Consider the following 922,746-nt stretch of genomic DNA (forward strand, 5'->3'; position numbering starts at 1 on the left):
GCCTGTTCCTGGCGGTTTTGGTGGCGCTTGGAGTCATCATTGCCGACAGCCGCCTCGGTACGTTCAGCCAGATCCGGACGTACATGGATACGGCCGTCAGCCCTTTCTATTTTATTTCCAATGGTCCCCGCGAATTATTAGACAGCGTGTCGCAAACGCTGGCCTCGCGCGATCAGCTCGAACTCGAAAACCGCGCGCTGCGCCAGGAGCTGCTGCTGAAAAACAGCGAGCTGCTGATGTTAGGGCAGTACAAGCAGGAGAACGCGCGTCTGCGCGAACTGCTCGGCTCGCCGCTGCGTCAGGATGAGCAAAAAATGGTCACCCAGGTGATCTCAACGGTTAACGATCCCTACAGCGATCAGGTGGTTATCGATAAAGGCAGCGTCAACGGCGTTTACGAAGGCCAGCCGGTGATCAGCGATAAAGGCGTTGTCGGCCAGGTGATTGCGGTCGCTAAGATGACCAGCCGCGTGCTGCTGATTTGCGATGCGACTCATGCGTTGCCGATCCAGGTGCTGCGTAACGATATCCGCGTCATTGCCGCCGGTAATGGCTGTACTGACGATCTGCAGCTGGAACATCTGCCGGCGAATACCGATATTCGCGTGGGTGATGTGCTGGTGACTTCCGGTCTCGGCGGACGTTTCCCGGAAGGCTACCCGGTTGCGGTGGTCTCCTCGGTGAAACTCGATACTCAGCGTGCGTACACGGTGATTCAGGCGCGTCCAACCGCCGGTCTGCAACGTTTACGTTACCTGCTGCTGCTCTGGGGCTCCGATCGCAACGGTGCCAACCCGCGCACGCCGGAAGATGTTCACCGCGTGGCGAACGAGCGTCTGCTGCAGATGATGCCGCAGGTCTTGCCCTCTCCGGATACCATGGGGCCGCCTGCACCGATGCCTGCGCCGGCGACCGGCTTAACCCAGCCGATGCCGCAACAATCGTCGGGAGGGCAGTAGTGGCAAGTTATCGTAGCCAGGGGCGCTGGGTCATCTGGCTCTCGTTTTTCATTGCGCTATTGCTTCAAATCATGCCCTGGCCGGATGACATCATCGTCTACCGGCCAAACTGGGTGCTTTTGATTCTGCTCTACTGGATCCTCGCTTTACCGCACCGCGTAAATGTCGGTACGGGTTTCGCGATGGGTGCCATACTGGATCTCATTAGCGGATCCACCCTCGGCGTACGGGCGCTCTCCCTGAGCATCGTCGCCTATCTGGTCGCACTGAAATTTCAGTTATTCCGTAATCTGGCGCTCTGGCAACAGGCGCTGGTAGTAATGTTATTGTCGCTGGCAACAGAAGTGGTCGTCTTCTGGGCCGAATTTTTGGTGATCAACGTCTCGTTCAAACCAGAAATTTTCTGGAGCAGCCTGGTCAATGGCGTGCTCTGGCCGTGGATCTTCCTGCTTATGCGTAAGATCCGTCAGCAGTTTGCGGTGCAATAAAGGTTGATATGACAGCTATCTGGCTTGCTTCTGGTTCTCCCCGCCGTCAGGAATTACTGACGCAGCTTGGGGTGTCGTTTGAGCGTGTTGTTCCGGGTATTGAGGAGCAGCGGCAGGCCGGCGAGAGCGCCAGGCAGTACGTAGCGCGGCTGGCGCGGGAAAAAGCGCAGGCGGGCGTGGCGATGGTATCGCGCGATCTGCCGGTGCTGGGCGCCGACACTATTGTCATATTAAATGGGGAAGTGCTTGAAAAACCGCAGGACTCCTCGCATGCTGCCACTATGCTGCGTCAACTCTCCGGGCAGACTCACCAGGTGATGACCGCCGTCGCTATCGCGGACCGTGAGCAGGTGCTGGAGTGTCTGGTGGAAACCGAAGTGACCTTCAGAGCGTTATCAGAAAAGGATATTGCCGACTATGTAGCGAGCGGGGAACCGCTGGATAAAGCCGGTGCGTATGGTATTCAGGGGCTGGGCGGCTGCTTTGTCAGGAAAATTAACGGGAGCTATCACGCTGTCGTTGGCTTGCCGCTGGTGGAAACCTTTGAATTGCTGAGCAATTTCAACGCAGTGCGTGAAGGAAGAGATAATCATGACGGCTGAATTACTGGTCAACGTTACACCATCGGAAACGCGTGTTGCCTATATTGACGGCGGCATTCTGCAGGAAATTCACATTGAGCGCGAAGCACGGCGCGGGATAGTAGGCAATATCTACAAAGGTCGGGTCAGCCGGGTGCTACCGGGTATGCAGGCGGCTTTTGTAGATATTGGTCTGGAAAAGGCGGCGTTTCTACACGCCTCCGACATTATGCCGCATACCGAATGCGTTGCCGGTGAAGAGCAGAAGAACTTTACCGTGCGCGACATCTCCGAGCTGGTGCGCCAGGGCCAGGACCTGATGGTGCAGGTGGTGAAAGATCCCCTCGGCACCAAAGGCGCGCGTCTCACCACCGACATCACTTTACCCTCCCGTTACCTGGTCTTTATGCCGGGCGCTGCGCACGTTGGCGTCTCTCAGCGTATTGAGAGCGAAGCCGAGCGCGATCGCCTGAAGAAGGTGGTGGCGAGCTACTGCGATGAGCAGGGTGGATTTATCATTCGCACCGCGGCGGAAGGTGTTTGCGAAGAGGATCTCGCCTCTGACGCGGCCTATCTGAAGCGCGTCTGGACGAAGGTAATGGAGCGCAAAAAGCGCCAGCAGACGCGCTATAAACTCTATGGCGAGCTGGCGTTAGCCCAGCGCGTCCTGCGCGATTTCGCCGATGCCCATCTCGATCGCATTCGCGTTGACTCGCGCCTGACTTTTGAAGCGCTGCTGGAGTTTACCGCAGAGTACATCCCCGAGATGACCAGCAAACTTGAGCACTACAGCGGCCGCCAGCCAATCTTCGATCTCTTTGATGTCGAGAACGAAATCCAGCGCGCGCTGGAGCGCAAAGTTGAGCTGAAATCGGGCGGCTACCTGATCATCGATCAAACCGAAGCGATGACCACCGTCGATATTAATACCGGCGCGTTTGTCGGCCATCGCAACCTCGACGACACCATCTTCAATACCAACATCGAGGCCACCCAGGCCATTGCCCGCCAGCTGCGCCTGCGCAATCTCGGCGGCATTATCATCATCGACTTTATCGATATGAATAATGAGGATCACCGCCGCCGCGTGCTGCACTCGCTGGAGCAGGCGCTGAGCAAAGACCGGGTGAAAACCAGCATCAACGGTTTTTCCCAGCTTGGCCTGGTGGAGATGACCCGCAAACGCACCCGCGAAAGCGTTGAACATGTGCTGTGCAATGAGTGTCCGACCTGTCACGGGCGCGGCACGGTAAAGTCAGTCGAAACGGTGTGCTATGAAATCATGCGCGAAATCGTGCGCGTGCATCACGCCTACGACTCCGATCGCTTCCTGGTCTACGCCTCTCCGGCCGTGGCGGAAGCGCTGAAGAGCGAAGAGTCTCATGCGCTGGCGGAGGTAGAGATCTTCGTCGGTAAGCAGGTCAAAGTACAAATCGAGCCGCTCTATAATCAGGAGCAGTTTGACGTAGTCATGATGTAATTCGCGGCCATGCTGCGAAACAAGCGGGTCTGATGGGTTTGACAAGGAGAGAGGCGTGAGGCGACTGCCGGGGATATTACTGCTTACAGGCGCGACGCTGATCGTTATCGCGGCGCTGCTGGTAAGTGGGCTGCGCCTTGTGTTACCCCACATTAATGAGTGGCGCGAGCCAATCCTGGCGCGCATCTCTGCTGAAACCGGCCTTCCGCTTAAGGCCAGCGAGTTTCAGGCGCGCTGGCAAACTTTCGGCCCGGAGCTGGAGGTGCGCGATATTCAGGCCACGTTGAAAGATGGCGGCAGCGCTGAGGTTAAGCGCGTTACGCTGGCGCTCGACGTCTGGCAGAGCCTGCTGCACCTGCGCTGGCAGTTTCGCGATCTCACCTTTTACCAACTCGCGGTTAACAGCAACACCCCCCTTGAGAGCAGCGAAGAGGGCAATACCCTCGGCAAAGATCGCATCAGCGATCTCTTTCTGCGCCAGTTCGATCACTTCGATCTACGCGACAGCCGCGTCAGCTTTTTAACGCCTTCAGGCCAACGCGCCGAACTGGCGATCCCGCAGCTCACCTGGCTTAACGGCGACGATCGTCACCGTGCCGAAGGGCAGGTGAGCCTCACCAGCCTCACCGGGCAGCATGGCGTGATGCAGGTGCGCATGGATCTGCGCGATGACAACGGCCTGCTAAATAACGGCCGCGTCTGGCTACAGGCCGATGATATCGACGTCAAACCGTGGCTCAGCCAGTGGATGCAGGATAAGGTCGCGCTCACCTCGGCCCGCTTTAGCCTCGAAGGGTGGATGACGCTCAACAAGGGCGAAATTGAAAGCGGCGATGTGTGGCTGAAAAAAGGCGGTGCCAGCTGGCTGGGGAATAACACCACCCATCGCATGACCGTCGACAACCTCACCACCCATATCAGCCGTCAGAAAGCGGGCTGGCAGTTTGACGTGCCGGTGACGCGCATTGCGATTGATGACAAACCCTGGCCGCAGGGCGCGCTCAGCTTCGCCTGGGTACCGGCGCAGGAAGCGAAAGAGGCGAGCGATGAGCTACGCGTTCGCGCCAGCAACCTTGAACTGAACAGCCTCGACGGGCTGATGCCGATTGCGCAGAAGATCTCCCCGGCGATGTATGACATCTGGAACACCCTGCAACCGGCGGGCAAACTCGAGCGGCTGGCGGTCGATATTCCGCTAAAAACGCCGGAAAAGAGCCGTTTCCAGGCGCGCTGGCAGGATCTCAGCTGGCATCAGTGGAAGCTACTGCCCGGCATGGAGCACTTCGCCGGTACCCTTGAAGGGAGCGTTGAAAACGGGCGCCTAACCGCCGATATTTCGCAGGCGAAAATGCCGTATGAGACGGTGTTTCGCGCGCCGCTGGAGATCGAAAAGGGGCTGGCCACGCTCAACTGGCAGAAGAACGAGCAGGGCTTCCAGCTGGACGGGCGCAATATTGATGTGCAGGCCACCGGGCTGCATGCGCGCGGGGATTTCCGTTACCTGCAACCGGAAGGCAAAGAGCCGTGGCTCAGCATCCTGGCGGGGATTAACGTTTCCGACGCCGGGCAAGCCTGGCGTTACTTCCCGGAAAACCTGATGGGCAAAGCGCTGGTGGATTATCTCAGCGGCGCAATTAAAGGCGGGCAGACGGAAAACGCCACGCTGGTCTACGCTGGCAACCCGAGCCTTTTCCCCTATAAGCACAATGAAGGGCAGTTTGAAGTGTTGGTGCCGCTGCGCAATGCCACCTTTGCTTTCCAGCCGGACTGGCCTGCGCTGCAAAACCTCGACATTAGCCTCGACTTCCTTAATGACGGTTTATGGATGAAGAGCGACAAGGTGATGCTCGGCGGCGTGACCGCCAGCAACCTGGCCGCCGCGATCCCGGATTACATCAAAGAGAAGCTGATCATTGATGCCGATATCAATGGGCCCGGCAAAGCGGTTGGCCCCTATTTTAAAGAAACGCCGCTGCATGACTCGCTCGGCAGCGCGCTGGATGAACTGCAAATTGACGGCGATGTGAGCGCTCGCTTACATCTCGATATTCCGCTGGACGGTGAGATGACGCTGGCCAAAGGCGAAGTCGCGTTGAAGAACAATTCGCTGTTTATCAAGCCCATCAGCAGCACGCTGAAAAACCTCAACGGCAAATTCAGCTTTGAGAATGGCAACCTGAAGAGCGAGCCGCTAACCGCTACCTGGTTTAACCAGCCGTTGAACGTCGATTTCACGACTACCGAGGGCGCTAAAGCCTACGAGGTGGCGGTGAATCTCAACGGCAACTGGCAGCCATCGCGTACCGGCGTACTGCCGGAGCAGCTTAACGATGCGCTGCGCGGAAATGTGACGTGGAAAGGGGATGTTGGCGTGACGCTCCCTTACCGCGGCGAAGCGAGCTATAAGGTCAACCTGGCAGGCGATCTCGGCAATATCGCCAGCACCTTACCGCCGCCGCTTGATAAGCGGGCAGGCCATGCGCTGCCGGTGAAGGTGAAAGTGGATGGCAACCTGCACAGCTTTGAACTGACCGGCAATGCAGGCGCGAATAACCACTTCAACAGCCGCTGGCTGCTCGGCAACAAGCTGGCGCTCGATCGCGGCATCTGGACCTCGGAGAGTAAAACCACGCCGCCGCTGCCGGAGCAGAGCGGGCTGGAGCTTAATCTGCCACCGCTGGATGGCGCGCAGTGGCTGGCGCTGTTTAATCAGGGCGCAGCAAGCCATGTCAGCAGCAGCGCTTCGCTGCCGTCGCGCATCACGCTGCGCACGCCCGCCCTGACGCTCGGCGGGCAGCAGTGGAATAACATGAGCATCGTCTCGCAGCCGCAGTTTGCCGGCACCACTATTGACGCGCAGGGCCGCGAGCTTAACGCAACGCTGAAGATCAATAAAAACGCGCCGTGGCAGGCCGATATTCGTTATCTCTACTACAACCCGGCGAGCGCCGCGAAGACGAAAGATATCACTTCGCCAACCACACTTTTCAGCGAGCAGCAGCGCATTGATTTCAGCGGCTGGCCCGATCTGCAACTGCGCTGTAAAGAGTGTTGGCTGTGGGGGCAGAAATATGGCCGTATCGAGGGTGATTTTGCCATTAAAGGCGATACGCTGACGCTGGCAAATGGGCTGGTCGATAGCGGTGTGGCGCGCCTGACCGCCGACGGCGAGTGGGTCAACCGCGCGGGCGGCGAGCGCACTTCTATTAAGGGCATTCTGCGCGGCGACAAGCTCGATTCGGCGATGGGCTTCTTCGGGGTGCCGACGCCGGTGCGCGACGCACCGTTCAACGTCAATTACGATCTGCACTGGCGCAGCGCGCCGTGGCAGCCGCAGGAGGCATCGCTCAACGGCATTCTGCGCACGCGCCTCGGCAAAGGCAAAATCGACGATATCAGCACCGGTCATGCCGGGCAGATCCTGCGCCTGTTCAGCGTCGACTCGCTGCTGCGCAAGCTGCGCTTTGATTTCAGCGACACCTTTAGTAATGAGGGCTTCTGGTTTGACTCCATTCGCAGCACGGCGTGGATCAAAGATGGTGTGCTGCACACCGATGACACGCTGGTCGACGGGCTGGAAGCGGATATTGCGATGAAAGGCTCGGTGGATCTGGTGCGCCGCCAGCTCGATGTTGAAGCGGTGGTGGCACCCGAAATCTCCGCGACCGTTGGCGTGGCGGCGGCGTTTGCCGTTAACCCGATTGTCGGCGCGGCGGTGTTTGCGGCCAGTAAAGTGCTGGGTCCGCTGTGGAATAAAGTCTCCATTTTGCGCTACCGCATTACCGGTCCGGTAGACCAGCCGCAGATCAACGAAGTGATGCGCCAGCCGCGCACCGACAAAAAGCAATGATTTGACGGCATCGGCGAATTGCCTCAAGCTCCTTGTATCGCACTTTTTATTGCCCGATGTGGCGGCAACGACGAGAAAACATGATGAGTCTTAATCTGGTGAGTGAACAACTGCTGGCAGCGAATGGCCTGAATCATCAGGATCTGTTTGCCATTCTCGGTCAACTGACCGCGCGTCGTCTTGACTACGGCGACCTCTATTTCCAGTCGAGCTATCACGAATCCTGGGTTTTAGAAGACCGCATCATCAAAGATGGTTCGTACAATATTGACCAGGGCGTAGGCGTGCGCGCAATCAGCGGCGAGAAAACCGGTTTTGCTTACGCAGACCAGATCAGCCTGCTGGCATTAGAGCAGAGCGCGCAGGCCGCGCGCACCATCGTCCGCGAAGAGGGCGACGGTAAAGTTAAAACCCTCGGCGCGATCGAGCATCAGAGCCTCTATACCAGCATCGATCCGCTGCAAAGCATGAGCCGCGAAGAGAAGCTCGATATCCTGCGCCGCGTCGATAAAGCGGCGCGCGCTGCCGACAAGCGCGTGCAGGAAGTGACCGCCAGTCTGACCGGCGTCTATGAACTGATTCTGGTGGCGGCGACGGACGGCACGCTGGCGGCCGATGTTCGCCCACTGGTGCGTCTCTCTGTCAGCGTACAGGTTGAAGATGACGGTAAACGCGAGCGCGGTGCCAGCGGTGGCGGCGGTCGTTTCGGTTATGACTGGTTCCTGCAAGAGGTGGATGGCGAAGTTCGTGCCGATGCCTGGGCGCACGAAGCGGTGCGTATGGCGCTGGTCAATCTCTCTGCCGTTGCTGCGCCTGCGGGCACGCTGCCGGTGGTACTGGGCGCGGGCTGGCCGGGCGTGCTGCTGCACGAAGCAGTTGGTCACGGTCTTGAAGGGGACTTCAACCGTCGCGGCACTTCGGTGTTCAGCGGCCAGATGGGGCAGCTGGTTGCCTCCGAGCTTTGCACCGTGGTTGATGACGGCACCATCGCCGATCGCCGTGGTTCAGTTGCCATTGACGATGAAGGGACGCCGGGCCAGTACAATACGCTGATCGAAAACGGCGTGCTGAAAGGCTATATGCAGGACAAGATGAACGCGCGCCTGATGGGCGTGAAGCCGACCGGTAACGGGCGTCGTGAGTCATATGCCCATCTGCCGATGCCGCGCATGACCAACACCTATATGCTGGCGGGCAAATCGACGCCGCAGGAGATTATCGAATCCGTGGAGTACGGCATCTATGCGCCGAACTTCGGCGGCGGCCAGGTGGATATCACCTCCGGCAAGTTCGTCTTCTCCACCTCCGAGGCCTACCTGATTGAAAAAGGCAAGGTGACCAAAGCGGTTAAAGGCGCGACCCTGATTGGCTCCGGCATCGAAGCGATGCAGCAGATCTCCATGGTCGGCAACGATCTGAAGCTTGATAACGGCGTTGGCGTCTGCGGCAAAGAGGGGCAGAGCCTGCCGGTTGGCGTGGGTCAACCGACGCTGAAGGTCGACAACCTGACCGTTGGCGGCACGGCCTAAGTTTTACCGTTCACCCTCTTTCGCGCAAAGAGGGTGAATGCTTTCACACCCTGCGCCCCTGCATGCTCTGGTAGACCTTCGCCACCTCAATAAAGTAATCCGTCAAATAGTTGATACAGACCTGCACTTTCAGCGGCAGCTTATCTTTCTGCGTGTAGAGCGCGTAAACCGGGCGCGGATCCGACTGGTAGCGCGGGAGCAGGATCTCAAGCTGGCCGCTGTTGATCTCATCGATCACCCACATTAGCGGCACGTAGGCGATGCCCGCGCCGGCGGTTAGCCAGCGGGTTAATGTCATCGGATCGTTGGTGACAAACCGCCCCTGCGGGATCAGGCGCGTGGCGATCCCTTCCGGGGCCACCAGTTCAAACTCGTTATCCGGGCGCACGCTGTACTCCAGCCACGAGTGGTTAACCATATCGGCCGGTTTTTCCGGCGTGCCGTACTGGGCGAGATAGTTTTTGGCCGCGCAGACCACCATCGGCATGGTGCCGAGGCGGCGGGAGAAGAGGCTGGAATCCTGCAACGCGCCCACGCGGATCACCACATCCAGACCGTCGGCGATAAGATCTGGCGCGGGGATGCCCGTTACCAGATTAACCGACAGCCCCGGGTGCTCTTTCAGCATCTCGGCGGTCATTTTTGCCAGCACATTTTGCGCCATGGTTGAAGAGCTACCGATGCGCAGCGTGCCGATGGGCGTATTGTTAAAGGCGTAGAGCTGCTCGTGCACATCCTGCACTTCATGGAGCATCCTGCGACAGCCCTGATAGTAGATCTTTCCCGCTTCGGTCAGTCCAATGCTGCGCGTGCTGCGGTTCAGCAGCTTAACCTGTAGCTCATCCTCCAGCTTCGCCACGGTCTGGCTGATGGACGAAACGCTCATCTGCAACTGACGTGCAGCGGCGGTAAAGGAGCCCAGTTCCACCACTTTGGCGAACACCGACATGCGTTTTAAACGTTCCATTATTCACTCTGACTTAAAAGTGATTTAGATCACATAATATAGATAACAGCATAACAGTTACGCTAATATACTATCTATCCATAATATTCACGTCACTCTCGCCTGGCTCTCCTTGCCCTTTCCTGCGGTGGCGTACGAACGATTTATCACCTGCAAGCGTAAAAAAACCAAGGTCAACATGAGTCTGTTTCCCGTCATCGTGGTGTTCGGTTTGTCGTTCCCACCGATTTTTTTCGAGCTGATTTTGTCGCTGGCGATTTTCTGGCTGGTGCGTCGGATGCTGATCCCGACCGGGATCTACGATTTTGTCTGGCATCCTGCGCTGTTTAACACCGCGCTCTATTGCTGCCTGTTTTACCTGCTGTCGCGTTTATTTGTTTGAGGTAGAAGTGAAAACACTAACAAGAAATATCACCCGTACCGCGATCACCGTGGCGCTTGTTATCCTGGCGTTTATCGCCATTTTCCGCGCCTGGGTTTACTACACCGAATCTCCCTGGACGCGCGATGCGCGCTTCACCGCCGACGTGGTAGCCATCGCCCCGGATGTCACTGGGCTTGTCACCAGCGTCGATGTTCACGATAACCAGCTGGTCAAACAGGGCCAGGTACTCTTCACCATCGACCAGCCGCGCTACCAAAAAGCGCTCGAGCAGGATGAAGCCGATGTCGCCTATTACCAGGCTTTAGTCAATGAGAAGCGACGCGAAGCTGGCCGCCGTAACCAGTTAGGCATTCAGGCGATGTCGCGCGAAGAGATTGATCAGGCGAATAACACCCTGCAAACCGAACTGCATCAGTTGGCGAAAGCACAGGCGACGCGCGACCTGGCGAAGCTCGATCTGGAGCGCACCACTATTCGTGCGCCGGCCGATGGCTGGGTCACCAACCTCAACGTTTACGCCGGTGAGTTCATCACCCGCGGCTCCACCGCCGTAGCACTGGTGAAACAGAACAGCTTCTATGTGTTGGCCTATATGGAAGAGACCAAGCTTGAGGGCGTGCGCGCCGGTTACCGCGCCGAGATCACACCGTTAGGCAGCAACCAGGTGCTGAAGGGCACCGTCGACAGCGTCGCCGCCGGGGTGACCAACTCCAGCAGCACCAATGACAGCAAAGGGATGGCGACCGTTGACTCCAACCTTGAATGGGTTCGCCTGGCGCAGCGCGTGCCGGTGCGCATCCGTCTGGATAAACAGCAGGGCAACCTGTGGCCAGCTGGCACCACCGCAACCGTGGTGGTCACCGGCAAAACCGATCGCGACGCCAGCCAGGACTCGCTGTTCCGTAAAATCGCCCACCGTCTGCGTGAGCTGGGGTAATCGCTATGGGGCTGTTCTCTATCGCCAGCCAGCATCTGCGCTTTGCCTGCAAGCTGGCCGGCGCGGTGGTATTGGCGCTGTTTGTCGGCTTTCACTTCCAGCTTGAAACGCCGCGCTGGGCGGTGCTGACCGCGGCGATTGTTGCCGCCGGTCCCGCGTTTGCGGCAGGCGGCGAGCCTTATTCCGGGGCGATCCGCTACCGGGGTATGTTGCGAATCGCCGGAACCTTTATTGGCTGTATCGCCGGGCTGACCATCATCATTATGCTGATCCGCACGCCGTTGCTGATGCTGCTGGTGAGCTGCATCTGGGCGGGTTTTTGTACCTGGGTCTCCTCGCTGATACGCGTTGAGAACTCCTACGCCTGGGGGCTGGCGGGCTACACGGCGCTGATCATTGTTATTACCATTGAGCCTAACCCGCTGCTGGCACCGCAATATGCCGTGGAGCGCTGTAGTGAGATCGTGGTGGGGATTTTGTGCGCGATTGTCGCCGATCTGCTCTTCTCGCCGCGCTCGGTGAAGCAGGTGATCGACCAGGAGCTCGACAGCCTGCTGGTGGCGCACTATCAGTTGATGCAGCTCTGCATCAAGCATGGCGACAGCGAAGAGGTCGATGCCGCCTGGGCGGCACTGGTTCGCCGCACCGCCGGACTGGATGGTATGCGCAGCAACCTGAAGATCGAATCCTCCCGCTGGGGGCTGGCAAACCGCCGTCTGAAGGTGATCAATACGCTGTCGCTGACGCTGATTACCCAGGCGTGCGAAACCTACCTGATTCAGAACACGCGCCCGGATCTGATCACCGATACCTTTCGCGAGCTGTTCGACGAGCCGGTCGAAACGGTGCAGGACGTGCACCGGCAGTTAAAACGCATGCGCCGGGTGATTATCTGGACCGGCGAGCGCGACACGCCGGTGACGCTCTACAGCTGGGTGGGGGCGGCGACGCGCTACCTGCTGCTGAAGCGCGGCGTGATTGGCAATACCAAAATCAGCGCCATCGAAGAGGAGGTGCTGCGGGGCGAAGCGGTGGTGAAAGCGGAGTCCGCCGAGCGCCACCACGCGATGATTAACTTCTGGCGTACCACGCTCTCCTGCGCCCTCGGTACGCTCTTCTGGCTGTGGACCGGCTGGACCTCTGGCAGCGGGGCGATGGTGATGATCGCCGTTGTCACCTCGCTGGCGATGCGGCTGCCCAACCCGATTATGGTGGCGAAAGATTTCGTCTACGGCATGCTGTGGGCGCTACCGATAGGCGCACTCTACTTCCTGGTGATCCTGCCCGCCACCCAGCAAAGCATGCTGCTGCTCTGTATCAGCCTTGCGGTACTGGCCTTTTTTATTGGTATCGAAGTGCAGAAACGGCGGCTGGGATCGATGGCGACGCTGGCGGGCACCATCAATATTCTGGTGCTGGATAACCCGATGACCTTTAAGTTCAGCTTCTTCCTCGACAGCGCGCTCGGGCAGCTGGTGGGGGTGGTGCTGGCGATAACGGTGATCCTGCTGGTGCGCGATAACTCGCAGGCGCGCACCGGACGCGTGCTGCTTAACCAGTTTGTCTCAGCGGCGGTCTCGGCGATGACCACCAACACCGCCCGGCGTAAAGAGAACCATCTTCCGGCGCTCTATCAACAGCTCTTCCTGCTGCTGAATAAGTTTCCCGGCGATGTGGCGAAGTTCCGCCTGGCGTTAACGCTGATCATTGCCCACCAGCGGCTGCGCGATGCGCCGGTACCGATTAATGACGATCTCTCGGCGTTCCACCGGCAGTTGCGCCGCACGGCATCTGAGGTGATCGCTGCCGGATCCGATACCAAACGGCGTCGCTACTTTACCCAGTTGCTTGAAGAGCTGGCGGTCTATCAGCAGAAACTGCGCGAGTGGAATGCCTCGCCGCAGGTGACGGAGCCGGTCGAGCGGTTAACCGGCATGCTACATAAGTATCAACACGCGCTAACCAGCAATTAATGACAAAGCCGACGCCCTAAGCGTCGGTTTTTTTATGACTATACTTCACAGGAGAATCAACACACCGCAGATCAGGAGAACTCATGAGCACGCAGGCATTGCAGGAGAGTGCGCTTTTTCAGACCGGTTATCTGGTCGATGGCGTCTGGAAAACCCTGGAGACCACCTTTGAGGTTCTGAACCCGGCCAGCGGCGAGGTAATCGCGCGCGTGGCGAAAGCGGGGAAAAAAGAGACCGAAGAGGCGATTGCCGCCGCGGCGCGCGCCTTTCCCGCGTGGCGGGCAAAAACCGCCAAAGAGCGCTCAACCATTCTCTATCGCTGGTATGAACTGATTATCGAGAACAAAAGCTGGCTGGGGCGCTTGATGACCAGCGAGCAGGGTAAACCGTTGAAAGAGGCGGAGGGCGAAGTCGAGTACGCCGCCAGCTTTATTCAGTGGTTTGCCGAGCAGGCCAAACGCGCCAACGGCGAGATCATTCCGCCGGTTAAGCCGGGATCGCGCATTCTGGCGACCCGTGAACCTGTCGGCGTGGTGGCGGCGATTACGCCGTGGAATTTCCCGATGGCGATGCTGACCCGCAAGCTCGGCCCGGCGCTGGCCGCAGGCTGCACCGGGGTGATCAAGCCCGCCAACAATACGCCGCTGAGCGCCTTTGCGCTGTTAACGCTGGCGAAAAAAGCGGGCGTTCCGGATGGCGTGCTGAACGCGGTCGCCGGGACAACCTCTGAGATCAGCGATGCCATTATGGCAAGCCCGGAGGTGCGCAAAATCTCCTTCACTGGCTCAACGGCGGTGGGCAAAACGCTGGTGCGCAATGCAGCCGAGACGATGAAAAAGGTCTCAATGGAGCTGGGTGGCAACGCGCCCTATATCGTCTTTGACGATGCGGATATTGAAGCCGCAGTGCAGGGCGCGGTGGCGAACAAGTTCCGCAACGCAGGCCAGGTGTGCGTTAGCGTCAACCGCTTCTATATCCAGGAAGGTGTCTATGAGGCGTTTACCCGCAAGCTGAGCGAGGCGGTTAAGGCGCTGAAAGTGGGCAATGGCATGGATGAGGGCGTGGTCGTCGGCCCGCTGATTGAGTCCTCCGCCGTCGATAAGGTGCGCGAGCATGTTGAAGATGCGGTGGCGAAAGGCGCGAAAGTGCTGACCGGCGGCGAACCCCACGCGCTGGGCGGTAACTTCTGGCAGCCGACGGTGCTCGGTGACTGTAGCGATGGCATGAAACTGGCGCAGGAAGAGACCTTCGGCCCGCTTGCCGCCTGCTTCCGCTTCACCAGCGAAGAGGAGGTGATCAAACGCGCCAACGCCACACCGTTTGGGCTGGCGGCCTACTTCTATACGCAAAACCTGCAACGCGTGTTCCGCGTTTCGCAGGCGCTGGAGAGCGGCATGATCGGCGTGAACGAGTGCGCGGTGTCGACCGAAGTCGCGCCCTTTGGCGGCGTGAAGGAGTCGGGGTTAGGCCGCGAAGGCTCCGTGCTGGGGTTAGACGAGTTTATGGAAGTGAAAACGCTACATTTAGGCGGCTTATAAACAGTGGAACGGCAGATGATGGAGAGCATGAAAACCTACACTTTCGATTTCAAAGAGATCGCCGATCAGCGCGCCTTCTACCGCGACTTTTGTCGCCAGTTCGCGCTTGAAGAGGAGAAGGTGCACGATCTTGATTCGCTGTGGGATGCGGTAATGGGGGAAGCGTTACCGCTGCCGCTGGAGATTGCTTTTATCCATCTGCCGGAGAAGAAGCGCCGCCGTTTCGGGGCGCTGATCCTGCTGTTTGATGAAGCGGAAGAGGAGCTGGAGGGTGCGCTGCATTTTAATGTGCGCTAGCCGTTCTCTATTTTCAGAATATATAAATATCGCGCTGTGCTAGAGTTAATTCGCGACGGGCAAAGAGCCTGTCGCGATAAATATAATAAGTAGGGGCTTATTACTATATTTTCAATGTAGAGCAATATTTTCTTCTATTACTAAACCAAAGGATGGTTGGTATGAAAAAAATATATTCGCTTGAAGTCACACTATCACTCTGTTTATCACTCTTTTTCCCTTCCTGCACACTGCATGCGAAAGCGCGCATTGTTCCACGCTCCGTGGCGAATGCCGATATTCCTTATCAGACCTATCGTGATTTCGCGACCAATAAGGGGGCTTTTTATCCGGGTGCCCGGGATGTGCCCATTTATAATAAATATGGTCAGACGGTTGGCCTGTTAAATCAGGCGCCGATGCCCGATTTCAGTAGCGTAAATAACACCACGGGTATCGCTACACTTATTCACCCGCAATATGCAACTACGGTGCATCATAATCCCACGTCATATCTCAGAAACCTGCAATTTGGTCATCATCCTTATCAGCTGGCAGACAGAGAGAGTATTCGGCTAAAGGACTTTAGCGTTATTCGCTTAAATAAAGTGGTGACGGAGGTGGCGCCCGCCGCGATAGCCCCCTTGAACATGCCGCTCAAAACCCTGCATGACGAGGCGCGTTTTCGTCTCTTTTACCGTATGGGCTCCGGCAGACAAAAAGTGAGTGATGCCGCGGGAAAGCGGAGCGATATTCAGGGGGCGTATCGTTTTCTCACCGGCGGAACTATCGGGCAGCCGCGGATTAACCTTTATCAACTGTTGGTGATCAACTCCGGCGATGTTTTTGACCCTAAAAATGGTCCGCTGGCGAGCCATGGCGCACTGGGCGATAGCGGTTCTCCGCTCTACGCGTGGGACAGGCTGAACAACCAATGGATCGTGGTCGGTTCATTAAGCATGCTCTATCTGGGTCCTCTTGAGCAGACCGCGTACACCTTTGTTGACCCGCAATTCATTCAGCAGACAAGGGATAAATATGCCAGCGCGGCGATAGAAAACAGGCAATACAATGCGCTGTTTATCTGGCGATACAATCCCGCCACCGGCGCGGGCACGTTAACCCAGGGGAGAAACACTTATGCCATGCAGGGCAAGGGCACAGAGAGCACCCGCAGCGGTAACGATCTGATTTTTCGCGGCACGGACGCAGTGTTGATGTTGCAGGATAGCGTCGATCAGGGGGCGGGAAGCTTAACCTTCTATGGCAACGCCAGCGTCTCGCCGATGCAGGCGCAGACGTGGACCGGCGGTGGCGTCAATATCGCTTCCGGCGCGACAGTAAAATGGCTGGTGAACGGCACCGAGGGCGATAACCTGCATAAGGTGGGTAAAGGGACGCTCAACATTAACGCGGTGGGCGTCAATCCGGGCGGGTTAAATGTCGGAGACGGAACCGTGGTGCTTGCCCAGCGTCCCGATGCACAGGGCAGGGTGAGGGCATGCAGCATGCTGCGCATCGTCAGCGGCAGGCCGTTAGTGGTGCTTCGCGATGGTCAGCAGGTCGATCCCGATTCGATTACGTGGGGCTTTCGCGGCGGCAGGCTGGACGTTAACGGCAATGCGCTCACTTTCCACCAGCTTAATGCTGAAGATTACGGCGCCGCGCTGATTAACCGGGCAGCAAAGCGGGCCGATATCAATTTACGCTATCAGCGCGCTATCGACACCATTCCCATCTACGAGTGGTCCTACTCGCGAACCGGGCGGGTCGGTGAGCTGTATGGGTATCGCAATTCCAATACCGGCACTAATGATTACTTCATTCTCAAAACGCCTGACTATGACTGGTTCCCGGTCAATCAGCACAGCAATGAACACTGGGAGTTTGTCGGTCACGATCATCAGCAGGCGATCCGCACCCGGTATGAGCGCCTGAAAGATGAGGACTATATCTATCACGGCCAGCTGCGGGGAAATCTTAACTTCACTAACCGTGTCGCACCCGGAACGCGGGGCGCGCTGATTCTGGATGGCGCAGTCGACATAGCCGGTGATTTTACGCAGCAGTATGGTCGGCTGGTATTCCAGGGGCATCCTGTTATCCATGCCTATAACACGCCGGAGATTGTTGAAAAACTGCGTTCGCTGAGGGATTTCTCGCTGCGCAGCGAGCCGGTCTCGTTTACGCAGCCGGACTGGGAGCGCCGCATCTTTCACGTTAATCGTTTAGTACTTGATTATGCCTCGTTCGACCTTGCCAGAAATGCGTCGCTGACCGGCAATATTGAGGCCAGAGGCTCGGCTATCACGCTGGGTAGCTCTACACCCTATATCGATATCAATGATGGCAATGGCGTGGTGAACGTACCGCGCCGGGGCAGCTCAACGGGAGCGCTTGATGAGGAGCTTAGCCACTTCTGGGGGCACATTAATCTCTCTGCCCACTCGACACTCGCCATTCGGGAGAAATTTACCGGCACGGTTTACGGGCAGGATAGCCAGGTGAAGGTTTCATCGCGGGATGCCACGTTTGATGGATTCAGCCAGTTTAGCCAGACCCCGCTCACCCTTGAGGAGAATGCGCGGCTGACCGCAACGGGCGGCTGGGGCAGTGACGCTACGGTGACCGTTGGCCCTTCCGCCTCGCTACTGCTGGCGGCCAATCCTGTTGCGGCGGGGCGCGTTACCCCTACGCTCTATGCGCTCAAGAGCAGTGCGACGTATGAGCTTAATGATGAAAGCACGCTTAACGTGGCCCCCTTCGCTTCTCTGTGGGGGCATATTCACGCCGTGGGTGAGGCGTTCATTCGCTTTGGTGAGAGTGATGTGCCGCGGCTTGTTCAGGGGCTTACGCCCGGGCAGAAGGGGAGCGTGGCCAGGCTCTTCGGTTTTCAGAGCAGCTGGTTTGGTTCACTCTCTGCGCCGCGCGCGCGCTTAAGCCTGAACGCGACGCGCTGGCGGCTACGCCGTGATTCTGAGGTCGGCAAACTCTCTGCTTCGCGCTCGCTGGTGGGGCTTTCCACAGGTCGATCCCGCTTTAATACCTTAAAAATTGGTGAGTTAGAGGCCAATGAAACGGGGTTCGCCCTGCGTACGGATCTGCAAAGCAGCGATAAAATCGTCATTAGCCAGCGTGCGGGGGGGCGCAATAACGTTCTGTTTCTTGATGTGCTCAAGCTCTCCCGACGCCTCCAGGGGCTGCATCTTCCGTTGATTACCGCCCCGCGCGGCACGCCCGCTTCGCTCATTACGGCGGCAAAAGCGGTGCGGGGGTTTAGCAAACTTGAGCCGATTATCAAACGGCAAGAGGATGCGCTAAATACACAGTGGGTCCTGACCGGTTTCCGGAAGACGCCCGATCCCGCCGCCATTGCCAAAGCCAGACGCTTTTTTGCCATGAGTTATAAACGCTTCATTACGGAAGTGAATAGCCTGAATAAACGCGCCGTGCAGTTGCGGGAGAAGGGCGGGCCTGCGGGAGCGTGGGCATTCACGCAGCGCCATAACGGCACCGGCAAAGGGAGCGTAGGTCACCACGACGCCATGACCTGGTCGGGTATCGACAGAAAAAGCGCCTTGCCCGGTGCCGATCTTTTTTCTGGCCTCTATATGAGTTATGCCACTCAGCAGTTGAGCGGCGAAAGCGTGCAGGGAAGCAGCCGCGATTTCGGCGCAGGCTACTACGCCATGTTGTTGAGCAAGTCCGGTGTCTATCTCGATGCCGCCGTGAAATATGTTCACTCATTCAACCACGACTGGCTGGCGTTCAGTGGTCTTAACGCGCGCGATTACCGCACCAACAGTTGGTTAGGCGGCGTTGAAGCGGGTTATCACTATCCGTTGATCCGGCATGCCTATATTGAACCGCAGGCGGGGGTTGTGCTGGGCAAGCTCTCCGGTGCTACGTTTCACTGGCACGATCGCGGCCTTCCTCTCACCCTGCATCGCCAGAGCGCAATCCCGTGGGTGGGGCGTGCAGGGATCGTGGCGGGTGCGCACTTCTGCGAAGATGATCGGGCGATTACGCTGCGGGCAGGGTGGCATTATGAGACTGAACTGCGGCCAGATGGCGATATCATCCTTCATGACGACGCAGGCAATATGCGGGTTAAGGCCGGGCGTGACGGGCGCATACACTACCATGCCAGTATTGATGGGCAGGTGAGCGATAACCTCCACATGGAGCTTGATGTCGCGCACTCAAGGTTTGGCAACATGGATGCGGAGCAGGCTGTCAACGCGCAGGTGCACTACTACTTCTGATAAAAAAAAGCCCCTGCCAGGGGAGGCAGGGGCAAGTCGTCGGACAGACGACGAGGGTTTATTTGTACAGTTCAGCCGTCACGTGGGTATGAGAACCGGTGCGGGCTTCAATAATGCGGTAGCTGCTTGCGCCAGCCTGGTCGGCTTTCGCAGAGAGTTCCTGACGGATATCCATCGGTACACCGGCAATCTGTGAAACAGAGACGGTACCTACGGATTGCAGGTTGCTGGCCTGATCGCTGTTAACCAGCGTTGCGGCACCTGCGCCGAACGAGATCAGGGAAGCAAGGCCAAGGGATGCGATAATCAGATTGCGTTTCATACTGTTTTCTCCTGAAGAGAGACTCAACGGCGAGAAGGGTTAAACGTCTTTTCTTATGCCTGGTGCCGTTGAGCGATTAATTCATAGGGTTTGGGGTAAAACTTATTTGTAGAGTTCTGCCGTCGCGTGCCAGCGGTCACCGCTGTGCGCTTCAATGATGCGGTAGGAGGATGCACCCTGCTCTTCCGCTTTTTTGCTCAGCTGCGCGTTCATGTCCATCGGTGAAGAGGCGATGGCACCGACGGAGACGGTACCCAGAGACTGGCGGTCTTGCGCCTGGTCTGCATTGATCATGTCAGCGGCAAAGGCGCCGAATGAGAGTGCTGAGAGGATACCCATAGTTGCGATAGATGATTTGATATTCATAATGCTTACCTCGTCGTATTCTTTTCTTTGAATTTTTCCAGGGGCTCGTTTTGTGACCCCCATCACGAAATCAAGTATACACTAATCACGCGAATAATTAATACCAAGCTAATTATAACTACGCCGAATACATATAACGCATGGCGGTTTTTATAACCTGTCGGCATAAAAATTTTGCTTAAGGCGAAGAATTAGTTAACGAGGATTAATAAAATCAGCGAGATAGATTGCTTTGATTTTTTGTGCGGTGCTATCGGCTGCGGCAGGGTAATGAAACGAAAAATCGCACTATTTGTTAAATGAAATGAGGTGGAAAGTCGCCTGGAAGGGGAAAAACGCCGAACATTCCCCCTCAGCGGGAACCGAGGGGAATGCGCGGTTACAGCTCTTGTTCGAAGAGGACGAGGATCGCTTCGTAGAGATCTTTAACGGTAAAGCCGCGGGCTGGGGTGGTGAAGATGGTGTCGTCACCGGCAATGGTGCCGAGGATCCCTTCCGCTTTACCCAGCGAGTCGAGCAGACGCGCAATCAGCTGTGCGGCACCCGGGCTGGTGTGGATGACCACCACCGCGTCGTTGTAGTCGATGTCCAGCACGAGATTCTTTAGCGGGCTGGAGGTCGTCGGCACGCCCATCTCGATCGGCAGGCAGTAGACCATCTCCATCTTCGCGTTACGCGTGCGCACCGCGCCGAACTTGGTCAGCATGCGTGAGACTTTAGACTGGTTGATATTGTCGAAGCCCTCTTCTTGTAAGGCCTGGACAATTTCACCCTGGGAACTGAATTTCTCTTCTTTTAAAAGCGCTTTAAACGCCTTCACTAATTCTTCTTGTTTAGCCGAGCTTCGCATAAGTCACCCGTAATATGGCTGTGAAAATAACATTATTATGCATATTAATGAATTTTTATGCAAACATTGTGCAGATAAATATGCTGAAAAGTTATGGGGAAGGGCGCGAAGTTTAGCAAATTCTTTCGTTAAGGACATCAGCATGTGGCTTACGTCGCAAATAAGAGTAAAAAGTAAATTAAATGTTATAAATATGATGTTATTTTGGTGAATTCTACAGCTATATTATAAACTCGTTAAGTTAGTTGCTTAGCTTGCCGATCTGACGGTCGTATTTAACCCTTTTATAAAATCGCTACAGTGGGCTGTGCCGCGTTATTTTGGCGCACTTATTGTCATAATTAGCAGGGTGAATTAAGGTCGCCGCAGCGGAGTAACAATATATTTAGCTAACCATAATAAGGAGTTTAGGATGAAAGTCGCAGTCCTCGGCGCGGCCGGCGGTATCGGCCAGGCGCTTGCCCTACTACTGAAAACACAACTGCCTTCAGGTTCAGAACTCTCCCTCTACGACATCGCACCTGTCACTCCCGGTGTCGCTGTAGACCTCAGCCATATCCCGACCGATGTAAACATTAAAGGCTTCTCCGGTGAAGATGCGACGCCAGCGCTGGAAGGTGCCGACGTGGTGCTGATCTCCGCAGGGGTTGCGCGTAAGCCGGGTATGGATCGCTCCGACCTGTTTAACGTGAATGCCGGTATCGTGAAAAACCTGGTGGCGCAGGTGGCAAAAACCGCGCCGAAAGCCTGTATCGGTATCATTACCAACCCGGTCAACACCACCGTCGCGATTGCGGCTGAAGTGCTGAAAAAAGCGGGTGTCTATGACAAGAACAAACTGTTTGGCGTGACCACGCTGGACATCATTCGCTCCAATACTTTTGTTGCTGAGCTGAAAGGTAAAAAACCTGCCGAGATCGAAGTGCCGGTAATTGGCGGGCACTCTGGCGTGACGATCCTGCCGCTGCTGTCGCAGATCCCGGGCGTGACCTTCAGTGAGCAGGAAGTTGCCGACCTGACCAAACGTATTCAGAACGCGGGCACCGAAGTGGTGGAAGCGAAGGCGGGTGGCGGTTCTGCAACCCTCTCCATGGGCCAGGCGGCTGCACGCTTTGGTCTGTCGCTGGTTCGCGCCTTGCAGGGCGAGAGCGGCATCGTTGAGTGCGCCTATGTTGAAGGCGATGGCGAACATGCGCGTTTCTTCTCACAGCCGCTGCTGCTGGGCAAAAACGGCGTAGAAGAGCGCAAGGCGATTGGCCAGCTCAGCGCGTTTGAACAGCAGTCGCTGGAAGGCATGCTGGATACGCTGAAAAAAGATATCGAACTTGGTGTCGACTTCGTCAACCGCTAAGCGCGGCTGAAATGAGAAACCGGAGCCTGTGCTCCGGTTTTTTTATGGCCGTCAGTTGGTGGCCGGGTACTCCTGAATCGTGACGTGCAGCGTCAGCTTTTTGTCGTCGCGCATCACTTCAACCGGAATCTCTGAGCCAGGGCGGATCTCTGCTACCTGGTCCATGGTCTCCAGCGCGGATACCGCCGGTTTGCCGTTCACCGAGGTGATCACGTCATTGACCTGAATACCTGCGCGCGCCGCCGGGCCGTCTGGCGATACTTCATTAACCACAATGCCCTGAATCGGATCGATACCGGTGCCCTGAGCGTGCAGCGGGGCAATCTCGCGCCCGCCGATACCGATATAGCCACGGATCACCCGCCCGTCGCGGATAAGCTTATCCATAATCTTGGTGGCCAGCTGGAACGGAATGGCGAAACCAATCCCCTCCGGCGTCTCGCCGTCGTTACTCTTATCAAACGACAGGGTATTGATACCCATTAACTCGCCCAGCGAATTGACCAGCGCGCCGCCGGAGTTGCCGTGGTTAATGGAGGCATCGGTTTGCAGGAAGTTTTGTCGACCGCTGGGATTAAGGCCGATACGCCCGGTGGCGCTGATAATCCCCTGGGTGATGGTCTGCCCGAGGTTATAGGGGTTGCCGATCGCCAGCACCACATCGCCAATATGCGGCGTACGCTTGGCATTGATCGGGATCACCGGCAGCCCGGAGTTAGCGTTCACCTTCAGCACCGCCAGATCTGTCAGGCTATCTGAGCCAACCAGTAAGGCTTCAAAGACGCGTCCATCCTGCAGGGCAACGATAATCTGGTCCGCATCGTTGATCACATGCTTGTTGGTGATGATATAGCCGCGCTGATCCATGATAACGCCGGAGCCGAGGGTGCGGATTTCGAGGCGATCGTGCGTGGAGCTGTTCAGGCTACGGTTATAGACGTTGACCACTGCGGGCGCGGCGCGGCGCACGGCTGAATTATAGGACGCAGGCGTCTCATCGGCGCTGTCTAACTGATGCGTCGCGAGCGGGTTATTCTGACGTAGCGACGGCATGGCGGCGATAATCAGGCCACCGACGACAACACCGATTGCAATCGAACGTAAAAGCTTCACATACATGATGGGATAGTCGTTAAAAGAAGGACCGCAGCAGCATACCATGAGTTATCCGGACATCACACGCAGCGGTGATGCCCGGACGAGGAAAGGGTTAACGCAGCAGCAGATAGATGCTGTCGTTACCCCGCACAATGTGCAGCGCCATTATCGACGGTTTGGTCTCCAGCACTTTGCGCATCTCGGCGATGGACTGCACGCGCGTGCGGTTAACGCCGATGATCACATCATCTTTATGCAGACCCGCCTGCGCCGCCGAGCTGCCTTTCTCAACTTCACCGACCCGGATGCCTTTGGTGCCATCCTTCAACTGCCCGTCGCTCAACTCTGCGCCCTGCAATGCCGGGGAAATCAGCTCTGCGCTGGCGGAAGCGGAGGTGCTCTTATCCAGCGTCACTTCAACGTCGAGCGGTTTACCGTCGCGCAGCAGCCCAAGCTTCACTTTCGCGCCCGGTTCAGTCGTGGCGATGCGCGAGCGCAGCTCCGCGAAGCTGTTCAGGGCTTTACCATTAAGGCTGACAATCACATCCCCGGATTTAATTCCCGCTTTTGCCGAGCCGGAGTTGGGCAGCACTTCGCTGACAAACGCCCCGCGCTGCACATTCAGGTTAAAGGCTTTGGCGATATCCGCGCTCATCTCCGTGCCCTTAATACCGAGCAGGCCGCGCTTAATCTCACCAAACTGAATTAGCTGGTGGGAGAGGGTTTGCGCCATATTGCTGGGAATAGCAAAGCCGATGCCGACGCTGCCGCCGCCGGGGGCGAGAATGGCGGTATTAATGCCGATCAGCTCACCGTTGAGATTGAGCAGCGCGCCGCCGGAGTTGCCGCGGTTAATCGAAGCATCGGTCTGGATAAAATTCTCCAGCCCTTCGAGGTTAAGTCCGCTGCGACCGAGCGCTGAGACAATCCCGGACGTTGCGGTCTGCCCGAGGCCAAACGGGTTGCCGACCGCGACGACAAAATCACCGACGCGCAGCTTATCGGAGTCGGCAATGGCGATTTGCGTCAGGTTACTGGGGTTTTGCAGCTGTATTAGCGCGATGTCGCTCTGGTCATCGCCGCCGATCAGTTTGGCGTCGAATTCACGGCCATCATTAAGCTGCACGCTGATTTTTTGCGCCTGGTTGATGACGTGATTATTGGTCAGGACGTAGCCCTTGGCGGCATCAATAATTACCCCGGAACCCAGCCCTTCAAACGGCTGCGGCTGTTGCGGCTGGTCAGGCGCCTCATCACCGAAGAATTTTTTTAGCTCTTCCGGCACCTTCTGGCCCTGTACCGCCGTGCCTTCAACCTGCACGCTGACCACGGCGGGAAGCACTTTCTCTAGAACCGGCGCAAGACTGGGTAACGTCCCCTGGCCAGGCACCTGTGACGGCATCGCCGCCGTTGCCAACGGTGCCGAGAGAGATAAGCCGACACTTAACGCGATTGCACTCAACAGCTGGGTTTGTTTCTTCATCGATGCTGGCTCTCAGTAACCTGAAGTGGAAGGATAGATGCCCAAAACAGAGTGATGTTATTGAAATTTCAACCGGGTAACAATGCGAAGAATGACTAAATAATAGCTGGAATGGGGAAGTTGCGACGGGCGCGGGGGACGCGCCCGTATAAATAAGGAGGGTGAGAAGCCTTATTTGCGATTGGCGCGACCGCGCAGCAGGCCCGATGCGCCTTCAGAGTAGTCACGCGGGATCTGTACCGGGGCCTGATCGTTGTTCGCTTCAGACTCTGACAGACGGTTGCGGAACGGATTCTCTTCCGCGGACATTTCCGGCAGCAGGCTGGAGGAGCTCTTCGCCATATGTTGATAGAGCTGACGATAGTCGTCCGCCATGTTGTCGAGGAGTTCAGCGCTGCGGGCAAAGTGGCTCACCAGCTCTTCGCGGTACTCTTCCAGTTCTGCTTTGTTTTTTTCCAGTTCATACTGCAAGGCCTGCTGTTGACGCAATTTCCGGTTTCCGAAACGCATGCCCACGGCACCAATAATAATGCCGACAACTAACCCAATTAGCGCGTATTCCCAGGTCATGACTTCTCCCATTGTTGTTCGATTCCGTAGGGGGTGGGCTGCAAGCTTCTTGCCTGCGCCGGAGAGTGCCACTATAACCGCTAAAGGTGCAGAAGTGGAATCCTGACGCTGCATCGCGTAGTGTAGAGCGGCTTTTTTTTCGTCAACCCTGTGGGGGCGGATCGATTTTCAAGGAACAACAATAACACCATGCAAAGCCTTTCCCCGACATCGCGATATCTTACTGCCCTGAAAGAGGGTAGCCATCAGCCGGACGATGTGCAAAAAGAAGCTGTCACCCGACTGGATACGATCTATCAACAGTTGATTGCCGAACAGGAGCCCACGCAGCAGAGCGGAGGTCTGATGGCGAAATTCAGCAAGCTGCTGGGCAAACGCGACACTACGTCGCGCGAGCCGGTACGCGGCCTCTATATGTGGGGCGGCGTCGGTCGAGGCAAAACCTGGCTGATGGATCTCTTCTACCACAGCCTGCCGGGCGAGCGTAAACAGCGTCTGCACTTTCACCGCTTTATGCTGCGTGTGCATGAAGAGTTAACCACGCTGCAAGGACAGAGCGATCCGCTGGAGATTGTCGCCGACCGTTTTAAGGCGCAAACCGACGTGCTCTGTTTTGACGAATTTTTCGTTTCTGATATCACCGATGCGATGCTGCTTGGCGGATTAATGAAGGCACTTTTCGCGCGCGGCATCACGCTGGTGGCGACATCGAACATTCCCCCGGACGAGCTCTATCGCAATGGCTTACAGCGCGCCCGTTTTCTGCCCGCCATTGAGGCGATCAAACAGTTTTGCGATGTAATGAATGTCGACGCCGGCATCGATTACCGCTTACGCACGCTGACCCAGGCCCATCTGTGGCTGTCACCGCTTGGTGAAGAGACCGCGCAGCAAATGGATAAACTGTGGCTGGCGCTGGCGGGCGCACCGCGCAGCCATGCGCCGGAGCTGGAGATTAACCACCGGCCGCTGGCGACGCTTGGCGTGGAGAATCAAACCTTAGCCGTCTCCTTCGCCACATTATGTGTTGATGCGCGCAGCCAGCATGATTACATCGCGCTGTCGCGCCTTTTCCACACCGTGATGCTGTTTGAGGTGCCGGTGATGACGAAGCTGATGGAGAACGAAGCGCGCCGCTTTATTGCGCTGGTGGATGAATTTTATGAGCGCCACGTGAAGCTGGTGGTGAGTGCCGCCGCGCCCATGCATGAGATTTATCAGGGCGAGCGGGTGAAGTTTGAGTTTCAGCGCTGTTTATCGCGCCTGCAGGAGATGCAGAGCGAGGAGTATCTGAAACGCGAGCATATGCCGTGATCCTTTTTTCATTGCCATCTGGCGCAGAAATCCAACAGCAAAAGACGAAAAGGGGTCGATCTTTGACCCCGACTTCTCTATAATCCTGCGACCCCACGTTACGGGAAAGTTTTTTTTCCCCAAAACTTTCTATGCGCCGGCATAGGCTATTCGAAGGGGTAGGTTTGCCGGACTTTGTCGTGTGAACCTCAACTGACAAACGTTTGGGTGTTCACCAACGTGAAACTAATTATTTGGGTAAGCTTTTAATGAAAACTTTTACAGCTAAACCAGAAACCGTAAAACGCGACTGGTATGTTGTTGACGCGACCGGTAAAACTCTGGGTCGTCTGGCTACCGAACTGGCTCGTCGCCTGCGCGGTAAGCACAAAGCGGAATACACTCCGCACGTTGATACTGGTGATTACATCATCGTTCTGAACGCTGAGAAAGTTGCTGTAACCGGCAACAAGCGTGAAGACAAAGTGTATTACCACCACACTGGCCACATCGGTGGTATCAAACAAGCGACCTTTGAAGAGATGATTGCCCGCCGTCCTGAGCGTGTGATTGAAATCGCGGTTAAAGGCATGCTGCCAAAAGGCCCGCTGGGTCGTGCTATGTACCGTAAACTGAAAGTTTACGCTGGCAACGAGCACAACCACGCGGCACAGCAACCGCAAGTTCTTGACATCTAATCGGGATTATAGGCAATGGCTGAAAATCAATACTACGGCACTGGTCGCCGCAAAAGCTCCGCCGCTCGCGTGTTTATCAAACCGGGCAACGGTAAAATCGTAATCAACCAGCGTTCGCTGGAACAGTACTTTGGTCGTGAAACTGCCCGCATGGTAGTTCGTCAGCCGCTGGAACTGGTCGACATGGTTGAGAAATTGGACCTGTACATCACCGTTAAAGGTGGTGGTATCTCCGGTCAGGCTGGTGCGATCCGTCACGGTATCACCCGCGCTCTGATGGAGTACGACGAGTCCCTGCGCGCTGAACTGCGTAAAGCTGGCTTCGTTACTCGTGACGCTCGTCAGGTTGAACGTAAGAAAGTCGGTCTGCGTAAAGCACGTCGTCGTCCGCAGTTCTCCAAACGTTAATTGTCTTCTGCTTCGGCAGAACGATTGGCGAAAAACCCGGTGCAAGCCGGGTTTTTTTATGGATAAAAATTGTATTATCCACAGCAATCAGTCGCTTATCTCCTCTTTTTCAGCATTTCCGGAATCCCCTCACCACAAAGCGCGCAAAATCTGGTAAACTATCATCCAATTTTCTGCCCAAATGGCTGGGATTGTTCGTTTTTTGTTTGTTTTTTGAACAAGAGAGACAGTACGCGCGGGTAGCTAACTAACATCTGACCGGTCGAGTTAGTCCGGTAGCAGTATTTCTGAATATACCTGGAGGTTTTCATGGCTGTCGCTGCCAACAAACGTTCGGTAATGACGCTGTTTTCTGGTCCTGTGGACATCTATAGTCATCAGGTCCGCATCGTGCTGGCCGAGAAGGGTGTCAGCTTTGAAATTGAGCACGTGGAAAAGGATAATCCTCCTCAGGATCTGATTGACCTCAACCCGAGTCAAAGCGTACCGACACTTGTAGATCGTGAACTCACCCTGTGGGAATCACGCATCATTATGGAATATCTGGACGAGCGTTTTCCGCACCCGCCATTAATGCCGGTTTATCCGGTGGCGCGCGGTGAAAGCCGTCTCTACATGCACCGCATCGAGAAAGACTGGTACTCGCTGATGAACGTCATCGAGAACAACAGCGGTGCGCAGGCCGATGCCGCCCGTAAACAGCTGCGTGAAGAGCTGCTGGCGATTGGCCCGCTGTTTACCCAGAAGCCTTACTTCCTGAATGACGAATTCAGCCTGGTTGACTGCTACCTCGCGCCGCTGCTGTGGCGTCTGCCGGTACTGGGCATCGAGCTGAGCGGCACAGGCGCGAAAGAGCTGAAAGGGTACATGACCCGCGTCTTCGAACGTGATTCATTCCTTGCCTCTCTGACAGAAGCCGAGCGCGAAATGCGCCTTGGTCGGGGTTAATCATGGATTTGTCGCAACTGTCTCCACGCCGCCCGTATTTGCTACGGGCCTTTTACGAATGGCTGCTGGATAACCAGCTGACGCCGCATCTGGTTGTTGATGTGACGTTGCCGGGCGTACGCGTGCCGATGGAGTATGCGCGTGACGGCCAGATCGTGTTAAACATCGCACCGCGTGCGGTGGGCAACCTGGAGCTGGGCAACGACGAAGTGCGCTTCAACGCGCGTTTCGGCGGTGTGCCGCGCCAGGTGGAAGTGCCGATGGCTGCCGTACTGGCCGTCTATGCCCGTGAAAACGGTGCCGGCACCATGTTTGAGCCAGAAACCGCCTACGACGAAGAGCTCGTTAGTCTCAACGATGATGGTGAGATGCCCGAGCAGGAGAACGAGACGGTGATGTCGGTTATCGACGGTGATAAACCCGATCATGCAGTGGATCAGGATAACGATCCGGACGACGATCCGCCGCCGCGCGGTGGGCGTCCATCACTGCGTGTGGTGAAATAACCTGAGAAAAGCAGAACCCCGGTTCTGCTTTTTTATTGCCCGCAGAATATGAAAAAGGAGGCCGCAGCCTCCTTTTTTTATCGTCGTCGCAAGATCACACTTCGAGATAGTTGAGGATGCCGTCTGCGGCTTTACGCCCTTCGGCAATCGCTGTCACCACCAGGTCGGAACCGCGAACGATATCGCCACCGGCGAAGATTTTCGGGTTGCTGGTCTGGAACGCGTTATCGCTCCCTTCCGGGGCAATCACGCGGCCCTGCGAATCGAGCTCAACGCTGTGCTTCGCCAGCCACTCCATGCTGTGCGGGCGGAAACCAAACGCCATTACCACCGCATCAGCCGGAACAACGTGCTCGGAGCCAGCAACGATCTCGGCGCGGCGACGGCCTTTCTCATCCGGTGCGCCCATTTCGGTGCGCGCCATCTTCACGCCGCTCACTTTACCGTTGGCATTCACTTCAATCCCCAGCGGCTGCACGTTGAACTGGAACTCAACGCCCTCTTCACGCGCGTTTTTCACTTCGCGACGTGAGCCAGGCATGTTCTCTTCGTCACGACGATAGGCGCAGATTACGTGAGTTGCACCCTGGCGCACCGAGGTACGCACGCAGTCCATCGCGGTATCGCCCCCGCCCAGCACTACGACGCGTTTGCCTTCCATACTGATATAGGGTTCTGACGGCGTTTCGCCATAGCCCATGATCTGCTTGGTGTTAGCAATCAGGAACGGCAGCGCATCAAACACGCCCTGCGCATCTTCATTCTCGAGACCGCCACGCATCGACTGATAGGTGCCGACGCCCAGGAACACGGCATCGTACTCTTTCAGCAGATCGTCAATCTGCACATCGCGACCCACTTCGGTGTTGAGCTGGAACTCAATACCCATGCCGGTAAAGATCTCACGGCGACGCGTCATCACCTCTTTTTCCAGCTTGAAGGCCGGAATACCAAAGGTCAGCAGGCCGCCAATCTCCGGATGACGGTCATAGACCACCGCTTTCACGCCGTTACGGGTCAGCACATCGGCACACGCCAGACCAGCCGGACCCGCGCCGATAATCGCTACGCGTTTGTCGGTCTGCTTCACGCCGGTCAAATCGGGACGCCAGCCCATCTCGAAGGCTTTATCGTTGATATAGCGCTCGATATTGCCAATAGTCACCGCGCCAAACTCATCGTTCAGCGTACAGGAACCTTCACACAGGCGATCCTGCGGGCAGACGCGCCCGCACACTTCCGGCAGCGTATTGGTCTGGTGCGACAGCTCTGCCGCCTCAAAAATACGCCCCTCATTTGCCAGCTTCAGCCAGTTCGGAATGTAGTTATGAACCGGGCACTTCCACTCGCAGTAGGGGTTGCCGCAGGCGAGACAGCGGTCAGCCTGCGCTTTCGCTTGCCCTTCCGAGAAGGGCTCGTAGATCTCGACAAAGGCAATCTTACGCAGCTTCAGCGGTTTCTTTGCCGGATCGACGCGCTGTAAGTCGATAAATTGGTAAACGTTCTGACTCATCTCAATTCCTTACTGCGCCTGCACGCGCAACTCTGCCGCGCTACGACTACGGTGACCCAACAGCGCTTTCACATCGCTGGACTTCGGCTTAACCAGGGCAAATTTGGCGGCAAATGTCGGCCAGTTGGCCAGCATCTCTTCACCGCGCTGCGAGCCGGTGTGCTGTACATGCTCGGTAATCAACCCGCGCAGATGCTCTTCGTGGATCGCCAGATCGTCGACGCTCAGCACTTCTACCAGCTCCGGGTTCACGCGCTTGCGGAACTCGCCATCTTCATCCAGCACGTAGGCGAAGCCGCCGGTCATGCCTGCGCCAAAGTTGACGCCAGTTTTACCGAGTACGCAGACGATACCGCCCGTCATATATTCACAGCCGTTGTCGCCAATGCCTTCAACCACGGTGATTGCACCGGAGTTACGCACGGCGAAACGCTCGCCCGCGCGGCCTGCGGCGTACAGACGACCGCCGGTTGCGCCATACAGACAGGTGTTACCGATAATGCTCGCTTCGTGGCTACGGAACGCCGAACCGACCGGCGGACGTACCGCCAGCAGCCCGCCCGCCATGCCTTTACCGACATAGTCGTTGGCATCGCCGGTGAGGTAAAGCTCAACGCCGCCCGCGTTCCAGACGCCGAAGCTCTGGCCTGCGGTACCGCTGAAGTAAGCCTTAATCGGATCCGATGCCAGGCCCTGATCGCCATGGGTCTGGGCGATATAACCCGAGAGCAGCGCGCCCACGGAGCGGTCAGTGTTGCGGATATCAAACCAGAAGGTTTTGCTCTGGCGCTCATCAACAAACGGTTTCGCCTGCTGCAACAGCTGGGCATTGAGCACGCCATTGTCGAACGGCGGGTTGCTCTCGGTGCAGTAGAGCGCTTTACCGGCGTGCGGTTCAGCGGTCTCCAGCAGTTTGGAGAGATCCAGCTTCTGCTGACGCGCGGTAAAGCCATCAAGCTCTTTCAGTAGATCGGTGCGGCCAATCAGATCCACCAGGCGTTTCACGCCTAACTGCGCCATCAGCTCGCGGGTTTCACGGGCGATAAATTCAAAGTAGTTGGTCACTTTGAACGGCAGGCCGTGGTAGTGATTCTTACGCAGCTTCTCATCCTGGGTTGCAACACCGGTCGCGCAGTTGTTGAGGTGACAAATACGCAGGTATTTACAGCCCAGCGCCACCATCGGGCCGGTACCGAAGCCGAAGCTCTCTGCACCCAGAATCGCCGCTTTGATAATGTCCTGGCCGGTTTTCAGGCCGCCATCGACCTGCAAGCGAATCTTATGACGCAGACCGTTCGCCACCAGCGCTTGCTGAGTTTCCACCAGGCCAAGCTCCCACGGGCAGCCCGCATATTTTACGGAGGAGAGCGGGCTTGCGCCGGTACCGCCGTCGTAACCGGCAATGGTGATCAGATCGGCATAGGCTTTCGCCACGCCGGTCGCGATGGTGCCAACACCCGGTTCGGAGACCAGTTTGACGGAGATCAGCGCCTTCGGGTTGACCTGTTTCAGGTCGAAAATCAGCTGCGCCAGATCTTCGATCGAGTAGATATCGTGGTGCGGCGGCGGCGAAATCAGCGTCACGCCCGGGACGGAGTAACGCAATTTGGCGATGTACGGGGTCACTTTATCCCCCGGCAACTGACCGCCTTCGCCCGGCTTCGCGCCCTGCGCCACTTTGATCTGGATAACATCGGCGTTCACCAGGTAGGCCGGGGTTACGCCAAAGCGACCGGAAGCGACCTGTTTGATGCGCGACACTTTGTTGGTGCCGTAGCGCGCCGGATCTTCGCCGCCTTCGCCGGAGTTGGAGAAGCCGCCGAGGCTGTTCATCGCTTCCGCCAGCGCTTCGTGTGCTTCCGGGCTGAGCGCGCCGATAGACATCGCCGCCGTATCGAAGCGTTTAAACAGCTCTGTCGCCGGTTCAACGTCGTTAAGGCTTACCGCGTCACTGCCTGGCATGATGGCCAGCAGGTCGCGCAGCGTTGCCGCCGGGCGCTCGTTAACCAGCTTTGCGTACTGCTGATAATCGCTGTAGTCGCCGCTCTCAACCGCTTTTTGCAGCGTGCGCACCACGTCCGGGTTGTAAGCGTGGTATTCGCCGCCGTGAACGTACTTCAGCAAGCCGCCTTGCTCCAGCGGTTTGCGCGCCAGCCAGGCACGTTTGGAGAGGTTCAACAGATCCTGCTGGAAGTCCGGGAAGCTGGCACCGCCGATACGGCTGACCACGCCCTGGAAGCAGAGCTCGGTGACATCATCGTGCAGGCCAACCGCTTCAAACAGTTTTGAGCAGCGGTAAGAGGCGATAGTCGAGATGCCCATTTTGGACATGATCTTGTACAGCCCTTTGTTGATGCCGTTGCGGTAGTTCAGCATCACCGTGCGGTAATTCTTCTCAATCGCTTTGCTGTCGATAAGTTTCGCCAGCGTCTCATACGCCAGGTAGGGGTAGATCGCCGTCGCGCCGAAGCCCAGCAGCACCGCAAAGTGGTGCGGATCGCGGGCGCTGGCGGTTTCAACAATGATGTTGGCGTCACAGCGCAGGTTCTTATCCACCAGGCGCGCCTGAATCGCACCAACTGCCATTGGCGCCGGAACCGGCAGGCGGTTTTTGGCAATATTGCGATCGGAGAGTACCAGCAGAACGGTGCCTGCTTGCACCATCGCTTCCGCTTTGTCGCACAGCGCTTTAATAGTCTCTTCCAGCGTCGTTGCCGTGGCGTCGAAGGTGATATCGAGCGTATCCGCGCGATAGTGCTCCTCGGTCATGGTGGTGAGCTGTTTGAAATCGGAGTAGAGCAGAATCGGCGATTTGAAGCTCAGGCGGTGCGCCTGGCCTTCCGCTTCGCAGAAGACGTTCATTTCACGGCCGATGCTGGTCGCCAGCGACATCACATGCGCTTCGCGCAGCGGATCGATAGGCGGGTTGGTCACCTGCGCAAACTGCTGACGGAAGTAGTCATAAATGATGCGCGGCTGGCTGGAGAGCACGGCGAACGGCGTATCATCGCCCATCGAGCCGACCGCTTCCTGGCCGTTTTCGCCCAGCACGCGGATCACCGAGTCCAGCTCTTCAAAGCTGTAGTTAAACTGTTTCTGGTAGCTGGTGAGCAGATCGTCATCCATCTCGCGGATGCCGACTTCGTCGTCGGAGAGATCTTCAAACGGCACCAGGCGGCGGACGTTTTTCTCCATCCACTCTTTATACGGGTGGCGGCTTTTCAGATCGTCATCGGTCTCGGCGGAGTGCAGAATGCGCCCGCCGCGGGTATCGATAACCATCAGCTCGCCCGGCCCAACGCGGCCTTTCTCGACTACTTCATCCGGCTGGTAATCCCAGATGCCCACTTCAGAAGCGCAGGTGATGAGCTTATCTTTGGTGATGACGTAGCGCGCCGGACGCAGACCGTTACGGTCGAGGTTACAGGCGGCAAAGCGCCCATCGGACATGACGATGCCCGCCGGGCCGTCCCATGGCTCCATATGCATGGAGTTAAAGTCGAAGAAGCTGCGCAGATCCGGATCCATCTCCGGGTTATTCTGCCAGGCTGGCGGCACCAGTAAGCGCATGGCGCGCACGATATCCATCCCGCCCGCTAACAGCAGTTCCAGCATGTTATCCATCGAGCTGGAGTCAGAGCCGGTTTCGTTCACGAACGGCGCGGCATCATGCAGATCGGGGATCAGCGGCGTCTGGAATTTGTAGGTACGCGCGCGCGCCCACTGGCGGTTACCGGTAATGGTGTTGATTTCACCGTTGTGCGCCAGGTAGCGGAAAGGCTGCGCCAGCGGCCAGCGCGGCACGGTGTTGGTGGAGAAGCGCTGGTGGAAGAGGCAGATGGCCGATTCCAGACGCAGATCCGCCAGGTCTAAATAGAAGCGCGGCAGATCCGCCGGCATACAGAGACCTTTATAGATGTTAACGAGGTTAGAGAGGCTACAGACGTAGAACTCTTTATCCTCCTGTAAACGCTTTTCAATGCGGCGGCGGGCAATAAAGAGACGGCGCTCCATATCGCGCGGACGCCAGCCGGCCGGGGCGTTAACGAAAACTTGCTCAATACGAGGCAGTGAGGAGAGGGCAATTTCACCGAGTACGCCTTCGTTGGTCGGCACATCGCGCCAGCCAACGAGCGAGAGAGTCTCACGCTGAAGTTCTTCTTCTACAACACGACGCGATGCAGCGGCTTTTTCCGGATCCTGATTGAGGAACAGCATGCCGACGGCGTAGTTTTTAGCTAAGCGCCAGCCGCGCTCTTCGGCGACGATGCGGAAGAAACGGTCAGGTTTTTGCAACAGCAGGCCGCAACCGTCGCCGGTTTTACCATCGGCAAGGATCGCGCCGCGGTGCTGCATGCGGGCCAGTGCGTGAATAGCGGTACGCACTACCTTGTGGCTAGGTTCGCCTTCTATGTGGGCGATCAGGCCGAAACCACAGTTATCTCTCTCAAGAGATTTATCGTACAACATATCAGTGAACCTCCCCAGGCTCTGCGAGAGCCCTCCCGATCGTTACGCACAGGCGCAGAAAGAGCATGGCGACGGGGCAATGGCCTCGTATGTCGCCCTCTTCATTTCCTTTTCGCATCGATTCACAAGTGTTGAGGACTTGCTTAAGAGGGAATCTCAATTACTGCATAAATATGATGAGCAGACTGCTCATCCAGAAAGCTTCCAGCGGATTTCCAACTTATCGGGAATCCGCACACAGGTCAAATGCCGAGCTTATTTATCCAAAAATGTGCTAACACGCATTCATCTAATTGATTTAAAAGGATGTTTAATCAGTTTTACATTCAGTTATGGCAGCATAATGCAGGGGGAGAGTGTGATCTGACTCACTATAGTAATGCGCTGTTTCCGCTCTTCTGTTCTGACCTGACTTTTATTAGCAGATTATTATCCTGCTTGTGTGGCTAGCGCCGCATAATCCCACTGTTTTTAAGGTAGAGACCTATTTCTGCAAATTTACCTTTCAGCATAAGGAAAAGTAATCGCGCGGAGGATGAATGAAATAGCGGTTATGTTGACTGATTATGCAATGGATAAAGCCTTCCCGGGCGATTGATCCAGGTCATCGCCGATGAAAGCTAATAGTGGCAGGCTACGCCCTTTGATTTGGGCGGCCTTTCAGATTATGCAGTTACAGAAATTAGTCAATATGTTTGGTGGGGATCTTGCCCGGCGCTACGGCGAAAAAGTTCATAAGCTGACCCTGCATGGCGGCTTTAGCTGCCCAAACCGCGATGGCACGCTGGGCCGCGGCGGCTGCACTTTCTGTAACGTTGCCTCGTTTGCCGATGAGGCGCAGCAGTATCGTTCAATTGCGTTGCAGCTTGCCGAACAGGCGCAGCGCGTTAACCGCGCCCGGCGCTATCTCGCCTATTTTCAGGCCTATACCAGTACCTGGGCGGAAGTGCAGGTGCTGCGCGAGATGTACCAGCAGGCGCTGAGTCAGGCCAATATGGTTGGGTTGTGCGTCGGAACGCGTCCCGACTGCGTGCCGGATGCGGTGCTGGATCTGCTGTGCGAATACCGCCAGCAGGGCTTTGAAGTATGGCTGGAGCTGGGGCTACAAACCGCGCACTATAAAACCCTGCACCGCATCAATCGCGGCCACGATTTCGCCTGTTACCAACATACCGCGCGGCTCGCCCGGGAGCGCGGCCTGAAGGTCTGTACCCATCTGATTGCTGGCCTGCCGGGCGAGCGGTTGCCGGATTGCATGGCGACGCTTGAGCGCGTGGTCGAAACCGGCGTCGACGGCATCAAGCTGCACCCACTGCATATTGTGAAAGGAAGCATTATGGCAAAGGCCTGGGAAGCGGGGCGTCTGAACGCCATCGGGCTTGAAGAGTACACCGTCATTGCTGGCGAGATGATCCGCCACACGCCGCCAGAGGTAATCTACCACCGCGTTTCTGCAAGCGCCCGTCGTCCCACTCTGCTGGCGCCGCTGTGGTGCGAAAATCGCTGGACCGGCATGGTCGAACTCAACACCTACCTTAATGCACACGGCGGCCAGGGTTCGGCGCTCGGTCGCTGCTGGACGCCGCCCGCCTGAACCTGGGTCAACCACACATTATTGCCGCATTTTTCGCACAAGCTTCAACGCCTTGCTCAGAATTGAGTATTATTGAGCGGACTTGTTTAAGGAAAACGCTATGAAGCAAATCCGTTTACTGGCGCAATATTACGTCGACCTGATGATGAAGCTGGGTCTGGTGCGCTTTTCCATGCTGTTGGCGCTGGCGCTGGTGGTGCTGGCCATCGTGGTGCAAATGGCGGTCACGATGGTGTTGCAGGGGCAGGTTGAGCGTATTGACGTGATCCGCTCTATCTTCTTTGGTCTGTTGATCACCCCCTGGGCGGTCTACTTCTTATCGGTAGTGGTTGAGCAACTTGAGGAGTCACGCCAGCGCTTATCGCGGCTGGTGGAGAAGCTGGAAGAGATGCGCGAGCGCGATCTTAAGCTCAACGTGAAGCTTAAAGACAACATCATGCAGCTTAACCAGGAGATCAGCGATCGCGAAAAAGCCGAGGCGGAACGACAGGCAACCTTTGAGCGGCTGAAGATTGAGATGCAGGAGCGTGAGCAGACGCAGATCCAGCTCGAACAGCAATCCTCTTTCCTGCGCTCTTTCCTTGATGCTTCCCCCGATCTGGTCTTCTATCGCAATGAAGATAAAGAGTTTTCTGGCTGCAACCGCGCTATGGAGCTGCTCACCGGCAAAAGCGAAAAGCAGCTGATTCACCTCAAGCCGCAGGATGTCTACTCGCCGGAAGCGGCGCAAAAAGTGATTGAGACCGACGAGAAAGTGTTTCGTCACAACGTCTCGCTCACCTATGAGCAGTGGCTGGATTATCCCGACGGGCGCAAAGCCTGCTTCGAAATCCGCAAAGTTCCCTATTATGACCGCGTTGGTAAACGCCACGGGCTGATGGGCTTCGGGCGCGATATTACCGAGCGTAAGCGCTATCAGGATGCGCTGGAGCGCGCCAGCCGCGACAAGACTACCTTTATCTCTACCATCAGCCACGAACTGCGCACGCCGCTTAATGGCATTGTCGGTTTAAGCCGCATTTTGCTGGATACCGATCTTGCGCCGGAACAGGAGAAGTACCTCAAAACCATCCATGTCTCTGCGGTGACGCTGGGCAATATCTTCAACGATATTATCGACATGGATAAGATGGAGCGGCGCAAAGTACAACTCGATAACCAGCCGCTCGACTTCACCAGTTTCCTGGCGGATCTGGAGAACCTCTCCGGGCTGCAGGCGCATCAAAAAGGGCTGCGTTTCGAACTCGAGCCGACGCTGCCGCTGCCGCACCAGGTCATCACCGACGGCACCCGTTTGCGGCAGATCCTCTGGAACCTTATCAGCAACGCCGTGAAATTTACCCGCGAAGGGCAGGTGACGGTGCGCGTGCGCTACGATGAAGGTGAGATTCTGCATTTTGAAGTCCAGGACTCCGGGATCGGTATTCCGCGCGATGAGCAGGACAAAATCTTCGCCATGTATTACCAGGTAAAAGATAGCCACGGCGGCAAACCGGCCACCGGCACCGGCATCGGGCTTGCGGTTTCACGCCGTCTGGCGAAAAGCATGGGCGGCGATATTACCGTCAGCAGCCAGCCTGGCAACGGCTCGCTCTTTACATTGACCGTTCATGCTCCTGCGGTGGCGGAAGAGGTTGACGACGCCTTCGAAGAGGATGAGATGCCCTTACCGGCGCTGCATGTGCTGCTGGTAGAAGATATTGAACTCAACGTGATTGTCGCGCGCTCGGTGCTGGAGAAACTCGGCAACAGCGTCGATGTGGCGATGACCGGCGGTGCCGCGCTGGAGATGTTCGCCCCGGGCGAATATGACCTGGTACTGCTTGATATTCAGTTGCCGGATATGACCGGGCTGGATATCTCGCGCGCGCTGACCAGCCGCTATTCGCGCGAAGAACTGCCGCCGCTGGTGGCGCTGACCGCAAACGTGCTGAAAGATAAGCAGGAGTATCTGGATGCCGGCATGGATGATGTCTTAAGCAAACCGCTGGCGGTGCCAGCATTAACGGCGATGATCAAGAAGTTTTGGGACGCCGGAGATGAGGAGGAGGAACAGGTGGCAACGATAGACAACGAAAAAGCGCAAACTCTGCTGGATACCGCCATGCTTGAGCAGTATCTCGAGCTGGTTGGGCCGAAGCTGATTACCGATGGGCTGGCGGTGTTTGAGAAGATGATGCCAGGCTACCTGAGCGTGCTGGAGTCGAACCTCACCGCGCGCGACCAGAAAGGGATTGTCGAAGAGGGGCACAAAATTAAGGGCGCTGCCGGATCCGTCGGCCTGCGCCATCTGCAGCAGTTAGGCCAGCAGATCCAGTCCCCGGATCTTCCCGCCTGGTGGGATAATGTCGGCGAATGGGTGGAAGAGATGAAGCAGGAGTGGCGCAATGATGTCGCCGTGCTCAAAGCCTGGGTGGCAGACGCTGCAAAAAAATGACCCCGGATTAACCGGGGTGCGCGAATACTGCGCCAACACCAGGGAAACCGTGGCTGCGCCGTAATTTTTGGTTTTAATTGCAAGGGCGCAGTCTATTAAAATTCGACCACACGCACATAAGATAGCAAATCTTAAATGATTTGTTACAGCAATCAGTGAAATGTGTGAAGCAAGGCTCCCTTATCAAAATTTTTAGTTATTGACCGCAATTCGCAGAAAGGATGTTTGGCATGAAAAGAGTCGGCGTTGTTCTTAGTGGGTCTGGCGTGTATGACGGTTCCGAGATCCACGAAGCGGTAATTACCCTGCTGGCGCTTGCCCGCAACGGCGCAGAGGCCGTCTGTTTTGCGCCCGATAAAGCGCAGAGTGATGTCATCAATCACCTCACCGGCGAAAGCATGGCGGAAAGTCGTAACGTGCTGGTGGAAGCCGCCCGCATTACCCGTGGCAAGATCGCGCCGCTGGCGCAGGCATCGGTAAACGATCTGGATGCGCTGATTGTCCCCGGCGGCTTTGGCGCGGCGAAAAACCTCAGCAGCTTTGCCAGCCTCGGCGGCGACTGCGCGGTGGATAACGATCTGAAAACCCTCGCGCTGGCGATGCACGAGGCTGGAAAACCGCTCGGTTTTATGTGCATTGCACCGGCGATGCTGCCGAAAATTTTCGACTTCCCGCTGCGTCTCACTATTGGAACCGATGTCGATACCGCCGAAATTTTGGAAGAGATGGGCGCGGAGCACGTGCCGTGTCCGGTGGACGATATTGTTGTCGATGAAGAGAACAAAGTGGTGACCACACCGGCGTATATGCTGGCGGAAGATATTGCCCAGGCGGCAACAGGAATTGAGAAACTGGTGACGCGCGTGCTGGTATTGTGCGAATGAAGCGAGGCGGACGCGGTACGCTGAAGACCGCGCTGAAACGTCTTCTTCTGCGTGTTCTGTTAGTGCTGGTGGCCTTCTGGGGCGGCGGTATTCTACTGTTCAGCTTTATGCCGGTGCCGTTTTCCGCAGTGATGGTCGAGCGGCAACTGAGTGCGTGGCTGAGCGGGGACTTTAGCTATGTCGCCCACTCCGACTGGGTCAGCATGGATGAGATCTCGCCGTGGATGGCACTGGCGGTGGTTGCCGCTGAAGATCAGCGCTTTCCCGATCACTGGGGATTAGATGTGGAGGCGATCGAAAAAGCGCTTTCGCATAATGAAAAGCATGAGAACCGCATTCGCGGCGCTTCGACCCTGTCGCAACAGACGGTGAAAAACCTCTTTTTGTGGGACGGTAAAAGCTGGCTGCGAAAGGGGCTGGAAGCGGGGCTGACGGTGACGACGGAAGCGGTGTGGACGAAACGGCGCATCCTGACGGTCTACCTGAATATTGCGGAGTTTGGCGATGGCATATTTGGTGTGGAAGAGGCGTCGCAGCGCTATTTTCATAAACCCGCGAGCCGGCTGACGATGTCGGAAGCCGCGCTGCTGGCGGCGGTGCTGCCGAACCCGATTCGTTATAAGGCGGCAGCGCCTTCAGGCTATGTGCGTAACCGTCAGGCGTGGATCATGCGCCAGATGCAGCAGCTCGGTGGCGAAGGCTTTTTGCAGAGTAACAACCTGCACTGATTACTCTTCGTCGAACCCGGCGATAAACAGCGCCACCACCGCGGCCAGCGCTTCCTCTTCCTGGGGGCCGCTGGCTTCGACTTCAATCTGTCGGCCTTTGGCGGAATCCAGCATCAGCAGAGCGATCACGCTGCTGGCTTCCGCTTCGGTTCCCTCTTCGTTACGCAGCAGCACTTCCGCGTCAAAGCCCTGTACCAGTTCAAACAGTTTCATCGCCGGGCGCGCGTGCATGCCCAGCTTATTGGTGATCTCAACGGTTTGTTTTACGGTCATGTTTTGCGTTTTTCCAGCGTACGGTGACGGGACTGCACGTTTTTGCCGCGCGAGCGGAAGTAGTCCGCCAGCTGTTCGGCGATATAGACAGAGCGATGTTTACCCCCGGTACAACCGATGGCCACCGTCAGGTAGCTACGGTTATTGGTCTCCAGCATCGGCAACCACAACTCGAGGTAACTGCGCGTCTGATAGATAAAGTTATGCACTTCGGTGTGCCTGTCGAGGAATGCAGCGACGGGCTTATCGAGGCCGGTCATCGGACGCAGTTTCGGATCCCAGTGCGGGTTCGGCAGGAAGCGCACGTCAAAGACGTAATCAGCATCGATTGGAATGCCGTGCTTGAAGCCGAAGGATTCGAAGACCATGGTCAGCTCGCGCTCGCGTTTGCCTAAAAGGCGCGTGCGCAGCATCTCTGCCAGCTCATGCACCGACATCTCTGAGGTATCAACAATCAGATCGGCACGCGAACGCAGCGGCTCAAGCAGATTGCTCTCTTCATCGATGGCGCTCTCCAGTGACAGGTTTTTGCTTGAGAGCGGGTGCAGGCGGCGCGTGTCGCTGTAGCGGCGAATCAGGGTGTTGCGATCCGCATCTAAAAAGAGCAGCTGCGGCGAAAACGCCTCCGGCAGATTGCTCATCGCCTGCTCAAAGATCTCCGGCGACTCCGGCATATTGCGCACATCGATACTGACGGCGGCAGAGATCTGGCGATCGGCGAGGGTTTGCGCCAGTTCCGGCAACAGCACAACCGGCAGGTTATCAACACAGTAGAAACCCATATCTTCCAGTGCGCGTAGCGCCACGGATTTCCCTGAACCCGAACGACCACTGACGATCATCAGGACCATGGGTCATTTCTCCTCAGAACGACTGACAAGTAGAGTCTTACCCGGTTACGCATCGCCGCGCTCGCCTTCTGTCTGCGTGATGATCTCATACAGCTCTTCATCACTCTGCGCGCCGCGCAGGCGTCGACAAATGGTTTTATCCGCCAGCCGTTTGGCGACCAGCGAAAGGGTGTGCAGATGCGTTTTGGTCTGATCTGCCGGCACCAGCAGGGCAAAGAGCAGATCGACGGGTTGATTATCGATAGCGTCGAAGGCAATAGGCGTTTCGAGTTGCACAAACACGCCGACGGCGCGCAGTGTATCTTCCTCGAGCTTGCCGTGAGGAATGGCGATACCGTTACCAATACCGGTACTGCCCATCTTTTCACGTGTAAGAACCGCCTCGAAGACCACCTGCGGCGGCAGACCTAACTGTTTCGCCGCCAGCTCGCTGATAATTTCCAGCGCGCGTTTTTTACTCTGGCAGTGAACGCCGCTACGGGTGCATTCCTGGTTAAGTACTGTGCTCAGTTGAAGAGCCGAATCGTTATTCATCATAATTTCACCTAAGCGACGCCGGAGCCAGCACCCAACCGGGTTGCGGTCGGGTGCAACGCGCCAGACGGACGCCCGGACAATTAGTGTTGTTTCAGTTTATCTTTATGCTTCGTGAGCTGCCGCGCCAGTTTATCAATTAAACCGTCAATAGCAGCATACATATCTTGTCCTTCCGCACTGGCATGCAGCTCGCCTCCATTCACATGCAGCGTGGCATCTGAAATGTGCGTCACCTTTTCCACTTTCAACACAACATAAACCTGATTAATCCTGTCGAAATAGTGCTCCAGCTTGGCAAATTTGCTGTTTACAAACTCGCGCAGGGCATCGGTAATCTCAACGTTTTGTCCGGTGATGTTTAGCTGCATAGTGTCTTCCTTATCGGTTGGGTCACACCAGCTGTTTACGCTGGTTAGACGGCGGAATGGATAAAGATTCTCGATACTTCGCAACGGTTCGCCGCGCGACCATGATTCCCTGATTGGAAAGCAGCGTCGTCAGCTTACTGTCGCTCAGCGGTTTTGCAGGGTTTTCCGCGGCGATCAACTTCTTCACCAGTGCGCGAATAGCCGTGGAGGAGGCTTCGCCGCCGCCTTCGGTATTCACATGGCTGGAGAAGAAATACTTCAGTTCAAAAATGCCGCGAGGACTGTGCAGGTACTTCTGGGTGGTCACACGAGAGATGGTCGACTCGTGCATCTCGACGGCCTGGGCGATATCCGCCAGCACCATCGGTTTCATAAATTCTTCGCCCTGCTCAAAGAACGCCTGCTGCTGCTCGACGATGCAGCGGCTGACGCGCAGCAGCGTGTCGTTGCGGCTCTCCAGGCTTTTGATCAACCACTTCGCTTCCTGCAAATTACTGCGAATGAACTGCGTATCGGCGTCGTTACGCCCGCCGCTGCCCATCGCTGCATACTGCTGGTTGATCTTAAGACGCGGAATGCTGTCGGCGTTAAGCTCCACCGTCCAGCGCCCGGTGTGCTTGCGCACCAGCACATCGGGGATCACATACTCCGGCTCGCTGGTCTGGATCGACTGACCGGGGCGCGGATCGAGGGACTGGATCAGATTCACCGCCTCTTTCAGCACATCCTCTTTCAGACGCGTCACGCGCATCAACGAGCGGAAGTCGTGATTGGCCAGCAGATCGAGATGATCGCAGATAATCAGCCGGGCCTCTTCGCACCACGGCGTCGCTTTCGCGAACTGGGAGAGCTGAACCAGCAGGCAGTCGCGCAGATCGCGCGCGGCAACGCCAACGGGATCGAAACGCTGAACGCGCTTTAGCACCGCTTCCACTTCATCCATGCCGATCTCGTCGTTCCCCATGCTCTCGAGGATCTCCTCCAGCGTCACGGTGAGATAGCCGGTTTCGTCCACGGCATCAACGATCGACGTCGCAATGGCGCGATCCGTATCGGAGAAGGGCGTCAGCTCAACCTGCCACATCAGGTAATCCTGTAGCGACTGTGTGGTTTCGCCCTGGTAGATCGGCAGTTCATCATCAATGTAATCGTTACTGCTGCCTGACGGGGTGCCTGCGGTGTAGATCTCATCCCAGCTGGCATCGAGCGGCAGTTCGTCGGGCATCTCTTTCTGTTCAAGCGCATCCGCGGTGTCCAGGCCATCTTTTTCCTGAACCTGTTCGCTATCCACTTCTTCGTGAAGATCGGTTTGTTCCAGCAGTGGGTTGCTCTCCAGCGCCTGCTGAAGTTCCTGCTGAAGTTCCAACGTGGACAACTGCAAAAGGCGAATGGCCTGTTGCAGTTGCGGCGTCATGGCTAGCTGTTGGCTAAGCCGTAGTTGCAAACCTTGCTTCATATTCAGAGCAGCACTCTCCGACAAAAAATGTCAATAAACCTTACCCTATCAGAGTCTGAAGTCTTCCCCAAGATATACGCGCTTAACATGTTCGTCTTCAAGGATTTGCTGCGGCGTGCCGTGGGCGATGAGATGTCCCTGGCTGACAATATAGGCGCGCTCACACACGGCTAGCGTTTCGCGCACGTTGTGGTCGGTAATCAGCACCCCAAGCCCGCTGTCGCGCAGATGCTCGATAATGCGTTTGATGTCGATAACCGAGATCGGGTCAACGCCCGCAAAGGGTTCATCGAGCAGGATAAATTTCGGGTTTGCCGCCAGCGCGCGGGCAATCTCGACGCGGCGACGTTCACCGCCGGAGAGCGCCTGACCCATGCTGTCGCGCAGGTGATCGATGTGGAACTCTTCCATCAGCTCATTGGCGCGGTCTTCACGCTGTTCCGCGGTGAGATCGTCACGAATTTGCAGCACTGCCATCAGGTTGTCGTAGACGCTGAGGCGGCGGAAGATGGAAGCTTCCTGCGGCAGATAGCCGATGCCGCGGCGCGCGCGCGCATGCAGCGGCAGCAGGCTGATATCTTCATCATCAATAATGATGTTGCCGGCATCGCGCGCGACAATCCCGACCACCATATAGAAGGTGGTGGTTTTCCCTGCGCCGTTAGGGCCAAGCAAGCCGACGATTTCACCGGAATTAACGGTCAGACTGACGTCTTCGACCACGCGACGGCCTTTATAAGCCTTGGCGAGATTCTTTGCAGTTAATGTTGCCATAACGGATTAGTTACTCTTCTTTTGCGCCGGGGCCGGGGCGGATTTATTGCTCTTGTCCTGCAACTGCGACGGTACCAGCACGGTTGTTACGCGCTTGCCTTTGTCGCTGAACGCTTGCATCTTCTGCTCTTTCACCAGGTAGGTGATTTTGTCGCCAGCAATATTGCTGTCTAACTGCTCGAGATAGGCGTTACCGGTCAGGATGACGAAATCTTTTTCCAGTTCGTAGTGCATCTGCGAGGCGTGGCCTTTCACCGGCTTGCCGTTGTCCTGCATCTGGTAGAAGGTGGCCGGATTACCGTAACCGTCGATAATCTCTCTGCCCTGCTGGCCGCCCGGGCGGGTGACCACGACCTTATCGGCGTTGATCTTAATGGTCCCCTGCGTCACGACGACATTGCCGGTGAAGGTGACAACATTCCCCTGCATATCCAGCGACTGCTGATCGGAGTCGATGTGAATCGGTTGTTCGGTATCCCCGGTCACAGCGAGCGCCGGAAGCGCGGCAGCGAAGAGCGTACCCGCCAGGAGAAGATTAAGGCTGCGTTTGTTTGTTTTGAATTTCATAGGAGCTTCTAACCTTTTCAATCAGCTCGGCGTTTTTGCTGCGTAAATTGCCGCGCATTTTCAGGCCGGTGGAATTAAATGTTGTTCCGTATAACGTAACCTGATCGTCTGAGAAAACATCCTGGGTGACCAGGTTGATCCGGGCGTTATCCGTGGTGATTTTGCGTAATTGTGCGTCCGCAGTCAGTGCGTTAACTTCGACATGTCCATAGAGGTAAAGCATTTTGTCGTCGGTGAGCTTTGCTTTATCCGACTTGATAGACCAGGTCGGTATTTTGTTCTCATCGAAGGTGGTTAACACGGGTTTGGCAAACCAACTGATGCTATCGGCGGAGTAGTACTCCACATTTTGCGCGATCAGGCGATAGTTCAGCGCGCCTTCCGGACTGTAAACGACAGTATCCGTATGTTGGCTTTTATAAGTCGGATCTGAACTGTTTGCGGCGCTCTGTTCCGGCGCATCCTGAGTGGTGAAGTTAATACCAATCAGAACCAGTGCGACCAGCGCCAGCAGAATAATGACCCAACGTCTGGTTTTACTCATATTGATTGCCCTTTGGCTTCATCCAGCTTGCCCTGTGCCAGCAGCAGTAAGTCACACACTTCACGCACCGCGCCGCGACCGCCGTTAATCCGCGTCACGTAATCGGCGCGCGCGCTGAGCAGCGGGTGCGCATCGGCAACGGCAACGCTCAGGCCAATCTCCGCCATTACCGGCCAGTCGATCAAATCGTCGCCGATATAGGCAACCTGATCGGCGGTCAAATCGAGGCGGGCAAGCAGTTCCCGGTAGGCGATCATTTTGTCGGATTGCCCCTGGTAGAGATGCGTGATGCCCAGCGTCTCACAGCGATCTTCTACCAGTTTAGCGTTACGCCCGGTAATGATCGCCATCTCAATACCGGAGGTGAGGGCGCTGCGAATGCCGTAACCGTCACGGACATTGAACGCTTTTAGCTCTTCGCCATTATTGCCCATATAGATGAGCCCGTCGGACAGCACGCCATCCACATCGAGGATCAGCAGGCGAATCTTCGCGGCTTTCTCCATGACTTGCGTGCTTACCGGCCCATAGCAGGTGGCAAGCGACGCGCCAGCATTACTCATTCTTGTGTCCTTCTTTACACCACGCCCGCGCGCAGTAAGTCATGCATATGTAACACACCCAGTAACTGCTCACCATCGGCAACCAGTACGCAGGTAATGTGACGGGATTGCATCAGGTTCAGGGCATCGACCGCCAGCGTATTGGGACGTACGCGCACGCCGCCTGGCGTCATCACATCGGTGATGCCGAGGCTGCGCACATCGGCACCCATATCAAACACCCGACGCAGGTCACCATCGGTAAAGATACCTTCGATCTTCATCAGATCGTCGCAGATCACCGTCATACCTAAATTCTTCCGCGTGATCTCCAGTAACGCATCACGCAGGCTGGCCTCTTTGCTGACGTGCGGGATCTCATCCCCGGTGTGCATGATGTCATTCACACGCAGCAGCAGTTTACGGCCCAGCGCGCCGCCCGGATGGGAGAGGGCAAAATCTTCAGCGGTAAAGCCGCGCGCTTTCAGCAGCGCCACCGCCAGCGCATCGCCCATTACCAGCGCTGCGGTGGTGCTGGAGGTTGGTGCCAGGCCCAGCGGGCAGGCCTCTTTCGGCACTTTTACGCATAAATGAATATCCGCCGCGCGCGCCATGCTGCTCTCAGGGCGGCTGGTCATGCAAATCAGCGCGACCTTGAGGCGCTTCAGCACCGGGATCAGTGCGAGGATCTCGTTGGACTCACCGGAGTTCGACAGCGCAATCACGACATCCTGCGGGCTGACCATACCCAAATCGCCGTGCGCGGCTTCACCGGGATGGACGAAAAACGCGGGCGTGCCGGTACTGGCAAAGGTCGCCGCCATTTTCCGGCCGATATGGCCCGATTTGCCCATGCCCATCACCACGACTTTGCCAGCACAATAAGCGATGCTTTCGCATGCGCGGGTGAAATCTTCATTAATGTACTGATCCAGCTGTGCGAGGCCTTCACGTTCAATCGCCAGAACTTCTTTGCCGGCTTGTTGAAAGTCAAAACCCGGCTGCAAATCTATTTGCGACATAGTGCGTATCCGATTATCCCGTCAAAAGCGGCGACAGCCAGTAGAGCATCGCCAGCCATATGATAAATCCACCGAACAACAGCCCCCCGATGCCACGACCGATCTGCTTGCGTCGCCAGCAGATAAGCGCGAAAAGGGCGCTGACCAGCACCATTACCCCGTAGTCGCGTGTGAACGCCATCGGGTTAAAGCTGCCTGGCGCAATCAGTGCCGGCAAGCCAAGCACGATCGCGATATTAAAAATGTTGGAGCCGATAAGGTTGCCGATGGCGATATCGTCTTCCCCTTTGCGCGCGCCGGCGATGGCGGTGGCAAGCTCAGGAAGGCCGGTACCGATGGCGATAACCGTCAGGCCGATAGTCAGTTCGCTAATGGCGAAGAAGTTCGCCACCACGGTGGCGTTATCCACCACCATGCGCGTCGCCATCGGCATGATAATCAGCGCCACGCCCAGCCAGAGGCAGGCAACTGACACACTTCCTTCTCGCGGCAGCTCGGCCAGCTGCTCGCGCGTCAGGCTATCATTACCCTGGCGTTCGGCCAGACGGGCGATTTTAACAATGAACACCAGCCATAGCACGGCTAATAACAGTAAAAAGATGCCGTCTACGGGCGTAAGCTGCCCATCATACAGCACGACGCCCGCCAGCAGGCTAGCTACTAAGGTTAACGGCAATTCACGGCGCAGAATATCGGAATGCACGGTAAAAGGGTGTAACAGCGCAGCAACGCCAAGGATCAGCAGGATATTGGTGATGTTCGATCCGATGGCGGTGCCGATAGCGAGATCAAGCTGGCCATGCAGCGAGGCGGCAACAGAGGTGATGATTTCCGGTAGCGAGGTGCCAATACTGACCACCGTCATACCAATAATTAATGGCGGAATACCGAGAGCGCGGCAAAGAATGGAGGCGGCAAACACCAGACGATCGGCACTGTAGACCACAAGAAGTAAACCAATTATCAATAGCGCCGTCGCTAAGAGCATCTAACGTCCTTTCTTCAGGTATAATTTCGCCGTTTCACAGGCTGCTATACCGGGTTAAAACCGGAACTTACGCGTAGCGTAATGATTCCTAATTTTGACTTTATGCGGCTCAAAAGTAAAACAAATGCCAGCTTTCGCTAACCTGGGCGGGTAATATTCTGTAAAAATGCTGGGTTCGTGATGATATCAAGCGTAATGCTTGCGGCCCACAGGGTGATAAGGAAGAGGAAATGAGCCAGACAGTGGCGAATTTGGTCGATGTTCGTGGCGTCAGCTTCTCCCGAGGCAGCCGCCCGATCTTCGACAATATTTCACTGACCGTGCCGCGCGGGAAGATTACCGCCATTATGGGGCCGTCAGGGATCGGTAAAACCACCTTACTGCGCCTGATTGGCGGGCAGATCCCGCCCGATAGCGGCGAAATCTTATTTGATGGCGAAAACGTGCCGGCCATGTCGCGTTCACGCCTCTTCACGGTGCGCAAAAGAATGAGCATGCTCTTTCAGTCCGGCGCGCTCTTCACCGATATGAATGTGTTCGATAACGTCGCCTATCCGCTGCGCGAACATACCACTTTGCCACCGGCGCTGTTGCACAGCACGGTGATGATGAAGCTCGAAGCGGTCGGGCTGCGCGGTGCGGCAAAATTGATGCCCTCCGAACTCTCTGGCGGTATGGCGCGGCGTGCAGCGCTGGCGCGTGCGATCGCGCTGGAGCCGGATCTGATCATGTTTGATGAGCCCTTCGTCGGCCAGGATCCCATTACCATGGGGGTGCTGGTAAAGCTTATCTCTGAGCTGAACAACGCGCTGGGCGTCACTTGTATCGTTGTATCCCATGATGTGCCGGAGGTGTTGAGCATCGCGGATTACGCCTATATTGTGGCGGACCGGAAAATTGTCGCCCACGGCAGCGCGCAGGGGTTGCAGGAGAATAGCGATCCTCGCGTCCGTCAGTTCCTTGATGGCATTGCCGACGGGCCGGTTCCGTTCCGCTATCCTGCTGGTGATTACCAGCGCGATCTTTTAGAAACAGGGAGTTAATACACTCATGCTGTTAAATGCACTGGCTGCGCTTGGCCATCGTGGGATCAAAACGATCGCGACGTTCGGGCGTGCCGGGTTAATGCTGTTCAACGCCCTGGTTGGCAAGCCGGAGTTTCGCAAACACGCGCCGCTGCTGATCCGCCAGCTCTATAACGTCGGTGTGCTGTCGATGGTTATTATCCTCGTCTCCGGCGTCTTTATCGGCATGGTGCTGGGGCTGCAGGGCTATCTTGTGCTGACCACCTACAGCGCGGAGACGAGCCTCGGCATGCTGGTGGCGCTCTCGCTGCTGCGTGAGTTAGGCCCGGTTGTTGCCGCGCTGCTGTTTGCCGGACGCGCAGGCTCGGCGCTCACCGCAGAGATTGGCTTGATGCGCGCCACCGAGCAGCTCTCCAGCCTCGAGATGATGGCGGTCGATCCTTTACGTCGGGTTATTTCGCCGCGTTTCTGGGCCGGCGTCATCTCTTTGCCGCTGCTGACGGTTATGTTTGTCGCGGTTGGTATCTGGGGCGGCTCGCTGGTGGGCGTTAACTGGAAAGGGATCGACAGCGGCTTCTTCTGGACTGCGATGCAGAACGCCGTCGACCTGCGAATGGATCTGGTTAACTGTCTGATTAAAAGCGTGGTCTTTGCTATCACCGTGACCTGGATTGCGCTGTTTAACGGTTACGATGCGATCCCGACTTCGGCCGGGATCAGCCGCGCGACAACACGCACCGTTGTGCACTCCTCGCTGGCCGTTCTCGGTCTGGATTTTGTGCTCACCGCATTGATGTTTGGGAATTGAGTTCATGCAAACGAAAAAAAGTGAAATTTGGGTCGGCCTGTTTCTTCTGCTGGCGTTACTGGCGGGGCTCTTTATCTGCCTGAAAGCGGCAGATGTCGCCTCGATGCGTACAGAACCGACGTACCGCGTTTATGCCACCTTTGACAATATCGGCGGCCTGAAAGCCAATTCGCCGGTGCGTATCGGCGGGGTAGTGATTGGGCGCGTATCGGATATCTCTCTCGACCCGAAAACTTACCTGCCGCGCGTGACGCTGGATATCGAAGAGCGTTACAACCAGATCCCGGATACCAGTTCGCTGGCGATCCGCACATCTGGCCTGCTGGGCGAACAATATCTGGCGTTGAACGTCGGGTTTGACGATCCCGAGATGGGAACATCTATGCTTAAGGAAGGCAGCACGATTCAGGACACCAAGTCCGCGATGGTGCTGGAAGATCTCATTGGTCAGTTCCTTTACAACAGTAAAGGCGGCGACAATAAGAATTCAGGCGATGCGGCGGCGCAAAATGAAGGGAATACTCAACCTGCGCCGTCTGCGGATCAGACGCATTAACGAGGAGAAGTGACGCAATGTTTAAACGTCTCATGATGGTTGCTCTGCTGGTCGTTGCACCGTTGAGCTCGGCTTTGGCTGTTGATCAAAGCAACCCGTACACCGCAATGCAGGGGGCGGCGAAGCAGACTTTCGATCGCCTTAAAAATGAACAACCGAAAATCCGTGCAAACCCGGATTACCTGCGCGAGGTGGTCGATCAGGAGCTGCTGCCCTACGTTCAGGTAAAATATGCCGGCGCGCTGGTGCTGGGCCGTTACTACAAAGAAGCGACCCCTGCGCAGCGTGATGCCTACTTCAAGGCGTTCCGTGAATATCTGAAGCAGGCATACGGTCAGGCGCTGGCGCTCTATCACGGCCAGACTTACCAGATTGCCCCGGAACAGCCGCTGGGCGATGCCACCATCGTGCCGATCCGCGTAACCATCGTCGATCCGAACGGTCGTCCGCCGGTACGCCTGGATTTCCAGTGGCGTAAAAATAGCCAGACCGGGAACTGGCAGGCTTATGACATGATCGCCGAAGGCGTAAGCATGATCACCACCAAGCAGAATGAGTGGAGCGATCTGCTGCGTACCAAAGGCATCGATGGCCTGACCGCTGAGCTGCAATCTATCTCCCGCCAGAAAATTACCCTGGACGAGAAGAAACAATGACCCAGCAGCTAAGCTGGTCTCGTGACGGCGAACGCCTGGCGCTGCTGGGCGAGCTGGATCAGGACTTGTTAAATCCTTTATGGGACGCGCGCGCAGAGGCGATGAAAGGGGTAACCATCATCGATCTGCAGGGCGTAACACGGGTTGATACCGCGGGCGTCGCGCTGCTGGTTCATCTGGTTGAGCTGGGTAAAAAGCAGGGTGCGGAGGTAACGCTGCTGGGCGTAAGTGAGAATGTGAGCACTCTCGCGGCGCTTTATAACTTGCCGCAAAGTGCCTTGCCACGCTAATTTTTTCAATACGTTACTATTTAAAGCCCCGTCCAGAGAGTGGATGGGGCTTTTTGCTTATTTAAGACCGTCGCACTTTCCTCTAAGATGTGTGACTGTTTTCACTTTTAGATGATATTTACGCCCATGGAAAATCATGAAATCCAGACCGTGCTGATGGAAGCACTCTCTCTCCAGGAAGCCCACGTCACTGGCGATGGCAGCCACTTTCAGGTTGTCGCTGTGGGTGAAGTTTTTGACGGCATGAGCCGGGTCAAGAAGCAGCAAACCATTTATGGCCCGCTGATGGAGTACATTGCGGATAACCGCATTCATGCCCTGTCGATCAAAGCGTATACGCCGCAAGAATGGGCGCGCGATCGCAAACTTAACGGCTTTTGAGCGCAGGCGGTATGATCCGCCGCGCGTGTGAATTCTTAACAGAGATCAGATAAATGGATAAGTTTCGTGTACAGGGGCCAACGCGTCTCCAGGGCGAAGTGACAATTTCAGGTGCCAAAAACGCCGCACTGCCGATTCTTTTCGCCGCGCTGCTGGCCGAAGAGCCGGTCGAAATCCGCAACGTGCCGAAACTGAAAGATATCGACACGACCATCAAGCTGCTGAGCCAGCTGGGCACCAAAATTGAGCGTAATGGCTCGGTGTGGATCGATGCCAGCAAGGTGAACGTCTTCTGTGCGCCTTACGACCTGGTGAAAACCATGCGCGCCTCGATTTGGGCGCTGGGTCCGCTGGTTGCCCGTTTCGGCCAGGGTCAGGTTTCACTCCCGGGCGGTTGCGCGATTGGCGCGCGTCCGGTCGATCTGCATATCACCGGCCTTGAGCAGCTGGGCGCGGAGATTAAGCTGGAAGAGGGCTACGTTAAAGCCTCTGTCGACGGTCGCCTGAAGGGCGCGCACATTGTGATGGACAAAGTGAGCGTTGGCGCGACGGTGACAATTATGTCCGCCGCGACGCTGGCTGAAGGCACCACCATTATCGAAAACGCCGCGCGCGAGCCGGAAATTGTCGATACCGCCAACTTCCTCAATACGCTCGGTGCCAAAATTACCGGCATGGGCACTGACCGCATTACCATCGAGGGCGTAGAGCGCCTTGGCGGCGGCGTTTATCGCGTGTTGCCGGACCGTATCGAAACCGGGACCTTCCTGGTGGCAGCCGCCATCTCTGGTGGAAAAATTGTTTGCCGCAACGCCCAGCCGGATACGCTGGATGCCGTGCTGGCTAAACTGCGTGACGCGGGTGCGGATATTGAACTGGGCGAAGACTGGATTAGCCTCGATATGCACGGTAAACGTCCGAAAGCCGTTAACGTGCGCACCGCGCCGCATCCGGGCTTCCCGACAGATATGCAGGCGCAGTTCACGCTGCTGAACCTGGTGGCCGAGGGTACCGGTGTGATCACCGAAACCATCTTCGAGAACCGCTTCATGCACATCCCTGAGCTGATTCGTATGGGCGCTCATGCAGAGATTGAGAGCAACACCGCGATTTGCCACGGCGTAGAGAAGCTCTCCGGCGCGCAGGTGATGGCGACCGATTTGCGTGCATCGGCGAGCCTCGTGCTGGCAGGCTGTATTGCGGAAGGGACGACTTATGTCGATCGCATTTACCACATCGATCGTGGTTATGAGCGTATTGAAGATAAGCTCAGCGCGCTGGGCGCGAAGATTGAGCGTGTGAAGGGCGAATAACCTTTATGCCGTTAATAAAGGGAGCGAAAGCTCCCTTTTTTTATCTGCAAAATTTTCACGCTTCACTGCGTTTTTTCCTGATGAACTTCGTTTTATCAAGAAACGCGTGCGTGATGGGATCGTGGTAACGCGAGGGCCATATAACCCAGGGATCGGTATCCAGCGCCCGGGCAATAATCAACTCACCCTTCGGCCAGGGCCGGGTCAGTGCATTGGCGAGGGTGGATGAACTCAAGCCATTTTTTCGAGATTCAGCCGCCAGCGACGTCCCCTTCTTTCGCAGCCCGGCAATGATATCGGCTTGATGCCAGTCGGTATATTTCGTTTCCATAACATCTCCCTGATGAGAATCGGTTTCAACCATCGTTCGCCAACAACGCAGATTACTATACGCACATGGGAATATTTGTTCTAAAAAGTTCAGGGAGGTTGTTGTGTTTTCAGATTATGCCAAGGCTTGCGCCGCAAGGATTCGGCACCTCAAAATAGATGTTATTAGAGCTTATTGGAACTTTCCCGCGATAAATCGCGGGAAACAGAGAGTTTAACGATCGCGCTGAACGGCGATGTGGGCGAGGGCAATGAGGGCGTCGCGCCACTCAGAGTGAGGGAGAACCTGCAGCGCGGCGATGGCTTTATCCGCCTCTTCTTCGGCACGACGGCGCGTCCACTCCAGCGACCCGCACTGCGCCATTGCTTCCAGAACCGGTTCCAGAAGATGACGTCCGCTTCCCTGTTCAATTGCTTCGCGGATCATCTGTGCCTGCTCAGGCGTACCGTTATGCATCGCATGCAGCAGCGGCAGCGTCGGCTTGCCTTCGTTAAGATCATCGCCAGTATTTTTACCCAGCGTTTCACCATCCGCGCTGTAATCGAGCAGATCGTCAATCAGCTGGAAGGCGGTGCCCAGGTAGCGGCCATAATCCTGCAGCCCCTTCTCCTGTGCCTCCGAACAGCCCGCCAGTAAACCGGAACACTGGGCAGCCGCTTCGAACAGGCGCGCGGTTTTGCTGTAAATCACGCGCATGTAGTTCTCTTCGGTAATGTTCGGGTCATTGACGTTCATCAATTGCAGCACTTCGCCTTCTGCAATCACGTTTACCGCTTCTGACATCACCTCCAGCACCTTCAGCGAGCCGAGGCTGGTCATCATCTGGAATGCACGGGTATAGATAAAATCCCCGACCAGGACGCTGGCGGCATTACCAAATGCGGCGTTCGCCGTTGCCTTGCCGCGGCGCATATCTGATTCATCCACAACGTCGTCGTGGAGGAGGGTTGCTGTGTGGATAAATTCGATTAATGCAGCGATGGTGACATGCGCGTTGCCTTCATAGCCAACTGCGCGCGCCGCCAGTACAGCGATCATCGGACGTATGCGTTTGCCGCCGCCGCTTACGATGTAATAACCCAACTGGTTGATTAATTTCACATCCGAGTTGAGTTGTTGCAGAATCGTCGCGTTCACACCCGCCATATCTTGCGCGGTTAACTCATTGATTTTTTCTAAATTCATCGCAAAAGCCGGGCTTTCAGTCCTGTTTACCACATATCAAAAGTGGGATAACAAAGGGTTACGGGTTTGAATAGTATTGTCGATTGTACTGAAAAAACGCGCCAGATAAACGTTACCTTACACGTTGTGTTTTTTTTCTGCGAGGAGTGACGATCACACTTGTCAACGGCTCGCAATTTGCGTAATATTCGCGCCCTATTGTGAATATTTATAGCGCCCTCTGAATTAATCAGGATAGGTGCGCGGAAGCGGAGTTTTATATGTACGCGGTTTTCCAAAGTGGTGGTAAACAACACCGAGTAAGCGAAGGTCAGACCGTTCGCCTGGAAAAGCTGGACATCGCAACTGGCGAATCTGTTGAATTCGCTGAAGTTCTGATGATCGCAAACGGTGAAGAAGTCAAAATCGGCGTTCCTTTCGTTGATGGCGGCGTAATCAAAGCTGAAGTTGTTGCTCATGGTCGTGGCGAGAAAGTTAAAATCGTTAAGTTTCGTCGTCGTAAACACTACCGTAAGCAGCAGGGCCATCGTCAGTGGTTCACTGATGTGAAAATTACTGGCATCAGCGCCTAAGACCTGAGGAGAGATTTAAATGGCACATAAAAAGGCTGGCGGCTCAACTCGTAACGGTCGCGATTCAGAAGCTAAACGTCTGGGCGTAAAACGCTTCGGCGGTGAAGCAGTTCTGGCAGGTAGCATCATCGTTCGTCAACGTGGTACTAAATTCCACGCTGGTTCCAACGTAGGTTGCGGCCGTGACCACACTCTGTTCGCTTTGACTGACGGTAAAGTTAAGTTCGAAGTTAAAGGCCCGAAAAACCGTAAATTCATCAGCATCGTTGCTGAATAAGTTTTTCGCGTCCCGGTAACGGAAGAAAGCCCCGCAACACGTTGCGGGGCTTTTTACATTAGAAGCCCGGCAAAATTCGGGCAGGGAAGAAGTATGAAACAGCAGGCGGGCATCGGTATTCTCCTGGCGCTGACAACAGCGATGTGCTGGGGAGCGTTGCCGATTGCAATGAAGCAGGTGCTGGAAGTGATGGAGCCGCCGACGGTGGTCTTTTATCGCTTTTTAATGGCGGGTATTGGTCTTGGCCTAATCCTGACCTGGAAACGAAAACTGCCGCCGCTGCGTATTTTCCGCAAGCCTCGCTGGCTGCTGCTGCTGGCAATCGCCACCGGCGGGTTGTTTGGCAACTTCATATTGTTCAGCTCTTCTCTGCAGTATGTCAGCCCGACCGCATCGCAGGTGATTGGCCAGCTCTCGCCCGTCGGTATGATGGTCGCCAGCGTCTTTATCCTGAAAGAGAAGATGCGTATCACGCAGGTGATTGGCGCGCTGATGCTGATAAGCGGTCTGGTGATGTTTTTCAACACCAGCCTGATTGAGATCTTCACCCGGCTGACGGATTACACCTGGGGCGTTATTTTCGGCGTCGGTGCGGCGACGGTGTGGGTAAGCTACGGCGTGGCGCAAAAAGTTCTTCTGCGTCGTCTGGCCTCCCAGCAGATCCTCTTTTTGCTGTACACTTTATGTACGCTTGCGCTGCTGCCACTGGCGAAACCCGCCGTGGTGCTCCAGTTGAGCGACTGGCAACTGGCCTGTCTGGTTTTTTGCGGGCTCAACACGCTGGTTGGCTACGGCGCGCTGGCAGAAGCAATGGCGCGCTGGCAGGCGGCGCAGGTAAGCGCGTTAATTACCTTAACGCCGCTGTTTACACTGTTTTTCTCAGATTTGTTATCAATGGCCTGGCCCGATGTTTTCGCCAGACCGATGTTAAACCTTGTCGGTTATCTCGGTGCGTTTGTCGTGGTTGCGGGCGCGATGTTTTCCGCTATTGGCCATCGTCTTTTGGGACGCAGGCGTAGTCGTGAAGTGGTCGTCACTGTGCCCCGCTCAGGCGAATGAGTTACGGAGAGTAAAATGAAGTTTGTAGATGAAGCTACGATTCTGGTCGTAGCGGGTGATGGCGGTAACGGCTGCGTAAGCTTCCGCCGCGAAAAGTATATCCCGAAAGGCGGCCCTGATGGCGGCGACGGTGGCGACGGCGGTGATGTCTGGCTGGAAGCGGACGAAAACCTTAATACCCTGATCGACTACCGCTTTGAAAAATCTTTCCGCGCAGAACGTGGGCAGAACGGCCAGAGCCGTGATTGCACCGGTAAACGCGGAAAAGATATTACGGTTAAAGTACCGGTTGGTACGCGCGTGATCGACCAGGGCACTGGCGAAACTATGGGCGATATGACCAAACATGGTCAGCGCCTGATGGTCGCGAAAGGCGGCTGGCACGGTCTCGGCAACACCCGTTTTAAATCCTCGGTAAACCGTACTCCACGTCAGAAAACGATGGGTACGCCAGGCGATAAGCGCGATCTGCAGCTGGAGCTAATGCTGCTGGCAGATGTCGGGATGCTGGGGATGCCGAATGCCGGTAAATCCACCTTTATCCGCGCGGTTTCCGCAGCGAAACCAAAAGTGGCGGATTATCCGTTTACCACGCTGGTTCCGAGCCTGGGCGTTGTTCGTATGGACAATGAGAAGAGCTTCGTGGTTGCCGATATTCCTGGGCTGATTGAGGGCGCGGCTGATGGCGCTGGCCTCGGTATCCGCTTCCTGAAACACCTTGAGCGCTGCCGCGTGCTGCTGCACCTCATCGACCTCGATCCGATCGACGGTTCCGATCCGGCAGAAAACGCCCGTATCATCGTTGGCGAGCTGGAAAAATACAGCGAGAAGCTGGCTGCCAAGCCGCGCTGGCTGGTATTTAACAAGATCGACCTGATGGATAAAGACGAAGCAGAAGCGAAAGCGAAAGCGATTGCCGAAGCGCTGGGCTGGGAAGATAAGTTCTACCTGATCTCTGCTGCCAGCCAGCAGGGCGTTAAAGACCTGTGCTGGGACGTGATGACCTTCATCATCGAAAACCCGATTGCGCAGGCGCAGGAAGAGCAGCAGCCGGAGAAAGTCGAGTTCATGTGGGATGATTATCATCGCCAGCAACTCGAAGAAGCCGAAGCGACTGAAGAAGATGACGAAGAGTGGGATGACGACTGGGACGAAGACGACGAAGAGGGCGTCGAGTTCATCTACAAACGTTAATCTCTGCTTCCTCCCCGCTCAGGCGGGGAGAAGAGATAAAAAAAATGCCGGGTCAGCATGATGCTTCCCGGCATTTTTTATTAGTTGTTCTGATAGATATCTTTGTAGAGACGGCTTTCGAAACGCACCAGCGGAATACGGCGATTGCGCTGATCGGCGGGTTCAACCGCATACCCCGAGAGATACTGCACAAACGCCATTCGCTGACCGCTGGCGGTGGTGATAAAGCCTGCCAGGTTGTAGACGCCTTGTAGCGAGCCTGTTTTGGCCGATACCTTACCGTCGACGCCCGCTTCGTGCAGCCCTGCCCGGTATTGCAGCGAGCCATCATAGCCCGCCAGCGGCAGCATCGAGATGAAGTTAAGCTCGGTATCATGCTGAGCAATATATTGCAGCACTTGCATCATGGTCGCCGGTGCCAGCAGATTATGGCGCGACAGACCGGAACCATCCGCAATGATGGTATTACCCAGATCGACCCCGGCCTGCTGGCGCAGGATCTGCCTCACCGCATCCGAACCCGCTCGCCAGGTGCCCGGCACGCCAAAGCGCGCATGGCCAATCATGCGAAAGACGGTATCCGCAATCATGTTGTCCGACTTCTTCAGCATGATCTTCAGCAGATCGTGTAGCGGAGCGGATTGTTTACTGGCGATAACGGTACCGGGCTGATTAACCTGCGTCTGGCGCAGCAGCGTGCCGGTATAGGTAATGCCCGCCTGGGTCAGCTCCTGCTTGAGAATAGCGCCTGCATAGCTGGCACCATCCTGTATGGCGAAGGCGAGCGGCAACGGATCGGCGCGCTGAGGCAAACAGCCTGTTAACGTGAACCGGTTGAGATCGCCCGGCACAACATCCAGTTCGCAATATTGTGCTTCCGACGACCCGCGCGCCAGGGTGCGTACCTGGCTGAACATGTTCACCGGATAGTAAGAGGCGACACGTATATAGGCCAAATCACCGGCGTTTTGCGCGCTATACAGCGAAATGGAGAAACAGTTGCGATCGATGATGGCGGCGGCGGGCGGCGCACTAAAGCACTGCGTCATATCGTTCCACGGCCAGCCCGGCGCTTTGTCATGACTGGCGAAGATCGAGGTATCGATGAGCACGTTGCCATCGATTTTTTGCACGCCTGACTTTTTAAGCGTTGCGACCATATTGCGAATATCCTGACGTTTTAGCGTCGGATCGCCGCCAAATCGTGCAATTAAGTCGCCTTTAAGCGTACCGCCATCGACAGAACCTTTGCTTTCCAGCGTGGTTGTAAAGCGAAAGTCCGGCCCCAGTTGTAAGAGTGCAGCCAGCGCGGTGATCACTTTTTGCGTACTCGCTGGCAACGCCATCTGTTTGGCGTGGTAATCAATTTCGGGAGCCTCGGCGCCGACCTTCTGCACCATCAACGCCAGGTTGGCACCATCCGGAAGCTGGTTGATGTACTCGTTGACATTCGCGGCCTGAACATTCAGGGCTATACTGGTGGACAATCCGATGATAAAGCTGGGAAATCGCATAATCTCGCGCTAACAAGCTGGAAACAGGCCGACATACTACGGCGCATCGAACCGGAAAGTAAACGATGACCCACGGTGAACTTCCGGTTAAAATACGTATCAAATTGAAAAATTGCGCTGACCTGGGGCTTTGTCTCCGGGTCAGTTTTCTTTTGCTCCTGCCCGGCTGTTTACGCCTGAATGCGGGGAGGTAACGCTGACGGGGTGGGGGACTACTCCTAACAGGAATGTTTAAGAGGTATAACAAATGCAAGCTATTCCGATGACCCTACGTGGTGCAGAAAAACTGCGCGAAGAGCTGGAGTTTTTAAAAACCGTTCGTCGCCCTGAAATCATCGCCGCTATTGCGGACGCCCGCGAACATGGCGATCTCAAAGAGAACGCTGAATACCACGCGGCGCGTGAGCAGCAGGGCTTTTGTGAAGGCCGCATTAAAGATATCGAAGCGAAACTGTCGAATGCGCAGGTTATCGATATCTCCAAAATGCCGAAAAATGGCCGCGTCATTTTCGGTTCCACGGTGACCGTGCTGAACCTGGATAACGACGAAGAGCAAACCTACCGCATCGTTGGCGATGACGAAGCCGACTTTAAGCAGAATCTTATCTCGGTGAACTCGCCTATCGCACGCGGCCTGGTGGGGAAAGAGCAGGATGATGTGGTTGTCATTCGCACCCCTGGCGGCGAAGTGGAGTACGAAATCATCAAGGTGGAATATCTTTGATTGCAGCGTCAGCGTTAATTGTTGACGGATTGTAAAGATAAGAAAAAGGCCGCATTGCGGCCTTTTATGAACTCCTGGAGCGTGGCATTTTGCTCATCTGCTGGCGGAAACCCCTCGTTTTACACTGATTTTGTGTTCAACTCAGGATATCCTTTAGCGCGGCAGCGAAATTTTACGCTCTGCGGTCGGGCGATAAAGCACCAGCGTTTTACCGATGACCTGGACATTACAGGCACCGGTTTCGCGAACGATAGCTTCCACGATCAAGGTCTTAGTTTCTCTCTCTTCAGAGGCGATCTTCACCTTGATAAGTTCATGGTGCTCAAGCGCTTGTTCGATCTCGGCCAGTACCCCTTCGGTCAAACCATTGTTGCCAAGCATAACTACCGGCTTGAGCGGATGTGCCAGACCTTTCAGGTGCTGTTTTTGTTTAGTACTCAGATTCATCGTATATTTTGCTTACGTTGGGATTGAAAACGGGTCATTCTACCGCCATCTCCTCTGTATCGCCAAATTGCGCGTCGAAATTTCTCGGTGACGCCGATGAAACCGGATGGAAAGTTAAATGACAGGTAAAAAGCGTTCTGCCAGTTCAAGCCGCTGGCTTCAGGAACACTTTAGCGATAAATATGTTCTTCAGGCGCAGAAAAAAGGGTTACGTTCCCGTGCCTGGTTTAAACTTGATGAAATACAGCAAAGTGACAAGATTTTTAAACCGGGGATGACCGTGGTTGACCTGGGTGCTGCACCCGGTGGATGGTCGCAATATGCGGTCACACAGATTGGTGGGAACGGGCGCATTATCGCGTGCGATCTTTTACCGATGGATCCAATCGTCGGCGTAGACTTCCTTCAGGGCGATTTTCGTGATGAATTAGTTCTGAAAGCGTTACTGGAACGTGTTGGTGACAGTAAAGTTCAGGTTGTCATGTCAGATATGGCTCCTAATATGAGCGGAACGCCAGCGGTGGATATTCCCCGCTCTATGTATCTGGTAGAGCTGGCGCTGGAGATGTGCCGCGATGTGTTAGCGCCAGGCGGTAATTTTTTAGTGAAAGTGTTCCAGGGCGAAGGTTTCGATGAGTACCTTACGGAAATTCGCTCCCTGTTTACGAAGGTTAAAGTGCGTAAACCGGACTCTTCGCGTGCTCGTTCGCGTGAAGTGTATATTGTAGCGACCGGGCGAAAATGATACCCCGTTGATTTCGGCCTTCGGTTTGAATGAAACGGGATATGTTGTATCCTGCCGCTGTTTTTAACACAGTTGTAATATGAGGTTAATCCCTTGAGTGACATGGCGAAAAACCTAATACTCTGGCTGGTCATTGCCGTCGTGCTGATGTCAGTATTCCAGAGCTTTGGGCCCAGCGAGTCAAATGGCCGTAAGGTGGATTACTCTACCTTCCTGCAAGAGGTCAACCAGGACCAGGTTCGCGAAGCGCGTATCAACGGACGTGAGATCAACGTTACCAAGAAAGATAGTAACCGTTACACGACTTACATCCCGGTCGAAGATCCTAAACTGCTCGACAACCTGGTGACCAAAAACGTCAAGGTTGTGGGTGAACCACCTGAAGAACCGAGCCTGCTCGGTAACATCTTCATCTCCTGGTTCCCGATGCTGTTGCTGATTGGGGTATGGATTTTCTTCATGCGCCAGATGCAGGGCGGCGGTGGCAAAGGCGCCATGTCGTTCGGTAAGAGCAAAGCGCGCATGCTGACTGAAGATCAGATCAAAACCACTTTTGCCGACGTCGCGGGCTGCGATGAAGCGAAAGAGGAAGTGGGCGAGCTGGTTGAATATCTGCGTGAGCCGAGCCGTTTCCAGAAATTGGGCGGTAAAATCCCGAAAGGCGTCCTGATGGTCGGCCCTCCGGGTACCGGTAAAACGCTGCTGGCGAAAGCGATCGCCGGCGAAGCGAAAGTGCCGTTCTTCACGATTTCCGGTTCTGACTTTGTTGAAATGTTTGTCGGCGTGGGCGCATCCCGCGTACGCGACATGTTTGAACAAGCCAAGAAAGCCGCACCGTGCATCATCTTTATCGATGAGATTGACGCCGTAGGCCGTCAGCGTGGCGCAGGTTTAGGCGGTGGTCACGATGAACGTGAGCAGACGCTGAACCAGATGCTGGTTGAGATGGATGGTTTTGAAGGCAATGAAGGCATTATCGTTATTGCTGCAACCAACCGTCCGGACGTACTGGACCCGGCGCTGCTGCGTCCAGGTCGTTTCGACCGTCAGGTTGTCGTAGGGCTGCCGGATGTTCGCGGTCGCGAGCAGATCCTGAAGGTCCATATGCGCCGTGTACCGCTGTCGCCGGATATTGACGCTGCGATCATCGCGCGCGGTACCCCGGGCTTCTCCGGTGCGGATCTGGCCAACCTGGTCAACGAAGCTGCGCTGTTTGCTGCGCGCGGTAACAAACGCGTTGTCTCGATGGTTGAGTTCGAAAAAGCGAAAGACAAAATCATGATGGGTGCGGAACGTCGCTCCATGGTGATGACGGAAGCGCAGAAAGAGTCCACCGCGTATCACGAAGCGGGCCATGCGATTATTGGTCGTCTGGTGCCGGAACACGATCCGGTACATAAAGTGACGATTATTCCGCGCGGTCGTGCGCTGGGCGTAACCTTCTTCCTGCCGGAAGGGGATGCGATTAGCGCCAGCCGTCAGAAGCTGGAGAGCCAGATCTCTACGCTCTACGGCGGTCGTCTCGCAGAAGAGATCATCTACGGTGTTGAGCATGTTTCTACCGGTGCGTCGAACGACATTAAAGTCGCGACTAACCTGGCGCGTAACATGGTGACGCAGTGGGGCTTCTCGGACAAACTGGGTCCGCTGCTCTACGCCGAAGAAGAGGGCGAAGTGTTCCTCGGACGTTCCGTCGCGAAAGCGAAACATATGTCTGATGAAACTGCGCGTATTATCGACCAGGAAGTGAAGGCGCTGATTGAACGTAACTATAATCGTGCGCGTCAGATCCTGAACGAGAACATGGATATTCTCCATGCGATGAAAGATGCTCTGATGAAATATGAGACCATCGACGCACCGCAGATTGATGACCTGATGTCTCGTCGTGATGTACGTCCGCCAGCGGGCTGGGAAGATCCAGGCGCGAATAACTCTGACAATAACGGTACCCCGCGCGCGCCGCGTCCGGTTGATGAACCGCGTACGCCGAACCCGGGCAACACCATGTCAGAGCAGTTTGGCGACAAATAAGCTTTCTGCAGTTGATGAACTGTCTGTAATGAAACCCTGGGGCCTGCTCCGGGGTTTTTCTTTTTTGTTCAACCGTAATACCTTCAGGGACTTCAGTCATGAAACTTCATGCCCAGGGCTCCACACTTGAGCTGTCTCATCCCCACGTGATGGGGATCCTCAACGTCACGCCGGACTCCTTTTCTGATGGCGGCAGCCACAACACGCTGATTGAGGCGGTCAAACATGCCAACCTGATGATTAACGCAGGGGCGACCATCGTGGATATCGGTGGTGAATCTACGCGACCCGGTGCCGCGGAAGTGAGCGTTGAAGAGGAACTGGCGCGCGTTATCCCGGTTGTGGAAGCGATAGCGCAGCGCTTTGAAGTGTGGATCTCGGTTGATACCTCAAAGCCTGAAGTGATCCGTGAAGCGGCGCGGGCGGGCGCGCACATCATCAATGATATTCGCTCTTTGACGGAGCCTGGCGCGCTTGAAGCGGCGGCACAAACCGGATTGCCTGTCTGCCTGATGCATATGCAGGGTCAACCGAAGACGATGCAGGAAGCGCCAAAGTATGATGACGTCTTTGCTGACGTAAACCGCTTTTTTGTGGAGAATATTGCGCGTTGCGAACGTGCGGGGATCGCAAAAGAAAAATTGTTGCTCGACCCTGGGTTCGGTTTCGGTAAGAATCTCTCCCACAATTATGCGCTGCTTGCCCGGTTAGGCGAGTTTCACCACTTCGGCTTACCGTTGTTGGTAGGAATGTCGCGTAAGTCGATGATCGGCCAGTTATTAAATGTCGGGCCCGCAGAGCGGTTAAGCGGCAGCCTGGCATGTGCAGTGATTGCTGCGATGCAGGGTGCGCAGATCATTCGTGTCCATGACGTAAAAGAAACGGTAGAAGCTATGCGGGTGGTGGAAGCCACACTGTCAGCGAAGGAAAATAAACGCTATGAGTAATCGTAAATATTTTGGCACTGATGGCATTCGTGGCCGTGTTGGCGACGCACCTATCACCCCTGATTTCGTCCTCAAGCTGGGCTGGGCTGCGGGCAAGGTGCTGGCGCGTCACGGCTCACGTAAAATTATTATCGGTAAAGATACCCGTATCTCGGGTTATATGCTGGAATCCGCACTGGAAGCGGGGCTCGCCGCCGCCGGTCTCTCTGCTTCCTTTACCGGTCCGATGCCGACACCTGCCGTGGCTTACCTGACCCGAACCTTCCGTGCGGAAGCGGGTATCGTTATTTCTGCCTCCCATAACCCGTTCTATGACAACGGGATCAAGTTCTTTTCCATCGACGGCACTAAGCTGCCGGACGCGGTTGAAGAGGCGATTGAAGCGGAGATGGAGAAAGAGCTGACCTGCGTTGACTCTGCCGAATTAGGTAAAGCGAGCCGTATCGTCGATGCCGCTGGCCGTTATATTGAGTTCTGCAAAGCGACCTTCCCGAATGAGCTAAGCCTCAACAGCCTGAAGATTGTGGTGGATTGTGCCAATGGCGCGACATACCACATTGCCCCAAATGTCTTCCGCGAGCTGGGTGCAAAAGTCATTGCGATTGGCTGCGATCCGGATGGCGTCAACATCAATGAAAAATGTGGTGCGACGGATGTGCAAGCGCTGCAAGAGCGTGTGCTGGCAGAACAAGCGGATCTGGGTATCGCCTTTGATGGCGACGGCGATCGCGTGATCATGGTTGACCATGAAGGTAACAAAGTCGATGGCGACCAGATTATGTATATCATCGCGCGTGAAGGCCTGCGTCAGGGGCAGCTGCGCGGCGGTGCTGTCGGTACGCTGATGAGCAACATGGGCCTCGAGCTGGCGCTTAAGCAACTGGGCATTCCCTTTGCGCGCGCGAAAGTGGGCGACCGTTACGTGCTGGAAAAAATGCAGGAGAAAGGGTGGCGCATCGGTGCGGAAAACTCAGGCCATGTGATCCTGCTGGATAAAACCACCACTGGCGACGGAATTGTTGCCGGGTTGCAGGTTGTCGCGGCGATGGTGCGTAACCATATGACGCTGCACGACCTTTGCAGCGGCATGAAAATGTTCCCGCAGGTTCTGGTGAATGTCCGCTTTACCGCTGGTAATGGCGATCCGCTGGAAGATGAGAATGTTAAAACCGTGATGGCAGAGGTTGAAGCGACGCTGGGGAACCGTGGCCGCGTGCTGTTGCGTAAGTCTGGCACTGAGCCATTGATCCGCGTGATGGTTGAAGGCGAGGATGAAGCGCAGGTTACCGCGCTGGCTAATCGCATTGCCGATGCCGTTAAAGCGGTTTAACGATTCGGTAAGTGGCTAAAAAGGCAGCTTTTGCTGCCTCTTTCTTCGCCATAATGCACGCTTTTGCTGTTTTTTTCCACACTTGATAAAAAGCGTCGAAATTGCCCTTGCGCAGGTCAGTCGCTTTAGTTAGTATTCACACCCGCTTCAGTGGGAAAGCATGAAACATCCCGCGTTATTGGTTTGAAGCATTGGCTGCGGCAACCCCGCAAGGAACAGGTTGATTATGTACGAAGCTCTTTTAGTAGTTTTCCTTATTGTGGCTCTGGCTCTTGTAGCTCTGATTATGCTGCAGCAAGGTAAAGGCGCTGACATGGGAGCCTCCTTTGGCGCTGGCGCGTCCGGTACGCTGTTCGGTTCAAGTGGTTCTGGTAACTTCATGACTCGTGCAACTGCTGTGCTGGCAACACTGTTCTTTATTATTAGCCTTGTGCTGGGCAACATTAACAGCAATAAAACCAATAAGGGAAGCGAGTGGGAAAACCTGAGCGCACCGGCGAAGAGTGAACAGACTCAGCCAGCAGCGCCGGCGAAGCCGACCAGCGATATCCCGCAGTAAGTTGTGAAGAAGTAAGTCGTGCCGAGGTGGTGGAATTGGTAGACACGCTACCTTGAGGTGGTAGTGCCCAATAGGGCTTACGGGTTCAAGTCCCGTCCTCGGTACCAATATTCCGAAAGAAAGACATCGAAAGATGTCTTTTTTTTCGTCTGTCGTTTGTATACCCGACGTTTGTGGCAGTTCAACCGGCAATAAAAAGCGCCCGCAGGCGCTTTTTGCATTTCAGTGGCGGCGATTATTTCTTATCGCTGTGCTCCAGGTTTTCAACCTGCGGCAGGCCATTCCCTGCGGTGGTGGAGATCAGGCCAGTCTGTACATAGTTGAACAGCTTGGCGCGAGTATCGGTGATGTCAAGGTTACGCATCGTCAGCTGACCAATACGATCGTCCGGAGAGAATACCGAGTCGCCTTTCTCCATCGTCAGACGCTCTGCCTGGTAGGTCAGATTGTCGGAAACCGTATTCAGAATTGAGTAGTCATTCCCGCGACGCAGCTCGAGCGTCACTTCGCCAGTAATGGCACTTGCCACCCAACGTTGCAGCGCATCACGCAGCATCAGCGCTTGCGGATCGAACCAGCGACCCTGATAGAGCAGGCGTCCAAGCTGACGACCGTGCGCATGATACTGCTCAATGGTGTCTTCGTTATGAATGCCGGTCAGCAGACGTTCGTAAGCGATATGCAGCAGCGCCATCCCCGGGGCTTCATAGATACCGCGGCTTTTCGCTTCAATGATACGGTTTTCGATCTGATCGCTCATGCCCAGACCGTGACGGCCACCAATACGGTTGGCTTCCATCATCAGTTCGACATCGTCGCTGAAGGTTTTGCCGTTCAGCGCGACAGGATGGCCCTGTTCAAAACGTACGGTAACTTCCTCGGCCGGGATCTTCACACTCTCATCCCAGAACTTCACGCCCATAATCGGGTTAACGATTTTGACGCTGGAGTTGAGGAATTCGAGGTCCTTCGCTTCGTGGGTGGCACCCAGCATATTGGAGTCCGTCGAGTAGGCTTTTTCGGCCGACATTTTGTAGTCGAAGCCCGATGCGGTCATGAATTCGGACATTTCCTGACGACCGCCCAGCTCGTCGATAAAGTCAGTATCGAGCCACGGTTTGTAGATCTTCAGCTCGGCATTGGTCAGCAGGCCGTAACGATAGAAACGTTCGATATCGTTGCCTTTATAGGTGCTGCCGTCACCCCAGATGTTGACGCCATCCTCTTTCATTGCCGCAACCAGCATGGTGCCGGTTACCGCACGACCGAGTGGGGTGGTATTGAAATAGGTCAAGCCGCCGGTGGTGTTGTGGAACGCACCGCACTGAATAGCCGCGATGCCTTCAGCGACCAGCTGTTTACGACAATCGATCAGGCGAGCATTTTCCGCACCGTACTCTTTCGCGCGACGCGGGATCGCCTCATAGTCATCCTCGTCAGGCTGGCCCAGGTTAGCAGTATATGCATAGGGAACTGCGCCTTTCTGACGCATCCACAGCAGCGCTGCGCTGGTGTCCAGACCGCCTGAAAAAGCAATACCAATACGTTGACCTGCGGGAAGATGCTTGAGAATCGTTGTCATAAAAAAATCCCTGCTTGATAGACTGATGGTGAGAGACTTAACAGCCACGCCACGCTATTTACACCACTCATTCTTACTTCTTTAGTGAATGGTTATGCAAAATAAATGAGTTTTCATTTAATCATCTTTTGGCGCGCACCGGAAGAGAGAAGCGCAATTTTCATTGTATAACTGAAAGAAAAAGCGGCATCTGTGCATAAAAACTCTCTTAATAATATGCAACAGCGGCGGAGCACGTGATGCTATAGAAGAGCGGTTGACACAACGCGATGTTTTTCAATATACTGCAAGCCGGTTTTACGTCCCGTCTTCGGTACCAAATCCCAGCATTATTTGCAAGTTGACGCTCAATCGAGTAAAATTTGCCACGTTTCAGGCGCGGGGTGGAGCAGCCTGGTAGCTCGTCGGGCTCATAACCCGAAGGTCGTCGGTTCAAATCCGGCCCCCGCAACCACTTTCCCTTAGTGTTCTTTTTCAAATATACTGTGAAGACTTAACGCCTTCTTTAGCGGGATTTGAAAAGAGTTCTTCCGGAAGGTTATCCAGGCCGCAGTTGCGGCTATAGGGTTCAGTTATTTAAAGCCCCGATTTATCGGGGTTTTTTGTTATCTGAGTACGAAATAACTGGGCTATATGCCCTTTTTTTATGTCTTGGGGGTGGACTTGTCCACATTAGAGCAAAAATTAACAGAGATGATTACGGCGCCGGTTGAAGCACTGGGCTACGAACTGGTCGGTATCGAATTTGTGCGTGGTCGCACATCTACGCTGCGCATCTATATTGATAGTGAAGATGGCATCAATGTTGATGATTGCGCTGATGTCAGCCACCAGGTCAGTGCGGTACTGGATGTCGAAGATCCCATTACCGTAGCGTATAACCTGGAAGTTTCCTCACCAGGTCTTGAGCGACCTTTGTTTACGGCTGAGCACTACGCGCGCTTTAAGGGCGACGAAGTTTCGCTGGTGCTGCGGATGGCGGTGCAGAACCGTCGTAAGTGGCAGGGCATCATTAAAGATGTCGATGGCGAAATGATCACCGTTACGGTCGAAGGTAAAGATGAAGTGTTCGCCTTGAGCAATATTCAAAAAGCGAACCTGGTCCCCCACTTTTAACAGTCTGGATTGAGGTGAAAGGCCCCCAATGAACAAAGAAATTTTGGCTGTTGTTGAAGCTGTTTCTAACGAAAAGTCGCTTCCGCGTGAAAAAATCTTTGAAGCGCTGGAAAGTGCTCTGGCTACAGCAACCAAGAAAAAATATGAGCAAGAGATTGATGTGCGTGTAAGCATCGATCGTAAAAGCGGTGATTTCGACACATTCCGTCGCTGGCTGATCGTAGAAGAAGTGACGCAGCCGACGCGTGAAATCACTCTCGAAGCGGCACGTTACGAAGATGAGAGCCTGAACCTCGACGATTACGTTGAAGATCAGATTGAATCCGTGACGTTTGACCGTATCACCACCCAAACCGCGAAGCAGGTTATCGTACAGAAAGTACGTGAAGCAGAGCGCGCAATGGTTGTCGATCAGTTCCGCGAACACGAAGGTGAAATCATCACCGGCGTGGTGAAAAAAGTGAACCGCGACAACATCACGCTGGATCTGGGTAACAACGCTGAAGCCGTGATCCTGCGCGAAGATATGCTGCCGCGTGAAAACTTCCGTCCGGGCGACCGCATTCGCGGCGTGCTGTACGCAGTGCGCCCTGAAGCGCGCGGCGCGCAGCTGTTCGTTACGCGTTCCAAGCCGGAAATGCTGATCGAACTGTTCCGCATTGAAGTGCCAGAAATCGGCGAAGAAGTTATCGAGATTAAAGCCGCAGCCCGCGATCCGGGTTCTCGCGCCAAAATTGCGGTGAAAACCAACGACAAGCGTATCGACCCGGTTGGGGCATGCGTTGGTATGCGTGGTGCCCGCGTTCAGGCCGTTTCTACCGAACTCGGCGGCGAACGTATCGATATCGTACTGTGGGACGACAACCCGGCCCAGTTCGTTATCAACGCGATGGCACCGGCTGATGTTGCTTCTATCGTGGTGGATGAAGATAAGCACACCATGGATATCGCTGTTGAAGCGGGCAACCTGGCGCAGGCGATTGGCCGTAACGGTCAGAACGTGCGTCTCGCGTCTCAGCTGAGCGGCTGGGAACTCAACGTTATGACCGTTGAAGATCTGCAGTCCAAGCATCAGGCTGAGGCTCACGCAGCGATTGATACCTTCACCCGTTATCTGGACATTGACGAAGATTTCGCCACTGTTCTGGTCGAAGAAGGTTTCTCAACGCTGGAAGAACTGGCCTATGTGCCAATCAAAGAGCTGCTGGAAATCGATGGCCTGGATGAAGACACCGTCGAAGCGCTGCGTGATCGTGCGAAAAGCGCACTGACTACTCTGGCGCTGGCGCAGGAAGAAAGCCTGGGGAATAAAGAACCGGCTGAAGACCTGCTGAACCTGGACGGTCTGGATCGTGCACTGGCTTTCAAACTGGCTGCTCGTGGTGTTTGTACGCTGGAAGACCTCGCCGAGCAAGGTGTGGATGACCTGAGCGATATCGAAGGGTTAACTGCCGACAAAGCCGGTGAGCTCATCATGGCCGCGCGTAATATTTGCTGGTTTGGTGACGAAGCGTAATAAACTGTAGCAGGAAGGAACAGCATGACAGATGTAACCGTAAAAACGCTGGCCGCTGAGATTCAAACCTCTGTGGACCGCCTGGTACAGCAATTTGCTGATGCAGGGATCCGCAAGTCTGCTGATGATTCAGTGACGGCGCAGGAAAAACAGACGCTGTTAGCGCATCTGAACCGTGAACACGGTTCTGCGCCTGATAAGCTGACGTTGCAGCGCAAAACGCGCAGCACATTAAATATTCAGGGCACCGGTGGGAAAAGTAAATCGGTGCAGATCGAAGTCCGTAAAAAGCGCACCTTTGTAAAACGCGATCCACAAGAGGCTGAACGTCTCGCTGCGGAAGAAGAGGCGATGCGTGAAGCGGAGGAGAAGGCCCGTCGTGAAGCAGAGGAAGCCGCTGAGCGAGAAGCCGAGGAAAAAGCCAAGCGTGAAGCCGAAGTGCGTCTGAAACGTGAAGCTGAAGAAAAAGCTAAACGCGAAAATGCCGAAAGCACGAAACGCGAAGCTGCGGAAAATAGCAAAGTGAGCAACCATCAAACTGACGAAGTGACCAGGGCAGCCCAGACGGAAAAAGCCCGTCGTGAATCCGAAGCGCAGGAACTTAAGCGTAAAGCGGAAGAAGAGGCTCGTCGTAAACTGGAAGAAAATGCACGTCGCGTAGCGGAAGAAGCCCGTCGAATGGCAGAACAGAACGAAGCAACCTGGACGGCAACGCCAGGCGAAGAAGAAGAGACGACCGGCGATTATCACGTCACCACCTCCCAGCATGCACGTCAGGCTGAAGATGATAACGATCGTGAAGTCGAAGGTGGCCGCGGCCGTACCCGTACCGCTAAAGCCCCGCGTCCGAAGAAAGGCAACAAGCACTCTGAAAGCAAAGCTGACCGTGAAGAAGCGCGTGCCGCGGTTCGCGGTGGTAAAGGCGGCCGTCAGCGTAAAGGCTCTGCACTGCAGCAGGGCTTCAATAAACCGGCCCAGGCCGTTAACCGTGACGTTGTGATCGGTGAAACCCTGACCGTCGGCGAGCTGGCAAACAAAATGGCAGTTAAAGGCTCTCAGGTCATCAAAGCGATGATGAAACTGGGCGCGATGGCAACCATCAACCAGGTCATCGACCAGGAAACCGCACAGCTGGTTGCGGAAGAGATGGGCCACAAAGTTATCCTGCGTCGTGAAAACGAGCTGGAAGAAGCGGTAATGAGCGACCGTGACACGGGTGCTGCGGCTGAACCGCGCGCGCCGGTCGTGACCATCATGGGTCACGTTGACCACGGTAAAACCTCGCTGCTGGACTACATTCGTTCAACGAAAGTGGCCTCCGGCGAAGCAGGTGGCATTACTCAGCACATCGGTGCTTACCACGTTGAAACCGACAACGGTATGATCACCTTCCTGGATACCCCAGGCCACGCCGCGTTTACCGCAATGCGTGCCCGTGGTGCTCAGGCAACGGATATCGTTGTTCTGGTTGTTGCAGCAGACGATGGCGTGATGCCGCAGACTATCGAAGCTATTCAGCACGCGAAAGCGGCGAAAGTGCCGGTTGTTGTTGCGGTGAACAAAATCGATAAGCCGGAAGCCGATCCGGATCGCGTTAAAAACGAACTCTCTCAGTACGGGATCATTCCGGAAGAGTGGGGCGGCGAAAGCCAGTTCGTTCACGTATCCGCGAAAGCCGGTACCGGTATCGACGACCTGCTGGATGCCATCCTGCTGCAGGCCGAAGTTCTCGAACTGCACGCTGTCCGTAACGGCATGGCGAGCGGTGTTGTTATCGAATCCTTCCTCGATAAAGGTCGTGGTCCGGTAGCTTCCGTGCTGGTACGTGAAGGTACGCTGCATAAAGGCGACATCGTACTGTGCGGCTTCGAATATGGCCGTGTGCGTGCGATGCGTGACGAGCTGGGTCGCGAAGTGACCGAAGCGGGTCCGTCCATTCCGGTGGAAATCCTCGGTCTCTCCGGCGTTCCGGCGGCGGGTGACGAAGCCACCGTGGTACGTGATGAGAAGAAAGCGCGTGAAGTTGCGCTCTATCGTCAGGGCAAATTCCGCGAAGTTAAACTGGCTCGCCAGCAGAAATCTAAGCTGGAGAACATGTTTGCCAACATGACCGAAGGCGAAGTGCACGAAGTGAACATCGTGCTGAAAGCTGACGTTCAGGGCTCCGTGGAAGCGATCTCCGACTCGCTGCTGAAACTTTCTACTGAAGAAGTGAAAGTGAAGATTGTTGGTTCTGGCGTAGGTGGTATCACCGAAACCGACGCCACGCTCGCAGCTGCGTCCAACGCTATCCTGGTTGGCTTCAACGTTCGTGCCGATGCCTCTGCGCGTCGAGTGATCGAAGCGGAAGGTCTGGATCTGCGCTACTACTCCGTCATCTATAACCTGATCGACGAAGTGAAAGCGGCGATGAGCGGTATGCTCTCACCTGAGCTGAAACAGCAGATCATCGGTCTGGCTGAAGTGCGCGATGTGTTCAAATCGCCGAAATTCGGCGCGGTCGCTGGCTGTATGGTTACCGAAGGCGTCGTCAAACGTCACAACCCGATCCGCGTCCTGCGCGACAACGTGGTTATCTATGAAGGCGAGCTGGAATCCCTGCGCCGCTTCAAAGATGACGTTAACGAAGTCCGTAACGGCATGGAGTGTGGTATCGGCGTTAAGAACTACAATGACGTACGTACCGGCGATATGATCGAAGTCTTCGAAATTATCGAAATTAAGCGCTCTATCGAATAATCGACGCATTAGCGCAACGTAGGCCGGGAGCGAAGCGCCACCCGGCAAGAGATATCTAAAGGGGCTACGGCCCCTTTTTAGTCTGGAGAAGTAATATGGCGAAAGAATTTGGTCGCCCGCAGCGCGTCGCTCAGGAGTTGCAAAAAGAGATTGCCACTATCCTGCAGCGTGAAATCAAAGATCCGCGCCTGGGCATGATGACCACCGTATCCGGTGTCGAAGTCTCCCGCGATCTGGCGTATGCCAAAGTGTTCGTGACCTTCCTGAATGACAAAGATGAAGAGTCGATCAAAGCGGGCATTAAAGCCCTGCACGACGCTTCCGGTTTTATCCGCTCCCTGCTGGGGAAAGCGATGCGTCTGCGTATCGTGCCGGAACTGACATTCTTCTACGACAACTCGCTGGTTGAAGGGATGCGTATGTCAAACCTGGTCACCAGCGTGGTGAAGCACGATGATGAACGTCGTGTGAACCCGGACGACAGCAAGGAGGACTGATGAGTCGTCCTCGTCGTCGCGGTCGCGACGTGCATGGCGTACTGCTGCTGGATAAGCAGCAGGGCGCATCAAGCAATGATGTCCTGCAGAAAGTAAAGCGCCTTTATAACGCCAACCGTGCGGGTCATACCGGCGCGCTGGATCCGCTGGCAACCGGCATGCTGCCGATTTGCCTTGGTGAGGCGACGAAATTTTCCCAGTATCTGCTCGATTCCGATAAGCGTTACCGGGTAATTGCCCGCCTTGGCCAACGCACCGATACGTCGGATGCCGATGGCCAGGTCGTGGAAGAGCGCCCGGTGACCTTTACGGCCACAGAGCTGGCGAGTGCGCTGGAGAGCTTTCGCGGTAACACGCAGCAAATTCCTTCGATGTACTCGGCCCTGAAGTATCAGGGCAAGAAGCTTTACGAGTATGCGCGTCAGGGCATTGAAGTGCCGCGTGAAGCGCGCCCCATCACCGTGTATGAACTACTGTTTATTCGTCATGAAGGTGATGAGCTCGAGCTGGAAATCCACTGCTCCAAAGGGACTTACATTCGCACCATTATTGACGATCTGGGCGAGAAGCTGGGCTGCGGCGCGCACGTAATCTATTTGCGTCGTCTGGCGGTCAGCCGTTACCCGATTGAGCGGATGGTTACCCTTGAACAGTTGCAGGAGTTAGTCCAGCAGGCCGAGCAGCAGGAGGTTCCTGCGGCAGAGCTGCTCGATCCGCTGTTGATGCCGATGGATAGCCCGGCGTCCGACTTCCCTGTTGTAAACATTCCCACCGTGGTTGCTGCCTATTTCAAAAACGGCCAACCGGTGCGCGCTTCCACTACGCCGGCCGAAGGGCTTGTCCGCGTGACGGAAGGCGAAGAGGGTAAGTTTATCGGCATGGGCGAAATTGATGATCAGGGGCGAGTTGCGCCGCGTCGTCTGGTTGTTGAGTATCCTGCTGACTGACGGGCTTACCTTGCGGGAATGCCCGACTACGAGTAGAATATTGCCGCTTAACGCCGGGCTATGTATTTAACATACCCGGCGTTAAACCTGGGGGAGCTGAATTAGAGATCGGCACCCTGTCATTCTTATATCACTGGAGTTGAAAATGTCTCTAAGCGTTGAAGCTAAAGCAAAAATCGTTTCCGAGTTTGGTCGTGGTTCTAACGACAGCGGTTCTACCGAAGTTCAGGTTGCACTGCTGACTGCTCAGATTAACCACCTGCAGGGTCACTTTGCAGAGCACAAAAAAGATCACCACAGCCGTCGTGGTCTGCTGCGTATGGTTTCTCAGCGTCGTAAACTGCTCGACTACCTGAAACGTAAAGACGTTGCACGCTACACCGCGCTGATCGAGCGTCTGGGTCTGCGTCGCTAAGTCTGGCGAGTTTCAAGAAGGGGCCTTTACGGCCCCTTTTTTCAACCAGGCGGCAGCAATTGGCACTAAACTGATGTATTGTTGCCAGGTATGATCTTCATTGCAGAGGTTCGCGCGGCTAATGAGAGGCTTTATCCGCAATGGGCGGGTTAAGGTTGTCATTAGTCGCGAGGATGCAAGAAGGTCCGGTTTAATTATCAGCACGCCCTGGGTGTGCTGATGTTCATTAAGAAAGGATAGAATTTTGCTGAATCCGATCATTCGTAAATTCCAATATGGTCAACACACCGTCACGCTGGAAACCGGCATGATGGCCCGTCAGGCAACCGCTGCCGTGATGGTAAGCATGGACGACACCGCGGTATTCGTTACCGTTGTTGGCCAGAAAAAAGCAAAACCAGGTCAGGACTTCTTCCCGCTGACCGTTAACTACCAGGAGCGTACCTACGCTGCCGGTAAAATCCCGGGTGGCTTCTTCCGTCGTGAAGGCCGTCCGAGCGAAGGCGAAACCCTGATCGCGCGTCTGATTGACCGCCCGGTTCGCCCGCTGTTCCCGGAAGGTTTCGTCAACGAAGTCCAGGTTATCGCCACCGTAGTTTCCGTTAACCCGCAGGTTAACCCGGATATCGTAGCGATGATTGGTGCTTCTGCTGCACTGTCTCTCTCTGGTATTCCGTTCAATGGCCCGATCGGCGCCGCGCGCGTTGGTTACATCAACGACCAGTATGTGCTGAACCCGACCCAGGAAGAGCTGAAATCCAGCAAGCTGGATCTGGTTGTGGCCGGTACCGAAGCCGCTGTGCTGATGGTTGAATCCGAAGCAGAACTGCTGAGCGAAGATCAGATGCTGGGCGCGGTGGTTTATGGCCACGAGCAGCAGCAGATTGTTATTCAGAACATCAACGATCTGGTGAAAGAAGCGGGTAAACCGCGCTGGGACTGGCAGCCGGAAGCGGTCAACGAAGCGCTGAACGCGCGCGTTGCAGCGCTGGCAGAATCCCGTCTGAGCGATGCTTACCGCATCACCGACAAACAGGAGCGTTACGCTCAGGTTGACGTGATCAAATCTGAAACCATCGCGACGCTGGTTGCAGAAGATGAGACCCTGGACGCTAACGAGCTGGGCGAAATCCTGCACGCTATCGAGAAAAACGTTGTTCGTAGCCGCGTACTGGCAGGCGAACCGCGTATCGATGGCCGCGAAAAAGATATGATCCGTGGTCTGGACGTTCGTACCGGCGTTCTGCCGCGTACTCACGGCTCCGCGCTCTTTACCCGTGGCGAAACGCAGGCGCTGGTAACAGCAACCCTGGGTACCGCACGCGACGCGCAGAACATCGACGAACTGATGGGCGAGCGCACTGACAGCTTCCTGTTCCACTACAACTTCCCTCCGTACTCCGTAGGTGAGACCGGTATGGTCGGTTCGCCGAAGCGTCGTGAAATTGGTCACGGTCGTCTGGCGAAACGCGGCGTGCTGGCTGTTATGCCCGAAGCTGATAAATTCCCGTACACCGTGCGTGTGGTTTCTGAAATCACCGAATCCAACGGTTCCTCTTCCATGGCTTCCGTGTGCGGCGCATCGCTGGCACTGATGGATGCAGGCGTACCGGTGAAAGCCGCTGTTGCCGGTATCGCAATGGGCCTGGTGAAAGAGGGCGAAAACTTTGTCGTTCTGTCTGACATTCTGGGCGATGAAGATCACCTGGGCGACATGGACTTTAAAGTGGCCGGTTCCCGCGACGGTATCTCTGCGCTGCAGATGGATATCAAAATCGAAGGCATCACCAAAGAGATCATGCAGGTTGCGCTGAACCAGGCGAAAGGTGCACGTCTGCATATCCTCGGTGTAATGGAGCAGGCGATTAACGCGCCGCGTGGCGATATCTCTGAGTTCGCGCCGCGTATCCACACCATCAAGATCAACCCGGACAAGATCAAAGACGTTATCGGTAAAGGCGGCTCTGTTATCCGTGCCCTGACCGAAGAGACCGGCACAACCATCGAAATCGAAGATGACGGTACCGTGAAAATCGCGGCAACCGACGGCGACAAAGCGAAATTCGCGATTCGTCGTATCGAAGAGATCACCGCTGAAATCGAAGTGGGCCGTATCTACAACGGTAAAGTCACCCGTATCGTCGACTTTGGTGCGTTTGTTGCCATCGGTGGCGGTAAAGAGGGCCTGGTACACATTTCTCAGATCGCCGATAAGCGCGTAGAGAAAGTGACCGACTACCTGCAGATGGGTCAGGAAGTACCGGTGAAAGTTCTGGAAGTTGACCGCCAGGGCCGTATTCGTCTAAGCATTAAAGAAGCAACTGAACAAACTCAGCCTGCTGAAGCGTCAGAAGCGCCGCAAGCAGAACTGGGCGAGTAAGGTTTGCCTTTGCCCTCCGCGTAGGCGGAGGGCTTATTCTCAGGCAGGACGCCATGTTTGCAGCCGGGGGACAGGACGTTCATCCAATTGTTGTCTTCGGGAGTAGGAAATGAAGCCTTTTTTGCGCTGGTGTTTCGTTGCGACAGCTCTAACGCTGGCAGGATGCAGCAACTCTGCCTGGCGTAAGAGCGAAGTCCTCGCGGTGCCATTGCAACCGACTTTGCAGCAAGAAGTGATTCTGGCACGCATGGAACAAATTCTTGCCAGTCGGGCTTTATCCGATGATGAACGCGCACAGCTTTTATATGAGCGCGGAGTATTGTATGATAGTCTCGGTTTGAGGGCGTTGGCGCGGAATGATTTTTCACAAGCGCTGGCCATCCGACCCGATATGCCTGAAGTATTCAATTACTTAGGCATTTATTTAACGCAGGCAGGCAATTTTGATGCTGCCTATGAAGCGTTTGATTCTGTACTTGAGCTTGATCCAACTTACAACTACGCGCACTTAAACCGCGGCATCGCTCTGCACTATGGCGGTCGTGATAAGTTAGCGCAAGATGATCTGCTGGCGTTTTATCAAGACGATCCTAATGATCCTTTCCGTAGCCTGTGGCTTTACATCGTTGAGCGGAAGCTCGATGAGCACAAGGCGAAAGAAGCACTGAAACAGCGCTTCGAAAAATCGGACAAGGAGCAATGGGGATGGAATATTGTCGAGTTCTACCTCGGTGACATTAGCGAATCTGAGCTAATGGATCGCCTGAAGGCGGACGCAACGGATAACACCTCGCTCGCTGAGCATCTCAGTGAAACCAACTTCTATTTAGGTAAGTACTACCTAAGTCTGGGGGATAAGGACAGCGCTACGGCACTGTTCAAATTAGCGGTTGCTAACAACGTCCACAACTTCGTTGAGCACCGTTATGCATTGTTGGAATTATCGCTCTTGGGCCAGGAGCACGACGACCTGGCAGAATCGGACCAGCAATAGCTGACGACATAAACATCAGCCCGTAATCTTTTTTGATTGCCATCACCTTAACTGGTGAGGGCGTTGTTGTTCGTCAATACACCTACTTTGAGCCGGTTCACACTTTTCAATGAAAATTGCCAAATATTTTCACGATGAGTTATGTAGACTGGCCGCCAATGACATAGAGGCACTTGTACTACATGGCTGAATTCGAAACCACTTTTGCAGATCTGGGCCTGAAGGCTCCTATCCTTGAAGCCCTTAACGATCTCGGTTACGAAAAACCATCTCCGATCCAGGCTGAGTGCATTCCGCACCTGCTGAACGGTCGTGACGTGCTGGGCATGGCCCAGACTGGTAGCGGGAAAACCGCAGCGTTTTCTCTTCCGCTGCTCCATAACATCGATCCGGACCTGCGTGCGCCGCAGATCCTCGTGCTTGCTCCGACCCGCGAACTGGCGGTTCAGGTAGCTGAAGCGATGACCGATTTCTCTAAACACATGCATGGCGTGAACGTGGTTGCTCTTTACGGCGGCCAGCGTTATGACGTGCAATTACGCGCCCTGCGTCAGGGCCCGCAGATCGTTGTCGGTACGCCGGGACGCCTGCTGGATCACCTGAAACGCGGCACCCTGGACCTCTCCAAACTGAGCGGTCTGGTGCTGGATGAAGCCGACGAAATGCTGCGCATGGGCTTTATCGAAGACGTAGAAACTATCATGGCGCAGATCCCGGAAGGTCACCAGACCGCTCTGTTCTCCGCCACCATGCCGGAAGCGATCCGTCGCATTACCCGCCGCTTTATGAAAGAGCCGCAGGAAGTGCGCATTCAGTCCAGCGTGACAACTCGCCCGGACATCAGCCAGAGCTACTGGTCTGTGTACGGCATGCGTAAAAACGAAGCGCTGGTTCGCTTCCTTGAAGCAGAAGATTTTGATGCTGCGATCATCTTCGTGCGCACCAAAAACGCGACCCTGGAAGTGGCTGAAGCGCTGGAGCGCAACGGTTACAACAGCGCCGCGCTGAACGGTGACATGAACCAGGCCCTGCGTGAGCAGACTCTGGAGCGTCTGAAAGATGGTCGTCTGGACATCCTGATTGCAACCGACGTTGCGGCCCGTGGCCTGGACGTTGAGCGTATCAGCCTGGTTGTTAACTATGACATCCCGATGGACTCCGAGTCTTACGTTCACCGTATCGGCCGTACCGGTCGTGCGGGTCGTGCTGGCCGCGCCCTGCTGTTCGTTGAGAACCGCGAGCGTCGTCTGCTGCGCAACATCGAACGTACGATGAAGCTGACCATTCCGGAAGTAGAGCTGCCGAACGCAGAACTGCTGGGCACTCGCCGTCTGGAAAAATTCGCCGCGAAAGTACAGCAGCAGCTGGAAAGCAGCGATCTGGACCAGTACCGCGCGCTGCTGGCGAAAATCCAGCCCTCTTCTGAAGAAGAGATGGATATCGAAACGCTGGCTGCCGCACTGCTGAAAATGGCACAGGGCGAACGTCCGCTGATCCTGCCGCCGGATGCACCGATGCGTCCTAAGCGTGAGTTCCGCGAGCGTGATGAGCGTTTCGAACGCCGTGGCGATCGTAACGACCGCAATGACCGTGGTCCGCGTACCGAACGTGCCGGTGAAGACCGTCCGCGTCGTGAGCGTCGCGATGTTGGTGATATGGAACTGTACCGTATTGAAGTGGGCCGTGATGACGGTGTTGAAGTTCGTCATATTGTTGGCGCAATCGCCAACGAAGGCGACATCAGCAGCCGCTACATCGGCAACATCAAGCTGTTCGGTTCTCACTCCACCATCGAGCTGCCGAAAGGCATGCCGGGCGAGGTTCTGCAGCACTTTACCCGCACGCGTATTCTCAACAAACCGATGAATATGCAGCTGCTGGGCGATGCACAGCCGCGTGAGCGCAGCGAACGCCGTCCTGGCGGCGGTGAGCGTCGTAGCTTCGGCGGCGGCGAGCGTCGTGAAGGTGGTCGCGGTCCGCGTCGTGATGGTGCAGCACCTGCCGGTGCAGGCCGTTTCAGCGGTGAGCGTCGTGAAAATCGCGGCCCGCGCCGCGAAGAAGGTACTACCCGTCGTCGTGACGCGTAAACCTTACGCTTCAAACGTAAAGTAATAGATACAGCCCCGATCGAAAAGATTGGGGCTTTTTTTATCCGCAATGTACTCCTGTACTGGTACAATGCATCGGCTTTACTTTCGGCATAGCGCCATTACAGGAGAACGTTTCAGATGTCGACACTGACAACCACCCAGGCTTCCCCTTCGCTGTTCGGCGGAGTGGTGATTATCGGCGGCACAATTATTGGCGCAGGCATGTTTTCCCTGCCGGTGGTGATGTCCGGCGCGTGGTTCTTCTGGTCACTTCTGGCACTGGTCTTTACCTGGTTCTGCATGCTGCACTCAGGCCTGATGATCCTGGAAGCCAACCTCAACTACCGCAGCGGCGCGAGCTTCGACACCATTACCAAAGATCTGCTGGGCAAAGGGTGGAACCTGATTAACGGCCTCTCCATCGCCTTTGTGCTCTATATCCTGACCTACGCCTACATCTCGGCGAGCGGCTCGATTCTGCACCACACTTTTGCTGAAATGTCGCTGGATGTGCCGCCGCGCCTGGCAGGGCTGGGGTTTGCGTTGCTGGTGGCGTTTATCGTCTGGCTCTCAACCCACGCAGTCAGCCGCATGACGGCGATTGTGCTGGGCGCCAAAGTGATCACCTTCTTCCTCACCTTCGGCAGCCTGCTCGGGCATGTGCAGCCGGCAACACTGTTTAATGTTGCGCAGAGCGATGCCTCTTACACGCCCTACCTGCTGATGACACTGCCGTTCTGTCTCGCCTCTTTTGGCTACCACGGCAACGTGCCGAGCCTGATGAAGTATTACGGCAAGGATCCGCGCGTGATTACCCGCTGCCTGGTCTACGGCACGCTGCTGGCGCTTGGGCTGTATGTGATTTGGTTACTGGTGACGATGGGGAATATTGCCCGTCCGGCGTTTATCGATATCGCGGCAAAAGGCGGCAATATCGATGTGCTGGTGCAGGCATTGAGCGGGGTGCTGAACAGCCGTAGCCTCGATCTGCTGCTGGTGATTTTCTCTAATTTTGCCGTTGCCAGCTCTTTCCTCGGCGTGACGCTGGGGCTGTTTGATTACCTGGCAGATCTCTTTAAATTCGATGATGCGCCGCTGGGGCGTTTCAAAACCGCATTGCTGACATTCCTGCCGCCAATTGTTGGTGGTCTGCTGTGGCCGAACGGCTTTTTATACGCCATTGGTTATGCGGGGTTAGCCGCCACCATCTGGGCGGCGATTGTGCCAGCGCTGCTGGCGAATGCTTCACGTAAACGCTTCGGCAGCCCGGCGTTTCGCGTCTGGGGCGGTAAGCCGATGATTGTTCTGATCCTGCTTTTCGGCGCAGGCAACGCGGTAGTGCATCTGTTATCAAGCTTTGATCTGCTGCCGGTCTATCACTAATCAAACCCGGCCTGCACAATTATGTAGGCCGGATAAGCGTCAGCGCCATCCGGCATAAACACCGCACGATCCCCGCAGGCCGGATAAGCGCCAGCGCCATCCGGCACAAGGTCCGCACGATCCCGTAGGCCGGATAAGCATCAGCGCCATCCGGCATAAAGACCGCACGATCCCCGTAGGCCGGATAAGCGTCAGCGCCATCCGGCATAAAAGCCGGGCAACGCCCTAACCGAACAACGCCTCTTTCACCTGCATCGCCAGCTCAAACGAATGCAACCGCGCCTGGTGATCGAAAATCTGCCCGTTAACCATAATCTCATCTGCCTCGGTTTCCCGCAGGATCGACTCAAGACCGTGGCGCACTTTCGCTTTATCACCTACCAGCGACATGCTCAGCGCCTGCTGCACGCCATACTTTTCAGACGGCGACCAGAAGTGATCCATATTCTCAATCGGCGGCGGCAACTGGCTCGTCTCACCGCGGCGCAGCTTCACAAACGCCTGCTGCATCGAGGTAAAGAGATACTCCGCATCGCGGTTGCTGTCGGCGGCAACAATATTGATACACACCATCGCATAAGGTTTTTCCAGCCGCGCCGAGGGCTTGAACTGGGTGCGATAGAGATGCAGCGCCTGGAACAGCATATCCGGCGCAAAGTGTGAGGCGAAGGCAAACGGCAGGCCAAGCTGGGCGGCAAGCTGCGCACTGTAAAGGCTGGAGCCTAACAGCCACACCGGGATCTTCTCGCCATAGCCCGGCACCGGGCGCACGTGCGGGTTCGGATCGTTGGCGTCAAACCAGTCGACCAGCTCCTTCACATCGCGGGGGAAATTATCAACATCGCCGCTCATATGGCGGCGCAGCGCCATCATAGTGCGCTGATCGCTGCCCGGCGCGCGGCCAAGCCCGAGATCGATGCGCCCAGGGTAGAGGGTATTTAGCGTACCGAACTGCTCGGCAATCACCAGCGGAGCGTGGTTCGGCAGCATCACGCCGCCAGAGCCGAGCCGCAGGGTTTGCGTATTCGCTGCCAGGTAACCGATCAACACCGACGTCGCCGCGCTGGCGATCCCGGTCATATTGTGGTGCTCCGCCAGCCAGAAGCGATCGTAACCGCGCTTCTCCGCCAGCTTCGCCAGATCGAGGGAATGGGTAAACGCGTCACGCGCGCTTGAGTTTTGTGGAATCGGCGCTAAATCCAGCACCGAAAACGCAACGGTTTTCTCAGACATAAACACTCACTTTGCTACAGCATCGTCATCAGATTGAAGGTCTTCTTCCAGCCTGGCGCAAGGAGCCGCGTCAGGCCAGAAAAGCTGCAACTTTCATACTGCATGAACGGGCGACGATTGCTGTTAACAAAGTGAGCCTTTTACGCCTCGAGCATCAGCCCCGGCAGCCTGCGCCAGTAACCATTGCAGTCGCTATTGGACGCCAGCGGCAGCGGCGCGCTGCCGGTTTCATTCGCTTTAAACGCCTCCAGCATGGTGAAGGTTTCACTCCCCATCGGCGAGAGCCGTACCATATCGACAAGCCCCTGCATCGAGGTCAGCTCATTACCGAGGTTGTAGACATAACCGCTCATGGTCTGAATGCCGTTGAGCACGAAAACCTGCTGATCCTCCTGGGAACGCATGCTGCGCCCGGTCGGGTATTTAATGCAGCAGGTTTCGCACTCATCTTTTGCCCGATTCTCCGAGCGCGCGGTAAAGCAGCGGGCAGAGTAGGCGAGAGGCAGATGGCCGTAGCTCAGCACTTCAACTTCGAATTGGTGGCGAATACCCAGCGTGTCGCACTGATCGAGCAGGTTCACCAGCCAGTCGCGGGAGAGCTCCACCGGCATGCACCAGCGCACCATCCCCTGTTTCAGCAGTAAACGCAGGGTAACGGCGTTATAGCAGTTGAGGGCATGCCCGGCGACAAACGGCAGCTTGCGCTCGGCGCACAGATTCACCACCCCGAGATCGCTCGCCTCCAGCAGAAACTCGCCGTTATCGACATAGCGCTTCAGTTCGTTGAGCTCCGATGAGGCCTGCACCAGCGCCAGCGTCGAAATCACCACCTGTTTGCCGCTGTCGGCCAGCGCTTTCGCCATCGCCAGCCAGTCACCGACTTTGGTGGCGCGGCGTTTACTGCACACTGCTTCGCCGAGATAGACCACATCAGCGCGGCTGTTTGCCGCCTGCTGATAAAACTCCTCAAGCGTCTCTTTTGACCAGTAGTAAAGCACCGGCCCTAATGAATATTTCATGGTTTACCTACTGCCATTTACGGTGATACGCGCCAAGGGTGGTCTGGGTGCCTTCTGACATGGCACCGAGTGTCTCCATCCACGCCGGCTGCGGCACAAAATCCTGCGGTGAAGCGATGCAGCGGTCGATCGCCTGTCGCCACACTTTTGCCACCTGGCTGACATACGCCGGGCTGCGCTGGCGTCCCTCAATCTTCACCGAAGCGATATTCGCGGCCAGCAGATCCGGCAGCAGCTCAAGCGTATTAAGGCTGGTCGGCTCCTCCAGTGCGTGGTAGCGCTCGCCATCCACCCGATAGCGCCCTTTGCATAGCGTCGGGTAACCGGCGTTTTCCCCCTCCTGATAGCGATCGATCAGCACATCGTTGAGGCGTGATTCCAGCCCCTGCGGCGTCTGCTGCCAGCGCACAAAGCGCGCCGGAGAGCAGGCACCGACGGTATTCGGCGACTCGCCGGTCAGGTAAGAGGAGAGGTAACAGCGCCCTTCGGCCATGATGCAGAGGCTGCCGAAGGCAAACACCTCCAGCGGCACCGGCGTTACGCGGGCAAGCTGTTTGACCTGATGAATGGAGAGCACGCGCGGCAGCACCACGCGGGCGACATCAAAGTGACGGTGATAGAAGCGGATTGCCTCTTCGTTGGTCGCCGAGGCCTGTACGGAGACGTGACGCTCGATGTGCGGATAGCGCGCGGCGGCATACTCCAGCATGGCGAGGTCGGCCAGAATCAGCGCATCGGCACCAATCTGCGCCGCCATATCCACCGCGCGCTCCCAGCGCTGATAGCCATCCGGGTGCGCAAAGGTGTTGATAGCAATATGCAGCTTGCGGCGGTGCTGGTGGACGAAACTGACTGCTTCCTGCAGCTTCTTCTCGGTAAAGTTGAGTCCGGCAAAATGGCGGGCGTTCGTGTCATCTTTCAGGCCGATATACACCGCATCGGCACCGTCTTCGATGGCCGCTTTCAGTGCCGGTAGGTTCCCGGCAGGGCAGAGCAACTCCATAGTCTTTCCTGCAATCTGGGGCGCAGTGGCCCGGGCGTACCCCGAAGGGTCACTGAATTGTTAATGAACTGGGATTCTAGTTAACCTGTCAGCGACAATTTTTGATTTGAGGCAGTTAAATGCGCATTGATGACGGCAATAATCGTTGCCCATTTATTCCGTAATTGTTGATGTGCGCCGCTATGCACACGGCTGATTGTGGCAAAATAGCGCGCATTATCACTTCAGGGAGTCATCGTCGTGTTGGAAAAATTGCGCTCACAGCTTGTTCATCTTGGCCCGTCACTGCTTGCTTTTCCGGTAAAGCTGACGCCTTTTGTGCTTAAACGTCAGGTACTTGAGCAGGTGCTGCGCTGGCAATTCCAACAGGCGCTGGCGGAAGGTGAGCTTGAGTTTCTCGAAGGACGCTGGTTAAGTATTCAGGTACGTGATATTGGCCTGACGTGGTATACCTCTGTTGAGGATGGGCAGATGATCGTACGTGAGTCTGCCGACGCGGATGTCAGCTTTAGCGCCGATGCCAGCGATTTACTGATGATTGCCGCGCGAAAACAGGATCCGGATACGCTTTTCTTCCAGCGTCGCCTGCTTATTGAAGGGGACACGGAACTGGGGCTGTATGTTAAAAACCTGATGGACGCCATTGAGCTGGAGCAGATGCCAAAACCCCTGCGGGTGATGCTGCTACAGCTGGCGGATTTTGTTGAGGCGGGCCTGAAAACGCCGCCTGCAACGACACAACCTTCTGTAGGTGAGCCATGCTGATTAGAGTTGAAATTCCCATTGATGCACCCGGTATTGATGCCCTGCTGCGCCGCAGTTTTAACGGCGAGGCTGAAGCGTCACTGGTGCACGATCTGCGTGAAGACGGGTTGATCACGCTGGGATGCGTTGCCACGGACGATGAAGGGCAGGTAGTGGGCTATGTGGCATTTAGCCCGGTCGCTGTCGCAGGTGAAGAGTTACAGTGGGTCGCCCTCGCGCCGCTGGCGGTGGATGAAGCCTACCGCGGTCAGGGCATCGCCCGCCAGCTCGTCTATGAAGGGCTGGATTCCCTCAATGAATTTGGCTACGCCGCTGCGGTGACGCTCGGCGACCCTGATTTCTACCAGCGTTTGGGCTTTGAGCGCGCCTCGCAGTACGATTTACGCTGCGCCTGGTCGCAAAGCGAAGCCGCATTCCTGGTACATCGCCTTGCTGACGACGCCTTCAATGGCGTCAGTGGTCTGGTGGAATACAGCGATCACTTCAATCGCTTTTAACCGCTGACGTCAGCAGCGTTTCCCGCAGCGCCTCGAAGATGCCCTCTCCGGCAACGAGGCGCTCTTTCTGGTGCTTGGTCAACTGCTTAATGCGGTACTCGAGGCGTAGCGCCAGCGAACGCTCACCAACCTGCGCCGAAAAGACCAGTTCCAGCGCGCCCTTACCGCGCAACGCTTTCGCCCCCTTTCCCGTTTGATGCTGCGTAAAACGCCGCGCGACATCGGTGGTAATACCGGTGTAGAGCAGGTTGTCGCGCGTGCGGATGAGGTAGAGAAACCAGGGCGTCATGGCAATCTTCGCTGTGTTAAGGTGGGCGAAAAAATAGCATGAGAAGGAGAAAAAATGGAGTCCCTTGCGGCGATTAACCGCTGGCTGGCAAAGCAGCATGTCGTGACCTGGTGCGTGGCGAAGGAGGGCGAACTCTGGTGCGCCAACGCCTTTTATATCTACGATCCGCAGGCTGTCGCCTTCTATGTGCTGAGCGAAGATAAAACGCGCCATTCGCAGATGACAGGATCACACGCTCTGGTGGCGGGTACGGTTAATGGGCAGCCGAAAAGCGTTGCCTTGATTCGCGGCGTACAGTTTTCCGGTGAGATAAAACGGCTGGAAGAGGCGGAAAGCGCGGTGCTGCGCGAACGCTACAACCGACGCTTTCCGATAGCCCGCGCATTGTCAGCCCCGATGTGGAAGATTCGCCTTCGCGAAATCAAATTCACCGACAACACGCTGGGGTTTGGTAAAAAGTTTCACTGGTTACGCGACTCAGGCACCGAGTAGACGCAGCGCTTCGCGGTTAAATGCCGGTAAGTCATCAGGCGTACGGCTGGTGACCAGCTGATCTTTATCGATTACCACTTCCTGGTCGAAGAACTCGGCACCGGCGTTTTTCACATCAATCACAATCGGTTTTACCGCCGTCAGTTTGCGGCCGCGAATGACGTCGGCACTAATCAGCAGCTGTGGGCCGTGGCAGATGGCGAATACCGGTTTACCGGAGTCAACAAACTCGCGGGTAAAGGTGACAAAGCGATCGTCGCCGCGCAGGGAGTCAGGAGAGTGACCGCCAGGTAACAGCAGGGCGTCAAATTCATCCGGGCTTACGTCATCAATGGCTTTATCGATCTTAACTTTTGCCTCGCCCTGTTTGCCGGTGACGGTTTTTCCGGCCTCTTTCTCAATCGTCACAACCTCATGTCCGGCCTTGCGATACGCTTCTGCCGGAGAGGTGAATTCTGAATCTTCAAACTCGTCGGTGATCAAGACCGCTATTTTCTTGCTCATACTTCCTCCGTTGTTTTGGCTTCAGAAAGGGAGTTATCCATACTGTAACTCACCAGTAACCGTAAGCCTGGTTCACGAGGCTGACATTGCAAGGCAGATTCGTCTGTAAAGGAGAAGGGATGGAGCGGGTATTAATCACCGGCGCGACCGGTTTAGTAGGCGGGCATCTGTTGCGGTTGCTGATGGCGGAACCAGGCGTCAGCACCATCTATGCGCCCACGCGTCGCCCACTGCAAAGTGCCGAAGGCGTCATTAATCCGCATGATCCGCAGCTCAGCGATGCGCTGGCGCAGGTCACCGAACCGGTTGATACGGTCTTCTGCTGCCTCGGCACCACGCGGCGCGAAGCGGGCAGCAAAGAGGCGTTTGTGCTGGCCGACTTTACACTGGTGGTGGATACGGCATTAACCGGCCAAAGGCTCGGAGCCAGACAGATGCTGGTGGTGAGCTCGATGGGCGCTAATGCACATTCGCCCTTTTTCTATAACCGGGTGAAAGGGGAGATGGAGGCGGCGCTTATCGCTCAACAGTGGCCATCGTTGACGCTGGCGCGTCCGTCGATGCTGCTCGGCGAACGCGAGAAAAAGCGCGCTAACGAATCGCTGCTGGCACCGCTTTTCCGCCTGCTCCCGGGCAACTGGAAGTCGATTGCCGCACAGGATGTCGCCCGCGCGCTGCTGGCCGCGGCCCATTCTGGCGACAATCGCGGCGTTGAGATTATCGAATCGGCACAGCTGCGGGCGATGGCAGCGCAGAGCCCGTTTGCAAAATAGCAATTCAGGCGTACTATGCCGGGGCTAAAAACTACACTATCCCCGGGGCATGTTATGGCTGGTCAGTCTTCACCTCATGCGGCGACACCGATCCAATGGTGGAAACCCGCACTGTTCTTTCTTGTTGTTATCGTTGGTCTCTGGTTCGTGAAATGGCAGCCATACTACGGCAAAGCCTTCACTGCCGCTGAGACGCACAGCATTGGTAAATCGATTCTCTCCCAGGCTGATGCCAGCCCGCTTAAGGCGGCGCTGGATTACGCCATGGTCTATTTCCTCGCCGTCTGGAAAGCCGCCGTGCTTGGCGTGCTGCTTGGCTCGCTGATTCAGGTGCTGATCCCGCGTGACTGGCTGCTGCGCACGCTCGGACAGCAGCGCTTTCGCGGCACGCTGCTCGGCACACTCTTCTCTTTACCGGGCATGATGTGCTCCTGCTGTGCGGCGCCCGTCGCGGCCGGTATGCGTCGCCAGCGGGTTTCGATGGGCGGCGCGCTCGCCTTCTGGATGGGCAACCCGCTGCTTAACCCCGCAACGCTGGTATTTATGGGCTTTGTGCTCGGCTGGCACTTCGCCGCCATTCGCCTGGTGGCAGGGCTGGTGACGGTGCTTGGCGTCGCCATGATCGTGCAGACCGTGGTTAAAGAGAGCCCACAGCAGGCGGAAGCCGTCGATATTACGCTGCCGGAGCCGCAGGGCAGCTTTATGTCACGCTGGGGCAGAGCGCTGTGGCAGCTCTTCTGGAGCACCATCCCGGTCTATATTCTTGCCGTGCTGGTACTTGGCGCAGCGCGCGTCTGGCTCTTCCCCCATGCCGATGGCGCGGTGGATAACACGGTATTGTGGGTGGTGGCAATGGCGATTGCCGGCTGTCTGTTTGTCATTCCAACGGCGGCAGAGATCCCGATTGTGCAGACCATGATGCTGGCGGGAATGGGCATGGCGCCTGCGCTGGCGCTGTTGATTACGCTGCCGGCGGTAAGCCTGCCATCGCTGGTGATGCTGCGTAAATCCTTCCCGGCAAAAGCCCTGTGGCTGACCGCCGCGCTGGTGGCGGTGTGCGGAATGCTGACCGGATTTGTCGCGCTGATGTAACGCGTGAAGTGAAAGAAAAAAGCCCGGTATCAACCGGGCTTTTTCATTATTTGAGCAGGGTAAAGGCGGTGGTGACGTGCTTGACGCCGCTGACGCGGCTGGCGATATCCGCCGCGGCCTGGCCTTCACGCGCGGTGACCAGACCCATCAGGAACACTTCGCCATTCTCGGTGGTGACTTTCACGTTAGAGGATTTCACCTGGTCGCTGCCAAGCAACTGCGAGCGCACTTTGGTGGTGATCCAGGTATCGGACGAGGCCGTTCCCAGACCAATCGGCTGACCCGGACGGATCTCGTTAAAGACTTCCGTTGCGCCTTCAACGCCGATAGCAATCTGTTTCGCCCGTGAGGAGAGTTCAGTGTTCGGCGCCTGGCCGGTTAACAGCACTTTCCCCTGATAGGCAGTGACGTTAACACGCGCCTCTTTCTTCAACTGCTGATCTTTAGACAGCGCGCTGTTGACGCGCAGTTCCAGGGTGCCGTCATCCACCTGGGTGCCCACGGTGCGGGGATCCGTCGCGGCTTTGGTGCCGACGGCGGCAGACCCGACCACCACTGCGCCAACGCAACCCTGTAGCAGCAGTGCGGAAATAAGGACTGCGAGGGGCGTAAATGCCTTCATGTGTACTCCTTAATCATCCTGGTGAGGAAAAAGCGTGTTATCAATCAAATCGCACAAGCAATTCACCGTCAGCATGTGCATCTCCTGGATACGCGCGCTGCGGTGAGAAGGAATACGAATTTCCACATCCTGCGGGCCCAGCAGCCCGGCCAGCTCGCCGCCGTCATAACCGGTCAGCGCGATGATCGACATATCGCGCGTCACCGCCGCTTCCACGGCTTTCACGATATCGCGGCTGTTACCCCGGGTGGAGATCGCCAGCAAAATGTCGCCGTTGTGACCCAGGGCGCGCACCTGCTTGGCATAAATCTCGTCATGCAGACGGTCATTCGCTATCGCGGTTAAGACCACATTATCGGTATTAAGTGCAATGGCAGGTAAACTGGGACGCTCTGTTTCAAAGCGGTTGATCATGCTGGCAGCAAAATGCTGTGCGTTGGCGGCGGAGGTGCCGTTGCCACAACAGAGGATTTTGTTGCCGTTGAGCAGGGAGTGCACCATTGTCATGGCTGCGCGGGAAATCGCATCGGGCAGCGCTTCCGCAGCTGCAATTTGAGTTTGAATGCTTTCCGTAAAGCAGACTTTAATTCGTTCGAGCACGGTAATCCCTATGATTGAGCAATTATGCGTGGCCGCCAAAGGCGTTCTGTAGCCACTCAACGTCATTTCCGGTGAAGGCTACCACATCAAACCGGCAATCCACAGTATCAAAACTCCCATTGTGCCGGGCAAGCCACAAATGGGCGGTATGCAGCAATTTACGCTGCTTGGCGAGGGTTACGCTGCTTGCCGCGCCGCCAAAACGCGCCGAGGCGCGGTAGCGCACCTCGACAAAGACGGTGGTGCTACCGTGGCGCATAATCAGGTCGATTTCGCCGCCGCGCTCGCGCACGTTGGCGGCGATAAAACGCAATCCCTTGCTCTTCAGAAAACGGCGCGCCTGCATCTCCCAGGCATCGCCGCTCTGTTTGCGGGTTAGTTTGCCGGGACGATCTGCCCCTGCTGGTATTTGAGCCATGACAACTTCCTGTTGATCACGCAATCCTGGGTGGCGGTGAGGTCGCCGGTGTTGCCGTTCAGCTCAAAGCCCGGCACCTGACGCATTTGCGAGAAGTTATTCGCCAGCGACCAGGCATCCGCGCCCATCGCGTAGAGACGCGCCAGTGAATAGTCGTTATTCACACTGCGCAGCGCTTGCTGCATCAGGGAAGGATTGCCACCCGCGAGCATCGGGATCTCATTGTATTGCAGCCCTTCCATCTCAAGACGGAAGTCCGGCCCTGCGCCGCCCTGCGCGCTGCGCGAGCTGGCGTAGAGCATCACACCACTCTGGCTGCCGGTGCGCAGGGTGATCATCGGTTTGATCAGCGCAATTTCATCCTGCGTCGCCAGAATATAGACCGCATCGACTTTGCCGCCGCCGCTAATCTGCGCATCGCTCGGTGGTGCCGGAATATTGAGGCCGCCAATGGTCACGCCCTGCTGCTGCGGCAGGCTGGCGGAGACCGGACTGCCGGTCATTGAGATGCCGGAGCGGCCATTCAGCCCCATACGCAGCTCAGCGGTGGAACCAAATTTCTGCGCCAGCACAACGCCGCCGCCGATTTTCTGCCACTCGTCAGCAAATGCGGTGCTGACGCGATCGCCCAGCGCGCTGCGCGGGATCAGCAGCAACGGTGCCTGGCGGCCCTGATCGTGAATATGGCGCGCCGCGTCGCGGGCTTCATCTTCCGGCGACAGAGCGAAGTAGCAGATATTCGGCCGGTTCTCGACCTGCTCCGGCTGGTTAAGCGCCAGCACATTGAGGGTGGTATGGCTGCGCATCAGCTCTTCAACGTGGTTTTTCAACAGCGGGCCAACGACGATGCTTGCGCCATCCTGCTGAACCTGGTTGAGGATCTGATCCATCGGCTGCGCGCTGGTGTCGTAGATTTTCAGCTCCGCGCCCGCGTTAGATTGGGCGGTAACGGCGACGGGCTGAGATGGCGTGGTTTGTGGTGCTGTCACCGCAGGCGTTTGCTGCGCATTCGCAGCCGGTTGCTCCGTATTCGCTGCAGGCTGCTGCGCATTCCCGGCAGGCTGTGCTTCGCTGGCAGGAGCACTCTGCGCCGCGCTATCCGGTGCCTGTACCGGCTGGGCATTCGGTGCGGCGACGTTCTGCTGCGCATCGCCACTGGTCAGATCGGCAACATTTGCCTGTGAAGGGCTTACCACGTCAGAGGTGGCGGCCTGCGCCACCTGCTGCGGGACAGCCGGGCCGGAGACCGGCGAAGCGCCGTTTTTCGCCGCTGCAAAACCCTGCTGGATGGCGCGACCAAACACCGCCGCCTGGCCGTTTAACGGCAGCAGCAGGGCGATTTTACTGGTCGACGCCGGTTTGAAATTTTGCAGGTTGGAGAGCTGAGTCGGCAGCATTTTCGCCGCCGGGTTCTGCGGGTAGCGGGTCTGCCAGTCGCTGATACCGGCTTTCAGCATTTTGGCATCGTTGCGGTTGTCGAACCACATCCGTTGCAGATCGAGCCAGCCCTGTAGGGTCACTTCATCGGCGTTGATCACCAGCGCTCTGGCCTGATCCTGGGTCATGGAGGAGAGCGCCTGCCAGGTGGCATCGATATTTTTCTGCTGCTCTTCCGGTGTTGTCAGCAGCGGCTGGCGGGCGATTAGGGCGCGCAGCAGCGTCAGAGAGGGTTTACCCTGCGCGGCGGCAATGGCGATCTGCCAGTAACGCGCCTGCTGGTTCTTCTCAAGCTCAGCGGGATCAATCTTATCAAGCAGCGCCTGCGCACCGGCTACATCACGCTGCGCCAGCTTCATTTCGGCGGCGAGCAGCGCGTACTCTTTACGCTGCGTATCGTTCAGATCCTGCGGCAGCTGACCAAACAGCTCGTTGGCGTGCTGGGTTTTGCCCTCTTTGAGCAGTGCACGAATGGCGAGTAATTGCCAGTTGGTCTTGCTATCATCTGTGCTTTGCTGCATCTGATGCAGGTAGTAGGCAGAATCAGCCTGCGCTGAGCCCTGCATATGCGAGGTGCTCTGGTCTGTTGACTGTGTGCCGCAGCCCGCGAACAGCAGGGCGGCCAGCACCACAGGCAGGCAGCGCGTGGCTTTCGAACGAAGAAATTTTGACGGTAGCATACTGTATCCAGTGATATTTTTTACGCAGTGCTCAATATTAAATCGGCAATACGGATGAAACAATGAAACAACACGAATCGGCGGAGAATTCTCAAGGTCAGCTTTACATTGTACCTACTCCCATCGGGAATTTGGCTGATATTACCCAACGCGCATTAACCGTGTTGCAAGACGTTGATTTGATTGCCGCTGAGGATACCCGCCACACCGGTTTACTGCTGCAACATTTCGCCATCAATGCGCGGATGTTTGCCCTTCACGACCATAATGAGCAGCAAAAAGCGCAAATGCTGGTGGCGAAGCTGAAAGAGGGGCAGAACATTGCCCTCGTCTCGGATGCGGGCACGCCGCTGATTAACGATCCTGGCTATCACCTGGTGCGTACCTGCCGCGAAGCTGGCATTCGCGTTGTGCCGCTGCCCGGCCCCTGCGCGGCGATTGCCGCTCTCAGTGCGGCAGGGCTGCCCTCCGATCGTTTCTGCTACGAAGGCTTTCTCCCGGCGAAATCAAAAGGCCGCCGCGATGCGCTCAAAGCGATTGAGGCCGAGCCGCGCACGCTGATCTTCTACGAATCGACCCATCGCCTGCTGGAGAGCCTGGAGGATATGGTCGCGGTTTGGGGCCCGTCCCGTTACGTGGTGCTGGCGCGCGAGCTGACCAAAACCTGGGAAAGCATTCAGGGCGCGCCGGTCGGCGAGCTGCTGGCGTGGGTGAAAGAGGATGAGAACCGCCGCAAAGGCGAGATGGTGCTGATCGTCGAAGGCCATAAAGCGCAGGAGGACGCGTTGCCCGCCGATGCGCTGCGAACGCTGGCGCTGCTGCAAGCCGAACTGCCGCTGAAAAAAGCCGCCGCGCTGGCCGCAGAAATCCACGGCGTAAAGAAAAACGCCCTCTATAAATACGCGCTGGATAACCAGGGGTAACACCGATGAGCCGCTATGTGCCTCCCTTTACCATCACCGCCGCGATCCTCAACCAGGTCGTTGAGATGGCGGAGTTGATAGAGGGGCTTAATTCTTCATTTACCTTGTCGGATAACCTGTCGGAAGAGATGTCGTAACAAATATCCTCCTTTAGCGAGGCGGAGCGCTACCTGCAATCGATACAGCAAAAGGGAAAGCTGCTGCGTGTCGGTGCGAAGAAAGGGGCCACTGGTAGGTAAAATGGCAGCGGCCCGCTAACCAAGGCAGCAGGGCATTAAACCACCCGAAGATCCTTACCCAGTTTTCTCAGTGCCGCTTTCTCTTTCTCACCAATCCCTTCGTCGGTGATCACGCAGTCGATCTTCTCCATCGGCAGCACCTGATTAAAGCCGCGGCGGTTAAATTTGCTGGCGTCCACCACTGCCACAACCTTATGCGCCGCCGCTGCCATTACGCTGCTGATGGAGTAGCCTTCATTAAAGGTGGTGATGCCATGGGTCGGATCGATGCCATCTGCACCAACAAACATAATATCGGCGCTGATACCCTGCAGCGATCGCTCTGCAATCGTGCCGTGCATTGAGTGGGTTTTATGCCGCAAGGTGCCGCCACACACCACCAGCGTGATGTCCTTATTTTCCGACAGAGCAAACGCGGCGGGGAGGTTATTAGTGATGACGGTGATATTGCTTTTTTTCGCCAGCGCTTCGGCAATCAGCATGGTGGTGCTGCCGCTGTCGAGGATAATCGTCATCCCTTCATCGATCATCGCCGCGGCTGACTGAGCGATACGCTTCTTCGGGTCGCTCGCCAGTTTGTAGCGATCTTCCAGCACCACTTCCTGATTTTCGCTGTCGAGCATATAACTGCCCGGCTTCGCTGCGCCGCCGTGAAAGCGCGTCACCAGACCTTTCTCTTCCAGCAGCCGCAGATCGGCGCGGATAGTGACTTCTGAAATACCAAAGCTGTTGGAGAGGTCAATGACCAGCACACTTCCTTGCGCATTCACCAGATCGACGATCTTATTCCTTCGTTCAAATGAGTTCATGTTGATTTGCCTGCGAATTAACTCTCCGTAGTGTAATCGAAGGTTTGTGAAACGTGAACGTTAACTTTCGAAAGGAAATGTGAGCCAGCGCAGGTTGCTGGCTCTGTCGCTTAATCAAGGCGCAGCAGGATTTTTCCCTGCATTGGTTTGCCATTCAGCGCCTGCACCGCGCGCGCGTAGCTTTCGGGGCCACCGCGATGGGCGATCAGCGGCTCAAGGGCGAGGCGTTTTTCCGTCAGCAAACGCGCCGCGGTATGCCACTCCTCCCCAGGCCAGGGGCCGGAGTAGTTCATCCAACTGCCGATAAGCGTCAGCTCTTTACGCAAAATCAGCCCAAATACCGTAGCAGTAAGCGTGAGTTCGTCATGCAGCGTCCCTACCAGCGCCACCTGCGCACGCGGTCCGGCGATTTCGATAGCCAGCGAGACCGTTTGTGGTGTGCCAGCCGTTTCCAGCACAAGCTGGTCGAAGCTCTCTGCTTCCAGCCCGGCGAGGATGTCAGCCGCGCTCTGCTCGCGGCTGTTAAAGGTGCGGGTGGCACCAAGTGCAGTGGCCAGCGCTAATTTGTCAGGGTTGATATCAATGGCGGTGACGCTTTTCGCCCCTAAGGCTCGTGCGCACTGCATTGCCAGCAGCCCGATAGTGCCAGCCCCGACGATCACCACGTTTTTATCTTTGCAGCCCTCGGCGAGGTGAAATGCGTGCAGGCCAACGGTTATCGGTTCAATAAACGCCCCATCTTCAATGGGCAGATCCACAGGTAAGCGAACCAGGTTGGGGCGCTTAACCACAATGTATTCGGCATTGCCGCCGTCGCAGCGCGACCCGATAAACTGGTAGCGTTTGCACAGCGAGTAGTACTCACGGCGGCAGGCAGGGCAGTCAAAGCAGGGCAGCAACGGTACGCAGGCCACGGCGTCGCCAGCGTGCAGATCGGTAACCGCCGGGCCGCAGGCTTCGACATAACCGCTGAACTCATGCCCAAGGGTAATAGGGTAAAAATGCGCGCCGTTAGCGAAGATGCGCGGAATATCCGAGCCGCACAGGCCGGAGCTGACTACTCTCACCTTCACCTCATCCTCATGCTGCAACTGGGGTTCAGGGCGATCTTCAACGCAGACGTTGCCCTCAGCATGAATAACCACTGATTTCATAACAATCTCCAGGATGTAACAGGGGAGCGAACGCTCCCCAACGATCACGATGCGGGCTGGCTTTCCGGCGTAGCAGCCGCTTTCTCTGCCGCTTTAAAGTGGCGCGCTCTGCGCCAGGTAAGCAGGACACCGGTCAGGTAAATCGCGGCGATAACCATGAAACCGACCAGATTTTGCCAGGTAAAGAGCTGAATGAGCAGCCAGGTGACCGGGGAACCACCCTGGTCCATTGAGGCTACCATCCCGCCCGCTTTCAGTGCGCCCGCGTTGGCGGCCAACTGCGTATGCAGACCGATGGTTTGTGTGGCGATCCACAGGGTCATGCTCATAATAATCACCCCGGAGATCAGCGTGCGGAACAGGTTGCCCTGATGCACCGCAACCGCCATCGCCACAAAGAAACCAATGGTCGCCAGGTCACCGAATGGCAGCACCTGGTTACCCGGCACCAGTACCGCGATCAGAATGCTCAGCGGGATAAAGATCAGGCTGGCGGAGACCACTGAGGTATGGCCCAGCAGCAGCGCCGGATCGAGACCGATCAAAAATTCCTGAGTGCCAAACTTTGCCTGCAGACGTTTACGCGCCTGTTTCGCAATCGGCGTCAGGCCATCCATAATCGGTTTGATTACCCGCGGCATTAGCAGCATAACGGCCGCAGTTTTGACCGCCAGTTGCAGTACACCTTTCAGGTCATAACCAGCCAGCAGCCCAATTACAATCCCCATCACAAAACCGACGGTGACCGGTTCGCCGAATGGCCCGAAGCGTTTCTGAATATCGTCGGCGCTGAAATGAATACGCCTCAGGCCGGGGATTTTGTCGATGAGGGTGTCCACCAGCACGGCAACCGGCCCCAGATAGGCAGAGGTGCCATGAGGAATGGCGATGCCTTCGAGGCCAAAGAAGTCACGCGTATCTTTGGCAAACCAGTCGCCCAGTTTATAGACGAACGCCGCGTGCGCCGCCACGCCGAGGATGCCAATCCAGTAAGAGCCGGTAGCGAGATGCAGCAGCGCGCCGGTAAAGGTCATGTGCCAGATATTCCAGATATCGACGTTGACCACCCGCGTCATGCGCGTTACCAGCATGATGATATTCACGGCGATGGCGACAGGGATGGCAACCAGCGCAATTTGCGATGCCCATGTCATCGGTGACGATCCCGGCCAGCCAACATCAATGACCTGGAGGTTGATCTGGAAGTGCTCCGCCATGGCTTTCGCCGCCGGGCCGATGGAGTCGAGCATCAGGCCGATCACCAGGCCAATGCCGACAAAGCCGATGCCAATATGCAGACCCGATTTAAAGCAGTCCCCGAGTTTCATCCCCAGCAGCTTAGAGAAAATAATGATCACCACCGGCAGCATCACGGTAGGACCTAAGTCGAGGATATAACGCATTATTTCGCTAAACATAGCGTTACCCCACGAGAATGGTCAGGATTTTTTGCTGTAGCGCCTCAATGCCGACTCCCGAAACGAAGGGCATACCGTGCACAACAGGAATATCACCGAAGGCGCGATCCACTTTCGCGGTGGTGCAGATCAGATCCGCCCCGTCCATATAGGTTTCGATCTCATTTACCCGACACTGCACAAGATCGAGCTCGATGTGGTGCGTATCGCATAGCTCTTTGATCTCTTCTGCCGCCATGGTGGAGGTGGCGACCGCACCGCCGCAGGCGACAATCACTTTACGTTTCATAGGGTACTCCTTTTATTATCAGTATGTTATTAAGCCTGACTGCATGTTTCAGGCTCCAGGATCGTCTCCCGAAAACATCTCGCCAGATCGTCATCCGCAGCGTTCAGCAGCGCGTCCAGCGTGTTCGGGTTTTGTAGCTCACTAAACAGTTTTCTCAGTAGCGTCAGCTGCGCCGCCGGGTTTTCAACAATCAGAGCAATAATCAGCGAGACGGCAACTTCGCCATCATCGTCTGCCTGCTGAAAATAAACCGGTTTTTGCGGACGAATCAGATAGAGCGCCGGCGAGAGGGCGTGGCTCGCCTCGCAGTGGGGGATAGCGATCGCATGACGCTCCAGCGCAATACCGGTTGGGTAGCTTTCTTCGCGCGCCAGCAGCGCGGCGGGGTAGCTTTGCTGAACGACGCCTTTTGCCAGCATCTCCTCGCCAATATGTGCCAGCAGCTGCTGGCGCGAGGCAAAATCCACTCCGGTTCGGACAAACAGTTGGCTCATACACTCTCCGCTTAACAGGCAGTTTCAGGGGCGCATCCGTAGCGATAGGCACGCAATACGTCCTGTATTTTGTCAATAATCAGGCTGCGTGGCGTTGTGACTATCTCGTTTAGCGACGCGCGTTCCAGTTGTAGAGGCATAAACTGGCTAATCAGCCCCAGCGGCAGCCTGACGGTGTCGAGATTCGCGAGCAATTTTTCCACCGCCTGGCGGATGCGCGGGTGGGGCCAGTAGTAGCGGATGCGGTCAGAGAGGCTGAAGTGGATATCGACCATCGCCTGGCTCCAGGTGGGGTGGTAATACTTCTTCCAGTAGTCCGGCTCGTTGAGCATCACTTCGTCAATCACCTCCAGCACCCGGCTACGGCTCTCCGGAGCAATCAGCTCATTTTCCATCTGCGCGAGGGCGAAAATCGCTTCGCGCATGGCAAAGGTCAGCGCCGGGCCAACTTTCAGGATGGCGAAATGATCGCGTACCAGCGCGCGATAGGCGTGGCGGGACTGGTAATCCGTTGAGTGGGCTTCATAGACCATCGGCGTCTGACGGATCCAGCCGGAAAGCGCTTCGGCGGCCTGAGGCTGGTAATGAATCACCTGCGTATGATCGAACTCCACCCCGGGCTGAACCACGATGGCGATAATCCGCTTCATCGCCGCTTCAAGCCCCAGCGCTTCGAAGGCGACACGGTGAGTTTCCAGCGTGCGCGCGGCATCTTCTACATGGGTAACGTGCACCGTGTTGATGCTGCTGGCCTCGCCGCCCGGCACCGGTACTTCCGTGCCGATGACATAGGTCAGCGCTGTTTTCTGCGCCTCGCTTGCCGTCTGCTCCGCCGCCAGACAGAGACGCGCGGCACGCTCCGCCACCACCTGCGGATCCAGCGGAACGGGATCGTCCGCGCAGGACATTGAGGCATCGAGGTGGATCTTGCTAAACCCGGCGGCAACGTAAGCTTCGATCAGCGCGATCGCTTTCTCCATCGCCGCGTCGGCATGTTCGTTCTGCCAGCAGTTAGGCCCGAGGTGATCGCCGCCGAGGATCAGCCGCTCCAGCGGGAAGCCGACCTCGTGGGCGATGGCATAGACAAAGTCGCGGAAATCGGCCGGCTGCATACCGGTATAGCCGCCAAATTGGTTAACCTGGTTGGATGTCGCTTCGATCAGCACGCTGTTACCGGTATGCAAATCGAAGCGCAGCGCGGCTTCAATCACTAACGGATGGGCCGAGCAGACGGAACAGATGCCAAGGTGCTCTCCCGCTTTATGGCGGGCAATAATCTCTTTCACGGGATTCTCCGGTTAAATGGGTGGGCTTACAGCTTTCCTTCGCAGCCGCAATCGTGGATGACTTTGCGTACCACATCCTTCATGGCGGCTTTGGCCGGTACCATGTAGTGGCGCGGATCGCTGGCATTCGGGTTTGAGAGCAGGTACGCCTTAAGCGCGTCGGAAAAGGCGATTTTGAGTTCGGTGGCGACGTTGACCTTGCAGACGCCAAGGCCGATAGCGCGGCGAATATCGGCTTCAGGCAGGCCGGAAGCGCCGTGTAACACCAGCGGAACTTCGACGGCCTGGCGAATCTCCGCCAGCCTGTCAAAATCGAGTTTCGGCTCCTCACTGTAGAGGCCGTGTGCGGTACCGATCGCCACCGCAAGCGAGTCGATGCCGCTCTTTTCGATAAAATCCTGCGCCTGCTGTGGATTGGTAAAGCGTGTGTCTTTGGCGTCGACGATCAGATCGTCCTCCTGACCACCAAGACGACCCAATTCCGCCTCGACGCTGACGTCATAGCGGTGGCAGTAGTCGGTAACGGCTTTGACCACTGCCACATTTTCCGCGTAGGGGAGGTGCGAGCCGTCGATCATCACCGAGCGCACCCCGGCGTGTACTTTGCGCTCGATATCGGCAAGCTCTTCATGGTGATCGAGGTGGATCGCCAGCGGTTGGTTGTAGGTTTTTGCCAGATCGGCGGCGATGGCAACAATATTGCCGATCCCGGCGTAGCTAAAGGTCCCTGGTGTACCCGCTACAATCAGCGGTGAGCGCAACTCGGCGGCGGTCTCAACGACAACCTGAAGCGTTTCGAGGTTGTGGATATTAAAGGCAGGCACCGCGTAGCCCTCGCGCTGCGCCTTAGTGAGCATGGTTTTTGTTGAAATGATAAACATCCTGCCTCCGAACCCTTTCGTTTATTTTCTTCGAAAGAAGATATAGTCTTTCGGAATGCTTTTTTGTGATTTGAATCGTAAAAGCGAAACTTTCGAAAGGGAGGGAAAGAGAATGAAAGGAAGAGGGGCAAAAAAAAGCATGGCCGGAGCCATGCTAAGGGTGAGGTTTATACATCTTCTTGCGGGGATCAGGTCACCGGTGCCGGGTTAAACACCGCCAGCTGGTTGTGCAATCCCCATTGATCGGAAAAGGTTTTTTTGCGCCCGCTGGCGACATCGAGAATAAAGTGGAACAGCTTCCAGCCCACCTCTTCAATGCTCTCTTCACCGGTGGCGATAGTGCCCGCGTTAATATCCATCAAGTCATACCAGCGGTTTGCCAGCTCGGTACGGGTCGCCATTTTGATCACCGGTACCGCCATCAACCCATAGGGCGTGCCGCGACCGGTGGTAAAGACCTGCACGGTAATGCCGGAGGCGACCTGCTGGGTGCCGCAGACGAAATCGCTGGCCGGTGTGGCGGCGTAGATCAGGCCGCGTTTGGTCGGGCGCTGGCCGGGGGAGAGCACCTCGGAAATGGCGCTCTTGCCTGATTTGGCAATCGAGCCCAGCGCTTTTTCCACCACGTTAGCCAGCCCGCCTTTTTTGTTGCCGGGCGACGGGTTAGCGCTGCGGTCGGTTTTGCCAAGATCGAGGTAATTATCGTACCAGGCCATCTCTTCCAGCAGGCGTTTGCCCACCTCTTCGTTAATCGCGCGCGGGGTGAGCAGGTGGATAGCGTCGCGCACTTCCGTCACTTCCGAGAACATCACCGTGCCGCCGCAGCGGATCAGCAGATCGGAAGCAAAGCCCACCGCCGGGTTAGCGGTCACACCGGAGAAGGCGTCGCTGCCGCCGCATTGCATTCCAACCACCAGTTCCGAAGCCGGGCAGGTTTCGCGTTTGCGCTGGTTGAGTTTTATCAGATGCCGCTCGGCGACCTGCAGAATGTCATCCACCATTGAGCGGAAGCCCACGTGATGCTCATCCTGCAAACGCACAATGCTGGCACCGTCAGCCGGGATTGCCTGCACATCATCCGTTCCCTGTAGCAGCCGTTCCGGCTGTAATTTTTCACAGCCGAGGCCAATCACCATCACTTCGCCGCCGAAGTTCGGGTTAAGGGAGATGTTGTGGATAGTGCGAATTGGGATCACCGCCGCCGGGGCATTAATCGCCACGCCGCAGCCGTAAAGGTGATTGAGGCCAACCACGCCGTCGACATTGGGGTATTTTGGCAGCAGATCGCGTTCGATCAGCTTCACCACATAATCCACCACCCCGGCAACGCAGTGCACGCTGGTGGTTAAGCCGAGCAGATTTTTCGTGCCGACGCTGCCATCCGCATTGCGGTAGCCTTCGAAGGTGTACCCTTCCAGTGGCGGCAAGGGCTCGGGCACTTTGGTCGCCAGCGGCAGGGTGTTGAGCGGAGGGGCCGTCGGCAACTCAACGAGGGATTCATCGATCCAGCTGCCGCGCGGGATCGGGCGCACGGCATAGCCGATCACTTCGCCATAGCGCACGATCTCGCCGTGATGAGGAATATCGACCAGCGCGACTTTATGCCCCTGCGGAATATGTTCAATCAGTTCCAGACCATCCGGGAAGCGGGTACCGGCTTTTAAGCCGTTGTCGTTAACGATAATCGCGACATTATCGGTGTCGTGAACCTTAATATAAAATGCGCCAGGCATTTGCTCTCTTATTTCAATGTCGGACATTATTAATTTATCTCCCGCTCACTGTACGCTGCATCACTCACAATAGAGAAACCAGTTATTTACTCTGGAATTAATATCAGCAAGAAAAGTCTTGTTTACTGGAAATAAGAATGTCAGGTGTTCAACTATTAAAATGTGATGCATATCACTTATTAACGCCGGGCCGCATGCTGCGCGGCGGCATAATGCAAGAAGTGTGCATCAGCGCCCAGCTTTATGGGCATATGCTCAAAATAATCTTTCATGATAGTTAAAAAATTGAGCAAGGTTACAATGTGTGCTCTCCCGGCGCTGTTTATACTGAGGGCTAATTAAATCTCTGTATCTGTTATCTGAATTAACTCTACGTCGTTAAATATCATCAGATAAACCACCCAAATAAATATATTTAAAAGTTAGCGGTGTCCGAGGAAATTAAAATGGCTATTGAACAAACCGTCGAAGCAAAACGGGCGATTCCTACCCGTTATTTAATTCTGCTGATTATATTTATTGTCACCGCAGTTAACTACGCTGACCGTGCCACGCTCTCTATTGCCGGAACTGATGTCGCCAAAGAGCTGCAACTCGATTCCGTCTCAATGGGTTACATCTTCTCCGCCTTCGGCTGGGCCTACCTGCTGATGCAGATCCCCGGCGGCTGGCTGCTCGACCGCTTCGGCTCCAAACGCGTCTACACTTACAGCCTCTTTTTCTGGTCGCTCTTCACTTTCTTGCAGGGTTTTGTCGATGTATTCCCGCTCGCCTGGGCCGGGGTGTCGATGTTTATCATGCGCTTTATGCTCGGCTTCTCTGAAGCGCCCTCCTTCCCGGCGAATGCGCGCATCGTTGCGGCCTGGTTTCCGGCAAAGGAGCGCGGTACCGCCTCGGCGCTCTTTAACTCAGCGCAATACTTCTCGCTGGCGCTCTTCTCGCCGCTGCTCGGCTGGCTGACCTACGCCTGGGGCTGGGAGCACGTCTTTACCGTCATGGGCGGGATCGGTTTTGTATTGACCTTCGCGTGGGTGAAATTTGTGCACAACCCAACCGACCATCCGCGTATGACCCGCGAAGAGCTGGATTACATTGCGGCGAACGGTGCGGTGGTTGATATGGACCACAAAAAAGCGGGCGACGATAAAAAAGCCGGGCCGAAGCTGGATTACATCAAGCAGTTGTTGAGCAACCGCATGATGCTGGGCATCTTCTTTGGGCAGTACTTCCTCAACACCATCACCTGGTTCTTTCTCACCTGGTTTCCCATCTACCTGGTGCAGGAGAAGGGGATGTCGATCCTCAAAGTGGGCTTTGTGGCCTCCATTCCGGCGCTGTGCGGCTTTGTCGGCGGCGTGCTGGGCGGTCTCTTCTCCGATTACCTGATTAAACGTGGCTCATCCCTGACCGTGGCGCGTAAAGTGCCTATCGTGATGGGGATGCTGCTCGCTTCCAGCATTATCCTCTGTAACTACACCGACAACACCGTGCTGGTGGTCGCGCTGATGGCGCTGGCCTTCTTCGGCAAAGGTTTTGGGGCGCTCGGCTGGCCGGTGATTTCCGACGTCGCGCCAAAAGAGATTGTCGGCCTGTGCGGCGGCGTGTTTAACGTCTTTGGTAATGTGGCCTCTATCGCGACGCCGCTGGTTATTGGCTACATGGTAAAAGAGTTGCACTCCTTCAACGGCGCGCTGGTGTTCGTCGGCTGTTCCGCCCTGATGATGATGGTCTGTTACCTGTTTGTCGTCGGCGACATCAAACGTATGGAACTGAAGAAATAAGCACCAACACATTTAAGGTACAAAAGATGACTAACGATATCTTCCCTAACAAATTCAAGGCCGCGCTGGCCGCGCAGCAGGTTCAGATTGGCTGCTGGTCTGCGCTGGGTAGCCATATCAGCACGGAAGTGCTCGGGCTTGCGGGTTTCGACTGGCTGCTGCTCGACGGCGAACACGCGCCCAATGATGTGCTCACTTTTGTACCGCAGCTGATGGCGCTCAAAGGCAGCGTCAGCGCGCCGGTTGTACGCGTGCCGACCAACGATGCGGTGATCATTAAGCGCCTGCTTGATATCGGTTTCTATAACTTCCTGATTCCCTTCGTCGAGAGTGAAGAGGATGCGCTGCTGGCCGTAGCGGCGACCCGCTATCCGCCGGAAGGCATTCGCGGCGTCTCCGTATCGCACCGCGCCAATATGTTCGGCACCGTGCCGGATTACTTCCGCCAGTCCAACGCCAATATCTCGATTCTGGTGCAGATAGAGAGCCAGGCGGGCGTCGATAACCTCGACGCGATCCTCTCGACCGACGGCGTGGACGGCGTGTTTGTCGGGCCAAGTGACCTGGCGGCGACGCTCGGTTACCTCGGCAATGCCGCGCACCCGGAAGTGCAACGCACCATTCAACACATTTTCGCCCGCGCGAAGGCGCACAACAAACCGAGCGGCATCCTGGCACCGGTTGAGGCTGACGCGCGTCGTTACCTGGAGTGGGGCGCGACGGTGGTTGCCGTCGGCAGCGATCTGGGCGTATTCCGTGCGGCGACGCAGCGACTCGCCGACGCCTTTAAAAAATAACCTCACCACCTGAAAGAGAGAGACGCAATTATGACGATGAAAGTCGGTTTCATTGGCCTCGGCATCATGGGTAAACCCATGAGTAAAAACCTCATCAAAGCCGGTTACTCACTGGTGGTCGTCGACCGCAACAGTGATGCGGTGGGCGAGCTTGTTGCCGCCGGTGCCGAAACCGCGAGCAATGCCAAAGCCATCGCCGAGCAGTGTGATGTGATCATCACCATGCTGCCGAACTCGCCGCATGTGAAAGAGGTGGCGCTGGGTGAAGGCGGCATTATTGAAGGGGCGAGAGCGGGCACGGTGCTGATCGATATGAGCTCCATTGCGCCGCTGGCAAGCCGTGAAATCAGCGAAGCACTGAAAGCGAAAGGTGTGGAGATGCTGGATGCGCCGGTCAGCGGCGGCGAACCCAAAGCGATCGACGGCACGCTCTCTGTGATGGTTGGCGGCGATAAAGCGGTGTTTGATAAGCACTACGACCTGATGAAAGCGATGGCAGGATCGGTGGTGCATACCGGTGATATCGGTGCGGGGAACGTCACCAAGCTGGCAAACCAGGTGATTGTCGCGCTTAACATTGCCGCGATGTCGGAAGCCTTAACCCTGGCGACGAAAGCGGGCGTTAACCCGGATCTGGTCTTCCAGGCGATTCGCGGCGGTCTTGCGGGCAGCACCGTGCTGGAGGCGAAAGCGCCGATGGTGATGGATCGCAACTTTAAACCGGGTTTCCGAATCGATCTGCATATTAAAGATCTGGCGAATGCGCTGGATACCTCGCACGGCGTGGGTGCACAGCTGCCGCTGACCGCCGCGGTGATGGAGATGATGCAGGCCTTGCGTGCAGACGGCATGGGCACCTCCGATCACAGCGCGCTGGCGTGCTACTACGAGAAACTGGCGAAAGTCGAAGTCACTCGTTAATCAGAAAGGGCGCAGGCGCGCCCTTGCTTCTCTTGATCTCCACCTTTTCAGGCTACCTCTGGCCTGCAGGGTGACGTGCGCGGCTTGACCAGGCTCACCACTATGAAAATCGTAATCGCCCCAGACTCTTATAAAGAAAGCCTCTCTGCGACGCAGGTCGCGCAGGCAATAGAAAAAGGATTTCGGGAGATCTTTCCCGATGCGCACTATGTCTCTGTTCCGGTCGCGGATGGCGGTGAAGGTACCGTTGAGGCGATGATCGCCGCCACGCAGGGCGCTTTGCACACCGCCCGCGTGACCGGCCCGCTGGGCGAGCCGGTTGAAGCCTGCTGGGGAAGCTCGGGCGATGGCGCGACCGCTTTTATTGAGATGGCGGCGGCAAGCGGGCTGGCACTGGTCGCGCCCGAATTACGTAATCCGTTAATTACCACGTCGCGCGGCACCGGAGAGCTTATTTTGCAGGCGCTGGATAAGGGGGCGAGCAACATTATCATCGGCATTGGCGGCAGCGCGACCAATGATGGCGGAGCCGGTATGGTGCAGGCACTGGGCGCGCGTCTTATGGATGCTAACGGCAAAGAGATTGGTCACGGCGGCGGAAGCCTGATCGGCCTTAATCAAATCGATCTCTCCGGCCTCGATCCGCGCTTGCAGGATTGTACGATCCGCGTGGCCTGCGATGTGACCAACCCGCTCACCGGCGAGAGCGGCGCGTCGCGTATTTTCGGCCCGCAAAAAGGGGCGACGGAAGCGATGATCGTCGAGCTGGATCGCAGCCTGGATCACTTCGCCGCGGTGATCAAAAAAGATCTGCATATCGATGTGAAGCGTGTTCCGGGATCGGGCGCGGCGGGCGGTATGGGCGCGGCGCTGATGGCGTTTCTCGGCGCGGAGCTGCGCAGCGGCATTGAGATTGTTACCCAGGCGCTCAATCTGGAGGAGCATATTCACGACTGCACGCTGGTAGTGACGGGCGAAGGGCGCATCGACAGCCAGAGCATTCACGGCAAAGTGCCGGTGGGTGTGGCGCAGGTAGCGAAAAAATACCATAAGCCGGTGATTGGTATCGCCGGTAGTTTGACCAGCGATGTCGGCGTGGTGCATCAGTACGGTATCGACGCGGTGTTCAGTGTGTTGACCACTATCGGCACGCTGGAGGAGGCGTTTCGCGGCGCGTTTGACAACATTTACCGCGCCTCACGAAATATCGCGGCGACCCTGGCGGTGGGAATGTCGACGGAAGGGTGACACGCGGGCGCAAACCCTCTATACTGCGCGCCGAAGCTGACCAGACAGTCGCCGCTTCGTCGTCGTCCTCTTCGGGGGAGACGGGCGGAGGGGAGGAAAGTCCGGGCTCCATAGGGCAGGGTGCCAGGTAACGCCTGGGAGGCGCAAGCCTACGACCAGTGCAACAGAGAGCAAACCGCCGATGGCCCGCGCAAGCGGGATCAGGTAAGGGTGAAAGGGTGCGGTAAGAGCGCACCGCGCGTCTGGCAACAGTTCGCGGCACGGTAAACTCCACCCGGAGCAAGGCCAAATAGGGGTTCACAAGGTACGGCCCGTACTGAACCCGGGTAGGCTGCTTGAGCCAGTGAGCGATTGCTGGCCTAGATGAATGACTGTCCACGACAGAACCCGGCTTATCGGTCAGTTTCACCTCTTAAAAAACCCCGCCTCGGCGGGGTTTTTGCTTTTCCTGGCCAACAACAACAGCTGACCCCGGCATTTACGTAGGCCGGATAAGGCGCGAGCCGCTATCCGGCGATGGATGCAAATGCCTGATGGCGCTGCGCTTATCAGGCCTACCACGACAGCTGAACCCGGCATTTGTGTAGGCCGGATAAGGCGCGAGCCGCCATCCGGCAATGGATGCAAATGCCTGATGGCGCTGCGCTTATCAGGCCTACAACGACTGCTCCCGGCATTCGCGTAGGCCGGATAAGGCGTAAGCCGCCATCCGGCATTGGGTGCAACCGCCTGATGGCGCTGCGCTTATCAGGCCTACAACGACCGCTCCCGGCATTCGCGTAGGCCGGATAAGGCGTAAGCCGCCATCCGGCGGTGGGTGCAATGCCTGATGGCGCTGCGCTTATCAGGCCTACCACGACAGCTCCCGACACTTGCGTAGGCCGGATAAGGCGCGAGCCGCCATCCGGCAATGGATGCAAATGCCTGATGGCGCTGCGCTTATCAGGCCTACCACGACAGCTCCCGGCATTCGCGTAGGCCGGATAAGGCGCGAGCCGCCATCCGGCGGTGGATGCAATGCCTGATGGCGCTGCGCTTATCAGGCCTACAAATTGCGCTTATCGGGCCTACGAACGGCTTCGACGCTGGGTTTTTTTACGCTCTCTAAGCCGATTCTGTCTAATTCATAAACAATTAATCGATCATCCTGGCGGCGAAACGCGTTAACCTGTCTGGCACATGTCTATTTTTTCGCCATGGGAGGCGTTGCTGTTATGGAACAAAAATCGATTTTGATTCTCCAGATGGGGAACGCTCCACAGACCATGCGCGACGCGCACGGCGATGTGCCGCTCTGGTTTTGCCAACTGCTGGGATGCGAACTTGATGATGTCGAGGTGATCCGCGTTTTCGAAGGCGAAGCGCTGCCGGCACCGGATCCGCGCCGGGCGGCGATCATCACCGGATCCTGGGCGATGGTTACGGACAGATTGCCCTGGAGCGAGCAGACCGCCGCGTGGATCCGCGAGGCGATGGCGGTGGAAATGCCGCTGTTTGGCGTCTGTTATGGTCATCAACTGATGGCCTGGGCGCTGGGCGGCGATGTGCAGTATCACAAAGAGGGTCGTGAAGCGGGAACCAAAACCGTTTATCTCAATGCCGCCGCGGCTCACGATCCGCTGCTTACGCATCTTGAAGAGAGCTTTCCCGCGCACCTGACTCATCGACAGACGGTTACCCGTTTACCCATTGGCGCTACGGTTTTGGGCGCATCGGTGCACGATCCGCATCAGATCGTGCGTTACGGGCCGAATGCGTTTTCGGTGCAGTTTCACCCCGAAATGCGACCGGAGATCGCCACCGATCTGCTACGGCTTAACCGTCCCCATATCGAAAAAGAGGGGGGCGATACCGACAGCTTGATCGCAGGCGTCATACCCGCGCCGGGGGCAGCAGAGATTTTACGGCGGTTTATGCAGGAGGCGTTCAGGGAGGAGAGGGCGCTTTCACTGCGCGCGGCCTCATAAAGGCAGGAACAGAACCCCGGCGTGCGCCGGGGCTGGCAATCAGGCGGCTTCTTCTTCCTCAGCAAGACGGACAACGGCTTCTTCGACGATCACTTCCAGTTCCGTCAGCATCTCTTCAAACCCGAACGCCTGGTTTGCGGCGGCGGAACTCTCCTGGCTCGTGGTGACACGATCGAACGAACTGTACATAGTGCGGATACTCATTTACTCACCTGATAAAAAATGTTCATTACACCGGTAAATCAACCAACAGCGCGCGAAGGGGCGTGTCGGCGACCAGCGTGATAGTGGCTTCATCACGAATGAAAGCGCCGTCACCGCAGGTGAGGGCCTCTTGCTCTTTGTGATGGGTGACGGCATGCACCGTCCCGTGAATGGACTGCAGATAGGCTCGCGGTCCGTGTAATTCGATTTTCAGCTCTTCGCCTTTATTCAGCGAAATATGGTGCAGCCAGACCTGCTGGCGCAGTTGCAGGCTACCTTTGTCGCCATCCGGCGAAGCCAGCAACTGGCAGGCATCATCAGCAAGGGTCAGCTTCTGCACCGGCGCGTTTTCCCGCTCCGGGCAGGCATCCAGCCATAGCTGCATGCGCGTAAGCGACTTGTCTTTACTCAGATTGTGCTCACTGTAACTGATGCCAGGCTGGGTTGCGATAAGCAGCGCTTCACCCGCTTTTGCCTGCACATGATGACCTTCGCTGTCGCGGTACTCCGCTTCACCTTCCAGAATCAGGTTCAGAATATCCACTTTCGGGTAGGCGCGCGGCTGAAAAGAAGCCCCTGGTGCGAGCACTTCCTGGTTCAACACGCGCAGTGACGCATAACCCAGCAGTTTGGGATCAAAGTAGTGTCCAAAGGAGAAGGTGTAGCGGGCTTTAAGCCAGCCGAAGTCAGCTTGTCCGCACTGTTTTGCCGTTCGGGTAGTAATCATTATTCTTGACCTCTCTTTACTTAAAACAATGTTAAAGGGATGGACGCTGCATTGTTAGCCAGATATTCTGCCCGGTATGTTCAAATTTCCTGAATGAGAACACCTATGGCCAAAGAAAGGGCACTGACGCTGGAAGCACTGCGCGTGATGGATGCGATTGACCGCCGCGGTAGCTTTGCCGCCGCTGCGGATGAACTGGGGCGTGTCCCCTCCGCGCTCAGCTACACCATGCAAAAACTTGAAGAAGAACTGGATGTGGTGCTGTTTGACCGCTCCGGCCACCGTACTAAATTCACTAATGTCGGGCGTATGCTGCTGGAGCGCGGGCGCGTTCTGCTGGAAGCGGCTGATAAGTTGACGACCGATGCCGAAGCGCTGGCACGCGGCTGGGAAACCCATTTAACGCTGGTAACGGAAGCGCTGGTGCCAACGGTAGAGCTCTTTCCGCTGGTGGAGAGGCTGGCGGCGAAAGCCACTACTCAGCTATCGATTATCACCGAAGTGCTGGCAGGTGCCTGGGAGCGGCTCGAGCAGGGGCGGGCGGATATTGTTATCGCGCCGGATATGCACTTTCGCTCTTCGTCGGAGATCAACTCCCGCAAGCTCTATACCGTGATGAACGTCTATGTCGCCGCGCCCGAGCACCCGATTCATCAGGAGCCGGAGCCGCTCTCTGAGATCACACGCGTGAAGTATCGCGGCGTGGCGGTGGCAGATACCGCCCGCGAACGCCCGGTGCTTACGGTTCAGTTGCTGGATAAACAGCCGAGGCTGACGGTCAGTACAATTGAAGATAAACGCCAGGCGCTACTCGCCGGGCTGGGCGTCGCCACCATGCCCTATCCGTTAGTTGAGCGTGATATTGCCGAGGGCCGCCTGCGCGTAGTCAGCCCGGAGTACAGCGGCCAGGTGGATATTATTATGGCCTGGCGCCGCGACAGTATGGGCGAGGGCAAAGCCTGGTGTCTGCGCGAGATCCCCAAGCTTTTTGCCGGTAAATAACGCTACGCGCCGCGCTCGGTCGCATGCACGGTTTGCGGGAAGGGCTGCGGTTCCGGGCCGAACTCATTCTCCTGCGGCGTGCCGCGCTGGCTATAAAACGCGAGCAGCACCAGCGAGCCAAACAGCGGAATAATCATCAGCAGCAGCCAGCGCCAGCTGCGGTTGGTGTCATGCAGGCGGCGCACCTGTACCGCCAGCGTCGGCACCAGCATCAGCAGGGCATAAACAAGGCTTAAGATGTGGTGCCAACCCACGATACGATCAATCACATTCAGCACGCCGAACAGGATGATGTTAACGAGTGTGAACATCCAGAATTCGCGGCGATGGGCGCGTCCGTGGAAAGTGGCGTAATTACGAAGTACCCAGAAATACCAGTCCATTTTTACCTCGGTCAACGGTCAATCCGTTGTTTTAACAACGATAACAGTAAGAATAGACGGCAAATTTACAAAGGGATAAGTCGGGCGGGGAATTATTTGGGCGCGATGTGACGCGCCCGAAAGTTCAGGAAAAACGGCTGTCACGACCGTGCGGTTCATCAAGATCCTGCCATGGGCCGATGGAGATAATCCCCGTCGGGTTCAGCGTCTTATGGCTGCGATAGTAGTGATTGCGGATATGCGCGAAATCAACCGTCTCGGCGATGCCCGGCATCTGGTAGATGTCGCGCAGGAAGCCATGCAGGTTGAGGTAATCACTGATGCGGCGCTTATCGCATTTAAAGTGCGTCACATAGACCGGATCGAAGCGCACCAGCGTTGTCCATAAACGGATATCCGCTTCGGTCAGGCGATCGCCCGTCAAATAGCGGTGCCGTCCGAGGATCTGCTCCAGGCGCTCCAGCGCGCTAAACACACCGGTTACCGCTTCATCATAGGCCTGCTGGCTGGTGGCGAAACCGGCTTTATAAACGCCGTTATTCACATTGTCGTAGATCCAGCCATTCAGCTCGTCAATCTTCTCGCGCAGTTCAGGCGGGTAGTAATCCCCGGCTTTAGCACCCAGCCCGTCGAATGCGGTATTGAACATGCGAATAATATCCGCCGATTCATTGCTGACGATGGTGTGATTCTTCTTATCCCATACCACAGGCACCGTTACGCGCCCTGTGTAGTGCGGATCGGCATGCAGGTAGAGCTGGTAGAGAAACTCATGCTGATAGAGCGCGTCACCCGTGGCAGCGGGAAAATCATCGCCAAAGGTCCAGCCATTTTCCAGCATCAGCGGATGCACGACCGAAACCGGTAAAAACGGCTCCAGGCTTTTCAGCTTACGCAGGATCAGCGTGCGGTGTGCCCAGGGGCAGGCGAGCGAAACATAGAGATGGTAGCGATCTTTTTCAGCGGCAAAACCGCCTTCGCCAGAGGGGCCGGCAGCGCCATCGGCGGTCAGCCAGTTGCGAAACGCCGATTCTGAACGTTTAAAGCGCCCGCCGGTGGATTTGGTGTCATACCAGGTGTCGTGCCAGACGCCGTCAATCAGTTGTCCCATTGCTGCTTCTCCTTCTGATAGCAAAAGCGAGGAGTAAACTCCTCGCTTTGGTGTATTCAGTCAGTATAGAGCGCTTACCACTTTTTATTCAGTACGCGGTCAATGCTGAACGCGCCAGGACCGGTGATGCCCAGCAGCAGGTAGCCGCCAGCGATGGTCAGGTTTTTCATGAACATAATGGAGTTCGCGCCTTCCGCAAAGTTGTTGTGGAAGATAAACGCCGTCAGCAGCGTAAAGCCAGCGGTGAACAGCGCGGTAGTACGGGTGAGGAAGCCGAACAGAATGGCCAGACCGCCGCCAAACTCAAGCAGGATGGTCAGCGGCAAAAAGAAGCCCGGTACGCCCATCGATTCCATATATTGCTGAGTGCCTGCATAGCCGGTGATTTTGCCCCAGCCTGCAACGATAAACAGGATCGGCATCAGAATACGAGCAACCAGGAAACCAACATCTTCTAATTTTTTCATCTTTCTCTCCAGGAACCGCATAGGCGCTATGCAGTAAAAATTGTGTAAGAAACGGCGTGTGCCGCGGGCTTGCAGTTGATGGAGAGGATAGTAATCGCGGAGTGAAAATATTGTTAGCTAGGAAAACTGTCGAAATCTTTCAAAAAAATTGCCTAAGCACAAAAGCAAACGGGCGATCCCAGGATCGCCCGTGTTAGCAAGCAAGTGACGCTTTAGCGCTGCGCATTAACGGTGGATTTCACCAGCCGCCACATGCTCCAGGCGCCGAAACCGCGTCTGGCCCAGCGCACCAGCATATTGGGGTGGCGAACAGTCCAGATAGCCATTGCGCTACTGCCTACCAGCGCCCATGAGCGCAGGCTTAACAGCGTGTTCCAGCCGCGATCGTAAGCGCCGGTGGCTTCAAGCCAGTCCCGACGCCCGGCGGTAAGATCCAGACGTTGCTGCTGGATCATGCTGAGCAATTGCGCTTTACGCTTCAGACGTTCGGCTTTGCTGCTCACGATTTATCGTCCTCCAGCAAGGCGCGATCGTTCGACAACTCCTGACGCGTGTGACGCAGCAGTGTCGAGGCCCGCGCTTTACGCAGTGTCGAAATGCCGCCTATCAGCGCCAGCACCAGTAACACTACGGTGGTTGCAATCATCACATTCAAGCGATATTGCGGATCGACGGCCCAAATAATTAGCACCATCAGACTCATCAGGCCAAATGCAGCGAAAAGCATGGTCAGCCCCACCATCAGGAGCAGCTGGAATAAGTTGGCTTTCTCTTCTTCAAGCTCAACAACCGCCAGCCGCAGGCGGGTCTCAACCATTTCAACCAGAATGGTCAGCATACGCTGACCAATCCCGAGCGCGCTTTTGCCAGGCCCTTGCGCGTATCGTGAATCCGCCATATCAGCGACGCGACATCAGAACGCCTAACACCACGCCGATTGCGGCGCCGATGCCAACGCTGGCCCACGGATTGTCACGCACGTACTCATCGGTACGGGCAGCGGCTTCGCGGGTCTGGCGAGCAATAACATCGCCGGTATCGCCCAGGCGGTCGCGGCTGTTACGCAGCGCTTTTTCCGCTTTGGTACGCAGCTTGCTCAGCTCTTCTTTCGATTTTTCACCAGAATTACCCAGCACTTCTTCCAGGGTGTCCGCCAGCGATTTCAACTCAGCGCGCAGATGGTCAGCATTATCTTTCGACATAATTCTCTCCAGGTAAGTGTGTGGTCATTTCCATTTAATCAGTAGTCACGCCCTTCAAGAGATTTCAGCTCCTGCTGAGCCTCTTTCAGCTTGTGCTCCCGCTTGTGTATCTTGTCCGCATCGCCTTTCTCTTTCGCTTCGCTCAGGTCACGACGGCGCTCGGCAATCTCTTCTTTCTGTTCAGCGATTTTCTTCTGATGCGCAGCGCGCAGCTTCTCATCAGAACAGTTGGCGCGAACTTCACGCAGGGCTTTATTCAACCCGTCAATACGGCTCTGATTGTTATGCTTTTCGGCATAGCTGATTTCGCGTTGGATCTCATGCTCCTTTTCCTGACACGGGGAAGCAGCATGGGAAAGAGCGCTAACGGAAAAAAGAGCCAGCGCCATAGCGATGCGGTTTTTCATAATCGATAACCTTCCGTTGTTAGCTGGCGAAACAGGGTACGCCAGCATCCAGTTACGTAATGTGAACCCTGGTCCCGTTACTCAAGCATAGTTAAGTAACGGCTAAACACCAAAGTTAGTGAAAAGATTCAGAATCCTGGAGAGATTATCCGAATCGATGCGTGCTGTTGCGCAGGCGGTTAAGCCACGCAGAAGTTTGGGTGTCGGCGTCATCCTGAGCGGCAATGACATACCCCTGGGGGAGAGTGCGATCCAGCACGGCCTTGGCGGCCGCGCTCTGCTCGCTGGAGTCGAATTTAATCAGCAGGGTGTCATCCTGCGGGGTAATGCTTTTAAAGTGAATACCGTTGGCGTCAAGGTGATGCCAGATGGAGAAGCCATCCGGCACGGTAATGTTTTGCGTCAGCGGGCGGATCGCAAGCGTCGACTCGCGATTTTGCACCGCCGTCCAGGCGAGAAACAGCACGCAAAAGAGCGCCGCCGCAGTGAGGCTTGTAAATACCCAGCGCAGAAAAGGCGCACGCAGTTCCATTGTCTTTTAACTCCGATTGCTATGTTTTTTCTTCCACAACACCACCAGCGAGCCAACCAGGCCAATCACCAGCAGCACCACCGGAAGCAGCATCAAACAGGACATCAGCGCATCTTCATACTTTTTAAACACCGGCGTGATGCCCAACAGGTAACCCAGCGTTGTCAGGATCAGCACCCACAGCAGGCCGCTCATCCAGTTGAAAAATTGAAAACGCGTATTGCTCAGACCAGAGAGTCCGGCAATAGTTGGCAGCAATGTGCGAACAAATGCGATAAAGCGCCCAACTAACAGCGCCGACAGCCCATGTTTATGGAACAGATGGTGCGCGCGCTGGTGATAGTGGGCCGGAAGATGAGAGAGCCATTTCTGCACCAGCCGCGTGTTGCCAAGCCAGCGCCCCTGAATGTAGCTCAGCCAGCAGCCGGTACTTGCGGCAACGGTCAGCAGCAGCAGGGTTTGCGGATAGCCCAGCGCACCTTTGGCAATCAATACGCCAACCAGCACCAGCAGGCTATCACCGGGCAGAAACGCCGCCGGCAGCAAACCGTTTTCCAGAAATAAAATGACAAATAAAACGAAATAGAGCATGCCGATCATGCCAGGCTGCGACAGCGTCTCAAAATCCTGGCTCCAAAGGGCGTGAAGTAACTGGCTTAAAAGTTCCATTCGGTGTTCCTGGTACATCGGTTTACGTCACGTCTGCTACGTACGAAACAGCACGGCGATACGTTCTCATACATTATGGTCGCTCGTGGCACATCCGGTGCAGGGGTCATCCTGGTGAGGCGCTGTGAGCAAGCGCTGACTCACACAGAAGCGAAATGCATCCAATTGTAACAAAGGCTGAGGTAATGCGTCAGTCAGAAAAGCGCTCAGAAGTGATTTTGCCGGGGGAAGGCGGAAAGAGGCGAGGGTATTTACACACGCTGACACTCTATACTTTTCACTTACCCAAAATTCTTACAGGCGCGATGTAAGTGTGCGCCTGCAGAGGATTTTTTATTTCGTGCCGTTAGCGGCCGCATCGAGATGAACCACCGGGTTGTCGGCGAAGAGATAGCGGTCGGCGTTGAACTCAAAGTCGTCGCTGGTTTCGTTAAACAGCATCTGTTTGGTGTTTTCAAGATGCTGCCACATCGCCAGTTTCGCGCCGTGGGGATCTTTACGGATCAGCGCTTTCAGAATCTGGTCATGATCGTCGCACCAGTTATCAACGGTGCGCAGATCGATATGGTCGTGCAGTTTCTTCCAGTAGGGGTTGTGCACGCGCTGCGTCCACATCTTTTCAACGATAGCGGCCAGGGCCGTATTCTGCGTTGCCAGCGCCACCTGTACGTGGAACTGCAAATCCCATTCGGAGTCGCGAAAGCACTTCTCTTTGCGGGCTTTATCCTGAATCTCCATCAGCTTCATGATGTCCTGCTTCGTTACCTGTGTAGCAGCGAACTCCGCAATATTGCTCTCAATCAGCTGGCGCGCCTGCAGCAGCTCAAAAGGACCGTAGCTGGCGAACTCAAGATTCTCATCCGGCGCTTGTGTATGGCGCGCCTGGTTGCAGATGACATGAATGCCGGAGCCTTTACGCACTTCGACATACCCTTCCACCTCAAGCATGATGATCGCTTCACGCACCACGGTCCGGCTGACGCTCTTCTCATCGGCGATAAAGCGTTCGGCGGGCAGCTTCTCTCCCACAAGATAAACGCCTTGCTCAATCCGGCTTTTAAGCTCGGCGGCAAGTTGTTGGTAGAGACGTCGTGGTTCGGAGATTTCCATACAGGCTCCAGAGGAGAGGGCAATAATAGGATTTGTTATACCACTTTTAGCGCCTTCTCACCATTGTCAATAACGAAAAAGCCGCCCTCAGGCGGCTTTAAATAGTTTTAAAAAAGCGGGCTAACTCTGTGCGGCGGGCGAGCCGACAGCCTGCTCTTTTGCTACCTCTTCGGCAGATTTGTTTTTCAGCACCGTCCAGATGAGCACTGCACCCATCAGGTCAAACAGCGCCAGTACAGCGAATAGCGGGCTAAAGCCGATGGTATCCGCCAGCGCACCCACTACCAGGGCGAACATGGTGCTTGCCATCCACGCCGCCATCCCGGTCAGGCCGTTGGCAGTTGCCACTTCGTTACGACCAAAGACGTCGGAAGAGAGCGTAATCAGCGCGCCGGAGAGAGACTGGTGCGCAAAGCCGCCGATACAGAGCAGGCCAATCGCCACATACGGGCTGGTGAAGAGACCAATCATGCCTGGGCCAATCATCAGCAGCGCGCCCATGGTGACCACCATTTTACGCGAGACAATCAGGTTCACGCCGAAGATGCGCTGGAACAGCGGCGGCAGATAACCGCCCACGATACAACCGAGATCCGCGAACAGCATCGGCATCCAGGCGAACATCGCAATCTCTTTCAGGTTAAAACCATACACTTTGAACATGAACAGCGGGATCCAGGCGTTAAAGGTACCCCATGCTGGCTCAGCCAGAAAACGCGGCAGCGCGATACCCCAGAACTGGCGGGTGCCCAGGATCTGGCGAACAGACATTTTCTTGCCGTTGTTAGTCTGATGCTGTGCTTCCTGGCCGCCGATGATGTATTCACGCTCCTCTTCGCTCAATTTTTTCTGATCGCGCGGGTGCTTATAGAAGATGAGCCAGGCCATCGCCCAGATAAAGCTCAGTACGCCGGAGATAATGAACGCCATCTCCCAGCTGTGCATAACGATCGCCCATACCACCAGCGGTGGTGCAATCATCGCACCAATTGACGAACCGACGTTGAAGTAGCCGACGGCGATGGAGCGCTCTTTTGCCGGGAACCATTCAGAAGCCGCTTTCAGGCCCGCCGGGATCATCGCTGCTTCAGCTGCGCCCACCGCGCCGCGCGCCAGTGCCAGACCGCCCCAGCTGCCAGCCAGTGCGGTCGCGCCGCAGAAGATGGCCCAGGTAATTGCGAAGAAGGCGTAACCAATTTTGGTGCCGAGAACGTCGAGGACGTAGCCTGCAACCGGCTGCATGATGGTGTAGGCCGCGGAATAGGCCGCGATGATATACGAATATTGCTGAGTCGAAATGTGCAACTCTTCCATCAACGTGGGAGCGGCTGCCGCTATGGTGTTACGTGTCAGGTAGCCAAGCACGGTGCCGACCGTCACCAGCGCTATCATGTACCAACGTAATCCTTTGATTTTACGCATGTAAACCTCATCGTTATGTTATTACCGCTTGCGCGGACACCCTTCGCTCGCATCGGAGGGTGGAAACGGGAGGGCGTAACCGGAAAGAGGTTCCGCTACGGCCCAAGCCTGCCATCAGTAAACGTTCTGTTTGTAAGTCGGCGTCCGTACCGTTAATTCCGATTAACGTTTTATCGGGAATGCATTCCGTCGGGTTATCAATTCGACGGCAGCAAGATAACTTGTCATACAACTTGAAAAGGTGAGTGACATCACAAAAGCGTTTTTCTTTGTGTGGTCTTTAATTCAGGCGTGGAGAGCCAGATTTGGCGCGGCCTGGCCGGGGATTTAACGAATTAGCGTGTCAGTTTTTGTCTGCTTTTATTGATCCAACTCACGAAAATACCTTCGGTCTATAGAAATTGGTGTGATAACTTTGACAGCATTAAGGTAGACATCAGACGCACTCGTTGAGAGGAAGACGATAATGACCCCGTTTATGACCGAAGATTTCCTGCTAGATACCGAATTTGCCCGCCGTCTGTACCACGACTACGCCAAAGACCAGCCGATTTTTGACTACCACTGCCACCTGCCGCCGCAGCAGATCGCGGAAGATTACCGTTTCAAAAACTTGTATGACATCTGGTTGAAAGGTGACCACTACAAGTGGCGTGCGATGCGCACTAACGGCGTGCCGGAGCGTCTCTGTACCGGCGATGCGTCGGATCGTGAGAAGTTTGACGCCTGGGCGGCGACCGTACCGCACACTATCGGCAACCCGTTATACCACTGGACACATCTTGAGCTGCGCCGCCCGTTTGGTATTACAGGTAAGCTGCTGTCACCCGCGACGGCTGATGAGATCTGGGAGCGCGGTAACGCACTGCTGGCGCAGGATAGCTTCTCCGCGCGCGGCATCATGCAGCAGATGAACGTCAAAATGGTCGGCACCACCGATGACCCGATTGACTCTCTGGAGCACCACGCGGCGATCGCCAAAGAGACGAATTTCAGCACCAAAGTGCTGCCGAGCTGGCGTCCGGATAAAGCCTTCAATATTGAGCAGGCGACCTTTAACGACTATATGGCGAAACTGGGTGAAGTCTCTGATACCGAGATCCGCCGCTTTACCGATTTGCAAACCGCGCTAACCAAACGCCTCGATCACTTTGCCGCGCACGGCTGTAAAGTCTCTGACCACGCGCTGGACGTGGTGCTGTTTGCTGAAGCCTCTGAAGCAGAGCTCGACGCTATTCTTGCGCGTCGCCTGGCGGGTGAAACCCTGAGCGAAAAAGAGGTGGCGCAGTTTAAAACCGCGGTGCTGGTGTGGCTCGGCGCGGAGTATGCCCGTCGCGAATGGGTGCAGCAGTACCATATCGGCGCGCTGCGTAATAACAACCAGCGTCAGTTCAAACTGCTCGGCCCGGATGTCGGCTTCGACTCTATTAACGACCGTCCGCTGGCGGAAGAGCTCTCTAAACTGCTGAGCAAGCAGAATGAAGATAACCTGCTGCCGAAAACCATCCTTTACTGCCTGAACCCGCGCGATAACGAAGTGCTGGGTACGATGATTGGCAACTTCCAGGGCGAAGGCATGCCGGGCAAAATGCAGTTCGGCTCCGGCTGGTGGTTTAACGATCAGAAAGATGGCATGGAGCGTCAGATGACCCAGCTTGCGCAGCTTGGCCTGCTGAGCCGCTTTGTCGGCATGCTGACCGACAGCCGCAGCTTCCTCTCTTATACCCGTCATGAATATTTCCGCCGCATCCTCTGCCAGATGATTGGCCGCTGGGTGGAAGCGGGCGAAGCCCCGGCTGACATTCAACTGCTGGGTGAAATGGTGAAAAACATCTGCTTTAACAATGCGCGTGATTACTTCGCGATTGAACTGAACTAGGGCCGTTTGAGGTTGATATGCAATACATCAAGATCCATTCGCTGGATAACGTCGCAGTAGCGCTGGCCGATCTTGCCGAAGGCGCGGAAGTCATTATCGACAACCAGACCGTACAGCTGCGCCAGGCCGTATCGCGCGGGCATAAGTTTGCGCTGCACGCCATTAAGCAGGGCGAAAATATTGTCAAATATGGTCTGCCGATTGGTCATGCGACGTCAGATATCGCGTCGGGCGAGTATATCCATTCCCACAATGCGCGGACGAACCTCAGCGATCTGGACGAGTATAGCTATCAACCTGATTTTCAGGATGAGGGCAGCCAGGCGGGCGATCGTGACGTGCAGATCTACCGCCGGGCGAATGGGGAAGTGGGGATCCGTAATGAGTTATGGATCCTGCCGACGGTCGGCTGCGTCAATGGCATCGCCCGTCAGATCCAGAACCGCTTCCTGAAAGAGACCCACGACGCCGAAGATATCGACGGCGTTTACCTCTTCAGCCACACCTACGGCTGTTCACAACTGGGCGATGACCACATCAACACGCGCACCATGCTGCAAAATATGGTGCGTCATCCAAATGCGGGCGCGGTGCTGGTGATTGGCCTTGGGTGTGAAAACAACCAGGTTGACGCTTTCCGCCAGACGCTGGGTGAATTTGATGCTGACCGCGTCCACTTCATGGTCTGCCAACACCAGGATGACGAAGTGGAAGCGGGGCTTGAGCATCTGCACGCGCTCTATGAGGCGATGCGTAACGATAAGCGCGAGCCGGGTAAACTGAGCGAGCTGAAGTTTGGCCTCGAGTGTGGCGGCTCTGACGGGCTTTCCGGTATTACCGCCAACCCGATGCTGGGCCGTTTCTCTGATTATGTGATTGGCAACGGCGGCACCACGGTGCTGACCGAAGTGCCGGAGATGTTCGGCGCTGAGCGCATTCTGATGAGCCATTGCCGCGACGAAAGTACCTTTGAGAAGACCGTGACCATGGTTAACGACTTCAAACAGTACTTTATCGCCCACAATCAGCCGATCTATGAGAACCCGTCGCCGGGCAACAAAGCGGGCGGCATCACTACGCTTGAAGAGAAGTCGCTGGGCTGCACGCAGAAAGCGGGTGCCAGTCAGGTGGTTGACGTACTGCGCTACGGCGAGCGTCTGCAAACCCACGGACTCAATTTGCTGAGCGCGCCGGGCAACGATGCAGTGGCAACCAGCGCGTTAGCCGGTGCCGGCTGCCATATGGTGCTGTTCAGCACCGGTCGCGGGACGCCCTACGGCGGTTTTGTGCCGACGGTGAAAATTGCCACCAACAGTGAGCTGGCAGCCAAAAAGAGACACTGGATCGATTTTGATGCAGGTCAGTTGATCCACGGCAAAGCAATGCCGCAGCTATTGGAGGAGTTTGTTGATGTGATTGTAGAGATCGCCAACGGCAAGCAGACCTGCAATGAGAAAAATGATTTCCGTGAGTTAGCCATCTTCAAAAGTGGTGTAACTTTATAAATCGCACTGAGGTGCAGTAAGCAAAGCGGCGCTACCCTGACAGCGCCGCTTTTTTTTGGCTTCTCCGCTGGTCAGCTACGCAGCGCGTTCTTTACCAGCCGCTCATCTTCCGCCTGACACACCGCAGCGGTAAACAGCACATCGGTTGAGGAGTTGAGTGCGGTTTCGCAGGAGTCCTGCAACACGCCGATGATAAAGCCGACCGCCACCACCTGCATGGCAACATCATTAGAGATACCAAACATGTTGCAGGCCAGCGGGATGAGTAGCAGCGAGCCGCCCGCCACGCCGGATGCGCCGCAGGCACAGAGCGAAGCCACCACGCTTAGCAGCAGTGCCGTCGGCAGATCGACAGTAATGCCCAGCGTATGCACCGCCGCCAGCGCCAGCACGGTAATGGTGATCGCCGCGCCCGCCATATTAATCGTCGCCCCAAGCGGAATGGAGACCGAGTAGGTGTCGCGATCGAGATTGAGCTTTTCACACAGCGTCATATTGACCGGGATATTCGCCGCCGAGCTGCGGGTGAAAAAGGCCGTTACGCCGCTTTCGCGCAGGCAGGTAAAGACCAGCGGGTAGGGGTTGCGGCGGATCTTCCAGTAGACCAGCAGCGGGTTAATGACCAGTGCGACAAACGCCATGCAGCCCACCAGCACCACCAGCAGTTGCGCATAGCCTAACAGCGCACCGAAACCAGAGGTGGCAAGGGTCGAGGAGACGAGACCGAAAATGCCAATCGGCGCAAAGCGGATCACGATCCGCACCATAAAGGTGACGGCACCCGACATATCCTGCACCATCTTTTTCGTCGTCTCGCTGCTGTGACGCAGGGCAAAACCCAGCCCGACGGCCCACACCAGAATGCCGATATAGTTGGCATTCATGATTGCTGTTACCGGGTTGGCGATCATGCTGGTCAGCAAGCCGCGCAGCACCTCGACAATGCCGGAAGGTGGCGTTACATCGCTGGCACCTGGGACTAACTGCAAAGTGGAGGGGAAGAGGAAACTTGCCAGCACGGCAGTAAGCGCAGCGGTAAACGTACCTAATAAATAGAGCACCAGTACCGGACGAAGGTGAGTGCGCTGGCCCTGCTGATGCCCGGCAATGGACGCCATCACCAGCATCAGTACCAGCACCGGCGCAACGGCTTTTAAGGCGCTGACAAATAGCGTACCGAAAATACCGGTAGCGATAGCGGCGGGCGTCGAGATCCACGCAAGTAAAATCCCCAGAACGAGGCCAAGAAGAATCTGTTTCACCAGGCTGCCATCAACGAAACGTTGCAGCAACCCTGACGAGCGGTGCGTTGTCATGCCATTTTCCTTTCGTGTTGTGGAATCACATCCCGCTGCTCTTTTAAACAGAGCTTTGTCAGGATGTAACAATTGTTTGCTGAAAGGAGTATATGAACTCTGCGGCAACAGGGAAGAGCGGGAAGCGTACTTTTACGCGCTGGCGCGGCTTTTTTTATTAGTGATGTTAGCGTTTTGTGACAAAGGCGACAGGGCGCGATGAATCGCCGCTCGCCGGGGTGGCAGAGCGGCGATTTACGGCTTACGCGCGGTTTTTCTTGTCGTTCTGGTAGTTAACCCAGCTATTAATCAGCAGCGTCAGCACCAGAATACCGCCCACCACGCCAAGGGAGATGGCGATCGGGATATGGAAGAAATCGACAATCAGCATCTTGATACCGATAAATACCAGGATCACCGACAGGCCATATTTGAGCATTGAGAAGCGCTCCGCCACGCCCGCCAGCAGGAAGTACATCGCGCGCAGCCCAAGAATGGCAAACAGGTTAGAGGTCAGGACGATAAAGGGATCGGTAGTAACGGCGAAGATTGCCGGAATGCTGTCGACGGCGAAAATCACATCGCTCAGCTCCACCAGGATCAGCACCAGCAGCAGCGGCGTGGCATACAGCAGACCGTTTTTGCGCACAAAGAAGTGCTCACTTTCGATGCTGTCGGTCATACGCAGATGGCTACGCAGCCAGCGCACCACCGGTTTATCGCCAATGCCCTTCTCATCCTCTTTCGCCAGCGCCATCTTCACGCCGGTAAAGAGCAGGAAAGCACCGAAAACGTAGAGCAGCCATGAGAACTGGGTAATCAGCCAGCTACCGGCGAAGATCATGATGGTACGCAGCACGATCGCCCCGAGCACGCCGTAGATCAGTACCCGGCGTTGCAGTGCCGCAGGGACGGCAAAGTAGCTGAACAGCATCAGCCAGACGAAGACGTTATCCACCGCCAGGGCTTTTTCAATCAGATAACCGGTTAAGAACGCCAGCGCCTGGGTATCTGCGACCGCGCGCCCTTCGGTTTGCGTCAGATACCACCAGAAGGCGGCATTAAACAGCAGCGACAGGCTAACCCACACTACTGACCAAACGGCCGCCTGCTTTATGGTCATCGTATGCGCGCCGCGACGCCCCTGAAGCAGAAGGTCGATCGCCAGCATAACCACCACGGCAACGGCGAAAACGCCCCATAACATCGGTGTGCCAACACTATTCATCACCAGATCCTCACGCAAACAAAAACGGCCAACGTCAGAAGACGTTAGCCGCTTGCCTGGTGCAGGGGGATCTCGCCTTCCGGCAAGGTCTCACTTACGTCGATAACGACGCCCGGCGACCGGGTGCTTAACGCACCGTAATGACGACCCACCGGCGAAGAAGTTACTCCCCTTTGCTGGTAACAAATTATGTCAACATATTGAGCTGGTCAATGTGTCGCCAGCGCTTCTTACGAAGCTTTACGCAGGGAGTTGGGTGCTGAGATCATCTGCCGGGAAGACGACACCGGTCTGGCGGCGGATCTCCGTTAGCAGTTTTGCCGTAATACGGCTGATCGCAAGCCCCGGATGATTGACCTCATTCTCCTCCACCAGCCGCGCGAAGGTCTCGGCTTCATACAGCATGGTGTTGATATGCTGCGGCTGCGTCAGCTCCTGCGCTTTGCCGCCACGCGGGATAAAGGAGAGCTTCTGGCATTCGGAAATCTTTTCAATCACCAGCGAACCCGCTTCGCCCTGAATTTCACTCGCCAGCACCGAATCACTCACTTTCGAGTGTTGCAGCGTGACGCTGAAATCGCCGTAATTCATCACCACCACGCCGTGCGCGTCGACGCCGCTTGAAAGCAGGCTCGCGGAAGCCTGCACGCTGTGCGGTTCGCCCCACAGCGCCACTGCTGAGGCGAGGCAGTAAAAGCCGATATCCATAATCGACCCGTTAGAGAACGCAGGGTTGAAGGTGTTGGGGTTTTCGCCGTCGAGAAAACGCTGATAGCGCGACGAGTACTGGCAGTAGTTAATAAAGGCTTTGCGCAGCTTGCCCGCTTTCGCCAGCGACTGTTTCAGCGCCAGGAAGTTCGGCAGGCTGGCGGTTTTGAAGGCTTCAAACAGCACCACCTGATTTTCACGGGCGCAGGCGATGGCGGCTTCCACTTCACGCAGGTTTGAGGCCAGCGGTTTTTCGCAGATCACATGCTTTTTATGGCTGAGAAACAGCTGCGTCTGCGCAAAGTGGAGGGAGTTGGGGCTGGCAATATAGACCGCGTCAATCGCATCGCTCTGCGCCATCTCCTCAAGTGAGGTAAAGAGATGCTCGACAGGGTAGTCGGTGGCGAAGGTTTGCGCCTGTTCAAGGCTGCGGGAATAGACGGCGGTGAGTCTGTATTTGCCCGTTTCATGGGCGGCATCGACAAACTGGCGCGAGATCCAGTTCGTCCCTATGACAGCGAAACGTATCATAAAGGCGCTACTTCTCCGTTAAAGGGTTCCGCTGTCACTCTATCACGTCAACATGACAAAACCAGTGCGCTGGCGCGCATGCTTAGCGCAAGGCGAGATGAGTCAACCACAGCCTGGTATCGAACTCGAGCTGGTGGTACTGCGGCTCCATATGACAGCAGAGCTGGTAAAAGGCTTTGTTGTGCTCTTTCTCGCGCAGGTGCGCCAGTTCGTGTACCACAATCATGCGCAGAAACGCTTCCGGCGCATCGCGGAAAACGGTGGCGACGCGGATCTCCGCTTTCGCTTTCAGCTTGCCGCCCTGCACGCGGGAAATGGCGGTATGCAGGCCAAGGGCATTATTGAGCACGTGTATTTTGCTGTCATACATCACTTTATTGACCGGCGCGGCGTTACGCAGAAACTGGTTTTTCATCTCTTGCGTGTAGTGATAGAGCGCTTTATCGGTGGTGACGCCGTGGCTGTCGGGGTAGCGTTTTGCCAGCACCTCGCCCAGACGGTTCTGCTCAATCAGCGTATGTACCTGCGCCAGCAGGGATTCAGGATAGCCCTGAAGATAGGTGAGGGTCTTCATGGTGAAATGTGTTTACATCCTTACGTAATTGAGCGATAAAACGCGCGAATTTTAGCATTGCGGAGGGTCGATGAGCCAGGTTGAGTTAAACGGACAGTCATTCACTTTAGACAGATTCCCTGTCGGCGTGGAAGAGGCGTCGCTACAGGCGTGGGATGCAGCGGATGAATATCTTCTGCAACAGGTGGATGCAGTCGATGGCCCGGTTCTGATCTTTAATGACAGCTTCGGCGCGCTGGCCTGCGCGCTGGCGGCCCATCATCCGGTGTCGATTAACGACTCCTATATTGCCGAGCTGGCAACGCAGCACAACCTGCGTATTAACGATCTCGATGAAGAGGCGGTCACTTTTCAGGATTGCCTCAGCCCGCTGCCGGCCAATCCGGCTTTAGTGCTGATCAAAATACCGAAACAGCTGGCGCTGCTTGAGCAGCAGCTGCGCGCTCTGCGTGACGTGGTTACGCCGCAGACGCGAATTATCGCCGGCGCGAAAACCCGCGATATTCACAATTCAACGATGGCGTTGTTTGAAAAGATCCTCGGCCCGACCACCACGACGCTGGCATGGCGCAAAGCGCGCCTGATCAACTGCACCTTTAACGCTCCTGCGCCTGTTGAAACCTCGCTGCTGGCAAGCTGGACGCTGGACGGTACGCCCTGGACCATTCACAACCACGCGAATGTTTTTTCCCGCAGCGGGCTGGATATTGGCGCACGCTTTTTCCTGCAACACCTGCCGGAAAATGTAGAAGGCGAGATGGTCGATCTCGGCTGCGGCAATGGCGTGATTGGCCTGCAACTGCTGGCGAATAACCCGCAGGCGCAGGTGCTGTTTGTTGATGAGTCGGCCATGGCGGTCGCCTCTTCGCGTCTCAACGTGGAGAGCAACCTGCCAGAGGATGTGGAGCGCTGCGAGTTTATGATTAATAACGCGCTCTCCGGCATCGAGCCGGATCGCTTTGCGGCGGTGCTCTGTAACCCGCCGTTCCATCAGCAGAGCGCCATCACCGATCATATTGCCTGGCAGATGTTTAACGATGCGCGCCGCTGCCTGAAGTATGGCGGTGAATTACGTATTGTCGGCAATCGTCATCTCGACTATTTCCGCAAGCTGAAACGCGTGTTCGGCAACTGCGAAACCGTGGCCACCAACAATAAATTCGTGATCCTCAAATCGGTTAAAGTGCGCAAAAAGCGCTAACCGACCGCGCCATAAGCCCTTTGCCGGATGGTGGCTCACGCCTTATCCGGCCTACAACTTCTCAAACACGTAGGCCTGATAAGCGCAGCGCCATAAGCCCTTTGCCGGATGGCGGCTCACGCCTTATCCGGCCTACAACATCTCAAACCCCGTAGGCCTGATAAGCGCAGCGCCATCAGGCATTTTGCCGGATGGCGGCTCGCGCCTTATCCGGCCTACAACATCTCAAACTCCGTATGCCTGATAAGCGCAGCGCCATCAGGCATTTTGCCGGATGGCGGCTTACGCCTTATCCGGCCTACAACCTCTCAAACACGTAGGCCTGATAAGCGCAGCGCCACCAGGCGCTTTGCCGGATGGCGGCTCGCGCCTTATCCGGCCTACAACGTCTCAAACTCCACAGGCCTGATAAGCGCAGCACCATCAGGCATTTTTGTTAAATGGTTAACGCCAGCTGGGTGCCCTGGGCTATCGCCCGGCGGGCATCCAGCTCCATCGCCACATCGCAGCCGCCAATCAAATGCACCGGTTTACCGGCTTCGCGCAGCGGTTCGGCCAGCTCGCGTCGCGGCTCCTGGCCTGCACAAATCACCACATTATCCACCGCCAGCACCTGCGGCTCGCCGCCGACCAGAATATGTAAACCCTCATCGTCGATCTTCTGGTAACTCACCGCCGGGATCATCTTCACCCCGCGCGACAGCAGCGTGGCGCGGTGGATCCAGCCGGTGGTTTTCCCCAGCCCGTCGCCCGGCTTGCTGGCTTTGCGTTGCAGCATCACAATCTGCCGTGGGCTTTTCGGCAACTGCGGCCCTTCCGGGCGCAGGCCGCCGACCTCATTCAGGCTGGTATCAATGCCCCACTCAACGCAGAATTCAGCGATATTCTGGCTGGTTGACTCGCCCGGCTGGCTTAAATAGACCGCGGTATCAAAGCCGATCCCGCCGCAGCCGACGATCGCCACGCGCTCGCCGACCGGCGCTTTATCGCGCAGCACCTCAAGATAGTTCAGCACTTTCGGATGATCGATGCCGTCAATAAGCGGCATGCGCGGCTCGATGCCGCAGGCGAGGATCACCTCATCAAACAGCGTCAGCATGCCGGGATCGACGCGCTGATTGAGGCAGAGCGCGACACCGGTTTTGTCGATCATCCGCCGGTAGTAACGCAAGGTTTCATAAAACTCCTCTTTACCGGGGATCTGCTTGGCGACGTTAAACTGCCCGCCGATCTCTGCCTGCGCATCAAACAGCGTTACGCTATGCCCGCGCGCGGCGGCATTCACCGCAAAAGCCAGCCCGGCAGGGCCTGCGCCAACCACCGCGAGGTTTTTCTTCTGCTCTGCCGGGTAGATCGGCATCAGCGTTTCATGGCAGGCGCGCGGGTTGACCAGGCAGGAAGTCACTTTGCCGTAGAAGATCTGATCCAGACACGCCTGGTTGCAGCCAATGCAGGTGTTGATCTCCTCTTCCCGGCCGCTCTGCGCTTTGCTTAGCAGCTCCGCATCAGCGAGGAAAGGGCGCGCCATTGACACCATATCCGCATCGTCACGGGCCAGGATCGCTTCGGCCACCTGTGGATCGTTAATGCGGTTGGTGGTGATCAGCGGGACATTGACTTTGCCTTTCAGCTTACGCGTCACCCAGCTAAACGCCCCGCGTGGCACCGGTGTGGCAATGGTTGGGATCCGCGCTTCGTGCCAGCCGATCCCGGTATTGATAAGCGTGACGCCTGCCGCTTCAACGGCCTGCGCCAGCGCGATGGTCTCATCCAGCGTGCCGCCGCCCTCCACCAGATCGAGCATCGACAGGCGATAGATCAGGATGAAGTTCTCCCCGACGCGCTCGCGGATCGCCCGCACCACCTCGAGTGGAAAACGCATCCGACGCGCGTAATCACCGCCCCATTCATCTTCCCGCTGGTTGGTACGCGCGGCGAGAAACTGGTTAATCAGATAACCTTCCGAACCCATCACCTCGACACCGTCGTAACCAGCCTGTTGTGCCAGATGGGCGCAGCGGGCGAAATCCTCAATCAGGCTAAGAATTTCATCATGGCTCAGTTCGTGAGGTTTGAAGCGATTGATCGGCGCCTGAATGGCGGAAGGGGCGACCAGGTTGGGCTGAAAACTGTAGCGCCCGGTGTGCAGGATCTGCAGCGCAATTTTACCCCCCTCCTGATGCACCGCGTCGGTAATGTGCCGATGGTGCGGCAGCTGGCTGATGTCGTTCAGCACCGCGGCACCCTCCATTGTCACGCCGGAGTGGGCGGGCGAGATGCCGCCCGTGACAATCAGCGCCACGCCATGACGAGCGCGCTCGGCGTAGAAGGCCGCCAGCCGCTCTGCGCCGTCCGGGCGCTCCTCCAGACCGGTGTGCATCGACCCCATCAGCACACGGTTTTTAAGCTGGGTAAAACCCAGATCCAGCGGGGCGAACAGCGACGGGTAGTGGCTCATGCTCTCTTCCAATGTAAAATTATTGTTATGTGGTCGGATGAGTTCTACTTTAGCCGCCGCGGCAACAGAAGGGAAAAGCGGGAGCGAATGATTGTGATGGAATTCAAAAAAGTGCGGGGAGAGGAAATGCCGGATGGCGGTTACGCCTTATCCGGCCTACGGGGAGTGCTGTTTATAGGCCCGATAAGCAAAGCGCCATCGGGCAAAATGCCGGATGGCGGCCACGGGTGGGGGGTGTTTGTAGTTTGTAGGCCCGATAAGCGAAGCGCCATCGGGCAGGGGTTACACCGGCTCCACCGAGACGCGCAGCGCGGACAATGCCTCGCCTGCGGCGCGCAGCACCTGCTCGCACTGCTCAACGGTGAGCGTAAGCGGCGGCTCGATACGAATGGTTTTCGCATTATTGAGCGTACCGGCCACCAGCACGCGCTGGCGGAACATCTCGCTGGCAAAGTTGTACCCCGTCTCGTTATTGACAAACTCAAGCGCCATTAGCATGCCGCGCCCGCGCACATCCTGTACCAGATCGGGATAATGACGCGCCAGCGCACGGAAGCCATCCAGCAGCATGTCGCCTTTCTGCTCCGCCTGCGCTGGCAGGTTCTCTTCCAGCAGCACATTGATGGTCGCCAGTGCCGCCGCACAGGCCAGCGGATTGCCGCCAAAGGTGGTGGTGTGCAGAAACGGGTTATCAAACAGTACCGAGAAGACCTCTTCGGTGGCGATGGTCGCGCCAATCGGCATCACGCCGCCGCCAAGGGCTTTGGCTAGACACATAATGTCCGGCTGCACGTTTTCATGCTCGCAGGCGAACATCTTGCCGGTGCGCCCCATACCGGTTTGCACTTCATCAAAAATAAGCAGCGCGCCAAACTCATCACACAGCTTACGCACCGCAGGCAGATAGCCCGGCGGAGGCAGGATCACGCCGCCTTCACCCTGAATCGGCTCGAGGATCACCGCCGCAACTTCATCCCCGGTTTTCTGCCCTTCGCAGAGCGCCGTACGCATGGCATCGATATCGCCAAACGGCACATGGTGGAAGCCCGGTAACAGCGGCATAAAGGGTTTACGGAAGGTCGACTTCGCCGTCGCCGAGAGCGAACCAAGGGATTTACCGTGGAACGCGCCGCTGGTGGCGATAAAGGAGAATTTCCCGCGCGGAGATTGATACGCTTTCGCCAGTTTCAGTGCCGCTTCGACGGACTCCGTGCCGCTGTTGCTAAAGAAGCTGTATTTGAGTTTGCCGGGCGCGAGCGCCGCCAGCGTTTTTGCCAGCATCGCCCGTAGCGGGTCGAGAAGCTCCTGGCTGTGCAGAGGTTGTTTGGCGAGTTGGTTCTGTACGGCGGAAACGACAACTGGATTACGGTGCCCCACATTGAAAATACCAAATCCACCCAGGCAATCTAAAAACTCCACTCCCTGGGTGTCGACAAGCGTATTCAGACTGCCTGCTTGCCACTCTACGGCTCCGTAATCCCCGCCGGCAGTTACAGATTTGCGATACTCTAAAAACCCCGGGTTAACATGCTCTTTAAAGTAATCCACCACCTCTCGGTTTAAAGCTTTCATCTCCTCATGATCAAGCGTTCGCTTCTCAATGAGATTCAGGGCGTGAGCGCTGCACGCTAAAGCGGATGCGCTGGAAGGTAACCTGTTCAAAATAAGCTCCAGGAGTCGCGTATCACATGATACTGATTAAAGTATTGCAGGGATTACGCCACTTCGGCGGTGGGCAGAGAAATCGGGATAAACGCCAGGTGAAAGCCAAATCGTGCAAGATTTAATCATGCCGCCTGGGCAAAAAATAGGTTACAGCATTGTTAAAAGAGGCGTCGCAAGAGAGCGAAAAAGCCCTTTGCGCCAAAAAAGTGCGTCGAGTGCATGAAAATGGGGCATAACAGGTAAGCTTAACGAAGTGTTTTCAAGCTGAAACTATTAAAATCAATATCTTAACAAACCTATCAAAATCAGGGTTTTCTGCCGATTTGCGATCTAAATCAAATTTAACAACTAAAGATAAATTCATTATCGCCGAAATAACATTCGCAATAATTTTTTCACGGCAATATAACCTGCACAGGACGCAACCATGTCTTCTCCTCTTTATGTCAGCCAGCGCAACTTTCCGCTGGACGATGACGCCACGCTGATGTCCACCACTGATACGCAGAGCTACATCACTCACGCTAACGATGCGTTTATTCATGCCAGCGGTTATCACCTCAATGAGTTAAACGGCCAACCGCACAATGTTGTGCGCCATCCCGATATGCCGAAAGCGGCATTTGCCGATATGTGGTTCACCCTGAAACAGGGCGAACCGTGGAGCGGTATTGTGAAAAACCGCCGTAAAAATGGCGATCACTACTGGGTGCGAGCGAATGCCATTCCGATGGTGCGTAACGGCGAAGTGACCGGCTATATGTCGATTCGCACCCGCGCAACGGAGCAGGAGATCGCGGCAGTCGAGCCGCTCTACAGCGCATTAAATGAAGGAAGCAGCAAAAAGCGTCTGCATAAAGGCCTGGTGCTCGGTAAAGGCGTACTCGGGAAAGTGGCCACGCTGCCGCTGCGCTGGCGCGCGCGTAGCGTCATGACGCTGCTGTGGGTGGCGCAGCTAGCGGCGCTGTGGTTTACCGGCGCGCATCCCGTGTCGATGCTGGTCAGTACGCTGGTAATGGTGCTGGGCGCGCTGGCGTTTGAGTGGCAGATTGTTCGTCCGGTCGAGAATGTGGCAAAGCAGGCGCTAAGTGTGGCAACAGGCGATCGTAATAGCGTCGATTTCCTCAACCGCAGCGATGAAGTAGGGCTGATCCTGCGTTCTGTCGGACAACTGGGGCTGATGTGCCGCTGGCTGATTAATGATGTCTCTGGCCAGGTTAGCAGTGTGCTTAACGGCAGCGAAACGCTGGCGAAGGGCAACGATGATTTGAATGAGCGTACGCGCCAGACGGTGGTTAACGTGCAGCAGACCGTGGCGACAATGGGCCAGATGGCCGCGTCGGTACAGAGCAATTCGGAAACGGCGTCTGCGGCAGACAAGCTCTCCAGCTCCGCCAGCAACGCCGCCGCTCACGGTGGTAAAGCGATGGAAACGGTGGTGAAAACCATGGATGAGATTGCCGACAGCACGCAGCGTATCGGCTCCATCACCGCGCTGATTAACGATATCGCTTTCCAGACCAACATTCTGGCGCTGAACGCCGCAGTTGAAGCCGCACGGGCAGGGGAGCAGGGCAAAGGCTTCGCGGTGGTTGCCGGGGAAGTTCGTCACCTGGCCAGCCGCAGCGCGAACGCAGCGAATGATATCCGTAAACTGATTGATGCCAGTGCCAGCAAAGTGCAGTCCGGCTCCGACCAGGTTCATGCAGCGGGCCGCACGATGGATGATATTGTGGCTCAGGTAAAAGATGTCACCGCCTTGATTGCCCAGATTAGCCAGTCTACATCTGAGCAGGCGACGGGGCTTGCGGATCTGACGCGCGCCGTGGCGGAGCTGGATGCGATTACGCAGAAAAACGCCGGGCTGGTTGAACAGAGCGCGGAGGTGTCGTCAATGGTGAAACAGCGCGCAGGTCGGCTGCAGGACGCGGTTTCCGTATTGCATTAAGAGATATTTAATTAAAAAAACCGCCGCCTCTGCTGGCGGTTTTTTTATTTTTGCTAATGCATCTTCATGTTAATAATTTATTCTTAATTGTTACTTTTTTATTAAATGATATTTTGTTAGCGCCGGACTCAATAAAGTAGTTAGCTTGAAATTTAATTTCCAATTAACTCTAGTTAACTCCCATTAATATATCCATGAAATAATAAGAAAACGAAACAAATAACGATCAATGGAGCTAAATTGATAGCTCCTGGCTATCCAGCGGTCAATTAATTTAATAAAAAAACGATCAAACTCATAAAGTTAGCATTTACGTTACCGATAACGTCTGGTGGCGACAGGGTTTCCATTCGCGCCGGGGACTTAAGCGTGCCTTCTGAATTAGGGTTCAAAGCTTTTGTCAGCAAGACATTCAAATCCACGGAGAAGATATGTTTTTACATGATGTAAAAATCGGTACGAAATTATTTCTGGCATTCGGATTCTTTATTGTATTGATGGTGGTGAGTTCCTGTTTCTCGCTTTTTAGCCTTAATCGTGCCAACAACGGTATGCAAGAAATTGTGCATGAGGATTATCCCACGACCGTTAAAGCAAACCAGCTGATTGATAATTTCCAGACGTTCGTCAGTACGCAACAATTAATGCTGTTAGATACGGATGGCAAATGGTCGGCTGATTCTCAGAAAGAACTGGCAGCCATCAGCGCGCGTATTACGACTTTACTGGCAGATTTATCGAAGAACCTGCGCGACGAGCAGTCGCAGCAAATCCTTGCTGATATTCGCACCGTGCGCCAGCAGTACCTCGACTCCCGTTTTCGTATCCTTGATGCGGTAAAACGCAACGATCGCCCGGCCGCTATTCAGGAGATGATGACCAATACCATCACTGTCCAGAAGGCCTATAAAGCGAAAGTGCAGGAACTGATCGCCATCCAGGATCAGCAGATGCGTGACGCGGGTCAGCAGGTGCAGAACGACTTTGGCTCTAACCGCCTGCTATTGATTGCGCTGGCGGCGATCAGTATTGCCCTCGGAAGCCTGATTGGCGTGGTGATCGCGCGGATGATCACTCGTCCGCTTCGCGAAGCAGTGACTTTTGCTGAAGCGATTGCCGACGGTGACTTAACCCGTTCGATTGACTCGCGTCATCGCGATGAAACCGGGACGCTGTTGCGCGCGCTGATGGAGATGAAAAACCGCCTGGTAGATATTGTGCATCAGGTGCAGAACGGTTCTGAAAATATCTCCAGCGCGGCGGCGCAGATTGTTGCTGGTAATCAGGATCTGGCGGCACGCACGGAAGAGCAGGCGAGTTCCGTTGAGCAGACCGCGGCCTCCATGGAGCAGATCACCGCAACCGTGAAGAACACCGCCGATCACACCTCTGAAGCCACCACGCTGTCGGCCGATGCCGCGACGGTGGTGAAAAGCAATGGCGAGATGATGATGCAGGTCACCGAGAAGATGCGGGTGATCAACGATACCTCTAACCGCATGTCCGATATCATCAACCTGATTGATGCGATTGCCTTCCAGACCAACATTCTGGCGTTGAACGCCGCGGTGGAAGCGGCACGTGCCGGTGAGCATGGCCGTGGTTTTGCCGTGGTGGCGGGGGAAGTGCGTCAACTGGCGCAGAAAAGCGCCTCATCGGCGAATGATATTCGCCATCTGATCGAGAGCTCAGCCAGCCAGACCCGTGAAGGGATGGCGCTGGTGGAGAAAGCCAGCGCGCTGATTAACGGTATGGTGACCAACGTCGAAGAGATGGATGTGATCCTGCGTGAAATCGGCCAGGCGAGCCGCGAACAGACCGACGGCATTTCGCAGATCAACAGTGCCATCGGCCTGATTGACTCCACTACCCAGCAAAACTCAAGCCTGGTGGAAGAGTCCGTCGCGGCGGCGGCGGCACTGAACGACCAGGCGCTGCATCTGCGCGAACTGGTGAAGGTATTCCGCCTGCGTGAAGCGCCAATGCCGGCTTAATCCAGCTGGGATATCTCCAGCGCCGCGCGGTCGATAATGCCAATTATCTGTTTAAGCTGCGCGGCGCTGAGCGCTTGCTGATTCACGCGCAGATCGAGCACGGCTTTAAAGTTCGCCAGTGCCCGTTTCATCTGCGGATCTCTGCGCAACTGATAGCCGACATTCCGTGCTTTAACCCGCTCCAGAATCTGCGCCAGCTGCTGCTGGCTCTCATCCAGCCACTGCTGACCGTGGCGCGTTATCGCAATCACCCTGCGCCCATTCTCCTCATCGCTGATAGTAATCAACTGCTGATCGCGCAATAGATCGAGAGTCGGGTAGATCACGCCGGGGCTGGGCGTGTAGTTTCCCTCGGTCAACGTTTCGATGGCTTTAATAAGCTCATACCCGTGGCTGGCGCTGTCGCGCAGCAGATGCAGTACCACCAGGCGTAACTCCCCGTGGCCGAAAAAGCGCTGCCGACGGCCGCCTTGATGTGGGTGATCGTGACTCTCCTGTGGATGGCGCATCTTACTCTCCGTCTTGATCAGATATATCTAATATATATCTAAACTCTATCTGTTAACAGGCCGGTTTAATGTATTATTTTTATCTCGTTGATAATTATTATTTTAAATAGTGGTTTTGTAATCGCGTGCTCTTAGTTGTCGCTATATCTTAAAAAGATCTTGCTTTCGCTATAAACAACAATCATTATCATTTGCACAAAGTTTAGATATATCGATTTCACATTCAGTAGGGCCGATTATGACCACAACTCCTTCACGCTATCCGCAGCGCGTGCGCAATGAGCTGCGTTTTCGCCAGTTAACCGTTTTGCGCGTTGAGCGCGCAAGCGAGGGCTTCCAGCGCATTGTGCTCGGCGGCGAGCAACTTGATGGCTTTAGCTCACGCGGTTTCGACGATCACACTAAAGTCTTCTTCCCGCAGGAGGGCGCTCCCTTTGTTCCGCCAGAGGTAACAGATGAGGGCATTAACTGGGGCGACGGGCCGCGTCCGCTGTCGCGTGACTATACGCCGCTCTATGATGCCAGCCGCCATGAGCTGACCCTCGATTTTTATATTCACGACGGGGGTGTGGCGAGCAGTTGGGCGCTTCATGCCCAGGCCGGAGATCTGCTGACTATCGGAGGGCCGCGCGGTTCGCTGGTGGTGCCGGAAGATTACGCCTGGCAACTCTATGTATGCGATGAGTCCGGTATGCCGGCACTGCGCCGTCGGCTGGAGGCGATAAGCCAGCTGGCGCTGCGCCCGCAGGTGACGGCGCTGGTAACCCTCGACAATGCCGATTATCAGGATTACCTCGCGCACCTGAAAGGCTTTGATATTGAGTATGTGATTGGACATAACCCGCAGGTGGTTGCGCAGAAACTGGCAGCGCTAACGGTGCCGGATGAGGACTATTTTATCTGGCTGACCGGGGAGGGGGAGGTGGTGAAATCCCTGAAGGCGCAGTTTGAAACGGACGCTATCGATCAGCAGTGCGTTCGCGCGCAGGCTTACTGGCATAAAAAGTAATTGCGGCCCGGCAGAGCGCCGGGCGCATATCAGGCAACTTCGTCGTATTCGGCTTCGTTAACCTGCTGTTCAAGGGATTCACGGATCTCTGCCAACGCTTTCTCCTGCTGACGGAAATAGGTTTCCCGATCGCCGAGGGAAGAGACCAGCTGCCAGGTCTCCTCTTTATCCAGCGTCATTAACTCTTCAATCAGCGTGGCGATGTGCTGCTTCACTTCCACAATGCGCTGACGCAGACGCTGCACGTCATTCAGCCTGTCGCTGGCCATCAGCGGCTCCAGCCCTTTTTGCAGGCGGCTGAGCATGGAGCGAATTGCGCTCAGATCGCCGCGCTGACGGGCCTGATTGAGCTGCACCATCATGCTGTTGGCATCGTTTTTCATCTCGCTGTCGACCAGATCGGGGTGACAGAGTTTACTCGCCTGCCGCCAGAGGCGCTTCAGCTCATGGCGCTCCTCTTCCGACATCTTCTGCTCGAAGCTGAAGCGTTTTTCCGCGTCGTGCTGTTGCTCCTGATAGCTTTCGTACTCCTGACGCGCTTCGTCGCGCGCCTGGCGCGTCGGCTCCTCTTCACGGGTCAGACCGCGCTCCAGCTCCTGTGCTTCTGCCAGCAGGGAGGCGATTAGCTCGCTTTGCTGCTGGAGATGTTTACGCGCTTCAGCCGCCTGCATCGAGTGCGGTGGCATACTCTGCCAGCGCTGCGTGAGCGTCACCAGCACATTCACCGCCTGCGAAAGGTATTTCTGGCAGCGCAGATAATCAGCCTCACGGCGACGTGCTTCCGCTTCCTGGCGACGCACCGCGGCCTCGGCCAGCATTTTACGCAGGCGCAGGATCTGCGACATCAGTGGCCCGAGACGGGTTAAGTAGAGATCGTTAAATTCATCCAGTTGCTGAATGCGCGCGTTGCGCTTGTCGATAAGTTCGCGAAGCTGCTCCTCCAGCGCTTTAAGTTCCAGCTTACTGGCGGAAACCTGTGGATCTTGCCAACTGACGACCGAGCGCTGGCTCTGTAGCCACGAGGTAATGGCGCGCATCGCATCGCTGTAGTTCTTCTCTTCGAGCGCGTGAACAATAAACGCTAACTCCGGTTCGGTCACTTCCGTTTTCAGCAACGGAAGTTGGCTGAGGATGATGCTGTCATCCTCCAGTTCAATGGCGTATTTGATGATTTCAAGCCGTTTTATGGGTTTGTTCATGGCGTTTCGTCAAAGCGCTTAATGAGTCTGTTAAGGGGAGTCGTTATTCATCAAATCTGGACCACGAAGGCGAAAGTCGCAATAGCCCGGCCTCATATTACATGGGCATATTTCAATGCGTTAGTCTTTCTATGAAAATTGCGCTTATGGCGGTGTTATTCGGTGAAATGAGGGCGAAAACGCCCCTAAGGGGCCAGGTAAATGGCTCTGAAAATGTCGCAACGCATCTGTCTGGATAAGGCGTAACCACGTCCAGTAGGTTTAAGGAGGCTTACGCCTCTCTCAGCACCTGAACCGTCTCTTTTTTGGTGTAGTAGACATTATTATCAGGAATATCTTTATTCACGAATGTCATCGCACCGATTTTTACGTTATCGCCGATACGGATATCATCAGATATGATGCAGCAATTAGCACCCAGAACGACATCGTCGCCAATTTTGATTCTGTAATCTTCATCTTTTCTTCCCGGGGTTTTGATACCGATTGTGGTATTTTGCCGGATCAGGAAATTCTTACCGATATCGCAATATAACGAAACTACAATGCCATTATAATGAGCGACGAAGAGCCCAGGCTGAATTTTTGCACCAAGGCCAATTTCAGTATTATATTTCTTCATTAATCTACGATTAAGGAAGTGTGCAATTTTCTTGCATCTTTTTCCTTTTTTATCATTAAGATAGGATGCAATCCGCCACCAGAAAAGAAAACGGCGCTTTGGCTGGCGCCATGCATGTCGCAAGGCTCTTCCCCATGAGAATTTTTTATCTTTTCCGCCAATGACTTCTACTCGTAAGCACTCTTTTAAAAATTCCATATTTACCTGGTTGTTCATAATAAATATATCAAATAAGTTTTTAGAACTATTCAAAGATTTTTTATTATTTTTTATAAATCAATGCCGGTAGTACTTCACAGCACGCATCTACGTTTTCATTTTTAATTTGCTGCGAAATTTTTGATGCAAAAAATTGAGATAAGGAATGACTTATCAAGAATGTTGTTATTAATTTTGCTGTGAAATTTTACTCGGATTATTCCTAATGTCAATAAAGATGTGACAAAGTGTGACTGGAATTTGCGTGCTGTTTAGGCTCAGTTTATCTGGTAGGTTCAGTAGATTAAGGGGCAAAGAGAGCCTCGTCACCTACTAAACTTTGTCTTCAGGAATGACCATGCCAGTGAATTCTCACTGGCAGAAGTGTACTCAGGGTGTGTCATTAATGGTGTCGTGGCGCTGATCCAGGCCGGTCGTGCCTAACTTCCCTGCTGCGATCGTTTGGGGGTGCACACTGGCGTGATCTTATTTTTATATACCATGTCACTGGGGATGCTCTGAAGCACCAGCGAATGTGCACCGATGGTCACATTGTCGCCAATGGTGATCTTCCCGCCCAGAATCGACGAATTGCAGCCAATATCCACGTTATTGCCAATCTGAATCATCGCATCGGCGCTGTCGGTCCGCAGACCAATGGTGATGCCTTGCTTAAGGTCGGCATAGTCGCCGATGACGCAATTATCCGTAATCACAATCCCATTCAGATGAGCAATGTTTAAGCCCTTGCCAATCCGGCAGGAGAGGGAGATATCGACGCTGTGACGGTACTTGAGCCGGTTCTCAATCCGACGCGCCATACGCTTTTTGAACTTGCTGTTTTGTGCATACAGGTATGACGCGATGCGCCACCAGAACAGAAAGTGCTTCTTGGGGTTGCGCCTTGTGCGCAGTAGCGCTTTTCGCCATGAAAACGGTTTGTCATGCCCGATGATTTCAAGGCGGATGCACTCTTTGAGTTCTGTATAAGACGTCATCGCAATCTTCCCGTGCAAAACGGTGATTCTAGGCGATAACTTTTTGAAAACATACCTAAACAATAAATATCTGATGACGCATTGCAGAGCTATGTTTTGCTGGCTATCCAGTAACGCGAGGTGGCTTCCTGATTACCAGAAGCGCAAGCGATGCGGTGGCTTCATATCGTTGGCCAAACAGCCCTGACCGCAACAAACTACAAATTCCTGCCGCCATTTTGCTGCCGTTTGCCAACAAGGCAACAAATAAGCCACTTCGTTAAAAGTGGCTTATTTATATGATTTTAAAGCTAAAATTTGGTGGCCCCTGTTGGGTTTGAACCAACGACCAAGCGATTATGAGTCGCCTGCTCTAACCACTGAGCTAAGGGGCCGTGGCGGTGAATTATAGAGTAACTTACCCTCGCAATCCAGCAGGAATCGCCCGGCTGATGTTTTTATAAACAGCGCATTTTCAATCTCTTATACTTAAGTTTATCGTTTCTAATCGGGAGTAAAGCATGATCCACGATATTCTGGCGCCGGGGCTGCGCGTCGTGTTTTGTGGCATTAATCCGGGGAAGTCTTCTGCCCATACGGGGTTTCATTTTGCGCATCCGGGAAATCGCTTCTGGAAAGTGATTCACCAGGCCGGCTTTACCGACCAGCAGTTGCGCCCGGAGGATGAGCACCATTTGCTGGATACGCGCTGCGGCATCACCATGCTGGTGCAGCGTCCGACCGTGCAGGCGACAGAAGTCGGACTGCATGAGCTGCGCTCCGGCGGCAGGGAGCTGGTACATAAAATAGAGGAGTATCAGCCCGCCGCGCTGGCAGTGCTTGGCAAACAGGCTTTTGAGCAAGCCTTTAGCGTCCGCGGTGCGAAGTGGGGTAAGCAGGAGATGACCATTGGTGTGACGCAAATTTGGGTGCTGCCCAATCCCAGCGGCCTGAACCGCGCTTCGTTAGAGAAACTGGTTGAAGCCTATCGCGAGCTGGATGAGGCGCTGGCGTCGCGCGGGTTGTAAATAACAGGCAAAAAAAAGCTCCCGTCGGGGAGCTTTTTTGTCTGGCGTGACGATTAATCGTCGAGGAAGCTACGCAGCACTTCAGAGCGGCTCGGGTGGCGCAGTTTGCGCAGCGCCTTCGCTTCGATCTGACGGATACGTTCGCGGGTAACGTCGAACTGTTTACCCACTTCTTCCAGCGTATGGTCGGTATTCATGTCGATACCGAAACGCATGCGCAGCACCTTCGCTTCACGAGCGGTAAGGCCAGCCAGCACATCGTGCGTTGCAGCGCGCAGGCTCTCGGTGGTTGCAGAGTCCAGCGGCAGCTCGAGGGTGGTATCCTCGATAAAATCACCCAGATGCGAATCTTCATCATCGCCAATCGGCGTTTCCATGGAGATTGGCTCTTTGGCAATTTTCAGCACTTTGCGGATCTTATCTTCCGGCATCAGCATACGCTCAGCCAGCTCTTCCGGCGTCGGCTCGCGGCCCATCTCTTGCAGCATCTGGCGAGAGATACGGTTGAGCTTGTTGATCGTCTCAATCATATGCACCGGAATACGGATGGTGCGCGCCTGATCCGCGATAGAGCGGGTGATCGCCTGACGGATCCACCAGGTTGCATAGGTAGAGAACTTGTAACCACGGCGATATTCGAACTTATCAACCGCTTTCATCAGGCCGATGTTCCCTTCCTGAATCAGATCGAGGAACTGCAGACCACGGTTGGTATATTTCTTGGCGATAGAGATAACCAGACGCAAGTTCGCTTCCACCATCTCTTTCTTCGCACGACGCGCTTTCGCTTCGCCGATAGACATACGACGGTTAATATCTTTAACCTGCTCAATCGTCAGGCCGGTCTCTTCTTCAATCTGCTGCAGCTTCATCAGGCCGCGTTGCACTTCTTCAGTCACATCTTTCAGCTTCTCAGACCACGGTTTGTTCATGGCCAGCGCGGCGTTGAACCAGGTTTCGCTGGTTTCATTACCGGTGAAGAGAGTGATGAAGTTTTTCTTCGGCATTTTGCACTGTTCAACGCACAGCTTCATGATGATGCGTTCCTGGGTACGTACGCGATCCATCATCACGCGCATGCTGTTTACCAGGTAGTCGAACTGCTTCGGCACCAGACGGAACTGCTTGAAGACTTCAGACAGCTTGAGGATCTCTTCCTGCGCGGCAGCGTGGCTGCGTCCTTTTGCTTTGATAGTGTCGCGAGTCAGCTCGTACTGCGTGCGCAGTTCAGCGAATTTCTCACGCGCCAGCTCAGGGTCGATGCTGTTGTCATCGTCGCTGTCGTCATCGCTGTCGTCTTCTTCTTCATCTTCATCGTCGTCCATCTCTTCGCTGGAGAGCTCAGAGCCGACGTGGGTCGCCGTTGGCGCCATATCTTCTTCGGCGTTCGGATCGACGAAACCGGTGATCAGATCGGAGAGACGAGCCTGCTCTGCTTCAACACGGTCGTACTGTTCCAGCAGGTAGGTGATAGCTTCCGGATACTCGGCAACGGAGCACTGAACCTGGTTAATCCCGTCTTCAATACGTTTGGCGATGTCGATTTCGCCTTCACGGGTCAGCAGTTCAACGGTGCCCATTTCGCGCATATACATGCGCACCGGGTCGGTAGTTCGTCCGATTTCAGACTCTACGCTGGACAGAACCTGTGCAGCGGCTTCTTCAGCATCTTCGTCTGTGTTGTTGGAGTTTTCAGCCAGCAACAGATCATCAGCATCCGGCGCTTCTTCCATCACCTGGATGCCCATGTCGTTGATCATTTGGATGATGTCTTCGATCTGATCGGAGTCGACGATATCTTCCGGCAGATGGTCATTGACCTCGGCATAGGTCAGATAGCCTTGCTCCTTACCACGGGTAACAAGAAGCTTCAGCTGTGACTGCGGGTTTTGCTCCATAAGACGGTATCCACACTTAAATTCATGAGGTTGGTGTCGGTTAGCGAAATAAACCGCCAACATTTAACGCGAGGGTGTATTTATATTTTTGCCGCTGGCCCTCGTCGCGGCTGTCGGGATCAACCCGAACGATTATCGGCACTTAAGCCGTTGAATTTATTTTTTAGCCAGCTCCTGGTTCAACTGCCAGAGCTCCCGGCGTTCTTCGCTGCTTAGACCGTGCGTGCGATCGCGAGCTATCAACTCTTCTTGTCGCCGTTCAAGCATCGAATCAAACATATGATTGAGCGCGTCGGTAAAGGTTTTTTCAGCGATGTCCTTATCTGCTATATCGTCCCACATTGACAGTTTTTCAAGGGTTGCGGCCTCATTCGTGCCGCGATAATGTTCCAATAACTGCCCAGTTGTCAGACCAGGTTGAGACAAACAAGTGTTGACCAGTTCTGCAAATAAGCCAAGTCCGGGCAGTCTGGATTGATCAAGACCGGCCAGCGAAGGCACTTTTGGTGCAAGCTCCGGATTCTGGATCAACAACCCTATCAGTATACGCATGGTTGTGCGTTTTAGCTGAGGAGCAGGGCGCGCCGCCGCGCTCTCCACCTGCTTCGGCATTAATCGATCGAGCTGTGCATCGTCGAATATGCCGATCTTGTTGCCGAGAATCTGGCGTAACTGAATGCGTAGCGTTTCGCCCGGCACCTGGTTGATCAACGGCAGCGCCAGCGCGGCAAGCTGCGTTGTTCCATCCGGCGTGGTGAGATCCGCCTTCGGCAACAGGCTGTTAAACAGAAACGTGGAGAGAGGCTGAGCCTGCTCCATCCGCGCTTCGAACGCCTCTTTGCCCTCTTTACGCACCAGCGTATCCGGATCTTCGCCATCCGGCAGAAACATAAAACGCAGCTGACGCCCGTCGCTCATATAGGGCAGCGCGGTTTCCAGCGCCCGCCATGCGGCTTCGCGGCCAGCACGGTCACCGTCGTAACAGCAGATGACGTTTTTGGTCACCCGGAACAGCAACTGAATATGATCCGCCGTCGTGGAAGTGCCAAGCGATGCAACGGCGTAGTTAATGCCATATTGCGCCAGCGCCACCACGTCCATGTAACCTTCGACCACTAACAGCCGCTGCGGTTCATCCTTATCCTGCTGCGCTTCATAGAGGCCATATAGCTGGCGGCCCTTATGAAAAATGTCCGTTTCCGGGGAGTTCAGATACTTGGGCGTATCGTTGCCCAGCACGCGTCCACCAAAACCAATCACCCGGCCGCGCTTGTCGCGAATCGGAAACATCACCCGCTCGCGGAAGCGATCGTAACTGCGTCCTTGATCGTTTGTGACCAGCATGCCTGCATCGATCAGCGACTTGCGGTTTTCGCTATTGTTGCCGAAACGCTTTAAAACGTTGTCCCAACCGGGCGGCGCGTAACCAATAGCGAATCGCGTAATGACTTCACTGCTCAAACCACGCCTGGAGAGGTACTGACGAGCAGGCTCTGCGGCGGATTGGGTCAGCGACTGCTGATAAAAAGCATTCAGCCCGTCCATCAACTGATAGAGTGTTTGCCGTTGATGGCGCTCTATCAGGCTCGGTCCGCTGCCTGCTTCGAACGGCACTTCGAGGTTGTGCATTGCCGCCAGCTCTTCGACGCTTTCGACGAACTCGAGCTTGTCGTAGTTCATTAAAAAGTCGAGGGCGTTGCCGTGCGCGCCACAACCAAAGCAGTGGTAAAACTGTTTTTCACCGTTCACGGTGAAAGAGGGGGTTTTCTCGTTATGGAATGGACAGCACGCGTGGTAGTTCTTGCCCTGCTTTTTTAGCTTTACGCGCGCGTCGATAAGATCGACGATGTCGGTACGCGCCAGCAGGTCATTGATAAAAACACGTGGGATTCGTCCAGCCATAGGCCCCGTTTTGATCTTATATAGTTTTCGTTATGCTCATCAGCGGTAAGTTGCTGAAAAGGCGAAAATTATATCAGGTTATAAACGAAAATAAGCCGCGCATTCCTTTCGGAAGCACGGCCTTACAACTACAACTCGGTCTAACACAGAGGGCGCTCGCCCTCAGTAATTAGTACAGACGAGTACGGCGTGCGTTTTCGCGAGCCAGTTTCTTCGCGTGACGTTTCACAGCGGATGCTTTAGCGCGTTTACGTTCGGTAGTCGGTTTTTCATAGAACTCACGACGACGAACTTCCGCCAGAACACCTGCTTTTTCGCAGGAACGCTTGAAGCGACGCAGAGCTACGTCGAACGGCTCGTTTTCACGTACTTTAATTACCGGCATGTGCCTCTCACCTTTGATTAAATCGGTTTGCCGCTGGCGTTCACGCCAGCTTATTTCAAAATGGTGCGGAATTTTACTGCAACTGGTGCTGCTTTGTAAAGCACCGCCGCCCTTTTTGAAAGGGGACTTTTGTAAGGGTGAGGAGTATACACGAACTCAGCTGCACAAGTGAGCAAAGTTTTACATCGCCCCGCATTCGCCCTACACTGCGCGCTATTGCAAAGAGGTAAACAGAGCCATGCGCGTACTGGGTATTGAAACATCCTGCGATGAAACCGGCATCGCTATCTATGACGACCAGAAGGGTCTTCTCGCTAACCAACTCTACAGTCAGGTAAAACTGCACGCCGATTACGGTGGCGTGGTGCCGGAGCTTGCTTCCCGCGACCACGTGCGTAAAACCGTGCCGCTAATTCAGGCTGCTATAAAAGAGGCTGGATTAACCGCCAAAGAGATTGATGCAGTGGCCTATACCGCGGGTCCAGGCCTTGTCGGCGCGCTGCTGGTCGGTGCGACCATTGGGCGTTCGCTGGCCTTCGCCTGGGATGTTCCGGCGATTGCCGTGCACCATATGGAAGGGCACCTGCTGGCACCGATGCTGGAAGAGAACCCGCCAGCGTTTCCGTTTGTCGCGCTGCTGGTTTCCGGCGGTCACACGCAGCTGATTAGCGTGACCGGTATCGGTCATTATGAACTGCTTGGTGAGTCTATTGATGATGCTGCCGGCGAAGCGTTCGACAAAACGGCCAAACTGCTGGGGCTTGATTACCCGGGCGGGCCGATGCTGTCGAAGATGGCGGCGCAAGGAACAGAGGGGCGCTTTGTCTTCCCGCGTCCAATGACCGATCGACCAGGGCTCGATTTCAGCTTCTCCGGCCTGAAGACCTTTGCCGCTAACACCATTCGTAACAGTGGCAATGACGATCAGACCCGGGCAGATATCGCGCGCGCCTTTGAGGATGCGGTGGTCGATACACTGATGATTAAGTGCAAGCGTGCGCTGGATCAAACCGGTTTTACCCGGCTGGTGATGGCGGGCGGCGTCAGCGCTAACCGTACGCTGCGTGCGAAACTGGGGCAGATGATGGAAAAACGTCGCGGGGAAGTGTTCTATGCGCGCCCGGAATTCTGTACCGATAACGGGGCGATGATTGCTTATGCTGGCATGGTGCGCCTGAAAGCGGGTCATGATGTCGGGCTTGGCGTAACAGTGCGTCCGCGCTGGCCGCTGGCGGAACTTCCCGCCGCGTAAATGAGTGTTGCCCGGTGTTACACGCGCCGGGCAAATCTACGCTTTATCCTGCCGCTTTTTTCTCTTCAGCTTCGTCCAGATTTTGCTCTCCTGATGCCGCCACAAACGCTGAATATTGTCATGATGACGCAGCAAAATAAGACATGAGAGCATCGCCACCGGAAAGGTGAACTGCGGTTTAAACCACCAGACATAGAACGGCGCAATCAGCGCGCTGACAATCGCGCCCAGCGACGAGTAGCCGCTTAACAGCACCGTCAGCAGCCAGGTTCCCGCCATTACGCCCGTTAAATCCCAGCCAATCGGCGCAATCGCGCCAAACGCGGTGGCCACGCCTTTACCGCCTTTAAATTTAAAGAATACCGGCCAGATATGGCCCAGACAGGCGGCGATAGCGATAAGACCCAGCCAGAAGGGCGTAACGCCAAGCGCATAGGCGCCCCAGACCGGCAGCATGCCTTTTAAAACATCAAAAATCAGTACCGCTGCGGCTGCGCCCTTGCCGCCAATACGTAATACGTTGGTAGCACCGGGATTACCGGAGCCACTCTCTCGCGGGTCAGGGAAACCTGCAAGGCGGCAGACAAGGATGGCGCTGGAGATTGAGCCACAAAGGTACGCAAGGAAAATCATCCCAGGCGCGATTGCACTCATAACGCTGTTCCGTTTTGAAAATGTCGTTTTATTCTCTGCATCCGTGGATAATACGCATAAATTACGCAAAGTGGTATCCGGGTTTTGTGCAAATTCTGAAAGATAACCACTCAATAAGCGGCCTGGCGGCATGGCCCAGGCGCAAGTAAGCAGGCGGAGAAAAATGGACATTGTATTTATCGAACAGCTTTCTGTGATCACCACCATTGGTGTTTACGACTGGGAACAGACCATTGAACAGCAGTTGGTGTTCGATATCGAAATGGCGTGGGATAACCGCCAGGCGGCAAAAAGTGATGATGTTGAGGATTGCCTGAGTTATGCAGACATTGCCGAGACCGTCGTCGGGCATGTCGAAGGCGCGCGTTTTGCGCTGGTCGAACGCGTCGCGGAAGAGGTGGCAGAGTTGCTGCTTGCGCGTTTTAACTCCCCCTGGGTGCGTATCAAGCTGAGCAAACCTGGCGCAGTGGCGCGGGCAAAAAATGTGGGCGTGATCATCGAGCGTGGCCTAAATCCGAAAAAAAGTTTTTAAATTCATCATCGTTAAACCAAACGCTAGTATTCAGGTCATAGATACGGCTTTTCGCGGCTTCTCCACTGGATGAGCCGTTTTTTATATCTTTTTAGGGGTTTATTTGATGAGCGATATGCACTCCCTGCTGGTGGCGGCCATTCTTGGTGTCGTTGAGGGGCTTACCGAGTTTCTTCCCGTCTCCAGTACGGGGCACATGATTATCGTCGGGCATCTGTTGGGCTTTGAAGGCGATACCGCAAAAACATTCGAAGTGGTGATTCAGCTCGGCTCGATTCTCGCCGTGGTTGTGATGTTCTGGCGACGCCTCTTCGGTCTTATTGGCATCCATTTCGGCAAGCCGCCGCGCCATGAAGGCACTGGCAGTGGGCGTTTATCGCTGATCCATATTCTGCTTGGCATGATCCCGGCGGTGGTGATTGGTCTGGTGTTCCACGATGCGATCAAAACGCTATTCAACCCGAAAAATGTCGCCTATGCCTTAGTGGTTGGTGGCGTGCTGCTGATCGCCGCCGAGCTGCTGAAGCCAAAAGTGCCGCGCGCGCAGGGCGTGGATGATATGACCTACCGTCAGGCGTTTTTGATTGGCTGCTTCCAGTGTCTGGCACTGTGGCCGGGCTTCTCCCGCTCTGGTGCGACCATCTCCGGCGGTATGCTGGTAGGCGTCAGCCGTTACGCGGCGTCTGAGTTCTCGTTCCTGCTGGCGGTGCCGATGATGATGGGCGCGACGGTGCTGGATCTCTATAAGAGCATCGGTTTTCTCACCACTGGCGATATCCCGATGTTCGCCGTCGGTTTTGTGACGGCGTTTATCGTCGCGCTGATCGCTATTAAAACCTTCCTGGAGCTGATTAAACACATCTCCTTTATTCCGTTCGCGATCTACCGCTTTATCGTTGCCGCAGCGGTCTACGTGGTCTTCTTCTAAGCGTTAATGCCCTCAGGCTTCGGGCTGAGGGCAGTGCTCTGCTTTCCACTGCGCAACCGCCGCAATACGTCGGCGGGTCAACTCTTCACGCACTCCCGCACCGGTAAAACCTGCCTCAATCACCGCTTTTGTCGGTACCGCGCGCGCCACTTCCCAGGCCGCACGCAGCAAGCGCCCCTGCGAGTAATCAATGGCTTCAAAGCCGGTACGCCCGCGCACATCCGCTTCGCTGGTCAGCGCGATTTGCTCGACCCGCTGCGGTTTGCGCCAGGCATCAATGGAGTCGAACAGCTTGACGATGGTTTTCGGCTGCAAAACAGGGAAGGTGTGGATCAGATCGTGGTACTCGGCCACAAGCTTCGCTAAATCGCGCAGTTCATTCGGCACGCGCAGGCGCTGGCACAACCCCTCAACCAGCCGGACACCCGCCGGGCCGTGGCCGTGATGGCGCGGCCAGAGCGCAGGTGGAGTCAGCCCTTTGCCGAGATCGTGGCACAGCGTGGCGAAACGCACGTCCACTTCCGGGCTGAGCATCGCCGCCATTGAAACGGTCATTAGCGTGTGAATACCAGTATCAATTTCCGGGTGCCATTTCGCCGGGGCCGGAACGCCAAACAGCGCATCGATCTCCGGGAAGAGCACCTTCAGCGCGCCGCAGTCGCGCAGCACCTGAAAGTAAACCTGGGGATTACGGGTGCGCAGCGCGCTCTCCGTCTCTTTCCATACTCGCTCAGGTGTCAGGTGCGCCAGCTCGCCCGCTTCGGTCATGTCGCGCATCAGCGTCATGGTTTCATCGGCAATACGGAAGCTGAGATGGGCATAACGGGCGGCGAAACGCGCCACGCGCAGCACGCGGAGCGGATCTTCATTAAACGCGGGGGAGACGTGGCGCAAAATGCGCTGACGCAGATCCTGCTGACCGTTAAACGGGTCGATAATCGTGCCGTTTTCATCCTGCGCCAGCGCGTTAACCGTTAAATCACGGCGCAGCAGATCCTGCTCAAGGGTGACATCGGGGGCGGCATAGCAGGTAAAACCGGTATAGCCGGAGCCAGACTTACGCTCGGTGCGGGCCAGGGCGTACTCTTCGCGGCTTTGCGGATGGAGGAACACAGGAAAATCGCGGCCTACCTGCTGGTAGCCCGCGTCGAGCATCTCTTGCGGCGTGGCGCCGACCACTACCCAATCTCTGTCTTTGACCGGCAGACCCAACAATGTATCGCGTACTGCACCACCGACCAGATAACTCTTCACGCCGCCACTCTCCTCTACACAATTGTCGTCAGATAATACGTAAGTGTAGAGAAGATGGCGAATCTGCTTAGTTCATCCAGCGATCTTTGCGTTTACGCGTCGGGATCATGTGCGGCAGCAACAGGCCGAGCAGCAGGCCCGCGCCCAGCACGCCACCGCCATACATAAACCACTGCATAATGATGGTGCGCTGCTTGTCATCCAGTTGCAGGTTAGCGGCGTTGACCTTCTTCTGCGCGACGATCAGCTCATTTTTGAGCTTCTGGTTCTCATCTTTCAGACCGTTAATCACCCCGTCGCTGCGCGCCACTTTCTGCTGCATCTCTGCGGTACGCTGGTTCCAGGTGTTGTCGATATTGGTCAGTTTATCGGTCAACGTTTTCACCTGGTTTTCCAGTTCCGGCACGCGGGTGCGCAGGCTGGGCTGGGTGTTAAGCTGTTTAAGCGGGATCCAGGCAGTACGGCCGCTGCTGTCACGCACCTGGCCATACTCATTATTTTGTTGCAGCAGGGCGACCTCTTCACCGGCGTTTACCGTGCCAACAAGGCGGTAATTATCGCCGGGGCCGCTGCGGACCCAGGTGCTCAATTCGTCCGAAACATACCGCTTCTCTTCAGCGTGGGTGCCGACAGAGACGCTAAGCGCGAAAAGGGTTATTCCAATCAGGCGTAAATTTGGCATCAGGCAATCATTATTTTCTTTGAATGTGAATGGTAAACAGTGGCGACAGTCTGACGACACCCGGCAGGTACCATCAATCGGAATCTTCCAGATCAAACTGCGCACTGATGCGAACATTTGCACCCGCCAGATTGCGCATTGCATGGCAATTTGGCAAAAAATACTATCTACTGACAAACCGAGGGCGCGTTAGTTCGCCAAAAATTTTCACTGATGTGACATAACCATAAGTGCAAGGCCATGGCTCAGGAAATCGAATTAAAGTTTATCGTGAAGAACGACTGCGTGGAAACGCTTCGTCACCATCTTCATACGCTGACCGACGAACATATCGCGTCCAGCCAGTTACTCAACATCTATTACGAAACGCCTGACAACTGGCTACGCAGCCATGATATGGGTCTGCGTATTCGCGGTGTGAACGGCCAATATGAGATGACGATGAAAATCGCCGGTCGCGTCATTGGCGGTTTACATCAGCGCCCGGAATACAATATTCCCCTCGATAAGGCCGAACTTGACCTTTCGCGCTTTCCCGCCGAAGTGTGGCCAGAAGGCGGCCTGCCGGACGATCTGCAATCGCGCGCGCAGCCGCTGTTCAGCACCGATTTTTACCGCGAAAAGTGGCTGGTCAACGTCGGCGACAGCCGCATTGAGATTGGCCTCGATTTAGGCGAAGTGAAAGCGGGTGAGTTCGCCGAGCCGATTTGCGAGCTGGAGCTGGAACTGCTGAGCGGCGATGCGGCGGATATTCTCAAGCTGTCACGCCAGCTGGCCACGCTCTCCTGCCTGCGTCAGGGCAGCCTGAGCAAAGCCGCGCGCGGGTACCATCTCGCGCAGGGCAATGCGCCGCGCGAGCTTCGCCCGACCCCCTTTTTGCAGCCCGCGCCGAAAGCAACCGTCGAACAGGCGTTTGCCAGCGCGCTGGAACTGGCCCTCTCCCAGTGGCAGTACCATGAAGAGCTGTGGGTGCGCGGTAACGACGCCGCACGGCCTGAAGTGCTGCGCGCGATCGCGCTGCTGCGTCACACCTTCACGCTGTTTGGCGGTATTGTGCCGCGTAAAGCGAGCGCTCACTTACGTGACCTGCTGACCCAGGCGGAAGCGACTCTGACCTCCGCAGTCTCCGCTGAAACGGCGGTGTGGGATGTGCCGTCGGCGATGGCGAAACTGCTGTTAACGGAGTGGCTGGTGACTCAGGGGTGGCGCGCGTTTCTTGATGAAAAAGCGCAGGCGAAATTTGCCGACTCCTTCAAGCGCTTCGCCGATATCCACCTCTCGCGCACCGCTTCTGAACTGAAAAAGACCTTTGCTCACCACCTTGGCGACAGCTATCGCGATCAGCTGCCGCGCCTGGCGCGTGATATCGACAGCACGCTGCTGCTGGCAGGTTACTACGACCGGGCGCTGGCAAACGCGTGGCTGGAGAACTGGCAGGGGCTCTACCACGCTATTGAAACGCGTCAGAAAATCGAAATTGAGCATTTCCGTAATACCGCCATTAACGAGGAGCCATTCTGGCTACACAGCGGGAAACGCTAACGTAAGGACGTTTTGAATGCAGCACGCATCCCTCTTATCGCAACAGTGGCAAACGGTGCTTTCCCGCTTGCCGGAGGCGCTCACCGCCCGGCCGCTTAGCGCGCAGGCGCAGTCAGTGCTTACGTTCAGTGATTTCGTCGAGCAGAGCCTGGCCGCTTATCCCGAGTGGCTGGCAGAGCTTGAGAGCGCGCCGCCCACGGCTGATGAGTGGCAGCACTATGCGACGTGGCTGGATGCGCTGCTGCAAAACGTCACCGATGAAGCGTCGCTAATGCGCGCGCTGCGGCAGTTTCGCCGCCGCATCATGGTGCGTATCGCCTGGGCGCAGGCGCTGCGACTCATCAGCGATGAAGCGGTGCTGCAACAGTTAAGCGTTTTGGCGGAAACCGTGATCGTCGCCGCGCGAGAGTGGCTCTACAGCGCCTGCTGCCGCGAATGGGGAACGCCGTGTAATGCGCAGGGTGTTCCGCAGCCGATGCTGGTGCTCGGCATGGGCAAGCTTGGCGGCGGCGAGCTGAACTTCTCTTCCGATATCGATCTGATCTTCGCCTGGCCGGAAAATGGCGTGACACAGGGCGGCAGACGCGAGCTCGATAACGCCCAGTTTTTCACCCGTCTTGGGCAGCGGCTAATCAAAGTGCTGGATCAGCCGACGCAGGATGGGTTTGTCTACCGTGTCGACATGCGCCTGCGCCCGTTCGGTGAGAGCGGCCCGCTGGTGCTGAGCTTTGCCGCGCTGGAGGATTATTACCAGGAGCAGGGGCGCGACTGGGAGCGCTACGCGATGGTAAAAGCGCGGATCATGGGCGATGACGAGGGCGAGCATGCCAGCGAACTGCGCGCCATGCTGCGCCCGTTTGTCTTCCGCCGCTATATCGACTTCAGCGTGATCCAGTCCCTGCGCAATATGAAAGGGATGATTGCCCGCGAAGTGCGCCGCCGGGGTTTGAAGGACAACATCAAACTTGGCGCGGGCGGCATTCGCGAAATCGAATTTATCGTGCAGGTGTTCCAGCTGATTCGCGGCGGGCGTGAACCGGCGCTGCAATCCCGCTCGCTGCTGCCGACCTTAGCGGCTATCGATCGGTTGCATCTGCTGCCGGAGGGCGATGCGGAGAAACTACGCGCTGCCTATCTCTGGCTGCGGCGGCTGGAAAACCTGCTGCAAAGTATTAATGACGAACAGACGCAGACGCTGCCGGGCGATGAGCTGAACCGTGCGCGTCTTGCCTGGGGCATGGGCGTGGAGAGCTGGGATGCGCTGAGCAGCCAGCTTGAGGCGCATATGGCCGCCGTGCGGCGCATCTTTAATGAGCTGATTGGCGATGATGACGCGGAGTCCGCCGACGAGGCGCTCTCTGAGCAGTGGCGCGAACTGTGGCAGGACGCGTTGCAGGAGGAGGACAGCACGCCGGGGATTGCGCATTTAAGCGATGAGGATCGCCGCCGCGTGGTGGCACTGATCGCCGATTTCCGCCACGAGCTTGATAAGCGCCCCATCGGACAGCGCGGCCGCCAGGTGCTCGATCACCTGATGCCGCACCTGTTGAGCGATGTCTGCTCGCGCGCGGATGCGCCGGTGCCGTTATCGCGCCTGACGCCGCTGCTTACCGGTATCGTGACCCGCACCACCTATCTTGAGTTATTAAGCGAATTTCCCGGCGCGCTGAAACATCTTATTTCACTGTGTGCCGCTTCACCGATGGTGGCGAGCCAACTGGCACGCTACCCCATCCTGCTCGATGAACTGCTCGATCCCGCCACGCTCTACCAACCGACGGCGATGAACGCCTATCGCGATGAGCTGCGCCAGTATCTGCTGCGCGTGCTGGAAGAGGATGAAGAGCAGCAACTGGAAGCGCTGCGCCAGTTTAAACAGGCACAGCTGCTGCGCGTTGCGGCGGCGGATATCGCTGGCACGCTGCCGGTGATGAAAGTGAGCGATCACTTAACCTGGCTGGCAGAGGCGATTATCGATGCCGTGGTTCAGCAAGCCTGGGGGCAGATGGTGAAGCGCTACGGCCAGCCTGCGCATCTGCACGATCGCGAAGGGCGCGGCTTTGCCGTGGTTGGCTACGGTAAGCTGGGCGGCTGGGAACTGGGCTACAGTTCCGATCTCGATCTGGTCTTTTTGCATGACTGCCCAATGGATGTGATGACCGACGGCGAGCGTGAAATCGATGGCCGCCAGTTCTATCTGCGGCTGGCGCAGCGCATTATGCATCTCTTCAGCACGCGCACCTCTTCCGGCATCCTTTATGAAGTGGATGCGCGCCTGCGCCCCTCCGGCGCGGCAGGCATGTTAGTCACTACCGCCGAGGCCTTCGCCGATTACCAGAAAAACGAAGCCTGGACCTGGGAACATCAGGCACTGGCCCGCGCGCGAGTGGTCTACGGCGACCCGCAGCTGACCGTGCAGTTTGACGCGATTCGCCGCGATATCCTGCTGACGCCGCGCGAGGGCACGACGCTGCAAACCGAAGTGCGCGAGATGCGCGAGAAGATGCGCGCCCATCTTGGCAATAAGCAGAAAGATCGCTTTGACCTGAAAACTGATGAGGGCGGCATTACCGACATCGAGTTTATCGCGCAATATCTGGTGCTGCGTTACGCCCACGATAAGCCGAAGCTGACGCGCTGGTCAGACAATGTGCGCATTCTGGAAGGGCTGGCGCAGAACGGCATTATGGAGGAGCAGGAGGCGCTGGCGCTGACCCATGCTTACACCACGCTGCGCGATGAGCTGCATCACCTGGCGCTGCAGGAGCTGCCGGGAAATGTGCCGCTCTCCTGCTTTGTCGCGGAACGAGAGCTGATTAAAACCAGCTGGGTGAAGTGGCTGGTGGAACCGTGCGCCCAGGCGTAAGTGTGCTATCATCGCGCGCAAATTTTGTATCTCTCAGGAGACAGGAATGAAAGTTACGCTGCCAGAGTTTAAACAAGCCGGTGTGATGGTGGTGGGCGATGTGATGCTGGATCGTTACTGGTACGGTCCAACCAGCCGCATCTCCCCGGAAGCGCCGGTGCCGGTGGTCAAAGTTGACACCATTGAAGAGCGTCCGGGCGGCGCGGCGAACGTGGCGATGAACATTGCCTCGCTGGGCGCATCCGCGCGCCTGGTCGGCCTGACCGGCATTGATGATGCGGCGCGCGCGCTGAGCAAGGCGCTGGCGGACGTTAACGTCAATTGCGACTTTGTTTCTGTTCCGACTCACCCGACCATCACCAAGCTGCGCGTGCTGTCACGCAACCAGCAGCTGATCCGCCTCGATTTTGAAGAGGGGTTTGATGGCGTCGATCCGCAGCCAATGCATGAGCGCATCAACCAGGCGCTGGGCTCGATTGGCGCGCTGGTGCTCTCCGATTACGCCAAAGGCGCGCTTAACAGCGTTCAGCAGATGATTGCGCTGGCGCGTAAAGCCGGTGTACCGGTGCTGATCGATCCGAAAGGGACCGATTTTGAGCGCTATCGCGGCGCAACGCTGCTGACGCCGAATCTCTCCGAGTTCGAAGCGGTGGCGGGCAAATGTAAGAGTGAGGAGGAGATCGTTGAGCGCGGCATGAAAGTGATCGCCGATTACGATCTCTCAGCGCTGCTGGTGACCCGCTCCGAGCAGGGGATGACTCTGCTGCAGCCGGACAAAGCGCCGCTGCATATGCCGACTCAGGCGCAGGAAGTCTATGACGTGACGGGCGCAGGCGACACGGTGATTGGCGTGCTGGCGGCAACGCTTGCGGCGGGTAACTCGCTGGAAGAGGCCTGTTTCTTTGCCAACGCTGCCGCCGGTGTGGTGGTTGGTAAACTCGGCACCTCAACGGTATCCCCGATTGAACTGGAAAATGCCGTGCGCGGTCGTGCGGAAACCGGCTTCGGTGTGATGAGCGAAGAGGAGCTGAAAGTGGCCGTTGCCGCCGCGCGTAAACGCGGTGAAAAAGTGGTGATGACCAATGGCGTCTTCGACATTCTCCACGCCGGGCATGTCTCTTACCTGGCGAACGCGCGCAAGCTCGGCGACCGCCTGATTGTTGCGGTCAACAGCGATGCTTCGACCAAACGCCTGAAAGGCGAGACGCGTCCGGTCAACCCGCTTGAGCAGCGCATGATTGTGCTGAGCGCGCTGGAAGCCGTGGACTGGGTGGTGTCATTTGAAGAGGATACGCCGCAGCGTCTGATTGCTGGCGTTCTGCCAGATAAGCTGGTGAAAGGCGGGGATTACAAGCCGGATCAAATCGCTGGTAGCGAAGAGGTATGGGCGAACGGCGGTGAAGTGCTGGTGCTCAACTTCGAAGATGGTTGCTCAACCACCAATATCATCAAAAAGATCCAGAAAAACAGCCAGTAAACGGCGGTTAACTCGGTAAAGCAGAACGGGCCTTGCGGCCCGTTTTTTATTACGGCGTATCGTCCACGGGCGGGATCGCCGGTGCCGGTTTTATCTCCGTTACCTCAGAAGCCACAACTGGCGCGGAAGCCGGTTGCGCGCTGGCAGCGGAGGAGCCGCGGTTTTCCAGATCGTTCAGACGCTGCTCCAGCAGCGCCAGCTTTTCGCGGGTGCGCAGCAGAACCTGCGTCTGCACATCGAACTCTTCCCGGCTGACCAAATCAAGGCGGGTTAACTGCCCCTGCAAGGCCTGGCGAATCTTCTTCTCAACGTCTTCGCCAAGCTCACGGATCCCTTTCGGCATGGATTCGTGAACCTGTCGTGCAATCTGTTCAATTTTCTTCGGATCAATCATTTTCGGTTCCCTGCTCGGATGGGCTCAGCTAATTATTGTAGTGTGATAACCGCAGGTGATAAACCAGAATTGTTTGAAGCTTATGCATTGCCCGCCGTTATCATTGGCGTTATAGTTATCGCGCTTATTCTCAGGGCGGGGCGAAATTCCCCACCGGCGGTAAATCAGCGTACGCTGAAAGCCCGCGAGCGCTTCAGACTTCGGTTTGAAGGTCAGCAGATCCGGTGTAATTCCGGGGCCGACGGTTAAAGTCCGGATGGGAGAGAGTAACGATTCTGCCGGGCAAAGGTGCCCGCTCGCGTTATTTTTGGTCGTTTAATGACACTCCTAAGACTGCCCTGATTCTGGTAACCATAATCTTATTGAGGTCTTTTACCATGAATCAGACGCTACTTTCCTCTTTTGGCACCGCTTTCGATCGCGTTGAACTGGCGCTTGCCGCCCTGCGCGAAGGGCGTGGTGTGATGGTTCTCGATGATGAGAGCCGTGAGAACGAAGGCGACATGATTTTCGCCGCCGAAACCATGACCGTTGAGCAGATGGCGCTCACCATTCGTCACGGTAGCGGCATTGTTTGTCTCTGCCTGACCGACGAGCGTCGTAAACAGCTCGACCTGCCGATGATGGTAGAGAACAACACCAGCGCCTTCGGCACCGGTTTTACCGTCACCATCGAAGCAGCACACGGCGTGACCACCGGCGTTTCCGCCGCTGACCGCCTGACCACCGTGCGCGCTGCGATTGCTGACGATGCCAAACCGTCCGATCTGCACCGTCCCGGCCACGTCTTCCCGCTGCGCGCGCAAAAGGGCGGTGTACTGACCCGCGGTGGCCACACCGAAGCGACCATCGATTTAGTGTCGCTGGCGGGCTTTAAACCGGCCGGCGTGCTGTGCGAATTAACCAATGATGATGGCTCGATGGCGCGCGCGCCGGAGTGCATCGCCTTTGCGAAGCAGCACAATATGGCTGTCGTAACGATTGAAGACCTGGTGGCTTACCGCCAGGATCTGGAGCGCAAAGCCAGCTAACGGCGAGCGTTCAGCAGAGAAAATCCGATGCCAGCGGCGTCGGATTTTTTTTTGCCTGCGCCAGGTCAAAGTTTGGTGTGCTTACAGGCGTTGCGCATTGCTATTAACCCTTCCTACTTATAAAGTGGTAGTCGCTGCGGCACGAACACGCCGAAGCTAACCTATTATTTTTGCGAAGGTTTATTTGCGGAGGCGCCGTGTTTATTTCCTGGTATTGGTTACTGTTCGTCGTGGTGCTGGTGGTTGGTTATGTTCACACCCTACGACGCCGTTATAGGGCCTGCCGCCACGAGCGCGACGCCGTTTACGAGGGCTATCAGCGCGCGCAGGCGGAGCTGAAAAGATTTCAGCGCGCGGGGCAGACCAAATAACGCAGCCGTTAACCGCCGAAGCCCAGCGCCTGCAGGGCGACCAGGCTTAAGCCCATCACCGACATGCCGCACAGCACACCGTAGCTTGGGTTGTTGTTGGGATCGATCTCCTTTGCCAGCGGCATTAACTCATCCACCGACAGCGCGACCATAATCCCGGCGACCGCCGCCATAATCGCCGCCATCACCACCGGCGAGACCAGGCTGCCAAGAATCAGCCACGCCAGCACGCCGCCCAGAATCTCTGCTAAACCGGAAATACCGGCCCACATCACCGCGCTGCGTTTCGAGCCGGTCGCCGCGTAAACCGGGCCTGCGACCGCCAGTCCTTCAGGAATATTGTGTAAAGCCACGGCAAAAGCGATGCCAAAGCCCAGCTCCAGATCGTTGCTGGCGGTGACATAAGTGGCGATCCCCTCCGGGAAGTTGTGCAGGCTGATACCGAGCGTCAGCAGAATAGCGGTTCGGCGAATGCCGCGCGGCAACGCTTCCTGCGAGCCCTGCATTAAATCTTGCGCATGGGCATGGGGCAGCAGGCGGTCCAGCGCAAAGTAGCCGAGCAGGCCAACAACAAACATGCCGTAACCGAGCATCGGCGGCATACTTTCGGTTGCCAGCGCGGCGGGAAGCATCTCCATTAACGAGATAAGCAGCATAATCCCGGCGGCAAAGCCGAGTGAAAACGCCAGTACGCGGTTGGAAGGTTTCTGGCCGATAACGCCCAGAATGGCGCCAATAAACGTGGCGGCGCCCGCCAGGATGGTCAGAATCAACGGGACTGACATACATCGCTCCTTTATGATAATCATTCTCATTAATGTAAGTTTTCGCCTGCGGAAAAGCGAGGCAGCCACGGCACTTTTACCTATTCCTTACATTCAAAATTACTGACGATCTTCATCATGCTTATCTGAGTTCATCCCCCTGAGAAAAAGCGTAACCTGCTTTCATCATATTGGCATCTTCTGTAAGGATATCCTCATGTCTGCACCTCGTATGCCCGCGCTGTTTCTTGGGCATGGCAATCCAATGAATGCGCTGCAGGATAACGTCTATACCCGCGCCTGGGGAAAACTGGGCGATACGCTGCCGCGTCCGAAAGCGATCGTGGCGATCTCCGCGCACTGGTTTACGCGCGGCACTGGCGTAACGGCGATGGAGGCACCGCAAACGATCCATGATTTCGGCGGTTTCCCGCAGGCGCTGCACGACGTGCATTACCCCGCGCCCGGTTCGCCCGCGCTGGCAGAGAGGCTGGTGGATCTGCTCTCACCGCTGCCGGTGACGCTCGATCATGAAGCCTGGGGCTTCGATCATGGCTCCTGGGGCGTGCTGATCAAGATGTACCCCAATGCGGATATTCCGATGGTGCAGCTCAGTATCGACAGCACCAAACCGGCGGCGTGGCATATGGAGATGGGGCGCAAACTTGCCGCGCTGCGCGATGAAGGGGTGATGATTGTCGCCAGCGGTAACGTGGTGCACAACCTGCGCACGGCGCGCTGGCACGGTGACACCACGCCCTTTGCATGGGCAGTCGGCTTCAACGATTTTGTGAAGCAGAACCTGACGTGGCAGGGGCCGGTCGAGCAGCATCCGCTGGTCAACTATCTCGACCATGAAAGCGGTTCGCTCGCCAATCCGACGCCGGAACACTTCCTGCCGCTGCTCTATGTGCTTGGCGCATGGGATGGCAGCGAGCCGCTGTCGATCCCCGTCGAGGGGATGGAGATGGCTTCCATCAGCATGCTGTCGGTGCAGGTGGGGTAAAAACGATGGCGCGCAATGCGCCATTTTTTTGTGCCCTAATCGCGGAAACCGGAGAAAGATCGCAAAAAAACGCCTCTGAACCGGGGTTTTTATGAAAATAAAAAGATCTGTTCTGCAAAAATGAAACGCCGTGCTGAATTTGGTGTTTTTTTGTGAACCCCATCGTCGCGCAAATTCTCACCAGTAACTACTCTTCTGATTGTCCTGTTCTCATACCCATAACTACTCTCGACTCCCAGCCACGTGCTTTCTGCTCGCGGCAGTTTTTTTTGTGCCAAAAATCAAACCTCTGGAGATCCGGCAATATGAACTCTGCACAACGTTTTCTGACTCTTTCGATCGGTTCCGCTCTGCTCTTTATGTCGCATACCGCCCTTGCACAAACGTTTCGCGCCGCCGATGTTCACCCGGCGGATTACCCCAATGTCGTGGCGGTAAAACATATGGGGGAGAAATTAAGTAAAGCTACCGATGGCCGGCTGGAAATTAAAACCTTTCCCGGCGGCGTATTAGGTGATGAGAAACAGGTGATTGAGCAGGCGCAAATCGGCGCGATCGATATTATTCGCGTCTCGATGACGCCGGTGGCGGCGATATTGCCGGAGATTAACGTTTTCACACTGCCCTATATCTTTCGCGATGAGGATCATATGCACAAAGTGCTCGACGGCATGATTGGCCAGGAGATTGGCAACCGGCTCTCTGCGAGCAGCAAATCGCGGCTGATTTTCCTCGGCTGGATGGATGCCGGCACGCGCAATCTCATCACCAAAGCGCCGGTCACGAAAGCGGAAGATTTGAAGGGGATGAAAATCCGCGTGCAGGGCAGCCCGATTGCGCTTGATACCCTGAAAGCGATGGGGGCGAACTCGGTGGCGATGGGGGTGAGCGAAGTCTTCAGTGGCATGCAGACCGGGGTGATTGATGGCACGGAGAACAACCCGCCGACCTTTGTGGCGCACAACTATTTACCGGTAGTGAAGAACTATACCTGGAGCAAACACTTCATTATTCCCGAGCTGTTTCTCTTCTCAAAAGCCAAGTGGGACAAGCTGAAAAAAGAGGATCAGGAGCTGATCCTGAAGCTGGCGAAAGAGGCGCAGGTGGAGCAGCGCGAGCTGTGGAAAGCCTATAACGAGAAGTCGCTGCAGGCGATGAAAGCGGGCGGGGTGCAGTTCCACGATATCGACACCAAAGCTTTCTACGATGCCACGCAGTCGGTACGCGATAAGTACGGTAATGCGCACCAGGATCTGATTAAGCGTATTCAGGACGTGCAGTAAGCTGGCCGGGCAGGTTCGCCTGCCCGTTTGCGACTTCTACCGGGAAAACCGTTATGGCAGAACGCTATTCGTTGTTAATGGATATTCTCTATCGCCTCTCGATGTGGGTGGCCGGTATTGCACTGTTAGTGATGGTCGTGATTATCCCCATAGGGATTTTCGCCCGCTATGTGTTGAACAGCGCACTCTCCTGGCCGGAGCCGGTGGCGATCATCTGCATGGTGACCTTTACCTTTATCGGCGCTGCCGTGAGCTACCGCGCCGGATCGCATATCGCCGTCACGATGATGACCGACCGCTTAAGCGAACCACTGCGTAAGATCTGTTTCCTGCTGGCGGATCTGATGCTGATGGCTATCAGCCTCTTTATCTTCTGGTACAGCGCGACGCTGTGCGCCGAATTGTGGGAGCAGCCGGTGGCAGAGTTCCCGCTCTTTACTGCCGGAGAGAGCTATTTACCGCTGCCGATAGGCTCTGCGATCACCCTTCTGTTTATTGTCGAGAAGATGCTTTTTGGCGCGCAGTACCACCGTCCGGTGGTGATGCTCGGCTCGTCGAGCTGACTCCGGTAAGGAACCTTTATGGATGCATTTATTCTGGTCTTTACGCTCGCCATTATGCTGGCGATTGGCGTGCCGGTCGCCTATGCGGTCGGCATTAGCGCGGTACTCGGCGCGTGGTATATCGATATTCCGCTGGAAGCGGTGATGATCCAGCTGACCAACGGCGTGAATAAATTCTCACTGCTGGCGATCCCGTTCTTTATCTTGGCCGGGGCGATTATGGCGGAGGGCGGCATTGCCCGCAGGCTGGTCAACTTTGCCTATATCTTTGTCGGCTTTATCCGCGGCGGCTTGTCGCTGGTGAATATCGTCGCTTCGACCTTTTTCGGTGCCATTTCGGGATCGTCGGTGGCAGATACCGCCTCGATTGGCTCGGTGATGATCCCGGAAATGGATAAAAAGGGTTACCCGCGCGATTTCGCTGCCGCCGTTACCGCCAGCGGATCGGTGCAGGCGATCCTCACACCACCCAGCCACAACTCGGTGATCTACTCGCTGGCGACGGGGGGAACCGTCTCCATCGCGGCGCTGTTTATCGCCGGGATTTTGCCAGGCCTGCTGCTCAGCTTTACCCTGATGGTGATGTGCGTGGTCTTTGCCCACAAGCGCGGCTATCCGAAAGGGGAGCGCGTGCCGTTTCGCCAGGCGTTAAAGATCTTTGCCGATACGCTGTGGGGGCTGATGACCGTGGTGATCATCATGGGCGGCATTCTCTCCGGCATCTTTACTGCCACCGAATCGGCGGCGATCGCCTGTCTGTGGGCCTTTTTCGTCACCATGTTTATCTATCGTGACTACAAATGGTCCGAGCTGCCGAAGCTGATGTACCGCACGGTGAAAACCGTCACTATCGTGATGATCCTGATTGGCTTCGCCTCGGCCTTCGGTGCGGTGATGACCTATATGCAGCTGCCGGGCCGCATCACTGAGGCGTTTACCCAGCTCTCTGACAACAAGTATGTGATTCTGATGTGCATTAACATCATGTTGTTACTGCTCGGCACGCTGATGGATATGGCACCGCTGATCCTGATCCTGACGCCGGTACTGCTGCCGGTGACCAATGCGCTGGGCATCGATCCGGTGCACTTCGGTATGATCATGCTGGTCAATCTGGGGATTGGGTTGATTACGCCGCCGGTGGGATCGGTGCTGTTTGTCGCCAGCGCGGTGAGTAAACAGAAAATCGAGCAGGTGGTGAAGGCGATGCTGCCTTTCTACGCCATTCTGTTCGTGGTGCTGTTGCTGGTGACCTATATTCCGGCCATCTCACTCTTCCTGCCGAAGCTGTTTGGCGTGATGTAAGCTGAGCCTGTGAGAATAAAAAACCCGGCGCTGATGGCCGGGTTTTTACTTATTCGACAAAGATATGCGGGTAGAAGCGGGAGAGATCCTGGGTGATCAGCGCCCGATCTTCGCGGATGCCGATGCCGGCAGGCTGATCGTTGATAAGCCAGCTGCCAATCAGCGTATAGCTGTCGCCAAACTTCGGCAGCGGGTAGAATTCCTGCACGATCATCCCCTCTTCGCCGTACGGGCCCTCCACCGACTCGACGGTTTTGCCGTTCTCAACGATCGAGACATTGGCACCTTCACGGGAGAAGATCGGCTTCACCACATACTTCTCCATCGGCGGATGATCTTCATCGGCAAACCAGGCTGGCAGCAGATTCGGGTGATCCGGGAACATCTGCCACAGCATCGGCAGCAAGGCCTTGTTGGAGATAATGCTCTTCCAGGCCGGCTCCAGCCAGCGCACACCGGCATCTTCCAGCTTGGTGGAGAACATTTCGCGCAGCATGTATTCCCACGGATAGAGCTTGAAGAGGTTGCCGATCACCTGATCCTGCAGATCGGAAAACTGTCCCTTTTCACCCAGGCCAATATCTTCGATATAGAGAAACTCGGAGGCCAGCTCCGCTTCGGCCGCGCAATCCTGGAGATACTGCACGGTACCGCGATCCTCTACCGTGTCGCGACAGCAGGTGAAGTGCAGCAGCTGGAAGCCGTGCTGCTCGCGCAGTTCTGCAAAGCGCGCGATAAGCTTCTCCTGCAGGCTGTTGAACTGATCGCTGCCCTGCGGCAGGTTGCCAGCGTTGAGCTGATCTTCGAGCCAGATCCACTGAAAGAAGGCCGCTTCGTACAGCGAGGTCGGCGTGTCGGCATTGTTTTCCAGCAGCTTAGGCTCACCGACGCCATCCCAGGCGAGATCGAGACGTGAATAGAGCGAAGGTTGACGCGTGGCCCACGACTGGCGCACAAAGCCCCAGGTGTGTTTTGGAATGCGGAATTTGGTCATCAGCTCATCGCTGGCAACGACCTTCTCTACCACCTGCAGGCACATCTGGTGCAGCTCGGCGGTGACATCCTCCAGCTTCTCAACCTGGGCAAGCGTCAGTTTGTAGTAGGCATCTTCACACCAGTAGGGCTCGCCATACATGGTGTGAAAATTAAAGCCGTACTCCGTCGCTTTCTCGCGCCAGTCCGGGCGCTCGCTAATGCTGATTCTTTCCATCGACGTCAGCCACCCATTGAACGGCTGGAGGTGCCGGACGCGCTGCTGCGCTGCATGGTGTTCTGTTTAGCGACAGATTCACCAAAGCCGCCGCGGGTTACGGTGGTAGTGGTCGCTGGTTTCGGTGCTAACGCGGTTTTGGGCACCGTTGCGGTACGGCCCGGCTGCGCTGCGCCGTAACCTTTACCGGAGGCGTCGGTGTACTGACCGTAAGCCGGGCTTGCCGGGTTACGCGAACTGAAGAGCGGCTGCTGAGCAAAGCCCGCGCCGCCGCCCATTAAGCGGCCCATCATGTAACCGGCCATCAGCGGCATCCAGAAGCTGCCGCTGGACTGGTTCTGCGCCTGGTTTTCTGTGCCCGCAGCACCCACGCCTGCCTGAGCGGGCGCCTGCTGGCACTGGCCTTCGCCAAACTCCGCTACGCAATCTTCGCGCGACGCGTATTTCGGCGCGGTACGTTCGGCTTCTTTTAAAGCATTGTTGTACGCGGCTTTACACTCCGCGCTTTTACCCGGATTCGCCGAGGAGCAGTCATCGGCGTTCTGGTACATGGAAACTGTTTCGTCATTTTGTTCACAGGCTGCCAGCATAAACACGGCGGAGACCGCCAGCGCGACAGGTGTTAAATGACGTGCGCTCCAGCTTTTGCGGAACATCGCATGATTAATAGTTTTTGTCCGTTTCATTGTTATCTTCCTGTGGACCCAAAGGCATGAATAAACGATCAGGATAGAGGATGGGGGAGCGAAGTTAAAGCGAGGCGGGAAGGCCTTTACGTTGCCTTACGTAAAAACGGGGGCTGTGTGCCCCCGTGATGTATAGCAGATGTTTAACGCGTCAGGCCGGTACGTGCGGCGGCGGGTTGTGCATCCGCGCCGAAGTTCTCAACTTTAGCCTGCTGCTGCGGGTTCTCCGGTGCCACGCTCTCTGGCGCAGTAGAGATGGATTTGCCCAGCGCACCGTTAAGCGCCACCAGATCCTGCTCGTTCAGCGTACCGAGCGCCTGCTTAATATTAAGCTGGTTAATCAGGTAGTTATAACGAGCGCTTGAGAGCTGCTGCTTCGCGTTGTAGAGCGTAGTGGTGGCATCCAGCACGTCAACAATGGTGCGTGTACCGACCGAGTAGCCCGCTTCCATCGCATCAAGAGAGCTCTGCGCAGAGACCACCGCCTGTTTGTAGGCGTTGATGCTGCTGATGGAGGCGTTGACGTTATTAAAGGAGGAGCGAACGTTCTGCACCACGCTGCGGTGCGCGCTCTCCAGCTGCTCGCTGGCACCAACGAAGTTATACTGCGCCTGTTTGACCTGCGAGTTTACCTGGCCACCCTGATAGAGCGGCAGGGAGAAGCTCAGGCCGACTTTATTCTGACCGACGTCGGAGTCGCTGAACTGCGAGTTGTTACGCGTTCTGGAACCGCTGTAGGAGGAGTTCGACACGCCGGTCGAGGCAGTTAAACCGAGGGTCGGCAAATGACCATCCTGCGCCTGGCGAATCTGCTCGCGCGCCAGATCCTGGCTCAAACGCGCCTGCAACAGCGTCAGGTTACGTTTTTCCGCCTCTTTCAGCAGGTTGTTCACCGGCTGCGGTTTGTCGGTCTTAAAGCTCTGGACGTTCAGCGACGCCAGCTCCGGATAGTAGTTACCGGTCACCTGGCGCAGTGTCTCCACTGCGTTATCCAGCGCGTTACGCGCGGAAACTTCGTTCGCCAGCACGGTGTCATACTGTGAGCGGGCGTTCTGCACATCGGTGATGGCCACCAGGCCAACGTTAAAACGCTGGGTGGTTTGATCTAACTGGCGATAGATAGATTGCTTCTGCGCTTCGGTGTAGGAGAGCGTATCGATGGCGCTCAGCACGTTGAAGTAGGCAGTTGCGGTGTTTAGCATCAGCGTCTGCTGGTCGGTCTGCCAGGTGACATCCTGAATCCCGGCTGTTTTTTCCTGTAAAGTCAGCGCGCGCCATTTCGACATATCAAAAATGGTCTGCGTTAATTGCAGTGAACCGCTGGTTACGCTGGAATCGACGCCCTGGCTATCGCGGAAACCGTTGGTATAGGTGTAGTCTGCCCCCAAACCAAGCTGAGGCAGTAACGGGCTACGCGCTTCATTGATCTTTTCGAAGGCGGCATCGCGGTCGGCGGCGGATTTACGCAGATCCGGGTTGCTTAAACGCGCCTGCTGATAAACCTGTAACAGGTTTTCTGCCTGGCTCATCGCACTGAAACCGGTCAGGCTCAGGCCGATAAAGAGGGGGAGCAATTTCTTCATTTGCATTCCTTGTTGTGAAGCAGTACTAGCGCTGATCTAAATTGGAAAAATAATCGCAGATTCTACCAGAAGTACGCACCGCGAAAGCTTGGCGTAACGTGCCATCGGCATAAATTTGCATCAATCTAACACATAGCGCTTGAAACACGCGTAAAACAGGCTTGAAAATCCACCGATTTATCATCACTTCATATGAGATGCCGCCAATGAATAAGCCAGACTCATCCATCGTCACTTTCACAAAAAATGATGTAGAAATTATTGCACGGGAAACACTCTACACCGGTTTTTTTTCGCTCGTTCGCTATCGTTTTCGCCATCGTCTTTTTAATGGCGGAATGAGCGGCGAAGTGCAGCGTGAAATTTTTGAACGCGGTCACGCCGCAGTCTTGCTACCCTATGACCCTGTGCGCGACGAAGTTGTGCTGATCGAACAGATTCGCATTGCAGCATTTGATACCAGCGACACGCCGTGGCTGCTGGAGATGGTTGCCGGCATGATCGAAGTGGGCGAGTCGGACGAAGAGGTCGCACGGCGTGAAGCGGATGAAGAGGCCGGTTTAGCGGTCGGACGCGTGAAAAGGATGCTGAGCTACCTGGCAAGCCCGGGCGGTACCAGCGAGCGCACTGCCGTATTGGTTGGTGAAGTGGATGCCACACAGGCCTCAGGTATTCATGGTCTGGTGGATGAAAACGAAGATATTCGTGTTCATGTGGTGAGCCGGGAACAGGCTTACCAGTGGGTAGAAGAGGGGACAATTGACAACGCAGCGTCTGTCATCGCCTTGCAATGGCTGCAGCTGCATTATGAGAGCTTAAAAAACGAGTGGAAAAAATGAAGCGTTACACACCTGACTTCCCGGAAATGATGCGCCTGTGCGAAACCAATTTCGCCCAGCTGCGCCGCCTGCTACCGCGTAATGACGAGGCGGGTGAAGCGGTAAGTTATCAGGTGACCAATGCGCAGTACCGATTAACGATTGTTGAATCCACCCGCTACACTACGCTTGTGGAGATCGAACAGACCGCGCCTGCCGTCAGCTACTGGAGCCTGCCCTCAATGACAGTGCGCCTGTATCACGATGCGATGGTGGCCGAAGTGTGTTCGAGCCAGCAGATCTTTCGATTTAAAGCGCGGTATGATTACCCCAATAAAAAGTTGCATCAACGCGACGAAAAGCATCAAATTAACCAGTTTCTGGCCGACTGGCTGCGTTACTGTTTAGCACATGGAGCAATGGCGATTCCGGTTTGTTAGCGTCGTGAAACCTAAGGACACCATTTGGAAAGCCTGTTAAACCTCTCTCTGGGGAGTGAGTCCAGAGTCAGGGTATTACAAATAACCGATTCTCACCTGTTCGCCAAAAAGCATGAAACGCTGTTAGGGGTTAATACCTGGGAAAGCTATCAGGCGGTACTGAACGCAATCCGGGCTCAGCAGCGTGCGTGCGATCTGATCGTCGCCACCGGCGATTTGGCGCAGGATCATACCGCTGCGGCTTATCAGCACTTTGCTGAAGGTATCGCAAGCTTCGACGCACCCTGCGTCTGGCTGCCGGGCAATCACGATTTTCAACCTGCCATGTACAGCGCGCTGCAGGATGCGGGCATCTCCTCCGCGAAACGTGTTTTTGTCGGTGAGCAGTGGCAAATCCTGCTGCTCGACAGCCAGGTGTTCGGCGTTCCGCACGGTGAACTAAGCGAATTTCAGCTCGACTGGCTGGAGAAAAAACTCGCCGACAGCCCGCAGCGCCACACGTTACTGCTTCTGCACCACCATCCGCTGCCGTCCGGCTGCAGCTGGCTCGATCAGCACAGCCTGCGCAACGCCGCGGAGCTGGATAACGTGCTGCAACGCTTTCCTAAAGTGCGCACACTGCTGTGCGGCCATATCCACCAGGAACTCGATCTCGACTGGAATGGCCGCCGCCTGCTGGCGACGCCGTCGACCTGCGTGCAGTTTAAGCCGCACTGCGCCAGCTTCACGCTGGATACCATCGCGCCAGGCTGGCGCTGGCTGGATCTCTACCCTGACGGAACGCTGTACACCGAAGTGTGCCGCCTGGCGGGGAGTGAATTCAGGCCCGATACCGCTTCAGAAGGCTATTGATGTCAACGCTTCTTTATCTCCATGGTTTCAACAGTTCGCCCAGCTCTGGCAAAGCGACGCAGCTGGCGCAATGGGTCGCTCAGCATCATCCTCATATTGAAATGGTGGTGCCGCAGCTGCCGCCCTATCCGGCCGAAGCCGCAGAGATGCTGGAGTCGCTGGTGCTCGCACGGGGTGGAAAAACGCTCGGTATTGTCGGCTCTTCGCTCGGCGGTTATCTGGCGACCTGGCTCTCGCAATGCTTTATGTTACCGGCAGTGGTGGTCAATCCGGCTGTACGGCCGTTTGAATTGCTGGCGGATTATCTCGGCCCTAACGAGAACCCCTACACAGGGCAGCAATATGTGCTAGAGTCTCGCCATATTTACGAGCTCAAAGTGATGCAAGTTGACCCGCTTGAGGCACCGGATCTGATCTGGCTGCTGCAACAAACCGGGGACGAAGTGCTCGATTACCGCCAGGCGGTGGCCTATTACGATGCCTGCCGCCAGACAGTTGAAGAGGGCGGAAATCACGCCTTCACGGGCTTTGAGAAACATTTCACACAGATTATCGATTTCCTTGGGCTTGAATAAGCCGCCGGAAACGATGCGATCACTATCTACGAATACACCATGACGCAATCCTATAACGCTGATGCCATAGAGGTACTCACCGGGCTTGAGCCGGTTCGCCGCCGTCCGGGGATGTATACCGATACCACGCGCCCTAACCATCTGGGCCAGGAAGTTATTGATAACAGCGTGGATGAAGCGCTGGCGGGCCACGCGAAGCGCGTGGAGGTCATTCTTCACGCCGATCAGTCGCTGGAAGTTATCGACGACGGGCGCGGCATGCCGGTGGATATCCACCCGGAAGAGGGCGTTCCTGCCGTCGAACTGATCCTCTGCCGCCTGCACGCAGGCGGTAAATTCTCCAACAAAAACTACCAGTTCTCGGGCGGCCTGCACGGCGTCGGCATTTCGGTGGTTAACGCCCTGTCACGCCGTGTGGAAGTAACCGTCAAACGCGACGGCCAGGTCTACAGCATCGCTTTTGAGAATGGCGACAAGGTGCAGGATCTGAAAGTGATCGGCACCTGCGGTAAGCGTAATACCGGCACCAGCGTGCACTTCTGGCCCGATGAATCCTTCTTCGACAGCCCGCGCTTCTCCGTCTCCCGCCTGATGCATCTGCTGAAAGCGAAAGCGGTGCTCTGCCCGGGCGTTGAGATTGTCTTTAAAGATAATGTGAATAACGCCGAGCAGCGCTGGTGCTATCAGGATGGTCTGAACGACTACCTGAGCGAAGCGGTCAACGGCCTGCCAACGCTGCCGGAAAAACCGTTTATCGGCAACTTCTCTGCCGAAACGGAAGCGGTGGACTGGGCGCTGCTCTGGCTGCCGGAAGGCGGCGAGCTGCTGACCGAAAGCTACGTTAACCTGATCCCGACCATGCAGGGCGGTACCCACGTTAATGGCCTGCGCCAGGGCCTGCTTGATGCGATGCGCGAATTCTGCGAATACCGCAATATCCTGCCGCGCGGCGTGAAGCTCTCGGCGGAAGATATCTGGGATCGCTGCGCTTACGTGCTGTCGGTAAAAATGCAGGATCCGCAGTTTGCCGGGCAGACCAAAGAGCGTCTCTCCTCCCGCCAGTGCGCGGCGTTCGTCTCCGGCGTGGTGAAAGATGCCTTCAGCCTGTGGCTGAACCAGAATATTCAGACGGCGGAAATGCTGGCCGAGTTGGCGATCTCCAGCGCCCAGCGCCGCATGCGCGCCGCCAAAAAAGTGGTGCGTAAAAAGCTCACCAGCGGCCCGGCGCTGCCCGGCAAGCTGGCGGATTGCACCGCGCAGGATCTCTCGCGTACCGAACTCTTCCTGGTGGAAGGGGACTCCGCGGGCGGATCGGCGAAGCAGGCGCGCGATCGCGAGTTTCAGGCGATCATGCCGCTGAAGGGCAAGATCCTTAACACCTGGGAGGTCTCCTCCGATGAAGTGCTGGCCTCGCAGGAGGTGCATGATATTTCGGTGGCGATCGGTATCGATCCGGACAGCGAAGATCTCAGCCAGCTGCGCTACGGCAAGATCTGTATTCTGGCGGATGCGGATTCCGACGGGCTGCACATCGCCACGCTGCTCTGCGCGCTGTTTGTGAAGCATTTCCGTACGCTTGTGAAAAATGGTCACGTCTACGTTGCGCTGCCGCCGCTCTACCGTATCGATCTCGGCAAAGAGGTCTATTACGCGTTAACGGAAGAGGAAAAGACCGGCGTGCTGGAGCAGCTGAAACGCAAAAAGGGCAAACCGAACGTACAGCGCTTTAAAGGGCTGGGCGAGATGAACCCGATGCAGCTGCGTGAAACCACGCTCGATCCGAATACCCGCCGCCTGGTGCAGCTGGTTATCAGCGATGAAGATGATAAGCAGACCGATGCCATGATGGATATGTTGCTGGCCAAGAAGCGCTCGGAAGATCGACGCAACTGGCTGCAAGAGAAGGGCGATACGGCGGAAATCGAAGCCTAAACCCGTCATGCCCGGTGGCGCTCCGCTTACCGGGCCTGTCAACTCTTCGGGTTTTATGTAGGCCGGATAAGGCGCAAGCCGCCATCCGGCATGTTGTACCCAACCTGGCCCGGCAATCAGCTATAACTCTTCGGGTTTTATGTAGGCCGGATAAGGCGCAAGCCGCCATCCGGCATGTTGTGCCCAACCTGGCCCGGCAATCAGCTATAACCTTTCGGGTTTTATGTAGGCCGGATAAGGCGTAAGCCGCCATCCGGCACGCTGTGCATCTTACCTGAAGCGTGTGGCTGTATAGATCTCATCGTTCTCGCGTTTGCCCACACCGATCACCGTCACGGTGATGATCTCATCCTCGACCTTATAGACCAGCCGGTATCCCGCGCCGCGTAGCTTAATTTTGTACTGATCCTTACGCCCGTGGAGCTGTGCTGCAGGGACGCGTGGGTTTTCGAGGCGCTCCTGAAGCTTCTTTTTGAACTGCTCGCGAACGGTGCTTCCCAGCTTCTTCCACTCCTTTAATGCCGATACGTTGAACGCCAGCTTATAGGTCATCCAGCTTGACCTCGATGGTGGGTTCATCAGCACGCTCGTCCGCAATGCGCCCCAGCTCTTCGTCTTCGAGCATCTCCATCAGGCGTGCATAGAGCGCGGGCGGAACGCAGTAGAACGCGGGTTCATTGCGATTAAGAATGGCAACCGGCGCGCCTTCCCCGGCATTAAATGTCCCCATCGGGTCACGTTTCAGTTCGGTGATGCTGGCTGCGGTGGTCGTCAGAATCTGGAATGGCATAGTCGTTCTCCTGTCAAAGAGAGGCCATTATGGTGCATTAAAAAGTGCTTTTAAAGGTGCTTTTTAAGGGCGTGTTCGTTGCGATGATTCTTCCTGTACTGCAACGGCGTTTCGCCGATGCCGCGTTTAAACGCGCTAATAAAGTAGGTCACATCGGAAAACCCGACATCAAGGGCGATCTCGCGGATGCTGAGCGGCGTGTGAAGCAGAGAGTCGCACGCTTTGCGCAGACGCAGGGTGTTTAAATATTGATGGATCGGCTCCCCGGTCTCGTAATGAAAGCGGCGCGAGACATAACTGCGCGACTTACCAAGATCCCCGGCGAGCCGTTGCAGGCTAAACTTCTGCCGGTAATTCTCCTGCAGCCAGAACATCACCGGCGTGGCGATCCCGCTCTGCTCTTCCGGTAATTTTTCAATATCCTCCGGCAACATACTTAACAGATTCAGCAGCAAGCAGGCGACCTGCTCGACATTCAGGCTGCGGTTCTCCGCCAGCTTCCCATAACAGCTAAACAGATGGTCGATATGGGGATGGATATCGGCCGCGTCCATCACCACCGCCGCGCCGCCGCGTAAGGAGAGGCGCTGTAAACGCTGGTGATTATGCGGAAAATCGCGCAGGTGTTTGAGCACCACATGGTGATCGACATGGATAATGGTGCGGCGATAACAATCCTGCGCCTGCTCATCCACCATTACCCGGTGCAGGGTAAAGGGCGGGAAGAAAAAGAGCCTGCCGGGCCGCATGGTGTAGTGGCGATTATCAACAATCACCACGCCAAAGCCCTCTTCGACGTAGAGCACTTCCAGGCACTGATGCCAGTGGTGGTAACGCACGGTATTGGCGTAAAGGCGGCTAAACGACACGATCGCGTCGTTGAGGGTAATCAGTTCCAGCCGCTCTGCCTGCAAGCCTGAAGTCATGGTGCAACCAATCTCAATTTTTACTTCCCTGTAGCCATTTATAAACCACGGTTTTAAATTTTCTCAATAACGGGTTCAGAGAAGTTACGGCGGTGTGACAGAGGTAACATTTCCCCGCGCTGTTCATTAACTATTCTTCTGCCACACATCAGGGGAGGAAAGGTTATGCAGGCGGCGCACGAGAAAAAATCAAATCCATTGTCATCCCGCGACGAGGTAGCCAGCGCGCTGACTACCATGCTCGACGCGCTGGATAAACAGTTTCCGGCCGGTGCATCACAATTCTCCCTCGGTGCTACCAGCGCCCACTACAGCGATGAGATTGCTGAAATGGAGGGGCTCTCCCGCGCGCTGTGGGGGCTGTTCCCGCTGATGGCAGGCGGCGATACGGAAACATTCAGCGAGAAATATCTGGCAGCGATCAAGCGCGGCACCGATCCGCAGGATAGCGGCTACTGGGGCGATACCGTGGCATACGATCAGCGGCTGGTGGAGATGGCGGCCTACGGTCTCGGGCTGGCACTGCTGGGTAATAAATTCACGCTCAACTTCAGTGCGCAGGAAACCGAAAACCTCTACCGCTGGCTTAACCAGATCACCGAAGCGGAGATGCCCGACAGCAACTGGAACTTCTTTGCCATCATGGTGCAGTTGGGGTTTAAACGCGCCGGTTTGCCGTGGGATGCGCAGGCGATTGAACGCCGCTTCGCAATGATGGATGCCTACTATCTTGGCGACGGCTGGTACTCCGACGGCCCCAGTCGGCCAAAAGATTATTACATCTCGATGGCGTTTCATTTTTACGGCCTGATCTACGCCACGCTGAACGGCGAAGAGGATGCGCCGCGCGCGGCAACCATTCGCGAGCGCGCCAGCCTGTTTGCTGAGGACTTTATCTATATGTCAGCGGCAGAAGGGGAGTCAGTGCCGTTTGGCCGCAGCCTCACCTACCGTTTTGCGATGGTCGCCTTCTGGAGCGCCGTCGCCTTTGCCGAACTGCCGGTCTTTACGCCGGGCGTGGTAAAAGGCGTGATCCTGCGCCATCTGCGCTGGTGGCTTAAACAGCCCATCTTCGATCGCGACGGCATTCTGACGCTCGGTTTTGCCTACCCGAACCTGGCGATGTGTGAGGATTACAACTCACCCGGCTCGCCCTACTGGGCGCTGAAGGTCTTCTTGATCCTCGCGCTGCCCGCCTCTCACCCCTTCTGGTGCGCCGAAGAGCAGCCTTTACCGCGGCTCGACGCGCAGCGCGTGGTTGCCCCTGCCGGGCAGCTTATCGTGCACAGCGAAGAGTCAAAGCATGTCTGGATGCTGACCGCCGGACAGCTGGAGCTAAACAACTACGTCAATACCGAAGCGAAATACACCAAATTTGCCTACTCCAGCCGCTTTGGTTTCACCATTGAGCGCGGGCGCTACGGCATCAAGCATGCCGCCTGCGACTCAATGCTGCTGCTGAGCGAAGGGGATAACTACTTTCGCGGCCGCCGCGAGTGCGACGAAGTGGTGATAAGCGAGCAGGCGATCTTCTCCCGCTGGTCGCCGTGGCATGACGTGCAGATCGCCACCTGGCTCATCCCCTGCGGCGAGTGGCATCTGCGTGTCCACCGCATCGATACCGCCCGCGCGCTGACCAGCGTAGAAGGGGGCTTTGCGGTGCTGAAAGCGCCCCATCGCGCTGAGCAGGGCGGCAGCCTGGTGGTCGCTGAAAATGGCGTCAGCGGCATTTTCAACCTGCTTGCTGATGTTCCCCGCGAGGCGGACAGCGTCATCACACCGCCCAACAGCAGCATCATGTTTTCGCCCTGCGCCTCCATTCCGGTGCTGCGCACAGAGATTCCCGCAGGCCAGCAGTGGCTGGCGTGTGCCGTGCAGGCGGCAACCTGCGAACTGGCATTTAACCCGCTCTTACCGGAACTGCTTATCAATAATAACGCGCTGGTGATCCATCAACCGGGGCAGAAAAACCGTATCGAGATTGCACTTTGATGCCCGGCGCTGGCCGGGAAATAACGCTGAACCCTACATGCTTTCGTCGAGGATAGTATGGAAAAAATCACCATAAATAATAAAACTGAATATTACAAAATCAGCACCTTTATCTTTCTCTACTTTTTTACCTGGTCGGCGAGCATTGGTTTGCTGGCGATCTGGCTGGGGCAAAAAGCCAATTTAAGCGGGACGGTGATCGGCACGGTCTTTGCCGTTAACGGTATCTTCTCCGTTATTCTGAAACCGATTTATGGCTATATCCTGGATAAAATCGGCATGAGCAAATATCTGCTCTATTTTGTCGTGCTGATGTCGGCCTTAATGGCACCGTTTTTTATCTATGTCTATCAGCCGCTGTTAATGTCCAACACCCTGGTCGGGATTATTGTTGGCGCTATCTATTTAAGCTTTGCGTGGTATGCAGGCGTGGCGGCGTGCGAATCCTATACCGACCGTTACAGCCGCTTAAACGGTATGGAGTTTGGGCAGATCCGCATGTGGGGATCGCTGGGCTGGGCGGTGGCTTCCTCTTTCTCCGGCCTGCTGTTTAACCTCTCGCCAGCCTACAACTTCATCATGGGTTCCGTGGCGTCGCTGATTATGCTGGCGGTGCTGCTGAGCCTGAAAGTGAATGTCCACTCCGCTCACGCTGGCGAAGTGCTGACCAAGGAGAAGATCGCCCCTGCCGATGTCTACGCGCTGCTGCGCAACCGCAAATTCTGGGCCTTCTGCCTCTATGTCGCCGGTGTCGCGTGGATGATGTTTATCGCCGAACAGCAGTTCTCGCGCTACTTCGTTACCTTCTTTGATGATGTGCATGAAGGCAATGCGGTGTTTGGTTATCTGGGCACGGTGCAGTCGGGCATGGAATTTGTCATGTATATGGTCATCCCGCTGTTTGTGAACTTTATTGGCGCCAAGCGCGGGTTATTAATTGTCGGCCTGATTGTCGGCGCGCGGTTAATTATCTCCGGGCTGTGCGAATCGCATCTGCTTATTTCGATCCTTAAACCGCTCTACGGTCTCGAAATCTGTTTGCTGCTGGTGTCGGTATTTAAATATATCGCCGAGCATTTCGATAAACGCGTTAATGCCACCATGTATCTGCTGGGCTACCAGGCGATGCTCTACGTCGGCAATGTGGTGGTCTCGTCGCCCGCCGGGATTTTGTATGACCGCATCGGCTTTGAACACACCTACATCATCATGGGCGCGATTGCGCTGACCTTTACCTTTATCTCCCTGTTTACCCTGTCCGCCTGCCAGAGCAAATGGCGGCAAGCCCGCACGCTGGATGCGAAAACCGCAGGGTAATGGCTATCTGATTATCGACCAGAGAAGGAACCGAACAATGTTAAGTAAAATCAACGAGGAAACGTTACGCCCATGCCCGGCTGCGCCCGATGTGCAGACCTTTAAAGATGAGCTGGACTCTGCGCGTAGCCACACCCTTGAGCTGATTCGCCGTCATTTAACCGAGTTCGGCGAGCAGTTCCCGGCAGAGACCTGCATCGACGGCTTTTACCCGCTCACCGGCAACGTTGAGTGGACCACCAGCTTCTGGACCGGGCAGCTGTGGCTGGCGTGGGAGATGAGCGGCGACGAGGCGTTTCGCGCGCTGGCCGAGCGCCACGTGCGCTCCTTTGGTCTGCGTATTGCCGGACGTGAAGACACCAACACGCACGATCTCGGCTTTTTATACACGCTCTCCTGCGTGGCGGCCTGGCGCTTAACCGGCAACCGTGACGCGCGCGGCTTTGCGCTACTGGCGGCCGAAGCGCTGCTGGAGCGCTTTCATGAAAAAGCGCAGATCATCCAGGCGTGGGGCGATCTTACCGATCCCGCCCAGGCCGGGCGGATGATCATCGACTGCAATATGAACCTGCCGCTGCTCTACTGGGCGACGGAGCAAACCGGCGACCGGCGCTTTGCCGACGCCGCCGAAGCCCACGTGGGCCAGGCGGCGAAGTACCTTATCCGCGAAGATGCCTCCACCTTTCACACCTACTATATGGATGTGCAGACCGGCGCGCCGCGTTATGGCAACACCCAGCAGGGCTACGCCGATGATTCCTGCTGGTCGCGCGGCCAGGCGTGGGGCATTTACGGCTTCCTGCTGAGCTATATCTACACCGGCGATAAAGAGATGGTGGCGCTGTCAAAACGGCTGGCGAACTACTTCCTCAACCGCCTGCCGGAAGATGCGGTCTGCCACTGGGATCTGGCGCTGGTTGGCACCGACGCGCTGCGCGACTCCTCATCAGCGGCAATTGCGGTCTGCGGCTTGCTGGAGCTGGTTAAGCAGTTGCCGGTAACCGATCCGGATCGCGCCCATTACCAGCAGTGGGCGATGCGCATTATGTCATCGCTGAGCAAGCACTATCTGGCGGGCAAGCAGGAGGCGACCAACGGTCTGCTCAAGCACTCGGTCTACCATCTGTCGAGCAATAAAGGGGTGGATGAGTGTGCAAGCTGGGGGGATTACTTCTATGTCGAAGCGCTGGCGCGTTTCTCGCTGAGCTGGAAGTTGTACTGGTAAACAAAGGGCCGGCAAGCGCCGGCCTGAGTATTCTCCCCCCGCCTGGCGGTGAGGGGAAGGCTGTTACAGACCCGATTCGAGAATACGGATATGGGTCTCGAGGACATCGCCTTTTACTGCTTCGCTCCACGCTTTCATGTGGGGCGTTTGCAGGTGCGCTTCAAGATGCGCCACGCTTTCCCAACGCTCAACCATCGTGATGGAATCCGGCGCGGTCGTCTGGAAGCTGACGCCAGCGGCGTGGTCGATCAGCGGCTCATAGCCGTGGCAGCCTGCTTCTTGCAGCACAACCGGTACAATTTTCGCGAACTCATCAAGCACGGCCTGGCGATGGTGCTGCCCCGGGCGCGTGCGGATCTCTGCTACTACTGTCAACATGGTTTACTCCTTTTAAGTCCAGCTACAGTTAAGCAAAAATCTCCGCCAGATGCTTGCGATATTCTGCAATATAACGCGGGACGTCCGGCATTTTGATCACGTCATTGGCGATAAATGTCGGCAATGCGTCCATGCCGAGGAACTGGTTCGCTTTATGGAACGGCAGGTAAACACCGTCAACGCCGACGCCGTGGAAGAACTGCTCTTTATCGGTAAAGGCGTCGATTGGCGCATTCCAGGTGAGCGACAGCATGTAGGTTTTGCCCTGGATTAACCCGCCGGAGCCATACTTTTTCGCCGCGTCGGAGCGGGTACGGCCATCGCTGGCATAGAGTGAACCGTGGCCTTCGGTAAAGACATCATCCATATACTTCTTCACCGTCCACGGCGCGCCCATCCACCAGCCCGGCATCTGCCAGATCACCGTGTCGGCCCACAGGAAGTTCTCCACTTCCGCTTTAACGTCGTACTCACCGTCGGTACGCACGGTTTTCACTTCGTGCCCGGCATCGCGCAGGAAGCTGGCCGCAACGTCGGTCAGGGTATCGTTCAGTTCGCCATTGGAGTGGGCGAATTTCTTCGCACCGTTGATGATCAGAATATTGCTCATTTTTTGTTCCCGGATAAATACGTTTGTCGGCGATTCTATCCGCATCAACGGGGCGATTAAATTGGCAATAATGGCAAAGACTTTTGCGCAATAAGCAATAATCCCGCTACCAGCGCAGAGTAACGATAAAACCGCCCTCCGGATGATTAGCAAAGGTGGCCTGCATCTGATGCAGAGCGGCAATACGCTGCACAATCGATAACCCCAGCCCGCTGCCGGTCTCACTCTGTCCCGGCGGGCGATAGAAGCGCTCGCCAATCCGCCCCAGCGCCTCGTCGCTGACGCCCGGGCCATTATCCCGCACGCTCAGGCTATCGGCTTCAAGGGTGATATCCACCACGCTGCCCGGCGGGCTGTAGCGGATGGCGTTATCCAGCAGGTTACGTATTAACAGGCTAAGCAGCAGCGGCTGGCCCTGGCGGCGCACGCCGTGGGCATTCAGATGCAGGCGGATATCCATTCCCGCCTGCTGCGCGTTGTGGTAGGTCTCCATCACCGCCGATTGCAGCAGCGCATCCAGCTCCAGCGTCTCAACATCCTCCATATGCTCCAGCGAATCGAGGCGCGAAAGGGTTAGCAACTGATCGACCAGCCGGGTCGCACGATCGATCCCGAGATGTAACTGGCTTAGCGCTCTGGCGCGCGCGGTGGGATCGTCATCAGAGAGCTGTGCGACTTCCGTTTGCACTTTCAGCGCCGCCAGCGGGCTGCGCAGCTCATGGGCGGCGTCGGAGGTAAAGCGCCGCTCGCGCAGCATCATGGTATGCGTGCGGGCAAAGAGTTGGTTGAGGGCATCCAGCAGCGGGCGCACTTCGCCGGGCACGCCGCGGGTCTCCAGCGCATCGGCGCGATCCGGGGCGCGTGAACGCAGCGCCAGCGCAACCTTGTTTAATGGCCGCAGCTCAAGGGTCAGCAGGGCGATTAACAGCAGCAGCATTAACGGCAGCGCCACCAGCCACGGCGTTAGCTGTGAGGTGATGATCTCCAGCGCCATCTCCTGGCGATACTCCCACTCCTGGCCGACCACAATGCGGTACTCACCGCCGGGCGCGGTCAGCCACAAAAAGCGCCACTTATCGTCATCATCGCGCAGTTGCCCATCATCAAAGCCATCGCGATGCCAGTTGTAGGGGATATCGCGCCCGTTATCGCCATCGTGCAGCAGCAGTTTGCCGTCGGTGGAGTAGATGGCGAAGGCCAGCACGTCATCATCAAGATGGCCATGCTTAATCTTCTTTTTAGTGACTTGCGGCGCGGCGCTTTGCAACTGGTCGAGCTTCATTACGCTCAGGCGTTTGGCAAACAGCATCTGCTGGGTATCAAACAGCTTGTCGAGTTTATCGCGCGTCTGCTGCCAGGCAACGATGCTGGCGCAGAGCCATGCCGCCAGCGAGAGCAGCAAAAAGAGCAGCGTCAGACGTAGCCGCAGGCTATGGGGAAACGTAAATTTCATGCCTCTCCTAAGGTGTAGCCGATGCCGTGAACGGTGCGGATAAAGTCGCTGCCGAGCTTGCGGCGCAGATGGTGCACATGCACCTCCACCGCGTTGCTGGAGACATCCCCATCCCAGCTGTAGAGCTTCTCTTCAATCGCTTTTCGCGGCAGCACGCGCCCAACGTTGCGCAGCAGTAGCTCCAGCAGGGCGAACTCTTTCGGTTTCAGCACCAGCGTCTCGTTATTGAAGGTTGCGACCAGGCTTACCGGGTCGAGGGTGACCTGGCCGTGGCGCAGAAGGCTTTGCGCCTGGCCGTGGGTGCGGCGAATCAGCGCCTCCAGCCGGGCGGCCACCTCCACCAGCGCAAAGGGTTTGCAGAGATAGTCATCAGCGCCGAGCCGCAGCCCTTCGACCCGCTGCTCGATGGCGTCGCGGGCGGTGAGGATCAGCACCGGCTCGCCGCGCTTCTGCTCGCGCCAGTCGCGCAGGATGGTCAGCCCATCAAGGCCCGGCAGCGTTAAGTCGAGGATCACCGCGTCATAAGGGGCGGCAAACAGCGCCGCTTTGCCGAGCTTGCCGTCGGTAAACCAGTCAACGGTGAAGCCTTTTTTGCCAAGGCCAGCCTTCAGACCGTCGCCAATCAGCGCATCATCTTCTATCAGCAGAATTCGCATACTCTCTCCGTGTACTCAGGCTTGCAGGCAGTTAACCCGCTCGCAGCGGGCGTTGTACAGCGAAAAATAATCTTTTTACGCCTTAAGAAGTTGTTAAGAAGTGGCTGGCTTAATGGAGCCTTACCAACAAAAAGGGAGAGATAAGATGAAAAAGTTTGCTGCTATCACCGCTGTTCTCGCACTCTGCGCCGCGCCAGCATTTGCTGCTAATCAGGGCGGTTTTACCGGCCCGGGTGCGGCACAACAACAAACCACCACCCAGCAGGGCGGCGGCTTTACCGGGCCAAACGGCAGTAAAGCGACCGTTGAGAGCGCAAAATCCCTGCGCGATGATGCCTGGGTTACGCTTAGCGGGAACATCGTTGAGCGCATCTCGGATGATACTTACTCCTTCAAAGATGCCACCGGCACCATCAATGTCGATATTGACCAGAAACGCTGGAAAGGGCTGAGTGTCGGACCGCAGGATAAGGTCGAAATCCAGGGTGAAGTGGACAAAGACTGGAACTCCGTTGAGATCGACGTAAAAGAGATCCGCAAAGTCGGTCAGTAAGCGCTGACCGCTCGTGAAAAAATCGCGCATCGCTATGACTCCTCGCCGCAGATAGGGTAGTATCTGCGGCAATATTGCCGCCGAAAAGGTGGGCGCATACGTTGAGGAATCACGATTAATGAGCGATATGGCAGAGCGCCTTGCGCTGCATGAATTTACGGAAAACGCATACCTGAACTACTCCATGTACGTCATCATGGATCGTGCGTTGCCGTTTATCGGTGATGGCCTGAAACCCGTTCAGCGTCGCATCGTCTACGCAATGTCTGAACTGGGGCTGAGCGCCAGCGCGAAGTTCAAGAAATCCGCCCGTACCGTGGGCGACGTTCTGGGTAAATACCACCCGCACGGCGACAGCGCCTGCTATGAAGCGATGGTGCTGATGGCGCAGCCCTTCTCCTATCGCTACCCGCTGGTCGACGGCCAGGGGAACTGGGGGGCACCGGACGATCCGAAATCCTTCGCCGCCATGCGTTATACCGAATCCCGCCTGTCGAAATATGCCGAGCTGCTGCTGAGCGAGCTGGGGCAGGGCACCGTTGAGTGGGTGCCGAACTTCGACGGTACGTTGCAGGAGCCGAAAATGCTGCCTGCCCGCCTGCCGAACATTTTGCTGAACGGCACCACCGGGATTGCAGTCGGTATGGCGACGGACATTCCGCCGCACAACCTGCGCGAAGTCGCCAACGCGGCGATGGCGCTGATTGACCAGCCAAAAACCACCCTCGATGAGCTGCTGGATATTGTCCAGGGGCCGGACTACCCGACCGAAGCAGAGATCATCACCTCGCGTGCTGAAATCCGCAAAATCTACCAGAACGGTCGCGGCTCCGTGCGTATGCGCGCGGTGTGGAAAAAAGAGGATGGCGCCGTGGTGATCACCGCGCTGCCGCACCAGGTTTCCGGCGCGCGCGTGCTGGAGCAGATCGCCAGCCAGATGCGCAATAAAAAATTGCCGATGGTCGACGACCTGCGCGATGAGTCGGACCACGAAAACCCGACCCGTCTGGTGGTGGTGCCGCGCTCCAACCGCGTCGATATGGATCAGGTGATGAACCACCTCTTCGCCACCACCGATCTGGAGAAGAGCTACCGCATCAACCTCAATATGATTGGCCTCGATGGTCGCCCGGCGGTGAAAAATCTGCTGGAGATCCTCACCGAATGGCTGACCTTCCGCCGCGATACGGTGCGCCGCCGCCTTAATCACCGCCTGGAGAAAGTGCTCAAGCGCCTGCATATCCTTGAAGGTTTGCTGGTGGCGTTCCTCAATATCGACGAAGTGATTGAGATTATCCGCGGCGAAGATGAGCCGAAGCCGGTGCTGATGTCGCGTTTCGGCATCAGTGAAACCCAGGCGGAAGCCATTCTTGAGTTAAAACTGCGCCACCTTGCCAAACTGGAAGAGATGAAGATCCGCGGCGAGCAGAGCGAGCTGGAAAAAGAGCGCGATCAGCTGCAAGCCATCCTCGCATCCGAGCGCAAGATGAACACCCTGCTGAAAAAAGAGCTGCAGGCCGATGCCACCGCTTTCGGCGACGATCGCCGCTCACCGCTGCACGAGCGCGAAGAGGCCAAAGCGATGAGCGAGCACGATATGCTGCCGTCAGAGCCGGTGACTATCGTGCTGTCGCAGATGGGCTGGGTGCGCAGCGCCAAAGGGCATGATATTGACGCGCAGGGTCTGAGCTACAAAGCGGGCGACAGCTGGAAAGCGTCGGCGAAGGGCAAGAGCAACCAGCCGGTGGTGTTTATCGATACCACCGGGCGCAGCTATGCCGTCGACCCGATTTCGCTGCCGTCGGCGCGCGGGCAGGGCGAGCCGATCACCGGCAAGCTGACGCTGCCGCCGGGCGCGACGGTTGAGCATATGATGATGAGCAATGAAGATCAGAAGCTGCTGATGGCCTCCGATGCCGGTTATGGTTTCGTCTGTACCTTCAATGACTTAATTGCCCGTAACCGTGCCGGTAAAGCGCTGATCAACCTGCCGGAGAACGCGCGCGTGATGGCACCGATTGCCATCGAGCACGACGACGATATGCTGCTGGCGATCACCGCCGCCGGGCGCATGCTGATGTTCCCGGTCAGCGATCTGCCGCAGCTTTCCAAAGGCAAAGGCAACAAGATCATCGGCATTCCGTCCGCCGATGCGGCGAAAGGCAGCGACGCGCTGGCGCATCTCTACCTGCTGCCGCCGCAAAGCACGCTGACGCTCCACGTCGGCAAACGCAAGATCAAACTGCGTCCGGAAGAGCTGCAAAAAGTGCATGGCGAGCGCGGACGTCGCGGTACGCTGATGCGCGGTTTGCAGAAAATTGACCGCGTAGAGATCGACTCGCCGACCCGTCCGGGTGCGGGCGATAGCGAAGAGTAATCTTCATCATCCTCTCCCCGCCGTGCGCGGGGAGATATTTCTCAGAAATTTCCCGTAAAGACGTTGTTTATTCGCAGATTGCGATTAACAATACGTTCTTTTTAAAGGCCGCATAACACAAGCCCGAACCGCATCGCGGTCAGCGAGGCGCAGCCAGCATCAGCGGATTTACGCTGGCGTGTATATAATGCTCAGGGTATGGGCTTCAGAGGTCGCTATGTTATTTATTTTTCGTGTCATCATCATCGTTATCTACTCCATTCTGGTCTCGTTATTCGGCTCGATTTACTGCCTGTTCAGTCCAAGAAACCCAAAACATGTCGCCACCTTCGGCCATCTTTTTGGTCGCCTTGCGCCAGTGTGCGGGCTGAAAGTGGAAAGACGCCTGCCGCCGGGCGCGGATAAGTTCGGCAACGCTATCTATATTGCTAACCACCAGAACAACTACGATATGGTTACCGCCTCCAGCATCGTGCTGCCGCCGACGGTTACCGTGGGTAAAAAGAGCCTGCTGTGGATCCCGTTTTTTGGTCAACTCTACTGGCTGACCGGCAACCTGCTGATTGACCGTGATAACCGCGCCAAAGCGCACGGCACCATCGCGCAGGTGGTGAAGCAGATCCAGAAACGCAACATCTCGGTGTGGATGTTCCCGGAAGGAACCCGCAGCCGCGGTCGCGGCCTGCTGCCGTTTAAAACCGGCGCGTTCCACGCCGCGATTGCCGCCGGGGTGCCGATTATTCCGGTCTGCGTCTCCACTACCTCGAATAAAGTGAATCTTAACCGCCTGAAGAATGGGCTGGTGATTGTCGAAATGCTGCCGCCGGTGGATGTTACGCAGTTCGGTAAAGATCAGGTTCGCCAGTTAGCGACCCACTGCCGCGAACTGATGGCGGCAAAAATCGAAGAGCTCGATAAAGAAGTGGCAGAACGCGAAGCCGCCGGTCGGGTATAAACGTCAGTTGTGAGCAAACCCGGAGGCGCACACCCTCTGGCGTATTAAGTCAGTATTACTCGGAGCAAATATGTCACTCAGTCGGCGTCAGTTTCTTCAGGCTTCCGGCCTTGCGCTATGTACCAGCGCAGTGCCGCTGAGGGCGAATGCTGCCGGGCAGCAACCGCCGTTGCCCGTTCCGCCGCTGCTGGAATCGCGGCGCGGACAGCCGCTTTTTATGACGCTCCAGCGCGCGCACTGGTCCTTTGTTAAAGGCACCCGCGCGCCGGTTTCCGGCATCAACGGTCGCTATCTCGGGCCAACCATCCGCGTGTGGAATGGCGATGACGTAAAGCTGATTTACAGCAACCGGCTGACGGAAAACGTTGCGATGACCGTAAGCGGCCTGCAGGTGCCAGGCCCGCTGATGGGCGGCGCAGCGCGCATGATGAGCGCCAGCAATGACTGGGCACCGGTGCTGCCGATTCGCCAGAGCGCCGCGACATTGTGGTACCACGCCAACACGCCGAACCGCACCGCTGAGCAGGTCTATAGCGGGCTGGCGGGGATGTGGCTGGTGGAAGATGAGATCAGCAAAGCGCTGCCGATCCCCAACCACTACGGCGTGGATGACTTTCCGGTCATCATTCAGGATAAGCGGCTGGATAACTTCGGTACGCCGGAGTACAGCGAGCCGGGCAGCGGCGGCTTTGTCGGCGATACCCTGATGGTCAACGGCGCGCAAAGCCCGTTTGTCGAAGTCTCCCGCGGCTGGGTACGCCTGCGTCTGCTTAATGCCTCCAACTCCCGACGCTATCTGTTGCAGATGAGCGATGGCCGGGCGCTACATGTTATCGCGGGCGATCAGGGCTTCCTGCCTACGCCAGTGTCGGTCAAACAGCTCTCGCTGGCGCCCGGTGAGCGGCGCGAAGTGCTGGTCGATATGACCAACGGCGATGAAGTCTCGATTACCTGCGGCGAAGCGGCGGGGATCATGGATCGGCTGCGCGGCCTGTTTGAGCCGTCGAGCATTCTTATCTCTACGCTGGTGCTAACGTTGCGTCCTACCGGCCTGCTGCCGCTGGTGACGGATACGCTGCCGATGCGCCTGCTGCCTGCGGATCTGATGGCCGGTTCGCCGTCGCGCAGCCGGGATATGACGCTTGGCAGCGATCCGGGTATCAATGGCCAGCTGTGGGACCCGCAGCGCATTGATGTGACCGCCCAGCAGGGCACCTGGGAGCGCTGGACGGTGCGCGCAGAGATGCCGCAGTCGTTCCATATTGAAGGCGCAATGTTTATGCTGCGCAGCGTCAACGGCGCGCTGCCGTTCCCGGAAGATCGCGGCTGGAAAGATACCGTCTGGATCGACGGCCAGGTGGAACTGCTGGTGTGGTTTGGTCAACCTTCGTGGCCGCACTTCCCGTTCCAGTTCCAGAGCCAGACGCTGGAGATGGCCGATCGCGGCTCGGTCGGCCAGCTGCTGGTCAACCCCGCGCCGTAATTTCCTCCAACCCGGCGGCGCTCTGCCTGCCGGGTGCTGAAAAAACCTCCTTCTATTCCCACACAAAGAGGGCGTATAATCGCCGCCCTTTGACTCCCTTTTTATCTTTTCTGGAAGCACGATGAGCGCACTCTCCCTGATCCAGCCGGATCGCGATCTTTTCTCCTGGCCGCAGTACTGGGCGGCCTGCTTCGGCCCCGCGCCTTTTCTGCCGATGTCGCGCGAAGAGATGGATGAACTCGGCTGGGACAGCTGCGACATCATCCTCGTCACCGGCGACGCCTATGTCGATCACCCGAGCTTCGGCATGGCGATCTGCGGCAGGATGCTGGAAGCGCAGGGCTTTCGCGTTGGCATCATCGCCCAGCCGGACTGGAGCAGCAAAGCGGACTTTATGCGCCTCGGCAAACCGAACCTCTTTTTCGGTGTTACCGCCGGCAATATGGATTCGATGATCAACCGCTACACCGCCGATCGTAAGCTGCGCCACGACGATGCTTATACGCCGGATAACGTGGCCGGTAAGCGCCCGGATCGCGCGACGCTGGTTTATACCCAGCGTTGCAAAGAGGCGTGGAGAGAGGTGCCGGTGATCCTCGGCGGGATCGAGGCCAGCCTGCGCCGTACCGCCCATTATGATTACTGGTCTGATACCGTGCGCCGCTCGGTGTTGGTCGATTCGAAGGCGGATATGCTGATGTTCGGCAACGGCGAGCGCCCGCTGGTGGAAGTCGCGCACCGCCTTGCCGCCGGTGAGCCGATCGGTGAGATCCGCGATGTGCGCAATACGGCGATCATGGTGAAAGAGGCGCTGCCGGGCTGGAGCGGGGTGGACTCCACCCGCCTCGACACGCCGGGGAAGATCGATCCGATCCCCCATCCTTATGGCGAGGATCTGCCTTGCGCCGATAATAAACCCGTTGAGCCGCAGGCCGCGAAACGCGTGACCGTGCAGCCGCCGCGCCCGAAGCCGTGGGAAAAGACCTACGTGCTGCTCCCCTCCTACGAGAAGGTGAAAGCGGACAAAGTGCTCTATGCTCATGCGTCACGCATTCTGCATCATGAAACCAACCCCGGCTGCGCCCGCGCGCTGCTGCAAAAGCATGGCGATCGCTATATCTGGATCAATCCACCAGCCATTCCGCTCTCCACCGAAGAGATGGACAGCGTCTTTGCGCTGCCTTACCAGCGCGTGCCGCATCCGGCCTATGGCGAGAGCCGTATTCCGGCCTACGACATGATCCGCTTCTCGATTAACATCATGCGCGGCTGTTTTGGCGGCTGCTCCTTCTGCTCCATCACCGAGCATGAAGGGCGCATTATTCAGAGCCGCTCTGAGGATTCGATCATCAATGAGATCGAAGCGATTCGCGACACGGTACCCGGTTTTACCGGAGTGATCTCCGATCTGGGCGGGCCGACGGCCAATATGTATATGCTGCGCTGCACCTCGCCGCGCGCCGAGCAGACCTGCCGACGCCTCTCCTGTGTCTATCCGGAGATCTGCCCGCATATGGACACCAACCATCAGCCGACCATCGATCTCTACCGGCGCGCCCGCGATCTGCGCGGCATCAAGAAGATCCTGATCGCTTCCGGCGTACGGTACGATCTGGCGGTGGAAGACCCGCGCTATGTCAAAGAGCTGGCGACGCACCACGTTGGCGGTTATTTGAATATAGCGCCGGAACATACTGAAGAGGGGCCGCTGTCGAAGATGATGAAGCCGGGCATGGGCAGCTATGACCGCTTTAAGCAGCTTTTCGACACCTACTCGAAGCAGGCGGGCAAAGAGCAGTATCTGATCCCCTACTTTATCTCTGCGCACCCCGGCACGCGTGATGAGGATATGGTGAACCTGGCGCTGTGGCTGAAGCGCCACCGTTTTCGTCTCGATCAGGTGCAGAACTTCTACCCATCGCCGCTGGCGAACTCGACAACGATGTATTACACCGGCAAAAACCCGCTGTCGAAGATCGATTACAAGAGTGAAGAGGTGGTGGTGCCAAGAGGGGAGAAGCAGCGCCGCCTGCATAAAGCGCTGCTGCGCTACCACGATCCGGCCAACTGGCCGCTACTGCGCCAGGCGCTGGAGGCGATGGGGAAAAAGCACCTGATTGGTTCCCGACGCGAGTGCCTGGTACCAGCGCCAACGGTGGAAGAGATTCGCGAAGCGCGTCGCCAGAGCCGCAGCGCGCGACCGGCATTAACCAAACATACGCCGATGGCGCAGCAGAGGAAAAAAGCGACGCGCTAAGGTGGGCCGGATGACCTGGTAGGCCGGATAAGCGCCAGCGCCATCCGGCAAGGCATGGCACTGGCATTATGCCGGATGGCGGCTTCGCCTTATCCGGCCTACTTAATTACCGGCCTACACTCTTTTAACCGCCGAACTGATCCGGGTCCGGGCCCAGGCGTTTGCCCTCATCCAGTTTGGCGATTTCGCTCAGTCGCCGATGGCGCAGCAGAGGAAAAAAGCGACGCGATAAGGTGGGCCGGGTGACCTTGTAGGCCGGAGCCAGCGCCATCCGGCGAGGCATGGCGCTGGCATTATGCCGGATGGCGGCTTCGCCTTATCCGGCCTACTTAATTACCGGTCTACACTCTTTTAACCGCCGAACTGATCCGGGTCCGGACCCAGGCGTTTGCCCTCATCCAGTTTGGCGATTTCGCTCAGTTCATCTTTATCGAGGCGGAAATCCCAGACGTCGAAGTTCTCAACGATGCGCGCAGGGGTGACCGATTTCGGGATCACCACCAGGCCGCTGTCGAGATGCCAGCGAATAACGATCTGCGCCGGAGTTTTGCCATATTTATCCGCCAGATCGCGAATGATTTTCTGATCGAAAACGCCTTCACCACCCTGTGCCAGCGGGCTCCAGGACTCAGTCTGGATCTTGTGCGTCGCATTCCAGGCATGCAGCTGGCGCTGTTGCAGCAGCGGATGGAGTTCAATCTGGTTAATCACCGGAATGACGCTGGTTTCATCAATGAGCTTTTGCAGGTGGTGGGTCTGGAAGTTACAGACGCCGATACTCTTGATCAGCCCCTGCTGTTGCAGTTCGATCATCCCTTTCCAGGCCTCGACATAGTGATCGATTGCCGGAACCGGCCAGTGCATCAGATAGAGATCGACATAATCGAGCTGAAGCTTCTCCAGGCTCTCTTTAAATGCCTCGGCGGGACGTTTCTGATCGTCATTCCACAGCTTGGTGGTGATGAACAACTCTTCACGCGGCACACCCGCGCTGGCTAAGGCTTTACCAACACCCTCTTCGTTCTTGTAAGCCGCGGCGGTATCGATAGAGCGATAACCCACTTCCAGTGCTTTATGGATGGCGGTAACCACTTCCTCGTTGCTCGCTTTCCACACGCCAAGACCCAGTTGCGGCATCAGATTGCCGTCAGCGAGTTTAATCACCGTTGGATGTGTCATGCATTTCTCCTTTCGCTAGGCTTACCGGGACAGGCCCGGTAAGCTGGTTTGCATTAAGTGTGGTCGAAAAACCCAAAAACGAAAGCCGGGGTGGAGAAGCGCTTAGCGCGCGGCTTCGTAGATGCGGCGGCTCACATCCAGCGTAATATCCTGATGCTCGCCCAGCGCCGTCATGCCGTGCTCTTCCAGTTTAGCCAACAGCGCCGGAATGGAACTGCCGTCGAGGCCGTAGCCGGAAAGACGCGTTGGTACACCCATACGCTCGAAGAAGTCGCGCGTGGCGGTAATTGCCGCGTCAATGCGCTCATCGTCGCTGCCTTCGGTGATATTCCACACGCGTGCGGCGTACTGCAGCAGTTTTTCACGTTTGGTGTCGCGCTTCTCATTCCACAGCGCAGGCAGTACGACTGCCAGCGTTTGTGCGTGATCCAACCCGTGCATCGCCGTCAACTCATGGCCCAGCATGTGGGTGGCCCAATCCTGCGGTACGCCCGCGCCAATCAGGCCGTTCAGCGCCTGAGTTGCCGCCCACATGACATTGGCGCGCACGTTGTAATTCTCCGGTTCCTGCAACGCTTTCGGGCCATCTTCAACCAGCGTCAGCAGAATGCCTTCGGCGAAGCGATCCTGAATTTTGGCATCCACCGGATAAGTGACGTACTGCTCTACAGTATGGACAAAGGCGTCAACAACGCCATTCGCCACCTGACGCGGGGGCAGGGTGTAGGTGTAAACCGGATCGAGCACCGCGAAGACCGGCTGCACGAACCGGGAGTGGAACGCCTGCTTATCGCCGGTCGCTTTACGGGAAACCACCGCACCGGCGTTGGATTCAGAACCGGTGGCTGGCAGCGTCAGCACGGAACCCATCGGAATGGCGCTTTTGATCTCGCTACCGCGGGTTTGCAGAATGTGCCATGGATCGATGCCCTCAGCGTAGTGGGCAGCGGCAGCGATAAATTTGGTGCCATCCAGCACTGAACCGCCGCCGACCGCCAGCAGGAAGGTGATCTGCTCATCGCGCACCACCTGCACCGCTTTCATCAGCGTTTCGTAGGTCGGGTTCGGTTCGATACCGCTGAACTCGCGCACATCCATTCCGTCCAGCGCGCTGTAAACCTGGTCAAGCACGCCGTTTTTCTTCACGCTGCCGCCGCCGTAGGTGATCAGCACGCGGGCGTTGTCAGGGATTTGCGCGCGCAGTTCGGTAATCGCGCCTTTGCCAAACAGAATGTTCGTTGGGGTATGCAGATTAAAGTTATTCATTGCTCGTTCCCTTCTTATGAGGTGAAAAATCTGAGGGGGCAGGCCGCCCGATGCCGATCATTGTGGGCGCGCGGGTGCACAGGCTCAATGCACATTCCTGCCGATGTCTTGCCTGTTTCTCTATCAGGCTGGAGAAATGTCACAAAAGTTTGCACACTAGAGCCGTTGAAACTGGCCGCCGGAGTGGCAAACCATGAACCGTGAAGCGATCTGCCTGCATCTGACTGAAAAAGTTAAGAGATTGAAAAATAATGAAAATATACTGAGCGCGCTGCTGCCGGATATCCGTCTGCTCTATGGTACGCAGCCCGGCACCCGGACGCCGGTGATGTATCAGCCGGGGATCGTGTTTCTCTTTTCCGGCCATAAAATCGGGTATATCAACGAGCGCGTCTTTCGCTATGACACCAACGAATATCTGCTGTTAACGGTGCCGCTGCCCTTCGAGTGTGAAACCTTTGCCACGCCGGAGGTGCCGCTGGCGGGCATTCGCCTCAATGTCGACATCCTGCAATTGCAGGAGCTGCTGATGGATATCGGTGAAGATGAGCATTTTCGCCCGGAGAACGCCGCCAGCGGTATTAACTCTGCGGTGTTATCGGAGGAGATCCTCTGTGCGGCGGAGCGCCTGCTGGATGTGATGGAGCGGCCGCTGGACGCGCGCATTCTGGGTAAACAGATTATCCGCGAGATGCTCTACCACGTGCTGACCGGCCCGCGCGGCGGTGCGCTGCTGGCGCTGGTGAGCCGTCAGACCCACTTCAGCCTGATTAGCCGCGTCTTAAAGCGCATTGAGAGCCAGTACACCGAAAACCTCAGCGTCGACCAGTTAGCGGCGGAAGCGAACATGAGCGTCTCGGCGTTTCACCATAACTTCAAATCGGTGACCAGCACCTCGCCGCTGCAATATCTGAAAACCTACCGGCTGCATAAAGCGCGGATGCTGATGGTGCACGATGGCATGAAAGCGAGCGCGGCGGCGATGCGTGTCGGCTATGAGAGCCCGTCACAGTTTAGCCGCGAATTTAAGCGTTATTTCGGCGTGACGCCGGGAGAGGATTTGGCGCGCATTCGCACCATGCAGGGGGCATAAAACTGGCCCTCTTCATGGAAGAGGGCGGTGGCTCAGGCGTTGCTGAACTTCTTCTTTAGCACGACGGTGACGGCACCAATCAGGCCGACCACCAGCAGGAACAGCGGCAGCACCATTAAAAAGGTCATCACCTGATCTTCGTGGCGCTTCACAAATGGGATCATGCTAATCGCGTAGCCGAGCGAGATCACCACGCCGACCCACAGCAGCGCGCTCAGCCAGTTAAAGAGCTGAAAGCGGCGGTTCGACAAGCCGGAGATACCGGCCATCGTCGGCAACAGGGTGCGGATAAAGGCCAGAAAACGCCCGGCCAGCAGCGCCAGCAGGCCGTGACGGTCAAACATGCAGGTGGCGCGCTCGTGATACTTCACCGGCAGCTGTGACAGCCAGCTTTTGACGACACGCGTATTGCCCAGCCAGCGACCCTGAACATAGCTCAGCCAGCAGCCAAGGCTGGCGGCTGAGGTGAGGATCAGCAGCGTTGAGACAAAGTCCATGCAGCCGCGCGCAATCAGCGCCCCGGCGAGCAGCAGTAAGCTGTCGCCCGGTAAAAATGAGGCAGGAAGCAGGCCGTTCTCTAAAAAGAGCGTGGCAAACATCACGAGATAGACAACGCCGACAACGTGCGGATCGGCCAGCGCAGCAAAGTCGTGATGCCAGAGCGCAGCAATAATATCTTGAATAACAGCCATGGGCTTTCCTGTGGAACCGCGTAGAGGAGGCTATTGTACTCCACTTCGCCAAAAAGACCTCGATCCGGGGCGCAACAAAGGGAGAATATTCTTACTTTTTGCCCCGTTAATCATGGTTTACACGATGCGCTGAAAGCCTGCCACTAAATCACCGATAAGATCATCAACGTTTTCTAAACCAATGTGCAATCGGATCAGCGTGCCGTCGAAGTCGACACGGCCTTCCGGGCGAATAGCGGCGATGTGCTCAGGCTGGTTGGCGAGGATCAGCGATTCAAATCCGCCCCATGAATAGGCCATGCTGAAGAGCGAGAAGTTATCGAGGTAGTTCGCCAACTCTGCATCGTTTAAACGCTTGTTGAGCACAAAGGAGAAAAGGCCGCTGCTGCCGCTGAAATCCCGCTTCCAGTACTCATGCCCTTTACTGCCCGGCAACGCCGGATGATTGACCTGCGCCACCTGCGGATGCGCCGCCAGCCACTCGGCGATCTTCAGGCTGCTTTCGTGATGCTGGCGTAAACGCACCCCCAGCGTGCGCAGGCCGCGGCTGGTCATATAGGCGGTATCCGCATCCAGCATCTGCCCCATCAAATAGGCGTTTTCCCGCAACTGCTCCCAACAGCGGGCGTTTGCCACGGCGGTGCCAACCATCGCATCGGAGTGACCAATCAGGTATTTAGTGCCCGCCTGAATCGAGATATCGATATCAAACTCCAGCGCCTTAAACAGCACGCCCGCCGCCCAGGTGTTGTCGATCATAATGATGGCCTCCGGCGCGACGCTGCGCACCGCCTGCACGATGGCGGGAACGTCATGCACTTCCATGGTGATGGAGCCGGGCGATTCGAGGAACACCACTCTGGTATTGGGTTGCACCAGCTGCACGATGCTTGAGCCAATCATTGGATCAAACCAACTGGTGGTAACGCCCAGTTTAGCGAGGATTTTGGTGCTGAAATCTTGCGTCGGTTCGTAGGCGGTATTGGTCATCAATACATGATCGCCCTGTTCGACAAAGGCCAGGATGGTGTTTGCCACCGCCGCCGCGCCGCAGGGGAAGAGCGCACAACCGGCACCCCCTTCCAGTTCACACATCGCCTCTTGCAGCGAGAAGTGGGTTAGCGTCCCGCGCCGTCCATAAAATAGCTCGCCGTTGGCGCGGTTGCGCGTGGCGTGCTTTTTCGCTTCCACCGTTTCGAACACCAGGGAAGAGGCGCGCTGAATCACCGTATTCACCGAACCCTGAGTATACTTTTTGCTCCGCCCGGCGTTTACCAGCGCGGTATCAAGATGTTTCGCCGTCATGTCTGCTCAACCTGTTTTTATACGTCTGGATGTCCAGACTACCATGATTGCGAAATGATGCATCAGAGGCGGTGAATTTTTCTATAAAACCAGCAGACGCGCCGGTTTACTGCGTCAACGCAAGGAAATAGCCGGTTGTGTTGTGCACTATGTAAATACTAATGAGAACTACTATCAATTCGACGACTTTTTGCTATTATGGCGCAGTGTTTTTTGTGATTTGCGTCCCGGAGAAACAGAGTGGGTAATAATTTGATGCAGACGGATCTTTCCGTATGGGGTATGTATCAGCACGCCGATATCGTGGTGAAAATCGTGATGATCGGTCTGATTCTGGCGTCAGTCGTCACCTGGGCGCTTTTCTTCAGTAAAAGCGTTGAGATCCTCGGGCAAAAGCGCCGTCTCAAGCGTGAACAGCAGCAGTTGGCCGATGCCTGCTCGCTGGATCAGGCTACTGAGATTGCCTCGACCTTCCACGCCCGCAGCCTGAGCGCGATGCTGATTAACGAAGCGCAGAACGAGCTGGAACTCTCCGCAGGCAGCGAAGATAACGAAGGCATTAAAGAGCGCACCGGTTTCCGCCTTGAGCGTCGCGTAGCGGCAACGGGCCGTCATATGGGCCGCGGCAATGGTTTCCTCGCCACTATCGGCGCGATTTCGCCTTTTATTGGTCTGTTTGGTACCGTTTGGGGCATTATGAACAGCTTTATCGGCATCGCGCAGACGCAAACCACTAACCTCGCGGTTGTTGCGCCGGGCATCGCCGAAGCGCTGCTGGCAACGGCTATCGGCCTGGTCGCCGCTATCCCGGCGGTCGTTATCTACAACATCTTTGCGCGCATGATCGGTAACTATAAAGCCAACCTCGGCGATGTTGCCGCGCAGGTGCTGCTGCTGCAAAGCCGCGATCTGGATCTGGCCGCCAGCAACGCGCAGCCGGTTCGTACCACCCAGAAATTACGCGTAGGTTGATTGGCTATGGCAATGCGTCTTAATGAAAACCTCGACGATAACGGCGAAATGCACGAAATTAACGTCACGCCGTTTATTGACGTGATGCTGGTGCTGCTGATTATCTTTATGGTGGCCGCGCCGCTTGCTACCGTTGACGTTAAGGTCAATCTGCCTGCCTCTTCCAGCCAGCCGCAGCCGCGCCCGGAAAAACCGATTTATCTCTCCGTGAAGGCGGATAACAGCATGTTTATCGGCAACGATCCGGTGACGGAAGAGACGATGATCAACCAGCTGAATGCGGTGACCGAAGGCAAAAAAGATACCACCATCTTCTTCCGTGCTGATAAGACCGTCGATTACGAGACGATGATGAAAGTGATGGACAGCCTGCACCAGGCGGGCTATCTGAAGATCGGTCTGGTAGGGGAAGAGGTCGCGAAAGCGAAGTAACCCGCGAACGAGATAAAAAAAAGCTGGCCGGAGCCAGCTTTTTTTATGCCTGCTTAACTCAGGTGCTCGCCACCTGTCACGCCATGCACCTCAGCGGTGACATAGCTCGACTCCTGGCTTGCGAGATAGACATAAACAGGTGCCAGCTCGGCTGGCTGACCGGCGCGTTTAAGCGGCGTCTGCTGGCCGAACTCCGGCAGTTTCTCCTGCGGCTGACCGCCGGAAATCTGCAGCGCGGTCCAGATTGGCCCTGGCGCGACACTGTTCACGCGAATGCCTTTCTCAGCGACCTGTTTCGCCAGCCCACGGGTGTAGTTGAGAATAGCCGCTTTGGTCGAGGCGTAATCAAGCAGGTGCGTGCTTGGCTGATAAGCCTGAATCGACGAGGTAGTAATAATGCTGCCCCCGCGCGGCATCAGCGGAATCGCCTCCTGGGTGATCCAGAAGAGCGCGAAAACGTTGACCTTATAGGTATAGATAAACTGCTCGCTGCTGAGGTCTGCAATATCCTCAATCGCGGTTTGCGTACCCGCCACCAGCGTCAGCACATCCAGGCCGCCAAGCTGCTCTTTCGCTGTGTGCGGCAAGGAACGGGCAAAGGCTTCATCGCTCAAATCGCCCGGGATCAGCACGGCTTTGCGCCCGGCTGCTTCAATCTGCTCTTTCACCTGCTGCGCATCTTCCTCTTCGGCAGGAAGATAGTTGATAGCGACATCCGCGCCTTCGCGGGCATAGGCGATCGCTGCTGCGCGACCAATACCGGAGTCGCCGCCGGTCACTAACGCTTTACGACCTTTCAGCCGCCCGCTGCCGACATAGCTCTTCTCACCGCAATCGGGAACCGGTTCCATTTTCGCCTGCACGCCGGGGAAGGGCTGCTTCTGCTTAGGATATTCACCGGTGTAGTACTGGGTGGTCGGATCCTGGATTTTTGTCTGGTCAGTTGCCATTAAGTATCCTCCATATCGGTTGCTTAGACCTTAAGGATAGAAGTTCACGCTGACTTCGCAGACAAATTCAGGATTTTCTTGATCCGGTGGGGTGGCTTCCCTTGCTGGTCACTTTGGCAGGCTTTTCACTCACCGCCACCTTCTGCACCGTCGAGGTGCGGTATACGCCCTCGCTCAGTTTGCGGCTCCAGCGCAGTGTTGCGCTTTCGCGGCTGACCAGGTGCTGATAGTTAGCCTCCAGCCGGCCCATGATCTTTTCGCGCAGCTCAGGGTGCTGTTCGATAATGGCGGAAATCGCTGCGCCGTAAATCTCCTCTTTCACCTGTAAGGGGTAGATTTCACGGCGGTTTTGCCACTTCAAACGCACCAGTGCGGCAGGGATAGAGACTAAATCCTGGGCAATGCGTTGAATCGTCTCGTTTTTACTCTGCACCAGTGCATCGATATTTTGCTTTAAGATAAATTCGTCGCTTTTGCTTTCGCTGTAATTGATATAGACGTTATTATTTTCAATTTCAGCCACGTTATTCATCCCCAAGTTTATAAAAGATTGGCGCATCTTTTTCGCGGGTAATCAGATTAAGCCAAATCTCATTACCAGCGTCGTTAATAGTTTGCGTCTTATCGGAAATTATTTTGCTCAGAGTCTGAGCATCAATCTCACCTTCGGCTTGCAAATCATTAAGTAAACGCGCAAAGGTTTCAATTTTCACGACGCGGAATAAGCGCTCTTTAATATGGCGATCGTGCTCTTCGAGCAGCATATTACGTGATTGGCCGCTGCGGCTGGCGTTGGCTAATATATTTTGCGCATGCTCAGAAAGTGGGCCAATATCCTGAGGAAAATCAGGCTCTTTTCCCTCTGGTGCTGCCCCGGTTTCAACGGCAGAAAGATGAAAGCGCGCCGGGACAAGGTTCTCGGGAAGCATTTCTATTATCCTTTACTATTTAACAGGGGAGAGAATATTAAGGGGCGAGGTTCGTTGACAATATCATGAGGCAATTTTAAAATCAAAAAAAAGGAGTCTGCCGATGGACAGTATTTTGTATTCTGTTATTACTTTATTGCTGCTAACGGGCGGCGTTTTATTATTGATGCATGAGTACAATAAAAAGACTCCCCTTAGTGAAATTAATGAGCAAGCACCGCAGTTAACGCCGCTGTCAAAAGAAGAGGGCGAAGATCATTTTTCGACGTTAATGAACGCGATTACCCCGGAGTGGTACTGGCGCGTTAACCATGAATATATCGATTTTTTGCAAGCGACGATTAAGCGCATGAAGATGGCGGAGATAAATAACACGCCGGGTTTATTTGAAGCGCAACGCCGTTGCAGCGATCTCAATTCCGCGGTGTATAAGTATTACGACAACATTAAAAAACGCTGCGTCAATGGCGAAAAAGTCTCACCGAGCGATCTGGATGTGCTCAACCTGCGCCAGTGTTTCCATGAGTTCAGCACCGAAGCTTATCCGGCGCTGGTGGTGCTGATTTGGCCGGAAAACCAGCGTCCGTGGGTTGACCCCGCCGAGGTGTAGTTTAGTCCGTTGGAGTGTTGCAAAAGGCTGACGGTGTCAGGCTATACTGAGCGCCGGTTTAGCTATCTGACGAGACACTACGGAACATGGAACGCTTTCTGGAAAACGCAATGTACGCTTCGCGCTGGTTGCTCGCCCCGGTCTACTTTGGCCTCTCTCTTGCTCTCCTGGCGCTGGCCATCAAATTCTTCCAGGAGATTATTCACGTTATCCCTAACATCTTCTCGCTGGCAGAAGCGGATCTGATCCTCACGCTGCTCTCGCTGGTGGATATGACGCTGGTCGGCGGTCTGCTGGTGATGGTGATGTTCTCCGGCTATGAAAATTTTGTTTCGCAGCTGGATATCGGCCCGCACAAAGAGAAGCTGAGCTGGTTGGGGAAAATGGATGCCACATCGTTAAAAAACAAAGTGGCGGCGTCGATTGTCGCCATTTCGTCAATTCACCTGCTACGCGTCTTTATGGATGCGAAGAATGTCCCGGATAACAAGCTGATGTGGTACGTGATTATCCACCTGACGTTTGTGCTCTCCGCCTTTGTGATGGGCTATCTGGATCGTCTTACCCGCGGCAAACACTGATTTTTGGTGGGACTTGTGCCGGTTCACTGTAGGCCGGATAAGCGCAGCGCCCTCCGGCAAACTGCGCCCTCCGGCACGTCACTTTTATTTATCTGACGACGCCTGCCACAGATTCAGCTCCCCGTCAGCCACATGCTTATCAATTTGCGCCAGTTCATCGGCGCTGAAGCTCAGGTTGTTTAGCGCCTGCACATTCTCCTCCAGCTGCTCCGGGCGGCTGGCTCCAATCAAGACCGATGTCACACGGCTATCTTTTAACAGCCAGCTTAACGCCATCTGCGCCATCGACTGCCCACGGCGTTCGGCCATCTCATTAAGCAGACGCAGGCTGGCGAGATTGCTTTCGGTGAGCATCTTCTCCGTCAGGCCACGCACCTTGTTGCCTTCACGCTGCATGCGCGACCCTTCGGGAATACCGTTGAGATATTTGCCTGTCAGCAATCCCTGCGCCAGCGGCGTAAAGGCGATACAGCCGACGCCGTTCTCCTCAAGCGCGTCTAAAAGCCCGGTGTTATCGACCCAGCGATTGAGGATGTTGTAGGAGGGTTGATGGATAAGCAGCGGCACTTTCCACTCGCGCAGTAGCGCGGCCATATGCTGCGTACGCTCTGTCGAATAGGAGGAGATGCCGACGTAGAGCGCTTTGCCGCTCTGCACCGCCTGCGCCAGCGCGGCGGCAGTCTCCTCCATCGGTGTCCTCTCATCGACGCGGTGTGAGTAGAAGATATCGACATAGTCGACGCCAAGACGCTTCAGGCTCTGATCGAGGCTGGCGAGCAGATATTTGCGCGAGCCGCCGGAGCCATACGGGCCAGGCCACATATCGTAGCCCGCTTTGGTGGAGATAATCAGTTCATCGCGGTAGGGGGCAAAATCGTCGCGCAGCAGGCGACCAAAATTCTCCTCCGCGCTGCCGGCGGGCGGACCATAGTTATTGGCTAAATCGAAGTGGGTTATTCCCAGATCGAATGCTTTACGCAGCAGCGCGCGCTGCGCATCGAGTGCATTGACGTGACCAAAACTGTGCCATAAACCGAGCGACAGGGCGGGCAGTTGCAGACCGCTCTTGCCGCAGTAACGATACTGCATCTGTTCATAACGCTGAGGGTTGGCGAAGCCGGGCATGATCTCTCCTCTCGTATCTGGCGGTGCCTGATGGTTTTGAAACAACGTTTCTATCTTACGTGCGATCGCCGGGCAGCAAAAGAGCCGCTGAGTAGAAGCCAAACAGAGGTAACAAATAATGTTGCGTCTGCATTTTAAATCCCCGCTTAATTCTCTTCCTGCATGGCTTAAATCTGCGAAAATTCCTGGGAAGCATTGATAAAAAACCGTGGAATATAAGAAAAAGCGATGGCACCCGGCGTAACAAAAATGCACGCAGCAGCACGTTAGTGAGTTCGCGCTACGGCAGGGCGCATGGCTGTTGGGTTGGTGCGCCGTAAGCGGGCTGGAAATCGTTGCGGGAAAAATTATAAAACCTGGTGATAAATTATTTTTTATTAATATTTAAATTTTTATTGCTGGTGCCAGAAATAAATTAAATTTCGCCCTTGATATTAAATTATGGCCGCTTAAAGGCCGCTATTAAATTATGGTGATTCATATTGCCAGGTTGGCTTTGCTATTTTCGCACCAACACAACAAAGGATTAATGGAGATGATCTTATTGTTATTTTTAAGCGTTAAATATCATGGGGTTAACGTTTTTGAGAGGGGATGGGTGTTGCGCAACGGAATGTTAGCAGAATAACCATTTCTCTGGTCACTACATTCGCGATAGCCATAAAAAAATCACCGCTAATTTTTTACATAAATATTTTAAACCGACCATACAACTTCCCAAACGCGTGCCGATAAAAGTGATAACTCTCGCCCACAGGCGAGGGGCTACCTTCACCGCAAGGATTAAAATTATGAATATGCTTCGTAACTTCACTATACGCGCTGTGTTGCTGGTGATCCTCGGGATCTTCAGCGTGCTGTGGTCTGGCGTCGGTCTGTATAGCGTTTCTTCTTTGTCAAAAGTTGCCGACGGTAATGAAATCGACCGCCAGCTGGTGACGCAAATGACGCTTCTGAGCCAGGGCAACGATCAATACTTTCGCTTTGTGACGCGCCTCAGCCGCGTGATGGAAGCCAAAGCGGCGGGGGGAACGCCGGACATGGCGCCCGCGCAACAGGCACTGGATAACATGGCAAAACGCCTTGCCGACTTCAAGGCCGTTTCGCCAGGGCCGATGGATCCGAAAGTCTCTGAAGAGGTGATCGCTGGCTGGCAGGCGTTGCTGGAGCAGGGCGTTAACCCGCAGATGCAGCTGGCGCAGCAGGGCTCGCCGGAAGCTTATCGCGCGCAGGCCAATAATGTTACGCCTGGTTTGAGCCGCAATTTTGGCGTGGCGACCGAGAGTTTCAACAAAGCCGCTGGCGTGATGCTGGATGAAACCCGCGTGATGGTCGATCACCAGACCAGCACCACCCGCGCGGCGATCATTATCGCGATTGTGCTGGGCCTGCTGATCCTGCTGTTTACGGATCGCTACCTGGTGACCATGCTGGTCAAACCGCTGACCCGTATTCGCGAGCACTTCAAACTGATGGCGCAGGGCGATCTCAGCCAGCCGCTGGAAGATATGGGGCGTAACTGCGTCGGCCAGGTGATCCCGCTGCTGTTAGCAATGCAGGATAGCCTGCGCGAAGCGGTAAGCAGCATCCGCCACGGCAGCGAAAATATCTGGCGCGGCGCAACGGAGATCTCCACCGGCAATAATGACCTCTCATCGCGTACCGAAGAGCAGGCCGCCGCGCTGGAAGAGACCGCCGCCAGCATGGAGGAGTTGACCGCCACGGTGAAACTGAACGCCGACAACGCCAGCCAGGCGAGCGAGCTGGCGGAAGTTGCTTCTGCCACCGCCAGCAAAGGCGGTGCGCTGGTGAAAGAGGTGATCAACACGATGGACGGTATCTCCGGCAGTTCGAAGAAGATTGCCGAAATCACTACCGTCATTAACAGCATCGCTTTCCAGACCAATATTCTCGCCCTTAACGCGGCGGTAGAAGCGGCGCGTGCCGGTGAGCAGGGCCGTGGTTTTGCGGTGGTGGCTGGCGAAGTACGTAACCTCGCCAGCCGCAGCGCGGGCGCGGCAAAAGAGATTGAAACCCTGATCGCCGACTCCGTCTCGCGCGTTGAGAAAGGGGCACAGCTGGTCAACGACACCGGCACCACGATGGAAGGCATTCTGCGCGCCGTGCGTGAAGTGACCACCATTATGAAAGAGATTGCCGCCGCCTCTGCCGAGCAGAGCAAAGGGATCTCGCAGGTGGGCGTTGCCATCACGCAGATGGATAACGTTACCCAGCAGAACGCCTCGTTGGTTGAGCAGGTGTCGGCTGCCGCCGCTGCGCTGGAGCGTCAGACCGAAGAGCTGCAACGTTCTGTGCAGAAGTTCCGCCTGACCGGTGAAGAGGAGCATAAACCCACCGCAGCCAAACTGGTGAAACCTGACATGAGCCGTGGCAGTGCCCGCAAACCCGGCGCATCGTCCGATGAGTGGGTCGCGTTCTGATTCTGCAAACGTGCGCCTCAGGGATGGGGCGCGTCGGTGATCATCTGCGTTACCAGTGAAAGGTTGCCGATGCTGGCTTCGCTGGCCCGGTAAAATTTACTTTTATCAATCAGTAACAGCGACTGCTGCGCCCGGCGCAGCAGTGCCGCTTTAAACGCCGCGTTATGCCGTGTGGAATCCCACATCTCACCGTTGCCATCAATCCCCTCGCAGGAAAAGATAAAGAGATCGATCTCCAGCGATTTAAGCAGGCTGGCGAGCGCCGGATTGACGTAGCAGCGCTCACCGCGCGCCAGCCGACCGCCGGAGCAGATAAGCTCGCTATGCTGGCGTCGGGCCATCACTTCGCACACCGGCAAACTGTTGGTAAACACCGTCAGCGGAATATCCGGCAACTGCCGCGCCAGGTGAAAGCAGGTTGAGCTGGCATCCAGCGCCAGCGTCATCCCGGCTTCCACCCAGTTGAGCGCATGACGGGCGATATCGGCTTTATCCGCATAGTGGCTTTTTAAGCGGGCGCGAAAGGGTTCGCTGCCGTCCGCCAGCGTTCTGGCGCGACCATGCCGACGAATGATTTTGCCCTGCATTTGCAGAGCGTTGAGATCGCGGCGAATGGTCTCCACGCTGACGGCAAGCTCAGCGGCGAGCGCGGCAGTGGTGATTGACTGCTGGCTCTTCAGAAGCTGCACAATCGCCTGCTGGCGCGCCGTCTTGATCATTTCCTTATGCGCCGCGTTTATCTTCGGTTTGCGTATCGAAATCGCTGGCGTCGTGGCGCTCATGCAGCTGCTCATTCGCCGGGCCGAAGGTGCGGTTAACCATGCGGCCGCGCTTCACTGCCGGGCGTTCAGCGATCGCTTTCGCCCAGCGCTGGACGTTTTTGTAGCTGCCCGCATCAAGGAACTCCGCCGCATCGTAGACATTGCCCAGCACCACGTTGCCGTACCACGGCCAGATCGCCATATCGGCAATGGTGTACTCATCGCCCGCGACAAATTGATGTTCCGCCAGCTGTTTATCCAGCACGTCGAGCTGGCGCTTGGCTTCCATGGTGAAGCGGTTGATGGCGTATTCAATCTTCACCGGCGCATAGCTGTAGAAGTGCCCGAAGCCGCCGCCGAGGAACGGCGCGGAGCCTTGCAGCCAGAAGAGCCAGTTCAGCGTTTCGGTGCGCGCGGCGAGATCGCGCGGCAGGAAGTGACCAAATTTTTCTGCCAGATAGAGCAGGATATTGCCCGATTCAAACACGCGGGTCGGTGGGGTGGTGCTGTGGTCGCGCAGCGCCGGGATTTTCGAGTTCGGGTTGACGTCGACGAAACCGCTGGAGAATTGATCCCCTTCACCGATACGGATCAGCCACGCGTCATACTCCGCTTCAGAGACGCCTTTCGCCAGCAACTCTTCCAGCATAATCGTCACTTTCTGGCCGTTCGGCGTACCGAGGGAGTAGAGCTGCAACGGATGTTTGCCCGTCGGCAGCGCTTTTTCATGGGTGGCACCGGAAACCGGGCGGTTGATATTGGCAAACGCGCCGCCGCCGGATTGATCCCACGTCCACACCTTCGGGAGTTGATAGTTGTCTGACATAGCGTTTCCCTCTCTGTGATGTTTGATGTTGTCGGGCTACATGCCTTGCAGTGTAGCAGTCGCCTTTGGCGAGGATACAACACATTCCGGGAGGAAAAGAGTGGCCATTGTTGTGGTTATCGGCCGCGCTATCTTTCGCTGGTTGCCGACAAAAGTTTTATTTAAATGCACTGACTTAAAATGGATTCATTATTATTCCGTCTCTTTAAGTAAAATTCTTATTGTATTAAATAAGTCTTTTCTTATTTTTAAAAATTCTATAATTAAGCTACTGTTACTATTATTTCTTATTAATTTGTTTTCTCAGGCTGACGATAAACGTTATAGGGATATTCTTTTCGACTCATCCCGGAAGAGTCATCAGCTCATTATCTGTTAACTACACGCGGAGAGAATTATGCAGGAAATTCAGGCTATTCAGGCAAGCCCTCCGCTTGCCAACACACACGAACACGCCACCCATAAAGCGGCGATGACCACCTCTACAGAGAACGTCAAAGAGGCTCACACCTATCAGGATGAGAGCATAAAAGTGACCCTTTCCAGTAAAGCGGAGAGCCATAAAGAGAGCAAAGAGGTAAAAGCCGAAGAGCCGGTACGCCAAAAGAAAAAGGTGGAAAATCAAGAAATTGATTATGCGCTCGAGATGTCCGGAATTCCGCAATTTGGCGGTCGACTGGTAAGCGTAGTGAAATATCCCGATGGGCGAACCGAAATGATTGATGCCTTTACCGGGAGAAAAGTAACGCAGGAGCAGTTAGCGCGTGCCCAGGAGCTTGAGGCACTCAACAAAACGGCTCAGCAGAGCAAAATAAAACAGGCGCAACAGATTGCACCCGGCGAATCTACCCCGACGGATATGCAATAACGCTTCGCCGTTTTAATTAATATATTTTATATTCTCAGTGAGTTAATTAAGAAATAACTCAAAAACAATTACTCTATTTGGCTTAAGGTAAGGCAAGCAAGATTGATTATAAGCAGGCATTCGGCTGAGAATTACTGCCGCCTGTGTACCAGGCGGCAGTAGATATCAGAAGAGAACTGAATAATTTACGCCAAATGTCCGACCACGTCCTTTGTAGGTATATAACCCCGGCGCGCCATAGGTTGGGCTATATAATCCCGGCGCACGCTGACCCCAGGCGGTGGTGTACTCCTCATCCAGCAAGTTTTCCACGCTGAAGCTCACTTTGCCCACCGGCAGGGCGTAACTGCCAAGCATATCAACCGTGTTATAGCCATCGATGCGCTTACCGGCGGCGTCGGAGAGGTCGAAGCTTTGCGTGCTCTGCAAACGCAGCGTCCAGTCGCCCGGCGCCCAGTTGATCCACGCGCTCACTTTCGACGGGCTGGCGCTGTCAACGGTCAGTTTCTCCCACTTCCCGCTGACCCGCGTCTCGGATTTGATGGCGTTAAAGTTAGCCCCGGTGCTCCACTCGCTGTCGGTAAAGAAGTAATCCACCTGGCCTTCGACGCCATAAATGCGGCGCTTATCATCATCAATATTGATAGTCATATCGCTTTTATTGATGTTGATGGTTTTATCGGAGAGAGAGTAGTAGCCCGCAATTTGCGTACGCAGGTTATCGCCGGTGTAGCGCCAGCCCAGTTCGTAGGCGTTAACTTTTACGCCATCCAGCTTCGAATCGTTCACATTGACGCTGTTCAGCAGGCGGTAGTGACCATCGACCAACTGATAGGTACCGGCACCGTAATATTTTGCCAGGTCGGGGATCTCAAAGCCCTGCGAGAAGTTGAACCACAGCTGCTGACGGTCGGTCAGGTGGCCGAGGATACCAGCGTTAAACAGAAGATTGTTGTAATCCGTTTTCCCGCCCGGCACGGCGTCTGCCGAGGTAGCTCTGCCGTTGGCAATCGCCTGCTGCTGCGTGTAACCGACAAAATCGTCGACGCGGTTTTCGGTGTACTGGTAACGCACGCCGCCGCTCAGGGTGATGGCGTCAATGTCATAGCTACTTTGCAGGAACGGCGCGATATTGGTGATGCTGTAGCCCGGATAGCGCTCAACCTTGAAGGCTTTATCCAACTGCATCCCGCCACTGGCGGCGGCGCTGTTCAGATTGAAAAACTGCTGATTGGCGTCGAACGCTTCATGTTCTGCATCGATCCCCCAGGTCAGCGTCAGGGCATCAACCGGTTTGCTGTTGATGGTCAGCTTGCCGCCATAAAAGTCGGTCTTCTGCTGCGAAGCGCCGATGCTGCTGACCCGTCCGTTAGAGAGGGTCGGGAAGGGGTAAAACGCCAGGCTCTCGTCGCGGTAGTAGATCTGCGCCACCACATCCTGGCCCCAGAAATCGGTGTTCGAGTATTGCAGATTGATCAGGTGGCGCTCGGTGCCCGGAATCCGGTCGGCATCCAGATTGCCTTTGTTGTAGGCGGTAGCGGAGCCGGTGACTGCCGAGAAGTTTTCGCCTAAGAAGAGGCCATGTTTGCCGTCAGACTCGCTTTTATAGTACTGAGTGGTGAGTTGCAGTTGCTGGTGCTCATCGATATTGAGCGTGCCGGTGCCCATCACGTCCAGCCGGTCAGAGTATTGCAGGCCGGTCTGGGTGTTATCGATGATCACCTCATCGCCTTTGCCGTCATACCAGCCGCCGTAGCGCTGATAAGCAACCGACAGTCGACCGGAGGCCTTATCATTCCCGCCGCTGACCGAAGCCGCAACATTGTCGTCGTGATCGTTATGGCTGTTAAAGCCGCTTTTGGTGCCGGTCTGGAACTCCACTTCCGTCTCCGGCTGCCCCTTTTTGGTAACGATATTGATCAGGCCGCCGGTGCTGCCGCCGCCATAGAGCGAGGTCGCGCCGGAGATAATCTCAATGCGCGCGATATTAAAGGGATCGATCGAATCAAGCTGGCGGCTGTCGGTGCGCGATGAGTTGAGGCGCACGCCGTCAACCATCACCATCATTGAGCGCCCGCGCATATTCATGCCGTAGTTGGTGCGCCCCTGGCTGCTGACATCCATCCCCGGAATAAGCTGTGCCAGCACCTCTTTTAACTCTTTACCACCCTGAACCTGCTGTTCAATTTCAGCCTGCTCAATGACCCAGGTGGTTTGCGCCATATCGGCGACGCTGTGATTAGCGCGGCTGGCGGCCACCACCAGCGTCTCCTCTTTTGCGTCTTGTGCTGCGGCCTGCGCGGATAACATCATCAACAAACAGGGGTTAATAGCCCAAAGGTAACGATTTTTCATTCTTATAACGTTCCTGATTATGCAGGTGAAGACGACCTTGACCGGTCGCGGTAAACACCGCTCTCAAGTTGAGAGTAATTATCAAGATGATATGAATTATCGTTACCATGTAAACAGCTTGTGTAAAAAAAATATTCCTAAGTTTGTGATTTAGCTACCAATTTTAAGAGGTTGTTTCTTGTGAAAATTAATGAAGGGCGAGAAAAGACCGGCGCGAGCGGTAATGTCGCGCGGTATTATGTGTTCTCTAAGATTTAATTACAGGAGTAAACGCGGGGCAGAAAAGGGTATTTTCAGGTTTATCAGCGCCTGTTTTTGTTATTTTTTTCTTTAAAATCCGCAATCGCCTGGTTGATGTTTTCCGTGGCGAAGGTGTCAACTTTTTCTCCGTCCAAAAAGACTTCGTAATGTCCGGAAACATATTTAAAGGTGTACATCTTATCCTGGTAGCGAAGACGCTTTTCCTTTACTGATAAGCCCCTGATGCGCATAGCGACGCGGGCCATTGTGTCTATCTTTTTATTTTTCATGATTATTTTACTTACCGTTGCAGGTTGAGTCCGCGTTCAAATATTGAAACCACGTCGGGCGATGGTAATTTTTTACCCACTCAAAAGAAAGCAAAGGTTGCCAGAAAAGCACACCTGAGGCCAGTTAAAATATCTTCTTCTGATTTAAGGTCTTTTTAGCCAATTAATCAACCTGCTGCCATATATAACTGCATTAAGAAACAACCTATCCGCACAGGAATAAATTCTCTTTTTTATCGTGATAATAGTTTTGATTCTCGTTTAAGCAATGCGGTCGATAAGTTTGAGTTTGATCTCAAAACAGCGTTTTAAAATGCGCAATAGCTTTTTACTGACCTATGCTGGTGTAAAAAAATAACAGCATTACAGCCCGTTAAGCCGACTCTCCTTACTGACTTTGGACAGAGGCCGCTATTTGCCAGTAGCAGATCCCGATTCAACCGGCGCGCAGCGCTGGCAAAGCGTCATATCTGGCAGATCTGCGCCCTGCTGCATGAGCTGCCGTGTCCAAAAACCAAGGAGAGAACAATGAAAACCCTGCACTGCTCCGCACTGCTGCTGGTCTGCCTGAGCGCCAGCGCGCAGGCGGCCGAGTGGAACGCCGTGGTATCGCCCACACCGAAGTCTGGTGAATTTTCCACGATCGGCCAGGCGCTGGACGCCGCACCGCAGAGCGGCACGCCGTGGCGCATTCTGATTAAAGAGGGGCGCTGGCAAGAGCGGCTGGTGATTGAGAAGCCCGTCACGCTGATCGGGGAGTCGACGGCGGGCACGGTGATTGAGGCCAATACTCCCGCAGGTGCGCTCGATGAGCAGGGGCAGAAGCTCGGCACCGGGCGCACCAGCACGGTAGAGATCCGCGCCAGCGGCGTAACGCTGGAGAACCTCACCATTCGCAATACTTTTGATTTTCCTGCCAACGCCGCGCTGCCGGAAGGCGATGCGCAGAAGCTGAAAGATACCCAGGCGGTGGCGCTGATGGTGGCGGAAGGGGCAGACAGAGCGCGCTTTCGTCATATTCGCCTTGAGGGTTATCAGGATACTTTTTACAGCAAGCAGGGCAGCCGCAGCTACTTCACCGACTGCGCCATCAGCGGCCACGTCGATTTTATCTTCGGCCCCGGCATCGCAGTGTTCGATCGCTGCGAAATCATTGCCCGCAACCGTGATGACACCGCGCCGCCGTACGGTTATCTCACCGCGCCTGCCACCCAGGCCGGGGAGCGGTTTGGCCTGTTTATTATCAACAGTAAGTTGAGCAAAGAGCCGGGCGTGCCGGCGAAAAGCTTTGCGCTGGGCCGCCCGTGGCACCCGACCACCCAGTTTAGCGACGGGCGCTATGCCGATCCCAACGCCATTGGCCTGGCGGCGATTATCAATAGCGAGATTGATGACCATATCTACGGCTGGGACAAGATGTCCGGCAAAGATAAGAACGGGGACAAAATTTGGTTTTACCCGCAGGACAGCCGTTTTTATGAGGCCAGTAACCGTGGGCCAGGCGCCGGGCAGGGCGGTGAGCGCTATCAGCTCAGCGAGGCGGACGCCGCGCAGTATAACGTGGCGGCGATCTTCGACGGCTGGGAGAGCACCCTTCTGCAATAAGCGACGTTGCCCCCGTTTCGGGGGCTTTTATTTAGCCTTGCCGAATAAAAAATTTCATTTGCTAATGATGATTTCTTATCGCGTTTTTGTTTTTTATAAAAATTATCCTTTCGGAGTATAAAAAGTAGCACGAAATAGGTTTGTGGAGATTTTTCTCATCAACTTTAAATAACATTTATAAAAAATAGTCGATATTTTTTATAACAGGTATATGCTATGCAATATATGCTTTTCCCCCTCCCGGCGACAACAGTTGCTGAGATAAAAAGAGGACGAAATATGCAACGCATTGCCATACCCGCGAATTATGTCCACACCCGCACCACCCCTTTCTGGACGAAAGAAACAGCACCGGCCTCCATCTGGAAACGCCATCTTGACGCCGGTACGCGTCAGGGCGTCTACCCGCGTTTAAGCGTGCAGCGCGGCGCGATCCGCTATTACGGTTATGCCGATGAGACCAGCCCGCAGCCGGTGGAAACCCTGACCATTCACGCCGGTGAGTTCGGCGTCTTCCCGCCTGAAAAATGGCACAACATTGAGGCGCTCAGTGACGATACGGTGTTCAGCGTCGATTTCTATGTTGATCCCAAAATTCTGATTGAAGGTTGAGGTAGCAATTATGGATACAGAAAACAGAGGTTATTCACTCTCCGTTTCCCATCGGGAAAGCGGTAAAGCTGAGCAGAAAGTTTATTTAAAGCCGATGTCGCTCTATCTTCCTGATATTGCGAACCAGGCCGTTTCTGAACTGGTCTCGAAATTAAATCTGCCTGCTGATAATGGCGGGGAATATACGCTGACCGTCACCAATAATAATAATGGCGTCTCGGTCGATAAAGATTTTACCCGCCTCAGCGAGCTGACCGATCCCCTTATTGCCGCTGATGCGGTAAAAGATCTGATTAATATCGTCCGCGGCTACGAATCGGATGAAGAGACCAACGTGTGCGGCTGGTAACCGGAGGCTAACGATGACGCAGCTTATTCCACTCCATTTTCGCCATACCCGCTCGACGCCCTTCTGGACGAAAGAGACGGTGCCGCAGGCGCTTCTGACGCACCATAACACCAAAAAAGGGGTTTATGGCCGCCTGTCGGTGATGCAGGGCGCGGTGAAATACCTCGGTTTTGCCAGCGAGCATGACACCACTCCTGAGCGGGAAGTGGTGATCGAAGCGGGGCAGTTTGGCATCAGCCCGCCGGAGTACTGGCACCGGGTTGAACTGTTGACCGATGACACTTACTTCAACCTCGATTTTTTCGCCGATCCTGATGCCGCGCTTGATGGCAAAGGCATCGGTCAGGTGGTCAATACCCACCGCCGTTAACCGCTTAGCGCCCAATCCCCTCGGGCGCTTAAAAGTGATCGATAAACCGCCTGACCGCCGGTGAGCGCTCGAACTTGCGCCACGCCAGCGCCACATCGGTTTTCAATGTGTTTCCCGCCACCGAATGAAACGTCACCATCGGATGCCCAAAGCAGGCCATCGACTGCGGAATGATGGCAAAGCCAAAACCGGCCGCCACCATGCTCAAAGATGAAGAGAACTGCGAGGCCTGATGGGCGTTATCCATCTCCACACCGGCACGCAGGCAGGCGTTGTAGATCAGCTCATACAGCCCCGGCGACACCGCTTGCGGAAAGATAATCAGCGGCGTGTTCTGCAATTCGCTGAGCGCGATATCCGCCTTCGCCGACAGCGGATGCGTGCGGTGCAGCGCAATTAGCATCGGCTCCTCGTCCACCAGCTTCAGGCTAAAGGTTTTGCTGCTTTCGCAGGGCAGACGCACGAACGCCACGTCAATCAGCCCCTCATCCAGGCCGTGGATCAGCGTCGCCATATTGTCCTCTTTCTGATAGAGCGCCACCTTCGGGTAGTCACGCTGAAACTGGCGCAGCACCGAGAAGAAGTGGGTATGGAAAGCGTTGGAGCTGGTCACGCCAAGGTTGAGCTTGCCATTAATCCCCCGGGCGATGCCCTTCGCTTTTTCCAGCGCCGCATCGCTCATGGCGAGGATATGGCAGGCGTCTTCATAGAAGGCCTCGCCAGCCTCGGTGAGCGTGACGCCGCGCGTCAGGCGATGGAACAGCGGGGTGCCCACTTCCTGCTCAAGGCGACGGATCTGTTGGCTTAATGGCGGCTGCGACATACCGAGCATTTCGGCTGCGCGCGTGAAGTGTTGCGTCTGGGCAACGGCGACAAAATAACGTAAATAACGAAGTTCCATATCTAAAACATCTTAAACCCTCATGTTTTCTATATTGGAATCCCCCGCTGAAACGAGTCAATATTTAATCAGCTTTTCTAATCGTCTCTACAGTGGGGGAAAAGATGATGGGTAACGCAACTGATTGTTCTTGCGAAGGAAATCTACGAAACACAATTCGTGCTTTTTCTGAAAGCAAGCCAAACGGCGTGATATATCAAACATCGCTAATGAGTGCGCTACTTAGCGGAGTTTATGAAGGAAATACCACGATTAAGGATCTACTTAATCATGGTGATTTTGGTCTGGGTACATTTAATGAGCTTGATGGCGAATTAATTGCCTTCAATAGCGAAGTGTACCAATTACGTTCCGATGGCAGTGCCCGCGCCGCGAAGCCGGAGCAGAAAACCCCCTTTGCGGTGATGACCTGGTTTAAACCGCAATACCGGCACGTGTTTGAGGAGCCCATTAGCCGCCAGGCGCTGCATGAGGTGATTGATCGGCAGATCCCGTCCGACAACCTCTTTTGCGCTCTGCGCATCGACGGCCATTTTCGCCATGCGCACACCCGCACCGTGCCGCGCCAGACGCCGCCCTATCGCGCCATGACCGATGTGCTCGACGATCAGCCGGTCTTCCGTTTTAACGGCCGCGACGGCGTGCTGGTCGGTTTCCGCACCCCGCAGCATATGCAGGGGATCAATGTGGCGGGCTACCACGAACATTTTATTACCGACGATCGCCACGGTGGCGGTCATCTCCTCGACTACCAGTTGGATCACGGCACGCTGACCTTTGGTGAAATCCATCAATTGATGATCGATCTCCCTGCCGATGAAGCCTTCCTGAAAGCGGATCTGCACCCGGATAACCTGGACGCCGCCATCCGTTCGGTTGAGAACTAAGTGATGTAAAGGAGTAGTGTATGAGCAACGAACGCCATACCCAGATGTGGGCCCACGGTGCCGACATGGTGGTGGGGCAACTGGAAGCGCAGGGTGTCAAACATGTCTTCGGCATCCCTGGCGCGAAAATCGATAAAGTGTTTGATTCTCTTCTCGATTCCTCGATTGAACTTATTCCGGTACGCCACGAAGCGAACGCCGCGTTTATGGCGGCAGCGGTCGGGCGTATCACTGGCAAAGCTGGCGTAGCGCTGGTGACCTCGGGTCCTGGCTGCTCCAACCTGATCACCGGCATGGCGACTGCTAACAGCGAAGGCGATCCGGTGGTTGCCCTCGGCGGGGCGGTGAAACGCGCCGATAAAGCCAAGCTGGTTCACCAGAGCATGGACACAGTCGCCATGTTCCAGCCGGTGACCAAATATTCTGTTGAGATCTCCTCTCCGGATGCCATCTCCGAAGTGGTTTCGAACGCCTTCCGCGCCGCCGAACAGGGCCGCCCGGGAAGCGCGTTTGTCAGCATTCCGCAGGATATCTCTGACCAGCCTGCCAGCGGCAATATTCTGCCCTCTAACGCCGTGCCACAGCTCGGTTCCGCGCCCGACAAAATGATTGATGAGGTAGCGAAGCTGATTGCCGGGGCGAAAAACCCCATCTTCCTGCTCGGCCTGATGGCCAGTCGGGAAGAGAATATCGCCGCGCTGCATCATCTGCTGGAGAAAACCCATATTCCGGTGACCAGCACCTACCAGGCGGCGGGCGCGGTTAATCAGGAGCACTTTACCCGCTTTGCCGGACGCGTAGGCCTGTTCAATAACCAGGCGGGTGACCGACTGCTGCACCTGGCGGATCTGGTTATCTGTATCGGCTACAGCCCGGTGGAGTATGAGCCGGCAATGTGGAACACCGGCGATGCGAAGCTGGTACATATTGATGTGCTGCCCGCGTATGAAGAGCGCAACTACTCGCCGAGCGTTGAGTTGATTGGCGATATCGCCAGCACGCTCGATAAGCTGGCACACAAGATTGCCGAACCGCTGGTGCTCTCGCCGCGCGCGTCGGAGATCCTGATCGACCGTCGCAACCAGCGTGAACTGCTCAGCCGTAAAGGCGCGCAGCTTAATCAGTTTGCCATTCACCCGCTGCGCATTGTCCGCGCGATGCAGGATATCGTGAATAACGACGTCACCCTGACGGTGGATATGGGCAGCTTCCATATCTGGATTGCCCGCTATCTCTATAGCTTCCGCGCGCGCCAGGTGATGATCTCCAACGGTCAGCAGACAATGGGCGTTGCCCTGCCGTGGGCGATTGGCGCATGGCTGGTCAATCCGGGGCGCAAAGTGGTCTCCGTCTCCGGCGACGGCGGTTTTTTACAATCCAGTATGGAGCTGGAAACCGCTGTGCGTCTGGGCGCCAATATCCTGCACATCATCTGGGTGGATAACGCCTACAACATGGTGGCGATTCAGGAAGAGAAAAAATATCAGCGCCTCTCCGGGGTCAACTTCGGCCCCGTCGACTTTAAAGCCTATGCCGAATCTTTCGGCGCGAAAGGGTTTGCCGTCGAAAGCACCGCCGCGCTTGAGCCGACGCTGCGTGCAGCGATGGACACACAAGGCCCGGCGGTGGTCGCCATTCCGGTCGACTACAGCGATAACCCGCTGTTGATGGGCCAGCTGCACCTCAGCCAGATTCTGTAAAAACTAAGGAGTCGTTATGAAAAAAGTCGCATTTGTTACCGGTGCCGGTCAGGGTATTGGCCGCGCAATCGCCCTGCGTCTGGCAAAAGATGGTTTTGCCATTGCCGTTGCCGACTATAACAGCGAGACCGCAAAAGCGGTGGCCGAGGAGATCAACGCCAGCAACGGCAGCGCGATTGCCGTCACCGTCGACGTTTCCAACCGCGAGCAGGTGTTTGCCGCCGTTGAAGAGACGCGCAAAAAACTGAACGGCTTTGACGTGATCGTCAACAACGCCGGGGTTGCGCCCTCCACGCCGATTGAGTCCATCACCGAAGAGGTGATCGATAAGGTCTATAACATCAACGTCAAAGGCGTGATTTGGGGCATGCAGGCGGCGATTCAGGCCTTCAAAGCGGAAAAACACGGCGGCAAAATCATCAACGCCTGTTCGCAGGCTGGTCACGTCGGCAACCCGGAACTGGCGGTCTACAGCTCAAGTAAATTCGCAGTCCGCGGCTTAACCCAGACCGCCGCACGCGATCTGGCTCCGCTGGGCATTACCGTTAACGGCTTCTGCCCGGGGATTGTCAAAACCCCAATGTGGGCCGAGATTGACCGTCAGGTCTCTGAAGCAGCGGGTAAACCGATCGGTTACGGCACCGAAGAGTTTGCGAAACGCATTACGCTTGGTCGCCTGTCAGAGCCGGAAGATGTCGCCGCGTGCGTCTCCTATCTCGCAGGCCCGGATTCTGACTATATGACCGGGCAATCGCTGCTGATTGATGGCGGTATGGTCTTTAACTAAGTTTTACGGCTCGGACATGGCCTTGCCTCTGCCTTCGCGCAGGGGCTTTTTTTTGCCCGCGCCTTTTGCGTTTTTCGGTAAACGAGCGAAGAAATTGTCGTTTTGGTTGCTCAGCAAAGTGCGTTTTACTGACAGCATCAACCCTCTGCTGGAGAACGTGCTGATGAAACAACGGCTGCAACAATGGCTTTCACGCCTCGCCCCACCGCTGAGTGTGCCGGTAGAGGAGGGGGAGTTTGATTCCGGGCGACATGTCGCGCTGCTGATCCCCTTTGGCCTGCTCTACGGTCTCGACTACCACCCCTCAATGTGGATTTACGATGAAAAGTGAGCGCTTCCACCTCGTTATGCGCTACAGCTACTGGAATGAACTGTGCGCGCTAACATGCCGCCCGTCTGCAAGCCAGCGGGCTTTCTCCGTTTCTTCAATGATGAACATATAAGCCCCGCTTTTTCTGCATTGTTCGCTGCTCATGCACCTCAGGCGCAATAAACTTAGCGCTGCCTCGCATTTTTTTACTTTTTAATCCCTTCTACGCCTTATTTTGCGCGGCTTATGGCGAAGCTCACAATTTCATCACCTCATCTTGTATGGTAGTAGACTTGAAATCGTTAGCAGAGATAACGTGGATGCTGTGAAGCATGCGTCACCACCTGGCTGTGCGAAAAAGCGGCCAGCGTTTAACGCGATAATCCTTAAATGGGGTTTATATGTCTCTGAAAACTAAAAACAGTAAGCAAAATGCGGGAGGCGATGATGAGTCGTAAACAGCGTAAAGTCACGATTCCTGTCAGCATTGGCTACGGCATGACGGACATTATGGGCGGCGGCGCCTTTACGGTCATCGGTGCCTGGCTGCTCTTCTACTACACCACGTTTGTCGGCCTCTCTCCGCTGGAAGCCGCCTCAATTGTCGCCATTGCCCGCATTGTCGACGCCATCGTCAGCCTTTTTATGGGCAGCTTTACCGACCATTTCTATAAAAACGCGTTAGGCAAAAAGTTTGGCCGTCGCCGCTTCTTTCTGTTGATCGGCGCGCCGCTGATGCTGGTCTATATCCTGCTCTGGCTCAACGGCATGAACTTCTGGTTCTATCTCGCCGTCTACCTCGCCTTTGAAATCATCGCTGCAATGGTGCTGATCCCCTGGGAGACGCTGCCATCAGAGATGACGAAAGATTTTAACGATCGCACTAAGCTCTCGACCTGCCGCATGTTTCTTTCCGCGTCCGGCACCTTTCTCGCCACCTTTATTCCGGGCTTGCTGATCGGCTGGCTGGGCGAGAAGAATGCCGATGCGTATCTCATCAACGGTATTGTCTTCGCGGTGCTGTTTATGGTCTGCGTCTTTATCTCCTGGCGCGTCACCTGGGAGCGAGAATTAACACCCGAAATGCTGGTCGAGATGGAGAAAGCAGCGCAGACGCGCAGCATGGCGCAGACGCTCTCCGGCATTGGCGCGCTGTTTAAAGATTATGCCTCTACGCTCAAGATCCGCGCCTTTCGTAAACATTTGGCAATCTACCTCTTCTCCTTTACCGCGAAAGATGTCTACAACACGGTGTTCGTTTTCTTCTGCGTTTACTGCCTGAATGTCTCGTCGTCGCTAGCGGGCACGCTGCTGTCGATGAGCATTGTCGGCCTGCCGGTAACGCTGGCGGCAGGGGTGGCGATCATCAAATTTGGCCCTTCGCGCCTCTACGTTTTCGCCTATAGCCTGATGATGATCTGCCTGGCGGGCTTCTTCCTGGTCTATCAATTCCCCACCGAGCACAAAGTGCTGATGCTGGTGATCCTCGCCGGGGTCTATCAGGTAGGGCGCTGCGTGCTGGAGTTCACGCCGTGGAACGTCTTCCCGTTTATTCCGGATATCGACGAGATGGTGACGCGCCAGCGCCGTGAAGGGCTGTTCGCCGCGGTAATGACCTTCTCACGCAAAACCACGGTCGCCATCGCCACCTTTGCGGTGGGGCTGCTGCTGCAAAGCGGCGGTTTCGTCAAAGGCAGCCAGGTGCAGCCGCAGGAAGCGATAAATACCATCGTGATGCTGCTATTTGTCGGCACCGTTGGCCTGCTGCTGGTGGCGCTATGGCAGGCGTTGACCTTCCATCTGAATAAGCGCACGCACCGCATCTTTGTCGAAGAGCTCGATCGCCTGAAGGCGGGCGGCCTGAAACAGAGCGTGACGCCACAAGCGCGCCATATCGTTGAGGATCTCACCGGCCACGCTTATGACTCCCTGTGGAGCGACGTGCCGCAACCCGCCTTAAAATCTGCTACACCCACCTCCTCGCTGAGCTAACGTTACTGCTCATAAAGGCCATGCTCGCCAGCGTGGCCTTTTTTATTTTCCGTTCCCGATGAAATTAAATAGTTTAATCCTAAAAGCACTAAGGGAAGAATATTATTGTTTCGCCTCCTATAACGAATAGTTAATAACTTCTTAATATTATTAGAGAGCGATCACATCAGGCGCTTTTTTTAAATGAAACTGCAAAGGTGTGGATTTATATTGAATCGACACACGCTGCTATTTAATTTTTTACAGAGTTTTCTTGTTAATAACGTAATTAGGTGTGTCGATCTTTCCACTTTCAGATAATTATTCCCAGGGAGTCTCCATGAATAATATTAATAATGGTTCGCTATTTTCACGAATGATGTTATGGGTAAATGAACGCTTTCCTTTAGCCAATACGCCGCTCTTTTTTATTCTTTGGTTTTTATCCTTTTCGGTCGCAATGCCCGCGCAAAAGAGTATTAGCCCGGCAAAAATTGCCCTCGGTTGCCTGCTTTCACTCTCCTTTTTTCTGCTGCTGCGCGTGCTCGATGAACATAAAGATTATGCCGATGACTGCCTGCACCATCCGCAGAGAGTATTGCAGCAGGGAATTATCAGCCTGATGCACCTGAAGGTCCTCGGCGCGCTCTGCCTGCTGATCCAGCTTGGCGGCATCGCTCTGTTCGCAGAGGGCAGGCCGCAGATATGGCTAAGCTGGGGGCTGCTGCTCTGCTGGACATTGCTGATGACGAAAGAGTTTTTTGTTGCCGAATGGCTTAAACGCCACTTCTCGATCTATGCGCTCTCCCACACGCTGGTAATGCCGTTTGTTATCGGCTGGCTGGCTACCCTGGCCTCACCCGCGGCGACGTTTAACCGGCCGGTTATTTTGCTGATGCTGCTCGCCTTCTTATGCGGTTTAAGTTTTGAAATTACGCGTAAATGTAAAGGACCGGATGAGGATCGCGAAGAGGTTACCACCTGGTCGCAATTATATGGTCGCCCCCTGTCGGTATTGATGATTATCGGTCTGCTTATATCGATGGCCATCGTGCAATATTTTCTTATTTTGTGCAAAACCGGCGCGGTATCTGTCTGGTTTTATGCAGTAAGTGCTTTTATTAATTTCTTTACGGTAAGCCAGTTGCTGATTTTTCTGATTAATGCCAATCAGCAGAACAGAAAAAGAAATGAAGCCATGGTTGGCATGGCAATGCTGACAGGATATTTGCTGTGTATCGTTGAAATATATTTGTAGCCCAGGGAAGGGAATAATGATGATGGAATCGTTAATTACGGCCACAATTGTCGATATACGCCCGGCCGAGTTTACACTCTTATTTGAAAGCGAAGAGCGCTGTAATGCCTTTATCACCGATCCGCAGCGCGCGTTATCTCTTTACGATCGGGCGGTTCAGCTCCCGGCGCTAAAACTCCTGCATAAAGAGCGCCAGCAGAGCGGGCAGTGGCTGGCGACATTAACCTGCCGCTCGGCGCAGGAGAATAAACAGTGCTACTGGCAGCTCAAGCTCTGCCACCCGCGCGAGGAAAGGGGGGAAAGCGCCGCCACCTTACCCCGCCGCCATCTCTACGACTGGAGTGAAAAGGCGCGGCAAAAGAGGCTGGCCTGGCTGCGTCAGCATACGGGTCACGACTTCAACCAGATCTCTGCCACCCGCCTGCAGGCGGAAAAGCTGCAAAGTCATCTTGAGGGGTTTATCGGCTCGGTTGAAGTTCCCGTCGGCATTGCCGGGCCGCTGCTGATTAACGGCTGGCGCGCGAAGGGGATCTTTTACGCGCCGCTGGCGACCAGCGAAGGGGCGCTTGTCGCCTCCGTTTCACGCGGTGCCAGCGCCATTACCCACAGCGGCGGGGCGACGGCGCGCGTCATCGGCCAGCGGATGAAGCGCTCGCCACGCTTCGAATTTCTCTCGGTGCGCGACGCGCTCGCGTTTTGCGCCTGGGCTGAGGACTATTTCACCGACATCAGCGACATTGTGCGCCAGCATTCGCGTTTCGCGCGTCTCATCAGCCTGACGCCACGCGTCATCGGCAATGCCGTGCATCTGACCTTCACCTATCACACCGCCGATGCCGCCGGGCAGAATATGACTACCACCTGCACCTGGCAGGCCTGCCGCTGGATCCTCGCGCAGCTTCCGCTGGCGTTAACACCCCAGCGCTACATTCTTGAAAGCAACCTCTCCAGCGATAAGAAAAGCTCGTGGAGCAGCTTTGCGCAGGGCAGGGGAACCCAGGTTATCGCCGAGGCAACGCTCACTGCCGCCGCCTGCCGCAGCCGTTTGCGCATTGAGCCTGCGAAGCTGGTCGAGGCGTTTCAGGGCTTTTGTGAAGGCTCCGTCGCCGCTGGCATGACCGGGGTGAATATCAATACCGCCAACGTCATCGCGGCGATGTTTACCGCACTCGGTCAGGACATCGCCTGCAGCCATGAATCTTCCCTCTCGCAGCTGCAAATGCGCCTGACCCCAGAGGGTGGCGTCTATTGCAGCATGACGCTTCCGGCGCTGGTGATTGGCACCGTCGGCGGCGGGACCGCGCTTCCCGATCAGGCCGAGTGCCTGCAAATGCTGGGCTGTCAGGGAACCAACGGCAGCGAAAGGCTGGCGGAGATCATCGCCTCATTTTGTCTGGCGCTCGATATCTCAACCCTCAGCGCGCTGGCGAGCGACGAATTTGCCAAATCCCATGAGCTGCTCGGCCGAAAGCAGCGTAACGCACCGCCGGGCAGGACAGGAGACGATCCGCTGCGCCACTGCTTTCAGCACGCCCGTTATACCGCCGCATGGGGCGAGCGACCGCCCCAGCGCGTCAGTGCGATGCAATGGCAGGGAAACAAGGACAGTATTTTAACGGCGCTCAGTTCCCATAGCGCGACGCTGCCCGTCGGCCTGTTTGCCTACCGTCTTCAGCGTGAAGATGGTACGCAGGTGGCGGCGCTGCTGAAGCACAAGCCGCCAACCAATGCGATCACCCAACTGCTGCACTCGCTGGCGGCAGGCTGCGCGCCCGAGCTTGTCGAACTGCTTGAGCGCCTGCTGCCTGTCAGCGAGTTCAGCCATGCGCGCGAAAGGGAGATGGCGCTCATCACGCAAAGCGATCCCGCCTTTACCCGCCATGTGCCGACGCTCTACGGCACTTACGAAGATGGCAAACAGAGCGTCATCATTGAGGAGTTGCTTGGGGAGGAAGTGCTGCTTAACAGCCTGTCAAAGGGCGTGCGCTGGCAGCCGCCGCAGATCGATGCCGCATTGCAGGGCATCGCCGATATCCACGCGATCTGGTATCGCCGCCATGATGCCTTGCAGGCCACCTTTCGCCATATCAACTCTCCCTCTGCCGACACCATCAACAGCATGGTGCCGCTCTGGCAGGCCATTGCTGCCTTCAGCCATCGCACCGCGCCACAGCTTTTCACCACGCCGCTGCTGCACCAATGGCTGGACTGCGCCGAGAACAGCGCGGCGCAGTGGCGCGAGCTGGCGACGCTGCCGAGAACGCTGGTGCATAACGACTTTAGCCCACGCAATATCGCGCTGCGCCGGGAGGATTCACGGCTCTGCTGCTGGGACTGGGAGCTGGCGACGCTGCATGTTCCGCAGCGCGATCTGGCTGAGCTATTAACGTGGACGCTCGATGAGCGCGCCACGCTGCAAACGCTGTTACATCACGTGGAGTTTCACCGCAGCCAGCTGGCGAAGCGGCTGGGCACCGCTATCGATGCCGGGGAGTGGTATCGCGGTTTCTGCCTCGCCCTGCGCGACTTCGGCCTGCGCCGATTGTCGTTTTACCTGATGCTTCATCACGTCAAGCCCCGGCCCTGGTTCCCCGCCATTTTGCGCACCTGGGATCATCTGGTCGGGCTTAGCCAACAACGGATCTAAAAGGAGTTACCGTGAACTATCTCTACTCTGCCGCAGATGCGGTTACCCTCGATGAGCAGCAACTGGGCGGCAAAGCAGCCAACCTGTTGTGGCTCACTTCCCACGGCTATCCGGTACCGAACTGGTGGGTGATCCCCGCCAGCGCAATGGATGAGATGCTGCGCTGCGATGCAAAAGCCGCGCAGTTGATGGCGCAACTCTCACCCTTGATGCCCGCAGATCAGATTGAAACCCTTGCCGGGAAAATCAGCGCGCGCCTCGCCCGCCTTACGCTGCCGGAACCGCTGATGCAGGCGCTCGAAGCCCTTAGCGACGAGAAGCTTTGGGCGGTGCGATCCTCCTGCAGCGACGAGGACGCCCGCCAGGCCTCATTCGCCGGGCAGATGGACAGCTTTCTGTTTCAGCGCGGCCTGCAGCAACTGGTTGATGCAGTAAAAGGGGTGATGATGTCGACATGGAGCGCGCGCGCCATGGCCTATCGCCTGCGCCAGGGGCTGGCGTTAAGCGCAATCCACTGTTCGGTCATTATTCAGGAGATGGTCGAAGGCGAGGCGTCAGGCGTCCTGTTTACCGCGCACCCGGTCAGCGGTTCGCGCCGGACGATGCTTATCTCCGCCGCCTGGGGTTGCGGGGAGGGCATTGTCTCCGGGCAGTGCAACACCGACGAGTTTAGCGTTCCGCTAGAGGGCAATGGCTTCACACAGTCCCTCAGCCAGAAAACCAACGCCGTAGTTTTTGACCGCAAGCGCGGCACCGGCACCCGGGAGGTGGAGCTTGAGGCCGACCAGGCGGCGGCACCCGCACTGACGGCGGCGCAGATCCTCGCCCTGCGTGATATGGGCGCCGCCATCGCCCGTGCGCTGCGCGCGCCGCAGGATATTGAGTGGACGCTTAAAGATAATCATCTCTACCTGCTGCAAACCCGCCCCATCACCCATCTGCCGAAAGATAGCGGCTGCGCGAGCGAGACGCTGATCTGTGACAACGCCAATATTCAGGAGTCTTACTGCGGGGTGACGACGCCGCTCACCTTCTCCTTTGCCCGCGCCGCTTACGCCACGGTGTATGAGCAAACCCTGCAACTGGTGGGCTGCCCTGCCAGCGAGCGCGACCAGCGCCGGGACATCACTGACAATATGCTCAGCCTGGTGCGCGGGCGGGTCTATTACAACATCCAGAACTGGTATCGCGCCCTGCTGCTGCTGCCCTCGTTCAGGATGAATAAGAGTGATATGGAAGCGATGATGGGGCTGGAGGAGCCGGTTGACACCATCAAGGATAAGCAGCTTTCGACGCGTGAAAAGGTCGCCGCGCTGCCAGCAATGCTAAAAATGGGCGCGCGGCTCGCCTGGGCGCTCTTCTCCCTGCAACCCCGTATCCGCGAATTTTTGCGAAACTACTCCCTCGTGCACGCCTTCGTCGATCGCGATAATCTCCACACCCTCTCCCCGGCGGAGCTTATCGGTCGGCTCAAATACCTTGATCAACACCTGCTGACGCGCTGGACCGCGCCGATTGTGAATGACTTTTACGTTGCCCGTTACAACGGCAAAGTGCAGGCGGTGCTGCGCGAACTCTGGCCCGATGAGCATCAGCAAATGAGCGGCGATCTGCTGGCGGACGAGGGGCAACTTATCAGCACGGAGCCGACCCGGCATCTGCAGGCGCTGAGCCAGTATGCCCGCCAACGCCCACAGCTGGCGGCGCTGATTCTGAGCGATACCAGCGCCCATCTGCTTATCCGTCTGCAAGCGCTGGATGGGCATTTCTACCAGCAGTGTCTCGACTACATCGAACGCTACGGCGATCGCACCATTGGCGAGCTGAAGCTGGAGACCATCACGCTACGCCAGGATCCCCGTTTTCTGTTTAACGTGCTGCGTAACTACCTGAACGCCGAAACCGTGAAAGAGAAGCCGACGGATACGCTGCGGGCCGAAGCGGAAGAGAGGGTCTTCTCCCGGTTGCAGCAAACGCGCGGCAAGCGCGCGCTGACACGTTTTAAACGCGATCTCGGCAGGCTGAAACGTGCGATCCACCACCGCGAAACGATGCGCTTCACCCGCACGAAAATGTTCGCCCTCTACCGCGACATCTATCTCCAGCTGGGGCACCAACTGGCGCTGGAAGGCGTGCTGGAGAGCGACAGGGATATCTTCTGGCTGACCCGGGAGGAGATCTACCAGGGACTGGAGGGAACGGCAGTGCAGACGGGCTTAACCACGCTTATCGCGCAGCGGCGCGCCGAATATGCGGGCTACCAGGAGGAAGAGGAGCCGGCGAACCGCCTCTCTCTTACCCAGACGCTGTACCAGCAGCAGACGCTGCACGCTGCGCAGCAGCCGACGGCGGATATGGCACACCTGCAAGGCACCGGCTGTTACCCCGGTACGGTAGAAGCGCCGGTGAGCCTGGTACTCTCGCCGGAGAAAGCAGCCAACCTGGCCGGCACCATCCTCTGTACCGTGCGCACCGATCCAGGCTGGGCACCGCTCTTTCCCGGCCTGAGCGGATTGATTGTTGAGCGCGGATCGACGCTGTCGCACTCCGCCATTGTCGCCCGCGAGATGGGCATTCCGGCTATTGTTGGCGTCCCCGGCGTGACCCGCCAGCTTCAGCAGGGCGAGGTGATCCGCATGGATGGCGCGAGCGGGCAGATTATGCGCGGCACAGAGAGAGCGGGAGTGGAAAATGAACCGACCGTTGATTGAACAGGAGTGGCAGGCAGGCGATACGCTGGATAAGGGCTTTCTGGCGATTGCACCCCACATCTATGCCCATGATCCTTTCTGGCCCGGCGAAGATGAGGCCGTGATGACGCGTCAGTTCAGCGCCGCCAACCCCTTTATGCAGCAGGGACGCGTCTGGACCGGCTACATCCGCGACTGCGCGCGCTTAGCGGGCTTCGCCACCCTCAACGCCGCCGGGGAAACGGTGGTGAACTTTGGTTTCTGGGAAACCATCAATAACCGCATTCCCAACCATCGCCTGTTTCGCGCCCTGATGCGCTGGGCGAAAGCGCAGGGCGCATCGCGGCTTATCGGCCCGATTAATTTCAGCACCTTAGGCAAATTTCGCCTGCGGCTCGACACCCCGACCAGCGCGCCGTTTGCCGGTGAGCCCTATAACCCGCCCTGGTATCAACACCTGCTTGGACAGATGGGGTTTCAGCCGCTGGCGAGCTACTTCTCAATGTTTGATGAGGCTGACGTGGTGCGCCAGCTATCCCTTCCCGCAGAGGATATCGGGCGCTGGCGCACCGCTGATTTTTCCCTTCAGCCGCTGACCCCTACACTCTGGCAGACGCACCGGCATGAGCTTTATGCGCTCATCACCCGACACTTTGCGAACAATATCGGCTGGACGGCAGGGAGCGAGGCGCTCTTCGACTGGCACTTTAACGCCAATACGCTGCAACCCTATTGTCAGGCACCCGGCTCCTGTCTCGCCTTCAGCCCGCAGGGCGATGTTGCCGGGCTGCTGTTTACGCTGGCGGATAAGCGCCAGCGGACCGGGATCTTCAAAACCATCATGATTGTGCCGCGCTACCGCCGCTCTCTGCTCTACGCCACGCTGTTGCGCCGCTTTCTCTTCAGTTTCGATACCCAGTGGACGCGCCTCGGCGCGGCGCTGCTCAACTGGAAAGGGCCGACAACCGCCACCGCGCTGCGCGCCTGTTGCAGCCCGAATAAGGTTTTTCACCACTATGGACTCTACTACAGGGATGTGCGCCATGAACTTCTGTGACAATTTGCTGCAACAGCCTCCTTCGCTGCCCGCGCTCAGCGCCGGGCATGAAACTCTCACCTATGCCCAGCTTGTTTCCCGCGCGGCGGTGTATCAACGCAGGCTGGAGCGCAGCGGCTTGCATGCGGGCCAGCGCGTACTGCTGATGATGAGCCCGGGGATGGAGTTTTACCTGCTGCTCTACGCGATGCTGGGGATCGGGCTGATTCCGGTGCTGGTACAGAGAGATATGCTGCGCCAGCAGTTGCGCAGCTGCCTGAAACAGGCGCGTCTGAACGCGATGATCGTGGCGCAGAACGCCGGGAAGGGCTGGTATCTGCTGCCGGAGCTGTGGATGATTCGCCGCTTCACGATCGATACGCCGCGGCTCTTTACCGCCCCTTTAGCGCAGGCGGAGGGCGTTAACACCGCTTTTCGCGTAGAAAATCTTGATGATGAGGCGACCGCGCTGCTGACCTTCACCAGCGGTTCGACGGGCACACCAAAAGGCGTGGTGCGCTCCCACCACTCGCTGCTGGCGCAGTGTCAGGCGATGAGCCACTTCTTTGCGCACCGCCAGCAGCGGGATGTGACCTCCTTTCCGATCCTGACGCTGTTCAGCCATTTTCATGCGGGCTGCTGCTATCTGCTGCCCGGTTTTGATGCGCAGGGCCGCCTGCCGGTGCAGATGATTGCCGGGGCGATTAACGCTCAACAGATAACGCGCCTGAGCGTCTCGCCCGCCTGGCTAAGAGAGCTTGTCGCCTATGCCGAACTCCAGCAGTGCAGCTTTCCGGCGGTAAGGGAGGTGATTATTGGCGGCGCGCCTGTTACCCGGTCGCTGTTGCTTGCTGCCCGCAGCTATTTCCCAAAAGCCGCCTGCGCGGTCAACTATGGCGCGTCAGAGGCCGATCCCATCAGCAATGTTGACGTCGACGAGCTTCTCGAAGCCTGGGATCGGCACCCTGGCTATCTTGTCGGGCGAGTGGGGCCGCAAACCGCGATTATGATCGCGCGCGAGCGGGTTCCTCAGCCTGCGGGGGAGGAGGGGGAGATTCTGGTCTGCGGGCCGCAGGTGCTGACCGGCTATCTCAATAACCCGCAGGCCGATCAGCGCACGAAAATCCGCGATTCGGAGGGGCGCATCTGGCACCGCACCGGAGACAGCGGTTTTCTCGACGCGCAGCAGCGTCTCTGGTTAACGGGCAGGATCGCCGACCAGCTGCGCACGCCGTCGGGCTTAACGCTCTTGCCCTATCCCGTGGAAAAGCAGCTTAATGGCCTGCAGGGGATCGCTGCCAGTGCGGTGGTGCAGGGGCCGCAGGGGGAGATTTGCGTGGTGCTGCAACAGGCGGCGCAGTGCCGCACCGCAGCACCATTGCTGGCAACCCTCTTTCCCGACGAGACGGTCCGCTTCTGGCTCTGTGCGAAGCTGCCCGTCGATGCGCGCCACCACAGCCGGATCGACCGCGCGCGGCTGCGTTGCCTGGTCGCACAGCGAAAACTGAAAGCGTTTTTTCCGGAGGTGCAAGGATGAACTACCCCTTTATCTGCCGTCTGTCGCTGCCGGATTACCTGACGCTGACGGGCATGGTTACCGCCCTCGGCGGGATCTGTGCCGCGTTATCCGGCGCTGTCTGGCTCAGCATCAGCCTGCTTTATCTCGCGATGCTGGCCGATGCGCTGGATGGCAAACTGGCGCGCTGGCTCGGCTGTGAACGCCCCTTTGGTCGCTATCTTGACGGCTTTTGCGATCTGCTGCTCTACCTGGTGGCACCCGCGCTGATTTTTTATCTCAGCGGCTATCGCGGCGGCAGCGCCTTTTTTCTTGCCCTGATGGTGGTGTGCGGCGCGCTTCGCCTCTCCCGATTTAACGAAAGCGGCAATATCACCCACAATGCCGCACTTGCTTATCTGGGCATGCCGGTCTTCTGGAGCCTGTTTATCCTTAGCGGCTGGGCGCTGCTGGCGCTCGTTTTGCCGCCCCGGCTCTGCGCCTGGCTGCTGAGCGTGGCTTTAACGCTGTTTAGCCTGGCGATGCTCCTCGACCGCCCCTTCCTGAAGTTCTCCTCACTGATGACGCTGGTTACGCTCTGCCTTAGCGGCGCGGCGCTGTTCGGCGCGCTGCATCTCGGAGGCGCGCATGGATAGCTCCTCCCTGTGGGCGCTCTGGCAACTGCTGCTGCCGGTGTTTATTGCCGGCTGCGTGCATATGGCGGTGGTGACCTGCAACGCGCTGCCCGGGCTTGCGGTGCCGCTCAATGCGCGTCTGTTTGGTGGCAACAAGACCTGGCGCGGCATGGTGGTGGTGCCGCTTATCAGCATGCTGGTGGCATCGCTCTGTCTGGCAAATGAGATGGCGAACCCGTGGCTGCTGGGCGCGGCGACGGGGCTGGGGTATATGCTGGGTGAGTTGCCAAATTCGGCGCTGAAAAGGGCGCTTGGGGTTGCGCCGGGCACGCTGCCCGCGCGCGGCCGGTGGCTGTTTCTCTTTCTCGACCAGGCGGACTCCGGCATCGGTGTGGCGCTGACATGTGGCTGGCTGCTGGCGCTGGATGCGCGCCAGGTTCTGCTTCTGCTGGCGCTCTTTATTCTCAGCGTGCCGGCCATCAAGTTAACGCTCTTTTCACTCGGCCTTAAAAAGAGCCGCTTCTGATGCAGAGATAAAAAAAACCGCCCAGCAGGCGGTTTTTTATTCCACGGAAACTTACTTCTCTTGGGCTATCCAGTCGCGGATCAGCGGCCCGGCATGCTGTAACGCCTGTGGGCTGAACATACCGTCATGGCTACAGGGCAGGGTGTGGGTAGCGATTCTCCCCTCGACAAAGGGTGCCCACAGCTGCGCATCGAAATCCTCTTCGCCGTCGCGGCGCGTGGCCGCGCGCAGGAAGAGGATATCCCCCTGAAAGCGCGACGGTGTGAACGTGGCCAGCAGGCGCGGTGCCTCGCGAAACTCCGCAAGGATACGCTCAAACACCACCGGCTCCATCACCGCCAGCGGATGCTCCTGCGCCACTAAACGGCAGCGCAGCGCCTCGACGGTGAGCTCGCTCTCCTCGGGCACGCTGCCGGTTAAGGCTTCAAAGAGCGCTGAAAGGCTCTCGCTGTCCTGCCGCTCCCTTTCGCGATAGCGCTCGCCGAGCGGGTAGCCATCAAGCAGGATCAGGGCGCTGACAACCTCCCCGGCCTGCTGCAACAGGGTGGCGATTTCATGGGCCAGATGGCAGCCAAACGACCAGCCGAGCAGGGCATAAGGGCCGTGTGGCTGCACCTTTATCATCTCCGCGAGATAACTTTTTGCCAGTGCGTTAACCGAGGATAACGACTCCCCGCTGCTCAACCGGCGCGCCTGCAGGCCAAACAGCGGCTGCGCGTCGCCAAGCCAGGGAATAAGCCCGGCGTAGGACCAGCTCAACCCGCCGCCGGGCGGCAGGCAGAAGAGGGGCGTTTTCTCCCCGCGCGGTTGCAGAGGCAGCATCACATCCAGCACATTGCTGCGGTGGTTGCTCTCCAGTCGCTGCGCCAGCAGCGCTACCGTCGGGTACTCAAACAGATCGCGCAGCGTCAGTTTCACCTGCCACGTTTTGTCGATAGCGTTAATCAGCCGTGCCGCCAGTAACGAGTGGCCGCCAAGGGCAAAAAAGCCGCTGTCGACGGTAATGGTTTCCAGATTGAGCAGTTCGCAAAAACGTTCAGCCAGCCAGCTTTCCCGCTCGTTTTGCGGTGCGCGCCCCGGCTCAATATGGAAATCGGGCTTCGGCAACCCGGCGAGTGCCAGCTTACCGTTGGCGTTAAGCGGCAGCGCCGCCAGCGGCACAATTGCCGCAGGCACCATAAAGTCCGGCAGCCGCTCGCGCGCGAACTGTTGCAGCGCCGCGCTGAGATCCGCCTCCTGCGCGGAGGGCACGATATAGGCGACAAGCTGCTTATTGCCGCTGCGATCCTCAAGTGCCACCACCGCCGCTTGCTGAACCGCAGCGTGCTGTTTCAACACCATCTCCACTTCGCCGGGTTCAATGCGGAAACCGCGAATTTTCACCTGCTGATCGCGGCGGCTGACAAAACAGAGCGCGCCATCGCGCCGCCATTTGACGATATCGCCGGTGCGGTACATCCGGCTTCCCGCGGGACCAAAGGGATCGGCGACAAAGTGTGCTGCGCTCAGCGTCGGGTGGTTGATATAGCCGCGCGCCACTCCGCGCCCGGCGATATACAGCTCCGCCGCTACGCCCGGCGGCACCGGCTGAAGATGGCTATCAAGCACGTAGAGGCGGGTGTTATCGAACGCTCTGCCAATCGGCACATCAAGATAGGGCGCATCGGCCTGAGTGATGGGGTAGTCCGTCGCATAGGTGGTGATCTCCGTCGGGCCATAAATATTCAGCAGTTCGAGATGCGGCCAGCGCTCGCGCACGGCCTGAACCGCGCTGGCGGAGATCTTCTCCCCGCCGGTATAAACGCGGCGTAAGCCTGCGAGACAGTCGCTCGCCTCCTCGGCGATCAGGCGGAACAGCCCGGAGGTTAAAAAGGCGGTTGTAACCTCACCCGCAACAATCGTGTCGGCAAGCAGGGGCAGATCCAGCGTCTCGCCGGGAACGATCACAGCATGGTGACCATTGAGCAGCGTCCCCCAAAGCTCCCAGGTGGAAGCGTCAAAGGCATAGGCCGAGTGCAGCAGAATGCGCTGGCCGCTCTCCGCTTGCCAGCGGCGGTCGCGGGCCAACGCCAGCACGTTATCCTGGGTGGTAGCAATGCCTTTCGGTTTGCCGGTCGAGCCGGAGGTAAACATCACATAGGCAAGATGGTGCGGCGTTACCGTTGTTGCAACCTCCGCCGCCGTGGCGTGGGTTGCCGAGTCATCGACGATAAGCCGCGCTATGCCCGGCGGCAGCGCAGCCTGGCTATGGCTCTCATCCAAAAGCACGATGCGCAGATCCAGCTCATCAATACAATGTTGCCAGCGTTCAGCGGGATCGCTTGCCCGCAGCGGCACATAGAAACCGCCCGCTTTTACCACCGCGAGCAGGGCAATCACCAGCGAAAGGGAGCGTGTCATCAACACCGCCACGCCCTGCCCGGTGTGCAGGCCCTGTTGTTGCAGACGCCGGGCGAGAGCGTTAGCGCAGGCATCCAGCTGCTGGTAGCTCAGTTGCTCGTTCCCGCAACTGGCGGCGATACGCTGCGGCGTGGCGGCGACCTGGCGGGCAAACTGTGCGGCGAGGGTAACCGGCGGCACATCGCAACGGGTTTCATTCCACTCCTCGAGCATCTCGTTACGCTGCTGGTCGCTGAGCAGCGGCAGCGTCATCACCGCGCTATCTGGCGCCTCAACCATGCCCTGCAACAGGTGAATAAAGTAGTCCGCCAGCGCAGCGATGGTCTGCCCATCAAAGCGATCGACCGGGTAGTCAATTTGCACCTCCAGCGCGCTAACGTCGCCGCGCTCGTCGTGGACCTGCTCAACGTTGAAGGTCAAGTCGAACTTGGTGGTCACCAGCCCGACCGGCTGCGGCAAAAGCGTCAGATCCGCGAACTCAGGCGGCGTGGCGTCATTATTTTGCAGCACCATCATCACCTGGAAGAGCGGATGCCTGCCGCTGACGCGCTCGGGGTTAAGGCTTTTCACCACCCAGTCAAAGGGAACCTCCTGGTTAACCCAGGCGGAGAGCATAAATTCGCGCACCTGGGCCAGCGCCTCCGCCACCGTAGGGTTCGCTGCCAGATCAACGCGCAGGACCAGGGTATTGACGAAGAAGCCGACCAGATCCCGCATCGCCTCATCTGAACGCCCGGCAATGGCGGTGCCGAGCGTAATATCCTCCCCGGCCCCCATTCTGCCAAAGAGGATCGCGGCGGCGGTTTGCAGCACCATAAAGGGTGTCGCCCCCTCATGGCGCGCCAGCTGGGTAATCTGCTGATAGAGCTTCTCATCAATGCGTAACCTGACCTGCTCGCCAACATAACTGGTTGCGGCCGTCGGATGACGATCGGCGGGCAGCGTCATCGCTTCCGGCACGCCGGAGAGGGCTTCACGCCAGAATGCGAGTTGCTGTGCGGCGGTTTCGCTCTGGCTCTCAATGTCGCCCAGCCTCTCGCGTTGCCAGAGGGCGTAATCGGCATACTGCACCGGCAGCGGCGTCCACTCGGGGGCTTGCATGGCGCAGCGCGCGGTGTAGGCGCAGGCGAGATCGCGAAACAGCGGTGCCAGCGAGCCGCCATCGCAGGCGATATGGTGGATAACCAGCAGCAGCACATGCTCCCGGGTTTGTGTGAGATGGAACAGGCTGGCGCGCAGCGGGATCTCGCAGGCCAGATCAAACGGGTAGACGGCGGCGCGATTAAGGGCGTCGGTCAGCGACGAGGTGGCGATATCGCTCACCTCGAACGGCACCTCGAGCGCATCGGCGGCGAGGATCTCCTGCCAGGGCTGCCCCTGATGGAGCGGGTAGCGCGTGCGCAGGATCTCATGGCGCGCAACCACATCCCGCACGGCTTCACGCAGCGCGGTGTCGTTCAGCGCTCCCTGCAAACGGATGGCGAGCGGCATGTTATAGGCCGCATGGTTGTTATCGAGGTTTTTCAAAAGCCACATGCGCTGCTGGGCAAAAGAGAGCGGCAGCCTGGCGCTGCGCGGCTGTGGGCAGAGAGGTTCTGCAGGCCGGTTTCCCTGTTTCGCCAGTTGCCCGGCAAGCTGCGCGACCGTTGGATAGTCAAACAGCGTGCGGATCGGCACCTCAACCTCCAGCGCGCGGGTGATACGGCTCACCAGACGCATCGCCAGCAGCGAATGGCCGCCGAGGGCAAAGAAGTCGTCATCAATGCCGGGGGCGTCTGACTGCAACACTTCGGCAAACAGCCCCAGCAGAATCTCCTCCTGCAGGGTGCGCGGCGCGCGTCGTTCGCCTCTGTTTACCAGGTCGGGGCGCGGCAGGGCGCGCTTATCCAGCTTGCCGTTGAGGGTCAGCGGGAACTGTTCGATCTGCATAATCGCCGTCGGCACCATATACCCCGGCAGTTTTGCCGCGGCCAGGCTGCGCAGCGCGGTAATATCGAGCGACGCATGCGAGTCGGCGGTGACGTAAGCCACCAGCTGCGGCTGAGTGTCGGCATCAAGCAGCACCACTTCTGCATGGGTAACCTGCGGCGCGCTTCGCAGAACGGCGGCAATTTCGCCCAGCTCAATACGAAAACCGCGCAGTTTCACCTGCTGATCCGCGCGCCCCAGGTAGTGCAGGTCTCCCTCTGCGCTCCTGATGGCGATATCGCCGGAGCGATACATGCGAGAGCCCGGCGCACCCCAGGGATCGGCAACAAAGCGTTGGCTGGAGAGTTCGACCCGGTTCAGATAGCCGCGCGCCAGCCCGGCACCGCTGATATACATTTCGCCCTCAACGCCCGGCGGCACCGGACGCAGCGCATCATCCAGCAGATGGATATGCAGATCGGGGATCGCGATGCCAATAAGGCTGCCCGTGGCCTCGCGCGCCCGCGCCGCGGTTAACGGCTGATAGCTCACATGCACGGTAGTTTCCGTGATGCCGTACATATTGATAAGTTCCGGCGCACTTTCCGGGTGGCGCTGATACCAGCGCTCAAGTTGGCTGAGATCCAGCGCTTCGCCGCCGAATATCACCTTGCGCAGCGCCAGCGGCAGTTCGTTGTGCCCGAGGGCGCGCTCGGCTTCAATCAGCTGATAAAAAGCCGACGGCGTCTGGTTGAGGATGGTCACTTTTTTATCGCTTAACAGCCGCAAAAAGGCCTGCGGATCGCGGCTGACCATAAACGGCACCACCACCAGCTCGCCACCATAGAGCAATGCGCCCCATATTTCCCAGACCGAGAAGTCGAACGAGCAGGAGTGAAACAGCGTCCAGATATCGTGGCGCGAGAAGTTAAACCACGCCTCTGTTGCGGCGAAAAGACGCAGCACATTGCTGTGCGGGATCATCACCCCCTTCGGGTTGCCGGTGGAGCCGGAGGTGTAAATGATATAGGCGAGATTGTGCGCGTGCACCGGGCGTAGCCGCTCGCTTGGCTTAAGATCCACGCCGCTCTGTTGCGCCAGCCGCTGCTGGCTTTCGGCGCTATCAAGGAGCAGCAGCTGCGATCCGTCAAACAACTCCGCGTACTCCTGCATTGATACGATCAGCGCTGGCCTGGCGTCGGAAAGAATATAGGCCAGCCGCTCCGGTGGGTTATGCACATCCAGCGGCAGCCAGGCCGCGCCTGCTTTCAGCACCGCAAGAATAGCCACCAGCGTCTCGAAAGTGCGCGGCAGCGCCAGCGCCACAATATCTTCACTGCCGATGCCGCAGTTCACCAGATGACGGGCAAGTTGATTGGCCCGCTGGTTCAGCTCGGCGTAGCGCAGCACGTTATCGCCAAGCGAGAGGGCAATGGCATCCGGATATTGCGCGGCACGTTGTTCAAACACCTCATGCAGCGTGGTTTGCGTGCGCTCATCGAACGATGTCGGCACGGGAAGCAGCGCCTGCGCCTCCTGCGGCAGTAACAGCGAAGCATGGCCGATAAGGCTCTCAGGGCGGTCGATCATTGTGTAAAGCAGATGCAGGAAACGGTCTGCCAGCCTTTCAACCTCTTCATCAGGAAAAATATCGGCCAGCGCGCTAAAGCGCAGCGCGAGCGATTCGCCGGGGACGGCGATAAGCCCCAGCGGATAGTGAGAGGCATCGCCGCCGCGGTGCGAGTCGAGTGAAACCGTTAATTTTTCGCTCATTTCGGCGCTTGCGCTGTGCGGATAGTTCTCAAATACCATCAGCGTATCAAACAGCGCCTCGCCACCGGCGTCAGCCTGAATGGTGGTGAGATCGAGATACTGGCTGTCAAGCAGGCGCGTCTGCTCTGCCTGTAGCCGTTGCAGCAGCGTGGCGAAACTCTCCTCCATGCGCCAGCTGAGGCGAAGCGGCAGCGTATTGATCAGTAACCCGACCATCCTTTCGACGCCGCTAAGCTCCGCCGGTCTGCCGGAAACGGTAATGCCGAATACAACGTCGCAGCGCCCGGTAAGCGCGCCAAGCAGTATGCCCCAGGCACACTGCAACAGCGTATTGACCGTCACGCCAAGCTCGCGGGCGCAGCGGTTAAGCTGCCGGGTACGGTCGGCATCCACCGTTCTGTGGAGCAGGTGCGGCTGCAAATTGTCGGTGGTGCGCCCTTTGGCGAGATGGGTGGGCGCTTCCAGGCCGCGCAATGCTTCGCGCCAGGCATCGCGCATCTTCTCGGTGTCACGCCCGGCAAGCCAATACAAATAGTCGCGATAGGGCACGGCTGGCGGCAGCGGCTCCGCGAGGTATAAACGAAACAGCTCATCCAGCAGAACCGGAATCGACCAGCCATCCAGCAACAGGTGGTGATTGGTAAAGATCAGCTTATGCTGCGTCGGCGAGCACTTCACCAGGGTAAAGCGCAGCAGCGGCGGCGTGTCGTCGGCGAAGCGGGTGTTGTAGTCCGTTTCCAGCAGCGCACCATAAGCCGACGCCTGCTGAGGCGTGGACAGGATACTTAAATCCACCTCCTGCCAGGGGAGCGGCAGGCCGGAGAGGATCAGCTGAACCGGCGTGTCGACCTCTTCATACTCAAACCCGGCGCAGAGATGGGGATGGCGCGCCAGCAACTGCCCGATGGCCTGTTTGAGCCTGGCGACATCCAGCTCCCCCTCAAGCTGATAAACCTGCTGCACCTGATAGGCATCGCTGCCGCGCGTATCAAGCAGCATATGGAACAGCAGACCTTTCTGTAACGGGGATAACGGCAGTATCTCTTTAATATCCATACTCATTTTTTCTTCTTCCATTTTGCCTGAAGTTTTGACAGCCCCGCTTGTTGCAGCGCGACCAGGGGCACATCTGAAGGGGTGAAACCGCCGATAGCGTCGACTTGCGTAAGCTGCGACAGCGCTTTCAGCCAGCTAAACCACCCGGTAGCCAGGCGGCTGACCCGATCTTCAGCGTAAAGCTCAGTAGCCCAGCTCCAGTTCGCCACCAGCACCGGGCCGTTTGCCCGTGCTTCCACCACGGCATTGAGTGAGAGAGCATGAGGCAGCGCGAAGCTGTGGTGCGCGCGGGTATCAAGCTGGTGGGCTTCAGCCGCAAGCTGCCAGTCGCGCGCCTCTTCGACGCTGAGGCGGCCCAGATAGTTAAAGCCGATTTGCGGCTGTGGCAGCGCGGCAAGCTGCGGGCGCGTTTGCGGGTTGAGGTAGCGCAGCAGGCCATAACCGAGCCCGTTGCCCGGCACCTGGCGCAGCTGCTCTTTAACGTTCTTCAGCGCGCTACCGAGCGAGTGGGGATTGGTTAACTGCGCGCGACCCGGAGCAAGACGCACCGGATAGAGCGTGGTAAACCAGCCCACGGTGTGCGACAGCGCGGTGCCCGCTAACTCTTCGCGCCCGTGTCCTTCAACATCCAGCAGCACATCCGTTTGCCCATCCTCGCGCCATGCCGTGATGGCCAGCGCAAAGGCGCAGAGCAGCACATCGTTGATACCGGCGTGAAAACGCGCTGGCAGAGTGGCCAGCAGAGGCTGGGTAAATTCGCTGCCAAGCTCCATCTGCAAAGAGGCGCTGGTGGCGAGTGTGTCGCGCGCGCCTGCCAGAGGCCGTGCGGTTAACAGAGTGTCCGGCTGGCTGAGCACGCCCTGCCAGTGCGCCAACTCATCGCCACGGCGTTGCGCCTCCTGCTCAAGGCGCAGCGCCCAGGCGCGAAAGGAGATGCCCGCGTCCGTCAGCCGTGCGTTTTTCCCCGTAGCGCGGGCGCGCCAGAGGGCGAGCAGATCCGAAGCGAGTATCCGCCAGGAGACGCCATCCACCACCAGGTGATGTAACACCAGCATCAGCTGACCCGGTTCTCCACACGCGGCGCGGAACCAGACGGCCTGCACCATCTTGCCGCGTGCAGGATCGAGCCGCTGTTTCGCCCGGCGACACGCCTCCTGAATCTGCTGCTGCCGCTGCTCAGGTGAGAGGGATTGATGATCGATAATCTCCAGCATCTCACTCTCGTCTTCAGCGGGCGGCACAGAGAGATGGATCTCGCCGCTGGCCTCGCGGCGGGCGGTTAAGCGCAGCGCATCGTGGTGCCGGAACAGTTCGGCGAGTATCTCGCGCAGGGCCTGGGCATCCAGTTCTGCGGGCGTTTGCAGCAGCGTCGCCTGGCAGAAAGCGTTGATATCGCCGGGGTTCTCCATCAGCCAGTGCATAATCGGCGTCGCGGGCAGATCGCCGATGGCGGCAATCTGCGGGGCGGTATCCTGCTCTGCAACGGCGGTCATAATGCCAGCCAGCCCGGCGACCGATTTATGCTCAAACACATCGCGCGGGGTGAAAAGCCAGCCCGCCTGACGGGCGCGCGCCACCAGCTGTATTGCCGTGATGCTGTCGCCGCCCAGCTCAAAGAAGCTCGTCGTGCGGTCGACCTCCGCCAGGTTGAGCAGCTCGGCGAACAGCGTGCTGAGCAACTGCTCCTGCGCGTTACTTGGTGGGGTGTGCTGCGCGCGGGCAAACTGCGGTGCAGGCAGCGCCCGGCGGTCGACTTTGCCGTTTGGCGTGACCGGTATGGCCGGTAACAGGACAACGGCCACCGGCACCATATAGTCCGGCAGAAAGTCGCGTAAAAAGTCGCGGATCTCCCCGCCCTGCGCCTGCTCATCGCGGGCGACGGCGTAAGCCACCAGCTGGCGCAGACCGGGCTTATCCTCGCGGACAATCACCGTCGCCTGCGTAATCTGCGGGTGTTTTCGCAGCTGTGACTCAATCTCGCCCAGCTCAATACGAAAGCCGCGGATTTTGACCTGGTGATCGACGCGCCCGGCGAACATCAGCTCGCCCTCACGGCTCCAGCTTGCCATATCGCCGGTGCGGTACATCCGGCTGCCCGGCGCGCCAAAGGGGTTGGCGACGAAGCGTTCGGCCGTTAAATCGGGCCGTTTCAGGTAGCCACGCGCCAGGCTTTCACCGGCAATATAGAGCTCGCCTTTTACCCCCGGCGGAACGGGTTGCAGATGCGCGTCCAGCACATAAGCCTGCATATTGAAAATCGGCCTGCCAATCGGCGGCTGGCGATCGGCCTGCAATGGCTGGCTGATGGTGGCGCATACGGTCGATTCGCTTGGTCCATAGGCGTTAATCATCCGCCGCCCGGCGCCCCAGAAGGCAATCAGTTCCGGCGGGCAGGCCTCGCCAGCAACGATGAGGGTTGCCAGTTCGGGCAGCGGTTCGCGCGGCATCACCGCCAGCCCAACCGGCGGCAACGTGGCGTGTGTTACCGCGCGATCGCGCATCAGGGTATAGAGCGGTTTGCCGGGCGTCAGCGCCTCTTTTTCCGCCACAACCAGCGCCGCGCCGCTCAGCAGCGCCATGCTGATATCCCAGAACGAGGCGTCGAAGCTCGGCGAGGCGAACTGCAATATACGGCTTTGCGGCGTGACGTGCAGGCGCTCAACCATGCTGGCGACCAGATGACCAATCCCGCGATGGGTGACGACGACCCCTTTTGGCGTGCCGGTGGAGCCGGAGGTGTAGATGAGGTAGGCGGCGTTATCGCACTGGAGCCTGCGCGGCAGCGTAATCTCTTCGGCGCTGTGGTCGGCAAGCTGCCCGCGCAGGGCTGGGTGGTCAAGGCGCAGCGCGGCATACTCCGGTGCCAGCCGGTCGGCGAATGCCGCCTGGCTTATCACCAGCCCCGGCTGTGCGTGGCTTAACATATACTCCACCCGCTCGGGAGGGTAATCAGGATCGAGAGGCAAATAGGCGGCACCCGTTTTCATCGTGGCAATGATGGTCACGATCAGCGCAACGGATCGCGGCAGCGCGATGGCGACAATTTGCTCTGCGCCAATGCCCCGCGCCAGCATCAGATTCGCCAGGCGGTTTGCCCGCCGATCCAGCTGCGCGTAGGTCAACGTCACCTCGTCGGCAATCAGCGCCGTTGCCTGCGGCGTGGCGCGCACGATAGCTTCAAACTGTTCAGCAAAGGTCGCGGCGGGCACGTCGCGCCCGGTGTTGTTCCACGCCTGCATGATTTCATGCCGCTCAGCGTCGCTGAAGATCGGCAGTTTGCTCACGCGACGCGAGGCATCGGCCGCGATGCCCGCCAGCAGGTGGGTGAAGTAGCCCGCCATGCGCCCGACGGTCGCCTCGTCAAATAGATCCACGGCGTACTCCACCATGCCGCGCAGCCCCTCCGGCGTCTCTTCGAGGTTAAAGGTGAGATCGAATTTCGCCACCGGTAACGACGGCGTGCCGACAACGGTTTCCAGCTTGTCGAACAGCGCGTCACTGCGCGCGACGTTTTGCAGCACCAGCATCACCTGGAAGAGCGGATGCCGCGCCAGCGAACGGGCAGGATTTAACGCCTCGACCAGGCTCTCGAACGGGATATCCTGGTGCTCCCAGGCCGCCAGCGCGCGCTCGCGAACGCGCTCAAGCAGCGTTATGAAGGTCGGATCGCCGCTGAGATCGGTCCGCATCACCAGGGTATTGATAAAAAAGCCGACCAGCGGTTCGAGCGCCTCATCGCTACGCCCCTCGATCGCCGTGCCGAGCGGGATATCATCGCCCGCGCCGCAGCGGCAAAGCAGCACCGCCAGCGCGGCCTGTAACACCATAAACAGGCTGGCGTTATGCTGGCGTGCCAGCGCCCCTAATGCTGCGGTTGTCGGGGCATCAATGGCGAAGTGGCACTGTTTCCCCACATAGCTGGCGCGCAGCGGACGCGGCCGGTCAGTGGGCAACTGAAGCTCGTCGGGCAGGTCATGCAGCGTATTGCGCCACCAGGCCAGCTGGCGGTTAAAGAGGCTGTTGCTCTCCTCCGGCGCGCCGAGCAGCGCCTGTTGCCACAGCGTGTAATCGGCATATTGCACCGCAAGCGGTGTCCAGGCGGGTACCCGATCCTGCGTGCGGGCGTTATAAGCCTCTGCCAGATCGCGCAGCAGCGGGGCAATCGAGCCGCCATCGCTGGCGATATGGTGCATCAGGATAAGCAACAGATGGTGGTCGTCATCCACCTTAAACAGCCAGGCGCGACAGGGATCTTCCTGCGCCAGATCGAAGGTGTATTGTGCCGCGGTCTGCACGGCGTGGGACAGATCGTAGGCAGAAACCGTGAGCAGAGTCAGCGGGCAGCAGGCCATCGAGGTCGGGGTGATCCTCTGGCAAACCGTCCCATCGTCAAGCTGATGAAAGCGCGTGCGCAGGCTTTCATGGCGCAGCACGATATCGTCGAGCGCCGTCATCAGAGCGGAAACGACGATATCTCCCCGTAAGGTGAGCGTGACGGGCATGTTATAGGTGAATTTACCCTGCTCAATGCGGTCGATCATCCACAGGCGGCGCTGCGGTGAAGAGAGCGGCAGAAGCGGTGGCCGCTCGCCCTGGCACAGGCGCGGTCGCGTCGGCTGGCTGCTCTGCAACCGCCCGGCAAACAGCGCTACCGTCGGTGCTTCAAACAGGTCGCGGATCGCCGGATTGAGGTTGAGCGCCCGGCGAATTTTGCTCACCAGGCGGGAGGCCATCAGCGAGTGACCGCCGAGGGCAAAGAAGTCATCGTCAATGCCCACCTCCGGCACGCCTAATACCGCGGCGAAGAGCGTACAGAGGGTGCGCTCAAGATCATTGCGCGGCGCACGGTGCGCGGTGCTGGCAAAGTGCGGCGCGGGCAGGGCGCGCTGATCGACTTTGCCATTCGCCGTCAGAGGGAAGTGCTCAAGCGGGATGATCATCGCTGGCACCATAAAGTCCGGCAGTTGCGCGCCCAGCGCCTGGCGCAGCGCATCGGCATCGCAGCTTTCGCCAGGTTTTGCCGTTACCCACGCAATAAGCTGCCTGCTTCCCGGGCTGCTCTCCCGGGTGCTCACCAGCGCCTGAGCCACCGTTGCCTGCTTCTGCAAAGCCGCTTCCACTTCAGCCAGCTCAATGCGGAAGCCACGAATTTTGACCTGCTGATCGCCACGGTTCAGGTACTCCAGCACGCCATCCTCGCGCCAGCGCACCTGGTCGCCGGAGCGGTACATACGCGCGCCGTGGGCGGAGAAGGGGTTAGCAACAAAATGCGCCGCGGTCAGGCAGGAGTTGCGGTGATATCCGCGCGCCAGCCCAATCCCGGCAATATAGAGCTCACCGGGCATGCCGACCGGCACCGGGTTGAGGTAAGCATCAAGGACATAAAGCTGCATATTGTCGAGCGGCGTGCCGACAGGTACCGACACCCCCTCCGGGATCTGCGCCATGGGCCATGTGGTGGCGAAGGTGGTGGTTTCCGTCGGCCCGTAGCCGTTCATCATCACAAGCGTAGGGTTGCGCGTCATCACCTCGCGAATCGCGTGTGTGGAGAGCACATCGCCGCCCGCAATCAGTAAACGTACGCCCTTCATCGCCTCAGGATGCACCTCCGCCATCAGGTGAAACAGCCCGGCGGTGAGCCACAGCGCGGTGATCTTTTCATCGATAATGCTCTGCGCCAGCGTATCGATATCCAGCTCGCCCGGCGGCGCGACGATAACGCTCCCGCCGCACAGCAACGGCACCCACAGCTCATAAGTTGAGGCATCAAAGGCTGACGGAGAGTGCAGCAGCACGCGCTTGTGATCCTCTGCCCGCCAGCGGCGATCCAGCGCCAGCGCCGCCACGCTCTGCTGTTCGACCGCAATCCCTTTTGGCTTCCCGGTTGAGCCGGAGGTGAACATGATATAGGCGAGGCTGCCGGGCGCGGAGAGAAGCGGCGGGTTGCTTAGCGGCCAGTCGCCCTCAGGCTCCTCACTGATAAGCACGACGTTGTCGACCGTGGGCAGCGGCAGGGTGGCATCGGCCAGCAGTAGCGTTGCGCCAGCCTCGTTCACGATCAACTGCTGGCGCTCCAGCGGATCGGTAATGCGCAGCGGCAGGTAAGCACCGCCAGCCTTGATGACGGCGAGTACGGCAATAACTTCGTTAATCGAGTGCTGCATCAGTAGGCCCGCGCAGAACGGCGCGCCCTCGGTTTGCGCCATCAGGCGGTGCGCAAGCCGGTTTGCTGCCTCATTGAGGTGGCGATAGCTCAGCGTTTTCTCGCCCTCTTTCACCGCGATGGCGTCGGGCGAACGCTCTACCTGCGTTTCAAACAGCCCGGCCAGCGACAGCGGCGGCAAGGTAACCTCCGTTGCGTTCCAGCGCTTAAGCAGGGTTTCACGCTGTGCGGCGCTTAACAGCGGGATCTGCGCAAGGTGCGCTTCAGGGCGCTGCGCAATAGCTTCAATAACCCGGATTAACTGTTCAGCAAAGCCCGCAACCGTGGAGCCCTCATAGAGGGCGGTGGCATATTCAATATGCCCGCTCAGACGCTGCTGCGCGTCATCCACATCAAAATGAAACAGCAGATCGAATTTGGCGGTGGTGGTCGGAAGCTGACGCTGCGTCACCGCCACCTGCGGGAAGGTGACCGCCTGTGGCCACGGCGTATCAACTACCATCATCACCTGAAAGAGCGGGTGGCGGGCTAAGGTACGGTCGGGAGCCAGCGCCTCGACGATCTGCTCAAAAGGGAGATCCTGATGCTGGTTGGCTTCCAGCACCGCCGATTTCGCCTGGGCAACGATAGCGTTTAGCGTCGGGTTGCCTCCCATATCCGTTCGCAGCACCGCCGTGTTGGCGAAATAACCGATCAGCGGCAGCAGGGCGGCGTCGCTGCGGGCAAAGAGCGGCGTGCCGATCACGATATCGTCGCCCGCGCCTAGACGGTGCAGCAGCGTTGCCAGCGCCGCATGAAGCAGCATAAACAGGCTGACGCCCATCTCATCGCCCCGTTTTTTCAGGCGCGATAACAGCTCACTGGGCAGCGCGAAGTCGACGCGATCGCCGCGGTAATCCGCCTGCGCGGGGCGAGGCCGATCGGCGGGCAGCGTCACCTCTTCCGGCACGTCCGCCAGCTGTTGACGCCAGTAATCCAGCTGCTGGCTATGGCGCGCGTTAGCGCCGGGCGCTTCGCTCAGCAACGCGCGCTGCCAGAGTGCATAATCGGCGTACTGGACGGTCAGCGGCGGCAGCTGCGGGCGTTGCCCTGCGGCACGCGCCTGCCAGCAAAGACGCAAATCCTCCAGCAGCGGCAGCAGGGAGCCGCCGTCCCCTGCGGTATGGTGAATAAGCAGCAGCAGAACATGTTGCTCCTCTGCCAGCTGATAAAGCCAGGCTTTGACCGGCAGTTCGCTATCCAGCGCAAAGAGATGCTGGCACTCCATTACCAGCTGCTCTTCAAGACGCTCGGGCGAGATGGCGAGAGTCGGCAGTGCAAAATCGACGTCGTGGGCAGGGATGATCTGCTGGCAGGGCATCTCTTCCTGCTGTGTTAACAGGGTGCGCAGGCTCTCATGGCGGGCGATAACGTCAGAGAGCGCCTGCTCCAGCACCGCCGCATCCAGCGGGCCGCTCAGGGTCAGCGCCAGCGGCATATTGTAGGCGCTGCTGGGGGCGATTTGCTGCTGCAACCACAAGCGCTGCTGGGCAAACGACATCGGTAGCTGCGCCGGGCGTGGTTGCGCGACCAGCGCAGGGCGTACTGCCTGGCCGTGCGTCATGGCTATCTGCTCGCTCAGTCCGGCAACGGTCGGGGCATCAAACAGGGTTTTCAGCGACAGCTCCACGCCGAAGCGCTGGCGCAGGCGGCTCAGTAATTGCAGCGCTAACAGCGAGTGCCCGCCGAGGCTAAAAAAGTTGTCATCAATACCGGGCGGATCGATAGCCAGGCACTCGGCAAACAGCTGGCACAGCTCCCGCTGCTGCGCCGTGGCTGGCGGTACCGGGGCGAGAGAGGTAAAGGTTGGTTGCGGCAGCGCCCGGCGGTCGATTTTGCCATTCGCCGTCAGGGGGAAATGCGCCAGCACCACTACCAACGCGGGCACCATATAGTCAGGCAGTTTTTGCGCGGATGCCGCACGCAGCGCTTCCGGCGTACAGGCTGCATCATCGTGCGCCACCACGTATGCCACCAGCCGTTTCTGCCCGCTCTCTTTCTCCTCATGGGCGACGACCAGCGCCTGTTTTACCTCGGGGAGGGCGTTAAGCGCGTTTTCAATCTCCCCGAGTTCAATGCGATAACCGCGGATCTTGACCTGATTGTCCACCCGTCCAAGGAAAACGACCGTCTGCTCTTCACTCCAGCAGGCCATATCGCCGGTGCGATACATCCGTTTACCCTCCTCATCAAAGGGGCTGGCAACAAAGCGCTCGCTGGTTAAATCTGCGCGGTTGAGGTAGCCGAGCGCCAGCCCGTCACCGGCGATATAGAGTTCGCCAGGCTGCCCAACCGGCACCGGTTTCAGGGCGGCATCAAGAATATGGATGCGGGTATTAAAGAGCGGTTTACCGATAACCGATGGCGAGGGTTGCGCGGCGGACAGCTCGCTCAGGGTCGACCAGATGGTGGTTTCGGTGGGGCCATAAAGCTGAATGACGCGCTCAGAGAGGGCGATCATATGCTCTGCGAGCGGTGTGGGTAGCGCATCGCCGCCGACCAGCGCCGTCAGGCCAGCGAGCGAATCGGGTTGATAGGCCACTAACCCATGCCACAGCGCGGGGGTGCCCTGCATATGCGTGATCTGATTTTCAGCGATCGCCTGCGCCAGCAGACGCGGGTCACGCGCGCACTCCCGTGAGGCGATGATGACCGACGCGCCGGTTATTAGCGGCAATAAAAGCTCCAGCGCGGCGATATCAAAACTGAGGGTGGTCACGGCTAACAGCCGATGCTGCGCCGTCAGCTGCACCGTGTGCTGCATGGCGGTGAGGAAGTTGGTTAACGCGCCGTGGGAGACCAGTACCCCTTTTGGCGCACCGGTGGAGCCGGAGGTAAAGAGCACATACGCCGGTTGCTGCGGCTGCGGCAACGTGGTTGGGTTATCGTCATTCTGTGCGGCAATGGCCGCGAGCGCCGCGTCACTGTCGATCTGCTGCTGGCGGTAACCCGGAATTACTCCCGCGGTTTGCGTTGAGGAGAGGATCAGTTTTGGTTGGGCGGTGGCGAGAATATGTTGCAGGCGCGCCGCAGGGTGATCGGCATCAAGCGGCAGATAAACGGCCTGCGCCTTGGCGACCGCCAGCATGGCAATCACCATATCCACCGTGCGCGGCAGGAGTAGCGCGACGCTGTCGCCAGGACGCACGCCCTGATCCTGTAAATAGTGGCTAAGCCGGTTCGCCTGGCGATTAAGCTGGCTGTAGCTCAGTTGAGTGTGGCGATCGTCAAGCGCAGGCGCGTGCGGCGTGCTTCTGGCCTGGCGTTCAAACAGCGCGGCAAAGGAGAGGGGCGGCACGGGCACGCAGGTATCATTAGCGCGGGCAAAAAGCTGCTCCTCTTCTGCACTCAGCAGCGAGGGTGCGCCAATCGCGGCATGCGGATGGGCGATTAAGGCGCTAAACAGCGCCAGCATGCGCTGGTGATGAACGGATAAGCTCTCCGGGCTGTAGAGGGCGCTATTGGCATCAAAGCCGACGACCAGCGTGTGTTCGTCGCCGTAACCAAAGAAGAAGATCGCCAGATCGTCAACCGGCCCGTTGCTGGTATTCACCGGGAAGGTTTTCGCGCCGTTGAACGCCAGATCGTCGCCAAATAACTCGACGTTGATGGTGGTGTGGTAGAGCGGGCGGTCGAGTTTTAGATCGCGGGTCAACGCTTCCTGGGGATACTGCTGGTGGCGTAACGCGGACATCATCTCTTTTGCGACCAGGCTCAGCACATCATCAAGGGTCAGCGCAGGTGAAAGCGGCAGGCGCATCGGCATGATGTTGGACATCATCGCGGGCGTGGTGCGCTGCACACGGCCGACGCGCGCCGCCATCGGTAGCCCAATCACTACCTCCTGCTGGCCCGTCATGCGGTAGAGGTAAACAGCGGCTAACGCCGTAAGCAGCTGCGGGAGCGTGCAGCCTGCGGCTTCGGCATGGCGATTCAGGGCTTGATGCAGCGCTAAATCGATATTGTTGCGCTGGCGGATGATCGGCGCATCCGGCGCGCTGCGGCCAGCAAGGCTTGTTGGCGCTGGCGTATCCTGAAAGCGCGCCATCCAGTATTCGCGATCGCGGGTGAAGCGGTTTGAGTTTCTGTAGGCGGTATCTTCGGCAAGCAAGTCGCGAAAGTTGCCGAACGGCGTGGGCGCGACGGGTTTATCCAGCACCAGCGCATTGTAGATATCGACCGTGCGACGAAGGATCAGCGAAGCGCCAAAACCGTCAAGCAGGATGTGGTGGCAGCAGTGGTAATAGAGATATTTTTCCGGGCTGAGCTTGATGAGAAAAAAGGTAAATGCGTTTCCTTCTGTCAGGGAGAAGTGTTGATTTGTCTGCTCGCTCATAAAGGCCAGTGCGGCTTCCCAGGCATCCGGGCGCGCACTGAAATCGTAAAAGGCAGCATCATAATTATCGATGGCGGGCAGTTGCTGCTTTACCGTGTTGTCTGTTTGATAAAACCGGCCGTGCATGGTTTCGGCTTCAGCGATCATTTTCCTGACCGCCGCTTTAAATAATATTGGGCTTACTTCGCCATCAATAATCAAATATTCACTAATGGTATTGTTTCCCGGATTCAGGGCGACTTCATTCGCTAACCACATTCCCATTTGTGCGGATGTTAAAGCGACGTACTCCTTGTCTATTAGCGCGGACATAAGCAGAACCTCAATATTAGAAAGCGGCAGGGGATAAGAGTAATTGGCACAACTACATGTTTTGCAGGCTTTTTGGCTTAATGTCGTGCCAGTTCTCCTCAATATAGTGCAGGCACTCAGCCCGGCTTGCTGGCCCAAATACTGGCTCCCAGCCATCCGGCACCGGAATAAACTCGGGCCATAATGAGTGTTGGTTTTCCTGATTCACTAACACGATGAATATAAGGTTCTCATTTTCGAAGGGGTTGCTCATCTATTTTTCCTTTTCATAGGGAGAGGCTTTTTTTTCTATAGAAAACTCTCTTTTAAAGCAATCGAGATAGTTTTGCTTTTGCGTTTTTAAGAATTTGAACGCCCGAAATAAACGGCGTAAAAATATTTTTATCTATGCGCAATTATAAGTGGTGGGGTATTTGAAGTTGCTGGTGAATATTATTTTGTTAGTTGATATGTAATTGCCGTGAATTAATAGCAGTTAAAAAAGAAGAAATAAGAGAGGCAAGGCGTGGTGTAAAAAAGGTTATTGCCAGCCTCACGTGATTTAACAGCATGCTGGCAAAATCATGGTTATCGCTGCTGATCCCTCAGGCAATAAGCGTGATGAGATGATCCTCTGCGAGGGAGTAGTAACCCGTCAGCCGACTCCCCGTCGTTCTCTCCGCCGCCAGGGTTTGCGTCAGTTCAAGGGTGATGCGCTGCGTCGTTGTATCAATTTCGCAAACCCGTGCGGCATCAAAGTCAAAAAAACGCCGCACTTCGGGGTAGAGGGCTTTAAACAGGCTCTCTTTGGCGGAGAAAGCGATCAGTAGCGCACTCTCATAAGGAAGCGGGCAGCCTGCGAGCAGCGCTTGCTCCTGCGCTGAGGTGAACATATCAACGGTTTCACGCATGGCTTCGGGTGCCAGCATTTCAATATCCACGCCTGGCGTCAGGCCTGCGCCGCTGGGTGCGATAACGGCTATCGCCCGGTCATGGGTATGGGAAAGGCTGCCGCACCAGCCCGCAGGCCAGATGGGCGCACGATCCGCCGCCGAGCCAACGCTGGCGTCGCAGCCGTGGTGCGCAAGCAGCAGCTTTGCACCGTAGCGCGCCGCCAGATACTCCGCCCGGCGCTTCACGCCCGCCGCATGCAGGCGCGGGGGAAACGGGATCGCGTAGTGGGTAAACAGCTCGTCCTGCCAGGCGTGGCGATCAAAACAGAGCTGGCAGTAGGCGAGCCCCGGAATAGCCGCTATCGTGCCCATCTCAAGATGAGGGATAAAAGGCGGCAGTGCGTGATGGGTCAATGGAGTTAACATGTCGCTCACTATCAACAGGTAAAAAAAACCGCCATGACGGCGGTTTTATCAACATAACGATCGATCCGCTCAGTGGCTCTCAAGCCAGCGCTGAATCACCGGGCCGATGGTTTTCAACGCCTCCGGGCTGAACATACCATTATGGGTGCTCGGCACAGGGTGGACGATGATATTGCCATCAACATGGTTTGCCCAGAGCAGAGGATCGAAATCCTCGTCATCCGCATTGCGCTGCGTCGCTTTGAAGAAGAGCATATCACCGCGATAGCACGCCGGCGTCGAGGCGGCCAGCAGCAGCGGCGCGTCGCGAAGCTCGGCAAAGATGCGCTCGAAAATCACCGGCTCCATGTCCGCGAGAGGGTGTTCCATCGCCTGCAACTCACGCCGTAACCCCTCAACGGAGAGCAACGCCTGGTCATCCGGAACGGCACCCACCAGCGCTTCGAACAGCACCTTCAGCCCCTCTTCGTCGCTCATTATCGTCTCGAGATAATGCTCCCCGAGCGGATAGCCATCCACCAGCACCAGCGTGCTGACCTCATGCCCCTCTTTCTGTAACAGCGTGGCGACCTCATGGGCCAGATGGCAGCCAAAAGACCAGCCGAGGAGAGCATAAGGGCCTTCTGGCTGGACTTTGTAGATCTCCGCCAGATAGGTTTTCGCCAGTACCTCTACCGAGGCCGCTGGTTCGCCGGTGCTGATCCTGCTTGCTTGCAGACCGTAGATCGGCTGACGATCGCCGAGGTAGCCAATAAGCCCGGAGTAGGACCAGCTCAGGCCGCCGCCGGGAGGCAGACAGAACAGCGCGGCTTTATCGCCCAGCGGTTGCAGCGGCAGCATCATATCCAGCATGTTGCTGTGACGGTTGCTCTCCAGCCGCTGCGCCAGCATCGCGACCGTCGGCGATTCAAACAGATCGCGGATGGTCAGCTTCACTTGCAGTTCGCGGTCAATCTGCGTAATCAGGCGCGCCGCCAGCAGGGAGTGGCCACCCATGGCAAAGAAGCTGCTGTCGATGCTGACGTTCTCAACCTTGAGCAGCGTACTGAATTTCTCCGCCAGCCAGATCTCCCGCTTGCTTTGCGGTTGCCGCCCGGCCTCGGTGCTGAAATCCGGCTTCGGCAGCGACTTAATCGCCAGTTTACCGTTGGCATTGAGCGGCAGCGCCTCCAGCAGCACTACCGCCGCAGGCACCATAAAGTCCGGCAGACGTTCACGGGCAAACTGTTGCAGAGCCTCAGGTAGCGTCTCTTGCGGATCGCTCGCCACCACATAGGCGACCAGCTGTTTATGGCCCGCCGCATCTTCAAGCGGAATAACGGCCACCTGCTGCACGGCCTCATGCTGTTTCAGCACGATCTCGATTTCGCCTGGCTCAATCCTGAAGCCGCGAATTTTCACCTGCTGATCGCCGCGGCTGACAAAGCTGATTGCGCCATCGCGGCGGCGTTTGACCCTGTCCCCGGTGCGGTACATACGGCTTCCCGCCGGGCCATAAGGATCGGCGACAAAGTGCGCCGCGCTGAGGCCCGGATGGTTCACATAGCCGCGCGCCAGCCCGCGCCCGGCGATGTAAAGCTCGCCTGCAACGCCCTCCGGCTGCGGTTGTAAGTGCTCATCCAGCACATATAAACGGGTGTTATCCAACGCATAGCCGATCGGCACATCTACATAGGGCGCATCTGCCTGCGTAATCGGGTAATCCGTGGCGTAAGTCGTCGTCTCTGTCGGGCCGTAGATGTTCATCAGCTCGAGATCCGGCAAGTGCTCGCGCACTGACTGTACCGCGCTTGCGGAGATCTTCTCGCCGCCGGTATAGACCTTGCTGACCCCCGCCAGGCACTGCCACGCCTCTTCGGCAATCAGGCGGAACAGCCCGGAGGTTAAAAACAGCGCCGTCACGTTGCGATCGGTAATCGTTGAGGTGATCACCGGCAGATCCAGCGCTTCTCCCGGCACAATCACCGCCTGGTGGCCGTTAAGCAGCGCCGCCCAGATCTCATAGGTTGAGGCATCAAAGGCATACGGAGAGTGCAGCAGGATGCGCTGATGATGCTCCCCCTGCCAGCGGCGATCGCGCGCCAGCGCAACGACGTTATCCTGGGTAACGGCAATCCCTTTCGGTTGACCGGTGGAGCCGGAGGTAAACATCACATAAGCGATATGGTCAGGATTAAGCGGCGTCGAGATGGTCGGCGCTTCTTCCTGCGTATGCGCATTGTTGACCGTCAGCACCGCAATCCCTTCCGGCAGCGGCGTCGCGCTATGCTGCTCATCCACAACCGCGATGCGCACATCCAGCGTATGGGTAATATGCTGCCAGCGCTCAAATGGATCGCTGGTGCGCAGCGGCACATAGAAGCCGCCCGCTTTCACCACCGCGAGCACGCCAATCACCAGTGAGAGGGAGCGCTCAAACAGTAACGCCACGCCCTGTTCCGCTTTCACCCCATGCTGTTGCAGGCTATGGGCTAAGGCATTGGCGCGCGCATCCAGCTCCTGATAGGTAAGCTGCTCGTCGCCACAGCTGATGGCGATGTGGTGCGGCGTTTTCGCCACCTGGCAGGCAAACTCCTGCGCTAACGTTGCCGGCGGCAGATCCACAAAGGTGTCATTGCCGACATGAATAAGCGCGTCGCGCTGTTCGTTACTCAGTAACGGCAGGTTTTTCACTGGCCGATCCGGCGCGTCGACCGCCGCCTGCAATAGCTGCACAAAGTAACCGGCCAGCGCGGTGACGGTTGAGCGATCAAACAGCTCCACAGGGAAGTCAATTTGCGCATCAAGCGCGCAGACTTCGCCATTTTCGCCGCTAATTTCATCAAAGTTGAATAACAGATCAAACTTGGTTGTCACCAGACCGACCGGCTGGTGGGCGGCCTGCACATCCACCAGTTGCGGCGGTGTATTGGCGTTGTTTTGCAGCACCATCATCACCTGGAAGAGGGGATGTCTGGCAGAGGAGCGCCCCGGATTCAACGCTTTGACTACCCAGTCGAACGGTACATCCTGGTTGACGTAGGCAGAGAGCATATAGTCGCGAACGCTGGCAAGCGCGGCGCGGAAGCTGGGGTTTGCCGCCAGATCGACGCGCAGCACCAGCGTATTGACGAAGAAGCCCACCAGATCGCCGATGGCTTCATCTGAGCGTCCCGCTGCGGCAGTACCAAGCGTAATATCGTCGCCTGCACCCATGCGGCTAAAGAGGATAGCGGCGGTCGCTTGCAGCAGCATAAAGGGCGTTACTCCTTCCTGTTGCGTCAGGGTTTTGATCCGCTGATAGAGCGCCTCGTCGATCCGGAAATGAACCCGCTCGCCCATATAGCTCGGTGAAGCCGGGTGCGGACGGTCGACGGGCAGCAGCATCTCTTCCGGCGCGTCCGCCAGCGCGCTGCGCCAGAAGTCGATCTGCTGCGCGCAGAGCGGCGTGTTCTCCTCGATTTCGCCGAGCAGGCTGCGCTGCCACAGCGCATAGTCGGCATACTGCACCGCAAGCGACGTCCACGTCGGTACCTGCTGCTGGCAGCGTGCGTTGTAAGCGCAGGAGATATCGTGGAACAGCGGTGCCAGCGAGCCGCCATCGCAGGCGATATGGTGAATGACAATCAGCAACACCTGTTCATGCATCTGCGGCAAACGGAACAGCGTACAGCGCAGCGGAATTTCCCTAGCCAGGTCAAAGGCATAGGTTGATGCCTCATCCAGCGCGCTGGCGAGCGCTTCTTCAGTCACCGACTTCACCGCCAGCGTCATTTCGACCGAATCAGCGGCGAGAATATGCTGGTAAGGCTGCTCCTGATGGAGCGGATAGAGGGTGCGTAACACTTCATGACGCGCCACCACATCACGCAGCGCCTGGCCCAGCGCCTCTTCGTTCAGCGGCCCGCTGAAGCGCACGGCGAGCGGCATGTTATAGGCCGCGTGGTTATCGTCTAGGTTCTTCAACAGCCACATGCGCTGCTGGGCAAAGGAGAGCGGCAAATACTCGCCGCGCGGTTGCGGGGTCAGCGCCACTTTCGGGGCGATCTCCGCCTGCGCCAGCTGGCTGGCGAGCTGTGCCACGGTGGGGTAATCAAACAGCGTGCGGATAGGCACATTTTTGCCCAGCTCGCTGCTGATGCGGCTTATCAGGCGCATCGCTAACAGCGAATGACCGCCGAGCATAAAGAAGTTGTCATCAATGCCCGGCGCTTCCAGCTGCAACACCTCGGCGAAGAGGCCCGCTAACATCTCCTCCTGCGCATTACGCGGCTGACGCCGGGTTGCGCTCTGCATCATGCTGGGTTTCGGCAAGGCGCGTTTATCCAGCTTGCCATTGATGGTCAGTGGGAATTTCTCCATCTGCACAATGGCGGCAGGTACCATATATTCCGGCAGTTTATCCGCCGCATGATGGCGCAGCGCCGCCATGTCGACAGGGCTATTTCCGTCACTGATGATATAGGCCACCAGCTGCGGGTTGCCGGGGTTATCGTTTTGCAGGATCACTTCGGCCTGGGTCACCTGCGGATAGCTCGCCAGCGCGGCGGCAATCTCGCCCAGCTCGATGCGGAACCCGCGCAGTTTCACCTGCTGATCGGCGCGGCCTAAATAGTTCAGCTCGCCTTTGCGGGTGCGGATCGCCACATCGCCGGAGCGGTACATGCGCGTGCCTGGCTCGCCATACGGGTCGGCAACAAAGCGTTCGCTGCTTAGCGCCACGCGGTTCAGGTAGCCGCGTGCCAGGCCTGCGCCACTGATATACATCTCGCCCTCCACGCCCACCGGAACAGGTTGCAGCGCATCGTCTAACAGATGGATATGCAGATCGGGGATCGCCACACCAATCAGGCTACCGGAGGCGTTGCGCGCCCCCTCCGCCGTCAGCGGCTGATAGCTCACATGAACGGTGGTTTCGGTGATGCCGTACATGTTGATCAGCTCTGGTGCTGCGTCGTCATGGCGTTGATACCAGCGCTCAAGCTGGCTCAGATCGAGCGCTTCACCGCCAAACACCACTTTGCGCAGTGTTAATGGACAGCTTGCTGGCGCAACCGCGTTTTCCGCTTCAATCAGCTGATAGAAGGCGGATGGCGTCTGGTTGAGGATGGTGACCCGTTTGTCGCTCAGCAGTTGTAAAAAGGCCTGCGGATCGCGGCTAACGATAAATGGCACTACCACCAGTTCGCCACCGTAGAGCAGCGGGCCCCAGATCTCCCAGACGGAGAAGTCGAAGGAGCAGGAGTGGAACAGCGTCCAGATGTCGGTGCGGGCAAAGTTAAACCAGCCCTCCGTGGCGGCAAAGAGGCGCAGCACATTGCTGTGGTGGATCATCACCCCTTTCGGTTTACCGGTGGAGCCGGAGGTGTAGATGATGTACGCCAGGCTCTCCGGCGTGACGGGGCGCAGGCGCTCGTCGTCACTGAGATCGTCGGCGCTCAGCCCGGCAAGCTGCTGCTGGCACTGCGACGTATCGAGCAGCAGTTCGGGCAGCGTGGTGCTCAGCGTACCGGCATACTCCGCGAGGGTGATAATCAGCGCCGGTCTGGCGTCATCAACAATGTAGGCCAGACGATCCGCCGGGTTATGCACATCCAGCGGCAGGTAGGCGGCGCCCGCTTTGACGATGGCGAGCAGCGCCACCAGCGTCTCCATGGTGCGCGGCAGCGCCAGCGCGACGCTATCTTCCGTGCCGATACCGCGGCTTACCAGATAGCGTGCCAGCTGGTTGGCGCGCTGGTTCAGCTCGCCGTAGCTCAGCGTCTCATCGCCGAGGCTCAGCGCCGTCGCCTGCGGTGTTTCACGCACCCGCTGTTCGAAAACCTCGTGCAGCGTGGCGTTAGCCCACTGGTTAAAAGAGGTGCAGGCCGGTACAGCGGCCTGGCACTCCTCCGCCAGCAGCAGCGGAACGCTGCCAACGCGCCGTTGCGGCTCTGCCATCACGGCTTTCAGTACCAGCACGAAACGCGCGGCCAGCGCTTCGGCGGTGGCATCGTCAAACAGATCGGTGGCGTATTCGAGAATGCCGTTAAGCGCTGTCGGCGTCTCTTCGATATTAAAGGTCAGATCGAACTTCGCCACCGGCAGCAGCGGTGTGGCAGCCCGGGTTTGCAGGTTGTCAAAGCGCGCTTCGCTGTAGGCCATATTTTGCAGCACCAGCATCACCTGGAAGAGAGGGTGACGCGCCAGTGAACGCTCAGGGTTTAGTGCCTCGACCAGGTTATCAAAGGGGAGGTCCTGGTGCTCGTAGGCTTGCAGCGCATAGTCGCGAACCCTCTCCAGCAGGGCGCTGAAGGTGAGGTTGTCGTCAATGGTGGCGCGCATTACCAGCGTGTTGATAAAGAAGCCAACCAGCGGTTCGAGCGCCTCATCGCTGCGCCCGGCAATGGCGGTTCCAACAGGAATGTCGTCGCCTGCGCCCATGCGGTGCAGCAGCACGGCCAGCGCTGCCTGCAACACCATAAACAGGCTGGCGTTGTGCGCTTTTGCCACCTCCAGCAGGCGCGCGTGCAGCCCTTCATCGATGGTAAAGCGACACTGCTTGCCTCGGTAGCTTGCGCGCGCCGGGCGTGGACGGTCGAGTGGCAGCTTCAGCTCGTCGGGAAGATCGGCGAGCGTGTTGCGCCACCAGGCGAGCTGGCGGCCCGCCAGAGTGTCGTCGTCGTTGATCTCGCCCAGCCAGTCGTTCTGCCACAACGCATAATCGCCGTAATTCACCGCAAGCGGCGCAAAGGCCGGAGCCTGGCCCTGCGCGCGGGCGTTATAGGCCGCAGCCAGATCCTGGAGTAGCGGAGAGAGCGAACTGCCATCGCTGGCGATATGGTGCATTAAAAACAGCAGCAGATGGCGCTCTTCATTGACGGTAAAGAGCCACGCGCGGCAGGGATCTTCCCCGGCTAAATCGAAGGTATATTGCGCGGCGCTCAGCATCCGGCTTTGCAGTTCGTCAGACGCAACGTGTTCGGTTATCAGAGTGCAGGCTGCCTCCTCATCCCCGGTAACGTGCTGATAAACGCTGCCGTCGGGCTGCTGCAAAAAGCGCGTGCGCAGCGTTTCATGGCGCAGCTTCACATCGTTCAATGCCGCAGCCAGCGCCGCGATGTTTACCGCGCCCGTAAGCTCCAGCGTCAGCGGCATATTGTAGGTGGCGGTTTGCCCTTCGATACGATCGATCATCCACAGCCGACGCTGCGCGGCGGAAAGCGGCAGATGGGCCGGTTTTTCACGCGCCCGGAGGAGCAAACGCGCAGGCGCTGCGCTGCGTAAACGCTCGGCAAACTGCGCCACCGTCGGCGCTTCAAAGAGATCGCGGATCGCAGGATCGACACGCATTTCGCGGCGCACCTTGCTGATCAGACGCGAAGCCAGCAGCGAGTGGCCGCCGAGGGCAAAGAAGTTGTCGTCAATGCCGATGTCGTCCAGGCCGAGCACCTCGGCGAAGAGTGCGCAGAGCGTGCTCTCGCGCTCATTGCGCGCGCTGCGACGCTGCGCGGCGGTGAAGAGCGGCGCGGGCAGGGCGCGCATATCCACTTTGCCGTTGGCGTTTAGCGGGAAGGTCTCCAGCGGGATAATCATTGCTGGCACCATAAAGTCCGGCAACTGCGCGCTCAGCGCCGTGCGCAGTTGTTCCGCATCGAAGTCCACCGCTTTGCGCGGGATAACATAAGCGACAATCTGCTTATTGCCTGCGTTTGGCTCGACGATGCAGGCCAGCGCCTGCGCCACGGCAGGCTGCTGTTGCAGCGCGGTTTCCACTTCCGCCAGCTCAATACGGAAGCCGCGAATTTTCACCTGCTGATCGCCGCGGCTGAGGTATTCGATCACGCCATCTTCACGCCAGCGCGCCCAGTCCCCGGAGCGGTACATGCGCTCGCCGGGCTGCGCAAACGGATTAGCGACAAAGTGCGTTGCCGTGAGCACCGGCTGGTTCTGATACCCGCGGGCCAGGCCGAGACCGGCAATATACAACTCGCCGGGAACGCCGACCGGCACCGGATTGAGATAACCATCCAGCACGTAGGTCTGCATGTTATCGATGGGCGCGCCGATGGGCACCGTCATCTCCGTCGGGATGCCCGGCATCAGGTGCGTGGTGGCAAAAGTCGTGGTTTCCGTCGGGCCGTAGCCATTCATCATCTTCAGTTCAGGGCACTGCGTCATGACCTTTCTGATCGCCGCCACCGGCAGCACATCACCCCCGGCAATCAGCAGGCGCACCGCTTTCAGCGCGCTGGCATGCTCCTCGGCCATCAGGCGGAACAGACCGGCGGTGAGCCACAGCGCGGTCACGTTTTCCGCCATGACGATCTGCGCCAGCGCATCGATATCCAGCTCACCGGCCGGAGCGACAATCAGCTGACCGCCGCACAGCAGAGGCACCCACAATTCATAAGTGGAGGCATCAAAGGCTGACGGGGAGTGCAGCAAGACGCGCTGATGATCCTCCGGCGACCAGCGGCGATCAAGGGCAAGGGCCGCCACGCTCTGCTGGTTGACGGCAATTCCCTTCGGTTTCCCGGTCGAGCCGGAGGTGTACATGATGTAAGCGAGGCTTTGCGCCGCACCCGCCAATGCAGGGTTGGTCTCTGTTCCCGCCTGCTGCGCGTCGTCCGCCGGGTGAATGATATGCGCGGCATCCGGAAGTGGCAGCCCCGCGTCGGCGATAAGCAGCGTGGCACCTGCGTCATCCAGCATCATCTGCTGGCGCTCAAGGGGATCGCGCGGGCGCAGCGGCAGGTAAGCGCCGCCCGCTTTGATCACCGCAAGCGTGGCAATGACTTCATCAATGGAGTGCTGCATCAGCAGCCCGGCGCAGAAGGTGTTCCCGCCGTTCAGCGCAATCAGCCGGTGCGCCAGACGGTTCGCCGCCTGGTTTAGCTGGCTGTAGGTCACCGTTTTGCTGCCTTGCTTAACGGCAATGGCATCCGGCGTGCGCAGCACCTGCTGTTCAAACAGCGCGGCTAAACGCACTTCAGGCAGCGTGACACGGGTGTTATTCCAGCCGCTAAGCAGCGTTTCGCGCTGGGCAGAGGTTAATAGCGGCAGCTCACCAACGCGGGTAGTCGGCGCGCTCACCAGTGTCTCAATCACGTGGACTAAGCGTTCAGCAACGCCCTCGATGGTGCGCGCGTTATAGAGATCGGTAGCGTATTCGATATGCCCGCTTACGCGCCCGTGCTGCTCATCAATGTTGAAATTAAACAGCAGATCAAATTTCGCGCTGCTGCTGGGCAGCTCCAGCTGTTCAAGCTGTAACCCTTCGAAGCTGACAGCCTGCGGCCACGGCGTATCGACTGCCAGCATCACCTGGAACAGCGGATGTTTTGCCAGCGAGCGGTCTGGTGCCAGGGCTTCGACAAGGCGTTCGAAAGGAATATCCTGGTGCTCATTGGCTTCCAGCACTGCGCTGCGCGCCAGCTCAATAAGCGTGCGTAATTCCGGGTTGCCGGACGCCCGGGTGCGCAGCACCGCGGTATTCGCAAAGTAACCAATCATCGGCAGCTGTGCGATATCGGTACGGCCATAGATCGGCGTACCGATCGCAATGTCGTCGCCCGCGCCCATGCGGTGCAGCAATGCCACCAGGCCTGCGTGCAGCAGCATAAACAGGCTGGCCCCCGTTTGCGCGCTCAACGCCGCAAGCCTGGTAAACACCCCATCCGGCAGCGTAAAGGCGACGCGATCGCCCGCAGAGGTGGCGCGCGCCGGACGCGGGCGATCGCCTGCCAGCGTAATCTCCTCCGCCAGCCCCTGCAGTTGATTGCACCAGTAGGCCATTTGCCGGGTGAAGAGGGCGTTCTCATCCTGCTCTTCACTGAGCAGCGCGCGTTGCCAGAGGGCGTAATCTGCATACTGCACGGCAAGCGGTGCAAGATCGGGAGCGTGACCCGCCAGGCGTGCCTGCCAGCAGAGGCTCAGATCCTGCAACAGCGGGAAGAGGGAGCCGCCATCGCCTGCGGTGTGGTGGATCACCAGCAGCAGAACATGCTGCTCGGGTGCGAGCTGATAGAGCCAGCCTTTGATCGGCAGTTCGCGATCGAGGGCGAAAACATGCGCGCTATGCTGCATCAGTTGTGCGGTCAGATCGTCTGGCGCAATGGTTTGTTGTTGCAGGGTAAATGCCGCCTCTTCCGGCGTCATCACCTGTTGGCAAGGGGTATCGTCCTGCTGGGTTAAGCGCGTACGCAGGCTTTCATGGCGGGCGATAACATCCGCCAGCGCCTGGGTCAGCATTGCGGCATCCAGTTTGCCGTTAAGCCTGATGGCGAGCGGCATATTGTAAGCGCTGCCCGGCGCGATCTGCTCCTGTAGCCACAGGCGCTGCTGGGCAAACGACATTGGCAGAATGGCGGGGCGCGGTTGTGCCACCAGCGCAGGGCGCACGGTAGCGCCGCGTCCGGCCTCAATCAGCACGCTCAGCTCCGCCACGGTGGGCGCATCGAAGATCGCCTTCAGCGAGATCTCACTCTTGAACTCTTCGCGGATGCGGCTCAGTAGTTTTAGCGCCAGCAGTGAATGGCCGCCAAGGCTGAAGAAGTTGTCATCGATTCCCGGTAACGCGCTGTCCAGGCACTCGGCAAAGAGCTGACACAGTTTTTCCTGCTGCGGTGTGGAAGGGAGCACGCGGGCGGGCGCGGTGAAGGCTGGTACGGGCAGCGCGCGGCGGTCAATTTTGCCATTCGCCGTGAGGGGGAACTGCTCCAGCACCATCATTACTGACGGCACCATATAATCCGGCAGTTGTTTGCCTAAGTCGGCGCGCAGCGTTTCCGGCGAACAGTGCGCGCCGTCGTGCGGCACCACGTAGGCCACCAGCCGTTTTTGCCCGGAGGCTTTTTCATCATGCGCGAGCACCAGCGCCTGCTTGATCGCCTTTGATCGAAGCAGCGCATTTTCGATATCGCCAAGCTCAATGCGGTAGCCGCGGATCTTCACCTGGTTGTCCGCGCGCCCGAGGAAGCCGATCTGCATATCGTGCTCCCAGAAGGCGATATCCCCGGTGCGGTACATGCGCGAACCCTCAGGGCCAAACGGGTTAGCGACAAAGCGCTCGCTGGTGAGATCGGCGCGTTTCAGGTAGCCAAACGCCAGGCCGTCCCCGGCGATGTAGAGCTCGCCTGGCTGGCCCACCGGCACTGGTTGCAGCGCGCTGTCGAGGATATAAACCTGGGTGTTGTTGATCGGCAGACCGATGATCGAAGGAGCCACGCGATCGGCGGTCAGCTCGCGGAGGGTTGACCAGATCGTCGTTTCCGTTGGCCCGTAAACCTGAATCACTCTCGATGCCAGCGCCACCATCTGTTCGGCCAGATTGGCCGCCAGCGCGTCGCCGCCCACCAGCGCGGTGAGACCTGCCAGCGCCTGCGGTTGATAGCTGACCAGGCCCTGCCACAACGCTGGCGTACCCTGCAAATGGGTGATGTTCCAGCGATTAATCTCGTTTGCCAGCAGGTGCGGGTCACGCGCCGCTTCGCGAGAAGCAATCACCACCGCTGCACCGTTGAGCAGCGGCAGGAAAAGCTCCAGCGCGGCAATATCAAACCCGACCGTGGTGACGGCCATTAAACGATGCTCCGCCGAGAGCTGAACATGTTCCTGCATCGCCACCATAAAATTGGTCAAAGCGTGATGGGGGATCAGCACCCCTTTCGGCGCACCGGTCGAGCCGGAGGTGAAGAGCACATACGCCGCCTGCTGCCGCTGGGCGGGCGATGCGACAGGGTCTGTTTCTGGCTGCGAAATAATACCGGCAATAATGTCGTTATCATCAATTTGATATTGCGGGAGTTGTGCAACCAGAGCCGACGTTTCGGCGGTGGTTAACAGGCAGGTCGGCGCGGCGGTGGCGAGAATATGTTTTATCCGCTCACCGGGGTGATCGGGATCTAACGGCATATAGACCGCACCGGCTTTCATAATCGCCAGCATGGCGATCACCAGGTTATCCGTGCGCGGCAGCAGCAGCCCGACAATGTCGCCCGGCCGTACCCCCTGCTGGCGCAGATAGTGGCTCATCTGGTTGACCAGACTATTGAGCTGGGCATAGCTCAGCACGCTCTCCTCGTAAAAGATGGCCGGGGCATCGGGTGTGAGGTGAACCTGTTTTTCAAAGCACTCCGCCAGCGTAAAGGAGGGCGTCGGCGCGGCGGTTTTATCATTCAGCAGGGCAATCTGCTGGTACTCACTGGCGCTCAGTAAAGCGGGAACGCCGATCGCCATCTCAGGGTTAGCAATCAGTTCACTGAATAGCGCCGTCATTCTTTCATAATGGGCAAGCAGCTCCTGTTCGCTATAGAGCGCGCTGTTGGCATCGAAGCCAAGCACCATTGTGCGTTCATTGCCGTAGCCAAAGAAGAAGATGCTTAAGTCTTCCACCGGGCCGTTGGAGAGATTAACGGATAAGGTTTTCGCCCCTGTCAGCGCCAGGTTTTCGCCGAAGAGTTCAACGTTAATTGCCGTGTTGAACAGCGGGCGCGTGACGTTAAGCTCGCGGAGCAGATCTTCATGGCGGTATTGCTGATGGCGCAACGAGGAGATCATCTCTTTCATCGCCTGCGCCATCACGTCGTTGAGGGTAAGCGCCGGTGATAAGTTTAAGCGCAGCGGCATGATATTCGACATTAAGCCAGGAATGCTGCGCTGTACTCGCCCAACGCGTGCCGCCATCGGAAAGCCAATCACTAAATCTTCATTACCGCTAATGCGGTAGAGGTAGATCGCACTCAGGGCGGTGAGCAGCTGCGGCAGCGTAAAGCCGGAGTCGCTGGCCCGCTGCATGATGGCGTCGTGGAAGGGTTTTTCCAGCGAGATGCGCTGGCGAATAAGCTGGTTGCAGGGGGCGGCGCGCCCGGCGAGGCTCACCGGTTCTGGCAGATCGCTAAAGCGCGATACCCAGTATTCCCTGTCGCGCGCAAAACGCTTTGAGTGGCGATACTCGATATCATCTGCCATCAATGTTTTAAAACTGCCTAAAGGGGAGGGGGAGACCGGCTCGCCAGCGATTAAACAGTTGTAGATCTCGATGGTGCGGCTGAGCAGCATCGCGGCACCAAAACCATCGGAAATAATGTGATGGCTGCACTGATAATAGAGATGTTTGTTTTCGGCGATCTTAATCAGGTAAAAGGTAAACAGATATTTTTCGGAGAGCGAGTATGCTCTGTTTGTCTGTGCCGTCATATATTCAATGGCGGTTGCCCACGGGTCGTCCATCATACTGAAATCACAAAAGCCTGTTTCATAATCATTAACAGGCGTCAATGATTGCCTGACAACGTTATTTACATAAAAAAAACGGCCATGTATGGCATCAGTTTCAGCAATCATTGTTTTTATAGCGTCTTTAAATAGTGATGGATCAATTGTGCCATCAATAATTAAATACTCACTAATATTATTATTTGCTTGATTCAGTGCGACTTCATTCGCTAACCACATGCCCATCTGAGCCGACGTTAAAGCGAAATATTCCATGTCTTCTGGTGCGGACATATAAAACCTCAATATTAAAGCGAAATAGGATAACGAGTGGGCAACAAGGGATTATAGATTTTGTAAACTTTTCGGCTTGATATCCTTCCAGTTTTCCTCAATGTACTGAACGCACTCCTTGCGGCTGGTGGGCCCGCACACCACTTCCCAGCCATCGGGGACAACCATAAATTCCGGCCATAAAGAGTGCTGATTCTCTGCGTTTACTAATACTAAAAAAGTAATGTTTTCATTTTCGAATGGATTGCTCATTTACTTGCCCCTGTAATAATAAAAACGAGGGTAATATTTATAGAATAAAAATCTTTAAGGCAATCTGTAATAGAAGGCTGTAAAAGGGAGAACTCCTTGTTGTGATCTATCTCACGTTTTATCGTGAATTAATAATAGCGTGAATAAATAAGAATTTTATTCCCGCGTTAAGGTTTAAATACTATAGATAAAATAAATGACATTTCCCTTTTTTGAATAATATTATTTTTTAAAATGCACTCATAGGTATTAATTAATATGAAACGTGGTGTGTGGTTAATAATCGAACGAACTTTGATGAAGAGTCCGGTCGTAGAAAAGCAAAAACCCAGCCATAGGCTGGGTTCTCTGAATAAGTGGTGCCCGGACCCGGACTAACGCCGCAGGCGTTGAACAGCGCGCTTGTCGCGCTGGCCCCGAAGGGGTGAGCCGCTTGCGGCGAATAATCGAACCAAGGACACGGGGATTTTCAATCCCTTTAAAACTGAATCGCCACGGGTTTAACAGAGACCTCAGAGTCATATAAGATGACCTAAAGAGAGGTGCCCATGAGCGGTAAGCGTTATCCTGAAGAGTTTAAAATTGAAGCTGTCAGACAGGTTGTTGATCGTGGTCATTCTGTTTCCAGTGTTGCAACACGTCTCGATATCACCACTCACAGTCTTTACGCCTGGATAAAGAAGTACGGTCCGGATTCTTCCACTCATAATGAACAGTCAGATGCTCAGGACGAGATCCGCCGTCTTCAGAAAGAGTTGAAGCGGGTTACGGACGAACGGGACATATTAAAAAAAGCCGCGGCGTACTTCGCAAAGCTGTCCGACTGAGGTACGCCTTTGTCCGCGACAACAGCCGTTGCTGGCCTGTTCGTTTGCTCTGTCGGGTTCTGGATGTCCATGTGAGTGGATTTTATTTCTGGCTTCAGCAGCCACATTCACAGCGTCACCAGACAGAGCAGATGCTGACCGGGCAGATCACACAGTTCTGGCTTGAGTCTGGCTGCGTCTATGGTTATCGCAAGATCTATCTCGATCTGCGTGATACCGGACAGCAGTGCGGAGTGAACCGGGGCTGGCGGCTGATGAAGCGTGCCGGAATAAAAGCTCAGGTTGGGTACCGTAGCCCACGGGCACGTATAGGCGAAGCCAGCATCGTAACACCCAACAGGCTCCAGCGGCAGTTCAATCCGGACTCACCGGATGAGCATTGGGTGACGGACATAACCTACATCCGAACCCACGAAGGCTGGCTGTATCTGGTTGTGGTGGTTGACCTGTTCTCCCGAAAAGTTATCGGCTGGTCAATGCAACCCGCATGACAAAAGAGATTGTCCTGAACGCATTACTTATGGCGGTGTGGAGGCGTAATCCTCAAAAGCAGGTACTGGTTAACTCTGATCAGGGAGTCAGTACAAGAGCCATGAGTGGCAGGCGTTCCTGAAATCACACGGTCTGGAAGACAGCATAAGTCGTCGCGGTAACTGCCACGACAACGCGGTTGCGGAAAGCTTTTTCCAGCTACTGAAACGTGAACGGATTAAGAAAAGGATCTACGGAACGAGAGACGAAGCTAGAAGCGATATTTTTGATTATATCGAAATGTTTTATAACAGTAAGCATCGGCATGGCTCGAGCGAGCAGATGCCACCGGCTGAATATGAAAACCTATATTATCAACGGCTCAGAAGTGTCTAGATTATCAGTGGCGATTGAGGTGTTACGATCTGCTTCTGGTCTTAGGAGAAAAGTACCGTTTCGCGAGTGGTGTTCACAGTAATAATATATGTTTCAGGTGGGGATAATTACATGCAGGTTTAACATTCTGCATTTGCATTTATCTCATTGATCACTTGTATAAATGTAAGGATTAGGTAACATCCTGATATAATCAAAATGATCAGGACTGCGCCCTGAGGGCGGTAGCGTTGCTTAATCCCTCACTCGCAAAAATCTATTAAGTTAATTTTCGCTATAAGGACAATTATTTTGAGCCTGAATAATGCCCATGAAGGATACGACTATCAAGATTTACTAACAAGTTACTTTATTTTAAAGGAGGTTTTAGATGGAAACTGGAATAGCATTTTTTCCATCGACATGAAAAATACCTCTGATAATGTGCCAGACAGATTTGATGATTTGGTTATCGTTAATGGCTCAAGAATACAGCGAAAGCAAATAAAATATAGTAATGATTCCATCTCTAAGGTCTTAGAAAAAGCTGACTTGGCAAATGATAATGGCTATGGCTTGGCTATTTATAAATTATTTGAAACATGGATTGATCTCAGAACTGCGGAAACAGAGTTTCGGCTATGTTTAGCATGGGATGAACCGGTGTCAGACGATATTACACGGGTATTAACCCAGCAAAAAGATAATTCATCGTTTGAGAACTATCCAACAAAGGTGTTCAAAATTAATCTTGATAAACTATGGGAGGAAAGTTCTGAAAACTTTAATAGATGGGATAGCTTTAAAAAATATACAAAAGAGAATGATCTCGAAAGAAATATTTTCAACCAATTCTGTAGTGAATTGTTAATAGAAGTAAATCTACCTAAGGCAAGTTTGAAATTTGATAAACCCGGTGGATTGGAACGAATATTAATCGAGCAAGCAGAAAGAATTGGAATCGGTCAGTATCCAAATGATGATATCTATATCAATGATTTTTTAGTTAGACTTGCAAAGTTAGTAGGTTCTTATAGAAGTGGAACTCGTGAAGTTTCGGCTAGATATATTTTTAATGAGCTAAGGGTAAGAACGAATTTCGGTAAAATAGATCAAAGGTTTGAGATAAATCCAAATAAAAATATTGTTTTTGAGCAGGCTAATGATGAGCTTCTTATAAAAACAATTGAAAACAAAAGAAGTATATTACTCGGGGAGCCCGGCTCTGGGAAATCATGGTTGTTGACAAACTTCATTGATTATCTTGATGAGAAAAATATTAAATCAATTAGGCATTATTGCTTTACTAGTACAAATGACGATTTTAATGAAAAGAGAGTGTTGTCGGATGTTTTCTTCGGAAATTTGATAGCTGATATTATCGAGCTGTTCCCCAAATTACAGTCTAAAAAGTCGAAACTGCTTGCATCTAACCTTGATGAGTTAAATTTGTTACTCTCAAGTATCGATGAAGCTTTGGTGATCATTATCGATGGCTTAGATCACATAGAAAGAGTTATCAATATATCATCTTCGTTATCGAAAGATAGAACTAGAATAATAGACTTTATCTCAAAGATTGATATGCATCCAAATATTTCAATTTTGATTGGATCTCAACCGGTCAATGAAATTTGTTCTTTGATAGACAATCAAGATTACCAACCTATAGAACTACCAAAATGGGATATAACAGCAATTAAATTTTTAATGGATAAGTATAATGTTGACGATATCAAGATAAATAATGTGCATTTGTCTTCATTGATAAATAGAAAAAGTCAAGGTAATCCGTTGTATGCGACTTATATACTCAAAGTAATTAATGGTCAACAGGTTTTTTCGGAAGAAATTATAAATATATTGCCTGCATACGATCACAATCTAAAAGGTTACTATGAATATCTTTCAAGTCAGTTAGTTAATAATTTAACGGCTGATATATTGGGGTGTTTGGAGTTTTCTACTACTAAGACAGAATTGGAAAACATTCTCATTTTCAGCCATTATCTAGAAAAAGATCTTGAGATATTGTCCCCCGTTATCTCTACAAACAGTTCTAGAGGAGGTATTAAGTTATATCATGATAGTTTTAGACGATATATAATAGAGCGTCTATCATCTTCAGGTCATAAAAAAATCAACTACCAGATAGGAACTTGGCTAAAAAATCAGGGGTTTTATCAAAATGCTAAATCTTATAGATATCTAATTAGTTATCTAATAAAAGCTGAAGACTATAAGGAAGCATTAAACATCGCTGATAACAATTTTCTAATTAACAGTCTTTATCAAGGTCATTCTGAAGCAGCTATAAAAAATAATTATAGGGGGTTTCTGCATATCGCTAATGCTTTACAAAAATGGGATTTGTTCATTTATCTCAGTGAGTTAAATCGTACTATATTAGCTACAAATTCAGAGGATTTGCATAGCCAGTTTCTTCAGAATTTCGAAATTTATTTTGAAACTGTTTGTCTAATATATGGTACGGAGAAAGCAAATTCTCTATTGTTTTTTGATGATGATAAAAATTTTAGTGATGAAATTACTGCTAAAGCTTTTGTTATTCTACAGAAAAATGGATATTCACCAAGATGGGATGAAGTAAATGATTTATTCCAAGGGGAGATTAGAAAGGAGCACATGAGATATTATGTTTATAGTCGAATTCTGCTTTCTACTGATCTAGAAAAGTTATTCGTATCTATAGCGGAACATGAAAATAAAAGTTTATTCAATGAAGTTGTGTTTGCTTTAATTGAAAATGATAAGATAGATACTATTTTAACTATGTTTAATGCAATTAAAAAGAACACTCATGAAATAGCTGAAAGAATTAATAGTATATTTGAAAGTTACAATGTAGAACAGCGGGTAAAATTCATTAAAAAACCAGTAGCTAAAAACACAATTTTACCGCTTTTAGCAATTGATTTTGTAGATGGTTATATTAATTGTGATAAGATAAGTTTTTTTTACGATACAGTTTGTCAGTACGCTGAAAAAGATATAAACATTTTAGTGGATTTCGAGGAATCAATACCACAATTGAATTTCTTCTATAATTGGATTAAATTTTTTATTAGAAATTTTATCATAGAACATACTATTCTGGATGAAAAGAAAGAAAATGCATTTGTTGAAAATATAGTTTTTTTATCAGGTGATGTTGAACGATATAAAGGTAAACCTAGAGCTATAGATTTTATATATGACAATTCACCTTTAATAGATCATACTTTAAAATTTGCACTTAAATATATAATCTCAAAAAGTTCATGGGAGTTGGTTATAAAAAGTATAATTTCAATCCCATGCTCTTCTTTATCGATTGTTGAGAACTGTTTTCTTAATGAGGAAAATATTGAATACATTATTAATGCGTATTCTGATTTTGAGAAATCTGATAAATTAGATTATAGTGAATATGCAGATTATTGTTTTAAGAAGGCTATATTACTGGCTAAATCTAACAAGCTGGACTTAGCCAAAGAAGAATTAAAAAAAGCCATGGAATATATTACTACTTATACTTATCGTAAAGACACAACACTTTCCGAATTAATAGCACCCTTAAGTTCAATAAATAGTATAGACATAGAGTTTGCTAAAGAACATGTTAAGAAACTGAAATATCTAAGTGATGCTGTCATGAAGCATACAGAAGATGGCAAAGGCATAAGGTGGTTAGCCATAGAATGGTTCAGTGAACTTCTGCATATAGATAGCCTTTTGGCGAAAAAATACCTTGCATATGAATTAATTAACTACCCATATTTTTGGAAGTTGGACTATATGTTAATTAATTTATTGAAGAATAGTAATAATATTAATCCAATCTTGGTTGCATTTTTGTATCGATTATCTCCAACCAATAATAGAGTTGAATATGTAAATGGGTATATGGATGTAATTTTATCATTGGGACATATTGATAAGGATTTAGCTAAGTCATTTTTTATCAATCTGTTAAGTAGAGATTTAAATGATAGTGATAATAAAATTGAACCTAACTCATTGATTAAGTTACGAGATATTATGAGGGAGTTCGGTTTGACTCCCGTTAATATTGAAGGTAAACCTCAGGATAATGTGAGCCATAAATTAGATAAAACTCAGACTCTCTCAATGATTTTGTCTGAGAACCTTTGTGTTAAAAACTCTGTCATTGGTTTCTCCATAGCTGATTTATGTGGTTATTATGTTAAAAAGGAATGTTTATCAGTTAGGGATTTCAATGCTATATATTTTTATCTTTGCGAATTTGATAGTGCTCAATGTATTGATGAGGTTCTAGTCCCAATGATAAGAAAACAATATCCTGGTGATAGCAGTACTCGTTATGAGTATTTTTACTGTTTGATCATGCAGTTGGTCCTAGATACAGATATTAAAGTAAGTCTTCTTGTCAATAATTTCCTTTACTCCAAGGACGGTTGGTTTGCTATGTTTACTCATAAAGAATCACTAAAAAAAGCAGTGGAGATTGATAATGAAAAAGCACTGGTATTTTTAGCTAAAGAGCTGGCACATATTTTCTCAAATATTGGCTATATGTCTAACTCTACAGCTAATCTTATTATTGCTTTCGAGCATTCAGGAATAGATAAAAATATTGTCTTGGATATGTATAGTCGCGGGTTTAAATTCATTGAGAATAGATTGCCAGACAATAATGATTTTCGATGGGATGATATCGAAAACTTTTTGATGTTTGAGATGAGTCATGATGAATTAGCTGTTGTACTAATATTAGCAAAAACTAAAAACAACGATTCAGAAATTCAAAGAGAAGTTCTTTTTGCTATTAATTATCTATTAACCTACAGAGAGGGGTTATTAGTAAAACCGCTAAGATGGTTTTTTATAAACATTGACAAATTCAATGAGCTAACTGTTAGTGGCTTGCTGGAAATGCTTATAATTGAAAAGAATGAATGCAGCGCACTACTTTCAAATATTCAGAATGAATTGAAGGAAGCCATGAGAGTAGATAGTTTGTATATTAAAAATTTACTTATTGAGCTTGTTAAGGAGGCTATATAATGGATGAGCAACTCTTTCGACTCGTTAGATCTAATAAATTCATTGACTATGTTGAGCAAATTGGTGTTGAAACTGATTTGATTACTAATATTTTTAATGTTGAATTTGATAATGAAATTTTCTCTCTTTTTATAAATAATTCTGAAGGGCTACTGTCTCCTAATATATGTGTAGAAGAAACACTTTTTAAAGTGCTATGCAGATATTTAAATGATAATGCACCTGATGGTTTTAGCTTCGAAAATGATGGGCGACTTGATGTTAAGACAATAATATCTCATTCCAATTCATTGATTCAAAGACCGAAGATCCCTACGCCAGTTGAGACTCTACAGGGGTTTAAAGAGCCTCATTATGAGAGTGGCTTTGTTAGGATTGCAAGATTTGAAAAACAATTAAGCTTAAGAGAATATGGGAAGCAACCACAAACAACAGTGCTATTCGAAGGGCTACTACCTGATGCAATTGATATAAATCCCCTCCCTTCTAAACTATCATCATACCATATCTGGAACGGAAGTTTTTATAATGGCATTCCATTTGTACAGGGAATATGTGGTAGGATTAATTCTTTAGAACCATCACATGTATTATGGTTGAATAGTGAATTGTTAGAGCTCCTTAGGCTAAGGCTTGATAGCTATAAAAATGGACTAAGAGCTATTAATGAGCATGGTGAGGTTATTTTGGAATATAGACAGTGGAAAGATAAACTGATCGGAAACGGTTCATACTTTGTTGGCACATGTTGTAATATCGCAAAGCTTGAAGGTAGTGATTTGATTATGAGGGCCGATTTTTATAAAAAGTTAGAACTTTTAATACCTAATTTAACATTTAAGTCTTACATTCTCAATTAATAATATACACACCGATTTATATGATATTCATCTCAGTTTGACAGGCTTAAAACAATAGCCGAATGAGCGAGCGGTTTTATATTCTATGAATATATAATATTTTACAAAGGATTAACAATCAGATTTATCGTGTAAATTAATCCTTATTAGTGATATTACTACATACATAAAGTACATAATGCCGTGGAGGTCGGGTAATTCTGATAATGTTAAGAAATGAAAGGGAAAGAAGTGTATGCCTCTGCCGGGTGGGCTAGTGAAGACCCCATGCTACTAGTGGAGGACGTATGTTGTTAGATTTCCCCGTTAGGGGAAGGGGGGTTACCCACCATATACCCTGTGTCAAAATCCTATGGAAGACCAGTAGATTGAAGCTTAATGTCAATTCCCCCTCTTCCGCTTTTGCATCATTATTAACAACTAAAAATGAGAGAAGCTGTAATTGACCGTAGAAAGACCGTAGCATGGAAGCAAGAGGTAGGTTTGCTAGAGGGAGTGGATACCTTTAATAACAAAGGACATTTGCGAAAAAGGCGTGAAATCTAGCAAACAATTAACGTGCCGCAACGACCAGAAATCTACCGTAGCCAAAAAAGGAAAAAGCCCCGCTTTTCAGCGAGGCCTTATGAATAGTGGTGCCCGGACTCGGAATCGAACCAAGGACACGGGGATTTTCAATCCCCTGCTCTACCGACTGAGCTATCCGGGCAACGGGGCGCATTAAACCTGATTCACTGCGCTCCGTCAACGAAATTTCTTCATTTCGTCACAGAGTGCACAATCTATCACCACTTTCTGCCCATTGCACGCGCACTCAGGCAAAAAAGGCCGTCCAGAGGGCGGAGAGCGGCATCGCCAGCACCAGCGCCGGCAGCATATTCGCCACGGCAAACATCTTTATCCCGCAGATGCGCAGCCCGGTCGCCAGCAGCAGAATTCCACCGACGGCGGTAAAATCGCCCATCATCGCCGGGGTAGTGAGCGGCAGAATAAGCGTCGCGCAGGTGGCGAGCGTCAGCTGAATAATCAGCATTGGAACCGAGATGATCGCCACGGCGAAACCGAGGGAAGTGGCGAAAATTAGCGCGGTAAAGAAATCGAGAAACGCTTTAGCAATCAGAATGCTGGGATCGCCGGTCATCCCTTCGCGCATGGCGCCGAAAATCCCGGTCCCGCTGGCGCAAAAAAGAATAATGATCGCCACCAGGCTCTGAATAAACGACTCATGGGCGCTGGACGCTGACTCAACCGCTTTGCGCTTCTGCGCCAGCTTGCGCAGGGCGTTAACGCCGCCGCCAATGCCACGCTCCACATAACAGAGCTCGCCGATAAGTGTGCCGAGCAGTGTCGCCAGCACCATCACCGGCAGGTTGACGCATTTGACCACCAGTAAAATGCCGATGCCCAGCGAAGCGAGGCCAAAAATGGAGGGCATTGATGAGCGCACGCGCTCCGGTAAACGGTGGCTCATCAGCGCACCGAGCGTGCCGCCGATCAGCACGGCAGCCGCGTTAATAAAAGGACCTGTCAGCACGTTCACACTCCTGAAGTGCCATAAAAATGAATAAGAAGGCGCATACCATAGCATTTTTATGCGCGGCGAAGTGCCACCCAGGTTGCGCCTGCGGGTTAAAAATGACATGATTGCGCGAATTTTCATCCATCTGACGGGGCCGCCTGATGCTGTACATTTCAGCTGCTGACACTGCGTTTCACGCCCGTGCCCAGGCCGCTCGCCCCCGCTTATCGTCACTCTTTCTCACCATGCGGTGAGGGTAGCGCACGCTCACCGCAGGACAACAGTAAGATCAGCGGTTTTCTGCTTTTACTGATGTCTGGCGTCCGGAGCTGATCCCAGCCAGACATTTTCGTTGGGCGAAGCCACCGCTTCGTCCGGGGCTTTTTACTCCCCTGAAACGGGTATTCGTGCTTATGAACTCACTGAAAATTGCCGTCAGCCGCGAGCTGCTCTCCACACTCTCAACCCACCGCGAGGTGATCTCCCTTGAGAGTACCGATTTCACGGATGTGGCGGCAGTCGTCATGACGGTAGCGGAGAGCCGCAGCGGCATTCTCGCGCTGCTCAAACGCACTGGTTTTAATCTGCCGGTCTTTCTCTTCTCCCGCGAACCGGTTACCGCGCCCGAAGGCGTGACCGCGGTGATTAGCGGGCGCGATCAGGAGTGGCTGGAGCTGGAAGCCGCCGCCTGTGATTATGAAGCGACGCTGCTGCCGCCGTTCTTCGATACGCTGCGTCAATATGTTGAGATGAAGAACAGCACCTTCGCCTGTCCAGGCCACCAGCACGGCGCATTTTTCAAAAAGCACCCGGCAGGCCGCCAGTTTTATGACTTTTTCGGTGAGAACGTCTTTCGCGCCGATATGTGCAACGCCGACGTGAAACTTGGCGATTTGCTGATCCACGAAGGCTCCGCCAAGCACGCGCAGAAATTTGCCGCCAAAGTGTTTAACGCTGACAAAACCTACTTTGTGCTTAACGGCACCTCCGCTGCTAATAAAGTGGTGACCAATGCGTTGCTGACGCGCGGCGATCTGGTGCTCTTCGATCGTAATAACCATAAATCCAACCACCACGGCGCGCTGATTCAGGCCGGAGCGACGCCGGTCTATCTGGAAGCGGCGCGCAACCCGTTTGGCTTTATTGGCGGCATTGACGATCACTGTTTTGATGAAGCCTACCTGCGCACCTTAATCAGCGATGTCGCGCCCGATAAGGCCAAACAGCCGCGTCCGTTCCGCCTGGCGGTGATCCAGCTTGGCACCTACGACGGTACGATCTACAACGCCCGCCAGGTGATCGATAAGATCGGCCACCTGTGCGATTACATCCTGTTTGACTCGGCGTGGGTCGGTTACGAGCAGTTTATCCCGATGATGGCCGACTGCTCGCCGCTGCTGCTCGATCTGAATGAAAACGATCCGGGGATCTTTGTCACCCAGTCGGTGCATAAACAGCAGGCGGGCTTCTCGCAAACCTCGCAGATCCACAAAAAAGATAACCACCTGCGCGGCCAGGCGCGCTTCTGCCCGCACAAGCGGCTGAATAACGCCTTTATGCTGCACGCCTCCACCAGCCCGTTTTACCCGCTGTTTGCCGCGCTGGATATCAACGCCAAAATTCACCAGGGCGAGAGCGGGCGCAGGCTGTGGGCGGAGTGCGTCGAGCTGGGCATTGAGGCGCGCAAAGCGATCATCGCCAACTGCAAAATGATCCAGCCGTTTGTGCCGCCGGTGATCGGCGGTCGCCCGTGGCAGGATCATCCGACCGAGCTTATCGCCCGCAAGCGGCGCTTCTTCAGCTTTGAGCCGGGCGACAAGTGGCACGGTTTTGCCGGCTACGCCCAGGATCAATACTTTGTCGATCCCTGCAAGCTGCTGCTGACCACGCCGGGCATTGATGCGGAAACGGGTGAATACACCGATTTCGGCATTCCGGCGACCATTCTGGCGCACTATCTGCGTGAAAACGGCATTGTGCCGGAGAAGTGCGATCTCAACTCGATCCTCTTCCTGCTGACGCCTGCCGAAAGCGCGGAGAAGATGGCGCAGCTGGTGGCGATGATCGCCCAGTTTGAGCAGCATATTGAAGATGACACGCCGCTGGCTGACGTGCTGCCGACCATCTTTAACAAGTACCCGGTGCGCTATCGCGATTACACCCTGCGCGAGCTGTGCCAGGAGATGCACGATCTCTACGTCAGCTTTGACGTTAAAGATCTGCAAAAAGCGATGTTCCGCAAAGAGAGCTTCCCGGCGGTAGCGATGAATCCGCAGGATGCCAATAGCGAATTTATTCGCGGCAACGTCGAGCTGGTGCGCATCAGCGAGGCGGAAGGGCGCATTGCGGCAGAGGGCGCGTTGCCCTATCCGCCGGGCGTGCTCTGCGTGGTGCCGGGTGAAGTGTGGGGTGGAGCGGTGCAGCGCTACTTCCTCGCGCTGGAGGAGGGGGTTAACCTGCTGCCCGGCTTTTCGCCGGAGCTACAGGGCGTCTACTCGGAAACCGATGCCGATGGCATCAAGCGCCTCTATGGTTACGTGCTGAAGTAATCACCGCGCCGCCTGGGATGCGTCTCAGGCGGCCGCGCGGCGGTAAATGCGCCGCGGGTGACCAATCTTGCCATACTGCATCTCCACCGCCAGAAAGCCCGCTTCGACACAGTGTTCAAGGTAGCGGCGGGTGGTGGTTTTGCTCAGCCCCGTTTCGCTTACCACCTCATCAACGGAAAAACAGCGCGCCTCGTCGTCGGCGAACAGCTTCTGCACCAGCGCCAGCGTGCTCTCTTCAATCCCTTTGCTGCCGTTATCCTGGCGGTAATTTTTCGACTGCAACTGATAGAGGGTGTCGACGTTCTGCTGGTCGACAATCTTCCACACCCGCTGCTGCTCGGTGAACTGCACAAAGCGCTCCAGCGACTGGCTTAAGCGCTTCCACGACACCGGTTTGAGAATGTAGTCGAAAGCGCCATTGCGGATCGCCTGGCTACAGGTGTCCATATCGCTGGCGGCGGTGATAAAGATCACCGAACAGTTGGCGTTGATAATCTCGGGGTCGCTAATCAGCGTGATGCCTTTGCCATCCGGCAGGTAGTTATCCAGCAGGATGAGCTGCGGCTGTCGCTGGCTAAGCAGGGTTTTCGCTTCCGCCAGCGATGACGCCATCCCCACCAGCCGCAGGCGCGGATGTTTACTCACCAGTTCAGCGTTGAGTTGCGCCAGCGTCTCTTCATCTTCGACGATCAGCACGTCTATCGGTTCATGTTGCATACATCTCATCCACGGTGGCGACGGGGCGCTGCGCGCTGCCCGTTTCAGGTATAAACAGAGAAAAGATCGTACCGCGCGGGGCGTTGGCCGAGACCTCGATCGAGCCGCCCGCCTGGGTGACATAGCTGGCGATCAGATAGAGGCCAATGCCGTGATCGCCGCGGCGTTTGGTGGTCACCCCGCGCTCAAAAATGCGATCGGCAATCGCCGGATCGATCCCAATCCCGCGATCCGCCACTTCAATGATCAGCTCCCGCTCGTTGAGCAGGATCAGCACATCGACCGGATCGTGCGGCAGGGTGGCGCGCTGGGTTGCTTCAATGGCGTTATCCAGCAGGTTGCCGATGATGGAGATCAGCTCCGCTTCCGCCAGCCCGCGGCATGGGCGATCCATGCGGCTTAAGGGATCGAAGTTTAGCTCCACGCCCTTCTCCCGCGCGCGCGCCGCTTTGCCCAGCAGCAGACCGCAAATGGTCGGCGAGGTAAAACGCGAAGAGATAAAGTCCAGCAGCTCCTGAGCATGTTCCGACTGCGCCTGAATATAGTTCACCGCTTCGTCGTAACGCTCCATATGCAGCAGGCCGGAGAGCGTGGTCATGCGGTTAAGCTGCTCGTGGCGCATAATGCGCAGGTTGTCGGCATAGCGCTTCACCTGGCTTAACTGCGCGCTCAGGCTGTCGATCTCATTGCGATCGCGAAAGGTGATCACCCACCCTTGTAAGCTATCTTCGAGCATAATGCGCACCCGGCTGGCGATCACCGTCAGGTGGTTGAAGCGGCAAATCTCATCATGGGTGTCGCTCTCCAGCATCGTCCCGGCGGCAAAAAAGGGCACCGGCGCAATCACATCGCTAATCGCATGGCCCCGCAGGGCGCGGGTCGGCTGGCTCAGCCCGAGCAGCTTACGCGCCGCCTGGTTGATCACTTCAATGCGTGACTCGCTATCAATGGCAATCACCCCTTCGTAGATCGACTCCATCATCGCCTTCTGCTGGCGCACCAGCAGGCCAATTTCGCGCGGCTCAAGGGAGAAGATCTGCTTTTTAATGCTGCGGGTAAAAAACCAGGAGAAGACAAACAGCGCGACGAGCAGCAGCACGGCGGCAATAAAAATATTAATCACTTTGCCGAGGGTGATGGCATCCAGATAGCTGGTCAGATACCCAACCGAGACAATGCCAATCACCCGGCCATTATCATCAAAAATCGGCGCTTAACTGCGTAGCGAAATGCCCAGCCCGCCTTTGCGAATAGTGGTGGTGCTTTTGCCCTGTAATACTTCCGCGTTATCGCCGCCGACCAGCGTTTTTCCCACCACATCTTCATGTACGGAGTGAAATAGGTGCAGGCCTTTATTATCCCCAATCACAATAAAGCTGGCGTCACTGTGGGAAACCACTTTATGCATAAACTGATTAATAGCGGGAATATTCTTATCGGCAACGGAACGCCGTAAATTCGGAATAATCGCGATCTCTTCCGCCTGTATTTTCGCGCGTGCGCTCATCTCCTGATAGAGCTGGCGGCCGACGTCCTTGTAATAATAAACGCCCAGCAGGACGAACAGGCCGGAGAAGAAAAGCACCAGCGAGATAAACAGCTTGATTTGAAAGGAGACTTTCATAACGACACGCGCAGCAATAAGGAAAGGCTCAATGTATCACTTTTCCCACTATGCGTGAGCAGTTTGCGGGAAACTTGTGATCCCTTACACAGCGCATGTTGCTGTTGAAAAACAAGCCGTTACAACCTCCTGTTACGATTTGTTATTAAGTTGTATTTCCTTTTAAAAAAACCATAAAAACCACGGCAATAAATAAGAGCCGGCTCACGCAAAATAGAAGAAACCATAAAAACCATAGGTGCCTTAAAAACTCTGGTTTTATTATGCTTGCCCTCACATAAAGTGCGTATTTAGCCCACTACGCTGTAAGCACAAAATAACGAAGGGGCTTAATTATGAGCACAACTGACGATTCATTCTCTGTACCCGGAAAGTCGCGAACGCTTGATAAGACATCACTTAAAGATAAGTGGTGGCACATTATGGATAGCTGGAAAGTCGGGATTATTCCGCTGCCGCTGTTTCTGCTGGCGGGCGCATTAATTGCCGTCGACTGTCTTGGCGGTAAATTGCCGAGCGATATCGTAGTCATGGTCGCTACGCTGGCCTTCTTTGGCTTCGCCTGCGGCGAGTTTGGTAAGCGGCTGCCGATTGTCGGCAAGCTGGGCGCGGCGGCGATTTGCGCCACCTTTATCCCCTCGGCAATGGTCTATTACGGCCTGCTGCCGGATGTGGTGGTCGAGTCCACCACCAAGTTCTACAAATCGACCAACATTCTCTATCTCTACATCTGCTGCATTATTGTTGGCAGCATTATGAGCATGAATCGCACCACGCTGATTCAGGGCTTTTTGCGTATCTTCTTCCCGATGCTGTGCGGTGAAATCGTCGGCATGCTGGTCGGCATGGGTGTTGGCATGGCGCTTGGCATGGAGCCGTTCCAGATCTTCTTCTTTATCATTCTGCCGATCATGGCGGGCGGCGTGGGCGAAGGCGCGATCCCGCTGTCAATTGGTTACGCCACGCTGCTGCATATGGATCAGGGCGTTGCGCTGGGGCGCGTGCTGCCGATGGTGATGCTCGGCGGGCTGACGGCGATCATTATCTCCGGCTGCCTCAACCAGCTTGGTAAACGCTTCCCGCACCTGACCGGCGAAGGCCAACTGATGCCAAACCGCAGTAACGGCGACGAACCGGCCTCTGCCACTCCGGCATTCTCCGGTAAAACCGATGTCACGACTATTGCCGCAGGCGCGCTGCTGGCGGTGCTGCTCTATATGATCGGTATGCTCGGCCACAAACTGATTGGTCTGCCTGCGCCGGTTGGCATGCTGTTTGTCGCGGTGCTGATTAAGCTCGCTCACGGCGTCTCGCCGCGTCTGCTGGAAGGCTCGCAGGTGGTCTACAAATTCTTCCAGACCTCAGTCACCTACCCGATCCTCTTCGCCGTTGGCGTGGCTATTACGCCGTGGGAAGAGCTGGTTCACGCTTTCACCATCAATAACCTGCTGGTGATTGTCAGCACCGTCTCCGCGCTGGTCGCGACCGGCTTCTTCGTCGGTAAAAAGATCGGCATGCACCCGATTGATGTTGCCATCGTCTCCTGCTGCCAGAGCGGGCAGGGCGGCACTGGCGACGTCGCCATTCTTACCGCAGGTAACCGTATGAGCCTGATGCCGTTCGCACAGATCGCTACCCGCATCGGTGGAGCAATTAACGTCTCCATCTCGCTGCTGGTGCTCGGCAACTTCCTCGTCTGATTCAGGAATTACAGGAACTGATATGAAACTCGCAAGCTTTGTTCACCAGGGTATCCGCAGCTACGGCATCGTCAGCGCGGAAGGCGTCGTCAACCTCGGCCAGCGCCTGGGTGACCGCTACGCCGATTTAAAAGCGCTGCTCGCCGCCGCCGATGGGCTGGCGCAGGCCGTGCGCTACAGCGAAGAAGCCGCCGATCTGCGTTTTGATGAGATCGCCTTTCTGCCGGTGATTGATAACCCAGGCAAAATCCTCTGTGTCGGGATGAACTACGCCGAAAAACGTAAAGAGTTCGACCAGCACAACCCGGCGCCGACGCTGTTTGTGCGCTTTGCCGATTCACAAACCGGCCATAACGCGCCGGTGGTGAAACCGCGCCACTCCAGCGAGTTCGATTACGAAGGCGAACTGGCGGTGATTATCGGTAAAGGCGGGGAGAATATCGCCCGCGAAACGGCCTTAAGCCATGTGGCAGGTTATAGCTGCTATATGGATGGCTCAGCGCGAGACTGGCAGCACAGCTGGTTTACCGCCGGGAAAAACTGGCGCCAGACCGGGGCATTTGGCCCGTGGATGACCACCGCCGATGAGATCCCCGACCCGCACACACTCGCCATCCGCACCTGGCTCAATGGCCGCATGGTGCAGGATGACACCACCGCCAGCATGATCCACAAAGTCGCTGAGCTTATTGAATACATCAGCACCTTCACCAGCCTGACGCCGGGCGATGTGATCATCACTGGCTCACCGGGCGGCGTGGGTAAAAAGCGCACGCCACCGCTGTTTATGAAGGCGGGCGATCGCATCGAAGTGGAGATCGAGAAGATCGGGCATCTCAGCAATGTGATCGTGGAAGCGCCGGAGCAGGCGCTGGCGGCAGCGCACTAAGGACGAAGGCCAACAGATGCACACACGACCCTCCATCGACTTCCGCATTGCGGAAGTCAACGGTAACACGCCAAGGCTTGAGCGCATCCGCTCGCTATTAGCCGACAGCGGATTAGGCATGGACAGCGACATCACGACCTTCGTTGAAGCCTGGTCGGGAGAGCAACTGGTGGGGTGTGCAGGCCTTGCCGCGAACGTCATCAAATGCGTGGCGGTCGATGCGCAGCTTCGCGGCGAAAACCTCAGCGCCCGGCTGCTGGCGGAAGTGGAGAACCTGGCGCTGGCGCGCGGCCACTTCCACCTCTTTCTCTGCACGCGCCCCTGCAACCGGGAGCGCTTTCAGCACAGCGGTTTCTGGCCCATCGTCCAGAGCGGCAATAACGCGGTGCTGATGGAGAACACACCGTCGGGCATTGAGCGCTACTGCCGCTCGCTGCGGGCAAAGCGGCTGGCGGGTAAGCGCACTGGTGCCATCGTGATGAATGCCAACCCCTTTACCCTCGGCCACCGCCATCTGGTAGAGCAGGCGGCAAAAGCCTGCGATGCCCTGCATCTGTTTGTGGTGCGTGAAGATGCCTCGTTCTTCCCCTTCGCCGCGCGGCTGAAGATGGTGAAAGCGGGCGTAGCGCACCTGGCAAACGTTACGGTGCATGAGGGCTCGCAGTACATCATCTCCCGCGCCACCTTTCCGGCCTACTTCCTGAAAGAGACCGGCAAAGTGCAGCAGGCGTGGAGCGAAATCGACCTGCTGATCTTTCGCAACCACATCGCCCCGGCGCTTGGCATTACCCACCGCTTTATCGGCAGCGAACCCTTTTGCGCGGTGACCCGCCAGTACAACAACACCATGCACCAGATGCTGGCGGGCGCGGTTGAGGTGGTGGAGATCCCACGCATTAAAGCCGCGGGCACGGCAATTTCGGCGTCCGAAGTGCGCCGTTTATTAAAAACACACCAGTTTTCCCGCATTCGGGAAATCGTACCGAATACCACTTTCGCGCATCTTGAAGCCCATTACGGCGTGGAAGTCGCTTAAAAAATCAGGACTGATAACTATGAAAATTGTACGGGAGGCGCTGGCGGGAACCCTCGAATCCAGCGACCTGATGGTGAAAATCGCCCCTACCGACGGTGAGCTGGAGGTGGTGGTGCGCAGCGAAGTGATCAAGCAGTTTGGCGATCAGATCCGCCGCGTGGTGAATGAGACACTGCGCGCGATGGAGATCCGCCAGGGCTTAATCATTATTGAAGATAAAGGCGCGCTGGATTGCGTGATCCGCGCCCGTCTGCAAAGCGCCGTGTTGCGCGCCGCAGAAGAGAAGGAGATCGCGTGGGGGACACTGCTGTGAAAAAACTTCGTCGTAGCATGCTGTTTCTGCCGGGCGCTAACGCCGCTATGCTCTCCACCGCTTTTATCTACCGCCCCGATTCAATCATGTTTGACCTCGAAGATGCGGTTGCCCTGCGCGAGAAAGATACCGCTCGCCTGCTGGTCTTTCATGCTCTGCAACATCCGATGTATCAGGATATTGAAACCGTGGTACGCATCAACCCGCTGAATACCCCGTTTGGCCTGCCGGATCTCGAAGCGGTCGTGCGCGCGGGCGTTGATGTGGTGCGCCTGCCGAAAACCGACAGCCCGGAGGATATCTATGAACTCGAGCGCCACCTGGAGCGCATCGAGCTTGCCTGCGGGCGGGAAGTGGGATCGACCCGCGTGATGGCGGCGATTGAGTCGGCAATTGGCGTGATTAACGCCGTGGCGATTGCCCGCAGTTCGCAGCGGCTGATCGGCATTGCGCTGGCGGCCTTCGATTACGTGATGGATATGCAGACCGAGCGCGGCGACGGCACCGAACTCTTCTATGCCCGCTGTGCGGTGCTGCACGCCGCCCGCGCTGCCGGTATCGACGCCTTCGACGTGGTGTGGTCAGACGTCAATGATGAAGCCGGGTTCCTGCGCGAAGTGGAGCTGGTGCGCAAGATGGGCTTTAACGGCAAATCGCTGATTAACCCGCGCCAGATCGACCTGCTGCATAACGCCTATGCGCCGACGCAGCAGGAGGTCGATCACGCCAAAGTTGTGATTGAAGCGGCAGAGGAGGGGGAGCGTAACGGCCTTGGCGTCGTCTCCCTGAATGGCAAAATGATCGACGCCCCCATTATTAACCATGCGCAGATGGTGCTGGAACGCGCGGCGGCGTCCGGCGTGCGTCGTTAAGGAGAAAACCATGAACCACCAAACTGAGCTGCTTCACGTCAACTTTCCCCATCTGCGTGAATTAAAACCCTTTGATACCGCCCACAGCGCCACACCGTGGCTGGCGGATGACGACGCCAGGCTAAACCGTAAACTCTGCGCCTCGCTGGAAGAGGCGATTAGGCGCAGCGGCCTGCGCGATGGGATGACCATCTCTTTCCACCACGCCTTTCGCGAAGGCGACCGGGTGATCAACACCGTGGTGGCAACCCTTGCGCGCCTTGGCTTCAAAAACCTGACGCTCGCCTCCAGTTCGCTGATGACCTGTAACGATGAGCTGATTGAGCATATTCAGAGCGGCGTGATCGGCAAAATTTACACCTCCGGCATGCGCGGCAAGCTGGCGGATGCCATCTCCCACGGGCTGATGGCAGAGCCGGTGCAGATCCACTCCCACGGCGGGCGGGTAAAACTGTTGCAGGATGGCGAGCTGAAGATCGATGTCGCCTTTCTCGGCGTGCCGTGCAGCGATGCCTTCGGTAACGCCAACGGTACGCAGGGGAAATCCTGCTGCGGCTCGCTCGGCTACGCGATGGTTGACGCCGAATTTGCCGATAAAGTGGTGCTGCTGACCGAAGAAGTGGTGCCGTTTCCCAATATGCCCGCCAGTCTGAGTCAGGATCGGGTGGATCTGATTGTCCAGGTGGAGAGCGTGGGCGATCCGGCGAAAATCAGCGTCGGCGCCGCGCGTGTTACCAGCAATCCACGCGAGTTGATGATTGCCCGCTATGCGGCGGATGTGATTGAGCACTCCGGTTACTTCCGCGACGGCTTCTCGATGCAGACCGGCTCCGGTGCGGCATCGACCGCGGCGACCCGCTTTATGGCCGAGAAGATGGAGCGCCACGGCGTCAAAGCCCGTTTCGCCCTCGGCGGCATTACCGGCAGCCTGGTCGAACTGCATGAGAAGGGGCTGATTGAGAAGCTGCTGGATACCCAGTGCTTTGACGGTGAAGCAGCGGCTTCGCTGCGCCGTAATCCCAATCATGTGGAGATCTCGACCAACGTTTACGCCAACCCCGGCGGTAAAGCAGCAAGCTGCGACCAGCTGGATGTGGTGATCCTCAGCGCGCTGGAGATCGATATCGACTTTAACGTCAACGTGATTACCGGTTCGGACGGCGTAATGCGCGGTGCCTCCGGCGGCCACTGCGATGTGGCAGCGGCGGCAAATCTGACCATTGTGGTTGCTCCACTGCTGCGCAGCCGCATTCCGACAGTGGTGAAGCGCGTGACCACTCGCCTGACGCCGGGGGAGAGTATTGATGTGCTGGTCACCGACCACGGCATTGCGGTCAACCCGGCGCGCCCGGAAGTCCGCGAACGTTTAGTGGCGGCAGGGCTGAAAGTGGTCGATATCGAGACGCTCTATCAGCGGGCGATCTCCCTTACCGGCGAGCCAAAACCGATCGCCTTTACCGACAGGATTGTCGGAGTGATCCGCTATCGCGACGGCAGCGTGATTGACGTTGTGCGCCAGGTAAAAGAGGAGGAGCTATGACCACGATGACTCCCGAGCGTACCGGTGTCAGCCTTGAGGCGCTGCTGGCGGCGAAAGAGAAGCGCGCCGCGCGCCAGGCTGAGTGGCTTCGCCACTATCAACAACCGATTATCTCCCTGACGCTGGTTACCCCGGGCGCGGTGAAAGATACGATGCGCTATCGCAACACTATGGGCGTGGCGTTACAAGCCTGCGACCAGATGCTGTGGCAGCGCGGCTGGCAGATGCTCGACCGCCAGGTGTTGTGGCTGCCGACCGGGGCAGAAGCGATGTGGTGCGTGGCTCATCCGGCGGCGGAGCTGAAAGCACAATGCATTGAGCTGGAGCAGACCCATCCGCTCGGCAGGCTGTGGGATTTTGATATTTTCTGCCCGCAAAACGGCCAGGTTGGCCGCCATTCACTGGATCGCAGCACCCGCCGCTGTCTGGTGTGCGATGAACCGGCGCACAGCTGCGCCCGCTCCCGCCGTCATCCGCTGGATGAGGTCGTGAGCCGCGTTGAGGGGCTGATTAATGGCTGGTTTACCCGCGACTAAACCTGCCGTGGCGTTTGTGCCTGCGCTGGCGGCGCGGGCGCTGCGGCAGGAGCTGGATCTCACCCCGAAGCCGGGGCTGGTGGACAGGGCAAACAGCGGCGCGCACCGCGATATGGATTACGCGCTGTTTCTCGCCAGTATCGACGCCATTACGCCGTGGTTTGCCCGCTTCGAGCAGGCGGGTTTTGATCATGCCCATAAACCGGCGGCGGCGCAGTTACGGCTGATTAGACCGATGGGGATTGCTTGTGAGCAGGCGATGTTTGCCGCCACTGATGGGGTGAACACCCATAAAGGCGGCATCTTCTCACTCGGGTTGCTGTCGTTTGCCGCCGGGCGGCTACGGGAGCGGGATTGGCAACTGAGCGCGGATGCGCTTTGTGATGAGGTGAGCGCTATTTGCCGCGGGCTGGTGGCGCGCGAGCTTGCCGGGCGGGCGCAGGCGATCACGGCCGGGGAAAAGCAGTTTCGCGACTATGGCCTGACCGGCGCGCGCGGCGAGGCGGAGCAGGGGTTTATTACCGTGCGCCGTGCGGTATTGCCCTTCTGGCAGCAGGAGCAGGGGGAGCGCCGTTTGCACAACGCGCTGCTCAGGCTGATGGCGGTTAACCGCGACAGCAATTTGGTGTCACGCGGTGGCCTGGCGGGGCTACGTTATGTGCAGGATTATGCGCAGCAGCTATTAGCCACCGGATGGGAGAGGGATGATTTACGCCAGATGGACCAGGCGTTGATTGCGCGACATTTAAGCCCCGGCGGCAGCGCCGATCTGCTGGCAGTGGCGTATGTGCTGGCGATGCTCCCGTAACCGAAGCTGTTTCGTAGGCCGGATAAGGCAACGCCGCCATCCGGCGATGGGTGCAAATGCCTGATGGCGGTGTTACGTAGGCCGGATAAGGCAACGCCGCCATCCGGCAATGGGTGCAAATGCCGGATAGCGCTGCGCTTATCAGGCCCGCAAAATGAGACCCATAAAAAACCCGGCGCTCAGGCCGGGTTTTTTGTTTACGCTTTCTGCGTCACGCCAGATGGCTCGCGCACGTGTTTGTATTTAAACAACATCACGAAGGCAACGGCCAGCACCAGCGAGTAACCGGCGAAGATCAGCCACACGGTTTTCCAGTCGGTAAGACCGGCGGTGGTGTACATCTCCACCACTTTGCCGCTCACCATCCCGCCGAGGATACAGCCGAAGCCGTTGGTCATCATCAGCAGCATACCCTGCGCGCTGGCGCGGATTTCCGGGCTAACCTCTTTCTCAACAAACACCGAGCCGGAGATGTTGAAGAAGTCGAAGGCGCAACCATACACGATCATCGACAGCACCAGCAGCACGGTGCCGAACGGCATCGGGTCGCCATAAGCGAACAGACCAAAGCGCAGCACCCAGGCGAGGATACTGATCATCATCACGTTCTTAATGCCGTAACGGCTGAGGAAGAACGGAATGGCGAGGATAAAGACGGTTTCTGAAATCTGCGAAATCGACATCATTACCGACGCATGGGTAACGATAAAGCTGTTAGCGAACAGCGGGTTCGAATCGAAGCTGTGCAGGAAGGTGTTGCCGAACATATTGGTGATCTGCAACTCCGCGCCCAGCAGCATGGAGAAGATAAAGAAGATCGCCATACGTTTGTTTTTATACAGCGCAAAGGCGTTCAGGCCGAGCATCTCCACCCAGGTCTGCTTCTGCTTGCTGTTAGCCACCGGAATGTGCGGCAGCGTCAGCGCAATCACGCTCAGCAGCAGCGACAGTGCGGCACCAATGTAGAGCTGCATATGGCTTAACTCAAAGCCGGAGAAGCTCACTGCCCACATGGCGAGGATAAAGCCGATGGTGCCCCAGATACGAATCGGCGGGAAATCGGTGACGATATCGTGCCCGGCGGATTTAAGACGGAAATAGGAGATGGAGTTCACCAGGCTCAGCGTCGGCATATAGGCCAGCGAGTTGAGCAGAATAATGGCAAACATCGCGCCCGGCGTGGTGACGCCTGCGGCGATAAACAGCGTGATCGCACCGACCAGATGACAGAGGGCATAAACCCATTTCGCGCTGAGCCACTTATCGGCGACGATGCCTAAAAGCGTTGGCATAAACAGCGAGGCGATACCGAGGGAGCTGTAGACCGCGCCGACTTCCGCGCCCTGGAATTTCAGGGTCACGATCATGTAAGAGCCAAGTGTCGTCAGCCAACTGCCCCACAGGCAGAACTGCAGAAAGATGATTACTTTCAGCTGCAGCTTAAGATTCATGCTAATTTCCTCGCAAAGGAGACGGTTGTCGTTGTAATGGGCAGATATACTGCGAATTTCGGCGGCACTTTATCACTTTGCGGCGGCATTGTTTGTTACGTACGACAGAAAAATGCAATCTTCGTCTGATTGCATTCTTATTAAGTGATCTTGATCACGCTTTTACGCAACCGATTGCGAGAGCCAGAAGGCGGGCTTATGCCCTTTTACCTGCAAAGGTAAAAAGGCATAAACCACACGGGGCGTTAATTACGACGGTAGGTTTTCTGCGCGGCGTTCACTTTGTAGAGATAGCGGCGTGACTCAGCAGAAGGGTGACGGGTAGTAAGGGTTTCATACACGTCGCCCGGTGACATGGTGTTGATAATATTCGCCGCCTGCACTTTATCCGCCGAGAAGACGCGCAGCACGCTGCCCGCGCCGCCGTTATAGGCGGTGATCACCGCATAGCGCCGTGAGGTCGGGTTGCTGATACCGCCAAGATAGATATTGTTCAGCATCGCCAGATAAGCGGTGCCGGTATCAATATTGCTCTGCGGATCGAAGAGATAGCTGCGGTCCGGCGTGCCGGATTTACCCTGCGCGCGGAAGACATCTTTCCCGGCGCTGTGCTGTACCACCTGCATCAAACCGAGCGCATCGGAGCGGCTCACCGCATAGGGGTTGAAGGAGGATTCCGTCTGCATAATTGCCAGAATCAACGACTCTTCGACGCCATACTTATGCGACGCTTTGCGCACCATGCCCATATATTTATGCGCACGTTTATCGAGGTGGTTCGGCACCAGGTTAATGGTGATGCTGGAGATCACACGGATGCCGCTGGTGCGGGTTTTCAGCCGCGTTTGCAGCAGATAGTCGGCATATTTTTCCGCACGCCACTGCCAGCGAATCGCTTCGCCGTTGTTGTCCAGCACCTGGCCATAGAGGAAGGGCTGCTTAGAGATGGTAATGTCGTCGGTGTCGGAGTAGAGATCGATAGAGCCGGGATCGTCGCCCATCAGCAGCGTTTTAACGATCGCCGCGCGCAGGTGCGCCGCCGGATCGGTCGCCGAGATGGTCTCAACCGTAATCGTCCCTTCATCAAAGTTGATGTGGCTTCGCGTCTGGTACTGATCGGTATACTTAACGTAATCCTTTGGGCCTGCGATCAGTACTTCGTTAAAGCCCCATAAATTCTCAATATTGTGGGCGAACTGGCCCATCAAAATGTCAAAACCGTTGGTGTCTTTGATCCAGGCTTCGTTGTAGTCTTCGCCGGATTTATTAGAGCTGGAACAAGAGATCAGCAACGGCGCGATCATCGCTAGCGCTAAAAATTTTTTCATCATTCCGGATGCAGTTGTGTTTGATTACAGCGCCTGAGACGCTCGCGAACCGGCAATGCCTTCCCTGGATTTATGGCACTGCCGGCGGGTTTAAACCACGACGCCTATTTTTTTTCTTGTGGCGTGTAGCCTTCAATGTGCACGTCTTTGCCTTCAAACAGGAAATTGACCATCTCCTCTTCCAGCAATTTACGGTGCTCGACGTTCATCATGTTGAGTTTCTTCTCATTGATCAGCATCGTCTGCTTCTGCTGCCACTGCTTCCAGGCCTCTTTCGAGATCTCGTTATAGATGCGTTTACCCAGGTCGCCCGGATAGAGCTGGAAGTCTTGCCCTTCCGCTTCGCGTTGCAGGAAGGTACAAAAAATGGTTCTGCTCATAATCATTCCTCTTTTTGCGCGCCGTTAAGATGCCGCTTCGGCGCGTAATTGCTGTATCAGGCGTTCCACCGGAGCCGCCAGACCGACGGATGGCGGTTGCGCTAAGTTATACCAAAGACCTGCGCCTTCATCCATGCACGCGGCAAAGGAGGACACAGGAAGCCACATCGGCACAATATCGAGGTGGAAATGGCTAAAAGTGTGGCGGAACGCGACAAGTTGGCTGAGAGTATCCGCGCTAATCCCTCTTTGCGCCAGCCAGTCGCGCAGCGCCGCTTCATTGCCAAACTGCGGGAAGCAGAAGAGGCCGCCCCACAGGCCGCTCGGCGGGCGCTGTTCAAGATAGACCGCGCCCTCATGCTCCATCAGCAGCAGATAACCGGTGCGCTCGGGCAGGATCTGCTTCGGCTTTTTACCCGGATAGCTGCTCCAGCTGTGCGTGGCGTAAGCGATACAGCCGCTTTGCAGCGGACAGAGTTCACACTTCGGTTTTGAGCGGGTGCAGACCATGGCACCCAGATCCATCATCGCCTGGTTAAAGCGCTCGACGCCTTTCGCCGGTGTTACCTGTTCGCTTATCTCCCACAGCCGTTTCTCCACCTCTTTCTTACCCGGCCAGCCGGCCACCGCATAACAGCGGGCCAGCACGCGCTTCACGTTGCCATCGAGAATCGGAAAGTGTTTACCGAGGGATAAAGAGAGGATCGCGCCCGCCGTCGAACGACCAACGCCTGGCAGCGCGGCAACTTCTTCGAAGGTTTCAGGAAAACGGCCATTGTGCTGCGTGGCGATCTGCTGCGCGGCTTTATGCAGATTGCGCGCGCGGGCGTAGTAACCGAGCCCGGTCCACAGATGCAGCACTTCATCCAGCGGCGCGCGGGCTAAATCGGTCACCGTCGGGAAGCGCGCCATAAAGCGCTCGAAATAGGGGATTACCGTTGCGACCTGGGTTTGTTGCAACATCACTTCTGACAGCCATACTTTGTAGGGCGTCTTTTCAATTTGCCAGGGCAGGGTTTTCCGCCCGAATTTGTCGTACCAGTCCAGAACCTGGGCTGAGAATTGAGACGCTTGCATGGTCACCAGAATCGCTTTATCAGGGGCGAAGATTGCAGCACAGCGGCGATGCACTGTAAACCGGAACTTTCCGGTGCTTGCATCATGCCATGAACTTTGGATAATGCCCGTTTCCTGAACACTCTCACGAGCAGAAAACTTTATGAATAACGACGTCATTTCACCGGAATTTGATGAAAATGGCCGCCCGCTGCGCCGCATTCGTAGCTTTGTCCGTCGCCAGGGGCGTCTGACGAAGGGTCAGCAGCACGCGCTGGACAATTACTGGCCGGTGATGGGCGTTGAGTTTACCGAACAGCCGCTCAATTTTACCGCACTGTTTGGTCGTAGCGCGCCGGTAACGCTGGAGATCGGTTTCGGCATGGGCGCTTCGCTGGTCGAAATGGCGAAAACCCGCCCGGAGCAGGATTTCCTCGGCATTGAAGTGCATTCGCCTGGCGTCGGTGCCTGCCTCTCTTCCGCTCACGAAGAGGGCGTCGAGAATCTGCGCGTAATGTGTCACGACGCGGTAGAAGTGCTGCACACCATGATCCCGGATAACTCCTTAAACATGGTGCAACTCTTTTTCCCGGACCCGTGGCATAAAGCGCGTCATAATAAGCGCCGTATTGTGCAGGTACCCTTTGCCGAGCTGGTGAAGAGCAAGCTCAAGCTGGGCGGCGTGTTCCACATGGCGACCGACTGGGAAGCCTATGCAGAACACATGCTGGAGGTGATGACCTCTATCGACGGGTATAAAAACCTGTCAGCCAGCAACAACTATGTGCCGCGCCCGGAATCGCGCCCGGTAACGAAATTTGAACAGCGTGGCCATCGTCTTGGTCACGGTGTATGGGACTTAATGTTCGAGAGGGTGAAATAATGGCAAAGAACCGCAGCCGTCGCTTGCGTAAAAAGATGCATATCGACGAATTCCAGGAAGTGGGTTTCTCCGTCGCGTGGCGTTTCCCGGAAGGCACTACCGAAGAGCAGATCGACAGCACCGTTGATAACTTCATCAAGCAGGTGATTGCGCCAAATAAACTGGCGTTTGATGGCAGCGGCTATCTGGCGTGGGAAGGGTTAATCTGCCTGCAAGAGATTGGCAAATGCACCGAAGAGCATCAGGCCCTTGTGCGTAAGTGGCTGGAGGAGCAGAAGCTCGAAGCGGTACGCACCAGCGAACTTTTCGACGTCTGGTGGGACTAAACAAACATAAGGGCCAGCATCTGCTGGCCCATTTTGTCTCTACAGGAGTTTATACCATGCGTAAATCGCTGCTGGCGGCAACGCTCACTCTTACAGCTTTCGCGGCGCAGGCAGATTATCAGTGCAGCGTCACGCCGCGTGACGATGTGATTATCAGCCCGCAAACCGTGCAGGTGAAGGGCGAAAACGGCAATCTGGTGATCACGCCAGAGGGCAATGTGATGTTTAACGGCAAGCAGCCGTCCCTTAGCGCTGCCCAGCGCGAGCAGGCGAAAGATTACCAGGCTGAGTTACGCAGCGCCCTGCCGTGGATCGATAACGGCGCGCTGACTCGCGTAGAGAAAAACCGCATTGCGCTGGATAAGATCATCGTCAAAGAGGTGGGGGAGAGCAGCAGCATGCGTAACCGCCTCACCAAACTCGACGCGCAGCTTAAAGAGCAGATGAATCGCATTATCGAGCATCGCAGTGACGGCCTGACGTTCCACTACAAGGCGATTGAACAGGTTCGCGCCGACGGTCAGCAGTTAGTCAACCAGGCGATGGGCGGCATTCTGCAGGACAGCATTAACGAAATGGGCGCGAAAGCGGTGATGAAGAGCGGCGGCAATCCGTTGCAGAATGTGCTCGGCAATCTCGGCGGCTTACAAACCTCTATCCAGAATGAATGGAAAAATCAGGAAGCTGACTTCCAGCAGTTTGGCAAAGATGTCTGTCAGCGCGTGGTTTCGCTCGAAGAGAGCCGCAAAGCGTTAACCTCCTCCCTGAAGTAACTTTTCACGGCGGCTTTTTTCTGCATTCACAAAAAAGTCGCCGTTTCGCGAAATATATTCTTAGTTGTTTAACTTCTGTTTATTTTTATCTCTCGCGCTACTCCTTGCGCAATATTCTAATTACGCTGATGTTTTATACACGCCGCCGCTGCTAATAAATGGTTTAAGATAAAAGCAACTACTAATGCTCTCTTTTTACCTACCATATCTTGGGGTTTTACTTAAGATATAAATCTTTTTCGTGAACAGCGTACCATTTTCATACTTTCAGAATGTTCTTGTTGATGCTAATATCGCCGCCTCAATTACGGATATCTCTCCTGCATAAGTAATCTATGTCATCAATAAACTTACAGCCGCGAAGCGACGCTTCGTTTTATGAAGACTCTGCTCTTAACCTTAAAAAGAATGAGGTTGATCTGCTTTATCTCTTCAGCCTTTTATGGCGAGGCAAAAAATTCATTATTGCGACCGTGATACTTTTCGCCGTCTGTGGCTTCTTTATTAGCGCGTTATTGCCGCAAAAATGGACCAGCCAGGCCGAGATTACGCCGGCGGAAAAGATCCAGTGGGCTGAACTGCAGCGAGCGTTAATGACCCTGCAAGTGCTTGATGTGAAGAGCTCCGTTTCGCCGGACGATGTCTATAACCTCTTCCTGAAGAAATTTGCTTCACAGTCGTTGAAAGAGGAGTTCCTGGCGACTTCTCCGCTGGTGCTGAGCCAACTTGAGCAGAGCAATCTCGATCAGTATGATTTGCGGCGCGCACTGGCGCTGGTGGCTGGCAATCTCAAAATTACCAATAATGATAAATCGGGAAGCCTTACAGATACGCCGTATGCCTCATGGTCGCTCAGTTTCACCGCGCCAAAGGCCGTTGAAGCGCAGCAGGTGCTGACAGATTACATCAACTTCATTACCGCCAAAGTAGTGAGCGAAACGCTTGAAACCTTGCGTAACGATATTGAGCTGAAGAAAAACGTCGAAAAAAATGTGCTGGAGATGGATCGCGCCCGCATTGCCAACGCTCACGAGGCAAAATTAAAGCGTCTGAATTACTCGCTTGAAGTGGCGAATGCTGCCGGCATCAAACGTCCGGTCTACAGCAATGGCCAGGCGGTACAGGATGATCCGGACTTCTCTATTGCGCTGGGTGCTGACGGTATCTCTGAAAAATTGCGCATTGAGCAGTCGATGAAAGATTTTACCGAGCTGAATGCAGACTTCCGTAACCGTGAGTATCATCTGGCGCAGCTTGAGAAAGTGAATATTAAAGATGTGGAGTTCTCTCCTTTTAAATATCAACTTTCGCCGTCGTTCCCGATGAAAAAAGATGGGCCGGGTAAAGCCATTGTTATCGCACTGGCGATCATTCTTGGCGGTATTATCTCCTCTGGTATCGTCTTATTGCGCCACGGGATGCAGCAGCGGAAATTTCTGTAAACTTGATCTGTAAATAATCACATCACTAAAATAATTAAGGGGAAATAATATTTCCCCTTAATTTTATCTCTCACTTCATGTTACTCATTAAGAAACAACTCAAGCAATGAATTGAGGAACAGCTTACCGTGCTCGGTAATCTGCCAGTGCGTTGTGCTCTCGGTCAGATAATTGAGCGCCAGTGCCTGCTCAATTTGCGGACGAATGATCTTTTCATCCAGCCCGGTATATGCGGAAAACTCTGCCCGCGGTGCTGCCTCCAGCAGGCGGAAACGGTTCATAAAGAACTCGAACGGCTTATCCTGCTCTTCAACATCATGCTGCTTATCAAGGTAATTTCCCTGCATATAGCCGCGTGGATGACGCGTTTTCGCCGTACGCAAAATGCGCCCATCCGCGAAGGTCACTTTGCCGTGCGCGCCGCAACCGATACCGAGATAGTCGCCAAAGCGCCAGTAGTTCAGGTTGTGCTGGCACTGATAGCCCGGTTTGGCATAGGCCGAGGTTTCATACTGCTGATAACCGGCGGCCGTCAGGATCTGATGTCCTTGCTCGAAGATATCCCACAGCGCGTCATCATCCGGCAGCACCGGCGGGCGCGAGCTGAAGAGCGTATTGGGTTCGATAGTAAGCTGATACCACGACAGATGCGGCGGGTTTAAGGCGATGGCCTGGCGCAGGTCGTCGAGCGCTTCGTCAACGGATTGATCCGGCAAGCCGTGCATTAAATCGAGGTTGAAGCTGCGCAGCCCCAGCCCGCTTGCCAGATGTGCGGCACGTTTAGCTTCTTCAGGGCCGTGAATACGCCCGAGGCGCTGCAACTTGGTTTCGCTGAAACTCTGCACGCCAATCGAAATACGGTTAACGCCGGCGCGCTGGTAGTCGGCGAAGCGGTCAGCCTCTACGGTGCCGGGGTTCGCCTCCATGGTAATTTCCGCATCGCTCGCCAGCGGCAGACGCGCGCGAACGCCGTCAAGCAGGGTCTGCATCGCCGGGCCGGAGAGCAGGCTTGGCGTACCGCCGCCGATAAAAATGGTCTTTATTTCCCGTCCCTGGGCGTATGCGGCATCACGATCCAGATCAGCAAGCAGATGCTGGACATAGTCGTCGTGCGGCACTTCACCCTTCAGCGCGTGGGAGTTGAAGTCGCAGTAGGGGCACTTCTGCACGCACCAGGGAATGTGGATATAGAGACTCAGAGGCGGCAAATCAGCCATTACGCATTGCTTCCAGTAACAGGGTTAACGCCTGACCGCGATGGGAGAGGGCACGCTTCTCGTCGCGCGTCAGCTCCGCGGCAGTTTTGCCTTCGGAGGGGACGAAAAAGATAGGATCGTAACCAAAGCCGCCGCTGCCCGCAGGCGCGTGGGCTATAACGCCAGGCCAGCTACCGTGGCACACCAGCGGTGTCGGATCGTCGGCGTGGCGCATATAGACCAGTACACAGTGGAACTGCGCCTGGCGCTCGCCGTCCGGCACGTTTTGCAGCGCGTCGAGCAGCTTTTCCAGGTTCTGTTGATCGCTGGCTTCAAGGCCAGCGTAGCGTGCGGAGTAGATCCCCGGCGCGCCGCCCAGCGCATCGACTGCCAGCCCCGAATCATCGGCAATGGCGGGTAAGCCGGTCACTTTTGCCGCATGACGGGCTTTCAGAATGGCATTTTCAATGAAGGTCAGCCCGGTCTCTTCAACGGATTCGACGCCCAGCTCGGTTTGTGCGACCACATCGAGGCCGAAATCATTGAGCAGCGAGGCAAGCTCGCGCACTTTACCGGCATTGCCGGTGGCGAGGACAACTTTTTGCATAGCGGATCCTAATTTATCAGCGCCGCGACTTCCGTCGGGATCTGTTGCGGATGAACGATTTTAATCTGTTTATGGCGGCCCAGTTCGCCCTTTTCGATCAGCACCTGGCTTTTCGCGACGCGGAACTGTTTAGCGAGAAATTTCACCAGGTGCGCATTGGCCTGGCCATCCACTGGCGGGGCGGTGATGGCGACTTTTACTTCGTCGCCATGCAAACCGATAATCGCGTCGCGGCTGGCTTTCGGCTGAATATAAAGCCGTAAAACCAGCCCGTCCTGAGAGGATACAACGGCACTCATAGTGCCATCCACAGCCCCGGCAGCAGCATATCACCGGTGGATTGCAACAGTTCGGCAATCCCCATATTGAGCACATAGAGCAGCAGCACGAGGATCATCGGCGAGAAGTCGATGCCGCCCATTGCTGGCAGCAGGTTGCGGATCGGGCGCAGCAGCGGCTCGGTTAGCTGAACCAGTGCATACTCAGCCGGGCTACGGCCCTGGCTGACCCAACTCATGATTGCCATCACCAGTAGCACCCAGAAAATCATCAGGCCAATGGTTTTGACCAGAATCAGCAGGGCAGATATCCAGATAATCGGCTGCAAGGTGACCACCATAAACAGCACAATCGCCTTGATAAAACTCAGCACAAAAGCGACCAGCAGCGAGGCGCTGTCGAGCGGCCCCATCGCCGGGATAATGCGGCGCAGCGGCCCGACAATCGGCTGGGTGGCTTTAACGACAAATTGCGAAAAAGGGTTATAAAAATCACAGCGTGCCCACTGCATCCAGACGCGCAACAGCAGAACCATGGTGTAGAGTTCAAGCACTGTTGAGAGCAGGAAAGTCAACGTCTTCATGGCGTTCCTCAGTTTCTCTTACTTTTTTGTGTAATCGCGCGCACCAAAAATGGCGGTACCAATGCGCACCATCGTACTGCCCGCCGCGATGGCTGCGGACATATCATCCGTCATGCCCAACGACAGGGTATCGACCGTTGAATAGCGCGTTTTAAGCGCCTCAAATGCTACAGCCATTTGCCGTGCCACGGCAAACTGCCGTTCGTACTCCGCTTCCGGTGCCGGGATCGCCATCAACCCGCGCAGGCAGATGCCCGGCAGTTCAGCGAGTTGCGCGGCAAGCTCATCCAGTTCGCTCAGGGCGATACCGGACTTGCTCTGCTCATCGCTGATGTTGATTTGGATAAGAACATTAAGCGGCGCGCGCGTTGCCGGGCGCTGCTCGCTAAGGCGGCTGGCGATGCGCAGACGGTCGACAGTGTGGCACCAGTCGAAGTGCTCCGCTACCAGACGGCTTTTGTTGGACTGCAACGGGCCGATAAAGTGCCACTCCAGCCCGCTGATGCCCGCCTGCTGGAAGTGCTGGATCTTCTCCACTCCCTCCTGCACATAGTTTTCGCCAAACGCACGTTGTCCGGCATCGATCGCTTCTGCGACGTCGCTCGCAGGCTTGGTTTTACTCACTGCAAGTAACGTAACTTCTTCTGAAGCCCGGCCGCAGCGTGCCGCCGCGGCGGAGATTTTGTCCCGGACCTGTGCCAGGTTATGCGCGATATCGTTCATGATTCCAGGATGGCGTAATGGATATAGAAGAAATAGTGGCGCTTAGTGTAAAGCATAATGTCTCGGATCTACACCTGTGCAGTGGTTCTCCACCGCGCTGGCGACAGCACGGGCAGCTTACCGCTGCGCCTTTTGAGCCGCCCGACATCATCGCACTGCTCAGCGGGCAGCTTACCTCCCTGCAACAGCAGCAGTGGCGCGAAACGAGACAGGTGGATTTTGCGCTCACCACAGCTGGCGGCAGGCGACTGCGCGCAGGCGCGTTTGCCCGCCACGGCGGCATATCATTAGCGCTGCGCCTGTTGCCACAGCGCTGCCCGCAGCTTAGCGATATCTCTGCTCCGGCGGCGCTGACTGAACTGCTGGCGCGGGAGAACGGTCTGATCCTCGTCACCGGCGCGACCGGTAGCGGTAAATCGACAACCCTTGCGGCGATGGTGCAACACCTCAATCAACAGGCCGGGGGGCATATTGTGACGCTGGAAGATCCCATTGAGTTCGTGCACCAGAGCGGCAACAGCCTGATCCAGCAGCGCGAGATAGGTCAACACTGCGCCTCGTTTGCCGACGGGCTGCGTGCAGCGCTGCGCCAGGATCCGGATGTGATCCTGCTTGGCGAGTTGCGCGATAGCGAGACGATCCGCCTGGCCCTGACCGCCGCCGAAACCGGGCATCTGGTGCTGGCGACCCTGCACACGCGCGGCGCGGCGCAGGCCGTCGAGCGGCTGGTGGACAGCTTTCCGGCACAAGAAAAGGAGCCGGTGCGCAGCCAGCTGGCGGGCAGCTTGCAGGCGGTGCTGGCGCAGAGGCTGGAGGCGGATAAGCAGGGCGGGCGCGTGGCGCTGTTTGAGTTGCTGATTAACACCCCGGCGGTGGCGAACCTTATTCGCGAAGGCAAAACCCATCAGCTGCCCGGCGTGATGCAAACCGGGCAGCAGCAGGGGATGCAGACCTTCGCGCAGAGCCAGCAGCAGCGGGTGCGCGAAGGGCGACTTTAGTGAAGATGCAGCGCGTAAACTGCGGGCAGCGCGCCTGCGGTGGCGAGGATCTCCAGCCTGACGCTGCTCGCCGTGATGGGGCGGGTGAAACGGTGCTGGCAGACGGAGTGGTGATTATCATCAACCTCTGCCAGCAGCCACTCGTCAGCCCACAGGCGATAGTGCGTAATACAGTGGGGCGTGACGGCAAGCGGGTGTCCCATCTGCACGGACTCCATGGCGTTATCGAAATCGTTGTCCTGCACCAGCGTCAACTGGCTAATCGCCTGCGGGCTCTCCCAGCGCCAGACGATCTCCGGCGCGGCGTCATCCATCGCCGGGGACCAGGCGTTGATCTGCTGCTCGGGGCGCAGGCGGCCGTTGAGCACATTCTGCATGCTCCAGCCGGCAATCGGCGGATCGCAGCGCAGGGCGGGCATGATCTGCGCAGGGTGGCGGCGAGGCAGCCAGAAGTCGAATTCGTCGACGCCGTAATCACCATCGGCGACCTGGCGGGTGTGTTTGGCAACGCGCGCATTAAGGCTGTTAAACACCGTCATGATGCCCGGCAGACGCGCATCGGTAAGCGCGATCTCAACCTCTTCATGGGCGGCGAAGGCGAGGAAAACATACTGGTTGCGTTCGCTCTGCCACTGGAAGGTGACGGTCTGCTCGCCTTCGCCAGCCACGTTCAGCACCTGCTCCTCAAAGTGGCAATCGGGGGTGAAGTTACCGGCCCGCACGCTGCCGAGCAGGGAGACCGTCAGCTCCGTCGGCCGCTTTGCCCGCAGCCGCAGGGTGATGGAGGGCACGGTATGGCCCGCCGGAACAGGCAGCAGCAGGGCCATCCTCTCCGCCAGCGGATGCCAGTTGCCGTTGTGCGCGAGCGCCGTCAGGCTGTACTCGCTGCTGGCCGTGACGCTGGCACCTGCCGCCGGGTCGTTGAGCCACTGGCGCGGGATATAGCAGCCGTTAAGCTGCAACTGCTGTTGCAGCGCGCCGATATGCTCACGCTGCGCAAGGGTCTGTGGCGTAAGACTGCGCGCATGGCACAGCGCGGCGGCGCGGCCCACCACCTCGCCGAGCAGGCCGCAGGTGCACATCACGCGGGCGCTGCCGAAGGCGACGTGGGATGCGGAGATAATCCGTCCGGTCAGCAGCAGGTTATCCAGCGAGCGGCTGTAGAGGCTGCGAAACGGGATGGTGTAGGTGCCTTTGCTGTGAAACTGACGGCAGCCGTCATGGGTGCTGTAGACGCCGTCCGCCGGATGCAGATCGATCGACCAGCCGCCATAGCCCACGGCGTCATAGTGGTCGCGCTGCTCGATGATATCCTGCTGGCTCAGCAGATGGTCGCCCACGAAGCGGCGGCTTTCGCGCTTGCCGGGGATCGCGCCGACCCACTCGATGGTCATCTTTTCCGCTTCCGGGAAGTTGCCGGAGTTTTTGATGTGATCCCACACGCCCCAGACGATCTTCCACAGCTCCCATTTAATCTCTTCGCTCTCATGCACGGTATCAAGACGTCCGCCCCATTCAAGCCACCAGAGATCGCAGCCGTTAAGGGTGGAGGTGAGGCGTTTGTAACGTGGGATGGCGGTAATATCTTTCAGTGCGAAAGAGGGGGGAACAAAGTTAACCGGCCCGTCAGTCTGTTTGGTGTAGAAGTAGATGGAGTGGCCGAGCTTGTGGCCGAAGTTGTCGCCGGGTGCCATTTTCTCCCCGAGCTCCTCTGCTTCTTCTGCGCCCTCACGATATTCGGCACCCGCCAGATATCCGAGCACACCGTCGCCGGTGGCATCACAAAACTGTGCGGCGCTGACGGTATAAAAGGTCTCATTGATCGGGTTGAAGGCTTTCACTTGAGTGATGGTCTGCGCCTCTTTTTCCACCTCAAACACGGCGGTATTAAGCAGCAGTGTCAGCCCCGGCTGGCTTCTGGCAAGGTCGAGCAGCACCAGGTCAAACATCACCGGATTGCCCTCTTTATTGCGCCAGAGGTTCTCCTCCATGATCTCGCCCATAATGCCGCCTTCGCGCGCCCAGCGGTTGTTGTTGCCCATATGCGATGTCGCGCCGTTTGCCCACAGGCGCACTTCGCTGGAAGCGTTGCCGCCGAGCACCGGTCTGTCCTGAATCAGCACCACCTCTAAACCGTCGCGCGCTGCTGCCAGCGCGGCGCACAGCCCTGCCAGCCCGCCGCCCGCGACGACCAGATCGGCATGCAGTTGCCGGGTCGGAAAAGCTCTGGCATCGGTGTGAGGAAAGATTTTCATTATCTTGTTTCCTTTTTGACTGACGGTAGAATCGTTTTTTCCAGCCAACTGAAAAGCGAACCCTGCAATGTCTTCTCAACCGAACCAAAGTCTGATTGATGGCATTCGCTGCCTGCAGTACCTCGTCTCCAGCGATCGCGCCATTGGCTGTCGTGAGCTGTCGCGTCTGATGGGCATTAACACCACCCGCGTAAACCGGTTATTGATGACCATGGCTTCCATCGGCCTGACCATGCAGGATGCGCAGCGTCGCTACCTTCCCGGCCCCGGCATTCATGCGCTGGCGGCGCAGGCCATTCGCGGTTCGGCGCTCTTCTCCCACGCGCTGCCGCTGCTTGAACGCTACGCCCCGAAAGATATCGTCGTGGCGATGGGCGTGCTGTGGGAGGATCAGGTGATCTACATCTACCACTCTGAACCCGGCAGCCAGGTGAGCCAGGCGCTGGCCGGTTTCCATATGCTGCCTGCCTGGCAGTCGGTCATTGGCATGTCGCTGCTGGCGGCAGAGAGCGACGAGGCGCTGCAACAGCGCTTTACGCCGGAGCAGTGGCAGCAGCTTGGTCCGCATGTTGCCCAGCAGCGCGCGCAGGGGCACGTGGTGTGGCATCACGACGACGGTGAAGTGTCGATGGCGAAACCCCTTGGCGCCCACTCCGCCGCCCTCGCGTTTGCCGGTCTGTGGCAGGTTGACGATGCGGTTGTTGAGACGCGCTTAGACGCCCTGCACGAACTGGCTCAGCGCTTAACCGAGAAACCCTGATAGCCTTTATGTTTCTTTTATAGAAACATTGGTGAGAATGCAAAAAGCCTGGCTGTAAAGTGTGAGAAAGATCGGCAGAAAGCCGCGAGGCGATCGCGGCTAAGAGAAAAGAGAGGGGAGAACGGGCAGGGTTACGGGTGCAGCTCGAAGTAGCTTTCGAGAATAATCACCGCCGACGCTGAGTCGACGCTGCCTTTATCAAGGGCGCGAAATCCGCCGCGTTCAAACAGCCCGGAACGCGCTTCAACGGTGCTTAACCGTTCATCATGCAGGATCACTTTCGCGCCAAAACGGCCGTGGATTTTATTGGCAAAGTTGCGGGCGCGGGCGGTGAGTAGCTGCTCGGTGCCATCCATATTAAGCGGCAACCCAACCACCACCGCTTCCGGCTGCCACTCTTTGAGCAGGTTTTCGATCCGTTTCCACTCCGGCGTGCCGTCCTGCGCTTTCAGCGCCGTCAGCGCGCGCGCCGTCCCGGTAATGCGCTGCCCGATGGCAACGCCAATGCTTTTGGTGCCAAAATCAAACGCCAGCAGTGTACCGCTCATCAGGCATGCCCCGCGACGCCCGGCATGGTCGAAATATCGATGCCGATAAGCTTTGCCGCTTCGCGCCAGCGATCTGCGATGGGCGTTTTGAACAGGATATTGAGATCCGCCGGCGCGGTAAGCCACGCGTTATCAAGGATCTCCTCCTCGAGCTGCCCCTTATCCCACGACGAGTAGCCCAGCGCGACCATCACCTCAGCAGGCTGTTCGCCGGTGCCGAGCGTCTCCAGCACATCACGCGAGGTGGTGACCACGGTGTTGTCCGAGACGCGAATGCTGGAGGCAAAACCGCCTGGCGGGGTGTGCAGGATAAAGCCGCGATCTTCCGCCAGCGGGCCGCCAAGCAGCACCGGTTTATCAAGACGGATCGCCGGGTCGCGATCGACGGCCTCGATTTTCAGTTTTTCAAGCACGCCCTCTACCGTCAGGTTTTCCAGCGGCTTATTGATGATAAGCCCCATCGCCCCTTCCTCGCTGTGCTCGCAGATATAGACAACGGAGCGCCGGAAGAGGGGATCCTGGAGAGCAGGCATGGCAATAAGAAAGTGATGCTGTAAATTCATTGTCAGAGGTTCTGTTCCTGGTTCAAAAAAGCGACAACGTAGTATGGGGGGAAAGCAGGGTGCTGTCACGAGATAAAGCGGGAAGGGCGCGGGCTCTCGCTCGCACCCTGTGTGGCACTTATTTAGCCAGACGTTTTTCGATAGCGTCCATCAGCATACCGGTGATGGAGACCGGGAATTCGGCTTCGATTTCACGGATGCAGGTCGGGCTGGTGACGTTAATTTCGGTCAGGCGATCGCCGATGATATCGAGGCCGACGAAGATAAGCCCTTTGGCTTTCAGCACCGGCGCGACTTTACGCGCAATCTCCCAATCGCTCTCGGTCAGCGGACGCGGTTCGCCGCGACCACCGGCCGCCAGGTTGCCACGGGTTTCTCCGCCCTGCGGCACGCGCGCCAGGCAGTAAGGCACCGGTTCGCCATCGACTACCAGCACACGTTTGTCGCCCTCTTTAATGGCTGGCAGGTAGTTCTGCGCCATGCAGTAGCGAGTGCCCAGTTCGGTCAGAGTTTCGGTGATTACTGAGAGGTTCGGATCGCCCTCTTTGACGCGGAAAATCGAGGTGCCGCCCATGCCGTCCAGCGGCTTAAGGATAATGTCGGTGTGTTTTTGCCAGAAGGCTTTCAGCCGCGCTTTATCGCGGGTGACCAGCGTTTCCGGCGTTAGATCCGGGAACCAGGCGGTGAAGAGTTTTTCGTTACAGTCGCGCAGGCTCTGCGGTTTGTTAACAATCAGCGTGCCTTGCTCTTCCGCGCGTTCAAGGATATAGGTCGCGTAGATATACTCGGTATCGAACGGCGGATCTTTACGCATCAGTACGGTGTCGAGATCCGCCAGCGCGATATCCTGCTCGCTGCCAAATTCATACCATTTGTCGTAGTTCTGCTCGACGGAGAGGGTACGCGTGCGGGCGCGGGCTTCACCGTTAATCAGATAGAGATCGGCCATCTCCATATAGTGCAGCTCGTAGCCGCGGCGCTGTGCTTCCAGCAGCATGGCGAAGCTGGAGTCTTTCTTGATGTTAATGTCCGCGATGGGATCCATCACGATGCCGAGCTTAATCATTCTGCTTCTCCTTTCAACCCAGGTCGCCGAAGCGAACCTGAAGCGCGGTGATGGCGGTAAGCGCCGTTGTCTCGGTGCGTAGCACGCGGGGACCTAACAAAATATCCGTAAACTGGTAGCGCGCGGTCATGGCGATCTCATCGGCGGATAGACCGCCTTCCGGGCCAATCAGCAGACGCACGCGCTCGACGGGCAGGGGCAATGTGTTAATACTCTGGCTGGCGCGCGGATGGAGGTTGAGCTTCAGACCGCTCTCCTCTTCAGCGCACCAGGCTTCGAGATCCATGGCCGGGCGAATCTCCGGAACACGGTTGCGCCCGCACTGTTCACAGGCGGCAATGGCGATCTTTTGCCACTGCAGCAGCTTCTTGTTCAGGCGTTCGGCGTCCAGTTTAACGCCGCAGCGCTCAGAAAAAAGTGGCGTAATGAGGCTTACACCCAGCTCGATCGATTTCTGGATGGTGAATTCCATCTTTTCACCGCGCGACATCACCTGGCCCAGGTGGATATGCAGCGGCGATTCACGGTCGTCCACTTCGCCGCGCAGCACGCTGACGCGCACGCTTTTTTTATCGGCATGGGTGATTTCTGCCTCGAAAACCTGGTTGGAGCCATCGAAAAGCTGCACTGCCTGGCCCGGGCCCATACGCAGCACGCGGCCGACGTGGTTGGCGGCATCCTCGCTAAGGGCAATTTCACTGCCCGGCTGAATACATTCTGGGTGATGGATGCGGGGAATGCGCATGTTTTAGATCCGTTCAGATTACCGCCCCGCACGGCAGGGCGGATGTTAACAATGGCGCTAGTGTAGGTTAGCTCTTTCGCGCCATGCAAGCGCGCTGCACATACGGGTTATGGTTGCCCTGAATGGCCGCGATACGCTCATCGCGCGTGCACTCCCACGCAGTGACCGGATAGAGCTTATCCCACGCGGTGAAAAGCTGGGTTTGCTGGCGTGAGAGCGGTAGCTGGTATTGATCGCGCATATAGAAGTAGGTGCGGGCAATCGAACCGCGTGCGCGCGCCGGTGGTTCAGCCAGCTTCGCTTTGAAATCGACCTTCATCCCGCACTGGCCATACTGCCCTTCACCGCCGTTCCACTGGCTGTACATGAAGTTGCCGCGATCGCCATTCACCTCGCCCACGGCGGGTTGCAGGTTATGCATATCGCTCTCAATCTTGCGGTAGCCCGGATCTTTGGCGCACTGTTTGCGCCCGCCATCTTGCCAGCACTGACGCAGGTGGCCAAACTGCCAGGCGGGCATCACATGCTCCCACTCGATGCGGCTGGCGCGGTTCTCGTTTTTTCGCACTTTATAGCCGCAGGAGGCGAGATCGACGACCCCTTTTTTGCCCTGCCAGTTGATTTTACAGCCGCAGTAAAAATCACCCGGCGCGTCAGCATTCACTTTCACACCGGCCGCTTTAGCCTGGGAAAAGTTGTTGATACCGTTGGCGGCCAGGGCAGGCACTGCCAGCAACGTGAAGAGAAAAGGTATAAAACGGAACATAGCGAACTCCCTGTCAAAACGAGCTCGCAACGTAGCGGAAGGTGCTTCCTGATGCAATCAGTTAGCGCATAAAACTTCTTAATGGATTCAGTTAGCCGCTTCAGCCATTAACGGCTCGCCGCAGCGCACGCAGCGGTAGATCGCCTCGCCGCGCACTACCCGATTATGGCGACGCAGGGTCAGCTGATGCTGCTGGCATTTACAGCGGTAGGGGAAGGTGTTGCGCCGCACCGATTCCAGCTCAAACTGATGCGTTCGTCGCGCAGGTACGCCGAGCACGCTCTCCATCATCCACTTCCACTCTTTGCCGTGCGGCGCAACGCGCCCGAACTCTTTCCACACCAGCAGGTGCGCCAGCTCATGCGGAACCACTTCATCAATAAAAGCTTGCTGGTTTTCCAGCAGCAGCACGGGGTTGAGGCGAATTTCGTAGTCGGCAAGCCACGCCGTACCGGCGGCAGTGCCGCGCTGTTGATAAACCAGTTTCGGTTCGGGGTAGTCACGCTCAAGCTTCTGGTTAGCGAGGGCGAGTTTATCCCGCAGGCTACGCATAACAGCTTGCTGGAGGGCGATGGGGAGGCGGGGTGTTTTCATAACTGCAGAGAATAGGATGGGCGGGGCGGGAGTGCAATAAGCAAAAAAGGCTTCCTCCGCAGAGGAAGCCTGAAGGGTGTTAATCAGTCACGGGAACCAATTTCACGCAGCGGACGGCCACGCATCAGGTTGCGCTCGATATGCTCCAGCGAAACGTGTTTGGTTTCCGGCACCAGCCACAGGGTGAGGATAATGAACAGCACGTTAAGACCGCCGTACACCCAGAAGGTGTTGGCATTGCCCAGCGTGTTTAGCATCGTCAGGAAGGTCGCGCCGACAATCATGTTGGCGATCCAGTTAGTGGCGGTAGAGAGGGTGATACCAAAATCGCGGCCTTTCAGCGGCTGGATTTCGGAGCAGAGTACCCAAATCAGCGGACCGGCGCTCATGGCGAAGCCGACGATAAACATCAGCAGCATGGCGACAGCGAAGTACTGCGCAGACGGCGAATGGATGCCCATATGCAGCATCGTACCGAGAATACCCATACCGGCGGCCATTACCATAAAGCCCAGCACCAGCGTCGGCTTACGGCCCCAGCGGTCCACCAGACCGATAGCGATAAAGGTCGCCAGCACGTTGGTCAGACCGACGATTACCGTTCCCCACATCTGTTCGGTGGTGTTGGTGTAACCCGCCAGTTCAAAGATTTTCGGCGCGTAATACATGATGACGTTCATGCCGGTGAACTGTTGCATGATTTGCAGCAGCACGCCGAGGAAGACCGCGCGGCGGAAGTTGCTGTTCTCTTTAAACAGCGCCCAGCCGGTCTGCTTCACTTTCAGGCTTTCGCGGATCTCATCCAGTTCGTTTTTCGCTTCGGCGCTGGTATCGCGCAGGCGCAGCAGCACTCGTTCAGCATCGTTAAAGCGGCGTTTCGCGGCGAACCAGCGCGGGCTGTCCGGCAGGAAGAAGACGCCAATCAGCAGCAGCACCGCCGGAATGATGATCACGCCCAGCATCCAGCGCCATGCGCCGCTGTAGCTGAACGCGGTGTCGGAAAGGTACGCGCCGAGAATACCGATGGTGATCATCAACTGATACATCGAAATCATACTGCCGCGGATTTTTTCCGGGGCGATCTCAGAGAGGTAGAGCGGAGCGGTATAAGAGGCGATACCAACCGCCAGGCCGAGCAGCACGCGTGAAACGATCAGGAACTCGACGTTCGGTGCAGCGGCAGAGCAGAGAGAGCCGATAACAAACAGCACGGCACCGATCATCAGGCTCTTTTTACGCCCGAGACGCCAGGAGAGCCAGCCGCTGCCGACTGCGCCGACGGCAGCACCAAACATCATTGAACTCACCACCCACTCCTGAGTGTGCGAGCTGATTTGAAAATCTTCCGTGATGAAGGGCAGTGCGCCCGCAATCACGCCAATATCCAGGCCAAAAAGTAATCCTGCCAGTGCTGCGAGGAAGCAGACAAAAAAGGTCATGGCCTTGTTGGAATGCTTCTGTTTCTTATTGTCAGGCATTATGCCCTCCATTCATGTTATGAATTTTATCGTGATAAAAGTTAGGTCACTCATAAGCGAAAAGTCGTGATATGCATCACATGAGTGTAATCGGTTACATTTCGGGCAGGCCACGAATGTAAATAAAAGTGTTGAGGATTATAGGATTCTTGACAATGAATGGTTAATTGCAGGCCGTTATTTCAGACTAAACCGAAGCGTAATGTAACAATTATGACGCGTGACCATTTCAGCCGGTGAGGGAAGGGGAGGATTTCGTTGAGCGCCTGATGTAATCGCTTTCAAATGAAATAGTTACGGGCAGAGTGAGTATAGCTGCACAAATGGGGTGTGGTGGTCGCAAAGCGCATCAAAATGAAAAAGGCCAGCGCGAGGCTGGCCTTTATAGCGGTGCGGTCAGTGGATTATTTCAGACCGGCAGCATCGCGCAGCAGCGCGGCTTTGTCGGTTTTTTCCCACGGGAAAGATTCGCGACCGAAGTGACCGTATGCAGCAGTCTCTTTGTAGATCGGGTGCAGCAGATCCAGCATCTGAATCAGGCCGTACGGACGCAGGTCGAAGAACTCACGCACCAGCAGCGTTAACTGCTCGGTGGAGACCTTCTCAGTGCCGAAGGTTTCAACCATGATTGAAGTCGGCTCTGCCACGCCAATGGCGTAGGAGACCTGGATTTCACAGCGGTCGGCAAGGCCAGCAGCAACGATGTTTTTCGCTACATAACGCGCCGCGTACGCTGCGGAACGGTCAACTTTCGATGGATCTTTACCGGAGAATGCGCCGCCGCCGTGACGGGCCATGCCGCCGTAGGTATCAACGATGATTTTACGGCCGGTCAGACCACAGTCGCCCATCGGGCCGCCGATAACAAAACGGCCGGTCGGGTTGATAAAGAATTTGGTAGAGGCGTTCAGCCACTCGGTCGGCAGGATCGGCTTGATGATCTCTTCCATCACCGCTTCCTGCAGCGATTTCTGGTCGATATCTTCTGAGTGCTGGGTAGAGAGCACTACAGCATCAATGCCGACAATTTTGCCATCGTCGTACTGGAAAGTGACCTGGCTCTTCGCATCCGGACGCAGCCACGGCAGGGTGCCGTTTTTGCGCACTTCTGCCTGGCGTTCAACCAGACGGTGAGCGTAGGTGATCGGGGCTGGCATCAGCACGTCGGTTTCGTTGGTCGCATAGCCAAACATCAGGCCCTGGTCGCCCGCACCCTGCTCCAGCGGATCGGCACGGTCAACGCCCTGGTTGATATCCGGGGACTGCTTACCGATTGCGCTCAGTACGGCGCAAGAGTTGGCGTCAAAGCCCATGTCAGAGTGAACATAGCCGATATCACGCACGGTATTACGGGTGATCTCTTCGATATCCACCCATGCGCTGGTGGTGATTTCGCCACCGACCAGCACCATGCCGGTTTTCACGTACGTTTCACAAGCGACGCGCGCTTTAGGGTCCTGCTCGAGGATTGCATCCAGCACAGCGTCGGAAATTTGGTCAGCGATTTTGTCAGGATGCCCTTCAGAGACGGACTCGGACGTAAAAAGGTGTTTTGCCATAATAAATTTTCACCTGGTGTAATTCGGTTAGATCGAATTCTGTGTTCGGCTCTCTTCGCGGTGGCTACGCAAAGATGACACAAGAAGTCTGAGTGTTAATCGGTCTGGACGGATTAACATCTGGACGGCTATTTTAGGTTACTTATTCATCCCATTGCCAGCGTTTTTTGATGTATTCCATAACCTGAGGTCTATAGTGACGGAAAATTTTCCCGGCAAAGGGCTAATAACAGCTTTTTTATTTTGCTTTTTCACCCGGTTATCGGTATAAAACGCCGCGCGCGGCTCATCAAAAAAGCGCACGGCATCGCTGCTGTGTCGCCACTTCCAGCCGGGTTAAGCAGTGTATTTAATGGCTTTGGCTTGTCGCGGGTCGTCATGGCTTGCGTGGAGGTGATACGAAATAATGAACCGTCGTTTTCTGAATATTCTGCCGCGTCGTTCTGACGTGCATGCACTTCCCGTCATTCGCATCTCTAATCTGCAAACCAGCCGATGTTATCCCCATTTCGGCGCTTCTCAGGACTCCAGGGCCGGTAAGGCATTGTGATAACTGAACAAGGGCTCTCCTGAGCATCAGGAGTTTTCTCGTGGTTTCGCCGGGCTGTCATACTCGGGTCCGGACAGATGTTTTACTATCATATGAACCAGAAACCGGTCGCGCAGTCGGTGCTTTGGCATGTTATGCCGAAAATCATGGCTGTTTATGGGTTGTTATCGCTATGTGTCACTGCGATAGTAGTCAACTATTTCATCCTCGTGTCGCTTCGCATTGCCAATGAGCAGCGTGACGTTCACAGGGTATACACTTTGCTTAAGTGAGGTTCGCAATGTCTGACGACATCTCTTCAGTTTCGCCTTCGTCAGCAGGCGAACACGGTGCACTACGTTCCATGCAGGAGGTAGCGATGAGCTCCCAGGAAGCCAGCAAGATGCTACGGACTTACAATATTGCCTGGTGGGGCAATAACTACTACGACGTCAATGAGCTGGGCCACATCAGCGTGTGCCCCGATCCGGATGTCCCCGAGGCGCGTGTCGATCTGGCACAGCTGGTGAAAGCGCGTGAAGCGCAGGGCCAGCGTTTACCGGCGCTCTTCTGCTTCCCGCAGATCCTGCAACACCGTTTGCGCTCGATTAACGCCGCCTTCAAACGCGCGCGTGAATCCTATGGCTATAACGGCGACTACTTCCTGGTTTACCCGATCAAGGTTAACCAGCACCGTCGCGTCATCGAATCCCTGATCCACTCCGGCGAACCGCTGGGGCTGGAAGCGGGTTCCAAAGCGGAACTGATGGCGGTACTCGCCCATGCGGGCATGACCCGTTCGGTGATCGTCTGTAACGGCTATAAAGACCGTGAATACATCCGCCTGGCGCTGATTGGCGAGAAGATGGGCCACAAGGTCTATCTGGTAATCGAGAAGATGAGCGAAATCGCCATCGTGCTGGAAGAAGCCGAGCGCCTGAATGTAATCCCGCGCCTTGGCGTGCGTGCGCGTCTGGCATCGCAAGGCTCAGGCAAATGGCAATCCTCCGGCGGTGAAAAGTCGAAGTTTGGCCTGGCGGCAACGCAGGTACTGCAACTGGTTGAGATCCTGCGTGAGCGCGGTCGTCTGGACAGCATTCAGCTGCTGCACTTCCACCTCGGTTCGCAGATGGCCAATATTCGCGATATCGCCACCGGCGTGCGCGAATCAGCCCGTTTCTACGTTGAGCTGCACAAGCTGGGCGTGAATATTCAGTGCTTCGACGTCGGCGGCGGCCTGGGTGTCGATTATGAAGGCACCCGTTCGCAATCCGACTGCTCCGTTAACTACGGCCTGAACGAGTATGCGAACAACATTATCTGGGCGATTGGCGATGCCTGTGAAGAGCACGGTTTGCCGCACCCGACGGTGATCACCGAATCGGGACGCGCGGTCACCGCGCACCATACGGTGCTGGTCTCCAATATCATTGGCGTTGAGCGCAACGAATACACCCCGGCCATTCCGCCGGCGGAAGATGCGCCGCGCGCGCTGCAAAGCATGTGGGAAACCTGGCAGGAGATGCACGAGCCTGGGACGCGCCGTTCGCTGCGCGAGTGGCTGCATGACAGCCAGATGGATCTGCACGATATTCACGTTGGTTACTCTTCCGGCACCTTTAGCCTGCAAGAGCGCGCGTGGGCAGAGCAGCTCTACCTGAACATGTGCCATGAAGTGCAGAAGCAGCTCGATCCGAGCAACCGCGCGCACCGTCCGATTATCGACGAACTGCAGGAGCGTATGGCGGACAAGATGTACGTCAACTTCTCCCTGTTCCAGTCGATGCCGGATGCGTGGGGTATCGATCAGCTCTTCCCGGTTCTGCCGCTGGAAGGGTTAAACCATGCGCCGGAGCGCCGTGCGGTGCTGCTGGATATTACCTGTGACTCCGATGGTGCTATCGATCACTATGTCGATGGCGACGGCATTGCCACAACGATGCCGATGCCGGAGTACGATCCGGAGAACCCGCCGATGCTGGGCTTCTTTATGGTCGGCGCCTATCAGGAGATCCTCGGCAACATGCACAACCTGTTCGGCGATACCGAAGCGGTTGACGTGTTTGTCTTCCCGGATGGCAGCGTGGAAGTGGAGCTTTCTGATGAAGGCGATACCGTGGCCGATATGCTTGAGTACGTGCAGCTCGATCCGGGCAAGCTGTTAACCCAGTTCCGCGATCAGGTTAAAGAGACCGGGCTGGACGATGCGCTGCAGCAGCAGTTCCTCGAAGAGTTTGAAGCGGGTCTCTACGGCTATACCTATCTGGAAGATGAGTAACCTCATCGCACGGCGTGAGCCGCAATGAAATCAATCCCCTCCCGGCCAGGCCCGGAGGGGATTTTTTATTGGCGCTGACGGCGTAATAAAAAGGAGGCCAGCGCCTCCTTTATTCATTACTTGATGCCGTCTGCGGCCATACGATCGCGAATATGCTGAGCACGGGCTGCTGAGGCCGGGTGATCGTCAAACATTGAGCTTTGACGGCCCTGGTCCATCTTCGCCAGTTTTTCGAAGCTGGTGGCTAAACCAACCGGGTTGATGCCGCGCTTACGCAGCAGGTCGTAAGAGTAGTCATCCGCTTCCGACTCCTGACGCTGGGAGAACTGTGAATTGACCAGTTTTTCCCCGAGTGCGCCAAGCTGCGACTGGGACAGGCTACCGACCACGCCGCCCGCCGAGGCTGCCGCTGCGCGCACCGCATTGGTACCGAGCGCGACCTGCATCCCTTTCTTCACGTGGCCGAGCGCAACGTGGCCCATTTCGTGGCCAACTACCGCTTCGACTTCATTGTCGGTCATCATATCCATCAGGCCGCTGTAAACGCGGATACAGCCATTCGCCATGGCAAAGGCGTTAACGTCTTTAGTGACATACACCTTGTAGTTCACCGGCTGGCCGTTGATGTTGTCGCCAAGGGCGGCGGCAATTTTGTTCACACGTTGGCTGTATTCGCTGCTTGCTGGTGCGATGGTCGCTTTACTGTCCATCTGCTTACAGGCGTCGTCGCTGAGGGCGATAACTTGCGTATCGCTCAGGGTGTAAGCCTGAAAAGCCTCCGCACCGGAGCTGAGAAAACCGTTTGAATCCATGTTCTGACAACCGGCAAGCAGGGTTGTCATTCCCAGAGCAAGGAGGGCTGGGCGAATTTTCATTTATTATCTTCCGCAATGGTTGAGTCGTTTTTTGCTCCGCCGTTCTTCTACACGAGAGGGCGGTGAGCGCCAGTATAAAGAAGAGAGTGTTGGACGGGCGAGGAGATTGCGCAACTTGCGAGCGGCTTCCAGAGATTTCTGAAGCGCAAAAGGATGCTCCATGTACATGATTACCCGCTTGGGTTACATTGTTGGCACTTTTTTCCGGCGTAGCCCAAAACGCGCTGTCGTCAAGTCGTTACGGGATTAGCCCTTAACAGTCCGATCTGGAGTCAAAATGTCCTCACGTAAAGAGCTTGCCAATGCTATTCGTGCGCTGAGCATGGACGCGGTACAGAAAGCCAAATCCGGTCACCCGGGAGCCCCAATGGGCATGGCAGACATCGCCGAAGTGTTATGGCGTGATTTCCTGAACCATAACCCGACGAATCCTGCATGGGCTGACCGCGACCGCTTTGTGCTGTCCAACGGTCACGGCTCGATGCTGATCTATAGCCTGCTGCACCTCACCGGCTACGATCTGCCGATTACCGAACTGCAGAACTTCCGCCAGCTGCACTCCAAAACTCCGGGTCACCCGGAAGTGGGTTACACCGCTGGCGTTGAAACCACCACCGGCCCGCTGGGGCAGGGGATTGCAAACGCAGTCGGTATGGCGATTGCCGAGAAGACGCTGGCCGCGCAGTTCAACCGTCCGGGTCATGACATTGTTGACCACTTCACCTACGCCTTTATGGGCGACGGCTGCATGATGGAAGGCATCTCCCACGAAGCCTGCTCGCTGGCCGGTACGCTGAAGCTGGGTAAACTGGTTGCGTTCTATGACGACAACGGCATCTCTATCGATGGCCACGTTGAAGGCTGGTTCACCGACGATACCGCGAAACGCTTTGAAGCCTACGGCTGGCACGTTGTTCGCGGCGTAGACGGCCACGACGCCGATGCCATCAAACGCGCTGTTGAAGAAGCACGCAGCGTCACCGACAAACCGTCGCTGCTGATGTGCAAAACCATTATCGGTTTCGGCTCGCCGAACAAAGCCGGTACCCACGACTCCCACGGCGCGCCGCTGGGTGACGCGGAAGTGGCACTGACCCGCGAACAGCTGGGCTGGAAACACGCTCCGTTTGAGATCCCGTCTGAGATTTATGCGCAGTGGGATGCGAAAGAAGTGGGTCAGGCGAAAGAGTCTGCGTGGAACGAGAAGTTCGCCGCTTACGCGAAAGCGTTCCCGGAGCTGGCTGCCGAGTTCACTCGTCGTATGAAAGGCGAGATGCCGGAAGATTTCGCGGCGAAAGCCAACGAATTCATTGCCAAACTGCAGGCGAACCCGGCGAAAATCGCCAGCCGTAAAGCTTCCCAAAACGCTATCGAAGCGTTTGGCCCGCTGCTGCCGGAGTTCCTTGGTGGTTCCGCTGACCTCGCGCCTTCCAACCTGACCCTGTGGTCCGGCTCGAAAGCGATCAATGAAGATGCCGCAGGTAACTACATTCACTACGGCGTGCGCGAGTTCGGTATGACCGCGATTGCCAACGGTATCTCTCTGCATGGCGGTTTCGTGCCGTACACCTCCACCTTCCTGATGTTCGTCGAGTATGCGCGTAACGCGGTACGTATGGCGGCGCTGATGAAGCAGCGTCAGGTGCTGGTTTACACCCACGACTCTATTGGTCTGGGTGAAGATGGCCCGACGCACCAGCCGGTTGAGCAGGTTGCTTCTCTGCGCCTGACCCCGAACGTCAGCACCTGGCGTCCGTGTGACCAGGTTGAGTCTGCGGTTGCGTGGAAATATGGCGTTGAGCGTCACGACGGCCCGACGGCGCTGATCCTCTCTCGCCAGAACCTGGCGCAGCAGGATCGTACCGAGCAGCAGCTGGCGGATATCGCTCGCGGCGGTTACGTGCTGAAAGATTGTGACGGTCAGCCGCAGCTGATCTTCATCGCCACTGGTTCTGAAGTGGAGCTGGCCGTTGCTGCGTGGGAACGTCTGACAGCTGAAGGCGTGAAAGCGCGCGTGGTCTCCATGCCGTCTACCGACACCTTCGACAAGCAGGATGCTGCTTACCGTGAATCGGTGCTGCCGAAAGCGGTCAGCGCACGCGTGGCGGTGGAAGCCGGTATCGCCGACTTCTGGTGCAAATACACCGGCCTGAACGGCGCGGTTGTTGGCATGACCACCTTCGGTGAGTCTGCGCCAGCAGAGCTGCTGTTCGAAGAGTTTGGCTTCACCGTGGATAACGTGGTCGCCAAAGCGAAAGAGCTGCTGTAATCCCTGTTACCCGGTAGCGTTTCGCTTACCGGGTCTGCACTATTCCGTGCCGGAGCTGGCATCATCGCCCTCCGGCACGTCTACGTTATGCCCCCACCATACTCTCCTTTTTTTACTGAACGCTCTTAAAGCACCCTTGATCTATGTGTAAAAAATATACTGGATATCTATCCAGTAAGTTGTATACTATTTCCTCACCTTAACTGATGTGAGTTTGAGTAAGGAGTGAACATGCTGATCTCTGGTGAACATCTTAATTCGCAGGCTGCCGCATCGACCATCAGCAGCCGCGAAATCGCGAAGCTGACGGGCGTAACTCATGCCGAAGTCAAACGGATGGTTAAAAGCCTGGAAACTGCGCAACGTCTTTCCCAGCCGGTAAGTGCCAATGCTTACGAGCGCGAGGGCGAAATGCGGCAGGAGTTTTTGCTCAATAAGCGCGACTCACTGTTGACGGTTTCACGCCTTTCTCCGGCTTTTACCGCCGAAATGCTCGATCGCTGGCAGGAGCGCGAAAAAACCGTCGGCCTGCCGGACTTTACCAATCCTGCTGCGGCAGCACGCGCCTGGGCGGAGCAGTATGAAAAACGCCAGCGTGCGGAAGCGCAGCTTGCCATTACCGCGCCTAAAGCGGAGTTTTTCGACCAGTATGTGCGGGTTGAAGAGTCGCTCGGTTTCCGCCAGCTGTGCAAAATGCTGCGTGTGAAAGAGCCGCAGTTCCGCCGCTTTTTGCTGGAGCGCAATATCATGCAGCGGGTTAACGGCGCGCTGATGCCGCCGCAGTATCATATCGATGCGGGTTACTTCACCGTGCATGGCGGCGTGGGCGAAAACAGCCACAGCTGGTCGCAGGCGCGCTTCACCGCGAAGGGCGTCAAATGGGTGGCCGATCTGTGGGCGAAAGAACTCTCTTCGCAGCCGGTTGAGATGCCGCGCGCGGATCGCACCGAACCGCAGGTGCCTGAGCGCAGCTGGTTTTAAGCCGCGTTTAGCGTACGGTGTTTTATCGCAGAAGTGGGGGAGTGAAACGGGTTCAGAGTAGCCCTCATCAGCCCGATCGATTTAATGGTTCACAACACACTCTCTCGTCTGATAAACCAGCATGGACGCTTTTCTCTCCCCCTGGTTCGCTTTTCTGGCCCTCAGCTAAACCCTGCCTTTTCCCGTCAATTATTCCAGCAAAAATGTGATGCAAGTCAGATTACTGGCGAATTCGTCTGGACAATCATTCCTTTTATTCCAGCTTTCGCTTATTCTAGCTGAAGCGTTTCAGTCGGCTAAATGTTCGACAAATAAGCAAACAGACGCAGTTCAGGCAGGCGAGGATTCCCCTCTGGTGGCGACTGGATTACTCTGTCATCCACTTCAGGCGGGCTGGCCTTGCAGGAGAGTTATGAGCCTACGCATAGCGATTAACGGTTTCGGTCGCATCGGGCGCAACGTGGTTCGGGCACTATACGAATCAGGGCGTCGCGCCGAGATCACCGTGGTGGCAATCAATGAACTGGCGGATGCCGCGGGGATCGCGCATCTGCTGAAGTACGACACCAGCCACGGGCGGTTTGCCTGGGACGTGCGCCAGGAGCGGGAGCAGCTATTTATTGGCGACGATGCGATTCGCCTCCTGCACGAAAGCGAGATTTCAGCGCTGCCGTGGCGCGAACTGGGCGTTGATATCGTGCTTGATTGCACCGGCGTTTATGGCAGCCGTGAAGATGGCGAAGCCTACCTGGCGGCAGGCGCGAAAAAAGTGCTCTTCTCTCACCCCGGCAGCAGCGATCTCGACGCAACCATCGTCTTTGGCGTGAACCATATGACGCTGCGTCCGGAAGATCACCTTGTCTCCAACGCCTCCTGCACCACGAACTGTATTATTCCGGTGATCAAACTGCTCGACGAGGCTTACGGCATTGAGTGGGGAACGGTAACGACGATCCACTCGGCGATGCACGATCAGCAGGTGATTGATGCTTATCATGCCGATCTGCGCCGTACACGCGCAGCCAGCCAGTCAATCATCCCGGTCGATACCAAACTGGCGGCGGGCATCTCGCGCATTTTCCCGCAGTTTAATGACAAATTCGAAGCGATTGCGGTGCGTGTACCGACCATTAACGTCACCGCTATTGATTTAAGCGTAACGGTGAAAAAGCCGGTAAAAGCGAGTGAAGTCAACCAGTTGCTGCAAAAAGCAGCGCAGGGAACATTTCATGGTATAGTTGACTATACGGAATTACCGTTGGTCTCAATTGATTTTAATCACGATCCGCACAGCGCCATTGTCGATGGCACGCAAACCCGGGTCAGTGGTTCGCACCTGATTAAAACCCTTGTGTGGTGCGACAACGAATGGGGCTTTGCTAACCGTATGCTCGACACAACGTTAGCAATAGCTGCAGTGAGTTTCAGGTAAGGCACGCGAGTGTCTACAAAACTTAAGAATCATCGAGAGGATTCACCATGTCTGTAATTAAGATGACCGATCTGGATCTGGCTGGTAAACGCGTTCTAATCCGTGCGGATTTGAACGTACCGGTTAAAGAAGGGAAAGTGACCAGCGATGCGCGTATCCGTGCTTCTCTGCCGACCATCGAACTGGCGCTGAAACAGGGTGCTAAAGTGATGGTAACGTCTCACCTGGGTCGCCCGACCGAAGGTGAATACAACGAAGAATTCTCTCTGCTTCCGGTAGTTAACTATCTGAAAGACAAACTCTCCAACCCGGTTCGCCTGGCAAAAGATTACCTGGACGGCGTAGAAATCGCTGCCGGTGAGCTGGTCGTGCTGGAAAACGTACGCTTCAACAAAGGCGAGAAGAAAGACGACGAAACGCTGGCGAAGAAATATGCCGCGCTGTGCGACGTCTTTGTGATGGACGCCTTTGGTACTGCGCACCGCGCGCAGGCTTCTACTCACGGTGTCGGTAAATTTGCTGATGTCGCGTGCGCAGGTCCGCTGCTGGCAGAAGAGCTGGACGCGCTGGGTAAAGCGCTGAAAGAGCCGGCTCGCCCGATGGTAGCTATCGTTGGTGGTTCTAAAGTCTCTACCAAACTGACCGTGCTGGACTCCCTGTCCAAAATCGCTGACCAGCTGATCGTTGGCGGCGGTATTGCTAACACCTTCGTTGCGGCCCAGGGTCATAACGTTGGTAAATCCCTGTACGAAGCGGATCTGGTTGATGAAGCCAAACGTCTGCTGAGCACCTGCGATATCCCGGTTCCGACCGATGTGCGCGTGGCAACCGAATTCTCCGAAACCGCTAACGCGACGCTGAAATCCGTTAATGACATCAAAGATGATGAGCAAATTCTGGATTTGGGCGACGTTTCCGCACAGAAACTGGCTGAAATCCTGAAAAACGCCAAAACTATTCTGTGGAATGGTCCGGTTGGCGTCTTTGAGTTCCCGAACTTCCGTAAGGGTACTGAAATCGTGGCGAACGCCATCGCTGACAGCGACGCGTTCTCCATCGCAGGCGGCGGCGACACGCTGGCTGCTATCGATCTGTTCGGTATCGCTGACAAGATCTCCTACATCTCCACTGGCGGCGGTGCATTCCTCGAATTCGTGGAAGGCAAAGTTCTGCCGGCAGTAGCCATGCTCGAAGAGCGCGCTAAGCAGTAAGATCAGCAGGGCGGGGTAACCCGCCTTAATTTCAGCGCGCTAAAAGGCACGCATTTTTCCAGGCCAAAGATACAGGACTACGTAACATGTCTAAAATTTTTGATTTCGTAAAACCTGGCGTGATCACCGGTGATGACGTTCAGAAAGTGTTCCAGGTAGCTAAAGAAAACAACTTCGCTCTGCCGGCAGTTAACTGCGTGGGCACTGACTCCATCAACGCCGTTCTGGAAGCCGCTGCGAAAGTTCGCGCACCGGTTATCGTACAGTTCTCCAACGGCGGCGCTGCGTTCATCGCGGGCAAAGGCGTGAAGACTGACGTTCCTCAGGGCGCGGCTATTCTGGGTGCTATCTCTGGCGCGCATCACGTTCACCAGATGGCAGAACACTACGGTGTGCCGGTTATTCTGCACACTGACCACTGCGCGAAAAAACTGCTGCCGTGGATCGACGGCCTGCTGGACGCCGGTGAAAAACACTTCGCTGCGACCGGCAAACCGCTGTTCTCTTCTCACATGATCGACCTGTCTGAAGAGTCTCTGGAAGAGAACATCGAGATCTGCTCCAAGTACCTGGAGCGCATGTCCAAAATGGGCATGACCCTCGAGATCGAACTGGGCTGCACCGGCGGTGAAGAAGATGGCGTCGACAACAGCCATATGGACGCATCTGCTCTCTACACCCAGCCGGAAGACGTGGACTACGCTTACACCAAGCTGAACGCCATCAGCCCGCGTTTCACCATCGCGGCTTCTTTCGGTAACGTTCACGGCGTTTACAAGCCGGGTAACGTTAAACTGACCCCGACTATCCTGCGCGACTCTCAGGAGTATGTTTCCAAGAAACATAACCTGCCGCACAACAGCCTGAACTTCGTGTTCCACGGAGGTTCCGGCTCTTCTGCTCAGGAAATCAAAGACTCCGTAAGCTACGGCGTTATCAAAATGAACATCGATACCGACACCCAATGGGCAACCTGGGAAGGTATTCTGAAGTACTACAAAGATAACGAAGGCTACCTGCAGAGCCAGCTGGGCAACCCGAAAGGCGAAGACCAGCCGAACAAGAAATACTACGATCCGCGCGTATGGCTGCGTGCAGCGCAGACCAGCATGGTGACGCGTCTGGAGCAGGCATTTAAAGAGCTGAACGCAGTAGACGTTCTGTAATTTACGCCGCTCTTTTCCGAAAAGGCCCGCACTTTGCGGGCCTTTTTTATTGCGAATTCAATAAGCTGCTATTCGCCTGCAAATGTTAACTATTTGGCGAAAGCGCCTCTTTTTGTTTACCCTTTAGGGGGCTGTCCTTTTGGCAAGGGGCGTTTTTTCCGTTTTGGAACAATAGAAGGAAGCACAATATGGAAGATCTTCACGTTGTCGATAGCATCAACAACGCGGGCTCCTGGCTGGTAAATAACCAGGCGCTGCTGTTGAGCTATGCCGTTAATATCGTGGCGGCGATCGCCATCATCATCGTCGGTATGATTGTGGCGCGTATAATCTCCAACGCCGTCAACCGGGTGATGCGTGCAAGACACATTGATGCCACCGTTGCGGACTTCCTCTCCGCGCTGGTGCGCTACGGTATTATCGCGTTTACCCTGATTGCTGCGCTGGGGCGCGTCGGTGTACAAACGGCGTCGGTGATCGCGGTGCTCGGTGCCGCTGGCCTGGCTATTGGTCTGGCACTGCAAGGTTCGCTCTCCAACCTTGCGGCAGGCGTGCTGCTAGTGACCTTCCGTCCGTTCCGCTCTGGCGAGTATGTCGATCTGGGCGGCGTTGCCGGGACGGTACTGCAGGTGCAGATTTTCTCGACCACCCTGCGTACGATTGATGGGCGAATTATCGTTGTCCCGAACGGCAAAATCATCGCCGGGAATATCATCAACTTCTCCCGTGAACCGGCGCGTCGTAATGAGCTAATCATCGGCGTGGCGTATGATTCTGATATCGATCATGTTAAGCGAGTGCTAAATGAGATCATCCAGGCCGATGAGCGCATCCTGAAAGATCGCGATATCACCGTGCGTCTGAATGAGCTGGGCGCATCATCGATTAACTTTGTGATTCGTGTCTGGACCAAGAGCGCCGATCTACAAACCGTCTACTGGGATCTGCTTGAGACCATCAAGCGCCGTTTCGATGAGGAAGGGATCAGCTTCCCGTTCCCGCAAATGGATGTAAATTTAAAACAGGTTAAAGAACAACCCGTCGAGTAAGCACAAGGCCGACACTGTCGGCCTTTTTTATATCTGCCATTATTAGCCCGGTTAATGGCAGATTAAAATTATCAATTTCACCTAATAATCCCAGCGCGTTATAGTCAGCTTCCTGCAATAAACCGGATGGGAATTTGACGTGTTATCTTATTATTTACAAGGGCTTATGTTGGGTGCTGCTCTGATTTTGCCGCTGGGGCCGCAAAATGCGTTCGTCCTGAACCAGGGGATCCGACGACAGTATCACCTCATGACGGCGCTACTCTGCACTCTGAGCGATGTTGCGCTGATTTGCGCTGGCGTCTTTGGCGGCAGTGCGTTACTGATGCAGTCGCCGTGGCTGCTGGCGCTGGTTACCTGGGGCGGGGTACTTTTTCTATTGTGGTACGGCTTTGGCGCGCTGAAAACCGCCTTTGCCCGTGATATCGATCTGGAAAATGCGCAAGCGCTTCGCCAGGGGCGTGGGCAGATCATCGCCACCATGCTGGCCGTTACGTGGCTCAATCCCCATGTTTATCTCGACACCTTTGTGGTGCTCGGCAGCCTTGGCGGGCAACTGGCGGAGATGCCGAAACGTTGGTTTGCCCTCGGCACCATCAGCGCCTCTTTTCTCTGGTTCTTCAGCCTTGCGCTGCTGGCTGCCTGGCTTGCCCCGCGTTTGCGCACCGCCACGGCGCAGCGGGTTATCAATATTCTGGTCGGCCTGGTAATGTGGTTTATCGCGCTGAAACTGGCGGCGGAAGGTGTGAACCATTTGCAAGGATTATTCAGTTAAGGTAAGTCCGATGGACAATCAGGCGTAAGTGGCTAAGCTTGCTGCCAGGCGCCCGTGCACGGGACGTAATTGAGTAACATGGAGGAGTACCTGTGAAACGTAAAGTGATAGCCCTGGCGGCAATGGTAGGTTTCAGCGCAATGGCGGTACAGGCCAGTGAATTGCCGGATGGCCCGCACATTGTCACAACGGGTACGGCAAGCGTGGATGCGACCCCCGATATCGCCACCCTGGCGATTGAAGTAAACGTCGCCGCGAAAGATGCGGCCTCAGCCAAGAAGCAGGCGGACGATCGCGTTGCGCAATACCTGAGCTTCCTTGAGCAAAACGGCATCGCCCGTAAAGATATTAACTCAGCGAACTTACGCACCCAGCCCGATTACGACTACCAGAATGGCAAAAGCATTCTGAAAGGTTATCGCGCTGTGCGCACCGTGGAAGTGACGCTGCGCGAGCTGGACAAGCTGAACTCGCTGCTTGATGGCGCGCTGAAAGCGGGTCTCAACGAAATCCGCTCCGTCTCCCTGGGCGTTGCGCAATCGGAATCCTTCAAGGATAAAGCCCGTAAAGCGGCGATTGATGACGCGACGCGACAGGCGCAGCAGCTGGCTGCCGGTTTCAATGCCAAACTCGGCCCGGTCTACAGCGTTCGTTACCATGTCTCTAACTATCAGCCGAGCCCGATGGTACGCATGATGAAGGCCGATGCACCAGCGGAGTCTGCGGCGCAGGAGACCTACGAACAGCCAACCATCCAGTTTGACGATCAGGTGGATGTGGTCTTCCAGATTGAGCCTAATCAGGCGCAACAACAGCAGCAGCAACCGCAGTCCACGCCAGCCGCGAAGTAACGCTGGCCTCCCTCTCCTCGTTCGGGGAGAGGGTCTCTCTTAATCCTGTCGCAGTACCCGATGACCGAACGCCAGCAGCGCGTCGGTAACGTTGCGCATCATCCGGCTTTCCGGCGCAAAGCGGTGCCAGTAGAGCATACGACGTTGCAGCAAGCCCGGCGTCAGGTCGATAAGCTCGCCGCTCGCCAGCTCTTTCTCGATTTGCAGATGTGGGATCATGCAGCAGGTGGTTCCCTGGCGCGCCAGCTGCACAAAGGCTTCCGATGAGTTAACGATATGGCAGGGGACGCTGCCGGGCGGCAGATCAAAATATTGCTGCAAAAAGGCCTGATGCATATCGTCGAGATGATCAAACGCCACCGCGGGCGCTTTCAGCAGCGCGGAACGCGTTACGCCGTTGGGGAAGTAGCGTTCGGCAAACTCTTTTGAGCCAACAAAAAGGTAATCGAGCGCACCCAGTTTATCCACCAGACAGCTTGGCAGCGCCTGAGGCTGGATACTCACCGCGCCTACTACTTCACCGCGACGCAGACGCTCCTGGGTGCGGGTTTCATCTTCCACCTGCAAATTGAGGCGAATCGGGGAGTCGACTAAAACCGGTGCCAGCGCGGGCAGCAGCCAGGTTGCCAGGCTGTCGGCGTTGACCGCCAGCGACAGCAGCAGCGGTGTAGAGCCGGTTTGCTCGTCACCCAGCCACTCTTCTTCCAGTAGCTCAACCTGGCGCAGCAGCGCCAGCAGTTTTTGCCCCTGCTCGGTGGGGCGCGGCGGTACGGTACGCACCAGCAGTGGCTGCCCGAACATGTTCTCCAGTTGCTTGATACGCTGTGACACGGCGGATTGAGTAATACAGAGCTTTTGCGCAGCACGCTCAAACCCACGCTCACGAATAACTGCATCAAGTGCCTGTAGTGTTCTGTAATCCGGACGTTTCATTGCTCGGGCAATCTCCTGAAAAATAGTCTTTCGCACTATGACATAAATTTCCCGTCGTGGCAGACGAAAATGGTTGTCGCGTATTGTGACACAGGTCACAGGGACTTTTCGGCAGAGCCTATCTATAATGCGCCTGAAATTTCACACCACAGGCGAACGACCATGACGCAGGATGAACTCAAAAAAGCAGTGGGCTGGGCAGCACTTCACTATGTTGAACCCGGCACCATTGTCGGCGTAGGCACCGGCTCCACCGCGGCACACTTTATTGACGCGCTGGGTACCATGAAAGGGCAGATTGAGGGCGCGGTTTCGAGCTCGGATGCTTCCACCGAGAAGCTGAAAAGCTTAGGCATCACCGTTTTCGATCTTAACGCGGTCGATCGCCTGGGGATCTACGTCGACGGCGCGGATGAGATCAACGACCAGATGCAGATGATCAAAGGCGGCGGCGCGGCGCTGACCCGTGAGAAGATCATCGCTTCAGTGGCGGATAAGTTTATCTGTATCGCGGATGCCTCCAAGCAGGTGCCGATCCTCGGCAAATTCCCGCTGCCGGTTGAAGTGATCCCGATGGCGCGCAGCGCGGTCGCGCGGACGCTGGTCAAGCTGGGCGGCCGCCCGGAGTATCGTCAGAATGTGGTGACGGATAACGGCAACGTCATCCTCGATGTCTATGGTCTGGAAATTCTCGATCCCATCGCGATGGAGAACACCATCAACAATATTCCCGGTGTGGTCACGGTGGGTTTATTCGCGAATCGTGGGGCTGACGTGGCGCTGATTGGCACCCCGGATGGCGTCAAAACCATCGTGAAATGATCTGACCGGGGGACTGCTGTCTCCCGGTAAAAATCTGACATCGTTAAATTCGGTGATATCTGTCACGTTTTTCCCCTTCATCTCGCATCCCTGCCGCGAGCTTCTGCTTTTCCAGCATTTTTCTCTGCCATTTCCCGCTGGATGACATTTCTTCAGAGCGGCGACGCAAACGTTCATATTGCCGCGATAGTTTTTTTTGATATGTTGGCTAACGCGGTTTTCCTCCGCACAACATCACAGTCAGACATAAAACAGGGTCGGGTAAATGGCAAAGGTATCACTGGAGAAAGACAAGATTAAATTTCTGCTCGTCGAAGGGGTGCACCAGAAAGCGGTCGAAAGCCTCCGTGCGGCGGGTTATAACAACATCGAATTTCACAAGGGCGCACTGGACAGCGAGCAGTTGAAAGAGTCCATCCGCGACGCCCACTTCATTGGCCTGCGATCCCGTACTCAACTGACTGAAGATGTCATCGCCGCGGCGGAAAAGCTGGTCGCTATCGGCTGTTTCTGCATCGGCACCAACCAGGTGAACCTGGAAGCAGCGGCCAAACGCGGTGTGCCAGTCTTTAACGCCCCCTTCTCCAACACCCGTTCCGTGGCGGAGTTAGTGATCGGCGAACTGCTGCTGCTGATGCGCGGCATTCCGGAAGCGAACGCCAAAGCGCACCGCGGTATCTGGAACAAGCTGGCGGTTGGTTCCTATGAAGCGCGCGGCAAAAAGCTCGGCATCATTGGCTACGGCCACATTGGTACGCAGCTCGGTATTCTCGCTGAATCACTGGGGATGCACGTCTTCTTCTACGATATCGAGAACAAACTGCCGCTCGGCAACGCCACGCAGGTGCAGCATCTCTCCGATCTGCTGAACATGAGCGACGTGGTCAGCCTGCACGTGCCGGAAAACGCCTCAACGAAGAATATGATTGGCGAAGAGGAGCTGGCGCTGATGAAGCCGGGCGCACTGCTGATCAACGCCGCACGCGGCACGGTGGTTGATATCCCGGCGCTGTGCGATGCCCTGAAGCGTAAGCACCTGGCGGGCGCAGCGATTGATGTCTTCCCGACCGAACCGGCGACCAACAGCGATCCGTTCGACTCACCGCTCTGCGAGTTTGATAACGTTATCCTGACGCCGCACATCGGCGGTTCCACTCAGGAAGCGCAGGAGAACATCGGCCTTGAAGTTGCCGGTAAGCTGATTAAGTACTCTGATAACGGCTCCACGCTTTCGGCAGTAAACTTCCCGGAAGTCTCTCTGCCGCTGCACGGTGGTCGTCGTCTGCTGCATATCCATGAAAACCGCCCTGGCGTACTGACGGCGCTTAACCAGATTTTCGCCAGCCAGAACATCAACATCGCGGCACAGTATCTGCAAACTACGCCGCATATGGGCTATGTTGTCGTCGATATCGAAGCGGAAGAAGAGGTTGCGCAGACTGCGCTACAGAGCATGAAAGCGATTCCGGGCACCATTCGTTCCCGTCTGCTGTTCTAAGTTGCGTTACGTGTTCCTCTCCCGTCCGGGAGGGGAACAACCTACCACTCCCACACCGTTGATGGTGTGATCACCGCAGGCAGCGGAATATCCCACTCCTCCACCGGCAGCTTCTCTACGCGCTGGCAATCATGGGCATAACCAACTGGCTGCACGCCATACGCGCGCCAGTTTTGCAGCGTTCTGTCATAGAAACCACCGCCCATACCTAGGCGCTGCCCCTGTGCATCAAAGGCGACTAACGGCGTGATCAGCACGTCGAGTTGGCTCAGTGGAAGCACATCACGCACGTCCAGCTTCGGCTCCTGAATTTTCAGACGATTGGTCACCAGTTCGCTGTGCGGATGGTAGTGCAAAAAGAGCAGATTACCGGGACTGAAGGGGTGTAATACGGGAAGGTAAACGCGTTTGCCGCTTCGCCAGAGCTGTTCGATCAGCGGTTGTGTATCGAGTTCGCCGTCAAAGGAGAGAAACAGGGCAACGGTGTGTGCCATCACAACAGGTGGCCAGGCCATCATTCGCAGTGCGGCTTGTTCAGCAAAATGGCGCTGCTGGGCGCTGGTGATTTCTCGTCGGCGTTGACGAATCTGTTTGCGTATTGCTTGTCGTGACGGAAGTGAATCGGGCAGTTGCGTCATGGTCGTTGTTGGTAGAAGAGGGGAATCTCCGAGATGCCGCCGCAGGCTGTAACCCTTGAACCCTTGGTTCAAGGTGAATGTGTCGTCATGATTTTAAGGCTTCTCGGACGGACCGAGCATGCTCACCAACCATGGATCGCCACACTCTGTTGGTATGAAATATCGGCTCAGGGGACTGGCCCGCTTGCAAACATCTCAGAGAATTTTTTAACTTCACTGTCAATCTACCATAGTTGACCTTGAAGTATTATTCAAACTTCGGTCCCGGTCTTTCCGTTATGCGACCTTGATCAAGTAAAGCCTGTTCAATGGTCTGCTGTAACATCTTAATACGCTGCTCCATGCTGGAAGCGTAATCACGGGTTTTTGCCTTTTCCTGAGCAAGCTCGTAGCTGATATTCAGCGCGGCGATAAACACCAACTGCTCAGTATTTGTGACTCTAGTGCGAACCTTCAGATCTTGCAACCGCTGATTCAGATCTTCCGCAGCCTGATTCAGCGCATCTATCTGCTCAGGCGGGCAGTTCACGCGGAGTGAACGGCCAAAAATTTGGATATCGACGGGTTGTGCAGACATGCCACCTTCCTGCTGTTTGACTGCGCTCTGCCTTCGCATTCGAGCCCTGGGCTGCGAAGGGGCGACACTATAAGCGACCCTGGTCCGTACTTTCAACTATTTTACGTCTATACCTTAAGTAATCCGCGTACATGCAATGGCATGTAACGTGAACCATCACGGGTATATCACCAGGGTCCAAAGTGGTAGCATACCATGAATAATTCCCCCAACGACGACGAATGCGCATGTCTATACAGAACGAAATACCTGGTTACAAGGAAGTAGGCCAGTTACTCAACCAACAAGGCGTGGGATTGCATCCTGCTGAAATGCATGGGCTGATCGCGGGGATGCTCTGCGGCGGCAACAAAGACACCTCATGGCAGCCGCTGCTGCATGATTTAACCAACGAAGGGCTGGCCTTCGGCCACGAGTTGGCCCAGGCGCTGCGTGCAATGCATGCCGCCACCAGCGATTCTCTGGAAGATGATGGCTTTCTCTTTCAGCTCTACCTGCCGGAAGGCGACGACGTTAGCGTCTTCGACCGCGCCGATGCGCTGGCAGGCTGGGTGAATCACTTCCTGCTGGGTCTTGGCGTCTCGCAGCCGAAGCTCGACAAAGTGACCGGCGAAACCGGCGAAGCGATTGACGACCTGCGCAACATCGCGCAGCTGGGCTACGACGAAGACGAAGATCAGGAAGAGCTGGAGATGTCTCTGGAAGAGATTATCGAGTATGTCCGCGTTGCGGCGCTGCTCTGCCACGATACCTTCACGCGCCAGCAGCCGACCGCACCGGAAGTGCGCAAGCCCACACTACACTAATTAGTTTTTACATGGAGGAGGTGTCATGACACAGCTTGAGTTTCTCCGTCGTCGCCAGGCTTTACTGGCGCAGATGGTTCCGGGTAGCGCGGCGTTGATCTTTGCCGCGCCGGAAGCGACCCGCAGCGCAGACAGTGAATACCCCTATCGCCAGAGCAGCGATTTCTGGTATTTCACCGGTTTTAACGAGCCGGAAGCGGTGCTGGTGCTGATCAAAAGCGATGACACCCACAACCACAGCGTGCTGTTCAACCGCGTACGCGACAAAACCGCTGAAATCTGGTTTGGTCGCCGTCTCGGCCAGGAAGCCGCGCCGGAGAAGCTCGGCGTCGATCGCGCGCTGGCGTTCCCGGAGATCGACGAGCATCTCTATCAGCTGCTCAACGGCCTCGATGCGGTCTACCACGCGCAGGGCGAATACGCTTACGCGGACACCATCCTCTTTGCCGCGCTCGACAAGTTGCGCAAAGGCTCGCGCCAGAATCTGAAAGCGCCCGCCACGCTGACCGACTGGCGGCCCATCGTGCATGAGATGCGCCTGTTTAAATCCGCTGAAGAGATTGAAGTGCTGCGCCGCGCGGGCGAGATTTCCGCGCTGGCCCATACCCGCGCGATGCAGGTGTGCCGCCCGGGCATGTTTGAGTATCAGCTTGAAGGCGAAATTCAGCATGAGTTCAACCGCCACGGCGCGCGCTTTCCCTCCTACAACACCATTGTGGGCGCGGGCGAAAACGGCTGCATCCTGCATTACACCGAGAACGAAAGCGAAATGCGCGCGGGCGATCTGGTGCTGATTGACGCGGGCTGCGAATACAAAGGCTATGCCGGCGATATCACCCGCACCTTCCCGGTCAGCGGCAAATTCACCCCGGCACAGCGCGAGATTTACGACATCGTGCTCGCCTCGCTGGAACGCGCTCTTGAGCTGTTCCGCCCTGGCACCTCGATTCAGGAAGTGACCGGCGAAGTGGTGCGCATCATGGTGAGCGGGCTGGTGAAGCTCGGCATTTTGCAGGGCGACGTTGATGAGCTGGTTGCGAAAAGCGCTCACCGCGCCTTCTTTATGCATGGCTTAAGCCACTGGCTGGGGCTGGATGTGCATGATGTCGGTGTTTACGGCCAGGATCGCTCCCGCGAGCTGGCGCCAGGCATGGTGCTTACCGTCGAGCCGGGGCTCTACATCGCACCGGACGCCGATGTACCGGAGCAGTATCGCGGTATCGGTATTCGCATCGAAGATGACATTGTCATCACCGACAACGGCAATGAGAACCTCACCGCCAGCGTGGTCAAAAAAGCCGATGAGATTGAAGCCCTGATGGCGAAGGCGCGCGCATGAGCGTGATCATCGTTGGCGGCGGCATGGCTGGCGCAACCCTTGCGCTGGCGATTTCACATCTGACGCAGGGCAAGCTTGCCGTTCATCTGGTGGAAGCCAACGCGCCCGGCGCGCAGGATCACCCCGGTTTTGACGCGCGTGCTATCGCGCTGGCGGCAGGCACCTGCCAGCAGCTGGCGCATATCGGCGTCTGGCAGGCGCTCGCCTCCTGCGCAACGCCCATCTCAACCGTACACGTCAGCGATCGCGGCCATGCCGGTTTCGTCACGCTGACGGCGGAAGAGTACCGGCTTGATGCATTAGGCCATGTGGTTGAGCTGCATGATGTCGGGCAGCGGCTCTTTAAGCGGCTGCAAAACGCGCCGGGCGTTACGCTTCACTGCCCGGATCGCGTCGATCGCTTTACCCGCAGCCAGGAGCAGGTGACGGTGACGCTGCAAAGCGGCAAGCAACTCACCGGCGAACTGCTGGTGGCGGCAGACGGTTCGCGCTCATCGATTGCCGGGCAACTCAATATCGACTGGCAGCAGTCGCCTTATGACCAGGCGGCGGTGATTGCCAATGTCACCACCTCCATTGCCCATGAGGGGCGCGCGTTTGAGCGCTTTACTGAACATGGCCCGCTGGCGATGCTGCCAATGTCGCAGGGGCGCTCGTCGCTGGTGTGGTGTCACCCGCGTGAAAAACAGCAGCAGGTGGCGAGCTGGTCAGACGAACAGTTTTGCGATGAGTTGCAAAAAGCATTCGGCTGGCGTCTTGGCCGCATCCTGCATGCCGGAAAGCGCAGCGTCTACCCGCTGGCGCTCTCCACTGCCAGCTCATCCGTCTCCCATCGCGCCGTACTGGTGGGGAATGCCGCGCAGACGCTGCATCCCATTGCCGGGCAGGGCTTCAACCTTGGCATGCGCGATGTGATGACGCTGGCGGAAACCCTTTCGCAGGCCTTTATCGAACAAACTGATGTAGGAAGCTATCCGCTTTTGCTGCGTTATAACCAGCGTCGGCAGGCAGATAAAGCTGCCACCATCGGCGTGACGGATGGGCTGGTGCATCTCTTCGCCAACCGCTGGGCGCCGCTGGTCGTTGGGCGCAACCTCGGGTTGATGGCGATGGAACTATTTACCCCGGCGCGTGATGCGCTGGCGCAACGAACCCTCGGTTGGGTCGCCCGTTAAGGAGCTAAGAGTGCAGAGTGTTGATGTTGCGATTGTCGGCGGCGGCATGGTGGGTCTGGCATTAGCCTGCGGCCTGCAAGGGAGCGGGCTGCGCGTGGCGGTGCTGGAACAAACGGTTCCGGAGCCGCAGGCTGCGGATGCCCCTCCGGCGCTACGCGTCTCGGCGATTAACGCCGCCAGTGAAAAATTGCTGACCCATCTCGGCGTCTGGTCAAACATCGTTGCCGGGCCGGTCGGCTGCTATCACGGCATGGAAGTGTGGGAGAAAGATAGCTTCGGGCGCATCTCCTTTGACGATCTGAGCATGGGTTACAGCCATCTTGGCTACATCATTGAGAACACGCGCATTCACCAGGCGCTGTGGGATCAGGCGCAGCAGTGCAAAGATGTCACACTGATTGCGCCAGCGGAGTTGCAGCAGGTCGCCTGGGGGGAGAACGAAGCGTTCCTGACCCTGAAAGAGGGCACCATGCTGACAGCGCGCCTGGTGGTGGGGGCTGACGGCGCTAATTCGTGGCTGCGCAACCGCGCGGACATTCCGCTTACCTACTGGGATTATCACCATCACGCGCTGGTGGCGACGATCCGCACCGCCGAGCCGCACCAGGCTGTCGCGCGCCAGGTTTTCCATAATGATGGCATCCTTGCGTTTCTGCCGCTGAACGATCCGCATCTTTGCTCGATCGTCTGGTCGCTGTCGCCAGAGCAGGCGAAGGCGATGCAGGAGACCAGCCCTGAGGCGTTCAACCAGGCGCTGACCATGGCCTTCGATAACCGCCTCGGTCTGTGCGAACTGGAGAGCGAACGCCACACTTACCCGTTAACCGGGCGTTATGCGCGGCAGTTTGCCGGGCATCGGTTAGCGCTGGTGGGTGATGCGGCGCACACCATCCATCCTTTAGCTGGGCAGGGCGTTAACCTTGGCTTTATGGATGTCGCCGAGCTGATTGCTGAGCTGCGTCGTTTGAGCCGCGACGGCAAAGATATTGGTCAGCACCTCTACCTGCGCCGCTACGAGCGCAGCCGTAAACATAGCGCCGCGATGATGCTGGCGAGCATGCAGGGTTTTCGCGAACTGTTTGCCGGTTCGAATCCGGCGAAAAAGCTGCTGCGTGATATCGGCCTGAAACTGGCTGATACCCTCCCCGGTGTTAAACCGCAGTTATTGCGTCAGGCTTTAGGGCTGAACGATCTGCCGGAGTGGTTACGTTAACTGCGTCACACTTTCCCTTCCCGGCCCCGGGAAGGGAAGCTCTCCTCTCATTTGAAATATTCTAATTTCACCCCCATTCTCAGATTAGTTTTTCTCATGTCGTTAATTTTGGTTCACGCGCTTTTTTGCTTTTAACCGGCAGTAAATGCTAATTACCAGCCCGGTAAGCGCGCATAACTGACCTTTTATTCTCGGTTTGTGGGGATTTTTCACTATATTCCACTGCGGTTATCTCAGAGCGTTTTGGTCATAAGCTAATGTGATGACCGGTTTTTCCTTATGGTTAAGCGCACCTTTCGGTGATAAGTTCAGGCCAAAGAGAACGTTTGCGTCACCGCCTGTAACAGGGCATCAACACGCTTTTTTGCCGCCGGAAAGGCGTTGCGAAAAACGTGATAGCTCAGCGTATTCGATGAGGAAAAGATGGCTCAGCAGACCCCTTTATTTGAACAACATACTCAATGCGGCGCCCGCATGGTCGACTTCCACGGCTGGATGATGCCCCTGCATTACGGCTCGCAGCTTGATGAGCACCACGCAGTGCGCTCCGACGCCGGCATGTTTGATGTTTCACACATGACCATCGTTGACCTGAAAGGCAGCCGGACCCGCGAATTTCTGCGTTATCTGCTGGCAAACGATGTAGCGAAGTTAACTAAGCCCGGCAAAGCGCTCTACAGCGGTATGCTTAATGCCTCGGGCGGCGTGATTGATGATTTGATCGTCTACTACTTCACCGAAGATTTCTTCCGCCTCGTTGTTAACTCCGCCACCCGCGAAAAAGACCTCTCCTGGATTTCCCAACACGCCGAACCTTATAGCATCGACATCACCGTGCGCGACGATCTCTCGCTGATCGCGGTACAGGGCCCGCATGCGCAGGAGAAAGCCGCCAGCCTGTTTACCGACGCGCAGCGCGAAGCGGTCTCTGGCATGAAACCCTTCTTCGGCGTGGAAGCGGGCGATCTCTTTATTGCCACCACCGGTTACACCGGTGAAGCCGGGTATGAAATTGCCCTGCCGAATGAAAAAGCCGCCGACTTCTGGCAAGGCCTGCTGAATGCGGGCGTAAAACCCTGCGGGCTCGGCGCGCGCGATACGCTGCGCCTGGAAGCGGGCATGAACCTCTACGGCCAGGAGATGGATGAAGGCGTCTCGCCGCTGGCAGCCAACATGGGCTGGACCATCGCCTGGGAGCCGCAGGATCGCGACTTTATTGGACGTGATGCCCTTGAGCAGCAGCGCGAAAAAGGCACCGAGCAGTTGGTTGGCCTGGTGATGACCGAAAAAGGCGTACTGCGTAATGAACTGCCGGTGCACTTTACCGATGCGCAGGGCAATGTGCAGAAAGGGGTGATCACCAGCGGCACCTTCTCGCCGACCCTTGGCTACAGCATTGCGCTGGCCCGCGTTCCGGCAGGGATCGGCGAGACCGCCGTGGTGCAGATCCGCAACCGCGAAATGCCGGTCAAAGTCACCAAACCTGTTTTTGTGCGCGCCGGTAAAGCGGTCGCGTAACGTTATTTTTCTGGAGAGAAAACAATGAGCAATGTACCAGGCGATCTGAAATACAGCAAAGAACACGAGTGGCTGCGTAAAGAAGCGGATGGCAGCTATACCGTTGGTATCACCGAGCATGCGCAAGAGCTGCTGGGCGATATGGTGTTTGTTGACCTGCCGGACGTCGGCACCACCGTCAGCGCTGGCGACGACTGCGCCGTGGCGGAGTCGGTAAAAGCGGCATCTGATATTTATGCGCCGATTGGCGGTGAAATCGTTGCGGTCAACGACAGCCTGAATGATTCGCCGGAGCTGGTAAACAGCGCGCCGTATGGCGAAGGCTGGATCTTCAAAATCAAGGCCAACGATGAGGCGGAAGTCGAAGCGCTGTTAGACGCAACCGGCTATAGCGCGCTGTTAGAAGACGAATAATGGTGTGCCGGATGGCGCGACGCGTCTCCGGCCAGCATCGATGTCTATCAACAGGCCGGTGAAGCGTCGCGCTTCCCGGCAAGCCAGTCCTTCGTTTTATCTATTACCGCACGTTTCAGGAACCCTCGCTCATGACTCAGACTTTAAGCCAGCTTGAACATCACGCCGCGTTTATCGGCAGGCATATTGGCCCGGACACCACGCAACAGCAGGAGATGCTGAACAGCGTCGGCGCAGAATCGCTCGACGCGCTGATCGGGCAGATCGTGCCGAAAGATATTCAGCTCGCCGCACCGCCGCAGGTGGGGGAGTCCACCACCGAATATGCCGCGCTCGCTGAACTGAAAACCCTGGCCCGCCGTAACAAGCGCTTTAAGTCTTACATTGGCATGGGTTACACCGCCGTGCAGCTACCACCGGTGATCCTGCGTAACATGCTGGAGAACCCGGGCTGGTACACCGCTTACACACCTTACCAGCCGGAAGTGTCGCAGGGGCGTCTTGAATCCCTGCTCAATTTCCAGCAGGTCACGCTCGATCTGACCGGCCTCGATATCGCCTCCGCTTCGCTGCTGGATGAAGCGACCGCCGCCGCTGAAGCGATGGCGATGGCAAAACGCGTCAGCAAACTGAAAGGCGCGAACCGCTTCTTCGTCGCAGCTGATGTCCACCCGCAAACGCTGGATGTGGTGCGCACCCGTGCCGAAACCTTCGGCTTTGAGGTGATTGTCGATGAGGCAGAGAAAGCCCTCGATCACCAGGATCTCTTTGGCGTGCTGTTGCAACAGGTGGGCACCACCGGCGAAGTGCACAACTACAGCGCGCTGATTGCCGAGTTAAAATCGCGCAAAATCGTGGTCAGCGTTGCCGCCGATCTGATGGCGCTGGTGCACCTGACCGCGCCGGGCAAACAGGGCGCCGACATTGTTTTCGGCTCCGCGCAGCGCTTCGGCGTGCCGATGGGCTACGGCGGCCCGCATGCCGCCTTCTTTGCCGCGAAAGATGAATTCAAACGCTCCATGCCGGGGCGCATTATCGGCGTCTCCAAAGACGCGGCCGGTAACACGGCGCTGCGCATGGCGATGCAGACCCGCGAGCAGCATATTCGCCGCGAAAAAGCCAACTCCAATATTTGTACTTCGCAGGTGCTGCTGGCCAATATTGCCAGCCTCTATGCGGTATTCCATGGCCCTGAAGGGCTGAAACGTATTGCCGGGCGCATCCATCGCCTGACCGATATTCTCGCCGCTGGCCTGCAGCGCGGCGGCCTGAAACTGCGCCACGCGCACTACTTCGACACGCTCTGCGTTGAAGTCGCGGATAAAGCCGCAGTGTTGGCGCGTGCGGAAGCCCATGAAATCAACCTGCGCAGCGACATTCTCAACGCTGTCGGCATTATGCTGGATGAAACCACCACCCGCGACGATGTGCTGGCGCTGTTCAGCGTTCTGCTCGGCGACGCACATGGCCTTGAGATCGACGCGCTGGATAAAGAGGTTGCCCTCGACAGCCGCTCTCTGCCGGCTGAAATGGTGCGCGACGATGCAATCCTCAGCCACCCGGTGTTCAATCGCTACCACAGCGAAACTGAGATGATGCGCTATATGCACTCGCTGGAGCGCAAAGATTTGGCGCTCAACCAGGCGATGATCCCGCTCGGTTCCTGCACCATGAAGCTCAACGCCGCGGCAGAGATGATCCCGATCACCTGGCCGGAATTTGCGGAACTGCACCCGTTCTGCCCGCCGGAGCAGGCGGAAGGTTATCACCAGATGATCGCGCAGCTCTCCGACTGGCTGGTGAAACTGACCGGTTACGATGCGCTCTGTATGCAGCCGAACTCCGGCGCGCAGGGCGAATACGCTGGTCTGCTGGCGATCCGCCACTATCACGAAAGCCGCAATGAAGGGCATCGCGATATCTGCCTGATCCCAAGCTCTGCCCACGGCACCAACCCGGCTTCGGCGCAGATGGCGGGTATGCAGGTAGTGGTCGTGGCCTGCGATAAGAATGGCAATATTGATCTGGCTGATCTGCGCGCGAAAGCGGAGCAGGCGGGCGAAAACCTCTCCTGCATTATGGTGACCTACCCGTCAACGCACGGCGTCTATGAAGAGACGATCCGCGAAGTGTGCGAAGTGGTGCATCAGTTTGGTGGTCAGGTTTACCTCGATGGCGCGAACATGAACGCGCAGGTTGGCATTACCTCTCCGGGCTTTATTGGTGCCGATGTGTCGCACCTCAACCTGCATAAAACCTTCTGTATCCCGCACGGCGGCGGTGGCCCGGGCATGGGGCCGATTGGTGTGAAAGCGCATCTGGCACCGTTTGTTCCGGGTCACAGCGTAGTGCAAATTGAAGGCATGCTGACGCGCCAGGGCGCGGTTTCCGCTGCACCGTTTGGCAGCGCGTCGATCCTGCCGATCAGCTGGATGTATATCCGCATGATGGGTGCCGAGGGGCTGAAAAAGGCGAGCCAGGTGGCGATCCTCAACGCCAACTATATCGCCAGCCGCCTGAAAGAGGCCTTCCCGGTGCTCTACACCGGCCGTGATGGACGCGTGGCGCATGAGTGCATTCTCGATATTCGCCCGCTGAAAGAGGAGACCGGCATCAGCGAGCTAGATATCGCCAAGCGCCTGATTGACTACGGTTTCCACGCACCGACCATGTCCTTCCCGGTTGCCGGTACGCTGATGGTTGAACCGACAGAGTCTGAAAGCAAAGCCGAACTGGATCGCTTTATCGACGCGATGCTGGCGATCCGCGCTGAGATTGAGCGCGTGAAACAGGGCGAGTGGACGCTGGAAGATAACCCGCTGGTCAATGCGCCGCACGTCCAGCATGAGCTGGTGAGTGAGTGGAACCACGCCTACAGCCGCGAGCTGGCAGTCTTCCCGGCGGGCGCGGTAAATAAATACTGGCCGACCGTGAAACGACTGGATGATGTTTATGGCGACCGGAATCTCTTCTGCTCCTGCGTGCCGATGAGCGAATATCAATAATCGCTTGATTCCACTATCTTTTAAGGGCGCTTCGGCGCCCTTTCTATTTGGGAGAAGATCATGGCAATTGCCTTAGTAAGCGGCGCAAGCCGGGGAATTGGTCGAGCCACCGCGCTGTTACTGGCGCAAGAGGGCTATACCGTCGCAGTGAATTATCATCGTCAGCGTGACGCCGCTGATGAGGTGGTAACAGCGATCCTTGCGCTGGGCGGCAAAGCGTTTGTAGTGCAGGCGGATATCAGTGATGAAAGTCAGGTTGAAGCGATGTTTGCGCGCATTGACGAAGAGGGGCTGCAGCTGACCGCGCTGGTTAATAATGCCGGGATTCTGTTTCAGCAGAGCCGGGTGGAAGCGCTGAGCGCGGCGCGCATCAACCAGGTGCTGGCGACGAATGTGACGGGCTATTTCCTCTGCTGTCGTGAAGCGGTAAAGCGCATGTCGACGCAGCATGGCGGGCAGGGCGGCGCGATTGTGAATGTCTCGTCAGCCGCGGCACGGCTTGGCTCACCGGGGGAGTATGTTGATTATGCGGCGTCAAAAGGAGCGGTAGATAGTTTAACCACCGGCCTGTCGCTGGAGGTGGCGGCAAGCGGCATCCGCGTCAACGGCGTGCGTCCAGGGTTTATTTATACGGAGATGCATGCCAGCGGCGGCGAACCGGGACGCGTCGATCGCGTCAGCAGCGCCATTCCGATGCAGCGCGGCGGGCAGCCGGAAGAGGTGGCGCAGGCGATTGCCTGGCTGTTAAGCGATAAAGCCTCCTATGTGACAGGAAGCTTTATCGATCTGGCCGGGGGAAAGTAGCGTTTTTTATGCCTGATGGCGCTTCGCTTATCAGGCCTACAAATCGAATGCAGCGCAACGCCCAAACGTGGTGCAAATCTGTCGTAGGCCGGATAAGGCGCAGCCGCCATCCGGCAACGCCAAACGTGATGCAATCCGTCCCAGGCCGGATAAGGCGTAGCCGCCATCCGGCAACGCCTCAATAGATCACACGTTCTCGCCGTTGCTGGCGATCACTTCCTTGTACCAGTTAAAGCTCTTCTTGCGTGAGCGCGACATATCGCCGGTGCCGTCGTCGTGCTTGTTCACGTAGATAAAGCCGTAGCGCTTGCTGTACTGGCCGGTGGTGAAGGAGACGCAGTCAATGCAGCCCCACGGGGTGTAACCCATTAGATCGACGCCATCATAGGTGACGGCTTCGACCATCTCTTTCACATGCGCGCGCAGATAATCGATGCGGTAATCATCGTTAATGCTGCCATCCTCTTCGACTTTGTCGTAGGCGCCGAAGCCGTTTTCAACGATAAACAGCGGTTTCTGGTAGCGCTCATACAGCTCGCAAAGGGCGTAGCGCAGGCCAACCGGGTCAATCTGCCAGCCCCAGTCGGAGGCTTTCACGTGCGGGTTCGGCACGCTGCCCTGGAAACCGGAGAGCGCATCGCCCGAGCCGCCTTCGGCTTTCACCGCGTTGGTCATGTAGTAGCTGAAGCCCAGGTAGTCGCAGCACCCTTCGCGCAGGATCGCTTCATCCCCGGCTTCCATTTTGATGTTAAAGCCGCGACGCTCCCACTCGTTAAGCACATAGGAGGGGTAGTAACCGCGCAGCTGAACATCGGTAAAGACATAACGCTCGCGCATTGATTCCTGCGCGTACATCACATCTTCAGGCTTACAGGAGAAGGGATAGAGCGGCACCATCGCCAGCATGCAGCCGATCTGCATCGACGGGTTGATGCGGTGACCAATCTTCACCGCCATCGCGCTGGCGACAAACTGGTGATGCAGCACCTGGTACATCGTCTCTTCCGGATTTTCGTGCTCGGTATAGACCACGCCGGAGCAGCAGTAGCCGAACAGCGGCGCGCGCCAGTTGCGCTGGTTGTTGATCTCGTTGAAGGTCATCCAGTATTTGACCTTGTTTTTGTAACGCTCAAACACTACTTCGGCGAAACGCACAAAGAAATCAACCACTTTACGGTTGGTCCAGCCGCCGTACTCCTGCACCAGGTGCAGCGGCATCTCAAAGTGGGAGAGGGTAATCACCGGCTCGATGTTGTACTTCAGCAGCTCATCAAACACATCGTCGTAGAATTTCAGACCCTCTTCATTGGGCTGCAACTCATCGCCCTGCGGGAAGATGCGGGTCCAGGCAATTGAAGTTCGGAAACATTTGAAGCCCATCTCGGCAAAGAGTTTGATGTCCTCTTTGTAATGACCATGAAAATCAACGGCCTCATGGTTCGGGTAGTATTTTCCCGCTTCCACTTGCGACGTGATTTCACGCGGGACGCCGTGTGCACCGCCGGTCAGTACGTCGCAGATGCTCGGGCCTTTGCCGCCTTTGTTCCAGCCGCCTTCTACCTGATGCGCGGCAACGGCGCCGCCCCACAAGAAATCTTTCGGTAAGGTCAATTTTTTCATCGTTGCTCTTCTCGTCATATTGGCTGCCAACGAGTCTAGCAAAGGGGAAATGAATGTCACGATATAACAAATTGCCGCTGCGGTAATTTGTTACACCGAAAAAACACCCTGTTTTTTTATGCTATTTTCTTCGCCAGTTTACGCCCCAGCGACTCGAGAATATAAACCACCGGAATTTGCGTCGTAATATCGTACCCGCCGGAAATACGCATTTGCGGCACGTGCCAGGAGATATTGTAATCCGCGAGTTTCGCCAGACGCGAATGTTCGTGACTGGTAATCGAGAGGACTTTGCAGTGATGCAGGCTGAACTGGCTGGCAAAACGCAGGATCTCCTCGGTTTCTCCAGAGACAGAGAGCACAATTGCCAGCGCATTTTTCGCCATATCGTTGGTCACCGGGAAATAGGGATCGTCGATATGGTTACTGAATTTGCCAATATTTGAGAAAAATCGTGCGCCATATTTCGCCAGTGCCCCTGAGGTGCCTGCTCCGACGAAGATAATGCGCTCGGAGGATAATATTATCTCGACGGTGCTATCGAGTAATTTATCGAATTCGTCGTTATTAACGCTTTTAAAAAAGCTGATTACTTCGCTGGCACCGAAATTAGCCTGCGGCGGCTCGTTCTGTTCCAGATACAATTTAAAGCGCACGCGAAACTCGGAATACCCCTCGCAGTTAAGCTTGCGGCAAAAGCGCAGCACCGTGGTGGTCGAGACGCCCGCCGCGTCGGCCAGCTCGCGGATCGTCATATACATCACTTTGTCGCGGTTTTTGACCACAAAGTTGTAGACCATCATCTCCAGGGTGTTGAGGCTGGCGATGGCAGAGTGGGTAAACATCGTCACGGCGGTGTCCTTTGCTGCTGATAATGTAGCCAGCCCTCGTCGGGCCTGCCTGCAAATGTGTCTCATGCTGCCACAACTGCGGCTCGCGCGCCCCGACTTTTAGCCGAACCTCAGGCAGTTACACATTCATATGCGAAATATTTTAGCGTACAGGTGTGCACTGGAATTATTCTCAGTTACTCTAGTAGCGCAACGTTTTTGAGTTCTCCTGGAGTTACCTATGGTCAAAAAACCATTAATCGCACAGGGATATACACTGGCAGAGGAGATTGCCAACAGCATCAGTCACGGTATCGGGCTGGTGTTCGGGATTGTCGGGCTAGTGCTGCTGCTGGGACAGGCAGCCGACACCCATGCCAGTACGCTTGCCATCACCAGTTATGCGCTTTATGGCGGCAGCATGATCCTGCTGTTTCTGGCCTCAACGCTCTACCACGCCGTTCCGCATCCCCGCGCCAAAATATGGCTGAAGAAATTTGACCACTGCGCTATCTATCTGCTGATTGCGGGTACCTACACGCCGTTCCTGCTGGTCGGCCTGGATTCACCGCTGGCACGCGGGCTGATGGTGGTTATCTGGGGCCTCGCGCTGCTGGGCATCCTGTTTAAGCTGACGATCGCGCACCGCTTTAAGGTGCTGTCACTGGTCACCTATCTGGCGATGGGTTGGCTCTCGCTGGTGGTGATTTACCAGCTTGCCACGCGTCTTTCACCGGGCGGCGTCACGCTGCTTGCCGTGGGCGGCCTGATCTACTCGCTTGGCGTCATTTTTTACGTCTGTAAACGTATTCCCTACAACCATGCCATCTGGCACGGCTTTGTCCTTGGCGGGAGCGTCTGCCACTTCCTCGCGATCTATCTTTACGTCGGCCAGATTTAAACCCTGCGTGGTGGCCGGGCGGGCAGATGCCTTGCCCGGCTCAGAACCGCTTACTCTTCGAGCGAGTAGGGCAGCGGCTCAATGCTCAACGTATTAGCATCCTCGCGCACGCGGAACACGCTGTCCGGCTCCATGTCATTATTCATCACCACCTGAACAATCACGCGCCCGTCATCCAGCTGTGCGGCAGCCAGTACGGTGCCGGTGCGACGCCAGTTGTCGCCCATCTTACGCTCGAGATCTTCTCCCGCTTCCGGAACGCGGCTGGCGGTTCCTGCCAGATACCACAGCGCGCGTTTATTGGCTCCGCGGAATTTTGCTCGCGCCACCATCTCCTGGCCGGTATAGCACCCTTTCTTAAAGCTGATGCCGCCCAGCGCCTGCAGGTTGGTCGCCTGCGGAATAAACTGCGCGACATTCGCTTCATCAATGACCGGCAGACCCGCTTCGATATTCAACGCCAGCCACTGCTGGCTGTTATTGAACTGGGCTTCGCCGCGCAGCTTCTCGGTGACCATTTCGGCCGTGGCGGCATCGGTCACTAACAGGAAGCGTTCAGCGGGATGAGCAAACCACAGCAGCGTGGTTTCACCCTCCTGCACGACCTGACTTTCGCTCTCCGGCAGGGTGGAGAAGAGATTCGCCAGCGCGGCCCGCGCCTGGAAACCGGCTACACCAAGCAGAACGCGCTCGTCGTCCGCCGCGATAGTCACTTTGGAGAAGACGGCATATTTTTTCAGCTCGCGCAGCTGGGTTTCACGCACGCTGCGGCGCAACAGCCACGCGAACCCCTCTTTATCGTGGAACAACCGCATATTGCTCCACATTTTGCCTTTAGAATCACAGTGCGCCGCCAGCAGATGCTGATTGGCCGCCAGTGTCGAGACATCTGCCGTCACCTGGCCCTGCAGATACTTCTCGCTATCGGCCCCGGTAATGGTTGCCAGCGCCCAGTCATCGAGCGTCATAAGCGTCAGCGGCAGACGTGAAGAGGCGGTCGGCTGGCGCGGAGGAAAAGGAGTAAAAGCCATATTAATGTCCTGATTAGCTTAACGCTGTGTTGGGTGTTAATGGTAAAAGAGCCGGTGTCCATTGCAAGCGATAAAGCATGCGATTTGTGCCATTGTGATGGCATTGCGAGATATTACGCAGCGGAATGAAATCGTTGCAGAGAAGTGGAATTATTCTGGAAGCCGGCTCGAGCAGCGAAATATTCCGCAAAAGATATATTAAAAACACGTTACAATGTGCCCCATCATGCCGAACAGGGAGATACACATGGATATTACTAACAAGGCCCGTATTCACTGGGCTTGCCGTCGCGGAATGCGCGAACTCGATATTTCCATCATGCCTTTTTTCGAACATGAGTACGATTCGCTAAGCGATGATGACAAACGTCTCTTTGTCCGCCTGCTAGAAAATGACGATCCCGATTTATTTAACTGGCTTATGAACCACGGCAAGCCACAGGATGCGGAGTTGCAAAGAATGGTGCAGTTAATCCAGACACGGAATCGGGATCGTGGTCCTGTGGCAATCTGAGTTACGCGTCTCCTGGCGCGCACAGTGGCTCTCCTTACTGCTCCACGGATTCGTAGCCGCCCTCATCTTGCTGATGCCCTGGCCGCTGAGCTACACGCCTGTATGGCTGCTGCTGCTTTCGCTGGTGGTGTTTGACTCCGTACGGAGCCAACGGCGCATCAACGCCTGTCATGGCGAGATTAAGCTGCTGATGGATTCGCGCCTGCGCTGGCAGGGTGAGGAGTGGGATATTGTCGGTACGCCCTGGATGCTGCGTAGCGGAATGATGCTGCGATTGCGTCGCGAGGAAGATGGGCGTCGCCAGCATCTCTGGCTGGCGGCAGACAGTATGGATGCGCAGGAGTGGCGCGATCTGCGCCGGATGATTTTACAAAAACCGGCGCAGGGGCTGCACTAAAGGCAACGTCGCAGAGGTCAGGCGAAGCGCTCTGCCATCTCCGTCAGGATCTGCTCGCACCACGCTTCGAGGCGCGCGTCGCTCAGGTCATACTGGTTGGTCTCATCCAGCGCCAGGCCGACAAATAGCTGCCCGTCGGCAATAATCGGTTTGTTGCTGGTAAACTCGTAGCCTTCGGTCGGCCAGTAACCGACGAAGTTGACGCCTTTCGGTGCCAGCTTGTCATGCAGCATGCCCAGTGCGTCGAGGAACCATTCGCCGTAGCCGAGCTGGTCGCCCATGCCGTAGAGCGCCACAATTTTGCCATCAAGGTTGAGCGTGTCGAGCATCTCCCAGACGGCCTCCCAGTCTTCCTGCAGTTCGCCAAAATCCCAGGTCGGAATGCCGAGGATCAGCGCATCATACTGCTCCATCAGGGTGGGAGCATCGTCTTTCAGATTGTGTAGCGTGACCAGTTCCGGCCCGATAATGTCGCGAATCTTCTCCGCCGCCATTTCGGTGTAGCAGGTGCTGGAACCATAAAACAGACCAATATTCATAACGTAAACATCTCGGTTCTTGATGTGTCTTTGCACGCAGTGTACCAGAATCAGGTCTCAATCAGGCATAATGCAGCGATTGAGAGAAGGAGAGGGCGGATGGAAGAAGATCTCGCACGTATCGAACAATTTCTTGATGCGCTCTGGCTGGAGAACAACCTGGCGGAAAACACTCTCAGCGCCTATCGTCGCGATCTGAAGGGTGTTGTGGAGTGGCTTCATCATCGGGGCAGCAGCCTGGAGCGCGCGCAGAGCGACGAGTTGCAGGCACTGCTCGCCGAACGCGTCGAAGGGGGCTATAAAGCCACCAGTTCGGCGCGTCTGCTGAGCGCCGTGCGGCGTTTTTTTCAGTATCTCTATCGCGAAAAGCTGCGCCAGGATGACCCGAGCGCCCAGCTGGCCTCTCCTAAGTTGCCGCAGCGCCTGCCGAAAGACTTAAGCGAAACGCAGGTTGGCCGGTTGTTACAGGCACCGGTGGTTGACCAACCGCTGGAGTTACGCGATAAAGCCATGCTTGAGGTGTTGTATGCGACCGGCCTTCGCGTGACGGAACTGGTAGGGCTGACGATGAGCGATATCAGCCTGCGCCAGGGCGTGCTGCGGGTTATCGGTAAAGGCAACAAAGAGCGTCTGGTGCCGCTGGGCGAAGAGGCGATCTACTGGGTTGAGCACTATCTTGAATATGGGCGTCCGTGGCTGCTTAACGGTGCTTCGATTGATGTGCTGTTCCCGAGCCAGCGTGGGCAACAGATGACGCGCCAGACTTTCTGGCATCGCATCAAGCACTATGCGGTGCTTGCAGGGATCGACAGCGAAAAGCTCTCGCCCCACGTCCTGCGTCATGCTTTTGCCACGCATTTGCTCAACCACGGCGCGGATCTGCGCGTGGTGCAGATGCTGCTGGGGCATCAGGATCTCTCGACAACGCAAATTTATACGCATGTCGCCACCGAGCGGCTGCGCAAGCTTCATCAACAGCACCACCCGCGGGCGTGAGTGCTGACAATCTAAGGATCTGTTATGAAAAAAGGTTTAATCATGTTCACCCTGCTGGCTGCGTTCACCGGCGCGGCCCATGCCGATGATGCGTCGATCAAGCAGTCGCTGGCGAAGCTGGGTGTACAGAGTTCCGACATCATGCCCGCTCCCGTTGCCGGAATGAAAGCCGTGATGACCAACAGCGGCGTGCTCTATGTCACCGAAGATGGCAAACATATTATTCAGGGGCCGATGTATGACGTCAGCGGCGCGCAGCCGGTCAACGTCACCAGCAAAATGCTGCTGCCGCATCTTAACGCGCTGGAAAAAGAGATGATTGTCTACAAAGCGCCGCAAGAGAAGCATGTCATCACCGTCTTTACCGATATCACCTGCGGCTACTGCCAGAAGCTGCACAGTGAAATGGCCGACTACAACGCACTGGGTATTACCGTGCGTTACCTTGCCTTCCCGCGCCAGGGCGTGCCGAGCGATGTAGAAAAAGAGATGAAGGCGATTTGGTGCGCGAAAGATCCGAAGAAAGCCTTTGATGATGCAATGGCAGGCAAAGGTGTTAAGCCTGCCAGCTGCGATATCAGCATCGCTAACCACTACGCGCTGGGCGTGCAGTTTGGCGTAAACGGTACGCCAGCCATTGTGCTGAACGATGGCTACGTTGTGCCGGGCTACCAGGCACCCGCCGAGATGAAAGCCTTCCTCGACCAGCACCAGAAAGCGACGGGCGGTAAGTAATCCCCGTGAAAGCTGAGATACAACTTCGCCGCCGTGAGGTGGATGACGCGGCAGTGCTGGCGGATTCACTCCCGCCGCTGCTGCGTCGCTTATATGCCAGCCGCGGCGTGAAGAGCGACCGCGATCTGGAACGCAGCGTAAAAGGGATGCTTCCCTGGCAGCAGCTGACCGGCATCGATGATGCGGTTACGCACCTCTACAACGCCATGCGCGAAGGGCTGCGCATTATCGTGGTCGGGGATTTTGACGCCGACGGCGCAACCAGCACCGCGTTAAGCGTGCTGGCGCTGCGCTCGTTGGGCTGTGACAACGTCAGCTACCTGGTGCCGAACCGCTTTGATGATGGCTACGGCCTCAGCCCGGAAGTGGTCGATCAGGCCCACGCCCGCGGTGCGCAGCTGATCCTGACCGTAGATAACGGCATCTCCTCCCATGCGGGCGTAGCGCGTGCCCATGAATTGGGTATCCCGGTTGTGGTCACCGATCACCATCTGCCCGGCGACACGCTGCCCGAGGCTGAGGCGATTGTGAACCCCAACCTGCGCGACTGCGACTTCCCGTCGAAATCACTGGCAGGCGTTGGCGTTGCCTTCTATCTGATGCTGGCGTTGCGTGCCTTTCTGCGCGACAACGGCTGGTTTGAGGCGCGCGGCATTGCGATGCCAAACCTGGCTGAACTGCTCGATTTGGTGGCGCTGGGCACGGTGGCGGACGTCGTACCGCTGGATGCCAATAACCGTATTTTGACCTGGCAGGGGTTGAGCCGTATCCGCGCCGGCCGCTGTCGCCCGGGTATTAAAGCGCTGCTGGAGATTGCCAACCGCGAGGCGCACAAGCTGGCGGCAAGCGATCTCGGTTTCGCACTCGGCCCGCGCCTCAATGCTGCCGGGCGTCTGGATGATATGTCCGTCGGCGTGGCGCTGCTGCTGTGCGACAACCTCGGCGAAGCGCGGCAGCTGGCAAGCGATCTCGACGCGCTCAACCAGACGCGCAAAGAGATTGAGCAGGGCATGCAGGCGGAAGCGCTGACGCTGTGCGAGCAGCTTGAGCGCAGCAGTGAGACGCTGCCCGGCGGGCTGGCGATGTACCATCCCGAGTGGCATCAGGGCGTGGTCGGCATTCTGGCGTCGCGCATTAAAGAGCGCTTCCATCGCCCGGTGATCGCCTTTGCGCCCGCTGGTGAAGGCGTGCTGAAAGGCTCCGGGCGCTCGATTCAGGGGCTGCATATGCGCGATGCGCTGGAGCGGCTCGACACGCTCTACCCCGGCATGATGCTGAAGTTCGGCGGCCACGCGATGGCGGCCGGATTAACGCTTGAAGAGGCCAATTTTGACGCCTTCCAGCAGCGCTTTGGCGATCTGGTCACCGAGTGGCTCGACCCGGCGCTGTTGCAGGGGGAGATTCTCTCCGACGGGCCGCTTAGCGCCCAGGAGATGACGCTTGAAGTGGCAGAGATGCTGCGCGAGGCGGGCCCGTGGGGGCAGATGTTCCCGGAACCGATGTTTGACGGCGAGTTTCGCCTGTTGCAGCAGCGGCTGGTGGGCGAGCGTCATTTAAAAGTGATGCTGGAGCCGGTTGGCGGCGGTCCGCTGCTCGACGGGATCGCCTTTAACGTTGATACCGCCATCTGGCCGGACAACGGCGTGCGGCAGGTGAAAATCGCTTATAAACTCGATGTTAACGAGTTTCGCGGCAACCGTAGCGTGCAGCTGATCATCGAAAACCTCTGGCCACTTTAGCGCCACTATTCGCTACAAATAAGGGCATAGATCCGGTAGAATCTCGCCCTTATCACCGCTTTTTGACAAGTCCAATAAAAGAAAACAGACCATGTTTGAAATTAATCCGGTAAAAAATCGTATTCAGGACCTCACGGAGCGCTCCGACGTTCTTAGGGGGTATCTTTGACTATGACGCCAAGAAAGAGCGTCTGGAAGAAGTAAACGCCGAGCTGGAACAGCCGGACGTATGGAATGAGCCAGAGCGCGCACAGGCGCTCGGCAAAGAGCGCTCCTCGCTCGAAGCTATCGTTGAGACGCTGGATCAGATGCGCCAGGGGCTGGAAGATGTCGCGGGCCTGCTGGAACTGGCCGTTGAAGCCGACGATGAAGAGACCTTCAACGAGGCCGTCGCCGAGCTGGACGGGCTGGAAGAGAAGCTGGCGCAGCTTGAGTTCCGCCGCATGTTCTCCGGCGAGTACGACAGCGCCGACTGCTACCTCGATATTCAGGCCGGCTCCGGCGGTACCGAAGCGCAGGACTGGGCCAGCATGCTGACGCGCATGTATCTGCGCTGGGCCGAAGCGCGCGGCTTCAAAACCGAAATCATCGAAGAGTCCGAAGGTGAAGTGGCGGGGATCAAATCCGTTACCATCAAGATCATCGGTGATTATGCCTACGGCTGGCTGCGTACCGAAACCGGCGTGCACCGTCTGGTGCGTAAAAGCCCGTTCGACTCCGGCGGCCGTCGCCACACCTCGTTCAGTTCCGCGTTTGTCTACCCGGAAGTGGATGACGATATCGATATCGAAATCAACCCGGCTGACCTGCGCATCGACGTTTACCGTGCCTCCGGCGCGGGCGGTCAGCACGTTAACCGTACTGAATCCGCGGTGCGTATTACCCACATTCCGACCGGGTTGGTCACGCAGTGCCAGAATGACCGCTCTCAGCATAAAAACAAAGACCAGGCCATGAAGCAGATGAAAGCAAAGCTTTATGAGCTGGAGATGCAGAAGAAAAATGCCGAGAAGCAGGCGATGGAAGATACCAAGTCCGACATCGGCTGGGGCAGCCAGATCCGTTCTTATGTCCTGGATGACTCCCGCATCAAAGATCTGCGCACCGGGGTTGAAACCCGCAACACGCAGGCGGTGCTGGACGGCAGCCTGGATCAATTTATTGAAGCAAGTTTGAAAGCAGGGCTATGAGGAACCAACATGTCTGAACAACAAGCACAGGGCGCTGACGCGGCAGTCGATCTTAATAATGAACTGAAAACCCGCCGTGAGAAGCTGGCGCTGTTGCGCGAGCAGGGCGTTCCGTTCCCGAACGACTTCCGTCGTGACCAGACCTCTGACAAGCTGCACGCCGAATTCGACGGCAAAGAGAATGAAGAGCTGGAAGCGCTCGGCATCGAAGTTGCCGTTGCGGGTCGTATGATGACGCGCCGCATTATGGGCAAAGCCTCCTTTGTCACGTTGCAGGATGTGGGCGGTCGTATTCAGCTCTATGTTTCCCGCGACGATCTGGCGGAAGGCATCTACAACGAGCAGTTCAAAAAGTGGGATCTCGGCGATATCCTCGGCGCGCGCGGCAAGCTGTTCAAGACCAAGACCGGCGAGCTGTCGATCCACTGCACCGAGCTGCGTCTGCTGACCAAAGCCCTGCGCCCGTTGCCGGACAAGTTCCACGGCCTGCAGGATCAGGAAGCGCGCTATCGTCAGCGCTACCTCGACCTGATCGCTAACGAAGAGTCGCGCAACACCTTCAAAATTCGCTCCCGCATCATGGCCGGAATTCGCCAGTTCATGGTCAACCGCGACTTTATGGAAGTGGAAACGCCGATGATGCAGGTGATCCCGGGCGGTGCCTCCGCGCGTCCGTTTATCACCCATCACAACGCGCTCGATCTCGACATGTACCTGCGTATCGCGCCGGAGCTCTATCTCAAGCGTCTGGTGGTCGGCGGCTTCGATCGCGTGTTCGAAATCAACCGTAACTTCCGTAATGAAGGCATCTCCGTACGCCATAACCCAGAGTTCACCATGATGGAGCTCTATATGGCGTATGCGGATTACAAAGATCTGATCGAGCTGACCGAATCCCTGTTCCGCACGCTGGCGCAGGATATTCTCGGCACCACCGAAGTGCCTTACGGCGAGCAGGTGTTCGACTTCGGCAAGCCGTTTGAGAAGCTGACCATGCGCGAAGCGATCAAAAAGTACCATCCGGAAACCGAGATGGGCGATCTGGATAACTTCGACAGCGCGAAAGCGATTGCTGAAAGCATCGGTATCAAGGTTGAGAAGAGCTGGGGTCTGGGCCGTATTGTGACCGAGATCTTTGAAGAAGTGGCGGAAGCGCACCTGATTCAGCCGACCTTCATCACCGAATACCCGGCAGAGGTCTCTCCGCTGGCGCGCCGTAACGACGACAACCCGGAAATCACCGACCGCTTCGAGTTCTTTATCGGCGGCCGTGAAATCGGTAACGGCTTTAGCGAGCTGAACGATGCTGAAGATCAGGCCAAGCGTTTCGCCGACCAGGTGGCAGCGAAAGACGCGGGCGATGACGAAGCGATGTTCTATGACGAAGACTATGTCACCGCGCTGGAGCATGGTCTGCCGCCGACGGCGGGTCTGGGTATCGGTATCGACCGTATGGTGATGCTGTTTACCAACAGCCACACCATCCGCGACGTGATCCTCTTCCCGGCGATGCGTCCGGTTAAATAACCGCTAATTGCCAGAAGCCCCGACGTTCACGCGCCGGGGCTTTTTTATTGCCCGGTGAAAGGGTTGGCATCCCACGTATGGCTGCTATGATATGTCGCCCGTTAATTTATTCGAGGAATGGTTTTGCGCGCAGGACGCCTGATGAGAAACCCATTTTGCATGGTCATATGCCTGGCATTTTCGCTGCTGCTGGCGGGCTGTGCGGGGAATAATTCAACCGGAAGCTACGCAGGCGCGACCTACACGGTCAAGCGCGGCGATACCCTGTACCGCATTTCGCGCATCACCGGTACCAGCGTAAAAGAGCTGGCGAGTATGAACGGCATTTCGCCGCCCTACACCATCGAAGTGGGGCAGCGTCTGAAGGTGAAAGGGGCGTCGAAAAGCTCCTCCTCCTCCGGCAAGCTGGCGAAAGCGCGGCCTTCTTCGTCGGTACCGCAAGCCTCCTGGCCGCCCGTAGGGCAGCGCTGCTGGCGCTGGCCGACCAGCGGGAAAGTGATCCTTACCTATTCCAACTCTGATGGCGGTAATAAAGGTATTGATATCGCCGGGTCGCGCGGGCAGCCGATCTACGCCGCCGGTGCCGGGAAAGTGGTCTATGTCGGCAGCCAGCTGCGCGGCTATGGCAACCTGATCATGATTAAGCACAGCGAAGATTACATCACCGCCTATGCGCACAATGAGACGCTGCTGGTGAATAACGGCCAGAGCGTGAAGTCCGGGCAGAAGATTGCCACCATGGGCAGCAGCGATGCCGACTCCGTGCGTCTGCACTTCCAGCTGCGTTATCGCGCGACGGCCATCGATCCGCTGCGCTATTTACCGCCGCAGGGCAGCGCACCGAAGTGTTAATCTGCGCGCTAACAGGCGAGAAATTAACCTGTTAGCGCATCGGTGGGTTGTCAGACGCAATGTAAGGTCTATAATGCCTGAGCACTTCGAAAGCGGGCGTAGTTCAATGGTAGAACGAGAGCTTCCCAAGCTCTATACGAGGGTTCGATTCCCTTCGCCCGCTCCAGCATTTCCTCTCTCTTCATTTCCCTGCTTTCTGCATCGCATCCTTCACGTTTATACAATGACGCTTATCGCGGTGAGATTTTTATTGCCGTTACAGCGGGGGGGGAAAGCGAAGCGTCGCGGCATCAGCACCGCCAGGCAGCACATCGCCCGACAGCACTGATTCCGGAAAGCGATTAATGGTGGGTTGTGTCCTGACCGCCGAAGATATTGGCACGGCTGCTGGAAGAGCTACCGTCACTGTTTCTCGTATCCTGACCGTCGAAGATATTGGCACGACTGCTGGAAGAGCTACCATCGCTATTTTGCGTGTCCTGGCCGTCAAAGATATTGGCGCGGCTGCTGGAAGAGCTACCGTCACTATTTTTCGTATCCTGGCCGCCAAAGATATTGGCTCTGCTGCTTGAGGTTCTTCCGTCACTGTATTTCGTGTCCTGCCCGCCGAAAATGTTGGAGCGGCTGCTGGATGTGGTGCCATCGTCATAACGGCAATCCTCTCCACCAAAAATATTGGACCGGCAGCTATCCGCCATCGCGCTATTCAGCGAGCCAGCAAACAGAAAAAAACCTAAAAATAGTGCCCTGGTATTCATAGCGTCTCTCTTAAAAGTGATGTTATCGGCGGATACAGAAAATCTGAATCCACACGAATTATGCCTGACACCGCGCGGGTGTCATCCCCAGGCTCTGGTAGTTATCGTAGCCCTTCCACACTTTCCGGCGACAGCGTCATCACCGTTTTCAGGCTCGTTTCAATGCTGCTCACAATCGCTTCTCGCGGGCCAGCGCGCCACGCATCGCTGGCGTAAAAGGCCTCCAGCACCGCAGCCATACTCTCCGGGCTGTCAAAAGCGCGAATCAGACAGTAGCAATCAGGGTCGTGCAGTGAGTTGCCAAACCTCACAACATCAATGCCGTGGCGCTGATGCAGGGGAACGCTGATCTCCTGCATGATGGCGTGAAACGCCGCGCCGCTTCCCTGACGCAGGGTGTATTGCAGTATCTCGACGGTTTTCATTTGCTTCATCTCCATTGCGCGCCGCTATGCCTGTATCACTTTCCACGCCAGCACGATGAAATAGATCGCGCTGGCGATCTGCATAAGGCGAAAAACTCTTCTGACATGGCGCCACTGGTAGCGCTCGCGGGCGTTAGCCTCTGCAATATCAGGGGGAAGGTGCGTTGTTTTTTTCTTTTTGATAAATATTTGCGCCACCGATGTGGCAAGAAGAACGACAGCAATCACTTTGAGAAATAGTGGGTTATCCATACTTAGCCGCCTCTGCCGACGATACGTCCCAACAGACTAACTGAAAGACGGTACATTCACTATGGATATATTTCACGGCAACCACAGCAGTGCTGCTTATAAGATCCTGTCTCACATTGCATTCGCATAACTATTCCCTGCAAGGCATAACTATTCATTCCAGGTATGGATTACTGCCTCATCCCGATGTTAACTTATGCTTCTGAATATGGAGGGAGCGATGCTGGATATTACGCATTTTGGGCTATTTGCCCTGTCAGTTTTTCTGTTGTCGGTAACACCGGGGCCGGATATGGCTTATGTTATCGGGCAAAGCGTGGCTAACGGGCGTCGTGCCGGGGTGATCTCCGCGGCGGGCGTGGCGTTGGGCAGTTGTACGCATGCCGTGGCGAGCGCCATCGGGCTAACGGCGCTGATCACCGCCTCACCGCTGATGTTCACCGTGATTAAATACCTCGGCGCTGCCTACCTGCTCTACCTCGGCAGTAAGATGATCCTCGGCACATTCGCCAAACCGCGCGATGAGGGCGAGGAAAGTGCGTCCATCAAAGCGAAAGTGACCACCCGCACGCTGCTCTCGCGTGGGTTTATCACCACGCTCACCAACCCGAAGGTGCTGCTCTTCTTTATCTCATTCTTCCCGCAGTTCGTGGTGGCGGATGGCGATCAGCATGCTGCCTCATTTCTGATTCTTGGCTTCGCGTACGCGCTGATCGCCTTCCTGACCGATATCACTTTCGCCCTGCTGGCGGGCAGCGCGGCGGGCGCGGTTTCGCAAAACCGAGGGCTGCAAAAGCTGCTCGACCGCATTGTCGGCACCACGTTTATTGCATTGGGGATCCGCCTGGCGCTCACGAAGCGCTAAGCGAGGTTAAGCATAAAGAGGCAGTCAGATAACGGTTTCGATCTGCTTAAGCCAGTCGGGCAAATAACAGCGATACCAGTGCTGAAAACGCGGAAAATCCGCTTTCTGTCGCTGGTGAAGGAGCGTGATGACTTCGCTGACAATCCACGCTTTCGCTAAGGCAATATCACGTGCGAGATCGTTTTCTGACCGCGGATTAAAGCGGCAGTAACGCGCCGCGAGGCGTTGATACTCTTCAGGCGTGCCCATGCCCTTTATCAGCGGCGCTAAATCAATCGCCGGGTGGCCGGTGCTGAACCGCTCCCAGTCAAACAGCACAAACTCACCGTTCTCGCGCTGCCCCCAGTTGCCGGCGTTACTGTCGCCGGAAATCAGGCCCGCTTCAGCAAACAGCCTGTCGCTGTCGCGCTGGCAGCGGCGCAGCGCTCTGGTGGCTGCTTCCGGCAAAGCGAGCAGGTGCAGGCTCAGCTCCAGCTGCGCGTCGGGCCAGCGATGGGTGTGGTAGTGCCAGTTTCTGTCCGGCGCAAAGCGGTGTAAGCGCGCCAGCATCGACACGATGGCGTCGCACGTAACATTTTGCTGGCTAACAGGGGAGGGAATCGCTTCGAGGGTGAGGGCGCGCGAACTGGCATTGGCTGCCAGCAGAGCTGGGGTAAGGATTTCCGCGCGCTTTAGCTCAGGCGCAACCTGATGGTAGAAGGCGTACTCGACCTTGCTGACCGGCGCTTTCTCAATCACCGTTATTCCGGCAGCATTAACCCTTTTCACCACCCGCGCGGCACCCATTTGCGCCAGATTCTCTGCTGTCATCGATGCTCCACGGTAAGGATATTGCGATAACGGGCAGAGTAAAGGTTATGACCGCACCTGTCACGGTGCGGCCGTCACTGCTTCCACGCGCGCGTTTTTACCGACCACTTTGCCCTGCTGGTCTTCAATCCAGTAAGCGATTTTGACTTCGCCGGGCGCGGTGGGGGTTACCGAAAGCTCTTTCACCATCTGGCCGGAATCTGCTTCGAGGGTCAGCGGCAGCTCACCGCTCTCCAGGCTGCTGTCGTTTTGCGTGATGCGCCACTTTAGCGTGCACTTTTCGCAGGCCGACCAGCTGTCGTTAATTGCCCACAGCCGCAGGATATTCGCTTTATTGGTCTGCCAGTTTGCCGTGACCGGCTCGATAGAGGGCAGCAGCGGTTGATAGGCAGTTTGCAGCGCGTAATAGCCCGCTTTCGGCTGACGCAGATAGTCAACGACGCCCCAGTTGATCGACGGCCAGGTCTCGACAAACATAAAGTGGAACAGGGCGGTAACCGGTTGATAACGCTGGCGGCGATAGCTCTCTGCCGCCATTGCCACCAGCTCCGCCTGGTAACGCTGGGTATTGTCGATGGTCTGCTGAATATTCTCGCCGCGCGGCACTTTGGCAAAACCAAAGGTCTGGAACGGCTGGAAGTTGTGGTACTTCCAGCGATCCCAGCCGGGATCCTTCGCATCGGTACTCTTAGGCCACATCTCGCTGGCGGGAATAATGGTTTTGAGGGTGGAGAGGCGCGGCAGCGCCTGCGCGCCAAACTCGGTGATGATGCCGGTTTTCGCCGGAGCCAGCACATCGCGCATGGTGCCGAAGTACCACCCCTGCCAGTAGTGCTCCTCCACGGCGGAGTAGCGGTGCACAATGCGCGAGGTGTCCTCGGCCAGCGCGTCCGCCACTTTCTGCGTCAGCTCGCGGTTAAGATCTTTATTCCAGTCTTTAAAGCGCTTCTCCATCCACGGCGAGTTCCACGGCGGCTCGTTGTGCCCACCCCAGGCCACAATCGCCGGGGAGTTGCCGAACTGCGCCACCATCTCCCGCGTCTGGCGGGCGGCGTTATCGGCAAACTCGCTGCTGTTGTTATAGCCCCACTGCAACGGCACATCCTGCCAGATCATCAGCCCCATCTCATCGGCGACGTCATACAGCGCGCGCCCGGCGACATGACCATGCACGCGTATCGCATTGGCGTTCATCCCCATTACCAGTTCGAAGTCCTGGCGATACCTGGCGCGCGTCATGGTGCCGAGCCACGGCGAGCCGATATAGTTGCTGCCCTTCACAAACAGGCGTTTATCGTTGATGCGCCAGCCTTTGTTATCCGGCGCTTCCTCCATTTTGCGCAGGCCGGTGCGCGTGACGGCGGTATCCATCACCCCTTGCCGATCGATCAGCGAGGCGCGAACGCGGTAGAGGTTGGGTTTACCGTGACCGACCGGCCACCAGAGCCTGGCGGCCTCCATTGGTAGCGTCACCGTCAGCAGCTTGCTGTCGCCTGTCTCAAGTGTGACCGGGAACTCCTGACGGTAGTCGCGGCCATAAAAATTATCCGGCTTCGCCGCCAGGCGCAGCGTCACCGGCCCGGCCTGTTTCGCCCGGTAGCGGATCTCGGCACGCAGCATCGGCTTCGCCAGCCCCTCCTGCCACAGCGGGCGCAGGATAATCTCATCGATGGCCGCCCCGCGGCTAAGGTGCAGCCGGACCGGTGCCCAGATACCGCCGGAGTTGGCATCCTGCCCCTGCGCCGACCAGGCACCGCCAGGGCGGGTGTCATGCTGGTTCAGCACCCCTTTGACCATCGTTTTATGCAGCGGCCAGATAGTTTTGGGATCTTCGAACGGGCTATCGACGCGCACCGTTAGCTGGTTATGGCGGCGTAGCGCCTGGCTGACATCCACCGGAAAGCGCTGATAGTAGCCCTCATGATGCGCCAGCCGCTTGCCGTTCAGCGTCACGTCGGCCAGGTAGTCGACGCCGTCAAACACCAGCGTCGCCAGCGTATCGGCAGACTGCTCAGGCAGGGTAAAGCTGTGCCGGTACCAGAGCGCGCCCTGGTGATCCAGCCCGTCGCTGTACCAGTTAGCGGGCACGCGCAGGGTGCGCCAGTCGGCGCTGGAGGCGCTGACGCCATCGAAAGCGGGATCGTTGGCATCGTGCACGCGCCACTCTCCGGCAAGGGACCAGGTGACGGGCAGCGCAGCGGCGAAAGCCTGGGTTGAGAGTAAGAGCGACAGCAGCAGCGCGTTACGCATCATGGTTTGCCTCCCGGCGTTGCAGCCACGCCTCAACGCGTACAAATTCCTCGCGAAGCGTCGTGTGCAGGTTATCCAGTGCCTGTTGATCGAGGCCGATCGCCTGGCTCTCAAGCTGTTGCAGCAGTTGGCTCAGACGGGTGAAATCAAGGGCGATCGCCTCACCGCGCAGTTTATGCGCCGCGCGCCGCAGTCCGTCGCGATCGTTGGTGTGGATGGCATCGGCAATCGCGGCCTGCATTGTCCCTACGCTTTCGCTAAACAGGGCCAGCAGCTCGTTAACCAGTTCAGCATCGTCGGCGCACTGGGCGAGCAGGGCGCTCTGCGTGGGCAACCCTTCATCGTCCTGTTGCGTAATGCGGGTCAGTTCATCGTGCAGCGCCTGCTGGCTTACCGGCTTGGCGATATAGCCATCAAAGCCCATTGCCAGGCAGCGCTCTTTATCACCCTGCATGGCGTGCGCGGTCATGGCGATCACCGGCTGGTGGCTGAGCGTGTGCATCCGTTCCTCTTCGCGCAGCAGGCGGATCGCCGTTTCGCCATCCATGCCGGGCATTTGCAGATCCATCAGGATCAGATCCCAGCCCCCTTCATGCCAGCGATCGAGCGCCGCGCGCCCGTCATCGACCACCTCGGCGTGATGGCCGAGCCGCTCCAGCAGACGCAGCGCCAGTTTCTGGTTCACCAGATTATCTTCCGCCAGCAGAATACGCAGCGCGCTGGCTGCCATTTGCGGTGCGGCAGGCTGTTCGGCGGGAGCGGGCTCCGGCAGGCGACCCGGTGCCAGCACGCTGGCGATCGCCTGGTTTAGCTCGCTTTGCGCCACCGGTTTATGCAGGTAGTGGGCGATGCCGATGCGTTTAAGCATCCGCGCATCGAAGTGGCGGTTCATGGAACTGAGCATAATGATGCGGCTCTGGCTCGCCTGCGGCAGCACCGAAAGCTCCAGCGCCAGCGAAATGCCATCCATCTCCGGCATCTGCGCATCAAGCAGGATCAGCGGAAAGGGTTCGCTCTCTGCCGTCAGGCGCAGCGCCTGGTGGGCGTTATCGACGCAGTGCGGCACAAGCCCCATCTGCGTCAGCATCGTCTCCAGCAGGCGCAGGTTGGTGCTGTTATCATCCACCACCAGCACCCGCTCGCCGCTAAAACGCGTCATCTGCATTGCCGCCAGTGCGGCAGGCTGGCTCACCAGCGTTAAGCTGAACGCGAACTCGCTGCCCACGCCCGGTTCACTGGCTACAGCCAGTTCGCCGCCCATCATCTTCACCAGCCGCGCGGAGATAGTCAGCCCCAGCCCGGTGCCGCCATAGCGACGGGTAGTGGAACTGTCTGCCTGGCTGAAGGCTTCGAAGATCGCCTGCTGCTTCTCGGCGGGAATGCCGATGCCGCTGTCGCGCACCGCAAACCGCCAGCTACCAGATTCCTCGCCCGGCGAGATGGCGAGCACTACTTCACCCTGATGGGTAAATTTCAGCGCGTTGCCGAGCAGATTGGTGAGGATCTGCCGCAGCCGGGGGCCATCGATGGAGACGACCTCCGGCACGGCGGGATCGATATCGACCAGCAGTTCAATGCCTTTTTCGCTGGCGGCGGGCATATGCGGGCGGATCAGCGCCTGGATAAAGGGGCGGATCTCCAGCGGCTCCTCATCGAGAATAATTTTCCCCGCCTCGATTTTCGAAAAGTCGAGGATGTCATTGATGATATGCAGCAGCGACTGTGCCGAACTCATCACCAGCGAGAGGTACTCCCGCTGCTCGCTGCTGAGCTGCGTGTCGAGGCAGAGTTGCGTCATGCCGAGGATGCCGTTCATCGGCGTGCGTATTTCATGGCTCATATTCGCCAGAAAGGCGCTCTTCGCCTCGTTGGCATCACGCGCCACCTTTGCCGCCTCAATCGCCAGCAGCTCCGCCTCTTTACGGCGGGTGATATCCTGCAACGTGCCGACCACCCGCTCCGCGTCGCCCTGCATGGTCAGCGTTACCACCTGGCCGGAGAGCAGCATCCAGCGCCACTCCTCGCTCTGATGGCGAACGCGGATTTCACACTCAAACACCGGAACGTGGTGGCGGGTTGAACCCTGCATCGCCTGGCGCAGGCGGGCGCGATCCTCCTCATGCACCAGATTGAGCAGAAAGCGCGCCGGATGATGCCACTGGCTGCGCGGAAGGCCAATCATCGTCAGCAGCGTGTCGTTGACCTGCAAATTGTCGGCCGAGATCTGCCAGTCCCAGATGCCGATATGAATAGAGTCGGCGGTGAGCAGAAAATCATCATGTAGCTGCTGGCGCGAGCGCTGGGCTTCATCCAGCTGTGTGATGTCGCTGTGCAGGCTGACGATGCTGCCATCCTCCAGCCGCTGGTGGTGAACAAACAGGCGGCGCTGCCCCGCCTGGCGCACTTCGCGGTGGTTATCCTGGCGGCAGTTGCGAATGATCGCCTCGCGCAGCGTCTGGCGGCGGCTCGGGTCGGTGTTATAGGCCGCGTCGATAAACTTCTCTGCCAGGCTTTGCAGCGTCGCCCCCGTCTTTAGCCCACCGGTCAGTGCCGGATAAAACGCCTCTACCTGCGCATTCCACGCCAGCAGCCGCTCGTGGCGATCGTAGATCAGCACCGCCGCGGGCAGGGCGTTGAGGTCAAAATGGCAGGCTGTTGTCATGATGCCTCCCCGGCCTGGTAGTGCAGTTCCGCCTGTCGGCGCAGGTACTCCAGCCCCGGCGCAATCGCCATTGCCCACGCGGTCAGCGTCTCTTCATCGCACTGCGGGTCGCGCTGGCGCACGGTGATTAACATCGCTTCACGCCAGAGGGCAAAAAAACGCGGCGGCAAGCGCAGGCCGTCGGTGTTCTGTTCGCGCGCCAGCCGCTCGAGGAAATCGGGCACAAACAGCGCGCCGTCGACCGCCAGCATGGCAAAGAAGCTCTTATAAACCAGCTGTTGCCCCTCTTCACTCCCGAAGCGGGCGAAGTGCTGCTCCGTCTCCGGCGACATGTGCATAAAGGTGGTGTAGAAGGCGTTAAAGAAGGCGCGCTTCTCATCATCGGGGAAGACGCGGCTCAGACTCGCTTCAAAGAGATCGCGGTAGAATTTCATGGCGCGGCCCTCGGGGTGCGTTCACCCGGCAGGCAGAGGCCGGGTTTGTTAAATTCATCTGTCGTGCGGCGCACGAAATAGCTCTCATCATCGATTAAACCGTCGCGAAAGAGCGGCCCGCCGTTGGCTTTGTAGAGCAGCGCCTCCAGCACCATCGCGTTGGTGGAGAGCGTCACCATTTTGTTGATATCACCCGTCGCCTCAACGCGCCCTTCAAACCAGCCGCGTTCGGGGTCGTTAAGATGTTCCGTCACCGCCATCAGGGCGTTGGTGTAGGCGGTGTCCCACAACACCCACAGGGCAAACACCGCTTTGGTCGTTACCTGCGACAGCCGCGGGTAATATTTTCCGTCATCGCCGAGGGTGTTCCATGCATAGCCATTGCCCCAGACGCTATCCTCCACGTGCCACGGTGCCTGCGCGAGGGTGAAGTCAGCGCGGGCGGTGAGGGTCTTCTCTTTTTCCCAGCGCGTTTTCTGCGTCAGCCAGACGCCCTGCGCCCGATCGCGCAGCAGGGTTTGCACCTCATCGCTCAATCCCGGCGGCTGCCAGCCAAACTCCAGCCCCGGCAGCATCGCTGGCACCGTCGAGAGGATCGACGGCTGCCAGGTGGTGCGCGGATCGCGGGCATCCACCGGCAGGCTGCGCTGGTAGATGATGACGTTTTTCGACGGCGGCGTGAGCGCTTTCCCGGCGGGGAAACCCCACAGGCGGAAGGCGCTGGCGGCATATTCGCTCTCGCCGAGGCGCAGCTCTTCGCGCACCACCGGCTGGCCGTTTTGCAGCGAGGCGGACCACAGCTCGCCTTCGCTATCCATGACCGGGCAGAAGTTCCAGCGCAGGATCACTTTGTCGAGGTACTCGCGGTACTGCGGCGCGCGCTCGGCGGTGAGGCGCAGCGCCAGCATCAGCCGCGCCATATCTTTCGCCGACCAGCCGCTCTTCACCGGCTTGCCGCTAAAATCAACGATGGTCGCCGTCTGGCTGGAGTAGAGCCTGCCCGGCGTTCGGGTATCGGTGAGCATCAGCCGGTTGAGGGTGCCGAGCAGGCGGGTGAGGCGCGCGTCAAACTCCTTATCGTCAACCAGATCGAGATCTTTTGCCGCCAGCAGGGCGATAAGCGTGTCGCCCATCTGCCACAGCGTAACGCGCGGCTGTTTGTCGCTGCCGTTGACCAGCCCGGTTTGCGGTTGGGTGTTATTAACGAAGTAGCGCCAGGCAATAGTGGCCCACTCGCGCTCCTGCTGCGTCAGGCTGCTGACGCGCGCGGTGGTGTTCCACGCCCCTTTCGTCAGCCAGCGCCAGCCTGCGCCGCCCTCGCTAAATAGCGCAAAGGCGGCGGCGAGCAGCAGCAGAAGGATCGCCAGCCAGCGAACTACGGTTTTAGACATTGCGCAGTCACCGGCGGCAGCTTCACAGGCTCATCCGCGTTACAGGAGGCACACTGGCACGCCTGGCAGGCAGGTTTTGTGCGCTGGGTGGTGCCGGTCTGCTGACACCAGTTTTTCACCGACGGCGTGCTTTCAAGGAACGGTCGGTTGCGGCGGGCGTTATTCTCCTCAAACAGATCGACCAGCTTCTTCTCCCACAGCGACGGGGCGAAGTTGCGGTTTTTCGGGTTATCGGTGTTGAATTGCAGCAGCTTACCCTCTTTTTTGAACAGCAGCGCCTCAAGCATGATGCCGTTGTTGTTGGCGGTGAACTCTTTGATCGGGCCGTCGCCATTCTCATACAGCCCTTCGTAATACCCTTTGCCCTCTTCGTTGGCGTTCTCGATGGCGCTCATCAGGCGATCGGTGTAGGGAGAATCCCACAGCACCCACATGCCGAGCGCCGCTTTCAGGGAGACGGCGGCAGCGCTGGGCATAAACTGCCCTTTATCGGTAATGGTGTTCCAGTCATAACCGTCGGTGTAGACCGTGTCGTAGACGAAGTAGGGGGCTTTATCGAGCTGGTGCTCGGAGCGGGCGGTGAGCACGCCGGTAATGGTGTAGCGGTTCTCCTGCGCCTGGTAGACGCGGTCGGCGAAGTTTTTCATCCACGGATGGGAGTAGTTGCGCGGGCTGTTGTTGCGATCGTTCGGGTTATCAAAGCCGAACTCAAGGCCGTAGAGCAGATAGGATTCAGTCACCACATAGTTGTGCTGCGAGGTGGCACGCGGATCGCGCGTGTCGTACGGCACCAGCACGCAGTAAATTTCCGCCAGCTCATAAGGCTGCGGTCGGCTCGCCTGGCAGGTGTTGAAGCCCCAGAGCTGGAAACCGGCGGCGCCATACTCCTCATACCCGAGGCGCCCCTCCTGCACATACTTCGGCTGGCCGTTTTCGAGGTAAGCACCGTAGAGGGTGCCGCACGGGTCAACAGCATGGCTGAAATCCCAGCCCAGCACGATGTTATCGATACTGTTGCCATACTCCGGGTAGCGCTCTTTGATCACCTTCAGCCAGATCAGCATGCGGCCGATATCCAGCGCCGAGAAGCCAATCTCGCCGGGTTTGTTGGTGTAGTTCACCTTCTGCGCGGTGAGGGTGTTGTAGGCTTTGTTGGGCAGTTCATTGCGAAACAGATCCAGCTTGTTGATGGTGGCGAGGATCTTCAGCATCCGCCGGTCAAACTCCGCTTTATCGATAATTCCCAGTTCGCGCGCTGCCGTTAGCGCAGCAAGGTAGGAGGCGCTGTCCCACATAGTGGTGGAGGGGTATTTATTTACCGCGTTAACCAGCCCGGTGGTGGGCTGGTAGTTGGCGACAAAATATTGCCAGGCGTTTCTCGCCATCGTCATCTCTTGCGCCGTCAGCTTGCCGCTGCGCGGTGCGTAGTCCGATGCCGGAAGATCGCCGGCGCGCGCCTGGCTCAGCGTCATCCAGAGCGCCATTAGCCCTGCCAACAGGGGAAAAAAGAGAAGTGCTTTCAGCTTCATGGCGTAGCTCCTGCTGACGAAGGGGAACGGGGCGCGGGATTAAAACAGGCCAGGCACAGCATCTGGCCGTGGGCGATATAGGCCAGGCTCTCCAGCACGATGGCATTGGTGTCGGCATCAATCACACTGTTCACGCTGTTATTGAGGTTATGCCCGCGCTGCCACCCTTTGCCCGGCACTTGCAGCACCTGCGCTTGCTGGCGCAGGGCCTCGCTCCAGCTGTTGCGAAACAGGGCATACCAGGCGAAGGCCGAGCGGGTGGAGGTGATTGCCGTCAGCTCCGGCGGTGCATCGCGCAGCGCCTCGTTGTCGATAGGCTGGCGGTTGGGCAGGTCATTGATAAAGTCCGGCGCGGGTTCGGCATAGTCGGTGCTGATGGGCGGTTTGCGTACCCGCAGGCTGTGGCGGCGCTGCTGGATCTGCATGATGCGAAAGGCGATTTCGGCGCTCTGCGCATCGAAGCCCAGCTCGAGGCCGGTCAACAGATAGGGGAGGCTAATCAGCGAAGGCTGGCGACCCCACGGCGTACGCAACCCCTCATCGGGCACCATAATGCCGTCGATATCGATCATCTGCTGCCCTTCCGGCGGATTGGTCACCGCCAGCCCGGCGGCGCTGTCGATCAGCCGCAGCGTATGGCTGGCATAAAGTCGATAGCCAAAGCTGTTGCGCGGCTCATCGCTCGCCAGCGCCCAGTGATGCAGCGGCGCGGCGGCCTGCGTTGCGCCGCTGGTGACGATAAGCGCACCCACCTGCCAGCGGTTAAAGAGATCGCGCACCGCCTCCGCGTGCTGCGGCGAGCGCCAGAGCAGGGTTTGCAGCGCCACCAGCAGGCGACCCATGCCGATGGCGGAGCTTTCCGGCTTGCCAAGAATTTTCAAAGTGTCGGAGTGATAGTAGGCCGCCGGCACGCCCTGCGGCGTAAGCGGCAGCCCGCCGAGAGTTGCCAGCGCATTGCTGATGCGCGCATCGCTTTCTGCTTCGCTGAGGATGTGCAACTGCTGCGCGGCGATCACCGCCAGCAGATAACTTCCCGCGCTCCATAAGCTGAACCACGCCTGCCCATCCTGCGCATTCGGCAACCCGTTGGGTTGCGTATTGTTGACGTAATATTGCCAGGCCACGCGTGCCCAGATCGCCTCCTCAAAGGTGAGCGCGCGCGAGGTGGGCAGCGGCGGGAAATCTTTGCTCAGCGCCATGCCACCGCTGCTCTCAACGCGGGTCGGCATCTGTTTTTCCACCCACACCACTATGGCGAAGCCGAGCAGAAAACCGAGCAGGATAGTGATGTAACTGCGTGCAGAAAGCAGTGCGTCGCGCGTTCTCATGTTCGCGCCTCCTCTTCGTCCGGCGTCCAGATGGCGGCGAGGATCAGCGGCAACATCGCAGCAATGTTGACGGCACCCCAAAAGATATTGATAACGTAGCCGGAAGGATCATCCACCTGGCCGCGCGCCACCTGAATGCCGCCCCAAATCAGCCCGGTCAGGGTGAGCAACACGATGGCGATTTGCGGCTTCACCAGGTAGAGAAAGCGCCCGGTCTGGCGCTCCTTCGGCGTAACGTGAAACTTGATCTGCTCGCCGCGCAGCACCGTATTCAGCGCCCGCAGGTTCATCGAGAAGAAGGAGAGGTAGGACGCGCGCCCATCCCAGGCGGAGATGCCCCATGTGCCAAACATAAATGCCAGCTCCGAGAGGATAAAAAAGGGCAGGAAGTGGAGATAAAAGGGCGTCGACCAGGCCGACACCGGCGGAATGCCGGTGAAGAGGTAGATAATCGGCGAAATCAGGAAAATGGCGTTCCAGACGCAGGCCATATAGGACCAGAAGGTGGTGGCGTACATCAGGGTTTGCGGCAGCGAGAGCTTAAAGCGGCGGCGGCTGAAGATGTTGTCGTGAAACAGAATATCCAGCGATCCGGCGGCATACTTAAAGCGCTGGATCATCCACGTCAACATATCCTGCGGCGATAACATTTTTGATTCGACACGCGGGTGCATTACCGAGCGCCAGTTTCGCGCCGCATCGCCATGAAGCAGGATCGAGGTGTAGATATCTTCCGAGACGTGGAATTTATAGGGCGTCAGTTCGGTATCGAAGGCGACATGGGGACGCATCGCGTCCTGGAGCGCCTCGCGGGTGGCGGGATCGCGGATATCGCGCGTATGGCGGTCGATCTCCTCCTCCACCGTCCAGACATAGCTGCGCAGCGCCGCCTGCATCACCGCTTCGCGCCGGTGCACCGACGCCGCGCCGCAGCAGAAGGCGGCGTTGGCCCAGTTACGGCGGCGCAGGATCACATCGTAAAACATGCGCGGATCGTTAAAGAAGGGGTCGCGGCCCATCGTTACCGGGCCGACAATTTTCTGCGCCAGCCAGCCAAAGGCGTAGCCCACCTTGCCGGTTTTTCGCTCCAGCCAGCGGGAGAGGTTCTCCCCGGCTGGCAGGTCGTAAAACCACTGCGGCGTCTGCACCCACGCCACGTCCGGGTTGCGGAAGTAGCCGAGGGTATGGGCGAGCAGGGTCGGGAAGACGCGGGTGTCGGCATCACAAATCACCAGAAAATCGCCGTCGGTCTGCTCGAGACCGTTACGCAGGTTACCCGCTTTGTAGCCAATGTTGGTCTGCCGGGTAATGTAATTGACCCCCTCTTCGTCACAGACGGCTTTCATCTCCGGGCGTCGCCCGTCATCCAGCACGTGCACGCGGTAATCGAGGGGAAAGGGGTACGCCATTTTCATCGCATCGCGGATAGAGAGCCTGACCAGCTCAACATCTTCTGAGTAAGTAGCGATAAAGAGGTCCACTTTCACCGGGCGCGGTTCGACCGCTTCATCTGCGCCCAGGCAGTCATTGATCTCCTGCGGCGGCGGCGCTTGCGGCGGATCCTCCTCCTTCCACAGGTTGATGGTAAATAACACCGTGCCGATCCACGCCAGCGTTTCCGCTAATACCAGCGGAATGGCATACCACAGGGCATCCATATTCAGCGACGCCGTCCAGCGCCAGTAGATATAATTCGCACCCAGAATCAGCGCCGCAACCGCTAATATCTGCCAGGTAATCATCGCCCAGCGCGGCGTTTTCAGCGGCTCGGGCGGTTTGCGATCTTCAAATCGGGAAAAGTAGAAGCCCATAGCGGTTGTTATCTTTATTCCGTGATAATAAGAAATCAGATAATACCCAGGCGGACCTGTTTCGCGGCCTGGCGTAATAACTTCCCGGTAAAACAAAAAGTAATGTAAGTGTAGATGGCTGATTAAAAGTTTCCAGCAAAGCGCAGCGCGGAATAATTCGTTGCAGTTAATTTAATATCAATTTGAATGATTTTACCGGTGCGCTTTTCACTTCGCTAACATTGCCAGTCTCGTTTATTTAAGCTATCTAAATAATTTCCCTGTTGTTTTATTGCCGCACTTAACAGGTTACTTTTATGAGCCAGATGGCACCCGCGCTAACGCAAAAAGATAACGTAGAATCAACGGCATGGCGCTATTCTGTTGCCGGTAGCCGCGATTTGCGTATCGATTTAATGCGCGGTACTGCGCTGGTGATGATGGTGGTGGCGCATACGGAAGTGATGTCGATATTTAATATATTTTCGTGGGAGCGTTTTGGCTTAACGACCGGTGCAGAAGGTTTTGTTATTCTCTCTGGGTTTATGCTGGGAATGCTTAATCGGGCGCGGTTGCAAAAGGCGGCGCTATTAACGATTTGCTGGGGATTATATCTGCGAGCGTGGAAAATATATCGCGTTAATATCATCATCATATTGTCGATGCTGCTGCTCGGTTTTTTGCCTTTTATAAATGTGTTCGAAGTGACCCACTTTACAGACCGATTTTCCGGAACATCATGGTCGCTTTATCCGGTGACGCCGCAAATAAAAGAGACATGGTTTAACATCGTGCTCTATTTGCAAATCGGGCCGCACCAGACGCAAATCCTTGGCCTCTATATTTTCCTGCTGCTATTAAGCCCGCTCTTTTTGGCGCTGCTTAAACAGGGCAGGGTGTGGTGGTTATTAAGTCTTTCGCTACTAGTGTATGGCTGCTGGCAGCGCTGGCCGGTGCGGGTGACGGTGTCCGAGTTTGAGTTCGCCTTTCCGCTGCTCGCCTGGCAATTCATTTTTGTCCTCGGTATGAGCTGCGGCTGGTACAAAGCCGAGCTGCTCTCGCTGGCGCGCACGCCGCCGGGCAAAGTGGTGATTGTGGCGCTGGTGATCGTTGCGCTGATTTTGGGCTTCGTTGCCCAGAACCACACCAACCCCTTTATGCCGCCGGAACTGCTGATGCATGTGATTCCTCCTGCCGATTTCAACGCGTTTTACCACACCTGGGCGGCGAAAAATGGTCTTGGTCCGGTGCGGGTGCTGAATGATATCAGCCTGATGGTGACGGTCTATCTGCTGTTGACCTGGTGCTGGCGACCCATCTATCGCCTGACCGGCTGGTTTCTTATCCCGCTCGGTCAGCACTCGCTGTATGTCTTTATTCTGCATGTCTATGTGGTGCTGGCGGTGAGCCAGTTCGTCACCTTCGATCTCTGGCGGCAGGCATGGATCGTCAACACGCTGGTACATGCGGCGGCGCTCGGCGTGCTGTGGCTGCTGGCGAAATATAATGTCGGCGCGCGCTGGATACCTAACTGAGGAAAGGCGGAATGCGGGAGAGATATTTACTGGCCTGCGCGCTACTCGCCGCCTTACCGGCAGCGAATGCGGCGCAAAAGAGTGAAGCGGAGAGCGAGTCGTTGCGCGACAGCAACGGCGATCCGGTGCAGGTCGGCGTCTTTACCAGCCGCTGGGGGCGTCTTTTTTCCGGTAACAACAAACCCTTTTCCGGCGCGCTCAGCTTTGGTACTGGCCTGAAAGAGCAGTGGGTAACGATCCCGAACAGTTCCAGCAGCGCCGGGCAGAAAAGAAAAGTGAATCAGACCGTTAACCTGAGCCTGCAATACTCGCCCTACAGCTTCTGGTTTGCCAATATCACCACCCGCGTGCCGGTGACGGACACCAGCCGCTACACCACCGATTTTCGCTACAGCTTTGGCTATGACGACTGGCATGCCAACACCGTCAGCCTGGTCTACAGCAACTATGGCGATAACCACTTCTGGACGTCGGGCAGCAAGCGCAAAACCTATTTCGAACAGGGGGCGGTGACGCTGGCCTATAAATTCTCACTGCCGAAACCCGTTGAAAATAAGCTGCTGATTAACAAAGGCGATTCACTGATTTGCCAGGTCGGCTATAGCTGGGTGCCGCGTTACTACGATTTGAAAAGTAACGATATTGAGCAGAACAAAAACGTGGTGCTTGGCGGCTGCGGTTACACCTTTAAACAGCACTTCTTTGTGCGCGCTACCGCCTTCTGGTTCCCGGATCGCAGCCAGCAACAGCCGTGGAACGGCGATTACAGCTACAGCTTTGGTTATGCAGGCTACACGCCCGGCTCCTTCTCGTTGCAGTACGCCAACTTCGCCGGCACGCGCTACCCCGGCCACAAGAGCGGCAATGGCAAATTCCGCGAAGGGACCGTCAGCCTGATCTGGTTTTTACCGTTATAAGGAGCCGCCGTGGCCCAACAGCATGTGCTTGTGGTGGAGGATTCGCCCATTTATCGCCGCCTGCTCTCACGCATGCTGGCGCAGTGGGGCTATGTGGTCAGCGAAGCGGAAAACGGCGTCAGCGCGCTGGAGATACTGGCGAATTCGCCGGTCAGCATGGTGATAAGCGACTGGGAGATGCCGGAGATGGATGGCTTAACCCTGTGTCGCGAAATCCGCGAGCGGCAGTTTGGCCACTATATCTATCTGATTTTGCTCACCGCACGGGAAAACCCCGGCGATCTGGCGCAGGGGTTTGATGCAGGCGCAGATGACTTTCTCAGCAAGCCGGTGGAGCAGAGCGAGCTGCGCGCGCGGCTGCATGCCGGTTCGCGCATTCTGGCGCTGGAGGCGACGCTCGCGGCACGCAATGCGCGGCTCAGCGAGGCGCTCCAGCAGATTGAGCAGGATCTGCAAGCCGCGGCGCGCATTCAGCACTCGATTCTGCCCGCCCATCAGCTGCGCTATCACGACTACTTTTCCGACTGGCTGTTTCTGCCCTCCGCGTGGGTCTCTGGCGATGTGTTTAATCTCTTTCAGTTAGACGATCATTTGGGGTTTTACTGTGTTGATGTCTCAGGCCACGGCGTCGGTGCGGCGATGATGTCCCTCGCGGTGGCACGGCAGTTTTTACAGGGGCGCGTGGTGGAGCGTTTTCTCTTTTCTGCTGACGGTAGTGTGGCCTCGCCCGCCGACGTGGTGAGCATGCTTAACAGCCGCTTTTGCAGCGAAGAGGCGGAGATCATGAGCTATTTCACGATGATCTACGGCGTTATCCATTTGCCGAGCGGCAAAGGCAGGCTCTGCCAGGCCGGTCATCCGACGCCGTTTATCGTCTCAACCGCGGGCGAGGTCACGCCGATTGGCAGCGGCGGCGCACCGGTTGGGCTGATGCCCGATCTCAACTGGGATGATGTCGATTTTGAGCTGCGCCCCGGCGAGCGGCTCTGCCTCTTTAGCGACGGTATAACTGAATGTGAAAACCCCACAGGCGAGCAGTTTGGCCCGCAACGCTTGCAGCAGTGGCTGCAACAGCATGTTAACGAGGCTATCGGCGCGCTTCTGCCGCAGTTCGGCCAGCACTTAACCGGCTGGCGCAACGGCGAGCAGATGGCAGATGATGTTTCCCTGTTAATTATTGAGCGTAATGGAGAGAAGTGATGAATATCGATAGCGAACATCAGCCGCAGGTGACGATCCTGACACCCGCGATTCGACGGCTGGATGCCTCCGTTTCCGCGGCTTTTAAAGAGGCGATCGCCCGCGAGATGGGTGATGAGCCGCGCGCGCTGATTGTCGATTTCAGCAAGGTGGACTTTATTGACAGCAGCGGCCTCGGCACGCTGGTTTCATTAATGAAGATGATGAACGGCAAAGGCGAAATGGTGCTCTGCGCCCTCAACCCCGGTATTAAAAATATGTTTACTCTGACGCGCATGGACCGCATTTTTCGCATCAGCGCGGACAGAGCCGCCGCCCTGCAACTGCTCGGGCTGTGAATTATGGCTCGCGAGATAACCTTTCCCGCCTCGCTCACTGCGCTCTCGCCGCTTGCTGAGTGGCTTAATGCGCAGATGGCCGCGTTGCCGGTGGATGAGGGCTGGCGCTTCGCCCTCGATTTGGCGGTGTGCGAAGTGGCGACCAATATTATTCGCCATAGCCTGCATGAGCAGGCCGCAGCCACTTTTAGCATTGCGTTTGCCGTCGGCGCGCAGGAGGTGCAACTGACGTTTCGCGATAACGGCGAGCGGTTTCCCGCTGAACGCTTACTGGCGGTACAGCAGGAAAATGGCCTTGAGATGGAGCCGGATCTGGAGAGCGGGCGCGGGCTGAAGCTGATCCTGCTCAGCGTTGACAGCTTTACCGTACAGCGCCAGGCCGACGTTAATATCGCCACGCTGTGCAAAAAATGGGGAGTTGAAGAGGCGAGCGGCTAACTCGTATGCTCGGGGCTCGGGTTAAGCGCTAACGGGAGCCAAGCATGCGCATTGATGAGACAAGCCAAAACGGGCCAGCGCTGCATATTCTCTGCGGCAAAATCGCTTCCGGTAAATCGACCCTGGCTGCAACGCTTACGCAAACGCCGGGCAGCGTGGTGCTCAGCGAAGATAGCTGGCTGGCACTGCTGTTTAAAGAGTCGATGCAGAGCGTAGAAGATTATGTGCACTACTCCGCAGTGCTTAAGCGAGCAATTAAGCCCCACGTCATCGCCCTGTTACAGGCCAGGGTAAATGTGATCCTCGATTTTCCCGCCAATACCGTCGCCAGCCGCCAGTGGATGATGTCGATGATTCAGGAGTCCGGCGCGCAGCATGTGCTGCACTATCTCGTGGTAAGCGATGAGACGTGCAAGGCGCGCCTGCGCCAGCGCAATGCGGCGGGCGAGCACGATTTCGCCGCTACCGACGCGCAGTTTGAGCTGATTACCCGCTACTTTGTGCCGCCCGTCGATGAAGAGGGCTTTAATGTGCGCCGCTATGAAGAAGGGCACCGGTAAACACCGGTGCCGTTGGTCAGGGTCAGTGCCGTTTTTCCAGCGCTTCCCATAAGCCGTGCAGATAGGTGACGCCGAGCGCGCGGTCGTAGAGGCCATAGCCCGGACGCCCGGTTTCGCCCCAGATAAAGCGGCCGTGATCCGGGCGGATATAGCCATCAAAGCCGTTGTCATGCAGGGCTTTCATCACCTCATACATATCGAGCGAGCCGTAGCGCGAAAGGTGCGCCGATTCATAGAAATCCTTATCCTGAATCAGCTTGATATTGCGCACGTGGGCGAAGTGGATGCGCCTGCGGCGGGTAAACTCGGCGAGAATTTCGTAGACGTTATTATCCGGATCCTCGGCGATGGAGCCGGTACATAAGGTGATGCCGTTGGCCTCGGAGTTAACGGCATTACAGATCCAGTCGAGATCGTCGCGGTTTTTCACAATGCGCGGCAGGCCAAAGATAGAGTAGGGCGGATCGTCCGGATGAATCGCCATTTTGATGCCGACCTCTTCGCAGACCGGGATCACGCGCTCAAGAAAATAGACCAGGTTCTGGCGCAGTTTGTTCTCGTCGACATCTTTATATTTGGCAAACAGCTCCTGCACTTTCGCCAGCCGTTCTGGCTCCCAGCCCGGCAGCGCGAAACCGTTGGAGTTCTCCAGCACCTCTTTCACCACTTCATCCAGCGTCTTATCGATGCCTTTCTTCTCGAACGCCATGGTTATGGAACCGTCCGGCAGGACATAGTTCATCTCGGTCTTCATCCAGTCGAACACCGGCATAAAGTTGTAGCAGATGACTTTGATGCCGATCTCCGCTAAATGGCGGATGGTTTGCTGGTAGTTGGCGATAAAGCGATCGCGGCTCGGCAGGCCGATTTTGATGTCATCGTGAATGTTGACGCTCTCAATCACCTCCATTTTTAACCCGGCCTGCTGAACCTGATCGGCCAGCGCGCGCACTTTATCCTGCGGCCACACTTCACCGACCGGCACGTCATACAGTGCGCCTACAACGCCTTCAACGCCTGGAACCTGGCGAATATGCGCCAGAGGAATTTTATCTTCGACTGGCCCAAACCAGCGCATCGTCATTTGCATGCTTGTTACCACCTTTATCAGTCCATAACTTTAACTGCCATACTAGTATTGATATTAGCGCGTGACCCGGCATCTTTTTGCGATCCTCTTCACACAACGCATTTTCGCGTTACGCTGCTTATCTAACGTTTACGTAATGCTGACAAAAGTTTCTAAATTAAGCCTTGCGCCCTGAGCCATAACCGTGCGTTAATGACTCGTCGGTTTGATAAATCATTATCTCCAGCCAGTAGTCCACTAAAGTCTCTCTCATCTCTAAGTACCTCGATAGTTACTTCTTTTTGGGTCTCTTTACACGCTGATAAATAATGCCTCAGACCATTGCCGCCTAAATAGGCCTATAAGACAAAAGGGTAACAAACATGTCTAATAAAATGACTGGTATCGTAAAATGGTTCAACGCTGAGAAAGGCTTTGGCTTCATCACTCCTAAAGATGGCAGCAAAGATGTATTCGTACACTTCTCTGCAATCCAGAGCGATAACTACCGCACTCTTGATGAAAATCAGGAAGTTGAATTCACCATTGAAAATGGTGCGAAAGGCCCGGCCGCTGCTAACGTAGTGCCGCGCTAAGGACGATTTTATTACGAACCATATCCATTTCCGCTGCCCGTGCTGTCACGGGTCGCAATACAGAGTTTCCAGTTTTGACGTGACTGAGAAAAATCCGGCCGGTGCCAAATGTATTTTTTGCAAATCAGCAATGATGACATTTGATAATATCGCCGCGATTATGCAGTCAAACCACGTTACGATGGAATTCCGTAAATAATAAAAAGGCCAGTTTACTGGCCTTTTTTTATGCCTGTTATTCACTCTCCAACTAACATAATCATTTTTACCGAACGGTTACTGGTTAATTGCCAGGTCATCTGCCGGTAGTGCAGCTCTCCGCGCTGTGCATGCATAAACACCCGCTCGCCGCCTTCGCGCACCACTACCTGCTGACGCGACCAGAAAGTGCGAAACAGCTCGCTCTCACTACGCAAACTCTCAACAAAACTATTCAGGGCCTGGTCGTGCGGATAGTGCATCGCATCGGCGCGCAGCTCCGCCACAATGCGGCTGGCGCGCTGCTCCCAGTCGGCCACCAGCGTGCGCGCCAGCGGATCACGGAACATAAAACTCATCATATTCGGCTGCGGATCGCTATCCAGCCAGCCGCTGAAAAGCGCTTCGGCTGCCTTATTCCACGCCAGCATCGTCCAGGTTAAATCGAGCAGATAGCAGGGGCATGCCATCTGCTGCACCGAGGCCAGCACCTCTTTTTCCACCGTCACCACGTGCTCTTCCTGCGGATCGTTTTGTCGCGCCAGATGGAAGAGGTAATTTCGTTCGGTTGGCTTCATTCTTAATACGTTGGCGATATTCGACAGGGTTTGCGGCGAGACAACGATATCGCGTCCCTGCTCAATCCAGGTATACCAGGTCGTGCTGATGCCGCTAAGCTGCGCTACTTCTTCCCGCCGTAACCCGCGCGTGCGCCGCCGCCCCTGCGCGGGCAGGCCAATATCCGCAGGCAGGGTGTTTTCCCGCTGGGATCGTAAGAAGTCGCCCAGCGCTTTTGGCCCGGCAAAGAGGGTGTTTTCCATGGGTGGTACCTGCTAATACCAGTATAAGTAGCCATATTGTACCCCTATAAAAAGGGTCGTACAGTCGCAACTGAGCCGGTTTGTCGTCACCCATCACTAAAAGGAAAAAGAGCATGGCCGTAAATCATTATCAGTTAACGCAGCAGCAGTTCGGCGATCGGGCGCAGGCCTATTTAAGCAGCCAGGTACATTCGCAGGGGGAGGATTTAGTGCGTCTGGCGCAGTGGCTGGGTGAAAACCCGGCGGCCTCAGTGCTCGATTTAGGCTGTGGCGCAGGGCATGCCAGTTTTGTTGCCGCAGGCGTGGTGCGCGATGTCACCGCGTATGACTTATCAGAGAAGATGCTGGCCGTTGTGCGCCAGGCCGCCAGCGATCGCCAGTTAAGCAACCTGCGCACCGTACACGGCGCGGCAGAAGCACTGCCCTTTGCCGAAGGCGAATTTGATGTGGTGATAAGCCGCTACTCGGCGCACCACTGGCACGATGTGCCGCAGGCGTTACGTGAAGTGCAACGCGTGCTGAAACCCGGCGGCAAATTTATCCTGATGGATATTACCTCGCCGGGCCGTCCGGTGCTGGATATCTGGCTGCAAACCATCGAAGTGCTGCGCGATCCCTCCCACGTGCGCAACTACTCGCCGGGGGAGTGGTTGCAGATGACGCAGCAGAGCGGCCTGCTGGTGGATAAACTCATCACCGGCCGGCTGGCGCTGGAGTACACCTCCTGGGTTGAGCGTATGCAAACCCCGGAGGTGCTGCGCGCGGCGATCCGCTACCTGCAACAGACCACCTCGGATGAGGTGAAAAGCCATTTCGCACTCGACGAGCAGGGCAGTTTCACCTCCGACACCCTGATGTTTCAGGCGCAAAACATTAACGCGGGATAATCTTTTCCTGCTTCAGGCGGTCAAACAGCGCAAAGAAGGAGTCCGGCGTTGAGCGGTAGCCGGTAAAGCCTGCTTTGCGGCTTTTGCTCATATCCGTGAAGGCTTCCATCGGGCGACCGAGGTCGGCATCCGTGTGCCACCAGGAGGCCAGCTTGTTGATATCCGCTTCGCGAAGCTGATACTTCTGCGCGATCTCCGTCCAGGCGGCCTGCGCCTCCTGCATGCGGTTTTCCAGCGGCATCATGCTTGCCGGGTAGGCCGCCGCTTCAATGCCGAAATAGGCTGCCAGCTTCGGCCACAGCCAGTTCCAGCGGAAGACATCGCCATTCACCGCGTTGAAATCTTCGTTCGCCGCCTGCTCGCTCTGTGCCGCCCAGCTAAGCTGCTCGGCCAGTAAACCGGCATCGGTAACATCCGCCAGCCCGTTCCACTGCTCGGGTGAGCCGGGGAAGATAAACGGCCAGCCTTTTTCACGGCACAGCGTGGCGTAGACCGCCAGCGTCTGGCCCATATTCATCGCATTGCCGAGGGCATAGCCGATGATGGTGTGCGGGCGATGGACGCTCCAGCGGTAGCCATACTTTTCTGCTCCGGCAAAGAGTTCATCTTCCTGCGCGTAATAGAAGTTCTCCACCGGCTGGCGACCCTGCTCCTCGCGGAACGGCGTGACCGGCACCGCACCTTTGCCGTAGGCTTCGAAGGGGCCAAGGTAGTGTTTCAGGCCGGTCACCAGCGCCACATGGCTGCCGTTAAGCCGCTCGCCGAGCGCCTCAATCACGTTTTTCACGATGGCGCCGTTAACGCGGATATTGGCCTGCTCATTCTCCTGGCGCGACCAGACGCTGAAGAAGAGCGCATCAACCTGCACCTCTTTTAGCGCCTCGTTAACCGCCGCCGCATCTGTCAGATCGGCAGTCAGGCTTTCGCACCCGTCCGGAATAGCGCCGCGGCCACGCGACAGGCCGCTGACCTGCCACCCTTCGCCTTTAAGTTGTTCTGCCAATGCGCGACCAATCACGCCACTAATACCGACTATCAATGCACGTTTTTGCATAGGGGGCTCCTTTTCTTTTTCAGCTTTAAAGCCTAATAGAGAATTTAATTCTTATCTCTGCTATTAATTCACATCATTCATAACCTCAATTCAGTAATGCCATGAGCGATCAACGCCTGAAAGATATCGTCCCCTTTGTCGCCAGCGTCGAAGAGGGGAGTTTTGCCGCCGCCGCAGAGCGTCTGCATCTGACCGGCTCGGCAATCAGCAAAAGTATCAGCCGGCTGGAAGCGCGCCTGGGCTCGCGTTTGCTGGAGCGCACCACCCGCCGCCTGACATTGACCGATGCCGGGCAGGCCTATTTTCAGACCTGCATTCGCATCCTTGAGGAGCTGGCGGAAGCTGAATCGGTGCTGGCAGCGCACCGCTCGATCCCTTCCGGCCGCCTGCGGCTTGCGGTGCCGACCACCTACGGGCGGCTCGGCGTGATGCCCGCGCTGATCCCCTTTTGCCAGCAGCACCCGGAGATTGATCTCAGCATCACCTTCTCTGACCGCTTTGTGGATCTCTTTGATGAGGGGATTGATGTGGCGGTGCGCATTGGCCAGGGTGGCGACTTACCGGTGTCGATTGGTCACCGGCAGCTTGGGCGGGAAAAGATGGTCTTTTGCGCTTCGCCTGACTATCTGCGCCGGGAAGGCACGCCGCAAAACGAGGCGCAGCTGCTTCGCCACCGGGCGATCCTCTATGAACGCGTCGATGGCAGCAGCAAACCCTGGTTATTGCTGACGGAAGATGGGCACCCGGAGTGGCGCAACGTGCCTTACCGCATGACGCTGGGCGATGTGGATGCGCAGCGCCACGCGCTCTGCGCAGGTCTTGGCGTCGGGCAGATGCCTACCTGGCTGGTGCATCAGCAGTTAGCGCGCGGCGAGCTGGTCATCCTGCTGCCACACCAGCAGCCGGATGGGTTGCCGCTCAGCCTGGTGTGGCCGCGGCGTAAACAGCTGCTGCCAAAGGTCGATGCGCTGCTCAGCGCGCTCGAACAATTAGTTATCGCGCCGCCGCTTGCCCTTGACCCATGACAAGGCGGAGGAGGGCGCTCTCTTTTTATAATCAGCGCCGTTTCCCTTCTCACTGGTGTGGATCTATGGCTTACCAACTCAACCTCAACTGGCCGGAATTTCTTGAGAAGTACTGGCAGAAGCAACCTGTGGTGCTGAAAGGCGCATTTACCAATTTTGTCGACCCGATTTCGCCCGATGAACTGGCAGGCCTGGCGATGGAGCCGGAGATCGACAGCCGCATTGTCAGCCACGTCAACGGCCAGTGGCAGGCGTGGAACGGCCCCTTCGAGACCTTCGATCATTTAGGCGAGCGCGACTGGTCCCTGCTGGCACAGGCGGTTAACCACTGGCATGCTCCCTCCGCCGAGCTGGTGGAGCCGTTTCGCGTGCTGCCCGCCTGGCGCTTTGATGATCTGATGATCTCCTACTCCGTGCCGGGCGGCGGTGTTGGCCCGCATATCGACCAGTATGACGTCTTTATTATTCAGGGGATGGGCAGCCGCCGCTGGCGCGTGGGCGATAAGCTGCCGATGCGCCAGTTCTGCCCGCATCCGGCGCTGCTGCATGTCGATCCTTTCCAGCCGATCATTGATGAAGATCTTGCCCCGGGCGATATCCTCTACATCCCACCCGGTTTCCCGCACGATGGCTTTACGCATGAGACTGCTTTCAACTACTCGATTGGTTTTCGTGGGCCGAATGGCCGCGATCTGATCAGCAGCTTTGCGGATTACGCACTGGAAAACGATCTTGGCGGCGAGCACTACAGCGATCCGGATCTCACCTGCCGTGAACATACTGGCCGGGTGGAGGAGTACGAGCTGGAGCGTGTGCGCAGTATGATGATCTCGATGATCAACGATCCCGAGCACTTCAACCGCTGGTTTGGCAGCTTTATTACCACGCCGCGCCATGAACTGGATGTGGCACCGGAGCCGGATGATTACCCGGTCGATGAGGTGATCGGCGCACTGAAGGAGGGGCAGAGGTTAACGCGTCTCAGCGGGCTGCGCGCCCTGCGCGTTGGTGATCGTTTCTTTATCAATAGCGAATGTCTGGAGACCGCCGAGCCGCAAGCCGCCGATGCATTGTGTCGTTACACCACCATTGGCGTGCAGGAGTTGGGCAGCGCGCTGGATAACCCGGCCTTTGCCGACGAGCTGACCTGGCTGGTCAATCAGGGTTACTGGTATTTCGAAGATTAATCATGCAGTTACGCGTAGGCCGGATAAGCGCAGCGCCATCCGGCAATTTGCCATTGTGCAGGTGCCGGATGGCGGCTTACAGCCTTATCCGGCCTACATTCCAGGCTGGCGGATAAGCACATTTCATTCGGTTAGGCGTAGGCCGGATAAGCGCAGCGCCATCCGGCATTTTGCCCGTGTGCAGGTGCCGGATGGCGGCTTACAGCCTTATCCGGCCTACGTTCCAGACAGTTACGCGTAGGTCAGATAAGCACATTTCACGCAGTTACGCGTAGGCCGGATAAGCGCAGCGCCATCCGGCATTTTGCCCGTGTGCAGGTGCCGGATGGCGGCTTACAGCCTTATCCGGCCTACATTCCAGGCTGCGGGATAAGCGCATTTCAGGCAGTTACGCGTAGGCCGGATAAGCGTAGCGCCATCCGGCATTTTGCCGTTGTGCAGGTGCCGGATGGCGGTTTTCAGCCTTATCCGGCCTACACTTATCTGGCGACGATAAAACGCTTCTCATCGTCGATAAACGTCTTCTCTTCCGCAGGCGCGAGGATGGCACCAAAATTCATCTCAGCGCGTAACGTCCAGCTCTCGGGAATATTCCACGTTGCGCGCACATCGGCATCAATCAACAGGTGATAATGCTGCAAATTCGCGCCAATCTTTTTCTCCGCCAGCGCCAGCCACACCGCGTATTGCGCAATGCCGCTACTCTGCTCTGACCAAACGGGAAAATGCTCGGCATAGGCAATGTACTGGCGCTGCAGGTGGCTCACCTCCTCCTGATCCTCAAAAAAGAGCACCGTGCCGGCCGCCGCGCTGAAGCCATCGAGTTTATCGGCGGTGGCGTGAAAACTCTCCGCCGGGATCACATTGCGCATCTGCGCGCGCACCAGTTCCCAGAAGCGTTCATGCTCATGATCAAGCAGGATCAGCGCGCGTGAAGTTTGCGAATGAAACGCCGAAGGTGCCTGGCGGATCGCCTCCTTGATCGTGGCGATCGCCTCTTCGTGCGATACCGGCAGATCTTTCCCCAGCGCGTAGATCGAGCGCCGCGCCTTCGCCAGCGCGAGGAACATCTCCACGGGCGGAACGAGGGTCTGTACGTTGAATACCGTTTCCAGCAACGCTTGCGGCGCTACGGCGGGCGGAACCACCTCTGTACGGGCGATAGTCGATTTCAATATTTGCTGAAACGGATCCATAAACAGCGCTCCTGTTATGAGCAGTAACGGTGAAAGTAGCAAAGTTATCTGAACACACGCCGATAAGATTCCATTCAGCAAACAGATGAAAGAAAGCGCGGTATTTAACGCCGCCTTGCGCGCGCGTGCTCAGCGAAAAGGTTAACGGAGTCATTTGCCGTCAGCTATTATTATCCGTCGCGGCGAACGGAGCCGTTTGCCCGGCAAAAAAGCCGCCTCTGACGCTTTTTTTTACGCAAATCTGTGGCGAACCATCTTCTCTTTCATCCTGCATTTGTGCAGTGTAGAGCGATGGCAAGTATTTATGAAGTCAATGATTCACCCCTTCATCACCTTCTCCAGCTGTTATTGAGCGCATAGTGGGTCATGCGGAAACAATGAAATGAATAATGATAAAAAAGAGCACGATCACAGGGATGAAGAGATCAGGCATCTGTTTGAATTATTGAATAATAATTCGGACTGGGTCTGGGAAGTGGATGCACAAGGGCGTTACACCTGGTCGTCGGACGTGGTGACGGATCTGCTGGGTGTTTCCCCGGAAGAGGTGATTGGCAAAACGCCTTTCGATTTTATGCCGCCAGGCGAAGCCGAGCGCGTCGCCGGGGCATTTGGTGCCATCGTGGCGGAAAAGCGCGCCTTTTCCGGGCTGGTCAACCGCAACCAGCGCGCCGATGGCGGCATTGTGGTGCTGGAGACCAGCGGCGTTCCGCTTTTTGATGAGCAGGGCGAGCTGCGCGGTTATCGCGGCATCGACAGAAATATCTCCAACCTTGGCGAACGCGTACTGCAACTGGAGACCATTTACGACACCACCGCCGTAGCGCTCTGCATGATCGACAGCCGCGGGCATCTGGTGATGTTCAATAAAGCGATGGCGAAACTGCTCGGCGACAGCGCGCCAAAAGATACCCATTGCCACTTTCAGCAACTGATGCCGGAGTTCTGGCCCTTCTTCGTTGCCGATTTTGCCTTAGCAAAAGCGGGCGGCGTCCCGCCGTCGCGCGAGCTGAGCTGGCATGAGCGCAGTTACGATATCCAGGCAGTACCGGTGCGCGACGCGATGGACATTGTGGTCGGATTATCGGTTACCTGGGTCGATATCACCGAGCGTCGCCTGGCGGAGCAGAAGCTGGCGAACGCCAATAAGGTGTTGCAGCAGTATGCCCAGCACGATCACCTGACCGGGCTGTTTAACCGCCGCTATATGGATGAGCGCCTGTTGCAGGAGATTAACCGCGCGTTGCAGGAGGGGTTCCCGCTCTCGGTCTGCCTGGCGGATATCGACTATTTCAAATACTACAACGACTCGCAGGGCCACCAGGCGGGGGATGACTGCCTGCGGCTGGTCGCCACTACGCTGACCTCGGCGCGGCTGCGCAGCAACAATAATGTCAGCCGCTACGGCGGGGAGGAGTTTTTAATTATCCTGCCCGGCACCAGCCTGGCACAGGCGATGCGCGTCGCCGAAGGGGTGCGACATGATATCAGCGCCCTCAGGCGTCCGCACGCCGCCAGCCCGACCGGCTTTTTGACCATCAGCATCGGCGTCGCGACCCTGCAAAGCGATCTCCTGCCTCTTGATGAAAAACCGCTGCATATGATTGCCAGCGGGTTAATTCACCGGGCGGATACTGCGCTCTACGCCGCGAAAAAGCAGGGCCGCAACCAGGTGGTCTCTGCCAGAGATATGCCTGCCACATCGCAGGGCGCCTGACGGCGCTCTGTTACGACAGAGCCTGTTGCCAGTCGGCAATCAGATCCGCTTCATCCTCAATCCCCACCGACAGGCGAATCAGCTGTGGGGTAATGCCGTTTGCCAGCCGCTGTTCCAGTGGAATGGAGGCGTGAGTCATGCTGAAAGGCTGGCTCACCAGGCTCTCTACGCCGCCCAGGCTCTCTGCCAGCGTAAACAGCTTCAGCTTCTGGATGATCTGCGTCGCGCGCGGATCATCCCCTTTCACCACCACCGAGATCATGCCGCCCGGCAGCGCCATCTGCTTGCGCGCCAGCTGATAGTGCGGGTGCGACTCCAGCCACGGGAACCAGACCTTTTCAACCTGTGGATGCTGCTCCAGCCAGCGGGCCAGCGCCAGCGCGTTACTGCTGTGGCGCTCAACGCGCAGGGACAAAGTGCGGATACCGCGCAGGGTCAGGAAACTGCTGAAGGGATCGAGCACGCCGCCGACTGCGTTTTGCAAATAGCCCAGCTTCTCGGCAAGCGCCGGGTTATCGCCCACCACCGCGAGGCCTGCGACCACATCGGAGTGCCCGTTAAGGTATTTAGTGGCTGAGTGCACCACAATGTCGAAGCCCAGTTCCAGCGGGCGATGGATCACCGGCGAGGCAAAGGTGTTATCCGCCACGCTCAGTACGTTATGGCGTCTGGCGATCTCCGCAACCTGTTGCAGATCGACCAGCTTCAGCAGCGGGTTGGTCGGCGTCTCGACCCAAATCATCCGCGTTTGTGGGCGGATTGCCGCTTCCAGCCCGGCCAGATCGTCCGGTTTTACCCAGCTCACCTCAAGCCCGGCGCTGCGCCGACGCACGTTTTCGATCAGGCGATAAGTGCCGCCATAAACATCATCAATCGCCACGATATGGCTGCCGCTATCCAGCAGCTCCAGCACCGTTGAGATCGCCGCCAGCCCGGAAGCAAAAGCGTAGCCGCGCGTTCCGCCCTCCAGCTCGGCAATCGCCGTTTCCAGCGTGTGGCGGGTGGGGTTGCCGCTGCGCGAATACTCATAGCCAGTGTGCTGCCCCGGCGCCGGTTGCGCGAAGGTGGAGGTGGCGTAAATTGGCGGCATCACCGCGCCGTGTTGGTCGTGAAAAACGCCGCTGTGGACGCTCTGCGTAGCCATTAATTTCATCTCGTGTTCCTTATTGTTCCAGTCGATTACGCCAGGTTGTTAAGACATCGCTGCGGGTTATCAGGCCGACAAAGCGGCCGTTATCGGTGATCACCACCACCAGACCGCGATCGAAAATGTCACGCATGGCGCTTTCCGGGGCGTGTTTATCCAGCACTTCCAGATTGCGGGTCATCGCCGCCTTCACCGGCAGGGCGAAACGCTCGCTGTCGCCCTGCACATGGCTTATCAGATCCCACTCATCAACCAGCCCGACAAGCTGGCCATTTTCCAGCACCGGGAGCTGCGAAATGTCATACAGCCGCATGCGCGCGAGCACCGTTGCAAGGCTGTCGTCGGGCGAGGCGGTCACCGTTGCGCCTTCATCATGGCGAAGCGCAATAAAGTCCGTCAGATCGCCCTGCGACGGGCGCGTCAGCAAACCCTGCTGACGCATCCAGTCATCGTTAAACATTTTTGAGAGGTATTTATTGCCGCTGTCGCAGGCAAAGGTGACCACCCGCTTCGGCGAGCTTTGTGCCTGGCAGTAGCGCAGCGCCGCGCTCAGCAGCGTGCCGGTAGAAGAACCCGCGAGAATGCCTTCCTGTTGCAGCAGCAGGCGCGCGGTGGCAAAGGCCTCTTTATCGCTAATGCGAAACGCCTGACGCACACCGTCGAGCTGCGCCAGCGGCGGGATAAAGTCTTCGCCGATCCCCTCAACCAGCCACGCGCCGGGTTCGCCGTAGCGCCCCGTTTCCACCTGGTCGGCGAGGATCGAGCCTGCCGGATCGGCGAGCACAAATTCGGTGTCGGGAGAGTGTTCGGCAAACCATGCCTGCAACCCGCCGAGCGTCCCGCCAGAGCCGACACCCACCACAATGGCATCGATCTTCCCCTCCAACTGCGCGAAGAGTTCCGGCGCGGTAGAGGTGGCATGCGCCAGCGGGTTAGCAGCGTTATTAAACTGGTCGATATAGAACGCGCCCGGGGTCTCGTCGGCGAGACGGCGCGCATAATCCTGGTAATAGGCCGGATGGCCTTTGTTCACATCGGAGCGGGTGATCACCACCTTCGCCCCCAGCGCGCGCAGGTGGAAAATCTTCTCGCGGCTCATTTTGTCGGGCACCACCAGCACCAGCGAGTAGCCCTTCTGCGCGGCGATCAGCGCCAGCCCAAGGCCGGTATTGCCCGCCGTGGCTTCGATAATGGTTCCGCCCGGTTTCAGCACGCCTTGCCGCTCGGCTTCGTTGATCATCGATAGCGCGACGCGGTCTTTTATCGAGCCGCCGGGGTTCTGGTTTTCCAGTTTTAAAAACAGTTCGCACGGCCCGGTCGGTAATTTGTGCAGTTGCAGCAGCGGTGTATTACCAATTAATTCAGTTACTGAATGAAAAAGTGACATAACCCATTTGCTCGCTAATCAGGGAAGTGAGCGGATGATAGGTCTCTCTTTTTGCGCGTTTAAAGAATCTTTGTTTGGTATTTAGAACGAATGGAAATATAAAGCACTGTTTAGCCATCGGGGCGGCAAGCCGTGCAGTCGTCTGGATGGATGTATCGCTAAAACGGCGCTTTTTAAATGCTTTTTCTCCCTTTTTCTTCACTATTTCGCCGCTGTTATGCATTTTTCGGCAATCTTATGCTGAATAAATTCTTAGTTTGCGACGCCGCGTTATAACGCTTTTAGCGCTTTCTGCTATATCTAATGTCTATTTGGTTATTTGTATTATAACGCTGGCTGATTATTATCATCTGGACATCCATACTGCTAAACCGCCAAACGGAAAATACCAACGCATGATCGTCCTCAGGAATATCTCCAAGATCTTCGACCAGGGAAAGGCATCGATTACCGCCGTCGACAACGTCAATCTGACGGTTGAGCAGGGGCAAATTTATGGAATTATCGGCTACAGCGGTGCGGGCAAAAGTACGCTGATCCGCTTACTGAACGGGCTGGAAAAACCAACCAACGGCAGCGTGGTGATTAACGGCCAGGATATTGCCGCCGCGCGTGGCGAAGCCCTGCGCCAGGCACGCCTGAAGATCAGCATGGTCTTTCAGCACTTCAACCTTTTATGGTCGCGCACGGTAAGCGAGAACATCGCCTTTTCCATGCAGATCGCTGGTGCACCGAAGAAAGCGATCAACGCGCGCGTTGCCGAGTTGATTGAGTTAGTGGGGCTGAAAGGGCGCGAAAACGCCTATCCGTCGCAGCTGAGCGGCGGGCAGAAGCAGCGTGTCGGCATTGCCCGCGCGCTGGCTAACAACCCCGATGTATTGCTCTGCGATGAAGCCACCTCGGCGCTCGACCCGCAAACCACCGATCAGATCCTTGACCTGCTGCTTGATATCAATCGCCGCTTTAAGCTGACGATTGTGCTGATCACCCATGAAATGCACGTGGTGCGCAAGATTTGCGACCGCGTCGCGGTGATGGAAGAGGGCAGAGTGGTGGAAGAGGGCGATGTGCTGCAGGTCTTTACCCATCCGCAGCAGCCGATCACCAAACAGTTTGTGCGCCAGGTGAGCCAGTATAAAGAAGAGGAAACCTTCAACCCGGATCTGAACAGCGATCTCGACGGCACGGTGATTAAGCTCACCTTTACCGGCCACAGCACCCATCAGCCGATTGTCGGCGAACTGACGCTGCGCTACGGCCTGCCGTTTAACATTCTGCACGGCAAGATGTCGCAAACCGCGCATGGCGTATTTGGGCAATTATGGGTGCACGTGGTGGCAACTCCGGAACAACTGAACAACATTCTTACCGATCTCGGCAAGAGCAACATTGAGAGCGAGGTCGTGACCCATGGCTGAATCACTTTTTCCGCACCTGAAATGGGAGCAACTCTGGGCGGCAACGCAGGAGACGCTCTATATGACGGCGCTCTCGGGCGCGGCAACCTTCGTGCTGGGCATTCTGCTTGGGCTGGCGCTGTTTCTCACCGCGCGCGGCGGGCTGTTCCAGAACCGTGCGCTCTACAGCGTCATTTCTATTCTGGTAAACGTCTTCCGCTCGATTCCGTTCATCATTTTGATTGTGCTGTTGATCCCCTTTACCAAGGCGATTGTCGGCTCGATTCTTGGTGCTAACGCGGCGCTACCGGCGCTGATTGTCGGCGCGGCACCGTTCTACGCGCGGCTGGTGGAGATTGCGCTGCGTGAAGTGGATAAAGGGGTCATTGAGGCGACGCGCTCAATGGGCGCGCGTCTCGGTACCTTAGTCTTTCGGGTGCTGCTTCCCGAATCATCGCCCGCGCTGGTCTCCGGTATTACCGTGACGCTGATTGCGCTGGTGAGCTACAGCGCCATGGCCGGGGTGATCGGCGCAGGTGGCCTGGGCAATCTTGCTTATCTGGAAGGATTCCAGCGGAACCATAACGACGTCACGCTGGTGGCGACGGTGACCATTCTTATCATCGTCTTCATCATCCAGTTCTGCGGCGACGTGATTACCTCTCTGTTAGATAAACGATAACTATTGGAAACCAACAACATGAAAAAGACACTGACACTGATTGCCGCAGCCACCCTCAGCGTGCTGAGTTTCTCCTCCTGGGCCGATACGCTGACCGTTGGCGCGTCTAACGTACCGCACGCGGAGATCCTTGAGCAGGCGAAGCCGATTCTGGCGAAGCAGGGCATCGATCTGGAGATCAAACCGTTCCAGGATTACATCCTGCCGAACACCGCGCTGGCGGGCCGTGAAATCGATGCCAACTACTTCCAGCACATTCCGTATCTGAACAGCGTGCTGAAAGATCACGCTGGCGACAAAACCTATGATTTCGTTAGCGCCGGTGCGATTCATATTGAGCCGATTGGTATCTATTCCAAAAAATACAAGTCGCTGAAGGATCTGCCGGAAGGCGGAAAAATCATCATGCGTGACGCGGTCTCTGAAGAGGGGCGTATTCTCTCTATCTTTGAAAAAGAGGGCGTCATCAAGCTGAAGCCGGGCATCGATAAAGTGACGGCGCGCATTGACGATATCGTTGAGAACCCGAAAAAACTGAAGTTCCTGCCGAACGTTGAAGCGGCGCTGCTGCCGCAGATGTACAACAACGATGAAGGCGACGCGGTGGTGATCAACGCCAACTACGCGATTGATGCCGGTCTCGACCCGGTTCACGATCCGATTGCCGTCGAGAGCGGTGAAAATAACCCGTATGCCAACATCATTACCGTGCATCGCGGCGACGAGAAGAAGAAAGATATCGTGGCGCTGGTGAACGTGCTGCACTCGAAAGAGATCCAGGATTGGATCCGCACCAAATACAAAGGCGCGGTTATTCCGGTAAACAACTAATCTCCCTGATGCGCGGTCGCCCTGGCCGCGCATCTCTGCCTCCTCGATCGCCCCGTACAATTCCCTGTGATTAATCTCACCAATTTTAAACATCCCTGATAAACCTTTTTAACAATGCTCTACTATTGCCCGGTTCAGCCATCGTGGGGGTAGAGATGAAAGATGTGGTGATTGTCGGCGCTGTGCGCACGCCAATCGGCTGTTTTCAGGGGGCGCTGTCGCGTCACTCTGCCGTTGAGCTGGGCAGCGCGGTGGTGCAGGCGTTACTGACGCGCAGCGGCGTGCAGCCGCAGGATATCGATGAAGTGATTCTGGGCCAGGTGTTGACCGCCGGGGCCGGGCAGAATCCGGCTCGTCAGTCGGCGATCAAGGGCGGGCTGCCGAATACGGTTTCTGCGATCACCATCAACGATGTGTGCGGCTCCGGGCTGAAAGCGCTGCATCTCGCCTCGCAGGCGATCCAGTGCGGCGAAGCCGACGTGGTGATTGCCGGTGGCCAGGAGAACATGAGCCGCGCGCCGCATGTGTTAACCGATAGCCGCACCGGCGCGCAGCTTGGCAACAGCCAGGTTATCGACAGCCTGGTGCATGATGGGCTGTGGGATGCATTCAATGATTACCATATGGGCGTCACGGCAGAGAACCTGGCGCGGGAATATGGCATCAGCCGCGAGCGCCAGGATGAGTGGGCGCTCAGTTCGCAACATAAAGCGCGGATGGCTATCGACTCTGGCCGTTTTCGCGACGAGATCGTCCCTGTGCAGACGCAGAGCGCCGACGGCAAGCGTGTGCTGGTCGATACCGATGAGCAGCCGCGCACCGATGCCAGTGCTGAAGCGCTGGCACAGCTCAGCCCGGCTTTTGAAACCAGCGGCTCGGTGACGGCCGGTAACGCCTCGCCGATTAACGATGGCGCGGCGGCGGTGCTGATGATGAGCGCGGAACGCGCAGAGGCGCTTAACTTACCAGTACTGGCACGCATTCGCGCCTTTGCAAGCGTGGGCGTTGATCCGGCGCTGATGGGCATTGCGCCGGTTTACGCCATGCGGCGTTGCCTTGAGCGCGCGGGCTGGCAGCTGGATGATGTCGACCTGATCGAAGCCAACGAAGCTTATGCCGCGCAGGCGCTGTCGGTGGGCAAAATCCTTGAGTGGGATGAGAAGCGCGTCAACGTTAACGGCGGCGCGATTGCGCTCGGTCATCCGATTGGGGCTTCCGGCTGCCGCATTTTGGTGTCGCTGGTGCATGAGATGCAAAAGCGCAAGGCGCGCAAAGGGCTGGCAACACTCTGTATTGGCGGTGGACAGGGCGTCGCGCTGGCGATCGAGCGTGACTAATCCTGGTTGCTGATAATAACGTCCTCGCCCTGAGGGCGTTATTATTTGTGATCCCTCTCGCAGCTTCCGTTTCAATAAAAATAAAACCTTCTCTTTCCTTCCTTAAGAATCAAAGTAATCGCTAAAAATAGCATTATCCCCTGCGTGACCATTTTATTTTCAACTGATAAGCCTGCTTATTAATTTTATGTGCATTGTCTCGCCGCCCTCTGTGCGCTATTTAATTGGGTTTATGTAAATCCCGATAATAAGCCTGTGGTGTGATCTTAAACGCTTTTTTTACCCCTAAAGAGCAACTTTTATTGATGCTCGTCACGTGCTTTTACTTCGCTATTTTCTAGAGAAATATTTACGATCCAGATCACTAAAATAAAGTTACTATAAAAATAAAATGCAATTCCATAAAAATGAAACGTAATTTTAATTGTTGAGGTTGCTCATGTTTAAGAAAACTCTGGCCCTTGCTACTCTCCTTGGCGCATCCTTCGCTTCGTACGCTGTTACCGTCGATCTGCGCCATGAATACATTGATAGCGGCTCCAACGCCGATCGCGTAGCCGTGTCGCATCGCTTTGATAATGGCCTGGGTTTTGGCGTTGAAGCGAAATGGAAATCGGGTGGCGATGATGCTGATAAGCCGTTAACGGAGATTGTCGGCAACGGTCATGAAGAGTCGATCAACTGGCGCTGGGCTGCCACCAAGAATATTGCGTTAACGCCAGGTTTTAATATTGAAAGTAAGGATACCTTCTCGATCTATAAACCCTATATTCATGCGCAATACAGCTTTGATAACGGCGTCTATATTGCCGGCCGTTACCGTTATGAATATACCCGTAACCCGGATTCCAACGTTGTCGATAACAAAGTCAATAAATTCGATGCATGGGTGGGCTGGGCAATGGGCGACTTCCGCACCGAGCTGAACTACGTATATGCCAAGAGCACCGAAGATGTGGTGCGTGAAAATAATAAAAACTACTCCAACGAATATAATGCCAAGCTGGCGTACAAACTTGATAAAAACTGGTCACCGTATGTCGAAGTCGGCAATGTGGGCGTGAAAAATACCGACGAACGCCAGACCCGTTTCCGTTTGGGTGTCGCTTACTCTTTCTGAGTCTCTGAATATTTTCAAACACCCGGTGCCTGGCGCCGGGTTTTTTTATGCCCGTCATTCTTCGCGCCGCTCGTGACTTACGCGTTACGGGATCAGTGCCGGAGAATGGAATCATGTAGGCCGGATAAGGCATCGCCGCCATCCGGCATGATTACCGCAGAGTTTATTGCCGGATGGCGCTTACGCTTATCCGGCCTACGGGATCAGTGCCGGAGAACGGAATCATGCAGGCCGGATAAGGCATCGCCGCCATCCGGCATGATTACCGCAGAGTTTATTGCCGGATGGCGCTCACGCTTATCCGGCCTACGGGATCAGTGCCGGAGAAAAGCGCGCAAAAAAAGGCCCTCCATTGGAGGGCAAGGCCAGTTACAGAAACACTCACTCAAATTCAGGGTTGCAGCAGGGTGCGCTGCTCGGGCAGTTTGGCGATATAGAGCGCCGGTTTGCCGTCTTTATCGGAACTGAACAGCACTGCGCTGTCATCCGGGGTAAACGATGGATGCGGATGCGTGACCTGGCGGCTGTTGGCAAAGGTCGCCCAGGAGGTGTCATGGCGTGCGACGCGGTAATACCCTTTCTGCGCCACGTCGAACACATAGAGATAGGGGTCGTTATCAATGGTGTAGCCGCCGGTATCTTTCACATCGACCGGCGTGCCGGAGCCGTCACCGACCAGCAGCGTACCGTCAAAGTTGCTCATCAAATGCGAGCAGGCTGGCATCGGCATAATCTCTTCATTCACGCCGCTCTCTGGATAAAAGCGAGAGATAGAGCGCCCCTGTTCGCCTTTCAGGTAAGAGACATAGACCAGCGCCGAGCCGTTCGGCACCCAAAACTCATGGGTGCAACTCTCACCTTCGGCATGATCCTTAACTTTGCGCACGTTGCTGCCATCTTCATTCACCAGCCACATCCGCGCATCGACCAGATCGTGCGGGCCTTCATGGCAAAACGCCACGGTGTTGTCATCAAACGGGCGGTAGATCGGGTGACCGAGCCAGATCTTCTCTTCATGAATCACCTTGCTTTCGCCAGTCTGGAGATCAACGCGCAGCAGGCGGCAGTGTGGCCCTTTATGGAAGAAGTCATGGAACAGCTGCCAGTCGTTAAGCGGCGTCCAGTCGCTGGCGGCAATCTCAATCCCCACCAGCTTGGTGCAGTCGCTGTTGGCGACCCAGGTACCGTAACCCACCCAATCTTCGGGGACGCGGTAGATCTCGCGCTCAGCCAGCGTGTGCAGGTTAACTTCGCGCAAGGTGCGATCGTTTTTTACGTAGTAGAGCGCACTGTCGTCCGGGGAGAGAAAGCCGCCAAAGGTGTTATCGCCCGCGCCTTCGGTTAACTGCACCGCTTCGGCATTTTCAATATCCAGCAGATAGTAGTTCCAGTTGCCGTCAAACTCGCCGGCAAACAGCAGGTGGCTGCCATCGTTAAAGAAGCACTTTTGATAGAAGTAGTTGCGGTGACACGTCACCTCCGGAGGGGTTAAGCGGGTCACTTCCGCGCCGGTATCCGGATCGCGGCTCACTGCATAGTTGAGTTTTACCCGCATGCCTTTCGCCATTTTTCTCTCCTGTAGAGGGGCCGGCCGCCATGTTGCGTCCCCGCATGACCCCGTATCTGCTTAAGTTTAAAAATAGGATTTCAATTTATCAAAACGTCGTTTCAATATTTGTGATTGCGGGCGCAATTTATAAGAAAATTATTACGAAGGGCATAAAAGCGATTGTGATATCACAGGCGTGAATAATGGGCTTTGATTTTAAACGAGAAATTTTGCTGTGACTGTCAAATTGCAAAGATTGATTTAACTAATTGATTATTAGCAACTAATTAGCATAGGCCGGAATGCTTCTAAGCCCCGCAGCGCTTGTCAACGCTCAACAATCGTGATCCTACTTCCAGAACGGAAAATAACTAACATAAAAATTGAAACGTTGTTTTATATAAGATTGAAAACGTGTTTTAGCCGGGATAAGATGCAGCAAAAGTTGAAACGGAACACTGTTTCTCTGTTTCGTCTCAGGCCATTTTGCTGAACATTGATGTCGGAGGTAAGTGTGGAAGTCAGACAAAGCATCCACAGCGCGCACGCTAAAACGCTGGATACCCAGGGGCTGCGCAACGAGTTTTTAATCGAAAAAGTGTTCGTCGATGATGAATACACCATGGTTTACAGCCACATCGATCGCATCATCGTCGGCGGTATCAAGCCGGTGGCGAAAAGCGTGTCGGTTGGCGGTGAAGTGGGTAAACAGCTGGGCGTCACCTATTTCCTCGAACGCCGCGAGCTGGGCGTAATCAATATCGGCGGTGCGGGCACCATTACCGTTGATGGCGAGATCTATGAAATCGGCCATCGTGATGCGCTCTATGTCGGCAAAGGCGCGAAAGAGGTGGTGTTCGCCAGCGTTGACGCAGCGAAACCGGCGAAGTTTTACTACAACTGCGCCCCGGCTCATACCACCTATCCAACCAAAAAAGTGACGCCTGCGGAGGTTTCCCCCGTCACCCTCGGCGATCCGTTAACCAGCAACCGCCGCACCATCAATAAGTACTTTGTGCCGGACGTGCTGGAGACCTGCCAGTTAAGCATGGGGCTGACCGAGCTTGCGCCAGGCAACCTGTGGAACACCATGCCGTGCCACACCCACGAACGCCGCATGGAAGTCTATTTCTACTTCAATATGGAAGAGGACGCCTGCGTATTCCATATGATGGGCCAGCCGCAGGAGACGCGTCATATCGTGATGCAGAACGAACAAGCGGTGATTTCACCAAGCTGGTCAATCCATTCAGGTGTCGGTACGCGCGCGTACACCTTCATCTGGGGGATGGTGGGCGAAAACCAGGTCTTTGATGATATGGACCACGTCGCCGTAAAAGATCTGCGCTAATTGCGGGCAGCAAACACACTGCCTGTCCGTGACAGGCGCTGATAGATTAAGGAACTCACATGATTCTGGATGCATTTTCTCTTCAAGGTAAAGTTGCGGTAGTGAGCGGTTGCGATACTGGTCTGGGGCAGGGCATGGCGCTGGGCCTTGCGGAAGCAGGCTGCGACATCGTCGGCATCAACATTGTTGAACCGACTGAAACCATCGAGCGCGTCACCGCGCTGGGCCGCCGTTTTCTGAGCCTGACCGCCGATCTGCGTAAGATCGATGGCATTCCGGCCCTGCTTGAGCGCGCGGTCGCCGAGTTCGGCAAAATCGATATCCTGGTGAATAACGCCGGTCTGATCCGCCGCGAAGATGCGATCAACTTCAGCGAGCAGGACTGGGATGACGTGATGAACCTGAACATCAAGAGCGTTTTCTTTATGTCCCAGGCGGCGGCGAAACACTTTATCGCCCAGGGCAACGGCGGCAAAATCATCAATATCGCCTCGATGCTCTCCTTCCAGGGCGGCATCCGGGTGCCTTCTTACACCGCCTCTAAGAGCGGCGTGATGGGCGTTACCCGCCTGCTGGCGAACGAGTGGGCGAAGCACAACATCAACGTTAACGCGATTGCGCCGGGTTATATGGCGACCAACAACACCCAGCAGCTGCGCGCCGACGAACAGCGCAGCGCCGAGATCCTCGATCGCATCCCGGCTGGCCGCTGGGGTCTGCCGAGCGATCTGATGGGGCCGGTGGTGTTCCTCTCCTCTAAAGCCTCTGATTACATCAATGGCTACACCATCGCCGTTGATGGTGGCTGGCTGGCGCGTTAATTCCCGCCTGTAAAAAAGAAACCTGCTGCGGCAGGTTTTTTTATATCTGCATATTGTTTGTCCATACGCAACAAATTGAAATATCCATATCATTTACTCTTAATTATTTCACTAACGCTAAAATATGCTTAAAAATAAGCTAATTAAAAATAGTTTAGCGCTTAAACACTATTTTCAAAATTGTAAACTCCATCACAAAACAGTAGCTGACAGCTATTTTATCCATATCTTCGCGTTTTCCTCACTGACGCTTTTCCCGTCGCTGCCTTACTTTCATATAACGTCTTATTCTGTGCAGGCAGGAAATAATAATGGCTTTTCTCAGTAATGATTCTGTCGCTTTACCCCGTGCGCTGCGTGATACCCGACGCATGAATATGTTTGTCTCTGTTTCCGCCGCGGTCGCCGGGCTGCTGTTTGGCCTTGATATCGGCGTGATTGCCGGCGCGCTGCCGTTTATTACCGATCACTTCACCTTAAGCAACCGGCTGCAGGAGTGGGTGGTGAGCAGCATGATGCTCGGCGCGGCGATTGGCGCGCTGTTTAACGGCTGGCTCTCGTTCCGCCTCGGCCGTAAATACAGCCTGATGGTCGGGGCGATTCTTTTTGTGGCCGGTTCGCTCGGCTCGGCGTTTGCCACCAGCGTCGAAGTGCTGCTCATCTCCCGCGTGCTGCTTGGCGTCGCGGTCGGTATTGCTTCCTACACCGCGCCGCTCTATCTCTCTGAGATGGCGAGCGAAAACGTGCGCGGCAAAATGATCAGCATGTATCAGCTAATGGTGACGCTGGGGATTGTGCTGGCGTTTCTCTCCGATACCGCGTTCAGCTACAGCGGCAACTGGCGGGCGATGCTTGGCGTGCTGGCGCTACCCGCGGTGCTGTTGATTATCCTGGTGATCTTTTTACCCAACAGCCCGCGCTGGCTGGCGCAGAAAGGGCGCCATATTGAAGCGGAAGAGGTGTTGCGCATGCTGCGCGATACCTCGGAAAAAGCGCGTGAAGAGCTGAATGAAATCCGCGAAAGCCTGAAGTTGAAGCAGGGCGGCTTTCAGCTGTTCAAGAACAACCGCAACGTGCGCCGCGCGGTCTTTCTCGGCATGCTGCTGCAGGCGATGCAGCAGTTCACCGGCATGAATATCATCATGTATTACGCACCACGCATCTTTAAGATGGCCGGTTTTACCACCACGGAAGAGCAGATGATCGCCACGCTGGTGGTCGGCCTGACCTTTATGTTTGCGACCTTTATCGCCGTCTTTACGGTCGATAAAGCCGGGCGTAAACCGGCGCTGAAAATCGGCTTTAGCGTGATGGCGATTGGTACGCTGATCCTCGGTTACTGCCTGATGCAGTTTGATAACGGCACGGCGTCCAGCGGTCTTTCGTGGGTGTCGGTCGGGATGACCATGCTCTGTATCGCCGGATATGCAATGAGCGCCGCGCCGGTGGTGTGGATTTTGTGCTCTGAGATCCAGCCGCTGAAATGCCGCGATTTTGGTATCACCTGTTCGACAACCACCAACTGGGTGTCGAACATGATTATCGGCGCGACCTTCCTGACGCTGCTGGATGCGATTGGCGCGGCGGGCACTTTCTGGCTCTACACCGCTCTGAACCTGTCGTTTGTGGGTGTCACCTTCTGGCTGGTGCCGGAGACGAAAAACGTCACGCTTGAGCATATTGAGCGTCGTTTGTTGTCCGGGGAGAAGTTGCGCAATATCGGCGTGTGAGGAATTGCCGGATGGCGCGCAAGCGCTTATCCGGCCGACAAAAGCTAATGAAACTGCATTCACAGGCCCGGTAAGCGTAGCGCCAGCGGGCATTTTTTGCCGGATGGCGCGCAAGCGCTTATCCGGCCTACAAAACCTAATGAAACTGCATTCCCAGGCCCGGTAAGCGCAGCGCCACCGGGCATTTTTTGCCGGATGGCGCGTAAACGCTTATCCGGCCTACAAAATCTCACAGCTTCGACTTTTTACTTGGTTAACGCATGGCGCGCTTGAGGATACGCTCGGCCTGGCGCTGGAAGTCCGTCGCGGTCTCTTCAACGGTTTTCTGACCATAATCGATGTACTGAATCGCGGTACCAAACTGCGCCACAATCTGCGGATCGTCAAAATATGGCGACACCGAGAGCTTCGCCGGCAGCGACTGCGCCAGACGCAGGCCCGCGACCGCCGGATCCTCCTCTTTGATAACCCCGCTGGCGGTCAGCGTCTCGACCGCCACTTTGCTCAGCGGTACACCGCGCTCAAGACCCAGCGTCTGCACACCCTCTTTGCTGTTGAGCAGGAAGTTAATCACCTGCGCCGCCTCTTTCGGATGTTTGGTCGACTTACCAATCGACAGCATCTGCGCCGGTTTAAAGAACAGCCCCGCATCGGTGGCGCCCGGCAGCATCGGGTAGTCGCCCAATACCAGTTTGGCCGGTGGCTTCAGGTTGTCGGAGTATTTGGTGATGGTGGAGTTCCACATATAGGTGCCGCCCCATTCGCCCTCGATCCACGGCTTCATCTCATACATGTTGCTCTTACCGAACGAGGCATAGTATTTCGAATCCGGCATCACGTGGCTGTCGACCAGCTTTTTGTACATCTGGAAGAACTCAACCCACTGCTCTTTGCTGTAGCTGAATTTTTTCGTCTTTTCGTCAACGGCCGGAATGTTGTACTTCTGCACCATATAAGAGTTGAGCAGCGCCAGCGTATCCTGGTGCTCCAGCACGACCGGGTAGTACTGTTTGCCCAGCTTGCTCTCAAAGGTTTTGCCCGCCGCCATCAGCTCATCCCAGGTTTTCGGGAAGCTGACGCCCGCTTTTTTCCACTGCTCGTCATTGAAGTAGAAGACGCGCGCGGTTACCGAGATAGGAATGCCGTTTAACTTGCCGTTAATAGTGGTGGTTTGCAGCTCTTTAGCGTCGAACTGGCTAAGATCGATAATATCTTTCACCTGGTTCAGGTCGTAAAAACCCTCGCCGTTTTTCGAGAAGATCGGCAGCCAGTTCCAGTTGGTCTGCATGACGTCCGGCTCGGTGCCGCCAGCGATCTGCGTGGTCAGACGGGAGAGGTGCCCGTCCCAGCCGGTGTATTCGGACTTCACGGTAATATCGGGATGCTGTTTATGGAACTCTTCCAGCGCTTTTAAGGTGACCTGGTGACGACCGTTGCCGCCCCACCAGGACATACGCAAATCAACATTGTCAGCGGCGGTGGCGGGTACAGCGCACATGCCCAGGGTTGCGGAGATAGCTGCGCCGATTAGCACTTTTTTCATTTTTATACTCCAGTTTATGTAGGTCACGCTGAGGCCGCCTGAGGCGGCCCGCATGTTTTTAGCTATAGAGAGATGTTCTGTTCCGTTTTCGCGTCAAAGATGTGGCACTTATTCATGTCGAACTTAAAGTACACCTTCCGGTGCAGCCCCTTAGCAATCAACGGCCTGGCTTCATCAGAGGGAATGCGGGCGGTCAGCTCATAGTCGGCGACTTTCAGGTAGACGAAGAACTCATGACCCATGTTCTCGACGCGCACCAGATCGCCCGCGCCGCAGTCGTCGCTGAAAGGTTCATCGGAGACGGAGACAAACTCCGGACGCACGCCAAAGAAGACCTCTTTGTCGGCATAAGCCGCGACTCTCTCCTGCTGATGAGTGTTAAGCGCCAGCGTCTCCTGGCCGACGGTAATGTGCAGGGAACCCTCTTTCTGCACGATTTTCGCCGGTTTGATGTTCATCTCCGGCGCGCCAATAAAGCCCGCGACGAACATGTTTTTCGGAAAGTGATAGAGGTTATCCGGCGTATCGACCTGCATGATATGGCCGAGCTTCATCACGCAGATGCGGTCGCCCATGGTCATCGCTTCGGTCTGATCGTGGGTCACATACACGGTGGTCGCCGGTTTACCGGAGCTTTTTAACTGCTTATGCAGATCCGAAATGCGGATGCGCATCGAAGCGCGCAGCTTGGCATCAAGGTTGGATAGCGGTTCGTCAAACAGGAAGACATCCGGTTTTTTAACAATCGCACGGCCAACGGCCACGCGCTGCGCCTGGCCGCCGGAGAGCTGGCGCGGCAGACGATCCATTAACTCTTCCAGTTCGAGGATTTTCGCCGCTTCATCTACCTGGCGTGCGATCTCATCTTTCGGCATTTTGCTCAGCTTCAGGCCGAAGGCGAGGTTTTCGCGCACGGTCATATGCGGGTAGAGCGCATAGTTCTGGAACACCATGGCGATGCCGCGCGACTTCGGCGCGAGGTTGTTAACAATCTTCTCGCCGATGCGCACTTCGCCGCCGCTGATGGTCTCAAGCCCCGCCAGCATGCGCAGAGTGGTCGATTTGGCGCAGCCGGAGGGACCAACAATCACCATAAATTCACCGTCGGCGATTTTCAGGTCGATACCATGTACCGCTTTGAAGCCGTTTGAGTAGACCTTTTCCAGTTTGTTGAAAATTACTTCAGCCATGATACTTCCCTCTTAACCTTTGATTCCGCTGCTGGTGACGCCCTGTACGAAGTAGCGCTGTGCCAGGAAGAAGACAATGATGGACGGCAGAATGGAGATACTCGCCATTGCCAGAATTTCGTTCCACGGTGCGCCTTCGGTCACGTCGATAGACATTTTCAGCGCCAGCGCGATGGGGTATTTATCCACGCTGTAGACGTAGATCAGCGGCCCGATAAAGTCGTTCATCGACCACATAAACTGGAACAGCGCCACGGAGATAATCGCCGGTTTCAGGATTGGCACCACCACGTACCACAGCACCTGCCAAGAGTTACAGCCATCAATCTGCGCCGCTTCTTCCATATCGCGCGGTACGCCGCGTAAGAACTGAATCAACATAAAGACGAAGAAGCCCTGCGTGGCGAAGGCCAGCGGCAGGTAGAGCGGCATATAGCTGTTGAGCATGCCCATTTCACGGAACATCAGGTATTGCGGGATCAGCAGCACGGTGCTCGGCAGCAGCATGGTGGCGATCAGCGTGCCGAACCAGAAGTTCTTCCACGGGATCTCAAAGCGCGCAAAACCGTACGCCACCACCGTCGACGAGATGATCGTCAGGATCACTTTCGGGATCACATACTTAAAGGTGTTAAGCATGTAATGGCCGAAGGTGTATTCGGTGCCGGTTTTCCAGCCGTTGATAAAACCGTCCCAGGTGGCGTGGTTCGGCCACAGCCCGAGAGTGGTGAAAATCTCATGGTTCGGTTTGAACGACGCCGAGAACATCCACGCCAGCGGGTAGAGCATCAGCAGGCCGACAAGCAGCAGGATCGTGTAGCGGATCCAGGCGCTGATTTTCTCGCGGCGCAGGGTGCGCGCCACTTCACGTTCAGCCTCTTTCATGCCCGGCGTAAGGTGTTGAACATCAGCCATTTTTGCCTCCCTTATCGGCAGAGTAGAAGACCCAATACTTCGAGGACTTAAAGGCGACAGAGGCAAAGACCGCCACCACCAGGAAGAGCACCCAGGCCAGCGCTGCGCCGTAACCCATATCGAAATATTTGAACGCGGTGTCGTAGATGTAGAGCGAGAAGAGATAGGTGTAGTAGGTCGGGCCGCCGCCGGTAATCACGTACGGGCCGGTAAATTCCTGGAACGCCTGCGTGGTCTGCATGATGAAGTTGAAGAAGATCACCGGCGTAATCAGCGGCACGGTCACTTTCGTAAACATCTGCCATTTGCTGGCACCGTCGATCATCGCCGCTTCATACTGCGACTGCGGAACGTTTTGCAGCGCCGCCAGGAAGATCACCATCGCCGAGCCGAACTGCCAGACGCGCAGCAGCGTGACAGACATCAGCGCCAGCGACGGCTCGCCGAGCCAGTTAACAGGATCAAGGCCAAAGACGCCGATAAAGCTGTTTAACAAGCCATCGATGGCAAACAGCGCGCGCCACAACACCGCGATAGCAACCGAGCTGCCGAGAATTGACGGGATGTAGTAAGCGGTGCGGAAAAAGCCGATGCCGCGCAATTTAAAATTGAGCACAAAGGCGATGCCCAGCGCAAAGGCCAGCTTCAGCGGAATGGTTAAAAAGACATAAGCAAACGTCACGCCCATCGATTTCCAGAAGAGGGTATCTTCAGTAAACATGTAGCGGTAGTTTTCGATGCCATTAAATACCGGTGGGCTCATCAGATCATACTCAGTAAAACTGAGAAAGAAGGATGAGATGAACGGGAAAGCGGTAAAGACAATCAACCCTATTATGTAAGGTGATATCCAGGCCAATCCCAGTAGTCTGTTTTCATTCATAGATACCTACCTGGCGAGCAATGTGTAATTCGGATTCGGAGAGCCGCCGCCCTTTCACGCAATAAAGGGTGCGTTAGATCACAATATTTAATGAAATCAAAGCGTTTTGAATCTGTAACTGCCGGAAATTGTTGGCATTATTCCGGGTTTTAAAATCCTCTGAACTTGCGTTCTTGAATTGTAAAACATCGTTTTAAAATATTTTATTGTGTTTAAAGGTGCCGTCATTCGTTAAATTGCTGAAATGTGATCGAAGTCGAAACGATGTTTCAATAAAGTGATTTAGCAGTCATTTCCAGGTAAAAAACGCGGACTTTTCAGTAAATAAAAAGCGGGTATTTCGACAAGCGAAGGGGCAGGGAAAAATATCGCGCGGTGAAATCATTCAATATTTAAACCATTATCCGGCGAAGGATTATGTTGTCGCGCAGAAATAAAAACGCCTCCACGGCGGGAGGCGCTTTTCACAGCTCAAAGAGTCAGGATTGCAGAAAATCTTCGCGAATCGGCGTGAAGGTATCGAGCAGAGTGCCCGGCTTCAGACAGACGCAGCCGTGCATAATGTGCGGTTGCTTGTAAAGTGTATCGCCTGCGGTGACGATATGTTTCTCATCACCGATGGTAAATTCGAACTCCCCGGATAAAACATAGGTGAGCTGCTCATGAGGGTGGTTATGCATCGGGCCGATAGCGCCCTGTTCGAACATAACTTCAACCGCCATCATTTTGCCGCCATGGGCGAGAATACGGCGCGTAACGCCGTTGCCCAGGTCGTCAAGTTGCGTGTCTTTATGAAAGATAAACATCGGGCTGTCCTGTAGTCGGTAAGAGATAGTGAAACAATGTTTTAAATAATTTATCTCACGGTGGCGGAAAAATAAACGCCGGGCCGGAGAAGTTGAAAGTCGATCACAACTTTGCATGATTGCGCGAGAACGAGACGGAGAAAGGCGATGAAAACAATTGGACTGCTGGGCGGCATGAGCTGGGAATCAACCATTCCCTACTATCGGCTGATTAACGAGGGCGTTAAAGCACGCCTGGGCGGCTTGCACTCCGCAAGCCTGCTGCTGCATAGCCTCGATTTTCACGAGATTGAAACCTGCCAGGCCACGGCGCAGTGGCACAAAGCCGGAGATATCCTCGGCCAGGCGGCCGCGGGTCTTGAGCAGGCGGGGGCGCAGGCGATTGTGCTCTGTACCAACACCATGCACAAAGTGGCGGGGCAAATTGAGGAGCGCTGCCAGATCCCTTTCCTGCACATTGCCGATGCCACCGGCCACGCCATTGAAAATGCCGGGCTGCGCAATGTCGCGCTGCTGGGCACGCGCTACACCATGGAGCAGGATTTCTATCGCGGTCGGCTGGAGAAGCAGTTCGCCATCAGAACCACGGTGCCCGGCCCGGAAGATCGCCAGCGTATCAATGAGATCATCTTTGATGAGCTCTGCCTTGGCACATTTAGCGATGAATCGCGCTACTACTTTATGAATGTGATCAAACAGCTGGCGAGCGAAGGGGCAGAAGGGGTGATTTTCGGCTGTACCGAAATCGGCCTGCTGCTGCCTGAAACCCACAGCCCGATTAAGGTGTTCGACACGGCCGCGCTGCATGCTGCTGCCGCGGTCGATTTTATGCTCTCTTAATCCTCGCCGAGCATGGCGGCCAGCGGCGCGGTAATACGCGGCATGGCCGCCTTAAGATGTTCGGCAAAGGTATCAACCAGCGCGGAAGCGGGGCGGTGCAACGGGCGCACCAGACTGATGGTAAAGGGCACGTCGATGCTGAAACGCCGCACCGCCACGCCGCTGGTGGCATAGTCGAGGGCGGTCAGCGGGTTCACTACGGAAATGCCGACCCCGGCGCGCACCATCGCACAGACCGACGCCGCGCTGTGGGTTTCCAGCACCATGCGGCGCTTCACCTGGTGCTCATTAAACAGGGCATCAAGTAGCTGACGATAGCTGTCGGTACGCGACAAACTGATGTAATTCTCCCCCTGAAAATCCGCCGGTGTCAGCACCCTTTTCTGCGCCAGCGGATGATCCTCTGGCATCACGCACACTTCATTACAGGTCAGCAGCGGCGTGCGCTCGGTGCCTGCGGGCGTCGAGAGCGTTTCGGTCAGGCCTAAATCGTGGCGCTGCGCCGAGAGCCACTCCTCCAGCAGCGGCGACTCCTGCGGCACAATATTAAGGCTGACATCCGGGTAGCGGGCGAGAAACGGTTGCAACAGCAGCGGTAAGAAGGATTGCGAAAAGACCGGCAGGCAGGCGACCGATAGCTCGCCCTGGCGAAACTCGCGCAGGCTCTCCGCCGCGCTGACAATCCTGTCCAGCCCGTACCAGGATCGCTGCACCTCTTCAAACAGCCGTAACCCCTGCACCGTGGCGTGCAGCCGCCCGCGCGAGCGCTCAAACAGCGTCAGACCCAGCACCTTTTCGAAGCGCGCCAACTCCCGGCTGACGGTCGGCTGCGAAGTGTGCAGCATGGCCGCGGCTTCGGTCAGGTTGCCGGTGGTCATCACGGCATGAAAAATTTCGATATGGCGCAGGTTAACAGCGGGCATGAGGTGATCCAGTTGCAGAAGGTTATCCATATCATTTTTGCATAGCCTCGCGATAAAACGATATTTTTTATTCGCTTCAACCTGTGGCGTAATCATAAAAAAGATTGCTGACGGAGTTGTTATGCCACGCTCGCTACACCAGACAGAAACCGACCTCAACGCCGCTAACCTGCTGCAACTGCCTGCGGAATTTGGCTGCCCGGTATGGGTTTACGATGCGCAAATCATTCGCGCGCAGATCGCCAAACTGCGCGACTTTGACGTCATCCGTTTTGCCCAGAAGGCCTGCTCTAACATTCATATTCTGCGCCTGATGCGTGAGCAGGGCGTGAAGGTGGATTCGGTATCGCTGGGCGAAATCGAGCGTGCGCTGGCGGCGGGTTACGATCCGAAAACGCACCCGGACGATATTGTCTTTACCGCCGATGTGCTGGATGAGGCGACTATCGCCCGCGTCAGCGAACTGGGCATTGCGGTCAACGCCGGTTCAGTAGATATGCTCGAGCAGCTCGGCGCTGTTTCACCAGGCCACCGCGTCTGGCTGCGCGTTAACCCCGGTTTTGGTCACGGTCACAGCCAGAAAACCAACACCGGCGGTGAGAACAGCAAACATGGCATCTGGTATAGCGATATGGGCGCGGCGCTGGAGGTGATGCAGCGTTACGGCCTGCAACTGGCGGGCATCCACATGCACATCGGCTCCGGCGTTGATTATGCTCACCTCGAGCAGGTGTGTGGCGCGATGGTGCAGCAGGTGATCGACTTCGGTCAGGATCTGCCAGCTATCTCCGCCGGTGGTGGCCTGTCGATCCCCTATCACGAAGGCGAAGAGCCGGTTGATACCGCGCACTACTATGGCCTGTGGAACGCCGCGCGGGAGAAAATCGCGCAGCATCTCGGCCATGCGGTGAAACTGGAGATCGAGCCGGGGCGCTTCCTGGTGGCGGAGTCGGGCGTGCTGATCTCTCAGGTGCGCAGCGTAAAAACCATGGGTAGCCGCCACTTTGTGCTGATCGACGCCGGGTTTAACGATCTGATGCGCCCGGCGATGTACGGCAGCTATCACCACATTACGGCGCTGGCCGCCGACGGGCGCGATCTGCGCGACGCGGCGCGCATCGACACCGTGGTTGCCGGTCCGTTGTGCGAATCGGGCGATGTCTTTACCCAGCAAGAGGGCGGCAAAGTGGAAACGCGCCCGCTGCCGGCGGTGAAAGCGGGGGACTATTTAGTCCTGCATGATACCGGCGCGTATGGCGCGTCGATGTCCTCAAACTACAACAGCCGCCCGCTGCTGCCGGAAGTGCTGTTTGATAACGGCGTGGCGCGCCTGATCCGCCGTCGCCAGACCATTGAAGAGCTGATCGGCCTCGAGCAGTTCTGAACCTGATTAACGATCCCGCCTGTAGATAGCGGGATCGCCCCTCCTTTTTCCCGTAAATCCCTGCAATCCGTAAGGTGGTATGCCAAATGCGCGCTGTGCCGCATTTTTGGAATACCAGATAGGGAGGTGCGAGGCGCATCACAGAACTTTTCGTCGGGCGTGACTATTTTTGGTATGCCAAATGGGACGACAGCGGTATCCCTGCATCGATAAAAAAGCTCCTTTACTGAGGTGTTAACTCATGGCCCTACAAGAAAAGCTCATCGATTCGCTGGGGAGTTTCGCGACGAAATTCAACAGCTATCGCTACATCATGGCCATCAAGGCCTCGTTTATTACCCTGATGCCGGTGATCATTGTCGGCGCCTTCTCTGTGCTGATCTCCAACATGGTGCTGGATCCGAAAAACGGGCTTGCCAGCTTCCAGTCGCTCTCCTTTCTGGCGGCGCTCAAGCCAATTACCAGCGCCATCAACTACGCCACGCTTAACTTCCTCAATATCGGTGCGGTGTTCTTAATCGGTATCGAGCTGGGACGTATCAACGGTATCCGCACGCTCTTTCCTGGCCTGCTGGCGGTGATCTGCTTTATCTGCGTGACGCCGACCACCGTTGAAATGCTGGTCGACGGCCAGATGCATGTGGTGAAAGATGTGCTGCTGCGCCAGTTCTCTGATACCCGCAGCCTGTTCCTCGGCATGTTTATCGCCATTTTGTCGGTGGAGATCTACTGCTGGCTGGAGACGCGCGAAGGGCTGAAGATCAAGATGCCGGACACCGTGCCGCCCAACGTCTCCGCCTCATTCTCCGCGCTGATCCCGGCGATCATCACCACTACCGCGATCGCCACCTTCGGCTTTATTTTCCACCAGCTGACCGGCATGTATCTCTATGACGCCGTTTATCAAGTCGTGCAGCAGCCGCTGGAGCGGGTGGTGCAGAGCCTGCCGGGAATTCTGTTACTGATGTTTGTCGCCCAGCTCTTCTGGGTGATTGGTATTCACGGTAACCAGATGATCAAACCGATCCGCGAACCGCTGCTGCTGGGGGCGATCACCGTCAATATGAGCGCCTTTGAGCAGGGCAAAGAGGTGCCGAACATCATCACCATGCCGTTCTGGGATGTCTATATGAGCATCGGCGGATCGGGGCTGACCATCGGCCTGCTGGTGGCGGTGATGATCGCTACCAAGCGCAAGGAGATGAAGGAGATCGCCAAGCTGTCGATAGGCCCTGGGATCTTCAACATTAACGAGCCGGTGATTTTCGGTATGCCGATCATGCTCAACCCGATCCTCGCGATCCCCTTTATCATCACGCCGCTGGTAACCGGCTCGATTGGCTACTTCGCTACTGCCAGCGGTTTTGCCGGTAAAGCAGTGGTGATGGTGCCGTGGACCACGCCGCCGCTGATCAACGCCTGGCTTTCCACCGCCGGATCGATGGGGGCGGTGATCACGCAGCTTATCTGCATCCTGACCGCCATCATCATCTATCTGCCGTTTGTGAAGATTGCCTCACGCCGCGCTGAGCAGGCGCAGCTGCAAGCGGAAGCCACCTCTTCAACGCCGAAAGTGTGAGGACGTTATGAGCACCAAAACCGTCACCATCCCGCCTGACTTTATCCTCGGTGCCGCTGCATCGGCATGGCAAACGGAAGGGTGGAAGGACAAACGCGAGGGCCAGGATTCGTGGCCCGATCTCTGGTACAAAAACGATCGTCACGTCTGGCACCAGGGCTACGGCCCGGCGGTGGCGACCAACTTCTACCAGCGCTTTCGCGAAGATGTGCAGCTAATGAAGCAGGCGGGCTTAACCCACTACCGCACCTCCATCAACTGGTCGCGTTTTCTCACCGATTATGAAAATGGCGTGGTGGATGAGCGCTACGCCGCTTACTACGACGAGCTGTTTGCTGAGATGGCGCGTCACGGCATTGCGCCGATGATCTGCCTTGAGCACTATGAACTGCCCGGTTATCTGCTGGAAACCTACGGCGGCTGGGCGTCGAAAAAAGTGGTCGAACTCTACCTGCTGTATGTCGAAAAGGTGTTTGCGCGCTATCACCAGAAGGTGACGCGCTGGTTCACCTTTAATGAGCCGATTGTGGTGCAGACCCGCGTCTACCTTGATGCGCTGCGCTGGCCTTATGAGCAGAACACCTCGACCTGGATGCAGTGGAACCACCATAAAAACCTCGCCACCGCGAAAGTGGTGAAGCTGTTTCGCGAGAAGGGGTATAAGGGCAGCGTCGGCTGCATTCTCAACCCGGAAGTGACCTATCCGCGATCGCGCGCGCCGCACGATCTGCTGGCGGCGGAGCGTTACGATCTCTTCTACAACCGGGTATTTCTCGACCCGATGGTCAAGGGGCACTACCCGGCGGAGCTGCTGGCGCTGCTGGAGAAACATGGGGTGAAGTGGGAGTACAGCGACGAGGATCTGGCGACTATTCGTGATAACACCGTCGATGAGCTGGGGATTAACCTCTACTATCCGCACCGCGTCAAAGCCCCGTCCCGCGCCTGGCACCCGGAAACGCCTTTCCACCCGGCTTACTATTACGAGCCGTTTGAGCTGCCGGGGCGCAAGATGAACACCTCGCGCGGCTGGGAGATCCTGCCGGAGATCGTTTTTGATATGGCGATGCGCCTTAAAAATGAGTACGGCAATATTCCGTGGTTCGTGGCGGAGAGCGGCATGGGCATTGAGAACGAAGGGCAGTTTCGCAATGCGCAGGGCACCATTGAGGATGATTACCGCATCGACTTTATCGCCGCGCATCTCTACCAGGCGCTGCGCGCGAGGGAAGCGGGGTCAAACTGCCGGGGCTACATGCTGTGGGCGTTTACCGATAATGTCTCGCCGATGAATGCCTTCAAAAACCGCTATGGGCTGGTGGAGATTGACCTGCAACACAACCGCGACCGCAGGCCGAAAAAGTCCCTTGGCTGGTTTCGCCAGCTCAGGGATGAGCGTCAGTTGACCCTGACCCTTGATGATGAAGTAAGATAGCGCAACGACTGATAAGTGCAGGTGATATCGTGGAGAAGGCCGTCGTCCCGCCGGAGAAAAAACAGTACCAGGAGATTGGCGACGATCTGCGTGAGCAGATCATCGAGGGTCACTATCCCGTTGGCTCGCGCTTGCCGCCGGAGCGCAATATTGCCGAGAAGTATGGCGTCAGCCGTACCATCGTGCGCGAAGCCTTGCTGATGCTCGAGTTGCAGGGCACGGTAGATATCCGCCAGGGCTCCGGCGTCTATGTGATGCGCATTCCTCAGGCTCATGAAAACGAAGAGGAGCGCTTTTTAAGCAGCGATGTCGGCCCGTTTGAGATCCTCCAGGCGCGCCAGCTGCTGGAGAGCAATATCGCCGCCTTTGCCGCCAAAATGGCGACGCGGGCGGATATCGATAATCTTCGGCGCATCCTCGAGCAGGAGCAGCGCGCCATCGCCCTCAACGACACGTCGCAGGACAACAGCAAAATGTTCCACCTGGTGCTGGCGGGCGCGTCGCAAAACCAGATGCTGCTGGCAACGGTCGAGAGCATCTGGCACCACATGGACAGCAGCCCGCTGTGGCAGCAGTTCAACGTGCATATCGCCAGCCGCGCCTACCGCCTGAAGTGGCTCGGCGACCGGCAAACCCTGCTGGCCGCGCTGCGCCGCCGTGATGTGATGGGGGCCTGGCAGGCGATGTGGCAGCATCTCGAAAACGTTAAAAAGAGCCTGCTGGAGCTGTCGAACGAAGACGCGCCGGATTTTGACGGCTATCTGTTTGAGTCAGTACCTATTTTTCAGGGGAAGTTGATGTGACGATTCTGCCGCTTTATGAGGCACCGCAGCATGCGGAGCAGGTGACCGATTGGCTGTGGCAGGAGTTTGGCGACTCGCTGTCGCGGGAGTTTTTCGCCAGCATCATTGAGCACAGCCAGACGCCGGGGCAGCTGCCGCTGACTTATGTGCTGGTAGAGGGCGATGAACTGCTGGGCACCGTCGGCCTGTGGCGCTGCGATTTGATCAGCCGCCAGGATCTTTACCCATGGCTTGCAGCGCTCTATGTAAAAGAGAGTGCGCGCGGCCAGGGGCTGGCCGGGCAGTTACAGCGGCATGTTATGCAGCAGGCAAAAGCGATGGGCTTTGATCAGCTGCACCTCTACGCCGCCTTCCGCGATTATTATGAGCGCTTCGGCTGGGCGTATATCGGGGATGGTCTTGATTACCCCAATACCAGCGTGCACCTGTATCGCATTGCGCTTTGAGTTCTTAGCCGCTGAAACCGTGTAGGCCGGATAAGCGTTAGCGCCATCCGGCATTGTTTCCGCGGCATCGATTGCCGGATGGCGGCTGCGCCTTATCCGGCCTACATAATATGAGCTACTGAAACCGAGTAGGCCGGATAAGCGACAGCGCCATCCGGCAATGGGGTTTGCATGTGGCTTTGGTGGAATGGTTCCGTTCACCAGGCGCTGGGGAGTTTCATTAATCTCTTATGCGGTGAACGGGACAAGGGAAGCGGCCGCGCTCCCCTTGTCAATCCCCGCGGCCCCGCGAGGAAATCGGTGCTGCGCACTGCGCTCACCTCCCGCGTGCCTGACTGCGGTCGGCTCGACTCGACTTACTCGTTCCATTCTGGAACGAGTCCATGTCTCGGTTCGCCTCTGTCCGCCATCCATGGCGTCCAGACCTTGTCATTCACGCTTCGGTTCGCCGATTTCAGCGGGGACACAACCCCGTCGCTGTCATATTGCAGATCAAAGCCACACCGGTGTTGCTGTAGGCGCGGTTTTTGTAGGCCGGATAAGGCGCAGCCGCCATCCGGCAATGGTGCCGCGGTGATAATGCCGGATGGCGCTACGCTTATCCGGCCTACGTGGTTCCGGCGGTTTCAGCTGCTTCGCTGCGATCAACTCTCCGGCGGCGCAATCACCGAATGACGGCGCACCAGCGTTGGATTAAAGAGATGGGTGATCTCCGGCAGCGGGCGGTTTTCCGCCAGCGCCAGCGCCAGCTCGGCGGCCTGGGTCGCCATCGTCACGATCGGGTAACGCACGGTGGTCAGCCGTGGGCGCACATAGCGCGACACCAGCACATCATCGAAGCCAATCAGCGAAATCTCGCGCGGCACATCAATCCCGTTATCGTTCAGCACGCCCATGGCACCGGCGGCCATCGAGTCGTTGTAACAGGCCACGGCGGTAAAGTTGCGTCCGCGTCCGAGCAGCTCGGTCATCGCCTGCTCGCCGCCGCTCTCGTCCGGCTCGGCAAAGGTCACCAGCCTGTCGTTGCACGGCAGACCATTCTCTTTCAGCGCATCGTAATAGCCCTGCAAGCGGTCGTCGGCGTCGGAGATCTCATGGTTGGAGCAGAGATAGCCAATGCGCGTATGGCCCTGCTGAATAAGATGGCGCGTCGCCAGCCAGGCACCGTAGCGGTCGTCGAGCGCCACACAGCGCTGTTCGAAGCCCGGCAGAATGCGGTTAATCAGCACCATACCGGGGATCTGCTTCATCAGCGAGGCCAGCTCTTCGTCCGGCACCACTTTCGCGTGCACCACCAGCGCGGCGCAGCGGTGGCGAATCAGTTGCTCAATCGCTTTACGCTCTTTCTCTTCTACGTGGTAGCCGTTACCAATCAGCAGAAAGTTGCCGGTGGCGGAGGCGACCTGCTCAACGGCTTTCACCATCGCGCCGAAAAAGGGATCCGATACATCGCTCACCACCAGCCCCACCGACTCGGTCGATTGCTGCGCCAGCGCGCGGGCGTTGGCGTTCGGGTGATAGTTGAGCGAATCCATCGCGCTCTCTACCGCCTGGCGCGAGTTTTCACTGGCTTTCGGTGAACTGTTGATCACGCGCGACACCGTCGCAACCGAGACCCCGGCCAGCCGCGCAACGTCTTTAATCGTCGCCATTCTCTACCTTCCTGGGTAAGCGTTTACACTGCAGTTAGTGTTACGGAAAAGGGGCGTCTGTTCAAGGCGGCGCGTCTACCACTCTTTGCAAACGTGAGCCAGCGCGGCGCGCACCGTGAAAACGTTACATGCGCGGCGTTGCAAATTCACACACTGAGAACCTTTACTTACACTTTGCGAAAGCCTGTTTCGATTGACCGCTGGTTGTCGGCGGCCCGACCGTGCGACTCTGTTCATCCCAGAGGTATTGATAGGTGAGCGCAACCCTACGTTGCATACTCGACTTACACCGACCTGCGCAGATGCGCAGGTTTTTTTTATCCTGTCGTGTAACAGTAATCGCTAATCGACACACCTCGTTTCACTTCGGCTCATTCTCTTGCTTTTTCCCGCTGGTAGCGCACCCTGGCGCGGGTGACAATCGACGTCCCAGAGGTATTGATTGGTGATTTATTCAGTACGCTTTTCGTACTTATTGATTGCACCAACCTGCGCGGACGCGCAGGTTTTTTTTTGCCTGCGTTTTATCCCTCCGCACTTCTCATGTAATCTGCCAGACTCTGAATCACATGCCTCAATGACTGGCAAAAGGAGTTGAAATGCTACTGGGCTTTCTTCGCGGCCTGTTTCGCGTCTTGTTCCGTGTACAGCTGACCGGTGATACCGCGCCTTTAAACGGCGACCGGGTATTAATCACCCCCAATCATGTCTCATTTATTGATGGCATTTTACTGGCGCTGTTCCTTCCCGGGCGTCCGGTCTTTGCGGTCTACACCTCGATTAGCGAGCAGTGGTATATGCGCTGGGTCAGCAAAATCATCGATTTTGTCCCGCTCGACCCGACCAGGCCCATGTCAGTTAAGCATCTGGTTCGTCTGATTGGCGAAGGCCGCCCGGTAGTGATCTTCCCGGAAGGGCGCATCTCCGTTTCCGGCTCGTTAATGAAGATTTATGAAGGGGCCGGTTTTGTCGCCGCGAAATCCGGTGCGACGGTGATCCCGCTGCGCATTGACGGCGCGGAGCTGACCTTCTTCAGCCGCCTGAAAGGGCTGGTTAAACAGCGCCTCTTCCCGCGCATTACCCTGCATATTCTGCCGCCGACGCAGCTGCCGATGCCGGATGCGCCGCGCGCGCGCGACCGCCGCAAGATTGCCGGCGAAATGCTGCACCAGATTATGATGGAAGCACGCATGGCGGTGCGCCCGCGCGAAACGCTGTTCGAAGCGTTGCTCAGCGCCCAGTACCGTTACGGTGCCAGCAAGCCCTGCGTGGAAGATATCAACTTTAAGCCGGACAGCTACCGCAAGCTGCTGACCAAAACCCTCTTTGTGGCGCGCATCCTCGATAAATACAGCGCGCAGGGCGAGAAAATCGGTCTGATGCTGCCGAACGCCGCCATCAGCGCGGCGGTGATCTTTGGTGCCATCGCCCGCGGGCGCATTCCGGCGATGATGAACTACACCGCCGGGGTCAAAGGGATGAGCAGCGCGATTACCGCCGCGCAAATCAAAACCATCTTCACCTCCCGCACCTTTATGGATAAGGGCAAGCTGTGGCATCTGCCGGAGCAACTTACTCAGGTGCGCTGGGTCTATCTCGAAGATCTGAAAGGCGAAGTCACCTTTGAAGATAAGCTGTGGATTTTCCGCCATCTGCTAATGCCGCACCGCGCGCAGGTGGAGCAGAAACCGGAAGATCCGGCGCTGGTCCTCTTTACCTCCGGCTCCGAGGGCAACCCGAAAGGGGTGGTGCACAGCCATAAGAGCCTGCTGGCGAACGTCGAGCAGATCCGCACCATTGCCGATTTCACCGCCAATGACCGCTTTATGTCGGCGCTGCCGCTTTTCCACTCCTTCGGCCTGACGGTTGGCCTGCTGACGCCGCTGTTTACCGGCGCGCAGGTCTTCCTCTATCCGAGCCCGCTGCATTACCGCATTGTGCCGGAGCTGGTCTATGACCGTAACTGCACGGTGCTGTTCGGCACGTCGACCTTCCTTGGTCACTACGCTCGCTTTGCCAACCCGTATGATTTTTACCGCCTGCGCTACGTGGTCGCCGGGGCGGAGAAATTGCAGGAGAGCACCCGCCAGATCTGGCAGGACAAGTTTGGCCTGCGCATCCTTGAAGGCTACGGCGTGACCGAATGCGCGCCGGTGGTCTCCATCAACGTACCGATGGCGGCGAAACCGGGCACGGTCGGGCGCATCCTGCCGGGCATGGACGCGCGCTTAATGGCGGTGCCGGGCATTGAAGAGGGTGGACGCCTGCAATTGAAAGGGCCAAACATCATGACCGGCTATCTGCGGGTGGAAAACCCCGGCGTGCTGGAGGCACCGATGGCGGAAAATATTAACGGCGAGATGGAGCCGGGCTGGTATGACACCGGCGATATCGTGCGCTTCGACGAGCAGGGCTTTGTGCAGATCCAGGGCCGCGCAAAACGCTTCGCCAAGATCGCAGGCGAGATGATTTCGCTGGAGATGGTGGAGCAATTGGCGCAGGCCGTTTCGCCGGAGAAAATGCACGCCACCGTGGTGAAAAGCGACGCCAGCAAAGGCGAGGCGCTGGTGATGTTCACCACTGATAGCGAACTGACGCGCGACAAGCTGCAACAGCAGGCGCGTGCGCAGGGCGTACCGGAGCTGGCTGTCCCGCGTGATATCCGTTTCCTGAAACAGCTGCCGGTGCTTGGCAGCGGCAAGCCCGATTTCGTGACCCTGAAAGGAGTGGTGGATGAGGCAGAAACCGAACACGCATGAGTCAGTGAGCGCTAACTCTCCGCTTTTGTCGCGAGGAATGATGGCGGTGATTGCCGCCCAGTTTCTCTCGGCATTTGGCGACAACGCACTGCTCTTTGCCACGCTGGCGCTGCTGAAAGCGGAGTTTTACCCCGACTGGAGCCAGCCCGTTCTGCAAATGGTGTTTGTGGGCGCTTACATTCTTTTCGCACCGTTTGTCGGCCAGATAGCCGACAGCTTTGCCAAAGGGCGCGTGATGATGGTTGCCAACGCCCTGAAACTGCTGGGCGCGGCGAGCATCTGTGTGGGGGTTAACCCGTTTGTCGGCTACCTGCTGGTGGGCATTGGCGCAGCGGCCTACTCCCCGGCGAAGTATGGCATTCTCGGCGAGATCACCACCGGCGATAAGCTGGTGAAGGCGAATGGCCTGATGGAGTCGTCGACCATTGCCGCAATCCTGATTGGCTCGGTAGCGGGCGGTGTGCTGGCCGACTGGCATGTGCTGGCGGCGGTCGGCGTCTGTGCGCTGGTCTACGCCGGGGCGGTCGTAGCTAACCTGCTGATCCCGAAACTGCCTGCGGCGCGCCCCGGGCGCTCCTGGCGCTTTGCGCCGATGACCGCCAGCTTCTTCAGCGCCTGTAAAAGCCTGTGGCAGAACGGGGAAACCCGCTTCTCGCTGGTGGGTACCAGCCTCTTCTGGGGCGCGGGCGTGACGCTGCGTTTCCTGTTGGTGCTATGGGTGCCGGTGGCGCTCGGCCTGACGGATAACGCCACGCCAACCTACCTCAACGCGATGGTTGCCGTCGGCATTGTGGTGGGTGCCGGGCTGGCAGCGAAGCTGGTGACGCTGGAGAAAGTCTCCCGCTGCATGCCGGCCGGGGTGCTGATTGGTATCGCGGTGGTGATCTTCTCGCTCCAGCACGCTCTGCTGCCTGCTTATGGCGTGCTGATGCTGATTGGCGTGCTCGGTGGTTTCTTCGTGGTGCCGCTCAACGCGCTGTTGCAGGCGATTGGCAAGGAGTCCGTCGGTGCGGGTAACGCCATTGCCGTGCAGAACCTCGGTGAAAACACCGCCATGCTGCTGATGCTGGGGCTTTACTCACTGGCAATCAAAGTGGGCGTGCCGGTGGTGGGCACCGGTATCGGGTTTGGGGTGCTGTTTGCGCTGGCGATTGCGGCGCTGTGGATCTGGCAGCGCCGCCGGTAAGTTTTACGGAGCGGGGTAGGTGTAGACCTGATGCACCGCCTCGATCTCCGCGATCACCTCATCGCTCAAATCAAGATGCAGGCTTTCAACGTTGGTTTTCAGTTGCTCCATCGTCGTCGCGCCCAGCAGGGTGCTGGCGACGAAGGGCTGACGGCGAACGAAGGCCAGCGCCATCTGCGCCGGATCGAGATTGTGCCGTTTCGCAATATCGACATAGGCCGCTACCGCTTTTTGTGAGTGCTCGCTGCTGTAACGGGTAAAACGGCTGAACAGCGTGTTGCGCGCGCCGGCCGGTTTCGCCCCGTTCAGGTATTTGCCAGTCAGCGTACCAAAGGCCAGGCAGGAGTAGGCCAGCAGTTCAACGCCCTCATACTGGCTCACTTCCGCCAGACCCACCTCGAAGCTGCGGTTCAGCAAGCTGTAGGGGTTCTGGATCGTCACAATGCGCGGCAGTTCGTGCTTCTCCGCCAGTTGCAGATAGCGCATCACGCCAAACGCCGTTTCGTTAGAGACGCCAATATAGCGGATTTTACCGGCGCGCTGGCACTCAGTAAGTGCTTCCAGCGTTTCCAGTAAGGTGATGACCGGCGCGCTCTCAACCCAGCTGTAGCCCAGCTTGCCAAAGCAGTTGGTCTGGCGCTGCGGCCAGTGAACCTGGTAGAGATCGAGATAATCGGTTTGCAGGCGCTTGAGGCTCTCATCGAGCGCGGCGCGGATATTTTTGCGATCGAGTGCCTGGTTTGGGCGGATGCCGCTATCGCTGTTGCGGCTCGGGCCGCTCACTTTCGAGGCGATAACCAGTTTTTCGCGGTTGTTGCGCTTCGCCAGCCAGTTGCCGACGTAGGTTTCCGTCAGACCCTGGGTTTCCGGGCGCGGAGGGACGGGGTACATCTCTGCGACATCAATCAGGTTAATGCCCTGGCTGACCGCGTAATCAAGCTGTGCATGGGCGTCGGCTTCGCTGTTTTGTTCACCAAACGTCATTGTGCCCAGCCCGAGGGTGCTTATTTCAAGCGAACTGTGGGGGATACGGTGATAGTGCATAGCCGGCTTCCTTAAACAAACATGCCACGTCAGTTGAGCTGACAAAGGAATATAACCATGGCAGAGGGGAAGCAAAAGGGAAAGGAAAAAATGGATTAAAGGCCAGCAGGTTACTGACCTTTATAGGGAATTTTTAACGCTCAATAATCTGGGATACGTCATCGCGGTTAATCTGCATTTTGTTGCCCTGCTGATCGTGATAGCTCACCAGCCCGGTGTCATCATCAATCTGCGGCTTACCGTCCGTCAGAATCATTCTGCCGTCTTTGGTCGACATCACATAATCGCTGCTGCAACCGCTGACGGCGCATGCCAGCCCGACCGCGGAAATAATCACTGCCCACTTCTTCATCGTTCGTGTCCTCTCGGCTTTTCCTCACAGAAGTGTAGTAATAACGTGCCCTTATGCGATGAAAAAGCGGGATTATCTGAAAATTATTGCTGAGAGGGCGCAAACCGCCGATTACACCGCTATAAGACGAGGGCGTTTCGTTAAGCGCAGGCGCGCGCTGTTGCGCAGCGAAACGCGGTGGTTTAGCGGCTAAAACAGACTAGGTCGATAACGCAAAATGGCGCGCAAGCAGCGCACGGGTAAAGTTCTTTTTCAGGTAAAAACCGCGCGGCAGGGTGAGAATCGGCTCGCCGTGCTCGCCGATGGCTTCGGTTAACGCTTTGCTGTTGGCCGCTTTCGGGCGCAGTTGCAGTACTTCGCCATGACGGGCGGTAATGCGCGTGACCTGGCCGAGCACGATCAGATCCATTAACTCTTCCCAGTCCTGGCGCAACTGCTCCTCCTCATCGGCGTCCGGGCTCCAGAGCAGCGGCGATCCTACCCGACGCTCAGCAAGGGGAATGGTGCGCGATCCTTCGACAGGTACCCACAGGACGCGCTTGAGCTTATGGCGGACATGGCTGGTTTCCCACACCACGCCCGTGTTGCCGGTCAGCGGTGCCACGCAGACAAAGGTGGTTTCCAGTGGACCGCCCAGCGGATCTATCGGGATGGTTTTCAGCTCCACGCCCAGCGCCGCAAAATCCTGCTCCGGCTTACTGCCTGCGCTCGCTCCCAGCCAGCGCTCCAGCAGCACGCCGATCCACCCTTTATCGCGCTTCAGATCGCGCGGCGTCGGCATTCCGGCCAGTTCAGCCAGCTCGCCTAACGTATAGCCTGCCAGCCGCTGCGCCTGCGCCAGCAGCTGCGCTTCGGTTTCGGGGGGAGAGGTAAGAGGGGTGATTACACACATGCTAAAACCTTTTGGTTAAAAAATAGACAGCAGTTTTCCACCGCACTGCGGAAGTTTATCGTGTTCAGGGAAAAAAGAGCAATGCAATGATTTATAAGAGAATTTATCAGCGCGCTTCGCGTGTTGCGCAACAGGCCGCGAGGTTTTCCAAATCTGGTCACTGACAATGAACAGGATCTTACACCCTGTTATCCACAGAAAAGTGGGATAAGTGGGAATAACCACGACTACTGTTTCCATTTACAGCCTTGACGCGGGAGCAAAATCGAATTTTTGCACAAAATGTGCCTAAGTTAGTGGCATAATCTGTGGATAAATTCGGCTCTGCTCGATCTTTCATCAACGCCAGGATCCTAAGCGTGACGATCATCACAAAACGGCGCAGGGCCAGGGTGTTTGATGCACTAAACCAATGAATTACGAAGAGTAATTTTTTGCGCATCTTAAACCATTATTCAGACTACTCTGGGTTTTCCCTGGGTAATTCCATACTTCTTCACAACTCTATCCACAGAAAAGGTGAATAAAACCCCTGGGCGTGACGCAGGTCTGTTTATAAGTGTGATGATAACTGTGAGTTATTCAATTGTTATTCGTTTATCTCCCTGTCATAGAGTGGTTTACCGTTTTCCGGGAGTGTGAAACAATCGCTTTATTCAGGTTTATTTTGAGGTAGTCCGGTGATTGATGACGATGGCTACCGCCCAAATGTGGGAATCGTAATCTGTAATCGACAGGGTCAGGTCATGTGGGCCAAACGCTTCGGACAGCACTCATGGCAGTTTCCCCAGGGGGGAATCAATCCTGGAGAATCTCCGGAGCAGGCCATGTACCGGGAGCTGTTCGAGGAAGTGGGCTTAAGTCGTAAAGATGTTCGTATCCTTGCTTCTACCCGTAACTGGTTGCGTTACAAGTTACCGAAACGTTTGGTGCGTTGGGACACAAAGCCGGTTTGCATCGGCCAGAAACAGAAATGGTTTCTTTTGCAGTTGATGAGCAACGACAGCGATATCAATATGCAAACCAGCAGTACACCCGAGTTTGATGGCTGGCGTTGGGTGAGCTACTGGTATCCTGTTCGCCAGGTTGTGTCGTTTAAACGCGACGTCTACCGGCGGGTGATGAAAGAGTTTGCAGCCGCTGTGCTGGCGCTTCAGGAGACTCCTGTGAAGCCGCAAAGCGCGCCTGCCTGGCGACGGAAACGAGGTTAAGCCACCCACATTATGCTCACCCGACTGCGAGAGATTGTTGAGAAAGTTGCCAGCGCGCCACGTCTTAACGAAGCGCTGGAGATACTGGTTACCGACGTTTGTCTGGCGATGGAAACCGAAGTATGTTCGGTCTATCTCGCAGATCACGACAGGCGCTGTTTCTATCTTATGGCGACGCGCGGTTTGAAAAAGCCGCGCGGCCGCACTGTTACGCTCGCATTCGATCAAGGTATCGTCGGCCTGGTAGGCAGGCTGGCGGAGCCTATCAACCTTGCCGACGCGCAAAAGCACCCCAGCTTTAAATTTATCCCCTCGGTGAAAGAGGAGCGTTTTCGCGCCTTTCTCGGCGTGCCGATTATTCAGCGCCGCCAGCTGCTTGGCGTGCTGGTGGTGCAGCAGCGCGAAATTCGCCAGTACGACGAGAGCGAAGAGTCCTTCCTTGTTACCCTCGCCACCCAGATGGCGGGTATTCTTTCCCAGTCTCAGCTAACCGCCCTGTTCGGCCAGTATCGTCAGACGCGTATTCGTGCGCTGCCTGCCTCGTCCGGCGTGGCGATTGCTGAAGGGTGGATGGACCAAACGCTGCCGTTGATGGAGCAGGTTTACCCGGCTTCAACGCTGGATACTTCCCTTGAGCGGGAGAGGTTAACCACCGCGCTGGAAGAGGCGGCGAATGAGTTTCGTCGCTACAGCAAACGCTTCTCCGCTGGCGCGCAAAAAGAGACGGCGGCGATCTTTGATCTCTATTCACACCTGCTCTCCGATGCACGTCTTCGCCGCGAACTGTTTGAAGAGGTCGATCGCGGCGTGGTCGCCGAATGGGCGGTAAAAACCGTTATTGAGAGCTTTGCCGCGCAGTTTGCCGCCCTCAGTGATGGCTATCTGAAAGAGCGCGCGGGCGATCTGCGCGCCCTCGGCCAGCGCCTGCTGTTCCATCTCGATGACAATATTCAGGGGCCGAATAGCTGGCCTGAACGCTTCGTGCTGGTGGCAGACGAACTCTCTGCAACGACGCTTGCCGAGTTGCCCCATGACAGGCTGGCGGGCGTGGTGGTGCGCGATGGTGCCTCCAACTCCCATGCCGCGATTATGGTGCGCGCGCTGGGCATCCCTACGGTTATGGGGGCCGATATTCAGCCTTCGGCGCTGCATCGGCGGACGCTGATCGTCGATGGTTATCGCGGCGAGCTGCTGGTGGATCCTGAACCGGTACTGCTGCAGGAGTACCAGCGTCTTATCACGGAAGAGAATGAGTTAAGCCGTCTTGCCGAAGATGACGTTAACCTCGAAGCCCGCTTAAGCAGCGGCGAGCGGGTTAAAGTGATGCTCAACGCCGGGTTAAGCCCTGCCCACGAAGAGAAGCTGGGCAAGCGAATCGACGGCATTGGGCTCTACCGCACCGAAATTCCCTTTATGTTGCAAAGCGGTTTTCCCTCCGAAGAGGAGCAGGTGGCGCAGTATCAGGGCATGTTGCAGATGTTCAACGACAAGCCGGTGACGCTGCGTACGCTGGATGTTGGCGCCGATAAGCAGCTTCCCTATATGCCGATCAGCGAAGAGAACCCTTGCCTTGGCTGGCGCGGCATTCGTATTACCCTCGATCAGCCGGAGATCTTCCTGATCCAGGTGCGCGCAATGCTGCGGGCAAACGCCGCGACCGGCAACCTCAGCATCCTGCTGCCGATGATCACCAGCATTGATGAGGTCGATGAGGCGCGCAGGCTGATAGAGCGTGCCGGGCGGGAAGTGGAAGAGATGATCGGTTATGCCATCCCGAAGCCGCGCATCGGCGTGATGCTGGAAGTGCCCTCGATGGTGTTTATGCTGTCGCACCTGGTTAACCGCGTCGATTTTATCTCTGTCGGCACCAATGACTTAACCCAGTACATTCTTGCTGTCGATCGTAACAATACCCGCGTGGCGAACATGTACGACAGCCTGCACCCGGCGGTGCTGCGCGCGCTGGCGATGATTTCAGGCGAGGCTGAACGGCTGGGCATCGATCTCTGTTTATGTGGCGAAATGGCCGGCGATCCGATGTGCGTCGCGCTGCTGATTGGTATGGGCTACCGGCATCTTTCCATGAATGGTCGCTCGGTGGCGCGTATTAAATATTTGCTGCGCCGCATTGATTGCGAAGAGGTTCAGGCGCTGGCACAGCGTGCGCTGGAGTCCCAACTGACAACCGAAGTGCGCCACCAGATTGCCGCTTTTATGGAGCGACGCGGCCTCGGCGGGCTGATCCGCGGCGGGATTTAAGCGACGGTTCATTATGCCCACAGAGCCGGTCTTTCGGCTCTGCGGGCAATATGCCTGATGGCGGCTTCGCCTTATCAGGCCTACCAGGGCAGACCTGTGTTATCGAACGGATAAAAATTGTTTTGTAGGCCGGATAAGCGCAGCGCCATCCGGCAGAGATTACGCCCCGGGCTTTGCCGTTCGTAGGCCGGATAAGCGCAGCGCCATCCGGCAGAGATTACGCCCCGGGCTTTGCCGTTCGTAGGTCGGATAAGTGCAGCGCCATCCGGCAGAGGTTACGCATCTGGCTTGGCCGTTCGTAGGCCGGATAAGCGCCAGCGCCATCCGGCAGAAATTACGCATCTGGCTTGGCCGTTCGTAGGCCGGGTAAGCGCAGCGCCATCCGGCAGAGGTTACGCATCTGGCTTTGCCGTTCGTAGGCCGGATAAGCGCAGCGCCATCCGGCAGAAGTTACGCCCCGGGCTTTGCCTTTCGTAGGCCGGATAAGCGCCAGCGCCATCCGGCAAGGGTTCTGCGCAGAATCTCCGGCCTGTGCCGTTTCGTTTATACATAACTTTTACAACATAGCGGCAACCTGCCTGGTGTGCCTTATGCTATGATTCGCAGCTTTGGAGCGGCCGCCAGGCGCGACCGCGTCGGTGTACCGCTGTCCACTTTCGGCGGAATAACAACAAGTTGTGGTGACAGATGAACAGTGGCTATCTGCATTTTCCGGATTTTGATCCGGTGATTTTCTCCATCGGACCCGTATCCCTGCACTGGTACGGTCTGATGTATCTGGTCGGTTTTGTTTTCGCTATGTGGCTGGCAACTCGCCGGGCTAACCGCCCGAATAGCGGCTGGACCAAAAATGAAGTTGAAAACCTGCTCTACGCAGGCTTCCTCGGGGTGTTCCTCGGTGGTCGTCTCGGCTACGTGCTGTTCTATAATTTCCCGCTCTTCCTCGACGATCCGCTCTATCTCTTCCGTGTATGGGACGGCGGTATGTCCTTCCACGGCGGCTTAATCGGCGTGATCGTGGTGATGATCATCTTTGCTAAACGCACCAAACGAAGTTTCTTCCAGGTCGCCGACTTTATCGCGCCGCTGATCCCGTTTGGCCTCGGCGCGGGTCGCCTGGGTAACTTCATTAACGGCGAGCTCTGGGGCCGTGTCGATCCCTCCTTCAAATACACCATGCTATTCCCCGGCTCGCGTGCGGAAGATATGGCGCTGCTGCCTTCTCATCCGGAGTGGCAATCGATTTTTGATACCTACGGCGTTCTGCCGCGCCACATGTCCCAGCTCTATGAACTGGCGCTGGAAGGCGTGGTGCTGTTTATCATTCTTAACCTCTTTATCCGTAAACCTCGCCCGACCGGCGCGGTCTCCGGCCTGTTCCTGATTGGCTACGGCGCGTTCCGTATCATCGTTGAGTTCTTCCGCCAGCCCGACGCCCAGTTTACCGGCGAGTGGGTGCAGTACATCAGTATGGGGCAGATCCTCTCCATTCCAATGATTATTGCAGGTGCCATCATGATGATCTGGGCGTACCGCCATCGTTCGCCGCAACACGTTTCCTGAGGAACCATGAAACAGTATTTAGAGTTGATGCAAAAGGTGCTTAACGAAGGCACCCCGAAAAATGACCGCACCGGGACAGGCACGCTGTCTATTTTTGGCCATCAGATGCGTTTTAATCTGCAGGACGGCTTCCCGCTGGTGACCACCAAGCGCTGCCATTTGCGTTCAATTATTCATGAGCTGCTATGGTTCCTGCAGGGCGATACCAACATTGCCTACCTGCGTGAGAACAAGGTCTCTATCTGGGACGAATGGGCCGATGAAAATGGCGATCTGGGCCCGGTCTACGGCAAACAGTGGCGCGCATGGCCGACGCCGGACGGCCGCCATATCGATCAGATTTCAACGGTCATTGAGCAGCTGAAAAACGATCCTGACTCGCGCCGCATTATCGTCTCGGCGTGGAACGTCGGCGAACTGGACAAAATGGCGCTGGCTCCGTGCCACGCTTTTTTCCAGTTCTATGTGGCAGATGGCAAGCTCTCTTGCCAGCTCTACCAACGTTCGTGCGATGTCTTCCTCGGCCTGCCGTTCAATATCGCCAGCTACGCGTTGCTGGTGCATATGATGGCGCAGCAGTGTGATCTTGAGCCGGGTGACTTTGTCTGGACCGGCGGCGACACGCACCTCTACAGCAACCACTTAGAACAGACGCGCTTGCAACTGACCCGCGAGCCGCGCGCGTTGCCGAAGCTGGTTATCAAACGTAAACCCGCTTCACTGTTTGATTACCGTTTCGAAGACTTCGAGATCGAAGGCTACGATCCGCACCCTGCGATCAAAGCGCCGGTCGCTATCTGACCTCGCTCAGCCTGACACAACCGGCGCGTTAACGTGCCGGTTTTTTTTGCCTGCAAATCGTTTTTTCGGCACAGCTTCCAGGCTTTATGTAACCCGCTGCAATCCTCTTTTTTCCTTGCGTAACGCCTCGTAAACCTGCCTTTTCTCCCTCGACGAATAACGTCCCCGGCGACAGACTGCCGCCATGAAAAAAGAAGATGGCTTTACCTTGATTGAAACCCTTGTTGCCGTGGCGCTGATTGTCATCCTCAGCGCAGCGGGGATCTCCGGCTGGCAGAGCTGGCAAGCACAGCAGCGGCTGTGGCAAACCGCCCTGCAGGCGCGCCATTTCCTTGAGCGCTTGCGGGAAGAGGCCAACTGGCATAACCAGTCGCAAGTTATTTACAGCGTGCAGGAAGGGGATCAGTGGTGCTTGCTTAACGCACCGGCGGCGCGTTGCTCAGCGCAGCAGTCTTTAATGATGCGTCCGGCCTGGCCGGACGTCGCACTGGCTGATGTCACACCGTCGCTCGGCTTTTATGGTTTACGCAACAGCGCCTGGCCCGGGCATATCCGCCTGCGCAGCAGCGCCGGTGAGTGGCGGGTGGTAGTTTCCGCATGGGGAAGGATCAGAATGTGTCAGCCTGGGGGAGGGAGTGTATGTTAAACGGTCAGCGTGGTTTCTCCTTGCTGGAGACGCTGCTGGCGATGGCCATCGGTAGCGTCCTGCTGCTTGCTTCCGCCCGCTTTCTGCCCGGGCTACAAATTGCCCTTATGCAGCACACCCGGCTGCAGACCATCGAGGATGACCTCTGGCAGCGGCTGCGTGCAGTCGGCAAGCACCTCCAGCGCGCGGGTTACTGCAATGGGAGTTGCAATGGTCAGCCGCTTTTTATCAGCGCCAAAGGGGAGTGCGTTATTGCACAGTGGGATGCCAATAGCAACGGTCGCTGGGAGGGCGCACCCAGTAATGACGCTGAACAAACGGCCTTTCGCCTGCAAAACGGCGCGCTCGAAACGCTACGCGGCGCGACCTCATGCAGCGGGCGAGGGTGGGAAAAAGTCACCGATCCGGCGCAGATGCACGTCGAGCGCTTTAGCGTGACCCAGCGCCAGACGGCAGGCTTTGCGCCACAGCTTACCATTCTGCTTGCCGCCAGCCTGCCGGGTGCCGCTGAGAAAAGGGTAAGCGGCGAGCTAACCGTCACCGGGTATAACCTGTGAATCGGCAGCGCGGCGTATCCTCCCTGGCGCTGGTGCTTCTGTTGCTGCTGCTGGGCAGCCTGATGCTCAACGGTCTTAATCAGCAGCTAACCAGCCATATCTGGCGGGTCAATCGTGAAGGGCAGGGGATACGCAGCAGCGCAGCGGTCTCATCGGTGATGGAGGCGGCGCGGCACAGGCAATGGCCGTCAGAGCCTGCGTTGCAGTGTCTGCCACCTGCCGCAGAGCATGTGCGAAGCTGCCTGCGTATTTTTGCTGATGGCTCTGCCTTGCTGATCGCCGCCAGCGCAGAGGCCGCATTATGGCGGCTTGGGCGCGTAGAGGGTGAGACGGTTCGTTTCTTGCCCCACGGCTGGAGCGATTTCTGCCCCATTAAGGAGAGTGCATTATGTCAACTTCCCTGAACCGGGAGCGGGGTTTTAGCCTGACGGAAGTCCTGCTGGCGATGGTGCTGATGGTGATGGTGGTCACTGCCCTTGGCGGGTATCATCGCGCGCTGTCCGCCGGGTTTTCAGCCACCAGCCAGTGGCGACAGCTCTGGCGCTATGCATGGCAGCAGGCTCAACCTCACGCGACGCCGCTCCCTGAGGGCTGGCAGGTTTCACGGGGGCAGACAACAACGGAAGGATGTGTCAGCATCAACGTCACCGTTATCTCGCCGCTGGGCAGGCAGGGGAAAATGACGCAACTTTTTTGCCCAAATAGTCAGTAGCCAGGAGCAAGTATGTTAAGGGTTTATCACTCCAATCGTCTGGATGTGCTTGAAGCACTGATGGAGTTTATCGTTGAGCATGACCGGCTCGACGATCCCTTTGCGCCGGAAGTGATCATGGTGCAAAGCACCGGTATGGCGCAGTGGCTGCAGATGACCCTGGCGCAAAAATTTGGCATCGCCGCCAATATCACCTTTCCGCTGCCCGCCAGCTTTATCTGGGAGATGTTCGTTACCGTCCTGGAGGATATCCCCAAAGAGAGCGCCTTCAACAAACAGAGTATGAGCTGGAAGCTGATGTCGCTGCTGCCTGCACTGCTGGAGCATGAGGACTTTGCCATGCTGCATCACTATCTCCACGATGATGATGACAAGCGCAAACTGTTCCAGCTCTCCTCACGCGTGGCGGATCTTTACGATCAGTACCTGGTTTATCGCCCGGAGTGGCTGACGCGCTGGGAGGCGGGAGAAAGGGTCGATGGGCTGGACGACGCGCAGCGCTGGCAGGCACCGCTCTGGCGCGCGCTGGTTGAACATACGCGCGAGTTAGGCCAGCCCCACTGGCACCGCGCCAACCTGTATCAGCGCTTTATCTCCCGGCTTGAATCGGCGAAAGAGCCGCCTGCCGGGTTGCCTGCCCGCGTCTTTATCTGCGGCATCTCCGCGCTGCCGCCCGTCTACCTGCAAGCCCTGCAGGCGCTGGGCAAACATATTGATGTGCATCTGCTGTTTACTAACCCCTGTCGCTACTACTGGGGCGATATCAAAGATCCGGCGTTTCTCGCAAGGCTGGTCACGCGCCGCCGCCGCCATCACCGGGATGACCGCCAGTTTCCTCTTTTCCGCGATACGCAAAGCGCGGAAGGTCTGTTCAATGGCGAAGGCGAGCAGGATGTGGGTAACCCACTGCTGGCCTCCTGGGGCAAGCTCGGGCGTGACAACATCTTTCTGCTGGCGGGGATGGAGCGTTATGAAGAGCTGGATGCCTTTGTCGACATCACCCCGGGCTCGCTGCTGCAAAACCTGAAGTACGACATCCTTGAGCTGCAAAACAGCGCGGTAGCTGGCGTCACGGCAGAAGAGTTCGCGCGCAGTGATAAAAAGCGCCTGCTCGATCCAGAGGATCGCAGCGTTACGGTGCATATCTGCCACAGCCCGCAGCGGGAAGTGGAAGTGCTGCACGATCGTCTGCTGGCGATGTTGGAGGAGGATCCTGAACTGACGCCGCGCGATATCGTGGTGATGGTGGCAGATATCGACAGCTACAGCCCCTATATTCAGGCGGTCTTTGGCAGCGCCAGCGGTGAGCGCTACATTCCCTATGCGGTATCGGACCGCCGCGCACGTCAGGCTCATCCCGCGCTGCAAGCCTTTATCAGCCTGTTATCCCTGCCGGACAGCCGCTTCGTCTCGGAAGATGTGCTGGCCCTGCTGGATGTACCTGTGCTGGCGGCCCGCTTCAACATTACCGAAGAGGGGCTGCGCTACCTGCGCCTGTGGGTAAATGAGTCCGGCATTCGTTGGGGGATGGATGATGACAACGTCCGCGAACTCGAACTGCCGCCAACCGGGCAGCACACCTGGCAGTTTGGCCTGACGCGTATGCTGCTCGGCTACGCCATGGAGAGCCACCGGGGCGAGTGGCAGTCAATTCTTCCTTATGACGAGTCGAGCGGGCTGATTGCGGAACTGGTCGGCCACCTGGCCTCGCTGCTGATGCAACTCAATATCTGGCGTCGGGGTCTTGCCGAAGAGCGTCCGCTGGAGGAGTGGCTACCGGTCTGCCGGGAGATGCTTAATGACTTCTTCCTGCCCGATCAGGAGACCGAAGCCGCACTGGCGCTGATTGAGCAGCAGTGGCAGGCGATCATCGCCCAGGGCGTTGGCGCGAGCTATGGCGAAGCGGTCCCGCTCTCGCTGCTGCGTGATGAACTGGCTCAGCGTCTCGATCAGGAGCGCATTAGCCAGCGCTTCCTCGCTGGCCCCGTCAATATCTGTACGCTGATGCCGATGCGCTCGATCCCATTCAAAGTGGTCTGCCTGCTGGGGATGAACGACGGGATCTATCCGCGTACGCTTCCTCCGCTCGGCTTTGATCTGATGAGCCAGAAACCGCAGCGCGGCGATCGCAGCCGCCGTGATGATGACCGCTATCTCTTCCTGGAAGCGCTCATCTCCGCCCAGCAGCAGCTCTATATCAGCTATATAGGCCGTTCGATCCAGGATAACAAAGAGCGTTTCCCTTCGGTGCTGGTGCAGGAGCTGGTGGACTATATCGGCCAGAGCCACCATCTGCCGGGTGACGAGGCGCTCAACTGCGACGAAAGCGAGCGGCGGGTGAAGGCACATATCACCCATCTGCATACCCGCATGCCGTTCGATCCGGCTAACTATACGGTGGATGAGTGGCAGAGCTATGCCCGCGACTGGCTGCCCGCCGCCAGCCTGCAGGGCGAAGAGCATCTGCCTTTTATCCAGACGCTGGAGACGCCAACGCTTGAGACGCTGGCCTTTGACCAGCTTCAGCGCTTCTGGGCCCACCCGGTGCGCGCCTTCTTCCAGATGCGTCTGCGGGTCAATTTCCGCCCTGAAGAGAGCGATATTCCTGACGCCGAGCCCTTTATTCTTGATGGCCTCGATCGCTACCAGCTTAACGACGAGTTATTGAATGCGCTGGTTGAAGAGCAGGACGCGGAAAAACTGTTTCGCCGCTATCGGGCTGCGGGTGTGCTGCCATACGGGGCGTTTGGTGAAATTGTCTGGGAGACGCAGTGCAAAGAGATGCAGGCGCTGGCCAGCCGCGTTATTGAGCATCGCCAGCCGGCAGACAGTCTCGAAATTGACCTGCATTGCGCGGGCGTTCACCTCACCGGATGGCTGGCCCATGTGCAGCCGGACGGGCTGCTGCGCTGGCGTCCATCGCAGCTGAAGGTCTCCCAGGGGCTGCAACTTTGGCTGGAACATCTTGTCTACTGTGCCAGTGGCGGAACGGGAGAGAGCCGTCTCTTTGTACGTAAAGATGGCCAGTGGCGCTTCCCGGCGCTGCCGCCTGAAGAGGCGTTGCGCTACCTGGCGTTGATGATCGAAGGCTACCGCGAAGGGATGGCGAAACCCTTGCTACTGCTACCGGAAAGCGGCGGCGCGTGGATAAAAGCCTGTTATGACGCGGCAAATGATGCCATGGTAAAGGACGACGAGACGTTGCAAAAAGCGCAGAGCAAATTTTTGCAGGCCTATGAAGGCAACATGGTGGTCAGCGGAGAAGGTGCCGATGTCTGGTATCAGCGTCTGTGGCGAACCCTGGAGCCGGAGTACTTCGCGGAGATTACCGCGCAGGCGCAGCGTTTCCTGTTACCGCTTTATCGACACAATCAGCCCGCCTGACGGTATAAAAATTGCGCAGAGGGGAGCCATCCCTTATTAAGCGCGACGGTCACGGACTGATATAACACGCGTGCTGGCGCTGTCAGCACACATTTACCTGCTGTCCCGGTGATTATCGGGGGAGCAGGAAAAGTTAATGATGAGGTTCGTGAATGCCCCGCAGCACCTGGTTATCTATCTTCGTTCTGTTTTTTGCCCTGTGGGCGCCACTCAGCCAGGCTGAGACCGGCTGGCAGCCTGTTAAAGAGACTATCCGTAAGAGCGACAAAGATACGCGGCAGTATCAGGCGATCCGCCTTGATAACGGCATGGTCGTGCTGCTGGTCTCGGATGCGCAGGCGGTCAAATCCCTTTCCGCGCTGGTTGTCCCGGTCGGCTCGCTCGAAGATCCCGATAGCCATCCAGGCCTTGCTCACTATCTTGAGCATATGACGCTGATGGGGTCGAAAAAGTATCCGCAGCCAGACAGCCTCGCTGAATACCTCAAAATGCACGGCGGTAGCCACAACGCCAGCACAGCACCTTATCGCACCGCTTACTATATGGAAGTGGAGAACGACGCGCTGGACGGCGCCGTGGATCGTTTAGCGGATGCCATCGCCGAGCCGCTGCTGGCAAAGAAGTACGCCGAGCGGGAGCGTAACGCGGTCAACGCGGAGCTGACCATGGCGCGTACCCGTGACGGCATGCGCATGGCGCAGGTGAGTGCGGAGACCATTAACCCCGCTCACCCCGGCGCGCGCTTCTCCGGCGGCAACCTTGAAACCCTCAGCGATAAACCGGGCAGCCCGGTGCATGACGCGCTGCTGGCGTTTCGCGATAAGTTCTACTCGGCCAACCTGATGAAAGCGGTGATTTACAGCAATCGCCCGCTTAACGAGCTGGCGACGCTCGCGGTGCAGACCTATGGCCGGGTTCCCAACAAAAATATCACCCGGCCTGAGATCACCGTGCCGGTGGTAACGGACGCGCAAAAAGGCATCATTATTCACTACGTGCCGGAAGTGCCGAACAAGGTGCTGCGCGTTGAGTTTCGTATTGATAACAACACCGCGGCCTTTCGCAGCAAAACCGACGAGCTGATTACCTATCTGATTGGCAACCGCAGCCCGGGCACGCTCTCGGACTGGCTGCAAAGCCAAGGGCTGGTTGAGGGGATTCGCGGCGATTCCGACCCGGTAGTCAACGGTAACAGCGGTGTACTGGCTATCTCCGCCACCCTGACGGATAAAGGGCTGGCGAACCGCGATCGGGTTGTCGCCGCCATCTTCAGCTATCTGCAACTGCTGCGCGAAAAGGGAATCGATAAACGCTATTTCGACGAGCTGGCGCACATTCTCGATCTCGATTTCCGCTACCCGTCGATCACCCGCGATATGGATTACGTTGAGTGGCTTGCCGACACGATGATCCGCGTGCCGGTTGCTCACACCCTCGATTCCGTCAATATTGCTGACCAGTTTGACGCTAAAGCGGTGCAGGCGCGTCTTGATGAGATGACGCCGCAAAACGCGCGTATCTGGTATATCAGCCCCGATGAGCCGCACAACAAAAAAGCCTACTTTGTTGATGCCCCTTACCAAGTGGAGAAAATTACGCCTGAGCGCTTTGCCGCCTGGCAAAAGGATGAAGCAGGGATCGATCTCAAATTCCCGGAGCTTAACCCCTACATTCCGGATGACTTCTCGCTAATTACCCCGGCGAAAAAATACACGCACCCGGAACTGATTGTTGATGAACCGGCGCTGCGCGTGGTTTATATGCCGAGCCGCTACTTCGCCAATGAGCCGCGTGCGGATGTCAGCGTGGTGCTGCGTAATCCGCAGGCGATGGACAGCGCGAAAAATCAGGTGATGTTTGCCTTAAATGATTACCTGGCAGGGCTGGCGCTCGATCAACTCAGTAACCAGGCCGCGGTCGGCGGCATCGGTTTCTCCACCAATGCCAATAACGGTTTGATGCTGAATGCCAACGGCTACACGCAGCGCCTGCCGCAGCTCTTCAGCGCCTTGCTGGAGGGGTATTTCAGCTATACGCCCACCGAGGAGCAGCTGACGCAGGCGAAATCCTGGTACAGCCGGATGATGGCCTCGGCGGAGAAGGGTAAAGCGTTTGACCAGGCGATTATGCCGGTGCAGATGATCTCGCAGGTACCCTATTTCCCGCGCGAAGCGCGCCGTGCGCTGCTGCCGTCGATCACCGTGCAGGACATTCTCCATTATCGTGATGCGCTGAAGCACAACGCCCGCCCGGAGTTCCTGGTGGTGGGTAACCTGAGCGAACAGCAGGCGAAAGATCTGGCCCGCAACGTGCAAAAACAGCTTGGCACCAGCGGTAACGAATGGTGCCGTAACAAAGACGTGCTGGTGGATAAAAAGCAGAACGCCATGTTTGAGAAAGCGGGCAACAGCACCGATTCCGCGCTGGCTGCCGTCTTTGTGCCGACCGGCTTCGATGAGTACAGCAGCTCGGCGTACAGCGCGATGCTCGGGCAGATTGTGCAGCCGTGGTTCTACAACCAGCTGCGTACCGAAGAGCAGCTCGGTTATGCCGTCTTTGCTTTCCCCATCAATGTTGGCCGCCAGTGGGGAATGGGCTTCCTGTTGCAGAGCAATGAGAAGCAGCCCGCCTGGCTCTGGGAGCGCTATAAAGCCTTCTTCCCGACCGCTGAAGCGCGCCTGCGCGCGATGAAGCCGGAGGAGTTTGCGCAGATCCAGCAGGGTGTCATTGCGCAAATGCTGCAAGCGCCGCAGACATTAGGCGAGGAGGCTTCCAAATTGAGCAAAGATTTCGATCGCGGCAATATGCGCTTCGATTCACGTGATAAAGTAGTGGCCCAAATAAAAGCGCTGACGCCGCAAAAACTTGCGGACTTCTTCCATCAGGCGGTGGTTGAGCCGCAAGGTATGGCGATACTGTCACAGATCTCCGGAAGCCAGAGCGGAAAAGCCGATTACGCCCGGCCTGACGGCTGGAAGGTGTGGAAGGACGCCAGCGCTTTGCAGCAATCCTTACCTTTGATGAGCGAGAAAAATGAGTGAAACGACCGCTGAGACCCTTGATCCCCTGCGCCTGCCGCTTACCGGCGAGCGCCTGATTGAAGCCTCGGCGGGCACCGGTAAAACCTTCACCATCGCCGCGCTCTATCTGCGGCTGTTACTCGGGCTTGGCGGCAATGCCGCCTTTCCCCGCCCGCTCAACGTCGAAGAGCTGCTGGTGGTCACCTTCACCGAAGCGGCGACAGAAGAGCTGCGCGGGCGTATTCGCAGCAACATCCACGAGCTACGCATCGCCTGCCTGCGCGAAAGCAGCGAAAACCCGCTCTACGCCAGCCTGCTGGCAGAAATTGAAGATAAACAGCAGGCCGCCCACTGGCTGATGCTGGCGGAGCGGCAGATGGATGAAGCCGCGGTCTTTACCATCCACGGTTTTTGCCAGCGCATGCTCAGCCTCAACGCCTTCGAATCCGGCATGCTGTTTGAACTGAAACTGCTGGAAGATGAAACCCTGCTGCGCTACCAGGCCTGCGCTGACTTCTGGCGTCGCCACTGCTACCCGTTGCCGCGCGACATTGCGCAGGTGATCCACGATTTATGGAAGGGGCCGCAGGATCTGCTCAGGTCCATCGACCGCTATTTGCAGGGCGAAGCCCCGCAGATCAAATCACCGCCGCCGGAGGAGGAGACCCTCGCGTCGCGCCATGCGCAGATTGTCTCGCAGATCGATGCGGTGAAACGTCAGTGGCTCGACTCCGTGAATGAGCTGGAGCCGCTGCTGGAAAACTCCGGCATTGACCGGCGCAAGTTCAACCGCGGCAACCAGGGCAAGTGGATTGAGAAGATCTCCGCCTGGGCGCAGGAGGAGACCAGCACCTATCTGCTGCCGGACGCGCTGGAGAAGTTCTCGCAGGCGTTTCTTGCCCAGCGCACCAAAGCGGGCGGCGTGGTGCCGGAGCATCCGCTGTTTGTCGCCATCGAAACGCTTCTGGCGCAGCCGTTGACTCTGAGCGATCTGGTGCTGACCCGCGCGATGCGCGAAATCCGCGACGCGGTCGCAAAAGAGAAGCGCCGCCGCGGCGAGCTCGGTTTTGACGACATGCTCAGCCGGCTCGATCACGCGCTGCAAAGCCCGAACGGCGAGGCGCTGGCTGCGGCTATCCGCACCCGTTTTCCGGTGGCGATGATCGATGAATTTCAGGATACCGACCCGCAGCAGTACCGCATCTTTAGCCGTATCTGGCTGAATCAGCCCGAGTGTGGCCTGCTGTTGATTGGCGATCCCAAACAGGCGATCTACGCTTTTCGCGGCGCTGATATCTTCACCTATATGAAAGCGCGCGACGAAGTGAGCGCCCGCTACACCCTCGACACCAACTGGCGCTCGTCGCCGGGGATGATCGCCAGCGTCAACCGGCTCTTTAGCCAGATGGACGACGCGTTTATGTTCCGCCAGATCCCCTTCCTGCCGGTGAAAGCGGCTGCGCGAAACAGCGGGCTGCGCTTTGCGGTAAAAGGGGAAACCCAGCCGTCGATGAAGCTGTGGCTGATGGACGGCGAAGGCGTGGGCGTGGGTGATTACCAGAGCTTTATGGCCCAGCTCTGCGCGATGCAGATCCGCGACTGGCTTAGCGCCGGGCAGAGAGGCGATGCGCTGCTCTACGAAGGGGAGAAAGCGCGGCCGGTAAAAGCCTCGGATATCACTGTGCTGGTGCGCAGCCGCCATGAAGCATCGCTTATCCGCGATGCGCTGACGCTGCTCGGCATTCCCTCTGTCTACCTCTCCAACCGCGACAGCGTGTTTGAAACGCCGGAAGCGCAGGAGCTGCTCTGGTTGCTGCATGCGGTGCTGACGCCGGAGCGTGAAAACACGCTGCGCAGCGCGCTGGCAACCTCGATGCTCGGGCTGACGGCACGCGATATCGACGCGCTCAATCTTGATGAAGATGCCTGGGATCGGGTGGTTGAAGAGTTCTCTCACTACCGCGAGCTGTGGCAAAAGCGCGGCGTAATGGCGATGCTGCGCACGCTGATGAGTGCGCGTAACGTGGCGGAAAACCTGCTCGCCACGCCCGGCGGAGAGCGTCGTTTAACCGATATTCTGCATGTCAGCGAACTGTTGCAGGAAGCGGGCACGCAGCTTGAAAGTGAGCACGCACTTACCCGCTGGCTGACGCAGCATATCGCCGAGCCGAACACCAGCGCCGCCAGCGAGCAGATGCGTCTGGAGAGCGATAAGCACCTGGTGCAGATTGTCACCATCCACAAATCGAAAGGCCTTGAGTATCCGCTGGTCTGGCTGCCATTTATCGCCAACTTCCGCGTACAGGACCAGGGTTTTTACCACGATCGCGCCTCGTTCAACGCGGTGCTCGATCTCAGCCATGCCGAAGAGAGCATTGAGCTGGCGGAAGCGGAGCGGCTGGCGGAGGATTTACGCCTGCTCTATGTGGCACTGACCCGTTCGGTGTGGCACTGCAGCCTTGGCATTGCGCCTCTGTTTCGCCGTCGTGGCGAGAAGAGCGGGCCCACCGATTTCCACCTCAGCGCGTTGGGTCGTCTGATCCAGAAGGGCGAGGCGCTGGACGCCGCCGGGCTGCGTCAGGCGCTGGCAGAGATCTGCAATGAAGAGATTGTGCTGGCGACGCCGCCCACGCCGGACACTGAGCGCTGGGAGTTACCGCAGCCGCAGCCCCCCGCGCTCAGCGTGCGCGAAGTGATGCGCCGGGTCGCCGATGACTGGCGCGTGACCAGTTACTCCGGCTTGCAGCAGCGCGGTCATGGCCTTGCTCAGGATCTGCTCCCGCGTCTGGATGTCGACGCCGCAGGCGAGCGCGAGGTGCAGACACAGCCGATGCTAACGCCGCACGAGTTTCCGCGCGGCGCGGCACCTGGTACCTTTTTGCACAGTCTGTTTGAAGATATTGATTTCACCCAGCCGGTATCACCGGAGTGGGTGGCGGAAAAGCTGCTGGTGGCAGGATATGAAGAGCACTGGCAGCCGGTGCTGAGCAACTGGCTGGAGACGGTGCTGCACGCGCCGCTCACCGCAGCCGGGGTCTCTCTTAGCCAACTGACGGCTAAAGATAAACAGGTTGAGATGGAGTTTTATCTGCCCATCAGCGCCACGCTGAGCGCAGAGGCGCTCGATGGGCTGATCCGCCGCTACGATCCGCTATCGGCCGGATGCGCGCCGCTCGATTTTCGCGACGTGCGCGGGATGCTAAAGGGCTTTATCGACCTGGTGTTTCGCCATCAGGGGCGCTACTACCTGCTCGATTACAAATCCAACTGGCTCGGCGAAAACGCGCAGGCCTATACGCAAGAGGCGATGGCGGCGGCCATGCAGTCCCATCGCTACGATTTGCAGTACCAGCTCTATACCCTGGCGCTGCACCGCTATTTACGCCACCGCATCGCCGATTACGACTATGAGCGCCATTTCGGCGGTGTGATCTACCTCTTTTTACGCGGCGTGGAGGCGCAGCAACCGGAGCAGGGGATTTTCACCACCCGCCCGGAGGCGCAGCAACCGGAGCAGGGGATTTTCACCACCCGCCCGGAGGCAGCGCTGATCGCCCGCATGGATACCCTGTTTGCAGGTGAAGTACCGGAGATGACGCCATGAATGTGCAGGCTTTACTGCAAGAAGCGATGGAGCAGAAGCTGCTGCGTCCGCTGGACGTGCAGTTTGCCCTGACGGTGGCTGGCATGGAAGAGCCCGCCCTGCTGCTGGCCGCCGCGCTGCTGAGCCGCGATGCCGGAGAGGGGCACGTCTGTCTGCCGCTCTCGCGCCTGACGCCCGAGGTGTTCGGCGCTGATTCGCCGCTCGCCCGCCAGCTGTTTGAAATGGCCGGCCCGCCCGACGACTGGCAGGCGCTGCTGCTTGCCTCGCCAGCGGTTGGCGACGGCAGCGGCGCGACGCCGATTATTCTGCATGACGCACGCCTCTACCTGAACCGTATGTGGTGGAACGAGCGGCGCGTTGCGGAGTTCTTTGCCGCCCAGGAAAGCGTTGATGAGGCGGATGAAGCCCGGCTTTCAGAGGCGCTGGCCTCACTCTTTCCGCCAGACAATGAAGCCGATGTGAACTGGCAAAAAGTCGCCGCCGCCGTGGCACTCACCCGGCGAATTTCGGTGATCTCCGGCGGGCCGGGAACCGGTAAAACCACTACCGTGGCGAAGCTGCTGGCGGCGCTGGTACAAACGCTCAATGGTAGCCGCTGCCGTATCTGCCTGGCTGCGCCCACCGGTAAAGCCGCCGCGCGGTTAACCGAATCCCTCGGCAACGCGCTGCGCCAGCTTCCCCTTGATGAGGCGCAAAAAGCGCTGCTGCCGGATGAGGCCAGCACGCTGCACAGGCTGCTCGGTGCGCAGCCGGGAAGCCAGCGCATGCGCCATCACGCCCTCAACCCGCTGCATCTGGACGTGCTGGTGGTGGATGAGGCGTCAATGATTGACCTGCCGATGATGTCGCGGCTGATTGACGCTTTGCCGCCGCGGGCGCGGGTGATCTTCCTCGGCGATCGCGATCAGCTGGCCTCCGTTGAGGCGGGTGCGGTGCTGGGGGATATCTGCGCCTGGGTAAACGCCGGGTACAGCGCGACGCGCGCGGCGCAGCTCTCACGGTTAACCGGCGCGGAAGTGCCCGCAGGTGAAGGTGAGGCAGCAACCGCGCTGCGTGACAGCCTCTGCCTGCTGCAAAAAAGTTACCGCTTCGGCAGCCACTCCGGCATCGGGCAACTGGCCGCCGCGGTTAACCGGGGTGATAAGCGCGCCACGCAGGCGGTCTTCAGCCAGGGCTTTGAGGATATCGAGCGGAAATCGCTTAACAGCGCCGAGGCGTATCAGGAGATGATTGACGACGCGCTGGCGGGGTATGGGCACTATCTCTCACTGGTGCAGGGCAACGCCGAGCCGGAAGCGATTATCGCCGCCTTCGGCGAGTACCAGTTGCTCTGCGCGCTGCGCGAAGGGCCGTTTGGCGTCAGCGGGCTGAATGAGCGGCTCGAGCTGGCGCTGGTGCGTCAGCGTAAAATTACCCGCCAGCCCTTCTCGCGCTGGTATCACGGCAGGCCGGTGATGATTTCGCGCAACGACTCCGCGCTGGGGCTGTTCAATGGTGATATCGGTATTGCGCTGGATCAGGGGCAGGGGATGCGCGTCTGGTTCCCGTTGCCGGGCGGTAAGATCAAGTCGGTGCAGCCGAGCCGTTTGCCGGAGCATGAAACCGCCTGGGCAATGACGGTACATAAATCACAGGGTTCGGAGTTCGATCACGCCGCGCTGATCCTGCCTGCGCAAAACGTGCCGGTGGTGACGCGCGAGCTGGTTTACACCGCGATTACTCGCGCACGTAAACGGCTCTCGCTCTATGCCGATGAGCGCGTGCTGGGGCAGGCGATTGCTACCCGCACCGAGCGGCGCAGCGGACTTGAAGCGCTGTTCAGCGCCCTGAAATAAAACGCCCCGCATAGGGCGGGGCGTGAATCAGGTCAGATCGGCCATCAGCACTTTTGAGCGCCGCTGGTAGTTGTACATCTGCTTTTTGGTTTCAGGCAGCGAGTCGATATCCACCGGCGTAAAGCCGCGCTCCTGGAACCAGTGAATGCTGCGGGTGGTGAGCACAAACAGCTTGCTGAGTCCCATCTGCCGCGCCTGCAACGCAATACGCTCCAGCAGCGCTTCGCCGCGTGACGAGCTACGATAATCAGGATGCACGGCCACGCAGGCCATCTCGCCAATCTTCTCTTCCGGGAAGGGATAGAGCGCCGCGCAGGCGATAGTCAGGTTGTCGCGCTCAATGATCGTGAACTTATCGATCTCCATCTCCAGCTGCTCGCGGGAGCGGCGCACCAGGATGCCCTGCTGTTCCAGCGGGCGGATCAGTTCCAGAATGCCGCCGATATCGTTAATGGTGGCGCGGCGGATCTGCTCGGCGCTCTCCATCACAATCTGCGTACCAATACCGTCGCGGGAGAAAAGCTCCTGCAACAGCGAGCCATCTTCCTGATAGCTGATTAAGTGGCTGCGACGCACGCCGCTGCGGCATGCTTTTACCGCGCCGCGCAGGAAACGCACGGTGCCGGAGTGGTAGTCGCCGCGCTGCTCCAGCTCTTCGACACGCGCCTGCGCGTCGTTAGGGAACAGTTCTGAAACAATCTCACCTTCATCATTCATCACACCCTGCGACGAGCAAAAGCCGATCATCTTCTCCGCTTTCAGCTTGATCGCCAGCTGGGTGGCAATCTCTTCGGAGGTGAGGTTAAAGCTCTCTCCGGTGACGGAAACCGCAACCGGCCCCATCAGCACAATCGCGCCGCTGTCGAGCTGGCGGTGGATCGCCTCTTCATCAATACGGCGAATGCGGCCGCTGTGGCAGTAGTCAACGCCGTCATCAACGCCCAGCGGCTGCGAAATAATAAAGTTACCGCTGACCACATTGATATGCGCGCCCTGTAACGGCGTATTGTTGAGGCTCATCGACAGCCGCGCAGTGATATCCAGCTGCAAAAGCCCTGCGGCCTGTTTCACCAGTTCAAGGGTTTTGGCGTCGGTAACGCGGGTGTGTTTGTGGTAGATCGGTTCGTGGTGATGTTCAGCAAGGTTGGCGTCGATTTGCGGGCGCGCGCCATAGACTACCACTAGCCTGATCCCGAGGCTATGCAGCAGGCCGATGTCGTTGACAATGCTGGAGAAGTTTTCATGCTCGATGGCTTCACCCCCGAGCATAATGACGAATGTCTTTCCCCGATGGGCGTTGATATAGGGAACGGAATGGCGAAATCCCTGCACCAGTTCGGTTCTGCGCTCTTTGACCACGGCCTGTCCTCACTGCATGATTATTCGTAAAAAGTGTATTTTTATTCTTTTATTGCCTTCGCTGCAAGCACAAATTTTCTTAACCCAGGATTCTCCCGTCTTTGTGAAGCATAGCGCCAGACATATGTTTACCCTTTAAAAGATGACAGTTTATGCATCATTCGCTAAAGTTTTCCGTCAATTCTGACGTTAAGCATTATTTAAACAAATTGCTCGGGAGAAGCATGTCGGGAAGTCATTCAGCGCTGAGCCGCCGCAAATTATTACAGGGTGCGGGGGCGATGTGGTTATTAAGCGTGAGCCAGGTTGGCCTGGCCGCCGTCAGTCAGGTGGTCGCCGTGCGCGTCTGGCCTGCGTCGAGCTATACCCGTGTGACGGTGGAATCGAACCGCGTGGTGAAGTACAAACAGTTCGCCTTGAGCAACCCCGACCGCCTGGTGGTGGATCTGCAAGGCGTTCACCTCAACTCCGTGCTTAAGGGCATGGGAACGCAGATTCGCAGTGACGATCCCTTTATCAAATCAGCCCGCGTGGGTCAGTTCGATCCGCAGACGGTGCGCATGGTGTTTGAACTTAAGCAGAATGTGAAACCCCAACTCTTTGCGCTGGCGCCGGTCGCAGGCTTCAAAGAGCGTCTGGTGATGGATCTCTATCCGGCGAATGCGCAGGATGTGCAGGATCCGCTGCTGGCGCTGCTTGAAGAGTACAACCAGGGCGATCTTGATAAGCAGGTGCCGCCCGCGCAGAGCGGCCCGCAGCCGGGCAAAGCCGGGCGCGACAGGCCAATTGTGATCATGCTCGATCCCGGTCATGGCGGCGAAGATCCGGGGGCGACGGGGAAATATAAAACCCGTGAGAAGGATGTGGTGCTGCAAATCGCTCGCCGTCTGCATGCGCTCATCGAGAAAGAGGGCAATATGAAGTCCTATATGACCCGCAACGAGGATGTCTTTATTCCGCTGAAGGTGCGGGTGGCGAAAGCGCAGAAGCAGCGCGCCGACCTCTTTGTCTCGATTCACGCCGATGCCTTTAGCAGCCGCCAGCCGCACGGTTCGTCCGTTTTCGCGCTGTCGACCAAAGGGGCGACCAGTACGGCGGCGAAATATCTGGCGGATACGCAGAACGCGGCGGACTTGATTGGTGGCGTAAGCAAAAGCGGTGACCGCTATCTCGATCACACCATGTTCGATATGGTGCAGTCGCTGACCATCAACGACAGCCTGAAGTTTGGCAAAGCGGTGCTTAATAAGCTGGGGCGCGTCAATAACCTGCACAAGAACAGCGTCGAGCAGGCGGGATTTGCGGTGCTGAAAGCGCCGGATATCCCGTCGATTCTGGTTGAGACGGCGTTTATCAGTAACGTGGAAGAGGAGCGTAAGCTCAAGACCGCAAAATTCCAGCAGGAAGTCGCAGAGTCGATTCTGGCAGGGATTAAAGCCTACTTCGCGGATGGCGCGACGCTGGCGAGAAGGGGATAACAGAATGGCGCCGAAGGGCGCCATTTTTTTGTCTTGTTTGCTGCGCGGTTTTACAAACGCCAGAAACAAAAAAACACCCGTTAAGGTGTTTATTGTGTTGGTTGCGGGGGCCGGATTTGAACCGACGACCTTCGGGTTATGAGCCCGACGAGCTACCAGGCTGCTCCACCCCGCGTCCGTCTGTTTACACTTCCATCATGTAAACTTTTTCTTTCTTCCACATTTTAATTGGTTGCGGGAGCCGGATTTGAACCGACGACCTTCGGGTTATGAGCCCGACGAGCTACCAGGCTGCTCCATCCCGCGTCCGTGGAAGCGCACTATACGCCGTAGACGATTTGATGCAACCTTTTTTTGCGACATTTGTCGATTTAAGGACTTTATGTTTAAAAACAACACAATGTGCTTAAGATTTAAACAAAACTGATATCGGAATGTTCGTGTGCATTTCATTAGCCACAGTGGTTTGTTATCTTCATCCGGCTTGGGGTTAACCAAAAGATGAGAAACAATGAAAGCACGTTGGGCTAGGTTCGTACTCACAGGCGCGATGGTGGCACTTCTCGCGTCCTGCTCTTCTAAACCGACCGATCGCGGTCAACAGTATAAAGACGGAAAATTCTCTCAGCCTTTTTCCCTCGTTAATCAGCCTGACGCCGTGGGCGCACCAATTAATGCCGGAGACTTCTCCGAGCAGGTGAGCCAGATCAGAAGCTCTGCGCCGCGCCTTTATGGCAACCAGAGCAGCGTCTATAACGCCATTGAAGCCTGGCTGCGCGCCGGGGGCGATACCCGCTCGCTGCGCCAGTACGGCATTGACGCCTGGCAGATGGAAGGCACAGACAACTACGGCAACGTGCAGTTTACCGGCTACTACACGCCGGTGGTGCAGGCGCGCCACACCCGCCAGGGCGAGTTCCAGTATCCTATCTACCGCATGCCGTCTAAACGCGGCCGCCTGCCTTCGCGCGCGGAGATCTACGCCGGGGCGCTCAGCGAGAACTATGTGCTGGCCTACAGCAACTCGCTGATGGACAACTTCATTATGGATGTGCAGGGCAGCGGCTATATCGATTTCGGTGACGGCAGCCCGCTCAACTTCTTTAGCTACGCCGGTAAAAATGGTCACGCCTATCGCAGCATCGGCAAAGTGCTGATCGATCGCGGTGAAGTGAAGCGCGAAGATATGTCGATGCAGGCGATTCGCGAATGGGGCGAGAAGCACAGTGAAGCGGAAGTGCGCGCGCTGCTGGAGGAGAACGCCTCCTTTGTCTTCTTTAAACCGCAATCCTGGGCTCCGGTAAAAGGCGCCAGCTCCGTGCCGCTGATTGGCCGCGCGTCGGTCGCCTCTGATAAAACCGTGATCCCACCGGGCACGACGCTGCTGGCAGAAGTGCCGCAGCTGGACAGTAAAGGCAAATTCAACGGCCAGTATGAGCTGCGCCTGATGGTGGCGCTGGATGTTGGCGGGGCAATTAAAGGCCAGCACTTCGACATCTATCAGGGTATCGGCGCAGAAGCCGGGCATCGCGCTGGCTGGTATAACCACTATGGCCGCGTCTGGATCCTGAAGAACGCGCCGGGCGCGGGTCTGACGGGCAACGTCTTTAGCGGCTAAACGAATGTGGTAAACTCTTCACCCCTTCCGGTCCCGGAGGGGGTTCTCTGTTTCAGCTTGAGGTTTCATATGTCAGCAGTAATCAGCGACGCCTGGCGCCAGCGCTTTGGCGGGACGGCGCGTTTGTATGGTGAAAAAGCGTTGCAGTGGTTTGCCGATGCGCATATCTGCGTGGTCGGCATCGGTGGCGTTGGTTCGTGGGTCGCCGAAGCGCTGGCGCGCACCGGAATTGGCGCCATCACGCTGATTGATATGGATGATGTCTGCGTCACCAACACCAACCGGCAGATCCATGCCCTGCGCGACACCGTCGGCGAGGCGAAAGCGGAAGTGATGGCCGCGCGCATTCGCGACATCAACCCGGAGTGCCGCGTCACGGTGATCGATGATTTCGTTACCGCCGATAACGTCGCGCAGCTGATGAGCACCTCGTTCAGCTATGTGATTGACGCCATTGATAGCGTGCGGCCAAAAGCGGCGCTGATCGCCTATTGCCGACGCAATAAGATCCCGCTGGTGACCACCGGCGGCGCGGGCGGACAGATCGATCCGACGCAGATCCAGGTGAGCGATCTGGCGAAAACCATTCAGGATCCGCTGGCGGCGAAGCTGCGTGAGCGGCTGAAGAGCGATTTCGGCGTGGTGAAAAACAGCAAAGGCAAACTCGGCATCGACTGCGTCTTTTCAACTGAAGCGCTGGTCTACCCGCAGGCGGATGGCTCGGTGTGTGCGATGAAAAGCAGTGCGGAAGGGCCAAAACGGATGGATTGCGCCGCCGGGTTTGGTGCAGCAACGATGGTGACCGCCACCTTTGGCTTTGTCGCGGTCTCCCATGCGTTAAAAAAACTGATGGCGAAAGCAGAGCGTCAGGCCAGCGCCTGACGAGCCTGCTCCTGCACGGCGGCGGCCAGCGCCGCCAGCCCCTGGCTGCGCGAGGCGCTCAACTGATTGCGCAGCCCCAACTCATCAAACAGCGCCAGCGGATCGTTCTCTATAAGTGACTGCGGGCGTTTGCCCTCCACCGCCGTCAGCAAGACCGCTAACAAACCGCGCACGATGCGCCCTTCGCTGTCGCCAAAGAAGTGTAGCGTGCCATCGGGCAGACGCGTTGAGCCGAGCCAGACGCGGTTTTCGCAGCCGGGGATCTCCTGCGCCTGCGCTTTTATCTCGTCCGTTGCGGCAGGCAACTGCTTGCCGAGCATAATCAGCTGGCGGTACTTCTCTTCCCACGAGCTGAGCGCGCCAAAGGTCTGGCGCAGTGTCTCTTCAGTGACCACGGTGCCGAACGGATGTCCGGCGAATGCAGGGCTTGTCATCAATCCACCAATAGTTCCAGAGCACGGTCGACGGCGCTGACCAGCGCATCGACATCCTGTTGAGTATTATAGGGCGCAAATGAGGCGCGTAGCGTGCCGTTGACGCCAAGCGCGGCGAGCAGCGGCTGGGCACAGTGCTGGCCCGCGCGCAGAGCGATGCCGTAACCCGCCAGCAGCGTCACCATATCGCTGTGATGCACGCCGTCAAACGTGAAGGCCAGCAGGCTGGAGTCCTGGCAGCGGAATGAGCGGAAACCGGGGCGCAGTGCCAGCTGCTCTTCCGCCAGCGTTGCCAGCCCGCGGCTGTAGCGTTCCGCCTGCGCAATATCAATTCCGTTCAGCCACTCCAGCGCGGCGCTTAAGCCAATCACCCCCGCCACGTTAGGGGTGCCCGCTTCGAGCTTGTAAGGCACCGGCTGCGTGGTGAAACCGCCAAAGGTCACTTCGCTGATCATCTTGCCGCCGCCGAGCCACGGCGTCATCGCCTCCAGCAGTTCCGCTTTGCCATAGAGCGCGCCAATGCCGTTCGGACCATAGAGTTTATGACCGGAGAAGGCGTAAAAATCGATATCGAGCTGCTGTACGTCGGCGGGAAAATGGACCACGCCCTGCGCGCCATCAACCATCACCACCATGCCAGTCTGATGGGCAAGCGTAATGGCGCGGGCCAGATCCGGGCAGCCGCCGGTGACGTTGGACATCTGTCCCAGCGCCAGGATGCGGCTGCGGGGGGTGATAAGGGCAGGAAGCTGGTTAAGATCCGGCAGGCGATCGTCCGCCAGCGGCAGTTTCACCACCTTTGCGCCGGTCTGCTCCGCAACCATCAGCCACGGCACCAGGTTGGCGTGGTGCTCCGCCTCGCTGACAATGATCTCATCGCCAGCTTTTAAGCGCGGGCGGGCATAGCACTGGGCAACCATGTTGATCGCTTCCGTGGTGCCACGCGTCCAGACAATATTTTTGCCGGAAGGCGCGTTAATCAGCGTGGCGACCTGGTCACGTGCGGCTTCGTAGCGGGCGGTGAGCTGCTGCGCTTCGGCAAACTGGCTGCGGTGAACATTGCCAGCGCTCAGGCTGTAGAACTGCTGCGTGGCGTCAATTACCGTCTGTGGTTTCAGCGCGGTCGCGGCGCTGTCGAGGTAGACACCCGCGTCGGCCAGCGCCGGAAACTGGGCGCGAAACTGCGAAGGATTAAATGCGTTCATACTTATCCTCATCTGTAGGCCGACGATGGTCGCGCACTTTTTTTCTGTGGGCAAGGGGATTGATAACCATCGGAATTATCTGTTTGTACTGGCGGATCCGCATAAGCAGGTTATGCTGATAAGTGTAAGTAACGTGTTTGAGACTCTTCCTGTAAGAGTATTTCACAGCATTAATTGCCAGAATAAATCAAGGAGAAGAAGATGAAGAAGACTGCCGCAATTATTTCTGCTTGTACTTTAGCTTTCGCCCTGAGCGCCTGTTCCAGCCCGAACTACGCGTTGCACACCAACGATGGCCGTACAATCATTTCCGAAGGCAAGCCGAAAACTGACGACCAGACAGGTATGATTTCCTACAAAGACGCCAACGGTAATGAGCAGCAGATCAACCGTTCTGACGTGAAAGAGATGGTTGCTCTGGAGAAATAATCCAGAACGCCAGGCAAAAAAAAGCACCGCAATTTGCGGTGCTACATTAATCACTATGGACAGACAGGGTAAATGTACAGGAAGTGAAAAAGGGGTAGCGTCGCTACCGGGGTCTGAAATGCAGACCTAATTGCAAACACAACAACACAACATCACAACCGTAAGCCAAAAGCCCTTCAGAATCTCAATTCCAAAACACTTTTCGTTCCGGCTTCAGGAAGTGGCGCCACTATAGGTATTTGCTGGTGCAACCTCAACGGACAATTTATAATGGCTCAGATAAAAAAAACTAATAGGTTAACTGCTGTTTCCTGTTTGTTAAATTCAGTTTACATCTAAGCCTGATAAACCATGTCCAAGCGATTACCACCTCTTAATGCATTACGTGTTTTTGATGCCGCTGCCCGCCATTTAAGTTTTACCCGCGCGGCCGATGAGCTATTTGTGACGCAGGCCGCAGTAAGTCACCAAATCAAGTCTCTCGAGGATTTTCTCGGCCTGAAACTCTTTCGACGCCGCAACCGTTCGCTGTTGTTAACGGAGGAGGGGCAGAGTTATTTTCAGGATATCAAAGAGATATTTTCCCAGCTCAATGAAGCCACCCGCAAATTGCAGGCGCGCAGCGCCAAGGGCGCGCTGACCGTCAGCTTGCTGCCCAGTTTCGCCATTCAGTGGCTGGTGCCGAGACTCTCCAGCTTTAACTCAGCTTATCCGGGAATCGACGTGCGCATCCAGGCGGTCGACCGCGAAGAGGACAAGCTCGCCGACGATGTTGACGTGGCGATCTTCTACGGTCGCGGCAACTGGCCGGGCCTGCGCGTGGAAAAACTTTATGCCGAATATCTTCTCCCGGTCTGCTCGCCGCTGCTGCTGACCGGCGAGAAGGCGTTAAAGACGCCGGACGATCTGGCGCGCCATACCCTTTTACATGACGCCTCGCGCCGCGACTGGCAAACCTATACCCGTCAGCTGGGCGTTAACCTCAATGTTCAGCAGGGGCCGATCTTCAGCCACAGCTCAATGGTGTTACAGGCGGCGATCCACGGCCAGGGCGTGGCGCTGGCGAACAATGTGATGGCGCAATCGGAGATCGAAGCGGGCCGTCTGGTCTGCCCGTTTAACGATGTGCTGGTGAGTAAAAATGCTTTTTATCTGGTTTGTCATGACAGCCAGGCAGAACTGGGTAAAATAGCGGCCTTTCGTCAGTGGATCCTGGCCAAAGCGGCAAGCGAGCAGGAAAAATTCCGTTTCCGCTACGAACAATAATTCGCGCGCGCAGGGCGCGTATGACTCTTGGGGAAGTAACATGACCAGCCGTTTTATGCTGATTTTTGCCGCCGTAAGCGGTTTTATCTTTGTCGCGTTGGGCGCGTTTGGCGCGCACGTGTTGAGCAAGTCACTCGGCGTCACCGAGATGAGCTGGATCCAGACCGGCCTTGAGTATCAGGCGTTCCACACCTTAGCGGTGTTCGGTCTTGCGGTAGCGATGCAGCGCCGCATCAGCATCTGGTTTTACTGGAGCAGCGTGTTCCTGGCGCTTGGCACCGTGCTGTTCAGCGGTAGCCTCTATTGCCTCGCGCTCTCCCATTTACGCCTGTGGGCGTTTGTTACCCCGGTCGGCGGCGTCTGCTTCTTAATCGGCTGGGCATTAATGTTAATTGGCGCAATTCGTCTGAAACGTAGGGGCGTTGTTCATGAATAAAGTGGTATTGCTGTGCCGCCCGGGTTTTGAGAAAGAGTGCGCAGCCGAAATTACCGATAAAGCCGGACGCCAGAACGTGTTCGGTTTTGCCCGCGTGAAAGAGAACGCGGGCTATGTCATTTTTGAGTGCTATCAGCAGGAAGATGCCGACAAACTGGCGCGCGAGCTGCCGTTCAGCTCGCTGATTTTTGCCCGCCAGATGTTTGTTGTCGGGGAACTGCTGCGCGACCTGCCGCCGGACGATCGCATTACGCCGATCGTTGGCATGTTGCAGGGCGTGGTGGAGAAGGGCGGCGATCTGCGCGTTGAAGTGGCAGATACCAACGAAAGCAAAGAGCTGATGAAGTTCTGCCGCAAGTTCACCGTGCCGCTGCGCGGTGCGCTGCGTGAAGCGGGCATTCTGGCGCGCAGCGACTCGGCGAGCCGCCCGGTGGTGCATATCTTCTTTATTGCGCCGGGCTGCTGCTACACCGGGTACTCCTACTCATACAACAACTCACCTTTCTATATGGGCATTCCGCGCCTGAAGTTCCCGTCCGATGCGCCGAGCCGCTCGACGCTGAAGCTGGAAGAGGCGTTTCACGTCTTTATTCCTGCCGATGAGTGGGATGAGCGTCTGGCAAACGGCATGTATGCCGTTGATCTTGGGGCCTGCCCCGGCGGCTGGACCTACCAACTGGTGAAGCGCAACATGTGGGTCTCGTCCGTGGATAACGGTCCGATGGCGCAGAGCCTGATGGACACCGGCCAGGTGACCTGGCTGCGCGAAGATGGTTTCCGTTATCGCCCGACGCGCAGCAACATCTCCTGGATGGTGTGCGATATGGTTGAAAAACCGGCAAAAGTGGCGGCGCTGATGGCGCAGTGGTTAACAGAAGGGTGGTGTCGTGAAACCATCTTTAACCTCAAGCTGCCGATGAAAAAGCGCTATGAAGAGGTCTCCAACAATCTCGCCTATATTCAGCAGCAGCTGGATGAGCACGGCATCGCCGCGCAGATCCAGGCGCGTCAGCTCTATCACGATCGTGAAGAGGTGACGGTTCATATTCGCAGAATGTGGGCGGCAGTGGGTGGACGCAGGGACGAGCGTTAATCCTTCTAAACGGAGCGGTGCTCAAAACTTCGCGTACTGTCTGTTGCGCACTGCCCCTGTTCAGATAGCCTGCAATTAAAACCTGCAGGCTTATTTTTTATTTCCCGCCCTGGCTAGCTCTTTAACCAACGGCAGCATAATCCGCATCACATCGCGGCTGCGGTGTTCAATTCGCCCCGGCAGCGCCTTATCGATATAGATCTGGTTATCAAGCCGCGCGCGGTGATAGCTCACGCCATCCGGAAACGCCTTCGACTTTGCCCTTTGCTGAGTGCCATCTTTATTGCCCAGAGACCAGTTGGCGGCTTCCACCGACAGCACCGGGATCATCGCGTTATCAAACACCTGCGCGTCATGGCAGCAGGCGCTGCGCTTCTCCGTACTCGCCGGGGCGCTTAACGCCTGAATGCCGTGCGAGCGGGCAATCGCCAGCGCACGGTCGCGCGTCAGTTTCCGCACCGAGGCCGGGGTATTTTTGCCGCTGGTAAAATAGAGTTTGTCGCCAACGATCAGGTTATTGAGGTTAATCACCAGCAGGGTGTTTTTGCGCTCTTTCTCGCTCATGCGATCGAGAAAGCTCTCTGCGCCAAGCTGGCCCTCCTCTTCGCCGCTGGTGGCGACAAAGCGCACGGTGTACTCCGTCGGCGTCGTTTTCAGCGCCTGCGCCAGTTCAAGCATCACGCCAAGCGCGGCAGCATTGTCATCAATGCCCTGCAACGTTAAACCGCCGAGGTTGTTATCAACATCGGCATCGCTTTGCGGCGCGTAGGTATCAAGATGCGCCATCACGATAATCTGCTGCGGCACGCGCCCTTCATGGGCGGCGATCACCGAACTGCCGGTCACATTCTGCCAGCTCTGCTGATTATCTTTGGTGCTGTAGCGGTAGCGGGTTTTGAACTTACGGATATCGCTCTGATAACCCATCTGGGAAAACTGCTGCTGGAGATAGTCCGCGCTGAGCATTTCGGCCGGCGTGCCGGTCATGCGGCCGGGAAAGAGGCTGGCAATATGCCGCGCCTGTTCATTTGCCATGTCACCGGGTTGGGAAGAGCGGGCAGCAACCGGAAGGATAAAGCATACGCCGAGCGCCAGGGCAGCGGTACGGAGGCGCAATGCGGAAAACATAGTGAGTCCTTTATGCAGCAAGATTTTAAACGGGCTTAGTATGAAACTGTGACGGAGTTTGCACAATTTCATTTGTCGTTAACCATGCGAAAAATCTCACCTTAAGCACTTTTTGGTATGAGCTTTCCCAGCTCTTTATTCTTTTGCGGAACTACTCATTCCAATTCGTAATTTCATTCGTTCTAACGCGCCCCCTATAGTCCCCCTATTGCTGGCTGTGAGTGAGTTACAACGTTGTGGATTACCTGCCTCTGTTTGCTGCTGTAAAAGACCGCCCTGTTTTAGTGATTGGCGGCGGTGAAATTGCCGCGCGCAAAATCACCTTTTTGCGCCGTGCGGGCGCGCACGTACAGATAGTGGCCAGACGACTCGATCCGCAACTGCAACAGCTTGCCGATGAGCAGGCCGTTCACTGGGTAGCGACGGAGTTTGACGAGTCGCAGCTTGATGCAGTGTTTCTGGTGATTGCGGCAACTAACGATGCAGCCCTTAACCGCCGGGTCTTTGACGCCGCCAACGCGCGCCATCGGCTGGTTAACGTGGTGGACGATCAGCCGCTCTGCTCCTTTATTTTCCCCTCTATTGTTGACCGTTCGCCGCTGATCGTCGCCATCTCCTCCGGCGGCAATGCACCGGTGCTGGCGCGTCTGCTGCGTGAAAAGATTGAGGCGCTGCTGCCGGGGAATCTCGGGCGGATGGCAGCCGTGGCCGGGCGCTGGCGCACGCGCATTAAAGCGTTTCGCCGCACCACGGACGATCGCCGTCGCTTCTGGGAGAGCGCTTTTCGCGGGCGTTTTGCCAGCCTGATGGCGGCAGGCGACGAGCCTGCGGCAGAGCGGGCGCTGGAAGCGGAGTTACAGCAGCCGGGGTCGGCCAGCGGCGAGATTATCCTCGTCGGTGCCGGGCCGGGCGATGCGGGCTTGCTGACCCTGCGCGGTTTGCAGGTGATCCAGCAGGCCGATGTGGTCTTTTACGACCATCTGGTGAGCGATGCGGTGCTGGAGTTAACCCGCCGCGACGCGGAGAAGATCTGCGTTGGTAAACGGGCGGGCGTGCATGCCGTGCCGCAGCACGAAACCAATCGCATGCTTGTAGAAGCGGCGCAGGAGGGGAAAACCGTCGTGCGCCTGAAAGGTGGCGATCCCTTTATCTTTGGTCGCGGCGGCGAAGAGCTACAGGCGGCGGCTGAAGCGGGCATCCCGTTCCAGGTGGTGCCGGGCGTGACTGCGGCATCCGGCGCGACGGCGTATGCCGGTATCCCGCTGACGCACCGGGATTTCGCCCAGAGCGTCACCTTCGTGACCGGGCACTACAAAGCCGACAGCGCGCCGTTCGACTGGTCGCAGCTGGCGCAAAGCCGCCAGACGCTGGCGATCTATATGGGCACCATGAAAGCGGCCGAGATCAGCGCACAACTGATTGCCCACGGCCGTGAGCGCACCACGCCGGTGGCGGTGATCTCCCGCGGCACGCGCGCCGATCAACAGATTACTACCGGCACATTAGAACAACTTGAGGAACTGGCTACAGGCGCGCCGATGCCCGCCCTGTTAGTGGTGGGTGAAGTGGTTGCGCTTCATCGCGAACTGGCCTGGTTCCAGCAAACGACAGCTACGGCGGCGTTTGACGCTTCCGTGATTAATCTGGCTTAAGGAAGGGATATGGACGAAAAACGACTCACTCACCTGCGACAACTGGAGGCGGAAAGCATCCATATCATTCGCGAAGTGGCCGCCGAGTTTGCCAATCCGGTGATGATGTACTCCATCGGCAAAGACTCCAGCGTGATGCTGCACCTGGCGCGTAAAGCCTTCTATCCGGGCACGCTGCCGTTCCCACTGCTGCATGTCGATACCGGCTGGAAATTCCGCGAGATGTATGAATTCCGCGACCGTACCGCCAAAGCCTACGGCTGCGAGCTGCTGGTGCATAAAAACCCGGAAGGGGTGGCGATGGGTATCAACCCGTTCGTGCATGGCAGCGCGAAACACACTGACATTATGAAAACCGAAGGGCTCAAGCAGGCGTTGAACAAGTATGGTTTTGACGCCGCATTTGGCGGCGCGCGCCGTGACGAAGAGAAGTCGCGCGCTAAAGAGCGAATCTACTCCTTCCGCGACCGTTTTCACCGCTGGGACCCGAAAAACCAGCGTCCGGAGCTGTGGCATAACTACAACGGCCAGATCAACAAAGGCGAAAGCATCCGCGTTTTCCCGCTCTCCAACTGGACCGAGCTCGATATCTGGCAGTACATCTTCCTGGAAAATATTGAGATCGTGCCGCTCTATCTGGCCGCCGAGCGACCGGTACTGGAGCGCGACGGCATGCTGATGATGATCGACGATGACCGTATCGATCTGCAGCCGGGCGAAGTGATTGAAAAACGCATGGTGCGTTTCCGTACCCTCGGTTGCTGGCCGCTGACCGGCGCGGTGGAGTCCCACGCGCAGACGCTGCCGGAGATCATCGAAGAGATGCTGATCTCGACCACCAGCGAGCGTCAGGGGCGCGTGATCGACCGCGATCAGGCCGGCTCGATGGAGCTGAAAAAACGCCAGGGTTATTTCTAAGGAGCCGCCATGAACACCACTATTGCACAACAAATTGCGGATGAAGGCGGCGTTGAAGCGTACCTGCATGCCCAGCAACACAAAAGCCTGCTGCGTTTTCTTACCTGCGGCAGCGTCGATGACGGCAAGAGCACGCTGATCGGCCGTCTGCTGCACGACACTCGCCAGATCTACGAAGATCAACTCTCAACGCTGCACAATGACAGCAAACGCCACGGCACCCAAGGCGAGAAACTCGATCTTGCGCTGCTGGTGGATGGCCTGCAGGCCGAGCGCGAGCAGGGCATTACCATTGACGTGGCGTATCGTTACTTCTCCACCGAGAAGCGCAAATTTATTATTGCCGACACGCCGGGGCATGAGCAGTACACCCGCAATATGGCGACCGGTGCTTCCACCTGCGATCTGGCGATCCTGCTGATCGATGCGCGCAAAGGCGTGCTGGATCAGACCCGCCGCCACAGCTTTATCTCCACGCTGCTTGGCATCAAACACCTGGTGGTGGCGGTGAACAAGATGGATCTGGTGGAGTTTAGCGAAGCGACTTTCGATTCTATTCGCCAGGATTACCTCACTTTTGCCGAACAGTTGCCGGGCGATCTCGATATTCGCTTTGTGCCGCTCTCGGCGCTGGAGGGCGACAACGTTGCCAGCCAGAGCGACAAGATGGCGTGGTACAGCGGCCCGACGCTGCTGGAGATGCTCGAAACCGTTGAAATCAAGCGTGTGGTGGAGAGCCAGCCGATGCGCTTCCCGGTGCAGTATGTTAACCGCCCGAACCTCGATTTCCGCGGCTTCTCCGGCACGCTGGCCTCCGGCGTGGTCAAGGTCGGGCAGCGCATCAAAGTGCTGCCGTCGGGCGTGGAGTCAACCATCGCACGTATCGTCACCTTTGATGGCGATCTGCAGGAAGCGGGCGCGGGCGAAGCGATTACCCTCGTCCTGAAAGATGAGATTGATATCAGCCGCGGCGATCTGATCCTCGACGCACAGGAAACACTGCCGTCGGTGCAGCGCGCCTCGCTCGATGTGGTGTGGATGGCGGAGCAGCCGTTGCAGGCGGGACAAAGTTTTGAGGTCAAAGTGGCGGGCAAGAAAACCCGCGCGCGCATCGACAACGTTCAGTACCAGGTCGATATCAACAACCTGACCCAGCGTGAGGTGGAAAGCCTGCCGCTGAACGGTATCGGGCTGGTTGACGTCACCTTTGATGAGCCGCTGACCCTCGATCCTTATCAGCAGAACCCGGTGACCGGCGGGATGATCTTTATCGATCGCCTGAGCAACGTCACCGTTGGCGCGGGCATGGTGCGTGAAGTGCACACCGATGCGCAGGTTGTACCATCGGAATTCAGCGCTTTTGAACTGGAGTTGAACCAGCTGGTGCGTAAGCACTTCCCGCACTGGGGCGCGCGCGATCTGCTGGGAGGCAAATAATGGCGCAGCATGACGAAAACGTCGTCTGGCATGCCCATCCGGTAACGCCGCAGCAGCGCGAACAGCTCCACGGCCATCGTGGGGTTGTGCTCTGGTTTACCGGGCTTTCCGGCTCCGGTAAATCGACCGTGGCGGGGGCGCTGGAAGAGGCGCTGCACCGCGCGGGCGTCAGCACCTATCTGCTTGATGGCGATAACGTGCGCCACGGTCTGTGCAGCGATTTAGGCTTTAGCGATGCGGATCGTAAAGAGAATATTCGCCGGGTCGGCGAAGTGGCGAAGCTGATGGTGGAGTCGGGGCTGGTGGTGTTGACCGCCTTTATTTCGCCCCATCGCGCCGAGCGGCAGATGGTGCGTGAACGCCTCGGCGAGGGGCGTTTCATTGAGGTGTTTGTCGATACGCCACTGGCGATTTGCGAAGCACGCGATCCGAAGGGGTTATACAAGAAAGCCCGCGCCGGAGAGCTGCGTAATTTCACCGGCATTGATTCGGTGTATGAAGCGCCAGAAGCGCCGGAAGTGCACCTCGATGGCGAACAATTGGTAACAAATTTGGTCAGCCAATTATTAGACCTGCTGCGGCAGGGAGATATTATCAGATCCTGAGACGGTACTGGCGATACACCCACTCTTCAGGCTTTAGCGAGTTTGCTTTTCGCGCCGTCTGAACAGGTGTGTATCGCGTTTACCGGTCGTGCAGGCAACAGGATCAGATATGCGTAACAGTCACAACATTACCCTCCCGCGGTCATCGTCTCTTTCCCCGACCGCCGACGAACCCACATGGTCGCTTCCGGGTGCCATTGTGGGCTTTGTCGCATGGCTGCTGGCGCTGGCAATCCCTTTTCTTTTATACGGCTCCAATACGCTCTTTTTTCTCCTCTATACCTGGCCCTTTTTTCTCGCCCTGATGCCGGTCTCGGTAGTGGTGGGAATTGCCCTGCATTCGCTGCTTGATGGGCGCTTGCGTTACAGTTGTGTGGCGACGCTGCTCAGCGTGGCGGCGATGTTCGGCCTCCTTTTCCTCTGGCTGGTGGGCTAAGGCGCGCCATACTTCAAGGTGTAACGCCTGTTAAGGCAATGTGTCCGGGTTCGGATTGCTCAACATTTATGATAAAGTCTGGCGCTTGCGCGGTATCACCCGGCCCCGAAGTGGAGTCTGACGAAAAGTTATGGGATGATGATGCCGTTTTTCAGGGGGCAGGATGGGTAAATTAACGCTGCTTTTGCTGGCTTTGCTGGTCTGGCTGCAATACTCGCTGTGGTTCGGCAAAAATGGTCTGCACGACTACGGCCGCGTCAGCGAAGATGTGGCGGCACAGCAGGCGACAAACGCAAAACTAAAAGCGCGCAACGATCAGCTGTTTGCCGAAATTGACGATCTCAATGGCGGCCAGGAAGCGATCGAGGAGCGTGCTCGCAATGAGCTGACCATGACGAAACCGGGCGAAACCTTCTATCGTCTGGTGCCGGACGCGTCAAAGCGCGCTGCGGGCTCAGCGCAGAACACACAAAACACGCAGAATACGCAAACTAGACCATAAACAGTCCCGGGTTAACGAATGGCAACACTCATTCCGGACGTCTGTGCCGTGGTGCCGGCCGCCGGATTCGGCCGCCGCATGCAAACGGAATGTCCAAAGCAGTATCTCTCCATCGGCGATAAAACCATCCTTGAGCACGCGGTCGCCGCGCTGCTCGCCCACCCGTTCGTCAGCCGGGTGATTATTGCCGTCAGCGCGGGCGATGAACGCTTCGCGCAGCTTCCTCTGGCCAATCATCCGCAGATTACGGTGGTAAACGGCGGCGCGGAACGTGCCGACTCGGTGCTGGCAGGGCTGAAAGCCGCTGCCGGTGCGCAGTGGGTGCTGGTGCATGACGCTGCGCGCCCCTGCCTGCACCAGGACGATCTCAACCGCTTGCTCGCCCTGCGTGAGACCAGCCGGGTAGGGGGGATCCTCGCCGCGCCGGTGCGCGACACCATGAAACGCGCCGAGCCGGGCAAAACCGCTATCGCACACACCGTTGAGCGTAACGATCTCTGGCACGCTCTGACGCCGCAGTTTTTCCCGCTGGCGTTACTCCATGACTGCTTAACCCGCGCGTTAGATGAAGGCGCCACCATCACCGATGAAGCCTCGGCGCTGGAGTATTGCGGCTATCACCCCGAGCTGGTCGCCGGGCGTGCGGATAATATTAAAGTGACCCGACCCGAAGATTTACGACTCGCAGAATTTTATCTGACCCATGCAGACCTTCAGGAGAAAGCATAATGCGCATTGGACACGGTTTTGACGTACACGCCTTTGGCGGCGCTGGCCCGATTATTATTGGCGGCGTGCGCATTCCCTATGAACAGGGGCTGCTGGCGCACTCCGACGGCGATGTCGCCCTGCATGCGTTAACCGATGCGCTGCTCGGTGCGGCGGCGCTGGGGGATATTGGTAAACTCTTTCCGGACACCGATCCCGCTTTTAAAGGCGCGGACAGCCGCGAGCTGCTGCGCGAAGCCTGGCGACGCATTCAGGCCAAAGGCTACACGCTTGGCAACGTGGATGTGACCATCATTGCGCAGGCACCGAAGATGTTGCCGCATATTCCGCAGATGCGCGTCTTTATCGCCGAAGATCTCGGTTGCCATATGGATGACGTCAACGTCAAAGCCACCACCACAGAGAAGCTCGGTTTCACCGGGCGCGGTGAAGGCATTGCTTGTGAAGCGGTGGCGCTGTTAGTGAAGGCGGCGAAATGACGGAATTTGATAATCTCACCTTCCTGCACGGCAAGCCTGGCGGCAGTGGCATCCTGAAAGCCAGCCCGGAAGATTTCGTTGTTGTGGAGGATCTGGGCTTCGAGCCAGACGGCGAAGGTGAGCATATTCTGGTACGAATTCTGAAAAATGGCTGCAATACGCGTTTTGTTGCTGACGCTTTAGCGAAATTCCTTAAAATTCATGTGCGTGAAGTGAGCTTCGCCGGTCAGAAAGATAAGCATGCCGTTACGGAACAGTGGCTTTGTGCCCGCGTACCGGGTAATGGTATGCCGGATCTCAGCCAGTTCACGCTCGAAGGCTGCAAAGTGCTGGAGTATGCCCGCCATAAACGCAAACTGCGTCTCGGCGCGCTGAAAGGCAACGCCTTTACGCTGGTGCTGCGGGAAATAAGCAGCCGTGCAGAGGTTGAATCGCGCTTGAAGGCCATCGCTGAACAGGGCGTGCCCAACTATTTTGGCGCACAGCGTTTTGGCATCGGCGGCAGTAATCTGCAGGGCGCACTGCGCTGGGCGCAAAGCGACGCGCCGGTTCGCGATCGTAACAAACGCAGTTTTTGGTTGTCCGCCGCGCGCAGCGCGTTGTTTAATCAGGTGGTCAGCGAGCGGCTGAAGAAACCAGGCTTCAATCAAGTTGTTGTCGGCGATGCGCTACAATTAGCGGGTCGCGGCAGCTGGTTCGTGGCGACCAATGAGGAGCGCGACGAGTTACAGGCGCGTGTCGATGCGAAAGCACTGATGATCACCGCGCCGCTGCCGGGTCGCGGCGAGTGGGGAACACAAGACGCGGCGCTGGAGTTTGAGCAGCAAGCGATTGCTGATGCGCCAGAGTTACAGACGCTGCTGGTGAGAGAAAAAGTGGACGCTGCGCGCCGTGCGATGTTGCTCTATCCGCAGGCGCTCAGCTGGAACTGGTGGGATGACGCCACCGTCGAGGTACGTTTCTGGCTACCGGCGGGGAGTTTTGCCACCAGTGTGGTCAGGGAACTTATCAACACATCGGGTGATTATGCGAATATTGCTGAGTAACGATGACGGGATCCACGCGCCGGGTATCCAGACGCTGGCCCGTGCTCTTAGGGAGTTTGCCGACGTTCAGGTCGTGGCTCCCGATCGTAACCGCAGCGGTGCGTCTAATTCGCTGACGCTCGAATCTTCGCTTCGTACTTTTAGCTTCGATAACGGCGACATCGCCGTGCAGATGGGCACGCCGACGGACTGCGTCTTTCTCGGCGTGAACGCATTAATGCGCCCGCGCCCGGATGTGGTGGTTTCAGGCATCAACGCCGGGCCAAACCTCGGCGATGATGTGATCTACTCCGGCACCGTTGCTGCCGCGATGGAGGGCCGCCACCTCGGCTTTCCGGCGTTAGCCGTCTCGCTCAATGGTCATACTCACTATGAAACCGCCGCTGCGGTCACCTGCGCCATTTTGCGTGGGCTGAGCCGCGAGCCGCTGCGCACCGGGCGGATTTTGAATATCAACGTCCCGGATCTGCCGCTGAGTGAGATCAAAGGCATTCGCGTGACGCGCTGCGGCAGCCGCCATCCTGCTGACCAGGTGATCCCGCAGCAGGATCCACGCGGCAACACCCTTTACTGGATCGGCCCACCGGGGGAGAAGTGCGATGCCGGTCCCGATACCGACTTCGCCGCCGTTGATGAGGGGTATGTTTCCGTTACGCCGCTGCACGTGGATTTGACTGCCTACAGCGCGCAGGAGGTAGTATCAGGTTGGTTGGATCGCGCCGGGGTGAATACGCAATGGTAAGCAAACGCATCCAGGATCTTCTCAATCAGTTACGCGCGCAGGGCATCAAAGATGAACAGGTGCTTGAGGCGCTGTCGCGGGTGCCGCGCGAAAAATTTATCGACGAGGCGTTTGAACACAAAGCGTGGGAAAACGTCGCCCTGCCGATTGGTCAGGGGCAAACCATCTCCCAACCCTATATGGTCGCGCGCATGACCGAGCTGCTCGAGCTGACGCCCGATTCGCGCGTGCTGGAGATTGGCACCGGTTCCGGTTACCAGACGGCGATCCTCGCCCATCTGGTGCACCATGTCTGCTCCGTTGAACGGATTAAAGGGCTGCAATGGCAGGCGCGCCGCCGCCTCAAGCAGCTCGATCTGCACAATGTCTCCACGCGTCACGGTGATGGCTGGCAAGGATGGCAAGCACGCGCGCCATTTGACGCTATTATTGTGACAGCCGCTCCGCCTGAAATTCCCGCCGCGCTGATGTCGCAGCTGGATGACGGCGGCATTCTCGTTTTGCCCGTGGGCGACGAACTCCAGCAGTTGAAGCGGGTTCGTCGGCGGGGAAGCGAATTCATTATTGATACCGTTGAAGCCGTGCGCTTTGTTCCGCTTGTACGCGGTGAACTGGCCTGAGTTACAGATTTATCCTGGGTATTTCGGGCCATAACAGCGTATTGTGGGCAAATTTGCCGTCGACCTTCGCGGTTATCTTTAAGTCATTGGTAATTTACATAATATTGGGGGAAAAATGAGCGCGGGAAGCCCGAAATTCACCGTACGCCGTGTCGCGGCATTGTCACTGGTTTCGCTTTGGCTGGCAGGGTGTTCAAATTCCAACAATACTCCGGCACCGGTCAGCTCCGTAGGCGGAAGCGCCAGCGGCAGCGACAACTCAGGTATGCTCATTACGCCGCCGCCTGCCATGAGCACTAACGCACAGCAGCCGCAAATGCAGCAAGTTCAACCGGTACAGCCTGTTCAACCCGTGCAACCAGTGCAGCCAGTGCAGTCTCAACCTGTCCATGCGCAGCCGGTACAGACGGTAGATGGTCACATTGTCTATAACCGCAAGTACGGCAATATCCCGAAAGGGAGCTACACTGGCGGCAGCACCTATACCGTAAAACGCGGCGATACCCTCTTCTATATTGCCTGGATTACCGGCAACGATTTCCGTGACCTTGCACAGCGCAACAACGTGGCTGCGCCGTATGGTTTGAACGTCGGGCAGACGTTGCAGGTAGGAAATGCATCTGGTACACCTATCACAGGCGGAAATGCAATAACGCAGGCTGATGCATCGGAACAAGGAATAGTCTCAAAAACTGCGCAAAATTCAACCGCGGTGGTTGCTTCGAAACCGACAATTACGTATTCTGAGACTTCAGGTGAACAAAGTGCTAATAAAATGTTGCCGAACAACAAGCCTGCGACACCTGTCACAGCGCCTGTTACGGCACCTTCCGTTAGTACAACAACCGAACCGACTGTCAGCAGTACAACAACCAGCTCGCCAATTTCAACCTGGCGCTGGCCAACTGAAGGCAACGTTATCGACAACTTCTCTGCCACCGAGGGTGGTAACAAGGGTGTCGATATCGCAGGCAGTAAAGGACAGGCTATCATCGCGACCGCAGATGGACGCGTAGTATATGCCGGTAACGCACTGCGCGGTTACGGTAATCTTATCATCATAAAACACAACGATGATTACCTGAGTGCCTACGCCCATAACGACACAATGCTGGTCCGGGAACAACAAGAAGTGAAGGCGGGGCAAAAAATAGCGACTATGGGTAGCACCGGAACCAGCTCTACACGCTTGCATTTTGAAATTCGTTACAAGGGGAAATCCGTAAACCCGCTGCGTTATTTGCCGCAGCGATAAATCGGTGCAAAGCAGGTGAGGTCATTCTCACTTATTCCGTTGCAGTGAGCGCTGATGCCGCTGCAGCGGAGGTAAATGAGAATGCGTCAGGTGTTTTGCCCAGGGATCACGGGTAGGAGCCACTTTATGAGTCAGAATACGCTGAAAGTTCATGATCTAAATGAAGACGCGGAATTTGATGAGAACGGAACAGAGGCTTTTGACGAAAAAGTCTTGGTAGAAGAGGAACCCAGTGATAATGACCTGGCTGAAGAAGAGCTGTTATCGCAGGGTGCTACACAGCGTGTTTTAGACGCGACTCAGCTTTATCTTGGGGAAATTGGGTACTCCCCGCTTTTGACGGCCGAAGAAGAAGTTTATTTTGCACGCCGTGCATTACGAGGTGATGTTGCCTCCCGCCGTCGCATGATCGAGAGTAACCTGCGTCTGGTGGTGAAGATTGCCCGTCGATACAGCAATCGTGGTCTGGCTCTGCTGGATCTGATTGAAGAGGGCAACCTGGGGCTGATCCGCGCCGTTGAAAAATTTGACCCAGAACGTGGGTTCCGTTTCTCAACTTACGCGACCTGGTGGATTCGTCAGACCATCGAGCGGGCTATCATGAACCAAACCCGCACCATTCGTCTGCCGATTCACATCGTCAAAGAGCTGAACGTTTATCTGCGTACCGCGCGTGAGTTGTCCCATAAACTGGACCACGAACCGAGCGCAGAAGAGATTGCTGAACAGTTAGATAAACCTGTTGATGATGTCAGCCGTATGCTGCGTCTCAACGAGCGCATTACCTCAGTTGATACGCCGCTGGGCGGTGATTCTGAAAAAGCGCTGCTGGACATCCTGGCCGATGAAAAAGACAACGGTCCGGAAGACACCACGCAAGACGATGATATGAAACAGAGCATCGTCAAATGGCTGTTCGAACTGAACGCCAAACAGCGTGAAGTGCTGGCACGTCGTTTCGGTCTGCTGGGTTATGAGGCTGCGACACTCGAAGATGTAGGCCGTGAAATTGGTCTCACTCGTGAACGTGTTCGCCAGATTCAGGTTGAAGGTCTGCGTCGTTTGCGCGAAATCCTGCAAACGCAAGGGCTGAATATCGAAGCGCTGTTCCGCGAATAAACACCCTTTCTCGTCAAAAAGGCCGGTCGTAAGACTGGCCTTTTTTCTTTTCTGCTACCCGGCAAGCGCCGTTTCATGCAGGTGCCGCCACATAAGCTTCCCGGCATCTTTCTTAAACACTACCGTTGACCAGCGCTGATGTGCTGCCTGATCGGGTAACTGTTGCGTCTCGCGATAGCGCAGCACCGCGCCGCTTTCCCACTCTGCCAGTAATTCCATATCCTCAACGCGGATGCTAAGCCCCTTGCGAGCCGCGCGCTGCGCCTGGAAAAAATTGACCAGCTCAGGCTTATCAAGCGTTGCTCCGCCTGGGGTAACCATGGTGAACGCGTCACAAAAGCGCGCCATCAGCGCCGCGCAGTCGCCTTCGCCACGGCCCAGCCACGCTTCAATGGCGATGTGGGCATCAATAATCTCCGTCATATAAATATTCATGATTGCTCCTGTTTTAGCTGTTGCAGGGTGTATTGGTTATCAAGGCGCAGCGCGCCCAAAAGCGGGAAAAGCGTAATTATCGCGGCGAGGATAAATGTCCCGCGATAGGCGGCGAGGCTCGGCAGAACCTGTTGCAGCAGACCGAGAACAAATGCCAGCAGCGTGGCACCGATAAAAAAGCTCAACTGGCGGTTAAGATTCCACAGCGCGCTGGCATCCGGCATCGCCTGATTGCTGATGGTAAGAAAAGCGCAGCTCTGCGCGGTGCTGCTGCACAGGCTTCCTCCCGCGCCCATCAGCGCGAAGCTGACGATAAGCACTGCCAGCGGCGTTGACGGGGTAACAAGCAGCAGCATCACTATCCCCACTGCCTGCAACAGAGCGCCGATCATCACCAGCGGGCGCGGGCCGAGGCGATTGAAATAGCGGCCGGTCATGGAAATCGCCAGTGCGGAGGCAAGCGACCACGGCACCATTAACGCGCCGGTCACCGCAGGTGTGAGCCCCATCATGCGCTGCAAATAGAACATCCCCACCACGCTGACGCCAATAAACATCCCCGGCACGCAGAGATAAATAAGCATGGCGAAGCGCAGCAGTGAATTCTTCAGCAATGAGAGATCGAGCAGCCGGCGCGAAACGGCGGGCTTTGCCTCCTCTTTCAGCCAGCACCCGGCCAGCAGCAGCGTCAGCAGCGCCAGCGGTAGCGTGACGAAGAAGATCCAGCGCCAGCCGAGCAGTTCCACCAGCAGACCACCGACCGCGGGAGAACAGGCGGGGGCGAGCAAGGCCACCAGCATCACCGCAGAGGAGATTTTCGCCCGTTCATGAGGTTTGAACTGCTGCCAGGCAAGTGCTTGCCCGACCGGGATTAGCAACCCGCCGCCGAGCCCCTGCACCACGCGCCAGGTAATCAGGCTGCCCAGTGAGCCGGCAAAACCCGCCGCCAGCCCCGCCGCGCTGAAGAGTAACAGCGACAGCATAAAGAGACGCCGCGCACCGATAAAGCGCGTGAGCAGGGCGCTGAAGAGGATCGCCACCGTCAACCCGGCGATATAGCCATTGCTGACCCACGCCAGCGCGGAGACCGACGCATGCAGGCTCTCTGACATCGCCGGGAACGCGACGCTGGCGATAAACATATTGATCAAGTCGAGAAAAAAGCCCAGCAGATAGACCACCGCGACCTTGTTGCGATACCTCATTTTTCCTCCTTCTGTGCGGAGCGCTACTGTAGCCGCTGGCCGAAAGGGGATAAACGGCGCGGGTGGCGATATACTGTCAAACCTGTTTTGACAATCACGAGAGAAGCGATGCTCAATTTGCAACGCGTCGCCATGTTTATCGCCGTCGTTGACACCGGCAGCTTTACCGCCGCGGCCTCAACGCTCGGGCAGACCAAGGCGGTGATCAGTTTTAATATCCGCCAGCTTGAGGATTCGCTGGGCGTGGCGCTGCTGCTGCGCTCCACCCGCCGCTTAACGCTCACTGAGGCGGGGAGCCTCTTTTACCAGCGCGGCGTGGCGCTGTTACGGGATGCCGAAAATTTGCAGGATGAGGTGCAGGCAAACCATATTGGACTCAGCGGCGAACTGCGCATTACTACCACGCCGGAGTATGGCGCGCAGGTGGTGATCCCAGCGCTGGCAGCTTTCAGCGAGCATCACCCGGCGCTGCGCATTCGCCATGTCTCTTCGTCCCATCACGCGGATCTGATTAGCGAGCGTTTCGATGTCGCTATTCGCCTCGGCACGCTGGCGGACTCCCGCTATCATGCGGCGCTGATTTCACGCTTCGACATTCTTCCTGTCGCCGCGCCGCAGTGGCTCAGCCAGCACCCGATAACGACGCTACACGCCCTGGCGCACGCGCCGTGGATTATTCATGAGCGGCTCGCTTCCCCGCTGCGCTGGCAGGTCAATGATGCGGTGGGCAGCAGTGAAACGCTGGAGATAAAGCAGCCCGCGCGTATCTTCGCTGACAGCGCGCAGGCCCTGATGTCGTTTGCTCTTGCCGGCTGTGGCGTGGCGCTGCTGCCAGCATGGCTGGTGCAAAACGCGCTGGCTGAAGGGCGGCTGGTGCATCTGTTGCCGGAGTGGCGGTTTGCGCCGCAGGGCGTTTACGCGGTGTATGCCGATACGCAGCATCTCTCTGCCAAAGTGCGCGCGCTGGTCGATTTTTTGCGCCAGTGGGTGGCGCAGGAGGAGGTTGCCGGATGACATTAGCGCCATCCGGCAGCGTTTGTTAGACGAGGTTTTTTAAGCGGTAGATCCACTCCAGCGCCTGGCGTGGTGTCAGGCTGTCCGGATCGAGATTCTCCAGCGCTTCCACCGCCGGGTTGGTCTCTTCCGCCGGAGCAAGCAGCGACATCTGCGTGCCATCAATCTGTGTGCCTGCGGCACTCGGAGAGAGACTCTCCAGCTCGCGCAGCTTGCCGCGCGCGCGCTTGATCACCTCTTTCGGCACGCCCGCCAGCGCCGCGACCGCAAGGCCGTAACTCTTGCTCGCCGCGCCATCCTGCACGCTGTGCATAAAGGCGATAGTATCGCCATGCTCAATCGCGTCGAGGTGCACGTTCGCCACGCCCTCCATCTTCTCTGGTAACTGCGTCAGCTCAAAGTAGTGGGTGGCAAACAGCGTCAACGCTTTGATCTTATTCGCCAGATTCTCCGCACAGGCCCACGCCAGCGACAGGCCGTCATAGGTCGAGGTGCCGCGGCCAATTTCATCCATCAGCACCAGGCTGTTCTCGGTGGCGTTATGCAGGATGTTGGCGGTTTCGGTCATCTCAACCATAAAGGTCGACCGCCCGCTCGCCAGATCGTCCGCCGCGCCAACGCGGGTGAAGATGCGGTCAATCGGGCCAATCTCCACCTTCTGCGCCGGGACATAGCTGCCGATATAGGCCAGCAGGGTAATCAGCGCGGTCTGGCGCATATAAGTACTTTTACCGCCCATATTGGGGCCGGTGATAATCAGCATCCGGCGCTGCGGCGAGAGGTTCAGCGGGTTGGCGATAAACGGCTCTTTCAGCACCTGCTCCACCACCGGGTGACGCCCTTCGCTAATGCGGATGCCCGGCTTATCGCTAAAGGTCGGGCAGCAGTAGTTCAGGGTGTCGGCACGCTCGGCGAGGTTGATCAGCACATCCAGCTCCGCCAGCGCGGCGGCGCTCTGTTGCAGATCGCCGAGGTGCGGCATCAGCAGATCGAACAGCTCTTCATAGAGCTGTTTTTCCAGCGCCAGCGCTTTGCCCTTCGAGGTGAGGACTTTGTCTTCATACTCTTTCAGTTCAGGGATGATGTAGCGCTCGGCGTTTTTCAGCGTCTGGCGGCGCACATAGTGGATCGGTGCCAGGTGGCTCTGCCCACGGCTGATCTGAATAAAGTAGCCATGCACCGCGTTATAGCCCACTTTCAGGGTATCGAGGCCAAGACGTTCGCGCTCGCGGATCTCCAGCCGGTCGAGATAATCCGTCGCGCCATCGGCGAGGCTGCGCCACTCATCCAGTTCAGCATGGTAGCCGGGGGCAATGACGCCGCCGTCGCGTACCAGAACCGGTGGGGCTTCAATAATGGCGCGCTCAAGCAGTTCGCGCAGTTCGCTGAACTCGCCCATTTTCTCACGCAGCGCCTGCACCGGCGCGCAGTCGACGTCAGCCAGCTGCGTGCGTAGCTCCGGCAGTTGCTGGAAGGCGTAACGCATACGCGCCAGGTCGCGCGGGCGGGCGGTACGCAGCGCCAGACGTGCCAGAATACGCTCCAGATCGCCCACCTGACGCAACACCGGTTGCAGCTCGGTGGCGCGATCTTGCAGCGCGCTGATGGTTTGCTGACGCTCGGTAAGCACTTTCGTGTCGCGCACTGGCATGTGCAGCCAGCGTTTAAGCATGCGGCTGCCCATCGGCGTGACGGTGCGGTCAAGCACCGAAGCCAGCGTGCTTTCAAGCCCGCCTGCGAGGTTCTGGGTGATCTCCAGATTACGGCGCGTCGCGGCATCCATAATAATGGTGTCCTGCTGACGCTCCATAGTGATAGAGCGGATGTGGGGCAGGGCAGTACGTTGCGTATCTTTGACATACTGCAACAGGCAGCCAGCGGCGCACAGGCCGCGCGCGGCGTTCTCAACGCCGAAGCCAACCAAATCACGGGTGCCAAACTGCATATTGAGCTGCTGGCGGGCGGTGTCGATTTCGAACTCCCACAGCGGGCGGCGGCGCAAACCGCGGCGGCCTTCAATCAGCGCGGTTTCCGCAAAATCTTCCGCATAGAGCAGTTCGGCAGGGTTGGTGCGTTGCAATTCAGCGGCCATGGTTTCGCGGTCGGCGGGTTCACTGAGGCGAAAACGCCCGGAGCTGATATCCAGCGTGGCGTAGCCAAAGCCTTTGCTGTCCTGCCAGATGGCAGCCAGCAGGTTATCCTGGCGCTCCTGCAGCAGCGCTTCATCGCTGATGGTGCCGGGCGTGACGATGCGTACAACCTTGCGCTCAACCGGTCCTTTACTTGTAGCCGGATCGCCAATCTGCTCGCAAATCGCTACCGATTCGCCGAGGCTCACCAGTTTTGCCAGGTAGTTCTCCACCGCATGATGCGGCACGCCCGCCATCGGGATCGGCTCCCCGGCGGAGGCACCGCGTTTGGTCAGGGAGATATCCATCAGCTGCGACGCGCGTTTCGCGTCATCGTAAAAGAGCTCATAGAAGTCGCCCATACGATAGAAAAGCAGAATGTCCGGATGCTGCGCTTTCAGCTTCAGATACTGCTGCATCATTGGGGTGTGGGCGTCGAAATTCTCTAGTGTACTCATCAGTGTATGATGTCCATTTGCTTAAATTTTAATGAGTTAGTGATGTTAGTTATTATCATCAAGTATCACGTTATCTCATTTCGGCTGATGAAATGCTGCGTTTTAAAGCAGGTTAATGGCTAATTTACCGGCCTGTCCATGACAGGGCTGCGAGCATGATAACGAACTCTTTTTGGCAGTAAAACAAAAGAGAGGGCTGCTTTGCTTTAACGCGATAGAAATGATGAGAAAGAGGTTGAAGTTCGCCCGGCGCGTCAGTTTTGTATCGCAAGATACAGGAGAAAGAGCATCGGCTCTATTGCTTATAACTTGCTGAAAAATAAAGGTTAAAGATCGGATTCTTTAAGAAAAATCCTAATCTAAGCGTAGCGCGAAACCTGCATTTGCATAACTTTACATTAAGCGCAGAATGGCACTAATAAATCTTCTGAGTGTTAACGTATGGCATATATCGCAAGCACGCCTTCAGCGTATGTCGGTAAGTCTGTTGGCAATGGTCAGTGTGTGGCGTACACGCAAAAAGCGGCAAATATGCCGCGTACCGTTGCATGGAAACGGGGCGCATTAGTAAAGGGTAATACCGCGATCGCACCTGGTACGGCGATTGCTACCTTTGATGCAAATGGTCGTTATGGTAACCATACAGACGGAAGCTCCCACGCAGCGATTTACCTGGGCCAGGATGCCTCCGGGATACAGGTTCTGGACCAGTGGATGACCTACAAAAAATTGCCCAGCGGTGAACGAGTGGCGACGCCGCATTATGTCAGCAAACGCACCATCCGTTTTCATAAGGCACCTCGCGCGGAAAACAACGGAGATAACTACTATGTTGTGGAGTAAGACGCTATTACTGAGCGCAGGCCTGTTCTTATCCGCGAGTGGCGTTCACGCAACGTCAACAATCTGCCCGTCATATCCAACGGCGCAGGATAAAACCCATGCCTTAAGTGATGCCAGCCTGTTCGTCGGGCCACCGAAAGAGTTAGTGGAGCTGATGCCGGATAGCGATCAGGAGACGGTGTGGACATTACCCGATTATCAGGATGAAGCTAAAGAGCATAAAACATCGCTCTATTTTATATGCCACTACAAGAATACGAAGCAGACCGTGGAGTTGATTGTTGCGGCTACCGCCAAAAAATGCTCTGTGGGTTATGACAAGCACAGCAAGGTTATTGCGAAGTGCGAATAAATACCTCATCTAAGCTGATAGTAATTACCCATAAAGATGAGCGTCAATGCAGTATTTATTAACAGCGAAAGGATGTTTGATTTCTTAGCGATTGGCTCTGTCTTCATTTTTTATCAGCTGCTAAGAATGGTTCTTTTTAATATTAATGATCGTTATGAAATAATTTATTGATGATGGGTGATTAATAGCTGAGATAAGCGTCTTTTCTTTTACGATCGGGCATAAAAATATTAGTTATAAAAGATGAAAAGCGTAATAAATTATTTACGCTTTTATCTTTGCTGGCCCAAAAAAGATAATTCAACGCTTTACAATGTGGTTGGTATGTGATTTTCATTGTCTTTTTTCAAGAGCTTACGAGTTTAGCGCAAACGAAAGCACTCTTTCTGTCATCAATTTTAACTAACACCGATTATTAGCGTTAAAAAATATGAAGAAGCGGGTTTATGGTTAGAAATAGTGTTTCATAATTAAAATATCCATAGGTGTTGACTATTGAATGGCATCTTTAGACAGTTTTTAACGATCAATTTCTAAACTCTCTTCCCTGTGCGCCGATATAACTTTTTGCCGTTCTTTCATTCGAATGGTATATCCGCACACTTACTAAGGGAAGAATATGAGAAATGATTCGCACGCAGTTAAAACAACGGGCATGAGTATCAGAAATAAAATCATGATCTCTTTTGGCGTATTGTTGTTATTACTTGCTTTAATTTCCGGTAATGCGCTTTATCGTCTCAGCGAAGCGAAAGGGAATATTACAGAAATTGTTACTGAGGTTTATCCAACAACCGCGCTGGCAAACGATCTGATTCGTCAGGTTAATAACACCAGTGCTTTACTGCTTAACGCGCTGCTTGAAAAAGATCCAATAAATAAAAGAAACATGGTTAGTGAGCTTACGGAGCAGTCCCGTAAAATAAGTGCGTTATATACCGAGTTGAGCAAAGCAGCGGACGATGAACAATCACAAGCGATGCTAGAGCAAATTAAACAAGCGCGTGCCACGTATATTCAATCGCGTAGCAAAGTCATTGAAATCATTGAATCAAATCCCGATGCGGCCATTGATGAGTACAATGCCAGAACGCGTGATTACACGACGCAATATATCAGCAAAATTAGCGAGTTTATTAAGCTGCAACGCAATGAGATGCAGGGTTCCTATGACGATTTTCTGACTGACTACAGCCAGAGTAAACTCACCATGTTAATCATCTCGCTTATCAGCCTTGCCTTTGGCATAACCACCGCCATGGTGATGGCAAAGAATATTGTTAACCCAATTCGCCAGGTCGTGGATGCCGCTCAGCGCATTGCCAGCGGCGATCTTGGTCATGAGATCAATGTCATTTCTAAAGATGAGACCGGGCTGCTAACCAGCGCCATTATCAATATGCAGGAGGAACTGAAAAAGATCGTCGCGGAGATCCGTTCAGGTGCGGAGAACATCGCCACAGGCGCTTCGCAGATCATGGCCGGGACGCGCGATCTCTCTGCGCGTACTGAGGAGCAGGCCAGTTCAGTTGAGCAGACGGCGGCCTCGATGGAGCAGATTTCATCGACGGTTAAAAACACGGGCGACAATACCGCTAACGCCTCGCAGCTCTCTGAAAGGGCAAGCCATGCCGCTAAAGATAATGGCAGGCTGATGACCTCGCTCACCGAGGAGATCCACAACATCAGCAGTTCAGCCGATAAGATGTCAGACATCATCAACCTGATTGACTCGATTGCCTTCCAGACCAATATCCTCGCGCTTAATGCCGCTGTCGAAGCGGCGCGCGCAGGCGAACATGGCAAGGGATTCGCCGTCGTGGCGCAGGAAGTGCGCAACCTCGCGCAAAAAACGGCGAACTCATCAAAAGATATCCGCACGCTGATAGAGAACTCGACGCAGCAGAGTAACCGCGGGCTGGAGATGGTGCGTCAGGTGAACGGTAAGATGGATGAAATGGTGTTGAACGTTGATAACGTTTCGGAAATTTTAAAAGAGATTGAGCGCGCAAGCCTCGAGCAGAGCGACGGCGTCCAGCAAATTAACATTGCTATCGGGCAGATTGATACCACCACTCAGCAAAACGCCTCGCTGGTTGAAGAGTCCGTTGCTGCCTCAGAAATGCTCAATGAGCAGGCGCGAGTAATGAAAGATCTGGTCAGCGTTTTCAAACTGGAGCGCACGGCCAGTTGAGTCAGCGGCGATCGTGATGCCAGCGAGTTTCACTCTCTTACACTTAAAAACATTTAATAGTTACTCTGTAAAACTTATAGAAACTGAATGATGTATGGTCTCTTTTTGACCGTGATGTGTATTTGCCGTTCCCTCCCCAAGGAGCGGCTTTTTTTTGCCTGGTCTTCCCCTTATCTTGTCGACCGCTGTGCTTGCCCGACATAACCCAAGTGTATATAAACCCTGATAAACTTAATGTTCATGTATGCCTACAACTGCACAAGGATCTGTATGAGCTACATCGATGGCTTTGATCACGAAATAATCGGCACCCTTGGCTATCTGCCGATCTACCACCCGCTGGAAACCATTGAGGGCGACGGCGGCTGGGGAGCGTATGACTTCAGTGCCACACCGCAAAACCTGGTGTTGGGCGGGGGGAGTGGCGAGCATCCGGGGCTGGTGGTGCATCACTTGCCGATGCTTGCCGCGCGCTTCTTATTAGATAGCCTGACCGAGGCGCAAGCGGAGACCTTAAGCAGCGACGAGAGCGAATATGTCGACGAGCTCTATTACGCTGGCGAAACGCTGGAGTTCTGCGGCTGGCGCATCGGTCACTATGCGCGACTCCAGACGATGGCGCAAAGCCCGGCGCTGAACAATCCCGTCAGCGAAGAGGGGGAAGTTGAAGAGTGGCTTGAGCGTTCCCTTGGCGAACTGGTGTGGTTTTCGCTGCCGGAACTGAACCCAGAGCATCAACGGCTGGCGGCCATATTTCAGCGTTTCGATATCTTTCCTTCAATGCGCAACGTCGCGGTCGATCCGCCGGGCTATCCGGCCTGCGGCGGCAGGATTGTCGTTAACGGCGCGCTGAGCTGGGGGCACCAACGCTGGCGTTCACGCTAGCCGCCGCAGGCGGTTGACTATTTTGTGCAGCAGTGGTGCAGGGCGGCAATATCCGCAGGCGTAGTGCGACAGCAGCCGCCAATCAGTTTTGCGCCAGAGGCCAGCCACGCGGGCAGATGCCCGGCCAGCGTGTCGCAGGCAGCACCATGCGCATGCCAGCTTTTGCTTACCGCGTCGTAGGTTTCGCCCGAATTAGGGTAGACCACCAACGGCAGCGCGCTCAGGCTGTGCAGATGCTCCAGCGCATCATTGGTGTTAGCAAGTGCGATGCAGTTAATGCCAAGTGCAACAATCTGCGGCGTCGCTTCCACCACTTTCACCACTTCCGCAAGCGGGGTGCCGTCGCTTAAATGGTGCGCGTCACGCAGGGTAAAAGAGAACCACGCCCGCGCGTCAGGCCAGGCCTGCAACAGCGCGGCGAGGGCTTTTATCTCAGCAAATGAGGGAAGCGTTTCACAGGCCAGTAGATCGGCACCCGCCGCTAACAGCGCCTCGATGCGCGGGCGATGAAAATCAGTAAACTCCTCAGCGGTGCGCTGATAATCGCCGCGATACTCCGACCCATCCGCCAGATAAGCGCCATACGGCCCCACGGAACCTGCCACCAGTAGCGGCCCGGCCTGCGGGTTTTCCGCCAGCGCGGCATCCCGTGCCGCCTGCGCCAGCTCAACGCTTCTGCCGATCAGCGCTCGCGACTGCGCCTCATCCAGACCGCGTGCGGCAAAGCCGAGTGGCGTCGCCTGGTAGCTGGCGGTAATCGCTATCTGCGCACCGGCGCGAAAATAGTCGAGATGCACATCGCGGATCAGTTCCGGCGCGTCCATCAGCACTTTCGCAGACCAGAGATTATCCGCAAGGTTACAGCCGCGCGCTTCAAGCTCCGTTGCCATCGCGCCATCGAGCACAATAAAGGGCTGCTTCTCGAGCAGCGCGGTCAGGGGATTAGGGCGCGACATGTTCACTCTCCTTCGCTTTTTCATGATGGGTCAGCCAGTAAGCACCATAGCACAGGGCCACAAACGGCAGCCCGCAGTAGAGCGCAATGCGCTGATCGGGATCGAACGCCAGGCCGACACACGCCAGCAGGCAGAGCAGAAAACCGGCGATCGGCACCAGCGGATACCACGGCGCGCGGTAGTGCAGATCCGCAAGGGACTTGCCGGACTGCAAATGGCGGCGGCGAAAGACAAAGTGCGCCGCGCAGATGCTGAGCCACACGGCAACCACGGCAAAACCGGAAATCGCCGACAGCGCGACAAACACCGTATCCGGCGCGATAACGCTTGAAAGCAGCGCCAGCACTCCACCCAGCATAGAGACGGAGAGCGCCGTCAGCGGCACGCCGTTTTTCGTCACGCGCATAAAGCAGCGCGGCAGCGTCTTCTCATTCGAGAGCGACCACAGCATGCGCCCGGACGCATAGAGTCCCGAGTTAGCCGCCGAGAGGATCGCCGTCAGGATGACAAAGTTAAAAATATCGGCGGCATAAGGAATGCCAATCTTCTCAAACACCACCACGAAGGGGCTCTTCTCCACGCCTGCCTGCTGCATCGGGATCAGCGCCGCCAGCACAAACACGGTGCCGATAAAAAAGAGGATTAAACGCACGATAGTGGCGCGAATAGCGACCGGGATCACCTGCTGCGGGTTCTGCGTCTCACCTGCGGCAATACCAATCAGCTCGGTGCCGGAGAAGGCAAAGTTCACCGCCACCATGGTCATCAAAATCGGCAGGCCGCCGTGCGGGAACCACCCTTCGGCGGTGATGTTGGCAAGACCGGGAGCGGCGGAGCCATCCTGCATCGGGATAAAGCCAAAGATCGCCGCGCCGCCAAGCAGGATAAAGGCAATGATGGTGATCACTTTTACCAGCGAGAACCAGAACTCGCCCTCGGCGAAAAAGCGCGTTGAAACCACGTTAAGGGCGAAAATCGCCACGCAGAAGATGACGCACCATATCCAGACCGGAACATGCGGGAACCAGTACTGCATGCAGAACCCGGCGGCGGTAAAGCTTGAGCCCAACGCCACGGTCCAGGTAAGCCAGTAGAGCCAGGCGACGGTATAGCCGGTTGCCGGGCCGAGATAGCGCGCGGCATAAACATGAAACGCGCCGGTCACCGGCATTGCTACGGAGAGTTCGCCGAGACACTGCATCACCAGCCAGACCACCAGCGCGCCAATCAGATAGGCCAGCAGCGTGCCGGCCGCGCCGGTAGTGGAGATGATATAGCCGGTATTAAAGAACAACCCGGTACCAATCACGCCGCCCAGCGACAGCATAATTAAGTGGCGGGTCTTCATGGTGCGCTTAAGCTGCCCCTGCGCCTGATCCTGCTGATTTTGCATACAACCCTCTAAACGTATGGACGTCTAAACATCTGCGTTCAGGGTTTATAACGTGATTGTTAATAAAAAGCCAGTCTCGCAGCGGGCAGGGGCGGTTAACTGCGCACTCTCTGGCCGGGGTTAGCTAAAAAAGTAGACCACGCTCCAGAAGAGCAGAGAGGTGAGCATATGGACTTTCATCACCCGCAGCCAGTCGATGCGCTGGCCAGTGGCATCCGTAAAGCGGAACCACTTCAGATGGGGCAGATGGGTTGCCAGCGTTTTAGCTAATAACAGCCAAATAATTATCGACAGCGTGTTTATGCACAGCAAGGTCAGATAGTGCAGCGCTAATTGCCCCAGATTAATTGAGTAGAGCAATTGGGTATTTATCTGCTGATAAAGCCAGAACTGCGCGGAGGAGATCCAGGAGAAGATATGCGGAACAGGCAGCGGGGCCGAAAGATTATTAATAAACGCATACCACCAGGAGGCCAGCATATTGAAAAGATAAAAAATAAACTCATACAGCAGAAATAATTTCAGCGCACGCGCGGCAGAGCCTGGCCATAATTTCGGCGCACCGCGCGTAAGAAAGGCTTTAGCGGCAAAAAAGAGCAGTGCGAAAAGCGAAAAAGCGGCAATTAATACAATCATGACTACACTTACCGCCGCCGGGCCTGCTGCTGCGGCATGGGGGTTTTGCGCCGCTAATCTGCGGTTAGCCTCGTCGCGCTCAAACTCATTGAGATGGCTGTTACCGTTGTAATCGTAGTACACGATTAATCCTTATATAAGTGATAGAAAAAGCAAGGCGCACATCCTGGCTGCTTAACCGGGGGAAGTAAACAACCGCAATGAATACCCACTGAAAATGGGTGGCATAAGAATCAACTTACAGGGGAGTTGATAGGCTTATAATAAACGAGGGTTATATTCCTGGCCGTGCGGGAATAACCCCTGCCGTTAAATACCTGTTGAAAAAAAGACCTGAAATTAATTAATCGCTATCTGCTTCACTCGTAAACTATTTTGTGCGGGATACTTTTATCTATTGCAGTGATTAGTGAAGCTTTAGCGCAAATTGACGATAACGTCTTAGCGTCACCCTCAATCATGCAGGGGCGCAATTATCTTTATTTAACGAGTTCTGATCGCGAACGGATCTGCTTTTAGCCCTCCTTTAACAATCTCTGCAAGCGCATTTTCAGGCGCAAATTTTTATTTTAAGGAAAACAGTACTATGGCTTTCGTAAGATCACTGTATCGCGGTTTGTTGGGTTCCCGTCTGGCGGGTGGCTCTCAACCTGCTAACGGCATTTTCGACTGCCGGGATTTGCCGACCTCCCTTTCGGCTGCGGGTCTTAGCGCACGCTCATCCGGCATTTTATTGACCTTCGTTCCGCCCGAAGCGGATTTCCACCGGGTCAGCCAGGCGTGGCAGCGTTTCACTTCTGCCGATCTGACGGTGATTACCCTCTCATCAAACGGCGCACTGAGCGCCAGCGGTCGCCAGACAACCTACTGCGCGGGCGACGGGCAGGAGGGGAGTTTCCTGCTGCTGCCGGATAGCCTTATCGCCGAGCACGAGACGCACATTGTCGATCTCCATCTGCACGACACCCAGACTGCTTCGCAGCGTATTAGCGCCATTCAGCGCGAATTAAACACTATTAAACCGCGCATGGCGCTCTCCGCTGAGCGCACTTTCGCGATGATTTACTGCGACGGGCTCTCCGCCTCGGAAGGTTTCTTCATGCAGGCCTGGTATAACAGCGGACTCTTTCCGTGCCTGGCGATTGGCGGCTCCGCAGGCGGACGCGCAACCTTTGACGGCACGTGGATTGGCGTTGGCGACCGCGTCTTACAAGGCAAAGCGGTTGTCGTTTTCTGTCGCATGGCAGAAGGCAAATCCTTCTCGCCCTTCAAGAGCCAGAACTTCACCCCGCTGGATCAGAGTTGGTTGATTGCCGACGCCGACCCGATTGCCCGCACGGTAACATCGGTCTTTGACCGCCAGGGGCAGCAGAAGGCCTTTACCGAGGCGCTGGCCGAACATCTGAAATGCAAAGAGTCGCAGCTGAGCGAGCGCCTGAAAGGGCTGACCTTCGGCGTGAAAGTGGGCGACGAGTACTTTATCCGCTCGGTGGCGAAAATCGAGCACGGCATGGTGCACTTCTTCTGCGATCTGGAGTTTGGCGACCGGCTGTTCCTGATGCAGGAGACCGACTTTAAACAGGCGACGCTGCGCGACTGGCAAACCTTTATCACCGGCAAAGGCAAGCCTGCCGCCATCATGATGAATGACTGTATTTTGCGGCGTATGGGCAACAGCGACCAGCTGCACGATGCCCACTTCTTTAAAGGCATTCCGGCGGCGGGCTTCTCCAGCTTTGGCGAAATCCTCGGCGTGCCAATTAACCAGACCCTCTCCGCGCTGGTGTTCTTTAACCATGACGTGAAAGCGATGACCCAGTTTCCGGTGGAGTACGCCGGGTATGCCGCGCACTATGCCCAGCGCGCACTGCGCCGTTGGGAAGCGCTGAACAGCATCCAGACCCGCGTGCTGGATCGCGTGGTGAGTTATCAGCAGGAGCTGGCGCCGATTGTGCAGGCGTTGCCGGCGCTGGAAGCCGCCACCCAGAGCCAGAGCGAAGCGCTGGTGATGGCAGAAAGCAGCATTCGCGGCATCAGCGATATCGCCACCGAAAGCCAGCGGGCGCAGGGGCGTCTTGGCGAAGGGCTGGATTCGCTGGAGCAGATCTCCAACGGCATCGGCGTGATCACCCACGGCATCAGTAACATCGCCTTCCAGACCAACATCCTTGCGCTCAACGCGGCGGTAGAAGCGGCGCGCGCGGGCGATGCGGGGCGCGGTTTTGCGGTGGTAGCAGGGGAAGTTCGCCGCCTGGCGCACTCCTCAAAAGAGCAGGCGGAAGCGACGGCGAGCAATATCAGCGACGCGGTCAACACCATCTCCCATATCCGTGAAGTCGCCAGCAATACGGTGGAGACCGCAACCGATATGGCGGAGCGCAGCATTCTTGCTGCTAATACCATCGCCGAGATGAGCCAGCAGACGCGCCAGGAGCGGGAAAACATTGCTAAACAGCTGAGCAACCTGCGCACCCTGACCGCCGGGATGGATGCGATGCAGGAAGCGGTTGCCCAGTTGAAAGTGCTGCAAACCCTCTCGACGGGTCGTTAAGGCGTTGAGTTGCAGACCTCCGGCGGCGCAGGCCGTCTGGGGTCAGCTTAAATCATGCAATGCTTTGCCGAGCGGGCGGGTGATGCGAAGCTGTTCGAAGCGCACATCCAGCCCCTCTCGTTCCGGCGAGCAGCACATGACACCAACAAAGCGCTGGCCGCTGTCCTGCCACGGAAACAGCCGCAGCAGCGGCCACGTTTTACCGTCGGGGGAGTATTGCAGGCGTAATGCCTGCTTCTCAAGGGTCGCGCGCATCCAGAACTCACGCGCATCGCCGGGGAAAACGCCGGTTGACCAGTCAGATTGCCCCTGCGTTACCACACAGCCAATAGCGGGCGCGCCATCGTTATACTCAATGCCGCTTTTCACCCACTGCGTTTCCGATGCTTCAATAAAAACCCCTGCCTGATCGTAGAGCTGTTCAAACGCCGCCGCGATCTTCACTTCAAGGGTAAACTCCCCCTCCAGCATAAAACCAAAGGCATGGCCTGAGTGGCGCTCAAAGCCGTACCAGGTTTTGACCCAAAAATCGGTGTTCGCCCCGGTGCGCATTAGCAACTGCTCATCGGTCTGCGAAACGTGGGCCGGTTTATTGATCCACAAACCTTTTTCTGACGTGAAGCTCTCAATCGGTGTCACAGGCAACCTCATCAATGTTTACAGGAAAACCGCGGCCACTCTGCCACGCTTTTGCAGCGATTGCCGCGCGATGCTTAACGTTTCGCTTTGCGCGCCAGTCTTTTACTGCGCACCGTTAACAGCGGCGTCACCGAAATGCCGTGGAGCAGCACGCTCAGCGTCACGATGGTGATGGCAATATGGGCGACGAGATTAGCGTCTGCCCCCTGCAAGCCGTGGACATAGGCATAGGCAATATAGTTGAGGCTGCCGATACCGCGGATACCCAGCCAGCCAAGGCTCGCGCGGTGAAACCATGTCGTGCCGGAGCGCAGGGTGACGATAAAGACCGACAGCGGGCGGATCACCAGAAACAGCACAAAGGCCAGCCCGAGCGCGTGCGCATCCCAGTGATGCGAGAGGGTGACGCCAAGGACAATCACCAGCAGCGCCGCCAGCAATCGCTCAACGGTATCGCCAAAAGAGAGGGCATCGCCAATCACCAGCCCGACGGATTTAATCGGGTTCTGCTCCTCCAGAGCATGGCGCAGGTGCGGGTTAACCTGCATCTCTGCTGGCACATCCTCCTCCTCTTCGGGATCGCCGTGGCGCTTCTGCACGCTCACTTCGGCGCTGCGCAGACCAATCCCGGCAGCAAAGGCGGCGAGAAAACCGGAGGCATCGACGGACTGGGCCAGCGCAAAGCTCAGGCAGATCAGCGCCAGAGCGATAAAGTCGCTCGGTGCGACCTCGCCCTGTTTATGGCGTGAACGGGTAGCGATAAGGCCAATTAAGCGCCCCATAAAGAAGCCAATCAGCAGCCCGCCGACCAGTGCCCACAGCAGATCGATGCTCAGCCAGTGCAGCAGCTCCTCGCCGGACGGTATGCCACCGGCTTTGTACCAGATTAGCGCCAGCATCAGGAAGGGGAGCGCGGTGCCGTCGTTAAGCCCCGCCTCGCTGGAGAGCGCAATGCGCAACTGGTCATCATCGCGCGCGTCGTTGATCGCCACCAGGCTTGCCAGCACCGGATCGGTGGGGGCGAGGATCGCGCCAAGCGCCAGCGAGAGCGGCCAGGCCAGATCGAGCAGATAGTGGGCGGCGACCATAATCCCGCCGATGGTCAAAAGCATAGCGGGCAGCGCCAGCTTAATGCCCATCTTCCAGTAGGGGGAGGTGAGCGGCAGGCGGATTTTCAGGCCGGTAATAAACAGCGAGGCCGCCATCGCGATTTCGCTCACGCGGCGAATAAGCTCGGCATTCGCTTCAATATCGATATTAAGAACGCCCATCTCCCACGGGCCGCAGATAATGCCAACCACCAGATACAAACCAAACACCGGGATCGGCACGCGGCTTATCCAGCCGTAGGATAATGACATCAACAGTAACAGGCCGCCGGTTGCGGCCATCCACATCAAATAACTCATACTCCTCCACATCAGGCCGCAAGCTAAACATTGCACCCCAAAAGGTATAGTTGCTGAAAAAGGTCTGCACCAGGCCAGACGGCGCGAATAGTGCAAGGGTTGAGCATTAGCTACGCTTAAAAAAAACGGGCGTAACGGGGGTGATAAATGAGCAAGAAGATCATGCAGGAGTATCTTGTGCTGGGCGGTAAACACCACGGCGAGGTGTGGCGTGGCGTCTACCCGGCGATGGGGCTTAATCTCTCGAAGCATGATGAGCGCTTCGGGCAGTTCTTTGACCGAAGCGGGCAGAAGAAGGTCGAGCTATCGCGTAAAGAGCAGTACTTCATTACCGAATGGCTATCGCCCGAAGGGCACACCTATCTGCTGGCAACCGCCGAAGATCTGACGGAGTTCAATATTGAAGAGGAGATAGGCCGGATCGCGCCACCGCTCCGGCCTCTGGACAGCGCTATCGAAGACTGGGCTTAGCCGGGCTCGTGCGCTGCCTGCGTTTTCAGGCGTTTCGCCGCGCGCTGCTTGCGTAACTTATCAATCAGCTTATGCGCTTCTGCGCGGGTGGCGACCGCAGGCGATGAGCCGCTCAGCGGTTTACGCGCCGTTTCGCGCAGCGTCAGCACGGTCAGCGCGCCAATCAGCCCGGCGCCCATCATGTAGTAAGCGGGCATCATCACATTGTGGGTGGTATCAACCAGCCAGGCGGTGACCAGCGGCGTGGTGCCGCCAAACAGCGAAACCGAGAGGTTAAAGCCAATCGCCAGCGCGCTGTAGCGAATATCGGTGATAAACAGCGCTGGCAGCGTGGCTGGCATGGTGCCGCTAAAGCAGGTGTGCAGCACGCCCAGAATCACCAGCCCGCCGAAGACCGCCCACATATTTCCAGAGCCAATCAGCATAAAACTCGGGATCGCCAGCAGCACCAGCCCCAGCGCGCCGAAAGCGATCACCGGACGACGGCCGAGACGGTCGGTCCAGTGTCCCCACGCCAGCGTCAGCGGCATCATCACAAACATGATCACCATTACCAGCAGCAGGCCGGTCAGCTCGCTCATGCCCAGCACGCTGGTCAGGTAGCTCGGCATATACGACGTGAGCATATAGTTCGAGACGTTAAACACCAGCACCAGGCCAATGCATTGCAGCATCTGTTTGCGGTATTTGTGCAGCATCTGCAACAGAGTTAGTGTCGGTTTGCTGTGCTCCAGCGCATCCTGCTTATCCATATGCTCTTTAAAGGCCGGGGTCTCTTCCAGCTTCAGGCGGATATAGAGGCCAAACAGGCCGAGCGGCGCGGCGAGGAAGAAGGGAATACGCCAGCCCCAGCTGTGCATCGCCTCGGTTGGCAGCACGGCAATCATAATCGTCACCAGGCTGGCACCCATCAAATAGCCGCCGAGGGTGCCGAACTCGAGGAAGCTGCCCATAAATCCACGGCGCTTATCGGTGGAGTACTCGGCGATAAAGGTGGCTGCGCCGCCATACTCACCGCCGGTCGAGAAGCCCTGAACCAGGCGCGCCACCAGCAGCAGGATCGGTGCGGCAATACCGATGCTGTCGTAATCGGGGATCAGGCCGATACAGAAAGTACCAATCGACATCATGATCATCGTCAGGGCGAGGATCTTCTGGCGGCCAAAGCGGTCACCGAGCGGGCCGAAGACCATACCGCCAATCGGACGGACCAGGAAGGCAGCGGCGAAGGTGCCGAAAGAGGCAATCAGCTGTGCGGTGCTGCTGGCACCGGGAAAGAAGACCTGGCCGATAATCACTGCCAGATAGCTGTAAACGCCGAAGTCGAACCACTCCATCGTGTTGCCCAGTGCGGCGGCACCGACGGCGCGTTTCAGCAGTTTATTGTCGATGACCGTGATGTCTTCGACGGTCAGTTCACTGGCCGTTGCGGCCGAATTCGTCTGGTGCGGTAAAGTCGTTCCGTTGCTCATAAACTCCCCATGAGTGCTGGTGGTGCGACCTTATAGCTTTCGCAGCCGTAGTGCTCAAATGGAGGGAAATGAAAGCTATAAGATGCAAGAAAAAGCAGATTGCCGACGTTTGCGGCAGGGGCACACCATAATTAAAATTTATGGATGAGGCAAATTTTTGGCGAAATTCGCTACTTTTATACTGAAAAGCTGAATATTAACGTGCCGTGAGTAAAAGTAGCGGAACAAGCTAATCCCTTAGCCTCTGTTCACTCCGTGGACTTCAGTTTGTTGATGCCCATCGCCATCACCTGCGAGGGGTGGAACAGCGATAAACTCTCCACCTGCGACAGCAGCAGCACCTTGCGGAAATCGAGCGCCGACATTGGCTCCGAGGCGAGATCGATATTATGGTCGTCATACCAGGCGCTGTAGTTATGCTCGACCCGCAGATCCAGCGTCTCATGGTTGCGGTAGCCGCTCAGCATCGGGATGAGCACAATGTTGTTAGCATCGCCGACATCAAAGGTGGCGGTATGGATCATGCCGATGTAGATACGCTGAGATTTCAGGGTGATCCATGCCAGATCGCCGCGCTCCATGCACTGGTAGATCAACCCTTCAATGCCGTTAGCGCGCGAGAGGTGTTTATACAACTCGCGGCGGCCAGGGATATCGAGGCGTGCGCTGCTGGACCAGTTCGAATGCCACAGGCAAAACAGCACCGCAAAGGAGAGCATAATCACTACCGGTGCCTGGATGCCGAGGAAGGTCCAGTTCATAAACGTCATATGCAGATGGTGCTCTTCCGGGCCAAACGTGGCGGGAAAAGTATTCATCACCGCCGAAGTGGCGAGCAGGCAGAGCCACACGACGGCGGTGGCGATAATCCCCTGCAGGACGAAGACGCAGCCGTAGAGCGCCACCAGAAAGTAGACGTCCCAGCCGAAGCTGCGTTTAAATTTAAAGCGTGTCGAGAGGTCGTGCGAGGTGTACCAGTAGCCGCAAACCATCAAAACCATGAATATCGCTGTACCCATCCCTAAGCCCTCTTCAATGCATCAACGTGCTCTCTAAAATCTTCCTGTACCCTTTTGCAGTGGATATTCACCGAGGCGTTGCCGTCAGCATCGACCACAATGCGCTCACCATCTTCAATCGAATCCTGGATTTCACTGTGACTCATCACCTGTAACAGCTTGTCAGGGCTGGCAAATAAAGAACGAAGTAATTTTCTCATTAATAAACCTCCGCAGAGAGTATAGAAACCATTTCATGAATGTGTGAAATTTCCGAGAAAATTCTGTGCGAGAGAGATCTAAAATTGAATTTATCTTTATAGACATGTTGAAACATCCTGAATGACTATTACCCGCTCAATAATAGTTGTTAAGGAGGCGTTTTTCGGGTTATTTCCCTTGTTTGTCAATAATCTTATCTTTCTGTATTTGTTAACTTTCTTATATTTCACACATTCAGGGTAAGACGCGCAAATTAAATTAAAGGGAATCTTTATTCAGCGCGTTTATATATTAATAAATGGACTGATTATTATGAATAAATCATTACTCGCACTGCTAATTACAGCAGCCTGTGCCCACGCCTCTGCACAAAAATTAACGGTTGAGGAGCGACTGAGCCAACTGGAAATGGCATTACAACGCAATATGACGGAGCTGGCGCAGGCAAAAGCGGAGCTGGAACAGGTCAGAGCAAGGGACGATAGTGGGGCAAAATCGACCGCACAGCCGCAGGCCGACGCGGCAGAAAAATCCCCTTATACGCTGAAAGAGATCAGCGAGTTCGTTAAAGAGGATATCGGTTTTGCCTGGCACGGCTATCTGCGTTCTGGCTGGGGTGCGGCCGGTAACGGCTCGCCAAAAGAGTACGCCATCGGCTCGCTGGGGCGTTTTGGCAATGAGTACTCATCATGGTTCGATTTAACCTTCTCGCAGCGGGTCTATGAGGAAGGGGGAAAGTCGGCGCATGCCGTTGTGCAGTTAGATGGCAACGTCGGCGCGCAGTACGGCACCGCGTGGTTCGACAAACACTCTGAAAATCTCCTGCAATTCTCCGATATCTACCTCACGGCGCGCGGTTTCCTGCCCTTTGCGCCGGAAGCGGATCTCTGGGTCGGTAAACACAACCTGCCGAAGTATGAAATTCAGATGCTGGACTGGAAAAGCCACCAGACTGACAGCGGTGCCGGGATCGGCATGGAAAACTGGGCGCTCGGCGCGGGCAAGTTCAATGTTGCGCTGGTGCGCCAGGATCTTGACGCCCATGCGGTGAATTACCCTGCCAGCCACAACACCCTTCAGGTCAACACCCACACTGTCGATCTTCGCTATAACGCCCTGCCGCTGTGGGATCGCGCCACGCTGGAGCTGTTTGGCCGCTACTCGCTGGCAAATAAATCTGCCACCTACCGGGCGGGTGAAAAAGCGGGGCAGTACTACAGCATTAAAGATGCGTGGTTAGCGGGCGCGATCCTGCGACAGAGCTTTAGCGCGGGCGGGTTTGAGGAGTTCACGCTGCAGGCGGCGGATAACGCGCTGGCGAGCGGCTTTGCGCTTATCTCCAACTCGGGAGCAACCTACGGCTACCGTGATAACTATTATGGTGAACACACCTACGGGCACGCGGTACGCGCCATCTCGCAGGGCGAATTTTACCCCTCATCGCAGATCGTGCTGGCGCACGCGCTGGTCTACGCCGCCGGGCAGGATATCTACAGTTATGACACCGGCGCGCATACGGATTTTCGCAGCTACCGGGCGGTGATGCGCCCGGCGTGGATCTGGGATAAACATAACCAGACGGGCGTCGAGCTGGCGTGGTTTAAACAAACCAACCGCCAGCAGGACGAGGATTACCGTGAAAAGGGGGTTAAAACCACGCTCTATCACGCGCTGAAAGTGGATACCAGCCTGCTAACGTCGCGACCGGAGCTGCGTTTTTACGCCAGCTGGATCCGCGCGCTGGAGAACGGCATCAGCCAGTTCCGCTTCGGTGACGAGCGGCGGGAGCAGTTCACCGTCGGCGCCCAGGCTGAGGTGTGGTGGTAAGTCACCAATGCGGCACAGAAATGCGCCGCACTATTGCTGCCAAACGCCCCCGGTATCAAGCTTGCTGATCTCTGATGCGCGCAAGGGTAGCGGCGAAGTTCGGCAGCCACTTCTCATGGGCCAGCAACATCTCGCGCGCCAGCACCTCGGCGTCACCATCGGAGTGCACCAGCGGGCTGAGGTTAAGCGCCAAAAGCACATCGTTAAACTTGCCGCTCAGGGCTGCCCGGCTGGCGGCGATCTCAAAGCCTTTGATGGTGTGGATTAGCCCCAGCACCTTGTCATCAAAGTGGGTGACGCGCGGATGCGGCGTTGCTCCTTCGCGTCCAATCAGGCAGGTCATCTCAACCGCCCACTCCGGCGGAATATTGTCGATATGGCCGTGATGGGGAATATTCACATAGTGCTCGGTCTGCTTATCGTTATAGATGGCGTTAATCACTTCGCAGGCCGCATCTGAGTACCAGGCACCGCCGCGCTGCTCCAGCGCCTGCGGTTTCACATCAAGGTTGGGATCTTTATAGAGCTCAAACAGCCCTTTTTCGATCTGCTGTACCACCTGCGCCCGCGCGCCGCCTTTGTAATATTCGCCAAGCTCAATCGCCAGCATCTCTTTCTGCTTAAAGTAGTAGAGCAGGTAGGAGCAGGGCAGCAGGTTGAGGGCGCGAATCAACCCTTCGCTAAACGGCAGCTCGAAGATGTTTTTCACCGACGATGGCTGCAACTTTCCGCTGGCGACGCCGTCGAGCAGCTCCGCGAAGCGCGACACGCCGTTCACCTGTACATCGCTGAGAAACACCATATGGTTGAGGCCGAAAAGGTCGAGCGCGATCTCATCACTCGCCTCCAGCGCCAGCACATCGCGGACAAACATCTTCATGCCGACAGGAATATTGCAGACCCCGATAAATTTCCTGAAGTCGGTATGGCGACAGACCGCTTCGGTCACCATGCCCGCCGGGTTGGTAAAGTTAATCACCCAGGCGTTCGGGCAGATCTCCTCCACGTCGCGCAGAATATCGAAAATGACCGGAATGGTGCGCAGCCCTTTAAACAAGCCGCCTGCGCCGTTGGTCTCCTGACCAAGATAGCCGTGGCTTAAGGGAATGCGCTCATCCAGCTCGCGCGCTTTCAGCTGGCCAACGCGCAGCTGGGTGGTTACAAAATCCGCGTCCTGTAGCGCCTCGCGGCGATCCAGCGTTTGGTACACCTTCAGCGGAATGCCCGCTTTTGCCACCATCCGCTGGCAGAGCCGGAAAATAATCTCCTGCTTCTCTCTTCCCTCCTCGACGTCAACCAGCCACCACTCCGTAATCGGCAGTTCGTGGTAGCGCTTGATAAACCCCTCGAGGAGTTCCGGCGTGTAGCTGCTACCCCCGCCGATAGTGACGACTTTCAGTTTCGGATTCATGCTCTCTCCTGTGGAGGGTCGCGCCAGCGGGCGTTACTGCGTGATTTCCGTCAACCGCTTGCGATAACTGTTGGGTGTAAAGGACGTCATTTTTTTGAATGTTTTAATAAACAGGCTTGGGCTGCTGTAGCCCGACTCCCAGGCGATATCGGCCACCGAGTAGTTGGTCATCTCGAGCTGCTTTTTCGCAAAGTCGATGCGGATCTCATTGATGATCTGCATCGGCGTTTTGTCGTAAAAGCGCCGGGTCGCGCGGGTAAGGTACTCCTGCGATTTGCAGGACAACCGCACCATATTCTCCAGCGCATTGTCGCTGAACTGGCGCTTATCGTGCATCGCTTCAACGGTGCTTCTCAGCCAGTGCGGAATATCCTCCATCACCTGCTCTTCGCGGTAGTGGCGCAGGCGATTGAGCACATAAAAGGTGACGGTTTCGATAAACTCATCCAGCCCGTTCTCGCGAAAATTGAGCGAGGCAATCACTGTTTCAACATAGGTCAAAAATGCGCTGTGCGTACGGTAAGGTTGCGAGGCAACAAAGCAGAATGGCAGCAGCGATTGATAGTACTGCTCGAAAAATTTGCGGCTGATCCCCACATTAAGGATCCGCGCGGCACCGTACTCATACACGCTCTGGTGGTGTGAACCGAGCGGGATAAAGACAAAGTCGCCGCGTTCCAGCAGCACGCGTTTACCGTTAATGACCTGGTAGTAACGCCCGGTCAGAACAAGGGTAAATTCATAATAATCATGCTGGTGCAGCCCGCTGGCGCTCTCCGATTTGTTGAAGATAAACACATGGAAAGGCTTTCCCTTAAAGAGCTGCTGTTCGTGGACGGTTTTGATCTCCTGTGTGCCGATCATTGGCGTTGGCTGCATCGTTCACTCCTTACGACTTGCTCGTACATGTCAAAATTTCAGCGCGTTGGCGATCGCTTTGCGCGCTTTCCTGCTTAATGAACGCTGCCTTTTTTTCTGGCGCGAACGCTCTTTATCTGCGTCCAGAGCTCCTGAAATGCTTCAATAATGACCGAAGCGGCAGGATACCTGCCTCATCATTAACGGTAAGCAAACAGGCTCGCCTGCAATATTGAAAGAGTAATATGCTTCTTTACCCTCAACGCGCGCGGCAATTATTCCCATTTTTGCCAAAAGGGCGTCAGTACATCTTCACAGGAGCCGTAAATTTGCGTTTAGTACTTTTTTCCTGAGATAAAACAAGTATACGGGAGCGTATCGGCGGGAGGTATTCTGCAATCTGCCACAATTATCTCTGGTTGACCGATTGCTATGCTCTTCTTCACAATTTCGGTAATTTTTTAGCGAGTCCGGAGAGGGCGCACGCTCCTCTCCGGCAAAAAATGTCCCTCAGGCAGCAGCAAAAATAGCTTTGCCGATCTCACGCGCTTTTTGCAGGCAAGCCTGTGGCGAACCGAGATCGGGCTGCATCAGCGTGGCGTTGGTTAACACCGGCGCGCCGCAATAGTCAAAAATACCGTGCGGGATTTGCGTGTTCCAGGATTGCGCATAGCCATGTTTTTCAAACGTTTTAGTGTCTGCGCCTCCTGTCGCCACCAAATGCACTGGCAGATGCCCCAGCTTCTTAATCACTTTGCCGGTGCCGCTATCTTCGTAGGCCCAGCCGTTGGCAAAGACGCGATCAATCCAGCCCTTTAACTGCGCGGGCATCGTCCACCAGTAGATAGGAAACACCAGTATTAAGGCGTCGGCTTTCTCAATCCGCGCCTGTTCAGCCTGCACATCGGCGGGCAGCGGGGCGGTCTTCATAAAGGCGTTGTAATCGGCGGCGGTGAAAGAGGGGTTAAACCCCTCGCGCGCCAGATCGGCGATCTCGACGCTGTGCTGCGCGTTTTCTTCGCGGATCCCTTCTGCTACCGCGTGCGCCAGGCCGTGGGTTAATGAGGTGTCGAGCGGGTGAGAGACTACGATCAGTGCATGCATGTTCTTCTCCTCGGTTGCCATTACGGATTAATCACCGTAGGCTTATATACTATCGGTAACCTACTATTAGTAAGTTACTAACGGTATATAAGCTTGTCAAGGAGGCAAATTATGGCCGATACGCGTGTACGCCAGCGGCTCTCGCGGGAAGAGCGCTACGCACAGCTGGTTGGGGTGGCGTGGCAGATCATTCATGAGTTGGGTACCGAAGCGCTGACGCTTGGCTATTTAGCCGAACGCGCGGGCGTCACTAAACCGGTGGTCTATGACCACTTCACCAGCCGCTCCGGGCTGCTGGCGGCGCTCTATCGCGAGTACGATCAGCGCCAGAACCGCAAACTGGAGGCGCTGCTGGAGCAGACCGCGGCGGAACTCCAGCCGCGCGCGGAAGTGGTCGCGAAAGCCTATATCGAATGCGTGCTGTTTCAGGGGCGCGAGATGCCGAGCCTGCTGGCGGCGCTGGCAGGAACGCCGGAGCTGGAGAAGATCCGCCGCGAATACGCGGTGGATTTCACCGGCACGTGCCGCACGCTGTTTGCGCCGTTTTGTGGTGCGCCTCTGCGCGACGCCGCGTTATGGGCGATGCTCGGCGCTGCCGAAGGGCTCTCCTGGGCGGCAGTGCAGGATGCGATTAGCGAACAGCAGGCGAAAGAGGAGCTGGAACGGGTGATTATTACCATGGTGCGCGCGACGTTGAGCGACGAGAGTGCATAAAACGCTCACCCGGGGTGCCATCACGACATATTAAGTTGTATTATGAATGCATCTTAATTATTGGTGATAAAGATGTCTGGACCACGCATCCTGCGGGAAAAATTGACCATCCGGAAGATGATTGCCCTCTATCAGCGCGCCTGCCCGGATGCGGTGAGCAGCACGGCACACTACGCGGATCTCTACGCCTACGCGGAGAAGCGGCTTGATAAGTGCGTCTTTGGCGAGGCGAAACCGGCCTGCAAGCAGTGCCCGGTGCACTGTTATCAGCCCGCAAAACGCGAAGAGATGAAGCAGGTAATGCGCTGGGCGGGGCCACGCATGCTGTGGCGGCATCCGATATTGACGGTGCGCCATTTGATCGACGATAAACGCCCGGTACCGGAGCTGCCGGAAAAGTATCGGCGCAAATAGCAAGTAGGCCGGATAAGCGTTTACGCGCCATCCGGCATTATCTCCGCGGCACCCTTGCCGGATGGCGGCTGCGCCTTATCCGGCCTACCAAAACGAGCCTTCAGCGACATCGTTGCGACATTTATCTGCAATATGACAGCAATGGGGTTGCCTCTGTCCGCCATCCATGGCGTCCAGACCTTGTCATTCACGCTTTGGTTCGCCGATTTCAGCGGGGACACAACCCCCTCGCTGTGAGATTTGATGTAAAGGGAAAATCTGTGTTGCTGAAGGAATGCCTGATGGCGGCTGCGCCTTATCAGGCCTACGAAACTCATGTTGCTGAAACGGAGTAGGCCGGATAAGCGTGTAACGCGCCATCCGGCAATTGTGCCGCGGAGATAATGCCTGATGGCGGCTGCGCCTTATCAGGCCTACAAAACCCTGTTTCTGAAACGGCGTAGGCCGGATAAGCGCAAGCGCCATCCGGCATTGGCGTTCAAAAAGGTTGCCGGATGGCACCTGAACCTTATCCACCCGACAAATCATCCTTATCAATCCCCAACCGTTTCATACGTGAGAGCAGCGTCGTGCGCTTCAGCCCCAACCGTTGCGCGGCGCCTTTTGGCCCGGCGACCACGCCGTTGGTCTCCTTTAACACGCGCACAATCAGCTGATACTCATCCTCCCCGTCGCGCGGCGACTCGGCGGGCGGCGTCGCGGGCATGGGCGGCATGGCGATCTCCGCCATCGAAAGCTGCAAGACATTGCCGCGCGTCAGCAGCACCGCGCGCTCAATCATATTCTCCAGCTCACGCACATTCCCCGGCCACTCCATCGCGCTCAGCACTCGCAGGGTTTCCGCCGGAATACTGTCGATATTGCGCCCCATCTTGCGGGCGATTTTGAAGGTGAAGGCTTTCACCAGCAGCGGAATATCCTCCGGGCGCTCGCGCAGCGACGGAAGCTGGATAGGAAACACATTCAGGCGGTAGTAAAGATCGCTGCGAAACTCGCGATCGGCGACCATCTTCTTCAGATCGCGATTGGTGGCGGCGATCAACCGCACATCGGTACGGATCAGTTTGTTACTGCCGAGCCGCTCAAACTCCTGCTCCTGCAACACGCGCAGCAGCTTCGGTTGCAGCTCGAGCGGCATATCGCCCACCTCATCAAGAAACAGCGAACTCTTATCCGCCAGCTCAAAGCGACCGATGCGCTGGGCGCTGGCGCCGGTAAACGCACCGCGCTCATGACCAAAAAGATCGCTCTCCATAAGCCCGGCCGGCATCGCCGCGCAGTTCATCTTCACCATCCGGCGGCTGTTGCGCTCGCTCAGGTTGTGGATAGCGCGGGCAATCAGCTCCTTGCCGGTGCCGGTTTCGCCGAGGATCAGCACCGTGCTGTTACTGCGCGCCACCATCTCCACCTGTTTCAGCACCCGCGACATCGCCTCGCTGCGGCCAATGATCTCGCCAAACTCGCTGTCGACCTTATTAAGCTGCTCGGTCAGCGCGAGGTTCTCATCCACCAGCCGCTCCTTCAGGCGATGGATCTCCTGGTAGGCCAGCGCGTTATCCACCGCAATGGCGATACGCTCGGCAATCTGACGAAGCAGCTTGAGGTTCGCCTGGGTAAAGACCTCTTTCTGGCACTGCGCCAGCTTCAGCACGCCGAGCAGGTTTTTGCCCGACATTAATGGCAACAGGCAGAGCGTCTGGATCTGGTTGCCCCAGGTCTCAAACAGCATCCGCTCATAGGGGGCAAGCTTGTCGCGCTCGTGCAGATTGAGCAGCAGCATCTCTTTACTCATAAACACGCGCTCCGTCAGCGTGCCCGCCTCGTCCGCCTCCTGGGTTTCGTGCGTCGGGTTGGCCTCATCAAGGTAGTGCGTGGAGTAGATAGTCAGCTTGCCTTTGCGGCTGCCGCGCAGCACCAGGCTGATGGCGTCAATGCCGAAGTAGTAGTGGATCTCTTTGGCGACTTCGCTCACCAGCTCATCCATATGCAGCCGCGAGAGCACAGCGTTAGTGATGGCGACCAGAATGCGGTAATCGTTGCGCTCCTGGCTGAGCAGGGCATAGTCCGGCGTGCGCCGGTCGCGGGTCTGCAACTGTTCAGCCACCACCGCAACTAACTGCGTCAGCGTATTGAGGCGATCCAGCTCGCGCTCGCTCCAGGGCTGGTCGTCATAGCGGAAGAACTCGCAGCCGCCGAAAATCTGCCCCTCTGCCGCCAGCGGCAGCAGCGCGTAGTGGGCGAAGGGTGGGTAGAGCCCGCTTGCGGCAAGGGCGGGCCAGGTCTCGTTAAACAGCTCCGCCGTACAGTGCAGCGCCTGCGGGTGCGAGAGAATATGCCGCACCGGCCCGCTCGCCAGCAGCGTCTGATCGCCATACTCCGCGCCCTTTTCCGGTGTCTGTACACTGTAGCGGCTCGCCCGGTGGCTATCTGCATGCCACAGCACAATCGCCGCGCCCTGCGCCAGCCCCGCCTGTCGTGCCAGTTGCGCCAGCGTTTCGCTGAGCGCCGCCACGTTCGGCTGCTGTAATAAAATCCGCGTGATATCGAAAAGCCCTTGCTGTCCGAGATCGCTCATCGGTGTATACGACATTTTGCTCATCCAGAAACACACCAACTGGTGTGAAAAATAACAACTAGCAGATCCGCGGTAACGGCTCCGCATGGGGGAGATCTAACAGGCGTTTTACGCCGTAAAGCCCGGCTAATCGCACGCCCTGTTGTTCGACGACTTCACCAATCATCGCCGCATCTTTACCTGAAGGGTGGGCGCGTAAGCGGCTGAGCGCCAGTTCGGCGCTGTCGCGCGCGACGGCGATCACCAGTTTGCCTTCATTGGCGAAGTTAAGCGCATCCAGCCCCAGCAGTTCACAGACGCCGCGCACCGCCGGGTTAATCGGCAATTTGCTCTCTTGTAATTCAATGCCATACCCGCAGGCGGCGGCAAACTCGTGCACCACCGCGTTGACGCCGCCGCGCGTCGCGTCGCGCAGGGCTTTGACGCCGGGCAGATCGCGCAGCGTTTCAATTAACGGCGTCAACACCGCGCAGTCGCTGCTTAACTCACCGTCCAGCCCCAGCCCTTCACGCAGGTTAAGGATGGTCGCGCCGTGGTCGCCCAGCGTGCCGCTCGCCAGCAGCACATCGCCCGGCTGTAACGAGGCCGCCGCCCAGTGAATAGTGGCGGGGATCGCGCCTATACCGGCGGTATTAATAAATAGTTTATCCGCCGCGCCGCGCTGCACCACTTTGGTATCGCCGGTGACAATGGCGATCCCGGCGTTGCGGGCAGTCGCCGCCATGCTCTCCACCACCTGTTTTAGGATTGCCATCGACAGCCCCTCTTCGAGGATAAAGCCGCATGAGAGGTAGCGCGGGATCGCACCGCTGACCGCCACATCATTGGCGGTACCGCAGACGGCGAGCTTGCCAATATCGCCGCCGGGGAAAATCAGCGGGTCAATCACATAACTGTCGGTCGAGAAGGCAAGCCGGTCACCGCCCGCCGCCAGCGCCGTGAGATCGAGGCGCGCCTGATCCTCCTGCTCCGCCAGCCAGGGGTTGGCGAAGGCCTGCATAAAAAGTTCGCCGATTAGCTGCTGCATCGCCTGGCCGCCGCTGCCGTGCGCCATCTGAACCTCATTCATACTTCACACTCCTGAGCACGATAGTGATACCAGGCGGCGCAGGCTCCTTCGGAGGAGACCATCAGCGCGCCAAAGGCGCTTTGTGGATTACAGGTGTTGCCAAACAGCGGGCAGTGGTGCGGTTTGCAGCGCCCGGTCAGCACGTCGCCGCAGCGGGCGCGCGGGTCGTCATACACCTGCTGCACCGCCGGCTGGAAATGGGCTTCGGCGTCAAAACGCTGATAGGGAGCAGTCAGATGCACGCCCGATTCGCCAATCATCCCCAGCCCGCGCCACTCGCTGTCGCCGCGCACGGTGAACACCTCGGCAATCGCCTCTTGCGCACGCCGGTTGCCCTCATCCGGCACTACGCGGCGGTACTGGTTCTCCACCTCGCTTCGCGCCGCAACTTTCTGCTCGACCAGCATCAGCACGCCCTGTAACAGGTCGAGCGGTTCAAAACCGGCGACCACCAGCGGGCGCTGAAACTCATCGGCGATAAAGGTATAGGCGTCGGTACCAATCACCATGCTGACGTGGCCGGGCGCGAGAAAGGCGTCGATGCCGTTATCGGGCTGCTCAAGCAGGCTGCGCAGGGTCGGGATCAGCGTGATGTGCTGGCAGAAGAACCAGAAGTTGTTGATATCGCGCGCTTTCGCCTGCTGTAACGTGATAGCGGTAGCGGGCATGGTGGTTTCGAAGCCGAGGCCAAAAAAGACCACTTTACGCTGAGGGTTTTTCTCCGCCAGCGCCAGCGCATCGAGCGGCGAGTAGACGATGCGCACATCCGCGCCGCGCGCTTTCGCTTGCAGCAGGGAGCCGTTTTTACCCGGCACGCGAATCGCGTCGCCAAAGGTGCAGAAGATCACCTCCGGGTGGCTGGCAATCTCCACGCAGGTGTCGATGCGTCCCATCGGCAGGACGCAGACCGGGCAGCCGGGGCCGTGGATAAACTCAATGTTCTCCGGCAGCAGCTGGTCGAGGCCAAATTTGAAAATGGCGTGGGTGTGGCCGCCGCACACCTCCATAATGCGCAGCGGTCGCGCGGCGGTGTAAGCCAGTGCGTTAGCGCGTTCACGCAGGCGGGCGATAAGCTGCATCACCTGCTCCGGGGCGCGGTACTCATCGACAAAGCGCATTATCCCTCCTCGCCGTAGAGCAGCGCGCCGACATCCGGCTCAACGTCAAACATGTTTTGCAGCGCCACCAGCGTTTCGCGCGCTTCCGCTTCGTTGATGATGCTCATGGCAAAGCCGACGTGCACCAGCACCCACTGGCCGATACGCGAGCGACCTTGCTCATCTTCACTGCCAACCAGCGTTAAATCGACATTACGCTGGATGCCGCTGACATCGACTTTCGCTTGCAGGCCGTCAATGGCGCAGATTTGCCCCGGAACGCCTATGCACATCGTTGCGCCTCCAGCCACTCAAGCCACGCGTCCATGCCTTCGCCTTTGGTGGCGGAAACCAGCAGGATCTCAATCTCCGGGTTCACCTCCCGGGCGTAGGCAATGCACTGCTCAACATCGAAGTTGAGGTAGGGGAGCAGATCGACTTTGTTGAGCAGCATCAACGAGGCGGCGGCGAACATATGCGGATATTTGAGCGGCTTATCTTCCCCTTCGGTTACGGAGAGCACCGCCACTTTATGCCGTTCGCCGAGATCGAAACTCGCCGGGCAGACCAGATTGCCGACGTTCTCAATAAACAGGATGCCCTGCTCAGCCAGCGGGAGACGCGGCGCGGCATCGGCAATCATCTGCGCGTCGAGGTGGCAGCCTTTGCCGGTATTAACCTGAATCGCCGGGGTGCCGGTGGCGCGGATGCGCGCGGCGTCGTTAACGGTTTGCTGATCGCCCTCAATCACCGCGCAGGGGAGGCGGTTTTTCAGGCGCAGCAGGGTTTCCGTGAGCAGGGTGGTTTTGCCGGAGCCGGGGCTGGAGACCAGGTTCAGCACCAGCTGCTGGCGGGCCGCGAAGCGCGCGCGGTTGCGGGCGGCGATGCGGTTGTTCTTATCCAGCACGTCGATCTCAACTTCCAGCATCCGCCGCTGGCTGATGCCCGGCGCGTGGGTTCCCGCTGCGCCGTGTCCATAATGCAGGTCGCCTTCGTCAAGCTGAGTCGGGCTGAATGCATCGGTTTTGACCCCGGTAATGGTCAGCGCCGGGCGCGTCGCCGGAGCGAAGGGGGCGCTGCGAAAGGCGGAGTGGGGGTTATGTTCATCGCCTTCTATATAGCGGTTTCCATCCTGACAACCACATGTCGTACACATTGCTTACTCCTCAATTTCCAGTCGCTGAATTTGCATACCGTCGTCGGCGACGATCTGCAACTGGTCGCTGTGGCATTGTGGACAGCGGCGTACACGCTGACTGAGTAACGTCACATACTGCTGGCAGGACTCACACCAGCACTCGGCCTGTTGTTGTTCGATATGCAGTCTACAACCTTCCGCCAGGCTGCCGCGGCAGACCAGATCAAAACAAAACGTTAAAGCGTCCGTTTCGACGCAAGAAAATGCGCCCACCTTCAGCCAGACGCCGGTGACCTTGCGTGCGCCATTCGCCGCCGCCTGTTGTTCAATCACCTCCAGTGCGCGCTGGCACAACGTGATTTCATGCATAACGCCTCCTTATCATTTCCCCTGCTAATGCAATAACAGTGCCACTCCCGGTTTAGTCAGGGTGACGATGACGACAATGACGAGATGACACGTCGAAACTCGCTCCTCTTTTTATAAAAGCATTGAAAATCAATTATTTGAAAACTGGCATGGATGATGCTTATCAGCAGTTGTTTCAATTAAGCGGGTAAGCTGAGATGACGATTTGGGAAATTAGCGAAAAGGCGGATTACATCGCCGGACGGCACCACCGTCTGCAAGAGGCGTGGCGCAGTTACTGCAATACGCTGGTTCAGGGCATTACGCTCGCCAAAGCGCGTTTGCACCACACCATCGGCTGTGCGCCGGAGCAGCAGCTCTGCTTCGTACTGTTCGATCACTTCACGGTTTATATCACCCTGAGCGGCGGTTTTAACGGCCATACCATTGAGTACGCGATTGCCAATAAAGGCAGTGAAGAGAAGCGTTTAATCGCCGAAGCGCGACTCACCAGCGACGGGAAAATTGATGGTCTGTTTGAGGTCCGCGATCGCGAAAAGGTGCTTGAGCACTACCTCGGCAAACTCGCCGCCGTCTACGACAACCTCTATGCCGCAATGGAAGCCGATACGCCGGTCAACCTCACCACACTTGCCCGCGACGGGCACTCGCCGGTGCTGGAGTGTCGACGGGTGTCGAGATGACACCGAAAGCGACATGTTTCGTCAAAAATGACTGCCCCTAAGCGGGCGACTCACCTGAGGATCGACTGGTGAACCGTTTTGTAATTGCCGACCCGGCGCTCTGTATTGGCTGCCACACCTGCGAGGCGGCCTGCGCCGAGACGCACCGCGCGTATGGTTTGCAGGCGATGCCGCGCCTGCGCGTCATGCGCAGCCAACATGAATCCGCGCCGCAGCAGTGCCACCACTGTGAAGATGCGCCCTGCGCCGGGGTCTGCCCGGTGAACGCCATCAACCGCGTGGATGGCGCGGTGCAGCTCAATGAGAGCCTCTGCGTTAGCTGCAAGCTCTGCGCGATTGCCTGTCCGTTCGGCGCTATTGAGTTTTCCGGCAGCCGTCCGCTGGATATTCCGGCCAACGTCAACACGCCAAAAGCGCCCGCCGCGCCGCCGATGCCTGCGAAAGTGAGCTCGCTGCTCGACTGGGTGCCGGGCGTGCGCGCTATCGCCGTGAAGTGCGACCTCTGCTACTTCGACGCCGACGGCCCGGCCTGCGTGCGCATGTGCCCGACCAAGGCGCTGCACCTGGTCAGCCCGCACGACATCAATCGCGCCAGCCGCCGCAAACGCGAGCAGACTCTTAATAGCGATTACGGCGATCTGGCGCAGTTTGCGCAGAATAACGGGAGTGCAAAATGACGCTTTTCTCTTTGCTGAGCGGCGCGGTCGTCACACTGAGCTGTGCGGCACTGCTGGCGGGCCTGCTGAGTGCGTTCAAAGCAGTGAGCGGCTTCTTCGCCGGTCTTGGCGGTGCGGCTGGCTGCCTGCTGGCGACGGCGGCCGGTGCTGGCGCACTGCTCGATGGGCAAACCGTGAGCGGTATTGTACCGCTCATCAACCTTCATCTGTTGCTCACGCCGCTGAGCGCCGTCTGGCTGCTGACGCTTGGCGTCTGCGGCTTCTTTATCAGCCTCTATAACCTGGCGTGGCACCGCCATCAGGCGGTAAAAGCCAATGGGCTTTTGATTAACCTCCTGCTGGCGGCGGCGATCTGCGCGGTGAGCGCAGCTAACTTCGGCGCGCTGGTGGTGATGGCGGAGATCATGGCGCTCTGCGCGGTGTTCCTCACCGGGTGCAGCGCCTCCGGCAAACTCTGGTTCGCCCTCGGGCGTCTCGGCACGCTGTTGCTGGCGCTGCTCTGCTGGCTGCTGTGGCAGCGCTACCAGACCCTCGATTTCAGCGTGTTGAGCCTGCACCCGCTGAGCGGCGGCACCTGGCTGCTCGGCGTGATCGGTTTTGGCCTGCTGGCGGGGATTATCCCGCTGCACGCCTGGGTGCCGCAGGCCCATGCCAACGCCCCGGCTCCGGCGGCGGCGCTCTTCTCCGCCGTGGTGATGAAAGTCGGGCTGTTCGGCATCCTGACACTCTCTTTACTTGGCGGGCAACCGCCGCTGTGGTGGGGCGTGCTGCTGCTGGCATTTGGTCTGCTGACCGCGTTTGTCGGCGGGCTGTATGCGCTGATGGAGCACAACATTCAGCGGCTGCTGGCTTACCACACGCTGGAGAACATCGGCATTATCCTGCTCGGCCTTGGCGCGGGCATCACCGGGCTTGCGCTGCGCCAGCCTGCGCTGGTGGCGCTCGGGCTGGTCGGCGGTCTCTATCATCTTTTCAACCACAGCCTGTTTAAAAGCACGCTCTTTCTCGGCGCGGGCGCGCTCTGGTTTGCTACCGGTTTTCGCGATATCGAAAAACTGGGCGGCCTCGGTAAACGCATGCCGCTTATCTCGCTGGCGATGCTGGTCGGCCTGATGGCGATGGCAGCGCTGCCGCCGCTCAACGGTTTCGCCGGTGAGTGGGTGATCTACCAGGCCTTCTTCCGCTTAAGCGCCAGCGGCAATTTTCTCCTGCAAGTGATGGGGCCGCTGCTGGCGGTTGGGCTGGCGATCACCGGCGCGCTGGCGGTGATGTGCATGGCGAAAGTCTATGGCGTCACCTTCCTTGGCGCACCGCGCAGCGCGCAGGCAGAAAATCCGCGCCCGTTGCCGTGGCTGATGAGTGTAAGCGTAGCGGCGTTGGCAATCTGCTGTGTGATTGGCGGTATTGCCGCGCCGTGGCTGCTGCCGCGCCTGTTCAGTGCCGTGCCGCTGCCGCTTGAAACGGCAAACACCGTGGTATCGCAACCGATGATTGCCCTGCTGCTGATTGCCGCGACGCTGCTGCCGCTGGTGCTCTTACTGCTGCTGAAGGGCGACCGTCTGCCGTCGCGCAGCAGGGGGGCGGCGTGGGTGTGTGGGTACGACCATGAAGCGTCGATGGTCATCACCGCCCACGGTTTTGCGATGCCGGTTAAAGCGGCCTTCGCGCCGATACTCGCGCTGCGCAAATGGCTGGAGCCAACGCTGTCGCTGCCCGTCTGGCGGGGCGACGCCGCGCCGCTGCTGTTTCGTCGCCTGGCGCTGATTGAGCTGGCGGTGCTGGTAGTTGTGGTGATTTCCCGAGGAGCCTGAAGATGAGTTTTCTGTTTGCTGTTGTACAGGCGCTGGTGCTGTTCGCACTTGCGCCGCTGCTTTCCGGCATCAGCCGCGTGGCGCGTGCGCGTCTGCATAACCGGCGCGGGCCGGGAGTGCTGCAGGAGTATCGCGATCTCTTCAAACTGCTTGGGCGGCAGAGCGTCGCCCCGGCGGCTTCCGGCTGGGTCTTTCGCCTGACGCCGCTGGTGATGGTTGGCGTAATGCTGACGATTGCCACCGCGCTGCCGGTGGTAACGGTGGCCTCACCGCTGCCGCTGCTCGGCGATCTGATCACCCTTATCTACCTCTTCGCCATTGCCCGCTTCTTCTTCGCTATCGCCGGGCTGGATACCGGTAGCCCCTTCACCGGGCTGGGTGCCAGCCGCGAAGCGATGCTCGGCGTGCTGGTGGAGCCGATCCTGCTGTTGGGCTTGTGGGTCGCGGCGCTGGTCGCCGGATCAACCCATATCACCCACATTACTGACACCGTTTATCACTGGCCGCTGCACGCCAGCCTGCCGCTCTTTCTTGCGCTCTGCGCCTGCGCTTTCGCCACCTTTATTGAGATGGGCAAGCTGCCGTTCGATCTGGCGGAAGCGGAGCAGGAGTTGCAGGAGGGGCCGCTCTCTGAGTACAGCGGTAGCGGCTTCGCCATCCTCAAGTGGGGCATCAGCCTGAAACAGCTGGTGGTGCTGCAACTGTTTGTCGGCGTCTTTTTACCCTGGGGGCAGATGACCGCCTTCAGCATTGGCGGTCTGCTGCTGGCGCTGGTTGTCGCGCTGCTGAAACTGCTGCTCGGCGTGCTGGTCATCGCCCTGTTTGAAAACAGCATGGCGCGCCTGCGTTTTGTTGCCGCCTCGCGCGTCACCTGGGCCGGTTTCGGCGTCGCCTTCCTGGCCTTTGTCTCCTTGCTGGCGACCTATTAAGAGAGTTCATCTATGTCTGAAGAAAAGATCGGCCAACACTACCTTGCCGCGCTGCATGAGAAGTTCCCCGGCGTGGTGCTGGACAGCGCATGGCAGACGAAGGATCAGCTGACCCTGACCATCAAAATCAACTATCTGCCGGAAGTGGTCGAGTTCCTCTACTACCAGCAGGGCGGCTGGCTGTCGGTGCTGTTTGGCAACGATGAGCGCAAGCTCAACGGCCACTTCGCCGTTTACTACGTGCTGTCGATGGAGCAGGGCGTCAAGTGCTGGATCACCGTGCGCGTCGAAGTGGATGCCCTGAAACCGGAGTACCCCTCCGTCACGCCGCGCGTGCCGGCGGCAGTATGGGGCGAGCGCGAAGTGCGCGATATGTATGGCCTAATCCCGGTAGGCCTGCCCGATGAGCGCCGTCTGGTGCTGCCCGACGACTGGCCGGATGAACTCTATCCGCTGCGTAAAGACAGCATGGATTACCGCCAGCGCCCCGCGCCAACCACCGATGCGGAAACCTACGAGTTCATCAACGAACTGGGCGATAAGAAGAACAATGTGGTGCCGATTGGCCCGCTGCACGTCACCTCAGACGAACCGGGCCATTTCCGCCTGTTCGTCGATGGTGAGAACATTATCGACGCCGATTACCGCATGTTTTATGTCCACCGCGGCATGGAAAAACTGGCGGAGACCCGCATGGGTTACAACGAGGTGACCTTCCTGTCGGATCGCGTCTGCGGCATCTGCGGCTTCGCCCACAGCACCGCCTACACCACCTCGGTGGAGAACGCGATGGGCATTGTGGTGCCGGAGCGTGCGCAGATGATCCGCGCCATTTTGCTTGAGGTCGAGCGCCTGCACTCCAACCTGCTCAACCTCGGCCTGGCCTGCCACTTTGTCGGCTTTGACTCCGGCTTTATGCAGTTCTTCCGCGTGCGTGAAACCTCAATGAAGATGGCGGAAATTCTCACCGGGGCGCGTAAAACCTACGGCCTGAACCTGATTGGCGGCATCCGCCGCGACATGCTGAAGGATGAGATGATCCAGACCCGCCAGCTGGCGCAGCAGATGCGCCGCGATGTGCAGGAGCTGGTCGATATGCTGTTAAGCACGCCGAACATTGAGCAGCGCACGGTCGGCATTGGCCGCCTTGATCCGCAAATCGCCCGCGACTTCAGTAATGTTGGCCCGATGGTGCGCGCCAGCGGCCACGCTCGCGACACCCGCGCCGATCACCCGTTTGTCGGTTACGGCCTGCTGCCAATGACCGTTCATACCGAGCAGGGCTGCGATGTCATTTCGCGCCTGAAAGTGCGCATCAACGAAGTTTTTACCGCCCTGAACATGATTGATTTCGGGCTCGATAACCTGCCCGGCGGCCCGCTGATGGTCGAGGGCTTTACCTATATTCCGCACCGCTTTGCTCTTGGCTTTTCCGAAGCGCCGCGCGGGGATGATATCCACTGGAGCATGACCGGCGACAACCAGAAACTCTACCGCTGGCGCTGCCGCGCGGCGACCTACGCCAACTGGCCGACCCTGCGCTATATGCTGCGCGGCAATACCGTCTCTGACGCGCCGCTGATTATCGGTAGCCTCGATCCTTGTTACTCCTGCACCGACCGCATGACGGTGGTGGATGTTCGCAAGAAAAAGAGCCAGGTGGTGCCCTACAAAGAGCTGGAGCGCTACAGCATTGAGCGTAAGCACTCGCCGCTGAAATAGAAGGAGCGTTGCAAGCCATGTTTACCTTTATCAAAAAAGTGATCAAAACCGGCGCGCCGATAAGCAGTTATCCGCTGTCGCCGATGCCGGTTGATAAAAATTTTCGCGGCAAGCCGCAGCACAACCCGCAGCAGTGCATCGGCTGCGCGGCGTGCGTCAATGCGTGCCCCTCTAATGCCCTGACGGTAGAGACCGATCTCGCCACCGGCGAGCAGGCCTGGCAGTTTAATCTTGGGCGCTGCATCTTCTGCGCCCGCTGCGAAGAGGTCTGCCCGACGGCGGCGATTACCCTGTCGCAGGAGTATGAGCTGGCGGTGTGGAACAAGGCTGACTTTCTGCAACAGTCGCGCTTTGAGCTGTGCCAGTGCCGCGAATGCGCGCGTCCCTTTGCCGTACAAAAAGAGATCGATTACGCCATCGCGCTGCTGGCGCATAACGGCGACACCCGCGCTGAAGCGCACCGCGCCAGCTTTGAAACCTGCCCGGCCTGTAAACGCCAGCAGTGTCTGGTGCCAACCGACCGGATTGAATTGACCCGCCATATGAAAGAGGCCAGCTAATGAGCCAGCTTATTGGACCGCGCGACGCAGAGGGCATTCCGCTGCCGATGACGGTGGAGGAGTCCATCGCCAGCATGAAAGCCTCGCTGCTGAAGAAGATCAAACGCTCAGCCTACGTCTACCGCGTGGATTGCGGCGGCTGCAACGGTTGTGAGATTGAGATTTTCGCCACCCTTTCGCCGCTGTTCGATGCCGAACGCTTCGGTATCAAGGTAGTGCCGTCGCCACGTCACGCCGATATTTTGCTCTTTACCGGTGCGGTCACCCGCGCGATGCGCTCCCCGGCGTTACGCGCCTGGCAATCGGCACCGGATCCGAAGATCTGCATCTCCTACGGTGCTTGCGGCAATAGCGGCGGGATCTTCCACGATCTCTACTGCGTCTGGGGCGGAACGGACAAGATCGTGCCGGTCGATGTCTATATTCCCGGCTGCCCGCCGACGCCTGCCGCCACGCTGTATGGCTTTGCGATGGCGCTCGGGCTGCTGGAGCAGAAGATTCACGCTCGTCTGCCCGGCGAGCAGGACGATCAACCGGCAGAGATCCTCCACCCCGAGATGGTGCAGCCACTGCGGGTCAAAGTGGATCGCACCGCGCGTCGGCTGGCGGGTTACCGCTATGGCCGCCAGATTGCCGATGACTACCTGCGCCTGCGCACCCTCGGCGAACATGAAGTGATGAACTGGCTGGCGCAGGAGAACGATCCGCGCCTGACGGAGATTGTCAGCCACCTTAACCAGGTGGTGCAGGAGGCGAAAATCTGATGGGGGAAACGGTGGTTTTTAGCCAGCTGCGGCGCAAATTTATCGATGAAAACGAGGCGACGCCGCCGCAGGCGCAGCAGGTGGTCTACTACAGTCTGGCTATTGGCCACCATCTTGGGGTGATCGACTGTCTGGAGGCGGCGCTCACCTGCTCGTGGGACGACTATCTGGCGTGGATTGCCACCCTCGAAGCGGGCAGCGAGGCGCGGCGGAAAATGGAAGGGGTGCCGCGCTATGGCGAAATCGTCATCGACAGTACGCATGTGATGCTGCTGGCGAACGCGTTTGACCGCGCGCTGGCGCAGCAAAGTGAAACGCAGCAGGCGTGGAGCCGCGAGTTACTGTCGATGCTGCATGATATTTACCAGGAGAGCGCCATCTATCTGATGGTCAGGAGGTTACGTGACTGACGTTTTACTCTGTGTCGGCAACAGCATGATGGGCGATGATGGCGCAGGCCCGCTGCTGGCGGAGATGTGCGCCGCGAAACCTGCCGGAGAGTGGCGGGTAATTGATGGCGGTAGCGCGCCGGAGAATGATGTTGCCGCGATCCGTGATTTGCGCCCGGCGCGGTTGCTGCTGGTCGACGCTACCGATATGGGGCTTAACCCCGGCGAGATCCGCGTGGTTAACCCGGACGACATCGCCGAGATGTTTATGATGACCACCCACAATATGCCGCTCAACTACCTGATCGATCAGCTGAAAGAGGATATTGGCGAGGTGATTTTTCTTGGCATTCAGCCTGATATCGTCGGCTTTTACTACCCGATGACGCCGCCGGTGAAGGCGGCGGTAGAGACGATCTATCAGCGGCTTGAGGGCTGGCAAGGGCAGGGCGGCTTCGCCACCCTTTAACGGCGACGTTTCTCTGCGTACATCACTTTGCCGCTCTCCTCCAGCATGTCGCGCAGGGTGGTGTACTTCTCATCCTGCTCAATCACGCCGTGAGAGTAGTTGATGTGGTAGTTTTTGCAGCCGCTCACCTCCAGCGCGTCCATTCGCGTTTGCAGGTCAAACAGGAAGGCATCGACATCGTGCTCGGCGCTGTTGCTGAGCAGCACGGCAAACTCCCCGCCGCCCATGCGCGCGGCGATATCCTGCTCCTGCAGGCATTTCGTCAGCGTGCTGGCGAAGGTTTTCACCACCGCATCCCCCTCTTTACTGCCCAGCACTTCATTGATCGACTTCAGGTTGTCGATGCTGAAATAGAGCAGGCTGAAGGGGGTGCTGTGCTCTTTCGACAAGGCGAAGCGCTTCTCGCCGGAGCGGTAAAAGCCGCGGCTGTTCGGCATGCCGGTCAGGGCATCGGTCATCGCCATACTGAGGATTAAAAACTCATCTTCGACGATGGCGGCGAAATCGAGCAGGGTGTTGATCTCCGCGCTGGAGAAGGGGCGCGGGTAGGTATCAATGATGCAGATGGTACCGGCAATGGCGCCATCCGGCAGACGTACCGGGCAACCGGCGTAGAAACGCACCCACGGCTCGCCGGTGACAAAGGGGTTATCGGCAAAGCGCGTATCCATCTGGGTGTCTTTCACAATAAAGACGCCCTCTTCGAGAATGGCATGGGCGCAGAAAGAGAGGTTACGCGGGGTTTCATGGGTATCGATGCCGCCGCGAGAGAGCAGCCACTGGCGATCGCGATCGAGCAGGCTAATCACCGCAATCGGCACATCGAAGGTAGTTTTCGCCATGCGGGTTAAGCGGTCGAAGCGTTCGTCATCTTTTTTATCAAGCAAATCCATCATGTATAAAGAGTGCAGACGCTCTTTTTCGTTGACTGGCATAGCTGGAAAAATCATATGACATCCTCGATAGGGCCCGTTTTCTAAAGTGTAGACATTTCTTGTAACGATTGCGTTATATATCCGTGGCTTGAGGATGGCTTCTACCCTTCGCACAAAAGGTGCATTGCCGCCTTCAGACGCGCCGCCTACAATCGACTGACTTAACACACAGGAGCAATGCTATGTCTGAACTTTCGCTGACTTATCGTCTGGGCGACAACGAAGTGGGTCGTCTGGGTTATGGTGCAATGCAGCTCGCAGGCCCTGGCGTGTTTGGCCCGCCGGCCGACGAAGCGCGCGCGTTGCAGGTACTGCGCGATGCGGTGGCCGCCGGGGTGAATCATATTGATACCAGTGATTTTTACGGCCCGCACGTCACCAATAAATTGATTAAGCAGGCGCTGCATCCCTACCCGGATAACCTGACGATTGTCACCAAAGTCGGCGCGCGCCGCGATGAGAAGGCCAACTGGCTGCCCGCTTTTAGTGATGAAGAGCTGACCCGCGCGGTGGAAGACAACCTGCGCAATCTCGGGCTTGATGTGCTGGATGTGGTGAACCTGCGCGCGATGTTCAGTGCCCACGGCCCGGCGGAAGGGTCGCTGGAGGCGCCGCTGGAGACCTTAATTAAGCTGAAAGATCGCGGCTTGATTCGCCATATTGGCCTCAGCAACGTGACGGCGAAGCAGGTGGCGGACGCGCAGAAGATGACGCCCATCGTCTGCGTGCAGAATCTCTATAACGTGGCGAACCGCCAGGATGACGTGCTGATTGATAGTCTGAATGAGCAGGGCATCGCCTTTGTGCCGTTCTTCCCGCTTGGTGGTTTTTCACCGCTGCAATCGAGCGAGCTGAATGCGGTAGCGGCGGAGCTTGATGCCACGCCAATGCAGGTGGCGCTGGCGTGGTTGTTACAGCGTTCACCCAATATTTTGCTGATCCCTGGCACCTCCTCTCCGCAGCATCTGCAGGAGAACCTCGCCAGCGCCAGGCTGGTATTGCCGCGCGAGGCGCTGGAAACATTAAACAGCATCGGCGCGTAGCAAACGATTCGGTATTTGCCGGCGTGATAAGTATTTGTAGGCCTGATAAGCGTAGCGCCATCAGGCATTAATCGGCGGTATTGCCGGATGGCGGCTCCCGCTTTATCCGGCCTACAAAGCTATCAAACGATTCGGTCTGCGTAGACCTGATAAGCGCAGCGCCATCAGGCGTTAATCTGTGGTATTGCCGGATGGCGGCTCCCGCCTTATCCGGCCTACAAAGCTATCAACCGGTTCGGTCTGCGTAGGCCTGATAAGCGTAGCGCCATCAGGCATTAATCTGTGGTATTGCCGGATGGCGGCTCTCGCCTTATCCGGCCTACAAAGCTTTCAAACGATTCGGTCAGCGTAGGCCTGATAAGCGCAGCGCCATCAGGCATTAATCGGTGGTATTGCCGGATGGCGGCTCCCGCCTTATCCGGCCTACAAAGCTTTCAAACGATTCGGCTTGCGTAGGCCTGATAAGCGCAGCGCCATCAGGCATTAATCGGCGGTATTGCCGGATGGCGGCTCTCGCCTTATCCGGCCTACAAAGCTATCAACCGGTTCGGTTTACGTAGGCCTGATAAGCGTAGCGCCATCAGGCGTTAATCTGCTGCATTGCCGGATGGCGGCTCCCGCCTTATCCGGCCTACAAAGCTATCAACCGGTTCGGTCTGCGTAGGCCTGATAAGCGCAGCGCCATCAGGCGTTAATCTGCTGCATTGCCGGATGGCGGCTTTGCCTTATCCGGCCTACAAAGCTTTCAAACGATTCGGCTTGCGTAGGCCTGATAAGCGTAGCGCCATCAGGCATTAGTCGGCGGCATTGCCGGATGGCGGCTCCCGCCTTATCCGGCCTACAAAGCTATCAACCGGTTCGGTCTGCGTAGGCCTGATAAGCGTAGCGCCATCAGGCATTAATCGGCGGTATTGCCGGATGGCGGCTTTGCCTTATCCGGCCTACAAAATCAGGCATTACCCAACCTTAACCACCGACTCGCGGCACACCAACTCGCCCTGATGGGCGCGCGGCGGTGTCTCGTCCGGCAACAAGAGGATCGCCACCGCGTGGCGGATCATCTCATCCATCGGCACATGCAGGGTGGTGAGCGCCGGATTGTAATATTTGCCAATTACCGAATCATCGAACCCGGCAAGGGAAACATCCTGCGGCAGGCGCAGCCCGGCTTCCTGACACGCTTTTGCCACGCCAATCGCCATATCGTCATTCCCCGCCAGCACGCAGCTGAACGGCACATTGCGCGCCAGCAACTCGCGCCCGGCCTCATAACCGCTGTCGGTGCTCCAGCTTCCGCGCACCAGCAGCTGCGGGTCCGGCTCGATTCCGGCGTTGCGCAGCGCCTGGTGATACCCCGCCAGGCGGCTGTCGCCGGTGGGCGAACCCTCGGAACCGGCGACGAAGGCAATACGCGTATGCCCCTGCGCCAGCAGATAGGCCACCATCCTTTCACTGCTCTGCCGGTGGTCAACAAATACGCACTGGCTGCGGTTGCGGGTCAGCTCGCGGTTAATCACCACAATCGGCGTCTCGCTGGTATCAATAATCTTGTCCAGCTCGTTGACCGTCAGGTATTTCGGGTAGATAAGGATCGCTTCACAGCGCAGCGACAGCAGCAGGTCGATAGCGTCGCGCTCCTCTTGCGCGCTGTGTTTTCCATCCGCCAGCACTAGCTGACGACCATGCATTTCGCTGTCTGTCGCCGCGTGGTAAATCATGCTGGAGAAGAACGGGCCGTTATAGAGCCCGTTAGTGATCACCAGACCGACGGAGTTGGTTTTGTTATTGGCAAGGTTGCGCGCCAGTTGGTTAGGCTTGTAACCCGTTTCGTCGATCGCCTGCATAATGCGGGCTTTAACCTCTTCGCGGACAAAGACTTTGCCGTTTAGCGCGCGCGATACCGTCGCTTTGGAGACGCCTGCCAGCCGTGCGACATCCAGTATCGTTACCATTCTTCATCCTCGCTCGTGTTATCTCTCTTGTCAGGCCAGCGACATCAGCGGCGCTCCCGCCGTGACGGCACCTTGTGACTGATGGTGAGTAAGCGTGAACTCATCGCTGTTCACCACCAGCACCGGCGTTGTTAAATCATACCCGGCCTGCTCAATTTTCGCCTTATCGAATGCCAGCAGAGGCGTACCTGCGGTGACCCGGTCGCCCTCTTTCACCAGCGGCGTAAAGTATTGCCCCTGTAAATTAACGGTATTCAGGCCAACATGGATCAGTAATTCTGCGCCATTGTCACAGATCAGGCCGATAGCGTGATGGGAGTCAATTAATGTCGCGACCTGCGCATCGCACGGCGCAACCACTTTTCCCTCGGCGGGGACAATCGCGATGCCATCGCCCAGCACTTTGCCGGCAAACGCTTCATCTTTCACGCTCTCCAGCGCAATCACTTCGCCTTTGATGGGGCTGAGCATTTGCAGTGTGCCAACGGTAACCGTCGCTGGTTTCTGCTCTGCGGGCGTCTCTTCAACCGGATCGTCAAAGCCAACAAACTGCACCATCACCACGGTCAGCACAATCGCCGTCCCAGCACCGGCCAGTTCGCCAATAAAGGACATTGGCGCATCGGGGCTGATGGCGTTCACCAGCGTAAAGAGGCCCGGCAGCGCGGCATAAGCATAATAGAGGCTGCCAAACAGGCTGGCGACAACTGCGCCGATGGCACCGCCAATACAACCGCAGATAAAGGGCTTTTTAAAGCGCAGCGTGACGCCGTAAATCGCCGGTTCGGTAATACCAAAAATGGCGGTCACGCCCGCCGACAGCGAGGTGGCTTTCAGCTGTTTGTTACGGCTTTTGATAAACACGCCAAAGACCGCCGCCATCTGACCAATCACCGCAATAGTCTGGTAGGCCTGGAAGGAGTCATACCCCTGGGTGTCGAAGTTGGCCATGATCACCGGCGTAATACCCCAGTGAACGCCAAAAATCACAATCACCTGCCAGACGCCGCCAATAATCGCGGCCGCCAGCGCCGGAGCGGCATGGAACAGGGCGTTGTAGCCATTTGCCACGCCAATCGCCGCCCAGCTGGTCAGCGGCCCAATCACAATCAGCGTCAGCGGCACAATCACCACAAAGCAGATCAGCGGCGTAAAGAGCGGGCTTATCACCTCCGGCAGCCATTTTTCCACCCGGCGCTCAAACCACGACAGCGCCCAGACGAGGAACAGCGGCGGCAGCACCGACGAGGTATAAACTGTTTCCGCCAGCGGGAAGAAGAGGAACTTCACTTCGTTCCCGGCGGCGATTTTGCCCGCCAGCGCCGTCCACTCGGGGTTGATCAGCGCACAGCAGCAGAGCACGGCGATAAACGGGTTGCACTTAAAGTGGCGTGCAGCGGTGATGGCAATAAACACCGGCAGGAAGGCAAACGGCGTCCAGGACATAAAGTTGAGCACCGCAAAGGTGCCGGTGGATTTGATATCCGCATCCGCAAGGCCGAGCAGGATCAACAAACCCTGCAAAATCCCGGCGGCGGCAAGAATATAGACGATCGGGGCAAATACCGCCGACATGGTGGCGATCACCGCATCGAGCCAGCGCGTTTTGGGTGGCGGCGCGTCATCCCCGCGCTCTTTTACCATGCCGCTCAGGGCGTTAAAAACATCGGCGACGTGGGTACCAATCACCACCTGGAACTGACCGCCGCTCTCAACGACCGCAATCACGCCGGGCAAACTCTGCACGTTATTTTTTGCCGTGGCGGGCGTTTCATTGAGGACAAGGCGCAGTCGTGTGGCGCAGCGGGAGAAGTTGCTGATGTTCTCTTCACCGCCGACCTCCCGCAGGATATCGCTCGCTAACTTATTGTAATCCCTGATAACGGCCATTTTTATTTACCTTTTATTATCGGAAACTGAGTAGGTGTAACTGGGTGAAACCGGTTTCATGCTAGCCTGGTGACGCTCTGCCGCAACCGGTTTCATGGAAAAGTGCGAACTGAATCACTCCTAAAAAAGAGGGGGTACGGCGACATTTCGTTGCCGGGCGAAGCATCGCGTCGCGCGCTGCATAACACTGGCGAGACGGAACAGTGGAGGGAGTGACCTATGATCGCAGTGTTATTTGAAGCCGATATTGCGCCTGGCGAGCAGCCGCGCTATCTGCAGCTTGCCGCAGAGTTGAAGCCGCAACTGGCGGAGATTGACGGCTTTATCACCATTGAGCGCTTTCAGAGCCTGAGCACGGAGGGGAAGATTTTGTCCCTCTCCTGGTGGCGCGATGAGGCAGCGGTGATCGCCTGGAAGCAAAACGTCCTGCACCAGGCCGCGCAGGCAGAAGGGCAGCGCACGATCTTTTCGTTCTACCGCATTCGCGTCGCGCAGGTGCTTCGCGACTACACCTCGACTGACAGGAGAGCCTGATATGTACGATCTTCACGTTGTGCTGGATAACGCGCCCGGTGCGCTGGCGGCGCTTGGCGAAACGCTGGGGCGCAATGGCGTCGGTCTTGAAGGCGGCGGGGTGTTTACCGTGAACGCGCAGTGCCATGCTCATTTTCTGGTGGAAGAGGGGGAGCGCGCAGGGCAGGTGCTGAAAGCCGCAGGCTTTACGCTGCAAAGTGTGAGAAAGCCGCTTATCCGCAAGCTTAAGCAGGAGAGGCCGGGCGAGTTGGGTGCAATTGCGCGCGCGCTGGCAAAAGCCGGGATCAACATTGAGGTGCAGTACAGCGATCACGATAATCGCTTGATCCTGCTCACCGATAATGATCCACTGGCGCAAGAGGTGACACAACATTGGGACGTATCGAAAGTATGAGTTTACCTGCCGACAATTCACCGCCTGCGCTGGAGAGCGCCCTTGCCGCTATCGCCAGCGCCATGGCGGAACCGTCGCGTGCGCGGATGCTCTGCGCGCTGATGGATGGGCGGGCGTGGACCGCAACGGAACTCTGCGCGGTGGTCGATATCGCCGCCTCGACAGCCAGCGCGCACTTAACCAAACTGCTAAACAGCGGGCTGCTGGTCTGCGTCTCGCAGGGTCGGCATCGCTACTACCGGCTGGCGGGCAGCGATGTCGCCGGGCTGCTGGAGAATATGATGGGTGTCTCGATGCGCGGTGCCAAAGTGCCCGTCACCCGCACGCCGCAAGCGCTTCGCCGGGCGCGTACCTGTTACGATCACCTTGCCGGTGAGATCGCCGTTGGCATTTACAGCGTGATGCAGCGAGATGGGTGGATCACCGACGCGGGCGATGCGGTCACCGAAACCGGCAGGCGTGAGCTTGCGAAACTCGGCGTAGCGCTCGACCCGCACACCCGGCGTAAACCTTGCAGCGCCTGCCTCGACTGGAGCGAGCGCCGCTTTCATCTCGGCGGCGATGCCGGTGCTGCGCTGCTTATCGTCTTCGAACAACGCGGCTGGCTGCAGCGCACGCCGGGCTACCGCGAAGTGACGATTACCGAAGAGGGAAGAAGCGCACTGTTTAGGGTGTTTGGTGTGCAAGGATGAGAAGAAAATTGCCGACGCAGAGTTCAGCAAGCATATGCGAAATAAGGAGTTATTATGGCAACCTTAGACGAACTATTAGCGAAACGAAGTCCTGAAAGTCTGGCGCGCATTGAAGAGCGGGTTGATGAGTTACGACGCAGCATTGTGTTAAGCCAGCTTCGTGAAGAGTTGAACATTTCCCAGACGGAGCTTGCCAGTCTGATGGGGGTGAAGCAGCCAACGCTTGCCAAAATAGAGCAGCCGGGCAACGATCCGCGTCTCTCAACCCTTAAACGCTATGTTGCGGCGCTGGGCGGCGAGTTAACCATTGATATTACGTTGCCCACCGGTAAACGGGTGGCTTTTCAGATTTGAGGCTGCCGCGCTATACCGCGTATGGCTTTCCGGTGGATGGTTGCAACATATCCAGCCACCAACCCCTGTGCTGGCCCCAGCTTTAACGGTCTCGATCGCCACCATTCGCGCCCAAAGTCGTGACCTTTGTAGGCCGGATAAGGCGTCAGCCGCCATCCGGCATTGCAGCCGTTTACTGCCTGATGGCGCTGCGCTTATCAGGCCTACGCAACCCAAATCGTCTGTAGGCCGGATAAGGCATATCTATCTCTTTGTTGTGAAAAGCGATGTGCTGTAAGGTTATGTCTCGTTTTAAAGCAAGGAGAGCTCAATGCGTATCAGTGGTGTGACAACATTACTCGTAATCCTTTTTCTCAGCGCACCCGCGATAGCGGAGCCCAAACAGCAAGCCTCTGAACTGGTGAAAAAGTACACGCTGGCAGAGGATGCGGATAAAACTGCCGTGTTAGAGGATTTCGACAAGCTCGCGCGCAAAAATCCTGAAAATGTGAATGTTATTCGCAGTTATACCAGCCTGCTTTCTTCCAGAGGCGACTATCAGAAATCGCTCACTTACCTTGAGCCTGTTAACAGAGCTAACGCTAATCCATCATTATTGCTGCAAGAGTGCATGCTCAAAGAGCGTCTGGGTAAAAAAGATGATGCGTGCTATCAACGTGTAATCAGCGAATCGGAAAGTAATCATATTGAAAATATGGATTATCTGATGGCGCTGTTTTTTACCAACAACGATAAATTTCCGACGGTTAAGCAGCGTTTGTTAACAAAAAATCCGGCGCTAAGTGATGATTTCAATATCTTCTCGCAGGATAAACGCAGTGTACTGATGGTGATTTACCCGTAAGAGAATAAATATGAGCCCAGTCACTGGGCTCAAAAATTAGTTATCGCTAAATATTTCTGTATTACCGTTATTATCCCGAACGGCAAAGCCTACAGAGAATATGCGTGAAGAGGGGATTATCGATTTCTCTCTTTTTTCGTCTGAGTCGAGGTAGACGGTGAAGTTATAGGAGTGCCCTTTTTCAAACTTATAGCCATAAGTCGGCATGCAACTGTCAGAGGTTGCCGCTATATCGTTGATATCATATTTTTCAAGCGCATTTTGCGGATTCCCGACTTCTGAGATTTTGACAATCGCCACTTTTTCATCGCCTTCGGGTTGAACAAGAACACAAACATTATTCGCGACGGTAACAGCCTTAGCCCGTAGCTGCGGAGGCTGTGGATTCTGATGGCAGGCTGCAAGCGATAATACTAACAGGCTTACTAACACCATTTTTTTCATCGGCTATTACCTTTGGTTTAAAAAGTGTGAAAGAACATATTCGTATTCTGGCAGGACAGTCTTATTTGTTACACCCCTGAAATTGATAAGGCGTACGTTTTTAATCCATCTGGAATACCCTAGTTTTCGAAGCAACCAATAATCAGCAATGATGGATGCTTGCTGTTCCATCGTGTAGTGATGGAGCAACCTCTTACCATCAAGGCGGTACGTGTAATCAGCAACTCCGCTAAAAAGGCCGCTCAACCTTACCCACATACCTTTCTGGTGCTGCCAGACATGAGCCATTTCATGTATGAAAGTATGCTGAGATTCATCATTTCCTCGCGAGAAGTCGGATAAATAACTCTCTTTTCGAAACCACAGCTCTCCATTGGGGGCCATTGCATAAGCAGGATCTTGTAATCCGAATGGAAAGTAACTGTCACAATGTACTTTTACGTCGTTATAAGAAATTGAATTGCCATATATAGAGCGTGCCAGCACAACTTCCCCACATGTTAACGCTCTTTCAAAGCCTTCCCTGGTTTCCATCTTTATACTCTCGGTTGTTACAAATTGCTGAAATAATCGCATTTTTTATGCGGGTATAGTCAGAGTCAAAATCTCAAAGTATTCGATGAAAAAGTCGCAAAATTAAAAAAGCTCCTGCCTTTACAGAATCACGCACCGTCACCTTCTTCCCGAAAACACCAACATCTTTAACAGCCCCCGAACGCCGCCCGTCGTCTTCGTAGGCCGGATAAGGCGCAGCCGCCATCCGGCAAGAAACCGCGCCCGCTCAGGGTAAAAATGGTCGTCCGATTTTCGGTTGTGCGTCTATGGCTCTAAACGTCAGACTCGGCTCAACAACATCACCGGAGACGACCATGACGTTCAACGACCTTCATCAACAACCTTACCCTTTACTGTTAGCTAACGTCTGGGATGCGAGCAGTGCCCAGACGGCGGAGCAGGCGGGCTATGCGGCATTAGGCACTTCAAGCGCCGCTATCGCCGTACAGTTCGGCTATGCCGATGGCGAAGCAATGCCCTTCGCACACCTGCTCTTTATAGTCGAGCGCATTCGCGCTGTAAGCGACTTACCATTAAGCGTCGATCTGGAAGCGGGTTATGGCCGCTCTGCCGAAGAGATTGCGCAAAATATCCAGCAGTTAATCGCACTGGGCGTGGTCGGTATCAATCTGGAAGATAGCCAGGTGGTCAACGGTATACGATCTTTGGTTGATCCCCTACTTTTCGCGCGTCAGTTGCAAACCCTCGTCAGCCTGCTGCCCGCGGGTTTCTTTTTCAATATCCGTACCGATACCTTTCTGCTTGGGGTAGATGATGCCCTGCAGGAAACGCTGCGGCGCGGCGAACTCTATGCAGGCCACGGTGGCAATGGGTTGTTTGTGCCGGGGGTAAAACAGGACACGGATATCATCACTATTGCCGGACAGGTTGCGCTGCCGCTCAATGTGATGGCCGTACCAGGGCTGGCTGATATTACTGAACTCTCACGCTGGGGAGTACGGCGGATATCAACAGGAAATTTCCTGCATCAAGCGATACAGACCCGGCTAAAAACGTTACTCTCAGGCATTCAGCGGAAGCAGGTTTTTGAGGAGATTTTCTGCGATGAAAATCAGTGATCCTGTTCAATGCGCGAACTGGTATCAGGCGCTGCTCGACCGCGCCTCGGAGTACACGGGCGTGTTCTTCGTCGGTGTGAAAACCACCGGTGTGTTCTGCATCTCTGTCTGCCGGGCGCGTAAGCCGAAACGGGAAAATGTTGAGTTTTATAGCGATATGAAATCGGCTCTGGATGCGGGTTTCCGGCCGTGCAAAGTGTGCCGACCAACAGAAAATGCCTGCTCTGCGCCAGACTTTATTCAGCAGGCGGTTACGCTGGTGCGTAATAACCTGAAATCCCGCATCAGTGATACGCAACTGCGTGAGCGTAATATCAGCCCGGAGCGTGTCAGGCGCTGGTTTTTACAACACCACGGCATGACGTTTCAGGCCTTTCAGCGGATGATGCGCGTTAACGTTGCGTTGCAGGAGCTTAAAGGTGGTCGCAGCGCCACCGATGTGGCTTTCGACAGTGGGTATGAATCACTGAGCGGGTTCGGTTACACCTATAAAAAACTCACCGGTGCCGCGCCGAGCAAAGGGCGGCAGACCATCATCATCCACCGCTTCACGACGCCGCTGGGCCCAATGTTTGTCTGCGCTACCGCGCGCGGGGTTTGCCTGCTTGAGTTTGTCGACAGACGTATGCTTGAAACCGAGTTCAGCGATCTGCAACGGTTGCTTAACGCCCGCATTCTCGCCGGAGAGAATGAGCATACGCGGCAGGCCGAAAAGGAGATAAGCGACTATTTTGCGGGTCATCGCCGCCATTTTGATATGGCATTAGATCTGCCGGGCAGCGCCTTTCAGCGCCTCGTCTGGCAAGGTTTGCAGGATGTGCCGTATGGTCAAACGACGCACTATCAATGCCTTGCGGAGCGTATCGCTAAACCGCTGGCGGTGAGGGCGGTCGCTGCGGCGAATGGTGCCAACCGGGTGGCAATCGTGATCCCATGCCACCGTATTATCGGTAAAAATGGCACCATGACCGGCTATGGCGGCGGCATTGCCCGCAAAAAGTGGTTAATTGAGCATGAGGCGCGCCATGCGCTTAGCCTGGCCGGATAGCGCAAACCGCATCAACCTCTCACGAATGCTCCGTTATTGCCTGCGCGGCGCAGATCAGCGCCAGATGGCTCAACCCCTGTGGCAGGTTGCCGCTCCATTTTCCGGTGCGCACGTCGAACATCTCGTTAAAGGTTTCGACGTTGCCTTTATCGCAGATGCACTCGAGGATCTCCTCCATCGCGGTTTTCGCGCACTCGATCTCGCCCATTGCCGCCCAGGCTTCCGCCAGCCAGAACGAACAGGCCACGAAGGTGTTCTCCTCCTCCTGCACGCCGCTGTAGCGGTAGGTCATGGCGCAGCCGTCGCCCAACTCTTCGCGGATGGCGCGGTAGGTGGATAACATGCGCTGCGGATTAACGCTGTTGCCATAGCGGTGCACCAGCGCCAGCGACGCGTCGAGGCGATCCTCGCTTTGCGGGTAAAAGAGGTAGGCCTGCTTGCTCTCGGACCAGCAGTGCTCCTCAACCCAGTCGCGAATGCGGTCGCGCTCGCGCTCCCAGCGCCCCACCCAGGTCGGCTCAATATGCTTCTCGCGCGCCATCTCCACCGCGCGGTCGAGCGCCAGCCAGCAGGCCATTTTGGAGTGGGTATAGTGCTGGTGCTCGGGCAGTTCCCAGATGCCGCAATCCTTTTGCCGCCAGTGATCGGCGCAGCAGTTCGCCAGTTCGCCCAGTAAACGTGACGTACGCAGATCCAGCACATGCCCGGCGTTAACAAACAGCTGCGCCGTCGCCAGCATGTCGCCATACATACTCAGCTGGAGCTGATCGCGGGCGTTATTGCCGACGCGCACCGGGCGCGAATCTTTATAGCCACGCAGCGGCGGATAGGTCTCGGCGGGCACCGCTTCGCCCTCGAGCGTATAGCAAGCGTGGAGGCGCACACCGTGGCGAATAATCGTTTTTGATAACCAGGAGAAGGCGGCTTTGCACTCCTCCAGCGCGCCGAGAAAGGCGAAGGCTTTGATAATCAGGCAGGCATCGCGCACCCAGGCATAGCGATAGTCATAATTTTTCTCTTTGCCGACCCCTTCCGGGATCGACGTCGTTGCCGCTGCGGCAAGGGCACCGGTCGGCGAGTACCAGAGAAACTTCAGCGCCAGCGCCGAGCGCCCGACATGATCCTCATACGCCCCGCGGTAGCTGAGGCTTTTTGACCAGTCGACCCATGCGGTGTGGCTGGTCTCGATCCGCTCATCAATCGTTGCGAGATCCGGCACCGCCAGCGGCTCCTTCTCCGTCACCAGCAGCGCCACCAGCGTGCGGCTCTCGGGCGATGTGGTAAAGGTGCCGTGGATCTGCTCATCATCAACATCGACGATCGCCACATCCTCACTGGTGCGCAGCATCGCCATCAGATCGGCAATATGGTAGACGTTGCCGTGAGCGGTCTCATTAAGCCACGGCGAGCAGGTTTCCGCCCGCGTGCCAAAGCGCAGGGAGAGCTTCATTTTCACCTCTCCCTCAAGGCCTTCAACGCGCCGCGCCAGTTCGCTCCACGGCAGGCGGCCCGCCAGCGTGCTGTTAATCGATTCGGTGATTAGCACTTTACCGCTGTCGGTGGTGAAGGTGGTTTCCAGCACGTTGCTGTCATCGCGATAGCGCCGCGTCACGCTGTAGGGCGCATCCGGCTCAAGCTGAAAAAATCCGCCGATATCGGGGTCGAGCAAGCGGTCAAACAGCGGGGCCGAATCGAGATTGGGCGCGCACCACCAGTCAATCGAGCCATCCGGCGCAATCAGCGCCACGGAGCGGCCTTCGCCGATAGCCGCATAATCGCCCGCCTCGACAAAGCCATTTTCCCGCACGGGAGAGGTGTATTGCGCGTTCTTCACGGTCTGTTATGTCCTGTTGAGAGGAGGGGAGAAGCGGACGTGGCCGCCGGGCGGCGACCACGAGATGCAGGATTGTGGCAATCCTTACAACGTACCGGTACCCCCGTCGGAGCACCATACCTGGCCTGAGCTATAGCTGCTTTCCGGCGACGCCATCGTGACGTACAGCGGCGCAATCTCAACCGGCTGACCCGGGCGTTTCAGCGGTGCGCTGGCACCAAACTGCTGCACTTTCTCCTGCGGCTGACCGCCACTTGATTGCAGCGGTGTCCAGTAAGGACCCGGTGCGACGGCATTGACGCGAATCCCTTTCTCGCCCAGCTGCTGCGCCAGGGATTTGGTAAAGGCGACAATCGAGGCTTTGGTCTGGGCGTAATCAAGCAGGATCGGGCTTGGCTGATAGGCCTGTACCGAAGAAGTGTTGATGATGCTCGCCCCTTCCGGCAGGTGTTTCACCGCCGCTTTGGTGATCCAGAACATCGCATAGACGTTGGTCTTAAAGGTGGCGTCGAAATCTTCCGTCGACAGGGTGAGGATCGATTCGTTGAACTGCTGGCGACCGGCGTTGTTCACCAGAATATCCAGCCCGCCAAGGCCTTTAACGGCATCCTCTACCAGCTGCTGGCAGAAGGCTTCAGAGCGGATATCGCCCGGAATGGCAATCGCTTTGCGGCCTTCTGCTTCAATCAGTTTGATCACTTCTGCCGCATCGGACTCCTCTTCCGGCAGATAGTTAATCGCCACGTCGGCCCCTTCACGGGCATAAGCGATGGCGACAGCGCGACCAATACCAGAGTCACCCCCGGTGATCAGCGCTTTACGTCCGGTCAAACGGCCAGAACCGCGATAGCTGGTTTCGCCATGATCCGGCACCGGGATCATCTTGCTGGCAAGGCCAGGCGGCGTTTGCGGTTGCTCGGCAAAAGGAGGGGTCGGGTAGTGCGGCGCTAAAGGTCGTTTAGTGTTTTGCTCTGCCATGCTTGCTCCTTAAACGTTATGTAGACACGTGTTTAAGCCTGGCATAGATGTGAGCATTGTCACGTTACGGGCAGGAAAACCAGGAATAGGTGAAATAAAACGGCAGCGAAAAGCGGTGTTTTCGCTGCCGTCAGGATCAGTCGAGATCCGCGCCGTTGCTGGCGATCACCTTCTTATACCACCAGAAGGATTTCTTGCGGCTGCGCGCCAGTGTGCCGTTGCCCTGGTCGTCGCGGTCGACATAGACAAAGCCGTAGCGTTTGCTCATCTCGCCGGTGGAGGCCGCCACCAGATCGATGCAGCCCCAACTGGTGTAACCCATCACCGGAATGCCATCTTCAATCGCCTCGCCCATCGCGCGGATATGCTCGCGCAGGTAGCTGATGCGGTAATCGTCATGGATCTCGCCGTTGGCATCGACCTCATCTTTCGCCCCTAATCCGTTCTCCACTAAAAAGAGCGGCTTCTGATAGCGGTCATACATCATGTTCATGGTGATGCGCAGGCCAAGGGGATCGATGCCCCAGCCCCATTCGCTCACCTCAACATGCGGGTTGCGCAGGGATTTGACGATATTCGCCGCGCTGGTGTTGGCCGCGTTCATCTCCGCCGAGGCGCAGCGCGAAGCGTAGTAGCTGAAGGAGACAAAATCGACGGTGTTTTTCAGGATCTCGTCATCGCCTGCTTCTTTAACAATCTGCACCCCTTTCTCGCGGAATACGCGGGCGGAGTAGGCCGGGTAGCTGCCGCGCGCCTGCACATCGATAAAGAAGAGGTTTTCGCGATCCTTCTCCAGCGCCGTCCAGACATCGGCCGGTTTGCAGGAGTAGGGGTAGAAGTTACCGCCCGCCAGCATGCAGCCCACCTGGTTTTGCGGGTTCACCTCATGGGCGATTTTGGTCGCCAGCGCGCTGGCAATCAGCTCATGGTGCGCGGCCTGGTACTTCACCTGATCCTGGTTTTCACCCTCTTCGAACACCAGCCCGGCACCGGAGAAGGGGCTGTGCAGCATAATGTTGATTTCGTTGAAGGTGAGCCAGTACTTCACCAGCCCGTCGAAGGCTTCAAAACAGGTGCGCGCATAGCGGGTGAAAAACTCCACCATTTTGCGGTTGCGCCAGGAGCCATACTCCGTCACCAGGTGCATCGGCACATCGAAGTGACACAGCGTCACCAGCGGTTCGATATTGTACTTTTTGCACTCTTCAAACACCGCGCGATAGAAGGCGATCCCCTCTTCATTCGGCGTTAATTCGTCGCCTTTCGGGTAGAGACGGCTCCAGGCAATCGAGGTGCGGAACACCGTAAAGCCCATCTCCGCCATCAGAGCGATATCCTCTTTGTAGCGATGGTAAAAATCGATCGCCTCATGGCTGGGATAGTACTCATCGTCGCGCAGGGCAAAACGCTTCTCCTGCCCCAGTTTCACCGCCAGGCGGTTCGCGCCGTGCGGGATCATATCGACGGTGGTCAGCCCTTTGCCGCCCTCCAGATATCCCCCTTCCGACTGGTTGGCGGCCAGTGCGCCGCCCCATAAAAATCCTTGCGGAAAAACAGCCATGCGTTACCTCGCTCTATTAATCAGGCTTGTGCTTCTTTTACCGTTACCGGCTGCGCCGTCGGTGCGTTTTTCTCCGCTTCGACCGGAATATCCTCAAAGCCGAGCAGCAGCGTCAGCACAAACGACAGCACCACCGCCAGCGCCATCACGCCAAACACCCAGACAATAGTCATCGGGTTTGCCGGATCGAAGAACTGCACGCTGGTAAATAACCCCGGTGCCGCCATCGAGTGGCTGGCAAGCCCGGCGATACCGGCGACCGCGCCGCAGATAAAGCCGCTGATGAGGCTGGCAATAAGCGGGCGTTTCAGGCGAATCGCCACGCCATAAAGCGCCGGTTCGGAAATCCCGGCGAGGATCGCCGAGGCCGCCGCCGCCATCGCCGTCTGGCGCAGCTCCGGGTTTTTCGTTTTCCACGCCACCGCCAGCGACGAGCCGCCAAGGGAGAGGTTCGCGCCGATTTCCGACGGCATTACCATTCCCTCTTTGCCCGTTTCGGCAATGGTCTGAATGATAGTGGGCGTAAAGACGCGGTGCATACCGGTCATTACCAGCAGCGGCCACAGCGCGCCCATAATGGCAACGGAGAGCCAGCCGAGATAGCCGTGAATGGTGTAAACCAGCGCGGAGATGGCGCTACCGATCCAAATGCCGAGCGGGCCAATCAGCACAATCGCCAGCGGCGCGGCAATCAGCACGATCAGCATCGGCTTGAGGAAGTTTTTCGTCACCGCCGGGGTGATGCGATCGACCCAACGTTCAATGTAGGAGAGGCACCAGGTCATCACCAGCGCCGGGATCACCGTGTAGGTATATTTCACCGCGGTCACCGGGATCAGCGCAAACTCGACGTGCTCGCCCTGCGCCGCTTTCGCCATCAGTTCAATAAAGCTCGGGTGCACCAGCACACCGGCAATGGCGATCGCCAGCGACATATTGGTTTTAAATTTTACCGCCGCCGAGGCAGCCACCATCAGCGGCAGGAAGAAGAAGGCCCCGTCGCCAATCACCGTCAGGATGGTCAGGGTGGAGGAGCCTTTTGGCAGCGCGCCGGACATCTCCAGCACCATCGCCAGCAGTTTGACCATCGAGCCGCCGATAATCGCCGGGATCAGCGGCGACATGGTGCCGATCAGCGCATCGAGAATACCCGCGCCGATGCGGCGCAAGGTGAGTTTTTGTTTGGTCTGCGTCTCGACGGGCTGCATATCCTGCGGCAGCAGGCTGACCACTTCACGAAACGCCTGCGAAACCGTGTTACCGATAATCACCTGGCACTGGTTGTCGTTGCGTACCACGCCCATCACGCCGCTGATGCTTTTCAGAGTGGCGCTGTCGATGCGCGTTTCATCTTTCACCACGAAGCGCAGGCGCGTCATGCAGTGCGTTACGGCGGCAATGTTATCGACACCGCCCAGCGCATCTACCACCGAGTGGGCAAGCGCCGCATAGTTCTTAGCCATTGTTTTTTATCCTGTTTAATCAATAGGGTAATGACTTATCGCACGCCCAGGCGGCGATGAAACATGAAATAGGTAACCGGTTCCACAAAATCATGATGAGTTTATGTGAGGGAAACAAGACCTAAAAATAAGCACTTTTTCAAAGCGTGATGAAGATCACCGGATAATCACAAACGCGCGCTTTTTGCCGGATGGTTAACTGTTTCAATACGCCTCGTGGCTGAAGTACACTTCGCCACAGGACATTTGCAGGAGCAGGACAGATGGCGACAATGCAGGAGGTGGCGAAGCGGGCAGGGGTGTCGAAAGCCACGGTTTCACGCGTATTGACGGGTAAAGGCTATGTCAGCGAAGAGACAAAAAGCCGCGTCTTTCAGGCGATTAGCGAGAGCGGCTACCGGCCAAACTTACTGGCGCGCAGCCTTGCCAGCAGCACTACCCAGACGCTGGGATTAGTGGTTACCAACACCCTTTACCACGGCGTCTATTTCAGCGAACTGCTCTCCCATGCGGCGCGCATGACCGAAGACAGAGGGCGTCAGCTGCTGCTGGCAGATGGCAAACACAGCGCCGAAGAGGAGCGTCAGGCGATCCAGTACCTGCTCGATCTGCGCTGCGACGCCGTCATCATCTACCCGCGTTTTCTCAGCGTCGACGAGCTGGATGCGATTATCGACAGCCACCCTCAGCCAATTGTGGTGCTCAACCGCCGCCTGCGAAAAAACCTCAGCCACTGCGTCTTTTGCGATCAGCACGCCGCCAGCCAGCAGGCGATCTCCGCGCTGATTGCGCGCGGCCATCGCGATATTGCGCTGATCACCGGCTCGCTCGATTCACCCACCGGTATTGAGCGTTTATCCGGCTATAAAGACGCGCTGCAACAGCAGGGCATTGCGGTGCGTAATGAATTGATTGTCGAAGGGAAATGGACACCGCAAAGCGGAGCAAGCGGCGTGCGTGAACTGCTGGATCGCAAGGTCTCTTTCAGCGCGCTGGTGGCGAGCAACGACGACATGGCGGTAGGTGCCATCAAGCAGTTGCATGACAGCGGCATTGCCATACCCGGCCAGGTTTCGGTAGTGGGCTTTGATGATATCGCCATGGCACCCTTCACCGTGCCGGCGCTCTCCAGCGTCAAAATCCCGGTTACCGGCATGATCAAAGAGACCATCAATCGCCTGATATTTATGCTCGATGGCGGCGACTTTACCCTGCAATCCACCTTTCCCGGCGAGTTGATCCTGCGCGACTCCATCACCAGCGGCCCCTGCGCCTGAGGTGTCAGCTGTCATCGACACTTCTGTCGATGACAGCGCTGCGCTTTTACTAACATCATTAAATTCAGCCACTTAAAAAGTGGCACGCTTTATGAATACTTCAGCGGGACAAGGCTCTTAGCTGGAGAAAATGATGAACCGATTTATTATGGCCGACGCCGCAAAATGCATTGGCTGCCGCACTTGTGAGGTGGCCTGCGTGGTCTCCCATCAGGCGGATCGCGACTGCGCGGCGCTCACCCCGGAAACCTTCCTGCCGCGTATTCACGTGGTGAAAGGCGTCAATGTGTCGACGGCAACCATGTGTCGTCAGTGCGAAGACGCACCCTGTGCCAATGTCTGCCCGAACGGCGCCATCCGCCGCGATGAAGGTTTTGTGCATGTGATGCAGGAGCGCTGCATCGGCTGCAAAACCTGCGTGGTGGCCTGCCCCTATGGCGCGATGGAAGTGGTTGTGCGTCCGGTTATTCGCCACAGCGGCGCGGGCCTCACTGTGCGGGCGGAAAAGGCGGAAGCCAACAAGTGCGATCTCTGCCACCACAGCGAGAGCGGCCCGGCCTGCATCCAGGCCTGCCCGACCAAGGCGCTGGTCTGTATCGATCGTAATGTGCTGGAGCAGATGAGCGCGGATAAACGGCGTCGCGCCGCGCTCGACAGCTCCCTCTCCATTACCTTCTAACCCCTTTACTTTCACTTTTAACAGGTCTGTTACTGATGAAGAAGATCACAAGTGTTTGCCCATACTGCGGCGCGGGCTGCAAACTGAAACTGGTTGTTGATGACGGAAAAATCATCCGCGCGGAAGCCGCCGACGGCCATACCAACCAGAATGAACTCTGTCTGAAAGGCTACTACGGCTGGGATTTCCTTAACGACACCAAACTGCTCACCCCGCGCCTGACGCAACCGATGATCCGCTATCAGAAAGGGGGCAAGCTCACCCCGGTCAGCTGGGATGAGGCGATCCGCTACACCGCTAAGCGCCTTAGCGAAATCAAAGCCCAGTTCGGCCCCCGCGCCATTATGACCACCGGTTCATCACGCGGGACGGGGAACGAAACCAACTATGTGATGCAAAAATTCGCCCGCGGCGTGCTCAACACCAACAATGTCGACTGCTGCGCCCGCGTCTGCCACGGCCCCTCTGTTGCCGGGTTGCAGGAGACCCTCGGCAACGGCGCGATGAGTAACTCCATCAGTGATATTGAAAACTCCCGCTGCCTGCTGATTTTTGGCTACAACTGCGCCGATTCACACCCGATCGTGGCGCGAAGAGTGATTAAAGCGCGGCAAAATGGCGCAAAAATTATCGTCTGTGACCCGCGTCGGATCGAGACCGCGCGCATTGCCGACCAGCATCTGCAACTGAAAAACGGCTGCAATATGGCGCTGGTTAACGCCTTTGGCTATGTGCTGCTCGAGGAGGAGCTGTATGACAAAGATTATGTCGCCAGCTTTACCACCGGGCTGGATGCCTACCGTGAAACGGTAAAAGAGTACGCGCCGGAAGCGGTGGAACACCTTACCGGCGTGCCGGCAAAACAGGTACGCCAGGCGATGCGCACCTTTGCCGCCGCGCCCTCCGCCACCATTATGTGGGGCATGGGCGTGACGCAGTTTGGTCAGGCGGTCGATGTGGTGAAAGGGTTATCGAGCCTTGCGCTGCTCACCGGCAACCTCGGCCGCGAGCATGTCGGCGTCGGCCCGGTGCGCGGGCAAAACAATGTGCAGGGTGCCTGCGATATGGGCGTCATCCCCAACCAGTTCCCCGGTTATCAGGATGTGGTTGACCCACAGGTGCGGGCGAAATTCGCCGCTGCCTGGGGAATCGATCCGGCGGTGATGGATGACCAGGTGGGCGTGCGCATTACCGAAGTGCCGCACCTGGCGCTGGAGGGGAAAGTGAAAGCCTACTACATCATGGGCGAGGATCCGCTCCAGACCGAAGCGGACCTGGGCCTGGTGCGTAAAGGCTTTGAGGCCCTCGACTTTATCGTGGTGCAGGACATCTTTATGACCAAAACCGCCGAGCAGGCGGACGTGCTGCTGCCCTCCACCTCGTGGGGTGAACATGGCGGCGTCTTCACCTGTGCCGACCGCGGTTTCCAGCGTTTCGAAAAAGCGATTGAGCCGACCTATAACGTCAAACGTGACTGGGAAATTATCAGCCTGATCGCCACCGAGATGGGCTACCCGATGCACTACGACAACAATCAGCAGATCTGGGACGAGCTACGCGAACTCTGCCCGCTCTTTTACGGCGTCACCTACGAGAAGATGGGCGATATGGGCCATGTTCAGTGGCCCTGCCCGACGCTCGATCACCCCGGCACGCCTTACCTTTACCACGACAACAAGTTTGATACGCCGGATGGCAAGGGCCACCTTTTCGCCGCACCGTGGCGCGCGCCCGCCGAGCGCCCGGACAGCGAATTCCCGCTGGTGCTCTGTACCGTGCGCGAAGTGGGGCACTACTCCTGCCGTTCAATGACCGGCAACTGCGCGGCGCTGCAAACCCTCGCCGATGAGCCGGGCTTTGTGCAGATCAACCCGCTGGATGCCGATGCGCTGGGGATCCGCGACCATCAACTGGTGTGGGTAGAGTCGCGTCGCGGGAAGGTGATCACCCGCGCGGATGTCAGCGAACGCATCAACCAGGGCAGCGTCTATATGACTTACCAGTGGTGGATCGGTGCCTGTAACGAGCTGACGCAGGATAATCTCGACCCGATATCGAAAACGCCGGAGACCAAATATTGCGCGGTACGGGTGAGTGCGATCAACGATCAGCCTTGGGCCGAAGCGTACACTCAGCGCACCTATCAACAGATGAAGACGCGCCTGCGCGATGCGGCGCTGCAATGATGATATGAGCCAAAGCCCTGGGGTTTGCTTACGCGTTTATGGAAAAGTGCAGGGGGTGGGCTTCCGCCCCTTTGTCTGGCAGCTGGCGCAGCAACTGGCGCTGAATGGCGATGTCTGTAACGACGCGCAGGGGGTAGAGATACGCCTCGTTGGCGATGCGCAGGCTTTTCTCTCCCTGCTGCGCCAGCGCTGCCCGCCGCTGGCGCGTATCGATCGCGTTGAGCAGCACCCCTTTCACTGGCCTGTTTTACCGCAGGCCTTCACCATCCGCGACAGCGCGGGCGGGGCAATGGATACGCAGATTGTCCCCGATGCCGCAACCTGTCCTGATTGCCTGGCCGAGATGTTCAACCCCGCCGGGCGCCGTTACCGCTACCCCTTTATCAACTGCACCCACTGCGGGCCGCGCTTCACCATTATCAACGCTATGCCCTATGACCGACCGTTAACGGTGATGGCGGCGTTTCCCCTCTGCCCGGAGTGCGAAGCGGAGTATCGCAATCCGCTGGACAGGCGTTTTCACGCCCAGCCGGTGGCCTGCGCGGAATGTGGGCCGCAGCTGAGCTGGCATGATGCGAGCTACCGGGCAGCGGGCGAAGAGGCGTTGCAGATGGCGGTGGCGCTGATCAAAAGCGGCGGCGTGGTGGCGGTGAAAGGCATCGGCGGCTTCCATCTGGTCTGCGATGCGGGCAACGAAGCCGCCGTGCTCTATCTGCGCGCGCGAAAACAGCGTCCGACCAAACCGCTGGCGGTGATGCTGGCGTCAAGCGACGGGCTCTCCCCTGAAGCGCAGCGCCTGCTGGCTACGCCTGCGGCACCGATTGTGCTGGTGGAGAGCGCAAGCGTCAGCGGCCTGTGCGAGGCCATTGCGCCAGGGCTTGATGAGACTGGTGTGATGCTGCCTTCAAACCCGGTGCAGCATCTGCTGGCGCAGGCGTTGCAGCGCCCGCTGGTGATGACCTCCGGCAACCTCAGCGGCAAACCGCCCGCGCTCACCAACGCTGCCGCGCAGGCCGAGCTGGCGTCGATAGTCGACGGTTTCCTGCTGCATAATCGCGACATTGTGCAGCGCATGGATGACTCCGTAGTGCGGGCGAGCGGTGAGATGCTGCGGCGCGCCAGGGGCTATGTGCCCGATGCGCTGCCGCTGCCGCCGGGCTTTCACGATATTCCGCCGCTGCTCTGCCTCGGCGCGCAGATGAAAAATACCTTCTGCCTGCTGCGCGGCGAAAGCGCCGTGCCGGGGCAACATTTTGGCGATTTAACCGATGAGGGCGTCGAGGCGCAGTGGCAAAACGCCCTGCGCCTGATGCAGCAGATCTACGATTTCACGCCGCAGCAGGTGGTGGTGGACGCGCACCCGGCCTATCGCACTCGCGCATGGGCGGATCGCGCCGGGTTGCCGGTTCATACCGTGCTGCATCATCACGCCCACGCCGCCGCCTGTCTTGGCGAGCATGGCTGGCCGCTCGACGGCGGGGATGTGATTGCCATCACCCTGGATGGTATCGGTATGGGTGAGGGCGGTGCGCTGTGGGGCGGGGAGTGTTTGCGGGTCAACTACCGCGACTGCGAGCACCTCGGCGGCCTGCCGTCGGTGGCGCTGCCGGGGGGCGATCTCGCGGCGCGTCAGCCGTGGCGCAACTTGCTGGCGCAGATGCTGGCCTTTGTTGAAAGATGGCAGGATTACCCGGAAACGGCGCTTATCCAACAGCAGAACTGGCCAGTGCTGGAGCGAGCAATTGCGCGCGGCATCAACGCACCGCTGGCCTCATCCTGCGGGCGGCTTTTTGATGCGCTGGCCTGCGCGCTCGGCTGCGCGCCCGAGCAGCTTAGCTATGAAGGGGAGGCCGCCTGCCAGCTGGAAGCGCTGGCGGCAAAAGCGGAAAACGTTGAGCACCCGGTGAAGATGCCGCTTTGCGGGAACCGGCTCGATCTGGCGACCTTCTGGCAGACGTGGCTGGGCTGGCAGGCGGCACCGCCCGCACGGGTGTGGGCGTTTCACGATGCGCTGGCGTGCGGCTTTGCCCGGCTTGCGCGCGAGCAGGCCCGCAAATACGGCATTACAACGCTGGTGTTCAGCGGCGGCGTGCTGCATAACCGCCTGCTGAAAGCCCGCTTACAGCACTACCTGGCCGATTTTACGCTGCTTTTTCCCCACCAGCTTCCGGCCGGGGATGGCGGCATCGCCTTCGGGCAGGGGCTGGTGGCGGCCGCGCGGGCTATTGCCCCAGCGCCTTCAGCAGCGCAAAGGCCTCTTTCATACGATCTTCACTGACCACAAACGCGCGCAGCTTATCGGCGTCGTCGATCCCTTTCGCTACCATGCCTGCGGCATCGGTAGCGATGTGCCAGCGCAGGTCGGCGCGCGAGGTTTCACCTGCCAGATGCAGCGGCATCAGCGGCGTTTTCACCTTCACCAGCATCGGCGGCAGCGTCAGTTGCGACGGGCTGCCGGTCAGGTTTTTCGCCAGCGTCATGGCGCTGAGCTGGATCGGTTGCAGGAAGGGCAGCACCTGACCATTAATTTCGGCGCAGTCGCCCAGCGCGAAGATATGCGGATGGCTGGTTTGCAGGGTGGCGTCGACGACAATTCCGCGGCGGGTCTCCAGCCCGGCGGCCTGCGCCAGCGCGGTGTGAGGCAGCAGGCCGGTGGCGGCAACCACCACATCGGCATCGACAATGCGCTCATCATCCAGCCGCGCCCGCACGCCGCTCTCCTGAGCCTCAAGCCGCGCCAGTCTGGATGCGAGCAGCAGGCGCACCCCGCTTGCCGTCAGGCAGTGTTGCAGGCGAGCGCTCACCTCCGGCGGCATCAGCGCCGGGAGGATGCTGGCGGCGTTATCCAGCAGGGTGACGGTTTTGCCCGCGCGCTGAAAATCCATTGCTAACTCACAGCCAATCAGCCCGGCACCGACAATCAGCACCCGCTTCGCGGCGTGCAGTTGCTCTTCGCTGGCGTGGTACTCCTGCAAACTGTTGAGGGTCAGCATCAGTTCGCGCCCCGGCAACGGCGGCACAAAGGTTTTCGCCCCGGTTGCCAGCACTAACTTATCGTACGGCCAGCTTCTGTCGGCGCTTTTAACCACCTGCGCGTGGGGATCGATGGCGGTGACAAAGGTGTAGGGGAAAAGGCGCACGTTAAACTGCTCGGCGAAGTCGCCCGCCGTCTGGCGGATCAGATCTTCGGCGCGCTGCGCCTGGCTTATCACATGGCTTAGCTCCGGCTTGCTGTACTCTTCCATGCCGTCGGCGGCAATCAGCGTCAGCGGCACCTGGCTGTCCAGCTTGCGGATATTTTTCACCAGCGTGCGGGCGGCGAAGCCCGAGCCGATAATCACAATCCCGGCGCTCATTTTGCCTCCACTGCCAGTTCGTCAAACACCTCTTTGCCAAGGGAGCACTCCGGGCAGAGGAAGGAGTCCGGCACTTCAGACCACGGCGTACCCGGCGCGACATCCTGCATCGGCTCGCCTGTTTGCGGGTCATAAACCCACTGGCAGACGCTGCACTGCATACGCGGGCCGAGATCGGTGGCTGATTCTGCACAGCCACAGGCAGCTTCTTGCGCGGCGGGCTGGCTGAGCGGTTCCGGCAACGGAGCGAGCGCCCACTGGCGGGCGATATCGCGCCCGTGCTGGCGGCAGATCTCCAGCGCGTCGACATCCGGCCGCCATTTCGCTTTCAGGCTGAGGGACATCTCAAACCCGGCATCCTGCAAACGCGTCGAGAGGCGATCAACCGCACCGCCGCTCCAGCCGTGGGAGCCGAAGGCGCTGGCGCGCTTATTGCGAAAACGCAGGCCGGTGATCTCCTCCACCAGCCCGGCGATCTTCGGCATCATCACGTTGTTCATCGTCGATGTGCCGACCAGCACCCCTTTGGAGCGGAAAACATTGGTGAGCACATCGTTTTTATCGCTGCGCGCGACGTTAAAGATTTTCACCGCCACGCGCGGGTCGACTTCATTAATCCCCTGGGCGATGGCGTCGGCCATCATGCGGGTGTTGTTCGACATGGTGTCGTAGAAAATGGTGATGCGATCTTCCTGATAATCCGCCGCCCATTTCAGGTACAACTCAACAATCTGCGTCGGGTTATCGCGCCACACCACGCCGTGGGAGGTGGCAATCATCTCCACCGGCAGATTAAAGCCGAGGATTTCGGTAATTTTCGGCGTTACCAGTCGGCTAAAGGGGGTGAGGATATTGGCGTAGTAGCGCTGGCACTGCTCAAACAGTTCGGCCTGATCCACCTCATCATTGAACAGATGTTCGTCGCAGTAGTGCTGGCCGAAGGCGTCATTGCTGAACAGCACCGCATCGCCGGTCAGGTAGGTCATCATGCTGTCGGGCCAGTGCAGCATTGGCGTTTCGACAAAGATCAGCTGTTTGCCGTTGCCGATATCCAGCGTATCGCCGGTTTTCACCACATGGAAATTCCATTCAGGGTGGTGATGGTGGCCGTTAATCGAGTCGATAGCGTTATGGGTACAGTAGATTGGCGTATCGGGGATATGCGACATCAGCTCCGTCAGCGCGCCCGCGTGATCCTCTTCAGCGTGGTTAATGACGATGTAGTCGATCATCGCCAGATCGATTTCCCCGCGCAGGTTCTGCACGAACTCGCGGCTGAATTTGTGATCGACGGTGTCGATCAGCACGTTTTTGCCCTCGCGGATCAGGTAGCTGTTATAGCTGCTGCCCTTCAGGGTTTTGTATTCGGTGCCGTGAAAATCACGAACTTCCCAGTCGCGTTGTCCAACCCAGTGAATGTTGTTTTTTACATGAATCGCCATGATCGTAGTCCTGTGCAGTTTCTCAATGTGATACATGGCTATATCAAGAGGCGTGCCAGTTTTTTATCATTTTGATATTGTTATATTTTTTAAAATCCATTCAAAATCATAATGTCATTATGACTATGATAAATACAGTCAATGTGACACTATGCATTGTCAAAAAGACAGTGGGGTCAGAATGAGTTTTTCACTGAATGTGCTGGCGGGTATCGCCATTGAGCTGCAAAGCGGGATCGGCCACGCGGATCGTTTCCAGCGGCTGATTACCACCCTGCGCCAGGTGCTGGCGTGCGACGCCTCGGCGCTGCTGCGCTACGAGGCACGGCAGTTTATTCCGCTGGCGATCGACGGCCTGGCGCAGGATGTGCTCGGGCGGCGCTTTACCCTTGAAGGCCACCCGCGGCTGGAAGCGATTGCCCGCGCTGGCGATGTGGTGCGCTTTCCCGCCGACAGCGATCTGCCCGATCCCTACGATGGCCTGATCCCCGGCCAGGAGAAACTCAAGGTACACGCCTGCGTCGGCCTGCCGCTGTTTGCCGGGCAAAACCTGATTGGCGCGCTGACGCTTGATGGCATGTCGCCGGATCAGTTTGACGCTTTCAGCGACGAGGAGCTGCGGCTGGTTGCCGCGCTGGCGGCAGGCGCGCTCAATAACGCATTGCTGATTGAGGAGCTGGAGCGGCAGAACATGCTGCCCGGTGCGCCTGCGGCATTTGAGCAGGTCGCGCGCAGCGAGATGATTGGCCTGTCGCCAGGGATGGTGCAGCTGAAAAAAGAGATCGCCATCGTAGCACCTTCGGATCTCAACGTGCTGATTGGCGGCGAAACCGGCACCGGTAAAGAGCTGGTGGCGAAAGCCATCCATGAAGCCTCGCCGCGCGCCGACAAGCCGCTGGTGTATCTCAACTGTGCCGCGCTGCCGGAGAGCGTTGCCGAGAGCGAACTCTTCGGTCATGTGAAAGGGGCCTTTACCGGAGCCATCAGCAACCGCAGCGGCAAGTTCGAAATGGCCGATAACGGCACGCTGTTTCTTGATGAGATTGGCGAACTTTCGCTGTCGCTACAGGCGAAGTTGCTGCGCGTGTTGCAGTATGGCGATATTCAGCGCGTCGGCGATGACCGCAGCCAGCGTGTTGATGTGCGGGTGCTGGCTGCTACCAACCGCGATCTGCGTGAAGAGGTGGTGGCCGGACGGTTTCGTGCCGACCTCTATCATCGCCTGAGCGTCTTTCCGTTACAGGTGCCGCCGCTGCGCGAGCGGGGCGAGGATGTAGTGCTGCTGGCGGGCTATTTTTGCGAGCAGTGCCGCCTGCGTTTTGGTCTCGGGCGCGTGGCGCTAAGCCCCGCTGCGCGCGGGCATTTGCAACGTTACGGCTGGCCGGGAAACGTGCGCGAGCTGGAGCATGCTATCCACCGGGCGGTGGTGCTGGCGCGCGGCACCCAGCATGCCGGGGATATCGTGCTGGAAGCGCATCACTTTGCCCTGAGCGATGAGCCTGCACCCCCGGCAAAGCCGGTAAGCTTGCCGTTAAGCGGGCAAAACCTGCGCGAAGCGACGGAGGCGTTCCAGCGCACACTTATCTCCCGCGCCCTTGAGGAGAGTGGCGGCAAGTGGGCCGCCTGCGCCAGAGCGCTGGAGATGGACGTCGCCAACCTGCACCGGCTGGCGAAGCGTCTTGGGCTGAAGGCCTAGAGAATACCGGCCTGGTAAAAGTCCTGCAGGTTGATGGCACCGACCAGTTCACCTGCATCATCCACCACCGGTGCGGCGGCGATTTTGCGCTGCATCAGGCGCTCCTTGGCATCCACCGCGCGGCTGCTGGCTTCAAGGGTAATGCCGCCCGGCGTCATCGCCTCGCTGACCGCTGCGGTTAAGGCACCGCCCGCCACCAGCCAGCGGCGCAGGTCGCCATCGGTAAACACCCCGTGCACGTGGCGCTCGCCGTCGCAGACCGCCACCAGGCCCAGGCCGGTGCGGCTCAGCTCCAGCATCGCGTCCATCACGCTGCTGGTCAGCGTTACCTGCGGCACCTGGTCCGCTTTGCGCATCAGATGATGCACTTTGTTCAGCAGACGTGCGCCCAGCGCACCCGCCGGATGCGAGCGGGCAAAATCCTCTTCGTCAAAGCCGCGCGCCTGCATCACCGCAATCGCCAGCGCATCGCCCATCATCAGCGTGTTGACGGTGCTGGAGGTGGGGGCGAGGTGCATCGGGCAGGCTTCGCGCTCAACGGCGATATCCAGCACCGCGTGGGCGGCAAGCGCCAGCGGCGAACGTGGTTTCCCGGTCATCGCCAGCAGCGTGACGGCTTTCTCGTCGAGACGCGGCAGGATCAGATCCAGCTCTTTTGCCGAGCCGGAGTAGGAGATAAACAGCATCACGTCGCGGCTCTCGATCATGCCGAGATCGCCGTGTAGCGCCTCTGCCGGGTGAACAAAAAAAGCCGGTGTGCCGGTGCTGGCGAAGGTGGCAGCAATCTTCTTGCCGATATGCCCGGACTTACCGATCCCGGAGACAATCACTTTGCCTTTGCAGTTCAGCACCGTTTCAGCGGCGCGGACGAAATCGTCGCCGAGGCGCTCCGGCAGGCGGCTTGCTTCCTGAAGCTCCAGCAGCAGCGCCTGGCGGGCGGCGTTAATAAAAGAGTCACGCATTTTCTTCTCCGGCAATAATCACATCGATTCCTTTCTCTTCCAGCGCGGCGCGAACGTCCGGCGGGATCCCGGCGTCGGTAATCAGCTTATCGACACTCTCAAGGCTACAGACAATATTGGGGCTTTTACGGCCAAACTTGGAGGAGTCCGCCATCAGGATCACCTCGCGGGCGGCGTTGCACATCGCTTTGCTGACGGTGAAAACCTCATTAAAGGTGGTCACCCCGGCGTTGAGATCGATGCCGTCGGTGCCCATAAACAGCTTGTCGAAGCTGAACTGTTCAAAGGCGTTCTCCGCCAGCTGGCCGTGGAAGGAGGCGGATTTTTTGCGGAAGGTGCCGCCGGGCATCAGGATGGTCTGTTCGTTATCCAGCTCTGAAAGGGCGTTGACGATATGCAGGCTGTTGGTCATCACGGTGATGTTATTGAAGTGGCTGAGCAGCGGCACCATTTGCAGCACCGTGCTGCCCGCGTCGAGGATAATCGAGTCGCCGTCGTGGATGTAGCCAACGGCTGCTTCGGCAATCAGACCCTTTTGCACGGTGTTGATCAACGTTTTGTGATCGATGGGCGGATCGGCCTCGTCTTTATTAAGCACCACCCCGCCGTAGGTGCGGATCACCGCCCCGGACTGCTCCAGCGCGACCAGATCTTTGCGGATGGTCGTCCCGGTGGTATCAAAGTGGTGTGCCAGCTCTTCAACAGAACACTTTCCCTGCTTCTGAAGATGCTCAAGAATTGCCGCCTGACGCTGACGTGGTTTCATAGGCGAAGATATCCTGCGTTACGTTGCGAAATGATAATTTCGCAAGCTATTAGCGTTCACAACGAAATTATCCATGTTTCATTTTAAGCGCCAATGATAGAGCATTCTGACAGCCAGGATCATGGGGAAAGATCACATCGGGCTCTAATTCCTCTCTTTTTACGCCGATTAAGCGCTCGATTTTGCTCGGGCGGGCAAAAACCGTGAGCCCGCGCATCAGCAGCGTGTCGCTGACGCGATCGTGTTGATCGAAGGCCACCGCCAGCACCACGCGCGGTTTGAAGCGCCCGCCCGAGCGCCCAACGCCAACGCGCCCGCGCTGGCAGAGCGCGTCAAAGGCTTTGTTAAACTGGCGGATTTGCCAGCCGCCAAGCGCCAGCTGGCTGAGCCAGGCGATAACGGCGAGAGTGATAAGGGATGAAACCATCGGTGTCTCCTTTATAAATCGCTGAACCCTTAGGCCTGATAAGCGCAGCGCCATCAGGCATTGGTGCGGCGGTTTGCCGGATGGCGGCTGACGCCTTATCCGGCCTACGAAAGCTCAGGCCCACATAAACCGCTGAACCCGTAGGCCTGATAAGCGCAGCGCCATCAGGCATTTGTGCGGCGGTTTGCCGGATGGCGGCTGGCGCCTTATCCGGCCTACGAAACCCAGGCCTGCATAAATCGCTGAACCTGTAGGCCTGATAAGCGCAGCGCCATCAGGCATTGGTGCGGCGATTTGCCGGATGGCGGCTAACGCCTTATCCGGCCTACAAAAAACAGTCCTGCATAAACCGCTGAACCCGTAGGCCTGATAAGCGCAGCGCCATCAGGCATTGGTGCGGCGGTTTGCCGGATGGCGGCTGACGCCTTATCCGGCCTACAAAAACCAGGCCTGCATAAATCGCTGAACCCGTAGGCCTGATAAGCGCAGCGCCATCAGGCATTGGTGCGGCGGTTTGCCGGATGGCGGCTGGCGCCTTATCCGGCCTACAAAACTCAGGCCTGCATAACTCGCTGAACCCGTAGGCCTGATAAGCGCAGCGCCATCAGGCATTGGTGCGGCGGTTTGCCGGATGGCGGCTGACGCCTTATCCGGCCTACAAAAACCAGGCCTGCATAAACCGCTGAACTTGTAGGCCTGATAAGCGCATCGCCATCAGGCATTTGTGCGGCGATTTGCCGGATGGCGGCTGGCGCCTTATCCGGCCTACAAAACTCAGGCCTGCATAACTCGCTGAACCCGTAGGCCTGATAAGCGCAGCGCCATCAGGCATTGGTGCGGCGGTTTGCCGGATGGCGGCTGACGCCTTATCCGGCCTACGAAACCACAGCGCCATCAGGCGTTGGGCGGAATCAGAACATCACCTGACCGCCGGTAACGTTGATTGACTGGCCGGTACAGTAGGAGGCTTTCGGGCTGGCGTAGAACATCAGCACGTTCAGCACATCCTGATAATCGCAGCCGCGCTTCAGCGGCACTTTATCAACGTAATGTTGCTCCACTTCCTCTGCCGGAATGCCAAGCTTGCTGGCGTATTGCGGGATCAGCGACTGGAACATCGGTGATTTCAGCAGGTTGCCGAGCATCAATGAGTGCACGGTAATGCCATACTCCGCCAGATCCAGCGCCAGGGATTGCGTCAGCCCTACGCCGCCGAACTTCGCCGCGCTGTAGCCGGAGTTGTGCTTGCTGCCCACTTTGCCCGACTTGGAGTTGATCTGGATAATGCGCCCCTGAATGCCATCGCGGATCATCAATTTGGCAAACTCGCGGGCACAAAGGAAATAGCCCACCAGGTTGACTTGCAATGAGCGGTCAAAATCCCCCAGCGCAAAGTCGCTGATAAACGCCGCTTTGGCGATCCCGGCGCTATAGACCAGCAGATCGGCGCGGCCAAAAATCTCATCAACGCCGCGCGCCAGCGCCAGCACGCTCTGCTCGCTGGTGGCGTCGGCACCAAAGCCATAGGCCATCCCTTCGCCATACTCGCTGTTAATTTCATGTGCGACCGTCGCCGCTTTATCACTCTGAATATCGACAACCGCCACGCGGTAGCCTTCTGCGGCAAGCCCACGGCTGAGGAACGCCCCAAGGGTCTGTCCTCCACCAATGACAACGGCAACCTGTTTCATACTCTTCTCCTTAGACCTTAAGCGACAAATTTTAAAATGCAGCCCGGCGCGACAGCGTCCGGTACCGGACCGGCGACGTGCACCGTGCCCGGAAACTCCGCCTGCGTCTGTCCATCGAAACGCAGGGTGATATGACCCAGCTCACGCAAATTCTGCTCGGCGACCTCGCCGACGGCGGTGACGGGGTAGTGCTTTTCACCGAGCGTAAACTGTGCGCCCGGCAGCAGTGCGCCGCAGAGCGGGCCGTGGTTATGGATAAAACAGAACTCGGCGACATCGGCAGGTGCGCCCTCGCGGAAGGTGATCAGCATGTTGTCGCTGAGCGCCTCCGGTGCGCTTTCGCCAATTGCGGTTATGGTGGTTTGATAGATAACGGTCATGCATCACCCCTTATTGATAGATAAAACCGGAGACAAACCAGGCGATCAGCACCGTTGGCGCACCGGTTAAAAAGCGGCTCACCAGCACGGAAGGGACGCCGACGCGTACCGTCTCCTGGCGGGCTTCTGCCAGCGACAGGCCAACGGGAATAAAGTCGCAGGCGGCCTGGGCGTTAATGGCGAACAGTGCCGGCAGCGCAAGGTGCGGAGGGATGTGCCCCTGGCCTATCTGCACGCCAATCAGCACGCCGATAACCTGAGCGATAACCGCGCCCGGACCAAGAAAGGGCGAGAGCAGCGGGAAGGAGCAAATCAGCGCCAGCGTCACCAGCCCGAGCGGATGGCTGGCCAGCGGCGCAAGGCCGTGAGCGATCCAGTCGCCCAGCCCGGAAGCCATGATGATGCCGATCAGCGCCGAGACGAAGGCCATAAACGGCAGGATGGTTTTCAGCACCGTATCAATGGTGTCGCGACCGGCCTGGAACAGCACCGCCACCGCCGAACCCATACCCATGCCGACTTTCGCCAGCAGGCCGTCGCTCTGTTCGGTGATCTTTTTCGTGGTGTCGTAATCCCGCGGCTGGGGCGCTCTGGCAGCCGGAGCGTCACCTTGCAGCCGGATGTTCTCCTCTTTCACGCCAGAGACATAGATATCCTCGAGGATATATTGCGCCAGCGGCCCCGACTTGCCCGTCGCATGAATATTGACGGTCGGAATGCGGCGTTTGGGGTAGATGCCGCAGCGCAGGGTGCCGCCGCAGTCAATCACCGCTACACCGATCTCCTCCTCAGGCGGTTCGCCCTCTTTAAAGCCGTCCACCGCCTGCCAGCCGGTCAGCTGTGCCAGTTTGTCGACGATTGCCGGGCGCGTGCCCGCGGTGATATAGACGATCTTCTTCTCGCTGCTGGCATCGATCTCCAGCGGGCCGCCCCAGCCGCCGGCACCTTTTTCAATAATGATTCGACTCATGATTTCGCTCCGGCGAGGTGAACCTCTTGTGCAAGCTGAATGCCCATTTTTCGCTCAAAAATGCGGGTAGTGAGATCGGTGACCCAGCCACGGAAGAAGTTGGTCACCAGGCCTACCAGCAGGTAGCTCACCGCCAGCGGACCGAGAGGTAAACCGAGCGTGGTGAGGCCGCTGGCGATACCGAGGTAGACAAACAGCTCGCCGGGGTTGATATGCGGGAAGAGGCCGTTCATTGAGTGGCAGCTGTAGGAAGCGGCGGCGTAGTAGCTCGGTTTGTATCGCTCCGGCATAAAGCGCCCGAGGCTTAACGTCATCGGGTTACAGAACACAAATGTGCCGATGCAGGGCAGCAGTAAGTAGCGGGCGAGCGGATTGCCCGCGCAGCGCTGGGCAAGTTTTTCAATGCGGTGTTGGCCAATAAAATTAATCAGCGCGTTCATGATTACCAGCAGGCTTATCAGCAGCGGCAAAATACCGGTCACCATGCCGGTAAAGACCTCACCGCCTTTCTGAAACAGCCCGATGAACCATTCGGCACCATGCGTGATGGTTTCCATTGTTCTCTCCTGTAGGGGGTTTTTGTTATGTCACCGGGCGCTATCATAATCATGATGAAAGGTCTTAATGTGTTATTTAGATCTCACTATGAAAGAAAAAATGATCATTTTGAAAGTTTTTGCGAGGTGCTTCGGTTTTAAATGAATGAAAAGGGGAGGGGATACAGAGGAAATGCGATCCTCTACGCAGGTGATGCCGCGCTTCCTTGTCGGCGGGGAAATGCTTTACCATACTTGCCCCCTGGCTGAATTCGTTTAAGTGGATATCCCATGTTGAAGCGTTGTTACGCGGCGTTATTGCCCGCGTTTGTTGTGCTCTGTGCCTGTAGCAGTAAACCCCCGCTCGCTGAAGCTCCCCAGACCGTGTCGCCCGCGCCATCCGGCGGCTTTCTGCTTAAACCGCAGCATGAGGTGGTGATGAGCGGCGGCGACTTTGCCAATAACCCGGCGGCAGAGCGCTTTATTGATGCGATGGTGAGCAAGCATGGATTCGATCGTCAGCAACTGCATGAGATCCTCTCGCAGGCGAAACGTCTTGATTACGTGTTGCGCCTGATGGACAAACAGGCACCGACGACCGCGGGCCCAACCGGGCCGAACGGGGCGTGGCTGCGCTACCGCAAGCAGTTCATCACGCCAGATAACGTGCAAAACGGTGTCGCCTTCTGGAACCAGTATCAGGATGCCCTCGACCGCGCCTGGCGTGTCTATGGTGTGCCGCCGGAAATTATCGTCGGCATTATTGGCGTGGAAACGCGCTGGGGCCGCGTGATGGGCAAAACCCGCATTCTCGACGGGCTGGCGACGCTGGCCTTCGACTACCCGCGGCGCGCAGACTATTTCGCCAGTGAGCTGGAGACCTTCCTGCTGATGGCGCGCGATGAGAGCGACGATCCGCTGGAGCTGAAAGGCTCTTTCGCCGGTGCGATGGGTTACGGTCAGTTTATGCCGTCCTCCTATAAGCAGTATGCGGTGGACTTCAACGGCGACGGCCATATCAACCTGTGGGATCCGGTGGATGCGATTGGCAGTGTGGCTAACTACTTCAAACAGCATGGCTGGGTGAAGGGCGATCAGGTTGCGGTGCCGGCTAACGGCCAGGCACCGGGGCTGGAGAATGGCTTCAAAACCAACTACAGCCTCGGACAGCTGGCGGCGGCGGGTCTGACACCGCAGCAGCCGCTGGGCGATCATCAGCAGGCGAGCCTGCTGCGCCTCGATGTCGGCACCGGGTATGAGTACTGGTACGGTTTGCCGAACTTCTACACCATCACCCGCTACAACCACAGCACCCACTACGCGATGGCGGTCTGGCAGCTCGGCCAGGCAGTGGCGCTGGCGCGTATCCAGTAATATTGCTTTCCCCTCCTGCGGGAGGGGATTGAAACATTTCGACGCACTCCCGTTACGCTCCGCGATTTACATCATTATCACTACAGCTTATTGTTACGTTATAACATATGAGGTGTGTGAATGATTCCCGTAACCCTTTTCTCCCTTTCCGCTGCGAGCCGCCTGCTGCTGGCGGCAGGGCTGTTGCTGCTGCTTTGGTTACTGACTGAGTGGGCGGTTGCGCTGCCATGATTGAACTGGACCATCTGGTGGCGGGCTATGACCGCCTGGCGATCACCCCGGCGCTGTGCGGCACGCTGGCGCGCGGCAGCATGACGGCGATTGTTGGTGCCAACGGCTGCGGCAAATCGACACTACTGAAAACGCTGGCGGGATTTTTACCCCCGGTCAGCGGCGTACTGCGCTGGCAAGGCGCGCGGCCAACCATCGGCTGGCTGGCGCAGCGCCACGCGCTGGAGGCGCAATTTCCCTTGACGGTGCAGGAGGTGGTGAGCATGGGCTGCTGGCCGCGCATCTCGCTGTTTGCTGGCCTGAACCGCGATGCGCGCAAACGCGTGGCGCAGGGGCTGGAGCGTGTCGGGCTTGCGGAGATGGCTGGCGAGACCATCGACACCCTCTCTGGCGGGCAGTTTCAGCGCATGCTGTTTGCCCGCATCTGGGTGCAGAACGCGCCGCTGGTGATGCTCGACGAACCCTTTACCGGCATCGATGAAGCGACGTCGCAACTGCTGATGGAGCAGATGGTGGATATGCACCGCGCCGGGCAGACGCTGCTGGCGGTGCTGCACGACAGCGCGCGGGTTACGCGTTACTTTCCGCAGACGCTGCGGCTGGATGAGAAGCGCGCGCAGTGGGGGGCGACGCTGAGCCTTAAGGAGAACTGCGCATGATCTGGCATCTCTTTTTCCAGCCCTTTATCGAATACGGGTTTATGCGCCGTGCGCTGGTGGTCTGCCTCGCGCTCTCTGTCAGCACCACGGCGCTGGGGATCTTTCTGCTGCTGCGGCGCATGAGTCTGATGGGCGATGCGTTATCTCACGCCATCCTGCCTGGCGTCGCGGTCGGCTACCTGCTGAGCGGTATGTCGCTGCTGGCGATGAGTATCGGCGGGTTTATTGCCGGAATTGCCGTGGCGCTGGTTGCGGGGTGGGTGAGCCGCCGGACGCCGCTGAAAGAGGATGCCAGCTTTGCCGGTTTCTACCTTGGCTCGCTGGCGCTCGGTGTGACGCTGGTGTCGCTGCGCGGATCGAATGTCGATCTGCTGCACCTGCTGTTCGGCTCAATCCTTGCGGTGGATCGCGACGCGGCGCTGTTTGTCGCAGGGGTTTCCAGCCTGACGCTGATTACCCTTGCCGTCTGTTATCGCGGATTAGTGAGTGAGGCGTTCGACAGCGCCTTTTTACAGGTCAACGCACCGCGCTTGCCGGGCGTGCTGCACGGGCTGTTTCTGGCGCTGCTGGTGCTTAACCTGGTGGCCGGTTTTCAGGTGCTCGGCACGCTGATGGCGGTGGGGGTGATGATGCTGCCCGCCGTCGCGGCGCGCTGCTGGGCACGAACCTTACCGCGCCTGTTACTGCTGGCTGCGGCGTTGGCGCACTCTGCGCCTGGCTCGGCTTAAGCCTGTCGTGGCTGGCGGGTTTGCCTGCCGGCCCGGCGATCGTGCTGACTGCCAGCCTTATCTTCTTTTTATCCATCTTATTCGGCACGCGCAGCGGGCTGGCAAACAGCCTGCGCGCGCTTTTTACATAAAGGGGAAAATAATGAAACGTACAGGAGTGATTCTGGCGCTGGCGCTCGGTCTGATGGCGCAGAGCGCGGTCGCAAAAACCATCAACGTGGTGACCAGCTTTTCGATATTGGGCGATATCACCCGCCAGGTGGGCGGAGATCATGTAAAGGTGACCTCGCTGGTGGGGCCGGATGGCGATCCGCACACCTTTGAGCCTTCGGCAAAAGATAGCGCACTGCTTAATAATGCGGATGTGGTGGTGGTCAACGGGCTTGGGCTGGAGGGTTGGCTCGACAGGTTAGTAAAGGCCTCCGGTTTTAAAGGCCAACTGGTGATCGCCTCTGACGGTGTGCAAACCCATACGCTGGAGGAGGATGGCGCGACGGTTACCGATCCTCACGCGTGGAACAGCGCCGCGAATGGCGCCCTCTATGCACAAAATATTCTCAAGGCGCTGGTGAAAGCCGACCCGGCGGATGAAGCGGCGCTCAACGCCTCTGGCCAGCGTTACATTGAGCAGTTGAAAGAGATGGATAGCTGGGCGAAAGAGCGCTTCAGCGCCATTCCGCAGGCGAAACGCAAAGTGCTCACCAGCCATGACGCCTTCGGCTACTTTGCCCGCGCTTATGGCGTTGAGTTTATGGCACCGCAGGGGCTTTCATCGGAAAGCGAGGCCAATGCATCGCAGGTGGCGGCGCTTATCAAACAGATTAAAGCCGATGGCGTGAAGGTGTGGTTTATGGAGAACCAGCTCGACCCGCGTCTGGTAAAACAGATCGCGAATGCTACCGGCGCGCAGCCGGGCGGCGAGCTCTACCCGGAAGCGCTGAGCGCGAAAGGGGGCGTGGCGGATACCTATCAGAAAGCCTTTCGCCACAACGTAGAAACCATCGCCAATAGCATGAAGTAAATTCTGCACGGATAGCCTGTAAACTACCCGGTGACGCGACGGCTCACCGGGCTTCTCCTCACCACGTCCCCGCTATATCACACTGCTTTTTTCGGAAGTCGCCTCGTAAAATTGCCATCCCATCCCCATATTTGACGGGAAAGTGCTATCTTTCACGCCACGGTTTAATGGAGGCATGGGAGCCATCATGACGGACAGTGAATTAATGCAGCTCAGCGAGCGCATCGGGCTTGCGCTAAAGGCGCGCGGCGCGACGCTGACCACCGCTGAATCCTGCACCGGCGGTTGGGTTGCGAAAGTAATTACCGATATTGCAGGCAGCTCCGCCTGGTTTGAACGCGGGTTTGTGACCTACAGTAATGAAGCGAAAGCGCAAATGATCGGCGTGAAAAGCGAGACGCTGGATGCGCACGGCGCTGTCAGCGAGCCGGTGGTAGTCGAGATGGCGATTGGTGCCCTGAAAGCCGCACGCGCCGACTATGCGATTTCGATTAGCGGCATCGCCGGGCCGGATGGCGGCAGCGAAAGCAAGCCTGTCGGCACCGTCTGGTTTGGGCTTGCCTGCGTTAACGGAGAAGGGATTACGCGGCGCGAATGCTTCCAGGGAGACCGTGAATCGGTGCGTCGTCAGGCGACCACCTATGCACTTACGACCCTCTGGCAACATTTTCTACAAAAGGCTTGATACTGTATGACTATACAGTATAATTGCCGCAACAAATCAGTTATTCACCACGGGGCGTAACGCGCTTCACTCTGCATGACAGGAGTAATAATGGCTATCGACGAAAACAAACAAAAGGCGCTTGCAGCTGCACTGGGTCAGATCGAAAAGCAATTCGGTAAAGGCTCCATCATGCGTCTGGGTGAAGACCGCTCCATGGATGTAGAGACTATCTCTACCGGCTCACTCTCCCTCGACATCGCGCTGGGCGCGGGCGGTCTGCCAATGGGCCGTATCGTCGAAATTTACGGGCCTGAGTCGTCCGGTAAAACCACGCTCACTTTGCAGGTTATCGCTGCCGCGCAGCGCGAAGGTAAAACCTGTGCGTTTATCGATGCGGAGCACGCGCTGGATCCGGTGTATGCCCGCAAGCTCGGCGTTGATATCGATAACCTGCTCTGCTCCCAGCCGGATACCGGCGAGCAGGCGCTGGAAATCTGTGACGCGCTGGCGCGCTCCGGTGCGGTTGACGTGCTGGTGGTCGACTCCGTTGCGGCACTGACGCCGAAAGCGGAAATCGAAGGCGAAATCGGTGACTCTCACATGGGCCTCGCGGCACGTATGATGAGCCAGGCGATGCGTAAGCTGGCCGGTAACCTGAAGCAGTCCAACACGCTGCTTATCTTCATCAACCAGATCCGTATGAAGATCGGTGTGATGTTCGGTAACCCGGAAACCACCACCGGCGGTAACGCGCTGAAGTTCTACGCTTCCGTTCGTCTCGACATCCGCCGTATCGGCGCGGTGAAAGAGGGCGATGTGGTTGTCGGCAGCGAAACCCGCGTGAAGGTTGTGAAAAACAAAATCGCGGCACCGTTTAAACAGGCTGAGTTCCAGATCCTCTACGGCGAAGGCATTAACTTCTATGGCGAGCTGGTCGACCTGGGCGTGAAAGAGAAGCTGATTGAAAAAGCGGGCGCCTGGTACAGCTACAACGGCGACAAGATTGGTCAGGGTAAAGCGAACGCGACCTCCTGGCTGAAAGAGAACCCGGCTGCTGCGAAAGAGATCGAGAAGAAGCTGCGCGAAATTCTGCTCAGCAATCAGACTGCGACGCCAGAGTTCACCGTTGACGACAAAGACGCGGGCGTTGAAGAAACTAACGAAGATTTCTGATAACGTTATCCGTAATCAAGGGCTGCTGATGCAGCCCTTTTTGTTTTTATGGTGACAGGATTTTATGATGTCCGATAACTCCTCTTCTGATAACACCTCCCGCCGCAGCGCTATGGCGCGCTTACGCGATCGCGCTATGCGCATTCTGGCGATGCGCGACCACAGCGAACTTGAGTTTCGCCGCAAGCTCGCCGCACCCATCATGACGAAGAAGGGCCCCGAAGCGGTCGACGCGACGCCGGAAGAGATCGATCAGGTTGTGGCGTGGTGCATAGAGCACAGCTTTCTCGACGACAGCCGTTTTGTCCGCCAGTTTATCGCTAGCCGCGCGCGCAAAGGGTATGGCCCGGTGCGTATTCGCCAGGAGCTGAACCAGAAAGGCATCGCCCGGGAGACCAGCGAAAGCGCCATGCGCGAATGCGAGGTTGACTGGGTAAGCAGCGCCCGCGATCAGGCGCAGCGCAAATATGGCGAGCCGTTGCCCACTGAATTTGCTGCAAAAGTGAAAGTGCAACGCTTTCTGCTCTATCGCGGCTTTATGCAAGAAGATATTCAGGAAATATGGCGAAATTTTGCCGACTGAGCGCATACGGGATTTTACTTCCCACTAAAGAAAACTTATCTTATTCCCACTTTTTCCAGTAGCGGATGCGTCTGCCATGCGATGGCGATGGTCCGCTGCCACATTTCGTTAGCTTGATTTCAGGATAATTATGAGCAAGAGCACCGCTGAGATCCGTCAGGCGTTTCTCGATTTTTTCCATAGCAAGGGACACCAGGTAGTTGCCAGCAGCTCCCTGGTACCGAATAACGACCCGACTCTGCTGTTTACCAACGCCGGGATGAACCAGTTCAAGGACGTTTTCCTTGGGCTCGACAAACGTAATTATTCCCGCGCAACCACGTCGCAGCGCTGCGTGCGTGCAGGTGGTAAACACAACGACCTGGAAAACGTCGGCTACACCGCACGTCATCACACCTTCTTTGAAATGCTGGGCAACTTCAGCTTCGGCGACTACTTCAAACATGATGCTATTCAATACGCGTGGGAACTGCTGACCAGCGAAAACTGGTTCAACCTGCCGAAAGAGCGTCTGTGGGTGACGGTGTACGAAACCGACGATGAAGCGTACGAAATTTGGGAAAAAGAGGTCGGTATCCCGCGCGAACGTATTATTCGTATCGGTGATAACAAAGGCGCAGCGTATGCGTCTGACAACTTCTGGCAGATGGGCGACACCGGTCCGTGTGGCCCCTGCACCGAGATCTTCTACGATCACGGCGACCACATCTGGGGGGGCCCGCCGGGCAGCCCGGAAGAGGATGGCGATCGCTATATCGAGATCTGGAACATCGTCTTTATGCAGTTCAACCGCCAGGCCGATGGCACCATGGAGCCGCTGCCGAAGCCGTCCGTAGACACCGGTATGGGCCTGGAGCGTATTACAGCCGTGCTGCAGCACGTGAACTCCAACTATGAAATCGATCTGTTCGCGAAGCTGATCCAGCAGGTTGCGAAAGTGACCGGCGCAACGGATCTGAGCAACAAATCTCTGCGCGTTATCGCTGACCATATCCGCTCTTGCGCCTTCCTGATTGCAGACGGTGTGATCCCATCGAATGAGAACCGCGGCTACGTGCTGCGTCGCATCATTCGCCGCGCGATTCGTCACGGCAACATGCTCGGCGCGAAGGATACCTTCTTCTATAAACTGGTTGGCCCGCTGATTGAAGTGATGGGTTCCGCCGGGGAAGAGCTGCAGCGCCAGCAGGCGCAGGTTGAGCAGGTTCTGAAAACCGAAGAAGAGCAGTTTGCACGTACGCTGGAGCGCGGTCTGGCGCTGCTGGATGAAGAGCTCTCCAAACTGCAGGGCGACACGCTGGATGGCGAAACCGCCTTCCGCCTGTACGACACCTACGGTTTCCCGGTCGATCTGACCGCGGACGTCTGCCGCGAGCGCAATCTGAAAGTCGATGAAGCGGGCTTCGAAGCGGCAATGGAAGAGCAGCGCCGTCGCGCACGCGAGTCCAGCGGCTTTGGCGCAGACTACAACGCGATGATCCGCGTTGATAGCGCAACAGAATTTAAAGGTTACGACCAGCTTGAGCTGAACGGTAAAGTGACCGCACTGTTTGTCGATGGCAAACCGGTTGAGTCGATTGCTGCCGGCCAGGAAGCGGTTGTCGTGCTTGACGAAACCCCGTTCTATGCGGAATCAGGCGGCCAGGTTGGCGATAAGGGCGAACTGAAAGGCAACGGCTTTACGTTCACCGTCCAGGATACGCAGAAGTATGGCCAGGCGATTGGTCATGTCGGCAAGCTGAACAGCGGCTCGCTGAAAGTGGGCGACGGCGTGAAAGCGGAAGTTGATGAAGCGCGTCGCGCCCGTATTCGCCTGAACCACTCTGCCACCCACCTGATGCACGCCGCGCTGCGTAGCGTACTTGGTACGCATGTGGCGCAGAAAGGGTCGCTGGTGAATGACAAAGCGCTGCGTTTTGACTTCTCCCATTTCGAAGCCATGAAGCCGGCGGAAATCCGCGCGGTGGAAGATATGGTGAATGCGCAAATTCGCCGCAACCTGCCGATCGAAACCAACATCATGGATCTCGAAGCGGCAAAAGCGAACGGCGCAATGGCGTTGTTTGGCGAGAAGTATGAAGATCGCGTCCGCGTGCTGCAGATGGGGGATTTCTCCACCGAGCTTTGCGGCGGTACGCACGCTTCGCGCACCGGTGATATTGGTCTGTTCCGCATTGTGTCTGAATCCGGCACCGCGGCGGGCGTGCGTCGTATCGAAGCCGTTACCGGCGAAGCGGCGGTTGCCAGCCTGCATGCGCAGAACGATCAGCTACAGGATATTGCTCAGTTGCTGAAAGGCGACAGCCAGAATCTCGGCGACAAAGTGCGTTCAGTGATTGAACGTACGCGTCAGCTGGAAAAAGAGTTGCAGCAGCTTAAAGCACAGGCGGCAGCGCAAGAGAGCGCAAACCTCTCCGGTAACGCAATGGAGATCAACGGCGTTAAGCTGCTGGTGAGCGAGCTGGAAGGTGTCGAGCCGAAGATGCTGCGTACCATGGTGGACGACCTGAAGAACCAACTCGGCGCTTCGGTTATCGTTCTTGCCACTGTTGTTGAAGGTAAAGTTTCTCTCATCGCGGGCGTCTCTAAGGATGTGACTGACCGCGTCAAAGCAGGGGAACTGGTAGGAATGGTCGCCCAACAGGTTGGGGGCAAAGGCGGTGGACGTCCGGACATGGCGCAAGCCGGTGGTACCGATGCGGCCGCGCTGCCTGCTGCTCTCGCCAGTGTTAAAGATTGGGTAAGCGCTAAACTGTCATAATTACAAAGCGAACGCACAAGCCATAACCTCGAGGTTATGGCTTTGTTGCCACTACGCTATTGATAACGAGAAAGTCAGGTTGAAGTTGTGTATATCGGCTAAACTTACGTCTACAGAATGTAATGCCATGGCTGCTTGCATGTTATGAGTTTGTCATCGCTTATGTTTTGGCGTTGTATGACGGATAATGCCGGGATACAGAGAGACCCGACTCTTTTAATCTTTCAAGGAGCAAAGAATGCTGATTCTGACTCGTCGAGTTGGTGAAACCCTCATGATTGGGGATGAGGTCACTGTGACTGTATTAGGGGTTAAGGGTAACCAGGTGCGCATTGGCGTAAACGCCCCCAAAGAAGTATCGGTCCATCGTGAAGAGATCTACCAGCGTATCCAGGCTGAAAAATCCCAGCAGTCCAATTTCTGATGCCATTATGCGTCTCGCGGTTGTTCGGCGAGACGCAACCCTCCCGTCGATTCTCCCGCTTCTCTGTCTCATTTTTATTGCAGATTTCCTGCATCTGATACTTTCTCGCGCCATTTTTGTTTATCACACATCTGTAATGTCATGCCTGCGGGGCAGTGAATTTTTGCTGATAAAACATCCTTTTTGCCCTTTTTAGCGTCTAATTGCCTGCGAAGTGTGCAAACGATTCAGGGCTGGGAAAAATTGTTTGACTTATAAGTCCCAGAAAGTAATATGTGCGCCACGCAGCGACGATGAGCTCTTAACGAACTCTTCGAAGCACTCGTAAGAGGCGTGTGGTGAGGTGGCCGAGAGGCTGAAGGCGCTCCCCTGCTAAGGGAGTATGCGGTCAAAAGCTGCATCCGGGGTTCGAATCCCCGCCTCACCGCCATTTTGCATCCGTAGCTCAGCTGGATAGAGTACTCGGCTACGAACCGAGCGGTCGGAGGTTCGAATCCTCCCGGATGCACCATCTTGCTCAGTGTGGCGAGGTAATGCGACACTGAATCAGCGTTGTAAAGCAAGTTTTCCCGATGCATCCGTAGCTCAGCTGGATAGAGTACTCGGCTACGAACCGAGCGGTCGGAGGTTCGAATCCTCCCGGATGCACCATCTTGCTCAGTGTGATTGTGATAAACACGACACTGAATCTGCGTTGTAAATAAAGTTTTCCCGATGCATCCGTAGCTCAGCTGGATAGAGTACTCGGCTACGAACCGAGCGGTCGGAGGTTCGAATCCTCCCGGATGCACCATATTGCTCAGTGTGGCGAGGTAATGCGACACTGAATCAGCGTTGTAAAGCAAGTTTTCCCGATGCATCCGTAGCTCAGCTGGATAGAGTACTCGGCTACGAACCGAGCGGTCGGAGGTTCGAATCCTCCCGGATGCACCATCTTGCTCAGTGTGAATGCGACACTGAATCTGCGTTGTAAATAAAGTTTTCCCGATGCATCCGTAGCTCAGCTGGATAGAGTACTCGGCTACGAACCGAGCGGTCGGAGGTTCGAATCCTCCCGGATGCACCATATTCTGCGCAATACCAGTAAGTCTGTTTTCTCAGGGGTAGCGGGTCTAACCGCAAGCACCAGGGAGGATAGCGTTGCGTCAGCAACGACCCGAAGGGCGAGGCGAAGCCGAGTCATCCTGCCGGATGCACCATTCTCTGCGAGATAACAGCAACTCTGTTTTCTTTCCCTCAACACCGCTTATCCTAAACTCTCTTCACACCTTCCTTACATACTTCCAAAATCATCATCCCCACAACTCCCCCACTTTCGACGAAATTCTGCCCAAAATCATATTCCCTGAAGCTAATCTCGCGCTGGATGCGACAAAAAGCCTTGTTTACGTTAAAGTAAATGCTAGTTATCCGGTTTGTGAGAACATGATGTACGCACGTTACGCTGGTTTGATTTTTGATATGGATGGCACCATCCTGGATACTGAACCAACCCACCGCAAAGCCTGGCATGAGGTGCTGGGGCGTTACGGCATGCATTTTGACGAACAGGCTATGGTCGCGCTGAACGGCTCGCCAACCTGGCGTATCGCCGAAGCCGTTATCAAAGAAAACCAGGCCGATCTTGATCCCCACTTACTCGCTCAAGAGAAAACCGCAGCCGTGAAAGCGATGCTGCTCGATTGCGTGCGCCCGTTACCGCTTATTGAGGTGGTCAAAGCGTGGCACGGGCGTCGCCCGATGTCGGTTGGCTCTGGGAGTGAAAGCGCTGTTGCTGAAGCGCTGCTGGCCCATCTTGGCCTGCGACACTATTTTGATGCGGTGATTGCCGCCGATCATGTTCAGCACCATAAGCCCGCACCGGATACCTTTTTACTCTGCGCCGAACGTATGGGCGTGGAGCCGTCGCAGTGCGTGGTATTTGAAGATGCCGATTTCGGCCTGCAGGCGGCGCGCGCGGCCGGTATGGACGCTGTGGATGTCCGCGTATTGTGAGCGATGCGCTGTCGCTCCTTTCACTGTTCGCCAGCAGTTTCCTCAGCGCCACGATCTTACCGGGCAACTCGGAGGTGGTGCTGGTCGCAATGCTGTTGGCGAAGGTCAGCCAGCCCTGGTGGCTTGTCGTAATAGCAACAATGGGTAATAGCCTTGGAGGGCTGACTAACGTTATTCTTGGGCGCTTCTTCCCGCAGCGTAAAGCATCGCGCTGGCAGGAGAGGGCGACCGGCTGGCTCAAGCGTTACGGCGCCGCGGCGCTGTTATTGAGCTGGATGCCTGTTATAGGCGATTTGCTGTGCATACTTGCGGGATGGCTACGCCTTTCGTGGGGGCCAGTGCTCTTTTTTTTATGCCTTGGCAAAGCGTTACGCTATGTGGCTCTCGCCCTCGTAACGCTTCAGGGTATGACGTGGTGGCACTAATTGGATTGCGTGAGTGACCTTTCATCGTCAACCATTACAATTATGCTTAATAAAACGATTATTACAGGCGGGAGGTCAATTTGATCCCGGACGTATCACAGGCGTTGTCCTGGCTGGAAAAACATCCTCAGGCGCTCAAAGGCATCCAGCGTGGTCTTGAGCGCGAAACCCTGCGCGTTAACGCGGATGGGTCTTTGGCGACAACCGGTCACGCGGCAGCGCTTGGCTCTGCATTAACTCATAAATGGATTACGACGGATTTTGCCGAAGCGCTGCTGGAGTTTATCACCCCGGTTGAGGGTGATATTGACCGCATGCTGACTATCATGCGCGACATCCATCGCTATACCGCCCGCCAGATCGGCGATGAGCGCCTCTGGCCGCTGAGCATGCCCTGCTATATCAAAGAGGGGCAGGAGATTGAGCTGGCGCAGTACGGCACCTCAAATATCGGCCGCCTGAAAACCCTCTACCGCGAAGGGCTGAAAAACCGCTATGGCGCGCTGATGCAAACCATCTCCGGCGTGCACTATAACTTCTCTCTGCCGATGGCGTTCTGGCAGGCGAAAAGCGGCAGCACCGATAAAGAAGCGGTCTCGGAGGGCTATTTCCGCCTGATCCGCAACTACTATCGCTTCGGCTGGGTCATCCCTTATCTTTTCGGTGCCTCACCGGCGATCTGCTCCTCTTTCCTGCAGGGCAAAGAGACCTCGCTGCCCTTCGAGAAGATGCACAACGGCATGCTCTATCTGCCTTATGCCACGTCGCTGCGCTTAAGCGATCTGGGCTATACCAATAAGTCGCAGAACAGCCTCAATATTACCTTCAACAACCTTCACGATTACGTGGTAGCGCTGAAACGCGCGATCAAAACGCCGTCGGAAGAGTACGCGAAGATCGGTTTGCAGAAAGAGGGCAAGTATCTGCAAATCAACACCAACATCCTGCAGATTGAAAATGAGCTTTACGCGCCGATTCGCCCGAAACGCGTAACCCGCAGCGGCGAAACGCCGTCGGATGCGCTGCTGCGCGGCGGCATTGAATATATCGAAGTGCGCTCGCTGGATATCAACCCGTTCACCGCGATTGGCGTTGATGAAGAGCAGGTGCGTTTCCTCGATCTCTTTATGGTCTGGTGTGTGCTGGCGGATGCGCCGGAGATGAGCAGCGATGAACTGCTCTGTACGCGCACTAACTGGAACCGGGTGATCCTTGAAGGCCGTAAGCCAGGCCTGACGCTCGGAATAGGCTGTGAAACCGCGCAATACCCGCTCGCCGATGTCGGACGCGATCTGTTTAACGACCTGAAACGGGTGGCGCAAACGCTGGATGGCGTGTACGGTGGCAATGAGTATGAAGCGGTATGCGATCGGCTGGTCGCCAGCTTTGACGATCCTGAGCTGACTTTCTCGGCGCGTATTCTGCGTTCGATGATTGATGAAGGCATGGGTGGCACAGGTAAAGCGCTGAGCGAGCAGTACCGTTCGCAGCTGCGTGAAGAGCCGCTGGAAATTCTGCATGAAGAGGATTTTATTGCTGAATGCCACGCTTCGCTGGCGCGCCAGGCGGAAATTGAAGCCGGGGATAAGGAATCGTTTGAAGCGCTGCTTGCGCGTCACGCGTAGTAGAAAAGAAAAAGGCCACATCGCTGTGGCCGAAATTTCATCTCTTGAAGAACAGGGATGATGATAACAAATGCGCGTCTTTCATATATTCAGACTCGCACGCCAACAAAGAGTTCAGTTTATTTTAAAAAAAATCACTATCGGAGGTGACTAAATGCCGTTACTGGATAGCTTCACTGTCGATCATACCCGTATGGAAGCGCCTGCAGTCCGTGTTGCTAAAACTATGAACACGCCGCACGGCGACGCCATCACCGTATTCGACCTGCGTTTTTGCATTCCTAATCAAGAAGTTATGCCGGAAAAAGGGATCCACACGCTGGAGCACCTCTTTGCTGGCTTTATGCGTAACCACCTCAACGGTGATGGCGTAGAAATTATCGATATTTCGCCGATGGGTTGCCGCACCGGTTTCTACATGAGCCTGATCGGTACGCCGGATGAGCAGCGTGTCGCTGATGCCTGGAAAGCGGCGATGGCTGACGTGCTGAAAGTGAAAGAGCAGAACCAGATCCCTGAGCTGAACGTTTACCAGTGCGGTACATACCAGATGCACTCGCTGGAAGAGGCGCAGGAGATCGCGCGTCACATTCTCGATCGCGATGTTCGCGTCAACAGCAATGATGACCTGGCTCTGCCGAAAGAGAAGTTGCAGGAACTGCATATTTAGTTCGCCATGCCGCTTTCTGGTTAACAGGAAGCGGCACTATTATTTGTCCGCATATTTATAAGAAAGTTTTTATACATTATATCTATTTAATTCTCTTAATTATCACCTGCACTTAATATATAAATAATATCCTTGCCGCCGCCGCGCCTTCTTATTGTTATTTCAATCTTGCCATGATAGTTTGCACCGCACGTCGCTATTAGGCGAACGTGTACCTTCTGTATTTATTTTCTGCATCTATTTCAGTGAAAAGAATGCCTGAATGACGAGGATATTATGCGGCGCTCACCCATCTCTTACTTATGTCTCTCTTTTTGTCTCTCACTCACATTAACCGGCTGTGTTAAATCAAAGGCACCCGCGCTGGTGCAGGACGCGCCGCAGAAGCAGGAGACGCAGCAGTGCTATGAACTGCTTACCGCCCTGCAGGGGCTCGACAAAACGGCATTTGAAACCTACAAACAGCAGTTCACCACCCTTAATCAAAGCTATGAAGTCTACAAAAAAAACCAGCCGATTATTGATAACAACTCGGCGGAAATAATGAAGACGGAAATTGATAACAAAATTGAAGTTGTTTGTTCGCGCGTACGCAGCGCGGTATTCGTTAACATGTCCCGGCGCGCAAATGCACTGAAACAGTTATGAGAAAATTATTATATTCGTCAGCTGTATTGCTATCAGCTATTTCATCCTCAGGGGTTCGTGCCGATCCGGCTGCATTACTTGAGCAGTTAAATAAAGAGAAGATTATCGCCGTTACTCCTCAATCGCCGTTTATTAACGATCGCTTTTCGGCGCAGCCGAGCGCGACGCCTGCACCACCCGTGGAGGTGCAAAGTAAGGCGAGTGAGAGTGCGGCCAAGCGTGAGGAAGTCGCGCGGCTGAAGCGTAAGCTTGCATTAGCGCAACGCCAGATCGCCGCGCTGAAGAAAAAGCAGCGGGCTACGACGATTGTGCTGCCCGCTAAGCAGGATGCGGTGGCAAAAGAGAGTGCGTCCTTAAGGCAGCAGTTGCAGACGCATATTCAGCAACTTGCCGAAACGAAGCAGAAGCTTGCCGATGAGAGCGACGCGCTCAAACATCTGCGTGATGAGAAAAGCCAGCTGGAAGTACAGCTCAAGACCAGCCAACAGCAACTGGCGCAGACGAACCAGAAGCACGCCGATGACACACAAGCGCTGCAGGCGTTTCGCACAGCAAACAGCGAACTTCAGCAGCAGGTGAAAACCCATCAGCAGCAGCTGGAAGCGCTGGAAAAGCAGGGCCAGCAGCACACCGCCGTTGCACCGGCGCAAAACGCTGAGCAGGTGAAGCAACTCACCCAGGCCAAAGAGGAGATGAGCGGCAAGCTTGATCTCGCCACAAAGCAGGTCAGCGACCAGGCCGCGCGTATCGCCACGCTGGAGGCGCAGCTTAAGCAGCGCACAGAGGAGAAAGCGCAGGCTGAGCAGAAGAGTGCTGCGCCGTTAGCGCCGCCAAAAGCGCAGAGCCACTATCTGCTGACAGAGAACAAATCCTCCGCCGCGAAGATGAACTACGCCTGGGGCGCCTGGTTTGCGGCGAAAGCGCAGCAGGAGAGCGTCACGCTGACCCACTCCGGGCAAAAATATCTGCCAGAGGCGTTTTTACAGGGCTTTCAGGATAAGTTCGCCGGCAGCCTGCAAATGAAGAGCGACGATATCGAAAACGTGCTGCAAAGCCTGAATAAAAAGATGGGCGATGCGCAGAAAAACGAGCTGGCGCAGAACAAGAAGCAGGCACAAAAGCTGCTGGCCGAGGCGGCAAAGCTGAAAGGCGCTGAGCGCACCGCCAATGGCATCATCTATCTGGTGGAGAAAAAAGGGCAGGGCGTTGCGCTGCTTTCCGGGGATGTGATCCGCTTTCGGGTTGATGAGAAACTGAGCTCCGGCAAGGTGCTGTCGCGCGGCGCGGTACACAGCGGGCGGATTAGCGAGTTGCCGCCGCTGATGCGCACAGGGATTGAAAAAGTGGTGGTCGGGGGGCGGATTCGAATCTATACCCCCGCCGAGCTGGCATATGGCGAACAGGGGATCCCGGGCATGGTGCCACCGGGTGTCGCGTCGATCATGACGCTTGAGATCCTCGGTATCGTGAAATAATAAAAACGCCTCCCTGCGGAGGCGTTTTTATTTGGCGTTAATGCGCGCCGCCGCTGCTGCCTGCACCAAACGGGGGTTTGGCAAACCAGACCAGGCCAAGCAGGATCAGGAACACCCCCGCCGAGACCCAGAAAATTTCGTTTGCCGAGATTATCAGCCCCTGGTTGGTGATCTGCTGGGCAATCCAGCCTGATGACTGCTGCTGCGACATCCCCATTCCCTGCAGCTGGTTATACATCTCCTGCGCGTTCGGGTTGTAGGGGTTAACGGACTCCGTCAGCTGCGCATGGTGCATCGATTCACGGTTAGTCCACAGTGTGGTGGTGATGGATGTCCCGATCGAGCCTGCAAGCGTTCGCGTAAAGTTCGACAAACTGGAGGCCGCGGCCAGGCGCTCCGGCGGCAACCCGGAGAGGGTAATCGTCGTCAGCGGCATAAAGAAGCAGGCCACGGCGAAGCCCTGAATAAACTGCGGCCACGCTGATGCGCCAAAATCCATTCCCGGCTCAAATGTATAAGCGCGCCAGTAGAAGCACACCGCATACATAATAAAGCTGAAGGTCACCAGCCGGCGCATATCCAGCTTATGCGCAAAGCGGCCAATAATCGGCGACAGCAGCACCGGGATCACCCCGACCGGCGCGGACGCCAGCCCAGCCCAGGTTGCGGTATAGCCATATACCTCCTGCAACAGCTGCGGCAGCAAGACAATCGCGCCGAAGTAGAGCATATAGGCAAGGCTGATACACAAGCAGCCGATGGTGAAGTTCCGCGACTTAAACAGCGAGAGATCGACAATCGGGTTATCGTCAGTAAGCTCCCACACCACGAGGAAGCTCAGGGAGATCACCGCGACAATCGTCAGCACAATAATCTCTGTCGAGTTGAACCAGTCCAGCTCTTTCCCCTGGTCGAGCATCACCTGCAGGCTACCGATACCCACCACCAGCAATGCCAGGCCTACGCCATCAATACGCCGCTGCTCGGTACGCGTCTCGCGCCCACGCAGGCTTTGCAGAGTCAGCAAGACCACCAGCGCGCCAATCGGCACGTTGATAAAGAAGATCCAGCCCCAGTGGTAGTTATCGCTGATATAGCCGCCGAGGATCGGCCCGCAAATCGGCGCGACAATCACCGTCATTGACCAGAGCGCCAGCGCGATAGAGCGCTTCGCCGGTGGGTAGTTACTCAGCAACAGGCTCTGCGACAGCGGGATCAGCGGCCCGGCAACAATCCCCTGGATAACGCGGAAAAAGATCAGCATCCCAAGGCTGTTGGAGACGCCGCACGCCCACGAAGCGATGGCAAACGCCACCGTTGACCAGAGAAAGAGCCGCACTTCGCCGAAGCGTTTCGCCAGCCAGCCGGTAATCGGAATTGAGATGGCGTTCGCCACCCCGAAGGAGGTGATCACCCAGGTCCCCTGGCTCAGCGAGGAGCCAAGGTTACCGGCGATCGTCGGGATAGCCACGTTGGCGATGGTGGAATCCAGCACCTGCATGAAGGTCGCGAGTGAAAGTGCAATGGTCATAATGACCAGTTGCGCGCCTTCCAGCGGTTTCTGTTGCATGGCACTCATATAAGATTACCCGGCGTTGGCTTTCACGATGTTATTGATAAGCGTGTTGACCGGCTCAAGATTGATCTCCCGCGCGTTACTCTCATACGCTGGCGTGGTGCGCGCCTGCTTCGCCAGCACAGCGCCATCGCGCGCGGAGGTATCGACTTTCACCGTCGTTGAAAGGCCGATACGCAGCGGGTGATCTGCCAGCTGTTGGGCATCAAGCTCAACACGCACCGGCAGTCGCTGAACCACTTTGATCCAGTTCCCGGTCGCGTTCTGCGCCGGCAGCAGGGAGAAGGCGCTGCCGGTACCCATATCGAGACCGACCACTTTGCCTTTGTACTCAACCTCATCGCCATAAAAATCGCTGATGATGGTCGCGGTCTGGCCAATACGCATATGCGCAAGCTGCGTCTCTTTAAAGTTGGCATCCACCCAGAGATTGGTCGCCGGAACCACGGCCATCAACGGAGTGGTGACAGAAATCTGCGCGCCAGGCTGCACCGCGCGGCGGGAGACATAGCCGGTAAGCGGGCTGACAATTTTCGTGCGTTGCAGCGCCAGCCAGCTATTACGGACTTCAGTAGCCGCCTGCTTCACCGCGGGCTGCTCTTCAAGGGGCGTGTCCAGCACGATCGCCTGGTTGGCGTTATATTGCTGAACCGCGACATCCAGTGCGGCCTGCGCGCTGGCTACCGCATCACGGGCGTGCTGCAACTCTTCGCGGCCAATCAGATTCGCGCTGCCAAGCGGCACGCGGCGGTTAAGATCGCTCTGCGCCTGGGCAAGGGCAGTCTTTTTCAGCTCAACGCTCGCCTGCAGTTGTTTGCTGTTGATGATCGACTGGCGGGTCTGGCGCACGCTGGTGGCCAGTTGGGTCTGCGCTTTTTCAAACGCCTGGCGAGCATCGGTTTCATCAAGCGTCACCAGCACATCGCCTTTCTGCACAAAATCGGTGTTGTCGGCCCAGACTTTCGTCACGCTGCCGGAGACCTGCGACATGATCTGTACCTGGTTCCCTGCCACATACGCATCGTCCGTCTCTTCAAAATGACGCAGGACTAAAAACCAATAAATTCCGTATGCCACGGCAATAACAACAAAGAGCAAGGTCAGTAACAGCAGCAATCCTTTACGTTTGCCGCGCTTTTTGACCGGTTGCTGCGGGGTCTGGCTCTCCGCATTTGCGCTCATGATTCTCTCCACGATCTTATTTTTAGTTATGTCGGCGTGTACCGACCTTTCGTCAGAAAGGCCAGCTTAGCTGGCCCTTCACATTGCTCATCCTGGAAACTAAAGCTGCTTATCGCGTTAGCGCAGCGCCTCGAGGACCACGTCCTCTTCATCCATCTGGTCGAGACGCGACAGAAGCTTACGGGTGATCTGCTCGAGCTGATCTTTCTCAGCGTTGGTCAGGGTTGACCAGAGTTGATGCAGGCAGTTGTGCTGCGGTGGCAGAACCTGACGCAGGAACTCGTGTCCTTTGTCGGTCAGTTGCAAATGCAGACAGCGGCGATCGTTGTCGCTTTCGCGGCGCTCAATCCAGCCGCGCTTCTCCAGCTCATCGGCGATACGGGTAGCGTTGGTGCGGGACGAGCCCAGCGCGCTGCTCAACTCCGACGGCTGAATGCTGTGATTTTCCTGCGACTCCAGGGTAATCAGCGCCATAAACAGTGTCTCGTTAATGCCCTGCGCTTTCAGCATCTTATTGCGGTTTTCCAGCAGCTTGCCCTGCATATGCATACAGAGGCGGGTCAATAAAATCTCCTGAAACGGGAAATCTTCATAGCGGCTGGCGCGAAACTTAAGCATTTGTTCGATGGGCGTAAACGAACTATCCATTTGGGTATAACCTCATTAATTGCAGTCGATATAGTAACGACGGTGACAAATAAAGTAAATGTATTATTTGTGCTAATAAATTTGCTCTATCTATGCATGTGGCAGAAATTTCCAGGCGACACCGGACAGCAGTGCGCTCACTAGCGTGAAGAAGACAGGGCGGTGACGATGCCAGAGGTGGCGACCGGCGAAGCGGGCGTATAAAACGAAGGAAAATGCCACGGCGGGGTGGCTAACAATAGAGGACAGGCGGTTTGTGATGCCTTCCGTGTGCGATGCCACCTTTTCAGGCCCGGCGGTGTAATTCAATGAACGATCCATATCCATAAAGTTTGTTATATATCACCCACGTTAATATAACCGGGATAAACAAGTCCTATAACCTTAGCAGAGTGAAGGACGTGTTAACACCCCGGTTTGGCACCGAATTGCCTAAACGTGAGCGGTTGCTTAGCTCTGCGCCTCCGTATGGCGATATCCTCGCCACCACACCAGCACGTTAAGCAAGGCGAGGATAGCGCCCGCAGCGCAGACGCCAGCCCACCCCGCATGCTGCCATGCCGTGGCCGAAATCAGCGACCCTGCGGCACCGCCGATAAAGTAGCTAGTCATATAGCCTGCGGTCAGGCGGTTACGCGCTTCCGGGTTAACGCGATAGATAATCGTCTGGTTAGTGATATGCACCGCCTGCACCGCGAGATCGAGCACGATGATGCCGATAACCAGCGCCACCACCGAGTTGTGACCCCACCAGGTGGCGAGCCACGACAGCAGCAGAAGCAGCAGACCGCCAGTGGTGGTGAGATTGCCTTTGCCGCGATCCGCAAGCCCGCCCGCCTGACGCGCGCCTAATGCACCGGCGGCGCCTACCAGGCCAAACAGGCCGATCATCGCATCAGAGAAGTGAAACGGCGGCGCGGCGAGCAGAAAGGCCATTGAAGTCCACAAGACGCTAAAGTTGGCAAAGCTCAGACAACCAAGCAGCGCGCGGGTGCGCAGCAGTTTATTACTGGCGAAAAGGGTGAAGACGGAGCCGAGCAGCTGCGGATAGTTAAGGTGCGTTTCCGACTTGAGCTTCGGCAGGCCGCGCCAGAGCGCCAGCGCCATCAGCACCATCAATACGCTGGCGACCCAGTAAACGGTGCGCCAGCCGCCGAGGCTTGCCAGCAGCCCGGCAACGGTGCGCGCAAGTAAAATCCCCAGCAGCAGGCCGCTCATAATCGTGCCGACCACTCGCCCACGGCTCTCGGGTGTCGCAAGCGTAGCGGCCAGCGGCACAAGCAGTTGCGCGACTACCGAGAAGAGGCCGGTAAGTGCGGTACCCAGAATCATCAGGCCGAGCGATGGGCTACTGGCGGTAATCAGCATCCCGCCCGCTGAGAGTAGCGTCATCACCACAATTAATGCGCGCCGCTCAAACATATCGCCAAGCGGCACTAGCAGCAGCAGCCCGGCGGCGTAGCCAAGCTGCGCGGCGGTGACGATAAACCCGGCCTGGCTTGCGGTGATCGAAAAGGCGTTAGCGATGGTATCCAGCAGCGGCTGCGGGTAGTAGTTGCTGGCAACGGCGAGTCCGGTTGCCACCGACATCAGCGCAATCAGCGCCGGGCTAAGTCCGTGGTGAGTTTTTGTCATAGGTATCAACTATCAATGAGGTTTTTTGTCAGAAATCCATGATAGACAATTGCCCGGCGGCGCGTGTTGTTATCTGTGCACCCTGAGTGGATAAACGAACGCGCCACCGAGCGATAACCCGATGGCGCGTGAGAAGATCAAAGAGTCAGTGCATTACTTCTGCGCGGCGAGCGCCTCTTTTACCCAGCCATCAAACTGCTGCTGATGGGCTTTGATCCAGCCATCCACGTGGCCCTGCACATCTGCTTCGGAGGCTTTACCGGCGTGCATCATCGCGTTCTGGGCGTTGATATCCGCCAGCGGCAGTTTCATCACTGCAAACAGCTTCGCCGCCGCCGGGTTTTTCTCCGCCCAGGCTTTATTGGCAACAATATGCATGGTGTTCACCGGGAAGCCGTAGTTCATGCCGTTCGGCAGTTTGGTATCGATATTTTTCTGCTCGCCCGGCAGGGAGGAGAACGGCACCTGCAACCAGACCACATCTTTACCTGGTTTCAGCACATCGCTCACCCAGTACGGCGTCCAGGTGTAGTAGAGGATCGGTTTCCCCTCTTTAAAGCGGGTGATGGTGTCCGCCATCATCGCCGAGTAGTTACCGTGGTTGACCGTAACGGTGTTCTCCAGGCCATAGGCTTTGTGCTGGTGGTTAATCACCGTTTCACATCCCCAGCCCGGCGAGCAGCCCATCATATCGGCTTTACCGTCCCCGTTGCCGTCGAACAGTTTGGCGATTTTCGGATCTTTTAACTGCTCGATATTGGTGATGTGATACTTATCGGCGGTTTTTTTGTCGATCAAATAACCCTGCGCTGCGCCGGTTACATAGGTGCCTTCACGGTAAAACTTTTTATCGCCCCCGGCGGCGGCATACATATCATCATGCAGCGGCTGCCAGTTTACGGCGGTAAACGTGACATCGCCTGCCGCCATTGAGGTGTAGCCAACGTTGTAATCCACCTCATCCGGTTTTTCGACCGTATAGCCGAGCTTTTCAAGGCCGCGGCTGACCAGCAGGGTCTGGAACGCCTCTTCGGCGATGGTGCTCTGAAACGGTTTAACGGTAATCCCTTTTCCCGGCAGGTCGGCGGCAAAAGCGCTGGTGGAGAGAAGGGTGGTAAACGCTGTGGCAAAAAGTACGCTATGTCGCATCGTTATTCCTTATTTTTCAGGTGTGATGTTGTTGCCCGGCCGGTGCGCCGGGCAGCAAAATTATTTGGCGAAGGGGCGGGTCAGCAGGCCGAGCGGGCCGGTCTGATACCAGCGGCGGTTACCGCGGCTGCGCGAGTCTCGACCCACGGCCTGAGTCAGGCGGTCAAGAATAATTGCGAGGATCACAATCCCGACGCCGCCGACGCTGGCAAGGCCCATATCAAGGCGACCAATACCGCGCAGCACCATCTGCCCCAGCCCGCCGACGGCGATCATCGAAGCGATCACTACCATCGACAGCGCCAGCATCAGGGTCTGGTTGATGCCCGCCATAATGGTTGGCATCGCCAGCGGGAGCTGAACTTTGAACAGCATCTGACGCGGGCTGGCACCAAAGGATCGCGAGGCTTCAATCAGATCCGCCGGCACCTGGTTAATGCCGAGGATCGTCAGGCGCACCACCGGCGGCAGAGCAAAGATAATCGTCACCACCACGCCCGGCACGTTACCGATGCCGAACAGCATCACAATCGGCACCAGGTAGACAAACGCCGGAGTGGTCTGCATCGCATCCAGCAGCGGGCGAACGATCTTCGCCGCCCGTGGGCTGCGCGCCAGCCAGATCCCCATCGGCAAGCCGATCACCACGCAGAACAGCAGCGCGGTGAGCACCAGAGCCAGCGTAATCATCGCCTGCGACCAGGCACCAATTGCGCCGATGGCAATCAGCGATACCAGCGTCGCAATGCCCATTCCGGCGCTGCTCATCTGCCAGGCAATCAGCGAGAAGAGAATAATCGCCACCGGCGACGGCATGCCGAGCAGCAATTGTTGAAAGCCGCTGAGAATGTAATCCACCGGCACACGAATGCCCTGGAAGAGCGGGCGGAAGTGGAGCACCACCCAGTCGATCGCCTGTGTCACCCAGCTATCGAGCGGGATTAGGGTTTTATGGAACGGATCCATAATGTTGAAGTGTTCCGGCGCGGGTGCCGGGGCGCTGTTAAGCCAGTCAGCGCTGCCGCTATCGGCGGGTGCTGGTGCACCACCGCCCCACGCATCTGCCGACTGCGCGGCGTTGTCCGTTGCCGGTGCGCTCTGCCACGGATTGTTTTGATCAGCCATTGTTTGCCCCCTCGCGATCTAAAGCCTGCAGCAGCATTCGTTTCGAAATGATGCCCACGTACTGTTGCTCTTCACCCACCACCGGCACCGCGCAGGGCGCCTGGCCGACGTGGGAGAGCAGTTCGCTGAGCGGCGTGTCTGCCTCCACCGCAAGCGGGGAGTCAATCAACGCCGCCTCGATTCCTTGCGCGGCGGCCAGCGCCGCTTTGAGGGAGTCGATGGAGACAATGCCGACAAACTTATTGCCGCGCTCAATGACATAGCCATATTCGCGGTCCTCATCCTGCAACACTTTCAGCGCCGAGCGCGGGCCGAAACCGGGCGTTTTACGGATCAGACCCACGGGAGTACGGCGCGCAATATCCTTCGCGCTGAACACCTGGCTAATATCGACGCCGCGGAAGAAGGTGCGCACATAATCATTGGCCGGATTATTTAAAATCTCATCCGGCGTGCCGACCTGCACCACTTCACCGTTTTGCATAATCGCAATCCGGTCGCCAATGCGCATCGCTTCATCAAGATCGTGGGAAATAAAGACAATGGTGCGCTGATGTTTCGCCTGCAGCTTTACCAGCTCATCCTGCATCTCGGTACGAATTAAGGGATCGAGCGCGGAGAAGGCCTCATCCATTAATAAGATATCGGGATTGATGGCTAATGCGCGGGCTAATCCAACGCGCTGCCGCATACCGCCGGAGAGTTCATCCGGATAGCCGTGGGCGTAATTTTCCAGCCCCACCTGGCGCAGTGCATCAAGCGCTTTTTCCTGGCGCTCCTGCGCGGGCGTGCCGGCTAATTCCATACCAAATGCGGTATTATCCAGCACCGTCATATGGGGCATTAGCGCGAATGACTGGAAGACCATCGCAATCTTTTTTCTGCGCACTTCGCGCAGTTCGGCATCGGATATTTTGGCAATATCGACGCCGTCTATCAGCACCTGCCCGCGGGTGGGTTCAATCAGGCGATTGAGAAGGCGTACCATAGTGGATTTACCCGAGCCGGATAACCCCATGATGACGAATATCTCGCCTTCTTCAATGGCCAGACTGGCGTCTTTCACGCCAAGCGACAGACCCGTTTTTTCCAGTATTTCTTCTTTCGAAAGTCCTTTTTCTATATATTTGAAAGCTCTCTGCGGATGCTCGCCAAATACTTTATAGAGATTCTTAACTTCTAATTTAATTGCCATGCAATAATAGAGTTCCTGTTATTTATTATTTCGATACGCTACCCAATGAATATATTTGACTGGTCATACCCTACCACACTCTCCATCTGAGACAACCCTTCTGTGCCGCGCTTTACAGAATTTCCATGCAGTCAAATGGCATTATTTCCCATGATATAAGGGCTGGCGTGGGTAATCATTTTTTCGAATTGCACAGAAAAATTAGCCTGAATGGAGATGATTTTGCGGAATATGAACAAACCATGACAGTGCAGACCGCCATAGTTATTTTGCTAAGAATCAGCTTAGATGCGGCGGAATAAATAGTGGTGAATTAAAAAACGGGGGGATATTCTCCTCCCGCAGCGCGAGAGGAGAGAATATTTAAAAGTTCCAGTCTTCGTCTTCCGTTTCGACGGCTTTACCCATCACATACGACGAGCCGGAGCCGGAGAAAAAGTCGTGGTTTTCGTCGGCATTGGGCGACAGCGCCGACAATATCGCCGGGTTGACGTCCGCCATCTCCGGCGGGAAGAGCGCCTCATACCCGAGGTTCATCAGCGCCTTGTTCGCGTTGTAACAGAGAAATGCTTTCACCTCTTCGGCCCAGCCGCTGTCGGCATAGAGATCGTCGGTGTAAGCAAGCTCGTTATCGTAGAGCTCCATCAGCAGATCGAGGGCGAAAGCTTTCAGCGACTCGCGCTCGGCCTCGCTCACTTTCTCTAACCCTTTCTGATACTTATAACCGATGTAGTAACCGTGCACCGCTTCATCGCGGATGATGAGACGAATCAGGTCGGCGGTGTTGGTCAGCTTACCGCGGCTTGACCAGTACATCGGCAGCCAGAAGCCGGAGTAGAAGAGAAACGACTCCAGAAAGACGCTGGCGATCTTCTTCTTCAGCGGATCGTCAGCGCGGTAATGGCCCAGCACAATCTGCGCTTTGCGTTGCAGGGCGCTGTTCTCTTCGCTCCAGGCGTACGCGGCATCGACATCGCGCGTCTGGCAGAGCGTTGAAAATATGGAGCTGTACGAGCGGGCGTGCACCGCCTCCATAAAGCTGATGTTGGAGAGCACCGCCTCTTCATGGGGCGTGGCGGCATCCGGCATCAACGCCGGTGCGCCGACGGTGTTCTGAATGGTGTCGAGTAGCGTCAGCCCGGTAAACACGCGGATCGTCAGCTGCTGCTCGGCCGGGCTTAAGCTCTGCCAGGCCGGAATATCGTTCGACAGCGGTACTTTTTCCGGCAGCCAAAAGTTGCTGGTCAGCCGGTTCCACACTTCGAGGTCTTTATCATCCTGGATTTTGTTCCAGTTCACCGCGCTGACGCGGGAGAGTGGGTTCATCGTGTTTTCCTCATAGCGCACAGGAGACGCAGCCCTGGATTTCGGTACCTTCCAGCGCAAGCTGGCGCAGGCGGATGTAGTAGAGCGTCTTAATGCCCTTTTTCCAGGCGTAAATTTGCGCCCGGTTGATGTCGCGCGTGGTGGCGGTATCTTTGAAAAAGAGCGTCAGTGACAGGCCCTGATCGACATGGCGCGTCGCTTCGGCGTAGGTATCAATGATCTTCTCCGGCCCAATCTCATAGGCATCTTCATACAGGGCCAGGTTCTCATTGGTCATAAACGGGGCAGGGTAGTAAACGCGCCCGGTTTTGCCCTCTTTACGGATCTCAATCTTCGACACAATCGGGTGAATACTCGATGTCGCATGGTTGATATAGGAGATCGACCCGGTCGGCGGCACCGCCTGCAAATTCTGGTTATAGATGCCGTAACGCATCACCTCTTCGCGTAGTTGTTGCCACATCTCGCGCGTCGGGATGGTGATATTGGCGCGGGCAAACAGCGCGCGCACTTTATCGGTTTTCGGCTGCCAGTCGCCTTCAAGATAGCGGTCAAAGTACTCACCGCTGGCGTAGCGAGAGGCGGGGAAACCGGCAAAGGTCTGGCCGCGCTCGCGGGCGAGCATCATCGAGGTATTCAACGCATGCCAGGTGATGGTGTAGAAGTAGAAGTTGGTGAAATCGAGTCCTTCCGGGCTGCCGTAGGCAATGCCTTCGCGCGCCAGGTAGCCGTGCAGGTTCATCTGCCCCAGCCCAATCGCATGGGAGGCGGCGTTGCCCGCTTCTACCGACGGCACCGAGCGGATATGGCTCATATCGGAGACGGCGGTTAAACCGCGGATCGCCGTCTCAACGGTACGGCCGAAATCGGGCGAATCCATGGTGTGGGCAATGTTCAGCGAGCCGAGATTACAGGAGATATCATGCCCGGTTTCGGCGTAATCGAGGTTGTCATCAAAGGTTGAGGCGCTGTTAACCTGCAAAATCTCCGAGCAGAGGTTGCTCATATTGATGCGCCCGGCAATCGGGTTGGCGCGGTTAACCGTATCTTCAAACATGATGTAAGGGTAGCCGGACTCAAACTGGATCTCCGCTAGCGTCTGGAAGAAGTCGCGCGCATTAATCCAGCTTTTGCGCACCCGCTCGTCGGCAACCAGCTGGCCGTAGTTTTCGCTGATCGCCATATCGCCAAACGGCTTGCCATACAGACGTTCCACATCGTAGGGGGAGAAGAGCGCCATCTGCGCGTTCTCTTTTGCCAGCTGGAAGGTGATATCCGGGATCACCACGCCTAATGACAGAGTTTTGATGCGGATCTTCTCATCGGCGTTTTCGCGCTTGGTATCCAGAAAACGCAGAATATCGGGATGATGTGCATGCAGATAGACCGCCCCCGCGCCCTGGCGTGCGCCAAGCTGATTGGCATAGGAAAAGGCATCTTCCAGCATCTTCATCACCGGGATCACGCCGGAAGACTGGTTTTCAATGCGTTTGATCGGCGCACCTGCTTCGCGCAGATTCGAGAGCAAAAAGGCCACGCCGCCGCCGCGTTTGGAGAGTTGCAGGGCGGAGTTCACCGCGCGGCCAATTGATTCCATATTGTCTTCAATACGCAGCAGGAAACAGGAGACCAGTTCGCCGCGCTGCTTTTTACCGCAGTTGAGGAAGGTCGGCGTAGCGGGCTGGAAGCGGGCAGAGAGGATCTCCTCCACCAACTCCTGCGCCAGCGCGGTGTCGCCCTGCGCCAGCGTTAAGGCCACCATGCAGGCGCGATCTTCAAAATCCTCCAGATAGCGTTTGCCATCAAAGGTTTTCAGCGTGTAGCTGGTGTAGAACTTCCAGGCGCCGAGGAAGGTCTGGAAGCGGAAACCGCGCGCCTTCGCTTTCGCCAGCAGATCGATGACAAACGCCCGCTCATAGCGCGCGAGCACGCTCTCATCGTAATAATTTTCCGCCACCAGCCAGCTAAGGCGCTCATCCTGGCTCGCAAAGTGAACGCTGTTGGGGCGAACGTGGTGCGCCATAAACGCCTCCACCGCCTGGTGGTCTTTTTCAAACTGAATGCGGCCATTGCGATCGTAAAGATTGAGCATGGCATTCAGGGCATGGAAATCGGGCGTGCTCTGCATCACGCGCGCTGCGGTTGTCGTTGCCAAAATTCGCTTACTCCTGTTCGCACGTTGATGATGTCCTGCGCAGTCCCCATCAATTCAAACCGATAGAGATAGGGCACCGCGCACTTCTGCGCGATCACATCGCCCGCGCGGCAAAATGCATCGCCAAAGCTGCGATTGCCGGCGGCGATCACGCCGCGAATCAACGCCCGATTATGCGGATCGTTCAAAAAGCGGATCACCTGGCGCGGCACAGCGCCTGCCGTGCCGCCGCCGCCATAGCTGGGAACCACCAAAATATAGGGTTCGTCTACCTGAATGCGCTCACGCTCGTTAAGTGGAATGCGCACCGCCGGCAGCCCAAGACGCTCAATAAAGCGATGGGTGTTTTCCGAGCTGCTGGAGAAGTAGACGAGCGTGCTCATGCGGCTGCGCTGAGACGATTAATCATATCCGGGCGGAAGCCGGACCACTTTGTCTCGCCTGCAACCACCACCGGCAGCTGGCGAAAACCCATCGCGCGCAGCTGGTCTGCGGCATCCGGTACGTGATCAATGTTCACCATCTCAAACTCAAAACCGCGGCTCTCCATCGCCCGTTTTGTGGCGTGGCACTGAACACAATCATCTCGAGTGTAAATAGTAATGCGCATGATTTGTATTTCCGTTAAAAGTAATAGAGCGGCGCGATAAGTCGCGTCAGTTAGTGTATGGAGTACAAGAAGAGATACTAGATGTAGTTATAAATTTTATCAACCATACAATATATGGGAAAAAGACACAGGCCGTGCCCAGGGAAGTGGCTGAATGGGTAAGGGCGAAATGTCGCCGCGTATTGTAAAGCGGGGTGGAAAAAGGACAAAGAAAAACCCCTGCCATCCGGCAGGATGGGCAGAGGTTTCAGATTATTTGTATAAATTAACGACGGAAGCTGAGCAGCGCACCGACAAAAATACCGACGGCAGCAGCAGCGCCTACGCTGCACCACGGACGGTCTTTCACAAAGCTATCGGCACAGCCAACGGCGTCACGTGCTGCTTGTTGCACACGGTTGCGACCATGCATGCGGGCGCGAGTCTCTTTCAGCAGCGCCTGCGCTTTACGGCGCGCAGATTCGCCTTCCTCTTTCGCGTCGCTGCCCCAGGATTTAAGCAACTCTTCCAGGCTATCAGCTAACTGGTTGACATCATTATTGATATCTTCAACACCTTCATCTACTTCACGGCGTGTGGGTCTGTTTAACATAGTAGCCTCCCTTTTTTTGGTGTGCTTTTAAGCGTAGACCATAATTTTACAGGCCAAACGGCAAACGCCCTTTTACGCGCAGTTTGTGGAATTTTCTGAGTCACTGACCATGCTCAGTACTGTAAGGTTGCGAAGCAGTTGAGAGATGATGAGGAAAATCTATGTATTTACGACCCGATGAAGTGGCGCGCGTGCTGGAGAATGTCGGCTTTACGATGGATGTGGCGACCAACAAAGCGTACGGTTATCGCCGTGGCGAAAACTATGTTTATGTTAACCGTGAAGCTCGTATGGGCCGCACGGCGCTGATTATCCATCCAACCCTGAAAGAGCGCAGTTCATCGCTGGCCGATCCCGCATCGGACATTAAGTTGTGCGATCACTACCACAATTTCCCGCTCTACCTGGGCGGTCATGAACAGGATCATTACGGCATTCCGCATGGTTTCAGTTCGCGTATGGCGCTTGAGCGCTTCCTGACTGGCCTGTTCGGCGAACAGCACTAATCGAGAGCTGCCATCAGGCTTTCGCCTGGTGGTAATGACTCACCCGGAAGAGACGGCGGCAGTAGTCGAGGAAATAGCCGTACACCGCACCCATCAACATCGATATCACGATATTTGAACTGACCGCCGCCATAATCTGCTGCCAGTCCGCCCCTACCGACCACAAAATCGCCACATACACCGGCGACTGAAAAGTGACATACGCCAGCACATCCGCCAGATTTTTCATCCAGCCTGCGGGGCTTATGCGGCGCGCATAGTGCATAAAGAGATCGCGATAGAAGCCATAAGGCCAGGCAATAATAATGTTAACCGGGATCGCTACCAGACGAGAGGAAAGGGACTGCTCAAAGCTCATTCCGGAGAGGAATATTTCAATCACCATGTTCACTACTGAACAGTAGACCACCATCGCGAAAGTGTCCGCAGCGGCGTGGCGCAGGCGAGACTGCGAAGAGAACATGATGAAGCTCCTTGAAAATGATGGCGCAATGAAGATGCTTAGCGTTTTAAAACGGACTTATTTACGCGCATAGCGTATCTGTCTGATTTAAAAGTCACAACTAGCTATTAATTTTTATTTTTGACTGCCGCCTGGATAAAGTGCTCTGCAACTGCTGCAATTTTATGCATTGCCCTATTATTGTTGGAGCAGTGTATGAAAGCTTTAATTTTCATTGTGTTACATGTTTTCATTGCAGGGCGTAGCGGTCAACGCAGCGCGCTATGCTTTGGCGAAGAGTGAAAAGCGTTGAGGCAGTATGTTTTATGCTAATAAGGCGTTTATAGCAGCATAAGATGCGGTCTGGAAGGAGAGGGGTTTTACGCATCAGGAGAGGAGATTTATGCAGGTACGCGGCGGGCGAGCCCACCGCAATAACTCAGCAGACGCCAAAGTCACCCTCTTCTTTATAGAGCGCGACATCTTCGGCTTTAAGCGTCAGCTTATCCGCCTGTTCGTCGTGAGTGGGCACCACAATAAGCTGGTCCTCATGCACTTCGAGCACTTTGAGTTTTGGTCCGCCAATGCGCGGTTGAACGATATCGCCTACAGAAAACATGCGTCTCTCCTTTGTAACGAGGTTGTAAAAGTAAACATAGACTGAACGACGAGCGTGGTACAGCGTAAAAGAGGGTAAACCTCTTGATGGCAGACTGGCACACTGGCATGTAGCGGCTACGCTTAAACAGATTGTGTAAATTATCAATCACCTGGAATTTACTTTGCACAGGAGGCTCTATGGGCTTTTGGCGTATTGTCATTACGATTCTTCTTCCGCCGCTGGGCGTGCTGCTCGGGAAAGGCTTAGGCCTGGCGTTTCTTCTTAACATTCTGCTCACGCTGCTGGGTTATATCCCGGGCCTGATCCACGCCTTCTGGGTGCAATCCCGCGACTGATTCCACCGGGGCGGTTCTCCGCCCCATGCCGATCGAGTGCACATTTTTTCGCCAAAACCTTAAAGAGAATAGTGATGACGTCGATAAATATCACGTTAGCAATCACTCTAAGGAAGCGAAATGAGCATTCAGGAAGTTGGTGCCACTGCGGCATCGCAGTCGCAATACGAAGTGCGTGCGTCAAAAACGATGACGTTTGGTGGCAAAGAGATTGTCACCGAGAGTTCAATCTCTCTCTCCATCTCTGAAGAAGCGCTGGCGCGCGGAGCAGAGAGCCAGCCAAAACCCACCAAAGAGCAGAGCGAAAAGGTCGCCCGCGAGATGGCTACCCTTCGCAATAGCGATATGGCCTCGTATGCACGCGGACCGAGCCTTGCCAGCGCCTTCTATGGCGACCCGGCGACCGCCAACGACGCGGTAAGCTTTATCGACTTTTTTCAGCACTCCACCATCAATGCCGATGACATGGCTACAGCGCTGCACCAGGCGTTGACCTCGCCGCAAGGCAGCGGTGATGAGACCACCCTCGGCATGGATGTCGCGATGACCCAGGCGAAACTCAATTATGTGGTGGATAAGTTTGTCTCTGCGGATTACCAGCAGCAGGCACGCGATTTCGTCGCCGGGTTTGTGGCAAAGAAAGGCGAGCAGGCGGATCAGACTAACCGCGAGGTGCTGACCCAGTCGGCGGCGCTGGCGCAAAGCATGGGCGACACCGCTCAGGCGAAACAGAGCCAGCAGGCGATCGAACAGCTCGATGCCGGAACCCACTCCTCACAGACGGACCGCAAGGCGATGCTGGCGATCACCGCCAATGCTGGCGACAGTAAGAGCTGGTTTGCGCAGATGAATCAGCGGGTGGAAAACAGCGGTTCGCTGCCGTTTATCACCGCGCTTGAGAAAAACCACATCGGCGCATTACAGCAGCAGTGGTCGCAGTTCACCACCCTGCTGAAACCGGCGGGCGACGAAAGCCAGCGCGCTTAATACCCGACGGTAAAGGTGCGGCCTGTCTGCACGCCGTGAACACTGCGTCGATAGGCCAGCGCAGCGCGCGCGGCAGGCACACTTTCAAACCCCGGGAAGAAGGCGCCATATTTTTCAACGGATTCGCTCAGCACCGTCGGGCTGACGACGTTAATGCGTAAGCCGCGCGGTAGCTCACACGCCGCTGCACGCACAAACCCTTCCAGTGCTGCATTGACCGCGGTAGCGTTCACCCCCTGCGCAATGGGTTCACTGCCGATAATGCCGCTGGTCAACGTGATCGAGCCGCCATCATTGAGATAGTGCTGACCTATAAGCGACAGCCGAACCTGCCCCAGTAGTTTGTCGTTAAGGCCGGAAGCAAAATCCTCTGCGCGCATCGCCGTTAGCGGGCCGAAAAAGAGTGAGCCGGTGGTGGCGATAATCGCGTCAACGCGTCCGGTCTGCGCAAACAGCGCCTCGACACTCTCATCACGCGTTAAATCGACCTGTAGATCGCCATGCGTTAACCCGACGCTTATCACCTCGTTATCTTGACCCAGCTCGGCCACCACTGCGCGGCCAAGGGTGCCGGTAGCACCTATTACGATAATCTTCATTTCAACTCTCCTTCAGTGTGCGGAGTGGTCATTTTTTCGCTAATCATTGATAAGATAAATGCTCTTAATGTTTATTCATTCCTAACTAATGGTTTGCACTATGGATAAGCTGCGCAGCATGGCGGTGTTTGTCGCCGTGGTAGAGGCGGGGTCCTTTACCCAGGCCGCCGCCAGGCTGGAGATCTCGGCGGTGATGGTCGGGAAATACATTGCTCAACTCGAAAACAGCCTGGCGACACGGCTGCTGGCGCGCAACACCCGACGCCAGAGCCTGACGGATGCCGGTCGCGTCTTCTATGAGGAGGCGCGGCGGGTGCTGGAGCAGGTGCATATTGCCGAAACCTCGGTCGAGCGGCTGCGCGCAGCACCTGCCGGTACGCTGCGCGTCAGCGCCTCAACTACCTTTGGCGGCTGCGTTATCGCGCCCATTACTGCCACTTTTCTCACGGCGTGGCCGCAGGTGCGGGTCGATCTCGATTTGAGTAATCGCAGCGTTGATCTGCTGGAGGAGGGGTTCGATCTGGCGATCCGTATCGGCGCGGTGAACAGTGAGGATGTGGTGGTAAAACCGCTCTGCCTCTACCGGATGGTGATCTGCGCCGCGCCTGCTTATCTGGCGCGTTATGGCGAGCCATCCTCACCGGAGGCACTGCGCGATCATCGCTGTCTGTCGAACGGAGTGTGGAACCGGCGCAATGAGTGGAAACTGCCGGGCGAAGCGGGAGAGATGAGCTGGCAGCGCGATCCGGTACTGCGCTGTAATGACGGGCAGGGGTTACGGATGGCGGCGATTGCCGGAGCGGGGCTGCTGTTGCAGCCTGAAATCCTGGTGCGCGAGGAGCTGGCAAACGGCACGCTGGTGCGCATCATGCAGCCCTTCACGCCCAGGCCGCGGCCGGTGAATCTGGTTTATCGCCAGGACAGCCGACCGCTCCCGAAATTGACGCGGTATATCGAACACTTACATCACGAGATTACGCAATGGGTGGCAGCGTAACCCGCGCGACAGCTTCATCGCGCGGGATGGCTGTCAGAAGGTTTCCCAGTTGCCGTCACCGCTGCCGGTGCTGGCGGTAGCCACCGGACGCAGCGGCGCGGCGCTCGGTTTACCCGGTTTGGCGTTCAGCAGCGCGCTGTGCCCGTTGACGCGAAACACAGCAACGGCCTGACGCAGCTGCTCGGCCTGCTCTTCAAGTGCGGCGGACGCGGCGGCGGACTCCTGCACCAGCGAGGCGTTCTGCTGCGTCACGCTATCCATCTGCGACACGGCCAGGCTCACCTGCTCAATACCTTTGCTCTGCTCATCGGATGCCGAAGCGATCTCGCCCATAATATCCGTCACGCGGGTAACGGCATTGACGATCTCTTTCATCGTATCGCCCGCTTCCGCCACCAGCGTGGTGCCTGAGTTGACGCGGTTTACGGAGTTTTCAATCAGCGTTTTGATCTCTTTTGCCGCCTGCGCGCTGCGGCTTGCCAGCGTGCGCACTTCGCCTGCGACCACGGCGAAGCCACGGCCCTGTTCGCCCGCGCGCGCCGCTTCCACGGCGGCGTTCAGTGCCAGGATATTGGTCTGGAAGGCAATGCCATCAATCACGCTAGTAATATGGGCGATCTGCTGGGAACTATCAGAGATCTCGCTCATCGTGCGCACCACATTGCTCACTACCTGGCCGCCGCGCGCCGCGGTGTCAGACGCGGTTTTTGCCAGCTGCGACGCCTGACGGGCGTTATCGGTGTTCTGTTTCACCGTTGCAGTCAGCTGCTCCATGCTGGCAGCGGTCTCTTCCAGCGACGCCGCCTGCTGCTCGGTGCGCGAGGAGAGATCGTTATTGCCGGTCGAAATTTCGCTGGCCCCGGTATAGATCGAATCTGAACTGTTGCGCACCGCGCTGACGGTTTTCACCAGCGAAGATTGCATCTCATGCAGACCGGCCGCCAGCTGGCTCATCTCGTTACGTCCTTGCGCCGCAATGGACTGTGTCAAATCGCCACCGGCAATGGCGCGAATATGGTTCATCACGCTGTGCAGCGGGCGTAACAGCAGGTGTTGCAGACCGAGCCAGATCATCACCATCACCGCAATCACCACCAGCAGAATCACCCCCAGCGTCCACTGCATGCTGGTAAAGCTGTGCTGGTTTTGCTGCGCGGCTGCCTGCAAGAAGGTGTTGTTTTCGGTACGCCACTTGGCGTAGCTGGCATCCATATCATCCTGCGCCTGCTGCGCATCCAGGTTGCCATAGGCTTCATAATTGTTGGCGCGCAGGAAGGCGATCGACTGCTGCAACACATCGTGCATCTTAGTGATCTTTTGCGCGACGTCGTCCGCCAGTACGCTATCCTGCCCGGCGACGCGCGGTGTGCTTTTATAGTTATTGAAATAGGTTTCAGATTTCTGCAGGGAATCGGTTGCGGTGTTGAGCAACTTTTCGATGCTGGCAAGAGAAGCCGGATCGCGCTGGTTTTTCAGAAAGCGAATCGCCACGCGGGTGACGGTAACGCGGGTTTTGATCAGCGTATTCACGCTGTCGCCAAGGTTTTCTTGCTGCGCATTCAGCACGCCGGTGTTCTGGAAATTCACCCGGTCGTTATTGACCGCCGAGTAAAAAAGACCCCCGGTGACCAGTTGAAGAAGGCAAAATACCGAAAGGGCGATAATAATGCCGGTGATAACACGTATGTTTTTGAGCATGGCCATAGTCCGTAAGAGAGTCGGGATTGCTCAAGAATTATCGACCTGGCCTGGCTTAACTTTACGATCGCTTATCAAACACTTCACTCAGGCCGAGTGAAGTGTATTCTGCGTCACAGATTGCTCTTCTCTTTGCGCCGTTTCACCGCCAGATCGATGCGCGGCGCCAGCAGTTTTGCCACCGCGGCAAAGACCGGCACCACCACAGAGTTGCCGAACTGGCGGTACGCCTGGGTGTCGGAAACGGGGATGCGAAACGGCTTCTCGCCCACTTTCTCAAAGCCCATTAGCCGGGCGCATTCGCGCGGCGTCAGGCGACGCGGGCGGCGCGCCTGGTTTTCAGCATGGGTAAAGTCCGCCTCGCCCAGCGCTTTATCCCAGCCGCGATCGATAAGAATTTCCGAACCATCTTTGTGATAGCGCGCCGACAGCGTGCGCGCCACGCTGGCGGCATTAGCCGGATCGACCAGCCCGAAACCGAAACCGTTGCCTTTGGCGGCGTGCTTCTTCGCATAGCGATAGAGGTAATCCCACAGCTTAGGCGAGAGCACATATTTGCTGTCGACGGTCGGCTCCAGCAGTTCGCCAAAGGTCGGGCGCTGCTGCGGATAGAGGCGGTCGATATCGCGCAGCGTAAAACCGTCGGCGAGATCGAGGTCGCGGCGAAAACCGACCAGCACAATGCGCTCGCGGTGCTGCGGCAGAAAGTGTTTGCCGTCGATAATCTTCGGATCGTTCTTGCCCGAGGCCTCCGCGTCGGCGACGTCATAGCCCAGCTCATCAAGCGTATTCATGATCACGCTGAAGGTTTTGCCTTTGTCGTGGCTCTTGAGGTTTTTCACGTTCTCCAGCACGAAAATCGCCGGGCGGCGGGCTTTGATAATCCGCGCGACGTCGAAAAAGAGCGTTCCCTGCGCTTCGCACTCAAAGCCATGCGCCCGCCCGAGGGCGTTCTTCTTACTGACGCCCGCAAGGCTAAAGGGCTGGCAGGGGAAACCGGCTAATAACACATCGTGTTCAGGAATATGCTGCGCGATATGGGCGTAAGCCTGCGCTTCAGAGATGGCGGGATTGCCGCTCAGCGTCACTTCGCGGATATCCTGATTAAAGGTGTGCGTGGCGCTGTCGTTATACCAGTTGGCTTTATAGGTGCGCACCGCGTTTTTGTTCCACTCGCTGGTAAAGACGCACTGCCCGCCAATCGCCTCAAAGCCGCTGCGGATGCCGCCGATACCGGCAAAGAGATCGATAAAGCGAAAACGGTAATCGGGATGGTGCGCGGGCGGGGAGGGCAACAGCTCGCGCAGCAGCTTCTCTTCGGTGGCGGTAAGGGTTTTCGCCGCGCCTTTGCCATTAACCCAGCGGTTGAGCGCTTCGCGGCTCCACTCCGATTTGCCCGCTTTTTTTAACTGCTCAGCCACATACTTTTGACCATAGATGTCGAGTACCTGGTTGAGCAGGGCACGATCCCGCGCCTGTTGCTGCAAAGCCTCTGCCTGCGCCAGCTCTTCCTGCGCGAGTGAATCAAATTCCGCCATGGCGTCTCCTTGGGTTTAGGCCGGGAAATATATCACTCATTTGACCCGGAGGAGAAATGCCGCACATCAGGATCGGTTCCACGGCATCTTCGCCAGCAGCAGCGCCATGCCGCACCAGCCGCTTAATCCGGCAAACAGCAGGCCTGCGCCGACAAAGCCTGATAGCAGAAAGAAGGCCGGATTGAGCAGGTAGCCGAGCACCACGCCAAGTAGCACCAGGCTGCCCGCAACGATCTGCACCTGCTGCATCAGCGGGCGCGGCTGACGTTTATCCTGCACCGTCGGCAAGCCCGCGCGCTTCCAGTTCGCCAGCCCACCCTCCAGCAACAGCACCTGCGCAGGCGCGACAGCCTGCATCAACGCCTCAACGTTTTTCTGGGTACGCATTCCTGACTGGCAGTGGAAAATCACCGTTTGCGCGGGTTTTTCACTGCTCAATCGTTTACCGGCCAGCAGATCGTCCAGCGGCAGAGAGAGGGCATCGGGCAGATGTTCGCGGCGAAACTCATCCGGCTGGCGAATATCAATCAACGGCACGCCCTGCTGCTGTTGTATCCGTGCATCGTGCGGGGAAATGGATGTGTAGGACATATTCAGACCTCCGGGCAGTAGATGCCCTTAAGTGTGTTGACGATATGATTCACGGCGGGATCTTTGATGAAGTAGGTGATGCGCTGCGCCTGGCGCACGCTCTCAATCAGCCCCTCATCTTTCATGCGCGTCAGGTGCTGCGAGGTGGCCGACGGGCTAAGGCCGGTCAGTGCCGAGAGTTCGCCCGCATGGGTGCCGGGCGCATCGCAGAGCATGCACAAAATCAGCAACCGGCGCGGGTGGCTCATCGCTTTCAGCAGCGCAGCGGCCTGCTCTGCCTGGTTCTGTAACTGGGTAATGTTTGAGGGTGGCATGGTATTTTAGATTTTTCTAAATTTAGGAAAATCTAAAATACAAATGGAAAAGAAGCAAGCGCAACGTGCTCCCGTTGCGCTTATACGCTAAGCCGATTCTTATCTGAGTGGCGCGGTCATATCGCGCCAGGGGGATGCGTTAAGGATGACGCCAGCGCAGCGTGGCGGGCAGAATGCGCTGCGGCGTGGTCGGTTCGTTGCCGTCCACCAGTTGCGTGATGATATCGAAGCAGTCCTGCGCCAGGCGCGGAATGTTCTGCTCGACGGTATCGATGGGCAGCGAGAGCGAGTCGTAGAGATAGTGATCGTCGAAGCTGGCGATATGGATATCGCTTTCCATCAGGTGATGCTGGCTCATATAGCGCAACACCCCTTCCAGCAGGCCGCAGGCGGCGGTAAACAGCGCTTTGGGCGGGCGGCCGAGGCGCGCGCAAAGGGCGGCGAACATCTCATACCCGCTGCTCGGGTGATAATTGCCGTGAATGATCCACTCCGGGCGCGGGGTGACACCGGCGCGCTCAAGCCCCTGCATAAAGCCTGCAAGACGATCTTTGGTCGGCGATAAGCGCGGCTGGCCGCCAAGAAAATAGATCTCGTCCGGGTTGGCGCGCGCCAGGCGCTCGACCAGCTCGGCAGTGGGTGTGAGTGAATCGGTGATTACCAGCGGCAGCTGGGTGTCGCTGATATGGCGGTCAAACAGCACCACCGGCAGCTGTTCGCTCAGTTTTACGTAGTCGGCATCGTTCAACATGCTGGAGGCGACAATCAGGCCATCGACCTGGCGCGACACCAGGTTGTTTACCACTACGGTCTCCTGGCTGGCGTTTTCATCGGTGCAGGAGATAAGCAGTTGCAGGCCCGCTTCGCGACAGAGATTTTCCAGTTCGTGAGAGAAGACGGCGAAACCATAGTTAATGATTTCCGGCACCACCAGCCCCAGCGTATGGCTGCGGTTTTCGCGCAGCAAGCGCGCGTAAATACTGGGCTGATAGTGGTGCTGCTGGGCAATCGCCTGCACGCGCTCGCGCGTCTCCTGGGCGACGCGCAGCTCTTTGCCGCGGCCGTTAAGCACCAGGCTGGCGGTGGCTTTTGACACCCCCGCCAGCGCGGCAATATCACTGATGGTAACGCGTTTAGGTTTTCTCACGGTTTTGCATCGCTTAAGGAAACAAGCGCTTATTCTACCATGCAAGCTCGTAACGACCAGTAGCGCGCCCGCACTTCTGCGTCACCCGTAAGCGTTAAGCGCGCAGGCTGCTGCGGGAAGTAGCGGCTGTTCATCACCCCTTCGCCATCATTGATAAAGATCTCCACGCTTGAGCGGTCACAGAGGATCTGCAACTTGTGCGCCGCGCCTTGCCAGTAGCGGTAGTGCCACTCGCCGCTCTCAAAGCTTCTGCGCGCGAGGCGCAGTTCACTCTGGCTCCACTCAAGGATCAACGTGTCGGCGAAATTCAACGTGAGATCGCCTGCGCTCTCGACAATCAGCTCCAGCGACGCGGCATCCAGCGCGGGCAGCGCGTCGGCCTCGCCGTTGAAAGTGTGCTGCTCGCCGCGCAGCGCCTGAAGCTCAACGACCGGCTGTTGATAAAGCTTACCGTTGCGCGAGGTTAATTCGCGCAGGCAGGTCATCTGGTGGATCCAGCCGTTTTCGACGGTGGGCTGGCGCATCTCTTCCCCGTCCGGCACGCCCATCCAGCCAACCAGTAAACGGCGGCCATCTTCGCTCTGCGTGGTTTGCGGCGCGTAGAACTCAAACCCGGCGTCCAGCTCGTGAAACTCGCCGTGACGGAACTGCGCGTTGTCGTAATCCAGCTCGCCGCTGAGATAGGCGCTCGGGTGGGTGTTGAGCCAGCGCTTCTCGTCACGCGTAATCCCTTGCGGGCAGCAGATAAGATAGGTGCTGTCGCCAAGCGCGAAGAGATCCGGGCACTCCCACATATAGCCCGCGTCGCCCAGCCCGTTAAGGCCGCTGCCGGCGATCTCACCGAGGTTCTGCCAGTTCCACAGGTTTTCCGAGCGCAGTAGCAGCACTTTGCCCTGCAAATTGAGATCCTGCGCGCCAAGCACCATGTACCAGAAGTCGCCGTGTCGCCACACCTTCGGGTCGCGCACATGGCCGGTGTAGCCGTTTGGCAGCGGGATCGCCGGGCCGAGTTTATCGAAGCCGCCTGCACTGTTCTGCACCGCCAGACACTGCCAGGCGGTGCGCGTGCCGTCGTCAAACTTGACGTTGCCGGTGTAGCAGAGCGTCAGCACGCCGTCGTTATCCACGGCGCTACCGGAGTAGCAGCCGCTGCGGTCATACTCTTCATCCGGCATCAGCGCAATCGGCTCATGCTGCCAGTGGAGTAAATCCTCTGAGCTCCAGTGCCCCCAGCACTTGTGGTTGTGCTGGCAGCCCAGCGCGTTCCATTGATAAAACAGATGGTAACGCCCGCCCAGCTGGATAAATCCATTGGGATCGTTGAGCAGCCCGGTGACCGGCGCCAGGTGCCAGCCCGGGTAGAAGGGGTCGCTCAGCGCTTTCGGCTGGCCTTTCATCACCGCCTGTAAAATGGCGGGCAGCAGAGAGTCAGATGCCATTATTCCGCGTCCGTTTTGTATTTCAGCAAGAAGGAGAGAATGAAGGCGACGCTAAATGCGATAGCCATACCGATAATATAGTTAAGCAGCGAGCTGGCCTGCACAATCGCCAGACCCGGCAGCCCGGTGAGGCCTACCGCCGTCATATAGACATGCATCGACACCACCCACGCGCCGCCGACCGCACCGCCAATCAACCCGGCGATAAACGGCTTCATAAAGCGCAGGTTGATACCAAAAATCGCCGCTTCGGTAATGCCTAGCATCGCCGAGAAGGCGGACGGCAGAGTAATCGCTTTGATCTTCGCGTCTTTGGTTTTAAACCACACCGCCAGACACGCACCGCCCTGTGCAAAGTTAGCCATCGCCCAGATCGGCAGCAGGAAGTTGACGCCAATCGACGGGTTACCGAGCAGCCCGGCTTCAATGGCATGGAAGCTGTGATGCACACCGGTAATCACAATCACCGAGTAGAGCCCGCCAAACAGCAGCCCCGCCAGCCAGCCCGCGTGAGCAATCAGCGTACTAAGCACAAACGAGATACCGTCGCCCAGCGCGCGACCCGCCGGGCCGATAATCAGCATGGCGATAAAGCCGGAGATAATCACCGTCAGGAACGGGGTGAGGATCAGATCCAGCGCGTCCGGGATCACCCGGCGCAGCTGTTTTTCCAGCATGCTCATAAACCACACCGCCAGCAGCACCGGGAAGACCGTTCCCTGGTAGCCGATCATCGCCACTTCGATGCCGAAGAAGTTCATGGTGTGGAAGCCTGCCGCCACGCCCCAGGCGTTGGTCAGCGCCGGGTGGGTAAGGATGCCGCCGAGCGTTGCGCCGAGATAGGGGTTGCCGCCAAACTCGCGCGCGGCGGTAAAGCCAATCAGGATCGGCAGAATGATAAACGCCGCCGAGCTGAACATGTCGAGCATGATATAGAGCGCGTTATCCGGGTTGACCCAGCCGTAGGTTTTCACCATCCCCAGCAGGCCCATCAGCAGGCCCGACGCAACAATCGCCGGAATGATCGGCACGAAGATGTTCGACAGCAAACGGGCGATGCGCTGGAACGGGTTCAGTTTGCGCGCAGCGATATCCGCCGCTTCCGATTTGCTCGACTCGCTAATCCCCGCCTCGGTAATAAACGCGGCGTAGACTTTGTTCACCACCCCGGTGCCGAAGATGACTTGTAACTGCCCGGCGTTACGAAAACAGCCTTTCACACCGTCGACTTTGCCAATCGCGGCGGTGTCCGCTTTCGCGTCGTCCACCAGCACCAGCCGCAGGCGCGTCGCACAGTGCGCGGCGCTGGCGATATTCTCTTTGCCGCCGAGCAAGGGGAGCAGCGAGCGGGAAATTTGTGCAAAATCCATAACAACCTCTGTCTTGTTTTTAGGCTTTCAGACTACGCAAACGGCCCCCGCAGGGGCCGCGCTATCAGAACCAGGTTTCCATCTGTACGCCGAAGTTCCACTCGCCGCCGGCCTTGAAGCCCGCGCTGCCGAAGGCGTCATCCCCGGCGTAGTTATCCAGCCGGTGATCCCAGTCCATCCAGGTAGCAAACAGGCGGATTTCCGGGCGTTTCAGGAACTCGCCGACATCGCCCGCTTTCAGCGTTGGCGCAACGGTCAGTTTGTAGAAGCTGCCGCTCACGTTATTGCGGCCGTTGTACCCTTCCGGGCGCAGATCCATGTACTGATACGTCCCTTCATACTGCATTTCAAAGTTTTCCGTCAGCCCCTGAATCAGGCGCACGTTGGCGGTCGCCCACTGGTAGCTGTCGCCTTTGACGTAACGATCTTTACTGCTCTGCGCCAGCACCGCCGGGGCAATGTGCCAGCCGCCGCCGAGCGGCGTAATGCCGTAGCTCGCCAGGCGCCAGGTGTCGGCCTGCGACAGCAGCGCGCCGTCGGAGCCGATGGCTTTCACTTCCGCACCGAGGCCGTGACCGTAAAGCAGCGCGGTTTTTGCTGAACCTTCACGCAGGCCGTAGAAGCTGTCGTTGTGCAGGCCGAGCAGGGCGTGGACGCCGTTATCCGCCGCGTCGCTCTTCACTTTATTACCTTCCAGATCGAGGCGGTCGTCATTATCCTTCGCGCGCATGCCGCTGACCATCAGCTGCACCGGGCCGTAGTAGTTGTTCAGGGAGAGGATGTAGTTCTGCGCGGTGTTTTCGCTGTTTTCGATATCGCCAAAGGTGCGGCCATAGAGGGAGAGGTTGCTGCGCGCCTCGTCGCTCCACTTCATGTCGTACACCCCGGCACCGGTCCCGGCGAGGAACACCACATCGGAGTCGATCCAGTGGATATCGAAGTTATCGCGGTCGAAGCGTTTCCCCGCCCAGACGGTGGAGTCTTTAAATGCGCCGGTAAAGCTCGGCAGATGGCCGATCTCCGTAAAGGCCTGGCGCAGGTTGAGATCGCTACTGGAGGCGGTCCAGTCGTTATAGGTGCGCTGGCCGTCGGCAAGCATCACTTTAAAGCGGGTGGTCGCGCCGTTGGCGAGGGTCTGTTTATGTTCGAGGTTCATCTCGACATAGGTATCCGGTTCGTTACCCAGACGACCCACATGGCCGCCGGTCTCACCGGCTGGCGTTACGGTCGGGCCGCCCTGGGTTTTGCTCGCCGAATCGCTCATCAGCAGGCCGGAGCGGGCATAGCCGTGGAACTCAAAGCCGCCTTCATCGCTGGCTTTCTGCTCCAGTTTGGCGGTGCGCTGCTCAACTTGCGTGGTGGTAGTGTCGGTTTTTTGCTGTGCGGCCGCTAACTGCTGGGCCTGTTTTTCCGCAGCCTGCGCGCGGCTTTCGGCGGCATTAGCGCGCTGTTCAGCGGCCTGTAAACGCTGCTCCAGCGCGGCAAGACGTGCTTCAATGCTGCTCATGCTCGGGTCGGCGGCCTGTGCCGCTCCCGCGCTGAGAATAAGACCAAGGGTTATGGCGAGCGTGCTTTTTTTCATCATTTTGCATCCCTAAGGAAGAGCCATCATCACAGAGTTATTTTTGCTAAACCGGTTTAGGTGACGAATCATAATCGCGCATAATTTCAGGACGCAATGAAATTAGCTAAACCGGTTTAGTGAATGTGAGACGGCTCGCAAAACGAGACGTTAGGCCGCGCGCGTCAGGCAAGTTGCTCCTCAAGCTGGTGGCGCCAGGGCAGGGCGGTCATCGCCCCTTTGGCGGTGGTTGCCAGCGCACCGCAGATTTGCGCGCTCGCCAGCCGCGCGGCTAACTGCGGTTCGCTATCGGGCAGGCCGTGCTGCGCCAGCCCCCACAGCAGACCGGCGACAAAGGCATCGCCCGCGCCGGTGGTATCGACGCTGATTACCGGCAGCGTCGGGTAGTGGTAGCACTTGCCGTTCAGGCAGGCTTTCACCCCGGCTTTGCCCTGAGTGACCAGCAGCAGGGTGATGCCATACCGCGCCGCCAGCTCAGGCAGGCTCACCTCGTCAGCGGGCGCGTCGGCGATAAATGCCAGCTCCTCTTCCGAGAGTTTCACCACATCTGCCAGCACCAGCGCGCGCTCAATGCAGTGGCGAAGCTGGGCGCTGTCGGCCCATAAATCGTGGCGAATGTTGGGGTCGAAGCTGACAAACCCGCCCGCGCTGCGCACCCGCTCCATCGCGCTGAAAGTGGTGGAGCGCGAAGGCTCAGCCGCCAGCGCTATCGAGCAGCAGTGCAGCCATTCGCCGCGGGCAAACGGCGGCAGATCCGTTTCTGCAAGGAACAGGTCGGCGCTCGGGCGTACCATAAAGGTAAATGAGCGCTCACCCTCTTCATCCAGCGCCACCACCACGGTTGAAGTGCGGTGCTGTGCATCGGCACGCATATAAGCAGTGTCGACCTGCTCTTTCGCCAGCGTCTGGCGCATAAAGTGACCGAAGGGATCGTCGCCGACGCGACCGATAAAACCGCTATTCCCCTGTAAGCGCGCAATGCCGACCGCAACATTGGCCGGTGCGCCGCCGGGGCACTGCATCAGGCAGGCATCGCCCTGCGGCAATAGATCCACCACGGCGTCACCCAGACACCAGACTCGAGCTGACATGATTTTCTCCCGATAATGAGTACCGCTAAACATTAACTAAACCGGTTTAGCTGTTCAACACTGTTGGTGGGTTTATTGCGTTTTAGGGAGGTAGCGTCTCTTCTGATTGAAAGAGACAAGGCTGTGATGGTTTAAAAAAGCAAACAAACCCGGGGCTTTTAATACGTCCTGAAGAGTGGAAAAATGCGCTATCCGGGAAAAATTGCGGCCATCAGGACGAAAAATGACGCTAAAACCCCTTTACGAGATGCTGAGCAGCATAGCTGTGATAGTGGTGCTGTGGCTGATATACAAAGTATTCGCCTGGGTTCGGAAGCTTTTTATTGAGGTTCATGTAAGTAAAAACGGCATTGCTGCCAACGCCGATATCGTTGCGTTTAATCGCACTAACAGGATGGATCGCGCCTCGGTCTGGTGCGAAATAGCGGTCCGGTTTACCACGCGCGAAGGGCGTGTTGTACAAGCCACTATCACTGTGCCGCTGGCGTTTAAGGATGCGACGCGGCTGGCCGCCGGGACTGGCACGACGATAAAATATGACCCGCATAAACCCGAACATATTGTGCTGTACGATCGCCCCCTTATCCTCGGCGATTAATTTGTTAAAAAGCGTAAACAACTCTTACCTCTTTGCCCCGCCATTTTTCATCCTGAACAAAACGCCGTTCTGAATAAAATGCCGCTAACTCTCGGTAAAATAACGGCGTAATTGGCTTAAATCCCTTCAATGTCACAAAACCCGCAAAAAAGACCCCATCGCGTTGCATCGGGTGGGTAAGGCGCTATATGTTAAATTTGTGTTTACAAAATGATAAATAGGGGTTTGTTCATGGAGATGAAAAAAAGCGTACTGGCGGGCGTAGTAGCGGCTCTCTTTTCCTCTGCCGCTCTCGCAGCTGTCCCTGCGGGCTACCCGGCGGATTATCAGAAAATCGTCGATGCCGGCACCAAAGAGGGCAAAGTGGTGGTCTATTCAACGACCGACACCAAAGCCGCTGGCCCGCTGATCAAAGGGTTTGAAGCGCAATATCCCGGTATCAAAGTTGAATATAACGATATGAACAGCACCGAGCTGTATAACCGTTATCTTAGCGAGCAGGCCTCCGGTGGCGGCAGCGGCGACGTAGTGTGGAGTTCGTCGATGGACACCGCGCTGAAGCTGGCAACCGAATATGCCGATGAGTACGCCTCCCCTGAACAGAGCAAACTGCCGAAATGGGCGGTATGGAAAAATAAAGCCTATGGCACCACCTACGAGCCGGTGGTCTTTATCTATAACAAACGCCTGATCCCGCAGGGCGACGTCCCGGATTCCCACACTGCGCTGGCGAAGCTGATTGCCAGCCAGACCGATAAATTCAAGAGCAAAGTGACCACCTACGATATCGAAAAATCGGGGCTCGGCTTTATGCTCGCCGTTGAAGACAGCAAGCACGACAAAGAGTATTTCACCCATCTTGCGGATATCGCCAAAGGCGGCCTGACGGTGCAATCCTCCACCGGCACCATGATGGAGCGCGTCTCCTCCGGTGAAAACCTGGTCGGCTACAACATCCTCGGCTCCTATGCCGAAGCGCGTGCGAAAGCGGATAAATCCTTAGGCGTCTCCTACCCGAAAGATTATGTGCTGGTGCTGTCGCGCGTCTCCTTTATCAGTGCCGAAGCGGAGCACAGCAACGCGGCGAAATTGTGGTTTGACTATGTACTGTCGGAAAAAGGGCAGAGCATTCTGGCAAGCCAGGCGGATATCCCCTCCCTGCGTAACGATATCGAAGGCAGTAATGATATCGACGGCATGACCAAACTGCTCGGCGATGCGCTGAAACCGATCCCGGTTGATGAGTCGCTGCTTGAGTATCTGGAGCCGAAAAAGCGTCTCGAATTTATTAAACAGTGGCGCACCGCCGCCGGGAAATAGAGGCGTTGCCGGTTGTGTGCGGCGCTGTTCGCACACAACCCTTTCACTCTCATCTTCTGACCACAGGGATTTTCTATGAATATCGTGCGCAGAAAATGGCAAGGGTTACCGCGCGGCGTAACGGTCCTGATTACCGCCCTGGTGATCTACGTTCCGTTATTATTTATTGTCGTACAGAGTTTTCTTTCAGCGCCTTTCTTCTCCCGCAGTAAGGAGCTGAGCCTCGAATCCTTCGCCTTTATCTTCACCGACCCCGATTTTTACCTTGCCTTAAAGTCCGGCTTTATTCTCGCCTTTGGGCTGGTGTTTATTGCCATTCCGCTCGGCGGCATTCTCGCCTTCTTGATGGTGCGTACTGACCTGCCGGGGCGGCGCTTTATTGAGCCGCTGATCCTGGTGCCCATTTTCGTCTCGCCGATGGTGCTTGGCTTTGGCTATGTTGTCTCTGCCGGGCCGGTGGGCTTTTTGTCACAGTGGGCGCAACAGCTACTGGGGTTTGTGCCGTGGAACATCTACTCGATGTTCAGCATTGTGGTGATCGCCGGGCTAACGCACGTCCCGCACGCCTATCTTTATATCTCGTCGGCGCTGCGCAGCGTTGGCTCAGATGTCGAGGAGGCCGCGCGCACGGTGGGGGCCTCGCCTTTACAGGTGATGACCTCCGTCAGCCTGCCGATGGTGCGCCCGTCGATCCTTTACGCCTGCGTACTGCTCTTTTTCCTCGGGCTGGAGGTGTTCGGCCTGATGCTGGTGCTCGGCGATCCCGAAGGCAACATGGTGCTGGCGACCTATCTCTATAAATTGACCAACAAGCTCGGCACGCCCTCTTACCACCTGATGGCCGCCGTGGCGGTGGTGCTGATCTGTATCACCATTCCGCTGGTAATGCTGCAACGCCGCTTAATGCGCACCGCCAACCGCTTTGTCACCATGAAAGGCAAAGCGTCGCAGGCGCGCGCGCTGCCGCTGGGAAAATGGCGCTGGGTGGCAGGTGCAGTAGTGGTGGCGTGGCTGACGGTAACGATCGGTGTGCCGCTGCTGGGCGTGGTGCTGCGCGCCTTTATTTCCCACTGGGGGGTTGGCGTGCCGCTGTGGGATAACGTCTCGCTGGAGACCTTCCGCAATATTTGGCAGCAGCCGAACTTGCTGCGGGCGATTGTCAACTCGATGGCGATTGGCGTCTTCGGCGGCGCGCTGGCGGTGATCTGCTATCTGTTTGTCGGCATCGCGATGCACCGCAAACAGGATAACGTCACCCGCTTCCTCGACTACAGCGTGCTGGTGCCGCGCGCGGTGCCGGGTCTGCTCGCCGGTCTGGCCTTTTTGTGGGTCTTCCTCTTCTTACCGATGTGGCTCGATCAATCCCTGAAAAACGGCTGGCTGTCGGGGCTGCCGGTCTCTGAGTGGCTGCGTGACAACCTGATTGTCTGGCTGCGTTCGCTGCGCAACACCATCTTCAGCGTCTGGCTGGCCTACACCGTAGTGTGGATGGCTTATGGCCTGCGCCTTATCTCTTCAACCCTGCTGCAAGTGGGGCCGGAGCTGGAAGAGGCGGCGCGCAGCACCGGCGCGACACCGGGGCAGGTAACCCGCCATGTGACGGTGCCGCTGTCACGCTATGGCCTGATCGGCTCCTGGCTGCTGATGTTTTTGATCTTTGAGCGCGAATACTCCACCGGGGTGTATCTGCTCTCGCCCGGCACGGAAACCATCGGCTCGATGCTGGTGTCGCTGTGGGCGGCGGGCGCTATCGATATTGTCGCGGCCCTCTCGTTTATCAATATTTTGCTGGTGGTCATCGGTCTTGGTGTGGCCCTGCGTTTTGGAGTGAAATTACATGATTGAGCTAACGGTAGAGAATTTACACCTGACCTACGGCGACAACCCGGTGTTAAAGGGCGTGTCGATGGATCTCAAACGTGGCGAAGTGGTCTCCCTGCTTGGCCCCTCCGGCAGCGGGAAAACCACGCTACTGCGCGCCGTCGCCGGGCTGGAGAAGCCCACCCAGGGCCGTATCACCATTGGCAAAAATGTGGTTTACGATGGCACACCGCGCAGCGAAGTGCCGGCGGAAGAACGCAATCTTGGGCTGGTGTTCCAGTCCTACGCCCTGTGGCCGCACAAAACCGTGTTTGAGAATGTCGCCTACCCGCTGAAGCTGCGCAAAATCGCCGCTCACGAGATTAGCCAGCGGGTGCAGAGTGTGCTCGATCAGCTTGGCCTCGGCGCACTCGGCCAGCGCCACCCGCATCAGCTTTCGGGCGGTCAGCAGCAGCGCGTCGCCATTGGCCGCGCGCTGGTCTATAACCCGCCCGTGATCCTGCTCGATGAACCGCTCTCCAACCTCGACGCCAAGCTGCGCGAAGAGGCGCGCGTCTTCCTGCGCGAGTTGATCGTCAAGCTTGGGCTATCGGCGCTGATGGTGACCCACGATCAGAATGAGGCGATGGCGATTTCCGACCGCATTTTGCTGCTCAACAATGGGGTGATTGAGCAGCAGGGCACGCCGCAGGAGATGTACAGCAAGCCCTCAACGCTGTTTACCGCCGAGTTTATGGGCAGCAACAACCGCTTGCATGGCAAAGTGACAGAAGTTTCCAACGGCCGGGCGCGCATTGAAGGGGCGCAGTGGGCACTGTGGGGCGTGGCCGGGCCAGGCGTTAGCGCAGGGCAGGAGGCGACGGCGGTGATCCGCGTGGAGAGCCTGCGGCTGACCGAGACGCCGCAGGATAACTCGCTGGATCTGCCGATGCTCACCAGCATGTACCTGGGCGACCGCTGGGAGTATCTCTTCCGCACGCCGGTTGATGACTATGTGGTGCGCGTCTACGGCACGCAGTCGCGCGCGGCGCAAAACTACCGCGTGGTGCTGCCTGCCGATCAGCTGTGGATCTTCCCGAAAAAGTGACCGCTACGGCAGCGAAACCCAGCGGTAACCGAGCACTACGGTGAGCAGCACAATGGTGCTCACCGCGGCGATATGCATCAGCAGATCCGCCGCGCTGATGTGCGTCGGGTGGCAGAGCGAGAGCAGGGTCAGCGCCATACAGGCGACCCCTGCGCCCGCCGCGCCAAGGCTGCGGGCGGGAAAGAGCGTGCGGGTGCGGCGCAGGTAACCAACAACTATTGCCGCCATCGGCACGCTCACCGCCAGCATAAAGAGGTAGCAGTTTGGCCCCTCAACCATGCCGCTCGCCGGAACGCGATGCAGATGGAGATTCAAAAAGGTTGTCGCCAGCCAGACGCCAACCAGCGGCGCAAACCAGCCCCAGCCGAGCGGACGCTGCCCGGCAATACTGAGCAGAAAGGCGTTGCGGATTGCCAGCGTGCCGGTGGCGAAGGTCAGCAGCAGTTGCAGCATCGCCCACGGCGCACCGGCGTGCGACCAGTCGGTCTGCGCTCTGTGCAGCATCAGGCTTACCGCCACGCCACACGGCAGCGCCACGGCAAGCCAGCTTGCCACCCGCCAGCCGCTGCGCCAGGGCCGTTTTACCGGCTCTGCCGAACGGCCAAGTTTCTCAATTAACCACTCATGATCGGCCATGAAGGGCTCCTAACCGACGAAGATTATTCAGGGCGCGATGCAGCAGCGATTTGACGGCGGAGACCGTCAGGTTGTGCCGTGTCGCGGTTTCAGCAAGGCTCATTTCGCGCAGGTGAAAATGCTCAATCACCTCGCGCTGGCGTGCGGGTAGCTGGGCGAGCAGCGCCGTTAGCTCCTCTTCATGCAGGGTGGGCTGAGCAGCGGCGACCGGCTCTTGCAGCAGTTCGTCCGCCACTTCCCGCTGTTGATGGCGGCCGCGCTTTCGCAGCGCATCCACCGTGCGGGCATGGGCAATCGCCATCAGCCACGGCAAAAAGGGCGCGGCGGGATCGTAGGTGTGGCGCACCCGGTGCAGGGTCAGCAGCACATCCTGAATCACATCCTCGACCAGCTCGTCATCGGCAATCTGCTTACGCGCAAGCGTGCGGACAACCGGCACCAGCGCTTTAAGCAGCCGGGTATAGGCCTGGCTGTCGCCCGCCTGCGCCTGGGCCATCAGATGCGGCCACTCTTCCCGCGCTGCCTCCGCTTTATCCATCATCCGCCTTAGGTTTTTTTGCCGCTCGCCGCATTCAGGGCGTTGACCACAATTGTCGGCGTTAACACCTGCGGCAGGATGGTCGGCGCGCCGCCATCCGCCGGGTAGACGACATAGAGCGGCAGGCTGCCCTGGCCCAGCTCATTGAGCGCGTCATCAATATCGGCGTTAAATTTCGTCGAGTCCGCCACCATGTAGAGGGTGCCGCTCTTCGCCAGCGCCGTTTTGACCGCCTGGGTTGAGAGCGAAGTCTTCTCATTCACCTGGCAGGTGATGCACCAGGAGGCGGTGAAGTTGACGAAAATCGCTTTTCCGTGGCCGCGATTATCCGCCACTTTTTGCGGCGACCAGCTGGTCTCCTCCACCTGCGACGAGGCCAGCGCCGCGCCGCTGTTCACCACCGACGGCAGCGGCGCAATGGCAGCGATAATCAGCAGTGCGGTGGCGGCGAACAGCCCTTTATGGCCGCGCCCGGCGAAGCGGCGCTGCTGCGCCATGCCATAGAGCCAGGCGGCGAAGCTCATTACCACCGAAGCGGCAATGATTGCCGCCAGCGCCGTGTTGCCCGCCTGCTGCGCCAGCACCCACACCAGCCAGCCGAAGGCACCAAACATCGGAAAGGCCAGCCCGCGTTTCAGGGTGTTCATCCACGCGCCGGGTCGCGGCAGCCATTTTCCGAGAGCGGGGAAGAGCGAAATCAGGCTAAAGGGTGCGGCAAAACCGAGCGCGAGGACGAAGAAGATCGCCAGCGCGACAGCGGGCGGCTGCACCAGCGCATAGCCAATGGCACCCGCCATAAACGGCGCGGCGCAGGGCGTTGCGACAATAATTGAGAGCGCGCCGGTCAGCGCCGCGCGGATAAACGCCCCGCGTTCGATATGGATCTCCCCGGCCCGCTGCGCGGAGAGGCCCACTTCAAACACGCCGAGCAGGTTAAGCGCCGCCGCCAGCACAATCAGCGCCAGTGCGGCGATAACCAGCGGCGATTGCAGCTGAAAGCCCCAGCCGACGGCGCTGCCACCAGCGCGCAGCGCAAGCAGGATCCCGGCGAGGATCAGCATGGTCGCCACCGTACCGAGTAAAAAGCCCAGCCCTTCGCGGCGCGTCTGCCCTTGATCCCCGGTATGGCGCAGCAGACCCAGCGCTTTCAGCGAGATAATCGGAAACACGCAGGGCATAAAGTTGAGAATAATGCCGCCTGCGAAGGCGGCGAGCATGGCGGTTAACATAGTGATTCTCTGCCGGAAAAAGGGTTAGTTACGAATGGTTTTTCGCATACTGTTTCACCGCGTCCATCGTTTTCTGGATATGCGTTTCCGGGTTTCTGTCAGTGTAGCTCAGCAGGATCTTGCCGTCCGGCGCGATTACGTAAGAGGTGCGATCGGAGAGGGTTTTGCCCTTCATCTCCATCAGCGTGTCGTACTGCGCCGCCACTTTCGCGCCCGGGTCGGCAGCAACGGTAAATTTATCGCGGCACTCCTCTTTGGAGAAGGCATCCACCTGATCGGTGTTACCGGCGGTGACGCCAATTACCGTTGCGCCAAGCTTTTTAAAATCATCCGTCGCTTCGGCAAAGGCGTGGGCTTCAATGGTGCACCCTTTACTGAATGCCGCCGGGAAGAAGTAGAGCACCACCGGCCCTTTTTGCAGCGCTTGCTTGAGTGAGAACGTGAGCGGTTTTCCCGCCAGCGCGCCCTGTAACTGGAAATCAGGTGCCTGCGAACCGGTCGGCAGCGCCGCCTGGGCGCTGGCAACATTCAGCAGGGCTGCGGCAGAGAGGCTCAAAAAGAGTTTTTTCATCGGGGTCATCATGCGCTCCAGGTCAACGTTAAGTATGCGTTCATCTACAGTTCGCTGGCGCAGAGGAAAAGGTTTCGCGGGCAGCGAAAAAAAAGTGAAAAATCTCATATGGCCGCGCGGCGGGCGGGCAGAATCATAAGATTTATCTAATATGCTATATTCACTACTGCACTCTCCATCGTATCGAACCCCCTGTCGTCAGCTGTTTATCATGGTGAATAACCAATGGTTTATTACTCCGCTATTGAGAAGGGTAGCCTGCTGCGCCGTTATAACCGGCTGCTGGCAAAATACAGTACGCACCGGCATGAGTTATCCCTGGCGCAAATCGCCGACACTTTAGCCTGCACGGCACGCTACGCGCGCTCCCTGCTGCAAGAGATGCAGGAGGAGGGGTGGCTTATCTGGCGTTCCAGACCGGGGCGCGGCGCGCTCGGCGTGTTGCAGTGCCAGATGAGCGTAGCGGCGCTGGAGAATATGCTTGGCAGCAATACCCCTGCGGCAGAGGCGAAAAGCGTGCCGGTAAATCAGGGAGTCTGTTACTCCAGCGATGGCTTTCACTACCACATCTCTTTCTATCGCCCGCTACAGGCACCCGTGCCCTCTATTCATACCGATCGCGCCGGGCGGCATATTCTACAGATGGTACATGCCGGGCTGACGCGCCATCTGCCGGAGCAGGCTGAGCCGGTTCCCTGTCTCGCGCACACTATTCGCGTTAGTGAAGATGGGTTGAGCTGGCACTTTATGCTGCGCCGCGGGCTGGTGTGGCACAACGGCGAGCCGCTCAAGCCTGCGCAGCTTCAGACCACGCTTCAGCGTTATGCGGGCGGGCCTGGCTTGCCCCACGTGACGGATGTCATCGTGCAGGATTATGTGTTGATCATGCACCTTAATCAGCCGGACGCGATGCTGCTCTATCGGCTGGCAAGCCCGGTTTATGCCCTGTCGCACCCGGAAAATGGCGTGGTGGGCCTCGGGCCTTTTCGGCTTGGTAGCCATTCCGATGCGCAGATGATCCTCACCCGCGCGCCCGGCTGGCATGGTGAAATGCCGCAGGCGAGCGAGATCGTCTACAACACGCCGCTGGCCGCCACACCTTCGCCTGCGCTGGTGCGCCTCGATACGCCCCGCTCACAATTAACCCCGGAACCGATGGTGACTCGTGAAAGCAGTGATGCGTTTTACTATGTCACCTTTAATCAACGGCGCGGCCGCTTGAACCTGGCGCAGCAGGCGGTGATCCGCCAGATTGCGCACTCCCTCGCCCGCGCGCTGATGGAGCGGGAAGAGACGCTGGTACCGCTACCGGAGTGGTTAAAGCCACTAAAAGAGGCACCCGCCCAGGCGCTGCTGCCCGCCACGCTCAACATCACCTACTTTCGATCTACCGAGATGAAAAAGCTGGTGGATGAACTGGTAAAAAGCCTGCGCTATCGCGGCTGTACGGTAAACACCAACCCAATCAGCGTTTCACACTGGTTACTGCCCAACCAGCGCTGGGAAGAGGAGGATCTCTGTCTCGGCTTTCTGCGCTTCGACCAGCATGAAACCTTCAGCCTGGAGGAGCGCTATCGCCACAGCGAGATGTGGACCTGGTTTTGGGGGCACTCTCAGTGGCTGCGCGGCGTGCAACTGCTCGATCGCATCAATGCCGGGCCCGCGGAGCGTCATGGCGCGCGTATCCGGCGGATGATGCGCTTTCTCAAAACCCACTATCTTGTGGTGCCGCTGTTTGCCCAGCTTTATCGCCTGACCACCCCCGTCTGCATCAAAAATATTGCGTGTTACGCGCAGGCCTGGCCCGATTACAGCCGTATCTGGACTGATGAGCGGGAAGAGGAGGGGGGAACAACCCTTAATAAAGAGGTCGAGGGCGAATAATTCGGCAATATATTCGGTTACGGATAGCGCGCAGGAGAAATAAGCGGAGCGGTAGAGCAAAACATCTATTTAGCGAAGCGCTACGCTTACGTTTATTTACATTACAAACTCTGCGGCACAGTTTTTTACCAGTCTCATGCTGGCTTAACGCCATTGCTAATAAATATCCTCATCTCTTTTTATTTTAATTTACTGAAAAATAAGCAAAAAAAAGCCACCCGAAGGTGGCTATCGAAAAGAGTGGTTATACATCACATATGACAGCTCACTACTGCTAATAAATGTCAGTAATAGAGTTTGGTCACCGACCTTCCCGGCATAAGGCAACTGGAAAAATGGGCCTTTTCGAGAGGGAATTTTCACAGAGCCATCATTCAGTATTACCGGTAAAACGTCATGATGCAGTGCGTGGATGTATTTTCGCGATTTCACTCTATGGCGTAAACAGGCTTTTTTTGTTTTGTTTCGTCAAATTTATAGAACGAGTTTTTCGACGCTTTTCACCAGGGAAAGTGTGGCAATTAATCCTCTGCAACAGCGTAGCAGTACAGTTTTTTTAACCGGAAAAAAGGGATCAAAATCAGCGCTTTTGTTTTTTCCTGCGCAGAGGGGCGTTTTAGCGGTAGATTTTTCAGACACATTTAGAAACATTTGATCTGCGAAAGTAGCGAAAAGCGTTGACTGGCGCGGGATGGCGTAAAAAAGAGGTTGCAATTTGCGGCGGCAGAGGGTGAACAAAAAGCGTGCAGTGGAAAATGCTGGCTCATGAGAGCCGGGAATGAAACCGTGCGCTGTTTATTCCCGGTGTTGGCAAAGCGGCGAGCGGCTGGAAGCCGTTGCGAGGGCGGTGTACAGAGCGCTATACCGAGATGCGATAGACATTACCGGAACCATCATTGCTGTGATTGCCGCTCTGCCCATAGAGTTGCGTCGTTGACGTCGCCCGGCTAACGATCTGCTTAACATCGTTAACCTTCTTCATATGCATCTCCAGCAGCTGATAATTCTTCTGGTTCAGCTCGCTCGATTTTTTCACAACTAAGGTAATGCCTCTCCACAGCGCCGCCAGCTGCGGTTTATGAGTATAAGGTGAAGCGATATTCTGCTGGTGCTCCTCCTGCTTGCGCTGCTCATCATAAAAGTTGATGGCGGCAAGCAGGCGGCTTTTATTATCAGAGATAATTTGCAGCGAAATCGGGTTGATCTGCGCCCGGCTTAGCTGCCCATTCTCTTCCACCAGCGTGCTCTCCAGCTCTTCCAGCAGGCCGGTGAGTTTTTTCAATATTACGGATAAATTTTCCATCTCTACTATTCGTCAGGGTTATGAGAACTGAAAGATGTCGCGAACCAGCGCGCTGGCAATCTTGTCACTATCCAGCGTTAACTCGCCCGCCTCCATCTTCGCTTTAACTTCAGCAACACGTGCGGTGTCGATATCACGGCTACTGTCAGCTTTAACTTGCTGCATCAATTGGCTCAGCTTGACCTGGGTACCGTTTGCCCGATCGTCAGATGTCGCCGTTGTGCCCATGTCTTCATACTTTGCGCGCGGCTCGCCCTGCTGTTGTGCGGTGGTCGCCTGGATTGCGCGTGCTTGACTAGTGCGTTCAATGTTCATAAGTGTCCTGGTGATATCTTTTATGTGTGGCCCGTAATAAAGATATCGGCCCGGACAAAATAAAACTGAAATCAGTTATCGATGTTGATGCTGACTGTGCCTTCTGAAACCGCCGTTGCGGCCACCACGCGACCACTGCGCGTCTGTAACCGTACCCGTTCGTTTTGCGCCGCATTGTTCAGCGCCTTGCCTTTGGCATGAATCAAAAAACCGTCGCCGGGGGCGACAACCTCCACCTCCTGATTGGCCACCACCAGCCAGCGCTGGCGCAGCTGATTTTCCGTCAGCGGCTGGCCGGGGTGCAGGGTGCGCGTCGGCGTGCGGCCCACGATCTTACTGGCATCTAACAACAGCCCGGCAGGCAGCTTATCCAGCTCGCCGCTGAGCGGCTGAATATCACCCGGGCCAATGGTTTTCCCCGGTTTAAGCAGGCGGGCCGCAATCCAGTAGCGCCCGCTGGCGCTCACATTAATCTGAATAAAGTGCTGTTTCCTGTCGCATTTAGCGATCACGCTACGGTTACCCGTTAAACGCACCGGATGGCCGGAAAGACGCAAATCAGGCTTTTTACAAAGGGCGGCAATTTTTTTGGCCGGGGTAAGGATGCGAATGCGCAGCTGCGGCACGTTTTCCTCTGCTCCTTGATGATTGGCTGCCAGCAGTCTGGCAATGCGCGACGCAAGCTCGCCTTCGGGCGCACTCGCTGCCCGGGTGGGAAGCGTGACGGCGCAGCAGAGTAGCAGCAGGCAAAGCGGCCTTAATAGCGTGTGCAGCATTTATAACAACCTTATAAATAAATAGAGGAAGACGGATATTACGATTACTTTAATTGTAATTCAGGTCGGTAATTTGTTTATCGGATAAATGCGCGCATTTCTGTTTGTATATCGCCAATTTGCTGTTTCAGAGTATGTATAAAAACCCTGTTTGGAAATCGATACGTGTAATGAAGTATTTAAATGCGCTTATTTCTGTCGGATGTTTAAGGTATAGATTTATTAGGTTGTCTCTTAGACTATGCTCCGTAATCAATTAGCGAAGCAGGCGAGTCATTTCATGTTTGATAAACTTGATAATGAATTGCGTTTCCAGCAGCAGGCATTAAGTCTGATGTCGCGGCGGCAGGATATTTTAGCCTCCAATATCGCGAATGCCGACACGCCGGGCTACCAGGCGCGAGACATTGATTTTTCAAAAGAGTTGAAAAACGCGATGGCGCAGGAGACGCGAAATAATCATCCATTAACATTAGCTCTAACATCCGGGAAACATATTCCCGGCGTTGTGCCAAAAGCCAACGATCAACAATTACTTTACCGGATTCCGGATCAGCCAAGCGCAGATGGTAATACTGTCGATATGGATCGTGAGCGCGTTAATTTTGCAGATAACAATGTTAAGTATCAGTCGAGCTTAACCATTCTCGGCGCTCAAATTAAAGGCTTAATGAGCGTCATTAACCAGGGTTAATAACTTTCATGTCGCTGTTTAGTATTTTCGATATTTCCGGGTCGGCGATGACCGCCCAGTCAAAACGACTTAACGTCAGCGCCAGTAATATGGCAAATGCTGACAGTGTGGCCGGGCCGGATGGCAAACCCTATCGCGCCCGTCAGGTTATTTTCAATGTCGATAACGCTGCCGGTCAGGAGATTGGCGGCGTGAAAGTCAGCGGCGTGACGGAGTCCGAAGCGCCCGATCGTCTGGTGTATGAACCGGCTAATCCGCTGGCGGATGAGCAAGGCTATGTGCATATGCCGAACGTCGATGTGGTGGGTGAAATGGTCAACACCATTTCGGCATCCCGCAGCTATCAGGCCAACGTCGAAGTAATGAACTCGGCGAAGAGCCTGATGCTGAAAACCCTGACGCTGGGTCAGTAAGGATAAAACGATGGCTGTTTCACCGGTAATGACGAACAGCGCCGCGACGACGAAAAGTACCTCATCCGCGGCGACGACGAAAAGTACCTCGTCCACGACGACGACCTCCAGCTCCGGCAATGTCGGCACAGGCTCCAGCGCCAATGAACTGCTGGACAGCTTTATGACGCTGCTGGTCGCGCAGATGCAGAACCAGGATCCGACCGACCCGATTGACAACAACCAGCTGACCGCTCAGCTGGCGCAGTTCAACACGGCGGCGGGCGTGGAACAACTCAACACCACCATGAACAGCATGGGCACGCTGGTTGCCAGTATGCAGCAGATGAACTCCGCTGACTGGGTCGGCCGCGACATCATGATCGCTGGTGACCCGAAAGTCTCTACGGCGGACAACGGCAACCAGAAAGTGGGGCTTTCGCTGGATAGCGACGCGGATGAAGTCACCGTCACGCTCACCGATGCGGCCGGTAATGCCTACAACGCGAAGCTGAAGAATGTGGAGGCGGGCGTGCATGAGTACACGCTGGATGATTTTGAAGATTTCCAGCCGAGCGACCCGCGTACCCAGGCGGACACCAGCTTTACGGTGTCGTTTACCGCCACCAATGCCGACGGCAGCGCGCCAGCGATTACCGCGCTGAAGCCGGCGAAAGTGCAGAGCGTCTCCTTCACCAGTTCAGGCGCCGTGCTGCAACTGGGCGTCGATGGCACCGCGTCGCTCAGCGAAGTTTACCTTATTGAATAATTTTTCATTCAGAGTTGCGCGCTACGCGCACAGGACGTTTAGCAAATGAGTTTCTCTCAAGGTCTTAGTGGATTAAACGCCTCATCGCAGGCGTTAGATGTAGTTGGTAACAACATCGCCAACTCGCAGACGGTCGGTTTTAAATCCGGCTCCGTGGCGTTCGCCGACGTCTTCGCCGGCTCGCAGGTCGGGATGGGCGTACAGGTTGCCGGTGTAAACCAGAACTTCAGCGATGGCGTGCTCGGCGCGGGCAGCAGTGCGCTGGATATGGGTATCCAGGGCAACGGTTTCTTCCGCATGGTGACAGAAGCGGGGCGTGTTTTTTACAGCCGCAATGGTCAGTTCCAGACCGATGAAAGCGGTTATGTGGTCAACAACCAGGGCATGCGCCTGACCGGTTATATGGCCACCGGCACGCCGCCGGCGATCCAGCAGGGCGCACCGGTTGGCGCGATCCAGATCCCGACCGGGCAGATGCCAGCGCGCGCTTCTGACGCGGGTTCGATCTCCGGTAACCTCGACTCCGGTAACGACGTTGTCTCCGTGACCCCGTTCGATCCAACGGATGGCGACTCGTACACCTACTCCACGCAGGTCAACGCTTACGACAGCCTCGGTAACGAGCACGCGATTAACGTCTACTACGTGAAAACGGCGGATAACCAGTGGACGGCTTACTCGGTGGACTCCACCTCACCGGGTGCCACCAGCTCCGTCAACCTGACGTTTGATACCTCCGGCAAGCTGACCACCAACCCGGCTGAGCTGACCGTCGACGGCGCGGCTTACCAGGGCGGCGCGGCGCTCAACTTTAACCTCGATCTCTCTGGTCTGAGCCAGCAGGCATCTGAAAACACCATGGACAGCCCGAGCACCACCGGTTATCCGCCGGGACTGATGAACGGCTACACCGTGGGTGATAACGGCCAGATCATCGCCTCCTACAGCAACGGCGAAAGCCAGCTGCTGGGCCAGGTGGTGCTGAGCAACTTCACCAACCCCGGCGGTCTGGAGTCGGCAGGCAACAACTGCTGGACCGAGACGCCGGAATCCGGGCAGCCGGTCATTGGTATTGCCGACACCGGCAACCTCGGTTCGCTGCGCGGCAACATGCTGGAAGCCTCCAACGTGGATCTGAGTAAAGAGATGGTGAACATGATCGTTTACCAGCGTAACTACCAGTCCAACTCGCAAACCATCAAAACCCAGTCTGAGCTGTTACAGACGCTGGTTAACCTGGGTTAATGGCTGATGGATCGCGCGATATATACCGCAATGGGTGCCGCTAACGCGGCCCTTAACCGCCAGGCGGTGACCTCAAACAACCTGGCGAACGCGTCGACCAACGGGTTCCGGGCGCAGATCGCCGCGTATCGCGCGATCCCGGTGCACGGCCCGTCGCTGGAGACGCGCACCATGGTGACGGAGTCAACGCCGTGGAGCGACAACACCATGGGGGCGATGCAGGCCACCGGGCGCAACCTCGACGTGGCGATGCCGCAAAACGGCTGGCTGGCGGTGCAACTGCCCGACGGCAGTGAAGGCTACACCAAAGATGGCAACATCGAAGTGGACGCCGACGGCCAGCTGCGGGTACACGGCATGCCGCTGATTGGCGATGGCGGCCCGATTGCCGTTCCGCCGCAGGCAGAACTGACACTCGCCGCCGACGGCACCATTACCGCGCTGGGTGCGGGCGATGAGCCTTCTGCGCTGGCGCAGGTTGGCCGCCTGAAGATGGTCAATGCCACGCCTGGCGTGCTGAAACATGGCGACGACGGTCTGTTTCACGTCGCCGATCCGGCCGCTGCCGCCGTGCTGCCCGCCGATGCCGATCTGCGTCTGATGCCCGGCATGCTGGAGGGGAGCAACGTCAGCCCGGTGAAATCGATGGTGGAGATGATCGCCACCTCACGCGGCTTTGACATGAACATGAAAGTTATCACCACCGTCGATGACAACGAACAGAAAGCCAACCAGTTACTGAGCGCCAGTTAGGCCGCGGTAAGGAGAAATACAGCATGATTCGCTCTTTATGGATTGCGAAAACCGGCCTCGAAGCCCAGCAAACCAATATGGATGTGATTTCCAACAACCTGGCGAACGTCAGCACCAACGGCTTTAAACGCCAGCGTGCAGTGTTTGAGGATCTGATCTATCAGACCCTGCGCCAGCCGGGCGCGCAGTCGTCCGAGCAGACCACCATCCCGTCCGGTTTACAGCTAGGTACCGGTGTGCGTCCGGTGGCGACCGAGCGTATTCACAGCCAGGGCAGCCTGACGCAGACCAATAACAGCAAGGATGTCGCCATTGAAGGCGGCGGCTTCTTCCAGGTGCTGCTGCCGGACGGCACCACCGCCTATACCCGCGATGGCTCTTTCCAGTTCGACCAGAACGGTCAGCTGGTGACCTCCAGCGGTTATCAGGTTCAGCCAGCTATCACCATCCCGCAGGATGCGCAGAGCCTGACCATCGGCAACGACGGTACGGTAAGCGTCACGGTGCCTGGCCAGACCGCGCCGCAGCAGGTGGGACAGCTGACGCTGAGTTCGTTTATCAACGACTCCGGCCTTGAAAGTATTGGTGAAAACCTCTATCGCGAAACGCAATCGTCGGGTGCGCCGAATGAATCCACGCCGGGTCTCAACGGCGCGGGCACCCTCAAGCAGGGCTATGTCGAAACCTCCAACGTTAACGTGGCGGAAGAGCTGGTCAACATGATCCAGACCCAGCGCGCCTACGAAATTAACAGTAAGGCGGTCTCGGCCTCTGACCAGATGCTGCAACGATTGTCACAACTTTGAACCCTGGCCGCGGGCACGCTCGCGGCTGCATTACCTGTAGTGAATATGATGACTAATCTCCCTTGCTCTGAAACCACGCTGGGCCGTATGGCCTCAACGCTCCTGTTAATGACTCTGTTGACCGGCTGCGCCTACATTCCACAAAAACCACTGGTAGGGGGGGAAACCTCTGCCGCGCCTACGCCGGTTGCTGCCGCATCGGTTAACGGCGCAATTTTTCAGTCAGGGCAGGCGATGAATTATGGTTATCAACCGATGTTTGAGGACCGCCGTCCGCGCAATGTCGGTGACACGCTGACCATTGCGTTGCAGGAGAACGTCAGCGCCAGCAAAAGCTCCTCCGCCACCGCCTCGCGCGATGGCTCGACCGATGTGGGCATGAGCACCGTACCGGGCTTCCTCTCCGGGCTGGTGGGCGGCGGCAAAGCGGATGCCTCACTCAGCGGCACTAACGACTTCGCCGGTAAAGGCGGAGCGGCAGCGAAAAATACCTTTAGCGGCACCATCACCGTGACGGTGAAACAGGTGCTGGAAAACGGCAACCTGGCCGTGGTCGGGGAAAAACAGATCGCCATTAATCAGGGAACGGAGTTCATCCGCTTCTCCGGCATCGTGAACCCGCGCACCATCAGCGCCAGCAACACCGTTGTATCCACCCAGGTGGCAGATGCGCGCATTGAATATGTCGGTAACGGCTATATCAACGAAGCGCAGCAGATGGGCTGGTTGCAACGCCTGTTCCTTAACCTTTCTCCTTTTTGATTGATGATGAAAATGTTTTCCTTTACGCGTTACCTGGCGCTCCTCTGCTGTCTGTCGGCGCTTGTCGCCGGGCAGGCCAGCGCCGAGCGGATCCGGGATCTCACCTCGATTCAGGGCGTTCGTGGCAACTCCCTGATGGGCTACGGCCTGGTGGTCGGTCTGGATGGCACCGGCGATCAGACCATGCAGACGCCGTTTACCACCCAGAGCCTCAACAATATGCTCTCGCAGCTCGGCATTACCGTGCCTGCGGGGGTCAATATGCAACTTAAAAACGTCGCCGCGGTGATGGTGACGGCAGAGCTGCCGCCCTTTGCCCATGCCGGGGAGAAGATCGATGTGGTGGTCTCCTCCATGGGCAACGCCAAAAGTTTGCGCGGCGGTACGCTGTTGATGACGCCGCTGAAAGGCGCGGATAGCCAGATCTACGCCCTGGCGCAGGGTAACCTGCTGGTCTCCGGCGCAGGCGCGCAGGCGGGCGGCAACCGCGTGCAGGTAAATCAGCTAAACGGCGCACGCATCAGCGGCGGCGCAACGGTGGAGCGCGAGGTGCCCTCTAACTTTGCCGGGCAGAGCACGCTGAAACTGGTGCTGAACCAGGATGATTTCACCGTTGCCCAGCAGATCAGCGATGCCATTAACCGTCGCTATGGCGGCGCGGCCGTGGCGGTAGATGCCCGTACCGTGAGCCTGCGTGCCCCGGCCGACAGCGCGGCGCGCGTGCGCTTCCTCTCTGCGGTGCAGGATCTGCCGCTGCGGGTCGATGCCGGTGATGCGCGCATCATTATCAACTCGCGTACCGGCTCTGTGGTGATGAATGGTCATGTCTCTCTCGACTCTTGCGCCGTCGCGCAGGGAGATTTAACCGTCGAAGTAGCGCAAAACGAGCAGGTCAATCAGCCTAATGCGCCGCTGGCAGGCGGGCAGACGGTGGTGACGCAAAATACGCAGCTCTCGGTGCGTGAACAGAACGGTTCTCTGCAACGTGTGCAGACCAGCACAGATCTCAACAATGTCGTCCGCGCTCTGAATGGCCTTGGCGCAACGCCGAACGATTTGATGGCGATTCTGCAATCGATGAAAAGCGCAGGCTGTCTGCATGCCCGTCTGGAGATCAACTGATGATTGGCCCATCCGTGCCGCAAGACGCGGCGTTTGATGCCCACAGCCTCGATAAGTTAAAGCTGGCGGCGCGCAATGATTCGCCGCAGGCGCTCAAAGCCGTCGCTAAACAGATGGAGGGCCTGTTCGTGCAGATGATGCTGAAAAGCATGCGCCAGGCCAGTTTTAAAGATGGGCTGTTCAATACCCAGCAGTCGGAGATGTTCACCTCGCTCTATGACCAGCAGATTTCGCAGAACATCGCCGACAAAGGCAGGATGGGCTTCGCCGATCTGATGGTCAAACAGCTGAGCGGCAAAAGCGATGCGGTGGCGGAAACGACCACCGCGACGCGCGAAGTTCCCCTTAATATCAGCCCGGCACGCTTTATTGGCGTGCCGCTGCGTCTGCAACCGGCCGATCCTGAGCAGGCGCAGGCCAATAATGAACAGGCAGCGCTGCCGGAAGTGCCCGCTATCCCCGGCGGCGGTTTTATTTCCCGCATGATGGCACCGGCTATGGCGGTGGCGCGTTTAAGCGGCATTCCCCATCAATTAATTATTGCCCAGGCGGCGCTCGAGTCCGGCTGGGGTAAACGGGAAATACTCACCGAGGATGGCAAGCCGAGCCATAACTTATTTGGCGTAAAAGCCACCGCAGAATGGCAGGGTAAAACGACCGAAATAACCACCACCGAATATGAAAACGGCGTGGCGCAAAAAATAAAGGATAAATTTAAAGTGTATTCCTCTTATGCCGAAGCGCTGGAAGATTATACGTCGTTAATTAGTCGTAATCCTCGTTATAAAAATGTTGTGAAATCGGAAACGCCGGAAATAGCGGCAAAAGCGTTGCAGACCGCCGGATATGCAACGGATCCGGCCTATGCGAAAAAATTGATCAATATCATTCAGCAGGTGCGAAATAAGGTGAGTGAAGCGACAGAGGCATATTCCTCGGATTTTTCCTCATTATTTTAGGCTGCGGGCTTTAGCGAAATTTTACAGGGCCGATAAATATAGAGAGCACTACTTTTATCGGGGGCTTCTTATCTCCTCCTCCTCTGGTAAGGATCGATACCAATGAATTTAATCAATCTGGCCCAGTCCGGGCTTAACGCCGCGCAGAACGCGTTAAATGTGGTGGGTAATAACTTGTCAAATGCCACAACAACAGGCTACAGCCGCCAGAATATTATTCTCGGCGAGGCGGGCGGTAAATCCACAAGCTATGGCTTCTTCGGCTATGGCGTAAAAGTGGGCGATGTACAGCGCGCTTACGATGGTTTTATGACCAACCAGGTGCGTGGCGCGACCACCGAATTTTATACCCTCAATAGTCGCTATCAGCAGGTCAGCCAGGTTGATGACATGCTTGGCGACAGCACCAACAATATCTCCGTCACCATGGATAGCTTATTTGAAGCTATGGAATCGGTCAGTAAAGACCCGGTCGATCCGGCTGCGCGTCAAAGTGTGCTGGCCGAGTTGAACGCGCTGGCGAACCAGTATCGCAGTAACAGCAAAACGTTAAACGGCCTTGAGCAGAGCACCAACACGCAGATTAGCCAGAGCGTTGACGATATCAACTCCTATACCAAGCAACTGGCGACCCTCAATAAACAGATTGAGAAAGTGCACGGCCAGACCGGCGGTATGCCTGCCGACTTGCTGGATCAGCGTGACCAGTTACTCAGCCAGCTCAGCGAAAAGATCGGCATTAAAGTGACGGAAAACAGCGATACCGGTGCGGTCAGCGTCTCGATGCAAAACGGCATGGCGCTGGTGAGCGGCGGCAAATCCTACGAGTTACAGGCCAGCGCTTCGGCAAGCGATCCGAATACCACCGTGGTGGCGTACGTTGACGCTTCCGGCAATGCCTTACCGCTGGATGAAGAGAAGACCACCGGTGAACTGGGCGGGCTGTTCAAATTCCGTAACGAAGATCTGGTCTCCGCGCGCGATCAGCTTAACCAGCTGGCGCTGCAAATGGCGAACAAATTCAACGAAGTTAACGCCCAGGGTTACGATCTTGAAGGCAATGCCGGCGGCGATCTCTTCAACATTGCCGATCCGCTGGCGGTGGGCAACATCAATAACACCGGCACCGGTTCGCTGGATGTTAACTTCACGGACATTCCGTCGGTGAAATCTGAAGATTACGAACTGGTCTATAACGGACCGGGCAGCACCGACTGGACCATCACTACCAGCGATGGCCGCAGCATCACGCCAACTATCGGCAGCAACGGCGAACTGGAGTTTGAAGGCATCTCCATCACGCCAGGCGGCACACCGCAGCCGGGCGACAGCTTCACCCTCAACCCGACCGACGGCGCGGCGGATAACCTGACCGTGGCGATCACCGACGGCGATCAGATCGCGGCGGCGAAATCTGCCGATCCGGACGATCAGAGCGATAACGAAAACATCCTCGATCTGATTGCGATTAAAGATGAAGAGGTGGTCGATGGTAAGACGCTCTCCGGCGCCTACGCCAGCCTGGTCAGCTCCGTTGGCTCCTCCGTCAGCGCGCTGAAAGCGGATATGTCGACTGCGGCGAATGTCTACGACGAGTGGGCGTTGCAGCAGCAGTCCGTTTCCGGGGTGGATATTACGGAAGAGTACGTCAACTTGCAGATGTTCTCTCAGTACTACCAGGCGAACGCGCAGGTGCTGCAAACCGCGAATACGCTGTTCGACACCATTTTAAATATCCGTTAATCGCGCCCGGGTAACCGGGTTGCTTAACCTTTGATCGGGAAATAACGATGCGTCTTAGCACAAGTTATATTTTTCAAAACCGCATAGACAGCCTGGGCGACGCGATGACGGGTTACAACGACCTGGCAACCCGCCTCTCTGCTGGCCAGACGCTGCTGAAGCCCTCTGACGATCCGACCGGCGCGTCGCAGTCTGTCACCTTACAAACGGCGCTGTCGCGCATGAGCCAGTACGACACCGCGCGCACCTACGCACAGGATGCGCTGGGCCAGGAAGATAACACCCTGGACTCTATCGGCAACTTGCTGACAGAGAACCTGACGCAGAAAGTGATTGCCGGTGGTAACGGTGCCTACTCTGACGAAGATCGCGCTGCGCTGGCGGAAGAGTTACAGGGCATCCGCGATAACCTGCTGGATCTGGCGAACACTAAAAACAGCGACGGTCGCTATATTTTTGCCGGGTACAAAACCGGCAGCGCGCCGTTCCAGGCCGATGGCACCTATGTCGGCGGCGATACCGCTATGACCCAGGTGGTCTCTGACAGCACTGAAATGCAGGTTGGCCATACCGGTGATGATGTCTTTCTGAGCGGTACGCCGGACGATCTGTTTAAAGCCCTCGACAACGCGATTGCGCAGCTGAAACAGCCGATCACCAGCGATGCGGACAGGGATGCGCTACAGGCTGTGCTGGATGATTCCAATGTCAGCATTAAGAAAAATATCGATAATCTCGGCAAGGTTCGTGCCACCGTCGGTACCAATATGCAGCAGATTGAATCACTGGGATTCAGCGCTGAGGCACAAAGCATCAATGTGCAGAGCCGCCTGCAGGAAACCTTAGGTTCGGACTGGGACTCGATGATTACCCTGTTATCCCAGTCGAAGATGTCGGAATTTGCGCTTAATTCCTCCATGACGGTATTTCAGTCGATGCAGCAGCTCTCAATTTTTAAAGTAATGGGCTGATGCCCGCCGCTGGTTTTTAATGCCATAAGCTTTAATGGAAATGTTATTAGACGCTTATTCGTGAATGCATTCTTCCTGCGCGGAGGGTGCATTTTATTCCCTATTATTCAGGTTCAGTTATGTTTAAAGATTTAAAAATATCCACAGGAATAAACCTCCTGCTTGGTCTGTTAATTGTTTGTATTATCGCGGTATCAAGTTATGCATTGACCAGTTCAAGATCCTCATCTGTAAATTTTGATGATGCCGTACTGACCAATACCAATATCGATACCTTAAATAGCGCTATTCTTGGCCTCACTAACGCGATGGCGCAGGTGAATGCCAGTATGCTGGCGACGATGATTAACCAGCCGGTCAATCAGGGCGATATCGACAGCGCGAAAAAGATGTTTACCTTAGCGGAAAAGGATATGGATAAATTTATGTCCACTCCGTTTAAAACCCAGGAGGAAGAGGCGATAGCGGCAAAAATCCAAAAGCGCTTTGAAAGCGTACTGGCATTTTCGCTGAAGAAAATAAACTACATCAATAATCCTACCAGCTATACCAATGATGTGGTCGATGAGGCCAAACAGCGCATCGCATTAAAAGAGCTGGCGGATGAGTACCTCGCCTTTGCCGAAGAGCTGGTTCACGGTTTCGGCGAGACGGCGCATTCTGATACGCAGCGTATGACGATGTTCTCCATGTTTGCCCTTATTCTCGCCATCGTCTGTGCCGTGGTTTCACGCATCTGGCTTAAGCGCACCGTATTCAGCCGTCTGGATCAGGCGATTACCGCCTTCCAGTCTATTGCTTCCGGTAACCTGAGCACCCGTATTGAGGCCGGTGCGCAGAATGAGATTGGCAAAATGCTCACCGAAGTAGAAGGGATGCGCCAGTCGCTGACCGACACCGTCTACGGTATTCGCAACGGCGTGAAGCATATCTACACCAACGCCCAGGAGATTGCGACCAGCAACAACGATCTCTCTTCGCGTACCGAGCAGCAAGCCTCTGCACTGCAAGAAACCGCCGCCAGCATGGAACAGCTGAAAATCACCGTTCGTCAGAACGCCGACAACGCCCATAGCGCACAACAACTGGCGGAAAGCGCCAGCGTCAGCGCGCAGAAGGGCGGTGAAGTGATGCACAACCTTGACAAGATCATGGTGGAAATTACGGCGAACTCGCGTCAAATTGCCGACATCAACAGTGTTATCGACAGCATTGCCAATCAGACCAACATCCTGGCGCTGAACGCCGCGGTTGAAGCGGCGCGTGCGGGCGAGCAGGGTCGCGGTTTTGCGGTGGTCGCTGGTGAAGTACGTAACCTGGCGAAACGCAGCGCCGACGCGGCGAAAGAGATCCGCCAGCTGATCAACACCTGTGTTGCCAATATGAATACCGGCTCCCAGGAAGTGGAACTGGCCGGTGCGTCAATGCAGGAGATTGTGAAATCCGTCGTGCAGGTGACCGACATTATGGCGGAGATCACTTCAGCATCGGACGAGCAGAGCACCGGTATTAACCAGATTGCTCAGGCGGTAAATGAGATGGATCTGGTGACCCAGCAGAATGCCCAGATGGTAGAGAACGCGGCGAAAACCGCTACCAGCGTTGAGCAGCATGCCAGCAGTCTCGATCAGATCGTGGCGCAGTTTGTGGTTAATGAGCATCACGTTTCCGCCAGCGCGCGTGAACAGCATGGTATAGAAACAGTGCGTCCTGTTATTTCCGCTACGCGAAAAGATTTCGTTCCTGTTAAAAAATCCGAAGGGGATTGGGAAACGTTTTAATTTCACCAGGATCGTGCGGTAAATAAAGTCGCAATATGTTCAACTTTACGGTTTCTTATCAGGCTATTTGATTTGGCGATAATCAATAATAATTTAATTCTATTATTATCATCCCGGAAATTGTAATAGTGAATGGCTTATACAGTCCCGAAGGGACAATTCAAAAAGAGCAGCTGTGGGCTAAATATGGTTATTTAGTCCGCTATGAAGCACTGAAAATGCAATCAAGATTATCGGCCAGTGTGGAAATTGACGATCTTATTCAGGCCGGTGCCATTGCTCTTCTTGATGCAATCGATCAATTTGACCCGAAAAAAGGGGTCAAACTTAGCGTCTATATTGCCCAGCGTCTGCGTTGGGCATTTATGGATGAACTGCGTGAGCATGATTGGGTTCCGCGACGCGTGCGCCGTAAAACCCGCGAAGTCTCCTCCGCGATTATGCGCGTTGAACAACGTTCCGGCGGCGCGGCCTCGGAATCCGAGGTTGCCGCTGAACTTGGTATGACGCTGCAGGAGTATCAGCAGATCCTCTCCGACACCAACACCAGCATGCTCTGTTCGCTGGATGAGTTGCAGGAGTTGCTGGCCGATGGCGTCGAGCTGGCGGAGCTTGAGCAGGATCACCTTGATCCCCTCAACGATGCCATGCTGGGCGATTTAACCCGGCAGATCAGCAATGAGATCCGCGAGCTGCCGGAGCGCGAACAGATGTTACTTAATCTCTATTATCAACAAGAGCTGAATATGAAGGAGGTGGGATCGCTACTGGGCATTACCGAAACTCGCGTCAGCCAATTACATAGCCAGACGATTAAACGTTTGCGTGCGCGGCTGGAAGGTCGGGGCTGGGAATCATAAGGCTATAAGTAATATCTCATGCCGCTATAAATTAATCCTCGATGAATGACGCTGCCTGATTTTTTAATTTTATTTATTTTTATTGTTACTCATTGGTTACGAATTACAGGACGGTAACTGCGTTATTGGTTACAAAATACAAGGGGCAGTTGAAGTGAACGTAACGAATTTTGATGAGCCGATGCAGTGTATTCGGGATATGAATCTATCCTACCTGCTTTTGGCGCAGCGTTTGATTCTTGAAGACCGGCTTGCCGCTAAGTTTCGGCTTGGACTGAGTGAAGCCACAATCGATATTATTAAGGGACTGACCTTTCCTCAATTAATCAAGCTCGCATCTACCGGGCAACTTATTTGCCAGCTGCGAATTGATAATGAAACGGTTATTGAGTGTTTAACCAGGGATTCCCGTATTGATGCTTTGCAGAGTATCCATACCGGAATCATCCTATCCACTGATTTGCTTAATTCTCTTTCCGGGGAAGAGCCGTCGACAACCTGAAAGCGGAGTTTATGATGTGTGAAAAAAGCATAATGTCGGAAATCAGGGATGCGCAGATTGCCATGGAATTGATCTCCTTTGGCGCAAGGATGCAGGTTCTGGAAAGCGAAACGAGCTTAAGCCGCAGGCGTTTATTAAAGCTTTATAAAGAGCTTAAAGGTTGTTCGCCGCCGAAAGGCATGTTGCCGTTTTCCACAGACTGGTATATGGCGTGGGAGCAGAATATTCATTCGTCAATGTTTTATAACATCTACTGTTATTTGCAAAAGACGGAATCGGGCCGCCCTGTCGAAATTATGCTTAAAGGCTACCGTCTCTATTTAGAAAATATCCTGAACGGTGCCGCGCAAAAGCCGGTGTTAGGTTTAACCCGCGCCTGGACGCTGCTGCGTTTTATTGACTGCGGCATGATCAAACATATCGAGTGTTGCACCTGCGGCGGGCGTTTTATTACCGCGCCAGAAAGTACCCAGGGCGTCTTTACCTGCAGTTTATGTTTCCCGCCCTCACGGGCAATTAAACGCGCAGGCCCCGAGCGAACGCTCATTACCCCCCGGCTATAACCGGATTGGGCATGCGCTGCGCGCACTATTCAGCGTGGCTGGTTGTTTTTTTCAATGATTAAGGAGTTGCAGTGTTAGTCATTATTGGCTATGTCGTCGTCCTCGCTACCGTATTTGGCGGGTTTGTGCTGAGCGGCGGTAACCTCATGTCACTATTTCAGCCGACCGAGCTGTTAATTATCGGCGGTGCCGGAGTAGGGGCTTTTATCGTCGGTAATAATGGCAAGGCGATCCGCGCTACCCTTAAAGCCCTCCCTTCGCTGTTTAAAGGCTCGCATTTCAGCAAATCACTCTATCTGGATCTGCTCGGCATGCTCTATCTGCTGCTGGCGAAAAGCCGCCAGAGCGGGCTGGTCGCGCTGGAAAATGATATTGAGGATCCGCAAAACAGCCCGATCTTCTCCGCCTATCCGCGCCTGCTGGCCGATGCCGACATCATGAACTTTATTGTCGATTACCTGCGCCTGATGGTCAGCGGCAACATGAACGCCTTTGAAATCGAGGCGTTGATGGATGAAGAGATCGAGACCTGCGAGCACGAGCATGAAGTGCCGGCGCACAGCCTGAACGCCGTCGGCGATGGCCTTCCGGCATTTGGTATTGTCGCAGCGGTCATGGGCGTGGTGAACGCGCTGGCGGCGGCGGATCGTCCGGCAGCAGAGCTTGGCGCGCTGATTGCGCACGCCATGGTCGGTACTTTCCTCGGTATTCTGCTCGCCTACGGCATGGTACTGCCGCTGGCAACCCTGCTGCGCCAGCGCAGCGCTGAACACCTGAAGATGATGGAGTGCATCAAAACCACGCTGCTCTCCAGCATCAACGGTTATGCGCCGCAAATCGCCGTTGAGTTTGGGCGTAAAACGCTCTTCTCGACCGAGCGCCCAAGTTTCGCCGAGCTGGAAGATCACGTGCGGGAAGTCCGCTCCTCTTCCTCTTCTTCCTCCGCCGCCTCCTCGTCTGCGAGTGACGCAGCATGAGAAAGAAGCCCGTAGAGACCATCGTCGTTCGCAAAACCATCAAAAAAGGGCATGGTTCGCACGGCGGCTCGTGGAAGATCGCCTATGCGGACTTTATGACCGCGATGATGGCCTTCTTCCTCGTGATGTGGCTGCTCTCCTCCTCAAGCCCCGAACAGCGCCAGCAGATTGCTGACTACTTCAAGGTGCCGCTGAAGAACACGCTGGCGCACGGCACCAAGGCGAGCCTGAGTGACAGTGTTGTTCCCGGCGGCGGCGATGATGCGATGAAGCAGGATGGCGAGGTGTTTAAGCGAACGCTGCAAAAACTCGATCAGAAAAAGAGCGAGGCTAATCTCAAGCGGGCGCGCGAAAAGCTGGAGAACCTGATTGAGGTCGATCCGCGGCTTAATAACTTCACTTCAAACCTGCGGCTCTCCCTGACCGATGACGGGCTGCTATTGCAGATCACCGACAGCGCCGACCGGCCGATGTTTAAGGTCGGTCGCCCGACGCCGGAAAACTACATGGTCAATATTCTGCAGGCGCTGGTGCCGGTGCTTAACGATATGCCCAACCGCATCATTTTGACCGGCCATACGGACTCACTCCCTTACGCCAACGGCGAACAGGGTTACAGCAACTGGGAGCTCTCTTCCGATCGCGCCAACGCCTCGCGCCGCATTCTCTCTGGTGCGGGCCTTGCCAGTAAAAAATTCATCCGGGTGATCGGTACGGCGGACACCATGATGCAGGCCGGCTCCGATGCCGCCGATCCCATTAACCGCCGCATCAGCATCCTGGTATTAAGCCAGCAGAAAGAGAAACAGATCATGCAAGAAGATGTGCTTTTACGCGACACGCTGGTCAGCCCTGCACCGCAGACGACCAGCGGCAAAGGCACGCCAGAGCCCGCCACGAAGCGCGCTCCTGAGGAGATCAAATAATGGATATAAGCGATTTTTATCAGGCCTTTTTCGACGAGGCGGATGAGCTGATGGCGGATATGGAGAAGTATCTGCTTGAGTTGGATCTCGAGGCTCCGGACAGGGAAGTACTTAACGCCATTTTCCGTGCCGCCCACTCCATCAAAGGTGGGGCGGGTACTTTCGGTTTTACCGTCTTACAACAGACCATGCATATTCTCGAAAACCTGCTGGACGATGTACGGAGCGGTAAATTGCAGATCAACGACCCGATCCGCGATCTGTTTCTGGAGAGCAAAGACATTATGCAGGACCAACTGGACGCCTATAAAGCTTCCGCTGAGCCCGATCAGGAGGCGTTCCGCTACATCTGTGAAGCGCTGCGCCAGATTGCCCTCGACAGCGCCGAACCGACTACGTTGCCTGCTGAAGTCGCCGCGCCTGTAGTCGTCGAGCCTGTAGCAACCCCCGTCGCCGCGCCGAAGCCGGAGGGCGAGCGTCTACGTATTATCCTCAGCAGTATTAAAGAGGAGGATCAGCAGCCGCTGATTGACGAGCTGGGCAACTTAGGCCAGGTCAGCGCGTTGCAGACCGATAAAACCGGTTTGCAACTGACGCTGGCGACGACTGCCACGCCGGACGATATCCTTGCGGTGCTCTGTTTTATCCTCGAACCCGAGCAGATTGCGATCTCTCCCGCCCCCGAGGAAGAGCCCCCGGTTCCCGCCACTGATACCACCGCGCCTGCGCAAAACACTACAGCTCCGGCGGTGCGCGCCGCGCGCCCGAAACCGCAGCAGGCGGAGGCGAGCAGCATTCGCGTGGCGGTTGAGAAAGTGGATCAGATAATCAACCAGGTTGGTGAACTGATCATCACCCAGGCAATGCTTTCCCAGCTCTCTGGCGTGCTCGACTCCTCCACCCATGACATCCTGATTACTACCATCGCTCAGCTGGAGCGCAACGCCCGCGATCTGCAGGAGTCGGTGATGTCGATTCGCATGATGCCGATGGATTATGTTTTCAGCCGCTTCCCACGGCTGGTGCACGATCTCGCCGGCAAGCTCAATAAAGAAGTAGAGCTGACGCTGGTCGGCGGATCCGCCGAGCTGGATAAGCGATTGATCGAACAGATCGTCGACCCCTTAACGCATCTGGTGCGCAACAGCCTCGATCACGGCATTGAGCCGGTCGAAGTACGTCGCGCCAACGGTAAAGCGGATAAAGGCAACCTCGTCCTCTCTGCCGAACATCACGGCGGCAACATTATTATTGAAGTGACCGATGATGGTGCCGGGCTGAATCGCGAGAAGATCCTCGCTCGCGCGCAGTAGCAGGGGATGGCGATCAGCGACAACATGAGCGATGAAGATGTCTGGATGCTGATTTTTGCGCCGGGCTTCTCCACCGCCGAAAAGGTGACCGATGTCTCCGGGCGCGGCGTCGGGATGGATGTGGTACGGCGTAACATTCAGGAGATGGGCGGCCATGTGACGATCCACTCCGAGCAGGGACGCGGCTCCAAGATCCGCATCATTCTGCCGCTGACGCTGGCGATCCTCGACGGCATGTCGGTGCGCGTTGGCTCTGAGATCTACGTTCTGCCGCTCGGCAGCATGATGGAGTCCCTGATGCTCTCCGAAAATACCCTGCACCGCATGACCGGCGGCGAACGCATGCTGCAGGTGCGCGAAGAGTATCTGCCGCTGGTTGAGCTCGGCAAACTGTTCGGTATTCACGATGACGATTACGACTTCAGCGAGGGGATCGCCGTGATTGTGCAGAGCGCCGGTAGCCGCTATGCGTTGCTGGTCGATCAGCTGATTGGTCAACACCAGGTAGTGGTGAAAAACCTCGAACAGAACTATCGCAAAATCCCCGGTATTTCGGCGGCGACAATCCTTGGTGACGGCAGCGTGGCGCTCATTCTGGATGTGGCCGTGTTAACAACATTGGCGAAAAACGCAAAACCTCACTGACAGCAAGCCTGAAGGGCGTTTTTGAAAAGGTTATAAGATGAACGTATCTGACTCAGACAAACAGTTATCGGGCGACAACGGCGGGAATGAGTTCCTGGTGTTTACCCTGGGCAATGAAGAGTACGGGATTGAGATCCTGAAGGTGCAGGAGATCCGCGGCTACGATCGCGTGACGCGGATCGCCAATACGCCTGATTTTATTGCCGGCGTCACCAACCTGCGCGGCGTGATCGTGCCGATCGTCGATCTTCGCGTTAAGTTTATCCTCGGATCGGCGGAGTTTGATCAAAATACCGTGGTGATTGTGCTAAGCCTCGACAGCGGCCGTGTGGTGGGGATTGTGGTGGATGGCGTCTCTGACGTGCTGGCGCTGAACGCGGCGCAGATTAAGCCTGCGCCGGAGTATACCGTCACGCTTTCCACGCAGTATCTGCTTGGTCTCGGCTCGCTCAATGAGCGGATGCTGATTCTGGTGGATATTGAGAAGCTGCTGAACAGCGAAGAGATGGAGTTGATTGAGCGCGTGACCGAGAACGCGTTTTAACGCTCCTCGCTCAGGCATTGGCGCAAAGCCCCTCCCGGCAACGGGAGGGGCTTTTTTGTTGCCTGTTTACCGTAGGCCGGATAAGGCGGAGCCGCCATCCGGCATTATCACCGCAGCCCCGATTGCCGGATGGCGCTTGCGCTTATCCGGCCTACGCCGTTTCAGAAATAGGGTTGTTGTAGGCCTGATAAGGCGAAGCCGCCATCAGGCATTCCTTCAGCAATACAGATTTTCCCTTTACATCAAATCTCACAGCGAGGGGGTTGTGTCTCCGCTGAAATCGGCGAACCGGAGCGTGAATGACAAGGTCTGGACGCCATGGATGGCGGACAGAGGCGAACCGAGACAGGATGTCGAGTCGAGCCGGCCGTAGTCAGGCACGCGGGAGGTGAGCGCAGTGCGCAGCACCGATTTCCTTGCGGGGCCGCGGGGATTGATAAGGGGAGCGCGGCCGCTTCCCTTATCCCGTTCACCGCACCGGTGAGAAAAACATTCCGCCGAACGTCTGGTGAACGGAACCCTTCCACCAATGCAACATGCACATCGCCGGATGGCGCGTACCGCTTATCCGGCCTACGGTTCGGAGCATTTTTGTAGGCCGGATAAGGCGCAGCCGCCATCCGGCAATCAATGCCCGCACCAATGCGATCCAACAAAACGCAGGCATAAAAAAACCGCCCGGTGAGGGGCGGTTGAAGGATAAGGCAGGAAAACCTGCCTTAAGGGGCAGAGATTAGCCCAGCAGAGACAGCACGTTCTGCGGAACCTGGTTAGCCTGTGCCAGCACGGTGGTGCCTGCAGACTGCAGAATGTTCGCGCGGCTCATTTCAGATACTTCAGACGCGAAGTCAGCATCCAGAATACGAGAGCGGGATTCAGACAGGTTGTTAACGGTGTTGTTCAGGTTGCTGATAACAGACGCGAAACGGTTCTGTACCGCACCCAGACCGGAACGCATTTCATCAACCTGCGCCAGTGCTTCGTCGATTTTGGTCAGCGGATCGGAAGTTGCCGGAGTAGTAGAAACAGCTTTACCGGTATCCGTTGCAGTCCAGGTAGTGGTATCAATAGTTGCTTCAGTCAGGTTGCCGGCACCGTCGTCAACATAGTAGTTACCTTGACCATCTTCCATTAACGTACCGGTGATACCGGTCATGTTAATAGCCTGGTCTTTCATCATATCTTCACCCACAACGCTGGTCGGTGTGCCCACTGCAGAGGCGGTGTCGTCGGTAGCTGAGTTGAAGCTGATCTCACCAGTAGACGCATCTTCTGTTACTTTGTGCAATTTAGCGCCAACCTGCGCGTAGACGTCACCGTTATCGTCAACCACGATATCGTCAACGGCGGTAGCAGTACCCGCGGTATCAGTAAAATTAGCAACATCGTAATCGAAACCACTGTCAACTTTCACTGTACCGGTGCTTGCAGTCAGAGTAGTAGGGTCGATGCCGTTAGCTACGCTGAAGCCGTCCATACCCAGAGTAGAAGAGTCCATCTGGTTCAGTTCGATATCGATAGTCTGACCATCGTTAGAACCAACCTGGATAGAGAGCTTCTGATCTTTGCTCAGTACTTTCACGCCGTTGAACTCGGTCTGTTCAGAGATACGGTTGATCTCGTCCAGACGCGCGTCGATTTCGTCCTGGATGGACTGACGGTCAGAATCGGAGTTGGTGCCGTTCTGCGCCTGTACGGACAGACGACGGATGTTCTGCAGGTTGTCGTTGATTTCGTTCAGCGCGCCTTCAGTGGTCTGTGCAATGGAGATACCATCGTTGGCGTTACGGGAAGCCTGAGTCAGACCGTTGATGTTGGCGGTGAAACGGTTAGAGATCGCCTGACCTGCTGCATCGTCTTTCGCGCTATTAATACGCAGACCAGAAGAGAGACGTTCAATTGCAGTACCCAGAGAGTCCTGAGATTTGTTCAGGTTGTTCTGAGCGACGAGGCTAAGGGCGTTAGTATTAATAACCTGGGACATGAGAGTTCCTTATACACAATTTACTATACAGAGTATGGTTATGCGTCATTTCGTTCGCATACTAAATAAATCGGCCTTTTAAAAAATGACTAAAGTTTTTCACCACAAAAAGTTTTTTCTCAGTCCTCCATTTTTTGATTAAACCCGCCGTTTTAATGCGATTTTGTCTTTTATTTGTGCGATTTTTGGTTTTATTTTGCGAATTGGTGCCGGGATTGGTGTTATATCGATTGTTTGGTTGCGGATGATTAAATCAATAAACCCTCAGGTGACTCTTCCTATATAAAGAAGGAAAGCGAGGGACAGGGTTATTAAGCAAATTGAAGCCATTTGTGCTGTCATTTTGAGGAAATGAATTTACTCTTTTTAAAAACCCTTTTGTTTATCCCGCAATGCGGGAAGTAAGGGCGTTGGCTATATTTTTGTGGTCTTATAGGTAACGGTAAAAAATTCATCTTTTATTTTCCTGCGCCGATAGCTTAATAGAGAACCACCGCAAAACGAGATTTCCGACAGGAGAAAAAATGGGTATTTCATCACTAGGCGTCGGTACCGGCGGGATTGATACGGCTTCGATGCTGGAGCAGATTCAGGCGGCCGAGCAGACCCGGCTGACGCCTTATTCCAACCTTAAGAGCAAATATGAGTCGCAGATTTCCGACTGGGGCAAAATCTCCAGCCTGATGTCGACGCTGCAAAAAAGCATCACCACCATGAGCGGTGATGCCTTTAATAAATTAAACGTCAGCAGCAACGAAGCGTTCACCGCCACGGCAACCAGCAGCGCGCAAGCCGACAGTCATTCAGTGACCATCTCCCAGTTAGCTGCCGCGCACAAGCTAAAAACCCAGGCGCAAGCCAGCGCCGATACCGCGCTTGGCACCAGTAACACCGGCGGTACCCGCACCATCACCATCACCCAGAACGACGGCAAAACCATGGAAGTCGAGCTGGAAGATGATGAAACGTCGCTGAACCAGATTGCGAAAGCGATCAATAAAGAGAAGGGCAACGTCACCGCCTCGGTACAGCGTACCGATGATGGTTACCAGTTAGTGCTGAGCTCGAAAACCACCGGTTCCGATGGCGAAATGTCGGTAAAAGTGGATGGCGACAGCGCGCTGGCGGGCGTGCTTGATACCTCTAACGGCGGTCAGCATATTGACGATCAGGGCCAGGTGGTTAATGACCCGGGCCAGAGCGACAATATGATTTCGGTCTCCGACGCCAAAGATGCCAAACTGCGCGTCGACGGCTCGGACTACACCCGTTCCAGCAACAACATCACCGACATCATTGATGGCGTCACGCTGAACCTGAAAACCGTGTCGGAAAATGGTGAAGCTGAGCAGTTAACGCTGACCAATGATACCTCGGCGATCAAAACCAGCCTGCAAGACTTCGTCAGTAAATACAACGCGTTGCTCAAGCAAACCACCTCTTCCAGTAAGTATGTCGCGGCAGATACCTCCGATCTGGGCGATGAAGAAGTGGCGACCGAAAACTCCGACAACGGTTCGCTGATGGGCGACTCCACGCTGCGTGGGTTGGTGAGCGAGCTGCGCTCGACCGTCAATGGTGTGTATGGCGATGCGGGCGCAACTTACGGTTCACTGGCAGATTTGGGCATTACTATCGATGCCGCTACCGGCCAGATGACACTGGATGAAGATACGCTGGACGAAGCGATTGCCGATAACCCGGAAGAGATTGCCACCATGTTCACCGGACGCAGCGATAGCGAAGGTATGGCCACGTCGCTCGGCAAAATCATGACCGATTACCTGGGTGATTCGAAAACCGACACCGACGGCATCATCGAAGGGGCGACCGAGAGCCTGGAAGATCAGACTGAAATCGTGCAGGCACAGATCGACAAAACCCAGAAGCTGATTGATGCGCAGGTGGAAGTTTACCGCGTGCAGTTCCAGAACCTCGACTCCCTGATGTCGAACCTCAACAGCATGAGCTCGCAGCTCACCTCGCTGCTCTCCACACTCTAATTTTTATTTATAGCAGGCCGTTATCGGCCTGCTTTGAGGAGCTTTTTATGTATGCATCACAAGGCGCCAACGCCTACGCCCGGATTTCGCTGCAAAGCAAACTCGCCGGCGCAACGCCGCACCAGTTAATTACTATGCTGTTTGACGGCGCGCACAGCGCTATCCTGCAGGCCGCCATTCACTTTGAAAATGGCAATGTCGCCCAGCGCGGCAAAATGATTTCGAAAGCGATCAATATTATTGATAACGGCCTGCGCGCCGCGCTCGATCATGAAACCGGAAAAGGTATCGCCGCAGACCTGGAGCAGATGTATGAATATATGTCGCGCACGCTGCTTGAGGCCAATCTGCATAACAATCCCGAGCCGTTAAAACATATTGATGGTTTATTAATGAAGCTGGCGGCGACCTGGAAAGAGATTGAACCGGCACAGAAAAGGGTGCGCTATGGCTGAAATAATCCCTCATTACTACCGCGAGCTGTATGAGATGAATCTGGCGATTCTGGAAATGGCGAGAGAAGCGCGCTGGGATGATTTTATCGAAGTTGCCTCGCGTTACGTCATTAAGAAGCAGGATATTTTAAATAACAGTACGGATACCCTTTCGGCCAGTGAAAAAGAGGCGCTGAAAGGTCTGCTACAACAGTTGCTCGATAATGAAGCTGAAATCACCCGCAATTTACGGGCGCGTCTTGATACGTTAAAGCAGAACTTATCCTCTATACATCGTGGTGCCCGGTGCAGCCAACTTTATACCCTTCATCAAGCCCCTTCATTACATTGAGTTTATAAAAAAGGCTGTAGGTTCATTCTCAACCTGGAGCCTTTTTAATTACCTCAACGATAATTCACGGTTAATTGATTACGCAGCACAGTAAGCGGCGGCTGAAGTTGACCGGCACGGTTCACAGAATAGATAAAACGAAACTCTCCGCTGGCCGGAAATGGTATCGCTACGCGTTGTGTACCCGCAAGGGCGGGTAATATGACGCAGCGTTCGATGCGGCAGAGCTTAATCTCTAATCCCGTTGGGGGAGGGGTGAGCAGAGTAATGCGCCAGGAGAAGTGCGTGACTCGCGCAGAAGGGGGGAGGGGGCCAGGGGCATGCAACGGGCGGCCGCGCAGGATCTCTTTACCGAGGCTGACGCTGCCGCCCATGCCTGCGGCGCTCCAGGCGCCTTGTGGCGGTTGAGCCGCTGCCGGCAACGCCAGCAGCAGGCTTATCAGCAGGGCGCGTTTCATGCACTGGTGCCAATCACGGCGGTCATCTGCACCGTTTTGTTGTTGCTGATCTCCATCGTCGACAGCACGGCAAGCTGCGGGAAGGCGCGGCGCAGGAAGCGCGACACCATGGTGCGCAGCGCCGGGTTGACCAGCACCACCGGCGAGACGCCGAGGGACTGCTGTTCTGTAATGGCGCGATCGGCCTGGCGCATCAGGTTTTCCGCGATGCCTGGCTCAATGGCGCTGCCGCTTTGCAGTGACTGAATCAGCAATCTCTCCAGCGCGCTGTCAAGGCCAATCACTTTGATATCGTCATCATTGCGGAACCACTGGGCGGTGATCGCGCGGCCCAGACGTACGCGCACCTGCGAGGTGAGCTCATCCGGATCGCTCTGCACCGGCGCATACTCCGCCAGCGTATCGATAATGGTGCGCATATCGCGGATCGACACACGCTCAGAGAGCAGGTTCTGCAACACTTTGTGGAACAGCGTTACGGAGATGACGCCCGGGATCAAATCTTCCACCAGCTTCGGCATCTCTTTGGTGATGCGATCGAGCAACTGCTGCGTCTCCTGGCGGCTGAACAGCTCTTCGGTGTGCAGCGTGATGAGATGGTTCAGGTGGGTGGCGATCACCGAGCTGGGATCAACCACCGTAAAGCCCTGGATCTGCGCCTGTTCACGCAACACTTCATCGATCCAGCAGGCGGGCAGACCAAACGCCGGATCAACGCACGGTGTACCCGGCAGCGTCCCTTCTGCATAGCCGGGGTTGATCGCCATCCAGCGATCGGACTCAATATCGCCGCTGCCAATCTCCACGCCCTTCAGCAGAATGCGGTAATGGCCGGGCGCCAGATCGAGGTTATCGCGAATATGGATCGGCGGCGGCAGAAAGCCCATCTCTTGCGCGAACTTCTTGCGGATACCGCGCACGCGCACCAGCAGCTGACCATCCTGGGTGCTGTCGACCAGCGGGATCAGGCGGTAGCCCACTTCGAGGCCGAGTACATCCTCCATCTCGACATCCTCCCACGAGGCTTCGGCAGAGGCGTGATCGTTGGCGGCCTGCGCGCTGGCGCTGTCTTTATCATCGGCAACACCGCGCCGGGCGGCGGCGGGCTGTTTCATTTGGCGACCGCGCATCCACCAGGCGAGCCCCAGCAGAATGGCGGTAAACATCAGGAAAACAAAGTTCGGCATGCCTGGGATCAGCCCCAGCAGGCCGATAACGCCAGCAGAAAGCACCATCACTCGCGGGTTGTTGAACAGCTGGCTGACCATCTGCTCGCCGATATCTTCATCATTGGAGACGCGGGTGACGATCACACCGGCGGCTGTCGAGATAATCAGCGCCGGGATCTGCGCTACCAGGCCGTCACCGATGGTCAGCAGAGTGTAAGTTTCACCCGCTTCGGCGACGCTCAGGCCGTGCTGAAGCACGCCGATGGTCAGCCCGCCGATAACGTTAATCGCCATAATCAGCAGCCCGGCGATAGCATCCCCGCGCACGAACTTACTCGCACCGTCCATCGAGCCGTAGAAGTCGGACTCCTGGGTCACTTCGCTGCGGCGACGTTTGGCCTCGGCTTCGCCGATAAGCCCGGCGTTGAGGTCGGCGTCAATCGCCATCTGTTTGCCGGGCATGCCGTCGAGCACAAAGCGCGCGCCCACTTCGGCGATACGCCCGGCACCTTTGGTGATGACCATAAAGTTGATGATGATGAGGATGGCGAACACCACGATACCAATCGCGAAGTTGCCGCCCACCAGGAAGTGGCCGAAGGCCTCAACCACCCGGCCCGCGGCGGCGGCACCGGTGTGGCCCTCCATCAAAATAATACGCGTTGAGGCGATGTTAAGTGCCAGTCGCAACAGGGTTGAGAAGAGCAGCACCGTCGGGAAGGCGGAAAACTCGAGGGTCTTCTGCGTAAACATCGCCACCAGCAAGATCATCAACGACAGGACGATATTGAAGGTGAAGAGCGTATCGAGCAAAAAGGCGGGCAGCGGCAGCACCATCATTGCCAGAATCAGCATGATCAGCACCGGACCGGCCATAATTTGCCATTCGGTTTCTTTAAACGCCGGTAAGCGTAGTTTGCTGGCGAGATTAGCCATCAGTCTTTACTCTCAGTTGCGAAATCCATCGACGCAGGAACCGGAAGGTTCCCGGGTTTTTTCGGCGGAATGCCGCCGCTACTGCGCCAGCGTCGCAGGCCGTAAACCCAGGCCAGAACTTCCGCGACGGCGCTATAAAGCTCACCCGGGATCTGCTCGCCAATATCACAGTGGCGGTAGAGCGCACGGGCAAGCGGGGGCGCTTCGAGCATCGGCACGCGGTGTTGCGCGCCCAGCTCACGTATTTTTAAGGCGATATCGCCGGCACCTTTCGCCACCACCGTCGGCGCACTCATGCCGCCCTCTTTATAGGAGAGCGCCACCGAGTAGTGCGTCGGGTTGTTAACGATGACATCCGCTGTTGGGATATCGGCCATCATCCGGCTGCGAGCCGCCGCGCGCTGCATCTGCTTGATGCGGCTCTTGATATGCGGATCGCCCTCTTGTTGTTTAAACTCATCGCGGATCTCCTGGCGGCTCATGCGCAGCTTTTTCAGGTGACTCGTGATTTGGTAGAAGACGTCATAGCCCACTACCGGCAGCAGGAAAAAGATCACCATCAGCAGGCAGTCAAGCACCATGCTCATGGCGTGGGCGACCGCCATCGGCAGCGCTTCGTTAACCAGCTGAATGAAATGCGCTTTGTTGTTGTAGAGGTAGAGCGCGAAGGCGCACGCTACCAGCGCCACCCTCAGGCTACCTTTGAGCATTTCCGACATCACCTGCGCGGAGAAGAGCCGTTTCAGCCCCTGCAGCAGCGACAACCGCTTGAGATCGACCTTTAGCGATTTGCCGCTTAAATTGACCCCGCCCAGCAGCATCGGCGCGGCAATCCCGGTGACGAAGAGACCGAATAAGATGGGCAGCAGCGCACTGCCCATCATCTCCAGTAAAAAACGCGCCTGATGGAACATCGACTGCGGATCCATCACCGGCAACCGGTTGAGCACCAGCCCGCTTTGCAGCAGCTGCATCATGTTGTGGGCAAACTGATTGCCGCCGGAGAGCATCAGCGCCCAGCCGGCCAGCAGCATCAGTAATGAACTCAGCTCTTTCGAGCGTGGGATCTGCCCCTCTTCACGCGCCTTCTGTTTTCGGTGGGGTGTGGGTTCTTCGGTTTTTTCTACGTCGCTCTCTTCTGCCATGATCTGCTCTGTGCACGGGCCGCGCCCGCTGCTTTAGAAGCCCAGCGAATCAAGCAGGTCATCGACCTGATCTTGCGTCGCCATTACTCCGGCTTTGTTGCTGTCGACCTGCGGACCGTTGACCAGCGTCACCTCGTCCTCTTCTTCGATCTTCTCCTGCGGCAGTTCTGGCACGTACGCCAGCAGCACCTGGATAAGCTCGGTCTCGACCGTCTCAATCAGCGACATCATGCGACGAATCACCTGGCCGGTAAGATCCTGGAAATCCTGCGCCATCATGATCTCCATCAGGTGCTCATCGCTTTTGCGTGCTGCCTGCGGTGCCTGTGTCAGGTAGTCACGGGTCGCGGTGACTAATTCCCGGGCATCGGCGAGTTCCACGGGCGCGGCGAACCAGGCATCCCAACGTGCCGCCAGCTGTTCGCCGTTATTAACGATTGCCTCCTGCAGCGGGCGCGCCTCTTCGACGCTGGTCAGTACGCGCTCGGCGGCCTGTGCGGTTTTTCCGACCACATAGTTCAACCGTTCACGGGTATCCGGGATGGCATCGGCCGCTTCGACAATGGTGCGATCGAGTCCTAAGTCGACCAGGCTGTCGCGCAGCAGTCGCGCCAGTTGCCCGACGCGCGAGAAGATGCCTTTGAAATCCTCTTCAGGTTGCGTATGTTCCGCCGTCATGAGTTACCAGCCGATCTTTTCAAAAATTTTGTTCAGCTTCTCTTCAAGCGTTGCCGCGGTGAACGGTTTCACCACGTAGCCGCTGGCACCGGCCTGCGCGGCGGCGATGATGTTCTCTTTCTTCGCTTCGGCAGTGACCATCAGCACCGGCATGGTTTTCAAATTCACATCGCTGCGAATCTCTGTCAGCAGCTGTAAGCCGTCCATGTTCGGCATGTTCCAGTCGCTGATCACAAAGTCGAAGGCGTCAGCGCGCAGCTTGTTCAGCGCATCCAGACCATCTTCCGCCTCTTCAACGCGGTTAAAGCCCAAATCTTTCAAAAGGTTGCGCACAATGCGTCGCATGGTGGCGAAGTCATCGACAACTAAAAAACGTAAGTTCTTGTCGGCCATCTCTATTTCCTAAACTCAGTAAGTGGAACGGGTAGTGGGGTGGTGGTTAAATTCTGCGAGCCTGATCGGCCGTGTGGTTCAAAATGTGCTGGCTGATATGGTCCAGATCGACCGTTTCACAGGCGGCGCCAAGGGCAATCGCTTCGCGCGGCATACCAAAGACCACGCAGCTCCGTTCGCTCTGGGCAATGGTCCATGCACCAGCTTCACGCATCGCCAGCAGGCCGGCGGCACCGTCGCTGCCCATGCCGGTTAAAATCGCCCCGATTGCGTTTTTCCCCGCGCAGCGCGCGACGGAGTGAAAGAGCGCATCCACCGACGGGCGATGGCGGTTGATCGGCGAGTCATCACTCAATTTGATGTGATAGTTCGCTCCGCTGCGCGTCAGCTCCATATGGAATCCGCCCGGCGCGATGTAAACATGGCCGGGCAGAACGCGGTCACCCTCTTCAGCCTCCTGCACCGACATCTGACAAAGATGGTTGAGCCGGTTGGCGAACGAGCGGGTGAAGCCGCCCGGCATATGCTGAGCAATCACGATCCCGGGGCTGGTGGCGGGCATCGGCACCAGCAGCTGGCGCAGCGCCTCGGTGCCGCCGGTCGATGAACCAATAGCAATAATCTTTTCGCTGCCAATCAGCGGGCCGTGAACAATCCGTCGCGGCTGAGGCTTACCATCGCGGCGGGCAACGCGCGCTTTCGCCGCCATACGGATTTTGTCGACAATCATCTCGCTGTAGTGCGCCATGCCGTCCTGCAAACCGGTTTCCGGCTTGGTAATAAAATCAACCGCCCCCAGCTCCAGCGCGCTGAGGGTAATGTCCGAGCCCTTGTTGGTCAGCGATGAAAGCATCACCACCGGCATCGGGCGCAGACGCATCAGGCGCTCAAGAAAATCGAGGCCATCCATGCGCGGCATTTCAACATCCAGCGTCAGCACGTCCGGGTTGTGCTGCTTGATCAGGTCGCGGGCGATGATGGGATCGAGTGCGGTCGCTACCATTTCCATATCCGGTTGTTCATTGACGATGCGCGTCATGATTTTGCGAATCAGCGACGAGTCATCAATGCAGAGCACCTTAATCTTTTTCATCCTTCTCACTCCGCGAGGCGATAGACGGACTGTCCGAGCAAACGAAATGGACTGTTCATGTTTTGAAAATGTTCAGAGTGACCCACGAACAGCAGCCCGCCAGGCTTGAGCATTTTCGCAAAGCGCTGAAGCAGCTTCTCCTGGGTGTTCTGGTCGAAATAGATCATCACGTTGCGGCAAAAAATCGCATCGAAAGGGGCGGGAATATCCCACTGGCTTTCAATCAGGTTGAGCTGGCGAAACTGCACCGTATTGCGCAGTTCGCTTCTGATTTTCACCATATTTGCCTGCGCGCCCGTACCGCGTAAAAACCAGCTTTTTTTCTGCTGCTCGCTCAGGTTGTGGATATCCGCCAGGCGGTAAACGCCCTGAACCGCTCTTTGCAGCACGTCGGTGTCGATATCGGTTGCCAGCACGCGCGGGCCGGTAATACTGCGGCCCAGCGCCGCTTCAAGCGTCATGGCGATCGACCACGGCTCTTCGCCGGTTGAGGCTGCCGCGCACCAGACGCTGTACATCCCCGACCGCGACTGGGCATGTTTCGCCAGCGTCGGAAAGTGGTACGCCTCGCGAAAAAAGGAGGTCAAATTGGTGGTCAGGGCGTTAATAAACTCCTGCCACTCGCGGCTGGTCGGGTTGTTCACCAGCAGCGCAATGTAGTCGTCGAATCTGCGCAGATTCAGCTCGCGCAGGCGGCGGGAGAGGCGGTTAAACACCATGTCTTTTTTTTGCGGCGTTAACACAATGCCCGCGCGCTGGTAAATCAGCGCGCTGATTTTTTCTAATTCATGGCCGGTCAACGTGCCCGGAGTAGGCGCTGCGCCATCGGCAGATGAAAATCTATTTTTCTGGCTCTTTGTCATAAGTGTTGGCTTAAACCCACAGGTTTTTTAAACGCACATGGCTGGTGACGCTAAAATGAATCACCGGCGATATGCCGGCTATTTTATTAACAGCTATAAAACAGCCGGACTTATTCAGCCGTGAAAAATAGCAGCACTATTTTCGCGTTAATCGAGAATAAGATATTGCGTAGGCGTTATACCGGCATGCTCATTATTTCCTGGTAGGCGCTGACGAGTTTATTTCGCACCTGCACGCCCAGGTTTAAAGCCACCGACGATTTTTGAATGGAGACCATCACATCATTCAGGCCGATCCCCTCGGCACCGGTGAGATAAGCCTGTGACTGTTGCTTAGCAAATGTCTGCATTCCGCTAATATTGTTAATGCTGTTAAGCAAAATATTAGAAAATTGTGAACTGTTTTCTGTTTTGCGCGTTGCGTTAAACGGGTTTAACGCGCTGATATCTGAGACTTGTCTGGCCTGCGACTGAATCTGATCCAATACGCCGCCTAATGTATTCATCGACATGAAAATGACCTTATTAGTTATTGGCCGCAAGCTTACCATGTGGTCTGAAAAACGACATAACGTGAATAGCTGACACAAATTTCACCTTATTACCACTTAGAAAAACGGGCTTTCTGTAGATAATACGCATCCGGGAATTTTCCTGAGAAATAGATTTGCTTTTATTAATTGCATACCAGATGAGCCGAGCCGTAATTGTTTTTACTTTTAATTCCGGCATTCACTTTTACAGGACATTGGCATGACTGCCACAATCACCGGTAGTAAAAAGAAAGGCATTGTCGATGTAAAGGCAGTGCTCGAGAATATTCGGGCTAACCCCCGCATCCTCTTTTTTGTCGCGGCTGCGGCCGCTATTTCTATAGTTATTGCGCTGATGTTCTGGGCGAAAGAACCAGACTACCGCGTGCTCTATAGCAATATCAGCGAGGAGGATGGCGGCGCGGTTGTCACCCAACTTAAACAGATGCAGGTGCCGTACCGTTTTGCTGAGCATGACGGCTCCATCGAAATCCCTGCTGAACAGATCTACGAAGTGCGCCTCAAACTGGCGCAGCAAGGGTTGCCGAAGGGCGGCTCGGTAGGTTTTGAACTGCTGGACCAGGAGAAGTTTGGTATCAGCCAGTTCAACGAGCAGGTCAATTTCCAGCGCGCACTGGAGGGCGAGCTGTCACGCACCATCGAAACCTTAGGTCCGGTGCGCTCGGCGCGCGTCCACCTGGCGATGCCGAAGCCGTCGCTCTTTTTGCAGGATCGCAAAGAGCCTTCCGCTTCGGTGACGCTGAACCTGATTAACGGCAGAACGCTCGATTCAGGGCAGGTGAGTGCCATTACTTTTATGATCTCCAGCGCTGTGCCGGGGCTGAGCGCCGATCGGGTGACGATTGTCGATCAGAGCGGCCACATGATGTCGCAGAACGGCGCGCAGGCCACCCAGACCACGCAGCTGCAATATGTGCGCAAGATGGAGGCCGATTATCAGCGCCGTATTCAGGCGATCCTCGCGCCGATTGTCGGCACGCAGAACGTCAGAACCCAGGTGACCGCGCAGGTTGACTTCACCCAGCATGAGCAGACGGCGGAGCAGTATCAGCCGAATGCCCGCCCGGAAAATATGGCGATTCGTAGCCGTCAGAGCAGCAACAACGAGCAGGGTGGCAAGAACGCAGTCGGCGGCGTGCCGGGCGCGTTAAGCAACCAGCCGCCGGCTCCGGTCTCCACGCCGATTGAGGATCCTGCGGCACAGCAGGCCAACAGGCAGGGCGGCGCGAATGGCAATAACGCGGCACCCGCAGCGGCACCCGCGCCCACCCTGGCGCCTTATAACAAGCAGAGTGAAGAGACCACCAACTACGAGGTGGATAAGACGCTGACCCACATTAAGCGCAACACCGGCGTGCTTGAGCGCCTCTCCGTTGCGGTGGTGGTGAACTATAAGCAGGGCAAAGATGGCAAGCCGGTCGCGCTCAACAAGGCGCAGCTGGATCAGATCAATGCGCTGGTTAAAGAGGTGATGGGCTTCTCCGACAAACGCGGCGATACGCTCAATGTTGTCAACACCATCTTTACTGACCAGGAAGAGGAAGCGCCTGTTCCGCTGTGGAAACAGCCGGAATTTATCAAGCTGATGCTCTCCGCCGCGCGCTATCTGTTTGTGGCGCTGATCGCCTGGATCCTGTGGCGCAAGGCGGTACAACCCTTCTGGATCCGCCATCAGGAGATGCTGATCCAGCGCCTGGAGATGGAGAAAGAGGTGCGCCAGGCGGAGCTGGATGAGCAGGTGCGTAAACGCCAGAGCGCGGAAACCGCCAAAGCGCAGCAGCGCGTCGAAACCGAACAACAGGCGCAGCATCTGCGTGAAATGGCTGACCAGGAGCCGCAGGTCATCGCGCTGGTGATTCGCCAATGGTTAAATAAGGAGCAGAAGTCGTCATGATCGCCGCCGAGAAAAGCGCCATAGTCATGCTGACGCTCGGTGACGAGCGTGCAGCCGAAGTCTTTAAGCACCTGAATACCCACGAAGTGACCATGATCAGTAGCGCCATGGTCTCGATGGGCACCTACACCCACGATCAGCTGGCTATGGTGATGAAGGAGTTCCGCCGTGATTCCGGCGAATTTGCGGTGCTGGATGTCAACACCAACGAATACCTGCGCAGCGTGCTGGTGAAAGCGCTGGGCGAAGAGCGCGCTAACACTCTGCTCGAAGATCTGCTTGAGGCCAATGATGAGCGTAACGGTATCGAAACGCTCAACTTTATGGAGCCGCAGATGGTCTTCGATCTCATCCGTGATGAGCATCCGCAGATTATCGCCACCATCCTTGTTCACCTGAAACGCAGCCAGGCCGCCGATCTGCTGGCGAAATTTGACGAGCGTGAACGCAACGACATTCTGCTGCGTATCGCCACCTTCGGCGGCGTGCAGCCGGTGGCGCTGCAGGAGCTGACGGAAGTGCTCAACAACCTGCTGCATGGTCAGAATATCAAGCGCAACAAGATGGGCGGCGTGCGTCCGGCGGCGGAGATCCTCAACCTGATGAAATCTCACCAGGAAGATGCGGCCATCGAAGCGGTACGCGAATACGACCAGGAGCTGGCGCAGAAAATTATCGACGAGATGTTCCTCTTCGAGAACCTGGTCGAGATGGAAGATCGCAGCATTCAGCGCATCTTGCAGGATATCGACAACGAATCGCTGATCGTCGCGCTGAAAGGCGTGGACGACGCGCTGCGCGACAAGTTCTTCCGCAATATGTCCAAACGTCAGGCCGACATTATGCGTGACGATCTGAACTCCCGTGGCCCTGTGCGTATGTCGCAGGTCGAAAACGAACAGAAAGCGATCCTGCTGGTGGTACGTCGTCTGGCGGAGACCGGCGAGATTGTGATTGGTGGAGGCGACGATGCCTACGTCTAAGACCCAGTGGCACGCCTGGCGGCCTGAAAACCTGCTCGACGACGCGTTAAGCAGCGAGCCCGATCTGCGCGCCGCCGTGCCGGCCAGCGATCCGGCGAGTGAAGCGGCACTGCAAATGGAACTCTCCCGCCTGCGCAAGCAGGCGGAGCAGAAGGGGTTTGCTCAGGGCCAGACGCGCGGCGTGGAAGAGGGGACAAAGCTCGGTTATGCGAAGGGCTTTGAAGAGGGGCGCGAAGAGGGCATCGAGAAAGGGATAGCCGAGTACCGCCAGTTACAGCAAGCGCAGGCGCAGGAGTTCGCGCAACTGGTTGATAACGTCAAAATTACCCTTGATAGCCTCGACAGCGTGATGCCCGCGCGGCTGGTGCAGGTGGCGCTGATGGCGGCGCGCAGCCTGCTCGGCGAAAGCGTGGTGTCAACCACCACCAACGCCTGGCTGCTGACCCGCATTCAACAACTGTTGCAGGAAGATACCAAACAGCTGGGACAGGTGAAGCTGTGGATCAGCCCGGAAGCCTCGGCTTCGGTTCAGGAGCAACTGGGCGAAGTGCTGCATTCACGCGGCTGGGAGTTGTGCACCGATGCGCAGATGCTGCCGGGCGGCTGCCGCCTCACCACCGACGGCGGCGAGCTTGATGCCACCACCGAAACCCGCTGGAACGAACTCTGCACCCTGAGCCGCGAGGACTTCTCCCTATGACCGCGCGGCTAAAGACATGGCTTGATGGCGTGGATCTGCGCGAGAAGCGCATCGCCGCGCTGCCGCTGTTTCGCCGCTACGGCCGCCTGACCCGCGCCACCGGTCTGGTGATGGAAGCCGTCGGTCTGAAGCTGCCCATCGGCACGCTCTGCATTGTCGAGCGTGAAAGTGATGAGGGGATCCAGCGGGTCGAGAGCGAAGTGGTCGGCTTTAACGGCGAGATCCTCTATCTGATGCCCCTCGAGAACGTCGAGGGCGTGTTGCCGGGCGCGCGCGTTTACGCGCTGGGTAACAACACCAAAGGCAAACTGCTACCGCTGGGGCCGGAGCTGCTGGGACGCGTGCTTGATGCCAGCGCCCGTCCGCTCGACGGCCTGCCGCCGCCGAACACCAGCGATCGCGGGCCGCTCTTTACGCCGCCCTTCAACCCTTTGCAGCGCGATCCGATTAAAAACGTGCTTGATGTCGGTGTGCGCGCCATTAACGGCCTGCTCACCGTCGGGCGTGGGCAGCGTATGGGCCTGTTTGCCGGTTCCGGCGTCGGCAAAAGCGTGCTGCTGGGGATGATGGCGCGCTTTACCAAAGCGGATGTGATTGTCGTCGGCCTGATTGGCGAGCGCGGCCGCGAAGTGAAAGATTTTATCGAAAACATTCTTGGCAAAGAGGGGCTTAAACGCTCGGTAGTGATCGCCGCCCCGGCCGATGTTTCACCGATTCTGCGTATGCAGGGCGCGGTTTACGCCACGCGCCTGGCAGAGGATTTCCGCGATCGCGGCCTCAACGTACTGCTGATTATGGACTCCCTCACCCGCTATGCGATGGCGCAGCGTGAAATCGCGCTGGCGATTGGCGAGCCGCCCGCCACCAAAGGCTACCCGCCCTCGGTGTTTGCCAAACTCCCCGCGCTGGTGGAGCGCGCCGGGAACGGCATCAAGGGCGGCGGTTCGATTACCGCCTTCTATACCGTGTTGACGGAAGGGGACGATCAGCAGGATCCGATCGCCGACTCGGCGCGCGCGATCCTCGACGGTCACGTGGTGCTCTCCCGTCGCCTGGCCGAGTCGGGCCACTATCCGGCGATCGATATCGAAGCCTCCATCAGCCGTGCGATGACCGAGCTGATTGACCCGGTGCACTACAAAAAGGTGCAGCGCTTTAAGCAGATGCTCTCTTCGTATCAGCGCAACCGCGATCTGGTGAGCGTGGGAGCCTATGCCGCTGGCAGCGATCCGCTGCTCGATCAGGCGATTACCCTCTATCCGAAAATGGAGGCGTATCTGCACCAGGGTATTCATGAGTCCTGCGAATATGACGACTCGTATAGCGGGCTGTCGGCGCTCTTTCCACAGGGCAATAACACGTAATGTAAAGGTGAAATGATGGCGAGCCAAAACCCGATGGATGTCCTGCGCGAGTTGGCAGAGAAGAAACTGAATGACACCACGACCCGCCTCGGTTCGGCGCGCCAGTCCCACCTTAACGAAACCGCACGACTCGATCAGCTCAAGACCTATGCGCAAGAGTATCGCGAGCAGATGCAGTCGACGATTGTTGATCGAGGCGTATCCATTATGGCCCTACAGGCGCACCAGCACTTTTTAACCTCGCTGGATGGCGTCGTGGCGCAACAAGTCAGGAGAGTATCTGCCAGTCAGTACACGGTGGATAACGTGCAGGAAGCATGGAGAAAAGATAAGCAGCGGCTGAATGCTTTCGAAGCACTGAAAAACCGTGCCGACGCACAGCGATTGTTAAAAGAGAACCGACTGGAACAGAAGATGATGGATGAGTTCGCCCGTCGCGCCAGTCAAAGGAACAAATAAGATGATTATCCGACATTCACTCCCGGCCTCGCCCGTTGACGCGGGACGTCAGACGGCTTCCGCGTCCTCCGCGCAGGAAGAGGGGCACTTCGCTGGCGAACTGAAAAAGCAGCTCTCATCAGGAGAGACACAGGAAGCCCGGCAGAACGGCGCGCCGCAGGATAAAGCGAAAAAGCCAGCCGATAAAAAAGTACAACTCGCGGACGTCATGCCTGCGACACCGGCTCAACCTGCCGACCTGCTTACCCAGGCGGCGACTAACCTGGCGACGCCGCTTGATGCCACCGCGGCGGATGTGCTACTGGCGCAGGGCGTGCAGACGGCACAGGCCGATCTGGCGGCACTGCCGCAGGTGAGTGCCGATCCGACGCTGGCTGCCGCCGTGCCGGCAAGCCCGCTTCTCGCCGCTGCGCTGCCGGTTGAGCCGCAGGCTGGCGATCCGCTGACCCAGGTGAATTTCACCGCCGTGCTGGATGAGCAAAAGCCGACGCAGGATCTGCCTGCTGGCGTTAAGCCGCAGCCGTCACGGCCCGAGGCGCAACCCGCGATGCCAGTAACGGAGAGTGCCGTTGAGGGTAAAGCGCAATCGTTAACCCCTGCGGACAGCAGCGCCCAGGCGACTTCACCAGCGGCGGCCCCTCTCAGCGAGAGCCTGACGCAGGCGCTGCATAACTTAAAAGGCGCAGAGCCAGTTGCCACACCGCATATCGTGGCCCAGGCCGCGCCAGTGACGGCAACCGCCCCGGCAACCGCTATTTCCACCTCAACCGTCGCTACCGCCACGTTGCAGGCGGAAGTCGGCACCCCGGCATGGCAGCAATCTTTAGGTCAGCAGATTGCCGTCTTTAGCCGTAACGGCGTGCATCACGCCGAGCTGCGTCTGCATCCGGAAGAGCTGGGCGCGTTGCAGGTGAGCCTGCGGGTAAATAACGATCAGGCGCAGGTGCATTTTGTCTCCGAGAGCCACCACGTTCGCGCGGCGCTGGAGTCGGCAATGCCGAACCTGCGCACCATGCTTGAGGAGTCCGGCATCTCGCTCGGACAGAGCAGCGTGGGCGCAGATACCTCCTCTTCAGCGGGGGATGCCCACTCCGGTCATGCATCTGGACAAGGAAAGTCTGAGAGCGGGGAGGGCGATCTGACTATTTCTTCTGAGGAAGAGAGCCCGGTCGTTACGCGTGTAATGCATTATTCGCGCGGAATCAACACCTTCGCTTAATTGCCGGGCATGAACTGGCAAGGTGCTGACACTAATTTCAGTTTTTCAATGAATTGTCCTGGATGGGTGCTGTATTAAAATAACGGCATTCCATCAGGTCATTCGCCAGTCGCGTGATTGTTGATTTAATTTTACTACAGAGTTATCCATCAAATGCCGAAGAGAAAAAATGCAGCGCAAGGCGGAAAAAAAAGTCCGTTGTTAATTTTAATCGTCCTGTTTGTTATCCTGGGTGTCTGCGCAATTGGCGCTTATGCCTATGTGGAGATCAGTAAATTAAAAAATCAGGTCACTCATATTAATAGTGGCAAGCCATCTGCCGCACCGGCAGTGGAAGCGACTCCGGTTTATATGGATCTCGACACCTTTACCGTCAGTCTGAAACCCGATGCCCATGACAGCGACCGTATTCTTTATATCGGCCTGACGTTGAAAGTTGCCAGTGCTGAAACGAAAGCGCTGCTGGAAAAACATTTGCCGGAAATTCGTAGCCATTTACTGGTGCTCTTTTCTCAACAAACTGCGGCTGAATTAACCGGCGATCAGGCAAAATCGCTGCTCGCGGCAAAAACCAAAGATGCGGTTAATGCATCACTCCCAGGCCAGCATAAACCGATGGTAACAAACGTCCTGTTTAATGCATTTATCTTACGGTAATCAGAATGTCGGACAGTATTTTATCCCAGGATGAGATCGACAATCTTCTGAATGGCGGTCCCAGCAGCAGTCAAAATAGTGCGCCGGCCGCCCCCGCATCACCAGAAGATAATATTAAGCCTTACGATCCGAATACGCAGCGTCGTGTTGTCCGTGAACGTTTATATTCGTTAGAGATTATTAACGAACGCTTTGCGCGCCAGTTTCGCATCGGCTTATTTAATATTTTGCGTCGTAGCCCGGATGTCACCGCAGGGAACATTAAGATTCAGCCGTACCATGAGTTTGCGCGTAATCTGCCGGTGATGACCAGCCTGAACCTGATGAACATGAATCCGCTACGCGGTACGGCGCTCTTCGTCTTCTCGCCGAATCTGGTCTTTACGGCAGTGGATAACCTGTTTGGCGGGGATGGCCGTTTCCCGACTAAAGCGGATGGGCGCGAATTTACCCCAACCGAGCAGCGCATTATTCAGCGCATGTTAGCGATGGCGCGCGAGGCCTATGACTATGCGTGGACCTCAATTTTCAAAATTAAAACTGAGTTTGTGCGTTCTGAATTACAGGTGAAATTTACCAATATCACCTCATCACCGAACGATATTGTGGTGACGACGCCTTTTCAGATTGATATTGGCTCGCACAGCGGTGAGTTACAGATCTGTATGCCGTTTAGCATTATTGAGCCGATTCGCGAATTGTTGACCAATCCGCCGCTGGAAAACTCGCAGCATGAAAATAATCAGTGGCGCAGTTCATTAGCATCGCAAATGCGCGATACCGAACTGGAGTTGGTGGTGAAATTTGCAGAGATCTCCACCCGTCTCTCAAGAATTATGAAGCTGAAACCGGATGACATCATTCCGCTGGATAAACCCGAACAGCTGGGTGGATTTGTTAATGATGTGCCGGTAATGACCGGTAAATATGGCAGCGCAAATAATCAGTATGCCATCCAGGTTGATGCATTACAGAATTCAACATTGTTAGGTTTCAAGAAGGAGTAATTGTCGTATGAGCGATATGGAACATGATTCGGGCTCAAATAAGTCTTCGCTCGGCGACATCTGGGGCGACGCAATGAGTGAACAGTTGTCCAGTGAAAACAGTGCCGAGGTGCATTCCCAGGCGGAAGATGTAATGGTGAGTTTATCTGAAGATTTAAATCTGGTGCTCGATATCCCGGTGAAAATGACCGTGGAATTAGGCCGCACCAAAATGACGATCAAAGAGTTATTGCGATTAAGCCCAGGCTCCATTGTTTCTCTGGATGGCCTCGCGGGCGAACCGCTCGATATTTTGATCAATGGTTATTTAATCGCGCAGGGCGAAGTGGTGGTGGTTTCCGATAAATTCGGCATCCGTATTACCGACATTATTACCCCGTCTGAGCGCATGCATCGTTTGAGCAGATAATGAATACGCAGTCGCTTAATGCTGTTCAGCCCGTCTCCGCAGCGCCAGCAATGGCGCCTGTTGGCACCGGCAATATTATCGGCGCACTGGCGCTGGTGATCCTGTTAATGGCGGCTATCGCCTGGATCGCCCGCCGCACTGGCGTCGCTACGCGAATGGTAAAGGGACATAACATTCTTTGTGTAAAACACACCCAGTCAATCGGTGCGCGTGAGCGCCTGGTGGTGGTCGAAGTGGACGACAAATGGCTGCTGCTGGGCGTGACGCAGGACAATATCACTAACCTGATGACGATGGAGAAACGGGCCGACGTTGAAGAGATCAAAGCGGCGTCCTTCCTCCCGACTTTCCAGAGCGCGTTGGTGAACTGTATTGCCCGGCGCAAAGGTGAGAGCAAATAAGATGAAACGTAACGCTCGCCTGCTAATGCCCCTGTGCGGCCTTTGCCTGGCGCTCGCCGGATGGCTGCTCCCGGCCCAGATGGCGCTGGCGGCTAATAATGACATTCTGCTCTCGCACTCCGCGAACGGCGAGAGCTGGTCGCTGCCGGTCCAGACCCTGGTGCTGCTGACATCGCTCACCTTTTTGCCCGCCATCCTGCTGATGATGACCGGCTTTACCCGCATCGTTATTGTGCTGGGACTGCTGCGCAGCGCGCTCGGTACCGCAAGCACGCCGCCCAACCAGGTGCTGCTCGGGTTGGCGCTGTTTCTCACCTTCTTCGTGATGTCGCCGGTGTTTAACCGGGTCTATGACGAAGCCTGGGTGCCGCTGTCGCAGGACAAGATCTCTATGGAAGTCGCCATTGAGAAGGGCTCGCAGCCGCTGCGCGCCTTCATGCTGAAGCAGACCCGTGAAGGGGATCTGGCGCTCTTCTCCCGCATTGCGAACGCCGGCGATTTTGCTAACGCCGACGCGGTGCCGATGAGCATCCTGGTGCCTGCGTTCGTCACCAGCGAGCTGAAAACCGGCTTCCAGATTGGCTTCACCCTGTTTATTCCGTTTCTCATCATTGACCTGGTGGTCGCCAGCATTCTGATGGCGCTGGGGATGATGATGGTGCCGCCGGCGACGATTTCGCTGCCCTTTAAGCTGATGCTGTTTGTGCTGGTCGATGGCTGGCAGCTGATTATTGGTTCCCTCGCGCAGAGCTTCTTTTAGCAAGAGAGTAAAAAATGACACCTGAAAGTGTAATGTCGCTGGGGTTCCAGGCCACCAAAGTGGGGCTGATGATCGCCACCCCGCTGCTGTTAGCCGCGCTGGCGGCTGGGCTGCTGGTCAGCATTTTGCAGGCCTCGACGCAGATCAACGAAATGACCCTGTCGTTTATTCCCAAGATCCTGACGCTGGTAGTGGTGCTTATCGCCTGCGGCCCGTGGATGTTAACCACGCTGGTTGACTACATGCGCGGGCTCTTTACCAGCTTGCCGTACCTTATTCGCTAACTATGTTTACGCTCTCGCTGGTTCACCTCTATGACAACGTAAACCAGTACTTCTGGCCCTGTCTGCGCATGCTGGCGCTATTCGGCGCCGCGCCGATTTTCAGCGAAAAGCCGCTTAGCGCCCGCTTTAAAGTAGCGCTGGCGCTGTTAACCGCTTTTCTTATTGCGCCACAACTGCCCGCCAGCAACATTGCTATCGCTTCGCTGGATGGCTTCTGGGCCTGCTGCCAGCAGCTGATTATCGGCATCGCCATTGGCCTTTCCGTGCAGCTGATTTTTGTCGCCGTGCGCCACGCGGGCGAGATTATTGGTATGCAGATGGGGCTCTCCTTTGCCATGGTTTACGATCCTTCCGGCGGCCCGAGTATGCCGGTGGTCGCACGCCTGTTAAACCTCTTTGTCACGCTGCTGTTTCTCACTTTTGACGGCCATCTCTATATGCTGGAAGTGCTGGCCAACAGTTTCATCGCGTTTCCGATCAACGCCGCACCGCTGGGTGCAAACGGCTTTATGGCGATGGTCAGCGCCGGAGAGATGATCTTCCGTTACGGCATGATGCTCGGCCTGCCGGTCATCACCCTACTGCTGTGCCTCAACCTGACCATGGGGCTGCTCAACCGCCTGTCGCCGCAGCTCTCCATCTTCGTCATTGGTTTTCCGATTTCGTTAACCGTCGGCATGGTTGCCATGTCGCTGGTGATGTTCACGCTGGCTCCCTTCTTCGAAAATATGATGGGCGGCATTTTTGACCGCCTGTTCGTGATCCTTACGGGGTTCAGATAGCCATGAAGGGATGCCGCATTTTTCCGCGCTATTTTTCACTTTTCGTCACCGGAAGTGACGTTTGCCAGGGAAGGGGTTATGAGCCTGAAATCCTCCGTCAGTACCGCTAATGTTTTGATTTACAGCGAAGATCACTTTTCCGCGATGGGGCTGATCACGCTGATAAAGCTCTATCGCCCCAATTTACGCGTCAGCTATATCAGTAGCCTTGAGGAGGCGAGCCGGGCGACGGGGAGTAAGCTGCGCATTCTGGTGGCGGTAGCCACCCAGGCCACCAATCTGATGTCGTTGATGCAGACCACCCACTTTTTGCGTGAGCTGAAAGAGGAGTTGCCCTGCCTGCTGCTGTGCGAGGATTTCGACCCGGTACTGCCCGCGCTGCTGCCGGATATGCTGCGACTCAGCCTGAATGCACCGATCCGCACGGTATTTGAGTCGATTACCGGCCTGATGTCGAAAAAGCGCGCGAAGCAGCAGGATCTCTCGGTGCTGCCGCTGCTTACCCACCGCCAGCGCGAAGTGTTATGCCTGCTGGCGTCAGGCTCCAGCGCGCAGGAGGTCTCCTCCACGCTCGGCATCAGCCTGAAAACCGCCTACGTTCACCGGCGCGATATTCTCACGCGCCTTAATATCGGCCCGAATTACTACCGCGGCGTCTTTACTGGCCGTCTGACGTAATCTCCCAGGTTCAGAAACAGGAAAGCCCCGGCGGGTCGCACGCTGGCTGACCCGTCGGGGCTTTCATTGATAACCCGCGGATGCGGTGCCCGTTGCCGGGCGCGCCGCTTATTGCAGGGTTGTCATGGTGCCGGCAGCAAAGTCGAGCTGCGGGCTTCTTTTCATCGCCCTTGAAGGCGGTACACAAAGACTACAGGTAAAACCGTTAAACATATGCTCTGGCGTGCTGACAAAATTGCCGCCGCAGCAGTCGCACTGGGTCTGCTTCAGCATGCCGCCATCCATAAAGCGCAGCAGCGTCCATGCGCGGGTCAGCCCCAGCACCGGCTCCTCATCCTCCTGCGCCAGACCGTGCTCCAGATAGATACGGTAGGCTTTAATCATCAGCTCGACAGAGCGGCCTTTTTCCGCTCTCTGCAAATAGCGGTAGATATTGTAGAAAATTGACGAGTGAATATTCTGCTCCCACGACATATACCAGTCAGCGGAGAACGGCAGCATGCCCTTCGGCGGCGAATCGCCTTTTAACTCTTTATAGAGTTTTAACAGACGACGGCGGCTTAAACTGGTTTCACTCTCCAGAACCTGCATCCTCGCGCCGAAATTAATTAACTCCATCGCGATTTGCGCGTCTTTAATTTCGGACATGATGCTTTTTTCGTGCAGCATTATCTCGCTCATTACGCTGCCTCGTCGCCGTTATTATCAACCGTGTTGAGCAGGTTGCTCGACAGAATAATCCCGGTGTGCAGACGTTGCAGCGCATCGATACGGGACTCTTTTGTCAGGCAGTTAATCACCACATCATCATCAATACGCAGGCGGCTGATCAGTTGCCCGGTAGAGGCGAGTTTAATCAGTTGCGGCAGTGATAAGTGGCTTAGTGTCTCCAGCGTGGCATCGTTCAGGCCAAGGCGGAAACCGGCAGCAATCTTATCTTCACGGATCAAACGCTGAGCCAGTAATAAATAGGAGAGGTTCAGATCCTGAATAGACTGCATCTGTTCTTCAAAATTGTGTTCGTTCATAAGTTGCTCCCGTAACACCACACCGGATGCGGAATTACTATTATTTAACAATAAATATGCGAGCAACCACTTTATTTCGATAAGAATAAACTAACTAATAAATGAAACTATACACTCTTATTGTGCAGGCGATGTTTTTTATTCCTGCATCTGTTTGTCTTTAAGTTGTTCCTTAAGACGGAAATAAGATTACACATTTGACTTAATTCAAACAATCGCCTAAATGCGGAAAAAAGAGGATCATTGCATTTCCGGTTTTATTGTTTCTGGTTGATCTCTTTAATTTCAATATGTTGCATTAACATTGCCTGTGCATTTACTTTAATTACATAATCGAAGCCGTTGAAATGAAAAAGATTCTCCTTTTCAGAAAGTTGTTATCTTATTGAATTATCTGATCTACAGAAAATATATTATGTAACCGCGTCTTTGTATTTGATGGGGCAATAAGTCATGTGGTAACGCATTAAATAAACACCTTATGTGGGGTTTTTACCGATGCAGACAACGTTTTTCCCGGTAAAGCGAGGATACTCTCTCACCCGGCGGTAATGACAATTCACGTTTGTTAACCAGGAGCGTCAGGAATGCGTGCAGCGATCGCGTTAGCCATGTTGTTATCCGGATCTTTGCCCGCCTGGGCGGATAATTCCCCTGCGGCGGAAAACCAGCAGATTGCGGGCCTGATCCGCACGCCGCTGATGCTGCCGGTGACGCTTGAGAATGGTCAGCCTGCGCTGCTGGAGGCGTTTGTTACCCGTCCGGCGAACAATTCCCCTGCGCCAGTAGCCCTCATTACCAACGGCACGGCGGACACCGCCAGCTTTGACCGCTTTGTGATGAACCCCAATCGCTATGCCTCGACGGCGATAGCTTTCGCCCGCCACGGCTATGCGGCGGTGGTTGTGCTGCGCCAGGGGTATGGGCAGTCGAGCGGGGCGGCGGAGTATGCGGGCGGCTCGTGCGCGCAGCCGCATCATCAACTGGCGGGTGAGCGTGACCGCGACACTTTGCTGGCGGCGCTGAAGGCTATTCGTCAGCAGCCGTGGGCGTCGAAGCAGGCGCTGCTGGTGGGGATGTCCTCCGGCGGCTTTGCCATGCTGGCGACCGGCGCGGCCAACCCGCCCGGCGTACAGGCGATAATTAACTTTGACGGTGGACGCGGCGCGCTGGATGGCAAATCTTTCTGCGACCAGCCCGGTTTGCTGAAGGCGCTTACTGATTACGGTAAGAGAACCACGATTCCGTCGCTGTGGCTCTACGCCGCCAACGACCGCGCGTTTCCGCCAGCGGCGGCGAAAGCAATGTTCAGCGTTTATCAGAAGGACGGTGCGCCCGCGAAGTTCGTCGCGATGCCAGCCTTTGGTGAGAATGGCCATACCTTTATGGACTCCGCCCCGGAAGCGTTCTGGTGGAAGCCGGTCGCAAACTTCTTACAGCAGCAGGCGCTGCCCTATCAACCCATTGCCGAAATGCCGCAGACTCAACTTCCTGTGCCGTCGGTACTGAATGACGCAGGGCGCAAGGCGTTTCAGAAATATGCTGCATCACAACGTTATGAAAAGGCGTTCGCCATTGACGCGCAGGGAGACTGGGGCGTTTCTTACTGGGCGAGAACGCGCGATGAGGCGGCTGAAAGCGCGCTCGGCTACTGCGCAAAGCAGCAGGAAGCTGGCAAGGCGGGATGCCACCTCTACACTATTAATAATGAGGTTGTACCTGAACAGACCGTGCAACGTTAGTGAAAATCAGGAGGAACGATGAGACCACCGATGACCGATGACGAAATCACGTTACTGAAAGCGGACCTCGATAAGCTGGGGGAGAGCCAGCTGGTGGGGATTGAGGCCTATGAGGCGCTGCATCTGTTGGAGATCCGCAGGATGACGGCGAAGCTGGAGCACATTAAGCGGCTGCTGGGGAGCGAAGAGAACGAAGTGTAACGCCGGGCGGGTTCCCTTAAGTTTTGCGAGAAGGGTTCCAGTTTCGAAACGACGCGCTACTATAAAGCGGTTTTTCCTTGCCGATTGTAGGGTTTTCTTTTTATTGTTTGGGCGCGCCTGCCACAGCAGGCGTCGGGATTAGCCTCCTGGAAACCCTCATCGGCAACAGAGCAGTTATGTTGTGCGCTCGGTTACATCTCAATGGTGGGCCGGGCAGGGGCGTCGCGAGACGCGCCGGTTTCCGATGGGCCGGTAAGGCTAACCCTGTCTGGCTCCGCCACCCATGAGATTAGCCTCTCAGATGGCGGAAATAATGACTGCCATTGGAGAATGTCTTATGTCTAAAACCCTTACGAAAACCCAGCGCCACTGTATTGTCGGCTACCGCCCGAACCGTGGCGACACCAGCACACCCGCTCTGCAACTGAAAGGTAAATGGCTGCGCGAAGCAGGCTTTGAAACCGGCGTGCATGTCACGGTGCAGATATCGAAAGGCTGCATTGTGCTGATTCCCGATAATGACACCGTGCATGAACTGCGTGTGCAACTGGAACAGGCCAGGGCGGTAATTGATTGTGTAAGGGAAGGGGTGAGGGGTGTTTAGAGTTGAGGGTTATTTGTTTAATGGTTTTGAAGGCTTAATTGACGGTAGCCTGCTAACTCGAAACCAGTCAAAAGGGGCGGTAAGCGCCCCTGAGTAGATTCTGATTTATGCCCTAACAGATGGTATGAGATTAATTGCGCAGGCTTTCATCATATACATCGATTTTGCTGTAATTAGGATCTTTGCGGTAATAGACGATGGGGACTTCTTTAGCAACTTGATCTTTAATAAGATCCAATGTGTTAATAGTTAAGCTTTGCTTTTCCTTGGTATATATTTTATTTTCGGCCATAAAGGAATAACTTATTGCAATATCTACTTTTCCCATATCATTAGGTCTTCCGGGGAGGTAGCTACCAATTTTAGCTTTAGTGTAGACCGGATCTTTCTTGATCGTACTGTGCAAAATATAACCTTTTATGATGAATAAAATAATAAAGCCGAGTATAACGCAAGGCCCTATCATTGCGATGATTCCTGAAAAGCTGGACATTAAACCCTCCTTGTAAGAATAACTTGTAAATCTTTGACCAAGCATAATAACTGAGGCTAGTGATTTCTAGAAGAGTTGCAACACGGGAAAAAGAATGTCCACAATCAACAACCTGTTTAACTGCTTCAATTTTAAGCTTTTAAGGATAACACTTACTGCTCATGTGCATCTCATTTTAAGCCATCTTAGATCTCTCTAAGGTATCCGTTAAACCTGCAGCTATTCACACCTCAAAAACAATAAAGCTTTATGAGGTACCTAAAAGGTTCGGATTTAATTAGTTCTCTTCGGACTTCGCGGGTTAAATTGAGGGCTCAAAAAAGCCCGCAAGGCTTGCGCCGTGCGGGCTTTTAGGACTTCATCGGATGACTATAGTAATCACCGATGGAGAATTTTGGTGGGCTGGCGGAGTCTGAATAGATATCTTAAGTGTTTAAATATCAATGTTTTTACGTATTCAACTTTCAGTTATGTACCTAAACGTGTACCAATTAGGAAGGGTTATAGCGATCTTGACTCTCTAAAATCGTCGCCTGTTTTTACTCTTGAACATTTCTCGGCATTTACATCGTCAGGAGAAAAGTTTTTTGTGTTCTACTATTCATTCTGTTCACTAAGTGATTTTTTGTTTTATTTTCATTGCGTTAGCCTGTGAATGCTTGATGAACAGTGAACACTTTACTGTTCACCGCTACAGAACCGTTATAGTCTGCTATGAGCGAGGAACGGACTTCCAACGCTGACTGCTCTTAAGAATTATGGCTACGAATTTTGCAATTCAGCGAAGTTTTCACGTAAGAGATAGTTATTACATTCTTGCGTGATAATAGAGCCCATAAAGTAGAAGGATACAGTGACTAGTATAAACGTGGGTTGATCTATATGTTTAACTTGATAATTCGAGGAGAAATGGAAAATGAAGTTTTTTTGTATTATTAGCAACTCATTTCCCATAAAGTTCAATAAAACCTCTACAACTCATTGAATTCGCAAACTGGCATGACAGATAGACCGGTTTTTTTTAAAAGATGTTTCCTGATAGTTGATGACTTACTTTTCATTATATTTACTCTATTAGAACCATTGACGTTTTTCTTTGTTGGATCATAGAAATCCATATCTTCTGTGATGAATTTCACCTCATGGTTTGCATCTGTCAAACTTACCGCGGTTCTTATATACCATTTGTCCCCAGAAGAGGGGAAGCCTTTAGTTCTCAGAGCTTTCAAAATTGCCTCTTGATTATTAGTAGGTATATTGATTATATTCCCTGCCTCTATGCTATATATGAGCCATGCATTAAACCATTCAGGGCAAACTACTTTTCTCCACTCGGTTTCAATTTGCGCACCTTCATCCAGATAAATTATTTTATCATCTGCATCAAATAATTCTATTGTTGAACCAGTTAAACTGGTTCTCTCCACTGTTAACTCAAGTACAGACTCCTGATAGAATCCTTTAAATACATTTGCATCTATAACAAGATTCATTTTTCTTCATTCCGTAATGTTTGAGATGTCTGATTATATCGAGCCTTAGCTAATGCTTTAGCCTCTTCAAGTCGTTGCGGGAAAAAACCTTCAGGCCAAGGCTGGGTAAAGTTACCTAAAGCATCTAATTCAAGTTTTATGAGTGATTTTTTATCGTCAATAAAGTGAGAGTAATAAATAACAATATCTTTTTCAGATAATAATCCAGATGCAATGTACTGCTGAAGGCGAACAATTAGATGCTCACTATGTGTCTCGGCAATAATAGTTTTTTTATCTTTGTACATATCAAGGAAGAAACTTGCAAGCTCCGCTTGAGCTTTAGGGTGTAAATGTATTTCAGGCTCTTCAACGATTAATGCGCTGCCTTCATTCATATTATAACCAGCAGTTAAGACCGGGATGATCTGGCTATTTCCATAACCTACATCTGCATAGTTTTCATATTCTCTTGTAACAGGGTGTTGTATTTTTATTTCATAATGACGGTCAGATAGATGGTTTATTTTTAAATCGGATGCAATTCCTGCCTTATTCAGCCAGTCAGATACCTTTGATATAAGATTTTTGGCTTTCTTACCACCTTTAATCTCATCCATTGCAAGTATGTTAGCCGAGTTTTCACCTGCGACACCAACTTTAGAATGTCTTTCGCCAGAATATAAATAGCTTCGAGATGGAGCAGAACGCATAGCACCCAAATATTCTATGCCAATTAAATCTTTGTGCAAAATGTCACAAATAAAGTTTAATACTCTTGTTGTATTCATTGTTTCTTCGTCAATCAATTCCTTTAGCTTATTGTTGTTATTTAACTCATGAGACAGGAATAGGTTTCTTGGCAAAAAGTTGAAAACCCTCATATTTTTTGATATAGAAGATCGCAATTCAGCTGGTATAACCACATTATTCAACGTGTTAATAATGTAGTTTTCACTATCGTCGGATCTAGTAATAGTAATTACATTTTTACCACTACATTCAATGTTTATTTCTCTCAAAACAATTTCACGGAGTTTAGACCTATACTTGTACTTAAAAGTGAATAAAATTTCAGAGTTATAATCCAAGCCGGATCTTCTAAAGTAACTTAAATAAAAGTTGGAGTTTGTGTTTTTAAATGTGCTTATTTTTATTTCAATGCCACGTCTTGTGATGTTTCCAAAGGTAATGTCTTTGTAAGTTCCAAAATCCCCAAGATAACCATTGAGAAGTAGTGGGATATTATTATCATAACTCTGAAGTGTCTGTGAAAGTATTCTCGGGATAGCTAAGGCTGAAGATTTTCCAGAGTTGTTTGGGCCGACAATTAAAGTTATAGGCCTAATGTCCATATCTATATATTCGAATGCTTTGAAATTCTTCGAAGAGATGTTGCTAATCATTTATTTTCCTTTTCTATAAACAGAAAAATATCACTTTAAAGTAACCCTCAGTAAAGTGAAATTCATATAGTTTCTGACTGTAGGTATGTTTTTGTAAGTACAATATTTATACGAAAAATCTTAAAAAGCAATGGTCTTCTCTATAAAGTTAGCTATCCCCGTTTCTGGTACTGAGCGGCCTGATAACTTTTGACGTTAAAAAGCCTCTTCTGGGGAAGCTGTTCACTCTGGCCGTAGCGCAGGCCAAAAAAGACCGGCATTAGCCGGTCAGAGTAGTTTATTTCGCGGTAGGCTCGTCGCACTTCGGCATCCAGTTGCTGTTGCTTTCCTCTTTCAGCGTGAGGTTAGTCTGCATGCCCTGATTCGTCCTGCGCTTGTCATAATTCAGGCCGTATTCTTTGAGCATGGCTGACAACCCCTTGCCGAACCTGGTGAGGCTCCGCGTGTTTTTATACCCGTGCGCCTCCATGTAGACCAGATAGGCATGATACAGATAAACACGAGGCTGACGTGGCACGATGTTAGCATTTCCCATATACATTCCGTCTGCATCCGGCAGCGCTTTCAGATACCCGCAAAAATCAAACGCTGGATCGGCATCGCGCTTGATGCTGAGTGCCTCGCCGGAGTTCTGCTGAGACTGAAGCAGTGTGCGGGCGGTCATCGGATCGCTGAACCGCTGCATAAGCTGGCGCACAATAACCGCCAGCTCGCGGGCGATTTTGTCTTTCAGGTGCGGGTCGCGCTCCGCCGGGGCTATCTGCTCCGGGAAGTGGATAATCACCCGGCGACGGGACACGCCCCCGCTGCGGTCGGTGAAGTGCATCGGGTTATTGTTCACCGCCAGAATCACCGCCGGAATGTGCGTGGAATACGCATCCCGGTATTTCGGGTCAACCGACACGGCATCGCCCCCGGTGATGGCCTTGAGTCCTGCCCCGTCCCCGCTCCATTTCTCCTGGTCAGGCAGGCGGATGAGTGAGAAGCCTATCAGCGCTACGCGCTCGGGTGGCGATTCCAGCGTCTCGATGGTCGCCGACGTGGCGTTGTCCTCGCCTGCGAGCATGGTCGCAATCTCGGCCAGAATACTCTTTCCGCTTCCTCCTGGCCCCGTCACTTCGAGAAAGAGCTGCAAGTCATAGCGGTTCGCCAGCACCATAAACAGCGCGGCCAGTATCACATCGCGTTTGCCAGCACTGCCCCCGGCGGCGCGGTCGAGCCACTTCCAGAAATGCGGGGCATGGGATGCCAGCGTTTCGCCCGCCACCGGCGGGGTGAAATCCAAGTCGCACAGGGTACGCAGCCAGCGCGATTTGCTGTGCGGGCTGAACGTGCCGGTTTTCGTGTCCAGCACGCCGTTACGGAAGCCAATCAGACGGCGCGCAGGTGCCTCCTGCTGCGGGATAATCAGTTTCAGAGTCTCCACCACCGACGCGATACGCCCTGAGGAGAACGGGGCGCGCAGGCGCCGGAAAAGCCCGGCCACGTCGCGGGCAAAGTCTGAGGGCGGTATGACCTTCCAGATACCGTTTTCATACCGGGACAGGAGCTGGCCGGCATTCTTGCCCCGGAGCTGATACATATCCGCAGACTCCCGGCGCACCTGCAACACTGGGCGCTCGACCGGGCAACCCACCACTTGCGAGAAGCCCTCGCCTCCTTGCTGGCCGCCGGTAACGGGATTAATCATGAGGGCTGCGCGGTGCTGAATGCCGTCGGCATCAGACCTGATAAAGCGTCGCGCACGGACAGCCAGCAGCGATAATTCCCCGAAAAATGCTCCCCGGGAATCCCCTGCCGGGCGCACCTCTTCGCCCCTGAAAAATAGCCGAAAAATCCATAAATAATTAAAAAAATACCCTGCATGCATACGCTGCATTTAACTGCATTTATTTCTGCGCTCACCTCGTGCCCGCCCGCGCCAGTCCCGGCGCGGCCTGAGCCCGGTCATGCACCTGCATGTAAAGCGGCACGTGAAGCGGGCAGGCGAGGAGGGGAAAGCACTGCGCGCTGAGACAGTAACTAATTATTTTATACTTATGTTCTCTGCGTCCAATTAGAAAATAGAAACGAGAAGCTTTGCTTCATGTTTGGCGCTTCTCTTAAAGTGTAAATGCTCAGCTGAAAAGTTTTTTATAAGTATTCTTTTAAATAGATCATTGCGTTGTTAGAGTTTTATGATATTTAATGACCAAATTCGCGGGACTAAAGGAAGCGATACTGCATTGGCGAATTCAATGAACATTAAGTGTATCGTTTCCTATGCAAGGCTTACTTGGGCTGTTTCTTCTTCATAAACTATTCAATGTATCTGCGAATTTGACTTATGTTAGATGGCATCAGGGCTTACTAAAGCATTTTCATAATCCATTTATACGAAAACCTCATAGCAAGGGCTGTTATATACGAGGTTATTAAGCGTAAATAAATATTGCCATTTTCCATGATATATGGTGTACAACAAATTCATAGGGTTATCCAAGATACTGTCTAAATAACCATGTTTTAATTATGGGAAAACAATGGTTAATTAGATTGCTTGTTGTTTATAAACTTTCTTGTTAGGGGATTTTATGAAACTTTCTGCGATCTATATCAAAAATTTTAAAGGTATTAGCGAGGAAATAAAGATTTTAATAGATAATGTCGTTGTTTTGATAGGCAAAAACAATAGCTGTAAGTCGACAATATTAGATGCATATGAAGCTTATTGCACCTTGGGTTCCGGAAGTCGTAGTTTGGATGATTTTCACAATAGAGATGAATCGCTTTCTATAGAAATCACTGGTTTATTTACTGAAGTGAATGAAGATGATGTTAGGCAGATTGGGCAAGAATGGTTTCATGAGGAGCTTGATGGATTTAAAAAGTGTTCAAAATTTAAAATAATTTGGGAAAATGCCGAGAATGATGGAAAAAAATATAGTTTTAGTAACCAGACTAATGATTGGAAAGACGGAGGCGCTGGAGGATGGAATTCAATTCTTTCTAGTAGACTACCAACCCCAATCAGAATAAATCCAAATGATTCCCATGTTGCTTTGGAAGCTATAGTAAAAGATTTAATCGCAAGCAATGCCGTTGAGAAACTTAAAAGTGATAAATCAAAAGCGGCAGGTATAATATCTGAGATTCAAACTCTAGCAAAGGAAATTGAGTCAGATCTACTAGATAGTATTCAAGATATAAGTTCAGGTATTGAAGAAAACGTTGATTCTATGTTTAAGGGCGTAAAGGTTAGATTTGAGACAGGTGTGGGTAAGTTTGAGCCTGAGAAGGCCATAAAAGAAGGTAGCCGCTTTATTTTTGATACAAATGGTTGTAGCTCTCCTCTTTCTCACCAAGGTTCAGGTGTACAGCGAGCGTTTTTATGGGCTGCTATTAAGACTTTATGTAGCAAAGGTCTTCTTAAGAAAGGAAGGAAACCTATAAGTAATGAAAAAGCAAAAGTTTTATTGGTAGATGAACCAGAAATAAATATGCACCCATCTGTAGTTAGGTCTGTGCGTGATGCTATTTATACTCTGGCAGATATAGCTGGATGGCAAGTCATTTGTACCACGCATTCCCCTCTTTTTATAGATCTCACTCGTTCTCACACCACACTTATAAAAGTAACTAACGTTCAAAATAACTTAAAATACTACCAAACCGAAAAAAATAAGTTTACTCAAGATGAGAAAGAAAATTTAAAAACATTAAATAGATGCTGTCCAACTGTTAACGAATTTTTCTTCTATGATAGTTCGATATTAGTAGAAGGGGATACGGAATTTTTAGCCTATAACCATATCTTATATAATTCTGGCAAAGAGCATGAGTATTGCGTTATAAATTGCAGAGGAAAAGCGAATATACCTACATTCATAAAAATATTAAATCAATTTGGAAGTAAAGCAATTGCAATACACGATTTAGATCAGAAACTCTTAGAAGGGAATCGAGTAAATGCCATGTGGACAATAAATAAAAGGATTCGAGATGCAGCAGATCTCTCTGAGGGCAATGTTATTACTGTTGCACATCTTCCAGACTTTGAAGGACACTATTTAAAAGAAAAGCCTAAAAAAGATAAGCCGTATAATATTTTCTGTCATTTAGCTTCAGAAGACTTTGAATCCAATGATAAATACTTGTCTTTAAGAAGTAGCTTGAGTGATATTGAAAACGGCACTCATCTTGGTTTGTACATAAGTTGTGATGATATTGATGCTTGGGAAGGGGTTGAGTTTAATTAACCCCTTTTATAAAAATTAATTATGAAAGGTAGATGAAGTCGCCCCACCATTGCATCAACTCTTTTCGTTGTTCAAGGTAGAGAGAGCGGTTGTAAGCTCTCCTTACCTCATTTTTATCAGTATGAGACAAGGCCGCTTCTATAATATCAGCATTAAGACCCGCTTCATTCATCGCTGTACTTGCTATAGAGCGTAATCCATGTGCAACTAGCCTACCTCCGAAACCAATACGTTTTAAAGCGGCATTATCTGTCTGACTATTCATTGGCTTTTTTGGATCATTTCTACTTGGAAAAATATGTTCCCTGTGCCCACTGATTGGCTTCATCATCTCTAAAATATTTAACGCATGTGGTGACAATGGGACAAGATGTTCTCGCTTTGCCTTTAAATCGATCTCTGCCCATCTTGCCCCAGAAGGGCGTATGAGCGTGAGAAGTTGCCATTCAATCAAACACCGTGTCGTTATAGATAAATTTGATATAAATAACGAGCGCATTAATTTTGGCAATTCTTCTGGACGCAATGTTGGCATGTTTTGCTTTCTAGGCTTCTCAAACGCCATACCGATGCCTGACGCAGGGTTAGCATCAATTAAACCTGTGTTAACAGCATAGATCATTATTTCGTTAATATGCTGCACCAGTCGGCGAACGGATTCAAGTGCGCCACGCGCTTTAATCGGCTCAAGCGCTTCTATTAATGTTCGCGCTTTGATTTGCTGAACGGGGATCGAGCCAATAGAAGGGAAAATATCTTTCTCTAAGGAGCGCCAGATATCCTTTGCGTAATCCGTTGTAACGCTTTTGCGTTTAATAACAAACCAGTTTGTAGCTACGTTAGAGAAAATACTGTCAACCGCAATCTTCTGCCGTTCTGTTTCCTGTTCAGCCTGCATTTGTGGATCAATTCCTCGCGCTAATAATGAAAGGTATTGCGCGCGCAAACTTCTTGCTTCTGCCAAAGTGATGGCAGGAAATGCTCCAAGACCTATCATGGTGCGCTGTTTTGTTGCTGGACGCTGGTAGCGGAATCGCCAGAGCTTTTTGCCGTTAGTCTTTACTATAAGGAAAAGCCCGTCACCATCATGAAGAGTCACATCTTTATCAGTCGCTTTAGCGCGTGATACCTCGGTGTTAGTCAGTGGGCACGTTGTCCTTGCCATAGTGGTCGCTCATGCACAAATTGGTATACGATTTTAAGTATGCATCCTACCGTATACCTAAACGTATACCAATAATCACCGGATTTATCCGGATAAACTCGGACGATTACAGACACAAAAAAGCCCGCCAGGCTTGCGCCGTGCGGGCTTTCAGGACTTCAGCGGACAATTCTGGTATCGCCGCGAAAGAATTTTGGTGGAGCTGGCGGGAGTTGAACCCGCGTCCGAAATTCCTACATCCTCGGTACTACATGCTTAGTCCGTCTTTACATTCGCCGGCCAGCTGCGGAAGGACACGCCACTGACAGACTAGCCTGATTAGTTTTAGCACTTCAACCCCAGGCAGGGCATCCGCGCGATCTCTTTTGGGTTTGACCTCTCTTGATCCCCGTCCTAAGAGCGGAGGCTAGGGAGAGAGGGCTCTAAGCAGGTTATTAAGCTGCTAAAGCGTAGTTTTCGTCGTTTGCGACTATTTTTTTGCGGCTTTTTACGAGGCCAACCGCCCCTCGGCATGCACCTTGGGTTTCGCGAATCCCGTCGAATCCAGAATCAGCCCCAAAAGTGTGAGAAGGAGTATAGCAAACTTTCACCGCGACATGCCAGTCCATATCCGCAACGTTTTTACTTTCAACCATTTGCCTGTTTTTTGAACACCTGGGTAAGCGGGTTAGTTATATAGAAAAACAATTATTTCAGACGTAAATAAATAAGAGGTGATACAGGGATAATATAAATTAGCTTTTTCTAATATATTATACATTGTAAATTTCTTTACATTTCAACCCTGATTATTTCATTTTCAATTAATTCACTTATACCCGAAATGCAATCCCCGTTAACATTCTGAAATATACCCCTGAAATATATTCTGTATCCCACTGAAATGTTATCAATTTGTGATTTAAAACTTTGCCTAATTACAATTTGTTGTTTATATCTTTCTTAATGTAAAAATTTATTAAATGATGATGGATTAACATAATAAATGAAAAACAACGACTTAGATATTTTTCATCTCGTATGTCCCCCATCCGCTTCTTGTCAATCCTGGTGACTGGTAAACCGTAATCCTGCGCAAAAACAGATGCCCGCAGGCGCTCTAATATTGCTTTCGCATCCGAGGTGAAAATATGGCCCCGCAAAATAGTCTTCCTGGTTCCGTCGATGTAATAAACCAAAAAACTGGCGATGTTGTTGCGCAATATGCCAAAGGCAGCGACAGGGTAGTGAATTTAACTGACACGAGTATTGTGCGCGTTAATGCGTCGCAGGAGTCGGTGAATTTCTTCGAGCGTGAAGGGAACGACCTGATCGTCCATATGAAAGATGGCTCCACGGTGCGTTACAACAGCTTCTTTACCGTGGATGGCGAGGGCCTGCACAGCGAGATGGTGTTTGAGGATGAACTCGGCACACACCAGGCCGCCTTCCCCTATGCGGCAGCCGCGGGACCGGCCACTGCGGAGACCATTGTTCCGGCATTCAGCGATGTAGCGCTGGGATCGCTGGTGGGCACCAGCGGTCTGTCGGCCCTCGCGGTGCTAGGCGGTGTGGCGGCGGTTGGCGCTGCTGTGGGCGTGGCGGCTGCAGCGAGCAGTAGCGGTGGCGGTAGCAATAACAACAATGGCGGCGGCGATAACGGCAGTGGCGGTGGCGACACCGGCGGAGGCAATAACGGCGGTGGAGACAATGGCGGCGGTGAAACGCCTGTTACCCCAACCCTCAGGATCAACGCCATTGCCTCCGATAACATCATTAACCTCGCCGAATCTGGCGAACCACAGCTGCTCAGTGGTGTAACGGAAGCGGTGAATGCAGGCAGTACCGTCACTATCAGCGCCAATGGTCAGACCTGGACCACCACAGTTGAAGAGGATGGCAGCTGGAACGTCTTACTCATGCCTGAAGATATCAGCGCCTTTGGGCAGGGCTTCCATGTTCTGAGATTTGCTCTGTTCTCATTCTCGGGTGCGGTTGCCACGGCAGATTCAGAAATCATGATCAGTACCACGCCGCCGGTGCTTGAGCTTACTCCCTTCACACCGGGCGATATCCTCGATCAGGATCAGCACGTTGCGGATAAAATCGTCCGCGGCTATGTCGGTGCAGAGGATGCTGGCAGCACCATTTTTGTCACCCTCAACGATCGCACCTACACGGCGATTGCCAACGCTGAAGGGCAGTGGGAGCTGGTTATTCCCGCGGCAGACATGGCACTGCTGGAAGACAGACAGAGTTATACCCTTCTGTACCGTGCGGTGGATATTGCCGGTAACGTCTCCGAAGAGACGCGCGCCTTCAGCACTAACTTCAACACCCCGGATATCACCATCAATCCGGTTGCCACCGATAACATCATTAACAGCGCCGAAATCCTTATCACGCAGGTGCTCTCCGGCCAGACCTACAACATCCCGCCGGGCCAGCTGGTGACCATTACTCTCAACGGCAAATCTTACTATGCCGAAGTGATGGGGGACGGCAGTTGGAAAACCTCAATACCTTCGGGCGATCTTGGTTTATTGCCGCAGGGTGACAGCGCACTGACCGTCAGCGTTAACGATGCGGATGGTAATGCGATCGTCAGATCGGTTCCGATTAACGTCGACACCACTCTCACCGGTGTCGCCATCGCTATTCTCTCTACCGACGACTATCTCAACGCCAGCGAAGCGGAAAACCCGCTTGAGGTGCGTGGCGTTACCACCGTCTTTGGTGAAGGCGTGACGATTTATGTCACCGTCAACGGTATCAACTACACGGTGACCAGCATTGATGCCTCCGGGCGCTGGAGCGTCACCATCCCGTCGGAAGATTTGCTGCGCCTTGAAGATGGGGCAAATGTCATCACCGCCACGGTGGTGCTGAATGACGAAAGCGCACAAGACTCGCGCACGCTGAATGTGCAGGTTCACCGCCTGCCTGACCCGGTAATGGATGCGCCGTTTGGCGACGGTTATCTCAATGCGGCAGAGAAAGGCATCGATCAGGTGCTGAGCGGCAACACCGGCGTGACCAGCATCGGGCAGCGCGTCACCGTGCAGGTGGCGGGCAAAACCTACCAGGCAACGGTCGATAACGACGGCACCTGGAAAGTGACTATTTCAGCCGGCGATCTACAAACCATCCCGGATGGCCTGGTCACTGTGACGGTTAACGCCAGCGATGCGGCCGGAAATACGACGCCGCTCACCGAGACGGCCATTGTCGATACCCAGTTCCCGGCGCTGAGCCTGCTGCCGCTGACCAACGACGGCAAACTGAATGGCGCAGAGCTGGGCCAGGAGCAGATTTTAAGCGGCGTTAGCGGCGTCAGCGAGCAGGGGCAGACCGTCGTTATCACTCTGAATGGCAAAACCTACACCACGGTCGTGGGCAGCGACGGTAACTGGCAGCTTCCTTTGCCTGCCGCCGATCTGAGCGCACTGCAAACCGGTAGCTACCCATTGACCGTTACGCTGACCGATGCTGCTGGCAACAGCACCACTGTTACGCAGCCGCTCGCGGTAAAAACCGGCGGCGTGGAAATCGGCGTGCAGGCGCTGACGGACGGCAACTCCCTTGATGCGGCTGAAATCAAAGTCGACCAGATCCTGCGCGGCACCTCCAATGCGGAGGAGGGAAGTGTGGTTACCGTGATCCTGAACGGCGTGCGCTATGAAGGGGTTACGGATATTCAGGGTAACTGGCAGGTGACGCTCCCGGCCGTTGAACTGCAAAAGCTGGGCGATGGCGGGCAAACTCTGACCGTCAGCGTGACGGACGGTTTCGGGCAGAGCAGTACCATTGAGTCGCCCTTCAGTGTCGATACCACCAGCGATGCGGTGGCGATCAATATTATCGCCAGCGATGACTACCTCAACGCCAGTGAAGCGGCTGATGGCTTAACCATCCGGGGTAACAGCGCAGGGCTGCCTGCGGGCACGGTCGTTACCGTCACGCTGAACGGTGTGAACTATGCGGCAACGATCCAGACTGATGGTAGCTGGCAAACGGCGGTCGATCCGGCGGCATTGCAGGCGCTGGCGGATGGCACCCAGACCGTGACGGCAACGGTCTCCACCAGCGGCGGCACGCTGATTGATAGCCATGACTTCACGGTGGCGATCAATACCCTGCCGAACGTCACGGTCGATCCGGCGTTTGTCGATAACGTGGTGAATATCGCGGAAGCGGCCCAGAGCCAGACGCTGACCGGGAGTACCAATATTAGCGGCGCCGGTCAGACGGTGGTCGCAACCCTCAATGGTCAGCGCTTCAGCGGCATGGTGAACCTCGATGGCAGCTGGTCAATCACTCTGCCGCAGGGTGCGATGGATCTTTTAGCTGAGGGGCCGGGCAGCCTGTCGGTGGTCGCCACCGACGTGGCGGGCAACAGCGCCAGCAGCATCGTCAATTTCACGGTCGATAAAACCCCGCCGAGCTTAAGCGTAACGCCGATTAACGGCACCGATGTGCTCAACGGCAACAATATCGCCAATGGCGTAACGCTCTCCGGCACCACCTCTGGCGATGCGGCTTCGGTGGTTATCACCCTTAACGGCAAAAGCTACCCGGCAACCATTACCAATGGTAGCTGGAGCGTCAATCTTGATAACGCTGCGCTGGGCGGTCTGGCGAACGGTGCAACTTCGTGGATCGTTACCGCAACTGACAATGCTGGCAACGTCACCACCGCGATCCGCACGGTCAGTGTCGATACCACCGCCCCTAACGTGGTGATGGATCCGGTTGCCCGCGACAACATTATTGATTTGGCTGAGCAGAACGCTGGCTTTAGCCTGAGCGGGCGCACCGTACCGGCCGAGCCAGGTGCCACGGTCGCCGTCACGCTGAACGGGCAAACCCTGACCGGCGTGGTTGGCGGGGATGGTTTCTGGACCATCCCGGTTGCCCCTTCGGTCATCAACAGCCTGACCAACGGCACCTACCCCATTTCAGTGACGGTGACGGACAGCGCGGGCAACGCGTCACAGCCCGTCTCCAGCACCTTCACCGTCGATACCACCGCCAGCGCGATTGCTATTAACCCGGTCGATGGCGATAACCGCGTCAGCGCCGCCGACATTGCTGATGGCCTGACCATCAGCGGCACCTCGGTGCGTATCCCGGAAGGGAACACCATTACCGTAACCCTGAACGGCGTGCAGTACACCGCCACCGTAACGGCGGGAGGCTCCTGGCAGCTGACGGTGCCGAATGCGGATGCCGCCGCGATTGCCGATGGCACCGTTACGCTGACGGTTACCGGAGTGGATGAGAACAACGCGGTTGTCTCGAACGAACTGCCGTTTACCCTGATCACCCACGTGCTGCCGCAGCCGGTGGTGAATGCGCCGTTCGGCGATGGCGTGGTTAATGCCCAGGAAGCGGCCGCGGGCGGCAATCTGGCGGGCAATACCGGCATCGCTGGCGCAGGCCAGAGCGTGACCATTAGTATTGATAACGGCGCGCCGCTTACTGCCCTGGTGGATGCGAACGGCAACTGGACGCTGCCGCTAACGCCTGCGCAACTCGGTGCTCTCACCCAGGGCAGCCATACCGTGACGGTAACCGCCACCGATGCGGCGGGTAACACCGTCAGCAGCAGTGCGCCGATGACTGTCGATACGGTATTGCCAACTTTCACTATCGACGACGTCACCACCGATAACATTATTAACAGCGCAGAAGCCGCTGGCGCGGTCACCATCACAGGTACCGGCGTCTATGATGCGCAGTCGGCGCAAACCGTTATCGTGCTGGTCAACGGGCAGAACTATGACGCCATTATCCAGCCGGACGGCACCTGGAGCGTGGTGCTTCCTGCCGGTGCGCTGACAGGCGTGCCGGATGGTCCGGTCGCGGTGCGCGTTACCGTTACCGATGCCGCGGGTAACAGCAGCACGCAAACCGACACCTTTACGCTAGACGCCTCTCCCGCCAATGCGCCACAGGTGCAGATCGATAAAGTCGCCGGGGATGATTTTATCAACCGCGCGGAAGCGAACGGGCAGAGCGGGGTAACCATCTCCGGCACGTCACAGAATGTCGAAGCAGGCCAGACGCTGACGGTAACCTTAAACGGCAAAAATTATCCGGCGACGATTAACGGCGACGGTCGCTGGTCGGTAACGGTACCGTCAGGTGACCTGGCGCAGGTGCCGGATGGCCGTCAGGCTATCTCGGTTACGGTGAACGATGTGGCGGGCAACAGCACCATCTCCAGCCATAACGTCACTTTCGCCGCACAGCCAGCCTCGCAGCCGACCATTACCCTTAATCCGGTGGCGCAAGATGAGGTGATTAACGCCCTCGAGCATGGTCAGCCGCTTAACATCAGCGGGTCGTCAACCTCGCTGGCAACAGGGACGGTAATCACCGTTCTGTTTAACGATAAAACCTATACCGGCAGCGTTAACAGCAGCGGTAACTGGACCATTACCGTGCCGCAGGCCGATATGCAGGCGCTGCAGGAGACGGCAAACGGCACGCCATATGTCGTCTCGGCGTCGGCGGTCGATGCCGCGCTGAACCCGGCGAGCGCCAGCAGCAGTGTGACGGTCGATCTCAGTGCGCCGACGCTGGCGGTGGATGTCGCGAATTCGTTCCTCAGCGATGGCAATATCAACATCGCCGACGCGGCAGTCGATCAGACGGTTCGCGGCACCGGTACCCCTGGCGAGACGGTGACGCTTACCCTTAACGGCACTACGCTCTCGGCGCTGGTCAATGAGCAGGGCGCATGGAGCATGGTGATCCCGGCGGGGAGTTTGCAGGCGTTGCCGCAGGGCCCGTCACAAATCACCTTCGTCACCACCGATGCCGCAGGCAATAGCAACCCGCGTATTGTCGACATAAACGTTAAAACCGTCGATGGCCCGACGTTGGCACTCGATCCTATGTTCGGCAATAACATTGTCAGCATCAGTGAAGCCGCCAGCGAGAGCACGCTCAGCGGCAGTGCCAGCGGTCTTGCCAACGGCACGCCGGTTGTGGTGACCATCAATGGCAAAGAGTATATCGGTGAGGTCAATGATGGTGCCTGGTCGGCGGTGATCCCGCAGGGTTCGCTGGACACCAGCGGTCAGTACACCGTGGCGGTCACCGGGGTGGATGCGTTTGGGAACCCGGCGACGGTCAACGGCAACCTTGATGTGGTGCTGACACGGCCAACGGCCACTATTACCGAACCGCTGTTTGGTGATGACAATATTCTCGGCCAGGCGGAAGCCAACGCCGGTGTGCAACTGACTGGTTCCACCGGCCAGGTCGGCCCAGGGCAGTCAGTAAGCATCATCCTTGATAACGCTGAGGAGTTTACCGGCGCCGTCGATAACAACGGTAACTGGCTCGTCTCCCTGACACCGGAGCAGCTGATTGCCATCACCGACGGGACGCACAATGTGCAGATCTCAGTCACCGATCGCGCGGGTAACACGGCGGTTTCTGATCCGGTAAGCGTTGAGATCCGCACCGATCCGCTGCCTGAGCCGCAACTGGCACCGCTCTTTACCGACGGCATTCTCAGCGCCACCGAGGCCGCGGGTTCACAAACCCTGAGTGGGCAGCTTAACCTCGATCCGTTGCGCGTGGCCTCGGTCACCGTCAGCATCAACAACGGTACGCCGCTGGCGGCGACGGTAAATGCGGACGGCACCTGGACTCTGAATGTCGACAGCGCCACGTTGCAGGCGCTGCCGGATGGCGTGCTGCCTGTCACCGTCACGGTGACCGATACGGCAGATAACCAGGCGACCGGGCAGGGCAGCTTTGAAGCGATTATCAATGCGCTGCCGCAGGCCAACTATGTGACGCCGTTCGGTGATTTCACCATTAATAGCGCTGAAACCAAGAGCGATCAGCTGATCACCGGTAACACCGGGGTGACTGGCACCGGGCAAACCGTGTCGGTGGTGCTGGGCACGAAAACCTACACGGGCACGGTCAATGAGAATGGCGACTGGACGGTAACGGTTCCGCAGCTCGATTTAGCGGCGCTGAGTGATAACGACTCGCTGGCGTTTAGCGTCACGGTGCGCGATCGCGCGGGCAACACTGCCACCACCGATGCGCAGCAAACCCCGGACGTGGCGGTGCACACCACGGTGCCTGCGCCGACGGTCACTAATCCGTTCGGCGATGGCATTGTCAATATTAGCGAAGCGGCAAGTGAGGTGACGCTAACGGGTCTCACCGGCGCTACCGGGCCGAACCAGTATGTGACGGTGAAGATCGACGTTGATGGCGTTACCTATACCGCCAACGTCGATGCCAGCGGTAACTGGTCTGTGGTGCTCCCGGCCGGTACGCTGCAATCCCTCGCGCCGGGCGCGCATCAGATCGCGATCTACGCCGAAGATCAGTATGGCAACAGCAACACCAGCACCGTTGATTACCAGGTGGCGCTGACGCCGCCGTCGGTGACCATCACCGCGCCGGTCTTTGCTGATGGCTATGTCAGCGCGGCTGAAGCGGCTGCGGGTACCACGCTGAGCGGCACCTTCTCCACCTCATACCCTGCTAACGCGCAGGTCAAAGTGACCATCGGCGATCAAACCTTTAACGCTACGGTGAACGGCAACCAGTGGACGCTGGCGATGGATGCTAACGACTGGAGCAGCATTACCGCGCGCGGTCAGCAGAGCGTCACCGTCAGCGTGACGGATGGCGCGCAAAACGTCGGAACTGCCAGCATCACCACTACGCTGCTGCTCGATCCGCCGACGGTCAGCGTAACCGCGCCGTTTGCGGGCGATAACCTGCTCGACTTTGCTGAAAGCCAGACCAGCCAGGCGATCGGCGGCACCTCAACCGGCTTAGCCACCGGCGATACGGTGCGCGTCACCTTTGCGGGCGGAAATGTCTTTGAAACGACCGTGCAGGCAGACGGCAGCTGGGAGCTGGTATTAACGCCAGGCGATCTGGCGCAGCTTCAGGCCGGGGCCATTACCGTTGAGGGGATTGATAAAGCGGGCAACGTCGGCACGGCGAATAACGGCGGCACGCTAAGTATTAATCTCACGCCACCAACCTACTCAGTGAATATGGATCTGGTCGCTGGCGACAACTACGTCAACGCCAACGAATTCAGCAGCGGTACGCTGCAACTCTCCGGGCGCGCCTTTAACCTCAACGGCACTACCGTGACCATCCTGAATGGGCAAACGACGCTCGGCACGGCGACGGTCAACGCCGACGGCAGCTGGACGCTGGATGTGCCGCGCGCCTCTCTGCCGGACGGCAACTACACCCTGACGGTGCAGAGCGATAGCCAACCCGGCGTGTCGGCCTCACAGGCGGTAGTCGTTGATACCATCGCGCCGACGCTGGCGATCGCCCAATTCACCAGCAATGACGTGATCAACAGCAGCGAAAAAGCGGTGGCGCAGACCATCAGCGGCACCTCAGATGCCAACGGCAGCCAGGTCACCGTTACGCTGAATGGCAAAACCTACACCGCGCTGGTGGCTAACGGCGCATGGTCGGTCGACGTGCCGCCATCAGATATGGCGGCGCTGGAAGATGGCAGCTACACCATTACCGCCACCCTGAGCGATGCGGCGGGCAACGCGAAGGACGTTTCGCAGAACTTCACCGTTGATGCCTCTTCGCCGCTGCTGGCGGTGGATGCGCTCGGCGTTCCGGCGGTGCTGAACAGCGTTAACGCCGTCTCCGGCGTGGTGGTGCAGGGGCAGGGCGAGCCGGGCAACAGCGTGACGATTCAGCTTGGGCCATTAAGCTGGACCGGCACGGTCGATCAGCAGGGCAACTGGAGCCACACCTTCCCGCAGCTCGATCTCACTACCCTGACCGACGGGCCGCAGGTAGTGACCATCTCCTCAACGGATGCGGCGGGCAACACCTCCAGCAACAACCTCTCCCTCAACGTTGCGCTGAACAAAGGCCTCGGCGTGGCCATCGACCAGGTGTTCAATGACGGGATCCTTAACGTTGCGGAATCGCTGGTCACACAGCTGCTCACCGGTAAGGTGAGTGGCGATTATCGCGGCGCGAAAGTCTCGCTGACGGTGATTGGTACCGACTTCACCATTAACGACCTGGCGGTAGCGCCGGATGGATCCTACAGCTTCTCTCTGCCGCCTTCTCTCTGGCAGGGGCTGATTACCGATACCCTGCAACTGCAAGTTAGTGTCGTCGATGCCAATGGCAATACCCGGTATGAAACCGTGGATGTCGGGCTGGCGCTGACCGATCTGCCGGTAGTTAACGATGTGGTGATCGCGGGCGATAACGTGATTAACCTTGTCGAAAGCACAGTGGCGCAGACCCTTTCCGGCACGGTGAGCAATGCCGCCAATGTCACAAGCGTAGTGGTGAACTTCGGTGGCCGGGCGATTAATGCTACCGTGGATGCGCTGGGTAACTGGAGCGCCGCGCTTCCCGCTGAACTGCTGAGCACACTTCCGGACGGCACGGCGACCGCCAACGTGACGGTGACTGATAAGTTCGGCAACGTCATCAAGAGCGATGCCAGCTTTAACGTCGTCAGCCATAACCTGCCCGCTATCTCTCTCGATCCGCTGTTTGGCGATGGCGTGCTGAGCATTCCTGAACTCGCCAGTGGCCTGCTGAGCGGCACGGCGACTAACCTTGCCGGACGCGAACTGACCATCAAAATTGGTGATGCCACCGCCTTCACCACCAATGTCGATAATAGCGGACGCTGGTCGGTGAACCTGCCGGATGCGGTGAAAGCCGCGCTGCAAGGGCTGGGCAGCGGTACGCAAACCGTCACCATTACCGCTACCGATCAATATGGCAACCAGGCGTCGCAGAGTGCGGGCCTGAAGGTCAATCTGGTGGCGCCGGTACTCAACAGCGTGACGCTGTTTGGTGATGGGTTGCTGAACGTGGCCGATTCGCTGGTCAACCAGACCATTAGCGGGGTCGCCAGCAGTGTGCCGGTCGGCAGCACCGTGCAGGTGGCGATTGGCGCGAAGGTCTTTAATGGCGTTGTGAATGCCAACGGAACCTTCTCTATTGCCCTGACGCCGACGGATCTGGCCGGGCTGGCGGATGGCACCTTTACACCTTCAATTACTCTGCTCACGCCGGATGGTAACAGTTCCACCACGGCCGGTAGCCAGGTGATTATTGGCGTGAAAAATGTGCCGACGGTGGCGATCACCTCACTGTTTGGCAACGATGGTTTCCTCAACCAGAGTGAAGCGCTGGCGGCGCAGACTATCTCCGGCACCGTTACCGGCCTGAGTTCCGGGCAGGTGACGGTGAATGTCGGCGGCACAACGTATCAGGTGCCGGTCACCGACGGGCGCTGGTCGCTGGCACTCTCTGCCGGTGCGCTGGCTTCAATCGCCGATGGCACCCTGAGCGTGACGGCAACGGTAACCGATGCGGTGGGTAACACCGCGACCGGCAGCCAGCTGGTGAACGCCATTGTGCAGGCGGTGCCTTCAATCGGTATCAACACGCTGTTTGGCAACGGCACGCTGGATCTTAACGATCTTCTCTCCAATCCGATCCTCTCCGGTACCAGCAGCAACCTGGCAGCGGGCACGCAGATCACCGTTAAAGTCGGGCTGCTCTCCTACACCACCACCGTCGGTGCCAATGGCCAGTGGCAGCTGGCGATCCCGGCGGTGTCACTGCAAAACCTGCAGGATGGCAACAACGCGCTGCAGGTCTCTGCCAGCGCGACGGATGCGGCGGGCAATATCGCCAATGTGGTGCAGAGCGCCAGCGTGGCGATCCAGGCCCTGCCGACGGTGGCGATCACCTCGCTGTTTGGTGATGGCGCCCTGAGCCTTGCGGACATCACCACCGCGCAGGTGATCTCCGGCACCAGCCAGAACGCTGTTGGTTCGCAGCTGACGGTCACGGTTGGCGGTAAAAACTACCTCACCACCGTGGCATCGAACGGCAGCTGGAGCGTAACGGTACCGAAGGTCGATCTCAGCGCACTGGCGGACGGCACCCAGGCGGTGAGCGTTGCGGTGACTAACGCCGCTGGCAAAGTGGCGAACATCACCAGCCCGCTGGATGTGATTACCCATAATCTGCCGACGATCTCTCTCTCCTCGCTCTTCGGTAACGATGGCTATCTGAACATCAGTGAAGCGGCGAACGGCCAGGTCATTGGCGGCAAAATTGGCGGGGTGGTCAGCGGCTCGAAAGTGGTGGTGACCGTTGGCGGTACGGCAATCAACGCCACCGTCGATGCGAACGGCAACTGGACGGCGACGGTAAACAAAACCCTGTTGCAGGGGCTGAGCAGCGGCGCGACAAAAGTGGGCATTTCGGTCACCGACCGGGTGGGCAACACCACCGCGACGGAAGCCGATGTGCAGGTGAAACTGACTCAGCCGACGCTCAGCACTAACCCGATTACCAACCTGACCAGTGTCCTCGGCAACGTCCTGCTAGGGTTGGTAGGGTCGGCAAAACTGACGATCAGCGGTGCGTCAACTAATCTCAATCAAGGGGCGATTGTTCACGTTAATTTACTCAACCTCGCCATGGCGACGGCGATTGTTGGCGCGGACGGCAAGTGGTCGACGCAGCTTGATGTCGGCCTCGATCTGGCGAAAATCCTCTCGCTCAATACGGTGGTGAACCTCTACACCGCGGATATGGCGGGTAACCTGGCCTACCTCAACGTCGGCCTTAACGGCAGCAACCCGACCACCACACCACCAGCGGGCACCAGTGCATCGCTGATGGCGGAAGCCAATACCTTCTCGCTGTTGGCAGCGAGTGCGGCTGAAGAGTCGGATTCTACCAGCAGTGACAGCCTGAATACGCAGCATACGGCCACGGTGGAAACGGCGCGCCAGCCAGAGACAGAGACGGCGGCTGCCGCTACGGCAAGCGACGAGGTCTACACCATTGGCGGGCTGAGTATCGATCTTGCCGATGGCACCAGTGAGAGCGGCGAAAGTGTGGAGGGGAGCAGCGGCAACGACACCATTCACCTCTCTTCCCTCGGCTTTGTGCAGATCGATGGCGGCGCGGGGATCGATACGCTGGTGCTTGACGGTGCCAACCTGCTGCTGAACCTGATCGAACTGGGGAGCAAAGTCAGCAATATCGAGGTTATCGATCTCGGTAAATCGGGCAGCAACAGCGTCACGCTGGATGTTAACGAGGCGCTGAGCATCACCGACAAACCGGAAGATGATCTGCTGATCAAAGGTAGCATCGGGGATGAGATTAACCTCAAGCATGGCGTCAGCGATACCTGGGCTATCAGCGGGCAGCGCGATGTGGATGGCATTCAGTTCGACGTTTATCACAACAGTTCGCAGGCCAATACCCTCAGCGATGTGCTGATCCAGCATGGCCTGCACGTCAATATGGTCTGACGTTCTGCCGCCTCAGGGATGAGGCGTATTAAGGAAGAGGTCACACGGGCACATCAGGGGTGGATGAATGAAAAGAGCGGTAGGGTTGTTGTTGTTAGTTATGCCCGTTACGAGTTTATTAGCAGCACCCGGCGAAGAGCAGGATTTTCGCTGGCAGAGGGCGCCGAGCGAACAGCGCGCGGCACAGCTTACGATCAAAGACGCGATTTTGCGCGCCTTTGCCCGTAATCCAAAAATCGCCCAGGCGGCCGCACAGATCCGCGTGGGCAAAGCCAATTTAACCGAAGCGGAGAGCGCCTGGTTCCCGCAGCTCTCTTTGCAGGGCAACCTTGGGCGCTCGCACCGCACCGACTCCTCCGGCGCGTTAAATAACAACGGTTCCGGCGGCGTCACCTTACGCCAGTTGCTCTACGATTTTGGCAAAACCGGCGGCAGCATCGATGAGCAGCACAATCTCTCTGATGCCTGGCGCTACGATCTCTACAGCACGCTCAATGAGGTAGGGATGCAGACCCTGCAAGCCTATTTGCAGGTTAAGCGCTACCAGGCGCTGGCTGAGGCGGCGCGCAACAATATCCACTCGCTGGAGAGCGTGCTGGAGATGGCGACGCTGCGCTCCGAAGCGGGATTAAGCTCGGCCTCCGATGGCCTGCAGGCGCAGTCGCGCATCGCCGGGGTGAAGGCCTCGCTTGCGCAATATGAGGCGCAGATGCGCTCCGCCCAGGCGGCGCTCAGCGTGCTGACCGGCGTGGTGGCCGATAACCTGCCCGACCTGCCTGAAGATCTCCTCAAACAAAATATCACCCTCGATGCGCTGCCCTATGAGCGCAACAACACCGTGCGTAGCGCGCAGGCAAAACAGCAGGCGGCCGAGCAGCGTATTCGCCAGGCGCAGGCGCAGCACTGGCCGACGCTTTCGGTGCAGGCGGGGCGCACCCGTTATCAGAACGATCAAAGCAGCTACTGGGATGACCAGGTGCAATTGGTGGTTGATGCGCCGCTCTATCAGGGCGGGGCGGTGAGCGCCCGCGTCGATGCCGCGCAAGGCGATCGCGCCAATGCGCAGGCGGCGGTGGAGGCCAGCAAGCTGGATGTTAACCAGCGGGCGGCCACGGCGTGGGCCGATTTGACCGGCGCGCAGCTGCGCCAGCAGGCGGGCGAGGCGCAGGCCAACAGCGCCGGGCGCGCTCGCGGCGTCTACCGTGATGAGTATCGGCTGAGCAAGCGCAGCCTGAACGATCTGCTCAGCATTGAACAGGATGTCTTCCAGGCCGATACCGCGTCGATAACTGCGCGCTATGACGCGTGGGACGCCGCCGTGCGCTATGCCGCTGCGGCAGACAACCTGCTCGATATGCTGGGGGTTGAACGTAGTCGTACCGTGGGCGATGACCTGCCCGCGCTGTAAGCGCACAACACAGGAGTGGTAATGCAAGAGCCGGATACCGAAAGCTGGATTAATGTGATGGTGCGTGCGGCAGGACGCTTTGGTCTGCCCGCCGATGCGCCCGCGGTGCGTCAACAGATGCGCTGGTTTGAAGCGCTGCCGCTCAGCGCAAAGCTTGAGCGCCTGAGCGGATTAATGGGGTTGCAGGTGCGCAGTGTGCCGCTTGCCCGCATGCGCTGGAATGCGCAAAACCTGCCGGTGATTGTGCAACTGGAGAGCGGTGAGCTGCTGCTGCTTGAGTCGCTGGATGCCGACGGGCTGGCAACCTACTGGCTCGATAACGGCGGCGATCTGGTGCGCGAAGAGCCGCTGGAAACGCTGCTCACCCGCGTGAAGCCTGAGGTGGTGATGCTGGGCATCGCCGCGCGCGGGCGCGATTCGCGTATTGATGATTTTACCCGCCCGTGGGAGGCGCACTGGTTCTGGAAGCACTTTCGCCACAGCGGACGCAAGCTGGCGGAGATCGCCCTCGCCTCGGTGGTGGGTAACGTGCTGGCGCTGGCAGGCATTCTTTTCTCGATGCAGGTTTATGACCGGGTGATTCCGGCCCAGTCTCTGCCGACGCTGTGGGTGCTCTTTTTCGGCGTCCTGCTGGCGGCGGCGCTGGAGTTCTTTATCCGTCTCGCGCGTACCCACGTCTCTGACATTATGGGCAAACATATCGACCTCAATGTCTCGTCGCTCTTTTTCGCTCGCGCGATGGCGATCAAAAACGATGCGCGGCCCAAATCGACCGGATCGTTTATCTCCCAGTTGCGCGAGCTTGATCAGGTGCGCGAACTGCTTACCTCCACCACCGTCGGTGCGGCGATGGATATCCCGTTTGTGCTGCTGTTTCTCGGCATTATGGCGCTGGTCGGCGGCCCGCTGGTGATCATCCCGCTGATTGCCATTCCGCTGATTATCATCCCCGGGCTGCTGGTGCAGTGGCCGATGGCGAAGCTGGCGAAAGCGGGGATGCGTGAGAGCGCAATTCGCAACGCGGTGCTGGTGGAGTCCATCGAAGGGGTGGAGGACATTAAAGCGTTACAGGCGGAGCCCTACTTCCAGCGGCAGTGGGAAAACACCCACGCCGTGGGAGCCAATGTTGGTATGAAGCAGCGCGTATGGGGCGCACGGCTGAGCGGCTGGGCTTCGACAGTGCAGCAGATCACCTATGCCGGGATGCTGGTGTTTGGCTGCTTTCTGGTGATCGACGGCGACATTACTACCGGGACGCTGGTGGCCTGTAGTCTGCTCTCCTCGCGTACTATTGCGCCGCTGATGCAGCTCACCATGGTCTTCTCCCGCTGGCAGCATGCTAAATCGGCGATGAGCGGCCTCAACGATCTGCTGAAAAAGCCGCTCGATAAAGAGGCAGACAAGAAGATGGCGCACTGCCCGGTGCTGGCCGGCCACTTTCAGTTGCAGCAGATGCAGTACAGCTATGACGAAGAGAAGGGCGATCTGGCGCTCAACATTAATGAACTGGAGATCAAACCGGGCGAGCGGGTGGCGATCCTCGGCAAAACCGGCGCCGGGAAATCGACGCTGCTGAAACTGCTCGCCGGGCAGGCGCAGGCCAGCAAAGGGAAAGTGATTATTGATGGCGTTGATATGGCGCATATCGATCCGACCGATGTGCGCCGCCAGGTGGGTTATCTGTCGCAGGATTCGCGCCTCTTTTTCGGCACGCTGCGCCAGAACCTGATGCTCGGGCATCCGCATGCTACCGAGGCGGAGTTGATTCAGGCGCTACGCATCAGCGGGGCGATCAACCTTGTGCAGCAGGATGCCGCCAGCCTCGATCGGCTGATTAATGAGGGCGGACGCGGGCTTTCCGGCGGGCAGCGGCAGATGGTGCTGCTGAGCCGTTTGATTGTGCGCAATCCGCAAATTGTGCTGCTGGATGAACCAACGGCCTCGATGGATGAGCAACTGGAAGCGTGGGTGATCCGCCAGCTACAACAGTGGCTCACCGGGCGCACGCTGGTGCTGGTAACCCATCGCCCGGCGCTGCTCAACTTAGTGGATCGGATTGTGGTGATGGAGAACGGCAAAGTGGTGGCCGATGGGCCGCGCGATACGCTGCTGAAACAGGCGGCGCGCAACAGTAACGTGGCGTCCATCGTCTGAGGAGCGGGAAATGAGTCAACTCTCAATGCAGGATGAGCTGGCGCGGCAGGGGCGCTTCTACTCGTCGGTGATCTGGCTGACGCTGATTGGCCTGCTGGTGTTTATCGCCTGGGCGACCTTTGCCATTCTTGATGAAGTGACGGTCGGCACCGGCAAGATAACCCCCTCGACCCATGCGCAGGTGATTGAAAGCCTTGATGGCGGGATTGTCAGCGCCCTGATGGTAAAAGAGGGGGATATCGTTGAGCGTGGGCAGATGCTGGCGCGACTCGATCCGACCCGTTTTCAGTCTAACTATGGTGAGGCAGCGGCGCGGGTGCGGGCACTGCGCGCCTCCAGCGAGCGTCTGCGCTCGGAGCTGACCGGCGAGCCGCTGCGTTTTAGCGCCGAGTCGATGCGCGAGCCGGATCTGGTCGCCCGCGAACGGCAGCTGTATGAGTCGCGGCGGCGCAACCTCAACGAGACGGTGGCGAATCTGCAAAAAACGCATCAGCTGGTGATGTCGGAGCTGCGCATGACGCAGCCGCTGGTGGCGAAAGGGGCGGCGAGCGATGTCGAAGTGATCCGCCTGCAACGCCAGGCGACGGAGCTGAAGGGCAAAATCGACGAGGCGCGTAACCAGTTTGCTGTTCGCGCCCGCGAAGAGCAGGTGAAAAACAATGCCGATCTTGATGCGCAGTTGCAGGTGATGGCGGGTAAAGCGGATCAGCTGGATCGCGCGGTGCTTAACTCTCCGGTGCGTGGGATCGTGAAAGATGTGCAGATCAACACCGTGGGCGGGGTGGTGCAACCGGGCGGCAAGCTGATGGAGATTGTGCCGCTGGAAGATCAGCTGCTGGTGGAGACGCGCATTAACCCACGCGATATCGCCTATATTCGCCCCGGTTTACCGGCCACGGTCAAAGTAACGGCCTATGACTCTTCTATCTATGGCGATTTGAAAGGCACTGTCGAAGTAGTCTCGCCGGATACGTTGCAGGATGAAGTGCGCCGCGATCAGTTTTACTACCGTGTTTATGTTCGCACGCAGAGCGCGGAGCTGAAGAACCGCAGCGGCAAGAGTTTTCCTATTCTGCCGGGGATGATCGCCAACGTGGAGATTAAAACCGGGCAAAAATCGGTGATGGATTATCTGATTAAACCGTTGAATAAACTTAACGAGGCGCTGCGGGAGCGGTAGGGCGAAGAGTTGATGCCCTCTCCCGGGGTGAGAGGGCAGCGCGGGCGAGCACTTAGCGGCCCGCGTTTTTCATGATGCGTGCTTTATCGAGCTGCCATTCGCGCTCTTTCACATCGGTACGTTTGTCGTGCTGTTTCTTACCTTTCGCCACGCCGATCTTCACTTTGCACCAGGCGTTCTTCCAGTAGAGGGAGAGCGCAACCACGGTATAACCTTCGCGGTTGATGCGGCCGTAGAGTGAATCCAGCTCGCGCTGGTTCAGCAGCAGTTTGCGCGTGCGCGTCGGGTCACAGACATAGTGGCTGGAGGCGACGGTCAGCGGCGTGAAGTTAGCGCCAAAGAGATAGGCTTCGCCATCTTTAAGGATCACGTAGCTGTCACCAATGTTGGCTTTACCGGCACGTAAGGATTTTACTTCCCAGCCCTGCAGTGAAAGCCCAGCCTCAAACTCCTCTTCAATGAAGTATTCATGGCGGGCGCGCTTGTTCAGCGCAATGGTGGCTGAACCTGGTTTATATGCTTTTTTCTTCGTCATAGTATCGTGGAGCCATCCGGTAATCTGATATCTGAAACTGACCTCATTGCGTCCTGTGAGGCTGAACGGGTTATCTTAGCATGAGTTAGGGCAACGCGTTTTCCTTTCAACCGGGGGAGATGTTATTATTTAACGATTGTGTGAATGCGGAAAACCTTATGCCTCAGATTAGCCGTACTGCGCTGGTGCCCTATAGCGCGGAGCAGATGTATCAGTTAGTGAACGATGTGGACGCCTACCCGCAGTTTCTGCCGGGGTGTACTGGCAGCCGAATTCTCGACTCCGGCCCGACGGAGATGACGGCGGCCGTGGACGTATCGAAAGCGGGGATCAGCAAGACCTTTACCACGCGCAACACGCTGGAAGCTAACAAAAGCATTTTGATGCACCTGGTGGATGGCCCGTTTAAGTCGCTGAGCGGCGGCTGGACCTTTTCCCCGCTCAGCTCGAATGCCTGCCGGGTGGAGTTTCAGCTCAACTTCGAATTTACCAATAAGCTGATTGAGCTGGCTTTCGGCCGCATCTTTAAAGAGCTGGCAGCGAACATGGTGCAGGCGTTTACCCATCGCGCGAAAGAGGTTTATCGTGCCGGGTAAAATCGCTGTTGAAGTGGCCTACGCATTGCCTGAAAAGCAGTATCTGCTGCGGGTGAAGGTGGAAGTGGGCGCGACCGTCGAAGAGGCGATTCGCGCATCCGGGCTGCTGGAGCTGCGCGAAGATATCGACTTAAAGGTGAACAAGGTTGGTATCTACAGCCGGACGGTGAAGCTGCACGACACTGTAAATGATGGCGACCGCGTGGAGATCTACCGCCCGCTGATTGCCGATCCGAAAGAGCTGCGTCGCCAGCGCGCTGAAAAAGCGGCGAACGAGAAAGCGGCAAACAAGTCGTAACTCCTTTGCCTGGCGCGAGATACAAAAAAGGTGCTCACTGAGCACCTTTTTCTTTTGCTGGCGGTTAAACCGGCTGGCGTTTACCGCTTTTTTCAAACTTAGCGCTGATTGGTCAGTGCCGGTTTGTTGTCGATATTGGTTAACACGCCGTTGCTGTTGAAGGTCAGAGTCAGCGTCTGCTGAGTCACATCTTCATGGCCTGGCTGCTGACGGAAGATATAGAACCAGGTGTTGGTGCCAAACGGATCGCTCATCATCGGGGTTCCCAGTGCATACGCAACCTGCTGTTGCGTCATGCCCACACGGATTTTGGCAACGTCGGTGGGCGTCAGGTAGTTCCCCTGGTTGATATCCGGACGGTAAACCACGCGTTCCAGAGTGGAGCAACCAGCGGTCAACATCAGAAGAACCGCTGCGGCAGCAGTCAGCATTTTACAGCGCATAGTGATTTGATTCCTTTTCGGGCCCGAACAGTACGTGGCTCATATGTAATATGCCGATAATAATAGACCTTTCGCCAGTTTAAAACCTTTGTGGCCGGGTCTGTTGTCGTTTTGTCGAGAAGTCAGACCGTCATATTACCGAAAAGTTTACGCTGCCAGCAGCTCTTTGGCATTCGCCAGCGCGTTACGCGTCACTTCGCTACCGCCCAGCAGACGGGCCAGCTCCTGCAGGCGCGCACGTTTATCCAGCGGCTGCATATGGGTTTCCGTCATTGCGCCATCGGTCTCTTTGCTGACATAGAAGTGGTGATGCCCACAGCCGGCCACCTGCGGCAGGTGCGTTACGCACATAACCTGCGTCGATTCGCCGAGCTGGCGCAGCATTTTACCGACAACGGCGGCAGTCGGGCCGCTGATGCCCACGTCCACTTCATCGAAGATCAGCGCCGGGGTTTCCATCTTACGGGCGGTAATCACCTGAATCGCCAGCGCGATACGTGACAGCTCACCGCCGGAGGCCACTTTAGCAATCGCCTGGAGCGGCTGGCCAGGGTTGGTGGTCACGCGGGACTCAATACGATCCGCGCCGTCCGCCGTCAGCGTATGGTCATTGAACGCCACATCAATCTCAAACACGCCGTGCGGCATGGAGAGTAAGTGCATACTTTCGGTGATCAGCTGGCTGAGCTCCTGCGCATACTTCACGCGCTGCGCATGCAGCTGCTGCGCGCTCTCCAGCGCCAGCTGGTGGTGATGGCTAACGGCCAGCGCCAGCGTCTCCTGCGAATCCGCCTGATCTTCAAGCAGCTGCTGCTCATCCAGCAGAGACTGGTGGAACTGTGGCAGCTCTTCCGGTGCGATATGGTGCTTGCGCGCCAGCGAGATCTGGCGGGAGATACGCTGCTCCAGCTCGTAAAGGCGGTTCGGATCGAGGTCTAAACGGTCGCAGTAGTGGCGTAATTCGTCGCTGGCTTCGCTGATCTGGATCGCGGCCTCTTCCAGCATCTCCAGCACGCCGGAGAGACGCGTATCCATCCCGGTCAGCTCTGTAAGCAGCTGGCGGGCGCTGTAGAGCTGGCTCTGCAGGTTAACGTCTTCGCCATCGGCAAGCACATTCAGCGCATGCTGGCTGGTGGAGAGTAGCTGTCCGCTGTTAGCGAGACGTTTGTACTCTTCATCAATCTGTTCGAATTCGCCCGGCTGCGGGTTGAACTCATTAAGCTCTTTCAACTGGTAGTGCAGCAGCTCGGCGCGCGCGGCGCGCTCCTGGCTCTGCTGCTGGTGCTGTGCCAGTTCACGACAGCTCTGATGCCAGGCGCGGTAGCGCTCCGCCATTTGCTGAGTGAGCACATACTCACCGGCATAGCCATCAAGCAGGGTTTTCTGGTGTTCGGATTTAATCAGCAGCTGATGCGCATGCTGACCGTGGATCTGGATAAGCAGCTGACCCAGTTCGCGCAGCTGGGAAAGGGGAACGGCAGTACCGTTAATGAAGCCGCGGGAGCGGCCATCGCTGCTGATGACGCGGCGAAGTAAACACTCACGTCCATCTTCAAGCTGATTCTCTTCGAGCCAGCGCTGCGCGGCAGGGGTATCTTTCAGGGCAAAGCGAGCGCAGAGATCGGCGCGCTGTGCGCCGGCGCGTACCATGTCAGCTTCAGCTCGACCGCCAAGGCAGAGCCCGAGCGCGTCAATCGCGATGGATTTACCTGCGCCGGTTTCGCCGGTAATAGCCGTCATCCCGCTATTAAAATCGATCTCAAGCTCACGAACGATAGCAAAATTACTGATGGTGAGTTGTGCCAACATGGTTGCTTTCCTGTATGAAAAACCATAACTGTGTTTTCGTACAGTATAAACTGGAATTATATACAGTAAAGCCCCGCAGCCTCTTTTCAGAACAATTTTTTTGACCAGCCAAGCTTTGAGCTTAACGTATTGAAATAGCTGTAATCTTTCGGGTGAATCAGATTCAGATGATAGTCACAACGGCGGATGAGCACATCTTCACCCTCCTGAATCGGTAGCGCGATCTGGCTGTCACAGCTCACTTCAAGGTCGCTACGGCGATGGGAAAAACGCAGACGAATGGTGCTGCTGCTGTTAATCACCAGCGGACGTGCAGAGAGGGTATGCGGAAACATCGGCACCAGCGTAATAGCGTCCAGCGAAGGGGTGAGGATCGGGCCGCCCGCCGAGAGTGAGTAGGCCGTGGAGCCGGTTGGCGTGGAGATAATCAGGCCATCCGAGCGCTGGGAGAAGGCAAAAACTTCATCTATATAGACTTCAAACTCAATCATGTGCGCCACTTTGCCAGGGTGCAGCACCACTTCATTAATGGCGGTGCTGATACGCTTCTGGCAATCCTGCTGGCACACCTGCACTTCCAGCAAAAACCGTTTCTCGGCGATGTAGTGTCCCTCAAGTACATCGGCCAGTTGCTGCTGCGCATTATCGGGATCGAGATCGGTCAGAAAACCCAGGTTGCCGCGGTTGATGCCAATGACTTTGATGTCGTAACGCGCCAGCGTGCGCGCCGCGCCAAGCATATTGCCATCGCCGCCAACCACCACCGCCAGATCCGCCTGCTGCCCAATGTCCGCCAGCGTACCGGTTCTCACATTCGCGAGTTTCAGCTCATGGGCAATACGCTGTTCAACCATCACGTCATAGCCTTTGGCATGCAGCCAGCGGTAGAGCATTTCATGTGTTGTGAGCGCGGTAGGGTGGCGCGGGTGCCCGACAATACCAATACACTTGAAATGTTGGGTCATTTTCTGCGGGTCCTTGTGGCGAATGAATGATGACAATCTGACTTGTTCCCTTGAATCCAGGAAACGGATCCCCATAATAATGCAGGTTAGCGAGATGATTGCAAAAAAACGCGGAGAAATTCATGAGTAGTGAAGAACAGAAAACGCCTGACGGGCAGTCCCCGGAAGAAATTATCAAGGAACAGCACGACGACGTTGAGGCGGTAGTTGAGCCTGACGAAGCGGCTGAGCAGGTGGATCCGCGCGATGAGAAAATTGCGAATCTGGAAGCGCAGTTAGCAGCAGCGGAAACCCGCGAGCGTGAGACGGTGCTGCGTATCAAAGCGGAGATGGAAAACCTGCGTCGCCGTACCGAACTGGATATCGAGAAAGCGCACAAATTCGCGCTGGAGAAGTTCATTAATGAACTGCTGCCGGTTATCGATAGTCTGGATCGCGCGCTGGAAGTGGCTGACAAAGAGAACGCCGAGATGGCGCCGATGGTCGAAGGTATCGAACTGACCCTGAAAAACATGCTGGATGTAGTGAAGAAATTTGGTGTTGAGGTGATTGCCGACACCAACGTTCCGCTGGATCCAAATGTGCATCAGGCGATTGCGATGGTCGAGTCGGAAGAGGTCAGCGCCGGCAACGTGCTGGGTGTGATGCAGAAAGGGTTCACCCTGAATGGTCGCACTATTCGCGCCGCGATGGTCACCGTCGCCAAAGCGAAAGCATAAAACTAAAACCCTCTCATCATGAGAGGGTTTTTTTTACTCTGTAACGCTCTCCCGCAGCGCTTTAACCGGGATCACTTTCACCTGTTTAATCATGTTTTCCTGCACATCGAGAATATCGATATCGTACTGCTCAATGCGCACGCGCGTCCCTGCTGCCGGGATCTCTTCTAACTCTTCAAGCACCATGCCGTTGATGGTTCGCGCTTCATCTTCCGGTAAGCGCCAGTTAAAGGCTTTGTTCAGCTCGCGCACGCTGGCGCTGCCGTCAATAATCACCGAACCGTCATTCTGCGGCGTCGCTTCATCCGCCAGCGCAGGCGACATGGAGGTGGTGAAATCCCCGACAATCTCTTCAAGAATATCTTCGACCGTCACCAGCCCCTGAATATCGCCATACTCATCCACCACCAGGCCGACTTTCTTCTTATTACGCTGAAACTTCACCAGCTGAACGCTGAGCGGCGTCCCTTCCGGCACATAGTAAATTTCATCGGCGGCGCGCAGCATCACCTCTTTGGTGAACTCGTTTTTCTCGGTCATCAGGCGATAGGCTTCACGCACGCGCAGCATACTGATGGTGTCATCCAGCGAGTCGCGGTAAAGCACGATGCGGCCGTGCGGCGAGTGGGTCAGCTGGCGCACAATCGATTTCCAGTCATCATTGATATCGATACCGACGATCTCATTGCGCGGCACCATGATGTCGTCGACGTTGACCTTCTCCAGATCGAGAATCGACAGCAGCATATCCTGATTGCGGCGGGAAATTTTCGAGCGCGACTCATGAACGATGGTGCGCAGCTCCTCTTTACTGAGCGCACCGCTGACCACCACATCGGCTTTAATGCCAATCATACGCATCAAAATACGCGTCACGCCGTTCAGCAGCCACACCAGCGGCAGCATGATAATTTGCAGCGGGCCAAGCAGCAGGCTGCTGGGAAAGGCGACCTTTTCCGGGTAGAGCGCAGCGATGGTTTTTGGCAGCACTTCGGCAAAAACCAGCACGATAAAGGTCAGCACACCGGTGGCGATGGCAACACCGGCATTGCCGTACAGGCGCATGCCGACAATGGTCGCCAGCGACGAGGCGAGAATGTTGACCAGGTTGTTGCCGATCAGCACCAGGCTAATCAGGCGATCCGGCTTACGCAGCAGCTTTTCGACGCGTTTGGCCGCACGGTTGCCCTGCTTGGCCATATGGCGCAGGCGATAGCGGTTGAGGGTCATCATTCCGGTTTCTGAACCGGAGAAATAGGCTGAAACCACGACCATGATGATAAGCGTAATAATCAGCGTCGTGGTGGAGATGTGTTCCAGGGGGAACTCCTTTGCTTTAACTTACGAAATGTTGCAGGACGCGGCTGCCAAAATAGGCGAGCGTTAAAATACCGGCTCCTGCGACGTTGAACCAGACGACGCGGCGACCGCGCCAGCCTTCATGATAGTGGCCCCACAGCAGGACAATATAGACAAACCAGGCGATGATCGAGAGCACCGCTTTGTCGATATTTTCCATGCTGAACAGGTTCTGCATGTAGAACAGGCCGGTGCAGAGCGTGAGCGTCAGCAGCACTACGCCGACCTGGGTGATATGAAACATCTTGCGTTCAATCACCAGCAGCGGCGGCATTTCATTACTGAAAGCCAGCTTTTTATTCTTCAGCTGGTAATCGATCCACGCCAGCTGGAGCGCATACATGGCCGCAATAATTAAGGTGGCATAGGCGAACAGCGAAAGACCGATATGCACCATCATGCCGGGCGTGGTTTCCAGATGGGTGATGAACTCATTCGGCATGAAAATGGCGAAAGCGAGATTGATTAACGCAAACGTATAGACAATCGGCAGCAGCAGCCAGCCGCGGTTTTTCGAGGCGACAATCGTCATCACCGTACAGATCATTAAGCTGACCAGTGAACCGACGTTGAGCAGGCTGAGGTTTTGACCACCATCGTCGGGGAAGATGCGCTCTTTCAGCGCGAAGCCGTGGAATATAAGCGCAAGCACCGCTGAAAAGATGGCCATTTTGCGCCAGCCGCTGTTTTTTTGTAACAAGCTGGGAACAATCAGCGCGATGCTGGTTGAGTAGGCAACAAGAGCGATCAGGGCAAAAACGGGCATAGGCGTGTCGACAGTTGACTAAGAGAGAAAGAGAAGCAGTATAACGTTACGTGACCCAGCCTCCAACAGTTCCATCACATACAGCCGCGATGTCTTCATGCTATACTGCGGCGAATTTCTGTTATGCGTCGCGCTGGCGGCCAATCGTATCACCTCAGGCGAGAGACAATGTTTGATAATTTAACCGATCGTTTGTCGCGCTCACTGCGCAATATCAGTGGCCGTGGACGCCTCACTGAAGACAACATCAAAGAGACCCTGCGCGAAGTGCGCATGGCGCTGCTGGAAGCTGACGTTGCGCTGCCGGTAGTGCGTGACTTTATCAACCGCGTGAAAGAGAAAGCGGTAGGCCACGAAGTCAACAAGAGTCTGACCCCGGGCCAGGAGTTCGTCAAAATCGTGCGCAACGAACTGGTTGCCGCGATGGGCGAAGAGAACCAGAGCCTCAACCTGGCGGCGCAGCCGCCGGCGGTAGTGCTGATGGCGGGCCTGCAGGGGGCGGGTAAAACCACCAGCGTTGGTAAGCTCGGTAAGTTCCTGCGCGAGAAGCACAAGAAGAAAGTGATGGTCGTCTCCGCGGACGTTTACCGCCCGGCGGCGATCAAACAGCTGGAGACGCTGGCGCAGCAGGTCGAGGTCGATTTCTTCCCCTCTGACGTCGCGCAAAAGCCGGTCGACATCGTTAACGCGGCGCTGAAAGAGGCGAAGCTGAAGTTTTATGACGTGCTGCTGGTGGATACCGCCGGTCGTCTGCACGTTGATGAAGCGATGATGGAGGAGATCAAACAGGTTCACGCGGCGATTAAGCCCGTTGAGACGCTGTTTGTTGTCGACGCCATGACTGGTCAGGATGCCGCCAACACGGCAAAAGCCTTTAATGAAGCGCTGCCGTTGACCGGTGTCGTGCTGACTAAAGTGGACGGCGATGCCCGCGGCGGTGCGGCGCTCTCTATCCGCCATATCACCGGTAAGCCGATCAAATTCCTCGGCGTCGGTGAGAAAACCGAAGCGCTGGAGCCGTTCCACCCGGATCGTATCGCGTCGCGTATTCTCGGCATGGGCGATGTGCTGTCGCTGATCGAAGATATCGAAAGCAAAGTTGACCGCGCGCAGGCTGAGAAGCTGGCGAACAAGCTGAAAAAAGGCGACGGCTTCGATCTGACCGACTTCCTTGAGCAGCTGCGCCAGATGAAAAACATGGGCGGTATGGCGAGCCTGATGGGCAAGCTGCCGGGCATGGGCCAGATCCCGGATAACGTTAAAGCGCAGATGGATGACAAAGTGCTGGTGCGTATGGAAGCGATCATCAACTCGATGACTTTCAAAGAGCGCGCCAACCCGGACATCATCAAAGGCTCGCGCAAACGCCGCATTGCCGCAGGCTGCGGTATGCAGGTACAGGATGTAAACCGTCTTCTTAAACAGTTCGACGACATGCAGCGCATGATGAAGAAGATGAAGAAGGGCGGTATGGCGAAGATGATGCGTGGCATGAAAGGGATGATGCCGCCAGGTTTCCCAGGCCGCTAAAACAAGGGTATAAGGCTATCTTGTTTGCCATTTTGGCCCTGGAGTGTGCTCGAAATGCTCATGTACTACGTGCACGCTCCGCTTTCTGTGCGCACGCCGGAACCAAACTGGCTGCACCGACATACGCCTTATTTCCCTTGTTTGCTTTATCTTGATTGCAATTCCCCCCAAAATCAGTAAAATTTTCGGGCTTTTAATATGACACTAGGCTCCGTTCCTCGATGGGGCCGGGTGTTTTATTCACACAAGAGGATGTTATGGTAACTATTCGTTTAGCTCGTCACGGCGCTAAAAAGCGTCCGTTCTACCAGGTTGTTGTTACTGACAGCCGTAATGCACGCAACGGTCGCTTCATTGAGCGCGTTGGTTTCTTCAACCCGATCGCGTCTGATAAAGAAGAAGGCACTCGCCTGGATCTGGATCGCATCGCTCATTGGGTTGGCCAGGGCGCTACCGTTTCCGATCGCGTTTCCGCGCTGATCAAAGAAGCAAAGAAAGCAGCTTAATCTGTCACGGTGGTCATGATGAGCAAGCAACAAACCGCATCGGCCCCTGCTGAGCCAATTATTGTTGGCAAACTGGGATCTTCTTACGGAATTCGTGGTTGGCTCAGAGTGTTTTCCTCCACCGAAGACGCCGAAAGCATTTTTGACTATCAGCCCTGGTTTATCCAGAAGGCGGGTCAGTGGCAGAGCATTGAGCTGGAAAGCTGGCGCTACCACAATCAGGATATCGTCATCAAGCTGAAAGGCGTTGACGATCGCGATGCCGCGAATCTTCTGACGAATTGCGAAATTCTCGTTGATTCCGCGCAGTTGCCGCAACTGGAAGAGGGTGACTACTACTGGAAAGACCTTATGGGTTGCCAGGTAGTGACTACTGAAGGTTACAGCCTCGGTAAAGTCATCGATATGATGGAAACCGGGTCGAATGACGTTCTCGTCATCAAGGCAAACCTGAAAGATGCGTTCGGTATCAAGGAGCGGTTGGTTCCGTTCCTCGATGGGCAGGTTATCAAGAAAGTCGATCTCGCTACTCAAACCATTGAAGTAGATTGGGATCCTGGTTTTTAAACCTCCGGATATACGGTAAAAGACGGCGCTATGTGGATTGGCATAATTAGCCTGTTTCCTGAAATGTTCCGCGCGATTACCGACTACGGGGTAACTGGCCGGGCAGTAAAAAAAGGCCTGCTGAGCATTGAGAGCTGGAGTCCACGTGACTTCGCTCATGACCGGCACCGTACCGTGGACGAACGTCCTTACGGCGGCGGACCGGGAATGCTAATGATGGTGAATCCTTTACGGGACGCCATTCACGCAGCGAAAGCCGCGGCGGGCGAAGGCGCGAAGGTGATTTATCTTTCGCCTCAGGGACGCAAGCTGGATCAAGCGGGCGTGAGCGAACTGGCTACCAATCAGAAACTGATTCTGGTGTGCGGTCGCTACGAAGGGATAGATGAGCGGGTAATCCAGACCGAGATTGACGAAGAGTGGTCTATTGGTGATTACGTGCTCAGTGGCGGTGAGCTGCCAGCAATGACGCTGATTGACTCGGTTTCCCGGTTTATTCCGGGGGTACTGGGCCACGAAGCTTCAGCAACGGAAGACTCCTTTGCTGATGGATTGCTGGACTGTCCGCACTATACTCGTCCTGAAGTGTTAGAAGGGATGGAAGTACCGGCGGTTTTGCTGTCGGGAAATCATGCCGAGATACGTCGCTGGCGTCTGAAGCAGTCGCTGGGCCGCACCTGGCTTAGAAGACCTGAACTTCTGGAAAACCTGGCTCTGACTGAAGAGCAAGCAAGGTTGCTGGCGGAGTTCAAAAGCGAACACGCACAACAGCAGCAACAGAAACATGATGGGATGGCTTAAGCCCTCCAAATATCAGTTTACCCAGGATAAGAGATTAAATTATGAGCAACATCATTAAGCAAATTGAACAAGAGCAGATGAAGCAGGACGTACCTTCCTTCCGTCCGGGTGATACCGTGGAAGTGAAAGTATGGGTTGTTGAAGGTTCCAAAAAACGTCTGCAGGCATTCGAGGGCGTGGTTATCGCTATTCGTAACCGCGGTCTGCACTCTGCATTCACTGTTCGCAAAATTTCCAACGGCGAAGGCGTTGAGCGTGTCTTCCAGACTCACTCTCCGGTAGTTGACAGCATTGCTGTTAAACGTCGTGGTGCTGTACGTAAAGCTAAACTGTACTACCTGCGTGAGCGCACCGGTAAGTCTGCTCGTATTAAAGAGCGTCTTAACTAAGATAGCGCACGCGCTACATCCAAAGCGTGTTATAGAACAAGGGGTTAGCGTAATGCTAACCCCTTTTTTATTGCCGATGGCGGCACAGTGGCGGCAGGAAAACAGGCGATCTACAGGCATAAAAAAAGCCTGCGGATGCAGGCTTAATGAGGTGGCGACGTTAGCGCAGGCTGGCAGGCGAAGCGGTGGGCGCTAGCGCAGGCCGGACAATATAGCGTGCCAGCGATTCATGGGTGACAAATGTACAACCACACTCAACGTTCTGACACTGGTGATAACGCTCTTTGGTTTCGGTACTGAGGTAGCGGCTGGAGCGCGCATGCGCCGCCTGCTGGCATACCGGGCAATGCATCATAGTGGGATCTCCTTCGTGTTTATGCCAGTTATGATAACCCTTAAGCTTGCAAATGCAAGTTATAAGTTGTTTTTGCCCTTTTACACGATTTCAACTGTGGTGTTCTGGATGTTAACCTCCAGTTCCACTTTGCTGATAAAACCCTGAGTGTTCATGGTATGGGTCACTTTTTTGATCACCCAGAACGTATCGTCGATCGCTTTTTTAAAGCCAGTAACGATGACCGGCATTTCGGGCCGCAGATCTGCCCGACCGAACGCAAGCGTAAGGGAAAATTGTGCGCCATAACGCTGAATAGCACTCCATTCTGCCTGAGCCGCCCGTATTGCCTCTTCTTTGTTTGCGAAAGTCGTTGTAAGAACCAGAACATTATCGTCCGCACCGGCCGTGTAGCTTGTCGACTCTGTTTTCTCTTTTGAGGCTGTGGCGCTGCTGACCGCCTGCGGATGGGAAATGGGCGTGACCTTCTGTTGCGCTGATTTTCTCTGCAATTGAACCGTGTTCTGGTTTTTGGGCGTGGCGGTATCTTGCCAGTAAGCCGTGACGCCAGAGTAGTTGATGCGATCGGCAACCGAGAAATCATGGCTGTCGCCATCGCTACGGGCTATTGTGGCGGAGGGCATCGTTTTGCCCCCCACCATGCACATACCCGGAACGATGAAGAATAATTTCCCCGATTTGACGGCGATCTCTGCACCGTTACGCCGCGCCAGGCGCGTCAGAAAATCTGCGTCGGACTCTTTCGACTGATCGATATGCGCAATCTTAATTTCCGACAGCGCAGGTGGCAGGCTGGTCTCCAGCTTATTACGCTTCGCAATCTCCTCAACGATGGCACCGAGCGTCGTATCATGCCAGGAGCCAGACTTTTGGCTGTTCAGGCTACCGCGAAAATCCGCGCTTTTGGCGGTAACGCTAACCTGATCCGGCGCCCCTTTATGGCTGACCTGGTCGACGATAAAGGTGCCCATTTCAGTCAGCGCAGCACCCTGCCAGCCGATGGCCAGCGTAATAATAGTGCTCCGCTCCGGCATCTCGATTTGCCCGTCAGCATCATCGAGCGTCAGCGTCAGCATATCGGCTTCAAATCCCCGGTTATCGGTGACTATCAGAGATATCAGCCGGGACTGAATATTGCCCGTAATATCCTTTTCCCCGAGTTTTAGCGAAAATGCCGGCGTTCGTACCCGTGCTAAGCCGTTTGTGAATGCATTAAGCATCAGAACCTCTCCAGCATGTCGGTCGCCAGCTGCTTACCCTGGTCATAAATGTCGCCAAACATCGCTTTCAGCGACTCATCGACGCGGGTCAGCTTCAACGTGAAGTTGATTTTGCGCGGCGAACCGTCCGGGTAAAAAAGAGTGCCGGTTTCGCTGACGCTATTAATCACAAACATCCCATAAATCATGCCCGTACCATCAATCAACGGCCAGGCTTTGCCCTGTTCCGCCATCAGCCGTACCGCCGAAAGTGACAGCGTGCCGCCGGTAATCTCCGGGAAGAGTTCGCCACTGATAGTGATGGTGTCGTTTTCCGGCCCGGTGTACTGAAACGCGTTGCGTTTACCCATGCGCGCGTTGCTGGGCCATCTGAAGGTGCTATCGCGTTGCATGGTTTGATAGGGCAGCGTCTGCCGCATAAATACAAAAAGCCCAAGTGCCAGCATCATGAGGCGTATCCTCCTGCCGCGCTGAATTGTGAAAGGGAGTTAGTGCGTTTCTCCTGCTCGTGCTGTGCCAGCAGATCTCTTAAGTGGCGCGTGCCATCGCCGCCGGGTGACATATCTCCCTGCAGAGTGATGTTGTATTCGCTCTTGCTTTGATCGACATAGGAGCCGCCGGCCGCCGGGCGCGCCGCCTGATAGTTCTCTAAGCGAGGAGGTTGCACCATGCCGAACGCCGCGCCGCCAGTAGCAGGTTGATTCTGCTTATCGGAGCTGGCATCAGCCGACTGTTTGTTAATAACGCCGAGCTTATCCAGCAACCACGTCACCCCCTCGATCAGCAGTTTTAGCGGTTTGAAAGGCATTGTCAGTGCCTCAACCAGCAGTTGACCGAAAATCTTTCCGGCGTTACCGAAGCTCTCAAGGGTTTGTTGGCTGGATTTGACGGGGGTGAGCAGATCGCCGAACCACCCGGCAATGTTACTTATCACCTGGCCGATACCTTCGAAAAGCGGCTGGAACGGTGTAAACAACTCGGCGATGGGGGCAAACGCCATTTTGATGCCTTCAATGACGCCGCCAAAGAAGGCGCTAACCGGCTCCCAGTACTTATATATCAGCAGCGCAGCTGCGGCGATGCCGGCAATAATGGCGACAATCGGTAGCGTGAGTGAGCCAATCACGGCTGCTATGCCGCCGAAAATAGTGGTAAATACGCTGCCGAGCGTCGTCGCGATGGTGATAAGCGTGCTGATGCCGGTGAACACCGGCGCGATAACGCCCGCTACGGTGCCGACGGCACCCGCGATGCCCACCACGACCGTGGCGATAAGCCCAAAACTCTGCACCAGGCCCTGATTATTTTGCACCCACTCTTGCAGCTTCCCGACGTAGTGGGTCGCTGTCTGCACCAGCGATCGCAGGGATGACTCCTGGGTACTGAAAATATCAACGCTCAGCGACTGATACGCCGCCTGTAGGGCTTCGAGATCGCTACCCAGGTTGCCGACACTGCCCTGCATCGCCGCAGCCGGGCCGGCAGCGCTATTTTGCAGTGCTGCGACCGCCGTTCCCGAGGCACCGGCACTGTTTTGCAGGGCAGCAACGGCTGTTCCCGAGCCATTTTGCAGCGTAGCAACCGCTGTTCCGGTGGCGGGGGGACTGTTCTGCACATCTGATTCTGCGTTATCAGACGCTGTCGCAGGCGCAAGCGGGCTGTTTTTCAGCGAGGCTTCATAGCCCGGCTGCATAATTTTTTTGCCAAGTTCAAAGCCGGTGGTGGCAATCGACTTGCCTCTCTCGCCAATGGCGGAGACCTTTTCGCCCGCACCCAGAAGGCGCTGCTGCACGGCCTGGATTTTTGCCGCGCGCTGCTGGCGCTTCTGATCCTGCTGCTGCTTGAGTGCCTGGCGTTGGGTGATCAGCTGTGCCGACTCATCGCTGATACGACTCCTCAGCTGGAGCCGCGCGGATAAAGGCGTGCTCGCCTCAATACCGGCTGTCTTCAGGGAGGTCTTATTAGCTTTGATCGTTCTGCGCAGGGTAAGTCGTTCCTTTTTGAGCGCTTTCTCCGACTTCGGTTGAGCACTCCAGGGATCGGGAATCGCTGGTGCTGCCGTGCCGTTGGCGACATTTTGCCTGTTCTGTTTTATGGCATTCAGCTGCGCATTGACGGAGGCAAGGGCTTTTTCCGCGCGCATGATGTCGTCGACCTGCGCAAGCTGACCGTATAAGCCGCGCAGGTTTTTCTCCGTTCCTTTCACGCTGCCAGACAGAGAGAGACTCTCTGTCTGCAACGATTGAAACGGGCGCGTCGCCTGATCAACAGCCGTGAGCAATTCCTCTAATTTTGCGCTGTTACTCATATCTGTTTCCGCTTCGCTGTAGCGCTTTCTCGCGCCAGGTGATGAGTTCTGTCAGGCTCAGGGGATAGAGTTCTGACGGCGGCCAGTGAAAGATCACCGCGATATCCGCCATCAGATCGTCAACCGACAGAGTGGCCGGAAAAGTTACTGTGCCGAAGCCGGTGACAAAAAACCGACCACCTTGCCCGCCAGCGCCACCATATCGACTAAGTCGAGGGCACCCACTTCCTGCTCCGTCAGCGACGGGGAGGTGATGCGCGGCAGCACTTTAATCAGCGCGTCGACATCGGCGTTCGCCACCGACGCCAGGCTTAATCCGCGCAGCGTGCCAGCATTGGGTTTCATCAGCGTCACGCTGTTAATCAGCTGCTCACCGCGCTTAATCGGCGTTTCCAGGGTAATCACGTTGTCAGTTTCGTTGCTCATGGCATCCTCACTCTCTTCTTCGCGGGAAAAGGTACCCGGTCAGCAGGCTGACCGGGTGGTTATTACAGGCCGATGTTACGGCGGTGCTGCTCAAGGCGATCGACGCCGTTCACTTTCTCCACCATGTTGACGGTGTCGATTTCTACCAGCTCCTTGCCATCCATCGTCAGCTTGAAGTAGCTGCAGACCACGGAGATTTTGGACTCGGTATCTTCGCCCGGCTTGTTCTCGCCGGTGTCGATCTCTTTCTGACGACCACGCATCACCACTTCAACGGCAACCGTTTCGCCAGTGTCGTCACGCTGGTAGGAGCCAGCAAAGCGAATCGGAACTGCATCCGCGGTGGTAGCGCCATAGAGTTCCCAGATGGCCGCATCCGGGAAACCGCCCAGCGACCACTCCATTGACAGGGCTTCGTCATCAAGACCCATATCAATTGGTGCTACGCCGTTCATGCCTGCGCCACGGTAGTTCTCCAGCTTGCGGGTCAGCTTCGGCAGCGTGATGGATTTGGCGATCCCCTGATAGCTAAAGCCATTGAGGAACACGTTCATATATTTAAGTTTTCGCGGCATTGCCATCTATCTGTTCCTTACTTGCTGTTAACTGAGGAGACCAGGTTCGCCAGGTACTTATCCGTGATGCGCTGGCGCAGGGTCAGGTTTTCCAGAGGCGGTACCGGCGTATAGTCGTAATCGATATAGAGCTTGCCCGCCTTCAGCGATGCGGCGTCGTTAGCCTCTTCATCGAACCAGCAGGTGGCATCGATGATGTAGCCATTGCTTTTCAGTTCGCGGAATTTGGCATTGATACCGTCGATGATGTCGCGAATCAGCGATGCGGTGATCGGTTTGTCCACCGCCCACATATGCGCATCAGCCATGGTGTCGGCAATCACCTGCGCGGTACGGGTGTAGTTTTCAAACAGGAACAGCGGATCGTCGGAGCAGGTGCGGTTGCCCCAGAAACGGAAGCCATCTTTGCGAATCAGCGTGGTAATGCCCGCTTCGTTCAGCAGATCGGCATCGGTGCCCGACTCCTGCAGATCCCAGAACACCGGGGTGCTGATGCCGGTAACGCCATTGACGCCGACATTGGAGAGGGTTTTATGCCAGCCGGCGGACTGGTCGATCGCCGCACGCAGACCCAGCGCACGAGCCGTTGAGTAGGCCACGGCAGAGCTGTTGCTGGCGGTGTTCCAGGCGAGGAAATCGGGCCAAATGACCATCAGTTCGCGCTGGCTGAAGTTTTCGCGATACTTGATCGCTTCAGAAATGGTTTTGCAGCCCCAGGCGCTGACATAACCGAAGGCGCGCAGCTTCTGGCAAATCGGTGCCAGCGCGGTAGCGACTTCGAGGCTATCAAGACCCGGTACGCCAAGAATGCGCGGTTTCACGCCGGTCACCGCTTCAGCGGTCAGCAGCGCTTTCAGGCCGGTATATTTACCGTTTTCGTCGGTGGTGCCGATGATATTGGAGAGGGTTTGCGCCTGCGCATCCTCACCGCTGCCTTCAGCAACGCGAACAACAACGATCACCGGTTTCGCCTGGTCAGCAATCGCCTGCAGCGACGCCGCCAGTGTGCCTTGCTTGCCCGCTTTGGCGATCGCGCTCTGCACGTTAGTGATCAGAACCGGTTCATTAAGAGGGAACATCCCTGCGTCTGCATCGCTGGCGGTACAAACCATGCCGACAATGGCCGTTGAGACTGTGGAAATGACGCGCGTGCCATCGTTGATTTCGACGACCTGAACGCCATGATGGTAATCACTCATCCGTTTAACTCCGTGGTGTTGGGGTGAGTGCTATTTTCGAGTGTGGCGGCGCGGCGCGCTATTTGTCCGGGTTGGAGAGCGGCTGATACAACAGCGGAAATTAAAAAAACGGGCCGCAGCCCGTTTGATTTACGCTGGCTTTGCCGGCCAGTCGATATTTTTGTAATCATCCTCAGTCGTCACATCACCAACATCAAGCGCTTTCAGTTTATTGGCATACTCCAGCCAGCTTATAAGCTTCGCCTTATTCTCTTCACTGAGGGTGCCGAGCTGCAGTTCCGCTTTCCAGTCACTAACAATGTTGTTAACGTCCAAAATCCGATTCTTAAGATCTGACTTCGCTTTTCCCTGCCAGTTAATCACCGGCTCTTTCAGTACGGGGAAGCCGTTATTGTCTGCGGCTATCACTTTTCCGAACGATTGCGCCAGGATAATAGGCTGATACTCCTCCTCCGTAATTTCAACCAGGTCGTCAGGCCATGTGTCGGCGCGTTGATACGCCTCTTTTAATTCTTGCGGATAGAAAGCATTATTTTTGGCACTGTAAAAATAGATCATATTAATATCCTACCGCCCAGTAAGTAATCAGGCCCGTACGGGCATCAGAGGTTCCGTCATTTGACTGAAAGACCAGGTTAGCAGAAGCATTACTCATCGCCTGTCCCCATACAGAGAGCATCCCCAATGGGTTCGATGTTGTCGTGCTTCGTTTCAGCGTTGGCAAAAAAGCCACGCATGCAGAAGGAAATGCAATCGGGAACGTGATGGTTTTCAGCGTGTCGTCATAGACAGCATCAGTGGTTCCCCATTGATAAATCAATCCTGTGCTGGCGTCTTTAAACCAGCCATTGACCGCTTTCGAGGCTGCATTTTTTAACGGATAGCGCGAATCAAAGTTCGCATAGTCTGAAGGAATAACCATGCCTGAAATATTGGTCTGACTTCCGCCTAAATTGAGCTGCTGGCCTGTTTTCGGTGACAGGAATACTGCGCCAGTTTCAGAAAGGAATAGTCTGTTTTCACCTTTATAGTTGTAGAAGGCTACGTCGTTGGAATCATTGCTGCCCTTGCCGACATACCATTGATTCACATTTGACGCGTCCCGTGAAATAACGTAACTGGCAGCCTCGTTGACGGTTCCCTTTATTGCAACAGCTTCACCATCAGCGTTAATAGCTAATCTTCCCGACATCACATCGCCGGCCTTTGACACAGCTCCCACCTCTGCTGCCGTGAGGCTGTTTTTAATTGCCAGACTTCCAAGACCCAGGTACGCACGAATATCTGTTACGGCTCCCTTTGCAATCAGTTCTCGCCCCACCGCAGTGAGGTCGGTCAGCATGACGGTATCAACACCGGAGAAATAGGGAAGTTTGTTAGCGCTGGTTGCGAGAGCGGCAATTGCGGTTAAAGCCGCATCGAGAGGTTGCTTGCCTGCCAGTTCGCTATTTATTGTGGTGCTGAAATTGGGATCGTTATTAATAGCCGCAGCGATCTCTTTGAGAGTATCCAGTGTGGCAGGAGCACCATTAACCAGCGCAGTAATAGCTGTCTGAACAAACGCTGTGGTAGCGATTTGCATAGTACTGTTGCCTGCTGTCGGAGTAGGTGCCTTCGGCGCACCGCTAAAAGTCGGGCTGGCAAGGGGGGCATACTGCTTGTGCGGATTTGCCGCATCAATATGCTCTTTCATCTGGTTATCGGTGTAGGCTTTTACCTCAATAACCTTGTCGTCGACATACTTGCGCGTCGCCAGCACCACCGCCGGATCAATTTTCAGGCTTACCGCCGAGGTTGCGGAGACCACCAGCGCCATACGCAGGGTTTGCGTGCGGGCGCTGCCCTCCAGCAGAAGCGGTTTGTAGGTCTCCGGGCAGTTTGCAACGGCAATCAGCGTGCCATCGGCGTCATAAAGGCCGATTTCACGGATCCAGAAACCGCCTTCATTCTCCGGAATGACCTGTTCGGCGATAATCTGGTTCGCGTCACCAGGGTCGACGAAGAGCATATTCAGTGGCGCAATACGTTTCTGGTTAACCAGCTTCGTTTGTGCAGGATCGGGGGTAGGCAGACTGCCGTTACCGTCGCCGGTGGCCATATGGGTCAGCTTCAGCTGCGTGCCGAGCGCGGTAGCGTTGGCAAGCTTCGCGGCACCCTGGTTAGTCAGAATGGCAAAATATTTCATAGTCAGGCGTTCACTCTCAGGTTTGCGATTGAGTAAACGCTATTGTCGTGGGCGGTTTGGGAAAGAGGCTATCGAATGCGGTTGGCTGCCAGGCGGGACAACCCGACGGAAAAGGCCTGATGGCGACGTCGCCTTATCAGGCCTGGGGATGTTGTAGGCCGGGTAAACGCAGTGCCACCCGGCAAAACGGGCCGCAGCCCGTCATCTTTTATTGCGGCTGTTCAGGCCAGTCGATATCGGGCGCAGTCTTCGTATCGACCTTCTGCAGCGCCTGAATGTAACGCATCCAGACGATAAGCTGCGCTTTATCATCATCGCTGATGATGCCGAGTTGCAGTTCGGTCTGCCACAGGCTGATGGTATTTTTCGCCTTGTTGAGCAGACGGGCCCTGGTCTGCTCTGCCTGTGCGATTTGCGCCACATGTTGTGCGGCCTCATCCGTTACCCAGGCGCTGCCGTTCCAGACGTCATACGGCGTAGCGGGAGCAAGCGGGGTAACATCATCCGGATAGTCCCCCAGCAGCGTCAGCGTCCTTTTCTCCCCGGTGGTTTTCTCATACACGTCGCTGCCGCGGTAGTCGGGGGCATACTCCCAGCCATCCAGTGACGCGTTGCGACGTACCGCAAAACCCGGTTTCGCCGCTAAAGGCTCATCAAGCGCCGAGTTCGCCGGAATACCGACGCCTACAGCAATATACTCGACGGTGCTGCCGAGATATTCGCGGCTTCCCCCGTCAAAGTTATAGACGGTGACAGTCCCTGCCTGGCTGGCTAAGTGGTTTTCGTTCAAAATTGCAGTTGTCATTATGCGGCTCTCACGATGAAGTTAAAGGCAATGTTGCGTGGGCGGGTGCTGCCATAGCCTTCGGCAAACCCACCGGCATTCATATCAGCGGCGGCATCAGGGGTGACAAAAAATGCATTCATCACATTTGCATAATCGCTTTTCATCACAGGGTCTAACCCGAAGTCACTCTTGGCAGTGGCTACATTGTCATTGGCATGAATCGGGCTTGCCAGGTTTACCGAGCTGAGTGAGGGATCGTTGATATGAATGGTCCCTTTCTGCCAGCTTAGCAATGCACGTGCAGGATCTACACCACGCCCTGCATCCCAGCCGCGAATAAACTCCCCGCGCAGGTCCGGCAGTAAACCCGCCGGGTAAGCTGCCGCCAGGCGCGGATATTTTGTCTTATCGAACGTGGAGCCATTACAGACGAACCAGCCTGATGGCGGCTCTACCTGCGGCCAGGCGACCGGCACACCGACCGGCAGAATGTAGGCATCATTCGCCACCACATCACGCACATATTTGGTATTGGCAATTTGCTGGCCGTAATTACTCACCAGCGCGTCCGGAGCCGTCGGGATGCCGGTAAAAATCGGGCTGGCGAGTGGCGCATATTGCGGATGTGGGTTGGCGGCCTTGAGGTGATTACTCAGCAGGTCATCAGCATACTGGCGGGTAGCCAGCACTACCGACGGGTCGATTTTCAGCGTCACCGCCGCCGTTGAGGAGACGACCACCACCATCCGGATGGTCTGCGTACGTCCGCTACCCTCCTGCAACTGCGGTTTATAGGTTTCCGGGCAGTTCGCTACCGCAACCAGCACGCCAGCATCGTCATAGAGGCCAATTTCACGGATCCAGAAGCCACCTTCGGTTTCCGGAATCACCTGCTCGGCAATAATCTGGCTGCTATTTTTCGGGTCAATCGAGAGCCGGTTTAGCGGCGCGATACGCTTCTGGTTAATCAGTTGGGTCTGCGCTGGATCGGGTGTGGGCAATTGGCCATTGGCATCGCCGACGGCCATCTGCGTCAGGTTGATTTGCGTGCCCAGCGCGGCGGCGTTGGCAAGCTTCGCCGCCCCCAGGTTAGTCAAAATAGCGAAATATTTTGCGGTCATGCATACGCTCTCAGGTTGTTTGTTGAGAAGTGAACGATGGTGATATTTTCCGTTCAGCCGCAGGCAAACGCCATCAAGGGGCGTTGGTTGCGAACTCACACAACAGGGCAGGCAAAAAAAACGGGCCGTAGCCCGAAGGGGGAGGGTTAAACCGTGATAGTGAGGCTATCAATCAGGTGGATCGCCGATGCCGCATAGCTTTCGCCGCCGACCACAATCTCTTCCGGGCTGTAAGGGTAGACCGTCAGCTCTTCGCCAAGGTAGCAGGCCGCGCCAACGTAGCACTCGCCCTGGCTGCTGAGGCTGATATTCAGCTCCGTCAAATGGCGGCTTGCCGGTTTGGCATCATTAATCAGCCGCTCCAGCTCCTGGTACGTCTCCTCGGTAATGCCGTTCTCCTGAACGCCAATCACCAGCCGGAAAGTGCCGGGTTCGGCGTTATCCTGCCACCACTCGCGCAGCTCAATCAGGAAGCCAAGCGGCTCAACCACCCGGTGAATGGCGCTGCGCGTCCCTTTATGTTGATGGACGAAAAAGGAGGAGGCGATCACCTTACGTTTGGTCGCTTCTGGCCAGTTAAAATCCCAGCGGTCAACAGAGAGTGCCCAGGCGAGATAGGGCAGCAGCTCGGCCGGGCAGGTTAGCGGATCCCACAGCGTGCGCAGCGGCACCGGTACGCGTTCAATCTGCGCCGCCGCGTGTGCTGTCGCCACCTCAAGAACCGATGAGCCAACAGGCAACAGACGGTCGTCACTCATCGGTACCTCCGGTGGTGATTTTCCACGCCGTACACCAGGAGGCCTGGCTCTGATCGAGCACGATATCTTGCTGCGGTGCGTTCAACACCACCCGCTGCACGCCCTCAACATGGAGCGCGGCGTAAATAGCCGACAGGCGAATATCGCGCCCCAGTCGGCGCTGGGCGGTGATGTAGGCTTTCAGCTTCTGCTCAGCCGCCTGGCGAATCGGCTCCGATTCAGGCCCGGGATAGAGAAAAAGCGTGGCATCAATCTGGTAGGGCACAATCTTCGCGCTCTGTACCGTTACGCGATCGCCCACCGGGCGCACATCCTCTGCGTTAAGCGCTTTATCGATAATCGCCAGCAGTTCAGCGCTGGCGGTCCCGTCGCCTTCGCGGGAGAGCACAGAGATGGTGACGCAGGCGGGTGTCGGACTGACGGCAGAGATATCCGCTACGCGACCATCGGCGCTGCGGCCATGATACTCATAAGCGCCCACTGGCCCGGCCACGCTTAGCCCTTCAAAAGCCTGCTGCGCGCGCAGGCGTAAATCGGTGTCGGACTCCATTACCGCTGGCGTGGGCGGGATAGTGCTCTCATCAGCAGGGGCGATCACCAGCCGCGCGGTATTGCTGTTCGCCGCGACGGCGTCAAGATCGCTGCGGGAGGCATACGCCAGCATCACCGCGCGGGCCGCTTCGTTGACGCGCTGGCGCCAGACCACTTCGCGGTAAGCATTCTCTTCGAGAAACTTAGTCAGCGGCTCGGACTCCAGCGCCAGCGTACGGGCGATGGCCTCCTGCTGGTCGGCGGGAAAGAGTGAAACAAGGGTGGTTTTGCGCTCATCCAGGATGCGCTCATAATCCAGCGCCTCGACAACATCGGGCGCGGGCAGTTGGCTCAGATCGATAATCGGCATGGTATCAACTCACGGGAAGGGTTAAAGAGAGGGACTCGCCGGTGCTGGCAAGCTGACCGGTCAGATTGACCACCATCTTGCCGTCGAACTGACGTTCGGCCGTCACCGCGCTGAGGGTTATGCGCGGCTCCCATTGCAGCAGCGCCATATAGCAGGCCACCTGAATTTGCAGCGCCAGCGCCGGGGTCTGCGGCTGATCGAGCATATCGAACAGCAGCGAACCGTAATCGCGGCGCATCACGCGCGAGCCCACCGGCGTGCGCAGAATATCGCTGATGCTCTGGCGAATATGGTCGACGTCGGTCAGGCTGCGCCCGCTGGTGCGATCGAGGCCGAAATAACGTGCTGTCATAAAGGTGCTCCTGTGGTACCGCCGCTGTCGCCGGGGTGTTTGTGGCTATGCAGCACTTTGCCGTTGGAGGTGAGCGAGCCGCCGCTGTGCGTCACATTGCCGCTCATCGTGCCGCCTTTTTGCACCTCCAGCGTGGCGGTGATCAGCTTATTGGTGCAGACCACTTCCGGCGTATCGAGGGTGATGCGCGTCGAGGCTTTCACCAACACTTGCGGCACGCTGGCGGTAATCGACTCGGACGCGGTGATATCGGCAGTTTTAATCCCGCTCACCTTCAGGGCGCTGGTCTGCGGTTCATATTCAAACACCGCGCCATCGGGAAAAGTGACGTGCCAGGCGTCCGCCGAGGCGGAGGGTGCCGGATGATCGTTGGCATAAATCCCCGGCATAACGAAGGCGGTCTCCAGCTCGCCGCCGACGGCGAGCAATAACACCTGCTCATCGACGGAGGGCGCCCACCAGCTGCGCGAACGCCCGGCGCGGTGGGTTAACCACTGCAGCCAGTCGGTCACCATACCGCCGGTCTGCACCCGGCAGCGCCCGGCTTTCAGGTCGACCTCAGTGATAATTCCGGTGCGGATCATATTGCGAAGCTGGCGGGCCAGTTCGTGAAGCGAAAGTTGTCTGTTCATAAGCGAAATGATGCTATGCGTCCCCGGTTTTGAAAATTGAACAAGGCTGTCCGGCTTTTGGCACAACGCAGCCCGTGGCGTAGGGTGCAGGCGATCACGCCTGCCAGCGGCTCACCAGCTCGCCGTTGATATAGAGCTCTTTCGGACGGGTGACAAAGGCCGGCGGCAGCGGCTCCGGCAGCGTTTCGGCAATCAGTGCGCCGTTGACCTCTTTCACCTGGGTGCGCTCGGTCAGTTGCAGCACCATCGTCACATCCTGGGTGCCGTCGGCGTTGGTCAGCAGCGTCCAGCTAAAGCCGCCTTTCTGCCCCGCTTCGACGGAGAGAATGTCGGGCTGGTTATCGCGCAGCCAGGCCATCACCGGCACAAACAGCGTGTCGATATCGCCGCCAAAACCGGTGATCGCGACGTTAAGGCTGAACTGTTTTTCAAACGACAGGGAGCTGGCGAGCGTGGCGATATTGCTGCCTTTATCGACCCACAGGCGCAGCATCGAGGGGGTGTCGTGCAGCGCCGGGACGGCGTTAATCAGGGCGCTGCGCAGAGAGTTGGGTTTTAGCATTGATCTCATCCTGGCAATGTTTAAGGGTTTCAACTTGCAGCGCGCACTGCACCAGCGCGTGCTCAAGCTGGCGGATATCGGCGCTCAAATCGCCGTTAGTTTGCGGCGCGCTTGCCGGCATCGGACAGAGGCTGACCTGCGGGCAGCTGTTGTAAACAATGAGCGGCGGAGGGGCAGGCGGGGCGTTGGTGCACCCGGCGCACAGCATCAGGTAACTCAGTGCGATACCAGTGGCGAAAAGCCTCGTTCTCATTTAATAACCTCGCAATCGCGTTTTCTCGTTGCAGCGCCTGCGCGCTGGCGGCATCGAGTTGCTGGCGCAGCGTGACCTGCGCCTGCTGGTTCTTCGCCGCCAGTTCGGCGGTGGCGTTGAGGGCGGTTTTAAGGCGCGTCAGCGTGGCGTTCTGCTCCCGCGCCAGCTGCTGCGCATTGGCTAAAGAGGCACGCAGAGCGTGGTTTTGCTCAAATAGCCAGAGCCCGGCCAGCGTTGCCAGTAGCGCTGCCATCACCACCAGGCGGGCGCTCATTTCACCCCCTTCAGGCACCAGTCGCGCTCGCGCTGGCGGCGGTTTTCCAGCCCGCGGTTGCGCACGCCATCAACATAAACCCAGCGCGGGAGCTGATCGCAGGCCTGTTTCCACGCCTTCTGGCGCAGGTGCCAGGCAAGCGTTGAGGTGCACGCCGCGCCGCTGCCGACGTTAAAGGTGAAGCTGACTACCGCGTCATAGACCGGTTGCGGCATCGCCACCGGCACGCACTGCGCCAGGCGGCGTTCAACGTGCAGCACGTCGGCGACCAGGTTGACGGCGGCCTCTTTTTCGCTGATATCGCGCGCAGGGATAACTTTCGCCGTGTGACCAATCCCCGATGTCCAGACCCCCGCGCTGCACTGGTAGGGGCGCAGCCGGCAGCCTTCGAGATCGGTAATCAGCGCCAGCCCCGCCTGCGAGGTGCGCAGCAGATGAAAATCGGGCAGCAGCAGCGCCAGCGCCAGTACGGCCGCCGCGCTACAGCGTTTAACGGGTAAGCCCATTGACCACCTCCTGGCTCACCGCACAGGATTTGAGGAACAGATAGCTTTTACGGCGGTAATACCAGTTCACGCCGACGGTCATGGCGACGCCGAGCGCGCCGAAGTAAGCGGCAAAGTCTTGCGGCGTCATCGCGCCAAAAAAGGTCAGGGCGACGCTAATCCAGTAGGCCAGCGACGAGCTGATTCTCTCGATACTTACGCCCATAGATTTACCGTCTCCTGCATGGTCTGCACCGCGACATCGGGCAGGGTGAGGGTGGTGCCATGCGGGAGCACGACGCCCAGCTCGGCAAGACCAGGATTGGCGGCCAGCACGCGTTCGACGACGCCCGCCGTTCGCCCGTAGTAGCGCAGGCAGATCAGATCGAGGGTGTCGCCTTGTTGTGTTATCGCATTCATCGTTTTGCGTCTCTTACCATCCGGAAGGTTTTTTCCATGGTTAAGTTTCCGCAACAGAGAGGCTAAGGGCTATGGCCTGGTGCTGGCGCGTGGCTGGCACAACCACGGGGGGAAAAGCGACGCACCGGGCGAGGGAAAGGCTAACCGGTGCGTAAGAGTACGGTAAAGAGAGTGGCCGGAATGGCGGTCGGCGGGCTATTCGGCTTTGTAATAAATATCCTCATCATCGGGAGTAGTGTTCTCGCTCTCTGCCAGGTCCGCGATCAGGCTCAAGGCCAGCTTCAGGTCGGAAGGCTTGCAGTTGGCGATAAGCGACACCTCGGCAATGAATTGCACGCATGCCCATTTGTGCTGAGTCTTATTTAGTCGTTCAAAGACCATGAATTCCTCTCATGAATTCTCTTACTGTATGTTTATACAGTATCATAGGCTGGATATTTATGGGAAGCGAAGATTATTTTGTCTAATCACTATGTCGCTGATAAAAAAACAGTATTGTGAAGTGACAAATATTCTGACCATCTATCGCTTGCCAAAAAGTCATTATTCTCAATGATGTTGAGATCGGTTTTTAACCTCCCGTTTCGTTCACTGAGGATCCCTTCCCGCAGCCGGCGGGTAAGTTGCCGCCGTTCATAATTCGTTAGCGGTTTACCTGGCTCGCAGGGCGTACAGTTATTGACAGAACTCCAAGCGGGCGCAGCCGCGCCCTGAAAAACCGCCGCCGCGCGCTTCGGCACAATGGTCCACTTCTTCAGGCGCGTCAGCACCGGCGAACCGCTGCCGATTACCGTGTCATACACGCCGCGAATACGAACGGTCGGTTCGCCGTACTGGTTAAACTCCTCCTCTGCCTGATAAAGGGTGCGTACCTGCAGATCGTCACGGCGCACGAACGGGCCGCCCTGAGCATTAACATAACCGGCCCAGTCGCCGTTATCGGCGGCATCATGTACTTCGGCGAACTCAACGCTCAGCCCTTTGGCCGTGGCGCTGTCGGCCATTTTGCGTAACTCCCGGTAGACGGTGACCGGTGCGCCGCCGACAAACTGAAACTGGCGGATATGCCAGCGCGCCGCCCAGGCGGAGACCGCGCAGGCGCTCTCTTTCAGCGGTGCGTCCGTTTCGTGGTCGGTCTCATTCTCCAGCGCGTAGCCGTCGATATTCTTGGCGATATACTTCGCCACATACCCCGTCGCGCTCCCTTTTTGCGCATCGATCGCTTCAGCATGAAAGCGGGCTTTTCGCGCTTTGTCGCTGCGCAACTCCTCGCTATCTTGCTGGTGGGCAAAATCACGCAGGATCTCGCGCACCGTATCTCTGTCCTGCGGCTGCATAAACAGCAGCAGATGCCAGTGTGGGGTGCCATCGTGATGCGGCTCCGCCACACGAATACCAAAAATGCGCAGGCCATCGCGGTGCAGCCTGGCGCGAATGCGCGCCCACAGACGAGTGAAGTAACCCTGGGTTTGCGCCGGGCTGGCGCCGTTCCATTTCAGATTGCGATGCCCGGTATGAGAGGTAGCGTGAAAGGCGGCAGGGGCGGTCAGCGTGTAAAACTCACCGACGTAGCCAAGGGACTGACAGATAGTTTCGAAACCGCGGATGCGCGTCATCAGCTCGCAGCGGCGGATCGCCGGGTTGGCTATTGACCCGTCATGCTTATCAATCAGGCTGATGCGGTTTCCCTCTTCATCCTCCAGCTCCATGCTTTTGAGAAACGCGCGGTGGCGGCGCTTCTGTTCGCGCCAGGTGGTGATGCAGTCCCGGCTGGCGTAGGGCTGCGTTTTACGGCTCACCACGCCCAGCGCGATGTGCAGATGCTCGCGCCACTGAGCCGCTGCGCGGCGAAGATGGCCGCGCCACCACTGCTCGCTGAAAAGACGGATCACCGCCGGGGCGAGATCTTCCGCGCAGACGCGGTGTTGCGTCACGCGCTGCCAGTGCGGCGGGGTGACGTTAAATTGCAGGGCGATAAGCGCAGCGTGGTGATACCAGCGGTGCAGGGTTTTCAGCTCAGTCTGCTCATCGGCATCGATATCCGCCAGCTCGCCGCGGATAAAGTGGGCGATATCTTCCGCCAGGCGATCGACGCTGGCCCGGTTGCAGTCCGCTAACTGGTTATAGCGGTGAACCAGATCGACCAGCCGGCCGGCCAGCGCCTGCTGGAAAGCCGTATCGAAATGACCATTCAATACCGCTTTTGAGACGCGTGATTGCAAACAATCGATCTGGTAGCGGGCGTTAACTGCCTTCAGACGTGGCAGCGTTTGCCTGGCGAAGCGCAGCAGAAAGGCGTGCGCCCGCGCAGCGCCATGTGCCTTTTCCAGCGCTTGCTCTGTGCGGCTGATGGAGAGGCGCACACAGGCGGGTTGCAGCGCCAGGGCGTGACGCGCCTGCAGCAGCGCCGCAATATGCTGATTGCGGCGCTGCTGTTCGGCGTGGGTCAGATAGGGGCTGGCGATAGCGCTGCGCGGCGCGTTCCAGGGGTAGGCCAGGCTGACAGCCACTTATCCTCTCCTGAAGTGCTTATCTTTCAGTTCGGCGATCTGCTGGCAGCTGACGCAGCAGGTCACGCCCGGCAGCGCCATACGACGCGCCTCGGGGATCGGCATGTCGCAGCATTCGCAGGTTAAGCGGGAAGGGAGGAGTAAACGGCGGCGGGCGTGCAGGATATGCCGCTCGCGCTCCTCCATTTCGCGTTGTTGAACGCCATCCATTTCATCGGCCATCAGTGCAGCTCCAGCGCCTGGTTATCAATATGGGTCGCCTCCTGGCGCAACAGCTCAGCGGCGTCGCTCCAGTCGAGGCGCTGGGAGGCAATAAAGCTCGCCAGCGTAGCAAGGCGGGCAGAAACGGCCCCGGCGCAGCGCAGGCGTTCGTTATTGCGGGCTTCAGCCAGCAGCAGCGTGATTTCATCGCCGCTGCGGGTGGGGGAGTGAATCGCGGTCTTTCTCATGGTAACTCTCCTGATTTTGGGCAAAGGGATGCCCGACGGGTTGACGTCCTGGGTTGAAAGTTGGGGTTAAAGCGGCATGGTTAGCCGTTTCGGAAACAGGCTGACGACGACGCGAAAGTGGTTCATGGCGGCGATCAGCGCGCGCTTCTCCTCGAGGGTAAGTTGATGCGGGTCGAGCGCCTGGCGGGCAGTGGGGACGCGGGCGAGAAAGAAGATCGCCGCCAGCGCCCGCGCATTTGCCTCATACTGCTCATCGCGTCTGTCACGCATATCGTCGATAAAGCGCGCCACCTCGCTCCAGCTGTCGCCCCAGTGGCGACCGCGAAGTTCGCTGATGTGGTTTAACCCGGTAAGCCGCTCGCCGGCACTCAGCGGTGCGCTGGCGGCAGGTGAGGTGATCGCCATAGATCCTCCTGCGTGAGCGTGAACTCGCAAATGCAAAATTAACCGAATGAGGTGGCGGAGCGCCGATCGATGTAGCGGCAGTCGATCGCCTGCTGCGTTAATTTATCGCGCCAGGCTTTGACGTTTATCAGCGTGCGGCTGCGTTTACCGGCGTCGGTATGCTCGCGGGTAGGGGCTTTAAGCAGCACGCCCTCATCGAGCCACTGCCACACCAGACGCTCGCTGATGCCGCGCATTGCGGCGAAATCCTTCACCGTCATCGCATCGGACATCGCTGAGCGGATCAGGGTTTGCAGCGCCGGTAGCAGGGCGGACATCAGCTCATCCATCTGTCCATGCGAAAAGGTGCTGAATTGCATTTGAGAGCCGGATAACGGATGCGACGGCATTGATTTTGCATCTGACATATCGCATTATCTCCTGTTGTTTGAAATGTAGTGCACTGCTGTGCATTTTGGTCGATGAACAGCAATATAAATCGCAAATGCGATTGTGTAAATCACTTTTTCGATGTTGGTGTCCATGAGTGAAAACAAGATGAGTGTTCAGGATGTGGTGGATCGCATTGCAGCGTCCTACTCCGTATCCAGTCAGAAAGCGCTTGCCGAGGCGCTGGATGTGCCAGCGAACAATATCAGCAGCTGGATCCAGCGGGAAAGCGTGCCCTATAAAGCGGTGGTCAAATGCGCGCTCGATACCGGCGCGGATCTGCACTGGCTGGTAAACGGTGAGTTTGCAAATGCGAATCTGGTCGAGAAGCCGCAGGTAAAAGGCAAGGCATTGTATGAGGAGATCCTCTCGGCGGGCGGACGCCCGGTGCTGCGACGTATCCTTGATGCCTATGGCTTCCAGATGCAAAAAGATCTCGGCGATTTGCTCGATATCTCTTCAGGCACCATCAGCACCTGGGTGCGCCGCGACTTCTTCCCCGGTGATGTGGTCGTCACCTGCGCGCTGGATACCGGCGTCTCGCTGAAGTGGCTGGCAACCGGGCAGGGTGAGATGTACCCCGCACCGGCTGCTGCGCAGAACGATACTGTTATTACCATTCCAAAATTCCGCCATGAGTCTGGCGAGCTGAAAGAGGCAGGCGTCTGGACATTAGATCCTTCGCTGGCACCAGCAGCTACCGATAGCCTGCGTTTTATTGACGGGCTGCATGCCGGCTGGCTGGTGGATACCGCCGCGCAGAAGATTGGCAACGGGCGCTGGGTGATTGGCATTGATGATGCGCTGGATGTCTTTGATGTCGTACGTTTGCCCGGCGGCAAAGTGCGCCTGAGCAATAACGCGGTCGATTTTGAGTGCGGCGTAGCGGAGATCGAACCGTTCGGCGTGGTGCTCTTCACGCTGGAAAAGCATGTGTAAGCGGCAATGACGGTCAGCAAACAGAAGAGCGGAAAGTGGCTCTGCGAAGTCTATCCGCAGGGGCGCGACGGGCGGCGCATCCGCAAACAATTCGCCACCAAAGGCGAAGCGGAAGCCTTTGAAACCTGGGCGAAGCGGGAAGCGGAGGAGAAACCCTGGCTCGGCGAGAAGGCCGACCGCCGCCGCTTAAGCGAGCTGATTGCGCTGTGGTACAAGCTGCACGGTCAGTCGCTGGCGGCAAGCAAATCGCGGCTGGCGAAGCTGGAGATTGTCTGCCGCGGGCTGGGCGATCCCATCGCCGCGCAGCTGACGGCGAAAGCCTGGGCCCACTACCGCGATAAGCGCCTGAGCGGTGAGATCGACAATGGCTATACGCCGGACCCGGCAAAGTGGAAAGTGAAGCCCATCACCGTCAACCGCGAGCAGCACTACCTTAGCGCGGTGTTTAATGAACTCACCAGGCTGGGCGAGTGGTCGCTGCCTAATCCGCTGGAGAGCGTGCGGCCGTTTCGCGAAAAAGAGCGCGAGATGAGCTGGTTGACGCAGGCGCAGATCGCCGAACTGCTGGCGGCCTGTGTCCGTTTCGGCAATGTCGATTTAACGCGGGTGGTGAAAATTTGCCTCGCCACCGGCGCGCGCTGGCGGGAAGCCGAATCCCTCACCCGTACCCAGCTGGTACCCAATAAGCTTACTTTTGTTAAAACCAAAGGCGGCAGGAACCGCACCGTGCCGATCCCGCAGTGGCTGTTCGATGAGCTCGCGCCGCTTGAAGGAGCGCTGTTTCAGCCCTGTTATGCCGACTTCACCCGTATGCTGGCCACTACCTCTCTGGCCCTTGCCGAGGGGCAGAAAACCCACGTTCTGCGCCACACCTTCGCCTCGCACTTTATGATGAATGGCGGCAATATCCTTGTGCTGCAACGCATCCTTGGTCATGCCAATATTCGTGAAACCATGCGTTATGCCCACTTCGCTCCCGATCACCTCGAAGAGGCGGTGACGCTCAACCCGCTGGCGGCATTTAATGGCGGCAACGTGGCGGCAGAAGATGCATAACCCTGCATTTCACTGCACTTAACTTGCCTGGCGTGCGCGAAAAATAAGGGCGCAGGCCAGATGGCGTGAGCGGGCCTGCAAAAGCGGCTTAACTAACTTATCTGGCCCTTTTACGCCACGCCGTTTTGTCTCTTCGGGTAAAATTATTAACCTTCTGGTGATGTTTAATTTACAATGCCGCTTCGACCTGAAGGAGACGCGGTGAAGCACGTTTTTCATCTTACGAGAGCCCAACGCTCAGCCCTGTGGCTGGCGCTGTTTGCGATCCTGCTGATCCTCGTTGCCCCCCTTATTTCTACTGCCCTACAAAAAGATCCGATGAGCGCGATGCCCGGTATGCATCATGAGATGAGTATGCCAATGCCTGCGCAGAACGATCATGCACACCACGATCGTTCACACCATGCGATGTCGTCGCCAGAGAGCCCGTCGCCTGCCATGCCGCTCGATCACGCTGAAGCGTGTGGTTACTGTGTGTTGCTGGCCCATGTTCCCGGCCTGATTTTCCTGCTTGTTTTATTGCTGCTGGGACGCGTGCTGCGCGTGACCTGCCCGCCTGCCCGCACGCGCCCTCGGCTGTGGCGCTTTATCCCCTGGCTTTGGCCGGACACCCGCGCGCCGCCATCTTTACGCTTTTCCTGACCCCAAAATAGTGTTCCGCCTGCGCGGAATGGCACACCTTTGCGCTTTTTGAGGAAAAGTATGACTTCCTGCACCCCTCGTGCGGCGTGGCTTAACCTGCTGCGACGCCTCCATTTCTATATTGGTCTGTTTGTCGGCCCCTTTATCTTTATCGCCGCGTTGAGCGGCACGCTCTACGTTGCCACGCCGCAACTGGAGAGCTGGCTTTATCACGATGCGCTGTATGGCGCGGAGAGCGGCGAGCGGCAACCGCTGGCCGACCAGCTTCGCGTCGCCGAACAGGTCACGGGCGGGCATCTACGCTTGCAGGCCGTGCGGCCTGGCCTGAGCGATAGCGAGACGACGCGGGTGATGTTTGCTGACCCGCAGCTTGGCGTCTCCGAGAGCCGGGCGATTTTTGTCGATCCGGTGACGTTACAGGTGAAAGGGGATATGACCGTTTACGGCACCAGCGGTATTTTGCCGCTGCGCCAGTGGATTGATTATCTTCACCGCTCGCTGCTGCTGGGCGATACCGGCAGGCTCTACAGTGAGCTGGCGGCATCGTGGATGTGGATCGCCGCGCTCGGCGGCATTGCGCTGTGGTTTTTTACCCGGCCGAAGCGGCGCATCAATAACCGCGTGCAAAACCATCGCCGCCTGCACGTCACGCTTGGCTGGCTGCTGCTGGCCGGGATGCTGCTCTTCTCTGCTACCGGCCTGACCTGGTCGCAGTGGGCGGGCGGCAACGTCGATAAACTGCGCGCTGCATTTAACTGGATGACGCCGCAAGTTAACACGCAGCTTCAGGGCGAAGCCGCACCGGCCGATCCCCATGCCGAGCACCATATGCATCACGCAGGGATGGCGATGCCCGGCATGGCGCTCAACCCGGCACAACTTGACGCGGTGCTCGCCCGCGCACAGGCGGCCGGGATTACGGCGAAGAAAATTGAAATTCGCCCGCCGCGCGATGCGGAACATGCCTGGACGGTCACGGAGATCGATCGCCGCTGGCCGACGCAGGTAGATGCGGTCGCCATTGCGGGGAGTTCGCTGGCAGTGATCGATCATGTGCACTTCGCCGATTTCCCGTTAATGGCGAAGCTGACACGCTGGGGCGTCGATTTCCATATGGGCGTGCTGTTCGGCATCTTAAATCAGCTGGTGCTGATCGCCTTTGGCAGCGCGCTGTGCGTGATGATTATCGTCGGCTATCGTTTGTGGTGGATCCGCCGTCCGGCGGCGAGCGAGACGGTGCTCCACGCCTGGCTGCAACTCCCCGTCGTGGGCCGCTGTGTAGTGCTGGTCGTCGCCTTGTTGCTGGGGCTGGCAATGCCGGTCATGGGCGGTAGTTTACTGCTGTTTATGCTGTTTGATGTTCTGCGCTGGCAGCGGAAAAAGCAGCGCGTTAACGCAGTGTAAAACGCCTGTGGCCGCCATATGTAAAGTTATAGTTACAGTTGGCGGCCATATAAGCGCTATTAAAGTTGGTGGTGTAACGATATCTGTACGATTTGTGGATTGAAATCTTTACCTGATGTGATATGGTGTCAGCTCCCTCGCTTGAGGAAACCTATCGCACACGAGCCATACAGGATTTGATCATGCAAAAAGACGCGCTGAACAACGTACACATCACCGACGAGCAGGTTCTGATCACCCCGGAACAGCTGAAAACCGCTTTCCCGCTGACCAGCGAACAAGAGGCGCAAATCGCGCAATCCCGCCAGACCATCTCTAACATCATTGCCGGGCGCGATCCGCGCCTGCTGGTGGTCTGCGGTCCTTGTTCCATTCACGACCCGGAAGCAGCGCTCGAGTACGCCCGTCGGTTTAAAACCCTTGCCGCAGAGGTCAGCGATAGCCTCTACCTGGTGATGCGCGTCTATTTTGAAAAACCCCGTACCACTGTTGGCTGGAAAGGGCTGATTAACGATCCGCATATGGATGGCTCGTTTGATGTGGAAGCTGGCCTGAAGATTGCGCGTCGTCTGCTGGTGGAATTGGTCAGCATGGGCCTGCCGCTGGCGACCGAAGCGCTCGATCCGAACAGCCCGCAGTTCCTCGGCGATCTCTTTAGCTGGTCAGCGATTGGCGCGCGCACCACGGAGTCACAAACCCACCGTGAAATGGCCTCCGGTTTGTCGATGCCGGTCGGCTTCAAAAACGGTACCGATGGCAGCCTCGCCACCGCCATCAATGCAATGCGCGCCGCTGCGATGCCGCACCGCTTTGTCGGCATTAACCAGGCCGGCCAGGTCTGCCTGCTGCAAACCCAGGGCAACCCGGATGGTCATGTGATCCTGCGCGGCGGCAAAGCGCCGAACTACAGCCCGGCGGATGTCGCGCAGTGTGAAAAAGAGATGCAGCAGGCGGGACTGAAACCGTCGCTGATGGTAGATTGCAGCCACGGGAATTCTAATAAAGATTACCGTCGCCAGCCTGCCGTTGCCGAATCCGTTGTCGCGCAGATCAAAGATGGCAACCGTTCGATTACCGGCCTGATGATTGAGAGCAACATTCACGAAGGCAATCAATCATCCGAGCAGCCGCGCTGTGATATGAAGTACGGTGTTTCTGTTACCGATGCCTGCATTAGCTGGGAGGCGACCGAAGCGCTGCTGCGTGAAATCGACAGCGATCTGCGCAATAGCCTGGCGGCGCGTTTTGCATAAGAGGGTGTTATGGTTGCTGAACTGACCGCGCTGCGCGATCAAATTGATGAAGTGGATAAGGCGCTGCTGGATCTGCTGGCGCGCCGGCTGGAACTGGTGGCGCAGGTGGGCGAAGTCAAAAGCCACTACGGGCTGCCGATTTATGTTCCCGAGCGTGAGGCTTCAATGCTGGCCTCGCGGCGTAAAGAGGCCGAGGCGCTGGGCGTACCGCCCGATCTGATTGAGGATGTGCTGCGCCGCGTGATGCGCGAATCCTACTCCAGCGAAAACGACAAAGGGTTTAAAACGCTCTGTCCTGAGCTGCGTCCGGTGGTCATCGTTGGCGGCGGCGGCCAGATGGGGAAACTGTTCAGCAAGATGTTGACACTCTCTGGCTACCAGGTGCGTACGCTGGAGAAAGAGGATTGGGCGCAGGCAGAGACGCTGCTGGCGGATGCGGGCATGGTGATTGTCAGCGTACCGATCCACGTCACCGAAGCGGTGATTGCGAAGCTGCCACCGCTGCCGGAGGATTGCATTCTGGTCGATCTGGCGTCGGTGAAAAGCGGCCCGTTACAAGCGATGTTGTCGGCGCATAATGGCCCGGTGCTTGGTCTGCACCCGATGTTTGGCCCGGACAGCGGTAGCCTCGCCAAGCAGGTGGTGGTGTGGTGTGATGGTCGTAAACCGGAAGCGTATCAGTGGTTCCTGGAACAGATTCAGGTTTGGGGCGCGCGGCTGCACCGCATCAGCGCCGTCGAGCACGATCAGAACATGGCCTTTATCCAGGCGCTGCGCCACTTTGCGACCTTCGCCTATGGCCTGCACCTGGCGGAAGAGAATGTGCAGCTTGAACAATTGCTGTCGCTCTCATCGCCGATTTATCGCCTTGAGCTGGCGATGGTGGGGCGGCTGTTCGCCCAGGATCCGCAGCTCTATGCCGACATTATTATGTCCTCGCCCGATAACCTGGCGCTGATCAAGCGTTACTATCAGCGCTTCGGCGAAGCGATTGGCCTGCTGGAGCAGGGCGATAAGCAAGCGTTTATCGACAGCTTCCGCAAAGTTGAACACTGGTTTGGCGATTATGCCCAGCGTTTCCAGAGCGAGAGCCGTACCCTGTTACGCCAGGCCAACGACAGCCGGGCGTAACTTCAAAAGCCGTTTATACTGAAAAGCCAGTGGTCACCCGCTGGCTTTTTTTATTTAAGGGATGCGCAATGGCTGAGTTGCAGAGACTGTTTGATTACACCGGACATTTACCTGAGTGTCCGACCTGGAGCGAAGCCGAACAGGCGCTCTACTGGGCTGATATTCTCGAAGGTGAAATCCACCGTTACAGGCTGGAAACGGACGAGCATACGGTGCTCTCGTTCCCGGAAGAGGTGGGCTGCTTCGCGCTGCGTGAGAAGGGCGGTTTTATCGTCGCCATGCGGCAGGCCATCTGGCTGACGGACGAACGCGGGCTGCTGCGACAGAAAGTGTGCGATAACCCATCAAATCCGCAGCTGGCGCGTTTTAACGATGGCGGCACCGATCACCATGGGCGCTTTTATGCTGGCACCTTCTGGGCACCGGGCGATTACAACGGCGCGCTGCTGCTGCGCGTGGATAACAATCTGACGCCGAAAGTGGTGCAGTGCGATATTCACGGCGCAAACGGCCTGGCTTTCAGCCATGACAAACAGTGGATGTTCACCTCTGACACGCCGCACGGCGTGATTTACCGTACGCCACTGGATGAGCAGGGCGAGCCAGGGCGGCGCGAGCTTTTTCGTCGCTTTAACCCGGGAGAAGGGATCCCGGACGGCGCGGCGATGGATGTCGAAGGGTGCTACTGGAGCGCGATGTATGACGGCTGGCGAATTGCGCGTTTCTCACCGCAGGGCGAACAGCTGGAAGAGTACCGTTTGCCGGTGCGCTGCCCGACGATGGTTTGCTTTGGCGGGGCGGATATGAAAACCCTGTTTATCACCACCACCCGCGAAAATATGGATGAGCAAGAGATTGCCGATTATCCGCTTTCGGGGGCAATCTTCACCCTGCCTGTGTCGGTGGCAGGGATGAAGAAAGCGCTCTTTATCGAGCGTTAAACCGGATCGACCGGCACCACGTTTTCGCTGGGGTAGCAGCCCAGTACTTTCAGCGAGCGGGTGATATTGCCCAGCTCGCGCAGCGCTTTTTGCATCGCGCTGGCGTGCAGGTTGGCCTGAATATCCAGATAGAACATCTCTTCCCACGGATTACCGTGGATCGGGCGCGACTCCAGCTTGGTCATGATCAGGTTGTGGTTGCGCAGCACCAGCAGCGCTTCTACCAGTGCACCCGCCTGTTGCCCGGTCGCCATCAGCAGCGTGGTTTTCGCCGGTACCTGCTCAGAGACATCAATCGCTTTACGCGCCAGCACCACAAACCGGGTGATATTCTGCGTCTGGTTCGCCAGGTTGCGTTCCAGCACCTGTAAACCATACAGCGCGCCACCCGGTTCATTGCCCAGCGCCGCGACGTGCGGTGAGTTCAATTGCGCGACTTTTTCCATCGCCGCCGAGGTGCTTTCACAATACTCAATCTTCCAGTGCGGATAGCGGTTAAGGAACTGGCTGCACTGCTGGAACGGCTGCGGATGGCTGTAAACCGTCTGGATCTGCTCAAGAGTGGTCGTGCCCGACACCAGCACGCAGTGATCGATCGGCACAGTCAGCTCGCCGACAATCGACAGGCTGGTGTGCTGCAACAGATCATAGACATCGTTAATCGCGCCAGAGCTGGTGTTCTCCAGCGGCACAACGGCGTAATCCGCCTGGCCGGTTTCGACCTGATTAAAAATATCCTGAAAACGCGCGCAGCCGCTCTCGATAAACTGATCGAAATGACGCGCGGCATACTGGCGCGCCGCAAGATGCGAATAGGAGCCTTTTGGGCCAAGAAACGCGATACGCGCAGAGCGTGGGTTGATGTTGTTGAGGTGGTGCTGGAGCAGAGCTTGCTGAGTGAGAACAGAGTCTTCAATGATGAGCTGAAACAGGCGGGTAATGTAATGGGCATCTAAATGATGCGTTTTGCCAAGCTCGATTAAATGTTCCAGCAGGGCCCGCTCTCTGTCGATATCGCGTACCGGGCGATGGGAGGCGAGTTTCGCTTTGCCAACTTCAACGGAAAGCTGGCGGCGCTCGGCCAGCAGCGTCAGCAACTGCTCGTCGAGCGCGCTGATCTTCACGCGTAAATCCAGTAAGGGGTTTTCAGCCGTCATGTTGTTGCCTTTCATTGTTATCAATAAAAAAGCCTCCCGGTTTGGGAGGCTTTATTGTTCGTCTTCGCACTTTTTCTCACAAAACGAATCGCCTCCCTAACTGGGGAAGGTAAAAAAGAGTGCGAAGAGGAACGGGGTGGTTTTCATCATTTTTCCTGTTGAGCGAGGAAGTTAAAGTAACTGCTCTCTTTTCGCTCTGTCAATAAAAAACGCGCCCGCAGGCGCGTTGGAAACTCAATGTAGAGACTACTCTTCTTCTTCTTCAACGAAGTTGGCATCTTTCACCGATGTTGCGGCGCGACGCGCTTCGCCTTTGTGCTGCACTTTATTGAGCTGCCGTTCCAGCTTGTTGATCAAATCGTTGATGGCGATATACATATCATCGTGTTTAGCGCTGGCGACAAGCTGCCCGTTAGGCGTGTTGATGGTCGCATCGGCGGTAAAACCCTGTGGCTCTTTAGAGAGGACGATATGGGGATTAATCAGCTGAGTTTGCCATTTATCCAGTTTGGCGAGACGGTCGGTGACATGCTGGCGGATTGCCGGAGTAATTTCCATTTGTTTACTGGTAATGTTCATTGTCATACATCTTACCTCTCTGTCTTTCCGTCTAAGTCATTTCAGCATAGCGCGCCTAATGTCAAAATGTGTGATTAAAATCACGTAATTTTGTCACTTTTTGTCAAAGACGAGAGGATTGTGAGGCAGGGCAGGAAGAGGGGAAATTTAGCTTGTCCGATGCGAAGTTAGCAGTCATAGTTGATAGGTTGCATCGGCGCGAAAGCGCGTCAGCGATGCATTCAACGGATAAAAAAACGGCAGCCCGCGGGCTGCCGTTTTGCTTTTACAGGCGTTATGCGTTGCTGTTATTGGCGGCGATAATTTTCGCCACTTTGTCAGCCTGCGCATTGAGCTGCAGCTCGCGGTAAGCGTGCTCCATCAATGGCAGCGCATCGCGCGTTGCTTTGGTATCCGGGAAATCACGCAGCATGCCTTCCACGCGATTGGTCACCGCAACCCACGCACCGCGATCGGTGTAGTACTGCGCGACGGAGTATTCATACTTCGCCAGACGATCTTTCAGGTAGACCAGACGCTTGTTGGCATCCGTCGCATACTGACTTTGCGGGTAACCGCGCACCAGCCGTGAGAAGTCATTGAACGCATCACGCGCATGAGCCGGATCGCGATCGCTACGGTCAACGCCAAAGAAGCCCTGCAGCGCGCTGTCATCAAGCGCCATGTTGGTCAACCCGCGCATATACATCACGTAGTCGATGTTCGGATGCGTTGGGTTAAGACGAATAAAGCGATCGATGGCGGCCTGCGCCAGCGGCAGATCGGCGTTTTTGTAGTAGGCGTAGATAAGATCTAACTGCACTTGCTGGGAGTAAGGACCAAACGGATAACGATTATCCAGAGCTTCCAGTTGCGTTATTGCCGCCTTCCAGTTACCGTCTTGCAGCTTTTGCTGGGCGGTCGCGTAGATTTCGTTTGGTGGATTATCAGGTACCTCTTCCTTAGAACCGGAGCAACCTGCCAAAGCCAGACTTAACGTGGCGGCTGCCACCAGATATTTCAAGCGCGTCATAACGTTTAGACTTTCCTCAGAATGTTCATGCGGGAGATTCTTTACTCCTGCTCCCGACTAAGACCAGCTACAATAGCACACTATATTAAACGGCGAAGCCGTAAAACCCAACGTTAACGAAGAAGCTGTATATGGCACAACTGGTACAACTCACCGCAACGGTATCCGAGAATCAACTCGGTCAACGCTTAGATCAGGCTTTGGCCGAATTGTTCCCTGATTATTCACGTTCGCGTATAAAAGAATGGATTCTTGATCGGCGCGTGCTGGTCAATGATGTCGTTAGCGACAAACCGAAAGAGAAAGTGTTGGGCGGTGAGCGCATTGCCATCAATGCGGAAATTGAAGAAGAAGCGCGCTTTGAGCCGCAGGATATTCCTCTCAATATCGTCTATGAAGATGACGATATTCTCGTCATTAATAAGCCGCGCGACTTTGTCGTGCATCCCGGCGCCGGTAATCCTGACGGTACCGTGCTGAATGCGCTGCTTCACTACTATCCGCCGATTGTCGACGTACCGCGCGCTGGTATCGTGCACCGTCTGGATAAAGACACCACTGGCTTGATGGTTGTAGCGAAAACCGTTCCGGCGCAAACCCGGCTGGTTGAATCCTTGCAACTGCGTGAAATCACCCGTGAATATGAAGCGGTTGCCATCGGTCATATGACCGCGGGCGGTACGGTGGAGGAGCCTATCAGCCGCCATCCGACCAAACGCACCCATATGTCCGTTCACCCGATGGGCAAACCGGCCGTCACGCACTACCGCATTATGGAACATTTCCGTATCCATACGCGTCTGCGTCTGCGTCTTGAAACCGGTCGTACGCACCAGATTCGTGTGCATATGGCGCATATCACTCATCCACTGGTGGGCGATCAGCTCTACGGCGGACGTCCTCGTCCGCCGAAAGGCGCGTCGGATGAATTTATTGATGCGCTGCGCAAGTTTGACCGCCAGGCGCTGCACGCAACTATGCTGCGTCTCTACCATCCGATTAGCGGTATCGAAATGGAGTGGCATGCGCCAATTCCACAGGATATGGTCGATCTTATTGCCGCGATGCGCGCGGATTTTGAAACCCATAAGGATGATGTCGCCTGGTTATGACCAAACTGATCGTCCCGGACTGGCCGCTGCCGAAAGGCGTGGCGGCCTGTAGCTCAACGCGTATCGGCGGTGTAAGCCTGCCGCCCTATGATGCCATGAACCTCGGCGCGCACTGCGGCGACAACAGTGAGCATGTCGAAGAGAACCGCGCGCGCCTGTTTGCGGCTGCCGGGTTGCCTTCAAAACCGGTCTGGCTTGAGCAGGTGCACGGCACGGCGGTATTGAAGCTCGACGGCGAATCCTATGACTCGAAACGCGCGGATGCTTCATACAGCAACACGCCGGGCACGGTGTGTGCGGTGATGACCGCCGACTGCCTGCCGGTGCTGTTTTGTAACCGGGATGGCAGTGAAGTGGCGGCAGCGCACGCTGGCTGGCGCGGACTGTGCGGCGGCGTGCTGGAAGAGACGGTAGCCTGTTTTGCCGACAAACCTGAAAATCTGCTGGCGTGGCTTGGCCCGGCGATTGGTCCGGAGGCCTTCGAAGTGGGCCCGGAAGTGCGTGAGGCATTTATGGCTCACGATGCCGCAGCCGAACGCGCATTTCGCCCGCAGGGTGAGAAATATTTTGCTGATATTTATCAGCTGGCGCGTCAGCGGCTGGCAAGCGTCGGCGTCGAGCATATCTACGGCGGCGAACACTGCACCTTCAGTCAGCAGAGTGATTTTTTCTCATACCGTCGGGACAAGACGACCGGGCGTATGGCAAGTTTCATTTGGCTGATATAACCTAACGAATCAAGACGATCCAGTGCGCGTAAGTTTTCTTCGCATAAATCAGGTCAATCACCTTGAATAATTGAGGGATGACCTCATTTAATCTCCAGTAGCAAATTTGACCTGTTATGGGAGGAGTTATGCGTCTGGATCGTCTTACTAATAAATTCCAGCTTGCTCTTGCCGATGCCCAGTCGCTCGCACTGGGGCACGACAACCAATTCATCGAACCACTTCATTTAATGAGCGCCTTACTGAACCAGGAAGGCGGTTCGGTTCAACCTTTATTAACCTCTGCCGGCGTCAATGCTGGCCAGTTACGTATTGCTATCGAACAAGCGCTGAGCCGCTTACCGCAGGTAGAAGGTACCGGCGGTGATGTGCAGCCTTCGCAGGATTTGATGCGCGTGCTTAACCTTTGCGACAAGCTGGCGCAAAAACGGGGTGATAACTTTATTTCGTCAGAGCTGTTTGTTCTGGCTGCGCTGGAGTCACGCGGCACGCTGACGGATTTGCTGAAATCCGCTGGCGCAACGACCGCGAACGTGACCCAGGCTATCGAGCAAATGCGTGGGGGAGAGAACGTGAACGACCAGGGGGCTGAAGACCAACGTCAGGCCTTGAAAAAATTTACCGTCGATCTGACCGAGCGTGCCGAGCAGGGCAAACTTGACCCGGTCATCGGCCGTGACGAAGAGATCCGCCGTACCATTCAGGTATTGCAGCGCCGTACCAAAAACAACCCGGTGTTAATCGGTGAGCCGGGTGTCGGTAAAACCGCCATCGTTGAAGGGCTGGCGCAGCGCATTGTGAACGGCGAAGTGCCGGAGGGGCTTAAAGGCCGCCGCGTGCTGGCGCTGGATATGGGCTCACTGGTCGCCGGGGCAAAATATCGCGGTGAGTTTGAGGAGCGCCTGAAAGGGGTGCTCAACGATCTCTCCAAACAGGAAGGCAACGTCATCCTGTTTATCGACGAATTGCATACCATGGTCGGTGCCGGTAAAGCCGACGGCGCTATGGATGCAGGGAACATGCTGAAACCGGCGCTGGCGCGCGGTGAACTGCATTGCGTCGGCGCAACTACGCTTGATGAGTACCGTCAGTACATCGAGAAAGATGCTGCGCTGGAGCGCCGTTTCCAGAAAGTGCTGGTGGCTGAACCCTCTGTTGAAGACACCATCGCTATTCTGCGCGGTCTGAAAGAGCGCTATGAGTTGCACCATCATGTGCAAATTACTGATCCGGCGATTGTTGCGGCGGCATCGCTCTCGCATCGCTACATCTCCGATCGCCAGTTGCCGGATAAAGCCATCGACCTGATCGATGAAGCGGCATCCAGCATCCGTATGCAGATTGACTCGAAACCGGAAGAGCTCGACCGGCTCGACCGACGCATTATCCAGCTCAAGCTGGAACAGCGCGCGTTGATGAAAGAGTCTGATGAGGCGAGTAAAAAACGCCTCGACATGCTGAACGAAGAACTGGAAGAGAAAGAGCGTCAATACTCCTCCCTTGAAGAGGAGTGGAAGGCCGAAAAAGCTTCCCTTTCCGGCACGCAGACCATTAAAGCAGAGCTTGAGCAGGCGAAAATCGCTATGGAACAGGCCCGTCGTAATGGCGACCTGGGCAGAATGTCTGAGTTGCAGTACGGGAAAATCCCCGAGCTGGAGAAACAGCTGGCGGCGGCAACACAGAGTGAAGGCAAAACCATGCGCCTGCTGCGTAACCGTGTAACCGATGCTGAGATTGCCGAAGTGCTGGCGCGCTGGACCGGTATTCCCGTATCGCGAATGATGGAAGGCGAGCGTGAGAAACTGCTGCGCATGGAACACGATCTTCACCACCGCGTGATTGGTCAGGATGAAGCTGTCGATGCGGTCTCTAACGCCATTCGCCGCAGCCGCGCAGGGTTGTCCGATCCGAATCGCCCGATTGGCTCCTTCCTCTTCCTTGGGCCGACTGGGGTCGGGAAAACCGAGCTGTGCAAAGCGCTGGCGAACTTTATGTTTGATAGCGACGACGCCATGGTACGTATCGACATGTCCGAGTTTATGGAGAAACACTCCGTGTCGCGGCTGGTCGGTGCGCCTCCGGGCTATGTCGGCTATGAAGAGGGCGGTTATCTGACGGAAGCGGTTCGTCGCCGTCCCTATTCCGTCATTCTGCTTGATGAAGTGGAGAAAGCGCATCCGGATGTCTTCAACATTCTGTTGCAGGTGCTTGACGACGGTCGGTTGACGGACGGGCAGGGCAGAACGGTAGACTTCCGTAATACGGTAGTCATCATGACTTCGAACCTGGGTTCCGACCTGATTCAGGAACGTTTTGGCGATCTCGATTACGGCCATATGAAAGAGCTGGTTATGGGCGTGGTGAGCCAGAGCTTCCGCCCTGAATTCATCAACCGTATAGATGAAGTAGTTGTGTTCCATCCATTAGGTGAAAAACACATTGCTTCTATTGCGCAGATTCAGTTGCAGCGTTTGTATAAACGTCTTGAGGAGCGCGGCTACAGTGTGACGCTTTCTGACGAGGCGCTGAAACTGCTTAGCGCCAATGGTTACGATCCGGTATATGGCGCGCGGCCGTTGAAACGTGCGATCCAGCAACAGATTGAGAACCCGCTGGCGCAGCAGATCCTCTCCGGTGCGCTGATTCCGGGCAAGCCGGTGCAGCTTGTGGTGAAAGATGATCACATTGTCGCTGTTCAATAAAAGATGAAAAATGAAAAACGGGCCTCTCGGGGCCCGTTTTTGTTTAATAAAAGAGCAGAAACAGACTCTTTTCACAGTTTCTGCCTGGAAATTGAGCGAACAGTAACTTTTTTCAAATTAAGGGTTGTCAGGGAGAATTAACTCCCTATAATGCGCCTCCACTGACACGGCACAACGGCAAACACACCGGCCTGTCAGGTGAAGAATTCTGAAAATAATCAGTTGACTTCACAGCGGGAAAGCGTAATATGCACACCCCGCGCCGCTGCGAAAAGCGAAGCGGCACTGCTCTTTAACAATTTATCAGACAATCTGTGTGGGCACTCAGGTGACATGGATTCTTAATGTCTTCGGACACTAAATGAATACCAAGTCTCACGGGTGAACACGTAATTCATTACGGTTTAATTCGATGAGCATCAAACTTTAAATTGAAGAGTTTGATCATGGCTCAGATTGAACGCTGGCGGCAGGCCTAACACATGCAAGTCGAACGGTAACAGGAAGCAGCTTGCTGCTTCGCTGACGAGTGGCGGACGGGTGAGTAATGTCTGGGAAACTGCCTGATGGAGGGGGATAACTACTGGAAACGGTAGCTAATACCGCATAACGTCGCAAGACCAAAGAGGGGGACCTTCGGGCCTCTTGCCATCAGATGTGCCCAGATGGGATTAGCTAGTAGGTGGGGTAACGGCTCACCTAGGCGACGATCCCTAGCTGGTCTGAGAGGATGACCAGCCACACTGGAACTGAGACACGGTCCAGACTCCTACGGGAGGCAGCAGTGGGGAATATTGCACAATGGGCGCAAGCCTGATGCAGCCATGCCGCGTGTATGAAGAAGGCCTTCGGGTTGTAAAGTACTTTCAGCGGGGAGGAAGGCGATGCGGTTAATAACCGCGTCGATTGACGTTACCCGCAGAAGAAGCACCGGCTAACTCCGTGCCAGCAGCCGCGGTAATACGGAGGGTGCAAGCGTTAATCGGAATTACTGGGCGTAAAGCGCACGCAGGCGGTCTGTCAAGTCGGATGTGAAATCCCCGGGCTCAACCTGGGAACTGCATCCGAAACTGGCAGGCTTGAGTCTCGTAGAGGGGGGTAGAATTCCAGGTGTAGCGGTGAAATGCGTAGAGATCTGGAGGAATACCGGTGGCGAAGGCGGCCCCCTGGACGAAGACTGACGCTCAGGTGCGAAAGCGTGGGGAGCAAACAGGATTAGATACCCTGGTAGTCCACGCCGTAAACGATGTCGACTTGGAGGTTGTGCCCTTGAGGCGTGGCTTCCGGAGCTAACGCGTTAAGTCGACCGCCTGGGGAGTACGGCCGCAAGGTTAAAACTCAAATGAATTGACGGGGGCCCGCACAAGCGGTGGAGCATGTGGTTTAATTCGATGCAACGCGAAGAACCTTACCTGGTCTTGACATCCACAGAACTTTCCAGAGATGGATTGGTGCCTTCGGGAACTGTGAGACAGGTGCTGCATGGCTGTCGTCAGCTCGTGTTGTGAAATGTTGGGTTAAGTCCCGCAACGAGCGCAACCCTTATCCTTTGTTGCCAGCGGTCCGGCCGGGAACTCAAAGGAGACTGCCAGTGATAAACTGGAGGAAGGTGGGGATGACGTCAAGTCATCATGGCCCTTACGACCAGGGCTACACACGTGCTACAATGGCGCATACAAAGAGAAGCAATCTCGCGAGAGCTAGCGGACCTCATAAAGTGCGTCGTAGTCCGGATTGGAGTCTGCAACTCGACTCCATGAAGTCGGAATCGCTAGTAATCGTGAATCAGAATGTCACGGTGAATACGTTCCCGGGCCTTGTACACACCGCCCGTCACACCATGGGAGTGGGTTGCAAAAGAAGTAGGTAGCTTAACCTTCGGGAGGGCGCTTACCACTTTGTGATTCATGACTGGGGTGAAGTCGTAACAAGGTAACCGTAGGGGAACCTGCGGTTGGATCACCTCCTTACCTTAAAGAACCAATCCCTGCAGTGTCCACACAGATTGTCTGATGAAAAGTAAATAGCAAGGCGTCTTGCGAGTGAGACTTTGTGTCCCCTTCGTCTAGAGGCCCAGGACACCGCCCTTTCACGGCGGTAACAGGGGTTCGAATCCCCTAGGGGACGCCACTTGCTGGTTTGTGAGTGAAAGTCACCTGCCGATGTATCTCAAACCTGATTCCTGTGTGAACAGTGAGTCATGTCTGAGATATTTGCTCTTTAAAAATCTGGATCAAGCTGAAAATTGAAACACAGAACAATGCGAATTGTTCCGTGAGTCTCTCAAATTTTCGCAACTGATGATGTTTTACGAAACATCTTCGGGTTGTGAGGTTAAGCGACTAAGCGTACACGGTGGATGCCCTGGCAGTCAGAGGCGATGAAGGACGTGCTAATCTGCGAAAAGCGCCGGTAAGGTGATATGAACCGTTACAGCCGGCGATGTCCGAATGGGGAAACCCAGTGCAATCCGTTGCACTATCGTTAACTGAATACATAGGTTAACGAGGCGAACCGGGGGAACTGAAACATCTAAGTACCCCGAGGAAAAGAAATCAACCGAGATTCCCCCAGTAGCGGCGAGCGAACGGGGAACAGCCCAGAGCCTGAATCAGCCTGAGTGTTAGTGGAAGCGTCTGGAAAGTCGCGCGATACAGGGTGACAGCCCCGTACACAAAAGCACTCTTGCTGTGAGCTCGATGAGTAGGGCGGGACACGTGGTATCCTGTCTGAATATGGGGGGACCATCCTCCAAGGCTAAATACTCCTGACTGACCGATAGTGAACCAGTACCGTGAGGGAAAGGCGAAAAGAACCCCGGCGAGGGGAGTGAAACAGAACCTGAAACCGTGTACGTACAAGCAGTGGGAGCCTCTTTTATGGGGTGACTGCGTACCTTTTGTATAATGGGTCAGCGACTTATATTCTGTAGCAAGGTTAACCGTATAGGGGAGCCGCAGGGAAACCGAGTCTTAACTGGGCGTTAAGTTGCAGGGTATAGACCCGAAACCCGGTGATCTAGCCATGGGCAGGTTGAAGGTTGGGTAACACTAACTGGAGGACCGAACCGACTAATGTTGAAAAATTAGCGGATGACCTGTGGCTGGGGGTGAAAGGCCAATCAAACCGGGAGATAGCTGGTTCTCCCCGAAAGCTATTTAGGTAGCGCCTCGTGAATTCATCTCCGGGGGTAGAGCACTGTTTCGGCTAGGGGGCCATCCCGGCTTACCAACCCGATGCAAACTACGAATACCGGAGAATGTTATCACGGGAGACACACGGCGGGTGCTAACGTCCGTCGTGAAGAGGGAAACAACCCAGACCGCCAGCTAAGGTCCCAAAGTCATGGTTAAGTGGGAAACGATGTGGGAAGGCCCAGACAGCCAGGATGTTGGCTTAGAAGCAGCCATCATTTAAAGAAAGCGTAATAGCTCACTGGTCGAGTCGGCCTGCGCGGAAGATGTAACGGGGCTAAACCATGCACCGAAGCTGCGGCAGCGACACTATGTGTTGTTGGGTAGGGGAGCGTTCTGTAAGCCGTTGAAGGTGTGCTGTGAGGCATGCTGGAGGTATCAGAAGTGCGAATGCTGACATAAGTAACGATAAAGCGGGTGAAAAGCCCGCTCGCCGGAAGACCAAGGGTTCCTGTCCAACGTTAATCGGGGCAGGGTGAGTCGACCCCTAAGGCGAGGCCGAAAGGCGTAGTCGATGGGAAACAGGTTAATATTCCTGTACTTGGTGTTACTGCGAAGGGGGGACGGAGAAGGCTATGTCGGCCGGGCGACGGTTGTCCCGGTTTAAGCGTGTAGGTGTGTGTTCCAGGTAAATCCGGTTCACTTTAACACTGAGGCGTGATGACGAGGCACTACGGTGCTGAAGTGACAAATGCCCTGCTTCCAGGAAAAGCCTCTAAGCATCAGGTAACACGAAATCGTACCCCAAACCGACACAGGTGGTCAGGTAGAGAATACCAAGGCGCTTGAGAGAACTCGGGTGAAGGAACTAGGCAAAATGGTGCCGTAACTTCGGGAGAAGGCACGCTGGTGCGTAGGTGAAGCGACTTGCTCGCGGAGCTGAAACCAGTCGAAGATACCAGCTGGCTGCAACTGTTTATTAAAAACACAGCACTGTGCAAACACGAAAGTGGACGTATACGGTGTGACGCCTGCCCGGTGCCGGAAGGTTAATTGATGGGGTCAACCGCAAGGTGAAGCTCTTGATCGAAGCCCCGGTAAACGGCGGCCGTAACTATAACGGTCCTAAGGTAGCGAAATTCCTTGTCGGGTAAGTTCCGACCTGCACGAATGGCGTAATGATGGCCAGGCTGTCTCCACCCGAGACTCAGTGAAATTGAACTCGCTGTGAAGATGCAGTGTACCCGCGGCAAGACGGAAAGACCCCGTGAACCTTTACTATAGCTTGACACTGAACATTGAGCCTTGATGTGTAGGATAGGTGGGAGGCTTTGAAGCGTGGACGCCAGTCTGCGTGGAGCCAACCTTGAAATACCACCCTTTAATGTTTGATGTTCTAACGTGGACCCGTAATCCGGGTTGCGGACAGTGTCTGGTGGGTAGTTTGACTGGGGCGGTCTCCTCCTAAAGCGTAACGGAGGAGCACGAAGGTCAGCTAATCCTGGTCGGACATCAGGAGGTTAGTGCAATGGCATAAGCTGGCTTGACTGCGAGCGTGACGGCGCGAGCAGGTGCGAAAGCAGGTCATAGTGATCCGGTGGTTCTGAATGGAAGGGCCATCGCTCAACGGATAAAAGGTACTCCGGGGATAACAGGCTGATACCGCCCAAGAGTTCATATCGACGGCGGTGTTTGGCACCTCGATGTCGGCTCATCACATCCTGGGGCTGAAGTAGGTCCCAAGGGTATGGCTGTTCGCCATTTAAAGTGGTACGCGAGCTGGGTTTAGAACGTCGTGAGACAGTTCGGTCCCTATCTGCCGTGGGCGCTGGAGAATTGAGGGGGGCTGCTCCTAGTACGAGAGGACCGGAGTGGACGCATCACTGGTGTTCGGGTTGTCATGCCAATGGCACTGCCCGGTAGCTAAATGCGGAAGAGATAAGTGCTGAAAGCATCTAAGCACGAAACTTGCCCCGAGATGAGTTCTCCCTGACTCCTTGAGAGTCCTGAAGGAACGTTGAAGACGACGACGTTGATAGGCCGGGTGTGTAAGCGCAGCGATGCGTTGAGCTAACCGGTACTAATGAACCGTGAGGCTTAACCTTACAACGCCGAAGATGTTTTGGCGGATGAGAGACAGATTTTCAGCTGATACAGATTAAATGTTAAGTCCGAAGGATTTTGCGCAGCAGCAAGGCGGCAACTGAGACGAGACGACAGGAGCATACTGAAGTATGTGACTGTTGCGAGCGAAGGCAGCCAACGCAGGAGCGGCGTAAAAGACACAGGACGGAGCACAAAGAATTTGCCTGGCGGCACTAGCGCGGTGGTCCCACCTGACCCCATGCCGAACTCAGAAGTGAAACGCCGTAGCGCCGATGGTAGTGTGGGGTCTCCCCATGCGAGAGTAGGGAACTGCCAGGCATCAACCAAAGCCGAAAGCCTCATGCGAAAGCATGAGGCTTTTTGCTATGCTTTTTCCACGATACCCTGCCTTGCTGGAAAAGATCATTTAACCTCAACACGTATAATCCTGCTGCCGTTACCAGGCATGACAAACGCACCCGCCAGGTCATAATCTTAATTACTAACCTACCTAAGTCGAAATGGGATCTTCGTCACCTTTTAACCATAACAAAGATGTAACATCTCCCTCTTTTGTCCACATTGAGCAGGGACGTTCGCTCTAAAAATAATACCTATCGTAAGCAGGAGTTACATTCGAATGGTTGAGAACAGCATGAAAAATAGTGAATCGCTCACCAGCAGCGATACGCGTCGCCGCGTATGGGCCATCGTCGGGGCCTCATCGGGTAACCTGGTGGAGTGGTTCGATTTTTACGTCTACTCATTTTGCTCCCTCTATTTCGCGCACATCTTTTTTCCGCAAGGTAACCCTACCACCCAACTTCTTCAGACCGCCGGTGTTTTTGCCGCAGGTTTTCTGATGCGCCCCATCGGCGGATGGCTATTTGGCCGTATTGCGGATCGGCACGGGCGTAAAAGATCGATGCTGATCTCAGTTTGTATGATGTGTTTTGGCTCGCTGGTGATCGCCTGTTTACCGGGGTATGAAACCATCGGGACCTGGGCTCCGGCATTACTGCTATTGGCACGTCTTTTCCAGGGGCTGTCGGTCGGCGGCGAATACGGCACAAGCGCGACCTATATGAGCGAAGTGGCAGTAGAGGGGCGCAAAGGTTTTTATGCCTCATTTCAGTATGTCACCCTGATTGGCGGGCAACTGCTGGCATTACTGGTTGTTGTGATCCTGCAGCAAGTGATGGAAGACTCGGAACTCAGGGCATGGGGATGGCGTATACCTTTCGCTCTTGGAGCTGCGCTGGCGATTGTCGCGCTCTGGTTACGCCGTCAGCTGGATGAAACCTCCCAGCAGGAAGTGCGTTCCCTGAAAGAAGCTGGCTCTATGAAAGGGTTGTGGCGCAACCGTAAAGCGTTCCTGATGGTGCTTGGCTTTACGGCCGGCGGCTCGCTCACCTTCTACACCTTTACCACCTATATGCAGAAATACCTGGTCAATACTGCCGGTATGCATGCCAATGTTGCCAGTGTCATCATGACCGTGGCACTGTTCCTCTTTATGCTGATCCAGCCGATTATCGGTGCGTTATCCGACCGCATCGGGCGGCGCACTTCCATGCTGCTGTTTGGCGGGCTGGCGACCGTTTGTACGGTGCCTATTCTCACGGCGCTGCACAGCGTAACTTCACCCTATGCCGCTTTCGCGCTCGTTATGTTGGCGCTGGTGATAGCCAGTTTCTACACCTCAATCAGTGGGATATTAAAAGCAGAGATGTTCCCGGCGCAGGTACGTGCTCTGGGCGTTGGCTTATCTTACGCCGTGGCGAATGCGGTATTTGGCGGATCGGCTGAATATGTGGCGCTGTCGTTAAAATCAGTCGGTTTCGAAACGGCTTTCTTCTGGTACGTCACCGCAATGGGCGCAGTGGCATTTCTGGTATCGCTGACGCTGCACCGCAAAGGGAAGGGTATACGGCTTTAATGGTCAGCCAGTTGCCACACGGCGTAGCCCGTTGTGGCACCGGCGACATCCCAGGCAAAATCTTTCCAGCTCCAGCCGCTCCCCGTCGGGCGGCTGTCCCACAGCTCCTTCGACGCACCAAGACTTACTGAAAACATCACACCGATAAGGGCGCTGCGATCGCGGCTGATACCCTGATGCTGCGCATACTCATTCCCTGCGGCAGAAAGCATCGCCGAGGCCAGAAAGTGCTGCGCTTTATCCTGGCCGCTCCAGCTATCGTTCGCCATGTGGCTACAGCCGGTTAATAAGAGGGTGCTTAACAGAAAGGCTTTGTTCATACGCAGAGACCTGAAAAAAAGCCCCGTCATAAGACAGGGCTTCAATATTAGAGGATCCGGCTAATCAGTTTATCGATACGGATACGGCGTAAGCGACGGATAAGCTTACGCACTTTCACCGGGTACTCGGCGATGCTTTGCAGATCGCGATAGTGGTTCACCACTGTCGTATGGGTGCGGATAAGTTCCAGCTCTTTATCGCGCTGCGCCGCCAGCTGCTGTTTCGGATCGTGAATCAACACTGCGTTTTCCAGATCCAGACGCCAGGCACGCGGGTTAAGGTTATTACCCGTCAGCAGCATCCACTCATCGTCGACCCACATCCCTTTCAGGTGGTAACTGTTATCGCCATCTTTCCACAGGCGAACCACAAGCTGATCGGTATTAACGTAATACTGCAGGCGGCTCAGAAAGCGGCGCAGGTTAATCTCATAGAGATAGGGCAGCGCACCGATGATTTTGAAGGGCTCATCTTCCGGAATAAAAAAGTCATTCGCCGTTTTATCGCCAACGATAATCTCGACCTTTTTCCCGTCGCGCAGCAGCTGGATGATGTTGCGAACCAGCACCGCTGGCAGGTTGAAGTACGGAGTACAAATAGTCAGTTTCTGTTCCGCACAGGGCATAAGGTGGAAGATGGTTTTATTCAGCAGGCTTGATTTTCCGAGGCCAACCAGCGGCGTAACCGCCAGTTCATCGTTGCTGGCATTGCCCTCAAAATGGAACGAGGCATCGCGCAACGCCTGGCGGAACTGGCGAATATCGTTTTTAATTTCCGGGCTTTTTGGCCGCTCTGGATCGTCAAGACGATTAACACCGCGCCCGTGAATCAGGTTTGACTCCAGCCAGCCGCGCATCACTTCCGCCATCTGCGGATTGCGGATCAGCTGATAGCGGTCATAGCGGTATTTATCATGCTGATGCAGATAAACATCATTGAGGCTCGCGCCGCTGTAAAGCACCGCGTCATCGATAATAAAGCCTTTGAAATGTAGAACGCCGAGAGCTTCGCGCGTGTTGACCGGCACGCCATAAACAGGAACATCAACGCCGGGATTCTCCTGCGCTAAGCGGCAGTACCAGTCAGCGTTGGTGTTCGATGCCGCCGCACCAATGCGGCCACGCTGGGCGCGATGCCAGTCAACCAGTACGCGCACGTCCAGCTCCGGACGCTGACGTTTTGCTTCATACAGCGCGTTCATCACGCCTTTCCCGCCATCGTCCTGTTCCAGATACAGAGCGATGATATAGATTTGGCGCGTCGCGCTCGCTATCCGGGCAAGCAACGTCTCCCTGAAATCGGCCGGTGAGTAGAAGAACTCTACCTCATCAACTGACTGAGAAAGCTTGGGGAGTTGGGCAAGGTGTTGTTGATGTTTATTACGCTTAAATTTTGACAACATCACAGTGCGTTTCTTCTCTGTTTATTGAAGGGTCTTCTGTACCATGCAGACGACATAAGCGGGCAATAATAACACCGTGTCCACTAAAGTGGTCAACATTTCCAGTACCTTACTCAGGATTGCGCTGTCTGTGCCAGAGGAAGTGAAAGCCCTACAATCCCGTCTTCCATCTGGATATCGACATCAAATCCCAGTTTACGCGCCAGCGTCACCATACCGCGATTGTTGGGCATAGTAATACCATTCAAACGCTTAAGTCCGTGATCCCGGGTATAGGCAATAAGTTTTTCCAGCAGACGTCGCCCAAGCCCAAGACCTTTTAAATCAGAACGCACCAACACGGAAAATTCGGCATCAACGTTATCCGGATCGGATATCGCTCGGGTTACGCCGAGGATCTCTTCACCCTGCTCCGTGCGGCGTACTGCGACAAATGCCATTTCCCGATCGTAGTCGATTTGCGTCATATTCGCTAAATCATCATGGGTAAATTCGTTGATCTCGCTAAAGTAGCGGTAATAGAGATCCTCTTTTGTTACCTGTGAGATAAATTGCTGCAGCAGAGGTTCATCTTCCGGCAGGATCGGGCGGAACAGGCAGTGCTCGCCGTTTTTCATCGTCACCTGCTCTTCGAGATATTGCGGGTAGGGGCGGATCGCCAGCCGCGCTTCGCCATTTTCGCTGGCCGCCGCTAACGTCATTGAGACATCCAGCGCCGTGAATTCGCTGCCGGACGCCAGCAGAGGGTGAATATCGAGCCGCGCAATCTCAGGGCAATCAATAATCAGATTGGAGACCTGCACCAGAAACTGGCTCAGCCCGGCAATATCGAGTGAGCGTAAAGCGCTGCGCCCACGGATCTTTTTACGCTTAATTGCCTGAATCACCAGATAGCGGGCGAGGTTCATATTGAGCGGCGGTAACGCCACCGCAGCCTGATCCTCCGCGCGCCACTCAACGCCGCCTTCGCCGAGCATAATCAGCGGGCCGAACACCGGATCGTGCTCCACTACCACTCGCAACTCCTGCGCGCCTGCGCGGTTCGCCATGCTCTGCACCTGCAAACCCTGAATGCGCGCCTGCGGCCAGTTGAGCTTAACGCGCTCAATAATGGCATCCGCCGCCTGCTGCACCTCTTTGGCGGTACGCAGATAGAGCATCACCCCCTGTACCTCAGATTTATGCGGAATATCGGGCGAGCGCAGCTTCAGCGCGACGGGGTAGCCAATCTGCTCGGCAATATGCACCGCTTCCGCGCTGTCGCCCGCAATCCAGGTGGGCAGCGTTTGCAGCCCCCAGGCACGCAAAATTGGCTGCACCTCATGGGTGTCGAGCGTCGTTGCACCCTCGGCCAGCGCCTGTTGCAGCAGTTTCCGCGCATCGGCGGTATCTGCCGTCAGGAGTTGGGAGAGCGCCGGGGTTTCACGTAGCTGCTTCTGGTTACGGCGATACTCAACCATATGCATAAAGGCGGTAATGGTCCCTTCCGGCGTCCGGTAAGTCGGCAGCCCCGCTTCGCTAAAGAGCCGACGCGCCTCCTGCGACGAGAACTCGCCGCACCAGTTAGTCAGCACGGTGACATATTTGCCGCGCGGGTGATTTTTCAATACGTCGATCAACGCCAACGCGCTTTCGCTGCCCGGTGCCGCGGCGCTCGGCGCGTGGATCACCATCAATGCATCGTAATCGTGGCTGTCGAGCAGGATGTTGAGGGCTGCGGCGTAGCGCTCGCTACTGGCATCATCGCGCAGATCGAGCGGGTTTCCGGCGGCGACAGACTCCGGCAGCGCAGTGGAGAGTTGCGCTAGCGTCTCTTCACTCAGCGTCGCCAGCTTGCCATTGCGTGACCAGAGCTGATCCAATGCCAGCGCTGCGGGTGCCGCACCGTTGCTGATAATCATTAGCCGCTCGCCGCGCAGTGGGCGCATATGGCTCAGCGTCTCAACAGCAGAGAAGAGTTCGTGGGTATCCTGTACGCGCAGCAGACCGGCGCGCTGGATTGCTGCGTCCCATGCGGGATCAAGCCCGGCGTGGGCATGCAGCAAGCGCTGCGCTTCGGGGCTGCGGCCACTCTTGATCACCAGAATCGGTTTATTGCGCGACGCGCTGCGGGCGGCGGAGACAAAACGGCGCGCATCGCTGAGGTGCTCTAGATAGAGCAGGATAGCGCTGGTCTTGCTATCCCGGGCCAGGAAATCGAGTAGCTCATCAACGTCGATATCCAGGCTGTCGCCGAGCGCAATAAAGTAGGAGAAACCCATCTCGCGCTGCTGTGCCCAGTCAAGAATGGTATTAGAGACGGCGGCGGACTGGGAAATAAACGCCAGCTTGCCGCGCGTGATCGGCACCGGTGAGAAACTGGCGTTCAGACCCTGCCACGGCGCGAGCAGGCCTAAGCTGTTTGGTCCGAGCAGGCGCATCTGATAGCGGCCCGCGCAGGCGAGTAATTCAGCATGCTGTTCCGGTGGGGCCGAAAGAATAATGCAGGTTTTACACCCCTTTTCGCCAAGCGCCTCCAGCAGCGCCAGATTGCGCTTCGCATGGGTGCAGAGCACCGCGAGATCGGGGGTAAAGGGGAGGCTGGCGACATCCGGCCAGGCGAGCACGCCCTGAACGGCTTTATAGGCGGGCGTGACCGGCAGCACCGGCCCGGCAAAACCGCCGGCGAGAAGATTGCGCATCATCAGAAAACCGGCGCGATCCGGTTTCATAGATGCGCCAATAACCGCAATCGAACGGGGACGTAATAACGCTTCCAACCCTCGCTGGCTCATACCGGTCTCCACAAATAAGCGACCCGATGATTTTAAACGCTTTCTTCCGCTTTTGCTGTGACGGTGGACGAATGATGCGGTTTCCCGGCCAGATAGCGCTCACGAAACAGCGTGAAATGATCGCCCAACGCCTGCGCTGCGGCGTTATCAGCGGCCAGATCGAGCAGGGCGATGGCCACTTCTGCCGTGCAGTATTGATCGTCAGCGTGTGCTTCCCGCAGGCGATAAGCCGAAACCCGCGACAGATCGACAGAGATAATCGGCAGGGCATCAAGATAGGGGCTTTTGCGGAACATCTTGCGCGCTTCGGTCCATGTACCGTCGAGCATAATAAACAGCGGCGGTTTTCCCGCGGGTGGTGCGCTCAGCACCTGCCGTTCACTGCCAGCATAAGAAGCGGGAAACACCACCATCGGTTGATAGGCATCGCTAGTGCATAAATCGATGAGCTCCTGCGGCGGTTCGGTGCGCGACCACTGAAACGCCAGCGTATCGGGCAGCATATCGGCAATTAAACGCCCGGTATTACTCGGCTTCATCGGCTCGGTATCGAACATTACCAGGCAGAAGCGGCTTTTGGCAGCGGTTGGCTTTAAGGTATCGCACAGGCAGTTACGCAGCGGCAGCAAACAGCGCTGACAGCGGCGGATACGGTTACCGCGCGCAAGAAAAGGGCGGGTCGAGCGGGCAAGGCGCTCAGCGCGGAGTTTGAGAACGGCGTTATCAGTCATGGCGGTCGCACAGGAAAAACGCCATTGTCGCAGAGGTAAAAACGGGGCACAAGATGCGCCCCGACAGGATCAAAGAGATTCGTTCAGCCAGCTGTCGAATGGCGCTTTCGGCACCGCGCCGCTCAGCATGTCCACCACTTCGCCATTTTTGAACAGCATGATGGTCGGAATGCTGCGAATGCGAAAACGCGCGCTCAGTTCGCGTTCTGCTTCGGTGTTCACTTTTACAAAGCGTACCTGGCCACTGCGCTCTTCCGCGACATCTTCAAAGATCGGCGCAAAGTTACGGCACGGGCCGCACCACGGTGCCCAGAAATCGACGACCACCGGCAGATCGTCTTTCAGGAGTTTATCGAGCGTTTCGCCGGTGGCGTTGATCACGTCGCCGTCGAACAGCTCGTGCCCGCAGCGCCCACATTTCGCTGCATCTTGCATGCGTTCTTGTGGGATACGGTTCAACGCCTGGCAGCTTGCACATACGGTATTCATAACTAACCTCAGGGAAGCGGTGGTACACAGCGGCATGATGCCGTTATGTTTCTACAATGTTACGTATTATTGATGTACAGGTTTTAAACAACAACGTGGTTTATTCAATGAGTACAATAGTCGCTGGCTTTTGAATGAATTAATGGCGAAGCGTCGGCACATCAGGTAATCTGCGCGCTTCGCGCAGCGCTGGTGGAGAAAAGCATGAACGATGAGTTAAAGAACAAGAGCGGCAAGGTCAAAGTGATGTATGTCCGCAGTGATGATGATTCCGATAAACGAGGTCACAACCCGCGTACCGGGAAAGGGCCTGCACGTACCGGAAACGCTTCCCGCAATGACAGAAGTCGCCCGGGCCGTGACGACAAAGGTCGTTCTGCACGTGATGACAGAGGTGGTCGTCCGCAACGCGATGAGAGAAGTCGCGCACCGCGTGATGATTACAGCGCACGGGGTGATTCACCGTGGCGCACCGTGTCACGCGCACCCGGTGAGGAAACGCCGGAGAAGCCGGATCACGGCGGTATTAGCGGTAAAAGCTATATCGATCCTGAAGTATTGCGCCGTCAGCGTGCAGAAGAGACGCGCGTGTATGGCGAAAACGCCTGCCAGGCGCTGTTCAGCAGCCGCCCGGATTGTATCGTGCGCGCCTGGTTTGTGCAGAGCGTCACGCCGCGCTTTAAAGAAGCGCTGCGCTGGATGGCTGCTAACCGCAAAGCGTACCACGTGGTCGATGAGCAGGAGCTGGCAAAAGCGTCCGGCACCGAGCACCACGGCGGCGTCTGCTTCCTGATCAAAAAACGCAACGGTCTGAGCGTTGAGAAGTGGGTGGCGAGCGCCGGTGAAGAAGATTGCGTACTGGCGCTGGAAGATGTGGGTAACCCGCACAACCTCGGCGCGATTATGCGTAGCTGCGCGCACTTTGGCGTGAAAGGCGTTGTGTTGCAGGACGCGGGCGTGATCGAATCCGGTGCTGCGGTACGTACCGCAGAGGGCGGGGCGGAACACGTTCAGGCGATCACCGGCGAAAGTTTTGTCGGCGCGCTGGAAGCATTCCGTCAGGCGGGTTACGCGCTGGTGACGACATCCAGCCATAACGGCACGCCGCTGTTCAAAGCCGAGCTGCCGAAGAAGATGGTGCTGGTGTTAGGCCAGGAGCGTGATGGTATTTCCGATGAAACGCTGTCGCGCGCCGATCTGAGCGTCTCTATCGAAGGTACCGGCAACGTTGAAAGCCTCAACGTTTCGGTTGCAACCGGCGTATTGCTCGCCGAGTGGTGGCGTCAGAACAAGGCGTAAAGTATCAAGGTCGGGCGGCGCGTGCGTCTACCCGACCTTACCCGCAGCACTTTCGTAGGCCGGATAAGGCAACGCCGCCATCCGGCACATTTCCCGCATACCCTGTTCGCGTTCCGCTGGCAGTTTCGTAGGCCGGATAAGGCAACGCCGCCATCCGGCACATTTCCCGCATACCCTGTTCGCGTTCCGCTGGCAGTTTCGTAGGCCGGATAAGGCATCGCCGCCATCCGGCACATCTCCCGGATACCCTATTCGCTTTCCGCCGGCAGTTCCGGCATCCAGTTAATCGGCTTTTCACCATGCTGCTCCAGCCACTCATTCGCCAGCACAAAATGGTTACAACCAAAAAAGCCGCGATGTGCCGAAAGCGGCGACGGATGGGGTGCCGTCAGCACATGATGGCGTTTCCTGTCGATAATCGCCCCCTTCTTCTGCGCATGCGACCCCCACAGCAAAAAGACCACGCCTTCACGGTGCTCATTAATCAGGCTGATAACTTTATCGGTAAAGGTTTCCCAACCGAGGCTGGCGTGCGAGTGCGCCTGCCCGGCGCGTACGGTAAGCACCGTATTAAGCAGCAGCACGCCCTGGCGCGCCCAGCTCTCCAGATAACCGTGATCAGGGCGGGTAAAGCCCGGCACGGTTTTCTCTAACTCTTTGTACATATTCAATAAAGAGGGGGGGACGGCGACGCCGGGCCGCACGGAAAAGGCCAGCCCATGCGCCTGGCCGGGGCCATGATAAGGATCCTGTCCGAGGATCACGACTTTCACATCGCCAAGCTCGGTAAAACGAAAGGCGTTAAAGACATCTTTCTGCGGCGGATAGATCGTCGCGCCGGACTGGCGTTCAGCGGCCACGGTATTAAGGGTGTTCACAAAGTAGGGCTGCTGTTTCTCTTCTGCCAGTACGTCATGCCATGTCAATGAAGTCGTCATCCCGATCTCCTGCAAAGTTGGTTTGCCGTAGCTTAACTGCTTCTTTCTCCATAACAAAATCAGCCGCTCGCAAAAGCGTACACCCGCTAAAAAATAGTTGAAAGTTTACGTGAATTTTTAGTGCGCCTGAGATGCATAAATTGATATAAAACAAGAACAAACCCTAATAGCCATTTTTGCCGTATGGTTTTTATTGACTAAAATCAAAGAATGGCCCGGTGCGGGCTGGTATATAAACAGCCAGACAACAATGGTTTTACCAATTGGCCGGCCTGCGTTCGGTCAATCACCTAATCTGCCTAGGGAGGCTATACATGATTACAGGTATCCAGATTACAAAAGCGGCTAATGACGATCTGTTGAACTCATTCTGGCTGCTTGACAGCGAAAAGGGCGAAGCACGCTGCGTCTGCGCGAAAGCGGGTTTTGCTGAAGATGATGTTGTTGCGGTAAGTAAACTCGGCGATATCGAATACCGCGAAATTCCGATGGAAGTGCAGCCGGAAGTGCGCGTTGAAGGGGGTCAGCATCTGAACGTTAACGTGCTGCGTCGTGAAACGCTGATGGACGCCGTTGAGCATCCAGAAAAATACCCGCAGCTGACGATCCGTGTTTCCGGTTACGCTGTGCGTTTCAACTCGCTGACGCCGGAACAGCAGCGCGACGTCATCGCTCGTACCTTTACTGAAAGCCTGTAATCGCAGGCAGCAATAAAAAACGCCGGGTCTCCCCGGCGTTTTTTTACTCTTCACTCTTCTGCTGTTCGCTGCCCGCCGTACTTGGCTTGCGGCGCTTACCAATATTCTTGGTATCGCGATGGCGCTGCTTAACGCGCGGCTTATCTTTATCTTTCTCTTTTTTCTTCTCTTCGCGCTTCGCTAAGGCTTTTTTCGACGGCTTACCGTTCAGCTTTTCACTTGGCGGACGGCTTGTCGGGCGCAGCTCATCAATGACGCGCGCTTTCAGCGGCTCTTCAACGTAACGGCCCACTTTGCCCAGCAGCAGGTGATCGTGCGCTTCAACCAGTGAAATGGCGATGCCCTTACGCCCGGCGCGACCGGTACGGCCGATACGGTGCAGGTAAGTATCACCGCTGCGCGGCATATCGAAGTTAATCACGTGGCTGACATCGGGAATATCAATCCCGCGCGCGGCAACGTCGGTTGCGACCAGAACATTGACACGGCCTTCGGTCAGGCGCTTGATCGCTTCGTTACGCTTGATCTGTACCATCTCGCCTTCGAGATAGCAGTTGTTAATGCCCGCTTCGCGCAGCCAGGTCGCCAGCTCATGCACACGCTCGCGCTTACGTACAAAGACGATGGTGCGGGTGGCGTCCGGCTGTTTCAGCAGGTGCACCAGCAGCGCGGTTTTGTGCTGCACATCATCGGCACGGTAGTACCACTGATGAATTTTTTTACGCTCGCGGGTCGATGGTGTGGCAGAGACCTCAACCGGCTCTTCCAGCAGGCGCTCGGCAAAATCTTTGATCGCGTCGCCTTCCAGCGTGGCGGAGAAGAGCATCGTCTGCTTGCGCCAGCGCGTTTCAGCCGCAATGGTCTCGATATCCTGTGCGAAGCCCATATCCAGCATGCGGTCCGCTTCGTCAAGAATCAGTGTCTCGACCGCGCGGCAGTCAAAGTTCTCTTCTTTTATATACTGCAACAGGCGGCCGGTTGTCGCGACCACGATATCCTGGTTTTCGCTGAACACTTCGGCGTGGTTCATATACGCCACACCGCCGGTAATGGTGGCGATATCAAGATGGGTGTTTGCCGCCAGTTCACGCGCGTGGTCGGCAACCTGCATCGCCAGCTCACGGGTTGGCGTCAGGATCAGGATACGCGGCGGGCCGGATTTCTTACGCGGAAAGTCCAGAAGGTGTTGCAACGCCGGCAGCAAAAAGGCTGCGGTTTTACCTGTCCCGGTGGGCGCAGAACCGAGGACATCACGCCCTTCAAGCGCAGGCGGAATGACAGCGGCCTGGATAGCGGTTGGGCGTGTAAAGCCTTTATTCTGGAGCGCGTCCAGAAGGCTGTCGTCAAGTTCGAGTTCGGAAAAAGTCGTTACAGTCATGTTCTACCTCTGTGTGGGGCGCTGATTATAGACGTTACGGCTGCAATCTTCATCTGTTGTCTGCTTATCGCTTTTCTGACGCTACGCTTTCCCCTATGCTACAGCGGTTTTCCGTTTTGAGGTTGTAAAGATGTCTCAGCCAAAGGCTCAGCTTCGCCGCGATGGCTTCACGTTTAAATCTTTTTTCGTCGCGCATGACCGCTGTGCCATGAAAGTTGGTACCGATGGTGTGATGTTAGGCGCCTGGGCACCGGTCTCCCGCGCCCGTCATATTCTCGATATTGGTAGCGGCAGCGGCTTACTGGCGCTAATGCTGGCGCAGCGTACCGCAGACGATGTAACCCTTGATGCAGTTGAGCTTGATGAGCAGGCGGCAGGGCAGGCGCAGGAGAATGTGCAGGCTTCTGTGTGGGCCGATCGCATTCGCGTCCACTGCGCTGATATTCTCGCCTGGAGCCAGCAGAACACCGCGCGTTTTGATCTTATCGTCAGCAATCCGCCCTATTTTGAAGAGGGCGTTAAGTGCGCCACGCCTGAGCGCGACCGCGCGCGTTACACCACCACCCTCGATCACCAGACGCTGCTGGAGATCGCCGCGACGCTTATCACCGAAGAGGGTTTTTTCTGCGTGGTGTTGCCGGTGGAGACCTGCGAGGGCTTTAGCGAGAAAGCGCGACAGCTCGGCTGGCATTTGCGTCTGCGCACCGATGTTGCGGAAACGGAAGGGCGCCTGCCGCACCGCGTGCTGCTGGCCTTCTCGCCGCGACAGGGCGAACTCTTTGCCGACAGGCTGCTGATCCGCGGCGCGGATCAGCGCTATTCAGAAAGCTATAGTGCGCTGACCCAGGCCTTCTATCTCTTTATGTAACTTTGCGGTGAGAGCACCGTCGGCCCGGATTCCGGCAACTGATGCGGGTAATCCAGCGTGTAGTGCAGGCCGCGGCTCTCTTTGCGCATCATTGCGCAGCGCACAATCAGCTCCGCCACCTGCACCAGGTTGCGCACTTCAAGCAGGTTATTCGACACGCGGAAGTGCGCGTAATACTCGTCGATCTCCTGCTGTAGCAAGTTAATGCGGCGCAACGCCCGCTCAAGGCGTTTGGTGGTCCGCACAATCCCGACGTAATCCCACATAAATAGCCGCAGCTCATGCCAGTTATGTTGCAGGATCACCCGCTCATCGGCATCGTCGACGCGGCTCTCATCCCACGCCGGTAACGCAGGCACGCGTTCGACGTCTGGCATACGGTGCGCAATATCTTCAGCGGCCGACCAGCCATAGACCAGACACTCCAGCAGTGAGTTAGAGGCCATGCGATTAGCGCCATGCAGGCCGCTGTAGCTCACTTCGCCGACCGCATAGAGACCATCCACATCGGTACGGCCGCAATCGTCAATCATCACTCCGCCACAGGTGTAGTGTGCCGCAGGCACAATCGGCACCGGCTCTTTGGTCAGATCGATGCCGAGGCCAAGCAGTTTCTCGTAAATCATCGGAAAGTGGTGGCGCACAAACTCAGGCGGTTTGTGGCTGATATCCAGGTACATGCATTCTACGCCGAGACGTTTCATTTCATGGTCGATGGCGCGCGCCACCACATCGCGCGGAGCAAGCTCGCCGCGCGGGTCGAAGTCCGGCATAAAGCGTGTGCCGTCCGGGCGTTTCAGGTGCGCGCCTTCGCCGCGCAATGCTTCCGTCAGCAGGAAATTGCGCGCCTGCGGGTGAAACAGCGCGGTGGGGTGAAACTGGTTAAACTCCAGATTCGCTACCCGACAACCCGCGCGCCAGGCCATGGCGATACCATCGCCGGAAGCGATATCGGGGTTGGTGGTGTACTGATAAACCTTCGATGCGCCGCCGGTGGCCAGCACCACCGCTTTTGCGCGACAGGTTTCAACCTGCTCTTTATTGCGATTCCACACCCATGCACCCACCACCCGGCGCGCACCGGGCAGGCCAATTTTGTCAGAGATAATCAGGTCAACCGCATTGGTGCGCTCGAGCAGGCGAATATTCGGATGACTCATCGCCTGACTCACCAGCGTGTTCTCCACCGCTTTGCCGGTGGCATCAGCAGCATGAAGAATCCGGCGATGGCTGTGCCCACCTTCGCGGGTGAGGTGATAGCTGGCATCGCCGCTTTCACTCAGCTCCGTATCAAACATCACGCCCTGGTCGATAAGCCACTGTACGCAGTGACGCGCATGGCTGGCGACAAACTCCGCCGCGTGGCGATCGACAATGCCGGCACCGGCAATCAGGGTATCTTCGACATGGGAGGCGATGCTGTCAGTTTTATCAAACACCGCCGCAATACCGCCCTGCGCGTAGAGTGTTGACCCTTCGCTGACCGGCCCTTTGCTTAAAACGATAACGGAGTGATTAGCCGCCAGACGTAACGCAACGGAAAGGCCCGCCGCACCGCTACCAATAACCAGCACATCACAGGAGAGTTCAGGAGTTGTTTGCATAGTGTGTTTAATTTACTAAACAAGTGTTGCCCGAGAATAGCACCACCCGCGCAGCAAATGCACATTTTTTTATTTTGTGTATTAAGCACTAAACATGACGGGCGCTGGTGGCTGAAGAGAGAGGATAAAAACTAAGAAAAGGATGTTTGTTTACTAAGGTGTATTAAGGATGAAAAAAAAGCATTAGTGCGGTAATCTCTGGCGATCTTAAGGTCTTTTCTTTGAGAACAGGGTGCATGTGGTCGGCAGACTTATAATGAGTGATAACGAAAGTTCTGCGTAACTCTGCACAAAAACAAAGGCGTGACGGAACTTTCTTACTGGTCTGCTCTCTAATTGGCTGCTTGCTCATAATGCAGTTTTGGAGTGGCGTTCTGGCTACGCGTGGAAATGGGTTTTGGGGAGACTTTACCTCGGATGAGCGAGCAGTTAACGGATCAGATTCTTGTTGAAAGGGTCCAGAAGGGAGATCAGAAAGCCTTTAACTTACTGGTGGTGCGCTACCAGCATAAAGTGGCTAGCCTGGTCTCTCGTTATGTCCCTTCAGGCGATGTGCCTGACGTAACACAAGAGTCCTTTATTAAAGCCTATCGCGCGCTTGATTCTTTCAGGGGTGATAGCGCTTTTTATACCTGGCTCTACCGTATTGCTGTAAATACAGCGAAAAATTACCTGGTTGCTCAGGGGCGCAGGCCGCCATCCAGCGATGTGGATGCGAATGAAGCGGAAAACTTCGAAAGCGGCGGTGCGCTGAAAGAAATTTCGAACCCTGAGAACTTAATGTTGTCAGAAGAACTGCGACAAATCGTTTTCCGCACTATTGAGTCTCTCCCTGAAGATTTACGTATGGCAATTACGTTACGGGAGCTGGATGGCCTAAGCTATGAAGAGATAGCGGTCATCATGGATTGCCCGGTGGGTACAGTTCGTTCTCGTATCTTCCGTGCGCGGGAAGCCATTGATAATAAAGTTCAACCGCTTATCAGGCGTTGACGATAGCGGGATACTGGAAAAGGTATTAGGCATGCAGAAAGAAAAACTTTCCGCTTTAATGGATGGTGAGACCCTGGATAACGAACTGCTCAGTGAGCTGTCCCGTGATCCAGAAATGCAGCGAACCTGGGAGAGTTACCACCTCATCCGTGATTCGATGCGTGGTGATACTGCCGACCTGCTGCATTTCGATATCTCCGATCGGGTTATGGCCGCGATTGAGAGTGACGCCGTGCAGCCTGCGACGCCGCTTATCCCTGAAGCGCAGCCGGCACCGCAGCAATGGCAGAAGATGCCGTTCTGGCACAAAGTGCGTCCGTGGGCGAGCCAGCTCACCCAGATGGGCGTTGCGGCATGCGTATCGTTAGCTGTCATTGTTGGCGTTCAGCACTATAATGGCCAGGCTGAATCCACCCAGCAACCCGAAGCGCCAGTGTTTAACACACTGCCGATGATGGGCAAAGCCAGCCCGGTGAGCCTGGGTGTTCCGGCTGATGCGACGGCAAGTGCCGGTCAGCAGCAGCAGGTTCAGGAACAGCGTCGCCGCATCAATGCGATGCTGCAGGATTACGAACTGCAACGCCGTCTGCACGCTGAACAGCTTCAGTTTGAACAGGCGCAGACTCAGCAGGCCGCTGTCCAGGTGCCAGGAAATCAAACCTTAGGAACGCAATCGCAGTAATGAAGCAACTTTGGTGTGCCCTCTCTTTTGTGGCTGCTGGTCTACTTTGCTCAACTAACGCCTCGGCTGATGTTTCATCCGGGGCGTTGTTACAGCAGATGAATGTAGCGAGCCAGTCCCTCAATTACGAACTCTCCTTTATCAGCATCAACAAACAGGGTGTCGAATCGCTGCGCTATCGTCATGCGCGCCTCGACAACCAGGCGCTTGCGCAGCTGCTGCAGATGGATGGCCCGCGCCGCGAAGTGGTGCAGCGTGGCAATGAGATCAGCTACTTCGAACCGGGCCTTGAGCCGTTCACGCTCAACGGTAACTACATCGTCGATTCGCTGCCGTCACTGGTCTATACCGACTTCAAACGTCTCTCGCCGTACTACGACTTTATCTCTGTCGGGCGCACGCGCATTGCCGACAGGCTGTGTGAAGTGATCCGCGTCGTGGCGCGCGACGGTACGCGCTACAGCTACATTGTGTGGATGGATGAAGAGAGCCGGCTGCCAATGCGCGTCGATCTGCTCGATCGCGATGGCGAAACCCTTGAGCAGTTCCGCGTGATTGCGTTTAACGTCAATCCTCAGGTAAGCGACAGCATGCAAACGCTGGCGAAAGCGAGCCTGCCGCCGCTGCTTTCGGTGCCGACGGGCGACAAAGTGAACTTTAACTGGGTGCCGTCATGGCTGCCGCAGGGCTTCACCGAAGTTGCCAGTAGCCGCCGTCAGCTGCCGACCGTCGATGTGCCCGTCGAATCACGCCTCTACTCCGATGGATTGTTCAGCTTCTCGGTTAACATCAACCGTGCAAATCAGAACAGCAGCGACCAGATGCTGCGCACCGGTCGACGCACTGTCAGCACAACCGTGCGTGACAACGCCGAAATTACTATCGTGGGCGAGTTGCCGCCGCAAACGGCAAAACGCATTGCGGATAACGTCAAATTCAGGGCCGCACAATGATCAAAGAGTGGGCAACCGTCGTCTCATGGCAGCATGGTCAGGCGCTGGTCGAATGTGACGTGAAAGCCTCCTGCAGCAGCTGCGCCTCGCGCGCTGGCTGCGGCAGCCGCGTACTCAACAAGCTTGGCCCGCAAACTACGCACACCATCGCCGTACCCTGCGCTGAGCCGCTGGAGCCGGGGCAGAAAGTGGAACTGGGCATTGCGGAGAGCAGCCTGCTTGGCTCCGCGGTGCTGGTCTACATGACGCCGCTGCTTGGCCTGTTTGTGATGGGTGCGCTGTTCCAGACGCTGTTCGGTAACGATATGGCGGCGTTTAGCGGCGCTGTGCTGGGCGGAATCGGCGGTTTTCTGCTGGCGCGCGGTCTCTCGCCGAAGCTTGCCACCCGTAGCGAATGGCAGCCAATAATCCTTAGCGTCGGCCTGCCGCCGAACCTTATCCGCGTCGATGACGCATCCGCCGAAAGCCGTCCCTGATCCTGCCTGTTACCGCTTACAAAGTGTGGGCGGTTTGAGCATTTCCCCGCGTTGTGGTTGTAGTGTAGAATGCGGCGTTTCAGTACATTGACGTCAGGCGCGAACAGGCCTCTTAGTTACTCGTAAGGCATAAAATCTCACTCTATGAAGAATATTCGTAACTTTTCGATCATCGCTCACATCGACCACGGTAAATCGACGCTGTCTGACCGTATTATTCAGATTTGCGGTGGTCTCTCCGATCGCGAAATGGCAGCCCAGGTGCTGGACTCCATGGATCTCGAGCGCGAACGCGGCATTACCATTAAAGCCCAGAGCGTGACGCTGGATTACAAAGCCACCGATGGCGAAACCTATCAGCTGAACTTTATCGACACCCCGGGCCACGTTGACTTCTCCTACGAAGTTTCCCGCTCGCTGGCCGCCTGTGAAGGTGCGCTGCTGGTGGTTGATGCAGGCCAGGGCGTGGAAGCGCAGACGCTGGCAAACTGCTACACCGCGATGGAGATGGATCTGGAAGTGGTGCCGGTCTTGAACAAAATCGACCTGCCGGCGGCCGATCCTGAGCGCGTAGCGGAAGAGATTGAGGATATCGTCGGCATCGACGCTACCGATGCGGTGCGCTGCTCGGCGAAAACCGGCGTTGGCGTACCGGATGTTCTTGAGCGCCTGGTGCGCGACATTCCGCCGCCGGAAGGCGATCCTGATGCCCCGCTGCAGGCGCTGATCATCGACTCCTGGTTCGATAACTACCTCGGCGTCGTCTCGCTGGTGCGTATAAAGAACGGCACCATGCGCAAAGGCGACAAAATCAAAGTGATGAGCACCGGCCAGGTCTATAACGCTGACCGTCTCGGCATCTTCACGCCGAAGCAGATCGACCGTACCGAACTGAAGTGCGGCGAAGTGGGCTGGTTAGTCTGCGCCATCAAAGACATTCTCGGCGCGCCGGTAGGGGATACCCTGACCGCTGCCCGCAACCCGGCAGACAAAGCGCTGCCCGGCTTTAAAAAGGTGAAACCGCAGGTTTACGCCGGTCTCTTCCCGGTCAGCTCCGACGACTACGAGAACTTCCGTGACGCCCTCGGCAAGCTGAGCCTTAACGATGCCTCCCTGTTCTACGAACCGGAAAGCTCCACCGCGCTCGGCTTCGGTTTCCGCTGCGGCTTCCTCGGCCTACTGCATATGGAGATCATCCAGGAGCGTCTGGAGCGTGAATACGATCTCGACCTCATCACCACGGCACCAACCGTAGTGTATGAAGTGCAGACCACCAACAAAGAGGTGATCTACGTCGACAGCCCTTCCAAGCTGCCGCCGCTGAATAACATCGAAGAGCTGCGTGAGCCGATCGCCGAGTGTCATATGCTGCTGCCGCAGGAGTTCCTCGGTAACGTCATTACCCTCTGCATCGAGAAACGCGGTGTGCAGACCAACATGGTTTACCACGGTAAACAGGTGGCGCTGACCTACGAAATCCCGATGGCAGAAGTGGTGCTCGACTTCTTCGACCGCCTGAAGTCCACCTCGCGCGGCTACGCCTCGCTGGATTACAACTTCAAACGCTTCCAGGCCTCCAACATGGTGCGCGTTGACGTGCTGATCAACGGCGATCGCGTCGATGCGCTGGCGCTGATCACCCACAACGATAACGCGCCGTACCGCGGTCGTGAGCTGGTTGAGAAGTTGAAAGAGCTGATCCCGCGCCAGCAGTTTGATATCGCGATTCAGGCGGCGATTGGCAACCACATTATTGCCCGCTCAACCGTGAAACAGCTGCGTAAAAACGTTCTGGCGAAGTGCTACGGCGGCGACGTCAGCCGTAAGAAGAAGCTGTTGCAGAAACAGAAAGACGGTAAGAAACGCATGAAGCAGGTTGGTAACGTTGAGCTGCCGCAGGAAGCGTTCCTCGCCATTCTCCATGTTGGCAAAGAGAGCAAATAACCTAAAGGAGTTGGCATGGCGAACATGTTTGCCCTGATCCTCGTGATCGCGACGCTGGTGACGGGTTTTTTATGGTGCCTGGATAAATTTATTTTTGCACCGAAACGCCGGGAGCGTCAGGCCGCTGCGCAGGCAGCGACGGGCGATGCGCTTGATGCGAAGACGCTGAAAAAAGTTGGCCCGAAACCGGGCTGGCTGGAGACGGGGGCTTCAGTTTTCCCGGTGCTGGCGATCGTGCTGGTGGTGCGTTCATTTATCTATGAACCCTTCCAGATCCCGTCAGGCTCGATGATGCCAACGCTTCTGATCGGCGATTTTATTCTGGTGGAGAAGTTTGCCTACGGCATTAAAGATCCTATCTACCAGAAAACGCTGATCGAAACCGGTCATCCGAAACGTGGCGACATCGCGGTGTTTAAGTATCCGGACGATCCGCGCCTCGATTACATCAAGCGCGTAGTCGGCCTGCCGGGCGATAAAGTGAGCTACGATCCGGTGACAAAACAGGTTACCGTGCAGCCCAATTGCAGTTCCGGTCAGGCATGCGGTAACGCGCTGCCTGTCACCTACAGCAATGTGGAAGAGAGCGATTTTGTGCAGACCTTTGGCCGTCGTAACGGCGGCGAAGCGAGCAGCGGCTTCTTCCAGATGGCGAAAGGGCAGAGCATGGCAGACGGCGTGCGTCTCACCGAGCGTAAAGAGACGCTGGGCGACGTCACGCACCGTATTCTCAACGTGCCTATCGCGCAGGATCAGCTCGGTATTTACTACCGTCAGCAGAACCAGCCGCTGGCCACCTGGATTGTGCCGCCGGGTCACTACTTCATGATGGGTGACAACCGCGATAACAGCGCAGACAGCCGCTACTGGGGCTTTGTGCCGGAAGCGAATCTGGTTGGACGTGCAACGGCAATCTGGATGAGTTTCGAAAAACAGGAAGGTGAATGGCCGACAGGCGTGCGCCTGAATCGTATCGGCGGAATTCATTGATTCAGCGGGGCGTAATTATTCTTGTTGCGCCCCGAATTATTTCCAGGATTATTCCCTTCTTACTAACGACATCCCTCCTCGTTGCGTATAGAATATTCCCCCGAAGTTTAAGGCTGGCCCTTCGGGTGCCACAGCACACGAAACCGCGTTGGTTCTTCAGGTCGGTTTCGTGTGCTGCATTGTTGACGCATTTATTTATTGGTAACGCATGAACCCCATCGTAATTAATCGGCTTCAGCGGAAGCTGGGCTACACTTTTCAACATCACGATCTGTTGCAGCAGGCTTTAACTCACCGCAGCGCCAGTAGCAAACATAACGAGCGTCTCGAATTTCTCGGCGACTCGATTTTAAGTTTTGTGATCGCCAATGCCCTCTATCACCGTTTTCCACGCGTGGATGAAGGGGATATGAGCCGCATGCGCGCCACGCTGGTACGCGGCAATACGCTGGCAGAAATCGCCCGCGAATTTGAGTTGGGCGAGTGCCTGCGCCTTGGGCCGGGTGAGTTGAAAAGCGGCGGCTTTCGCCGTGAATCGATTTTAGCGGATACCGTAGAGGCATTGATCGGCGGGGTGTTCCTGGATAGCGACATCCAGACCGTTGAGCGATTGATCCTCAGCTGGTATCAGACGCGTCTCGACGAAATCAGTCCAGGCGATAAACAAAAAGATCCGAAAACGCGCCTGCAGGAGTTCTTGCAGGGTCGCCATCTGCCGCTGCCCTCCTATCTGGTGGTGCAGGTGCGGGGCGAAGCGCACGATCAGGAATTTACTATCCACTGCCAGGTCAGCGGCCTGAGCGAACCGGTGGTTGGCACGGGTTCCAGCCGTCGTAAGGCGGAGCAGGCTGCCGCCGAACAGGCGCTGAAAAAACTGGAGTTGGAATGAGCACTGAAACTGAAAACACCTATTGCGGCTTTATCGCCATCGTTGGACGTCCCAACGTCGGCAAATCCACACTGCTGAACAAGCTGCTCGGGCAGAAGATCTCGATCACCTCCCGTAAAGCACAAACCACGCGCCACCGTATCGTCGGCATCCATACCGAAGGGGCTTATCAGGCGGTCTACGTCGATACCCCGGGTCTGCATATGGAAGAGAAGCGCGCGATCAACCGCCTGATGAACAAAGCGGCCAGTAGCTCTATCGGCGACGTTGAGCTGGTGATCTTCGTGGTTGAAGGCACCCGCTGGACGGCGGATGACGAAATGGTGCTGAACAAGCTGCGTGACGCCCGTGCACCGGTGATCCTTGCGGTGAACAAAGTGGACAACGTGCAGGAGAAGGCGGATCTGCTGCCGCACCTGCAGTTCCTGGCAAGCCAGATGAACTTCCTCGACATCGTGCCGCTCTCTGCGGAAACCGGCATGAACGTTGACACCATCGCCAGCGTCGTTCGTAAACATCTGCCAGAAGCGATTCACCACTTCCCGGAAGATTACGTCACTGACCGCTCGCAGCGCTTTATGGCCTCTGAAATCATCCGTGAAAAGCTGATGCGTTTCCTTGGCGCAGAGCTGCCGTACTCGGTCACCGTCGAGATCGAACGCTTTATTACCAACGAGCGCGGCGGGTATGACATCAACGGCCTGATCCTCGTTGAGCGCGAAGGGCAGAAGAAGATGGTGATTGGCAACAAAGGCGCCAAAATCAAAACCATCGGCATCGAAGCCCGTAAAGATATGGAAGAGATGTTTGAAGCCAAAGTTCACCTTGAACTGTGGGTCAAAGTGAAATCGGGCTGGGCCGATGACGAGCGCGCGCTGCGCAGTCTCGGTTATGTCGACGATCTCTGAGTAACACCGGATGGAGGGATGGCAGCGTGCCTTCGTTCTTCATAGCCGTCCCTGGAGCGAAACCAGCTTAATGCTGGACGTCTTCACGGAAGAGTCCGGTCGTGTGCGCCTGGTTGCCAAAGGCGCACGCTCTAAACGTTCCAACCTCAAAGGCGCTTTGCAGCCCTTTACCCCTCTGCTGGTGCGCTTTGGTGGGCGCGGTGAAGTCAAAACCCTGCGCAGTGCCGAAGCGGTCTCGCTGGCGCTGCCGTTAAGCGGCATCACCCTCTACAGCGGTCTCTACGTCAATGAACTCATCTCCCGTGTGCTGGAGCATGAGACGCGTTTCTCCGAACTCTTTTTTGATTATCTGCACTGTATCCAGGCGCTGGCCGGCGTCAGTGGCTCACCAGAGCCGGTGCTGCGCCGCTTTGAACTGGCGCTGCTTGGCCATCTCGGTTACGGCGTCGATTTTCTGCACTGTGCTGGCAGCGGCGAGGCGGTGGAAGATGGCATGACCTATCGCTACCGCGAAGAGAAGGGCTTTATCGCCAGCGTCGTGGTCGACAACACCACCTTCACCGGGCGACACTTACGCGCGCTCTCCGAGCGGGAGTTTCCGGACAGCGACACGCTGCGCGCCGCAAAGCGCTTTACCCGCATCGCCCTGAAGCCGTATCTTGGAGGCAAGCCGCTCAAAAGCCGGGAGTTATTCCGGCAGTTTGTGCCTAAGCGCTAGCGGCAGGATCACAGACCAGGCGGGGCGAAGACCGCGCCGGAAATTTTGCGAAACTGAGGATTGTCATGGCTGAATTACTGTTGGGCGTAAACATCGATCACATTGCCACTCTGCGCAACGCGCGCGGCACCGCTTACCCGGATCCGGTGCAGGCGGCGTTTATTGCCGAGCAGGCGGGTGCCGATGGGATTACCGTCCATCTGCGTGAAGATCGTCGCCATATTACCGACAGAGATGTGCGTATCCTGCGCCAGACGCTGCACACGCGCATGAACCTTGAAATGGCTGTTACCGACGAGATGCTGGCGATTGCCTGCGAAACGAAGCCGCACTTCTGCTGCCTGGTGCCGGAAAAACGCCAGGAAGTGACCACCGAAGGCGGGCTGGACGTGGCCGGTCAGCGCGACAAAATGCGCGATGCCTGCCAGCGCCTGGCACAAGCGGGTATTCTGGTGTCACTGTTTATCGATGCCGATAACGCGCAGATTCAAGCCGCGGCGGAAGTGGGCGCACCCTGGATCGAAATCCACACCGGCTGTTATGCCGATGCTGAAAACGAAGCCGCGCAGGCGAAAGAGCTGGAGCGCATCGCCAACGCCGCGACCTATGCCGCCAGCCTCGGGCTGAAAGTGAACGCCGGTCACGGTCTGACTTACCACAACGTTAAAGCGATCGCCGCGCTGCCAGAGATGCACGAGCTGAATATTGGGCACGCAATTATTGGCCGTGCGGTAATGAGCGGCCTGAAAGAGGCAGTGGCAGAGATGAAACGTTTGATGCTGGAAGCGCGCGCATAATGGCTATCTTAGGACTGGGCACCGATATCGTTGAGATGGCACGCATTGAAGCCGTGGTTGCCCGCAGCGGCGACCGGCTGGCGAAGCGCGTGCTCAGCCCTAATGAATGGGCGCTCTACGAGAGGCATCAGCAGCCGGTGCGCTTTCTCGCCAAACGCTTTGCGGTGAAAGAGGCGGCGGCAAAGGCACTCGGCACCGGCATTCGCAACGGCCTGGCGTTCAATCAGTTCGAAGTCTTTAACGATGAGCTGGGGAAACCGAGCCTGCGCCTGTGGGGTGAAGCCGAAAGGCTGGCTGAGCGGATGGGCGTGCGGTCAATGCACGTCACGCTGGCAGATGAGCGCCACTACGCTTGTGCGACGGTGATTATCGAGAGTTAGATTTTGTCAGAGTGGTGCAGCAGCACAAATTTATCCCACAGCTGCTCTTCACTCTCTTGATGTGCCGGATCTTTCAGGATGGTATTGGGGATCGGGCACACTTTCTGGCAGGTTGGCGTTTCGTAATGGCCCACGCACTCGGTGCAGCGGTCGCTGTTAATCTCATAAATGCTCTCGCCGAGCGAGATCGCCTCATTCGGGCACTCCGGCTCGCACATATCGCAGTTGATGCATTTTTTGGTAATTAACAGCGCCATCAGGAAATTCTCAGAAACAACACAAACAGGGCGGGCATTATACGATGATTGCCTGCTCAAACCAGTTTTTTTACCAGCTCCTCGCTGTGGCGAATACGCTCTGGCGCATGCTCCAGATCCTGCTGAACCAGCGCCATAAAGAGCAGATCCGTCAGCATCATCTGGGCGCTGGTGGAGGAGATGGCCGCGCTGCGCGTCGCCTGCTCTTCCGCAATGGTATAGAGCGAGTGGGTAGCGCGTTGTTGCAGCGCATTGGGGGTAAAACCGGTGATCGCGAGGATCTTTGCTCCGACGCGTAACGCTTCGTCAGCCGCCAGATTGATCTCGCGGCGTTCGCCAGAGTAGGAGACCGGCAGTAGCAGATCGCCCGGCTCCAGCGCCTGCACCGCCGCCAGCAGCGCGTGCATATCCTGTTCAACAATGGCATTCAGGCCAATCTTCATCAGCTTCCAGCCAAAATTGCGCGCCACCAGGCCCGATGCGCCGATACCGGTCAGCACGATGCGCCGCGATTCACGCAGCAGGCGCACGCTCTCCAGCAGCTTCTCTTCGCTGTTCACATCCAGCGAGGCATGCATCGCGCTCTGGTACTCTTTAATCAGCTTCTCGCCGACCACGCGCAGGGCGTCATCGCCACGAATTTTATTATGCACCGGTACGGAGTAGGGGTTGGGGTTGCTGGCCAGCGCTTCGCTGATCGCCAGCTTCATTGCCGGGAAGCCTTTGAACTCCATCTTCTGCGCGAATTTCACCACGCTCGACTGGCTGACACCCGCTTCCGCCGCCAGCTGCTGCGAGCTTAAATGGCGGGCGCGGTCAGGGTTTTCGAGCAGAAATTCCGCCAGCTTTTTATCACTCTGCGCAAGGCCGGGATAGCGCTGGCGAATGCGGATCAAACAGTTCATACGATCTCCGGGGTGTTCACGTAATTCACTGCCTGGTGCATTACGCGGATGAATTAACTATTCCATCCATGGGCGGTGATTATGAATTAAAAATTCTGGCAGCACAAAGTTTCTCCGCGTAGCGTTTGATAGCGATCAACTGGGGAGGCCAGACCCGCTCGCTTTCACCTGTGGCGCGCTCTCAAGACGGCGGATCGCCGGTACCAGACCCGCGCCGATACAGGCGAGGATCACCACCAGCGCCGAGGCGGTTAACACCGTTTCGCTGCCAAAATGCATCGCCAGCGGCCCGGCGGCCAGTTCGCCCACCGGAATAGCGATAAACGATCCCATCGCATCCCAGGCGTAGACCCGCGCCAGCTTCTCCGCCGGAATGTGCGTTTGCAGCGACTGCGCCCACGCCACGCCGAAAAGGCCGAAGACGATGCCGGCGCAAAAGAATGCCGCCATCAGCCAGTGTGCCGGAGCCGCCTGGCCGAGCAGCCAGGTGGGCACGGCGCAAAACGCCATCAGCACCACGCCAATAAAGAGATCGCGCTTAGGCCGCCAGCGCAGCGCAAGGAACGAGCCGACAATCAGACCCACGCTCTGCGCGGCGATAATCAGCCCCCACTGGGTTCGCCCAAAAGCGCTGTCGGCAATCACCGGGCCGAGCACCATCACGATGCCGCTGAAAGCGGCGTTAATCAGGGTGAACTGCACCACCACCGACCAGACCCAGGGACGGCTGGCGAACTCTTTCCAGCCGTCGCGCAGATCCTGCAGGATATTGCTGGTCGCCTCTGCGGCTTTAATAGTACCGACGCGAATGGCGTAATAGAGCGGTGCCGAGGCGGCAAAGCCGAGCGCATCAATGGCCAGCCCCCAGCCGGGGCCGACTGCGCTGGTCAGGATACCGCCGAGCGAGGCGCCGATGACCGTCCCGCTGTAAATCCCAAGTTGCAGCAGCGCATTCGCTTCGCGGCGCAGGTGAACAGGCACGGTTTGCGGCACCAGCGCCGAGGAGGCGGGTAGGGCAATGCCCGCCGCCGCACCATTAAGCGTGCCAAGCAGGGCGAGCAACATGACGCTGGCTGAGTCATCAAGCACCAGCCAGGCGACCGCACCCTGCGAAAGAGCGGCGACAAGAGAAGAGAGCACCATCACGCGGCTGCGGGAGTAGCGATCCGCCAGCACGCCGCCAATCAACAAAAAAGCGACGTTAAACAGCGAGCGTGCCGCCACCACCAGGCCGAGATCGGCCGCCGAACCACCAATATCGAGCACCGCGAAAGCCAGCGCAATCGGCGCGATGCCGTTGCCCAGCACGGTAAGCAGGCGGGCAGAAAAGAGGTAGCGAAAGGCAGCGATCTGCAAGGCGCGGCGCGGCGTTGTGCGGGGGGCTGGAGTCATTGTCACCTGTATTAAGTAGGGGGAGAAAAGGCGTGTCGCGTATTATTGCAGGTATTGATAACAGGCTGTTACCGGAAAAGTGAGGATCTATCTGTTAGGCTAGTTGTAGTGTAATCGCCAAACGGAGCGTCCCGGCGATGGAGCGTTAACCCACAGAGGAATATCTTTTGGCTACCAGTGAACGCCGCGTTGTATTTTTTGACCTGGATGGAACATTACATCAGCAGGATATGTTCGGCACCTTTTTGCGGTATCTGTTGCGACATCATCCGCTCAATGCGCTGCTTGTGCTGCCGCTGTTACCGGTGATTGGTGCCGGGCTGCTGATAAAGGGCCGCGCCGCGCGCTGGCCGATGAGCCTGCTGTTATGGGGCTGCACCTTTGGTCACAGCGAGCGCCATCTCAACGCCCTGCAGCAGAAATTCGCCGACTGGTTCCGCGGGCACGTCACGGCCTTTCCGGTGGTGCAGACGCGCTTAACCAACTATCTGGCCGCCTCGGATGCGGATATCTGGCTGATCACCGGCTCGCCGCAGTCGCTGGTGGAGCAGGTCTATTTCGACACGCCCTGGCTGCCGCGCGTCAATGTTATCGCCAGCCAGATGACCCGCGGCTACGGCGGTTGGGTGCTGACTCTGCGCTGCCTCGGGCATGAGAAAGTCGCGCAATTGGAGCGCAAAATCGGTACGCCGCTGCGTCTCTACAGCGGCTACAGCGACAGTAAGCAGGACAACCCGTTGCTCTACTTCTGCCAGCACCGCTGGCGCGTTACGCGTCGTGGCGAACTGCAACAGCTTGAGTAGTGTCGAACGTATTAGGGGTGTGTATAATGCGCCCCGCCTGAATTACTGGAGTTTATACCTTTGTCCAATCCCGAACTGACTCACGAACACTGGATGCGTTATGCGCTGACGCTGGCGAAGCGCGCCTGGGAAGAGGGCGAAGTGCCCGTGGGCGCGGTGCTGGTGCATAACAACCAGGTGATTGGCGAAGGGTGGAATCGCCCGATTGGCCGTCACGATCCCACCGCGCATGCGGAAATTATGGCGCTGCGCCAGGGCGGGCTGGTGCTGCAAAACTACCGGCTGATCGACACCACGCTCTATGTCACGCTGGAGCCCTGCGTGATGTGCGCGGGTGCCATGGTGCATAGCCGCATCGGGCAACTGGTGTTTGGCGCGCGGGATGCGAAAACCGGCGCGGCAGGGTCGTTGATGGATGTGCTTCATCACCCGGGGATGAATCACCGGGTCGAGTTTACCGAAGGCGTGCTGCGCGATGAGTGCGCCGCGATGTTAAGCGATTTCTTCCGCCAGCGTCGGCTGGAGAAGAAAGCGCTGAAAACCGGCAATGCCTGATGGCGGCTTCGCCTTATCAGGCCTACGGGAGCGGTTACAGTTGGTCGGGGTTTTGTAGGCCGGATAAGCGCAGCGCCATCCGGCAACTTAATCAGCGGTTCACTTTCAGTTGCAGCGTATCCTGCGGTAAAACCGAATGGTGACCAAACGCCTCGTCGACGGTCAGCGCGCTGAAGGGCAAGATGCCATAGGTCGGCTGGTCAAGCTCGGCGCTCGACACCGCCGGGTAGCTCTGCGCCAGCTTGAGCGTTGCGGCGAGCGCCTTCTCTTTCTCCAGCAGATAACCCACCAGGCTAATCTCATATTTGCGGATATTCTCGACGTAGGCATACGCCTGATACCCGCGGGCATAGCCGTAGCGTAATTTGCTGTAGTAGGCCTTCTGGCTTAACAGCGGCAGGCGCTGTTTTACATCTGCCCAGCTATCCGGGTTGCCTTTGGTCTTCACCGTCAGCGCGCGGGCATCAAGCATATGCGCATAACCCATGTTGTAGGCCGCCAGCGCATACCAGATCTTCTCATCCTGCGGCACGCTGTCCGGCACTTTGCTCATCATATCCTGCAAGTAGCGCGCGCCGCCGCTGATGCTCTGCTCGGCATCGGTTCTGTCGCTCAGCCCGAGGCTCTGCGCCGTATTGCGGGTCAACATCATCAACCCGCGCACGCCGGTTGGCGAGGTGGCCTGCGTGTCCCAGTGGGACTCCTGATAGGAGATTGCCGCTAACAGCTTCCAGTCGATCTGCTGCGCATACTTCTCAAACAGCGGCTGCAACTCTGGCAGCACGCTATCAACGGCGCGTAAAAAGGCGCGGGTATCAACATAATCAAAGCCATCGCCATGACCGAGATACTTCTCTTCGAGCCTCGCAAGGATCCCCTCGCCATTAATGGTGTTGAAGAAATCGAGCATCGCCGCCGAAAGCGTGTTGTCGTCGTCGCGCTTGCTAAACCAGGTGACGGGCTGTTCATCAGAGATATCGAGCGCCACCGCCAGCTCCGGGTGAACGCGCTGGAAGAGGCTGATCGCCACCGAATCGGCGACGGTATAACTCAGTTTGCCGTCGACCACTTGCTGGAGCAGGGAGGTAGTGCCGAGTTTTTCATCCACCTTCCAGCTGAGATTAGGGTACTTCTTCTCTTTTATCTCGCGCAGATCGTCCAGCGCGACATGCCCGGGTGCAATGGTCAACTGGCTCTCATTCACTTCCGCCAGCGTACGCGGGCGATAGCTGCCGACGCGATAGACAAGTTGTTGAGAAACGGAGTAGTAGACCGGCCCGGTCTGGTAGCTTTTGACGCGCTCATTGTTATAGACCAGCCCGGCAGCGAGCATATCGGCGTTGTCATGATCGAGGTCGTCAAACAGCTGGCTGATGTTCTGGCGAACGGTAATTTTGAGTTTCACGCCGAGGTAGTCGGCAAACTGCTGCGCAAGCTCGTAATCGAGGCCGTAATTTTTGCCGTTGATTGAGGTGTAGGTAAGCGGAGTCGAAATAGTACTGACGCGCAGCTCCCCGCGCGCCTGGATAGCCGCGATGCGGTTATCGGCTTTGCCAAACCAGGGGACTGATGGCCACAGCGCCGCTGCCAGCAGCAGGGTGACAATGCCGATGAGCAGATAATTAATCTGAAATCTTTTCAAGGAGTTAATTCTCTGCGCCGTACTTTGCCTCAAAAGGTTTTCGCAATCACAGCAAGGGGGTTGCTGCTGATTTAGCGGCATTCTGCGTAACAAAACGGCAGTTGGCAACAAATTACAGCATTCGGCCACAGCTATTGCTAAAAATCGCTGGCGTTTTTTATTTCCACGCAAACGGTTTCGTCGAGCCTCAGGATTCTCTATAATGACGCCCGTTTTCCCCTGGTGCACACTTTAAGCGTCCCCGACGCTTCGTAATCGAAGACGAGAGACTTATGATGGAAATTCTGCGTGGTTCGCCTGCCCTGTCCGCATTCCGTATTAACAAACTGCTGGCGCGGTTTCAGGCCACCAACCTGCCGGTGAGCAATATTTATGCCGAATATACTCACTTCGCCGACCTCAACGCGGCGCTCAGCGAAGAAGAGTATGCCCGGCTCCAGCGCCTGCTGAAATATGGCCCCAGCCTTAGCAGCCACACCCCAACCGGAAAATTACTGCTCGTCACTCCTCGTCCCGGCACCATCTCTCCCTGGTCATCGAAAGCTACCGACATCGCCCACAACTGCGGTCTGGAAAAGATCAACCGCCTTGAGCGCGGCGTGGCCTACTACGTTGAAGCCGCCAGCCTGACCGACGCCCAGTGGCAAGAGGTCGCGGCGCAATTGCATGACCGCATGATGGAAAGCGTATTTAACGCTGAAGCGGACGCCGCGCGTCTGTTTGAGCACCACCAGCCCGCGCCGGTACAGAGCGTGGATCTGCTGGGCGAAGGCCGCCAGGCATTGATTGACGCCAACCTGCGTCTCGGCCTGGCGCTGGCGGAAGATGAGATCGATTACCTGCACGACGCCTTTACGCGCCTGGGGCGCAACCCGAACGATATCGAACTCTATATGTTCGCGCAGGCGAACTCGGAGCACTGCCGTCACAAGATCTTCAACGCCGACTGGGTGATTGACGGGCAGCCGCAGCCGAAGTCGCTGTTCAAAATGATTAAAAATACCTTCGAGAAGACGCCGGACTTTGTGCTCTCAGCCTACAAAGATAACGCGGCAGTGATGGAAGGTTCCGCGGTTGGTCGTTTCTATGCCGATCGCGCTGAAGGTCGCTACGATTTCCACCAGGAGCCGACCCATATTTTGATGAAGGTGGAGACGCACAACCACCCGACCGCCATTTCACCGTGGCCGGGCGCAGCAACCGGCTCCGGCGGCGAGATCCGCGATGAGGGCGCAACCGGGCGCGGCGCGAAGCCGAAAGCGGGCCTGGTCGGCTTCTCCGTCTCCAACCTGCGTATTCCCGGCTTCGAGCAGCCGTGGGAAGAGGATTTTGGCAAGCCGGAGCGCATCGTTACCGCGCTCGATATTATGACCGACGGCCCGCTGGGCGGCGCGGCATTCAACAACGAATTTGGCCGTCCGGCGCTGAATGGCTACTTCCGTACCTATGAAGAGAAGGTCAACAGCCACAACGGCGAAGAGCTGCGCGGTTACCACAAGCCGATCATGCTGGCTGGCGGGATCGGCAACATCCGTGAAGATCATGTGCAGAAGGGCGAGATCGTGGTTGGCGCCAAGCTGATCGTGCTCGGCGGCCCGGCGATGAATATCGGCCTGGGCGGTGGCGCGGCCTCGTCAATGGCGTCCGGTCAGTCCGATGCCGATCTCGACTTCGCCTCGGTGCAGCGCGATAACCCGGAGATGGAGCGTCGTTGCCAGGAGGTGATTGACCGCTGCTGGCAGCTGGGTGAAGCCAACCCGATCCTCTTTATTCACGATGTCGGCGCGGGCGGTCTCTCAAACGCCATGCCGGAGCTGGTGAGCGACGGCGGTCGCGGCGGCCGTTTCGAGCTGCGCGATATTCTGAGCGACGAACCAGGCATGAGCCCGCTGGAGATCTGGTGTAACGAATCCCAGGAGCGCTACGTGCTGGCGGTGGCGGCGGATCAACTGCCGCTGTTCGACGAACTCTGCCGCCGCGAGCGCGCACCTTATGCGGTGATTGGCGACGCGACCGAAGAGCAGCACTTAACGCTGAACGACAGCCATTTCGACAACCAGCCGATCGATATGCCGCTGGATGTGCTGCTTGGCAAAACGCCGAAGATGACGCGCGATGTCGCGACGCGCCAGGCGACCGGCGACAGCTTCAATACTCACGGCATTACCGTGGCTGACGCGGTAAACCGCGTGCTGCACCTGCCGACCGTGGCGGAGAAAACTTTCCTTGTCACCATTGGCGACCGTACGGTTACCGGTATGGTGGCGCGCGATCAGATGGTTGGCCCGTGGCAGATCCCGGTTGCCAACTGCGCGGTAACCACCGCCAGCCTGGACAGCTACTACGGCGAAGCGATGGCGCTCGGCGAACGCGCTCCGGTGGCGCTGCTCGACTTTGCCGCCTCGGCGCGGCTGGCAGTCGGCGAAGCGTTGACCAACATCGCGGCGACGCACATCGGCGATATCAAACGTATTAAACTCTCCGCCAACTGGATGGCCGCTGCTGGTCACCCGGGTGAAGACGCCGGTCTCTACGCGGCGGTGAAAGCGGTGGGCGAAGAGCTGTGTCCGGCGCTCGGTCTGACCATTCCGGTGGGTAAAGATTCGATGTCGATGAAGACCCGCTGGCAGGAGGGGAGCGAGCAGCGCGAAATGACCTCGCCGCTGTCGCTGGTGATCACCGCCTTTGCCCGCGTTGAAGATGTGCGCCACACCGTGACGCCGCAGCTTTCAACCGACGACAACGCCCTGCTGTTGATCGATCTCGGCAAGGGCAGCAACGCGCTTGGCGCAACGGCACTGGCTCAGGTCTACCGCCAACTGGGCGACAAACCGGCGGACGTGCGTAACGTCGAGCAGCTGAAAGGCTTCTATGACGCGATTCAGGCGCTGGTGGCAGAGAGAAAACTGCTGGCCTATCACGACCGTTCTGATGGCGGCCTGCTGGTGACGCTGGCAGAGATGGCCTTTACCGGCCACTGCGGCGTGAATGTCGATATCGCCGCGCTGGGCAACGATCGTCTGGCGGCGCTGTTTAATGAAGAGCTGGGCGCGGTGATTCAGGTACGCGCAGCCGACCGCGAAGCGGTAGAGAGCGTGCTGGCGGCCTACGGCTTAAGCGACGTTGTGCACTATCTCGGCCGTGCGGTCGAAGGCGATCGCTTTGTGATTGAAGCGGACGGTCAGCCGGTGTTCAGCGAAAGCCGCACCACGCTGCGTATGTGGTGGGCGGAAACCACCTGGCAGATGCAGCGCCTGCGCGATAACCCGGAGTGTGCGGATCAGGAGCACGAGGCGAAAGCCAACGACAACGATCCGGGCCTCAACGTCAAACTGACGTTTGATATCAATGAGGATATCGCGGCACCGTTTATTGCCACCGGCGCGCGACCGAAAGTCGCCGTGCTGCGTGAGCAGGGCGTCAACTCCCACGTTGAGATGGCAGCGGCATTCCACCGCGCCGGGTTTGACGCGGTTGATGTCCACATGAGCGATCTGCTGGCCGGGCGCAGCGGGCTGGAGAACGTCCACGCGCTGGTCGCCTGCGGCGGCTTCTCTTATGGCGACGTGCTGGGCGCGGGCGAAGGCTGGGCGAAATCAATTCTCTTTAATGAGCGTGTGCGTGACGAGTTCGAAACCTTCTTCCACCGTCCGCAAACCCTGGCGCTGGGTGTCTGTAACGGCTGCCAGATGATGTCGAACCTGCGTGAGTTGATTCCGGGCAGCGAACTGTGGCCGCGCTTTGTGCGTAACCACTCCGATCGTTTTGAGGCGCGTTTCAGCCTCGTGGAAGTAACGCAGAGCCCGTCACTGCTGCTGAATGGCATGGTCGGGTCGCATATGCCTATCGCCGTCTCGCACGGGGAAGGGCGTGTCGAAGTGCGTGACGCCGCCCATCTGGCACAGCTCGAAAGCAAAGGGCTGGTGGCGCTGCGCTATGTCGATAACAGCGGCAGCGTGACCGAGCGCTACCCGGCGAACCCGAACGGCTCGCCGAACGGTATTACCGCCGTGACCAGCGAAAGCGGGCGCGTCACCATTATGATGCCGCACCCGGAGCGTGTTTTCCGCACCGTTGCCAACTCCTGGCACCCGGAAAACTGGGGCGAAGATAGCCCGTGGATGCGTATCTTCCGCAACGCGCGTAAGCAGCTCGGCTAATCCAGTACGACAGTAAAACAGGCCCTCTTCCTTAACCGGGAAGGGGGCTTTTTTGATCGGATGCTAAAAGTGTCGGCTTTTCCCGACATCAGAGGATTATCACTGTCTCTAAAAGGAGACATTTATCTTATTGATTTTAATGGTGATGATTTATGAGCCGAGGGAGTGTTGCTAAATAGCGACAGAGCGATGAAATGTTGCGCACTTCACATAATCGATAAATATTAATAAACACCATGATAATCAACACATTAAAATATTTTGCGGCAACCTGGCATAATAAGTGCATAATTATAGCCAGTGGCTCATTCACCCTCTTATGTCAGCCCCTTCGGGACGCGCTACATAAACCTTCGAATGACGCACTTAAAGGTGCCTGCCGTCCACCTGCTGATAATTGCGTAGCTTTATCAGACCTCGGGCGAAACGTCGAGTTAGGCACCGCCTAATTACATAACAAAGCCGGGCTTTTGCCCGGCTTTGTTGTTCTTTACCCCGTCACTCAGCTAGCATCTCTGTACCTTATCCTGCGAGAGTACCGCCTTGAAACGCTGGCCCGCTTTTCCCCGCTCCTTACGCCAACTGGTTATGATGGCGTTCCTGCTTATTTTACTGCCGCTGCTGGTGTTAGCCTGGCAAGCCTGGCAGAGCCTCAATGCGCTCAGCGCCCAGGCCCTGTTAACTAACCGCACGACGCTGATTGACGCCCGCCGCAGTGAAGCGATGACCAACGCCGCGCTGGAGATGGAGCGCAGCTACCGCCAGTACTGTGTGCTGGATGACGCCACCCTTGAGCGGGTCTACCAGAATCAGCGCAAGCGCTACAGCGAGATGCTGGAGGCCCATGCCGGTGTTTTACCCGATGACAGACTCTACCAGGCGCTGCGCCAGGATCTGAACGATCTCGCGCAGTTGCAGTGCGCCAACAGCGGCCCGTCACCTGCCGCCTCTGCGCAGCTGGAGGCGTTTGCGGCGGCGAATACGGAGATGGTGCAGTCGACCCGCGCCGTGGTCTTCTCCCGCGGTCAGCAGCTTCAACTGGAGATCGCCGAGCGCGGTCAGTTCTTCGGCTGGCAGGCGCTGGTGCTCTTTTTAGTCAGCCTGGCGCTGATGCTGCTCTTTACCCGCATGATTATCGGCCCGGTGAAGGGCATCGAGCGGATGATTAACCGGCTGGGGGAGGGGCGGCCACTGGCGCAAAGCGTGGTGTTTAGCGGCCCGCGCGAGCTGCGCTACGTCGGCGAGCGTATTATCTGGCTGAGCGAACGGCTGGCGTGGCTTGAGTCGCAGCGCCACCAGTTTTTACGCCATATTTCTCATGAACTAAAAACGCCGCTCGCCAGTATGCGCGAAGGCACCGAGCTGCTTGCCGACCAGGTGGTCGGGCCGCTTTCGCCTGAGCAGAAAGAGGTGGTTGAGATCCTCGATGCCAGCAGCCGTAACCTGCAAAAATTGATTGAGCAGCTGCTTGATTACAACCGCAAGCTGGCCGGCGGATCGGTCGAGCTGGAAGCGGTAGAGCTGGCACCGCTGGTGGAGATGGTGCTCTCCGCGCACAGCCTGCCAGCGCGAGCTAAAATGATGCATACCGAAATCGCTCTCGATGCGACGACCTGTCAGGCAGAGCCGATGCTGCTGATGAGCGTGCTGGATAATCTTTACTCCAACGCGGTGCACTATGGGGCTGAATCCGGTACCATTCGTCTCCACAGTTATAGTACCGGCGCACGGTTGCGCATTGACGTAGCGAATACCGGCACCCCGATCCCCGAGGCGGAGCGCGAGATGATTTTTGAGCCCTTCTTTCAGGGAAGCCACCAACGCAAAGGCGCGGTTAAAGGCAGCGGGCTGGGGTTGAGCATCGCCAGAGACTGTATCCGCAGAATGCAGGGTGAACTGCATCTGGTAACGGACAGCAAGGACGATGTCTGTTTCCGTATTGAGCTACCGCTTGTCGCGCCGGAAAAATCAACGCAATGAATATAAATCTGGTGAGTATGTCGCATCTCTTTTCCCGCGTGGTCAACGCGATGACACAGCAATCGGGCTGGCTGCGCGCGCTTCCTTGCCTGCTGCTGGCAGGCTGCGTGACGCAAACGCCGCAAAGCGCCATTCATGACAATAAAAAACCGCAGCTTCCCGATCGCCAACTGGCCGACTTTTTATTAACGGATTGCAATGATATCTGGACCCTGTCGGGGCAGAGTGTCGACAGCAACCCACTGTTCTGGCTGCGCGGTATGGATTGCGCCCAGCGCTTATCGCCCGCAGCGGCGCGCGCGGAAGCGCGTGCATGGTCAGACGCGACCTGGCAGGCGACATTCCGCCGCGGTATTTTGCTCTCGAATGCCAAAATCTCACCCCTTGAGCGCCGTGACTATACCGATCGTCTCGATGCCTTAAGCCCGTCGATCCCGGCGCAGGTGCGCCCGCTGTTTGAGCTCTGGCGCGATGGCGAAAAAGCACAGCTACAGTTAGCCGAAGAGCGCAGCCGCTACACGAAATTGCAGCAATCCGCCGACAGCGAGCTCGACAAACTGCGCGCCCAGCAGCAATTCCTGCATGAGCAGCTTGATACCACCACCCGCAAGCTGGAAAACCTCACCGACATTGAACGGCGTCTCTCGATTCGCAAACCGGCGCCTGCCGATATGCCGGACAGCGCACATCCGGCGAAAAGCGATAGCGATCAGCAGGAGGCGAAACCATGACCAATCGCAAACCGGCGCATCTGCTGCTGGTAGATGACGATCCCGGCCTGCTGAAACTGCTCGGGCTGCGCCTGACCAGCGAAGGCTACAGCATTGTCACCGCCGAAAGCGGGCAGGAGGGGTTACGCATTCTCGCGCGTGAGAAGGTCGATCTGGTGATAAGCGACCTGCGCATGGATGAGATGGATGGCATGCAGCTTTTTGCCGAGATCCAGCGCCTGCAGCCGGGCATGCCGGTGATTATTCTCACCGCGCACGGCTCGATCCCCGATGCCGTTGCCGCCACGCAGCAGGGCGTCTTCAGCTTTCTTACCAAGCCGGTGGATAAAGACGCGCTCTATAAAGCTATTGATGATGCGCTGGAGCACAGCGGCTCCGCCAGCGACGATCAGTGGCGTGAAACCATTGTTACCCGCAGCCCACTGATGTTGCGCCTGCTTGAACAGGCGCGGATGGTGGCGCAGTCCGATGTCAGCGTACTGATTAACGGCCAGAGCGGCACCGGTAAAGAGGTGCTGGCACAGGCGATCCACAACGCCAGCCCGCGCAGTAAAAACGCCTTTATCGCCATCAACTGCGGCGCGCTGCCGGAGCAACTGCTGGAGTCGGAACTCTTCGGCCACGCGCGCGGAGCTTTTACCGGCGCGGTGAGCAGCCGGGAAGGGCTGTTCCAGGCGGCAGAGGGCGGTACGCTGTTTCTTGATGAGATTGGCGATATGCCGATCCCGTTACAGGTCAAACTGCTGCGCGTATTACAGGAGCGCAAGGTGCGCCCGCTCGGCAGCAACCGCGATATCGATATCAATGTGCGCATTATTTCGGCCACGCACCGCGATCTGCCAAAAGCGATGGCGCGCGGCGAGTTTCGTGAAGATCTCTACTATCGCCTCAACGTAGTCAGCCTGAAGATCCCGGCGCTGGCGGAGCGCGCGGAGGATATTCCGCTGCTTGCCAACCACCTGCTGCGCCAGTCCGCGGACCGGCATAAGCCGTTTGTGCGCGCCTTCTCCACCGACGCGATGAAACGGCTGATGACCGCCAGTTGGCCCGGTAATGTGCGCCAGTTGGTGAACGTGATTGAGCAGTGTGTGGCGCTCACCTCGTCGCCGGTGATCAGCGATGCGCTGGTCGAGCAGGCGCTGGAAGGGGAGAACACCGCGCTGCCGACCTTTGTCGAAGCGCGTAACCAGTTTGAACTCAACTACCTGCGCAAGCTGCTGCAAATCACCAAAGGCAACGTGACGCACGCGGCACGGATGGCGGGGCGCAACCGCACCGAATTTTACAAACTCCTCTCCCGCCATGAACTGGATGCCAATGACTTTAAAGAGTAAAGGCGAAATGATTATGGTACTGTGAGCAACCGATTACGATGCAGCAGACTGGCAAGAGCGTGTAAGGAACGACCATGAAAAAGATTGATGCGATTATTAAACCTTTCAAACTGGATGATGTGCGTGAAGCGCTGGCTGAAGTCGGCATCACCGGGATGACGGTAACGGAAGTGAAGGGTTTTGGTCGCCAGAAAGGCCACACCGAACTCTACCGTGGCGCAGAGTATATGGTGGATTTTCTGCCGAAGGTGAAGATTGAGATCGTGGTGGGCGACGACATTGTCGACACCTGCGTCGATACCATTATCCGTACCGCGCAGACCGGTAAAATCGGCGACGGCAAAATCTTCGTCTTTGACGTCGCGCGCGTGGTGCGTATTCGTACCGGCGAAGAAGACGACGCCGCCATCTGATTTTTCGCCCTCACCGCGTACGGTGAGGGCATCCTGCTTACAGCACCTTGTGCGGGCCGAAGCACTCATAGTGAATGCGATCGCGCTCAACGCCCAGCGTCACCAGCTGTTGTGCCGCAAACTGCATAAACGCCACCGGCCCGCAGAGATAAAACTGCATCTCCCCGTCACTCACGCGATCTTTCATCTCCGTAAGCGCCATCAGCCCGGTGCTGTTGAACAGCTCGGCCTGCTCATCCGCTGCGTTTGGCTGGCGATACCAGACATGTTGATAAAAGTGCGGCAGGTTGGCACCCAGCTCGCTTACTTCATCGGTAAAAGCATGCACATCGCCGTTTTCCGCTGCATGGAACCAGTTAACCTGCGCGCGGTGATGTCTGTACGCGAGATGGTGCAGCATCGCCAGCATCGGCGTCTGACCCACGCCTGCGGAGATGAGCGATACCGGTGTCCGCGGCTTCACATCCAGGAAGAAATCACCGGCCGGCGCAGCAAGATAAACAATATCGCCAGGCTTCGCTTCATCATGCAGCCAGTTTGAGACCTGACCGCCCTCCTCGCGTTTCACCGCAATACGGTAGCTTTTGCCGTTTGGCTCGCGGGTGAGAGAGTACTGGCGGATCTCCTGATGCGGAAAGCCTTCCGGCTTCAGCCACACGGCAAGGTACTGACCCGGACGGTAATCGGCGACCGGCTGGCCGTCGACCGGCTCGAACTCAAAACTGGTGATCAGCGCGCTGCGCTGGACCCGCTCCACCAGGCGGAACGCGCGCGTCCCTTCCCAGCCGCCTTTTTTATTGGCGTGCTCGCGGTAAATCTCCGCTTCACGATTGATAAACACGCCCGCCAGCACACCATAAGCTTCGCCCCACGCATCCAGCACCTCTTGCCCCGGCTGGAACATCTCATCAATGGTCGCCAGCAGATGCTCGCCGACAATGTCATATTGCTGCGGTTGGATCTGGAAGCTGGTGTGCTTCTGGGCGATTTTTTCAACGGCGGGGAGCAGGGCGGGGAGATTGTCGATATTCGCGGCGTAAGCGGCAATGGCGTTAAACAGCGCTTCACGCTGATCGCCATTGCGCTGGTTACTCATGTTGAAGATCTCTTTCAGCTCGGGGTTGTGTTGAAACATCCGATCGTAGAAGTGAGCGGTCAGTTTCGGCCCGGTAGCGGCGAGTAGCGGAAGGGTGGATTTAACGGTGGCGATGGTCTGAGCGTTGAGCATGATGGCATCCTTCTGAACATACATATTTAAAGTTGTATTTTAAATGCATCTTAAGGCCGCGAGCAGTAGCTTGTAAAGGGCGTAATGAAAGAGGGGTTATCGAACGTGAAGAAGTTGCATCACAAAGCTGAAAAGAAATCCCTTTCCCGACCGAAGCCCGTTATTGCTCAAAGCCTTGTACGACGGGCAGCCAATCGTTTGCGCAAAAACCTTTGTCAAGACCTGTTCTCAGAATATTAATCAGTTATACTGTCAGCCGTCCCCGAAATCGGGCCCTCATTGAGAGTTGTTTTTGTTAGCTGAGTCAGGAGATGCGGATGTTAAAGCGTGAAATGAACATTGCCGATTATGATGCCGAATTGTGGCAGGCTATGGAGCAGGAGAAAGTACGTCAGGAAGAGCACATTGAACTGATCGCCTCCGAAAACTACACCAGCCCGCGCGTTATGCAGGCGCAGGGATCTCAGCTGACGAACAAATATGCCGAAGGTTACCCGGGCAAGCGTTACTACGGCGGCTGTGAATATGTCGATATCGTTGAACAGCTGGCAATTGACCGCGCGAAAGAGCTGTTTGGCGCAGATTACGCCAACGTTCAGCCGCACTCTGGCTCACAGGCTAACTTCGCCGTCTACACCACGCTGCTGGAGCCGGGCGATACCGTTCTCGGTATGAACCTGGCGCACGGCGGCCACCTGACTCACGGCTCTCCGGTTAACTTCTCCGGCAAACTCTACAACATCGTCCCTTACGGCATCGATGAAACGGGCCACATTGATTACAACGAACTCAATGAGCAGGCGCAAAAACATAAGCCGAAAATGATCATCGGTGGCTTCTCTGCTTACTCCGGCGTAGTTGACTGGGCCAAAATGCGCGAAATCGCTGACAGCATCGGCGCGTACCTGTTTGTCGATATGGCACACGTTGCCGGTCTGATTGCCGCGGGCGTCTACCCGAACCCGGTTCCGCATGCGCACGTTGTTACCACCACTACCCACAAAACCCTGGCGGGTCCGCGCGGCGGCCTGATCCTGGCGAAGGGCGGTAGCGAAGAGCTGTACAAAAAACTGAACTCTGCCGTCTTCCCTGGCGGCCAGGGCGGCCCGCTGATGCACGTTATCGCTGGTAAAGCGGTGGCGCTGAAAGAGGCGATGGAGCCGGAGTTCAAAACCTACCAGCAGCAGGTTGCGAAAAACGCCAAAGCGATGGTGGAAGTGTTCCTTGCGCGCGGCTACAACGTCGTTTCCGGCGGTACCGATAACCACCTCTTCCTGCTGGATCTGGTTGATAAAAACCTGACCGGTAAAGAAGCGGACGCCGCGCTGGGCCGTGCCAACATCACCGTTAACAAAAACAGCGTGCCGAACGATCCGAAGAGCCCGTTTGTCACCTCCGGTATCCGCGTCGGTACGCCGGCTGTGACCCGTCGCGGCTTCAAAGAAGCGGAAGTCAAAGAGCTGGCAGGCTGGATGTGTGACGTGCTGGACAGCATCAACGACGAAGCGGTGATTGAGCGCACCAAACAGAAAGTGCTGGATATCTGCGCCCGTTTCCCGGTTTACGCATAAGTTTCCGACATCAAACAAGCCCGCTTCCTGTGAAGCGGGCTTTTTTTTGCCTGCTTGCCAGCGATGCATTCCGCCCGGCGCGTTTTAATGTTGCAAAACCTGCGCTTAGGCAAATTTGTTACCTGATTGTTGCTTGCCAGGCCAGGCGTTTGCCGCCAGACTAACGCTTCGATTCAGGAGGAAATCATGGTTCTGCAGTCAACGCGCTGGCTGGCGCTCGCTTATTTCACCTACTTTTTCAGTTACGGCATCTTCTTACCCTTCTGGGGCGTCTGGCTCAAAGGCGTCGGGTTAACCCCGGAAATCATCGGTATGCTGCTTGGCGCCGGTCTCGTTGCCCGTTTTCTCGGTAGCCTGTTGATTGCCCCGCGCGTAAGCGACCCCTCCCGATTAATTACCGCCCTGCGCGTGCTGGCGCTGGCTACGCTTATCTTTGCGATGGCCTTCTACGCCGGAAGCCATGTCGCCTGGCTGGCGGTGGTGATCGTTGGCTTTAACCTCTTCTTCTCGCCGCTGGTGCCGCTGACGGATGCGCTGGCGGGCACGTGGCAAAAACAGTTTCCAATGGATTATGGCCGCGTCAGAGTGTGGGGATCGATCGCCTTCGTGATTGGCTCGGCGCTGACCGGCAAACTGGTCAGCCTTTATGACTACCGGGCGATTTTGGTGATGCTGTCGCTGGGCACGGCCTCAATGCTACTTGGTATGCTGCTGCGCCCGACGATCCTGCCACAGGGTGAAAGCCGCCAGCAGGATGGGGCAGGCTGGCCCGCCTGGCGCGCGTTGATTGTGCAGAACTGGCGCTTTCTCGCCTGCGTTTCGTTGTTACAGGGTGCGCACGCGGCCTATTACGGCTTCAGTGCCATTTACTGGCAGTCGGTGGGGTACTCCGCCTCAACGGTGGGCTATTTGTGGTCACTGGGCGTGGTGGCTGAAGTGGTGATTTTTACGCTCAGCAACCGTCTGTTCCGCCGCTTCAGCGCGCGCGATCTGCTGCTGCTCTCCGCGGTTTGCGGGCTGGTTCGCTGGAGTCTGATGGGCTGGACCATTGCGCTACCGTGGCTGGTTGTCGCGCAGATCCTGCACTGCGGCACCTTCACCGTTTGCCACCTGGCGGCAATGCGCTATATCTCCGCCCGGCAGGGGAGTGAGGTGATCCGGCTCCAGGCGGTCTACTCCGCCGTGGCGATGGGCGGAAGTATTGCCCTGATGACGATGATCGCCGGTTTCCTCTTCGAACACCTCCATCAGGGGCTGTTCTTTATTATGGCGTTGCTGGCACTGCCAGCGCTGGTCCTGCGTCCAACGGTCGCCGCGCAGAAGGGGAGCCCTCAAGCATAATGCGAATATGCTCCTGCTGCTGTTCGCTCAGCAGCCCGTCGGTGTGGATCAGCGGCGCGGAGAAGAGCGGCAGCGGCGTGGTGTAAGGGGTGATGATAAGCGTCACATCTTTCGGCGCACCCTCTTCGCGGAAGGTCTCCAGCGGCAAATAACGAATAGTGAGCGGCAGCAGCGTTAACTCGCGTAGCTGCTGCTCAATCTCCTGCTCTCTGGCGCTATCGTCGTCAGTAATCAGCACCAATTGCTTCTCATGCAGATCGCTCTCCTGCATCAGCCAGGCACCAAAAATCACCGCCACCAGCCCCGCTTCCTCATCGCTAAAGCGCAGCCCATACTCCGTCTCCAGCCCCTCTAACGCCGTACGCGTGGTGCGCATCAGGCGCGGGTAGAGCTGATTAATCTCTGCCGGCAATGCGTTATCGATGCCGATGCCAAATAAACTGCGATCCAGCGCCTGGGCGAGGTGAATATAGAGCTGATTGGTCAGCCCCTGCTCGTCGCTAAAATGCATACCGGAGAGCTGATGGAAGTGGGCAATCATCTGGCTGATGGCCAGGCGCAGGCGGTGATCCTGCTGATGATCGTCCTGGCTTGGATCGGGCGTGCGCACCAGCATAAACAGCAGGGCTAAAAAGAGGTGCTCATTCTCATGGGCGGTAGCGGCAACGCGGCGCTGCCAGTGGCGAACGATATCCTGCGCCACCAGATACTCGGCGCGCATCTGCGCCCATGCTTGTTGCACGGGGTTAAATTCCGGCGAGTGGCCGCTATGATGCTGCAACAGGCAGTACTGCAAATAGAGACCCAAAAACTGGCGATCGCGACACTCAAACGAGCGTTTCAGGCGGCGCGAGCAGAGGTTGATCAACGCATGCAGATTAATATCGTCATAGAGTGTGCGCGCAATGCCCTGCTGTTTAAGCGCCGTTTTTAATGCGGGCGTAAAGTGTTCAGTAATAAATTCCGGGCAGAGGCGCAGGGCGCGGCGCAACCAGTGCAGCAGACACAGGCGCTGATCGAGCGGCGTGCCTTCGATGCGGTAACCGCCTTCACCGTAGGGCACGATGGAAAGACGGTGGTAAAGTTGGATCTCGCTTTGCGTCTCCGCGATATCCTGCAGGGCTACGGTATCATCCACGCCATTAATGGCGCTGATGTTTTTCATGGTGATACCTTGTCCCGGCAGGGCAAGCAGCAGTAGCACCTGGCAGCGACGCTGCGGGCTGGAGAGCACAGATGGTGGGGTCAGCGTCATGGTCATCTGTCAGGGTCCAGTTAGGGTTGGGAAAAAGGGCTATTTGATAAGCGTAGTTAAAGGTATCTTGAGCGACAGCGCAGCCGCCGCATTTTCGACCAGGAATGCCGGGGAGCATCACAGAATTTTTCACGTGAGGAAGAGATGCAATCAGTTAAACAGTGGGTATTGGGGCTTTTTCTCGCGCTTTTATCGTTTTCTCTTATGGCGCACCCGCACAGCTTTATCGTGATGAAGACGCAACTGGTTGGCGAAAACGGCCAGTTTACCGGCCTGAAAATGCGCTGGACGATGGATGAGATCACCTCCGCTGACCTGCTGTATGACGCCGGTAACGCAAAGCCCGGCGAGGAGATCTGGAAAAAGCTGGCGGCGGAAGTGATGGCAAACGTGCTCGGCCAGCACTACTTCACCGAAGTGTGGCATAACGGGCAGAAGGTGAAGTTCCTTAATCGTCCGAGCGAGTATGGCCTCGCGCGTGAGGCGCACCGGGCGGTGCTGACCTTTGTGCTGCCGCTGGCGGAGCCGCAGCCGCTGAAGGGGCAGAAATATACCTTCTCGACCTTCGATCCCACCTATTACGTGGATATGCGCTACGACAAAGAGAGCGACGTCACGCTGCCCGCGGCGCTGCAAGCGAGCTGTAAAACCACGCTACATACACCGAAACCCGGCGAAGAGGTGCTGAGTTACGCGCAATCGCTGGATAAGACCGACGCCCCGGAGGAGGATATGGAACTGGGTAAACAGTTTGCTCAAACGGTGACGCTGCTATGTCAGTAATCAGCCAACAGATGGCGCGCAGACGGCGCGTATTGCAGTGGTGGCCGCTACTGCTGTTTATGGTGATGGCCGTGCTCGGCGCGCTCTGGCTCTGGCAGGCGTGGCCGCAGGTGGTGATGAGAAGCGCGCTCTGGCAGCGCGAAGTGAATATCCAGATGAGCACGCTGCTGAAAGCGGTGGCCGAAAACCCGACCAAAGCGGGTGGCACGCTGTTGCTGTTCAGCTTTGTCTATGGCGTGCTGCATGCGCTGGGGCCAGGTCATGGCAAAGTGGTGATCACCACCTGGCTTGCGACTCATCCCTCAAAATTAAAACCCGCTATCGGCCTGACGCTGGCGTCCTCTCTGCTACAGGGGCTGGTGGCGATTTTACTGGTGGTTGTGGTGCTGAGCCTGCTGGCGCTGCCCGCCCGACAGTTGCACCTTAGCGGCTACTGGCTGGAGAAGGGGAGTTATCTGCTGGTCGGCGTGCTGGGGCTGCTGCTCTGCTGGCGCGCGCTTAAGCGCCTGCGGCAGCTGCTGCATGCGCCGAAGTTTCGCGCCTTTATGCCACATCATGTTCATCACGACAACTGCGGATGCGGTCATCAGCATCTGCCGACGCAGTCGCAGTTGCAGAACGGCGGTGACTGGCGCGCCCGGCTGGTGATTGTTTTATCGATGGGGATGCGGCCCTGTTCCGGCGCCATTATGGTGCTGCTGTTCAGTAAAGTGATTGGCGTCTTCGCCTGGGGTGTGGCCTCTGCGCTGGCGATGGCCGCCGGAACCTCGCTGACCATCAGCGGGCTGGCGTTGCTGGTGCACGGCTTTCGCCAGTTGGCGGTGAAGTTAAGCGGTAAACGCGCGCCGGTGCTGTGGCGGCAAATCGGCTGGACGACGCTGGCATTAGCGGGTGGCGTGGTGCTGGTGAGTGCGGCAGTGGTGATGTGGATGAGCGCGCTCCCGCCGGGCGGCGGATTACGCCCCTTTTAATCCAGGCCAGGGCGCGGCTTTTGTTGCCGGATGGCGGCGAAACGCCTTATCCGGCCTACGTGTTGCGGGTGCTGCTTTTGTTGCCGGATGGCGGCGAAAACGCCTTATCCGGTCTGCGTGTTGCGGGGCGCTGCTTTTTGTTGCCGGATGGCGGCGAAAACGTCTTATCCGGCCTATGTGTTGCGGGTGCTGCTTTTGTTGCCGGATGGCGGCGCAAGGCCTTATCCGGCCTACATGTTGCGGGGTGTCGCTTTTGTTGCCGGATGGCGGCGAAACGCCTTATCCGGCCTGATGGCCCAGCTTTTGTAGGCCTGATAAGCGCAGCGCCATCAGGCAATTCACAAAACCCGGCCTGCGAGAGGATTAACGCTTCAGCGCGTCGCTCAGCTCTTCACGCATATTTGCCAGCATCGCTTTCACCACGCGCGGGTTACCGGCGACGAGGTTACCGGTCATCATATAGTTATGACCGCCGGTGAAATCGCACACCAGACCGCCCGCCTCGCGAACCAGCAGTTCACCTGCGGCGAAATCCCACGGCTTCAGGCCAATCTCAAAGAAACCATCAACGCGACCGGCGGCAACATAGGCCAGATCCAGCGCGGCAGAACCGGTGCGGCGGAAGTCCGCGCATTCGGTAAAGAGTTTGCCAATGATGTTGATATAGGTGGTTGCGTGCTGCTTCGCCTTAAACGGGAAGCCGGTCGCCAGAATGGTGCCGTCCAGATCGCGAGCGGTGCTGCCGCGCAGGCGGTAACCGTTGAGCTGTGCGCCCTGGCCACGAGTTGCAGTGAAGAGTTCGTTACGCATCGGATCGTAAACGACCGCCACTTCGGTGCGACCTTTAATACGAACGGCGATAGATACCGCGAAGTGCGGCAGGCGTTTGATGAAGTTAGTAGTGCCATCCAGAGGATCGATAACCCATTGTACATCCGGGTCGGTGCCTTCGTGCTCGCCACTCTCTTCGGTGATGATGGTGTGTTGCGGGTAAGATTTGCGGATGGTGTCGATAATTACCGCTTCAGCAGCTTTATCAACGTTGGTCACGAAATCATTGCTGCCTTTCTGGCTGGTCTCTACGGTGTCAGGTGTTTCGTAGTTTTTGGCAATTAAATTACCCGCCTTGCGCGCAGCACGCACGGCGATATTCAGCATCGGATGCATCGATATCTCTCACTGGATGTTAAAGAACGGAAAACGGCGCGTATCATACCAGCGAATTCGAATTATGTCTCAGCTTTATGATAGTATCCGGCAATATTCTTTAGCCGTAGAAAACCTATGCTGCAAAATATCCGTATTGTCTTAGTTGAAACCTCCCATACCGGCAACATGGGCTCCGTTGCCCGTGCCATGAAAACCATGGGCTTAACCAATCTCTGGCTGGTTAACCCGCTGGTCAAACCCGATTCACAGGCTATTGCGCTCGCCGCAGGTGCCAGCGATGTGATCGGCAATGCGCAGATCGTCGACACCTTAGATGAAGCCTTAGCCGGTTGTAGCCTGGTGGTTGGCACCAGCGCGCGTTCACGCACGCTGCCGTGGCCGATGCTCGATCCGCGCGAATGCGGCCTGAAAAGCATCGGTGAAGCGGAACATGCACCGGTAGCACTGGTGTTTGGCCGCGAGCGCGTTGGGCTTACCAATGAAGAGTTGCAGAAGTGCCACTATCACGTGGCGATTGCCGCCAACCCGGAGTACAGCTCGCTGAACCTGGCGATGGCGGTGCAGGTAATCGCCTATGAAGTGCGCATGGCGTGGCTGGCAAAGCAGGAGAGCGATGCGCCAACCGCAGAGCAGGAAGAGACGCCTTACCCGCTGGTCGACGATCTCGAGCGCTTCTACGGTCACCTGGAGCAGACGCTGCTCTCCACCGGTTTTATCCGTGAAAGCCACCCCGGGCAGGTGATGAATAAACTGCGCCGCCTCTTCACTCGCGCCCGTCCGGAGAGCCAGGAATTGAACATCCTGCGCGGCATTCTGGCGTCGATTGAGCAGAAGCAAAAAGGGTAATTCAGGCGACAAACCCTGTCCTGGCGGGCGGTTAAGCGAAGCGGTGAATACTTGACTAAAACAGTCAACTAAATAGTTGACCATTTTAGTCAGGAATGTCAGACTTGCGTCTGCTATGCAACGTTAACATTTTAATAATAAACCCCGGGCAGGGGCGAGTTTGAGGCTTGTAAGACATGAGACTGACATCTAAAGGGCGTTATGCCGTGACCGCAATGCTGGACGTTGCGCTCAACTCCGAATCGGGCCCGGTGCCGTTGGCTGATATTTCCGAGCGTCAGGGAATTTCCCTCTCCTACCTGGAGCAGCTTTTTTCCCGCCTGCGTAAAAACGGCCTGGTTTCCAGCGTACGTGGTCCCGGCGGTGGTTATCTGCTGGGCAAAGATGCGAACAGCATCGCCGTCGGCGAAGTGATTAGCGCCGTTGACGAATCTGTCGATGCGACCCGTTGCCAGGGTAAAGGTGGCTGCCAGGGCGGCGATAAGTGCCTGACCCACGCGCTGTGGCGCGATCTGAGCGATCGCCTGACCGGTTTCCTGAACAACATCACTCTCGGTGAGCTGGTGAATAATCAGGAAATCCTCGACGTCTCTGACCGTCAGCACAGCAACGAATCCCATCGTAACACCCGTGGCCAGGACGCGATCGACGTTAAGCTGCGCGCATAATAATTAAACTGAATTCAGAATCGGGCCAGGGCATCCACTGATGCCCTGTTAACACGGTCGTACATCCAGCCGGTTGCCTGATTCCTTGCATTAGAGCGATGTACGGAGTTTAAAGAGCAATGAAATTACCGATCTATCTCGACTACTCCGCAACCACGCCGGTGGATCCGCGTGTTGCCGAGAAAATGATGCAGTTTCTCACCCTGGACGGGACCTTTGGTAACCCTGCTTCCCGTTCGCACCGTTTCGGCTGGCAGGCTGAAGAGGCGGTAGATATCGCCCGCAACCAGATTGCTGAACTGGTCGGCGCTGACCCGCGCGAAATCGTCTTCACCTCCGGTGCAACCGAATCCGACAACCTGGCGATTAAAGGCGCTGCCAATTTCTACCAGAAAAAAGGCAAGCACATCATCACCAGCAAAACCGAACACAAAGCCGTGCTGGACACATGTCGCCAGCTTGAGCGCGAAGGGTTTGAAGTGACTTACCTCGCCCCGCAGCGCAACGGCATTATCGATCTGAAAGAACTCGAAGCGGCGATGCGTGACGACACCATCATCGTCTCTATCATGCACGTGAATAACGAAATCGGCGTGGTGCAGGATATCGCGGCTATCGGCGAAATGTGCCGTGCGCGCGGCATTATCTACCACGTTGACGCCACCCAGAGCGTCGGCAAACTGCCGATCGATCTGAGCCAGCTGAAAGTCGATCTGATGTCCTTCTCCGGCCATAAAATCTACGGCCCGAAAGGTATCGGCGCGCTCTACGTACAGCGTAAACCGCGTATCCGTATCGAAGCGCAGATGCACGGCGGCGGTCATGAGCGCGGCATGCGTTCCGGCACTCTGCCTGTTCACCAGATCGTTGGCATGGGCGAAGCTTACCGTATCGCGAAAGAAGAGATGGAGAGCGAAATGGCGCGTCTGCGCGTGCTGCGCAACCGTCTGTGGAACGGCATCAACGATATCGAAGAAGTCTATCTGAACGGCGACCTCGAGCACGGCGCACCGAGCATCCTCAACGTCAGCTTTAACTACGTTGAAGGCGAGTCGCTGATCATGGCGCTGAAAGATCTGGCTGTCTCTTCTGGTTCAGCCTGTACCTCTGCAAGCCTGGAACCGTCCTACGTGCTGCGCGCGTTGGGCATGAATGATGAACTGGCGCACAGCTCCATCCGTTTCTCTTTAGGGCGTTTCACCACTGAAGAAGAGATTGACTACACCATCGAGCTGGTCCGCAAATCCATCGGCCGTCTGCGCGATCTCTCTCCGCTGTGGGAGATGTTCAAGCAGGGCGTGGATCTCGAATCCATTGAATGGGCTCATCATTAATTTTAGGTTGCGCAAACAGGAGAATAAAAAATGGCTTATAGCGAAAAAGTAATCGATCACTACGAAAACCCGCGCAACGTTGGCTCGTTCGACAACGGCGACAACAGCATCGGTAGCGGCATGGTTGGCGCACCGGCGTGTGGCGACGTGATGAAACTGCAGATCAAAGTGAACGATAAAGGCATTATCGAAGACGCGCGTTTCAAAACTTACGGCTGTGGCTCTGCCATCGCCTCCAGCTCGCTGGTCACCGAGTGGGTGAAGGGCAAGTCTCTGGACGAAGCGCAGGCGATCAAGAACACCGATATCGCCGAAGAGCTGGAACTGCCGCCGGTTAAAATCCACTGCTCTATCCTGGCAGAAGATGCGATTAAAGCCGCGATTGCGGATTACAAAAGTAAACAAGACGCGAAATAAGGCAGGAGGTTGTTGTCATGTCCATTAGCCTCAGCGACAGTGCCGCCGCGCGAGTAAATGCCTTCCTGGCCAACCGTGGTAAAGGGTTTGGCCTGCGCCTGGGGGTGAGAACCTCCGGTTGTTCTGGTATGGCTTACGTGCTGGAATTTGTCGACGCACCGAATGATGAAGATACGGTGTTCGAAGACAAAGGCGTGAAGGTAGTGGTTGACGGCAAAAGCCTGCAGTTCCTCGACGGCACTCAGCTGGACTTCGTAAAAGAAGGCCTCAACGAAGGGTTTAAGTTCACCAACCCGAACGTGAAAGATGAGTGCGGTTGCGGCGAAAGCTTCCACGTCTAATCGCCTCTGACGATGACCCCACCGCAGTCGCCTGCGCGTGGGGTTTATTACGATTGCATACCCGGAATTGTTATGGATTACTTCACCCTCTTTGGGTTGCCGGCCCAGTACCCACTCGACACCCAGGCGCTGGCCACGCGTTTCCAGGATCTGCAACGGCAGTTCCACCCCGATCGCTTCGCCAGCCAGCCACAGTCTGAGCAACTGGCCGCCGTACAGCAATCCGCGACCATCAACCAGGCATGGCAAACGTTGCGCCATCCGCTGCTGCGCGCAGAATATCTGCTCTCGCTGCACGGCTTCGATCTGGCCTCTGAACAGCACACCGTGCGCGACACCGCTTTCCTGATGGAACAGCTGGAGCTGCGCGAAGAGCTGGATGAGATTGCCCAGGCTGAAGACGCCGCCCGTCTGGAAGCTTTTCAGGCGCGCATCAAAGGCATGTATGACGCCCGTCACCAGCAGATGGTTGAACAACTTGATGCACAAGCGTGGGAGACGGCGGCGGATACCGTGCGTAAACTACGTTTTCTCGATAAACTGCGCAGCTCAACAGAACAACTCGAAGAAAAACTGCTCGGTTTTTAAATTTCTGGAAGCACATCATGGCCTTATTACAAATCAGTGAACCGGGTCTGAGCGCCGCACCGCACCAGCGTCGGCTGGCGGCAGGCATCGACCTCGGGACCACCAACTCGCTGGTGGCGACGGTACGTAGCGGCCAGGCGGAAACGCTGGCCGACAGCGCCGGGCGCCATCTGCTCCCCTCTGTCGTCCACTATCAGGCCGAAAGCCACGTGGTTGGCTTTGATGCGCGCAACAACGCCGCGCTCGATTCGGTCAACACCATTAGCTCGGTAAAACGTCTGATGGGCCGCAGCCTTGCCGATATCCAGGCGCGCTATCCGCACCTGCCGTGGCAGTTCCAGGCGAGCGAAAACGGCCTGCCGATGATTGTCACCCGCGCCGGTCTGGTTAACCCGATCCGCGTCTCTGCCGATATCCTCAAAGCCCTTGCTGCTCGTGCGCAAGAATCGCTGGCGGGCGAGCTGGATGGCGTAGTGATCACCGTGCCCGCCTATTTCGATGACGCTCAGCGCCAGGGCACCAAAGACGCTGCGCGTCTGGCGGGCCTGCACGTGCTGCGCCTGCTGAACGAACCGACGGCGGCGGCGATTGCCTACGGTCTCGACTCCGGTAAAGAGGGCGTTATTGCCGTCTACGATCTCGGCGGCGGCACCTTTGATATCTCGATTTTGCGCCTGAGCCGCGGGGTGTTTGAAGTGCTGGCTACCGGTGGCGATTCCGCTCTCGGCGGCGACGATTTCGACCACCTGCTGGCGGACTTTATCTGCGAGCAGGCGGGCATCTCCGAACGCAGCGACGCCCGCCAGCAGCGCGAACTGCTGGACGCGGCGATTGCTGCCAAAATCGCCCTGAGCGATGCCGATCGCGTGGCGGTCAACGTCGCGGGCTGGCAGGGTGAAATCACCCGTGAACAGTTCGACGCGCTGATTACGCCGCTGGTAAAACGCACGCTGCTCTCCTGCCGCCGCGCCCTGAAAGACGCGGGCGTTGAAGCTGATGAGGTGCTGGAAGTGGTGATGGTCGGCGGCTCGACCCGCGTGCCGCTGGTGCGCGAACGTGTCGGCGACTTTTTTGGCCGCACGCCGCTGACCTCCATCGACCCGGATAAAGTGGTCGCCATTGGCGCGGCTATCCAGGCTGATATTCTGGTCGGCAACAAGCCGGACAGCGAAATGCTGCTGCTGGATGTCATCCCGCTGTCGTTAGGGCTGGAGACCATGGGCGGCCTGGTTGAGAAGGTGATCCCGCGTAACACCACCATTCCGGTGGCGCGTGCGCAGGAGTTCACCACCTTCAAAGATGGGCAAACCGCGATGTCGATCCACGTGATGCAGGGCGAGCGTGAACTGGTGAGCGACTGCCGCTCGCTGGCGCGTTTCTCCCTGCGCGGCATCCCGGCAATGCCGGCGGGTGGGGCGCATATTCGCGTCACCTTCCAGGTGGATGCCGATGGTCTGCTGAGCGTCACGGCGATGGAAAAATCGACCGGCGTGGAAGCCTCCATCCAGGTGAAACCCTCGTACGGGCTGACCGACGGCGAAATCGCCGACATGATTAAAGACTCCATGAGTTTCGCCGAGCAGGACGTGAAAGCGCGCATGCTGGCGGAGCAGAAAGTGGAAGCCGCGCGCGTGCTGGAGAGTGTCACCAGCGCGATCGCCGCGGATGCCGCGCTGCTAAGCGCCGCAGAGCGGGCGGAGATCGACGAGGCGGTCGCGCAGTTGCGTGCGGTTGCCGAAACCGATGATACCGACGCCATCGAACACGCCATTAAAAATGTAGATAAACAAACCCAGGAATTCGCCGCGCGTCGTATGGATCAGTCCGTACGCAGCGCATTAAAAGGCCATTCCGTCGACGAGGTTTAATATGCCTAAAATTGTTTTTCTGCCTCATCAGGACCTCTGTCCGGATGGCGCAGTTCTGGAAGCTAAGAGCGGTGAAACGATTCTGGATGTCGCCCTGCGCGGCGGCATTGAGATTGAACACGCCTGTGAGAAATCCTGCGCCTGCACCACCTGCCACTGCGTGGTGCGTGAAGGGTTTGACTCGCTGCCGGAAAGCAGCGAAGACGAAGATGACATGCTGGATAAAGCCTGGGGTCTGGAGCCGGAGAGCCGTTTAGGCTGCCAGGCGCGCGTCACCGATGAAGATCTGGTGGTCGAGATCCCGCGTTACACCATCAACCACGCGCGGGAGCACTAAGATGGGGCTGAAGTGGACCGATAGCCGTGAAATCGGCGAAGCGCTGTATGACAGCCGCCCGGACGTTGACCCGACCACCGTACGTTTCACCGATATGCATCAGTGGATCTGCGAGCTGGAAGAGTTTGATGACGATCCGGCTGCATCGAATGAAAAAATTCTTGAAGCGATTCTGCTAGTCTGGTTAGACGAAGCAGCATAATCATCAAACGGGCTGCCTTCGGGTGGCCCGTTTTTATGGACACAACCGTTGGCCGGAGCAGGCATTTGCCATCCGGCGATTGTGAAAAGGATAAAAAGAATGACAGAAGCTATGAAAGTCACCCTCACCACGCAGCCCGCCGACGCGCGCTGGGGTGAAAAAGCAGCCTACAGCATCAACAACGACGGCATTGCCCTGCACTTAACCGGCAAAGACGATCTTGGCCTTATTCAGCGCGCGGCGCGCAAAATCGACGGCCTCGGCATCAAACACGTTGCCCTGAGCGGCGAAGGGTGGGACGCGGATCGCAGCTGGGCGTTCTGGTCCGGCTATAAAGGGCCGAAAGGGACGCGTAAAGTCGAGTGGGCGCAGCTTGATGAAGCAGAGCAGAAAGAGCTGGATAGCCGCCTGAAGGTGATCGACTGGGTGCGCGACACCATCAACGCCTCGGCCGAAGAGCTGGGGCCGGAGCAGCTGGCGCAGCGCGCGGTCGATCTGCTCTTCAGCGTTGGCGGCGACAATGTCTCTTACCGCATCACCAAAGGCGAAGATCTGCGCGAGCAGAATTACATGGGGCTGCACACGGTTGGACGTGGCTCCGAGCGTCCACCGGTGCTGCTGGCGCTCGATTACAACCCGACCGGTAACCCGGATGCGCCGGTCTACGCCGCGCTGGTGGGCAAAGGCATCACCTTTGATACCGGCGGCTACAGCCTGAAGCAGAGCGCATTTATGGATTCGATGAAATCCGATATGGGTGGTGCGGCGCTGGTTACCGGTGCGCTGGCGTTTGCCATCAACCGTGGCCTGAACAAGCGCGTTAAGCTCTGGCTCTGCTGCGCTGACAATATGGTCAGCGGCAACGCGTTTAAGCTGGGCGATATTATTCACTACCGCAACGGTAAAAAAGTTGAGGTGATGAACACCGACGCGGAAGGGCGTCTGGTGCTGGCAGATGGCCTGATTGACGCCTCTGCGCAAAAACCGCAGCTGATTATCGATGCCGCGACGCTGACCGGTGCGGCGAAAACCGCGCTGGGCAATGATTACCATGCGCTGTTCAGCTTTGATGACGCGCTGGCGGGCCGCCTGCTTAACAGCGCAGCGGCGGAAAACGAGCCGTTCTGGCGTCTGCCGCTGGCAGAGTTCCACCGTCACCAGCTTCCGTCCAACTTTGCCGAGCTGAACAACACCGCCAGCGCGGCCTTCCCGGCAGGGGCGAGCACCGCCGCCGGTTTCCTTTCGCACTTTGTGGAAAACTATCAGCAGGGCTGGCTGCATATCGACTGCTCGGCGACCTACCGTAAATCGGCGGTTGAGCAGTGGGCGGCCGGTGCGACAGGGTTAGGTGTGCGCACCGTTGCCAATCTGTTGACCGCCGAGTAAGCGGTGTGCCTGATGGCGCTTACGCTTATCAGGCCTACAAAAGCAGCCCGTAGGCCGGATAAGGCGTTTCGCCGCCATCCGGCAATAAAGCGGCCCCGTAGCCACGGGTTACGCCCGAAATGTAGGCCGGATAAGGCGTTTACGCCGCCATCCGGCAATAAAGCGGCCCCGTAGCCACGGGTTACGCCCGAAACGTAGGCCGGATAAGGCGTTTTCGCCGCCATCCGGCAATAAAGCGGCCCCGTAGCCACGGGTTGCGCCCGAAACGTAGGCCGGATAAGGCGTTTCGCCGCCATCCGGCAATAAAGCGCCCCGTAGCCACAGGTTGCGCCCGAAACGTAGGCCGGATAAGGCGTTTACGCCGCCATCCGGCAATAAAGCGGCACTGAACCCGTAGGCCGGATAAGGCAACGCCGCCATCCGGCAATGCGCAAAACCCGGGCGCGATTACGCACGAAAACGAACCAGAGATCCTATGTCCGAAACGAAAAACGAATTAGAAACCCTGCTTGAGCAGGCGGCGACCGAACCCGCTTACCGTCCGGCCTTTTTCCGCACGCTGCTCGACTCTACCGTTTGGGTGCCAGGCAATGCCGCAGAAGGCGAAGCGGTGGTGGAGGAGAGCGCGCTCGATATCCAGCACTGGGAAAAAGATGACGGCACCTCGGTGATCCCCTTTTTCACCTCCCTGACAGCGCTGCAACAGGCGGTCGACGACGAGCAGGCCTTTGTGGTGATGCCCGCGCGCACGCTGTTTGAAATGACGCTCGGCGAAACCCTGTTCCTTAACGCTAAGCTGCCGACCGGGAAAGAGTTCACCCCGCGTGAAATCAGCCATCTGGTTGGCGAAGAGGGCAGCCCGCTCAGCCAGCAAGAGGTGCTTGAAGGCGGTACCGCGCTGCTGCTCTCGGAAGTTGCCGAGCCGCCCGCTCAGATGGTCGACTCCCTGACCACGCTGTTCAAAAGCATCAAAACCGTTAAACGCGCCTTTATCTGCTCCATCAAAGAGCAGGCTGACGCGCAGGCGAACCTGTTAATCGGCATTGAAGCCGAAGGCGATATCGAAGAGATCATTCATGCCGCGGGCAGTGTGGCGACCGATACGCTGCCGGGCGATGAGCCAGTTGATATCTGCCAGGTCGCCGAAGGCGAGAAGGGCATCAGCCACTTTATGCTGGCGCACATCACCCCGTTCTACGAGCGCCGCTGGGGCAGTTTTCTGCGCGATTTCAAAACCAACCGCATTATCTAACGTCTCAGGCGGTACGCCCCGTACCGCTTACCCCCCTAAATTCGTGGGGAATGTATTCAGCCCATCCCTGTGGTAGGGTGCGCTTTTACGTTTCTTTACGGTTAAGGTTATGGACAGAAAAACTCTGCTCTACTGCTTCGGCGTGCCCCTCTTATTGCTGGTTTATGCCTGCTGGCAAAACATTCGTATTGATGATGGCTATGTCTACCAGGTCACGCGATATGGCACCGTCGGGCACAGCGCAGCGGCCGATCTGCTGCGCCACTTTCTGTCGAAAGCCGGCATCTTTCTGTCACTGATGGCGCTGCTTGCCAGCACCAGCGCGGTAGGGCTCTGTTTCTATAGCGTGCGCAGGGCGCGCATCTCTGCCGATAACCTGATTGTTGCCTTTAACCTCTGTCGTAAACTGCTGCCTTTTATCATGGTTACCGTGATGTCCTGCATCGGTTTTGCGCTGATCGCGGTCTTCCTGTATGAAATCTGCTGGCTCTACACCCTGGGGCCAGCGAGCGCGTTAAACATCAAGCTGGTGCTGTTCATCCTGCTGGTAATTGGCTCCCTGCTGATTATGGTATTGAAGAGCCTGTTCCTGCTGAAAAAATGTTTCACCCTGTTTGAGCCGCAGGATATGGAGGTGCACGGCACCGCCGTGCGCGAAAACGATGCGCCGGAACTCTGGCGCTGGGTGAGGGAGCTTGCACAGCGCGGGCAGGCGATCGTCCCGGATAATATTGTGGTGGGCCTGTTCGAAGGCTTCTACGTTACCGCAAGCCCGGTGCAGATCGAGAAGGGCGAACGGCTTACCGGCAATACCCTCTATTTCCCGCTCAGCTATGCGGCGTTTATGAATAAAGAGGAGGTGGCAGCGGTCATCGGTCACGAACTGGGGCACTTCTCCGGTAATGACACGCTCTATACGCTGCACTTTGCCGGGCTTTACGCCGGGATGGAGAACAGCCTCAACTACTTCTACCGTGATGTTGGCGGCAGCGGTTGGCTGGAGCGCCTGGCGCTGAATCCGACCATCCATCTTGGCATGTGGTTTTTCCGTCAGTTCCACGAAACGGTGAGTGGCTGGAGCCGCGTGCGTGAACTGGCAGCAGATGCCGCCGGGGCGCGCACCAGCTCATCGATGGCGCTTGCCGCGTCGCTGCTGCGTTTCTCCGCCCTCAATGAGCGTTTTCAGGGGCCGATGGAGCAGTTTTTCCAGCGCAAACTGGCGACTGACGATCTGGTGCATAGCCTCTTTACTGAACTGCGCAATGGCGACCGGTTCGATCTCTCCGCATCACTGGAAGAGGCGCTGGCGCACCCGACCGACAGCCATCCGCCGACCCGTGCGCGTATTGAACAGTTGAAAGTTCCGCTGGATGAGGCGCTGATGGCGCAAGCGTCGCGCCCGGTCGGGGAAGCGGATTATCTCTGGATGCGCAGCCTGTTTCGCGATGCCTCTGCGCTCTCGAAGGCGTTAACCAGCGGCATGGCCAGCGAAGTTGACGCCCATTACGAGGCGTACCAGTCTGAGCTAAAAGATCTCGCGTCCCGCGCCACCGGTACGCTGGTGGTCTCACTGCGCAAGAAGAATCTGTGGATCTTCGTCGGGCTGACGGTGCTCTGCGCGGCGGCCGCGGTGATGGTGTTCACGCTGAGCATTCAGTGGAACTCATCGGCCAACAGTCCGATGGATATGATTACGTTTGGCCTTGTGGCTGGTTCACTGCTCTTTGCGCTGGCAAGCTGGACGATGTACACCCGCGTGCGCCAGCCGCTCTTTACGTTGACGGCGCAGGGGATTGAGAGCTATCAGCTCAGCGCGCCGTTTATGCTCGACGCGATCGAGAATATTGGCATTCGCAGCATTAACGATTGGGTGTTTATCGATCTTTTCTGGCGCGAAGGCTATCAGCCGCCGAAGCTGGTTGTCAGCCGGCTGGTGCGCAACTTCATCTTCGAGCCGAAAAACCGCAAAGTGGTATTGAGCCTGCCCGGCGGCCTGTTGAAAGGCGAGCAGCGCGAGAAGTTATCCATCGAAGAGTTTTACGTCGCGCTTAATGAATACGCGGAAAGCGCGTGGGCGCGCCGGGAGTTGTCGAAACATTCGGCGTGAGATTGCCGATGGCGATTCACGGTTTCGGCGCCGTGTAGATGCCGGATGGCGGCGTAAACGCCTTATCCGGCCTACGGTTTCGGTGCCGTGTGCATGCCGGATGGCGGCATAAATGCCTTATCCGGCCTACGGTTTTGCGAGTTTGCAAAGTACCGCTTTTGTAGGCCTGATAAGCGCAGCGCCATCAGGCATTTCTCCGCACCGTCACCCGGCCTGCGTCGCTTCCAGCAGCAGCAGATCCATCAGCAGCACCAGGTTGGACTCAAACGAAGTGATCCCCGCCGCTTCGGCGGCGAAATGCACCGCCTCGTCGTAAAGGGCGAAATGCACATCCGCCAGCGCCGCCAGCGAATTGGCCGAGGCGCGGGTAAAGGCCACCACCGTCATCCCCACCGTGCGCGCAATCCGTGCCTTATCCAGCACCTGCTCGGTCTCGCCGCTGCGCGAAACGGCAATAAACACCTGATAACGCGCGGCGTTGCTGAGAAAGATATTGCGGCTGTCACCGGGGCCGGAGATAAACGCCGTCTTACCCAAAACCTGTAACTTTTTGGTCAGGTACTCGGCAAACAGATAAGAAAACCCCGCGCCGTAGAGAAAAAAGCTCTCCCGCTCGCGCAGCAGGCTGGCAAACTGCCGCCGCTTCTCCTCGGTCACCCACTGAAAGGTGTGCTGATAATTGACCATAAACTGCTGGAACAGAACGGGCAGCTCGGCGACGCCGTCATGGTGCTGCTCCGCCAGGTGCGGCGTATCCGCCAGCAGTTGCTTGCAGTGCCAGATAAACTCGCTAAAACCGCTAAACCCCAGCTTCTGACAGAGACGAATAATCGTCGCTGTCGAAACATAGGTCGCCTGCGCCAGCGCGCGCACGGTAATGTTGCCCACCAGCAGCGGGTGCTCCGTAAGGTGAGCCAGCACGCGGTATTCAGCGCGGGAGAGCGACTCCCCGCGCGTCAGCAAAGGCGCAAGTCGGTTATCCATCTACGCGCTTTCGACAGGCAGATCGTCGCGCGCGCCCCATTCACTCCACGAGCCGTCATAGAGCGTTGCCGTATTAACCCCGAGCGTCTCCAGCGCCAGCAGCACCACCGCGGCGGTCACGCCGGAGCCACAGCTGGCGATAATCGGCTTATGCAAATCAACACCCTGGCGCTGGAAAATACGCAGCAGTTCATCGGTGGTTTTCAGCTCACCATCCGCCACCAGATCGACCCACGGCACATTCAGCGCACCGGGAATATGACCACGCTTAAGACCTGGGCGCGGCTCATCCACTTCGCCACTGAAACGCGGTGCCGGACGGGCATCGACCAGTTGCGCCGTGCCTTCGTGGCTCGCCAGCAGGACATCGGTCACTTTTTTCACTACGGAAGGATCGAAATTGGCGGTGAAATCAGACTCCGGCAGCGCAACATCGCCCTGCTGTAACGGCAGGGCATCACGCTGCCAGCCCGCCAGACCACCAGCGAGAATAGAGACCTTCTCTACGCCAACCTTGCGCAGCATCCACCAGGCGCGCGGCGCGGAGAAGAGGTTGCCTTCGTCATACACCACCAGGTGTTTATCATGGCAGACGCCTGATTCGCGCATGGCGACGGCAAACGTCTCCGGGCGGGAGAGCATATGGGGCAGGGGAGAGGTGTGATCGGAGAGGGCTTCAATATCAAAAAAGACCGCACCGGGCAGGTGTCCGGCGCGGTATTCCGCTTTCATATCGCGATGCTCCTGGCCAACCGGCGCCATTCTGGCGTCAATCAGCTGGATTTCAGGATCATCGCTGTGCTCTATCAGCCAGTCGGCCGCGACAAAAAAAGAGGTGGACATGGTGCCTCCGGGTCATCAACAGTTATCTGAATTGTTAACGTTTTTTCACTACCCGACAAGCTACCATCTCTCGCGCCGCGAGCCACCTCGGAAAATTACACCGCTTTGCCGTTTTCCCAGGCTTTTTGCAGCGCTGGCCAGTAATCCTGATTAGCGGTAATCATCTCATCAAGGATCGCCTTCGCATGCTGCATGGTCGGCACGGTGCGATTAAGGGTAAAGGCCTGCAACGCCTTCTCGTAACTCCCCTCCATCGTCGCTTCCACCAGTAACTGCTCCGAAGCCAGTTGCTGCATCAATAGCGTCTGGTGGAACAGCGGCACCGCGCCCATACGCACCGGCTCCGGCCCGTTACTGGTGATGTAAGCCGGCACTTCCACCATCGCGTCGTAGGGCAGATTGGCAATCGCACCCTTGTTTTCAACAATCACCAGATGACGCTGGCGCAGGTTGAAGGCCAGCGAACAGGCGACATCGACAATAAACGCCCCGTGAACGCCGACGTGGAACGCATCAGGCAGAATGCCGGTCTGCTTATACTCAGCCGCCGCAGCGAAGAGTTTTTTCTCGCGCCCGTCCATCACCTCATTGGCGCGGGTGTAGTTTGGATCCTGATGATCGACAATCTCGTTGGGCATCAGGTAGTACTGCAAATAGGGGTTCGGCAGATACTCCGGGAAGTGATCCATGATCGGCTTGATATTGCGCCAGGTTTTCACCCATGACGGATCGGCGTGCTGCGGATCGGTCTGTGCGGCGTCTTCCGTCAGCAGGCCAAAGCGGGCGACGTGCTCGCGCAGGGCAGGGAGGCGATCTTCGCCATCGACGCGCACCTGGGTAAACCAGCCGAAGTGGTTAAGGCCAAAATAGTCGACCTCAAGCTGGTGGCGATCAACGCCGAGGATCGCGCCCATATTGCGCATCGCCGCCACCGGCATATCGCAAATATTAAGCACCCGCGCATTCGGGCGCAGACGGCGCACCCCTTCAGCGACAATTGCTGCCGGGTTGGAGTAGTTAACGATCCAGGCTTTTTTATCCGCGTAACGCTCAACCAGATCGATCAGCTCCACCATCGGCAAAATAGTACGCAGACCGTAGGCCAACCCGCCTGGCCCGCAGGTCTCCTGACCGACCACGCCGTGGCGCAGCGGGATCTTCTCATCCTGCTCGCGCATCTTGTACTGGCCGACGCGCATCTGGGCGAAGACAAAGTGCGCGCCGCTAAAGGCGGTTTCGGCATCATTCGTGACGGTAAACTTGATACTCTCGCTGTGGTCACGAATCACCTTCTCAACCACCGGCGCAATGGTGTTCTGCCGCTCGGCATCAATGTCATAGAGGCGAATTTCCGCCAGCGGGAAATCCTCCAGCCGCACCATCAGGCTTTTGACGATGCCCGGCGTATACGTGCTGCCACCACCGGCAATGGATAAGATAAACGGGGGTTTAACCATTTCTGGACTCCTTCAGAGAAACATCTCAACAGCTTCTCGCATTTTTTTGACATGCAGCCCGTAGACCACCTGAACGTTATTACCTTGTTTGATCACGCCTTTCGCGCCCGTGGCTTTCAGCTGCGGCTCATTGATAGCCGCCACATCTTTCACCGTCACGCGCAGGCGGGTGTAGCAGTTGTCGACCACCTCGATATTTTCGCGCCCGCCGAGGCCATTAATAATCGCCTCGCCCACCGCGTCTTTATTCCCCTTCGCCTGGTACTCTTGCTTGCTGTAGAGGCGCGTCTCCTCGCTCTCCTCTTCGCGCCCCGGCGTTTTCATGTTGAAGCGCAAAATAAGGAAGCGGAAGGTGACGAAGTAGAGAGCGAACATAATTAGCCCGACCAGCAGATACATCGGCCAGTTGGACTTTTCGGTGCCGAGCGGCAGGTTGTAGAGAATGAAGTCGATAATGCCGTTCGCGCCGATGGCATGAACGCCGAAGAGCGAGAAGAGCATCATGCCGATGCCGGTCAGCACCGCATGCACCACGAACAGCAGCGGGGCGATAAAGAGGAAAGAGAACTCAATCGGCTCGGTGACGCCAACCAGCAGCGAGGTGAGCGCGGCGGGGATCAAAATCGCTTTCGCTGCGGCTTTGCGCTCCGGTTTCGCCGTCACATACATCGCCAGCGCGGCGGCGGGCAGGCCGAACATCTTGCTGATGCCGCGCGCATCCCACACCACGGTGCTGCTCAGTTTGGTCACACCCGGGCAGGCCATTTCGGCAAAGTAGATGTTGCGCGCGCCCTGATAGCTGCTGCCGCACACCTCAGCCGTGCCGCCCAGTTCGGTATACAAAAACGGCGTATAGACCAGATGATGCAGCCCGGTTGGCACCAGAATGCGCTCCAGGAAACCGTATACCGCCACGCCGAAGGGGCCTGCACCTTTAATCGCCAGCGCCAGCGCGCTGATGCCGTGCTGGGCGAAGGGCCACAGCTCGCTCATTACTACGCCAAGCACCATTGAGACCGGCAGCATAATAATCGCGACAAAGCAGTGCCCGGAGTAGATCGCCATTGCACCGGAAAACTGCACGCGGGAGTAGCGGTCATAGAGATAGCCCGACAGCGCGCCGGTGAGGATCCCGGCGAAAACGCCCATCTCCAGTACCTGCACGCCCAGCACCATCCCCTGGCCTGCGGCTTTCATCTGATCGGCCGGTGCCAGCGCGCCCTGCAATTGCAGCGTCACGTTCATGGCATTAATGAATACGATAAAGGTCACCAGGCCAATCAGCGCGGCATAGCCTTTATCACGCGAAGCCAGCCCGACCGGGATGCCGACTGCAAACACCAGCGCAAGGTTGGCAAGTACCGAAACGGCAGATTTAGCAATCAACTGACCAATGTGCTGAATGAGAGGGTGGCCAAGAAAGGGGAGGTACTCGGCCAGATTGCCATTGCCGAAGATATTACCGAAGGCAATAAACAGGCCAACGATCGGCAAAATGAGCACCGGGCCAAAAAGGGACTTACCAAAATTTTGTAGGGCATTCACGGCTCTGGACATAGTGTTCTCGCTTTTTAGCACCGCGTAGTAAGGGACACAGACCGCATAACGTTAGCAGCCGGTCAGGTGTTATCGCTATCTATCTTATTGTTTTAAAAACAAATGACGTGCAACGTAACATGTTACGTCACGGGGTGTGATCGGCCTAACATCACGGGCGTCGCGCAAAAAATGCGCTTTGCGAGATGCTTTCCAGAATCCATCAGATATTTTGTATTTCTAACCGTTGCGAATGATAATGACGACGCCTCTCACAACGGGTCAATCACTCAGGGATACAGAATGAAACCGCTACGTTACGCGGCGCTGACTTTCGCGCTCCTCACCGCCTTCACGCTTGCAGGCTGTGACAATAACGATAAACCGAAGAGCGCCAGCGCGCCTGAACCCGCGTCCGCCTCATCCGCCGCGCAAACGCCTGCGGCATCAGCCATGCCGGATAAAGCCAAACGCGATGAACTTGCCGCGCGTAGCGAAGGCAAACCCTTAAACTTGCTGGATGCGTCCGAAGTGCAGCTTGACGGCAGCGCCACGCTGGTGCTGACCTTCTCGGTGCCGCTCGATCCGGATCAGAACTTCGCCCAGGTGGTGCATCTGGTCGATAAGAAGAGCGGCAAGGTCGACGGTGCCTGGGAGCTGGCACCTAACCTGAAAGAGCTGCGCCTGCGCCACCTTGAGCCGAACCGCGAACTGCTGGTGTCGGTGGAGAGCGGGCTGGTAGCGCTTAATAAAGCCACCTTCGGCAAGAGCTTCGAGAAGTCGATCACCACCCAGGATATTCAGCCGAGCGTTGGCTTTGCCAGCCGCGGCTCGCTGCTGCCGGGTAAAGTGGTTGAAGGGCTGCCGGTGATGGCGCTCAACGTCGAAAATGTCGACATCAACTTTTACCGCGTGAAGCCGGAATCGCTGGCCTCATTCATTAGCCAGTGGGAGTACCGCAGTTCGCTCTCCAACTGGGAGTCCGATACGCTGCTGAAGATGGCGGATCTGGTCTATACCGGGCGTTTTGATCTTAACCCGGCGCGCAACACCCGCGAAAAACTGATGCTGCCGCTGAGCAGCATCAAACCGCTGCAACAGGCGGGCGTCTATATCGCCGTGATGAACCAGGCGGGGCACTACAACTACAGCAATGCCGCGACGCTCTTTACGCTCAGCAACATTGGCCTCTCTGCGCACCGTTACCATAACCGCCTGGATATCTTCACCCAGGGGCTGGAAAGCGGTGCGGCGCTCGGCGGTATCGACGTGATGCTGCTCAATGAGAAGGGGCAGAGCCTGGCGCAGGCGAAGACCGACAGCGATGGTCACGCCACCTTAAGCACCGATAAAGAGGGCGCGCTGCTGCTGGCGCGCAAAGAGGGCGAGACCACGCTGCTCGACCTTAACCTCCCGGCGCTGGATCTCGCCGAATTCGCCATTACCGGCGAGCCAGGCTACAGCAAACAGTTCTTTATGTTTGGCCCGCGCGATCTCTATCGCCCTGGCGAAACGGTGATCCTCAACGGCCTGCTGCGCGACAGCGACGGCAAGCCGATTGCCGCACAGCCGGTGAAGCTGGAAGTGGTAAAACCGGACGGGCAGGTGGTTCGCTCGGTGGTGAGCCAGCCGCAGAACGGCCTCTATCACTTTACGTATGCGCTGGATGCCAGCGCGCAGACCGGTATGTGGCATGTTCGCGCCAATACCGGCGACAACCTGTCGCGCGAGTGGAGCTTCCACGTCGAAGACTTTATGCCGGAGCGCATGGCGCTGAACGTTACGCCGCAGCCGACGCCGCTGGCACCCGCCGCAGACGTGGTGTTTAGCATTGAAGGCCACTATCTCTACGGCGCGCCTGCCAGCGGAAATGCCCTGCAAGGTCAGCTGTTCCTGCGCCCGCTGCGTGAAGCGGTTGCCGCACTGCCAGGCTTCCAGTTTGGCGATATCGCCGAAGAGAACCTGAGCCGCAGCCTGGATGAAACCCATCTGACCCTTGATGATGAGGGGAAAGGCGAAGTGACCACGCCGAGCCAGTGGCAGGACTCCCATTCGCCGCTGGAAGTGATTTTGCAGGCCAGCCTGCTGGAGTCGGGCGGACGTCCGGTGACCCGTCGCGCGGAGCAGGCAATCTGGCCTGCGCCCGCTCTGCCAGGAATTCGCCCGCAGTTCGCCTCAAAAGCGGTCTATGACTACCGCACCGACACCACCGTCAATCAGCCGATTGTCGATGAGGGCGGTAACGCCGCGTTCGATATTGTCTATGCCGACGCGCAGGGCAACAAAAAAGCGGTCAGCGACCTGCAGGTGCGCCTGATCCGCGAGCGCCGCGACTACTTCTGGAACTGGTCAGAAAATGATGGCTGGCAGTCGCAGTTTAACCAGAAAGATCTGGTAGAAGGCGAGCAGAGCCTGACGCTGAAAGCCGATGAGACCGGCAAAGTCACCTTCCCGGTGGACTGGGGCTCCTATCGTCTGGAGGTCAAAGGCCCGGATGAGACCGTCAGCAGCGTGCGTTTCTGGGCTGGCTACAGCTGGCAGGATAACAGCGACGGCGCCGGTGCGGCACGCCCGGATCGCGTCACCATGAAGCTCGATAAACCCTCTTACAAAGCGGGCGATACCGTTAAGCTGCACGTCACCGCACCTGCCGCCGGTAAAGGCTATGCGATGATCGAATCCAGCGAAGGTCCGCTCTGGTGGCAGGAGATTGATGTGCCTGCTGACGGGCTGGATCTCTCGATCCCGGTCGATCAGAAGTGGCAGCGCCACGATCTCTATATCAGCACGCTGGTGGTGCGCCCTGGCGATAAGTCGAAATCCGCCACGCCAAAACGCGCGGTCGGCCTGCTGCATCTGCCGATGGGCGATGAGAACCGCCGCCTGGAGATTGCCCTCGACGCACCGCAGAAAATGCGTCCTAACCAGCCGCTGAAGGTCAAAGTCAAAGCCTCGATGAAAGATGGCGCGACGCCGAAGCAGGTAAATGTTCTGCTCTCTGCCGTCGACAGCGGGGTGCTGAATATCACTGATTACGTGACGCCGGATCCGTGGCAGGCCTTCTTCGGCCAGAAACGCTATGGCGCAGATATCTATGATATCTACGGCCAGGTGATTGAAGGCCAGGGGCGTCTTGCGGCGCTGCGTTTCGGCGGCGACGGCGATGAGCTAAACCGCGGCGGCAAACCGCCGGTTAACCACGTCACCATCATTGCCCAGCAGGCGCAGCCGGTGACGCTGGATGAAAACGGCGAAGGCACCGTAACGATGCCGATTGGCGACTTCAACGGGGAACTGCGCGTCATGGCGCAGGCCTGGACGGCAGACGATTTTGGCAGCAGCGAAAGCAAAGTGGTAGTCGCAGCCCCGGTGATTGCCGAGCTGAACACGCCGCGCTTCCTTGGCAGCGGTGATACCTCACGCCTGACGCTGGATCTCAGCAACCTGACGGACAAGCCGCAAACCCTGAATGTCGATCTGACGGCAAGCGGTCTGCTCTCACTTGAGGGGGCCGCCACCCAGAGCGTGACGCTTGGGGCCGGTAAACGCACCACGCTCTTTATTCCGGTGCGTGCGCTGGACGGCTTCGGTGACGGCGAAATTGCCGCGCAAATCAGCGGCCTCGCGCTGCCGGGCGAAACCTTCGCGCCGCAGCAGAAGCAGTGGAAGATTGGCGTACGCCCACCTTTCGCCGCGCAGACCATCAACACCGGTGCGATGCTCAATCCGGGCGAAAGCTGGCAGGTGCCGGGCCAGCATCTGGCGGGCATCTCGCCTGCCACGTTGCAGGGTCGCTTGCTGCTGAGCGGCAAACCGCCGCTCAATATCGCCCGTTACATTCAGGAGCTGCGCGCCTACCCGTACGGCTGCCTGGAGCAGACCGCCAGCGGACTCTTCCCGTCGCTCTACACCAACGCCGCACAGCTTAAAGCGCTGGGCATCAAAGGCGAGAGCGATGAGCAGCGCCGCGCGGCGGTGGATATCGGTATCTCCCGACTGTTGCAGATGCAGCGCGATGACGGCGGCTTCTCTCTGTGGGATAAGAGCGGCTCGGAAGAGTACTGGCTGACCGCCTACGTGACCGATTTCCTCGTCAGCGCCTCGGCGCAGGGCTACAGCGTTCCGGCCGAAGCGCTGAACAACGCTAACAACCGCCTGCTGCGCTATTTGCAGGATCCGGCGGCGATGTCGGTACGCTACAGCGACGATCTGCCAGCGACGAAATTTGCCGTGCAGAGCTACGCCGGGCTGGTGCTGGCACGTCAGCAGAAAGCGCCGCTGGGCGCGCTGCGTGAAATCTGGCAGCGCCACGAGCAGGCGAAAGCAGGGCTGCCGTTAATGCAGCTTGGCGTTGCGCTGAAGCTGATGGGCGATGCCCAGCGCGGCGATCAGGCTATCGCGCTGGCGCTGAAAACCGATCGCATTGCGGAAAACCGCTGGCTGGCCGATTACGGCAGCAACCTGCGTGATAACGCGCTGATGCTGGCGCTGCTGGAAGACAACAAGCTGCTGCCGGACGCGCAGGCGCACCTGCTGGCTACGCTCTCCGAGCAGGCCTACAGCCAGCGCTGGCTCTCAACCCAGGAGAGCAACGCGCTGTTTATGGCTGGCCGCAACCTGCAAAACAGCACCGGTAACTGGCAGGCGCAAACCTCCCTGGATACCGCGATGCTGGCCGGTAACACCGCGCAGAGCCGTAATCTTGAGGCTGACCAGTTGAGTGCATTGCAGGTGACCAACAGCGGCACTACACCGCTGTGGCTGCGTCTCGACACGACAGGCTACCCGGAGCAGGCTCCGGCACCTTCCGGCAAAGTGCTGCATATCGAGCGCAATGTGCTCGGCACTGACGGGCGCAGCAAACCGCTCTCTTCCCTGAAGAGCGGCGAGCTGGTGCTGGTGTGGCTGGAAGTAACGGCCAGCCAGAACGTCCCGGACGCGCTGGTGGTCGATCTGCTGCCTGCGGGTCTGGAGCTTGAGAACCAGAACCTGGCCAGCAGCAGTGCCAGCCTGCAGGAGAGCGGCAGCGAAGTGCAGGAGCTGCTCAACCGCATGCAGCAGGCCGATATTCAGCATATGGAGTTCCGTGACGATCGCTTTGTCGCCGCCGTACCGGTGAGCGAAGGGCAGCCTGTCACGCTGGTCTATCTGGCACGTGCGGTGACGCCGGGCACCTACCAGGTTCCGGCTCCGCAGGTGGAATCAATGTATGTTCCGCAGTGGCGGGCAACCGGCGCGGCCAGCGGCCCGTTGATCATCACGCCATAACGTGAAGATCGTCTCTCTGATACGCACCCGCTGGCGCTGGCTGGTGGGTGTGCCTCTTCTCTTTGTGCTGCTGGTTATCGCCGCCGATAAAATCTGGCCACTGCCCCTGAACGAGGTTTCGCCCGCGCGGGTGGTAGTGGCTGAAGATGGCACGCCGCTGTGGCGTTTTGCTGATGCCGACGGTATCTGGCGCTATCCGGTCACTATCGAAGAGGTTTCGCCGCGCTACTTGCAGGCGCTTATCCAGTATGAAGATCGCTGGTTCTGGGACCATCCCGGCGTTAACCCCTTCTCTATTGCGCGCGCGGCCTGGCAGGATCTGCGCTACGGGCGCGTGGTTTCCGGCGGCAGTACGCTCACCATGCAGGTGGCACGTCTGCTTGACCCGCATCCGCGCACCTTTGGTGGCAAAGTTCGCCAGCTGTGGCGGGCAATGCAGCTGGAGTGGCATCTCTCCAAGCGCGACATTTTGACCATTTACCTCAACCGCGCGCCGTTTGGCGGTACGTTGCAGGGAGTCGGTGCGGCGAGCTGGGCCTATCTCGGCAAACCGCCCTCAAAACTGAGCTATGCGGAAGCGGCGCTGCTCGCCGTGCTGCCACAAGCGCCGAGCCGTTTACGGCCGGACCGCTGGCCGCAGCGGGCGCAGGCGGCGCGCGATAAGGTGCTGGATCGCATGGTGACGCAGCAGGTGTGGCCGGTGGCGCAGGTGAAAGAGTCACGCGAGGAGCCGGTGTGGTTAGCGCCGCGGCAGATGCCGCAACTGGCCCCGCTCTTTGCCCGCCGCATGCTGGGTGCCAACAAAAAGCTGAAGGTGACCACCACGCTGGACGCCAGCCTGCAAAGGCAACTGGAGGAGCTGGCGCTGAGCGTTAAATCCCGGCTGCCGATGCGCAGTTCGCTGGCGATCATCGTGGTCGACCATACGGATATGAAAGTGCGCGGCTGGGTGGGGTCGGTGGATATCAACGACGACAGCCGTTTCAGCCATGTTGATATGGTCAGCGCCGTGCGCTCGCCGGGATCGGTGCTGAAACCCTTTATCTACGGCCTGGCGCTGGACGAAGGGCTGATTCACCCCGCATCGCTGTTGCAGGATGTGCCGCGACGGGTCGGGGATTATCGCCCTGGTAACTTTGACAGCGGTTTTCATGGCCCGGTGAGCATGAACGAGGCGCTGGTACGCTCGCTCAATCTGCCTGCGGTTCAGGTGCTGGAGGCTTACGGGCCGAAAAAGTTTGCCGGTAATCTGCGTAATATCGGGCTGCCGCTAATGCTGCCCGCCGGTGCGGAGCCAAACCTCTCGCTGATCCTCGGCGGCGCGGGTGCGCGGCTGGAGGATATCGCTGCCGCCTACAGCGCTTTTGCCCGCGAAGGTAAAGCGGGCAAGTTAAGGCTGACGCCTGATGAGCCGCTGACTGAACGCCGCCTGATGTCGCCGGGCGCGGCGTGGATTATCCGCCGGATTCTGGCGAATGAAGCGCAGCCGGTGCCGGATAGCGCACTGCCGCAGGTGGTGCCGCTGGCGTGGAAAACCGGCACCAGCTACGGCTACCGCGATGCCTGGGCCATCGGCCTCAACTCCCGGTATGTGATCGGTATCTGGACCGGTCGCCCGGACGGCACGCCGGTTGCCGGGCAGTTTGGTTTTGCCAGCGCTGTGCCGCTACTCAACCAGGTGAACAATCTGCTGCAACCGCGCTCCGCGCTGGATCAGGCGCGTTTGCCGCGCGACCCGCGCCCGGCGTCGGTAAGCAGCGGGGTGATCTGCTGGCCGGGCGGGCAGAGCCTGCCTGCCGGAGACAGTAACTGCCGCCGCCGCCTTGCGACCTGGTTGCTTGATGGCAGCCAGCCGCCGACGCTGTTAATGCCGGAGCAGGAAGGGCTGCACGGCATCAGTTTTCCGCTGTGGCTGAACCATCAGGGGCGGCGTGTGGCGGCGGATTGCCCGGATGCGCAGCAGAAAAACTGGATCGTCTGGCCGCTGCCGCTTGAGCCGTGGCTGCCGCCCGGCGAGCGCCGCGCCGCGCGCTTACCGCCTGCGGACCATGTTTGCCCGCCGCGGGATGAGAACGCCCCGCCGCCGCTGTTGTTAAACGGTGTGCGCGAAGGGGCGGTGATCAAGCGCGTACCCGGTCAGGATTTTGCGATTCTTCCTCTGCAAAGCAGCGGCGGGGAAGGGGGACGCTGGTGGTTTTTGAACGGTGAACCGTTAACGGCGCGCGGCACGCTATTGAGCCTGAAGCTTGATAAAGCCGGTGACTATCAACTGGTGGTAATGGATGAGGCGGGGCAGGTCGCTGCCGTGCAGTTTACGGTGCAATAGGGCGAGAAAGAGCGCCTTCTGGTGTTGGTGTTGCTCAAACTCGTCTTATTTTAAAAAAATGTTACCTTAATCCATAGGCAAGACCGGTGTTGCTCTTTATAATCCGCGCCACACCTATTCAGGGCAACAGAACAACTTACTGAGGTAATCATGGCTATTGAACGTACTTTTTCCATCATCAAACCGAACGCGGTGGCAAAAAACGTTATTGGTAACATCTTCTCTCGCTTTGAAGCGGCAGGTTTTAAAATCGTTGGCACCAAAATGCTGCACCTGACCGTTGAGCAGGCGCGCGGCTTCTACGCTGAGCACGAAGGTCGCCCGTTCTTTGATGGCCTGGTTGAGTTCATGACCTCCGGCCCGATCGTGGTTTCCGTACTGGAAGGCGAAAACGCCGTTCAGCGTCACCGCGATCTGCTGGGCGCAACCAACCCGGACAACGCGCTGGCCGGTACCCTGCGCGCAGATTACGCAGACAGCTTCACCGAGAACGGCACCCACGGTTCCGACTCCGTTGAATCTGCCGCTCGCGAAATCGCTTACTTCTTCGCTGAAGGCGAAGTTTGCCCGCGCACCCGTTAATTTCCGGTTAACTGTGTAACGAGATTTACACTTTAATTGGTAAATGCCGCGTCCAGGCGTGGTATCTGTGCGACAGAATTTGTACAATGTTGCGCCCCAGGATGAGCTGAAGCTTGCCTGGGGCGCTTCTTTTTAACCCTCCACGGGCCACAACGTGTAATAACGAGGCCGGAATAAAATATGTCTGAACAAATTGCCATGTCTGAGAGCGACGCTCTCACGGTTCCAAACAAAGATGCAAAAATTAACCTGCTGGATCTTAACCGTCAGCAGATGCGTGAGTTTTTCAAAAACTTAGGCGAAAAACCCTTCCGCGCCGACCAGGTGATGAAGTGGATGTATCACTACTGCTGCGACGACTTTGATGAGATGACCGACATCAACAAAGTGCTGCGCGGCAAGTTAAAAGAGGTCGCGGAGATCCGCGCCCCTGAAGTCGTCGAGGAGCAGCGCTCTTCTGATGGCACCATCAAATGGGCTATCGCCGTCGGCGATCAGCGCGTTGAAACCGTCTATATCCCGGAAGAAGATCGCGCGACGCTCTGCGTCTCCTCCCAGGTGGGTTGTGCGCTGGAGTGCAAATTCTGCTCCACGGCGCAGCAGGGCTTTAACCGCAACCTGCGCGTATCGGAAATCATCGGCCAGGTGTGGCGCGCGGCGAAAATCATTGGCGCTGCCCGTGTGACCGGCAACCGCCCGATCACCAACGTGGTGATGATGGGCATGGGCGAACCGCTGCTGAACCTCACCAACGTGGTGCCAGCGATGGAGATCATGCTGGATGATTTCGGCTTTGGTCTCTCCAAACGCCGCGTGACGCTCTCGACCTCCGGCGTTGTTCCGGCGCTCGATAAACTCGGCGATATGATTGACGTTGCGCTGGCGATCTCACTGCATGCGCCGAATGACGCCATTCGCGATGAAATCGTACCGATCAACAAAAAGTACAATATCGAAACCTTCCTCGGGTCGGTACGCCGCTACCTGGAGAAGTCCAACGCCAACCAGGGCCGCGTGACCATTGAGTATGTGATGCTGGATCACGTCAATGACGGCACCGAACACGCCCATGAACTGGCCGAGCTGCTGAAAGATACGCCGTGCAAGATCAACCTGATCCCGTGGAACCCCTTCCCGGGCGCGCCGTATGGCCGCAGCTCCAACAGCCGTATCGACCGTTTCTGTAAGGTGCTGATGAGCTACGGCTTCACCACCATTGTGCGTAAAACCCGCGGCGACGATATCGATGCCGCCTGTGGTCAGCTGGCGGGCGAGGTCATCGACCGTACCAAGCGCACGATGCGTAAACGTCTGCAGGGCGAGCCGATCGCGGTTAAAGCGCTGTAAGCGTGACTGCGGCGCGAAGTTGATGCCGCAGGTTTGGAATATGTTGAATATTTGGCCTGCTTATATAGAGGCCGTTAATAATTACGGTGCGTTTCCTCTTACTTTGAGGCAGTATGTAATGCTGGAACAACGGCTTAGCAAATAGTGCTGAAAGCCGTCCTGTTATCACGAACCTGACAGTCTTATACTGTGGGTCTACGTTTAACTGACCCGGATTTTTCGCGGCGTGTGTAGGTTATGCGGTTACGCGCGCCTGTGTGTTTACTTTTCACGTACCAGTAGTTGTAGCGAATGAATACTGAAGCCACTCAAGACCAAAACGAAGCACAATCCACGGGCGTTCGTCTGCGCAATGCTCGTGAGCAACTTGGACTCAGCCAGCAAGCGGTTGCCGAACGCTTGTGCCTGAAGGTCTCCACGGTACGCGATATCGAAGAGGACAGGTCGCCCGCCGATCTGGCATCCACCTTTGTGCGCGGTTATATCCGCTCCTATGCTCGCCTGGTGCACATTCCAGAAGAAGAGCTGCTGCCGATTCTTGAGAAACAAGCGCCGATCCGCGCGGCAAAAGTCGCACCGATGCAGGGCTTTGCGCTGGGTAAACCGCGCAAAAAACGCGACGGCTGGCTGATGAGCGTCACCTGGCTGGTGCTGTTTGTGGTAGTGGGCCTGACGGGCGCCTGGTGGTGGCAAAACCACAAAGCGCAGCAGGAAGAGATCAGCACCATGGCCGATCAATCCTCCGCCGAGCTTAATGCCAGCAACGGCCAGAGCGTGCCGCTGGATAACCAGGCTGCTTCTACCCCGGTGGATAACGGTTCCACCCCGGTTGAAACCCCGGCCCCGACCAACAGCACGCAGGCGCCTGCAACCACTTCACCTGCCGCTACTGCCAATCAGAACAGCGTGGTTCCGCCTTCGCAGGCGAACGTCGAACCCTCTGCCCAGCAGCCTGCTGCTACCGCCAATAACGGCTCTCAGCTGCCAACCGATCAGGCTGGCGTAGCGGGCGCATCTGCCGACGCGAACGCGCTGGTGATGAACTTTAATGCCGACTGCTGGCTGGAAGTGAGCGATGCGACCGGTAAGAAACTCTTTAGCGGTATGCAGCGTAAAGATGCCACGCTGAATCTCACCGGCCAGGCACCCTATAAACTGAAAATTGGCGCGCCGTCGGCTGTCCAGATCCAGTTCCAGGGGAAACCTGTCGATCTGAGTCGTTTTATCAGAACTAACCAGGTTGCGCGTCTGACCCTCAATGCCGAACAATCAGCAGCACAGTAACAGACGGGCAACGCGGGAGATCATTCATGCATAACCAGTCGCCGATCCAACGGCGGAAATCAAAACGGATTTATGTTGGTAATGTGCCGATCGGCGATGGGGCTCCCATCGCCGTGCAGTCTATGACAAACACCCGCACCACGGATGTTGAAGCAACGGTCAACCAAATCAAAGCATTAGAGCGCGTCGGCGCAGACATCGTGCGTGTCTCGGTGCCGACAATGGACGCGGCAGAAGCGTTCAGGCTTATCAAACAGCAGGTGAGTGTCCCGTTGGTGGCGGACATCCACTTTGACTATCGCATTGCGCTGAAAGTCGCCGAGTACGGCGTCGATTGCCTGCGCATCAACCCGGGCAACATCGGTAACGAAGAGCGCATCCGCAGCGTTGTCGACTGCGCGCGCGATAAAAACATCCCGATCCGCATCGGCGTTAACGCTGGTTCGCTGGAAAAAGATCTGCAGGAGAAGTATGGCGAGCCGACGCCGCAGGCGCTGCTCGAATCGGCCATGCGCCATGTGGATCATCTAGATCGTCTCAACTTCGACCAGTTCAAAGTGAGCGTGAAAGCCTCTGACGTCTTCCTTGCCGTTGAGTCCTATCGTCTGCTGGCGAAGCAGATCGATCAGCCGTTGCATCTTGGGATCACCGAAGCGGGCGGCGCACGCGCAGGCTCAGTGAAATCGGCGATTGGCTTAGGCCTGCTGCTCTCGGAAGGGATCGGCGATACGCTGCGCATTTCGCTGGCGGCGGATCCGGTTGAAGAGATCAAAGTCGGTTTCGATATCCTCAAATCCCTGCGCATCCGCGCGCGTGGCATTAACTTTATCGCCTGCCCGACCTGCTCCCGTCAGGAGTTTGACGTGATTGGTACGGTCAACGCGCTCGAGCAGCGGTTGGAAGATATCATCACCCCGATGGATGTTTCGATTATCGGCTGCGTGGTGAACGGGCCGGGCGAAGCGCTGGTCTCGACCCTTGGCGTTACCGGCGGGAATAAGAAAAGCGGCCTGTATGAAGATGGCGTACGTAAAGATCGCCTCGATAACGGCGATATGATCAGCCAGCTTGAGGCACGTATTCGTGCGAAAGCCGCGATGCTGGATGAAACGCGCCGTATCGACGTCATGCAGGTAGAAAAATAAGGGTGCCGCCAAGGCTGGCATCCCGTGTATCATGAGCCCGCCCGGCGCGACCGCTTTTGTCGCCGCCCTGAGGGTTCATTTTTTGTATTAATAAAGAGAATAAACGTGGCAAAAAATATTCAAGCCATTCGCGGCATGAACGATTATCTGCCTGGCGAGACCGCCATCTGGCAGCGCATTGAAAGCAGCCTGAAGAACGTGCTCGGCAGCTACGGTTACAGTGAAATCCGTTTGCCGATTGTAGAGCAGACCCCGTTATTCAAACGCGCGATCGGCGAAGTGACCGACGTGGTTGAAAAAGAGATGTATACCTTCGACGACCGCAATGGCGACAGCCTGACGCTGCGTCCGGAAGGTACCGCGGGCTGCGTACGCGCCGGCATCGAACATGGTCTTCTGTACAATCAGGAACAGCGCTTGTGGTACGTCGGGCCGATGTTCCGCTACGAGCGTCCGCAGAAAGGGCGCTACCGTCAGTTCCATCAGCTGGGTGTGGAAGTGTTTGGCCTGCAGGGGCCGGATATTGACGCCGAGCTGATTATGCTCACCGCGCGCTGGTGGCGCGAGCTGGGTATCGCTTCGCACGTTGCGCTTGAACTTAACTCCATCGGTTCGCTGGAAGCCCGCGCGACCTATCGCGACGCGCTGGTGGCGTTCCTGGAGCAACATAAAGATAAGCTCGACGAAGATTGCCTGCGCCGCATGTACAGCAACCCGCTGCGCGTGCTGGACACCAAAAACCCGGATATTCAGGCGCTGCTGAACGATGCGCCGAAGCTGGGCGATTATCTTGACGATGAGTCACGCGAGCACTTTGCCGGTCTCTGCGCTTTCCTTGACGCAGCGGGCATCGCCTACACCGTTAACCAGCGCCTGGTGCGCGGTCTCGATTACTACAACCGCACCGTGTTTGAGTGGGTGACCAGCAGCCTCGGGGCGCAGGGCACCGTCTGCGCCGGTGGCCGTTACGATGGCCTGGTTGAGCAACTCGGCGGTCGCGCAACGCCAGCGGTTGGCTTCGCGATGGGTCTTGAGCGACTTGTTTTGCTGGTTCAGGCAGTTAATCCGGAATTTAAAGCCGAATCCGTTGTCGATATTTACCTGGTGGCGTCTGGCGCTAACACGCAATCCGCAGCAATGCTGCTGGGTGAGCAGGTGCGCGATGCGCTGCCTGGCGTGCGGCTGATGATGAACCACGGCGGCGGCAACTTTAAGAAGCAGTTTGCCCGGGCAGATAAGTGGGGCGCTCGCGTCGCGCTGGTGCTCGGCGAGTCTGAAATTGCCGACGGAAATGTTGTGGTGAAGGATTTACGCTCTGGTGAGCAGAGTACGGTAACGCAGGATAGCGTTGCGGCGCATTTGCGCACACTACTGGGCTAATCTCCCCGGTGATTTATCGTTAAGGAGAAGGACTGCGTGGAAATTTACGAAAACGAAAACGACCAGGTAGACGCGATTAAGCGCTTCTTTGCCGAGAATGGCAAAGCGCTGGCCGTTGGGGTTGTACTGGGTATCGGCGCGCTGGTGGGCTGGCGTTTCTGGAACAGCCATCAGGCGGACAATGCGCGCGAGACCTCGCAGGCGTATGAGAGCGCGGTAAGCGCGCTGCAGGCCGGCAAACAGGACTCCTATGCCGCGGCGGAAAAATTCGCTGCTGATAACAAAAACAGCTACGGTGCGCTGGCTTCGCTTGAGCTGGCTCAGCGTTACGTTGAGAAGAACGATCTGCAAAAAGCCGCTGCACAGCTGCAACAGGGTCTGGCTGCGACCGATGATGAAAATCTGAAGTCGATGATCAATGTCCGTCTGGCGCGCATTCAGGTTCAACTGAAGCAGCAGGACGCGGCGCTGAAAACGCTGGATGCCGTGAAAGGTGAAAGCTGGTCGGCCATCGTTGCGGATCTGCGCGGCGAGGCGTTGCTGAGCAAAGGCGACAAAAAAGGTGCGCGCACCGCATGGGAAAACGGCATTAAAAACAATGCTTCTCCTGCGCTGAGTGAAATGATGCAGATGAAAATTAATAATTTGTCCATCTAAGAGGGACCCGATGCAATTGCGTAAATTACTACTGCCAGGGCTGCTTTCCGTCACGTTATTGAGCGGCTGTTCCCTCTTCAACAGCGAAGAAGATGTTGTCAAAATGTCGCCGCTGCCGGTGGTTGAAAACCAGTTCACGCCGACAACGTCGTGGAGCACTTCCGTCGGTAACGGTATCGGCAAGTACTACTCCACCCTGCACCCGGCCTTTGCCGATGGCGTGGTCTACGCCGCCGATCGTCATGGCGTGGTGAAAGCGCTCAGCATTGATGATGGCCGTGAAATCTGGTCGGTAAACCTGGCTGAGAAAGATGGCTGGTTCTCTACCCGCGCCGCGCTGCTTTCTGGCGGTGTGACCGTTTCCGGCGGTAAAGTCTATATCGGTACCGAGCAGGCGCAGGTCTATGCGCTGAATGCCAGCGATGGTTCCGTTGCCTGGAAAACCGGCGTAGTGGGTGAAGCCCTCTCTCGCCCGGTAGTCAGCGATGGTCTGGTGCTGATTCACACCAGCAACGGTCAGTTGCAGGCGCTGAACGAAGCGGATGGCGCGGTGAAGTGGACCGTTAACCTCGATATGCCGTCGCTCTCCCTGCGCGGTGAATCTGCGCCGACCACCGCGTTTGGCGCTGCCATTGTCGGCGGTGATAACGGACGCGTCAGCGCCGTGCTGATGCAGCAGGGCCAGTTGATCTGGCAGCAGCGCATCTCCCAGGCGAATGGCCCGACCGAGATCGACCGCCTGAGCGACGTCGATACCACGCCGGTAGTGGTGAATGGGGTGGTTTACGCGCTGGCGTATAACGGTAATATGACGGCGCTGGATCTGCGTAGCGGCCAGATCATGTGGAAACGCGATCTCGGCTCGGTAAGCGATTTTGTGATTGATGGCAACCGTATCTACATCATCGATCAGAACGATCGCGTGCTGGCCCTGAGCACCGACGGCGGCGTAACGCTGTGGACGCAGAGCGATCTGTTGCACCGCAACCTGACCTCTCCGGCGCTCTATAATGGTTATATTGTGACCGGCGATAGCGAAGGTTATCTCCACTGGATTAACGTCGAAGATGGCCGTTTTGTTGCCCAGCAGAAAGTCGATAGTTCCGGCTTCCTGACCGAGCCGGTTGTGGCTGGCGGCAAACTGCTTATCCAGGCGAAAGACGGCACGCTGTACGCCCTCACGCGCTAAGCGCGCTGAGAGTGTCGTATCTGAAAGACGGCTCCTGTTGCAGGAGCCGTTTTCCTGTTTTTAAAACGCCGCGTAAATCGTGACGTTTTGCTAATGAATTTTCTGCAATGAGGCTTTAAACATGGTACCTGTGGTCGCGCTTGTCGGGCGCCCTAACGTTGGGAAATCCACGCTATTTAACCGTCTTACTCGCACCCGTGATGCGCTTGTAGCGGATTTTCCGGGTCTGACTCGTGACCGTAAGTACGGTCGTGCTGAAGTAGAAGGCCGCGAATTTATCTGTATCGATACCGGCGGTATCGATGGCACCGAAGATGGCGTTGAGACGCGCATGGCGGAGCAGTCGCTGCTGGCGATTGAAGAAGCTGACGTCGTGCTGTTTATGGTCGATGCCCGCGCCGGGCTGATGCCGGCCGATATCGCTATCGCCAAGCATCTGCGTTCGCGCGAGAAGGCCACCTTCCTCGTCGCCAACAAAACTGATGGTCTCGACCCGGATCAGGCGGTTTCTGATTTCTACTCCCTTGGCCTTGGCGAAATTCACGCCATTGCCGCTTCACACGGACGCGGCGTCACCAGCCTGCTTGAGCATGTGCTGATGCCGTGGATGGACGAGCTGAACCCGCCGGAAGAGGTGGATGAAGAGGCTGAGTACTGGGCGAAGTTTGAAGCCGCGGCGAACGGTGAAGCCGAAGAGCCGGAAGATGATTTCAACCCGCAGGATCTGCCGATCAAGCTGGCGATTGTCGGGCGTCCGAACGTCGGTAAGTCAACGCTCACTAACCGCATTCTCGGTGAAGACCGCGTCGTGGTGTACGACATGCCGGGCACCACCCGCGACAGCATCTACATTCCGATGCAGCGCGATGAGCGCGAATATGTCCTGATCGACACCGCGGGCGTGCGTAAGCGCGGCAAAATCACCGACGTGGTCGAGAAGTTCTCGGTTATCAAAACTTTGCAGGCGATTGAAGACGCCAACGTAGTGATGCTGGTGATTGATGCCCGCGAAGGCATCTCCGATCAGGATCTCTCCCTGCTGGGCTTTATCCTCAACAGCGGCCGCTCGCTGGTGATTGTCGTCAACAAGTGGGACGGTCTGAGCCAGGAAGTGAGAGAGCAGGTGAAAGAGACGCTTGATTACCGCCTCGGCTTTATCGACTTTGCGCGCGTGCACTTTATCTCTGCCCTGCACGGCAGCGGCGTCGGTAACCTGTTCGAATCCGTACGCGAAGCCTATGACAGCTCCACCCGCCGCGTCAGCACCGCGCTGCTGACCCGCATCATGAACATGGCGGCAGAAGATCACCAGCCGCCGCTGGTGCGTGGCCGTCGCGTGAAGCTGAAATATGCCCACGCCGGTGGTTACAACCCGCCGATTGTGGTGATCCACGGCAACCAGGTGAAAGACCTGCCGGACTCCTACAAGCGCTATCTGATGAACTACTTCCGCAAATCGCTGGAAGTGATGGGTACTCCGATCCGTATCCAGTTCAAAGAGGGCGAGAACCCGTTTGCTGACAAGCGCAACACCCTGACGCCGAACCAGTTACGTAAGCGTAAGCGCCTGATTAAGCACCTTAAGAAAGGTAAGTAACCGTTCACTTCACCCGCCGCTGGCGGGTGTTTTGTTTCTGAGGGTGTATCATTAGGTCAATCTTAAGCGATTGTGAGGAGTGCGTGATGCAACTGAACTGCCCGACTTGCCACGGTGAGCTGGAACTCGCCGGAACGATGGCGCACTGCGCCACGTGCAATAAAGATATGGAGGTGAATGCCGCCTGCCCGGAGTGTCACCAGCCGCTTGAGGTGTTAAAAGCCTGTGGCGCGGTGGACTACTTCTGCCAGCACGGCCACGGGCTGATTTCCAAAAAACGAGTCGAATTCACCCTGCGCTAAGGCTTGCAGATACAGCCTTCGCCTTCGCGCCACAGCTCAACGAACGACGGCGGCGCTTTGCTCTCCGGGATCAGCAGCAGCATATCGCTCTGCCGCGTGGTCCAGGTGATCTGCAAACGGTAAAAGCGCTGGTCGCCGCGTCCCGGTGAGTCAGCCTGACCGGGAGGCTGCGCCAGCGGTAATGCCTGGTGCAGGATCTCAATCAGCCGCTGACGCTGCTCGTCGGTCAACTGGGCGATAACAATTCGCCTTCGCCCGGCGAGCATCGGGATATAAGCCACGCCGCCTTCACGGGCCAGCTCGACAACCGCATCGTCGGTCAGTTCGGGTTCGTTCATTATAAGACTCCGACATCTTTCCACGCCTGTTCGATGGCCGCTGCCACCGCTTTACCGGAACGTTTTTCGCCGTGATGAATCGTCAGTTTAGCGAAGGCGGCAAAATCGGCGTTTTGCGCCAGCTGGCGATCGCAGACCGTATCGTACCAGGCGTAGCCCGCTTTTTCCCACGCATAACCGCCAATCTCCGTGGCCGCGAGATAAAAGGCGCGGTTCGGGATACCGGAGTTAAGGTGCACGCCGCCGTTATCTTCGCGGGTTTTAATAAAGTCCTTCATGTGCGCGGGCTGCGGATCTTTACCGAGCAGCGGATCGTTGTAGGCGGTGCCCGGCTCGGACATCGAACGCAGCCCTTTGCCGTTGATACCTTCGGCTAACAGCCCTTCGCCGATAATCCAGTCTGCCTGATCTGCGGTTTGTTTGAGGTGGTACTGTTTGACCAGTGAACCGAAGACATCCGACAGGGATTCGTTCAGCGCGCCCGATTGTTCAAAGTAGATCAGCGCCGCTTCCGACTCTGTCACGCCGTGGCTTAGCTCATGCGCCACCACATCAATAGCGATAGTAAAACGGTTAAAGATTTCACCGTCGCCATCGCCAAACACCATCTGCTGACCATTCCAGAAGGCGTTCTGGTACTCCTGGCCGTAATGCACCGTGCCGCTCAGCACCAGACCCTTGTTATCCAGCGAGTTACGTTTCCACTCTTTCCAGAAAAAGTCGTGGGTGACGCCGAGGTAGTCGTAGGCTTCATCAACGGCGACATCGCCATTCGAAGGCTGGCCCTCATAACGCACCTGCTTACCCGGCAGGCTCTCTTTGTTATGCGCATCGTAAATATCGCGTACCAGTTCGCCCGGCGAGTTTGCCTGCGGAGCGCTCGGTTTACCGTGGCTGTGCGCCATCAGCGTCTGGACATGCATCAGGGTTTGTTTCGCGCAGCGCTTCTGGACTTCAGAGCCCTGGTCAATGATGCGACGGAGAATGTAGGGGGGAATAACGGTGTGCGGGAAGCGAGTGGTCATGTTGATCTCCTTGATAAAATCAAAAGAACAACAAAAGTATAGGTCGCCTCACCGCATTAAGAGTTTTAACTACGGGGTTTTTCGTTTTCTCGGTTGTTTCACCGGTGTGACAATGCGCACCTCGCTCTCGACCCAGCCATCATTCAGACGAGTGGTGAGCGTATCGCCCGCTTTCACCTGCTTAGTCTGTTTCAGTACTTTCCCGTCGGTGGCGGTCGTCACGCTGTAGCCACGCGCCAGTGTCGCCAGCGGGCTGACGGCTTCCAGATGGGTGAGGGCGGTGCCGAAGCGCTCGCGCGTGCTGCCAAGACGATCGCGAATCGACTGGCTCAGACGATACTCAAGCTGCTGCACCCGCGTTTGCGCCCGATGAATGCGCGGCTGCGGGTTGTGATGATTAAGCCGTTGCACCACGCGCTGCTGGCGCGTATTCGCGCGCTTAAGCTGGGTATCCAGCGCGTTGTGCATGCGCTGCTGCAAGCGGTCGAGCACCGTCTGCTGACGCGCGAGGCGCAGCTGCGGGTGCTGCTGCTGCAAGCGGTGATGAAGCTGGGCAAAGCGGCGGTTGCGCCCTGCCAGATAGTAATCCATCCCCATCTCCAGACGTTGCTGCATCGCCTGCACCTGGCGCAGCAGTTCAAGCTGGTTACGGCTGACAATCTCCGCCGCCGCCGAAGGGGTTGGCGCGCGCAGGTCGGCGACGAAATCGGCGATGGTGACATCTGTTTCATGGCCGACGGCGCTGACAATCGGAATCCGGCTGGCAAATATAGCGCGCGCGACGCGTTCGTCGTTGAAGCTCCAGAGATCTTCCAGCGAACCACCGCCGCGCCCGACAATCAGCACATCACATTCGTCACGGCTGTTAGCAAGGGCAATGGAGCGCACGATTTGTGCCGGTGCATCTTCGCCCTGTACGGCAGTCGGGTAGATCACCACTGGGAGCGACGGATCGCGGCGTTTCAGCACATGCAAAATATCGTGCAGCGCGGCGCCGGTTTTTGAGGTGATCACCCCAACGCAGTGCGCCGGTGAGGGCAGGGGATGTTTAAACTGCTGATCGAACAGCCCTTCCGCTGCCAGTTTCGCTTTCAGCTGCTCATACTTCTGCTGTAACAGCCCTTCACCCGCCGGTTGCATGCTCTCGACGATGATTTGGTATTCACCGCGCGGCTCATACATCGTGATGTTGGCGCGCACCAGCACCTGCTGCCCGTGCTGCGGGCGGAAGGTGACGCGGCGGTTGCTGTTGCGGAACATCGCACAGCGCACCTGGGCGGTGTCATCTTTTAAGGTGAAGTACCAGTGACCGGAAGCGGGCTGGGTAAAGTTGGAGATTTCGCCGCTGATCCACACCTGGCCCAGCTCGCGTTCCAGTAGCCATCGCACCGTCTGGTTAAGGCGGCTGACAGTATAAATGGAGGGAGTTTGCAATGAGGACATGTGAGCCAGATCAAATTCTAAATCAGCAAGTTATTCGGTCGATAGTAGCCTGATGCCACCCGATTACAAGTATTTTTCCAAAAAAGTGTAGATGCAATCGGTTACGCTCTGTATAATGCCACGGCAATATTTAACCACCCAGGTCAGAGATATTGCCCATGCTACGTATCGCTAAAGAAGCTTTGACGTTTGACGACGTCCTCCTCGTTCCCGCCCACTCCACTGTTCTGCCGAATACCGCCGATTTAAGCACTCAGCTGACGAAGACCATTCGCCTGAACATTCCTATGCTCTCTGCGGCAATGGACACCGTAACGGAAGCGCGTCTGGCGATCGCCCTCGCACAGGAAGGCGGCATTGGCTTTATTCACAAAAACATGTCTATTGAGCGCCAGGCAGATGAAGTACGCCGCGTGAAGAAACATGAGTCTGGCGTGGTAAAAGAGCCGCAGACCGTGCTGCCGACGACAACTCTTCGCGAAGTGAAAGAACTGACCGAGCGCAACGGCTTCGCTGGCTACCCGGTAGTAAACGAAGAGAACGAACTGGTTGGCATCATCACCGGTCGCGACGTGCGTTTTGTTACCGATCTCAACCAGCCGGTCAGCGTTTATATGACGCCGAAAGAGCGCCTGGTAACGGTTCGTGAAGGTGAAGCGCGCGAAGTCGTATTCGCCAAAATGCATGAAAAGCGCGTCGAAAAAGCGCTGGTGGTGGACGACAGCTTCCATCTGCTCGGCATGATCACCGTAAAAGATTTTCAGAAAGCAGAACGTAAACCGAACGCCTGTAAAGATGAGCAGGGTCGTCTGCGCGTTGGCGCAGCGGTCGGCGCGGGCGCGGGCAACGAAGAGCGCGTTGATGCGCTGGTCGCCGCCGGTGTTGACGTGCTGCTGATTGACTCCTCCCATGGCCACTCTGAAGGCGTGTTGCAGCGTATCCGCGAAACGCGCGCCAAATACCCGGATCTGCAAATCATCGGCGGTAACGTTGCGACCGGCGCAGGCGCTCGCGCGCTGGCTGAAGCTGGCGTCAGCGCGGTGAAAGTGGGTATCGGTCCTGGCTCTATCTGTACGACCCGTATTGTTACCGGTGTGGGTGTTCCGCAGATCACTGCTGTTTCCGACGCGGTTGAAGCGCTGGAAGGGATGGACATCCCGGTTATCGCCGATGGCGGCATCCGCTTCTCTGGCGATATCGCAAAAGCGATCGCCGCTGGCGCAAGCGCGGTAATGGTCGGTTCTATGCTGGCAGGTACCGAAGAGTCCCCGGGCGAAATCGAACTCTACCAGGGCCGCTCTTACAAATCCTACCGCGGGATGGGCTCGCTGGGCGCGATGTCCAAAGGCTCCTCCGACCGCTACTTCCAGACCGATAACGCCGCCGACAAACTGGTGCCGGAAGGTATCGAAGGCCGTGTAGCGTACAAAGGCCGTCTGAAAGAGATCATTCACCAGCAGATGGGCGGCCTGCGTTCCTGTATGGGGCTGACCGGCTGTGGTACCATCGACGCCCTGCGTACCAAAGCGGAGTTCGTGCGCATCAGCGGCGCGGGCATCCAGGAGAGCCACGTTCACGACGTGACCATCACCAAGGAATCCCCGAACTACCGCATGGGTTCTTAATGCAATTCGCGCCCGGTTTTTGCCGGGCGTTGACTTTTCTATCTCGCTCTTTGCCTCGGAACTAACGTCAATGACGGACAATATTCATAAACATCGCATTCTTATCCTCGACTTTGGCTCGCAATACACTCAGTTAGTCGCACGCCGCGTGCGTGAACTCGGCGTCTACTGCGAACTGTGGGCGTGGGATGTCACTGAAGCGCAGATCCGCGACTTCAACCCCAGCGGCATCATCCTTTCCGGCGGCCCGGAAAGCACCACCGAAGAGAACAGCCCGCGCGCGCCGCAGTACGTTTTCGACGCCGGTGTGCCGGTGCTCGGCGTCTGCTACGGCATGCAGACCATGGCGATGCAGCTTGGTGGCCACGTTGAAGGCTCTAACGAGCGTGAATTTGGTTACGCGCAGGTTGAAGTGCAGACCGAAAGCGCGCTGATCCGTGGAATTGAAGATGCCCTGACCGCAGACGGCAAAGCGCTGCTGGACGTGTGGATGAGCCACGGCGATAAAGTGACGGCGATCCCGTCCGGCTTTGTCACCGTTGCCAGCACTGAAACCTGCCCGTTCGCCATTATGGCTAACGAAGAGAAGCGTTTCTACGGCGTGCAGTTCCACCCGGAAGTGACGCACACCCGCCAGGGGCTGCGTATGCTGGAGCGCTTTGTGCGCGACATCTGCGAGTGCGAAGCATTGTGGACACCGGCAAAAATCATCGATGACGCCGTTGAGCGCATCCGCCAGCAGGTTGGTAACGATAAAGTGATCCTCGGCCTCTCCGGCGGCGTGGACTCCTCCGTCACCGCGATGCTGCTGCACCGCGCGATTGGCAAAAACCTGACCTGCGTCTTCGTCGATAACGGCCTGCTGCGCCTGAACGAAGCCGAGCAGGTGCTGGATATGTTCGGCGACCACTTTGGTTTGAACATTGTTCACGTTCCGGCAGAAGAGCGCTTCCTCGGCGCGCTGGCGGGCGAGAACGATCCGGAAGCGAAACGTAAAATCATCGGCCGCGTCTTTGTGGAAGTATTCGATGAAGAAGCGCTGAAGCTGCAGGATGTGAAGTGGCTGGCTCAGGGCACTATCTACCCGGACGTGATTGAATCCGCAGCCTCTGCGACCGGTAAAGCGCACGTTATTAAGTCTCACCATAACGTTGGCGGCCTGCCGAAAGAGATGAAAATGGGCCTGGTTGAGCCGCTGAAAGAGCTGTTCAAAGATGAAGTGCGCAAAATCGGCCTCGAACTTGGCCTGCCGTACGACATGCTGTTCCGCCATCCGTTCCCGGGCCCGGGCCTTGGCGTTCGAGTCCTCGGCGAAGTGAAGAAAGAGTACTGCGACCTGCTGCGCCGCGCGGACCATATCTTTATCGAAGAGCTGCGCAAAGCCGATCTCTACAATAAAGTGAGCCAGGCCTTCACCGTCTTCCTGCCAGTGCGTTCCGTTGGCGTGATGGGCGATGGCCGTAAGTATGACTGGGTTGTCTCCCTGCGCGCGGTCGAAACCATCGACTTTATGACCGCCCACTGGGCGCACCTGCCGTATGACTTCCTGGGCCGCGTCTCTAACCGCATTATCAACGAAGTGAACGGTATTTCCCGTGTCGTATATGACATCAGCGGGAAGCCGCCGGCGACGATTGAGTGGGAATAAATCTGCGTCCGACTTGCCCGGTATGATCTAGCTAAAATATTTTGGAGCCCGCGTAATTGCGGGCTTTTTTCTTTTTGACCCAGGATTATTTGGTGATTTTTTGCATCGCATATTATCAGTAATACATCCATTTAACTCCCAAGAAAATAAGAATCTCAAAACAAATTAAAACTAATCAGGTTAAATATATTTTTTCATAAGATCTTTTAATTCTTCCAAACAATATGGAGGTACTCTGGTATGCGCAATTCGATGACATGTTGGACACAACGAAATTAAATCTTCTAGTTGTGTTTTTCTTTTCCCTAAACTGATCGGATTCAAATGATGACAGTCGATAATGTACTTATTATTTACGAAGTATTGTTTGTTACATGACTGACAAGTGTAATTATCATTTTTCTTCCGCGCATCAGCTAGTTTTCTATCTCTAGAGCTAGTCATCCGACTAAAGTCTTTTTTATATCCTTCTTCGGCTTCAATAGAGTCAGGATCGAGATATTTAGGCTTTTCTTGTCCTTCGTTTTCCAAATAAATACGTTCGAAACCACCATTGCTTTTTCCTACGAAAGAAGTCCATGTCGTATTTGTTTTGAGAACTAGCTTTAAGTTTTTAATAAATATTCGGTATCTTGGGTATTTTATTCCTTGCCGCTCGGTATATTCTTCAGCGTTTTTTCCGACAAATTCACCAATGTATACTTTGTTAACAGAATCTGTTTGGTGAAAAACGATAACATAATCATCGACCCTGTCATTTGATACAACCCAACAACCAGTAGATGATATTCCATCATTAACAATGAAAAAATTGTGCCCCTTCGTTTTCACTGCAACTGCAGTAGAACCTTTAGGTAGAATGTCTAAATATGAATCCATTGCAACTCCAGGTAAGTACATTTAACGATATTTTTTGAGTATGCGTTGTTTTGGGTTTTTCAAGGGATTGTAGATAGTAGCCAAGCAAATTTGCTTGTGCAGGTTCCTTTTAATTATCCTTTAAATATATGAAAGATCATGTCTATGTAACATTACAGTCCACAGGTGGGATCATAATCTGACATTGTTGTAACCAGGTCAAGGGTTTATAAGAGAAATAGTCTAATATGTAGAGGCTGGATGATTTTGGGGCAGAAGTAAATTGGCTTTTTAGCAACAAAAGTCAATACAACTTACCCTGAAGTCGAAGACGTAAAGCCACAAAGTTTATGTCTGTAGTTTTTTCATTTTTTATAGTCATGTCGAAGTTGCTATAACATACAAGTTGATTTAGTTATTGGTTTTTAATCTGGCTTAAACTTAACGGTTTAATTATTTATTAAAGACATTTTTTCATAAATCAATTATAAGGTTATGATGGTTGCTATTATAATATTTTGAAAATAATCTAGAAACATTCTACTGGGCATTCATGGATATTTTTTTTATTACAGTATTTAGCACGCATAGCGATGTGTTGTAGATGCAAGGGGGAACGTAATTAACTCTGTTATGTGCTTGTTTACTGCTGAAGAAAATAAGAGTTTCGTAATGATATGTAGGAATTCTCAATTTTGATTAAATTAGAATAAACGCTTAGTGATCATTAAAAATCACGAGAATGATATAGGTAATGGTATTGAGAAGGACTGTCTCTCTTGTTCTTTGTAATACATTTAATTTTTCTTGTTGGCGTTTTAATGGGGTGATGAATTATTGGTTTATAGCTAATCATGTCAACTAAGATTTTATTTTATTTGTTTATTTTTTGCTAAGTTTCACTGAATTTCGATTTTTTAACGGTACGCGTGATGAGATTAAATGAATGCTCGGATAAGATGCTTTAACACAGTGATAGTACTTCTTGTTATGAAAACTCAAAACATAGCGTTTCTTGAGGGGGCGTTTCGTTCTGCGGGATTAACCATTAAAACGATTGAATTAGAACGATTTAATAGGATGTATATGTTAAAAATTTCTAAAATAATTTTTATCTGTTATTTTTTTGTGTAAAATAATCCACATTTATGTGAGTTTTAAAAGTGGTTGATGTAATAAATCATAACTTACTGTGAATATTTTATTTTTATGTGATATGAAGATTTGAAAAAAAGTTAATAAAATTTTGTGATGCATGAGAAAATCATAAAAATCCATGAGTTAAATTAATGTATGATATTTATCAAAAAGGGGAGGGTTAATAAATGAAGAAAATTATTTTTATTTTGGTTTTACCATTTGTTAGCCATGCTGCTGTGTTCGGGGGAAGTAACTTAGGGTTTTCTGGCTATCCGGCTTTCGATGAGAGAGCACCTTCGCCACCTTTTACGGACGATCGCTATGCATGGGAGACTTACAGACAAGAGGTTGATCGCTACACTAAAAGAGCCAAGGAGTACCTTGAAAATTCAAACAACGATATGAAACGGATACAAGAGGCACAGGAGGATGCCATCGAAAAAGCCAATCGCGTGGTGCGAGAATACAACAGGCAGGTAAGATAAACGCTTGTTGGGGCGGTTTTAGTCAGATTTCACTCTTTTAGGAGCTATTGCAGATAACGAAATCATAAACCCTGTTAATGCGGCAATGATTAACGGGAAAATAAAGGCGTCGGATGTTCTGAGCGGGTTTTTAATATCAAACAGGATAACAATAAAAAAAGCGCTGGTTGCAAAGGTTGAGGATGAATAAACCTCATTCATTTTGAACTGGAGTTTATCAAACGAGAAGGGCGGAGTCTCTTTGCATAAGGCATCCCAGGTGAGATGCACTGCAAGATAACCTGTACACAGGATGAAATAAAAGCGGGTTAACTCCTGTGTATTCTGTGGTGCAAGCCAGTCAAAAAAGTGCATTTTAGTGAGCAGACTTCCTTGCAGCATAGAGCGCAGGGAGCGCTACCGCACCTGCTAAAGCAAAGCTATATGCGATACCTGCCGTAACGGTGAAAGCTGGAATCAGAAATGACAAGCCGCCGGGAAGGGCAAATCCTAAACCTGCACCACCGATGATCGCTTTCATCAGCGTAATCACATTGAATTCCATACTTCCTCCCATATCCCAAAGGCTGCATTATCTGTGGGGGAATTCTAAGGAGCCGCCTGTAATCTGTACAGAATTATTTCCAGCTAATACGAGGCCGCTTCCATTAATACATCCACTTCTCCACCACCTCATCCCCGAGCCGTTCGCGCAGCATTTCCTCATTCTCCTCTTCGCCGTGGGCCTCGAGCAGGCACTTGAATATCAGCGCGTCGAGATACTGCCCGGCATCGCGGAATATCTGCGTCAGCATCGGCGAAGTGTCGTGGTCGAAATACCACACTTCGCCGGTTTCGCGGTGAAAGCACCATAAATTACCGTTGCCGAGATAGTCGCCAAAGGCGATCAGGTTATTAACCAGCTCCCACTGCGGGTCATCCTGCGGCACATCCTCAAGAATATCGCTAATGCCAGGGTAGGCTGCCAGCAGTGGTTCAATCGCGGCGTATTGCGCAGGCGTCACGCTGCACAGCGTTTCGGCGAGGTTTAGTTCACCAATCTGCTGATGATAGGTGCGCAGCACCGGCGGCAGCGGGCAGCCGATGCGCTGCTCAAGTGCAGCAATCTCCGCGTCGCTGGCGGGTGTGGAAGGCGCAGGATTATCCCACTGATCGCGCCAGGCGTGCACACAGTCGCGCCACCAGGCAAGGCGGGCGTGCTGATCGGTAAACTCCGGCCAGACCAGCGGCGGAAGCGGGCGGTTATCGCTCTCATTACTCATTGTTAGGCGCTCTCAATTAATAGCTCTGGCTGTCGACGCTAAAAAGATAGTTGATATCAAGGTCGGCTGCGGGCTTCGCATCGTCGTTTTTCTCCAGCACAAACTCAAATGCTGGCTGATAGTCATCCTCGCGGAACACTTCACCCGCAAGGATCTCCACCGAGTAAGTGCCGTTTTCAAGGGCGATATGCGGGCGGTTCGGCGCTTCATAGCGCTGCAATAACGCGCTGATACTTTTATCGTTGAAGTCGTCGAGAATGCGCCAGGTAAAGAGCTGCACCTGCCCATGCTCGACGCGCAGCGTGTAACCTGGGCGGCGGTGCTGGAGATTATTTTCCGCTTTCAGCAGCTCCGGCGTCTCGGGCGGCAGGGTGAAAATAATGGTGTAGGGGTAGTTTTCAACGCCCGTCATCGGGATCAGCACGCCTTCCAGCACCGCCTTATCGCCGCTCTCATTGCGGGTAAACTCCGTTGCCAGGTCGTCAGTGAGTTCGTTGTCATCTTTGAACTTTTTCAGCAGGCGGATATCGGCAAGCAGAAAGTAGTTCACCAGATCGTTCAGCACTTCATTGCATTCATAGCGCACGCGTTACCCTTAGATTTATCTCGTTGTACAGGGATTGTTACTGCTCTGAAAGGTACGATCACCTACTTGATCAGGGGGGCGACTCTGTGCGGCAGAGGCATAATCAGCTATAAACAGGCGTAAAGGTCGGCGTTTTGCGCATCCGGCAAACATCAGGAATTCAATACAAGGAATATGAGTATGCAGCGATGGTTAGCAAAAATCCTCGGTAAACAAGGGGCTGCAGAGCAGGACGCACCTTTCCCGCTTCCCTGGCCGGGGGACAGGCAGAGCATCTACCACTTTATCTCCCCTTATGCAGACGGCAGCGCGCCGTTGCCGGAGCAGGCGCAGACCCTGCCGGATGAAGATACCCTTGAAGGCGAGCTGCGCTGGGTCGCGGGCGGCATGGACGGTGCGTTCGGTCACCACGGCGGCGGCGCAGACGCAGAAGAGGCGGCAGATGAGATTATCAGCGCGTTAAGCGCCGTGCTGCGCAAACCCTCCCCGGCCAATATGAACACCTTCTATGCGCTGCTGAAAGCGCGCCCGCCGCTCGATTACATAGATATTTTGACCGACAAACTGCCGGAAGAGCCGTCGCTCTCGCCGCAGCAGGTTCACGACCTGATGGTCTGGCTGGCGACCAACAGCCCGGATCGCAACCCGGTCAAATGCGCGATTGCGCTGCTGGCCTTCTTCCCCTCGGACGAGAACCGGGCGCTGGTGACCACGCTTGGGCTGCATGAGGAGTTTACGCTTTTTACCGCCGTCGCCCTGCGCAATATGCTGCCGGAAGAGGCGTTTGACGCAACGCTGACGGCGCTGGCGAAACGCGTAACTGGCTGGGGGCGTATCCAGCTTATCGAACGATTGCCGGATGATGTCTCGCCCGCCACCCGTGAATGGCTGCTGCGCGAGGGCTACGCCAATTCGGTAATGGAGGAGTACACCGCCTGGGACTGCGCCACCAAAGGGCGCTTGCTGGCGGCGCTTTCGGTCGACGTAGTGGATGATGGCGTGCTGACTGGCGCGGGCGATATTCTCGCGGCGCTGATTGCTGGCGGCCCGGCGCGCGATATCCATGACTACCCGGAGGGGGCGCAGGCCTGCCATCGCTACCTCACGCTGCTGCGCCACAGTAAAAACGACGATCTGCGCAACTTGCTCAACACCAGCGCCATCGGCGCGTTTGCCGGTGATGAAGATAACAACTGGGAGACGCTGCAGGTGGAAGGCTGGATCGATGAGATCCGCCAGCAGATTGCGGATGATGTCGAGGCGATTGTCGCGCAGGAGAAGTGGCTGACGCGCGTTCAGCAGGATTTAACCGCCTGCGATAACGGCGATTTTTACCTCGCCCTGCGCGCAGCGAAGCTGTTAGGTATCGATACCTGGGAGCAGGTTTTTGCCCGTCAGCAGACTGTGCCCAATGAAGCGAACTGGTACGAACTGATGCAAACCGAAAGCCCGCAGCGCATGGAGCGCATTCTGCAACTCGCTGAGCAGCAGCTCGATCTTGCGGCCATTGCCAGCGGACCAGATACGCTGATGGGTCTTGGTGCTGAGTATCGCCAGCACGGCGCGCTCGATTTTATCCTCCAGGATCTCAACCGTTTTCCCGGTATGGGCTGGTCGCTGATTAAAACCGGCCTGCGCAGCCCGGTGGTGCGTAACCGCCTGATGGCGCTCAATGCGCTGGAGGGCTGGCCGGAAGAGCAGCTCCCGGCAGAGCTGCATGGCATGCTGGAAACCGCCTTCCACGCGGAGCCGGATGATAACGTGCGTGCGCGGTTAGAGAAGATGCTGGCAGAAGAGTAATTTGAGTTGAACGGATGCCGAAGCTCGCCATATGGCGGGCTTTTTTATTTGGCTGCCATCGGCAGGCTCTTACCGACAAATCCACCCGCGAATTCTGTGTAGGCTAAAGGCAATTAATCAACCCGATGACAGGAGCGCGGAATGTTTACTCATATGCGAATTGCCAGGCCGGTGACCAACCTTGAGCTGGCTTATCAGCAGTACAGCAAAGGATTAGGGCTGAAGCGTATTGCGGACTTCAGCGATCATGAAGGTTTCAGCGGCGTGATGTTAGGCCGGGAAGGATTAAGCTGGCATATGGAATTAACCCTCTGCCACCATCATCCGGTGCAGCCTTCACAGACGGACGAAGATTTGCTGGTGCTCTACTACCCCGACAAAGCGGAGTGGGAAGCGGCCTGCGCAACGATGCTGGATGCCGGTTTTATTTCGGTGGCGTCGTTTAACCCCTACTGGGATCGTCACGGGCGCACCTTTGCTGATGCCGATGGCTACCGGGTGGTGATCCAGAACCAGGCGTGGGTTAACGCTGAGTAAAAGGCGGCAGATCAGCTCTGCCCGGGTCGATCGGTTGTCAGGTCATCGCCTGTGACCACAGCGGGCGTCTCATCCGACTCTTTGCTGATGGCGCGCGTCAATTCAACCTGTTCATGAAACTTGACCAGCAGCAGCTCGGCGTCGGATTGCAGCGCGGCGTCGGGCGTCTCCAGCACGGAGTTAATCGACTTATTAATGCTCGCCACCATTTCATCCAGCCCGCCGCCTTTGCCGACGGTCAGCGTCAGGGCGGCAACGATAAGTGACTGCGCCTCAATCTGGGCGGTCATCTCTTTCATCTGCGCATCCATCCTGGACATTTTTATTAGCATACTCAGTATGACGTTTTTCATGGCCTACCCATCTGAAGATATTATTTCAGACGAATATTACTCCGGGATGCAATGAATTCAATGACACTATTTGTGAATACGCGATCTTGTATACATTAAATGTATATATGTATGACAAGCTTGCGGTAACGCGTTGAAAACTATTGCTTCTGAGGCGCTCCCTCGCCTGACGGTAACCTGTCAAAGCGTTGCTATATCAGACACGGATCTTCCACTCCAGCCAGCTGCTCATCTCCTGGGCCGGAAGCGGGCGGGCATAGAGATACCCCTGCGCCTGGTCGCAGCCATACTTCTGCAATGTTTCGCCGGTCTGCGCGTTTTCCACCCCTTCCGCCAGCACGACATAATCGAGCTCTTTCAGCATGCCGATAATGCTGCGGGCGATAATGCGCGAGGCAGTATCTTCCGACAGTTTGGAGATCAGGCTCTGATCCAGTTTGATGATGTCGATCGGCATACGGCGCAGGTAGCTGATGTTGCTATAGCCAGTGCCGAAATCATCGAGCGAAATGGGGAAGCCGCGCAGTTTCAGCATCTCCAGCCCTTTCAGTGCCGCCGCGCTCTCAATAATGCGCTCGGTTTCCAGACACTCAATGCCGAGCAGGCTGGTGGGCAGGCGGGCGCGGATCATGCGTGCTTCGAGGCTGTCGGCAAAACCGGGCGCGGAGATATCCTGAATACTCACGTTAACGGAGACTGGCAGCGCAAGCCCGAGCGCATGCCAGGCTGCCAGTTGGGTAATCACATTGGCGATAACCCAGCCCGTCAGATCCTGTAGCAGACCGGCCTGCTCAGCAAAGGGAATAAACATCCCCGGCGAGAGTTCGCCTTTTTGCGGATGTCGCCAGCGGATCAGCGCTTCAATGCCAACTGGTGCATCGGTTTGCAGACACATTTTCGGCTGGTAGACGAGATAGAGCCCTGACAGATTGCCGTCGATGGCCTGCGACAGCTCCTTCATCAGCACCGGCATGGCTGCTGCATCCTCATCAATAATGGTTTCCGGCAACTGGAAGGTGTTCTGGCGGATGCGCTCATGCAGGGCATGCACGGCTTTATTGAGCACCTCTCTGGCGGATACATCGCCGGGGATAAAGTTTTTGCCTGCGGTATGAACGCGGAACTCGACGGTAATGCCCGGCTCCAGCTCGGCGCTGACGCCCTGCAACCGGCTGGCGATGGCGCAGGCTGTAATGTTGTCCGACGCACGCGTCAGCAGGGCAAAGCGGCCCGTCGCCACCATATAGAGTTTGCCGCACTTCAGCGGGCGCAGGCGCAGAGGCAGCATAATCGCCATATCGCGCAGCAGGTTCTCTACCGGAGCCATCCCGCGGGTACGCGCCAGTTCGAAAGCACGGGGCATGTCGATACAGTCAATCAGGATCAGGTTACGCTCGGCGGTATCATTCGCCGCGTTCAGCAACTGGATATCGCGCAGCAGATGCAGCTTGTTCGGCAGCCCGGTAATGGCATCCGTCAGGCCAGCATAGTGCCAGGCTTCCAGAAACGACATCGCCAGTTCGCCCAGCAGCCGCAGCGTATCGATCTGCTCTTTGGTCACCGTATGGGGATTGGTATCCACCACGCAGAGCGTGCCGAGCGTAATGCCATCGCGGGTAGTCAGCGGCACCCCCGCATAGAAGCGGATAAAGGGGCTGGCAACGGTCAGCGGGTGCGTGACAAAGCGGGCGTCTTGTAGAGTGTCCGGCACAATAAACGGATTACCGCTGTCGACGGCATAGCGGCAAAAGGAGTTCACCCGCGACGAGGTCTGAAGCTGGAAGTTGATCGCTGCCCGCACATACTGATTCTCATCATCAAGCACGGAAATAAAGCTGCCGGGTATTTTTAACATTCTGGCGGCGAGCTGAGTAATTTTACGCAGCACATCATCGCGGCTGTCATCCGGGTTCAGCAGGGCCTGTAACGCCAGAAAATGGCGTTCTTTGTCGTCGCCGATATTGAGTAACATTGTTGCCTCCCAACCGGCTGTGGACGGTGGGTAAAAATAAGAGATAAAGGGTGCTGAAAACGCTTTTTAGTTGTTACAGCGGGATGGAAGCATACCGGCAGGCAACGTCAGCCCAATGCAAATATGATTTGTATTGATAGTAGCAGTAACGGAGCGCAACTGATGCCTGTAAAAGGTGCGGTCTCACATTTATTTCACAATTTGATTTACGCCATCAGCGCCCGCCAGCAGGGGAAGAAGAGCATCAGGTGGAAGGGGATGCAAAGATCTCATAACAACACCATTAATAAATAAGAAGAATATTTCAGGGCGCCAAAAAGAGAGAAAAAAAACGGGCAGCCGCGACACCGGCACTGCCCGTTATAAATAAGACGAAGAGGATAAAAGACGTATGCTTTTTTATTACTACGCCCGGCAACTTCTCCGGTGCGTAGCCTCGTCCCGTATAACACGTTGCTTCAGGAAGCTCAGCTCACCGCGTGCGGCAGCGTAAAGTGCTGGACCACGCCGCGCAGGGTTTCCGTTCTGCCATTAAGGTTGCTGGCTGAAGCCGTAATCTGATGTACCAGCGCGGCGTTCTGCTGAGTGACGCGATCCAGCTCGGCAACCGCGTGAGTCACCTGCGAGATGCCTTTACTCTGCTCATCGGAGGCGAGTGCGATTTCGCCGATCAGCGCATTGACGCTGGCGACATTGCCTTTCACTTCGCTCATCGCCTCACCGGCATCTTCCGCCACATCTTTGCCCTCATGAACGGAGGTGATGGCGGATTTGATCAGCGACTCAATTTCACGCGCCGCCGCCGCACTGCGCTGGGCGAGGGAGCGTACTTCTGTTGCTACCACGGCGAAACCGCGTCCCTGCTCGCCGGCACGCGCCGCTTCAACGGCGGCATTCAGCGCGAGGATATTGGTCTGGAAAGCAATGCTATTGATGGTGGAGGTGAACTGGCGGATCTGCTCGGAGCCATCGGCAATGCGGTTCATGGTGCTGGCCAGGGTCTCCACCAGGTTGCTGGCTTTCTCGGTGGTATGCGCGGTCATCACCGACAGATCGCGAACCTGGCGTGCATTATCGGCATTGTGGCTAACCGTTGAGGTCAGCTCCTCCATGCTGGACGCCGCCTGTTCAAGAGCCGCTGCCTGCTGAGTTGTACGGTTTGCCAGATCGCTGTTACCGGCGGCGATCTCGCGTGCTTCACGGTGCAGCGCGTCGCTGTTCTCGCTGATCGCGCTTACGGTTGTCAGCAGGCTGTTCTGCATCTCACGCACCAGCGGGATCATCTGGCCGACGCAGTTACGGCCAATATCCTGCGCCTGGTAGGTTAAATCACCCTGCGCAATCAGGCGGAAATGGGCGCGGATATCGCCAACTGGCTTCACCAGATGGATAACCAGGTAGCAGTCGCAAAACAGCACCAGCCCGGCGGCAGCCAGCAGGGCAACAATCAGCACGATATCGAGTTGGCTGCGATCGGCGGCAATCTGCGCGCTATTGTCATGAGACTTACGGGTTAACGCCGCCAGATGCTCGCTGGCCTGCGTTTTCCAGGCGCTGGCGGAGCCGGATAACGCCTCTGTGGCCCACTCTGCGCCCGGCGGGATTTCATTTATCAGGGCCGCTTTTTCGGCTGCGCTTCCCTGTTGCAACACCTGCGTGGCGTGGGAGATGAAGATCGCCTGCTGAGTCAGGGCTGTGCTCTGATCTGCCTGCTTGTTCATATCGCGCACGGCAAAGGCCGCATAACCGCCGGTCGCGGTAATCAGCGCCAGCGCTGTCAGGAGGATCCATAACACGACGCGGCGGATGGTGTAGTTTTTCAATGTGTTCATAGTCGCGCCCTGTTTGATAGCGGTGGCAAAGAGTGTTGTCGTTACGTTATATAAATAGCGCGTTAACTAATTACGTGCGATTTTATTGAGTGGATTGTGGCAGGATTTGTACGGAAAGATAGGGGGAGAGAAGTAAATAATTGCGTAATGAAACTGCTGGCCTGAAACGAGGCGGCCAGATTTGTAATTAAGTTATTGTTTAACAGGATTAAATCATTTCGAGTGCAGGCTTCAATTGATTGTTCCTTGCGTATCAATAGGCGTGCACAGCGGTTAAAGAGGGGAGAGGGGAGCTAAGCGCAGCGCTATGCGTGCTCGACCCTCTCCTGATCTGGACGGGAAATTTAGGTTATGGCGTGGCGCATTTCTGTTGGTTGAAGTCAGTCAGCTTTGACGGAAAGGGCGACATCTTTAACCGCGGCCTCAACGCCTGCCGCATTCTTCTGGATGCTGGCAATCACCTCGCCCGCTTCACGCATCAGCGTCACCCCTTCCCGGGTGCTCATCAGGTTGTTTTCAATGCCGTTCAGCACCTCTTTGGCGAGCTGATTATTGCTGGCCACAACCCGCTCGATCTCCTCCGTCGCGCTGCTGACGCTCGCCGCAAGCGTACGCACTTCTGAGGCAACCACGGCAAAACTGCGTCCGGACGCGCCCGCCCTTGCAGCTTCAATCGCGGCGTTCAGTGCAATCAATCTTGTCTGCATGGCAAAGCTGCGAATGGTCTCAACCATCCCGTCAATACTGTCAGATTGATCGTTGAGCCGCGAGACATCGCTGGAGACCGTGCTCATTCTCTGGGCGATGGTGTCAATCATGCGGATGCTGTTTTCGATAACCGTCGCGCCATTCTGCGCGCTGCCACGAGTTTGCACCGCCATATCCCAGGCGTGGACAGCCGCCTCCTGCTCACGCTGGTTGCGCAGCACATCTGCCGTGACATCGGTGGCGAATTTCACAATCTTATAAAGCTGCCCGTCGCTGTTAAACACAGGGTTATAGGTTGCCCGCAGCCATAAAGGTTCGCCCCGGCGGTTCAGGCGTGGAAACTGACCGGAAAAGAACTCGCCCTGATTCAGCCTCTCCCAGAACTGGCGGTATTCGTCGCTTTTATGCAGCGTTTCCGAGCAGAAGAGACGGTGATGTTTACCGATAACCTCTTCTCGTTTATAACCGGTGGTGCTCAGGAAGTTGTCATTCGCTTCCAGCACGATCCCTCCCGGGCTGAAGGCGATAATCGCCATTGAGCGACCGATGGCATTAACGATCGCCTCCTTCTCAAGCGCAACATGAATACGCTCAGAAATATCCGCCGCAATTTTTATCACTCGGGTCACCGCGCCGTGACGGTTGGTGACGGGGATATAGCTGGCCTCAAGCCAAACAGGGCGATTGCCCTTTGCGAGACGCAGATATTTGCCGCTAAAGCTTTCGCCACGCGAAAGGCGTTGCCAGAACTGCGCGTACTCCGCTGAGTTGACCAGCGACGGCGGGCAGAAAATGCGGTGGTGCTGGCCGATGATCTCATCCGCGCGATACCCCATCGCGGAGAGAAATTGCGGGCTGGCGCTATGGATGATCCCTTCCGGACTGAATTCAATGACAGGTTTATTCTGGCAAAGTGCGTTATAAGACGCGGATGAACGCAGGCGGCTCAGGGAAAAAAGGTGTTTAAGGAAAGGCATACGCATCAAATTTACCGGATCGAGTAAGAATTGATCTGGTTATCGGCAAACTCGTCAACAGCATTATGTATTGGTGCGATAGTTGCAGGATATTATTTAATCAATGGTTAACCGTGAGCGAAGCGGGATGGACGACCTGAAGGGCCGCGTCACGGCGTCTGGCAGCGGCGCGGCCCTGGTCTGTAACACGTTAAATCTGCGTCATTCTGCTTGCAGGCTCGTGTACTTTTTTACGCTTTGTTACTTACTTGCAGACATCTGCTCGGCAGACTTCAGGTGCTGCTCAACCACCGGGGTATGGGCATCGGCCAGCGTTTTCACATCCGGATCTTTAATCTTTTTAGCGTCGCTCTGCAGTTTATCGAGCACCATTTTGTGATCTTTGGTGCCAGCGTTTTCCATATAGAGCTTGTCAAACTTGTCGCCGCTCTCCTTTTCGAGCTTGGCAGCCATAGTCTTGTGCTTGGCATCCGGCTCGGTCGGCAGTTCAACGCCTTTTTGCTTAGCGACGTCCTGAACTTTGGTCAACGCTGCGCCATGGTCATCGACCATCTTCTGCGCATAGGCTTTCACTTCGCTGCTTTTGGCTTTTTCCAGCGCGATTTTTGCGGCGGCGACCTCATTGATATTGGCCTGCGCCATATCCTTCAGTGCTTTTTCATCGCCGGAGCTGAGTTTGGTGCTTGATGCAGTCGCGCTACTCTGCGCGGCGCTCGTCGGGGTCTGGGCTTGCACGCCAACCGTGGTGAACATCGCGACGGCGGCTGATACGGCCAGCATTCCTTTTAACGTTTTACTCTTGTGCATGTTGTTCTCCTGATGGTCATGGGTACAGGTTTTATGAATTCTGTAATCGTCAGCAGCCTCGTAGGTAAATGACAACTGCAGTGGTCAGTATAGTGGATGCGTAATTTTTGCCAGCCGTTTACGTTAGAGTTCTTAATATATCGCTCTCACTTCAGAGCAAATCACCGCTGAAAATCGTTATCAGAATTGCCTGATATTGTTATCAACGGATAAGGCTGTTTTCATAATTTTCATATAATAAGGCGCGGGAATCAGGCACTCTGCGGATTATCTGCAAGGGAAGGGTTACCGATCCGTTTAACCGTACTGACAACGCAGGGGTGTTGGCAGAATATAAGGGGAAAGCATGCCTTTTTTATTTGGTGAGTTATCTGGCGCTCCGGCATGGGTGCCTGCGGTATTGCTCGTCACGCTCTCGCTCGCGATCGGTTTTCTCGCGAGATTTACACTGCTGCAATTTATCCGTTACTGGCAGGGTCGGGACAGAAAGCTCTTTAAATCACTTGAGAAACACCTGCGCGGATCGATGTTTCTTTTCATCCCGCTGCTGTTAATCCGCGTCGGGGTAAATTATGTCCACATCCAGCCCGAATCGCTGGGTTTTATTACAACGACAATAAATATATTTATTATTTTGTCATTCTGCTCGGTCCTGATTCGCTTAATTAATGTTGCTCAGGATATGCTTTTTATTCGCTATGACATTAATATTTCTAACAATCTTCGTGCGCGCAAAATCCGCACGCAGATAATGTATGTGAAGAAAGTCGCTATCGTTATCCTCGTGACACTCTGCCTCTCCCTGATTTTGCTCAGCTTCCCGGGGGTGCGAAAATTCGGTACCACGATTCTGGCCGGTGCCGGGGTTGCCGGTATTATCATCGGTTTTGCTTTGCAGAAGTCACTGGTCAATCTTTTTGCCGGTATTCAGATTGCCTTTACGCAACCCATTAAAATTGATGATGCGGTGGTGGTGGAAAAAGAGTGGGGCTGGATTGAGGAGATCAACCTGACTTACGTGGTGGTGCGTCTGTGGGATCTGCGTCGGCTGGTGCTGCCGATCACCTACTTTACCGAAAATCCGTTCCAGAACTGGACGCGTAATAATGCGCAAATTTTAGGCTCGGTTTTTCTTTATGTGGATTACTCAATGCCTTTAGAGCCGCTGCGCCAACATTTTGAAAAAGTGTTGAGTGAAACCAAGCTGTGGGATCAGGAAACGCAGGTGCTGCAGGTGACCGATACCACGGAAAAAACCATGACCATCAGGATGTTGATGACGGCACAGAATTCCCCAACGGCCTTTGATTTACGCTGCTACGTGCGGGAAAAAATGATTGAGTTTATTCAGCAAAATTATCCGCACGGCCTGCCGCAGGTAAGGGCAACGCTGACCGCGCCTGCGGCTGCCGAAAACGAGTTATAGTCTTACCGGGCGCAACGTGCAGTGGCGATAATCTGGCTGCACGTCCGCGCTTCGCTTTATTAATACCAGCCTCTCTTGTGCCAGCCGCAAAATTAACGAAAAATGGGTTAAGCTGTTTCTTAACCCGCACATTAATTTCTGAGGCTTGCTATGCCAGCAAATATCCTGATTGCGCTTGTCGCCGTTATTCACCTCTTTATTCTTGTGCTCGAAATGTTTCTCTGGAATACAGAGACAGGTCGCAAGGCGTTTAACCTCAGCCCCGACTTTGCCCGTGATAGCCGGGTGATGGCTGCCAACCAGGGGCTATACAACGGCTTTTTGGCTGCCGGTTTGCTGTGGGGGCTATGGCTTGGCGGCGACGGCTTTCAGGTTAAAGTTTTCTTCCTCGTCTGCGTGCTGATAGCCGGTATCTTTGGCGCTATCACCGCCAGCAGAAAAATCCTCTATGTGCAGGCGCTTCCGGCGCTGGTTGCTTTAATTGTGTTGCTGATGACGCGCAGCCCTGTGTTGTAACGTTGTTAAAGATTTGATCTTGTCTGCCGGGCGGTTATGCTCTTATCCCTCAGTTGACCGCCCGAGAAGGATCGCCTGTCATCATGCCCGTCAATTTCGATCTCAACGACCTCTATGCTTTCCGCGCCCTTGTGGAATATGGCAATTTTCGCCTTGCCGCCGAGTCAATCTGCCTGTCGCAGTCAGCATTGAGCCGCCGCATAGAGAAGCTTGAGAACGCGCTGGGCATTAAGCTGTTCGACAGAACCACGCGCCGGGTTGCGCTGACCCTCTACGGGCAGACTTTCGCCGAGCGTTCAGAACAGCTGTTGATGAATGTGGAAGCGGTGTTAGCCGATATCGATAAAGTGAGCCAGGATCGCGTCGGCGTGGTGACGGTCGCCGCCGTGCCCTCTGCGGCGTGCTACTTCATGCCCGATGTGATCCGCACCTTTAAAGCGCGCTTTCCCCGGGTGCGCGTGAAGTTAATTGATAGCAGCGCGGGTAACGTGATCGACACCGTTGCCAGCGGCCAGGCTGACTTCGGCATCTGTTTTGCGGGCAGCCTGCTGGCGGATATTGAGTTTCGCCCGCTGGTAGTCGATACCTATGTCGCGGCCTGCCGCCACGATCACCCAATTGCCAGCAAGAAGAGCCTCACCTGGCGCGAGTTTTATCAGTATGACTATATCGGGCTGGATAAAACCTCTGGCAACCGCAATTTGATTGACCAGATGCTGGGGCACATCACGCCTGAGCGCCCGAGCATCTGTGAAACCCGGCATGTCACCACCATGATTGGCATGGTGGAAGCGGGGGTGGGCATTGCGGCGATACCGGCGATGTCGATGCCCGCGTCAGCCCATTCGGTGCTGACGCATCTGCCGCTGACCGACCCGGTAGTCAAACGCACGCTGGGGCTGATCCGCCGCAGCGGGCGCGTGCAGTCCTATATCGCCGCCGAGCTGGAGAAGCTGATCACTGAGCAGTATCACGCGGTGCCGCCGCAACGGAGTGCATCCCGGTAAGGTGGATCGTTGACTGCGCCGCAGGTGAGGAGAGGAACGCCAGCAGCGCTTTGCCCTCCTGCGCATGTTGCGCTTTCGCCGTCACCGCTCCGGCAAAACGGGTGATGTACTGAAGATCGGCCGGCAGTTCGCCCACAAATGTCACGCCATGCTCGGGCAGCAGTTCGCTCACCTGCTGGAAGCCGACGGCGTAATGGCCTTTTGCCACCTCACCAGCGACCGGAATACGCTCCACTTTATGCGTTTTCTGCGCCACCGCCTCGTCGATACCGAGTTTCTTGAATAACTGGCTGCTGATGTAGACGCCGCTGGCGCTATCCGAATAGGCAATCGATTTAGCTTTCAGCAACGTCGCGCGTAGCTCCTCATTGGTTTTGATCGCGGGAACGGCGTCACCCTCTTTCACCACCATCCCAATCGGTGAGTCTGCCAGTTCGACGCGGGAGCCGGGCGCAATCCATCCCTCTTTTGAGAGTTTTGTCAGCGCGTCGCCGACCATAATCACCACATCCGCCGCTTCGCCACGCGCCAGCCGCGCGGGGATCGCCTGTGGCGTTTTGCCCATCGACGGCCCGGCAACCACCACAATAGTATCGCCGGTTTTCGCTTCAAATTGCGGGATCAGCTTCTGCAACGCCGGTTTAAAGCCGCCGGAAATCATTACCGTGATCTCTTTCGCCGTGGCGCTCAGGCTAAGCGTGCAGAGCAGCAGCGTGGCGAACAGGGAACGCAACATTGTCTTCATTATCGTCACTCCTTAACGTGCGGTTTGCAGGGTTAAACTGCTGCGGCGGTACATATAGAGCGTGGCGAGCAGGGCGCAGATCGCTGCAAAACTCATCCAGTAGCCGGGGGAGGCTTTATCGCCGGAGTACTCAATCAGCGCGGTTGAGATCACTGGCGTAAAGCCGCCAAATACCGCGGTTGCCAGGCTGTAGGCCAGCGAGAAACCGGCGACACGCACTTCGGTGGGCATAATCTCTGTTAATGCCGGGATCATCGCACCGTTATAGAGGCCATAGATAAACGACAGCCACAGCAGCACCGTCAGCATCATGGTAAAGGTCGGGTTTTGCGCCAGCAGGCTGAGGGCCGGGTAGGCGGTGAATAGCGCCAGCAGTGTCATGGTCACCAGCACCGCTTTGCGGCCAAAGCGATCGGATAACGCCCCGCCAATCGGCAGCCAGATAAAGTTAGAGATCGCAACCAGCAGCGTCACCAGCAGGCTGTCTGAAGCGCTGAGCATCAGCACTTTTTTGCCGAAGGTCGGCGCGTAAACAGTGATCAGGTAAAAGGCGGTGGTGGTCATCGCCACCATTAACATCCCGGCGATCACTACCGGCCAGTTCGCCAGCAGGGTTTTAAACACCTCGCGCATCGCCAGCTTTTTGTGGCGAGCGTTAAACTCCTGGGTCTCTTCCAGCTTGCGGCGCAGGATAAAGATGAACGGCACAATCAGGCAGCCAAACAGGAACGGCAACCGCCAGCCCCAGTCGCGGATCGCTGACTCTTCCAGCACGGCGTTAAGGGCGAAGCCCATCGCGGCGGCGACCATAATGGCGACCTGCTGGCTACCGGACTGCCAGCTGGTGTAAAACCCTTTGCGGCCCGGCGTGGCGATCTCGGCCAGGTAAACGGAGACCCCGCCCAGCTCGGCCCCGGCGGAGAAACCTTGCAGTAAGCGCCCGCTCAGCACCAGCAGCGGCGCCCAGATACCGATGGTCTGGTAAGAGGGGATCAGCACGATCAGAAAGGTGCCTGCCGCCATGATCGACAGCGTGACGATAAGCCCTTTACGGCGGCCCACTTTATCGATGTAGGCTCCAAGCACAATGGCACCGATAGGGCGCATTAAAAAGCCCGCGCCAAAGACCGCGAAGGTCATCATCAGCGAGGCGAACTCACTGCTGGCCGGGAAGAAGTTATGCGCAATATAGGTGGCATAAAAGCCGAAGAGAAAGAAGTCAAACTGCTCGAGAAAGTTGCCTGAGGTAACGCGCAGTATCGCGCTGGTTCGTGCCATAGGTGTCAATGTTTGCATGTCATCTCCAGTTATACAGGGACGCTTGTAACGCGCCTTTCTGAAGAGTGGATCAGGAAAAGTAGCTGAATAAGCGCATTAAACTCATCGGCTGATGCGTGGCGCGCATTAATCGCCGTTAACATTTACCCTGAATCAATTGCAACATGCTATTAACATGAGTCCAGGGTTCAGCTGCTCTGTTTGCCAGGGCAAAAATTGACCTCTCTATTCTGTGACGAGGCGCATAAACGCACTATTGCAGAAAAACCTATCAACCCTGGTAGGGCGATGCGGTTGCCATCTCCTGACGCGCTGCTATCTTAATGCCCATCGACATTGATCGTAGTGTAAGGCGCTCAATGGCTTACTTTTCAGGAACAGGAGTTCAGGATGTTTAAGCGTTTAAGCGCGATTGTTTTCGTCTCGTTGCTGGGGGCCTCTGCGGTTCAGGCGGAAGAGCTGCGTGCCGTCGATGTGACAAAGCTTGACGTTGCCGGGGTGAAAACCGGCATGGATTACGATGAGGTGGTCAAGGCCATTACCACCCACTTCAACGTGCCTGCTTCTGCGCTGGAGGTGGATAAATACCCGCAAGATAACCTTGTCACCGGTAACAAGCAGCCGAAATTTGTCGGGTATGAAAAAGAGGGTGTGAAACTGCAGGTCTATTTCGAAGGCCGCGTTCCGGTGGATGCGAAACATCCGCTTGCGGCGTCAATGATCACTTACGAGCTGCCGTGGTCGACTGCCAACAAAGAGGCGATGGAAAAAGCGGCGGTCGAGAAGTATGGCCCGGCATCAAATGCTCCTTATTCGACGCCGATGGTATGGTGCAAAGAGCCTGGCAAACAGGCCGGGATGGCGTGCTCTTCTACTACGCAACAAGCCGTGCTGAAACTCTCCAACACCTCTCTTGAACTGGACGATCCTGTCTGGAGAGAGGCGCGTATCAAATTTATGGACAGCAAACAGACCCGCACGCCGGGGTTCTGATGAGGGGCGAGGTGGCAGATCCGCCTCGCGTTTCAGGCTGAGGGATGGGGGGCGCTTTTCTGCCACTCATCCCTGCTCAGGGCGTAGAGCAGGCTCGGCGGCGCATTCTCAATATCCGCAATTTCGCGGACAAACTTCAGTCCCGCTTTCTCCAGCACCTTGCGCGACGCCAGATGGTTAGCGCGCACCACGCCGCAAATCTCCCCCATGTTCAGCGCCTCAAAGCCATATCTCACCGCGAACTGCGATAATTCACTCGCCAGCCCCTTGCCCCAGGCGCTGGTGGCAAAGCGGTAACCTAAATTATTCATCGGGATATCGGCAAAGCTGCGCAGGCTCAGGCCACCAAAACCGATGATCTTCTCGGGCGCGTCGCGCAGCGCGATCGCCCAACTGCCAAACCCGTGCTGTGCCCAGTGCGCCAGCCAGCGATCCAGCACCGTTTTTGTGTACGCAATATCGGGATAGGGGCCTGCCGGATTAAAGGTGTTGGTCGCCGGATCGCCATAAATCGCGAACAGATCGCCGAGATCGTCCTTGGCAACGGGGCGCAGGAGTAAGCGTGAGGTATAAAGGGCCAAGGCGGCCTCCTGGTGATTGGCTAACGATTTAGAGAGAACGATTAAACCCCGATGCTCTTTAAAGCCATTACGCGTGTAGAAATCATCTGAGGCATACCCTTTTTGCGTGTTGAGGATTATCGCATTCAGCCCTTCATCACGGCAGCGCGCCTCAATAAATGCCATCAGTTGCGTACCAATTCCCTTTCTTTGATAATCCGGGTCGATAAAGAACTCATCAATGTAATACTCCACACCGCCGGGCCACGGTTTTTTAAAGCCGATGCTTACGGCGATGACTTCATCGCCGTATTTGGCGATATAGCCGCGGAAATAGTTATTGCCCAAATGCGCCTGAATAAACTCGACAATCGGCTGCGGCGACGGCCAGCTCTCATTCCACGGCGCTTGCTGGTAGGTGCGACAGTAAAGTTGCGCGCAGGGCGCGATATGCGACTCATCCAGTTCCTGCAATGCAATATCCATTTTTGCCTCAGCGCGGATCATTCAGGTTTAACTTGATCAGGTAGTGGCGCTGCATCCCCTCTTCGGGATAGTCCGGCAGGCTGAATTTCAGTTCGTAACCCTGTTTAAGGTAAAAGGGCAGCGCCTGAAAACTGACGGTATCCACCTGCGCGTGCCGACAGCCCATACGCTGTGCTTGCTCTTCTGCCGTGCGGATAAGCGTGCTGCCAAGCATGGCACCTCGCGCTTCTTCGCTGACCCATAAAAAATCGATGCACAGCCATAACCCTTTTTGCGTGCCGATTAACCCACCGATCATCGCACCCGCCTCGTTACGGCTGTAGATACCAACCTGGCCCCAGCCTGAGCCATCAATAAACTGCTGGTTGTAGCGCCGTAAGCCGCTCAGCAGCTCCTCTTTGTCCTGCTCCGTTACCTGGGTGGCGATCTCAATGGTCATGGTTTTCCCTTATCATTTTTTAGTTATCTGGAGATGATTTTTATCATCAATGGGATGGATATGTGTCTGCTCTTCGAGAGTAAAGAACTTTCCCTCTCCCTTCAAACACCCCGCGCCGCCAATTCTGGTAGCCCGCTTTGTCCGTTTAGCGATAGAGAATTTATTACCGAAAAAAAGAGAAGGGCTGAATTATTTAAAACGGCAAGACAGGTCGTTTATTGACCTCCATTTTCTCTCCATAATTCGCGCAATATCGCGCAATAAAAGCCGTTCAAAATCTTCATTGTTCTCAGGAGGGGGCAATGAACAAACTCGACTATTTCCGTAAATACATCTCTTATTTAGCGAAAAAAATGACGGCCTGCGCCGTGGCGGACAGCCATTTTCATGCCAGCAGGCTAAAAAGAATTTCCGGACGCGAACACGATTTGCGCCACCCGGTGACGCTCAGCGAAAAGATCTGCCACCGCATGCTGTATGACCGAAACCCGCTCTACACCCTGCTGGCGGATAAGCTGGCGGTGCGTGACTACGTTCATGCCCGCACCGATCAATTACGCATCGTGCCGCTGCTCGGGGTTTATCACAAAGTCAGCGATATCGATTTCAACGCGCTGCCGCAGCGCTTTGTGCTGAAGTGTAATCACGACAGCGGCAGTGCGGTGGTCTGTCTTGATAAGGATGAACTTAACGTTGGCGCAGCCATTAATAAGCTGTCGCTGGCGCTGAAAAAGAATATGTATTACTCCACCCGCGAGTGGCAGTACAAAGATATTGCGCCCGTTATTCTGTGCGAGAAATATATCGACGTCTTTACCCACGGCAATAAAAACCAGACGCCAGAAATGCTGCGCCTCCACTGCTTCCACGGTGTCGCCGAGGTGATTGAGGCGGATTTTACCGATGAAGAGGGGAATGGTTATATCAACGTCTATAACCGCGCATGGCAGTTACAGCCCTATCAGATGGAATACCCCAACACGCCTGGAGCGATCCCCGAACCCGACGTATTGCCGCGAGCGATTGGCGCTTCGGAGCGGTTAGCCAAAGGGATCGATTACTGCCGCATCGATCTGATGCCGACGCAGGAGGGGATCTATTTCAGTGAAATCACCTTAAGCCCGCGCCGGGGAAAACTGAAGATCGTCCCGGCCGAGTGGGATACCCGGCTGGGTGAGATGTGGCGGCTGAATTTAACTTAGGGCGTGGCGCATAACGGCCAGCTCAGCCTGAACAGCGAATGGCGGTTGGCCGTCAGGGTGTAGGTTACATCGCCGCCGTGGGCAAGCATGATCGCTTTCACTACCGACAAGCCCAGCCCGCAACCTTCCGGGTGCGCCTCGCGCGCCTCGGCTCCGCGCTGAAAAGGCTGAAACAGGAATTTATGCAGCCCTTCAGGGATGCCAGGGCCGTGATCCTGCACCAGCACGTAGACCTCTTTATCGGTGACGCCATTTTTTATCACCAGGGTTTTCGAGGTGGCATATTTGATGGCGTTATCGAACAGCACCGTCAGGCACTGAATAATGCGAAGCGGATCGCATACGCATGCCTGCGGGCGCAACTCAGCGATCACGTTGACGTGATGGCGCGCGAACTCCAGCGAGAAGGCGTCAATCGCGCTCTGCAACGTCGACTGTAAATCGACCTCCTCAAGGGTTAATGAAAATTGCGCCGCGCCGGAAGAACTGACTACCCGCATATCCTCAATCAGGTTGGTTAACCCTTCGGTCTGTTTGAGCAGGTTGGCAAAAAGCGCCGGATCGGCGTCAAATACGCCATCGACCAGCCCTTGCAGCCTGCCGCGTAGGATTGTCACCGGCGTGCGCAGCTCGTGGGCAATCGCCGCGTTCCACGATTTCCGCTGTGCCTCCAGAGTTTGCAGTTTTTCCGCCATGGTATTGAAGTCATTAACGAGGTTATTGACCTCGCCAAGGTGCGAACTGGAACAGGCGGCGCGCGCGCCGAGATCGCCCTCGGCAATGCGCCGCAGGCTGGTGGCGACAGAGGTTAACGGACGCAGGATTTTTGATGACAGCCTGACGGCAAAAAAGAGCGAGATAGCGAGCGACAGCAGGGTGACCATCAGGATCCACGCCCAGTCGACAATCGTCATCTGCTCCTCATTGCCGATCTCCGCACCGCCGGGGATGTAATCGATCAGAAAGGCATAAAAGAGATAAGAGCCGATGATGGCGATGGCAATCACGATCAGCGTCAGCGAGATCATAAACCACAGGATCTGCCGATCTAATGTCTGCTGGCGGCTCATTTCATCTGCCCCAGACGGTAGCCCATGCCGCGAATGCTCTCCGGCATCCCCTTCAGGCCGCACTGCTCCAGCTTTTTGCGCAGCTTACTCATATGGCTGTCGACCGTGCGATCCAGCGTATCGCCCTCCGGCAGGCAGGCATTGAGCAGCTCTTCGCGGGAGCAGACTTTACGCGGGTTTTTCGCCAGATGCGCCAGCAGCTTAAATTCGGTGGTAGTCAGCAGCGGGGTGACCGTTTCACCATCAACATGCACCTCGACATAAAACTCCTCGGGATAGACCGTCACATGCTGGGTGCGAATCGGTTTATCGCAAGGCGGCACGCCGCCCGCTTTGGTGCGGCGCAGCACCGCTTCGATCCGCGCCACCACTTCCGACGGGTTGAAAGGCTTCACCACGTAATCATCCGCGCCAAGCCGCAGCCCCATCAGTTTATCAATGTCCTGATCCAGCGCGGTGACCATGATGACCGGCACCGTGCTCTCTTTGCGCACTGCGCTCAGAACGCTCCAGCCATCATGAATGGGCAGCTGAATATCGAGCAAAACCAGATCGGGTTTATGCAGATAACAAAGGCTAATCGCCTGCTCGCCGTCGGCTGCGCGCAGCGTGCGCATACCGGCTCGATGGATATAGCTTTGCAGAATATCGGCGATTTCATCATCATCTTCAGCAACCAGAATAAGGTGCTTATTGTCCATCTTCTCTCCCGCTACCGTTGACGATGTCAGTGCGTGTTAATTTAGTTCTTTCTGAATGAAACACGGTGGTGTCCTGCCAGCAATTTGCCACAGTCAGACCAGACCCGACGGCAAAAGTTGCATGCCGTAATGCGCTCTTTCTTAACCCCTCATTACGGCTTCCACACAGACTCCACATTCACGTTAAAAAATGTACACGCAGCGGAATAACAATAGTCGCTCACTGTTTTGCCATCGGTGCAAACAGCCGGTGTGTGCTGCCTTACGTGCAGAGTAAATATCACGGCTGCCGGGCCGTGTTTATTCATCAGGAATGAAGCAATGATGAAACTGGATATAAAGCCCAGGGCTGAGAATTTTCCCTCGCTGGTTGTTTTTCTGCTGGTCTGCTGGGGCCTGCTCTATATATGGCTGCTATTAATACACCATCTTGGTGAGAAAGTAGCGCTGACGCTGCTCGCCTCGCCGTTGCTCTATATCAACCTCTGCGCCTGCACGTTTTTATTGGCGGTGCAGCAGAAAAGCGGCGCATTACAGGAATTAACCCTTATCTTTCTGATTATTGCCTCACTCTTTATTAGCCTGATCGTGATCTTTAGCGCCTTACGTTATCGCGTGCCGACGATTTACGATCTCACTTTCTATTATGAGTGCTTTCTCACCGCCTTTTTTGGCGTGACGCCGCTGTTTCTGCTCGTCCGGCGATTCTGATCTTATCCCGCTCTCCACACAGGCTCCATCAACCATGCATTAAGGCTAAACAGATAAACCTTACGATTATTGATTAACCAGGCGCAGAAAATGGCGACTCATAATCATGCCCGCGCCTGATCCTCTGGACAACATGACAAAATAAAACCATGCCGCACTTTTTTATTTCACGTCCCGTTTTTGCCTGGGTCATCGCGCTTTTTATTATCCTCGGCGGGCTGCTCGCCATTCCAAAGCTGCCCGTATCGCAATATCCGGCGGTGGCACCGCCGGGGGTGATTATTTCCGTCACCTTTCCAGGTGCGACGCCGGAGATGATGAACACTTCGGTTATTTCGCTGATTGAGCGCGAGATCTCAGGCGTAGATAACATTCTCTATTTTGAGGCCACCAGCGATACCAGCGGCACGGCGTCGATTACCGTCACCTTCAAACCGGGCACCGATGTCAAGCTTGCGCAGATCGACCTGCAAAATCAGATCAAAATTGTTGAGCCACGGCTGCCGCAGGTGGTGCGGCAAAACGGCATTAGCGTCGATGCGGCAGAGACCGGCTTTTTGATGATGGTCGGGCTGAAATCGACAAACGGTAAGTATCAGGAAGCCGATCTCAGCGACTACTTCGCGCGCAATGTGACCGATGAGCTGCGCCGTCTTCCCGGCGTCGGCAAGGTACAGCTCTTTGGCGGCGAGAAGGCGATGCGTATCTGGCTCGATCCGCTCAAGATGCACAGCTATCAGCTCTCGGTCAGCGATGTCACCACGGCGATTGCGCAGCAAAACGTGCTGGTCTCACCGGGACGTGTGGGGGATGAGCCTGCGCTGGCGGGGCAGCGCGTGACCTATCCGCTGACCGTCAAAGGCCAGCTCTCCTCCATTGAGGAGTTTCGCAATATCACGCTGAAGTCGAACACCACCGGCGCGCGTTTGCGGCTGGCGGATATCGCACGTGTCGAGAGCGGTTTACAGAGCTACGCCTTTGGTATTCGCGAGAATGGCGTGCCGGCAACGGCTGCGGCGATCCAGCTCTCCACCGGGGCGAATGCGATTAACACCGCGGCGGCAGTGCATCAGCGGCTGGCGGAGCTGAAAAGCGTGCTGCCGGAAGGAGTGGTCTTTACGGTGCCTTTTGATACTGCGCCTTTCGTTAAACTCTCCATCTACAAAGTGGTGCAGACCTTTATCGAAGCGATGGTGCTGGTGTTTCTGGTGATGCTGCTCTTCCTGCATAAAGTGCGCTGTACGCTGATCCCGGCGATTGTCGCGCCCATTGCGCTGCTTGGTACTTTTACCGTGATGCTGCTGAGCGGTTACTCCATCAATATCCTCACCATGTTTGGCATGGTGCTGGCAATTGGCATCATCGTCGACGACGCGATTGTGGTGGTTGAAAACGTTGAGCGGCTGATGGAGGAGCAGGGGATGACGCCCGCCGACGCTACCCGGCAGGCGATGCATGAAATCACTCCGGCGATTATCGGTATCACGCTGGTGCTGACAGCGGTGTTTATCCCGATGGGCTTCGCCAGTGGCTCCGTTGGCCTGATCTACCGGCAATTCGCCATTGCGATGGCGGTATCGATCCTCTTTTCCGCCTTCCTGGCGCTCACTTTAACGCCCGCGCTCTGCGCAACGGTGCTAAAGCCGCACACGGGCGCTGCACGGGGATTCTCCGCCCGCTTTAATCGCGCCTTTAACGGGCTGTCCGCGCGCTATGAATCCGGGCTTTTATGGGTATTGATGCGCAGCGGCCGCATGCTGCTGATCTATGCCGCGCTCTGCATCGCGCTGTTTGCCGGTCTGGTGGCGCTGCCATCCTCCTTTTTGCCCGAGGAGGATCAGGGCTACTTTATGTCCTCCATTCAGCTTCCCTCGGACGCCACCATGCAGCGCACCACGGAGGTAGTGGAGCAGTTTGAGCAGGCGCTGGTCGATCGCCCGGCCATCGACAGCAACCTGATGATCCTCGGTTTCGGTTTTTCAGGCTCCGGGCAGAACTCGGCGATGGCCTTTACCACCTTAAAAGGGTGGCAGGAGCGCCACGGTGCGACGGCACAGAGTGAAGCCGATCTTATCCAGCAAAAGATGGAGTCCGTGCCGGGCGCGACGACCATGAGCCTGCTGCCGCCTGCCATCTCCGATATGGGGACCTCATCCGGGTTTACCTTTTATATTCAGGATCGGGCAGGAAAGGGATATAACGCGCTGAAGCAGGCGGCGGATACGCTGGTGGAGAAGGCGAATGAAAGCGGCGCGCTCTCTGATGTCTATATCGACGGTTTGCCGCAGGGCACCTCGATCTCGCTGACCATCGACCGTGAGAAGGCCGAGGCGATGGGCGTCTCGTTTGAGGAGATTAACCAGGCGATCTCCGTCGCCTCCGGTTCGAATTACGTTAATGACTACACGCAGAACGGTCGCTTACAGCAGGTGATTGTGCAGGCCGATGCCGCATACCGGATGCAGCCAGAGACGCTGCTTAACATCCCGCTGAAAAACAGAAGCGGTGAGATGGTTTTACTCTCAAGCGTGGTCAGCGCGACGTGGACCCAGTCGCCGCAGCAGCTCAACCGCTATCAGGGCTACCCGGCAATACGCATTACCGGCAGCGCCGCGCCGGGGCACTCGAGCGGCACCGGGATGGCGACGATGGAGCAGCTGGCGCGCGAACTGCCAGAGGGGTTTGGCGGTGAGTGGGCGGGCAGTTCGCTACAGGAGAAAGCCTCTGCCGCGCAGCTGCCGGGGCTGATTGCGCTGTCGGTGCTGGTGGTGTTTCTGGTGCTTGCCGCGCTGTATGAGAGCTGGTCGATCCCCTTTGCGGTGATGCTGGTGGTGCCGCTGGGGCTGATCGGCGCGCTTATTGCCGTGATCGTCGCCGGTATGAGCAATGATGTCTTTTTCAAAGTTGGGCTTATCACGCTGATTGGCCTGTCGGCGAAAAACGCCATTCTGATTATTGAGTTTGCCCGCCAGCTGCGTTTACAGGGCAAAAGCACCCTCGAGGCGACGCTGATGGCATCGCGGCAGCGGCTGCGCCCCATTTTGATGACCTCGCTTGCCTTTACGCTCGGCGTGGTGCCGTTGATGATTGCCAGCGGCGCCAGCGCCAGTACGCAGCATGCGATTGGCACCGGGGTGTTTGGCGGCATGATCAGCGCCACCGTGCTGTCGCTATTTTTTGTGCCGGTCTTTTTCGTTGTCATCATGCGGATTTGCGAGTGGGCGACGCGGCGGGCAAAAGAGGCGTAAGAAGAAATCGGCTGTCTTTCGTTCCGCAACGGGCTTATGGTGTTAAGCGGGCGAAAAACGCTTATGCGTCAATCACGCCTGATGGGCACTGATAACCGATGATCACAGCAGGAGAACGTTTGATGTCTGAAAATCTTACGATTGCGCTGATTGGCCCGGGCGCGATTGGCACTACAATTGCCGCCGCGCTGCATGAAGTTGACCGCGCGCCGCTGCTCTGCGGGCGCACCGCCCATTCGCAGTTAACGCTGCGCCACGATGAGGGCGAGATTGTCGTCCCCGGCCCGGTTCTCACCGACCCGGCGACGATCCGGCAGCCGGTCGATTTACTGTTTGTGGCGGTGAAAACCACTCAGGTTACCGAGAGCGCGGCCTGGCTCGCCGCACTGTGCGATGAAAACACAGTAGTTTGCGCGCTGCAAAACGGCGTGGAGCAGAAAGCGCAGCTCGCGCCGCTGGTCAATGGTGCGACGGTGCTCCCTTCCGTGGTCTGGTTTCCGGCGCAGCGCGAGCCGGATGCCTCCGTCTGGCTGCGGGCGAAACCGCGCCTGACCCTGCCGGATGTGCCGCAGGCACAGCGGGTGGTCGAGGCGTTAAACGGCACGCGCTGCGCGGTCGACCTCTCTGCGGATTTTCTCTCTATCGCCTGGCGCAAGCTGTTGCAGAATGCGGCGGCCGGGCTGATGGTACTGGCTAACCGCCGTGCCGGTATGTTTTCCCGCGACGATATTACCGATTTAGCGCTGGTCTATTTGCGTGAGTGCCTGGCCGTTGCGCGCGCCGAAGGGGCGGTGCTGAACGATGACGTGCCGCAGGAGATTGTTGGCAACTTCCAGCGCGCGCCTGCGGATCTGGGCACCTCTATTCTGGCCGACCGCCAGGCGAACCGCCCGCTGGAGTGGGATATCCGTAACGGCGTGATCCAGCGGCTCGGCCACGCGCACGGCATGGCGGTGCCCATCAGCGATGTGCTGGTGCCGCTGCTGGCCGCCGCCAGCGAAGGGCCGGGCTGAGTCCGTTAGCGCAGACAGGCTATGTACTTCTCGCCGGAACGCCGCACGATCTCTGCGGCGTTGTGCGTAATCTCCCTGCCTTCAAATGCGCCGTAGAGCCGGGTGAAGTTTATCGCGCTCAGGCGGCGCAGCATGTCGCTCACCGTGTCGGCTGAGAGCGGCAGCATATTCGGGTAGCTCCACATAAACGAGACTGCGTCATTGCCCGGCGCGACCTGCACAATATCTCCCGATAGCACAATACCCTCATCCCGCGCCCAGTAAAGCACCGCGCCGCCGGGAAAGTGGCCGCCGAGGCGCATCACGCTAACGTCGCGGGTCAACTGCAGCGTATCGCCCTCCCATAAATTCAGATAAGGCGTGTCGCGCATGATCCACTCGCGATCGTTGGCGTGAAGATAGATCGGCGCATCAAACTCGGCGGCCCACTCCTGCATGGTGGTGTAGTAGTGCGGGTGGGAGATGGCAATTGCTTTCAGCCCGCCCAGCGCGGCAATCAGCGTTTTTGTCGCCGCGTCGAGAGTGGCGATGCAGTCCCATAAAATATTCCCCTCCGGCGTTCTCAGCAGAAAGGCGCGCTGGCCGATGGCAAAATCCGGCACCGTTTGCAGGCTGAAGAGATCCGCCTCGTGCTGGGTCCACTTATTGGCATGGGAAGCCAGCAGCTCTTTAGGATCGACCCACTGTTGTCCGCCGGGCGGCACAAACTGCCGCTCATCAACACAGATTTTGCACTGCTGCGGGTGTTCGCCTGCGGTCTCATACGAGGTGCCGCAGGCGCGGCATAATGTCATCATCATCACGTCTCCGTTGTGCAGTAAGGACAGGATCAGCCTGGCACATCACGCAGCAGCGGTGTGGTGGTTCGTGCGTCGCGTGTTATGCCTGCGCGTCGGGAATGCGGGCAATCACTTTGATTTCGAAGTCGAAACCCGCCAGCCAGTTGACGCCCACGGCGGTCCAGTTGGGGTAGGGCGGTTGCGGGAAAATCGCCTGTTTTACCTGCATGATGGTCGGGAATTGCGCCTCCGGGTCGGTGTGAAAGGTGGTGACATCAATAAGATCGTCAAAGGTGCAGCCAGCGGCGGCAAGCGTTGCGCTGAGGTTAGCAAAGGCAAGCTCAACCTGGCGGGCAAAATCGGGCTCCGGCGTGCCATCCTCCCGGCTACCGACCTGGCCGGAGACAAAGAGCAGATCGCCGGAGCGAATAGCGGCGGAATAGCCATGCGCCTCATAAAGGGCATGGCGGTTGGCGGGAAAAACAGCTTCGCGACGGATCATAGTGGTTCCTTCTGGCAATGTAGTTGGGACAAGTGCGCGGCGCAGGGAAATGATTTAATATACGCCGCGTATATGAAATTAATATCACATACGCGGTGTATGTCAAACGAGATACGCTCCGTATGTCAAAAGGAGAGGATGATGGCCGGTAAACGCCGCAGTGAAACGATGGAAGAGAACCGTGCGAAATTGCTGGCGGCAGCGCGACGTGCCTTTGCTGAAAAAGGGTTTGCCGCCGCTTCGATGGATGAGCTAACCGCCAGCGTCGGCCTGACGCGCGGCGCGCTGTACCACAACTTTGGCGATAAAAAAGGGCTGCTGGCAGCCGTAGTCACCGAGATCGATGGCGAGATGGCGCAGCGGGCGAAGGCCGAGGCCGCGAAAGCCGCCGATGCGTGGCAGCAGCTGCTAGCCGAAGGTATTACCTACATCAAAATGGCGCTGGATGAAGAGGTGCGGCGCATCGTCCTGCTTGATGGCCCTGCGTTTCTCGGCGATCCCGCCCAGTGGCCAAGCCAGAATAGCTGCCTTGAGGCCACGCGCCAGACGGTTATCACCATGATTGAAAATGGCGAGCTTAAACCGGTTGATGCCGACGCCGCCGCGCGCCTGTTAAACGGTGCGGCGCTGAATGCCGCCCTCTGGGTTGCCGCCAGCGACGAGCCGGAGCAGGCGTTGCCAAAGATGATCGACGCTTTTACCGCGCTGGCGAGTGGTTTGCGCACGACTCCTGACGAGGGAAAATAAGCGTTCGTAACTCCACGCGAAAGCGTGCAGACAAAAAAACGGAAATCGTTAACGTTGGGCGGTGGGGTCGATAGTCTGGCTAACAGGTTGTAACTGGCTTTTTTCCTGATGGTGATACCAGGCGCCAACAGAGGAATAGACAAAACGGCCGAAGAAGAAGAAGAAGCTGATAAGAAGTACGATACGGGTCATGCGACTGTCAAATCGATGTCGTTTTCGCATACTGGTTGCCTGACTCACAATGGTTCCTTAGGAATACCCGAACAACGGGCGACGAGGACATTAAGTCACACTCTCTTATTAAGATCAATCACGCTTGCCGCAAAAACAGTGTGAATAAAATATCACCACACTTTATATAAGATAAATTAATTATTTACATCTTAAATAAAAAAATGCGAGATCGGTAATAATCAGCCGAATATAACCGCGGCGCGGCGCATTACTTGATCTAAAACAATTGTCGCCCCGCATTGACCTCTTAAATTTCTTATCATTTGCGCACTGCCACGCTGTTTGGGCTTCGTGTAGTCAGGCTGGAAACCTGTCTTAACCACCTCTCTCGCGTTATGCGGGTTTGCTGAGTGATTATGTCATTGATAAGAAGTTACAACAGATACAAAGACAGATGGTGGGCGCTGCCGCTCATTATTACCCCCGTTTTCTATCCGCTCTTTAATCTGGCAAATACGTTCACCATTATTTCAGGTCAGGAGGTGATGCTCTATTACCTGCCGATGGCCCTGTTCACCACTATGATGACATTCTTTGGCTGGGCCGCGCTGCCAGGCGTGATCATCGCCTTAACCTGGCATTATGCCTCTGACGGCCCGCTCATGGTGGTGGAGCGATGCGTGCATATGCTGATTCCGCTGCTGCTAAGCTGGTTCGGCTACCGGCTTTTTGTCGACCGCCGTCATCAAATTGCTTATGGTTCGACGCGGCAGATGACGCAGCGGGTCTTCTGGCAGGTACTCAGCCCCGCCACGCTCTATCTGATCCTGCTTGAGCTGGGGGTCTGGCTGAATCTTCACGTTGCGGCTAATGAGGGCGGGGCGCTCAATGTGCCTACGTTGATTAACTACCAGGCGCTGTTGGTGGGCGCCATCACCGGCGTACCCTTTAGCTATTTATTGATCCGTATTTTGCGCCATCCGCGCTATGCCATTGCCTGGTTTTCACAGCTGCGCGCCGAGTTCGACCGTAAAGTGACGCGTATTGAACTGCTGATCTGGTTAGGCATCATCACCGCGATTTTGCTGCTGCTGCTGCGGCCGTTGAATAATAACAGCTCGATATTCAGCACAAACTATACGCTGTCGCTGCTGCTACCGGTGATGCTGTGGGGCTCAATGCGCTACGGCTTTCGCTTTATGCTCTTTATCTGGACGCCGCTGCTGGTGCTCTCGGTTCACTTTTACTATCACTATCTGCCCAATTCGCCGACCTGGGATGTGCAGCTGGCGATTGCCTCCTCCAGCTATCTGGTTTTCTCCTTTATGATCCTCGCGATGGCGATTATGGCGACCCGTCAGCGGCAGGTGCACGATCGCGCCCGGCGGCTGGCCTATATCGACCCCGTTACGCATATGCCGAACCTACGCGCCCTGAGCCGATCCCTTGCGGATACCCCCTGGTCAGTGCTCTGTTTTTTACGCGTGCCGGAGCTGGAGCTGCTCGGGCGCAACTATGGCGTCTGGCTGCCTATTCAGTACAAACAGCACATGGCAGACTGGCTTAAGCCGCTGCTGACGGTGGAGGAGTGTGTCCATCAGCTCTCTGGCCACGATCTGGTGATTCGCCTGAATACCCAATCACACCAGACGCGCATCGAAGCGCTGGATGCGCGGGTCAAACAGTTTCGTTTCGTTTGGGATGAGATGCCGCTCCAGCCGCAGGTCGGCTTTAGCTACTGTTATGTGCGCTCGCCGGTCAAACATCTCTATATGTTGCTGGGCGAACTGAGCACCATTGCCGATCTTTCGCTGGCAACCCACCACCCGGAAAGCCTGCAAAATCGCGGGGCGGCGAACGTGCAGCGCGGGGTGAAAAGCAAAGTGGAGATGATGAACCGCCTGCAACTGGCACTGGAGCAGGACCATTTTGTATTGATGGCGCAGCGTATCCAGGGCGTACGCGGCGATGACTATCACGAAATCCTGCTGCGGATGCGCGAGGAGAGCGGTGAGATCATCAAGCCCGATCTCTTTTTGCCGGTGGCCCATGAGTTTGGCCTCTCATCGCGCATCGACCTGTGGGTGACAGAGCATGTTCTGCGCTTTATGGCGCAGCACCACGAGGCGCTTCCCGGCCAGCGTTTCGCCATTAACCTCTCACCGTCGTCGCTCTGCCGCACGCACTTCGCCCACGAGGTGCTGCATCTACTTGAGAGGTACGGCGTTGAGCCGTGGCAGCTTATTTTTGAGATCACCGAAAGTAATGCTTTACCGAGCCTGGCGCAGGCGATCAATACCTTATCGCAGCTGCAGCAGATGGGCTGTCGGGTGGCCATTGATGATTTTGGTACCGGCTATGCCAGCTACGCGCGGCTGAAAACCGTGTCGGCAGATATTCTGAAGATTGATGGCAGTTTTATCCGGAATATTGTTGCCAGCAGTCTCGATTACCAGATTGTGGAGTCGATCTGCCATCTGGCGCGGATGAAGAAAATGCAGGTGGTGGCGGAGTATGTGGAGAGCGAAGAGATACGCAGCGCGGCGGTCGCGCTGGGTATCGATTATCTTCAGGGGTATCTGATCGGCAAACCCGCGCCGTTGGAGACGCTGGTCGAAGAGTAGCGGTTGTGGCGGTTTACGCCGCCACGGTCGGGGACTGCTCCTCTTCGATCTTCAGCCGCCAGCCGGTTACCGCTTCCCAGTACTCCTGCTCTTTTTCCAGATCCAGCAGCACCAGCGCATTCTGGCTAAACCAGTCATGGGGGAAGCTCAGCGTCCAGTGGTTATCATCGGTTTTCAGGCGCAGCGTCGGCGGCGTGGTCGTCGCCTGGCGCTGGTTATTCAACAGCACGCCGAGACGCAAGATCTGCACCAGCGGCAAAAACTGTTTCTTTTTAAACAGCGTAAAGCGTGGGATCTCATCAAGCTTGATCGCCTTGCGGTGGTAGCGCACCATCGTCGCCATCATCAGCTGCTGCTCCTGGTTAAAGCCGGGCAGATCGCTATTTTGCAGAATATAGGCCGAGTGGCGGTGCATGCCGCTGTGGTTAATATTGAGCCCCACTTCGTGCAGCATCGCCGCCCATTTCAGCAGCGCCGCCAGCTGCGGGCTGCCGAGCTTCGGGTTCTGCGCCTGCCACTGATCGTAAATCAGCGTGGTGGTATCCAGCACGCGACGCGCCTGATCGCGGTCGATGTTGTACTGGCTCGCCAGGCTCTGCGCGGTGCGGCTGCGAATATCCTGATGGCGGAAACGCCCCTCCATCTCATACAGCACCCCTTCACGCAGCGCGCCGTCGGAGAGCCGCAGTTCGCGGATCGCCAGCGCGTCAAAGACGCCGCAAAGGATCGCCAGACCCGGCACAAACACCACTTTGCGCTCATCGGAGAGGCCAGGCAGGGTAAGATCGCTGAAGCTCTTAAATTTCAGCACTTCCGCGACCACTCTCTCCAGCCGCTCCGGGGTGATAATGCCATCCTTTTCGCCAAGCGCGATCAGCACTTCATGCACCGCTTTAATGGTGCCGGAGGCACCAAGCGCTACATTCCAGCCCTGAATACGGTACTGCCAGGCCAGCGACTCCAGCTTCTGCGTCGCTGCCATGCGCGCGCGGCGGAAGTTTTCACCGTTAATCGTGCTGCCCGCAAAGTAGAGCTGGGCAAAGCTGACGCAGCCCATCCGGCGGCTCTCAACCAGCTGCGGCTGGAAATCTTCACCGATTACCAGCTCCGTCGAGCCACCGCCGATATCCACCACCAGCTTGCGGCCTTTTTCCGGCTGCGTGTGCTCAACGCCCATAAAAATCAGGCGCGCCTCTTCGTTGCCGGGGATGATCTCAATCGGGTAGGGGATCACTTTTTCAGCGCGTTTGAGAAACTCTGTCGCGTTCAGTGCCTGGCGCAGCGTATGCGTGCCGACGATGCAGACGCTGGCCGGATCAAAGCCCTGCAAGCGTTCAGCAAACAGCGACAGGCAGGCAAGCCCGCGCTCCATCGCCTCTTCGCTCAGCATATTATTGCTGTCCAGCCCGTCAGCCAGATGCACGCGCTGCTTAAGGCGACCGATGATCTGCATCGCGCCATCGACCACACGGGCAATCACCATGTGGAAACTGTTGGAACCCAAATCGACCGCGGCGAACTCCTCCGGTCGTGGCATCTTCTCTTGTATCGGCATAGATTATTCGGACTGTTCGATGGATTTGATGTAGTCGTAAATCGCTAGTTGGGCGCGTACTTTACGACGATTCCCGCGCGGCACATAGCGATTACTCAGTTCTTTGTCGATATAACGAGCTTTCACCGTATCACTAAACTGTAGCTCCATAATATCCAGCACCCGCTGTTTCAGGCGCGGATCGAGAAGCGGCGCGGCCACTTCGATACGGTAATCAATATTACGCGTCATCCAGTCAGCGGAGGAGAGCCAGACGCGTTTTTCGCCACCATGTTCGAAAATATAGATGCGATCGTGCTCAAGATAGCGGTCAACGATACTGATAACCCGAATATTGTCGCTGATGCCTTCAAGATTTGGGATCAGCGAACACATACCGCGCACCAGCAAGTTCACCGGCACGCCGGAGCTGGACGCCGCATAGAGCCTGTCCACCAGCCCTTTATCGACCAGGTTATTCAGCTTCAGCGTAATGCCGGACGGCTTGCCGTTCTGCGCGTTGGCGATTTCCGCGTCGATCATGTCATAAAGCAGACGGCGCGAGTTTTGCGGCGATACCAGCAGATAGTCGAACTGCACCGGTCGATAGGGGTTTTCAATAAAGTTAAACACCCGGCGCACTTCGTTAGTAATGCGCGCATCGGCGGTCAGCAACGAGTAGTCGGTGTAGATGCGTGCGGTTTTCTCGTTAAAGTTACCGGTGCCGATATGGGCATAGCGCACGATCTCTTCGCCTTCCATACGCGAGATGAGAAACAGCTTGGCGTGAATTTTTAAGCCCGGCGCGGAGAAGATCACCTGTACGCCCGCTTCCGTTAGCCGTTTGGCCCAGTGAATATTGGCCTCTTCATCAAAACGCGCCTGCAACTCCACCACCACGGTCACTTTTTTGCCGTTGTGCGCGGCGTGGATCATCGAGTCGATGATGCGCGAATCTTTTGCCACGCGGTAGATGTTGATTTTGATCGCCAGCACGTTCGGGTCGAACGACGCCTGGCGCAGCATCTCCAGCACGTGCTCAAAGGTGTGGTAAGGATAGTAGAGCAGCACATCGCGCTCGCGGATGGCGTCAAAACCGTTGCGGAATTTATCAAACCAGACATGGCGCAGGCGCGGCAGCGGTTTATTGACCAGATTGGCTTTGCCGACATTCGGGAAACCAATAAAGTCTTTAAAGTTGTGATAACGCCCGCCGGGAATAATCGAGTCGTAGCGGGAGATGGTCAGCTTCTCGCGCAGCATCTCAACCATCGCATCGGGCATATCGCGCTGGTAAACAAACCGCACCGGCTCGGCGGTCAGGCGCTGTTTCAGGCTTGAGGACATCAGCTCCATCAGGCTCGACTCCATCTCGTGCACCAGGTCATATTCGGCGTCACGGGTCATTTTCATTGAGTAGGCGTTGAGCGAGTCGTAATCGAAGAAGCCTTTAAAGATATCATCCAGGCAGTAGCGCAGAATGTTATCCAGCAAAATCATTGGCTTGCGGCGGCGCGGCGTCTCCGGTGGCAGGTTGACGAAGCGCGGCACTTTGTCTGAGGGAATTTCCAGCAGCGCGTAGCGGATATCTTCCCCGCGAATGATCTCCACCGCCAGATAGGTGTAATCATCCTTCAGGAAGCGCACCAGATTGGTTTCGCGGGTGATAAGCGTCGGCGTGATGTGCTGGCGCAGGTACTGTTTAAAGTAGCTGCGCAGCCAGCTCTGCTGGTTTTGCGAGAGCTGGCGTTCGTTAATCAGGAAGATCTGATTACGCGCCATCTCCAGCAGCAGGTCGTTATAGAGCCCGTCGAACTCCTGGTCGGCTTTTAATACGCGAGACTGAATTTTGCCCAGCAGATGACGTGAGTTGGTCGCCACGCCCTGTTCTTCGCTGATGATCAGCCGCCGCTTAAGCTCGGCGAAACGGACTTTATAGAACTCATCAAGGTTATTGGAATAGATCCCCAAAAAACGCATACGTTCGATAAGGGGGTTACTTTTGTCCGCGGCTTCCTGAAGCACGCGTTCGTTAAAGCACAACCAGCTTAGTTCTTTTTCGAGATATAACTTTTCCTGACCCATTCCTGTTTACACTCCGGTTCTTTCTCGAAGCACGGCCACTCCCTCTCGCACATGCGGTGCTTCGACTTGCAGGTGAACGTTGCTGGCGTTCCTTCGTATAAGACAACTTATTATGGCGAGCTTTGTTAGCAGATGTCCAACTGTGGCAAAAAAGTATGACAGTAATCAGTTTTATTGCTTAAGGTGATGAAAAATAGTGCGGAGTGGTGAGGAAAGGGCGAGTTGCCGGAGAAGATTTTGCCTCTCCGGCACAGAATAGAGCCAGGCTGCGGAAGCCGCAGCCGGTGAAATGCGCAATTATTCGTCCGCTGCATACCCTTCGGGCGGTAAACGCAGACCATCAAGCCAGGCACCGCCCTCTTGCATGGTCAGACGGCCTTCCACAAACCAGCTCACTACCAGTGGATAGATCGCGTGCTCCTGCGCCTGCACGCGGGCAGTAATATCCTCTTCGCTATCACCCGCAAACACCGGCACTTTCGCCTGCAAAATCACCGGACCGCCATCCAGTTCGTCAGTGACAAAATGCACGCTGGTGCCGTGCTCCTCGTCGCCGTTTTCCAGCACCTGGCGGTGGGTATGCAAACCGGGGTATTTCGGTAACAGAGAGGGGTGGATATTGAGCAGGCGACCGGCGTAGTGGGCAACAAACGCCGGGCTGAGGATGCGCATATAACCCGCCAGCACCACAACATCCGGCGCGTAGGCGTCAATCTCCTGCATCAGTTCACGATCGAACGCGTCGCGGTTGGCAAACTGATCTGCGCTCAGCGCATGGGCGGGAATATTCGCTTCCCGCGCACGCTGAAGGCCGAACGCGTCGGCCTTATTACTGAAAACTGCCCGCAGGGTGCCGTTGATTCTTTTCTGTTTGCAGGCGTCGATAATCGCCTGCAAATTACTGCCGTTGCCGGAAATCAGCACCACAATGTTTTTCATTCAATGACCACACGCTCGCTGGAATCAGAAGCTTTGATCATACCGATTTTCCATGCCTTTTCACCTTTGGCATTCATCAGCTCAATCGCTTTATCCACTTCCTGCGCGGGCAGGGCGATCACCATGCCAACGCCGCAGTTAAAGGTGCGGTACATCTCGTGACGGCTGACGTTACCGGCGCTCTGCAACCAGCCAAACACCGCTGGCCACTGCCAGGAGGATTCGTCGATAACGGCCTGGGTGTTATCCGGCAGTACGCGTGGAATGTTCTCCCAGAAACCGCCGCCGGTCAGGTGCGCAACCGCATGAACCTCAACCTTTTCGATCAGCTCCAGCACGGATTTGACGTAAATGCGGGTCGGCTCCAGCAGATGATCGGCCAGTGATTTGCCTTCCAGCTGTGTGGTCAGCGGATCGGTGCCGCTCACTTCGAGGACTTTGCGAACCAGCGAGTAGCCGTTGGAGTGCGGGCCGCTGGAGCCAAGGGCAACCAGCACATCGCCATCGGCGACTTTGCTACCGTCGATAATCTCTGACTTTTCCACTACACCAACGCAGAAACCGGCCACATCATAGTCGTCGCCGTGATACATGCCCGGCATCTCTGCCGTTTCGCCGCCGACCAGCGCGCAGCCGGACTGCAAACACCCTTCAGCGATACCGTTAATCACGCTGGCGGCAGTATCGACATCCAGTTTGCCGGTGGCGTAGTAGTCGAGGAAGAAGAGGGGCTCTGCGCCCTGTACCACCAGATCGTTAACGCACATCGCGACAAGATCGATGCCGATGGTGTCGTGACGTTTCAGATCCATCGCCAGACGCAGCTTGGTGCCTACGCCATCAGTGCCGGAAACCAGAACTGGCTCACGATATTTTTGCGGCAACGCGCACAGCGCGCCGAAGCCGCCCAGCCCGCCCATCACTTCCGGGCGACGGGTCTTCTTCACCACGCCTTTGATTCGGTCTACCAGAGCATTGCCCGCGTCAATATCAACACCGGCATCTTTATAGCTGAGAGAGGTTTTATCGGTCACTGCTTCTGTCCCCACGCGTTTTCTAGCGGTAGCAATAAAAATTCGGCGCAATTCTAACAGCCAAGGCAAACGTTTGCGAGTCCATTGTTGCAGGGCGCGGTCGATTATTGTTTTATACTCTTCTCCAGCCGAATTGATCGCGATCAAGCGGCTGCCTGTAGCGAAACGGGAAAAAAGCGGTATAATCCGGCGATTTTTTTTGTGGTTGCCACCTGTCAGCGGAAGGAGAAGAGTATGAAGGTCGTGGAAGTAAAACACCCACTCGTCAAACACAAGCTGGGCCTGATGCGAGAGAACGACATCAGTACCAAACGCTTTCGTGAACTCGCCTCAGAAGTAGGCAGCCTGCTGACTTATGAAGCTACTGCGGATCTGGAAACCGAGAAGGTGACTATCGAAGGCTGGAACGGCCCGGTAGAGATCGACCAGATCAAGGGTAAGAAAATTACCGTAGTGCCGATCCTGCGCGCCGGTCTGGGGATGATGGAAGGCGTGCTGGAGCACGTGCCAAGCGCGCGCATCAGCGTTGTTGGGATCTACCGCAACGAAGAGACGCTGGAGCCGGTACCTTACTTCCAGAAACTGGTATCGAACATCGACGAGCGTATGGCGCTGGTGGTTGACCCGATGCTGGCGACCGGTGGTTCAATGATCGCCACCATCGATCTGCTGAAAAACGCCGGCTGCACCAGTATTAAGGTGCTGGTGCTGGTGGCCGCGCCGGAAGGCGTCGCGGCGCTGGAGAAAGCGCACCCGGATGTTGAACTCTATACCGCATCTATCGATCAGGGCCTCAACGAGCAGGGGTACATCATCCCGGGGCTCGGCGATGCCGGCGATAAGATTTTTGGTACGAAGTAACTGACAACACAATGAAAGCCGACTTTGATAGTCGGCTTTTTTTTGGGAAACAAACACTGCCCGCCGCACCGGACGGGGAGATTAACAACAACACTCAGAGGAAAACACTATGACGCGCCGTGCTATCGGGGTGAGTGAAAGACCGCCGCTTTTGCAGACGATCCCGCTTAGTTTGCAGCACTTGTTCGCCATGTTTGGCGCAACCGTGCTGGTGCCAATCCTGTTTCATATCAACCCGGCCACCGTGCTGCTGTTTAACGGTGTCGGCACGCTGCTCTATATCTTTATCTGTAAAGGGAAAATCCCCGCTTACCTCGGCTCCAGCTTTGCTTTTATCTCGCCGGTGCTGCTGCTGTTGCCGCTGGGTTATGAAGTGGCGCTGGGCGGCTTCATTATGTGCGGCGTGCTCTTCTGCCTGGTGGCGCTGATTGTCAAAAAAGCGGGCACCGGCTGGCTGGATGTGATGTTCCCGCCTGCGGCAATGGGCGCCATTGTGGCGGTGATCGGCCTCGAGTTAGCGGGCGTGGCGGCGAATATGGCCGGCTTGCTGCCCGCAGACGGGCAGAGCGCCGACAGCAAAACCATCACCATTTCGCTGGTGACGCTGGCGGTGACGGTCTTTGGTTCGGTGCTGTTCCGCGGTTTTCTGGCGATTATCCCGATTCTGATCGGCGTGCTGGCGGGCTATGCGCTCTCTTTCGCCATGGGCGTTGTCGATACCACACCTATCGCCCAGGCGCACTGGTTCGCGCTGCCAACCTTCTACACTCCGCGCTTTGAATGGTTCGCTATCTTCACCATTCTGCCAGCGGCGCTGGTGGTGATTGCCGAGCACGTCGGGCATCTGGTGGTGACGGCCAATATCGTCAAACGCGATCTGATCCGCGATCCGGGCCTGCATCGCTCGATGTTCGCCAACGGCCTGTCGACAATGATCTCTGGTTTCTTCGGTTCGACGCCCAACACCACTTACGGTGAGAATATCGGCGTGATGGCGATCACCCGCGTCTACAGCACCTGGGTAATTGGCGGCGCGGCGATTATCGCCATTCTGCTCTCCTGCGTCGGCAAGCTGGCGGCGGCGATCCAGATCATTCCGGTGCCGGTAATGGGCGGTGTGTCGCTGCTGCTCTATGGGGTGATCGGTGCTTCGGGGATCCGCGTGCTGATTGAGTCGAAAGTGGACTACAGCAAAGCGCAAAACCTGATCCTCACCTCGGTGATCCTGATTATCGGCGTCAGCGGCGCGAAGGTGCATATCGGCGCGGCAGAGCTGAAAGGCATGGCGCTGGCGACCATTGTCGGCGTTGGCCTGAGCCTGATCTTCAAGCTGATTAGCGTGCTGCGTCCGGAAGAGGTGATACTGGATGCGTCAGAAAATGAGCAGGCGAAACCGTAAGTAGCGCACAGAATTGAACCGGGCCTCGCGCCCGGTTCAAACGGCGTCGATTTTTATGATAGACTCACTGCGTTTTTTGTAAGCCCTGTTGAGGTACCTCTGAACACGCCGGCACAGCTCTCCCTGCCATTATTTTTACCCGATGATGAAACCTTTGCGAGTTTCTGGCCGGGTGATAACCCCTCCTTACTGGCGGCGTTACAAAACGTTTTGCGCGAGGCGCACAGCGGTTATATCTATTTCTGGTCACGCGAAGGTGCCGGGCGCAGCCATCTGCTGCACGCCGCCTGCGCCGAACTCTCCCAGCGCGGCGATGCCGTGGGCTATGTGCCGCTCGATAAACGCACCTGGTTTGTCCCGGAAGTGCTGGAAGGGATGGAGCATCTGTCGCTGGTCTGCATCGATAATATCGAATGCATCGCTGGCGATGAGCCGTGGGAGATGGCGATCTTTAACCTCTACAACCGCATTCTGGAGCAGGGCAAAACCCGCCTGCTGATCACCGGTGACAGGCCGCCGCGCCAGCTCAATCTCGGCTTGCCGGATCTGGCTTCGCGTCTCGACTGGGGGCAGATCTACAAGCTGCAGCCGCTCTCCGATGAGGACAAACTGCAGGCGCTTCAGCTGCGCGCGCGCATTCGCGGTTTCGAATTGCCGGAAGATGTCGGACGTTTTCTGCTGAAAAGATTAGATCGCGAGATGCGCACGCTGTTTGACACCCTCGATCAGCTGGATCGCGCCTCGATCACCGCCCAGCGCAAACTCACCATCCCGTTTGTGAAAGATATTCTGCAACTGTAGGGGCTTTTTCTGCCGGATGGCGGCGTACAAGGGCTTGAGGTTTGTTGCGTAGGCCGGATAAGCGTGAGCGCCATCCGGCAATGCACTGTGGCCTCCTCTGCCGGATGGCGGCGTACCGCCTTATCCGGCCTACAGGTGTTTGAGGTCTGTTGCGTAGGCCGGATAAGCGTGAGCGCCATCCGGCAATGCACTGTGGCTTCCTCTGCCGGATGGCGGCGTACCGCCTTATCCGGCCTACAAGGGCTCGTGGCCTACGGCCCGGCAATCACACTTACCCTACGATCTCCATTACGCTTTCCGGCGGTCGGCCGATGCGCGCCTGACCGTTGGCGACGACGATTGGCCGCTCGATCAATTTCGGGTTCTCCACCATCGCCTGCACCAGCGCCGCTTCGGACAATGCGCTATCGCCGAGATTGAGCGATTTATAGAGATCCTCTTTCGTGCGCATCAACTCCCGTGCGCTCGACATACCAAGCCACTGCAACAGCTGTTTGATCGTTGCCGCATCCGGCGGTGTCTCCAGATAGAGCACCACCTCCGGTTCAACACCGTTGGCTTGCAGCAGACTGAGGGTTTCGCGGCTCTTGGAGCAGCGGGGGTTATGGTAGATTTTTACTGCGTCTGACATCTTCTCTCCTGATTACATCTTTTCATACGGGCGGAAGCGCTGCTGCATCTGGCGCAACTGGTCGATCCGCGCGTCATAACGTGCCTGTTGCAGGCTGCCAAGCTTCACCTGGGCGCTGGCGCTGCTCAGCAGCGTGATCGCCTGGTCGAGCCTGCCGATCAGCGCCTGGCCTTCGGCGCGTGCCGCCAGCTCCTGATCGCGGTTGCCGAGCGCCGCTTCCGTTTGCGCCAGCAGATCCCAGCCGTTGATATCGTCTTTATTGGTGAAGGTGTAGCGATTGAGGATCTGCGCCGCCTGTGCCGGCTGGCCGCCCTGTAAGTAAGCGTTCGCCAGGTTGAGTTGCAGCACCGGGTTGTTCTTAAGCCCGCTGGCACCACTCAGGCGTTTAATCGCCTCGCCGCTTTTATTCAGGCCAAGATCGATATCCGTCGCCAGATCGAGATACCAGGCATTGTTCGCATCCGCGCTCAGCAGCGGCTGCAACAGTTTCTGCGCCCCGGCAAAATCTTTCGCCTCCATCGCTTTCAGCGCCCGGCCATACTGCGCGGCGCGCTGCTCGCGCACGTTACCTTTCGCCCAGCTATCAAGCAGATCGTCGGTCAGCTGGTTACGCCCGGAGTTATACATGCCCAGGGTGCGGGCCTTTGCCATATAGAACGATTCAGAAGATTGCACCACCACCGGGCGCATCTGGTTGGCGCGGTTGCGGGCGTCCGACAGGCGGCTCTCCGGCAGGGGATGCGTCAGCAAAATTTCCGGCGGACGGCTGGAGTAGCGTGACTGATCGAGTAGTTTTTCGAGGAAGGTCGGCATCGCTTGCGGGTCAAAACCCGCGCGTTGCAGCACCTGAATGCCGATGCGATCTGCCTCCTGTTCATTCTGCTGCGTAAAGCTGATCATCCCCTGCCGCGTTCCTGCCAGCGTGCCGGTCAGCGCCGCCATCCCCGCCTGCGGGCTGGCCATCGCCAGCAGAATCGACCCCAGCGCACCTGCCCAGGTGAGCGGCGCGCTGCTTTTCTGATCTTCCATCGCACGCGCAAGGTGGCGCTGGGTAACGTGGGAAATTTCGTGCGCCATCACCGAGGCGAGCTGGCTCTCATTATCCGTGTAACGGAAGAGGGCAGAGTGCAGCACCACGTTGCCGCCAAAGAAGGCGAAGGCGTTAATCTCGTCGTTATTGACCAGGTAGAAGTGGAAAGGGGTTTTCACCGAGTAGGCATGCGCGACCAGCCGCATACCGAGGGAATTGATGTACTGCACCAGCAGCGGATCGTTAATCAACGGCGCGCTGCCGCGCAGCTGGCGCACATAGAAGTCGCCCATCTGCATCTCCTGGCCGATGGAGAGCGTGCTGCCAGCCGAGGTGCCCATATCCGGCAGGCTATCTGCCGAGTCTGCAAAAACCGGCGCAGCCTGGCCTGCGGTAAGGGCGGCGATAAGGGTTGCGACCAGCGTTCGTTTCAACTGCCTGAACATAACCTCTTTCCTGTGTTGGAGGTGACACAACGATAACCGGGTTCCATTCGGCTTACCCGCCCTGCGAGTGTAGCCGCGTTAATGGTCATTGAAAATCTTATTCACGGCAATGATATGTTTCCCGCAAAGGGAACGAAAAGCGAAGTCTTTTTTGTGACATTTCGATAAACTTCCCGTTCTGAACGTCCGCCAGTGAGGCGAAATAAGGAACGTTATGCTCGAAATGTTGACGCAGTGGTATCGCCGTCGCTTCAGCGATCCCGAAGCGATTGCCCTGCTGGTTATCCTGCTTGCCGGTTTTACCATTCTTTTCTTCTTTAGCGGCCTGCTCGCGCCGCTGCTTGTTGCACTGGTGATTGCCTATCTGCTGGAGTGGCCAACGGCCCGCCTGCAGCGCATTGGCTGTTCGCGCAGTTGGGCGGCAAGCATCGTGCTGGTGCTGTTCGTCGGCATTCTGCTGGTGATGGCCTTTGTGGTGATGCCGATTGCGTGGCAGCAGGGGATCAACCTGATTCGCGATATGCCCGGCATGTTAAACAAGCTCTCCGGTTTTGCTGCCACCCTGCCGCGCCGTTATCCCGCGCTGATGGATGCGGGCATCATTGATGCGATGGCAGAGAATATGCGCGCGCGCATGCTGTCGATGGGGGACTCGGTGGTGAAATACTCCCTCGCCTCGCTGGTCGGGCTGCTTACCCTTGCGGTCTATCTGGTGCTGGTGCCGCTGATGGTCTTCTTCCTGGTGAAGGATAAAGAGCAGATGCTGAGCGCCGTGCGCCGCGTGCTGCCGCGCAATCGCGGGCTGGCAGGCCAGGTGTGGAAAGAGATGAATCAGCAGATCACCAACTATATTCGCGGCAAAGTGCTGGAGATGGTGGTGGTCGGCGTTGCCACCTGGATTGGCTTCATTCTCTTTGGCCTCAACTACTCGCTGCTGCTGGCAGTGCTGGTGGGCTTCTCGGTGTTGATTCCCTATATCGGCGCGTTTGTGGTGACCATTCCGGTGGTTGGCGTGGCGCTGTTTCAGTTCGGGCTGGGCACCGAGTTCTGGAGCTGCTTTGCGGTCTATCTGATTATCCAGGGGCTGGATGGCAACCTGCTGGTGCCGGTGCTCTTTTCGGAAGCGGTCAACCTGCACCCGCTGGTGATTATCCTGTCGGTGGTGATTTTCGGCGGCCTGTGGGGTTTCTGGGGCGTCTTCTTCGCCATTCCGCTGGCAACGTTGATCAAAGCAGTCATCCACGCGTGGCCGGATTCGCTGGCCAGCGAAGATGAAGTGATAAGCGGATAACGCGACAGAGAGAGCAGGAGAGGAGGGCGACCCTGACGGGTTGCCCGCAGCAGAAGAGGGGACGTTCAGGCGTTCTCTTTTAACCAGTTCACGACGATATCGTGGTGATTGCTGGTTTTGAAATCATCAAACACATGTTCGATGGTGCCAGCGGCATCAATCAGAAAACTGATGCGGTGAATGCCGTCGTAGGTTTTACCCATAAAGGTCTTCTCACCCCAGACGCCAAACTGCTGGCACACTTCATGGCTTTCATCGGACAGCAGGGTAAAGTTGAGCAGCTCTTTCTCGGCGAAGCGGGAGAGTTTTTCCGGTTTATCAGTGCTGATACCGAGAACTTCCACGCCTGCTTTTTTTAGCTCATCCATGTTATCGCGCAGGCCGCAGGCCTGGACGGTACAACCCGGTGTCATGGCTTTCGGGTAGAAATAGACCAGAACACGCTGTCCCTGGAAGTCGGCTAAATTTACTTGTTCACCGTCCTGATCGGGCAAGCTAAATTTCGGTGCGGTATCACCGGCTTTCAGTGGATTCATTGCTTCACTCCATCCTGTTCATCATGCTGAGAATAGTTGACGACGTTTATACTGCCTTGCGCTTTCAATTCTGTACAGAGCGCCCGAAACGCCTGCTCAATATTTGATGCATCCCGCGAGGCGGGGCTGTGGGCGGTAATCTGAATAAAGAGTTGCGGAACACCATCGACGCTGGCGGGCTGGGTGCGGGAGACCAGCTCGGCAATGTTCATCTCGTGAGCGTCGAATAACGCCGTAAAGCGTTCAATTAAATGGGGAGAATCCGGTACGTCAACCTGCACCCACACGGTAGCGGGCATATCAGGACGCGGGCGAGCCTCGGTGCGCTTCATCACAATCAACAGATCCAGTTCGGCGCCTTTCAGCGGCAGGGTCGATTCGATAAGGGTGATGGCGTTCCACGACCCTGAAAGCAGCATGATAAAAGTGAACTCTTCTCCCAGCATCGCCAGCCGACTGTCTTCGATATTACAGCCGCAGCTGCTGACGTGACGTGTGATCGTATTCACAATGCCAGGCCGGTCGGCCCCCAGCGCAGTGATAACCAAAAAGTGTTGTGATGAGGTTGTCAAACCTGAGCTTCCTGTCAAACATGAGGTAATCATAAGGAAAGCATAAAAAAAACCGGCATACAACCGCCACAGACCGTCAGGTCTCTTGCTTTTCTTACAGCACCGCACGTACCATTGAGGCTCTTGTTTGCACAGAGGATGGCCCATGTTCACGGGAAGTATTGTTGCGCTTATTACGCCGATGGATTCGCAAGGTAAAGTCTGCCGGTCAAGCCTGAAGAAACTGATTGATTATCATGTCGCCAGTGGAACCTCGGCGATTGTTTCGGTAGGGACTACCGGCGAATCCGCAACCCTTAGCCACGACGAGCATGCCGATGTGGTGGAACTGACGGTTGAGCTGGCTGACGGGCGCATTCCTGTTATTGCCGGTACGGGCGCAAACGCCACCGCCGAAGCCATCAGCCTGACGCAGCGTTTCAATAACAGCGGCATCGTTGGCTGCCTCACCGTTACCCCTTATTACAACCGTCCGACACAGGAAGGTCTGTTCCAGCACTTCAAAGCCATCGCCGAACATACTGACCTGCCGCAGATTCTGTATAATGTGCCGTCGCGCACCGGCTGCGATATGCTGCCGGAAACCGTGGGCCGTCTGGCGGAAGTCAAAAATATTATCGGTATTAAAGAAGCGACCGGGAACTTAAGTCGCGTTCACCAGATCAAAGAGCTGGTTTCAGACGACTTTATCCTGCTGAGCGGCGATGACGCCACTGCGATGGACTTCATGCAGCTCGGCGGTCACGGTGTAATTTCCGTCACCACTAACGTGGCGGCGCGCGAAATGGCCGAGATGTGCAAACTGGCCGCTGAAGGGCAGTTTGCCGATGCCCGCGCGATTAACCAGCGTCTGATGCCGTTACACAACAAACTATTTGTCGAACCCAATCCGATCCCGGTCAAATGGGCATGTAAGGAGTTGGGACTTGTGGCAACCGATACGCTGCGTTTGCCGATGACACCGATTACCGACCACGGTCGTGAGGTGGTTCGTGCGGCGCTTAAGCATGCCGGTCTGCTGTAAAGTTTAGGGAGATTTGATGGCTTACTCAGTACAGAAGTCGCGCCTGGCGAAGGTAGCGAGTGTTTCACTTGTGATGTTGCTCGCCGCCTGCAATTCCGATTCACGTTACAAGCGTCAGGTCAGCGGCGACGAATCCTATCTGGATGCTACGCCGCTTGCTGAGCTTCATGCGCCCGCCGGGCTGATCCTGCCGGTGCAGACTGGGGACTACAATGTCCCTTCCGCCAGCGGCAGCGGTGCCGTCGGCAAAGCGCTGGATATTCGCCCGCCGGCACAGCCGCTGGCGCTGGTGACTGGTGCGCGTACCCAGTTCAACGGCGATACCGCCACGCTGATGGTAGAAAATGGTCGCGGCAATACGCTGTGGCCGCAGGTTGTCAGCCTGATTCAGGCGAAAAACTTCACTATCGCAAAACGTGACGATGCCGCGCAGACCCTGACTACCGACTGGGTCGAGTGGAACCGCCAGGATGAAGATCAGCAGTATCGCGGTCGCTATCAAATCGCGGTGAAACCGCAGGGTTATCAGCAGGCGGTGGTCGTCAAGCTGGTGAACCTGGAGCAGGCGGGTAAACCTGTTGGTGATACTGCATCGCTGCAGCGCTACAGCACTGAAATGCTGAACGTTATCTCCGCTGGCCTCGATAAAACTGCCACCGATGCGCAGAACGCGGCTGAGAAGCGCAGCGTGACCACGCTCGACGTGCAGAGCGGCGCGGATGATACCGGTCTGCCGATGCTGGTGGTGCGCGGTCCGTTCAATATCGTCTGGCAGCGTCTGCCGAACGTGCTGGAAAAAGTGGGCATGAAAGTGACCGACAGCACCCGTTCTACCGGCAGCATGGCCGTGACCTACAAGCCGCTTTCAGACAGCAGCTGGCAGGCACTGGGCGCGCGCGATCCGGGTCTCAGCTCCGGCGACTATAAACTGCAGGTCGGCGATCTTGATAACCGCAGCAGCCTCCAGTTTATCGATCCGAAGGGCCACACCCTGACGCAATCCCAGAACGACGCGTTAGTCGCTGCCTTCCAGGCCGCGTTTAACCAGTAAGATCCAGGGCCGGAATACCTCCGGCCTTTTTTTATCAGCGTGACGCAAACGTGTGCGTCGGCGTAAGATAGTGCAATTAGCCTTGTAATCACACCTGGAGTAATAAAATGCAAAAGCAAGCTGAGTTGTATCGCGGCAAAGCGAAAACCGTCTACAGTACCGAAAACCCGGACCTGTTGGTGCTCGAATTCCGTAACGATACGTCAGCAGGGGATGGCGCGCGCATTGAACAGTTTGATCGTAAAGGGATGGTGAACAACAAGTTTAACCATTTCATTATGACCAAACTTGCCGAAGCCGGCATCCCGACCCAGATGGAAGCACTGCTCTCGGATACTGAATGTCTGGTGAAAAAGCTGGATATGGTGCCGGTCGAGTGCGTGATCCGCAACCGCGCCGCGGGCTCGCTGGTGAAACGTCTGGGCATTGAAGAAGGCATTGAGCTTAATCCGCCGCTGTTTGATCTGTTTTTGAAAAACGACGCCATGCACGATCCGATGGTCAACGAATCCTACTGCGAAACCTTCAACTGGGTGAATAAAGAGAACCTGGCGCGCATGAAGGAGCTCTCCTACAAAGCCAACGACGTGCTGAGTAAGCTGTTTGATGACGCAGGCCTGATCCTCGTCGACTTCAAACTGGAGTTCGGCCTGTTCAAGGGCGAAGTGGTGCTGGGCGATGAGTTCTCCCCGGACGGCAGCCGCCTGTGGGACAAAGAGACGCTGGATAAAATGGACAAAGACCGCTTCCGCCAGAGCCTCGGCGGGCTGATCGAAGCCTATGAAGCCGTCGCGCACCGCCTGGGCGTGAAACTGGACTGATCCCCTAAATTAACGTCTCAGCCAGAGGGTGTCCGCATCCTCTGGTTTTTTTACGTCTTTTTCCCAGTGGTAATCCTTCCCTAACCGCCTACGATCATATATACACAGAGTCCATTATTGGCATAGGGAGGCAGTATGCGCTGGCAAGGGCGACGAGAGAGTGACAACGTAGAAGACCGACGGAGCCAGTCGGGCGGCCCCTCAATGGGCGGCGGGGGTTTCCGCCTGCCGCGGGGCAAAGGCGGGTTAGTCCTGCTGGTGATTGTGGTGGTGGCAAGTTACTACGGCGTGGATTTAACCGGCATGTTGACCGGGCAACCCGTCAGCGCGCCGTCGTCACAGCAGGCGGCGGTTAATCCGAAAGAGGATGAGGCCGCGCACTTCTCCAGCGTGATTTTCGCCTCCACCGAAGATACCTGGAGCCAGCTGTTCCAGAAAATGGGGCGTCAATACCAGCAGCCAAAGCTGGTGCTCTACCGTAATCAGTTCAATACCGGCTGCGGCATGGGCCAGTCAATCATGGGGCCGTTCTACTGCCCGGCAGACAGCAAGGTCTATATCGATCTCTCCTTCTACGATGAGATGAAAAACAAACTTGGCGCGGGCGGCGATTTCGCTCAGGGCTATGTGATTGCCCATGAAGTGGGGCACCACGTGCAAAAACTGCTCGGCACCGAGGCGAAAGTGCGCCAGTTGCAGCAGAACGCCAGCGAGAAAGAGGTCAATGCGCTCTCAGTTCGCATGGAGTTGCAGGCCGACTGTTATGCCGGTGTCTGGGGCCACAGCATGCAACAACAGGGCGTGCTGGAAGAGGGCGATCTCGCAGAGGCGCTGAACGCGGCACAGGCAATTGGCGATGACCGTTTACAGCAGCGCAGCCAGGGGCGCGTGATCCCGGACAGTTTTACGCACGGTACCTCGGCGCAGCGCTACAGCTGGTTCAAACGCGGCATGGATAGCGGCGATCCGGCGCAGTGCGACACCTTTAGCGGGCGTCTGTAAGCCCTCACTATGCAATCGCTGGTTACACTAAGCGCGCAGATGGCGCGGGAAGGGATCCGCCGTCTGCTGGTGCTTTCCGGTAGCGCGGCGTGGTGTGCCGATCGGGCAGGAAAACTGCGCGACGTGCTCCCCGGCGACTGGCTGTGGGTGAGCGACGAGCCGCCGCACTGCTCGCCACGCGCGCTCACCACGCTGCTCGGGCGCGAGTTTAGCCATGCGGTGTTTGATGCGCGTGACGGCTTCGATGTTGCCGCTTTTGCCGCCCTCAGCGGCACGCTAAAAGCGGGAAGCTGGCTGCTGCTGCTGGTTCCGCCGCTCGATCGCTGGGCGCAGCAGCCGGACGCCGACAGCCGCCGCTGGAGCGACACCGCCGATCCTATTCCCACGCCGGTTTTTGTTGACCACTTTAGCCGCACCCTTTTTCACGACGGGCAGACGCTGCTCTGGCGTGAAGGGGGCGAGCAACCCATTCCTGATTTCCCACCCCGCGCTGGCTGGCATCCCGCCAGCGGTGCGCCGCAGCGCGAGCAGGCGGCGATCCTGGCCGAACTGGCTGAGATGCCGCCTGGCGTGATGGTAGTAACCGCGCCGCGCGGACGCGGTAAGTCCGCGCTCGCCGGAATGCATATCGCAACCTTAACTTCACCCGCTGTAGTAACTGCGCCGACGCGCGCCGCCACCGATGTGCTTGCGCACTACGCGGGCGAAAAGTTTGATTTTATCGCCCCCGATGCACTGGCCGAGCGGATAAACCAGCAGGGGAGCCAGCCTGGCTGGTTGATTGTCGATGAAGCTGCGGCAATCCCTGGCCCATTACTACATACCCTGACCGCCGCCTTTAGCCATGTATTGTTAACCACTACCGTGCAGGGTTACGAAGGCACCGGGCAGGGCTTTTTACTCAAGTTTTGCGCAGGTTTCCCCCATTTGCGCCACCGGGCGCTGACCACGCCTCTGCGCTGGGCGGCGGGTTGCCCGCTTGAGCGCGCGGTGGCCGACCTGCTGCTGCTTGATGACGATGTTGCGACGGATAAACCCACCGGCGCGCTCACCGTTGCGCCGCTGCCCGCCAGCGCCTGGCAGAGTCATCCTGAGCAGCCTGCGGCACTTTATCGCCTGCTGGCGAGCGCCCACTATCGCACCTCGCCGCTCGATCTGCGGCGCATGATGGATGCGCCAGGCCAGCACTTCTGGCTGGCGAAAAAAGCGCAGAATATCGTCGGCGCGCTCTGGCTGGTGGAGGAGGGCGGTTTATCGCCTGAATTAAGCCAGGCGATATGGGCCGGTTTTCGCCGTCCGCGCGGCAACCTGGTGGCGCAATCTCTCGCTGCGCACGGCGGCAGCCCGCTGGCCGCGACGCTGCGCGGGCGGCGCATCAGCCGCATTGCCGTGCATCCTCACTGCCAGCGGGAAGGCATTGGCCGCGTGCTGGTGGCGCAGGCGCGTGACAGCAACTGCGACTATCTGTCGGTCAGCTTTGGCTTTACCCAGGCGTTGTGGCACTTCTGGCAGCGCTGCGGCTTTATGCTGGTGCGCCTTGGCAGCCAGCGAGAGGCGAGCAGCGGCTGCTTTACCGCCATGGCGCTGTTGCCGTTAAGCGAGGCCGGGCAGGTGCTGGCGGAGCATGAACAGCAGCGTCTGGCGCGCGATCTCCCGTGGCTCTCTCACTGGCAGGGGGAAAAGTTAGCCCTGCCTCCGGCCCTGGGGTCTACCCTTAATGATGAGGACTGGCTGGAGCTGGCCGGGTTTGCTTTTGCCCATCGTCCGCTCTCGGCCGCCACTGGCGCACTTTCACGCCTGCTTGCCGCAAGCGAGTTACCGCTCCCGGCGCTGCGTGGACAGCTTGTCCACTTTGAGCGCGAGGCGCAGCTCTGCGCGCGTTTAGGCTTACCGGGGCGCAAAGCGCTACTGGCGCAGCAGCGCACCGAAGTCGGTCTGGCGCTGCGGGCAGGTGATGAAGTGCGTACAGACACCCTGAAAAAGCAGGTGCAGGCCAAACAGTTTTTTTAACGATCTCCATCAGTTAAATGGCATTGTCACTCTTTTTGTCCGGCGTAGACTGCACCTGACACGTTAAGGAGATCCTGATGAAAGATGCCCATTTTGTTGTGCAACGCCCGACAAGCCCTGCGAAGCAACTGCTGTTGCTGTTCCACGGCGTCGGCGATAACCCGGTTTCAATGGGCGAGATTGGCCGCTGGTTCGCGCCAGCCTTTCCCGACGCGCTGATTGTCAGCATCGGCGGCGTTGAGGCGAGCGGTGTTGCTCCCGGTCGCCAGTGGTTCTCCGTCGGCAATATCAGTGAAGAGAACCGCCAGCAGCGGGTCGATGCGGTGATGCCGCAGTTTATTGAAGTGGTGCGCTACTGGCAGCAGCAGAGCGGTATTAGCCCGCTTGCCACGGCGCTGATTGGCTTTTCGCAGGGGGCGATTATGGCGCTGGAGGGGATTAAGGCGCAGCCGGATCTCGCCTCGCGCGTCATTGCCTTTAACGGTCGTTACGCCAGCCTGCCGCAGCGGGTTGCCACCACCAATACCATTCATCTGATCCACGGCGGCGACGATCCGGTGATCGATCTGGCCTGGGCGGTGAAAGCGGAAGAGGCGGTTGCGGCATTAGGCGGCGATATCACGCTCGATATCGTTGAGGATCTGGGACACGCGATTGACGATCGCAGCATGGCGCTGGCACTGCATCATCTGCAATACACCGTGCCGAAGCACTACTTTGATGAGGCGTTAAGCGGCGGCAAGCCGAACGATGATGACATCATTGAGCTGCTATAAAAGATTCACCCCCAGACGGGGGTGAAAGATTACTTCTTCGGCTGGTCCTTATTCGGCCAGTCATCCTCGTCATCCCACTTATCGTTGAAATCACGATGCGGCGGCAGATCCGGCTTGTTGGCGAGAAACTTTTTATGATCGACGCGGCTAAGATCTTTGATCACGTTAATCAACACGCCGACTAAAAAAACCAGCACCAGAATCCACCAATATTTTGACAGCCAATCCATGCGAACCTCCAGCCCGTCAGGCGATGAGTTGTTCCATAATGCGCTGGTACATCCGCGCCAGCAGTTGCAAATCTGCGGCGTTTACGCATTCGTTAATTTTGTGAATCGTTGCGTTCACCGGCCCAAGCTCGACAACCTGTGCGCCCATCCGCGCGATAAAACGGCCATCGGAAGTGCCGCCGGTGGTCAACAACTGCGGTTTAATCTCATTATAGTGCTCAATGGCGTTAACCACCGCATCCACCAGCTTGCCGCGTCCCGTCAGGAACGGCTGGCCTGAAACCCACCACTCCACGGTGTAGCGCAGCTGATATTTCTCCAGCAGCGCCTGCACCTTCGCTTTGATCATCTCGTCCGTCAGTTCGGTACTGAAGCGGAAGTTAAACTGCACAAACAGCTCGCCGGGAATGACGTTATTGCTGCCGGTGCCGGCCTGAACGTTGGCGATCTGCATACTGGTCGGCGGGAAGTAGTCATTACCGCGATCCCACTCAATGCCCACCAGCTCGGTTAACATCGGTACCGCGCGATGAACCGGGTTATCCGCCAGATGCGGATAGGCCACGTGTCCCTGCACGCCGTGAATGGTCAGGTTACAGGTCATTGAGCCGCGACGGCCATTTTTCACCACGTCGCCCACCACTTCGGTGCTCGACGGCTCGCCCACCAGGCAGTAATCGAGACGCTCGTTGCGCGCCATCAGCGCTTCAACCACTTTCACCGTGCCGTTGGTGGCGCTGGCCTCTTCATCAGAGGTAATAAGAAAGGCGAGGCGGCCTTTATGCTGCGGGTGCTGCGCCACGAAACGCTCGGCGGCAACCACCATCGCTGCCAGCGAGCCTTTCATATCCGCCGCGCCGCGGCCAAACAGCAGGCCGTCGCGAATGGTGGGTTCGAAAGGCGGATTGATCCAGCGATCGACATCGCCTGCCGGAACAACATCCGTATGACCGGCAAACGCCAGCGTCTCTCCCTGGCCGCGCCATGCCCAGAAGTTCTGCGTGTCGCCAAAGTCCATCGGCTCAACGGTGAAACCGATAGCGCGCAGGCGTTCAATCATCAGCGCCTGGCATCCCGCATCATCGGGACTCAGAGAAGGGCGACGAATAAGCTGCTGCGTCAGCTCAATAACCGGGCATGACATAAACTACACCTCGTGAATAAACTTCCCATAACTGGATTCATTGAAACCCAGCAGCATAGGCTTACCGGGCGCGCAGAGCAATGGTCGTTTGATAATTGCTGGCATTTCAACCATTAAGGCAATCGCCGTTTCAGCGTCAACGACTGCCGCGCGCTGCGCTTCATCCAGCTTGCGCCAGGTGGTTCCGCGCGTATTGAGCAGCGCTTCCCAGCCAAGCTCTGCGACTGCGGGGCGCAGCAGATCTGCATCAATCCCGTCGACGCGGTAATCATGAAAGCGGTACTCGACCTGCTCAGCCTCCAGCCAGCGGCGGGCTTTCTTGATGGTGTCGCAATTTTTGATGCCGTACATGGTGATCATGTTGAATCCTTTTGTCTCTTTTTTGCCTTATTCGAACAGAAAATTAGAATAACGGAATCTAATTCGAATATCATTCGCGTGGTAATAATAATTCACTTAACGGTGAGGTGAGTAATTTTAGTTAATTAACTTTTGAACGGCGCTAGTTCATCGCGTAATAACAAAACTAAAGATTTATCTGACAATGTGATCGCCATTTCATTTAGCCCTCAAGTTTTTGGGAAATATTGCCGTTAATCACAGTATGAGGCCGCAGAGCGGCGCATAGTAAGCCCAAGCCAAAGAGAAATGCCCGGTAAAGAGCGATTAATTCGATTGGTTTAAATAGCTTCACAACGCATCCGGGCATTGAGTAGAATGGCCGTAATAATAAGAGAGGTAGTTATGATTGAACACGAAATGGGGAACTGGAAAGATTTTATCGAAGGCATGCTTCGTAAATAATTTTCAGACGAATGATTGAGCAGTGACGGCTTAATAATAATATCCACGTAAAAAAGGCGACCTGAATCCTGTCGCCTTTTTTGTTGCCCGCGATTAGCGCGGTTTTGCCCTGAGCGGGAAGCGGCGGCGCACCAGCACAAAGAAGAGTGGGACAAAGAAGATCGCCAGCACCGTGGCGGAAATCATCCCGCCCATCACCCCGGTGCCGACCGCATGCTGACTGCTTGAGCCTGCACCGGTGCTGGTCGCCATCGGCAGCACGCCAAAAACAAACGCCAGCGAGGTCATCAGGATGGGCCGCAGACGCTGGCGGCAGGCGTGCAGCGTCGAGGCGAGCAGATCTTCGCCGCGGGCATTCATCTCGTTGGCGAACTCAACGATCAGAATCGCATTCTTCGCCGAGAGGCCAATCACTGTGAGCAGCCCCACCTGGAAGTAGACGTCATTCTCCAGCCCGCGCATCCAGGTTGCTACCAGCGCGCCAATCACGCCCAGCGGCACCACCAGCATCACCGAGAAGGGCACCGACCAGCTCTCATACAGTGCGGCCAGGCAGAGGAAGACTACCAGCAGAGAAACGGCATAAAGCGCTGGTGCCTGCGCGCCGGAGAGCCGCTCCTGATAGGACATCGCCGTCCACTCAAGGCCAAAGCCGGTCGGCAACTGGCGCACTAACTTCTCCATCACATCCATCGCCGTACCGGTACTGACGCCCGGCGCGGCTTCGCCGACTATCTCTACCGCCGCATAACCGTTGTAACGCTCAAGACGCGGCGAGCCGGTTTGCCAGTGTGAAGTCGCAAAGGCGGAGAAGGGCACCATCCCGCCGCTGCTATTGCGGACATACCAGCGGTTAATGTCATCCGGCAGCATGCGGAATTTCGCCGCCGACTGCACATAGACCTTCTTCACGCGGCCGCGATCCATAAAGTCGTTAACGTAGCTGGAGCCCCAGGCGGTCTTCAGCGTGTCGTTGATATCATCAATCGAGACGCCCAGCGCCTGCGCTTTGCGCTGATCGATATCAATCTGCAACTGCGCGCTGTCATCCAGGCCGTTGTGGCGTACGCGGGTGAGAGCAGGATCCTGCGAAGCGAGCTGAATCAGCTGGTCGCGCGCCGCCATCAATGCGTCGTGACCGGCACCGGCGTGATCCTGCAACTCCATATCAAACCCGGCGGAACTGCCCATGCCGCTGATCGCCGGCGGGCTACCGGCAAAGACGCGCGCTTCTTTAATGCGGCTAAAGGCTTTGGTGGCGCGCTCGATAATGGCAAAGGCGCTGCCGTCCGTGGGATCACGCGACTCCCAATCCTTCAGGCGAATAAAGAGCCGGGCGACGTTTTGCCCGTTGCCGCCCGGGCCGGAGCCGACGGTGGCGAACACCGACTGCACATTCTCTTTTTCATGGGTGAAGAAGTAGTGCTCGACCTTTTGCACCACCTTCAGCGTCTGCTGCTGCGTTGAGCCGCTTGGCAACTGAATAGAAGTGGTAAACATGCCGCGATCCTCCAGCGGCAGAAACGAGGTCGGCAGGCGCATAAACAGCAGCACCATCACGCCAATCAGCAGCAGATAGAGCAGGATCCAGCGCAGAGCATGGTGCAGGATTTTACCCACCGCATTTTGATAGCGGTCGGCATTGCGGTTAAACACCCGGTTAAAGGCACCGAAGAAGCCTTTCTGCCCGTGCTGCTCGCCTTTGTGCAGCGGCTTAAGCAGCGTGGCGCAGAGGGCAGGTGTCAGGATCATCGCCACCAGCACCGAAAGCACCATCGCCGAAACAATGGTGATAGAGAACTGGCGATAGATAGCCCCGGTGGTGCCGCCGAAGAAGGCCATCGGCACAAACACGGCGGAGAGCACCATCGCAATGCCGACCAGCGCGCCCTGAATCTGCCCCATCGATTTGCGCGTCGCCTCGCGCGGCGAAAGGCCCTCTTCGCTCATGATGCGCTCAACGTTCTCCACCACCACAATCGCATCATCCACCAGCAGGCCGATGGCGAGCACCATCGCAAACATCGTCAGGGTGTTGATGCTGTAGCCAAAAGAGTAAAGCACGCCGAAGGTGCCCAGCAGCACCACCGGCACGGCGATAGTCGGGATGAGCGTGGCGCGGAAGTTCTGCAAAAAGAGGTACATCACCACAAATACCAGCACAATCGCTTCGAGCAGCGTCTTCACTACATCGATGATTGAGGCTTTAACAAACGAGGCGGTTTCATAGGCGACTTTGTATTCAAGCCCGTGAGGGAAGTAGTGCGACAGCTCATCGAGCCGCTGAAGTGCCAGCTCTGCCGTCTCCATCTCATTCGCCCCGGAAGCCAGTTTCACCCCCAGCCCGGAGGCGGCTTTGCCGTTATAACGGCTGAGATAGTCATACTTCTCTGCGCCCAGTTCAACGGTTGCCACGTCGCCGAGACGCACTTCTGACCCGTCAGGATTGACGCGCAAGGTGATAGCGCGGAACTGCTCCGGTGTTTGTAACAGCGACTGCGCATTGATGGTGGCATTCAGCGCCTGGCGGTCAACGGAGGGCGTACCGCCCAGTTGCCCGACGGCAATCTGCGCATTCTGCGAGGCGATAGCGCGGGTGACATCGCCGGTGGTGAGCTGATAGCTGGTGAGTTTCGACGGGTCGAGCCAGATGCGCATGGCGTACTGCGAGCCGTAGGCGTCGATATCGCCGACGCCGTTGACGCGGCTTAACGGATCCTGAATGTTACTCGCCACATAGTCGGCAATATCCTGCTTATCCATCGACCCATCGGTGGAGACAAACGCGATGGTGAGGATGTTGGTATCGCCGGTTTTGCGCACCGTCACCCCCTGGTTCTGCACGGTTTGCGGCAGCTTGCGCATCGCGGACTGCAACTGGTTTTGCACCTGCTGCACCGCTTCATCAGGATCGGTGCCGGCGCGGAAGTTAAGGGTGATCGACGCCTGTCCCGTGGCGCTGCTTTGCGAGGACATATACATCAGGTTATCGAGCCCGGTCATATTCTGCTCAATCACCTGCGTAACGGTGTTTTCCAGCGTCTGCGCAGACGCACCGGGGTAGTTGGCGGTGATACGCACATTCGGCGGGGCTAGATCGGGATATTGCTCAACGGGCAATGAGCTAATGGCGAGCGCCCCGGTCAGACAGATCAGGATCGCCAGCACCCACGCGAAAATGGGGCGATCGATAAAAAAGTTCGCCATCAGAAACAGGACCTCATATTGCTGCGCATGATTAGGGTGAGAATAACCGCCTCAATGTAGCGGTAATAGCGACACCAATCGTGGAGAAATAAAGGAGAAAGTGTAAATTATCATGCCCGATTGAGGCATCACGAGGCAGATCGGCATTTAAGCCAAATTTTCTTCTGCGCGGACCCGCTCTCAGCGTCAATTCTTTACCTTCATCCAGCTTTCGCCACCAACCCCGTCGGCGGAGAAACGGTTACAGGGACTGTAGACCATCCGGCGCAAATGCGCAGGGCTACTACTTTTCTGAAAAGCAGAGATAAATTGATCTGCTACATGTTCGTGACAAATAGATAACCTTTCTGGGCAAATGGACATTGCCTGGCCGCAGGCACCCCGGTAAATAGAGTAGTCATATAAAAGATAAGGTTTATCCAGCCAATCAAGAAGGGTGCCATGAACCGTTTTATTATGGCGAATAGCCAACACTGTATTGGATGTCATGCCTGCGAAGTGGCCTGCGTTATGGCGCACAACGAAGAGCAACATCCCCTTACCCCTGATGCGTTCTACCCACGTATTACCGTCGTCAAACACCCTCAGCAGAACAGCGCGGTGACCTGCCACCACTGTGAAGCGGCTCCCTGCGCGCGCAGTTGCCCGAACGGTGCCATCACTCGCGTCGATGATGCGGTCCAGGTTAATCAGCAGAAATGCATCGGCTGCAAATCCTGCGTTGTTGCCTGCCCGTTCGGCACGATGCAGGTGCTGGTCACCTCGGTAAAAGGGCAGGTAAAAGCCACCGCTCATAAATGCGATCTCTGCGCGCAGCGCGCAGCGGGCCAGGCCTGCGTGGAGAACTGCCCGGCGGATGCGCTCACCTTAGTTAACGCTGAAGCGCTGGCAAATATGGCGAAAGCGCGGCGATTGCGCACCGCCAGCCAGCAGGCGCTGCCGTGGCACAATGTTCCGGCGCAGAACGACAGCAAAATGCGCCAGTTGCGCAGTACCGCCGCGCGCGGCGAGCCGGATAAGCTGGCGATCGCGGCGCGGAAAAGCGGCTTTGATGAGATCTACCTGCCGTTTCGACCCGCGCAGGCGCAGCAGGAGGCGCAGCGCTGCTTAACCTGCGGCGAGCACAGCATCTGCGAATGGCGCTGCCCGCTGCACAACCATATTCCCCAGTGGATTGATCGCGTAAAAGCGGGCGATATCGCCGCGGCGGTGGAGCTTTCGCACCAGACCAACTGCCTGCCGGAGATCACCGGCCGCGTCTGCCCGCAGGATCGCCTCTGCGAAGGGTCGTGTACCCTGCGCGATGCCTCCGGCGCGGTCACCATCGGTAATATTGAGCGCTACATCTCCGATCAGGCGCTGGCACAGGGCTGGCGGCCTGACCTGCGGCAAGTGAAGCCCGTTGATAAACGCGTGGCGATTATTGGCGCAGGGCCTGCGGGGCTGGCGTGCGCCGACGTGCTGGCCCGCCACGGCGTCAGTGCCACCGTCTTTGATCGCCACCCGGAAATCGGCGGCCTGCTCACTTTCGGCATTCCGGCTTTTAAGCTCGACAAATCCCTGCTGGTGCGGCGGCGCGAAATCTTCAGCGCGATGGGCATCCGTTTCGAGCTTAATTGTGAAATCGGCAAAGATCGCCCCATGGAACAGTTGCTTGAAGAGTTTGACGCGGTGTTCGTCGGCGTCGGCACTTACCGCTCGATGAAAGCCAACCTGCCTAATGAGGATGCACCCGGCGTCTACGATGCGTTACCGTTTCTGATTGCCAACACCAAACAGCTGATGGGGCTTAAGACCACGGCGGATGAGCCGTTTGTCGACACCGCCGGGCTGAACGTGGTGGTGCTGGGTGGCGGCGATACGGCGATGGACTGCGTGCGCACCGCGCTGCGTCACGGCGCGGCACAGGTCACCTGCGCCTATCGCCGGGATGAAGCCAATATGCCCGGCTCGAAAAAAGAGGTAAAAAATGCCCGCGATGAGGGGGCGAACTTTGAGTTCAATGTCCAGCCGCTCAACATTGAAGTGGATGATGCGGGCAAAGTGAGCGGCATACGTTTACAGCGCACGCAGCTTGGCGAGCCGGATGCGAAAGGCCGCCGTCGCCCGGTGGCGATCGCGGGCAGCGAGTTTATTATGCCCGCCGATGCGGTAATTATGGCCTTTGGTTTCAACCCCCATTCGATGCCGTGGTTGTCGCGCCTTGGGGTGCAGGTGGATGAGTGGGGGCGCATCGCCGCAAGCGTCAACACCCCTTACCGCTATCAGACCACTCACCCGCAGATTTTTGCCGGTGGTGATGCGGTGCGCGGTGCCGATCTGGTGGTTACAGCAATGGCGGAGGGGCGTCATGCCGCGCAGGGGATGATGGCGTGGCTCGGGATTAACCCGCCGGAGAAACAGTAACCGCACGGCGACAAAGCAGGTCCGGACGCGTACTATAGCGCCATTCTGTTTCTCTTCTGGAGCCTGCTATGTCGCTAAAAATCAATGTGATTAAAGATAAAATCCTCTCCGAAAACTACTTTGTCCTGCGCAATATCACCTACGATTTGACGCGCCAGAACGGCGAGGTCATTCGCCATAAACGCGAAGTGTATGATCGCGGTAATGGCGCGACCATCCTGCTCTATAACCGTGAAAAACAGAGCGTGGTGCTTATCCGCCAGTTCCGTATCGCCAGCTGGGTAAATGGCAACGAGAGCGGCATGCTGATTGAAGCCTGCGCCGGTCTGCTGGACGACGACGAGCCGGAAGTGTGCATTCGCAAGGAGGCGGTTGAAGAGACCGGCTATCAGGTGGGTGAGGTGCGTAAAGTGTTCGAACTCTATATGTCGCCAGGCGGCGTAACCGAAATCGTGCACTTTTTTGTCGCCGAATATAGCGATGCGCAGCGCGCTAACAACGGCGGCGGCGTGGAAGATGAAGATATCGAAGTGCTGGAACTGCCCTTTGAACAAGCGCTGGCGATGGTGGCAAGCGGTGAGATCCGCGACGGTAAAGCGGTCATTTTGTTGCAGTATCTGCAAACCTCCGGTCTGATGGCGTGACGCGTTTTTTCTGCCCCCTACCAACTTTCGCATGAAGCTATCCGATAAATCCGATTGAGCCGGTCAACCGCGGGAGTAAAGATACGCCAGTTTTGCGTCTATTCTTCCGGGGTTGCACCATTCATGCGTTATCGCAGCGTACTCACTCTCCTTTTCGGTCTTTGCACCGCACCCGCTCTATGGGCCGCGCCCGCACAGAAAACCTTCTCCGACTGGCAAGTAACCTGTAATAACCAGAATTTTTGCGTAGCGCGCAATACCGGCGAACACGCCGGGCTGGTGATGAGCCTTGAGCGCAGCGCCGGGGCACGCGCCGATGCTGCACTGCGCATCGATCTTGGCGGCATCGGTATTCCGGCGGGCAAAGCGCCGCCGATTGCCGGGCGTCTGCTGCTTGATGGGCAACCGCTGAAAATGATCAATACGGAGTGGAAGATTGCGCCGTGGCATCTGATGACCAGCAACCCGCAAACCGTTGCCGCGCTGCTGGAGACCATCCAGGATGGGCAGGCCATCACCCTGCAAAGCGGCCAGGGCCGAATTTCGCTCGCCGGGCTGAAAGCCGCGCTGCTGTTTATTGACGCGCAGCAAAAACGCGTCGGCAGTAAAACCGCGTGGATCAAAAAAGGGGGCAGCCCGCCGCTGAGCGTGCCGCCCGCGCCCGCCTTAAAAGAGGTTGTTCACCCCAATGTGGCACCCGCGCCCTTAACCCACCAGCAACTCAACGATCTGCTTGATTACGGCAACTGGCGAATGAGCAATACCCAGTGCTCCCTCGACCCGGCGCGCCGCCAGGTGCGGGTCTACGCCCTGACCAACGACAAAGCGCTGCTGATGATTGATTGCGAAGCGGGCGCTTACAACGTGGTCGATCTCGCCTGGCTTGTCTCGCGACAAAAACCCTTTATCTCCCGCCTGGTGCGCCTGCGCCTGCCGTTCTCCCCGGATAATGGCAACAGCGAGATGGAGCTAATGAATGCTTCGTTTGATGAGAAGAGCCGCGAGCTGACGACGCTGGCGAAAGGGCGAGGCCTCGCAGACTGCGGCGTTGCCAGCCGCTGGCGTTTCGACGGGCAGAATTTCCGCCTGGTGCGTTACGCCCAGGAGCCAACCTGCGACAGCTGGCACGGCCCAGATTCATGGCCAACTTTGTGGGTCACGCGATAAGCGAGTGACGAAACCGCCCCGCGCTCATTATAATCCGCCCGCACAATGCAACCGGGAAGGGAATAATGAAACCTCTGTTTATGCCATGGCTTGCCTTAAGCCTGGCTCTTATCGCCGCTCTGCCCGCCAGAGCTGAACTTACCGCCGCCGATAATAAGGCCATCGCCGCGCAGGTCGAGCGCTGGAACAGCCATCTTAACGGCAAGGCCGATGCAAGCGATCTCTATGCCGACCAGGTGCACTGGTTTGGTGAAAAGCTCTCCCGCGACGCGGTGCTGAACAAGCAGCAGGAATTTGCTGCCCGCGCGCCGCACTTTACCCAGCGCATTATCTCCACGCTTGATATTAACGAAACCAGCGCGGGCGATGTTGAGGTCGATTTTGTCAAACAGGCCGGGCTGGAAGCAGACAAAGTTAAAAATTACCCCGCGCAGTTAACCTTCCTCCATCAGCCAGCAGGCTGGCGCATCAGCGGTGAAACGGATCTGCTCACGCGGCTGAATCAGAAAGAGTCGGCGGTGCAGGGCGCGCTGACCAGGGGCAAATTTGACGGCATGACTAAAGATACCGTGTGGGTCAGCGCCCGCGACCCGCACTCCGGCGGTAGCTGTACGGAAGAGGGCGACTGCGACTGCTCGCTGTGGAGCAGCAATCCGGCTGTAAAACCCGCCACGCTGCAGCAGTGTATTGGCGCGACCGTGGAGACGCTCTCCGGCCTTGACGACAGCGGGCGCGATCGGGTGGTGATCTTCCCGCAGTGGTGGACCAGCGCGTGGAGCGTGGTCTACGTCTACGATATCCAGCAGGGACAATGGGTTAAATCCGTGCCCTCCTTCCCCTATAACAGCAACGTGCAGGAAGATGACAACGCTGCCGCGCTGGTGAAGCGCGATCCGCAGCATCCGGGCTTTGTGCTGGTGAAAAAAGCGCTGTGGGATGAGAAGCAGGAAGAGATTGTCACGCCGCAGGAGAGCGAAGCATTGCAGGTAGTGAAATAAGAGAAAGCGCGCCTGCCGAAGCGGGCGCGCCTGAAGATTACTTCTTAAGTACCGCTTTGGCTTTCGCCACGATGTTCTCGACGGTAAAGCCGAAGTAAGGGAAGAGTTTCTCCGCCGGAGCGGACTCGCCATAGCCGGTCATGCCGACAATCGCGCCCTTCAGACCAACGTATTTGTACCAGTAATCGGCAATGCCGGCTTCCACCGCCACGCGCGCGCTGACGTCTGACGGCAGCACCGATTCGCGCCATGCTTCATCCTGGGCATCAAAGATATCCGTGGAAGGCAGCGAAACCACACGCACCTTCACGCCTTCGCTGCTTAGCTGCTCGGCGGCCTTCATGGTGATCTCCATTTCAGAGCCGGTAGCAATCAGGATCAGATCCGGCTTGCCGTCGCTATCTTTGAGGATATAACCACCTTTGCTGATCGCCTTGACCTGCTCCGGGGTTCGCTCCATCTGCGCCAGGTTCTGACGGGAGAGGATCAGCGCCGTCGGGCCGTTGTGACGCTCAATCGCCAGTTTCCAGCCGACCGCTGCTTCTACCTGGTCACAGGGTCGCCAGGTGCTGAAGTTTGGCGTCAGACGCAGGCTGGCAATCTGCTCAACCGCCTGGTGGGTTGGGCCATCTTCGCCAAGGCCGATAGAGTCATGGGTGTAGACCATGATCTGCCGCGCTTTCATCAGCGCCGCCATACGCGCCGCGTTACGGGCATACTCAACGAACATCAGGAAGGTGGCGGTGTAGGGCACAAAGCCGCCGTGATGGGCAATGCCGTTGGCAATCGCCGTCATGCCGAACTCACGCACACCGTAGTGAATGTAGTTTCCGGCCGCGTCCTCTTTAATCGAGGTGGAGCCTGACCAGATGGTGAGGTTACTTGGCGCCAGATCCGCCGAGCCGCCAAGCAGTTCCGGCAGTACCGGGCCATAGCTGTTAAGGGTGTTTTGCGACGCTTTACGACTGGCGATTTTAGCCGGGTTAGCCTGCAGGTTGTTGATGTACTCGGAGGTAATTTGCTCCCAGTTCTCCGGCAGTCCGCCGCTCATGCGGCGCTTGAATTCGGCCGCCAGATCCGGGAACTCTTTCTCCCACGCTGCCAGTTTCTCATTCCATGACTGCTGGGCTTTCGCGCCGCGATCGTGGGCGTCCCACGCCTGATAGATCTCTTGCGGGATCTCGAACGGGCCGTAGTTCCAGCCCAGCTGTTTGCGGGTCAGCGCCACCTCTTCATCACCGAGCGCCGCACCGTGGGACTCCTCTTTGCCCGCTTTGTTCGGTGAGCCAAAACCAATCACCGTGCGGCAGATAATCAGCGTCGGCTTATCTTTCACCTGCTGCGCTTCTTCAATGGCCTTTTTCACCGCTTCCGCAGAGTGACCATCCACTTCGCTGATCACATGCCAGTTGTAGGCTTCAAAGCGTTTGGCGGTGTCATCGGTAAACCAGCCTTCGGTTTCGCCATCAATGGAGATGCCGTTGTGATCGTAGAAGCCAATCAGTTTACCCAGCCCCAGCGTGCCCGCCAGCGAGCAGACTTCGTGGGAGATCCCCTCCATCAGACAGCCGTCGCCCATAAAGACATAGGTGTAGTGATCGACAATGTCATGGCCCGGACGGTTAAACTGTGCCGCCAGCGTGCGCTCGGCAATCGCCAGACCGACGGCGTTCGCCAGCCCCTGACCCAGCGGGCCGGTGGTGGTTTCTACGCCCGGCGTATAGCCAATTTCCGGGTGGCCCGGCGTTTTGGAGTGCAGCTGACGGAAGTTTTTCAGCTCTTCGATCGGCAGGTCATAGCCGCTGAGGTGCAGCAGGCTGTAGAGCAGCATCGAAGCGTGACCGTTGGAGAGAATAAAGCGGTCGCGGTTATACCAGGTCGGGTCGGCCGGGTTGTGTTGCAGAAAGTCGTTCCACAGCACTTCCGCGATATCCGCCATCCCCATTGGCGCACCGGGGTGGCCGGAATTGGCTTTTTGCACCGCGTCCATACTCAGGGCGCGAATGGCGTTAGCAAGCTCTTTACGGGACATAGTTCACTCCGTGGCAAAAGGTTAAAGTTTGGCAGCAAGCAGATCTTCGAGTTTGCGCTGGTCGACGGCGAACTGGCGGATGCCGTCAGAGAGTTTCTCAACCGCCATTGGGTCGAGGTTATGTTCCCAGCGGAACTCCGCTTCGGTCATTTTCGCCTGGCGCGAGAAGGTCTGGGACGACGGCACCAGTTTGCGCTCGACGGTGCCTTCATGCTCCTGCAACTCTTGCAGCAGGGCAGGCGAGATGGTGAGACGGTCACAGCCGGCGAGCGCGAGGATCTGCTCAACGCGGCGGAAGCTGGCACCCATCACGATAGTCTCGTAGCGGTGCTGTTTGTAGTAGTCATAGATATTGCGCACCGATTTGACGCCCGGATCTTCATCTACCACGTAGGGATCCATCGGTTTGCGGTCGTTGTACCAGTCGTAAATGCGCCCAACGAACGGCGAAATCAGATAGACGCCCGCTTCGGCACAGGCGCGCGCCTGGGCAAAGGAGAAGAGCAGCGTCAGGTTACAGTCGATACCCTCTTTTTGCAGCTCTTCCGCCGCGCGGATACCTTCCCACGTGGAGGCGAGTTTGATCAGAATGCGTGACTTATCGATCCCCTGCTCCTGGTAGAGCTCAACGATACGGCGTGCTTTAGCAATGCTCTTCTCTTTGTCGTAGGAGAGACGTGCATCGACTTCGGTGGAGACGCGGCCCGGAATGCTTTTCAGAATTTCCGCACCGATATTGACCGCCAGTTTGTCGCTCGCTTCCGCGACCTGCTGCTCCTGGGTTTTGCCGCGCGCTTTGCCATACTCCAGCGCGTCGTCGACCAGATGGGAAAAGTGGCCCAGCCCTGCGGCCTTCAGCAGCAGAGAGGGGTTGGTGGTGGCATCTTCCGGCTGGTAATGGCGAATGGATTCGATGTCGCCGCTGTCCGCCACGACGGTGGTGAACTGTTTCAGGCCGTCTAAATAATTCATGAAGATAACTCCTTAAAAAGCAATGTGTTATTTACGCGCGTCGCATCGCGCTGTTGTCAGGATGAGAGCTGCATAACAAAAAAGCATAGCAGACGCAGCCCTTTACGGGGTTTTGCGGTAGGTAACAAAGATGGGAGATATACGTAACGGTTTTGTTGACGCGATGGTCAGAGTATGGCGACCTTCAAAGTTTACGCCGCCGACACAGGCCATACTGGTCGGTGCATTGGAGTGTCATCACGCGTTAACACTCTTGACGCTGAAAGCAACGTGAAAGGAACATCTAATGGACGACCAATTAAAACAGAGTGCCCTCGATTTTCACGAGTTCCCCCGCCCGGGTAAGATTCAGGTTTCCCCTACCAAACCGCTGGCGACCCAGCGCGACCTGGCGCTGGCGTACTCGCCCGGTGTTGCCGCTCCCTGTCTGGAAATTGAGAAAGACCCGCTGGCAGCCTACAAATACACCGCGCGCGGCAATCTGGTGGCCGTTATCTCCAACGGCACCGCCGTGCTCGGCCTTGGCAATATCGGCGCGCTCGCCGGTAAGCCGGTGATGGAGGGCAAAGGCGTTCTGTTTAAGAAATTCGCCGGTATTGATGTGTTCGATATCGAAGTTGACGAGCAGGATCCCGACAAACTGATTGACGTGGTTGCCGCGCTGGAGCCGACTTTCGGCGGGATTAACCTGGAAGATATTAAAGCGCCGGAGTGCTTCTATATTGAGGCGAAACTGCGCGAGCGCATGAACATTCCGGTGTTCCACGACGACCAGCACGGCACGGCGATCATCAGCACTGCCGCTATTCTCAACGGCCTGCGGGTAGTGGAAAAGAACCTCTCTGACGTACGCATGGTGGTTTCCGGCGCGGGCGCAGCGGCTATCGCCTGTATGAACCTGCTGGTGGCGCTGGGGATGCAGAAACACAATATTGTGGTCTGCGACTCAAAAGGGGTGATCTACAAAGACCGCGAGCCAAACATGGCAGAGACCAAAGCCGCCTATGCGGTGGAGGACAACGGCAAACGCACGCTGGCGGAAGTGGTGGCGGGCGCGGATATCTTCCTCGGCTGCTCGGGGCCAAAAGTGCTGACCCCGGAGATGGTGAAAGAGATGGCGCGCCAGCCGCTGATCCTCGCGCTGGCTAACCCGGAGCCGGAGATCCTGCCGGATCTGGCAAAATCGGTGCGCCCGGATGCGATCATCTGCACCGGCCGCTCGGACTACCCCAACCAGGTCAACAACGTACTCTGCTTCCCCTTCATCTTCCGTGGCGCGCTCGACGTAGGCGCAACGGCGATCAACGAAGAGATGAAGCTGGCGGCGGTGCATGCCATTGCCGAGCTGGCGCACGCCGAGCAGAGCGAAGTGGTGGCCTCGGCCTATGGCGATCAGGATCTCAGCTTTGGGCCTGATTATCTGATCCCGAAACCCTTCGATCCGCGCTTGATTGTCAAAATCGCGCCGGCGGTGGCAAAAGCGGCGATGGAGTCCGGCGTGGCGACGCGCCCGATTAGCGATTTCGACGCCTATGTCGATAAGCTCGCCGAGTTTGTCTACAAAACGAATCTGTTTATGAAGCCGATCTTCTCCCAGGCCCGCAGCGCGCCGAAGCGCGTGGTGCTGACGGAAGGGGAGGAGCCGCGCGTGCTGCATGCCACCCAGGAGCTGGTGACGCTGGGGCTGGCGAAGCCGATCCTGATTGGTCGCCCGAGCGTAATTGAGATGCGCATTCAGAAGCTGGGGCTGCAAATCCGCGCCGGTGCAGATTTCGAGATTGTGAATAACGAGTCCGACCCGCGCTTTAAAGAGTACTGGACCGAGTACTTCAACATTATGAAGCGCCGGGGCGTAACCCAGGAGCAGGCGCAGCGCGCGGTGATTGCTAATACCACGGTGATTGGTGCCATCATGGTGCATCGCGGTGAAGCGGATGCGATGATCTGCGGCACCATTGGCGAATACCATGAGCACTTCAGCGTAGTGCGCGACATCTTTGGTTATCGCGACAGCGTGCATGCCGCAGGCGCGATGAATGCGCTGCTGCTGCCAAGCGGCAACACCTTTATCGCCGATACCTATGTGAATGAGGATCCGAGCGCCGATCAGTTAGCAGAGATCACCCTGCTGGCGGCTGAGACGGTGCGCCGTTTCGGTATTGAACCGCGCGTGGCGCTGCTTTCGCACTCCCAGTACGGCTCATCTAACGCGCCAGCGGCGGTGAAGATGCGTGAGACCTTAGCGCTGGTGCGCGAGCGGGCACCGGAGTTGATGATTGACGGCGAGATGCACGGCGATGCGGCGTTAGATGAGTCGATTCGTCAGGACCGAATGCCCGACAGCCCGCTGAAGGGGACGGCGAATATCCTGATTATGCCGAACGTTGAAGCCGCGCGAATCAGTTACAACCTGCTGCGGGTTTCCAGCGCCGAAGGGGTAACCGTCGGGCCGGTGTTGATGGGGGTGGCGAAGCCGGTGCATGTGTTGACGCCGATCGCCTCCGTGCGGCGGATCGTCAATATGGTGGCGTTAGCGGTGGTCGAGGCGCAGACCGCACCGTTATAACCTTCAGCAGGATGAGGTTCGTAGGCCGGATAAGCGTTAGCGCCATCCGGCAATTTCTCGCGGCACCGATTGCCGGATGGCGGCTACGCCTTATCCGGCCTACGCGGTTCCAGCAGCAATAGTGTTTCATTGGACGCCTCTCTTACAGCGGCGGTGTTGACCCCCGCTGAAATCGGCGAACCGAAGCGTGAATGACAAGGTCTGGACGCCATGGATGGCGGACAGAGGCGAACCGAGACATGGAGCGAGTCCCCGCAGGGGCGAGCAGGTCGAGTCGAGCCGGCCGCAGTCAGGCACGCGGGAGGTGAGCGCAGTGCGAAGCACCGATTTCCTCGCGGGGCCGCGGGGATTGACAAGGGGGGAGCGGTCCCCCCCTTGTCCCGTTCACCGCATAAGAGATTAATGAAACTCCCCAACGCCTGGTGAACGGAACCATTCCACCGAGGTAACACCCTTGCCGGATGGCGGCTTCGCCTTATCCGGCCTACGGTACGAAGCCGCTGGAACCGCGTAGGCCGGATAAGCGTTTACGCGCCATCCGGCATTGTCTCGCGGCAATGATTGCCGGATGGCGGCTGCGCCTTATCCGGCCTACAACATCAACGTCACACCCAATCGCGGACTTTTATAAATTCGCTTAACGCCGCTTCGGGGCTGCCTTCGGCGGGCTGGTAATTGTATTCCCAGCGCACCAGCGGTGGCATCGACATCAAAATCGACTCGGTGCGCCCGCCGGTTTGCAGACCGAACAGCGTCCCGCGATCCCACACCAGATTAAACTCCACGTAGCGCCCACGGCGATAGAGCTGAAAATCGCGCTCGCGCTCGCCCCACGGCGTGTTTTTACGCCGCTCGACAATCGGCAGATAGGCGTCGGTATACCCTTCGCCCACCGCGCGCATAAAGTCGAAACAGTGGTCAAAATCCGGGGTGTTGAGATCGTCAAAAAAGAGCCCGCCGACGCCGCGCTGCTCGTCGCGATGCTTCAGATAGAAGTAGTCATCGCACCACTTTTTATAGCGCGGGTAGACCTCTTCGCCGAAGGGCTGACAGAGATCGCGCGCGGTGCGGTGCCAGTGCACGGCATCCTCTTCGAAGCCGTAATAGGGCGTCATATCGAAACCGCCGCCGAACCACCAGACCGGATCGGCATCCGGCTTCTGGGCGATAAAAAAGCGCACGTTGGCATGGCTGGTCGGCACATAGGGGTTGCGCGGATGCACCACTAATGAGACGCCCATTGCTTCGAAACTGCGACCCGCCAGCTCCGGGCGGTGCGCGGTGGCAGAGGCGGGCATCGCATCGCCATGAACGTGGGAGAAGTTAACCCCCGCCTGCTCAAACACGCTGCCGTCGCGCAGCACGCGGCTGCGTCCACCGCCGCCCGCGTCACGCTGCCAGGCATCTTCAATAAAGCTGCCGCCGTCGATTGCCGCCAGCTTCGCGCAGATAGAGTCCTGCAGGGCAAGCAGGGCATTTTTTACCGGGTCTACATCAGGAGTGCTCATCAGCGCCTCTTCGTATGGGCTTTATGATTATCGAACCAGCTAAAGTAGCTCATCACACCGTCAGTGATGGCGGTGGCGATCTTCTGGCGAAACGCGGCGGTGCCGAGTAGTTTCTCCTCCGCCGGGTTGGTAATAAACGAGGTCTCAACCAGCACCGATGGAATGGAAGGAGATTTTAGCACCACAAACGCCGCCTGCTCGGTGTTGCGGCTGTGCAGCCGGTGCACCGGCTTGATCTGTTTGATGATATGCGAGCCGAGCGTCAGGCTGTTTTTGATGGTGTCCGTCTGTACCAAATCAAACAGCACCTGCTGGAGCAGATGATCTTTATCACGTGCTTTTTTGCCCGCCAGTTCATCCACGGCGTTCTCTTTATCGGAGAGGTATTTCGCCATTGCGCTACTCGCCCCGCGATTGGAGAGGGCAAACACCGACGCGCCCGCGGCGTTCGGATTGGTAAAGCCATCGGCGTGAATCGACATAAAGAGATCCGCACCGTGCTGATGGGCAATCTCGACGCGGTCATAAAGGGGGATAAATTTATCGCTGGTGCGCGTCAGGCGCGCATCAATGCCGCGAGCGCGCAGCTGGGCGCGGACGTTTTTGGCAATCGCCAGTACCACATGCTTCTCTTTCGAGCCGTTGTGACCAATCGCGCCGGTATCAATCCCGCCGTGACCGGGGTCGAGCATCACGATGCGCTTTGCGCCCGCTTTTTTCGCTTTCGGTTTGCTGTGGCTGTTGCTGGTTTTAAGAGGTGTCTCATCCTTAGCGATAGCACGAGACATACCTGACAAGGTTAATGCGGCCAGGCCTGCTTTCAGGATCTGGCGACGCGAGGTGAGTGTTTTTAATGGTTTAAAGGTGCTCATAGCCTGAAATGGGTTATCCGTGGTGGCAGGTGTTATAGCGTATCGTGTTTGCTGTGACGACAGTCCGTAAGAACTATTGTTTTACTTTTCATTTCAATACGTGACAGAGTGACATTATGCCATTTTTCAGCGGCGATGATGCTGGATATTGGCTAACCGCGCGCCACAGGCCATAATCACCGTTTACACAGCTGAAAAATATGGGGGACATCATGGAGATACGTGTTTTCCGGCAGGAAGATTTTGAAGAAGTGATCACGCTTTGGGAGCGCTGTGAACTGCTGCGCCCGTGGAACGATCCGGAGATGGACATCGAGCGTAAGGTCAATCATGACGTAAGCCTTTTCCTGGTGGCAGAGGTGGGTGGCGAAGTGGTGGGAACGGTAATGGGCGGTTATGACGGCCATCGCGGTTCGGCCTATTACCTGGGCGTCCACCCGGAGTTTCGCGGTCGCGGCATCGCCAATGCGCTGCTGAGCCGGCTGGAGAAGAAGTTGATTGCTCGTGGTTGCCCGAAGATTAACCTGATGGTGCGCGACGATAACGAAATGGTGATCGGCATGTATGAGCGCCTGGGGTATGAACACACCGACAGCGTTAACCTCGGCAAGCGCCTGATTGAAGATGAAGAGTACTGAAACTGGCCTTTCGCTGTGACGAGGGCACTTTTTTCACTTTCGGCACTCCAACAGGCGTTTGGTCAATATAAGGAATTGTGCATGAAACCCCTGCGTATGTTTTTTATCGCGCTGCCGCTGGCGTTAACCGGCTGCTCGACGTTCGCCTCCGTCAACTGGTCTGCCGCGTATCCCTGGAACTGGTTTGGTTCCTCCCTCGAAGTCAACGAGCAGGGCGTTGGCGGCCTGACAGCCAGCACGCCGCTCAATGAACAGGCGATTGGCGAGGCGTTAGGCGGCGATTACCACCTGCGCAGCGGCATGAAAACCGATAAAGGCACCATTGTTCGCTATTTCGAAGCGCTGAAAGAGAAGCAGCTGGCGCTGGTGGTGAATGGTGAAAACGGTGCCGTCAGCCGGATTGATGTTACCGATCCCGATATTGCCACCGACAAAGGGGTAAAAATCGGCGCGCCGTTCAACACCCTCTATGACAAAGCATTCGGCAACTGCGTGAAAGCCTCTGACGCCGATATCTCCGGTATCGAGTGTAAAGCGCCCGACAGCCAGCATATCAGCTATCTCTTCAGCGGCAGCTGGAGCGGCCCGGATGGTTTAATGCCATCGGATGACACCCTGAAAAGCTGGAAAGTGAGCAAGATCATCTGGCGTCGCTAATCTGATCGGAATAGTCTGATGCTGGCCCAAAAACAGGTACAATGCCGCATCGTTTTTGTGGTCAGTTTCAGGAGATGTAATGTCCCAGGTTCAGAGCGGCATTTTGCCGGAACATTGCCGTGCGGCAATTTGGATTGAGGCCAGCGTAAAAGGGGAGGCCGATGCCCTGCGCGCTGGCAGCCGTGCGTTTGCCGATAAGCTCGCAAACTTTCAGTTGCAGTTCCCCGATGCGGCGCTCGGCGCGGTGGTTGCGTTTGGTTCCCGCGTCTGGCGTGAATTAAGCGGCGGACAGGGCGCTGAAGAGCTGAAAGATTTTCCCGCCTATGGCAAAGGCCTGGCGCCCGCTACTCAGCACGATGTGCTGATCCATATTCTCTCCCTGCGTCACGATGTGAACTTCTCTGTTGCCCAGGCGGCGCTGGCTGCCTTTGGTGATGCGCTGGAGGTGCAAGAGGAGACGCACGGTTTTCGCTGGGTGGAAGATCGCGATCTCAGCGGTTTTGTCGACGGCACCGAGAACCCGGCAGGCGAAGAGAAACGCCGCGAAGTGGCGATTATTCAGGACGGCATCGACGCGGGTGGCAGCTACGTGATGGTGCAGCGCTGGGAGCACAACCTGAAGCAGCTTAACCGCATGAGCGTGAGCGATCAGGAGATGATGATTGGGCGCACCAAAGCGGATAACGAAGAGATCGACGCTGATGTGCGCCCGGTAACGTCCCACCTCTCGCGTGTCGATCTGAAAGAGGCGGGCAAGGGGCTGAAAATTGTGCGCCAGAGCCTGCCCTATGGCACCGCCAGTGGCACCCACGGCCTCTATTTCTGCACCTACAGCGCGCGGCTCTATAACATTGAGCAGCAGCTGCTGAGCATGTTCGGCGACAGTGACGGCAAGCGCGACGCCATGCTGCGTTTTACCCGCCCGGTTACCGGTGGTTACTACTTCGCGCCTGCGCTCGACAGGCTCTTTGCCCTGTAATTAACGGGCGTTGCATCAGGCCGGGACCACCCGGCTTGTCCCCCTTTCTGCTTATACTCTTTTCTGATTCCAAATCACCAATTGGTATATAAAACCGTTACTGCTTTCACTCCCGTTATAAATAAACTGAACATCGTCGAGTGATCAGCTTATAAGGGTGCGCAATGGCCGTTAACATACTGAAAAAAGGATATCTGACGCTGGCAGCGCTGACGCTGTTGAGCGCGCAGGCACAGGCAACGGAACTGCTCAACAGCTCGTATGATGTCTCGCGCGAGCTGTTTGCGGCGCTGAACCCGCCTTTTGAGCAGCAGTGGGCGCAGGAGAATGGCGGCGACAAGCTGACCATCAAGCAATCCCATGCCGGTTCGTCGAAACAGGCGCTGGCCATTTTGCAGGGGCTGAAAGCCGACGTGGTCACCTATAACCAGGTGACGGATGTGCAGATCCTGCACGATAAGGGCAAGCTGATCCCCGCCGACTGGCAGAGCCGCTTACCGAATAACAGCTCGCCGTTCTACTCGACGATGGCGTTCCTTGTGCGCAAGGGCAACCCTAAGAATATCCACGACTGGAACGACCTGGTGCGTTCTGACGTGAAGCTGATCTTCCCGAATCCAAAAACCTCCGGCAACGCCCGCTATACCTATCTGGCGGCCTGGGGCGCAGCCGACCAGGCTGACGGCGGTGATAAAGCCAAAACCACCCAGTTTATGACCCAGTTTCTGAAAAACGTTGAGGTGTTCGACACCGGCGGCCGCGGTGCGACCACCACCTTCGTTGAGCGCGGCCTCGGCGATGTGCTGATCACCTTTGAGTCGGAAGTGAACAACATCCGCAAACAGTATGAAGCGCAGGGCTTTGAAGTGGTGGTGCCGAAGGTCAATATCCTCGCCGAGTTCCCGGTGGCGTGGGTGGATAAAAACGTGAAAGCCAACGGCACGGAGAAGGCGGCGAAAGCCTACCTCAACTGGCTCTACACGCCGCAGGCGCAGACTATCATCACCGATTACTACTACCGCGTGAACAACCCGGAAGTGATGAAAAAGCTGGGTGATAAGTTCCCGCAGACCGCGCTGTTCCGCGTGGAAGATAAGTTCGGCTCCTGGCCGGAAGTGATGAAAACCCATTTCGCCAGCGGCGGCGAGCTGGATAAGTTGCTGGCGGCGGGGCATAAGTGATGTTGTCTGGATCGAAACGCGTGCTGCCGGGCTTTGGTTTAAGCCTTGGCAGCAGCCTCTTTTTTGTCTGTCTGATTCTGTTATTACCCCTAAGCGCGCTGGTGATGCAGCTGTCGCAGATGAGCTGGGAACAGTACTGGGAAGTGGTCACCAACCCGCAGGTAGTGGCGGCCTATAAAGTGACGCTGCTGGCGGCATTTGTCGCCTCAATCTTCAACGGCGTCTTCGGCATGCTGATGGCGTGGATCCTCACTCGCTACCGCTTTCCGGGGCGCACATTGCTCGACGCGCTAATGGATCTGCCGTTTGCGCTGCCGACGGCGGTGGCGGGCTTGACGCTGGCGTCGCTCTTCTCCGTTAACGGCTTTTACGGCGAGTGGCTGGCGGCGCTGGATATTAAAGTGACCTACACCTGGCTCGGGATTGCGGTGGCGATGGCCTTTACCAGCATCCCGTTTGTGGTGCGCACGGTGCAGCCGGTGCTGGAAGAGCTCGGCCCGGAGTACGAAGAGGCGGCGGAAACCCTGGGTGCCACGCGCTGGCAGAGCTTTCGTAAAGTGGTGCTGCCGGAGCTGTCACCTGCACTGATGGCGGGCGTTGCCCTCTCCTTTACTCGCAGCCTCGGTGAGTTTGGCGCGGTGATCTTTATCGCCGGGAATATCGCCTGGAAGACGGAAGTAACCTCGCTAATGATCTTCGTGCGTTTGCAGGAGTTTGACTATCCGGCGGCGAGCGCAATTGCTTCAGTGATCCTCGCCGCTTCGCTACTGCTGCTCTTCTCCATCAATACCTTGCAAAGTCGCTTTGGTCAGCGTGTGGTAGGTCACTAATGGCGGAAATAAGTGCATTGAAACGCTATGACAAGCCCCGGGTGAACTGGGGAAAATGGTTTTTAATCGGCACCGGTATTGTGCTTTCAGCGTTTATTCTGCTGGTGCCGATGATCTATATCTTTGTGCAGGCCTTCAGCAAAGGGCTGGCCCCGGTGCTGCAAAACCTTGCCGATGCCGACATGCTGCACGCCATCTGGCTGACGGTGCTGATTGCGCTCATCTCGGTGCCGGTCAACCTGGTGTTCGGCACGCTGCTCGCCTGGCTGGTGACGCGCTTTAACTTTCCCGGCCGCCAGCTGCTACTGACCCTGCTCGATATTCCGTTTGCGGTGTCGCCGGTGGTCGCAGGCCTAATCTATCTGCTCTTTTACGGCACCAACGGCCCGCTTGGCGGCTGGCTGGATGAACATAATCTGCAAATCATGTTCTCCTGGCCCGGCATGGTGCTGGTCACCGTCTTTGTCACCTGTCCGTTTGTCGTGCGTGAGCTGGTGCCGGTGATGCTCAGCCAGGGAAGCCAGGAGGATGAAGCCGCGATCCTGCTCGGGGCCTCCGGCTGGCAGATGTTCCGCCGCGTCACGCTGCCCAATATCCGCTGGGCGCTGCTTTACGGTGTGGTGCTGACCAACGCACGAGCGATTGGCGAGTTTGGTGCGGTGTCGGTGGTGTCCGGATCGATTCGCGGCGAAACCCTGTCGCTGCCGCTACAAATTGAGTTACTGGAGCAGGATTACAACACCGTCGGTGCCTTTACCGCCGCAGCCCTGCTGACCCTAATGGCGATTTTGACACTGTTTTTAAAGAGTGCGGTGCAGTGGCGTTTGAACAATCAGCAAAAACGCCTGCACGAGGAGGGAAATCATGAGCATTGAGATTGCGAATATTAAGAAGTCGTTTGGTCGCACCCAGGTGCTGAATGATATCTCTCTGGATATCCCGTCCGGGCAGATGGTGGCGCTGCTTGGTCCTTCTGGCTCCGGTAAAACGACATTACTGCGCATTATCGCCGGGCTGGAGCACCAGAGCAGCGGGCGTATCCGTTTTCACGGCACCGATGTCAGCCGCCTGCATGCGCGCGAGCGCCGCGTCGGCTTCGTGTTTCAGCACTATGCGCTGTTCCGCCATATGTCGGTCTTCGACAATATCGCCTTTGGTTTAACGGTGCTGCCGCGCCGCGAGCGGCCGAATGCCGCCGCCATCAAAGCGAAAGTGACCAAACTGCTGGAGATGGTGCAACTGGCGCATCTTGCGGATCGCTACCCGGCTCAACTCTCCGGCGGGCAGAAGCAGCGTGTGGCGCTGGCGCGCGCGCTGGCGGTTGAACCGCAAATTCTGCTGCTTGATGAACCCTTTGGCGCGCTGGATGCGCAGGTGCGTAAAGAGCTTCGCCGCTGGCTGCGTCAGCTGCATGAAGAGCTGAAATTCACCAGCGTCTTCGTGACCCACGATCAGGAAGAGGCGACGGAAGTGGCCGATCGTGTGGTGGTGATGAGCCAGGGAAATATTGAGCAGGCGGACGCACCGGATCAGGTGTGGCGCGAACCGGCAACTCGCTTTGTACTGGAGTTTATGGGCGAGGTGAATCGCCTGAAAGGGGTGATTCGCGGCGGGCAGTTCCACGTCGGCGCTCATCACTGGCCGCTTGGCCATACGCCGGTTTATCAGGGTGATGTCGATCTCTTCCTGCGCCCGTGGGAAGTGGACGTCAGCCGCCGTACCAGCCTTGATTCGCCGCTGCCGGTGCAGGTGCTGGAAGCCAGCCCGAAAGGGCACTACACGCAGCTGGTGGTGCAGCCGCTCGGCTGGAACCCCGATCCGTTAACGGTGGTGATGCGCGATGAGCATCCACCGCAGCGCGGCGAGCGGCTTTTCGTTGGCTTGCAGAACGCGCGGCTCTATAACGGCGATGAGCGTATTGAGCCGGGCGCGGAGCTTGCTCTGGCTCAGTCAGCCTGATAGCTTAATGAAACGTGGTTTTTGCCGGGTAGCGCGTTGCTCATCCGGCCGACAAGCCCGGTATGCGTGATGCGGACCGGGTTTTTTATTGGACAGCGATCGTGAACACATTAGAAGAGACTATCGGCAATACGCCGCTGGTCAGATTACAGCGCCTGGCCCCGGATAACGGCAGTGAAATCTGGGTCAAGCTCGAAGGAAACAATCCGGCCGGTTCGGTAAAAGACCGCGCTGCGCTGTCGATGATTGTGCAGGCGGAACGGCGCGGCGAGATCAAGCCTGGCGATGTGCTGATTGAAGCGACCAGCGGCAACACCGGTATTGCGCTGGCGATGATTGCGGCGCTGAAGGGCTATCGCATGAAGCTGCTGATGCCGGACAACATGAGCCAGGAGCGCCGCGCGGCGATGCGCGCTTATGGTGCCGAGCTGATTCTGGTCAGCAAAGAGCAGGGCATGGAAGGGGCGCGCGATCTCGCCCTTGAGATGGCGGCGCGCGGCGACGGCAAACTGCTCGATCAGTTCAATAATCCCGATAACCCCTACGCTCATTACACCACTACCGGCCCGGAAATCTGGCAGCAGACGCAGGGGCGCATCAGCCACTTTGTCTCCAGCATGGGCACTACCGGCACCATCACCGGCGTTTCACGTTTCCTGCGCGAACAGGCGAAAAAGGTGACGATTGTTGGCCTTCAGCCGGAAGAGGGGAGCAGCATTCCCGGTATCCGCCGCTGGCCTGCCGACTACATGCCGGGCATTTTTAACGCCGATTTGGTGGATGAGGTGCTGGATATCCAGCAGCGCGAGGCGGAAAATACCATGCGCGCGCTGGCGGTCAAAGAGGGCATCTTCTGCGGCGTCAGTTCTGGCGGCGCGGTCGCCGGCGCGATTCGGGTGGCGAAAGCGAGCCCGGGCGCGGTAATTGTCGCCATCATTTGCGATCGCGGCGACCGCTATCTGTCGACCGGCGTGTTTGGTGAAGAGAGTTATTCGCAGGGCGCGGGGATTTAACCCGTCAAGGAGACAAAATGGAGATGATCCTGTTCAGGGATAAAACCCGGGCGCAGCAGGCCGATATCGTCGCGGTTCAGTCGCAGGTGGTCTACGGCAGCGTCGGCAACAGCATTGCAGTACCCAATATTCGTCAGCACCAGCTTAACGTTCTGGCCGTTCCTACGGTGCTGTTCAGCAATACCCCGCATTACGACACCTTTTATGGCGGCGTCATTCCCGATGAGTGGTTCAGCGGTTATTTGCAGGCGCTGGAAGAGCGCGACGTGCTGCGCAGCGTGAAGGCGGTAACCACCGGCTACATGGGCAGCGCCAGCCAGATCAAGCTGCTGGCGAAGTGGCTGACGGCGCTGCGGGAGAAACACCCGGAGCTATTGATTCTGGTCGATCCGGTGATTGGCGATATCGACAGCGGTATCTATGTGAAACCGGAAATTCCCGAGGCGTACCGTGAAGTGATGCTGCCGCTGGCCCAGGGCATTACGCCGAATGTGTTTGAGCTGGAAGTGCTGAGTGGCAAACCGTGTCGCGATCTGCAAAGCGCGATTGCCGCGGCACAGGGGCTGCTCTCCCCATCTTTACGCTGGGTGGCGATCACCAGCGCGCCGGTGGACCGCAACGATGGGCAGATCCATGTGGTCGTGGTCTCAGCCGAGGGCGTCAATATCAGCAGCTATCCGCGCGTGGCGACGGACCTGAAAGGGACGGGCGATCTCTTCTGCTCCGAACTGGTGAGCGGCATTATTCAGGGCAAAGCGCTGGATATGGCGGTGCAGGCTGCGGGCGAGCGGGTGGTGGAAGTGATGGGTTATACGCTGGAAAAAGGGTATGACGAGCTAATTTTACCGCCGCGCTAAAACAAAAATGGCACCTTACGGTGCCATTTTTTTTAGACTGTAGAGCGCTTACTTCTTGATGCGGATCACCGGGGTTTCACCCACGGTTACGCTACCAGAGAGTTTGATCAGCTCTTTGATCTCATCCATGTTAGAGATAACAACCGGCGTCAGCGTGGATTTGGCTTTCTCTTCCAGCAGCGGCAGGTCGAACTCGATAACCGGATCGCCAACTTTAACGCGCTGGCCTTCTTCCGCGATGCGTTTGAAACCTTCACCTTTCAGTTCAACGGTATCAATACCGAAGTGAACGAAGAGTTCGATGCCGCTATCGGATTCGATAGAGAAGGCATGGTTGGTTTCAAAGATTTTGCCGATAGTCCCGTCAACCGGAGCGACCATTTTGTTGCCGGTCGGTTTGATAGCAATGCCGTCGCCGACGATTTTTTCAGCGAACACCACATCCGGTACATCTTCAATGTTAACGATTTCGCCAGACAGCGGGGCAATGATCTCAATGGCGCCGGTCTCTTTCTTATCATCAGAAACCAGAGATTTCAGTTTATCGAACAAACCCATGATCTTCTCCTAAGCAGTAATTTGGGCCGCATCTCGTGGATTAGCAGATTGTTTTTTCTTCAATGAACTTGTTAACCAGCGTCATTAACTCGTCCGTTGTCGGTTGAGCAAGAGCCTGCTCTGCTAACACCTTCGCATCTTCGAAGTTCGTGTTACGAATAATCTTCTTAATGCGCGGGATAGAAATGGCACTCATACTGAATTCATCCAGACCCATCCCCAGCAACAGAAGTGTAGCACGTTCGTCGCCAGCAAGCTCACCACACATGCCGGTCCATTTACCTTCAGCATGAGAAGCATCAATAACTTGCTTGATCAGGTTGAGTACGGACGGCGACATCGGCTGGTAAAGATGTGAAATCATATCATTACCGCGGTCAACTGCCAGGGTGTACTGCGTTAAATCATTGGTGCCGATACTAAAGAAGTCCACTTCTTTCGCCAGATGGCGCGCAATCGTCGCGGCGGCAGGAGTTTCTACCATCACGCCGATTTCGATGGATTCGTCGAAAGCTTTGCCTTCGTCGCGCAGTTCCTGTTTGTAGGTCTCAATCTCTTTCTTCAGTGCACGCACTTCTTCAACGGAGATGATCATCGGGAACATAATGCGCAGTTTGCCGAAAGCAGAGGCACGCAGGATAGCGCGGACCTGATCGCGCAGGATCTCTTTGCGATCCATGGCGATGCGAATGGCGCGCCAGCCGAGGAACGGGTTCTCTTCTTTCGGGAAATTCATGTACGGCAGCTCTTTGTCGCCGCCAATGTCCATGGTACGTACAATCACGGCCTGGGAGCCACAGGCTTCCGCTACCGCTTTGTAGGCGTCGAACTGCTCTTCTTCGGTCGGCAGCGCGTCGCGATCCATAAACAGGAATTCGGTACGGTAGAGGCCAACGCCTTCAGCGCCGTTGCGCTCTGCGCCCGCGACATCACGGACGGTACCGATGTTGGCGCACACTTCAACCTGGTGACCATCAAGGGTGATGGCCGGCAGATCTTTCAGCTTCGCCAGTTCAGCTTTCTCTTCCGCGACCTGCGCCTGCGCTGCGCGCAGTGCGTCGATCTCTTCGTCGCTCGGGTTAACGTAAACTTTGTTGTTTACCGCATCGAGGATCAGATAGTCGCCGTTTTTCACCTGAGTGGTGACGCTACCGGTGCCCACAATCGCCGGCAGTTCAAGGGAGCGCGCCATGATCGACGTGTGGGAGGTACGACCGCCAATGTCGGTGATAAAGCCGAGCACTTTTTTCAGGTTCAGCTGTGCGGTTTCGGACGGTGTCAGATCGGCTGCAACCAGGATGACTTCATCCTGAATGGCGCTCAGATCGATAATCGGCATACCCAGAATGTTGCGCAGCAGGCGTTTACCAATGTCGCGCACGTCAGCGGCGCGCTCTTTCAGGTATTCGTCGTCCAGCTCTTCCAGGGCGGTTGCCTGACCTTCGATAACTTCATGGGCTGCCGCGTCGGCAGTCATGCTCTTATCTTTAATCAGGGCTATGATTTCCTGCTCCAGCTCCTCATCTTCCAGCAACATGATGTGGCCTTCGAAGATGGCTTCTTTTTCTTCGCCGAAAGTTTCACCTGCTTTCGTTTTGATCGCTTCCAGTTGCGCCGATGCCTTGGCACGACCGCTCAGGAAACGTTCAACTTCCTGATCAACCTTGTCGGCAGAAACTTTCTTCCGGTCGATGACGATCTCATCTTCTTTCAGCAGAAGTGCTTTGCCGAAAGCGATACCCGGGGATGCTAAAATGCCTGAAATCATAACCCTACCTTTACTTGTGACTGATCTTTAAAGAAACCCGCGAAAAACTTACTCGAGTTCCGCCATCAGTTTAACCAGATGTTCAACCGCTTTCTGCTCATCTTCGCCTTCAGCGGTCAGAGTCACAACGGTACCCTGAGTCAGGCCCAGAGTTTGCAGTTTGAACAGGCTTTTTGCGCTGGCGCTTTTGCCGTTGGAGGTCACAGTGATTTCAGAAGAGAAGCCTTTTGCTTCTTTAACAAACTGAGCAGCAGGGCGAGTGTGCAGACCGTTCGGAGCTGTAATGGTAACTTCTTGCTGGAACATTGTATTTCCCCAACTTATAGGTTTAGTGTTGTGGAACTAAAGTCTAGCCTGGCGGCAGGACTTTAGCCTGTATAGTTAGCGCTGGCGTAACGAGCCAAGGTACAGATGCCAGAAAGGCGCGGTCTCGTGCAGACGCTGATGGTCGCTGACGTTTCGCACGTCATTAAACATTATGCCGTGAAAGCCAGAATTGAACCAAATCATAAAAACGATTCAGCAGTGTGAAATCTGACTTCGATTAATTTCGCGCTTCAAAATAAATGTGATGGTTAAATACCAGACCAGGCCATTTTCGGCAATGCCAGGTGGGACAAAAGTTTGATGTATGCCACAAAAAAGCACCCCGATGGGTGCTTTTTTGCGCTGATTTAACAATCTGGCATCACTGTTGCAATTCTTTCTCAGTAAAGAGATCGGCAAACAGTGCAGTGCTGAGGTAACGCTCACCGGAAGAGGGGAGGATAACCACAATATTTTTATTGGTAAAGGCCTCATCTTCCTGAAGTTTGAGCGCGGCCGCAACGGCAGCTCCGGAAGAGATACCGGCCAGAATGCCTTCCTCTTCCATCAGGCGGCGCGCGGTGCTGATCGCCTCTTCATTAGTAATCTTCACGACCTTATCAATCAGCTTCAGGTCGAGGTTGCCCGGAATAAAACCGGCACCGATACCCTGAATTTTGTGCGGACCTGGCTTCAGCTCTTCGCCCGCCAGCGCCTGCGAGATCACCGGTGAGTCGGTTGGCTCCACGGCAACACTGATCAGATCAGTTTTGCCCTTGGTGTTTTTGATAAAGCGGGTGACACCCGTCAGCGTGCCGCCGGTGCCCACGCCAGAGATAAAAACATCCACCTGGCCGTCGGTATCTTCCCAAATTTCAGGGCCGGTGGTTTTTTCGTGGATCTCCGGGTTTGCCGGGTTGCTGAACTGCTGAAGCAGCAGGAATTTCGCCGGATCGCTGGCAACAATCTCTTCCGCTTTCTGAATCGCGCCTTTCATCCCTTTCGCGCCTTCGGTCAGCACAAGGTTTGCGCCAAGCGCTTTCAGCAGCTTGCGGCGCTCAATGCTCATGGTTTCCGGCATGGTCAGCGTCAGCTTATAACCGCGCGCTGCGGCAACATAGGCCAGCGCGATACCGGTGTTGCCGCTGGTCGGTTCGACCAGTTCGACGCCCGGCTTCAGCACGCCACGTTTTTCGGCATCCCAAATCATATTGGCACCGATACGGCATTTTATGCTGAAGCTCGGGTTGCGCGACTCGACCTTCGCCAGAATGCGTCCGTTACCGATGCGGTTCAGTCGAACCAGCGGCGTATGACCAATGGTCAGCGAGTTGTCTTCATAAATCTTACTCATAGCCCGTCCTTAACTGTATGAAATTTGGGAACCGACCCAGCATACGCACTTACTGATGATGCGGAAGTAAGGATTTCGCATATCTATATGCTGCGACGAAATAATGCTTATCAGTATGGAATAAGAAAAGGAATAGTTCCTTAGCGCCAGCTGGCAAGCTTATTGCGATAACAGTCGACCCACATAGCCGTTGCGCCGCAGACCGCAACCGGCATCACCACCAGATTGAGCACCGGTATCAGCGTGAAAAGGCTGGTCAACGCGCCGAACTGCATGTTGGTCACTTTCCGTTCGCGTAACGCCGAGCGCATGGTTTTAAACGGCACTTTGTGGTTGTCGAACGGGTAGTCGCAATACTGGATCGCCAGCATCCAGGCGCTAAACAGGAACCAGAGCACCGGTGCGACCGTCTGTCCGATACCGGGGATAAAATAGAGGATAAGCAGAATGGCGGCGCGCGGCAGATACCAGGCGAGCTTCTGCCACTCGCGCTTCATGATGCGCGGAAAATCTTTCATCAGCCCGAACACGCCAACGTCCGGCGGCGTCGCACCCGTTAATCGCGCTTCCAGTTGCTCAGCCAGCAAGCCATTAAAGGGCGCGGCAATCCAGTTTGCGAGGGTTGAAAAGAAGTAGCCAAACACCAGCAGGATGGAGATAACGATAATCGGCCATAATAGATAGCTAAGCCATTGCAGCCAGTGCGGCACGTGGCTCATCAGCGTTGGGATCCAGCTGTCGAGGCGGGTAAATAACCACCAGAATGCGCCGCCCATCAGCAGGATATTGACCAGCAGGGGCAGGATCACGAAGCGGCGAATACCCGGTAACGTGACCAGTTTCCAGCCTTGAGAAAAGTAGTAAAGACCGCTGCGCGCAGCGCCGGGCGAGGATGAAACCATGATTTGGCTGGACTCCTTTTAAACTCATGCGAAAAAACCGAAGCTTATAATATTCACCGGACGGGGGAAACCTGTTCGGAAATGTTCGAAAAAACAGCAAAAAGTACGATTTAATTCATCTTTATGCGGTGAATGCTTCCCATCCACTTGCACTTGGCCTAATGCGCAAATACTCTTAGTGAGTAAATGTTTGCCGTGGTGGCAAGGTGTTAGAACAACAGAGAATATAATGATGCAGGATTTGCGTCTGATATTAATCATTGTTGGCGCGATCGCCATAATTGCTTTACTGGTTCACGGTTTCTGGACCAGTCGCAAAGAACGCTCTTCTATGTTCCGCGATCGCCCACTAAAACGTATGAAATCGCGACGTGACGACGACGAGTTTGACGACGAGGACGTCGAAGAGGACGAAGGCGTTGGTGAAGTTCGGGTGCATAAAACCCACAGCGCACCGAAGGCCAGCGTAGAGCAGGAAAATCCGCGTCATGCCGCGCAGCACCAATACCAGCCGCCTTACGCGTCGGCCCAGCCACGCCCGTCGGCTCCGCCGGTTCAGCAGAGCGAGCCTGTGCACCACGCGCCGCAACCCTATTCGCAGCCGCAACAGCCGGAGCGCCCCGTTGTCGAGCCGCGCGTAGTGGAGCCGCAGCCAGTCGCCCAGCCGACCGCGCCTGCCCAGCCGCAGATGGCCCCGCAGCACTTTCCGCAACAGCCGTCGCATCATCAGCCGTCGGCACATCAAGGTGCTCAACAGCCGCAGATGCAGCCTCAGGTTCACGAGCCTGCACCGCAGCCAGAGCCGGAGCCGGTTGTGGAAGCGCCGGTAGAAAAACCGCAGCGCAAAGAGACGGTAATTATTATGAACGTTGCGGCCCATCACGGCGCGGCGCTCAATGGCGAAGTGCTGCTTAACAGCATCCTGCAGGCCGGCTTCAAATTTGGCGATATGAATATTTTCCATCGTCATCTCAGCCCGGACGGCAGCGGCCCGGCGCTCTTCAGCCTGGCTAACATGGTCAATCCTGGCACATTTGATGTCGAAACCATGGGCGAGATGGCAACTCCTGGAGTGACTATCTTTATGCAGGTGCCGTCCTATGGCGACGAGTTGCAGAACTTCAAGCTGATGCTGCAATCTGCTCAACACATTGCCGATGAAGTGGGCGGTGTGGTGCTCGATGACCAGCGTCGGATGATGACGCCGCAGAAGCTGCGTGAATACCAGGCGCGTATTCGCGAAGTGAAAGACGCTAACGCGTAACGGCGCGTCACGACACATTCCCTTCCAGAACCCCCGCCCGTCGGGGGTTTTTTACATTGATGGTGCGATATGGAATCAATTGAACAACAACTGACAGAACTGCGAACTACCCTTCGCCATCATGAACATCTCTATCACGTTATGGACGCGCCGGAGATCCCGGATGCCGAGTACGATCGCCTGATGCGTGAGCTGCGCGAGCTGGAAGCGCAACATCCTGAGCTGATTACGCCGGATTCACCGACCCAGCGCGTCGGCGCCGCACCGCTCACCGCCTTTACGCAGATACGTCATGAAGTGCCGATGCTGTCGCTCGATAACGTCTTCGATGAAGAGAGCTTTCTGGCGTTCAATAAACGCGTACAAGACCGCTTAAAGAGCAGCGACGCACTGATCTACTGCTGCGAGCTGAAGCTCGACGGTCTGGCGGTCAGCCTGCTGTATGAAAACGGCGTGCTGATGCGCGCCGCCACGCGCGGCGATGGCACTACCGGGGAAGATATCACCTCTAACGTGCGCACCATCCGCGCCATTCCGCTGAAGCTGCGCGGGGAGAACATTCCGGCGCGCCTGGAAGTGCGCGGTGAAGTTTTCCTGCCGCAATCCGGCTTTGAGAAGATCAATGAAGAGGCTCGTCGCACCGGCGGGAAAGTGTTTGCTAACCCGCGTAACGCCGCCGCCGGTTCGCTACGCCAGCTCGACCCGCGTATCACCGCGAAGCGTCCGCTCACCTTCTTCTGCTACGGCATTGGCATCCTCGAAGGCGGCGAGCTGCCCAACAGCCACCTGGCGCGTTTACAGCAGTTTAAAGCGTGGGGCTTGCCGGTGAGCGATCGCATCCGCCTGTGCGGCACGCCGGAAGAGGTGCTGGCCTTCTATCATAAAGTTGAGGAAGACCGCCCGACGCTGGGGTTTGATATCGACGGCGTGGTAATCAAGGTCGACTCCCTCGATCTGCAAGCGCAGCTCGGCTTTGTGGCGCGTGCGCCGCGCTGGGCGGTGGCGTTTAAATTCCCGGCGCAGGAGCAGCTGACGTTTGTGCGCGATGTCGAGTTCCAGGTAGGCCGTACCGGGGCGATAACCCCTGTCGCACGCCTTGAGCCGGTACACGTTGCCGGGGTGCTGGTCAGTAACGCCACCCTGCATAATGCCGATGAGATTGACCGTCTTGGCCTGCGTATCGGTGACAAAGTGGTGATTCGCCGCGCCGGGGATGTGATCCCGCAGGTGGTGAATGTAGTGCTCTCCGAACGCCCGGAAGAGACGCGGGAAGTGACCTTCCCGGCACACTGCCCGGTGTGCGGCTCCGATGTCGAGCGTGTGGAAGGCGAAGCGGTTGCCCGCTGTACCGGCGGCCTCATCTGCGGCGCGCAGCGCAAAGAGTCGCTTAAGCATTTCGTCTCGCGCCGCGCGATGGATGTGGATGGCATGGGCGATAAGATTATCGACCAGCTGGTTGAGAAGGAGTACGTCCACACGCCTGCGGATCTCTTCCGTCTGACTGCCGGTAAGCTGACCGGTCTCGATCGGATGGGGCCGAAGTCGGCTCAAAACGTGGTCAACGCGCTGGAAAAAGCGAAAGAGACTACCTTTGCCCGTTTCCTCTATGCGCTCGGCATTCGCGAAGTGGGCGAAGCGACGGCGGCAGGGCTGGCGGCCTACTTCGGCACGCTGGAGGCATTAATGGCAGCCTCGGTTGACGAGCTGCAAAAAGTGCCGGACGTCGGCGTGGTGGTGGCAAAACACGTGCATAACTTCTTCAGCGAAGAGAGCAACCGCGACGTGATTCGCCAGCTGACGGAAGAAGTGGGCATTCACTGGCCCGCGCCGCTGGTGGTTAACGCCGAGGAGATCGACAGCCCGTTTGCCGGTAAAACCGTGGTGTTAACCGGTAGCCTGAGCCAGCTTTCGCGCGACGAGGCCAAAGAGCGCTTAACGGCGCTGGGGGCGAAAGTGGCCGGCAGCGTATCGAAGAAGACCGATCTGGTGATTGCCGGTGAAGCCGCAGGCTCGAAGCTGGCGAAAGCGCAGGAGCTAGGCATTGCGGTCATTGATGAAGATGAAATGATTCGTCTGCTGGGAGCCTGAATGGAGAAGGAACAGCTGATAGAGATCGCCAACATGGTGATGCCGTTTGGCAAATACCAGGGGCGTCGGCTGATTGATCTGCCGGAGGAGTACCTGCTCTGGTTCGCCCGTAAGGATCAGTTTCCCGCCGGGCGGCTTGGCGAGTTAATGCAAATCACCTTAGTAATTAAAACCGAGGGGCTGAGCCATCTGGTTCAGCCCCTCAAGCGGCCTTAAGCCTTCGCCGCTTCCTGCGCGGCGTGCTGCTCCGCCTTACGTTTGTAACGGCGGGCCAGCACGGCGCACACCATCAGCTGGATCTGGTGGAAAATCATCAGCGGCAGCACCATCATGCCGATCACCGACGTCGGGAAGAGAATATTGGCCATCGGTATGCCGTTGGCGAGGCTCTTTTTCGATCCGCAGAAGACAATCGTAATTTCATCCGCTTTATTGAAGCCGCATTTGCGCGCTACCAGAATATTTATCGCAATCACAATCGCCAGCAGGACGATGCTCGCCGCCACGATAAACATTAGCGAGCCGAGGCCCACTTTGTGCCAGATGCCATTCACTACCGCTTCACTGAAGGCAGAGTAAACCACCAGCAGAATCGAGGTCTGGTCGGTTTTGGAGATCCACTTTTTATGTTTGGTGACGAATCCTGCGGTCCACGGGCGTGACAGATGACCGAGCACAAACGGTAGCAGCAGTTGCAGCATGATTTTGCCGACCTGCTCAAGGCTGCCCTGCGCGCCATGAAGGTTCATCAGCAGGCCAACTAACAGCGGCGAGAGGAAGATCCCCAGCAGGCTGGAGGCCGACGCCGAGCAGACCGCCGCCGCGACGTTACCGCCTGCCAGTGAGGTAAAGGCGATAGCCGACTGCACCGTGGCGGGCAGAATGCAGAGATAGAGGAAACCGGTGTAAAGCTCCTGGCTGATATTGACCGGCGACCACCAGACAAACAGCACGCCGAGCGCCGGGAAGAGCACGAAGGTGCTGCACATCACCCACAGGTGTAAACGCCAGTGGCTGCCGCCCGCGATAATCGCTTCACGGGAAAGCTTGGCGCCGTGCATAAAAAAGAGCAGCGCAATCGCGGCGGTGGTCAGCCCTTCGAAAAAGGGGACGAAACTCCCGCGCGCCGGGAAGAAAGAGGCCAGCAGAACGACGCACACCAGCGTCAGGGTAAAGGGATCAAGGATACGAAAAAGTTTCATGTGCACTCCTGAAAGTCGATGGCGCTATTGTGCTTTGTCTGCTTTGAGAAATAAAATTGATTTATTGCATCCATTCATGAATTTATCAGATGAATTATTCACTCCGTCAATTACGTGTCTTTGTCACCGTCGCCCAGGCGAAGAGTTTCAGCCGCGCCGGGGAGATGATCGGCCTCAGCCAGTCGGCGGTCAGCCACAGCGTAAAAGAGCTGGAGCGGCAGACCGGCGTCAAGCTGCTGGATCGCACAACCCGGGAAGTGGTGCTGACCGAAGCGGGTCAACAGCTGGCCGGGCGGCTGGAACGGCTATTAGATGAGCTTAGCAGCACGCTGCGCGAAGCGGGGAGGGTAGGGCAGCAGTTAACCGGAACGGTGCGCGTCGCCGCCAGCCAGACTATCTCCGCGCATCTCATTCCGCACTGTATCGCCAGCAGTAATCAGCGTTACCCGGAGATCGATTTTGTGCTGCATGACCGCCCGCAGCAGTGGGTGCTGGAGAGTATTCGCCAGGGCGAAGTCGATTTTGGCATTGTGATCGATCCCGGCCCGGCCAGCGATCTGGAGATCGAGGAGATCCTCGCCGAGCCCTTTTTCCTGCTATGTCGCAACGATCATTCGTGGGCACCGCTTGACGCAGTGCCGTGGTCAGCGCTGGATGGCGCGCGGCTGGTGGTGCAGGATTACGCCTCTGGCAGCCGTCCGCTGATTGATGCAGCGTTACACCACTTTGCGGTGCGGGCGAAAATCGTGCAGGAGATTGGTCATCCGGCGACGCTTTTTCCAATGGTGGAGGCGGGGATAGGCATCAGCATTCTGCCCGCGCTGGCATTGCCACTTCCGCAGGGTAGCCAGCTGATGGTGAAACGGCTGGTGCCGGATATGCAGCGTAAAATTATGCTGGTGCGACGTAAAAACCGATCGCTTTCCGGCGCGGCGCAGGCGTTATGGGATGTGGTGCGGGAACAGGCCCGGTGTTTAAACCGGGCCCGGGAGAACGATCCGCTCTTTACTCAGATGTAGATATCGACCTGATGATCGACTGAAGGGTTGTTCACGCCTTCAATTTTGCTCTGCGTCGGGGTGTTCGGGTGGTTTTGCGTCTGCTTTTGCTCCGCCTCTTCAGCCTGCTTACGCATTAACTGTTGAAGCTGTGCCTGCAGCAGCTGGATCTGTTGCTGAATCTGCTCTTGCTGTTTCTTTTTCTCTTCAGTTGTCCCTTCGCCGTTAGGGATATCTTTCAACTGCTGGGTAAGCTTGTTGATCTGCTGCGTCACACGGCTGATTTGTGATGCGGTGTCGCTACCGGCGGAAGATGAACCGCTGGCATTGCCACCCTGAACAGAGGGGGTTGCTGCCGAAATAGTCGTCATTGAAAACTCCTTTTTTGCCATAAAAGAGAGTTATCGGCCTGGTCGTGCAGGACTTGAATAAGAAGCGTGTGAGGATATTTCAGCCGAAAGCTTTTGCCCGACGCATTGCCTGCTGGCGCTGCGCTTAGCAGTCCTGGAAAACCGGGTACGGAGAGCTGTTGTAGGCCGCATAAGGCATAGCCGCCATCCGGCAAGAAGAGCGCACGGATTTTTCAAATCGCAGATAGTTGTAGGCCGGATAAGGCGTAGCCGCCATCCGGCAAGAAGAGCGCACGGATTTTTCAAATCGCAGATAGTTGTAGGCCGGATAAGGCGTAGCCGCCATCCGGCAAGAAGAGCGCACGGATTTTTCAAATCGCAGATAGCAAAAAAGCGCCGCAAGCGCCATTTTTACATTGGTGGGTCGTGCAGGATGACTCGCTTCGCTCGCCCTTCGGGCCGTCGCCGCAAGCGGCTCCGTTGTCTCACTGCGTTCGACCCGAACCTGCCGCAGGTATATTCGTCTCATCCTGAGACTCACCCTACGGGCCAACGCTTCGCGTTGTTCAAAATTGTTCCCTACAATTTTGTCGAATCTTTCAAATCGCAGATAGCAAAAAAGCGCCTTTAGGGCGCTTTTTTACATTGGTGGGTCGTGCAGGATTCGAACCTGCGACCAATTGATTAAAAGTCAACTGCTCTACCAACTGAGCTAACGACCCGAAGTGGTGGGTGATGACGGGATCGAACCGCCGACCCCCTCCTTGTAAGGGAGGTGCTCTCCCAGCTGAGCTAATCACCCACTTCGGTACTTCTACTGATAAGAATTCGCTGGCGAGAAAGTGGTGGGTGATGACGGGATCGAACCGCCGACCCCCTCCTTGTAAGGGAGGTGCTCTCCCAGCTGAGCTAATCACCCACTTCGGTACTTCTACTGATAAGAATTCGCTGGCGAGAAAGTGGTGGGTGATGACGGGATCGAACCGCCGACCCCCTCCTTGTAAGGGAGGTGCTCTCCCAGCTGAGCTAATCACCCCCGCTGTGTGGAGTCGCATTATAGGGAGAGTTGAAAATGAGTCAACGCATTTTCAAAAGAAATTGTTCGTTCGTCGTAAAATTAGGCAACTCGCTGACAAATCGATCGCGAGCGCATGATTTATAAACAAAATAGCCCGTTTGCTGCGCCATTTCGGTAACAACATTGAGGAATCAGCCCACAGTGATAGAATATCGCCCACTTTTCTATTAGGTATTGCCGACGGTCGGCATCGCTATCAACGTAAGGCCAATTCATGAAAATCAAAACTCGCTTCGCGCCAAGCCCCACCGGCTATTTGCACGTTGGCGGCGCGCGCACTGCTCTCTACTCCTGGCTGTTTGCCCGCAATCAAGGCGGTGAGTTTGTGCTGCGCATCGAAGACACCGATCTCGAGCGTTCCACTCCGGAAGCAATCGAAGCCATTATGGATGGCATGAACTGGCTGAGCCTCGAGTGGGATGAAGGCCCGTACTTCCAGACCAAACGCTTTGACCGCTATAACGCGGTGATTGATGAAATGCTGGAAGCGGGCACCGCCTATAAATGCTACTGCTCCAAAGAGCGTCTTGAGCAGCTGCGTGAAACCCAGATGGCAAACAATGAGAAACCGCGTTACGACGGCCGTTGCCGCCATGACCATTCTCACCACGCTGCTGATGAGCCGTGCGTGGTGCGTTTTGCCAACCCGCAAGAAGGGTCGGTAATTTTTGACGATCAGATCCGTGGTCCGATCGAATTCAGCAACATGGAACTCGACGATCTGATCATTCGCCGTACCGATGGCTCCCCGACCTACAACTTCTGCGTTGTCGTCGATGACTGGGATATGGAGATCACCCACGTGATCCGCGGTGAAGACCACATCAACAACACCCCGCGCCAGATCAACATCCTGAAAGCGCTGAACGCGCCGGTGCCGGTTTACGCGCACGTTTCAATGATCAACGGCGACGACGGTAAAAAACTCTCCAAGCGTCATGGCGCGGTGAGCGTGATGCAGTATCGCGATGATGGTTACCTGCCGGAAGCGCTGCTCAACTACCTGGTGCGTCTGGGCTGGTCCAGCGGCGATCAGGAGATCTTCAGCCGAGAAGAGATGATCAAGCTCTTCTCGCTGGGCGCGGTAAGCAAATCTGCCAGTGCGTTTAACACCGATAAACTGCTGTGGCTGAACCATCACTACATCAACACCCTGGCGCCGGAGTATGTTGCTACCCATCTGCAGTGGCACATTGAGCAGGAAAATATTGATACCCGCACCGGTCCGCAGCTGGCGGAGCTGGTGACGCTGCTGGGCGAGCGCTGCAAAACGCTGAAAGAGATGGCGGCAAGCTGCCGTTACTTCTATGAAGAGTTTGCTGAATTTGACGCTGATGCGGCGAAAAAACACCTGCGTCCGGTTGCGCGTCAGCCGCTGGAAGTGGTGCGCGACAAACTCGCCGCCATTACCGACTGGAGCGCTGAAAACGTGCATCACGCCATTCAGGCCACCGCTGATGAGCTGGAAGTGGGCATGGGTAAAGTCGGTATGCCGCTGCGCGTCGCGGTGACCGGTGCCGGTCAGTCGCCGGGTCTGGATGTTACCGTTCACGCGATTGGTAAGACCCGCAGCATTGAGCGCATTAATAAAGCGCTGGGTTTTATCGCTGAGCGTGAAAGCCAGCAGTAAGCCAAAAAAAAGCCGCCTGAAAAGGCGGCTTTTTTAATTGTTCAGCACACGTCAGCGCGTAGCTTAACGCGCAACCACAAAGCGTTTATCGTCATCCATAAACGTTTTATCGCCTGCCGGAGCCATAATTGAACCAAAGTTCATATGACCGCGCAGTTTCCAGCTTGCCGGAATATTCCAGGTGCGCTGCACATCTTCATCCACCAGCGGGTTGTAGTGCTGCAGGTTAGCGCCAATGCCTTTCTCTGCCAGCGCCACCCAGACAGCATACTGGGCGATACCGGTACTGTGTTCAGACCACACCGGGAAGTTATCGGCATACGCGGCGAACTGCTCCTGTAAGCGGGTCACTACTTCCTGATCTTCAAAGAACAGCACCGAACCTGCTGCCGCGGCGAAACCATCTATTTTTTGCGAAGTGCCGTGGAAATTCTCTTCCGGCACAATTTTCTTCAGCTGTGCGCGCGTCAGTTCCCAGAACTGCTCATGCTCTTTACCCAGCAGGATCAGCGCACGTGAACTTTGCGAGTTAAACGCCGACGGTGCCTGGCGAATCGCTTCTTTAATAAGGTCAACAACCTCATCTTCCGCCAACGGCAGGTTTTTGCCGAGGGCATAGATCGTTCTACGTTGTTTAGCTAAAGCGAGAAAATTGTCTGACATGATTCCTCCTGAAGTTATCTGCACTTCCGCGGTGCTGTCATCAGCAAACGGCGGAAAAAGCGCCCGAAGCAAATTTATAACCGGTTGATCATTCATTGCATCAATATGCTGCCTCGAAAAAGCATAGGCCTGGGATGCAATAAATAAAAGTCCAACAATTTGCCGTTAACATTCAAAAAATTAGAATGAGCCAGCCACTCGCGTAGCGTTAAACCGCCAGCCAGCGCCGCCAGATAAAGCGTAAAACGTAGAATTCAATGGTGCCGAGCAGCAAAAACCAGAGGCAGTAGAGCAGGGTATAAAACTGGTTTAAATCCAGCAGATGGAAGGTTTGCATCAGCGTTTGCGCCAGCTGCATGCCCAGTTGCGGCGCAGGTAGCAGCAGCACAGAGACAAAAGAGAGCAGCAGGATGCCCGCAAGCGTGACCATCGTTTCGAGGGGATGTTTCATAAGCGTTAATCATTGATGAAAAAACGCATTGTCGGGGAAAGCTGGCCTGAGCGCAACGTTCCCCGACCTTCACTCAGGCGACGACGAAGCGGCCGACCAGCTCTGACATGGTTTCAGATTGCTGATCCAGCAGCTGGCTGGCGCTGGCCGCACTCGCCACCAGTCCGGCGTTTTGCTGCGTGACCTGCTCAAGCTGGTTTAGCGCTTCATGCACCTGCGAAACGCCGAGCGACTGCTCATTGGCCGCGTGGGCGATATCGCTGACAAACGCCAGCATCTGGCCGGTATTGTCGCGAGCCGCATGCAGCGCGCGATCCGATGCCTGCGCCAGCGCCACGCCTTGCTGAATCTGATCCATATTTTTGCTCACCAGTTCGCGGATCTGCTGTGCTTCATTGGCGCAGCGCTGCGACAGGTTACGCACCTCTGATGCCACCACCGCAAAGCCTTTGCCCAGTTCACCGGCACGCGCCGCCTCCACCGCGGCATTCAGCGCCAGCAGGTTGGTCTGAAACGAGATCTCATCAATTGAGCTGACAATGTTGGAGATCTGTTCGCTGGAGTAACGGATAGCCGACATGCTGTTGCTGGTTTCACCCGCCACGCGGCTCGCCTCCTGCACCTGTTTCTCCATCTCCTGGGTCAGGCGTTTTGCTTCATTGGCATTGTCGGCGGTCATGTTTACCGCAGTCGCAATCTGCTCCATGCTGGCGGCAGTCTCGACCAGCGAGGCTGCCTGTTGATCGGTGCGGGAGGCCAGATCCTGGTTGCCGCTGGCGATCTCGGAACTGGCACCGCGCAGCACCCCTGCGCCATGTTTGATCTCGCTGACGATATGCTGAATATTCTCGATCGCCTGGTTGTAGGCGCGGTTAAGCAGAGAGAGCTCGTCGCTGCCCGGCACATCCAGCCGCTGAGTGAGATCGCCATCCATCCCTTCGATGGTTGCCAGTGAGTGCTGCAACTGGCGGTGAATGCTGCTGGCGACCAGCACGGCAAAGAAGAGGGCGATGACCAGTGCAATCACGCTTATCACCGCGAACAGCGTCACCTCGCGCCAGGCTTCATCGGCCAGTTTCTGCGCGGTCATAAGCAGGTGATTAGATGCGGCATTTTCAACGGCTTTTAGCGTGTTGATGCGCGCAGTCTGGGCGTTAAACCAGTCGGCGGGTGCAACGCCAAAGCCACCGGTTGCTGCATGATCGATAGCGGTCTGGCGTAAAGAGAGGGCTTTAAGCGCCTCTGGAGAGTTGAATTGCGCGTTCATTTTTGCGTTCACCTCTGCGGAGCTAAACGCGTGGGTTGCCGCCAGCCATGAGGCCTGTTTACCCACCACTTCATTAAGCTGGCGGAATTGCGCCTCGGTAAAGCGGTCAGCGGAGAAGACGTTCGACAGCAGCGCACGTTCAATACCGCTCTGCTCTTTAGCATTCAGCACGCTGTAGTAGGCCGCCAGCTGGTTAACAATCTCACCATTATCCGTTAATTGGCTAATACCGCCGACCACATTCAGCAGGTCATTAATAATGGTGCTGTACCACACCAGCGAATCGGAGCCGTTGACGCTTAATGCGCGTACCTGGTCGCGAAAGCCATTAATACCCTGCTGATGCTGGCGGAATTGCGCCAGCGCCTGGCGAATATCGCTATTCGCTTCCTGCTCCGGGAATTGGTCGAGTAATTCGGTTAATTGTGTCAGCGCTTTGGTCGAGACGGGATATTGCGTGGATAACTCATTATTGAATTGCTGGCCTTTACTGCCGATATAACCTGCGCTTAAACCGCGCTCTTTTTGTAATTCATGGATGACGCTCCCGGCCTCTTTTGCCAGCGTGGTCAAGGAAATGATGGTGTGCATTTGCTGGCCGGTTTCAACGCGCGACATGATGCCGCTGGCGGCAAGCCAGATAAGCGCAAACAACAGAGGCAGCAGCGCTAATAACAGTTTTGACTTCATAGATATACGGTAAATCCACTTCATAAATAGGCCTCTTGTTCGCGTGTATATATTTGTTATCGGAGTGATTACGCGCGGCCTTTATTTTATTGCAGGGGTTATTGATATTTATCAATTCTCAGGAAATAGCGCTACTCCATAAGTATTACTTATTTAAGAAATCTCTCTGTTAATCAAAGAGAACAGAGTTTGCCGCAGGAGAAATATCCCTACGGCAAAAAATAACCCTAATTAATTGAGGGATTATCCGGCAGCCCATATTTCGGCGTGCTTTTTCATCAGGCCAATTAACGATCCGCCATCGGCAATAAATTCCCGCATCAGCTGTGCTTCGCTCTTGCCGCGTTTAACGCAGATTGCCAGCTCATCCAGCGCGCTGCTGGCATTAAGCTTATCGGCCCACGGTGCGATCTTCTCCAGTAGACGTGAAACATCATCGGCAATGGTGCGTTGTTCGCCGGTATGCACATCGGTTATCACCCCCTTCAGGCCAAAGCGGCAGGCCTGAAAACGGTTGAATTTATACAGTAGGTAGTCCCGCTCCTGGAATTTAAACGGACGCTCAGCCAGCAGCCAGTGCGACAGCGCCTGAATAAAGCCCGCCAGGCTGACGGCGTGGGAAATGGTCAGCGGCGTATCCATCACCCGTACTTCAACGGTACCGAAACTGGGGCTCGGGCGAATATCCCAGTGCAGATCCTTAATGCTCTCAATCATCGAGGTGTAGCTTAAGCGGCGAAACAGCCCTTCAAACTCCTGCCAGTTCGCCACCCACGGCATGGGGCCATTATCCGGGAATGAGGAGAAGATATTGAGGCGCGATGAGGCAAACTGCGTATCGGTGCCCTGAATATAGGGCGAGCTGGCGCTCAGGGCGATAAAGTGCGGTACAAAGCGCGACAGCCCGTGCAGCAGATAAATGGCATCGTCGCCATTGGTACAACCGACATGGACATGCTGACCAAACACCGTCGCCTGCTGCATCAGATAGCCGAACATCTCCAGCGTGCGGGCGTAACGCTCATCCGCGCAGATCTGTTGCCGCTGCCATTTCTGAAACGGATGGGTGCCACCGCCGCAAATCTGCACGTGGTGCTCGCCTGCGGCCTGCAAAATGGCGTGATGCATCGCTGAAAATTGATGCGCGACCTGGCGGATATCGCGACAGACGCCGGTGGCGATCTCCAGCATGCTCTCGGTGATGTCGTGCTTGACCTCACCGGCGCTGATGCGGTTCTGAAGGGTGTCGATGAGCCGGGATGAGTCCTGGCTTAAGTCATAACCCGGTGGGTTAACCACCTGTAACTCCAGCTCAACGCCAAGGGTAAAGGGCTCAGAGACATGAAAATCGGGCAAAGGCATAACCATTCCTTACGCAAATGTTTGTTTGAGTATGGAAGGGAATCGCTAATTGTGCCCGGCGCAGCGGGAGGGAAAGGAGGGCGAAAAAAGCAAAAAAAAGCCCGCACAAACGGCGGGCAAAAAATACTGGAAGCAATGTGAGCAATGTCGTACCGAATACCTGAGTGACTCACTCAACTATTCGGTAATGCGAAAGATAATCTTTATCATCTTCATGGTCAACCCTCTATTTTGTATGAGATTGCACTCTTCCTTAACAAAGCAATCGATGCAGGTTAATAGAGTCAATTATGCTTGCCTCATTAAGGTTAATGAGTATAGTTCTCATTCTCTTTGGTGTTTGTTGGCGTTGCCGCGGCGCAGTACGCCATCGCCACCTGAATATCACCCGCCCGGGCACATACTCAATCAACGCGAAAAGGCAGGCGGGGAGAGGCAATGGCAACCCGCTTTTTGGCTGAAGCCCTTAACCATCCGGCCTGACGGCGGGCCTTTTTCTCCACTTCGATATGAGTCGATGATGAATAACAGCAAACATACCTGGTCTCCTTTGCGCAAGAGCTTGCTTGCGCTCGCGATTGGCGCAGCGACGCACGCCGTACAGGCGGCAACTCCTGCCAGCGAAACGAAAGAGGAGACGCTGATCGTCCAGTCCACCGGCGGCAGCGATTTTAAACCCGGCGGCGACGCACTGGTGCCAGCCTATCTTGACGGCCAGGTCGCCTACGGCGGGCGGCTTGGCATGCTGGGCGAACAGAAGGCCATGGATGTGCCGTTTAACGTGATCGGCTATACCTCGAAGCTGGTGCAGGATCAGCAGGCGAAGACTATCGCCGATGTGGTGCGCAATGATGCCGGGGTGCAGGTCAGCCAGGGCTACGGCAATATGGCGGAAACCTACCGCATTCGCGGTTTTAAACTCGATGGCGACGATATGCTGATGGGCGGCCTGGCGGGCATTGTGCCGCGCCAGGTGGTCGATACGCAGATGCTCGACCGCATCGAGATCTTTAAAGGGGCGAATGCCTTAATGAATGGCGCAGCCACCTCCGGCGTTGGCGGGATGATTAATCTTGAGCCGAAACACGCTGAAGATACCCCGCTGACGCGCCTCGGCGTCGATTACTCCTCGCGCTCGCAGCTCGGCGGCTCGCTGGATGTCGGGCGGCGTTATGGCGATAACAACCAGGTCGGCGTGCGCGTTAACCTGCTGCACCGCGAGGGCGAAACCCCGGTTGAAGATGATAAGCGCCGCACCACCGCTGCCTCCATTGGCCTCGATTATCGCGGTGAACGCCTGCGCAGCTCCCTTGATTTTGGCTATCAGAAGAAGACCTTCCACGGCGGTTCGATGGGGGTCAATATCAGCAACATCGATTTCGTGCCTGCCGTGCCGGGTAACAGCAAAAATACCAGCCAGAAGTGGGCATGGAGCGATATCGAAAATGAGTTTGGCCTCGCGCGCGCCGAATATGATGTCACCGATATCTGGACGGCCTACGCCGCCTTTGGCGGCCAGCACTCCCACGAGCAGGGCGTCTATGGCGGGCCGAAAGTGATCAACGCCGCGGGCGATGCGACGATTGGCCGCCTCGATACGAATCGCATCAGCGATAGCTGGAGCGGCATGGCGGGTCTGCGCGGCAACTTCGACACCGGCCCGGTTTCACACAAAGTCAACGTCGGTTACTCCGCCAGCATCAAGCAGGACAAGGTCGCCTGGCGCATGTCATCGAAGAATCCGCGGGTCAATATCTACAACAACAGCGCGGTGCCGATGCCCGATTACAGCCTGACCGGCGGCAACTACAGCGATCCATTAACCACCGGGCGCAACCGCACCCAGGGCTGGCTGCTGAGCGATACGCTGGGCGTGCTCGACGATACGCTGCTCTTCACCGCTGGCGCGCGTTACCAGAAAGTGTGGGTGCACAGTTACAACAATGCCACCGGTGCGGAGAACCGCAACGCGCGCTTTATTGAAGATCGCTGGATGCCGACCTACGGCGTGGTCTACAAACCGTGGGAAGTGGTTTCGTTCTACGCCAACCACACCGAAGCGCTGCAACCGGGCAGCACTGCGCCGGAAGGGGCGGCGAACCAGTATCAAACCACCGGTATCGCCCACTCGAAACAGAATGAAGTGGGGGTGAAAACGGACTTTGGCCGTATCGGCGGTACGCTGTCGCTGTTTGAAATTAAGAAACCATCGGCGATTCAGAACAGCAGCACCAATATCTATGAACTGAGCGGTGAGCAGCGCAACCGCGGCGTTGAGCTGAGTGTATTTGGCGAGCCGACGCTCGGCCTGCGCCTGAACGGCAGCGCAACCTGGATCGACGCGGAGATGACCAAAACTCAGGATGGCGTTAATCAGGGTAACAAGCCGGTTGGCGTGGCGGGCTTTTACTCGGTGCTGGGCGCGGAGTATGACATTGCCGCGATTGAGGGGCTGACGGCAACGGCGCGAGTCAACCACACCGGATCGCAATACGCTAATGCAGCGAACAGTAAGAAGCTGGGCAGTTACACCACCCTCGATCTGGGTGCGCGTTACCGCATGCGGTTGAATGCCGATCGCAATGAGATGGTGTGGCGCGTCGGGCTGGATAACGTCACCAACAAGAACTACTGGGCAAGCGTGGAAGATAACGGCACCTATATCTACCGGGGCGTTGGTCGTGAGCTGAAAGTGTCAATGAGCTACGATTTTTAAACACGAATGGCAGCAGGCCGGAGAGCGCGCAGCTTATTCGGCATGTTGCCTTTTATTTGCTCAATCACAACATTCAAACAGCAGATCGGTTACACTCGCGGCACAGAAAATCCACATAAAAGGAGAGTGAGATGCTGGAAAAACTACGAACCCGTGACGGGAAAAAATTTCTCTGCGCGGTGCTGGTGGTCTTCCTGATTGCCGTAAGCGTGGTGTCAAAAGTGACCTTCGAAGGCGTTGAGGATCAGTACAATCTGCCGATGTCCTCCTGGACCACCTCAATGTTTATCATGCAGGGCGCATGGGTGGCGATTTACAGCCTGATGTTCACCATCATCGGCTCGCTGCCGTTTGGCTTCTACTTCCTCGGCCCGAAGGACGATCGCGGCTGATCCTCTCGCCCCGGTTTCTCCGCCGGGGCAGTTTCCGTTATCACATTATGTAAATAAAGTTATTCCCCCTCACGCAGTCGAAAACTCTGTTTTAAGAATCACTGACCGTTAAGTTAACTGCCGCTACATTAAGCCCCGCGCTAGCCTGCTGCCTTGCTGGCGGAAAGGGCGTGTTTCCCTCTCCCGTCTGCCCATTTTTAACAATTAAAGATCAAAAAATAATCGCCGATAGCATTGGTACAGGGAGAGCATGCTGCAAGGAACATTGATGACAGAAGGCTGACTCCAGGAGAGCCGTAATGGCCAGACAATCCGTAAATAAAAAAATGAGCACCCGCGCGCAGATGCTGCTGACGGGCGCCATCACCATCACCCTCGGTTTTGTGGTCACCATCGGGGTACTGAGCTGGCAGTCCAGCAATCAGCAAAAAGCGCTCGCCGAACAATATCTGCAAAAAATCGCCCGCAGTGAGGCGCTCAATATTCAGCAACAACTTAACTATGCGCGCGATGTGGCGCATAACCTCGGCCATAGCCTGGCCGCGCTGCCGCAGGCCGGGATCACCGATCGTAACGTAGCGAATAAGTTAATTGAGTATGCGGTGCGCGATAACCCGGACTACCTCTCCGTGTCAGTGATTTTTGAAGAGAACGCCTTCGATGGTCGCGACGCGGAGTTTGCCGGTAAACCGGATCAGGCACCCAAAGGGCGCTATGCGGTGTTCGCCGATCGCGATCCTGCCGGTAAATATGCCATGCATCCGCTGCTGTCGATCTTTACGCCGGGGCAGGGGGACTACTACCTCGTGCCGCAACGCACGCAAAAAGATACGCTGATCGAACCCTACAGCTATGCCTATAACGGCGTCCCGACGCTGTTAACCTCCGTCGCCGCGCCGATTATCAACGACGGTAAACTCAACGCGGTGGTCACTTCCGACATTTCGCTGGCTTCACTGCAACAGAAAGTGAACCAGATTAAACCGTGGGAAGGCGGCGGCTATGCGATGCTGCTCTCCACCTCGGGGAAAGTGATCTCCTATCCGGATAAAAAACTGACCAGCAAACCCTTTCCTGGCAATACCGAAGGCTTTACCACCAGTGTGGTGGAGCAGGACGATCCGATCCTTGGCGAAAAAGCGCTGGTGACCTGGCAGCCCATCACGATCGGTAACAGCACCGATAACTGGTATCTGGGCATTGTCGCCCCGGTCAGCCAGGTGATGGCCGCCGCTAACCGTCAGCTGCTTAATGCCGTGATCCTTGGCGTTATCAGCATCCTGCTGGTCAGCGCGCTGTTGGGCGTGCTCTTTAGCCGTAAAGTGCTGAAACCGATTGGCGGCGAGCCGCTGGAAGGGGCAAGCATTGCGCTGGCGGTCGCCGAAGGCAAACTCGATAACCTCATTGTGGTGAAAGAGGGCGATCGCAGCAGCCTCTTCTATGCGCTGCACACCATGCAGGACCAACTGCGCCAGATGGTCGGGCAGATCCAGGAGGCGAGCAGTTCTGTGCGCCAGGGCGCTGGCGAGATTGTCAGCGGCAACATCAACCTCTCGTCACGTACCGAGCAGCAGGCCGCCGCGCTTGAGCAGACCGCCGCCAGTATGGAGCAGTTCAGCGCCACGGTTAAACACAACGCCGATAATGCGCACCATGCTACCGCGTTGACCGCCAATGCCACGCAGATTGCCAGCCGCGGCGAAGCGCTGGTGGGCCAGGTGGTACAAACCATGTCGCAGATTGACGATAGTGCGAAGAAGATTGGCGATATTACTGCCATCATCAACAGTATCGCGTTCCAGACCAATATCCTGGCGCTGAACGCCGCGGTGGAAGCGGCACGTGCCGGCGAGCAGGGGCGTGGCTTTGCCGTGGTCGCCTCGGAAGTGCGTAATCTGGCAAGCCGCAGCGCCGATGCGGTGAAAGAGATTGGCGCGCTGATTGAGGAGTCCGGCAAGCGGGTGGAAACCGGGGTGCAACTGGTAAACGACGCCGGTAAAACCATGCAGGAGATGACCCAGGCGGTGAACTCGGTGCAGTCCATCATCAATGAGATTGTCAGCGCCTCCGATGAGCAGGCCAAAGGCATCGGCCAGGTGACAATCGCGGTTAACGAAATGGATGGTGTAACGCAGCAGAACGCCTCGCTGGTGCAGGAGATGGCTGCCGCTGCAACGTCGCTGGAAGATCAGGCGGAGCAGCTGGCGCAGAGCGTGCAGCAGTTCCGTTTGCAGGCCTGAGTGGAGCGGGGAGTCGGTTAGTACAGGCTCCCCGCTGCCGGTACCATTTCTTGCCAGCCCCTGGCGGAGATGTTAAAAGGTGCCCCTTTAAATGAAACCACAAAGGGGAAGGACGTGAAAAACGCGTCACAGGTCGTGGGGAGCATGACCGGGACCGCGTCGGAGGCAGCGCCGACGCTACAACGGGGATTAAAGAACCGCCATATTCAGCTTATTGCTCTTGGCGGCGCGATTGGTACCGGGCTGTTTCTCGGCATCGGTCCGGCAATTCAGATGGCCGGGCCTGCGGTGTTACTCGGCTACGCCATCGCCGGCATTATCGCCTTTTTGATTATGCGCCAGCTCGGTGAAATGGTGGTTGAAGAGCCGGTTTCCGGATCGTTTTCCCACTTCGCCTTTAAATATTGGGGGCCGTTTGCGGGCTTCCTCTCCGGCTGGAACTACTGGGCGATGTTTGTGCTGGTCGGCATGGCGGAACTGACCGCCGCCGGGATCTATATGCAGTACTGGTTCCCCGACATCCCGACCTGGGTCTGGGCCGCCACCTTCTTCGTAATTATCAACGCCGTTAACCTCGTTAATGTGCGTCTGTATGGCGAAACCGAGTTCTGGTTTGCGCTGATCAAAGTGCTGGCGATTATCGGCATGATTGGCTTTGGCATCTGGATGCTGTTCACCGGCCACGGTGGCGAGCGTGCCAGCATCAATAACCTCTGGCAGTACAACGGCTTTTTCGCCACCGGCTGGCATGGGCTGGTATTGTCGCTGGCGGTGATTATGTTCTCGTTCGGCGGCCTTGAGCTGATTGGTATCACCGCTGCGGAAGCGAGCGAGCCGCACACCACCATTCCAAAAGCCGTTAACCAGGTGGTTTACCGCATTCTGCTCTTCTACATCGGTTCGCTGGTGGTGCTGCTGGCGCTCTATCCGTGGATTGACGTGCAGGCCAACAGCAGCCCGTTTGTGATGATCTTCCACGAACTCGACAGCAACCTAGTCGCTTCGGCACTCAACTTCGTTATTCTGGTGGCTTCACTGTCGGTCTATAACAGCGGCGTTTACTCAAATAGCCGGATGCTGTTTGGCCTGTCGGTGCAGGGCAATGCGCCCGCGTTTTTAACGCGCGTCAGCCGTCGCGGTGTACCGGTCAACTCGCTGATCCTCTCCGGCGCGATTACCTCACTGGTGGTGCTGGTAAACTATCTCCTGCCGCAGAAAGCCTTTGCCATGCTGATGGCGTTAGTGGTTGCCACTCTGCTGCTGAACTGGATTATGATCTCGCTGGCGCACCTGAAGTTCCGCGCCGCGATGCGCCGCAAAGGGCGCGATCCGCAGTTCAAAGCGCTGCTCTTTCCGGCGGGCAACTACCTCTGCATCGGCTTTATGCTGTTTATTCTTGGTCTGATGTACTCCATCGACGATATGCGCCTGTCGGCCATTTTGCTGCCGGTGTGGATTGTGTTCCTGTTTGCCGCCTTTAAACTGCTGCGGCGGACACCGAAACGCGCATAAACCTCAGTATCAGAAGAGAAAACGCCAGCCTCCGTGCTGGCGTTTTTTATGTGCCTCAGGCACTGGTCGGGCAGCGGGGCGCTAACTGCCGGCGGGCAACAAGTGCCGCTGCGACAAGCGCCAGCATCATCACTACTTCTGTTGCCAGAAAACCGCTCAGCGCCGCGCTGTAGTCGCCGTGCGACTGGCCGACAAGGTGGAGAAAGATGCCGCCGAGCAGCGCAGGCCCCAGACCGAGCGCCGCCTGCTGCAGGGTGCTAAGCAGCGCACTGCCTGCGCCCGCGTCCTGCGCGGTGATATCACGCATGCCGATGCGGTAGAAGCTGTTGACGATCAGCGCCTGGCCGTAGCCAATCAACAGGGTTGCCGGGGCGAGTGCCAGCACGCCAACCACGCGGCCTGAGAAGTGTAGCGTAACCATCAGCGCCAGCAAACCGGCAATCTGAATCGTAAGCCCGGTCAACAAAATGGTGCGCATGCTGTAGCGGCTAATCAGCTTCGGCGCATACCAGGCGGAGATAAAATAGGCGACGCCGAGGGCAATAAAACTGTTCCCGGACTGGTAGGGGGTCATGCCCATCCCGGCCTGCAAAGTGAGCGCCATACAGAACATAAACCCGGCCCAGGCGCTGAAAAAGAGCAGCGCAATCAGCAAACCAAAGCGGATGCTCGGCAGCTTAAGCAGGCGCGGCGGAACCAACGGCGTGATGCCGCGCTTCTCCTGTTGCACCGCGCTGCTGCGCATCCACAGCGCCAGCGGGAAGAGTGCCAGCAGCGCCGCTTTGCTCTGCCACGGCCAGTGCATCTCCGGGCCTAATGCCAGCGGGAAAAGCAGGCAGCAGAGGATCAGCGCCAGCGCTGCCGTGCCCTGCCAGTCAATGCGCGTGCGCTGTTCGCTGCGGGTTTCCGGCACGTAACGGCGGCTCAGCAGTAACACCAGCAGGCAAATGGGCACATTGATAAAGAAGGCGTTGCGCCAGCCGAGCCCGGCGATATCCGCCGAAACCAGCCAGCCGCCGCCCATCTGCCCGATGATAAACGCCACGCCGCCAACGCCACCGTAGAGGCTGATTGCGCGGGCATGCGCAGTGCCTTTCAGCGTGACATGCAGAGTGGCGAGGATCTGCGGCACGATTAGCGCCGCGCCCATCCCCTGTAGCGTGCGCGCCGCCAGCAGGGCAGAGACCGAGTTCGCCAGCCCGCACAGCAGCGAGGCGATGCCGAACAGCGCAACGCCCCATAAAAAGATGCGGCGGCGTCCCAAATTGTCCCCCAGTTTACTGCCCATCGCCAGGCAGACGGCAAACGCCACGCCGTAGAGCGCGACAATCAGCGCCAGTTGGGTGGCTGAAGTGTGTAACGACAGAGTGATGGAATCGAGCGCGACATTGGTAATTGAAGTGTCAATCAGCGGCAGCATCTGCCCGGTTAACAGCAAAAACAGGCCCGCCCGGCCCGGAGAAACAGCAGACGTATTCATGGTGACTCCATTGCGTCATTCATCGGATGGACGTAGCATCGCCGAATGAGAAAACGGGTACCAGTTCTTGCCTATACGGGTACTGGCACTACCACGCTGGAGGGTTTATGACGTTGATGGTGGACAAACAGCCGCAGCTGGCGCTGCTTGAAGAGAGCCGTAAACAGCTGGGCGCGTTTCTGCGCGCGCGGCGCGAAAGCCTCGACCCGCAGCGGCTCGGCCTGCCGCGCAGCAGCCGACGCCGGACGCCGGGTCTGCGGCGCGAAGAGGTGGCGCTGCTGGCCGATGTCGGCGTTACCTGGTACACCTGGCTGGAGCAGGGGCGCGAGGTGAACCCTTCCGCCAATGTTTTGCAGGCGATTGCCTCCGCATTGCAGTGCACGCCAACCGAGACGCGGCACCTCTTTCTGCTGGCCGGGTTAGCGCCGACCGAAGCGCTCAACTCCCCGCAGTGCGAAGGGATCAGCGACAGCACGCGCCGCCTGCTGGACAGCCTGCTACCGAACCCGGCGAGCATTCAGAAACCCAATTTTGATATTGTCGCGTGGAATGCCGGTTTTGAGCGCCTGATGGGGGTCAAGTTTGATGAGATCCCGGAAGAGGACCGCAACTGTATCTATCTCTACTTAACCCATCCGCAGTGGCGCAGCCGCTTAGGGCTGGATGAAAAGGTACTCTCGACCTTTGTCGCCTATTTTCGGGCGGCTATGGCCGCGCACCGGGGGGATGCGATATGGGAAGCGAAGCTGGCGCGTTTTTGCGCCGCGTCGGCGGAATTTGAAACGCTGTGGCGTAAACACTATGAAGTGAGCGGCGTGGAGAATAAGGTCAAACTCTTTGCTCACCCGCAGCTCGGCACAATTACCCTGCACCAGATGTACTGGTACTCCGCACCGCGCAACGGATCGCGGTTACTGGTCTATATGCCGGTAGATGAGCAGAGCGAGCAGGCGTTACAGTGGCTGGCGCAGAACGCTTAAGGGCGCAGGCGCTTCTGATCCTTACGCGGCAGGGTATCGACCACGCGATCCCAGGAGTGCTGGATCAGTGATTCGAGCAGCGACAGGTCAATCTCGTCGCCTGCGTAGACGGAAATCCAGTGCTTCTTATTCATGTGATAGCCCGGCTCAATGCTGGGGTAGATCTGCTGGTTGAGCAGGGCAACCTGCGGCTCCGATTTCATCGTCACCATCGGCCTGCCGTGGGCAGTGGTGGTCATCATGAAGATCTTGCCGCACACTTTGAAGACGTCATGTTCCGGGCCAAACGGCCAGCAGTGCTCGGTAAAGGGGAGCGACAGCGCATAGCGATGAGCGCTCTCCTGCAATGTTTTACTCTCCATCTTTCTCCTCATTTGCCAGCGCGCGCCACATCGCCTCAAAGCCGAGACGCTTAAGCTCTTTGGTTCGCGAGGGATCGCGTCCGGCAAAATTGATGGTGGTTTCCGCCATCGCGAGGAAAATGGCATCGCCAAACGCGGCGTACTCATCCGAGAGGAAAACCGGGCGCACCGAGCGGTGGCACAACTCATGCAGCTCAGGGAAGATATCGGCCACCTGCTGCTTGGTTTCGGCGGTCAGCTTTTCGCTAATGGCGATCTGGCGCACCGCATGGTGGCCGTTGGGGTGGCGAATGCCCCAGTCGATATAGCTGTCCCAGATGGAGTGGGTATGCAATTTCGAATCGCTGCTGGAGCGGTCGAGATTGGCGAGCATAGTGCCGCAAAGATCGGTTTTCAGATGCAGATAGAGCGCGTTCAACAGATCGTCTTTGGTGGCGAAGTAGCGAAACAGTGTCCCTTCCGCGACGCCTGCGTTACGGGCGATAAGCGCGGTTGAGGCGGCAATTCCCGACTGGGCAATCGCCTTGGTTGCTGCTTTCAGTAATGCCAGTTTCTTATCTTCACTCTTCGGACGAGCCACGCCGCTTTTCTCCGCTTTTTACAAAAACCACGATTGAAACATGCCCTTTGAGAGGCTGCAACGTCGAATATCAAACAAAGAAAAATCGTCTTGACGATTTAATGTTCGTTTCTATAATGAGTGCTTACTCACTCATAATCAAGTTCTATGAGTATCGTCTCAAGGGATGGGATCGATTTAGCCGGGTCAGGATATGAAACGTCTCACTATCAGCGTGGTTGTCGTTATGCTCGTTGCGTCTGCTGCAAGCTTACCTTTTGTTCTCAATGCCGGTTTTGGCCAGCCACCGCAGGGTGAGGCACTTAGCGCCGTAGAGAAATCGCCCCATTACCGCGACGGCGCGTTCCACAATGCGCTGCCGACGCCGGGTTTCACCGGTGAGCAAAATAAGCTGGCGTTGTGGTGGGATTTTCTCTTCGGCAAACGTGAAAACGCGCGCCCGCAGCAGCCGCTGCCGACGGTGACAACCGATCTTGCAGCACTGCCGTTGCAGGAGGATACGCTGGTCTGGATGGGGCACTCCTCGTGGTATATGCAGCTGGCGGGCAAACGCATTTTGATCGACCCGGTACTCAGTGACTACGCTGCGCCGTTCTCATTTCTCAATAAAGCTTTTGCCGGTAACGGCGTCTGGACGGCAGAGAGGATGCCGGAGATCGATCTGCTGATTATCTCCCACGACCATTATGACCACCTCGATCACGCCACCATCAAGGCGCTGATGCCGAAGATCAAACGCGTTGTTACGCCGCTCGGCGTCGGCTCCCATCTGCGTTACTGGGGAATGGATGCGGCGAAGATTGAGGAGGCGGACTGGCAGCAGAGCGTGCAGGTCAGCGATACGCTTAGCGTAAATATTTTGCCCGCGCGTCACTTCTCCGGCCGAGGCCTGAAGCGCAACCAGACGCTGTGGGCCAGCTTTCTGTTTGTCACGCCTGAACGCAAAGTCTACTACAGCGGTGACAGCGGTTATGGCCCGCACTTTAAGGCCATCGGCGACAGGTTTGGCCCCATTGATATTGCCATTATGGAGAATGGGCAGTACGACGAGGCGTGGAAATATATTCATATGATGCCGGAGCAGAGCGCGCAGGCGGCGCAGGATCTGCAGGCACGCGCAGTGCTGCCGGGCCATGCCGGGCGTTTTGTGTTGGCAAAACACAGTTGGGACGATCCGTATAAACGTTTAGCGGCTGCCAGCCGCGATAAAGAGTTTCGCTTACTGACACCGAAACTGGGCGAAGTGGTTTTTGCGGCCGATACGGCGCAAACATTCAGCGCCTGGTGGGAAGAACCCATTTAATTAATCGAAGTGCAGGGGGGATCGCAGCATGACTATTTCCGCTCAGGTTATCGACACTATCGTCGGGTGGATCGACGACAATCTTCATCAGCCCTTGCGTATTGATGAGATTGCCGCGCACGCAGGCTACTCCAAGTGGCATCTGCAACGGCTCTTTTTGCAGTACAAAGGGGAGAGCCTCGGGCGCTATATCCGCGAGCGCAAACTCGCGCGCGCCGCGCAGGATTTACGCAACACCGATCAGAAGGTTTACGATATCTGCCTGAAATATGGCTTCGATTCGCAGCAAACCTTCACGCGGATTTTTACCCGCACCTTCAACCAGCCGCCGGGAGCCTACCGGCGCGAAAACCATCAGCACACCCATTAACACTACAAACCGGCGCAGCGCCGGTTTTTTTACTCTTGTACCGTCTGCTTAATGCCTAAGCGACTGCAAAAGGTGCTTAACCCTTCGCGCGCCAGCAGCACTTCAAGCTGGTGCAGTTCGTCAGCGGTAAGCATCTGCAACGAGTTGATAATATTTTGCATTGTGCCTGGCGCGGTGAGATAGGGCGTGGGCGGTTCGGCGAGCGAACTGTTAAAACCGCTGTGACGCATGGCGGGAAGTTCCATCACCAGGCTCAGCACTTTATCGGTAATCAGTACGTAGCGGGCGCGGCCCCCTTTTACGCCGGGGAGACTCTCTGTTTTCCACTTGTGACGTTTGATCCAGCGGTTGATGGTCTGTCGTGTGACGCCGAGGCGGTTTGCTAACTCAGCAGTGGTCATTTTGCTTGGTAATGTGTTCATCTTATTTCTGGTCGCGGATCCCTAAACGTTGCAACAGGCCGGTAATGCCGTCGCGCAAAAGCATTGAAGAGAGCAGAGTGCGCTCGGCGTCGGTCATCTCTTTTGCCAGTCTGAGCAGCAGTGTTTCCAGCGAGGCGTCGCTGCTGGCGTTGTCGGTGGAGGGGGAGAGTTCATTGCGCTGCGCGCTGCGGATAAAGGCGCGGACCTGTTCATTAACGTGAACCAGGCGGGCTTTTCCTCCCTGAACGCCAGGTTTTGGCGAGGTGATCCACCCCTCTTTACGCACCCATTTGTTGATGGTTTGCCGACTGTACCCGGTTAGCGTAGCCAGCTCTTCCGGCGTCATTCGTTCCTTGAGCATATAATTTCCCGGTGAGTAGTAAGGGTAATTAGTGATTTATGTTATAGCACCATTTTAGAAGAAAATGTGACAGGTTTAACTGCTGGCTGCGAGGCACATCGCAAGGGGATTCAATTGCATGCTTTTTCAGCGGTTGGTAAAGAGGTGATGATTTTGCCGTTGACACCTGGCAAGGGAATTCATATCATGCCGCCCGTCAACACGACACGCTTTACGCGATGGGGCTATAGCTCAGCTGGGAGAGCGCTTGCATGGCATGCAAGAGGTCAGCGGTTCGATCCCGCTTAGCTCCACCAAATTCCGAACCCAACGGAACTGGTGCGTAAAGTAACATTGTGGGGCTATAGCTCAGCTGGGAGAGCGCTTGCATGGCATGCAAGAGGTCAGCGGTTCGATCCCGCTTAGCTCCACCAAAATTTGAACCCTCGCGTTTACGCGGGGGTTTTTTGTTTGTGCGTTTATTCTTCAGGCCGTTGGCTGAAAAAAGCGCACGTCTGCTATTTTCTCGTCCGTTTCCCTGGCTTGCTTCACTGTTTCAATAAACCTATTATTCATGGTAATTATTTTTTAACCACCAGAGCCGACATTAATTTATGAAATCCGGTTACGTGAAGCCGTTTCTGCTGGCGTTAATGATGTGCCTGGTGGCTATTCCCGTAGCCCGTTATATTTCGCCGAAAACAGTCGTTGATGGCGGCACTGTTTATCTCGCCTGGTTACCTTTAAGCGTTATACTTGCGATTCTCCTGTTATTTGGTCGACACGCCATCGCGCCGCTTATTCTCGGCTCCGCTATCATTAATGAGATCTTCTTTCATCTGCCCTTTGGCGAAGCGGCGGTGCTGCTCTTCTGCCAGCTATTTGCCGTTTTATTGGTGTGCGCCATTGTTCGCTGGCAGCTTGGCACGCGCTGGCGTTACGGTATTCCTAATAAAAATATGGGGGTACGCATTTTATGGCTGGGATTTATTGCGCCCATCGGCATAAAAATAATGATGTATCTGGCTGGAGCCTGGTTTAATTATCCGGTGATGCTCTCAAATTACTTCGGCAGCGGTTCGTTAATATTCTCAATAATCGATATTCAGAGTTTGATATGTTCGGCGTTGATTTTCACCATGATTGTTTATTATCCGATGCGCATGATCCTCAATCCGCGCTTCGCAAAAGCGTGGTGGCGCCGTAGCGTTGTTCCCTGTTTTAGCAAAAGAAAGCGTTTATTCACGCTGGGCTGGCTGGCGACATTAACCACCATTGTGGCGCTGCTATGCACCCCCTATAAATCAGATCTGGTTGCCGGTTATCTGGTGCCGCTGATCTTTATTATTTTTAACTTTGGCTGTAGCCGTCTGCCGGGCACCTTTCTGACGCTGAGCTGGGCGGTGTCGGCTTTCCTGTTGCTGGCTTATAATAACAACTTTTTTCATGACGTCCGCGCAGATTACTCGCTGGCGTTTGTCATGTCGGTACTGATCTGTTTCACCGTCTGCCTGCTTTACAACATCCGCGTTTTCAACCGCAGCCTGTGGCTGAAGCGGCGCTGGCAGGCGCAGGCGATGAGCGATCCGCTCACCGGTTTGCCTAACCTGCGCGCGCTGGAGAGGGAAGTGGAGCGCCAGCCGGGCAGCATCGTCTGTTGTCTGCATATGAAAAACCTCGATTTCCTTAGCCGCCACTTCGGCATGATGATGCGTGTGCATGTGAAGCGCAGCGTCACCCGGGCGCTGCAACCCTGGCTGCATGAAGGGGAGCGTTTTTTTCAATTGCCCGGCAGTGAATTACTGCTAATGCTCAACGGGCCGGAAACCCTGGCGCGCCTGCACTCCATGCTCGATCGTCTTAACAGCCAGCGAATCTGCTGGAATAAAAAACCGCTGGAGATTGAGTTCGGTGCCTCGTGGGGCGAATTGCAGGGCAACCGGGACGCGCTGCAGCAGACGCTCGGCCAGTTGAGCTGGCTGTCAGAGCAGACGGACAGCGAAAATCGTGTGCTGGCGCTCACCAACAGCCAGGCGGAAGTGAATAATCAGACCACTGAGCGCGTGCTGCAGCTGGAGAGGGTAAAACGGGCGCTGGAAGAGGGCGGTATCGCGCTCTATGCCCAGCCGATCGTCGATGCCACAGGCGAGGGCTATCATGAGATCCTTTCACGGCTGGTCAGCGATGATCAGATCATTACCCCCGACCAGTTTATTCCGGTGATTGCCCAGTTTGATCTCGGTACGCGCTTCGATATGCAGGTCGTCGAAACACTGCTGAAATGGATGCAGGCGCATCCGCAGCCTGCTACAAAGCCGCGTTTCTCCCTTAACCTGATGCCGCTGACCCTGATGCAGCAATCCTTCGCTACGCAGTTTCTTGCACTGTTTGCGCGCTACGGCATCGCCGCGCAGGCGGTGATTATCGAAATTACCGAAGAGCAGGCTTTTTCCCACTCGGAAGTGAGCGTCCGGAATATTACGCGCTTACGCGAGGCGGGGTTTAAGATTGCCATTGATGACTTCGGCACCGGCTACGCCAACTTCGAGCGTTTGAAGCGTATCCAGGCGGATATCATCAAGATCGACGGCTGTTTTGTGCGCGATATTCTCACTGATCCGCAGGATGCGATGATCGTGAAAGCGATATGCTCTCTGGCGAAAGCCAAAGGTCTGACGGTGGTGGCCGAGTACGTAGAGAATGAGGCGCAGCGCGAGCTGCTGCTGAATGCGGGCGTCGACTATTTGCAGGGCTATCTGCTCGGCAAGCCGCAGCCGCTGGCATAAAAAAACCGGGGCAGGCCCCGGTTTTTGCTAAAGCGCGTTTGAATCAGATAACCAGCGCCGCGATGGCCGCAGAGAGCACGCTCACCAGCGTCGAACCGTAAACCAGCTTCAGACCAAAGCGGGAAACCACGTTGCCCTGCTCTTCGTTCAGGCCTTTGATCGCGCCTGCGATAATGCCGATTGAGGAGAAGTTGGCGAAGGAGACCAGGAAGACAGAGAGGATACCTTCCGAACGCGGAGAGAGGGTGGAGGCAATTTTCTGCAGATCCATCATCGCCACAAATTCGTTGGAGACCAGTTTGGTCGCCATAATACTCGCCACCTGCAGCGCTTCATGAGCCGGTACGCCCAGCACCCAGGCAACCGGGTAGAAGATGTACCCCAGAATACCCTGGAAGGAGATGCCCAGCACGGCAGCGAAGAGGGCGTTCAGGCCGGAAATCAGCGCGATAAAGCCAATCAGCATCGCCGCAACGATAATCGCCACTTTGAAACCAGCCAGAATGTATTCACCCAGCATCTCAAAGAAGCTCTGGCCTTCGTGCAGTTTGGCCATCTGCAGGTTCTCTTCGCTCTCATCCACGCGGTACGGGTTGAGCAGCGAGAGCACGATAAAGGTACTGAACATGTTCAGCACCAGCGCCGCGACGACATATTTCGGCTGCAGCATGGTCATATAGGCACCCACAATCGACATCGAAACCGTCGACATTGCGGTCGCAGCCATGGTGTACATGCGGTTGCGTGACATTTTGCCGAGGATATCTTTATAAGCAATAAAGTTCTCGGATTGACCCAGAATCAGGGAGCTGACCGCGTTAAACGATTCCAGTTTACCCATGCCGTTCACTTTCGACAGCACCGTACCGATGGCACGGATCACAATCGGCAGGACGCGAATGTGTTGCAGAATACCAATCAGCGCAGAGATAAAGACAATCGGGCAGAGCACTTTCAGGAAGAAGAATGCCAGGCCTTCATCATTCATTTTGCCGAAGACGAAGTTGGTGCCTTCGTTGGCAAAGCCGAGCAGTTTTTCAAACATCTCGGAGAAGCCTTTTACGAAGCCAAGGCCGACATCAGAGTTGAGGAAGAACCAGGCCAGCACAACTTCAATCACCAGCAGTTGAATAACAAAGCGAATGCGGATTTTTTTGCGATCGCTGCTCACGAGCAAGGCAAGCAGCGCCACAACAGCAAGCGCCAGGACAAAGTGCAGAACGCGGGACATATTTGCTCCAAATATGAGACGGGTAGGAATTTCGTGCACATTCTATGTAACAAGACAAAAGAAAACGAGATCAAAGGCACACTATATTAATGTCCTGTGACCAGACTCAAAATTAGTGATCAAACATACAATTCAGGTATGTTAATAAAGGCCGTGAAAAGTTGCGTCACGCTGCTAGACTCATAACATAATGCTGCGGTAAATGTTGTCGCCGCCGTCACCATCCTTGGCATTCAACCCTTCTATTGTTTCAGGCTATCAGAGAAATCAAGTAAACCCATCCTAACGATCTTGATAATCATTCTCATTTTGGTAGCATCAAACATAGCAAAGGCTATATTTAGGGGCAATAAATGAGCAGTAGTCGCGTGGAGAGTACTAACGGAAGAGCAGCGCGCAAACTCAGATTTGCGTTAATGGGACCTGCATTTATTGCGGCTATTGGTTACATCGATCCGGGTAACTTTGCCACCAATATTCAGGCGGGCGCGACCTTCGGCTACCAGCTTTTGTGGGTTGTAGTGTGGGCGAACCTGATGGCGATGCTCATTCAGCTGCTTTCCGCCAAGCTCGGCATTGCAACCGGCAAAAACCTCGCGGAGCAGATCCGCGACCACTATCCGCGCCCGCTGGTGTGGTTTTACTGGGTGCAGGCGGAAATTATCGCCATGGCGACGGACCTGGCGGAGTTTATCGGCGCGGCGATTGGCTTCAAGCTGATCCTCGGCGTGTCACTGATGCAGGGTGCGGTGCTGACCGGGATCGCCACCTTCCTGATCCTGATGCTGCAAAAGCGCGGGCAGAAACCGCTGGAAAAAGTGATAGGCGGCCTGCTGCTGTTTGTCGCGGCGGCCTATATTGTCGAACTGATTTTCTCGCAGCCGAAGCTGGCGGCGCTGGCAAAAGGGATTGTGATCCCGACACTTTCCGGAACCGATGCGGTGTTTCTTGCCGCCGGGGTACTGGGCGCGACCATTATGCCGCACGTCATCTACCTGCACTCCTCCCTGACGCAAAACCTGCACGACGGTACGCGCCGTGAGCGCTACTCCGCGACCAAATGGGATGTCGGGCTGGCGATGACCATTGCCGGGTTTGTTAACCTGGCGATGATGGCGACCGCCGCGGCGGCATTTCACTTTAATGGACACACCGGCGTGGCCGATCTCGATCAGGCCTATTTAACGCTGGAGCCATTATTAAGCCATGCCGCAGCGACTATTTTCGGCCTGAGCCTGGTGGCTGCGGGTCTCTCTTCCACCGTTGTCGGTACGCTGGCCGGGCAGGTGGTGATGCAGGGGTTTGTCCGTTTCCATATTCCACTGTGGGTACGTCGTACCATTACCATGTTGCCGTCGTTTATTGTTATCTGGCTGGGGCTGGATCCGACGCGTATCCTGGTGATGAGCCAGGTGCTGCTGAGCTTTGGTATCGCGCTGGCGCTGGTGCCGCTGCTGGTGTTTACCAGCAATGCAAAACTGATGGGTGAACTGGTGAATACCGCGCTGGTAAGACGCACTGGTTGGGTGATTGTCGCGCTGGTGGTGTGCCTGAACGGCTGGCTGCTGGTGGGAACGCTTGCCGAGTTGATGGGTAAATAACGCCCGATGGCGGTGGGCTTATCGTTTCTGCGGTTTGAATGCCCGATGGCGCTACGCTTATCGGGCCTACGACTCTTCTGCGGTTTGAAGGTTTGGTGCTGAATGCCCGATGGCGGTGGGCGTATCGGGTCTACGTATCTTTTCTGCGGCTTGAATGCCCGATGGCGCTGCGCTTATCGGGCCTACGGTTTCTGCTGCGGAGTGACGGTTTGATGCTGAATGCCCGATGGCGCTACGCTTATCGGGCCTACGAATCTTCTGCGGTTTGAAGGTTCGGTGCCGAATGCCCGATGGCGCTGCGCTTATCGGGCCTACGACTCTTCCGCGGTGTGACGGTTTGATGCTGAATGCCCGATGGCGCTGCGCTTATCGGGCCTACGAATCTTATGCGGTTTGAAGGTTTGGTGTTGAATGCCCGATGGCGCTACGCTTATCGGGCATTCAAAAATGTATCGGTATTCAAAAGGTTGCGTGGGCTGAATCGCGTAGGCCGGATAAGGCGTTAGCCGCCATCCGGCACTTTACGTTTCACCGGGTAATCAAACTACCTGCGAAACACAATTAATGGTGGTGTCCATGCCCGTGACCACGACCTGGTCCACGGCGGTCGTCACGATCGTTCCAGCCTTCGCGATAGCCGCGCTCATAGGCGTCACGCTTGTCCCAACCACGTTTATCCCAGCCACGATGCCAGCCGCGGTCATGTTTATGCCAACGGTGATCGCGCCACTCATAATTATTGTTCCAGTAATTGCGGTCGCGCCAGCGGCCGCCGTCCCAGTAGTTACCATAATTATCGCGATCGCCGATCTGCAATTTAACCGACGGCAACAGGGTGATTTCGCCAGCATTGGCGGCCAGTGGCGCAAAAGCCAGTAATACTGCTGCCAGAATCAGTGACCTGAACATACTCTTCTCCTTCACGATCGGGCCGGGGAGGCCTGTGGCGGCAATATTACGGCGCGCGCAAACCCCGTATTAGTGGCGGAACTCCTAAATCACCGTTAATAGCACGTTTTGCTAAAGCGCTGGTTTACTGCGTGCCAGCGAGAATAGCATCAATCTCCGCACACTCCTGCGGGCTAAACGCCCGGTTCGCCAGCATGCCCACCGCATCGTCAAGCTGGCTGGTTTTGCTGGCACCAATCAACACCGAGGTGACTCTCTCCCCGCGCAGTACCCACGCCAGCGCCATCTGCGACAGCTTCTGCCCGCGCCGCTCGGCCACCGCATTCAGCGCCCGCACCGTCGCCAGCTTCTCTTCGGTCAATTGATCCGGGTTGAGGAAGCGGCTGCCGCTCGCCGCGCGCGAATCCGCCGGGATCCCTTGCAGATAGCGGTCGGTCAACTGCCCGCCTGCCAGCGGCGAAAACGCGATGCTGCCAACACCTTTCTCCTGCAACAAATCCAGCAGTTCGCTCTCAACCCAGCGTTCAAACAGGGAGTATTTCGGCTGATGGATCAGGCACGGCGTCCCGAGATCGTTAAGGATCTCGATCGCTTCCCGCGCCTGTGCCGCCGGGTAGTTCGACAGCCCGACATAGAGCGCCTTGCCCTGGCGCACCAGGTGATCGAGCGCGCGCATCGTCTCTTTCAGCGGCGTCTCGGGATCCGGGCGGTGATGATAGAAAATATCGACATACTCAATGCCCATGCGCCGCAGGCTCTGATCGAGGCTGGCAACCAGATATTTGCGCGATCCCCAGTCGCCATAAGGACCGTCCCACATGGTGTATCCAGCTTTGCTGGAGATAATCAGCTCATCGCGATAGGGGAGGAAATCCTCCTGCATAATGCGGCCAAAGTTGCTCTCGGCCGAGCCGGGCGGTGGCCCGTAGTTGTTCGCCAGATCGAAATGGGTGATGCCGAGATCAAAGGCGTGGCGCAGCAGCTGTCGGCTGGTCTCAAGCAGTGTCGCATCGCCAAAGTTATGCCACAGCCCGAGCGACACCAAAGGCAATTTAAGCCCGCTCTCGCCGCAACGCTGCCAGGCCATTTTTTCATAACGTGCGGGGTCCGCCAGGTAAACCATGCAAATACTCCTGATAAAAGGGGAAGCGATAAATTCCAGGGATACAAGCGCGCCATGTTGCGCACTATTTCAGCGTACAAACGCGCTCCAGATATTTCCTTGTAACCCACAGCGGCAATAAGGCAGTAATCAGTCTGAAAGCTTAGGGCTAATCTGTGATGTAGATCGATAATAAAGGGGCACTCGTGATATGGTCGTTGTCGTTACAGCGCCTTGAATTTACAGTGTGCCAAAGATTTATTCTGACTTTAGCGGAGCCGTAGAAGAATGAAAAAATATGCTTTAGTGGGAGACGTGGGCGGCACCAACGCGCGCTTAGCGTTGTGTGATGTCGAGACCGGCGACATTTCCCGGGCCAAGACCTATTCAGGTCTTGATTACCCCAGCCTGGAAGCGGTCGTTCGCGTTTACCTCGAAGAGCACGAGGTGAGTGTGGAAGATGGCTGTATCGCCATCGCTTGCCCCATCACCGGCGACTGGGTGGCGATGACCAACCACACCTGGGCCTTCTCCATTGACGAAATGAGGCAAAACCTCGGCTTCGCGCATCTGGAGATCATCAACGATTTCACCGCCGTTTCGATGGCTATCCCGATGCTGAAAGCGGAACACCTGATTCAGTTTGGCGGCAACGCGCCGGTTGAAGGTAAACCGATTGCCGTTTACGGCGCCGGTACCGGTCTTGGCGTCGCGCATCTGGTGCATGTGGATAAGCGCTGGGTGAGCCTGCCGGGCGAAGGCGGCCACGTCGATTTCGCGCCGAACAGCGAAGAGGAGGGGATTATCCTTGAAGAGCTGCGGGCTGAAATTGGCCACGTCTCCGCCGAGCGCGTGCTCTCCGGTCCCGGGCTTATCAACCTTTACCGCGCGATTGTGAAATCAGACGGTCGCCTGCCGGAAAACCTGCAACCAAAAGATATTACCGAGCGTGCACTGTCGGACAGCTGCACCGATTGTCGCCGCGCGCTGTCGCTGTTTTGCGTGATTATGGGCCGTTTTGGCGGCAACCTGGCGCTCAATCTCGGCACTTTTGGCGGTGTTTACATCGCGGGCGGCATCGTGCCGCGCTTCCTTGATTTCTTCACCGCCTCCGGTTTTCGCGGCGGCTTCGAAGATAAAGGGCGCTTCAAAGCCTATGTGCAGGACATTCCGGTCTACCTGATTGTTCACGATAACCCAGGCCTGCTGGGCTCCGGCGCACATCTGCGCCAGACGCTGGGTTATGTCCTTTAAAGATTCATCAGTTGCCTGAATTCTTTTACCTTACTGCGGCTGACGGGCACCTGAAAATCGAGGTCCCGCAGTCGCAGAATATAGGTGTTGTTAAACCAGGGTTCGATCTCGCGGATCTTGTCCAGATTGACGCAGTATGAGCGGTGGCAGCGGAAGAAGTGCGCCGTCGGCAGCTTGCTGCAAAACTCGGTAATATTCATCGGCATCACGTATGACTCCCGCCTGGTGTAGACGAAGGTCATCTTCTCATGCGCTTCCGCGTAATAGATATCATGAATGCTGGTGACAATAATGCGCTCATCTTTCACCAGGTTAATGGTGGCGTTTTCCCGTGATTGCGGGCTGCTCGCGGTACCTGCCTGCTGCTGCCAGGCGCTCTCCAGCTTCTGCAACATATTGACGATGCGCGACTCCTGGTAAGGTTTCAGGATGTAGTCAAACGCTTCCAGTTCAAACGCCTCAACCGCATGCTCTTTCCATGCGGTGATAAAGACAATAAAGGGTTTATGGGCGAACTGGCTGATATTCTGCGCCAGCAACACGCCATCCAGAGACGGGATGTTGATATCGAGAAAAATGGCGTCCACGCGGTTGTGCTGTAAATACTTCAGCACGTCGAGTCCATCATCAAACGTGCCGACAATCTCCATCTGGCTGTGTTCGCGAATAAGCCAGCTTAGCTCCTGCTGCGCCAGGAATTCATCTTCTACAATGATGACTTTCATCTTCTCTCCGGTGAGGGCAACAGCGTCGCGCGCGACGTCTGGCGGGGCACATAAAAGGCGATTTCGGTGCCCGGCGTCAGGCGGCGAATATGCAGCCCTTCGCCATACAGTAGTTTCACCCGCTGATGAACATTCAGTAGGCCAATTTTATTCCCCGGCATTTCATCTGCTTCGACGCGGGCGATCATTTCCGGCGCAATGCCGTTGCCGGTATCGCGCACCGCAATGCGCACCCGGTTGCCGCACTCTTCCACGCTAATGGTGACCACGCCTTTGCCTTTGCAGGGCTGGATACCGTGAACGATGGCATTCTCCACCAGCGGCTGGATCAGCAGGCTCGGGATGACGCAGCTTACCTCTTCGTCGATATCGTAGATAACCGTCAGCTTATCGCCGAAGCGCGCCTGCTCAATGGCGATGTAGTCCTTAATCTGATAGAGCTCTTTTTTAATATCGATCTGCTCATCATCTTTTAATTCAATGTTATAGCGCAGGTAGCGCGACAGATTGTAAATCAGCTGGCGCGCGGTATCGGGATTGAGGCGAATGGATGAGGAGATGGCATTGAGGGCGTTAAAGAGAAAGTGGGGGTTAATTTTACTTTGCAGCGCGCGCAGCTCCGCTTTATTCGCCATTTCGCGCAGCTGCTCAGCGCGGGAGACTTCCAGCTGCGTTGAGATAATCTGCGATAAACCGACCGCCATATCCTGCAACGCGGAGGTGATCTGATGCGCGTGGCAATAGTAGATTTTTAGCGTCCCGGTGACGATGCCCTGTTCGCGCAGCGGGATCACCAGCATTGAGTGGATCTCCGGCGTGCGGTGCGCTTCATCATTGTTTTTAATAATAATTTCGCCGGTGGTAATCGCCTGCTGAGTGGTCGGGCTAATAATATCATCACTATCGAGGTAGTTATTTTCGCCCACTCCGACATAAGCCAGCACGTGATCAACGTTGGTGATCGCCACCGCGTCGGCGTCAATATCGCGGCGAATGATGTCGCATACCTGGCGCAATGACTCGCTGTTCACGTTACGAAATAGCGGCAGCGTTTTATTGGCAATATCCAGCGCCAGCCGTGCCTGACGCCCGGCGATCGCCTCTTTCTCCCCCTCAACGCTCTGCACCAGCAGCACAATAAAGCCGATACACACCGTGCCAAAGATCATCGGCGCGCCGATTTTCGCCACAATATCCAGCCCCAGCGCGGTAGATGGTGCCCAGATCACCACCAGCAGCATGGTCAGGCTTTCGCAAATCATCCCGCCGATAATCCCGGCGCGCCAGTGCTGGGCTTTGGGAAACTTTCGGTTAATCAGCCCCGACATAATGCCGGCGATAATACTGGTGATAAAACAGGGCACAGCCGTCACGCCGCCAATATCAATCAGGTAACGGTGCGTCCCGGCGATGATCCCGGTAATAATGCCGACCCACGGCCCGAAAAGGATCCCGCCGGACATCACGGCAATAATGCGTACGTTGACCAGCGATCCCTCAACAGGTACCCCGGACCAGGTGCTGAACAGCGCAAACAGGGAGAAGATCGCCGTTACGCCAAGCAGCTCCTTTGGTGAGTGAGCGGTTTTATGCAGCAGCTCGCGAAACAGGCGGATGCGGATCAGAAAGAAGAGGCAGATCAGCATCAACGCCGCGCGGTCGAAAACCGCCAGTAACATGTCGAATATTTCGTGCACGGGGGACTCATGTGACAGAGTTCAAAGGGCTATGATAAAAAACCCGGCGGCAGATCACCAGTTAACCATTGATTAGATGAATGAGGAAAAACCATTTATTTAAAAGGGGATTAAAGAGCATCAGACGCAGGAGAGGACACAACTTAACCCGCATCTCTGTAAGGTAATTTTCTTTTTATCATATTGTTAATGAAAAGCTGTGTTCATCCGCTTAAGCGGCACTCAGTTTTTCGGTTGCTCAAATTACGCTTCCTCTTTTTCGCTTGCGGACTATTTTTTCGCTTGCGGACTATTTTTTCGCTTGCCTCTCGACAGCGGGAATTTAATCAGGCTATGTTCTGAACAGGCTGCATATGCAGCGACGTCGCTCGGACGGTCCGGGCGCTAACGTAACTTCGAGGAATTTATGGCTGACTCCAGTCCTGAACGCCGCTTCACGCGTATCGATCGTCTTCCCCCCTATGTATTTAATATTACTGCCGAACTGAAAATGGCTGCGCGACGCCGCGGCGAGGACATTATTGATTTCAGTATGGGCAACCCGGATGGCGCAACCCCGCCGCATATCGTGGAAAAACTCTGCACCGTGGCGCAGCGCCCCGATACGCATGGCTACTCCACCTCACGCGGTATTCCGCGTCTGCGCCGGGCTATTTCGCGCTGGTATCAGGATCGCTACCAGGTGGATATCGACCCGGAAACGGAGGCGATTGTCACCATCGGTTCGAAAGAGGGGCTGGCGCACCTGATGCTGGCGACACTGGATCACGGTGATACCGTGCTGGTGCCGAATCCGAGCTATCCGATCCATATCTACGGCGCGGTGATCGCCGGTGCGCAGGTGCGATCGGTGCCGCTGGTGGAAGGTGTCGACTTCTTTAATGAACTGGAGCGGGCGATCCGCGAAAGCTATCCGAAGCCGAAAATGATGATTTTAGGTTTCCCGTCGAACCCGACCGCGCAGTGCGTGGAGCTGGAGTTCTTCGAGAAAGTGGTGGCGCTGGCGAAGCGTTACGATGTGCTGGTGGTGCACGATCTGGCCTACGCCGATATCGTGTTTGATGGCTGGAAAGCGCCCTCCATTATGCAGGTGCCCGGCGCGCGCGATGTCGCCGTTGAGTTCTTCACCCTGTCGAAAAGTTACAATATGGCGGGCTGGCGCATTGGCTTTATGGTCGGCAACCCGACGCTGGTTAATGCGCTGGCGCGTATCAAAAGCTACCACGATTACGGCACCTTCACGCCGCTACAGGTCGCGGCTATCGCTGCGCTGGAAGGGGATCAGCAGTGCGTGCGCGATATCGCCGCGCAGTATAAGCGCCGCCGCGATGTGCTGGTCAAAGGGCTGCATGAAGCGGGCTGGATGGTCGAGATGCCGAAAGCCTCGATGTACGTCTGGGCGAAAATTCCGGAACCCTATGCGGCGATGGGCTCGCTGGAGTTTGCGAAAAAGCTGCTGAAGGAGGCGAAAGTGTGCGTTTCGCCCGGCATCGGCTTTGGTGATTATGGCGACACCCATGTGCGTTTTGCGCTCATTGAGAACCGCGATCGTATCCGCCAGGCGGTGCGCGGCATCAAAGCGATGTTCCGCGCCGACGGCCTGCTTCCCGTGACGCCAAAAGGGGCGGCGGAAGAGACCCAGCCATAAATATCAGCCATAAAAAAAGGAGCCGCATGGCTCCTTATTTTTTTCTGCGCTATGGCTCAGGCTAGATCATCAGGGCGAATGTGCCGGCCCACACGATAACCATCACCGATATGCCCATAAAGAAATATTTCACGTTCATCGCTCCGCACACAAAGTATGCATTAATGATCTTTCAGGACTGAGTATAGAGAGGTGAAACTACGCCAAAACGAAAATGAGAATTTTCTCCCTTTCGGCCACAGCGCCATCTCAGAATTTCGGGTGAATTCATCACCAAACGGGGGCTAATGTACGCTTAATTTTTTGCCCTTACAAGAGCCTTTTTTCTATTTAATTTTAGCAACTTACAGAGTGTCGGGCTTTGGCGACACAATACTTTCACTGCTAAATAAATTGCCCTTGGGCGACGGTTTTTGAGCGCGGCTGAAACGGTTCATTGGCGGTTGAAATATAAGGCGAATTTTATGTGGTGCGTCACAGTTTGCTGTTTGTAGCCATGATATCGGCGGCAACGCCCGCAGCAAACGCGCCGCAGAGTTGACAAGCGAATCATTATGCAAATAAATGTCTATACAACACATGACAAGAGAACCATATGATTGAGCTGACCTCTGACGACCGTCTGTGGCGTAACGCGAAGCTGGCGACCATGGATCCCACACGAGCAGAACCCTATGGCCTGCTTGAGCGCCATGCCATCGTGGTGCGTAACGGGCAGATTCGGGCGATCGTACCGGAGAGCGAACTGCCCGCGCATGTGCCGCAGAGCACCGATCTGCAGGGCCGTCTGGTGACGCCCGGTTTAATCGATTGTCATACTCATCTTGTTTTTGCCGGAAACCGTGCCCAGGAGTGGGAGCAGCGGTTAAACGGTGTTTCGTATCAACAGATTAGCGCCGAGGGCGGCGGGATCAGCTCAACCGTGCGGGCGACGCGAGAGTGTCACGAAGGCGAACTGCTTGCTCTCGCGCAGTCGCGGCTTGAACGGCTGATGCGCGAAGGCGTCACCACGATTGAGATCAAATCGGGTTACGGGCTGGATTTAGCCAGCGAAGAGAAGATGCTGCGCGTGGCCGGCACGCTGGGGCAAAACAACGTGGTGGAGGTGAGCCGCACGCTGCTCGCCGCGCACGCTGCGCCGCCGGAGTATAAAGCGGATCCGCAGACCTACATTGATCGGGTCTGCAACACCATTTTGCCCGCCCTGGCGGAGAAAGGGTTGTTTGAGGCGGTGGATGCGTTTTGTGAAAACGTCGGCTTTACTCCGTCGCAGACCGAACAGGTGTTTCGCGCCGCGCAGGCGCTCGGCATTCCGGTGAAAGGCCATGTTGAGCAGCTCTCCTCGTTGGGCGGCGCGGAGCTGGTCAGCCGCTTTAAGGGCTTATCCGCCGATCATATTGAGTACCTGAGCGAATCCGGCGTGATGGCGATGCGCGCCAGCGGGACCGTTGCCGTCCTGTTGCCCGGTGCCTTCTATTTTCTTAATGAAACGCAAAAACCGCCGGTCGCTTTGCTCCGTCAGAAGGGCGTGCCGATGGCGGTAGCGACGGATTTCAACCCCGGCACCAGCCCGTTTGCCAGCCTGCATCTGGCGATGAATATGGCCTGCGTGAAGTTTGGCCTGACGCCGGAAGAGGCCTGGGCGGGCGTGACGCGTCATGCTGCGCAGGCGCTTGGCCGTAAGCAGACCCATGGTCAGTTGGCCGCCGGGTTTGTTGCCGATTTTGTCGTCTGGGAAGCGAGTCACCCGGTGGAGATGATCTACGAGCCGGGCCGTAATCCGCTTTATCAACGTATTTTCCGTGGCGAGGTCACTGTATGAATCTATGGAAGCCGGTCGCGCCCGCGTGCTGGCAGGGCAGGGATGACAGCGGCGAAGCGGCAAATGCCCTGCGCCTGTTTCAGACCGTCACCCAGGCGGAGACTTTTGCGCCCGGGCAGCATCGCGGCAAGACGGCGCTGCTCGGTTTTGCCTGTGATGAGGGCGTTAAGCGTAACCAGGGACGCGCGGGTGCGGCAAAGGGGCCGTTTGCCCTGCGTAAAGCACTGGCAAATATGGCCAGCCACGCCGGGCATCAGCAGCTTGTTGATTTAGGTAATATTGTCGCCCGGCCGGATGCGCTGGAGCAGGCACAGCAGGTGCTGCATGATGCGGTACTCGCCTGCCAACAGGCGCAGATGCGCACGCTGGTGTTGGGCGGCGGGCATGAAACGGCCTTTGGTCACGGCTCGGCAATCCTTGATGCTTTCCCCCATGAGCAGGTTGCGATTATCAATCTTGATGCACACCTCGATTTACGCCACGCGGCGCGCGCAAGCTCCGGCACGCCGTTTCGCCAGCTGGCGCAGCAGTGCGACGCTCAGCAGCGCGGCTTTCACTACACCTGTTTCGGTGCCAGCCTGGCGGCCAATACTCAGGCGCTGTGGGATGAAGCGACGCGCCGCAACGTAACGGTGATTGAGGATCTGGCGCTGTTAAACGCCTTCGAAAGCGAAGCGCTGCCTGAAATTAAACGCATCATTGAGCAGTTCGACAGAATCTATCTGACTATCGATCTTGATGTGCTCCCCGTCTGGGAGATGCCCGCCGTCTCCGCACCGGCGGCGCTGGGCGTGCCGATGCATCTGCTGCTGCGCATTATTGAACCGCTGTGTCGCAGCGGAAAAGTGCAGGCGGTGGATCTGGTTGAGTTCAATCCGACGTTTGATCACGCAGGGCAGGGCGCGAAAGCAGCTGCCCGGCTGGCCTGGCAAATCCTGCACTGGTGGCAGTGATATACTCGCCAGACAAATAACAATAAGGAATTGCCGCGCTATGTATTCACCCCGCCCCCGGGTGGCTTCGGCCACCGCGCCCGTGCCCTTTTACGAGAAGGTAAAGCAGGCCATCAGCGAGAAGATCGCCGCTGGTATCTGGCGTCCGCACGATCGCATTCCCTCTGAAGCGGAGCTGGTGGCGCAGTTTGGTTTTAGCCGTATGACCATTAACCGCGCGGTGCGCGCGCTGACCGATGAGGGGTTGCTGGTACGGCTGCAGGGCGTCGGCACCTTTGTCGCCGAGCCGAAAGGGCAATCGGCGCTGTTCGAGGTGCGCAGCATTGCTGATGAGATTGCCGACCGCCACCATCAACACCGCTGTGAAGTGCTGTTGCTGGAGGCGCGCGCCGCCGACGCAACCCAGGCCGCGGCGTTAAACGTGGCGGAAGGGACACGCATTTTTCACTCGCGCATGGTCCATTTTGAGAATGGGATCCCGGTGCAGATTGAGGAGCGCTGGGTCAATGCCGACGTAGTGCCGGAGTATCTGCAACAGGATTACACGCAGACCACCGCTCATGCTTATTTGTCGCTGATTGCGCCGCTCACCGAAGGGGAGCACATTGTGGAAGCCGTTCACGCGACGGCCGACGACTGCCGTCTGTTGCAGATCCAGCAGCACGATCCCTGCCTGCTGATCCGCCGCCGCACCTGGTCGACATCGCAGATTGTCTGCCACGCCAGCCTGCTTTATCCCGGCTCCCGCTACCGTTTACAGGGCCATTTCGGCTCCTGAGCGCTGCCAGCAGCAAAAGCGTGATTGTTAGCGCACTATCAGAAAAATGTATCTTTTGTGTTAAATCCTGCCTTGCGCGTAATTGTATAGACAAGTATATGTGTTTACACACTCATCGCGTGATTTCAGGAGAACAACGATGTCGCATATCCCCTCTCGCCCGCAGGCGATCCGCGCCCCGCGAGGCACGGCGCTGACGGCCAAAAGCTGGCTGACCGAAGCGCCGCTGCGCATGTTAATGAACAACCTCGACCCGGAGGTGGCGGAAAACCCGCAGGCGCTGGTGGTATATGGCGGTATCGGGCGTGCGGCGCGCAACTGGGAGTGCTATGACGCCATCGTAAAGGCGCTGACGAATCTGGAGAGCGATGAAACGCTGCTGGTGCAGTCTGGCAAGCCGGTTGGCGTGTTTAAAACTCACGAAAACGCGCCGCGCGTATTGATTGCCAACTCTAACCTTGTACCGCACTGGGCAACCTGGGAGCACTTTAACGAGCTGGATGCGAAAGGGCTGGCGATGTATGGCCAGATGACCGCCGGAAGCTGGATCTACATCGGCAGCCAGGGGATCATCCAGGGCACTTATGAAACCTTTGTTGAAGCCGGGCGTCAGCATTACGGTGGCGATTTAACCGGGCGCTGGGTGTTAACCGCCGGGCTGGGCGGTATGGGCGGCGCACAGCCGCTGGCGGCGACGCTGGCCGGTGCCTCTTCGCTGGTGATTGAGTGCCAGCAGAGCCGCATCGATTTCCGCCTGCGCACCCGCTATGTCGACGAGCAGGCCAGCTCCCTCGACGACGCGCTGGCGAGAATCAAACGTTATACCGCCGAGGGCAGGGCGGTTTCCGTGGCGCTCTGCGCCAACGCCGCCGACGTGTTGCCGCAGCTGGTGCAGCGCGGCGTGCGCCCGGATATGGTCACCGATCAAACCAGCGCCCACGATCCGCTGCATGGCTACCTGCCAAAGGGCTGGTCATGGGAAGAGTATCAACGCAAAGCAGAATCCGATCCGCAGCAGACCGTGCAGGCAGCGAAAGCGAGCATGGCCGAACACGTCAACGCGATGCTGGCTTTTCAGAAGATGGGCGTGCCGACTTTTGATTACGGCAATAACATTCGCCAGATGGCGAAAGAGATGGGCGTCACCAACGCCTTCGATTTCCCCGGATTTGTCCCGGCGTACATTCGCCCGCTCTTTTGCCGCGGCATTGGCCCGTTCCGCTGGGTGGCGCTCTCCGGCGATGCCGGGGATATCTACAAAACCGATGCCAAAGTGAAAGCGATGATTAACGATCCTCACCTGCACCGCTGGCTCGATATGGCGCGCGAGCGCATCAGCTTCCAGGGATTACCGGCGCGCATCTGCTGGGTGGGGCTGGAGTGGCGGCAAAAACTGGGGCTGGCGTTTAACGAAATGGTGCGCAGCGGCGAGGTTTCCGCGCCGATTGTGATTGGCCGTGACCACCTCGACTCCGGCTCTGTTGCCAGCCCGAACCGCGAAACCGAAGCGATGCGCGACGGCTCCGATGCCGTCTCCGACTGGCCGCTGCTCAATGCGCTGCTTAACACCGCCAGCGGTGCCACCTGGGTCTCACTGCACCACGGTGGCGGCGTCGGCATGGGCTTTTCACAGCATGCGGGCATGGTGATTGTCTGCGACGGTAGCGATGAAGCGGCGGCGCGGATTGCCCGCGTACTGCATAACGATCCAGCCACCGGCGTGATGCGCCACGCCGATGCGGGATATGAGAGCGCCATCGAGTGCGCGGTTGAACAGGAGCTTAACTTACCGATGGTAGCCGCCACACAGGGGAAACGTTGATGAACAGTACGCTACACCTTATTCCCGGCCAGTTGACGCTGGCGCAGTTGCGCGACGCCTGGCGTCAGCCGCTCTACGTCACCCTGGATGACAGCGCGTTTGCCGACATTGCGCAAAGCGTCTCCTGCGTGAATGCCATTATGGCCGAGGGGCGCACGGCGTACGGCATCAACACCGGCTTTGGCCTGCTGGCGCAGACGCGCATCGCCACCGAAGACCTGGAAAATCTGCAACGCTCGCTGGTGCTCTCCCATGCCGCAGGCGTTGGCGAACCGCTGGATGAGGGGATGGTGCGCCTGATGATGCTGCTGAAAATCAACAGTCTCGCGCGCGGCTTCTCCGGTATCCGTTTACGGGTGATCCAACTGCTGGTGGATATGCTCAACGCTGGCGTCTACCCCTGGATCCCGGCGAAGGGCTCCGTGGGTGCCAGTGGCGATCTCGCGCCGCTGGCGCATCTCTCCCTGACGCTGCTCGGCGAAGGTAAAGCGCGCTTTCACGGCGAGTGGCTGCCCTCCAGCGTGGCGCTTAACCGCACCGGTCTGGTGCCGCTCAAGCTGGCGGCAAAAGAGGGGCTGGCTCTGCTGAACGGTACGCAAACCTCCACCGCGTTTGCGCTGCGCGGGCTGTTTGAAGCCGAAGATCTCTTCGCCTCGGCGGTGGTATGCGGGGCGCTGACCACCGAAGCGGCACTCGGCTCCCGTCGGCCTTTCGATGCGCGTATTCACGAAGTACGCGGTCAGCGCGGGCAGATCGATGCCGCCGCGCTCTACCGACATCTGCTGACCGATGACAGCGCAATTGCGCAGTCGCACCACAACTGCAACAAGGTGCAGGATCCCTACTCATTACGCTGTCAGCCGCAGGTGATGGGCGCATGTTTAACGCAACTGCGCTTTGCCGCCGGAGTGCTGTTAACCGAGGCGAATGCGGTTTCCGATAATCCGCTGGTCTTTGCTGCGCAGAATGAAGTTATATCCGGCGGCAACTTCCATGCCGAGCCGGTAGCGATGGCGGCCGATAACCTCGCGCTGGCGATTGCCGAAATTGGCGCGCTGGCGGAGCGGCGTATCGCGCTGCTGATGGACAGCCATATGTCACAATTGCCCCCCTTCCTGGTGAAAAACGGCGGCGTCAACTCCGGGTTTATGATTGCCCAGGTGACGGCGGCGGCGCTGGCGAGTGAAAACAAAGCCCTGGCGCATCCGCACAGCGTCGACAGCCTGCCGACCTCCGCCAATCAGGAGGATCACGTCTCGATGGCCCCGGCCGCCGGTCGTCGCCTGTGGGAGATGGCAGCCAATACCCGCGGCGTGATTGCCGTCGAGTGGCTGGCCGCCTGCCAGGGGCTGGATATGCGCGAAGGCTTAACCACCAGCCCGCTGCTGGAGCAGGCCCGCAGCCTGCTGCGTGCACAGGTCACGCACTATGCGCAGGACCGCTTCTTCGCTCCCGATATCGAGGCCGCCATGACGCTGCTCAGTGCCGGACATCTGCGGCAGCTGCTGCCGGAGATACTCTCCTGCTCAAACTGAACATCCTGCCCGGCACAGCAGCTGGGCTTTTTATTGCCTGTTAAACAGCTTATCCATGCCTCCTTCACCTTAGCGCCATGACGGCAATCACGGCGCGGCGATAGCGGCTTCCGGTTAGGTCACGGAGTTGGTAAATTGAGCCACGGAGAGTGACTTCATGCAGAAGGGAAGGCCGGGTGAGCGGAAAAATTGATTATCAGATTGAGAAATATAGCTTTGCCGACGTCGCCGGTACGCCGCGTCTGGCGCAGCAGTGGCGCGATGTGCTGGATGAGTGCCGCCAGCTTAACGCCGGAGCCGAAGAGCGGCTACGCATCGCGCTGCTCAATGTTGATTATGTCACCAGCTTTGAGCTTCCCTTCCGTTTACTGCTGACCCGCGCGCCGCAGCTGATTGCCGCGCTGCGCGACGAATTCAGCCTGGCGCAGAAAAATGTTGTGTTTAACGGCAAGCGTTTTGGCTGTGTCTATAGCCTGAAAACCGATTTAAGCGACATTCCCGATACCTTCCAGTACCGCCTTGCGACGCGTATCCGGCGCATCGATCCGACGGGGGCCACGGCCACACCCTACCAGCAGATTGCCAAAGAGATAAAAGCCCCGCGCGAGCGGCTGAAACAGGCGCTGGAGTCCGGTTTGCAAGTGACCGCGCTGGATGGGTTGTTCTGGTTTGGCCTGCAACGCATAGCGGCGGATGTGCAGCGGCTGCGCAAAAGCGGAATGGCGATTGCCACCGCCGAAACCGAGGTGTTCGACGATCTCACCGGCACCACGCGGCTGATGCCCGTTTACCGCCTCGTCGAAAAATAGCCGCCATCGGCGGTGAAATTATCAAAGTGATACCCCTTTTCCCGGCTTGATAATCGCCGGGCGCGCGTCTGCCTGCTTTTTATCCGTTATTGCCGCTTTTCGCCCTGTTTCGTCTGTTTTTTACCCAAGTTGAAAGTGGCATAGCCATTGCTTATAGCAATCATCCTTTTGCTAGTGGAGAGCGCATAACAATGGAGACGGTGCTGGTTGGCAGTGAAGTAGCCCGCGTAGACGGGCTGGCCAAAGTCAGGGGAACGGCGATTTATGGCGACGATATCCAGCTGAAAGATATGCTTTACGGCGTCTGTCGCTATGTCGATATCGCCGCCGGGCGCGTTGATTCCGTCGATCTCAGTGAAGCGGAAAAGGTGCCTGGCGTGGTACATATCGCGACCTGGAAGGATATCCCCGGCCAGCGCAAGCTGGGGGTGATTATCCCCGAT

The 922,746-nt window shown here is 56.6% G+C and carries 821 protein-coding genes, 20 tRNA genes, 3 rRNA genes, 4 other RNA genes, 7 pseudogenes, 1 riboswitch and 1 other annotated feature (2 of these 857 running past the window's edge); of the genes and pseudogenes, 475 read left to right on the forward strand and 380 right to left on the reverse strand.

Annotated features, from left to right (window positions below):
* From mreC to tldD, 6 genes are all read left to right on the forward strand, one after another.
* Window positions 1-959, forward strand: partial view of a rod shape-determining protein MreC gene (gene mreC, locus EH164_RS02215; RefSeq protein WP_023480946.1) — the 3' portion only. It extends 40 nt beyond the left edge of the window; only the last 959 of its 999 coding nucleotides appear in the window; the start codon falls outside the window, past its left edge; its stop codon occupies window positions 957-959.
* Window positions 959-1,447, forward strand: a complete 489-nt coding sequence (mreD, locus tag EH164_RS02220; protein WP_023480801.1) for a rod shape-determining protein MreD — start codon at window positions 959-961, stop codon at window positions 1,445-1,447. The genes mreC and mreD overlap by 1 nt, the downstream gene beginning before the upstream one ends.
* Window positions 1,448-1,455: 8 nt before the next feature.
* Window positions 1,456-2,049 (forward strand): nucleoside triphosphate pyrophosphatase, encoded by a 594-nt coding sequence (locus EH164_RS02225; RefSeq protein WP_023480864.1) that lies wholly within the window; start codon window positions 1,456-1,458, stop codon window positions 2,047-2,049.
* The gene (gene rng / locus EH164_RS02230; protein ID WP_023481025.1) at window positions 2,039-3,508 is read left to right on the forward strand and encodes a ribonuclease G; all 1,470 of its coding nucleotides are present in this window, start codon (window positions 2,039-2,041) and stop codon (window positions 3,506-3,508) included. The genes EH164_RS02225 and rng overlap by 11 nt, the downstream gene beginning before the upstream one ends.
* Window positions 3,509-3,563: 55 nt before the next feature.
* Window positions 3,564-7,358, forward strand: a complete 3,795-nt coding sequence (yhdP, locus tag EH164_RS02235) for an AsmA2 domain-containing protein YhdP (protein ID WP_124967164.1) — start codon at window positions 3,564-3,566, stop codon at window positions 7,356-7,358.
* Window positions 7,359-7,441: 83 nt separating this feature from the next.
* The gene (tldD, locus tag EH164_RS02240) at window positions 7,442-8,887 is read left to right on the forward strand and encodes a metalloprotease TldD (protein ID WP_023480905.1); all 1,446 of its coding nucleotides are present in this window, start codon (window positions 7,442-7,444) and stop codon (window positions 8,885-8,887) included.
* A 43-nt stretch (window positions 8,888-8,930) separates the two neighbouring features.
* Here the strand turns inward: tldD and aaeR are convergent, their stop codons facing one another.
* Window positions 8,931-9,854 (reverse strand): HTH-type transcriptional activator AaeR, encoded by a 924-nt coding sequence (aaeR, locus tag EH164_RS02245; RefSeq protein ID WP_094422282.1) that lies wholly within the window; start codon window positions 9,852-9,854, stop codon window positions 8,931-8,933.
* Between the two features lie 178 nt (window positions 9,855-10,032).
* On the opposite strand from aaeR, the gene aaeX reads away from it, so the two are divergent.
* The 6 genes from aaeX (at window position 10,033) to EH164_RS02275 (ending at window position 19,228) form a co-directional block, all read left to right on the forward strand.
* Window positions 10,033-10,236, forward strand: a complete 204-nt coding sequence (gene aaeX / locus EH164_RS02250; RefSeq protein WP_023480966.1) for a p-hydroxybenzoic acid efflux pump operon protein AaeX — start codon at window positions 10,033-10,035, stop codon at window positions 10,234-10,236.
* A gap of 7 nt (window positions 10,237-10,243) precedes the next feature.
* On the forward strand, window positions 10,244-11,176 hold the full coding sequence (aaeA, locus tag EH164_RS02255; RefSeq protein ID WP_124967165.1) for a p-hydroxybenzoic acid efflux pump subunit AaeA: 933 nt from the start codon (window positions 10,244-10,246) through the stop codon (window positions 11,174-11,176).
* Between the two features lie 5 nt (window positions 11,177-11,181).
* Window positions 11,182-13,149, forward strand: coding sequence for a p-hydroxybenzoic acid efflux pump subunit AaeB (aaeB, locus tag EH164_RS02260; RefSeq protein ID WP_094422280.1), 1,968 nt, complete (start codon window positions 11,182-11,184; stop codon window positions 13,147-13,149).
* 83 nt (window positions 13,150-13,232) lie between these two features.
* On the forward strand, window positions 13,233-14,687 hold the full coding sequence (locus EH164_RS02265) for an NAD-dependent succinate-semialdehyde dehydrogenase (protein ID WP_124967166.1): 1,455 nt from the start codon (window positions 13,233-13,235) through the stop codon (window positions 14,685-14,687).
* A gap of 27 nt (window positions 14,688-14,714) precedes the next feature.
* Window positions 14,715-14,984: a hypothetical protein gene (locus tag EH164_RS02270; protein ID WP_054803020.1), complete on the forward strand. Its 270-nt coding sequence runs from the start codon at window positions 14,715-14,717 to the stop codon at window positions 14,982-14,984.
* Between the two features lie 161 nt (window positions 14,985-15,145).
* A complete protein-coding gene (locus EH164_RS02275; protein WP_164483592.1) occupies window positions 15,146-19,228 on the forward strand; it encodes a S6 family peptidase in 4,083 nt (1,360 codons plus the stop codon).
* 58 nt (window positions 19,229-19,286) lie between these two features.
* Here the strand turns inward: EH164_RS02275 and yhcN (EH164_RS02280) are convergent, their stop codons facing one another.
* The 3 genes from yhcN (EH164_RS02280) to argR all read right to left on the reverse strand — a co-directional run bounded on the left by yhcN (EH164_RS02280) (window position 19,287) and on the right by argR (window position 20,766).
* The gene (yhcN, locus tag EH164_RS02280; RefSeq protein WP_124967168.1) at window positions 19,287-19,550 is read right to left on the reverse strand and encodes a peroxide/acid stress response protein YhcN; all 264 of its coding nucleotides are present in this window, start codon (window positions 19,548-19,550) and stop codon (window positions 19,287-19,289) included.
* A gap of 102 nt (window positions 19,551-19,652) precedes the next feature.
* On the reverse strand, window positions 19,653-19,916 hold the full coding sequence (yhcN, locus tag EH164_RS02285; RefSeq protein WP_023480826.1) for a peroxide/acid stress response protein YhcN: 264 nt from the start codon (window positions 19,914-19,916) through the stop codon (window positions 19,653-19,655).
* Window positions 19,917-20,295: 379 nt separating this feature from the next.
* Window positions 20,296-20,766, reverse strand: coding sequence for a transcriptional regulator ArgR (gene argR, locus EH164_RS02290; RefSeq protein ID WP_023480960.1), 471 nt, complete (start codon window positions 20,764-20,766; stop codon window positions 20,296-20,298).
* 412 nt (window positions 20,767-21,178) lie between these two features.
* On the opposite strand from argR, the gene mdh reads away from it, so the two are divergent.
* Window positions 21,179-22,117, forward strand: coding sequence for a malate dehydrogenase (gene mdh / locus EH164_RS02295; RefSeq protein ID WP_042715833.1), 939 nt, complete (start codon window positions 21,179-21,181; stop codon window positions 22,115-22,117).
* A gap of 51 nt (window positions 22,118-22,168) precedes the next feature.
* Here mdh and degS read toward each other — a convergent pair whose 3' ends face one another.
* The 3 genes from degS to zapG all read right to left on the reverse strand — a co-directional run bounded on the left by degS (window position 22,169) and on the right by zapG (window position 25,268).
* A complete protein-coding gene (degS, locus tag EH164_RS02300) occupies window positions 22,169-23,236 on the reverse strand; it encodes an outer membrane-stress sensor serine endopeptidase DegS (RefSeq protein WP_124967169.1) in 1,068 nt (355 codons plus the stop codon).
* A 91-nt stretch (window positions 23,237-23,327) separates the two neighbouring features.
* Complete coding sequence (degQ, locus tag EH164_RS02305; protein ID WP_124967170.1) at window positions 23,328-24,698, reverse strand: serine endoprotease DegQ; 1,371 nt, start codon at window positions 24,696-24,698, stop codon at window positions 23,328-23,330.
* A 171-nt stretch (window positions 24,699-24,869) separates the two neighbouring features.
* Window positions 24,870-25,268 (reverse strand): Z-ring associated protein ZapG, encoded by a 399-nt coding sequence (gene zapG / locus EH164_RS02310; protein WP_023480758.1) that lies wholly within the window; start codon window positions 25,266-25,268, stop codon window positions 24,870-24,872.
* A 189-nt stretch (window positions 25,269-25,457) separates the two neighbouring features.
* On the opposite strand from zapG, the gene zapE reads away from it, so the two are divergent.
* The 5 genes from zapE to sspB all read left to right on the forward strand — a co-directional run bounded on the left by zapE (window position 25,458) and on the right by sspB (window position 29,121).
* A complete protein-coding gene (gene zapE, locus EH164_RS02315) occupies window positions 25,458-26,582 on the forward strand; it encodes a cell division protein ZapE (protein ID WP_124967171.1) in 1,125 nt (374 codons plus the stop codon).
* Between the two features lie 248 nt (window positions 26,583-26,830).
* On the forward strand, window positions 26,831-27,259 hold the full coding sequence (rplM, locus tag EH164_RS02320) for a 50S ribosomal protein L13 (protein WP_023480976.1): 429 nt from the start codon (window positions 26,831-26,833) through the stop codon (window positions 27,257-27,259).
* 15 nt (window positions 27,260-27,274) lie between these two features.
* Window positions 27,275-27,667, forward strand: a complete 393-nt coding sequence (gene rpsI / locus EH164_RS02325) for a 30S ribosomal protein S9 (RefSeq protein WP_023480836.1) — start codon at window positions 27,275-27,277, stop codon at window positions 27,665-27,667.
* 309 nt (window positions 27,668-27,976) lie between these two features.
* A complete protein-coding gene (sspA, locus tag EH164_RS02335; protein WP_023480809.1) occupies window positions 27,977-28,615 on the forward strand; it encodes a stringent starvation protein SspA in 639 nt (212 codons plus the stop codon).
* A 2-nt stretch (window positions 28,616-28,617) separates the two neighbouring features.
* Window positions 28,618-29,121 carry a ClpXP protease specificity-enhancing factor gene (gene sspB / locus EH164_RS02340; RefSeq protein ID WP_023481029.1) on the forward strand — a complete coding sequence of 168 codons (504 nt, stop codon included), beginning with the start codon at window positions 28,618-28,620 and terminating at the stop codon, window positions 29,119-29,121.
* Window positions 29,122-29,215: 94 nt separating this feature from the next.
* On the opposite strand, the gene EH164_RS02345 is transcribed toward sspB, so the two are convergent.
* Both EH164_RS02345 and gltB read right to left on the reverse strand, forming a co-directional pair.
* Window positions 29,216-30,634, reverse strand: a complete 1,419-nt coding sequence (locus EH164_RS02345) for a glutamate synthase small subunit (RefSeq protein WP_124967172.1) — start codon at window positions 30,632-30,634, stop codon at window positions 29,216-29,218.
* Between the two features lie 9 nt (window positions 30,635-30,643).
* A complete protein-coding gene (gltB, locus tag EH164_RS02350) occupies window positions 30,644-35,104 on the reverse strand; it encodes a glutamate synthase large subunit (RefSeq protein WP_124967173.1) in 4,461 nt (1,486 codons plus the stop codon).
* Between the two features lie 667 nt (window positions 35,105-35,771).
* Here gltB and EH164_RS02355 point away from each other — a divergent pair.
* From EH164_RS02355 to mtgA, 4 genes are all read left to right on the forward strand, one after another.
* Window positions 35,772-36,698 carry a TIGR01212 family radical SAM protein gene (locus tag EH164_RS02355; protein WP_124967174.1) on the forward strand — a complete coding sequence of 309 codons (927 nt, stop codon included), beginning with the start codon at window positions 35,772-35,774 and terminating at the stop codon, window positions 36,696-36,698.
* Window positions 36,699-36,798: 100 nt separating this feature from the next.
* On the forward strand, window positions 36,799-39,135 hold the full coding sequence (gene arcB, locus EH164_RS02360; protein ID WP_124967175.1) for an aerobic respiration two-component sensor histidine kinase ArcB: 2,337 nt from the start codon (window positions 36,799-36,801) through the stop codon (window positions 39,133-39,135).
* 230 nt (window positions 39,136-39,365) lie between these two features.
* Window positions 39,366-40,019 carry an isoprenoid biosynthesis glyoxalase ElbB gene (gene elbB / locus EH164_RS02365; RefSeq protein WP_124967176.1) on the forward strand — a complete coding sequence of 218 codons (654 nt, stop codon included), beginning with the start codon at window positions 39,366-39,368 and terminating at the stop codon, window positions 40,017-40,019.
* A complete protein-coding gene (mtgA, locus tag EH164_RS02370; RefSeq protein WP_124967177.1) occupies window positions 40,016-40,747 on the forward strand; it encodes a monofunctional biosynthetic peptidoglycan transglycosylase in 732 nt (243 codons plus the stop codon). Before elbB ends, mtgA begins: the two co-directional genes overlap by 4 nt.
* Here the strand turns inward: mtgA and npr are convergent, their stop codons facing one another.
* From npr to EH164_RS02425, 11 genes are all read right to left on the reverse strand, one after another.
* A complete protein-coding gene (npr, locus tag EH164_RS02375; protein WP_023481048.1) occupies window positions 40,748-41,020 on the reverse strand; it encodes a PTS phosphocarrier protein NPr in 273 nt (90 codons plus the stop codon).
* On the reverse strand, window positions 41,017-41,871 hold the full coding sequence (gene rapZ, locus EH164_RS02380) for an RNase adapter RapZ (RefSeq protein WP_023480906.1): 855 nt from the start codon (window positions 41,869-41,871) through the stop codon (window positions 41,017-41,019). Before rapZ ends, npr begins: the two co-directional genes overlap by 4 nt.
* 45 nt (window positions 41,872-41,916) lie before the next feature.
* Window positions 41,917-42,408 carry a PTS IIA-like nitrogen regulatory protein PtsN gene (gene ptsN, locus EH164_RS02385; protein ID WP_023480947.1) on the reverse strand — a complete coding sequence of 164 codons (492 nt, stop codon included), beginning with the start codon at window positions 42,406-42,408 and terminating at the stop codon, window positions 41,917-41,919.
* An 80-nt stretch (window positions 42,409-42,488) separates the two neighbouring features.
* Complete coding sequence (gene hpf / locus EH164_RS02390) at window positions 42,489-42,776, reverse strand: ribosome hibernation promoting factor (RefSeq protein WP_023480744.1); 288 nt, start codon at window positions 42,774-42,776, stop codon at window positions 42,489-42,491.
* Between the two features lie 22 nt (window positions 42,777-42,798).
* Window positions 42,799-44,232 (reverse strand): RNA polymerase factor sigma-54, encoded by a 1,434-nt coding sequence (gene rpoN / locus EH164_RS02395; RefSeq protein WP_124967178.1) that lies wholly within the window; start codon window positions 44,230-44,232, stop codon window positions 42,799-42,801.
* Between the two features lie 48 nt (window positions 44,233-44,280).
* Window positions 44,281-45,006, reverse strand: a complete 726-nt coding sequence (gene lptB / locus EH164_RS02400; protein WP_023480831.1) for an LPS export ABC transporter ATP-binding protein — start codon at window positions 45,004-45,006, stop codon at window positions 44,281-44,283.
* A 6-nt stretch (window positions 45,007-45,012) separates the two neighbouring features.
* Window positions 45,013-45,573 (reverse strand): lipopolysaccharide ABC transporter substrate-binding protein LptA, encoded by a 561-nt coding sequence (gene lptA / locus EH164_RS02405; protein WP_023481020.1) that lies wholly within the window; start codon window positions 45,571-45,573, stop codon window positions 45,013-45,015.
* Window positions 45,542-46,117 (reverse strand): LPS export ABC transporter periplasmic protein LptC, encoded by a 576-nt coding sequence (lptC, locus tag EH164_RS02410; protein ID WP_124967179.1) that lies wholly within the window; start codon window positions 46,115-46,117, stop codon window positions 45,542-45,544. The genes lptA and lptC overlap by 32 nt, the downstream gene beginning before the upstream one ends.
* On the reverse strand, window positions 46,114-46,680 hold the full coding sequence (kdsC, locus tag EH164_RS02415) for a 3-deoxy-manno-octulosonate-8-phosphatase KdsC (protein WP_023480796.1): 567 nt from the start codon (window positions 46,678-46,680) through the stop codon (window positions 46,114-46,116). Before kdsC ends, lptC begins: the two co-directional genes overlap by 4 nt.
* Before the next feature lie 14 nt (window positions 46,681-46,694).
* Window positions 46,695-47,681: an arabinose-5-phosphate isomerase KdsD gene (gene kdsD / locus EH164_RS02420; protein WP_124967180.1), complete on the reverse strand. Its 987-nt coding sequence runs from the start codon at window positions 47,679-47,681 to the stop codon at window positions 46,695-46,697.
* Between the two features lie 13 nt (window positions 47,682-47,694).
* A complete protein-coding gene (locus EH164_RS02425; RefSeq protein ID WP_023480902.1) occupies window positions 47,695-48,669 on the reverse strand; it encodes a calcium/sodium antiporter in 975 nt (324 codons plus the stop codon).
* A 230-nt stretch (window positions 48,670-48,899) separates the two neighbouring features.
* Here EH164_RS02425 and mlaF point away from each other — a divergent pair, with 230 nt between their 5' ends.
* The 7 genes from mlaF to murA all read left to right on the forward strand — a co-directional run bounded on the left by mlaF (window position 48,900) and on the right by murA (window position 53,698).
* Window positions 48,900-49,712, forward strand: a complete 813-nt coding sequence (mlaF, locus tag EH164_RS02430; RefSeq protein WP_023481012.1) for a phospholipid ABC transporter ATP-binding protein MlaF — start codon at window positions 48,900-48,902, stop codon at window positions 49,710-49,712.
* A gap of 7 nt (window positions 49,713-49,719) precedes the next feature.
* Window positions 49,720-50,502: a lipid asymmetry maintenance ABC transporter permease subunit MlaE gene (gene mlaE, locus EH164_RS02435; protein WP_023480856.1), complete on the forward strand. Its 783-nt coding sequence runs from the start codon at window positions 49,720-49,722 to the stop codon at window positions 50,500-50,502.
* A gap of 4 nt (window positions 50,503-50,506) precedes the next feature.
* The gene (gene mlaD, locus EH164_RS02440; protein WP_023480973.1) at window positions 50,507-51,058 is read left to right on the forward strand and encodes an outer membrane lipid asymmetry maintenance protein MlaD; all 552 of its coding nucleotides are present in this window, start codon (window positions 50,507-50,509) and stop codon (window positions 51,056-51,058) included.
* A 17-nt stretch (window positions 51,059-51,075) separates the two neighbouring features.
* Window positions 51,076-51,714, forward strand: a complete 639-nt coding sequence (gene mlaC / locus EH164_RS02445; protein WP_023481036.1) for a phospholipid-binding protein MlaC — start codon at window positions 51,076-51,078, stop codon at window positions 51,712-51,714.
* Entirely contained in the window at window positions 51,711-52,004 is a 294-nt protein-coding gene (gene mlaB, locus EH164_RS02450) for a lipid asymmetry maintenance protein MlaB (protein ID WP_124967181.1), read from the forward strand. Before mlaC ends, mlaB begins: the two co-directional genes overlap by 4 nt.
* 126 nt (window positions 52,005-52,130) lie before the next feature.
* A complete protein-coding gene (gene ibaG, locus EH164_RS02455; protein WP_023480818.1) occupies window positions 52,131-52,385 on the forward strand; it encodes a BolA family iron metabolism protein IbaG in 255 nt (84 codons plus the stop codon).
* 53 nt (window positions 52,386-52,438) lie between these two features.
* On the forward strand, window positions 52,439-53,698 hold the full coding sequence (murA, locus tag EH164_RS02460; RefSeq protein ID WP_124967182.1) for a UDP-N-acetylglucosamine 1-carboxyvinyltransferase: 1,260 nt from the start codon (window positions 52,439-52,441) through the stop codon (window positions 53,696-53,698).
* 55 nt (window positions 53,699-53,753) lie between these two features.
* On the opposite strand, the gene sfsB is transcribed toward murA, so the two are convergent.
* Both sfsB and ispB read right to left on the reverse strand, forming a co-directional pair.
* Window positions 53,754-54,029, reverse strand: coding sequence for a DNA-binding transcriptional regulator SfsB (gene sfsB / locus EH164_RS02465; protein WP_023481038.1), 276 nt, complete (start codon window positions 54,027-54,029; stop codon window positions 53,754-53,756).
* A 213-nt stretch (window positions 54,030-54,242) separates the two neighbouring features.
* Window positions 54,243-55,214 (reverse strand): octaprenyl diphosphate synthase, encoded by a 972-nt coding sequence (gene ispB, locus EH164_RS02470; RefSeq protein ID WP_023481026.1) that lies wholly within the window; start codon window positions 55,212-55,214, stop codon window positions 54,243-54,245.
* Window positions 55,215-55,474: 260 nt separating this feature from the next.
* Here ispB and rplU point away from each other — a divergent pair, with 260 nt between their 5' ends.
* The 4 genes from rplU (at window position 55,475) to cgtA (ending at window position 58,316) form a co-directional block, all read left to right on the forward strand.
* Window positions 55,475-55,786: a 50S ribosomal protein L21 gene (gene rplU / locus EH164_RS02475; protein WP_003025032.1), complete on the forward strand. Its 312-nt coding sequence runs from the start codon at window positions 55,475-55,477 to the stop codon at window positions 55,784-55,786.
* Between the two features lie 19 nt (window positions 55,787-55,805).
* Window positions 55,806-56,063 carry a 50S ribosomal protein L27 gene (gene rpmA, locus EH164_RS02480; protein ID WP_017457338.1) on the forward strand — a complete coding sequence of 86 codons (258 nt, stop codon included), beginning with the start codon at window positions 55,806-55,808 and terminating at the stop codon, window positions 56,061-56,063.
* A 93-nt stretch (window positions 56,064-56,156) separates the two neighbouring features.
* Complete coding sequence (locus EH164_RS02485) at window positions 56,157-57,122, forward strand: DMT family transporter (protein WP_124967183.1); 966 nt, start codon at window positions 56,157-56,159, stop codon at window positions 57,120-57,122.
* Between the two features lie 15 nt (window positions 57,123-57,137).
* A complete protein-coding gene (cgtA, locus tag EH164_RS02490) occupies window positions 57,138-58,316 on the forward strand; it encodes an Obg family GTPase CgtA (protein ID WP_124967184.1) in 1,179 nt (392 codons plus the stop codon).
* An 80-nt stretch (window positions 58,317-58,396) separates the two neighbouring features.
* Here cgtA and dacB read toward each other — a convergent pair whose 3' ends face one another.
* Window positions 58,397-59,830 carry a serine-type D-Ala-D-Ala carboxypeptidase gene (gene dacB, locus EH164_RS02495; protein ID WP_124967185.1) on the reverse strand — a complete coding sequence of 478 codons (1,434 nt, stop codon included), beginning with the start codon at window positions 59,828-59,830 and terminating at the stop codon, window positions 58,397-58,399.
* 247 nt (window positions 59,831-60,077) lie between these two features.
* On the opposite strand from dacB, the gene greA reads away from it, so the two are divergent.
* A complete protein-coding gene (greA, locus tag EH164_RS02500) occupies window positions 60,078-60,554 on the forward strand; it encodes a transcription elongation factor GreA (protein WP_023480955.1) in 477 nt (158 codons plus the stop codon).
* 153 nt (window positions 60,555-60,707) lie between these two features.
* Here the strand turns inward: greA and yhbY are convergent, their stop codons facing one another.
* On the reverse strand, window positions 60,708-61,001 hold the full coding sequence (gene yhbY / locus EH164_RS02505; protein ID WP_023480872.1) for a ribosome assembly RNA-binding protein YhbY: 294 nt from the start codon (window positions 60,999-61,001) through the stop codon (window positions 60,708-60,710).
* 118 nt (window positions 61,002-61,119) lie between these two features.
* Between yhbY and rlmE the strand changes: the two genes are divergently transcribed.
* From rlmE to EH164_RS02535, 6 genes are all read left to right on the forward strand, one after another.
* Window positions 61,120-61,746, forward strand: a complete 627-nt coding sequence (rlmE, locus tag EH164_RS02510; RefSeq protein ID WP_094422249.1) for a 23S rRNA (uridine(2552)-2'-O)-methyltransferase RlmE — start codon at window positions 61,120-61,122, stop codon at window positions 61,744-61,746.
* Window positions 61,747-61,848: 102 nt separating this feature from the next.
* Entirely contained in the window at window positions 61,849-63,780 is a 1,932-nt protein-coding gene (ftsH, locus tag EH164_RS02515) for an ATP-dependent zinc metalloprotease FtsH (protein ID WP_023480969.1), read from the forward strand.
* A 98-nt stretch (window positions 63,781-63,878) separates the two neighbouring features.
* A complete protein-coding gene (gene folP / locus EH164_RS02520) occupies window positions 63,879-64,727 on the forward strand; it encodes a dihydropteroate synthase (RefSeq protein ID WP_023480702.1) in 849 nt (282 codons plus the stop codon).
* Entirely contained in the window at window positions 64,720-66,057 is a 1,338-nt protein-coding gene (glmM, locus tag EH164_RS02525; RefSeq protein WP_124967186.1) for a phosphoglucosamine mutase, read from the forward strand. Before folP ends, glmM begins: the two co-directional genes overlap by 8 nt.
* 226 nt (window positions 66,058-66,283) lie before the next feature.
* Window positions 66,284-66,616: a preprotein translocase subunit SecG gene (secG, locus tag EH164_RS02530; RefSeq protein WP_054802976.1), complete on the forward strand. Its 333-nt coding sequence runs from the start codon at window positions 66,284-66,286 to the stop codon at window positions 66,614-66,616.
* A 20-nt stretch (window positions 66,617-66,636) separates the two neighbouring features.
* Window positions 66,637-66,723 (forward strand) — tRNA-Leu (locus EH164_RS02535).
* Between the two features lie 128 nt (window positions 66,724-66,851).
* Here the strand turns inward: EH164_RS02535 and argG are convergent.
* Complete coding sequence (argG, locus tag EH164_RS02540; RefSeq protein ID WP_023481007.1) at window positions 66,852-68,198, reverse strand: argininosuccinate synthase; 1,347 nt, start codon at window positions 68,196-68,198, stop codon at window positions 66,852-66,854.
* Between the two features lie 377 nt (window positions 68,199-68,575).
* Here argG and EH164_RS02545 point away from each other — a divergent pair.
* The 12 genes from EH164_RS02545 to mtr all read left to right on the forward strand — a co-directional run bounded on the left by EH164_RS02545 (window position 68,576) and on the right by mtr (window position 82,275).
* Window positions 68,576-68,652: transfer RNA gene (locus EH164_RS02545), tRNA-Met, on the forward strand.
* A 209-nt stretch (window positions 68,653-68,861) separates the two neighbouring features.
* Window positions 68,862-69,314 (forward strand): ribosome maturation factor RimP, encoded by a 453-nt coding sequence (gene rimP, locus EH164_RS02550; RefSeq protein ID WP_017457352.1) that lies wholly within the window; start codon window positions 68,862-68,864, stop codon window positions 69,312-69,314.
* Window positions 69,315-69,342: 28 nt separating this feature from the next.
* Window positions 69,343-70,830: a transcription termination factor NusA gene (gene nusA, locus EH164_RS02555; RefSeq protein ID WP_124967188.1), complete on the forward strand. Its 1,488-nt coding sequence runs from the start codon at window positions 69,343-69,345 to the stop codon at window positions 70,828-70,830.
* 24 nt (window positions 70,831-70,854) lie between these two features.
* Entirely contained in the window at window positions 70,855-73,569 is a 2,715-nt protein-coding gene (gene infB / locus EH164_RS02560; RefSeq protein ID WP_124967189.1) for a translation initiation factor IF-2, read from the forward strand.
* A 95-nt stretch (window positions 73,570-73,664) separates the two neighbouring features.
* Window positions 73,665-74,066, forward strand: a complete 402-nt coding sequence (rbfA, locus tag EH164_RS02565) for a 30S ribosome-binding factor RbfA (RefSeq protein WP_023480926.1) — start codon at window positions 73,665-73,667, stop codon at window positions 74,064-74,066.
* Window positions 74,066-75,013, forward strand: a complete 948-nt coding sequence (gene truB, locus EH164_RS02570) for a tRNA pseudouridine(55) synthase TruB (RefSeq protein WP_124967190.1) — start codon at window positions 74,066-74,068, stop codon at window positions 75,011-75,013. Before rbfA ends, truB begins: the two co-directional genes overlap by 1 nt.
* A 145-nt stretch (window positions 75,014-75,158) precedes the next feature.
* Window positions 75,159-75,428 carry a 30S ribosomal protein S15 gene (gene rpsO, locus EH164_RS02575; protein ID WP_017457357.1) on the forward strand — a complete coding sequence of 90 codons (270 nt, stop codon included), beginning with the start codon at window positions 75,159-75,161 and terminating at the stop codon, window positions 75,426-75,428.
* Window positions 75,429-75,672: 244 nt separating this feature from the next.
* Complete coding sequence (gene pnp / locus EH164_RS02580) at window positions 75,673-77,808, forward strand: polyribonucleotide nucleotidyltransferase (protein ID WP_023480719.1); 2,136 nt, start codon at window positions 75,673-75,675, stop codon at window positions 77,806-77,808.
* A 109-nt stretch (window positions 77,809-77,917) separates the two neighbouring features.
* Window positions 77,918-78,802 (forward strand): lipoprotein NlpI, encoded by an 885-nt coding sequence (gene nlpI / locus EH164_RS02585; RefSeq protein ID WP_124967191.1) that lies wholly within the window; start codon window positions 77,918-77,920, stop codon window positions 78,800-78,802.
* Between the two features lie 109 nt (window positions 78,803-78,911).
* Complete coding sequence (yrbN, locus tag EH164_RS22885) at window positions 78,912-78,992, forward strand: protein YrbN (protein ID WP_124971232.1); 81 nt, start codon at window positions 78,912-78,914, stop codon at window positions 78,990-78,992.
* On the forward strand, window positions 78,985-80,889 hold the full coding sequence (locus EH164_RS02595) for a DEAD/DEAH family ATP-dependent RNA helicase (RefSeq protein ID WP_094422235.1): 1,905 nt from the start codon (window positions 78,985-78,987) through the stop codon (window positions 80,887-80,889). The genes yrbN and EH164_RS02595 overlap by 8 nt, the downstream gene beginning before the upstream one ends.
* Before the next feature lie 141 nt (window positions 80,890-81,030).
* The gene (mtr, locus tag EH164_RS02600; RefSeq protein ID WP_124967192.1) at window positions 81,031-82,275 is read left to right on the forward strand and encodes a tryptophan permease; all 1,245 of its coding nucleotides are present in this window, start codon (window positions 81,031-81,033) and stop codon (window positions 82,273-82,275) included.
* A gap of 225 nt (window positions 82,276-82,500) precedes the next feature.
* On the opposite strand, the gene EH164_RS02605 is transcribed toward mtr, so the two are convergent.
* The 3 genes from EH164_RS02605 to EH164_RS02615 all read right to left on the reverse strand — a co-directional run bounded on the left by EH164_RS02605 (window position 82,501) and on the right by EH164_RS02615 (window position 85,530).
* A complete protein-coding gene (locus tag EH164_RS02605) occupies window positions 82,501-83,508 on the reverse strand; it encodes a luciferase-like monooxygenase (RefSeq protein ID WP_094422231.1) in 1,008 nt (335 codons plus the stop codon).
* A gap of 140 nt (window positions 83,509-83,648) precedes the next feature.
* A complete protein-coding gene (locus EH164_RS02610) occupies window positions 83,649-84,527 on the reverse strand; it encodes a U32 family peptidase (RefSeq protein ID WP_124967193.1) in 879 nt (292 codons plus the stop codon).
* Between the two features lie 7 nt (window positions 84,528-84,534).
* On the reverse strand, window positions 84,535-85,530 hold the full coding sequence (locus EH164_RS02615; RefSeq protein ID WP_124967194.1) for a peptidase U32 family protein: 996 nt from the start codon (window positions 85,528-85,530) through the stop codon (window positions 84,535-84,537).
* 240 nt (window positions 85,531-85,770) lie between these two features.
* Between EH164_RS02615 and EH164_RS02620 the strand changes: the two genes are divergently transcribed.
* Window positions 85,771-86,295, forward strand: a complete 525-nt coding sequence (locus tag EH164_RS02620; protein ID WP_124967195.1) for an SCP2 domain-containing protein — start codon at window positions 85,771-85,773, stop codon at window positions 86,293-86,295.
* Window positions 86,289-86,792, forward strand: coding sequence for a GNAT family N-acetyltransferase (locus EH164_RS02625; RefSeq protein ID WP_023481033.1), 504 nt, complete (start codon window positions 86,289-86,291; stop codon window positions 86,790-86,792). Before EH164_RS02620 ends, EH164_RS02625 begins: the two co-directional genes overlap by 7 nt.
* On the opposite strand, the gene EH164_RS02630 is transcribed toward EH164_RS02625, so the two are convergent.
* Entirely contained in the window at window positions 86,779-87,081 is a 303-nt protein-coding gene (locus EH164_RS02630; RefSeq protein ID WP_042715498.1) for a GIY-YIG nuclease family protein, read from the reverse strand. The genes EH164_RS02625 and EH164_RS02630 overlap by 14 nt on opposite strands.
* Window positions 87,082-87,135: 54 nt before the next feature.
* On the opposite strand from EH164_RS02630, the gene EH164_RS02635 reads away from it, so the two are divergent.
* Complete coding sequence (locus tag EH164_RS02635; protein ID WP_124967196.1) at window positions 87,136-87,573, forward strand: YhbP family protein; 438 nt, start codon at window positions 87,136-87,138, stop codon at window positions 87,571-87,573.
* Here the strand turns inward: EH164_RS02635 and EH164_RS02640 are convergent.
* Complete coding sequence (locus EH164_RS02640; RefSeq protein WP_023480806.1) at window positions 87,559-88,077, reverse strand: type 1 glutamine amidotransferase domain-containing protein; 519 nt, start codon at window positions 88,075-88,077, stop codon at window positions 87,559-87,561. The genes EH164_RS02635 and EH164_RS02640 overlap by 15 nt on opposite strands.
* Before the next feature lie 119 nt (window positions 88,078-88,196).
* Between EH164_RS02640 and EH164_RS02645 the strand changes: the two genes are divergently transcribed.
* Complete coding sequence (locus EH164_RS02645; RefSeq protein WP_124967197.1) at window positions 88,197-88,850, forward strand: NAD(P)H-binding protein; 654 nt, start codon at window positions 88,197-88,199, stop codon at window positions 88,848-88,850.
* Between the two features lie 54 nt (window positions 88,851-88,904).
* The gene (locus EH164_RS02650) at window positions 88,905-89,942 is read left to right on the forward strand and encodes a permease (RefSeq protein ID WP_124967198.1); all 1,038 of its coding nucleotides are present in this window, start codon (window positions 88,905-88,907) and stop codon (window positions 89,940-89,942) included.
* Between the two features lie 46 nt (window positions 89,943-89,988).
* Here the strand turns inward: EH164_RS02650 and dolP are convergent, their stop codons facing one another.
* From dolP to EH164_RS02670, 4 genes are read right to left on the reverse strand one after another with little or no spacing between them, the layout of a single operon-like run.
* Window positions 89,989-90,564, reverse strand: a complete 576-nt coding sequence (gene dolP, locus EH164_RS02655; protein WP_023480922.1) for a division/outer membrane stress-associated lipid-binding lipoprotein — start codon at window positions 90,562-90,564, stop codon at window positions 89,989-89,991.
* A gap of 9 nt (window positions 90,565-90,573) precedes the next feature.
* A complete protein-coding gene (gene diaA / locus EH164_RS02660) occupies window positions 90,574-91,164 on the reverse strand; it encodes a DnaA initiator-associating protein DiaA (RefSeq protein WP_023481027.1) in 591 nt (196 codons plus the stop codon).
* A gap of 22 nt (window positions 91,165-91,186) precedes the next feature.
* A complete protein-coding gene (locus EH164_RS02665) occupies window positions 91,187-91,582 on the reverse strand; it encodes a YraN family protein (RefSeq protein ID WP_124967199.1) in 396 nt (131 codons plus the stop codon).
* Window positions 91,540-93,699: a penicillin-binding protein activator gene (locus EH164_RS02670; protein ID WP_124967200.1), complete on the reverse strand. Its 2,160-nt coding sequence runs from the start codon at window positions 93,697-93,699 to the stop codon at window positions 91,540-91,542. The genes EH164_RS02665 and EH164_RS02670 overlap by 43 nt, the downstream gene beginning before the upstream one ends.
* 62 nt (window positions 93,700-93,761) lie before the next feature.
* Here EH164_RS02670 and rsmI point away from each other — a divergent pair, with 62 nt between their 5' ends.
* Both rsmI and EH164_RS22845 read left to right on the forward strand, forming a co-directional pair.
* Window positions 93,762-94,622, forward strand: coding sequence for a 16S rRNA (cytidine(1402)-2'-O)-methyltransferase (gene rsmI / locus EH164_RS02675; protein ID WP_023480862.1), 861 nt, complete (start codon window positions 93,762-93,764; stop codon window positions 94,620-94,622).
* Between the two features lie 5 nt (window positions 94,623-94,627).
* The gene (locus tag EH164_RS22845) at window positions 94,628-94,759 is read left to right on the forward strand and encodes a hypothetical protein (protein ID WP_255411437.1); all 132 of its coding nucleotides are present in this window, start codon (window positions 94,628-94,630) and stop codon (window positions 94,757-94,759) included.
* A gap of 137 nt (window positions 94,760-94,896) precedes the next feature.
* Here the strand turns inward: EH164_RS22845 and EH164_RS02680 are convergent, their stop codons facing one another.
* From EH164_RS02680 to garD, 8 genes are all read right to left on the reverse strand, one after another.
* Window positions 94,897-95,670, reverse strand: a complete 774-nt coding sequence (locus tag EH164_RS02680) for a DeoR/GlpR family DNA-binding transcription regulator (RefSeq protein WP_023480920.1) — start codon at window positions 95,668-95,670, stop codon at window positions 94,897-94,899.
* Window positions 95,671-95,780: 110 nt separating this feature from the next.
* Window positions 95,781-96,824: a galactitol-1-phosphate 5-dehydrogenase gene (gene gatD / locus EH164_RS02685; protein WP_124967201.1), complete on the reverse strand. Its 1,044-nt coding sequence runs from the start codon at window positions 96,822-96,824 to the stop codon at window positions 95,781-95,783.
* 44 nt (window positions 96,825-96,868) lie between these two features.
* Complete coding sequence (locus tag EH164_RS02690) at window positions 96,869-98,242, reverse strand: galactitol-specific PTS transporter subunit IIC (RefSeq protein WP_124967202.1); 1,374 nt, start codon at window positions 98,240-98,242, stop codon at window positions 96,869-96,871.
* A 4-nt stretch (window positions 98,243-98,246) separates the two neighbouring features.
* Complete coding sequence (gatB, locus tag EH164_RS02695) at window positions 98,247-98,531, reverse strand: PTS galactitol transporter subunit IIB (protein WP_023481001.1); 285 nt, start codon at window positions 98,529-98,531, stop codon at window positions 98,247-98,249.
* Between the two features lie 29 nt (window positions 98,532-98,560).
* The gene (gene gatA / locus EH164_RS02700; RefSeq protein WP_124967203.1) at window positions 98,561-99,025 is read right to left on the reverse strand and encodes a PTS galactitol transporter subunit IIA; all 465 of its coding nucleotides are present in this window, start codon (window positions 99,023-99,025) and stop codon (window positions 98,561-98,563) included.
* Between the two features lie 11 nt (window positions 99,026-99,036).
* The gene (gene gatZ / locus EH164_RS02705; protein ID WP_124967204.1) at window positions 99,037-100,311 is read right to left on the reverse strand and encodes a tagatose-bisphosphate aldolase subunit GatZ; all 1,275 of its coding nucleotides are present in this window, start codon (window positions 100,309-100,311) and stop codon (window positions 99,037-99,039) included.
* Window positions 100,312-100,337: 26 nt separating this feature from the next.
* Window positions 100,338-101,192, reverse strand: coding sequence for a tagatose bisphosphate family class II aldolase (locus EH164_RS02710; protein WP_124967205.1), 855 nt, complete (start codon window positions 101,190-101,192; stop codon window positions 100,338-100,340).
* Window positions 101,193-101,380: 188 nt separating this feature from the next.
* Complete coding sequence (gene garD / locus EH164_RS02715) at window positions 101,381-102,952, reverse strand: galactarate dehydratase (RefSeq protein WP_023480764.1); 1,572 nt, start codon at window positions 102,950-102,952, stop codon at window positions 101,381-101,383.
* Window positions 102,953-103,371: 419 nt separating this feature from the next.
* Between garD and EH164_RS02720 the strand changes: the two genes are divergently transcribed.
* The 6 genes from EH164_RS02720 to EH164_RS02745 all read left to right on the forward strand — a co-directional run bounded on the left by EH164_RS02720 (window position 103,372) and on the right by EH164_RS02745 (window position 109,639).
* Entirely contained in the window at window positions 103,372-104,706 is a 1,335-nt protein-coding gene (locus EH164_RS02720; protein ID WP_124967206.1) for an MFS transporter, read from the forward strand.
* A 26-nt stretch (window positions 104,707-104,732) separates the two neighbouring features.
* Entirely contained in the window at window positions 104,733-105,503 is a 771-nt protein-coding gene (garL, locus tag EH164_RS02725; RefSeq protein WP_023480795.1) for a 2-dehydro-3-deoxyglucarate aldolase, read from the forward strand.
* A 30-nt stretch (window positions 105,504-105,533) separates the two neighbouring features.
* Window positions 105,534-106,424, forward strand: a complete 891-nt coding sequence (gene garR / locus EH164_RS02730) for a 2-hydroxy-3-oxopropionate reductase (protein WP_023480910.1) — start codon at window positions 105,534-105,536, stop codon at window positions 106,422-106,424.
* 102 nt (window positions 106,425-106,526) lie between these two features.
* On the forward strand, window positions 106,527-107,672 hold the full coding sequence (garK, locus tag EH164_RS02735; protein WP_124967207.1) for a glycerate 2-kinase: 1,146 nt from the start codon (window positions 106,527-106,529) through the stop codon (window positions 107,670-107,672).
* A gap of 32 nt (window positions 107,673-107,704) precedes the next feature.
* An RNA gene (rnpB, locus tag EH164_RS02740) (RNase P RNA component class A) lies at window positions 107,705-108,083 on the forward strand.
* Between the two features lie 803 nt (window positions 108,084-108,886).
* A complete protein-coding gene (locus EH164_RS02745) occupies window positions 108,887-109,639 on the forward strand; it encodes a glutamine amidotransferase (protein ID WP_124967208.1) in 753 nt (250 codons plus the stop codon).
* A 39-nt stretch (window positions 109,640-109,678) separates the two neighbouring features.
* Here EH164_RS02745 and EH164_RS22535 read toward each other — a convergent pair whose 3' ends face one another.
* Window positions 109,679-109,843 (reverse strand): hypothetical protein, encoded by a 165-nt coding sequence (locus EH164_RS22535; protein WP_023480931.1) that lies wholly within the window; start codon window positions 109,841-109,843, stop codon window positions 109,679-109,681.
* Between the two features lie 25 nt (window positions 109,844-109,868).
* On the reverse strand, window positions 109,869-110,570 hold the full coding sequence (locus EH164_RS02750; protein ID WP_023480793.1) for a pirin family protein: 702 nt from the start codon (window positions 110,568-110,570) through the stop codon (window positions 109,869-109,871).
* Between the two features lie 105 nt (window positions 110,571-110,675).
* Here EH164_RS02750 and EH164_RS02755 point away from each other — a divergent pair, with 105 nt between their 5' ends.
* On the forward strand, window positions 110,676-111,572 hold the full coding sequence (locus EH164_RS02755) for a LysR family transcriptional regulator (protein WP_023480756.1): 897 nt from the start codon (window positions 110,676-110,678) through the stop codon (window positions 111,570-111,572).
* Between the two features lie 2 nt (window positions 111,573-111,574).
* Here the strand turns inward: EH164_RS02755 and EH164_RS02760 are convergent, their stop codons facing one another.
* The 11 genes from EH164_RS02760 to EH164_RS02810 all read right to left on the reverse strand — a co-directional run bounded on the left by EH164_RS02760 (window position 111,575) and on the right by EH164_RS02810 (window position 118,875).
* Window positions 111,575-111,955 (reverse strand): DUF805 domain-containing protein, encoded by a 381-nt coding sequence (locus EH164_RS02760; protein ID WP_023481024.1) that lies wholly within the window; start codon window positions 111,953-111,955, stop codon window positions 111,575-111,577.
* A 124-nt stretch (window positions 111,956-112,079) separates the two neighbouring features.
* Window positions 112,080-113,066: a glutathione S-transferase family protein gene (locus EH164_RS02765; RefSeq protein ID WP_124967209.1), complete on the reverse strand. Its 987-nt coding sequence runs from the start codon at window positions 113,064-113,066 to the stop codon at window positions 112,080-112,082.
* Window positions 113,067-113,140: 74 nt separating this feature from the next.
* On the reverse strand, window positions 113,141-113,533 hold the full coding sequence (locus tag EH164_RS02770; protein WP_023480714.1) for a DoxX family protein: 393 nt from the start codon (window positions 113,531-113,533) through the stop codon (window positions 113,141-113,143).
* A gap of 212 nt (window positions 113,534-113,745) precedes the next feature.
* The gene (locus EH164_RS02775) at window positions 113,746-114,036 is read right to left on the reverse strand and encodes a YqjK-like family protein (protein WP_023480843.1); all 291 of its coding nucleotides are present in this window, start codon (window positions 114,034-114,036) and stop codon (window positions 113,746-113,748) included.
* On the reverse strand, window positions 114,033-114,431 hold the full coding sequence (locus tag EH164_RS02780) for a phage holin family protein (protein WP_034813644.1): 399 nt from the start codon (window positions 114,429-114,431) through the stop codon (window positions 114,033-114,035). Before EH164_RS02780 ends, EH164_RS02775 begins: the two co-directional genes overlap by 4 nt.
* A gap of 1 nt (window position 114,432) precedes the next feature.
* The gene (locus EH164_RS02785; RefSeq protein ID WP_023480772.1) at window positions 114,433-114,735 is read right to left on the reverse strand and encodes a YqjD family protein; all 303 of its coding nucleotides are present in this window, start codon (window positions 114,733-114,735) and stop codon (window positions 114,433-114,435) included.
* 38 nt (window positions 114,736-114,773) lie between these two features.
* Window positions 114,774-115,142, reverse strand: coding sequence for a DUF1090 domain-containing protein (locus tag EH164_RS02790; RefSeq protein ID WP_124967210.1), 369 nt, complete (start codon window positions 115,140-115,142; stop codon window positions 114,774-114,776).
* A 145-nt stretch (window positions 115,143-115,287) separates the two neighbouring features.
* Window positions 115,288-115,674 carry an EnvZ/OmpR regulon moderator MzrA gene (gene mzrA / locus EH164_RS02795; protein ID WP_023480845.1) on the reverse strand — a complete coding sequence of 129 codons (387 nt, stop codon included), beginning with the start codon at window positions 115,672-115,674 and terminating at the stop codon, window positions 115,288-115,290.
* 6 nt (window positions 115,675-115,680) lie between these two features.
* Window positions 115,681-116,343: a DedA family general envelope maintenance protein YqjA gene (gene yqjA, locus EH164_RS02800; protein ID WP_023481014.1), complete on the reverse strand. Its 663-nt coding sequence runs from the start codon at window positions 116,341-116,343 to the stop codon at window positions 115,681-115,683.
* 333 nt (window positions 116,344-116,676) lie between these two features.
* Window positions 116,677-117,453 (reverse strand): transcriptional regulator ExuR, encoded by a 777-nt coding sequence (gene exuR / locus EH164_RS02805; protein ID WP_124967211.1) that lies wholly within the window; start codon window positions 117,451-117,453, stop codon window positions 116,677-116,679.
* A 120-nt stretch (window positions 117,454-117,573) separates the two neighbouring features.
* Window positions 117,574-118,875, reverse strand: a complete 1,302-nt coding sequence (locus EH164_RS02810) for an MFS transporter (protein WP_023480791.1) — start codon at window positions 118,873-118,875, stop codon at window positions 117,574-117,576.
* Between the two features lie 466 nt (window positions 118,876-119,341).
* Between EH164_RS02810 and uxaC the strand changes: the two genes are divergently transcribed.
* Both uxaC and EH164_RS02820 read left to right on the forward strand, forming a co-directional pair.
* Window positions 119,342-120,754, forward strand: a complete 1,413-nt coding sequence (gene uxaC / locus EH164_RS02815) for a glucuronate isomerase (protein WP_124967212.1) — start codon at window positions 119,342-119,344, stop codon at window positions 120,752-120,754.
* Between the two features lie 17 nt (window positions 120,755-120,771).
* A complete protein-coding gene (locus tag EH164_RS02820; protein WP_124967213.1) occupies window positions 120,772-122,259 on the forward strand; it encodes a UxaA family hydrolase in 1,488 nt (495 codons plus the stop codon).
* 71 nt (window positions 122,260-122,330) lie between these two features.
* Here EH164_RS02820 and sstT read toward each other — a convergent pair whose 3' ends face one another.
* The 4 genes from sstT to EH164_RS02840 form a co-directional block, all read right to left on the reverse strand.
* Window positions 122,331-123,575, reverse strand: coding sequence for a serine/threonine transporter SstT (gene sstT, locus EH164_RS02825; protein WP_124967214.1), 1,245 nt, complete (start codon window positions 123,573-123,575; stop codon window positions 122,331-122,333).
* 241 nt (window positions 123,576-123,816) lie between these two features.
* Window positions 123,817-124,782 (reverse strand): TerC family protein, encoded by a 966-nt coding sequence (locus EH164_RS02830; RefSeq protein WP_124967215.1) that lies wholly within the window; start codon window positions 124,780-124,782, stop codon window positions 123,817-123,819.
* 240 nt (window positions 124,783-125,022) lie between these two features.
* Window positions 125,023-126,021, reverse strand: a complete 999-nt coding sequence (locus EH164_RS02835) for a Gfo/Idh/MocA family protein (protein WP_124967216.1) — start codon at window positions 126,019-126,021, stop codon at window positions 125,023-125,025.
* 82 nt (window positions 126,022-126,103) lie between these two features.
* Complete coding sequence (locus EH164_RS02840) at window positions 126,104-126,595, reverse strand: M48 family metallopeptidase (RefSeq protein ID WP_023480715.1); 492 nt, start codon at window positions 126,593-126,595, stop codon at window positions 126,104-126,106.
* Between the two features lie 70 nt (window positions 126,596-126,665).
* Here EH164_RS02840 and rlmG point away from each other — a divergent pair, with 70 nt between their 5' ends.
* Complete coding sequence (gene rlmG, locus EH164_RS02845; RefSeq protein WP_124967217.1) at window positions 126,666-127,796, forward strand: 23S rRNA (guanine(1835)-N(2))-methyltransferase RlmG; 1,131 nt, start codon at window positions 126,666-126,668, stop codon at window positions 127,794-127,796.
* 436 nt (window positions 127,797-128,232) lie between these two features.
* Here rlmG and EH164_RS02850 read toward each other — a convergent pair whose 3' ends face one another.
* Window positions 128,233-130,254 (reverse strand): FAD-dependent oxidoreductase, encoded by a 2,022-nt coding sequence (locus tag EH164_RS02850; RefSeq protein WP_124967218.1) that lies wholly within the window; start codon window positions 130,252-130,254, stop codon window positions 128,233-128,235.
* Window positions 130,255-130,536: 282 nt separating this feature from the next.
* Complete coding sequence (ygjG, locus tag EH164_RS02855; RefSeq protein ID WP_206430689.1) at window positions 130,537-131,916, reverse strand: putrescine aminotransferase; 1,380 nt, start codon at window positions 131,914-131,916, stop codon at window positions 130,537-130,539.
* A 430-nt stretch (window positions 131,917-132,346) separates the two neighbouring features.
* Here ygjG and EH164_RS02860 point away from each other — a divergent pair, with 430 nt between their 5' ends.
* Both EH164_RS02860 and EH164_RS02865 read left to right on the forward strand, forming a co-directional pair.
* The gene (locus EH164_RS02860; protein ID WP_124967220.1) at window positions 132,347-133,867 is read left to right on the forward strand and encodes a PAS domain-containing methyl-accepting chemotaxis protein; all 1,521 of its coding nucleotides are present in this window, start codon (window positions 132,347-132,349) and stop codon (window positions 133,865-133,867) included.
* A gap of 431 nt (window positions 133,868-134,298) precedes the next feature.
* Entirely contained in the window at window positions 134,299-135,861 is a 1,563-nt protein-coding gene (locus EH164_RS02865) for a methyl-accepting chemotaxis protein (protein WP_124967221.1), read from the forward strand.
* On the opposite strand, the gene EH164_RS02870 is transcribed toward EH164_RS02865, so the two are convergent.
* Entirely contained in the window at window positions 135,858-136,370 is a 513-nt protein-coding gene (locus tag EH164_RS02870) for a PadR family transcriptional regulator (RefSeq protein WP_124967222.1), read from the reverse strand. The genes EH164_RS02865 and EH164_RS02870 overlap by 4 nt on opposite strands.
* 238 nt (window positions 136,371-136,608) lie before the next feature.
* On the opposite strand from EH164_RS02870, the gene EH164_RS02875 reads away from it, so the two are divergent.
* Window positions 136,609-137,379 (forward strand): siderophore-interacting protein, encoded by a 771-nt coding sequence (locus tag EH164_RS02875; RefSeq protein ID WP_124967223.1) that lies wholly within the window; start codon window positions 136,609-136,611, stop codon window positions 137,377-137,379.
* A 29-nt stretch (window positions 137,380-137,408) separates the two neighbouring features.
* On the opposite strand, the gene EH164_RS02880 is transcribed toward EH164_RS02875, so the two are convergent.
* The 4 genes from EH164_RS02880 to EH164_RS02895 form a co-directional block, all read right to left on the reverse strand.
* Entirely contained in the window at window positions 137,409-138,578 is a 1,170-nt protein-coding gene (locus EH164_RS02880) for a DNA repair protein (RefSeq protein WP_124967224.1), read from the reverse strand.
* 271 nt (window positions 138,579-138,849) lie between these two features.
* Window positions 138,850-139,398: a serine acetyltransferase gene (locus EH164_RS02885; protein WP_241174998.1), complete on the reverse strand. Its 549-nt coding sequence runs from the start codon at window positions 139,396-139,398 to the stop codon at window positions 138,850-138,852.
* Window positions 139,399-139,838: 440 nt separating this feature from the next.
* Window positions 139,839-140,396 carry a serine O-acetyltransferase gene (locus EH164_RS02890; RefSeq protein WP_124967226.1) on the reverse strand — a complete coding sequence of 186 codons (558 nt, stop codon included), beginning with the start codon at window positions 140,394-140,396 and terminating at the stop codon, window positions 139,839-139,841.
* Window positions 140,397-140,694: 298 nt separating this feature from the next.
* A tRNA-Ile gene (locus EH164_RS02895) sits at window positions 140,695-140,770 on the reverse strand.
* A 126-nt stretch (window positions 140,771-140,896) separates the two neighbouring features.
* Here EH164_RS02895 and mug point away from each other — a divergent pair.
* Entirely contained in the window at window positions 140,897-141,403 is a 507-nt protein-coding gene (gene mug, locus EH164_RS02900) for a G/U mismatch-specific DNA glycosylase (RefSeq protein ID WP_124967227.1), read from the forward strand.
* Window positions 141,404-141,456: 53 nt separating this feature from the next.
* Here mug and rpoD read toward each other — a convergent pair whose 3' ends face one another.
* The 3 genes from rpoD to rpsU all read right to left on the reverse strand — a co-directional run bounded on the left by rpoD (window position 141,457) and on the right by rpsU (window position 145,588).
* Entirely contained in the window at window positions 141,457-143,301 is a 1,845-nt protein-coding gene (gene rpoD, locus EH164_RS02905) for an RNA polymerase sigma factor RpoD (RefSeq protein WP_023480889.1), read from the reverse strand.
* Window positions 143,302-143,457: 156 nt separating this feature from the next.
* Window positions 143,458-145,203: a DNA primase gene (dnaG, locus tag EH164_RS02910; protein WP_023481053.1), complete on the reverse strand. Its 1,746-nt coding sequence runs from the start codon at window positions 145,201-145,203 to the stop codon at window positions 143,458-143,460.
* 169 nt (window positions 145,204-145,372) lie between these two features.
* Window positions 145,373-145,588, reverse strand: coding sequence for a 30S ribosomal protein S21 (gene rpsU, locus EH164_RS02915; RefSeq protein WP_001144069.1), 216 nt, complete (start codon window positions 145,586-145,588; stop codon window positions 145,373-145,375).
* 238 nt (window positions 145,589-145,826) lie between these two features.
* On the opposite strand from rpsU, the gene tsaD reads away from it, so the two are divergent.
* Window positions 145,827-146,840, forward strand: coding sequence for a tRNA (adenosine(37)-N6)-threonylcarbamoyltransferase complex transferase subunit TsaD (gene tsaD, locus EH164_RS02920; RefSeq protein WP_124967228.1), 1,014 nt, complete (start codon window positions 145,827-145,829; stop codon window positions 146,838-146,840).
* A 36-nt stretch (window positions 146,841-146,876) separates the two neighbouring features.
* On the opposite strand, the gene plsY is transcribed toward tsaD, so the two are convergent.
* A complete protein-coding gene (plsY, locus tag EH164_RS02925) occupies window positions 146,877-147,494 on the reverse strand; it encodes a glycerol-3-phosphate 1-O-acyltransferase PlsY (protein WP_023480785.1) in 618 nt (205 codons plus the stop codon).
* A 163-nt stretch (window positions 147,495-147,657) separates the two neighbouring features.
* On the opposite strand from plsY, the gene folB reads away from it, so the two are divergent.
* Both folB and bacA read left to right on the forward strand, forming a co-directional pair.
* Window positions 147,658-148,026 (forward strand): bifunctional dihydroneopterin aldolase/7,8-dihydroneopterin epimerase, encoded by a 369-nt coding sequence (gene folB / locus EH164_RS02930; RefSeq protein WP_124967229.1) that lies wholly within the window; start codon window positions 147,658-147,660, stop codon window positions 148,024-148,026.
* Window positions 148,027-148,132: 106 nt separating this feature from the next.
* A complete protein-coding gene (gene bacA, locus EH164_RS02935; protein ID WP_124967230.1) occupies window positions 148,133-148,954 on the forward strand; it encodes an undecaprenyl-diphosphate phosphatase in 822 nt (273 codons plus the stop codon).
* Window positions 148,955-148,966: 12 nt separating this feature from the next.
* On the opposite strand, the gene EH164_RS02940 is transcribed toward bacA, so the two are convergent.
* Both EH164_RS02940 and EH164_RS02945 read right to left on the reverse strand, forming a co-directional pair.
* Window positions 148,967-150,208 carry a multifunctional CCA addition/repair protein gene (locus tag EH164_RS02940; RefSeq protein ID WP_023480807.1) on the reverse strand — a complete coding sequence of 414 codons (1,242 nt, stop codon included), beginning with the start codon at window positions 150,206-150,208 and terminating at the stop codon, window positions 148,967-148,969.
* A 67-nt stretch (window positions 150,209-150,275) separates the two neighbouring features.
* Window positions 150,276-150,890, reverse strand: coding sequence for a TIGR04211 family SH3 domain-containing protein (locus tag EH164_RS02945; protein ID WP_124967231.1), 615 nt, complete (start codon window positions 150,888-150,890; stop codon window positions 150,276-150,278).
* A 240-nt stretch (window positions 150,891-151,130) separates the two neighbouring features.
* Between EH164_RS02945 and EH164_RS02950 the strand changes: the two genes are divergently transcribed.
* The 3 genes from EH164_RS02950 to hldE are packed head-to-tail and all read left to right on the forward strand — an operon-like array spanning window position 151,131 to window position 156,775.
* Window positions 151,131-152,432, forward strand: coding sequence for an inorganic triphosphatase (locus EH164_RS02950; RefSeq protein ID WP_124967232.1), 1,302 nt, complete (start codon window positions 151,131-151,133; stop codon window positions 152,430-152,432).
* A gap of 16 nt (window positions 152,433-152,448) precedes the next feature.
* Window positions 152,449-155,298, forward strand: coding sequence for a bifunctional [glutamate--ammonia ligase]-adenylyl-L-tyrosine phosphorylase/[glutamate--ammonia-ligase] adenylyltransferase (gene glnE / locus EH164_RS02955; RefSeq protein ID WP_124967233.1), 2,850 nt, complete (start codon window positions 152,449-152,451; stop codon window positions 155,296-155,298).
* Between the two features lie 46 nt (window positions 155,299-155,344).
* A complete protein-coding gene (gene hldE / locus EH164_RS02960) occupies window positions 155,345-156,775 on the forward strand; it encodes a bifunctional D-glycero-beta-D-manno-heptose-7-phosphate kinase/D-glycero-beta-D-manno-heptose 1-phosphate adenylyltransferase HldE (protein WP_124967234.1) in 1,431 nt (476 codons plus the stop codon).
* A 49-nt stretch (window positions 156,776-156,824) separates the two neighbouring features.
* Here the strand turns inward: hldE and EH164_RS02965 are convergent, their stop codons facing one another.
* Window positions 156,825-157,169 carry an accessory factor UbiK family protein gene (locus tag EH164_RS02965; RefSeq protein ID WP_124967235.1) on the reverse strand — a complete coding sequence of 115 codons (345 nt, stop codon included), beginning with the start codon at window positions 157,167-157,169 and terminating at the stop codon, window positions 156,825-156,827.
* Window positions 157,170-157,291: 122 nt separating this feature from the next.
* Window positions 157,292-157,441, forward strand: a riboswitch (FMN riboswitch).
* Between the two features lie 105 nt (window positions 157,442-157,546).
* Between EH164_RS02965 and ribB the strand changes: the two genes are divergently transcribed.
* Window positions 157,547-158,200 carry a 3,4-dihydroxy-2-butanone-4-phosphate synthase gene (gene ribB / locus EH164_RS02970; RefSeq protein WP_094422144.1) on the forward strand — a complete coding sequence of 218 codons (654 nt, stop codon included), beginning with the start codon at window positions 157,547-157,549 and terminating at the stop codon, window positions 158,198-158,200.
* Between the two features lie 197 nt (window positions 158,201-158,397).
* Window positions 158,398-158,571: a hypothetical protein gene (locus EH164_RS22540; RefSeq protein WP_164483593.1), complete on the forward strand. Its 174-nt coding sequence runs from the start codon at window positions 158,398-158,400 to the stop codon at window positions 158,569-158,571.
* Between the two features lie 8 nt (window positions 158,572-158,579).
* Here EH164_RS22540 and zupT read toward each other — a convergent pair whose 3' ends face one another.
* Complete coding sequence (gene zupT / locus EH164_RS02975; protein ID WP_124967236.1) at window positions 158,580-159,356, reverse strand: zinc transporter ZupT; 777 nt, start codon at window positions 159,354-159,356, stop codon at window positions 158,580-158,582.
* Window positions 159,357-159,552: 196 nt separating this feature from the next.
* On the opposite strand from zupT, the gene ygiD reads away from it, so the two are divergent.
* The 4 genes from ygiD (at window position 159,553) to EH164_RS02995 (ending at window position 163,492) form a co-directional block, all read left to right on the forward strand.
* Window positions 159,553-160,341 (forward strand): 4,5-DOPA dioxygenase extradiol, encoded by a 789-nt coding sequence (ygiD, locus tag EH164_RS02980; RefSeq protein WP_124967237.1) that lies wholly within the window; start codon window positions 159,553-159,555, stop codon window positions 160,339-160,341.
* Between the two features lie 305 nt (window positions 160,342-160,646).
* Window positions 160,647-161,624, forward strand: a complete 978-nt coding sequence (locus EH164_RS02985) for a TRAP transporter substrate-binding protein (protein ID WP_094422140.1) — start codon at window positions 160,647-160,649, stop codon at window positions 161,622-161,624.
* 53 nt (window positions 161,625-161,677) lie between these two features.
* Complete coding sequence (locus EH164_RS02990; protein WP_124967238.1) at window positions 161,678-162,187, forward strand: TRAP transporter small permease; 510 nt, start codon at window positions 161,678-161,680, stop codon at window positions 162,185-162,187.
* 18 nt (window positions 162,188-162,205) lie between these two features.
* Entirely contained in the window at window positions 162,206-163,492 is a 1,287-nt protein-coding gene (locus tag EH164_RS02995) for a TRAP transporter large permease (RefSeq protein WP_023481023.1), read from the forward strand.
* Between the two features lie 49 nt (window positions 163,493-163,541).
* Here the strand turns inward: EH164_RS02995 and EH164_RS03000 are convergent, their stop codons facing one another.
* The 3 genes from EH164_RS03000 to tolC all read right to left on the reverse strand — a co-directional run bounded on the left by EH164_RS03000 (window position 163,542) and on the right by tolC (window position 166,971).
* The gene (locus tag EH164_RS03000) at window positions 163,542-164,702 is read right to left on the reverse strand and encodes a glutathionylspermidine synthase family protein (protein WP_124967239.1); all 1,161 of its coding nucleotides are present in this window, start codon (window positions 164,700-164,702) and stop codon (window positions 163,542-163,544) included.
* Window positions 164,703-164,707: 5 nt separating this feature from the next.
* Window positions 164,708-165,388, reverse strand: a complete 681-nt coding sequence (locus tag EH164_RS03005; protein WP_124967240.1) for a DUF1190 family protein — start codon at window positions 165,386-165,388, stop codon at window positions 164,708-164,710.
* Window positions 165,389-165,531: 143 nt separating this feature from the next.
* Window positions 165,532-166,971, reverse strand: coding sequence for an outer membrane channel protein TolC (tolC, locus tag EH164_RS03010; protein ID WP_124967241.1), 1,440 nt, complete (start codon window positions 166,969-166,971; stop codon window positions 165,532-165,534).
* A 206-nt stretch (window positions 166,972-167,177) separates the two neighbouring features.
* Between tolC and nudF the strand changes: the two genes are divergently transcribed.
* The 5 genes from nudF to parE are packed head-to-tail and all read left to right on the forward strand — an operon-like array spanning window position 167,178 to window position 171,588.
* Complete coding sequence (gene nudF, locus EH164_RS03015) at window positions 167,178-167,810, forward strand: ADP-ribose diphosphatase (RefSeq protein WP_124967242.1); 633 nt, start codon at window positions 167,178-167,180, stop codon at window positions 167,808-167,810.
* On the forward strand, window positions 167,807-168,229 hold the full coding sequence (locus EH164_RS03020; RefSeq protein WP_023480711.1) for a DUF1249 family protein: 423 nt from the start codon (window positions 167,807-167,809) through the stop codon (window positions 168,227-168,229). The genes nudF and EH164_RS03020 overlap by 4 nt, the downstream gene beginning before the upstream one ends.
* A gap of 24 nt (window positions 168,230-168,253) precedes the next feature.
* Window positions 168,254-169,081 (forward strand): 3',5'-cyclic-AMP phosphodiesterase, encoded by an 828-nt coding sequence (gene cpdA / locus EH164_RS03025; protein ID WP_124967243.1) that lies wholly within the window; start codon window positions 168,254-168,256, stop codon window positions 169,079-169,081.
* Window positions 169,081-169,656, forward strand: a complete 576-nt coding sequence (yqiA, locus tag EH164_RS03030) for an esterase YqiA (protein WP_023480978.1) — start codon at window positions 169,081-169,083, stop codon at window positions 169,654-169,656. Before cpdA ends, yqiA begins: the two co-directional genes overlap by 1 nt.
* A 39-nt stretch (window positions 169,657-169,695) precedes the next feature.
* On the forward strand, window positions 169,696-171,588 hold the full coding sequence (gene parE / locus EH164_RS03035; RefSeq protein WP_023481021.1) for a DNA topoisomerase IV subunit B: 1,893 nt from the start codon (window positions 169,696-169,698) through the stop codon (window positions 171,586-171,588).
* Between the two features lie 270 nt (window positions 171,589-171,858).
* On the opposite strand, the gene EH164_RS03040 is transcribed toward parE, so the two are convergent.
* Genes EH164_RS03040 through EH164_RS03050 form a run of 3 tightly spaced genes read right to left on the reverse strand, consistent with a single transcriptional unit; the run spans window position 171,859 to window position 173,304 of the window.
* Complete coding sequence (locus tag EH164_RS03040; protein WP_042717987.1) at window positions 171,859-172,140, reverse strand: type II toxin-antitoxin system RelE/ParE family toxin; 282 nt, start codon at window positions 172,138-172,140, stop codon at window positions 171,859-171,861.
* Window positions 172,130-172,378, reverse strand: coding sequence for a type II toxin-antitoxin system Phd/YefM family antitoxin (locus tag EH164_RS03045; RefSeq protein ID WP_042717989.1), 249 nt, complete (start codon window positions 172,376-172,378; stop codon window positions 172,130-172,132). Before EH164_RS03045 ends, EH164_RS03040 begins: the two co-directional genes overlap by 11 nt.
* Window positions 172,379-172,428: 50 nt before the next feature.
* Window positions 172,429-173,304 carry an AraC family transcriptional regulator gene (locus EH164_RS03050; protein ID WP_124967244.1) on the reverse strand — a complete coding sequence of 292 codons (876 nt, stop codon included), beginning with the start codon at window positions 173,302-173,304 and terminating at the stop codon, window positions 172,429-172,431.
* A gap of 165 nt (window positions 173,305-173,469) precedes the next feature.
* Here EH164_RS03050 and EH164_RS03055 point away from each other — a divergent pair, with 165 nt between their 5' ends.
* From EH164_RS03055 to EH164_RS03065, 3 genes are read left to right on the forward strand one after another with little or no spacing between them, the layout of a single operon-like run.
* The gene (locus EH164_RS03055; RefSeq protein WP_124967245.1) at window positions 173,470-175,296 is read left to right on the forward strand and encodes a DUF2264 domain-containing protein; all 1,827 of its coding nucleotides are present in this window, start codon (window positions 173,470-173,472) and stop codon (window positions 175,294-175,296) included.
* A 57-nt stretch (window positions 175,297-175,353) separates the two neighbouring features.
* Complete coding sequence (locus EH164_RS03060) at window positions 175,354-176,613, forward strand: oligosaccharide MFS transporter (RefSeq protein ID WP_023480794.1); 1,260 nt, start codon at window positions 175,354-175,356, stop codon at window positions 176,611-176,613.
* A gap of 37 nt (window positions 176,614-176,650) precedes the next feature.
* The gene (locus EH164_RS03065) at window positions 176,651-177,838 is read left to right on the forward strand and encodes a glycoside hydrolase family 88 protein (RefSeq protein ID WP_124967246.1); all 1,188 of its coding nucleotides are present in this window, start codon (window positions 176,651-176,653) and stop codon (window positions 177,836-177,838) included.
* Window positions 177,839-177,901: 63 nt separating this feature from the next.
* On the opposite strand, the gene EH164_RS03070 is transcribed toward EH164_RS03065, so the two are convergent.
* The 4 genes from EH164_RS03070 to qseB all read right to left on the reverse strand — a co-directional run bounded on the left by EH164_RS03070 (window position 177,902) and on the right by qseB (window position 180,935).
* The gene (locus EH164_RS03070; protein ID WP_023480887.1) at window positions 177,902-178,216 is read right to left on the reverse strand and encodes a putative quinol monooxygenase; all 315 of its coding nucleotides are present in this window, start codon (window positions 178,214-178,216) and stop codon (window positions 177,902-177,904) included.
* Window positions 178,217-178,244: 28 nt separating this feature from the next.
* Window positions 178,245-178,826, reverse strand: a complete 582-nt coding sequence (locus EH164_RS03075; RefSeq protein ID WP_023480904.1) for an NAD(P)H-dependent oxidoreductase — start codon at window positions 178,824-178,826, stop codon at window positions 178,245-178,247.
* A gap of 106 nt (window positions 178,827-178,932) precedes the next feature.
* The gene (qseC, locus tag EH164_RS03080) at window positions 178,933-180,279 is read right to left on the reverse strand and encodes a quorum sensing histidine kinase QseC (protein WP_124967247.1); all 1,347 of its coding nucleotides are present in this window, start codon (window positions 180,277-180,279) and stop codon (window positions 178,933-178,935) included.
* Window positions 180,276-180,935, reverse strand: a complete 660-nt coding sequence (gene qseB, locus EH164_RS03085; protein ID WP_124967248.1) for a quorum sensing response regulator transcription factor QseB — start codon at window positions 180,933-180,935, stop codon at window positions 180,276-180,278. The genes qseC and qseB overlap by 4 nt, the downstream gene beginning before the upstream one ends.
* 145 nt (window positions 180,936-181,080) lie before the next feature.
* On the opposite strand from qseB, the gene EH164_RS03090 reads away from it, so the two are divergent.
* The 5 genes from EH164_RS03090 to EH164_RS03110 all read left to right on the forward strand — a co-directional run bounded on the left by EH164_RS03090 (window position 181,081) and on the right by EH164_RS03110 (window position 188,560).
* Entirely contained in the window at window positions 181,081-181,488 is a 408-nt protein-coding gene (locus EH164_RS03090) for a YgiW/YdeI family stress tolerance OB fold protein (RefSeq protein WP_124967249.1), read from the forward strand.
* A gap of 118 nt (window positions 181,489-181,606) precedes the next feature.
* A complete protein-coding gene (gene parC, locus EH164_RS03095; RefSeq protein ID WP_023480898.1) occupies window positions 181,607-183,865 on the forward strand; it encodes a DNA topoisomerase IV subunit A in 2,259 nt (752 codons plus the stop codon).
* 217 nt (window positions 183,866-184,082) lie between these two features.
* Window positions 184,083-184,820 (forward strand): 1-acylglycerol-3-phosphate O-acyltransferase, encoded by a 738-nt coding sequence (locus EH164_RS03100; protein ID WP_042718002.1) that lies wholly within the window; start codon window positions 184,083-184,085, stop codon window positions 184,818-184,820.
* A gap of 70 nt (window positions 184,821-184,890) precedes the next feature.
* Window positions 184,891-186,303: a cell division protein FtsP gene (ftsP, locus tag EH164_RS03105; protein ID WP_124967250.1), complete on the forward strand. Its 1,413-nt coding sequence runs from the start codon at window positions 184,891-184,893 to the stop codon at window positions 186,301-186,303.
* A 121-nt stretch (window positions 186,304-186,424) separates the two neighbouring features.
* Window positions 186,425-188,560 (forward strand): YgiQ family radical SAM protein, encoded by a 2,136-nt coding sequence (locus EH164_RS03110; protein WP_124967251.1) that lies wholly within the window; start codon window positions 186,425-186,427, stop codon window positions 188,558-188,560.
* A gap of 124 nt (window positions 188,561-188,684) precedes the next feature.
* On the opposite strand, the gene EH164_RS22545 is transcribed toward EH164_RS03110, so the two are convergent.
* The 3 genes from EH164_RS22545 to yqhD form a co-directional block, all read right to left on the reverse strand.
* Entirely contained in the window at window positions 188,685-188,843 is a 159-nt protein-coding gene (locus EH164_RS22545) for a hypothetical protein (RefSeq protein WP_164483594.1), read from the reverse strand.
* Between the two features lie 68 nt (window positions 188,844-188,911).
* Window positions 188,912-189,739, reverse strand: coding sequence for a 2,5-didehydrogluconate reductase DkgA (gene dkgA / locus EH164_RS03115; protein ID WP_042718007.1), 828 nt, complete (start codon window positions 189,737-189,739; stop codon window positions 188,912-188,914).
* 102 nt (window positions 189,740-189,841) lie between these two features.
* On the reverse strand, window positions 189,842-191,005 hold the full coding sequence (gene yqhD, locus EH164_RS03120) for an alcohol dehydrogenase (protein ID WP_124967252.1): 1,164 nt from the start codon (window positions 191,003-191,005) through the stop codon (window positions 189,842-189,844).
* Window positions 191,006-191,198: 193 nt separating this feature from the next.
* Here yqhD and EH164_RS03125 point away from each other — a divergent pair, with 193 nt between their 5' ends.
* Window positions 191,199-192,098 carry an AraC family transcriptional regulator gene (locus EH164_RS03125; RefSeq protein WP_124967253.1) on the forward strand — a complete coding sequence of 300 codons (900 nt, stop codon included), beginning with the start codon at window positions 191,199-191,201 and terminating at the stop codon, window positions 192,096-192,098.
* Window positions 192,099-192,130: 32 nt separating this feature from the next.
* On the opposite strand, the gene EH164_RS03130 is transcribed toward EH164_RS03125, so the two are convergent.
* Together EH164_RS03130 and metC are read right to left on the reverse strand one after the other, a co-directional pair.
* A complete protein-coding gene (locus EH164_RS03130) occupies window positions 192,131-192,790 on the reverse strand; it encodes a DedA family protein (protein ID WP_124967254.1) in 660 nt (219 codons plus the stop codon).
* A gap of 117 nt (window positions 192,791-192,907) precedes the next feature.
* Window positions 192,908-194,095: a cystathionine beta-lyase gene (gene metC, locus EH164_RS03135; protein WP_124967255.1), complete on the reverse strand. Its 1,188-nt coding sequence runs from the start codon at window positions 194,093-194,095 to the stop codon at window positions 192,908-192,910.
* 240 nt (window positions 194,096-194,335) lie between these two features.
* On the opposite strand from metC, the gene exbB reads away from it, so the two are divergent.
* A complete protein-coding gene (exbB, locus tag EH164_RS03140; protein ID WP_124967256.1) occupies window positions 194,336-195,067 on the forward strand; it encodes a tol-pal system-associated acyl-CoA thioesterase in 732 nt (243 codons plus the stop codon).
* 6 nt (window positions 195,068-195,073) lie between these two features.
* Complete coding sequence (exbD, locus tag EH164_RS03145) at window positions 195,074-195,499, forward strand: TonB system transport protein ExbD (RefSeq protein ID WP_042718016.1); 426 nt, start codon at window positions 195,074-195,076, stop codon at window positions 195,497-195,499.
* Between the two features lie 53 nt (window positions 195,500-195,552).
* Here exbD and EH164_RS03150 read toward each other — a convergent pair whose 3' ends face one another.
* The 3 genes from EH164_RS03150 to EH164_RS03160 all read right to left on the reverse strand — a co-directional run bounded on the left by EH164_RS03150 (window position 195,553) and on the right by EH164_RS03160 (window position 197,378).
* Window positions 195,553-196,449: an SDR family oxidoreductase gene (locus EH164_RS03150; protein ID WP_023480848.1), complete on the reverse strand. Its 897-nt coding sequence runs from the start codon at window positions 196,447-196,449 to the stop codon at window positions 195,553-195,555.
* Between the two features lie 67 nt (window positions 196,450-196,516).
* Window positions 196,517-196,981: a cytoplasmic protein gene (locus EH164_RS03155; protein ID WP_124967257.1), complete on the reverse strand. Its 465-nt coding sequence runs from the start codon at window positions 196,979-196,981 to the stop codon at window positions 196,517-196,519.
* Window positions 196,974-197,378: a hypothetical protein gene (locus EH164_RS03160; RefSeq protein WP_124967258.1), complete on the reverse strand. Its 405-nt coding sequence runs from the start codon at window positions 197,376-197,378 to the stop codon at window positions 196,974-196,976. The genes EH164_RS03155 and EH164_RS03160 overlap by 8 nt, the downstream gene beginning before the upstream one ends.
* A gap of 103 nt (window positions 197,379-197,481) precedes the next feature.
* Here EH164_RS03160 and EH164_RS03165 point away from each other — a divergent pair, with 103 nt between their 5' ends.
* Window positions 197,482-197,988, forward strand: coding sequence for an ESA_00282 family adhesion-associated protein (locus EH164_RS03165; protein WP_124967259.1), 507 nt, complete (start codon window positions 197,482-197,484; stop codon window positions 197,986-197,988).
* 86 nt (window positions 197,989-198,074) lie between these two features.
* Window positions 198,075-198,569, forward strand: coding sequence for a TIGR00645 family protein (locus EH164_RS03170; RefSeq protein WP_124967260.1), 495 nt, complete (start codon window positions 198,075-198,077; stop codon window positions 198,567-198,569).
* Between the two features lie 84 nt (window positions 198,570-198,653).
* Here EH164_RS03170 and EH164_RS03175 read toward each other — a convergent pair whose 3' ends face one another.
* Window positions 198,654-199,694: an aldo/keto reductase gene (locus EH164_RS03175; RefSeq protein WP_124967261.1), complete on the reverse strand. Its 1,041-nt coding sequence runs from the start codon at window positions 199,692-199,694 to the stop codon at window positions 198,654-198,656.
* A 791-nt stretch (window positions 199,695-200,485) separates the two neighbouring features.
* Between EH164_RS03175 and EH164_RS03180 the strand changes: the two genes are divergently transcribed.
* Complete coding sequence (locus EH164_RS03180) at window positions 200,486-202,135, forward strand: methyl-accepting chemotaxis protein (RefSeq protein WP_124967262.1); 1,650 nt, start codon at window positions 200,486-200,488, stop codon at window positions 202,133-202,135.
* A 17-nt stretch (window positions 202,136-202,152) separates the two neighbouring features.
* Here the strand turns inward: EH164_RS03180 and fucR are convergent, their stop codons facing one another.
* Window positions 202,153-202,851, reverse strand: coding sequence for an L-fucose operon activator (gene fucR / locus EH164_RS03185; protein ID WP_124971235.1), 699 nt, complete (start codon window positions 202,849-202,851; stop codon window positions 202,153-202,155).
* Between the two features lie 7 nt (window positions 202,852-202,858).
* Complete coding sequence (gene yghU, locus EH164_RS03190) at window positions 202,859-203,722, reverse strand: glutathione-dependent disulfide-bond oxidoreductase (protein WP_124967263.1); 864 nt, start codon at window positions 203,720-203,722, stop codon at window positions 202,859-202,861.
* A 397-nt stretch (window positions 203,723-204,119) separates the two neighbouring features.
* On the opposite strand from yghU, the gene EH164_RS03195 reads away from it, so the two are divergent.
* Window positions 204,120-204,590 carry a hypothetical protein gene (locus EH164_RS03195; RefSeq protein WP_124967264.1) on the forward strand — a complete coding sequence of 157 codons (471 nt, stop codon included), beginning with the start codon at window positions 204,120-204,122 and terminating at the stop codon, window positions 204,588-204,590.
* Between the two features lie 165 nt (window positions 204,591-204,755).
* Here EH164_RS03195 and EH164_RS03200 read toward each other — a convergent pair whose 3' ends face one another.
* Both EH164_RS03200 and EH164_RS03205 read right to left on the reverse strand, forming a co-directional pair.
* Entirely contained in the window at window positions 204,756-206,945 is a 2,190-nt protein-coding gene (locus EH164_RS03200) for a TonB-dependent siderophore receptor (RefSeq protein ID WP_124967265.1), read from the reverse strand.
* Between the two features lie 302 nt (window positions 206,946-207,247).
* Window positions 207,248-207,475 (reverse strand): hypothetical protein, encoded by a 228-nt coding sequence (locus EH164_RS03205; RefSeq protein ID WP_124967266.1) that lies wholly within the window; start codon window positions 207,473-207,475, stop codon window positions 207,248-207,250.
* A gap of 528 nt (window positions 207,476-208,003) precedes the next feature.
* On the opposite strand from EH164_RS03205, the gene EH164_RS03210 reads away from it, so the two are divergent.
* From EH164_RS03210 to EH164_RS03225, 4 genes are all read left to right on the forward strand, one after another.
* Window positions 208,004-209,080 carry a pectinesterase family protein gene (locus EH164_RS03210; RefSeq protein ID WP_124967267.1) on the forward strand — a complete coding sequence of 359 codons (1,077 nt, stop codon included), beginning with the start codon at window positions 208,004-208,006 and terminating at the stop codon, window positions 209,078-209,080.
* A gap of 279 nt (window positions 209,081-209,359) precedes the next feature.
* Entirely contained in the window at window positions 209,360-209,692 is a 333-nt protein-coding gene (locus EH164_RS03215) for a DUF1971 domain-containing protein (RefSeq protein WP_124967268.1), read from the forward strand.
* Window positions 209,693-209,702: 10 nt separating this feature from the next.
* Complete coding sequence (locus EH164_RS03220; protein ID WP_124967269.1) at window positions 209,703-210,041, forward strand: DUF1869 domain-containing protein; 339 nt, start codon at window positions 209,703-209,705, stop codon at window positions 210,039-210,041.
* Between the two features lie 13 nt (window positions 210,042-210,054).
* Window positions 210,055-210,411 (forward strand): DUF1971 domain-containing protein, encoded by a 357-nt coding sequence (locus EH164_RS03225; protein ID WP_124967270.1) that lies wholly within the window; start codon window positions 210,055-210,057, stop codon window positions 210,409-210,411.
* Window positions 210,412-210,439: 28 nt separating this feature from the next.
* Here EH164_RS03225 and EH164_RS03230 read toward each other — a convergent pair whose 3' ends face one another.
* Window positions 210,440-211,312: a LysR family transcriptional regulator gene (locus EH164_RS03230; protein WP_023480780.1), complete on the reverse strand. Its 873-nt coding sequence runs from the start codon at window positions 211,310-211,312 to the stop codon at window positions 210,440-210,442.
* A gap of 107 nt (window positions 211,313-211,419) precedes the next feature.
* Between EH164_RS03230 and budA the strand changes: the two genes are divergently transcribed.
* From budA to EH164_RS03290, 12 genes are all read left to right on the forward strand, one after another.
* Complete coding sequence (gene budA, locus EH164_RS03235) at window positions 211,420-212,199, forward strand: acetolactate decarboxylase (RefSeq protein WP_124971238.1); 780 nt, start codon at window positions 211,420-211,422, stop codon at window positions 212,197-212,199.
* Between the two features lie 20 nt (window positions 212,200-212,219).
* Window positions 212,220-213,899, forward strand: coding sequence for an acetolactate synthase AlsS (alsS, locus tag EH164_RS03240; RefSeq protein ID WP_124967271.1), 1,680 nt, complete (start codon window positions 212,220-212,222; stop codon window positions 213,897-213,899).
* Between the two features lie 16 nt (window positions 213,900-213,915).
* Window positions 213,916-214,686, forward strand: a complete 771-nt coding sequence (locus tag EH164_RS03245) for a (S)-acetoin forming diacetyl reductase (RefSeq protein WP_076769211.1) — start codon at window positions 213,916-213,918, stop codon at window positions 214,684-214,686.
* A 94-nt stretch (window positions 214,687-214,780) separates the two neighbouring features.
* Window positions 214,781-215,017: a hypothetical protein gene (locus EH164_RS03250; protein WP_124967272.1), complete on the forward strand. Its 237-nt coding sequence runs from the start codon at window positions 214,781-214,783 to the stop codon at window positions 215,015-215,017.
* Window positions 215,018-215,443: 426 nt separating this feature from the next.
* Entirely contained in the window at window positions 215,444-216,988 is a 1,545-nt protein-coding gene (locus EH164_RS03255) for an MFS transporter (protein ID WP_124971241.1), read from the forward strand.
* 319 nt (window positions 216,989-217,307) lie between these two features.
* Window positions 217,308-218,225 (forward strand): UbiA family prenyltransferase, encoded by a 918-nt coding sequence (locus tag EH164_RS03260; protein WP_241175000.1) that lies wholly within the window; start codon window positions 217,308-217,310, stop codon window positions 218,223-218,225.
* A gap of 16 nt (window positions 218,226-218,241) precedes the next feature.
* Window positions 218,242-220,872 carry a phosphotransferase gene (locus EH164_RS03265; protein ID WP_124967273.1) on the forward strand — a complete coding sequence of 877 codons (2,631 nt, stop codon included), beginning with the start codon at window positions 218,242-218,244 and terminating at the stop codon, window positions 220,870-220,872.
* Window positions 220,873-220,883: 11 nt separating this feature from the next.
* On the forward strand, window positions 220,884-223,583 hold the full coding sequence (locus tag EH164_RS03270) for a phosphoenolpyruvate synthase (protein ID WP_124967274.1): 2,700 nt from the start codon (window positions 220,884-220,886) through the stop codon (window positions 223,581-223,583).
* Window positions 223,564-224,619 carry a hypothetical protein gene (locus tag EH164_RS03275; protein WP_124967275.1) on the forward strand — a complete coding sequence of 352 codons (1,056 nt, stop codon included), beginning with the start codon at window positions 223,564-223,566 and terminating at the stop codon, window positions 224,617-224,619. The genes EH164_RS03270 and EH164_RS03275 overlap by 20 nt, the downstream gene beginning before the upstream one ends.
* Complete coding sequence (locus tag EH164_RS03280; protein WP_164483595.1) at window positions 224,606-226,135, forward strand: AMP-binding protein; 1,530 nt, start codon at window positions 224,606-224,608, stop codon at window positions 226,133-226,135. Before EH164_RS03275 ends, EH164_RS03280 begins: the two co-directional genes overlap by 14 nt.
* A complete protein-coding gene (locus EH164_RS03285) occupies window positions 226,132-226,749 on the forward strand; it encodes a phosphatidylcholine/phosphatidylserine synthase (protein WP_124967277.1) in 618 nt (205 codons plus the stop codon). Before EH164_RS03280 ends, EH164_RS03285 begins: the two co-directional genes overlap by 4 nt.
* A complete protein-coding gene (locus EH164_RS03290; protein ID WP_124967278.1) occupies window positions 226,742-227,254 on the forward strand; it encodes a hypothetical protein in 513 nt (170 codons plus the stop codon). The genes EH164_RS03285 and EH164_RS03290 overlap by 8 nt, the downstream gene beginning before the upstream one ends.
* 51 nt (window positions 227,255-227,305) lie before the next feature.
* Here the strand turns inward: EH164_RS03290 and EH164_RS03295 are convergent, their stop codons facing one another.
* The 6 genes from EH164_RS03295 to EH164_RS03320 form a co-directional block, all read right to left on the reverse strand.
* Complete coding sequence (locus tag EH164_RS03295; RefSeq protein ID WP_164483596.1) at window positions 227,306-234,397, reverse strand: amino acid adenylation domain-containing protein; 7,092 nt, start codon at window positions 234,395-234,397, stop codon at window positions 227,306-227,308.
* Window positions 234,394-245,241 (reverse strand): amino acid adenylation domain-containing protein, encoded by a 10,848-nt coding sequence (locus tag EH164_RS03300; RefSeq protein WP_370276978.1) that lies wholly within the window; start codon window positions 245,239-245,241, stop codon window positions 234,394-234,396. Before EH164_RS03300 ends, EH164_RS03295 begins: the two co-directional genes overlap by 4 nt.
* 52 nt (window positions 245,242-245,293) lie before the next feature.
* Complete coding sequence (locus EH164_RS03305; RefSeq protein WP_124967281.1) at window positions 245,294-245,494, reverse strand: MbtH family protein; 201 nt, start codon at window positions 245,492-245,494, stop codon at window positions 245,294-245,296.
* A gap of 331 nt (window positions 245,495-245,825) precedes the next feature.
* On the reverse strand, window positions 245,826-246,539 hold the full coding sequence (locus tag EH164_RS03310) for a 4'-phosphopantetheinyl transferase (RefSeq protein ID WP_124967282.1): 714 nt from the start codon (window positions 246,537-246,539) through the stop codon (window positions 245,826-245,828).
* 69 nt (window positions 246,540-246,608) lie between these two features.
* Window positions 246,609-260,009 (reverse strand): amino acid adenylation domain-containing protein, encoded by a 13,401-nt coding sequence (locus EH164_RS03315; RefSeq protein ID WP_124967283.1) that lies wholly within the window; start codon window positions 260,007-260,009, stop codon window positions 246,609-246,611.
* A 51-nt stretch (window positions 260,010-260,060) separates the two neighbouring features.
* The gene (locus tag EH164_RS03320) at window positions 260,061-260,261 is read right to left on the reverse strand and encodes an MbtH family protein (RefSeq protein ID WP_124967284.1); all 201 of its coding nucleotides are present in this window, start codon (window positions 260,259-260,261) and stop codon (window positions 260,061-260,063) included.
* Window positions 260,262-260,809: 548 nt separating this feature from the next.
* Here EH164_RS03320 and EH164_RS03325 point away from each other — a divergent pair.
* The 3 genes and pseudogenes from EH164_RS03325 (at window position 260,810) to EH164_RS03335 (ending at window position 267,843) form a co-directional block, all read left to right on the forward strand.
* A pseudogene (locus EH164_RS03325) lies at window positions 260,810-261,955 on the forward strand (IS3 family transposase).
* A gap of 291 nt (window positions 261,956-262,246) precedes the next feature.
* On the forward strand, window positions 262,247-266,983 hold the full coding sequence (locus tag EH164_RS03330) for an ATP-binding protein (protein WP_124967285.1): 4,737 nt from the start codon (window positions 262,247-262,249) through the stop codon (window positions 266,981-266,983).
* Window positions 266,983-267,843, forward strand: coding sequence for a hypothetical protein (locus EH164_RS03335; protein ID WP_124967286.1), 861 nt, complete (start codon window positions 266,983-266,985; stop codon window positions 267,841-267,843). Before EH164_RS03330 ends, EH164_RS03335 begins: the two co-directional genes overlap by 1 nt.
* Before the next feature lie 633 nt (window positions 267,844-268,476).
* On the opposite strand, the gene EH164_RS03340 is transcribed toward EH164_RS03335, so the two are convergent.
* Window positions 268,477-268,552: transfer RNA gene (locus EH164_RS03340), tRNA-Phe, on the reverse strand.
* 105 nt (window positions 268,553-268,657) lie between these two features.
* Window positions 268,658-269,377 (reverse strand): DUF554 domain-containing protein, encoded by a 720-nt coding sequence (locus EH164_RS03345; protein WP_124967287.1) that lies wholly within the window; start codon window positions 269,375-269,377, stop codon window positions 268,658-268,660.
* Between the two features lie 398 nt (window positions 269,378-269,775).
* Between EH164_RS03345 and EH164_RS03350 the strand changes: the two genes are divergently transcribed.
* Complete coding sequence (locus EH164_RS03350) at window positions 269,776-271,911, forward strand: ornithine decarboxylase (RefSeq protein ID WP_124967288.1); 2,136 nt, start codon at window positions 269,776-269,778, stop codon at window positions 271,909-271,911.
* A gap of 24 nt (window positions 271,912-271,935) precedes the next feature.
* Here the strand turns inward: EH164_RS03350 and EH164_RS03355 are convergent, their stop codons facing one another.
* A complete protein-coding gene (locus tag EH164_RS03355; protein ID WP_042716834.1) occupies window positions 271,936-272,628 on the reverse strand; it encodes a response regulator in 693 nt (230 codons plus the stop codon).
* Window positions 272,618-274,252: pseudogene (locus EH164_RS03360) on the reverse strand (ATP-binding protein). The gene EH164_RS03355 and the pseudogene EH164_RS03360 overlap by 11 nt, the downstream one beginning before the upstream one ends.
* A gap of 335 nt (window positions 274,253-274,587) precedes the next feature.
* On the opposite strand from EH164_RS03360, the gene EH164_RS03365 reads away from it, so the two are divergent.
* From EH164_RS03365 to citG, 8 genes are read left to right on the forward strand one after another with little or no spacing between them, the layout of a single operon-like run.
* Window positions 274,588-275,952 (forward strand): 2-hydroxycarboxylate transporter family protein, encoded by a 1,365-nt coding sequence (locus EH164_RS03365; protein WP_023480841.1) that lies wholly within the window; start codon window positions 274,588-274,590, stop codon window positions 275,950-275,952.
* 22 nt (window positions 275,953-275,974) lie between these two features.
* On the forward strand, window positions 275,975-276,841 hold the full coding sequence (locus tag EH164_RS03370) for a fumarylacetoacetate hydrolase family protein (RefSeq protein ID WP_124967289.1): 867 nt from the start codon (window positions 275,975-275,977) through the stop codon (window positions 276,839-276,841).
* 16 nt (window positions 276,842-276,857) lie between these two features.
* The gene (citC, locus tag EH164_RS03375; protein ID WP_124967290.1) at window positions 276,858-277,877 is read left to right on the forward strand and encodes a [citrate (pro-3S)-lyase] ligase; all 1,020 of its coding nucleotides are present in this window, start codon (window positions 276,858-276,860) and stop codon (window positions 277,875-277,877) included.
* Window positions 277,878-277,896: 19 nt separating this feature from the next.
* On the forward strand, window positions 277,897-278,190 hold the full coding sequence (citD, locus tag EH164_RS03380; RefSeq protein ID WP_042716827.1) for a citrate lyase acyl carrier protein: 294 nt from the start codon (window positions 277,897-277,899) through the stop codon (window positions 278,188-278,190).
* Window positions 278,187-279,062, forward strand: coding sequence for a citrate (pro-3S)-lyase subunit beta (citE, locus tag EH164_RS03385; protein ID WP_023481022.1), 876 nt, complete (start codon window positions 278,187-278,189; stop codon window positions 279,060-279,062). Before citD ends, citE begins: the two co-directional genes overlap by 4 nt.
* Window positions 279,063-279,072: 10 nt before the next feature.
* A complete protein-coding gene (gene citF, locus EH164_RS03390) occupies window positions 279,073-280,602 on the forward strand; it encodes a citrate lyase subunit alpha (protein ID WP_124967291.1) in 1,530 nt (509 codons plus the stop codon).
* On the forward strand, window positions 280,599-281,138 hold the full coding sequence (citX, locus tag EH164_RS03395) for a citrate lyase holo-[acyl-carrier protein] synthase (protein ID WP_124967292.1): 540 nt from the start codon (window positions 280,599-280,601) through the stop codon (window positions 281,136-281,138). The genes citF and citX overlap by 4 nt, the downstream gene beginning before the upstream one ends.
* Window positions 281,116-281,946 carry a triphosphoribosyl-dephospho-CoA synthase CitG gene (gene citG, locus EH164_RS03400; RefSeq protein ID WP_124967293.1) on the forward strand — a complete coding sequence of 277 codons (831 nt, stop codon included), beginning with the start codon at window positions 281,116-281,118 and terminating at the stop codon, window positions 281,944-281,946. The genes citX and citG overlap by 23 nt, the downstream gene beginning before the upstream one ends.
* A 197-nt stretch (window positions 281,947-282,143) precedes the next feature.
* Here the strand turns inward: citG and EH164_RS03405 are convergent, their stop codons facing one another.
* From EH164_RS03405 to mutY, 4 genes are all read right to left on the reverse strand, one after another.
* The gene (locus EH164_RS03405; RefSeq protein WP_124967294.1) at window positions 282,144-283,397 is read right to left on the reverse strand and encodes a nucleoside permease; all 1,254 of its coding nucleotides are present in this window, start codon (window positions 283,395-283,397) and stop codon (window positions 282,144-282,146) included.
* A gap of 245 nt (window positions 283,398-283,642) precedes the next feature.
* Window positions 283,643-284,725: a membrane-bound lytic murein transglycosylase MltC gene (gene mltC, locus EH164_RS03410; protein ID WP_023480727.1), complete on the reverse strand. Its 1,083-nt coding sequence runs from the start codon at window positions 284,723-284,725 to the stop codon at window positions 283,643-283,645.
* 104 nt (window positions 284,726-284,829) lie between these two features.
* Entirely contained in the window at window positions 284,830-285,105 is a 276-nt protein-coding gene (locus EH164_RS03415; RefSeq protein WP_020455176.1) for an oxidative damage protection protein, read from the reverse strand.
* A gap of 24 nt (window positions 285,106-285,129) precedes the next feature.
* Window positions 285,130-286,182 (reverse strand): A/G-specific adenine glycosylase, encoded by a 1,053-nt coding sequence (gene mutY, locus EH164_RS03420; RefSeq protein ID WP_124967295.1) that lies wholly within the window; start codon window positions 286,180-286,182, stop codon window positions 285,130-285,132.
* A gap of 142 nt (window positions 286,183-286,324) precedes the next feature.
* On the opposite strand from mutY, the gene trmB reads away from it, so the two are divergent.
* The 4 genes from trmB to wzz(fepE) all read left to right on the forward strand — a co-directional run bounded on the left by trmB (window position 286,325) and on the right by wzz(fepE) (window position 289,585).
* Window positions 286,325-287,044 carry a tRNA (guanosine(46)-N7)-methyltransferase TrmB gene (gene trmB / locus EH164_RS03425; RefSeq protein ID WP_124967296.1) on the forward strand — a complete coding sequence of 240 codons (720 nt, stop codon included), beginning with the start codon at window positions 286,325-286,327 and terminating at the stop codon, window positions 287,042-287,044.
* Window positions 287,044-287,370 carry a YggL family protein gene (locus EH164_RS03430; protein ID WP_023480838.1) on the forward strand — a complete coding sequence of 109 codons (327 nt, stop codon included), beginning with the start codon at window positions 287,044-287,046 and terminating at the stop codon, window positions 287,368-287,370. Before trmB ends, EH164_RS03430 begins: the two co-directional genes overlap by 1 nt.
* Before the next feature lie 56 nt (window positions 287,371-287,426).
* On the forward strand, window positions 287,427-288,143 hold the full coding sequence (locus EH164_RS03435; RefSeq protein ID WP_124967297.1) for a DUF2884 domain-containing protein: 717 nt from the start codon (window positions 287,427-287,429) through the stop codon (window positions 288,141-288,143).
* 335 nt (window positions 288,144-288,478) lie between these two features.
* Window positions 288,479-289,585 (forward strand): LPS O-antigen length regulator Wzz(fepE), encoded by a 1,107-nt coding sequence (gene wzz(fepE), locus EH164_RS03440; RefSeq protein WP_124967298.1) that lies wholly within the window; start codon window positions 288,479-288,481, stop codon window positions 289,583-289,585.
* A gap of 80 nt (window positions 289,586-289,665) precedes the next feature.
* Here wzz(fepE) and hemW read toward each other — a convergent pair whose 3' ends face one another.
* Genes hemW through EH164_RS03465 form a run of 5 tightly spaced genes read right to left on the reverse strand, consistent with a single transcriptional unit; the run spans window position 289,666 to window position 292,973 of the window.
* Window positions 289,666-290,802, reverse strand: coding sequence for a radical SAM family heme chaperone HemW (gene hemW / locus EH164_RS03445; RefSeq protein WP_124967299.1), 1,137 nt, complete (start codon window positions 290,800-290,802; stop codon window positions 289,666-289,668).
* Window positions 290,795-291,388: an XTP/dITP diphosphatase gene (locus EH164_RS03450; RefSeq protein ID WP_124967300.1), complete on the reverse strand. Its 594-nt coding sequence runs from the start codon at window positions 291,386-291,388 to the stop codon at window positions 290,795-290,797. The genes hemW and EH164_RS03450 overlap by 8 nt, the downstream gene beginning before the upstream one ends.
* An 8-nt stretch (window positions 291,389-291,396) precedes the next feature.
* On the reverse strand, window positions 291,397-291,687 hold the full coding sequence (gene yggU, locus EH164_RS03455; protein ID WP_042713571.1) for a DUF167 family protein YggU: 291 nt from the start codon (window positions 291,685-291,687) through the stop codon (window positions 291,397-291,399).
* A complete protein-coding gene (locus tag EH164_RS03460; protein WP_124967301.1) occupies window positions 291,684-292,250 on the reverse strand; it encodes a YggT family protein in 567 nt (188 codons plus the stop codon). Before EH164_RS03460 ends, yggU begins: the two co-directional genes overlap by 4 nt.
* An 18-nt stretch (window positions 292,251-292,268) precedes the next feature.
* The gene (locus EH164_RS03465) at window positions 292,269-292,973 is read right to left on the reverse strand and encodes a YggS family pyridoxal phosphate-dependent enzyme (protein ID WP_124967302.1); all 705 of its coding nucleotides are present in this window, start codon (window positions 292,971-292,973) and stop codon (window positions 292,269-292,271) included.
* 17 nt (window positions 292,974-292,990) lie between these two features.
* On the opposite strand from EH164_RS03465, the gene EH164_RS03470 reads away from it, so the two are divergent.
* Window positions 292,991-293,971 (forward strand): type IV pilus twitching motility protein PilT, encoded by a 981-nt coding sequence (locus tag EH164_RS03470; protein WP_124967303.1) that lies wholly within the window; start codon window positions 292,991-292,993, stop codon window positions 293,969-293,971.
* On the opposite strand, the gene EH164_RS03475 is transcribed toward EH164_RS03470, so the two are convergent.
* Window positions 293,968-296,226: an FAD-dependent oxidoreductase gene (locus EH164_RS03475; protein WP_124967304.1), complete on the reverse strand. Its 2,259-nt coding sequence runs from the start codon at window positions 296,224-296,226 to the stop codon at window positions 293,968-293,970. The two genes, EH164_RS03470 and EH164_RS03475, sit on opposite strands and share 4 nt — an antisense overlap.
* A 67-nt stretch (window positions 296,227-296,293) precedes the next feature.
* On the opposite strand from EH164_RS03475, the gene EH164_RS03480 reads away from it, so the two are divergent.
* Window positions 296,294-296,986 carry an IclR family transcriptional regulator gene (locus EH164_RS03480; RefSeq protein ID WP_124967305.1) on the forward strand — a complete coding sequence of 231 codons (693 nt, stop codon included), beginning with the start codon at window positions 296,294-296,296 and terminating at the stop codon, window positions 296,984-296,986.
* A 131-nt stretch (window positions 296,987-297,117) separates the two neighbouring features.
* Here EH164_RS03480 and ruvX read toward each other — a convergent pair whose 3' ends face one another.
* From ruvX to metK, 8 genes are all read right to left on the reverse strand, one after another.
* Window positions 297,118-297,534, reverse strand: coding sequence for a Holliday junction resolvase RuvX (ruvX, locus tag EH164_RS03485; protein WP_023480823.1), 417 nt, complete (start codon window positions 297,532-297,534; stop codon window positions 297,118-297,120).
* On the reverse strand, window positions 297,534-298,097 hold the full coding sequence (locus EH164_RS03490; protein ID WP_124967306.1) for a YqgE/AlgH family protein: 564 nt from the start codon (window positions 298,095-298,097) through the stop codon (window positions 297,534-297,536). Before EH164_RS03490 ends, ruvX begins: the two co-directional genes overlap by 1 nt.
* Before the next feature lie 118 nt (window positions 298,098-298,215).
* Window positions 298,216-299,163 (reverse strand): glutathione synthase, encoded by a 948-nt coding sequence (gshB, locus tag EH164_RS03495; protein ID WP_124967307.1) that lies wholly within the window; start codon window positions 299,161-299,163, stop codon window positions 298,216-298,218.
* A 13-nt stretch (window positions 299,164-299,176) separates the two neighbouring features.
* The gene (gene rsmE / locus EH164_RS03500) at window positions 299,177-299,908 is read right to left on the reverse strand and encodes a 16S rRNA (uracil(1498)-N(3))-methyltransferase (RefSeq protein ID WP_124967308.1); all 732 of its coding nucleotides are present in this window, start codon (window positions 299,906-299,908) and stop codon (window positions 299,177-299,179) included.
* Window positions 299,909-299,975: 67 nt separating this feature from the next.
* Window positions 299,976-300,674 carry a deoxyribonuclease I gene (endA, locus tag EH164_RS03505; RefSeq protein ID WP_124967309.1) on the reverse strand — a complete coding sequence of 233 codons (699 nt, stop codon included), beginning with the start codon at window positions 300,672-300,674 and terminating at the stop codon, window positions 299,976-299,978.
* 87 nt (window positions 300,675-300,761) lie between these two features.
* On the reverse strand, window positions 300,762-301,268 hold the full coding sequence (locus tag EH164_RS03510; RefSeq protein WP_076769186.1) for a SprT family zinc-dependent metalloprotease: 507 nt from the start codon (window positions 301,266-301,268) through the stop codon (window positions 300,762-300,764).
* A gap of 83 nt (window positions 301,269-301,351) precedes the next feature.
* Window positions 301,352-302,746, reverse strand: coding sequence for a sugar porter family MFS transporter (locus EH164_RS03515; RefSeq protein WP_124967310.1), 1,395 nt, complete (start codon window positions 302,744-302,746; stop codon window positions 301,352-301,354).
* 404 nt (window positions 302,747-303,150) lie between these two features.
* Entirely contained in the window at window positions 303,151-304,305 is a 1,155-nt protein-coding gene (metK, locus tag EH164_RS03520) for a methionine adenosyltransferase (RefSeq protein WP_023480766.1), read from the reverse strand.
* Window positions 304,306-305,001: 696 nt separating this feature from the next.
* Between metK and EH164_RS22890 the strand changes: the two genes are divergently transcribed.
* A complete protein-coding gene (locus EH164_RS22890; RefSeq protein WP_370277248.1) occupies window positions 305,002-305,127 on the forward strand; it encodes a hypothetical protein in 126 nt (41 codons plus the stop codon).
* Between the two features lie 8 nt (window positions 305,128-305,135).
* Window positions 305,136-307,112, forward strand: coding sequence for a biosynthetic arginine decarboxylase (speA, locus tag EH164_RS03535; RefSeq protein WP_071789546.1), 1,977 nt, complete (start codon window positions 305,136-305,138; stop codon window positions 307,110-307,112).
* Window positions 307,113-307,228: 116 nt separating this feature from the next.
* On the opposite strand, the gene EH164_RS03540 is transcribed toward speA, so the two are convergent.
* Complete coding sequence (locus EH164_RS03540; RefSeq protein WP_124967312.1) at window positions 307,229-307,987, reverse strand: M48 family metallopeptidase; 759 nt, start codon at window positions 307,985-307,987, stop codon at window positions 307,229-307,231.
* Between the two features lie 277 nt (window positions 307,988-308,264).
* On the opposite strand from EH164_RS03540, the gene tkt (EH164_RS03545) reads away from it, so the two are divergent.
* The 8 genes from tkt (EH164_RS03545) (at window position 308,265) to EH164_RS03580 (ending at window position 317,721) form a co-directional block, all read left to right on the forward strand.
* Window positions 308,265-310,256, forward strand: coding sequence for a transketolase (tkt, locus tag EH164_RS03545; protein ID WP_124967313.1), 1,992 nt, complete (start codon window positions 308,265-308,267; stop codon window positions 310,254-310,256).
* A gap of 231 nt (window positions 310,257-310,487) precedes the next feature.
* Window positions 310,488-311,237, forward strand: coding sequence for a phage antirepressor KilAC domain-containing protein (locus EH164_RS03550; RefSeq protein ID WP_023480846.1), 750 nt, complete (start codon window positions 310,488-310,490; stop codon window positions 311,235-311,237).
* Window positions 311,238-311,649: 412 nt separating this feature from the next.
* The gene (gene epd / locus EH164_RS03555) at window positions 311,650-312,669 is read left to right on the forward strand and encodes an erythrose-4-phosphate dehydrogenase (RefSeq protein ID WP_124967314.1); all 1,020 of its coding nucleotides are present in this window, start codon (window positions 311,650-311,652) and stop codon (window positions 312,667-312,669) included.
* A gap of 47 nt (window positions 312,670-312,716) precedes the next feature.
* Complete coding sequence (pgk, locus tag EH164_RS03560; protein WP_023481068.1) at window positions 312,717-313,880, forward strand: phosphoglycerate kinase; 1,164 nt, start codon at window positions 312,717-312,719, stop codon at window positions 313,878-313,880.
* A gap of 86 nt (window positions 313,881-313,966) precedes the next feature.
* Window positions 313,967-315,046, forward strand: a complete 1,080-nt coding sequence (gene fbaA / locus EH164_RS03565) for a class II fructose-bisphosphate aldolase (protein ID WP_023480871.1) — start codon at window positions 313,967-313,969, stop codon at window positions 315,044-315,046.
* Between the two features lie 188 nt (window positions 315,047-315,234).
* Window positions 315,235-316,095, forward strand: coding sequence for a small-conductance mechanosensitive channel MscS (gene mscS / locus EH164_RS03570; protein WP_124967315.1), 861 nt, complete (start codon window positions 315,235-315,237; stop codon window positions 316,093-316,095).
* A gap of 139 nt (window positions 316,096-316,234) precedes the next feature.
* Window positions 316,235-316,870, forward strand: coding sequence for an arginine exporter ArgO (gene argO / locus EH164_RS03575; RefSeq protein ID WP_124967316.1), 636 nt, complete (start codon window positions 316,235-316,237; stop codon window positions 316,868-316,870).
* 92 nt (window positions 316,871-316,962) lie between these two features.
* Entirely contained in the window at window positions 316,963-317,721 is a 759-nt protein-coding gene (locus EH164_RS03580; protein ID WP_023480810.1) for an oxidative stress defense protein, read from the forward strand.
* 39 nt (window positions 317,722-317,760) lie between these two features.
* Here EH164_RS03580 and argP read toward each other — a convergent pair whose 3' ends face one another.
* Window positions 317,761-318,654 carry a DNA-binding transcriptional regulator ArgP gene (gene argP / locus EH164_RS03585; protein WP_023480875.1) on the reverse strand — a complete coding sequence of 298 codons (894 nt, stop codon included), beginning with the start codon at window positions 318,652-318,654 and terminating at the stop codon, window positions 317,761-317,763.
* Between the two features lie 162 nt (window positions 318,655-318,816).
* On the opposite strand from argP, the gene rpiA reads away from it, so the two are divergent.
* Together rpiA and serA are read left to right on the forward strand one after the other, a co-directional pair.
* Window positions 318,817-319,476 (forward strand): ribose-5-phosphate isomerase RpiA, encoded by a 660-nt coding sequence (gene rpiA, locus EH164_RS03590; RefSeq protein ID WP_023480899.1) that lies wholly within the window; start codon window positions 318,817-318,819, stop codon window positions 319,474-319,476.
* A 265-nt stretch (window positions 319,477-319,741) separates the two neighbouring features.
* Window positions 319,742-320,974: a phosphoglycerate dehydrogenase gene (serA, locus tag EH164_RS03595; RefSeq protein WP_023480742.1), complete on the forward strand. Its 1,233-nt coding sequence runs from the start codon at window positions 319,742-319,744 to the stop codon at window positions 320,972-320,974.
* A 41-nt stretch (window positions 320,975-321,015) separates the two neighbouring features.
* Here the strand turns inward: serA and EH164_RS03600 are convergent, their stop codons facing one another.
* The 3 genes from EH164_RS03600 to zapA all read right to left on the reverse strand — a co-directional run bounded on the left by EH164_RS03600 (window position 321,016) and on the right by zapA (window position 322,189).
* Window positions 321,016-321,612 carry a 5-formyltetrahydrofolate cyclo-ligase gene (locus tag EH164_RS03600; protein ID WP_124967317.1) on the reverse strand — a complete coding sequence of 199 codons (597 nt, stop codon included), beginning with the start codon at window positions 321,610-321,612 and terminating at the stop codon, window positions 321,016-321,018.
* Window positions 321,613-321,633: 21 nt separating this feature from the next.
* A non-coding RNA gene (gene ssrS, locus EH164_RS03605) (6S RNA) lies at window positions 321,634-321,817 on the reverse strand.
* 42 nt (window positions 321,818-321,859) lie between these two features.
* Complete coding sequence (zapA, locus tag EH164_RS03610) at window positions 321,860-322,189, reverse strand: cell division protein ZapA (RefSeq protein WP_124967318.1); 330 nt, start codon at window positions 322,187-322,189, stop codon at window positions 321,860-321,862.
* A gap of 227 nt (window positions 322,190-322,416) precedes the next feature.
* Here zapA and EH164_RS03615 point away from each other — a divergent pair, with 227 nt between their 5' ends.
* The 8 genes from EH164_RS03615 to EH164_RS03650 all read left to right on the forward strand — a co-directional run bounded on the left by EH164_RS03615 (window position 322,417) and on the right by EH164_RS03650 (window position 332,463).
* Window positions 322,417-322,995 (forward strand): YecA family protein, encoded by a 579-nt coding sequence (locus EH164_RS03615; protein ID WP_023480800.1) that lies wholly within the window; start codon window positions 322,417-322,419, stop codon window positions 322,993-322,995.
* Between the two features lie 25 nt (window positions 322,996-323,020).
* The gene (gene pepP / locus EH164_RS03620; protein ID WP_124967319.1) at window positions 323,021-324,334 is read left to right on the forward strand and encodes a Xaa-Pro aminopeptidase; all 1,314 of its coding nucleotides are present in this window, start codon (window positions 323,021-323,023) and stop codon (window positions 324,332-324,334) included.
* On the forward strand, window positions 324,331-325,509 hold the full coding sequence (gene ubiH, locus EH164_RS03625; RefSeq protein WP_124967320.1) for a 2-octaprenyl-6-methoxyphenyl hydroxylase: 1,179 nt from the start codon (window positions 324,331-324,333) through the stop codon (window positions 325,507-325,509). Before pepP ends, ubiH begins: the two co-directional genes overlap by 4 nt.
* A gap of 10 nt (window positions 325,510-325,519) precedes the next feature.
* On the forward strand, window positions 325,520-326,722 hold the full coding sequence (gene ubiI, locus EH164_RS03630) for an FAD-dependent 2-octaprenylphenol hydroxylase (RefSeq protein ID WP_124967321.1): 1,203 nt from the start codon (window positions 325,520-325,522) through the stop codon (window positions 326,720-326,722).
* A 423-nt stretch (window positions 326,723-327,145) separates the two neighbouring features.
* Entirely contained in the window at window positions 327,146-328,240 is a 1,095-nt protein-coding gene (gene gcvT, locus EH164_RS03635; RefSeq protein WP_124967322.1) for a glycine cleavage system aminomethyltransferase GcvT, read from the forward strand.
* Between the two features lie 24 nt (window positions 328,241-328,264).
* Entirely contained in the window at window positions 328,265-328,654 is a 390-nt protein-coding gene (gcvH, locus tag EH164_RS03640; protein ID WP_023481002.1) for a glycine cleavage system protein GcvH, read from the forward strand.
* A 131-nt stretch (window positions 328,655-328,785) separates the two neighbouring features.
* The gene (gene gcvP, locus EH164_RS03645; RefSeq protein ID WP_124967323.1) at window positions 328,786-331,659 is read left to right on the forward strand and encodes an aminomethyl-transferring glycine dehydrogenase; all 2,874 of its coding nucleotides are present in this window, start codon (window positions 328,786-328,788) and stop codon (window positions 331,657-331,659) included.
* Window positions 331,660-331,719: 60 nt separating this feature from the next.
* On the forward strand, window positions 331,720-332,463 hold the full coding sequence (locus EH164_RS03650; RefSeq protein ID WP_124967324.1) for an SDR family oxidoreductase: 744 nt from the start codon (window positions 331,720-331,722) through the stop codon (window positions 332,461-332,463).
* 186 nt (window positions 332,464-332,649) lie between these two features.
* Here EH164_RS03650 and EH164_RS03655 read toward each other — a convergent pair whose 3' ends face one another.
* Window positions 332,650-334,083, reverse strand: a complete 1,434-nt coding sequence (locus EH164_RS03655) for a 6-phospho-beta-glucosidase (protein WP_124967325.1) — start codon at window positions 334,081-334,083, stop codon at window positions 332,650-332,652.
* A gap of 116 nt (window positions 334,084-334,199) precedes the next feature.
* Window positions 334,200-334,928, reverse strand: coding sequence for a MurR/RpiR family transcriptional regulator (locus EH164_RS03660; RefSeq protein ID WP_124971247.1), 729 nt, complete (start codon window positions 334,926-334,928; stop codon window positions 334,200-334,202).
* Between the two features lie 226 nt (window positions 334,929-335,154).
* Between EH164_RS03660 and EH164_RS03665 the strand changes: the two genes are divergently transcribed.
* Complete coding sequence (locus EH164_RS03665; protein WP_124967326.1) at window positions 335,155-335,814, forward strand: hemolysin III family protein; 660 nt, start codon at window positions 335,155-335,157, stop codon at window positions 335,812-335,814.
* A 50-nt stretch (window positions 335,815-335,864) separates the two neighbouring features.
* Here EH164_RS03665 and ygfZ read toward each other — a convergent pair whose 3' ends face one another.
* Window positions 335,865-336,845, reverse strand: coding sequence for a tRNA-modifying protein YgfZ (gene ygfZ, locus EH164_RS03670; protein WP_124967327.1), 981 nt, complete (start codon window positions 336,843-336,845; stop codon window positions 335,865-335,867).
* Window positions 336,846-337,092: 247 nt separating this feature from the next.
* Between ygfZ and sdhE the strand changes: the two genes are divergently transcribed.
* On the forward strand, window positions 337,093-337,359 hold the full coding sequence (gene sdhE / locus EH164_RS03675) for an FAD assembly factor SdhE (RefSeq protein ID WP_023480982.1): 267 nt from the start codon (window positions 337,093-337,095) through the stop codon (window positions 337,357-337,359).
* On the forward strand, window positions 337,340-337,756 hold the full coding sequence (locus tag EH164_RS03680; RefSeq protein WP_023480882.1) for a protein YgfX: 417 nt from the start codon (window positions 337,340-337,342) through the stop codon (window positions 337,754-337,756). The genes sdhE and EH164_RS03680 overlap by 20 nt, the downstream gene beginning before the upstream one ends.
* Before the next feature lie 17 nt (window positions 337,757-337,773).
* Here EH164_RS03680 and fldB read toward each other — a convergent pair whose 3' ends face one another.
* A complete protein-coding gene (gene fldB / locus EH164_RS03685) occupies window positions 337,774-338,295 on the reverse strand; it encodes a flavodoxin FldB (RefSeq protein WP_124967328.1) in 522 nt (173 codons plus the stop codon).
* A 99-nt stretch (window positions 338,296-338,394) separates the two neighbouring features.
* Between fldB and xerD the strand changes: the two genes are divergently transcribed.
* The 7 genes from xerD to EH164_RS03720 all read left to right on the forward strand — a co-directional run bounded on the left by xerD (window position 338,395) and on the right by EH164_RS03720 (window position 345,500).
* The gene (xerD, locus tag EH164_RS03690) at window positions 338,395-339,291 is read left to right on the forward strand and encodes a site-specific tyrosine recombinase XerD (protein ID WP_023480693.1); all 897 of its coding nucleotides are present in this window, start codon (window positions 338,395-338,397) and stop codon (window positions 339,289-339,291) included.
* 24 nt (window positions 339,292-339,315) lie between these two features.
* Window positions 339,316-340,026, forward strand: a complete 711-nt coding sequence (dsbC, locus tag EH164_RS03695; RefSeq protein ID WP_124967329.1) for a bifunctional protein-disulfide isomerase/oxidoreductase DsbC — start codon at window positions 339,316-339,318, stop codon at window positions 340,024-340,026.
* Window positions 340,027-340,031: 5 nt separating this feature from the next.
* Window positions 340,032-341,765 carry a single-stranded-DNA-specific exonuclease RecJ gene (gene recJ / locus EH164_RS03700; protein ID WP_124967330.1) on the forward strand — a complete coding sequence of 578 codons (1,734 nt, stop codon included), beginning with the start codon at window positions 340,032-340,034 and terminating at the stop codon, window positions 341,763-341,765.
* Between the two features lie 91 nt (window positions 341,766-341,856).
* Window positions 341,857-342,955 (forward strand): peptide chain release factor 2 gene (gene prfB, locus EH164_RS03705; RefSeq protein ID WP_124967331.1). Its coding sequence is split into 2 segments (ribosomal slippage): window positions 341,857-341,931 and window positions 341,933-342,955, totalling 1,098 coding nucleotides; the frame shifts between segments, so codons are not numbered across the junction.
* A gap of 9 nt (window positions 342,956-342,964) precedes the next feature.
* The gene (gene lysS / locus EH164_RS03710) at window positions 342,965-344,482 is read left to right on the forward strand and encodes a lysine--tRNA ligase (RefSeq protein ID WP_124967332.1); all 1,518 of its coding nucleotides are present in this window, start codon (window positions 342,965-342,967) and stop codon (window positions 344,480-344,482) included.
* Between the two features lie 117 nt (window positions 344,483-344,599).
* Complete coding sequence (gene actS, locus EH164_RS03715; protein ID WP_124967333.1) at window positions 344,600-345,334, forward strand: amidase activator ActS; 735 nt, start codon at window positions 344,600-344,602, stop codon at window positions 345,332-345,334.
* A gap of 92 nt (window positions 345,335-345,426) precedes the next feature.
* Window positions 345,427-345,500: transfer RNA gene (locus EH164_RS03720), tRNA-Gly, on the forward strand.
* A gap of 175 nt (window positions 345,501-345,675) precedes the next feature.
* Here the strand turns inward: EH164_RS03720 and EH164_RS03725 are convergent.
* The 3 genes from EH164_RS03725 to EH164_RS03735 form a co-directional block, all read right to left on the reverse strand.
* Window positions 345,676-346,092, reverse strand: coding sequence for a hypothetical protein (locus EH164_RS03725; RefSeq protein ID WP_124967334.1), 417 nt, complete (start codon window positions 346,090-346,092; stop codon window positions 345,676-345,678).
* Window positions 346,093-346,193: 101 nt separating this feature from the next.
* Window positions 346,194-346,517: an NIPSNAP family protein gene (locus EH164_RS03730; RefSeq protein WP_124971250.1), complete on the reverse strand. Its 324-nt coding sequence runs from the start codon at window positions 346,515-346,517 to the stop codon at window positions 346,194-346,196.
* A gap of 24 nt (window positions 346,518-346,541) precedes the next feature.
* Entirely contained in the window at window positions 346,542-346,769 is a 228-nt protein-coding gene (locus EH164_RS03735) for a hypothetical protein (RefSeq protein ID WP_124967335.1), read from the reverse strand.
* A gap of 220 nt (window positions 346,770-346,989) precedes the next feature.
* Between EH164_RS03735 and EH164_RS03740 the strand changes: the two genes are divergently transcribed.
* Window positions 346,990-347,634 (forward strand): LysE family translocator, encoded by a 645-nt coding sequence (locus tag EH164_RS03740; RefSeq protein WP_124967336.1) that lies wholly within the window; start codon window positions 346,990-346,992, stop codon window positions 347,632-347,634.
* A gap of 24 nt (window positions 347,635-347,658) precedes the next feature.
* On the opposite strand, the gene EH164_RS03745 is transcribed toward EH164_RS03740, so the two are convergent.
* The 8 genes from EH164_RS03745 to EH164_RS03780 are packed head-to-tail and all read right to left on the reverse strand — an operon-like array spanning window position 347,659 to window position 359,849.
* Complete coding sequence (locus EH164_RS03745; protein WP_124967337.1) at window positions 347,659-348,444, reverse strand: phosphotransferase; 786 nt, start codon at window positions 348,442-348,444, stop codon at window positions 347,659-347,661.
* Between the two features lie 60 nt (window positions 348,445-348,504).
* Window positions 348,505-350,697 carry a sugar-binding domain-containing protein gene (locus EH164_RS03750; RefSeq protein WP_124967338.1) on the reverse strand — a complete coding sequence of 731 codons (2,193 nt, stop codon included), beginning with the start codon at window positions 350,695-350,697 and terminating at the stop codon, window positions 348,505-348,507.
* Window positions 350,687-353,356: a response regulator gene (locus EH164_RS03755; RefSeq protein WP_124967339.1), complete on the reverse strand. Its 2,670-nt coding sequence runs from the start codon at window positions 353,354-353,356 to the stop codon at window positions 350,687-350,689. The genes EH164_RS03750 and EH164_RS03755 overlap by 11 nt, the downstream gene beginning before the upstream one ends.
* Window positions 353,353-353,790, reverse strand: coding sequence for a globin (locus EH164_RS03760; RefSeq protein ID WP_124967340.1), 438 nt, complete (start codon window positions 353,788-353,790; stop codon window positions 353,353-353,355). Before EH164_RS03760 ends, EH164_RS03755 begins: the two co-directional genes overlap by 4 nt.
* Entirely contained in the window at window positions 353,787-355,181 is a 1,395-nt protein-coding gene (locus EH164_RS03765; protein WP_124967341.1) for a DUF3131 domain-containing protein, read from the reverse strand. The genes EH164_RS03760 and EH164_RS03765 overlap by 4 nt, the downstream gene beginning before the upstream one ends.
* A complete protein-coding gene (locus EH164_RS03770) occupies window positions 355,166-356,710 on the reverse strand; it encodes a DUF3131 domain-containing protein (protein ID WP_124967342.1) in 1,545 nt (514 codons plus the stop codon). The genes EH164_RS03765 and EH164_RS03770 overlap by 16 nt, the downstream gene beginning before the upstream one ends.
* Complete coding sequence (locus EH164_RS03775; protein ID WP_094421986.1) at window positions 356,707-358,038, reverse strand: DUF3131 domain-containing protein; 1,332 nt, start codon at window positions 358,036-358,038, stop codon at window positions 356,707-356,709. Before EH164_RS03775 ends, EH164_RS03770 begins: the two co-directional genes overlap by 4 nt.
* Window positions 358,035-359,849 carry a glycosyltransferase gene (locus tag EH164_RS03780; protein ID WP_124967343.1) on the reverse strand — a complete coding sequence of 605 codons (1,815 nt, stop codon included), beginning with the start codon at window positions 359,847-359,849 and terminating at the stop codon, window positions 358,035-358,037. The genes EH164_RS03775 and EH164_RS03780 overlap by 4 nt, the downstream gene beginning before the upstream one ends.
* A gap of 296 nt (window positions 359,850-360,145) precedes the next feature.
* On the opposite strand from EH164_RS03780, the gene opgC reads away from it, so the two are divergent.
* From opgC to EH164_RS03810, 6 genes are read left to right on the forward strand one after another with little or no spacing between them, the layout of a single operon-like run.
* On the forward strand, window positions 360,146-361,363 hold the full coding sequence (gene opgC / locus EH164_RS03785) for an OpgC domain-containing protein (RefSeq protein WP_124967344.1): 1,218 nt from the start codon (window positions 360,146-360,148) through the stop codon (window positions 361,361-361,363).
* A gap of 11 nt (window positions 361,364-361,374) precedes the next feature.
* Window positions 361,375-362,280, forward strand: coding sequence for a hypothetical protein (locus tag EH164_RS03790; RefSeq protein WP_124967345.1), 906 nt, complete (start codon window positions 361,375-361,377; stop codon window positions 362,278-362,280).
* A gap of 9 nt (window positions 362,281-362,289) precedes the next feature.
* Window positions 362,290-363,480 carry a PP2C family protein-serine/threonine phosphatase gene (locus EH164_RS03795; RefSeq protein WP_124967346.1) on the forward strand — a complete coding sequence of 397 codons (1,191 nt, stop codon included), beginning with the start codon at window positions 362,290-362,292 and terminating at the stop codon, window positions 363,478-363,480.
* Window positions 363,480-363,818 carry an STAS domain-containing protein gene (locus tag EH164_RS03800; RefSeq protein WP_023480937.1) on the forward strand — a complete coding sequence of 113 codons (339 nt, stop codon included), beginning with the start codon at window positions 363,480-363,482 and terminating at the stop codon, window positions 363,816-363,818. The genes EH164_RS03795 and EH164_RS03800 overlap by 1 nt, the downstream gene beginning before the upstream one ends.
* Window positions 363,819-363,821: 3 nt before the next feature.
* Window positions 363,822-364,256, forward strand: coding sequence for an ATP-binding protein (locus tag EH164_RS03805; protein ID WP_124967347.1), 435 nt, complete (start codon window positions 363,822-363,824; stop codon window positions 364,254-364,256).
* 44 nt (window positions 364,257-364,300) lie between these two features.
* Window positions 364,301-364,816, forward strand: coding sequence for an ATP-binding protein (locus tag EH164_RS03810; protein ID WP_124967348.1), 516 nt, complete (start codon window positions 364,301-364,303; stop codon window positions 364,814-364,816).
* Window positions 364,817-364,838: 22 nt separating this feature from the next.
* Here the strand turns inward: EH164_RS03810 and uxuA are convergent, their stop codons facing one another.
* Window positions 364,839-365,906, reverse strand: coding sequence for a mannonate dehydratase (gene uxuA / locus EH164_RS03815; protein ID WP_124967349.1), 1,068 nt, complete (start codon window positions 365,904-365,906; stop codon window positions 364,839-364,841).
* Window positions 365,907-366,268: 362 nt separating this feature from the next.
* Between uxuA and cspA the strand changes: the two genes are divergently transcribed.
* Window positions 366,269-366,481 carry an RNA chaperone/antiterminator CspA gene (gene cspA / locus EH164_RS03820; RefSeq protein ID WP_023480861.1) on the forward strand — a complete coding sequence of 71 codons (213 nt, stop codon included), beginning with the start codon at window positions 366,269-366,271 and terminating at the stop codon, window positions 366,479-366,481.
* A 10-nt stretch (window positions 366,482-366,491) separates the two neighbouring features.
* Window positions 366,492-366,680, forward strand: a complete 189-nt coding sequence (locus EH164_RS22895) for a cold-shock protein (protein WP_094421972.1) — start codon at window positions 366,492-366,494, stop codon at window positions 366,678-366,680.
* A gap of 40 nt (window positions 366,681-366,720) precedes the next feature.
* On the opposite strand, the gene EH164_RS03830 is transcribed toward EH164_RS22895, so the two are convergent.
* Complete coding sequence (locus tag EH164_RS03830; protein WP_124967350.1) at window positions 366,721-367,500, reverse strand: helix-turn-helix transcriptional regulator; 780 nt, start codon at window positions 367,498-367,500, stop codon at window positions 366,721-366,723.
* A gap of 113 nt (window positions 367,501-367,613) precedes the next feature.
* Between EH164_RS03830 and EH164_RS03835 the strand changes: the two genes are divergently transcribed.
* Window positions 367,614-368,387: a class I SAM-dependent methyltransferase gene (locus EH164_RS03835; RefSeq protein WP_124967351.1), complete on the forward strand. Its 774-nt coding sequence runs from the start codon at window positions 367,614-367,616 to the stop codon at window positions 368,385-368,387.
* Here the strand turns inward: EH164_RS03835 and EH164_RS03840 are convergent.
* Window positions 368,374-369,441 carry an SDR family oxidoreductase gene (locus tag EH164_RS03840; protein WP_124967352.1) on the reverse strand — a complete coding sequence of 356 codons (1,068 nt, stop codon included), beginning with the start codon at window positions 369,439-369,441 and terminating at the stop codon, window positions 368,374-368,376. The two genes, EH164_RS03835 and EH164_RS03840, sit on opposite strands and share 14 nt — an antisense overlap.
* A gap of 101 nt (window positions 369,442-369,542) precedes the next feature.
* Here EH164_RS03840 and EH164_RS03845 point away from each other — a divergent pair, with 101 nt between their 5' ends.
* Complete coding sequence (locus EH164_RS03845) at window positions 369,543-370,466, forward strand: LysR family transcriptional regulator (protein WP_124967353.1); 924 nt, start codon at window positions 369,543-369,545, stop codon at window positions 370,464-370,466.
* A 65-nt stretch (window positions 370,467-370,531) separates the two neighbouring features.
* Window positions 370,532-371,653, forward strand: coding sequence for a cupin domain-containing protein (locus tag EH164_RS03850; RefSeq protein WP_124967354.1), 1,122 nt, complete (start codon window positions 370,532-370,534; stop codon window positions 371,651-371,653).
* 479 nt (window positions 371,654-372,132) lie between these two features.
* On the opposite strand, the gene EH164_RS03855 is transcribed toward EH164_RS03850, so the two are convergent.
* Window positions 372,133-372,723 (reverse strand): nitroreductase family protein, encoded by a 591-nt coding sequence (locus tag EH164_RS03855; RefSeq protein ID WP_370277249.1) that lies wholly within the window; start codon window positions 372,721-372,723, stop codon window positions 372,133-372,135.
* Between the two features lie 508 nt (window positions 372,724-373,231).
* Between EH164_RS03855 and EH164_RS03860 the strand changes: the two genes are divergently transcribed.
* A complete protein-coding gene (locus EH164_RS03860; protein ID WP_124967356.1) occupies window positions 373,232-374,566 on the forward strand; it encodes a sensor domain-containing diguanylate cyclase in 1,335 nt (444 codons plus the stop codon).
* Between the two features lie 10 nt (window positions 374,567-374,576).
* On the opposite strand, the gene EH164_RS03865 is transcribed toward EH164_RS03860, so the two are convergent.
* From EH164_RS03865 to EH164_RS22555, 3 genes are read right to left on the reverse strand one after another with little or no spacing between them, the layout of a single operon-like run.
* A complete protein-coding gene (locus EH164_RS03865) occupies window positions 374,577-375,719 on the reverse strand; it encodes a PLP-dependent aspartate aminotransferase family protein (protein WP_124967357.1) in 1,143 nt (380 codons plus the stop codon).
* A gap of 10 nt (window positions 375,720-375,729) precedes the next feature.
* Window positions 375,730-377,100 carry a cystathionine beta-synthase gene (locus EH164_RS03870; protein WP_124967358.1) on the reverse strand — a complete coding sequence of 457 codons (1,371 nt, stop codon included), beginning with the start codon at window positions 377,098-377,100 and terminating at the stop codon, window positions 375,730-375,732.
* The gene (locus EH164_RS22555) at window positions 377,075-377,323 is read right to left on the reverse strand and encodes a hypothetical protein (RefSeq protein ID WP_164483600.1); all 249 of its coding nucleotides are present in this window, start codon (window positions 377,321-377,323) and stop codon (window positions 377,075-377,077) included. The genes EH164_RS03870 and EH164_RS22555 overlap by 26 nt, the downstream gene beginning before the upstream one ends.
* Window positions 377,324-377,495: 172 nt before the next feature.
* Between EH164_RS22555 and EH164_RS03875 the strand changes: the two genes are divergently transcribed.
* From EH164_RS03875 to EH164_RS03895, 5 genes are all read left to right on the forward strand, one after another.
* A complete protein-coding gene (locus tag EH164_RS03875; RefSeq protein ID WP_094421954.1) occupies window positions 377,496-378,518 on the forward strand; it encodes a methionine ABC transporter ATP-binding protein in 1,023 nt (340 codons plus the stop codon).
* The gene (locus EH164_RS03880; protein WP_042713275.1) at window positions 378,511-379,179 is read left to right on the forward strand and encodes a methionine ABC transporter permease; all 669 of its coding nucleotides are present in this window, start codon (window positions 378,511-378,513) and stop codon (window positions 379,177-379,179) included. The genes EH164_RS03875 and EH164_RS03880 overlap by 8 nt, the downstream gene beginning before the upstream one ends.
* 18 nt (window positions 379,180-379,197) lie before the next feature.
* Window positions 379,198-380,010, forward strand: coding sequence for a MetQ/NlpA family ABC transporter substrate-binding protein (locus tag EH164_RS03885; protein WP_023481046.1), 813 nt, complete (start codon window positions 379,198-379,200; stop codon window positions 380,008-380,010).
* 155 nt (window positions 380,011-380,165) lie between these two features.
* Window positions 380,166-381,347 (forward strand): acetyl-CoA C-acetyltransferase, encoded by a 1,182-nt coding sequence (locus tag EH164_RS03890; protein WP_124967359.1) that lies wholly within the window; start codon window positions 380,166-380,168, stop codon window positions 381,345-381,347.
* A 439-nt stretch (window positions 381,348-381,786) separates the two neighbouring features.
* Window positions 381,787-382,467 (forward strand): oligogalacturonate-specific porin KdgM family protein, encoded by a 681-nt coding sequence (locus tag EH164_RS03895; protein WP_124967360.1) that lies wholly within the window; start codon window positions 381,787-381,789, stop codon window positions 382,465-382,467.
* Window positions 382,468-382,858: 391 nt separating this feature from the next.
* On the opposite strand, the gene EH164_RS03900 is transcribed toward EH164_RS03895, so the two are convergent.
* Window positions 382,859-384,034 carry an oligogalacturonate lyase family protein gene (locus EH164_RS03900; protein WP_124967361.1) on the reverse strand — a complete coding sequence of 392 codons (1,176 nt, stop codon included), beginning with the start codon at window positions 384,032-384,034 and terminating at the stop codon, window positions 382,859-382,861.
* Window positions 384,035-384,530: 496 nt separating this feature from the next.
* On the opposite strand from EH164_RS03900, the gene kduI reads away from it, so the two are divergent.
* The 3 genes from kduI (at window position 384,531) to EH164_RS03915 (ending at window position 387,918) form a co-directional block, all read left to right on the forward strand.
* Window positions 384,531-385,367, forward strand: coding sequence for a 5-dehydro-4-deoxy-D-glucuronate isomerase (kduI, locus tag EH164_RS03905; RefSeq protein WP_094422984.1), 837 nt, complete (start codon window positions 384,531-384,533; stop codon window positions 385,365-385,367).
* 59 nt (window positions 385,368-385,426) lie between these two features.
* A complete protein-coding gene (kduD, locus tag EH164_RS03910; protein WP_023480692.1) occupies window positions 385,427-386,188 on the forward strand; it encodes a 2-dehydro-3-deoxy-D-gluconate 5-dehydrogenase KduD in 762 nt (253 codons plus the stop codon).
* Between the two features lie 311 nt (window positions 386,189-386,499).
* Window positions 386,500-387,918 (forward strand): sugar porter family MFS transporter, encoded by a 1,419-nt coding sequence (locus EH164_RS03915; RefSeq protein WP_124967362.1) that lies wholly within the window; start codon window positions 386,500-386,502, stop codon window positions 387,916-387,918.
* Window positions 387,919-388,171: 253 nt separating this feature from the next.
* On the opposite strand, the gene EH164_RS03920 is transcribed toward EH164_RS03915, so the two are convergent.
* From EH164_RS03920 to EH164_RS03940, 5 genes are all read right to left on the reverse strand, one after another.
* Window positions 388,172-389,461: an ABC transporter substrate-binding protein gene (locus EH164_RS03920; protein ID WP_023481034.1), complete on the reverse strand. Its 1,290-nt coding sequence runs from the start codon at window positions 389,459-389,461 to the stop codon at window positions 388,172-388,174.
* A 62-nt stretch (window positions 389,462-389,523) separates the two neighbouring features.
* Window positions 389,524-390,651, reverse strand: coding sequence for an ABC transporter ATP-binding protein (locus tag EH164_RS03925; RefSeq protein ID WP_124967363.1), 1,128 nt, complete (start codon window positions 390,649-390,651; stop codon window positions 389,524-389,526).
* A gap of 12 nt (window positions 390,652-390,663) precedes the next feature.
* Complete coding sequence (locus EH164_RS03930; RefSeq protein ID WP_023480718.1) at window positions 390,664-391,566, reverse strand: carbohydrate ABC transporter permease; 903 nt, start codon at window positions 391,564-391,566, stop codon at window positions 390,664-390,666.
* Window positions 391,559-392,449 carry a carbohydrate ABC transporter permease gene (locus tag EH164_RS03935; protein ID WP_023480765.1) on the reverse strand — a complete coding sequence of 297 codons (891 nt, stop codon included), beginning with the start codon at window positions 392,447-392,449 and terminating at the stop codon, window positions 391,559-391,561. The genes EH164_RS03930 and EH164_RS03935 overlap by 8 nt, the downstream gene beginning before the upstream one ends.
* A gap of 479 nt (window positions 392,450-392,928) precedes the next feature.
* Window positions 392,929-393,255, reverse strand: a complete 327-nt coding sequence (locus tag EH164_RS03940; RefSeq protein WP_054804550.1) for a cupin domain-containing protein — start codon at window positions 393,253-393,255, stop codon at window positions 392,929-392,931.
* Window positions 393,256-393,402: 147 nt separating this feature from the next.
* Here EH164_RS03940 and EH164_RS03945 point away from each other — a divergent pair, with 147 nt between their 5' ends.
* A complete protein-coding gene (locus EH164_RS03945; RefSeq protein ID WP_023480863.1) occupies window positions 393,403-394,095 on the forward strand; it encodes an aspartate/glutamate racemase in 693 nt (230 codons plus the stop codon).
* On the opposite strand, the gene EH164_RS03950 is transcribed toward EH164_RS03945, so the two are convergent.
* Window positions 394,092-395,018, reverse strand: coding sequence for a LysR family transcriptional regulator (locus EH164_RS03950; RefSeq protein WP_124967364.1), 927 nt, complete (start codon window positions 395,016-395,018; stop codon window positions 394,092-394,094). The two genes, EH164_RS03945 and EH164_RS03950, sit on opposite strands and share 4 nt — an antisense overlap.
* A 121-nt stretch (window positions 395,019-395,139) precedes the next feature.
* On the opposite strand from EH164_RS03950, the gene lysA reads away from it, so the two are divergent.
* From lysA to EH164_RS03975, 5 genes are all read left to right on the forward strand, one after another.
* Window positions 395,140-396,402, forward strand: coding sequence for a diaminopimelate decarboxylase (gene lysA / locus EH164_RS03955; protein WP_124967365.1), 1,263 nt, complete (start codon window positions 395,140-395,142; stop codon window positions 396,400-396,402).
* A 241-nt stretch (window positions 396,403-396,643) separates the two neighbouring features.
* Entirely contained in the window at window positions 396,644-397,981 is a 1,338-nt protein-coding gene (locus EH164_RS03960; RefSeq protein WP_076769149.1) for a PTS sugar transporter subunit IIC, read from the forward strand.
* A gap of 7 nt (window positions 397,982-397,988) precedes the next feature.
* A complete protein-coding gene (locus EH164_RS03965) occupies window positions 397,989-399,416 on the forward strand; it encodes a glycoside hydrolase family 1 protein (protein ID WP_124967366.1) in 1,428 nt (475 codons plus the stop codon).
* Between the two features lie 29 nt (window positions 399,417-399,445).
* Window positions 399,446-400,219 (forward strand): GntR family transcriptional regulator, encoded by a 774-nt coding sequence (locus EH164_RS03970; RefSeq protein ID WP_124967367.1) that lies wholly within the window; start codon window positions 399,446-399,448, stop codon window positions 400,217-400,219.
* A complete protein-coding gene (locus EH164_RS03975) occupies window positions 400,216-400,665 on the forward strand; it encodes a GNAT family N-acetyltransferase (RefSeq protein ID WP_124967368.1) in 450 nt (149 codons plus the stop codon). Before EH164_RS03970 ends, EH164_RS03975 begins: the two co-directional genes overlap by 4 nt.
* Before the next feature lie 644 nt (window positions 400,666-401,309).
* On the opposite strand, the gene galR is transcribed toward EH164_RS03975, so the two are convergent.
* On the reverse strand, window positions 401,310-402,317 hold the full coding sequence (gene galR / locus EH164_RS03980; protein ID WP_124967369.1) for an HTH-type transcriptional regulator GalR: 1,008 nt from the start codon (window positions 402,315-402,317) through the stop codon (window positions 401,310-401,312).
* Between the two features lie 599 nt (window positions 402,318-402,916).
* Between galR and aas the strand changes: the two genes are divergently transcribed.
* Both aas and lplT read left to right on the forward strand, forming a co-directional pair.
* Entirely contained in the window at window positions 402,917-405,076 is a 2,160-nt protein-coding gene (gene aas / locus EH164_RS03985) for a bifunctional acyl-ACP--phospholipid O-acyltransferase/long-chain-fatty-acid--ACP ligase (RefSeq protein WP_124967370.1), read from the forward strand.
* Window positions 405,051-406,262 carry a lysophospholipid transporter LplT gene (gene lplT / locus EH164_RS03990; protein ID WP_124967371.1) on the forward strand — a complete coding sequence of 404 codons (1,212 nt, stop codon included), beginning with the start codon at window positions 405,051-405,053 and terminating at the stop codon, window positions 406,260-406,262. The genes aas and lplT overlap by 26 nt, the downstream gene beginning before the upstream one ends.
* Before the next feature lie 3 nt (window positions 406,263-406,265).
* On the opposite strand, the gene EH164_RS03995 is transcribed toward lplT, so the two are convergent.
* The 3 genes from EH164_RS03995 to mutH form a co-directional block, all read right to left on the reverse strand.
* The gene (locus EH164_RS03995) at window positions 406,266-407,306 is read right to left on the reverse strand and encodes an NADP(H)-dependent aldo-keto reductase (protein ID WP_124967372.1); all 1,041 of its coding nucleotides are present in this window, start codon (window positions 407,304-407,306) and stop codon (window positions 406,266-406,268) included.
* 133 nt (window positions 407,307-407,439) lie between these two features.
* Window positions 407,440-407,658 (reverse strand): YgdI/YgdR family lipoprotein, encoded by a 219-nt coding sequence (locus tag EH164_RS04000; RefSeq protein ID WP_023481134.1) that lies wholly within the window; start codon window positions 407,656-407,658, stop codon window positions 407,440-407,442.
* Window positions 407,659-407,857: 199 nt separating this feature from the next.
* The gene (mutH, locus tag EH164_RS04005; RefSeq protein ID WP_124967373.1) at window positions 407,858-408,550 is read right to left on the reverse strand and encodes a DNA mismatch repair endonuclease MutH; all 693 of its coding nucleotides are present in this window, start codon (window positions 408,548-408,550) and stop codon (window positions 407,858-407,860) included.
* Between the two features lie 680 nt (window positions 408,551-409,230).
* Here mutH and rppH point away from each other — a divergent pair.
* The 12 genes from rppH to recD all read left to right on the forward strand — a co-directional run bounded on the left by rppH (window position 409,231) and on the right by recD (window position 428,142).
* On the forward strand, window positions 409,231-409,761 hold the full coding sequence (gene rppH, locus EH164_RS04020; RefSeq protein WP_034813806.1) for an RNA pyrophosphohydrolase: 531 nt from the start codon (window positions 409,231-409,233) through the stop codon (window positions 409,759-409,761).
* 12 nt (window positions 409,762-409,773) lie between these two features.
* Window positions 409,774-412,020 (forward strand): phosphoenolpyruvate--protein phosphotransferase, encoded by a 2,247-nt coding sequence (ptsP, locus tag EH164_RS04025; RefSeq protein WP_023481129.1) that lies wholly within the window; start codon window positions 409,774-409,776, stop codon window positions 412,018-412,020.
* 687 nt (window positions 412,021-412,707) lie between these two features.
* Window positions 412,708-413,583 carry a prolipoprotein diacylglyceryl transferase gene (gene lgt, locus EH164_RS04030; RefSeq protein ID WP_042713403.1) on the forward strand — a complete coding sequence of 292 codons (876 nt, stop codon included), beginning with the start codon at window positions 412,708-412,710 and terminating at the stop codon, window positions 413,581-413,583.
* A gap of 6 nt (window positions 413,584-413,589) precedes the next feature.
* Window positions 413,590-414,384 (forward strand): thymidylate synthase, encoded by a 795-nt coding sequence (gene thyA, locus EH164_RS04035; protein WP_124967376.1) that lies wholly within the window; start codon window positions 413,590-413,592, stop codon window positions 414,382-414,384.
* A 184-nt stretch (window positions 414,385-414,568) separates the two neighbouring features.
* Entirely contained in the window at window positions 414,569-415,030 is a 462-nt protein-coding gene (locus tag EH164_RS04040; protein ID WP_124967377.1) for a prepilin peptidase-dependent protein, read from the forward strand.
* Complete coding sequence (locus EH164_RS04045) at window positions 415,024-415,587, forward strand: prepilin peptidase-dependent protein (protein ID WP_124967378.1); 564 nt, start codon at window positions 415,024-415,026, stop codon at window positions 415,585-415,587. Before EH164_RS04040 ends, EH164_RS04045 begins: the two co-directional genes overlap by 7 nt.
* Window positions 415,584-415,991, forward strand: coding sequence for a DUF2509 family protein (locus EH164_RS04050; protein WP_124967379.1), 408 nt, complete (start codon window positions 415,584-415,586; stop codon window positions 415,989-415,991). The genes EH164_RS04045 and EH164_RS04050 overlap by 4 nt, the downstream gene beginning before the upstream one ends.
* Window positions 415,976-416,299 (forward strand): prepilin-type N-terminal cleavage/methylation domain-containing protein, encoded by a 324-nt coding sequence (locus EH164_RS04055; protein ID WP_124967380.1) that lies wholly within the window; start codon window positions 415,976-415,978, stop codon window positions 416,297-416,299. The genes EH164_RS04050 and EH164_RS04055 overlap by 16 nt, the downstream gene beginning before the upstream one ends.
* A 12-nt stretch (window positions 416,300-416,311) precedes the next feature.
* Complete coding sequence (recC, locus tag EH164_RS04060) at window positions 416,312-419,683, forward strand: exodeoxyribonuclease V subunit gamma (RefSeq protein ID WP_124967381.1); 3,372 nt, start codon at window positions 416,312-416,314, stop codon at window positions 419,681-419,683.
* Window positions 419,684-419,835: 152 nt separating this feature from the next.
* The gene (ptrA, locus tag EH164_RS04065; protein ID WP_124967382.1) at window positions 419,836-422,724 is read left to right on the forward strand and encodes a pitrilysin; all 2,889 of its coding nucleotides are present in this window, start codon (window positions 419,836-419,838) and stop codon (window positions 422,722-422,724) included.
* Window positions 422,717-426,307: an exodeoxyribonuclease V subunit beta gene (gene recB / locus EH164_RS04070; RefSeq protein ID WP_124967383.1), complete on the forward strand. Its 3,591-nt coding sequence runs from the start codon at window positions 422,717-422,719 to the stop codon at window positions 426,305-426,307. The genes ptrA and recB overlap by 8 nt, the downstream gene beginning before the upstream one ends.
* Window positions 426,304-428,142, forward strand: a complete 1,839-nt coding sequence (gene recD, locus EH164_RS04075) for an exodeoxyribonuclease V subunit alpha (RefSeq protein WP_124967384.1) — start codon at window positions 426,304-426,306, stop codon at window positions 428,140-428,142. Before recB ends, recD begins: the two co-directional genes overlap by 4 nt.
* 27 nt (window positions 428,143-428,169) lie before the next feature.
* Here the strand turns inward: recD and argA are convergent, their stop codons facing one another.
* Window positions 428,170-429,501 (reverse strand): amino-acid N-acetyltransferase, encoded by a 1,332-nt coding sequence (gene argA, locus EH164_RS04080; RefSeq protein WP_023481070.1) that lies wholly within the window; start codon window positions 429,499-429,501, stop codon window positions 428,170-428,172.
* 224 nt (window positions 429,502-429,725) lie between these two features.
* On the opposite strand from argA, the gene amiC reads away from it, so the two are divergent.
* On the forward strand, window positions 429,726-430,979 hold the full coding sequence (gene amiC / locus EH164_RS04085) for an N-acetylmuramoyl-L-alanine amidase AmiC (RefSeq protein WP_023481090.1): 1,254 nt from the start codon (window positions 429,726-429,728) through the stop codon (window positions 430,977-430,979).
* A 98-nt stretch (window positions 430,980-431,077) separates the two neighbouring features.
* Here the strand turns inward: amiC and EH164_RS04090 are convergent.
* Together EH164_RS04090 and EH164_RS04095 are read right to left on the reverse strand one after the other, a co-directional pair.
* Window positions 431,078-431,154 (reverse strand) — tRNA-Met (locus tag EH164_RS04090).
* Between the two features lie 54 nt (window positions 431,155-431,208).
* Window positions 431,209-431,285, reverse strand: a tRNA-Met gene (locus EH164_RS04095).
* A 205-nt stretch (window positions 431,286-431,490) separates the two neighbouring features.
* On the opposite strand from EH164_RS04095, the gene mltA reads away from it, so the two are divergent.
* Together mltA and tcdA are read left to right on the forward strand one after the other, a co-directional pair.
* Window positions 431,491-432,597 (forward strand): murein transglycosylase A, encoded by a 1,107-nt coding sequence (mltA, locus tag EH164_RS04100; protein WP_034813802.1) that lies wholly within the window; start codon window positions 431,491-431,493, stop codon window positions 432,595-432,597.
* A 69-nt stretch (window positions 432,598-432,666) separates the two neighbouring features.
* Window positions 432,667-433,479: a tRNA cyclic N6-threonylcarbamoyladenosine(37) synthase TcdA gene (gene tcdA / locus EH164_RS04105; protein WP_042713386.1), complete on the forward strand. Its 813-nt coding sequence runs from the start codon at window positions 432,667-432,669 to the stop codon at window positions 433,477-433,479.
* Here the strand turns inward: tcdA and csdE are convergent.
* Together csdE and csdA are read right to left on the reverse strand one after the other, a co-directional pair.
* Entirely contained in the window at window positions 433,464-433,913 is a 450-nt protein-coding gene (gene csdE / locus EH164_RS04110; RefSeq protein ID WP_124967385.1) for a cysteine desulfurase sulfur acceptor subunit CsdE, read from the reverse strand. The genes tcdA and csdE overlap by 16 nt on opposite strands.
* Window positions 433,913-435,118: a cysteine desulfurase CsdA gene (gene csdA, locus EH164_RS04115; RefSeq protein WP_124967386.1), complete on the reverse strand. Its 1,206-nt coding sequence runs from the start codon at window positions 435,116-435,118 to the stop codon at window positions 433,913-433,915. Before csdA ends, csdE begins: the two co-directional genes overlap by 1 nt.
* A 201-nt stretch (window positions 435,119-435,319) precedes the next feature.
* Between csdA and EH164_RS04120 the strand changes: the two genes are divergently transcribed.
* The 4 genes from EH164_RS04120 to rlmM all read left to right on the forward strand — a co-directional run bounded on the left by EH164_RS04120 (window position 435,320) and on the right by rlmM (window position 438,342).
* Entirely contained in the window at window positions 435,320-435,547 is a 228-nt protein-coding gene (locus EH164_RS04120) for a YgdI/YgdR family lipoprotein (protein ID WP_023481080.1), read from the forward strand.
* A gap of 351 nt (window positions 435,548-435,898) precedes the next feature.
* Complete coding sequence (gene gcvA / locus EH164_RS04125) at window positions 435,899-436,813, forward strand: glycine cleavage system transcriptional regulator GcvA (protein ID WP_023481079.1); 915 nt, start codon at window positions 435,899-435,901, stop codon at window positions 436,811-436,813.
* Between the two features lie 40 nt (window positions 436,814-436,853).
* Entirely contained in the window at window positions 436,854-437,249 is a 396-nt protein-coding gene (locus EH164_RS04130; RefSeq protein WP_124967387.1) for a DUF423 domain-containing protein, read from the forward strand.
* On the forward strand, window positions 437,242-438,342 hold the full coding sequence (rlmM, locus tag EH164_RS04135; protein ID WP_054803749.1) for a 23S rRNA (cytidine(2498)-2'-O)-methyltransferase RlmM: 1,101 nt from the start codon (window positions 437,242-437,244) through the stop codon (window positions 438,340-438,342). The genes EH164_RS04130 and rlmM overlap by 8 nt, the downstream gene beginning before the upstream one ends.
* Before the next feature lie 90 nt (window positions 438,343-438,432).
* On the opposite strand, the gene EH164_RS04140 is transcribed toward rlmM, so the two are convergent.
* Window positions 438,433-439,470, reverse strand: a complete 1,038-nt coding sequence (locus tag EH164_RS04140) for an aminopeptidase (protein WP_124967388.1) — start codon at window positions 439,468-439,470, stop codon at window positions 438,433-438,435.
* Between the two features lie 245 nt (window positions 439,471-439,715).
* Between EH164_RS04140 and cysG the strand changes: the two genes are divergently transcribed.
* The 13 genes from cysG to rpoS all read left to right on the forward strand — a co-directional run bounded on the left by cysG (window position 439,716) and on the right by rpoS (window position 451,010).
* Window positions 439,716-441,122, forward strand: a complete 1,407-nt coding sequence (gene cysG, locus EH164_RS04145; protein ID WP_164483637.1) for a siroheme synthase CysG — start codon at window positions 439,716-439,718, stop codon at window positions 441,120-441,122.
* A gap of 9 nt (window positions 441,123-441,131) precedes the next feature.
* On the forward strand, window positions 441,132-442,040 hold the full coding sequence (gene cysD, locus EH164_RS04150; RefSeq protein ID WP_023481127.1) for a sulfate adenylyltransferase subunit CysD: 909 nt from the start codon (window positions 441,132-441,134) through the stop codon (window positions 442,038-442,040).
* Between the two features lie 9 nt (window positions 442,041-442,049).
* The gene (gene cysN, locus EH164_RS04155; RefSeq protein ID WP_124967389.1) at window positions 442,050-443,477 is read left to right on the forward strand and encodes a sulfate adenylyltransferase subunit CysN; all 1,428 of its coding nucleotides are present in this window, start codon (window positions 442,050-442,052) and stop codon (window positions 443,475-443,477) included.
* Window positions 443,477-444,082 (forward strand): adenylyl-sulfate kinase, encoded by a 606-nt coding sequence (cysC, locus tag EH164_RS04160; RefSeq protein ID WP_023481107.1) that lies wholly within the window; start codon window positions 443,477-443,479, stop codon window positions 444,080-444,082. The genes cysN and cysC overlap by 1 nt, the downstream gene beginning before the upstream one ends.
* Before the next feature lie 109 nt (window positions 444,083-444,191).
* Window positions 444,192-444,518: a DUF3561 family protein gene (locus tag EH164_RS04165; RefSeq protein ID WP_124967390.1), complete on the forward strand. Its 327-nt coding sequence runs from the start codon at window positions 444,192-444,194 to the stop codon at window positions 444,516-444,518.
* Between the two features lie 163 nt (window positions 444,519-444,681).
* A complete protein-coding gene (gene ftsB / locus EH164_RS04170; RefSeq protein WP_023481120.1) occupies window positions 444,682-445,020 on the forward strand; it encodes a cell division protein FtsB in 339 nt (112 codons plus the stop codon).
* Window positions 445,021-445,038: 18 nt separating this feature from the next.
* Entirely contained in the window at window positions 445,039-445,749 is a 711-nt protein-coding gene (gene ispD / locus EH164_RS04175; protein ID WP_124967391.1) for a 2-C-methyl-D-erythritol 4-phosphate cytidylyltransferase, read from the forward strand.
* The gene (gene ispF / locus EH164_RS04180; RefSeq protein ID WP_042713710.1) at window positions 445,749-446,228 is read left to right on the forward strand and encodes a 2-C-methyl-D-erythritol 2,4-cyclodiphosphate synthase; all 480 of its coding nucleotides are present in this window, start codon (window positions 445,749-445,751) and stop codon (window positions 446,226-446,228) included. The genes ispD and ispF overlap by 1 nt, the downstream gene beginning before the upstream one ends.
* Window positions 446,225-447,274, forward strand: a complete 1,050-nt coding sequence (truD, locus tag EH164_RS04185; RefSeq protein WP_124967392.1) for a tRNA pseudouridine(13) synthase TruD — start codon at window positions 446,225-446,227, stop codon at window positions 447,272-447,274. The genes ispF and truD overlap by 4 nt, the downstream gene beginning before the upstream one ends.
* Window positions 447,255-448,016 (forward strand): 5'/3'-nucleotidase SurE, encoded by a 762-nt coding sequence (surE, locus tag EH164_RS04190; protein ID WP_124967393.1) that lies wholly within the window; start codon window positions 447,255-447,257, stop codon window positions 448,014-448,016. Before truD ends, surE begins: the two co-directional genes overlap by 20 nt.
* Window positions 448,010-448,636: a protein-L-isoaspartate(D-aspartate) O-methyltransferase gene (locus EH164_RS04195; protein ID WP_023481101.1), complete on the forward strand. Its 627-nt coding sequence runs from the start codon at window positions 448,010-448,012 to the stop codon at window positions 448,634-448,636. The genes surE and EH164_RS04195 overlap by 7 nt, the downstream gene beginning before the upstream one ends.
* 166 nt (window positions 448,637-448,802) lie before the next feature.
* Window positions 448,803-449,891: a murein hydrolase activator NlpD gene (gene nlpD / locus EH164_RS04200; RefSeq protein ID WP_241175032.1), complete on the forward strand. Its 1,089-nt coding sequence runs from the start codon at window positions 448,803-448,805 to the stop codon at window positions 449,889-449,891.
* Between the two features lie 126 nt (window positions 449,892-450,017).
* On the forward strand, window positions 450,018-451,010 hold the full coding sequence (gene rpoS, locus EH164_RS04205) for an RNA polymerase sigma factor RpoS (RefSeq protein ID WP_023481104.1): 993 nt from the start codon (window positions 450,018-450,020) through the stop codon (window positions 451,008-451,010).
* A 54-nt stretch (window positions 451,011-451,064) separates the two neighbouring features.
* Here the strand turns inward: rpoS and EH164_RS04210 are convergent, their stop codons facing one another.
* Window positions 451,065-451,445, reverse strand: coding sequence for a DUF4440 domain-containing protein (locus EH164_RS04210; RefSeq protein WP_124967395.1), 381 nt, complete (start codon window positions 451,443-451,445; stop codon window positions 451,065-451,067).
* Window positions 451,442-452,650, reverse strand: coding sequence for an MFS transporter (locus EH164_RS04215; RefSeq protein WP_124967396.1), 1,209 nt, complete (start codon window positions 452,648-452,650; stop codon window positions 451,442-451,444). Before EH164_RS04215 ends, EH164_RS04210 begins: the two co-directional genes overlap by 4 nt.
* A 108-nt stretch (window positions 452,651-452,758) precedes the next feature.
* On the opposite strand from EH164_RS04215, the gene EH164_RS04220 reads away from it, so the two are divergent.
* Window positions 452,759-453,664 (forward strand): LysR family transcriptional regulator, encoded by a 906-nt coding sequence (locus EH164_RS04220; RefSeq protein WP_124967397.1) that lies wholly within the window; start codon window positions 452,759-452,761, stop codon window positions 453,662-453,664.
* Between the two features lie 25 nt (window positions 453,665-453,689).
* Here EH164_RS04220 and mutS read toward each other — a convergent pair whose 3' ends face one another.
* A complete protein-coding gene (gene mutS / locus EH164_RS04225; RefSeq protein ID WP_124967398.1) occupies window positions 453,690-456,251 on the reverse strand; it encodes a DNA mismatch repair protein MutS in 2,562 nt (853 codons plus the stop codon).
* A 441-nt stretch (window positions 456,252-456,692) separates the two neighbouring features.
* Between mutS and EH164_RS04230 the strand changes: the two genes are divergently transcribed.
* The 4 genes from EH164_RS04230 (at window position 456,693) to EH164_RS04245 (ending at window position 460,525) form a co-directional block, all read left to right on the forward strand.
* Window positions 456,693-457,094 carry a BPSL0067 family protein gene (locus EH164_RS04230; protein WP_034813794.1) on the forward strand — a complete coding sequence of 134 codons (402 nt, stop codon included), beginning with the start codon at window positions 456,693-456,695 and terminating at the stop codon, window positions 457,092-457,094.
* Window positions 457,081-457,446 carry an STY0301 family protein gene (locus EH164_RS04235; RefSeq protein ID WP_124967399.1) on the forward strand — a complete coding sequence of 122 codons (366 nt, stop codon included), beginning with the start codon at window positions 457,081-457,083 and terminating at the stop codon, window positions 457,444-457,446. Before EH164_RS04230 ends, EH164_RS04235 begins: the two co-directional genes overlap by 14 nt.
* A gap of 655 nt (window positions 457,447-458,101) precedes the next feature.
* The gene (locus EH164_RS04240; RefSeq protein ID WP_241175001.1) at window positions 458,102-459,640 is read left to right on the forward strand and encodes a methyl-accepting chemotaxis protein; all 1,539 of its coding nucleotides are present in this window, start codon (window positions 458,102-458,104) and stop codon (window positions 459,638-459,640) included.
* 270 nt (window positions 459,641-459,910) lie between these two features.
* Complete coding sequence (locus tag EH164_RS04245; protein WP_124967401.1) at window positions 459,911-460,525, forward strand: hypothetical protein; 615 nt, start codon at window positions 459,911-459,913, stop codon at window positions 460,523-460,525.
* A 17-nt stretch (window positions 460,526-460,542) separates the two neighbouring features.
* Here EH164_RS04245 and mmuM read toward each other — a convergent pair whose 3' ends face one another.
* The 3 genes from mmuM to EH164_RS04260 form a co-directional block, all read right to left on the reverse strand.
* On the reverse strand, window positions 460,543-461,481 hold the full coding sequence (mmuM, locus tag EH164_RS04250) for a homocysteine S-methyltransferase (protein WP_124967402.1): 939 nt from the start codon (window positions 461,479-461,481) through the stop codon (window positions 460,543-460,545).
* On the reverse strand, window positions 461,468-462,874 hold the full coding sequence (mmuP, locus tag EH164_RS04255) for an S-methylmethionine permease (RefSeq protein ID WP_023481098.1): 1,407 nt from the start codon (window positions 462,872-462,874) through the stop codon (window positions 461,468-461,470). The genes mmuM and mmuP overlap by 14 nt, the downstream gene beginning before the upstream one ends.
* 120 nt (window positions 462,875-462,994) lie before the next feature.
* Entirely contained in the window at window positions 462,995-463,633 is a 639-nt protein-coding gene (locus EH164_RS04260) for a hypothetical protein (RefSeq protein WP_124967403.1), read from the reverse strand.
* A 463-nt stretch (window positions 463,634-464,096) separates the two neighbouring features.
* Here EH164_RS04260 and EH164_RS04265 point away from each other — a divergent pair, with 463 nt between their 5' ends.
* On the forward strand, window positions 464,097-466,061 hold the full coding sequence (locus EH164_RS04265) for a methyl-accepting chemotaxis protein (RefSeq protein ID WP_124967404.1): 1,965 nt from the start codon (window positions 464,097-464,099) through the stop codon (window positions 466,059-466,061).
* 42 nt (window positions 466,062-466,103) lie between these two features.
* Here EH164_RS04265 and EH164_RS04270 read toward each other — a convergent pair whose 3' ends face one another.
* Both EH164_RS04270 and EH164_RS04275 read right to left on the reverse strand, forming a co-directional pair.
* Window positions 466,104-466,613, reverse strand: coding sequence for a DUF1349 domain-containing protein (locus tag EH164_RS04270; protein WP_370277251.1), 510 nt, complete (start codon window positions 466,611-466,613; stop codon window positions 466,104-466,106).
* 161 nt (window positions 466,614-466,774) lie between these two features.
* Window positions 466,775-468,109, reverse strand: a complete 1,335-nt coding sequence (locus EH164_RS04275; protein WP_124967406.1) for a sodium:proton antiporter — start codon at window positions 468,107-468,109, stop codon at window positions 466,775-466,777.
* A gap of 147 nt (window positions 468,110-468,256) precedes the next feature.
* Between EH164_RS04275 and EH164_RS04280 the strand changes: the two genes are divergently transcribed.
* The gene (locus tag EH164_RS04280; RefSeq protein ID WP_034813787.1) at window positions 468,257-468,580 is read left to right on the forward strand and encodes a hypothetical protein; all 324 of its coding nucleotides are present in this window, start codon (window positions 468,257-468,259) and stop codon (window positions 468,578-468,580) included.
* On the opposite strand, the gene proP is transcribed toward EH164_RS04280, so the two are convergent.
* From proP to EH164_RS04295, 3 genes are all read right to left on the reverse strand, one after another.
* The gene (proP, locus tag EH164_RS04285; RefSeq protein ID WP_124967407.1) at window positions 468,577-470,052 is read right to left on the reverse strand and encodes a glycine betaine/L-proline transporter ProP; all 1,476 of its coding nucleotides are present in this window, start codon (window positions 470,050-470,052) and stop codon (window positions 468,577-468,579) included. The two genes, EH164_RS04280 and proP, sit on opposite strands and share 4 nt — an antisense overlap.
* Window positions 470,053-470,300: 248 nt before the next feature.
* A complete protein-coding gene (locus EH164_RS04290) occupies window positions 470,301-471,071 on the reverse strand; it encodes a hypothetical protein (protein WP_124967408.1) in 771 nt (256 codons plus the stop codon).
* 2 nt (window positions 471,072-471,073) lie between these two features.
* Window positions 471,074-471,271 carry a hypothetical protein gene (locus tag EH164_RS04295; protein ID WP_023481113.1) on the reverse strand — a complete coding sequence of 66 codons (198 nt, stop codon included), beginning with the start codon at window positions 471,269-471,271 and terminating at the stop codon, window positions 471,074-471,076.
* Between the two features lie 313 nt (window positions 471,272-471,584).
* Here EH164_RS04295 and EH164_RS04300 point away from each other — a divergent pair, with 313 nt between their 5' ends.
* A complete protein-coding gene (locus tag EH164_RS04300; protein ID WP_124967409.1) occupies window positions 471,585-473,099 on the forward strand; it encodes a carbohydrate porin in 1,515 nt (504 codons plus the stop codon).
* Between the two features lie 55 nt (window positions 473,100-473,154).
* On the opposite strand, the gene EH164_RS04305 is transcribed toward EH164_RS04300, so the two are convergent.
* The 3 genes from EH164_RS04305 to EH164_RS04315 all read right to left on the reverse strand — a co-directional run bounded on the left by EH164_RS04305 (window position 473,155) and on the right by EH164_RS04315 (window position 476,472).
* Window positions 473,155-474,510: a 6-phospho-beta-glucosidase gene (locus EH164_RS04305; protein ID WP_124967410.1), complete on the reverse strand. Its 1,356-nt coding sequence runs from the start codon at window positions 474,508-474,510 to the stop codon at window positions 473,155-473,157.
* Window positions 474,511-474,543: 33 nt separating this feature from the next.
* On the reverse strand, window positions 474,544-475,389 hold the full coding sequence (gene chbR, locus EH164_RS04310) for a transcriptional regulator ChbR (RefSeq protein WP_124967411.1): 846 nt from the start codon (window positions 475,387-475,389) through the stop codon (window positions 474,544-474,546).
* Between the two features lie 489 nt (window positions 475,390-475,878).
* A complete protein-coding gene (locus EH164_RS04315) occupies window positions 475,879-476,472 on the reverse strand; it encodes an NAD(P)H-dependent oxidoreductase (protein WP_124967412.1) in 594 nt (197 codons plus the stop codon).
* A 111-nt stretch (window positions 476,473-476,583) separates the two neighbouring features.
* On the opposite strand from EH164_RS04315, the gene EH164_RS04320 reads away from it, so the two are divergent.
* Together EH164_RS04320 and EH164_RS04325 are read left to right on the forward strand one after the other, a co-directional pair.
* On the forward strand, window positions 476,584-477,186 hold the full coding sequence (locus EH164_RS04320; protein ID WP_124967413.1) for a TetR/AcrR family transcriptional regulator: 603 nt from the start codon (window positions 476,584-476,586) through the stop codon (window positions 477,184-477,186).
* A gap of 72 nt (window positions 477,187-477,258) precedes the next feature.
* On the forward strand, window positions 477,259-477,600 hold the full coding sequence (locus tag EH164_RS04325) for a nitrous oxide-stimulated promoter family protein (protein ID WP_124967414.1): 342 nt from the start codon (window positions 477,259-477,261) through the stop codon (window positions 477,598-477,600).
* A gap of 508 nt (window positions 477,601-478,108) precedes the next feature.
* Here the strand turns inward: EH164_RS04325 and flhA (EH164_RS04330) are convergent.
* The 6 genes from flhA (EH164_RS04330) to hypA are packed head-to-tail and all read right to left on the reverse strand — an operon-like array spanning window position 478,109 to window position 483,848.
* Complete coding sequence (gene flhA / locus EH164_RS04330; RefSeq protein ID WP_124967415.1) at window positions 478,109-480,190, reverse strand: formate hydrogenlyase transcriptional activator FlhA; 2,082 nt, start codon at window positions 480,188-480,190, stop codon at window positions 478,109-478,111.
* A gap of 43 nt (window positions 480,191-480,233) precedes the next feature.
* On the reverse strand, window positions 480,234-481,244 hold the full coding sequence (gene hypE, locus EH164_RS04335; RefSeq protein WP_124967416.1) for a hydrogenase expression/formation protein HypE: 1,011 nt from the start codon (window positions 481,242-481,244) through the stop codon (window positions 480,234-480,236).
* A complete protein-coding gene (gene hypD / locus EH164_RS04340; RefSeq protein WP_124967417.1) occupies window positions 481,241-482,362 on the reverse strand; it encodes a hydrogenase formation protein HypD in 1,122 nt (373 codons plus the stop codon). Before hypD ends, hypE begins: the two co-directional genes overlap by 4 nt.
* Window positions 482,362-482,634, reverse strand: coding sequence for a HypC/HybG/HupF family hydrogenase formation chaperone (locus EH164_RS04345; RefSeq protein WP_124967418.1), 273 nt, complete (start codon window positions 482,632-482,634; stop codon window positions 482,362-482,364). The genes hypD and EH164_RS04345 overlap by 1 nt, the downstream gene beginning before the upstream one ends.
* A complete protein-coding gene (gene hypB, locus EH164_RS04350; RefSeq protein WP_124967419.1) occupies window positions 482,625-483,497 on the reverse strand; it encodes a hydrogenase nickel incorporation protein HypB in 873 nt (290 codons plus the stop codon). Before hypB ends, EH164_RS04345 begins: the two co-directional genes overlap by 10 nt.
* 3 nt (window positions 483,498-483,500) lie before the next feature.
* Entirely contained in the window at window positions 483,501-483,848 is a 348-nt protein-coding gene (hypA, locus tag EH164_RS04355; protein WP_023480549.1) for a hydrogenase maturation nickel metallochaperone HypA, read from the reverse strand.
* Window positions 483,849-484,045: 197 nt separating this feature from the next.
* On the opposite strand from hypA, the gene hycA reads away from it, so the two are divergent.
* The 9 genes from hycA (at window position 484,046) to hycI (ending at window position 491,852) form a co-directional block, all read left to right on the forward strand.
* Window positions 484,046-484,531: a formate hydrogenlyase regulator HycA gene (hycA, locus tag EH164_RS04360; protein WP_124967420.1), complete on the forward strand. Its 486-nt coding sequence runs from the start codon at window positions 484,046-484,048 to the stop codon at window positions 484,529-484,531.
* A gap of 68 nt (window positions 484,532-484,599) precedes the next feature.
* A complete protein-coding gene (locus EH164_RS04370; protein ID WP_124967421.1) occupies window positions 484,600-485,208 on the forward strand; it encodes a 4Fe-4S dicluster domain-containing protein in 609 nt (202 codons plus the stop codon).
* Window positions 485,205-487,019, forward strand: a complete 1,815-nt coding sequence (gene hycC / locus EH164_RS04375) for a formate hydrogenlyase subunit 3 (protein WP_124967422.1) — start codon at window positions 485,205-485,207, stop codon at window positions 487,017-487,019. The genes EH164_RS04370 and hycC overlap by 4 nt, the downstream gene beginning before the upstream one ends.
* Before the next feature lie 2 nt (window positions 487,020-487,021).
* The gene (locus EH164_RS04380; RefSeq protein WP_124967423.1) at window positions 487,022-487,948 is read left to right on the forward strand and encodes a respiratory chain complex I subunit 1 family protein; all 927 of its coding nucleotides are present in this window, start codon (window positions 487,022-487,024) and stop codon (window positions 487,946-487,948) included.
* Window positions 487,949-487,960: 12 nt separating this feature from the next.
* The gene (gene hycE / locus EH164_RS04385) at window positions 487,961-489,670 is read left to right on the forward strand and encodes a formate hydrogenlyase subunit HycE (protein ID WP_023480644.1); all 1,710 of its coding nucleotides are present in this window, start codon (window positions 487,961-487,963) and stop codon (window positions 489,668-489,670) included.
* Window positions 489,671-489,687: 17 nt separating this feature from the next.
* Window positions 489,688-490,230: a formate hydrogenlyase complex iron-sulfur subunit gene (locus EH164_RS04390; RefSeq protein WP_124967424.1), complete on the forward strand. Its 543-nt coding sequence runs from the start codon at window positions 489,688-489,690 to the stop codon at window positions 490,228-490,230.
* Window positions 490,230-490,994 carry an NADH-quinone oxidoreductase subunit B family protein gene (locus EH164_RS04395; protein WP_124967425.1) on the forward strand — a complete coding sequence of 255 codons (765 nt, stop codon included), beginning with the start codon at window positions 490,230-490,232 and terminating at the stop codon, window positions 490,992-490,994. Before EH164_RS04390 ends, EH164_RS04395 begins: the two co-directional genes overlap by 1 nt.
* Entirely contained in the window at window positions 490,994-491,404 is a 411-nt protein-coding gene (locus EH164_RS04400; RefSeq protein ID WP_054804325.1) for a formate hydrogenlyase maturation HycH family protein, read from the forward strand. The genes EH164_RS04395 and EH164_RS04400 overlap by 1 nt, the downstream gene beginning before the upstream one ends.
* On the forward strand, window positions 491,397-491,852 hold the full coding sequence (gene hycI, locus EH164_RS04405; RefSeq protein ID WP_124967426.1) for a hydrogenase maturation peptidase HycI: 456 nt from the start codon (window positions 491,397-491,399) through the stop codon (window positions 491,850-491,852). The genes EH164_RS04400 and hycI overlap by 8 nt, the downstream gene beginning before the upstream one ends.
* Here hycI and EH164_RS04410 read toward each other — a convergent pair.
* The gene (locus EH164_RS04410; RefSeq protein ID WP_124967427.1) at window positions 491,849-492,802 is read right to left on the reverse strand and encodes a diguanylate cyclase; all 954 of its coding nucleotides are present in this window, start codon (window positions 492,800-492,802) and stop codon (window positions 491,849-491,851) included. The genes hycI and EH164_RS04410 overlap by 4 nt on opposite strands.
* Before the next feature lie 167 nt (window positions 492,803-492,969).
* Here EH164_RS04410 and EH164_RS04415 point away from each other — a divergent pair, with 167 nt between their 5' ends.
* Window positions 492,970-493,830, forward strand: coding sequence for an aldo/keto reductase family oxidoreductase (locus tag EH164_RS04415; protein ID WP_124967428.1), 861 nt, complete (start codon window positions 492,970-492,972; stop codon window positions 493,828-493,830).
* A gap of 956 nt (window positions 493,831-494,786) precedes the next feature.
* Here EH164_RS04415 and EH164_RS04425 read toward each other — a convergent pair.
* Entirely contained in the window at window positions 494,787-495,782 is a 996-nt protein-coding gene (locus EH164_RS04425; protein ID WP_124967430.1) for a LacI family DNA-binding transcriptional regulator, read from the reverse strand.
* Window positions 495,783-495,812: 30 nt separating this feature from the next.
* Window positions 495,813-497,672, reverse strand: a complete 1,860-nt coding sequence (locus EH164_RS04430; protein ID WP_124967431.1) for a beta-glucoside-specific PTS transporter subunit IIABC — start codon at window positions 497,670-497,672, stop codon at window positions 495,813-495,815.
* A 219-nt stretch (window positions 497,673-497,891) separates the two neighbouring features.
* On the opposite strand from EH164_RS04430, the gene EH164_RS04435 reads away from it, so the two are divergent.
* The 5 genes from EH164_RS04435 (at window position 497,892) to EH164_RS04455 (ending at window position 500,490) form a co-directional block, all read left to right on the forward strand.
* On the forward strand, window positions 497,892-498,206 hold the full coding sequence (locus EH164_RS04435) for an antibiotic biosynthesis monooxygenase (RefSeq protein ID WP_124967432.1): 315 nt from the start codon (window positions 497,892-497,894) through the stop codon (window positions 498,204-498,206).
* A gap of 1 nt (window position 498,207) precedes the next feature.
* The gene (locus EH164_RS04440) at window positions 498,208-498,600 is read left to right on the forward strand and encodes an amino acid-binding protein (protein ID WP_124967433.1); all 393 of its coding nucleotides are present in this window, start codon (window positions 498,208-498,210) and stop codon (window positions 498,598-498,600) included.
* Entirely contained in the window at window positions 498,597-499,292 is a 696-nt protein-coding gene (locus EH164_RS04445) for a helix-turn-helix transcriptional regulator (protein WP_206430690.1), read from the forward strand. The genes EH164_RS04440 and EH164_RS04445 overlap by 4 nt, the downstream gene beginning before the upstream one ends.
* Before the next feature lie 54 nt (window positions 499,293-499,346).
* Window positions 499,347-499,646 carry a helix-turn-helix domain-containing protein gene (locus EH164_RS04450; RefSeq protein WP_124967434.1) on the forward strand — a complete coding sequence of 100 codons (300 nt, stop codon included), beginning with the start codon at window positions 499,347-499,349 and terminating at the stop codon, window positions 499,644-499,646.
* 310 nt (window positions 499,647-499,956) lie between these two features.
* Window positions 499,957-500,490: a type IV pilus biogenesis/stability protein PilW gene (locus EH164_RS04455; RefSeq protein WP_124967435.1), complete on the forward strand. Its 534-nt coding sequence runs from the start codon at window positions 499,957-499,959 to the stop codon at window positions 500,488-500,490.
* Between the two features lie 36 nt (window positions 500,491-500,526).
* Here the strand turns inward: EH164_RS04455 and EH164_RS04460 are convergent, their stop codons facing one another.
* Both EH164_RS04460 and EH164_RS04465 read right to left on the reverse strand, forming a co-directional pair.
* Window positions 500,527-500,934, reverse strand: a complete 408-nt coding sequence (locus EH164_RS04460) for a putative T6SS immunity periplasmic lipoprotein (RefSeq protein ID WP_124967436.1) — start codon at window positions 500,932-500,934, stop codon at window positions 500,527-500,529.
* A gap of 6 nt (window positions 500,935-500,940) precedes the next feature.
* A complete protein-coding gene (locus tag EH164_RS04465; RefSeq protein WP_124967437.1) occupies window positions 500,941-501,468 on the reverse strand; it encodes a type IV secretion protein Rhs in 528 nt (175 codons plus the stop codon).
* A 335-nt stretch (window positions 501,469-501,803) separates the two neighbouring features.
* Between EH164_RS04465 and EH164_RS04470 the strand changes: the two genes are divergently transcribed.
* The gene (locus EH164_RS04470) at window positions 501,804-502,568 is read left to right on the forward strand and encodes an isocitrate lyase/phosphoenolpyruvate mutase family protein (RefSeq protein ID WP_124967438.1); all 765 of its coding nucleotides are present in this window, start codon (window positions 501,804-501,806) and stop codon (window positions 502,566-502,568) included.
* The gene (locus EH164_RS04475) at window positions 502,555-503,616 is read left to right on the forward strand and encodes a bifunctional transcriptional activator/DNA repair enzyme AdaA (protein ID WP_124967439.1); all 1,062 of its coding nucleotides are present in this window, start codon (window positions 502,555-502,557) and stop codon (window positions 503,614-503,616) included. The genes EH164_RS04470 and EH164_RS04475 overlap by 14 nt, the downstream gene beginning before the upstream one ends.
* Before the next feature lie 19 nt (window positions 503,617-503,635).
* Here EH164_RS04475 and EH164_RS04480 read toward each other — a convergent pair whose 3' ends face one another.
* The 4 genes from EH164_RS04480 to ascF form a co-directional block, all read right to left on the reverse strand.
* Window positions 503,636-505,450, reverse strand: coding sequence for a glycoside hydrolase family 15 protein (locus tag EH164_RS04480; RefSeq protein ID WP_124967440.1), 1,815 nt, complete (start codon window positions 505,448-505,450; stop codon window positions 503,636-503,638).
* Window positions 505,451-505,534: 84 nt separating this feature from the next.
* On the reverse strand, window positions 505,535-506,428 hold the full coding sequence (locus tag EH164_RS04485) for an SDR family oxidoreductase (protein ID WP_124967441.1): 894 nt from the start codon (window positions 506,426-506,428) through the stop codon (window positions 505,535-505,537).
* Between the two features lie 136 nt (window positions 506,429-506,564).
* On the reverse strand, window positions 506,565-507,989 hold the full coding sequence (locus tag EH164_RS04490; RefSeq protein ID WP_124967442.1) for a 6-phospho-beta-glucosidase: 1,425 nt from the start codon (window positions 507,987-507,989) through the stop codon (window positions 506,565-506,567).
* 20 nt (window positions 507,990-508,009) lie between these two features.
* The gene (gene ascF, locus EH164_RS04495) at window positions 508,010-509,452 is read right to left on the reverse strand and encodes a PTS cellobiose/arbutin/salicin transporter subunit IIBC (RefSeq protein ID WP_042714703.1); all 1,443 of its coding nucleotides are present in this window, start codon (window positions 509,450-509,452) and stop codon (window positions 508,010-508,012) included.
* 263 nt (window positions 509,453-509,715) lie between these two features.
* On the opposite strand from ascF, the gene EH164_RS04500 reads away from it, so the two are divergent.
* The 4 genes from EH164_RS04500 to hypF all read left to right on the forward strand — a co-directional run bounded on the left by EH164_RS04500 (window position 509,716) and on the right by hypF (window position 515,872).
* Window positions 509,716-510,729, forward strand: a complete 1,014-nt coding sequence (locus tag EH164_RS04500; RefSeq protein ID WP_124967443.1) for a LacI family DNA-binding transcriptional regulator — start codon at window positions 509,716-509,718, stop codon at window positions 510,727-510,729.
* 133 nt (window positions 510,730-510,862) lie between these two features.
* Window positions 510,863-511,408 (forward strand): electron transport protein HydN, encoded by a 546-nt coding sequence (gene hydN, locus EH164_RS04505; RefSeq protein ID WP_124971258.1) that lies wholly within the window; start codon window positions 510,863-510,865, stop codon window positions 511,406-511,408.
* Window positions 511,409-511,443: 35 nt separating this feature from the next.
* Window positions 511,444-513,594, forward strand: coding sequence for a formate dehydrogenase subunit alpha (fdhF, locus tag EH164_RS04510; RefSeq protein ID WP_124967444.1), 2,151 nt, complete (start codon window positions 511,444-511,446; stop codon window positions 513,592-513,594).
* 4 nt (window positions 513,595-513,598) lie between these two features.
* A complete protein-coding gene (gene hypF / locus EH164_RS04515) occupies window positions 513,599-515,872 on the forward strand; it encodes a carbamoyltransferase HypF (RefSeq protein ID WP_124967445.1) in 2,274 nt (757 codons plus the stop codon).
* Here the strand turns inward: hypF and norW are convergent.
* The gene (norW, locus tag EH164_RS04520) at window positions 515,817-516,950 is read right to left on the reverse strand and encodes an NADH:flavorubredoxin reductase NorW (RefSeq protein ID WP_124967446.1); all 1,134 of its coding nucleotides are present in this window, start codon (window positions 516,948-516,950) and stop codon (window positions 515,817-515,819) included. The two genes, hypF and norW, sit on opposite strands and share 56 nt — an antisense overlap.
* On the reverse strand, window positions 516,947-518,392 hold the full coding sequence (gene norV, locus EH164_RS04525) for an anaerobic nitric oxide reductase flavorubredoxin (protein ID WP_124967447.1): 1,446 nt from the start codon (window positions 518,390-518,392) through the stop codon (window positions 516,947-516,949). The genes norW and norV overlap by 4 nt, the downstream gene beginning before the upstream one ends.
* A gap of 181 nt (window positions 518,393-518,573) precedes the next feature.
* Here norV and norR point away from each other — a divergent pair, with 181 nt between their 5' ends.
* Window positions 518,574-520,088, forward strand: coding sequence for a nitric oxide reductase transcriptional regulator NorR (gene norR, locus EH164_RS04530; RefSeq protein ID WP_124967448.1), 1,515 nt, complete (start codon window positions 518,574-518,576; stop codon window positions 520,086-520,088).
* On the opposite strand, the gene gutQ is transcribed toward norR, so the two are convergent.
* The 7 genes from gutQ to EH164_RS04565 all read right to left on the reverse strand — a co-directional run bounded on the left by gutQ (window position 520,085) and on the right by EH164_RS04565 (window position 525,841).
* Window positions 520,085-521,050 (reverse strand): arabinose-5-phosphate isomerase GutQ, encoded by a 966-nt coding sequence (gutQ, locus tag EH164_RS04535; protein ID WP_124967449.1) that lies wholly within the window; start codon window positions 521,048-521,050, stop codon window positions 520,085-520,087. The genes norR and gutQ overlap by 4 nt on opposite strands.
* Entirely contained in the window at window positions 521,043-521,816 is a 774-nt protein-coding gene (locus EH164_RS04540) for a DNA-binding transcriptional repressor (RefSeq protein WP_042714694.1), read from the reverse strand. Before EH164_RS04540 ends, gutQ begins: the two co-directional genes overlap by 8 nt.
* Before the next feature lie 67 nt (window positions 521,817-521,883).
* On the reverse strand, window positions 521,884-522,243 hold the full coding sequence (gutM, locus tag EH164_RS04545; RefSeq protein ID WP_023480516.1) for a transcriptional regulator GutM: 360 nt from the start codon (window positions 522,241-522,243) through the stop codon (window positions 521,884-521,886).
* Between the two features lie 911 nt (window positions 522,244-523,154).
* The gene (gene srlD / locus EH164_RS04550) at window positions 523,155-523,934 is read right to left on the reverse strand and encodes a sorbitol-6-phosphate dehydrogenase (RefSeq protein ID WP_124967450.1); all 780 of its coding nucleotides are present in this window, start codon (window positions 523,932-523,934) and stop codon (window positions 523,155-523,157) included.
* A 17-nt stretch (window positions 523,935-523,951) separates the two neighbouring features.
* The gene (srlB, locus tag EH164_RS04555) at window positions 523,952-524,314 is read right to left on the reverse strand and encodes a PTS glucitol/sorbitol transporter subunit IIA (protein WP_042714690.1); all 363 of its coding nucleotides are present in this window, start codon (window positions 524,312-524,314) and stop codon (window positions 523,952-523,954) included.
* 10 nt (window positions 524,315-524,324) lie between these two features.
* Window positions 524,325-525,284: a PTS glucitol/sorbitol transporter subunit IIB gene (locus EH164_RS04560; protein ID WP_124967451.1), complete on the reverse strand. Its 960-nt coding sequence runs from the start codon at window positions 525,282-525,284 to the stop codon at window positions 524,325-524,327.
* Window positions 525,281-525,841 carry a PTS glucitol/sorbitol transporter subunit IIC gene (locus EH164_RS04565; protein ID WP_042714687.1) on the reverse strand — a complete coding sequence of 187 codons (561 nt, stop codon included), beginning with the start codon at window positions 525,839-525,841 and terminating at the stop codon, window positions 525,281-525,283. Before EH164_RS04565 ends, EH164_RS04560 begins: the two co-directional genes overlap by 4 nt.
* Window positions 525,842-526,111: 270 nt before the next feature.
* Between EH164_RS04565 and mltB the strand changes: the two genes are divergently transcribed.
* From mltB to EH164_RS04670, 21 genes and pseudogenes are all read left to right on the forward strand, one after another.
* Complete coding sequence (gene mltB / locus EH164_RS04570) at window positions 526,112-527,194, forward strand: lytic murein transglycosylase B (protein ID WP_042714684.1); 1,083 nt, start codon at window positions 526,112-526,114, stop codon at window positions 527,192-527,194.
* 227 nt (window positions 527,195-527,421) lie between these two features.
* A complete protein-coding gene (locus tag EH164_RS04575) occupies window positions 527,422-528,084 on the forward strand; it encodes a metal ABC transporter ATP-binding protein (protein ID WP_124967452.1) in 663 nt (220 codons plus the stop codon).
* A pseudogene (locus EH164_RS04580) lies at window positions 528,081-528,943 on the forward strand (metal ABC transporter permease). The gene EH164_RS04575 and the pseudogene EH164_RS04580 overlap by 4 nt, the downstream one beginning before the upstream one ends.
* Window positions 528,944-528,954: 11 nt before the next feature.
* Complete coding sequence (locus EH164_RS04585) at window positions 528,955-529,833, forward strand: metal ABC transporter substrate-binding protein (RefSeq protein WP_124967453.1); 879 nt, start codon at window positions 528,955-528,957, stop codon at window positions 529,831-529,833.
* A 187-nt stretch (window positions 529,834-530,020) separates the two neighbouring features.
* Complete coding sequence (gene pncC / locus EH164_RS04590; RefSeq protein WP_124967454.1) at window positions 530,021-530,518, forward strand: nicotinamide-nucleotide amidase; 498 nt, start codon at window positions 530,021-530,023, stop codon at window positions 530,516-530,518.
* A 90-nt stretch (window positions 530,519-530,608) separates the two neighbouring features.
* Complete coding sequence (gene recA / locus EH164_RS04595; protein WP_023480527.1) at window positions 530,609-531,673, forward strand: recombinase RecA; 1,065 nt, start codon at window positions 530,609-530,611, stop codon at window positions 531,671-531,673.
* Window positions 531,674-531,740: 67 nt separating this feature from the next.
* Complete coding sequence (gene recX / locus EH164_RS04600) at window positions 531,741-532,256, forward strand: recombination regulator RecX (RefSeq protein ID WP_124971261.1); 516 nt, start codon at window positions 531,741-531,743, stop codon at window positions 532,254-532,256.
* A gap of 130 nt (window positions 532,257-532,386) precedes the next feature.
* A complete protein-coding gene (alaS, locus tag EH164_RS04605; protein WP_124967455.1) occupies window positions 532,387-535,017 on the forward strand; it encodes an alanine--tRNA ligase in 2,631 nt (876 codons plus the stop codon).
* Between the two features lie 238 nt (window positions 535,018-535,255).
* Window positions 535,256-535,441: a carbon storage regulator CsrA gene (gene csrA, locus EH164_RS04610; protein ID WP_023480680.1), complete on the forward strand. Its 186-nt coding sequence runs from the start codon at window positions 535,256-535,258 to the stop codon at window positions 535,439-535,441.
* A 337-nt stretch (window positions 535,442-535,778) separates the two neighbouring features.
* Window positions 535,779-535,871, forward strand: a tRNA-Ser gene (locus tag EH164_RS04615).
* A gap of 4 nt (window positions 535,872-535,875) precedes the next feature.
* Window positions 535,876-535,952 (forward strand) — tRNA-Arg (locus tag EH164_RS04620).
* Window positions 535,953-536,015: 63 nt separating this feature from the next.
* A tRNA-Arg gene (locus tag EH164_RS04625) sits at window positions 536,016-536,092 on the forward strand.
* A gap of 65 nt (window positions 536,093-536,157) precedes the next feature.
* Window positions 536,158-536,234, forward strand: a tRNA-Arg gene (locus EH164_RS04630).
* A gap of 63 nt (window positions 536,235-536,297) precedes the next feature.
* Window positions 536,298-536,374: transfer RNA gene (locus EH164_RS04635), tRNA-Arg, on the forward strand.
* Between the two features lie 56 nt (window positions 536,375-536,430).
* Window positions 536,431-536,507 (forward strand) — tRNA-Arg (locus EH164_RS04640).
* A 362-nt stretch (window positions 536,508-536,869) separates the two neighbouring features.
* A complete protein-coding gene (gene yqaB, locus EH164_RS04645; protein ID WP_124971264.1) occupies window positions 536,870-537,436 on the forward strand; it encodes a fructose-1-phosphate/6-phosphogluconate phosphatase in 567 nt (188 codons plus the stop codon).
* Window positions 537,433-537,861: a YqaA family protein gene (locus EH164_RS04650; protein WP_023480519.1), complete on the forward strand. Its 429-nt coding sequence runs from the start codon at window positions 537,433-537,435 to the stop codon at window positions 537,859-537,861. Before yqaB ends, EH164_RS04650 begins: the two co-directional genes overlap by 4 nt.
* An 80-nt stretch (window positions 537,862-537,941) precedes the next feature.
* Window positions 537,942-539,486 (forward strand): glutamate--cysteine ligase, encoded by a 1,545-nt coding sequence (gene gshA, locus EH164_RS04655; RefSeq protein ID WP_023480558.1) that lies wholly within the window; start codon window positions 537,942-537,944, stop codon window positions 539,484-539,486.
* Window positions 539,487-539,640: 154 nt separating this feature from the next.
* Window positions 539,641-540,156, forward strand: a complete 516-nt coding sequence (gene luxS, locus EH164_RS04660) for an S-ribosylhomocysteine lyase (protein WP_023480587.1) — start codon at window positions 539,641-539,643, stop codon at window positions 540,154-540,156.
* A 276-nt stretch (window positions 540,157-540,432) separates the two neighbouring features.
* Window positions 540,433-540,804 carry a hypothetical protein gene (locus tag EH164_RS04665; RefSeq protein WP_023480542.1) on the forward strand — a complete coding sequence of 124 codons (372 nt, stop codon included), beginning with the start codon at window positions 540,433-540,435 and terminating at the stop codon, window positions 540,802-540,804.
* A complete protein-coding gene (locus tag EH164_RS04670) occupies window positions 540,801-542,279 on the forward strand; it encodes an FKBP-type peptidyl-prolyl cis-trans isomerase N-terminal domain-containing protein (protein ID WP_124967456.1) in 1,479 nt (492 codons plus the stop codon). The genes EH164_RS04665 and EH164_RS04670 overlap by 4 nt, the downstream gene beginning before the upstream one ends.
* Before the next feature lie 37 nt (window positions 542,280-542,316).
* Here the strand turns inward: EH164_RS04670 and emrB are convergent, their stop codons facing one another.
* The 7 genes from emrB to proV form a co-directional block, all read right to left on the reverse strand.
* Window positions 542,317-543,849 (reverse strand): multidrug efflux MFS transporter permease subunit EmrB, encoded by a 1,533-nt coding sequence (gene emrB / locus EH164_RS04675; RefSeq protein ID WP_023480531.1) that lies wholly within the window; start codon window positions 543,847-543,849, stop codon window positions 542,317-542,319.
* 15 nt (window positions 543,850-543,864) lie between these two features.
* Window positions 543,865-545,037, reverse strand: a complete 1,173-nt coding sequence (emrA, locus tag EH164_RS04680) for a multidrug efflux MFS transporter periplasmic adaptor subunit EmrA (RefSeq protein WP_124967457.1) — start codon at window positions 545,035-545,037, stop codon at window positions 543,865-543,867.
* Window positions 545,038-545,154: 117 nt separating this feature from the next.
* The gene (gene mprA, locus EH164_RS04685) at window positions 545,155-545,685 is read right to left on the reverse strand and encodes a transcriptional repressor MprA (protein WP_023480518.1); all 531 of its coding nucleotides are present in this window, start codon (window positions 545,683-545,685) and stop codon (window positions 545,155-545,157) included.
* A gap of 450 nt (window positions 545,686-546,135) precedes the next feature.
* Window positions 546,136-547,320 (reverse strand): MFS transporter, encoded by a 1,185-nt coding sequence (locus EH164_RS04690; protein WP_124967458.1) that lies wholly within the window; start codon window positions 547,318-547,320, stop codon window positions 546,136-546,138.
* 153 nt (window positions 547,321-547,473) lie between these two features.
* Entirely contained in the window at window positions 547,474-548,469 is a 996-nt protein-coding gene (gene proX / locus EH164_RS04695; protein ID WP_042712559.1) for a glycine betaine/L-proline ABC transporter substrate-binding protein ProX, read from the reverse strand.
* Window positions 548,470-548,529: 60 nt separating this feature from the next.
* Window positions 548,530-549,594 (reverse strand): glycine betaine/L-proline ABC transporter permease ProW, encoded by a 1,065-nt coding sequence (gene proW, locus EH164_RS04700; protein WP_124967459.1) that lies wholly within the window; start codon window positions 549,592-549,594, stop codon window positions 548,530-548,532.
* Window positions 549,587-550,789: a glycine betaine/L-proline ABC transporter ATP-binding protein ProV gene (gene proV / locus EH164_RS04705; protein WP_124967460.1), complete on the reverse strand. Its 1,203-nt coding sequence runs from the start codon at window positions 550,787-550,789 to the stop codon at window positions 549,587-549,589. The genes proW and proV overlap by 8 nt, the downstream gene beginning before the upstream one ends.
* 125 nt (window positions 550,790-550,914) lie before the next feature.
* Between proV and EH164_RS22560 the strand changes: the two genes are divergently transcribed.
* Complete coding sequence (locus EH164_RS22560) at window positions 550,915-551,091, forward strand: hypothetical protein (protein WP_164483602.1); 177 nt, start codon at window positions 550,915-550,917, stop codon at window positions 551,089-551,091.
* A gap of 61 nt (window positions 551,092-551,152) precedes the next feature.
* On the opposite strand, the gene nrdF is transcribed toward EH164_RS22560, so the two are convergent.
* The 5 genes from nrdF to EH164_RS04730 form a co-directional block, all read right to left on the reverse strand.
* Window positions 551,153-552,115 (reverse strand): class 1b ribonucleoside-diphosphate reductase subunit beta, encoded by a 963-nt coding sequence (gene nrdF, locus EH164_RS04710; protein WP_023480656.1) that lies wholly within the window; start codon window positions 552,113-552,115, stop codon window positions 551,153-551,155.
* Window positions 552,116-552,125: 10 nt separating this feature from the next.
* Window positions 552,126-554,270, reverse strand: a complete 2,145-nt coding sequence (nrdE, locus tag EH164_RS04715; protein ID WP_124967461.1) for a class 1b ribonucleoside-diphosphate reductase subunit alpha — start codon at window positions 554,268-554,270, stop codon at window positions 552,126-552,128.
* Window positions 554,243-554,653 (reverse strand): class Ib ribonucleoside-diphosphate reductase assembly flavoprotein NrdI, encoded by a 411-nt coding sequence (gene nrdI / locus EH164_RS04720; RefSeq protein WP_124967462.1) that lies wholly within the window; start codon window positions 554,651-554,653, stop codon window positions 554,243-554,245. The genes nrdE and nrdI overlap by 28 nt, the downstream gene beginning before the upstream one ends.
* The gene (nrdH, locus tag EH164_RS04725; protein ID WP_042712550.1) at window positions 554,650-554,880 is read right to left on the reverse strand and encodes a glutaredoxin-like protein NrdH; all 231 of its coding nucleotides are present in this window, start codon (window positions 554,878-554,880) and stop codon (window positions 554,650-554,652) included. Before nrdH ends, nrdI begins: the two co-directional genes overlap by 4 nt.
* Before the next feature lie 265 nt (window positions 554,881-555,145).
* On the reverse strand, window positions 555,146-555,472 hold the full coding sequence (locus tag EH164_RS04730) for a DUF883 domain-containing protein (protein ID WP_124967463.1): 327 nt from the start codon (window positions 555,470-555,472) through the stop codon (window positions 555,146-555,148).
* A gap of 161 nt (window positions 555,473-555,633) precedes the next feature.
* Here EH164_RS04730 and EH164_RS04735 point away from each other — a divergent pair, with 161 nt between their 5' ends.
* Entirely contained in the window at window positions 555,634-555,978 is a 345-nt protein-coding gene (locus EH164_RS04735) for a DUF2002 family protein (protein ID WP_023480645.1), read from the forward strand.
* A gap of 13 nt (window positions 555,979-555,991) precedes the next feature.
* Here EH164_RS04735 and alaE read toward each other — a convergent pair whose 3' ends face one another.
* Window positions 555,992-556,441 (reverse strand): L-alanine exporter AlaE, encoded by a 450-nt coding sequence (gene alaE / locus EH164_RS04740; RefSeq protein WP_124967464.1) that lies wholly within the window; start codon window positions 556,439-556,441, stop codon window positions 555,992-555,994.
* A 418-nt stretch (window positions 556,442-556,859) separates the two neighbouring features.
* Entirely contained in the window at window positions 556,860-557,039 is a 180-nt protein-coding gene (locus tag EH164_RS04745; RefSeq protein WP_023480566.1) for a hypothetical protein, read from the reverse strand.
* 179 nt (window positions 557,040-557,218) lie between these two features.
* Between EH164_RS04745 and EH164_RS04750 the strand changes: the two genes are divergently transcribed.
* Window positions 557,219-557,377: a YqaE/Pmp3 family membrane protein gene (locus EH164_RS04750; RefSeq protein ID WP_023480545.1), complete on the forward strand. Its 159-nt coding sequence runs from the start codon at window positions 557,219-557,221 to the stop codon at window positions 557,375-557,377.
* A gap of 120 nt (window positions 557,378-557,497) precedes the next feature.
* Complete coding sequence (locus EH164_RS04755; RefSeq protein ID WP_124967465.1) at window positions 557,498-558,364, forward strand: hypothetical protein; 867 nt, start codon at window positions 557,498-557,500, stop codon at window positions 558,362-558,364.
* On the opposite strand, the gene EH164_RS04760 is transcribed toward EH164_RS04755, so the two are convergent.
* Entirely contained in the window at window positions 558,361-558,963 is a 603-nt protein-coding gene (locus EH164_RS04760; protein WP_124967466.1) for a short chain dehydrogenase, read from the reverse strand. The genes EH164_RS04755 and EH164_RS04760 overlap by 4 nt on opposite strands.
* Window positions 558,964-559,063: 100 nt before the next feature.
* Here EH164_RS04760 and EH164_RS04765 point away from each other — a divergent pair, with 100 nt between their 5' ends.
* The gene (locus EH164_RS04765) at window positions 559,064-559,960 is read left to right on the forward strand and encodes a LysR family transcriptional regulator (protein ID WP_124967467.1); all 897 of its coding nucleotides are present in this window, start codon (window positions 559,064-559,066) and stop codon (window positions 559,958-559,960) included.
* 33 nt (window positions 559,961-559,993) lie between these two features.
* Here the strand turns inward: EH164_RS04765 and EH164_RS04770 are convergent, their stop codons facing one another.
* From EH164_RS04770 to EH164_RS04810, 9 genes are all read right to left on the reverse strand, one after another.
* Complete coding sequence (locus tag EH164_RS04770; RefSeq protein WP_124967468.1) at window positions 559,994-561,658, reverse strand: methyl-accepting chemotaxis protein; 1,665 nt, start codon at window positions 561,656-561,658, stop codon at window positions 559,994-559,996.
* Between the two features lie 113 nt (window positions 561,659-561,771).
* Complete coding sequence (locus EH164_RS04775; RefSeq protein ID WP_124967469.1) at window positions 561,772-563,196, reverse strand: DNA cytosine methyltransferase; 1,425 nt, start codon at window positions 563,194-563,196, stop codon at window positions 561,772-561,774.
* Window positions 563,197-563,262: 66 nt separating this feature from the next.
* Window positions 563,263-563,787, reverse strand: coding sequence for a rhodanese family protein (locus tag EH164_RS04780; RefSeq protein ID WP_124967470.1), 525 nt, complete (start codon window positions 563,785-563,787; stop codon window positions 563,263-563,265).
* 2 nt (window positions 563,788-563,789) lie between these two features.
* Window positions 563,790-564,101: a helix-turn-helix transcriptional regulator gene (locus tag EH164_RS04785; protein WP_124967471.1), complete on the reverse strand. Its 312-nt coding sequence runs from the start codon at window positions 564,099-564,101 to the stop codon at window positions 563,790-563,792.
* Between the two features lie 139 nt (window positions 564,102-564,240).
* Window positions 564,241-565,248: a LacI family DNA-binding transcriptional regulator gene (locus EH164_RS04790; protein WP_124967472.1), complete on the reverse strand. Its 1,008-nt coding sequence runs from the start codon at window positions 565,246-565,248 to the stop codon at window positions 564,241-564,243.
* A gap of 29 nt (window positions 565,249-565,277) precedes the next feature.
* Window positions 565,278-566,687 carry a sucrose-6-phosphate hydrolase gene (locus EH164_RS04795; protein ID WP_124967473.1) on the reverse strand — a complete coding sequence of 470 codons (1,410 nt, stop codon included), beginning with the start codon at window positions 566,685-566,687 and terminating at the stop codon, window positions 565,278-565,280.
* Window positions 566,687-568,057, reverse strand: a complete 1,371-nt coding sequence (locus EH164_RS04800; RefSeq protein ID WP_124967474.1) for a sucrose-specific PTS transporter subunit IIBC — start codon at window positions 568,055-568,057, stop codon at window positions 566,687-566,689. The genes EH164_RS04795 and EH164_RS04800 overlap by 1 nt, the downstream gene beginning before the upstream one ends.
* Before the next feature lie 64 nt (window positions 568,058-568,121).
* Complete coding sequence (locus EH164_RS04805) at window positions 568,122-569,639, reverse strand: carbohydrate porin (protein WP_023480624.1); 1,518 nt, start codon at window positions 569,637-569,639, stop codon at window positions 568,122-568,124.
* Window positions 569,640-569,803: 164 nt separating this feature from the next.
* Window positions 569,804-570,730 (reverse strand): aminoimidazole riboside kinase, encoded by a 927-nt coding sequence (locus EH164_RS04810; protein ID WP_124967475.1) that lies wholly within the window; start codon window positions 570,728-570,730, stop codon window positions 569,804-569,806.
* 223 nt (window positions 570,731-570,953) lie between these two features.
* Between EH164_RS04810 and EH164_RS04815 the strand changes: the two genes are divergently transcribed.
* From EH164_RS04815 to EH164_RS04830, 4 genes are all read left to right on the forward strand, one after another.
* Window positions 570,954-571,328 carry a DUF3592 domain-containing protein gene (locus EH164_RS04815; protein WP_241175002.1) on the forward strand — a complete coding sequence of 125 codons (375 nt, stop codon included), beginning with the start codon at window positions 570,954-570,956 and terminating at the stop codon, window positions 571,326-571,328.
* Between the two features lie 231 nt (window positions 571,329-571,559).
* Window positions 571,560-572,648, forward strand: coding sequence for an ABC transporter substrate-binding protein (locus EH164_RS04820; protein WP_023480653.1), 1,089 nt, complete (start codon window positions 571,560-571,562; stop codon window positions 572,646-572,648).
* A 75-nt stretch (window positions 572,649-572,723) separates the two neighbouring features.
* Window positions 572,724-574,493, forward strand: a complete 1,770-nt coding sequence (locus EH164_RS04825; protein WP_054803948.1) for an iron ABC transporter permease — start codon at window positions 572,724-572,726, stop codon at window positions 574,491-574,493.
* A complete protein-coding gene (locus EH164_RS04830; protein ID WP_023480677.1) occupies window positions 574,486-575,556 on the forward strand; it encodes an ABC transporter ATP-binding protein in 1,071 nt (356 codons plus the stop codon). The genes EH164_RS04825 and EH164_RS04830 overlap by 8 nt, the downstream gene beginning before the upstream one ends.
* Before the next feature lie 3 nt (window positions 575,557-575,559).
* Here EH164_RS04830 and EH164_RS04835 read toward each other — a convergent pair whose 3' ends face one another.
* Genes EH164_RS04835 through EH164_RS04850 form a run of 4 tightly spaced genes read right to left on the reverse strand, consistent with a single transcriptional unit; the run spans window position 575,560 to window position 578,539 of the window.
* Window positions 575,560-576,192, reverse strand: a complete 633-nt coding sequence (locus EH164_RS04835) for an NrsF family protein (RefSeq protein WP_124967476.1) — start codon at window positions 576,190-576,192, stop codon at window positions 575,560-575,562.
* Entirely contained in the window at window positions 576,179-576,730 is a 552-nt protein-coding gene (locus tag EH164_RS04840) for a sigma-70 family RNA polymerase sigma factor (RefSeq protein WP_124971270.1), read from the reverse strand. Before EH164_RS04840 ends, EH164_RS04835 begins: the two co-directional genes overlap by 14 nt.
* An 8-nt stretch (window positions 576,731-576,738) precedes the next feature.
* The gene (locus EH164_RS04845; protein WP_124967477.1) at window positions 576,739-577,959 is read right to left on the reverse strand and encodes a protein-disulfide reductase DsbD; all 1,221 of its coding nucleotides are present in this window, start codon (window positions 577,957-577,959) and stop codon (window positions 576,739-576,741) included.
* A 28-nt stretch (window positions 577,960-577,987) separates the two neighbouring features.
* The gene (locus tag EH164_RS04850) at window positions 577,988-578,539 is read right to left on the reverse strand and encodes a peroxiredoxin (RefSeq protein ID WP_034813523.1); all 552 of its coding nucleotides are present in this window, start codon (window positions 578,537-578,539) and stop codon (window positions 577,988-577,990) included.
* A 216-nt stretch (window positions 578,540-578,755) separates the two neighbouring features.
* Between EH164_RS04850 and EH164_RS04855 the strand changes: the two genes are divergently transcribed.
* Window positions 578,756-580,414: an SgrR family transcriptional regulator gene (locus tag EH164_RS04855; RefSeq protein WP_124967478.1), complete on the forward strand. Its 1,659-nt coding sequence runs from the start codon at window positions 578,756-578,758 to the stop codon at window positions 580,412-580,414.
* 859 nt (window positions 580,415-581,273) lie between these two features.
* Here EH164_RS04855 and EH164_RS04860 read toward each other — a convergent pair.
* From EH164_RS04860 to flgA, 3 genes are all read right to left on the reverse strand, one after another.
* The gene (locus EH164_RS04860) at window positions 581,274-581,717 is read right to left on the reverse strand and encodes a flagella synthesis protein FlgN (protein ID WP_124967479.1); all 444 of its coding nucleotides are present in this window, start codon (window positions 581,715-581,717) and stop codon (window positions 581,274-581,276) included.
* 18 nt (window positions 581,718-581,735) lie between these two features.
* The gene (gene flgM, locus EH164_RS04865) at window positions 581,736-582,032 is read right to left on the reverse strand and encodes a flagellar biosynthesis anti-sigma factor FlgM (protein ID WP_124967480.1); all 297 of its coding nucleotides are present in this window, start codon (window positions 582,030-582,032) and stop codon (window positions 581,736-581,738) included.
* Between the two features lie 71 nt (window positions 582,033-582,103).
* Complete coding sequence (flgA, locus tag EH164_RS04870) at window positions 582,104-582,808, reverse strand: flagellar basal body P-ring formation chaperone FlgA (protein ID WP_124967481.1); 705 nt, start codon at window positions 582,806-582,808, stop codon at window positions 582,104-582,106.
* A gap of 280 nt (window positions 582,809-583,088) precedes the next feature.
* Here flgA and flgB point away from each other — a divergent pair, with 280 nt between their 5' ends.
* From flgB to cheW, 19 genes and pseudogenes are all read left to right on the forward strand, one after another.
* Window positions 583,089-583,502: a flagellar basal body rod protein FlgB gene (gene flgB, locus EH164_RS04875; protein ID WP_124967482.1), complete on the forward strand. Its 414-nt coding sequence runs from the start codon at window positions 583,089-583,091 to the stop codon at window positions 583,500-583,502.
* 8 nt (window positions 583,503-583,510) lie between these two features.
* Window positions 583,511-583,915 carry a flagellar basal body rod protein FlgC gene (gene flgC, locus EH164_RS04880; protein ID WP_042712495.1) on the forward strand — a complete coding sequence of 135 codons (405 nt, stop codon included), beginning with the start codon at window positions 583,511-583,513 and terminating at the stop codon, window positions 583,913-583,915.
* Window positions 583,916-583,925: 10 nt separating this feature from the next.
* The gene (locus EH164_RS04885; RefSeq protein ID WP_124967483.1) at window positions 583,926-584,663 is read left to right on the forward strand and encodes a flagellar hook assembly protein FlgD; all 738 of its coding nucleotides are present in this window, start codon (window positions 583,926-583,928) and stop codon (window positions 584,661-584,663) included.
* A 45-nt stretch (window positions 584,664-584,708) separates the two neighbouring features.
* Window positions 584,709-585,908, forward strand: a complete 1,200-nt coding sequence (gene flgE, locus EH164_RS04890; protein ID WP_124967484.1) for a flagellar hook protein FlgE — start codon at window positions 584,709-584,711, stop codon at window positions 585,906-585,908.
* Between the two features lie 6 nt (window positions 585,909-585,914).
* A complete protein-coding gene (locus tag EH164_RS04895; protein ID WP_076769090.1) occupies window positions 585,915-586,661 on the forward strand; it encodes a flagellar basal body rod protein FlgF in 747 nt (248 codons plus the stop codon).
* 23 nt (window positions 586,662-586,684) lie between these two features.
* Window positions 586,685-587,467: a flagellar basal-body rod protein FlgG gene (gene flgG, locus EH164_RS04900; RefSeq protein WP_042712490.1), complete on the forward strand. Its 783-nt coding sequence runs from the start codon at window positions 586,685-586,687 to the stop codon at window positions 587,465-587,467.
* An 87-nt stretch (window positions 587,468-587,554) separates the two neighbouring features.
* On the forward strand, window positions 587,555-588,229 hold the full coding sequence (locus EH164_RS04905; RefSeq protein WP_370277253.1) for a flagellar basal body L-ring protein FlgH: 675 nt from the start codon (window positions 587,555-587,557) through the stop codon (window positions 588,227-588,229).
* Window positions 588,230-588,235: 6 nt separating this feature from the next.
* A complete protein-coding gene (locus tag EH164_RS04910; protein ID WP_370277254.1) occupies window positions 588,236-589,351 on the forward strand; it encodes a flagellar basal body P-ring protein FlgI in 1,116 nt (371 codons plus the stop codon).
* Window positions 589,351-590,310: a flagellar assembly peptidoglycan hydrolase FlgJ gene (gene flgJ, locus EH164_RS04915; protein ID WP_124967487.1), complete on the forward strand. Its 960-nt coding sequence runs from the start codon at window positions 589,351-589,353 to the stop codon at window positions 590,308-590,310. Before EH164_RS04910 ends, flgJ begins: the two co-directional genes overlap by 1 nt.
* 102 nt (window positions 590,311-590,412) lie before the next feature.
* Window positions 590,413-592,053 (forward strand): flagellar hook-associated protein FlgK, encoded by a 1,641-nt coding sequence (gene flgK / locus EH164_RS04920; RefSeq protein WP_124967488.1) that lies wholly within the window; start codon window positions 590,413-590,415, stop codon window positions 592,051-592,053.
* 47 nt (window positions 592,054-592,100) lie between these two features.
* Window positions 592,101-593,024 (forward strand): flagellar hook-associated protein FlgL, encoded by a 924-nt coding sequence (flgL, locus tag EH164_RS04925; protein WP_124967489.1) that lies wholly within the window; start codon window positions 592,101-592,103, stop codon window positions 593,022-593,024.
* A gap of 119 nt (window positions 593,025-593,143) precedes the next feature.
* The gene (locus EH164_RS04930; RefSeq protein ID WP_124967490.1) at window positions 593,144-594,805 is read left to right on the forward strand and encodes a methyl-accepting chemotaxis protein; all 1,662 of its coding nucleotides are present in this window, start codon (window positions 593,144-593,146) and stop codon (window positions 594,803-594,805) included.
* Window positions 594,806-594,933: 128 nt separating this feature from the next.
* Complete coding sequence (locus EH164_RS04935) at window positions 594,934-595,665, forward strand: RNA polymerase sigma factor FliA (protein ID WP_124967491.1); 732 nt, start codon at window positions 594,934-594,936, stop codon at window positions 595,663-595,665.
* A 154-nt stretch (window positions 595,666-595,819) separates the two neighbouring features.
* Complete coding sequence (flhD, locus tag EH164_RS04940; RefSeq protein ID WP_083699332.1) at window positions 595,820-596,167, forward strand: flagellar transcriptional regulator FlhD; 348 nt, start codon at window positions 595,820-595,822, stop codon at window positions 596,165-596,167.
* A gap of 14 nt (window positions 596,168-596,181) precedes the next feature.
* Complete coding sequence (gene flhC, locus EH164_RS04945; protein WP_124971274.1) at window positions 596,182-596,730, forward strand: flagellar transcriptional regulator FlhC; 549 nt, start codon at window positions 596,182-596,184, stop codon at window positions 596,728-596,730.
* Between the two features lie 71 nt (window positions 596,731-596,801).
* Window positions 596,802-597,707 carry a flagellar motor stator protein MotA gene (gene motA, locus EH164_RS04950; protein WP_124967492.1) on the forward strand — a complete coding sequence of 302 codons (906 nt, stop codon included), beginning with the start codon at window positions 596,802-596,804 and terminating at the stop codon, window positions 597,705-597,707.
* Window positions 597,704-598,633, forward strand: coding sequence for a flagellar motor protein MotB (gene motB, locus EH164_RS04955; RefSeq protein WP_124967493.1), 930 nt, complete (start codon window positions 597,704-597,706; stop codon window positions 598,631-598,633). The genes motA and motB overlap by 4 nt, the downstream gene beginning before the upstream one ends.
* Window positions 598,633-600,591: pseudogene (gene cheA, locus EH164_RS04960) on the forward strand (chemotaxis protein CheA). Before motB ends, cheA begins: the two are co-directional and overlap by 1 nt.
* Window positions 600,592-600,628: 37 nt before the next feature.
* A complete protein-coding gene (gene cheW / locus EH164_RS04965; protein WP_124967494.1) occupies window positions 600,629-601,135 on the forward strand; it encodes a chemotaxis protein CheW in 507 nt (168 codons plus the stop codon).
* Window positions 601,136-601,868: 733 nt separating this feature from the next.
* Here the strand turns inward: cheW and EH164_RS04970 are convergent.
* Window positions 601,869-603,119: a FliC/FljB family flagellin gene (locus tag EH164_RS04970; RefSeq protein WP_124967495.1), complete on the reverse strand. Its 1,251-nt coding sequence runs from the start codon at window positions 603,117-603,119 to the stop codon at window positions 601,869-601,871.
* A 524-nt stretch (window positions 603,120-603,643) separates the two neighbouring features.
* Here EH164_RS04970 and fliD point away from each other — a divergent pair.
* Genes fliD through fliT form a run of 3 tightly spaced genes read left to right on the forward strand, consistent with a single transcriptional unit; the run spans window position 603,644 to window position 605,908 of the window.
* Window positions 603,644-605,122, forward strand: a complete 1,479-nt coding sequence (gene fliD / locus EH164_RS04975) for a flagellar filament capping protein FliD (RefSeq protein ID WP_124967496.1) — start codon at window positions 603,644-603,646, stop codon at window positions 605,120-605,122.
* A 47-nt stretch (window positions 605,123-605,169) separates the two neighbouring features.
* Complete coding sequence (fliS, locus tag EH164_RS04980; RefSeq protein ID WP_042712461.1) at window positions 605,170-605,577, forward strand: flagellar export chaperone FliS; 408 nt, start codon at window positions 605,170-605,172, stop codon at window positions 605,575-605,577.
* Entirely contained in the window at window positions 605,570-605,908 is a 339-nt protein-coding gene (gene fliT / locus EH164_RS04985; protein ID WP_124967497.1) for a flagellar protein FliT, read from the forward strand. The genes fliS and fliT overlap by 8 nt, the downstream gene beginning before the upstream one ends.
* A gap of 53 nt (window positions 605,909-605,961) precedes the next feature.
* Here the strand turns inward: fliT and EH164_RS04990 are convergent, their stop codons facing one another.
* From EH164_RS04990 to fliE, 8 genes are all read right to left on the reverse strand, one after another.
* On the reverse strand, window positions 605,962-606,366 hold the full coding sequence (locus EH164_RS04990; protein WP_124967498.1) for a flagellar protein FlhE: 405 nt from the start codon (window positions 606,364-606,366) through the stop codon (window positions 605,962-605,964).
* The gene (gene flhA, locus EH164_RS04995) at window positions 606,363-608,471 is read right to left on the reverse strand and encodes a flagellar biosynthesis protein FlhA (protein ID WP_124967499.1); all 2,109 of its coding nucleotides are present in this window, start codon (window positions 608,469-608,471) and stop codon (window positions 606,363-606,365) included. The genes EH164_RS04990 and flhA (EH164_RS04995) overlap by 4 nt, the downstream gene beginning before the upstream one ends.
* Window positions 608,471-609,616: a flagellar biosynthesis protein FlhB gene (flhB, locus tag EH164_RS05000; RefSeq protein WP_124967500.1), complete on the reverse strand. Its 1,146-nt coding sequence runs from the start codon at window positions 609,614-609,616 to the stop codon at window positions 608,471-608,473. The genes flhA (EH164_RS04995) and flhB overlap by 1 nt, the downstream gene beginning before the upstream one ends.
* A gap of 33 nt (window positions 609,617-609,649) precedes the next feature.
* Window positions 609,650-610,294 (reverse strand): protein phosphatase CheZ, encoded by a 645-nt coding sequence (gene cheZ / locus EH164_RS05005; RefSeq protein WP_124967501.1) that lies wholly within the window; start codon window positions 610,292-610,294, stop codon window positions 609,650-609,652.
* Window positions 610,295-610,297: 3 nt separating this feature from the next.
* Window positions 610,298-610,687, reverse strand: a complete 390-nt coding sequence (gene cheY, locus EH164_RS05010) for a chemotaxis response regulator CheY (protein ID WP_124967502.1) — start codon at window positions 610,685-610,687, stop codon at window positions 610,298-610,300.
* A gap of 46 nt (window positions 610,688-610,733) precedes the next feature.
* Window positions 610,734-611,780: a chemotaxis response regulator protein-glutamate methylesterase gene (locus EH164_RS05015; RefSeq protein ID WP_124967503.1), complete on the reverse strand. Its 1,047-nt coding sequence runs from the start codon at window positions 611,778-611,780 to the stop codon at window positions 610,734-610,736.
* Window positions 611,781-611,785: 5 nt separating this feature from the next.
* Window positions 611,786-612,643, reverse strand: a complete 858-nt coding sequence (locus EH164_RS05020; RefSeq protein ID WP_124967504.1) for a CheR family methyltransferase — start codon at window positions 612,641-612,643, stop codon at window positions 611,786-611,788.
* A gap of 176 nt (window positions 612,644-612,819) precedes the next feature.
* A complete protein-coding gene (gene fliE, locus EH164_RS05025) occupies window positions 612,820-613,155 on the reverse strand; it encodes a flagellar hook-basal body complex protein FliE (protein ID WP_124967505.1) in 336 nt (111 codons plus the stop codon).
* A 241-nt stretch (window positions 613,156-613,396) separates the two neighbouring features.
* On the opposite strand from fliE, the gene fliF reads away from it, so the two are divergent.
* From fliF to EH164_RS05095, 14 genes are all read left to right on the forward strand, one after another.
* Window positions 613,397-615,091 (forward strand): flagellar basal-body MS-ring/collar protein FliF, encoded by a 1,695-nt coding sequence (fliF, locus tag EH164_RS05030; protein ID WP_124967506.1) that lies wholly within the window; start codon window positions 613,397-613,399, stop codon window positions 615,089-615,091.
* Complete coding sequence (gene fliG, locus EH164_RS05035; RefSeq protein ID WP_124967507.1) at window positions 615,088-616,074, forward strand: flagellar motor switch protein FliG; 987 nt, start codon at window positions 615,088-615,090, stop codon at window positions 616,072-616,074. Before fliF ends, fliG begins: the two co-directional genes overlap by 4 nt.
* A complete protein-coding gene (locus EH164_RS05040; protein ID WP_124967508.1) occupies window positions 616,061-616,774 on the forward strand; it encodes a flagellar assembly protein FliH in 714 nt (237 codons plus the stop codon). The genes fliG and EH164_RS05040 overlap by 14 nt, the downstream gene beginning before the upstream one ends.
* Window positions 616,771-618,138, forward strand: coding sequence for a flagellar protein export ATPase FliI (fliI, locus tag EH164_RS05045; protein ID WP_124967509.1), 1,368 nt, complete (start codon window positions 616,771-616,773; stop codon window positions 618,136-618,138). The genes EH164_RS05040 and fliI overlap by 4 nt, the downstream gene beginning before the upstream one ends.
* Before the next feature lie 12 nt (window positions 618,139-618,150).
* Window positions 618,151-618,597: a flagellar export protein FliJ gene (gene fliJ / locus EH164_RS05050; protein WP_241175003.1), complete on the forward strand. Its 447-nt coding sequence runs from the start codon at window positions 618,151-618,153 to the stop codon at window positions 618,595-618,597.
* 1 nt (window position 618,598) lies between these two features.
* Window positions 618,599-619,816 carry a flagellar hook-length control protein FliK gene (locus tag EH164_RS05055; protein WP_241175004.1) on the forward strand — a complete coding sequence of 406 codons (1,218 nt, stop codon included), beginning with the start codon at window positions 618,599-618,601 and terminating at the stop codon, window positions 619,814-619,816.
* Window positions 619,817-619,969: 153 nt separating this feature from the next.
* Window positions 619,970-620,473 carry a flagellar basal body-associated FliL family protein gene (locus EH164_RS05060; RefSeq protein WP_124967510.1) on the forward strand — a complete coding sequence of 168 codons (504 nt, stop codon included), beginning with the start codon at window positions 619,970-619,972 and terminating at the stop codon, window positions 620,471-620,473.
* Between the two features lie 5 nt (window positions 620,474-620,478).
* Window positions 620,479-621,480 carry a flagellar motor switch protein FliM gene (gene fliM, locus EH164_RS05065; protein WP_124967511.1) on the forward strand — a complete coding sequence of 334 codons (1,002 nt, stop codon included), beginning with the start codon at window positions 620,479-620,481 and terminating at the stop codon, window positions 621,478-621,480.
* A gap of 7 nt (window positions 621,481-621,487) precedes the next feature.
* Window positions 621,488-621,889: a flagellar motor switch protein FliN gene (gene fliN, locus EH164_RS05070; protein ID WP_124967512.1), complete on the forward strand. Its 402-nt coding sequence runs from the start codon at window positions 621,488-621,490 to the stop codon at window positions 621,887-621,889.
* Window positions 621,889-622,290: a flagellar biosynthetic protein FliO gene (fliO, locus tag EH164_RS05075; RefSeq protein ID WP_124967513.1), complete on the forward strand. Its 402-nt coding sequence runs from the start codon at window positions 621,889-621,891 to the stop codon at window positions 622,288-622,290. The genes fliN and fliO overlap by 1 nt, the downstream gene beginning before the upstream one ends.
* Before the next feature lies 1 nt (window position 622,291).
* Window positions 622,292-623,050 carry a flagellar type III secretion system pore protein FliP gene (gene fliP, locus EH164_RS05080; RefSeq protein WP_370277013.1) on the forward strand — a complete coding sequence of 253 codons (759 nt, stop codon included), beginning with the start codon at window positions 622,292-622,294 and terminating at the stop codon, window positions 623,048-623,050.
* A 14-nt stretch (window positions 623,051-623,064) separates the two neighbouring features.
* A complete protein-coding gene (fliQ, locus tag EH164_RS05085) occupies window positions 623,065-623,334 on the forward strand; it encodes a flagellar biosynthesis protein FliQ (RefSeq protein ID WP_042712437.1) in 270 nt (89 codons plus the stop codon).
* Between the two features lie 2 nt (window positions 623,335-623,336).
* On the forward strand, window positions 623,337-624,116 hold the full coding sequence (gene fliR, locus EH164_RS05090) for a flagellar biosynthetic protein FliR (RefSeq protein ID WP_124967514.1): 780 nt from the start codon (window positions 623,337-623,339) through the stop codon (window positions 624,114-624,116).
* A 78-nt stretch (window positions 624,117-624,194) separates the two neighbouring features.
* A complete protein-coding gene (locus EH164_RS05095) occupies window positions 624,195-624,794 on the forward strand; it encodes a LuxR C-terminal-related transcriptional regulator (RefSeq protein WP_124967515.1) in 600 nt (199 codons plus the stop codon).
* A 108-nt stretch (window positions 624,795-624,902) separates the two neighbouring features.
* Here the strand turns inward: EH164_RS05095 and flhC (EH164_RS05100) are convergent, their stop codons facing one another.
* Both flhC (EH164_RS05100) and flhD (EH164_RS05105) read right to left on the reverse strand, forming a co-directional pair.
* The gene (gene flhC / locus EH164_RS05100; RefSeq protein ID WP_164483643.1) at window positions 624,903-625,460 is read right to left on the reverse strand and encodes a flagellar transcriptional regulator FlhC; all 558 of its coding nucleotides are present in this window, start codon (window positions 625,458-625,460) and stop codon (window positions 624,903-624,905) included.
* 14 nt (window positions 625,461-625,474) lie between these two features.
* Window positions 625,475-625,822, reverse strand: a complete 348-nt coding sequence (gene flhD / locus EH164_RS05105) for a flagellar transcriptional regulator FlhD (protein ID WP_042712433.1) — start codon at window positions 625,820-625,822, stop codon at window positions 625,475-625,477.
* Window positions 625,823-626,409: 587 nt separating this feature from the next.
* Here flhD (EH164_RS05105) and EH164_RS05110 point away from each other — a divergent pair.
* The 3 genes from EH164_RS05110 (at window position 626,410) to EH164_RS05120 (ending at window position 628,369) form a co-directional block, all read left to right on the forward strand.
* The gene (locus tag EH164_RS05110) at window positions 626,410-627,564 is read left to right on the forward strand and encodes a dienelactone hydrolase family protein (protein WP_124967517.1); all 1,155 of its coding nucleotides are present in this window, start codon (window positions 626,410-626,412) and stop codon (window positions 627,562-627,564) included.
* Window positions 627,565-627,582: 18 nt separating this feature from the next.
* Window positions 627,583-627,765 (forward strand): hypothetical protein, encoded by a 183-nt coding sequence (locus tag EH164_RS05115; RefSeq protein WP_042712430.1) that lies wholly within the window; start codon window positions 627,583-627,585, stop codon window positions 627,763-627,765.
* 337 nt (window positions 627,766-628,102) lie between these two features.
* Window positions 628,103-628,369, forward strand: coding sequence for a SymE family type I addiction module toxin (locus tag EH164_RS05120; protein WP_206430691.1), 267 nt, complete (start codon window positions 628,103-628,105; stop codon window positions 628,367-628,369).
* A gap of 130 nt (window positions 628,370-628,499) precedes the next feature.
* On the opposite strand, the gene EH164_RS05125 is transcribed toward EH164_RS05120, so the two are convergent.
* The 4 genes and pseudogenes from EH164_RS05125 to EH164_RS05140 form a co-directional block, all read right to left on the reverse strand.
* The gene (locus tag EH164_RS05125; protein WP_241175005.1) at window positions 628,500-628,862 is read right to left on the reverse strand and encodes a hypothetical protein; all 363 of its coding nucleotides are present in this window, start codon (window positions 628,860-628,862) and stop codon (window positions 628,500-628,502) included.
* Between the two features lie 971 nt (window positions 628,863-629,833).
* A complete protein-coding gene (locus EH164_RS05130) occupies window positions 629,834-630,355 on the reverse strand; it encodes a hypothetical protein (RefSeq protein ID WP_124967519.1) in 522 nt (173 codons plus the stop codon).
* Window positions 630,352-631,740: an AAA family ATPase gene (locus EH164_RS05135; RefSeq protein WP_124967520.1), complete on the reverse strand. Its 1,389-nt coding sequence runs from the start codon at window positions 631,738-631,740 to the stop codon at window positions 630,352-630,354. The genes EH164_RS05130 and EH164_RS05135 overlap by 4 nt, the downstream gene beginning before the upstream one ends.
* Window positions 631,741-632,017: 277 nt before the next feature.
* Window positions 632,018-633,295 (reverse strand): annotated as a pseudogene (locus EH164_RS05140) (primase-like DNA-binding domain-containing protein); the annotation flags it as partial.
* A gap of 21 nt (window positions 633,296-633,316) precedes the next feature.
* On the opposite strand from EH164_RS05140, the gene EH164_RS22900 reads away from it, so the two are divergent.
* Window positions 633,317-633,505, forward strand: a complete 189-nt coding sequence (locus EH164_RS22900; RefSeq protein ID WP_370277256.1) for a phage polarity suppression protein — start codon at window positions 633,317-633,319, stop codon at window positions 633,503-633,505.
* Between the two features lie 808 nt (window positions 633,506-634,313).
* A complete protein-coding gene (locus EH164_RS05150) occupies window positions 634,314-635,978 on the forward strand; it encodes an ATP-dependent endonuclease (RefSeq protein WP_124967521.1) in 1,665 nt (554 codons plus the stop codon).
* Window positions 635,979-635,997: 19 nt separating this feature from the next.
* On the opposite strand, the gene EH164_RS05155 is transcribed toward EH164_RS05150, so the two are convergent.
* Together EH164_RS05155 and ssrA are read right to left on the reverse strand one after the other, a co-directional pair.
* Window positions 635,998-637,143 carry an integrase domain-containing protein gene (locus EH164_RS05155; RefSeq protein WP_124967522.1) on the reverse strand — a complete coding sequence of 382 codons (1,146 nt, stop codon included), beginning with the start codon at window positions 637,141-637,143 and terminating at the stop codon, window positions 635,998-636,000.
* Between the two features lie 194 nt (window positions 637,144-637,337).
* Window positions 637,338-637,700: a transfer-messenger RNA gene (gene ssrA / locus EH164_RS05160) on the reverse strand.
* Between the two features lie 573 nt (window positions 637,701-638,273).
* Between ssrA and EH164_RS05165 the strand changes: the two genes are divergently transcribed.
* The 4 genes from EH164_RS05165 (at window position 638,274) to EH164_RS05180 (ending at window position 655,210) form a co-directional block, all read left to right on the forward strand.
* The gene (locus EH164_RS05165) at window positions 638,274-650,468 is read left to right on the forward strand and encodes an Ig-like domain-containing protein (protein ID WP_124967523.1); all 12,195 of its coding nucleotides are present in this window, start codon (window positions 638,274-638,276) and stop codon (window positions 650,466-650,468) included.
* Window positions 650,469-650,568: 100 nt separating this feature from the next.
* Window positions 650,569-651,876 carry a TolC family outer membrane protein gene (locus EH164_RS05170; protein WP_241175035.1) on the forward strand — a complete coding sequence of 436 codons (1,308 nt, stop codon included), beginning with the start codon at window positions 650,569-650,571 and terminating at the stop codon, window positions 651,874-651,876.
* Window positions 651,877-651,897: 21 nt separating this feature from the next.
* Window positions 651,898-654,030, forward strand: coding sequence for a type I secretion system permease/ATPase (locus EH164_RS05175; protein WP_124967525.1), 2,133 nt, complete (start codon window positions 651,898-651,900; stop codon window positions 654,028-654,030).
* A gap of 10 nt (window positions 654,031-654,040) precedes the next feature.
* Window positions 654,041-655,210 (forward strand): HlyD family efflux transporter periplasmic adaptor subunit, encoded by a 1,170-nt coding sequence (locus tag EH164_RS05180; protein ID WP_124967526.1) that lies wholly within the window; start codon window positions 654,041-654,043, stop codon window positions 655,208-655,210.
* A gap of 52 nt (window positions 655,211-655,262) precedes the next feature.
* Here the strand turns inward: EH164_RS05180 and smpB are convergent, their stop codons facing one another.
* Window positions 655,263-655,745 carry an SsrA-binding protein SmpB gene (gene smpB / locus EH164_RS05185; protein ID WP_023480573.1) on the reverse strand — a complete coding sequence of 161 codons (483 nt, stop codon included), beginning with the start codon at window positions 655,743-655,745 and terminating at the stop codon, window positions 655,263-655,265.
* A 158-nt stretch (window positions 655,746-655,903) separates the two neighbouring features.
* On the opposite strand from smpB, the gene EH164_RS05190 reads away from it, so the two are divergent.
* Both EH164_RS05190 and EH164_RS05195 read left to right on the forward strand, forming a co-directional pair.
* Complete coding sequence (locus EH164_RS05190) at window positions 655,904-656,341, forward strand: type II toxin-antitoxin system RatA family toxin (RefSeq protein WP_206430692.1); 438 nt, start codon at window positions 655,904-655,906, stop codon at window positions 656,339-656,341.
* Window positions 656,331-656,639 (forward strand): RnfH family protein, encoded by a 309-nt coding sequence (locus tag EH164_RS05195; protein ID WP_124967528.1) that lies wholly within the window; start codon window positions 656,331-656,333, stop codon window positions 656,637-656,639. The genes EH164_RS05190 and EH164_RS05195 overlap by 11 nt, the downstream gene beginning before the upstream one ends.
* 98 nt (window positions 656,640-656,737) lie before the next feature.
* Here EH164_RS05195 and bamE read toward each other — a convergent pair whose 3' ends face one another.
* The 3 genes from bamE to nadK all read right to left on the reverse strand — a co-directional run bounded on the left by bamE (window position 656,738) and on the right by nadK (window position 659,856).
* Window positions 656,738-657,082, reverse strand: a complete 345-nt coding sequence (bamE, locus tag EH164_RS05200) for an outer membrane protein assembly factor BamE (protein ID WP_023480683.1) — start codon at window positions 657,080-657,082, stop codon at window positions 656,738-656,740.
* Window positions 657,083-657,229: 147 nt separating this feature from the next.
* Entirely contained in the window at window positions 657,230-658,891 is a 1,662-nt protein-coding gene (gene recN, locus EH164_RS05205) for a DNA repair protein RecN (RefSeq protein WP_124967529.1), read from the reverse strand.
* Between the two features lie 86 nt (window positions 658,892-658,977).
* Window positions 658,978-659,856 (reverse strand): NAD(+) kinase, encoded by an 879-nt coding sequence (nadK, locus tag EH164_RS05210; RefSeq protein WP_023480522.1) that lies wholly within the window; start codon window positions 659,854-659,856, stop codon window positions 658,978-658,980.
* Between the two features lie 122 nt (window positions 659,857-659,978).
* Between nadK and grpE the strand changes: the two genes are divergently transcribed.
* The gene (gene grpE / locus EH164_RS05220; RefSeq protein WP_023480606.1) at window positions 659,979-660,575 is read left to right on the forward strand and encodes a nucleotide exchange factor GrpE; all 597 of its coding nucleotides are present in this window, start codon (window positions 659,979-659,981) and stop codon (window positions 660,573-660,575) included.
* A 33-nt stretch (window positions 660,576-660,608) separates the two neighbouring features.
* Here grpE and EH164_RS05225 read toward each other — a convergent pair whose 3' ends face one another.
* Both EH164_RS05225 and EH164_RS05230 read right to left on the reverse strand, forming a co-directional pair.
* Complete coding sequence (locus EH164_RS05225) at window positions 660,609-661,895, reverse strand: HlyC/CorC family transporter (protein WP_124967530.1); 1,287 nt, start codon at window positions 661,893-661,895, stop codon at window positions 660,609-660,611.
* A 16-nt stretch (window positions 661,896-661,911) separates the two neighbouring features.
* Window positions 661,912-662,700 (reverse strand): inner membrane protein YpjD, encoded by a 789-nt coding sequence (locus EH164_RS05230; protein WP_023480617.1) that lies wholly within the window; start codon window positions 662,698-662,700, stop codon window positions 661,912-661,914.
* A gap of 168 nt (window positions 662,701-662,868) precedes the next feature.
* Here EH164_RS05230 and ffh point away from each other — a divergent pair, with 168 nt between their 5' ends.
* The 5 genes from ffh (at window position 662,869) to rplS (ending at window position 666,493) form a co-directional block, all read left to right on the forward strand.
* The gene (gene ffh / locus EH164_RS05235) at window positions 662,869-664,230 is read left to right on the forward strand and encodes a signal recognition particle protein (protein WP_023480583.1); all 1,362 of its coding nucleotides are present in this window, start codon (window positions 662,869-662,871) and stop codon (window positions 664,228-664,230) included.
* Window positions 664,231-664,487: 257 nt separating this feature from the next.
* On the forward strand, window positions 664,488-664,736 hold the full coding sequence (rpsP, locus tag EH164_RS05240) for a 30S ribosomal protein S16 (RefSeq protein ID WP_023480584.1): 249 nt from the start codon (window positions 664,488-664,490) through the stop codon (window positions 664,734-664,736).
* A gap of 18 nt (window positions 664,737-664,754) precedes the next feature.
* Window positions 664,755-665,303, forward strand: a complete 549-nt coding sequence (gene rimM, locus EH164_RS05245) for a ribosome maturation factor RimM (RefSeq protein WP_023480523.1) — start codon at window positions 664,755-664,757, stop codon at window positions 665,301-665,303.
* A gap of 30 nt (window positions 665,304-665,333) precedes the next feature.
* Window positions 665,334-666,104 carry a tRNA (guanosine(37)-N1)-methyltransferase TrmD gene (gene trmD / locus EH164_RS05250; RefSeq protein WP_023480607.1) on the forward strand — a complete coding sequence of 257 codons (771 nt, stop codon included), beginning with the start codon at window positions 665,334-665,336 and terminating at the stop codon, window positions 666,102-666,104.
* 41 nt (window positions 666,105-666,145) lie between these two features.
* The gene (gene rplS / locus EH164_RS05255) at window positions 666,146-666,493 is read left to right on the forward strand and encodes a 50S ribosomal protein L19 (protein ID WP_006178051.1); all 348 of its coding nucleotides are present in this window, start codon (window positions 666,146-666,148) and stop codon (window positions 666,491-666,493) included.
* Between the two features lie 160 nt (window positions 666,494-666,653).
* Here the strand turns inward: rplS and EH164_RS05260 are convergent, their stop codons facing one another.
* From EH164_RS05260 to EH164_RS05395, 28 genes are all read right to left on the reverse strand, one after another.
* The gene (locus EH164_RS05260; protein ID WP_124967531.1) at window positions 666,654-666,848 is read right to left on the reverse strand and encodes an ogr/Delta-like zinc finger family protein; all 195 of its coding nucleotides are present in this window, start codon (window positions 666,846-666,848) and stop codon (window positions 666,654-666,656) included.
* Window positions 666,849-666,928: 80 nt separating this feature from the next.
* Window positions 666,929-668,068, reverse strand: coding sequence for a phage late control D family protein (locus tag EH164_RS05265; protein WP_124967532.1), 1,140 nt, complete (start codon window positions 668,066-668,068; stop codon window positions 666,929-666,931).
* Window positions 668,068-668,517, reverse strand: a complete 450-nt coding sequence (locus tag EH164_RS05270) for a phage tail protein (protein ID WP_124967533.1) — start codon at window positions 668,515-668,517, stop codon at window positions 668,068-668,070. The genes EH164_RS05265 and EH164_RS05270 overlap by 1 nt, the downstream gene beginning before the upstream one ends.
* The gene (locus EH164_RS05275) at window positions 668,514-670,376 is read right to left on the reverse strand and encodes a phage tail tape measure protein (RefSeq protein WP_124967534.1); all 1,863 of its coding nucleotides are present in this window, start codon (window positions 670,374-670,376) and stop codon (window positions 668,514-668,516) included. The genes EH164_RS05270 and EH164_RS05275 overlap by 4 nt, the downstream gene beginning before the upstream one ends.
* Complete coding sequence (locus EH164_RS05280; protein WP_034813568.1) at window positions 670,369-670,488, reverse strand: GpE family phage tail protein; 120 nt, start codon at window positions 670,486-670,488, stop codon at window positions 670,369-670,371. Before EH164_RS05280 ends, EH164_RS05275 begins: the two co-directional genes overlap by 8 nt.
* A gap of 32 nt (window positions 670,489-670,520) precedes the next feature.
* Window positions 670,521-670,802: a phage tail assembly protein gene (locus tag EH164_RS05285; RefSeq protein ID WP_042713148.1), complete on the reverse strand. Its 282-nt coding sequence runs from the start codon at window positions 670,800-670,802 to the stop codon at window positions 670,521-670,523.
* A gap of 62 nt (window positions 670,803-670,864) precedes the next feature.
* Window positions 670,865-671,383 carry a phage major tail tube protein gene (locus tag EH164_RS05290; RefSeq protein ID WP_023480575.1) on the reverse strand — a complete coding sequence of 173 codons (519 nt, stop codon included), beginning with the start codon at window positions 671,381-671,383 and terminating at the stop codon, window positions 670,865-670,867.
* A gap of 11 nt (window positions 671,384-671,394) precedes the next feature.
* The gene (locus EH164_RS05295) at window positions 671,395-672,576 is read right to left on the reverse strand and encodes a phage tail sheath protein (protein ID WP_124967535.1); all 1,182 of its coding nucleotides are present in this window, start codon (window positions 672,574-672,576) and stop codon (window positions 671,395-671,397) included.
* A 129-nt stretch (window positions 672,577-672,705) separates the two neighbouring features.
* Window positions 672,706-673,134, reverse strand: coding sequence for a tail fiber assembly protein (locus EH164_RS05300; RefSeq protein ID WP_124967536.1), 429 nt, complete (start codon window positions 673,132-673,134; stop codon window positions 672,706-672,708).
* 1 nt (window position 673,135) lies between these two features.
* Complete coding sequence (locus EH164_RS22685; protein WP_241175036.1) at window positions 673,136-674,767, reverse strand: phage tail protein; 1,632 nt, start codon at window positions 674,765-674,767, stop codon at window positions 673,136-673,138.
* Window positions 674,768-674,969: 202 nt separating this feature from the next.
* The gene (locus tag EH164_RS05310; RefSeq protein ID WP_124967538.1) at window positions 674,970-675,566 is read right to left on the reverse strand and encodes a tail fiber assembly protein; all 597 of its coding nucleotides are present in this window, start codon (window positions 675,564-675,566) and stop codon (window positions 674,970-674,972) included.
* Window positions 675,566-676,669, reverse strand: a complete 1,104-nt coding sequence (locus tag EH164_RS05315; RefSeq protein WP_124967539.1) for a phage tail protein — start codon at window positions 676,667-676,669, stop codon at window positions 675,566-675,568. Before EH164_RS05315 ends, EH164_RS05310 begins: the two co-directional genes overlap by 1 nt.
* A 146-nt stretch (window positions 676,670-676,815) precedes the next feature.
* A complete protein-coding gene (locus EH164_RS05320) occupies window positions 676,816-677,427 on the reverse strand; it encodes a phage tail protein I (RefSeq protein WP_042713141.1) in 612 nt (203 codons plus the stop codon).
* Window positions 677,420-678,328 carry a baseplate assembly protein gene (locus EH164_RS05325; protein ID WP_124967540.1) on the reverse strand — a complete coding sequence of 303 codons (909 nt, stop codon included), beginning with the start codon at window positions 678,326-678,328 and terminating at the stop codon, window positions 677,420-677,422. The genes EH164_RS05320 and EH164_RS05325 overlap by 8 nt, the downstream gene beginning before the upstream one ends.
* Window positions 678,329-678,332: 4 nt before the next feature.
* Window positions 678,333-678,680: a GPW/gp25 family protein gene (locus tag EH164_RS05330; RefSeq protein WP_023480652.1), complete on the reverse strand. Its 348-nt coding sequence runs from the start codon at window positions 678,678-678,680 to the stop codon at window positions 678,333-678,335.
* Window positions 678,677-679,312, reverse strand: a complete 636-nt coding sequence (locus EH164_RS05335; protein WP_124967541.1) for a phage baseplate assembly protein V — start codon at window positions 679,310-679,312, stop codon at window positions 678,677-678,679. The genes EH164_RS05330 and EH164_RS05335 overlap by 4 nt, the downstream gene beginning before the upstream one ends.
* A 94-nt stretch (window positions 679,313-679,406) precedes the next feature.
* Window positions 679,407-679,874 (reverse strand): phage tail protein, encoded by a 468-nt coding sequence (locus EH164_RS05340; RefSeq protein WP_124967542.1) that lies wholly within the window; start codon window positions 679,872-679,874, stop codon window positions 679,407-679,409.
* Window positions 679,837-680,082, reverse strand: a complete 246-nt coding sequence (gene lysC, locus EH164_RS22690) for an Rz1-like lysis system protein LysC (protein WP_241175006.1) — start codon at window positions 680,080-680,082, stop codon at window positions 679,837-679,839. Before lysC ends, EH164_RS05340 begins: the two co-directional genes overlap by 38 nt.
* Window positions 679,970-680,401 (reverse strand): Rz-like lysis system protein LysB, encoded by a 432-nt coding sequence (gene lysB, locus EH164_RS05350; protein ID WP_124967543.1) that lies wholly within the window; start codon window positions 680,399-680,401, stop codon window positions 679,970-679,972. The genes lysC and lysB overlap by 113 nt, the downstream gene beginning before the upstream one ends.
* Window positions 680,398-680,907, reverse strand: coding sequence for a lysozyme (locus tag EH164_RS05355; RefSeq protein WP_124967544.1), 510 nt, complete (start codon window positions 680,905-680,907; stop codon window positions 680,398-680,400). Before EH164_RS05355 ends, lysB begins: the two co-directional genes overlap by 4 nt.
* A complete protein-coding gene (locus tag EH164_RS05360; protein WP_023480641.1) occupies window positions 680,891-681,112 on the reverse strand; it encodes an HP1 family phage holin in 222 nt (73 codons plus the stop codon). The genes EH164_RS05355 and EH164_RS05360 overlap by 17 nt, the downstream gene beginning before the upstream one ends.
* Window positions 681,103-681,306 (reverse strand): tail protein X, encoded by a 204-nt coding sequence (locus EH164_RS05365; protein WP_124967545.1) that lies wholly within the window; start codon window positions 681,304-681,306, stop codon window positions 681,103-681,105. The genes EH164_RS05360 and EH164_RS05365 overlap by 10 nt, the downstream gene beginning before the upstream one ends.
* Before the next feature lie 195 nt (window positions 681,307-681,501).
* Window positions 681,502-681,687 carry a hypothetical protein gene (locus EH164_RS05370; protein WP_023480627.1) on the reverse strand — a complete coding sequence of 62 codons (186 nt, stop codon included), beginning with the start codon at window positions 681,685-681,687 and terminating at the stop codon, window positions 681,502-681,504.
* An 89-nt stretch (window positions 681,688-681,776) separates the two neighbouring features.
* Window positions 681,777-683,816, reverse strand: coding sequence for a replication endonuclease (locus EH164_RS05375; protein ID WP_124967546.1), 2,040 nt, complete (start codon window positions 683,814-683,816; stop codon window positions 681,777-681,779).
* Window positions 683,817-684,038, reverse strand: coding sequence for a TraR/DksA C4-type zinc finger protein (locus tag EH164_RS05380; RefSeq protein ID WP_124967547.1), 222 nt, complete (start codon window positions 684,036-684,038; stop codon window positions 683,817-683,819).
* Window positions 684,038-684,265 (reverse strand): DUF2732 family protein, encoded by a 228-nt coding sequence (locus EH164_RS05385; RefSeq protein ID WP_124967548.1) that lies wholly within the window; start codon window positions 684,263-684,265, stop codon window positions 684,038-684,040. The genes EH164_RS05380 and EH164_RS05385 overlap by 1 nt, the downstream gene beginning before the upstream one ends.
* A gap of 66 nt (window positions 684,266-684,331) precedes the next feature.
* Window positions 684,332-684,670, reverse strand: a complete 339-nt coding sequence (locus EH164_RS05390; protein ID WP_124967549.1) for a DUF5347 domain-containing protein — start codon at window positions 684,668-684,670, stop codon at window positions 684,332-684,334.
* Window positions 684,671-684,708: 38 nt separating this feature from the next.
* A complete protein-coding gene (locus tag EH164_RS05395) occupies window positions 684,709-685,077 on the reverse strand; it encodes a hypothetical protein (protein WP_042713132.1) in 369 nt (122 codons plus the stop codon).
* A 115-nt stretch (window positions 685,078-685,192) separates the two neighbouring features.
* Between EH164_RS05395 and EH164_RS05400 the strand changes: the two genes are divergently transcribed.
* From EH164_RS05400 to EH164_RS05430, 7 genes are all read left to right on the forward strand, one after another.
* A complete protein-coding gene (locus tag EH164_RS05400) occupies window positions 685,193-686,038 on the forward strand; it encodes a helix-turn-helix domain-containing protein (protein ID WP_124967550.1) in 846 nt (281 codons plus the stop codon).
* A gap of 6 nt (window positions 686,039-686,044) precedes the next feature.
* Complete coding sequence (locus EH164_RS05405; protein ID WP_124967551.1) at window positions 686,045-687,094, forward strand: site-specific integrase; 1,050 nt, start codon at window positions 686,045-686,047, stop codon at window positions 687,092-687,094.
* Window positions 687,095-687,268: 174 nt separating this feature from the next.
* Window positions 687,269-687,736 carry a DUF2946 domain-containing protein gene (locus EH164_RS05410; protein ID WP_124967552.1) on the forward strand — a complete coding sequence of 156 codons (468 nt, stop codon included), beginning with the start codon at window positions 687,269-687,271 and terminating at the stop codon, window positions 687,734-687,736.
* A 60-nt stretch (window positions 687,737-687,796) separates the two neighbouring features.
* Entirely contained in the window at window positions 687,797-689,140 is a 1,344-nt protein-coding gene (locus EH164_RS05415; RefSeq protein ID WP_124967553.1) for a PepSY domain-containing protein, read from the forward strand.
* A 182-nt stretch (window positions 689,141-689,322) separates the two neighbouring features.
* A complete protein-coding gene (gene aroF / locus EH164_RS05420) occupies window positions 689,323-690,393 on the forward strand; it encodes a 3-deoxy-7-phosphoheptulonate synthase AroF (RefSeq protein WP_023480662.1) in 1,071 nt (356 codons plus the stop codon).
* 9 nt (window positions 690,394-690,402) lie between these two features.
* Entirely contained in the window at window positions 690,403-691,524 is a 1,122-nt protein-coding gene (gene tyrA / locus EH164_RS05425; RefSeq protein ID WP_124967554.1) for a bifunctional chorismate mutase/prephenate dehydrogenase, read from the forward strand.
* A 68-nt stretch (window positions 691,525-691,592) separates the two neighbouring features.
* Window positions 691,593-692,465 carry an SMP-30/gluconolactonase/LRE family protein gene (locus EH164_RS05430; protein ID WP_124967555.1) on the forward strand — a complete coding sequence of 291 codons (873 nt, stop codon included), beginning with the start codon at window positions 691,593-691,595 and terminating at the stop codon, window positions 692,463-692,465.
* Here the strand turns inward: EH164_RS05430 and pheA are convergent.
* From pheA to bamD, 4 genes are all read right to left on the reverse strand, one after another.
* Entirely contained in the window at window positions 692,462-693,622 is a 1,161-nt protein-coding gene (gene pheA, locus EH164_RS05435; protein ID WP_124967556.1) for a bifunctional chorismate mutase/prephenate dehydratase, read from the reverse strand. The genes EH164_RS05430 and pheA overlap by 4 nt on opposite strands.
* 22 nt (window positions 693,623-693,644) lie before the next feature.
* Window positions 693,645-693,770: a sequence feature (Phe leader region), on the reverse strand.
* Window positions 693,719-693,769: a pheA operon leader peptide PheL gene (pheL, locus tag EH164_RS22635; RefSeq protein WP_200134660.1), complete on the reverse strand. Its 51-nt coding sequence runs from the start codon at window positions 693,767-693,769 to the stop codon at window positions 693,719-693,721. Its footprint overlaps the feature before it by 51 nt.
* A 98-nt stretch (window positions 693,771-693,868) precedes the next feature.
* Window positions 693,869-694,207 carry a ribosome-associated translation inhibitor RaiA gene (gene raiA, locus EH164_RS05440; RefSeq protein WP_023480581.1) on the reverse strand — a complete coding sequence of 113 codons (339 nt, stop codon included), beginning with the start codon at window positions 694,205-694,207 and terminating at the stop codon, window positions 693,869-693,871.
* A gap of 268 nt (window positions 694,208-694,475) precedes the next feature.
* Window positions 694,476-695,213: an outer membrane protein assembly factor BamD gene (gene bamD / locus EH164_RS05445; RefSeq protein ID WP_023480633.1), complete on the reverse strand. Its 738-nt coding sequence runs from the start codon at window positions 695,211-695,213 to the stop codon at window positions 694,476-694,478.
* Between the two features lie 131 nt (window positions 695,214-695,344).
* On the opposite strand from bamD, the gene rluD reads away from it, so the two are divergent.
* The 8 genes from rluD to EH164_RS05485 all read left to right on the forward strand — a co-directional run bounded on the left by rluD (window position 695,345) and on the right by EH164_RS05485 (window position 706,913).
* A complete protein-coding gene (gene rluD / locus EH164_RS05450) occupies window positions 695,345-696,325 on the forward strand; it encodes a 23S rRNA pseudouridine(1911/1915/1917) synthase RluD (RefSeq protein ID WP_023480596.1) in 981 nt (326 codons plus the stop codon).
* Entirely contained in the window at window positions 696,322-697,053 is a 732-nt protein-coding gene (yfiH, locus tag EH164_RS05455) for a purine nucleoside phosphorylase YfiH (protein ID WP_124967557.1), read from the forward strand. Before rluD ends, yfiH begins: the two co-directional genes overlap by 4 nt.
* Window positions 697,054-697,181: 128 nt before the next feature.
* A complete protein-coding gene (clpB, locus tag EH164_RS05460) occupies window positions 697,182-699,755 on the forward strand; it encodes an ATP-dependent chaperone ClpB (RefSeq protein ID WP_124967558.1) in 2,574 nt (857 codons plus the stop codon).
* Window positions 699,756-700,183: 428 nt separating this feature from the next.
* Window positions 700,184-701,725, forward strand: a 16S ribosomal RNA gene (locus EH164_RS05465).
* A gap of 84 nt (window positions 701,726-701,809) precedes the next feature.
* A tRNA-Glu gene (locus EH164_RS05470) sits at window positions 701,810-701,885 on the forward strand.
* Window positions 701,886-702,087: 202 nt separating this feature from the next.
* Window positions 702,088-704,994 (forward strand): 23S ribosomal RNA (locus EH164_RS05475).
* Between the two features lie 203 nt (window positions 704,995-705,197).
* Window positions 705,198-705,313, forward strand: a 5S ribosomal RNA gene (gene rrf, locus EH164_RS05480).
* The 16S, 23S and 5S rRNA genes sit together here with 1 tRNA gene alongside, the layout of an rRNA operon.
* A gap of 301 nt (window positions 705,314-705,614) precedes the next feature.
* On the forward strand, window positions 705,615-706,913 hold the full coding sequence (locus EH164_RS05485; protein WP_124967559.1) for an MFS transporter: 1,299 nt from the start codon (window positions 705,615-705,617) through the stop codon (window positions 706,911-706,913).
* Here the strand turns inward: EH164_RS05485 and EH164_RS05490 are convergent.
* The 5 genes from EH164_RS05490 to trxC form a co-directional block, all read right to left on the reverse strand.
* Window positions 706,910-707,233: a YfiM family lipoprotein gene (locus EH164_RS05490; RefSeq protein WP_124967560.1), complete on the reverse strand. Its 324-nt coding sequence runs from the start codon at window positions 707,231-707,233 to the stop codon at window positions 706,910-706,912. The two genes, EH164_RS05485 and EH164_RS05490, sit on opposite strands and share 4 nt — an antisense overlap.
* A 47-nt stretch (window positions 707,234-707,280) precedes the next feature.
* A complete protein-coding gene (pssA, locus tag EH164_RS05495; protein ID WP_124967561.1) occupies window positions 707,281-708,636 on the reverse strand; it encodes a CDP-diacylglycerol--serine O-phosphatidyltransferase in 1,356 nt (451 codons plus the stop codon).
* Between the two features lie 113 nt (window positions 708,637-708,749).
* The gene (gene pat, locus EH164_RS05500) at window positions 708,750-711,410 is read right to left on the reverse strand and encodes a protein lysine acetyltransferase (protein WP_124967562.1); all 2,661 of its coding nucleotides are present in this window, start codon (window positions 711,408-711,410) and stop codon (window positions 708,750-708,752) included.
* A 32-nt stretch (window positions 711,411-711,442) separates the two neighbouring features.
* Window positions 711,443-712,141 carry a tRNA-uridine aminocarboxypropyltransferase gene (locus EH164_RS05505; protein WP_124967563.1) on the reverse strand — a complete coding sequence of 233 codons (699 nt, stop codon included), beginning with the start codon at window positions 712,139-712,141 and terminating at the stop codon, window positions 711,443-711,445.
* A gap of 69 nt (window positions 712,142-712,210) precedes the next feature.
* Window positions 712,211-712,630 (reverse strand): thioredoxin TrxC, encoded by a 420-nt coding sequence (gene trxC / locus EH164_RS05510; protein ID WP_023481256.1) that lies wholly within the window; start codon window positions 712,628-712,630, stop codon window positions 712,211-712,213.
* A 204-nt stretch (window positions 712,631-712,834) separates the two neighbouring features.
* Here trxC and EH164_RS05515 point away from each other — a divergent pair, with 204 nt between their 5' ends.
* Window positions 712,835-713,929, forward strand: coding sequence for a tRNA/rRNA methyltransferase (locus tag EH164_RS05515; protein ID WP_042714816.1), 1,095 nt, complete (start codon window positions 712,835-712,837; stop codon window positions 713,927-713,929).
* A 248-nt stretch (window positions 713,930-714,177) separates the two neighbouring features.
* Here the strand turns inward: EH164_RS05515 and ung are convergent, their stop codons facing one another.
* Window positions 714,178-714,867, reverse strand: coding sequence for a uracil-DNA glycosylase (gene ung / locus EH164_RS05520; protein ID WP_124967564.1), 690 nt, complete (start codon window positions 714,865-714,867; stop codon window positions 714,178-714,180).
* A 314-nt stretch (window positions 714,868-715,181) separates the two neighbouring features.
* Here ung and grcA point away from each other — a divergent pair, with 314 nt between their 5' ends.
* Window positions 715,182-715,565 carry an autonomous glycyl radical cofactor GrcA gene (gene grcA / locus EH164_RS05525; protein ID WP_023481164.1) on the forward strand — a complete coding sequence of 128 codons (384 nt, stop codon included), beginning with the start codon at window positions 715,182-715,184 and terminating at the stop codon, window positions 715,563-715,565.
* A 43-nt stretch (window positions 715,566-715,608) separates the two neighbouring features.
* Here the strand turns inward: grcA and srmB are convergent, their stop codons facing one another.
* On the reverse strand, window positions 715,609-716,943 hold the full coding sequence (gene srmB / locus EH164_RS05530; protein ID WP_023481243.1) for an ATP-dependent RNA helicase SrmB: 1,335 nt from the start codon (window positions 716,941-716,943) through the stop codon (window positions 715,609-715,611).
* Window positions 716,944-717,073: 130 nt separating this feature from the next.
* On the opposite strand from srmB, the gene EH164_RS05535 reads away from it, so the two are divergent.
* Window positions 717,074-717,811 (forward strand): tRNA1(Val) (adenine(37)-N6)-methyltransferase, encoded by a 738-nt coding sequence (locus EH164_RS05535; protein WP_124967565.1) that lies wholly within the window; start codon window positions 717,074-717,076, stop codon window positions 717,809-717,811.
* On the opposite strand, the gene nadB is transcribed toward EH164_RS05535, so the two are convergent.
* Complete coding sequence (gene nadB / locus EH164_RS05540) at window positions 717,796-719,415, reverse strand: L-aspartate oxidase (RefSeq protein ID WP_124967566.1); 1,620 nt, start codon at window positions 719,413-719,415, stop codon at window positions 717,796-717,798. The genes EH164_RS05535 and nadB overlap by 16 nt on opposite strands.
* A 417-nt stretch (window positions 719,416-719,832) precedes the next feature.
* Between nadB and rpoE the strand changes: the two genes are divergently transcribed.
* From rpoE to acpS, 11 genes are all read left to right on the forward strand, one after another.
* Window positions 719,833-720,408, forward strand: coding sequence for an RNA polymerase sigma factor RpoE (rpoE, locus tag EH164_RS05545; protein WP_023481263.1), 576 nt, complete (start codon window positions 719,833-719,835; stop codon window positions 720,406-720,408).
* Between the two features lie 31 nt (window positions 720,409-720,439).
* Window positions 720,440-721,090: an anti-sigma-E factor RseA gene (gene rseA / locus EH164_RS05550; RefSeq protein ID WP_094421613.1), complete on the forward strand. Its 651-nt coding sequence runs from the start codon at window positions 720,440-720,442 to the stop codon at window positions 721,088-721,090.
* On the forward strand, window positions 721,090-722,043 hold the full coding sequence (gene rseB / locus EH164_RS05555) for a sigma-E factor regulatory protein RseB (protein ID WP_124967567.1): 954 nt from the start codon (window positions 721,090-721,092) through the stop codon (window positions 722,041-722,043). The genes rseA and rseB overlap by 1 nt, the downstream gene beginning before the upstream one ends.
* The gene (gene rseC, locus EH164_RS05560) at window positions 722,040-722,519 is read left to right on the forward strand and encodes a SoxR-reducing system protein RseC (protein WP_023481219.1); all 480 of its coding nucleotides are present in this window, start codon (window positions 722,040-722,042) and stop codon (window positions 722,517-722,519) included. The genes rseB and rseC overlap by 4 nt, the downstream gene beginning before the upstream one ends.
* Window positions 722,520-722,663: 144 nt before the next feature.
* Window positions 722,664-724,463, forward strand: a complete 1,800-nt coding sequence (lepA, locus tag EH164_RS05565; protein ID WP_124967568.1) for a translation elongation factor 4 — start codon at window positions 722,664-722,666, stop codon at window positions 724,461-724,463.
* Between the two features lie 15 nt (window positions 724,464-724,478).
* Window positions 724,479-725,453, forward strand: coding sequence for a signal peptidase I (lepB, locus tag EH164_RS05570; protein ID WP_023481224.1), 975 nt, complete (start codon window positions 724,479-724,481; stop codon window positions 725,451-725,453).
* Between the two features lie 208 nt (window positions 725,454-725,661).
* On the forward strand, window positions 725,662-726,342 hold the full coding sequence (rnc, locus tag EH164_RS05575) for a ribonuclease III (protein WP_023481207.1): 681 nt from the start codon (window positions 725,662-725,664) through the stop codon (window positions 726,340-726,342).
* Window positions 726,339-727,250: a GTPase Era gene (gene era / locus EH164_RS05580; protein ID WP_054804444.1), complete on the forward strand. Its 912-nt coding sequence runs from the start codon at window positions 726,339-726,341 to the stop codon at window positions 727,248-727,250. The genes rnc and era overlap by 4 nt, the downstream gene beginning before the upstream one ends.
* Window positions 727,251-727,260: 10 nt before the next feature.
* Window positions 727,261-727,968: a DNA repair protein RecO gene (gene recO, locus EH164_RS05585; protein ID WP_023481189.1), complete on the forward strand. Its 708-nt coding sequence runs from the start codon at window positions 727,261-727,263 to the stop codon at window positions 727,966-727,968.
* A gap of 65 nt (window positions 727,969-728,033) precedes the next feature.
* A complete protein-coding gene (gene pdxJ / locus EH164_RS05590; RefSeq protein WP_124967569.1) occupies window positions 728,034-728,765 on the forward strand; it encodes a pyridoxine 5'-phosphate synthase in 732 nt (243 codons plus the stop codon).
* A complete protein-coding gene (gene acpS, locus EH164_RS05595) occupies window positions 728,765-729,145 on the forward strand; it encodes a holo-ACP synthase (RefSeq protein ID WP_124967570.1) in 381 nt (126 codons plus the stop codon). The genes pdxJ and acpS overlap by 1 nt, the downstream gene beginning before the upstream one ends.
* Here acpS and EH164_RS05600 read toward each other — a convergent pair.
* From EH164_RS05600 to EH164_RS05610, 3 genes are all read right to left on the reverse strand, one after another.
* Window positions 729,142-729,402, reverse strand: a complete 261-nt coding sequence (locus tag EH164_RS05600) for a YfhL family 4Fe-4S dicluster ferredoxin (RefSeq protein WP_023481171.1) — start codon at window positions 729,400-729,402, stop codon at window positions 729,142-729,144. The genes acpS and EH164_RS05600 overlap by 4 nt on opposite strands.
* A 56-nt stretch (window positions 729,403-729,458) precedes the next feature.
* Window positions 729,459-730,307: a MurR/RpiR family transcriptional regulator gene (locus tag EH164_RS05605; protein ID WP_023481181.1), complete on the reverse strand. Its 849-nt coding sequence runs from the start codon at window positions 730,305-730,307 to the stop codon at window positions 729,459-729,461.
* A 135-nt stretch (window positions 730,308-730,442) separates the two neighbouring features.
* On the reverse strand, window positions 730,443-731,699 hold the full coding sequence (locus EH164_RS05610) for an MFS transporter (protein ID WP_124967571.1): 1,257 nt from the start codon (window positions 731,697-731,699) through the stop codon (window positions 730,443-730,445).
* 167 nt (window positions 731,700-731,866) lie between these two features.
* Between EH164_RS05610 and yfhb the strand changes: the two genes are divergently transcribed.
* Both yfhb and tadA read left to right on the forward strand, forming a co-directional pair.
* Window positions 731,867-732,502, forward strand: a complete 636-nt coding sequence (yfhb, locus tag EH164_RS05615; RefSeq protein WP_034813854.1) for a phosphatidylglycerophosphatase C — start codon at window positions 731,867-731,869, stop codon at window positions 732,500-732,502.
* Window positions 732,503-732,562: 60 nt separating this feature from the next.
* On the forward strand, window positions 732,563-733,057 hold the full coding sequence (tadA, locus tag EH164_RS05620) for a tRNA adenosine(34) deaminase TadA (RefSeq protein WP_023481272.1): 495 nt from the start codon (window positions 732,563-732,565) through the stop codon (window positions 733,055-733,057).
* Between the two features lie 91 nt (window positions 733,058-733,148).
* Here tadA and mltF read toward each other — a convergent pair whose 3' ends face one another.
* Window positions 733,149-734,780 (reverse strand): membrane-bound lytic murein transglycosylase MltF, encoded by a 1,632-nt coding sequence (gene mltF, locus EH164_RS05625; RefSeq protein WP_164483604.1) that lies wholly within the window; start codon window positions 734,778-734,780, stop codon window positions 733,149-733,151.
* Between the two features lie 248 nt (window positions 734,781-735,028).
* Between mltF and purL the strand changes: the two genes are divergently transcribed.
* The 5 genes from purL (at window position 735,029) to glnB (ending at window position 743,317) form a co-directional block, all read left to right on the forward strand.
* Window positions 735,029-738,859 (forward strand): phosphoribosylformylglycinamidine synthase, encoded by a 3,831-nt coding sequence (gene purL, locus EH164_RS05630; protein ID WP_370277258.1) that lies wholly within the window; start codon window positions 735,029-735,031, stop codon window positions 738,857-738,859.
* A 543-nt stretch (window positions 738,860-739,402) separates the two neighbouring features.
* Window positions 739,403-740,839: a two component system sensor histidine kinase QseE/GlrK gene (qseE, locus tag EH164_RS05635; RefSeq protein WP_034813851.1), complete on the forward strand. Its 1,437-nt coding sequence runs from the start codon at window positions 739,403-739,405 to the stop codon at window positions 740,837-740,839.
* Window positions 740,836-741,570, forward strand: a complete 735-nt coding sequence (gene qseG, locus EH164_RS05640) for a two-component system QseEF-associated lipoprotein QseG (protein WP_124967574.1) — start codon at window positions 740,836-740,838, stop codon at window positions 741,568-741,570. The genes qseE and qseG overlap by 4 nt, the downstream gene beginning before the upstream one ends.
* Window positions 741,567-742,904: a two-component system response regulator GlrR gene (glrR, locus tag EH164_RS05645; RefSeq protein WP_023481176.1), complete on the forward strand. Its 1,338-nt coding sequence runs from the start codon at window positions 741,567-741,569 to the stop codon at window positions 742,902-742,904. Before qseG ends, glrR begins: the two co-directional genes overlap by 4 nt.
* Before the next feature lie 74 nt (window positions 742,905-742,978).
* Window positions 742,979-743,317 (forward strand): nitrogen regulatory protein P-II, encoded by a 339-nt coding sequence (gene glnB / locus EH164_RS05650; RefSeq protein ID WP_023481188.1) that lies wholly within the window; start codon window positions 742,979-742,981, stop codon window positions 743,315-743,317.
* A 37-nt stretch (window positions 743,318-743,354) separates the two neighbouring features.
* Here glnB and hmpA read toward each other — a convergent pair whose 3' ends face one another.
* Window positions 743,355-744,545 (reverse strand): NO-inducible flavohemoprotein, encoded by a 1,191-nt coding sequence (hmpA, locus tag EH164_RS05655; RefSeq protein ID WP_124967575.1) that lies wholly within the window; start codon window positions 744,543-744,545, stop codon window positions 743,355-743,357.
* 317 nt (window positions 744,546-744,862) lie between these two features.
* On the opposite strand from hmpA, the gene glyA reads away from it, so the two are divergent.
* On the forward strand, window positions 744,863-746,116 hold the full coding sequence (gene glyA / locus EH164_RS05660; RefSeq protein ID WP_023481167.1) for a serine hydroxymethyltransferase: 1,254 nt from the start codon (window positions 744,863-744,865) through the stop codon (window positions 746,114-746,116).
* Window positions 746,117-746,302: 186 nt separating this feature from the next.
* Window positions 746,303-747,457 (forward strand): 3-phenylpropionate MFS transporter, encoded by a 1,155-nt coding sequence (locus tag EH164_RS05665; protein ID WP_124967576.1) that lies wholly within the window; start codon window positions 746,303-746,305, stop codon window positions 747,455-747,457.
* Here EH164_RS05665 and csiE read toward each other — a convergent pair.
* Window positions 747,447-748,718 (reverse strand): annotated as a pseudogene (gene csiE, locus EH164_RS05670) (stationary phase inducible protein CsiE); the annotation flags it as partial. The gene EH164_RS05665 and the pseudogene csiE overlap by 11 nt on opposite strands.
* A gap of 138 nt (window positions 748,719-748,856) precedes the next feature.
* On the opposite strand from csiE, the gene EH164_RS05675 reads away from it, so the two are divergent.
* Both EH164_RS05675 and EH164_RS05680 read left to right on the forward strand, forming a co-directional pair.
* Window positions 748,857-749,495 carry a DUF1007 family protein gene (locus EH164_RS05675; protein WP_124967578.1) on the forward strand — a complete coding sequence of 213 codons (639 nt, stop codon included), beginning with the start codon at window positions 748,857-748,859 and terminating at the stop codon, window positions 749,493-749,495.
* Window positions 749,486-750,466: a nickel/cobalt transporter gene (locus tag EH164_RS05680; RefSeq protein ID WP_124967579.1), complete on the forward strand. Its 981-nt coding sequence runs from the start codon at window positions 749,486-749,488 to the stop codon at window positions 750,464-750,466. The genes EH164_RS05675 and EH164_RS05680 overlap by 10 nt, the downstream gene beginning before the upstream one ends.
* 363 nt (window positions 750,467-750,829) lie before the next feature.
* Here EH164_RS05680 and suhB read toward each other — a convergent pair whose 3' ends face one another.
* Entirely contained in the window at window positions 750,830-751,633 is an 804-nt protein-coding gene (gene suhB, locus EH164_RS05685) for an inositol-1-monophosphatase (protein ID WP_023481152.1), read from the reverse strand.
* Window positions 751,634-751,750: 117 nt separating this feature from the next.
* Between suhB and trmJ the strand changes: the two genes are divergently transcribed.
* From trmJ to EH164_RS05745, 12 genes are all read left to right on the forward strand, one after another.
* Window positions 751,751-752,482: a tRNA (cytosine(32)/uridine(32)-2'-O)-methyltransferase TrmJ gene (gene trmJ / locus EH164_RS05690; protein WP_042711559.1), complete on the forward strand. Its 732-nt coding sequence runs from the start codon at window positions 751,751-751,753 to the stop codon at window positions 752,480-752,482.
* A 176-nt stretch (window positions 752,483-752,658) separates the two neighbouring features.
* Window positions 752,659-753,150 carry a Fe-S cluster assembly transcriptional regulator IscR gene (iscR, locus tag EH164_RS05695; RefSeq protein WP_023481145.1) on the forward strand — a complete coding sequence of 164 codons (492 nt, stop codon included), beginning with the start codon at window positions 752,659-752,661 and terminating at the stop codon, window positions 753,148-753,150.
* Between the two features lie 119 nt (window positions 753,151-753,269).
* Window positions 753,270-754,484, forward strand: coding sequence for a cysteine desulfurase (iscS, locus tag EH164_RS05700; protein WP_124967580.1), 1,215 nt, complete (start codon window positions 753,270-753,272; stop codon window positions 754,482-754,484).
* Window positions 754,485-754,514: 30 nt separating this feature from the next.
* The gene (gene iscU / locus EH164_RS05705; RefSeq protein WP_023481244.1) at window positions 754,515-754,901 is read left to right on the forward strand and encodes a Fe-S cluster assembly scaffold IscU; all 387 of its coding nucleotides are present in this window, start codon (window positions 754,515-754,517) and stop codon (window positions 754,899-754,901) included.
* Between the two features lie 17 nt (window positions 754,902-754,918).
* A complete protein-coding gene (gene iscA, locus EH164_RS05710) occupies window positions 754,919-755,242 on the forward strand; it encodes an iron-sulfur cluster assembly protein IscA (protein WP_023481184.1) in 324 nt (107 codons plus the stop codon).
* A 72-nt stretch (window positions 755,243-755,314) separates the two neighbouring features.
* Window positions 755,315-755,830: a co-chaperone HscB gene (gene hscB / locus EH164_RS05715; protein WP_124967581.1), complete on the forward strand. Its 516-nt coding sequence runs from the start codon at window positions 755,315-755,317 to the stop codon at window positions 755,828-755,830.
* 17 nt (window positions 755,831-755,847) lie between these two features.
* Complete coding sequence (gene hscA / locus EH164_RS05720) at window positions 755,848-757,698, forward strand: Fe-S protein assembly chaperone HscA (RefSeq protein ID WP_124967582.1); 1,851 nt, start codon at window positions 755,848-755,850, stop codon at window positions 757,696-757,698.
* A gap of 1 nt (window position 757,699) precedes the next feature.
* Window positions 757,700-758,035, forward strand: a complete 336-nt coding sequence (gene fdx / locus EH164_RS05725; RefSeq protein WP_039079657.1) for an ISC system 2Fe-2S type ferredoxin — start codon at window positions 757,700-757,702, stop codon at window positions 758,033-758,035.
* A 1-nt stretch (window position 758,036) separates the two neighbouring features.
* Window positions 758,037-758,237 carry a Fe-S cluster assembly protein IscX gene (gene iscX / locus EH164_RS05730; protein ID WP_023481246.1) on the forward strand — a complete coding sequence of 67 codons (201 nt, stop codon included), beginning with the start codon at window positions 758,037-758,039 and terminating at the stop codon, window positions 758,235-758,237.
* 99 nt (window positions 758,238-758,336) lie between these two features.
* Window positions 758,337-759,623: an aminopeptidase PepB gene (gene pepB, locus EH164_RS05735; protein ID WP_124967583.1), complete on the forward strand. Its 1,287-nt coding sequence runs from the start codon at window positions 758,337-758,339 to the stop codon at window positions 759,621-759,623.
* A 475-nt stretch (window positions 759,624-760,098) separates the two neighbouring features.
* A complete protein-coding gene (gene sseB, locus EH164_RS05740) occupies window positions 760,099-760,875 on the forward strand; it encodes an enhanced serine sensitivity protein SseB (RefSeq protein ID WP_124967584.1) in 777 nt (258 codons plus the stop codon).
* A gap of 109 nt (window positions 760,876-760,984) precedes the next feature.
* On the forward strand, window positions 760,985-762,982 hold the full coding sequence (locus tag EH164_RS05745; protein ID WP_124967585.1) for a M48 family metallopeptidase: 1,998 nt from the start codon (window positions 760,985-760,987) through the stop codon (window positions 762,980-762,982).
* A 204-nt stretch (window positions 762,983-763,186) separates the two neighbouring features.
* Here EH164_RS05745 and EH164_RS05750 read toward each other — a convergent pair whose 3' ends face one another.
* The 4 genes from EH164_RS05750 to EH164_RS05765 all read right to left on the reverse strand — a co-directional run bounded on the left by EH164_RS05750 (window position 763,187) and on the right by EH164_RS05765 (window position 767,823).
* The gene (locus tag EH164_RS05750) at window positions 763,187-763,966 is read right to left on the reverse strand and encodes a MurR/RpiR family transcriptional regulator (RefSeq protein ID WP_124967586.1); all 780 of its coding nucleotides are present in this window, start codon (window positions 763,964-763,966) and stop codon (window positions 763,187-763,189) included.
* Entirely contained in the window at window positions 763,967-764,809 is an 843-nt protein-coding gene (sseA, locus tag EH164_RS05755) for a 3-mercaptopyruvate sulfurtransferase (protein ID WP_124967587.1), read from the reverse strand. It abuts the gene before it with no gap.
* Window positions 764,810-764,904: 95 nt separating this feature from the next.
* A complete protein-coding gene (locus tag EH164_RS05760; protein ID WP_124967588.1) occupies window positions 764,905-766,266 on the reverse strand; it encodes a 6-phospho-alpha-glucosidase in 1,362 nt (453 codons plus the stop codon).
* 12 nt (window positions 766,267-766,278) lie between these two features.
* Window positions 766,279-767,823 (reverse strand): PTS transporter subunit EIIC, encoded by a 1,545-nt coding sequence (locus EH164_RS05765; RefSeq protein ID WP_124967589.1) that lies wholly within the window; start codon window positions 767,821-767,823, stop codon window positions 766,279-766,281.
* Window positions 767,824-768,105: 282 nt separating this feature from the next.
* Between EH164_RS05765 and EH164_RS05770 the strand changes: the two genes are divergently transcribed.
* The 11 genes from EH164_RS05770 (at window position 768,106) to EH164_RS05820 (ending at window position 784,879) form a co-directional block, all read left to right on the forward strand.
* The gene (locus EH164_RS05770) at window positions 768,106-773,070 is read left to right on the forward strand and encodes an alpha-2-macroglobulin (protein WP_124967590.1); all 4,965 of its coding nucleotides are present in this window, start codon (window positions 768,106-768,108) and stop codon (window positions 773,068-773,070) included.
* Between the two features lies 1 nt (window position 773,071).
* A complete protein-coding gene (gene pbpC, locus EH164_RS05775) occupies window positions 773,072-775,396 on the forward strand; it encodes a peptidoglycan glycosyltransferase PbpC (protein WP_124967591.1) in 2,325 nt (774 codons plus the stop codon).
* 150 nt (window positions 775,397-775,546) lie between these two features.
* A complete protein-coding gene (ndk, locus tag EH164_RS05780; RefSeq protein WP_023481239.1) occupies window positions 775,547-775,978 on the forward strand; it encodes a nucleoside-diphosphate kinase in 432 nt (143 codons plus the stop codon).
* 180 nt (window positions 775,979-776,158) lie between these two features.
* Window positions 776,159-777,325 (forward strand): bifunctional tRNA (adenosine(37)-C2)-methyltransferase TrmG/ribosomal RNA large subunit methyltransferase RlmN, encoded by a 1,167-nt coding sequence (locus EH164_RS05785; protein ID WP_094421564.1) that lies wholly within the window; start codon window positions 776,159-776,161, stop codon window positions 777,323-777,325.
* A gap of 291 nt (window positions 777,326-777,616) precedes the next feature.
* A complete protein-coding gene (rodZ, locus tag EH164_RS05790) occupies window positions 777,617-778,609 on the forward strand; it encodes a cytoskeleton protein RodZ (protein WP_124967592.1) in 993 nt (330 codons plus the stop codon).
* A 26-nt stretch (window positions 778,610-778,635) separates the two neighbouring features.
* Window positions 778,636-779,754, forward strand: coding sequence for a flavodoxin-dependent (E)-4-hydroxy-3-methylbut-2-enyl-diphosphate synthase (ispG, locus tag EH164_RS05795; protein ID WP_023481201.1), 1,119 nt, complete (start codon window positions 778,636-778,638; stop codon window positions 779,752-779,754).
* 105 nt (window positions 779,755-779,859) lie between these two features.
* Window positions 779,860-781,134 (forward strand): histidine--tRNA ligase, encoded by a 1,275-nt coding sequence (gene hisS / locus EH164_RS05800; protein ID WP_023481178.1) that lies wholly within the window; start codon window positions 779,860-779,862, stop codon window positions 781,132-781,134.
* 36 nt (window positions 781,135-781,170) lie between these two features.
* On the forward strand, window positions 781,171-781,791 hold the full coding sequence (locus EH164_RS05805) for a YfgM family protein (protein ID WP_023481162.1): 621 nt from the start codon (window positions 781,171-781,173) through the stop codon (window positions 781,789-781,791).
* Window positions 781,792-781,801: 10 nt separating this feature from the next.
* Window positions 781,802-782,980: an outer membrane protein assembly factor BamB gene (gene bamB / locus EH164_RS05810; protein ID WP_042713913.1), complete on the forward strand. Its 1,179-nt coding sequence runs from the start codon at window positions 781,802-781,804 to the stop codon at window positions 782,978-782,980.
* 121 nt (window positions 782,981-783,101) lie between these two features.
* Window positions 783,102-784,577, forward strand: a complete 1,476-nt coding sequence (der, locus tag EH164_RS05815; RefSeq protein ID WP_023481267.1) for a ribosome biogenesis GTPase Der — start codon at window positions 783,102-783,104, stop codon at window positions 784,575-784,577.
* A gap of 86 nt (window positions 784,578-784,663) precedes the next feature.
* The gene (locus tag EH164_RS05820; RefSeq protein WP_124967593.1) at window positions 784,664-784,879 is read left to right on the forward strand and encodes a zinc ribbon domain-containing protein; all 216 of its coding nucleotides are present in this window, start codon (window positions 784,664-784,666) and stop codon (window positions 784,877-784,879) included.
* Here EH164_RS05820 and EH164_RS05825 read toward each other — a convergent pair.
* The 3 genes from EH164_RS05825 to xseA all read right to left on the reverse strand — a co-directional run bounded on the left by EH164_RS05825 (window position 784,876) and on the right by xseA (window position 787,685).
* Window positions 784,876-785,217 (reverse strand): protealysin inhibitor emfourin, encoded by a 342-nt coding sequence (locus tag EH164_RS05825; protein ID WP_023481165.1) that lies wholly within the window; start codon window positions 785,215-785,217, stop codon window positions 784,876-784,878. The genes EH164_RS05820 and EH164_RS05825 overlap by 4 nt on opposite strands.
* The gene (locus EH164_RS05830) at window positions 785,217-786,242 is read right to left on the reverse strand and encodes a M4 family metallopeptidase (RefSeq protein WP_124967594.1); all 1,026 of its coding nucleotides are present in this window, start codon (window positions 786,240-786,242) and stop codon (window positions 785,217-785,219) included. The genes EH164_RS05825 and EH164_RS05830 overlap by 1 nt, the downstream gene beginning before the upstream one ends.
* 69 nt (window positions 786,243-786,311) lie before the next feature.
* Window positions 786,312-787,685 carry an exodeoxyribonuclease VII large subunit gene (gene xseA, locus EH164_RS05835; protein ID WP_124967595.1) on the reverse strand — a complete coding sequence of 458 codons (1,374 nt, stop codon included), beginning with the start codon at window positions 787,683-787,685 and terminating at the stop codon, window positions 786,312-786,314.
* 158 nt (window positions 787,686-787,843) lie between these two features.
* Here xseA and guaB point away from each other — a divergent pair, with 158 nt between their 5' ends.
* Together guaB and guaA are read left to right on the forward strand one after the other, a co-directional pair.
* Window positions 787,844-789,310, forward strand: a complete 1,467-nt coding sequence (gene guaB, locus EH164_RS05840; RefSeq protein WP_023481215.1) for an IMP dehydrogenase — start codon at window positions 787,844-787,846, stop codon at window positions 789,308-789,310.
* A gap of 70 nt (window positions 789,311-789,380) precedes the next feature.
* On the forward strand, window positions 789,381-790,958 hold the full coding sequence (gene guaA / locus EH164_RS05845) for a glutamine-hydrolyzing GMP synthase (RefSeq protein ID WP_042716372.1): 1,578 nt from the start codon (window positions 789,381-789,383) through the stop codon (window positions 790,956-790,958).
* 180 nt (window positions 790,959-791,138) lie between these two features.
* Here guaA and EH164_RS05850 read toward each other — a convergent pair whose 3' ends face one another.
* Entirely contained in the window at window positions 791,139-791,837 is a 699-nt protein-coding gene (locus EH164_RS05850; protein ID WP_124967596.1) for an HNH endonuclease, read from the reverse strand.
* A 1,304-nt stretch (window positions 791,838-793,141) separates the two neighbouring features.
* Here EH164_RS05850 and EH164_RS05855 point away from each other — a divergent pair.
* Window positions 793,142-793,441 (forward strand): hypothetical protein, encoded by a 300-nt coding sequence (locus tag EH164_RS05855; RefSeq protein ID WP_124967597.1) that lies wholly within the window; start codon window positions 793,142-793,144, stop codon window positions 793,439-793,441.
* Window positions 793,442-793,459: 18 nt separating this feature from the next.
* Here the strand turns inward: EH164_RS05855 and EH164_RS05860 are convergent, their stop codons facing one another.
* The 4 genes from EH164_RS05860 to EH164_RS05875 form a co-directional block, all read right to left on the reverse strand.
* Entirely contained in the window at window positions 793,460-793,795 is a 336-nt protein-coding gene (locus EH164_RS05860; RefSeq protein WP_124967598.1) for a hypothetical protein, read from the reverse strand.
* Window position 793,796: 1 nt separating this feature from the next.
* Window positions 793,797-793,985: a hypothetical protein gene (locus EH164_RS05865; RefSeq protein ID WP_124967599.1), complete on the reverse strand. Its 189-nt coding sequence runs from the start codon at window positions 793,983-793,985 to the stop codon at window positions 793,797-793,799.
* A 103-nt stretch (window positions 793,986-794,088) separates the two neighbouring features.
* Window positions 794,089-794,703: an SMI1/KNR4 family protein gene (locus EH164_RS05870; protein WP_124967600.1), complete on the reverse strand. Its 615-nt coding sequence runs from the start codon at window positions 794,701-794,703 to the stop codon at window positions 794,089-794,091.
* A 16-nt stretch (window positions 794,704-794,719) separates the two neighbouring features.
* Window positions 794,720-795,289: a hypothetical protein gene (locus tag EH164_RS05875; protein ID WP_124967601.1), complete on the reverse strand. Its 570-nt coding sequence runs from the start codon at window positions 795,287-795,289 to the stop codon at window positions 794,720-794,722.
* A gap of 180 nt (window positions 795,290-795,469) precedes the next feature.
* Between EH164_RS05875 and EH164_RS05880 the strand changes: the two genes are divergently transcribed.
* On the forward strand, window positions 795,470-797,089 hold the full coding sequence (locus EH164_RS05880; RefSeq protein WP_124967602.1) for a hypothetical protein: 1,620 nt from the start codon (window positions 795,470-795,472) through the stop codon (window positions 797,087-797,089).
* A 141-nt stretch (window positions 797,090-797,230) separates the two neighbouring features.
* On the forward strand, window positions 797,231-797,626 hold the full coding sequence (locus EH164_RS05885) for a VOC family protein (RefSeq protein WP_124967603.1): 396 nt from the start codon (window positions 797,231-797,233) through the stop codon (window positions 797,624-797,626).
* 11 nt (window positions 797,627-797,637) lie between these two features.
* Here the strand turns inward: EH164_RS05885 and EH164_RS05890 are convergent, their stop codons facing one another.
* The 5 genes from EH164_RS05890 to EH164_RS05910 form a co-directional block, all read right to left on the reverse strand.
* Window positions 797,638-797,925 carry an anti-adapter protein IraP gene (locus tag EH164_RS05890; protein ID WP_241175007.1) on the reverse strand — a complete coding sequence of 96 codons (288 nt, stop codon included), beginning with the start codon at window positions 797,923-797,925 and terminating at the stop codon, window positions 797,638-797,640.
* Window positions 797,926-798,175: 250 nt separating this feature from the next.
* The gene (locus EH164_RS05895; RefSeq protein ID WP_124967605.1) at window positions 798,176-799,951 is read right to left on the reverse strand and encodes a GGDEF domain-containing phosphodiesterase; all 1,776 of its coding nucleotides are present in this window, start codon (window positions 799,949-799,951) and stop codon (window positions 798,176-798,178) included.
* A 467-nt stretch (window positions 799,952-800,418) separates the two neighbouring features.
* The gene (locus tag EH164_RS05900) at window positions 800,419-801,783 is read right to left on the reverse strand and encodes a methyl-accepting chemotaxis protein (RefSeq protein WP_124967606.1); all 1,365 of its coding nucleotides are present in this window, start codon (window positions 801,781-801,783) and stop codon (window positions 800,419-800,421) included.
* Window positions 801,784-802,163: 380 nt separating this feature from the next.
* Window positions 802,164-803,468: a methyl-accepting chemotaxis protein gene (locus tag EH164_RS05905; protein WP_370277259.1), complete on the reverse strand. Its 1,305-nt coding sequence runs from the start codon at window positions 803,466-803,468 to the stop codon at window positions 802,164-802,166.
* Between the two features lie 240 nt (window positions 803,469-803,708).
* Window positions 803,709-804,275: a DUF4142 domain-containing protein gene (locus EH164_RS05910; protein WP_124967608.1), complete on the reverse strand. Its 567-nt coding sequence runs from the start codon at window positions 804,273-804,275 to the stop codon at window positions 803,709-803,711.
* Between the two features lie 346 nt (window positions 804,276-804,621).
* Between EH164_RS05910 and EH164_RS05915 the strand changes: the two genes are divergently transcribed.
* The 3 genes from EH164_RS05915 to EH164_RS05925 all read left to right on the forward strand — a co-directional run bounded on the left by EH164_RS05915 (window position 804,622) and on the right by EH164_RS05925 (window position 807,224).
* Window positions 804,622-805,701 carry a mechanosensitive ion channel family protein gene (locus tag EH164_RS05915; RefSeq protein ID WP_023481203.1) on the forward strand — a complete coding sequence of 360 codons (1,080 nt, stop codon included), beginning with the start codon at window positions 804,622-804,624 and terminating at the stop codon, window positions 805,699-805,701.
* A gap of 150 nt (window positions 805,702-805,851) precedes the next feature.
* Window positions 805,852-806,217 carry a DUF1304 domain-containing protein gene (locus tag EH164_RS05920; protein WP_124967609.1) on the forward strand — a complete coding sequence of 122 codons (366 nt, stop codon included), beginning with the start codon at window positions 805,852-805,854 and terminating at the stop codon, window positions 806,215-806,217.
* An 83-nt stretch (window positions 806,218-806,300) separates the two neighbouring features.
* Window positions 806,301-807,224 (forward strand): LysR family transcriptional regulator, encoded by a 924-nt coding sequence (locus tag EH164_RS05925; protein ID WP_023481259.1) that lies wholly within the window; start codon window positions 806,301-806,303, stop codon window positions 807,222-807,224.
* Here EH164_RS05925 and EH164_RS05930 read toward each other — a convergent pair.
* On the reverse strand, window positions 807,175-807,969 hold the full coding sequence (locus tag EH164_RS05930; RefSeq protein WP_124967610.1) for an extracellular solute-binding protein: 795 nt from the start codon (window positions 807,967-807,969) through the stop codon (window positions 807,175-807,177). The genes EH164_RS05925 and EH164_RS05930 overlap by 50 nt on opposite strands.
* Window positions 807,970-807,981: 12 nt before the next feature.
* A complete protein-coding gene (locus EH164_RS05935) occupies window positions 807,982-809,265 on the reverse strand; it encodes an MFS transporter (protein ID WP_124967611.1) in 1,284 nt (427 codons plus the stop codon).
* A 372-nt stretch (window positions 809,266-809,637) separates the two neighbouring features.
* On the opposite strand from EH164_RS05935, the gene EH164_RS05940 reads away from it, so the two are divergent.
* Entirely contained in the window at window positions 809,638-810,240 is a 603-nt protein-coding gene (locus EH164_RS05940; RefSeq protein WP_124967612.1) for a hypothetical protein, read from the forward strand.
* 32 nt (window positions 810,241-810,272) lie between these two features.
* Here the strand turns inward: EH164_RS05940 and EH164_RS05945 are convergent, their stop codons facing one another.
* From EH164_RS05945 to EH164_RS05955, 3 genes and pseudogenes are all read right to left on the reverse strand, one after another.
* Window positions 810,273-810,821, reverse strand: a complete 549-nt coding sequence (locus tag EH164_RS05945; RefSeq protein ID WP_124971291.1) for a GNAT family N-acetyltransferase — start codon at window positions 810,819-810,821, stop codon at window positions 810,273-810,275.
* Between the two features lie 111 nt (window positions 810,822-810,932).
* A pseudogene (locus tag EH164_RS05950) lies at window positions 810,933-811,307 on the reverse strand (GNAT family N-acetyltransferase); the annotation flags it as partial.
* Entirely contained in the window at window positions 811,294-811,725 is a 432-nt protein-coding gene (locus EH164_RS05955) for a GNAT family N-acetyltransferase (RefSeq protein ID WP_124967613.1), read from the reverse strand. The pseudogene EH164_RS05950 and the gene EH164_RS05955, both read right to left, overlap by 14 nt.
* 33 nt (window positions 811,726-811,758) lie before the next feature.
* Between EH164_RS05955 and EH164_RS05960 the strand changes: the two genes are divergently transcribed.
* The gene (locus EH164_RS05960) at window positions 811,759-811,947 is read left to right on the forward strand and encodes a hypothetical protein (protein WP_124967614.1); all 189 of its coding nucleotides are present in this window, start codon (window positions 811,759-811,761) and stop codon (window positions 811,945-811,947) included.
* Between the two features lie 80 nt (window positions 811,948-812,027).
* Window positions 812,028-812,927 (forward strand): ATP-grasp fold amidoligase family protein, encoded by a 900-nt coding sequence (locus EH164_RS05965; protein WP_124967615.1) that lies wholly within the window; start codon window positions 812,028-812,030, stop codon window positions 812,925-812,927.
* Here EH164_RS05965 and EH164_RS05970 read toward each other — a convergent pair.
* Window positions 812,924-813,997, reverse strand: coding sequence for an ATP-binding protein (locus tag EH164_RS05970; protein WP_124967616.1), 1,074 nt, complete (start codon window positions 813,995-813,997; stop codon window positions 812,924-812,926). The genes EH164_RS05965 and EH164_RS05970 overlap by 4 nt on opposite strands.
* Window positions 813,994-814,698, reverse strand: coding sequence for a response regulator (locus tag EH164_RS05975; protein WP_054803511.1), 705 nt, complete (start codon window positions 814,696-814,698; stop codon window positions 813,994-813,996). The genes EH164_RS05970 and EH164_RS05975 overlap by 4 nt, the downstream gene beginning before the upstream one ends.
* Window positions 814,699-815,019: 321 nt before the next feature.
* Between EH164_RS05975 and EH164_RS05980 the strand changes: the two genes are divergently transcribed.
* The 3 genes from EH164_RS05980 to EH164_RS05990 all read left to right on the forward strand — a co-directional run bounded on the left by EH164_RS05980 (window position 815,020) and on the right by EH164_RS05990 (window position 819,670).
* Window positions 815,020-815,409 (forward strand): transporter, encoded by a 390-nt coding sequence (locus EH164_RS05980; RefSeq protein WP_241175008.1) that lies wholly within the window; start codon window positions 815,020-815,022, stop codon window positions 815,407-815,409.
* A gap of 149 nt (window positions 815,410-815,558) precedes the next feature.
* Window positions 815,559-818,657, forward strand: coding sequence for a multidrug efflux RND transporter permease subunit (locus EH164_RS05985; protein ID WP_124967617.1), 3,099 nt, complete (start codon window positions 815,559-815,561; stop codon window positions 818,655-818,657).
* Window positions 818,658-818,779: 122 nt separating this feature from the next.
* Window positions 818,780-819,670: an oxidoreductase gene (locus EH164_RS05990; RefSeq protein ID WP_124967618.1), complete on the forward strand. Its 891-nt coding sequence runs from the start codon at window positions 818,780-818,782 to the stop codon at window positions 819,668-819,670.
* 5 nt (window positions 819,671-819,675) lie between these two features.
* Here the strand turns inward: EH164_RS05990 and EH164_RS05995 are convergent, their stop codons facing one another.
* Complete coding sequence (locus tag EH164_RS05995) at window positions 819,676-820,467, reverse strand: MBL fold metallo-hydrolase (RefSeq protein WP_124971296.1); 792 nt, start codon at window positions 820,465-820,467, stop codon at window positions 819,676-819,678.
* Between the two features lie 82 nt (window positions 820,468-820,549).
* Window positions 820,550-820,951: a RidA family protein gene (locus EH164_RS06000; RefSeq protein WP_124967619.1), complete on the reverse strand. Its 402-nt coding sequence runs from the start codon at window positions 820,949-820,951 to the stop codon at window positions 820,550-820,552.
* A 141-nt stretch (window positions 820,952-821,092) separates the two neighbouring features.
* Between EH164_RS06000 and EH164_RS06005 the strand changes: the two genes are divergently transcribed.
* Window positions 821,093-821,698, forward strand: a complete 606-nt coding sequence (locus EH164_RS06005; RefSeq protein WP_124971299.1) for a TetR/AcrR family transcriptional regulator — start codon at window positions 821,093-821,095, stop codon at window positions 821,696-821,698.
* A 48-nt stretch (window positions 821,699-821,746) separates the two neighbouring features.
* Here the strand turns inward: EH164_RS06005 and EH164_RS06010 are convergent, their stop codons facing one another.
* Window positions 821,747-821,938: a YfgG family protein gene (locus EH164_RS06010; RefSeq protein ID WP_124967620.1), complete on the reverse strand. Its 192-nt coding sequence runs from the start codon at window positions 821,936-821,938 to the stop codon at window positions 821,747-821,749.
* 350 nt (window positions 821,939-822,288) lie between these two features.
* Here EH164_RS06010 and EH164_RS06015 point away from each other — a divergent pair, with 350 nt between their 5' ends.
* Window positions 822,289-824,496, forward strand: a complete 2,208-nt coding sequence (locus EH164_RS06015) for an EAL domain-containing protein (RefSeq protein ID WP_124967621.1) — start codon at window positions 822,289-822,291, stop codon at window positions 824,494-824,496.
* Between the two features lie 13 nt (window positions 824,497-824,509).
* On the opposite strand, the gene ppx is transcribed toward EH164_RS06015, so the two are convergent.
* From ppx to purM, 4 genes are all read right to left on the reverse strand, one after another.
* Window positions 824,510-826,051, reverse strand: coding sequence for an exopolyphosphatase (gene ppx, locus EH164_RS06020; protein WP_023481169.1), 1,542 nt, complete (start codon window positions 826,049-826,051; stop codon window positions 824,510-824,512).
* Window positions 826,052-826,054: 3 nt separating this feature from the next.
* Entirely contained in the window at window positions 826,055-828,115 is a 2,061-nt protein-coding gene (gene ppk1, locus EH164_RS06025; protein WP_023481222.1) for a polyphosphate kinase 1, read from the reverse strand.
* Between the two features lie 297 nt (window positions 828,116-828,412).
* Window positions 828,413-829,054, reverse strand: a complete 642-nt coding sequence (purN, locus tag EH164_RS06030) for a phosphoribosylglycinamide formyltransferase (protein ID WP_042713692.1) — start codon at window positions 829,052-829,054, stop codon at window positions 828,413-828,415.
* Window positions 829,051-830,088: a phosphoribosylformylglycinamidine cyclo-ligase gene (gene purM / locus EH164_RS06035; RefSeq protein WP_023481240.1), complete on the reverse strand. Its 1,038-nt coding sequence runs from the start codon at window positions 830,086-830,088 to the stop codon at window positions 829,051-829,053. Before purM ends, purN begins: the two co-directional genes overlap by 4 nt.
* A 234-nt stretch (window positions 830,089-830,322) precedes the next feature.
* On the opposite strand from purM, the gene upp reads away from it, so the two are divergent.
* The 3 genes from upp (at window position 830,323) to EH164_RS06050 (ending at window position 833,149) form a co-directional block, all read left to right on the forward strand.
* A complete protein-coding gene (gene upp / locus EH164_RS06040) occupies window positions 830,323-830,949 on the forward strand; it encodes a uracil phosphoribosyltransferase (RefSeq protein ID WP_124967622.1) in 627 nt (208 codons plus the stop codon).
* Between the two features lie 109 nt (window positions 830,950-831,058).
* A complete protein-coding gene (gene uraA, locus EH164_RS06045; protein WP_124967623.1) occupies window positions 831,059-832,348 on the forward strand; it encodes a uracil permease in 1,290 nt (429 codons plus the stop codon).
* 99 nt (window positions 832,349-832,447) lie between these two features.
* On the forward strand, window positions 832,448-833,149 hold the full coding sequence (locus tag EH164_RS06050) for a DnaA inactivator Hda (RefSeq protein ID WP_034813832.1): 702 nt from the start codon (window positions 832,448-832,450) through the stop codon (window positions 833,147-833,149).
* A 271-nt stretch (window positions 833,150-833,420) separates the two neighbouring features.
* Here the strand turns inward: EH164_RS06050 and arsC are convergent, their stop codons facing one another.
* Window positions 833,421-833,780, reverse strand: a complete 360-nt coding sequence (gene arsC, locus EH164_RS06055; protein ID WP_124967624.1) for an arsenate reductase (glutaredoxin) — start codon at window positions 833,778-833,780, stop codon at window positions 833,421-833,423.
* Window positions 833,781-833,792: 12 nt separating this feature from the next.
* Complete coding sequence (bepA, locus tag EH164_RS06060) at window positions 833,793-835,256, reverse strand: beta-barrel assembly-enhancing protease (RefSeq protein ID WP_124967625.1); 1,464 nt, start codon at window positions 835,254-835,256, stop codon at window positions 833,793-833,795.
* A 214-nt stretch (window positions 835,257-835,470) separates the two neighbouring features.
* Between bepA and EH164_RS06065 the strand changes: the two genes are divergently transcribed.
* A complete protein-coding gene (locus EH164_RS06065) occupies window positions 835,471-836,547 on the forward strand; it encodes an AI-2E family transporter (RefSeq protein WP_124967626.1) in 1,077 nt (358 codons plus the stop codon).
* A gap of 65 nt (window positions 836,548-836,612) precedes the next feature.
* Here EH164_RS06065 and bcp read toward each other — a convergent pair whose 3' ends face one another.
* Together bcp and EH164_RS06075 are read right to left on the reverse strand one after the other, a co-directional pair.
* The gene (bcp, locus tag EH164_RS06070; protein WP_124967627.1) at window positions 836,613-837,083 is read right to left on the reverse strand and encodes a thioredoxin-dependent thiol peroxidase; all 471 of its coding nucleotides are present in this window, start codon (window positions 837,081-837,083) and stop codon (window positions 836,613-836,615) included.
* Complete coding sequence (locus tag EH164_RS06075; protein ID WP_206430693.1) at window positions 837,080-837,655, reverse strand: glycine cleavage system transcriptional repressor; 576 nt, start codon at window positions 837,653-837,655, stop codon at window positions 837,080-837,082. The genes bcp and EH164_RS06075 overlap by 4 nt, the downstream gene beginning before the upstream one ends.
* Before the next feature lie 145 nt (window positions 837,656-837,800).
* On the opposite strand from EH164_RS06075, the gene dapA reads away from it, so the two are divergent.
* The 6 genes from dapA to ypfH all read left to right on the forward strand — a co-directional run bounded on the left by dapA (window position 837,801) and on the right by ypfH (window position 844,339).
* On the forward strand, window positions 837,801-838,679 hold the full coding sequence (dapA, locus tag EH164_RS06080; RefSeq protein WP_023481177.1) for a 4-hydroxy-tetrahydrodipicolinate synthase: 879 nt from the start codon (window positions 837,801-837,803) through the stop codon (window positions 838,677-838,679).
* 16 nt (window positions 838,680-838,695) lie between these two features.
* Window positions 838,696-839,730 carry an outer membrane protein assembly factor BamC gene (gene bamC, locus EH164_RS06085; protein ID WP_124967629.1) on the forward strand — a complete coding sequence of 345 codons (1,035 nt, stop codon included), beginning with the start codon at window positions 838,696-838,698 and terminating at the stop codon, window positions 839,728-839,730.
* Window positions 839,731-839,837: 107 nt separating this feature from the next.
* Window positions 839,838-840,551 carry a phosphoribosylaminoimidazolesuccinocarboxamide synthase gene (purC, locus tag EH164_RS06090; protein ID WP_124967630.1) on the forward strand — a complete coding sequence of 238 codons (714 nt, stop codon included), beginning with the start codon at window positions 839,838-839,840 and terminating at the stop codon, window positions 840,549-840,551.
* A gap of 135 nt (window positions 840,552-840,686) precedes the next feature.
* Entirely contained in the window at window positions 840,687-841,553 is an 867-nt protein-coding gene (locus EH164_RS06095) for a neutral zinc metallopeptidase (protein WP_124967631.1), read from the forward strand.
* Between the two features lie 9 nt (window positions 841,554-841,562).
* Window positions 841,563-843,563, forward strand: a complete 2,001-nt coding sequence (locus EH164_RS06100; protein ID WP_124967632.1) for a tRNA(Met) cytidine acetyltransferase TmcA — start codon at window positions 841,563-841,565, stop codon at window positions 843,561-843,563.
* 77 nt (window positions 843,564-843,640) lie between these two features.
* Entirely contained in the window at window positions 843,641-844,339 is a 699-nt protein-coding gene (gene ypfH / locus EH164_RS06105; RefSeq protein ID WP_124967633.1) for an esterase, read from the forward strand.
* 29 nt (window positions 844,340-844,368) lie between these two features.
* Here the strand turns inward: ypfH and EH164_RS06110 are convergent, their stop codons facing one another.
* From EH164_RS06110 to EH164_RS06120, 3 genes are read right to left on the reverse strand one after another with little or no spacing between them, the layout of a single operon-like run.
* Entirely contained in the window at window positions 844,369-844,569 is a 201-nt protein-coding gene (locus EH164_RS06110) for a YpfN family protein (protein WP_023481257.1), read from the reverse strand.
* A gap of 16 nt (window positions 844,570-844,585) precedes the next feature.
* Entirely contained in the window at window positions 844,586-845,713 is a 1,128-nt protein-coding gene (dapE, locus tag EH164_RS06115; protein WP_124967634.1) for a succinyl-diaminopimelate desuccinylase, read from the reverse strand.
* 3 nt (window positions 845,714-845,716) lie between these two features.
* A complete protein-coding gene (locus EH164_RS06120) occupies window positions 845,717-846,073 on the reverse strand; it encodes an ArsC family reductase (RefSeq protein ID WP_042717316.1) in 357 nt (118 codons plus the stop codon).
* Between the two features lie 384 nt (window positions 846,074-846,457).
* On the opposite strand from EH164_RS06120, the gene ypfM reads away from it, so the two are divergent.
* Window positions 846,458-846,517, forward strand: a complete 60-nt coding sequence (gene ypfM / locus EH164_RS06125) for a protein YpfM (RefSeq protein WP_124971302.1) — start codon at window positions 846,458-846,460, stop codon at window positions 846,515-846,517.
* Between the two features lie 93 nt (window positions 846,518-846,610).
* On the opposite strand, the gene acrD is transcribed toward ypfM, so the two are convergent.
* Window positions 846,611-849,724, reverse strand: a complete 3,114-nt coding sequence (acrD, locus tag EH164_RS06130; RefSeq protein WP_124967635.1) for a multidrug efflux RND transporter permease AcrD — start codon at window positions 849,722-849,724, stop codon at window positions 846,611-846,613.
* Between the two features lie 441 nt (window positions 849,725-850,165).
* On the opposite strand from acrD, the gene aegA reads away from it, so the two are divergent.
* From aegA to EH164_RS06150, 4 genes are all read left to right on the forward strand, one after another.
* Window positions 850,166-852,130 carry a formate-dependent uric acid utilization protein AegA gene (aegA, locus tag EH164_RS06135; RefSeq protein WP_124967636.1) on the forward strand — a complete coding sequence of 655 codons (1,965 nt, stop codon included), beginning with the start codon at window positions 850,166-850,168 and terminating at the stop codon, window positions 852,128-852,130.
* A 68-nt stretch (window positions 852,131-852,198) separates the two neighbouring features.
* Window positions 852,199-852,774, forward strand: coding sequence for a GDP-mannose pyrophosphatase NudK (nudK, locus tag EH164_RS06140; RefSeq protein ID WP_124967637.1), 576 nt, complete (start codon window positions 852,199-852,201; stop codon window positions 852,772-852,774).
* 123 nt (window positions 852,775-852,897) lie between these two features.
* The gene (locus EH164_RS06145; protein WP_124967638.1) at window positions 852,898-853,941 is read left to right on the forward strand and encodes a DUF1176 domain-containing protein; all 1,044 of its coding nucleotides are present in this window, start codon (window positions 852,898-852,900) and stop codon (window positions 853,939-853,941) included.
* Between the two features lie 65 nt (window positions 853,942-854,006).
* The gene (locus EH164_RS06150) at window positions 854,007-854,939 is read left to right on the forward strand and encodes a hypothetical protein (protein ID WP_124967639.1); all 933 of its coding nucleotides are present in this window, start codon (window positions 854,007-854,009) and stop codon (window positions 854,937-854,939) included.
* A gap of 37 nt (window positions 854,940-854,976) precedes the next feature.
* On the opposite strand, the gene tkt (EH164_RS06155) is transcribed toward EH164_RS06150, so the two are convergent.
* Window positions 854,977-856,971, reverse strand: coding sequence for a transketolase (gene tkt / locus EH164_RS06155; protein ID WP_124967640.1), 1,995 nt, complete (start codon window positions 856,969-856,971; stop codon window positions 854,977-854,979).
* Between the two features lie 21 nt (window positions 856,972-856,992).
* Entirely contained in the window at window positions 856,993-857,943 is a 951-nt protein-coding gene (gene tal / locus EH164_RS06160) for a transaldolase (RefSeq protein WP_023481168.1), read from the reverse strand.
* A gap of 286 nt (window positions 857,944-858,229) precedes the next feature.
* Here tal and maeB point away from each other — a divergent pair, with 286 nt between their 5' ends.
* Window positions 858,230-860,509 carry an NADP-dependent oxaloacetate-decarboxylating malate dehydrogenase gene (gene maeB, locus EH164_RS06165; protein WP_023481217.1) on the forward strand — a complete coding sequence of 760 codons (2,280 nt, stop codon included), beginning with the start codon at window positions 858,230-858,232 and terminating at the stop codon, window positions 860,507-860,509.
* 605 nt (window positions 860,510-861,114) lie between these two features.
* On the opposite strand, the gene hemF is transcribed toward maeB, so the two are convergent.
* The gene (gene hemF, locus EH164_RS06170) at window positions 861,115-862,017 is read right to left on the reverse strand and encodes an oxygen-dependent coproporphyrinogen oxidase (protein WP_124967641.1); all 903 of its coding nucleotides are present in this window, start codon (window positions 862,015-862,017) and stop codon (window positions 861,115-861,117) included.
* Complete coding sequence (amiA, locus tag EH164_RS06175; protein WP_034812345.1) at window positions 862,017-862,889, reverse strand: N-acetylmuramoyl-L-alanine amidase AmiA; 873 nt, start codon at window positions 862,887-862,889, stop codon at window positions 862,017-862,019. Before amiA ends, hemF begins: the two co-directional genes overlap by 1 nt.
* 212 nt (window positions 862,890-863,101) lie before the next feature.
* Here amiA and EH164_RS06180 point away from each other — a divergent pair, with 212 nt between their 5' ends.
* The 9 genes from EH164_RS06180 (at window position 863,102) to pdxK (ending at window position 871,003) form a co-directional block, all read left to right on the forward strand.
* Window positions 863,102-863,527 (forward strand): GNAT family acetyltransferase, encoded by a 426-nt coding sequence (locus tag EH164_RS06180; RefSeq protein WP_042718790.1) that lies wholly within the window; start codon window positions 863,102-863,104, stop codon window positions 863,525-863,527.
* An 81-nt stretch (window positions 863,528-863,608) separates the two neighbouring features.
* Entirely contained in the window at window positions 863,609-864,184 is a 576-nt protein-coding gene (locus tag EH164_RS06185) for an RpoE-regulated lipoprotein (protein WP_124967642.1), read from the forward strand.
* Between the two features lie 79 nt (window positions 864,185-864,263).
* On the forward strand, window positions 864,264-865,163 hold the full coding sequence (locus EH164_RS06190) for a Dyp-type peroxidase (protein WP_124967643.1): 900 nt from the start codon (window positions 864,264-864,266) through the stop codon (window positions 865,161-865,163).
* Between the two features lie 164 nt (window positions 865,164-865,327).
* Window positions 865,328-866,344, forward strand: a complete 1,017-nt coding sequence (locus EH164_RS06195) for a sulfate ABC transporter substrate-binding protein (RefSeq protein ID WP_042718795.1) — start codon at window positions 865,328-865,330, stop codon at window positions 866,342-866,344.
* Complete coding sequence (cysT, locus tag EH164_RS06200; protein ID WP_023478964.1) at window positions 866,344-867,174, forward strand: sulfate/thiosulfate ABC transporter permease CysT; 831 nt, start codon at window positions 866,344-866,346, stop codon at window positions 867,172-867,174. The genes EH164_RS06195 and cysT overlap by 1 nt, the downstream gene beginning before the upstream one ends.
* Complete coding sequence (gene cysW, locus EH164_RS06205) at window positions 867,174-868,049, forward strand: sulfate/thiosulfate ABC transporter permease CysW (RefSeq protein ID WP_023478957.1); 876 nt, start codon at window positions 867,174-867,176, stop codon at window positions 868,047-868,049. The genes cysT and cysW overlap by 1 nt, the downstream gene beginning before the upstream one ends.
* Window positions 868,039-869,133, forward strand: coding sequence for a sulfate/thiosulfate ABC transporter ATP-binding protein CysA (gene cysA, locus EH164_RS06210; protein WP_023478971.1), 1,095 nt, complete (start codon window positions 868,039-868,041; stop codon window positions 869,131-869,133). The genes cysW and cysA overlap by 11 nt, the downstream gene beginning before the upstream one ends.
* A 101-nt stretch (window positions 869,134-869,234) precedes the next feature.
* Complete coding sequence (gene cysM / locus EH164_RS06215) at window positions 869,235-870,146, forward strand: cysteine synthase CysM (RefSeq protein ID WP_124967644.1); 912 nt, start codon at window positions 869,235-869,237, stop codon at window positions 870,144-870,146.
* A gap of 17 nt (window positions 870,147-870,163) precedes the next feature.
* The gene (gene pdxK / locus EH164_RS06220) at window positions 870,164-871,003 is read left to right on the forward strand and encodes a pyridoxine/pyridoxal/pyridoxamine kinase (RefSeq protein WP_124967645.1); all 840 of its coding nucleotides are present in this window, start codon (window positions 870,164-870,166) and stop codon (window positions 871,001-871,003) included.
* Between the two features lie 48 nt (window positions 871,004-871,051).
* On the opposite strand, the gene crr is transcribed toward pdxK, so the two are convergent.
* The 5 genes from crr to cysZ form a co-directional block, all read right to left on the reverse strand.
* The gene (gene crr, locus EH164_RS06225; protein ID WP_023478954.1) at window positions 871,052-871,561 is read right to left on the reverse strand and encodes a PTS glucose transporter subunit IIA; all 510 of its coding nucleotides are present in this window, start codon (window positions 871,559-871,561) and stop codon (window positions 871,052-871,054) included.
* Window positions 871,562-871,601: 40 nt separating this feature from the next.
* Entirely contained in the window at window positions 871,602-873,329 is a 1,728-nt protein-coding gene (gene ptsI / locus EH164_RS06230) for a phosphoenolpyruvate-protein phosphotransferase PtsI (RefSeq protein WP_124967646.1), read from the reverse strand.
* Window positions 873,330-873,377: 48 nt separating this feature from the next.
* Entirely contained in the window at window positions 873,378-873,635 is a 258-nt protein-coding gene (gene ptsH / locus EH164_RS06235) for a phosphocarrier protein Hpr (RefSeq protein ID WP_007370907.1), read from the reverse strand.
* 382 nt (window positions 873,636-874,017) lie between these two features.
* On the reverse strand, window positions 874,018-874,989 hold the full coding sequence (gene cysK, locus EH164_RS06240; protein WP_124967647.1) for a cysteine synthase A: 972 nt from the start codon (window positions 874,987-874,989) through the stop codon (window positions 874,018-874,020).
* Between the two features lie 140 nt (window positions 874,990-875,129).
* Window positions 875,130-875,891, reverse strand: a complete 762-nt coding sequence (gene cysZ, locus EH164_RS06245) for a sulfate transporter CysZ (protein WP_124967648.1) — start codon at window positions 875,889-875,891, stop codon at window positions 875,130-875,132.
* A gap of 229 nt (window positions 875,892-876,120) precedes the next feature.
* Between cysZ and zipA the strand changes: the two genes are divergently transcribed.
* The 3 genes from zipA to EH164_RS06260 all read left to right on the forward strand — a co-directional run bounded on the left by zipA (window position 876,121) and on the right by EH164_RS06260 (window position 879,459).
* Window positions 876,121-877,155, forward strand: coding sequence for a cell division protein ZipA (gene zipA / locus EH164_RS06250; protein WP_124967649.1), 1,035 nt, complete (start codon window positions 876,121-876,123; stop codon window positions 877,153-877,155).
* A gap of 69 nt (window positions 877,156-877,224) precedes the next feature.
* Window positions 877,225-879,243: an NAD-dependent DNA ligase LigA gene (ligA, locus tag EH164_RS06255; protein WP_124967650.1), complete on the forward strand. Its 2,019-nt coding sequence runs from the start codon at window positions 877,225-877,227 to the stop codon at window positions 879,241-879,243.
* Window positions 879,244-879,459: a DUF3820 family protein gene (locus EH164_RS06260; RefSeq protein ID WP_023478979.1), complete on the forward strand. Its 216-nt coding sequence runs from the start codon at window positions 879,244-879,246 to the stop codon at window positions 879,457-879,459.
* Here the strand turns inward: EH164_RS06260 and EH164_RS06265 are convergent.
* Window positions 879,456-880,445 (reverse strand): bile acid:sodium symporter family protein, encoded by a 990-nt coding sequence (locus tag EH164_RS06265; RefSeq protein WP_076770241.1) that lies wholly within the window; start codon window positions 880,443-880,445, stop codon window positions 879,456-879,458. The two genes, EH164_RS06260 and EH164_RS06265, sit on opposite strands and share 4 nt — an antisense overlap.
* An 89-nt stretch (window positions 880,446-880,534) precedes the next feature.
* On the opposite strand from EH164_RS06265, the gene EH164_RS06270 reads away from it, so the two are divergent.
* Window positions 880,535-881,464, forward strand: a complete 930-nt coding sequence (locus EH164_RS06270) for a LysR family transcriptional regulator (protein WP_124967651.1) — start codon at window positions 880,535-880,537, stop codon at window positions 881,462-881,464.
* On the opposite strand, the gene EH164_RS06275 is transcribed toward EH164_RS06270, so the two are convergent.
* From EH164_RS06275 to EH164_RS06305, 7 genes are all read right to left on the reverse strand, one after another.
* On the reverse strand, window positions 881,455-881,814 hold the full coding sequence (locus tag EH164_RS06275; RefSeq protein WP_124967652.1) for a FlxA-like family protein: 360 nt from the start codon (window positions 881,812-881,814) through the stop codon (window positions 881,455-881,457). The genes EH164_RS06270 and EH164_RS06275 overlap by 10 nt on opposite strands.
* Before the next feature lie 124 nt (window positions 881,815-881,938).
* On the reverse strand, window positions 881,939-882,202 hold the full coding sequence (locus tag EH164_RS06280; protein ID WP_124967653.1) for a hypothetical protein: 264 nt from the start codon (window positions 882,200-882,202) through the stop codon (window positions 881,939-881,941).
* 8 nt (window positions 882,203-882,210) lie between these two features.
* Window positions 882,211-882,346: non-coding RNA, RtT sRNA (locus EH164_RS06285), on the reverse strand.
* Between the two features lie 93 nt (window positions 882,347-882,439).
* Window positions 882,440-882,515, reverse strand: a tRNA-Lys gene (locus EH164_RS06290).
* 4 nt (window positions 882,516-882,519) lie between these two features.
* Window positions 882,520-882,595, reverse strand: a tRNA-Val gene (locus EH164_RS06295).
* Window positions 882,596-882,636: 41 nt separating this feature from the next.
* A tRNA-Val gene (locus EH164_RS06300) sits at window positions 882,637-882,712 on the reverse strand.
* 41 nt (window positions 882,713-882,753) lie between these two features.
* Window positions 882,754-882,829, reverse strand: a tRNA-Val gene (locus EH164_RS06305).
* Between the two features lie 256 nt (window positions 882,830-883,085).
* Between EH164_RS06305 and gltX the strand changes: the two genes are divergently transcribed.
* Window positions 883,086-884,501: a glutamate--tRNA ligase gene (gltX, locus tag EH164_RS06315; RefSeq protein WP_124967654.1), complete on the forward strand. Its 1,416-nt coding sequence runs from the start codon at window positions 883,086-883,088 to the stop codon at window positions 884,499-884,501.
* A 63-nt stretch (window positions 884,502-884,564) separates the two neighbouring features.
* On the opposite strand, the gene EH164_RS06320 is transcribed toward gltX, so the two are convergent.
* From EH164_RS06320 to EH164_RS06335, 4 genes are all read right to left on the reverse strand, one after another.
* On the reverse strand, window positions 884,565-885,164 hold the full coding sequence (locus EH164_RS06320) for a nitroreductase family protein (RefSeq protein WP_023479847.1): 600 nt from the start codon (window positions 885,162-885,164) through the stop codon (window positions 884,565-884,567).
* Window positions 885,165-885,372: 208 nt separating this feature from the next.
* Entirely contained in the window at window positions 885,373-885,615 is a 243-nt protein-coding gene (locus EH164_RS06325; RefSeq protein ID WP_023479876.1) for a DUF1158 family protein, read from the reverse strand.
* A gap of 73 nt (window positions 885,616-885,688) precedes the next feature.
* Complete coding sequence (locus EH164_RS06330) at window positions 885,689-887,596, reverse strand: methyl-accepting chemotaxis protein (RefSeq protein WP_206430694.1); 1,908 nt, start codon at window positions 887,594-887,596, stop codon at window positions 885,689-885,691.
* Between the two features lie 219 nt (window positions 887,597-887,815).
* Window positions 887,816-888,934: a YbdK family carboxylate-amine ligase gene (locus EH164_RS06335; RefSeq protein WP_023479741.1), complete on the reverse strand. Its 1,119-nt coding sequence runs from the start codon at window positions 888,932-888,934 to the stop codon at window positions 887,816-887,818.
* Between the two features lie 517 nt (window positions 888,935-889,451).
* Here EH164_RS06335 and EH164_RS06340 point away from each other — a divergent pair.
* The 4 genes from EH164_RS06340 (at window position 889,452) to pheP (ending at window position 895,794) form a co-directional block, all read left to right on the forward strand.
* Window positions 889,452-891,650: a TonB-dependent siderophore receptor gene (locus tag EH164_RS06340; protein WP_124967656.1), complete on the forward strand. Its 2,199-nt coding sequence runs from the start codon at window positions 889,452-889,454 to the stop codon at window positions 891,648-891,650.
* Window positions 891,651-891,781: 131 nt separating this feature from the next.
* Window positions 891,782-892,042, forward strand: coding sequence for a DUF2534 family protein (locus EH164_RS06345; protein WP_023479829.1), 261 nt, complete (start codon window positions 891,782-891,784; stop codon window positions 892,040-892,042).
* Window positions 892,043-892,341: 299 nt separating this feature from the next.
* A complete protein-coding gene (locus tag EH164_RS06350; RefSeq protein WP_124967657.1) occupies window positions 892,342-894,282 on the forward strand; it encodes a methyl-accepting chemotaxis protein in 1,941 nt (646 codons plus the stop codon).
* A gap of 114 nt (window positions 894,283-894,396) precedes the next feature.
* Window positions 894,397-895,794: a phenylalanine transporter gene (pheP, locus tag EH164_RS06355; RefSeq protein WP_124967658.1), complete on the forward strand. Its 1,398-nt coding sequence runs from the start codon at window positions 894,397-894,399 to the stop codon at window positions 895,792-895,794.
* Window positions 895,795-895,849: 55 nt separating this feature from the next.
* Here the strand turns inward: pheP and EH164_RS06360 are convergent, their stop codons facing one another.
* Window positions 895,850-897,274, reverse strand: a complete 1,425-nt coding sequence (locus tag EH164_RS06360) for an MFS transporter (protein WP_023479809.1) — start codon at window positions 897,272-897,274, stop codon at window positions 895,850-895,852.
* 107 nt (window positions 897,275-897,381) lie between these two features.
* Here EH164_RS06360 and EH164_RS06365 point away from each other — a divergent pair, with 107 nt between their 5' ends.
* Window positions 897,382-898,254 (forward strand): helix-turn-helix transcriptional regulator, encoded by an 873-nt coding sequence (locus EH164_RS06365; RefSeq protein ID WP_241175009.1) that lies wholly within the window; start codon window positions 897,382-897,384, stop codon window positions 898,252-898,254.
* Here the strand turns inward: EH164_RS06365 and EH164_RS06370 are convergent.
* Together EH164_RS06370 and EH164_RS06375 are read right to left on the reverse strand one after the other, a co-directional pair.
* Complete coding sequence (locus EH164_RS06370; protein ID WP_023479761.1) at window positions 898,251-898,616, reverse strand: MmcQ/YjbR family DNA-binding protein; 366 nt, start codon at window positions 898,614-898,616, stop codon at window positions 898,251-898,253. The two genes, EH164_RS06365 and EH164_RS06370, sit on opposite strands and share 4 nt — an antisense overlap.
* Window positions 898,606-899,196, reverse strand: coding sequence for a TetR/AcrR family transcriptional regulator (locus EH164_RS06375; protein ID WP_023479842.1), 591 nt, complete (start codon window positions 899,194-899,196; stop codon window positions 898,606-898,608). Before EH164_RS06375 ends, EH164_RS06370 begins: the two co-directional genes overlap by 11 nt.
* A 193-nt stretch (window positions 899,197-899,389) precedes the next feature.
* Here EH164_RS06375 and EH164_RS06380 point away from each other — a divergent pair, with 193 nt between their 5' ends.
* A complete protein-coding gene (locus tag EH164_RS06380; protein ID WP_124967659.1) occupies window positions 899,390-900,499 on the forward strand; it encodes an MBL fold metallo-hydrolase in 1,110 nt (369 codons plus the stop codon).
* Window positions 900,500-900,527: 28 nt separating this feature from the next.
* A complete protein-coding gene (locus tag EH164_RS06385; RefSeq protein WP_124967660.1) occupies window positions 900,528-900,869 on the forward strand; it encodes a RamA family antibiotic efflux transcriptional regulator in 342 nt (113 codons plus the stop codon).
* A 29-nt stretch (window positions 900,870-900,898) separates the two neighbouring features.
* Here the strand turns inward: EH164_RS06385 and EH164_RS06390 are convergent, their stop codons facing one another.
* Window positions 900,899-901,291, reverse strand: coding sequence for a YfeC-like transcriptional regulator (locus EH164_RS06390; protein ID WP_034812904.1), 393 nt, complete (start codon window positions 901,289-901,291; stop codon window positions 900,899-900,901).
* Between the two features lies 1 nt (window position 901,292).
* The gene (locus EH164_RS06395) at window positions 901,293-901,652 is read right to left on the reverse strand and encodes a YfeC-like transcriptional regulator (protein ID WP_124967661.1); all 360 of its coding nucleotides are present in this window, start codon (window positions 901,650-901,652) and stop codon (window positions 901,293-901,295) included.
* Between the two features lie 220 nt (window positions 901,653-901,872).
* Between EH164_RS06395 and EH164_RS06400 the strand changes: the two genes are divergently transcribed.
* The 3 genes from EH164_RS06400 (at window position 901,873) to EH164_RS06410 (ending at window position 904,417) form a co-directional block, all read left to right on the forward strand.
* Window positions 901,873-901,948, forward strand: a tRNA-Ala gene (locus EH164_RS06400).
* 41 nt (window positions 901,949-901,989) lie between these two features.
* Window positions 901,990-902,065: transfer RNA gene (locus EH164_RS06405), tRNA-Ala, on the forward strand.
* A 180-nt stretch (window positions 902,066-902,245) separates the two neighbouring features.
* Window positions 902,246-904,417, forward strand: coding sequence for an EAL domain-containing protein (locus tag EH164_RS06410; protein ID WP_124967662.1), 2,172 nt, complete (start codon window positions 902,246-902,248; stop codon window positions 904,415-904,417).
* Between the two features lie 43 nt (window positions 904,418-904,460).
* Here the strand turns inward: EH164_RS06410 and EH164_RS06415 are convergent, their stop codons facing one another.
* Window positions 904,461-905,648, reverse strand: coding sequence for a NupC/NupG family nucleoside CNT transporter (locus EH164_RS06415; RefSeq protein WP_023479798.1), 1,188 nt, complete (start codon window positions 905,646-905,648; stop codon window positions 904,461-904,463).
* A gap of 353 nt (window positions 905,649-906,001) precedes the next feature.
* Here EH164_RS06415 and EH164_RS06420 point away from each other — a divergent pair, with 353 nt between their 5' ends.
* Window positions 906,002-907,249, forward strand: coding sequence for an Nramp family divalent metal transporter (locus EH164_RS06420; RefSeq protein ID WP_124967663.1), 1,248 nt, complete (start codon window positions 906,002-906,004; stop codon window positions 907,247-907,249).
* 561 nt (window positions 907,250-907,810) lie between these two features.
* On the opposite strand, the gene EH164_RS06425 is transcribed toward EH164_RS06420, so the two are convergent.
* The gene (locus EH164_RS06425) at window positions 907,811-908,158 is read right to left on the reverse strand and encodes a DUF2502 domain-containing protein (protein ID WP_023479767.1); all 348 of its coding nucleotides are present in this window, start codon (window positions 908,156-908,158) and stop codon (window positions 907,811-907,813) included.
* A 124-nt stretch (window positions 908,159-908,282) separates the two neighbouring features.
* Window positions 908,283-909,281: an L-glyceraldehyde 3-phosphate reductase gene (gene mgrA, locus EH164_RS06430; RefSeq protein ID WP_124967664.1), complete on the reverse strand. Its 999-nt coding sequence runs from the start codon at window positions 909,279-909,281 to the stop codon at window positions 908,283-908,285.
* 267 nt (window positions 909,282-909,548) lie between these two features.
* On the opposite strand from mgrA, the gene glk reads away from it, so the two are divergent.
* Window positions 909,549-910,514, forward strand: a complete 966-nt coding sequence (glk, locus tag EH164_RS06435) for a glucokinase (RefSeq protein WP_023479899.1) — start codon at window positions 909,549-909,551, stop codon at window positions 910,512-910,514.
* Here the strand turns inward: glk and EH164_RS06440 are convergent.
* Together EH164_RS06440 and EH164_RS06445 are read right to left on the reverse strand one after the other, a co-directional pair.
* On the reverse strand, window positions 910,511-911,239 hold the full coding sequence (locus tag EH164_RS06440) for a LytTR family DNA-binding domain-containing protein (RefSeq protein ID WP_094421429.1): 729 nt from the start codon (window positions 911,237-911,239) through the stop codon (window positions 910,511-910,513). The two genes, glk and EH164_RS06440, sit on opposite strands and share 4 nt — an antisense overlap.
* The gene (locus EH164_RS06445; protein ID WP_124967665.1) at window positions 911,236-912,936 is read right to left on the reverse strand and encodes a sensor histidine kinase; all 1,701 of its coding nucleotides are present in this window, start codon (window positions 912,934-912,936) and stop codon (window positions 911,236-911,238) included. Before EH164_RS06445 ends, EH164_RS06440 begins: the two co-directional genes overlap by 4 nt.
* A 406-nt stretch (window positions 912,937-913,342) precedes the next feature.
* Here EH164_RS06445 and alaC point away from each other — a divergent pair, with 406 nt between their 5' ends.
* Window positions 913,343-914,584 carry an alanine transaminase gene (gene alaC / locus EH164_RS06455; RefSeq protein WP_124967667.1) on the forward strand — a complete coding sequence of 414 codons (1,242 nt, stop codon included), beginning with the start codon at window positions 913,343-913,345 and terminating at the stop codon, window positions 914,582-914,584.
* Window positions 914,585-914,645: 61 nt separating this feature from the next.
* Here the strand turns inward: alaC and ypdK are convergent, their stop codons facing one another.
* A complete protein-coding gene (gene ypdK / locus EH164_RS06460; protein ID WP_099458783.1) occupies window positions 914,646-914,717 on the reverse strand; it encodes a membrane protein YpdK in 72 nt (23 codons plus the stop codon).
* 462 nt (window positions 914,718-915,179) lie between these two features.
* On the opposite strand from ypdK, the gene hutI reads away from it, so the two are divergent.
* The 7 genes from hutI to EH164_RS06495 all read left to right on the forward strand — a co-directional run.
* Window positions 915,180-916,406 carry an imidazolonepropionase gene (gene hutI, locus EH164_RS06465; protein ID WP_124967668.1) on the forward strand — a complete coding sequence of 409 codons (1,227 nt, stop codon included), beginning with the start codon at window positions 915,180-915,182 and terminating at the stop codon, window positions 916,404-916,406.
* Window positions 916,403-917,359, forward strand: a complete 957-nt coding sequence (gene hutG, locus EH164_RS06470) for a formimidoylglutamase (RefSeq protein ID WP_124967669.1) — start codon at window positions 916,403-916,405, stop codon at window positions 917,357-917,359. Before hutI ends, hutG begins: the two co-directional genes overlap by 4 nt.
* 40 nt (window positions 917,360-917,399) lie before the next feature.
* Complete coding sequence (locus EH164_RS06475; RefSeq protein ID WP_124967670.1) at window positions 917,400-918,137, forward strand: histidine utilization repressor; 738 nt, start codon at window positions 917,400-917,402, stop codon at window positions 918,135-918,137.
* A 139-nt stretch (window positions 918,138-918,276) separates the two neighbouring features.
* Entirely contained in the window at window positions 918,277-919,959 is a 1,683-nt protein-coding gene (gene hutU / locus EH164_RS06480) for a urocanate hydratase (protein ID WP_124967671.1), read from the forward strand.
* Window positions 919,959-921,494, forward strand: coding sequence for a histidine ammonia-lyase (gene hutH / locus EH164_RS06485; protein ID WP_124967672.1), 1,536 nt, complete (start codon window positions 919,959-919,961; stop codon window positions 921,492-921,494). Before hutU ends, hutH begins: the two co-directional genes overlap by 1 nt.
* A gap of 176 nt (window positions 921,495-921,670) precedes the next feature.
* On the forward strand, window positions 921,671-922,303 hold the full coding sequence (locus EH164_RS06490) for a DNA-binding protein (RefSeq protein ID WP_124967673.1): 633 nt from the start codon (window positions 921,671-921,673) through the stop codon (window positions 922,301-922,303).
* Window positions 922,304-922,494: 191 nt separating this feature from the next.
* On the forward strand, window positions 922,495-922,746 hold the start of the coding sequence (locus EH164_RS06495) for a molybdopterin cofactor-binding domain-containing protein (RefSeq protein ID WP_124967674.1). 2,964 nt of this gene lie beyond the right edge of the window; the window shows 252 of its 3,216 coding nt (coding positions 1-252); the start codon lies at window positions 922,495-922,497; the stop codon falls past the right edge of the window.

It is taken from the genome of Kosakonia sp. CCTCC M2018092 (genome assembly GCF_003864115.1).
In the GTDB taxonomy this organism is placed as follows: Bacteria; Pseudomonadota; Gammaproteobacteria; order Enterobacterales; family Enterobacteriaceae; genus Kosakonia; species Kosakonia cowanii.

Bases quoted from the DNA above. Each gene is read 5' to 3' on its own strand.
- EH164_RS02225 (WP_023480864.1), top strand. From the start codon at position 1,456: ATGACAGCTATCTGGCTTGCTTCTGGTTCTCCCCGCCGTCAGGAATTA.
- rng (WP_023481025.1), top strand. From the start codon at position 2,039: ATGACGGCTGAATTACTGGTCAACGTTACACCATCGGAAACGCGTGTT.
- tldD (WP_023480905.1), top strand. From the start codon at position 7,442: ATGAGTCTTAATCTGGTGAGTGAACAACTGCTGGCAGCGAATGGCCTG.
- aaeR (WP_094422282.1), bottom strand. From the start codon at position 9,854: ATGGAACGTTTAAAACGCATGTCGGTGTTCGCCAAAGTGGTGGAACTG.
- aaeX (WP_023480966.1), top strand. From the start codon at position 10,033: ATGAGTCTGTTTCCCGTCATCGTGGTGTTCGGTTTGTCGTTCCCACCG.
- aaeB (WP_094422280.1), top strand. From the start codon at position 11,182: ATGGGGCTGTTCTCTATCGCCAGCCAGCATCTGCGCTTTGCCTGCAAG.
- EH164_RS02265 (WP_124967166.1), top strand. From the start codon at position 13,233: ATGAGCACGCAGGCATTGCAGGAGAGTGCGCTTTTTCAGACCGGTTAT.
- EH164_RS02270 (WP_054803020.1), top strand. From the start codon at position 14,715: ATGAAAACCTACACTTTCGATTTCAAAGAGATCGCCGATCAGCGCGCC.
- EH164_RS02275 (WP_164483592.1), top strand. From the start codon at position 15,146: ATGAAAAAAATATATTCGCTTGAAGTCACACTATCACTCTGTTTATCA.
- yhcN (WP_124967168.1), bottom strand. From the start codon at position 19,550: ATGAAACGCAATCTGATTATCGCATCCCTTGGCCTTGCTTCCCTGATC.
- yhcN (WP_023480826.1), bottom strand. From the start codon at position 19,916: ATGAATATCAAATCATCTATCGCAACTATGGGTATCCTCTCAGCACTC.
- argR (WP_023480960.1), bottom strand. From the start codon at position 20,766: ATGCGAAGCTCGGCTAAACAAGAAGAATTAGTGAAGGCGTTTAAAGCG.
- mdh (WP_042715833.1), top strand. From the start codon at position 21,179: ATGAAAGTCGCAGTCCTCGGCGCGGCCGGCGGTATCGGCCAGGCGCTT.
- degS (WP_124967169.1), bottom strand. From the start codon at position 23,236: ATGTATGTGAAGCTTTTACGTTCGATTGCAATCGGTGTTGTCGTCGGT.
- degQ (WP_124967170.1), bottom strand. From the start codon at position 24,698: ATGAAGAAACAAACCCAGCTGTTGAGTGCAATCGCGTTAAGTGTCGGC.
- zapG (WP_023480758.1), bottom strand. From the start codon at position 25,268: ATGACCTGGGAATACGCGCTAATTGGGTTAGTTGTCGGCATTATTATT.
- zapE (WP_124967171.1), top strand. From the start codon at position 25,458: ATGCAAAGCCTTTCCCCGACATCGCGATATCTTACTGCCCTGAAAGAG.
- rplM (WP_023480976.1), top strand. From the start codon at position 26,831: ATGAAAACTTTTACAGCTAAACCAGAAACCGTAAAACGCGACTGGTAT.
- rpsI (WP_023480836.1), top strand. From the start codon at position 27,275: ATGGCTGAAAATCAATACTACGGCACTGGTCGCCGCAAAAGCTCCGCC.
- sspA (WP_023480809.1), top strand. From the start codon at position 27,977: ATGGCTGTCGCTGCCAACAAACGTTCGGTAATGACGCTGTTTTCTGGT.
- sspB (WP_023481029.1), top strand. From the start codon at position 28,618: ATGGATTTGTCGCAACTGTCTCCACGCCGCCCGTATTTGCTACGGGCC.
- EH164_RS02345 (WP_124967172.1), bottom strand. From the start codon at position 30,634: ATGAGTCAGAACGTTTACCAATTTATCGACTTACAGCGCGTCGATCCG.
- gltB (WP_124967173.1), bottom strand. From the start codon at position 35,104: ATGTTGTACGATAAATCTCTTGAGAGAGATAACTGTGGTTTCGGCCTG.
- EH164_RS02355 (WP_124967174.1), top strand. From the start codon at position 35,772: ATGCAGTTACAGAAATTAGTCAATATGTTTGGTGGGGATCTTGCCCGG.
- arcB (WP_124967175.1), top strand. From the start codon at position 36,799: ATGAAGCAAATCCGTTTACTGGCGCAATATTACGTCGACCTGATGATG.
- elbB (WP_124967176.1), top strand. From the start codon at position 39,366: ATGAAAAGAGTCGGCGTTGTTCTTAGTGGGTCTGGCGTGTATGACGGT.
- mtgA (WP_124967177.1), top strand. From the start codon at position 40,016: ATGAAGCGAGGCGGACGCGGTACGCTGAAGACCGCGCTGAAACGTCTT.
- npr (WP_023481048.1), bottom strand. From the start codon at position 41,020: ATGACCGTAAAACAAACCGTTGAGATCACCAATAAGCTGGGCATGCAC.
- rapZ (WP_023480906.1), bottom strand. From the start codon at position 41,871: ATGGTCCTGATGATCGTCAGTGGTCGTTCGGGTTCAGGGAAATCCGTG.
- ptsN (WP_023480947.1), bottom strand. From the start codon at position 42,408: ATGATGAATAACGATTCGGCTCTTCAACTGAGCACAGTACTTAACCAG.
- hpf (WP_023480744.1), bottom strand. From the start codon at position 42,776: ATGCAGCTAAACATCACCGGACAAAACGTTGAGATTACCGATGCCCTG.
- rpoN (WP_124967178.1), bottom strand. From the start codon at position 44,232: ATGAAGCAAGGTTTGCAACTACGGCTTAGCCAACAGCTAGCCATGACG.
- lptB (WP_023480831.1), bottom strand. From the start codon at position 45,006: ATGGCAACATTAACTGCAAAGAATCTCGCCAAGGCTTATAAAGGCCGT.
- lptA (WP_023481020.1), bottom strand. From the start codon at position 45,573: ATGAAATTCAAAACAAACAAACGCAGCCTTAATCTTCTCCTGGCGGGT.
- lptC (WP_124967179.1), bottom strand. From the start codon at position 46,117: ATGAGTAAAACCAGACGTTGGGTCATTATTCTGCTGGCGCTGGTCGCA.
- kdsC (WP_023480796.1), bottom strand. From the start codon at position 46,680: ATGAGTAATGCTGGCGCGTCGCTTGCCACCTGCTATGGGCCGGTAAGC.
- kdsD (WP_124967180.1), bottom strand. From the start codon at position 47,681: ATGTCGCAAATAGATTTGCAGCCGGGTTTTGACTTTCAACAAGCCGGC.
- EH164_RS02425 (WP_023480902.1), bottom strand. From the start codon at position 48,669: ATGCTCTTAGCGACGGCGCTATTGATAATTGGTTTACTTCTTGTGGTC.
- mlaF (WP_023481012.1), top strand. From the start codon at position 48,900: ATGAGCCAGACAGTGGCGAATTTGGTCGATGTTCGTGGCGTCAGCTTC.
- mlaE (WP_023480856.1), top strand. From the start codon at position 49,720: ATGCTGTTAAATGCACTGGCTGCGCTTGGCCATCGTGGGATCAAAACG.
- mlaD (WP_023480973.1), top strand. From the start codon at position 50,507: ATGCAAACGAAAAAAAGTGAAATTTGGGTCGGCCTGTTTCTTCTGCTG.
- mlaC (WP_023481036.1), top strand. From the start codon at position 51,076: ATGTTTAAACGTCTCATGATGGTTGCTCTGCTGGTCGTTGCACCGTTG.
- mlaB (WP_124967181.1), top strand. From the start codon at position 51,711: ATGACCCAGCAGCTAAGCTGGTCTCGTGACGGCGAACGCCTGGCGCTG.
- ibaG (WP_023480818.1), top strand. From the start codon at position 52,131: ATGGAAAATCATGAAATCCAGACCGTGCTGATGGAAGCACTCTCTCTC.
- murA (WP_124967182.1), top strand. From the start codon at position 52,439: ATGGATAAGTTTCGTGTACAGGGGCCAACGCGTCTCCAGGGCGAAGTG.
- sfsB (WP_023481038.1), bottom strand. From the start codon at position 54,029: ATGGAAACGAAATATACCGACTGGCATCAAGCCGATATCATTGCCGGG.
- ispB (WP_023481026.1), bottom strand. From the start codon at position 55,214: ATGAATTTAGAAAAAATCAATGAGTTAACCGCGCAAGATATGGCGGGT.
- rplU (WP_003025032.1), top strand. From the start codon at position 55,475: ATGTACGCGGTTTTCCAAAGTGGTGGTAAACAACACCGAGTAAGCGAA.
- rpmA (WP_017457338.1), top strand. From the start codon at position 55,806: ATGGCACATAAAAAGGCTGGCGGCTCAACTCGTAACGGTCGCGATTCA.
- EH164_RS02485 (WP_124967183.1), top strand. From the start codon at position 56,157: ATGAAACAGCAGGCGGGCATCGGTATTCTCCTGGCGCTGACAACAGCG.
- cgtA (WP_124967184.1), top strand. From the start codon at position 57,138: ATGAAGTTTGTAGATGAAGCTACGATTCTGGTCGTAGCGGGTGATGGC.
- dacB (WP_124967185.1), bottom strand. From the start codon at position 59,830: ATGCGATTTCCCAGCTTTATCATCGGATTGTCCACCAGTATAGCCCTG.
- greA (WP_023480955.1), top strand. From the start codon at position 60,078: ATGCAAGCTATTCCGATGACCCTACGTGGTGCAGAAAAACTGCGCGAA.
- yhbY (WP_023480872.1), bottom strand. From the start codon at position 61,001: ATGAATCTGAGTACTAAACAAAAACAGCACCTGAAAGGTCTGGCACAT.
- rlmE (WP_094422249.1), top strand. From the start codon at position 61,120: ATGACAGGTAAAAAGCGTTCTGCCAGTTCAAGCCGCTGGCTTCAGGAA.
- ftsH (WP_023480969.1), top strand. From the start codon at position 61,849: ATGGCGAAAAACCTAATACTCTGGCTGGTCATTGCCGTCGTGCTGATG.
- folP (WP_023480702.1), top strand. From the start codon at position 63,879: ATGAAACTTCATGCCCAGGGCTCCACACTTGAGCTGTCTCATCCCCAC.
- glmM (WP_124967186.1), top strand. From the start codon at position 64,720: ATGAGTAATCGTAAATATTTTGGCACTGATGGCATTCGTGGCCGTGTT.
- secG (WP_054802976.1), top strand. From the start codon at position 66,284: ATGTACGAAGCTCTTTTAGTAGTTTTCCTTATTGTGGCTCTGGCTCTT.
- argG (WP_023481007.1), bottom strand. From the start codon at position 68,198: ATGACAACGATTCTCAAGCATCTTCCCGCAGGTCAACGTATTGGTATT.
- nusA (WP_124967188.1), top strand. From the start codon at position 69,343: ATGAACAAAGAAATTTTGGCTGTTGTTGAAGCTGTTTCTAACGAAAAG.
- infB (WP_124967189.1), top strand. From the start codon at position 70,855: ATGACAGATGTAACCGTAAAAACGCTGGCCGCTGAGATTCAAACCTCT.
- rbfA (WP_023480926.1), top strand. From the start codon at position 73,665: ATGGCGAAAGAATTTGGTCGCCCGCAGCGCGTCGCTCAGGAGTTGCAA.
- truB (WP_124967190.1), top strand. From the start codon at position 74,066: ATGAGTCGTCCTCGTCGTCGCGGTCGCGACGTGCATGGCGTACTGCTG.
- rpsO (WP_017457357.1), top strand. From the start codon at position 75,159: ATGTCTCTAAGCGTTGAAGCTAAAGCAAAAATCGTTTCCGAGTTTGGT.
- nlpI (WP_124967191.1), top strand. From the start codon at position 77,918: ATGAAGCCTTTTTTGCGCTGGTGTTTCGTTGCGACAGCTCTAACGCTG.
- yrbN (WP_124971232.1), top strand. From the start codon at position 78,912: ATGAAAATTGCCAAATATTTTCACGATGAGTTATGTAGACTGGCCGCC.
- EH164_RS02595 (WP_094422235.1), top strand. From the start codon at position 78,985: ATGGCTGAATTCGAAACCACTTTTGCAGATCTGGGCCTGAAGGCTCCT.
- mtr (WP_124967192.1), top strand. From the start codon at position 81,031: ATGTCGACACTGACAACCACCCAGGCTTCCCCTTCGCTGTTCGGCGGA.
- EH164_RS02605 (WP_094422231.1), bottom strand. From the start codon at position 83,508: ATGTCTGAGAAAACCGTTGCGTTTTCGGTGCTGGATTTAGCGCCGATT.
- EH164_RS02610 (WP_124967193.1), bottom strand. From the start codon at position 84,527: ATGAAATATTCATTAGGGCCGGTGCTTTACTACTGGTCAAAAGAGACG.
- EH164_RS02615 (WP_124967194.1), bottom strand. From the start codon at position 85,530: ATGGAGTTGCTCTGCCCTGCCGGGAACCTACCGGCACTGAAAGCGGCC.
- EH164_RS02625 (WP_023481033.1), top strand. From the start codon at position 86,289: ATGCTGATTAGAGTTGAAATTCCCATTGATGCACCCGGTATTGATGCC.
- EH164_RS02630 (WP_042715498.1), bottom strand. From the start codon at position 87,081: ATGACGCCCTGGTTTCTCTACCTCATCCGCACGCGCGACAACCTGCTC.
- EH164_RS02635 (WP_124967196.1), top strand. From the start codon at position 87,136: ATGGAGTCCCTTGCGGCGATTAACCGCTGGCTGGCAAAGCAGCATGTC.
- EH164_RS02640 (WP_023480806.1), bottom strand. From the start codon at position 88,077: ATGAGCAAGAAAATAGCGGTCTTGATCACCGACGAGTTTGAAGATTCA.
- EH164_RS02645 (WP_124967197.1), top strand. From the start codon at position 88,197: ATGGAGCGGGTATTAATCACCGGCGCGACCGGTTTAGTAGGCGGGCAT.
- EH164_RS02650 (WP_124967198.1), top strand. From the start codon at position 88,905: ATGGCTGGTCAGTCTTCACCTCATGCGGCGACACCGATCCAATGGTGG.
- dolP (WP_023480922.1), bottom strand. From the start codon at position 90,564: ATGAAGGCATTTACGCCCCTCGCAGTCCTTATTTCCGCACTGCTGCTA.
- EH164_RS02665 (WP_124967199.1), bottom strand. From the start codon at position 91,582: ATGGCTCAAATACCAGCAGGGGCAGATCGTCCCGGCAAACTAACCCGC.
- EH164_RS02670 (WP_124967200.1), bottom strand. From the start codon at position 93,699: ATGCTACCGTCAAAATTTCTTCGTTCGAAAGCCACGCGCTGCCTGCCT.
- rsmI (WP_023480862.1), top strand. From the start codon at position 93,762: ATGAAACAACACGAATCGGCGGAGAATTCTCAAGGTCAGCTTTACATT.
- EH164_RS22845 (WP_255411437.1), top strand. From the start codon at position 94,628: ATGAGCCGCTATGTGCCTCCCTTTACCATCACCGCCGCGATCCTCAAC.
- EH164_RS02680 (WP_023480920.1), bottom strand. From the start codon at position 95,670: ATGAACTCATTTGAACGAAGGAATAAGATCGTCGATCTGGTGAATGCG.
- gatD (WP_124967201.1), bottom strand. From the start codon at position 96,824: ATGAAATCAGTGGTTATTCATGCTGAGGGCAACGTCTGCGTTGAAGAT.
- EH164_RS02690 (WP_124967202.1), bottom strand. From the start codon at position 98,242: ATGTTTAGCGAAATAATGCGTTATATCCTCGACTTAGGTCCTACCGTG.
- gatB (WP_023481001.1), bottom strand. From the start codon at position 98,531: ATGAAACGTAAAGTGATTGTCGCCTGCGGCGGTGCGGTCGCCACCTCC.
- gatA (WP_124967203.1), bottom strand. From the start codon at position 99,025: ATGAGCCAACTGTTTGTCCGAACCGGAGTGGATTTTGCCTCGCGCCAG.
- EH164_RS02710 (WP_124967205.1), bottom strand. From the start codon at position 101,192: ATGTTTATCATTTCAACAAAAACCATGCTCACTAAGGCGCAGCGCGAG.
- garD (WP_023480764.1), bottom strand. From the start codon at position 102,952: ATGTCCGACATTGAAATAAGAGAGCAAATGCCTGGCGCATTTTATATT.
- EH164_RS02720 (WP_124967206.1), top strand. From the start codon at position 103,372: ATGGCTATTGAACAAACCGTCGAAGCAAAACGGGCGATTCCTACCCGT.
- garL (WP_023480795.1), top strand. From the start codon at position 104,733: ATGACTAACGATATCTTCCCTAACAAATTCAAGGCCGCGCTGGCCGCG.
- garR (WP_023480910.1), top strand. From the start codon at position 105,534: ATGACGATGAAAGTCGGTTTCATTGGCCTCGGCATCATGGGTAAACCC.
- garK (WP_124967207.1), top strand. From the start codon at position 106,527: ATGAAAATCGTAATCGCCCCAGACTCTTATAAAGAAAGCCTCTCTGCG.
- EH164_RS02745 (WP_124967208.1), top strand. From the start codon at position 108,887: ATGGAACAAAAATCGATTTTGATTCTCCAGATGGGGAACGCTCCACAG.
- EH164_RS22535 (WP_023480931.1), bottom strand. From the start codon at position 109,843: ATGAGTATCCGCACTATGTACAGTTCGTTCGATCGTGTCACCACGAGC.
- EH164_RS02750 (WP_023480793.1), bottom strand. From the start codon at position 110,570: ATGATTACTACCCGAACGGCAAAACAGTGCGGACAAGCTGACTTCGGC.
- EH164_RS02755 (WP_023480756.1), top strand. From the start codon at position 110,676: ATGGCCAAAGAAAGGGCACTGACGCTGGAAGCACTGCGCGTGATGGAT.
- EH164_RS02760 (WP_023481024.1), bottom strand. From the start codon at position 111,955: ATGGACTGGTATTTCTGGGTACTTCGTAATTACGCCACTTTCCACGGA.
- EH164_RS02765 (WP_124967209.1), bottom strand. From the start codon at position 113,066: ATGGGACAACTGATTGACGGCGTCTGGCACGACACCTGGTATGACACC.
- EH164_RS02770 (WP_023480714.1), bottom strand. From the start codon at position 113,533: ATGAAAAAATTAGAAGATGTTGGTTTCCTGGTTGCTCGTATTCTGATG.
- EH164_RS02780 (WP_034813644.1), bottom strand. From the start codon at position 114,431: ATGGCGGATTCACGATACGCGCAAGGGCCTGGCAAAAGCGCGCTCGGG.
- EH164_RS02785 (WP_023480772.1), bottom strand. From the start codon at position 114,735: ATGTCGAAAGATAATGCTGACCATCTGCGCGCTGAGTTGAAATCGCTG.
- EH164_RS02790 (WP_124967210.1), bottom strand. From the start codon at position 115,142: ATGAAAAACCGCATCGCTATGGCGCTGGCTCTTTTTTCCGTTAGCGCT.
- mzrA (WP_023480845.1), bottom strand. From the start codon at position 115,674: ATGGAACTGCGTGCGCCTTTTCTGCGCTGGGTATTTACAAGCCTCACT.
- yqjA (WP_023481014.1), bottom strand. From the start codon at position 116,343: ATGGAACTTTTAAGCCAGTTACTTCACGCCCTTTGGAGCCAGGATTTT.
- exuR (WP_124967211.1), bottom strand. From the start codon at position 117,453: ATGGAAATCTCCGAACCACGACGTCTCTACCAACAACTTGCCGCCGAG.
- EH164_RS02810 (WP_023480791.1), bottom strand. From the start codon at position 118,875: ATGCGTAAAATCAAAGGATTACGTTGGTACATGATAGCGCTGGTGACG.
- uxaC (WP_124967212.1), top strand. From the start codon at position 119,342: ATGACCCCGTTTATGACCGAAGATTTCCTGCTAGATACCGAATTTGCC.
- EH164_RS02820 (WP_124967213.1), top strand. From the start codon at position 120,772: ATGCAATACATCAAGATCCATTCGCTGGATAACGTCGCAGTAGCGCTG.
- sstT (WP_124967214.1), bottom strand. From the start codon at position 123,575: ATGACAACGCACCGCTCGTCAGGGTTGCTGCAACGTTTCGTTGATGGC.
- EH164_RS02830 (WP_124967215.1), bottom strand. From the start codon at position 124,782: ATGAATAGTGTTGGCACACCGATGTTATGGGGCGTTTTCGCCGTTGCC.
- EH164_RS02835 (WP_124967216.1), bottom strand. From the start codon at position 126,021: ATGATACGTTTCGCTGTCATAGGGACGAACTGGATCTCGCGCCAGTTT.
- EH164_RS02840 (WP_023480715.1), bottom strand. From the start codon at position 126,595: ATGAAGACCCTCACCTATCTTCAGGGCTATCCTGAATCCCTGCTGGCG.
- rlmG (WP_124967217.1), top strand. From the start codon at position 126,666: ATGAGCCAGGTTGAGTTAAACGGACAGTCATTCACTTTAGACAGATTC.
- EH164_RS02850 (WP_124967218.1), bottom strand. From the start codon at position 130,254: ATGAGCCACTACCCGTCGCTGTTCGCCCCGCTGGATCTGGGTTTTACC.
- EH164_RS02860 (WP_124967220.1), top strand. From the start codon at position 132,347: ATGTCTTCTCCTCTTTATGTCAGCCAGCGCAACTTTCCGCTGGACGAT.
- EH164_RS02865 (WP_124967221.1), top strand. From the start codon at position 134,299: ATGTTTTTACATGATGTAAAAATCGGTACGAAATTATTTCTGGCATTC.
- EH164_RS02870 (WP_124967222.1), bottom strand. From the start codon at position 136,370: ATGCGCCATCCACAGGAGAGTCACGATCACCCACATCAAGGCGGCCGT.
- EH164_RS02875 (WP_124967223.1), top strand. From the start codon at position 136,609: ATGACCACAACTCCTTCACGCTATCCGCAGCGCGTGCGCAATGAGCTG.
- EH164_RS02880 (WP_124967224.1), bottom strand. From the start codon at position 138,578: ATGAACAAACCCATAAAACGGCTTGAAATCATCAAATACGCCATTGAA.
- EH164_RS02885 (WP_241174998.1), bottom strand. From the start codon at position 139,398: ATGGAATTTTTAAAAGAGTGCTTACGAGTAGAAGTCATTGGCGGAAAA.
- EH164_RS02890 (WP_124967226.1), bottom strand. From the start codon at position 140,396: ATGACGTCTTATACAGAACTCAAAGAGTGCATCCGCCTTGAAATCATC.
- mug (WP_124967227.1), top strand. From the start codon at position 140,897: ATGATCCACGATATTCTGGCGCCGGGGCTGCGCGTCGTGTTTTGTGGC.
- rpoD (WP_023480889.1), bottom strand. From the start codon at position 143,301: ATGGAGCAAAACCCGCAGTCACAGCTGAAGCTTCTTGTTACCCGTGGT.
- dnaG (WP_023481053.1), bottom strand. From the start codon at position 145,203: ATGGCTGGACGAATCCCACGTGTTTTTATCAATGACCTGCTGGCGCGT.
- rpsU (WP_001144069.1), bottom strand. From the start codon at position 145,588: ATGCCGGTAATTAAAGTACGTGAAAACGAGCCGTTCGACGTAGCTCTG.
- tsaD (WP_124967228.1), top strand. From the start codon at position 145,827: ATGCGCGTACTGGGTATTGAAACATCCTGCGATGAAACCGGCATCGCT.
- plsY (WP_023480785.1), bottom strand. From the start codon at position 147,494: ATGAGTGCAATCGCGCCTGGGATGATTTTCCTTGCGTACCTTTGTGGC.
- folB (WP_124967229.1), top strand. From the start codon at position 147,658: ATGGACATTGTATTTATCGAACAGCTTTCTGTGATCACCACCATTGGT.
- bacA (WP_124967230.1), top strand. From the start codon at position 148,133: ATGAGCGATATGCACTCCCTGCTGGTGGCGGCCATTCTTGGTGTCGTT.
- EH164_RS02945 (WP_124967231.1), bottom strand. From the start codon at position 150,890: ATGCCAAATTTACGCCTGATTGGAATAACCCTTTTCGCGCTTAGCGTC.
- EH164_RS02950 (WP_124967232.1), top strand. From the start codon at position 151,131: ATGGCTCAGGAAATCGAATTAAAGTTTATCGTGAAGAACGACTGCGTG.
- glnE (WP_124967233.1), top strand. From the start codon at position 152,449: ATGCAGCACGCATCCCTCTTATCGCAACAGTGGCAAACGGTGCTTTCC.
- hldE (WP_124967234.1), top strand. From the start codon at position 155,345: ATGAAAGTTACGCTGCCAGAGTTTAAACAAGCCGGTGTGATGGTGGTG.
- EH164_RS02965 (WP_124967235.1), bottom strand. From the start codon at position 157,169: ATGATTGATCCGAAGAAAATTGAACAGATTGCACGACAGGTTCACGAA.
- ribB (WP_094422144.1), top strand. From the start codon at position 157,547: ATGAATCAGACGCTACTTTCCTCTTTTGGCACCGCTTTCGATCGCGTT.
- zupT (WP_124967236.1), bottom strand. From the start codon at position 159,356: ATGTCAGTCCCGTTGATTCTGACCATCCTGGCGGGCGCCGCCACGTTT.
- ygiD (WP_124967237.1), top strand. From the start codon at position 159,553: ATGTCTGCACCTCGTATGCCCGCGCTGTTTCTTGGGCATGGCAATCCA.
- EH164_RS02985 (WP_094422140.1), top strand. From the start codon at position 160,647: ATGAACTCTGCACAACGTTTTCTGACTCTTTCGATCGGTTCCGCTCTG.
- EH164_RS02990 (WP_124967238.1), top strand. From the start codon at position 161,678: ATGGCAGAACGCTATTCGTTGTTAATGGATATTCTCTATCGCCTCTCG.
- EH164_RS02995 (WP_023481023.1), top strand. From the start codon at position 162,206: ATGGATGCATTTATTCTGGTCTTTACGCTCGCCATTATGCTGGCGATT.
- EH164_RS03000 (WP_124967239.1), bottom strand. From the start codon at position 164,702: ATGGAAAGAATCAGCATTAGCGAGCGCCCGGACTGGCGCGAGAAAGCG.
- EH164_RS03005 (WP_124967240.1), bottom strand. From the start codon at position 165,388: ATGAAACGGACAAAAACTATTAATCATGCGATGTTCCGCAAAAGCTGG.
- tolC (WP_124967241.1), bottom strand. From the start codon at position 166,971: ATGAAGAAATTGCTCCCCCTCTTTATCGGCCTGAGCCTGACCGGTTTC.
- nudF (WP_124967242.1), top strand. From the start codon at position 167,178: ATGAATAAGCCAGACTCATCCATCGTCACTTTCACAAAAAATGATGTA.
- EH164_RS03020 (WP_023480711.1), top strand. From the start codon at position 167,807: ATGAAGCGTTACACACCTGACTTCCCGGAAATGATGCGCCTGTGCGAA.
- yqiA (WP_023480978.1), top strand. From the start codon at position 169,081: ATGTCAACGCTTCTTTATCTCCATGGTTTCAACAGTTCGCCCAGCTCT.
- parE (WP_023481021.1), top strand. From the start codon at position 169,696: ATGACGCAATCCTATAACGCTGATGCCATAGAGGTACTCACCGGGCTT.
- EH164_RS03040 (WP_042717987.1), bottom strand. From the start codon at position 172,140: ATGACCTATAAGCTGGCGTTCAACGTATCGGCATTAAAGGAGTGGAAG.
- EH164_RS03045 (WP_042717989.1), bottom strand. From the start codon at position 172,378: ATGCCATTCCAGATTCTGACGACCACCGCAGCCAGCATCACCGAACTG.
- EH164_RS03050 (WP_124967244.1), bottom strand. From the start codon at position 173,304: ATGACTTCAGGCTTGCAGGCAGAGCGGCTGGAACTGATTACCCTCAAC.
- EH164_RS03055 (WP_124967245.1), top strand. From the start codon at position 173,470: ATGCAGGCGGCGCACGAGAAAAAATCAAATCCATTGTCATCCCGCGAC.
- EH164_RS03060 (WP_023480794.1), top strand. From the start codon at position 175,354: ATGGAAAAAATCACCATAAATAATAAAACTGAATATTACAAAATCAGC.
- EH164_RS03065 (WP_124967246.1), top strand. From the start codon at position 176,651: ATGTTAAGTAAAATCAACGAGGAAACGTTACGCCCATGCCCGGCTGCG.
- EH164_RS03070 (WP_023480887.1), bottom strand. From the start codon at position 178,216: ATGTTGACAGTAGTAGCAGAGATCCGCACGCGCCCGGGGCAGCACCAT.
- EH164_RS03075 (WP_023480904.1), bottom strand. From the start codon at position 178,826: ATGAGCAATATTCTGATCATCAACGGTGCGAAGAAATTCGCCCACTCC.
- qseC (WP_124967247.1), bottom strand. From the start codon at position 180,279: ATGAAATTTACGTTTCCCCATAGCCTGCGGCTACGTCTGACGCTGCTC.
- qseB (WP_124967248.1), bottom strand. From the start codon at position 180,935: ATGCGAATTCTGCTGATAGAAGATGATGCGCTGATTGGCGACGGTCTG.
- EH164_RS03090 (WP_124967249.1), top strand. From the start codon at position 181,081: ATGAAAAAGTTTGCTGCTATCACCGCTGTTCTCGCACTCTGCGCCGCG.
- parC (WP_023480898.1), top strand. From the start codon at position 181,607: ATGAGCGATATGGCAGAGCGCCTTGCGCTGCATGAATTTACGGAAAAC.
- EH164_RS03100 (WP_042718002.1), top strand. From the start codon at position 184,083: ATGTTATTTATTTTTCGTGTCATCATCATCGTTATCTACTCCATTCTG.
- ftsP (WP_124967250.1), top strand. From the start codon at position 184,891: ATGTCACTCAGTCGGCGTCAGTTTCTTCAGGCTTCCGGCCTTGCGCTA.
- EH164_RS03110 (WP_124967251.1), top strand. From the start codon at position 186,425: ATGAGCGCACTCTCCCTGATCCAGCCGGATCGCGATCTTTTCTCCTGG.
- EH164_RS22545 (WP_164483594.1), bottom strand. From the start codon at position 188,843: ATGCCTCGCCGGATGGCGCTGGCTCCGGCCTACAAGGTCACCCGGCCC.
- dkgA (WP_042718007.1), bottom strand. From the start codon at position 189,739: ATGACACATCCAACGGTGATTAAACTCGCTGACGGCAATCTGATGCCG.
- yqhD (WP_124967252.1), bottom strand. From the start codon at position 191,005: ATGAATAACTTTAATCTGCATACCCCAACGAACATTCTGTTTGGCAAA.
- EH164_RS03125 (WP_124967253.1), top strand. From the start codon at position 191,199: ATGAACCGTGAAGCGATCTGCCTGCATCTGACTGAAAAAGTTAAGAGA.
- EH164_RS03130 (WP_124967254.1), bottom strand. From the start codon at position 192,790: ATGGCTGTTATTCAAGATATTATTGCTGCGCTCTGGCATCACGACTTT.
- metC (WP_124967255.1), bottom strand. From the start codon at position 194,095: ATGACGGCGAAACATCTTGATACCGCGCTGGTAAACGCCGGGCGGAGC.
- exbD (WP_042718016.1), top strand. From the start codon at position 195,074: ATGGCAATGCGTCTTAATGAAAACCTCGACGATAACGGCGAAATGCAC.
- EH164_RS03150 (WP_023480848.1), bottom strand. From the start codon at position 196,449: ATGGCAACTGACCAGACAAAAATCCAGGATCCGACCACCCAGTACTAC.
- EH164_RS03155 (WP_124967257.1), bottom strand. From the start codon at position 196,981: ATGAATAACGTGGCTGAAATTGAAAATAATAACGTCTATATCAATTAC.
- EH164_RS03160 (WP_124967258.1), bottom strand. From the start codon at position 197,378: ATGCTTCCCGAGAACCTTGTCCCGGCGCGCTTTCATCTTTCTGCCGTT.
- EH164_RS03165 (WP_124967259.1), top strand. From the start codon at position 197,482: ATGGACAGTATTTTGTATTCTGTTATTACTTTATTGCTGCTAACGGGC.
- EH164_RS03170 (WP_124967260.1), top strand. From the start codon at position 198,075: ATGGAACGCTTTCTGGAAAACGCAATGTACGCTTCGCGCTGGTTGCTC.
- EH164_RS03175 (WP_124967261.1), bottom strand. From the start codon at position 199,694: ATGCCCGGCTTCGCCAACCCTCAGCGTTATGAACAGATGCAGTATCGT.
- EH164_RS03180 (WP_124967262.1), top strand. From the start codon at position 200,486: ATGAATATGCTTCGTAACTTCACTATACGCGCTGTGTTGCTGGTGATC.
- yghU (WP_124967263.1), bottom strand. From the start codon at position 203,722: ATGTCAGACAACTATCAACTCCCGAAGGTGTGGACGTGGGATCAATCC.
- EH164_RS03195 (WP_124967264.1), top strand. From the start codon at position 204,120: ATGCAGGAAATTCAGGCTATTCAGGCAAGCCCTCCGCTTGCCAACACA.
- EH164_RS03200 (WP_124967265.1), bottom strand. From the start codon at position 206,945: ATGAAAAATCGTTACCTTTGGGCTATTAACCCCTGTTTGTTGATGATG.
- EH164_RS03205 (WP_124967266.1), bottom strand. From the start codon at position 207,475: ATGAAAAATAAAAAGATAGACACAATGGCCCGCGTCGCTATGCGCATC.
- EH164_RS03210 (WP_124967267.1), top strand. From the start codon at position 208,004: ATGAAAACCCTGCACTGCTCCGCACTGCTGCTGGTCTGCCTGAGCGCC.
- EH164_RS03215 (WP_124967268.1), top strand. From the start codon at position 209,360: ATGCAACGCATTGCCATACCCGCGAATTATGTCCACACCCGCACCACC.
- EH164_RS03220 (WP_124967269.1), top strand. From the start codon at position 209,703: ATGGATACAGAAAACAGAGGTTATTCACTCTCCGTTTCCCATCGGGAA.
- EH164_RS03225 (WP_124967270.1), top strand. From the start codon at position 210,055: ATGACGCAGCTTATTCCACTCCATTTTCGCCATACCCGCTCGACGCCC.
- EH164_RS03230 (WP_023480780.1), bottom strand. From the start codon at position 211,312: ATGGAACTTCGTTATTTACGTTATTTTGTCGCCGTTGCCCAGACGCAA.
- budA (WP_124971238.1), top strand. From the start codon at position 211,420: ATGGGTAACGCAACTGATTGTTCTTGCGAAGGAAATCTACGAAACACA.
- alsS (WP_124967271.1), top strand. From the start codon at position 212,220: ATGAGCAACGAACGCCATACCCAGATGTGGGCCCACGGTGCCGACATG.
- EH164_RS03245 (WP_076769211.1), top strand. From the start codon at position 213,916: ATGAAAAAAGTCGCATTTGTTACCGGTGCCGGTCAGGGTATTGGCCGC.
- EH164_RS03255 (WP_124971241.1), top strand. From the start codon at position 215,444: ATGAGTCGTAAACAGCGTAAAGTCACGATTCCTGTCAGCATTGGCTAC.
- EH164_RS03260 (WP_241175000.1), top strand. From the start codon at position 217,308: ATGAATAATATTAATAATGGTTCGCTATTTTCACGAATGATGTTATGG.
- EH164_RS03265 (WP_124967273.1), top strand. From the start codon at position 218,242: ATGATGATGGAATCGTTAATTACGGCCACAATTGTCGATATACGCCCG.
- EH164_RS03275 (WP_124967275.1), top strand. From the start codon at position 223,564: ATGAACCGACCGTTGATTGAACAGGAGTGGCAGGCAGGCGATACGCTG.
- EH164_RS03280 (WP_164483595.1), top strand. From the start codon at position 224,606: ATGAACTTCTGTGACAATTTGCTGCAACAGCCTCCTTCGCTGCCCGCG.
- EH164_RS03285 (WP_124967277.1), top strand. From the start codon at position 226,132: ATGAACTACCCCTTTATCTGCCGTCTGTCGCTGCCGGATTACCTGACG.
- EH164_RS03290 (WP_124967278.1), top strand. From the start codon at position 226,742: ATGGATAGCTCCTCCCTGTGGGCGCTCTGGCAACTGCTGCTGCCGGTG.
- EH164_RS03295 (WP_164483596.1), bottom strand. From the start codon at position 234,397: ATGAGTATGGATATTAAAGAGATACTGCCGTTATCCCCGTTACAGAAA.
- EH164_RS03300 (WP_370276978.1), bottom strand. From the start codon at position 245,241: ATGTCCGCGCTAATAGACAAGGAGTACGTCGCTTTAACATCCGCACAA.
- EH164_RS03305 (WP_124967281.1), bottom strand. From the start codon at position 245,494: ATGAGCAACCCCTTCGAAAATGAGAACCTTATATTCATCGTGTTAGTG.
- EH164_RS03310 (WP_124967282.1), bottom strand. From the start codon at position 246,539: ATGTTAACTCCATTGACCCATCACGCACTGCCGCCTTTTATCCCTCAT.
- EH164_RS03315 (WP_124967283.1), bottom strand. From the start codon at position 260,009: ATGTCCGCACCAGAAGACATGGAATATTTCGCTTTAACGTCGGCTCAG.
- EH164_RS03320 (WP_124967284.1), bottom strand. From the start codon at position 260,261: ATGAGCAATCCATTCGAAAATGAAAACATTACTTTTTTAGTATTAGTA.
- EH164_RS03335 (WP_124967286.1), top strand. From the start codon at position 266,983: ATGGATGAGCAACTCTTTCGACTCGTTAGATCTAATAAATTCATTGAC.
- EH164_RS03350 (WP_124967288.1), top strand. From the start codon at position 269,776: ATGAACTCACTGAAAATTGCCGTCAGCCGCGAGCTGCTCTCCACACTC.
- EH164_RS03355 (WP_042716834.1), bottom strand. From the start codon at position 272,628: ATGCAACATGAACCGATAGACGTGCTGATCGTCGAAGATGAAGAGACG.
- EH164_RS03365 (WP_023480841.1), top strand. From the start codon at position 274,588: ATGAGCACAACTGACGATTCATTCTCTGTACCCGGAAAGTCGCGAACG.
- EH164_RS03370 (WP_124967289.1), top strand. From the start codon at position 275,975: ATGAAACTCGCAAGCTTTGTTCACCAGGGTATCCGCAGCTACGGCATC.
- citC (WP_124967290.1), top strand. From the start codon at position 276,858: ATGCACACACGACCCTCCATCGACTTCCGCATTGCGGAAGTCAACGGT.
- citD (WP_042716827.1), top strand. From the start codon at position 277,897: ATGAAAATTGTACGGGAGGCGCTGGCGGGAACCCTCGAATCCAGCGAC.
- citF (WP_124967291.1), top strand. From the start codon at position 279,073: ATGAACCACCAAACTGAGCTGCTTCACGTCAACTTTCCCCATCTGCGT.
- citX (WP_124967292.1), top strand. From the start codon at position 280,599: ATGACCACGATGACTCCCGAGCGTACCGGTGTCAGCCTTGAGGCGCTG.
- citG (WP_124967293.1), top strand. From the start codon at position 281,116: ATGGCTGGTTTACCCGCGACTAAACCTGCCGTGGCGTTTGTGCCTGCG.
- EH164_RS03405 (WP_124967294.1), bottom strand. From the start codon at position 283,397: ATGAATCTTAAGCTGCAGCTGAAAGTAATCATCTTTCTGCAGTTCTGC.
- mltC (WP_023480727.1), bottom strand. From the start codon at position 284,725: ATGAAAAAATTTTTAGCGCTAGCGATGATCGCGCCGTTGCTGATCTCT.
- EH164_RS03415 (WP_020455176.1), bottom strand. From the start codon at position 285,105: ATGAGCAGAACCATTTTTTGTACCTTCCTGCAACGCGAAGCGGAAGGG.
- mutY (WP_124967295.1), bottom strand. From the start codon at position 286,182: ATGCAAGCGTCTCAATTCTCAGCCCAGGTTCTGGACTGGTACGACAAA.
- trmB (WP_124967296.1), top strand. From the start codon at position 286,325: ATGAATAACGACGTCATTTCACCGGAATTTGATGAAAATGGCCGCCCG.
- EH164_RS03430 (WP_023480838.1), top strand. From the start codon at position 287,044: ATGGCAAAGAACCGCAGCCGTCGCTTGCGTAAAAAGATGCATATCGAC.
- EH164_RS03435 (WP_124967297.1), top strand. From the start codon at position 287,427: ATGCGTAAATCGCTGCTGGCGGCAACGCTCACTCTTACAGCTTTCGCG.
- hemW (WP_124967299.1), bottom strand. From the start codon at position 290,802: ATGGCTGATTTGCCGCCTCTGAGTCTCTATATCCACATTCCCTGGTGC.
- EH164_RS03450 (WP_124967300.1), bottom strand. From the start codon at position 291,388: ATGCAAAAAGTTGTCCTCGCCACCGGCAATGCCGGTAAAGTGCGCGAG.
- yggU (WP_042713571.1), bottom strand. From the start codon at position 291,687: ATGAGTGCCGTTGTATCCTCTCAGGACGGGCTGGTTTTACGGCTTTAT.
- EH164_RS03460 (WP_124967301.1), bottom strand. From the start codon at position 292,250: ATGAAGACGTTGACTTTCCTGCTCTCAACAGTGCTTGAACTCTACACC.
- EH164_RS03465 (WP_124967302.1), bottom strand. From the start codon at position 292,973: ATGAACGATATCGCGCATAACCTGGCACAGGTCCGGGACAAAATCTCC.
- EH164_RS03470 (WP_124967303.1), top strand. From the start codon at position 292,991: ATGGATATAGAAGAAATAGTGGCGCTTAGTGTAAAGCATAATGTCTCG.
- EH164_RS03475 (WP_124967304.1), bottom strand. From the start codon at position 296,226: ATGAAAATCTTTCCTCACACCGATGCCAGAGCTTTTCCGACCCGGCAA.
- EH164_RS03480 (WP_124967305.1), top strand. From the start codon at position 296,294: ATGTCTTCTCAACCGAACCAAAGTCTGATTGATGGCATTCGCTGCCTG.
- ruvX (WP_023480823.1), bottom strand. From the start codon at position 297,534: ATGAGCGGTACACTGCTGGCGTTTGATTTTGGCACCAAAAGCATTGGC.
- EH164_RS03490 (WP_124967306.1), bottom strand. From the start codon at position 298,097: ATGAATTTACAGCATCACTTTCTTATTGCCATGCCTGCTCTCCAGGAT.
- gshB (WP_124967307.1), bottom strand. From the start codon at position 299,163: ATGATTAAGCTCGGCATCGTGATGGATCCCATCGCGGACATTAACATC.
- rsmE (WP_124967308.1), bottom strand. From the start codon at position 299,908: ATGCGCATTCCCCGCATCCATCACCCAGAATGTATTCAGCCGGGCAGT.
- endA (WP_124967309.1), bottom strand. From the start codon at position 300,674: ATGTTCCGTTTTATACCTTTTCTCTTCACGTTGCTGGCAGTGCCTGCC.
- EH164_RS03510 (WP_076769186.1), bottom strand. From the start codon at position 301,268: ATGAAAACACCCCGCCTCCCCATCGCCCTCCAGCAAGCTGTTATGCGT.
- EH164_RS03515 (WP_124967310.1), bottom strand. From the start codon at position 302,746: ATGCCTGACAATAAGAAACAGAAGCATTCCAACAAGGCCATGACCTTT.
- metK (WP_023480766.1), bottom strand. From the start codon at position 304,305: ATGGCAAAACACCTTTTTACGTCCGAGTCCGTCTCTGAAGGGCATCCT.
- EH164_RS22890 (WP_370277248.1), top strand. From the start codon at position 305,002: ATGGCTGTTTATGGGTTGTTATCGCTATGTGTCACTGCGATAGTAGTC.
- speA (WP_071789546.1), top strand. From the start codon at position 305,136: ATGTCTGACGACATCTCTTCAGTTTCGCCTTCGTCAGCAGGCGAACAC.
- EH164_RS03540 (WP_124967312.1), bottom strand. From the start codon at position 307,987: ATGAAAATTCGCCCAGCCCTCCTTGCTCTGGGAATGACAACCCTGCTT.
- tkt (WP_124967313.1), top strand. From the start codon at position 308,265: ATGTCCTCACGTAAAGAGCTTGCCAATGCTATTCGTGCGCTGAGCATG.
- EH164_RS03550 (WP_023480846.1), top strand. From the start codon at position 310,488: ATGCTGATCTCTGGTGAACATCTTAATTCGCAGGCTGCCGCATCGACC.
- epd (WP_124967314.1), top strand. From the start codon at position 311,650: ATGAGCCTACGCATAGCGATTAACGGTTTCGGTCGCATCGGGCGCAAC.
- pgk (WP_023481068.1), top strand. From the start codon at position 312,717: ATGTCTGTAATTAAGATGACCGATCTGGATCTGGCTGGTAAACGCGTT.
- fbaA (WP_023480871.1), top strand. From the start codon at position 313,967: ATGTCTAAAATTTTTGATTTCGTAAAACCTGGCGTGATCACCGGTGAT.
- mscS (WP_124967315.1), top strand. From the start codon at position 315,235: ATGGAAGATCTTCACGTTGTCGATAGCATCAACAACGCGGGCTCCTGG.
- argP (WP_023480875.1), bottom strand. From the start codon at position 318,654: ATGAAACGTCCGGATTACAGAACACTACAGGCACTTGATGCAGTTATT.
- rpiA (WP_023480899.1), top strand. From the start codon at position 318,817: ATGACGCAGGATGAACTCAAAAAAGCAGTGGGCTGGGCAGCACTTCAC.
- serA (WP_023480742.1), top strand. From the start codon at position 319,742: ATGGCAAAGGTATCACTGGAGAAAGACAAGATTAAATTTCTGCTCGTC.
- EH164_RS03600 (WP_124967317.1), bottom strand. From the start codon at position 321,612: ATGACGCAACTGCCCGATTCACTTCCGTCACGACAAGCAATACGCAAA.
- zapA (WP_124967318.1), bottom strand. From the start codon at position 322,189: ATGTCTGCACAACCCGTCGATATCCAAATTTTTGGCCGTTCACTCCGC.
- EH164_RS03615 (WP_023480800.1), top strand. From the start codon at position 322,417: ATGTCTATACAGAACGAAATACCTGGTTACAAGGAAGTAGGCCAGTTA.
- pepP (WP_124967319.1), top strand. From the start codon at position 323,021: ATGACACAGCTTGAGTTTCTCCGTCGTCGCCAGGCTTTACTGGCGCAG.
- ubiH (WP_124967320.1), top strand. From the start codon at position 324,331: ATGAGCGTGATCATCGTTGGCGGCGGCATGGCTGGCGCAACCCTTGCG.
- gcvT (WP_124967322.1), top strand. From the start codon at position 327,146: ATGGCTCAGCAGACCCCTTTATTTGAACAACATACTCAATGCGGCGCC.
- gcvH (WP_023481002.1), top strand. From the start codon at position 328,265: ATGAGCAATGTACCAGGCGATCTGAAATACAGCAAAGAACACGAGTGG.
- gcvP (WP_124967323.1), top strand. From the start codon at position 328,786: ATGACTCAGACTTTAAGCCAGCTTGAACATCACGCCGCGTTTATCGGC.
- EH164_RS03650 (WP_124967324.1), top strand. From the start codon at position 331,720: ATGGCAATTGCCTTAGTAAGCGGCGCAAGCCGGGGAATTGGTCGAGCC.
- EH164_RS03655 (WP_124967325.1), bottom strand. From the start codon at position 334,083: ATGAAAAAATTGACCTTACCGAAAGATTTCTTGTGGGGCGGCGCCGTT.
- EH164_RS03660 (WP_124971247.1), bottom strand. From the start codon at position 334,928: ATGTTTACCCACTCTGCCATCGCCAGCCTCAACACCCTGGAGATGATG.
- EH164_RS03665 (WP_124967326.1), top strand. From the start codon at position 335,155: ATGGTCAAAAAACCATTAATCGCACAGGGATATACACTGGCAGAGGAG.
- ygfZ (WP_124967327.1), bottom strand. From the start codon at position 336,845: ATGGCTTTTACTCCTTTTCCTCCGCGCCAGCCGACCGCCTCTTCACGT.
- sdhE (WP_023480982.1), top strand. From the start codon at position 337,093: ATGGATATTACTAACAAGGCCCGTATTCACTGGGCTTGCCGTCGCGGA.
- fldB (WP_124967328.1), bottom strand. From the start codon at position 338,295: ATGAATATTGGTCTGTTTTATGGTTCCAGCACCTGCTACACCGAAATG.
- xerD (WP_023480693.1), top strand. From the start codon at position 338,395: ATGGAAGAAGATCTCGCACGTATCGAACAATTTCTTGATGCGCTCTGG.
- dsbC (WP_124967329.1), top strand. From the start codon at position 339,316: ATGAAAAAAGGTTTAATCATGTTCACCCTGCTGGCTGCGTTCACCGGC.
- lysS (WP_124967332.1), top strand. From the start codon at position 342,965: ATGTCTGAACAACAAGCACAGGGCGCTGACGCGGCAGTCGATCTTAAT.
- actS (WP_124967333.1), top strand. From the start codon at position 344,600: ATGGTTTTGCGCGCAGGACGCCTGATGAGAAACCCATTTTGCATGGTC.
- EH164_RS03725 (WP_124967334.1), bottom strand. From the start codon at position 346,092: ATGAATACCAGGGCACTATTTTTAGGTTTTTTTCTGTTTGCTGGCTCG.
- EH164_RS03730 (WP_124971250.1), bottom strand. From the start codon at position 346,517: ATGAAAACCGTCGAGATACTGCAATACACCCTGCGTCAGGGAAGCGGC.
- EH164_RS03735 (WP_124967335.1), bottom strand. From the start codon at position 346,769: ATGGATAACCCACTATTTCTCAAAGTGATTGCTGTCGTTCTTCTTGCC.
- EH164_RS03740 (WP_124967336.1), top strand. From the start codon at position 346,990: ATGCTGGATATTACGCATTTTGGGCTATTTGCCCTGTCAGTTTTTCTG.
- EH164_RS03745 (WP_124967337.1), bottom strand. From the start codon at position 348,444: ATGACAGCAGAGAATCTGGCGCAAATGGGTGCCGCGCGGGTGGTGAAA.
- EH164_RS03750 (WP_124967338.1), bottom strand. From the start codon at position 350,697: ATGATGCGTAACGCGCTGCTGCTGTCGCTCTTACTCTCAACCCAGGCT.
- EH164_RS03755 (WP_124967339.1), bottom strand. From the start codon at position 353,356: ATGACAACAGCCTGCCATTTTGACCTCAACGCCCTGCCCGCGGCGGTG.
- EH164_RS03760 (WP_124967340.1), bottom strand. From the start codon at position 353,790: ATGAAATTCTACCGCGATCTCTTTGAAGCGAGTCTGAGCCGCGTCTTC.
- EH164_RS03765 (WP_124967341.1), bottom strand. From the start codon at position 355,181: ATGTCTAAAACCGTAGTTCGCTGGCTGGCGATCCTTCTGCTGCTGCTC.
- EH164_RS03770 (WP_124967342.1), bottom strand. From the start codon at position 356,710: ATGAAGCTGAAAGCACTTCTCTTTTTTCCCCTGTTGGCAGGGCTAATG.
- EH164_RS03775 (WP_094421986.1), bottom strand. From the start codon at position 358,038: ATGAGAACGCGCGACGCACTGCTTTCTGCACGCAGTTACATCACTATC.
- EH164_RS03780 (WP_124967343.1), bottom strand. From the start codon at position 359,849: ATGGGCTTCTACTTTTCCCGATTTGAAGATCGCAAACCGCCCGAGCCG.
- opgC (WP_124967344.1), top strand. From the start codon at position 360,146: ATGAGCCAGATGGCACCCGCGCTAACGCAAAAAGATAACGTAGAATCA.
- EH164_RS03790 (WP_124967345.1), top strand. From the start codon at position 361,375: ATGCGGGAGAGATATTTACTGGCCTGCGCGCTACTCGCCGCCTTACCG.
- EH164_RS03800 (WP_023480937.1), top strand. From the start codon at position 363,480: ATGAATATCGATAGCGAACATCAGCCGCAGGTGACGATCCTGACACCC.
- EH164_RS03805 (WP_124967347.1), top strand. From the start codon at position 363,822: ATGGCTCGCGAGATAACCTTTCCCGCCTCGCTCACTGCGCTCTCGCCG.
- EH164_RS03810 (WP_124967348.1), top strand. From the start codon at position 364,301: ATGCGCATTGATGAGACAAGCCAAAACGGGCCAGCGCTGCATATTCTC.
- uxuA (WP_124967349.1), bottom strand. From the start codon at position 365,906: ATGCAAATGACGATGCGCTGGTTTGGGCCAGTCGAAGATAAAATTCCT.
- cspA (WP_023480861.1), top strand. From the start codon at position 366,269: ATGTCTAATAAAATGACTGGTATCGTAAAATGGTTCAACGCTGAGAAA.
- EH164_RS03830 (WP_124967350.1), bottom strand. From the start codon at position 367,500: ATGGAAAACACCCTCTTTGCCGGGCCAAAAGCGCTGGGCGACTTCTTA.
- EH164_RS03835 (WP_124967351.1), top strand. From the start codon at position 367,614: ATGGCCGTAAATCATTATCAGTTAACGCAGCAGCAGTTCGGCGATCGG.
- EH164_RS03840 (WP_124967352.1), bottom strand. From the start codon at position 369,441: ATGCAAAAACGTGCATTGATAGTCGGTATTAGTGGCGTGATTGGTCGC.
- EH164_RS03845 (WP_124967353.1), top strand. From the start codon at position 369,543: ATGAGCGATCAACGCCTGAAAGATATCGTCCCCTTTGTCGCCAGCGTC.
- EH164_RS03850 (WP_124967354.1), top strand. From the start codon at position 370,532: ATGGCTTACCAACTCAACCTCAACTGGCCGGAATTTCTTGAGAAGTAC.
- EH164_RS03855 (WP_370277249.1), bottom strand. From the start codon at position 372,723: ATGTTCCTCGCGCTGGCGAAGGCGCGGCGCTCGATCTACGCGCTGGGG.
- EH164_RS03860 (WP_124967356.1), top strand. From the start codon at position 373,232: ATGAATAATGATAAAAAAGAGCACGATCACAGGGATGAAGAGATCAGG.
- EH164_RS03865 (WP_124967357.1), bottom strand. From the start codon at position 375,719: ATGAAATTAATGGCTACGCAGAGCGTCCACAGCGGCGTTTTTCACGAC.
- EH164_RS03870 (WP_124967358.1), bottom strand. From the start codon at position 377,100: ATGTCACTTTTTCATTCAGTAACTGAATTAATTGGTAATACACCGCTG.
- EH164_RS22555 (WP_164483600.1), bottom strand. From the start codon at position 377,323: ATGCATAACAGCGGCGAAATAGTGAAGAAAAAGGGAGAAAAAGCATTT.
- EH164_RS03875 (WP_094421954.1), top strand. From the start codon at position 377,496: ATGATCGTCCTCAGGAATATCTCCAAGATCTTCGACCAGGGAAAGGCA.
- EH164_RS03880 (WP_042713275.1), top strand. From the start codon at position 378,511: ATGGCTGAATCACTTTTTCCGCACCTGAAATGGGAGCAACTCTGGGCG.
- EH164_RS03885 (WP_023481046.1), top strand. From the start codon at position 379,198: ATGAAAAAGACACTGACACTGATTGCCGCAGCCACCCTCAGCGTGCTG.
- EH164_RS03890 (WP_124967359.1), top strand. From the start codon at position 380,166: ATGAAAGATGTGGTGATTGTCGGCGCTGTGCGCACGCCAATCGGCTGT.
- EH164_RS03895 (WP_124967360.1), top strand. From the start codon at position 381,787: ATGTTTAAGAAAACTCTGGCCCTTGCTACTCTCCTTGGCGCATCCTTC.
- EH164_RS03900 (WP_124967361.1), bottom strand. From the start codon at position 384,034: ATGGCGAAAGGCATGCGGGTAAAACTCAACTATGCAGTGAGCCGCGAT.
- kduD (WP_023480692.1), top strand. From the start codon at position 385,427: ATGATTCTGGATGCATTTTCTCTTCAAGGTAAAGTTGCGGTAGTGAGC.
- EH164_RS03915 (WP_124967362.1), top strand. From the start codon at position 386,500: ATGGCTTTTCTCAGTAATGATTCTGTCGCTTTACCCCGTGCGCTGCGT.
- EH164_RS03920 (WP_023481034.1), bottom strand. From the start codon at position 389,461: ATGAAAAAAGTGCTAATCGGCGCAGCTATCTCCGCAACCCTGGGCATG.
- EH164_RS03925 (WP_124967363.1), bottom strand. From the start codon at position 390,651: ATGGCTGAAGTAATTTTCAACAAACTGGAAAAGGTCTACTCAAACGGC.
- EH164_RS03930 (WP_023480718.1), bottom strand. From the start codon at position 391,566: ATGGCTGATGTTCAACACCTTACGCCGGGCATGAAAGAGGCTGAACGT.
- EH164_RS03935 (WP_023480765.1), bottom strand. From the start codon at position 392,449: ATGAATGAAAACAGACTACTGGGATTGGCCTGGATATCACCTTACATA.
- EH164_RS03940 (WP_054804550.1), bottom strand. From the start codon at position 393,255: ATGTTTATCTTTCATAAAGACACGCAACTTGACGACCTGGGCAACGGC.
- EH164_RS03945 (WP_023480863.1), top strand. From the start codon at position 393,403: ATGAAAACAATTGGACTGCTGGGCGGCATGAGCTGGGAATCAACCATT.
- EH164_RS03950 (WP_124967364.1), bottom strand. From the start codon at position 395,018: ATGCCCGCTGTTAACCTGCGCCATATCGAAATTTTTCATGCCGTGATG.
- lysA (WP_124967365.1), top strand. From the start codon at position 395,140: ATGCCACGCTCGCTACACCAGACAGAAACCGACCTCAACGCCGCTAAC.
- EH164_RS03960 (WP_076769149.1), top strand. From the start codon at position 396,644: ATGGCCCTACAAGAAAAGCTCATCGATTCGCTGGGGAGTTTCGCGACG.
- EH164_RS03965 (WP_124967366.1), top strand. From the start codon at position 397,989: ATGAGCACCAAAACCGTCACCATCCCGCCTGACTTTATCCTCGGTGCC.
- galR (WP_124967369.1), bottom strand. From the start codon at position 402,317: ATGGCGACGATTAAAGACGTTGCGCGGCTGGCCGGGGTCTCGGTTGCG.
- aas (WP_124967370.1), top strand. From the start codon at position 402,917: ATGCTACTGGGCTTTCTTCGCGGCCTGTTTCGCGTCTTGTTCCGTGTA.
- lplT (WP_124967371.1), top strand. From the start codon at position 405,051: ATGAGGCAGAAACCGAACACGCATGAGTCAGTGAGCGCTAACTCTCCG.
- EH164_RS03995 (WP_124967372.1), bottom strand. From the start codon at position 407,306: ATGCACTATCACCGTATCCCCCACAGTTCGCTTGAAATAAGCACCCTC.
- EH164_RS04000 (WP_023481134.1), bottom strand. From the start codon at position 407,658: ATGAAGAAGTGGGCAGTGATTATTTCCGCGGTCGGGCTGGCATGCGCC.
- mutH (WP_124967373.1), bottom strand. From the start codon at position 408,550: ATGTGTGTAATCACCCCTCTTACCTCTCCCCCCGAAACCGAAGCGCAG.
- ptsP (WP_023481129.1), top strand. From the start codon at position 409,774: ATGCTCACCCGACTGCGAGAGATTGTTGAGAAAGTTGCCAGCGCGCCA.
- lgt (WP_042713403.1), top strand. From the start codon at position 412,708: ATGAACAGTGGCTATCTGCATTTTCCGGATTTTGATCCGGTGATTTTC.
- thyA (WP_124967376.1), top strand. From the start codon at position 413,590: ATGAAACAGTATTTAGAGTTGATGCAAAAGGTGCTTAACGAAGGCACC.
- EH164_RS04040 (WP_124967377.1), top strand. From the start codon at position 414,569: ATGAAAAAAGAAGATGGCTTTACCTTGATTGAAACCCTTGTTGCCGTG.
- EH164_RS04045 (WP_124967378.1), top strand. From the start codon at position 415,024: ATGTTAAACGGTCAGCGTGGTTTCTCCTTGCTGGAGACGCTGCTGGCG.
- EH164_RS04055 (WP_124967380.1), top strand. From the start codon at position 415,976: ATGTCAACTTCCCTGAACCGGGAGCGGGGTTTTAGCCTGACGGAAGTC.
- recC (WP_124967381.1), top strand. From the start codon at position 416,312: ATGTTAAGGGTTTATCACTCCAATCGTCTGGATGTGCTTGAAGCACTG.
- ptrA (WP_124967382.1), top strand. From the start codon at position 419,836: ATGCCCCGCAGCACCTGGTTATCTATCTTCGTTCTGTTTTTTGCCCTG.
- recB (WP_124967383.1), top strand. From the start codon at position 422,717: ATGAGTGAAACGACCGCTGAGACCCTTGATCCCCTGCGCCTGCCGCTT.
- recD (WP_124967384.1), top strand. From the start codon at position 426,304: ATGAATGTGCAGGCTTTACTGCAAGAAGCGATGGAGCAGAAGCTGCTG.
- amiC (WP_023481090.1), top strand. From the start codon at position 429,726: ATGTCGGGAAGTCATTCAGCGCTGAGCCGCCGCAAATTATTACAGGGT.
- mltA (WP_034813802.1), top strand. From the start codon at position 431,491: ATGAAAGCACGTTGGGCTAGGTTCGTACTCACAGGCGCGATGGTGGCA.
- tcdA (WP_042713386.1), top strand. From the start codon at position 432,667: ATGTCAGCAGTAATCAGCGACGCCTGGCGCCAGCGCTTTGGCGGGACG.
- csdE (WP_124967385.1), bottom strand. From the start codon at position 433,913: ATGACAAGCCCTGCATTCGCCGGACATCCGTTCGGCACCGTGGTCACT.
- csdA (WP_124967386.1), bottom strand. From the start codon at position 435,118: ATGAACGCATTTAATCCTTCGCAGTTTCGCGCCCAGTTTCCGGCGCTG.
- EH164_RS04120 (WP_023481080.1), top strand. From the start codon at position 435,320: ATGAAGAAGACTGCCGCAATTATTTCTGCTTGTACTTTAGCTTTCGCC.
- gcvA (WP_023481079.1), top strand. From the start codon at position 435,899: ATGTCCAAGCGATTACCACCTCTTAATGCATTACGTGTTTTTGATGCC.
- EH164_RS04130 (WP_124967387.1), top strand. From the start codon at position 436,854: ATGACCAGCCGTTTTATGCTGATTTTTGCCGCCGTAAGCGGTTTTATC.
- rlmM (WP_054803749.1), top strand. From the start codon at position 437,242: ATGAATAAAGTGGTATTGCTGTGCCGCCCGGGTTTTGAGAAAGAGTGC.
- EH164_RS04140 (WP_124967388.1), bottom strand. From the start codon at position 439,470: ATGTTTTCCGCATTGCGCCTCCGTACCGCTGCCCTGGCGCTCGGCGTA.
- cysD (WP_023481127.1), top strand. From the start codon at position 441,132: ATGGACGAAAAACGACTCACTCACCTGCGACAACTGGAGGCGGAAAGC.
- cysN (WP_124967389.1), top strand. From the start codon at position 442,050: ATGAACACCACTATTGCACAACAAATTGCGGATGAAGGCGGCGTTGAA.
- cysC (WP_023481107.1), top strand. From the start codon at position 443,477: ATGGCGCAGCATGACGAAAACGTCGTCTGGCATGCCCATCCGGTAACG.
- EH164_RS04165 (WP_124967390.1), top strand. From the start codon at position 444,192: ATGCGTAACAGTCACAACATTACCCTCCCGCGGTCATCGTCTCTTTCC.
- ftsB (WP_023481120.1), top strand. From the start codon at position 444,682: ATGGGTAAATTAACGCTGCTTTTGCTGGCTTTGCTGGTCTGGCTGCAA.
- ispD (WP_124967391.1), top strand. From the start codon at position 445,039: ATGGCAACACTCATTCCGGACGTCTGTGCCGTGGTGCCGGCCGCCGGA.
- ispF (WP_042713710.1), top strand. From the start codon at position 445,749: ATGCGCATTGGACACGGTTTTGACGTACACGCCTTTGGCGGCGCTGGC.
- truD (WP_124967392.1), top strand. From the start codon at position 446,225: ATGACGGAATTTGATAATCTCACCTTCCTGCACGGCAAGCCTGGCGGC.
- surE (WP_124967393.1), top strand. From the start codon at position 447,255: ATGCGAATATTGCTGAGTAACGATGACGGGATCCACGCGCCGGGTATC.
- EH164_RS04195 (WP_023481101.1), top strand. From the start codon at position 448,010: ATGGTAAGCAAACGCATCCAGGATCTTCTCAATCAGTTACGCGCGCAG.
- rpoS (WP_023481104.1), top strand. From the start codon at position 450,018: ATGAGTCAGAATACGCTGAAAGTTCATGATCTAAATGAAGACGCGGAA.
- EH164_RS04210 (WP_124967395.1), bottom strand. From the start codon at position 451,445: ATGAATATTTATATGACGGAGATTATTGATGCCCACATCGCCATTGAA.
- EH164_RS04215 (WP_124967396.1), bottom strand. From the start codon at position 452,650: ATGAGGTATCGCAACAAGGTCGCGGTGGTCTATCTGCTGGGCTTTTTT.
- EH164_RS04220 (WP_124967397.1), top strand. From the start codon at position 452,759: ATGCTCAATTTGCAACGCGTCGCCATGTTTATCGCCGTCGTTGACACC.
- mutS (WP_124967398.1), bottom strand. From the start codon at position 456,251: ATGAGTACACTAGAGAATTTCGACGCCCACACCCCAATGATGCAGCAG.
- EH164_RS04230 (WP_034813794.1), top strand. From the start codon at position 456,693: ATGGCATATATCGCAAGCACGCCTTCAGCGTATGTCGGTAAGTCTGTT.
- EH164_RS04235 (WP_124967399.1), top strand. From the start codon at position 457,081: ATGTTGTGGAGTAAGACGCTATTACTGAGCGCAGGCCTGTTCTTATCC.
- EH164_RS04240 (WP_241175001.1), top strand. From the start codon at position 458,102: ATGAGTATCAGAAATAAAATCATGATCTCTTTTGGCGTATTGTTGTTA.
- EH164_RS04245 (WP_124967401.1), top strand. From the start codon at position 459,911: ATGAGCTACATCGATGGCTTTGATCACGAAATAATCGGCACCCTTGGC.
- mmuM (WP_124967402.1), bottom strand. From the start codon at position 461,481: ATGTCGCGCCCTAATCCCCTGACCGCGCTGCTCGAGAAGCAGCCCTTT.
- mmuP (WP_023481098.1), bottom strand. From the start codon at position 462,874: ATGCAAAATCAGCAGGATCAGGCGCAGGGGCAGCTTAAGCGCACCATG.
- EH164_RS04265 (WP_124967404.1), top strand. From the start codon at position 464,097: ATGGCTTTCGTAAGATCACTGTATCGCGGTTTGTTGGGTTCCCGTCTG.
- EH164_RS04270 (WP_370277251.1), bottom strand. From the start codon at position 466,613: ATGCGCACCGGGGCGAACACCGATTTTTGGGTCAAAACCTGGTACGGC.
- EH164_RS04275 (WP_124967406.1), bottom strand. From the start codon at position 468,109: ATGAGTTATTTGATGTGGATGGCCGCAACCGGCGGCCTGTTACTGTTG.
- EH164_RS04280 (WP_034813787.1), top strand. From the start codon at position 468,257: ATGAGCAAGAAGATCATGCAGGAGTATCTTGTGCTGGGCGGTAAACAC.
- proP (WP_124967407.1), bottom strand. From the start codon at position 470,052: ATGAGCAACGGAACGACTTTACCGCACCAGACGAATTCGGCCGCAACG.
- EH164_RS04290 (WP_124967408.1), bottom strand. From the start codon at position 471,071: ATGGGTACAGCGATATTCATGGTTTTGATGGTTTGCGGCTACTGGTAC.
- EH164_RS04295 (WP_023481113.1), bottom strand. From the start codon at position 471,271: ATGAGAAAATTACTTCGTTCTTTATTTGCCAGCCCTGACAAGCTGTTA.
- EH164_RS04300 (WP_124967409.1), top strand. From the start codon at position 471,585: ATGAATAAATCATTACTCGCACTGCTAATTACAGCAGCCTGTGCCCAC.
- EH164_RS04305 (WP_124967410.1), bottom strand. From the start codon at position 474,510: ATGAATCCGAAACTGAAAGTCGTCACTATCGGCGGGGGTAGCAGCTAC.
- chbR (WP_124967411.1), bottom strand. From the start codon at position 475,389: ATGCAGCCAACGCCAATGATCGGCACACAGGAGATCAAAACCGTCCAC.
- EH164_RS04315 (WP_124967412.1), bottom strand. From the start codon at position 476,472: ATGCATGCACTGATCGTAGTCTCTCACCCGCTCGACACCTCATTAACC.
- EH164_RS04320 (WP_124967413.1), top strand. From the start codon at position 476,584: ATGGCCGATACGCGTGTACGCCAGCGGCTCTCGCGGGAAGAGCGCTAC.
- EH164_RS04325 (WP_124967414.1), top strand. From the start codon at position 477,259: ATGTCTGGACCACGCATCCTGCGGGAAAAATTGACCATCCGGAAGATG.
- flhA (WP_124967415.1), bottom strand. From the start codon at position 480,190: ATGTCGTATACACCGATGAGCGATCTCGGACAGCAAGGGCTTTTCGAT.
- hypE (WP_124967416.1), bottom strand. From the start codon at position 481,244: ATGAATGAGGTTCAGATGGCGCACGGCAGCGGCGGCCAGGCGATGCAG.
- hypD (WP_124967417.1), bottom strand. From the start codon at position 482,362: ATGCGCTTTGTCGATGAGTACCGCGCCCCGGAGCAGGTGATGCAGCTT.
- EH164_RS04345 (WP_124967418.1), bottom strand. From the start codon at position 482,634: ATGTGCATAGGCGTTCCGGGGCAAATCTGCGCCATTGACGGCCTGCAA.
- hypB (WP_124967419.1), bottom strand. From the start codon at position 483,497: ATGTGTACGACATGTGGTTGTCAGGATGGAAACCGCTATATAGAAGGC.
- hypA (WP_023480549.1), bottom strand. From the start codon at position 483,848: ATGCATGAAATCACGTTGTGCCAGCGCGCACTGGAGGTGATTGAACAA.
- hycA (WP_124967420.1), top strand. From the start codon at position 484,046: ATGACGATTTGGGAAATTAGCGAAAAGGCGGATTACATCGCCGGACGG.
- hycC (WP_124967422.1), top strand. From the start codon at position 485,205: ATGACGCTTTTCTCTTTGCTGAGCGGCGCGGTCGTCACACTGAGCTGT.
- EH164_RS04380 (WP_124967423.1), top strand. From the start codon at position 487,022: ATGAGTTTTCTGTTTGCTGTTGTACAGGCGCTGGTGCTGTTCGCACTT.
- hycE (WP_023480644.1), top strand. From the start codon at position 487,961: ATGTCTGAAGAAAAGATCGGCCAACACTACCTTGCCGCGCTGCATGAG.
- EH164_RS04390 (WP_124967424.1), top strand. From the start codon at position 489,688: ATGTTTACCTTTATCAAAAAAGTGATCAAAACCGGCGCGCCGATAAGC.
- EH164_RS04395 (WP_124967425.1), top strand. From the start codon at position 490,230: ATGAGCCAGCTTATTGGACCGCGCGACGCAGAGGGCATTCCGCTGCCG.
- EH164_RS04400 (WP_054804325.1), top strand. From the start codon at position 490,994: ATGGGGGAAACGGTGGTTTTTAGCCAGCTGCGGCGCAAATTTATCGAT.
- EH164_RS04410 (WP_124967427.1), bottom strand. From the start codon at position 492,802: ATGATTTTTCCAGCTATGCCAGTCAACGAAAAAGAGCGTCTGCACTCT.
- EH164_RS04415 (WP_124967428.1), top strand. From the start codon at position 492,970: ATGTCTGAACTTTCGCTGACTTATCGTCTGGGCGACAACGAAGTGGGT.
- EH164_RS04425 (WP_124967430.1), bottom strand. From the start codon at position 495,782: ATGGTAACGATACTGGATGTCGCACGGCTGGCAGGCGTCTCCAAAGCG.
- EH164_RS04430 (WP_124967431.1), bottom strand. From the start codon at position 497,672: ATGGCCGTTATCAGGGATTACAATAAGTTAGCGAGCGATATCCTGCGG.
- EH164_RS04435 (WP_124967432.1), top strand. From the start codon at position 497,892: ATGATCGCAGTGTTATTTGAAGCCGATATTGCGCCTGGCGAGCAGCCG.
- EH164_RS04440 (WP_124967433.1), top strand. From the start codon at position 498,208: ATGTACGATCTTCACGTTGTGCTGGATAACGCGCCCGGTGCGCTGGCG.
- EH164_RS04445 (WP_206430690.1), top strand. From the start codon at position 498,597: ATGAGTTTACCTGCCGACAATTCACCGCCTGCGCTGGAGAGCGCCCTT.
- EH164_RS04450 (WP_124967434.1), top strand. From the start codon at position 499,347: ATGGCAACCTTAGACGAACTATTAGCGAAACGAAGTCCTGAAAGTCTG.
- EH164_RS04455 (WP_124967435.1), top strand. From the start codon at position 499,957: ATGCGTATCAGTGGTGTGACAACATTACTCGTAATCCTTTTTCTCAGC.
- EH164_RS04460 (WP_124967436.1), bottom strand. From the start codon at position 500,934: ATGAAAAAAATGGTGTTAGTAAGCCTGTTAGTATTATCGCTTGCAGCC.
- EH164_RS04465 (WP_124967437.1), bottom strand. From the start codon at position 501,468: ATGGAAACCAGGGAAGGCTTTGAAAGAGCGTTAACATGTGGGGAAGTT.
- EH164_RS04470 (WP_124967438.1), top strand. From the start codon at position 501,804: ATGACGTTCAACGACCTTCATCAACAACCTTACCCTTTACTGTTAGCT.
- EH164_RS04475 (WP_124967439.1), top strand. From the start codon at position 502,555: ATGAAAATCAGTGATCCTGTTCAATGCGCGAACTGGTATCAGGCGCTG.
- EH164_RS04485 (WP_124967441.1), bottom strand. From the start codon at position 506,428: ATGGCAGAGCAAAACACTAAACGACCTTTAGCGCCGCACTACCCGACC.
- EH164_RS04490 (WP_124967442.1), bottom strand. From the start codon at position 507,989: ATGGCTGTTTTTCCGCAAGGATTTTTATGGGGCGGCGCACTGGCCGCC.
- ascF (WP_042714703.1), bottom strand. From the start codon at position 509,452: ATGGCTAAGAACTATGCGGCGCTTGCCCACTCGGTGGTAGATGCGCTG.
- EH164_RS04500 (WP_124967443.1), top strand. From the start codon at position 509,716: ATGGCGACAATGCAGGAGGTGGCGAAGCGGGCAGGGGTGTCGAAAGCC.
- hydN (WP_124971258.1), top strand. From the start codon at position 510,863: ATGAACCGATTTATTATGGCCGACGCCGCAAAATGCATTGGCTGCCGC.
- fdhF (WP_124967444.1), top strand. From the start codon at position 511,444: ATGAAGAAGATCACAAGTGTTTGCCCATACTGCGGCGCGGGCTGCAAA.
- hypF (WP_124967445.1), top strand. From the start codon at position 513,599: ATGAGCCAAAGCCCTGGGGTTTGCTTACGCGTTTATGGAAAAGTGCAG.
- norW (WP_124967446.1), bottom strand. From the start codon at position 516,950: ATGAGCGCCGGGATTGTGATTATCGGCTCGGGCTTCGCCGCCCGCACG.
- norV (WP_124967447.1), bottom strand. From the start codon at position 518,392: ATGGCGATTCATGTAAAAAACAACATTCACTGGGTTGGACAACGCGAC.
- norR (WP_124967448.1), top strand. From the start codon at position 518,574: ATGAGTTTTTCACTGAATGTGCTGGCGGGTATCGCCATTGAGCTGCAA.
- gutQ (WP_124967449.1), bottom strand. From the start codon at position 521,050: ATGCGTGACTCTTTTATTAACGCCGCCCGCCAGGCGCTGCTGCTGGAG.
- EH164_RS04540 (WP_042714694.1), bottom strand. From the start codon at position 521,816: ATGAAACCACGTCAGCGTCAGGCGGCAATTCTTGAGCATCTTCAGAAG.
- gutM (WP_023480516.1), bottom strand. From the start codon at position 522,243: ATGGTTTCATCCCTTATCACTCTCGCCGTTATCGCCTGGCTCAGCCAG.
- srlD (WP_124967450.1), bottom strand. From the start codon at position 523,934: ATGAAACAGGTTGCCGTTGTCATTGGTGGAGGACAGACCCTTGGGGCG.
- srlB (WP_042714690.1), bottom strand. From the start codon at position 524,314: ATGACCGTTATCTATCAAACCACCATAACCGCAATTGGCGAAAGCGCA.
- EH164_RS04560 (WP_124967451.1), bottom strand. From the start codon at position 525,284: ATGAGTCGAATCATTATTGAAAAAGGTGCCGGCGGCTGGGGCGGCCCG.
- EH164_RS04565 (WP_042714687.1), bottom strand. From the start codon at position 525,841: ATGGAAACCATCACGCATGGTGCCGAATGGTTCATCGGGCTGTTTCAG.
- mltB (WP_042714684.1), top strand. From the start codon at position 526,112: ATGTTGAAGCGTTGTTACGCGGCGTTATTGCCCGCGTTTGTTGTGCTC.
- EH164_RS04575 (WP_124967452.1), top strand. From the start codon at position 527,422: ATGATTGAACTGGACCATCTGGTGGCGGGCTATGACCGCCTGGCGATC.
- EH164_RS04585 (WP_124967453.1), top strand. From the start codon at position 528,955: ATGAAACGTACAGGAGTGATTCTGGCGCTGGCGCTCGGTCTGATGGCG.
- pncC (WP_124967454.1), top strand. From the start codon at position 530,021: ATGACGGACAGTGAATTAATGCAGCTCAGCGAGCGCATCGGGCTTGCG.
- recA (WP_023480527.1), top strand. From the start codon at position 530,609: ATGGCTATCGACGAAAACAAACAAAAGGCGCTTGCAGCTGCACTGGGT.
- recX (WP_124971261.1), top strand. From the start codon at position 531,741: ATGTCCGATAACTCCTCTTCTGATAACACCTCCCGCCGCAGCGCTATG.
- alaS (WP_124967455.1), top strand. From the start codon at position 532,387: ATGAGCAAGAGCACCGCTGAGATCCGTCAGGCGTTTCTCGATTTTTTC.
- csrA (WP_023480680.1), top strand. From the start codon at position 535,256: ATGCTGATTCTGACTCGTCGAGTTGGTGAAACCCTCATGATTGGGGAT.
- yqaB (WP_124971264.1), top strand. From the start codon at position 536,870: ATGTACGCACGTTACGCTGGTTTGATTTTTGATATGGATGGCACCATC.
- luxS (WP_023480587.1), top strand. From the start codon at position 539,641: ATGCCGTTACTGGATAGCTTCACTGTCGATCATACCCGTATGGAAGCG.
- EH164_RS04665 (WP_023480542.1), top strand. From the start codon at position 540,433: ATGCGGCGCTCACCCATCTCTTACTTATGTCTCTCTTTTTGTCTCTCA.
- EH164_RS04670 (WP_124967456.1), top strand. From the start codon at position 540,801: ATGAGAAAATTATTATATTCGTCAGCTGTATTGCTATCAGCTATTTCA.
- emrB (WP_023480531.1), bottom strand. From the start codon at position 543,849: ATGCAACAGAAACCGCTGGAAGGCGCGCAACTGGTCATTATGACCATT.
- emrA (WP_124967457.1), bottom strand. From the start codon at position 545,037: ATGAGCGCAAATGCGGAGAGCCAGACCCCGCAGCAACCGGTCAAAAAG.
- mprA (WP_023480518.1), bottom strand. From the start codon at position 545,685: ATGGATAGTTCGTTTACGCCCATCGAACAAATGCTTAAGTTTCGCGCC.
- EH164_RS04690 (WP_124967458.1), bottom strand. From the start codon at position 547,320: ATGACAAAAACTCACCACGGACTTAGCCCGGCGCTGATTGCGCTGATG.
- proX (WP_042712559.1), bottom strand. From the start codon at position 548,469: ATGCGACATAGCGTACTTTTTGCCACAGCGTTTACCACCCTTCTCTCC.
- proW (WP_124967459.1), bottom strand. From the start codon at position 549,594: ATGGCTGATCAAAACAATCCGTGGCAGAGCGCACCGGCAACGGACAAC.
- proV (WP_124967460.1), bottom strand. From the start codon at position 550,789: ATGGCAATTAAATTAGAAGTTAAGAATCTCTATAAAGTATTTGGCGAG.
- EH164_RS22560 (WP_164483602.1), top strand. From the start codon at position 550,915: ATGCAGTCAAATGGCATTATTTCCCATGATATAAGGGCTGGCGTGGGT.
- nrdF (WP_023480656.1), bottom strand. From the start codon at position 552,115: ATGAACCCACTCTCCCGCGTCAGCGCGGTGAACTGGAACAAAATCCAG.
- nrdI (WP_124967462.1), bottom strand. From the start codon at position 554,653: ATGAGCACGCTCGTCTACTTCTCCAGCAGCTCGGAAAACACCCATCGC.
- nrdH (WP_042712550.1), bottom strand. From the start codon at position 554,880: ATGCGCATTACTATTTACACTCGAGATGATTGTGTTCAGTGCCACGCC.
- EH164_RS04730 (WP_124967463.1), bottom strand. From the start codon at position 555,472: ATGTTAAACAGACCCACACGCCGTGAAGTAGATGAAGGTGTTGAAGAT.
- EH164_RS04735 (WP_023480645.1), top strand. From the start codon at position 555,634: ATGTATTTACGACCCGATGAAGTGGCGCGCGTGCTGGAGAATGTCGGC.
- alaE (WP_124967464.1), bottom strand. From the start codon at position 556,441: ATGTTCTCTTCGCAGTCTCGCCTGCGCCACGCCGCTGCGGACACTTTC.
- EH164_RS04745 (WP_023480566.1), bottom strand. From the start codon at position 557,039: ATGTTTTCTGTAGGCGATATCGTTCAACCGCGCATTGGCGGACCAAAA.
- EH164_RS04750 (WP_023480545.1), top strand. From the start codon at position 557,219: ATGGGCTTTTGGCGTATTGTCATTACGATTCTTCTTCCGCCGCTGGGC.
- EH164_RS04755 (WP_124967465.1), top strand. From the start codon at position 557,498: ATGAGCATTCAGGAAGTTGGTGCCACTGCGGCATCGCAGTCGCAATAC.
- EH164_RS04760 (WP_124967466.1), bottom strand. From the start codon at position 558,963: ATGAAGATTATCGTAATAGGTGCTACCGGCACCCTTGGCCGCGCAGTG.
- EH164_RS04765 (WP_124967467.1), top strand. From the start codon at position 559,064: ATGGATAAGCTGCGCAGCATGGCGGTGTTTGTCGCCGTGGTAGAGGCG.
- EH164_RS04770 (WP_124967468.1), bottom strand. From the start codon at position 561,658: ATGCTCAAAAACATACGTGTTATCACCGGCATTATTATCGCCCTTTCG.
- EH164_RS04775 (WP_124967469.1), bottom strand. From the start codon at position 563,196: ATGGCGGAATTTGATTCACTCGCGCAGGAAGAGCTGGCGCAGGCAGAG.
- EH164_RS04780 (WP_124967470.1), bottom strand. From the start codon at position 563,787: ATGTCCTACACATCCATTTCCCCGCACGATGCACGGATACAACAGCAG.
- EH164_RS04785 (WP_124967471.1), bottom strand. From the start codon at position 564,101: ATGCCACCCTCAAACATTACCCAGTTACAGAACCAGGCAGAGCAGGCC.
- EH164_RS04795 (WP_124967473.1), bottom strand. From the start codon at position 566,687: ATGGCATCTGACTCTCTGCTGCCCGCCATTTTACAGGCGGTGATGAAA.
- EH164_RS04800 (WP_124967474.1), bottom strand. From the start codon at position 568,057: ATGGATTTTGCACAAATTTCCCGCTCGCTGCTCCCCTTGCTCGGCGGC.
- EH164_RS04805 (WP_023480624.1), bottom strand. From the start codon at position 569,639: ATGAAAAAAAGCACGCTCGCCATAACCCTTGGTCTTATTCTCAGCGCG.
- EH164_RS04810 (WP_124967475.1), bottom strand. From the start codon at position 570,730: ATGTCAGCTCGAGTCTGGTGTCTGGGTGACGCCGTGGTGGATCTATTG.
- EH164_RS04815 (WP_241175002.1), top strand. From the start codon at position 570,954: ATGACGCTAAAACCCCTTTACGAGATGCTGAGCAGCATAGCTGTGATA.
- EH164_RS04820 (WP_023480653.1), top strand. From the start codon at position 571,560: ATGGAGATGAAAAAAAGCGTACTGGCGGGCGTAGTAGCGGCTCTCTTT.
- EH164_RS04825 (WP_054803948.1), top strand. From the start codon at position 572,724: ATGAATATCGTGCGCAGAAAATGGCAAGGGTTACCGCGCGGCGTAACG.
- EH164_RS04830 (WP_023480677.1), top strand. From the start codon at position 574,486: ATGATTGAGCTAACGGTAGAGAATTTACACCTGACCTACGGCGACAAC.
- EH164_RS04835 (WP_124967476.1), bottom strand. From the start codon at position 576,192: ATGGCCGATCATGAGTGGTTAATTGAGAAACTTGGCCGTTCGGCAGAG.
- EH164_RS04840 (WP_124971270.1), bottom strand. From the start codon at position 576,730: ATGGATAAAGCGGAGGCAGCGCGGGAAGAGTGGCCGCATCTGATGGCC.
- EH164_RS04845 (WP_124967477.1), bottom strand. From the start codon at position 577,959: ATGTTAACCGCCATGCTCGCCGCCTTCGCAGGCGGCATTATTCTCAAC.
- EH164_RS04850 (WP_034813523.1), bottom strand. From the start codon at position 578,539: ATGACCCCGATGAAAAAACTCTTTTTGAGCCTCTCTGCCGCAGCCCTG.
- EH164_RS04855 (WP_124967478.1), top strand. From the start codon at position 578,756: ATGGTTTATTACTCCGCTATTGAGAAGGGTAGCCTGCTGCGCCGTTAT.
- EH164_RS04860 (WP_124967479.1), bottom strand. From the start codon at position 581,717: ATGGAAAATTTATCCGTAATATTGAAAAAACTCACCGGCCTGCTGGAA.
- flgM (WP_124967480.1), bottom strand. From the start codon at position 582,032: ATGAACATTGAACGCACTAGTCAAGCACGCGCAATCCAGGCGACCACC.
- flgA (WP_124967481.1), bottom strand. From the start codon at position 582,808: ATGCTGCACACGCTATTAAGGCCGCTTTGCCTGCTGCTACTCTGCTGC.
- flgB (WP_124967482.1), top strand. From the start codon at position 583,089: ATGTTTGATAAACTTGATAATGAATTGCGTTTCCAGCAGCAGGCATTA.
- flgC (WP_042712495.1), top strand. From the start codon at position 583,511: ATGTCGCTGTTTAGTATTTTCGATATTTCCGGGTCGGCGATGACCGCC.
- EH164_RS04885 (WP_124967483.1), top strand. From the start codon at position 583,926: ATGGCTGTTTCACCGGTAATGACGAACAGCGCCGCGACGACGAAAAGT.
- flgE (WP_124967484.1), top strand. From the start codon at position 584,709: ATGAGTTTCTCTCAAGGTCTTAGTGGATTAAACGCCTCATCGCAGGCG.
- EH164_RS04895 (WP_076769090.1), top strand. From the start codon at position 585,915: ATGGATCGCGCGATATATACCGCAATGGGTGCCGCTAACGCGGCCCTT.
- flgG (WP_042712490.1), top strand. From the start codon at position 586,685: ATGATTCGCTCTTTATGGATTGCGAAAACCGGCCTCGAAGCCCAGCAA.
- EH164_RS04905 (WP_370277253.1), top strand. From the start codon at position 587,555: ATGGCCTCAACGCTCCTGTTAATGACTCTGTTGACCGGCTGCGCCTAC.
- EH164_RS04910 (WP_370277254.1), top strand. From the start codon at position 588,236: ATGAAAATGTTTTCCTTTACGCGTTACCTGGCGCTCCTCTGCTGTCTG.
- flgJ (WP_124967487.1), top strand. From the start codon at position 589,351: ATGATTGGCCCATCCGTGCCGCAAGACGCGGCGTTTGATGCCCACAGC.
- flgK (WP_124967488.1), top strand. From the start codon at position 590,413: ATGAATTTAATCAATCTGGCCCAGTCCGGGCTTAACGCCGCGCAGAAC.
- flgL (WP_124967489.1), top strand. From the start codon at position 592,101: ATGCGTCTTAGCACAAGTTATATTTTTCAAAACCGCATAGACAGCCTG.
- EH164_RS04930 (WP_124967490.1), top strand. From the start codon at position 593,144: ATGTTTAAAGATTTAAAAATATCCACAGGAATAAACCTCCTGCTTGGT.
- flhC (WP_124971274.1), top strand. From the start codon at position 596,182: ATGTGTGAAAAAAGCATAATGTCGGAAATCAGGGATGCGCAGATTGCC.
- motB (WP_124967493.1), top strand. From the start codon at position 597,704: ATGAGAAAGAAGCCCGTAGAGACCATCGTCGTTCGCAAAACCATCAAA.
- cheW (WP_124967494.1), top strand. From the start codon at position 600,629: ATGAACGTATCTGACTCAGACAAACAGTTATCGGGCGACAACGGCGGG.
- EH164_RS04970 (WP_124967495.1), bottom strand. From the start codon at position 603,119: ATGTCCCAGGTTATTAATACTAACGCCCTTAGCCTCGTCGCTCAGAAC.
- fliD (WP_124967496.1), top strand. From the start codon at position 603,644: ATGGGTATTTCATCACTAGGCGTCGGTACCGGCGGGATTGATACGGCT.
- fliS (WP_042712461.1), top strand. From the start codon at position 605,170: ATGTATGCATCACAAGGCGCCAACGCCTACGCCCGGATTTCGCTGCAA.
- fliT (WP_124967497.1), top strand. From the start codon at position 605,570: ATGGCTGAAATAATCCCTCATTACTACCGCGAGCTGTATGAGATGAAT.
- EH164_RS04990 (WP_124967498.1), bottom strand. From the start codon at position 606,366: ATGAAACGCGCCCTGCTGATAAGCCTGCTGCTGGCGTTGCCGGCAGCG.
- flhA (WP_124967499.1), bottom strand. From the start codon at position 608,471: ATGGCTAATCTCGCCAGCAAACTACGCTTACCGGCGTTTAAAGAAACC.
- flhB (WP_124967500.1), bottom strand. From the start codon at position 609,616: ATGGCAGAAGAGAGCGACGTAGAAAAAACCGAAGAACCCACACCCCAC.
- cheZ (WP_124967501.1), bottom strand. From the start codon at position 610,294: ATGACGGCGGAACATACGCAACCTGAAGAGGATTTCAAAGGCATCTTC.
- cheY (WP_124967502.1), bottom strand. From the start codon at position 610,687: ATGGCCGACAAGAACTTACGTTTTTTAGTTGTCGATGACTTCGCCACC.
- EH164_RS05015 (WP_124967503.1), bottom strand. From the start codon at position 611,780: ATGAAAAAGATTAAGGTGCTCTGCATTGATGACTCGTCGCTGATTCGC.
- EH164_RS05020 (WP_124967504.1), bottom strand. From the start codon at position 612,643: ATGACAAAGAGCCAGAAAAATAGATTTTCATCTGCCGATGGCGCAGCG.
- fliE (WP_124967505.1), bottom strand. From the start codon at position 613,155: ATGTCGATGAATACATTAGGCGGCGTATTGGATCAGATTCAGTCGCAG.
- fliF (WP_124967506.1), top strand. From the start codon at position 613,397: ATGACTGCCACAATCACCGGTAGTAAAAAGAAAGGCATTGTCGATGTA.
- fliG (WP_124967507.1), top strand. From the start codon at position 615,088: ATGATCGCCGCCGAGAAAAGCGCCATAGTCATGCTGACGCTCGGTGAC.
- EH164_RS05040 (WP_124967508.1), top strand. From the start codon at position 616,061: ATGCCTACGTCTAAGACCCAGTGGCACGCCTGGCGGCCTGAAAACCTG.
- fliI (WP_124967509.1), top strand. From the start codon at position 616,771: ATGACCGCGCGGCTAAAGACATGGCTTGATGGCGTGGATCTGCGCGAG.
- fliJ (WP_241175003.1), top strand. From the start codon at position 618,151: ATGATGGCGAGCCAAAACCCGATGGATGTCCTGCGCGAGTTGGCAGAG.
- EH164_RS05055 (WP_241175004.1), top strand. From the start codon at position 618,599: ATGATTATCCGACATTCACTCCCGGCCTCGCCCGTTGACGCGGGACGT.
- EH164_RS05060 (WP_124967510.1), top strand. From the start codon at position 619,970: ATGCCGAAGAGAAAAAATGCAGCGCAAGGCGGAAAAAAAAGTCCGTTG.
- fliM (WP_124967511.1), top strand. From the start codon at position 620,479: ATGTCGGACAGTATTTTATCCCAGGATGAGATCGACAATCTTCTGAAT.
- fliN (WP_124967512.1), top strand. From the start codon at position 621,488: ATGAGCGATATGGAACATGATTCGGGCTCAAATAAGTCTTCGCTCGGC.
- fliO (WP_124967513.1), top strand. From the start codon at position 621,889: ATGAATACGCAGTCGCTTAATGCTGTTCAGCCCGTCTCCGCAGCGCCA.
- fliP (WP_370277013.1), top strand. From the start codon at position 622,292: ATGAAACGTAACGCTCGCCTGCTAATGCCCCTGTGCGGCCTTTGCCTG.
- fliQ (WP_042712437.1), top strand. From the start codon at position 623,065: ATGACACCTGAAAGTGTAATGTCGCTGGGGTTCCAGGCCACCAAAGTG.
- fliR (WP_124967514.1), top strand. From the start codon at position 623,337: ATGTTTACGCTCTCGCTGGTTCACCTCTATGACAACGTAAACCAGTAC.
- EH164_RS05095 (WP_124967515.1), top strand. From the start codon at position 624,195: ATGAGCCTGAAATCCTCCGTCAGTACCGCTAATGTTTTGATTTACAGC.
- flhD (WP_042712433.1), bottom strand. From the start codon at position 625,822: ATGAACGAACACAATTTTGAAGAACAGATGCAGTCTATTCAGGATCTG.
- EH164_RS05110 (WP_124967517.1), top strand. From the start codon at position 626,410: ATGCGTGCAGCGATCGCGTTAGCCATGTTGTTATCCGGATCTTTGCCC.
- EH164_RS05115 (WP_042712430.1), top strand. From the start codon at position 627,583: ATGAGACCACCGATGACCGATGACGAAATCACGTTACTGAAAGCGGAC.
- EH164_RS05120 (WP_206430691.1), top strand. From the start codon at position 628,103: ATGTCTAAAACCCTTACGAAAACCCAGCGCCACTGTATTGTCGGCTAC.
- EH164_RS05125 (WP_241175005.1), bottom strand. From the start codon at position 628,862: ATGTCCAGCTTTTCAGGAATCATCGCAATGATAGGGCCTTGCGTTATA.
- EH164_RS05130 (WP_124967519.1), bottom strand. From the start codon at position 630,355: ATGAATCTTGTTATAGATGCAAATGTATTTAAAGGATTCTATCAGGAG.
- EH164_RS05135 (WP_124967520.1), bottom strand. From the start codon at position 631,740: ATGATTAGCAACATCTCTTCGAAGAATTTCAAAGCATTCGAATATATA.
- EH164_RS05150 (WP_124967521.1), top strand. From the start codon at position 634,314: ATGAAACTTTCTGCGATCTATATCAAAAATTTTAAAGGTATTAGCGAG.
- EH164_RS05155 (WP_124967522.1), bottom strand. From the start codon at position 637,143: ATGGCAAGGACAACGTGCCCACTGACTAACACCGAGGTATCACGCGCT.
- EH164_RS05165 (WP_124967523.1), top strand. From the start codon at position 638,274: ATGGCCCCGCAAAATAGTCTTCCTGGTTCCGTCGATGTAATAAACCAA.
- EH164_RS05170 (WP_241175035.1), top strand. From the start codon at position 650,569: ATGCCCGTTACGAGTTTATTAGCAGCACCCGGCGAAGAGCAGGATTTT.
- EH164_RS05175 (WP_124967525.1), top strand. From the start codon at position 651,898: ATGCAAGAGCCGGATACCGAAAGCTGGATTAATGTGATGGTGCGTGCG.
- EH164_RS05180 (WP_124967526.1), top strand. From the start codon at position 654,041: ATGAGTCAACTCTCAATGCAGGATGAGCTGGCGCGGCAGGGGCGCTTC.
- smpB (WP_023480573.1), bottom strand. From the start codon at position 655,745: ATGACGAAGAAAAAAGCATATAAACCAGGTTCAGCCACCATTGCGCTG.
- EH164_RS05190 (WP_206430692.1), top strand. From the start codon at position 655,904: ATGCCTCAGATTAGCCGTACTGCGCTGGTGCCCTATAGCGCGGAGCAG.
- bamE (WP_023480683.1), bottom strand. From the start codon at position 657,082: ATGCGCTGTAAAATGCTGACTGCTGCCGCAGCGGTTCTTCTGATGTTG.
- recN (WP_124967529.1), bottom strand. From the start codon at position 658,891: ATGTTGGCACAACTCACCATCAGTAATTTTGCTATCGTTCGTGAGCTT.
- nadK (WP_023480522.1), bottom strand. From the start codon at position 659,856: ATGACCCAACATTTCAAGTGTATTGGTATTGTCGGGCACCCGCGCCAC.
- grpE (WP_023480606.1), top strand. From the start codon at position 659,979: ATGAGTAGTGAAGAACAGAAAACGCCTGACGGGCAGTCCCCGGAAGAA.
- EH164_RS05230 (WP_023480617.1), bottom strand. From the start codon at position 662,700: ATGCCCGTTTTTGCCCTGATCGCTCTTGTTGCCTACTCAACCAGCATC.
- ffh (WP_023480583.1), top strand. From the start codon at position 662,869: ATGTTTGATAATTTAACCGATCGTTTGTCGCGCTCACTGCGCAATATC.
- rpsP (WP_023480584.1), top strand. From the start codon at position 664,488: ATGGTAACTATTCGTTTAGCTCGTCACGGCGCTAAAAAGCGTCCGTTC.
- rimM (WP_023480523.1), top strand. From the start codon at position 664,755: ATGAGCAAGCAACAAACCGCATCGGCCCCTGCTGAGCCAATTATTGTT.
- trmD (WP_023480607.1), top strand. From the start codon at position 665,334: ATGTGGATTGGCATAATTAGCCTGTTTCCTGAAATGTTCCGCGCGATT.
- rplS (WP_006178051.1), top strand. From the start codon at position 666,146: ATGAGCAACATCATTAAGCAAATTGAACAAGAGCAGATGAAGCAGGAC.
- EH164_RS05260 (WP_124967531.1), bottom strand. From the start codon at position 666,848: ATGATGCATTGCCCGGTATGCCAGCAGGCGGCGCATGCGCGCTCCAGC.
- EH164_RS05265 (WP_124967532.1), bottom strand. From the start codon at position 668,068: ATGCTTAATGCATTCACAAACGGCTTAGCACGGGTACGAACGCCGGCA.
- EH164_RS05270 (WP_124967533.1), bottom strand. From the start codon at position 668,517: ATGATGCTGGCACTTGGGCTTTTTGTATTTATGCGGCAGACGCTGCCC.
- EH164_RS05275 (WP_124967534.1), bottom strand. From the start codon at position 670,376: ATGAGTAACAGCGCAAAATTAGAGGAATTGCTCACGGCTGTTGATCAG.
- EH164_RS05280 (WP_034813568.1), bottom strand. From the start codon at position 670,488: ATGGCGGATATCGCGGTGATCTTTCACTGGCCGCCGTCAGAACTCTAT.
- EH164_RS05285 (WP_042713148.1), bottom strand. From the start codon at position 670,802: ATGAGCAACGAAACTGACAACGTGATTACCCTGGAAACGCCGATTAAG.
- EH164_RS05290 (WP_023480575.1), bottom strand. From the start codon at position 671,383: ATGGCAATGCCGCGAAAACTTAAATATATGAACGTGTTCCTCAATGGC.
- EH164_RS05295 (WP_124967535.1), bottom strand. From the start codon at position 672,576: ATGAGTGATTACCATCATGGCGTTCAGGTCGTCGAAATCAACGATGGC.
- EH164_RS05300 (WP_124967536.1), bottom strand. From the start codon at position 673,134: ATGATCTATTTTTACAGTGCCAAAAATAATGCTTTCTATCCGCAAGAA.
- EH164_RS05310 (WP_124967538.1), bottom strand. From the start codon at position 675,566: ATGACAACTGCAATTTTGAACGAAAACCACTTAGCCAGCCAGGCAGGG.
- EH164_RS05315 (WP_124967539.1), bottom strand. From the start codon at position 676,669: ATGACCGCAAAATATTTCGCTATTTTGACTAACCTGGGGGCGGCGAAG.
- EH164_RS05320 (WP_042713141.1), bottom strand. From the start codon at position 677,427: ATGAGTGACGACCGTCTGTTGCCTGTTGGCTCATCGGTTCTTGAGGTG.
- EH164_RS05325 (WP_124967540.1), bottom strand. From the start codon at position 678,328: ATGCCGATTATCGATCTGAGCCAACTGCCCGCGCCCGATGTTGTCGAG.
- EH164_RS05330 (WP_023480652.1), bottom strand. From the start codon at position 678,680: ATGACAGCACGTTATTTCGGCCTCGATCGCACCAGCGGGCGCAGCCTG.
- EH164_RS05335 (WP_124967541.1), bottom strand. From the start codon at position 679,312: ATGAACAGACAACTTTCGCTTCACGAACTGGCCCGCCAGCTTCGCAAT.
- EH164_RS05340 (WP_124967542.1), bottom strand. From the start codon at position 679,874: ATGCTAAAACCCAACTCTCTGCGCAGCGCCCTGATTAACGCCGTCCCG.
- lysC (WP_241175006.1), bottom strand. From the start codon at position 680,082: ATGCTGTGCGCCGGGTGCACCAACGCCCCGCCTGCCCCTCCGCCGCTC.
- lysB (WP_124967543.1), bottom strand. From the start codon at position 680,401: ATGAGCGCCCGCCTGGTGGTGATGGCAGCGCTACTGGCAACGCTGGCC.
- EH164_RS05355 (WP_124967544.1), bottom strand. From the start codon at position 680,907: ATGGGCTTACCCGTTAAACGCTGTAGCGCGGCGGCCGTACTGGCGCTG.
- EH164_RS05360 (WP_023480641.1), bottom strand. From the start codon at position 681,112: ATGGGCGTAAGTATCGAGAGAATCAGCTCGTCGCTGGCCTACTGGATT.
- EH164_RS05365 (WP_124967545.1), bottom strand. From the start codon at position 681,306: ATGAATGCGATAACACAACAAGGCGACACCCTCGATCTGATCTGCCTG.
- EH164_RS05370 (WP_023480627.1), bottom strand. From the start codon at position 681,687: ATGGTCTTTGAACGACTAAATAAGACTCAGCACAAATGGGCATGCGTG.
- EH164_RS05380 (WP_124967547.1), bottom strand. From the start codon at position 684,038: ATGGCCGATGAAATGGATGGCGTTCAACAACGCGAAATGGAGGAGCGC.
- EH164_RS05385 (WP_124967548.1), bottom strand. From the start codon at position 684,265: ATGAGAAAGACCGCGATTCACTCCCCCACCCGCAGCGGCGATGAAATC.
- EH164_RS05390 (WP_124967549.1), bottom strand. From the start codon at position 684,670: ATGGCGATCACCTCACCTGCCGCCAGCGCACCGCTGAGTGCCGGCGAG.
- EH164_RS05395 (WP_042713132.1), bottom strand. From the start codon at position 685,077: ATGTCAGATGCAAAATCAATGCCGTCGCATCCGTTATCCGGCTCTCAA.
- EH164_RS05400 (WP_124967550.1), top strand. From the start codon at position 685,193: ATGAGTGAAAACAAGATGAGTGTTCAGGATGTGGTGGATCGCATTGCA.
- EH164_RS05405 (WP_124967551.1), top strand. From the start codon at position 686,045: ATGACGGTCAGCAAACAGAAGAGCGGAAAGTGGCTCTGCGAAGTCTAT.
- EH164_RS05410 (WP_124967552.1), top strand. From the start codon at position 687,269: ATGCCGCTTCGACCTGAAGGAGACGCGGTGAAGCACGTTTTTCATCTT.
- EH164_RS05415 (WP_124967553.1), top strand. From the start codon at position 687,797: ATGACTTCCTGCACCCCTCGTGCGGCGTGGCTTAACCTGCTGCGACGC.
- aroF (WP_023480662.1), top strand. From the start codon at position 689,323: ATGCAAAAAGACGCGCTGAACAACGTACACATCACCGACGAGCAGGTT.
- tyrA (WP_124967554.1), top strand. From the start codon at position 690,403: ATGGTTGCTGAACTGACCGCGCTGCGCGATCAAATTGATGAAGTGGAT.
- EH164_RS05430 (WP_124967555.1), top strand. From the start codon at position 691,593: ATGGCTGAGTTGCAGAGACTGTTTGATTACACCGGACATTTACCTGAG.
- pheA (WP_124967556.1), bottom strand. From the start codon at position 693,622: ATGACGGCTGAAAACCCCTTACTGGATTTACGCGTGAAGATCAGCGCG.
- raiA (WP_023480581.1), bottom strand. From the start codon at position 694,207: ATGACAATGAACATTACCAGTAAACAAATGGAAATTACTCCGGCAATC.
- bamD (WP_023480633.1), bottom strand. From the start codon at position 695,213: ATGACGCGCTTGAAATATCTGGTGGCAGCCGCCACGTTAAGTCTGGCT.
- rluD (WP_023480596.1), top strand. From the start codon at position 695,345: ATGGCACAACTGGTACAACTCACCGCAACGGTATCCGAGAATCAACTC.
- yfiH (WP_124967557.1), top strand. From the start codon at position 696,322: ATGACCAAACTGATCGTCCCGGACTGGCCGCTGCCGAAAGGCGTGGCG.
- clpB (WP_124967558.1), top strand. From the start codon at position 697,182: ATGCGTCTGGATCGTCTTACTAATAAATTCCAGCTTGCTCTTGCCGAT.
- EH164_RS05485 (WP_124967559.1), top strand. From the start codon at position 705,615: ATGGTTGAGAACAGCATGAAAAATAGTGAATCGCTCACCAGCAGCGAT.
- EH164_RS05490 (WP_124967560.1), bottom strand. From the start codon at position 707,233: ATGAACAAAGCCTTTCTGTTAAGCACCCTCTTATTAACCGGCTGTAGC.
- pssA (WP_124967561.1), bottom strand. From the start codon at position 708,636: ATGTTGTCAAAATTTAAGCGTAATAAACATCAACAACACCTTGCCCAA.
- pat (WP_124967562.1), bottom strand. From the start codon at position 711,410: ATGAGCCAGCGAGGGTTGGAAGCGTTATTACGTCCCCGTTCGATTGCG.
- EH164_RS05505 (WP_124967563.1), bottom strand. From the start codon at position 712,141: ATGACTGATAACGCCGTTCTCAAACTCCGCGCTGAGCGCCTTGCCCGC.
- trxC (WP_023481256.1), bottom strand. From the start codon at position 712,630: ATGAATACCGTATGTGCAAGCTGCCAGGCGTTGAACCGTATCCCACAA.
- EH164_RS05515 (WP_042714816.1), top strand. From the start codon at position 712,835: ATGAACGATGAGTTAAAGAACAAGAGCGGCAAGGTCAAAGTGATGTAT.
- ung (WP_124967564.1), bottom strand. From the start codon at position 714,867: ATGACGACTTCATTGACATGGCATGACGTACTGGCAGAAGAGAAACAG.
- grcA (WP_023481164.1), top strand. From the start codon at position 715,182: ATGATTACAGGTATCCAGATTACAAAAGCGGCTAATGACGATCTGTTG.
- srmB (WP_023481243.1), bottom strand. From the start codon at position 716,943: ATGACTGTAACGACTTTTTCCGAACTCGAACTTGACGACAGCCTTCTG.
- EH164_RS05535 (WP_124967565.1), top strand. From the start codon at position 717,074: ATGTCTCAGCCAAAGGCTCAGCTTCGCCGCGATGGCTTCACGTTTAAA.
- nadB (WP_124967566.1), bottom strand. From the start codon at position 719,415: ATGCAAACAACTCCTGAACTCTCCTGTGATGTGCTGGTTATTGGTAGC.
- rpoE (WP_023481263.1), top strand. From the start codon at position 719,833: ATGAGCGAGCAGTTAACGGATCAGATTCTTGTTGAAAGGGTCCAGAAG.
- rseA (WP_094421613.1), top strand. From the start codon at position 720,440: ATGCAGAAAGAAAAACTTTCCGCTTTAATGGATGGTGAGACCCTGGAT.
- rseB (WP_124967567.1), top strand. From the start codon at position 721,090: ATGAAGCAACTTTGGTGTGCCCTCTCTTTTGTGGCTGCTGGTCTACTT.
- rseC (WP_023481219.1), top strand. From the start codon at position 722,040: ATGATCAAAGAGTGGGCAACCGTCGTCTCATGGCAGCATGGTCAGGCG.
- lepA (WP_124967568.1), top strand. From the start codon at position 722,664: ATGAAGAATATTCGTAACTTTTCGATCATCGCTCACATCGACCACGGT.
- lepB (WP_023481224.1), top strand. From the start codon at position 724,479: ATGGCGAACATGTTTGCCCTGATCCTCGTGATCGCGACGCTGGTGACG.
- rnc (WP_023481207.1), top strand. From the start codon at position 725,662: ATGAACCCCATCGTAATTAATCGGCTTCAGCGGAAGCTGGGCTACACT.
- era (WP_054804444.1), top strand. From the start codon at position 726,339: ATGAGCACTGAAACTGAAAACACCTATTGCGGCTTTATCGCCATCGTT.
- recO (WP_023481189.1), top strand. From the start codon at position 727,261: ATGGAGGGATGGCAGCGTGCCTTCGTTCTTCATAGCCGTCCCTGGAGC.
- pdxJ (WP_124967569.1), top strand. From the start codon at position 728,034: ATGGCTGAATTACTGTTGGGCGTAAACATCGATCACATTGCCACTCTG.
- acpS (WP_124967570.1), top strand. From the start codon at position 728,765: ATGGCTATCTTAGGACTGGGCACCGATATCGTTGAGATGGCACGCATT.
- EH164_RS05600 (WP_023481171.1), bottom strand. From the start codon at position 729,402: ATGGCGCTGTTAATTACCAAAAAATGCATCAACTGCGATATGTGCGAG.
- EH164_RS05605 (WP_023481181.1), bottom strand. From the start codon at position 730,307: ATGAACTGTTTGATCCGCATTCGCCAGCGCTATCCCGGCCTTGCGCAG.
- EH164_RS05610 (WP_124967571.1), bottom strand. From the start codon at position 731,699: ATGACTCCAGCCCCCCGCACAACGCCGCGCCGCGCCTTGCAGATCGCT.
- mltF (WP_164483604.1), bottom strand. From the start codon at position 734,780: ATGCCGCTAAATCAGCAGCAACCCCCTTGCTGTGATTGCGAAAACCTT.
- qseG (WP_124967574.1), top strand. From the start codon at position 740,836: ATGAATATAAATCTGGTGAGTATGTCGCATCTCTTTTCCCGCGTGGTC.
- glrR (WP_023481176.1), top strand. From the start codon at position 741,567: ATGACCAATCGCAAACCGGCGCATCTGCTGCTGGTAGATGACGATCCC.
- glnB (WP_023481188.1), top strand. From the start codon at position 742,979: ATGAAAAAGATTGATGCGATTATTAAACCTTTCAAACTGGATGATGTG.
- hmpA (WP_124967575.1), bottom strand. From the start codon at position 744,545: ATGCTCAACGCTCAGACCATCGCCACCGTTAAATCCACCCTTCCGCTA.
- glyA (WP_023481167.1), top strand. From the start codon at position 744,863: ATGTTAAAGCGTGAAATGAACATTGCCGATTATGATGCCGAATTGTGG.
- EH164_RS05665 (WP_124967576.1), top strand. From the start codon at position 746,303: ATGGTTCTGCAGTCAACGCGCTGGCTGGCGCTCGCTTATTTCACCTAC.
- EH164_RS05675 (WP_124967578.1), top strand. From the start codon at position 748,857: ATGCAATCAGTTAAACAGTGGGTATTGGGGCTTTTTCTCGCGCTTTTA.
- EH164_RS05680 (WP_124967579.1), top strand. From the start codon at position 749,486: ATGTCAGTAATCAGCCAACAGATGGCGCGCAGACGGCGCGTATTGCAG.
- suhB (WP_023481152.1), bottom strand. From the start codon at position 751,633: ATGCATCCGATGCTGAATATCGCCGTGCGTGCTGCGCGCAAGGCGGGT.
- trmJ (WP_042711559.1), top strand. From the start codon at position 751,751: ATGCTGCAAAATATCCGTATTGTCTTAGTTGAAACCTCCCATACCGGC.
- iscR (WP_023481145.1), top strand. From the start codon at position 752,659: ATGAGACTGACATCTAAAGGGCGTTATGCCGTGACCGCAATGCTGGAC.
- iscS (WP_124967580.1), top strand. From the start codon at position 753,270: ATGAAATTACCGATCTATCTCGACTACTCCGCAACCACGCCGGTGGAT.
- iscU (WP_023481244.1), top strand. From the start codon at position 754,515: ATGGCTTATAGCGAAAAAGTAATCGATCACTACGAAAACCCGCGCAAC.
- iscA (WP_023481184.1), top strand. From the start codon at position 754,919: ATGTCCATTAGCCTCAGCGACAGTGCCGCCGCGCGAGTAAATGCCTTC.
- hscB (WP_124967581.1), top strand. From the start codon at position 755,315: ATGGATTACTTCACCCTCTTTGGGTTGCCGGCCCAGTACCCACTCGAC.
- hscA (WP_124967582.1), top strand. From the start codon at position 755,848: ATGGCCTTATTACAAATCAGTGAACCGGGTCTGAGCGCCGCACCGCAC.
- fdx (WP_039079657.1), top strand. From the start codon at position 757,700: ATGCCTAAAATTGTTTTTCTGCCTCATCAGGACCTCTGTCCGGATGGC.
- iscX (WP_023481246.1), top strand. From the start codon at position 758,037: ATGGGGCTGAAGTGGACCGATAGCCGTGAAATCGGCGAAGCGCTGTAT.
- pepB (WP_124967583.1), top strand. From the start codon at position 758,337: ATGACAGAAGCTATGAAAGTCACCCTCACCACGCAGCCCGCCGACGCG.
- sseB (WP_124967584.1), top strand. From the start codon at position 760,099: ATGTCCGAAACGAAAAACGAATTAGAAACCCTGCTTGAGCAGGCGGCG.
- EH164_RS05745 (WP_124967585.1), top strand. From the start codon at position 760,985: ATGGACAGAAAAACTCTGCTCTACTGCTTCGGCGTGCCCCTCTTATTG.
- EH164_RS05750 (WP_124967586.1), bottom strand. From the start codon at position 763,966: ATGGATAACCGACTTGCGCCTTTGCTGACGCGCGGGGAGTCGCTCTCC.
- sseA (WP_124967587.1), bottom strand. From the start codon at position 764,809: ATGTCCACCTCTTTTTTTGTCGCGGCCGACTGGCTGATAGAGCACAGC.
- EH164_RS05760 (WP_124967588.1), bottom strand. From the start codon at position 766,266: ATGGTTAAACCCCCGTTTATCTTATCCATTGCCGGTGGTGGCAGCACG.
- EH164_RS05765 (WP_124967589.1), bottom strand. From the start codon at position 767,823: ATGTCCAGAGCCGTGAATGCCCTACAAAATTTTGGTAAGTCCCTTTTT.
- EH164_RS05770 (WP_124967590.1), top strand. From the start codon at position 768,106: ATGAAACCGCTACGTTACGCGGCGCTGACTTTCGCGCTCCTCACCGCC.
- ndk (WP_023481239.1), top strand. From the start codon at position 775,547: ATGGCTATTGAACGTACTTTTTCCATCATCAAACCGAACGCGGTGGCA.
- EH164_RS05785 (WP_094421564.1), top strand. From the start codon at position 776,159: ATGTCTGAACAAATTGCCATGTCTGAGAGCGACGCTCTCACGGTTCCA.
- rodZ (WP_124967592.1), top strand. From the start codon at position 777,617: ATGAATACTGAAGCCACTCAAGACCAAAACGAAGCACAATCCACGGGC.
- ispG (WP_023481201.1), top strand. From the start codon at position 778,636: ATGCATAACCAGTCGCCGATCCAACGGCGGAAATCAAAACGGATTTAT.
- bamB (WP_042713913.1), top strand. From the start codon at position 781,802: ATGCAATTGCGTAAATTACTACTGCCAGGGCTGCTTTCCGTCACGTTA.
- der (WP_023481267.1), top strand. From the start codon at position 783,102: ATGGTACCTGTGGTCGCGCTTGTCGGGCGCCCTAACGTTGGGAAATCC.
- EH164_RS05820 (WP_124967593.1), top strand. From the start codon at position 784,664: ATGCAACTGAACTGCCCGACTTGCCACGGTGAGCTGGAACTCGCCGGA.
- EH164_RS05825 (WP_023481165.1), bottom strand. From the start codon at position 785,217: ATGAACGAACCCGAACTGACCGACGATGCGGTTGTCGAGCTGGCCCGT.
- EH164_RS05830 (WP_124967594.1), bottom strand. From the start codon at position 786,242: ATGACCACTCGCTTCCCGCACACCGTTATTCCCCCCTACATTCTCCGT.
- xseA (WP_124967595.1), bottom strand. From the start codon at position 787,685: ATGTCCTCATTGCAAACTCCCTCCATTTATACTGTCAGCCGCCTTAAC.
- guaB (WP_023481215.1), top strand. From the start codon at position 787,844: ATGCTACGTATCGCTAAAGAAGCTTTGACGTTTGACGACGTCCTCCTC.
- guaA (WP_042716372.1), top strand. From the start codon at position 789,381: ATGACGGACAATATTCATAAACATCGCATTCTTATCCTCGACTTTGGC.
- EH164_RS05850 (WP_124967596.1), bottom strand. From the start codon at position 791,837: ATGGATTCATATTTAGACATTCTACCTAAAGGTTCTACTGCAGTTGCA.
- EH164_RS05855 (WP_124967597.1), top strand. From the start codon at position 793,142: ATGAAGAAAATTATTTTTATTTTGGTTTTACCATTTGTTAGCCATGCT.
- EH164_RS05860 (WP_124967598.1), bottom strand. From the start codon at position 793,795: ATGCACTTTTTTGACTGGCTTGCACCACAGAATACACAGGAGTTAACC.
- EH164_RS05865 (WP_124967599.1), bottom strand. From the start codon at position 793,985: ATGGAATTCAATGTGATTACGCTGATGAAAGCGATCATCGGTGGTGCA.
- EH164_RS05870 (WP_124967600.1), bottom strand. From the start codon at position 794,703: ATGAGTAATGAGAGCGATAACCGCCCGCTTCCGCCGCTGGTCTGGCCG.
- EH164_RS05880 (WP_124967602.1), top strand. From the start codon at position 795,470: ATGCAGCGATGGTTAGCAAAAATCCTCGGTAAACAAGGGGCTGCAGAG.
- EH164_RS05885 (WP_124967603.1), top strand. From the start codon at position 797,231: ATGTTTACTCATATGCGAATTGCCAGGCCGGTGACCAACCTTGAGCTG.
- EH164_RS05890 (WP_241175007.1), bottom strand. From the start codon at position 797,925: ATGAAAGAGATGACCGCCCAGATTGAGGCGCAGTCACTTATCGTTGCC.
- EH164_RS05895 (WP_124967605.1), bottom strand. From the start codon at position 799,951: ATGTTACTCAATATCGGCGACGACAAAGAACGCCATTTTCTGGCGTTA.
- EH164_RS05900 (WP_124967606.1), bottom strand. From the start codon at position 801,783: ATGAACACATTGAAAAACTACACCATCCGCCGCGTCGTGTTATGGATC.
- EH164_RS05905 (WP_370277259.1), bottom strand. From the start codon at position 803,468: ATGCCTTTCCTTAAACACCTTTTTTCCCTGAGCCGCCTGCGTTCATCC.
- EH164_RS05910 (WP_124967608.1), bottom strand. From the start codon at position 804,275: ATGCACAAGAGTAAAACGTTAAAAGGAATGCTGGCCGTATCAGCCGCC.
- EH164_RS05915 (WP_023481203.1), top strand. From the start codon at position 804,622: ATGCCTTTTTTATTTGGTGAGTTATCTGGCGCTCCGGCATGGGTGCCT.
- EH164_RS05920 (WP_124967609.1), top strand. From the start codon at position 805,852: ATGCCAGCAAATATCCTGATTGCGCTTGTCGCCGTTATTCACCTCTTT.
- EH164_RS05925 (WP_023481259.1), top strand. From the start codon at position 806,301: ATGCCCGTCAATTTCGATCTCAACGACCTCTATGCTTTCCGCGCCCTT.
- EH164_RS05930 (WP_124967610.1), bottom strand. From the start codon at position 807,969: ATGAAGACAATGTTGCGTTCCCTGTTCGCCACGCTGCTGCTCTGCACG.
- EH164_RS05935 (WP_124967611.1), bottom strand. From the start codon at position 809,265: ATGCAAACATTGACACCTATGGCACGAACCAGCGCGATACTGCGCGTT.
- EH164_RS05940 (WP_124967612.1), top strand. From the start codon at position 809,638: ATGTTTAAGCGTTTAAGCGCGATTGTTTTCGTCTCGTTGCTGGGGGCC.
- EH164_RS05955 (WP_124967613.1), bottom strand. From the start codon at position 811,725: ATGACCATTGAGATCGCCACCCAGGTAACGGAGCAGGACAAAGAGGAG.
- EH164_RS05960 (WP_124967614.1), top strand. From the start codon at position 811,759: ATGATTTTTATCATCAATGGGATGGATATGTGTCTGCTCTTCGAGAGT.
- EH164_RS05965 (WP_124967615.1), top strand. From the start codon at position 812,028: ATGAACAAACTCGACTATTTCCGTAAATACATCTCTTATTTAGCGAAA.
- EH164_RS05970 (WP_124967616.1), bottom strand. From the start codon at position 813,997: ATGAGCCGCCAGCAGACATTAGATCGGCAGATCCTGTGGTTTATGATC.
- EH164_RS05975 (WP_054803511.1), bottom strand. From the start codon at position 814,698: ATGGACAATAAGCACCTTATTCTGGTTGCTGAAGATGATGATGAAATC.
- EH164_RS05980 (WP_241175008.1), top strand. From the start codon at position 815,020: ATGATGAAACTGGATATAAAGCCCAGGGCTGAGAATTTTCCCTCGCTG.
- EH164_RS05985 (WP_124967617.1), top strand. From the start codon at position 815,559: ATGCCGCACTTTTTTATTTCACGTCCCGTTTTTGCCTGGGTCATCGCG.
- EH164_RS05990 (WP_124967618.1), top strand. From the start codon at position 818,780: ATGTCTGAAAATCTTACGATTGCGCTGATTGGCCCGGGCGCGATTGGC.
- EH164_RS05995 (WP_124971296.1), bottom strand. From the start codon at position 820,467: ATGATGACATTATGCCGCGCCTGCGGCACCTCGTATGAGACCGCAGGC.
- EH164_RS06000 (WP_124967619.1), bottom strand. From the start codon at position 820,951: ATGATCCGTCGCGAAGCTGTTTTTCCCGCCAACCGCCATGCCCTTTAT.
- EH164_RS06005 (WP_124971299.1), top strand. From the start codon at position 821,093: ATGGCCGGTAAACGCCGCAGTGAAACGATGGAAGAGAACCGTGCGAAA.
- EH164_RS06015 (WP_124967621.1), top strand. From the start codon at position 822,289: ATGTCATTGATAAGAAGTTACAACAGATACAAAGACAGATGGTGGGCG.
- ppx (WP_023481169.1), bottom strand. From the start codon at position 826,051: ATGCCGATACAAGAGAAGATGCCACGACCGGAGGAGTTCGCCGCGGTC.
- ppk1 (WP_023481222.1), bottom strand. From the start codon at position 828,115: ATGGGTCAGGAAAAGTTATATCTCGAAAAAGAACTAAGCTGGTTGTGC.
- purN (WP_042713692.1), bottom strand. From the start codon at position 829,054: ATGAAAAACATTGTGGTGCTGATTTCCGGCAACGGCAGTAATTTGCAG.
- upp (WP_124967622.1), top strand. From the start codon at position 830,323: ATGAAGGTCGTGGAAGTAAAACACCCACTCGTCAAACACAAGCTGGGC.
- uraA (WP_124967623.1), top strand. From the start codon at position 831,059: ATGACGCGCCGTGCTATCGGGGTGAGTGAAAGACCGCCGCTTTTGCAG.
- arsC (WP_124967624.1), bottom strand. From the start codon at position 833,780: ATGTCAGACGCAGTAAAAATCTACCATAACCCCCGCTGCTCCAAGAGC.
- bepA (WP_124967625.1), bottom strand. From the start codon at position 835,256: ATGTTCAGGCAGTTGAAACGAACGCTGGTCGCAACCCTTATCGCCGCC.
- EH164_RS06065 (WP_124967626.1), top strand. From the start codon at position 835,471: ATGCTCGAAATGTTGACGCAGTGGTATCGCCGTCGCTTCAGCGATCCC.
- bcp (WP_124967627.1), bottom strand. From the start codon at position 837,083: ATGAATCCACTGAAAGCCGGTGATACCGCACCGAAATTTAGCTTGCCC.
- dapA (WP_023481177.1), top strand. From the start codon at position 837,801: ATGTTCACGGGAAGTATTGTTGCGCTTATTACGCCGATGGATTCGCAA.
- bamC (WP_124967629.1), top strand. From the start codon at position 838,696: ATGGCTTACTCAGTACAGAAGTCGCGCCTGGCGAAGGTAGCGAGTGTT.
- purC (WP_124967630.1), top strand. From the start codon at position 839,838: ATGCAAAAGCAAGCTGAGTTGTATCGCGGCAAAGCGAAAACCGTCTAC.
- EH164_RS06095 (WP_124967631.1), top strand. From the start codon at position 840,687: ATGCGCTGGCAAGGGCGACGAGAGAGTGACAACGTAGAAGACCGACGG.
- EH164_RS06100 (WP_124967632.1), top strand. From the start codon at position 841,563: ATGCAATCGCTGGTTACACTAAGCGCGCAGATGGCGCGGGAAGGGATC.
- ypfH (WP_124967633.1), top strand. From the start codon at position 843,641: ATGAAAGATGCCCATTTTGTTGTGCAACGCCCGACAAGCCCTGCGAAG.
- EH164_RS06110 (WP_023481257.1), bottom strand. From the start codon at position 844,569: ATGGATTGGCTGTCAAAATATTGGTGGATTCTGGTGCTGGTTTTTTTA.
- dapE (WP_124967634.1), bottom strand. From the start codon at position 845,713: ATGTCATGCCCGGTTATTGAGCTGACGCAGCAGCTTATTCGTCGCCCT.
- EH164_RS06120 (WP_042717316.1), bottom strand. From the start codon at position 846,073: ATGATCACCATGTACGGCATCAAAAATTGCGACACCATCAAGAAAGCC.
- acrD (WP_124967635.1), bottom strand. From the start codon at position 849,724: ATGGCGAACTTTTTTATCGATCGCCCCATTTTCGCGTGGGTGCTGGCG.
- aegA (WP_124967636.1), top strand. From the start codon at position 850,166: ATGAACCGTTTTATTATGGCGAATAGCCAACACTGTATTGGATGTCAT.
- nudK (WP_124967637.1), top strand. From the start codon at position 852,199: ATGTCGCTAAAAATCAATGTGATTAAAGATAAAATCCTCTCCGAAAAC.
- EH164_RS06145 (WP_124967638.1), top strand. From the start codon at position 852,898: ATGCGTTATCGCAGCGTACTCACTCTCCTTTTCGGTCTTTGCACCGCA.
- EH164_RS06150 (WP_124967639.1), top strand. From the start codon at position 854,007: ATGAAACCTCTGTTTATGCCATGGCTTGCCTTAAGCCTGGCTCTTATC.
- tkt (WP_124967640.1), bottom strand. From the start codon at position 856,971: ATGTCCCGTAAAGAGCTTGCTAACGCCATTCGCGCCCTGAGTATGGAC.
- tal (WP_023481168.1), bottom strand. From the start codon at position 857,943: ATGAATTATTTAGACGGCCTGAAACAGTTCACCACCGTCGTGGCGGAC.
- maeB (WP_023481217.1), top strand. From the start codon at position 858,230: ATGGACGACCAATTAAAACAGAGTGCCCTCGATTTTCACGAGTTCCCC.
- hemF (WP_124967641.1), bottom strand. From the start codon at position 862,017: ATGAGCACTCCTGATGTAGACCCGGTAAAAAATGCCCTGCTTGCCCTG.
- amiA (WP_034812345.1), bottom strand. From the start codon at position 862,889: ATGAGCACCTTTAAACCATTAAAAACACTCACCTCGCGTCGCCAGATC.
- EH164_RS06180 (WP_042718790.1), top strand. From the start codon at position 863,102: ATGGAGATACGTGTTTTCCGGCAGGAAGATTTTGAAGAAGTGATCACG.
- EH164_RS06185 (WP_124967642.1), top strand. From the start codon at position 863,609: ATGAAACCCCTGCGTATGTTTTTTATCGCGCTGCCGCTGGCGTTAACC.
- EH164_RS06190 (WP_124967643.1), top strand. From the start codon at position 864,264: ATGTCCCAGGTTCAGAGCGGCATTTTGCCGGAACATTGCCGTGCGGCA.
- EH164_RS06195 (WP_042718795.1), top strand. From the start codon at position 865,328: ATGGCCGTTAACATACTGAAAAAAGGATATCTGACGCTGGCAGCGCTG.
- cysT (WP_023478964.1), top strand. From the start codon at position 866,344: ATGTTGTCTGGATCGAAACGCGTGCTGCCGGGCTTTGGTTTAAGCCTT.
- cysW (WP_023478957.1), top strand. From the start codon at position 867,174: ATGGCGGAAATAAGTGCATTGAAACGCTATGACAAGCCCCGGGTGAAC.
- cysA (WP_023478971.1), top strand. From the start codon at position 868,039: ATGAGCATTGAGATTGCGAATATTAAGAAGTCGTTTGGTCGCACCCAG.
- pdxK (WP_124967645.1), top strand. From the start codon at position 870,164: ATGGAGATGATCCTGTTCAGGGATAAAACCCGGGCGCAGCAGGCCGAT.
- crr (WP_023478954.1), bottom strand. From the start codon at position 871,561: ATGGGTTTGTTCGATAAACTGAAATCTCTGGTTTCTGATGATAAGAAA.
- ptsI (WP_124967646.1), bottom strand. From the start codon at position 873,329: ATGATTTCAGGCATTTTAGCATCCCCGGGTATCGCTTTCGGCAAAGCA.
- ptsH (WP_007370907.1), bottom strand. From the start codon at position 873,635: ATGTTCCAGCAAGAAGTTACCATTACAGCTCCGAACGGTCTGCACACT.
- cysK (WP_124967647.1), bottom strand. From the start codon at position 874,989: ATGAGTAAGATTTATGAAGACAACTCGCTGACCATTGGTCATACGCCG.
- cysZ (WP_124967648.1), bottom strand. From the start codon at position 875,891: ATGGTTTCATCCTCGCCCGGCGCTGCGCGCAGCGGTCTTTACTACTTT.
- zipA (WP_124967649.1), top strand. From the start codon at position 876,121: ATGATGCAGGATTTGCGTCTGATATTAATCATTGTTGGCGCGATCGCC.
- ligA (WP_124967650.1), top strand. From the start codon at position 877,225: ATGGAATCAATTGAACAACAACTGACAGAACTGCGAACTACCCTTCGC.
- EH164_RS06260 (WP_023478979.1), top strand. From the start codon at position 879,244: ATGGAGAAGGAACAGCTGATAGAGATCGCCAACATGGTGATGCCGTTT.
- EH164_RS06265 (WP_076770241.1), bottom strand. From the start codon at position 880,445: ATGAAACTTTTTCGTATCCTTGATCCCTTTACCCTGACGCTGGTGTGC.
- EH164_RS06270 (WP_124967651.1), top strand. From the start codon at position 880,535: ATGAATTATTCACTCCGTCAATTACGTGTCTTTGTCACCGTCGCCCAG.
- EH164_RS06275 (WP_124967652.1), bottom strand. From the start codon at position 881,814: ATGACGACTATTTCGGCAGCAACCCCCTCTGTTCAGGGTGGCAATGCC.
- EH164_RS06280 (WP_124967653.1), bottom strand. From the start codon at position 882,202: ATGGCGCTTGCGGCGCTTTTTTGCTATCTGCGATTTGAAAAATCCGTG.
- gltX (WP_124967654.1), top strand. From the start codon at position 883,086: ATGAAAATCAAAACTCGCTTCGCGCCAAGCCCCACCGGCTATTTGCAC.
- EH164_RS06320 (WP_023479847.1), bottom strand. From the start codon at position 885,164: ATGTCAGACAATTTTCTCGCTTTAGCTAAACAACGTAGAACGATCTAT.
- EH164_RS06325 (WP_023479876.1), bottom strand. From the start codon at position 885,615: ATGAAACATCCCCTCGAAACGATGGTCACGCTTGCGGGCATCCTGCTG.
- EH164_RS06330 (WP_206430694.1), bottom strand. From the start codon at position 887,596: ATGAAGTGGATTTACCGTATATCTATGAAGTCAAAACTGTTATTAGCG.
- EH164_RS06335 (WP_023479741.1), bottom strand. From the start codon at position 888,934: ATGCCTTTGCCCGATTTTCATGTCTCTGAGCCCTTTACCCTTGGCGTT.
- EH164_RS06340 (WP_124967656.1), top strand. From the start codon at position 889,452: ATGATGAATAACAGCAAACATACCTGGTCTCCTTTGCGCAAGAGCTTG.
- EH164_RS06345 (WP_023479829.1), top strand. From the start codon at position 891,782: ATGCTGGAAAAACTACGAACCCGTGACGGGAAAAAATTTCTCTGCGCG.
- EH164_RS06350 (WP_124967657.1), top strand. From the start codon at position 892,342: ATGGCCAGACAATCCGTAAATAAAAAAATGAGCACCCGCGCGCAGATG.
- EH164_RS06360 (WP_023479809.1), bottom strand. From the start codon at position 897,274: ATGAATACGTCTGCTGTTTCTCCGGGCCGGGCGGGCCTGTTTTTGCTG.
- EH164_RS06365 (WP_241175009.1), top strand. From the start codon at position 897,382: ATGACGTTGATGGTGGACAAACAGCCGCAGCTGGCGCTGCTTGAAGAG.
- EH164_RS06370 (WP_023479761.1), bottom strand. From the start codon at position 898,616: ATGGAGAGTAAAACATTGCAGGAGAGCGCTCATCGCTATGCGCTGTCG.
- EH164_RS06380 (WP_124967659.1), top strand. From the start codon at position 899,390: ATGAAACGTCTCACTATCAGCGTGGTTGTCGTTATGCTCGTTGCGTCT.
- EH164_RS06385 (WP_124967660.1), top strand. From the start codon at position 900,528: ATGACTATTTCCGCTCAGGTTATCGACACTATCGTCGGGTGGATCGAC.
- EH164_RS06390 (WP_034812904.1), bottom strand. From the start codon at position 901,291: ATGAACACATTACCAAGCAAAATGACCACTGCTGAGTTAGCAAACCGC.
- EH164_RS06395 (WP_124967661.1), bottom strand. From the start codon at position 901,652: ATGCTCAAGGAACGAATGACGCCGGAAGAGCTGGCTACGCTAACCGGG.
- EH164_RS06410 (WP_124967662.1), top strand. From the start codon at position 902,246: ATGAAATCCGGTTACGTGAAGCCGTTTCTGCTGGCGTTAATGATGTGC.
- EH164_RS06415 (WP_023479798.1), bottom strand. From the start codon at position 905,648: ATGTCCCGCGTTCTGCACTTTGTCCTGGCGCTTGCTGTTGTGGCGCTG.
- EH164_RS06420 (WP_124967663.1), top strand. From the start codon at position 906,002: ATGAGCAGTAGTCGCGTGGAGAGTACTAACGGAAGAGCAGCGCGCAAA.
- EH164_RS06425 (WP_023479767.1), bottom strand. From the start codon at position 908,158: ATGTTCAGGTCACTGATTCTGGCAGCAGTATTACTGGCTTTTGCGCCA.
- mgrA (WP_124967664.1), bottom strand. From the start codon at position 909,281: ATGGTTTACCTGGCGGACCCCGCACGTTATGAAAAAATGGCCTGGCAG.
- glk (WP_023479899.1), top strand. From the start codon at position 909,549: ATGAAAAAATATGCTTTAGTGGGAGACGTGGGCGGCACCAACGCGCGC.
- EH164_RS06440 (WP_094421429.1), bottom strand. From the start codon at position 911,239: ATGAAAGTCATCATTGTAGAAGATGAATTCCTGGCGCAGCAGGAGCTA.
- alaC (WP_124967667.1), top strand. From the start codon at position 913,343: ATGGCTGACTCCAGTCCTGAACGCCGCTTCACGCGTATCGATCGTCTT.
- hutI (WP_124967668.1), top strand. From the start codon at position 915,180: ATGATTGAGCTGACCTCTGACGACCGTCTGTGGCGTAACGCGAAGCTG.
- hutG (WP_124967669.1), top strand. From the start codon at position 916,403: ATGAATCTATGGAAGCCGGTCGCGCCCGCGTGCTGGCAGGGCAGGGAT.
- EH164_RS06475 (WP_124967670.1), top strand. From the start codon at position 917,400: ATGTATTCACCCCGCCCCCGGGTGGCTTCGGCCACCGCGCCCGTGCCC.
- hutU (WP_124967671.1), top strand. From the start codon at position 918,277: ATGTCGCATATCCCCTCTCGCCCGCAGGCGATCCGCGCCCCGCGAGGC.
- hutH (WP_124967672.1), top strand. From the start codon at position 919,959: ATGAACAGTACGCTACACCTTATTCCCGGCCAGTTGACGCTGGCGCAG.